We start from the raw sequence: 922,746 nt of genomic DNA, 5'->3' as shown, positions 1-922,746 counted from the left end.
ATTCAACAATCTGGGAAATGTCCTCGTGGAACAAGGTAAATTTGAAGAGGCAGTATCAAGTTTTGGAAAGGCCATCCTGTACAAGCCGCAGTTTCCGGAGGCATTCAACAATCTGGGAAACGCGCTGCGTGAGCTGGGGAGATTGGATGAAGCAGCAGTTGCTTATGGCCGGGCTATTGAGCTGAACCCTGGATATGCGCGGGCCTATAGCAATCGTGCATATGTGCTGTGGCAACAGCATAAGGCTGACAATGCCGTAATCGATTACTGGGATGCACTTGAACTTTGCGATGACTCCGATATAAAGAGGAATTTTACAGATTGCATCGCGAATTTTTACTGCGATCATGACATACCTCGCCTTCATTCTCTCCTTGTTCGAGCCATATCCGAAACATGGGGCCAGCCAGACGATTTTGGAAACCCCGCTGTTTCGCTGATCAAGAGAGACTGTGCCATACGTGGGCATCTCGACGGGATGAAGACAGCGCAGGCTGGCGGGATGTCGTGCCAGAAGCTTTTTGATAAATCTGAATCAAGCAAAGCCGGCTTTGCTGCAGTGTTCAATAATGAGCTGCTGCGGGCTTTGATGGAAAATACTCCTGTTTGCGATGTTGAACTTGAACAGTTTTTGACCTCGCTGCGCTATTGCCTTCTGCAAATAGCCATAGCCGAAGAAAATGGGGCCGGCAAGGTACGAGGAGATGGCCGGGAGTGGCAGGAGGAAGGGGATTTATTTTGGTGCGCACTGGCGCGGCAATGCTTCATCAACGAATATGTTTTCGCATATTCGGCAGAGGAATATGAGCAGGCGCTGAAGTTGAAGGAACAAGTCACCGCCGCACTGCAAGCCAACGGAACCATCCACCCGCTATCGCTTGCAGCGGCGGCTGCTTATTTTCCGCTCCGTTCGTTGCCATTTGCTGAACGACTTCTCGACCATTCCTGGCCTGACCCGATAGCAGCACTGCTCTTGCAACAGGTGCAAGAGCCGCTGAAGGAAGAGCGGAATCTGTCCCACCTTCCTTCCCTGACAGCCATCGTAGACGATACTTCATGCCGTGTGCGTAATCAGTATGAAGAGAATCCTTATCCGAGATGGATCAAGGTTCCGTTACGGCCCGGTAGCGAATTAGTGGACCGCTACCTGAGTAGCCGCTTCCCTTATGCGCGATTTGAATCGTCTGCCAGTCGTGGACATCGGAATGAAAGTGTCAAAGACGCGATCGAGGTTCTGGTCGCGGGATGCGGAACCGGCCGGCATGCCATTGCCGCCGCGCAGCGATTCAAGAATGCGAATGTTCTTGCTGTCGATCTTAGTTCAAGATCGCTCTGTTATGCCAAAAGGAAGACTGATGAGTTGTGCGTACGGAATATCGAATACGCGCAGGCAGACATCCTGAACCTCGATTCTGAGAGCATAGCGGCGAGAGGTAGCAAACTCTTCGACGTGATCGAAGCAGTTGGCGTTCTACACCATCTTTCCGACCCTCTCCTCGGGTGGCGTAAGCTGCTTTCCTTGCTCCGGCCTGGCGGCTTCATGCGTATCGGCCTGTATAGCGAGTACGCACGGTCGCACCTGGCTTTTGCCCAACGTTTTATTGCTCAAAGAGGATACAAGCCCATTGCCGAAGACATCAGGACGTGTCGCCAGGAGATGATGTCGCCAGAAAATGGAGACACATTTCGTCAGGTTTTATCCGCACGGGATTTCTATACTTTGAGCGAGTGTCGCGACATGCTATTCCATGTCCAGGAGCATCGTTATACTCTTCCCCACATCAAGGAAGATCTTCGGGAGCTTGGTTTGATATTCCTCGGATTTTCGATTGGGCAAAGCACGGTTAATCAGTATCGGCGGCGCTTTCCGGAGGATGTTCCTCAAACCGATCTCGACCGCTGGCACATATTCGAAACCGAGAACCCTGACACGTTCAATACCATGTATCTGTTCTGGGTCCAGAAGGAGGCGGCAGCCGCCTGACTGATAGGCAAGCGAGGTTCTCGGAAGAAGTGGCAAGGCAAAATGGCTGAAGGCCATCTTCTTATTATCGGCTCTGCCGTCTGTTCCGGTTATCTCGCTGGCGTCTGGCTTGCCTAAAAGACTAGGCGCGGAGAGATTGAGATCGGCGCCAGATTGGTGCCTTCTGCCAGGGTAGGTCCCCTGACTGGAAACCGAGGTTTCGACAAATCTGCGCTGAAAAGCGTTCGATTCTTCGACTGCCATCCTCTCACCATTCCTCTCCCCCAGTAGAGAGAGCATTTGATGAGCATGCTCCACGAACTGGATTTCTTCCAGCGCATCACCTAACCTTTATAGAGGGACTTCGAACAAGGCCGGCCCGGGAACAGCCCCATGGCGGATCCCCATGCTCCTATGTTCCCCATGTTCTTTAGCTACAGCGAAGCTGTCATGACATGTGCCTCTGCCGCCCATTTGCCATGCTCAGAACAACACTGCGCTTACCCGTCAAAACACTGCCGCAACCCGATGAAACGACATGTGGTCCAACGTGCCTGCATGCCATCTACAGCTATCTCGGCAAGGCGGAACTGCTGGACACCATCATTGACCGCACCCACAAGCTTGAAAACGGTGGAGGAACCTTTGCCGTTTTTTTAGGTTGCGATGCGTTGCGAAACGGTTTCCATGCCACCATCTATACGTACAACCTGATGGTTTTCGATCCAACCTGGTTCACATCAGGGATGGATATCGCGGAACGCCTGCAACGGCAACGCGAGATCAAGTCGGACTCGAGATTGCGACGGGCCACGGAGGGTTATTTGGAGTTTCTGCGTTTAGGCGGACGATTACGTCTCACAGACCTCTCGCAATCCCTCATCCACGGCCTTTTACGTCGCGGCCTGCCTGTCCTGACTGGCCTGAGCTCCACTTTCCTTTACCGCGCTCCCCGGGAATACGGGCCAAATGACATACCGGATGATGTGCGTGGTTTTCCAGCCGGGCATTTTGTCGTACTCACCGGTTATGACCGCGAGAAGCGTACAGTTCTTGTCGCCGATCCATACGGCCCGGCCCAGGAGTACTGGAGCAACATCGACCGGGTATTGTGCTCCGTGCTGCTGGGCATCGTGACGCATGATGCCAATCTGCTCGTCATCCGAACACGAGACGAGCCGGATAAGGCAACATGACTGCGGCATTGCCGGCCTTTACAGGTTATGGCATCGAACTGGAGTACATGATTGTCGACCGGAATACGCTCGCGATTGTTCCTATTGCCGACGAGTTGCTGCGAAAGCTTACCGGCGCGTTTGCATCCGAGGCCGGGAACGGCCAGTTGGGATGGTCGAACGAGCTGGTGCTGCATCTGCTCGAACTGAAAAACATCGACCCGCAACCGGACATTTCCTCCCTGTCTGTCGCGTTTCAAGGCGAAATCCGGCGGATCAGCAAGGTGCTCGAATCGATGAATGCACGGCTCATGCCGACCGGCATGCACCCCTGGATGAATCCCCGCACGGAGACCCGCCTTTGGCCGCACGAGCAGGCGGAAATCTATCTGGCCTATGACCATATCTTCGATTGCAGAAGACATGGCTGGGCCAACCTGCAAAGCATGCACCTGAACATGCCTTTCGCAAACGACGATGAATTTGCGCGGCTTCACGCCGCGGTGCGGCTGCTGCTGCCCATTCTTCCAGCAGTAGCGGCAAGCTCCCCGATCGCCGAAGGCAGCTATTCTGGTTGCCTGGATTTCCGGATGGCAAATTACTGCGAGCACCAGCTGAAGGTACCCTCGACCATCGGCCGGGTAATCCCGGAAACAGTCTCCAGTGCCGCCGCCTATGAAGAAAAGATTCTGGCGCCGATGTACCGCGAAATTGCAGCACTCGATCCGGAAGAAATGCTACAGCATGAGTGGCTCAATGCGCGCGGGGAAATTCCCCGCTTTGACCGTAACGCTATCGAGATCCGCGTAATCGATACCCAGGAATGCTCGAGTGCTGACTTTGCCATCGCCGCTGCTGCGATCAATATCGTGCATGCGCTCTATAGCGAAGCTTACGCGTCGCTGGTCGCGCAGCAATCCATCGCCACGGAAGCATTGGTCAGGATCATGCATGCCTGCATCCGTGACGCAGAGCAAGCCGTAATCGATAATGTGGCATACCTTCGCCTGATGGGTTTTCCGGGTACGGATTGCACGGCTGGCGTTCTGTGGCGACATCTTGTCGAGTCTGAGATGCCAGTCGAATCCAGGCAAGGAAAAAGCTGCCGAGAAGCGCTGCAAACCATTTTAAGAGAGGGCTCGCTTGCGCGCCGCATCCTGAATGCGATCGGTTCCGACTTCAGCAGGAGACGGTTGGAGACGGTCTACCGCGAGCTGTGCGATTGTCTGGACGAAAATCGCATGTTTCTGAAATGAATTGAACGAGTTGCATATGACTTCAACAGAATGCCGACGAATATTCATTTTTTAATCAGTTGTGAACATGGGGGTAACCGCATGCCACCGCGCTACCGTCCGCTGTTCGAAGGCTACGAGCATTTGTTGCACAGCCACCGGGGCTATGACAGCGGCGCTTTGGGCTTGGCTAAAAAACTTGCCATGGCACTGCACTCGCCATTGTTCGCCGCTACAACAAGCCGTCTGCTGATCGACCTCAACCGCTCGATCGGTCACCCCCGCCTTTATTCGGAAGCGACGCGCAACACATCTGCCGCCGTCCGCCAGGAGATTCTGAAGAACCACTACTTGCCTTATCGCACTTGGGTGGAAGCGAACATCGCGGATGCCATTCGCTCCGGCCTGAGGGTAATCCACATCTCCTCACACAGCTTCACTCCCGAATTGAAGGGGGAAGTTCGCAATACCGATATCGGACTGCTTTATGATCCCTCACGCCATCTTGAGCAAGAACTGTGCACCCGCTGGCGAGTGTGCCTTGCCGCCCACATGCCCGATTTAAGGGTACGCCGCAACTATCCCTACACCGGATCGGCAAACGGTTTCCCCACCTACCTGCGCCGCCGATTTCCTGTCAATGCTTACGTCGGCATCGAACTGGAGGTCAACCAGAAGCATATTCTCAAGGGCGGCTGGCGGTGGCGTGCGTTACGCAGCCTGCTGGCGGGCACCCTCAACGAGGCAGTTGCATGAGCCGTCCCTACTCCTCCGAAGGTATCCTCGAGCGCGGCAGGATACGAAGGTCAGGTCAACACCCGCTCAGACGCAAAGGTTCCGGGTAGAGGTAATGAGGCCGCACTCGTCATCCACCTGTTTTGCCAGAGCCTGCAGCGAGGGGGAGATTTCGACCGGGTAAGCGGATGCCGTTTCAAGCGATCGGAGGGGTTCCGGCAGGCGGGCATAGTTCGCCACTGTTCGCCGGCGGATGGCCTCCAGCTTCCCATTCCCGTCGATCCCTTCAATGCGCCGCCCATTCCGCATCACAGGGACAATTAAAGGCTCGCCCTCATGCGAATCATCCTTTTCCAGTGCAATAACATCGCGCATCGCTTGGCCATTCGGGTCATATTTGCGATACACCTGCTTCCGACCCGGCCATGTCGCTTTTCCCTCGGAGCGTTTGCGGCGGGCCTTGCCGGCGTACTCCTGCAGCTTATAGGCGCAATCCAGCGCCGGAGCGTCGCTCGACACGTCTAATGCAGTACCCACGCCAAAGCCGTCAATGGGAGCGCCGGATGAAATCAGTTCATGCACCCGATTTTCGTTCAGATTACCGCTGGCAAAGATGCGGGTTTTTTCGAGTCTCCCCTCGTCGAGTATCCGGCGCACGCGCCGGGCATGCATTCCCAAGTCGCCGCTGTCCAGCCGGACGCCACTTACCTCGATGCCCTCCGGTGCAAGTTTGCGGGCCAGGGCGACGACCTTGATGGCAGCCGCCTCGGTGTCGTAGGTATCGATCAGCAGCGTCGAGTTTTTCGGATGGCAACGCACAAGATGTTCGAAAGCGGCAGTCTCGTCTGTATGGGCCTGAATGTAGGAATGAGCAACGGTGCCGAACGAAGGCATGCCATATATTGCCGCCGCAAGTACTGTTGATGTGCCGGAAAAACCGGCAAGATAACTTGCCCGGGCGGCAAGCAACGCGGCTTCCGCTCCATGTGCCCGGCGCATGCCGAAATCCACCAGGAGTTTGCCGGGCGCAACCAGCACTGAGCGTGCTGCCTTTGAGGCGATCAGGGTTTCGAAATGCAGCAGGTTGATGATACGCGATTCAACGAACTGGGCTTGCGGCAGCGGCGCCGTGATCCGAAGGATGGGCTCATCCGGAAAAAAAAGCGTCCCTTCCGGCATTGCATCCACATCGCCGGTAAACCGGAATTGTTCAAGGTAATTTACAAGAGCAGGTCCAAACCGGGCCTTGAGCCATGTCAACTCCCCCGCTGAAAAATGCAGGTTCTCAAGGAATTCCAGCGCCTGTTCCAGACCCGCCGCCACCAGAAAATTCCGGGTCGGGGGAAGCTTGCGGAAAAACAGCTCGAAAACCGCAGTTTCCTGCATTCCCTGCTGAAGGTAGCTCTCCAGCATGGTCAACTGGTAATGGTCGGTCAGTAGCGGGCTGGAGAGTGGGTTCACGCAGGGACAATGGTTTCGAAATCGATGAGTTTTGCGCCCAGATGGGCCATTTCCTCTAGGGCGGCGCTGGTTGCGTCGGCATCCAGCCCCCGTACTGCATCCTTGAGAACAAAGATGTCATACCCCTGGTTCAAGGCATCCCGTACGGTACTGAGAACGCAATGATCCGTAGCCAGGCCACCGATGAAAACACGGGAAATTCCTGCGGATTTCAGCATGGCATCCAGTTCTGTTTCCGAAAAACCGGAATAAGCATCTTTCTCCCTGGAGGTGGCCTTGGAAATGATATGCGTGTCGCAGGGGATTTCAAGATTCGCCGGAAATGCCGCGCCCTGCGTGCCGGCAATACAGTGCGCGGGCCAAGGCCCTCCTTGCTGATGAAAGGAGCAGTGATCAGGCGGATGCCAGTCGCGAGTAGCGAAAATAGGTAATTCGCGAAAAAGAAAAGCTGCGATATACCGGTTAAGGTTTGGGATGACCTCATCTCCCGCCGGTACAGGAAGGCTTCCGCCGGGCAGAAAGTCGTTTTGCACATCCACTATGATAAGGGCATCACCGGTGCCTATGTCCATTTTCATGGCAATCTCCTATCCCCTTTGCCGCTTTGCTCCCTGCACTTTACATTCTTCGGTTGAGTGCGCCGGACTTAGTCTAATCCGCCGAACCTGTCAAGCGCGGCTCTGCTTCTTCGGGTTCTTCTACCTGACGCTTGCCTGTACTGACGCGCTTTGCCTGAAAACCTTCACTGCCGATATCTTCGAGGAACTGCACCTCGCTTCCTTCTTCCAATTGCTCAAAGTTATTGTTGGCAAGATTTTCGCGATGAAAGTACAACTCCTGTCCACTCGAAGTTTCGACGAAACCATAGCCTTCCTCCGGCATCAGCCGTACCACCTTTCCATGCAGGACGGGAGCATGCGCCTTGACTTCACCGCGCTGGCGCCGTCCGTAGTCTTCGAGCTGACGCTTTGCGGCGTCGAATGCATCGCGCAGCGCAACGTACACATCCTCGTTCGGTTCACGGGTCACCACAAGCTCCTTTCCCGGCACTGTGATGTCCAGCCGCACATTGAACAGGTTGCCCTGGTGTTTGTGTTTGTGAGGAACCTCGACGACTATCCTGCACCCCATGATCTGGGGATAAAAAGTCTCGAGCTTTTCCGCTTTTTGCCGAATATGGCTTTCCAGTGCGTCAGAATGGGGAATATCGCGTGTGGTGATCTGAAGTTGCAATTTCATGACTTATGTCCTCTCGATGATAGAATCATACTGCACCAGGCTTAGGATAAGCCTGAAAGACCGGAGCCTCCGCCAGAACTGCCAGGACTATGTCGCGCGCTCCTTTTCACGCAACTGGCTTTTGTCGCCGCGGATGAGCAGCACGGGAATATGTGCCATGCGCACCATCCCTTCCGCGACGCTCCCGAACAGGACGCGACTGAAACCGGAACGCCCATGTGTGCCAATTACGATCAACTCGGCCGACCAGCGCCTTGCTTCTTCGAGTATTACGCCGGCAATGCGCTCGCCACCCGCTTCCAGTAATTTCACTTCGACTGCAACCCCTGCCTGTTGCATCAATGTTTGCGCCTCCGCCAATATCTTCCTGGCGGTTCTCTCCAGGGATTCCTTCATTTCATCGTAATTGATGTAGCTGTTGGCATCCATCAAATGAATATCAGCCATGACATATACCAGTTCCACCTGGCTGCTGTGCTGCTTTGCAAGTTTCGAGACTTCCTGGAGTGCAAGAGTGGAGGTCGCGCTGCCGTCTATTGGAACCAGGATACGTTGATACATGTCACTCCCTTGAAAAAAGTTTTTATATTGCCGAGGAATCCCCGGTCAAGTCCATCGCGTCTGGCAGGAATTTGTTCACCCTTCCTTAATCCTCAACCCTTAACCCTTAACGCAGACTTTGGGTCGGAGAAACGCGACGCGCCGGGCGAGCCCGGCTTCTTCCGTGGCCTCCGCCACCAGATCGACATCCTTATAGGCGCCCGGGGCTTCTTCCGCCACACCTCGCATGGAGCGGGTATGGATCAGAATACCTTGTTGCGCCAACTCGTCCACCAGCGCACGTCCTTTCCATCGCGCGAGTGCCTGGTGCCGGCTCATGGCCCGGCCTGCACCGTGGCTTGAAGAAGCGAAGGCGGGATTTTCGCTGTCACCAACGAGAATGTAGGAGCCTGTTCCCATGCTTCCACCGATAACGACGGGTTGTCCTACCTGGCGGTAGCGTTCCGGCAGCATGGGGTGGCCCGGGCCGAATGCGCGTGTAGCGCCCTTGCGGTGCACATACAGCAACCTCGATTCACCGTCGATCTGATGGGTTTCGGCCTTGCAGGTATTGTGCGAAACATCAAACAAGGTTTCAAGCTCGGCCTGGGGATAAATTTCCGTAAATACGGAGCGCGTAAGATGCGTCAGGATTTGCCGGTTGGCAAGCGCGCAATTGATCGCAGCATTCATCGCGCCGATATATTGCTGGCCTTCGGGGGATTTGACAGGCGCGCAAGCGAGTTCACGATCGGGTAAATGAATGCCCGAGCGGCTGGCTGCTTTTGCCAATAGCACCAGATAATCGGTACCGATCTGGTGCCCCAGCCCACGCGAACCGCAATGTATCGAAATCAGGATTTGTCCTTCATGCAGGCCAAGCGCCAGCGCGACGCCAGGATCGAAGATGCGGTCCACCACCTGTACTTCCAGGTAATGATTGCCTGAGCCGAGCGTGCCCATCTCGCCGCGCTGGCGCTTTTTGGCAAGTTCGGATACGTTTTCCGGGATCGCTCCTGCTACCCGCCCCTGTTCTTCAACATAATCCAGATCTGCTGGAGTGCCGTAGCCTTGCTGTACCGCCCAGTGTGCACCGCCGTGCATCACCTGGTCGAGCTGCTCCGGGTTCAGCTTGATCTCGCCCTCCTCGCCCACTCCAGCAGGGATAGCGCGGAACAAGGCTTTTCCGAGCTGGGGAAAATGCTCTACCGCATCCTCCAGATTCAGATTGCTGCGCAGACAGCGTATGCCGCACGAAATATCGAAGCCGACCCCGCCTGCGGAAATCACCCCCCCCTGCTCAGCATCGAAAGCAGCAACACCCCCTATGGGAAAACCATATCCCCAATGCGCATCCGGCATGGTCATTGCCGCTCCAACCAGCCCCGGCAGGGAAGCAACGTTGGCGATCTGCTCGAGTACCTTGTCGTCCATGCTGACGAGCAAGGGCGCGCTGCCATACAGGAGGACCTGCGCGCGTTCTTCGCCCGGTGCGCGCGGCAATGTCCACAGGCAGGGTTGCAGTTGACGTAGGCGCTCCAGATTCATGTCACCTCCTGCCGTTCCTATCGTTCAATTTATATGATCTCACACATCCACTATGCACCGCACTTCCCACATTGCTCCGGTTTGTTTGACAGAAAGCATGGTCAGCGTCGCACCTTTGACTTCTACTCCACGCTCCATTACTTCGCGCCATTTTTCACCGAGAGCTTCGGTGGACCACACGTTTTCCCGGCGCTGCACATGGAAGCGGCTGAAAACCATGCCGAGTTCACGCGCCTTTCCCAGCAACAGATTCAACCATGTCACCAGCGCCAGTTCGTGATCTGATTCTTCGAACTCTATCTTGACCGAAGTCTGCGGCTGCACCTTATCCAGGGGCGTGACTATGCCGAACACTGCTTGAGCGGCTGTCTCGAATGCCTGCTCCAGCGTATCGCCACGTCCGATGATGCCGATGTCCGCATCATGCTCGAAGTAGGATGAAGTCTGGCTTGGCATGCACACATTATCCTTTGATCCATCACTCAGTCTAACCCGGGCGGCCTCTCCAGAATTTCCCCTTTGCTTTTCCATTGGCCCTCCTGTCTGCGCTCTCCCGCTTGCTTTTTATCGCCTTAAAACGGCGCTAAAACCGGAGTGCACACTACAAGCTATAGGAGAACCGCCTTGCCGTGTCAAGGGTAACCGGATGCGCCTGAATCCTTGCTGCCCGCCGAGCCTGCATGTCTCCATGAATATACTAAACTGACCTTGTGAATCCTCGACCAGCAACTTTCCCCGCAAAATCAGCAAAGTGCTTGTGGACGGAAGCAAACGGGAATGCGCATGCCCAGCCATAATGCCGATATCGCCGCTGTCTTCGAAGAGATTGCCAATCTGCTCGAGATCGAAGGCGCAAACCCTTTTCGGATACGCGCCTACCGTAACGCAGTCCAGGCAATAGGCGCCCTTTCCACCGAAGCGTACGTGCTGCTCGAAAACAAGGAAGACCTGACGGAGCTTCCCGGCATAGGGCGCGATCTTGCAGGCAAGATCGAAGAAATTATTGCCACCGGCCATTGCGCCTTGCTGGATCGGCTGCAAACCGAGCTTCCCCCCGCGGTTACAGAGCTTCTGAAAGTGCCCGGCCTCGGGCCGAAGCGGGTCCGGCATCTTTATCACGACCTGGATGTCCAGACTGTCGAGCAGCTCTACGGCGCGGCGCGTGAGGGACGCATTCGTGCACTATCTGGTTTTGGCGAGAAAACCGAGCTCAACATCCTCCAGGCGATCGAGGCGCATACCGATCAGAAAGGGCGTTTCAAGCTGGCGGTGGCGGCGCAATACGCCGAGCCGCTGCGCGCGTTTCTGGCAGACGTTCCCGGAGTCAAGGAAGCAATCGTCGCCGGCAGCTACCGGCGCATGCGCGAAACGGTTGGGGATCTCGATATCGTTGTCACAGCCGCATCGGGCAGTCCTGTCATGGAGCGCTTCACCGGGTACGAGGAGGTTGCAGAAATACTTGCTGCCGGAAGCACTCGCGCCAGCGTGGTCCTGAAATGCGGCTTGCAGGTGGACCTGCGCGTGGTTGCGGACGAAAGCTACGGCGCTGCCCTGCACTATTTTACCGGATCAAAAGCCCATAATGTTGCGGTACGGTATATCGCCCAGAAAAAAGGGTTGAAAGTCAACGAATACGGCGTGTTCCGGGGTAAAAACCGCATCGCGGGCGAGACCGAGGAATCGGTCTATCGTGCCGCCGGACTATCCTTTATTCCACCCGAGTTGCGCGAGAACAGGGGTGAAATAGACGTGGCACGAACCCGGAAATTGCCACGCCTAGTCGAGCTGTGCGACTTGCGGGGGGATCTGCATACTCACACAAAAGCTACGGACGGTCATAACACCTTGCGCGAAATGGCACTGGCCGGCAAATCGCATGGCCTGGAATACATTGCCGTCACGGATCATTCACGCGGACTGAGAGTCACCCGCGGCCTCGATCCTCTCCGGCTGAAGCGCCAGTGCGATGAGATCGACGCGCTGAATGAAGAACTGGAAGGAATTACCCTGCTCAAGGGAATCGAGGTGGACATTCTGGAGGATGGCACCCTGGATCTGCCGGATCACGTTCTGGCGCAACTCGATCTGGTCGTAGGGGCAGTCCACAGCAAGTTCGAGCTTCCGCGGGCGAGGCAGACCGAGCGGATACTGCGCGCAATGGAACATCCCCATTTCACCGTTCTTGCGCATCCCAACGGTCGCCTCATCCCGCAGCGCCCGCCTTATGATATCGATATGCCCCGCATTATCCGTGAAGCAGGACGCCGCGGATGCTTCCTCGAACTCAATGCCCAGCCCGAGCGGCTGGATTTGTTCGATATCTACTGCCAGATGGCCAAGGAGGAAGGGGTGCTGGTCAGCATCAATTCCGACGCCCACAGCACTTTTGATTTCGCGAACCTGCGCTTTGGTATCGGTCAGGCAAGGCGGGGCTGGCTGGAAAAACAGGATGTGCTCAACACCCGCTCTCTCGAGGAATTACGAATACTCATTGCCCGCACGATGCAGCGCCCCAACACCTGCGGCCCGTACAAACGGCAAACCAAGCCTCAAATCCGGTCAGGTAAAAATGTCCGGTAAAAAATTCACCTATACTGAAAATAAACACGTGATCGGGGGCAGCATGTATTTTGAAAATCGCGCGGCAGCAGCCAGGAAGCTTGCGGAAGCGCTTTCAGAATATCGCGGTAAAAATCCGCTGGTCCTGGCTATTCCCAGAGGCGCAGTGCCCATGGCCAAAATTATTGCCGATGAACTGGAAGGTGAACTGGACGTGGTGCTGGTGCGTAAAGTACGGGCGCCAGGCAATCCCGAATTCGCGATTGGGTCCGTCGACGAAACCGGATGGGTTTATCTTACGAGTCACGCCCGTGATGTGGGCGCGGATGAGAACTACATCAAAGACGAAGTTTCCGCACAACTGGAAACGATACGGCAGCGCCGCGCTCAATATACCCCGGTACGGCCGTCCATCGATCCCGCCGGACGGATAGTGATCGTAGTCGATGATGGGCTGGCTACCGGTTCAACCATGATAGCCGCATTGCATGCACTCCGGGCGAAGAAACCGGAGGAATTGATCTGCGCGGTACCCGTGGCACCGCCCGATACGGTGGAAAAAGTGCGCAACAATGCTGACCGCGTAGTATGTCTTTCCAGTCCCATCAACTTCTACGCTGTAGCGCAGTTTTACATGGATTTTCCGCAGATAACGGATGAAGAGGTTATCGCCATCCTTGCAGTTGCCTGACCCTTCTCCCGGTACTGGCAGTTTCCAGGAAAATACGCGGTTGAGATGAAAATGGCTGACAAGCCCATCGACTATCTCTATCTCTGGGAGGCCATCATGTGGGCAAATTCGAACCCCGCGCTCGCCGCCGTCAATACCAATATACCCTTGGCGGCTTCGAATGCTGCCACCCATCGAAGGTTGGTGCGTTTGTATCTCATATTTTCAAGAATTAATGCAGACTTTTCGTTTATTTCAATTCTCACTCCAACGGAACATTCAGGTGCCTGAAGGATATTAGCAAGGCCAAATCATAGACCATCTTCAAAGCTCCACAAGCAATCAGCGGCGCGCTCAGCAGTCCGCTGGCCAGCAAGGCACCGGTCAAGGTCGGACTCGCGATCGAAGCAAGGCTGCGGGACACGGCAGTGAAGCTTGCAGCGGCAACGCGCTCTGCCGGGGTGACCACAGCCATTACGTAAGCAGTACGTGTCGGCACATCCATCTGCGATAATGCGCTGCGTACAAACAGCAGGGCGAGCGCGGCCTCGAGATCTGGGGCAATTGCAGCAAAAATGAGACACATGCTAGCAGGAATGTGAGTGAAGACCATGGTGTTTAGCAGCCCGATCTTACGTGCGATGACCGGTGCAGCAAGCTGGGATCCGGCCGATAAGAGTCCGGCGCAGAAGAAGAATGTTCCGGCCTGTCCGAGCGACAGTCCAAACCGCTCAAAGAGCCAGAGCGTCAGCAGGGAATTCCCCAACAGCCCCCCGGCAAACGCGTCAATGCTGAATAACATGGCAAGCTTGAACACAATGCTGAGTGAGGGGCCCAACGGCTGCGGTAGTGGAGCCGCCTCGACCTCGACCGTCGGCAGAGTTCGATACAGCAGCCAGACTACCCCGCCGAGCAGGCCATACAGCAAGAACATTATGCGCAGGCAATCAATTAATGAAAGACCGGACCATGGCACAAGCCAGGAGGGGATGGCAGCAGCTAAAGCCCCAATAGCAGTGCTCAGGGAGCCAATAAGCGAATAACGGGCGAACAGCGCGGTCCGTGCATTGCCGCGAGCTGCTTGTGCCAGGTGGGCATGCTCCAGTGGCAAAAACATGCTTACATCGCCCGAACCAGGATTAAGCGTTCCTACGAATGCGACAACAAACAGTGGCCAAAACGACGAGATGCTCGCAAGGCCAAGGCCGGTAACTGCCATTAACAAGGCGGCGGATAGCAGCAGTCGACGAACTGTCCATCTGTAGCCAACCATACCAATCCCAAGAATCGCCAAAGCTGAACCGGCTAACGTTGCCGTAGTTAAAAAGCCTACGTCCAGTTGGTCAAATCCCAACGCCAGTAGATAAGCGGGCAAAAGCACAGCAACATAGCCATCGCCAAAAGCGCGCAATGCGCGGGCTGCCAGTAACGGGAAAGCGGTTTCAGCTGCCTCCGCAGGGATAAGTAAACGGGCAAGTATCCTGCGCCCCGGGCCCGCTTTCACTGACTTGTTCCTCCATCTGCGATCCATCTACAAGGTGATGCCGGTTTTGTTATATCCGGGCGCCAGCGTGTACATCTAATTTTCCACGAGTTTTTTGTCGGAGCCCCTAAAAATGCTGTAACAGGCCGGCAGAATGGTGTGCGACCCGAATCTCATCAGTATGGAGTGAACCATGTGTGAATACGCAGTGTATATCAGGGTCAAAGAGGGCTATATCGAGCGCATGAATAGCATCATTTCGAACTTGCCTTACGATCCGCGAAAAAAGGCTCTTTATCCCCTACGTGCACGAAGAAGAATTTGTCGGTTTCCCTGAACCGTAGTGCTCTGGAAAAACAGTATAAGGCCTACCCTAGGCATAGCACCCATTAACCCTCATTCTCGCTTTGAGAAGGAGCGGACTGCCTCCAGTAAGGTGGAGGGCCCTGAAGTAAGCTCCTCAGGTTTTTTCTTGAAACTCCTAAGTATAAGTAGCCCTGCCCGCGCAGCAAAAGTAAAAGCCAGTCTGCCGCTCGTCCTACGTCACGATCATGGTGAAAACATTCAGGCATTCCCACCGGTCATCATGGCTCAACCCTACCTTTTGTCATAAAACAGTTACAAAAGGGTAATAAGTCAGTCATTTCTCTCTCGTATTCTTGCCCCGGTTTTTCGTAAACATGAGCAATAAGGACTAAAACTGGGAGCACAGCTTTGAAATATTTGAAACTTATGTTGGCAGCGGTCGCTGTCATGGGAGCAGGCACATCATCCGGGGCTTTTGCGATTGATCTTTATGTTGATACCAAAACCAAGCATATATTTGCAGAGCCTGGACCTGACCGAGAACCCCTGGGTACCTATGAAAGAGTCCAAGGTACTCCATCAACAAACGCATTGCCTGCACCGGAGGTAGAGAGAGCTGGTCAGCCAGCGTCCGGCGACAGAAATGCGAGAATAAAAGAAAAAGCGGAACGTGCGCAGCTCGTTGGCAAGGTTGAGTCCCTTGAGGAACGTTTCAAGGAAAGCGAAAAGCAACTGAAGCTGGATAAAAACGGCTTGCAATTTGAAACAGCAGACAAGAACTTCAAGTTCAAGATCGGTGGCCGGATTCATACGGATTACACGCACAGTAGTAATGATCATTTTTTTAGAGGCGGGGTTCCGGTTCAAGCCAATGATGGCGCAGAGCTGCGCCGGGGGCGACTGGAGTTTGCAGGCACTTTCTTTAAAGATTGGGATTTCAAGAGTCAGGTCGACTTCGCTGATAACCAAGTCGGCGTCAAGGACATGTTTATCTCATATAGAGGGCTGGATTTCGCAAAGATCAACGTCGGCCATCAGAAACAGGCTTTCAGCCGCGAGCTGCAGGAAAGCTCCAACGATCTCATGTTTATGGAAAGATCGTTAATGAATGTGCTCAATGCACCCCTCGTAGACCGCGCTATCGGTGTAAACCTGTCAAGTAGAGGTAAGAACTGGACCGGACAGGTCGGTCTTTTTGGGGAGTCAATCGACGCTAATAACGACAGTCTGGATGAAAGTTGGGGAACCAATTCGCGCATCACTTTTGCACCCCTTGACGAAAAGACAAGGATTGTCCATTTGGGTGTGGCAGGAAATTATCGCAGACCGAGTGGCAGCGGCCAGCTATTTGGCCCCTCAAATGGCGTGAGATTCAGGCACGAAACCTCCCATATAACCAACCTCTTTCCGATTGATTCGGGTGCCTTGGGAAATGTCGAGGACGTCAAGATGCTGGGGCTGGAGGCCAGCGGCGTCTATGGACCGTTGAGCGCGGGAGGTGAGTATACCCATAGCTGGATTGGTCGTAGAAACGGCCTGGATTCACTGAGCTTCCATGGATGGTACGGAGAAGCTGCGTGGACGCTTACGGGAGAATCGCGCCAGTACAAAGAAGGAAAGTTTCACAGAGTGGAACCAACCCGGAACTTCAGCTTTTCCAAGGGTGGATGGGGCGCATGGGAACTGGCAGCACGTATCGCCGGGGTAGATCTGAACGACGGCGCTTTCAGGGCAGGCGAGATGAAAAACTTTACTGCTGCCCTGAACTGGTACGTGAACAGCAATCTTCGCTTCATGTTTAATTACGACAGGATATTGGAAATCAAGGATTCACCGCTCGTGACCGCAAGCGGGGGCAAGCCGGATGACCTGAATACTTTCATGTTCCGCAGTCAAATAGCCTTCTGATTCCGGTTCGCTTGAGGAAGTGGGTGAAATACAGACAGCGGCTTAACAAAGAATGCAAAGAATGGCCAAATGAACTCAGGAAAGCTTGGAGCTTCTTAAGCTTGCTCCGCCTCCCGTTTTGATCGAGCCATTCATGTCATAACAAGCCTGCAAAAGGAAATAATAAAACCTCTTTAGGAGAACAAGATGCTGAAATTGCTGCGTATTGAGATAGTAGTAGTGGTATTGGGCGCACTGCTTGGTGCTGTCAGTCCTGTGTATGCTGAGCCGGTTATAAAAATTGACGGTTCCAGCACTGTTTTCCCCATTACCGAAGCGGTGGCTGAAGATTTTCAAATAGCCAAGAAGGGTGCCGCTAAAGTCACAGTTGGTATTTCAGGCACGGGAGGAGGCTTCAAGAAATTTTGCCGCGGTGAGATAGACATCGCTAATGCTTCGCGTCCTATCCTGAAAAAAGAAATGGACGCATGTAAAGCTGCCGGGGTGCAATACGTTGAAATGCCAGTAGCGTACGATGCATTGACGGTCGTGGCAAACCCTAGAAATGATTGGGTTAAAGTCATTACCGTTGCAGATTTGAAGAAGATTTGGGAACCCGACGCCCAAGGGAAAATAACCAGTTGGAAGCAGATAAACCCGGCATGGCCGGATGAACCGATAAAACTTTACGGCCCGGGAGCAGATTCCGGCACCTTTGATTACTTTACGGAAGCCATTGTTGGAAAGGCCAAGTCGAGTCGGGGGGATTTCACCGCTTCCGAAGACGACAACGTGCTGGTACAGGGGGTAGCAAGCGATAAAAACGCACTCGGGTATTTTGGCTTTGCTTACTACAACGAAAATCAGAAAAAGCTTAGGGCGCTCGCTGTTGATGGAGGCAAAGGCGGTATTATCCCATCGGTTGAAACGGTGGAGGATGGAAGCTACCAACCATTGTCTCGCCCCATTTTCATTTACATCAGCATCAAGGCGACGGAAAAACCCGAGGTGAGGGAATTTATTGAATTCTATATGAAAAATGCATCGCCTCTGGTAAAGGAAGTCAAATACTTTCCGCTGCCGGCTCAAGCTTACACCACTAACCTGGAACACCTGAACAAGAAGAAGCTTGGCACAGTTTTTAACGGCCAGCCGGAGGTGGGAGTTCAGATCGAAGAATTGCTCAAGCGTGAGGCCAGTCTTTGACCTGCTGATTCTTTCTTGACAATATTTTCCATTCAAGAAGAAAAGGGCTGTCCTAACGCGAGCAAAAGGATAGCCCGTCAAACCAACAATAGCCCGAGCGAACTAGCCGGCGAGACGTCCTTCTCAATAAATCCGACAGGCAGGTGCTTCATCCGCCCAAGATCAGCAGCACCTCATTACGGCGACAGGCAATCCAGAATAAGGTCGAATTGACTTTTTCATACTGAAACCTAAACTGAAAAAACAATCATCAATAATCGAATCGCTGTCGTATACACCTGCCTGCAGCTTGCGGCAGCAGATGAAAGGCAAATGAAAGGAAAGACCGAGTTATAGCTATTCGTAACCCCAGCAAAACCTTCAGAGTACAAGACCATGATACGTTATCCAGTAGATGTTGACACCCGGGTCAGCCCCAACCTCTCGCTGCTTATCGACAGCCGGGTCAACGATCCGGATGCGGAGCAGCCTGTTACGCTTGTCACGGTTCGGACTTTCATCGCCGGTCTGCTGCCTTCTGCATTGGATGAGGTTGAGCGACTGCACCATTTCGACATGGACGCCTCACTCCTTGACGAACTCGATGTATTGATCGAGGAATATGGAGGAGATGCACTGGCCATTGATTTTGTGAGAAGCGATGCGAGCGAGGCGCTTACACGGGCAATAGAAGCCGTAGTCGATGACGAAAATCGTGAAAATCCCCCCACGCTCGGCACAGTGCGAGAGGCCATCACCGGTGGCCTGACTGCAAAACTGGTTGGCGACGGTGTTCTGGAGGATGACGAAGACGACACCTTGCTTGCGGAGATCGATGCGCTGATCAGGCGTCATGGCGTTGATGCGCTGGCGGAAGAATTTATCCGTTACGAATAGACGTTCCCTCCCCCTACCCGCTACAAACAGGTCGGACACCATTAAAGATCCGGGGCGGTCCATGTCCTCCATATTCTCGCTCCGAGGTTCTTTCGGGCAAACAAAAGGTTACAATAACAGTTCTTGAATAGCATGGACGCGCCGTCCGCCCACGGCGTGGAGGAGCAGCTCTTGGAAAAATCTTCGACACGACGACAGGACGCGCTTGACCTGAAGCCGGCGATACTGGAGTTACGTCATATCGGCAAAGCCTACTCCAGTGCGGGGGATGGACGACAGGTGTTGACGGATTTGTCCTATACCTTGAGGGCGGGGGAATATGTGGCGATCATGGGAGAGTCCGGTGTCGGGAAATCCACGCTGCTGAATCTGATCGCCGGCCTGGATGTGCCCGATACAGGCGAGATACTGATTGACGGCATTACCCTGTCATCACTGGACGATGACGCCGCTACCCGCTTGCGGCGCAGGGAATTCGGCTTCATTTTCCAGGCATTTCACATCCTGCCGCACCTGACCCTGAGCCAGAACATAGCCCTGCCCCTGCTTCTGAATGGCATTCCTGCCGCAGGTACGGAACACATGCTGGATGCGGTCGGCTTGACTGGGCGGGGCCATCATTTTCCCCGTCACCTGTCGGGGGGAGAATTACAGCGCGTCGCGATCGCCCGCGCCCTGATACATCGGCCGAAATTGATTCTCGCCGATGAACCCACAGGCAACCTGGACCCGGATACGGCGCACGATATCCTCATGCTCATGCGCCGGGAGATCAAGGCGAATGGCGCTTCCGGCATTATTGTCACCCACTCGCATGCCGCCGCGGCAACGGCAGACCGCGTTCTCGTGCTGACAAAGGATGGGCTGCATCCCTTTGTGGCGGAAAAGGCTACGGACTTGCCGAAGCAAATAAAATGAGGTGGCGCAACAGGAGCATACTCGCTCGTTGGCTGCTATCGGGGGAATGGCAGGCTCATAAGGTTCAGTCAGGCGTCGCCGTGATCGCAATCGCGCTCGGGGTGGCGCTCGGGTTTGCCATCCACCTCATCAATACTGCCGCCTTCAACGAATTTTCCGCCGCCGCGCGCAGCCTTTCCGGCGAGTCGGATCTTGAAGTGCGTGGCCCGCAGGCCACAATCGACGAATCGATTTATCCACTGCTGGCAGAGCAAGAGGATGTCGAGCTGGCAAATCCCGTACTGGAACTCGACGTTTCCCTCCCCAACCATTCTAGGGAGCGCAAAGACGCCACCCTGAAAATTCTCGGGCTGGATATTTTTCGTGCCTCGGTCATGGCGCCCGACCTGATTGGGATTCCGGCAGAAGACAAGCTGTTCGATGTCCTCGCGGATGACGCCATTTTCCTCTCTCCTGCCGCCATGGAATGGCTGGGGGTAAAGCAAGGCGACATCCTGAACCTGAGTGTAGGCACCCAGACAGTCGCACTGCGGGTTGCCGGGGGATTGCGCAGGGCGCGGGCGGGACAGCGCATTGGCGTAATGGATATTGCCACGGCGCAATGGCGGTTTCATCGTCTCGGCCAGTTATCGCGCGTCGAGTTGAAACTGCTTCCCGGCACTGATAAAGCTGCATTCAAGGCGCAACTCGAGCAGGAACTGGAGCCCCAGAACCAATACCTCGTTGCCGAACCCACCACCGGGGAAACCCGGGTGGCAAACATGTCGCGTGCCTATCGGGTAAACCTGAACGTGCTTGCGATGGTAGCGCTGTTTACCGGCACCTTTCTGGTATTCTCCACCCAGGCGCTATCCATTGTCCGGCGAAGACACCAGTTCGCCCTGTTGCGGGTGCTCGGCGTTACGCGCAAACAAATGCTGGGACAGGTTTTATGGGAGGGCGCCATTCTTGGCTTCATCGGGTCGCTGCTCGGCCTTGCTCTCGGATATGCTACAGCCACCAGCGCGCTGCATTATTTTGGCGGAGACCTCGGAGGGGGGTTTTTCCCTGGAATAAAACCCGTCATGCATTTTGACCCCGTGGCAGCAATGGTCTTTTTCATTCTGGGGGTGGGCATTACCTTGCTTGGCAGTGCCGCTCCTGCCTGGGAAGCAGCCACGGCTCTTCCAGCGCCCGCATTGAAATCCGGCAGCGAAGATACGGCCCTTGCCAGGCTGGGGAATCCGTGGCCGGGATTGCTTTTCCTTGCTTCGGGCATCCTCTTTACCCGATTGCCGCCGATTTTCGATTTACCGATTTTCGGTTATCTTGCCGTAGCGCAACTGCTGACGGGCGGCATTATTCTCATGCCACCCCTTTCTGCACTCATTTTCACTGTCGTATTCCGTATGGCGCAGCACGCGGGCCGTGCGAGGCCGGTGCTGACTACGGCACTGGCGCGGCTCGCCAATGCCCCCAATCAAGCCGCGATCGCGCTTGGCGGCATATTGGCAAGCTTTACCCTGATGGTCGCCATGGCGATCATGGTTGCAAGTTTTCGCGTATCGGTCGATGACTGGTTGAGGCATATCCTGCCTGCCGATCTGTATGTCGAAACCGCAGCGAGCGGAGATACGCGGGGCCTAACCCCGGATGAGATGAAAGCACTGGCGGAAACGCCGGGTCTCGTGCGAGTGGACTTTTTCCGCTCCTCCAAGCTGATGCTCGATCCTAGCCGGCCCAATATCACGCTGATCGCGCGTCCCATCGATATATCCGAGCCCGGCAATACGTTGCCGCTGACAGGCGAATCGATTCCGGTCGCCCAGCTTCCGAAAGGTGCAATTCCGATCTGGGTTTCCGAACCCATGGTGGATTTATACGGTTATACGCTTGGCAAGCACGTCACGCTACCCATCGCTATTCCCGCACGCACGTTTATCGTGACAGGAGTATGGCGTGACTATGGGCGGCAATTCGGCGCGATACAGATGCGCTTGGCGGATTATCAGGCCCTGACGGATGATCGGCTCGTGAATGATGCCGCCCTTTGGCTGGAGCAAGGGGTGGCGCCGGAACAGGTAATCGAGTCGATGAGGCAGCTCCCGTTTGGCAATGCGCTGAAGTTTTCCGATCCGGGTCAGATACGCGCGCTGAGCCTGAATATTTTTGACCGCAGCTTTGCCGTAACCTATCTGCTTGAAGGTGTGGCAATAATCATTGGCCTGCTCGGTGTTGCGGCCAGCTTCTCGGCGCAGGCCCTGGGGCGCATCAAAGAATTTGGAATGCTGCGCCACATCGGCATGACACGGCGCCAGATACTTGGCATGCTGGCAATAGAAGGAGGTCTGCTGACAGCGCTCGGCGTTGTGCTCGGCTTTGTGCTTGGAGGATGTATCAGCCTGATCCTGGTTTTTATCGTGAACCCCCAATCGTTCCACTGGACCATGCAATTGAGTCTCCCCTGGGAGAGTCTCTTGAGCGTGGCGCTGACACTGATGTTTCTGGCTGCATTCACGGCAGTGGCATCGGGGCGCCACGCCGTTTCGGGCAATGCAGTACGCGCCGTAAGGGAGGACTGGTAATGCGAGTCGTAAAGCGTAATCCCGGATATTTCACCCGTTCCCGCAAACAAAGGTGGCACGATGCCGGATTCAAACGGCTGACTGGAACCGCTTTCCTTGTTGCAGCTTTGTTCCTTGCTTTCTTTACCACCGGTCGTGTTCTGGCAGAACGGCCACAACTCTCACCGGTAGTTCGAAACGTGCCCCTTGTGTTCCCACGGGATTTCGGGGCGCATCCTGGTTTCAGAAATGAGTGGTGGTATGTAACCGGCTGGCTGGAAACACCCGAAAAAGAACCGCTTGGCTTCCAGATCACCTTTTTCCGTGTGGCGACCGAACACGATCGCGCCAACCCCAGCCGCTTTGCCCCCAGAGACCTCATCATTGCCCACGCCGCCTTGTCTGATCCGGCAGCGGGTAAACTCCTGCATGACCAGAAAAGTGCACGGGATGGTTTTGGTCTGGCATATACCACAGAGGACAACACGAACGTCAAACTGGGCGATTGGTTTATGGTGCGGGAGGAAAACGGGCGCTACCAGACACGCATAAAAGCAGACCATTTCCGGCTCGATTTTTCGCTGACGCCCACGCAATCCCCCATGCTGCAAGATCTCAACGGTTTTTCCAGGAAGGGGCCGCACCCGGAGCAGGCCAGCTATTACTACAGTGAGCCTCACCTGCAGGTAAGTGGGAAAGTAACGCGCGATGGCGAGGAAATCACCGTGAAGGGCATCGCGTGGCTCGACCACGAGTGGTCTACTGCCTACCTCGATCCGAAAGCGGTAGGATGGGATTGGGTTGGCGCCAATCTTGACGATGGGTCAGCCCTGATGGCGTTTCAGATCCGCGGCAAGGACGGCAGCAAGGTCTGGGCGTATGCCGGGATCCGGAAGCCGTCGGGGCAGTTCACGCGCTTTGAACCGGATCAGGTAAGCTTTGAACCGCAACGCACCTGGCATTCAACACGCACCAACACCACCTATCCAGTCAAAATACGAATCCGGACCGGCACTACCGGCTGGATCCTCACACCCCTGATGGACGACCAGGAACTTGACTCGCGGCAATCCACCGGCGCCGTCTATTGGGAAGGCGCGGTGACCGTTACCCGCGATGGCGAACCTGCGGGGCGCGGCTACCTCGAACTGACCGGTTACGTGGAGCCGCTGAATCTCTAAGCATTCAAAACAGGTTCGCCAGGGAGCAACGGGTTCAGGGCATTCCTACATATTCCGGCTCTTCCTGATCAAGTCATAGGCAGCCTGCACTTCCTGGGATTTTGCGGTGGCCATTGCAATCATATCTTCCGGCATGCCCTGCCCCATCAATTTATCGGGGTGGTACTGGCTCATCAGCTTGCGATAGGCGCGCTTGATTTCCTGATCGCTGCTTTCCCGGGTCACCCCCAACGCTTTATAGGCATCGTCAAGAGTGGTAGCCGAGGGTGGCTGCCCCCTTGCGAAATGCGACTGACTCAACACCATGTCCAGCAGCTGGCGGAATGCAGACGGGTCATAGCCAAGATAGCGCGCTACATCTCTTAACAAGCTTTCCTCGGCCGCGTCCATGTGCCCGTCCGCCACTGCCATGACGATAAGATAAACCAGAAGCATCTGCCCCAAGTTACGGGTATGCCCGCAAACAATCATGAACTCATTCAGCTTGGGGGCGTGATCAAACCCGGGCGCAGCGCCCTGTTTGAAAAGCCCGATCGCCACCTGTCGATGCTCCGGCGACATCCCCAGCTTCTGCATGAAGTTTTCAACATGGTTAATCTCCTCCTGGGAAATATGACCGTCTGCCTTGGCAAGTTTTCCCATGAGTATGAAAACGGTTTCGAGAAAAACCGTCTGCCGCTGTGCGCTCGTAAACGGATTGATTGCACCTGCGCCGTAAGCACGGTAACGATCGATGAAGCTGCCGGCAATGTATCCGAGAAATGCGCCAAAAATGCCGAAGAAGTAAAGGCCCAACAGGGCTAAAATTATTTTGAACAAGCGAGCTTCCTTTGAGGGACATGAAAACGGCAAAAAAGTGATTCGGTGCCGCTATCTGGGGAAAGAGCAATGATGAGTGAAATAATATCAGCAAATGCCTCTGCGCCATGCTGAACCTTTTTCCCCTGTCGAACAGTACAGTCCGTTACAGCCTGACACACAATGAGGCAACAAGACAAACCAGACAATGGAGGGACCATGCTCTGCCATCCACGAGTAATTGACGGAAAGAACCAATCATGCAAGTGACCCAGGAGGAATCATGATCGAACTGCATTCCAGTCCAACCCCGAACGGCCAGAAAGTGATGATCATGCTGGAAGAAATCGGAATCGAATGGAAACACATCGACGTCGATATCAATGTGGGGGAGCAATTCCAGCCGGAGCATCTGAAACTCAATCCCAATAACAAGATTCCGGCGATCGTGGATATGGAGGGTCCGGGGGGTAGCCCCTACACAATGATGGAATCGGGTGCGATTCTCCTTTATCTCGCGGAGAAAACAGGCAGATTCCTGCCTGTGGAGGCGCATAAGCGCTATGATACGCTGCAATGGCTGTTCTTCCAGGTGGCGCATATCGGCCCCATGTTCGGGCAGGCGAACCATTTCAATCGGCAGGCCAGAGACAACCAATACGCGCGGGACAGGTACAACAATGAGTCGCTGCGCCTCTATCGAGTGCTGGAAAACCGGCTGGGCGCATCCGCGTGGCTCGGGTGCGATGAATATTCAATCGCCGATATCGCCACCTACCCTTGGTGTAAAGGGCATGCGGAGCGCGGCGTCGGTGGAGAGGCCTTCCCGAGCTTCATGCGCTGGTTTACTGCAATGGAGGCGCGTCCCGCAGTGCAGCGCAATAATGAAATGGCAGCCGGAATTCGGGCCAGAATGGAAAAGGCGGCAAAGGATAAGCCTGTTATCAATATGTATGACACTAGGGATAATGCCGAGCGGCTTGCCCGGGCGACGTCGCACAAGCCATGAGAAAGGCAGGAGAAAGGCACGAGAAATTTATCGGGCGCTGCGCAATTTGCGGCCTGACGCTTGCCCCTTTCAGAGCAAGCAGCTCAAACAGGCCAAGCGATGGCTTACTGGCAATTTTTGTTGTTATAGATGGTCGTAAGCGCACTCCTTCTGTCACTGATCAACCGGGTTGCCTCCCCGGCATCATAATAGGTATAGGCCAGGCCCGGAAGCCAAAAAAGGGCTGCTGCAACATTGGTTCCAGTAACCCCTCTCTTTGAATCTATGTCAGCTTGTGCTTTGTCAAGCCTCGCAAATTCCCCCTTGATTGCATTGCAGGACAGGTTCGGGTCACCGGGCTGCACCACTTGTACTTTTTCCGAGGTCGCGCAACCGACCAATAAACCACTTGCGGCAACGATGACAAGCGCCGCGCTTCTCAGAGAAAACAGCATTTATTTCACTCCAATCCACCGCCAAACGTGCGTAATCGAAGCCGGGGCGGGTCCGGCCACGCGCAAAAAAATCAGGAGTCCGTGGGGGTTCAGATAAAGAAATCTTTCTACTGCCGGGAGCGGGAGGAATTATAAAGAAATAACGCTAGCTCAGCATTTGTTGCGTGATTTTCGATACATGAAACAGCAGAAGAATATTCTGTCCGGATAGTGCTTCATGCTGGGACTCTCATGCGTTAAACTCGAATTTTTTCAATTTTTCATTCAGTTATGGCCCAATACGTACTTACCATGAACCGGGTGGGCAAAGTGGTTCCACCCCGGCGCACGATACTCAAGGATATTTCCATCAGTTTTTTTCCCGGCGCAAAGATAGGTTTGCTGGGACTCAACGGTTCAGGCAAATCAACCGTTCTGAAAATCATGGCGGGCGTGGACAAGGATATCGAGGGCGAAGTCACTGCCATGCCCAACCTCAATATCGGTTACCTTCCACAGGAGCCGCAGCTCAACGCCGAGCACACGGTACGCGAAGCGGTACAGGAAGGGCTGGGGGAGGTATTCAGCGCGCAACAGAAACTGGAGGAGGTTTATGCTGCCTATGCCGAGCCGGATGCGGACTTCGATGCCCTGGCGTCCGAGCAAAGCCGGCTCGAAGCGATCATCGCCGCCAGCGGCGGAAACATCGGTCAGCAGATGGAAGTCGCAGCCGATGCGCTGCGTCTGCCGGAATGGGACGCCATCGTAAAGAATCTCTCGGGTGGCGAGAAACGGCGTGTCGCCTTATGCAAATTGCTGCTGTCCAAACCGGACATGCTATTGCTAGACGAACCTACCAACCACCTGGATGCGGAGTCAGTGGAATGGCTGGAGCAATTCCTTACACGGTTTCCGGGTACTGTAGTGGCAGTGACGCACGATCGCTATTTTCTCGATAACGCGGCGGAATGGATCCTGGAGCTCGACCGCGGGCACGGCATCCCATGGAAGGGCAATTACAGTTCCTGGCTGGAGCAGAAAGAAACCCGCCTGAAACAGGAAGAATCAGCCGAATCGGCACGCCAGAAAGCGCTTAAAAAAGAGCTGGAGTGGGTACGACAAAACCCCAGGGGACGCCAGGCAAAATCCAAGGCACGTATTGCGCGCTTTGATGAACTCAATTCGCAGGAGTACCAGAAACGTAACGAAACGCAGGAGATCTTCATTCCTGTGGCCGAAAGACTGGGTAACGAAGTCATCGAGTTCAGGAACGTATCGAAAGCATATGGCGATCGCCTGCTGATCGACAATCTGAGTTTCAAGGTGCCTCCCGGTGCCATTGTCGGTATCATCGGTCCGAATGGAGCCGGAAAATCCACGCTTTTCCGGATGATTACAGGAAAGGAGCAGCCGGATTCCGGCAATATAGAAATCGGCGCAACCGTGAAAATTTCCCATGTGGATCAATCGCGCGCCGCCTTGGAAGACGGTAAAACCGTATTCGATGCGATCTCGGACGGGCATGACCTCCTGACGGTCGGCAGATATGAAACGCCAGCACGCGCCTATCTTGGCCGTTTCAATTTCAAGGGCTCGGATCAACAGAAGATAGTGGGTAACTTGTCCGGGGGTGAACGTGGAAGACTTCACCTGGCTAAAACGCTTATTGCCGGAGGCAATGTCCTATTGCTGGATGAGCCTTCCAACGACCTCGATGTGGAAACTCTGCGTGCACTGGAAGATGCGTTGCTAGAGTTTGCGGGATGCGTGATGGTCATCTCGCATGACCGCTGGTTCCTTGACCGTATCGCTACCCATATCCTGTCGTTCGAGGGCAATTCGCAGGTGGCATTCTTCGATGGCAATTACCAGGAATATGAAGCGGACAAGCGGAAACGCCTCGGGGAGGAAGCCGCAAAGCCCAAGCGGATCAGGTATAAGCCGATCAATCGGTAAGTGGTGAAGGGGCTTTCCTGTCCGACCCTGTTCGATCCCCGAGAAACTCGGGAACCCCCTCTCCCCGCTGGGGAGAGGGAGTCTGGAGTGGAGAAGGAGCAGAATTCAAGGTTTCAAGCCACACCTGACCGTATAGCCTGCCCGCGGCTATGCCGAGAGAGCGGCGATCCGAGGAGAATGATCGCCGCCCTCACTTATCAATAGCGGTCTTCGCGCTTCGGCCCACTGCCGCTGTAATCCTTCTTCTCCTCATATCTTTCGGTACCGTCGGTCTGGTATCTGGAATTATCCTGACCTCTTTTCATCGAAGTGCCTTCCTTCATGTGCAATCTTTCCTTGATGCTCTTATCCCCGGCTTTATCGTCCGTATCCCGAGTGGCCGGAGAATCAGCCGGTGCGATCTCGTCCGGCATATCGTACTCACCAGCATAGGCTCCACCCGACGTACTCACACCGAGAACAAATGCCGCGACAATTGGAAGCAGTGTGTACGCGGATATCAAGGAAGAACGTTTCATGATTACTCTCCTTATCAGCTCAGCGATTGACTGAAATCGCACAGTACCCCTGATTCCAATGTCATTCCGTGCGCTAACATACATATTGCCTGCATTAATCTGATTCTTCGTGAAGTTTTGGATATCAACGGCTTTTCTATACAATTATCGAATTTGCTGGCCAGTCTTTTCACTTGCTCAGATGCAACTCATGAAATTGGTATATCTTCGCCCCCTGCACACCTCAGCTTTAGCGCTATTCATAAGCATTGTCGCGCTCTTTTGCAATCCGGTGACGGCGAGCGAAAACAATACCTTGAACTCCGCAAAAGCGTGCCCCGTCTGTCCTGAAATGGTATCCATTGCAGGCAAGAAATTTGCCATGGGTAAATACGCCGTAACGTTCGACGACTGGGAGGCGTGTGTTGAAGGAGGCGGCTGCGGTGGGTATGTTCCCCCCGATAATGGCTGGGGGCGCGGTAAAAGACCGGTTGTGAATGTAAGCTGGGATGACGCGCAAGCTTACTTGCGATGGCTGTCGGATAAGTCCGGCAAGACTTACCGGCTGCCCACGGAAGAGGAATGGGAAGTTGCCACCCTGGCCGGCGCGACTACTCAATACTATTGGGGCAACGACGTCGGGCGCAATAACGCCAATTGCGATGGATGCGGGAGCGAGTGGGATAACAGGAGAACCGCTCCTGTCGGCAGTTTCAAACCTAATGCCTTTGGCCTGTACGATATGATGGGGAATGTCTGGCAGTGGATGGATACCTGCCGGAAAGGGAATTGTGCAAAACGCCTCCTGTGCGGTGGCTCCTGGAATCACCGGCCCCAGGACATGCGGGCGGGTATGTGCAACTGGTTCGATACCAACAAACGTATGCGCTATCTGGGTTTTCGACCTGCAATGACGGTGCCCTGAAGCACACCTGCTCTTTTTTTCCCCTTTCCCCCAATTTTTTATTCTCCCCCGACCTCTCTTCCGCAAGTGAGAGAGGGGAGTGAGGACCTCGGCCGGATTGAGCTAAGCATGATGCATAGCTCAAATAATTCGTTTGGTTGCAATACCTCAACTGCGCCTGATTCGTGCACCCAGCGCCGACAGCTTCTCTTCGATCCGTTCATAACCACGGTCAAGATGATAAATACGATCAACGATCGTTTCACCCCGGGCGATCAGCCCGGCCAGAACCAGACAGGCCGAAGCACGCAGATCGGTTGCCATGACGTTGGCTCCATCGAGGCCGGCCACGCCGCATACCACTGCGGTATTGCCTTCGACTTTGATGTCAGCATTCATACGCTCCAATTCCTGCACGTGCATGAAGCGATTCTCGAATATGGTTTCGGTAATGATTGCGGTTCCGGTAGCGATGGTATTCAATACCATGAATTGCGCCTGCATATCGGTAGGAAAGGCAGGATAAGGGGCCGTCCGCAGGTTTACCGATTTCGGCGGATTATTCATTTTCAGGTGTATCCAGTCTTCACCTGACTCGATGGCAGCCCCCGCTTCCATCAGCTTGTCGAGCACCGCATCCATCGTATCGGTGCGCGTCTGCCTGAGATATATTTCGCCACCGCTGGCTGCGGCTGCTACCAGGAACGTGCCGCTTTCGATACGATCGGGCATGACGCAATAGTGGGTACCATGCAGGCTTTCCACGCCTTCAATGGTGATGATGTCCGTTCCGACTCCCTGAATTCTGGCTCCCATGGCGATAAGGCAGTTCGCGAGATCCATCACTTCCGGTTCCCGCGCCGCATTTTCCAGCACAGTCGTCCCTTCCGCCAGCGTGGCCGCCATCATCAGGTTTTCAGTGCCGGTGACCGTGACGATATCCATCACGATATGCGCGCCGTTAAGGCGTTTCGCCTTTGCATGAATATAACCGTGCTCGATCTCGATCTCCGCACCCATTGCCTGCAATCCTTTTATATGCTGATCAACGGGACGCAGGCCAATGGCGCACCCGCCGGGCAGCGACACTTTTGCGGCTCCCGCCCGCGCAAGCATGGGACCCAGCACCAGAATTGCAGCCCGCATGGTTTTCACCATTTCGTACGGCGCAACGAGATTGGAAAGATATGCCGCAGTGAGTTCAGTCGTACGATTGCTGTCGACATTGGTTCGAACCCCCATCTGCTGGAGCAGGTCCAGCATGGTGGTTATATCATTCAGATGCGGAACGTTTTCGACGACGAGGGTTTCCCCGGTAAGCAGGGAGGCGCACAGGATAGGCAGTGCCGCGTTCTTGGCTCCGGAAATGGTTACATCGCCGGAAAGCCGCACCCCTCCCTGAATGATCAGTTTTTGCATGGTTGAAATGTGCTGAGGTTCCCGTCATCATATCGCAAACACGATACCCGTAGTTTCAAATTTCGGCTTATTATGTCAACGTATTATCAACCAAAGGAGACAAGATGGAAAAAAAGACGATACATACAACGGATGCGCCGCAGGCTATCGGCACTTATTCCCAGGGAATACGCGTCAGCGGGGGCGATACGGTCTACATTTCCGGTCAGATCGGTCTCGAACCCTCTACCATGCAGATGGTGGAAGGCATCGAGAATCAAATCCATCGGGTATTCCAGAACCTGACGGCGGTTGCAGCGGCCGGCGGGGGCAGCCTCAGGGATATCGTCAAATTGAACGTCTATCTCACGGACCTTTCCAATTTCCAGAAGGTGAATGAAATCATGGTGCAATATTTCAGCACGCCCTACCCTGCGCGCGCTGCCATCGGGGTATCCGCGCTCCCGCGGAACGCACTGGTGGAGATCGATGCGGTGCTGGTGGTGCCCGCGTGAGGACTGAGGGGTGATACAGGAACCCGCGCGCTAGTCCAAAGGATGCATTTCCACGACGGATGCAGTCGCTCGCCACCTCTCCCATCAGCGGGACAATCAGGGACAAGCTCCTCAAACTCGGCATTACCGATGCTTCAAGCCTGATACTGCATTTGCCGTTTCGCTATGAGGACGAGACGCACCTCTACCCCATCAGTGATGTACCTGCGGATCGAACAGTGCAGGTCGAAGGCACGATCATCCGAAGCGAAGTCATGTACCGGCCACGGCGGCAATTGGTATGCCAGGTGGAGGATGGAACAGGTGTTTTGTTCATGCGCTTCCTGAATTTTTACGGGAGTCAGATAAAAGCATATTCAGTGGGTACGCGGGTGCGCTTGCTGGGAGAGGCCCGTCCCGGCTTTTTCGGTGTTGAAATGGTTCATCCCAAATGCCGGATTTTGCGCGGGAATGAACCCCTGCCGGACGCTCTCACTCCGATTTACCCCTCTACGGCGGGACTTCCTTCCGAAGCACTGCGCAAACTGATTTCCCGGGTCCTGCAAACAGGAGAGGGCGGAAACCAGGAGGGAACTCTCTGCGAAACGCTGCCAGAGTCCATACGCAAACGCTGCCAGCTTCAGGGTTTCAAGGACAGTGTGCTATTCCTGCACCAACCCCCACCAAATGCGTCGCCTGCTCTATTGCGGGAGCGCACTCATCCCGCTTGGCAGCGGATCAAATTCGATGAATTGCTGGCGCAGCAATTGTCGATGCGGGTCCATTATCAGCAGCGGCGCAACGGCAGCGCCCCTGTTTTGATAGCAAAAAACGATTTGACCAGAGCGCTGCTGAAGTTGCTGCCTTTCGATCTCACTCAAGCCCAGAAGAAGGCTTTCGCCGAAATCAGCCGCGATCTGACGGAGCCCCATCCCATGCAACGCCTGTTGCAGGGTGACGTGGGGAGCGGCAAAACGATCGTTGCCACACTGGCTGTGCTGCAATCGATTGAAAATAATTTTCAGGCAGCACTGATGGCGCCGACCGAGATTCTTGCGGAGCAGCATTATCGGAAACTCTCCACATGGCTTGCCCCCCTGCTGGAGCCGCGTGGGCTGCGGATTGCGTGGCTCGGCGGCAATCAGAAAAAGAAGGAACGGGAAACCACGCTTGCCGATATTGCTGCCGGCAACGCCCTGCTTGCCATCGGGACACATGCATTGTTCCAGAACCAAGTGGAGTTTGACAGGCTGGGACTTGTGGTTATTGACGAACAACATCGCTTTGGTGTTCACCAGCGGCTGGCATTGCGAGAAAAAGGAGCCGGAGCGTACGCCATGCCACATCAGTTGATGATGAGCGCAACACCCATTCCACGCACCCTTTCGATGAGCTATTACGCTGATCTGGATGTGTCCGTAATAGACGAAATGCCGCCCGGACGCGCACCGGTGGTAACCAAGCTTGTCGCCGACGCCCGTCGCGACGAGGTAACGGCGCGCGTACGGGAAGCCTGCCGTGAGGGAAAGCAGGCCTACTGGGTATGTCCGTTGATCCAGGAGTCTGAGGCATTGCAGCTCAAGACCGCGCTGGAAACCCACCAGGGGCTGACCGGGACTTTTCCGGAATTGAGAATCGGCCTGGTGCATGGCAGGCTTTCATTTCAGGAGAAATCCGATGTGATGGAAGCATTTGCGCGAGGTGAAATCCATCTCCTCGTAGCGACAACAGTGATCGAAGTGGGCGTGGATGTGCCCAATGCGTCACTGATGGTGATCGAGCATGCAGAACGCATGGGCCTTGCGCAACTGCACCAACTACGCGGACGGATCGGACGAGGGGCGGCCGGTAGCGTATGCATATTGATGTATCAGCCCCCTCTCTCCCCAAACGCGCGCGAGCGGCTCAAGATTATTTTTGAAAACACGGATGGCTTTGAAATAGCCCGCCAGGATCTGCAACTGCGGGGGCCCGGCGAATTCCTGGGTGCGCGTCAGAGCGGCCTGCCCATGCTGCGCTTCGCTGATCTGGAACGGGATAAAGACCTGCTCGATACGGCACGGACGATCGCCGTGGAATTGCTGCGTGATTATCCGGAAGCGGCGAAACGCCATCTCCATCGCTGGCTGGGAAGGAAAAGCGAATACCTGAGGGCATAAAAAGAATGATCTGGATGCGGTTCTTCATCGCGGATTTTTCGAGTTCGTGAATGATTCTACAAACAAGAAATCTGACCCTGCAGCATCCTGGCACGATCCTGTGCCGCGACTTGAACCTGACCGTCAACCCGGGGGAATGCTGGGCAATATTGGGCCGGAACGGCTGCGGCAAGACGACCTTGATACATGCCCTGGGGGGGCTGCACCCGCCGAAGGGGGGACAGGATGCGGGGCAGGATCCGTCCGTAACCATGGCGGGGAAGGCGCTTGGGCAGTGGTCCCGGCGGGAGCTTGCCCGCAATCTCGGCATTCTGTTGCAGGATGAGCCCGGCGAGTTCTGGGGTACCGTGCATGAATACGTGCTGCTCGGCCGGCATCCTCATGCAGCCAGCCTGGTCGGCTGGCAGGCGGTCGACCTCGAGATGACAGCTCGCGCTATCGAGCAAATGGAACTGGCCGGCCTTGCCGACCGTCTACTGGTCACGCTTTCCGGCGGCGAGCGCCAGCGCGCGCGTATCGCCCTGCTGCTTGCCCAGTCGCCCAAATGCTATCTGCTGGATGAGCCCTTGCAACACCTCGATCTGCGCCATCAACTCGGGACCATGATCCTGTTCAGCGAATTGGCGAAGCGAGGCAGTTCCATCGCAATGGTGCTGCACGATATAGGCTGGGCAGTGAAATTCTGCAACCACGCATTGCTGTTGTTCGACGACGGCCATGCCATGAGCGGCAGTATAGACGAGGTGCTCAAGCGCGATAATCTTGAAGCGCTTTATCACTGTAATCTGGAGGAGTTCATCGCAGGCAGGCAGCACCATTTCTTCCCGCAAGCGGTGCCGAGTGTATAATCTGGAATTTCAGGCATACTTTTTCTCAGCAGCAATTCTTCCGCGCTTTTTCCAGCAAGGGTCGTGGACGGCAGTGGCTGTTTGCCCTCACTTGATCTTCCCCTTTTGGATGAGTTCGCCGCACGGGATGACGGAATCCCGGAGCTTGTTCATCTGTATTCACAATGATTCGTAAACTTATCGATCGCGTCTTCAAGCGCAACACATCCGCTTCCCTCCCTTCTGCCCGCACTTCCTCCACGAAGCCGCATATCATTACGCGCGACCAGCATGGCATCAGGCGCGATCACATCAGCTCCGGTGCGCTCAAAGTTACCTCAGGCCTGCAGGAAGCGGGATATTCCGCTTTCATTGTGGGCGGTGCCGCGCGCGACCTGGTGCTGGGATTGGAGCCAAAGGATTTTGACGTCGCCACGAATGCCACACCGGAGGAAGTACGCGCTGTTTTCCGGCGCTCGCGCATCATTGGCCGCCGTTTCCGGCTGGTGCATGTCATGTGGGGAGCGGAAACCGTGGAGGTTTCCACCTTCCGCGGCGGCCCATCGGGAGAGACAGGCGGGCTGGGTGCCGACGAGCATGCGGACGAGCACGGGCGCCTCTTGCGCGATAACGTATTCGGCAGTCAGGAGGAGGATGCGAGACGGCGGGACTTCACAGTGAATGCGCTGTTCTTCGATCCCGTCCACGAGGAAATCTGGGACTATCTGAACGGCTATGAGGACTTGAAGGCACGCCGCCTGCGCATCATCGGAGATCCGGTACGGAGATACCGCGAAGATCCCGTACGTATGCTGCGGGTGGTACGGCTGGGCGCCAAGCTCGGCATGGAAATCGATCCCGACACGGCCGCTCCTATCAGCGAACTGGCCCCCCTGCTGCTGCATGTGCCGCCCTCGCGGCTGTTCGATGAAATGCTGAAATTGCTGCTATCCGGCCATGCGCTGGCCTGCGTGACCGATTTGCAGAAACGAGGATTGCACCACGGCCTGCTTCCCATGCTGGATGTGATACGGGAACAACCGCTGGGCAAGCGCTTTATCACGCTCGCGCTCAAAAATACGGATGAGCGCGTGCGGCAGGAAAAGCCTGTATCGCCGGGATTCCTGTTTGCCGCCCTGTTATGGCACGAGGTGCTCGCATCCTGGAATGCTTACCAGGCGACGGGGGAAAGACCGGTTCCCGCCCTGCACCTGGCAATGAACGACGTGCTGGCCGCACAGGACAAGAACCTGGCAATTCCACGCAGGTACGATGCCATCATGAAGGAAATCTGGATGATGCAGCCGCGCTTTGCCCACCGCTCCGGGAGCAGACCGTTCCGGCTCCTTGAAAATCCCCGCTTTCGCGCTGCCTACGACTTCATGCTATTACGTTGCGAAAGCGGCGAAGTGGATGAGGAACTGGGCAAATGGTGGGAAGCATTCCAGCATGCAAGTTCCCGCGAACGTGAAGCCATGCTGATCAGCGATGAGGGCCAGAAGAGACGCAGGAGAAACCGTGGCCGTAAAAAATCGGGCATTCTCCCTGCAGGCGAGAGCGACCGCGGAGTATCCGGGAAGCAGGATGGTTCTGCCCCATGAACGGGGCTGACGACGTTCGAATCGCCTCGCATGCGTATATCGGATTGGGTAGTAATCTGGATGAACCTGTAGCGCATGTGCAAAAAGCGTTTGAAGAACTGGGTGAGCTTCCTTTTACGCGCTTGCAGGCGCGTTCTTCGCTCTACCGCAGCGCCCCGATGGGACGCCTGGACCAGCCTGATTTCATCAACGCAGTCGCGCATATCGAAACCGCCCTGCCACCCCGGGATCTGCTGAAAGCCCTGCTCGGGATCGAGCAAAAGCACGGGCGGATGCGCGAGTATCTCAATGCGCCGCGCACACTCGATCTCGACTTGCTGCTGTACGATGACCTGCAACTGAATGAGGATAGCCTGATTCTGCCTCATCCGAGGATGCACGAACGGGCATTCGTATTGCAGCCCCTGCTCGAAATTGCGTCGATCAGCAGCATACCGGGACACGACAACATAAGGGAATTGCTTGCTGCCTGTAAGGGACAGCGGCTGGAACGCGAGCTGGACACGTGAAACTTGAGGAATATCGCCACATCGCGGTGGAAGGCCCCATCGGCGTGGGAAAAACCAGCCTGGCGCGACGAATGGCGGAGTATGCGGGTGGACAGCTCCTGCTGGAAAAACCCGAGGAAAATCCGTTTCTCGGCAAGTTCTACGAGGATATCCGCCGCTATGCGCTCCCTACTCAACTGTTTTTTCTGTTTCAGCGTGCCAACCAGTTGCAGGACCTGACGCAGATCGACCTGTTTACGAAAACGACCATAAGCGACTTCCTGCTGGATAAGGACCCGCTGTTTGCGGGACTGACGCTCAACAACGCAGAATACGAGCTGTACCGAAAAATCTATCGCCATCTGCAACCCGAAGCTTTCACCCCCGACCTCGTGATCTATCTGCAAGCTTCACCCGCCACGCTGGCGGAGCGGGTGAAGCGCCGCGGCAGTTCCTATGAAAAAAACATTTCCGAAACGTATTTGTGGCGATTGGCCGACAGCTATGCGCGCTTCTTCCATCACTATGAGGATGCCCCGCTTCTGATCATCAACAGTGAGCATCTCAATTTCGTTGAGAGCGAAGAAGATTTCGCATTACTGCTGAGGCAGGTCGAGCAAATGCGCGGCCCGAGGGAATATTTCAATTTCGAAAGATGAGCAAACCGGAAAACAGGAACCCGAAAATGGGTGGGATGATCTATCCGATACATGCAACCAGGAGCTGAACCATGCGTATCACACAAGATGTCTTTCAAAAAATGCGGGATGATGGAGAGAAAATCGCCATCGTCACCTGCTACGACGCAAGTTTTGCGGCATTGCTGGAAAGAGCAGGCGTCGATATCCTGCTGGTGGGGGATTCACTGGGAAATGTGATCCAGGGTGAAGAGACTACCCTCCCGGTTACTCTGGATGACATGATCTACCATACACTTTGCGTGAAACGCGGCGCAAGCACGGCTTTCATCATGACGGACATGCCTTTCGGCACCTCGCAGGTGAGTCCCGAAGAAACCTTCCGCAATGCAGCCGAACTCATGGCAGCAGGCGCCAACATGGTCAAGATCGAAGGCGGTTCCGTCATGGCCGAAACCGTGGAGTTCCTGACGCAGCGCGGCATTCCCGTCTGCGCGCACATTGGCCTCACGCCCCAGTCGGTAAACCAGTTGGGGGGCTACAAGGTGCAGGGAAAGACCGACTATGAAGCCGAGCAGTTGCTGGAGGATGCGGTAGCGCTCGAACAGGCCGGAGCGGGAATGCTTTTGATGGAAGTCGTGCCTGCCGCCCTTGCAGCGCAGGTTACCCGAACGCTCTCCATTCCTACCATCGGCATCGGCGCCGGGAAGGATTGTTCGGCGCAGGTACTGGTGCTGTACGACATGCTGGGCATTTATTCAGGCAAAAAGGCCAGGTTCATGAAGAATTTCCTCACGGGCGCGGGCAGCATCGAGGAGGCTGTGCAAAACTATACCAGGGCGGTCAAAACCGGGGAATTTCCTGGGCCCGAGCATACATTCTGACTACCGATCCAAGTTGGACGTCATCACGGATATCTCACCGCTGCGAACCCGCCTCGTGGGCGAATCCTCCATCGCCTTCGTGCCGACGATGGGCGGATTGCACGAGGGACACTTGTCCCTGATTCGGGCCGCCCGGCAACATCGGGAATGCGTAATCGCAAGTATTTTTGTAAATCGCCTGCAGTTTGCCCCCACCGAGGATTTTGACCGCTATCCCCGCACGCTGGAGCAGGACTGCGCGCTTCTCGAAGAGCAGGGCGTTCACATCGTGTTCGCGCCGGAAGAAAAAACCCTTTATCCCGTGCCGCAAGAATTCATGGTGGAACCCTCCCCCATCGCAAACATGCTGGAAGGGAAGTACCGGCCCGGCTTTTTTCGGGGCGTGGCAACTGTCGTGCTAAAGCTCTTCAATATCGTGCAGCCGCAGACCGCGGTATTCGGAAAAAAGGATTATCAGCAATTGCATATTGTACGCGAACTGGCGCGGCAGTTTAATTTACCCATAGAGATCGTTGCCGGGGAAACAGTTCGCGCCTCGGACAACCTGGCATTGAGCTCGCGTAACCGCTACCTTCGTGAGGAGGAGCGCGCCGAGGCAATCCGGCTGTATCAGGTGCTGTCGCAAGTCAAGCGGGAGATAGAAGGCGGCAATCGCAATTTTGCCGGACTAGAGGAAAACGCGATGAAAATTCTTGCCACCCACGGCTGGAACACCGACTACGTCTCGATACGCGAGAGAGATACCCTGGCGCCAGCCCAGCCCAGGGATGGGAATATGGTGGTGCTGGGAGCAGCCCGCCTGGGTGAAACCCGGCTCATCGATAACCTCGAAATCACCCCGAAAAAGGAATAGAGGGGATGAAAGCCGGGTCAGCGGTTGGGCTGCAGTCTCAAACTCTTCCCGCTGTACCCCTGCCGGTGAAGGCTCTGCCCCTCCCGAGGCAGTTTTTCACTTTGGACAGTTTGCTATACACCTCTCTTCTATGATTTTCCTGCCGCCGCAGCCCAGAAAGCACGCATCCTGCACGAACTGGCACCCGCATTCCACTTCACATTGCTGGTAGCGCAGCCTATCAAATTCCCGCATGCGATTCGGCCTGGCGGGTGGTGGTTCATAGAAAAAAGGAGACGAGTAGCCCAGCCCATAATAAGGCCCCCCTCCCCAGCCCCATGGCGAACCCCAACCCCAGGGATAGCCACCCCAACCCCAAGGATAGCCACCCCAACCCCAGCCCAGCGTGGCGCGGCCCCAGCCGGGGTATCCGGACTGCATCCGCCGGCGATAGGTATCAAGCTCATTGTCGTAACGCTCGACCGCTTTTCTATATCTCTCTTCCGCCAGGGGTTCGATGCGCTTCAGGCAGGCCTGATATGCCGATTGACAGCTTTGCTGGCACATCTCCAGCTTTTGCGGGCATTTTTCGAGACAAACGGTGCCTGCCGGATCGGTTGGCGGCTCGTATCGATGGGTGATCTGATAGCGGGGAGAGAAAACGGCGCAACCGGCCAAGCCACTGACCAGGCTGATCAGGATTATTGCACGCTTGGCCGGATTGGCAGGCATTTTTCTTCCATGAACTTCATTGCTGATCTTCGTCAATATCGGAGGTAAGCATCCATATCATACTCTTACTATACTCCTTCACACTCCCGCGCGCCGCTGATTTATCCGAGAGGGGTATGGGAAAAAGTATTTGATTCAAAACATCTTTTTCACGTCTCTGTTTGGAGACATCAAGTAATTCCGAAGAATCAGGGAGTTACTCTCATGCAATAGAGGCTTGTTGCCGACAAGCAACAATGCAATCAGGGTTTTATTCTTCAGCTTTCAACATAAGCCTTTGTTTCAAAGCGTCTTCTTATACTGGCACGATAACTGCTTGTATTCACGGTGATGCCGTATATCGGTTTGCCCCTGCTGAAAAAAGCCGAGGCTGTTACCGATCCAGCTCGAAAAGAGAAATCCGCAAAGAATACCGGTAACGGTTCGCCCGCCCCGGCCGCTCAACAGAGACATGAGTGAGGCCATATTCTGGCGATACAGTCTGACATGAGGAGGAATATTGTTATGCTTTCACCGCACAGCCCGAAGCAAAATCGACTTCTTGCCGCCCTGCCACCGGGGGACTACGCGAGACTGCTCCCTTATCTTGAATTCATGCCCATGCCAGTGGGACAAACAATTCATGAACCGGGAGCGATTATTACTCATTCATATTTTCCCACGACGAGCATCGTCGCGCCCCTCTACAGCGTGGAAAGCGGCGCATCGGTACGTCTTTCCCTCATTGGCAACGAGGGCCTGACAGGTATCTCGTCATTGCTAGGGGGCGCCAGTACGCCTGCCGGCGTCGTGGTACAAAGTGCGGGCAGCGGGTATCGCATGAAAACCAGCGTGCTGAAAAAAGAATTCGAGCGGCAGGGAAAATTACAACATCTGATACTGCGCTTCACCCAGGCATTGATGACCCAGACAGCGCAGAATGCGGTTTGCAACCGGCACCATAACATAGAGCAGCAGTTGTCCCGCTTCCTTTTGATGAACCTCGACCGGTTACCGGGCCATGAACTGCAAATGACGCACGAGCAGATTGCCGTCATGCTGGGAGTGCGGCGGGAGAGCGTGACGCAGGCTGCGCTCAAGCTGCAAACGATCGGTGCAATACAGTATAGCCGCGGGCATATAGCCGTAATGGATCGTGAAGAACTGGAAGATTCCGTATGTGAATGCTATTCCGTGGTAAATGACGAGTATGACCGGCTGCTATGGAACCACGCCATGGCCGAGGCTGCTCAAACTTCCAAAAGGAAGGATACAAGCGAGGAGTTGTGGTCAGTAAGCTGAGGAGAGCCCCGGGTTGCTCGGCAAGAACGGGTTTTCCTCCCCGGCCCGAGTTCGAACCGAGTTACCCGGCCTTGCCGCCGCATTTCTTGCATTCACGCCTTCATGAGCTCGCGAAGAACATAAGGCAATATACCTCCATGCCGATAGTAGTCGATCTCTATACCGGTATCTATCCTGCACAGCAGGTCGATTTCCCGGCGTGAGCCGGTATTGTCACGTACAACCAGCGTTACATCCTGCTGGGGGCGGATGCTGCTCAGTCCCTCGATGTCGAACGCTTCATTTCCCTGAATACCGAGCGATTCCACGCTGTCGTCGCCTTTGAACTGTAGCGGCAGCACGCCCATGCCGATCAGGTTGCTGCGATGGATGCGTTCGAAGCTTTTTGCAATCACTGCCTTGACCCCCAATAGCTGTGTTCCCTTTGCCGCCCAGTCGCGGCTCGATCCGCTGCCATATTCTTCTCCCCCGAATATCACGGTGGGGATACCTTCTGCGATGTAGCGCATGGCGGCATCGTAGATGCTCATCTGTTCCCCGTCCGGCTGATGCAGCGTTATACCTCCTTCGCTGCCGGGAATCATCAGGTTTTTGATGCGCACGTTGGCGAATGTCCCGCGCATCATGACCTCGTGATTGCCACGACGCGCGCCATAGCTGTTGAAATCAGACCTGGAGACACCACTTGCAAGCAGGTATTTTCCCGCGGGAGAGGTATCCTTGATACTGCCGGCAGGACTGATGTGATCGGTCGTCACCGAATCGCCGAAGATGGCAAGTGCCCGCGCGTTCCGGATCTCATTATACGGGCGGGGCTGCAGCGAGAAATCCTGGAAAAATGGAGGTTCTGCTATGTAGGTCGATTTCGGCCAGTCATAGACTTCCCCTGAAACAGACGATATATCGTTCCATAACGGATGATCCTGCGTAAGGTTGCTGTAGAGCCTTCGGAATGTTTCCCCGTTTGCTGCAAATTTCATCAGGCTCTGGATTTCATCATCGCGTGGCCAGATATCGGCCAGCCATACCGGCTGACCATTCTCGCCATATCCGAGCGGCTCGGCTGTCAGATCCTTGAGCATGGTCCCCGCGAGAGCATAGGCAACCACCAGAGGGGGCGAAGCAAGGAAGTTCGCACGAATGTTCGGGTGAATTCTAGCCTCGAAATTGCGATTGCCGGAGAGGACGGCGGCGCAAACCAGATCATTGGATACCACCGTTTCTTCAATCGGCACGGACAACGGACCTGAGTTGCCGATGCATGTGGTACAGCCATAACCGGCAAGATTGAAGCCAAGCTTATCGAGATAGGGCAAGAGGCCTGTTTCGCGGAGATACTCCGTCACGACACGTGACCCGGGTGCAAGCGATGTCTTGATGTGACACTTTACCGACAACCCTTTTTCCACCGCTTTCTTTGCCAGCAAGCCGGCGGCAAGCAGTACGCTGGGATTGGAGGTGTTGGTGCAGGATGTAATGGCCGCAATCAGGATATCCGCGTGGGCCAGGTCGAAGAGGTCGTTTGCGCCATACACAGGGGCTTCGGCCGGGGCCAGGATAGGTCTGTTATTGACCATTTCCGTGATGTTTCTTTCGGTCCCCGGTCTTACGGCCGCCGTGTTCCGGTCTGCACTGGCGCTGTCGGCCGCCGCTGCGGCGGGGCCAGGCTCTTCGCTGCCATGTACCTTATAGCGAAGTTTCAGGGCGGCAGCATCCCTGCCGTAACCCCCCTGCATGACAGGCCGTGAAAAGAGTTCTGTGAAACGGGTCTTGACATCGTCAAGCTCGATACGATCCTGGGGGCGCCTCGGTCCGGCGAGAGAAGGCTTGACGGTAGAGAGGTCAAGCTCCAATTCGCGCGTATAGTCGATCTCGCCCTTGCGGGGAACTCCGTACAACTCCTGCGCCTTGAAATAAGATTGGAAGGCCGCGACCTCTTCTTCGCTTCGCCCGGTTCCGCGGAAATATTCCACGGTAGCGTCATCGACCGGGAAAAAACCCATGGTGGCCCCATACTCAGGTGCCATATTTCCGATGGTGGCGCGGTCGGGAACCGTAAGCGACGCGGTTCCCTCGCCGAAAAATTCCACGAATTTGCCCACCACTCCGGATTTGCGCAGGAGTTCAGTAACCGTCAGCACCAGATCGGTTGCCGTGACGCCTGTGGAAAGCTTTCCTGTGAGGTTCACCCCGACAACATCAGGGGTCAGGAAATAGACCGGCTGTCCCAGCATGCCGGCCTCCGCCTCGATCCCGCCAACGCCCCAACCCACCACGCCTATTCCGTTGATCATGGTGGTATGTGAATCCGTGCCTACCAGCGTGTCGGGATAAAGAATGCCCTCTTTTTCATGCACTCCCCGCGCGAGATACTCGAGATTGACCTGATGGACGATGCCGATACCCGGCGGAACAACCTTGAAAGTATCGAAGGCCTGCATGCCCCATTTTATGAACTGGTACCGCTCCCGATTACGGTGAAACTCCATTTCCATGTTGAGCTTGAGCGCGTCATCGGTGCCGTAGTAATCGACTTGCACCGAATGATCGACCACCAGATCAACCGACACCAGGGGTTCCACCATCTCCGGATCCTTGCCCATTTTTTTTGCAGTGCTGCGCATTGCAGCCAGATCGACCAATAGCGGCACCCCCGTAAAGTCCTGCAGCACGATACGGGATACAACAAATGGAATCTCATCCAGTCTGGGTGCGGTCGGCTGCCAATCGGCCAACCTTTTTATGTGCGCCTCCGTCACCTTCCTGTTGTCACAATTGCGCAGGACGGACTCCAGCACGATGCGAATGGAGACAGGCAGCCGGGAGATTCGACCGAGACCCGCTGCCTCCAGGGCGGGCAGCGAATAATACTTTGCCTTTTTGCCCGTGGGCAGGGAAAGCTCTTTCAGGGTATTGAACAGATTATGGGCCATAAATGCACTCCTTGAAAAATTTCTGCATCCTCATGATGCCGCCCTTATGAATATCGATCTTGCCAGACGGATCCTGCCCGGGATCGCGTCCCCCGGCACTTATTGCTTTTCCGCCCTGTATTCTTCGATGTCCGCTTCAATGACATTTTCAGAAAAACTCCGGTATGCATTTCCGATACGTTGAGCCATAGGATCGGGAAAAAGGTGAAAATCCCCTGATCGCAGCGCAGCGATTATACCTTCTGCAACCACAGAGGGAGGCGCAGCAGTACCTGCCAATCCGGCAGTGCTGCTCATGTCGGTTGCGATCAGACCGGGATGTACGCTCAGTACCGCCGTACTCTGCCGGGCCAGCAGCTCGCGCAATGCCTGGGTAATGGAGTAGGCAGCAGCCTTGGATGCCGAATGCGTCGCAAAATTTGAAGCGCACTTCAAGGATGCAACTGAATTGAGCTGGATGAATGCGCCTCCTCCGTTTTTTGCGAGAACGGGAGCGAAGGTTTGAGCCATGCGAATGAGTCCATACACATTGATCTTCATTGCCATCTCAAGCGCATCTATCGCGCCGGCATCCAGCGGGGTGGAGGTCTTGAAAACCGCCGCGTTGTTGACCACCACCTGAACATCCGGGGCTCTGTCAGCCAATGCTGCAATGCTTTCCGGCACGGCCAAATCCAGGTGGACTGGAATCAGTCTATCGCCAAAGCGCTCTACCAGCGGATTAGCAGAATCAGGGTGGCGCACCGCAGCGTAGACTTTCATCGCGCCATGATGCAGTAGCGCATCGACAATCGCCTTGCCTATTCCACGATTTGCTCCTGTCACAAGAGCGGTCTTTCCGCTGATATCGTATGTCATTTTCATTTTGCGGCTCCTCGCTCTCCTCGCTTATACAGCCGCTCAAAGCGGGTAAACAGCACGGCGCTCGAAATACGTTCAGAACTCCAAGGTACAATTCGGGACTGGTCCTCGCTCCGATCCGGCTTCCGATTGGAGTTTAATTGCCTCATCAAATTATATTCCCCTTGAGAAGTGACTGAACATGTCATTTTGGATTTACTTGCACCGGCAAAATCGTGTCTCCGAATCAGACTGGGCAGCGATGTAAACAAAATGTCCAGAGTCGATGAGACCCGGCGATCCCGACATGTTGGTTGCATAAACACAGCCCGACGCAGAATGCGGAATATCCTATAATAGGAAATCAGGTAGCAGGATATCGTTGCCCCATATCCTGGGGCGACAAGTTGACAGGCGCAGCCAGCCGCGTGACTGCAAGCCTTTGGATAAGTTCATTTATTGCGAGTATCGTTACATGTCAACCCCAACGGTGGTGCTATTGCACGGCTTTCTCGGCTTCTCGCGGTGGGGGCCCATCGAACAATTTCGCGGCGTGGAAAAGGCATTAGCCCGCAAAGATATCAAGCCCCTTATACCAGAAGTCCCTGGCGCTGGAACCATAGCTGAACGTGCGGAAACACTTGCAAATAAACTTTTTCGCGGCCGCGCGCCAGCTTTTGCCCTGGTCGCCCATAGCATGGGGGGGCTCGATGCCCGGTACCTCATCAGCCACTTCGATGCGGATCGCCGCGTAAAAAGCCTGCTTACTGTTTCCACTCCGCATCGCGGTTCGCCCCTGGCACAATGGTTCCTCGAAGCCAAAGGACCTGTTCCTGCCTGGATTCGACATATTGGCACCCCGGCCCTCGCCGAACTGACTCCCGCGGCGTGCGAAGCAATGCAGATCCCGGATAGGCCGGATGTAGCCTACTCCTCCTATGCAAGCTGTCGCCCTTTGGAGGAACTTCCTTTCTGGCTTCGGCCCTATGCCAAGGTAATGCGGGAAGACAATGACGGCATGGTTCCCGTGGCCTCTGCCGGATGGGGAAAATTTCGGGGAACACTGCGCGCCGACCATATCGAGCTTCTGGGTTGGAGTCTGGCCTTGCCAGACAGGCAATCCGCACGGCCTTTCAATCATCGCCAATTCTGGATCGAGGCTGCGCATCAAGCAATCGCTGCGGCAGAAGGTAAGGAAAGTTGAAAAGACGTGTATGGATCCGAACGAAAGCAAAAAATGGGACATGCACTGGTACGATTGGCTGGTATTTGCGGTACCGACGATCTTCATCGCGAGCCTGGGACTGGAATCCGCGTTTGGGACAACGCCGGGGCCCGGTACAGCTGCGTACCGTGATTTCCGCGCAGTTGCGCACTGGTTTGATCCGGTCTTCTTCCAGTACAACCTTGTCATGACGCTGCTGGCGGTTCTGGTTGTGCCATCGCTCGCCTTAAGCTACATGATGAAGATGGCGAACCGCAAGGAACGGCGTTTATACCGCGACGTTCCACCTGAGCGGCGCGGCGAAATCCGTCAGCGGATGGGACGACGGGCTTCCTTTGGCACTTACAGGGGAAGCGTCTGCCTGACCACGGTCGTCGTGCTGCTCGGTAGTTCCATTCTGCTGCTGTTCAAGCCCGTTTCCTCGTCTGCGGAACTTGGGGTGGATTTCAGTCTCGGGGCGAACATGTTGATGATGGGCCCCTTCATGGAACTGTATGAAACGGGTAATGGTTCCTATTATTCCCACCTGGTCCGCAACCTGACGGCTTTCCAGTTCGGATTCCTTGGCGCTTACGTCTATTTCATCGGCTCTGTCGTCCGTGCCTACTTCACCATGGACCTGACTTCCAATACGTTCGTCGATGGCGCTATCCGCATGATCGTCGCAAGCCTGCTGGCGCTGGTGCTCTCCTTTGCGTTCGATCTGCTGCTGCCACACGAACTCGATGTGAATGTGTCCTCAACTGCCCCCTCAACCGCTGCGCCCTCCGACGTGAATGCCACGACACCCGCGCTCCCCCCACCCTCAACGCCTTCTACCGGTGAGGAATCCGGAGAAACCACATCTCCTGAAAGATCAGGCAATAGCGAAAAACTCCTTTCGAAACAGGAAGTCCCGTTGCCTGCCAGATTGAGCCTCCTGCCTCTTGTTGCTTTCTTTCTCGGTTTCTATCCGAAACGGACTGCACTCGGAATTGAGCGGATCGTCATTAAACTGACCAGAGGAATCATTCCCACCATGAGCTACCGCGCGCTGCCGCTTTCCATGCTGGCAGGAATGAGCTACTCGCACGAATTGAGACTGGAGCGGGAAGGGTTCGATAATATCGAAAACCTCAGCAATGCTGACCCTGTGGATCTCGCGATACGCACCTGCTTCAGCTATAGCCAGTTGAAGCAATGGATCGATCAGGCATGGCTGGCTTCTCATCTGCGCGAAGATTATCCCGGCTTCGCGCAGCGGACAGGCATCACGAACAGTGAGGAACTTCGCTGTTTCTTCTCCACCTGCGACACCTCCCATACCGACGGAGTGGAACAATTGCTAGCCGCCCTGTCAGCAGACCCGGCAACCGTCGCTTCGTGGAGATTGAGGCTCAATACTCTCCGGATACTGCTGGATACAAACTCTTCCCGGCAGGGGAGCGGTCACGACTTCACCGAAAGGGAACTCACCCCGCCTCAAGTTACACATCCGGAAGCAGCAACCAGCTCACCTAAATCACAAACAGATCGATAAACTCGTGAACCGGCATTGCTTCCAGCCTGCCTTGATCATGACAGGCATTCATGATTGCCTCGCACTGCTGGGCGGGGAAACGCCGCCCAAGATTGATTCTAAATTTTTCTTCCAGTAGCGGAATGCCTTCGCTTCGACGCAACCTGTGGCCGATGGGATACTCCACCACCACTTCCTCCAGTTTACTGCCGTCCCTGAATTCAAGGGTGAGACCGTTTGCGATGGAGCGTTTTTCGGGATCGTAATAATCCTTTGTGAAGCACGGATCCTCAATACAGATTATCTTGTCCCGCAACGCATCTATGCGAGGGTCGGCGGCCACGCCATCCTCATAATCGGCAGAGGTAAGCCTGCCGAAAATAAGGGCCACTGCCACGATATACTGCATGCAATGGTCGCGGTCGGCCGGGCTGCTGAGCGGCCCCTTCTTGTCGATGATACGAATCGCGGCCTCGTGGGTGCGGATCGTTATTTTCCGGATATCGGCAATCCGGTCCTTCACGTGCGGGTATAGCTGCATCGCACACTCCGCCGCTGTCTGGGAGTGGAATTCGGCGGGGAACGAAATCTTGAGCAGCACATTCTCCATTACATAGGAATGCCATCGTTCGATGGGCCTCTGGAATTTGAAAGGTTCTCCCTTGAACAGCACATCGTAGAACCCCCAGGTTTTCGCGGTAAGCGCTGAAGGATAGCCTGGCTCCCCCTTGAGTGTGATCAGCGCAAGCCATACCGCACGACTGGTGGCATCCCCCGCAGCCCAGGATTTGCGCGAGCCGGTGTTGGGGGCATGACGATACGTGCGAAGTGCCTGCCCGTCCACCCACGCCTGGGAAAGCGCATCGACGATCTGTTTACGGCTGCCGCCCAGCAGATGCGTTACGACGGCTGTGGAGGCAACTTTAACCAGCACCACATGATCCAGGCCCACCCTGTTGAAGCTGTTTTCCAAAGCGAAGCAACCCTGGATCTCGTATGCCTTTATCATCGCGGTCAACACATCGCGCATAAGCGGCCGCCGCCTCCCGCTCGTGGCACTGCGCGAAAGCCAGTCGGCTACAGCCAGTATGGCCCCCAGGTTATCCGATGGATGACCCCATTCCGCAGCCAGCCAGGTATCGTTGAAATCGAGCCAGCGAATCATCGTGCCGATATTGAATGCCGCTTCCACCGGATTGAACTGAAACTGGGTACCCGGAATCCTCGCGCCGCCCTCAGATTCGGCAGCCTCGGGCACGAGCGGCCCAAGCAGCTTGGTGCAGGCCGGATACGCAAGCGCTTCCATGGCGCACCCCAGGGAATCCATCAGGCAGTGACGGGCGGTAGCGTAAGCCAGATCGCTTTGAATATCCCGTCCCACCACATAATCTGCAATGTCGACCAGAACCTGGTCAGGCTGGGGACGAATGTGGGAGGACGCGGATGACATGGGCCCATATTATAGAGCCTGCACTCCAACAAGGAGAGCCTGAGCGGCGAAAGAAGAAGCCGTTTTTCCTTCTTGGCACCGTCTTTCCTGCAAAAACACCCTTCTGTCCGGAATAAATTAGCAGTCAGGACCAAAACCGAAGGGCTCCCGGGCATCGGTCTATCGAGATGCCGTCATGCCCGCGAAAGCGGGAAACCCTCTCTATTTCGATTTAACGACGAAGCACGCCCAGCTACTCCACTCGGAACTCGAAGCTCTACCGTTCTTGCTTCAAAAAAGCGGAAAATCCAGACTTGCCAGAGATTATTCAAGTATGACAACCAAAGTGCCGGTGATGCGTTATATCCGTATTAACATCGATCCAGCCAGAATTTTTTTTGCTCATGGAACGGTCCAAATCATACATGGAAAGGAAGGAGTAATTTCAATGGCTGGAATCGCAAAGTGGAGACTGGCATGAAAAAAAAGGGATTCATATATGCTTTCCTCATTTTGCTCGGATCGTTTTCGGCAACTGCGGCATGGGCAGACAGAGGAGGTCATTACGGAGGTCACGGGGGCCATTGGCACGGCCCCGGATTGGCTTTCGGACTGGGGGTATTGGGCGGCTATGGCCTGGGTTACTACGGCAGAGGACCCTACTATCCACCTTATTACCGCTACGGGCCGCCGTACGGGTACGCGCCCTACAGCTATCCGGCTTACGGGTTTACCCCCTGGTATGGCTACACGCCCGGCTATGCGTATCCCCCTCTGGCGCCAGTGGTTGTAACGCCGGCACAGCCCCCTGTTTACATTCAGCAGCCGCCGGTGATCCAATCCCAACCCCAGCCGCCGGCGGCCAGTTACTGGCATTATTGCCGCAATCCCGAAGGCTATTATCCCTATGTCAAAAATTGCCCGGAAGGCTGGCTGCAGGTAGCCCCTCAACCCGGTCAATGAGCCAAATCATCATGATCCAATCCATATTCAGGAAATCCCCGGGCTCGGATAAAGCGCGCTGGACGAAGTTATTCCTCCCGCTACTCGCGCTGACTTCGCTCACTGCATGCGTCAGTATGCCAACGGGTCCGAGCATGATGGCACTGCCGGGCACAGGAAGAAGCTTCGACGAGTTCCGCTACGACGACTACCTCTGCCGGCAGTTTGCCCATGATCAGGTGGGAGGGAATACGCCGAGCCGCGCTTCGGTATCCAGCGGGGTGGGAAGCGCCGCCGTAGGGGCTGGAGTAGGGGCTGCGGCTGGCGCTGCCTTGGGAGGTGGACACGGCGCAGCGATTGGAGCCGGTACCGGCGCGTTGGCAGGAAGCCTGGCTGGCATCGGTACCGCGGGAGCCTCGGGTTCGATTTCCCAGGAGCGTTATGACGCCGCCTACGTGCAGTGCATGTACGCCAAGGGACACCAGGTACCGGTATACGGCCAGGTCACGAACACCTATCCAGGAGGTCGTTACACCTCCCCTTCTTATCCGCCTTCTTCCTCTTCCTATCCACCTCCGCCGCCCGCGCCACGGGGAACAGTGAGCATTCCTCCCCCACCGCCCGGCGTTCCTCCCCCACCACCGCCAGGCAAGATACTGAGAGGCATTCAACCTTCCGGGGGTTAATTTCTCAGAAAGCCGGAAAATCCGAGGACTGATCGATATTCAGAGGCGCCTATTAATAGAAAGGACCCCAATGATTCCAGCATAGTTATCGCAAATCGCGGTGCACGTCATTGCAGCTGCCGGATCAACCCGGGTAATTCGGCGAAATCATCGAACCAAATCGGCCGCACCCCAAACTCGAGATATTTTGCGGACTCGGCGGCGATCTCGCTCCTGTCCGGCTCCTTTCCTTTCCTGTCTCGCGGCCATTTCAGCAATGCATAGTGATAGCGCCCCGGGTATTCCGCGAAGGCCTCACGCAGGAGGCCGTTCATCGCTTCATCGGCAAACGAACACCCTATATAAAGCGCAATGCGCACAGGATTCGCCAGAAATTCGTCGTAGACCGCTTCCAATATCCTTGATCGCGGCCCTTTGTACGTCGTGAGGTACTGAGAAGTGGAAAATACAAAGCGCACATTCGTGATCATGAACAGCCGCCGCGGCGAAAAACCGTGAAGATGAAAGATAGGTTCATGCCATGAACTCTTCTGAGCGAGTTCATCCGGATTGCCCCGCAGCTTGTCACCCTTCATCGCCCAGGCAGCGTGCGGTATTTTCTGCTCCGCGAGCGCTTCCGACATTAGTGCATCGATATTGTAGGTGATAATTGAATCCCATCCGGGAAACAAACCAGGGCCGCGCACGGGTACCTCTTGCGCCTGCGCCAGTTCGGCAATAACCCGATGGACTTCGCTTGGCTCTTTCGCACGTGTATAGATGATTTTCGTGAGCAGACGAAAAAGATGCTGGCCGCAAAGATCGTAGCAGACCTGCGCCCCGTGCATGAGCGTCTCGACATCGGTTGAAGAACCTTTGGCCTTGACCTCTGCAAGGACGTTCCTCGCCGTTTGTTCCTGCTCAGCCGTATAGCGCTTCACTTCGCTGACGCGTTGCTCGAAACGCCAGGTTCCGGTTCCGCCCGTGCGCACCGTGCCGTCGGGAAGAAACTCGATAGGCGGCTGAGCCGGATTGTCAGCGGCGGGAACGGACTCGTAGAACTCCAGACCCTTGTCGAGCGTTTCCTCCAGCATCAAACGCACCAGTTCGGGCCAGGAGGGCGCCCCTGCATCCATCGAGACCCCTGCCCCCAGCACGGGCGATAACGTGCTCGAGCCACGAATCAAGCGCAGCAACCCAAGATCGAAATCCCGCACCTGCCATCCCAGGCGATCCCGAATTTCATCCACATAGGGTAGCGCCCGTCGCACCTCCAAGCGGATATCCGGCAGCGGTTTGGATAAGGGAGACGGGCTGCCGCGGTAGATCCCATTGATGTAGCTTTCAAGTTCCAGAAGAGCAGCAGCGGGATCATCATCGGCTGCAAGTTGCGTCAGCAGCGCATCGTTGCCGCCATGCAGCGCTTTCTCCCAGTCAACGTGCTGCTCTGACGAATGAGGGATCAATGATGGGTTCAGTTGCATCTCTGCTTCCTGAGGGGACCAGTGAGCATACAGCGATACTTTTAGCCATGGCAGAACAAGACGTCCCACCGCTATCTTCCACACGGTAAAGCATTACCAATATCAATATAGTTCATTTCCTGATCGAGCTTTGATGCCTCCCATTTATCTTGTCATCACGACGGGAGTGAACCAGCTTATTGAAGCGGAAATCTATGTTGACTGGTTTGCCTGCTTACGATATTCAGGCAAAAGTACGAATCGATACCAGATTACGTCGTGCTGAGCTGGGAAATTTTAGTGACTGTAAACCCGTAGGCTGAGGAGTATTGGAGATGCGAATTCACTATGATCCCGATTATCCGGTGTACCTGACACAGCGTTGTTGCTGAAGGCGACTCTGGATAGTACCGCAACTTACGCGAAGAATATTTTGGATTTCGAAGTCGTGCGTATCTATAAAGTTAAATCTTCACTGATCTGCTTTACCTAGCAGCTATCTGCGCGCCTCAATCGGCTCAAACTCCCGTTCTTCCGGTCCGATGTAATTCGCCGAAGGGCGAATAATCTTTCCGTCCATCCGCTGCTCGATGATGTGGGCAGCCCAGCCGCTGGTGCGGGCAATCGCAAACAGCGGGGTGAACATGGCCGTGGGGATGCCCATCATGTGATAACCCACGGCAGAGTACCAGTCCAGGTTGGGGAACATCTTCTTGATGCTCCACATCACCGTTTCCAACCGCTCGGCCACGTTGAACATCTGCATGTCTCCTGCCTCGGCCGACAGCTTCCTTGCCACTTCGCGAATTACCCGGTTGCGCGGGTCGCCAGCGGTATAGACGGGATGGCCGAAACCGGTGATGATCTCCTTGTTCGTCACTCGACGGCGAATGTCCGCCTCGGCCTCATCCGGGCTGCGATAGCGTGTCTGGATGTCAAATGCAACCTCATTGGCACCCCCGTGTTTGCGGCCGCGCAACGCGCCGATAGCACCCGTTATGGCGGAGTAGAAATCCGATTCCGTCCCTGCAATCACTCGAGCGGTAAAGGTGGAGGCATTGAACTCATGCTCGGCATACAGGATCAGGGAGGCATGCATTGCCTTTATCCAGGATTGGGGGGGTGGCTTGCCGTGCAGGAGGTGCAAAAAATGTCCGCCAATGGAATCGTCATCTGAGTCCAGTCCGATGCGGCGGTCGTGATGAGAATAGTGGTACCAGTACAGCAGCATGGAGCCCATGGAGGCCAGCAGCCGGTCTGCGATGTCCCGCGCACCCTCCACCGTATGTATCTCGGCTTCCGGCAGCACCGTACCCAGCGCGGAAACTCCTGTGCGCAACACATCCATGGGATGAGCGCTTGCAGGTATCGTCTCCAGCAGGGTTTTTACCCTGGCCGGCAGATCGCGCAGCTTTTCCAGTTTCTCCTTGTAGGCGGCGAGCTCGGCCACCGTGGGCAACTTTTCGTACACCAGCAGGTAGGCAATTTCTTCAAATTCGCTGCTTTCCGCTATATCCAGAATGTCATAGCCGCGATAATGCAAATCGTTCCCTGTACGCCCCACGCTGCAAATGGCCGTATTGCCAGCCCGCACCCCGGACAACACCACAGATTTTTTCTTCGGCGCAGTGCTCACAGTGCTTCCATCAGGTTTATTCATTGTCAGATTCATTCATTTTCAGGTTCATTCATTTTCAGGTTCTTCCGGTTTTTCGGGCTTGAACAGAAGATTCAGCTTCTCGTCATAGGCACGGTAGTCGAGAAATTCATACAACTCGGCACGGGTCTGCATGCTCGGGAGCGCGCTTTTTTGCGAGCCTTCCGCGCGTATTGTTCGATATACATTCAACGCAGCGGCACTCATGGCGCGAAATGCGGAAAGTGGATAAAGCACCAGGGAAACATCTGCCTGGGCCAACTCCTTGACTGTATAGAGGGGAGTTGCGCCGAATTCCGTAATGTTGGCCAGGATGGGCACCTTGACCGCTGCCGCAAAGCGCCGGTAGGTTTGCAGGTCAGCCACGGCCTCGGGGAAGATCATGTCCGCGCCCGCCTCCACATAAGCACAGGCCCGATCAATGGCGGCTTGCAGTCCCTCCACCGCGAGTGCATCCGTACGCGCCATGATGACGAAAGCGGGATCGATTCTTGCATCCACCGCAGCGCCAATCCGTTCCATCATTTCCATTTCACTGACCACAGCCTTGCCTGGAAGGTGACCGCAACGCTTGACCTGCACCTGATCTTCGATATGGAGCGCGCCAGCCCCGGCTTTTATCAATGATTTCACAGTACGGCCGATATTGAGAACACCGCCAAAACCGGTATCCGCGTCCACCAGCAACGGCAGATCCGTGATATCGGTAATGCGCCGCACGTCGACCAGCACATCCTCAAGGGTGGAAATGGCAAGATCGGGTACTCCGAGAGATGCCGCAGCCACCCCTCCACCCGAGAGATACAATGCCCTGAAGCCGATACGCTCTGCCATGCGAGCGGCATACGCATTGATGCAGCCTGCGATCTGCAGGGGCATTTCCGCGTCAAGCGCTGCGCGAAAACGGGAACCGGCAGAGGCAGGCATGAAAGGAGAAACGAAGACGGGAGTGCGGCTTATCCAAGCAGATGCTTTATCGACTCGCGCTCTCCCATTAATTCCCGGTAGCTCGCCTGCATCTTCATCCTGCTGAACTCGCTTATTTCCAGGTCGGGCACGATCTTGTATTCACCGCCCTGACAGGTCACGGGGTAACCATAGATAACTCCTTCCGGGATGCCGTAGCTTCCATCCGAAGGAATACCCATGGACACCCAGTCACCTTCGGGAGTGCCCGAAACCCAGTCGCGCATGTGGCAGATTGCGGCGTTGGCCGCGCTGGCCGCACTCGAAGAACCACGCGCCTCGATCACCTCCATGCCGCGCTTCTGTATTACGGGAATGAAACCGGTTTCTATCCATGCCATGTCATTGACGAGGTCAGCGGCATTATGGCCGTCCACCTCGGCATGGCTCAAATCGGGATATTGGGCTGAGGAGTGATTCCCCCATACGATCATCTTTCTCACACTGGAAACCGGCTGGCCGACCTTGACGGCAAGCTGGAACACTGCGCGGTTATGGTCCAGTCGCATCATCGACGAGAAGCTGGTCGGCTTCAGACTCGGCGCATTTTTCATCGTGATATAGGCATTGGTATTGGCGGGATTCCCCACCACCAGGACTTTCACATCGCGCCCGGCAACCTCGTCGAGCGCCTTCCCCTGCGCACGGAATATCGTACCGTTTGCTTCCAGCAGATCCTTGCGTTCCATACCCTTGGTGCGCGGACGGGCACCAACCAGCATGGCGATATTTATGTCGCGAAAAGCCGTTTTGGGGTCGTCGGTAATGGTGATGTCCCTCAGTAATGGAAAGGCACAGTCGTCCAGTTCCATGACAACGCCTTTCAAGGAAGGCAACGATTGAGGAATATCCAGCAATTGCAGAATGACAGGCTGATCCTCGCCAAGCATGTCGCCCGCTGCGATACGAAACAAGAGACTGTAAGCTATCTGGCCGGCGGCGCCGGTTACGGCGACACGGATGGGAGTCTTCATTTTTTCTTATGCTCCTGTAGATATACTACCGAGTAGTAATTTTCCATTGCGTCCTTCAGGCTGTAACGAACCGGACCAGACAGAGAAGCGGAAAAGTGAATCGCACCTCTCAGATGGATAAGTTTGGCAGACAATACTTCGGGAACGGCCCCTACAATCTGCTCCAGGTGCATCGAGCACATTGAACAGGAGCAAAGAAACCGGGACTATAAAAACATTCCCCATCGGTTGTCAATTTCAGTTTATCAATTCCGGTTCAGCATTCGAAGTATCTTCCGCCGGGCCGGAAAGCGGAAAGCGCAGTATGCTCCTTGATGGCTCGCGTGGTTGTATCCCCTGCAATAACGGTCTAAACTTAATCGCAACCTCAACGTGATCACCCTTCGAGTAACAATAACAACAGCGGGATCGAAATTGCCAAAAAAGCGCCCCAAATATCTTGATCTCCTGAAAATCCGGCAGCCCCTGCCCGCAGTGATATCGATCCTGCACCGCATCAGTGGAGCGCTGCTGTTCTTTCCCGGTATTCCTCTCGTCCTTTGCGGTCTCGATATGGCGCTAGGTTCCTCGGAAGACTACGCCCGGCTTCAATCCTTCTTGAACAATCCTATGGCAAAGTTCGGACTGATACTGGCGCTCTGGTTCTTCCTGCATCACTTCTGCGCAGGAATCCGTTATCTTGCGCTGGATCTGCATTACGGCGTAAAACTTGAACAGGCACGGCTAAGCAGCAAAGTGGTTGTGGGAGCGGGAATCGTTCTCACCCTGCTGACCGGCGCTGTAATATGGTAAAGCGTCCAGTGCGGGCGATAACCGGGGCGCATTACGGGCTTCGCGACTGGCTGGCGCAACGCGTCACCGCCGCGGTAATGGCCATCTATATCCTGATGCTGGCAGGGGTGCTGCTGGTTTCCCCCCCGCAGGACTACGCGTCCTTCAAGACACTGTTCGATAACCAGTGGATGCGGGTAGCATCCTTCCTGTTTCTTCTGAGCCTGTTCTGGCATGCATGGATCGGAATGCGCAACATACTGATGGATTACGTTCATCCTGCTGGTATCCGCCTCATTCTGGAAATACTGGTCATACTGTCACTGCTGTCTTATGCCATCTGGTCTGTGGAAATTCTCTGGATAGGTGAAGGATAGCGTGACAGTAGCACGGCGAAAATTCGATGCGGTCATCGTTGGCGCAGGCGGCGGCGGAATGCGCGCAGCGCTGCAATTGTCGGAAGCGGGCCTCAAGGTGGCCGTACTGTCCAAGGTTTTCCCCACCCGCTCCCATACGGTTGCCGCCCAAGGCGGCATCGCCGCGGCGCTCGGAAACGTCACCGAAGACAACTGGCACTGGCACATGTACGACACGGTAAAAGGTTCCGATTATCTCGGCGACCAGGACGCGATCGAATTCATGTGCCGCCAGGCAAGCGAAGTGGTATATGAGCTCGAACATTACGGCATGCCTTTCGACCGGCTGGAAAACGGAAAGATTTACCAGCGCCCTTTCGGGGGGCAATCGCAGAATTTCGGGGGCGCACAGGCAACGCGTTCATGCGCCGTTGCTGACCGCACTGGCCATGCCATGCTGCACACGCTTTATCAGCGCAATGTGCGGGCAAATACCCAGTTTTTTGTCGAATGGATGGGGCTCGATCTCATTCGTGACGAGCATGGTGATGTGTTAGGCGTCTCAGCGCTCGACATCGAAACCGGCGAAGTCATGATCCTGCAGGCAAGAGCGACACTGTTTGCAACCGGCGGGGGAGCACGGATATTCAGTGCCAGCACCAATGCTTTCATCAACACGGGCGACGGTCTGGCGATGGCGGCGCGCGCGGGGGTGCCATTACAGGACATGGAATTCTGGCAGTTTCACCCGACGGGAGTATATGGTGTAGGAATCCTTATCAGCGAGGCGGTGCGTGGGGAAGGCGGTTACCTGCTCAATAAGGACGGCGAGCGTTTCATGGAGCGCTATGCGCCGCATGCGAAAGACCTTGCCAGCCGCGATGTCGTCTCGCGCGCGATGACGACGGAAATCAAGGAAGGGCGCGGATGCGGCAGGGACGCTGATCATCTGCTGCTAAAGCTGGATCATCTGGGAGGGAACGTTATCAAGGCGCGGCTGCCTGGCATACGTGAAATTGCCATAAAGTTTGCTCACGCAGACCCGGTCCAGGAGCCCATTCCGGTAGTCCCCACCGCGCATTACATGATGGGAGGAATTCCGACGAATTTTCATGGTCAGGTAGTAGCGCCCTACAAAACGGGCCCCGAGGAAGTGGTGCAGGGATTCTATGCCGTGGGTGAATGCGCGTGCGTATCCGTGCATGGCGCCAATCGGCTGGGAACCAATTCGCTGCTCGATATACTGGTATTCGGTCGCGCTGCGGGCAACCAGATCATCGAAGACTTGAAAAGGAATACCCATCATAAACATTTACCCGGAGACGCGGCAGACAAGGCGCTCGCCCGACTGGCGCGGCTGGATTCCCGGAAGGACGGCGAGAACGTGGCGCAGGTAGGGGATATGCTGCGCAAGACCATGCAGGCGCATTGCGGCGTATTCCGTTTTGCAGATTTGCTCAAGCAAGGGGTCGATAAAATCTCGGAAGTGGCGGAGCGCGTCAAAAATACCGAGATCAGGGATAAAAGCCGGGTGTTCAATACTGCGCGGGTAGAAGCGCTGGAACTCGATAATCTGGTGGAAGTCGCCCTGGCGACGATGGTTTCGGCCCAAGCCCGCAAGGAAAGCCGGGGGGCCCATGCGCGGGATGACTTTCCCCATCGTGATGACGACAAGTGGCTCAAACACACATTGTATTTCAGCGAAGACCGGCGACTCGATTACAAGCCGGTACGGCTGAAGCCCTTGACGGTCGAATCCTTTCCACCGAAGGCACGAACTTATTAGAAACACGAACCTGCTGGAAACACATATTGCTTAGGGCCAAACCGGAATGAAATCATGAAATTCTCGATCTACCGCTTCGATCCGGACAAGGACGAAAAGCCTTATATGCAGAACTACGAAATCACGCTGGAACCGGCGGACAGGATGCTGCTGGATGCGTTGATACGGATAAAAACCGTGGACGACAGTCTGAGTCTGCGACGTTCCTGCCGGGAAGGCGTATGCGGTTCGGATGCGATGAACATCAACGGCCGGAACGGCCTGGCGTGCATCACTCCCGTGAAAGGCCTGAGGGAACCGGTGGAATTGCGCCCCCTGCCGGGATTGCCGGTGATACGCGATTTGATCGTCGATATGACCCAGTTCTTCAAACAGTATCACTCGATCAAACCCTACCTCATCAATGACGACCCGCCGCCGGAAACCGAAAGGCTCCAGTCTCCCGAGGAAAGGGCGGAACTGGATGGGCTGTACGAATGCATTCTGTGTGCATGCTGTTCTACCGCATGCCCCTCTTTCTGGTGGAATCCCGATAAATACGTGGGACCGGCAGGCCTGCTGCAGGCGTACCGCTTTCTGGCAGACAGCCGGGACCAGGCAACCGCCGAGCGGCTGGATTATCTCGAAGACCCGTACCGCCTTTTCCGCTGCCACTCCATCATGAATTGCACGGATGTATGTCCGAAAGGCTTGAACCCGATGGAAGCGATCAGCCGGATCAAGACCATGATGACCAAGAGAACCATCTGAACGAAGGAATGAAGGAACGCGAGCGCGCACGCTGGCGGTGCCGGCGCGGATTGCTGGAACTGGATGTCGTGCTGCAACGCTTTATGGACAAGCATTATGCCGCGCTCGACGAAGCGGGCATCCGGCAGTTCGAAATGCTGCTGGATTTCCCGGATACCGACTTGTGGCATATGATAGTGCAGAAGGACGAAGACGAAGGAAAGGCAGATCTGCAGCCGGTATTGCGCCTGCTGCAATCAGTTTAGCAAGGAATCTCCTGGGTAAATCAAGATAACGGAAAACAGTGGGAAACGACATGGAACATAAACGTAACGCAATCCTTGATCTGGGTAACGGTGAGCCGCCACTTGAATTTCCGATCCTGGCAGGCACCATGGGGCCTGAAGTTGTTGACATCCGCACGCTTTATAAGAGGGGCCGCGTATTCACCTACGATCCAGGCTTCATGTCCACGGCCAGCAGCAGTTCCAGCATAACTTTTATCGATGGCGACAAGGGAATTCTGCTCTATCGCGGCTACCCCATCGAACAGTTGGCGAAGCAGTGCGATTTCATGGAAGTATGCTACCTGCTGATGAATGGAGAGCTGCCGAATATCGCCCAGAAGGCGTCGTTCGACAAAACCATCAAAGACCACACGATGGTGCATGAACAACTGGCGCGCTTTTATACCGGTTTCAGGCGGGACGCGCATCCCATGGCGGTCATGGTAGGGGTGGTGGGAGCCTTGTCCGCCTTTTATCACGACGCAATGGACATTTCCGACGCGGCTCATCGTGAACTCTCCGCCGTCCGCCTGGTCGCGAAGCTGCCGACCATTACTGCCATGGCCTACAAGTACAATATCGGCCAGCCGTTCATGTATCCCCGCAACAATCTCAATTATGCGGAAAACTTCCTGCACATGATGTTTGCCACTCCGGCGGAGGAGTATCGATCGAATCCGGTACTTGCACGCGCGCTCGACCGTATCCTGATCCTGCATGCCGACCATGAGCAGAATGCCTCCACCTCTACAGTACGCCTCGCCGGTTCTACCGGCGCCAACCCGTTTGCGTGTATTTCCGCCGGGATTGCCTGCCTGTGGGGGCCCGCGCATGGCGGAGCGAACGAAGCCTGCCTGAACATGCTGGAAGAGATCGGCGATGAATCGCGCATTGGCGAATACATTGCCCGCGCCAAAGACCCGGATGATCCTTTCCGGCTGATGGGATTCGGCCATCGGGTATACAGGAATTTCGATCCGCGCGCGACGCTGATGCGCGAAACCTGCCACGAAGTCCTGAATGAACTGGGTTTGCGCGACGATCGTTTATTCAAGCTTGCGCTCAAGCTGGAGAAAATCGCGCTCGAAGATGAATATTTCATTTCCAAAAAACTTTATCCCAACGTCGATTTTTACTCCGGCATCGTGCAGAGGGCGCTGGGTATTCCCGTTTCCATGTTCACCGCGATATTCACCATGGCCCGCACTGTCGGCTGGGTCGCCCAGTGGAGCGAAATGATCGCAGACCCGGAATACAAGATCGGCCGTCCACGCCAGCTTTATACTGGCGCAGCCACACGCGATGTCATTCCCATCGCATCCCGGTTGTAAGCGGACCGTCAAAAGACGAGGTTTCAGGCCATGCTGAAACAGTTACACGACGATTCTCCACTGTTCGGATCCAATGCCTCCTTCGTGGAGGGGCTTTATGCAGCGTATCTGCAGGAACCCTTATCGGTTTCAGCGGAATGGCGTGGATACTTTGACGCGCTTCAAAAGGGGGAAATCCCGGTGGAGTCGGGTAAGCGCCCTGCTCGACCTGCTGCCGCTGCCCAGGGCCTCGAAACGGTGCGGGAAGAACGCCTGCTGACCACCGAGCGCAAGCAGATAGCCGTGCTGCAAATGATAAATGCGTATCGCTTCCTCGGCGTGCGCCATGCCGATCTCGACCCTCTCCAGCACTACGACAAACCGCACGTTCCCGAACTCGATCCGGGTTATTACGGCCTGGCTGAAGCTGACATGAATACGGTATTCGGGACGGGTTCGTTGTTCGGTCCGCCTCGCGCTTCGCTCAGGGAAATTTTGCAGACGCTACATCAGACTTACTGCGGCAAAATCGGTGTCGAGTATATGTATATCACCGATACCGAGCAAAAGCGCTGGATACAGAACCGTATCGAAGGTCCGCGCGCGCAACCCGATTTCGAACCGGAATATAAACGCCATATTCTGGAACGTCTCACAGCGGCGGAAGGCCTGGAAAAGTACCTGCATACACGGTATGTGGGACAGAAGCGATTTTCCGGCGAAGGGGGCGAGAGCATGATTCCGCTGCTGGACAATCTGTTGCAGCGCTCAGGGCAGATGGGCGTGCAGCAACTGGTGATCGGCATGGCGCACCGCGGCCGCCTCAATGTATTGGTCAACACACTCGGCAAGCTGCCGGCCGACCTGTTCCAGGAATTTGAAGGCAAGCATGCGCAGGATCTGACCGAAGGCGACGTCAAATACCACCAGGGCTTTTCCTCCGCGGTTTCCACGCCCGGCGGCATCATGGGCCTCTCCCTGGCCTTCAACCCCTCTCATCTCGAAATCGTGGATCCGGTCGTCCAGGGTTCGGTGCGCGCGCGCCAACACCGCTTGCAGGATAGGGATGGCGATCTGGTGCTACCCGTGCTGCTGCACGGCGATGCCGCCTATTCCGCCCAAGGGGTGGTAATGGAAACATTGAACCTGTCGCAGACGCGCGGCTACGGTACTGGCGGCACGGTGCATATTATTATCAACAATCAGATCGGTTTCACGACCTCCGATCCCCGTGATGCCCGCTCCACGCTTTATTGCACCGACGTATCGAAGATGATTGAAGCTCCGATTTTCCACGTGAACGGGGATGATCCGGAAGCGGTCGTCATGGTGACCGAAATCGCGCTCGATTTCCGCATGCAGTTTCACAAGGATGTGGTCGTGGATATGGTCTGCTACCGCACGCTGGGCCACAACGAGCAGGATGAGCCGATGGTGACCCAGCCGCTGATGTACAAGATCATCGGCCAGCATCCCGGTACGCGCAAGCTTTATGCAGACAAGCTGGAGGCCGAAGGCGTGATCGATAGCGGCACGGCCGATCGGCTGGTAAAGGCGTATCGGGATGACATGGATGCGGGGCGCAATCCCAACAAGACCATCGTCTACGGCTATAAATCCCCCAACGCGGTGGACTGGACGCCGTTTCTGAAAGAAACCGCCTGGGATGCAAAAGTCTCCACCGGATTGCCCCTGGTCGAACTTCGCAAGCTGGCGGAGCGACTCACCGATATCCCCTCGAAATTCAAGTTGCATTCGCGCGTGGAAAAAATCGTCTCCGATCGCCGCCTGATGGGAGAAGGAAAACTGCCGCTGGACTGGGGAATGGCCGAAACTCTCGCCTATGCCGCGCTGTTGAATGACGGATATCCAATCCGCATTTCCGGCCAGGATTCGGGACGCGGTACGTTCTTTCATCGTCACGCAGTCCTGCACGACCAGAACTGTGAAAGGTGGAGTGAAGGGACGTATATTCCATTGCGCCACATCAAACCGGATCAGCCGGACTTCGTGATAATCGACTCTGTATTATCCGAAGAAGCGGTTCTGGCTTTCGAATACGGCTATGCCACCGCTACACCCGATGAGCTGGTGATGTGGGAAGCGCAGTTTGGCGATTTCGCGAATGGCGCCCAGGTTGTGATCGACCAGTTCATCGCATCGGGCCAAGCCAAATGGGGTCGCCTATGCGGTCTGGTGATGATGCTCCCGCACGGCTATGAAGGCCAGGGACCTGAACATTCCTCCGCCCGGCTGGAACGTTATCTGCAACTGTGTGCGCAATACAACATCCAGGTATGCGTTCCCACCACGCCCGCTCAGATGTTTCACCTGCTGCGCCGCCAGATGGTGCGGCCGCTACGAAAGCCTCTCGTCATCATGAGTCCGAAAAGCCTTTTACGCCACAAGGAGTCTGTATCCAGCCTGGAAGATCTGGTCGATGGCGGCTTCCGGAACATCATTTCCGATATGGAGGAACTCGATCCGAAGAAGGTACGGCGGCTGATCGCCTGCAGCGGAAAGGTTTACTTCGATCTTGCGGCGCATCGGCGCAAGAACAAGATCGAGGATGTTGCCATTATCCGCATCGAACAACTATATCCGTTTCCGCATGATGACTTCCAGGCCGAAGTCGAGCGCTATCCGCACGCCAGAGACATTCTCTGGTGCCAGGAAGAACCCCGCAATCAGGGGGCGTGGCACCGTATCCAGCACTACCTGCTGCGTCACAAGCGCGCGGATCAGGTCCTCGGGGAGTCGCTGCGCCCCTCGTCGGCCTCTCCGGCGGCGGGCTATCTGGTGAAACACAACGAACAGCAGAACGAGTTGATCGTATCTGCGTTTCGCGAAAGAATCTGAATACTTGGAGGCAGAGGAAGAATATGCGCGTCGATATCAAAGTTCCCGCGTTATCCGAATCAGTGGCCCAGGCAACGCTCCTTTCCTGGCACAAAAAGGAAGGGGAGCATGTTGAGCGTGACGAAAATCTGATCGACGTCGAAACTGATAAAGTCGTGATGGAGTTGCCAGCTCCCGCTACGGGAACACTGGCGAAAATCATCAAGGGAGACGGAGCAACGGTGACTGGCGGGGAAGTCATCGCCATGATAGATACCGAAGCAGGTGCGACAAAGGATAACACTCCGGCAGCTTCAACCGCAGCCCCAAGCAAGTCCAAAGTAACCGAATCCGGAGCAGCGCCTTCTGCCGCCGAAGCCAGGCCGGCCAAAAAAGAGGCAGAAGCTGCTCCGCCTTCCGCAACTGCCCCGGCTTCCACAACCGCCGCGGAAGTTCCGGGAATGATGCCTGCCGCGCAAAAACTGGCTGCGCAGGAAAATCTGGCGCCGGAAGAAATTCGCGCACTCAAAGGCAGCGGTCGCGATGGTCGCATCACCAAGGAAGACGTGGCGGCTTATGTAGAACAAAAACGCTCGACAGCCAATATCGCCCCCGCGCCTTCTCCTGCGGTTCCGCAAGTTCCGGCAGCTCCCCCTCCCTCCCCTGCCCCGCCCGTTTCACCCGCCCCTGAGTCCGCGCCCCGGATGGCTGAAGACAAGGCTGAGGGAAAACGCAGCGAAAAAAGAGTACCCATGTCGCGCCTGCGTGCGCGCATCGCGGAACGTCTGGTGCAGTCGCAATCCACCGCCGCCATCCTTACCACATTCAACGAAGTCAACATGCAGGCGATCATGGATTTGCGCGCCCGCTACAAGGACAAATTTGAAAAGGAGCATGGCGTCAAACTCGGTCTCACCTCATTCTTTGTCAAAGCGGCGGTGGCGGCGCTCAAAAAATTTCCCATCGTCAACGCTTCAGTGGACGGCAACGATATCGTCTATCACGAATACTATGATATCGGCATTGCGGTGAGCAGTGCACGCGGGCTGGTCGTCCCCATTATTCGCAATGCGGATTCCTTGTCCCAGGCGGAAATTGAAAGGCAGGTCACCGATTTTGGCCGCCGCGCGCAGGACGGCAAACTGACCATCGAGGAATTGACCGGCGGCACTTTCTCGATCACCAATGGCGGCGTCTTCGGTTCGATGCTTTCCACCCCCATCATCAATCCCCCGCAGAGCGCCATTCTTGGCATTCACGCAACCAAGGAGCGCCCGGTGGTCGAAAACGGCCAAATCGTGATTCGTCCGATATGCTATCTGGCGCTATCCTATGACCATCGCATCATAGACGGGCGGGAAGCCGTGCTTTCCCTGGTAGCGATGAAGGAAGCGCTCGAATATCCCATGAGCCCCCTGCTTGAGAGCTGAGATTGCGCGGGTACAGGTCTGCGCAGCCGGCGTCTTTCCGTTTTACATTCCTTTTGCATTCCTTGCTTAAACAATAAAGAGAAAATATGTCTCAATCTTTTGATGTGGCTGTAATCGGCGCCGGTCCGGGTGGTTATGTGGCGGCAATTCGTTGTGCGCAACTGGGCCTTAAAACCGTTTGTATCGATGAATGGAAAAATCCGCAGGACAAACCCAGCCTCGGCGGAACCTGTCTGAATGTCGGCTGCATCCCCTCAAAGGCATTGCTGGAATCCTCGGAGAATTACGAGCGCGCCGCCCGCAAATTCTCTGCCCATGGCATCAAAGTGGAGGGTCTGTCCATAGACATTCCGGCGATGATAGGCCGCAAGGACAAGATCGTAGCAAACTTCACCGGCGGCGTTGCCATGCTGCTGAAGAAGAACAAAGTCGCATCCATGCATGGGCGGGCGACGCTGCTCAAGCGCGACAGGGATAACGAAGCCGATCGTGAACTCTGGCAGATTGAAATCAGGAATGGAGACAAGGTGGAGACTGTAGGAGCCGAGCATGTCATCATCGCTACAGGTTCAGTGCCTCGTCAATTAGACGCCGCGCCCGTGGACAATGAACGGATACTGGACAATGCAGGGGCGCTGGCGTTGACCGAAACGCCGAAACGGCTGGGAGTGATCGGCGGAGGAGTCATCGGCCTGGAAATGGGGAGTGTATGGCGCAGGCTGGGTGCGGAGGTGACTATCCTGGAAGCCTTGCCCGGGTTTCTCATGAGCGCGGACGAACAGGTGGCTAAGGAAGCGCGAAAAATCTTCAGCCGGGAACTGGGTCTGGTTATAAATACCGGCGTCAAAATAAGCGGCATTACCTCGGGACAGGATAACGTCACGGTGGAGTATTCCGATGTCGACGGAAACCCGCAAAAACTCGAGGTGGATAAACTGATTGTTGCCGTCGGGCGAGTGCCTAATACTACCGGACTGGGTGCAGAAAACGTAGGATTAAAGTTGGACGAGCGCGAGCGTATCGAGGTGGATGTCCACTGCCGCACCAATCTGCCTAATATATATGCGGTGGGAGATGTGGTGCGCGGTCCCATGCTGGCACATAAAGCTTCCGAAGAAGGTGTGGCGGTTGCAGAAATGATTGCAGGACAGGCTGGTCATCTAAATCTTGACGCAATCCCCTGGGTTATCTATACCTCACCCGAAATCGCCTGGGTGGGCAAGACTGAACAGGAGTTGAAAGCAGCCGGGGTGGAATATAAAGCCGGACAATTCCCTTTCATGGCAAATGGGCGTGCACGCGCACTGGGAGAAACCGGTGGATTCGTCAAAGTGCTTGCGGATGCAGATACTGATCGTATTCTTGGTATTCACATGATTGGTCCCTACGTTTCCGAATTGATTGCCGAGGCTGTGGTGGCAATGGAATTCGCAGCGAGCAGCGAAGATATCGCGCGCATCGTCCACGCACACCCTTCTCTGTCAGAAGTCGTGCATGAGGCCGCACTGGCGGTGGATAAGCGGGCGATACATATTTAAGAGGACGGAGCACAGTCCCAAAGAAAGATCGGGAGGTACTTCAAGGCCACGGAAGATGTTCAACCGTGGCCTTCAGGTATTCCCTGATTAATTTGGCGAACGAACAAACGAGCGTCGGGCACGTGATCCAGGCTATGCGACGCTGAGACACGGTACGCGACTGAAGCACTAACGGTCCTTCCGATTTTTCGCAGCGTCCATTTTCGTGCCCGGCTGTCCGGGTGCGCGAGCGATCGGCAGATGCCAGCCGTGTCGGATGGCAGCCAGGCGCAGGCCAAAGCAGAGAGCCGCGCCGGTGCATGTCGTTGCAACGGACGGAAATCGTAGCGCATCGCCAATTACTACCACGGCCGCTCCAGCAAGGGCGGCGAGAGCATAAATATCGGATCGCAAGACAACAGGCACATCAGACAGAAGCACATCGCGCACCATGCCACCGCCGATTCCAGTCAACATGCCCAGCAGGGCCGCCATGACCGGATCGAGACCGAAGAAGATGGCCTTCTGCGCGCCGGAAACGCAGAACACTGCTAGACCAGCACCGTCGAATATAAGTACGGCGCTGCGTAGCCGATTGATCGCGGGATACCAGAAAAACGTGAAAACGCCGGCAGAAAGTGAGACCGCCAGATAGCGCCAGTCGCTGATTGCCGCAGGTGGAGTTGCACCGATCAGCAAATCGCGGAAGATTCCCCCGGAACTGGATGCAGCGAACGACAACACCAGAACTCCGAAAAGATCAAGTCGGCGCTCGACACCAGCCGCCGCTCCGCTCAAAGCGAAAACGAAGGTGCCGACAAGATCGAGCGCCAGCACGAGGGTCTTCATTGCAGCATCCACGTCAAAAGCAGCGGGAGGAAACACCTTATGGTCTCAGCTCCTGGTGCTGCGACTCATGCTGAAGCCAAGCCAGGGCGCCAATGACCATCGTTTCCACGCCAGTTTCCAGAGTGGGATGCATTACTGGTGCAAAGTATGGACTGTGGTTCGTTGGAATCTTGTTGATTTCACCTGCGGCCTTGGCTTTCGCGTAAAGGTCGGGATCGGTACCTCCGACGAACCAGAACACGGAAGGGACACCCCACTCGGTTCCGAACAACCCGAAATCCTCGCTCGCCGACGCCGCATCGACTTGCCGCACGCGGTCGGCTGAGAAATATTGACGGAAAGCATCGGCGACGCGGCCGCTTGCATCGGCATCGTTGACTCCTAGAGGGTAGTGTTCCAGCGTCGTAATCTCGGGCGGCCGGGGGGCTCCCGAAGCTGCAGCCTCTGCATTGGCGATACGCTCGATGGCGGCAAGTACACGCTTGCGCACATCCGCATCAAAGGTGCGTACATTCAGCTTGATGACCGCCTCGTCGGGTATCACATTTTCCTTGGTGCCCGCCTGCAACGCGCCAATGGTAACGACAGCGGCCTCGGCAGCAGCAAGTTCACGCGAGACAATGGTCTGCAGGCGCATTACAGTCGCGGCAGCCATGACAACCGGATCGATGCTTGCCTGCGGCATTGATCCGTGCGCCCCACGCCCAAACAGGCGGATCTGCAGGCTGTCGGCAGCGGAAGTGATGGATCCGGCACGGCCGCCAATATTGCCCGCCGGCCCCACCATGACGTGTTGGCCAAGCACGACATCCGGCATTGGAAAACGGTTGAACAGTCCATCGTCGATCATGGCTTGGGCGCCTTCCGCAGTCTCTTCAGCCGGCTGGAAGACTGCCATCAACGTGCCGCCCCATGTATTACGCGCCTGCGCGAGCAGCGTGGTCGCACCGACGAGCCAGGCAACGTGCATGTCATGGCCGCAAGCGTGCATGACCGGGACCGTTTTACCCTCGTGATTCGTGGCCTTGACCTTGCTGGCATAGGGAAGCCCGGTCATTTCCTCGATGGGTAGTGCATCCATGTCGGCACGCAGCATGACGGTCGGCCCGTCGCCGTTGCGCAGCAATCCCACGACACCCGTCTTCCCAACCCTCGTCGTCACGTCATACCCAGCCGCGCGAAGTCGTTCCGCGACTAGGCTTGCGGTACGCGATTCCTGCATCGACAGCTCCGGATGGGCATGCACGTCGGTATATAACGCCTCCAGATCCGGCAGCAGGTTCTGAAGCCCCGCTAGTACCTTTCCAAGAGAGCTCGCTGGTTGCGTGTTCATGCTGAATTCCTTCGTTAAATTGCTGCAAGACTCGCAGAAGTCTTAAAAAATCCCCTTCGACAAACTGGTGAAATTCTATACGCTCGATCAGATCAATCAAATGGCCGACACACCCATCTCCTAGCGCAGCTTTAATCCGTCTTCGTTCTAATCCATCCATTGTCGACCCTGATCACACTCCTTTATGCAAGAGGACCCGCCTGCAGAGCAAAACGTGAAACCAAGAGATGGGTAATTCACGCAAGCGATTCAGTGAATGAATTTGAAACCGGTATCGGTACCGTTCCCCAGAACGTATCCTAGCTGGATATTGAAGTAACCCAGTGCCTCGAGCTGACGGGCATTGCGCAGACCGCCTGCATCCATCGCGTCGAAACCAATCGCCCTTCCCAACTCCAGCACTGTATTACGCGCCTGCTTGTCATCGCTTGCCGCAAACATGATCAACTGCCGGCCCGCCCTATGCCGGATCCCGCACCCGTCACAATAACTGTCTTGTCTTTCATAGCACGTTATTTACCTATGGGGCAGCTCAGGAGACTATCCACACCAGGGGGGCCAAAGCTCCAGCCCAGCGCCGAGAAGAAGAATACGAATACCATGAACGTAATAGTCATGCCCTTAAAGTAGTTATTCGGTGCGATCACCCACATAGAACATTTAATAATCGGGGGCTGGGTGCGCCAACTATCGGTTGACGGGATAGGAGAACTGGGGTGAATTGGTTCGCTAGTAGCGATCCAAATCGTTGGATACATCATTTACGACGGTCCCACTGTCAATACGTCCAAGCAACACGCGGTCGGCTGCGCGAAAGTATTGTATTCGTCTCCATAGTGGGTCTCGCAAAGAGCCGTGTTGGTCTTCTCCGGAGTTGGAGGTGAATCGTGACTGAAGCCAAAAGGAAGGCTTACACACTCAAGGTTCGGTCTTTGTTCGTTCATGATCCGCTGCATCCATCACGTTTCCATCTTTGGGTGTGGACTTGTTTTCCTGCCTGCCCGTTTCCATTTGTCCTCTGATACGGTCAGCCTCCACCACCCATCCACCTCCGAGCGATTTATAGAGATCGACAAGAGAATTGAATACCCGTCCCCGGGTTTGAGCCTGGGTGGTTTCAGCTTCGAAGAGGGTGCGTTGGGCATCAAGGACTTCGATGAAGCTGATATAGCCTTCGTCATAACGCAGCTGCGCCATCTCGAGATACGTGCGCGACGCCTCCACCCGCCGGGTTTGAGCTGCCAGTTCCGCTCGATTCTTCTGCACGGCTATGAGGGAATCCTCAACTTCCCGAAACGCAATCTGGATTGCGCGCTGGTAACCTACGAGTGCCTGTTCGTGCCGTGCTTCCGCCTGTTTCACCTGGCCTGCGATGCCTCCTGCGGTAAAGATCGGTACCGAAGTCAGTACGCCAAATGCTGCCATGTAGGCTGGTCCGGTAAACAGGGTTGCAAGCTGGGTGCTCGCGACTCCCAGCACGCCTGTGAGTGAAATTCGCGGGAAGTAAAGGGCACGGGCAGCACCGATTTGGGCATTGGCCGAGATCAGGTTCTGCTCGGCCTCACGGAGATCAGGGCGTCGCATCAGGAGTTCCGATGGAAGACCGGCGGATACCATGGGAAGTTCGAGCTTTGCGAGTTCGCGGCCCCGTGCAATCGGACCGGGATTGCGACCGAGCAATACTGCGAGTGCGTTCTCCTGCTGGGCGATGCTGGATTCAAGCGGGGGTATGGCGGCTACTGCGGTTTCATATTGTGACTCAATTTGAGCAAGCTCCAGTTGTGAAATCACGCCACCTTCGTAGCGCATCCGGAACACTTCCAGCGTGTCCCTTCGAGTGGCTGCAGTAGCCCGCGCGATCTCCAGTTGCCGATCCAGGATCAGGAGATTGATGTAGGATGAGGCCACCGAGGTGACCAGGGTCAATATCGTAGCGCGTCGCGCCGCCTCGGAGGCAAACAGCTGATGGCGCGCCGCCTCCGAGAGACGCCTGATGCGGCCCCAGATATCAATTTCCCAGTTCGCATTTATGGATACCTGGTAATAGCTATAGTAAGGGTCAATGCCCCCCAGACCTCTTGGCCACACGAAGGCTGTCGAGCGCAACCTCTCCGCTGAGGCATCTCCCCCGATCTGCGGAAACAGTTCCGAGCGAGTGGCGCCATAGCGGCCCTGGAATTCTTCTATACGCGCAGTGGCGATGCGTATGTCCTTGTTCTCAACAAGCGCGATCCTGATCAGTTCATTGAGAATGGGGTCTCCGAATTGCTCCCACCAGGCGGTATCGGCAATATCTCTCGCGACTTTCTCTCCGAAACGGTATTTCTCCATTGTTTCTATTTCTGGCCGCCGGTAATTTGGACCAAACATGCAGCTTTGCAGTACAAGAACCAGGGGAAGCAGGAATGCAAGTAGTGTCAGCCGGGATCGCATGTCAGTCTCCCGGGGACTTATTGGACGGTTTCATTGGGCAAGTCGTCCTGCCTGCCTTCCCCTGGATCAGCGGGTAGCTGGCTTTCCGCGGCTTTGGTTGTCGGAGGAGGTGTTCTGTCTTTGCCTCTTATCCTTGCCGTCAAGGTTTCGATTGCCCAGTAGAACATTGGGATAAAAAATATTGCGATGACTGTTGCCCCCAACATGCCACCAACTACACCGGTACCGAGCGAAATCTTGCTGTTGGCGGAGACTCCAGTGGCGATCGCAAGAGGAACGCAGCCCAGCGTGAAAGCAAGCGAGGTCATGATGATGGGACGCAATCTGTCCCGCGCTGCATTGACAGCGGCGTCATAGAAGGACTGCCCCTGCCCATGGTTCATCACTGCATATTCGAAAATCAGGATGGCGTTCTTGGCGGAGAGCGCCACCAATATTGTGAGCCCAATCTGGAAGTAGATATCATTGCTCAGGCCACGGAGAAAAATAGCGACCAGCGCGCCAAACAGCGCAAACGGGACTGCTGTCAATACGCCAAGGGGCAATGTCCACTTTTCGTACTGGGCGGCAAGGATGAGGAAAACCATGATCAGGCCGAAGACGAATACCAGCACGGATGAGCCCCCCGCCCTTTTCTCTTCGAAGGTCTGGCCACTCCAGGCAATACCATAATCCGCGGGCAGCGTTTCCGATGCAGTTTCTTCCATTGCAGCGATGGCTTCCCCCGAGCTAAAACCCGGTGCGGCCTCGGCCGTAATTTTTACCGCGGTAAAGTTGTTGAAACGCGTTACGATGTCCGGCGCCCGGTCAAAACGCACGGTCGCTACCGCGTTAAGTGGAACCATGCTGCCATTTTGGCTGCGCAGATACAGATAATTGATGTCTTCCGGTTTCATCCGCGAGGCGGGCTCGCCCTGGATAATTACCTGGAACAGGCGAGCAAACTTTGTGAATTGCGATACATAGAGCGATCCGAACATCGTCTGCATGGAGTTGTATACCTCCTCCACCGGAACACCGAGTGTTTCCGCCTTTGCGCGGTCCACATCAAGGTATAGCACTTGTGCCGAGGCATTGTAGGTCGAGGTGACATTCGTCAACTCGGGCCGCGTCTGGGCTCGTTTCACATATTCCTGTATCACCTGCGCAATCTGCTGGCTGTCATTGTCGCCCTTGCTCTGGATGTACATTTCCATCCCTCCGGTTGTCCCCAATCCAGGAATGGAGGGGGGATTGATCGGAAGAATGATGCCACCGGGTATATTGGAGAAAGCTTTTACAGCGCCTGCCAGCAGGGCTGGCACGCCTTGGGTGTCGGCATTATCGCCAGCGTAGCGCTCTTCGAAATCCTTGAGCCCTACGAAGAATGTGGACGCATTGCTCTTCATCTGGCCGTCGAGCAGACTGAAGCCGTCGACGACCACGATGGATCTTGTGGCCGGATGCTTCATGAAGTATTCGGTGGCATGCCGGCTGACCTCACCAGTACGGTCAAGCCCCGAAGCATCGGGCATCAATACCGCGCCTAGCAACACACCCTGGTCTTCCGGGGGAAGGAATGAACCAGGAATGTGCTTGAACAGCCCGACGGCGAGAGCGATCATGCCGAAAAACAGCAGGAGCGCTACGATGTAGCGCTTGATTGCGAGCTGCACACTGCGGATATAGCCTTCTGTCATGCGCTCGAACCAGGTGTCGAACCATTTGAAAAAGCCCCGTTTCTCGCCGTGACGAGGTTTGAGCAGGAGGGCGGCAAGCGCGGGGGACAATGTCAGGGCCACGATACCGGAGAGCGCAACAGAGATCGCAATGGTGATTGCAAACTGCTTGTAGAGCTGTCCCGTGATACCCGGAATAAATCCCACCGGAACAAACACCGCACATAACACCAGAACAATGGCAATCAGCGCGCCGCCTACCTCGTCCATCGCCTTCTTAGCGGCATCACGGGCAGACAGGCCATATTTGCTCATGTTGTGCTCGACTGCCTCGACCACCACAATCGCATCGTCCACCACGATACCGATAGTGAGGATCATGCCGAACAGGGTGAGCATGTTAAGTGAGAAACCGAGGGCCGCCATGCCACTGGCTGCCCCGATGACGGAAATCGGCACGGCAATGATCGGAATCAGGGTGGCGCGCAGATTCTGGAGAAACACGAACACGACGACTACGACCAGCACCAGCGCCTCAAAGAAGGTCTGGATCACGGACACAATGGAAGCACGCGTGAATGCAGTGGTGTCCATGGTGATTTCATACTCGATGCCTGGGGGAAACGACTTTTTCATCTCCTCCAGCGTCGCCCGCACGCCTTTTGAAACCTCAAGCGCGTTGGCCCCTGGCTGTTGATACACTACGAGCACGGTCGCGGGCTTCCCCTGGCGGGTATTGCGAACCGCGTAAATCTTCTGACCCAATTCCGCATAGCCCACATCCTTGAGCCGTACCATCGCAACACCCTGGCTGGCGGCACGGATAATGATGTTGTCAAATTCGGCGGGGGTGGTCAGACGGCTCTTGGTGGTAATGGCGAAGGACTGCTCCACCGGACGGTCCGTCGGGGCTTGGCCGATGCTACCCACGGCATATTGCTCGTTTTGTGCCGCCACCGCTTGCTGCACATCCCCAGCAGTGATGCCAAGGGCCGCCATCTGATCCGGTTTCAGCCAGATCCGCATCGCATAATCCGGTGTCCCCATGACGGTTGCCTGGCCCGCGCCGGGGATGCGCTTGATCGCATCCAGTATGAAAATGCTGGCGTAGTTGGCAACATAGACGGGCTCGTAACGTTCATCCGGTGAAAAGACCGAGATGACCATCATCACGGAGGCGGATTGCTTCTTTACCGCGACCCCCTGCCTCTGCACCGCGGCAGGAAGCTGCGGGAGCGCCAGGCTTACACGATTCTGCACCTCCACCTGGGCGAGCGACGGGTTGGCGTCAATCTCGAAATAGACTGACAGCGTCATGGCACCAGTTGACGAACTTGCAGAGGTCATATACATGAGCTTATCGGCGCCATTCACCTGCTGCTCGATCGGGGCAGCGACGTTTTGCGCCGCCACTTCGGCGGTGGCTCCCGGGTAGGTGGCTGTCACCGAGACTTCAACGGGGGTGATCTCGGGATACTGTGCGACGGGCAGGTTGTACATCGCCACTCCCCCTGCCAGCGTGATGATGATGGAGAGCACCGAGGCGAAGACTGGCCTGTCGATACAGAAATGGGAAATCTTCATGAACTAGCCTGTCATTCGGGCGGCTTTTCCTCCGGGGTGGAGGACTGTGGTTTTATGAAAGAGGATGCCCGGCTTTTCTGGCCGATTGCTTGTGAATCGGGCGTAGAGGGCAAATCCCCTGACTTGACTGACGCTTCTTCGGGCGGCTGTGCAATGGATGCTGCGGGAGCTGTGCCAGGGCCTCCCGGCTTCCCCGCAGTTTGACCCTCCGGCAATCTTGGTGCATTGATTACTTTAATGGCAGCCCCAGGGGAGAGCCGGACAGCCCCGTCCACCACGACTCTTTCGCCCGCCACCAATCCATGATTTATAAACCACCCATCGCCCTGCCAGTCCCCCACTTCAACGTCGCGCCGGTCAACCTTGCCTTCCTTGTTTATCACCCACACATAATGGCTCTTCGCCCCTTGCAGCACCGCCCGTTGCGGCACCAGAATACTGTTGGGACGCACGGCTCCCTTCAACTGGAGGCGCACGAATTGTCCTGGACGCAACACTCCCTGGGGATTGATGAACTGGGTGCGAACCAGGAAGGTGCCAGTTTCTTCGGAAAATGAAGGTTCACTGAAATCGATGTGCCCCACATGTGGAAACAATGCGCCGTTGGCGAGGGTGATCTGGACTTCAAAACGATTGAGAGGCGGAAACTTGAGCAGGCCTCTTTCGATTTCACTCTGGTACTTGAGCATCTGGTTTTCTGAGACGCTGAATATGACCCAGATAGGATTAACCTGATCCACATAGGTAAGCAGCCCACCTTCCCCCGGACTCAGATAGCTCCCTTCATGCCTTAAACTGAAACTGGCTAGCCCGTGGAGCGGTGAACGAAGCGTTGTATAGCTGAGATTCAACTTTGCAGTTCGAACTTCTCCCTCTGCCGCAAGCACTGCCGCCCTGGCCTGCTGCACAGCTCCTGTGGCGTCATCAAGATTTTTTTTGCTCAGGGCATTTTTTTCCGCAAGCGGCCTTACCCGGCCTAGCGTTGCCTCAGCAACCTGAAGCCGTGCCTGCTGCTGTGCGAGTTGCCCTTCCGCCGACTGCAAGGCAGCCTCGAAAGGCTTGCGATCCATCTGGTACATCTTCTGCCCAGCCTGTACCACCTCGCCTTCCGTGTAGAGGCGCTTATCCAGGAACCCAGAGACCCGGGCGCGAATCTCTACGTGACGGGAACTTCGGGTCTCCGCCACGAATTCAAGTTCAATAGGCGTATCTCTGGGCTCGATACTGACTGCAGTGACCTCCGCAACGGGTGGGGGCTTTTCCTCGGGGGGCTCGCTGCAGCCTTCAGAAAAAGAGAAAATGACAATGATGCTAATTAGTACAAAGTGTCGTGGCACTCGCAAAGGGAAAAAGAAGGAGCTCATCCTCGACTTGTGTGGACTCCGTCTTGAACTGGAGAACGGGCATTGCCAGGCGGATGCATTACCAGCGGGGATTTCATCCCAATTAGGTTACGAGTCATGGGGCTGATCCACTTAAAGCTTCCTGCAGCCTTTTTTCCTGTTCGGGAGAGAGTGAAGTGCGAAGTACCTTGCCTTTCACGCCCGAAAGTTCCGCCAGAACTTTCTCCGGCTGAGCCTTATGGAAAAGAAGGAAAAGCCCGGACGAATTATTGGGGAAGGTTTCAGCAAGCGACTTGATGAAATCATCATCGATGCCGTAATCAGTCAGAGAGCCTGCCAGAGCACCGGTACTGGCACCCAGAGCGCTGCCTACTGCGAATCCTATAAGGGGATCGAGGAACAGCAGCCCGACGAACGTGCCCCATAAACTCCCGGTAAGAAAGCCGTCCTTCGCCCCGGTTTTGACAAGATCGCTGCCTTGCTTGATATGAACATAGCCTGTCTCGTCCCGCACTACGACCACCGCATCCTCACCGGCCAGATATTCCCTGGGCAGCATATAAAGCCTGGATAAAACGCGATCGGCCTCTTCGGGATCCCTGAATCCCAATACAACTATTTCCCCTTTTTCCGACATCTTTTTCTCCTCCTGGGATGGTAGAAGGTAGCAAAGCACACTTACTTTGCACTTTAAAGTCACGCTCAGCTCAAAATCGAAGCGCGGTTGAAACTTGAATGATGGAAGCAGTTATAGGGGCCGTGGCATCTTCCCGTCCGTTCGGTGACACACCTTGGAAAGGGGTCTGCTAATAGCGCAACAAAATAGCGAGCAAATCAAGCACTCGCAGAAAGAGACTTGTATGAATAAGAAGGTGGTGAGTTACCTCGTCGGCAGTTTTTCAAACGCTCGGTCAATCACGCCAAGACGAACCTATTCTGAGCCTGTGCTTTAAGTCCCATGCTGTTTTGCAAGCTTCTCTGATTCCGCTTGAATTTCTGCGACCCGTTGCTCGATTATGTTTCTGGTTTCCGGGCTTGCCGTTGTAGCCTGTTTCTGGAGGGCCTTGATCTTCGCGTCTGCTTGCTGTTTTAACGCTTCCACCTTGGCCTTTTCACGTTCCAAGGCGGCCTTCAGTTTGGCCTCGACAATCTTGATCCTGACTTCCAACCGCGCCTTATGCTCATCCTCGGCTTGCCCATACTCAGCCTTGAGTTGGGAAAGCTCGGCATTGCGAGCGCGGACATCATTCCGAATCAGGTCTTGTTCCACATCCAGGCGCCATTGGCGAACTATGATTCCGCCTAGCGCTTCCATCGTCAAATCTAGCGGTACGGTCCAATACTCGTCAACCTCGGCGACCAGCGCGCTCTTTCCGGTCGTTAAATTCCGTGATACCTCATCAACGAACTCCGTGCCCAAGCCGTAATTGGAAGCATCGACCGAGTATCCTAAAAAAGCACCTGCAGCTGCGCCTGCGGCAAGCCCCACTGGTCCTCCCAACAAACCAATAAGGCTACCCACGACTGTCCCTACCGCCGTCCCAAAGGGCGCTTTGTCAGCCTGGTCCTTCATCGAGACCTTGCCATCTGTTTGCTTGGTGATGATGGCCATCCCATGAATCGTAAGCTTGCCTTCCTCCTGAAGTTCCTTGAGCGCTTTCCTGCCCTCGTCTGCCTGTTTTTCCGTCGGGAAGACAACAACAATAAAATTACTCACGAATGTCTCCCGTCTGCATCATGGACCAACCGTCTGGTTGACCTCTCTGATAGTGATAGGCGAGTTGCCCCCACTCCTTGTCTCCGCTGCGCGATCTTCCATTGCCGACGGGTTAATACTCCGCTGAAGCCTTTTGGAGGCCTCTTCGGTGCGAGCTGATCGGAATTGTGGAAGTAGGCGCTGTTGACCCACATTCCGGTGACTCTTACATAAGCAGGTCCCAAGGCGGCTGCGAGCTTGTGCAAGCGCAGGTTGGCAAGGTCAATCGGCGGACGCTGTTGGTACAGATTCGGGTTCATACCCACGGGTTGTCGAATTCTTTTTCGATTGTGCGCCGGAGGACCCCCCTTGAGAAGAGGGTCGATATCCCTGTATGGCTTCCAGAATCTTCCACCGATGACTTCGATCATTTCGATGTTGTAAGATTGGAACCGCTCATCGACTGTGCCTATGCGCCGCATGCTCGCTGCATCGATACGTTCCGCTGAAACGGGTTCGGAAGCCTGCGAGCATGGCGTAATCCCGAGCGCGGCGAAGGATACACTTACAGCGGCCAAACAATAGCAAGTCACAGAGTGCTATTTCAGGCTTTACTTCACGCAAATGCCGCTACAGTCAGCCCCGCCCTGTTTGGGGTCGCAATCATCGGAAGGATCGTCCACACAGGTTTTGCCTTTGGGGCATGGAATCGCTGCGATTCCCCCACACGCTTGCTGCTCAGTCTTGCATTCACCCTGATGGACGATTGATACTCCTGCAGCTGCCGCTGTACATGCGTTCCCGTACGTTTTTCCGTCGCAGCCGCAAACGGGCCGGAATTCGCGCGTGCAATTTCTTGGTTTTGTCTTGCAGGTGCCTTGCGCGTCCGCGATCTTGCATTGACCGACACCAAAATCACAGTACTGTTTTTCATCGGGACAACGTTTCCCAGCAATGCCGCCGCAAACGTTCTCCTCCCCTGCCCCGGAACCAACAGGTTTACACTGGCCTGTGAGCTCGATATTCAGGAAGGTACCTGTTCGTGGACGAATCTCGCGCAACTTGTGTACAAACTCCCTGAACTGGTTAGGTTTCGCGCTGAACCCTTCTTCCGCGCAGGCGTTGAGACCGCCTTCAACTTGCACGGAACCACCGATTTTTGGACTGTAGACAATAAAAGTATCGACAGCCTCCGAGGAGATGGCCTTGCCGACCTGCCGGCGAATTGTCATCAGGGCGGAATTATCCAGCGCACCTCCGGTACTGCCGAGGTTAATGTTTACAGCACGGTTTGCCGGATCACCGGTGGTTCCACCAGCTTCACGTTGCTGGGCAATAACGGCGATGGAGCCCAGCAGTACTGCTCCCAATAGAAAAGCATGAGTTAATTTCTTCATTTTTTCCTCTCACCAATAGTTAAGTTAACAAGATCACGTAACCGACCCTTTCTTCCCTCCTGGTGGAGTTACTCATGGAGCAGGCGACCCACAGCTCTTTTTCAACACGCGGCAATTAGCGTCCTCCTTGAGTGGATAGCGCCTTTCTCATGCCGATGATTCTTTTCATGCTCGCCTGTATTTCCTTGCTGGTCGCAGAAATTCCGCCATTTACCATTTTTCTGTCAGGGGCAAGGAAACACTATTAAAAATAGATCACGCTTTCCAAAAAACAAGGGGGAATAACACACGAAGATGCTAAAGCTGACGAGCTAAAGCCAGTGGTTTAAATCTGGGATGGAAAATTTAATCATGTCTGGATGCCTGCTTTTGAACCGGCGAAAGCGAGGACCTGGAAAACGGGGGCGGTAGCGTACATATAAAGGATTGTATCGAGCATAGATTATCGCGAAACCACATCGATGCTTTCTCACGATTTGCCAGGAGAGAATTAGGGGCTGCCGACGGATTATGATAATTTGGATCGGGATTCTGCTGCTCGCCAGCAGCGCGGGAAGCGTGACAGTGGAACAGACGAGAAAGGTTGTTGAGATAGCCGCTGGATAGCCGAGCAGTCCACCTCCTGTGGACAGGATTCGTATGCAATGCAGCAGCGTGTCCACAAGATCCGGACTGCCCAAGAAACGGCCAGGCAAACCAGGTTCCCCCACGAGTTCGGCACCCGGCGCAGCTGTTCAGCATTTGTTAAATCATCCAGTTCCGCCTCGACATCCGGCAAGACGCCGACAAACAGGACTTTGGCTAAGGCAGCTTCCCCGAATGGGTCGATCTACGGCGTGACTATCGGTGAGGATTCTGACGATCCATGTTATATGGAAATCAAATATCGGGATGTGGCAACCTGGGAAGCACAACCATCATTAAAGTTTTCGGAATGCGCGGGGCATAAAATCGGAGATCAGCTCACCCCCTTGCTCCCGAGTGGCGCTTTCGTAACTGGCGTCCAGATTTGCATGAACTCGGCCAGGAACAAATGAAAGGTATAGCGTTGATTGGCAACTATGATATCTGCATTATTGGAGCGGAGATCGTTACTGTAGCCGTACCTCCTTGCACGCAAGGTTCTTCTGGTGGCAGTGAGTTCAATATTTGTGATCCGGACGCTCCTGCCTTGAAAACTGTCTCCTGTGACCGGTCTTTGACCCCTTCGTCAAACGCCCGCATTGCCCGGGTTCGAAACGTGAGCCCCCAGGTGAAGACTGGGAGAAGGAGATATCGCGTCCCACTGCGATGCTGGCAACCAGCATGGCCATCAGAACCATCGACGGCAGCGGTGATCGCAGGATGATCGATGGCATAGCCCCGGGTATGCGACTCCTGGTTCCGGCCCGTGAAGTTCCCAATCTGCTTTGACAGCTTGAATTCCATCACCTAAATTGAAGCAATTAACCTTCGTCGAAGGGTTATAACTTTGATTCAGGAGAACGCTTTTGCTCCCCACCGAACTCGTGAAACTCCCGGCGTTGATGCAACGCACCAGCGGCAGTCCGGAAGTCAGGATTGGACTCATCGACGGCCCTGTCTTCACCCAACACGCCGACCTCGTTCAGGGACAACTTATGGAGATTGGTGGACGCAACGCGGCGAGTTGCACTCAGACAGATAGCGGAGCGTGCCTGCATGGCACCTTTGTCGCCGGTATTCTGGCTGCCAGACGCACTTCCTCCGCACCTGCCATCTGTCCCAACTGCACCTTGCTCATTCGCCCCATTTTTTCTGAGGCCACTTTCGGCCGTGAGCACATGCCCAGCGCAACGCCTCAGGAGCTGGCAACGGCAATTTTTGACTGTATCAACGCGGGTGCGCGCGTCATCAACTTAAGCCTTGCCCTGGCGCGACCTTCCACCAGGGGAGAGAAGGTATTGGATGAAGCCTTCACTCAGGCGCTAAAGCAGGGCGTATTGATCGTTGCGGCAGCCGGCAATCAAGGCACTTTGGGCGGTTCCGTCATCACCCGCCACCCTTGGGTCATTCCTGTGGTGGCCTGCGATCTGCGTGGCCGTCCGATCAATGAATCGAACCTTGGCGGCAGTATCGGCATGCGGGGTTTGAGCGCCCCGGGCGAGAACATCACCAGTCTGGACTCTGGCGGCCAGGCCATTACCTTAAGCGGCACAAGTATGGCCGTGCCTTTTGTTACCGGCGCCATCGCGCTGTTGTGGTCGGAATTTCCCGATGCAACGGTTGCACAGATCAAACTCGCCATCATGCGCCAACCCCAAACCTTCCGCCAAGGCAGCTTCATGCAAGGCGGCTTCCTGTCTACCCGAAGCTACGGACCACGACGCGCTTCGATAGTGCCGCCCCTGCTCGATGCAGAAGCAGCCTATCAAATGCTTTCTGCAATGAGTACAAGGAGGCAAACAGCATGATCAAGGATGAGGGCAAGAGCGTCCCAGACAACAAGAGCAAACAGGCAACCTACCACGTCCGCCTGCCCGGCTTCATTACCGATGAGGAAATCCGGCTGGGGGATGCCATCAAACGCACCTCCTCCTATTTTAGGATAAAACCTTGTGGAGGGTGTGAACGCCGTGGGGTTGCACTCAATCGCTGGCTCGCTTTCACACCGCGCCGACAGAAGTAAGAGCGAAGAAAGAGAATCATTGGATCAGGAGTCTAGGAGTTTCCTTTTTTAGAACCGATAGCACTACTACTGCCATTATCAGGAGGAGCAATATGAGTGAACAAAGGGAAATTTTGGAACAATCGATGGAAAACACACCAGACCAGCAAAGGCGGGGTGAAAGAAATGATGTTCCTCCCACTTCCCATCACGCTTCCTATCCCCAAACTCGTGGCAACGCTCCGATCTCTCCCCAGATGGGCAGAGGAAGCTGCGGTTGTGGCGCAGGGCAGATGATGCAAAATACCGACAGCGTAAGCACGGGTTCGAATGACGGCACGAACGCGTTTGTCTACGCCATCGGGCGGGTGGAAGCGCGTTTCCCCAATCTTTCCGCAGAAAAGGAATTTGTCCAGGCAACCGGTCGGGCGGAAACCGCTGGCAAAACCGACCAGCAGGCCTTCCATGAAGTCCTGTCCCAGCGACAGAACCGGTATCTGGTACGGCAGCTGTGCTGGGTGCTGACGGTACAGGGACTGGAAACCTACCTTCTGGTTCCACGCGATCCTGCTGACGTCGATATGTTGATCGATGCCATCCGGCCTGCACCTGCTCCCCAGGATATCGACGTGGTCATCGGAATGCGTGGCCCCATTGCGCCACCCCAGATGTGCAACGGGCTGATGGTGCCGATTGTGGTATTCGACCAGATCTATTCTTTTGGCCGTAATGAATTGATCAAGGCAATCCCGAGGCCCAAGAAGATGGCCGAAGAGCGATTTGGCCCTGCTGCCGAAGAACTGTTCGATCGCATCATGCACATGACCGATAACGCAGGCGCCACGGATGAACATCGGGCGTTGAACTACCTTGCCATGCGCTATCCCGCCATTTATGCCAAGGCGGCGGAAGAGTTCGCGGAAGATCATTCCCTGACAGGGGTGGAGGTGCGTCCCTCGGCTTTAAGCAGCGGGCGCAACATCGTCGAGGTTATTTTCTCCTACACCAACCGCAATACAGATTTTACAGAAAAGTACTTCGTGCGCGTGGATGTGACCGAGGAGTTCCCTTTCCTCGTCACCAAGATCTCTCCGTACTATGAACATCAATTCAACCGATAAAGGAGGTGTGAAGTGAATACGATGAATATGCCTGGATTTACTGCAGACTCATCACTCTATCGTACAAACAACCATTACTTGACTGCCGGCGGCAATTTCTCAAGTGATGGACATGTAACCCTGGCTCCACAAGCGTGCGGATGGATTAAGGGAATCACATGTGGTGTTGCAATAGGAGGCGGCGTGACTTTATGTACCGCGGCCTGCCTCGGGGGAGGTCCGGCAGCATGTTATGCATGCTGGGCAGGGGCGCTGGCGATTGTCGGGTTTGGGTTCTGCCGCGATTGTATTCCTAAATGGATGAGGGATCTGGTTGACGCATTTGAAAGCGGTGGCGGTGGTGGCGGTGGCAGCGGCGGTGGTGGCGGTGGTGGCGGTGGTGGCGGTGGTGGCGGTGGCAGCGGCGGTGGTGGCGGAGTTCCCCGACGCTGTTGCGAACGGAACGAATTCGGGAGATGCATCCTGTGGGTGCCCCGCGACGCTGAGTGTCCGTGAAGACTCCATTTGTTGCGGCTGCCAAATGAGTGGCGGTTGAGCTGACGGGTGCTCAGGTGATCAATGGGGTTCAGTCCGGGAAATAACCAACCGCCGTCGAACCTCTGGCCTTGCAGCGAGTGGCGCGGAAAGGCCCGGGCATGTCTGGAGGTTTTCGCACCATCGTTCTGTATCACATAGCAGGACGTGTCTTCTTCTTGTACGGCTTTGTCAAGGCGAGCGCGACAACATCGATGATGACGAGGAAGCGCAGTTCAAGAAGGCAGCGGCCCATGTGCTTGGACTGACGGACGAACAGCTGACTGAGTTGATCGGCAAGAACCAGCTTTCGGAGATGCATGAAAATGGTGAAGAAGTATCGGAGTAATGCGCTCGCGTCAATCCACGAGACAATGGAAGTGCTGCATGAGATTGGGGCGGTCGACAAACAGACCATGCGCGAGTTCGACGAGTCGTGCCTTGCTCCCGTGCTAGTCATGTCACCCGAGGAAATCCGTGAGCTACGAGAGCGCGAACACCTGTCACAGCCTGTCTTCGTTACCTGAATGTCAGCAAGAACCTGGTCTCAAACTGGGAGCGAGGTGTCAAAAAGCCGGGTGGCCCGGCATTGCGACTACTGACCGTGATCAAGAAGAACGGGATTCAGGCAATTGCGTGCCTGGCCGGTAGATGGACTTACCAGGATGATCTCAAGTGCTTAGACTCTATTGATCCAGCATGCGTGCGACCCCAGTGCCATGAATGCGAACGCAGTCACCCAGAGGCATTTGAGAATACTCAACGGCGAAAGAAAACGGGTGACATGGGCTAGGGCGTGCCAAGGCTCATTAACTCCAAGGGGAGTTTCGCAACAGGATAACTGTAAATAGTAGGGAGTTCGGGGACTGAGAAGCGGGTGCGGGTCAACCGCGGGGACGTTACAATTTCTCAAACGAAAATCCCACAACAGGATTTTCGTTTGCTTTACTGACTTTTTACTGAGGTCTAATATTCGATGCCTGTAAACCCTTGGGACCGCTTACCACATCAAAAGTGACACGCTGGGCCTCTTGCAGCGTTTTAAAACCTTCACCCACAATCGAAGAGAAGTGGGCAAACAAATCTTTTCCACCTTCATCTGAGGTAATAAAGCCAAAGCCTTTATCATCGCTAAACCATTTCACAATACCTGTTTCTGTTGCCATGTCATTTCTCCTTAATAAAATTCCACTCACAGTCATCTGTAAGTGATCAGCCGCTGAATATCAAGGGAAAGAGTCAACCAGAGGTATCGTTTTACAGCTTGAATCCAAAAGACCTACTGCAGGATACACGCTATTTGAAGAACGTCAAACTTTATTTCGCATGGCCGCCCCGTTAGGCGGCATACCAGAGCACGGCGAAGTAATGGCATGTTGTGCCCGCTATCACAAAGAGGTGCCAAACCAGATGGCCATACCGCAGCCGAGAATCGAGTGCAAAAAAAACTACGCCGAGTGTGTAAGACACGCCTCCTGTAGTCAACCAGAGCAACCCTTGTATTGGCATTTTAGCCGCCAATGGATTAGCCGCAATCACAACAAGCCACCCCATGAACAGATAGAGGATGGTTGATAGAATGGGTAAAGAGGCTTTATAAAATACCTTGAGCATTATACCCGCCAGCGCAAGACCCCAAATTCCCACGAGAAGGGCACGTCCCCATACTCCATCCAGGACTCCAAGCGTGAATGGCGTATATGTGCCCGCGATAAGAACAAAGATGGCAGAATGCTCGACAACTTTAAACACGCGCTTGGCCTTGCCTGTCGGCAACGCATGGTAGATGGTCGAAGCAAGGTAAAGAAATATGACAGTCGCGGAGAAGAGACTCGTGCCTACAAGGAATCCGGTGTCGCCGGAGCGAGCGGCATGAGTGATGAGAAATGGAGCTCCTACGAGTGCGGCAACCAAGGCTATACCATGGCTAATGCTGTTTGCGATTTCTTCCGCTTGTGATTGTTTCCGCTCTGGCCTTGCCAGATCATAATTAAAGTTTTGCATGATATTCTGGCTGATTTTTTAATATACCAGCTGCTTATGAGCCCGGCTGCCTCAGGTGGTGCGAGTACCTCTGCTGCAATCCTGATCAGCCCGTAAAACCCAGGCTGAGACAGAAGCTTAGGCAGTTATCAACAGACCTATCCACGTCAATTGGGGAAAACTCGGCTTGGGGCTATGACAGCAGCAAGCGCGATCCTATTTTTTATATTTTATGTAGTAGTGAAAAAATATATACTTTCTTAATACCTAGGCTCAGGACTCATTAATTGAGATAGAAGATGACAGTTGCGGCGATACAGATGGCAGAGAAGAAGGTATGGGCACAGCGGTCGTAACGCATGGCGATCCTGCGCCAGTCCTTGAGCCGAGCGAACATGTTCTCGATCCTGTGCCTTTGCCTGTAGAGGGTCTTGTCGTATTTGATCTGGATTTTGCGATTCCTTTTTGTCGGTATGCAGGGCGTCATGCCTTTGGCACGCAACGCTGCCCGGAACCAGGCAGCGTCATAGCCGCGGTCTGCAATCAGGGTTTTGGCTTTGGGCAATGACGGCAGCAGCACACGTGCTCCCTTGTAATCGCTCATCTGCCCTTCGGACAGGAGCATGGCCACAGGCTTGCCCTGACCGTCGCAGACCACATGAAGCTTCGAGTTCAGGCCGCCCTTTGTGCGACCGATACGGCGGGGAACATCCCCTTTTTTAGCAGGCTGGCTGCCGTGCGGTGGGCCTTCAGATGCGTGGCGTCGATCATCAGCCTCTCGGGCGTTTCCTCTTTACCGGTCAGTTCCACAAAGATGCGGTTGAACACGCCCAGTCGGCTCCAGCGCACGAAACGGTTATACAGTGTCTTGTGCGGCCCGTATTCCCTGGGGGCATCCTTCCATTGCAGGCCATTCCGAATGACGTAGATGATCCCGCTGATCACCCGCAGATCATCAACACGGGGAACTCCGTGGGACAAGGGAAAATAAGGTTTTATACGGTTGAACTGTGTTTCCGACAGGTAAAACAAATCTCTCATGGCAGCACCTCCGCCATAAGTGAATCACATTTGATCCTATTCGTGAATCATGAAATTAATAGGTCCTGAACCTAGGGTCTGTTCACAGTAGTTGGTTTGTGTTTACACCGAGACGGGCGCTGAGGCCGTCATCCCGCCCCGGAACAACCGATGCGCATCGCGCGAGTTCGATCGGGAGCGGTATAAAGCGCGCAATCTGGTCGAGCGATTCTTCAATCGGCTCAAACAATTTCGTCGCCTCGCGACCCGCTACGACAAATTCGCCCACCCCTTCAGTGCTTTCTTGCATCTGGCTTACGCCTACATCTGGCTACTGTGAACACGCTCTAGTGATAGGGGAACCGGAATTATGACAAAAGAAGCCGTTTTCACGATGAAGCTGGAGCCCGAATTGCGCGCCGGGTTCATAGCGGAAGCCGAAGCTGCTCACCGCCCTGCCTCCCAAGTCGTGCGCGAAATGATGCGCGAGTTTTTTCAACGGCAGCGTCAAGCACGGGAATATGACGAATTCCTACACCAGAAGGTTGAGGCTGCCAGAAGATCAGCCCAGGCCGGGAAAGGTCGATCGAACGATGAGATTGAAGCCGAATTCGCGCTACAACGTAATGCAGCGAAGCAAACGTGAGGGTTATCTGGACGCCTGAGGCAAGCCAGGACCGAGACGATATATGGAACTACATCGCAGCGGACAATCCATATGCAGCTGCCGAAATGGATGAGCTTTCAGCGTTGCCGCGACGAGACTTGCCACCTATCCCATGCTTGGCCATCCCGGAAGAATTCCTGGTACCCGTAAACTCGTTCCTTAAGAAAATTACCTGCTGGTCTATGAGCTCATCCAGAATACTGGACAGTTCAGTCACCTTGGAATGGCTCTAAAGTGACGAGTTGACCCCTGCCACCCAGAAAGTTTTCGACCAAGTTGACGCTGCTGGTGCACGAGCGCCATCGCTCTGGCACCTTATAGTAGCCCATAGTCTGCAAGGGGGAATCCGGCGAGGACTCATCAGTAAAGAGTTTCGAGATGCGGCGCTAACAGATCTGAGACTGTTGGACATCACTATCGATTCAGATACAGACATTTTGCTGAGTCAACCACGCTGTGTCTGGCGCAGCGGTGTGAGCTCACCCTCTATAATGCCGCCTATCTCGAAATGGCCCAGAGACTCGAACTTCCTTTGACAACACTGAATCAGGAGCTGCGTACCGCGGGGAACACGCTCGGTCTTACCTTGCTTGCTCAGTAAGTGAAGGCTTGAAATGGTATCCCGAATTGCAGTGCATCAATCTGGCATCCCGGCGAGAGTGACGGGCTCAACTGCGCTGGCCCACTAAAACACTCTCACCCAGGATGCAATTCCCCCCAGGAGACGCCACCAGTTCTTTCATTATACGGATCAGGGTGTTTGCCTCCCGACTCACGCGCCACAACATGAATTCTTCGGGCGGCAGCGATTTGCTTTGGTCAATGTGAGCGGCCTCTTCCGCTGCAGAATGAACGTGCCGAAGATGCCTTCCATTGTAATTATATTGAAATGGAAGATGATCCGAAGTCCCTGGATAGCACAACCATTCGAATTTGGAACCCTATATGTACCCTGCTGAAGAGCGAAGGCTTGATGTGTTGACCCATTCTAGAGAACGAAAGCCCCGGCAACGCCGGAGCTGTGACCGGTTACGAAACATTATTGTTGTCCAGTACCTTCAATTTGTCGCTGCACAATTTGATCTAGAGCAGTGGAAGTCGTTTCTGCTGTGCAGCTTCCACCCCCGCTTCCACCTTGTGCATCTAAAACATTTGCTGCTACGTTACACACGGTGGAAGCCACTCCAATTGGAGCCTGAACTGTTACCGGGATTTGACTCACATCGACATTGATGTTCTTGGCAATATTATTCGCAACATTACGGATATCAACGTTAACCAGGCCAGACTGCTGAGCGAATGCCGTGGATACCATACTAAACACAGCGGTTGAGATGAGTGCTGCAAGCGTCATTTTTACATTTTCCATTTTGATACTCCTTTTAGCCGTGAGAGCCAAAGTACTTTCTCTTAGTGTTGGAAGCTAATGCCCTTCAATTTTGCCTGCGCAAAACAGGACGCGACAAACAGACTTGATTTATATCCATAACGTTTGCAGAGTCTGTGCGCAAGCCAACAATCTTCTGAAGAACCGCATTAACGAGATTGCACTCATCCGCTTTGAAGAAGGAATGGAAAGCGATCGCTGGAAAACGCTGCTCAATCTAAGCGTATCCATTCTTAACGCATTTGACCGGCATCAGCAATAAGATGGTAGATGCTTCTTCCTTAGCAATCTCACAATCTCCTAGACCGGACCGTAATGGGACGCTAAAATGCGCGCCGTCCCATCAGTCACACAACCCTATCCCTGATTCGGTGTGGGGCAAGACCCAATTTGTTTCTCCTTTATATCCAAGCCAGACACGGCGACCGTCGCCGTTTTTTTAGATCCCTACCGACAAGGGCGATCATTTATGACTTTGGCAACTGATCAGAATCTCGACCTTGACAAACTTTCTCCAACTGCCAGAAGAATGCTGGAGCTTCGGGATGAGATTCTCTGGGAATGGGCGGAAAGGGTCCGGCAATCCGTCAAAGAAGCCGAACAGTTGCCTCATCCGATCCTGATCAATACCTTTCCGTCCCTATACGACAACATTGCAGAAGCGATTACCCCGGGCTACCCCAGAGCCACAGGAAATGAAAGCAACACCGTAGCGAGCGAGCACGGGGGCGAGCGCGCCAGGCTGACGAACTACAACGTCCATTCGGTTATCTCGGAATATCAGATATTGCGATGGACGATCTTTGATGTTTTGAAGGCGAATGGCGTTCAGCTTAACGATGAGGAAATTTACCGGATCAACGCTTCCATTGATGGATCAGTGCGTGAGGCGGTAAATGCCTTCGCTCTTGCTCAGTTAGCACTGCGCGAAAGATTCATGGCCGCGCTGACGCACGACCTGAGGAACCCATTATCAAATGCAAAACTTGCTGCCCAGTTGATTGAGCATTCTTCAGATCTGGGCAGGATAAAGGAATTTGCGGGGAAAATTGTTGCAAGCCTCGACCGTATGGACGGAATGATTCAGGATTTGCTCGATTCGGCCCGATTCCAGAGTGGAGAACGGTTACGGCTTCACCTCGAAGAATTCGACATCCAGCAGCTCGCAGAGGAAATATGCGGGCAATTCACCTTCGCGCACGGCCCGCGTTTTCAACTCATTGCCCAATCAGCCAGGGTCTGGTGGGATCGGGAAGCCGTCAAAAGAGCAATGGAAAATCTTCTTGGCAATGCCGTCAAGTATGGCGCTTCTGACACTCCTGTAAGGATCAAAATTGATCCGGTACATGGGCGCGTGATACTGACCGTGCATAATGAAGGAGAGCCGATTCCTCCGGAACAAATGGAGAGCCTGTTCCAGGTATTCCAAAGGGCAGCCGCCGCAAGGGAAGGGAACAAGGAAGGCTGGGGCATAGGCTTGCCGTACGTGCGCAGCGTCGCGGAAAGCCATGGTGGGAGTATTGAAGTTGATAGCGCAGATCACCACGGAACAACTTTCCTGGTGAGCATGCCAGCAGACGCAAGGCCTTTTCAGCATGTCCCAACACTTGAGGGAAAATGATCCTGCATAGCAGCGGAAGACGTAAAGGTGAATAACTTTTCCGCAAGTCTCGCACGCACACATCCTTGCGTTCATCCTCCGCCATCCAGGGACGGCAGTTGCTACCAGAAAATATAGCATTGCAAACTCGACCCGCCATGGAAACGAGTCCTTCGTTTGCTTGCCATGCCAAAGCTTCTGCCAAGGCCTGTTTTTCCTGAGTCTCAAAAATCATCAGCGCTCACTGGTTGGGCGAGGCGTGACTGCTGTTGTATTGCAGAATGGGGGCTATGGCGATACCCATTCTGCGCCACAATTTTTACTCCAACGACTCGGGCGTAATACTGGCCTGTTCCCACTTCCCAGGAATATCGTCACTTTCCCAAAGCTCTCTTAATGCCGGTATCTCTTCCAGGTCCCAGTTCTCGAGTGGATCATCTGAGGAGGCATCCATACTTGTCACCCTTTTAAGTGTCTCGGTTAATTTAAGGTACAAACGGCACCAACACATACTTCCCGTTGTTGCCTTCGGCTTGCCATCAACAACTGATGGGCTAAGTACTATGACCTATGCCCATAGTAAGCATCTTAAGAAATGTGCTGATTCTCATCTGTACGGTGGTTCACAATAATCGTTCAGCTGAATGCAGGGGAGCGGGTTAATCGGGGTACAGCCACGAAGACCGTGTAGCATGATCTCCAGGGTTAGGTGGGTTGCCGTATGAAGAGGTATAAGCTTCTGTGTGCTGGCGCATTGCCCTAGCTACCTTTAAGTCCAAACCTATCTATTTTTAAGCTAGGCTCAGGACCTATTAATTTGAGGATTTACGAACGGAGCTGGTTGTGATCCACTTATGGTGGAGGTGCGCCATGAGGGATCTGCTTTACTTGTCCGAAACGCAGTTCAACCGTATAAAGCGTTATTTTCCCTTGTCTCACGGGGTCCCCGGTTGATGATCTGCGGGTGATCAGCGGGATCATCTACGTGATCCGAAAGTCAGGGGCAATTACCGCCGGAATTTCCAAGATAGAGGAGAACCTCGATTCGTTGTTGTTGGCAGGGTTCATGATACTTAGTCATAAATACCGATTCTCGCCTTCTCAACCTTGCCCGCACCACTGTCACTCCGATCAGATGAACACGCGCTCCCAAAATTTCGCCCATTGTTGAAGGGGCACGTACTCCTGATCGTCATTGCGCCTGACGGTTCCGTATTTCCCTCTACTACGCCGCTGCAGCCCTACCTCGCCAAGGCTGTGGTCTCAGTTCCATGGGGCTGATCATCCTTTTTCTCATTTTCCTTCTTCCCGGCAAGATATGAACAATATGCTTCATCCAAAACCTCACGGAGCAAACACCCTGTGATTACCACGCTGGCAGTCAGCCGCGCGAAGAAAACCATCAAGGCTTAAAGATTTTTTCCGAATTTGGAAATCTCTATTTGATTGCAAAGGAGGAATTCCTTCACACCTTACATCATCAGGCAAATCATAGAAAAACGTGTACCAAAGTACAGTTAATTCCTTCCCGCCCAATGCTTAGAATGCGCCTGAATAAAGTTATCTCTGGTGTTATCCCTGGCCTACCTTAAGAAGATCTAATGAATAACCAGAAGGTGGACGGGGAACAAGGAGAAGACCATGAGTGAAATAACACTTTAAGAGCACCTGCTATCTTTTTTGCTCCAGCCGCACGCCTGTTTTACCATACAAATGTCTACTTTCCACCCGTCCCATCCCACCCACAACCGCCTCCTGGCTGCCTTGCCGCCAATTGAACTTGACGATCTGGCGCCGCATCTCGAACTGGTTCATCTGCTGCCCGGTGATGTTCTCTGCAAACCGGGCGAGACGCTTCCCTATGCCTACTTTCCCACTTCTTCCGTCATTTCCATCCATTGCATGTTGGAAAATGGAGCATCGTCGGAGCTTACAAGCGTAGGGAGAGAAGGCATGCTCGGCGTCTCGCTGTTCATGGGAGGAGAAGCTACCCAGAACTGGGTCAGCGTGCAAAGCGCCGGCTACGGCTACCGGCTGAACGCCGCATTTTTGCTCCAGGAATTCAATGAGGGGGGAATGCTACAACGCCTGTTGTTACGCTACAGTCAGGCGCTTATCACGGAAGCCGTCCAGAATGTGGTATGCAGCAGGTATCATACAGCTCAGCAGCGGCTATGCCGCTGGTTGCTGTCAATGCTGGATCGCCTCGGTCCCCAGGACCTTATCCTGACTCAGGAATCCATCGCCAGCATTCTGGGCGTTCGACGCGAGAGCGTTACAGCAATTGCAAGAAAGCTGCTGGAAGCGGGAACGATTTGCTACCGCCGCGGCCACATCATGGTTATTGATCAGATCGGTCTTCAGAAGGAGACTTGCGAGTGCTATAAAAAAGTCAAAAAAGAATTTGACCAGGTATTTGATGAGGTGAAGACATGTGAGAAGGTAAGGCAAAACAGCATAAATGCGGCAAATGCGCTTTAAATCAGTTTTCAGGCATTTCCCTTCTCAAACCCCTTCAGGGTTTTTTGTTTATTGACTCAGTCTTTAAGGCTTGACCCTTCTTCTACTTTCAACCGCTTTAAGCTCTTTTATGTGAGCCGGCGAACAGAAAGGTTAGAGCGTGTTCACAGTAGCCAGATGTAGGCGCAAGCCAGATGCAAGAAAGCATTGAAGCGGTTGGCGAGTTTGTCGTAGCGGGTCGCGAGGCGACGAAATTGTTTGAGCCGATTGAAGAATCGCTCCACCAGGTTACGCGCTTTGTACCGCTCCCGATCGAACTCGCGCGAGGCGCATCGGTTGCTCCGAGACGGGATGACGGCCTCAGCCCCCGTCTCGGTGATCACTGCGACGAACACGTGGCTGTCGTATCCCTTGTCGGCGACAACTGCATCAGTCTTGATGGAATTGATCAGTGCGGGCCCTTGTGTAATGTCGGCTACTTGGCCACCGGTGAGGATCAGGCGCAATGGATTGCCCAAGGCATCCACGCATGCATGGATCTTGGTAGTCAGCCCACCACGCGAGCGGCCGATCGCCTGATCGCTACCGTTTTTTTTGACGCGCCAGCCGAGTGCTGGTGCGCACGCACGACGGTTGAGTCGATGAATAGCTCTTCCAGATCGGCCTCGCCCTGGAGCGCTTCGGCAACACGCGACCACACGCCGTTGGCTTCCCAGCGCGCGAAGCGCACATACACCGAATGCCAGTTCCCAAACTTCGGCGGCAGGTCGCGCCAGGGGTTTCCAACCCGCGCCGTGTATAGCACCGCCTCAACGAACAACCGGTTATCCGCCGCTCGCCCTCCCTTGTCGGTTGGCTTGCCCGGCAATAGTCCCGAAATACGAGCCCACTGCGCATCGCTCAACATGTCCCGATCCATGACCCACATCCAAATTCCGGATGTAAACACAAATCAACTACTGTGAACAGGCCCTAAGGGAGTGTTAATAAAATTTAAACCAATAGCAGCTCTGTCTCCATTGCGATGAATAACATAAATCCGCCCCTTTCCGGACAGAAGGTATTGGTCGTAGACGATGAGGAAGATATACTGGTTATCACCAGGTTGATGCTGGAGTTACACGGCGCTGAAGTAATTACCTCTCTTACTGCCGTTGAAGCGCTGGAGCAGGTGCGGATGCGAAGACCCGACATCGTCATAAGCGATATCAGCATGCCTCACATGGACGGCTACCAGTTCATTCAGGCGGTGCGGAACCTCCCCGTCCATAAAGGGAAAGACACTCCGGCCTTGGCCCTTACCGCTTTCAGCCGCTCCCAGGATCGGGAAAGAGCTCTGAATGCCGGTTTCCAGGCGCATCTTTCCAAACCCGTCTCACTTCAAGTATTAATTGAGACTGTGGCGCACATTACAAATCTGCCCACTCACTCAGCTCTCGGGGAGAGACCCATTTCCTCTCCTTCTCAAGCCCCCTTCGGCAGCTTGCCCTGATTTTTTCTACTTTAATGTGTTTTACATTAGACTCGGGAAATTGCAACTCCCCAAAGATGAACCCTGTCTGGTTTCTCTCCTGCCTACTGAAAAAATAGCTTTGACCTTTATCTGCCACGAATCCCATCAAAGATAAGCTCCCTGAGCTTACCTGATGAATAAAGCAATCGAAACCCAACCACGATTAATGACGCTGCCAATATACTTCAAGCCACCGCCTCCCGGTCCCTGGATATGCACCATTGCGAGCGAAGCGGATTTATCGCCCCCACCATTAGTATTAACCAGAACAGCAAAATCGCTAACCAGAACAGCTGACACACCATCTGCAGCACTGACTGTCCACGTACTGTATTCACCGTCGACAAACCGGAGCGAAGGACTCCTGTTGCTCGGAGGATATTTCAGTTCAAAGTAAAAATCGTAGCCTGCGTCTTTTCCCGCGGGTTTATTCCGAAATCGGTGCTGCTTACCAGTTGCGTTCCCCCGAAGTTTGCGAATGAGCTGCTGTTAAGCAAAGTGGGGCCCTCGTAGGAAAATAAAAGCTTGGAAATAAATGCCTCATCCCCAATAGCGCCGAGATCACCTACCGAATTCTGAAAATTGAAATCCCACACTATTCCCGTTCTGGGTCAGGGTCAGGGTGACGACTGTTACGTTGCTGCAGCAGGGTTGCCGATGAGGTGTGTATTTATGTCAATGACGAGGGCGGAAGCTGATAGCGGTGTTGTCGCCCATAAAGCGCCAGTGAATGCCGTTGCGATAAGTTTGTTCATGTTTCCCCCTTGTTTTTTTATATGTGTTTCCATCCATCGGGGATCCCACATCCGATTCGCGGTATCTGTTAGAAGACAGAGGCATGAATGGTGCCAGTGTACAGGTTTCTGATTTAAAGGGAGAAGTTTCCTTGCAGGATATTTTAATGTAAGAATTAATGACATTCCTAAAGCCAGCAAGAAGCAGACGGGCGGGCCAACATAATCCAGGAAGAGCCTAATTCCTGGTTTTTAGCCAGGCTTCAAAATCATTTGACTTCATTGGCCTTGCATAGAGATAGCCCTGGCTTTCCGTGCACTCGATGTCCTGCAGAAATCGGGCCTGCGCTTCCGTCTCCACGCCTTCTGCCATCACCCGTAAGCCCAGGCTGCGCCCCATCGCAACTATGGCGCGGATAATCGCCTGCGCATCCGCATCCCCCGGCAGGTCACGAACAAAGGATTGGTCTATTTTTAGCCGGTCAATGGCAAACTGCCGCAAATAGGACAAGCTGGAATAGCCAGTGCCAAAATCGTCGATGGCCAGTTTTATACCATGCGATTCAAGAATGCCCATCTTCTGCACCACCGATTCCAATCCCTGCATCACGACGCTCTCGGTGACTTCCAGTTCGAGGCATTCAGGCGGAAAACCCGTTTCGGAAAGGACGCGCAACACAACATCCGTGAAATCGTTCTGGCGAAACTGCACCGCTGAAACATTTACCGCAATCGTTCCTTGGAATCCCTGATGTTCGTGCCATTGGCGCGCCTGCAGGCAGGCTTTTCTCAGGATGTATTCACCGAGAGCGAGGATTAGACCACTGTCCTCGGCTACAGGAATAAAGCTTGCAGGAGAGATCAACCCCTGCCCCGCCCGGTTCCAGCGCATGAGGGCCTCCACGCCGATGACCCGTCCCGTGGCAAGCTCTATCTGAGGCTGATATAGCGGGAAAATTTCATCACGCGAAAGTGCCCCTCGCAAGTCGTGCTCAAGTCTGAGCCGTTCAGCCGCGGCATAAGTCAAGTCCTCAGAATAGAACTGATAGCGGTTCCTGCCCTGCCCTTTGGCCGAGTACATCGCGGCATCCGCATTGCGCGTCAGACTGCTCGCATCCTTGCCATTGTCTGGATAAATGCTGATCCCGATGCTCGCAGTCAGTAATAACTCATGCTCTTCTATTTGATAGGGCTGGGAGATTGAGGTAATAAGCTTTTCCGCGCTTCGCGCCGCATCCGTCGCTGTTTCGATCCGGCTTAGCAGGACAACAAATTCATCACCCCCTACCCGGCTCACCGTATCAGCCTGGCGCACTGTGGATTGCATTCGCTGTGCGACTGCCTTGAGCAGCTTGTCGCCAATCTCATGGCCAAGCGAATCGTTGACCAGCTTGAAACGGTCAATGTCCACGAACAGCAGCGCCAATCGTATGGAATACCGCCTCGCGTTCTCGATCGCAATCCTGAGGCGATCGGAGAGCAGCGTCCGGTTAGGCAACCCGGTCAGCGAGTCGTAATGGGCCAGATACTCGATGCGTTCCTGCGATTCCTTGCGTTGGGTGATGTCTCGCACTATTTTGGATGCGCCGATGATATTACCGGCCCTATCCTTCATTGCCGATATCGTGACCGAGACATCAATTGGTTTTCTGCCCTTTCCCCATCGCACGGTTTCAAAATGATCCGCGCGTCTTCCGCTTTTGATGAGGCACATGATATCTCCCTCTTCTTCCCGGAGGTCCGGAGGAATGAGTATCTCTACGGAAGAGCCTATTACCTCGCTGGCACGATACCCGAAAAGCCCCTCTGCCCCGGCATTCCAGCTGGTGATAATGCCGTTGAGGTCCTGGACAATGATCGCATCGTTGGAGGACTCGACAATTGCCGCCAGCTGCGCTTTGTAGGCATCCGCCTCCCTTCGTTCCGTAATGTTTCTCAAGCTCCAGACGCGCACCATGTTTTGCCCCTCCAGGACTTTGGCCTTGGTATAGCGTTCAAATATCCGGCAATCGTTAAACTGAAGGAGGTCAAGGCTTTCAGGCGGCCATGCGTGATAGATTTCCTCAGTCGCGTGCAGGAATCGTTGTGGCTCTTTTAATTGGCTCGAACCATACTGGACAATTGCCTGGTGTGACATATTATCCATGAACTCCTCGGGAATCGGCCACATCTCCAGATAAAACTGGTTATGGTAGAGCACGCGGCCCACCCTGTCGGTCACCAGGAGCCCTTCAGCCGTCAACTCCACGGTGGCTTTGCACAGCGAAAGCGAGCGGCTAAATTCCGCTGTTTTTTCCTCCAGTGCCTTTCTTGTTTCCTTGCTATTGAAAACAGCGAAGAATGCGGGCAGCCTCAAATTCTATTCCTCCAGCAGGAGGCCTTTCGACTCGACCTGATTCTGTTGCTGTCCAAGATCCAGCATGTGCATAGAATTTCCAATCTTGACAATTAATGCTCTCCAGAATCAACCTGCATATTCATTCGGTAGAATCCGACATTCCGGCAAGCAATCTATTGAACACCGAAACTTCCTGCTATACCACTGTGGATGGGTTACTGGTGCGCAGTGACAAGCCCGGGCTTGGCCCTTGGTTACCAAAATATCCATTGCAGGTTTTTTCGCAAGGATCGTGGGGAACCACGGGAACTGACTTCCCTACCTAGCCTACTTAGGCTGCCGCTGCCGTAACAGTGCTTCCTTTTCCCTACCTCGATCCCTGCTTTCACGAAACGCCAACTCCTAGGAGCGTTTCGCACCATGATAATGGCTCCTGCCTTGTCTCTTGGCAAGGTACATCGCGTCATCGGCACTGCGCAAAAGGTTGTCTGCGTCGTTGCCATTATCTGGATAGAGGCTGATCCGCACACTCGCGCTTAGCAGCAGTTCATGCCCTTCTATGTGATAGGGCTGGGATAGTTTTCTCGGCAACGCTAGCGGCATTGGAGGGTGCATTGAATCCGGCTCAACAGGATAATAAATTCGTCACCTCCCAGCCGGCTGACAGTATCGGTTTCGCGCACCCTGGATTGCATACGCTCGGCTACGATCTTGAGCAGCTTGTCGCCAATCTCATGGCCAAGCGAATCGTTGATCGGCTTGAAGCGGTCAAGGTCAATAAATTGCGAGCACCGGATTCATGTCGGGTAAAGAGGCAGTTCGAAAGTTGAACAATGCCATTCCAGGATATTTCGCTGATCATCCAGTACGCATCGATTGGACGCATGACTTCGACGAATTTCTGGTAGTCAACGGCCTTGGCCATTTATCCCGCCACACCGAAATTGAAGCTGTACAGCCTGTCGTGCTGCTCATCCGAGGTGGTCAGCATCACTACGGGAATACGTCTGAGCTGCTCATCATCTTTTACCGCTTGCAGGAATTCAATTCCATTCATGATGGACATGTTCAAGTCGAGCAAGATGAGGCAGGGTTTGTCGCTGTTCTCATCCCCGAGGTAGTGTTCAGCGCATCCTCGCCGTTTTCCAGATTCCAGATGAATGACCTTGTTTATCACGTGAATCTGCTTGAGCGGCCTCATAACCGTCATCTTGTCCACCGGCTCGTCTTGACGAGGAGAATCGGCTTGTTCGTAACCCTCATACTATTTTCTCCTTTGTCATACGTTATCTGCCAGCTATCCTTGCTCAGCAGTCCCTGCATGACATTGGAGATCAGATTAATATTCCTTAGTAACTCATACTGTTTGGTATGTCACACTCATAATTAAGGAAAATCGTGAACAGGGATTTCGTAGGTGCGTTACTGCACATATTCCTCGTCTGGAGATTGTCAGAATGCGGCAGCCCTGAACTCAGGGCTTTTTTGACTGATATGTTTCCCTATCCCGGAAGAAATGTCATGAAGAAACGAAAATACATTGACCTGTACGGATATACGCAGGATGAGTTTGACCACTGGCTGGAAAGTGGGATCAACAAAAAGCTTCGCTCTGCTGGAAAATCCAGGTCAGAACTCGATATGGACACTGTCTTCGCGGCTTACAAGGATGAAACTCGCAAACTCCTTCGCCGTCGGCTGCGCGAAATGCGCATTATCGCCTGATCATCTCTCGTCTCGAGAGACTGTAAAACTACCTGGTCAGCGCTATCGTAAAATTGCATCCCTTCTTTGGACCATTCGATGTTTTTGCGATCTACGTTCGCGCTCAGGCCGGTTTTTTTAGGAAGCAGGAATGGCAACTGGCACAGTCGAATGATTCAATGATGAAAAAGACTGGGGCTTCATTACCCCTGATGACGACAATGAAGATCTGTTTGCACACTTCTCCCAAATCACCCTGTCCGGCCTCAAAACCCTCAAGGAAAGTCAAAAAATAACGCTCGGGTTACGCAGGGCCCGAAGGACAAGCAGGCGTCCAATATTTGGTAAGGTTTTCACGCTGCGAGCAAACCGTAATGCAGTGGGAATTTCGCATGTGCAAATTGCTCGTTTGCTGAGCAGTCCGTGATCCTCAATGCCCTACGACGACAAAGGGGATCGAACAGGCGTCATGGGCAGGGATAACGAGGGCTGGCGTCCACTCTGGCCATTTGAATGGAGAGCCTGTTCCAGGTATTCCAAAGGGCAGCCGCCGCAAGGGAAGGGAACAAGGCTGGGGCACAGGCTTGCCGTAGGTGCCCAGCGTCGCGGAAAGCCATGGTGGCAGTATTGAAGTTGATAGCGCAGAACACCACGGAACAACTTTCCTGGGAAGCATGCCAGGAGATGCAAGGCCTTGTCAGGAGGCTTCAACCCTTGAGGAAAAACCACATTGTACTGCATTACGTTTGTGGTTTATCCTCTGTATGAATCTTGTGCAGATTGAATATTTGAGACCTGCTTGCCCTTTAGGTCCTGCTGCTTTCTTGCCAAACCTGCAATCATTTCAACCAGCGCCGAAAACTCTACAGGTTTGCAAAAATACCTCTGAAAACCCGCATTGATTGCTTTGGCCAGCACTTCTTTCCTGCTCCAGACTGACAGCGCGACGGCAGGAGTATCCCTGCCTTTGCCCACCGGCAGGTTCCGCACGGCCCAGAGGAACTGGTAGCCCTTTACCGGGAATGTACCCAGGTCACAGAGGATGACGTCAGGTTTGTCTGTTTGCAGCTGCTCCAATCCCTCCAAAACCTCGGTACAGATTATCACTTCCGCTCCATAAAAAGACAGTATCTCTTTAGTAACGTCCAGCGCTTCTGGTTCGTCATACATGATCAAGAGCTTGAGTCCGGAAAGGACCTTCAAATCCTCTTTCTGCATCTCTGTGCCTGCTGTCCCGTTTAGGTATTGGCCTTACAGCTGAAGGAGTGATTGCTGGGAAGAAAGTTTAAAAATATCATGAGGGGACTGGAATAGGACTGTTCGCTACCGCACATTCGACCATTGCCAAACCACCAAATAAACGGCTTGTACAATTTGAGCGAGCTAGCGCTGCTTATATTCTGTTGAAACAGAAATGAAGAGGGAGGTGGACTGAGGCGAACGCATCCCTAGCCGCATGCTGTAGTTTAGTGCCCTCCAGAATCGACGCTGCGGAGCTACCTGGATCTTCCTTCGGAGCACCAGGTGGGAAGATGGCATTCGGCAAGCGCCTATGCGTCGATCAGCCTTATGCCAGGGAGAAGGCACCAGTAATTTTCTTGATAAATTGCCCCTTAAGTGCCTCAACAAAAGAAAAAGGCTTACGGTTTCATCCATAAGCCTTTGAAAAATTGTTGGGCCTGATTCTAACCTTTTGGCGTTTGTACTCTTCCGCAAGCTCAAATCAGGAGTCAGGGGTCAGGATTGGGACAAGGGCTGCTTTCGAAGCCGTTCAACAAGCTCAAGCGAATGACAAGACTGCCTACCTGCTGGCCACCTTCCAGAACCCTCTCGGTTTAGCCACTGTACCGGCTGTACCGGTGTTGTGGGATGAGTCGGCCGAAGTGCGGCCAGCCTCCGCAGGATGAAGGTCCTGTGTCTTCATCTCCCGCTTGAGCTTGTGGGCCATGAATGGCGACAAACTGCTGGCGGGCTCCTGCGTCTGCTTCCGCTCCATCTGTTCCTGGGCCGCCCTCTTCTGCCACAGATATTCCAACTCGGCAATGCGTTCCCTTACCGGCGCCTGTTCCAACTGAATCCGCGCCTCCGCCTCGCCCTCTATTTTTTTGAGATGCTCGGCAGCAAGATAGACACGCTCGGTCAATTGCAGCACTTCCGTCTCCGCCGCAGATTTGCTTGACTCGCGCTCTGCAAGAAATCGGGAAGGCATCCATCCCAGATAATGCAGTCGTGTGCGAAACGGATGAGACAGGCGCCAGTTGCATAACTGCCGGTGAGCCGCCTTTGCTTCCGTTTTGGCGTGCCGCAGTTGTTCCGACAAGGAGTCGAGCATCTGCCGCGCAGCCAGTACCTGATGTTCACGCTCCACCAGATCGCATACCTCTAGCGGCCGCAGCTCCGCTATCAAGGCCCGCAATTCCGAGCTCGTGAGATGCTCCAGCTTCTGCTCCATTTTTTTTCCTGAAGTTACCATTGGACCGATAGCGCCTTCGACCTTAAAAATGCATCTTGATGCTGGCTTGATAGAACTCGTTGGATACTTCACCCTTGAGATCGGCGCCAGCGGCGAAGCGCAGGGCGAGATGCATGGGTAGTGCAAACTCCACGTAAGGGCCGATCCAGTTGTAGACCGTACCGGGATTGCCTTCAATCCGGTCTACGTGAAATCGCAAATGCTCCCAGTGAACCCCGACAGAATTGATCGGGACATTTTTGAAATTGAACAGCGCCGGCTTGACACCGATGTTGATCCAGTTATGGATGAAGTCCCTGGCGCGCTCGTCACGAATGGCGGCGTAGTAAGCAAGATACGCCTGCCCGGTAAAAAATCCGTTGTCATAGTTGAAGGTGATGCTGGGTACTATGCCTTCGCCAGCGCGAATGCCTCTGCCGACAATCCGGCTGGAAAGCAAGGCGCCGTTGAGAATACCGAACTGGGGATTGATACTCAATGTGTCATTGAAAAGTCGAAAATTCAAGCCCATTCCGACTTCGGTCCATAACCCGTTACCCCCTGCATCCACCTGCATGCCGTTAGGTCCGGCGACTACCCGGCTACGGCCGAAGTTGGGACTTGTCCAAAGCCAGCTGTAGAAGGTAAAGTCGATGTTGTCGGCAACTTCATAACCCGCATCGAGTATGGTCTGAAAGCCAAAGAATGCATCCTGCTTCAAGGTCACGCCACCGTGAAATTTTTCCTTGTCGAAGCCATGATCTTTGTCATGAGCAGCCTGCCATCCGCCTTCTGCATGCCCCTTCATATGCGCCCCGTTGGCTTCCTTGATCTCCTTGGCTTCGGATTTCCTGGGCTCGGCCTCGGTTTGCGCAAAGGCTGGATGCGCCACGCCAGAGGACGGAGACCTCTTCAGATTCACGCCGCCATGATGCCCTTTGCCACGCACATCCTGAGCCTCCTGATTCTCCAGTCGCCCTTCCAGCTCAGCGATTCTCGCCTCCAGCAGTTCCAGTTTCCTCCTGAGCTCGTCTTCTGTTTGCGCCAGTGCCAGTGCGCTGGATGACATAAAGGCGGCGCCGAGAAACAGACAAAGGCGCAGATACTTCTTCATTTCCCTTGATACGATCGTGTTGACTTTGCTGCTTTCTTTCGATAGTACTGACATTTACAGTTCACTTTCTTTTTGTATTGATGTTGAATTTTGTACCTGTTTGGAACGGACCCCGCGAAGCGTGAATATATTGTGAACAATATGTGATGCACTTGTGAGGTTGATGTGAAGTATACGTTATGAATATGTGAATCAAATGTTGTAATTTTGTGAAGAAATTGTGAACAAGGCCATCCTGGGCTGAATCCCGGCAAGTCCGCTGGCACTTCGCCCGAATCTCATCCTGTCCGGCAACTCCGGAAATCCTGGCTTGCTGACGTCATTTTCCTGCTTCCCGAAGTCGTTTTCAGGAGCCCGTTGCTGGAATTCCGGGATTGTCATTCGTCCTTGAATTGTCGGCAAACCGGCTCGACGACTTTTGCGGTAAAATACAGCCTTTGCGCATTCTTCATGACGAGCATCACCATCGCCCTTTCCAAGGGGCGGATTTTTGACGATACCGCACCCCTGCTTAAAGCCGCGGGAATTATTCCGCTGGATGACCCCGAAACATCACGCAAGCTGATCCTTGCCACCAATCGCGACGACGTGCGGCTCATCATCGTACGGGCTTCGGATGTACCGACCTATGTGCAATATGGCGCGGCAGACATGGGCATCGCGGGAAAGGATGTGCTGCTGGAGCATGGCGGCGCAGGGCTCTATCAGCCTCTCGATTTGAATATCGCCCGCTGTCGCATGATGGTGGCTGTACGCAGCGATTTTGACTATGAATCTGCGGTCCGGCGGGGCGCGCGAGTGCGAGTCGCTACCAAGTATCTACAGACGGCGCGTGAACACTTTGCGGAAAAAGGAATGCATGTCGATCTCATCAAGCTCTATGGATCCATGGAGCTTGCTCCCCTGGTAGGATTGGCGGACGCAATCGTGGATCTGGTTTCAAGCGGCAATACGCTGAAAGCGAACAATCTCAAGGCCGTCGAAGAAATAATGCCGATCTCATCCCGACTGATCATCAATCAGGCAGCGTTGAAATTGAAACGCCGCGCAATACAACCGATGCTGGAAGCCTTCTCGGCTGCGATTACTCCCCTTACACCTCTATCTCCTTACCCCCTTGGAGCAACCCCCTGAGCGGGCTCGGAACTGCAACTGCCCCGCTCGTTTATCCCTTATCCCTTTCCTTACCCCTCATGATTTCGATAAAGAGATTGTCTTCTGCCGATACCGAGTTCGATAAGGCGCTGTCGGAACTGCTGGCGTTTGAAAACACCCAGGATGCAAAGCTGGAGGCTGCTGTCGCAGATATTCTCGCGAAGATCAGGACGGAGGGAGATAAAGCCTTGCTGGAATACACGCTCCGTTTCGATCGCGTGGATGCAAAATCGGCGGCGGATCTGGAATTGCCCCGAAATCGCCTGCAACAAGCTCTTCATAACCTGCCTGGCGAGCAACGTAACGCCCTGGAGCAGGCTGCGGAACGGGTCCGCGTCTATCATGAGAAACAGTTGACGCAATCCTGGAGCTACGTGGAGCCTGACGGAACACACCTTGGGCAGAAAATCACCCCTCTCGATCGTGCCGGTCTGTATGTTCCCGGCGGCAAGGCAGCCTACCCTTCATCAGTCCTGATGAACGCAATTCCCGCCAAGGTGGCAGGAGTGGGCGAACTTGTCATGGTGACACCCACTCCACAGGGCGAAGTAAATGACCTGGTGCTCGCTGCTGCGGCCATTTGCGAGGTTGACCGGGTTTTCACCATAGGGGGCGCTCAAGCCGTGGGCGCACTGGCATATGGCACCCCTACCGTGCCGCGAGTGGACAAGATCGTCGGCCCGGGAAACGCTTATGTGGCAACAGCCAAGCGGCATGTTTTCGGTGTGGTAGGGATCGATATGCTCGCGGGACCTTCCGAAATTCTGATCATCTGCGATGGCAAAACCAATCCGGACTGGATTGCGATGGACATGTTTTCCCAGGCGGAGCACGACGAGTTGGCGCAGGCAATCCTGCTGTCACCCGATCTTCATTTTATCGAAACAGTCGCAGCGAGTATCGTCCGGCAGCTGGAAACGATGCCACGCAAGGAGATAATCCGGACTTCGCTCGAAAACAGGAGCGCCTTGATTCAGGTGCATGATCTGGAAGAAGCCTGTGAGATCGCCAACAGCATCGCGCCCGAACATCTGGAGTTATCAGTAGAACAGCCGGAAAAGTGGGTGGAAAAAATAAGACACGCGGGTGCGATTTTTCTGGGTCGCCATACATCGGAAGCGCTGGGAGATTATTGCGCGGGTCCCAACCACGTCCTCCCCACTTCCCGTACTGCACGCTTTTCGTCGCCACTCGGAGTATACGATTTTCAGAAACGCAGCAGCATTATTCAGGTATCGGGGCAGGGATCAGCGAAATTGGGCGCCATTGCCTCTATCCTGGCCCAAGGTGAAGGGCTGCAGGCACACGCAATGTCAGCGGAATATCGTTACACAAAAAAAATAGCCCTTGGAAAAAATTGAGGACCTCTCCCGGATTTCCTTCTCCCCCGCCGGGAAAGCCGGAAGCCGGGCGAGAGCGTACAATCCATTCTTATGATAAATCCTGGGAATTTTGCGCATGGATCGAGCCGCGCTGCATTCAGCGGATGCAGGAGATATCAGGTAGTGAACGCCCTATGATCCCACCGGCCCAGGCTCAAGGAACTATCGACATCCGGCTCGGCGGGGGGATGAATAAACCTGAGGTAATTAACTCGACCATGAGGTAGAATTGGCTGTTATGCCTTTTTCCCCCGATCAGATCATTCGCCCCGAAATTCTCGCGCTTTCCGCTTACCACGTGCCTCCCGCATGCGGAATGATAAAGCTGGATGCGATGGAAAACCCTTACCCGCTTCCCCCGGAATTGCGCGATGAAATTGCGAAGCTTGCAGGTGAGACGCCGGTCAATCGCTACCCCGACCCCGATGCAGCAGCGCTCAAAGCGGCGTTACGCGAGGCATTGAGCATCCCGGACGGGATGGATATCATGCTCGGCAATGGTTCGGATGAGATCATCCAGATTATTGCTTTAGCATGCGGGAAGCCCGGCGCGGTATTGATGAGCGTGGAGCCTGCATTCGTCATGTTTCGCATGATTGCCACTTTTGCTTCGATGAATTATGTGGGTGTCCCATTACATCCCGATTTTTCACTCGACGCGGAGGCAATGCTTGCCGCAATTGCGCGATACCAGCCTGCGGTCATTTTTATCGCCTATCCCAATAACCCTACAGGTAACCTGTTTGACGCCGTTGAAATCTCACGTATTATTGACGCTGCCCCGGGCGTGGTGGTCGTCGATGAGGCTTACCATGCCTTCGCCGATGCGAGTTTCATGGACAAGCTCGCGCATCATCCCAATCTGTTGCTGATGCGCACACTTTCGAAGCTGGGAATGGCCGGCTTGAGGCTGGGCTTGCTGGCGGGAAAACCCGAATGGCTAAGACAGCTGGAAAAATTGCGGCTGCCGTATAATGTAGGAATCGTTACTCAACGGATTGCAGAGAAATTACTGCAGCACCGTGATGTCCTGCTGCAACAGGCGGCAGCCATCAAGCTTGAACGTTCATCGATGAGCAGGCGGCTGGCGGAATTGGAAGGTATCGAGGTTTTTCCGACGGATGCGAATTTCATCCTGTTTCGCCTGAACCAGGATCATAAGGCAACCCAGGTATTTCAGGAACTCAAACAACGTGGCATATTGGTCAAAAATCTGGACGGCGCTCACCCATTGCTCAAAAACTGCTTGCGGGTGACCGTGGGAATGCCGGATGAAAATGCGCAGTTTCTGGAGGTCCTGCAAACTTTGCTCGTGAAGGTTGAAGCGAAAGCCTGACGCCCTATCCCCATTTTTATTGCAGTTTTATTCGATTTATTTCACCTGATTCCTCGCATGCGTCACGCTCAGGTCAACCGTAATACGCTGGAAACCCGCATCAACATCAAAGTCAATCTCGATGGAAGCGGAAAGGCGGTTCTGGCTACAGGGGTACCGTTTCTCGATCATATGCTGGACCAGGTTGCGCGTCACGGAATGATCGATCTCGAGGTTTCAGCCGAGGGAGATTTGCATATCGACGCTCACCACACGGTGGAAGATATCGGCATCACTTTTGGGCAGGCATTCACCCAGGCGGTTGGAACCAAGAGCGGCTTGCGCCGCTACGGCCATTCCTACGTGCCCCTGGACGAAGCCCTCTCCCGGGTGGTGATCGATCTATCCGGCCGCCCCGGAATGGAGTTCAATGTCGAGTTTGTGCGGGCGCGTATCGGGGAATTCGATGTCGATCTCATCAGCGAATTTTTCCGGGGTTTTGTCAACCACGCCATGGTTACCCTGCATATCGACAACTTATCGGGCACAAATGCGCATCACCAGGCGGAAACCATATTCAAGGCGTTCGGGCGCGCGCTGCGCATGGCGGTGGAAGCCGATCCGCGGGCAGCGGGTGCAATACCCTCCACCAAAGGCACTCTGTAATTTCCCACACTCATAGATGCGGTATGACTGATATTGCAATTGTTGACTACGGCATGGGAAACCTGCGTTCCGTAGCCAAAGCACTGGAACATGTCGCCCCCGAGGCTGTCATCGCTGTCACCAATAACCCTGAAGTAGTGCGGAAAGCGGAGCGCGTGGTCGTTCCCGGGCAGGGCGCCATGCCGGACTGCCTGCGTGAACTGGACCGGCTCGGATTGCGCGAAGCCGTGCGGGACGCAGCCGCCAACAAACCATTCCTGGGTATCTGCATCGGCCTGCAAATGCTGTTCGACAGCAGCGAGGAGGGCAATGTCTCCGGGCTCGGTATCGTGCCGGGAAGGGTAAAGCGTTTTCCCGCAAGTGCGATGAAAGATGAAAAAGGGCAGAAACTCAAGGTGCCGCACATGGGTTGGAATCAGGTCCATCAGTCGGTCGGGCATTCCCTCTGGAAAAACATTGCCAATGATTCGCGCTTTTATTTCGTGCACAGCTACTATGTCGAACCCGCTGACGCCGATTCGGCGGGTCACAGTGCTTACCCCTTTTCTTTTACTTGTGCGGTGGCGAAAGATAACATTTTTGCCGTACAGTTCCACCCCGAAAAGAGCCACGCGGCCGGCCTGACGCTCCTCGGTAACTTTGTCCGCTGGAAGCCCGTTTGAGAAACGTTAGAAGGTTTGCGCGCTACGAATTCTGAAACTCAATTCATTTTTATCCTGATTCAAAATGCTTATCATTCCCGCTATAGATTTGAAAGACGGTCACTGTGTACGGCTGAAACAGGGTGTGATGGAAAACGTTACTGTATTTTCTGAAGATCCTGCTGCCATGGCCAGGCATTGGCTGGATCAAGGCGCCAGAAGACTGCATCTGGTAGACCTGAATGGCGCGTTTGCGGGCAAACCGAAGAACGAGCTGGCAATCCGCGACATCGTAGATGCCATCGGGGATGAGATTCCGACTCAACTCGGCGGCGGCATACGTGATCTGGAAACCATCGAACGTTACCTCGATGACGGTATTACCTACATCATCATCGGCACAGCCGCAGTAAAAACCCCCGGATTCCTGCACGACGCGTGCAATGCTTTTCCAGGTCATATCATGGTCGGGCTGGATGCAAAGGACGGCAAGGTGGCGGTCAATGGCTGGTCCAAGGTGACGGGGCATGACGTGGTGGATCTTGCGAAAAAATTCGAAGACTATGGCGTGGAGGCAATCATCTATACCGATATCGGGCGCGATGGCATGTTGAGCGGTGTCAATCTGAAGGCGACCCTGGAGCTGGCCAGGGCGCTGACGATTCCCGTCATTGCCAGTGGCGGCGTGAGCAGCCTTGATGACGTCAAGGCACTGTGCGAGATGGAACCGGAAGGTATTGCAGGTGCAATAACGGGACGCGCCATTTATGAAGGGACGCTCGACTTCAAGGTAGCCCAGGAGCTGGCGGATGAGCTAAGCACCCAATCAAGCCCCAGGGATACGACAATTCTCTTTTGATGAAACATCCCATCTCGTCCAGCCATACAGGCTGGAGCGGTTCCCGACTCGGATTATTCTTTTTTCTATCACTACAACTCCCTTACGGAAAGCCCGAGTCTTGCGGTTACCTCTACAAATTCGAACTCTTCGACCTCCTTGCGACCCCAGAGCGCAAGGAGGGACAAAAACAGATAATCCGCATAGCGGAAACCTACAAACTTTGCGGTTTTTAGCGGTATCCAGAGGTGTCTATGGGTCTTGCCAAGCGTATCATTCCCTGTCTTGACGTTACGAACGGACGTGTTGTCAAGGGAGTCAAATTTGTCTCACTTCGAGATGCGGGAGATCCCATCGAAATAGCGCGCCGCTATGATGATCAGGGAGCGGATGAGCTGACTTTCCTCGATATTACCGCGAGTTCCGATGACCGTGATCTGATTCTTCATATCATCGAAGAAGTGGCAGCCCAGGTATTCATCCCGTTGACGGTAGGAGGCGGTGTTCGCAAGGTGGAAGATGTGCGCCGTCTCCTGAATGCAGGAGCTGATAAGGTAAGCATCAACACTTCGGCCATACAAAACCCCCAACTGGTGGCTGATGCGGCGGGGCGTTATGGCTCTCAATGCATTGTCGTGGCGATAGACGCCAAGCGTGCGGGACAAGGATGGGAAGTATTCACGCACGGGGGCCGCAAGCCTACCGGACTCGATGCAATCGAATGGGCTAAGAAAATGCAATCTCTCGGAGCTGGAGAAATATTGCTGACCAGTATGGACAGAGACGGTACCCGGGATGGGTTCGATCTGGCGCTGACCCGCGCGGTGTCAGATGCGGTGGATGTACCGGTGATTGCGAGCGGCGGTGTAGGCAATCTGCAGCATCTGGTTGATGGAGTCGTGGAAGGTCATGCCGATGCTGTGCTGGCTGCGAGCGTTTTCCACTATGGCGAATATACCGTTCGCCAGGCCAAGGAATATATGTCACAGCATGGTATTGAAGTACGACTATAGTAACAGGATCGAATCAAACTCCGGCATATTCATGTCTGATACATGGCTCAACAAAGTAAACTGGTCTGCGGACGGATTAGTGCCGGTCGTGACACAGGATGCCATCAGCAATAAGGTACTGATGGTAGCCTGGATGAATCCCGAGGCATTGAGACTTACTGCGCAAACGGGGGAGGCCCATTACTGGTCACGCTCGCGCAAAAAACTCTGGCATAAAGGTGAAGAATCCGGGCATGTGCAGAAAGTAAAAGAAATCCGGCTGGATTGTGATGAGGACGTCCTGCTGCTGGTAGTGGAACAAGTCGGGGGGGTCGCTTGTCATACCGGCAGGCATCATTGCTTTTTCAAAAAACTGGAACAGGACCAGTGGTTGGTGACCGAACCCGTCATCAAGAATCCCGAAGAGATCTACGGGCAGCGATGAGCGATCCCGATATTCTTTTTCGCCTTGCCGAGACCATAGAGGCACGTAAACAGTCTGATCCCCATGCTTCTTATGTGGCGAAGCTGCTGCATGACGGACGGGACAAGATTCTGAAAAAGATTGCGGAAGAATCAGCGGAGGTTCTGCTGGCATCGAAAGATGGGGATAGCACGCACGTAGTGCGCGAGACGGCGGATCTTTGGTTTCATTGCCTGGTGTTACTGGCTCATCATAATCTGAAGCTGGGGGATGTGCTGGATGAGTTACGCCGGCGGGAAGGGGTTTCAGGAATTGATGAAAAAGCTGCCCGCAAAGCAGGACTGGCAGATAACGGAATCGGCAGGATGAATCAGGATAAGTAAATGGACAGTTGTATTTTTTGCAAGATTGTGCGAGGAGAAATTCCGAGCGAGAAAGTGTATGAGGATGCCCGCGTTTATGCATTCCATGATATCCACCCGGCGGCCCCGGTACACTTCATGCTGATACCCAAACTGCACATCAACTCGCTTGCCGATGTGGAAAATGCCCATAGCGCCTTGCTCGGTGAGATGATGGTACTGGTGCCCAAGCTGGCAAGGGAACAAGGTTGTACGGATGGTTTTCGTACGGTAATCAATACTGGACGAGTAGGCGGCCAAGAAGTACATCACCTGCACATCCACATCATCGGTGGCATGGAACGCCTGCCGGGAATGATTGCTCGCGGGAAATAAAGGTAATGAGCAAAGGATAAGGGATAAAGGAGGAATAATGGGATCATTCAGCATCTGGCATTGGCTGATCGTTCTGCTGATCGTTGTTCTGGTATTCGGTACCAAAAAACTCCGTAATCTGGGAAGCGATCTGGGCGGGGCGGTGAAGGGCTTCCGCGAAGGTGTAAAAAGCGCGGATGAAGAGGAGATATCCGCGCATAATCACACCGAGGCCCGGATTATCGATGCCGATATCAAAGATAAGGCTCAGTCGAAATCCTGAATACCGATAGCGGCGACAACCGGCGACTCGGCAAGCGAGAAGTGACGCGGTCGCTATCGATCGCTTGATCCGGTCTTATTCTTGCCAAAATGTTCGATATCAGTTTCTCGGAAATTCTGGTCATCGCGGCAGTCGCACTGATCGTGATCGGGCCGGAACGGCTCCCTAAGGTGGCGCGTACGCTAGGGCATGTGTTCGGGTGGGCACAGCGCTATGTCAACGATGTCAAAAGCGACATCCAGCGTGAAATCGAGTTGGACGAACTGAAAAAATGGAAAGCCTCAGTGGAGGAAACGGGTCGTTCAATCGAAAATTCGGTACATACCGAGCTGGATAAGTTTCGGGAAACGGTAGAGGCAGGTGCTGAAGCTTCCGCTATGCCTCCCCCTACTACAGCCCCGGCGGGAGAATCTTCACCCCCACAAAATTCCTCCCCGGCCCCGGCCGAACCTGCTCCGCCGCCGGTGCAATCTACGAAGAATTCCGACCCAGCCGGACCCGGTGTAAATCGCGAGCGCGAAACTGCTGAATAATTCCGCCTCCCGGAAGAATGCTCAGGAGTCGACTGGACGCATGCTTATACCTCATCCCCGCTGTACTTCACTATCGACAGTCGGTATAAGGGGATCGGTCTAACCTTTTCCGCCCACCTTCCATCACATGAGTGCCGACGAAACATTTATCTCGCACCTGGTCGAACTGCGGGCCCGGCTGCTTCGGGCGTGTGCAGGTATTCTGCTCGGCTTCTTGCCCTGCGCCTACTATGCCCGTGAGCTTTATTCTTTATTAGCGCAGCCTTTGCTCGAGAAACTCCCTCAAGGGGGGCAGATGATCGCGACGGAAGTGGTTACGCCCTTCTTTGTACCCATGAAAGTGGCCATGATGGCTGCCTTTATCATTACCCTGCCCCATACTCTCTACCAGATATGGGCATTCGTCGCCCCCGGATTGTATTCCCACGAAAAGCGCCTGGTACTGCCCCTGGTGCTGGTGAGCAGCATTCTGTTCGGGTGCGGCATGGCTTTTGCCTATTTTGCCGTCCTTCCACTGGTGTTCGAATTCATTACCCATTTCGCGCCGGAAGGTGTGGCAGTGATGACAGACATCAGCAAATACCTGGATTTTGTGCTGACCATGTTCATCGCGTTCGGCATCACATTCGAAGTACCCATATTCGTTGTGATACTGGTTCGGATAGGCCTTGTTACCATTGAAAAGCTGAAAGCGATGCGCCGCTATGTTCTTGTCGGCGCTTTTGTCGTTGGCGCGATATTTACGCCTCCGGATGTTGTTTCCCAATTCATGCTGGCGGTGCCGCTCTACCTGCTATATGAACTCGGGATATTGGCTGCAGGAATCATCGGGCGTTCGGAAACTTTGGCCGTTTATCAGCCAGCGGGCGGTCCTGATACGAATTCCCCTTCCGACCAGACCGGAACAGAGGAAGGAAAGAGGAGCTGAGTTATTGCCTGGGGAAAAACAGCGCGTTTTCGCTCAGATAATTTCCAATCTCATGCCATAGTCACTGCGTCCTCTTCCACAACCGCTTTTATTCCAGCTCCTCGGGCTCCTGAAACTGCTCCTGAGGCTGAGGCTTGGGACGTTTTCCAACATTGATCTCGATTGCCTTCTTGTTCTGGTTACGCATGACTGTAATGGTCGCCATGTTTCCGGGAGGTAATGCCGCTACCAGATTGAGCATGCCGGATGAATCCGTTACCTCTTTTCCTCCCACTCCTACAATAATGTCACCCGGCTTCACTCCGGCACGATCCGCAGGTCCTCCCTTGAGCACACCTGCAATCAACGCCCCGCTGGTAGTCGAGCGCTTGAACGACTCCGCAAGTTCCGGCGTCATATCCTGTACTTCCACGCCGATCCAGCCACGGGTCACGCCCCCTGTCCGGATAATCTGCTCCATGATCTGCTTGGCTACCCCTGCTGTAATGGCAAAGCCTATCCCAAGTGATCCTCCCGTTCTGGAGACTATGGCGGTATTGATGCCGATGAGGTTACCCGACGCATCCACCAGTGCACCGCCAGAATTTCCCGGATTGATGGCAGCATCGGTCTGAATGAAATTTTCGAAGGTGTTGATACCCAGATGGGTTCGTCCGAGTGCGCTGATAATCCCCATCGTTACCGTCTGGCCCACACCGAAAGGATTACCGATCGCAAGGACAATATCGCCGACCAGGGCATTGTCGGAGTATCCGAAAGTGATGGCCGGAAGTCCTTCCATATCCACTCTTACCACTGCAAGATCGGTTTCGGGATCGGAGCCGATGACCCGCGCTTTCGTTTTTCTCCCGTCCGCCAGCGCAATCTCGATTTCATCCGCCGCTTCAATGACATGATGGTTCGTAAGGATATATCCCTGCGGACTCACGATCACCCCGGATCCCAGGCTGGCGGCGCGGCGGCTCTGAGGGGATTCGAAACGATCTCCGAAGAAACGCCGGAAGAAAGGATCCTCCATGAAGGGATGGGGGGCAGCCTTGATTTCCTTGGTGGTGAATACATTCACCACGGAGGGCATGGCCTTTTTCGCCGCGCTACTGAAGCTCCCAGGGGCAGGCTCGACCTCTGCCTTGTGTGACTTGTCAACCGGAGCTTCCTTTATGGTTACGACACCGCCATCTCCGGATTGCCAGGGTAATAGACCCGGGCGTAAAGTCGAAACGACAAACAGGGCTGCCAGAACTATCGTGGTAGCTTGCGCGAAAACTAGCCAGAGCTTGTGCATAGATTGAGAGATGTGGAATCAGGGATAAAATAGCAGCATTGATTTTAAATCATAGACGAATGCGACCGGGTGAGCAGCAATGCAAGTGAATGAGCTCGAAGCCTATTTGAACCGATTACTCGATATCGCAAAATTTCATGATTATTGCCCAAACGGGCTGCAAGTGGAAGGGCGACGCGAAGTGCGGCGACTGGTAAGCGGCGTAACAGCGTCGCTCGATTTTATCGACGCTGCCATCGCGGCTCGGGCCGATGCGATTCTGGTACATCACGGCTATTTCTGGCGCGGTGAGAATCCCTGTCTGACCGGAATGAAGCGGCAGCGCATTGCCCTGCTGCTGGCACACGACATCAGCTTGCTCTCCTATCATCTACCGTTGGATGCTCATCCCGAACTGGGCAACAATGCACAGTTGGCCCACAAACTGGGTTTATGCGAAACCAGTCGTTTCGGGGATCAAGGTATCGGCATGTTTGGAAGCTTGCCATCGAACGTATCGAATCTGAAAGAATTACGGGTAAGTGTAGAACAAGCGCTTTCCCGTACCCCGCTGGTGATCGGCGATGACGCGCGGCTGGTAAAACGGGTGGCGTGGTGTACCGGCGCCGCTCAGGATTATTTCGGTGACGCCATCGACCTTGGCGCAGACGTGTTCATCACCGGGGAAATTTCAGAACGAACCGTACATCTTGCACGCGAGTCTAGCGTTGCTTTTATTTCAGCGGGACATCACGCCACCGAGCGATATGGCGTGCAAGCCCTGGGAGAGCACATTTCTGAAAAATTCGGCATCAGCCACCAGTATATCGACATCGACAATCCTGTATGAAGTGTGTGAAAAAGCAAATCGGGAAGGTTGTTCGAGACTTGTGGGTGAATATTCTCCCTCAAAAGGGCTTTCAGTGGCACCAGAAAGAGTCTCCCTACTGGTGCTACCGGTTTATATGAACCAGCGATACAGTATGACCACAATAATTTTAAAGTCGCTAGGGGTATTCCGGCCGGAAATCCGCCAGTTTTAATGGATTTGACGTATTTCCAAGCAGCAGCAGGCAGGAATTGCAGGTTCAGACACAACAACATCATTACGGAGTAAAGGAGAGAAGCAGATGTTAATGAAGCCTTGGCTGAGGCTGGTTACGCTTGCGTGTGGGGTGCTGTTTGCGGGCGCCACGTGGGCTAACTTTCCCAGCGTTCCCAAAGAGACGTATAAGGCGCTGAAGCTGGAGCAGTCGGCCTCGCCGAAGGAACTGCATTCGGCGCTGGTGAAGCGATACAAGGATCCTGCGCAGGGAGCGGGGCGCGGCACGCTGGCGAAGTACTGGGAGCCGATCCCGATGAGCATGTACTTTGACCCTGCCTCGTACTACAAGCCGCCGACCTCGATGAAGGAAGTAGCGGCGCGTGAGGAATGCGTCAAATGCCACACGGACGAATCGCCGGTATGGGTGAGTGCGTGGAAGCGGAGCACGCACGCGAACCTGGACAAGATCCGGAACCTGAAGCCTGAAGACCCGACGTACTACAAGAAGGCGAAGCTTGAAGACGTGGAGAAGAATCTTCGCTCGATGGGCAAGCTTGGGGCCAACGACAAGCTCAAGGAAGTAGGATGCATCGACTGTCACGTTGACATCAACAAGAAGGACAAGGCAGACCACATGAAGGATCTGCGGATGCCGACGGCGGACGTATGCGGCACCTGCCACCTGCAGGAATTTGCCGAACGCGAATCCGAGCGCGACACGCTGGTATGGCCGAACAAGCAATGGCCGCAGGGACGCCCCTCGCACTCGCTGGACTGGAAGGCCAACGTAGAAGTAGCGGTATTTGCCTCCATGCCGCAGCGCGAGATTGCCGAAGGCTGCAGCATGTGCCACACCAACCAGAACAAATGCGACTCCTGCCACACGCGGCACGAATTCTCTGCTGCCGAGTCGCGTCATCCTGAAGCATGCGCCACCTGCCACAGCGGGGTAGACCACAACAACTGGGAAGCCTACTCCATGAGCAAGCACGGCAAGACCGTAGCGATCATGGGGGACAAGTGGAACTGGAACGCGCCGCTCAAGGACGCCTACACCAAGGGCGGGCAGACTGCGCCCACCTGTGCCGGCTGCCACTTCGAATATGAAGGCAAGTACAGCCACAACGTCGTGAGGAAGATACGCTGGGCCAACTACCCTGCGGTTCCCGGCATAGCCGAGAACATCAACAGCGAATGGTCGGAAGCGCGGCTTGACTCCTGGGTCAAGACCTGCACCTCCTGCCACTCCGAGCGTTTTGCCCGCTCCTATCTTGAATTCATGGACAAGGGCACGCTGCACGGCATCGCCAAGTACAAGGAAGCGCACGCGGTGGCTGAGAAGCTCTACAAGGAAGGGCTGCTGACCGGCCAGAAGACCAACCGTCCGACGCCGCTGCCGCCCGACAAGGAAATGTTCGCAGGCTTCACCCAGCTCTACTGGAGCAAGGACAACAACCCTGCTGCGATCGAGCTCAAGGTACTGGAAATGGGAGAGAACAACCTTCCCAAACTGCACGTAGGGCTGGCGCACGTCAACCCGGGCGGCTGGACCTATACCGAAGGCTGGGGCCCGATGAACCGCGACTACGTCGAAGTCATGGACGAGAACACCAAGATCCGTGAAATGGCGGCGTTGCAGGCGAAGGTAGCGAAGCTCGAGGCCAAGCGCAAGGCAAGCCTGTTCGACCTTGACAGCAGCGAGAAGCTCTCGCTTGGCGGTCTGGGTGGCGGCATGCTGCTAGCTGGCACGCTTGCCCTGGCAGGCTGGCGCCGGCGCGAGAAAAGCGAGCGTCAGTAAGCACTATCAGCACTGAAGGTTAGATAACAAGTTTGACAGCCTCAACTTCCAGCCGCGCCGCTGCCCCCACCCCGGGGGCGCGGCCTGGCTCTAAACTCCTCCCCTCACTGGGCATTCTCCTGGTGGCGGGAGGAATTCTTTTGCTCCTGTGGTTTGCCTGGGCATGGTTCAATCCCGGGCCTGCCCCCTACCGCTACCAGCTGGCGGAAGAAGGCAGCGCAGACAAATTCCCGCAGCTTGGACTGGGCAAGTGGCCGGACCTTTCCATTGCCCGGTATGAAGTCTTTGCCGAAGACATTCCCCAGCCGCTGGCGGTGCTGCATGCGGCACGTCAGGCCAATGGCCCGCAGGTGAGGCTCGACTGGGAAAACCGCACGAGTGAGCTGCTGCTCACGACCGATCTCAAACTCAACGAACTGGCCACTCTGGCTGCCGCCATCGACAAGTACGCGGGCAAGGATGCGCTGGTGCTTGGCTGGTGGGACACCTCGCGCCAGCTCAAGCTTCTCTCGAAGCGCGACACCCTGTTCAGCGGACAGTTCTCCGATTACCTCGTCATACCGACGCCGTGGCAGAAGCAGGCTGACGCCATCCGCAAATACGAAGACGACTTCTGGGGCGGCAAGGCAGGACGGGAAGAAGAGCAGAAATTCGAGCGCTTTGCCGATGCCCTGATGGCCGAACCTCAAGCGGGGGCTGCCATCCTGCGCGAACTGGCGGGCGATCGCGAAGCCTATCTTGCCATTCATGTCACCGACCTGTACAAGCTTGGCGTCATGCGTCCGGGGCGGTTCGACGTTGCCTATCGCAACTTCCCCATGGAAGGCAACATGCATGGCATGGTCGACTATCTCAAGCGATGGGTGCTGGACAACAACTACAAGACCTACACCCTGCAATCCCTCTCGGACAGGCTGGTGCGCGGCTACTTCCTCAAGGATGACAAAAGCGACCAGACCCTGATTGCGCAGATGCTGCCCTTCACCCAGTCGATGCCGCTTGACCTGACCGCGGTGCAGCTCATCTACCAGACCGGGGGCTACTGGGTGTACAGGATACCGGGCGGCAAGGAACCTGCCTCAGCCGGCGCCACCCCGGAGGATGCCGCCTCCTTTCCGGCGCCCGTCCTGCCTCCGGCCGCCGAGTAAATCCGCTATCGCGGTTGACGCAAACGGCACAGGTTAATGACCACCCACTTCTGCCGACAACCGCATCTGTAGGGCCACCTCATCAAACGTAGCAACACAGCCCGGCTTTGCCCGGGCTGTTTTTATTTACCTGAAGCAGGCCAGGTTCTGCCTGACAGCTTGTTGAGTCCTGATTCAGAATGCGGAACAGGTCATGTCTGTTGCCCGCGTTTCTTCCATTCATCTGTAGCCCTTGTCCCCGACCGACGCTGAGCCTGTCGCAGATCCTCTGCGCATCTGCACCCGGCACGGCCGCGGTACTTCTCAAGGCGATCGAACTGCAAAGCGGCCTGCACGGGAACAAGGATTTTTGCTGTAGCAAGCCGAAACACGATACCGGATATAAGCTGCGGGAAGGGATCGCGCGTGGGAAAAAAGAATTCGGCGACGATACAGCCATGCATCCGTACACTTTGTATCAGGCGCGATCCCGGCGCCCCCCCGCTGCCCGATCCCGCTTTGCGGGCCCCTCGCGCCGCGCTCCGGGTCCCCCTGCCCGACCCCGCTTTGCGGGTCCCCCGTGCTGCGCTGGGGGTGCCACCGGTACCAGTGGTACCAGAAAGAGTGATGGTACTGGTGCTACCCGTCTGTATGAACCAGAGATACAGTATGGACACAATAAAAAGTGTGTCCTGACATTGCGATCATTGCAAGCGCATTACAATAACAGGGAAATACAGTAAAAAAGAACAAGAACAAGAACAAGCAGCAGGAAGCAATGAAAAACAGGATGCGGATCAGGTTGCAGTCGCATGGAGCTGGAAGAAATACAAGAATCGAATCCAGGGATATAACGGAAACAACGGATATATTTGCCGAAAGAAAAAAGGAGGAAGGATGAACCATCGCATGACACTCGCCCTGGCCGCAGCAGCCCTGTTTGCGGTCATGGCCGGCAGCGCCTCTGCCGAATCGTTTGAAGGCCGCAAGAAATGCAGTTCCTGTCACAAGAGCCAGGCCGAATCCTGGGGCAGCACGGCGCACGCCAAGGCCATGGACTCGCTGAAGCCCAACAACAAGGCCGAAGCCAAGAAGAAGGCCAAGCTCGATCCTGCCAAGGACTACACCAAGGACAAGGACTGCGTCGGCTGTCATGTGGATGGCTGGGGCAAGGAAGGCGGCTACACGATTGACGACCCGAGCAAGTTCCTGACCGGGGTAGGCTGCGAATCCTGCCATGGACCCGGCTCCAAGTACCGCGGCATCCACCGCAAATCCGGCGCCGCTTTCGAGAAATCGAAGAAGACCACCTCCCGCCAGGTGCTGGCCGATGCCGGGCAGGACTTCAGCTTCGAGGAAAGCTGCAATGCCTGCCACATGAACTACAAGGGCAGCCCGTGGAAAGGTGCCAAGGAACCCTACACCCCCTTCACCCCGGACGTGGACAAGAAATACACCTTCGACTTTGACAAGTACGTCAAGGACACCAAGGCCATGCACGAGCACTACAAGCTCGATGGGGTCTTCACGGGGGATCCGAAGTTCAAGTACCACGATGAATTCCAGTCCAGCGCCAAGGTAGGCGAGAAAGGTTCGGACGACTGACATGGCGATGAAGACAGGTAGTGCCCTCCTGGTGGGCACACTCTTGGGCGTGGTGATGGTGGCGGTGGTATTGGGCGGCGAAGCGGCCGTCTCCACCACCGAATTCTGCACCAGTTGCCACTCCATGACTTATCCGGCCGAGGAGTTGAAGGAATCCTCGCACTATGGCGCCCTGGGCGCCAACCCCGGTTGCAAGGACTGCCACATCCCGCAGGGATTGCAGAACTTCCACCTGGCGGTGGCGACCCATGTGGTGGACGGAGCGCGCGAGCTTTATCTGGAGATGGTCAATGACTACTCCACGCTGGAGAAATTCAACGAGCGCCGCCTGATCATGGCGCACGATGCGCGCATGAATCTCAAGAAGTGGGACAGCCGCACCTGCCGCGCCTGCCACAAGAATCCGCAGCCTCCCGGAGCCGATGCCAAGGCCGCGCACAAGAAGATGGAGACGGAAGGCGCCACCTGCATCGACTGCCACCAGAACCTGGTGCACAAGGAAGTTGCAGAAACCGACCTGAACGAGAGCATCAAGCAGGGCAAGATGGTCCTCAAGCCCGAAAAAAAGGATGACGACGACGAGGATGAGGAAGACGAGGAGTAAGCACTCGCTTCGTATGTAAATAGCCCTCAATCAGCCGCTCTCACTTATGAGAGCGGCTGAGATCGTATGTAGGCTTACGTTAATTATAAAAATATGTCAGAATCGATAATTTACCTGGAACAGAAATCCAGCGCGCGTATCTGCCGCCATGAATACATATGGCAATTCCCATTGAACTCGACCATAACAGTCGTCAATCGCTGCAAGGCCAGATTTTTGACCAGTTACGCCACCTTATCCTCGGCGGTAAGCTAAAACCCGGTACACTCATCCCGGCGAGTCGCGTACTTGCCGAACAACTGGGTATTTCTCGTAATACTGTTTTGCTGGTTTATGATCGTTTGATTGCCGAAGGCTATCTTCAGGCCCGGAAGGCAATTGGAACGTATGTAAACCTTGAGCTTCCTGAAACCTGCCTTTCTGCCACCCGCAGGGTGACCCCCTCCTCTCCTGGTGATGAAGAATTTGTCAAACAGCCGGTAATCCCATTTATCGGCCATATACACGCCAACATCACTGTTCAGCATCTCGATTTTGATTTTTGTCCGGATCGCATCGGTCTCGACCTGTTTCCTCATAAGATATGGCGCCGCTTTGTAAATAAGACATTCATGTCTGCAAACATGCACTTCGAGGAGTGTTGCGATCCCGGTGGGCTATCGGAACTGCGGGAAGTCATCGCTGCCCACCTTGGAGTCGCGCGGGGTATCAGCGTTTCATCAGATCAGATAATTATTACGGCCGGCTCTCAGGAGGGATTGAATCTTGCTGCTCGCCTTCTTGTAAAAGAGGGGACAATGGTTGCAACGGAAAATCCCTGCTACCAAGGCGCCACTTCGCTTTTCGAGAGTTACTATGCAAAATTGATTCCTGTGCCTGTGGATGAGGCAGGGCTCGACGTTGAACAACTACCAAAGGAAGGAGTTGCTCTTTTATTTGTGACTCCTTCACATCAATTTCCCCTGGGCTTCACCTTGCCCATCGAGCGCCGGTTGAAGCTCCTGGATTGGGCGCGGCGTTGTGGGGCATTCATCATAGAGGACGATTACGATTCAGATTTTCGATATCGCGGATCGCCCCTGACCGCTCTCATGGGACTGGATGATTATGGTTGTGTCATGTATCTGGGTACTTTCTCCAAATCCATGGGTGCGGGCCTGCGCCTAGGCTACCTAGTGGTACCCAAAGCATTGATTCCTGCTGCCCGTTCTGCAAAAGCTCTGCTTAATAATGGGCATGCCTGGCTGGATCAAGCAACTATGGCCGAATTTATCCGCAGCGGCGCTTATGGCAATCATCTGAGACGCATGCGAAATATGTATGGTAAGCGCCGTGATTGTCTGGTGGAAGCACTGCGGGAACATTTTGGGGCCATCCGCCTTAGCGGCCTTGAGAGTGGCCTGCATCTGGCATGGCATCTTCCTGATCACTATCCACCTGCAGCTCAGCTCCAGACAATTGCATTACGTCATGGAGTAAGAATCTACTCGATCGGAGGGGGTACGGGCTATGATTACGGTGGCTGTCGCTACAGCGCCCGTACGCTCGTGTTAGGTTTTTCTTCCCTCAACGAATACCAGATCCGGGCTGGTGTTCGGCGAATTGCTGATGCTTTCGCGGATATGTCACTCAACCCCCTTTCCATGCGAGAGAAAGTGGATAACGTAGCGACACCCTCTCTTTAGGATAACCTGCCCTGCCGCTGTCCATATCAAAGTGTCTTATGGATGAGAAGGCACTCCTGTAGCATTTCTCTGGCCACTTTCCGCTGTCTACAATCGATATTATCGAAATTATCGAAATTGGAGCAGCTATATTACCGTTTTAGGAACTGCGTTTGGGGTCTTTTGGGAGGCTTCTTGAAGAGCTTACAGGGGGCAGTTAACAGGAGGGAAGTTAAAAAACACCGATCCACCTTGCCGTCTGTAACGGTGGCGGACCGGTGTTTGCATGCTGCCTGTTCCAGTCTTGGCCCGGTTTCTGCCCTGGTCAGGCAGGAGCCGGGCGGCTTTTTAGGATTGACCCGGGATTAGTCCTGTAGGGCTTGCCCCCGGGCTTTGTCCTTACAGCTTGGTGAAGACCGGGATGACCGCGCCTGCGATGCTGTTGATGTTGCGATCGCCATCCTCGCTCCAGGTCATGAGAAGTCCGCCAAAGCGGCTTTCCGGGTCACCCAGGAGCGCCATCAGCCGTTGCACTTCCCACAGCGCGTCTTTCGCTTCCATCTTGACTTCGCGCGTCTCGCCAGGCTGGATCGGCGTCTCGTTGTCAAACGACAGACCGGTGGCCACCAGTTCCTTCGGATAGCCGCGGTCCAGGTGCTTCAAGCCAACCTTGTTGATGAAGCGCACGCCCGCAGTGGTGAATTCCCCGATGCGGTAGGGCTTGTCGCCGCTGTTGGTAACAGACATCGTTACCCGCAAGGCGCGTCCCGGCACGTCGTAGTTGGCGTGCGTGACCTTGATTGCGATCGGGTTGGGTTTCACCGGCAGCGGTTCAACCTTGGATTCGCCAGCCTGGATCGGCACCGTGTACGGGTGCTTGGTCTCGGTGTAGCGATAGCCGCCCCAGACGATGCCAAAGGTGAGTATCAGCACCACCCAGGCAACTTTCCGGTCCATGGGGTCGAGCAGGAGTTCGTCCCCGTAGGCCAGCAGCACCCGGCTTCTTGGCAGGAACATGGGCCGCGCCACATAGTAGCCGATCCAGAAAATGCCAAGGGACAGCCACAGGATGTGCCAGAAGATGCCGTTGCTGAAGTTGAAGGTCTCGGTGTCGATGGTCTCGCCCGTCAAGAGCTTCACCGGGTTGGTGAAGTCGTCCCAGCTGCCGGAGATGTTCATCCAGGCGGCAGGACCTGCAATCGGGCCTGCGTCCTTGATGTTGACCATGGCGTGCATGTGGTGGCGTCCGGGGATGCGCGCCTTCAACCTCACTTCAAAGGCGTAGTCGCGCCCAATCTCCATCGGTCCGGAGATGTAGGTCGGCTCGCCGTTGAGCTTGGTGCTAAGACGCACGAACACGGGGCTTGGGCTGCCTACGTTGAAGAAGGCGCGTCCAGGCTTGCCCACCGCGCGCGGCCAGTCTTCGGCCAGGTGGAATTTGCCGGTCATGGTGGCTATGTCGTTGACCTTGGTGGTCTCGGGGCCCCATTTCATGTCATACCACTGGATGGTACGCATGCGCAGGAACGGTTCCTGCGAGCGTTCCCCGTGGGCCGCCGCCGGCTGGATGTCGAGCGTCAGCGCCAGTCCCAGGGCGGCAAGGCTGCATACCCCGGCTATACTCTTCTTGAACAGGTTCTTCATTTATTTGATCCCCTCGGCAAAGCCTTCTTCGCCAAATGCTGTCACGTCGTTCTTCATGCTGACACGGCCGCGCGCGCCCTTGACATAGTAGAAGGCGGTGCAGTAGACCTTGCCAAAGTACCACCAGACGGTGAACATGAGCATGGAGACGAACGCGGAGAAGAAGGAGGCGATAACGGTGGTGTGACCGCCAAAGGTGCGCAGTGACCCTTGTTCGATCAGTCGCACGTACTCAGGGGTGCCGGTACGGACATACAGAAAGCCCGTGTAGTCGGCTACCGAGAGCAGCACGCCTTCTGCCACCAGCGGCAGGTGGGTCGGCCCGAAGATGGTCCAGTTGCCAGGATAGAACAACAAACCAAAGGCGCCGCCGCCAACCAGTGCCGTGATCATCCAGTTGCGCGTCAGAAGCAGGACGGTGTCCATCACCAGCGCGCCGGGAATCATGGTGGAGGGGAATACAAAGTTCATGGGGTAGTGCGACCACCAGTAGAAACCCCAGAAACGGGTCAGCCATTCACCCACCAGAAGGCACACGATGCACAGTGTGGCTCCAAACGGCAGGCGGTAGTTCACCCACAGGTAGTACATGATCGCGGCACAGTAGGTGATCCCTACAATCGGGGTTACCACAGGCCACCATTGCCGGTCCTTCCAGTCAAGCCAGAAGTCCCAGTCACCCGCCAGCAGCATGAAGTGCATGTGGTAGGTTCCAACCAGCAGGATGCATAGAATCGGGAAGTAAATCACGTCTATCATCCTGGACATCTTTACCGCTTCGGGCGGCATCTTCGCCGCCTTCAGTATTTCATCTGTTCTGCTCATCGCACCCTCCCTCAAATGTTACGCGACTAAAACATATCAATCGTTGCCGTGCTGCTCTACTGCTTGCCATCCTTGCAGTCCCTGATGACGTTGCCGCGAATTCCCGGGAACCTCGTGATTCAACAAGGGTCTACATGACTGTATAAATCCCTTGTCGCTTCCTTGTTGCTCCCGGATCCGGCGACTCCCTTCCCCTTTTGCTCCAGGTGCCGCCGCTTCGCATTGCTTGAGTCTGCCCGGCTGTGTTACCGCTGGCCGCATCGCTCTCCTGTTCGGAGGCGATGCGGCTATTGCTGCTTATGCGTGTGTCAGCGAGTCAGTCCTTAAAACGCCTTGTCGTACGGTACGATGCGGTTGTTGAGGATGACTTTGCTCTGGCCGTTCCAGACGACGTCCGTCAGGTTGGAGTAGCGCGTGATGATCTGCGCTGCAATCCCGCCTGCAAACAGCCCCGACCAGCCCAGAATCACGAAGCCCCAGTGCAGCGGTGCGCTGAACAGTTCTTCCATGAACCAGAAGGCGTGACCCCATTCGTTCAACCCAACGTTCGGCAGAATCATGAGCGGACCTGCAATCGCCATGACCAGCGGGAACGAGGTGCCGCGCGAATACAGCGGCAGACGCGTCATCGCATACAGGTAGCTTGCTATCCCGCAGACGATGTACATCGGGAAGGAGCCGTAGAACACCACTACGTGACTTGGCGTGAAGCTCGTGTCACGGATGATGACCTGGTGCCAGGAGGCGTCCTGTTCGGTAAAGAAGCTGCCGCCCCAGTACACGCCGAACAGATATACACCCAGCCACATCATCCAGTAGAAGTAGCGCTTGACTTCAAGCTTCGGATCAAGATTGTCCAGCTGCTCTTTCGTGTCCCGCGTCTTCCAGATCCAGCCCCAGGTGATCAGCGCAAACAGCGGCATCACGATCATGTGCACTCGCCACAATCCCATCCACACTTTCTCGAACTCAGGCTCCATCGAGTCCATCCCGTGCGAGTAGGCAAACGTGCGCTGGTACCAGATCCAGAATATCGCTACCGCCAGCATCGTGATCAGGCCAAACTTGTACCACTTCGAGTCATACCACAGCGACATGTCGTAGTCCCGGCCGCTCGTCTTGGCCGGGCTCGACGTTCCCATCGTTGTTGCCATTTTGCTTCCTCCTGCTATCTTGTTAATCAAGTACTGCCTTGCTTCCGGCAGCCGCTTCCTCCCTCGTCAATTCCGGCAGAAGCGCTTGCCCTTCATGCTTCCAACTTCCAACATCCGCTTGCTGCCGCTTCTCTACTGCACAAAACCCGGCGCGCAAGAACAAATTGTCGCTTACTTCCCAATACCGGCAGCACCAAACAGCCGCACCAGAACACCCAAATCCTTCCCTGGTACCACCTTTATTGCCGCTACCAGTACTTTACATACCCATAAGCCCGTAAAGACTACTCCCCGCCATACCCTTAAGTCAAGCAGTTTGTCAGAAGGCAAACAGGGTAAACTTCATGCCAGGATTTATATCCTGCTCCTCGAAATCCGCAGCATGATCAGGTCGCATAAACTGAATCATTGCTTATCCATGAGTGTCGAGAAGTTTAGGCAGTATAAACCCATCTTGCCAAAAAGGTTATAGTAATTTTATTCTTTCCCATACTTATTTTCTCTCTCCATCCGCGAAGATCATGGTAACTCACCCCATATTGTTTCATTATTTGAGTATACTCATCATGTTACTCCCTCTGGATAGAGGGGTTGGAGAATAAGAATCTGAGGGGTTCAATGGATATTGTGAGACTCCATTAATCAAGATTAACGGGTGGAAAATGCCTTCCCTCTCTCGCCGGTCTATCGCGGCCGGTTTGCCCCCTCTCCTACCGGACCCTTGCATTTTGGTTCTCTTGTCACTGCTGTAGGCAGTTATCTGGAGGCAAGATCACGGGGCGGAGAATGGCTCGTCAGAATCGAAAATCTCGATACGACGCGTGAAATTCCAGGTGCTTCAGAAGAAATTTTGAATACCCTGCATCTCCTTGGAATGGAATGGGATGGCTCAGTGGTATTTCAGGAGCAACGCCAGGAGGTCTACCATGCAGCTTTGTCGATCCTTGAAAAACAGCAGCTTATTTATCGTTGCAGTTGCAGTCGTAAGGAAATTGCCGATTCCTCAGTTCTTGGAATAGAAGGGCCTGTCTATCCTGGAACTTGCCGCGGCCGCAAACATGAACCCCCATTTTCCGGTGCATGGCGACTATATACAAATAATGACTTGATTGAATTTGAGGATGAAGTACAAGGCCTGCGGCAACAGCGGATTCAGCACGATATAGGCGATTTCGTGATATGTCGGGCGGATGGGATTTTCGCTTACCAGCTAGCGGTCGTGGTGGATGACGCTGAACAGGGTATTACTCACGTGGTGCGGGGAGGTGATTTACTGAACTCGACTCCCCGTCAGATTTACCTGCAAAAATTGCTGGGCTACTCCATTCCCTCCTATATGCACCTTCCCGTAGTAGTCAACGCACGAGGCGAAAAACTCAGTAAACAGACGCAGGCAGCGCCGGTAGATATTTCGTATCCCGTTTTGCAGCTCGTGAAGGCCATCCGGTTTCTCGGGCAGACACCGCCGCCGGAGGTAAGCGAGAGCAGCTTGAGGTCATTCTGGATATGGGCAATTAAAAATTGGGATCGGCAGGCAATTCCAAAAAACATGTCACTCATGTTTTAACCTGATCAATCTGCCGGAGTGCTAATAGATGAAATGAAGACCGTGCTACTTGCCACCAAGCTGCCAGCACTCCGGTTTAGAAATGAGTTTATACTGAAAAAACACACGAAATACGAGATTTTGTCGGCTTTTCAAGGAAGAACGTGCCTTTTCTGCCATTTTACCTACCTAGGTTGAAACACCTCAAGATTGTCGTGGTCGGCGGAGGCTATGCCGGCATCGCGGCACTGGTTACCCTCTTGCGCCACATGCCCGAAGCTGATGTCGTCATCATTGATCCCAGATTCGAACACCTCAAGATTACTCATCTCCATGAGACTTTCCGGTATCCACTGAACGATTTCCTGATTCCGTTTTCCACGCTGGAAAGCCGTTTTGGCTGCCGTCATGTTTGTGCAGAACTGAATCCGAGTGAATCGGTTCTGCGGCAGTGGCAGAACGATAGATTTCTTGAAGTCAATAACGAAATACTGGAATTTGACTATCTGCTGCTCGCCTCGGGCTCTCCTGTAATGCAGGTGAATAAACCGGAGAATGTCTTTGATCTGCTCGACTTCATGGCTATATCGGGCGCCGATTTATTCCACGGGCGGTTGAGCCAAACCACCGCCATTGCCCGATCCATTTCAGTGATAGGGGGAGGAGCAACGGGAATTCAATTTCTTTTTGAAATCGCTCATTTCCTCAAGCGCTATCAGATCGAGTGCAATCTGCGTCTTGTCCATGGCGAGAACCGGGTACTCAACCAGTTCCCCGTCGGCTTTTCCACCTATACCCAGTCCAAAATGACCGAACTGGGGATCGAGTTTTTTCCTGATACCCGTTATCTCGGACAACAGGGGGAGCAGGTTCTATTGGGTGATAATCTGACGGGGCGTAAGTTTACCCTGCCCTCTTCAATCTCCTTCCTGTTCGTTGGTAAAAAGCTGGAAACACCATTTTCTGCCAATATTTTTGGACAGGTAGTCGTTGAAGACACGACGTTGCCAAACATTTTCGCAGCGGGAGACTGCTGCGTTTACCATGCTCCAGGCTCCAACACTATGACTGCGCAATCCGCGGTAAGAAAAGGAATGCTTACTGCTCGGAATATCCTGCGTCACTCAGGCGCCTTGCGATTGCTCGAGCCTTACCTTCACCGGGATTTAGGTTATGTAGTGAGTCTGGGACCGACAGATGCAATAGGCTGGCTGGCCCTGGAAGGCAATGTGGTTGGAGGCATGCCGGCGCTGGTGATCAAGGAGTTGGTCGAAGCGCAATATGATTTGCTGCTGACAGGGCTTGATACCTACCTGGTTTGAAGAAAAAAGAAAGCCTGCAGATTACTCGAATGCAACAGATGAAAAGGGAAAAATAGCCAAATCACTGTTTTCGGAGATGGAGGACATCACCAGTCCTTGCTGAAACCACTTTTCGATTACATATTCATAAAACCGTTGATTACTCTGGACATCGCAGTTTGCTACCGCCTGCGCTTTTCCCTTATCTGTCAGAAGCACATGGCCAAGATCAAGTTGATTGCCGGCTTCCTCGGGGAATCGTATTTTTGTCGGTCTTCCGAAATAAAACAACCGCGTGTGTTGACCAAACCCTTTCTTTACATATCCCGCCGGTGCCACAGATATCAAACCGGTTGCTTCCAGCGCTTTCAATGCGGGCAATGTGATGCCCTGATCTGAATAAACCTCATGGTTGAGGTCATATATAAGAGGTATCAGGTGCCCTTGCATCCAGAGGAACTGGCAAAGAGATGCAAAAACTTCCCTGTTTTTGCCCTGCTCCAAATCCGCCCCCTGTGATCACCCGTCAACTCAGAAAGGGAGAGCTGATCGCAAAGCTTCATCTATGAGATATGTTCCTGAACGTCTCCGATAGCAGGTGGATTCTTTTTGCTCTTATCACCTCGACGGGAAATTTCCTGGTCAAGTTTTTCGAGAAACTGGATATTCTTCTTTCGCTGTTTATCACCCTTGTACCATGAAAAACATGCAAGAGTCCCGAAAACAACCAGAAGAACATTTACGGGTGCCGGCCCACCAAAGAAAATATCCATAAGCCCGGTGAGAACAGAAAAAGCGCCCATGAATCCTGTCCAGTTCAGGAATTTGTTCGTCCACGTAGGCTCCTGCCGCTTAACACACCAGGTTCGTAGCTTCTCACGTACCGAATCAAGTTCCTCATCGGTCCAATCTGCAAGATCCATCAGGGCTGTCCTCTCTGTACAGGAAAAAAACCAATTGTGTCTTTATTGGGGTAAAACCGATACGAATTCCGGGATAGACGCAGCTTCGGCATATATCCGACCAGCCTGACTACCGGAATCTGGATCGTATGTTGCCCACTGGAAACTATAGGGTAATACAAAAAAGCCGGGATAATCCCGGCTTTTTCTCTTCCAAAAAACTCCCTAACCTGCCTTACTTTCCGTGTCTGTGGCTGGCTGTTCCGGCCTATCCATCAATTCAACCAGCGCCATAGGCGCGTTATCGCCCTTGCGGAACCCAAACTTGAGAATACGCAGATATCCGCCATTGCGGGTCTGGTAACGGGGCCCCAGCTCGCTAAACAGTTTTCCAACCATGTCACGATCCCGCAACCGGTCGAACGCAAGTCGACGATTAGCCAGTGAAGGTTTTTTTCCAAGCGTTATCATCGGCTCAATAACTCGACGCAGCTCTTTAGCCTTGGGCAAAGTCGTTTTTATAACCTCGTGCCGCAACAGGGAGTTGGTCATGTTCCGTAACATGGCCGAGCGGTGACTGCTCGTGCGATTAAGCTTCCTTAGTCCATTATGGTGCCGCATGACTTGTATCCTTTTTACCCTTATCAAGATTGGAAGGTGGCCAGCTCTCCAGTTTCATGCCCAGCGTCAACCCGCGAGAAGCAAGCACTTCCTTGATTTCATTCAAGGATTTCCGCCCCAGATTAGGGGTTTTCAGTAGCTCGGTTTCCGTCCGCTGGATCAGGTCGCCAATATAATATATATTTTCCGCTTTGAGACAATTCGCGGAACGTACGGTGAGTTCAAGATCATCCACCGGCCGAAGCAGCACTGGATCAATCTGGGGCAATTTCGGTTGTTCCACGGGCAGCGGCGTGCCTTTGAGGTCCGCAAATACGGAGAGTTGCTCGACCAGGACTTTTGCCGCATACCGGATTGCTTCCTCGGGGTCAACGACACCATTGGTCTCGATGTCCATGACCAGTTTATCCAGATCGGTGCGTTGTTCAACCCGGGCGCTTTCCACTGCATAACTTACCCGCCGCACAGGACTGAAAGATGCATCCAGCAGAATGCTGCCGATAGCACGGCTTTCGTGCGCCAACTGGCGGACAGTTCCCGGCACGTAGCCCCGTCCCATTTCCACCTTGATCTGCATATCCAGCTTGCCGCCGGACGTAAGGTGGGCAACGACATGGTCGGGATTAATGATCTCGACATCATGCCCCCCCTCGATATCGCCCGCAGTAACCGTTCCTTCTCCCTTTTTGCTCAGGGTCAGAAGTGCCTCTGTACGATTGTGCAATTTCAGGACAATACCTTTGAGATTGAGCAGGATATCAACCACGTCTTCCTGCACGCCGTCCAGGGCGGAGTATTCGTGAACGACACCACTGATCTGAACTTCCGTTGGCGCAAATCCCGGCATCGATGAAAGCAGAATACGCCGTAACGCGTTGCCCAGCGTATGGCCATAGCCGCGCTCGAACGGCTCCATCGTGATTCTTGCATGGAGCGGCGATATATTCTGCACATCGATAATACGCGGCGTAAGAAAGGTGTTACTTTGCATAGCCTGATCCTTTTGCGGAAACGTGGCGACTCATTACTTGGAATACAATTCAATTACGAGAGATTCATTGATGCTTGACGGTAAATCGGATCTCTCGGGTTTGTTCTTGAAAGTTCCCTTCATGGCTTTAGTGTCCACCTCCAGCCATTCCGGAAAGTGCCGCTGTTCGGCAGCTTCCACGGACGCCTTGATACGCAAATGATTCTTTGCCTTCTCTGCAACTTCTATAACATCTCCCGGTTTTACCTGATAGGAAGGAATATTGATTCTCCTGCCATTTACCAGAATCCCGTTATGACGGACAATCTGACGCGCTTCGGACCGCGATGCGCCAAACCCCATGCGATAGGAAACCGTGTCAAGCCGGCATTCCAGTAATTGTAGGAGATTTTCGCCCGTAACACCGCGCTGCCTCTCCGCAAGCTCGTAACCATTACGGAACTGACGCTCCAGCACTCCATATATTCGGCGCAGCTTCTGCTTTTCGCGTAATTGCACTCCGTAGTCCGATAAACGGCCACTTTTCTGACCGTGTTGCCCAGGCGCGTAATTCCGGCGCTCGATGGCACACTTATCGGTAAAACATTTCTCACCTTTAAGGAACAGCTTCTCACCCTCACGTCGGCATTGACGGCATTTGGGATCAAGATTTCTCGCCACGGTAACTCCTTAAATACGACGTTTCTTCGGCGGCCGACAACCGTTATGTGGAACGGGTGTCACGTCCGAAATACTGGTAATTTTAAAACCGGCTGCATTCAGTGCACGCACTGCGGATTCCCGCCCGGGCCCCGGACCTTTTATACGCACTTCGAGGTTCTTTACCCCATATTCCTGTGCAGCCCTGCCGGCTTGCTCCGCTGCAACCTGGGCGGCAAACGGTGTACTCTTGCGTGACCCTTTAAAACCTGCCCCTCCGGAAGTAGCCCACGATAGCGCGTTCCCCTGACGGTCCGTTATCGTCACAATAGTGTTATTAAACGAAGCATGTACATGCGCAATACCTTCCGCTACGTTCTTTTTGACTTTCTTGCGTACTCGCGTGGCTGCTTTTACCATATTGATCTATCCTTCTGCCCTGCCATTCGATTGATTGGCTAAAATTTATCTTCCTGCCTTGGCGCTGGAAGCACGAACGGCCTTCCTGGGTCCCTTACGCGTTCTGGCATTCGTGCGGGTACGCTGACCCCGTACCGGGAGGCCACGACGATGACGCAATCCCCGATAGCAGCCGAGGTCCATCAGGCGCTTGATATTCATTGAAACTTCCCGTCGGAGATCGCCTTCGACCACAAATTTCGCGACGTTATCCCGCAACTTGTCCATTTCCGCGTCGGTTACATCTTTCATCTTGGTCGAGACGTTGATTCCAGCCGCCTCACAAATCTCACGAGCTCTCGCACGACCAATGCCATAAATCGCTGTCAGCGCAATTTCAGCATGCTGATGGTTGGGGATGTTTACTCCAGCAATACGGGCCATACGTTTTCCTACAAAAATTTGGGATTATAACATCTTAGAATGCGTAGCCGACTCAACCCTGACGCTGTTTATGCCGCGGGTCTGTGCAGATCACGCGCACTATCCGGTTGCGTCTGATGATTTTGCAATTTCGGCAAATCTTTTTTACCGATGCCAGTACTTTCATTATTTACCCCTCTCCGGCTATTTGGCACGAAACGTAATGCGCGCCCTGCTTAAATCGTATGGTGTCAGATCTACCGTTACCTTATCTCCAGGCAGAATCCGAATGTAGTGCATCCGCATCTTGCCGGAAATATGTCCCAACACTATATGTCCGTTTTCCAGCTTGACCCGAAACGTCGCATTCGGCAACGTTTCCAGTATCTCGCCCTGCATTTGTATGGTTTCTTCCTTTGCCATCCTATCCTTGATGCGCTTTTATCTCGCCGGCAATCCGCCACCGCCCTTGAAGTTGGTTTTTTTCAAGAGGCTCTCATACTGATGAGACATGATGTAGGCTTGCACCTGCGCCATGAAATCCATCGTTACCACGACGATGATAAGCAGGGAAGTTCCACCAAAATAGAATGGAACATTCCATTTCAAAATCAAAAATTCCGGCAACAGACACACGAGCGTTACGTAAATTGCACCGGTGAGAGTAAGGCGCAACATGATGCGTTCAATATATCGTGCCGTTTGATCACCTGGGCGAATGCCGGGAATGAATGCTCCGCTTTTTTTCAGGTTCTCCGCGGTTTCCTTGGGATTGAACACCAGGGCCGTATAAAAAAAGCAGAAGAATATGATCATTGCCGCGTACATGATTACGTACACCGGCTGTCCAGGCGATAACGCCCCGCTTATATCCTTTAGCCAGTCCATTGATTCTCCCGTCGAAAACCAACCAGCCAGCGTGGCGGGAAACAATATGATGCTGGAAGCAAAGATCGGCGGAATCACGCCGGACATGTTCAGCTTAAGAGGCAGGTGAGAGCTTTGACCGCCATAAACCTTGCGTCCAACCTGACGCTTTGCATAATTCACCAGTATCTTGCGTTGCCCCCGCTCGACAAAGACAACGAATCCCGTAACCACCGTCGCCGCCACGAAAATTCCTAGCGCCACCAGGAAGTGCATGGCGCCCGTTCGCACCAGCTCCAGCGTGCCTCCAATTGCACTTGGAAGACCTGCAGCAATCCCGGCAAATATAATGAGCGAAATCCCGTTGCCAATGCCGCGTTCGGTAATCTGTTCTCCCAGCCACATGAGAAATATGGTGCCCGTCACCAATGTTATAACCGTGGTCAGCAGGAACATCGGACCGGGCTCTATCACCAGACCAGGCTGGGATTGTAGTGCGATCGAGATGCCATAACCCTGAACCAGCGCCAGGCCCAGAGTACCATACCGGGTGTACTGGGTAATCTTTCTGCGCCCTGACTCACCCTCTTTCTTCAGGGCCTCGAGATAAGGGAATGCCACGGTGCCCAACTGCATGATAATCGATGCCGAAATGTACGGCATGATACCCAGGGCAAATATCGAAAAACGGGAAAGGGCCCCGCCGGAAAACATGTTGAACATGCCCAGGATGCCGCCCTGCTGCGATTCGAACAGATCCTTCAATACCACCGGATCGATACCGGGTACTGGCACATGCGCGCCGATACGGTAGACAACCAATGCGAGCAGCAAAAACCATAACCGGCGCTTCAAGTCGCCGAGTTTTCCGGAGAGTCCCCGCAGGGAGTCGCTAGCGGCCAATATATATCCTCTCGTACTTATTCGACACTACCACCAGCAGCTTCAATAGCTGCTTTCGCGCCCTTGGTTACGGGAATGCCCTGAAGCTTCACTGCGCGCTCGATCTTTCCCGAAAGTATTACCTTGACGTTCAAAGCGGAACCGGAGACAAGCCCCGCTTGCTTCAGGATCAGAATATCGATGATATCGCCGGGTATTCTGTCAAGCGCAGACAGGCGCACCTCCGCATCATTCTTTTTTGTGGGCGAAACAAAGCCGCGCTTGGGCAAGCGCCGTTGCAAGGGCATTTGACCCCCTTCAAAACCGACTTTATGAAAACCGCCCGCACGGGATTTCTGTCCCTTATGTCCACGCCCGGCGGTCTTGCCAAGACCGGAGCCGATACCACGGCCTACCCTGCGCTTTGGATGCTTGGCCCCAGGGGCTGGTTTAATGGAATTCAGCTGCATCTAAACCTCACTCTTTACGAGGTAATAAATGTTATTGATCATGCCTCGCACCGCCGGGGTATCTTCCACTTCCACGCTGCTGTTGACATGACGTAGTCCCAATCCCCGGGCGGTTGCTCGATGTGCCTGTTTCGTTCCAATCAGACTCTTGACCAGGGTTACTTTTATCTTCTTCGGATTTTGCGTCATTTCTCCAACCCCAAAATCTCTTCGACGCTCTTGCCCCGCTTGGCGGCTATCTCGGCGGGATTACTCATCGCCTGCAGGCCGTTGAGAGTTGCACGGACAACATTGTACGGATTGGTCGAGCCAATACATTTGGCAAGGATATTGTGCACACCCATTACTTCAAATATTGCGCGCATCGGTCCGCCGGCAATGATGCCAGTTCCCTCCGATGCAGGTTGCATGTACACCTTGGCCGCGCCATGCCGCCCGATTACCGGATGTTGGAGCGTCCCATTCTTGAGACTCACCTTGATCATCTTGCGGCGCGCTTCGTCCATCGCCTTTTGTACCGCCACGGGTACCTCACGCGATTTCCCCTTACCCATGCCCACGCCACCATCGCCATTCCCGACAACGGTCAGAGCAGCAAAGCCCAGAATACGTCCTCCTTTGACCACCTTGGTAACGCGATTGATGGCCACCATCTTTTCCTTGAGTCCGTCTCCGCGGTCGTCGCCCGGAGCCACCTTACCTTGCATCCGCCCCTGCATTTTAGCCATTATCCTTCATCCTTCCTCACTCAGAATTTGAGGCCGTTTTCCCGGGCGGCGTCAGCCAATGCTTTCACACGCCCATGGTATTTGAAACCTGAACGGTCGAACGCCACTGTCTCAATGCCGAGACCCCGCGCCTTCTCTGCAACCCTTTTACCAACGACTGCCGCTGCGGTCACCGTTCCGCCATTGGGAAGCTCCTTGCGCAGTTCCGGCTCGAGGGTGGATGCGCTGGCGAGCACCTTGCTACCGGAGCCGTCTATCAATTGCGCATAAATATGCGAATTGCTACGATGAATTGCCAGTCTTACCACCTTCAATTCAGCAATTTTGGCACGCGTTTGTCGCGCGCGCCGTAAACGGGATTCTATGGAATTCGGCATATTTACCCTGACTATTTTTTCTTCGTTTCCTTCAGGACGATGACTTCGTCCGCATAACGCACGCCCTTGCCCTTGTATGGCTCCGGCTCCCTGTATGCACGTACATCCGCAGCCACTTGTCCTACCTGCTGCTTGTCCATGCCCTTGATGACAACCTCGGTCTGACTTGGAGTCTCGACTTTGATACCTTCGGGCATTTTGTGAGCGATTGGATGAGAGAATCCTAACGTCAAGTTAAGCACGTTATCTGCAGCCTGGGCGCGGTATCCTACGCCAACCAGAATCAGCCTTTTCTCAAAACCGGTGGTGACGCCCTTCACCATGTTGGCGAGCAGCGCACGAGTGGTCCCCCACATTGCGTTGGCGTGCTTGGAATCATCAGCCGCTTTCACTAGCAGGCTTTCGCCCTTGCGCTCAATCGAAATATCCGAAACAAGCTCGTGACGCAGCATACCCAGCGGACCCTTTACCTCCACTTCTGACCCGGATAGCCTGACTTCGACATTTGCCGGAACTGAAACAGGATTTTTACCCACTCGAGACATTTTCTATACCCTTACGCCACAATGCATAATACTTCGCCGCCTACACCATTTGCGCGCGCTTTTCTTTCCGTCATTACGCCTTTCGATGTTGACACGATAGCCACTCCCAGGCCATTCATTACGTTGGGAAGTTTATTGCTGCCTTTATATATCCGCAAACCAGGACGACTGACACGCTCTATTCTTTCAATTACCGGACGTCCTGCGTAATACTTCAGACTGATATCCAGTATCGATTTTCCGCCGGCCTCATGAACTATAAAATCCTCGACATACCCCTCATCCTTCAGCACTTGAGCAATAGCCGCTTTAAGCTTGGAGGCAGGCATTACTACAGATGTTTTTTCAGATAGCTGCGCGTTTCGAATTCGCGTCAGCATGTCTGCAATGGGATCACTCATGCTCATCTAGAATACCTCTGGAAATCCGACTTTCGTTACCGGCGAATACGAAACCCTTGAAACCACATTGACCATACTGGATCTAATCCATAAATTTACGCGGTCTGTTCGATTCCTTGAATCAAACGCCATCAATTATTACCCTCACTCCCCTACCAGCTCGCCTTGATCATGCCCGGAATCTCTCCGCTCATGGCGATATCACGAAGCTTGCCACGTCCCAATCCAAATTTGCTGTATACCCCACGCGGACGGCCTGTGAGCGAGCAGCGGTTGCGCAATCGCACGGGGCTGGCATTGCGCGGCAACATCTGCAACTTGATCCTGGCCGAATGACGATCCTCGTCACTTACGCTGGCATCATTGATGGTCGCCAACAACTCAGCACGTCGCGCCTCGAATTTTTTGACGATTTTCCGACGTTTCAGATCACGGTTAATAACAGCTACCTTAGCCATGCTCCCTCAGTTTTTAAATGGAAATTTGAATGCTGCCAGCAATGCCTTTGCTTCCGCATCTGTCTTTGCAGTCGTGGTAATCGTGATGTTCATCCCCCGCAAGGCATCGATTTTGTCATATTCGATCTCCGGGAAAATGATCTGCTCCTTTATACCCATATTATAATTGCCGCGTCCATCGAAGGATCTACCGGAAATACCGCGAAAGTCACGAATACGCGGTATAGCGATATTTACCAGACGGTCGAGGAATTCGTACATGCGAACGCGGCGCAGCGTAACCATGCAACCTACCGGATAGCCATCACGAACCTTGAAAGTGGCAATGGATTTTCTCGCTTTCGTCACCACAGGCTTCTGGCCTGCAATCTTCTGCATGTCACCCACAGCGTTATCCATGATTTTTTTGTCCGCGACCGCCTCGCCCACACCCATATTGAGGGTGATTTTGCGAATGCGCGGCACCTCCATCACAGACTTATAGCCGAATTGCTCCATTAACTGCTGGACTACGGTGCTACGGTAATACTCTTGTAAACGCGCCATGTGTTTTCCCCTAACCCTTAGGCATCGATCAGTTCTTCATTCGACCTGAAGCAGCGGGCCTTGCCTTTTCCTTCTACGGTTTTGAAACCTATCCGATCTGCCTTCCGGGTTGCGGGATTGTAGATTGCGATGTTTGAAACCTGTATAGGGCTATCCATTTCGACGATTCCACCCGTGTCGCCTTTATTCGGATTGGGTCTCTGATGTTTCTTGAGGCGATTGACACCTTCAACGACCACAAGATCCGGCTTCATGACACGCAACACCGTGCCACGTTTACCCTTGTCCTTGCCGGCGATGACAATTACGTCATCTCCCTTCTTTATTTTGCTCATGTTTGATTCCTTATCCCGCGTCCTACAGTACTTCAGGGGCGAGCGAAACAATTTTCATGAAACGTGCGGTACGCAACTCACGTGTGACGGGACCAAAAATACGCGTGCCGATTGGTTCCAGCTTGGCATTCAACAGTACCGCGGCGTTGCCGTCGAACTTGATTAATGATCCATCCGCACGACGCACTCCTTTCGAAGTTCGTACCACGACTGCATTGTACACTTCACCCTTTTTGACGCGACCGCGAGGCGCCACGTCCTTTACGCTGACTTTTATAATATCGCCAATACCCGCATAACGTCGCTTGGAACCGCCTAATACCTTTATGCACATGAGCGACCGTGCGCCGGTATTGTCGGCGACTTGCAGAATCGATTGCATTTGGATCATGATTTACTCACTCTCTCCAACTTTTCCAGCCGAATCAAAGGCTAGGATAGTATTGGAACCCGTCTGGGTTGTGATGCCGCCAGAATCTACCGGCTGCAAAAAAATTAAGGTATCTGAAAAATGAAGAGGCAGAATTATAAGGCAACCGGATTACAAAAACAAGGAAGAAAACTTCCAACAGCCGGTTTTCCTCTTAATCAACTCACCTGTTCGGCTTTTTGCATCAACTTGACGACACGCCAGGCTTTTGTTTTGGATAATGGACGACACTCTTCTATCACCACCACATCTCCAGTGTGGAACTCATTGGCTTCGTCATGAACATGATATTTTTTGGAGCGAACCATAATCTTTCCGTAAAGCGGATGTTTGACCTTACGTTCAACCAGAACAGTAATGGTCTTATTCATTTTATCGCTTACCACTTTTCCGCTAAGAGTACGATTTAAATTCGCTTCGCTCATGACTGCCTTGCCTTCTGGCTAAGAATGGTTCTGGTACGCGCTATGTCCCGCCGAATATTGCTCAGTTGGGAAGTATTGCTTAACTGCTGGGTTGCATGCTGCATCCGCAGGCCAAACTGCGCCCTTAGCAGTTCCAGCAACTCCTGCTGCAATTCCACTGGATTCTTGTTTCTCAATTCCTTGGCTCTGGATTTCATGATTAACCGCCCACTTGTCGTACAACAAAGGTTGTCAGGATCGGAAGTTTGGCAGCTGCGAGACGGAATGCCTGCCGGGCCAACACCTCATCGACGCCATCCATTTCATATAACACTTTGCCTGGCTGAATCTCTGCCACAAAATACTCCGGATTACCTTTTCCGTTCCCCATCCTGACTTCGGCGGGTTTATGCGAAATTGGCTTGTCCGGAAAAATACGAATCCATATACGGCCGCCCCGTTTTATATGACGAGTCATCGCACGTCGTGCGGCTTCGATCTGCCGGGCTGTCAAACGCCCCCGTCCCACGGCCTTGAGACCGTATTCGCCAAAACTGACCTTGGCACCCCTGGTTGCAATGCCTTTGTTCCGCCCTTTTTGCTGCTTGCGATATTTTGTTCTAGCTGGCTGCTGCATCGTTCACTCCTGGCTTTACTGGCTTCTTTGCCGGTTTTGTGGCGGACTCTTCAGAACTGTTGTCAGACTTTCTGGGACCTTTCTTTTCACCAGCTTTCCCGTCCGATCTGGCATCTGCCCTTCCCGCTGGCCTGCGCGGCGGACGCCTAGTTTCCGGTTCTCCGGCCGGGGGAAGCACCTGCGGAGCGGCTGTACCCGCGCCGGCCTGCTCACCTCGACCTATCACTTCACCCTTGAATACCCAGACCTTGATCCCGATCACGCCATAAGTTGTCTTGGCCTCCGAGACGCCGTAATCGAGATCGGCCCGCAGCGTATGAAGGGGCACACGTCCTTCCCGATACCATTCGGTACGGGCAATTTCAATGCCGTTCAAGCGGCCCGAACTCATGATCTTGATACCCTGAGCACCCAGGCGCATCGCATTCTGCATGGCACGCTTCATTGCACGACGGAACATAATGCGCTTTTCCAGTTGCTGGGCGATGTTGTCGGCAATCAGCTGTGCATCAATTTCCGGTTTGCGGATTTCTTCGATATTTACATGCACCGGAACACCCATGAGCTTTTGCAGCGCTCCCCGCAAAACTTCGATATCTTCACCTTTCTTGCCTATCACCACCCCTGGGCGTGAACTGTAGATCGTGATACGCGCATTCTTCGATGGCCGTTCGATAACCACGCGACCGACAGACGCATGCGCCAGTTTCTTTTTCAAATATTCCCGAACCTTGATGTCTTCGTTCAGCATGCCAGGAAAACTTTTTCCGTTGGCATACCATTTGGATGACCAGTTCTTCAGGACGGAAAGCCGAAAACCTGTCGGATGTATTTTTTGTCCCATAATGCCCGTTCAGCCTTATTTTTTGTTGCTGGCTTTATCGCCAACAGTAAGAAGAATGTGACAAGTTGGCTTGACAATGCGATTGCCCCGCCCCTTGGCGCGCGCACTGGTACGCATGAGCGATGGTCCCCTGTCGACATATATCCTGGACACCTTCAACTCGTCTATGTCAGCCCCCTCGTTATGCTCGGCATTTGCAATGGCTGATTCGAGAAGCTTACGAATAATGACCGCAGCCTTTTTCGGACTGAACGCAAGCAGGTTGAGCGCGCGCTCCACCGGCAATCCACGGATCTGATCCGCAACGAGCCGGCCTTTCTGCTCGGACAACCTGACTCCACGCAATACAGCAGTTGTTTCCATGGTGATTATTCCTATTTCCTTCCAGCCGCTTTTCTATCGCCGGAATGTCCCTTGAAAGTACGTGTATGAGAAAACTCGCCGAGCTTGTGCCCAACCATGTTCTCAGTAACATATACTGGAACGTGCTGCTTCCCGTTATGCACGGCGATCGTCAAGCCAATGAAATCCGGCAATACCGTGGAGCGACGCGACCAGGTCTTGATAGGTCGCTTGTCATTGGCTTCACGCGCGGCCTCCACTTTGGACAGGAGGTGCAAATCAACAAATGGGCCTTTCTTTATAGAACGAGCCATGATTCATTATCCCTTGTTTGAATAACGACGTCGCACGATCATGCCGTCGGTACGCTTGTTTACCCGCGTGCGGAAACCCTTGGAAGGCGTTCCCCATGGACTGACAGGATGACGTCCCGCCGCTGTTTTACCTTCACCCCCGCCATGCGGATGGTCTATCGGATTCATCGCCACCCCACGCACCGTTGGCCTGATGCCGCGCCACCGCTGGGCTCCTGCCTTGCCGATAGCTCGCAGGTTATGTTCCTCATTTCCGACTTCCCCGATCGTCGCCCGGCAGTTCACGTGTACCCTGCGGATTTCCCCCGAGCGCAGGCGCAACTGGGCATAATCTCCCTCGCGGGCGAGAAGTTGAACCGAGGCTCCGGCTGAACGAGCAAGTTGCGCGCCTTTACCCGGCATCATTTCCACGCAGTGAATGATGCTGCCGACCGGGATATTACGTAGCGGCAATGCATTGCCGTTCTTTATAGGCGCATCTGCGCCGCTCATCAGTTGCATGCCCGGAACGATACCTTTTGGCGCAATAACATAGCGGCGTTCACCATCGGAATAGCAGAGAAGTGCAAGATTCGCGCTGCGGTTCGGATCATATTCCAACCGTTCCACTCTGGCCGCGATTCCATCCTTGTTACGGCGGAAATCCACGATGCGGTAATGCTGCTTGTGACCACCGCCTATGTGGCGAGTAGTGATTTGTCCCTTATTGTTACGTCCGGCAGTACGATTCTGCTTCTCCACGAGATGCGGATAAGGTGCACCCTTGTGCAGGCCGGCATTGACGACTTTGACTACCGCCCGACGACCCGGAGAGGTCGGTTTGACTTTAACCAGCGCCATTACTTGACCTCTCCTTGAGAAATTTCAGAAAAATTGATTTCCTGGCCGGCTTTGATGCTGATGTAAGCCTTCTTCCAGCCACCGCGCCGCCCCATGAAGCGGCCAAAACGCTTTTCCTTGCCTTTGACATTGGATATGCGCACGCTTTCCACTTCAACCTTTTGATTCTTCCATATCAACTCCACTGCGGCTTTGACTTCAGGCTTAGTTGCATCTGGAGCCACGCGAAAGATAATCTGATTGTGTTTTTCGCCTATAAACGTCGCTTTTTCCGATATCTGAGGCGATAATATCACCTGCATCAGGCGCTCAGGGTTGAATGTTTGACCGCTCATGCAAGTGCCTCCTCCATTTTTGCCAGCGCATTACGCGTGATCAGTACATTTGCGAAGCGCATGAGACTGACTGGATCAGCATACCCCGCTTCGACAACCTTGACGAGCGGAAGATTTCTTGACGAGAGATAAAGATTCTCGTCAATGTTATCTGTAATGATCATGACTTGATCCAGCCCCATATCTTTCAACTTCTGTGCCAATATCTTCGTCTTCGGTGCATCAACAATAAAATTTTCCACTACCGACAGTCGATTTTCACGAACGAGTTGCGAGAGAATTGCGCCGATACCCGCGCGATACATCTTGCGATTGACTTTATGGCTGAAATTCTCCTCCGGGCTGTTGGGAAATATTTTTCCTCCACCCCGCCATAAAGGGCTTGACGCCATACCGGCGCGGGCGCGTCCCGTACCCTTCTGCCGCCAAGGCTTGCGAGTCGATTTGGCAACATCCGATCGAGCCTTTTGCGCTCTGTTGGCGCTGCGTGCATTGGCAAGATAGGCTGTTACCACCTGGTGAACGAGGGCTTCATTATACTCCCGGCCAAACAGGGTTTCGGAAGCTGAAACGCTTGCAGACGACTGCCCATTATAGTCGATCAGTTTAAGTTCCATTATCCACCCTTCTTGCCAGATTTCGCGCCGCCTTTTGCCGCGGCATTGACATTGCCGTTATTGGTCGGCCTTGCAGATCTAATACTGGGCGAAACTGTCACGTCTCCCCCCTTCGATCCGGGAATAGCGCCTTTGATGATCAACAGTCCACGCTCGGCATCAATTCGCAGTATTTCCAGATTTTGAATGGTGCGCCTCACATTTCCCAGATGACCGGTCATACGCTTTCCGGGGAAGACACGTCCGGGATCCTGGGCCATGCCGATGGAACCCGGAACATTATGAGACCGTGAGTTGCCGTGACTCGCCCGGTTGGAGGCGAAGCCGTGGCGTTTGATGGCACCGGCATAGCCCTTTCCGATCGAGGTACCGGTTACATCCACTCTCTGCCCCGGCTGAAAAATATCCAATCCGATAACTGTGCCGGGACTGAGGGTTCCAAGGATTTCTTCCGCGACGCGAAATTCTCTCAGGATCTCTCCCGCCTCTACAGCTGCCTTGGCAAAATGCCCGGCCGAAGGTTTGTTTACACGAATGGCTCGACGCTTGCCGAACGTAACTTGCACGGCAGAATACCCATCGGTGGCTGGCGTCTTGATCTGTGTGACACGATTATTAGACACGTCCAGCACTGTAACGGGCTGGCTATCACCTTCTTCGGTGAAAATACGAGTCATGCCGACCTTGCGGCCGACGAGCCCTAAACTCATTCTAATTACCCTTCTAAAAGGTGCCGATTACAATTGACCGGCAATATTTATGTTGATTGAACAGCAATCCGAGTTATTCGTTGCGAACATACTCGGAGTTGCGTTGGAAAACTACAACTTTATCTCGACGTCCACTCCGGCAGGCAAATCCAGCTTCATTAGCGCATCCACCGTTTTATCGGTTGGGTCCATGATATCCATCAGCCGCAAATGAGTCCGGATTTCGAATTGATCACGTGAAGTCTTGTTGACATGAGGCGAACGAAGCACATCAAAACGCTCGATGCGCGTTGGCAGAGGCACCGGACCCTTGACGACGGCGCCGGTGCGTTTTGCGGTTTCCACGATCTCCAGCGCCGATTTGTCTATCAACCGGTAATCGAACGCTTTCAAACGAATACGTATTTTCTGACTTTGCATAATCCAACCTCAGGTGAGGACTCGGATTCCGAATTGCCGACCACGCGTTGCGTAAATCTTAAATCCGGTCCTTGATCCTGTTGCTATTCGATAATTTTTGCCACGACGCCTGCGCCCACGGTCCTGCCGCCTTCACGAATCGCAAAACGCAGACCTTCTTCCATCGCAATCGGCGCAATCAGGTTTACCGTCACCGACACATTGTCCCCGGGCATCACCATCTCCGTGCCCGCAGGCAACTCGATTGCACCCGTCACATCCGTCGTGCGGAAGTAAAACTGCGGCCGGTACCCCTGGAAAAAGGGAGTATGACGCCCGCCCTCTTCCTTGCTCAGAACGTAAATCTCGGCTGTGAACTTGGTATGAGGAGTGATGGTCCCGGGCTTGGCCAGCACCTGGCCACGCTCCACTTCCTCGCGCTTGGTGCCCCGCAGCAATACGCCCACGTTGTCTCCCGCCTGCCCCTGGTCCAGAAGCTTGCGAAACATCTCCACACCCGTGCACACCGTCTTGGTGGTGGGCTTCAATCCCACGATCTCGATGTCTTCCCCCACCTTGATCACGCCACGCTCAACCCGACCCGTCACCACCGTGCCACGACCCGATATGGAAAAAACGTCTTCGACCGGCATCAGAAATGCCCCGTCCACCGCCCGCTGGGGCTCCGGAATGTAGCTGTCCAGCGCCGCCGCAAGCTTGTAGATGGAGGGCTCCCCTATGTCGCTCTGATCGCCTTCCAGCGCCTTCAGTGCAGAACCGATCACTATCGGGGTGTCATCTCCCGGAAAGTTGTATTTGGACAACAGCTCCCGCACTTCCATTTCCACCAGCTCCAGAAGTTCCGCATCGTCCACCATGTCCGCCTTGTTCATGTAGACAATAATGTAGGGAACCCCTACCTGCCGCGCCAGAAGAATGTGCTCCCGCGTCTGCGGCATCGGTCCATCCGCCGCCGAAACCACCAGAATCGCACCGTCCATCTGCGCCGCACCCGTGATCATGTTCTTCACATAGTCCGCGTGACCAGGACAGTCAACGTGCGCGTAATGCCGCTTCTCCGTCTCGTACTCCACGTGCGAGGTATTGATCGTGATGCCCCGCGCCTTCTCTTCAGGCGCCGAGTCTATCTGTGCGTAACTCTTCGCTTCCCCACCAAACTTCTTCGCCAATACCATCGTGATCGCCGCCGTCAACGTGGTCTTCCCATGGTCCACGTGACCTATCGTCCCTACGTTGATGTGCGGCTTCGTCCGCTCAAATTTGCTCTTTGCCATGATGTCCCTTTATTTGATGACGATTATTTCTTGCTTATGATCGCTTCGGCCACGTTCTTCGGCGCTTCGGCGTAATGCTTGAATTCCATCGTATATGTAGCCCGGCCCTGCGTTGCGGACCGTAACGAAGTTGCATAACCAAACATTTCCGCCAGCGGCACTTCTGCGCGCACGACCTTGAGGCCAGGCAGATCGTCCATACCCTGGATCATGCCTCGCCGGGAGGACAGATCCCCTACGACATTCCCCATGAAGTCCGCCGGCGTTTCCACCTCTACAGACATCATTGGTTCCAGCAGTACCGGATTGGCTTTGCGCATTCCATCCTTGAATGCAATCGAAGCAGCCATCTTGAACGCATTTTCATTCGAATCGACGTCATGGTAGGAGCCGTCGAACAAGGTGACCTTGACATCCACCACCGGAAAACCCGCCAGCACGCCGTTCGGAAGCGTTTCTTCAAGGCCTTTCTGCACTGCAGGAATATATTCCCTGGGCACCGTTCCACCCTTGATTGCATCAATAAACTCGAAGCCCTTGCCGGCCTCGTTCTGCTCCATCTTGATCCAGACATGGCCATACTGACCCCGGCCGCCAGACTGCTTGATGAATTTGCCTTCAACATCCACCGATTTCCGGATTGCTTCGCGATAGGCCACCTGCGGAGCCCCCACATTGGCTTCGACGCCAAATTCGCGTTTCATCCGATCCACAATGATTTCCAGATGCAGTTCGCCCATTCCGGAAATGATGGTTTGACCGGATTCCTCATCGGTACGGACACGGAAGGAAGGATCCTCCTGGGCGAGACGATTCAATGCGATGCCCATTTTTTCCTGATCCAGCTTGGTTTTCGGTTCTACCGCGACGTGAATCACGGGCTCCGGAAATACCATGCGCTCCAGGGTGATCACATCGGCAGGATCACATAGCGTGTCCCCGGTAACCGCCTCCTTCAAGCCCACTGCCGCGGCTATATCCCCCGCCCGGACTTCTTTGATTTCTTCACGCTGGTTGGCGTGCATCTGCAGCAGCCTTCCAATCCGCTCTTTGCGCCCTTTGATCGGGTTATAAACGGTATCACCGGAGGTTACGACTCCCGAGTAAACGCGAAAAAAGATCAACTGACCCACGTAGGGATCAGTGGCAATCTTGAAGGCAAGACCAGCAAACGGTTCTTCGTCACTCGCATGGCGCTCAGCATGCTCGCCGCTCTCTTTCTCGCCGTCAATTGCCTCGATGTCGGCTGGGGATGGCAAATAATCAAGCACGGCATCGAGCATTGCCTGCACGCCCTTATTCTTGAAGGCAGATCCGCAGAGCATGGGTACGATTTCATTGGCAAGGGTGCGAATGCGAAGGCCCTGCTTAATATCCGCAGGCGACAAATCGCCTTCTTCCAGATATTTGTTCATTAGTTCTTCATTCGCCTCAGCAGCCGACTCCACCATCTTCTCGCGCCAGGACTTGGCATCTTCAACCATATTCGCGGGAATATCGCGTTCCTCGAATCTCATCCCCTGACTGGCATCGTCCCAATGAATAGCCTTCATCTTGATCAGGTCGACAACACCCTCGAATTTGTCCTCTGCCCCTATCGGTAACTGAATGGGCACGGGATGCGCCTTGAGCCGACTTTGTATCTGCTCATAAACACGCATGAAATTGGCGCCGGCACGATCCATCTTGTTGACAAAAGCAAGACGGGGAACCTTATATTTGTTAGCCTGGCGCCATACCGTCTCGGTCTGGGGCTGCACGCCGCCTACTGCACAAAATACAGTGCAGGCGCCATCGAGAACACGCAACGACCTCTCCACTTCGATGGTGAAATCAACGTGGCCCGGCGTATCGATGATATTGATGCGATGGTCCGGGTAATTATGATCCATCCCTTTCCAGAAACATGTGGTGGCGGCAGAGGTAATTGTAATGCCGCGCTCCTGCTCCTGCTCCATCCAGTCCATGGTCGCCGCACCGTCATGCACTTCACCAAGCTTATGCGATACGCCTGTATAAAACAGAATGCGTTCAGTGGTCGTAGTTTTTCCGGCATCTATATGCGCCATGACGCCGATATTTCGGTAACGTTCGATAGGTGTCTTTCTTGCCACAGTTTTCTAGCCTTAAAATTGGAAAACTGCCGGTGGCACGATGCTCCCGGCAGCTAAAAATCAGCGATTTTTCAATCCGAATCAGGCAAACCAGGTCATGATGACAGGTCTTCCTGCCCCATTGTTGCCGTCAGAATCGATAATGCGCAAATGCCTTGTTTGCCTCGGCCATACGATGAACTTCCTCGCGTTTCTTGACCGCTCCACCCCTGCCTTCGGCAGCTTCTGCCAGCTCACCCGCCAACCGGGCGCCCATGGATTTTTCAGCTCTTTTACGCGCCGCATCACGTAACCACCTCATTGCGAGGGCGTTACGGCGAATGGACCGGACTTCCACCGGAACCTGATAGTTGGCGCCGCCAACGCGGCGGCTTTTTACTTCCACCATTGGACGGACATTGGACAGTGCCTGCGTAAATACTTCCACCGGATCCTTGCCCGTCTTCTTATGAATCTGATCCATGGCCCCGTAAATAATCCGTTCTGCCACGGATTTCTTGCCTCGCGTCATCAATACATTGACAAATTTCGCCACTTCGGCATTATGGTACTTTGGGTCCGGCAAAATTTCTCGTTTTGGAACTTCTCTCCGTCTTGGCATTTTCTAACCTTGGCGTAATTATTCGGCTTACGTTATCGGGGCAATCTCGATCAATCGTCTGGTTGTGTCAGGAATTCAAACTGCTTTTAAGCCGACTTCGGCTTTTTGGCGCCGTATTTCGATCGTCCCTGCTTGCGATCCTTGACTCCGGCAGTATCCAGACTGCCGCGGACAGTATGGTAGCGCACGCCCGGCAAATCCTTGACACGCCCGCCCCGAATCAAAACTACCGAGTGTTCCTGAAGATTGTGCCCTTCTCCCCCGATATAACTGGATACCTCGAAGCCGTTAGTCAAGCGGACGCGCGCCACCTTGCGCAAAGCCGAATTCGGTTTTTTGGGCGTAGTGGTATAAACCCGTGTGCAAACTCCCCGTTTTTGAGGGCTGTTTCCCAATGCGGGAACTTTGCTTTTCAAAGGTTTCGCTGCGCGCGGCTTACGTACTAACTGACTGATTGTCGGCATTTTATTTTCCAGAAAAACGGGAGGACAACTCACCTGTCCCGCTGCCAATATAAATTTACTTTCCTATCCGGCCGCTCACGCTGTCGATCCGCCGGCGGCTAAAAAACTGCGAATTCTATGGACTTTATCTTGCCCTGTCAAGCTAAAGCCTTTTTGTTTTCAACAAGCAAAGAGGATTCATCCCGGGAATCTGCCGTGATGAACATTGCCCGTGTGACTTTTACCGGGGGCGAATGGCGCAAGCGGGAAAATCCTGCTCGACAACCATCAGAGACTTTGAAACAAAAACAGATTACAAGGCGGAGTCGAAATCAACCTGTGCGGAGGTGGGGATTGCACTGCGGTGAACTCCTGGGCAACCTCAATCAAATGTGGGAATACAGCAAACCCGTTCAGGACTTCAACACAAGGAAACCCGATAAAAACAGTCCGATTCGTGCTCCTGCTCAGGCGTCTCATGCCGTTGCCCGCGCCTCGCGCTTTTTGGCAGTCAGCGCATGATTGCCGAGCTTCTTCAAAACTTCCCAGGCGGGGCCCGGGAACTTGTGCAATTTTATCATGACATCCTCCAGGGCTGCGAGGAACCAGTCGACATCGCTCTCGTCAATATTCAGCGGCGGCAGAATTTTGACAATAGGCATAGCATGGCCTGCTACCTGGGTAAGAATGTGATGATCGTCAAGAAGCGGAAGAACGATTGCCTGAGCAAAAAGGTTTTCATCCATCTTGTTGACCATCGCCCACGCGGCTCGTAGCGACATTGATTCCGGCTGACCAAACTCGATTGCAATCATGAGCCCGCGCTGCCGCACCCCTTTGAGAAATTCAAAGCGCGGCACCATCGCCTCGATTCCTTTCCTGAAGCGCTCCCCGAGTACAATGGCCCGATCCATGAGCTTCTCATCGTCCAGAACGCTGAGTGAAGCCAAAGCTGCGGCCATCGCCATATTGCCCATCCCGAAAGTGGACGCGTGAACGATCGCACGATGCAGACTGTCGTAAACACTATCGTAAACGGCACGTCGGGTAATCGTCGCGCCGACTGGAATATAGCCTCCGGAAAGCGCCTTGGAAAGACAGACGATGTCTGGCCGGAAGTCGGGAATCCACTGACTCGCCAGAAAACGCCCAGTGCGACCCATACCACATTGAATTTCATCGCAAACCATCAAGGTGCCGTATTTTCGGCACAACTCCTGTGCACTCAGCAGATACTCGTCGCTGGCGATATTGACACCCTTACCCTGTATCGGCTCAAAGACGAAGGCCGCGACATCGCCCTTTGCCAGACGCGCTTCCAGTCCGGCCAGATCACCCATTTTCACTTCTGAACTGCCGGGAAGCATTGGCTCAAAACCCCTGCGAAAACTTGCTTCCCCATTCAGTGACAAGGATCCCATGGTCAAGCCGTGAAATGCCTTGGCGAGATGCGCGGTAGAGGGCCGACCTGTATACCCACGTGCAAATTTGATTGCTGCTTCGATTGCTTCCGTCCCGGAATTACTGAAGTAAACGGTATCCAGCCCTGGTGGCATTCGCTTTACCAGTTCGCGCGCCAGTACCGCGGCAAGCGGTGGAGCATCAAAACCGACCCATCCGGGAAACTCGGAATCCATTACCTGCTGCAGTGCATTCCGGATAGCAGGATGCCGCCGCCCGAAATTGAATACACCCCAGTTGGTCAGAAAATCGAGATAGCGCGTGCCTGCCTCATCCCACAGATAAGCCCCCTCCCCTCTCACCCAGGTCCGGTTGAATCCAAGTGTCCGCAGTACTTTGACGAAGACCGGATTTATATGCTCTTCGTAAAGCTCGAAGTTTTTGCCGCGAGTTTCGGCAATGATGGCATTAATATCGATGGGCATGATTCGAGTCCGTCAGACACCCGAGGTTAAATGCCAACATTGCCGGGGAGCAGGATGAGGCTCGCAAGCTTCCCTTTCCCCGCCTGTTTTCAGACAGCGTATCCACTGTTTCTAATTTCTCCTGTCTCTTCCTCACTCAAAGGAGGTGCTTCCCCGGTATCCAGCATGAGGCGCTGCCTCTTGCGCGTATTGTGAAAGGTCAAACCCGTACCTGCGGGAATAAGGCGTCCCACAATAACGTTTTCTTTCAGCCCGCGCAGATCATCCTTCTTGCCCATGATAGCCGCTTCGGTCAGCACCCGTGTAGTCTCCTGGAACGATGCCGCCGAAATGAACGAGTCGGTTGACAGCGAAGCCTTGGTGATCCCCAGCAGCATATATTCATAGGTTGCCGGCCTCTTGCCCTCTAGTTCAACCTGTTCGTTTTCCGCAAGCATTTCGGCGCGTTCAACCTGTTCGCCCGGAATGAAGCGCGTATCGCCGGAATCCACGATCTGCACACGGCGCAGCATCTGACGCACTATCACCTCGATGTGCTTGTCGTTGATCTTGACGCCCTGCAGGCGATACACATCCTGCACCTCGTCAGTGATATAGCGCGCCAGCGCTTCCACCCCCAGCAGACGGAGAATATCATGTGGATCAGCAGGGCCGTCGACGATACTTTCTCCTTTGTTCACCACCTGCCCATCATGGGCAGTCACGTGCTTGTCCTTTGGAATCAGATATTCGTGCGACACTCCATCCAGATCGGTAATGACCAGCCGTTGCTTGCCCTTGGTATCCTTGCCGAAGGATACGATTCCGGTAACTTCTGCCAGTACGCCCGCATCCTTAGGGGAACGCGCTTCAAACAATTCCGCAACGCGCGGCAAGCCACCGGTAATGTCCCGCGTTTTCGAGCTTTCCTGTGGAATACGCGCGAGAACCTCACCCACGCTGACCTGCTGCCCGTCCCGAACAGTGATGATGGAGCCTACCTGGAAGGTGATGTGAACCGGCAAATTACTGCCAGCCAGCCGCACTTCCTTGCCCTCTTCATCCAGAAGTTTCACCACCGGACGCAATCCCTTCGTTTGCACCACTCCCCGGCGCTTCGGATCGATCACCACCAGCGTGGACAAACCGGTAACCTCATCTATCTGCTTGGCCACCGTCACACCTTCTTCCACGTTCTCGAAGCGGACCTTGCCAGAGTATTCAGTGATGATTGGACGCGTATGCGGATCCCATGCCGCCAGTACCTGTCCCGCTTTCACGACTTCTCCGTCACGAATCAGCAAGGTCGCACCGTACGGCGCCTTGTGCCGTTCCCGCTCACGCCCGTTATCATCCTGAATCACGACTTCGCCGCTGCGGGAAATCGCGATCAATTCGTTACGTGCATTGGTCACATAGCGCATAGTCGGTGAATACCGCACGATACCGTTGGATTTGCTCTCGACCTGGCTTGCGACCGCAGTTCGGGAAGCCGCCCCCCCGATATGGAAAGTACGCATGGTCAATTGGGTACCCGGCTCCCCGATCGACTGGGCAGCGATCACTCCCACCGCTTCGCCAACATTGACCGGCGTACCGCGCCCCAGATCGCGTCCATAACATTTGGCACATAGACCATAGCGGGTTTCACAGGTAAGCGGAGTGCGAACCTTCACTTCATCTATACCCAGCATCTCGATGGTATCCACTGCATTTTCATCCAACAGCATACCTGCCGGATAAATCACCGCCTGATGCTCGGGATTGATAATATCGTTGGCCACCACACGGCCGAGAATGCGCTCGCGCAACGCTTCGATGACTTCGCCACCTTCGACCAATGCCTTCATCACCACGCCGTTGCTGGTGCCACAGTCCTCCTGGGTTACAACCAGATCCTGCGTCACATCGACAAGCCGGCGGGTAAGATAGCCTGAATTGGCCGTCTTCAGCGCCGTATCGGCCAGACCCTTGCGCGCACCGTGAGTGGAAATAAAGTACTGCAGAACGTTCAATCCCTCGCGGAAATTAGCCGTGATGGGCGTCTCGATGATTGACCCATCCGGCTTGGCCATCAGCCCGCGCATACCTGCCAACTGACGGATCTGGGCAGCAGAACCGCGGGCCCCCGAATCCGCCATCATATAGATGGAATTGAACGATTCCTGAATCAAGGGTTTTCCTGACTCGCCCGTTTTAGCAGTTCCGGTTTCCGGATCGATGATCGGCTCGACCCCGAGCTGATCCATCATCGCCTTGGCAACCTGGTCGCCTGCGCGGCCCCATATGTCCACGACCTTGTTGTAACGTTCGCCCTGGGTGACAAGACCGGACGTATACTGAAGCTCGATCTCCTGCACTTCCTTCTCGGAGGCACTGATGATCGCATCCTTCTGCGCGGGGGTAAGCATATCATCCAGGCAAATCGAAATCCCAGCCCGAGTCGCATAGCTGAAACCGGCATACATCAGCTTATCGGCAAAAATCACGGTTTCGCGCAGGCCACAACGACGGAAGCTTGCATTGATGAGCTTGGAGATTTCTTTTTTCTTGAGTACCTTGTTGATCAGCGGGAAAGGCAGCCCGGCAGGGAGAATCTCCGACAATAATGCGCGTCCTACCGTGGTTTCATAACGCGTGATCTTCTCGCGCCGCTCTCCGTCCGCAAGCTCGTATTCGCGGATCCTTACGAAAATCCGGGCATTCAGCTCGATAACGCGATTCTCGTAGGCACGGGAAACTTCGCTGATATTGGCGAAATACATACCCTCGCCCCGCGCATTAACCTTCTCGCGCGTGGTGTAGTACAGTCCCAGCACGATGTCCTGTGACGGCACGATAATAGGTTCGCCGTTAGCGGGCGACAAGACGTTGTTGGTCGACATCATCAGCGTGCGGCACTCCATTTGCGCTTCCAGCGAAAGCGGTACATGGACTGCCATCTGGTCGCCGTCAAAGTCCGCATTGAATGCGGCGCATACCAACGGATGCAGTTGGATAGCTTTGCCTTCTATCAGGACCGGCTCAAACGCCTGAATACCCAGCCGGTGCAGAGTTGGCGCCCGGTTCAGCATTACAGGGTGCTCGCGAATGACATCTTCCAGAATGTCCCACACGATCGGACTTTCGTTTTCGACCTCACGTTTCGCAGCCTTTATGGTGCTGGCGATACCCATTATCTCCAGCTTGTTGAAGATAAAGGGTTTGAATAATTCCAGGGCCATTTTCTTGGGTAAACCGCACTGGTGCAGCTTGAGCTGCGGTCCCACCACGATGACCGACCGTCCGGAATAATCCACGCGTTTTCCAAGCAGGTTCTGGCGAAAACGCCCGCCCTTGCCCTTGATCATATCCGCAAGCGATTTCAACGGGCGTTTGTTGGCGCCCGTCATGGCTTTACCACGACGGCCGTTATCCAGTAGTGAATCCACTGCTTCCTGCAGCATGCGCTTCTCGTTGCGCACAATAATTTCCGGTGCCTTCAGTTCGAGCAAGCGTTTCAACCGGTTATTGCGGTTGATGACGCGGCGATACAAATCGTTGAGATCGGAAGTTGCAAAACGTCCTCCATCCAGCGGCACCAGTGGGCGCAGTTCGGGGGGCAGTACGGGCAGCACGGCCAGGATCATCCACTCCGGTTTGATACCGGATTTGCTGAATGCCTCCAACACTTTCAGACGCTTGGAAATCTTCTTCATCTTCGTTTCGGAGCCGGTCGTTCCCATTTCGCGGCGAAGATCATCGATTTCCACACGAATATTCAGGGTATTCAATAGATCACGAATACCTTCCGCACCCATGCTGGCGCGGAAATCATCCCCGTATTCTTCGGTTTTGGCCCTGTAATCGTCATCCGTCAGCAACTGGCATCGCTGGAGAGGCGTCAGTCCCGGATCCGTTACTACATACGCCTCGAAATAGAGCACCCGCTCTATGTCGCGCAAAGTCATATCCAGCACCATCCCCAATCGGGATGGCAATGATTTCAGGAACCAGATGTGCGCCACCGGGGATGCCAGTTCGATATGGCCCATGCGTTCGCGCCGCACTTTGGATAACGTGACCTCGACACCGCATTTCTCGCAGATCACGCCGCGATGCTTCAAACGCTTGTATTTCCCGCAAAGACACTCGTAATCCTTTACGGGACCGAAGATTTTTGCGCAGAACAAGCCGTCTCGCTCGGGCTTGAACGTACGATAATTGATGGTTTCCGGCTTCTTCACCTCACCATAGGACCAGGAACGTATTTTCTCGGGAGAAGCCAGCCCGATCTTGATAGAATCGAACTCTTCTTTCTGGGTAACCTGTTTGAATAAATCAAGCAGTGCTTTCATTTGTCACTCCTGTTGATCAGGGGTCTATGCAAAAAATTATCCGGTGAAAAAGCAAAGGCAAAAGCAGCAAAAAGGTATCTGATTCTCGTACCCCCAAACAAAAACTGCTAATGCCGCTCCAGGTCGATATCCATGGCCAGGGACCGGATTTCCTTCACCAGCACGTTGAAGGATTCCGGCATGCCTGCATCGATCTTGTGGTCGCCCTTCACAATGCTCTCGTATACTTTCGTGCGCCCGTTCACATCGTCCGATTTGACTGTCAGCATTTCCTGCAGCGTATAGGCGGATCCGTACGCTTCGAGCGCCCACACCTCCATTTCTCCGAAACGCTGGCCCCCGAACTGGGCTTTGCCTCCGAGCGGCTGCTGGGTAACCAGGCTGTAAGGACCGGTTGAACGGGCGTGCATCTTGTCGTCCACCAGGTGGTGCAGCTTCAGCACATGCATGTAACCGACGGTAACCGGACGATCGAAGGCCTCCCCGGTACGGCCATCATGAAGGGTCACCTGTCCTGAACGCGGTAAACCGGCAAGTTCAAGCATGTCCTTGATTTCCTGCTCCGTGGCGCCATCAAATACCGGTGTGGCGAAGGGCACTCCATCCTGGAGATTTTGTGCCAGATCCGCGATCTCCCCGTCGGTCAAGGAGGCGATATCTTCCGGTTTTCCACTGGTGTTATATATCTTGTCAAGAAAGGCTCGCAGCTCGACGATCTCTTTGCCCGCACGCAGCATATCACCAATCTTCTGGCCCAGACCTTTAGCCGCCCAGCCGAGATGTGTCTCCAGGATCTGCCCCACGTTCATGCGGGACGGCACGCCCAACGGATTCAGCACCACATCCACGGGAGTGCCATCGGCCATATAAGGCATATCCTCCACTGGCACGATCTTCGAAATGACCCCCTTATTGCCGTGACGGCCGGCCATTTTGTCTCCCGGCTGAAGGCGACGCTTCACGGCGACGTATACCTTGACCATTTTCTGCACGCCTGGAGGCAACTCATCGCCTTGGGTGAGCTTCTTTTTCTTTTCCTCGAAGGCTGCATCGAATGCCTTGCGTTTTTGCGCCAAGCCCTCTTCAATCTGTTCGAGCTGTACACTCGCCCCTTCATCTGCCAGCCGTATGTCGAACCAATGGTGCGGGTCAATGCTTTCCAGATATTCCTTGGTGAGGGTCGCACCTTTGGCGAGCTTTTTGGGACCGCCTGTGGCAATCTTGCCGATGAGCAGGCGCTCGATCCGGACAAATGCGTCAGCCTCCACGATCCGCATCTGATCGGCCAGATCTTTCTTATACCGCTTCAGCTCATCGTCAATGATTTGCTGCGCCCGCTTGTCCCGTTCAATGCCTTCCCGGGTGAAGACCTGTACATCGATCACCGTTCCGGAGATGCCGGATGGCACTCGCAGGGAAGTATCCTTCACATCGGAAGCTTTCTCGCCAAAAATTGCACGCAGCAGTTTTTCTTCCGGCGTAAGCTGGGTTTCCCCCTTGGGCGTCACCTTGCCCACCAGCACATCACCAGCTTCCACCTCGGCGCCGATATGCACGATGCCCGAAGCATCCAGACGGCCTAGCTGCGCCTCCGACAGGTTTGAAATATCCCCGGTAATTTCTTCGGTTCCAAGCTTGGTATCGCGGCTTACCACCGATAATTCTTCGATATGAATGGAGGTAAAGCGGTCATTCGCCACGATACGCTCGGAAATGAGAATGGAATCCTCGAAGTTGTAACCGGTCCACGGCATAAACGCGACCAGCATGTTCTGTCCCAGCGCGAGTTCCCCCTTGTCGGTGGAAGCGCCGTCCGCCACCACGTCCCCGCGCGCGATCACATCACCCACCTTCACCAGTGGCCGCTGATTGATATTGGTGTTCTGGTTTGAACGCGTATATTTTGTGAGGTTGTAGATGTCTACGCCCACTTCACCCGCACGCGTCTCGATGTCGTGCACCCGCACCACAATACGGCTTGCGTCAACATAATCCACCACGCCGCCCCGCACCGCCTTTACCGCGGTGCCGGAGTCGACGGCAACGACGCGCTCGATGCCCGTTCCGACCAGAGGTTTCTCGGCGCGCAGACAAGGCACCGCCTGCCGCTGCATGTTGGAACCCATCAATGCCCGGTTGGCGTCATCATGCTCCAGGAAGGGAATCAGCGAGGCTGCCACCGAGACAATCTGGGCAGGCGCCACGTCCATGTATTCAATCCGGTCGGGGGTCGCCAGAGTAAACTCGTTCTTATGGCGGCAGGAAACGATGTCATTGGTGAATCTGCCATCTCCATCCAGTTCGGCGTTTGCCTGGGCAATTACATACTGCCCCTCCTCAATGGCTGAAAGAAAATGAATCTCGTCAGTGACCAGACCGTCTGTTACCTTGCGATAAGGCGTTTCCATGAAACCGTATTCATTGGTCTGGGCATATAACGCCAGCGAGTTGATCAAACCAATGTTGGGGCCTTCTGGCGTTTCGATCGGACATACCCGCCCATAGTGGGTCGGGTGTACGTCACGTACCTCAAACCCCGCTCTCTCGCGCGTGAGGCCACCCGGCCCCAGCGCGGACACGCGACGTTTATGAGTGATTTCAGAGAGCGGATTGGTCTGGTCCATGAACTGCGATAACTGACTGGAACCGAAGAACTCACGCACCGCAGCGGATACCGGCTTGGCATTGATCAGGTCATGCGGCATCAGATTCTCTGATTCGGCTTGGCTCAGACGCTCTTTTACTGCTCTTTCGACCCTCACCAGGCCAGAGCGAAACTGGTTTTCTGCCAATTCACCCACGGAGCGTACCCGACGGTTACCCAAGTGATCGATATCATCAATCTCCCCACGCCCGTTACGGAGTTCCACCAGAATTCTGATCACTGCAATAATATCTTCGTTGGATAGCGTGGTCGGGCCATCCAACTCTGTCTTACCGACCCGGCGGTTGAATTTCATTCGCCCTACCACTGAGAGGTCATAGCGTTCGGGGGCATAGAACAATCCGATGAAGAGCGCTTTGACTGCCTCCTCGGTAGGAGGTTCACCCGGGCGCATCATACGGTAAATAGCAACCTGCGCGGCCATCTCATCTGCGGTTTCGTCTATCTTGAGCGTTTGCGATATATATGCGCCCTGATCGAGATCATTGGTATAAATCGTACGGATCTCTTCTACATTGGCATCCCGCAGCTTGCCAAGCAAGGTTTCCGTAATTTCATCATTGGCAAGGGCGAGAATTTCTCCCGTTTCCTTATCCACTACGTTGTGGCCCAACACCCGCCCCAACAGGAAATCTTCCGGCACCTCAAGCCTGTCTATGCCGGCCTGCTGCATTTCGCGCACATGCTTCACAGTAATGCGCTTGTCCTTCTGGACGATGACCTTGCCGCTTTTCGACAGGATATCGAAGCGCGCGGTATCCCCCCGCAAACGCTCCGGCAACAGTTCAAAAAGAATACTTTTCCGCGAGATATGGAAAGAGTCAAAAGAAAAGAAATTCTCCAGGATCTGCTCGGGTGTGTATCCAATGGCCTTCAGCAGCACGGTAATAGGCATTTTGCGACGCCTGTCGACCCGAAAATAGAGATAATCCTTGGGATCAAACTCAAAATCAAGCCAGGAACCGCGGTAGGGAATGATACGTGCGGAAAAAAGCAATTTACCGGATGAATGCGTTTTACCCCGGTCATGCTCGAAAAATACCCCGGGCGAACGATGCAACTGGGACACGATCACGCGCTCGGTGCCGTTAATCACAAACGAGCCGGTATTCGTCATGAGCGGAATCTCGCCCATGTAAACCTCCTGCTCCTTCACTTCCCTGACAGTCGGCTTGGACGCCTCCTTATCCATAATGGTCAAGCGCACCTTCGCCCGCAGGGGAGAAGCATAGGTAAGGCCGCGTTGTTGACACTCCTTCACATCGAAAGGAGGCGCACCGAGTACGTAATTGACAAAATCGAGGCGTGCATTCCTGGAATGACTCTCGATCGGAAAGATCGACAGGAAGGCGGCTTGCAACCCCTCCGGAGCGCGTTGGTCAGGTTCGAGGTTGGCTTGCAGGAAAGCAGCGTAAGATTCGATTTGCGTAGCGAGAAGAAAGGGAATCGGCAAGACGCTTGCACGCTTGGCGAAACTTTTACGAATACGTTTTTTCTCGGTAAACGAATAACTCATGGAATCTCCGGAAGATCAGAAGATGGATTGACAGAAAATAGAGAACAGGGTACTTGTTTTGGCCAGCGCGCTTGGTGTTCTGCCGCACAAAACACGCCATCAAAATTCAAAAAACGCCAGAACCGGCGGCATGGGTAATGCCGCCGGCTTTTCTTACTGTTTTTCTTTTATTTGATTTCAGCAGTAGCGCCGGCTTCAGCAAGCTGCTTCTGGATGGCTTCCGCATCCGCTTTGGCAATACCTTCCTTCACTGGCTTGGGGGCTCCGTCCACCAGATCTTTTGCTTCTTTCAAGCCAAGACCGGTAACGGCACGCACCACCTTGATCACATTTACCTTGCTTTCACCCACCGCAGTCAGCATCACGGTAAATTCAGTTTGTTCCTCTGCGGGGGCTGCAGCGGCGCCTGCTGCAGGCGCTGCTGCCACAACCGCGGCAGCGGCAGCGGAAACACCAAACTTCTCTTCCATTTCCTTGATGAGCTGGGAAAGCTCCAGCACAGTCATATTTGCAATCGCATCCAAAATTTCTGCTTTGGCTATAGCCATGATTTTCTCCTGATAATTAATCCAATAACTATGATGGTGTAACGATCCCAAAGTGACCCAAAGTGATTGGGTCCCGGATCAAGCGCTTTCTTTCTGGTCGCGAACAGCGGCGAGGCCACGAACAAAACGCGCGGGAACTTCATTCAAGGTCCGCACAAAATTGGCCACGGGCGCCTGCATCGTGCCCAGCAGCTTGGCAAGAAGCTCCTCGCGGCTTGGCAGAGAGGCCAGACTGGCAATCTCACTGCTGGAAATGACATGATTCGCCATGGCGCCAGCCTTGATCACGAGTTTGTCGTTACCCTTCGAAAACTCGTGCAGCACCTTCGCAGCCGCAACCGGATCGCTACCGATGCCATAAGCGAGAGGCCCGACCATATGCTCGGACAATCCGGAAAACGGGGTGTCCGAAACCGCTCTGCGGGCCAGCGAATTTTTAAGCACCCGGAAATATATCCCCGACTGCCGCGCCTTCGCCCGCAGCTGCGTCATGTGGCCGACCCCAAGTCCGCGGTACTCCGCGATGATGATGGCCTGCGCTTTGGCTACCTGCGCGCTGACTTCAGCGACCACCGCTTTTTTCTCATCTAAATTTAGACTCAAGGTACTTCTCCATCAGTTAAAATGCGGCAATAAGTGTGGTATGCTGGCTTGGGAGGCTTAACCTCGGGTTGACCCGGGATTCTGACCCCCTCCTTCATACCTGATCTCACACCGCGAAACCGGCGACCTTAAATCAGGAGTGGAATCTTTTCCTGTTTCTGGGCACGCCATCTGCGCTGGGTAGCCGGGGAAATATGGGAAATGCAACCCGGCACAGAAAACCGGGTATAGACCCTTCACCATGCAGATTAAGTCTCGGACAATGGCTCACTCAACAACAAACTGAGCAATAAATTGGCGAATCCACTTCGCCTGCCATGCCAATACCCCAGCGGTCTTTGATAACCCGCCGGAAAAGCGCCCTGCGCCCTCCCGACGGCCCAAAGTCTTACAATACTTAAAACGGGAATCCAGTACACGCACCTATCGCATGCTTGTCTGATCCACGCGCACACCTATTCCCATTGTGCTCGAGACTGATATCTTCCTTAGATAGATGCCCTTGGATGCGGCAGGCTTGGATTTATTGAGCGCATCGATCAGCGCCATCATGTTTTGGGTCAGGGCATCCACCGTGAACGAGGCGCGTCCGATGGTGCATTGGACGATGCCTCCTTTATCGGCACGATACTGCACTTGACCGGCTTTCGCGTTTTTTACCGCACCGGCCACATCCGGCGTTACCGTTCCCACCTTGGGATTGGGCATCAAGCCACGCGGACCGAGTATCTGTCCCAGTTGTCCTACAACACGCATTGCATCGGGACTGGCGATAGCCACATCGAATTCGATATTGCCCGCCTTGATCTGCTCGGCGAGATCTTCAAAGCCAACAATATCGGCCCCCGCTGCCGCCGCTTCCCGGGCCTTGTCACCCTGCGCAAATACGGCCACCCGCACGGTCTTTCCCGTACCCGCAGGCAACACCACGGACCCACGCACTGCCTGGTCAGATTTTTTTGCGTCTATCCCAAGATTGACCGCCACATCGATGGATTCGTCGAATTTCGCGATCGCTGTTTCCCTGACCAGATTGAGCGCATCCTGCAACGGGTAATATTTCGTGCGATCCACTTTTTCCGAGATCGCCTTGAGGCGTTTGGAAAGGCGCGCCATGTTATGCGCCCTCCACTTCTATACCCATGCTGCGAGCACTACCCGCAATGGTACGGACTGCCGCGTCCATGTCCGCGGCAGTCAGATCCGGCATTTTTATCTGTGCGATTTCTTCCATCTGCTTCCGTGTCAATCGTCCTATCTTATCCGTATGGGGTTTCGCGCTTCCCTTGCCCACTCCCGCTGCCTTCTTTATCAGCACGGTGGCGGGCGTGGTCTTCATGGTAAAGGTGAAGCTCTTGTCGGCATAAGCGGTTATGACGACCGGAACCGGCAGGCCGACTTCCATTTTCTGCGTTGCCGCATTGAATGCCTTGCAGAACTCCATGATATTGAGTCCTCGCTGCCCCAGGGCAGGGCCTATTGGCGGGCTGGGGTTTGCCTTCCCCGCCGGCACCTGCAATTTGATATAGCCGACTATTTTCTTTGCCATCTGCTCTCCTATCGGGTTCAAACGAGCCCTCGAGGCCCTCCCCGGTTAACAATATGCGATATGCGACCGGCCTTCCGGCACTTCCGGAAACCTTTACACTAAGCTTTCTCGACCTGACTGAAATCCAGCTCTACAGGTGTGGGACGTCCAAAAATGGACACTGAAACCCGCAGCTTGCTTTTGTCGTAATTGACGTCTTCCACGTTGCCGTGAAAATCCGTAAATGGTCCTTCCTTGACACGCACCGCCTCGCCCGTTTCGAAAAGAATCTTGGGCTTGGGTTTTTCCACCCCTTCCTGAATTTGATGGAGAATGTTCTGCACTTCCTTCTCGCTGATAGGCGTAGGATTCATGGCCGTACCGCCAATGAAGCCCGTCACCTTCGGCGTGTTTTTGACCAGGTGCCATGTTTCGTCGGTCATCTCCATCTCGACCAGCACGTAGCCCGGGAAAAACTTCCGTTCGCTGAGATTTTTCTGTCCTGCTTTCATCTCAATGACTTCTTCCACAGGAACGAGTATCTGTCCGAACTTATCCAGCATTCCAGCGCGACTGATTCGCTCCTTCAGCGCGCGCTGCACGCTCTTCTCGAAACCGGAGTAGGCATGAACCACATACCACTTCTTTTCCATTACCCTTCCTGCCCCATGAGATATTTCACCGCCAGCAGCAGGCCCGCGTCTATCATCCACAGGAACATGGCCATTACCAGAACGAAGGCAAAAACGATACCCGTCGTCTGCACCGTCTCCTTCCGGTTCGGCCATACCACCTTCTTGGTCTCTTCCCACGACTCCCTGCTGAACGCGTAAAACTGCTTGCCCTGAGCGGTGAACGACACCACCACGGTCGCAAGAACGAGGCCTCCGAGAACTGAAATGACGCGAATTACCATTGCGCTCTCGCGCAGGTAATAGAATCCGGCAATACCCGCAATCAGCAGCAGAAGCGCGAATCCCAACTTGATCTTATCCACTAACCTATCCCACTCTGCCTTTTAATGCCTGCCAGCAGACGAAGCGGGGCGCGAGCAAAATTCATGCGCAACCTCACTGCACGACCCGAAATAACAACGTATTACGAGGCCCTGCTTCCCCTGGAAACATGCAGTTATTGACGATTTTGAAATGACATTCCCTGATGGCAGGCCAGGAGGGCATCGAACCCCCAACCTTCGGTTTTGGAGACCGACGCTCTGCCAATTGAGCTACTGGCCTGTACTTTGAACAAAGGTAAAAAATGAAGAACTCACCTAAACACATACGAATGCAAGGCTCTTCAACGCTGGAGTCGACCCCGGGCAAGACGCTATTCGATAATTTTTGCCACGACGCCTGCGCCCACGGTCCTGCCGCCTTCACGAATCGCAAAACGCAGACCTTCTTCCATCGCAATCGGCGCAATCAGGTTTACCGTCACCGACACATTGTCCCCGGGCATCACCATCTCCGTGCCCGCAGGCAACTCGATTGCACCCGTCACATCCGTCGTGCGGAAGTAAAACTGCGGCCGGTACCCCTGGAAAAAGGGAGTATGACGCCCGCCCTCTTCCTTGCTCAGAACGTAAATCTCGGCTGTGAACTTGGTATGAGGAGTGATGGTCCCGGGCTTGGCCAGCACCTGGCCACGCTCCACTTCCTCGCGCTTGGTGCCCCGCAGCAATACGCCCACGTTGTCTCCCGCCTGCCCCTGGTCCAGAAGCTTGCGAAACATCTCCACACCCGTGCACACCGTCTTGGTGGTGGGCTTCAATCCCACGATCTCGATGTCTTCCCCCACCTTGATCACGCCACGCTCAACCCGACCCGTCACCACCGTGCCACGACCCGATATGGAAAAAACGTCTTCGACCGGCATCAGAAATGCCCCGTCCACCGCCCGCTGGGGCTCCGGAATGTAGCTGTCCAGCGCCGCCGCAAGCTTGTAGATGGAGGGCTCCCCTATGTCGCTCTGATCGCCTTCCAGCGCCTTCAGTGCAGAACCGATCACTATCGGGGTGTCATCTCCCGGAAAGTTGTATTTGGACAACAGCTCCCGCACTTCCATTTCCACCAGCTCCAGAAGTTCCGCATCGTCCACCATGTCCGCCTTGTTCATGTAGACAATAATGTAGGGAACCCCTACCTGCCGCGCCAGAAGAATGTGCTCCCGCGTCTGCGGCATCGGTCCATCCGCCGCCGAAACCACCAGAATCGCACCGTCCATCTGCGCCGCACCCGTGATCATGTTCTTCACATAGTCCGCGTGACCAGGACAGTCAACGTGCGCGTAATGCCGCTTCTCCGTCTCGTACTCCACGTGCGAGGTATTGATCGTGATGCCCCGCGCCTTCTCTTCAGGCGCCGAGTCTATCTGTGCGTAACTCTTCGCTTCCCCACCAAACTTCTTCGCCAATACCATCGTGATCGCCGCCGTCAACGTGGTCTTCCCATGGTCCACGTGACCTATCGTCCCTACGTTGATGTGCGGCTTCGTCCGCTCAAATTTGCTCTTTGCCATGATGTCCCTTTTAAAGCATTTTTTTGAGTTCTGTAATTGACGCCTATGGAGCCCATGGCCAGGATTGAACTGGCGACCTCTCCCTTACCAAGGGAGTGCTCTGCCACTGAGCTACATGGGCAAGCACGTCCTTGCCTAAACAATACCCCGCAACAATTTTGCCAATTTTTTAATGTTTTTAGTTAACGCTCATTTCTCCGCTTCGAATCTGGAGCGGGTGAAGGGAATCGAACCCTCGTCGTAAGCTTGGAAGGCTTCTGCTCTACCATTGAGCTACACCCGCATCGGGCACGATCAGGACCAGTAAATCCAGCGAAGCATTCAACAGCTCTTCGAAGAAAAAATCATCGAACCGCACAACCAACGCACTACCTGCGCTCCCATTCACCAGAACCAAACTCGCCACGCAAAGCGTTCAAGACGCAGAAATCTACAACGCCCGCATTATCAGCTGCTGATCTGGTGGAGGGGGAAGGATTCGAACCTTCGAAGGCAGAGCCGTCAGATTTACAGTCTGATCCCTTTGACCGCTCGGGAACCCCTCCAAACGAAACCGTTAATTGTGAATGTTTTACGCGGATAAGTCAACGTGGATTTCAGCGTTTTTAATCCGGTACAGGTATTATCCGCACAGGGGGAAACCAATGAGTTGATCTGGGTAAAATCCCGCTTTTCTCGGCGAGGTAGCGGCGGCGCGAAAATCGGGTGATATCAATCAGTGTGTCGAACCCTGGCGCACTCCCAAAAGCTCTACCTCGAAAATCAGGGTAGCGTTTGGCGGGATAGTTCCCCGCCCTTCCGACCCGTAGGCCAGTTGGGGCGGAATGATCAATGTGCGCTGGCCTCCCACCTTCATCCCGATCACGCCCCGGTCCCAACCTTTGATCACTCGTCCCGCGCCGACAAGGAACGAGAAGGGCATGCCACGGTCACGCGAGCTGTCGAACTTCCCGCCCTTTTTGTCGGGAGCGCTCGCATCGTAAAGCCAGCCGGTATAGTGCACTTCAACCATCTTGCCAACCGCCGCTTCTTCACCGCTTCCTATTTTGGTATCCTGCTTGATGGGCTGGGTCACGGCAGACAGGGTCTGTCCCGTTTCCGAAATGGCGGGTTGGGGCAACAGCAAAGCGCCCAGCATGAATATTCCCAAACTGATCAGTGTATTTATCCTGGACATGAGGACCTCGAAAATTGAAATGAAAACCTTTCATACTTATTGCCTCTTATTATACCGTCAACCCACGGGGCGGCTGTAGCATCATGAAGGCTTCGTTCAGGGATTCCTTGCTCATTGCGCATGTACTCATTTAGTCGAAGCGTGAAGCGTATGAAGGAGAGTTCATGCAGGATCGCTTAAATGAAAAGGTCGAAGAGATATTTACCAGCAAAGAGACATGTTCCCGGGAGCCGGAAGGATCATCCGCCCGCCTGCATGACTCGCGTTTTGTGCGGTCCCTCTATCTCGCCGCAGGATTTGTCGCCCTGATACTCGGCGTAGTGGGGATCGTGCTGCCAGTACTCCCGACAACCCCATTTGTGCTGCTGGCAGCCGCCTGTTTTGCCCGCAGTTCCAAGCACTTCCACGACAAGCTCCTGACCAATCGCATCACCGGTCCCATTATCCGCGAATGGATGGAGCATCGCAGCATCCCGCGCAAAGTCAAGCGATGGGTATATCTGTTGCTGGTGCTGTCGCTGGGGAGTTCCATCCTGGTGGTGCCCTCTGTCTGGCATCAAGGGATGCTCGTTCTACTGGGTGTAATCCTGATAGTCTTCATCTGGCGAATTCCGGTTAGAGAACCGGATACTGATGCATGACGAGCATGAGGTACTGCTGCCGGCTGGCAAGACGCAATTACATACTTGCTACAACTGTTCTACCCATGCGGGGGAAACACACTTGGTTTCAGGCATAAACTCCCCAGGCGGTACACATCCCCCTCGAGAGGACGCGTACCTGTAAAAGGTTTATCGCCTCCCCTAGTATTGCTGGGAAGCTTCTTTCGGTTCAGCGACATAGATTTCAACCCGGCGATTCCTTGCCCTGTTCTGAGGCGTGTCATTGGCGACAATAGGCTCGCGCGAACCGCGGCCTTCGATCCTTACGCGGTTTGGAGAAACCCCGCGGCTCGCCAGATAGTCCCGCGTGCTGGCTGCCCGGTTCAAGGACAAGGGGTTGTTGACGGCATCACTGCCCGAGCTGTCCGTATGACCGATAATAGTCACCTCTGTAATGGGATTATTGTTCAGGCTGGTGGCAAAGCTGTCCAGGACAGGCCTGAAATTCGGCCTGATGTCGGCGCGACCGGTATCAAACGAGATATCGCTGGGGATATCCAGCCGCAGGCGATTATCAGAGGTTTTCACAACTTCCACCCCTGTTCCTGCTGTGGCCTGCTCCATTTCGCGTTTCTGCTCTTCCATTCTCCGGGACCACACGTTTCCGGCGATGGCGCCGAGGCCAGCCCCAGCCGCTGCACCGATTGCCGCGCCTTTCCCCTTGCCTGCAATTGCTCCAATCAGTGCGCCCGTACCTGCGCCAATGCCGGCGCCTATGGCAGTGTCTCTTGTTCTGGTACTCTGGGTTTCGGGTGAACTGGCGCAGCCACCCAATGCCAAAACCGTCGTTATTGAAATAACCGATAATTGCTTCCGCATGACTTCTCCTGTTTTGGGGGATTAGGGAATTATTGCTTGAGAACTCCTGATAGCGCTCTTAAGTGGTTCCTTAGACCTTGGCTGATTCCTTAGACCTTGGCAGAGTTAGAGTTACAAGCAGATTCAACGGCAGAGGCAGTTGAATCTTGAGGCATTACCCATTTGCCGGCAATCTGGCCTGGCTGAGCCTATGCCGATAGGATTTGTTTCTTGTGGAGGGCGAAAGTAATTTTCTTCGTCGCGGTTCCAGGCCGTAAAATTTTGCCTCACCCTCTCGGATGATGCATTTCGTGGATTTTTTTCAATCTTTCACGCGCGACATGAGTGTATATCTGCGTGGTTGAAATATCCGCGTGGCCGAGCAGCAATTGCACTACGCGCAAATCGGCACCATGATTGAGCAGATGAGTCGCAAAGGCATGACGCAATCCATGGGGCGACAATGGCTTCGTGATACCCGCCTGCCGCGCATAGCGTTTGATCAGATACCAGAAAGCCTGACGGGTCATGCCTGCGCCGCGGTAAGTGACGAACAGCGCATTACTCGATTTTCCATCCAGCAGCCCGGGACGGATTTCCTTGATGTAGCGAACCATCCATTCCAGCGCCTCTTCCCCCAGCGGTGTCAGGCGTTCTTTCCCCCCCTTCCCCATGATGCGCACCACGCCCATGTCCAGGCTGATCTGTCCACTTTCCAGGCTCACAAGCTCTGAAACCCGAAGGCCGCTTGCATAAAGCACCTCGAGCATGGCGCGATCCCGTAATCCCAACGGAAAGGTCACGTCGGGTGCGCCAAGCAGGGCTTCCACGTCGGCCTCGGTTAAACTCACCGGCAGGTTGCGAGGAAGCCTGGGTGTATCGATATTGAGGGTGGGATCTGCATTGATCTTTCCCTGGCGCAACAGAAAGCGGTAAAACCGCTTTAGGCTCGAGAGCTCGCGGCTAGTGGTGCTGGCCTTCATTCCAGCGGAAAACCTGCCCGTCATGAATCCCAGCAGATCGGAATGCGTGACCGTCAGAAAACTGCTGTCATCCGGTTTCTGTCGGGCGAACCAGTCACCGAACTGCTCCAGATCGCTGCGATAGCTCTCCATTGTGTTGCGCGAGAGCCCATCTTCCAGCCACAGCGCATCGCAGAATTCATCGAGCAGTTCCGGGTTCCGCTCAGATACCCTCATGCTGCAATAGCCAGCGCTTAATGGTGAGCGGCAATCCATCGCTGGCGTTCATGAAACCTCCAAGACCGCCGCTTTTGGCGATAACACGATGACAGGGAATAACGATGGGCAGGCGGTTGGCTCCGCACGCCTGCCCCACTGCGCGCGGGGCGGAATGCAACTCCACCGCGATAGCGGCATAACTGCGCGTTGCACCGGCCGGAATATCCTGGATGGCTTGCCACACACGGCGCTGATGAACCGTCCCGCCGATGTGCAGTGACAGGTCGAACACGAAACCCGGATCGGCAAGGTAGGCCTGTAACTGATCACATACTTCCCTGGCGAGAGGAGTTTGCGGAACGAGAGTGGGCGTATCCGGCGGCAGGTATTCTATATCGGTCAGCCAGTCTTCATCCGTGCGAAGGCCCAGCACGGCAAACGGTGTGGCAAGCCTGGCCTGATAATCTTCCGGCGGCTTCACCCGCCGTATCGACTTCTGTCTGATCATCCATTCCTCCCCTCTCACTCCGACACAGCCGCTCACGGTGCAGCCGCATTACAGAGTGACAGGAATTCCATTATGAGATTTTTGGAAACGGTCCCGTATCTGCTTTGACTTTATGCGAATAGTCCGGCGATAATCGAAGCATTATCCGGTTTGAACAATCGGCCCGCAAGCCTTGAATCGAGGAGCAAGCTGTGAAATTTAATATAAAGAACGGAACACCCGAAAAACAGCGTAGTGCCTGTGTGGTTGCAGGTATTTTCGAACAACAAAAATTGACCCCTGCTGCCGAAGCGCTGGACAAATCTGCAAACGGCTATATTACCGGCATCCTGAGCCGGGGGGATATGAAAGGCAAAGCGGGCGCGACCCTGATGCTCCATAATGTGCCCAACAGCGCCTGCGAGCGCGTATTGCTGGTGGGGCTTGGCAAGGAGCAGGAACTCGGCGACAAGGGATACCGCGATGCAGTACGCGCAGTGTTCAAGGCACTCTCTGACACTGGCGCTGCCGATGCCACTCTGTTTCTGCTGGAAGCGCCCGTAAAAAACCGCGATCTCTCCTGGAAAGTCCTGCAAATCGCGGTCGGCGGGCTGGAGAGCATGTACCGCTTCGACCGGCTGAAAAGCAAGGTCGAGGAAGCCGAGCCGAAGCTGCAAAAAATTACCCTCGGTATTATCAAGTCACTCACCGAGGAGGAACAGACCGCCAGTGAGGAGGCTCTGCAACAAGGACTGGCTGTGGGCGATGGCATGAGTCTGGCCAAGGATCTGGGCAATCTTGCACCTAACATCTGCACTCCGACCTATCTTGCGGAGCAGGCCATGAATATGGCCAAGACTTACAAGCTCAAAGTGACGGTGCTGGAGCAAAAGGATATGGAGGATCTGGGCATGGGCGCATTGCTGGCCGTGGCGCGCGGAAGCCGCCAGCCTCCCAAGCTGATTGCCCTGGAATATTGGGGAGGGGCGAAGAAGGGAAAACCTGTTGTGCTGGTAGGCAAGGGCGTCACCTTCGATACGGGCGGCATTTCCCTCAAGCCAGCCGGGGAAATGGATGAAATGAAGTACGACATGTGCGGGGCCGCCAGCGTACTGGGCACCGTTCACGCTGTTGCAAAAATGGGTCTTCCAATCAATGTGGTCGGCATTATTCCAGCCACCGAAAACATGCCTGGCGGCAATGCCACCAAACCTGGCGACGTCGTCACGAGCATGTCGGGACAAACCATAGAAATTCTCAATACGGATGCCGAAGGCAGGCTGATCCTGTGCGACGCGCTGGCCTACACCGAACGCTACGAACCGGAAGCAGTAATCGATATTGCTACGCTCACCGGCGCCTGTGTCATAGCGCTCGGTCACGTTGCCTCGGGCCTGCTGAGCAATGACGACGAACTGGCCCGGGAACTGTTGGATGCTTCGGAGCGTGCAGTGGATCGCGCCTGGCGTCTGCCGCTGTTCGACGAATATCAGGAGCAACTGAAAAGTAATTTCGCCGATGTGGCCAATATCGGAGGTCGCGCTGCGGGAACCATTACCGCCGCCTGCTTCCTGGCGCGATTCACCAAAAAATATCGCTGGGCGCACCTCGACATAGCCGGGACGGCCTGGAAATCCGGCAAGGAAAAAGGCGCGACCGGACGTCCGGTACCGCTGCTCACCCAGTTTTTGATCAGCCGGACTACCAGACAACCCGGTAGCACTGGCGAGACCGGCAGCCGCAAGAACCGGCGCAAATCGAAGGAATGACGGAAATCGACTTCTACTCGGGCGGGGGAGACCGGCTCCATACCGCCTGTCGTCTGGTTGCAACAGCCGTGCGGAAAGGATTCAAGGTCATGATTTACGCGCCTGACATGGCTACGGTCGAGCAGATCGATAAGTTGTTGTGGACTTTCTCTGCGACCGATTTTATTCCGCACTGCCAGACAGACGACAAGCTGGCTGAGTTCACGCCGGTAACACTCAGCGATAGTGGAAGGAATCCGCCGCACGATGATGTATTGCTCAACCTGGGCCCTGAAAACCCTCCTTTCTTCAGCCGCTTCCGGCGACTCATTGAAATTGCGGGCAACACGGACGAAGATACCCAGGCCGCAAGGAAACGCTACCGGTTTTATCAGGATCGTGGTTACGAAATACGGCATCACCGCCTTGGTGCCGTATAGGCAGACAGACACCAAATCATGCCAAATCGCGCAGCAGGTATCAATTCCCGGAGTTCCGCCCCCTCTCTTTATCAACCGGCATTTCAATGACAAACAGCAAAAAAGCCTCGCAGGATGAATATGACAAAATTCTGCGCAAGCTCGAAATACTGCTGAGCAGACACCAGGACGTATCCTCCCCGCCGCTGGCTGGCAGCGATAGCCACTTGGCCGCCGGCTCACCCCGTTTATCCGCAACCTCGACGAAGCGAGCACAAGCAGAGGATATCCCCACCCTCACAGAAGTCGCCGCCGGCCCGTCCCCGTCTGACGCCAATATACCCACCCTCACGGAAGTCATGCATTCCGCGCCTTCGACACTTTCCCCCGCCGATATAACCGTGCTGCTGGAAAAAATTCTGGATGAGGCGCTGAATGAGAGCGGAAACGCCTTGAATCCGAAGGCACGCAAGGCGCTGATACAGGCACTGAAATCGCACCTGTTCGGCCTTTAAATTTCGATCTTTTTATCTTGGGTTCGATTATTCCCCTGCCTGCACGCTCGACCGACCCACAAGTCTCTCTGTTCCCCTTTCTGCCTCCCCAATTTCATCCTCATCCTTCGGGGGAAATACGCCTACCGTTTCATGAGTCTCAGCTGCACGGAGGAATTTTGTACGCATAAAAACAATAATGGAACAGGGGCCCGTTCCCGGCCCATCGCACTTCACCTGGAAAACCCGCAGGGATCAGGGGCGATGCCTCGATACTAGGCGCTGCTTCCCGACTTCTGCCACCATACCAGAAACCCGATCAGGCCCAGGCCAGCGAATATCAGCATATAAGCCTCGGGTTTGGGAAGATCGGCAATAACGACGACCTGTCCCCTGTCATTGATGCTGATGGCGCCCGTTATAACGTATCCGGGCGGTAACCAGGGCAGTGAATTAAGGTCCATCATGCCTACGCCATTGGGACCGGTGATAAAGGCATGGTTATCACCGGCAGCCATGGTGGACCATCCCACCACCTGTCCGGCATCGTTGATGTCAGTGGCGATACTGTAACCTCCACCCAGCGTCCCGAGATCCGTCATCCCCACGCCATTGGGACCAGTGATGAAAGCGTGCGTATAACCGGCAGCCGTGCTGGAACCCCCTACCACCTCTCCGGCCTCATTGATGCCATAGGCGACACTGTAATCTCCACCCAGGGTCCCGAGATCCTTCATCCCCACGCCATTGCGGCCAGTGATGAAAGCGTGCCTCACGCCCCTCCCGACCACCTGTCCGGCATCATTGATATCATGAGCAACAGTTGTGAGTCCGTCCGGCAGGCTTTCCAGATGGGTCATGCCCGCACCATTGGGACCAGTGATGAAAGCGTGCCCATATTCCTTGACGGTATATCCTGCCACCTGGCCAGCATTATTGATGCTGGTGGCGTAACTGGCACGTTCTCCCAGTGTCCCCAGGTCTGTCATGCCCACGCCGTTGGGGCCGGTAATAAAAGCATGCAAATTACCTGTAGCTGTCTGTGAGCATCCTACCACTTGCCCCGCATCATTAATGCCAAAGGTTGCGCTGGAATCACCGCCCAGTGTCTTGAGATCGGTTCTGCCAACGCCGTCGGGGCCGGTGATGAAAGCGTGCCCATATTCCTTGATGGCGTACCATGCTACCTGGCCAGCATTATTGATGCCGGTAGCGTTACCCGTCATTTCACTCGGCATAAGAGTGATCAGTTGGTTTCTTTTGAGATCCAGAATGTATAAACGTTGTAGCTGTGCAAAGGCGGGGGAAACAAAGCACAATCCGGTACTCAAGACCAACAGCGGGAGCAAACCCTGCATTCTGGAGTCATTGGTCATTTTCATCATTCTCTCTCAGTAAATGGTTTCAGAGATGCAAGGCTCTCCCATTTGCCAATCCCATACCGGCAGCGCTCCCCTTCGCGCCACATGGCTCTCCACCTGTCATTATGGCAATGCAGCTTAAAATCTGTCAGGCAAAAAGTATATGAGCCGATCGGTCTATCCAGCCATGGCAAGGCACTGTATTTTGAGCAATAAGAGAACTCAAGCCACGGCATGGCTTGACGAGTTATCAACAGGCTTATCCCCCGGTCGGGAAAAACCTCAATCAAAATCTTCCCGATCTCAATTATTTTTAAGCGAGATTAAGGCAGATTGCAAGACCTGAAAGTGAGCAAGCTGAAGAGTCGGCATGAGCGGCCTTCAGCAGAGTGCAGGAGCTGATTAGGGCCTGCCTCCGGCGCCCGCAAAACGGGCTTGTGGTGGAGTCGGCGAGCAGACGGTACAAACTTCATACGGCGGAAACGGGTATTCCGTAACATTCCAAGAAGCACGCCATTAGATTTGGCTGGATTCCGGGTCAGGGCCGGAATGACGAGATTCATTATATTTGCTGCCCGGCTCAATAAGGATAACGGGATAGATTCCCAATGCTTTCTCGGAATGCCCCTCACCGACAAGATGGGGCACAGTCAAGAGGGAGCGCCGCGCTGCCGGCCCTTGCACCTTCCGTTATAATTGCGGGTTTTCCACCAAACGATCGACAGTATGGAACTCGAAAAAAGCTTTGATCCCCGGGCTATCGAAAGCCGCTGGTATTCGCGCTGGGAAGGCGAAGGCTATTTCAGGCCTGGACCAGCAGGGACTGCGGGTGATCAAGCGCCTGCATACTGCATCATGCTGCCGCCACCCAACGTGACCGGCACCCTGCACATGGGTCATGCCTTTCAACATACCTTGATGGATGCGCTGACGCGTTATCACCGTATGCGGGGAGATAACACGTTATGGCAGCCGGGTACCGACCATGCGGGAATTGCCACCCAGATCGTGGTGGAACGCCAACTGGATCAGCAGAGCATTGACCGGCGAGATCTGGGACGTGAAGCGTTTCTCGCCCGCGTGTGGGAATGGAAAGAGGAATCGGGCTCCACCATCAGCCGCCAGATGCGCCGTATGGGCGCCTCCTGCGACTGGTCGCGCGAACGCTTCACCATGGATGGGGGACTCTCCCGCGCCGTGACTGAAGTTTTCGTGCGGCTTTATCGCGAAGGCCTCATTTATCGCGGGGAACGCCTGGTGAACTGGGATCCGGTGCTGCAAACTGCCGTTTCCGACCTCGAAGTGGTATCGGCAGAAGAAGAAGGATCACTCTGGCATATTCTTTATCCCTTCGAAAACGATTTGGGGGGAAATCAGGATGGCGCAAAACCGGAAGGGCTGATTGTTGCCACTACCCGCCCGGAAACCATGCTGGGCGATATGGCGGTAGCTGTGCATCCTGACGATGAGCGCTACCGTCACCTGATCGGCCGCCACGTGCGCCTGCCATTATGCGAGCGGAGCATACCCATCATCGCGGATGCCTATGTCGACCCGGCATTCGGTACGGGGTGCGTCAAGATCACTCCCGCGCATGATTTCAACGACTATCAGATAGGACAACGGCACAAACTCGTTCCGCTCGGCATTCTTACCCTGGATGGAAAGATCAATGACCTGGCGCCCGCCGAGTATCAGGGACTGGATCGTTTTGCAGCCCGCAGGAAAATTGTCGCCGACCTGGAAGAACAGAATCTGCTGGTTGAAACAAAACCGCACAAGCTGATGGTGCCGCGCGGAGATCGCACTCAGGCTATCGTTGAACCGATGCTGACTGATCAATGGTATGTCACCATGAACGGCCTGGCGAGGCGGGGCCTGGAGGCGGTGGCAAGTGGAGAAGTGAAATTCATTCCGGAAAACTGGGCGCACGTATATAACCAGTGGCTCGAAAATATCCAGGACTGGTGTATTTCCCGGCAGTTATGGTGGGGCCATCGGATTCCCGCCTGGTATGACGAGGACAATAACATCTTTGTCGCACATAATCTGGAGGAAGCGCAGCGGCTGGCGGGGGGGCGCAAGCTGGTGCAGGACGAGGATGTGCTGGATACTTGGTTTTCATCCGCGCTGTGGCCATTCTCCACCTTGGGCTGGCCGGAAAAAACGCCGGAGCTTGACACATTCCTGCCGACCTCGGTTCTGGTCACCGGCTTCGACATCATTTTTTTCTGGGTAGCGCGCATGGTGATGATGTCCCTGCATTTCACCGGCAAAGTACCTTTCCGGGAGGTATATATCACCGGCCTCATCCGCGATGCGGAAGGGCATAAAATGAGCAAATCCAGAGGCAATGTGCTGGACCCGCTGGATCTTATCGACGGCATTGCACTTCCTGATCTGATCACCAAGCGCACGAGCGGTCTGATGAACCCGCGGCAGGCCGAATCCATCGAAAAAATCACCCGTAAGCAGTTTCCGGAGGGAATCCCGGCGTTCGGTGCCGATGCGCTGCGCTTTACTTTTGCAAGCCTCGCCTCTCATGGCCGCGACATCAAGTTCGATATGCAGCGCTGCGAAGGTTACCGCAATTTCTGCAATAAGCTCTGGAATGCGGCACGCTACGTGCTGATGAATTGCGAGGGTAAGGATACCGGTTTAGTGGAATCGGTGCCGCTGGAATATTCGGATGCCGACTGCTGGATCATCGGCCGGCTGCAACAGGCGGAAACCGCGGTCGCGCAGGCTTATCAGGACTACCGCTTTGACATGGCGGCCCGCGAAATCTATGAATTCGTCTGGGATGAGTATTGCGACTGGTATCTGGAGTTCGCCAAGGTACAGCTGAATTCCGGCAACGAAGTGGTACAGCGCACGACGCGCCGCACCCTGGCCCGCGTCCTGGAAACGGCTTTAAGACTTGCCCATCCCCTCATCCCGTTCATTACCGAAGAGTTGTGGCAAAGCGTGGCTCCACTGGCAGCCAAGCAAGGGGTGAGCATCATGTTGCAGCCTTACCCTCAAGCCGATCCCTCCAAGCTCGACGACACCGCCATCGGGAATATCGCTGCACTCAAGGAAATGATCAATGCCTGCCGCACGCTGCGCGGAGAAATGAACCTCTCCCCGGCATCGAGGGTACCCCTTCTGGCCGTAGGCGACGTAAAAACACTCGCCGGTTTTTCTCCTTATCTGAAGGCGCTGGCCAAATTGTCGGATATCGAAATCGAACAGGATTTACCTCCCGCCGAAGCACCGGTCGCAATCGTAGGTGAATTCAGGCTGATGCTGAAAATCGAGATTGATATTGCTGCTGAGCGTGAGCGGCTGACCAAAGAGCTCGACCGTGTCCAGACGGAAATGGAAAAGGCGCAAACCAAGCTCGCCAACAGTAATTTCGTGGATCGCGCGCCGGCAAAGGTAGTGGAACAGGAAAAAGAACGCCTTGCCGGTTTCAGCACGACATTGGGAAAACTGAAAGAGCAACTTCAGAAACTGGGCTGCTGAATCGGGTCAAAAAGTTCAAGAGGCGGATGGCCTGCGCTATAATCTCTTGTTTGACAACAAAATGGATCTCGCCTCCCGCCTCGCCAGCGGGCTTTATAAAAAGGAGGAATAATCATAATTGTCTTATTGGGTGGTCCCGGCGCGGGAAAGGGAACTCAAGCCAACTTCATCAAGGAGCATTTCGGCATTCCGCAGATATCGACAGGAGACATGCTGCGCGCAGCTGTCAAGGAAGGCACCGAACTGGGCCTCATGGCCAAAAAGATCATGGACGAGGGCGGTCTTGTTCCGGATGACGTTATCATCGGTCTGGTGAAAGCCCGCATTGCACAGCCGGATTGCAGCAAGGGTTTTCTGTTTGATGGCTTTCCCCGTACCATCCCGCAGGCGGATGCAATGAAGGCTGCCAAGGTGCCTCTCCAGTTCGTCATTGAAATTGATGTATCCGACGAAGAGATTGTCAGGCGCCTCTCCGGGCGGCGGGTACATCCTGCCTCGGGGCGTATTTACCATTTGATATTCAGTCCGCCCCGGGTCGATGAGAAGGATGATGTAACCGGCGAGCCACTGATACAGCGTGATGATGATAAAGAGGAAACGATCCGGAAACGGCTCGAAATCTATCACGCCCAGACCGAACCATTGGTAGAATACTACGCCAGATGGTCAGCTAGTGGCGAAAAAGATGCTCCCAAGTATGTGAAAATCACGGGGGCCGGATCAGTGGAAACAATCCGCGACGCTATTTTTGCATCGTTGAGATAGCTTCAGTCAAAACTCCTGGTGGAACTCAAGCCTGGTATCACCGCCGTTTTAATTCGCTAAGAGAGCAATACGCAGCGGCGATAGTCCTCGTTGCCGTATGCATGATGGCGCCAGCACTGGTGCGCCACGGGAGAAAGCGTGCGTACGCTGACGGTAAATGTTGGAAGATTTAAATAATCAGGGGAGAAATATGGCAGCAAAAAATGCTTTTTATGCTCAATCCGGCGGCGTTACGGCCGTCATCAACGCTTCCGCAGCCGGGGTAATTGAAGCCGCCCGCAAGCAAAGCGGAAAGATAGGCAGGATCTATGCGGGACGCAACGGGATCATCGGCGCGCTTACCGAGGATCTGATCGATACTGGCCAGGAATCCGATGCCGCAATCAGCGCCTTGCGGTACACACCCTCCGGAGCATTCGGCTCCTGCCGCTACAAACTGAAAAGCCTTGAACAGAACCGGCGGGAATATGAACGCCTGATCGAAGTATTCAAGGCTCATGACATCGGCTATTTCTTCTACAACGGCGGCGGCGATTCAGCGGATACATGTCTCAAGGTATCACAACTGTCCGGCACACTTGGCTATCCCATTCAGGCCATTCATGTGCCAAAAACGGTGGATAACGACCTTCCCATCACGGACTGCTGTCCTGGCTTCGGCTCCGTGGCGAAGTACATCGCCGTATCCACGCTTGAAGCCAGCTTCGATGTGGCAAGCATGTCAGCAACGTCCACGAAGGTGTTCGTGCTGGAAGTAATGGGACGGCACGCCGGCTGGATAGCAGCCGCCGGAGGCCTGGCGTCCAGCCCTGAGCGTGAAATTCCCGTCGTCATTCTCTTCCCCGAAATCAGCTTCGACAAACAGAAATTCCTCGCCAAAGTGGATAGCTGCGTCAAGAAATTCGGCTACTGCTCGGTAGTGGTATCGGAAGGCGTAAAAGGAGATGACGGCAAATTCCTCTCCGACCAGGGGGTGCGCGATGCGTTCGGACATGCGCAATTGGGAGGGGTGGCACCGGTGGTGGCGAGCATGGTGAAGGAGGGACTCGGACTCAAATATCACTGGGGTGTGGCGGACTATCTGCAACGTGCCGCGCGTCACATCGCCTCCAAAACCGACGTTGAGCAAGCATACGCCATGGGCCAGGCTGCGGTGGAATTCGCGGTCCAGGGGCATAACTCCGTGATGCCTACCATAGAACGTATTTCCGCCAGGCCCTACCAGTGGAAAGTAGGTATGGCTCAGCTGTCGCAAGTCGCCAATGTCGAAAAAATGATGCCTGAGAACTTTATCACCGAGGACGGGTTTGGCATTACCGACCTGTGCCGGGAATATCTGGCGCCCCTTATCGAGGGTGAAGACTATCCACCCTACAAGGATGGGCTGCCGGACTACGTACGGTTGAAGAATGTGGCGGTCCCGAAAAAATTGAGCGGCTTCACGCTTTGAGTCGCTTTAACCTGGCGTAACCGGAAGCGCATGCATATTGTTCACAGAAGTGTGTACCGGCAGCAAAGCAATCACTGAACAACCGCTGAGCAGCACTCTCTGTGAACGATAACGCTGCATCTTGTATGCGTTTCCCCGTAGCCGATTTTAACTGGAGATTTAAATGAGTACTGGTTTAATCATCGCAATTGGTTGCGCGATGGCGGCACTCCTTTATGGAGTGGTTTCGATAAGATGGATTGTAGCGTTGCCAGCAGGCAACGAACGCATGCGGGATATTGCTACGGCGATTCAGCAAGGCGCCTCGGCTTACCTGAACCGCCAATACACCACCATCAGCATAGTGGGTGTTATTCTGCTGATGGCAATCTTTCTTGCTCTGGGCTGGCAGACAGCCGTCGGGTTTGCTCTGGGCGCTTTCCTGTCGGGGCTGACCGGGTATATCGGCATGAACGTATCGGTGCGTGCCAACGTACGCACGGCGGAAGCAGCGCGGCACGGCCTCAATGCCGCCCTGGATGTTGCCTTCAAGGGAGGGGCCATTACCGGTATGCTGGTGGTTGGTCTGGGTTTGCTGGGCGTAGCCGGCTACTTTGCCCTTCTGATCGGCATGGGCGCAAGTGAATCGCAAGCCACTCACGCCCTCGTGGGAGTTGCCTTCGGTAGCTCGCTGATCTCCATTTTTGCACGTCTCGGCGGCGGAATTTTCACCAAGGGCGCCGACGTCGGCGCGGACCTGGTCGGCAAGGTGGAAGCCGGCATCCCTGAGGATGATCCACGCAACCCTGCAGTAATTGCCGACAACGTAGGCGATAACGTGGGCGACTGTGCCGGGATGGCTGCAGACCTGTTTGAAACCTACGCCGTTACCATTATCGCGACCATGCTGCTGGGCGGCTTGCTCATCACCGACGCCGGCCCCAACGCGGTGCTCTATCCACTGGTATTGGGGGGCGTTTCGATTATTGCTTCCATCATTGGCTGTTACTTTGTCAAGGCACGTGAAGGCGGCAAAATCATGAATGCGCTTTACCGTGGTTTGGCAGTTGCCGGCGGGCTGGCGGCAATTGCCTATTATCCCATCACGACCATCATGCTCGGCGAGGGCGTAATGATCGAGGGAAAGCTGGTTACCTCGACCAGTCTTTACCTCTCCGTACTGGTTGGCCTGGCGCTCACCGCTGCAATGGTGTGGATCACGGAGTACTACACTTCAACTGAATTCAAACCGGTACGCTCCATTGCCGAAGCTTCCAGCACCGGTCACGGCACCAACGTCATTGCCGGTCTGGGTATTTCAATGAAGGCAACTGCCTGGCCGGTTGTTGTCGTATGTCTTTCCATCTGGATCACATACGAACTGGCAGGCCTGTATGGCATTGCCATCGCCGCCACATCGATGCTTTCCATGGCCGGAATCATCGTCGCGCTGGATGCTTACGGTCCCATCACGGATAATGCTGGGGGCATTGCCGAAATGTCCGGTCTGCCTTCGGAAGTACGAGACATCACCGATCCCCTCGATGCCGTGGGCAACACCACCAAGGCCGTGACCAAAGGCTATGCGATCGGCTCTGCCGGTCTGGCTGCGCTGGTGCTGTTCGCCGACTACACCCATGCACTCTCGAGTGGCGGCAAGAGCGTAAACTTTGATTTGTCCGATCACATGGTCATCATCGGCCTGTTCCTCGGGGGCATGGTTCCCTACCTGTTTGGCGCCATGGCCATGGAAGCCGTCGGCCGTGCCGCCGGTTCGGTAGTAGTGGAAGTCCGCCGCCAGTTCAAGGAAATCCCTGGAATCATGGAAGGAACAGCCAGGCCCGACTACTCGCGTGCAGTGGATATGGTGACAAGAGCGGCGATCAAGGAAATGATCCTTCCCTCCCTGCTTCCGGTTGCCGTTCCCCTGATCGTCGGCCTCATGCTGGGTCCGGTTGCTCTCGGCGGGGTACTGATCGGTGCGATCATTACAGGCATTTTCGTGGCAATTTCGATGACTGCCGGGGGCGGTGCCTGGGATAACGCCAAGAAATACATTGAAGATGGCCATTTCGGTGGAAAAGGTTCGGAAGCGCATAAGGCAGCCGTTACAGGTGATACAGTGGGCGATCCTTACAAGGATACTGCGGGTCCAGCCGTGAATCCGCTCATCAAGATCATGAATATCGTGGCGCTCCTGATTGTGCCGTTGTTGTAATTTTTCGCGTTCTCCAAAACACGCCGGACCTTCCGGCGTGTTTTGTTTTGGGACCTCAGATCTCACATATATCCGGAGGGCTTGCTTTATGAATAAAAAAAACGTGCTCACGCTCGACGACGCCAAGATTATTGCCACCGCCGCGGAAGCAGAAGCCACGCGCAACAACTGGCCGGTGGTGATTGCGATCGTCGATGACGGCGCTCATCTTATCCACTTGCTGCGCCTCGATGAAACACAATTTGGCAGTGTCGAAGTTGCAATACAAAAGGCGCGGGCAGCCATTGCATTCCGCCGTCCGACTAAAATCTGGGAAGAACAGGTGGGAGCCGGAAGCATCCGTTATCTGGGTCTGCCAGGCACTCTGCCCATCGAGGGGGGGCTACCGATCGCCGCGGAAGGGCAGTTCATCGGCGCCGTGGGAGTAAGCGGGGTGCGCTCCCATCAGGATGCACAGATTGCCCGGGCAGGACTGGATGCCCTCTTCAAAAATGCCTGAGAAGACTGCTTGACTTAGGGAACCACTGAACAAATTCCTCGCAGCCGCGACGGAGGATTTGTTCAGGGTTCCTTAGGATATATAGCGGATATCCTGCCCTCAAAACCTGCTGCTATCCCTCCTCCTGGCAAGCTGCGGGCAAGTCCGGGGATGGCAAGCCCCCGCAAAAGAATATTTCCTCTTGCGCGCCCCATATTCCCAGGCTTCGTGCGCTATCTGTTTGCCGCCTGAGTTTACTTTTAATTTTCTTCGTATCCCTCTATCAACTTGAGGCTGAGTTAAGGTAGGATGACTCCATAACGTCATCGTAGCCGGCTATTAAACATCTTCACATGAACTCCCCCGAGTTGCGGCAAAAGGCCTTTTTACTAATGTTGATTGCCGTCTCCGTGGCATTCATCTGGATACTGCTGCCTTTTTATGGCACGGTGTTCTGGGCGGCAGTTCTTGCCATCATATTTACACCGTTTCATCGCAAGTTGCAGGCTGCCTTGGGACAGCACCGCAATCTCGCCGCGTTCACCACATTGCTGCTCATTCTGGTCATCGTGATTCTTCCAGTCACCCTGATGACAATTTCACTGCTGCAGGAAGGAACCATCGTTTATCAAAAGATCCGCTCGGGGGAATTGAATTTTGGCATGTATTTCCAGCAGATTGCGAGTGCCTCGCCGCCGTGGCTGGTCAACCTGCTCGACCGTTCAGGGCTCACCAATATGGCCGAGTTGCAGGACATGCTCTCAAGCGGCGTCCTGCGCGGCAGCCAGTTCGTTGCTACGCACGCTCTCAGCCTCGGGCAGAACGCTTTCGAATTTCTGGTGAGCTTCGGCATCATGTTGTACCTGCTCTTTTTTCTGCTGCGCGACGGCGATAATCTGGCGGCCAAGATCAAGCAGGCCATGCCCCTTACCATGGAACACAAACGTCACTTGTCCAGCAAATTCACTACGGTCATTCGCGCAACCGTCAAGGGCAACGTCGCCGTTGCCGCCATTCAGGGTGCGCTGGGAGGTGTGGTATTTTATTTTCTCGGCATTCAAGGGGCCTTGCTGTGGGGCTTCATGATGGCGTTTCTTTCCCTGATACCGGCAGTCGGTGCCGGTCTCATCTGGATCCCGGTGGCGATCTACTTCCTCTTTACTGGCGCTGTCTGGCAGGGTACCGTTCTCATCGCGTTCGGCGTGTTCGTAATCGGATTGGTTGACAATCTCTTGCGCCCCGTCCTGGTGGGACGAGATACGAAGATGCCGGATTACGTGGTGCTCATCTCGACACTCGGGGGACTGGTCCTGTTCGGCCTCAATGGCTTTGTGATCGGGCCAGTTATCGCAGCCTTGTTCATGTCCGCTTGGGACCTCTTCGCCGCAGCGATGGATACTCCCAGGATCGAAAGAAAGGATTGACGCGCAAAATAGCCGTCGTATAAAGAGATCAGAAGATTTATTCTGAAGCTGTTTGCCGCGCTCGCACGACATCTCTCGTTTCGTGACTATCCTCGCGAGAATCCCGGCATTGCCATTGTCCATGAGCAGGAGAAAACCCGCTGCCGGAGCCTGCACCCTTACGACTCGCACGCCTATGACGAATGCAAAGAAGCATGGATCAAAGGTCGAAGCGGAAGCGCTTGCCAGATTGAACCGATGCTTATTAGGGAAACCTTCTCTTTGCCTTGGCAGAAGACAGCAGTAGGGATTTTCTGACCTCAAAAATATCCAAGAAAGTCGCTACCGTCAGGAAAATTTCATCCGGAGCCGAATCGCCCAAGCGAAAACGCGCCCCCCAAGCAGCCATCTCGCCATAACCGACATTTTGGAATCGAGAGGCAGCGCATGACGGACGGGAGACCTGGACACCTTCACCGCGCTCAATACTGCTTTTGCAATGATTTCCGGGCCGGGAGCTTCGGGTTCTCTCGCCACCAGATTGTGTACGCCCGCAAGAAGTTTTTCATAGGCTGCAGGGTGGGGAATTCTCTCCATCGCCCTCAACTGGTTAGGTACAAACTCAGTCTTTATCAACCCGGGGGCGATCAGCACGACCTTGATGCCAAACTCCATCACTTCCCCTCGCACCGCGTCAGTCAAAGCTTCGATGGCATACTTCGAGGCCGAATACCAACCGAAACCGGGAACCGAAATCCTGCTCAGCGCGGAAACAATATTGATGATACACCCCGATCGCTGCTCCCTCATATGCGGAAGCACCGCCTGCATGAATCTCGCATAACCAAAAAGATTGACTTCGAGCTGCCGATGAGCGGTTTCGAGCGGAACACATTCGACGGCCCCCGGCTGACAGATCCCGGCGTTATTCACCAGCACATCGATTCGCCCGCGGGTCGATATGATGCGGGCTACCGCGTGGCGGACAGCTTCGTCATCGGTCACATCCAGGCAGATGGGCTCGATATGGCTGGAGCGTATCTGTTCCAGCCTGTGCATGCGGCGGGCGAGGGCGAATACATAATATCCGTTCTGGGCAAGAAGTTCTGCTGTTGCCCTGCCGATACCACTGGAGGCACCAGTTACCAACGCGATGTTGTCCGCCATATGTTTCTTCCTTTTAGGGTTGCCATTCCTTGGGCTTTCTATACATAATGAGTCAGGCACATGGGTCGCCCGGCAATCCTGGTCTTGTCACACGACAGGTCTCGGGTTTCCCTGCCCGAACCACAATGTGGGTTGCCAATGCAGTGAAATTCATCCTCCGATACTTCTTTATAGTACCTGCCACACCGCGAGCTGGTTTCTCCCGAATACCTGATCCGTATATTCCATGAGGAGAAGATTATGAAAACTGTACTGATCACCGGCGCAAACCGTGGGATTGGACTTGAATTCGTCCGTCAATACGCAGCGGAAGGCTGGCGTGTTCTTGCCTGCGCGCGCCATCCCGAGAAAGCAGGAGAACTTCAAACGCTGGCAAACCAGCAGCCGGAGCAGACAAAGATACATACGCTTGATGTTGCCGACCACCGGCGAATCGACGAACTGGGACAGTCTCTTTCCGGCGAATCCATCGATCTGCTTCTCAATAATGCCGGCATCTATGCGGAGGCGCATCGTTCGGGAATATTCAGGAGCGAGGATTACGAAGCCTGGATGCGCACGTTTCTGGTCAATACCATGGCGACACTCAAGATGGCCCAGACATTTACCTCACAGATCGCCCGGAGCGATCAGAAAAAGATTGTGACCATCAGCAGTAAAATGGGCAGTATCGAGGACAATGATGGCGGGGGAAGCTATATGTACCGATCCAGCAAGGCGGCGGTGAACATGGTGGTCAAATCGCTTTCGATTGATCTGAAACAGGCGCGAGTAATTGCGGTGGTACTGCATCCGGGATGGGTGAAAACAGACATGGGAGGACCGAATGCCTTGATCTCCCCTGTTCAAAGCGTCTCCGGCATGCGGCAGGTAATCGATCGCCTCACTCTTAAGGATTCCGGCAGGTTCATTGAGTACGACGGCAAGCCGGTGCCGTGGTAGGGCATTCCTGCCGGATTGATTACTCGTCTGGCCGCCATAAGCTCCCGCGCTCCGGTTATTCGACGATTACAGCCGTGCCGCTTGCCGAAACCATGAGCATGCCATTTTCTTTTCCCAGTACCTCGTAGTCGATGTCGATGCCCACTACTGCATTCGCTCCAAGGTCGTGCGCACGCTGCTGCAGTTCCTCGAGCGCAATGTCCCGCGCGCGCTGCAACTCTTTCTCGTAGGTGCCGGAACGTCCACCCACCAGATCGCGGATTCCCGCGAAGAGGTCCTTGAATATATTGGCGCCCAGAACTGCTTCGCCTGCCACCACCCCGCAATATCGGGTAATACGCTTCCCATCGATGCCCGGTGTTGTAGTGAGTTGCATATTTCTCCTGTTCAGAATTAGGGAACCGTTAAAGAGTCACGACGCTTCCATCGCAGCAGTAGCGCATCTCCAGTCCCCACGGGAGATACCGCTCATGATCCGCCTGCTTTGGGAGGCCGCTTGCGAAGTTTCTTCAGGGGCCTTCGCCCTGGCGTACCATCCCGGGATCTGGGTTGTTCTGGAGGTGCGGCACCTTGTACGGCACCTTTACGGCGGATATTCCGATCCGGCGTGGTGGACCGGTTTACCGGCGTAAGCGCGATTTCGAGTTCGTTGATCTCATCCCATTGGGCTTCGGTACGCTGCCTCTCCGGTATCGCAAGGAGCTGCTGCAAACGCTGATACGGAAGAACTTGTTCTGGCTCATCCATGATATATTAACGTGCCGCTTTGCTGATAATTATTATCATTTATAATATTAGCCTTTCTGCCTTTATATCCGGAGTAAATCAAATGCCCAGTGCGCGCCTCAATCGTTATCTTACCGCAATGATATGCTGTGTCACGCTATTTACCGCAGATGCATCCGGGGCGGAGGACGTCGTCGTCTATTCGGCCCGCATAGAGCAGCTCATCAAACCCATGTTCGATGCTTTCACCAAGGATAGCGGCGTTGCTGTCAAATTCGTCACCGATAAGGAAGGCCCCTTGCTCGCGCGCCTTAAGGCAGAAGGCAAAAACACTCCGGCTGACGTACTGCTCACCACCGATGCCGGCAACTTGTGGGAGGCGGCGCGAGAGGGATTGCTCCGCCCGGTGGAGTCAGAAATACTCGAAACGAATGTTCCCGCTCATCTCCGAGATCCTTTGAAGCGGTGGTTCGGCTTATCGATACGCGCCCGTACCATCGTTTACAACACCAACAAGGTAAAACCCTCCGATCTTTCAACCTATGAAGCGCTGGCAGATCCCAAGTGGAAGAACCGCCTGTGCATACGCACTTCCAAGAAAGTATACAACCAGTCTCTGGTGGCAATGATGATTGCCGAGCATGGAGAACCGAAAACCGAGCAGATCGTAAAGGGCTGGATTACCAATCTTGCAACCGATCCTCTTTCGGATGATACCAAGGCTATGGAATACGTTGCTGCAGGGAAATGTGACGTCACTATTGTCAATACTTATTATTACGGGCGCCTGATGAAAAAGGACCCGAAACTACCGCTTGCGATTTTCTGGCCGAACCAGGACAACAGTGGCGTCCATGTAAATATTTCGGGTGCAGGCGTGACAAAATATGCGCATCACCCTCAAGCCGCGATCAAGCTGATCGAATTTCTATCCTCGGAAAAAGCGCAGAATCTGTTTGCCGACGTAAACATGGAGTATCCGGTGAACTCCAAGGTCAAAACCGATCCTGCCGTAGCCGCGTGGGGCAGTTTCAAACAGAATACGATAAATGTGAATAAAGCCGGAGAACTGCAAGCGGAAGCGGTAAAACTGATGGATCGCGCCGGCTACAAGTAAGATATAACCGGGTGATGGTCGAGTGGAGGTAGAAGCGCTTAGCGGGCCCGGGACGGGAACGGAGACGACGGATAGTCAAGGCACAAGAAAGTGGTTTTTCAGCTTTCCCACCTCGAACCGTCACGCTTCGCATGGCTGGCGCCTGATACCCCTTCTGGTCGCCGCGCTCGTGCTGATACCTGTCGGCACAGTCGTTTCTTCGCTTTTTACCCCGACTGGCGAAGTCTGGCAGCATTTGGCAGAAACCACCCTGCCTGACCTGTTGGTCAATACATTCTGGCTTGCCCTGGGCGTACTTGCCGGCGTTACGCTGTTGGGCGTGAGCCTGGCGTGGTTTACCGCCGTATGCGAATTTCCCGGGCGGCGATTCTTTTCGTGGGCGCTGCTGCTCCCATTTGCCATGCCCGCGTACGTGACCGCATTCGTCGCACTGGGCCTCTTCGACTATATCGGTCCTGTCCAGACAGCGTTGCGCGAGTGGTTCGGTCCTGACCTCTTCTGGTTCCCAAATGTGCGCAGCAGGACGGGTGTCATCCTCGTCATGATTCTGGCATTTTATCCCTATGTCTATCTGCTGGCGCGCAATGCCTTCCTCACCCAAGGCAAACGCTCGCTGGAAGCGGCGCAATCGCTGGGACTCGGGCGTACTCAAGGTTTTTTAAAAGTGGCGCTTCCCATGGCGCGGCCGTGGATCGCCGGCGGCGCCATGCTGGCTTTGATGGAAACCCTCGCAGACTTCGGCACGGTAGCGGTCTTCAATTACGATACCTTTACAACCGCCATTTATAAAGCCTGGTTTGCCATGTTTTCCCTCCCCGCCGCCTCTCAACTCGCGTCACTGCTTATTGTGATTATCTTTGCCATGATCATCCTTGAGCAACAGTTCCGCTCCCGGATGCGCTACGCGGAAATCCGGCAGAGTGCGAGGGTTCACCTCATCGCGCTTTCTGGTTGGCAAAAGTGGGGAGTCACAGGTTTTGCCTCGATCACACTGTTTCTTGCGTTCCTGCTGCCAGTCGCGCAGCTTGCTGTATGGACAACGCACGTTTTTGCGCGTGATTTTGACCAGAGATATCTGGAATTCCTCTGGCATTCGCTCCTGCTGTCCGGTTTTGCAGTCCTGCTCACCTGCTCGGTCGCCCTGCTCATGGTTTATGCTGCGCGCCGCCATCCCAGCCGCGCCACACGTGCGGCAGTGCGCATTTCCACCCTTGGCTATGCCTTGCCCGGAACTGTTCTGGCAGTGGGAATTTTCATCCCGATAGCCTGGCTCGACAACCAATTGAGCGAAATAGCCATGCAGCTATTTCACATGGAAACCGGGCTGCTTATTCAGGGCACGCTCGCCATCATGCTGATCGCCTATATGACCCGCTTTCTCGCGGTAAGCTACAGTCCTATAGACAGCGCCATGCAGCGTATCACCAGCAGCATCGATGAGGCTGCCATGGGTCTCGGCTTGAGTGGATGGTCGATGTTGCGCCGCATCCATTTGCCGATGCTGAGGAGTGGAATATTTACCGCCGCAACCCTTGTGTTTGTGGATGTGATGAAAGAAATGCCGATCACGCTGATGACCCGGCCTTTTGGATGGGATACCCTGGCAGTAAGAATTTTCGAGATGACTTCCGAAGGCGAATGGGAGCAGGCCGCCCTGCCTGCGGTGGCGCTGGTGCTGGCAGGTCTGCTACCACTGATATTTTTCATGCGGCAAAGCGAAAAATAGTTCGCAAAAATAGGTCGGAGCGCATCATGGAAACACTGCTTGAGCTACGCTATATCCGCCATGCCTACGGGCAGCAAAGGGTGGTGAACGACCTGTCATTCACCCTCGGGAAAGGAGCCATCGGATGCCTGCTGGGCCCGAGCGGTTGCGGCAAGACTACGGTGCTGAGATGCATTGCGGGTTTTGAGCCCGTTTCTGCCGGGGAAATCCTGCTCAATGGGGCTGTGATCAGCAGCAGTAGCGTCATGATTCCCCCCGAAAGGCGTCATATCGGAATGGTATTTCAGGACTATGCGCTATTTCCCCATCTGTCCGTCACGGACAATATCGGCTTTGGCCTGCATAGCATGCAAAAAGACGAACGTTCTGCACGCATCGCCGAGATGCTTCAAACCGTAGGCCTTGCTGATTCCGCAAAAAAATACCCCCACCAGCTCTCGGGAGGGCAGCAGCAGCGGGTAGCGCTGGCCCGCGCTTTGGCGCCCCGTCCGGAATTGCTACTGCTGGACGAACCCTTCTCGAATCTGGATGTCAGTTTGCGCGGTCGCCTGAGCCTGGAAGTGCGGGACATCCTCAAAAGCCAGAATGCCACGGCTATTCTGGTAACCCACGATCAGGATGAAGCGTTTGCCATAGCGGATGAGATTGGCGTGATGCACCACGGTGAAATCCAGCAGTGGGATACGGCCTACAATCTCTACCACAAACCCGCCAATCGATTCGTTGCCAATTTCATTGGAGAAGGCGTTTTCCTTCCTGGAAAAATGCTTGACCAGCAGCAGGTGGAAATCGAACTGGGCACGCTGGCGGGGGACATACCGCATCAATGCGCACCGGACTGTCAGCTATGCCAGAAGGGAAACACGGTGGATGTGCTGATCCGCCCGGATGACATCGTGCATGATGATGCCAGCCCCGTACAAGCCAAGGTTATGCAAAAAGCATTCCGGGGCGCCGACATCCTGTATACGCTGCAACTACCGGGCGGCAGTACCGCCCTGTCGCTCGTTCCAAGCCATCATAATCATGCGATAGGGGAAAAAATAGGAATCAGGCTGGAAGCGGAGCATGTGGTGGCCTTCAGCCAGGCTGTACCATGACCAAGCCCTGTTTCCGGCCGGCGCCAGCGCAGTAACGCTTTTCCTTGTCGAGGAATTTTGAGCTGATGTGGGTTCTCGATACCGATATTATTTCTGGCGGGCGGGCAAGGCAAATGTTGCACTGCTATAAACCATTACACTGGAACGCTCGCCCTATGCAGGCAATCCCCATTCAGGCACCCCCCCATCCCGGGATAGGTGTCATATCCTATCTGCTGCGGGTTGAAAAACGGGTCCATTCCACGCCACTTCAGGACATTGCTGCGACTTCAGATCTGGTCTTTGGAGTCTGATCCGATTCCAGCGTTATTCTCGTAGCTTCGCTCGGGAGGTGTTTCCGCTGAGGTGGAATGATCGCGGTGGGCAAGTTCCGATGCCATTCTCTGATGAAAGGCAGCCTGTTTTAAAGTTTCCTCCGCGGCCCGCTCGTATTTATGCAATAAAGCTGAAGTATGCGATTGCTTATCTTGCGCCTGCCTACCATAAAGATAGCTTTTTTCTTCGTAATGCCGAAGCAGTTTCTTTTGATCCTCTGCCTTTATCAGCATTTCTTTTGCGGTATTTCGATATTGCTTCGCCAGCTTGTCGTGGTCGATATAGGTTCTCGCATTCTTTTCAGCCTTGTGAATATCATCATTCTGCGCTTCGAGAGGACTCATTTGCGCGCAGGAAGCCAATAGAGCAATCGCAGACAAGATCGCAGCAGCTGTTCCTGATTTTGTTTTCATGATAGTAATGAACCCAAACAGAATGAAAGCAGCTTCATCCTAACTCAGTCCATACTATTGAGTATATTGGGGAAACCCTGGTTTTTTACTAAGGGAAACCCTTATGCAAGTTTATATGGCGAAAGTCCGGTAAGTCCCCCGCCCCCTAAAACGCCCTGTCAATGCCGCTATTGGGCTTCGCTCCAGTGGGTGGCATAACGTATCAAATCGGCGCCGTCTTTCAAGTTCAATTTGGTACGAATGTTGAAGCGGTGCGTTTCGATAGTTTTAATACTGCGGCTAAGCAATTTGGCGATTTCCTGACTGCTATGTCCGGATCCGATCAAATGCAGTACCTCAAACTCACTGGGGGTCAGGCTGTTAATCAAAGGCTCTGGCTCCGAATTTCCGCCTGCGACCCGATTCAACAGCTTGGCATGCATGGGCTTGCTCAAATAAATATTTCCCTTTAATACCTCGTGGATAGCGGTTACCAGCACTTCACCCGGCTCCTGCTTCATCACGTAGCCGCGCGCCCCGGCCCGCAAAGCGCGTTCCGCATACACGCCTTCATCGTGCATGGAGACGACGAGTACGGGTAGTGCGGGGAGCAGGGTGTGTATGCTTTTTATGACCTCAAAACCGGAGAGAGTCTTGAGGGATACATCCATTAAAACGATATCGGCATGATGTCCTGCCTTGAGCGTGGCGAGCGCTTCGTCGCCGTCACCGGCCTCTGCAAATACCTCCATATCTGGCTCAAGATTGATAAGCATTGCCATGCCGTGCCGCAACATGGCATGATCGTCCACCAGCATTACCTGTGCTTTCGAAGCTGCCATCCCGGAAAACTCCTACATCATTCGCATTTCGAGCCGCACTTCCACTCCGCCTTCGGGATGCGACACGAATTCCAGTATTGCGCCAAGCTGCCGGGCGCGATATTGCATGATTTTAATACCCATTCCTGGAGTCGCTCCCTCTTTTGTGTTAAAACCGGCAAAGCCGCCGCCATCATCGCGTATCGACAGAGAGAGCATTTCTTCCTCGGAATCCAGCGAAATTGTCACATGCTGTGCGCTCCCGTGGCGTATTGCGTTATTGGTGGCCTCTTGGGCAATCCGGTAAATATTAAGCGCAAGATCCTTATCCTTGATGAGAACTTCATTTTTGCATATAAAATCACAAGTAATCTTGTAAGTGATTGCGATTCTGGATGCAAATGCCCGCAGTGCGGCCACCAGGCCATGGGTCTCCAGTTCAAATGGGAGCAGCCCCTGCGCAAGCTGCTTGCATTGCATCACGGCGATCTGTGCTTGAGTCGCGATGGAAGCAGCGACGGTTGCGGCATCCGTACTCCCCAACGAGGATATTTTTTTCTGCAGCGCTTTGGCCTGATAGCCAATCGCTGCAATCTGCTGCCCGAGATTGTCGTGTAAATCCTGGCCGATCGAACGCTGATGTTCTTCCGCTATGGAAACCAGGGTTTGCTCGAGATGTTTGCGCTCAAACCATCTCCCCAGATCAGTCGCAACCGCGTCGATGAGCCGCTGTTCTTCCGGCACCAGGAAAGGTTTGTCTTCGGGATAGAAGACACGCAACTGGCCGCAGGAATGGTTGTTGGCGCTGATCGTCGATTTCAGTTCGTGCGTAAGACCCTGACCGTGGTTCTTGGAAGTGAAGCGCTTGCCATCGAGTTCGATCATGGCGGTAGCAATTTCCGGAAATTGCATCGCGGGTATCAGGTGCTCGAAAATCTGCTGGCAGACGTTGTCCACCGATAATTCCACTCCCATGCCATGGCGAATCTCGTAGAGGCAAGTGATTTCTTTCAGACGCTCGCGCAACGCCTCGTCGATCTGTTTGCGCTCAAACCACCTTCCCAGATCAGTTGCGATCGCGTCGATGAGCCGCTGTTCTTCCGGCACCAGGAAAGGTTTATCTTCCGGATAGAAGACCCGTAGCTGGCCACAAGGATGGGCGTTGACGTTAATCGTCGATTGCAGCTCATGCGTGGCACCTTCGTCGTGATTCTGGGAAATGAAGCGTCTGCCGTCGAGCTCGATCATGGCGGTAGCAATTTCCGGAAATTGCATCGCGTGTATCAAGTGCTCGAAAATCTGCCGGCAAACGTTCTCCACCGATAATTCCGGCCCCATGCCCCGGCGAATTTCATAGAGACAGGTGATTTCTTTCAGGCGCTCGCGAAGCGCCTGACTTGCGTCAGCATGTTCATCCACAGGGGAATGGACGGAGTTGAAGTGCCTTTTATCCCGGCTGATCATTGAAGGCTTTCATAGTTCGATCACTTCAGTCTCTCACCTCGGCCGTTCCATGCCATGAATTTGAATACTTTGCCTAGTTTATATCAGTCATACCCTTCGTTCATCATTGCCCGCAAAAAGTCCCCGTCTTCTTTCCCACCTCCCAAACGTACTTCAGTACAGGTGTACCTCGGTCCAATAGGCAATACACCCAGCATCGGTAAGATACGGAACTGCTCTACCTAGCCAGAAAGACGGCATTAACGGCTTCTGATCTAGGAGTAACGACTTCGACGCATTTTTGCGCACGCCTCGATCGCTTCGGGCGTTACTGCACCGGGAAACCATTCCGTTAGACTGGCGTGGACAGAGAAGCAATCAATAACCACTTCAAATTGAAAACAAATGAACAGATATCTGTCAGAGCTTGATCAGCACCGTTTTGGCGTTATCACTGTAAAGGCCGAGGGGCTCGAATCAATTGAAGACTTAGAAGAATGCATTTCATTCAGCAATAACAACAAGGCAGATCTACTCATTGCCAGGCTTGACGCGAGCAAAATTAATGTAGTTCACCAGCTTGAAACTTTGGGCAGCATTTTATGTGACACGCTCATTTATTATGAATTACGCTGTCTCCGCGTAAAAAATTCAATTCCGACCGCTCACACGGATGAAGAGCCATTTCGGTTACGAGAAGTAATGGCAAGAGACCAGGTAGCAGTTACTGATGTTGCTCGGGAGGCGTTTTCAGAGTATGTCGGACATTATCATTCCGATCCTATGCTTAATAGGCATGACTGTGATGAAGCATACGTTTCCTGGTGTGAGAAGACGATAAAAAATGCCGGAGAAAGCAATAAAGTTATTGTTGCTGAGGATGGGAACGGAATCTGTGGGTTCCTTACGATGAAGATACACAACGATAAACGCCTTGAACTGGTATTGAGCGGGGTTGTGAAGCGCGTGGAGGGGCGGGGGGTCTATCGTCGCATGATCCAATATGCAGTAGAGTACGCAATCAGGACAGGTTTTAAGCGGATTTTCACCTCAACACAGATTATCAATCTCGCTGTTCAAAGAGTATGGACTGCTCAAGGATTTTTACCCCAAAAATTTGAATACACATTCCATAAATGGTTCAAGGCGAATATCAAGCCCGTTCCGATCGCAAACAAACTTCATTTCGGGTAACCCCAGCATAAACTGTGACGTTTCACCCACCTGCTTTGGCTAATCTACTTCAACCCGACCTGGAACCTTCTTTATTACTTGTGCTATTCACCGGGAATGTTGCCTCCTTTATCACCGCTAACGGCCGACCCATGCTGTTGACGTGCATACGAGACAGGTATTCCCCAATGATTCCGAGCGCAAACATCTGGGCTCCGGCGAAAATTGCAATTATCGATGCGAGAAATGGAAATCCTGCCATTCCGCTCCCATAGAGGAGATAGCGTCCAAGAACATACATCAACAAACACATGCCAAGCAACGTAAACAAAAAGCCTGTCCAGCTTGCTAGCTGAAGAGGGAAAACACTGTATCCTGTGACCATATTTAATGTATGCCTGACCAGTCGGGCTAATGTATAGCCCGAGGCTCCTACTGTACGGGAATCATGGCGAACCGGGATTGCAGCAAAGTGAGTAGTTGCCCAAGTCAGCAAAACATCAATAGAGACAAACGGGTTGCGATAATCCTTGAAGGCATCGCGAAGATGAGTTTTAAACACGCGATAAGCACTGATATGTCGCGACACATCACCACCCATTGCATGTTCAAGCATGCGCTTTGTAATGAGCGAAGCAATATCTCGAAGAACCCCATGTTTTTCCTGACAGGGAGTGCCGTATACTACGTCATACCCTTCCGCAAGCTTGGTTAATAGAGCGGGAATCTCTTCGGGCGGATTTTGAAGATCATCGTCCATAGTGATGATGATCTCAAAACGAGCAGCCCTAATCCCGCTCAGGATGGCGTTATGCTGGCCGTAATTGCGGCTATGAAGCATTCCGCGGATCCGTGCATCAGCCGCAGCCAAGGCCTGGATGATCTCCCATGTTTGTCCTCCCCCCCCATCCTCAACAATAATAATTTCATACTCAGGACACACCGATGGAAGTACCTTACCTAATCGGATACACAATTCGGGCAGCGTCCTTTCAGAGCGAAAGGCCGGAATGACTACAGATATACGGGGTTCAGAATGTTTCACAGGGCTATACGGGGAAATCGAGGAACAATGATCTCTATCTTCTGTACAGGGTTTTCAGGCCGATGATATATTGAGAAAACATGGGATGCCTTACAAAAAAGAAATCGCACCAGAGTTTCTCACCGCTATAAATTCGAGGCTCTCGCGGCCCGAATCTCTTCCGCCAGCTGCAGCACTGACATTGCATAATTTACGCTGCGATTGTAGCGGGTAATGACATGGAAATTATTGAAAGCCAGCCAGTGCTCCTTTCCATTCTTCGCTTCCAGTTCAAGTAGTGATGCCAGTCGGCCAGCCGGAGCATGCCAGCGGGGAGTCACCCCCCATTGTCCAATCTCCGCCACGGTGTAGCGCGGGGGGTATCCAGAATATAAAACTTCCCTGTAATCTTCGCCATTCACCGTTGCGGGGACCACTATCAGCTGGCCTGCTTCCCATCCATAGCTCTTCAGGTAATTGGCGACGCTCCCGATTGCATCCGCCGCGCTGCCGGATAAATCGATCTTGCCGTCATTATTGAAATCCACCGCGTATCGCCGGTAACTGCTGGGCATGAATTGCGGGATGCCGATTGCTCCTGCGTAAGAACCCCTGATACTCAAGAGGTCAGCCTGCTGGTCCCGTCCCATCAGGAGATATTGCTCCAACTCTCCGCGAAAGAAGGCCCCGCGGCGGGGATAGTTGAATGCAAGCGTAGTCAGGGCGTCGAGTATTCGGTGCTTGCCGTTTTGCGTCCCGTAAAAAGTTTCGACACCGATTACAGCTGCAATGATCTCCTCGGGAATCCCGAAGTCCCTGCGGGCACGCTCCAGTTCCAGAGCATTTGCGTTCCAGAAGGCTACACCCGCGGCAATACGCTTCGGCGTGACGAAGACGGGCCGGTATGCATACCACGGCTTTGCGGTAGCAGGCTGTGAAATCGCTTTTATGATTCCCTCCTGATACTGGGCCTGCCCAAGAATGTCCTCCAGTTCAGCCTGGACAAAGCCGTGTCTTTCGACCATTTCGCCGATGAAATTTTCGACTCCCTCTTTTGCTTTCTCTTTTGTCTCCTCTTCGATCTTCCCTTCAACCTGTCTTTCGATTCCTCCTTCAACCTTCCTTTCGATTCCTCCTTCGATCTCCGGGCGCGGCTCAGCAACCGGAGGAGCTACCGTGGTTGCCACACATCCCGTCAGTGCAAAAAAACCGAATGCATATATCAGAAAGCGCATAAATTCACCTGCATATAAAAATCCAATGGTTTACCCGTACTGGGGTTTTGGGGATAGCCAATAGTTCGGGACGTATCAGGAGTACCTCGGCAAATAAATGTACGATTCTATTTTTCATCCTTCAAGTCTCGTCCCCCCACTCCCGCCATCCCTTGAGCAAGGGAAAATAAAGTCCTCGCCTTACCGGCTGTCCTTCCACTGCCTGCACGAGTGCAGCATACCGATCCAGCTGATCGCGATAGCGCTCCTGCTCGCGATCGAGAAATTCCCCCATATCAGCGCCTTCGTGGCTGCTTGTCTTGTAGTCAACGACCCATCGCTGACCCGCCACATCGCGAAAAGTACGGTCTATCACGAAATCCATGTATTGGCCCCCGATGTGGCCGGTCATGCGCAACTCGCTGCGCGCCTCCTGCTGCGGTCCCAGTAGCCAGCGTCCGCGCGGCTCGCTCACTGCGTGGGTGAGCGCTGCCATTACTCTTTTTACGGCAACATCAGAATCATCCTTACCCGTGCTGATCGCCCCGCATGCAATCAACTGGCGCCGGAAAACATCCCGCAGGTCGATGATGCGAGCCGCGTTCCAGTCAGCGAGCCCGTCCTCGGCAATGCGTTGCAGCCATTTGTGGACTATATTGCCGACAAGCCTGGCTGTCTCGCCCGCCCAGGAATATTCGACTTCCCTCCAGGGGGGCAAAGGAGACGGGCCTGCTTCCCATTGAAGGGCGCGCGGGGCGGGCGGGAGTTCCCAGCCGGATACCAGGCGGCGAAGCGACTGGTCGATCACGGGTTTGTCTCTCGCCTCCTGCTCTTTATTGTCGCCGCACGACGCCGGGTCTGAAAAAACTGCTTTTGCTGCAGCCTCCCTATAAAAGGATTCGACCGCAGGCCAGATTTTGCTCAACAAAGTCCTGGCCGGCGGGGGTCTGAGTTCAGCCCCGCCTTCATTGCCGCTGATAACGCCCGTACTGCCAAGAAGATGCAAACGCTTTCTGGCGCGTGTTGCAGCCACGTAGAGCAACCGTCCATCCTCAAGGCATTCCTTCTCGTCATCGAGCTTTTCAATCCACGAATAGATTGGATCGCTCCCGGAACCGGTTTCCTGGATGGGTGCGAGCAACAGATCGTTCCTCCCGCCGCTTTCCTCTTCTTCCGTTTCCGGCCATTCGTCGCGCAAGTGCTCCATCCACATGAAGAGCTTCTTTTCATCGCTGCGCGACAAGCGGCCGAGCCCGGGTACAATCACGCAATCGAACTCCAGTCCCTTGGCCTTGTGGATGGTCATGATTTGCAGGGTACCGTCCGCTTTCGCGTCAGGCAAGGCGGAAAGCCCTGTCAACCCTTCCTCCAATGCCGCAAGACTGCGAATGCTTCCCGCTTCTTCATGCGACTCGAGATAATCAAGGTAGGCGGAAGCGTCTTCCAGCCCTGCCTCATCTTCGAGGCACGCCGGGCCGCCCAGCGCCAGCCACGCAGCTTCAACCGTTGCCCGCAGGGATTGCCGATTCCGATTGGCCATGCATGCCTTCAATACATTGCGCACCCGCAGCAGCCGTTCATAGCCGTCGGCCGAAACAAAGGCAATACGATTTTCATCCTGAAGCCACTCCCACACGGTGCCGCGACCGGGCCCGGCGTTTTCCTCTCCCTCTTGCACGGTGCCGGGAGCGCTCGCCTCATCAGATTGATCGGGAGCAGCCGACACAAGAGCATGGAGATCTGCAAGCGTAAGCCCGCACCATGGAGCTCTCAACAGCGCAAACCATGCCAGCCGATCCGCCGGGTGCATCAGTGCGCGCGTGAGGACCAATAGATCCTGCACCACGGGCTGCCGGCCCAGTCCTTCGATTTCGATCGCGCGGAAACGTAATCCGGCTTTTTTGAGGCGAGGCAGGATTTCCGCCAGGTGGCTGCGATTTCGAACCAGAATGGCAGTGGTGGAGCAATTCTCGTCACGCTGCGCCCGGGCGACAATCTCCACCACTTTCGCTCCCTCGGCCCCATGGTCATCGTTGAAGAATGGGTGCACGCTGACGGCAGGATCTGGCAATGCGGTGCGCACGGCAACGGAGGGTGAGTAGCGTACCGAACCTGTGGAAATATTCTCGCGCTGCGGCATGACACTTGCGAACGTCGCGTTAACCCAGTCCACGATACCGCGCTGCGACCGGAAGTTGGCGGAGAGTGAAACTGGACCGAGTGTCACGTTCCCAAATCCGGCAGCGCGGGCACGCAGGAACAGCCCGACTTCAGCCTGGCGGAAGCGATAGATGGATTGCATCGGGTCCCCCACCACGAACATGCTGCGTCCGTCGCCCGGCTCCCATCCTGTCGTCAGTTTTGTAACCAGCTCATACTGGCTGATCGAAGTATCCTGAAACTCATCTATCAATAAATGCCGAATGCGATAATCGAGTGCGAGCGCAAGATCTGTCGGCGCCTCGGGATCACCCAGGGCGCGCAATGCTGCCTGCGCCACTTCGGTAAAATCCACCTTGCCATGCTGCTGAAATACGAGCTTGAGCTGCGCAACAGCATAGGGTAGCAGTCGGGTGATCGAACCGAGTATTTTCCACTGCCCCTCTGTGTAAGCAGGCGGCGGCAGCAGGCGAATATCGTGCAGCGACTGGCGAAGCGAACCCTCGTCATTTTCGGCCAATTGGGAAATCAATCGTAACGCCCGCTCTTTCCAGGACTTTGCAATTTCTTTTTCGGCTTTGGTACCAGAGCCGGGTGGAAAACCTTCCCTGACTGTATGCTGCTTGCGCCAATCCCCTCCTCTCGTAAGGAGCAATTCCGAAATGGCGCACCAGCAGAAAACATCCTGCTCCTCACAACCAGGCAGAATGTCGAGCGCACCGAGCCGCTCATATTCAATCGACAGACTAGCGCCATTGGCCAGATTGCTGCCCGCATATCTGACCAGTGCGAGCAGTTCATCCTGCGCGACAGGAGGATGGGAGGCCCATAATGCGCGCACGCGCCGTAATGTCTGCCGGCGTGCGTTTCTTAATGCCGCTTCCAGCTCGTACCGCTCTCTGACATGAACGTGCCGCAACCAGTGGTCCCGAAGGGCCAGTATTTCTACCAGCAGTTTTTCTATACGTCCGATATCATTATCGAGGTGCTCCAGCAAACACTCGACATCTTCGGCAACCGCATCGTCGCCGTCAAGCAGAGCAAGGGTGGCGCGCGCCGCCTCGAGATATAGATCGGAGGCGTCATCCACCGTTTCCGGCTGCCCTCCGAATCCGGAGAGCACTGGCATCTGCCGGGTAAGGGAAGCGCACAGCGAATCGAATGTTTGGATGCGTAGCCGAGCAGGATGGTCAGCAAGGCGCCAGCACGCCTCCGCATCCCGTCGCAGCACCGCATGAGCCAGTGTTCGCGTCGTTTTTTCATGTTTGCTTTCCTGTTCGGCTTCCTGGGCTCCTGATGAGTGAGCCGCTTTTTGGGCGGAGGCCAGCGCGGCCACCAGCCGCTGGCGCATCTCGGCAGCTGCCTTGCGCGTGAATGTAATCGCCACCACCTCCTCCGGTTCTTCGACGCAAGCCAGCAGTTTGAGGTAGCGTTGAATCAGAAGTCCGGTTTTACCGGAGCCGGCCGGGGCCTGCACAATGAATGAGCAGGCAGGATCGAGCGCCTGGCGCCGTTCCGCCTCATCCGGCGGAACACTCGATGCATTCTGCTGCAGCGGGAGCACAATACTCATTCTTCCTCCCCTTGCGCGGTGAAATCCGTGGCTGCGCGCTCGTAAATGCGACATAAGGGCTGAACATCGCATGTACGACAGGTCTGTGGATATTTCTTGGGGTCGACTTGCGAATGACCGTTGGAAAAATCGGTAACGACGCTTACAAGAGCCTCAAACCACGCTGCGACGAGCGCTTCCCACGAGTCATATCGATCAATATGGCGTGATTGCGCAAACCCTTTTACGTCCGGTAAAAGATCGTTGTCGCGGGCAAGCGCGGTGTACCGCATTTCCCCGGCCCTGACTTGCGCAAAGGCAATGGCTGCAGCGTTCACCTCAGCGGCCACAAGATAGAGCGGCAGTTGAGGCTCGTCCGGGCGCTCCCCCAGCATCGCGTTCACGGAAGGCGCCCGTGTTTTGTAGTCGATGACAATCCGGCGACCGTCGGCGAGTTCATCCACACGATCCAGCCGGGTGTCCAATGCAAGCCCGCCGATTTCGATGCTCTTTCTAGCCTCGGTGGAAACTACAGTGAAATCGCCTCGCTTCCTCTCTTCTTCGAGCCATTCTCGGGCCAATCTTACCAGCCGCCGCTGCTCGACCCGGGCAAGACGTTCTGACAAAGTATGTGAATGCCTCGCGCTCATGCGTGCAATGACTTCCCCCGCGGCACTGGTCAGCAGCGTTCTCAACTCGTCCTCAGCCAAAGCGTCGAGTGCGCTCTTATTCTTGATCCGCTCCCATACCTGGGCAAGCATCTCGTGAACCAGCGTGCCGCGCTCTCCCGCATCAAGTCCAGGATGAGGCGTCTTCAAACCTTCCGCATGCAAACGATGTAGCGCCAACGCGCGGAATGGACAGGCGGCCTGGTCTTTTATCACCGCCACCCCGCCGCGGGCTCTGCCCTCTCCTCCTTTGCCAGAGACTATCCCGGGCGCCGGCTCATCCTTTATTCGCTCAAGTCGGCGTCCCTGATGAATCAGATCGCGATGTTTCACATAATCCGGAAGCAGACCGAAAAGCCTGATATCGCTGGTAGCAATATGTGCGATCAACGGACTTGGCGCCAGCTCACGTGTATCACTGCTTCCGCTATGCCGCGCGTGACTCAGAATAACTTCCTTCGATGCGGCCAGCCATCCCTCCGTAAAACGGGACGCAAGTTCGAGAGTGGCTGCCGGAGAGCCCAGGGGCAGTCTTTCGGCGCGCTGCAGCTCGATCGGCAGGAACGGGTTCGGGCGTGGTTGCAGCGGCCAGGCCTCATCCGATAATCCCATCACCCAGAGATGATCGAACATCATTCCGCCAGCTTCAAAGACCCCGAGTATCTGGATGGGAACATCCGGCGTCTCCGGCTGAAACAAGGTATCGGCAGCCACCCCGCGCAGATGTGAGATAGCCTGGCGATAGCTCATGCCGATGGTAACGTTATCAAGCAGGGCTAAACCCGCGAGGACGTCCTGCCATTTTTTGAGCGTCTGATATTCTGAAGAGTCAGGAGCTCTTTCACCTGGAAATCCGACGAGCTGCAGGATATCGGAAATTGCTCTTGCCAGCGTGGAAGGGCGCTGCACATCTGTCGACATTTTTTTGCAGAACTTTTCGCAGTCCCACAACAGCTTCACGAGGAGGGGACAGTTCGCGTTGTTTTCACGCTTTACCAGTACAAGCAGGCGTTCGAGTGTAATCACAGGTTCGGCACGCTTGCGCAATTTTGCATCCAGCCGTGCGCGGGGAAGCATTTCAGTCTCCGCTCCCGCCAGGAAGGGAGATCGTAACAAGAGGCTTGCACGCTCGAACTCGATTTCTCCCTGGATAAGCTCAAGCACAAGGAATGCAGTATGTACCAGCGGATACGAACTCAGCGCAACGCCCAGGGATATGTTGAATGGCATATGCCGCGGTACGCCGGGAAGGGCTTGACGGACATCCGGATCCATCACCGAGCTAAAGATTCGTACGAGGCTACTCCGGTACTCCGAAAGCGGGGGGACCACTATGCCGACGCGAGCCGTGCTATCCTTCTCGATTCGGGCCCGCGCCCACACCGCGGCCTGATAAATCTCGTCATTGCTGACGTCACATTCCACCCGGTGCACAGTCCGGTTTGGGGAGTACGGCACTTCGAAGCGGTGCGCGGCCGGATCGGTTCGTGTCATCTCATCGACCTCGCAACCCGCTTCCTCAAGCTTTGCCAGCAGCGCAGCCCACTGCGGCGTAACGCTGTCGAAACCATAACAAATCAGGCGTTGCGGAATCGCGATACCAGGGGAACCGCACAACCCGGTTACAAGCGTGCAAAGACGTGCATGGTCGATCTGACGAGCCTTGCGGGTTACATTTTTATAGCGATGCGACCAGGCGCTGAATGCCCTGCAATCCTCGTTCAACACGAATTTCCCGAACCGGGGGAGCAACTGCCACTCATGGGCCAGCCTCCACGCCTCCCGGGCCAACCGTGCGCTTTCTGCCACCGAGAGCAAGAGGGGAGCGGCCGATTGGACGACAACCTCCTCCCACAAGAACTGCTCCTGTGCAGATGTAAGCAGCTGGGGCAGATGAGATGCATGAGTGGAATAAAGCGCATCTTCGTAGATGCGCTCGATAAATGCGGAAACGGGCAGAATGTCGGCTGCAGCCCAGGCAGAAATTCCTTGCGCTGCCTGGATTCGATCGAACTCGCGCCTGAGGGTGATGGCGAGCCGCGTGTTGGGAGTCACCACCGTATCGCCGGCTTTCAATCCGGCGATACGGTTTACAACAACTTCGGGGAAAGGAATTTGTAGAGAATGAGGAATGGCAGACATGCCGCGGCAAGCCACCGCTATTGAATCAGCGTTCCAGCTTTTCCAGTTTTTCCGTCACTTTTGCCCAATCGTCGGCATCAGGCAGCGCATCCTTTTTCTCGATGATAGGTTTCCAGGATTTGGATAATTCGGCATTGAGTGCAATGAAATGCTGCTGAGTTCCCGGCACATCGTCCTCAGAGTAAATAGCCTCTACCGGGCACTCAGCTACACACAAAGTGCAGTCGATGCACTCGTCAGGATCAATCACCAGAAAATTGGGCCCTTCCCGAAAGCAATCCACTGGACACACATCTACGCAATCCGTGTATTTGCATTTGATACAACTTTCAGTTACTACATAAGTCATGACAGATCCTTGCTGAGCTCTTGGAGAATCCGCAATTTTACCAGAAATTTTATGAACACCACTATAACCCCCAAGACCCCGAACCATACTGCAATCATGGGTTTAAGACCTGTGGCCTCACTCTGCCCTGTCACCGGATAGGGCTGGACTCGGGAGAGTCTGCCGGATATGGAAAAGGAGAAGGAAAGGTGTATTACTGACTGGCATCTGCTCCTGCAAGAGACGATTGCCGGGCAGGAGAAGGGAGTGGCGGAAATGCGGAGATTGCTTTGTGGATGACTGATGAAAGGTTATTTCATCTCGGCTATACAGTTCCTTTGTAGATTTTTAATCGTCAGGCTATTTTTCTGGCTCTCCCTGCCCCCTGTTGTCCTCAATCCAAAAAGGCCAACAACAAGTCTCGAATTCCCCATCGAGAAAAATTACCTGGAGGAACTTGATGGGCAAAAAGCTGTTTTCACTTTAAAATAACAAAAACATAACAAAAAAATCACAATTAACCGATTGATTACCAAGAAGGGAACAATGATGAAAAAAGCAAAGCTCGTTGCTGTTTCATATATTTTTGCTATTGTGACCGCATTGTTGACGACAGCGGTTTCATTTGCAGAAGCGACGGAGGATGCGGATGCCAAGAAGATTCATAATGCTATAACTCTGAATGATTATGAGGCCAGAGCAAAGAACCACGAAGATGCAGCAAAGGAAATGCAAACCAAAGCGCAGGAGCAAAAACGGCTGCTTGAGCAGTACAAGGCTAAAAGCTATCTCTATGGAAGGCAAGCTCAAGATCTGCAAGGGCATGCTCATGCCTTGGCACGCAAATACGACAATGCCGCAAAGGCCCATATCAAGGAAGCCGAATCCTATCGGGGAATGGCAATACAGCTCGCGGAAGATACATTCTGCATCCCTCCGACAAAAAACGAGCATTGCTGAAGTCCGCGGTGTTATTTAAGGCCGCTGCAGGGCAGTAAACCTGACGCGTAGAGCATGAATCTCAAAAGCGGGGAATGGATTGGCATCGCGCCGCTTCGAAAAACCTTCCCCGCTTTGCTTCCCAGCAGGAATAGAAGCAAGGAATAAAAGCAGGACTACTCAGGAAGCACGCCGCATCGCACCACTCGTTTCATGCACTCCTCCTCCGTGGCTGATTGGCTCAGTGATGGAAATGGGTACGGGCAATTTCAGCAGGACATAAAGATTGGCAAGATTGTCGCGGAATAACTGGTCGAAGCTCGATACCGCGTAAGGCGGATTATAGTCCCCCAACCACCAGAACCAGTCGGAGCTTTCGCAGGACGCAAGCTGCCGCTCCGCTTTCTTTCTTTCGTCAGGGGTCAGGCGCCCACTTTGCATGACAAGATCATAACTGTGCTTGGCGGCGCTCAGCAGATCCCACGCACGGTTCTTGTCCCGATCCCCGATCCAGGTGGAGAAAGTTCCATACACCCAGCTGCCGGCGGTCAGAAGCGGCAGGCGGGCCGCTTCCTTCTCGTTCTCGGACGCGATATAGTCGCGATAGGTCGTGGAATGGATGGAAGGATGGTTTTCCAGAATTTCGTACAGATCATTGAGGAAATAATATCCATTGTAAGGATAGTATTCCCAGGCATTCTCACCGTCGAGAATCACGCTCACCACCGGTTTCTCTCCCGGCAATGCGCTGTGCCCGATCTCCTCCAGAGATCGCACCAGGTGCTCGGCAGCGTCCCGACCAAACCACTTGGCATATTCGAAACCGATCATGTCCGACAACTTCTCGTCCCGGAAGAAGCAAATGACATCGCCTGATTTGCCGTCAACCCGATATGGCCGGTAAAGAAAGCGGCTCCTCTCCGGCAGAGGCTCGCCCGGATAGGAGTGACGCAAACTGTTCGCCAGCACCCCTTCGCCACTGGCGCACCACTGGCAACCTTTTTCACCCAGTATCTCAAGTAGCGGTGCCGATACCGCTCCTTCCGCCGGCCATACTCCCTCGGGTCTTGCGCCAAAACGCGCGGCATGGCTTTCAATGGCGGAAACCAGTTGGGATGCGACGCGGCTCCGCCCGCCGGGATAAACCGGTTCGATCGGCAGAGCCGAACCCGGCACACTTTCGCGAGCGGATGAAAAATCGATCAGCAAGGGTGCGAGCGGATGGTAATGCGGTGTGGTGGAAAGCTCGATCTGCCCCGACTCCACCAACTTGCGATAACGAGGAATCAAGCCCTGCACAACCTCTCCGATCACATCGAGCAACTGCATTCGGTCTGCATAGCTGAAACCCTTCGCCTGGGTCATCAACTGGATCACAACCTCACTGCTTCGCCGCACACTTTCACCCGTCCAAGCCAGGTGATACCAGACAAGCAGATCCGCAAGATACTGGCCGGAAAGATAGGTCAATTCCCCATCTCCGTATTCCCTCAACATTTCATGGATGTCGTACAGGCGTTTGTACGCGGGATATGGCTGCATCATGGTCAGATGATTGCTGCGAAAACAACTGTCGAAGGCGCGTAACCGATCTTCTTCGGAAACGTCATCCAGGCTGGGGATAGCCAGCAACCGCAACAGCGGATCCCGGATCTCTCCGGAAGCAAACTGGGTGGCATAGTCCTCGAGCTGATCGAGCAATACCGGCACGAAATTGACCACCGCCTTCATGTGGGGATGAGCCTCAAGGTGAGCAGCCATATCGCTGTAATCCTTGATCGCATGCAGGTATACCCATGGGAGCATGAATTCGCCGGTCTCGTAATTGCGATAATCCGGCTGATGCATGTGCCACAGCAAGACTAATTGTACTGGTTGCATATCTCGCACACCTGTTTGATCAACCTTATCCAGCTCCGTTTCTATTATCTTACGTAATGTATCTTTTGCCCCAGCATTTCCGGAGTGACAAGCGTAACACCCGTTTCCGTCACATAAAAATGCTTTCTGTCTTCCACCGGATCAAATCCCACCTCCAGACCGGGAGGAATGATGCAGTTCTTGTCGACCACTACCCGCCTCAACCGTGCGTTTCGACCTACATCCACGTTCGGCAATATCACCGAGTCTTCAAGCACGCTGTAACTTCGCACCTGCACATTGGAAAACAATAGCGAGCGGCGCACGGTTGCCCCGCTGATAATGCAACCTCCGGAAACCATGGAATCCAGCGCCTGCCCTCGCCGATCATCATTATCAAAGACAAATTTGGCCGGAGGTAGCTGCTCCTGGTGCGTCCAGATAGGCCAGTCCTGATCATACAGGTTCAGATCGGGCGTCACCTGAACCAGGTCGAGATTGGCTTCCCAATACGCCTCGACTGTCCCCACGTCGCGCCAATACGGTACGCCAGAAACCATGTTCACGCAACTGTCCGAGAAGCGGTGGGTGAACACACGGCTCCGTGGAACAAGATGCGGGATCAGATCCTTGCCGAAATCATGCGACGAGTTCGGATCGTCGTGATCACGTATCAACTGATCGAAAAGAAAATCAGCGTTGAAAACGTATATTCCCATGCTGACAAGTGCATAGCCCGGACGACCTGGAACCGCTGTGGGAACTGAAGGCTTTTCGGTGAAATCTGTCACCCTTCCGTCCTTGGTTACACTCATGACTCCGAAAGCACTCGCCTCTTCCAGAGGAAGATCGATACAGGCAATGGTCATCTCGGCGGATTTCGCAATGTGATCGGCCAGCAATTTGGCATAATCCATTTTGTAGACGTGATCGCCGCCCAGGATCAGTACGTAATCCGGATTATGACTCCGCAGGATGTCTATATTCTGGTATACGGCATCCGCTGTTCCCTGATACCAGCTTTCTTCGGTTCTCTGTTGTGCCGGCAACAGTTCGATGAATTCCTGAAACCGTCCGTCAAGAAACCCCCATCCCTGCTGGATATGGCTGATCAGGCTTTGCGCCTTGTATTGCGTTGCGACACCAATGCGGCGAATACCGGAATTCACGCAATTTGAAAGAGGGAAATCGATGATACGAAACTTGCCGCCGAAAGGAACCGCAGGTTTCGCCCGCCAATCGGTCAACTGCCGCAGCCGGGTGCCACGGCCGCCGGCCAGTATCATTGCTATTGAATTACGTGTGATCTGGCTATAAGAGCGCAAGTCAGCCGGCAATTTCATTCACAACCTCCCTTGAATTGTCGCATGGGCGACTCTTTTATCATTATATTACTGCAGTTGCAGCAGTTTTCTGCAGCTAAATTGAAGGAAGCGCAAGCGCCTTGTCTGGCCTGACTGTTTCTTCTCCGCCTGCTCCTCTCATGGAGTGCCCCCAGGCCAAGCCTGAGATTGCCAAAGTCATTGCGGAACGGGCTAAAATAGCATAGCGAAAAAATTATTGTGCAGGGATGCGCGATAAGCTGTTAGCGCGATTTTGGACATCTCTCCGCTCCTAAAATATCCCTCTTTCCCTCCTGGGACAACAATCATGTTCCTGTGCAGTGTGAATCCTGCAGCAACCGATTAACCAAGCCAAATCAAGAGGAGAAGCAAAGTGGCCAGAAGCTACAAAATCATCTTCGCCAACAATCAGAAGTCTTTTGCAGTAAATGCTCTAGCCCTTGCATGCGACGGCTCGTGGCGAGATGCGGTCCAGCGCTATAACGGTAAGCATGATCTGGCGTTTATCGACGTGAAAGAAGAGAACGCGGCCCACTTGGAAGAAATGCTAGAGCAGGACGACAACGTTCTCTCCTACTTATGTACTGATCATTAAAAAGAGACGATCCCAAATCCGAGAAGGCTCGCAATTGCCCGGACTGACGCAGCCCCGATTTGGAAAACTCCCGCAGCACGGAACACGCTGCGCGTATGCAGTGAAAATGGACAACGATATGCGCCACCGGCAATGCAAGGCCTGCTCCAGTGCATCATGACTGAGCGCGAACTTGAACATATTCTCTCTGCCCTTTGCCATATGACAGGCAATATTGCGTTCGACCTTCCTGACGATGCCCCGCGAAAACTGCAGCGTTGCTTCCAGCTCCACGCTCTGCTCTCGCAGTTTCTTGGCAAAAATCTCGCGCCCATTGTGTAAATCGGTCCTGCTCGTATGCAGTTGCCGCCCTCGCTACCCTGACTATCCACGTTATAATCGATACATGCGAGCGTATCCTACAATACAGCGCCCCTCCATCAAGCGAGACCCTAGGTTGCATGCCCTGCTGGCTGGACGCCTGCACGATCCTTTCAGTTTCCTTGGCCCCCATGTGGAACATGGACATTGGGTGGTGCGCGCCTTCCATCCCCATGCTGCAAGCATCTGGATCAACACGGATGACGGTTTCGAAAGCATGACAAGAGCCCATCCTGCCGGAGTTTTTGAATGGTGGGGACTTATACCCCTGCCTCTGCCTTATCAGCTACGCATCGAAGAGGCTTCCTTCGAAGCACCCGCACATGTGTATGATATTTATGACGCCTATGCGTTCCCTCCACAAGTTTCGGAACATGACCTGTATCTGTTCAACGAAGGCCGCTTGCATCAGGCTTACAGGATGCTCGGTTCTCATTTGGTGGAAATGGAAGGGGTTGCCGGAGTTCGTTTTTCCGTTTGGGCACCGAATGCGGAGCGCGTCAGTGTGGTCGGAAGCTTTAACCGCTGGGATGGACGTATCCATCCCATGGTCTCCCACGGCGCGAGCGGAGTATGGGAATTGTTTATCCCCGGCGTGCCGACGGATTCATTTTATAAATATGAAATCCGGAATCGGGATACCGGCGCGATCCTTCTCAAAACGGATCCTTATGCGCGCCATTATGAAGTACGTCCCGGCACTGCTGCCCGTGCCCCATCCGCCAGCAGGATGACATGGGGCGACGCGCGCTGGATGGCTCAGCGCGCAGTATGGGATTGGCTTGCCACCCCGCTCAATATTTATGAAGTTCATGCCGGGTCATGGAAACGGCACGCGAACGGAAGTTTTTATTCATACCGGGAACTTGCCGATCACCTGCTCCCGTATGTGCGGGAAATGGGATACACGCATATCGAGTTGCTCCCTATTTCGGAGCATCCCCTCGATGAATCCTGGGGTTATCAGACGACGGGTTATTTTGCCGCAACCAGTCGCTACGGCACATCGGACGACCTGAAATTTTTCATCAACGCCTGTCATCAGGAGGGAATCGGTGTAATCCTGGACTGGGTCCCCGCACATTTTCCGCAGGATGCTTTCGCCCTGGCCCGATTCGATGGGAGTGCCCTATATGAACATGAGGATCCACGCATGGGACTGCATCAGGACTGGGGCACGCACATTTTCAACTACGGACGCAATGAGGTGAAATCGTTTCTCCTTTCCAGCGCCCACTACTGGCTATCGGAATTTCATCTTGACGGGCTGCGTGTCGATGCTGTCGCTTCCATGCTCTATCTCGACTATTCGCGACTTCCGGGTGAATGGCTGCCCAACAGATATGGAGGCAGGGAGAATCTGGAAGCCATCGATTTTCTGCGTGAACTGAATATCATGGTGCATCAGGAATTTCCGGGGGCGCTGACACTTGCCGAGGAATCCACTGCATGGCCGGGTGTATCCCGTCCGACTTATGTCGGCGGGCTGGGTTTTTCCATGAAGTGGAACATGGGCTGGATGAACGACACTCTGGTGTATATGCGCAATGATCCCGTCTACCGGCGTTTCCATCATGAGCAGTTGACGTTCGGGCAGTTATACGCATACAGCGAAAACTTTGTGCTGCCGTTCTCCCATGATGAAGTGGTTCACGGCAAAGGTTCGCTTCTGGGCAAGATGCCTGGAGATGCATGGCAACAATTCGCCAACCTGCGCCTGCTGTTTACCTATCAGATGACATATCCCGGGAAAAAACTCAACTTCATGGGGAATGAATTTGCCCAGGGGCGTGAGTGGAATTCATCGCGCGAACTCGACTGGTATCAGTTAGGCGATGGCTGGCATGAGGGAGTAAAAATGGCAGCGCGAGACCTCAACCAACTGTACAGTGCCGTCGCCGCACTGCATCAACGTGATTTCGAGCCGGAAGGCTTTTCGTGGGTGGATTGTCACGACGCGGATAACTCTGTGATCAGTTATCTGCGCTTTGCACGAAACGGTTCGTTTGCTCTGGTGGTACTCAATTTTACGCCGGTGCCACGCTACCGTTACCGCATCGGGGTGCCCACATCGGGAAGCTATCAGGAAATCTTCAATAGCGATTCTCGTTACTATGGGGGCAGCGATCTCGGTAACATGGGAAGTATCCGCACCACCGGCCAGCCTTCCATGGAACGGATGGATTCAATTGTTATCACCCTGCCGCCGCTTGCCGGGCTCATTTTCGTTCATACTGATCTGCCTGCAATCAACACCGACGGATAAGGGAGCAGGTTGATCCTCGAGACAAGTCCATAGCCCTGGGAACCCCTGAACAAATCCCTCACAGGCGCGACGGAGGCTTTGTTTAGAGTTTCCCTGGTAATGCTGCGGCAATAATCAATAATGGTCCTCAGCATACGGGCGCCCCATAGCGATATGCCTATGCTCCCCGCCCGAGTTAAGTCCAGCTCCCCACAATGAACAGTAAACGGAAAAAGCCATGACTCCTGCACAATCCTATCCGCACCTCGACGTTCTATTCATCACACCCGAGATTCACCCTCTTAACAAAACCGGAGGGCTGGGGGAAGTGAGCGCCGCCTTGCCCACCGCCTTGAGTGAACTCGGAATGGATGTGCGCATACTCATTCCGGGCTATCCCCAGATACTCAATGGATTGAAAAACAAGCAGAAGATAGCGGAGTTTGCCGCTCAATCCTCATTTCCGGCAGCAACACTGCTATCGGCAAGGTTGCCATTTGGCGCCTCTGGCAATGTTCCACTGTTCATTATTGATTGCCCGGAACTCTACCGGCGTGACGGAGGTCCCTACACCGACCCCCAGGGGCACAACTGGCCCGATAATGCGATACGCTTTGGTCTTCTCTCAAAAATCGGCGCCATTCTGGCAAGCGACGCCAGCCCTTTGGACTGGCATCCGGACGTTGTTCATTGCAATGACTGGCAAAGCGGCCTGGTACCTGCCTATCTCCATTTCCATAAGGGAACAAAGGCAGCATCTCTGATGGTGATTCATAACCTCGCTTTTCAAGGGGTGTTTTCTCCCGAGACTGTATCTCAACTGGGATTGCCTCAGACCAGCTTCCATACCGAAGGGGTGGAATATTATGGAGGCATGTCCTTCCTCAAGGCCGGGCTCTACTATTGCGACCATATCGTCACTGTAAGTCCTACCTATGCGAGGGAGATTCAGGTTGCGCCTCTCGGTTTTGGAATGGAGGGACTGCTTTCCCTGCGGCACGAGCACATCACGGGCATCGTGAACGGCATTTCCGATGAATGGAATCCTGTCAATGATCCCCATCTTGAGCAAAACTATTCGATGGATGATCTGTCCGGCAAAGTCATCAACAAGGCAGCGCTGCAACAGCAACTAGGGCTTACCGTCGATCCTGATGTTCCGCTGTTTGGCGCAGTGAGCCGCCTCACTTATCAGAAAGGCTATGATCTGCTTTTGCGGATCATCACACAACTGATTGACATACCCGGGCAACTCGTTATTCTGGGGAGTGGCGAGACGATGCTGGAGCAGGAGCTGATGCGGATGGCAAGAAATCATCCCGGAAAAATGGCGGTACGTATCGGTTTTGACGAAAAACTCGCGCATCTGATAGAGGCAGGGGCTGACTGCTTCCTGATGCCATCAAGATTTGAACCCTGTGGCCTGAATCAGATGTACAGCCAGTGCTATGGCACTCCTCCCCTCGTTCATGGAACGGGCGGCTTGCTCGATACCGTGGTTGACTGCACGGCGGAGAGCCTGGCTGATGGAACCGCCACGGGTTTCGTATTTCATGAACTGACACCCGAGGCCTTTCTGGGGGCATTGGAGAGGGCTGTTGCGGCGTATCGGGACAAACCGGTTTGGGATCGTCTGATGCGAAATGGTATGGTACAGGATTTCAGCTGGCGTGCCAGCGCAACCGACTACCGGAAAATCTACCTGTCGCTGCTCAATCAGAAACGATAGGCCCCAACGCAAGGACCCTATCTGCACGACGGACAGAGGCAGGTAGAGAAGAAGACAGGGGCAGATGAGGAAACCTACAGCCACACCATCATGCCCATCTCGAATGGATGGGTCAATAAGGCATGATAGGGATAAACCCGGATATAGTAGTCCAGCTTGCCACACAAATCGGGCGTATGGTCCAGTTCGAACAGGTGCTCCGCCGATTCTTCCTCGATACCCCTGAACTGGAAGCGGACGTGCTTGAACGAGCATAGCGTAGTCTTTTTCAATCGACGACAGATCAGCAGTTCGACCACCACATCCTCCGGATGTAACCCGTTCAACCGGACGGCAACACGAAAATCCACTGCCTCCCCGAAGCTGATCTGGCTGAAAGGCTTATCCAGGCGTCGGATCGTAACCCCTGGCCATGCTTCTCTTACGAACGCTTTCCAAGCGGCTATCTTCCTTGCATTGCTGAAGTCATCCGCCGCATAAAGCGCGCCCTGCTTTTTTGCCGGCAGGTAAAACTTCATGGTGTATTCGGTTATCATGCGGGTGGCGTTGTAACGCGGCAACAGCGACTTCATCGAGTTCTTGGCCATCTTTACCCAGCCCGAAGAATAGCCCAGCTTATCGCGGTTATAGTAAAGGGGGACTACGTGATCCTGCAGCGTTTCATAAAAATCCTTGCTTTCCTCCTTGTCGCGACGCACTGCATCCATATTCTCGGGTCCCGGCTTGATGGCCCAGCCATTCTTTCCGTCATAGCCTTCCCCCCACCACCCATCGAGGACGCTCAGATTGATGGTTCCGTTTATGCCTGCCTTCATGCCTGAGGTTCCGCTTGCTTCCAATGGATACACGGGACTGTTGATCCATACGTCCACGCCGGCCACCAGACGACGGGCAAGGCGGAGATCATAATCTTCGACCAGGAGAATCTGGCCCTCGAATTCGGGCATTCGCGCAATCTCGCTCACTCTCCGGATCAAATCCTGTCCAGGCACGTCGGCAGGATGCGCTTTTCCGGCAAAGACGATCATCACCGGGTGTTCCTGGTCAAGCATGATTCTGCGCAACCAATCGAGATCCTCGAATAGCAGGGTCGCGCGCTTATAGGTGGCGAAGCGCCGGCCAAAGCCGAGTGTCAGGATGTTCGGATTAATAGGATCGGTAAAGCGCAGAAGCCGGTCAAGATGCGCTTCGGAACCATGATTCCGGGCATTCTGCGTGGTGAGGCGCGCGCGTATGCCATAGAACATTTGGGATTTCAGAGTTTGCCGGACACTCCAGAATAGATGATCAGGAATGGTATCGATGCGCGACCAGTATTCTGTATCGCACATGTTATTGCGCCACTCGTATCCCAGGTAGCGGTCGAACAGGTCGGCCCATTCCTGCGCGAGAAACGTGGGAACATGCACTCCGTTCGTGATGTATGACATCGGATTTTCTTCCGGCTCGATCTGCGGCCATACATCCTTGCAGATGCGCGCAGATACATTCCCGTGGATCTTGCTTACACCATTCTGATAGCGCGAAGCCCGGATGGCGAGATCGGTCATGTTGAAATCATCACTCCCCGGGACACGCCCAAGCGCGAGAAAGTCCTCGCGTGTAATTTTGAGATCACGATAGAACGGCTCAAAATAGGCATTCATCATGTCGTCGCTGAAGTGATCGTGGCCGGCCGGCACTGCCGTATGAGTCGTAAATACGGTGCTTGCGGCTACAGCTTCGAGCGCCGCGGGAAAATCCAGGCCTTGCTGCACGTGGCCGCGAATGCGCTCGAGCATCATGAAAGCCGCATGGCCTTCATTGATATGCCATATCGTCGGCTCGATGCCCATTTCTCGTAGAGCGCGGATCCCGCCCACGCCAAGCACGATCTCCTGCTCGATGCGCATCACTCTGTCCCCCCCATAGAGCTGATGTGTGATGTCGCGATCGCCGGGTGAGTTTTCAGGGAGATCCGTGTCCAGCAGATACAGACTTACATGTCCTATTTTTGCCCGCCAGACCTTTATCGCCACCGGGCGTTGCAGCAATTCCACTTTTATTCTTACTTCAGATCCATCCTCCCGCAGAACGGGCGCAACAGGCAAATCCGAAAAATCCGAATCAGCATAAATGACCTGCTGATTCCCCTGGTTATCGATCGTCTGGAAGAAATATCCCTGACGGTAGAGCAAGCCGATGCCGATCAATGGCAGGCGCAAGTCACTGGCGGCCTTACAGTGGTCCCCTGCCAGAATGCCAAGTCCTCCCGAATAAATCGGGAAACTCTCATGAAAACCAAATTCGAAGCAGAAATAGGCGATCTTGTCGCTCGGATTCAGGCTCGCATCGATGCCATTCCACAACGTCTCCGAATGATAATAGTCATAAGCGGATACTATGCTATTGTAATTGGCCAGGAAAACCTGATCTTCGGCTGCCTTGAGCAGCAGCGTTTCATCCACCCGCTTGAGGAAAGCCTTCGGATTATGCCCGACGGCTCCCCACAGACTTGGGTCGAGGCGTGAGAACAGCGAGCGCGTGGCTCGATCCCAGCTATACCACAGATCGTTGGCAAGGTCTTCGAGACGTGCCAGCCGAGGCGGTATCTTCGGGGTGACAGCAATGGTAAACAAGGTGCCTTTCGACATGCTCAATCTTTCCTGAGAAGTTGAAAAATGAGGTACGGAAATAGCCTGCCTAGTCCCGGGATTTTTTTATATCGGTCCGACTCATGGCTCTACCGCCTGCATGAAATGTTCACGGTAATATTTCAGCTCCGCAATGGAGTCGTATATATCCGACAGCGCTTCATGCTTGCACTGTTTCGTCACGCCCGCCAGAATTTCTGGCTTCCAGCGTTTTGCCAGTTCCTTCAAAGTGCTTACGTCGAGGTTCCGGTAATGGAAATAGGCTTCCAGCCGAGGCATCCAGCGTGCCAGAAAACGCCGATCCTGGCAGATCGAATTGCCGCACATTGGCGAAACTCCGGCGGAAATATGTTCTTGAAGAAAAGCAATCATATGGACTTCCACTTCGGCTTCCGTCAGCCCGGATGCCCGCACCTTTTCCACCAGGCCCGATTTTGCATGCGTGGATTTGTTCCAGCTATCCATTCCCTCGAGCACCGACTCGGATTGCGACAAGACCAGCACCGGAGCTTCTGCAAGAACCTCCAACTGCGAATCCGTTACGACCAGAGCGATTTCGAGTATGCGGTCCCTGTCCGGGCTGAGCCCGCTCATTTCCATATCGATCCAGATGAGACGGCCATTGTCTTGTGTCATAATTGAATCGCCCTGAATTTTCGACATGTAATTGTGTCATATCACTATTGATCAGTCATCCTTCAACCGTAATCCTGATTTGGGGCAGTACAACTCCAATTTGCACATGCCTACTTTCACTATCATTTTTCTTACCGTCCTGGCCGTCACTTCGCTTATGCGAATGTGGCTGGCGAAACGGCACATCGATTACGTCATTTCACATCGCGATCAGGTCCCGCGGGATTTTTCGTCACAGATATCATTGAAGGCGCACCAGAAGGCAGCTGACTATACTTGTGCGAAAACCCGTCTCGGATACGCCAGCATCCTGCTCGATGTTGTGCTGCTGTTGATACTCACCCTCGGAGGCGGGCTGAACACTCTCCATACCGTTATATCGAACTGGACAAGCGATCCGTTGACGCAGGGGGTGGCGCTTATCGCGAGTGTCATGTTCCTGGCGAGCGTAGTTGGCGTACCCCTGAGTTACTATCGTACCTTCGTGATAGAAGAGCAGTTCGGGTTCAACAAAATGAAGCCGCGCATGTTCTTCCTTGATCTGGCAAAGCGGTTTACCCTTGGAATCGTGCTGGGCATGCCGCTGCTGCTTGCCGTCCTGTGGTTGATGGAAAAGATGGGTGAATACTGGTGGTTTTATGCCTGGCTGGCATGGATGATCTTTAACTTGCTGGTACTGGCGATCTTCCCTACCTGGATCGCCCCTATCTTCAACAAATTCACTCTGCTGGACGATGTTTCCTTGAGAAGGCGGATTGAAGAGCTGATGCGGAAATGCGGCTTCAAGTCCAGCGGTCTTTTCGTGATGGATGGATCGCGCCGCAGCAATCATGGCAACGCCTATTTCACAGGATTCGGCAAAACAAAAAGGATTGTCTTCTTCGATACCCTGCTGTCCCGGCTGGATGCACAGGAAATTGAAGCGGTGTTAGCGCACGAGTTAGGGCATTTCAGGCGTCATCATGTCATAAAGCGCATTGCCTGGACATTCGCCATGAGTCTGTTGTTTCTCTGGGGCCTCGGCTACCTGATGCAACAGGGCTGGTTTTACCAGGGATTGGGTGTCTCGGTTGCGACAGTGCCCTCCACGGCGATGGCGTTGTTGCTGTTTTTCCTGATAATGCCTGTGTTCACTTTCCCGTTTCAGCCACTGGGGAGCCTGTACTCGCGCAAACACGAGTTTGAAGCGGATGAGTATGCAGCCCACCATGCTTCCGCAGCTGACCTCGTGCGCGCGCTCCTGAAACTTTATCAGGACAATGCATCGACCCTCACGCCGGATCCTCTGCACTCGGCATTTTATGATTCGCATCCGCCCGCCGCGCTGAGGATAGCGCGGTTGAGAAGTCTGGCGCATAATTAACTTTGTTCTATATTGATCAGCAGGAGCACGAATGGATACCACTATCGATGATCTCGCTACAAAACAATGCAAGCCCTGTGAAGGAGCGATGCCTCCTTTGTCACAGGAGGAAATAACTCAGCTGATGCGGCAACTCGATGGCTGGAATTATCTTGGAAAAACGATTCGCAAGGAATTCAGCTTCAAGAACTACTATCAAACAATGGCATTCGTTAACGCTGTAGCGTGGATATCCCATCGGGAGGACCATCATCCCGACATCACTGTCGGTTACAACAAATGTCAGGTGGAATACACCACCCATGCTATCGGTGGTTTGTCGGAGAATGACTTTATTTGCGCCGCGAAAATTGACACTCTTTTTCAAATTTGAGATCGCCTGGCCGCCCATCCGTTACCTCCCCTCCCCTTCGTGGAGAAATCGTAGCGGCCTTCGGCAGGCATTTCCTCGTTAAAACCGCGGATGAATCGACGCTCACATGCGTGTTGCGCGGAAAAAAGAGTGGGGCGGCATGCGGCGATTGGGTTGAAATCTATCAAACGGCGTCTGAGCAGGGGGTTATCGAAAGGATTTTGCCGCGTAGCGCCCTTTTATACCGTAGTGATCTCTCCCGCGAAAAACTCATTGCAGCCAATGCCACGCAGGTAATCATTGTAGTGGCGCCAGTCCCAAGCTTCAGTGAGGAGCTGATAAATCGCTGCCTGGTTGCCGCCGAAAGCCAGCAGCTCAGTGTTCTGATCGTCCTCAACAAGACAGACCTGCTAGGGCCTAGCAAAGTTGCCTTGAACGGACTCTCACTCTATCGGGAACTCGACTATACTTTGTTGCCTATCAGTGCCAGAAACGACGTAAAACCCCTGCTGCCCTATCTCGAAGACAATCTCAGTGTACTGGTGGGTCAGTCCGGTATGGGAAAATCCACCATCATCAATGCGCTTGTTCCTGACGCTGAGCGTGCCACTGGCGACATTTCCCCCACCCTCGACGCAGGTCGCCACACGACAACTCATGCGCGGCTCTATCATCTCGACAGGAATGCCCGTATCATAGATTCTCCGGGAATTCAGCAGTTCGGCTTGCAGCATCTGAGCATTGAAGCTATCGCTTGGGGATTCAGGGAATTTCGTCCCTACATCGGCAAATGCAAGTTCAATAACTGCCGCCATTCAGGCGAACCAGGGTGCGCATTGGCGAATGCAATGCGGGAGAGCGAGGTGAGCGTACGTCGCATTGACCTCTACCATAAACTCATCGCTTCGTTAAATACGAATCGTATTCCGTCTTCTTCCTCCCGGACAAAAATCCAGTAGCGGTTTCCAATCCACTTACTTCCCCCTTCGATACAGGCAGTACGAAACAGGGCACTGCGTATCATAAAAGTTGCGATACATTCTTTTCCCTGAGCAAAAAAAGCACGATGGACCGAAGATACGGTCCACCGTGCCTCTATTACTTTTATTACGAAGTTTGCTGGTCAGGCATCACTCCCTCGACGTGCTACCATCAAGCGAGGGCGCGGTAGCGCTGACTTTTTCCTTCTTCGCCTTTCTTCCCGCGAGCGGATGGGCTGAGAAAGGTTGGAAGCGATCGAAGCCAGTCACCGTCACGGTACCGCCGTTTTCGACATATTGCTCTTCGAAATGCTCCAGGAATTCCATGAAGGTATGATCGACCAGGGTTGCCTGGCTGAAGTCAAGAACGACTTCCTTTTTGGGTTCAAACCTGGCCAGTACTTTCTTGAAGCCGATCAGGTTGGAAAATATTGCGGCATCCTGAACGTTCATATAGTACTGATTTCCCGTCTGCTTCAATTGATAGCGCGCCGAGAAAAGGTTGCCGAGCGATGCGCCATTTACGATATGGAAGACGAATTTGACGAGAATACCTGCTCCGATACCCATCAACAGGTCGCTGGCGACTGTCACCGCAATCGTCACCAGGAAGATCGTCAACTGCTCGCTGCCGATCTTGTAGGTCTTGAAAAACTCGTGCGGCGAGGCCAGGCGATAGCCGACGAAAATCAGCATGGCTGCCAGGGCGGCATTCGGAATCATCTCGATCACAGGGATCAAGAGCAGCATCGATATAAAGAGGCAGAAGCCGTGGAAGAAATTGGCCCAGCGGGTGCGTGCACCGAAGCCTACATTTGCCGAGCTGCGTGCGACTTCCGATATCATGGGCGATCCACCGAGTACCGCAGCAAGCGTATTACCCGTGCCAACAGCGATCAAGTCCTTGTTGAAATTCGACTGACGCCTCCAGGGATCGAGACTGTCAATCGCCTTGACGGTAAGGCAGGACTCCAGGCTCCCTACCAGCAGGAACATGATCACATATTTCCAGAATGCACCCGTTCCAATCTGTGAGAAGTCAGCATTGAAAGTAATTTCCTTCCAGAAATCGCCAATATGAACGAGTATGTGTCCAGGTTGCGTCCCCTTGAAATCCAGTGCGATGGCAGCGGGGATAGCTATCAGCAATACCACCATTGGAGCTGGAATTTTCTTCACTAGTGGACTTTTTATCTTCGGCAACCCAAATAGGACAATCAGACTAAGTATCCCGACTATCGCTACAGGCACGTTCGGATTCATGATGGAATTAGGGAGTTGCGCATACAGCTTCACGGGTCCCATTCCCGCCAGTGTCGCCGGGTCTATTCCGAGAAGGATGTGCGCCTGCTTCGAAATAATGATAAGCCCGATCGCAGCCAGCATTCCATGTACCGCGGATAACGGAAAGAAATCGCTAAGTGAACCTGCTCTCATAAAGCCGATGACGACCTGCAGCGCACCCGCTACTACCATGACGCCCAAGGCCATCTTCCACCCTTCCGGGCCGCCGCCGACTTCGGCAACACACCCTGCGACGATTGTAATCAAACCCGCCGCAGGCCCTTTGATGGTAAGCGGCGAACCGGCCAAGAGGGCGACCAGCACCCCGCCGATCATGGCCGTAAGAACACCCATCGCAGGAGGGAAATCTCCCGCCTTCGCAATACCCAGGCTCAAAGGCAACGCCAGCAGGAATACGAAAAAACCCGCAGTGAAATCGTATTTCAAATTCTGCATCATCCCCGCCAGACCATCTTTCGGTACTGTCAGTTTAGCGGTAGAAGCAGTAGATGCATTAGCTGAACTCATCAGTGATAGCTCCCATTAGTTGGATTTTTAAATATCCTGAATAAAAAAATCTCAAATTTCCATTAATTTCCATTCGTCTGCCAGGTTTCTTAGGACAGGCTTATCCAGAGGGTTTGAAGAGCCTCATGCGTGGTATTTTTCTTCTATAAAACACCTGTGTATTCATCTCAACCACCAGGTTTTCGTGACCTGCGCCATACGTCTTCACATTTGTGATAAAATTCATACTTTATTCCATCCCCTTTCAGAGGAGTTGCTCAAAGTACGGAGTATCATCCTGCATTTCCCTTTTCCCCCTCTACACCCACGACACTCCCGCATCTTTTTTCTTTTGAAGTGTGAGGTTTCGCATACTTTGTCTTTTATTGCCTCTGATGAGGCGTAGGTGCGTGCGCTAAGTCGATCAGAGATGAATTTGTCTATGCTCTATACTTCCCTCGCGGACGAGCGACAACATCTTCCCAAACCTTCTGAGGCGTTCACTTATTATTCATTACTCAGATCCCTCCTTATTTCCTGATAACACTCCTTTTCCGAGCCTTTTTCACACCCCGTTGAGCGCCGACTTTATCCCGGGATTTCTCTCGCATGGCTTCTGATTTCCTGGGGTTCAAGCCGGCGCCTTTCATTTCGTCATCACATCTGTCTATCCATTCCCACTTTCATCATGGTTTCATGATCACGAGTTTTTGAAGGGGACGGCATGGTAAGTTTTAACATGAGGTCCAAGATAAACCCGCGAATATATTCTCACCAAGGAGAGACCGACGATGATGAAACTCAGTGCGAGAATGAATGCAAATACGATCTGGTCTGTGTGAATGTGGGTGAAGATCAGATCTATCCCCAGGAACGATGGCGTAATAGGAAAACCCATCAGGCCCAGACACGCAAGCAGGAAAATGAAAGCCTGTGTAGGATATTCATAGACATGACCCTGACCCTGAGGTTCCTTCAAATCCACCTTCGGCTCAAGTGACTTCAGTTGTGCCAGACAAGCGTATCCCACAAGGCCTGAAAGGAGGATGCCACTTATATAAATGACAATCTCCCGGGTCGTCACTTCGTCATAAAACGAGATGGCGAGTGCGACCCAGAGATGATTCATGATGACGAAGTACCAGCTCAACTGGGGACTCATTCTTTCCGAGAAAGACTTCAGCACGACGATCAGGGCGATGAAGGCAAATAGCGTCGGCAGGAATTGCTGGACACCGACCGGTAAAGACTGCTCGTAGTAGAGGCAGGCGAGGCCGACGAGGAAAAGTGTGGTGGCGATAATGAAACCACCCGTTCCGGATAACACCAGGTTCAGCTTCCGGCCGATCCATTTCACGGGATCCCAGAAGAAGAAATACATGAACGAATCGAGGTTGAACTCCTTCACGCTCAGCATATAGGCCGCATACTCGATTTGCTTGGATGTGGAATGCTTGTCGATGTATTCCCTTGGAACAAAGTTGTAGAACTGATCGCGAAGCAGGAAGGTCACGGCCGATGGCGAGACCAGAAGCTGATACGTCCGCAAGAATGCATTTCCTGCCAAATGGATCAAGGCAAGATCATAAAACCCTAACGCCACTTCCACGAAAATGATGCCGATCTGCGCCACCGAAGAGTAGGCGATCTGCGTCTTGATCGAGGACTGTACGCGTGAAATAAGGGTCGCGACTACGGCAGTCCCTACGCCAAGAAGAATCACAGGCGCTACCACAACGATCTGATTTTCCCAGAATGGGAACGTTCTCAGCAAAAGAAAGACGCCCAAGTGAACCGAGAGCGATCCGTAAAAGATTGCACTCGACGGGGTCGGGCCTTCCATTGCTCTGGGCACCCAGGAAGAAAACGGGAGTTGACCCGATTTCACGGCGGCCGCCAGCAGGAGCATCAATCCGATCAAAATCCCCAGTGTCGTGTTGCCCTCAAGAGTCTGTGCAACCAGTTCCGGATGCATGAGCTTGGAGAACGTGATGTTTTCGTGCCACAGATGATGGCTCATCCAGATGACCAGAATCAAACCCATATCCGCCACGCGAAACACCGTGAATACCTTGAGCGCATTTTTTACCGGCAGATACCGCTCCCTGTAGAACCCGATCAGGAGGAAGGACGTGATTCCCAGAACTTCCCAACCGATAAAGAGCGTCTCGAAATTACCGGAGAAAATGATGATGTTGTAGCCGATGAAAAAGAACAGGATGGTGTTGAAAAACCGCTTATAGCCCCTTTCGCGATGAAGGTACCATCTGGAGTAGACGGTAACCAGAAAGCAGAGGAAAGAACCGACGAACAGATAAACCGCGGTAATTTTGTCGAAATAGAATGAAATGAAAAACTTGTAACTTTCCGTGTTATACAGGATAAGCTCAATTGTCTCGAGCGTCGGGTAGCCGCTGAAGAGCCAGAGGACCAGGAATATCCAGGCCAAAACCATGTGCGAACCGACAGTGGAGTAGGCTATCCAGGAAATGGCATCCTCATTCTTTTTCGGCACGAGCATGGTGAGCCCAAACCCGATCAGCGGGATGATTATGAATAACCCAAGCAGCGAGGTTAGCAGCGGCATCGTCATTTTTTCACTCTCTCCTTCTTCTCGATAAAGTAGACAGGTAAATTCTCTTGAACCGCATCCAGGGTTTCGATGGATTCCGCTTTCTTAGCCCGTTCCATCAGTGCGCTCAGATCCGATACGGTTTCCAGATCGTTTAACAGCGGCTTGTAAATCTTCGAGAAACTACCGTCCTTGTACAGCCAAAGCTCACCGGTGTCCGGATGCAGCGCCAAACAATGCACCCAGTAGTTTTCATAAAACGAATAGTTTGCCGTCTGCGACTTGATCACCTTCAATGCCACATCGGGATAGTGTTCGATGATGACCAGGAGACGGACCGGATCGTGGATCTCGATCATCTGGCTGGGAAGCCCTGTCCTCAAATCGCCATCCGCGCCGTTAGCCACCCCGATCAGACCCATGACGTTGTGCGGCAGTTTCGTTCCGGCACCCATTTTGTGATTGTCGGTCCGGGAGAAAAAATACTCGAGGTCGATACCGCCCATAACCAACGCAATGGGACCCATGGACATGGTGAGGAACTTACCTTCAGGATCAGTGCGGTAGTCATAGGTGCTCGTGGACGCCCGCCTGTCCAGGAAGAGGTTTTCCGTAATGCTCCGTCTGCCGATAATACTTACCGCATTAGTCGCATGATTGAGCTCCGGCCGGGGTTCGAACAACGAAACCGATCTCCTCCGAATTTCCTCATGAATCTCCTTGGGACTCATTTTGGTATCAATGGATACCAACCTTCTGGACCGCTCCTTCGCGTGAAGATCGAGCGCTTCATTGATGACCAGCGTATTCCTCCTGTGTTTTCCAGCGTTTTCCTCGGAGAGAATCTCTTCATCGAAGAAGGCGACTTCGTCACGCGTGGTGTCGTGCAGACCCGGGAGGAACTGGGTAGTGGGCGGAATAATGATGCCCCGCTCCTTGAGCGCTTCCCTTACCTTGGGATGGTTGGCCATGTAACAGAATGTCCTGGCATTCACCGATCCCGGGCGGCCCCCGCATGCGCCACAGTCATAGGCGGTATAGTGAGGGTTGTTTACGCTGGATGCGCCGTGGCCAATCATGTAAACGATGGGAGCAAAGGTTTTATCTACCCCGTTTAAGCCCGTACTGGTCAGGACACCCTGAACGCGCTGGACCATCTCGTCAATCGTAAACCCGATCTGCAAACCGTTTTCCTTGTCGTTCGGGTCCTTGTTTTCGATGGTGAGCGTCGCGTTCTTGTCCACATGGGTATAAGAGGAGGCTCCGGCGGGCATCGAGCCCGGCTTGAACACATTCAAGGCTAGCCTCAGGGCCGACACGAATCCGATCGTTTGGGAGATAAACCAGCCCTGGAAAAGCGAATGCGTGAGCTTGGAAAAATGTACCTCCTTCTTTATCTTCTGCTTGTTACCGATTTCCTTGACGAGGAATTTGGGGAAAACCGGCGCGGGACAGCATTTCGTGTAAAACTTGCCGTTCTCGGGTTGATAATACAGTTCGACGTTAAAAAATCCGGCGGTGGTGAACGTTTCGCAATCCGGATCCAGCTGCTCGAGGTAACGGCGGAACGATGTCAACCGGTCATCGATACAGAAGTACGTCTGGAAACTTCTGTTTTCGATCTTTCTTTCCCAGGTCTTGTCCTGCAAAGCGATTCCAGTCAACACCTGGTCATAGTACGTCCACTCAAAAGCATCGTGCCAAAGGGAGAAAACCGTATCGACCTCAGTCTCGGGCACATCGGCGAACAAAGGTTCCGGCCGCTCTTCCAGAATGTGGGCAATGGGCTCCCAACTTTCTCCGAAATAGGAATCGAGCGCGTCAATCTCAAGCAAAAGCTCGAAGACAACCAGGTCATGAACGGTAATGTTCTTCGGGTTCAGGAGAGAGGCAGGCTGGGCCTCGACGGAAGCTACCATGCCCGACCAACCCGGGTGCGCGAACTGCTGGTCAAACAGATACTGCGCATAGAGGGTTTCATCCCCCACCAGGAGCTTCAGCAGATCCGCCATCTTGCAGTTTCCAGACACCAAAAGCTTTTTAGCTCTCTTCGTCTTGAAGAAACTGGCAAAGCTTTTTTCTTCCATTTCCTTCAAGGCCGCAAGAAAACCCTTGTGCCCTATGGGGAAACCCCATATTGAAATTCCCTGATCGAGGTAGCTGCACAGGATTCTGAACAGAAGCGGATGAACCATCAGGTCCAGGTCAATAGGATAATGGCGCTTCCAGTTCGCCCTCAGTTTGCCTATTCGTGGGGAAACGGAATCGTCATATTCCTTCTCAAGCAGCCGCTGCATCCAATCCTCCAGATGCTGCGCGCCCTTCTGCTCGGAGATAACTCGCTCAAGAATATCCTTGCGGATACGCCCGGCTTCGTACAGGTCTCTATATTCACGAAGTTGAAGAGAGGGAAAATATCCGAATATTTTTTTTGCGCGACGCGTTCCCTCATGGAAGGGATAGTTCTGGAATGCGTGTAATGTATTATGATGAATAAAGTCTTTCAGCGGAGCCTGCGAGGGCAGATAGTGCTGCAGGTCATGGATCACTTCCTCTTCATTGAAGGAAGAAACGGAGGCTTCCTGCGCTTGGGCTACAGTCCGCTCCGCGTGCAGAGGACTGACATCCGCCAGTTTATCCGAGTTAGGCTGTGCGCTTACCGCGGCGGCACCGGAAGCTGCAAACTGTTTTGGAGAATCCTTCACCAACTCGATCCTCTTTCCCTCTTTCTGAATATTTTCATCTTTGTCTATTGCTGCTGGCATAATTTTTACTCCTCTTCTTCGTGACGCCTTCTGACCTGTTGATAGGATTCCCTTTAACTAAAATAAACTCGATTCATTAACTTAAAATAACAGAGGAATTTACTCAGGTATTTACTCACCCATCAAATTAACACACGCCCTGTGAAGAATTCGTGAAGATAAATACCTCGATAAACAGAGTTTAAACAAGCACCCTTAAAGGATGAGACAGGCATCCCGGCGATCCGCTCACTAAGAAGTGGCGTCTTCAGGAAGGAGAAATTGATGGAAATAGTCCGCAAAGCGCGGATTTTGCAGAAGATCGAATAGCGGCAACTGTAGAGCTTCCGCTATGTCGGCGCAGTCAGGGAAACCTGCAGGGAAATGACTTTCTCCAGGAAAAACGAGGGTCAGGGAAACACAATATGGAAGGTCGCGCCTTGTCCGGGCATGCTTTCGACTTCTATGCTCCATCCATAGTAGTCGCAGATGCGCTTTACGATGGCAAGCCCTATGCCCAGACCTTCACCCTGGGTGGAACCGCGGAAGAAGCGTTCATACAGGAGGGGCAGATAGGAAGGCTCAATACCTATACCGGAATCGGAAATGGAAAGACGATTGCCTTTGAAATTTACCCGTATGAAACCGCTATTGGTATATTGCACCGCATTGCGCAGCAGATTCACAAGAGCCGTGTGAATCGCTTGCCGATTCAGCGTCAGCATGGCTTTCGGTTCCACCGTGACTTCGAATGTAAGATGCTTTCGATAGATCTCCCCGCATATCGATTCTGCCGCATCGTAGACACACTCGGCCAGATCCACGGGTTCCATTACCCCGAGCGACTGCTCGCGCGCAAGAAATAACAGGGCTTGCAACTGCTCGCCCATGCGGGTTGCGGCACTTTCGATCATGCCGATGCGCATGCGCGCTCTTTCCGACAGATTCGGTTCCGCGACCAGCAGTTCACAGCTTGTCAGGATAGTTGTAATCGGAGTGCGCAGCTCGTGGCTTATATTGGCGGTAAACTCCTGTTCCCTGCGCAGCATGCGGGTTATACGGCTTTGATAGTCATCCAGCGCGCGAGCGAGCTGCGCCACCTCCTCATCCTGCCCAGGCTGGGTAAGCGTTTCCCCCTGAATGTCACCCGGCGCGAGATGCCTCACCTGCTCGGCGAGATCAGTCACCTGCTTGACCAGCACTCCGGCCAGCAGATATCCCACCACGACAGCGACACCCACGACGGAAATGAGCGACAGGACGATGAGCAGTTTCAATTCCCGTTGCCGCGCTTCGTGCAGGCCTATTTCATAGGCGACAAGAAACTTGACCCCGTCCACGTGATGGACCGCGACCCGCACTTCCTCCGGTCCGCGAAAAACCTTGTGCCGCCTATAACTCAGTCCCTGCAGATAGGAAGGAAGGCGAGATTCTTCGGAGGGATCGTGGATGATGTATTTTTCGAGATTGGAACCTTCCTGCGGCACGAAGTCCACATGCTCGCGATAGCGCTGGAGCAGATAATCCATCTCGGTTTCGATGATCTGCTCGATATGAGCTTCTTCGATGTCATCGGAAGCGATATACAGACTGACACCCAGCGTTCCGACAACAACAATACAGAATATCGCAAACGCAAGTGCAACACGAAGGCGAAGCCCACGCCTAATTACGGGCACGCGTGGAAAGCCGATAGCCGAGACCGTGAACGGTTTCGATTGGATCATAGCCCCCAGCGCGCGTCAGTGCGCGGCGAAGCTCGTGCATGTGACTGCGGAGAGTATCGCTGGTTTCCTGCACATCCCCCCATACTTCCGATTCGAGCTCCCTGCGACTGAAAACGCGGCCAGGCTCGCTCATGATGACTGCAAGCAAGCCGATGCATTTCGGCGGCAATTTGACGTTCGCGCCCGCGAAGCGGATTGTGAGAGTTTTCGGATCGAAGGAAAGATCCTCGGTTTCCAGGGTTCGACTGGTTACCTTGCCCTTGCGACGTTTGTGCATGGCAACCAGCCGCGCTTCAACTTCTTTCAAGGCGAAGGGTTTGACCAGGTAGTCATCCGCCCCGCAATCGAAACCTTTCAGCTTGTCTTCCAGCGTGTCGCGCGCTGTCAGCATCAGGACCGGGGTATCGAGATGCGCTTCCTGACGAAGCTTCCGGCATAGTGTTATACCATCCGCACCCGGCAATCCCAGATCCAGCAAAATGCCATCAAACTGCTGGGTAACCGCAAGATGCAGCCCTGTAATCCCATCAGCGGCGGCATCGACACTGTGCCCGCGAGCTTCGAGAAAGTCGTACAGATTACTGGCTATTGCCCGATCATCTTCAATAATAAGTATGCGCACGTGAAGAGTTCCAAACAATCAGACCTGCAGAAATATCAAAATATCATGTAGATTCGAGGTGAAAAATTCTGTTTATCCGCTAGCTGCCGAAACTGTTGTTTCCCTCTGCATCCGCACGATGAAATCTGCGGCTGAGGCTGTGAACCGCCTCGACCAGCGTAAGCGCATTTTCGGGCGGCGTAAACTGCGATATGCCATGTCCCAGGTTGAAGATGTGCCCACTGCCTTCGCCAAAACTCGCAAGGATCTGCTCCACCTCGGCAGCAATTACCCCCGGCTCGGCGAATAGTACGGCAGGATCCAGGTTGCCCTGCAAGGCCACTTTGTGGCCCACACGTCGCCGGGCGTCTCCGATATTAACCGTCCAGTCCAGTCCCACTGCATCACACCCGCTGTCCGCGATACTCTCGAGCCATAGCCCCCCGCCCTTGGTGAAAACAATGCTCGGAATACGCTCAGCCCCCTGATACCGCCTCAACCCGGCCAGCACCTGGGTCATGTAGCGCAGCGAAAACTGCTGATAAGCGGCATGGGAAAGGGCGCCACCCCAGGTATCAAAAATCATTACTGCCTGCGCGCCGGACTCGATTTGAGCGTTCAGATAAGCGGTGACAGCCTGCGCATTGATATCGAGAATATGATGCAACAGATCAGGACGGCGGTACAGCATGGTTTTTATTTGCCGGAAATCAGTCCCGCCGGCTCCTTCCACCATATAGCAGGCAAGCGTAAACGGACTGCCGGAGAATCCGATCAGCGGAACCCGATTATCCAGAGTCTTGCGTATCTGTGAAACCGCGTCCATGACATAGCGCAAATGAACAGCAGGATCCGGGACGGTAAGGGCCCGGATCTCCCACTCTTCGCGCAAGGGGCGCTCGAACCTGGGACCCTCTCCTTCCGCAAAATATAATCCCAATCCCATCGCATCAGGAATCGTCAGAATATCCGAAAACAGTATGGCAGCATCCAAAGGAAATCGGGCTAGAGGCTGCATCGTAACTTCGGTGGCGAAGTCGGGATTCTTGCAGAGCGCGAGAAAATTGCCCGCACGAGCCCTCGTCTGATTATATTCGGAGAGATAACGTCCTGCCTGCCGCATGAGCCAAACCGGCGTGTATTCAGTAGGTTGCCTCAGCAGGGCCCTGAGCAGGGTATCGTTCTTCAATCTTGTCATTCAGACCCAATCAATCGCAAAAATCAGTAAAGCCGATCAGTAAAAGCCGGATGCTCAAACTACCCGTAGAGCTACCCGTGGAAATGTATGTCTTGGAACTGCCAAGTCCCCGGAACCGTTAGGCTCCCTTCAACCTTTCATCTTACCATGAATGGCCAACGAGGCACACGCCATTCGCGAAAAGATCAGCAATGGGAATGATCTGTCAGCTTTCCTCAACAACGAAGAGACGCCGGTATTCACGAATGGCATACCGGTCCGTCATGCCTGCGATATAGTCGGCGATAGCCTGATGTTTGTCCTGCTGATACCTGGACTGGAATTCCGGAGGCAACAAACGGATATCGGAATTGAACGCGTCAAAGAGCTGGCGGATGATGTACCGTGCCTTTGCACTCATGCGCGATACCTTGTAGTGGCGGTAAAGATGCTCCCGCAGAAACTTTTTGAGCTCCTGCTGCTCCTGGGCAATTTCCCTGCTGAATCCGATCAGCGGGGGAGCGGCCCGGATTTCGTCCAGTGTGACCGGGCTGGCCTGCGCGATATTCACTGCGCTTTGTCTGATCAAATCTCCCGCCAGCGTATTGATCATGCGCCGCACGGTTTCATGGACCAGCCGCCTTCCGGAGATTTTCGGGTATTGCTGTCTGGCCATTGCCAGATGACGCGCAAATATGCCGACTCCCTCAAGTTGCTGCTGCGTGACGAGACCGGATCTCAAGCCGTCGTCCACGTCGTGATTGTTGTAAGCGATCTCGTCAGCGAGATTGGCCACTTGCGCTTCCAGCGAAGGCCGACGATTCGTGAGGAAGCGCTCACCAACGTCCCCCAGCTCCAGCGCATTTTTCTTCGAACAATGCTTGAGAATACCTTCGCGGGTTTCAAAGCACAGATTCAACCCGTCGAATGCGCCATAGTGCTCTTCCAGCACATCCACCACCCGCAGGGATTGGAGATTATGCTCAAAGCCGCCATATTCCTTCATGCACTCGTTCAGCGCGTCCTGCCCGGCATGACCGAAGGCGGTATGGCCGAGATCATGCGCCAGCGCGATAGCCTCAACCAGGTCCTCATTCAGGCGCAAATTCCGGGCTACGGAGCGGCCGATCTGGGCCACTTCGAGACTGTGCGTCAGGCGTGTGCGGAACAAATCCCCTTCATGATTGACGAAAACCTGGGTCTTGTACTCAAGCCTGCGAAAAGCGGTGGAATGAATGATGCGATCGCGATCGCGCTGAAAAGGCGTGCGACCGGGAGAGGCTTCTTCCGCAATGCGGCGCCCCCGGGAGTTGGCAGTTGATACCGCGTAGGCCGCCAGCTCATGCATCAGCCGTGCATTCCGTCAGAACTTCGGTCAGTATCGCAGCCGGCACGTCCGCGTGCACCGTCGCCCGACCGATATTCTCGAGCAGTATGAAACGCATTTTCCCGCCTTGTACTTTCTTGTCCAGTCCCATCAGATGCAAATATTTTTCCGGACCGAGATTCGGGGCAATCACCGGCAGCCCGGTCTTCACATAGAGATTTCGGACCCGATCCACATCCTCCTCGCCTATCATGCCCATACGTCGTGACACCTCGGCTGCCAGCATCGTTCCTGCAGCCACTGCTTCCCCGTGAAGCCAGTTGCCGTACCCCATTGCATTCTCGATTGCATGGCCAAAAGTGTGTCCAAGGTTCAGCAAGGCACGCATGCCGCTCTCGCGCTCGTCTTCTTCCACAACTTCTGCCTTATGCTGGCAACTCCTTTTTATTGCGTCGGTCAGAATCGAATTATCACGCCGCAACAGGAGTTCAATATGAGATTCAATCCAGTCGAAGAATGCCGGATCGCGAATAAGGCCATATTTGATGACCTCCGCTATACCGGCACGCAGTTCTCTATCGGGCAACGTATCGAGTGTGGACGTATCCGCCACGACCGCCTGGGGTTGATAAAACGCTCCAATCATGTTTTTACCCAGCGGATGGTTGATTCCGGTCTTACCGCCAACTGAAGAATCGACTTGCGCCAGAAGTGTGGTGGGTACCTGAATGAACGGCACACCCCGTAAATAAGTGGCGGCGGCGAAACCGGTCAGGTCTCCCACAACTCCTCCGCCAAGGGCGATGAGCGGGGTATTGCGTTCGCAGCGATGGGTCAGGAGAGCATCGAAAATGAGATTGAGGGTTTCCCAGTTCTTGTATTCCTCACCGTCCGGAAGAACGATTGGAACCGAAACCATCCCATGAACTGAAAGATCCGCACGAAACTTTTCGAGATATAAAGGCCCGACTGTAGTATTTGTGACAATGGCCACTCGCTTCTGGTCCAGGTAATCCAGGATGAGCTCGGGCTGAGTCAGGATGTTTGCACCGATATGGATCGGATAACCGCGTTGAGCGGGCGTGGAGACAAGATTAACAGTGACTGTTTCCATTATTGCGATGGGAAAGGAGGTGCGATCTGCCTGAAAGCTTCGCTAAACAGCGTGCAGGCGGTTCTTTTGGATAACCCAGACAACTTATCACTAAGCTTTGCTCACCACGGTTTCACCACCACGAGTATCACGACAGCGATCAAGATGAGTACCGGGACTTCATTGAACCAGCGGTAATAAACATGGCCATGCCGGTTGCGGTCGCGTTTGAAATCGGCCACCAGTCTGCCGCAGTATCCGTGATACGCAATCAGCAATACCACCAGGGCGAGCTTCGCATGCAACCAGGCTCCAGTAATGCCATAGCCCAGCCAGAGCCACAGCCCCAGGATGACCGCCACCACCGCGCTCGGAGTCATGATTCCATAGTAGAGCTTTCTTTCCATGACCTTGAAGCGCTCTATGCCGGCAGAATCCGTGGTCAGGGCATGATAGACAAAGAGCCGTGGCAAATAAAAAAGCCCGGCGAACCAGGCCACCACGAAGACGATGTGAAAAGATTTTACCCAGAGCATACGCTTTTCGAACGGAAACAGCACATGCGTTCAGTTGTGCGGACTAAGCGCTGTGCAAAAAGCAGCTACTATATACTGAAATATATTGAAGCGGACAACAGCTCACTAACCGGACGCCAGGAACATGAACATCCGCCAAAAGACTCGAGAAGTGAAAAAGCCTCCCTTCCCGGAAGGTTGATTACAGTGGCATCCGTCCGTAGGGGTCGCGGGGCGCACCGGATTATGCCGCGGCAGATATATCAGACCGCAACAACTTCCAGGTCGGGCTCTATCGACCTCAGCATGTTCTGAATGCCGCGCAGAGTACCGGTAATCGAGCTCGGACAGGTGCCGCAAGCACCCTGGTAGTGAACACTCAGCCTGTTGCCTTCAAGGCCAAGTACATGGAGATCGCCTCCATCGCTCTGAAGGTAGGGGCGAATCTCCTCGTCGAGCATTTCGTTGATCAAATTAAGCCGCTGCTGGTCCTCAGGGCTTAAATTTGCAATTTCCGCACCCGCAGCTGCAATTGTAGCGGCTGTCTGGGCATCCGCCGCCGGCGCGGCGCGAATAGGATCTGCTACTTCGCGTGCCAGGTCTTGCCAGTCAGCCGCGCCATCCTGGGTCACTGTGATCCACCGATCTACATAAAACACATTGGTGACATGATCGATGTCAAACAGCGCTTCGGCAAGCGGGTCGCCTTTCGCCTGCTCGGCATTATCATACGAACGTGTTACCCCCCAGGTCAGCGGCTCCTTGAGGATGAATTTCAATGCATTTCGATTGGGGGTTCCCTCTATTTCAACAATCTTCGGCATTTTTGGTACCTTGACGAAAAGCTCAGGCATCCCCTATTGCGGCATGCATGGGATCATCCTCTGCTTCGGTTGAGGTGGTGCTGACGGAATTGAGCGCTGCGTGAAGCGTGTGCCATGGAAGAATCGCGCATTTGACGCGGGTGGGCAAGTCACGTACGCCGGCAAATACGGTAAGCCTTCCCAGATGGTGAGGGTGGGCAAGATCGAGGGCGCCCGTAGCCATGTCACGGAATTCCTTGATCAGCATCTCTGCGTCTCCAAGGCTTTTGCCTTTTACAACGGTGGTCATCATGGATGCAGACGCCTTGCAGATCGCACACGACTCGCCGTGGAACGCAATGCCTTCGATATGTTTCCCTTCAACGTTCAGATCGATATCGAGATGATCGCCACACAGCGGATTGTGCCCGACCGCATGATGGCTTGCCTTGTCCAGCTTGCCGTAATTGCGGGGTTTCCTGTTGTGGTCGAGAATGACTTCTTGATAAAGAGATTTGGTAGTCATTAAATAAATATCTTTTGCACAGTACGAATGCCAGCGATGAAAGTATCTACCTCAGCCATTGTATTATAAAACGCAAATGAAGCGCGTGTAGTGGCAGGCACCTTGAGGCGCAACATCACGGGTTGCACGCAGTGATGGCCGGTACGAACGGCAACGCCTTCCTGATTCAAAAGCGTACCGACATCGTGCGGATGCACACCCGCCACCTCGAAAGACAGCACCGCGGTTTTTTTCGCTGCTGTGCCTATGATGCGCACTCCGGGTATCTGGAGTATCTGTTCGGTTGCGTAATTGAGCAGCTCAATCTCGTACGCGGCGATGGCATTGATGCCGACATTCGATAAATAATCGACGGCAGCGCCAAGCCCGATAGCGGCTGCAATGGGCGGAGTTCCTGCTTCGAATTTGTGTGGAATGGAATTGTAGGTGGTTCTTTCGAATGTCACCGATAGAATCATGTCGCCGCCGCCTTTGAACGGCTGCATGCGCTCCAGGAGTTCCGCTTTTCCGTACAGAATACCAATGCCTGTCGGGCCACACATTTTGTGTCCCGAAAATGCATAGAAATCGCAGTCGAGCTCCTGGACATCCACTTTCATATGCGGCGCAGCCTGCGCGCCATCCACCAGCACCGGAACACCGCGGGCATGCGCGAAGGCGATCATTTCCCTGACCGGGTTGATCGTCCCCAAAGCATTCGATACGTGCATCACACCCACGAACTTCGTACGCTCGTTGAAAAGCTTCTCATAATCATCGATGAGAAGTTCACCGGCGTCGTTGATCGGCACGACACGTATCCTTGCCCCTTTTTCTTCCGCCAGCATCTGCCATGGAACGATATTCGAATGATGCTCCAAGGTAGTCAGGATGATTTCATCACCCGCGCCGATGAATTTGCGTCCATACCCGTGCATCACAAGGTTGATGGAATCTGTCGTCCCGCTGGTAAAGATGACCTCCCTGTCTTCACGCGCATTGATGAAGCGCTGCAATTTACAGCGCGCCGCCTCATATTCTGCCGTGGCAGTTTCGGATAAATAATGCACACCCCGATTGATATTTGCGTGCTGCCTTGTCTGGTAACGCACCAGGCGATCGATCACGGGCTGCGGCATCTGGCTGGAGGCTGCATTATCGAGGTAGACCAGCGGCTTTCCTTCGACCTGAAGCTCCAGAATCGGAAAATCGGCACGCACACGTGCGACGTCGAGCGTCGAATCAATCTGAGGTTGCAGCGTGGAATCTATGATTTTCATGGCTCAGTTTTTTTGGTTTGTTCCAGCACTGTCCGTTCAAGCCGGTATTTGAGCGATGCGATAGGAATACGATCAATGATCTCCGCACCAAACGCATAAGTCAGCAGATTTCGCGCCGCAACTTCGGACAGGCCGCGGCTCTTGAGATAAAACAACTCCTCGCTATCGAGTTGACCCACCGTCGCTCCATGTGCACACTTCACGTCATCCGCAAAAATTTCGAGCTGCGGCTTGGTATCGATACGCGCCTTCGCATTCAACAGGAGGTTACGGCTGGATTGCGCGGAATCCGTATTCTGGGCCCCCGGACGAACCATGATCTTGCCGTTGAACACGGCGTGGGCGCTGCCGTCAGCGATGCATTTATGCAATTGACGGCTGGTACAATTTGGTCGGGCATGATCTATGGAACTGTGTGTATCGGCCAGCTGCCGACCATTGATCAATGCCAGTCCGTCGATAACGCACTCAGCGCCCTCGGCAGCGAGCGCTGTATTCAGATCGTAACGTGAAATCCGGGCCCCGAGCGCTACGCTAACAGAACGGTAGCGGCTGGCATGCGCAAGCGAAACAGCACAATTCCCGATATGAAATGCTTCGGTACTGTCGCGCTGTACCCGGATGTGACTGATCTGGGCATTATCTCCCACGGCGATCTCGGTCACCGCATTGGTCACATAGATTGCCTCATTCAGGCTGACGTAATCCTCGAGAATGGTAACCTCGCTTCCCGCTTCAGCGATGAAAAGACAGCGCGGATGGCTTGCCACTTCCGGTTGCGTTGTCACGAGCAACACGTGCACAGGGGTGTCGATCACTGCGCCCCGCGGTACGATGACCAACGCCCCGTCGTGCAGGAATGCGGTATTGAGTGCCGCGAACAGGTTACCTTCGAATCGCGCATACTGACCCAGATGGGGCTCTATTGCCTCTGCATTCGCTGTTATCGCTGATGACAGATTGGTGACGATCAAGCCGCGGTTTCCGAGACGTTCTGCCGGTGTAGAAAGTTGCGGCATGTATTTGCCGTCGACAAATACGAGCCTGATAGCAGCTTCCGTGAGGGAAAAATGCTCGACATCAGCGGTCTGCAACGCCGGTGCAGCACGAGCAGGCTGGAACGAGTGGCGAACGAGTGGCGAAAGGTCAGTAAAACGCCACTCCTCATCACGTGTTGTGGGCAGTTTCAGCCTTCCCGCATGATCGACTGCATTTGCCCGCAGCTGGTTAAACCAGGCGAGAGGACTGGGCGGCAGCCGCGGTTGTCCCTGAAGCAGGCTTTCGAGATAACTGTTGCTATTCACGAGACTCATGCTCATGCGCTTGCCGAAACACGTCGCTCAACCCCTACCCAGTCGTAACCTCGCGTTTCGAGATCGAGCGCCAGCTCTTTGCCGCCTGTTTTAACGATGCGTCCGCTGCGCATTACATGCACGTAATCCGGTTCGATATAGTTGAGCATGCGCTGATAATGGGTTACCAGAATGATTGCATTGTCCTTGGTTGCAAGTTTGTTTACCCCATTGGTAACGATTCGCAGGGCATCGATGTCGAGACCGGAATCCGTCTCATCCAGGATAGCCAGTCGTGGTTCCAGCAGCGCCATCTGCAATATCTCGTTGCGCTTCTTCTCGCCACCCGAAAAACCTTCGTTGACGCCGCGATCCAGGAAATTGGGATTCATCTCCAGCAATTTCATTTTCTCGCGCACGAAATCCTCGAATTCCAGGGGATCGAGTTCGTCCTTTCCACGCTGCGATTGCAGGGTATTGTAGGCAAGGCGCAGGAAATGACTGTTGGAAACACCGGGTATCTCGATCGGATACTGAAAGGCAAGAAATACACCTGCACGCGCCCGTTCTTCCGGTTCTAAATCGAACAGATTCCGGCCTTCAAACAACACCGATCCTCCGGTAACCTGATAGGCGCTGTGACCGGCAAGCACCTTGGCGAAAGTGCTCTTGCCTGAGCCGTTCGTTCCCATGATGGCATGCACCTCACCTCTTTTAACGACGAGGTCAACGCCCTTGAGTATCTCTACGCCCTCGACTGCCGCTCGCAGTCCGCTTACTTCCAGAATCGTTTTGCTGTCCTGATGAATCATCCAACACTTCCCTCCAGTTTGAATCCAAGCAGTTTTGTCGCTTCGACCGCAAATTCCATCGGCAGTTGCTGAAATACATCTTTGCAGAAGCCGTTGATAATCATGGAAACCGCTTCCTCATTGCCGATGCCGCGCTGGGCAAAGTAGAACAATTGATCTTCGCCGATTTTTGACGTTGATGCCTCATGCTCGACCTTGGCATTCTGGTTACGCACCTGGATGTAGGGAAAGGTATGCGCTCCGCATTGGTCTCCAATCAGCATCGAATCGCATTGTGAATAATTGCGCGCGCCGCTGGCAGTGGGAGCAATCCTGACCAGTCCGCGGTAGCTGTTATTGGAATGCCCGGCCGAAATACCCTTGCTGACGATGGTGCTGCGGGTGTTTTTCCCGATATGGATCATCTTGGTGCCGGTATCCGCCTGCTGATAGTTGTTAGTTACCGCTACCGAATAAAATTCGCCCACGGAATTTTCCCCCTGCAGTATGCAGGACGGATATTTCCAGGTTATGGCGGACCCCGTTTCGACCTGCGTCCACGAGATGCGCGAATTGGCGCCTTTCGCCAGACCCCGCTTGGTTACGAAGTTATATATGCCGCCCACCCCCTTCTCATCGCCCGCATACCAGTTTTGCACCGTCGAATATTTGATATCGGCGTTGTCGAGCGCGATCAGTTCGACCACGGCGGCATGCAATTGATTGGTATCGAACCGGGGGGCCGTGCATCCTTCAAGATACGACACGGACGACCCTTCCTCGGCAACGATCAGAGTGCGCTCGAATTGTCCCGACTCTTCCGTATTGATGCGGAAGTAGGTCGACAGATCCATCGGGCACTTGACGCCCTTCGGGATGAAGCAGAAGGTGCCGTCCGTAAAAACGGCTGAGTTGAGTGCCGCATAGTAGTTGTCACCTACGGGCACCACTGTACCGAGATACTGCTTCACCAGTTCGGGATAAGCATGCACGGCTTCGGAAATGGAGCAGAAAATGATTCCGACCTCCGCGAGCTTCTGCTTGTAAGTGGTGGCCACGGATACGCTGTCAAAAATCACGTCCACCGCCACGCCGGCCAAAGCCGCGCGCTCATGCATGGGCACCCCCAGTTTCTCGAAGGTGCGAAGCAGCTCGGGATCGACCTCGTCCATGCTGCTGAGCTTCTTTTTCGGCTTGGGCGCGGCGTAGTAGCTGATCGCCTGAAAATCGATCCGCGGATACTTGACATTGGGCCATTTCGGCTCTTCCATCTTGAGCCATTGTTGATAGGCTTTGAGCCTAAAGTCGAGAAGCCAGGCAGGTTCGTTTTTCTTGGTCGAAATGAGCCGGATAATATCTTCGTTAAGGCCTTTTGGCGCGACATCCGACTCGATTTCGGTAACGAAACCGTGTTTGTATGGCTGATTGACCAGATTCTGTAGTACTGCACTCATTAGATTCGCTCCAATATCGGAATGTCTTTTCTTTTAATTAATAATAGAGGACAACTCCTTTGCTACGAATACTGCCGCTCCTGTTATCCCGGTTTCCGGCACCACTTCAGGGGTTAGACCTTGGCGGGCTCTTCTTTCACACTGAAGCTTTCACCACAACCGCAGGTATTATCCACATTGGGATTCTCAAACCTGAATGATTCGTTCAGTCCTTCTCTGACAAAGTCAATTCGTGAACCATCAAGAAACGGCAGAAAGTCGACATCAACCACTACATGAGCGTTACAGGACTCGAACATTCGATCACTCTCGCGCAGCTCATCTGCATAAGCGTAGGTATAGGCAAATCCGGAACACCCCACCTTCTTGACCCCGACTCGCAGAGCCAACCCCTTGCCCCGCTTCGCAAGCTGCTTCTGAATCTGTTTTGCCGCGTTTTCAGTCAGTGTTATTGACATCGCCATTCTCCGTCTACCATCATGCGATTATGACAACGAAAGTAAGCGTTCGGCATTCAGAATTGAAGTCAGGCAGAAACTGCAGTGCGGCTCCGATCGGGTATGACCTTTTCAGACCCAGCCTTCCGCATATCCAGCATCTGCACCACCCCTGCCTCTCTTGCCTTCCGCCTTTCCTCTCTTTCCCTCTGCTCATCGACCAGTTGTTTCAGCGTAACTGCGCCGAGGTGGTCGAAAATCAGTTCGTTGAGCTTTGTCCACAAGTCATGCGTCATGCATTTCCTGTCGTTGTGGCAATTCTCCTTTCCATTGCACTGAGTTGAATCGATAGGTTCGTCAACCGCGAGAATGATCTCGGCAACCGACACTTGCCCCATGTCTTTCGCAAGGCAATAGCCGCCACCCGGGCCTCTTACACTATCGACGAGTCCTCGGGAACGCAGTTTGGCGAACAATTGCTCAAGATAAGATAGCGAAATCTGCTGGCGCTGACTGATTTCCGCAAGTGTCACAGGACGCGTCTGGCGTTGCAGCGCAAGATCAAGCAACGCCGTTACTGCAAACCGTCCTTTGGTTGTTAGCCTCATGATGAACTCCTCTTTGCTCTCGATGGCTTCACGGATTAAGTAGATAGGTTCAGAAATATCTCAGTCAGCAGAAGTTCAATAGATGACTGATTTAGTCAACTATAAGATACCTGATTGATTTAGTCAACTATATGGGCATCATTTTTGAAGATATACAATCTGGAAATGAATCCTCCATCGATACCGAATCGGTATCGATGGAATCAACGGCGGGAGGAATCAAAAGAAAATCATCGGCAAGGGATACTGCCACTCGTGCGAATTTGATCATTTGCACGGATAGGGTTGAACTGACAGCAGCCCGCGCTGAAACAAACAGCAGGAGCAACTTGAATGGCAGGAGCGGAATTCCGCCATGAGTTCTCCTCGTATCGTATCGGACCTACCGAGACGACTTCAGTCCAACCGATTCAGGGATAGCGAACAGTCGCTCAGAGGGAAATGCGGCGCAGTCTCATATGCGCCTCTACCAGTTCAATTGCCTGGTGCCGGAACTGATTTCCCTCCGTATCCTTCACCCACATGTGCAGCAACCCGATAAAGAACAGATGGGTATCAATGGCCAGTTGCACGAGGTCATGGGATGAATGCAGTAATTGCTGCATCCTGGCGCGTTCGTAAACCAGCTTCAGCTTCTCGGAAATATGGGCACAATTGAATAAAATCTGCTGCAAGACCATAGCGAACTCATCCACGTATTCGCACTTGATCATCATGATTTCGTATGTCTGGCGGGTCTCCTTACTATCCATCAGAACCTGGATCGTGCCGCACAGGAAATTTTCGATGCAGGCGAGAGGATCGTCCACGCCTTCAACCAGCAAAGTATCGTCCATGCGATCGATGAGAGGCAGGAATACCTGCTCCCGCATTGCCTGAATCAACTCGATTTTATTGTTGAAATGCCAGTAAATCGCTCCTCTTGTAACGCCGGCCTCGCGCGCGATATGCTCCATGGTGCTGCGGGCCACGCCTCGCTCCAGAAAAACCTGGCGCGCCGCATCTACAATGCGCTGCCGTGTCAATTCCGCGTTTTCCTTGGTTTTTCGGGCCATGTACGAATCGCTCTTTACATCTGTGAAGGTTGGTTTATAATTTACATACATACACGTATGTATGCAAGTTCCAAATTTAGCTGCACGGAGCATGAATGACAGCCATCCAGGATTATAAAAACAAACCCGGCAACTCGTTAATGTGCAGCCAAATAAAAATGCCTGACTTACTGTATGCTACCGCGCGGCTCGCCCTAAGCGTTGCTGCAAGCGTCGCCTTGGGCGTTATGGTGTCGAGCTGTGGCAAGAAGCCAGAAACACCTCCTCCCCCCGCCCTTCCCGTAAGTGTAATCGAGGTTCACCCTACCAGCGTACCGATCAGTGCCGAAGCCGTGGCCCAGACCGAAGGCGCCAAGGAGGTCGAAATACGTCCCCGGGTGGGGGGCATTCTGCTCAAACGCCTGTATGAGGAAGGTGCAGAGGTAAAAGCAGGTCAACCTCTGTTTCTGATTGATCCCGTACCTTACCGATATGCGCTTGCGCAGGCGAAGGCCCAACTGGCAGAACAGAAAGCCCGTATCATTCAGACCGGACGCGAAGAAAAACGCCTGAAAGACCTGCTGGAGACGCAGGCAATCAGTCAGCGCGAGTATGATAACGCGGTCTCCGATAACGCGATTGCGCACGCCGCCTTGCAGCAGGCCGAAGTGCGCGTGCGCGACGCCGAACTCAGCCTCTCCTATACCTCTGTAACCGCGCCTGTCAACGGTATTTCGGGCCGCTTCCAGTTTTCGGAAGGCGCCCTGGTGGAAGCGAACAGCAGCCTTTTGACCACGCTGGTGCAATTGTCGCCGATCTGGGTGCGTTTCAGCCTGTCGAATAACGAACTGATGCAGCTCGGCGGCCCCCTGAACGAGAAAAAAGTAAAACAAGTGACCCTGATATTGCCGGACGGCTCAGAATACGAAAAGAAAGGGGAGTTGAATTTCGCCGCCAGCCAGATCGACCCGCTGCTGGGCACGCAGCAACTGCGCGCCACGTTCGAAAATGCGGAACAGCGATTGCTGCCGGGTCAGTTTGTCAGAGCGAAAGTGGTCGTTGGCCAGCGTGACGGGGTATTTCTCGTCCCTCAGAATGCAATACAAACCTCTGACCGCGGTCAGTCAGTGTATGTGATCAATGAGAAAAACGAAGCGACTCCGCAGGCAGTGGTTACCGGGAAGTGGATGGGTACGGACTGGGTAATTCTTGACGGACTCAAAGCCGGGGATAAAGTCATTGTCGATAATATCATCAAGCTTCGCCCCGGGGCGCCCGTTACCCCTCACGCGCCCGGAGAAACGCCGGGAACACCTCCTGCCCAGCCTGATTCCGGCTCCGGCAAAGCCGCTTGAGCAAAAAACCGGGCGGACAACCGCCGGATAAATCATGACCAGATTTTTTATTCTGCGACCGATATTTGCGTCGGTTATCTCCATTATCATCGTCCTTGCCGGACTCGCCGCCGCATTGCAGCTTCCCATTGCGCAATATCCGGAGATCGCGCCGCCTACGGTACTGATAACCGCAACCTATCCCGGCGCCAGCGCTGAAACCTTGACCAAAACAGTGGCCGCGCCCATCGAAGAGCAATTGAGCGGTGTCCAGGACCTTTTGTATTTCAGCTCGAGCGCCGACTCCAGCGGAACGCTGACCATTACTGCAACGTTTGAGGTCGGCACGGACGTTGACCAGGCGACTTTCAATATCAGTAACCGCGTAAACGTCGCACTACCGCGACTGCCGGATGAAGTGCGCCGCACCGGCCTGAAAATTGAGAAGCGCTCCAACGACATCCTGATAGTTTTCATGCTGATCTCGACCGAGAAAGGCAAATATGACCCGCTCTATCTCAGCAATTATGCCACGCTCAACATAATGGATGAGCTGAGACGTACGGATGGAGTCGGTGATGCCACTGTCTTTGGCGGCCAGGATTATTCCATGCGCATCTGGCTGCATCCCGATCGCATGGCCCAACTGGGCGTGGCCACTACGGACATCACTGCAGCTATCCAGGCGCAGAACGCGCAATATGCTGCCGGCAAGATCGGTCAGGAACCGGCTCCGCCTGATCAGCAACTGATTTATACCGTAAATGCAAGAGGTCGGCTGGTAACACCTGAACAGTTCGGCGACATCATTTTGCGGGCGGATGGTCCGCGCGGAGTCCTCTACCTCAAGGATGTCGCCCGGATAGAACTGGGGGCGCAAAGCTACGATGTTCGTACGGCCTTGAATGGTCAGCCCGGCGCCGGCATTCCCGTCTTCCTGCAACCCGGTGCGAATGCGCTCGACACGAAAAACGCGCTGGTCGCTAAAATGGAAGAGCTGAAGAAACACTTTCCGCAGGGAATGGACTACGTGGTGCCGTACGATACCAGTCTGTTCGTCAAAGCTTCGATGTGGGAGGTGCTCAAGACGCTTGGCGAAGCGATGGTGCTCGTTCTGCTGGTTGTTTATCTTTTCCTGCAAAGCTGGCGCGCCACGCTGATTCCCATTATTGCCGTGCCCATTTCCCTCGTGGGCACTTTCGCCGGATTGTGGGCATTCGGCTTCTCCATTAACACGCTTACGCTTTTCGCCATGGTGCTTTCCATCGGCATTGTAGTGGATGATGCAATTGTCGTACTGGAAAATATCGAGCGGTTGATGGACGAAGAGAAACTGTCACCGCTGAAAGCTGCCATCCGTTCCATGGAGCAGGTGGCAAGTGCGGTGGTGGCAATTGTCCTGGTACTGTGCGCCGTATTTGTGCCGGTTGCATTCATGGGGGGAATCGCAGGCGAACTGTATCGCCAGTTCGCGGTCACCGTCGCCGTAGCGGTAACCATTTCCGGTCTGGTGGCACTGACCTTGACCCCTGCCTTGTGCGCTATTCTGCTCAAGCATACCCACGGTGAATCCCGGTTCTTTCTTGCGTTCAACAGCGGTTTTCAGCGGGTGACGAATTTTTATATCCGCATGGTCAATATCACGCTCCGGCATAAGGTTATCGGTGCCTTCGTATTCCTAAGCATCATTGCCTTGTCGGCCTATCTGTTCAAAACAGTACCTGAGAGTTTCGTGCCGCCAGAAGATCAGGGCTATGTCGTCACGGCCACCATCCTGCCGGATGGCGCCACACTGGCCAGAACGACAAAAACCGCGGAATCGGTGCGGGCGGGCATCGCGGATGATCCCGCCGTGGCCCATCAATTCGTTGTAAACGGCTTCGATCTGATCGGTGGCGGAAATAAAACCAGTTCTGCTACCATGTTCGTCGCATTCAAGGACTGGTCGGAGCGGAAGGCAACAGCGGAGGATATCATCCAGAAGCTGATGGGTATCGGAATGCAACAACCGGATGGAATCGCAATCTCCTTCAACCCGCCCGCCATCCGCGGGCTGGGAACCGCAGGCGGCTTCGAAGTCTATGTGCAAAGCCGCGCAGGCGCTAATCCGGTTCAATTATCCATAGTGGTGAACAACCTTATCGCTGCACTGAACCAGGAACCGCGGCTAGCCGGCATCAATACTTTTTTCCGTCCCACCGTGCCGCAATTCTTCGTTGAAGTGGATGAGGAAAAAGCGATTTCTCAGCAAGTGCGAATCGCCGACATTTACGCCACGCTGCAAAGTACGATGGGTTCGCTGTATATCAACGATTTCAATTACTCCGGTCGTACTTACCGGGTGCAAATGCAGGCGGAACCGCAATACCGGATGCATCCCGAGGATCTCGGCAGAGTGTACGTACGCTCCCAATCCGGCGCGATGGTGCCCATGTCCGCCCTCAGCAAACTCAGCACCATTGTGGGCGCGGAGCAGCTCGAGCGCTATAACGGCCTCCTTGCTGCAAAGATTCTGGGAAGCGGTGCGCCTGGCGTGAGTTCAGGCGATGCTATCCGGCTGGTAGAGGAGATTGCGGCAAAAAATTTGCCCGATGGCTACCAGATTGCGTGGACAGGACAGGCTTATCAGGAAAAGCGGACTGGTTCAGCCGCAATTTTTGCCTTCAGCTTCGCAATCATAATGGTATTTCTCATTCTTGCTGCCCAGTTCGAGACCTGGGCCCTGCCGCTCGCCGTTATCATGGCGGTGCCTTTTGCTCTTGCCGGTGCCCTGCTTGCCGTTTTGGCCCGCGGCATGCCCAACGATATCTATTTTCAGATCGGCCTGATCACGCTCATCGGCCTGGCTGCAAAAAATGCCATTCTGATCGTCGAGTTTGCTACGCAGAAAATGGCTGAAGGTCTGCCTGTGGCAGAGGCAGCGATCGAGGCGGCGCGTTTGCGTTTCCGACCCATCGTCATGACATCCATGGCTTTTGTGCTGGGTATCGTGCCCCTATTGATCGCAACGGGAGCTGGCGCTGCCGCGCGTCGCTCCATGGGAACCGGCGTGTTTGGGGGAATGCTGCTTGCCACTTTTGTTGCCACAATATTTATTCCCTTGTTTTTTACCTGGCTTTCACGCAAGAATAAAGGTAAGCCAGTCGAAAACCTGTCGCAGGAAACATCATGAGAAACATCGTGACAAGCCGTCGTGACATGAGAGAGCGCCTGCGGAGCGGAATGGGGTTGTTGCTCTCCACTCTGCTCCTTGCATCCTGCGCAATGGGGCCGGACTATATCCGCCCTCATGTCGAAACATCCGAAAGGTTTCGCCTGGCGCAAACGGAGGGGCAATCCATTGCGAACCTGTCCTGGTGGGAATTGCTGCATGATAATCAACTGCAACAGCTCATCCGTCTCGCATTGGCCCAGAACAAGGATCTCAAGCAGGCGGTAGCAAGCGTTGAAGAGCTGGAGGCACGCCTTGCTACTGCACGCATGGATTTCCTTCCCAAAATGGACACAAATGCCAATGCGCCTGCTTTCGGAACCCTTGGAGGATTCAAGTTCCCTGGATTTCCCACACCTTACAGCTATTTCGGACAAGCGACCCTGAATTGGGAAATCGATATCTGGGGCCGCATTCGCCGTTCGAACGAAGCCGCCCTGGCTGACTTGATGGCCCGGGAAGAAAACCGGCGCGCTGTGGTCCTGACCCTGGTAAGTTCGGTAGCACAGGCGTATTTCGATCTCCTGCAATTCGATATGCAAATGGGTATTGCACGCAATGCCCTGCATTCATGGGAGGAGTCGGTGGCGCTTGCGCGAGCCCAACTGCGGGGAGGGGTCATCTCCAGGCTGGATCTAGACCAGTTCGAAGCTGAGCGTGCCAATGCGGCCACCCGGGTGGCAGAACTGCAACGGCTGACTGCCCAGAAGGAAAACGAACTGAGTGTATTGCTGGGAAGAAATCCGGTTTCGATAGAACGGGGACGCTCTCTCACGGAGCAGTTGCTGATACCAGAGGTGCCAGCCGGACTTCCTTCCGAACTGTTGCAGCGACGCCCCGATATCCTGCAGGCGGAACAAACCCTTGCAGCAGCAACCGCCCGGATTGGGGCTGCCCAGGCGGCGCGATTTCCCAAGCTCAATATCACCGGTTTCCTGGGCGTGGCAAGTCCGGCGCTGTCCAATCTCCTCCTTTCCGGGAGCGAGTTCGGGGTAGGCGGACTGGGTCTGGCTGTTCCATTGATCAACGCGCAGGCTTTGGGAATGGAACAACGTGCCGCGGAAGCACAAGCCAGGCAAATGCTTGCCCAGTACGAACAAACCATCCTGCTCGCATTCAGGGAAGTCGAGGATGCCCTGGTGGCGGTAAGCACCGCCAACGAACAGCGCAAGGCGCAGGAACAGCAGGTGGATGCACTGCGCTCGGCTCTGCATATCGCTGATCTGCGCTACAAAGGGGGTATTACCAGTTACGTGGATGTGCTACTGGCCAAACGGAATCTGTTCGATGCAGAGTTCGCGCTTGCGGCAACGCACCGCCTCCATCTGATATCCGTGGTCCAACTATACAAAGCGCTCGGGGGGGGATGGACGCCCGTCTGACGACATAGGATCAGTCCGGCAGATCTGAAAACTGATCTATCATAAAAATACTGCTTGTCATCACCCTCACTTAACCAGCGGACCGCTACCCCTGGGTTTTCAGGGCAGCCCGCAGGAGACGTACATGAATCTGTCCCATCCGTGGCACCCTTTCAGCCGTTCATCTGCCGCCGCTGTCATCGCTCTAGGCACAGCCCTCATCCTGATTTCTTTTTCCGGCTGCAAAAAAGCACCCCCTGCTCCAGCCCAGACTGTCCCCGAAGTGGAAGTGATTACCGTCACCACGCAGACTGTTCCCGACGAGCCTGAGTTTATCGGGCAAACACAGGCTTTTCGTCCCGTCGAGATTCGCCCGCAGGTAACGGGAATAATCAAGAAAGTTTTTTTTACCGAGGGAACGAACGTCAAGAAGGGCAACAAGCTTTACCTGATCGACCCGGTGCCCTTCGAGGCGGCCTATTTCAGCGGAAAGGCGAGAGTCGCGCAGGCCCAGGCCCGCCTCGTTCAGGCAGAGCAGGAAGAAGCGCGCGTAAAACCTCTGCTAGAGGAACAGGCTGTCAGCCGCAAGAGTGTCGATGACGCAATCGCCGAAACGCTTGCCGCCAAAGCAGGACTGGAGGCGGCGCAAAGCGACTTGATCAGGGCGAAATTCGATCTGGATAATACGATCATCACGGCCCCGGTCAACGGGCGGATAGGACGCAGCCATTTCTATGAGGGGCGCCTGGTATCCGCCCAGACAACTCTGTTGACCACCATCGACCAACTCGATCCCATGTACGTCAATGTCAATGTTCCCGAAAGCTATCTTCTCAGAAGGCGGCGTGAACTGGCGGAAAAGAAAGTGCAAAGGCCGGATATCTTCCAGTTGCGGGGAGTGATCACTTTTTCCGATGGGAGCGTGTATCCGCAGGAAGGCGTGCTCGATTTCTCCGACGTATCCATACGGCCGGAAACCGGTACGCTGGAGGGAAGATTCACGTTTCCGAATCCGGAAGGAAGCTTTTCTCCCGGACAATCCTATTTTTATCCGGGGCAATTCGTTCATGTCCGCGTCAAGGGTTATATCCGGACAGATGCCATCCTGATTCCGCAACGGGCTGTGCAACTGGGCCCCCAGGGCTCCTTCGTCTATGTCGTCGATGCCGAGAGCAAGGCGCAGTCCAGACCCGTCACGGCCAGTTCCTGGCATGGCAAAGACTGGTTGATCGAAAACGGTCTTCGCCCCGGAGAGCAAGTAGTCGTGGAAGGATTACACAGGATTCAGCCTGGAAGCCCGGTGAAGGCCATTCCGTACAAGGAGGAGCATCCAACGGGCCCCGGCGAGCCCCAGAGTGAAGCGGGCGGGAAATCGGCATGAGTTCCCGCTTTTTTATCGATCGTCCAATTTTCGCATCCGTCCTGTCCATCATTATTGTGGTGGTGGGACTCGTTGCGCTGAGAAACCTCCCAATTGCGCAGTTTCCGGAAATCACGCCGCCCATGGTGCAGATCGATGCCGATTACCCCGGGGCGAGCGCGGAAGTTGTTGCGGAATCTGTCGCGCGCCCCATCGAGGTCCAGCTTCCAGGTATCGATAATCTTCTTTATTACGAATCCACTAGCTCGAACGACGGGCACATGACCATGAAGCTCACGTTCGAGATCGGAACGGACGTGGATATCGCGCAGGTCCAGACGCAGAACAGGCAGCGCCTAGCCGAACCGCAACTTCCGGACGAAGTCGTGCGCCAGGGTATAACCGTGAAAAAAACGTCGCCTGATCTTCTGGCGGTCATTGCCCTGAGTTCTTCCGACCCGCGGCACGATACCATTTACCTCTCGAATTATGCCTTGCTGCGGGTTCTCGATAACGTCAAGCGTCTTCCGGGCGTAGGAGATGCCATTATCTTCGGCAGCCAGAATTACTCCATGCGGCTGATCCTGGATCCTGTCCGCATGGCGCAACTGGACCTCACTCCCACCGATATCGCGGCGGTGGTCCGCGAGCAGAACCGGGATTTTCCCGCCGGCAGGATAGGACGGGAGCCTTCGCCGAAAGGAACGGAGCTTACCATCCCGGTCATTACCCAGGGCCGCATGAGCGAAGTGAAGGAATTCGAGGATATGATCGTAAGGGCGTATCCCGACGGTTCCATGGTGCGATTGCGGGATGTAGCGAGAGTGGAGCTGGGTGCGCAATCGTATGATCTGGAAGGGAGATGGAACGGAAAGCCCAACACCTTTCTTCTGACCTTTCTGGCCCCCGGCGCCAACGCGCTCGATACGGTTCACCGGGTACGCCAGGAAATGGACAAGCTCGCGCGCAGTTTCCCCGCCGGCGTCTCCTACGACATACCCTATGACACTACCATATTCATCGAAGTTTCCATCAAGGAAGTCCTGAAGACGCTGGTCGAAGCAACGCTTCTTGTCATACTGGTCGTTTTTGTTTTTCTGCAAAGCTGGAGGGCAACGATCATTCCAGCGGTCGCGGTTCCTATTTCACTGATCGGAACCCTGGCCGGAATGGCAGCGCTTGGATTTTCAATCAATACCCTTACCCTGTTCGGCATGGTGCTTGCCATCGGGATCGTGGTGGATGATGCGATCGTGGTGGTGGAAAATGTCGAGCGGCATATGCGGGAGGGGTTGCCGCCCAGGGAGGCGGCCAGGGTGGCCATGGATGAAGTGGCGGGCCCCGTCATTGCCATCGTCCTGGTGCTGGGCGCGGTGTTTGTTCCAGTCGCTTTTCTGGGCGGAATCACCGGTGAATTGTACAAACAGTTTGCGATTACCATTGCCCTGTCCGTCGCGATATCGGGTTTTGTGGCGCTTACCCTGAGCCCCGCGCTCTGTGCGCTTATTCTCAAGCCGGGGCATGGGGAGCCCGCAAAGTACTGGAAGCTGTTCAACCGCTCGTTTGACTGGATGCAGACACGCTATACAAATGGCGTCGGAATGGTATTGAAACGATCCATGATCGCTCTCTGTATTTTTGCCGTGATGATATTCGTCCTCCTTGGCTTGTTCAGAACGATCCCGGGCAGCTTTCTCCCGGAAGAAGACCAGGGCTATTTCATTACCGTTGTCCAGTTGCCGGACGGAGCCTCCAAGGAACGCACGATTGATGTATTGAGCAAAGTAGAGCAATACTTCCTGTCGATTCCCGCGGTACACTCAACGGATGCGCTGGCCGGCCAGAACTTCGTGTTCGGCACGCGGGGAGCGAATCAGGCGACGATGTTCGTTCCGCTGCAGTCTTGGGACACGCGCAAGAGTGCCGGGGAGCATGTCACCGGCCTTATCGCATCCGCCTTCCAGGAGTTTGCAAAGATACCGGAAGCACTGATTCTTGCCTTCAATGCCCCATCCATCAGAGGCCTGGGTTCCACCGGGGGTTTTTCCCTGCAGGTACAGGATCCGAGCGGGGGCGATTTCAAAGAGTTTGCCGAGATTACGCAGAAATTCGTCGCCAAGGCTGTGGAACATCCTGCTATCGCTGCTGCCAGCACCAATTTTCGCGTCAGTGCCCCCCGGCTTTATGCCCGCGTTGACCGGGAACGCGCCAAAGCGCTGGGCGTGCCGATTTCCGAAGTCTTCGACAGCATGCAGGCTTATTTCGGCAACCTGTATATCAACGACTTCGTGAAATATGGTCGTATCTATCGCGTCCAGACGGAAGCGCAGCCTCAGTACCGATCAAGGCCGGAGGATATCGAGAAAATTTACGTGCGTGCGCGGAACGACAAGGGCCACGTCATGATTCCACTGAATTCGGTGATCACCACCGAATTCACCAGCGGACCTGATCCCGTCACCCACTTCAACGGATTCAATTCCGCACTCGTGCTGGGCGGCGCCGCTTCCGGCTACAGCTCGGGGCAGGCCCTCGATGCGCTGGAACAGATCGCAGATGAGATATTGGCGCCAAAAGGTTATACGATCGACTGGAGTGGAATATCCTTTCAGGAGCGCCAGGCAGGAGGGAAATCGGTTCTGGTATTCGCCTTCGCCCTGCTCATGGTCTTTCTGGTGCTGGCCGCCCTTTACGAAAGCTGGTCAGTTCCGCTCGCGGTGATTCTTGCAATTCCGTTCGGAATTTTAGGCGCATTACTGGCTATCTGGGTTCGCGAATTGACCAACGACATCTATTTCCAGATCGGGCTGGTGACATTGATCGGATTATCCGCGAAGAACGCCATCCTGATCGTGGAATTCGCCAATCAGCGTTATGCGAACGGGGAGCCTTTGCTCGACGCGGCGATGGAGGCCGCCCGGCTACGTTTCCGTCCCATTATCATGACCTCCATGGCTTTTATCCTGGGGGTGTTTCCGCTGGTGATCGCTTCCGGCGCAGGGGCCGCCAGCCGGAATTCCATCGGGACGGGTGTTTTCGGGGGGATGCTGGCTGCGACCTTTCTTGCCATCTTTTTCGTACCTCTCTTTTTCGTAGTAATAAGAAAAATGACGCATCGGCGCGGACAGCCAGAGGTTCGAGCATCCCATGCGGCGCCGGATAATTCTCCTTCCACCGTCGAAGACGAATAAACATCCTGGACAGATAACATTCCTGCCGGCAGCATTCCATGCTGGAATGGCTGCGGGGGAAAGCTATCGCCAGGCTTCAGCCGCTCTTTTGTGTGACATCGGCATCAATCCGCGAGCCTCTTTCAGCAGAAATTCCTTGAATGCCTGGGCAACACTGGAGAGCCGCTTGTGCTTTCGATGAACGATATGCCAGTAGCGCATGATGGGAAAATCCTCGACGTCGAGAATCTTCAGCCGTTTTGTTTCCAGTTCCAGCTCCACCGTGTGCAGCGAGGTGATGCCCAGACCCATGCCTGCCTGGACTGCCTGTTTGATCGCCTCGCTGGTGTCCGTTTCCATTCCCTTGCTGAGCGAAATATGGTGCGATGCGAAAAAACGCTCCATCGCGCCGCGTGTACCGGAACCCGGCTCCCGCACCAGGAATGTTTCCTGCTCCAGGCGTTTCACAGGGATCCTCTCCATCCTGCACAACGGATGGTCCGGCGCCGCAATGACGACCAGAGGATTCTCCATGAAAGATTCGGCCGCAATATCCAGGTCTTCCGGAGGCTGTCCCATGATGGCAAGATCGATCACGTTGTCGGACAGTTGCTTGAGGACGGTTTCGCGATTGGAAACATTGAGGCTGACGGTAATGTCCGGGTAGCGCTGACAGAACTTGGCCAGCAGATGCGGGGCAAAATAGTTGGCGGTACTGACCACCGAAATATTGAGCCTGCCTCGTTCCAGTCCTTTCAATTCATCGAGCGCCAGCTCCATGTCTGACAGTTGCTGAGAGATGGCACGACTGTAATGATAAAGTTCGCGCCCCGCATCGGTCAGGTAGATCTTTTTGCCCATCTGCTCGAACAACGGAAGTTCCACGGTGTCTTCCAGTTGCTTGATCTGCATGGAAACTGCCGGCTGGGTAAGATGGAGTTCCTCGGCTGCACGGGAAAAACTCAGATGGCGGGCAACCGATTCAAAAACTTTTAACTGCCGCAGTGTGATATGCAGCATATTCCCTCATGGTTTCATGGGAGAGTGAAAATATATAAGCATAATCTTATCATAACAATCAAAACATGTGACTGTTATTTATAGTAATATCGATTACAATTCTTTTTGTAGCACCTTTATCTACCCTTATGAGGAGAACTGCCATGAGTGAAGCAATTACCGGCGCCGAGCGATACAAATCTGGCGTAATTCCCTACAAGAAAATGGGTTACTGGGAACCTGACTATGTACCCAAGGATACCGACATTATCGCCATGTTCCGTATCACCCCCCAGGCAGGAGTGGAGCCTGAGGAAGCCGCAGCGGCGGTAGCCGGTGAATCTTCCACCGCGACCTGGACCGTTGTGTGGACCGATCGGCTGACCGCGTGCGAACTGTATCGCGCGAAAGCTTTCCGTACCGATCCCGTGCCCAATACTGGCGAAGGCACCAAGACTGAACAGCAGTATTTCGCCTACATCGCCTATGATCTTGATTTGTTCGAGCCGGGTTCCATCGCCAACCTGACCGCCTCCATCATCGGCAACGTGTTCGGCTTCAAGGCTGTGAAAGCTTTGCGTCTGGAAGACATGCGTATCCCGGTGGCTTATCTGAAGACTTTTCAGGGTCCCGCAACCGGTATCATCGTGGAGCGCGAGCGTCTCGATAAATTTGGCAGGCCGCTGCTGGGCGCGACGACCAAGCCGAAACTGGGGCTTTCCGGCCGCAACTATGGCCGCGTGGTATACGAAGGACTCAAGGGTGGTCTCGACTTCATGAAAGATGACGAGAACATCAACTCGCAACCCTTCATGCACTGGCGTGACCGCTTCCTGTACTGTATGGAAGCAGTCAACAAGGCTTCAGCCGCTACCGGCGAAGTCAAGGGCCACTACCTGAACGTTACCGCCGGCACCATGGAAGAGATGTACGAGCGCGCGGAATTCGCCAAGTCGCTCGGCTCCGTCATCATCATGATCGACCTGGTGATCGGCTATACCGCCATTCAATCGATGGCGAAGTGGGCGCGCAAGAACGACATGATTCTGCACCTGCACCGTGCCGGCAACTCCACCTACTCGCGCCAGAAGAACCATGGCATGAACTTCCGTGTCATCTGCAAGTGGATGCGGATGGCGGGTGTAGACCATATCCATGCAGGCACTGTCGTGGGCAAACTGGAAGGCGATCCCCTCATGATCAAGGGCTTCTACGACACCCTGCGCGACCGTCACACACCGGTAAGCCTGGAGCACGGACTGTTCTTCGAGCAGGATTGGGCTTCGCTGAACAAGGTCATGCCGGTTGCTTCGGGCGGTATCCATGCTGGCCAGATGCACCAGTTGCTGGATTACCTCGGCGAAGACGTGATACTGCAGTTTGGCGGTGGCACCATCGGACACCCGCAAGGCATTCAGGCGGGCGCGGTCGCCAACCGGGTCGCGCTGGAGGCAATGATCATGGCGCGCAACGAAGGGCGCGACTATGTGAAGGAAGGTCCTCAGATTCTGGAAGAAGCCGCCAAGTGGTGCACCCCGCTCAAGCTGGCGCTGGATACATGGAAGGACATCACCTTCAACTATGAATCCACCGACACCGCCGACTTTGTGCCGAGCGAAACAGCCAGCGTTTAATCGTATCAAGGAGAAACCATATTATGATGACCAATTTTCAAAACCGTCTCACGCAAGGGCAATTTTCTTTTCTGCCCCCGCTGACGGATAAGCAGATTTCGGCGCAAATCAAATATGCGCTGAAGAACAACTGGGCTATCGGAATTGAATATACCGATGATCCGCATCCCCGCAACACGTATTGGGAAATGTTCGGCAACCCGATGTTCGACCTGAAGGACCCCGCGGGTATCCTGCAGGAGATCAACGATTGCCGCAAGACCTATCCGAACCACTACATTCGTGTTACGGCTTTCGATTCATCGCGCGGTGTGGAAAGCCCGGCGATGTCCTACATCGTCAACCGTCCGAAGAACGAGCCTGGTTTTGGCTTGGTGCGTCAGGAAGTGGATGGACGGCAAATTCGCTATACCGTCCATTCCTACGCAACGGAAAAACCGGAAGCAGAGCGGTACTGATGGCTGCCTCCCCTTCCTTCCCGGGAGGGGAGAACCAATTTGGAAAGGCAGCAGGTGCTTTAACGGCCTGTTGTCTTACTTGATCCTGATTTCTCTCATAACCCGATGTAAGGCCGTTTTCCGGTAAACCAATAACCGAGGCACGAGTCTAAAATTTTATTTCCTTTTGGGTGGATCAAACGTGACAACACAACTGAAAGAAACTCCCCCTTCCGATACCAGTTCCATTAATCTGGAAGCCGAGTTTCAGGCTTCCAATATCAAGGAAGTGCTGGATAAGCTTGACCGTGAGCTGATTGGCTTGAAGCCGGTAAAAACCCGCATTCGCGAAACTGCAGCCTTGTTGCTCGTGGACCGCGTCCGCAAGAAACTGGATCTCACCGCCGGCGCGCCCAGCCTGCACATGTCTTTCACCGGCAATCCAGGCACCGGGAAAACCACGGTCGCCCAGCGTATGTCCGAGATATTGCACCGCCTGGGGTATGTGCGTGAAGGACACCTTGTTTCCGTGACCCGCGATGACCTGGTGGGCCAATATATCGGTCATACCGCCCCCAAGACCAAGGAAGTGATAAAGAAGGCCATGGGGGGGGTGCTGTTCATCGACGAAGCCTATTACCTCTACAAACCCGAGAATGAACGGGATTATGGCGCCGAGTCGATCGAAATCCTGCTGCAGGTGATGGAAAACAACCGGGATGATCTGGTTGTCATCCTTGCTGGTTACAAGGACCGCATGGACAAATTCTTCCGCAGCAACCCTGGCATGCGCTCGCGGATAGCTCACCACATCGATTTTCCCGATTATTCTCCGGATGAGCTGGTGGCTATCGCCAAGCTTATGCTGGCGGCACAGAATTACCGTCTCAGCGCAGAAGCGGAGAAGGCCTTTGGCGAATACATCCGGTTGAGGATGAAAATGGAGCATTTTGCCAATGCGCGTTCCGTACGCAATGCCCTCGATCGCGCAAGGCTGCGTCAAGCCAACCGTTTGTTCGAGGGAGCAAAGAAAAACCTGTCACGCACCGATCTGATCACTATCGAAGCGGAGGATATCCGGGCAAGCCGTGTATTCGTGGAAGGTGCTGTTGATCTGGATGGAGATGAGGGGGCAAGCCGGGAATTATCCGAGGAGTCGGTATAGAGCGCTTTCCACACCGCGTCCATGACTCAGCCGGTATTAAAAGCTTAGCAACTTATCATTGCAGTATTGATCAAACAGGGCGCCCGGTTGGGCGCCTTTTTTTATCCGCTTATCTGAACCCGCTCCTACCTGATCCGGTATCTCACCAAACCGGCCTTGAGAATTATAGAAGCGCCATGAACATGGGTATTTACTCAACCAGTGCTGAAATCCGGGTTATACCATCAACCATCAGGCGCGCCGAAAAGTGTTTTGCAGTATCTCCGCCATACAATATATGCGGGTTTGAGCAATCCAGCGACCAGATGGATTCACAGAAACCAAATAAGATGAATTAGCCTCCCCTCCTCTCCCATATCTTCGCTAATTCAAAAACTCCGGATGGTCCATCCTCCTTAATGAAACCTGTTGAACTTGGTCGAAACAACGTCTGAAGCATCAATTGTCGATCCGTCTCCGTGATCCCCTTATCTATAGCCAGCAGCGCCAAGTAGGTCTTACACATCGTCACACGTTCATGAGCATCTGTTCGCAGGTGTAGATTTGAAATGAATATCTTGCTGCAAATCCGGGTCAACCAAATTCCTGCCGTAGATATTGCAAACAAGATACTTAAATGTAAAAGAGGAATTCGTCCAATATCTGCGTGTGAAAATTGATAGGCCGCACATATAAAGCAGTAAATAGCTGCCCCAGCTACGAACAAGGTAACTACAGCCATACAGCACAAGACCCATCGATGATATCTTAGCTTAGCCTGCCAGTAATTAACCGGTTCCTTCAGCCCGAGTTCACTGCTGAAGGCCGTTTTGATACTTTTCAGATCAACTTCTAGCTGATTCTTATGGCTTTCATAATCGGTACTTTGTTGATTCAGTAGCACGCTCGCTTCCCGCTTTAACGATTTAACTTCACCGATTAAAGTAGCTAGGCTATTGTTCTGGTTATCTGCAGCTTCCTGATTTTTACTGCGCTGCTCCTGAAAACTGGCATTCCATTTCGCCGCCAATGCTTCCAACGCGTGCGCTTGTGATTCTACTGTTGCGGTACTTCCTTCCCGATAGCGCAGCACCCAAAACATGCCTTCCGTTGCATCATTAGTAGAAGGAACATCCAAATCCATCAAGAAACACAACGCATAAGCTGCCACGAGATCTGATCTTCTACGACGCAAGCCGAAGATGAACTCCATCTCCGATGAGGACGACAGGAGTATTTCTTCTGCCTTAAGTTCACCCAATAATGAGTTTTTGTGAGCTTGAATTGTTTTTTCCAGCTCTTTCTCATCATGAGCATGGCTTTTCCAATCAGCTATAAGCTTGCTTATTGCAGCATGCCATCCATTTATTTTCCCCCATAGCTTCTCCAAATAATTACGGTCATGAGTGACATCAGCAAATGTGACTTTTTGAATCCACTCAAATTTATTGCGCTCATCTGCAAACCATTTTTGGAGTTCTTCTATGTTGTGAAACTCCTTTTGATAAGGAGGGCGTCCCAGAGCTATGGAAATTGCAGATTTGGATTCGCTCAAAAATTCACCTCTTATGTTGTAGTTGCATCAACCTTTGTCTTGCTTAACGACAAAGCATGGTCAGTCCTGCAATAAGATTGCCAGATAATGTTATTTAATTAGCTTCTCATGAGAAAAAGCATCATTTTTTTTTGGATTGCTTTAGCCATCCGCCAAGGGGATGGAATTTAGCTTAGGCAGTGCCAAAGAAGCCTGTGGAGAGCCGGAATTATGCTTTATGCCTTAAAAATATAGGCTTGGCTTCTGGCTTGCAGGATGCGCAAATCCATTCTCAAAACGCCCCGCCATTATCCCGTGATTCGACGATATCTAGCCAAGGGCGCGTTATACTCCTTCTGAACCCTTATCATCTGGAATTCAACGATGCGCCCTACCCGTCTGGAAAAGCCGCCCATCAACCGGAACGACTGGAAGACCGTCCGTACGCTGCTGCCTTATTTATGGGAATTCAAAGGCAGGGTAATGGCGGCAGTGGTATTGATGTTCATGGCCAAGCTTGCCAGCGTGGCCATACCGCTGGTACTGAAGGAAATTATCGACGCGCTTGACCGTCCCCGCGCCCTGCTGGTCTTGCCGGTTCTGTTGCTGTTAGCGTATGGCCTCCTGCGTTTCTGCAGCACACTCTTCGGAGAGCTGCGTGATGCCGTGTTCGCCAAGGTGACGCAGCGCGCCATTCGCCGCGTCGCAATCAGGGTGTTCAGCCATTTGCATGCGCTGTCGCTGCGCTTTCATCTGCAAAGGCAGACGGGAGGCATGTCGCGGGATATTGAGCGGGGAACCCGCGGTATTTCATTTCTCCTCAATTTCATGCTGTTCAATATCCTCCCGACTCTGCTGGAAATCAGTCTCGTTGCCATCATCCTCATCTCCGGGTACAGCATCTGGTTTTCCGTGATCATCCTTGGCACGCTGGTAGCCTACATTGCGCTCACGCTCATCGTGACCGAATGGCGAATGATTTTTCGGAGAACCATGAATGACATGGATTCAAAAGCCAACACTCAGGCAATCGATAGCCTTCTGAACTACGAAACAGTCAAGTATTTCGGCAATGAGTCCTGGGAAGCGCGGCGCTACGATGAGCACATGCAAAAATGGGAAATTGCGGCGGTTCGTAACCAGACTTCTCTGGCCTTACTCAACTCGGGGCAGAGCGCCATCATAGCAATAGGAATAACTGCACTGTTGTGGCTTGCCGCCGACGGCGTGATTCAGGGGTCCATGTCATTGGGCGATCTGGTGCTCGTCAATGCTTACATGCTCCAACTTTATATGCCGCTGCATTTTCTTGGATTCGTTTACCGGGAGATCAAGCATTCTCTGGCGGATATGGAAAAAATGTTCAATCTACTGGCAGAGAATGAAGAGATCCAGGATAAACCGGGTGCAGCAACCCTTATTGCCGGAAACGCCCCCGTACGCTTCGAAGCGGTAAATTTCAGTTACGAACCGAACCGTCAGATTCTGTTTGATGTCAGCTTCGACATTCCCGCCGGCTCCAGCGTTGCAGTGGTGGGCCATAGCGGATCTGGCAAATCTACCCTCGCACGGTTACTCTTTCGCTTTTACGATGTCAGCAGCGGACGCATCCTGGTAAACGGACAGGATATCAGGGATGTTTCCCAGAGCAGCCTGCGAGCCGCGATCGGCATCGTTCCACAAGACAGCGTCCTGTTCAACGATACCATTTATTACAATATTTCCTACGGCAACCCTGAGGCGAGCCCGGAGGAGGTATTTGAAGCCGCAAGATCCGCTCATCTTCATGATTTCATTGAGAGCCTGCCGGACAAGTACCAGACGGTCGTGGGGGAAAGAGGGTTGAAACTTTCGGGAGGCGAAAAACAGCGGGTAGCGATAGCTCGCGCGATCTTGAAAAATCCCGGAATCCTTATCTTTGATGAGGCCACCTCTGCCCTGGATTCAAAGTCGGAAAAAAGCATTCAGGGGGAGATGCGTCGTATCGCTGCCAATCGCACCACACTGACGATTGCTCACCGTTTATCCACTATCGTCGATTCCGACCAAATTCTGGTGATGGATCATGGCCGCATCGTTGAGCGCGGTACTCACCGGGAACTCCTGGCGATGAATGGAGCCTATACTTATATGTGGGAACTGCAGCAACAGGAAGAACAAACCAGACTTCAACTTGTAAGCGGCGGCCTGGGACACAGGCTATAATAGGAGGTTCGCGCCCAGGGGGAATGGATATTATGACATCTGGTTGACGCGAGTTGGAGTAAACCCGGGTCACGAAGATTGATCGCTTAATACACTATAATAGCCTCTATTTCTATCTCAAAAATTGCCATGCAGACAGCTTCTCTTTCTGTATTTCCTCAGTACTTATTGCCTAAACATGCGCTGACACTGCTGGCCGGACGTATTGCCAATGCTGAGGCCGGCAATCTCACCACGCTTCTTATCCGTTGGTTTGTCTGGCGCTACGGGGTGAATATGAATGAAGCGATTAACCCGGATATTCGCAGCTATCGAACCTTCAACGAGTTTTTTACCCGTCCGCTGCTTCTGGAAAACCGTCCGATATCTGATGCCGATTATGTTTGTCCAGCCGACGGCGTCATAAGCCAGCTCGGCGTCATTTCCGGCGACCAGATATTTCAGGCCAAGGGACACAATTATTCCGCCGCCGCGCTGCTGGGAGGGGATACCCGGCTGGCGGAAAAATTCTATGGGGGCAACTTTGCCACCCTGTATCTGAGCCCGAGGGATTATCACCGGGTCCACATGCCCGTAGATGCACGCGTGAGCCGAATGATCTATGTTCCGGGAGATCTGTTCTCCGTGAACGCGAAAACGGTCCGCGGCGTCCCGGGGTTGTTTGCACGCAACGAGAGGGTGATTTGCATATTTGAATCGGAATTCGGGCCATTTGCTTTAGTGCTGGTAGGCGCCACTATTGTCGGGAGTGTAGCCACCGTATGGCATGGAGTGGTCAACCCGCGGGATTCAGAAGGGGCGCGCGATGTACAGGAGTGGCGATATGACTCTGCGGATCTGGTGCTCAAAAAAGGGGATGAGATGGGCAGATTCCAATTGGGATCAACAGTGGTAATGTTATTCCCGAAAAACGAAATAGCGTTTAATCCCGCCTGGGCCCCCGGCCGAACCATACGGTTCGGGGAAACGATGGCGACCAAAGCTGATCCGGCCAAATAAAAAGAAAAGAGCATTCCTCATTTCCCTTCATTTCCCTCTTGCTGGCAAAGACGAAGGGCTGCAGGCGGAACTGAAAGAAGTGCTTTAAGAAGATACGGGAGGTGATGAGCCTCCCTGATCTCCAAGATGGCGCGCACGACCCGAAATGGAGTCGAGCGAGCAAGGCAGGCAGGTTAGTCTTTGAAGAATTGGCACTTTCTCAGGCAATCGATCATGCCTGAGCCGCCTTCAATATGGGCTCGTTTGCAACAGCGGCGACAGGTTCCGGATCCTGTTGAAACTCCTGAATGAGCTCCTGGCGAATAAGTTCCTGTCCTATCTTTAATAAGGTTTCCCTGAACTCCATCGCCACTTCCGGGTGCTGCAAACCATAGGCGATGGTTGCCTCCAGGAAGCCCGCCTTGCTGCCGCAATCATAATGCTTCCCCTGGTAACGGTAGGCCAGGACAGATTCCAGCTTGAGAAGACGGGAGATTCCGTCGGTAAGCTGAATTTCCCCTCCTGTTCCCGGGTTGAGATTGCTGATGCAGTCAAAAATGGCGGGTGACAGAACGTAACGACCTACGATAGCCATCGTGGATGGCGCAGCGTCAGGAGAAGGTTTTTCCACTACCCCCCTGATTTTCAGCGTATCGCTCTCTGCCTCTGCATCAAAAGCATCCACAATTCCATACCGCCGCGTCTGTTCGCGCGTAACCTCGCGCACCGCTATGAGGCTGCTTTGGACTTGTTCATACTGGGACACCATCTGTGCCAGCACAGGAGGATCTCCATCGATCAAATCGTCCGGAAGCAGTACGGCGAACGGTTCGTTGCCCACGAGATGTCGCGCGCAGTAAATTGCATGCCCCAAACCCCGCGGCTCCTCCTGCCGGACAAAGCTGAAATGAAGGCCACCCGGCGTCAACTGGCGCAGCATTTTCAGGGAAGCGTGTTTTCCCTGCGAGGCTAATTCACTTTCCAGTTCCACAGCCCGGTGCAGATGGTCTTCAATGGCGCGCTTGCTCCGATGGGTAATGAAAATGATTTCTTCGATACCTGCCGCAGCCGCTTCTTCCACCGCATACTGGATCAACGGCTTGTCCACAATGGGCAGCATTTCTTTGGCCACTGCCTTGGTCGCGGGCAGGAAACGGGTGCCAAGTCCGGCTACGGGAAACACAGCCTTGCGGACCGCTCGCGGGGATTTGCGAACAGCGGGTCCAGCAGTCAACGAAAGTACATCTTTCCGGTTCATTACAGGCGTGGCGGTAATGCTCATGAGTGATCTCCCCTAAAACTGCATTTACATCATCTCTATATATACTGATGACGTTACAAAAGTGCGAAATTCGAAAGATATGCTCCCTTGCGGGCATCAATTACAGTTGACGCATATACGCGACCAGATCGGACTTCTCCTCGTCTGTGAGCTTGAGCTCCAGTACCAGATTGAAAAACTCGACTGTATCTTCAAGGGTCAGCAAACGGCCATCATGCAGGTATGGCGGACTGTCCTTGATCCCCCGCAGTGTGAAAGTCTTTATCGGCCCATCCCCCGGTTCATTCAGGAAGCGTTCGAGCTTCAGATCATGCATTTGGTGATCCAGGAATGCGGGAGGCTGGTGGCAGCTTGCGCACTGCCCCTTTCCGAAGAAGAGTTTCTCCCCGCGCCTTTCCTTTTCCGTGGCTTTGGCCGGATCAAGTCTCCCGTCACTCTTGAGTTTTGGCGCAGGCGGGAAATCGAACATGTTCTGAAGCTGTGCCATATGACTTACATGAATCCGGTCAAATACGGGAAAGCCTTTTTTCATTGCCCGGATCGGATCGCCATTGAAATAAGCAGTCCGGAACTCGAACTCCGTGAAGTCTTCCACTGAACGCAAGCTACGTTTCGAACCGTGTATCTGCTGGTTATACATACCGCGCAGGCTTACCGTGTCGAGACGGAATCGGCGTTCTTCCGGGCGGATATCGGGACTCAGATGAAATTGCCCTGTCGTGTGGCCGTTGACATGGCAATCGAGGCAAGCTACTCCAAGACTCGGTTCGTTACTTTTACGATCATCCGTCGGATTAAATTCTTCCTGAGGCAGTGGCGTGAGTAACATCTGCAACCCGTTGAGCTGTACGGGGGTCAGGATGTCCTTGAATAACCTGTGAAAATTATTGATGGAAACCACCTCTCCACGCGACACATCCCCTAACTCAGGTCGATTCTGGAGAAATATCGCTGGTGGAAACTCCGGCAAGAATGCCTCGGGCAAATCGAAATCGACATCAAACCTTTGCAGCCGAGGAAACATATCGATCTGCATTTGGGGAAACACCTGCCCTCCCGTGGATTGCTTGGGATGCGGAAGGGCTGGATACGGAAATGCGTTTTTGCTCTTTATCTCTTCAGGCGCGATTCCGGCGAGTCTTTGCCACGTCATGCCGGACGATAAGCGTGCCGTGGGCCCCACCGCCAACGGCTTGCCGCGCGACATTTTTGCCTCCTTATCCAGCCGAGGCTTCAAATCATACCGCCGCTGCAGCAATTCACGCTGCGTTTGCATTACCTTTGGTCGCTCAGCCATATCCGCTTTCATGATTTCCTCAAAGGTTTGCATCGGCTTCTTGGCGTTGAACGCATCCCGGGAAAAATCAAATCCCATAACCTTTCCGTTGTCAGGCTGATTCCCAAAAGCTTGCGAGGAAGGCATTGCATTCTTTGCATCAAATATATTGGAACGATCGTGTTCGTCTTTTTTCTGCTCCGGACGGGTGGCAGAGACGCGGCGAGGGGTCTGGGCATCTTCAACCGCATCATGCGGGGCACGATTTGCGGAATTCTTCGCGTGATCGTCCTGACCCAAGACAACATTCATTCCCGCACTCAAGCTGAGGAATCCTGTACTCAGGATAAGGATATGTATATTTTTCATCATTGATCCTCCTTTCTTGACTGCGGGGAGCACACGCTTATTCCCGCGTTTTCTTGGCCGGATTTCCCATATTCAGCTAAACAGTTGAAATACTGTCATGTCAAGGAAAACAACTCTGTTCGAAACCGCACACATGAGCGTGCGGGCAGACCAGGATCGAGGGCAATACCCCAGTACTTCTGGCAAGAGACCCTGGAGAATGTCTGGCTTACTCGGCTGACTGAAAAAACCGCTTGAATCTTGCAGGAGGCAACTCGGAAGAATGAACGGCATGCGAAGCATAAAACGCTGCCAGGCCCTCGTATTCTTTTTTAACGACTTCATACTGCTCGCCCGCGCTTGCCTCCAGTTGCTGGCGGTCTGCAACTGCAAGGTGTCCCCGGCGGCAGCGAATCGCCCCGGCTGCCTGAAGCTTGTGTGCCGCAACCGTTACACTTTCGCGACGTACGCCCAGCATGATTCCCGCTTGCTCATGGGTTATATGAAGCTCATTTCCCGGCAAACGGTCCATGCTCATCAATAAAAGATAGCTCAACTGCTGATCAACGGTATGGTAACGATTGGAAACAGCTACCTGTTCGGTTTGGACCATCAGAGCATGGGCAAAGCGCAGGACGCATTGCTTCAGTTCGTCGCCCAACTCAAACTCGTCTCTTATGAAGCTGGTTTTAATGCGATAACCCTTACCGGTGCTCATCACCAGAACGCGTGCAGAATAGTTTTCGCCACCCAGCAGCGCCGAAACACCGACCAACCCCTCGTTTCCGATGAGTCCGGTCTGGGTACACGCTCCGCTTGCCGTCTCATAAAGACGTGCAACTACAGAATTTGTCGGGAAATACACATATTTGAAAGGAAGACCAGGGTCATAGATGACTTGACCGGCTGGCATGGGCACATGCTCGAGAAGAGGCAGCAAGCGAGTGTAGCTCCCGAGAGGCAGGGCTGCGAGAATCTTGTTCTGCTTGGGACTCTGCGGTGGAAGCATGATGAACTTCAATATAGGTCTGGCATCGGAAAATCTAGCTGGTACAGATCGCCCATAACGCTTATACGCTTATCGTTTTACAGCAGTATTAACAGTATTTCCAGGTCTGCGCTTATTCCTTTGCAACTTTGCCCCTCTCCAGGCATAAGGCACTTTCGATTTTATTCTGCAATTTCAGGATATCTATCTCTGCTAGCTGGAGAGTCAGAATGCTGGATATTAGCGAGTGCAATTACCGCATTCTGTACGGTGGCACACATAAACCTCCGAAGTCCTATCGATAAGATCGGCAAAGAAAGATGAGAGAAATGAAACGAACTTGGGAAGGGGAAAGAATCGGACAGGCAAATCCAGAAGTCGAGCCGGTCGAGCTGGCTGAAGTATGCGCTTACATCGGCATGGCCCTGCCCTCGCTCAATGCCAGCCAGCCGCGAATGAGGCGGTATGTCACCCACAATCCGGTGCCCACGATGAGGAGGTACGCGAACCCGATGCCGATAATGGTGGCAAACAATAGGGCTGCAATTACCAGCCAAAGCAGGGTGTACCAGAAAGTGCGTATTTGCCAGCCGAAATGGGAATCAAGCCAGGTCCCCCGCACATCACTCCGCTTCACGTAGTTGAGAATCACTGCGATGATCGAGGGCCACCCGGTGAGAAAGGTCGTAATGATGAATGCCGGTCCCAGGATTCCCATCAGAACGCTGAAACCATGCAACAGATAGACGAGATGGGTGAGATGAAGCAGTCCGGCAGAAACAGGGTGTTCCATTCTTCGGTCGAACTTGCTCATGATTGACGCTCCTCGCGCTTTTACGGGTAAGGAAAACGGGAGGATAATTCATCCTGCTCAGCCTCACGTTTGCAGGATTTCAAGGGGATACGCTCACGCTGCCTAATCCTTCAGCCCCAATCGAATGCAACAGGCGACTAATAGGACAGGACGCTACTTAGTCACAGGCTCCTCCTCCGCGGGATCGTCATAAATCTCGGGAGGGGGATTTCCGTCGTAAATCAAATGCTTGCGCTGCTGCAAGTAGGCGTCGCGTACGAACAGATAAGGCTCAAGCGCTGCTTCATCCCGGATTTTCATGGGGCCGGACAATCTTGCCCGCTTGTCAATGACACCCAGAACGGAAAGCGGCACGGTGACGGGGGCTCCGATCACATAAGTTCCGATATAGAAAAGGACATTCGTAAATAGAGCGACTGGATATGAGGCAACATCGCGATTGCTGCTAGGCCCAAGCAAGGGAACAAAAAGGTAAGTGCTTGCATTCACCCCCCACACCCCCAGCGTTTGTCCGAAATCTTCATCATGCTGGGTGAAGCCCATGGAAGAAGCCGGATCAAAGAGCCCGGCGATACCAAGGGTGGAATTGACGACGAAGCGCAGCCCGTCACGAAATCCCTGGCGTACCTTGCCTTGCAGGAAATCATTCAGGACGACGTTCGGGTACTGGATATTGTCATAAAAATTCCCGACGGAGCGCTGCACCCGGGTGGGGACGTGGTCAATATAAACCTCCGCCACCGGCTCGATGAGTTTCCGGTCGATCACATCGGTAAAAGTGTAAAACTTGCGATTGATACCCTCGAATGGATCGATCGAATCCCTATAGTCTGCGCTCTGATCGTTCGGCACTGTCGATCCCTGCGTGCGGGTAGTAGCACATCCTGTGACCAGCATTGTGCAGGCAAGCAGCAAGAGGACAGTAATACGGTTATATGTCACGAGTTTATGAATGAAAATGACAAAAAGGATACGGACCGATGAAACATTGCGACAATCCAACGCAAAGTATAAACATAAATCGTTCTGATGGCAGATAAAAAAGACGGGCCCGAGAATGGGCAGGGGGTACTGCGAAAAATTTACGGAAGAGGCTCGCTACCGAAGAGAGTGATAGCAGGAAGAGAAACGGATGGGGAAATATTGCGAGGAGAGATTCGTAAAACCTTTGGGCGCTGCTTTATACCCGGTGCATTCCAGTCCCTCAAATGCAGACGATCTTTATAGCCTCTTTAACCCCTACTAACCCTGCAAGGGCTCTCTCCTCACGGGTATCAAGGGAAACAGTCAGATCGAAAGCGCGCTCATCTGCTCCAGCTCCCCCACGATAGCACCGAGAGCGCGAAGGAAATCAGCAACCTGCACCGAAGAATTGGAGGCCCCCAGGCTTACCCGCACAGCGCAACGAGCCAGGGCAGGATCCACCCCCATTGCTTCCAGCACATGGCTTCGCCCGGGGTTGACGCTGGAACACGCCGCGCCGCTTGCCACCGCGAAACCCGCTTTATCGAGACGTACTACCAAAGTATCTCCTTCGATACCCGGGAGCGCAAAATAGCAGGTATTGGGCAGACGGGAAGCGCCGAGACCAAAAACAGTCCCGCCCATCTCCAGCAGGCCCCGCTCCAGTTGCTGGCGCAATGCCGAGATATGCGTGGTATGTTCCGCTATTCGTCTCTTGACCAACTCGCAGGCCACGCCGAATCCCACAATTGCGGGAACGTTTTCGGTACCCGAACGCAATCCGCCTTCATGCCCCCCACCGTAGATGAGAGGTTTGAGCAGGAGCCGCTTATCCATGATAAGCGCCGCGGCCCCCTTGGGACCGCAAATCTTGTGGGACGACAGCGTCAGGGCATGTACATTGAGCGAGGCAAAATCGACAGGTATCTTGCCAAACGCCTGCACTGCGTCCGTGTGAATCCAGGCACCTCGCGCGCGGGCCTTCTCCCCCACCATCGAAACATCCTGAATCACGCCTGTTTCGTTGTTTGCCAGCATGACTGAAACCAGCCCCGACTGTTGAGACGACAGTGCCTCGTCAAGAGCGGCCGGGTCCAGGCGGCCCTGATTATCCACTGCTAGCCGACGCAGATTCCAGCTTCCCCGCGAAGCACGCGCCAATTCCTGCGCAGTTTTCATCACGCAGGGATGCTCGATCGCGCTTATCGCAATCTGTCCCGGCTTCATGTAGCCCGCGGCGCCCTGAATGAAGAGGTTATTGGCTTCCGATCCCCCGCTGGTGAAAACCACCTGCGACGGCTGCACTCCCACTGCATCCGCCACTTGCTCACGGGCGCGATCAACCGCCCGGCGAGCTGCAATGCCAGGAGCATGCCGGCTGGAGGGATTGCCGTACTCTTCCTGGAAATACGGCAACATGGCATCAAGCGCGGCTTTATCGACAGCAGTCGTGGCGTTATGGTCGAAATAGGCGTAGGTCATCGTCCGGATCCTTCAAACTGGTCGAAATGGAAAATCGGACTTGAAACCAGCAGGCGTTACCGTTCAAGCAGGAACTGTACGATGTTGCGATGAGGAGCAGGTTCTCACATCCTGCAAGACAGCAATATCCTTCACCTTGGGGTTTGATACGAGCTGCTCCAGTGTAACCAGCGCTAGGTAATCGCGTATCCGCGCATTCAGATTCGCCCATAGATCGTGGGTCATGCAGCGCTGATCATTGTGACAGTTTTCCTTGCCTCCGCATTGGGTGGCGTCGATGGGCTCATCCACAGCCAGAATAATGTCTACTACAGATACCTCGCTCATGGGTTTGGTGAGGCGGTAGCCACCACCAGGGCCACGTACGCTGCCTACCAGCTTGCTGCGGCGCAGCTTTCCGAACAACTGCTCAAGATAAGACAATGAAATTTTCTGACGTTCGCTGATACCCGCCAATGTAACCGGCCCGTCCGCGCTGTGCAATGCAAGATCGATCATTGCCGTTACTGCAAAACGGCCCTTGGTTGTTAACCGCATTTTCTGCTCCCGAATAGAAATTGACACTGTGAAACAACAAAATAATAGGCGACAAATCCCGCAGAGTTGCCGGAACAAAGCGTTCCGAACAAGTCTTCCTGATTCAATTCAACGAAAGCGCTCATCGCGCACCCATCCTGGAATGCAGCTGCTTCCTCCGAACACCTTTCTCACGTAAACAATTCCAATACCGACAACCAATACCCGACAACATTGATCAAGTATATAAATCCCCTTTGTCATGGTCAACTATTTTGTCCGGCTACTTTCGTTTAAACCTGACCGCCGTCAACTCTTCCCGCCATCATTCAATTTCGTTCGCATCCCGGAGCATCAGGAATAAGCGGGAAAGCAGCCTCCGTCTACATCCGCTTCTCACAGGCGCTCAGTATCCCTCGTAATATATTGACCTCCTCCTTTTCCAGCCGCGCGCGGGCAAACAGCCGTCGCATGCGCTGCATCAGGCGTTTCGGCTCCTGCGGATCGAGAAAACCGCTGCTGATCGCCACCTGCTCCAGGTGAGCGTAAAGCAACTCGATTTCATCGAACGTGGCCGCCATCCCCCCGCCATGCAGGGTCAGGGTCGGCGAAGCAGGCGGGGTTTCCAGCAAATCCCTGCAGGCCATGCGCAATTCGTATGCCATGACCTGCACAGCGCTGGCAAGATTGAGAGATGAATATTCCGGGTTGGCTGGAATATGGATGATGATCTGGCACTTACTGACTTCAAGCGTGGTAAGTCCGGACATTTCCGTGCCGAAGACCAGCGCAACGAAATCCTTTTGCGCGAGATCGAGCAGTTTGGTCGCACCCTGCCGGCCATCAAAAACTTCATGGGAGAGATCGCGTTGTCGGGCCGTCACTGCCGCTGCCAGAACAGTGCCACTGAGCGCTTCATCGAGCGTGTCGCAGACTTTTGCCTTATGGAGGATATCCAGTGCGCCGGTGGCTCGTCTTTCAGCTTCCTTGTCGGGGAAAAACCGGGGATTCACAAGATAGAGCGAGTCCAATCCCATGGTCTTCATTGCCCGCGCCGCCCCCCCGATGTTACCGGGATGGCTGGTATGGCTCAGGACAATTCGGACTTTATCGAGCAGATGGAGGGGATTCACATTTAATCCGGATAGCCCATTAAAGACTCCATTGGAGATGACTACCCTGTGCAAGCGCAGTCAGTTTGTAGCCATTTCAGGCTACGGGATTTTTCCCGATTGATAGCACTGTCTCGCAACCTGCCCGGGCATCATTCCGCATCCTGATGGATTATCTGGGTTAAAATCCACGATTCACTTTATTTTGAATCCCGACACATGCACCCCATGCTCACCATCGCGGTAAGGGCCGCGCGCCGCGCAGGCGGCATCATCAATCGTGCTGCGCAGAACCTGGATTTACTGAATGTCTCGCGCAAGGCGCACAACGATTTTGTCAGCGAAGTAGACGGCGCCGCGGAAAACGCGGTGATCGAGACGCTGCTCGATGCCTATCCCAGCCATTCCATTCTAGCAGAAGAAAGCGGCGCTCAAGGTGATCCTGCCAAGTCTGAATATCAGTGGATCATCGACCCGCTGGACGGGACCACCAATTTTCTTCATGGTTTCCCGCATTACTCGGTTTCGATCGCATTGATGCATAAAAACGTTTTGTCGCAGGCCGTGGTCTACAATCCGGCTGCCAACGAATTATTTACCGCAAGCCGGGGAGCAGGCGCCTATCTCAATGACCATCGCTTGCGGGTGAGCAAGCGCAGCAAACTTGGCGACTGCCTGATCGGCACGGGCTTCCCGTTTCGCGAATTCACGCATGCCGAGGCCTACCTTGCCATATTCAAGGATATCATGCCCCGGGTGGCGGGGATCCGGCGTCCGGGTTCCGCCGCGCTCGACCTGGCCTACGTCGCGGCAGGACGATACGATGGCTTCTGGGAGTTCGGCCTTTCACCGTGGGATATGGCGGCGGGCTGCCTGCTCATTACCGAGGCAGGCGGACTGGTGGGAGACATGGAAGGCAACGATACCCATCTGCAAAGCGGCAATGTGGTAGCGGGTAATCCGAAAGTCTTCGGCCAGTTGTTGCAGGTTATTGCCCCGCATCTGACATCCGAACTGAAGGCGGCTCAAGACGGGGGATGATGCGGGCGAAGCCTGAAAAGAGACGGAAGCGGTAATCTCCGCTTTCCTGGCACGACCCGTCGCCGTCAGTCCTTACAGGCAGCCCGAGGAAGATAGGCAACCCCAGGAAGGTGTGTGAAACAACCGGAGAAATAACATCATGTCCACCTCCCCGGATGCCGAACGGCAGCGGTTGGAAAACCAGCGGCAGGGCCGGGAAGCCTGGCGTCTATGGGGACCTTACCTCTCGGAACGCGCCTGGGGCACCGTGCGGGAAGACTACAGTCCGGATGGAACGCCCTGGGAATATTTCGACCATGATCAGGCACGTTCGCGCGCTTACCGCTGGAATGAGGACGGGCTGGGCGGTATCTCGGACGAAGCGCAGCATCTCTGTTTCTCACTGGCGCTCTGGAACGGCAAGGATGCCATCCTTAAGGAGCGCGCCTTCGGTCTCACCGGACACCAGGGTAATCGGGGAGAAGACGTAAAGGAATGCTATTTCTACCTCGACGCCACGCCTTCTCACGCGTGGCTGCACTACCTCTACAAATACCCGCAATCCCCATTCCCCTATACGCGGTTGATCGAGGAAAACGCCCACCGTTCGCGTGCGGAGCCGCCGTTCAACCTGATTGATAGCAACGCTTTCTCGGAAGACCGGTATTGGGATGTGGAAGTCTTCTACGCCAAGGCATCCCCTCATGAACTGCACATCCGCATCGTGGCAAGCAACCGTGGGAAAGAGGAAGCTTTACTGTGGCTGCTGCCGCAATTGTGGTTTCGCAATTACTGGTCCTGGTCCGGAAAAGATGAGGTAAAACCTCTCCTGCACGCCATCTCCGCGCCGCAAAATGCTGCCTGGGCAGTAATGGCAGAGCATCCCGCACTGCGAAACTACTATCTCTACGGCCGGCAGCAAGCCGATCTTCTCTATACGGAGAATGAAACCAACAATAGCAGGTTATGGGGCGTGCCCAATGCTGCACCTTATGTCAAGGATGCCTTTCACCGCTATCTCGTGCAGGGTGAGCAATCCGCTGTAAATCCCGCGGGAAAGGGAACAAAATTCGGCGCGGCGCACAAACTCGCAATACCATCCGGCAAGACAGGCATGATCGAGCTGGTGCTCACGGCGGAGCCTCATCTTCAGCCATTCGAAAATCAGGACAGTATTTTTGCACGGCGCCGCGTCGAAGCCGATGCTTTTTTCCGCACGTTCCTGACAGACGAGGCGCCCGCCGAGGATCAGCGCATCCTGCGGCAAGCACTCGCAGGCATGATATGGACCAAGCAGTTCTATCACTACGACGTCTCCGACTGGCTGAAAGGAGACCCGGCAACACCGCCTGCGTCGAGGCGGCAGGTGCGCAACCACGCGTGGCCCCATCTCAAGGCGAGCCATGTCATTTCCATGCCGGACACGTGGGAGTATCCCTGGTTTGCCGCCTGGGACCTCGCTTTCCATTGCGCTACGCTGGCGCTCATCGACGTGGATTTTACCAAGGAACAGATCGAACTGCTGCTGAATGAAAACTACCTGCATCCCAACGGGCAAATCCCCGCATATGAATGGACATTCAGCGATGCGAATCCGCCGGTGCACGCAATGGGCGCGCTCAAGGTATTCCGGGCCGAACGGGTGCAGCGCGGCAGGGGTGATATCGGTTTCCTCAAACGCGTGCTGCACAAGCTTTTGCTGAATCATACCTGGTGGATCAATCTCAAGGATTCAACAGGCACGAATGTATTCGAGGGAGGATTCCTCGGACTGGACAATATCTCGGTATACAATCGCTCCGAGCCGCTCCCGCCGGGTTACACCCTCAAACAGGCTGATGCAACCGGCTGGATGGCGATGTTTTCCCTGCAATTGACAGTCATGGCACTGGAAATTGCGGTGGAAGACCCCGCCTATGAGAATATCGCTGTCCAATCCTATAGCCAGTTCCTGGCAATTGCCAATACGATTGCCGGACATACCGGAGCGCGCGTTTCCCTGTGGGATGACATCGACGGCTTTTTCAAGGATCTCGTCGTAGATCCGGATGGAAGCACGCATCGCATCGACGTTTTCTCCTGGGTGGGCATCATTCCTCTGTTTGCGTGTGAGGTCGTGGATGGCCGGCTGCTCGCAAACCGCAAACGTTTCACCGCACTGCTGTGGGAACACAAGGGCGGCATGTTCGATGGGAGCGTGATATGCGCCTGCCCCATCGACACCAACGAACGGGGTGAGCATCTGCTCTCCCTGGTGACCCCTGCGATGTTCGTCAAGATATTGCCACGGATTTTTGATGAAGAAGAGTTCTTTTCGCCCCATGGGGTGCGGAGTGTCTCCAAGCGTCATGCCACGCAAGCAGACTTGGGCCATATCCCCGGCGTCGGCAATGCTGTCATCCGGTATGTTCCGGGCGAATCCGACTCCCCCCTTTTCGGCGGCAACTCAAACTGGCGCGGGCCGGTGTGGATGCAGACCAACTATCTGCTGATTCAAACCATCGAAAAGATGCATCGTTACCTCGGTGAGGCCTTTACTTTTCCTGCCCCCTGCCTGAATCATTGCGAAATCGACCTCAAATATGCTGCCAATACGCTTGCGGAACGGCTGGTGGATATTTTCCGCCGTGATGAATCCGGCCTGATCCCGGCCTTCCCTGAAAAGAGCCCGCATCAGACCGATCCTCACTGGCGCGACCTGCTGCTGTTCCATGAGTATTTTCACGGTGAAACCGGACGGGGGTTAGGCGCCGCTCATCAGACCGGCTGGACCGGTCTGGTGGCGAATCTGGTGATGCGGCGATATCGGAAGGAGATTCCGGAGTTTTGGAAGCAACAGGGGTCTCGCAAAGACTTAGCAGGTTAAATGATTACTTCACAAAGAAATAATGAATGTCTCAATCCAGTAAAGCCAGACTTTCAACCGATCCCACAGTATTTGAAGCGGTATTGAATAACCATACCCCCATGATGCAGCAATACCTGCGCATCAAGGCGCAGCATCCGGATATGCTGATGTTTTACCGGATGGGGGATTTCTATGAACTGTTCTTTGACGATGCGGAAAAGGCAGCGAAGCTGCTCGACATCACCCTGACCCGTCGCGGCACTTCGGCGGGAGAGCCGATCAAGATGGCTGGTGTGCCTTACCATGCGGCGGAACAGTATCTGGCAAAGCTCGTCAAGCTTGGAGAATCGGTCGTCATCTGCGAACAGGTGGGCGATCCCGCCACTTCGAAAGGACCGGTAGAACGCCAGGTGACACGCATCATCACCCCCGGCACCCTGACCGATGCTGCGCTCCTGGAGGACAAGCGCGACAGCGCCCTGCTTGCCTTGCTCGTGCATGAATCCACCCTGGGGCTGGCGTGGCTGAATCTTGCAGCAGGGCAATTTTCCGTGATGGAGACTTCGGTGAACAATCTCACAGCCGAACTCGAACGCCTGAAGCCTGCCGAGATTCTTTTGCCGGAATCGCTGAATCTTGCCGGGATCAACGACAGGGTAATACAGGAGAAGTTATGCGTGAAGCATTTGCCGGCATGGCAGTTCGATACCGCCGCGGCTGTGCGCAATCTCTCCCGGCAGTTCGGTACCCATGACCTTTCCGGTTTCGGCTGCGAGGATCTGGATGTTTCTCTCGGCGCCGCAAGTGCGTTGCTGGATTATACCCGGCTGACGCAGGGCGCCAGCATAGGTCATATCAAGGGGTTGCGGGTTGAGCGGGAGGATACCTATCTGCGCATGGACGCCACCACTCGCCGCAATCTGGAGATCTCCGAAACTATACGAGGTGACGCGGCGCCCACTTTATTGTCCCTGCTGGATACCTGTTCGACCAACATGGGCAGCCGACTGCTGTGCCACTGGCTGCACCACCCGCTTCGCGACCGCGGGCTGATCCAGAACCGGCTCAATGGTGTATCTTTTTTGATGGGGGAAGCAGGATCAGGCCCCTGCCTTTCGGTGCGCGACTGCTTGAAGCGCGTGACGGATATCGAGCGCATTACTGCCCGTATCGCCCTGAAATCGGCACGGCCACGGGACTTATCCGGGCTGCGCGACAGCCTGAAACGGCTGCCCGCAGTCAACAACGCCGTTGCCGGTACCGCTACTACAAGTAGCGGCGGCAGTGACGTAAGCGCGCATGTCGCGGCGCTCATCCACTCGATGGCGCCAGACAATGCTCTCGTTGCGCTGCTGGAGAAATCGCTGAAGGAAGAACCGGAGGTGATGCTGCGCACCGGGGGCGTGATTGCCGATGGCTACGATGCCGAATTGGATGAACTGCGCGCGATACACAACAATTGCGATGAATTCCTGCTGCAACTCGAAACCCGGGAAAAGGCCCGTACCGGTATTGCGAATCTCAAGGTGGAATACAACCGTTTGCACGGTTTTTACATTGAAGTGACGCATGCGCACACCGAGAAAATCCCCGACGACTATCGGCGCAGACAGACGCTGAAGAATGCGGAGCGCTACATTACGCCTGAGCTCAAAGCTTTCGAGGAAAAGGCGCTTTCTGCCCAGAGCCGGGCACTGGAGCGGGAGAAATTGCTGTATGGCGAGCTGCTGGATATGCTCTCCCAATATATCGACCATCTGCAGCAGGTTGCACGCAGCGTGGCAGAACTGGATGTCCTTGCGACCTTTGCCGAACGCGCGCTGGCACTTGACTACAGCCTGCCCCTTTTTACCAGTGACAGTGTTATCGAAATTCAGGCAGGGCGGCATCCGGTAGTTGAAAAACAAGTGGACAGCTTCATCGCCAATGATGTCCAGCTTGGCGCCCGCACGGGTGGCAGACGGCAGATGCTCGTCATTACCGGGCCCAACATGGGCGGGAAGTCTACCTACATGCGCCAGGTTGCCCTGATTGCGCTACTCGCCCATTGCGGGAGTTTTGTTCCCGCGAGAAGCGCGCTTATTGGACCGCTCGATCAGCTTTTCACGCGGATCGGCGCATCCGACGATCTGGCGGGAGGGCGCTCCACCTTCATGATGGAAATGACCGAGGCGGCAAATATCCTGCACAACGCCACGGCGCAAAGCCTGGTGCTGATGGATGAAGTGGGCCGGGGAACCTCTACGTTCGATGGACTGGCGCTCGCTTTCGCAATCGCCCGTTATCTGCTGGAAAAGAACCGTAGCTACACCCTATTCGCCACACATTATTTCGAATTGACGCGGCTTGCGGAGGAGTTTGCACAGGTCGCCAATGTGCACCTGCGCGCGGTGGAGCACAAACATCATATCGTGTTCCTGCACGCCGTCAACGAGGGGCCGGCCAGCCAGAGCTACGGTCTCCAGGTGGCGGCATTGGCCGGAGTGCCTGATCCGGTAATAAGAACAGCGAGAAGATATCTGCTGAAACTCGAGCAGGAAGCGTTGAGCAATCAGCCGCAAGGAGACTTGTTCTCCAGGGACGACCTCTTCTGGAAGCAGGACAGGATGCCGGAAGGTTCCGTTGACAAAAATGACAGCGCCCCGGAGCATCCCGTACTTGCACTGTTACGCACTATCGTTCCCGACGACTTGAGCCCGAAACAGGCCCTGGAGCAGCTCTACGGCTTGAAGAAGGCGGCAGAGAAAGAATAGCTTCGACTTATATCTCTAACGGTGATCTCCACCAGAGTTCACGTCTTAATGCTCATGCCCGTGGCCATGACCATGCGGACCGTGAGCGTGGCCATGAGCCAGCTCTTCGGCAGTAGCGGGACGCACATCGGTTACCTCGCATTCAAATCGAACCGACTGCCCCGCCAGAGGATGATTGCCGTCCACCACGACCTTGTCTTCGGCAATGTCTGTCACTGTATATATCCGGACATTGTCCGACTCTTCCTCGCCCCCTTCGAACTTCATGCCCACCACGACATCCTCGGGAAAGCGGCTGCGTGACTCGACCCGCACGAGATCGCTGTCATATTCGCCAAAAGCATCCTCCGGTTCCATCACGACCAGGCAACGGTACCCTGCTTCCTTGTGAGTCAGCTCCTCTTCCACCTTCGGAAACATTTCATCGTGGTAACCACCGTGGAGGTAGCTTACAGGAAAATTGGATTTCTCCAGAATTTCACCGGTTGAATCAGACAAAATATAATTGAGCGATACCACGGTGCCTTTTTCAATTTGCATATCGTTGAGCCTGCAAGTTAGGTTATCAGGAATTTCCTCAGGAAATGATAAAAATGCCAAGAGCCATGCGCTCGATGCCTTCATCGAGAATCATTCATTATTGCATTCGCAGTCCTTAAATGGAATATGGCTTTTTTGCGGGGCAGCCGGTCAGGCGGAATGGAAATTGCCGGAAGCAGGAGCCTCGCGGAAGCCCGGTTCAGGGCAGGATTTATTCATGATTCCGCGTCTTTTTCATTTGCCATGAGTTCCCTTACCGGCGCAAAGCTGCGGCGGTGCACAATGGAAACGCCGTGAATTTTCAGTGCGGCAAGATGCTGCTCCGTGGAATATCCTTTGTGCTGATCGAAGCCATAACGGGGAAAACGCCGGTGTAACGCCATCATCTCGGCATCGCGGGCGGTCTTGGCAAGAATCGAGGCAGCGGAAATTTCCGGCACCAGGCTGTCGCCCCTCACGATGGTAGTCACGGGGAATTTCAGGCGGGGACTGTGGTTTCCATCCACTAATACCCGCGCTGGCGTCACCGGCAATTTTCCGATCGCGCGTTTCATCGCCAGCAGGCTTGCTTGCAATATATTCAGCCGGTCTATTTCCCTGACGGATGCGAACCCGATGGCCCAGGCAATCGAATACGCCTTTATGGCAAGGGTCAGGCTGTTGCGCTTTCCCTCGGTAAGCGTTTTCGAATCTGCCAGGCCATCTATGGGAGAGGCCGGATCGAGTATCACGCAGGCAGCGAACACCGGTCCTGCCAGCGGCCCCCGGCCGGCCTCATCCACACCGCAGACCCAAGGATATTCATTGCTGCACATGGATCAACTCTGCCGTTTTTCCGCAGGTATTTCAGGTCTCTTTTGGCCTGACGGTACACATCAGTTCGGCCTCGGCGGCAACGCGGCCGTCCACTTCCGCCCGTGCCGCATATTTCCAGATTCCGATCCTCTCCTTCAGAACTGTAGCCTTGAGTATCAGTTGATCGCCCGGTTCCACCGGCCGCTTGAAACGCGCATTATCGATGCCAACGAAATAATAGATGGAATTCTCGTCGGCTTCCACATTGGATGTTTTGAGCGTCAGAAGAGCGGCAGCCTGCGCCAGCGCTTCGATCACCAATACCCCGGGCATGACGGGATGATGAGGAAAGTGTCCCGTAAAAAAAGGTTCGTTGATCGTTACGTTCTTGAGCGCGGTGAGGCTCTTTCCCGGTTCGAAAGCGAGAACGCGATCGACGAGGAGCAAGGGGTAACGGTGAGGAAGGTATTTCAGAATTTCATGGATATCCATTAGCGCGATGTTTTCCCGGGTTCTTGATAAGAAGTGGATAAAGGATGATCAGAGGATTGAGATGATCGGAGGAGAGACGGACTTGCCCGTTGTCCCTGACCGCCGGAGCTACTTGTCGGCCAGCGCTTTGAGTACCTTGTCAGTAATATCGATTCGCGGGCTTCGGTAGACGAGATCGCGCAGGGGCAATATGAGGTCGTACTTCTCGGTCTCGGCAATGATTTGAATGGCCTTGGTGGCGGTCAGCTGAAGCGCCGCAACCTCATCGTTCTGGCGCAGGCTCAAATCTTCACGCAACTGCCGTTGCCCGCGCTGGTATTCCCGGTTAAGCGCAGCCAGGTCGCGCTCCTTGCTGCGGCGTTCCGCTTCCGGCATGCGCTTTCCTTCTTTTTCCAGCAAATCCTGAAGCTCCTTCGCCTGTACCGCGAGTTTCTTGAGCTCCTGGTCCCGGGGGAGAAATTCCCTTTCGATTTTTCTAAGTGCTCTGACCGCGGGCGCAGATTCAGCCAGAATGCGCTCCGTGTCGACAACCCCGACCTTGATATCTTCTGCCAGCGCGCCTGCGGTTCCGTAGATAGATGCGACGAGAATGGAGGTTATCGCGATTAAAGTTCGTCCCAGTATCTTGTGTTTCAATTTTATCTCCGGATCTAGTCTAGAATTGTTGCCCAAACTGAAACTGAAAACGCTGTATGTTGTCGCCGGGCTGGCTATTCAAGGGCTGGGCCACGCTGATTTTGAGCGGCCCCATAGGAGATATCCAGGTAACGGCGATACCGGCAGAATAACGCAAGCCCTCCTGATCGGGTCTTACCCCACCAGGTCCCCAGACCGTGCCCCCATCCAGAAACGCGCTCAGGCGTACTGTGCGATCATTCCTCATGCCGGGCATCGGAAACAGAACCTCGATATTGCCTACCGCACGTTTGTTGCCTCCCAAGGTTCTGTTGGTTGCGTCCCTGGGACCCAGCGAACTGATGTTGTAACCCCGCACGGAGGTATTGCCCCCGGCGAAGAAATTCTTGAAAAAGGGAAGCTCTTTACCGGAATAGCCATCCCCATATCCGAGTTCCCCATTCAACATCAGCGTAAATATCTCGGTGATGGGGAAATACCAGCGAAGGTCATAACTCAATTTGTAATAAGTGAGGTCTCCTCCCGGCAGGCCCACCTCCGCGAACACGCGCTGCGTGGTTCCCGAAGTTGTCCAGATTGCGCTGTCACGGCCATCCCGCCTCCAGCTGAGCGTTGCAGGTATGTTGATCGTGGTCCGCCCGAATTTGTTCACGAAATCGATATTACGCTGCGGGCTGTCAGGCCCAAGATCGATCGTGGTTTGTTCCGCTCCCAGCCCCCCCATGATGCTGTCATTTTCATTGATGGGAATGCCGAAACGAAGACCTGCGCCCAGCGTGTCGGTGTTGAAATTCATCACGGAGGACAAGGTGCGTGTGTTGAGCACCCGCTTATAGAGATCGAGTCCTGCCGTGACACCATCCTTGGTGAAATAGGGGTCGGTATAGGACAATGAATAGGTCTTGTTGACGCTACCGGTATTCACCATGAGATTGACGAACTTGCCGGTACCGAATATATTGTCCTGCGCAACAGACCCGCTCAGTATCAGTCCTTCCATGTTGGAATAGCCCGCACCGAACATCACGGCGCCCGTCGGCTTTTCCTTGACTTCGACATTCACATCGATCTGGTCCGTGGTACCGGGAACCGCCGGAGTTTCAACATTGACGGCAGTAAAGTAATTCAATCTGTCGACCCGGGTCTTGGAGCGGTTTATCTTGCTGGTTGAATACCAGCCCCCTTCGAACTGGCGCATTTCCCGCCGTATCACTTCATCCCGGGTTCGGGAGTTGCCGGTAATATTGATGCGTCTGACATAGACGCGACGGCCGGGATCGATAAAAAAGGTGAACGCCACCTGCTGCTTTTCCTTGTCCAGCTGGGGAGAGGCGTTGACATTGGCGAATGCGTAACCATCGTCGCCGAGCCGGTCGGTGATGAGCTTGATGGACTCCGTCAGCTTTTCGCGGGAAAACGTGTCTCCGGGCGAGAGTTGTATGAGCTTGCGCAGTTCCTCTTCCGGAACCAGCAGTTCACCGGCAAGCTTGATTTCGGAAACATCATATTTAGGGCCCTCGACGATATTTACCGTAATGTAAATATCCTGCATGTCGGGTGTGATCGATACCTGCGTCGACTCTATGCTGAATTCGAGGTAGCCGCGATTCAGGTAATAGGAACGGAGCGATTCGAGATCGCCGCCGAGCTTCTGCTTCGAATACTGGTCTTCCTTGGTGAGCCAGGTCAAGAGGCCAGGAGTCCGCAGCGAGAACGCGCTCAACAGATCCTTTTCCTTGAAAGCTTTATTTCCGACGATATTGATCTTGCGAATCTTGGCGGTCCTGCCTTCGTCCACATGGAAGGTAATGCCCACGCGGTTTCGTTCAAGCGGAGTAGTGGTTGTGGTGATTTTCACGGCATATTTGCCGCGCGCCATATACTGCTGCTTGAGTTCCTGTTCGGCCTTTTCCAGTGTCGAGCGATCGAAAATGCGGGATTCCGCCAAACCTGCCTGTTTCAGCCCCTCCTTGAGCTTGTCTTTCTCAAACTCCTTGGCACCGACAATGGTGATCTGAGCAATCGCCGGCCGCTCCTCTATCACCACGATCAGGACACCGTTTTCGGACTCGAGCCGTACATCCTTGAAAAAACCGGTGGCATACAGCGCCTTGATCGCCGCCGCCGCCTTTTCGTCGTCGAGCACATCTCCGACCTTCACCGGCAGGTAACTGAACACGGTTCCGGCCTCGGTGCGCTGTATGCCTTCCACCCGGATGTCCTTGACTTCGAAGGGCTCGCGTGCCCATGAAGCCGAAGCGCACAAAGCAGAAACAAGCGCGACCAGATACCTGACTTTCATGCTTTAACCGGGGATGAGGCGGTTTATGTCGTTATAAATGGCAAAAGCCATCAGGGCAAACAAGAGTGCCATCCCCACCTGCTGACCGATTTCCATCGCTTTCGCGGAGAGCGGACTGCCCTTGACGATTTCGATGACATAATACATTAAATGCCCTCCATCCAATACGGGAATGGGCAGCAGGTTCAATACGCCCAAACTGACACTGATCAGGGCGAGAAAACCCAGATAAGGCGAAAGGCCCATCTGGGCAGATTTTCCTGCATAGTCGGCAATAGTGATGGGACCACTTACATTCTTCCAGGACACCTCACCTGCCAGCATTTTTCCGAACATTTGCAAGGTGAACTTCGAAGTTTCCCAGGTTTTGTTTATCGCCTTGGCAAAAGCCGTGCCCAAGGGATAGCGTACTTCGATCAACAGCTTTTCGATCTCATCGGAATCAATCCGCGGCGCAATCCCAATTTTCCCGATTTTTTCTCCATTCTCTGTGACGCTGTCGGGAACAACCTCCTTGTCGATCACGGCACCGTCACGCCGGATTTCCAGCATGACCGGTGATTCCGGCCGATCTCGCACCTGTTGCACCAGGTCTTGCCACAGGGAAATTTTCAGCCCGTTGACTGCCAGGATTTCATCGCCCGGCCGTAACCCGGCGCGGCTTCCGGCACTATCGGGTATCACCTGCGAAATGACGGGTTTAACCTCGGGCTGATAACTGCTGAGGCCGATTTTCTTTAAAAACTCCCCATCCAGATCATCCGCCTGGATGTTGCTCAAATCCAGCCTCCGCAGCCCGGTCTGACCATGGATGTCGGTCACTTCCACCGCAAGTGCAGGAGACCTTTCCACGGCGTGGGACAATAGCAGCCAGCGCGCATCCTGCCAGGTTTCCACCGGTTCCCCCTCGATTCGCCTCAGGGTGTCGCCCTTCTCCAGGCCGGCAAATGCCGCCGGAGTTGCGGGAGCAACAGGTCCGAGAACAGGCTTCATCGCATTGATGCCGAGCATGAACAACAGCCAGTAAAGGACGATCGCCAGCAGAAAATTCGCGACCGGCCCCGCTGCGACGATAGCAAACCGCTGCAAGACCGGCTGGCGGTTGAATGAACGTGGCAGTTCCTCCAGCGCAACCGTTCCTTCACGTTCATCGAGCATCTTCACATAACCGCCAAGAGGAAAGGCGGCAATAACCCATTCGGTCTGGTCTTTTCCCACCTGCTTCCGCATGAGCGGATGACCGAAACCGATGGAGAAACGGAGTACTTTTACTCCACACCAGCGGGCGACGAGGTAATGGCCGAATTCATGAAATACGATCAGCAGGCCGAGAGCAACAACGAAAGCGGCAATTGTGAAAAGGAATGTCATGCTTCTACAGGTCTGCGTTCCGGCAGACTCTCTGATACGGGGAAGTAAAAGAAGTCTTCCATCTTCGCATGGATGAAATGGAAGCCGCAATTGGAACTGATGGGACTTACGCAAACGATGAAACCGGTAGAGTTGCCCGCCCAAATGGACCCGACGCTCCGCAGGCTCATATCTGCCATAATGCGCGTATAAGCGCGACCGGAATCAGCCGACTGGCCAGCTCCCCGGGATGAATGAGAAGCTTTCTTCAGAAGGGGTGGATAAACCGTTGTCCGACCTGCCGGAAAGGCCAATGATTGCGACACTTTACGCCAGACACGTCAGCCATTCTTGGGCCGCTTCGCGCGCCATGCCGTCCGCTGCCAGCACATCATCCAGAGTCGCGATGTCCCGGCGGCCAATTGTCTGCATGACATCCTCGATCATGGCGGGAATGGACGTGAAGGGCATTAGACATTTGAGAAAGGAATCCACCGCCACTTCATTGGCGGCATTCAGCACAGCGGGGGCACTCCCGCCGCTTGCCAGCGCCTGATATGCCAGCCGTAGACAGGGAAAGCGTTCAAAATCGGGGGCCTCGAAATCGAGCCGGGCAACCTTGAACATATCCAGGGGGTTGACTCCGGTCTCGATCCGTTCAGGGAAGCCGAGTGCATGGGCAATGGGAGTACGCATATCAGGATTACCCAGTTGTGCCAATACCGAGCCATCCACATACTCGACCATGGAATGAATGATGCTCTGCGGGTGAACGACGACCTCTATTTGCTCGGGCGAGGCTTCGAACAACCAGTGCGCTTCGATGACTTCGAGTCCCTTGTTCATCATGGTAGCGGAATCCACCGAAATTTTCTGCCCCATTACCCAGTTGGGATGAGCACATGCCTGCCCGGGGGTTACATTTTCCAGTGCGGCCAAGGGCATCTGCCGAAAGGGCCCGCCTGATGCGGTCAGCAGAATGCGACGCACGCCCACCGCGCGCAGATCCCCACTGAAGTGCTGCGGCAGGGATTGGAAAATGGCATTGTGTTCACTATCGATCGGGAGCAGCGTGGCATGATTTTCCTTGACCACGTCCGTGAATATGCGTCCCGCCATCACCATTGTTTCCTTGTTGGCAAGCAATACCCGCTTGCCGGTCGCAGCCGCTGCAAATGTCGGACGTATCCCCGCCGCCCCCACGATCGCTGCCATCACTGTATCCACGTCCGGCAGCGAAGCGACCTTTTCCAGCGAATCCACCCCCCACAGCACTTCAGTGGCAAGGCCAGCCCGGCGAATTTCCACCTGCAGTAGTTCGGCGCTGGCCTCATCCAGCAGCACCGCATAGCGCGGCTCAAAACGCCGGCATTGTTCCAGAATTTTCTGCACGCTCTTGTTCGCGGTAAGGGCTACCACGCGAAAGCGGTCGGGGTGACGCGCCACTACATCGAGCGTGCTTACGCCGATGCTTCCTGTGGAACCCAGAATAGTGAGATGACGAACAGCGATCATGATCAGGTATGTAGCAGGAGAAGTGCCAGAGCCGCAATGGGCAGGGTTGAAGTCAGCGCATCGATCCTGTCAAGTATACCACCGTGGCCCGGCAAAATAGTGCCGCTGTCCTTGAGTCCGGCGTGACGCTTCATCAGCGATTCAAATAAATCGCCCAGGATTCCCAGCGCGGCAAGAAGCAGCAGCAGCGGGATCAATAACGTGGCAGGAATGTCCTCCTCGCTGTAGCTCCAGATAAGCGCATAAACCAGTACCACAACAAGGGCTCCAGCCACACCCTCCCAGGTTTTGCCGGGACTGATGCTCGGCGCAAGTTTGTTTTTTCCCCAGGTCCGTCCCGAAAAATACGCCGCTGTATCGGATAGCCAAATGGTGCCCATGAAACCGAGCAGGAGGAGCGGATCGATTGCGCGCAGCTGATATAACGCAAGACAGGTCGGCAACAGCACCAGCCAGCCGATAAACGCCAGCAGGACGACATTCCCGACAGGACGCTTCGATTTCAGGAAAATCGTCGCGCCGAAGATCCAGAATATCAGCGATGCAACGTAAACCCCCAGGAATGAGGGCGTATAGGGATCAACGGCAATTGCCTCGCTCAATCCATACAGAAGCTCGCTTGCCAGCAGTACCGTCAATAAAAGATAAGCGATGGTATGGTTGAGAGAGAACCTGGCAAGCCGGGTCCACTCCAGCGAACCGGCGGTTGTCAGCGCTAGCAGTAGCGCCATCCAGAAGATGGAAGACAGATGGAATAACGCCGCCAGAAAGACGGATAGCATAATGACGGCGGTAAGAATCCGTGCCCGGAGCATAGTTGAGACGATCAGTAAAAAGCACGGATCGGAACGGGTTGAAGCTATGCCGTCGCTTTCACGGCGACTTCTCTGCCCCCACGCAAGGATGACGCTGCCTGAAGCTGCTCGCTGGTTCGTCCAAATCGGCGTTCGCGTTGCTGATAGGACTGGATAGCGAGATCCAGAGCGCGCGCATCAAAATCCGGCCATAACGTGTCGGTAAAATAGAGTTCGGTGTATGCCAGTTGCCAGAGAAGGAAATTGCTGATGCGCTTCTCGCCTCCCGTACGAATGAATAGATCGGGTTCCGGTGCATGGTTGAGGGCAAAATACTGCATCAGGTCTTTTTCATCGAAAGTCGTCGCCAGGTGGGGGCATTCGGCAAGCATTTTTCGAACAGCTTGCATGATATCCCACCGTCCGCCGTAATTGGCCGCGATAGTAAGCGTAAACCGTTCATTGGCGGCCGTGAGCGCTTCGCCGTTGCGTATGAACTCGACTATCTTCGGTTCGAATTTCGATAGATCTCCGATTACCTTGAAGCGGATACCGTTCTCATGCAGCTTGGATACCTCCTGCTCCAGCACGCTTATGAACAACTGCATCAGGAATGCGACTTCTTCAGGTGGCCTGCGCCAGTTTTCGCTGCTGAAGGCAAATAACGTCAGATATTTGACACCTCGCTCCATGCAGGCCCGGATTGCGGAACGTACTGTCTCCACTCCACGCTTGTGGCCTGCCATGCGCGGCATGAACCGGTTTTTTGCCCAGCGTCCATTGCCGTCCATGATAATGGCGACGTGCTGGGGAATTTCTCCAGTTTCAGGTATTTCCCGGGTCGAACTGACGATGGTTGGCATGGAGAATACGGTTGAGATTCAAAATTGAAATCAAGGGTATTTTTATTTCAGGTCCGGCTTTCCAGAACAGCCAAGCGGAGACATGTACTGTCACTTCCCGCAATATTACTCCATTATACGGCCATCAGTTCGGCTTCTTTGGCCTGAAGGAGCTTGTCTATATCCGCAATATAGCGATCGGTAAGTTTCTGGATATCCTCCTGCCCCTTGCGTTCTTCATCTTCGGCAATCTTTTTTTCCTTGAGCAAGTCCTTCAGGTGCGCATTTGCGTCCCGGCGAATGTTTCGCATCGCCACGCGCGCCGCTTCCCCCTCATGCTTTACCACCTTGGTGAGATCGCGCCTCCGTTCCTCGGTAAGCGGCGGCATGGGTACGCGGATCAATTCGCCTACGGTCGTGGGATTCAAACCCAGGTCTGAATTGCGGATAGCTTTTTCTATCGCCCCCAGCATCTTCTTTTCCCATGGCGCTACGGTAATGGTGCGGGCATCCGCAAGGCTGATGTTTGCCACCTGGTTGATTGCGGTGGGGTTCCCGTAATAATCCACAGTAACGTGATCCAGCAGACCTGTATGGGCGCGTCCGGTTCGTATCTTGCCCAGGTCCAGTTTCAATGCTTCCAGGCTTTTCTGCATTTTCTGCTCGGCGGATTTTTTTATCTCGGCAATCATGATAGTTAGAAATGACGTAAATGATATATAACCCGGGACGTCACTGTTTGGCGTCCATGCCGCGGCACGATGACGGCAATTCCAAGCTATGGCCCCTACTATAATGCGGCCATATGGCCAAGGTAGCCAGAAAGCCCTCAGACCTCCACCAACGTGCCCTCTTCCTCGCCCATGACTACCCGTCTCAACGCCTCCGCCTTGAAGATACTGAAGACTTTGAGCGGAAGCTTCTGGTCGCGGCACAAAGTCAGCGCGGTGGCATCCATCACCTTGAGATTCTCGGCAATGGCAGTATCAAACGACAGTCTCTGGTAGCGTTCTGCATCCGGATTTATTTTGGGATCGGTGGTATATACCCCATCGACCTTGGTGGCCTTGAGCACGATATCCACGTTCATCTCCATTCCCCGCAGAGCCGCCGCTGTATCGGTCGTAAAAAATGGATTACCCGTGCCGGCGGCAAAAATGACTATTTTGCCCTCCTCCAGATAGCGTATGGCCTTGCCCCGAATATACGGTTCCACCACCTGATCGATGCGGAGGGCGGATTGCACCCTGCTCACCAGACCGGCACGCCGCATCGCATCCTGTAACGCCAGCGCATTCATGACGGTGGCCAGCATCCCCATATAGTCCGCGGTGGCCCGGTCCATGCCTTCCGCGGAGGAGGTCATTCCCCGGAAAATGTTGCCCCCTCCTATCACTACCGCAACCTCGACACCCAGCTGATTCACTTCGGCTATCTCGGCCACGATTCGTTCGATTACATCCCGGTTGATGCCATAACTATCGTCACCCATGAGAGCTTCGCCCGAGAGCTTCAGCAGGATGCGTTTATAAGCGGGTATGGTCATGAGCAATCCGGCGGCTAAGACGCTTTTTCCTGTTTGGCCTGACCCACCTGCGCCATGACTTCGGCAGCAAAGTCGCCAGATTTCTTTTCTATCCCTTCCCCAACGATATACAAGGTAAAACCGTTGACCTGAGCAGATTTTTCCGCGAGCAGCTGTTTCACCGTCTGATCCGGATTTTTGACAAACGGTTGCCCCAGAAGCGTTATCTCGGCGAGATATTTGGCAATACGCCCATCGACCATGCGCGCAACGATATCGGCTGGCTTTCCGCTCTCCGCTGCCTGGGCGGTATATATCTGGCGTTCACGCTCCAGCAGCTCCGGAGAAACCTGCTCGCTTGATACGCACACCGGCTTGCTGGCGGCGATATGCATTGCGAGGTCCTTGCCCAAGGCCGGATCGCCACCCGTATAATCGACCATGACGCCTATTTTTGCACCGTGCAGATAGGAGGCCAGACGATCCTGCGCACCGGCTACCTGATGGCGCGCAAAACGGCGTATGCTGATATTTTCACCCAGCTTCATTACCAACGCTTTCCGGAACTCCTCCACGCTTTCGCCGTTTGACAGCCTGGCATTTGCGAGCGCTTCGTTGTCCCCTATGCTTTCCGTTGTCAGCAATTCTGCAAGGCTATGCGCAAAGCCGATGAAGTCTTCGTTCCTTGCGACAAAATCGGTTTCGCAGTTGACTTCCACCAGCGCGCCGCTCTTGCCGTCACGCGCGATATGGGCCGCCACTATCCCTTCCGCTGCAGTCCGTCCGGCTGCCTTGCTCGCTTTGGCGCCACTCTTGATCCGCAGAAGGTCTTCCGCGGCTTTCATGTCTCCGCTGGCTTCAGTTAAGGCCTTCTTACACTCCATCATGCCGAGACCCGTTATCTCGCGCAATTCCTTCACCATTTGTGCGGTGATTTCCGCCATATTCGCTCCAGATAATTTTCAAAAAAGAAGCGCTGGATATGCGCCCCGGCACAGATTCACGTGCCCACTCCGACGAAATTTATCCCTGTTCGCCGGCCACTGCCTCATCCGCTTCCTCGAAATCGCCTTGTACAATTTCCTGGATAGCCTGATTCCGGCCTTCCAGAATGGCGTCCGCGACACCGCGGGCATAAAGGCGAATTGCCTGACTAGAATCATCGTTGCCAGGAATGACATAATCCACCCCGGCCGGACTATGGTTACTGTCCACAATACCGACAATAGGAATACCAAGCTTCCTGGCCTCGGTTATTGCCCCTTTCTGATAGCCGACATCAATGACGAACATGGCATCCGGCAGATTCTTCATGTCCTTGATGCCTCCCAGACTGCGATTGAGTTTTTCCAGTTCGCGCTGCAGATCCAATGCTTCTTTCTTGGAAAGCTTGTCGAGTGTTCCATCCTCCATCATCGTTTCCATATCATGGAGTCTTTTAACGGATTGCTTGATCGTCTTGAAGTTGGTGAGCATTCCGCCGAGCCAGCGCTGGTCGACGAAGGGCGACCCGCAGCGCATCGCTTCCTCGCGCACGATGTCCCGTGCCTGGCGCTTGGTCCCGACAAATAAAATCGTGCCCTTGTTGGCCGCCAACTGACGCACGTAATTCATCGCTTCCTGATACATCACCAGCGTTTTTTCCAGATTGATGATGTGTATCTTGTTGCGATGGCCAAAAATATAGGGCGCCATCTTGGGACTCCAGAAGCGGGTCTGATGCCCGAAATGGACGCCCGCCTCCAGCATTTGCCGCATTGTTACTGACATGAATTCCTCCTTTAAGGGTTGAACCTCCATCGCCATAGTCGCTCCGCTTCAATGCAGAGCACCCTTTTCGAAACAGGCAGATGTGTGAATTTGAACGACGTTTAGTTTAACTTGACCGTCCCATCCGGATGCAGTAGTGAACGCTACCGCAGCAACTGTAGCGCCGCGAAGCAGTACCAGCGGAAAAATGGCAGCAGGACGCAATCCTGCAAACAAACCTGACTCTGCAAAACTGGGCGGGGCCGAGTTAACTATAGATTATACCATTCCTGAATTGATTCACTCAATTGAACTTGCGCAACGCCAGGCACGGATCCAGCGGTCCACTATTCAGGGAAAAGGAGTGTCCCACTACTGGCAAAGGGGAACCGGAGGAATCTGCGGATTGGAAGCTACGGATGTGCTATGTGTGTCAACGAACAGACCGGCAGTCGCAACTGCCGGAAACTGGCACCTGACGCGTACTAAACAAGTACCGCCTATCTTTCAACGAAACCATTAAAAGTAAAAGGAGAAAAACATGGCACAGGATAACTCAAAGAATGCGGTGAGCGATACTCAGGAAGCTGCGGAAAATATGACTCAGCATGCGGGCGATGCGGCCCGGCGTGTAGGTCGGGCAGCGAAATCGGCAGGCCAGGAAGTGGGCTCGGTGGCAAGGGACGAATTTGCAAAGCTGAGAGCTGACCTGGATGATCTCATTTCCCGCATTCCCAATCTGTCAGACGTTGATCTGGAAGAAGCCAAGGAAAAACTCATGGCAAAAATTGCTGACACCCGCGCGGCTGCCCACGACCTGGCGGAGGACGCCCAAGAGCAATTCGACTATGCCCTCGAGAGCTCGAAGGAGTGTATACGTGAACACCCTCTTCAATCGGTTGGCTACGCGGCTGGGATCGGCCTGATAATCGGCCTGTTGCTGGCCCGTCGCTAAGCTGCGTGTCCGCCACTTAGCCCGAGATGAATCGCCATGTTTGAGACCATTAAAAAAGCGAAAGAAATTGGAGTTCTCATCCTGGAACGCCTCAGCGAATACATTGAGCTGATAAAAATATCCGTGGAGATTCAGGGAAGGAACTTCAAGCGCCGCCTGATCGGCTACGTCGTGATAACGTTTCTCTCCGTCCTGAGTCTTGTGTTCGCAGGAGTTGCCGTTATCGTTACTTTCTGGGACACCCCCTATCGCGTGGTCTCAGCCTGGGGGATTGTCGCTTTCTATGCCTTGACTGCCTTTGTAGTTTATTTCGCAACCCCCGGTCAGACAGATTCTGTTTCAGCTTTTGATACCGTGCGTGATGAACTACAGCAGGATATCAAGCTGATGAAGGATATCGTATGAGCACCTCGCTGGAATATGAAAAAAAGGCGTTGTTGGAGCGGATGCATGCCACCCGCAGGGAATATCGATCCAGGTATGGACATGAGGATGAGGAGACGCAGGTGACGGGCGATGATGTTTTTCCGCGCAGCCGGACATTCAGGTTCATAGCGCGCCACCCCTACTCTATCTCGCTCGGTTTGTTGGCCGTGTTATCGGCAGTACCCTCCAGATCGTTGAGCAAAGCGATAAAAAGCGGCATTGCCTTATCGTCCGGGGTCTTGGGCAGCAGCGCAAGAACGCTGGTGATGCGTGAGGTTCTGCCGGCGGTGATAAGGTCGCTGAATTCCCGGCAGCGGATGTAACTGGAATGCAGGAGTAATAAAAGCACCAGACTTAAAAAGCACAGGAAAAAATTGTTCATGGAGAAAGGTTTTCCAATTTTCTCGGGAGAATTATGATGGGAAAATATTTTATCGCCTGGCTTCTGGGTGTACCCGCGTTTGTTTTAATCATCGTTTACTTTCTGATGAATTAGGTGAGGAATCCGATCCATACGGCCGGGGGGAGTTTTTTCTTCCTCCGCCCCCTCCCTACATGCAACCGCAACTCCAACCGCAACCAGTGGAGCTGATTTGAAAAATCGCCACGTATCAGGAAGCCTTGGCATTTCGTTGATCATCGTCGCTTTCGCCCTTCCGGCGCTGGTTCTCGCGGAAGCCCCGCCGGGAAGGAAACCGGATGCGCGTGAGGTTATCATGCCCCCCTGGGAACTGTACGACGCCGACGAGGATGGGTACATAACCATGAAGGAAGCCGCGGTGCAGAAAATGTCTCCCCAGGTTTTCCACAGTCTTGATATCGACCGCGATGGCAGGCTGAACAGGAATGAGTTTACCAAAGCGCCCCCTATAGAGGAGAAATGAGTAGCGGCCTTTTGATATTCCTGTGAAGAATCGGCCGGAGTACTGAAAACTCGGGTAGTGGAATAGGTGCAATACTTATATTTCCGCTACAATTCTCCCAATGATTTCAACAGATGCAGTTGCTCCCGCAGTTGATGTGAAAGGGGAGGCTGGCGATCGCGCAGCCACCGGAAACATCTTTCTGGTCGGGATGATGGGGGCCGGAAAAACGACGGTGGGCAGGCTCCTCTCCCATTTTCTGGAAAAAACCTTTTACGATTCGGATCGGGAAATACAGAAACGAACGGGTGTCAGTATTCCCACGATCTTCGAGATCGAAGGAGAAGAAGGCTTTCGCAGGCGCGAAACCGAGATACTGTCCGAACTCATGAATGCAAGGAATATCATTCTGGCAACGGGAGGCGGAGCCGTATTGAGTGGAGTAAACCGGGCAATGCTGAAGCACGGCGGCACGGTGATATATCTGCGAGCGTCCATCGACGACCTGTGGCGCCGCACCCGGCATGACAAGAACCGTCCGCTGCTGCAAACTTCCGACCCGCGCGCACGACTGGCTGAACTGTTTGTGCAGCGTGACCCCTTATATCGGGAGACGGCCCATATCGTAGTTGAGAGCGGGAAGCGAAGCCCCCGGCATCTGGCTCAATCACTGGCACAGCAACTGACGATCTCATCCCGCACCGGATAAAATAAGAACCGTAGGAAGTTCTGTTCGTTTCCCTTTCCGTCGTTTGGAAAACTGCTACTCGGCCAAGGGTGGTCTGTCCGGGAACAGCACATCGGTAAAACCGAACGTGCGAAAATCGGTAATACGCATCGGATAGAGAATTCCCTGCAAGTGATCGCATTCGTGTTGCACCACCCGGGCGTGAAACCCCTCCACCGTCCGGTCTATGCGATTACCATATTGATCCGAACCCTCGTAACGTATTCTGGCATATCGGGGAACCATCCCGCGCATGCCGGGAACGCTCAGGCAACCTTCCCAATCCTGCTCCATATATTCCGTGAGAGGGGTCAGTACCGGATTTACCAATACCGTGTAGGGTACCTCCTCCGCATCCGGATAGCGCAAATTACGCTTCACCCCGAAAATGACAACCTGCAGATCGATCCCGATCTGCGGCGCAGCCAAGCCGGCGCCCTCCAATGCCTCCATCGTATCATGCATGTCTCGAAGCAATGCTCCGAATTCGGGCGTGCTGAAATTCTCCACCTTCCGAGCCACTTCCAGTAGGCGGGGATCTCCCATTTTGAGGACAGGTTTAATCGGCATCGAGCGTTACCACCCATTCGAGAATATTTCTGACCCTGACCATCGTTTTTTCCAGAACGCCATGCGCCTCATCCAGACGGATGAGATGGGCACTGCTTTTACGGCCGGCCGCATAATTTGCGACTACTGCCAGGGTTGCGTAGCATAGCCCCAGCTCCTTGGCGAGGGCGGCCTCAGGCATACCAGTCATTCCAACCATGTCAACCCCATCCCGCTCCAGCCGGTTGACTTCCGCCGCAGTTTCAAGCCGTGGCCCCTGGGTCGCGCCATACACCCCTCCGTCAAGCACCTTTTCGCCGGCACGTCCCGCTGCTTCCAGGAGACGCTTGCGAGTCAAAGGACAGTATGGCTCGGTGAAATCGATGTAGGTCACTGACCGGTCCTTGCCATCGTAATAGGTATACTTGCGACCGTAGGTATAGTCGATGATCTGGTCGGGAATCACTACCGTGCCCGGTGCGAGATCAGCACGGATTCCACCTACCGAAGCAACCGCTATCACCCTCGTCAGATTAACCGACTGCAATGCCCACAAGTTGGCGCGGTAATTCACCTCGTGGGGAGGAATCGTATGGCCGTATCCATGACGCGCCAGAAAAACGACGGTATTGTTACGTATCTTGCCAAAAGTCAGAGGGCCTGATGGTTCCCCATAAGGAGTCGTTACAACTTTCTGATGGGAAATTTCAAGGCACTCGAGCTGGGCCATTCCGGTCCCGCCAATAATTGCAAGCATATTTCTGGATTTTACCTCACTCTTTCAAGGCATAGATGGCGGGCAAATTTCGCCATGCCCCATAGATATCCATGCCGAAGCCAAAGACGTAGCGGTTGGGAACAACAAGACCCACAAAATCCGCACTGATCGGCTTGGGACCAGGAATATCCTTTTCGGCAAAAACGGCGCTATAAAATGCTGCTGCGCCTTGGCTCATCACCCACTCACGGATGGCAGCAAGCGTGATCCCCTGGTCAAGGATATCATCCACCACCAGTACGACCCGGTCTTGCACATTCTCGCCCGGTGAAGCTTTCCAGTCGATCCTGCCCCCGTGCATCTTCTCAGCGTAACGGCTGACATGAAGATAGTCGAAATTGAGCGGGAATTGCAGCAGGGGAAGCAGTTGCCCGGTAAACACGACGGCACCCCCCATGATGCTGAGCACCAGGGGATAACGATGTGCCAGGGTAGCCGTAATATCGGCTGCCATACGCCTGACGGTTTCCACTACGACCTCGGCCGGAAATATCTGCTCTGCTTCTCTCAGAATTTTCTGCGCATCCTGGTATGGGAGCATCGGCACGGGTAACCTGATGAAGAATAAGGAGCAGGAAAAATCGATCGGCAGCGGATAGATGGCTAGACGCTGGTATGCCCACTGCATCTGGCGTCGAGATACGCCGCAAACTCACGCCCGACCTCCGGATGCTGGAGCGCCAGCGCAATCGTTGCCTTGAGGTATCCTATCTTGCTCCCGCAATCGTAACGCGTTCCGTGGAATTCATAGGCCAGCGCCCGCTCTTCCCGCAAAAGCGAAGCGATTCCATCGGTCAGCTGAATTTCCCCTCCGGCCCCAGGTTGAACCCTTTCCAGGTGCTCGAAGATTTTCGGGGTCAAAATATAACGTCCGACGACGCCCAATCTAGAGGGAGCATTCTCCGGGGCAGGTTTTTCCACGATGCCGGTAATGGGATGCAAGCCGTTCATCCCGGGCCCGCATTTCACAATGCCATAATTGAGAGTATCTTCAGGCTCGACATTCTGTACGGCCAGTATGGAGCAGCCGTTCTCCTCGTACACCTTGCCCAACTGCCGCATGATCGGCTCATCGCCTACGAGCAGGTCATCTGCCAGCAGCACGGCAAAAGGATCATTTCCTACCGCGGGACGCGCGCAAAGGATAGCGTGCCCTAACCCGAGTGCTTCCGATTGGCGGATGTAAATGCAATGAATGTTTTTGGGCAGGATGCTGCGCAACATTTCCAGCGTTTCATTTTTGCCACGGGCCTCCAACTCGTTTTCTATTTCGTACGCTTTGTCGAAATGGTCTTCAATGGCGCGCTTGTGACGGCCCGTTATGAAAATCATCTCCGTGATACCCGCTGCGATCGCCTCCTCAACCGCGTACTGAATCAACGGTTTATCTACAACAGGCATCATTTCCTTGGGATTTGCCTTCGTAGCAGGGAGAAAACGGGTGCCCATTCCTGCCACCGGAAAAACTGCTTTACGTATTTTCGGCATTAAACCATCCGTTCAGGATCCACGTGCGTCGAACTGTTATCTGCTTGGGAAGCCTGCAATAATCTTATCAACTCGGCCTCATCGAGAAGCGCCACTCCCAATTCAAGCGCTTTGTCATACTTGCTGCCCGCATCCGCGCCGGCGACGACATAATCGGTTTTCTTGGACACGCTGCCCGCAACCTTCCCTCCCATCGCTTCAATTTTCTCCCTGGCCTCCTCCCGGCTCATGGTCGGCAGTGTTCCAGTCAGCACAAAGCTCCTGCCGGCAATTTTACTGCTTGCGGCGGCTGCTCCCGGATGTGCAGAACCTGCTGCATGGTCTGTTGTCTGTGTTCCCGCACCTTCTTTCCAGCGGATTCCCGCCGCGCGCAATTGCTCTACAACCTCACGATTGTGCCTTTCACCAAAAAAATCGGCAATGCTCTGGGCGACGACAGGGCCTACATCCGATACCTGTTGCAAAGTTTCCACATCTGCATCCATCAGGCGATCGAGTCCTCCGAAATAGCGGGCCAAGTCTCGCGCAGTAGCCTCGCCCACGTTGCGAATACCCAGGGAATAGATGAATCGAGCCAGGGTCGTGTCTTTGCTTTTTTCAATTTCATTGATAATATTTCCCGCCGATTTCTCCCCCATCCGATCCAGCGCGGCGAGCGCTGCCAATCCCAGTTTATACAAGTCTGCGGGAGTCCGAATGATGGCATTGTCCACCAGGTGATCCACCAGCTTGTCGCCCAGTCCGTGGATATTCATGGCGCGACGCGAGGCAAAATGCAGAATGGCCTGTTTCCGTTGAGCGGGACAAAACAATCCGCCCGTGCAGCGGGTCAGAGTTTCTCCAGGCAAGCGAATCGTCCTGGACCCGCAAACAGGGCAGTGCTCAGGCATCACGAAAGGTTTCGCGTTCGACGGCCGGCTTTCCTTCTGAACTGCGACCACTTCCGGAATGACATCTCCTGCTCGCCTTACCGTTACCCGGTCACCGATCATGACGTCCTTGCGCCGGATCTCATCTTCGTTATGCAGGGTCGCATTGGTGACAGTCGCGCCTCCCACGAATACAGGCTTGAGGCGCGCCACCGGAGTCAGCGCCCCCGTTCTGCCCACCTGCACATCGATTCCAAGCAACTCGGTCGTTGCTTCCTGCGCTGGAAACTTATGGGCGAGCGCAAATCGCGGGGCACGGGATACGAAACCGAGTTTTTCCTGATATTCCAATTCGTTGACCTTGTACACCGTACCATCGATGTCATAAGACAATTGTTCGCGCAATCCATTTATTTCATGATGATACTCCAACAAACCGGCAACGCCCGTCACCGTCCTGCGTTCACGCATTACCGGAAAACGCAGTGACGAGAGATAGTCGAGCAAGTGGCTGTGTGTGTCATGAGGAACATTTCCCCCTTCGCAGACACCGATACCATATGCGAAGAACCTCAGGTTGCGATTGGCAGTTATGCAGGGATCGAGTTGCCGCAAGGAACCTGCGGCAGCATTGCGCGGATTTATAAAGGTCTTTTCGTTCTTTTCACGCTGCTGCCGATTCAATCGCTCGAAATCCGCTTTCAACATTAATACCTCACCCCGGACCTCCAGAAATGCAGGAACTTCGGCGCTCCCATCTCCTGCCCTCAGGCCGAGAGGAATGCTGCGAATGGTTTTCAGGTTCAAGGTTACATCCTCTCCGATGTAGCCATCTCCGCGAGTGGCTCCCGAGACAAGCATGCCGTTCTCATAGCAGAGGCTTATGGCCAGACCATCGAATTTCGGCTCTACCGCATACTCGACCTGCGCGATGCCTAGGGACTGGCGCACACGCCGGTCGAATGCCTCTACCTCGCCCTCGGTGAATGCATTGCTGAGGGAAAGCATCGGCGTACGGTGAACGACCTGGGGAAACGCTTTGAGGGGAGGAATACCAACGCGCTGGGTAGGGGAATCTGGCGTTATGAGCTCCGGATGACGTTGCTCGAGCTCCTCCAGTTCGCGGAACAGCTTGTCGAAGTCCGCATCGGGAATCGTCGGAGTGTCCAGCTCGTAATAACGGATATTATGCAGCTCGATTGCATCGCGCAATTCCCGCATGTGGCGCGATATCTCGCTCAGGCGTTCACTCACGCAAACAGCCTCAACGCTATCTGCCCCCCCGGCGGGATATTGCGCGATATCATCACGGATTGAATGCTGCTCAATTGTTGCTTGATTTTCCGGATACCGGTGTCACTCAAGGGTACGCGGTTGTCATCCACCATGAAGCCTCCGAGGGCTTCGGAGAAAGTTTCAGCCAGATGCACCATCTGATTGAAAATGCGTTCACCATTGGCAACCCGCGGCACATCAAGAAAAAGCGTGATGCCACGAGTGGTGAGCGTCCGAATATTGTCGGGAAGAAAGGGGGAGGGCTCATAATTGCCCAGGGAAAACAAAACAACGTTATTTTCGTCCCGGTAATGAAACATCCCCTCGTTCCCCAGTTTGAAGCCGCATGCTTCCGCCATGACGCGGATCTTGGCGCCGGTAAAAACGCTGTTATCCCTGCTGATGATATTGATGCCGGCCATGACATCCACCTGGGTACAGAATTCATCGAGCATCAGGGCTCGCCTGTAGCTCTTATATATGTCGGGGCAACGGGCAGTCGCATTGACGCGGGCCGCAAAATTTTCCGCCATGTCGCGAAATTCACCCAGGCTCACTTCGCTCACAGGTCCTGCGCGATCGGCCAGTTGCAGGAAACCCTTCAGACTGACGTAGCTCGCCCTGCCCTCCCGGCCACGCGTATCCGTCACGATTTCTTCCCAGGATGCATCTGCGCTCTGCTTCCCCATCCACCGCACCGGCTTGCTGAAATCAAATTTACGATCCAGTACTTCCGCCAGGGTTAAATCCGCGAATGGCGTCTCGCGGGCGATCTCAACCACATAATCCACTGCATCGGAGACATTGTCCCCTTCGACCGGCCTTTCCTCATCACCCGACGCGGCGGCAGGCACACTGAATCTTTCGGGAACAACGCCTCCTTCATGGCGGGAATCCTCATCGCCCGATCTGCGGGCAGGCACAGTGAATGAAGCCGGTCCTTTAAACCAGGTGCGCTCAACCGCTTTCCCGGCCTTCGGCCTGGATGGAGGATGGAGGGCTGGATTGACATTCACTTTCTGGGCCGGCTCGGCTACTTCCGGAGAAGCATTTGAATGCCTACTGGGTGCGGCTTCGGGTTCGTGCGGCTCGGCCCCGGGGCTGAGGCGAGGTTCTATTCTCTCCTCTCCTTTTACAGATGCACTCGCTCCCAGGAGTATATCCTCATGCTCCCGGCTGAATGCCTGCTCTGCTTTCCGACGATAGCGGCGTTGCTGCGTCCAGTTAAAAACGATTACGCCGAGCACCACGACGATGCCAATGCCGATCAGGCTGATTTGCAATTCACTTAGATTGCCCATGGTCGCTTCACGTAGCCAAGGCTGTATCGCCCAGTCTTACAGCCTCTTCGATTTCTACCGCCACCACGCGCGACACCCCTTTCTCCTGCATGGTAACCCCTATTAATTGCTGCGCCATTTCCATGGCAATTTTGTTATGACTGATAAATACAAACTGGGTTTGACGCGACATCTTCCGCACAAGATTGCAGAAACGTTCGGTATTGCTGTCGTCCAGGGGAGCGTCCACCTCATCCAGCATGCAAAAGGGCGCCGGATTGAGTTGAAATAGAGAGAATACAAACGCCAGCGCAGTCAGCGCCTTTTCGCCGCCGGATAACAAATGAATCGAACTGTTTTTCTTGCCAGGCGGTTGAGCGACAATCTGTACGCCCGCATCCAGAATTTCTTCACCCCTCAGCATCAGCTTCGCATGTCCGCCCCCGAATATGGTGGGGAACATGTCGCCCAGATGAGCATTGACCTTCTCGACCGTTTCGAGCAGTCGCTCGCGGGTTTCACGATCTATGCGCCGTATTGCATTCCTGAGTGTTTCCGACGCCTCTTCGAGGTCCCGCGCCTGTGAATCGAGATAGGTCTTTCGAGTCTGGCAAGACTCCAATTCTTCGAGCGCGGCGGTATTGACCGGCCCCAACGCGGTAATGTCGCCACGCAACCGGTTCACCTCGCTCTGCAATGCGGCGGGACGTGTCTTTCCCAGAGAGTTTATCAGTTCTTCTTCAGGGATTTCACATCCCTGCAGTTGTTCGCCAAACTGATTCTCGGTAATTCGCGCCTCCTGCTCCTTGAGACGCATATGGTTGATAGCCTCCCGCAACGGATGCAGTTTTTGTTCGGAAGCCATTCGCTCCTGCTCTATCTGCCGCAATTCCGTAGCCAGGGCTTCGAGGGCGTTACGCGCCTCCGCCAGTTTCTGTTCACGCTGCTCACGCAACGTCAGCCGTTCCTCCAGCACTCCAACCAGTTCGCCTTCATCGAAACTGTCTTGCTCGACTTGCAATTTTTCCAGGTGAGCTTTGAGTTCACCCACGCTCCGTTCGATTCCCTCGATGGCATTTTCCGCTTCAGCAATTTTATGCTCGCAGGTTTTTTCGTGAAAGATAGCCTCCTGCATCTCCCTGGATGCATTCTGAGCCAGACGGCGTTGACCGGTGAGCGATTCTTCAGCGGTATCTCGCGCGAGCTGTTCCGTTCTTACCTGCTCCTGCAGGAATTTGATCCGCACGCCATGCTCGGCAAGTCTTGCTTCGGCACTGCACTGACGGGAAGCCTCTGCCTCTGCATGCTGCTCGATTTCCGCCAGATCGCTGTCGATCTGTTTGCGCCTCTGCTCGCTGCGTTCGACCGTCTGTGTCAGCTTCAATGCCTGCATCTGCACATTATGGTGCAATTGCTGAAGCTGTTCATTCTCATGGCGCAGACTGGACAGGGATGACTCCAGATCGTAACAGGTGTCTCCTGCGGTATCGAGCGCGGACTGCTCGATGTCGAGCTTCGCTCTCAACGCTTCCATTTCCACTTCAATCTGCCCGATCTCCCGCTGCCGTGCCAGCACGCCATGCAACTGCGAGTCAGGGGAGTAAAAGGTGAGGCTATGAGAGGTAACCACGCAACCTTCCCGTGTCACCAGCATTTCACCGGGCGAGAGCAGGTTGCGCCGCGAGAGCCCTGCTTCAAGGCTATCAATCGCAAATATACCGCTCAGCCATTCATCCACTACAGATTTTACGCTCGTATCGCTGCAGGTCAGATAGGACCGCAATGCGACTCCTGCTTCCCCATCTCTGGGAGGTTTGCCGCCCCCCCCTTCAGCCCCTGCTATCTTTCCAGCCTTCGTAGTCTTTTGCAGCTTCATCTCTGCCGGCTCGAACAGCGCACACTTCCCCGGCGGAGGATTGGCCCACTCAAGCGCCACCTCCAACTGCCCCACGCGTGTACCGTTCAAACGTTCGCGCAGGACAGCTTCAAGCGCGTCTTCCCACCCCTTTTCTATCTGTATGCCTTGCCACAGCCGCGGCAAAGAATCGAGCCGATGCCTTGCAAACCACGTGTTCAGTCCTTCACTGCTTTCAAGACGTCCCTGCAGACGCTGCAGCGCGCTCAGCCGCGCTTCAGCCTGCACAACCTGCTGCTCCAGTGCCTGTACGTTGCGCGCAAACTCGCGTTTGACTTCCTCGGCGTCAAGCAGCAGATTTTCTGTTTGCGCAAACTCCTCCTGCTTTTGTTTCAGATCGTGAGCAGTCGCTTCCGCCTCGCGGGTCAGCTCCGATAACTCCTCGACCTTTGATTCAGGCAAGGCGGCGTACTCTACCAGCAATCGCTTGCGGCGCATTTCGAGCTGCTGAAGCGCCTTTTCGGCATGGTCGCGATGACTCTTCTCGAGCTGCTCCGACTGCTCCGCCAGCAGCAGGTCACGCTGTACCTCGGCAAGCTTTTCCTGGCGCGTGCGAAAAGCAGCCTCTGCCAGCGGCAATTTCTCATTCTCCACCGTGGCTTTCTGTTTGCTCGCCTCGCTGTCCGATCGCGCCTGTTTGTACTCTTCGTGCCAGCGATTCAAGCTGTCCACCGAAGTATCGGCCTGCGTGGCATAGTGCTCAAGCTGGTGCCTCGTTGCGGCAATCTGCTGCGCGATGCGCTGGTAATTTTCCCGCACGTGCTGTATCTGCTGCTCAGTGTACGCCACTTCGGCATTGGCTGCATACAGTTCGCCCTGAGCATCATGCAAAAGATCGCTCGCCGCAAAATGATCCGCGCGCTTTTCCTCAAGCTGCTTTTCGGCCCTGCGCAAGGCCGCCGCCTCGGCTTCGAGGGTGGTTTGCAGCGATTGAATCTCCTTTTCCGCCAGTGCCCGTTGCGACGCCGCTTCCTGTTTGCGGGCGAACCACAGTAGATTTTGTGCCTTGTCCAACCGACTCTGCAAGTCCTCGAACCGTCGGGCCGTTTCCGCCTGCTGCCCAAGGCGCACTAATTGCTTTTCCAATTCCTGGCAAATATCGTTTACGCGCAGAAGGTTTTCGCGGGTATCCGCCAGGCGCGATTCCGTCTCACGCCGCCGCTCCCGGTATTTGGAAATACCGGCTGCTTCCTCCAGAAATACACGAAGCTCCTCCGGCTTGGCTTCGATGATGCGGGAAATCATTCCCTGCTCGATGATCGCGTAGCCCCGTCCCCCCAATCCGGTGCCAAGAAAAATATCGGCAATATCGCGGCGCCGCACGTGAATATTATTGATATAGTATGTGGATTCTCCGTCGCGCCTCAGTACCCGCTTGATGCAAATCTCCGCATAGCTCGACCATTGCCCCGCTGCCTTGCCAAGGCTGTTGTCAAACGCCAGCTCCACACTGGCCCTGCCCACAGGCTTGCGGGTGGTGGAGCCGTTAAAAATGACGTCCTGCATTGATTCACCGCGTAGCGCCGAGGCTCTTGATTCCCCCAGAACCCAGCGGACAGCATCGATGACATTGGATTTCCCACACCCATTGGGGCCCACGACTCCCACCAGATCCCCTGGAAAGGGAATTTCCGTAGGATCGACAAAGGATTTGAAACCGGCGAGTTTGATGTGGGAGAGACGCAATTTATCGTTTGCAAGCAGTTATAATGTGCGGCTGCAGAAGGTAGCCTCCTGGATGAAGCTTCCGGTTCGGGAACATTCCGAATCATCCTGGGAGAGGCCTCCCAAGGGAGCTCATTCTAACCGATTTTGACAGAGATAAGAGAATGCCCAGCCGCCCGGATAAAAACCTGGAAACCTTCCCCAATCCTACTCAGGAACGGGACTACCATATTCATATGGAGATCCCCGAGTTTACCTGCTTGTGCCCCAAAACCGGCCAGCCCGATTTCGCGACCCTGATTCTTGATTATATTCCTGACAAGAAGTGCGTCGAACTTAAAAGCCTCAAGCTCTATATCTGGTCTTTCCGTGACGAGAACGCTTTCCACGAAGCGGTGACAAACCGGATTGTCGATGACTTGGCTACAGCCCTGCAGCCTCGTTATCTACGTCTCACCGCAAAATTCTACGTGCGTGGCGGCATTTTCACCACGGTCGTTGCAGAGCACCGTCATTCCGGTTGGACTCCCCTGCCCTCCGTAGATCTCTTCCATTTCGATAGCCAGCCCTCCACGCGCGGATGAGTCTGCCATCCGCCACCGAATGCAGCCCCTGTTCAGCGAATGACGCCCATCCCATGCCGGCCGGCAATTTACCTGAAACATGCGGATGAAATAATCGCTGGCGCGTCGGGAGCTGCACAGAGGACAAGCCTCCAGCACTGATGAGGTTTGAATGATGAAAGAAACGCTCTCGCCGATTTTATCCCGGCTAATCGGAATTCGACTTGGACTCACAAAGCAGATTGACACCTTTTCGGCTTCCACGCCCGGTAAGAAGGGGTGAACCACGGCGACAGCGCGGAAAATCCTACACGAAATGATCGCGCCTGCGCAATGTATGCACCTCCTTTATAAATTCGGGCAGATTCAATCGGCAATCTTGCCCTGATTTCTCCGCACGGCGCACAGTGCAGCCAGACCCAGCGCGAGAAGCGCTAGCGTAGCGGGTTCAGGAAGGGGCGTTACTTCCGTTACTTCGCTTGGGGGCGGGCCTTCCCCTTCATCCGGGTTGTTCCAGTTCCCCGTACCACCATTCCCGCCACTTCCGTCCCCTCCTCCGGTTCCCCCATTGCCGCCTTCGCCCGTTCCGCCATTCTCATTACCGTGGTTGGACACGGCCCCTTCGGTTCCGCCTGCATTGCCTTCACTGCCATTATCCGGCTCAGAGTTATTACTGTCTGGTGGAGACATGCCGCCATTGCCCTTCTCGCCTGTACCTGGAGTGCCTCCCCCTGCTCCCCCTCCGCCACCACCCCCTCCACCGGTATAGGCGCCATCACCGGCATTGCTGTCGCGGGCATTTTTATTTCGAGCGATGATGGCATTGGAGCCTCCCCCGGCCTTGCTCCCGTTTCTATTCGCATTACCGTTTCCCTCCGAACCACCCCCCAAGCCAATGCAGTCGTCATCCCTTAGCTCCAGCCTGTTTCTCCGAACCTCGCGCAGTTGCGCGCATGCGTGCGGCGTATTTCTTGCGCGAGCCATGTTGCCGCTATTAGAATGTGGAGTAAAAGGTGTAGTTTGTGAGTTGCCTTCAGCGGGCTGCCACTGTGCCTGCATGAACAGATCCGGAAGGGCGAGCATGTTTACCAGCCCAGCCTCATCATTGGTGAAGCCTGCAATATTGACGCCGAAAGCTTCATCCCCTCTGAGCAGAGTGAGATATAAAGCGGTCGATGGAGAAGCAAAATTTTCGAACGGGGAAAGAATATCGAAATATCCTGAAGCCAACGGCAGAAGGAAGTTCGGCGACCCGTTCCAGGATGGATGCGTTGAATGTCCCCCTGTACCCTCAGGATCATCCGCTTCCCTCCTGACCCAGGAAACATGATATTCGGATTGCAGGGCAGCAGGCGCGACGGATTCGGACTGAAATAATGCAATCGCGTACGCATTTGTCGAAAGCGTAATCCCCGCACACATGCTCAACTGCCAGACAATTCTCCTGATACTCATCATTCGATCTCCGATCCATTCTCACAATGCCCCGTTCGGTCTCGTATTCCGTTATGGCCGCTTGGAGAGGCCGTAAAAAACCGGACGGGCAGGTGAACCGAATCGTAGCAACTCCCGCTGCCAAAACAATTGGACGTTGGTACACCGCCTGAAGAAAGCGTCGATAAAGTGGACGAACGGGCAAGTGGAGAATTAGGGCCTGTATTTCTTTCCGGGGTTTCCTTTCCGGAGTTTCCCGCAGGATTTCCTTCCCGAACCGGAACAGCTGTCAATGAGTGGTGGATCTGGAAAATATGTTCAGGATAACGACACCGGCAACAATGAGCGCGAGACCCAGAATGGCGGGACCATCGAGCGCTTGCCCGGGAAAGGGCCAGGCGACGAGCGATATGAGGATGATACCGGCGCCAGGCCAGATAGGGTATGCGATTCCACAGACAGGGTGCGCAAGGCAAGGGAGAGAAAGAAGAAAGCAACGGCATAGCCCGCCACGACAACTACTGATGGCCAGAACTGCGTGAAATCATTACTGGATTTCAGGGCTGAGGTTGCCACCACCTCACTGACAATTGCAACAGACAGGGAAAACCCATTGCATACCGGGCATCCTCAAGCTATTTCGAAAAAGCGCAATGAGGACAATCAATCTCAATGCCCGATGTGTGCGCAATCATACGGACTTGCCAGTGGCTCTCCACTAGCATTCCACGGTCCTCGCAGTTCGCAGACTCTTCATCGAGCGCGGAGTCTAGGGGCGGCAACGTGAGCACTGTTTTAAAATGGAACCCGAAGTCTTTTTACTTCCCGGGCTTTTAGCACATTACTTCTTCTTATACACCGCTCCAGCGGGCAAAGAGCCCGTTGCGAAGCACCCAAAGCAGCAGAAAGGCTAAACGTGACATTCTGTTCTTGATTGAATATCAAAAAAGGGGAAACCGTGCGTTATCTGAATATCATCGCAGCCATGTTGTTTTTTACCTCAACTGTCCATGCTGCGGTAACGGAGGATGCCTATATCGCCGGTTACGCGGCGGGTGTCCTGAAACATGGCTTTGGAATGGAGATTCCGACTCTGGTGGTGAAAGATGGCATCATTACCGTACCTGAAGATAAACTGAAATCCGAGAACCAAGCGCAGGTTGTTCAGGCACTGTCGAAAATCCCTGGTGTGACCGGAGTGACCATAGCGGAAAAAAGTGTCAGCAGAATCGCAGAACGCGAGGCATTCAAGCCTATTCAACACCCTTCCGCCATCTCTCGGGAGCCTGGAGCGGCAACGACCGAGACCGCAGGCGTACCTGCGGCGGGTCCCACCGTTCTGGCAACCGGAATGCTGCCGGAAGGACATTTGTTCAAGCCTTTACTGGCCGATCCGCGCTGGGCGCATTTCTCCGCCGCATATCGCAACTATGTCGGAAACAATATTGACGGAAATAACAATGCCGCTGTCAGTTTTGGTGAAACCATTCCCTTCTACCGCGCGAATTTCGGACAATCTACTGTGCAGTGGGAAGCAGGTCTTCAGGCTGCTGTCTTCAGCGACTTCAATCTCGGCGCGCCTTCGTCCGATCTCATCAATAGCGATTTCATAGCATCCGCTTATGGAAGCGTGCGGGCAGGCCATTTTTCTGCTTTCGGCCGTATCTATCATCAAAGCTCTCATCTTGGAGACGAATTATTGCTGCGCAGATTAACCAGCCTGCAGCGGATCAATCTCAGCTATGAGGGAGCCGATCTCAGATTGTCGTATGAGCTTCCGTATGGATTGAGGGTTTACGGGGGTGGAGGTGGAATCTTTCACAAGGAACCCTCGAACATCAAGCCCTGGTCGATACAATATGGCGTCGAGTTTCGCAGCCCGTGGCGGATCGCGTTTTTACCGCTGCGACCGATCGTGGCGGTTGACCTCAAGAACCATCAGCAGAACGACTGGAATGCCGATGTATCCGCGCGGGCAGGTGTTCAACTGGATCACTTCCGGGCATTCGGCCGCAATCTTCAGTTCCTGGTTGAGTATTTTCACGGAAACTCCCCGACGGGCCAGTTTTTCAGGCAGCGGGTGGATTATCTCGGTATTGGAGCGCACTATCATTTCTGAGCGCTCATCACTGTAAAGAAACCGGGAAGCGTAAAGCGTTATACTGGCAAGTCTGAGCCTTCTGTCCCTGACATGCCCAATATCATCGTCCGCGATTACCCTCACCAGACTTTTGATACACTGATCCGGCACGGTTTCCACCCCGTCCTGGCCCGTGTCTATTCTGCGCGCGGTATCGAAGAGCCAGGCCAGCTCGAGATCGATTGGTCCCGGCTGATTCCCTTTGCACGCCTGAAGAATGCAACGGCAATGGCGCAATTTCTTGCCACGGCGATTGCGCTCCGCAAGCGCCTGCTGATCGTAGCCGATTATGATTCTGATGGCGCCACGGCTTGCGCCGTAGGAATACGCGCATTGAGGAAATTCGGTGCCCAGGTCGACTACCTCGTTCCCAATCGCTTCGAGTACGGCTATGGACTTACCCCGGAGATCGTACGGGTGGCTGCCGCCGGCGTTCACCGCCCGGATATTCTGATTACGGTCGATAATGGCATTGCCAGCGTGGAAGGAGTTGCCGAGGCCAATCGCCTCGGAATGCAGGTTCTCGTCACTGATCATCATCTTCCCGGCGATACGCTGCCTGAGGCGGCCGTCATCGTCAATCCCAACCAGCCCGGCTGTGATTTTCCCAGCAAACACCTCTCTGGTGTAGGCGTCATGTTCTATGTCATGCTCGCCCTGCGGGCGGAGTTGCGGGCAAAAGGCATGTTTGCATCTCCGCAGCAGGAACCAAATCTGGGAAGCCTGCTGGATCTGGTTGCGCTGGGCACGGTGGCAGATGTCGTGAAGCTCGACGACAACAATCGGCTTCTGGTACAGCAAGGTTTGAAACGCATTCGCAAGGGCAGCGGATGTGCAGGCATCAATGCTCTGATCAACATCGCCTGCCGTAATTTCAGTCAAACTTCCACTTACGAATTGGGTTTCATGATTGGACCGAGACTGAACGCGGCAGGACGGCTGGACGATATGTCCCTGGGCATTGAGTGCCTCATTACCGATGATCCCCCGCGTGCTGCCCAGCTTGCGCTACAACTGGACACATTCAATCGCAAGCGGCAGGAAATCGAATCCCACATGCGGGATAGTGCGCTGAACATGCTGGAGAATATCTTTTCTGGTAGCAGTGGTTTGCAGGACTCGCCCACGCTGCGGCCATCGGATATGCCTCAGAGGTCAGGCGTATTCCGCTCCCATGATTCCCCGCAAGAAGGGACGAGCGCCTATGCCTTGACCCTCTTCGATCCTGGCTGGCATCAAGGGGTAATCGGCATACTGGCGTCACGCATAAAGGATAAATTTCATCGCCCGGTGATCACATTTGCACCGGGAGGCCAGGATGAGCTGAAAGGATCGGGGCGGTCCATACCGGGCTTTCACTTGAGAGATGCGCTGGATCTGGTTTCCAAACGCTATCCCGGGCTTTTGCTTAAATTCGGCGGTCATTCCGCGGCAGCGGGGCTGACTATTCGTACATGCGATTTCGAAAAATTCCGTGCCGCCTTCGAACAAACTGCCAGGGAATTGCTGGGACCGGCGGATCTCAAGCGGGTCATCGAAACCGACGGCGACCTGGATGAATCCGAAATAACTCTGGAACTGGCGGAACAGCTGGTGCGTCAGGTATGGGGACAGGGATTCCCGCAACCTGCATTTCGCAGCCGCTTTCATGTGGAAGACCAGCGTGTCGTCGGACAAAAACACCTTAAATTGAAATTAAGAAAGGCGCGGCCCGCAGCCGGAAACAACCCGCCGGAGAAACCGGTCCTTCTTTATGACGCCATACTGTTCCTCCAAGACGGTCCTCTTCCCGGGGTAATAGATGCCGTTTACCGGTTACAGGTAAATGATTTCAAGAGTGATGTTTCCCTGCAATTCATCCTGGAGCATTGGTCAGAAGCAACCATGATGTAATCACAATTCCCGCTCATTCCGCGTGCCCGCGTTTACCCAGGATGTCTGCTCCATGACTGGCATATAATATTCGACCGGCCAGCATGAGGCCGCGACCCGGTCGAATTCCGTGGGGACTGTCCAGTTCCTGTTTCATTACAATCCACTGACTTTTCGCGCCCGGCACTCACCCTATTGTTACCTGCTGTCACTTATCAAAACCACCTGACTCGAATTAAAACAGAATGGCATTCAAGCTGACCATTCCCTCATCCGGATCGACTATTCGCTACGGTCACTTTGACGGATCCTCCGACTCGCTTGCCCTCGCCCAACTGGCGCTGGAGGCGAAAAAAGCAAAGCCCGTTACCATTATTACGGCAAGCGCTTTGGCCGCTCAAAGACTGCTGGAGGAAATACCTTTTTTTGCACCCGAACTGAGAACCCGGCTGCTGCCGGATTGGGAAACGTTGCCCTACGATACTTTTTCGCCGCATCAGGACCTCGTTTCCGAAAGACTGGCAACGCTCTACCAACTCATGAATGGCGCTTGCGACATATTGATTGTTCCTGTCACCACGGCCCTGTACCGCATGCCACCGCCCGAGTACCTGGCGGCACACACTTTCTTTCTCGCTCGCGGCGAAACCCTTGACCTGAACGCCTTGCGCAGCCAGATGACCCTGGCTGGCTACAGCCATGTGACCCAGGTACTTTCACCGGGGGAATACAGCGTACGTGGGGGACTGATCGACCTGTTTCCGATGGGAAGCCCGTTGCCCTACAGGATCGACCTGCTCGATAATGAAATCGAAACCATCCGGACCTTTGACGTCGATACCCAGAGAAGCGTTTATCCGGTCACCGAGATACGATTACTGCCGGCGCGCGAGTTTCCTCTCGATGAGGAAGGCCGTACACGCTTTCGAGGCAGATTCCGTGAAAAATTCGAGGGAGATCCTTCCAGGAGTCTCATTTACAAGGATATCAGCAAGGGTGGCAGTCCCGCAGGTATCGAATACTATCTGCCTCTTTTTTTTGAGCATACGGCGACACTGTTCGATTATTTGCCGCAAACAGCGCTGTTGTGCCTGCATCATGAACTTTACCAAACGGTAGAGAGTTTCTGGCATGACACGCAGGCGCGCTATCAGCTTCTGCGGGGCGATAGCGACCGGCCGCTGCTGAAACCCGCAGACTTGTTCCTTACCACGGAAGCATTCTTCGGGGCGTTGAAACCCTACCCGCGCATCGAGATTCCACCGGAAGAACGGGCGACGAAAACCGGCGGAGCCGAGGTGCAAGGTTTGAGCATTCCTTTGCCTCCGCTTCAGATCGATCGTCGCGCCGTGAATCCGGCGGAAAAACTTTCTGCCTTTATTGCTGAATTCGAATCCTCCGGAGGGGGAAGAACGTTGCTCCTTGCCGAAAGTCTGGGCAGGCGTGAGTTGATTGCCGATCATTTGAAGCAGTATAGGCTCAATCCCGACATATGCGACAACTATGCGCAATTTCGCGCAAGCACTAGCCCCTTCGTGCTCGGTGTGGGGCCGCTGCACAACGGCTTCATATACCCGGAAAAGGGAATAGCCTTTGTAACCGAAAGCGAGCTCTATGCCAGACACCTGCACGGCCGGGGTGAACGGGATTCGCGCAAAACCAGCGCGGTCGCCGATGCCGTTCTGCGCGATCTGTCCGAGATCAAGGCGGGCGATCCCGTCGTCCATGAACAACACGGCATAGGCCGTTATCTCGGGCTCGTCAGCATGGATCTGGGAGAAGGCGAAACGGAGTTTCTGTCGCTGGAATACGCCAGTGGTGACAAATTGTATGTACCTGTCTCGCAACTGCATCTTATCGGACGATACAGCGGCGCTTCACCGGAATCCGCGCCCCTGCATAAACTGGGTAGCGGCCAGTGGGATAAGGCCAAGCGCAAGGCGATGCAGCAGGTACGCGATACCGCGGCCGAACTGCTCAACATCTATGCCCAGCGCGCCGCCCGTGTTGGCCACGCATTTCGCCTGAAAGAGCAGGATTACGAGGCGTTCGTCGAAGGTTTCGGATTCGAGGAGACGCCGGATCAGGCGACTGCCATCGCTGCGGTAATCGATGACCTGACTTCTGCCCGCCCCATGGACAGGCTCATCTGCGGAGATGTGGGTTTTGGCAAAACGGAGGTGGCGCTAAGGGCGGCTTTTGTCGCTGTCGCGGATGGCAGACAGGTCGCGGTACTGGTTCCTACCACGCTGCTGGCGGAACAGCATTTCCAGAATTTTTCGGACCGTTTCGGCCTGATTGCGGAAGAATGGCCGGTTAAAATTGCCGAGCTGTCGCGTTTCCGTTCAGGCAAGGAGCAGGCCCAGGCGCTGGCGGGCCTCGCCGATGGGCAGATAGACATCGTGATCGGTACGCATAAACTGATCCAGAAAGGCGTCAGATTCAAAAACCTGGGACTGGTCATCATCGACGAGGAGCACCGTTTTGGTGTGCGCCATAAGGAACAGCTGAAAAGCCTCCGCTCCGAAGTGGATGTCCTAACCCTTACCGCCACGCCTATTCCCCGCACCCTGGCCTTGTCATTGGAGGGACTGCGCGATTTCTCCGTCATTGCAACAGCGCCGCAACGGCGGCTGGCCATCAAGACCTTTGTAAACCGTTTTTCCGAGGGAATCATCCGCGAGGCGTGCCTGCGGGAATTGAAGCGGGGTGGGCAGATATATTTTTTACATAACGAGGTGAGTACCATCCAGACGATGCATGACAAGCTCGCCCGCCTGCTGCCCGAAGCGCGAATAGGCATCGCCCACGGACAAATGCGGGAACGCGAGCTGGAACATGTGATGAAAGATTTTTACCAGCAACGGTTTAATCTGCTGCTCTGCACAACCATCATCGAAACCGGCATCGATGTGCCCACTGCCAATACCATTATCATTCATCGCGCGGATAAGTTCGGATTGGCGCAACTGCATCAGCTGCGCGGGCGGGTAGGACGGTCCCATCATCAGGCGTACGCCTACCTGCTGGTACCGGAGGAGGAGGCATTGGGGACTCAGGCCAGGAAGCGCCTGGAGGCTGTTCAGTCCATGGAAGAGCTGGGGGCCGGCTTCTACCTCGCCATGCACGATCTCGAGATTCGGGGCGCTGGCGAAGTTCTTGGGGAATCCCAAAGCGGCGAGATGCAGGAAATCGGCTTCACCCTCTACGCCAATATGCTGGAAGCAGCCGTGCGATCACTGAAGGAAGGCAAGGAGCCCGACATGCAACACCCCCTCGGGGTTGCCACCGAAATCAACTTGCATGTTCCCGCGTTGCTGCCTGAGGATTACTGCAGTGATATACATGAACGGCTGATCCTGTACAAACGCATGGCCAATTGCACCAGCGATGAGCAACTGGATGAAATGCAGATTGAATTGACGGACCGCTTCGGCCTATTACCGGATCCGGTCAAGGCATTGCTCGATTGCCACCGTTTACGTATCGCTGCAGCGCCGCTGGGAATCATTCGTGTTGAGGCAAGCAGCGAATCCATTCAGGTTCAATTTACGCCCAATCCTCCCGTGGATGCGGCAAGGATTGTCGCCCTTCTTCAGCGTAGCCGCGACTATCAGCTTTCCGGACCTGATCGATTGAAAATAAAAACGTGCATCCCGGAGGCGGGAGAACGAGTCAGGCGGATAATGGACTTGTTTACCGAATTGGGCACATAAGACAGGGGTGGAAAGTGGCCCATTCTCAGCAGGTGGAGATGGGAACGGGATATATAGAATTGCGCGTCGTTCCCGGGCATTGATTTAGCGATCTGCAGCCCTTATTTCAAGCTGTTTCTCGGAATAATTCTGCTGAAATTCTGACAGTATTTATCCGTTGAGTAACCTTTATCCGGAACTCCGTCCCATGGCCCTTCTAAAGAGCATTAAGAGCAAACTCGTGGTGTTCGCCACCGTGGCTAGCCTGATTCCGTCGCTGGGGCTCGGATTAAAGAGTATTAAGAGCAAACTCGTGGTGTTCGCCACCCTGGCTACGCTGATCCCGTCGCTGGGGCTCGGATTATTGACATTCAGGCAGAGTGAAGCGCAGACCAATGCCAACGTCACGCGCGAGCTTCGCGCGCTCACGGATTATGCGGGCCGGGAAATGGAATTCTGGCTCGACAGGCGTGCACATGAAGCGCACGTTACCGCAGCATCCGGAGCGGTCATCGAAGCATTATCCGCATCTTATCAACGCCGCGCGGATATGCTGGCCAAATACCCAGGAGCCCTCGCGCGTTACCTGCAGTCTGTTCAGGGGAAGCTTGATGCGATACGGGAATTGACCGTGATGAACGCGTCCGGAAAAATTATCGCGAGCAGTGCCGAAAAACCCGCGGGAGCAACGCTCCCCGACGAGTGGCCGCAAAACTCGGTCACGGAAGGTCTTGTGATCACACCCCCTCACTGGAACGAGCAGTACAACACCGCGACCCTCAGCGTCGCGGTTCCGGTGTTGTCATACGACAACGTGTTGATGGGGGCGCTGGTAGCCGTGCTTGACCTGCGCAACCTGCAGCCCCATTTGAAGAGTTCTTCGACATCACCCCCGGGCGAGGTATTTCTGCTGGATCCGGATGGCCGTGTGCTCATCGGCACCTTGGCGGAAGGAGAAACCATGGCGCAACTCGATGGCCCCTCGTTGCGCGAGCTTCTCGCACGCCCCGGCGAATCCATGTTCTTCAAGGGATTGACACGCCGTGAAGTAATCGGTCTGGCAGATGTATTCCATGAATTCCCCCTTACCATTCTGGCGGAGCGTGATCGGGCCGCCGTCTATGGCGACTGGATCGAACTGCGCAATATGCTCCTGATACTGGTCGGTATGCTGGTTCTAATCGTAGCCGCCGCGGCATTCCAAATGGGACGCTCGATCGTCGTGCCGCTGCAACGTCTTATGCGTGCAGCCGACCGGATCGCGGATGGCGACCTGGAAGTGCGGCTTTCCGCAACGCGGAATGACGAGATCGGCCACCTCACGAAGGTATTTGATCAGATGGCAGACCGATTGCGACGGAACCACGCCGAAATCATGGCTGCGCATGAAGCCATGCAACAACAAAACCGGATGCTTGAAAAACTCTCGATTACCGATAGCCTCACCGGCCTCTATAATCGCAACAAGCTTGATGCCATCCTGGCCGATCAACTGGCGCGATTCAGACGCACGCAACGGCCTTTTGCACTGCTAATGCTGGATATCGACCACTTCAAGACACTCAATGACACATACGGCCATATTACCGGCGACAAAATTCTGGCCAAGGTTGCGCAAATCCTTCTCCAGTCGATCCGCAGTATTGATTATGCGGCGCGCTACGGGGGCGATGAATTTATCATCATCCTGGTCGAAACCTACATCGATCAGGCTGTCAAAACCGCTGAGCGCATCCGCACGCATGTGGAAAAACTGACCTATCCAGCCGGAAAATCGACGATATCGATCACGGTGAGTATCGGGGCGGTGGAGTGCCGCTCTGACGACAGCACAACGACAGCAGTATTCTCCCGCGCCGACAATGCACTTTATGAAGCCAAGCGTGCTGGCCGCAATCAGGCATACTTCTCCCGCTAAATCCTATTTGACACCCATATCGATTCCTTTGGCCACCTGCGCCTCCACCAGCGTACTGAATATCCATCCCGAGCGACCATCTGCGGTAAGAATTTGCAACCACTCCCCTCTATAGGCCTCTGCCGTCATTGCCGACTCTTTTTTCAGCACTCCCAGAATCGGCGCCTTCAAACCCGGCTTTTCACGCAGCTTACTGTCGGCACTCGCCCGCAGTGGAATGGGCATCTGGAACAGGACAGTGACCTGATGCGCGTCCGAAACCTTGCGCGCACGATTGTTCTTCATCATGTTGATGAATTCACGCGCCTGGGAGGCATAATCCATTGCAGCGGCATAATTGTCCCCCTCGTATGCGGAAACCGCCGCGTCCAGCAACCGCTGAGCCTGGTTCTGCAGAATCAGTTCTGAACCCGTAAAGGGGGAAGATTTCAGGTTTTCCATAACCATTTCAACCTCTGCAATGGTAGAGGCGGCGGCAGGGCGGGTGGCCAGCCGCCTGAGTCTGACTTGAGCATGCGCGGCGCGGTTGCTGGTTTCCTGCAACGCCTTCTGCTGATCCTGCTGCCGCACTTCCTGACTGCGAATATAGGCCTCTTTCTCTGCCAACAGCTTCTGCAAGCGTTGAATTTCCTGCTGCTGTGCCTCTCTTTCTGCGCGCAGATTGCTACAGCCGAATTCAAACTGTGCCACTTCACGGGCGAGAGGAAAATTTCCTGCGGGCTCGGGTGCGGGTGAATGCACTTTCTGGATATGGCTGCACGCGGCAATATTCACACCAATAAGCACGACTACGACTTGAGCGGAGATTTTCTCCGGCCACATTTTCAAATATCTGTAAAGTCTGAGGACCTGTCTGAGTAATTGCACGATTTTTCAACTCCGATTCTTATATGAAATACTTTGGATGATTATTATTACCCAACCTCAGGCGCACATCTGAAAGAACCGATTGTGCGATCCCGGCTAACATGTCCAATGAGCGCGCGAAACTGGAAGAAGCCGATATCAGAATTGGGATTATATAGCCGTGTAAAGCAGGCTTCTTCAAGAATCAGGCCGGGTTCACCTCATTGTTCGAGAGATTGCGAGCAGATCAAGATAGAGAGAATGCATATGGAAGTTATTGGAGATTGATGGCAAAATGCCAAGTTTATGAAAAATATCCCCTTCCGCTAAAAACACGGAAACACGGGCTTCTTTCAACATTACAGGCGGTAACTCCTGGACTTGATTGCCGCCACCCGCATACGGGGCAATGCTCTAACTGCTCCACGCCCATTCGCAGGAAACGCTACTGCCGAACGGAGTTCCTTCGGCTTTTCTTGCACGGCTGTCGCACATTCTTGACAATAATTGGAACAACAAACATGAACCTCATCATACAAGGACTCGAAATCCAGAACAGCGATTTAAGGGAACTGGCGAAACTGGTCGACGCAAACCATATCGAACGTATCACGGGGCAAGCCTTCCGGCTTGAAAATGCAGCCCGGCGGGAAGAGGTGGCCGCATATTGTGCTGAAGCGGACCTTGATTTTGCTTTTGTCGACCCATCGGCGCGGCTATCAGATTTTGGTCTGGTTGCGATGGATATGGATTCGACCCTCCTCGCGATCGAATCCATTGATGAGATCGCGGATATGCAGGGCGTAAAGGCGCAGGTGGCGGAAATCACGCAGAGGGCCATGCGTGGGGAAATCGTCTTTGCAGAAAGCCTGCGGCTCCGAACCGCCTTGCTGGAGGGACTGGATGAAGACGCCCTGCAGCGGGTATATGACGAACGGGTTCGGTTGAGTCCCGGAGCGGAAAAGATGCTGCAACGCATGAAATCCGCCGGTCTCAAAACCATGGTCATTTCCGGTGGCTTCACTTTTTTTACTGACAGAGTAAAAGCCAGACTGGATCTCGATTATGCTGCCGCCAATCGCTTTGAAGTCTCAAACGGCAAACTGACAGGGAAGGTGTTGGGAGATATCATCGGAGCGACCGGAAAAGGGGAAGTGCTGAAAAAAGTGCGCGAAGAACTGGGACTGAAGCGGGAACAGGTCATTGCTATCGGCGATGGAGCCAATGACCTCAAGATGATGGAAGAGGCAGGGGTCAGCATTGCTTATCATGCAAAACCGGTGGTACAGGCGAAAGCTACTTATGCACTCAACCATGTCGGACTCGATGGCGTAGTCAACCTGTTCCGGTGAATGATGTCTGGAGTAGCCGGAACCGGTCCACTTCCAGCCGACCTCCCTAATAGCTGAACGCCGCCTCAACCAAGTAGGTGCGTTGCGGATAGGGGTGAAACACCCAGGCTTTATCGTTGTTGAGATTGCTGATGCCAAATGAAAACCGGCTTTTCAGACCATTCTGGAACTTGTAGCGGTAGCTGGTCTTGAAATCCATGAAGAAGAAATCACTCTGGGAGCCGAATACGTTGTTTACATGATCCCCGTTGTCGGGATCGTTGAACGAGTCGCTCGTATATCGGCCTGAGAGGGAGATATCCCAAGCCTCGGTCATATGATAAGTGCCGAAAAAATTGGCTCGCCAGTGCGGCAGGCGAATGATCTGCTTACCGGTTAGATTATAGTCGGCGGGTACACCGGTAGATGTAGTAAAATCCACGATCGGTCCTTTTTCCACTTTCGCATTCATCCAGGTGCCGTTGAACATGAAATCGAGTTTTGAACCCAGAATCCGCCTTTGATCATAGATCAGTTCCACTCCAGTCGTACTGACTTGGCCGATATTCTGGAATCCACTGGTAATAACTACACCCGAGACAGTATTTACCTGCTGAATGGCATCCTTGATGTCGTCCCGAAAAGCATTTACCCTGATATAGCCCTTGGGCAGCCCATACTCGACCATGAAGTTATGATGGACCCCATTTTCGGGCTTGAGCATTGCATTCGCGGTCAGTATGCTCGTGGGCGTGCTCAAGGATTGATAAAGCTCCGCAATAACCGGAAAACGATGCGCTCGACCGAAGGAATAGCGATATTTCCACTGTCCTGGCTCATATCCCACTGAAACTTTAGGCGAGGTTGCCGCCAGGGAGCGATCCGGCACTTCGAGGTTACCCACGACCCCTTTCGTTGCCGCCCACCACTCCTGGCGTACTCCCGCGGTAACATCCCATTGCGGCAGGAATCGGAATGTGGATTGCGCAAACATTGCATGCATCGAGGTCTGCCCGTCGTTGTTCCGATTGGCCTGCAATGCGCCGCGGGTCAAGGTCGAATAATCGGTCAGGGAATATTGCCTGAAACTCAGGTTGTACTGATCGAAGTGATATCCGGCCAGAAACGATACTTTGTCATTGCCAAGCAGCACGGGCGCGCTCAACTTGAGATCGTAATTCAACCAGCTGAATCTCCGGAAATCCTGGAGCTGCCCAGTCCCGCTATTAGCCGGATCACCCTGATTGAAAAAGGCCGAAGCGCGAATATCCTTCAGGACATCGAAATAGCTCATGGTGGTATCGATATTCCAGTCAGGAGTCAAGGCGCCGCGAAGCGATAAACCCAGGTTCAGCGTCTCGCGCTTGTCCTGACTCCCGCCAAAACCACGCTGCATCACATCGAAGCGGGTCCCATCCAGGGAAGCATTGCCCAAGGCGTTCTCAGGATTAGCACAGGGAGCACCGGGCGCGCAGGTGGGAGCAGGGCCACCCCAGAACAGATTCCCGCTCCCATCGCGCAGGTAATTGCGTGGCCGATTCTGGTGGCGGGTACGATCTTCATACGCCACTGTAAAGAGCGCCTGAAGATTGGAAGTTATGTCATACCCGAATTTACCCTTGAACAAGTGGGTATTCACCTTTTCCGGTCCGGTATCGCCATAGATGACGCTGGGCGTTCCGCGCGTATCCGGGGTTCGAATGCCGCCGCTAACCGGCGTTCCCCCGGGCACATCAAATAGTCCTGTATTGTCGATGAAATAAGACTGGGGATGGCTCTGCGCTTCCAGCCGGTTGTAGGCAAGAAATACCGTAAACTTATCCTGAATCCGATTACCGTACGAAACATACTGTCGGTCACCTATGAACGTTCCTTTGTCCGGTCCATAAATCTTGAACGGCTGGATGAAAAGACTGCTCTCGACGTAGAATTCCTGCTTGTGCGGCATGCGAGTTTTTATGTTGACGACGCCACCAATCGAGTTGCCGCTGTATTCGGCCGAGAAGGGGCCATACACGACATCGACGGAATCGATCTCGTTCGGACCCACCAGCGACCAACGCGGCGCACCATTGAAGGTTGCCTGCAGAAAGTTGTGCAAAGGTAGGCCGTCCGCATAAACCATGTTGCGCGCGGTTGAGAACATGTCCGCACCCCGGATACCCAGGACACCATTGGGATCGCCCACGTAGCGCTGGCGGATCTGCAGGCTGGGCATGTACTTGAGCACTTCCTCCGTGGTCTGCGCATTCTGCCGCTCGATCTGAGCTCGCGTCACACGTGTCGAGGGCGAAGTAAAGTGCGTGTCCCGCTCCGTCTCTCCAGTGACCACCATTTCCTTGAAGACGGTTTCCTTTTGAACTGCCGGAATATCGTCTTTCTTTTCCTTGCCGCCCTTGTTCTCCTTATCCTCTCTATCCTTATCCGGTTTGCCGGTGCCAGTTTCACCGGTCTGCGGTTGACCGGATGTCGTTACGGCTGTCGCTTCCGCCACCAGCATTCCCGAGCGCGTCTCACTTCCCATCGATGAAACGGGGGTATCTGACTGCGCCGGGTTCATGGATAGACTGGTAGCCGGTAGACGAACCGGTATTCTTTTCTGGGAAAACTGTTTTGGCTGCTCTATCTCTTGCATCGCCCACGCCGACGGGACGCAAAGCAAACCGACCAGTGCAAAAGGAATCCGTTTCATGACCTGAATTATCTTTCTCGATTTATTTATTATTGATAAGCACAGCCATGGCGGATGCTTGCACTCGTTTTCCGCGCCCCACCTCCGCCACCCGTTGTCTATCCAGAGGGAATTGGGCTAACCGGAATACCGGGCGGTCACCCGCTCGATCGGTAAAATACGCAGGCCTTCCTTTGCAGTATTCCAGACGATCAGAACTTTCCTGTTATCGATCAGCGGGATAGGGTAGTCTGTCGCGCCATCGGATTCCATCAGGCGCATCGGTTCACTCCAAGATTCGCCACTATCATTCGAGTACATCATCTTTGCGGAATAAGCATTTCCATCGAATTCACGCCAGGTAAGAATGACGGTTTCTCCATCGGCAACCACGGAAGCATGATTTGCCTGCGCGTCCGCATTGCCTATCGGCTTGGGTTTCGATTCCCAATTGCCATCGATCCGCTTATAGAATAATCCCTGATCTGCCGGGCCATTTGTGAACCAGACGAGATGCAACTGGCCCCTTCGGTCCGTTGCAAGGCTTCCTCCATTGTGCGGACACGCATCGACCTGCCATTCGTCACGGTTTACCCTTCTTATGCCGCCCTTGTCGAGATTGATCAGCGCAAAATCACGGGTATTGGCACCAAAAATATTCCGCAGTAAAACGATTGGCCCCTCCCTGCTCCAGATAAGCGCCGTCCGACAGCATTCGCACGTGTGCTCCTGGATTCTTCGATTCCGGCCAAAACTCTCGCCATTGTTGAATGATTGCGTGGTATAGAGCGATACACCCCGGTACTCTTCGCCTTTTTCCCTTGCTGCATCGCGATCCCTTGCGTCCAGCCAAGCAACTATCACCCTCCCGTCCCCGTCGATTGCCAGAGAGTCGAAGCGGTGACTGGTAACGCGGCCATCGTCATTGAGGGTAATGGGTTTTGAAAACGTCCGGCCCGAGTCGATTGAACGTGAAAACCTCACATTGCCGGAATATTTTTGCGGAAGAACCTGCGTCCAGGTTACAAGTACGCTGCCATCACGCGCAACCTCGATCTTGGGGCGATTCTCGCCATCGATGGAGATGTTTTCCGGTTCAGGTGTTACGACCGCGGGTTCGGAAAAACTGCTTCCGCTATCTTCCGACCAGGAAACCAGCAAATGCTGGTCGACAACTCTCGCCAGCCATAATCGCCCATCCTGATCCAGCGTCACTCCCACCGCCAGCGCAGTCTTGACGGATTTTGCGGAATGCATTGCCGGATGATGATGGGTTTCACCGCTCGAATGCGGTTCTGCTGCGACGACAGCTACGGAAACAAGCGCTAGAAAGAGTCCGGCAAAACCAGGGAGGGCAAACATCGACTTCCTCATCGAATGAGCGCACAAGAATAATCGATTTCGGAAAGGGTGGGAATGTGACAAATTGTCGCACCTGAAGAGCTTCCGGCATTTTCGAAATGAAGGCCTTGCAACCTTCGCTACAGGTGTTGCAAGCAAAATCGGGAATGATCGGAGTTACGCTATGAAGGGGCGTAATCCACGCACCTATGTAAAGAACATCGGTGGAAAATGTCGCGAGGAAGATCGGTAAAACCATATTGAGCTGATATCGGCGCGTCTGGCTGTCACCGTAGTCCAATCTGTCCTCCGAGAAGTAGCCGGGAAACCAGCCCCCTCTTCGGACCTCTTAATACCTCTTACCCTTCGGAATCGCTTCTGGAACCTCGTATGGACTCCTTCCTCACCCATTTCTGCACGACGAGGCTGCCCACCATGTCCCCCTCGACATTCACAGCGGTGCGGAATGTATCCAGTAAGCGGTCGACCGGCAGCAGAATGGCGATAGCCTCCGCCGGCAAGCCGACCGATTGCAGCACGACTACCATGGTGACCATTCCCGCGCTGGGTATGCCCGGAGCACCCATGGCAGCCAGCATCGCAGTCAAAAACACGATCATCTGCTGTGCGAGATTAAGTTCTATCCCGATGAGGTTGGCCACGAACAATGCTGCCACGGCTTCGTACAAAGCAGTGCCATCCATGTTCAGTGTTGCACCCAACGGGATGACAAATCCGGCAATGTCGCGTTTGACGTGCAGGTGCTGTTCCACGCAGCGTAAAGTGACGGGTAAGGTGGCTGAGCTGGAGCTGGTCGCAAAAGCTGTTAGCAGTGCTTCGCGGGCGCCGCGCCAGAATTTGAACGGCGTCATTCCCGTGACCAAATAAAGAATCAGCGGGAGCACTACCATCCCGTGCAGCAGAGTGGCTCCAATCACCACCGCGATGAACTCGACCAATGTGGCAAGCAAAGTCACGTCCTGTGTGGCAGCGAGTTTTACCAGCAGTCCCATGATGCCGAGCGGAGCAAGGCGCATGATCCAGCCAACCAGCATCAGCATCAGCTCCAGCAGCTCCTGCAGCAGTATGAGGATGTTGGCGTAGCGCTCCCCGCCCACCACCATTGCAATGCCCAGCAGGAGCGCGAAAACGACCACTGCGAGCACATTCCCCTGAGCCAGGGCGGTCATGGGGTTCTGAAACAGCGAATGAAGCAGTTGCGCAACAAACTCCGTTAAAGGCATCTGCCCGGCCTGGAAGTTCTGCATGTCATCCTGGAACATGGCGAGCTGCAGCCCTTCTCCGGGACGGACAATGTTGGCTGCGGTCAAACCCAGCAGAATAGCCAGCGCCATCGAAAACAGGAAGAAACCAAGCGTTGCTTTCCATACCTTATGCATCTGCTGGTGCGCCCGCAAGTTGGCCACGCCTACTGCGATCGATGTGAACACGAGCGGAATGAGCACCATTTTCAACAGGTCGATAAACAGCGTGCCAAGCAGCTCGGCGCCATATAATCCGGCTCGGAAAATCACCGATTCTTCATCGAGCAGGGATAAACCCAGGCCCAGGAAGAGGCCGGCGAATACACCCCATAATATTTGCGTATTGAGCGAGATTTTTTTCATTAATGTTTTTTACGATTTGCGCTGATATGTGCGAACTCGTACAGACATTCTCAGAATCTTCTCCCGACAATGTCGAACCTGATCTGGGACTGGAAGCGGGCTGTGCAGGGCAGATAAGGTGCTGGCGGGGGGAGATCGAAAATCGGTATTATTTACCTCATTCTCCCGCGCAATGGACTGGCATGGGCTGAAGTATGCATGCATGCGCCTCATAAGTCATCAAGGCTATAATCCGATCATGAATTCCGGCTCCCCGATTTTATATCTGATCCCGCCATTCATAGCGTTTGCCGTGTCGCTAGGAACGATTTCGTGTCTGATCAAAGGGAATATTCTCAAAATCCTGGACCAGCCGAATTCCCGATCGCTGCATACTCGTCCCGTTCCCCGCACGGGAGGCCTGGGGCTGATGTCGGGGATTTTCGTCTCATGGACGTTTCTGCCGGTAAAACCGCCGGTGTCGATATGGGTTGCGATTGTGCTGCTGGTAACGATATCTTTCGCCGATGATGTACGCAGCCTGCCGGTATGGCCAAGGCTCGTCATTTACACAGGACTTGGAATCTGGTTTTCTGCCGTAACCCTTGCTGCCACCTACGGCTGGCTTGTCGCCGTAGCAGCCGCACTCTGCATTACCTGGATGCTCAACCTCTATAATTTCATGGACGGTTCGGATGGACTGGCAGGCGGCATGACACTGATCGGTTTCAGTTGCTACGGAGCGACAGCATGGATTTCCGGAAACGAGGCCTTTGCAATCGCCAACTTCTGTATTGCCGCAGCAGCAGGAGCTTTTCTGTTGTTTAATTTTCATCCCGCACGCATTTTCATGGGAGACGCGGGCTCGATTCCGCTCGGGTTCCTTGCTGCAGCATTAGGTATGATGGGATGGATAAATGGCTGCTGGCCTCCATGGTTTCCCTTGCTCGTATTTTCGCCGTTTATCGTCGATGCTTCCGTCACCTTGATAAAACGCGGACTGCGAGGCGAAAAAATCTGGCGAGCGCATCGCGAGCATTATTACCAGCGCCTAGTGCGAAGCGGTCTGGGTCATCGCAATACGGCTCTGATCGGCTACGTTCTGATGTCAGCCACAGCCATCAGCGCCCTCTGGGCGACTCAGCAGCACACGAACGTTCAGTTCGGAATGGTGACCGCGTGGATCGGAATTTATCTGGTCATGATATGCCTTTGCGATCGCCGTCTGCGGCATGCCCCGGATAGTCCATAGCATGCCCGCGCCCAAACTCAACATAAGGACGGTTATTGCATTCGGGCATGATGTTGTAGCTGCCGCCATCGCCTGGTCCCTGGCTTATCTGTTCCGCTTCAATTTCGAGATACCCTTCGTTTATCTGGCATCTTTGGAAGAGATTCTGCCGTGGGTGGTCCCGATACACGCAGCAGCCTTCTTATTCTTTGGCCTGTATCGTGGACTCTGGCATTACGCAAGCCTGCCCGATTTGCGGCGCATCCTGTTTGCTGTATCCGCTTCGGCTGCAGCCGTCCCATTGGTGCTATACATGTTGCAGATACTGGTCGGTGTCCCCAGAACTGTGCTGATACTGGCCCCCATCCTGCTGCTGTTCATCATGGGAAGCAGCCGTCTCGCTTACCGGTTCTGGAAAGAACACCGGCTTTACGGCCGCAGTAAAACGGGAGGCAATCTCGTTCTGGTGATAGGAGCAAGTGATGCTGCTGTCGGCTTGGTAAAAGAGCTGGCGCGCAATGTGGAATGGCGCGTCGCGGGTTTCCTTGACGACGATCCGGCCAAGCGGGGGCTGATGCTGCACGGATTCAAAGTACTGGGCCGCATCAACGATCTGCCGGAGGTAGCCCGGAAACTGGGTGTCGCGCATGCCATTATCGCTCTCACCTCCTCCGCTTCAGATCGCCGCAAATCCTATCGCACCCACTCTGATCGCCGCCGCCCCGACCGCCTCCTGCGCGACCGACGTCGAGCCTTGCAACTGTGTGCAGCGGCAGGGGTAAAGGCCTTGATCGTCCCTTCCTATAACGACCTGGTGAGCGGCAACATCAAGGTGTCACAAATCCGGACAGTCGAGCCTGAAGATTTGCTGGGGCGGGATCCTGTCGTGCTGGATAACGATGGACTGCACGATTTACTGACGGGAAAAACGGTATTGGTTACAGGCGCGGGGGGTTCGATTGGATCGGAGTTATGCCGACAGATCGTCAAATTCGCACCGGCTCAACTGGTACTGTTTGAATTGAATGAATTTGCGCTGTACAGCATAGAGCAGGAATTCCAGGCCGATTTTCCAGAGATTCCCATGATATTCGCCATTGGCGATGTCAAGGATGAAGCGCGGCTATCACAGGTATTCCTGCAATACCGGCCGGCTATTGTGTTTCATGCGGCTGCCTACAAGCATGTGCCCCTGATGGAACAGGAAAATGCATGGCAGGCGGTGCTGAACAACGTGCGGGGAACCTATGTCCTGGCGCAAACCGCCATCCGGTACGGGGTGGAGAAATTCGTCCTGATTTCGACCGACAAGGCCGTCAACCCGACCAATGTCATGGGCGCGAGTAAACGCCTGGCTGAAATGGTATGCCAGGCGTTACAGCAGTCGATTGCATCTCCTGACAGTCCCACCGAAAACGCCTCCGGCAAAATTGTTCTGGGCAGCAGGCTTGAAAGGAGGCAGGAGCCACGATTCGTCATGGTGCGTTTCGGTAATGTGCTGGGCAGTGCGGGCAGCGTGATTCCCAAATTCAGGGAGCAGATTGAAAAAGGGGGACCGATAACGGTAACGCACTCGGAAATCACCCGTTATTTCATGTCCATACCTGAGGCAGCACAGTTGGTTCTACAGGCCGGCTTGATGGGCGGCAAGCGGCGGGGGGGGGAAATTTTCGTGCTGGATATGGGCGAACCGATTAAAATCGCCGATCTTGCGCGAGATCTGATTCGTCTTTCCGGATTGAGCGAGGATGAAATAAAAATTGTTTACAATGGCTTGCGCCCCGGCGAAAAACTCTACGAAGAACTGTTGGCGGATGACGAAAATACGCTTCCCACGCCCCACCCCAAATTGCGTATCGCGCAAGCACGTCAGGTAGACAGAAAATGGCTGACAGCTCTGCTGGCGTGGCTTGAGGAGCATCCCGCCCTGAGCGACGAAGAGGTCAAGCGGGAGCTGCCCAGATGGGTTCCGGAATACGTGAGCGCGGAATCAGTTATCCCCGTTTCCCAGGTTCGCGAGTCTCGTATCGCATAGGCGCTGCTTCTTGTTGCATTGCCGTTGCAGCTTTTGACCCAAATGCTGAATGGTGGTTGGAATGCTTACGATTGCGCCATTTGATAGCGCGAGCCCCTAAAATCTGGCTTCCTACCCTTTAGCCAGGCTTCAAAATCATCTGGCCTCATTGGCCTTGCATACAGATAGCCTTGGCTTTCATCGCATTGAACGCTTCGCAAATACTCCGCTTGCCCTTCCGTCTCTACACCTTCCGCCATTACACGTAAGCCAAGGCTGCGCCCCATTGCCACAGTGGCGCGAATAATAGCTTTGGCATCAGTGTCCTGGGGGAGATCACGAACGAAGCTTCGATCTATTTTTAGCCGGTCAATGGCAAATTGCCGCAAATAGGACAAACTGGAATAGCCGGTACCGAAATCGTCAATAGCCAGTTTTATACCCCGGGACTCCAGGAAGCACATTTTCTGTGTAGCCGATTCCACTCCATGCATCACCACACTTTCGGTCAACTCGAGTTCCAGGCATTCTGGCGAAAGACCGCTGTCTGCAAGTGCGCGCAGTACAACATCCGTGAAATCATTCTGACGGAATTGTACTGCTGAAACGTTTACCGCGATTGTTCCCTCGAATCCCTGCTGCTCATGCCATTGGCGTGCCTGCAGGCAGGATTCCCTCAGGATGTGCTCCCCCAGAGACAGAATCAAACCGCTGTCCTCGGCTACGGGAATAAAGCTTGCAGGGGAGACTAGCCCTCGCTCGGGGTGCTTCCAGCGCATGAGCGCCTCCACGCCTACCACGCGTCCGGTAGCAAGCTCCAGCTGTGGCTGGTAGACCGGGAAAATTTCGTCACGCGCAAGAGCGCTGCGCAGGTCGTATTCCAGCCTGAGCCGCTCGTCTGCGCCGGAAGTCAAATCTTCAGAATAGAACTGGTAGCGGTTCCTGCCCTGCCCCTTGGCCGAATACATCGAAACGTCGGCATTGCGCATCAAGCTGTTGACGTCCTTACCGCTATCCGGATAAATGCTGATCCCGACGCTTGCGGTCAGCAAGAGTTCATGCTGTTCTATTTGATAGGGCTGAGACAAGACTGCAATAAGCTTCTCGGCAACTCGCGCCGCCTCCGTCGCTGTATGAATCCGGCCCAGCAGGACAACGAACTCATCCCCCCCCAGCCGACTGACTGTATCCGCCTGGCGAACCGTGGACTGCATGCGCTCTGCAACTGCCTTGAGCAGCTTGTCGCCGATTGCATGACCAAGCGAATCGTTGATCAGCTTGAAGCGATCGAGGTCCACGAATAGTAATGCCAGCCGGAAGGCATAGCGGCTGGCGTTCTCGATCGCGATCCTCATGCGGTCGGTGAACAGCGCGCGGTTGGGCAGGCCGGTCAGCAAATCGTAATGGGCGAGATACTCGATACGTTCTTGTGATTCCTTGCGCTGAGTGATATCCCGTGCAATCTTTGATGCACCAATGATATTGCCGGCGCTATCCTTCACCGGGGATATCGTGACGGAGACATCAATCGATTTCTTGCCCTTCCCCCATCGCACGGTTTCAAAATGGTCCGTGCGTTTCCCGCTCTTGACGAGGTTCATGATTCTGTCCTCTTCCTCCAGGCGGTCGGGCGGAATCAGCGTCAATATGGAAGAGCCTATTATTTCGCCGGAACGATATCCAAAAAGCTCTTCTGCCGCGGCATTCCAACCGGTAATAATGCCGTTGAGATCCTTGACAATGATGGCGTCATTCGAGGACTCGACGATTGCCGCTAACTGCGCTTTGTAGCTCTCCCCCTGTCTTCGTTCAGTAATGTCCCTGAAGCTCCAAACGAGCACGATGTCAGATCCTTCCAGAGTTTTGACTTTTGCACATCGCTCAAATACCCTGCCATTGCGAAATTCAAAGACATTAAAGCTTTCTGGTGCCAAGGTCGCATAAATTTCCTCGATTGAGCGCAGGAATTGCTCGGGATCTCTTAATTGCCCGGCACAATAGCCCAGGATTGCCTGGTGTCTCGCATGAGCCAGGAGTTCACCTGGAATGGGCCACATATTCACGTAAAGCTGGTTGTAGCAAAGCACCTTGCCCCGTCTATCTGTAACCAGAAGGCCGTCAACCGTTGCCTCTATCGCTGCTTTCAGCACGGAGAGTGAGTAATTCAATTCAAACTCTTTTTTCATGCTTTTTCGTTTTTCTTATCCATGCTCTATCTGTCCTTTCCTCTTCCTGATCGGGACGAATCAATCTGTGATTTTCGATATAAACATATTTAATGGGCACGCGGACTTCAGGTACGGGAATAAACGCGACTATCCCTGTCCCATGTATTCGTAGCAGCACAGTAGCGTTGCTCCTGATCGTGTCCTTAGTTGGAGCTTATGACCGGAGAAACCAGTTGCGAAACGAACAAGGAGCATCCACACCCAGCTGGAGTAAGCGTAGAAACAGGCTGTTTCGCTATTCGCTATCCTTGATAAACACGAAAGCCCTCCATAAGGATTTTGACATTGAAGGGTAATGGAGTAACGGAGGTGGATAACAAAGCAGAAATCTACTCCTGGCCCTTCCTCTGTAGAAAAACTCCAAGCCTTGAATAGAGTGGTTTAACTAGGGCCTGGCTGTAGGTGTACCGGTAAAAACTTGTAGCATTGAAACCTATGCTGTTCCATGTTCGAGAAAAATAATGATTGCTTGTTCTCCATGTACTGCAGATAAAACTCTGTTTACAGAATTCAACAGCAGCAGGACATTTTTTGCCTGCTGAACGCATAATAACTCCAGGATGTTTGAAGTTCTGTTCGTAACCTCACCTTCTCCAGTTCCCAGTATTCACTTGCATTCAAGATGGAGGGGCACGAGATGATGATAAGTTCCACCACGTCAGTGGACCGTGTTTTTCTTGTTTGATAGGGTATTTGCCCAATAATTCGCCCAATAACTACCGACTAAAGCCGGTGAGGTGGGGTGCAGCCTGAAAGTTCGAATATGCGTATACAAATTTAACCAGACTGGATGCTTTTTCGAATTTAAGGTTTCCCTCATGCCAATAGCCGGTTAAAGGTAGCAATCTTTCCACGCCCCTAAACCCTAAAGGGAGCCATAAGATGAGGTACCGGCAGCCTAATGCAGAACAGATATTAACGCTCTGAATCCAGCTTCTTGAAAGCGGGACAGGTATATTAGGTTGACTCTCGGCTGACGCAACATCGGCAAGCTATTCCTTGCTCCACATCGGGGATATTGAGGAATACGAGAGACTATCCTGTTGCCCTGAAAAGCCTAGCTGGGTGCCTCTAGTGCTTGGGCGAATTGATTTTGGTGCCGTAGCCCGATGCCGTAATGCTCTGTCCGACTTTTAACATTGGCTCGAATTGGTAATACTTCGCGCGGAAAGCGGACACTCGTGCCGTCCGACAGGATTACTCCATTAATTTCGCCATGCCTGCCGTAATGAAGATGGCAAATTTTCCCCTGTCCACTCACGAAGAGCCAGAGTGACTCGCAAATCGGTTCCTTGCAAAAGCGCCGCAGTTATCTGGATAAAGTCCTGGGCTCCACTGGGAACTCGACACTAAATAGTTACAGCTTTTCCTCCTTCAAGACAGCCAGAAAACGTTGTCCTTTCCTCAGTCAGAATAAAGCTCACTTCAACTGCCCCCCCCCCCGCAAGCTCAATGAAAGTTTCTCATGCAATCTTCCGCGCCACCGACAGAAACTCGTCTTGGATGTATCCGTACTCGCGCTTGATTGAACGGAAACGGCTCCGGCAATGTAGAAGATGATGCTCGCGCTTTCCCCTCAGGGCATCTATGAGCTGACAAATACCGACAGAAATATTTCTGGGCGTAGTGGGTTCCGAGCCTAAGCCTCATGGCAGATAGAACGTCCATGATCTGTTGCAGTTTACCGGGCGGCTACCGCAGTTTTTGAACCGAATACTCTGCGGATCAACCGGGTATAAGCCCCATCTCTTGCCATCAGCTCCCGATGTGAGCCCCTGTCCACAATGCGCTCCTTGTCCACCATGACAACCTGATCTGCTTTCTCCAGAGTGGATAAACGATCTGCAATAACGAACGTGGTACGACCTTGCATCACGGTATCGAATGCTGCCTGCACAAGAGGCACAGAATCCGGCTCGAGCATTCCCAGCTTCTCGTTCAGGATCAATAGAGGTGCATTTTTCAGAAGCGCCCGCGCAACGGCGATGCGCACCCGCTGACTCACGGGGAGTTCTACGCCGCCATCCCCGACCATAGTCTGCAACCCATCCGGCAGCTTCCGGATGAACTCGGATGCATGAGCAGCGCGAGCTGCCCACGTAATCCGTGCTTCAGTGGCCCGCCCCATTGCACCATATGCAATATTCGCCGCGACAGTGTCATTGAACAGCGTCGTGTGCGGAGATACTAATGCAATGTTGGCCCGCAAGCTCGCCAGCGTGATGCTCCTGAGATCATGTCCGTCCAGGAGAATTCTCCCGGATGTGGGAGTAAGGAAACGCGGCACCATATACGTAAGTACATCCATGGTTTCCGCGCAGCCAACCACCGCCACCGTCTCGCCCGGCTGAATGATCAAGGTAACATCATGCAATCCGGAATTTAGTCCACGTCTCAGTACTGCTGCAGGATCGGAATTCCCCAGGGAGCGAACCTTTAACGAGGTGCCTGGATTACGCTCTGTACGTTCGCCGTAGCCGACTTCCTCGAATTGCAGCTCTCCACGCACCCGCTGAATCACGACGGTTCCTGTCTCCGATTCCACTTCCCCGTCAAGTAACGAGAACAGGCTTCCAGCCGCGAGCAGCCCGCGCTGGAAGGTTCCTCCCACTTCAGCTATTCGCCTCCCCGGAACAATCAGCAGCAGAATGGCCGTAATAAGAGAAGCAAAGCTTCCTGTCGTGAGTTCACTGGCGACTGCTTCATTTGCGGCAAAATAAAGGGTGAGGACTATAGCGGCAGCACCAATGGTTTGTATCAAGGGAACATAAAGAGAGGCAACAGCAGCCCGCTTCATGAAAAATCGGCGTGCCTCCTCCGCCTGTTCCCTCATGCGCTGGTTCTCATACTGCTCACCGCCATAGAGCTTGACCACCATGAAGTTCAGTGCAGCGCCCTTCAGAATCCGGGTGAGACCCTCTATCGCTCGCTCGCTTTCCCGTCCCATTTCCCGCAGCCGCTCTCCAAGCAATTGCGTGACCAGCAGAATCACCGATGACATCAACAAAATCAGCAGGGCAAGCGGCCAATTGAGATAAAACATCCAGCCAAGCAAGCCAATGACGGTGGATGTGTCTCTGATCATGACCGTCATCACGTTGACAAAAGCGCGCGCTACCTCCGGAGCATCCGATGTTATCCTGGAGACATGATCGACCGAAATGTGATTGCTGCCGGGGCAGGATTCGTAATACGAATGCGGCAATACGAGCAGCTTGTCGAATATCTCGCAGAGTAAATCCACTGCCAGTTTGCTGCCCGCCCAATGGAGTACGTAAGTCGCGAGGTGTCCGGCTACTGCGCGCACTGCAAACAAGCTGATGATTCCCAAAAGCACGAGTTGCAGCAACTCGGGGTTCCTGTTCGCGATAACTTCGTCCATGGTCGGCTGCATCAACGCCGCCAGCATGGGAACGGTCGCCGCTGTCGCGATCATGCACCCTGTTGCAAGGATGATCGCGTCCCAGTACGGCGCAACGTATCTCGTCAGGCGCAGGCATAACTGTCGGGCGCCGGTATTTTGTGTATTTTGCATGAGACGTACAGGCCGCATTGTGGGAGCAGATGCGGCAGGTTTGGCAAAAGCCGTATTATGGCACTCGCCTTGGCGGGGGATAAAGTGTGGAAAGCAACGGGAGTTCAGGCAATCTTTGTAAACCCCTCGCACGGCTCATTGCTGGCGAAATCAGAATGATCAGAACGCGCGCGATGCGCGTACAGGCCGACAATTTACATGGGAACGATGCCAGAAGGCTCGGGAAAGGCAGCCAAATGGCGACCGGAGCGTGGGCGCGTGACCTGGCGGAGCCGGAAGGGGGCACACTCAAATGCTCAGGGGCTCAGTCGAATTGATACTTTACCGTCAGCCAGACGTTGCGTTCCCGGGCAGGTAGCGCACTGAAGCTCGTACCCGCTGAATTGCGAATGGCATAGGAAAAATACTTTTCATCAAACAGGTTGTTCACCGCCATGCTCAACAGCAGTTTCCTCATCTGATGAGTCACCTTGAGATCTACCGTGACATAATCCGGCATACGACCCGTGGCGGTGTTGGCTTGATCGTTATCGAAAACCTGTTCACCTACATAATTCATGACTACTGCCGCACGGGTACTGGATCCCAACCGGTATGTACCACCCGCTGAGACCTTGTGGCGCGGCACCAGCGGAACGAGATTTCCGGATACATCCACACCGCCAAAGTCTCCCTTCCGAAAGCGTGCATCGATAAACGTATAGCTGCCGAATATATCGAGTGCGCCCGTTACCGTCCATGAACCTTCCAGCTCGAAACCTTGCCGTCGCGTGGGCGGCAGATTGACGTTGGCAAAAAACAGGAATGGGTCTATGTTTATGAAGCTGATTTCATTGTTGAGGTTGGTGCGGTAAAGCGAAGCGCGCGCACGTAGGGACTTCTGCTTGTAATCCAGTCCGAGCTCCCCAGTATGGGCAGTTTGCGGTTCGAGAATCTTCACTATGGAATCGAACATTGGACCGCCAAACTGGTTGTAGTTTTCGTCCACTGTCGCTATCCGGAAACTGCGCCCAAATCTGCCATAGGCCGAAAAAGCTTCCCCCAGAGGCTGGCGAAGACCTGCATCATAGGCATAAACCATACGGCTCTGCCGGCCGCTGGCGTAGACAGCGGGATTGAAACGGTCATTCGCCCGGTTGTCTACCCATTGCAGTCGCCCTCCAAGGCTGACAACGGTACCTTTAGGTAAAGTGGAGGCGTGTTGAAAATAAATGGCACGGTTTAGCTGGGTCGCCACTACATCCGTTCTCGGGATATCGGCGGATGCCGAACCTGGTACTGTTTCCGGTCCGGTAAACCGTCTCGATCGATAATCCCACCATTCGAAATTCACGCCCAGTACCAGTTCGTGCTCCATGCCGAAAGCCGCAAAGGGCAGCTTCATCCTCGGGTTGAACAGCCACTGGTCTGAGCGGGAATTGACGAATGTTTTGGCGTTGAAGCCGTCCAGATTGTAATCGTCGAATAATGCGGTACGGTGGTTGTCCCGAAATGAAAGGTCCGCGGCAAGATCACCGAATTCCGTCTCTTTCTCTCCTCTCAGTGTGACGTAGGCACCTTGGCGGGTGCTGAAATCGCGAGGAGTCGAGGTGCCTTTCCGGTCGGTTTGCAACTGTGCTTCAGTGCGATTGGCAGGGAGTTCCAGCTTCTGATCATCCAGTCCGAACTTCAGCAACGCCCTGCCGCTGCTGAACAGGTAACGCAGATCGCCCTGCAGATTCGATTGACGCAACGCGTTATTCACGCGGTAGTTATCTGTTCGCAACGCATTGGCCGTGAGCGCCAGCCCAACGTTGTTTCCTGCCGCGTTGAACGTTCCGTTGAATTCCGTGCCGCTGTAGCTGCCGAAGGAAACTCCCCCCGTACCCGATATGCGACCCGGCTTGGCAGCGCGTGTAACGATATTGATGACACCCCCGGTGGCTCCTGCTCCATAAACGACGCTACCGCTGCCGTGCAATACTTCGATGCGTTCGATAGTATCGAGAGGAATCGTCGACCAGCGGATACCGGTCAATTCATTTTCGTTCATGCGTTGACCATCCAGCAAAACCAGGGTGTTCTGGTCGCCGGTGATACCAAATCCGCGTATATCGATCTGTGGGTCGGGGCTGCCATCGACATTTCTCGTGTGTATGCCAGACAGTTGTTGCAGCAACTCCGGCAAAGTCGTAGCGGCGCTGTTTCTGATCTGTTCCGCATTGACGATGGAAACTCCGCTGGGCAGTTTGTCGATGGACTCGCTGAAGCGGGTTGCTGTGACAACGACATCAGGGAGCAATCTCTCCGCCGGATCGCTGGATACGGCAAGAGCCCCTGAAGGAACGGAAATAAACATCCATGGCAAGAGATGCCTGCGAAACAAACCCATGATAATTGCCCGGGAATATGCATCCCCGCCGTGAGAACAAGGAAACAGGAAAATATCGTGGGAGCTTCGAACGAAAGAAATATCGATCGGATACCGCCCCACGCGATATGTCCGTACGCATCCGAGGCCGGTATCCGGGCTCGCAGGATTTGACGTATCGCCTTCCCATGAATTGAAGAATTCACAGTGGCATTAGGAAACCTTGAGAAGCTTCCCTGATACGTCCACGCCTGCTTACCGTTGCGGGGGCAGCCCAGGCATCCGGAGACCTTCATCGATCTCTGACCTGGTTCCCGTTTAACCCGACCGCGGAAGCGATCAGGCACCTCAAACGAGGCGGCATTCTACCAGAACCGTAGAATAAATCATGCGAAATGATTGAAAACCCTTGCCGGAAGCTGAGCTGTCTCATATATTCCACACCTTTCCTGGAGCCATATTCGAAAGACCAGGTTAGTAGTTGACTGACTGAGGATTTCCAAACTATAGTGCCTTGATGGAACCCGAACTGGATACTCTGGAAGAAAAAATCACCCAATTCGTACGCTTGTGTCAGCAACTGCGCACGGAGAATATTCAGTTGCGCCAGCAACTGGCAGTTACTACGAGCCACAACCGGCTATTGGTGGAAAAAATAGGTGCGGCTGCCTCACAGCTCGAAGTTCTTTTGTCGCGCATTCCCGAGAGCAAAGAATGAATACAGGCACAGGCAAGCCCCTGGATGTCACTATCATGGGGCGTGAATTCAGGGTGAGCTGCTCGGATGAAGATCGCGAGGGGTTGCTGCAAGCGGTAGCCTATCTCAACAAGAAGATGCGCGAAATCAGGGACAGCGGCAAAGTACTCGGCTCTGAGCGCATCACTGTCATGGCAGCCCTGAATATCACCCATGAGTTGCTCAAGGCAAGAAGCAAGGAAGGCTTTGACACGGAAGAATTTAGGCGTAGAATCGATCACATGCAGGCAATGCTCGATGCTGCCATGCCGGAGCAGGACAAACTGTTTTAAATAGGAAATCAAACTTTGAAGCAACTGAACAGATGTCGCATTTGCGGGTTAAGCTGAATATCCGCGGAAGTGATAAGAGTTGTTCCCTGCGGTGTTTGTCAAGGTCTATATTCTTTGAACCAACTTTTTGAGAACCGGTTGCGAACCAAAGTGATGCTGTTGTGCGCGTCCCATGCGGAAGTGCCTGATGCATCCGGCGAGTGACCACCTTGAACCTTAAGGTTCAAGATAAACGACCTGACGGCATTTGCGGGGACTTTATTCAGGAAAGGCAAAAAAGCGGCAGTGCCGCTTTTTTTGTCGGCTTCTCCCAGAGTTGACCCCACTGACTCCCGGATTACGCTTCACTCATCTGCTCAATCCACGCGGAAATAACTTCATCGCTGCCGCGAGCTTGAGCACCTCCACCTCGGTAGCCTGCTATCCGGGTCAATCGTATACCCCCGTGCAGAACCGTTCATCTGCCCCATAGGCAAGTTCTTGCTGAATCCAATTGAAAAATTGTCGGAAAAAGAGAATTGAGGGATCAACTGGCTGGGTTGATCCGATGAACTCGATAGCATCGCACCTGAAACAAAGGGAAAATCAAACCCTGAAGAAGCAACAATATATCCCCATCAAGATACCGCAGATCGCAACCACGGAAAGGGAGGCGACGAAAGGGAGGGCGGATCTCTTTGCCAAATCCGATCTGACGTACTACCCTGAAGTTGAGGCAGACTGACTCAACTTGTGAAATTCCATGTTTACTTTCCTTTTTGGGAAACTGTCCGCATGAATCCATCCCCCCATGAACCCAGTTCAGCTCGATCCCGACGGTAATCGCCTGCCGATCAAGCTCGACACGACCTCCAACGGAGAATTCGCGCCGGTCCCGTTATCGCCTGCAAATCTTGCCGCGAATCGTCTCGCCCACGAAGCGGCTGATACAAACGCAAAACGCACAGGAGTTTCACGGCGGCATTTTCTCATTTCCGCTTGCGATGCCGCTTCCACCCTTCTTGCATTCAATGCCGCGAATGCGGCCGCAGGCAGGACAGGCGGATTTTTCGATCTGACAAAGGAAGCCGCGCTCGAACCTGCATTGGCCCAGGCGGAGATTGGCGATAAAGGCGAATTTATTTTTGACGTGCAAGGCCACTTTGTGAACCCGAAAGGCGCGTGGCTGCAAAAGCTTGTTCCCGGTGCAAAACCTTTGAGCCAAATGCCCAAGACCGAATGCGCCCTTGGATTGGAATCAGGTTCACATAGCTATTTACAGTGCCTCGGACCGGATGAGTTCATCAAGGACGTGTTCCTTGACTCGGATACGGATATGATGGTGCTCTCTTTCGTACCATCGCGGCCCGATGCGGAGCCGCTTACCATCCAGGAGGCGGATGCAGTGCGCAGGATCGTCGACAGAATGGAAGGAACACACCGCGTGCTGCTGCACGGACGTGTCAACCCCAATCAGCAAGGTGACCTGGAGCGGATGGATGAGTTGAAGGACCGCTGGGGCGTATCCGCCTGGAAGACTTACACGCAATTCGGGCCCGAAGGAAAAGGCTACTTTCTGTCGGATGAAACTGGAACGCGCTTTATCGAGAAGGCGCGCAGTCTCGGGGTGAAAGTAATCTGCGTGCACAAGGGCCTGCCCTTCGGCAGGCAATCCTACGAGCACAGCAAATGTACCGACATCGGCGTGGCAGCCAAAAGATTTCCTGATGTTGCATTTCTGGTCTACCACTCAGGCTTCGTAACAAGTGTCCCCGAGGGCCCCTTCCAGGGACAGGGCGCAGATGAGGGCGTTGATACCTTGATCCGCTCACTCATCGACAATGATGTTCCTCCCAACAGGAATGTTTACGCCGAACTCGGCAGTACCTGGCGATATCTGATGCGCAACCCTGAAGCCGCAGCGCACGTGTTGGGGAAGCTACTGAAGTATTGCGGGGAGGATAATGTCCTGTGGGGGACGGATTCTATCTGGTATGGCTCGCCGCAAGACCAGATCCAGGCGTTTCGCGCCTTTCAGATCGCCTCTGAATTACGCGCAAGGTACGACTACCCGGAAATTACTCCACAGCTCCGGGCGAAGATTTTTGGTCTCAATGCTGCCAGGGTTTATTCGATCAGCCTGGAGGAAGTAAAAAAATATACCGGGCGCGACCGCATTGCACACGAACGGCTTGCTTACCTCGAACACCCGCAGCCGCATTTCCTCACCTACGGACCAAAGACGCGGCGCGAGTTCCTCAATCTGCCCGGAGCCGGCCAGCCTTGATCGCCAGAGATTCTTTGAATCACACTGGATCAGTCCTTAATGCATTACTCATGAAGGGGGCGGAGTGGATTCACCCGGCAAACTCAAGTCGGTCCCTTCGTCGCAAATTCGTAATCCATAGTAGAAATGCATCTGAATGAAGTGAGTTAAAAGTTAAATAAAGGAGCCGCCATGAACCATCTCTTTTCCTTTGGAAGTAAAAAGCTTCAAGCAATTGTTTTTAACACCCTGCTTCTGGGCTCCATAAGTATGGTAAATGCCCAGTCGCAAAATATTAACGGTGAAAATACGCCAAAACCGGTAGTAACCGAAGAAAAGCTTTCGAATAAGAGTGATGCAACAAACGAAGCAAAAAAAAAGGAAAAGAAGAAATCAAAGCAAGAGCTGATGAAGACCGAGAATTATAAAGGTGGCCAGCCGCCTGAGGGCGGTCGGGTAGGTCAAGGCGGTTTTGTTGATCCCGACTGAATCTAGGTTAAGGACTCATTAATTGAGATAGAAGATGACGGCAGCAGCACACGTGCTCCCTTGTAATCGCTCATCTGCGCCTCGACAGGAGCATGGCCACAGGCTTCCCCTAGCGTGGCAGACCACATAAAGCTTCGAGTTCAGGCCGCCCTTCGTGCGACCGGGCGGGGAACATCCCCTCTTTTAGCAGGCTGGCTACCGTGGGTGGGCCCTAAGAGGCGTGGAATCGATTACCAGCGGTCGGACGTTTCCTCTTTACCAGGCAGTTCCGCAAAGATGCGGTTGAACACGCCCAGTCGGCTCCAGCGCACGAACGGTTATACAGTGTCTTGTGCGGCCCGTATTCCCTGGGCGCATCTTTCCATTGCAGGCCATTGCGGATCACGTAGATGATCCCGCAGATCATCAACCCGGGGAACCCGTGAGACAAGGGAAAATATGGCTTTATACGGTTGAACTGTGTTTCCGACAGGTAAAACAAATCCTTCATAAAAAAGAAAGAATCTCATAAAGTACCCGAAAAAATTAAGCGCTTATTGAGGCTTACTTCCATCAGGCATGATTAACCTTCCTCCTCAAGCTAATATCCGTGTTTTCCCAGCAAGAACTCACTTAAGATAGAAATGAGGACGAGTTTACGTGGATTTTTACAGTTGATAACCTATTTTATCATGAGTAAAATGCTCCCATGAGGGGCGACGGGCGCCGAACTCAACACAGAAGATGGGGGGCAGTCATGAGCAATCGCTTCCTGAGGTGGGCCAAGACATGGATCGAGGAAAACATCCCTCCCGGCGCCAATTCCGACATAGAGAGTTATGAAGTAAAGGCAAAGCGGCTGTCGGAGAAACTGTTCGCCGAGGCAGCTGCGGCCAACTTCACAAACTTCGAGACCGAGGAGGAGCGGGAGCGCGTTACACCCCTAGTACTGGCCGCGGTCTCGGACAGCAGAGACTTTGACATCGATGCCTATCATCTCAAGTCGCAACTTGCGCAGGAGAATGAGGATGGCGACTGAGCCACGCATGGTTGATCTTCAGGGCATCACGTTGTTTGCTTGTCAGCTGCTCGTGACATATCCATAATCAAAAGAGGGCTGTCATTTGTTCTCCCGGATCTTCCTGGAGACAAGCCGGTAGTTTTTCGCATCCGTAAAGCATAGGGGCTAGAGCGTGTTCACAGTAGCCAGATGTAGGCGCAAGCCAGATGCAAGAAAGCATTGAAGCGGTTGGCGAGTTTGTCGTAGCGGGTCGCGAGGCGACGAAATTGTTTGAGCCGATTGAAGAATCGCTCCACCAGGTTACGCGCTTTGTACCGCTCCCGATCGAACTCGCGCGAGGCGCATCGGTTGCTCCGAGACGGGATGACGGCCTCAGCCCCCGTCTCGGTGATCACTGCGACGAACACGTGGCTGTCGTATCCCTTGTCGGCGACAACTGCATCAGTCTTGATGGAATTGATCAGTGCGGGCCCTTGTGTAATGTCGGCTACTTGGCCACCGGTGAGGATCAGGCGCAATGGATTGCCCAAGGCATCCACGCATGCATGGATCTTGGTAGTCAGCCCACCACGCGAGCGGCCGATCGCCTGATCGCTACCGTTTTTTTTGACGCGCCAGCCGAGTGCTGGTGCGCACGCACGACGGTTGAGTCGATGAATAGCTCTTCCAGATCGGCCTCGCCCTGGAGCGCTTCGGCAACACGCGACCACACGCCGTTGGCTTCCCAGCGCGCGAAGCGCACATACACCGAATGCCAGTTCCCAAACTTCGGCGGCAGGTCGCGCCAGGGGTTTCCAACCCGCGCCGTGTATAGCACCGCCTCAACGAACAACCGGTTATCCGCCGCTCGCCCTCCCTTGTCGGTTGGCTTGCCCGGCAATAGTCCCGAAATACGAGCCCACTGCGCATCGCTCAACATGTCCCGATCCATGACCCACATCCAAATTCCGGATGTAAACACAAATCAACTACTGTGAACAGGCCCTAGTCAGCTGTATTCATAAATATAGATGAGTTCGAGAAATGCCCTAAGAAAACCCCACTGAGCATTTCCTTCCTTCTCGCTCAGCTCGGGATTGTCAATCACATCTGATTCTATTCGTGAATCATGAAATTAATGAGTCCTGAGCCTAGTTTCTGAGTGTAATCAAATCAGGTATGCTAATTGAGCCGGAGATAACGGAAGGGGGTCAGGGGTTACTTTATGCGGATTTACTTTTGCGGCGAAAAACAAGAAGATTGGCTGTCAAGGTTTGTACGACGTCACCATTCTGGTTTTTGGTTTCAGTGCGGACCGTGACAATGCCGCGATCATCATGCGACCGTGAAGGTTTGACGGCGCTGACTTCCCCTTCGATGTGAATGGCATCATTGGCACGCACCGGATTGGGCCAAGCCGCTTCGCCACCAAGTCCGATCGTGCCATCCCCTATAGGGAAGGCTTCAAGCAGCAACCGCATCGTCATGGCTGCCGTGTGCCAGCCACTGGCGATCAGGCCGCCAAATAAAGTTTGACTAGCCAGGGCGGCGTCAATATGAAAGGGTTGGGGATCGAATTGCCTGGCAAAAGCAATGATTTCTTGTTCCTGCACGACACGTGGATCTCCAGCGAAGCGCAACCCTACTTTCATATCGTCCAGATAACGGGCAGGTGGTGCATCCCGGGGAAGGGGCATTGCTGTCGCCTCATTTTCTAGCTTATTCAATACTATTCTCCACTCAGCAACAATTTAGGGGCGACCTCGACGATGCTGGCAGCCGTGAATATTTCCTCACGGCTCATGCTTGCCACAGTATGACTCCAGCTTTCCATCCAACGGGATCGCGTAAAGTCGACGGACAAATGGTCATTATCGATCAGCCAGACCAGTCTTCGGATGACATCTTGAACTCGGGACGTCCCACCGGGAATATCAAAATAATGCAGCACGAGCTTCCCGCGAATCGCGCAGAAGTCGATTTCCTTGAATGTGCGAAGCGCAAGGATCGTATAGTCGATTAGCGATTGCCAATAGATGTCGTCGTATCTTTTCCAGGATGGAATACGAAAGCGGTTATAGGCCGAATTGCATTTTCCCCTCTGCGGCAGGTCGCGCTCGAGCAAGACCTGTACAGGCAGGAGTTGGTCTTCCGAGATTTGCGACAGAATGCCATATAAGCGTTCCCGCTGCTGGACCCTTACAATTTTTTCGATTTGCTCAAGCAAATGGCCTTGCCCTGGTTCGTGGCTCACCGTTTCCAGAATATCCTGGAAGGTCAAATAAGACCGGCGAGGGTCTGTCTGCGCCGCTGAATCAGAATGTGTGTTCATGTGCACCTCCCCAATGGTTCGCTGCGCTGTGGATAGATGGATATCTCTTATTGGAAATTTTAGTATCGTGGATTGCATTAAGCAGGGAATTTTGGCGCCCTGCCTGCCGCGATTACACCTAAATTGCAACCGAAGGCCAATTCCCGGTACTCTACATCAGCCAAGCCAGCCTAATTTCTTCTCCCTGTTTGCTGGTGGGCTCGGCTTGAATACAGCGTTCCGATTCCTGGCCCAATACCTGCACCCCTCTCCAAAGCTTTTCGCTCACTTTTTCCACGCAGCAGACCAACACACGCCAGCATTGCCAACCATTGGGCATCACCGACATCCTTCTTGCGCGTTTTTGACGTGCCACGCATCCCACTGGTGGATGCGGTTAAGCTTCACAATTTCAGTGCATTCAACTGGACATTTTCTCAACATTTACTATGCTTTAGTCCTATAGTCCACTCGAGTATTTAGCGCTGGAACCGCCAGATGCGGGAAATGCTCATCTCCAGAAGCGTTATCTCTCCCGTTCTTATCCTGGCGGGAATGCTCCTTACGCTATCAAGCGCCGAAGTCAAAGCGGTGCCCAGCTTTGCGCGCCAGACCGGCATGCCGTGCAGCACCTGCCATGTGCAGGCTTTTGGACCGCTCCTTACGTCTATCGGACGCAATTTCAAGCTATCCGGTTACACCGATGTGAACCCCGATAGAACCAAATTCATCCCGATCACTGGCATGATACGCGGCTCGTTTACCCATACCAATAACGGCCAGCTTGGCGGCGCGGCTGACCGCTTCGGCCCCAACAATAACGCAACTATCGACGAAGCCTCGATTTTTTATGCTGGCCGCATTACGTCCAAAATCGGCGCTTTCGCGCAGGGGACCTATGATGGCGTAAGCAATACGGGAGCGCTCGATAACACCGATATTCGTTTTGCCAATGGGGCCGACCTGGCCGGTAATCGCCTCGTTTATGGCATTTCTGTGAATAATAACCCTACCGTTCAGGATCTCTGGAACACCACTCCTGCCTGGGGTTTCCCTTGGGCGTCATCCCCACTTGCCCCCACCCCTGCTGCGGGACTATTCATTGAGTCTCTTGGCAGCCAAGTCGTCGGTGCAACGGTCTATACGATGTGGAATGATATGTTATACGTTGAGGGAGGGGGCTACACCAGCCTTCCGCGGAACATTCAGCAAGGGATTGGAACGTTTGACGCGGGACAAAACCGGATCGATGGCGGTGCGCCTTACGGGCGGGTGGCGCTACAAAACAACTGGCAAGGCCATTACGGTGCCATCGGCTCCTTCGGCATGAGAGCAAATGCCAATCCACAGCGGATTCAAGGTGCGAGTACCGACCAGTACACCGATTTCGGGTTTGACGCCACCTACCAATATCTGGCGAATCCCAGGCATATCCTTGAACTCAATGCCACTTACATCCGGGAGCACCGCGACCTGAATGCCAGCGTGGGATTGGGATTTGCAGAAAAAAGACATGGAAGCCTGGACGTGGTTCGCGTCAGAAGCGGATATACTTTCCTCCAGACTTATTCGCTCAATCTAGCGTATGCCCAGACCTCGGGCACACGGGATAATGTCATATACTCTCCCGATCCTATTGATGGCAGTTTATCAGGCAAGCCAAATAGTCAGGCATTTACGGTTGAGGTGAGCTATATCCCATTCGGCAAGAGTACTTCCGTCCTGTCTACGTTTGCGAATCTCAAACTTACGGCGCAGTACATTCATTACTTCCAGTTCAACGGAGGTTTTCGCAATTATGACGGCTTCTCCCGCAATGCGCCTGGTAACGATACGGTATATCTGAACGGCTGGATGGCGTTCTAAGGGGATTCCTGGATAAATCCCTTGCGGAGCGGCAAGGGACTCGCATTTAACATCATCCCTACCGCAATAGGATGACCGAACCAACTGCCTGATGGGGCATCAATCTGGTCAGATAGAAAATCAAACTGAGTGGCCTCACCGGTGAAAATTGCGCGACCTCCTCCCGCTGCCTTCCACCCCATAGTTTCTTTCATTATCAGGGGTGGTACGAGTCCCAATGACAGTCAGTTCCCCACAGCAGCGAGCTGCCTTCATAGATCATCTTTGACTTGTGCTATCCTTGGAGCATCCATCGGAGCATCAAGGTATTATCCGCCGTCAGTTCCACCGACGTCCCCAGCTTCTTCCCCTCCCTGTTCAGGATATTCTTCAGCCAGGAAGCATCGACATCAGATGCCCGATTCAATTTGAAATGCCTGACCTGCATGAGCACCATCGACAGGCTGACGAGTTTGCCGGTCTGCGGCTCCGCGCTCACGAAATACATCAACGTCAGGTCACCCCGATAAGTCTCGTGCCCTGAGATGCCTTCATAATCATTCAGGAAGTCGCCGCATCCATAAAGAATGAGCTTTCCCCTGTAAACCTCGATGCCCTTCACATGATGCGATGAATGGCCGTGGATGACGTCAACACCCGCTTCATCGATCAGGCCGTGTGCAAAATCCTGTTGCTCGACTGGAATTGCATAACCCCAGTTATTACCCCAATGGATTGAAGCAACCACAATGTCACCGGGCAGGCGGACCTGCTTTATTCTGTCGCGAATTTCCCGAACCGTTTTTGCTGAAAAATCCGGCAACAGATTCACGCCTGCCCGGTCTGTTCGAGCCGCCCAGTTCCAGGGTATGCCGCTTGTTTCCGATCCGAGCGAGAAAACCAGTACACGTCCCTTTCCGGGAACTGTCATCTCCGCGGGTTGCCGCGCCTCTTGAACGTTTAAGCCGGCGCCAGCTATTTTTATGTCGGCTCGTTTGAGCGTTTTCAACGTCTCGGCGAGACCTTCATACCCCCAGTCCAGAACATGGTTGTTCGCCAGCACGCAGCAATCGATCTTCGCGGCAGTGATACAGGGGATATTATCCGGATTCATGCGGTAGTTCACTGCCTTGTCCTGCACTTCGTCACTACGGGTAAGCGCGGTTTCGAGGTTAATGACGCGAACATCGGGCTTTCTACGCTCCAGTTCGGCAAGCGCATCTCCCCAGATATAGGAAAAAGGGACTGGGTGCGGAATCGGCCCGTTTGCCTCTTCGGCAAGCTCAACATAGCCTGTTGCGCTTTTCATGTACCCCTCAAAAAGAATGGGATTGCCGGGGTGAGGCAAGACCTGGTCTATGCCTCTGCCCGTCATGACATCGCCACAGAGAAATAACTTGATCGAAGTATGTCCGCCCGGCGATCGAGGACCAGGAGCGGTCTGATCCCCATTCTTTACAGAAATCTGGACACCGTCCCGCACGGCTTGGGCGTAGAGCGGACCTACCGTCATGGCGAATCCCGCCGAAAGTGTAGAGACGATAAATTGACGTCGTTCCAGTTGATGTCCAGCGTTTTCAGTATGCTTCACGACAGCACCCCGTTTGGACTGCAAGCTCTGCCACGGGTGGGGCCGGAATACGTTTGCTAATGCCATTTTCCGCCCACCTTGCCATCAGAAGTTCAACAAACCGGTAGCATGAGCTCGGTCACTTACTCCAGTTACTCGGTTCCCCTCGGTGTCCCTAGTGCGCGCTGAGTAGCGAGCGTGTTCACACGCACGCCTGATCTGCGGTAATAAATCCGAAAATACACTTGCCAAATCAGCATAGACATATACTACTAACACTACTAACCTTCATTATGAATGCGCCTTCCGTCCTGGCAGAGAATATGCGGATTTCCACCCGATACGAAACGCATTTCAGGAACATGCGGTCATTCCCTGGTACAGGTTGCAAGAACATCTCTTCGGATTAAATAGATACCATGAAATTCCACTCCGTCGAATTGCATGTCACTGTTCTCATTCTCCTGATGGTACTTGGCGGGTGTGCCCCGTTTGTACAGTATCGGACGGAGTATGATTTATGCGTTAACCCGACCTCGGAATTATCTCGGGAGTGCGAAAACCACGCCATCCTGGAATTTCCCGCAGCAGATGGAGCGCGCTATCTCTTGAATTTTATTGAATTCGATGACCAGGGCCAGCTTTGGGATCGCAGGCAAATGTGGTCCGTTATCGATAAGCTTTCGGCTGAAGCCGCCAGCAAAGATTTGTTAATAACGGTATTCGTTCATGGCTGGAAGCATAATGCGAAGCATACCGACAAAAATATCCAGACTTTTCGTAACGTTCTTGCCGGGTTGAGTGAGAACGAACTTCTTATCAGCAAAAAAACGGGGCGCCCGGCACGACAGGTAGCCGGTATTTATCTAGGCTGGCGTGGTGAGTCCATTACCATGCCCGTGGTTGAGGACCTGACCTTCTGGGACCGGAAAAATACCGCTCAGAAAGTCAGCCGGGGCGGCGTTACTGAGGTATTGAACCGCCTCGAACTACTCAAGCGCGTTAAGGAAAATGTTTCGGAGGGTAACAGCAATACTCGTCTGGTAATTGTCGGACACAGCTTCGGGGGAGCTATCGTACATGCCTCATTGGTTCAAATACTCGAAAATCGGTTCGTTCGCACAATGGGGCCGGTGGGCGTGCAGAGCGACGTGGAAGGGTTTGGGAATCTGGTTGTACTCATAAACCCCGCCTTCGAAGCCTTACAATTTTCATCGCTCAGTGATATGTCCACGGAGCGTGGCACTTACTTCAAGTCCCAATTGCCTGTCATGGCCATACTAACATCGGAGGCCGATAAGGCCCTTCGCAACTCGTTTCCCATTGGCCGCCATCTATCTACCTTTTTTGAGAAAGATCGCGACATCAGGCGAACGAATGCCGTAACCGGACAGGAAGAAATCATCGACGAGGGCGAGGCAAACGTAACCGCTGTTGGCCTCTTCCAGCCGTATGAGACTCACAGACTCTATCCGTCCCATGCTCTGCCAAAGGGAGTTGCGGGTCAATCGAGCAGTAGTGAGAGTGTCAGTTCCGGCCTGGCTGCAAAGTCCGCATGGGAAGACGACAAACCTGGCAGCAAGATCCCTATTGCGAACCTTACACTGGAAAGGAGCAATATATCCGCCCCACGCAATCCCTACCTCGTTACGAGAGTCGATAAAAACCTGATTACGGATCATACTCATATCGATGACGGCCGCATTATCGAATTTATCAAGCAACTCATTCTCATCTCGACCACGAGCCCCTGAATAAAGTATGGTACGTGAGCTCGCATGTCGTTTGAGGGGGAACCTGTTTTGGTGTTTATGTCTATTCCTGAACCTATCGCTGGACGTCGCCAAGAGACTTCCCGGAGATAATAAAGAACACCACTGCAACACCGGCAAGCGATATTCATGGATCTGCCCTTAACTTATAGCGGGTAATGAGCGACCGATAGGTAACCCCATCGGGCAACCTCATTTTCACGTTTTGAATCAGGAAGAAGGCATCCAATCAGGCAAGGTCAAGCCGATGTATAAATCCCCACGCTGATCGGAAGGTGCGTTCCTGTCCAGAACATCCCAAAGTGTTCCCGTGCTCTGGATTGCCGCCCAGCCCGGAACAGAAAAGGTTTCTTCGTTATAAACGTACTGTGACAGCAAGGGATTGGTCAAAGCCTGGGAAAAAGCATCCACTGCCACCATCCTGAGCATGAGTGACGGCAGGGGGGAATCTTCCACCAGATCCTCGGCAAACAGACCGACGTAAAAATCGATGTCCTCCACGCGCCGGTACGTCTTTCTCAGAAAATCGACCACTCGCGGGTCCGTGGAGATATCTGCAAAATCCTGGGGACGCTCCAGGGAAACATAATGACGGTAATCCGTATAGGGTGCCAGTTCTGCCAGACGGCCCTGCTCTATTGCCCGTGTTTCGATTTCCCATAGGAACTCCGCCGTGTTGAAGGGGCCGAGACGACCGGCACGCTGGCTGCTCATGTCGGCAAAGGCGCGTCGCAACCCTCCGTCCAGCAGCAGCTTGTTATTCATGGAGGTTTCTCCCAGGAGATACAAGTGTCCGTTCCAGGTGATGGCATCCGGAACGAGTGAATGCCAGCGATACAGCAAACTGAATTCGGTCGTGATCCAGTTCGGTTTGTTCCACGGGGCATTCCAGGCCACTGAAGGGTCAGCCCGATAGGGCACCAATGGAGAGATATGGCTGATGTACTCCTCCACGATAATCTTGATGAATATCACGATGACGTTATTCCTGGCGGTCTGGAAGACGCGCTCGTCATCCCACTGGGGATGCATCCGTTCTATTTCGCCTGCAAGCCGGTTATGCTCCCGCAGAAACAAGGTATTCAGCATCGCCACCTGAGGAACGGCATTTGTTCGGTCCCCTCCAAAGGCAAAAATATGAGCCTGCAACTCTTCCCGGCGCTCGGGCACTCTATCCAACGCCCTCTCCAATCCAAGGGGCTCGTCGAGAACGGCAAATTCCTGCTTCGGTTTCCCGTTATCGAAAAGGAAAGGCGAGAATTCCTCCCTGGCGATAAACTGCGACTTCAATCGCCCCCGTTCTCCCTTGGTTTCGCTTTTGAGACGAAGGGCGGCGGTCTGCTCCGGCAGCCTTCCGTAAAGCGGACACATGTCTATCTGATGATTGGATGTATTTTGCAGTCGAACTGTCTCGGGTTCTCCTGCCTGCGGCATGCGCGTGCGGATAAAACCGTCGGTCAGATATTGGGCAACCGCGGGAAAAAGCAGGGTCGATTTGTCGGATAATCGCTGCTTTCCGTCCTGCTGCCTGAAAAGCCCGAGTAGTTCGCTGGAAGACGGAAGCTGTGCCGGCTGCTTCTTCGGCGGCAAATGGCGTGCGCTCCAGTGCTGATCTGTAAGTGAGGTCCAAGAGGTATAGGGGTGAACGGTGCTCCACGGATGCGGCCGGTGGCGGCACACATTTACTACCCGATTGATTGCAAATTCGTTTAATTTCCTGCCCAACCACGGCCAGCTTTCGCCTATCCGCCACAGGAACTTCAGAAGACGAGTCATTAACTTATTGTTTATCATTGATCCTCCGTCTTGCTGTACTATTGATTGTTTATGTGAGAGCCTTCCATCCAGGGAAATTTTGCCTGGGGAATCTTGCTGATACAAAGCTCATAGAGCTCATAGTTCATTCAGTTTCACAAGTACTGAATTCTGACCTAAGTATAGTTAATGATGGAAATGCGTTACTGGCTGATGAAATCGGAACCTTCCGACGTAAGTATTGACGACCTCGCCTCGATGCCCGATCAAACAGTGGCGTGGTATGGGGTGCGCAATTATCAGGCGCGAAATTTCATGCGTGACCAGATGCGCGTCGGCGATAGGGTTTTTTTCTATCATTCTACCTGTGAGGAGCCGGGAATAGCCGGGATTGCGGAAGTGAGCAAGCTGGCCTACCCGGATGCCACCCAGTTTGAGCCGGAAAACAAATATTTCGATCCGAAAGCCACTCCGGAAAATCCGCGCTGGTTCAATGTAGATGTGCGCCTGATCAAGAAAACCCGCTTGGTCGGCATCAAGGAGTTACGCGGTTACCCCGAGCTTGCGAACATGCGTATTCTGCAAAAAGGCAACCGGCTGTCTATTACGCCGATCGATCCGGCAGAGTGGGATTTCATCATGGGAATTCTGTAATGGCAGACTCAGGGGAAGATTTCCAGGTTGGGTAATCGTTGTACAGCTTCGAATCCCGGTATCTGCGGCGGTATGGCCTAACGTGGAGTGGTGGCCGGCATACCTGATATTGGGCACCGTGGTTGGCTTCTTTGCCGGCCTGCTGGGCATAGGGGGCGGGCTGGTCATCGTCCCCGTGCTTACCTTTATTTTTACTGCCCAAGACTTCCCTCCCGACCGTATCCTTCACCTCGCCCTTGGCACCACCATGGCAGCCATCATTTTCTCCTCCGCCGCCAGTCTGCGCACTCATCATGTTCACGGTGCAGTGAACTGGCAAGTCGTGAAATTCATTACGCCGGGAATCATCCTGGGGACGCTTGGAGGCGCAACGGTAGTGAGCATGCTATCCAGCCGCTTTCTCAGCATCGTTTTTGTCGTCTTCATTTATTACGCGGCGACGCAGATGTTGCTCAATATCCGTCCCAAACCGAGTCGCACGCTTCCGGGAAGGCTCGGCATGCTTGCCGCGGGGAGCGTCATCGGCGCGATTTCCAGCTTTGTTGCAATCGGAGGAGGCCTGCTGACGATCCCGTTTCTCTCGCTGTGCAACGTGAAGCTGCAACATGCCATCGGTACCGCTGCCGCGGTAGGTTTCCCCATCGCTGTGGCTGGAGGTATCGGCTATATGATCAATGGCATGGCGCAGCCCCAACCACTGCCGGAATACAGCCTGGGATATGTTTACCTGCCGGCACTGGGTTGGATCGTCCTGGGCAGCACGCTGACCGCACCCCTTGGTGCAAAAACGACGCACGTCATGCAAACGGCCACGCTCAGGAAAATTTTTGTAGTGCTGCTTTATCTGCTGGGGACGAGGATGTTGCTACGACTTTTCTAGTCTACCAGGCGGTGCAGGGCTTCCCGGTATTTTTCCGCTGTCTTGGCGAGCACCTCGGGCGGCAAGGCGGGAGCGGGTGCTTTCTTGTTCCAGTTCTGCGTCTCGAGCCAGTCACGCACGAATTGTTTGTCATAGCTCGGCGGGTTTTTTCCCGGCGCGTACTGGTCAGCAGGCCAGAAGCGCGATGAATCCGGCGTAAGCGCTTCATCGATGAGGTAGAGCCTGCCGGCCTGATCTTGGCCGAATTCGAACTTGGTATCGGCGATAATAATGCCTTTTGTGATCGCATAATCCGCCGCCTGGGTATACAAAGCCAGTGCTATATCCCGCACCTGCGCAGCCAGCCCCTCGCCCCCTTCATTCAACAGCTTTTCCGCCTCCGCAAACGGGATATTTTCATCATGCGCGCCCTGGGCAGCTTTGGTCGAGGGGGTAAAGAGGGCTCCACCCGGGATCCTGCCGGCTTCCTCCAATCCGGCAGGGAGTGGGATACCGCAAATCATGCCGGTTTTTTTGTAATCCTTCCAGCCGGAGCCCACGACATAACCGCGCACGATCGCCTCGATCGGAAGGGGCCTGAGCCGCTTTACTACAAATGCCCGCTCGGTCACCTGCCCGCGTTCGTCTTCCGTTACCACGGATTCGGGGGCGATGTGGGTAAGATGGTTGGGAACGATATGCTCAAGTTTTTCAAACCAGAAACTGGACAAGGCAGTCAGCAGCCTACCCTTGCCGGGTACGGGAGTAGGCAGGATCACGTCGAATGCGGAAAGCCGGTCTGTCTGGACGATCAAAAGCTTGTCTTCATCCACACCGTAGATATCCCGTACCTTTCCGCGATGCAGAAGCGGCAGACTCTGTATGCTCGTTTCAAACAGCGCGGGCTGGTCAGTTTCGACTTTCGTTCCGGGGAGACTCATGTGTTTCAAGAGTACTATGAGAGGGTTGCAGCGATTGCTTGATTTCCAGCGCCAGCCGCAACGCGGCGTCGGTCGTTTCTGCCAATACCGTGTAGTGCCCCATTTTCCGTCCGGGTCTGGCATCGCGCTTGCCGTATAAATGCAATTTGACGTCGGAATGCCGCAGCACCTGTTCCCACTCCGGCTCTCCCTTCTGCCAGAGATCGCCCAGCAGATTCACCATTACCGCCGCTCCATGCATGGAAGTACTGCCGAGGGGCATTCTGCAAAGTATGCGCACCTGCTGCTCGAATTGAGAGGTAACGCAGGCATTGATCGAGTAATGCCCGCTATTATGAGGACGAGGAGCGATCTCGTTCACCAGCAGGCGTCCCTCCGCGAGCACAAAAAACTCGACGCATAATACGCCGCGATAATCCAGCTTCTCGGCAATGCGAATCGCAATATCGCAGGCGTTTCGGGCAATTTCAGGCGATACTCTGGCGGGAACGATGCTGATGTCGAGGATACCGTTACAGTGCTGATTCTCGGATACGGGAAAAGTAACCACTTCGCCATCAAATCCCCTGGATACGATGACGGATACCTCGCGCTCCAGGGGCAGCAGTTTTTCCAGGACGCAGGATTCCCGGTTCAAACCTGCAAATGCGCTGTCAAGCTCTGATGCATTACTTACACGCACCTGGCCTTTGCCGTCATATCCAAACCGGCTTACCTTGAGAATTCCGGGGAAGAGGTCAGGAAAAAATTGCGGTTGCCTCTGGGGTAATGCCCCATCCGGATTGGTCGCATCCTGCGAAGTGCGCGCGTTCTGTATCACTGTATAAGGCGCGACCCCAAAGCCGTTGGCAGCGAGAAAATTCTTCTCCAGAATGCGATCTTGCGCGATGGCGACACTCTCGGCAGCGGGACTGACGATGCAGCGTTCAGCCAGTACTCTGAGTGCCTCGGCAGGTACGTTTTCGAATTCGGTGGTGACGCCTGCGCAGGTGGATGCGAGCTCATTCAATGCCTCGCGATCGAGGTAATCGGCGCGCAGGTGCCGCTCAGCGATGCTACCCGCCGGGCTCCGCTCCTCGGGATCAAGAACGGTCACGCTGTAACCCAGGCTTTGGGCCGCCATGGTGAACATCCTGCCGAGCTGGCCGCCGCCCAGCAACCCCAGCATCGCCCCAGGCCGCGTACTCATGAGAGGGGTAAAGTCATGGAAGCCACCGTCGCCATCTGGGTTTCCCGAAACTCGGCAAGCTGCCTGGCCAGGCCCGCATCTTCCATCGCCAGCAGCGCAACGGCAAACAACCCCGCGTTAGCCGCGCCCGCCTCGCCTATGGCGAAGGTGGCAACCGGTATCCCCCTCGGCATTTGTACTATGGACAAAAGCGAATCCAGCCCTTGAAGCTGCCGGGAAGTAACCGGCACGCCCAGCACGGGCAGGAGCGTTTTCGCGGCGACCATTCCCGGAAGATGCGCTGCCCCGCCTGCACCGGCAATGATGCATTTCAGCCCCCGCCCGCCGGCAGTTTCCGCATATTCGAACATGCGATCAGGGGTTCGATGAGCGGAAACCACCTCCGCTTCGTAAGGCACATGGAATTTCTTCAATACTTCCACAGCATGCTTCATGACCTCCCAATCGCTGCTGCTGCCCATGATGACACCCACTTGGGGCTTGTTGATTTGGCCTTCCATATCAATCGCGAATTTTTTGTTCTCTTTCCTTGGAAGCCGCCTCTGTCAGTTCCTCCAGATCTTCCACGTAAGGATAGCGCACGTGCCCGTAACGGATGACGAGCACCCCGAGCGCAATCAGCACGATAGCGGCAGAAACGCCCAGCAGGCGGATGTTGTCCATCTCCTTGACGTCCACGGTTATATAACGCGCCAATGCCACCAGGGCGATATAGAGGGGAAACCTTACCGGCAGCTTGCCCGATTCAAAATAAAGCCCGACCATCGTCAGGATTTCGAGGTAGAGAAACATGAGCAGCAGGTCTGCAAGGTTCACTCTGCCGTTGTGAATCATCAGCATGGTTTCCTGATACCCCGCAAATATGGTGGCGAGTGCAATCACGACGAGACCCACACCTTCAAAAAATTGAAGCAGGCGCCGTGAATAGTTGATTGTGCGGGCTTGCAGCATTTGTTCTTCTTGTCAGGATGGCCTGGATGCCTGGGTAACCTGGGTAAGTCACTAGTTACTTACTATACTACCTGTTCCAGGTGACAATTCCAATTTGGGATGATGCAAACCGGGGATGAGCGTCCGCAGAATTGGCCGTAATTCTTTTAGACCGCTTCCTCACGGCCTTCACCCCTTAAGCTTCAGCATCAGGTCCATATCCACCCAGCCGCTGCCGTTTATGCCGTTTGCCACTCCTGCCTCTCCTTCCAGCACGCTGAAGGGCTTCGTCGGCTCCCCCAGGTCGGACAAGACAAGCTTCGCCCCCGTGAAATCCTGAAACCGGGTATATCCATTTACCGTAACCACTGTGTCCAGCCCCGCGGCAAGCGATGCTCTGAGCCCGTTTTCCGAGTCTTCAACGGCAATGCACTGTTTTGCCGGCAATTTCAGTTGATCCAGGACCCAGTGATAGATGTCGGGTGCCGGTTTTTTTCCGGGAACGATGTCTCCTGCCCCGATAACGTCGAACCAGCCGGGAGAATCTTCCCCCAGGGTGGATTTCAAAAGCGCGGTCACGTTCTCCGGGGTGGTGGTGGTTGCAATCGCGATTTTTATGTTTCTGTCACGCAGATGCCGGATCAGGCGAGCTACGCCCGGTCTTAGCGGAATACCGCCACTTTCCAGCATGCCGACATAATGCCTGGTTTTTATCTTATGCAGGCGCGCGATCCATTCGCCCAGTTCGCTTCTGTTCAATTCCTCGGGAACATGATGTTCCATGAAATGAAGGATGCGCTCTTTGCCCCCTGTGATTTCCAGCAACCTGCCGTAAAGATCGACATCCCACTCCCAATCGAGGCCGAGTTCCTGAAATGCGGCATTAAAAGCGGGGCGATGACCATCACGCTCCGTGTCAGCCAGCGTACCATCCACATCAAACAGTACTGCGCGAACTTTGCTATCCATAAAATCGTTATTTATCCAGTTTGCCCATAAATTGTTTCATTCTCATCCTCCCGCGTCAGGGACGAACTGCTTTGCTCGCCCCTTAGCACTGCATTCGCGCCGGGGTGTGTCCTGCTGCTCGCCCGCCGCAGGCGGTCCGCGATTGCCACCCAGGCGGCCGTCTCAGGCGGCTTCTCCACCAACAACCGATCGAAATGTCCCCGATCGAACCGGCGCAAGGTAGCATACAACTGACGCGCATATTCCTCGGGTTCTTCAGGCATCGCGGAAAATACGACCGGTTCATTTTCCGGATGATGCCTGGGTAGAGAATGCTCTCGCCGCCGCCAACCCATGACTGCTACCCGCATACCTTTTGCTTCCAGCTCCAAAGCGCGCGCCCATAAGGGATCCGCCGGCAGGAGCTCGAGCGGCGTTGAGGGGGCATAATGCGAAGGGAGGGCGCCCGGCACGCGTACAGAACGTTCTGCCTCTTGGGAAAGCATCACATTTCCATCCAACACTTCCGCCAGCGCTGCCAACTGGATGCCACCTGGCCGCAATATAACCGCAGTTTGGCCTTCAAAACCCACAATGGTGCTTTCCAGACCCACCTGGCACGGCCCGCCATCCAGAACCATGTCCAGCTCGTCGCCAAACTCCTCACGCACATGTGCTGCCGTTGTCGGGCTGACATGACCGAAACGATTGGCCGACGGGGCGGCAAGCGCTCTGTCCGGCCCCAGTTCCCTCAGCAAGGCAAGCGCTACGGGATGATCAGGAACGCGCAATCCCACTGTATCCTGACCGCCGGTCACCTTTTCCGGCACATGACGACTACGTGGCAGTATCAGGGTCAAAGGGCCCGGCCAGAAGCACTCAGCCAGCCGCCATGCCTGCTGCGGCACCTCCCGCGCCCAATGCGATAACCGGGAGGCATCGGCAAAATGGACAATGAGAGGATGATCCAGGGGACGCTTCTTGATTTCAAATATGCGCGCGACTGCAGAAGGGCTGGAAACCTCAGCCCCGAGGCCATAAACGGTTTCTGTCGGGAAAGCGACAACGCCTCCTTTTTTCAGGAGGGCAGCGGCCGCGTCGATCTCGCTGTGCAATGCAGGAGGCATTATCTGAGGATCATCTGCGCCGAGAGGACTGCGTGATCGGAGATCTTGGACCAGGGGTGCCCCTGGTGCACTTGCGCCTTCTCGATATGAAAACCCCGCACATAAATGCGGTCGAGCCGGAACAACGGCAACGTGGAGGGATAGGTGCGCGCCGGCCTTCCTTCGGTCAATTCGAAGACTTCCGCCAGGGCAAGCCGCTGGACCAGGATACGACTGGCCACTTCGCGCCAATCGTTGAAATCCCCGGCGATAACCAGCGGCGCGTCTTGGGGTACGAGTTCCTCGATATGCTTTTCCAGTAACTGTAACTGGCGGGAACGGCCTCTTTTGAACAGGCCCAGGTGCACGCAGATGCAGTGAAGATTTTCCCGCCATTGCGGGATGCCTATTTCACAGTGAAGCAAGCCGCGGCTTTCGAAGCGATGCGCCGAAACATCCACGTTGTCCCATCGCAGAATGGGATAGCGGCTCAGGATTGCGTTGCCGTGGTGACCCTCATCGTAAACCGCGTTTTTTCCGTAGGCAAAATCCGTCCAGATCGAATCAGCCAGGAATTCGTACTGGGGACTCTCCGGCCAATTCTCGAAACGCGCTCCGTGCCCCTTGTGCTCGCCGACCACTTCCTGCAGAAAAATGATATCGGCGTTGAGCGCGCGCAAGCTGTCGCGCAGCTGATGCACCATGACACGCCGATTGAAATGAGAAAACCCTTTGTGAATGTTATAGGTAGCGATATGCAGCTTATTGAGCATATGACGAACGGGACGGGGCGCAATTGTATTTTTTCATTATCGCGAAACCTCAAGCATGCGCTCCAGGGCACGTTTCGCCAGAACTGCATCGGCTGCCGGCACTTTGATCTGATTTACCACCTTCCCCGCAACCAGGTTTTCCAGCGCCCAGGCCAGGTGCTGCGGATCGATGCGCGCCATGGTGGAACACATGCAGATCGTCGATGCCATGAACTGGACGATTTTTCCCTGGGCCTTGAATTCCTCGGCAATACGATTGACCAGGTTCAGCTCCGTTCCCACCAGCCAGCGTGTTCCAGGCTCCGCTTCCCGGATGGTCCTGATGATATAGTCGGTGGAGCCAACGTAATCCGAGTTTTTACATACCTCGAAACTGCACTCGGGATGCGAAATCACTTTCCCCTCGGGGTGCTGGTTGCGAAAACGAAGTATGTGCTGGGGCTGGAACATCTGGTGTACGGAGCAATGCCCCTTCCACAAGAGGATTTTCGCATTCCTGATCTGCTCGGGCGAAAGCCCACCCATGGGTTCATCGAAATCCCACACCGCCATCTGTTCGAGTGGAATATCCAGCTTGTGCCCGCTCCAGCGCCCCAAGTGCTGATCCGGAAAAAACAGTACTTTTTCCCTGCGGGAAAAGGACCACTGCAAAATTTTCATGGCATTGCTGGATGTGCAGACAATGCCGCCGTGTTCACCGCAGAAAGCTTTGAGATCAGCGGCAGAGTTGATGTAAGTTACCGGCGTGACCACTTCATCGGGATCGAGCACTTCCGAGAGCTCATGCCACGCGCGCTGCACCTTGAGAAGACTCGCCATATCCGCCATGGAGCAACCCGCGGAAAGATCGGGCAGAATGGTGATCTGCTCGGGCTTGGAAAGAATATCGGCCACTTCGGCCATGAAATGCACGCCGCAGAACACCAGGTAATCCGCATCGGTCCCTGAAGCAAGGCGCGAGAGCTGCAGTGAATCCCCGGTAAGATCGGCGTGTTTGTAAACATCCGGGCGCTGATAATGATGGGCGAGTATTACCGCGCGCCTTCCCAGCGCTGCTTTCGCCTGGACGATGCGCTGCTCGCAGTCATCGTCATTCAGGTTATCGAAACGTTCAAAGGCAATGGCTTCCGCTTGCATGGCCTACTCCGTTTTTCCTTTAAAAACCGCAGGTAATATAAGACAGAGGTAATAAGAAACTGCAGAGGTTCCAAACGTACTATTGGACCCGCATACCCGCCATCGGTTCGATCGGGCTTTCCCCGTTCCTCATTTTCGCGGGAATGCTTCCACTGCCTACCCCTACTGCCTTTTTCTGCTCTTTACTGCCCTTTATTACCGTTATTACCTTTACCGCCAAGTGTTGCCAATCTCCTGATCGCTTCGGCATTGCTTGGGGAAAATACTTTTTCCGCCGCCTCCTGCCAGGGGAGCCAGGTATGACGCAAATGTTCTCTTGCCGCAACGGAAACCGGGACCGGGTGCGGCACAAGCAGGCCAAAGACATGCTCGGTGTTATGGGTTACTTCGGGGGCGTAACGCCAGCGCCATTCCTCATAGATCTCATATTCGTTCACAATGTTCCAGTCGGTCAATGCGTAGCGGCGGGCATCCAGCCCGGTCTCCTCCGCCACTTCCCGCACCGCCGTTTGCACGAGTGTCTCGCCTTCGTCCTGGCTGCCCGTAACAGACTGCCAGTAGCCGGGATGGTCAGCCCGTTCAAGCAGCAGGACCTGCATGTCGGGCGTATGGATAATTACCAGAATGGAAACCGGAATCTTGTAGATTCTCACCACTGTGCACCAGGAGTAGGAACGGAATCAGAAAATCTTCGCTTTCGGAAAAACGATTTTCCCAATCTCCACGCTTCTGCGCTTCCACCCCGCGCCCTTGCTTCATATCCTCCAGGATTACGCGTGGCGAAGCTTGATGTGAAGTTCCCGCAACTGTTTCTCACCGACAGTACTCGGCGCATGCGTCAGCAGACATTGCGCACGCTGTGTTTTCGGAAAAGCAATGACCTCACGGATGGATTCGGCGCCTGCCATCATCGCAACGATCCGGTCGAGGCCGAACGCAATCCCGCCATGCGGAGGGGCCCCATATTGCAATGCTTCGAGCAAAAAGCCGAATTTTTCGTTTGCCTCGTCCGCTCCAATATTCAAGGCGCGAAATACCTTCGACTGTACTTCCTGGCGATGAATACGTACGGAACCGCCGCCAATCTCCGAGCCATTCAGCACCATATCGTAAGCCTTGGATAAGGCCTTTTCGGGATCGGTTTCAAGCAGGTCCTCGTGACCCTCGGCAGGCGAAGTAAAGGGATGGTGCAAGGCCTTCCAGCGGTTTTCCTCTTCGTCGCGCTCGAACATGGGGAAATCCACCACCCATAACGGCTTCCATCCCGATTCCGCCAGGCCGCGATCATGCCCCACCTTCGCGCGCAATGCACCGAGCGCCTCATTCACAACCTGTGCCTTGTCCGCGCCGAAGAAGATGAGATCCCCATCCTTCGCCCCCGTGCGCTCGAGAACGATCTGAATCACATTCTCAGGGAGGAATTTCAGTATGGGCGACTGGAGGCCGTCCATGCCTTTTTCCAGCGCATTGACCTTGATGTATGCGAGCCCCTTCGCCCCGTATATCGCGACAAAACCGGTGTAATCATCGATCTCTTTGCGCGACAATGCCCCACCTCCAGGCACGCGCAATGCCGCTACACGTCCCCCCGTTCTGAGCGCGGCTTCCCGGAACACCTTGAACTCCACCTCCTGCATCACATCGGTGAGTTCCGTCAGAACCAGCGACACACGCATGTCAGGCTTGTCCGAGCCATATTTCGACATCGCTTCGCCATGCGTCAGGCGTGGAAAGGGAGTGGGGAGATCGATATTCCTCACGCTTTTGAACACCGTGCAGATCATCCTTTCCATCATCTGCATGATTTGTGATTCATTCAGAAAGGATGTCTCGATATCGATCTGGGTGAATTCGGGCTGGCGGTCAGCCCGCAGATCCTCATCGCGAAAGCATTTGGTAATCTGATAATAGCGGTCGAATCCGGAAACCATCAGCAGCTGCTTGAACAGTTGCGGCGACTGCGGCAGCGCAAAAAAATGCCCGGTGTTGACGCGTGACGGCACTAGGTAATCGCGCGCGCCTTCGGGAGTCGATTTGGTGAGCATCGGCGTTTCCACGTCGATGAATCCATGCTGGTCGAGAAACAGCCGGACAGCCATCGCTACCTTGTAGCGCAACCGCAGGTTTTCCTGCATCTGCGGACGCCGCAGATCCAGATAGCGGTGTTCCAGCCGTGTGGCTTCGCTGAGGCTTTCGTCGTCCATCAGGAACGGAGGCGTCAGGGAAGCATTAAGGATATCGATCGAGCTCACCAACACCTCTATTTCCCCGCTGATGAGATTGGGGTTGACGGTTCCGGGCGGGCGATGCCGCACACGTCCGGTAATCCGGACCACAAACTCGTTCCGGATTTTTTCGGCGACCTGGAAAGCAGTGGGGTTATCGGGGTCGCACACCACCTGCACCAAGCCCTCACGATCCCGCAGGTCCACGAAAATAACTCCCCCATGGTCACGGCGCCGGTGCACCCAGCCGTACAGAATCACAGTCTGATCCAGATATTGGACGTCGATAAGGCCGCAGTAATTGGTGCGCATGGAGATCGGTAATCAGAAAAAAGGAATCAGGACTTGTCGCTCGATGCAGAACTGACGGAGTCCTGCGGATGCAGCAGCGCTGCCTGCGGCTCCACCGGTTTCTTGCCGTTGGGAGGTGTAACGACACCCATCGAGATTATATATTTCAATGCCGCATCCACGCTCATGTCGAGCTCGATTACATCGCTGCGCGGCATCATCAGAAAGAAGCCCGAGGTCGGATTGGGCGTGGTCGGCACGTAGACGCTCACATACTCTCCCGTGAGGTGATTGACAACGTCGCCACCTGGATATCCCGTCATGAAGGCGATAGTCCAGGAGCCTTCACGGGGATACTGCACCAGCAGTGCCTTGCGAAAGGCTTCTCCCTGGCTTGAAAACAGGGTATCGCTGACCTGCTTCACGCCGTAATAAATCGATTTCACGACAGGGATGCGCCATAACACGCCTTCCCAGAAAATCACCAGCCGCTGTCCGATGATGTTGGTGGTGAAAATGCCGGTAAGGAAAACAACCAGCAGCGTCAGCACCGTGCCCACGCCGGGAATATAGATGCCTACGAGGTTTTCGGGACGCATGCTCGATGGCAGCAGCAACAGGGACTGGTCCATGGTGCTGATCAGAAATTTCAACGCCCAGGCAGTAATACCCAGAGGTACCCATATGAGCAGCCCGGTGATGAAATAACGTTTCATGTCAGTAGTGAGGCTGATTCGTCACCCGTCAATCGGTGTGCAAGCAGGGCATGCGCTATCCCCGGCGGGAGCGCTCTCGCTCTTCGCCACGCACGCATCCGCATCAGCCTTGGGCTTGGACTGCCCGCCATTCTTGTTCTTGAAATCGGTGACGTACCAGCCGCTGCCCTTCAATTGAAAACCCGCAGCCGAAATAAGTTTGTTAAACGCATCGCTGCCACAGGCGGGACAAGCCGCCACCGGCGCATCGCTCACCTTTTGCAGATATTCTTTTTCGAAACCACAAGACCCACACCGGTATTCATAGATCGGCATGACAATCCTCCAACAAAGAAAGCTGAACGAAAAAAACGGGATTATACCTTAAGGAGTCCCCGAACAAGTTATTGCCCTGCCCTCCACCACTCGCCTCGCAACCTCTTTGCCACCTTCCAAGCTCAAGCGAGTCAAACGTAGGAGGCATATCCGGCTATGCCGATGGTGTGTGACCAGGAGAAATTCCTGTCGCCCGGTTATCCGGAGCGGCACCTTTACACCGACGACACTTCTTACCCATCCCACCTGCGTGAGGCGACCAACAAGCAACCAACTCTCGTATGACTACGGCCAATACCTTGGCAACCTGAGGGATGTCCTTTCCGGGATTCCCTGCCTCCTGTCAGGAACATAACATATGGGTAGTTGCGATAATTACAAGAGGATAATTTCAAGAGCGCGTGATGCGCGTAGCAGGAGCCGGCAGAACAGCAGGAAGCGGTAGCCACGCGGCTACGACCGATAAATTACGTTCTGCATCATTGTCAGCCGGAACCTGCTCTGCGATCGCCGCCACCTTCTTCCTCTTGTCATCCCTTCTCTCCCCTCCATGCCGTATTCCGGGCTTGCCGAAATATCAAGGGATCAGAAGAATCAAATGCGGCTCGTCACTCATCTCGCAGGCCACCGGCGCGATACGTGTCGACACCTTACGCAGCGCAAGCCGGCGGCCTCAGTTCACGCTGATCGTATAATCTTCCCGATTGTGGGAGCGAAAGGGGCTCTCCTGGCAAAACCGGATAAAGGCCATTTCTTCAGCCTCGGTCTTCGAATTGGCTTCAATTTCATAATCGGCAAGAAGGCCGCTGAAATTAGGACGATCATCAATAGACGGCTCAACAGGCGTGATGAGAACTTTATATATCATTTCATCCCCCTTTTTGGCTTTGACATTGTCGGGCATTTTTAATTCTAGGGTATATAGCCTGTTATTGCTGCTCATGGACAAGAAAGTGTCAGACCAGAAATTCAGATACAATGAATACCCGTATTTCATCCAGGGATAATACCCATGCCCACTTCAGTTCGCCTTACCCCCGAGATCGAGGAGCGGTTGAACTTCCTCGCCGCGCAGACGGGACGTTCCAAGGCCTTCTATCTTCGGGAAATTATCGAACGCGGGCTTGATGAGATGGAGGATTGCTTCCTCGCGGCTGACGTGCTCGAACGCGTGCGCAAAGGCAAGGAAAAAATTTACCCCCCCGCAGAAATAAAGAAAGACCTTGATCTGGAGGATTGAATACATCATTACGGCCAGAAATAGACTGCGAAAGCCGGAGAGGCAAACGCAGTCATTAACTACCTTGAAGAATGTGTTGACCTATGGATAACCGGGAAGTGCGGGAAAGAAGTTAACAGATTCATTGCGCGGATTGGGGTCTACTGAGAGGGGATTTGGAGTAGGAGGGGCCTTTGGGGTGCCATTGTTGGTGGTATTGCCGGAGGAATTGTAGGCGGCGCGCTAGGCAGCTTCCTAGGTTCAGGACCTATTAATTTCATGATTCACGAATAGGATCAAATGTGATTCACTTATGGCGGAGGTGCTGCCATGAGAGATTTGTTTTACCTGTCGGAAACACAGTTCAACCGTATAAAACCTTATTTTCCCTTGTCCCACGGAGTTCCCCGTGTTGATGATCTGCGGGTGATCAGCGGGATCATCTACGTCATTCGGAATGGCCTGCAATGGAAGGATGCCCCCAGGGAATACGGGCCGCACAAGACACTGTATAACCGTTTCGTGCGCTGGAGCCGACTGGGCGTGTTCAACCGCATCTTTGTGGAACTGACCGGTAAAGAGGAAACGCCCGAGAGGCTGATGATCGACGCCACGCATCTGAAGGCCCACCGCACGGCAGCCAGCCTGCTAAAAAAGGGGATGTTCCCCGCCGTATCGGTCGCACAAAGGGCGGCCTGAACTCGAAGCTTCATGTGGTCTGCGACGGTCAGGGCAAGCCTGTGGCCATGCTCCTGTCCGAAGGGCAGATGAGCGATTACAAGGGAGCACGTGTGCTGCTGCCGTCATTGCCCAAAGCCAAAACCCTGATTGCAGACCGCGGCTATGACGCTGCCTGGTTCCGGGCAGCGTTGCGTGCCAAAGGCATGACGCCCTGCATACCGACAAAAAGGAATCGCAAAATCCAGATCAAATACGACAAGACCCTCTACAGGCAAAGGCACAGGATCGAGAACATGTTCGCTCGGCTCAAGGACTGGCGCAGGATCGCCATGCGTTACGACCGCTGTGCCCATACCTTCTTCTCTGCCATCTGTATCGCCGCAACTGTCATCTTCTATCTCAATTAATGAGTCCTGAGCCTAGGTTCTGATGCCTACGCTCGCATCGTTGACTAACACCCCAGCGAGTGGCCCGCCTGTTCTTCTCGGTATTTCCTCCACCGTGAGAAAGCACTGGGCGTGTTGCTGCTGGCCATCTGAGCGCCGCAACTGTCGGTGACCCAAGTTTGGGTCATAACCCTCGTCCTGAGCCACTCTTCCTGAAAGCCGTTTCCCCAGAAGAGGAGCTTCTTCAGCCCTCATAAGTCCCAAGCTTACTGCAGTTTGGGGTGACATATATCCGTCCCTGCCACTTCCGCAACCGACAGTTCCCAAGGCTTTCACAGCCTGCAACCAAGTCGATGTTCGTGTGGCTTGTTGGATCAATAAAAGCTCTCGCCATTTCTTCCCTAAAGTCATAACCGCCGTCCTCAGTCTTCCTGAAAGCCAGTCCGCCAGAAAGAGGGACTTCCTCAACTCTCATAAGTCCCAAGCTTACTGCCGTTTGGGAGGACATATATCCGTCCGCTGTATAGAAAAAGACGGTGTGACGCAGGAGCGCAGCAAACCCCAATATGACTATACCCGTACCGAGTAATGCAACAACAGTGGAAACAATCGCTCGTGTCATTAGTAGGTTTTCCTTTGTTAAAGCGAGCTTGTAGCCAGCTGCCCGAGAAGGTTTCAAGCAGCAGGCGCCTGGCTGTCCATTGATACCAAGGATTCACTGGCGAGTTCGTGGGGCAATCCAGCTCAATGTAACGCTATCGAAGCAATATAATCGCGTTTTGCCGGTTGCGATGCCATCCTATGGTGAAAGGCAGCTTGGGTGGCTTTCTCTGCCGCCCGTTTGTATTTTTGCACTAGAATGGCGTGAGACTGGAAATCCTGCCCGTGCCTCCCGTAGGAAGGGCTTTTGTCCTCGTGATACTGGAGCCGTTTCTCGTGTTCCGCTGCTATTTCCAACAGTTTCCTGGCCCGGCTTTCATACCGCCTGGCAAGCTCGTCGTGGTCGATGGAAGTTCTGATGATTTGCCCGGCCATGCTCGCATTATCATTCCTTGCTTCGAGCGTACTGGTCTCGGCGCAGGAGGCAAGCAGACCCAGCATGGATAGGGATGTTAAAAACTTCCTTATTTCTTTTTCCATGATAGGCAGGCTCCAATGAAATGGGTGAAGTGAAAGCCGCTCCATCCTGAGGCGGCCATCCATAGGAACATTGTACCCAGTATTACTATAAATAAAAGTCACAGGTTTTGATTGTTATCATAATATTTTACTTATGCATTAAGAAGCTTGAGTCCTAACTACAGCAGTTCCCCCGGAGATTCAGAGCAGTCATGAGTATCGCTACATCATCCGGTGCGCATTTTCCCGCTTGATACGGTATCGAGATATAGTTTGGGTAGAGGTGTTTCTCGCCTCGTGATCCCTACATCATGCCTTTCCGAGGATATAGATATGCATCCGGTTGTTGAAACCCTTCATGGCAAACCGGGGAGCCATCTCAGGGATGGTGCGGCTACTTTCAAGGGTGTGCCTTACGCTGCCTCGCCCTTCGGCCCGAACCACACCCTCCACAGCTTGTTGAACCTTGAGGTGGCGGGCGTGATGCTCTCGCATTTGGGCCGAAGTCACCTCAGGGTGTCGTATCCAACAGGGATAGCGGAGTGCCTTGCACAGCTGGTTGGCGCGAGCGGGGACTGCTTGACGCTCAATATCTGGACGCCTGCTCTCGCCCCGGCCGGCCTGTGGTGGTGCGGATTTGCGGCGGGCCTGCCGGAATAAACCGTTGTCCGCGTAAATCCAGAAAAATCCAAGACAGACGTTAAACCGTAATTCTTCTACTAAAGCCGCTTCCTATCTAGAAATACTACTTAGAAAAAACCTTTTATACCCGCTTTTTCGAACTGAAGTGATGTGCTCCCAATAAAACGTGCCATTTGGAATCTAGTAAAGTTCGTTTCTCGAGAGGAGAACGGCCGTGAAGAAGCGATTTACGGATGAGCAAATTATTGGCTTTCTGAAGCAGGCAGATGGAGGCAGTGGGCTTAGAAGAATGGCGTCCAGCTCAAATTGGTTGAGGCGGGCAAGCCTACGCAAAACGCGTACATTGAGAGCTTCAATGGCCGGTTTCGGGATGAGTGCTTGAACGATCACTGGTTTACCGCCCTAGCTAAGGCAAGGATTCGGATACTCTAGCCACATGCTTCCATATTTTCCTAGAACTTGCCTGAGACAAGCTATATGCGTGTCACCGTACGGAACGAGTTGAGCATAAGCCTATTATTTCAATCCAGCAATTTTGCTGATTTGAGATGAAGGAGCAATCATGAAAGATATCTTCCTTTTAAAAAACACTATCCGTTCCATCCTACTTGCCGGCCTGATATCTGGAGTAGCTAGCTTGGCTTATGCCCAAACTAGTGGCACAGGAGTGGGCGGGGCAATGTCTGGCCAAGACCCCGGGGCGAGCTCGGGCTCATCAATGGGATCAGGTGGCTCGGGAATGTCCGGGACACGAGGCTCGGGCGGAAAAGCTGAGACGGGCAGGTCCGGGGGAACAGCTGGCACGAGTGGCGCCGGAGGAACAACCGGGACAGGTGGGGCCGGAGGAACAACTGGGACAGGGGGCGCCGGGGGAACAGCTGGGACCGGCGCCTCTGGAGGGGGATCAGGCGGGTACTAAACTACAGTAAGGGATTTAGGATGTGGGCCTCGTCGGTCCACATCCCTATCTCTAATCAATCAAATTAAGTTGCAGAAGATCAGGAGGATCGGCCTTCTCGCCGGCTCCAATATCAAAATAGCCTCTGCTGCAACTAATGGACCTTGAGTTCGCGAGCATCTCATGAACTCCTGTTCTGGTGACGCCAGTCACAACCAAGGTCATCATGGAGTGTCCAGATTTGTCCGCCTCATGCTTGGAAAGCATGGTCGTCACTATAAGACAAGGACTCAGGCTTAGACGTTAAACCGAAAATGCATCACATCCCCATCTCTGACGACATACTCCTTTCCCTCCAGCCGCATCTTGCCTGCCTCCTTGGCACCCTGCTCACCTTTGCAGGTAACGAAGTCGTCATAGCTGATGACCTCGGCGCGGATAAAGCCCTTTTCGAAATCGGTATGAATGACAGCAGCGGCTTGGGGCGCGGTATCTCCTTTTGATATGGTCCAGGCGCGCACTTCCTTCACCCCAGCGGTAAAGTAGGTCTGCAGCCCCAGCAGTTGATAGGCGGCGCGCACCAGGCGGTTGAGCCCCGGTTCTTCCAGATTCATGTCGGCGAGAAAAACCTGCTTGTCCTCATCCGGCATCTCGGCAATTTCGGATTCGAGGGCGGCGCAGATGGCAACGACAGGCGCGCCCTCGCCTGCCGCATATTCTTCCACCCGTGCCAGCAGCGGATTACCGGTGAATCCTTTTTCGTCCACGTTAGCCACATAGATCGCAGGTTTGGCAGTGAGCAGGCATAGCGGCTTGAGCAGTTCCTGTTGTTCCTTATCAAGTCCTTCAGCCAACCCGAGACTTCTTACCGGCTTGCCCTGGTCGAGATGCTCCCTTACCTTTTCGAGCAGCGCGACGAACTTGACCGCTTCCTTGTCACCGGACTTGGCAAGCTTGGTTTCCCGTTGTACCACCTTTTCGACGGTGGCCAGATCGGCGAGTGCCAGTTCAGTCTGGATGGTTTCGATATCCGAGATGGGATCGACTTTGCCGGAGACGTGCACCACGTTGTCATTCTTGAAGCAGCGCACCATATTGATGATGCCGTCGGTCTCACGAATGGTGGCAAGAAATTTGTTGCCCAATCCCTCTCCTTTCGAAGCCCCTGCGACAAGACCGGCAATATCGACGAATTCAACCACTGCAGACTGCACCTTTTGCGGCTTGACGATCGCAGCAAGTTCAGTCAGCCGAGAGTCGGGAACTTCGACAATGCCCACATTCGGTTCGATGGTGCAGAAGGGGTAGTTCTCGGCAGCGATGCCAGCCTTGGTGAGGGCATTGAAGAGGGTGGATTTTCCGACGTTGGGCAAGCCAACAATACCGCATTTCAGGCTCATGGTTTGATTTGGTTACTCGTTTAAGACAGGCTGTAATGGTTAAAGGGGTATGAAAGTTGTTCCGTCATTTTCACGCAGCAGGCTAAATCTCCGTTTTCGGGCATCCTCCATGACAGGTTTTTCCGAACGCCATTCGACCCTTCGACAGGCTCAGGGGTGAATGAGAGAGAAGGTAGAATCAAGAGGAACAAAACAGTTCATGACCCCATGTCCTTTGGAAATATCAGCTTTGCTTCTGGGTATGCAGCCTCATCATTGCCGCCTGATAATTGCCTTCTGCGATGAGGGGCCAGACTTCCAGGCTGTCGTTTATGGCCGTGTCGATCAACGCTGCTTCTTCCTTGCGCGGAGGCTGCAGTACGTAATTCACGACGGCATGCTTTTCTCCCGGATGGCCGATGCCGATCCGCAAGCGCCAGAACTCCCGGGTGCCGAGATGCGCGACGATGTCTTTCAACCCATTGTGACCGCCCAACCCTCCGTCGAGCTTCAGCCTGGAGACGCCGGGGGGCAAATCCAGTTCGTCGTGCACTACGAGCATCTGTTCAGGCTGAATTCGGTAGAAACGGCACAATGCGGCCACTGCCCTTCCACTAGCATTCATATAGGTCTGGGGATTGAGCAGCCAGGATTCAGACTCACCCTGCCCGATACGCGCGCACAAGCCATGAAACTTGCCATCCGCCTTCAACGTGACACCCAATTGATCCGCCAGACGAACTACCCACCAGGCGCCGGCATTATGGCGAGTGGCCGCATATTCCCTACCCGGATTGCCAAGACCGACGATGAGCTTCACTGAATGTAACCCGAATCCTCAAAATGAAAAGCCCGCGAAGCCAGAATGACTCCGACGGGCTGAAAAAACATGCGATACGGCTTGGGATGCCTGCGAACCAAGCAAGATGCTCAAGGCCCACTCCGGGAGCGCATCTTCCTGCGGAAGGTACTGCTCCTCCCTCTCGCCAGCGCCCCAAGGGGTTGTGCCTCCGGAACAGCAACTGGACACATTGAAGATGCCAACTGCCGCTTGGGCGCTTAGCCCGCTCCGGGGTCGCACCTTCCTGTGGAAGGCACTGCTCCTCCCTCCTCGCCAGCGCCCCAGAGGGGTTGCGCCTCCGGAACAGCAACTGGACACATTGAAGATGCCCCTGCCGCTTGGGCGCTTAGCCCGCTCCGGGGGTCGCACCTTCCTGTGGAAGGCACTGCTCCTCCCTCCTCGCCAGCGCCCCCAGAGGGGTTGCGCCTCCGGAACAGCAACTGGACACATTGAAGATGCCCCTGCCGCTTGGGCGCTTAGCCCGCTCCGGGGTCGCACCTTCCTGTGGAAGGCACTGCTCCTCCCTCCGCGGTCTTACTTTTTCTTTCCGGCGTCTTTTTTCTCGCCTTCCTTGGCAACGCCTTCTTTCTTCTGTACGGAGGTGGGTATGTCTCCCGCTGCCACGCCTCCAGCCGCTTCCTCAGCCGCTACCCCGCGTGGAATGGCGATGGTCGCCACAGGCAGGTCTTCACCTTTCATCAGCGCAGGAATCTCAACTCCTTCAGGCAACTGCAGGTTGCTCAGGTGTATGGTGTTGCCGGCGGCAAGTTCCCCCACATCGACGGAAATGAATTCAGGTAGATCTTTTGGCAGGCAGGAAACATCCAGTTCGGTAAGCACGTGGCTCACCAATCCGCCCGCCAGCTTCACCCCTGGGGCAATATCTTCGTTGATGAAGTGCAAGGGCACTTTCATATGGATTTTCTTGTTCGAAGCGACGCGCTGAAAGTCGATATGCAGCACCTGGGGCTTGAAGGGGTGCATCTGTATATCCCGCAGCAGCACCTTTTCTTTCTGCCCTTCCACACTCATCGTCAGGATGGAGGCATGGAAGGCTTCCAGTTTGAGCTGGTGATAAAGATTGTTGTGATCGAGTTCGATCGGCTGCGCCGGGTTTTCTCCACCATAGATGATTCCCGGTACCTTGCCGGAACCCCGCAGGCGGCGGCTCGCACCTTTGCCCTGCAATTCGCGCTTTTCGGCGCTGATTTCAATTTGCATCTACTTTCTCCAGAATGTGGATCATCCGCGACCAGATGAATCCGATTAATAAACTTGTCTATTGCGCTATCTATTCAATCCGCAGGCTATTCTCAACCAGCCTTGCTCCCTGGTTTTGCTTTTCACCACCTGCACAGCGTGGATTCGCGTTACTCCATGAAAAGCGAACTCACGGAATCTTCGTTACTGATCCTGAGCATCGTTTCCGCGAGCAGGCTTGCCACGCTCAACTGCTCTATGCGCTCGCACGCCTGGGCATCCTCCCGCAGCGGAATGGTGTCGGTGACAACGAGCTTGTCCAGGGCAGAGTTCCCGATCCGCTCCACGGCACCGCCCGACAGCACCGGATGCGTGCAATAAGCCAGCACGCGTTCCGCTCCCTGCTCCTTGAGCGCGCGCGCTGCTTCGCACAGCGTATTAGCGGTATCCACCATGTCGTCCATGATCACACAAGTGCGTCCGTCCACCTCGCCGATGATGTTCATCACCTTTGCTATATTCGCTTTGGGACGCCGCTTGTCTATGATGGCAAGGTCGCATTCGAGCCGTTTGGCCATCTGGCGCGCGCGCACTACTCCCCCCACATCAGGGGAAACCACCACCAGGTTCTTGAAATCATTTTTCCAGAGATCGCCCAGCAGGATAGGCATGCTGTAGATGTTATCCACAGGTATGTCAAAAAACCCCTGGATCTGGTCCGAATGCAAGTCCATTGTCAGCAAGCGGTCTATGCCGACACTGGTCAGCATGTTTGCCACCACCTTGGCCGTGATGGGGACCCGTACCGAGCGCGGGCGCCGGTCCTGGCGGGCATAGCCGAAATAAGGCATCGCGGCGGTGATGCGCGACGCGGAGGCGCGCTTGAGCGCATCCACCAGCACCAGTAATTCCATCAGCGTATCGTTGGTGGGCATGCAGGTGGATTGCAGGACGAATACATCCTTGCCCCGGACATTCTCGAGGATTTCCACCATTACTTCGCCATCGCTGAAGCGGCCAACCGTGGCACGGCCGATGCGAAGATTGAGATGCCGTACGACATCCTGCGCCAGCTTGGGATTGGCGTTGCCCGTGAAAACCATCAAGCTATCGTAGGCCATGAGAAAACCTAAAAGTCCGAAAACGCGGAACCGGCAGATGGGGAATTCATGGAAGCGAACAGGAACCGGCGGCAGTCCAGCCTGGACGAATCATGGAGCTGAAAACTGGCTGGGGAGGTAGGGATCGAACCTACGAATGCCGGAATCAAAATCCGGTGCCTTACCACTTGGCGACTCCCCAATTATTGTTCTGCAAAATCATGCAAGGGATGGCGATCAAGTCCCTGCGCCACAAAACCCTTCATACCGTATGGAATCTTCCCCAGTGCGCTTCTGGCCCCGGATTCGGTCGCAAACTCGGCAAAAACGCACGCGCCGGAACCCGTCATGGCCGCCATCCTTGCACCTTCGAGCTGCCGCAGCCACTCGAGGTGGCGTGCTACCTCGGGGTATGAAGCACACACCACCGGCTCGAGATCATTATGCCCTTGCTCGGTGGAAAAGGGCGGTATTTTGATCGGAATCGTGTTTCGTGTCAATTCCTTACTTGAAAAAACCTTTGCCGTTGAGACATGCACGGGCGGTGTGAGTATCAGATACCATGCCGGGGGTAACGCAATCGGCAGGAGTTTTTCGCCGATGCCCTCAGCAAAGGCATTTTCACTGAAAACGAATACGGGAACATCCGCACCCAGTTCCGGGGCCAGTTTCAAAAGTTGATTCCGGCGCCAGCCCAGCTTCCACAAGCGGTTGAGCGCAAGCAATGTCGTGGCTGCATCCGAACTGCCGCCTCCCAGGCCACCACCCATCGGGATGCGCTTTTCCAGAAAGATATTGGCCCCCCAGGGAGTACCGCTTTCCCGTTGCAGCAGTTTTGCTGCGCGCACGCACAAATCCTGCTCTTCCGGCACCCCCGGAGTGGGCGTATGCAGCTTGATCACACCGTCCGCCCGCAGCCCGAAATGGAGCTGGTCGGCGAAATCCACCAGGCGGAAAACGGTTTGCAGAAGATGGTACCCATCCTCCCTCCGTCCCACCACATGCAGGAACAGATTGAGTTTGGCAGGCGCAGGGCAGCTCAGTTCCGCCTGCGAATCCACTTCAGTCGTTGACAGTATTCCATTCATCTATTACCAGCCTTATCCGCAGACCGTTACGGTTAAGTGTCAGCAGTCTGGCACGCGCGGCCTCTGACTGTGGAGCTTCAGCAGGTACCGCCTGCGAGTAGCCTGCATAGGTGATTTCCCATCCGTTCTGACGAATGGCTGCCACGCGGCCCATCATATCCAGGTCGATTTCGGACGGCGTATCCGGCGAATTCGTGCCTTGCACCCAGTACTGCAACCCGGAGAGCGGCAAACGCCAACCCAATACCCGTTCTGTGAGTTCTTCCACATTATCGGCGTAATAATGTTCCTGCTCGGCAGTTATGAGAGACACACCATCGGCTGAGCGCTCAATCTGTCCGACAGCCTGACCTACGGGGGAAAGAAGGAGAATTTGATCGTCGTCCTGCATATGGCGCCACTGGACTCCCCCGGAAAAACCGTTTCTGCCCTCTTTCACCGATACCCTGCCAATCAGCTGGAAGCCCGCACTTTTCGCTTCCATCGCGCCCGGTTCCATGATAACGGTGCTGGCTACATTCTTTTCTTCTGGAGCAAGGGTTGCGCAACCGTAAAAAAAAGCAGGGGTCAGAAAAACAAGATGCCATGAGCGCAAGGAGCCCAAGGAGCCCAAGGAGCCCAAGGAGCCAAGGGAGGATAGGGAAAATCTTCCGAAATTTCTCAACTTCCGACAAGCCGGGTTCACAAAGCGAACAGACTCCGAATCGACGCAGGGCATCTTCTATCCCACCCTCGCGCTACTTCATGAACTTCTTCATCACGCCAATCAACGCTTCGTTACCGGGATGATTCTTGAGGGCCGTCTGCCAGATCTCTTTCGCTTCGTCCTTCATTCCCTGCACCCACAACACTTCCCCCAGGTGAGCAGCAATTTCCGGATCGGGATTCATTGCAAACGCCTGTCGCAGGTAGCTCAATCCCTGGTTGATGTCCCCCATGCGGTAATGCACCCATCCCAGACTGTCGATGATGTACGGATCGATAGGCGAAAGCTTGATCGCCTTCTCGATCAATTCCAGCGCCTCCGGCAGGCGCTTGCTGGAGTGCTCGGCAATACCGTAACCCAGGGCGTTGTAGGCGTGAGCATGGTCGGGCCTCAGTTCGATCAGTTTGCGCAGATCCTGCTCCATGATATCCGCCTTGCCTATTTTCTCCGCAGCCAGGGCGCGGTCATAAAGCAGTTCGGGGGAATCGGGAAGTTTTTCGAGACTGCTGCTCAGGAGCTGAAAGGCTTTCTTGTAAGCGCCGGACTCGCGCAACAATTGCGCCTCGGCGATGATCACCTGCGCACGCTGCTGGTCATTGGCCACTGGCAGTTGCTGCAAATGATGGAGACCCTCCTTGGTTTTGCCGGTTCTGCTCAACAGAATGGCATATTTGATCTGTGCCGGGATAAACTGGGTTCCCTCCGTAACCGAGCGGTACCAATTCAAAGCCTGCGGGATCTGCTGTTTTTTTTCACTGATGCCGCCGAGATAAAAGCGCACCATTCCCGGGTCCCGGTAACCCAGCTCCAGCGCTCTTTTGAAATTCGATTCGGCTACATCGTAGTTCTGCAGCTCCAGGGATAACAGGCCGACGGCAATGGCAACATCCGGGTTATCCGGATTTTCTGTCAGCAACTTCTGGAACTGCTCGCGGGCTTTGCTATAATCTCTTTCAGCTAGCAGCAAGCGTGCATAGGTGATGCGTGTATCGTTGGCTTTGGGATAGCGCTTGAGATAATCATCGAAAAATTCGATTGCGCGGGCGTTGGATTCGCGCGACAGAATACGTCCTTCGTAAATTGCCGCCATCTCCCACTCAGGCCTCAGCGCCAGCGCTTTTTTCATCTCTTCCAGAGCGATGTCGAAACGCTCGGCAAACCATGCAGCCTGGGACTCGGCAAAATGCGCTTCCGGCAGATCGGGATAAGGTTGCGCGAGCTGCTTTACCAATTCGAAGATTGCATTCTTGTTGGGACTGCGCACCAGCAGGCTGTTCAGTTGCATGAAAGCATCATCGATCTTGTCTCCCGCAACCGCCAGCAATTTTTCCAGATGGGGACGGGCCTCATCTAATCTGTCAAAATGCACCAGCAATGCAGCCATCATCTGACGGGCTGGAATCGATTCCGGATCGAGTTCCGTCCAGATTTTTGCCGCTTCCAGGGCGAATGCCGGCTGGCGCGCCTGAAGCGCAGCTTCCGTGGCGCGCTGGGCCACGCGCGGATCCTGAGTGTTTTTTGCAAGCTTGAGATAGGTACGAAGACCGATTTCCGTGTCGCCCCGCTGCAGCGCTGTCTCCGCCAGCAAAAAATCGAACAGCATGGAGGGGGTCAAATCCTGACTGGGTACTCTTGACTGCTCTGACTCCTTCTTCTCTGCCGGTTTTTCCGCCGTGAGAGGAGTCTTGGCAGGAAGATGTGAACAGGCGGCAAGAAAGAGCAGCGGTAATGCGCCGGGAACTTTAAGACTCATGCGGAGATCCGGAAGATTCGAAAAAGGGGCTGCAAATGGATGGGCTTTCCTTCAGTACAGCCCACATATTAGGTATATTTTACGCTTATCACAAGTAGACACCTGAGCCGTAACATTTGCTCACGAGGATTTACCGGAGGACGCCGCTCCACGATTGCGCACTGCGTTCCACTGAAATGAAAAAAGAACTTCGATTCATCCACCAACCTGAATCATTGATCTTGTCATGTCTGCAAAAACAGAACAGAAAACCGTTTCAGCGCAGGGTCTGAGCCGTCATTTCGGCGCTCGCACTGCCGTTGACCAGGTCAGCCTCGAACTGTGGCAAGGGGAAGTGCTTGGCCTCCTCGGACCCAATGGCGCGGGCAAGACGACGGTCATGCGTCTCCTCACCGGGAATCTTGCTCCCAGCACCGGCAGGGTCGAAATCTGCGGCTTGGATTTGCAGAAGCAAACGCTCGGGGCGAAAGCATGTATCGGCTATCTGCCTGAAGTACCCCCCCTCTACCGGGAGCTAACGATAGATGAGTATTTACGACTTGCGGTGAGATTGCGCCGCCTCGCCCGCTCGAAAACGGACGATGCAATCAGGAAGGCCGCGGAACGTTGCGGACTGGAGAATGTGCGCCGGCGGCTGATCGGTTCTCTGTCAAAAGGCTACCAGCAGCGCGCGGGTATCGCCCAGGCTATCATTCACGATCCGGCAGTCATCATTCTCGACGAACCGACCTCGGGGCTGGATCCCAACCAGATGCGCGATGTCCGGTCACTCATCCGTGAACTTGGCGCAGTGAGAAGCGTGATTTTTTCAACGCACGCCTTATCGGAAGTTGAAAGCGTGTGCGATCGTGTGCAGATCATCAATCACGGACGACAGGTATTCGAGGGTTCGGTGGATATGATAAAGCTGGAAGGAACCCGGCTTGAAGAGATATTCACGCAATCCACTCTGGAGAAAATTGAAACTTGATTACGATCATTGCCCGGAAGGAACTGGGGGTATTGTTCGGGTCCCCTCTGGCATGGGTAATACTTGCGCTGGCGCAACTGGTATTCGCCTGGTTTTACCTGGCGAATCTTGAAGGCTTCCTGCAGGTTCAACCGCAGCTGGTAAGAATTGCCCATCCCCCCGGAGCAACCGAAGCAATTGCGGCTCCGTTATTCTCCATAGGCGCCGTCGTGCTGCTGATGATAACGCCGCTTTTGACCTCCCGTCTCATTGCTGAGGAGCGCCGCAATCACACTTTACCTTTCCTGATTTCCGCACCTGTTTCAATGACGGAAATTGTCCTGGGAAAGTTTCTCGGCCTGATGATTTTTCTGTCGGCCATCATCGCCCTGATTGTCGCATTGGCGATTTCGCTGCTTGCGGGAGGCAGACTGGATTCCGGCTTGCTGCTGAGCAACATTGCCGGCCTGTGGCTCCTCTCAGCGTGTTTCGTTGCGCTCGGATTATATATCTCCTGCCTCAGCACTCAACCTGCCATCGCAGGAGCAGCAGCGCTCTGCATACTTTTCGCGCTATGGATCATGGATAACGCTGAAAGCGGAGAAAACGGCATAACCCGCAGTTTGTCTCCGTTCGCTCACTTTGAAAATTTCAACCGGGGAATGATCGATACATTCGACCTCGCTTATTTTGCTCTTTTCATTTTCTTTTTTCTGGCCTTATCCGTTCGCTGGCTGAAACTGTACAGGTAGGTATGCATCTCAAGAGGAAAAAACTGCGCTTGCGCGGGACACAAAGCGCAACGTTTCTGATAATACTCATACTGCTGGTAGCGTTGCCCGGTTATCTAGCCTGGGAGAATCGCGTTCAGTGGGATGTCACCCAAAATAAAAGCAACAGCCTGAGCCCTGCCAGCCTGGAGGTGCTGAAGCAAATGGAAGGCCCCCTGCTGGGGAGTGTCTACATATCCTCTCAGGATGCCCAACTTGGCAATGTATCCAAAATCATCCGTGATTTTCTGACACCTTATCAGCATGCCAAGCCTGATTTCGCTGTCACCTTCATCGACCCCTCCGAGCATCCCGATGTGGCACGAGAGGCAGGTGTCGAGGGCAACGGCGAAATGCTCGTCGAATATAACGGCAGGGTGGAAAGGCTGACTACATTCAATGAGCATACGCTGGTCAACTTGCTGATGCGGCTGATGCGCACCGGCAGCAGGCCCGTGGTCACGCTCAGCGGCCATGGCGAACGCAGGCTGGACGGTATTGGCAATCGCGATCTCGGGGAATTTGGACAGCAATTGACAGCAAAAGGCTTCAGGATTCAACCGCTCAATCTGCTCACCACTCCTGAAGTGCCCGCGGAGACGAGCTTGCTCGTCATTGCTTCGCCTCAGGCGGATCTGTCCGAGGGCGAAGTCGATCGAATACTCGCGTATATCGAGCGCGGGGGCAATCTTTTATGGCTGCTGGACCAGCAACCTTTGCACGGATTGCAGCCACTGGCGGAAAAACTTGAACTGACTCTGACTCCCGGTGTGGTGATCGACCCTCAGGCGGGGCAGTTGAAAGCACCCGTTACTTTTTCTGTAGGAGCAACCTACGGCGAACATCCCATCACCCGCAACTTTGACTATCTCACGGTATTTCCGTTTGCACGCCAGATTACAATCAACGAAAACGATGCATGGCACAGCCTCTCGCTGGTGGAGGCCGGAGAAAACGGATGGGTGGAAACAGGCGATCTGAATGCCGGCATCGCATTCGATGCGATGTATGACGTAGCCGGGCCGGTCAGTATCGCGGCTGTGTTGAGCCGGACCGTCAATGACCAGGAGCAGCGGGTCGCCGTTATCGGAAGCGGTTATTTTCTCGCCAATGCTTACCTCGGCTATGGCAGAAATCTTGATTTTGGCGTCAACCTCGTCAACTGGCTTGCCGGCGATGAAGACCTCATCGCTATCCAGCCACGAACGACCATCGACAACAGCTTGACCTTGAAGGAGCCAGCACTAACGATAATAGCCTGGGGATTCCTCATTGTGATGCCGCTGATTTTCCTTGGGAGCGGGATGACGATATGGTGGCGACGTAAAAGAAGATAAAGAATGCTTCTCGCTGCTTTTCGCTCGGCATACGGGGCAACCGATCAGTTCGGTGAATCCGGAATCCTGGACAGTGTTCCCCCTCCCTTGACCATACCCGGCGACCTCTTTATCCCAACATTCCATCCCGACATTCGAATTGCCTGAACTGCCTGAAGTCGAAGTTGTCCGTCGCGGCATCGCCTCTGGACTCGAGGGACGCAAGATCGCCGGCTTGACGGTACGAAACCCGAATCTACGCTGGCCGGTGCCGGAACTTGAGCGAACGCTTTGCGGCCTGGAAATCAGAACGGTAACGCGTCGCGGAAAATACCTCTTGCTCGACTGCGGTGCTGGCACGCTGATCCTGCATCTCGGCATGTCCGGCAGCTTGAGATTGCTGGCCCTTGCAGCTAATATCGCTCCACAGAAGCACGATCATATCGATCTGCTCCTGGATAAAGGCATGGTTCTCCGTTTTCGGGATCCCCGTCGTTTTGGGGCTGTGCTGTGGACTACGGGAAATGCCACCGACCACCCCCTGCTGTCTCACTTGGGACCCGAACCCCTTACCGAAGCGTTCGACGGCAAGCTGCTTTATAGCAAAACCCGAAACCGTAGCGCCAGCATTAAAGAGGTATTGATGAACAGCCGCATTGTCGTCGGCGTCGGAAACATTTACGCAAACGAAGCGCTCTTTCTTGCCGGTATTGATCCCGCCAACGCTGCCGGCCGGATTGGAGCGAGAAGATGCGCGGGATTGGCGCAGGCAATCAAGGAAACCCTCGGGCGCGCGATAGAAGCAGGCGGCAGCAGCTTGCGCGATTTCGTTGGCAGCGACGGCAATCCCGGATATTTCCAGCAGCAGTATTGGGTTTATAGCCGGACCGGGCAGCCTTGCCGGAAATGTGGTACAAATATCGAACAGATCAGGCAGGGGCAGCGTTCGAGCTTTTATTGCCCGCGTTGCCAGAAATAAATTCACTGGATACATGAATATTACATTCATTGGTGGCGGCAACATGGCTTGCGCTTTGATCGGCGGGCTGCTGCAACAGGATTATTCACCGGCGCAGATACGGGTAGTGGAGATCAACGCTGAAACACGCGAGAGACTCCGGCATGAATTTGGCGTGGGGACGGTCGCGGAACTTGCGCGGGGCATGATCGAAGAGAGGGAGATAATCGTGCTCGCCGTAAAGCCGCAGCAGCTCTCCATCGTGGCACGCGCGCTCGCGCCGCTGCTCGAGCGGAACCTTGTCATCTCGATTGCCGCCGGTATCCGGGCAAATGCTCTTTCACAATGGCTCGGCGGCTATCTTCGCATCGTGCGCGCCATGCCCAATACGCCCGCGCTGATTGGCTCCGCGGTTACAGGGCTCTATGCCATGGCAGGCGTGAACGATGAGGAAAAACGTGAGGCGGAAACCATACTCCGCGCGGTCGGCACTGTGCTATGGGTTGAAAGCGAAGAACTGCTGGATGCAGTGACTGCCACCTCGGGCAGTGGTCCTGCTTATGTATTCTACTTCATCGAAGCCATGCAGAAGGCAGGACAGGAACTGGGGCTGGATGCGGACCAGGCGCGCAAACTGAGCATTGAAACCTTTCTTGGAGCCGCCAGGCTCGCGAACGAGAGCATGGATGAGGCGAGTGTCCTGCGCGCGCGGGTCACATCGCCCGGCGGCACGACGGAACGCGCGATAAGGTCGCTGGAAAATGACGATGTCAAAATCGGAATCATCCGGGCAATCCGTACCGCATATCAGCGGTCACGCGAGATGGGCGACGAACTCGGCCGTACATGACAGAATAGAGAATAACCATGCGCAAGTGGCGCAGTAAACGGATAATACTTTCATGATCAGTCAAATGCTCATATTCCTGCTCGATACCCTGCTGGGATTGTTTTCCCTGGCGCTGCTGCTGCGCTTTTATATGCAACTGGTGCGCGCGCCGTATGGAAATCCGCTCTCGTCATTTCTGATTGCAATAACCGATTTTCTGGTCAAGCCCGCAAGGCGCGTCATTCCCGGGTATCGCGGCATGGATCTTTCAACGCTTCTGCTGGCATGGATTGCTCAAGTCATGTTGCTGGGGAGCGTGTTAATGCTGAAGGGTTACAGCCTCAGTTTCAGCTCCGGCTCCACGATCGGCGGTGTCGCAGGCGGACTGGCGCTCCTGGGGTTGGTGGAAATCATCAAGACGACGCTTTACATCATCATGGTGGCGGTCATCATCCAGGCTGTGCTTTCGTGGGTCAATCCCTACAATTCGCTGGCTCCGCTGCTCGACAGCTTTACTCGGCCGTTTCTAGGCGTGATCCGCGAGCGCATTCCTCCCATCGGAAATATCGATCTCTCACCGTTGTTCGTACTGATCGTCATTCAGTTGCTTCTTTTTGTAACGGCGGGAATGGAGCGGGAAATCAGCCGCTTGTTCTGACTGTGACAATCACTTCAAGCAACGGGTGGTATCGCAGCGATGATACCGGGAAACGCCTGATTCTCACTCTGCACATACAGCCGGGTGCAAGGCGTACTGAAGTGGTCGGCTCGCACGGCGATGCCCTGAAAATCAAACTTGCCGCCCCACCGGTAGAAGGTGCAGCGAATGTTGCTTTGCTCGCATTTCTCGCTGGGGTTTTTGGAGTGCCTCAGCGTCAGGTAATACTCAGGCAAGGAGCCAGATCGCGACGCAAGATCGTTGAAATCGATGGCACGGCCTGTGGAGCCGATACGTTATTGAAGCAAACCGCCAGTTGATACTTCGGCTATCCGCAGTTGTTGCAAGCTTCCGGTTCGAGCATTTCATGGGCAGAACTTTCAAAAAGCTGTCGTTATTTTGCGATCGTGATGCTTGGCACTCCTGAGCGCGGCAAATCCGTCACCGTCATCTGGAACAGAAGATACAGCAGTTGGAAGGCGCTCCGGTTCCAGCGCGCCAGAGGTCCCCGGGTGTGTACCGAGTAATACTGATCATAGACGCGCACCCACAGATCGGCCTCCCCGGGAGCCGAGTCCGTCACCAAAAGTTCCATAGTATCAACAGGATTTTCGTCATCCTCGAGGGGCGGTGTACGGATGTCTTTCTCCACATGATATTCCGGCTCATCGCCCAGGCTGCGGCCGAGGAAATTGAGAATGGCATGGAAGCTGCGGAGACGGAAAATTCCCTTCATGGGCCACTCTCCGCCAAAATGGTTGGGACGAATATCGAAAGCGACGTCATTGGGACTCCATTCACGCGCCTCATTGCTCAAGCGCTTGCGCTCCTCCGGTGAAAGAATGTTAGGATCATAATTGGTGATAAGAATAGGTCCCGCTGCCTGCTTGACCAGGATGTAGGTATTTTCCCGTGCGTCATAGCGTACGGAAAACTCTTTCTGCAGAGCCTGAAAACCTTCTGCCGTCACCGAACCGGCGGGAATGGTCCAGGTCTGCTCCAGAATCAGTGGCTCCGCGTGGAGGTGGTTATGGTCCTGTATGGCGGACAAATGCAACACCACCCGCCTGAACATGCCGTAGCCGGGCGAATCAAAGGGCCGATTGCGATAGGAAGCCTGCCGCCCTTCGTTATCATTGACACGCACTTCCTGGGCCATCAGCCGCATCAGGAGATCGACATCGAAACGCTGACGGAGCAAAAGCGTGAGTTTGTTTTCCTGAAATGGGGTGAGCAGACGCCGGGTAAACTCCTCTCCCTCTACCGGAACAATAGTGATCGTGGGATTTTCCGCCACGCTTCCCCCAAACACAGGCATCAGTATGCCGCCTGCATTTCCCGTCAACGCTGGGGTGGCGCCGGCACTGACACGGAAATCGAACGTTGCCGCAACGTTCGATACGCCGGTGAAGTGTACCGGCTGATTATGATAAGCACGCGCTATATTCACCAGCAGTTGCCGGGAGGCGGCACCGGTAGTCGCGTCGTCATAGGCGTCGACGGCCCGATTGAGTGCAATGGGGGATGCGCAACCGCCCAGCAGAAACAGAAGCAGGAGCGGGAGCAGGCATGGGAGCTGTGGCAAGATGCCCGCGTATCCGGTAGGGAAAAAGGCCATTCGTCTTGTTCTCTTTTTTGCCGCATTATTTCCGGAATCTTTCAAAGCGCCAGATTTTTGCTCGCTTCAAGCAGGACTGTGATACCGATAAGGGCAAACACGGCTGCTGCAATTCCACGCACGAGGCGCGGCGGAATCCGGTTTGCCAGGCGTTCGCCCAGATAGACTGCCGGAACGTTCGCGATCATCATCCCGAGCGTAGTCCCTGCAACCACCGCGGAAAACATCCGATACTGCGCTGCCAGTGCCGCAGTCGCAACTTGCGTCTTGTCGCCCATTTCCGCAAGGAAAAAAGCCAGGAGTGTCGCGCTGAAAACACCGGCGCTATCGCCCCCGGTTCCGGACTGCGTTTCATCGAACTGATCGGGAATGAGCGTCCAGATCGCCATACCGATAAATAGCAGGCCCAGTATCCAGTTCAGGGTGCCGGGCCCAAGTTGCGTGAGGATCCACGAACCGATTGCGGCAGCGAAGGCATGGTTCAACAGGGTAGCGACGAGTATACCGAGCACGATGGGAACCGGCTGGCGAAATTTTGCCGCGAGAATAAAGGCGAGAAGCTGTGTTTTGTCGCCAATCTCTGCGAGTGCGACAACGCCAGCCGAAACAAGGAAAGCTTCCACGTTCTTACGCTCCAGGCCGGACAAGAAGCGAGACCAGGCTTCTCCCCGCCCTTCCGGAGACAATGTGGTCAAAGGTCTTGCCAGGCACGAACTCCTTGCACCACGACCACGGGTCAAGTATGTTGATGCAAGCCCTTCTATTCGACGGAAGGAAGCTACTCCCCGATGACCGGAATATTCTACTTGCCGAATAAAACCTTGTCCATGTCAAGCCGATGCTCATGTGCAGGTAACGACTCTACCGGAAACCCACCGGGATCACCGGGACTCTGCTAATCTGGATTTATATCGTGCATGAAGCGGGGTTGCGGAAACGTATTTTGCATTAAATATTTACCCATGAGATGGACGAGGAGTACTCCATGTTCAGAAAGAATCTTACCCAGCGTGACAGCAGGAGCCTCGAGAACGAGGTCATTCTGGCCGTGATCGCGCTGTACCTGTTGCTCGCACTCGTTATGACTGTCGTGCACTACATACAGCCGTCGGAGCAGACAGCAGCCACATCTTCCATGTCCCCCTCCCATCAGGAAAAAGCCGAAGTAAAAAAATAAACTGAAACCTCGAGCGTGAAGCTTCGAGCGTGAAGCCTCGAGTGGTACCACACCCCAACAAGGAGGGTTCATCATGATTCGCAGTGTTGTGAAGGATAATCACTCACTCTGCATCATTCACGGCCTGCCGCGGCGGGAGGGCGATGAGCATGTTGTCTGGCTGGAGATCAATGCGCCGACGCCCGAGGACATTGTGTGTCTGAAGCAGCGCTTCGGCATCGACACCACACGACAGGCAGGCAGCGTTTTCGATGATGGAACCTTCATGTACATGCGCGCCAAACTCCTCCGTCTGGGCAGCAACGGGACGCCGAGCTTTGGTGATGTAACTTTCATGCTGGGCGAGCAACTGGTTGCGATTCTCTGCCAGGACCCCGATTTTCACCCGTTCGATACAGCATTGCAGCGCATGAATCGCAGGCCGAGTCATGGCCGGAATCCGAAATCGGTACTTCGATTATTGTTGCAGGTAGCTAATGACAGCGCGGATACAGTAATAGATCGTCTCGCGGATGAACTGGAGCGAAGCGCAGAAGAGATTTCCGAAATATCGGATGGATACAACGCGCAGGGCAGGGAACTGGGGGTGCCCGATCTGATCGAAACCATGCAAGACCTGAATGAAAGGGAAGACATTATTTCGCGCTGCCTGGAAGCCCAGTTGTCGCTGGCGCGCACCGTGCGTTACTTGAGTGGCGAAATCGATAACGTGACCGAGGCAGAACTCCAGGTATTGACTACGGAGCTGGCCGAAGACGTGGCTGGCGTAAAGGAACATGCCTACTTCGAGCACGAGAAGGTGCGGTATCTGCAGAATGCAGTCACGAATATTCTCAACATCAAACAAAACCAGATCGTCAAGGTCTTCACCATCATCACCGCGGTCTTCCTGCCGCCTACGCTGGTGGGCACCTTTTACGGCATGAACTTTGCTGTAATGCCGGAACTCGCGTGGGAATACGGGTTCATCTATTCAATGGGCCTGACGGTATCGGCTGCACTGCTGCCACTTATATACATAAAACGCAAGGGATGGCTGCGGTGAAATTGCTATATACGAAAAGCGGAGACAACAGGATGCTTGCGGAACTCCAAAACCGCCTTTTCAGTCTATCGCGGCAAGTGGATATTTCTTTGCTATATTGGACTTGCAAGAAGAATAAAAAGACCACCGCTTGATGAGGGTTAAGCGGGACCTCGCATAGAAAGGAGAAAATCTCATGAAGAAGTTTCTGATCGCATCTGCTTTAAGCCTCGGCCTGGTTTCGATCGACACCCTTGCTCAGGAGGACACGGAAGCCCTGGGGAAGCCGGGCGACTCCAGCCAGGTTTCCCGGACGGTTGAAATAACTGCGGTGGATAACCGCTTCAAACCTGACGCGATCAAGGTGAAACAAGGTGAAACCATAAAATTTCTGATCACGAACCTAGGCAAGAAAAAGCACGAGATGATGATCGGCACTGCGGAAGAAATTGACAAGCATGGTAAAATGCTAAAAAAACACCCTGACCATGCGCACCCGGATCAGCCGGATATGGTCTCGGTCGAGCCGGGGCAGACCGGGGAGCTGGTGTGGCATTTTACGGAAGCAGGCACAGTAAATTTTGCCTGCCCGCTGCCCGGCCACTTCAAAGGTATGAATTTCCCAGGCATGAAAGGCACAATCACAGTAGGAGCGAAATGAAAATATCGAGACATGCAGTATTGGCTGGAATCATGTTTGCTGCCTTTGCGGGCGGCGCTCATGCCTCCGCAACGGTTGACGTTTATAAAAGTTCCACCTGCAAGTGCTGCGCAAAGTGGGTCGATCATATGCGTGCCAACGGATTTACCGTGAACACGCATGATGTAGGCAACAAGGAAGCCCGTGAGCAGGCGGGCATCGCCCCTGCCCTCGGTTCATGTCACACTGCGTTGGTCGATGGCTATGCAATTGAAGGACACGTACCTGCACAAGATGTCAAACGACTTCTGAGGGAGCGTCCGCGCGCCCTCGGCCTGACTGCTCCCGGCATGCCGCACGGTTCCCCTGGAATGGAAGGCGAGCGTAATGATCCGTACGATGTACTTCTGATTAACAAACAGGGGGAGACGTCGATTTACAGCCGTCATCTTCCCTCTGATCCCAAAACATCTGTGATGAGACTCAAATGAGGGGCCTCAGATCATCAAGCGATAGCGAGATATGCGATAAGAAGCTCGCGGGTCCCGGCATTCCGGGCAGTAGCCGTGGCGATAACCGCAAGAGTGACAGGCAGGAGAGCCGGACAATCATGAATATGCGGTTATTGCTCCTGGCAAGCATCACGATGGGACTGCTCGCGGGATGCGGGGAGCCGAAGCAGCTCGCCCCGTCATCCGCAACCACGCCTTCCGGCACGGAGACTGCGTCACCCGAGACGCCGCCTGAATCTTCCGCCCCACCTGCTGCGGAGGCCGGTACGGTTCCGGCTGAACCAACCCCACCTGCCGCTGCTAAGGTGGAGCCGCCTAAAAACCTCGCCGCACGCAAGCTGGCGCCGGAAAGAATCAAGCGCGGCGAAGAGATTTATCGAAAGAATTGTGCAAGTTGTCACGGACCTAACGGTGAAGCTACGCCAGGTTGGCGTACTCCGGGACCGGACGGGCGGTATCCTCCGCCACCATTGGATGGCAGCGCTCACGCCTGGCATCACTCAACCGAAACGTTGGAAAAAATGATTCAGGATGGCAGCGTGGATGGGGCCATGCCAGCCTGGAAGGGAAAACTGACAAACCAGCAGATCGGGGACGTGATCGTCTGGATCAAATCACTCTGGCCCGATGAGGTTTATGATATCTGGCACAAGGAAATCGAAAACAAGCCGCAGCCGAAGCAGAATTAAGTGCTGGCAGAAGAAAAGTGGAACTGGGGGTTAGGGCTGAAAACCTTAACCCCATTATACATAGTCTGAATTTGATGACCGAAATTCGCTGATCGCAGCACTCAGGCTTATCCTGCCTTGGCAGTCTCTTCTGTCTCTTACCTTCGCTGCCTTTGCCGGACTCAGGATCATCCTGAATGACGAGGCGCACGAGTGACGAACGTGCATAGCGTACTCAAGAGCATGAACGAGAGTAACCGCGCACAACTCCCTCCACGAATGCCTATGGAGAAAGGAACCGTTGGAGATCTGCTCAGCGGCTCCTTAAAGCTTGAAGCCGGCTTAATGCCGGCTTAATATTTAGGCCTGCTCGGTCTTTTGCGTTCCGTTTTCAGCCTTCCTGGCTGAAGCGCGAGCGGGCAGTTTTTCGCGAATGCGGGCAGATTTGCCGGACCGATCGCGCAGATAATAAAGCTTGGCGCGACGCACTGCCCCCCGGCGTTTGATCTCTATGCTCGCAATCAGGGGAGAATAGGTCTGAAAAGTCCTTTCCACTCCCTCACCGCTGGATACCTTGCGCACGGTAAAGGCAGAATTGAGACCACGGTTACGCTTGGCAATGACGGTACCCTCGTACGCCTGAATACGTTTTCGGTCTCCTTCCACCACCTTGACGTTGACGACAACCGTATCTCCAGGGGCAAAATCGGGAATTGTCTTGCCCAGGCGGCTGATTTCTTCGCTTTCAAGTTGCTCGATCAGATTCATTTCGTGACTCCTTGCCTTATATTCCTTGCGTTTCAGTAACTTTCAAGTTGGCGCTCAATTCGCTTCGTATGCATGCTGGAATTCTTCCAGCAATTTCCGCTCTTCCGCGGTGAGGCCTTTCTCCATTTTCAATGCCAGCAGGTCGGGCCGCCGCAACCATGTTCTCCCAAGGGACTGCTGTAACCGCCAGCGTTCAATCCTGGCGTGATTTCCGGACAACAGGACCTCGGGCACTACGCTTCCCCGATAGACCTCCGGCCGGGTGTAGTGGGGAAAATCCAGCAAACCTGCTGTAAAGGAATCCTGATTCGCGGATTCCGGATCCCCCAGTACGCCAGGCAGCTGCCGCACCACACAGTCCATGAGCACCATCGACGCCAGTTCACCGCCGGATACGACATAATCCCCGATGGAAATCTCATAGTCCACCTGGCGTTCTATCAGCCGCTCATCCACTCCTTCATAACGGCCTGCCAGCAGCACCAATGCAGACAATTCGCTTAACTCCATCACCACATTCTGGTTCAGGGGTCTTCCCTGAGGTGACAGATAAACCACTTTCGTGCTGCCGATACCACAGGCTCTTTGCCTTTCCCTGGCGGCAGTTATCGCTTTTTCCAGGGGCTCTGCCAGCATTACCATGCCGGGTCCGCCCCCGTAGGGCCGGTCGTCCACCCTGCGATAATTGTCCTCGGTAAATTCCCGCGGATTCCAGGTATACAGGCGATAGATGGCATTCTCATTCGCCCGCCCGGTTACCCCGTACCTGGTTACAGCGTTGAACATCTCGGGGAACAGGGTGATAACGTCGAAATCAAACGTCATAATCAGTAGTCCAGACCCCAATCCACCGTAATCCGACCCGCCGCCAGATCGACTTTGATGATCACCTGGTCTATGAAAGGTATCAGTCTTTCGGTTTCTTCCGGATTTTGCACCTGAAGCACATCGTTCGCTCCGGTTTCCAGCAGCCCCGCCACCTTACCCAGCACCTCACCCTGCAGATTGATGACTGCAAGCCCAATGAGATCCGACCAGTAATAACCTTCCTCGCCGCTTTCCGGCAATGCCGGCAGCAGCCTGCGTGGAATGGCGATCTTCAGTCCCTTTAGCCGCGCAGCCGCGTCACGGTCCGCACATTGTTCAAGTGAGGCCAGCAATACGCTCCCGTGAACCTCGCCCTCGATCACTTTGAATTTGTGCCATTTGCCGCCCTCGCTGCCCAGCCACCAGTCCGGGTAATCCAGCAAGCCATCCACATATTCGGTATAGGGAAAAACCTTGATCCAGCCGGCTACCGCATATGGACCGGCAACGCGGCCCATTATCACCATTGGTTCGGGGGATTGGCCCGATTCAGCTTCCTGCGACTTCTTGTCTGGAATCAAACTGCTTGATCAGCTTTTTCACGGTATCTGACGGCTGCGCACCTTTTGATTGCCAATAGGTGACGCGATCCAGCTTGACGCGAAGCGATTCCTCACCCTCGGCTGCCCGGGGGTTATAAAAACCGACGCGCTCGATAAACTTGCCATCACGCGCATTGCGTGAATCTGCTACGACCATATTGAAAAACGGGCGTTTTTTTGCGCCGCCTCGCGCCAGTCGAATAATGACCATGTAAATTGCCTGTGGAGGTCCAAAACCGAAAAGGGGGTGATTTTACGGCAATTTTCAGCAATTTAGCAAGCAATACTTCTCCCCTTCCCGCTCTTTTCACCCCTGTGTTCAGTGGGCCTGCTCCCAATTTGGCCCGACGCCTACTTCCACCAATAACGGCACCTGAAGTTGCGCCACATTGCCCATGAGCAACGGCAACTCGCGCTTTATGGTCTCGATTTCGTTTTCCGGCACCTCCAACACCAGTTCGTCATGGACCTGCATGACGAGTTTGCTGCGCAGTTCATGCCGCCGCAGCCAGTCATGCACTTCTATCATGGCAAGCTTGATGATATCGGCGGCAGTACCCTGCATGGGCGCGTTGATGGCAGCGCGTTCCGCCGCCTGACGACGCATGCCGTTGGAACTGTTGATCTCCGACAACCACAGCCGCCGCCCGAAAACGGTCTCCACATAGCGGTTTTCCCTGGCGGTTTTCCGTGTCCGCTGCATGTAGTCCGCCACTCCCGGATAGCGGGAAAAGTAGCGGTCCATATAGGTTCTGGCCGCGGCCCGCTCAATCCCCAGTTGCGTCGCGAGTCCGAATTCCGACATACCGTAGATCAGGCCGAAATTGATGATTTTTGCATACCTGCGCTGTTCGCTGTTCACTGTTTCCAGGGGAACGCCGAATATCTCGGAGCCCGTGGCGCGATGGATGTCTTCCCCTTGTGCAAAGGCCTTGAGCAGTCCGGCATCCTGCGAAATGTGCGCCATGATGCGTAATTCGATCTGTGAATAATCCGCGGAAATGATTCTGTATCCGCTCGGGGCAATGAACGCTTCCCGGATACGCCGCCCTTCGGCAGTGCGGATGGGTATGTTCTGCAAGTTCGGTTCGTTACTGGCGAGTCTGCCCGTCACCGCCACAGCCTGGGCATAATTGGTGTGCACTCTTCCAGTAACGGGATGCACCATGCGCGGCAGCTTGTCGGTGTAAGTCGACTTGAGTTTGGCAAGACCCCGATAATCCAGCAGAGCCCTGGCGAGGGGATAATCAAGTGCAAGTTTCTGCAGTACATCTTCGTCGGTGGAAGGAACGCCGCTCGGTGTTTTTTTCATGACAGGCAGCTTGAGTCTGTCAAACAGGATTTCCTGAATCTGTTTGGGTGAATTCAGGTTGAATGGCAGCCCGGCAATGGTGCAGGCGCGCTCCTCCAGCGCCAGCATTTTCTCGCCGAGCTCGCGGCTTTGCGTTTCCAGCAATTTGATATCCAGGAGCACCCCGTTGCGCTCCATCTCGAACAGGACATCCATCACGGGCATTTCCAGCGTGCGATAGATATGATCGAGCTTTGCATCCTTGCCAACTTCAGCATACAGGTGCTGGTGCAGCTGCAGCGTGACATCCGCGTCCTCGGCTGCATATTGCGCAGCGCGTTCGATATCCACCTGCTCGAAACCTATTCGGGCGGCTCCCTTGCCGGTGACTTCATCATAGGTGATGGTTTTGATCCCCAGATGCCGCAGCGCAAGGTTGTCCATATCGTGCGGGCGATGGGATTCGAAGACATAGGATTGCAGCAGCGTATCGTGAACGATTCCTTTCAACCCGATGCCGTGGTTGGCGAACACGTGCCTGTCAAACTTCAGGTTCTGCCCCAGTTTGGGGGCGGAAGGGTCTGTCAGCCAGGGTTTGAGCTTTTCGAGCACAAAGTCGAGCGGCAACTGGCGGGGGACACCGGTATAACGATGTCCCAGCGGTATATAGGCCCCGTGATGCGGTTCCACGGAAAACGAGATACCCACCAGCTCGGCGCGCATCGGATCAAGCCCCGTCGTTTCGGTGTCGAGTGAGGCGAGCGGCGCCGCGGCGATTCGCATCATCCACTCATCGAGTTGCTCGGGAGTAAGAATGGTCTGATAATCGGCCTGCACCAGATTCGAGCCTGCCGGGGCAAAACCCCGAGAAAGCGCATCAGCGGCTCCTTCCGCCTGGGATTCCTGTTGCAATTCGCGCAACCAGCTCTTGAAGTCCAGCCGCTCGTACAACTCCGCGAGCTTTACCATGTCAGGGGGCTGGGGTCCGAGATCATGCAGGCTGACCGGCAACGAAACGTCGCACTTGATGGAGAGCAGTTGCCGCGATCTGCTCAACCAGCCCAGCGCATTGCGCAGATTCTCCCCTACTACGCCGCCTATTTCGCCAGCATGGACAAGCAAGTTATCGAGTGTCCCATATTGATTGAGCCACTTCACCGCGGTTTTTGGTCCCACCTTCGCTACGCCGGGGATGTTGTCGACCGCGTCACCCACCAGCGCCAGATAGTCGAGCATGCGTTCCGGAGGTACGCCGAAACGTCCAAGCACACCGGCTTCATCAAGCATTTCATTCGTCATGGTATTGACGAGGGTCACTTGGGGGTTCACCAGTTGCGCAATGTCTTTATCGCCAGTCGAAATGATGCAGCGCATGTTCTCGCCTTCGGCCTGTTTCACCAGCGTGCCGATCACATCGTCCGCCTCTACTCCTTCCACAGAAAGCATCGGCCATCCCATTGCATTTATGCATTCCAGGAGCGGCGCAATCTGGGCGGCAAGCTCGTCGGGCATGGGCGGCCGGTTCGCCTTGTACTCGGCGTAGAGCTCATCGCGGAAAGTCTTGCCTTTTGCATCAAATACGCAAGCGCTATAATCGGCCTGATAATCCTTGTGCAAGCGGCGCAGCATATTCAGCACGCCATAGACTGCACCGGTCGGCTCGTTATTGCGGTTGCGGAAATCGGGCAGCGCGTGAAAAGCGCGATACAGATAAGATGAACCATCGACCAGCAGTAGTGTTTTCATTTAACTTCCAAAGGTTTTCCGATGAGCCTGAAAAACAAAGCAGCCCGTACCATGACAAACGATTTCCAGGAGAAGGCATGGTCAGGACGTGAATCCTGGCGGGTGTTCGGGATTATGGCAGAATTTGTCGAGGCAACGGAGCGTCTCCACTCCGTCATGCCTGCGGTCAGCATTTTCGGCAGTGCCCGCACTCTCCCTGATCATCCCTACTATGAGTTAACCGAGCAGATTGCGCGGCAACTCTCCGATGCAGGCTTTTCCGTCATTTCCGGCGGGGGGCCGGGGATCATGGAAGCCGCGAACAAGGGGGCTTATTATGGCGAATCCCCCAGTATCGGACTGAATATCCAGTTGCCGCACGAGCAGCACCGGAATGTTTATCAGGACGTCAGCCAGACGTTCCGCCATTTTTTTGCGCGCAAGTACATGTTCGTCAAACTCGCGACGGCCTATGTAGTGCTGCCAGGCGGATTCGGCACCCTGGATGAACTGATGGAAGCGCTGACACTGGTCCAGACCGGAAAGACGCGCAGAATGCCCATTATCCTGGTTCGTTCGGATTTCTGGCGCGGCATGCTCGAATGGCTGCAGAATGTACTCGTTGCAGAGGGCATGATCGCCCCTGAAGATATGGATCTGATCCAGGTAATCGACGAGCCGGCGGAGGTGGTGGATGCGATATTCAAGTATTACGAGACGCGCGGCTTCGAGCCTTCCGTCGCTGAACGGGAAATTCAACTCAATCTATAACAGCCAGGGCATTTCGGATAGAATGGCGTATTGACCTGACCCGCCGGGAGGCGCCATGCGTCGTATCGTTGTTGCACTGTTATTGAGTTCTGTACTGCCAGCGGCGGCGCAATCCAATCAGCCCAAGGATCTGCGACCCATACCGGAAGTGCCGGAACCCCCGGAATTATCGCTGCCTTCGACGGGTATCGAAGACGAGGAAGAATCGCTTGAGCCGCAGGTTACCATCACCAAGCGCGGAGAGGACCAGATCGAGGAATATCGCCTCAATGGACGCCTCTACATGATCAAGGTCATACCGCGCATAGGGCTTCCGTATTACCTGATCGACAATCGCGGCGACGGCACTTTTTCCACCCACGATACAGGCGGTCTGGATCAGCGTATTCGCCCTCCCATGTGGGTGATACGCGAGTTCTGATTTTCCAGGACAGCCATTGCGCCTGATTAAACTGCTTCTGCCTTACTTTCCCGCTCCATGTCTGTCTTCACCATAGTTACCCATGAGCAGCTTTCCGCATGGCTGAGAAATTATTCCATCGGCAAATTGGTCAATCTGCAGGGTATTTCTTCCGGCATTGAAAATACGAATTATTTTGTCACTACCAGCCACGGCAAATATGTTCTGACACTATTTGAAAAACTGACTTCGGCGGAACTACCCTACTATTTGAATCTGATGGCCTACCTGGCGCGCCACGGCCTTCCCTGCCCCAGCCCAGTGGCGGATCTCGCCAATAAATTCCTGGGAGAGCTCAATGGCAAGCCGGCGAGCATCGTCACCTGCCTTCCCGGAAAGTCGCAGGAATCTCCCACGGCCACCCATTGCGCCGAGGTTGGCGAACTCCTGGCCAACATGCATTTATCCGGCTTATCCTATCCGGAAAAAATGGAGAATTTGCGAGGGCCCAGATGGTGGAAAGCTGCGGCGCAGGAAGTCATGCCGTTTCTTTCGGAGGATGAGGCTGCGATTCTCGGGGAGGAATTACGCTTTCAATCATCGCATAGAACGGAAAGCCTTCCCCGGGGCGTGATCCATGCCGACCTGTTTCGTGACAATGTCCTTTTCAAGGATGGCGCAATGGGCGGAGTGATCGATTTCTACTTTGCCTGCAACGATGTGCTGCTGTACGACCTGGCGATTACCGCGAACGACTGGTGTCTCAACGAAAATGCGGAATTGGATCCGGAGCGGACTTTATCGCTGCTCGAAGCCTATCACCGCACCCGGCCGCTGCTGGAGATTGAGCGTGACGCCTGGCCAGTGATGCTGCGCGCCGGCGCGCTGCGCTTCTGGCTTTCACGCCTGCAGGACTATCACCTGCCGCGCGCCGGAGAACTTACGCACGTGAAGGATCCTGCTCACTTCATGCGTATACTGCAAAGCCATGCAGCAGCACGCTCGAAGCTTGCCGAGGTGTGGATCTGAGCGCCAGTTGAACAGCAGGCGGGATGGAAGACGTTTATCGGAGAAAAAACAAGATGAATATCAGGCAGGTAGACGGGAGAAGGGGATGGGAATGGATAGCGGAAGGTTTTCAGTTGTTCCGCAGAGTCCCCATGGTGTGGATTCTTCTTTGCACCACCCTTCTGCTGATCGCGGCTACCCTGGGACTTATCCCAACGGCAGGCCAATTCATTTTCACGCTGCTCTCGCCGGTATTCCTGGCGGGACTGATGATCGGCTGCAGAACGCTGGAACACGGAGGGCAGCTGGAAATAGGGCATCTCTTTGCGGGCTTTCGCAACCCCGGACCGCTGATTACGATAGGGGGAATTTATCTGGTGGGCCAGGTACTCATCGTCGGCATATTCATGCTGGTCGGCGGCGACGTGCTGATGAGCCTGCTGCTGGAAGGAAAACGGGTCGATGAAAATGAATTGAAAAACGTATCAGGGGATATGTTATCCGCTTCCCTGGTAGCGCTGACCCTGTCCATTCCTCTCCTGATGGCCACCTGGTTTGCGCCTCTGCTGGCGGTATTCGATGAAATGCCTCCAGTGGAAGCAATGCGAACCAGCTTCTTTGCGTGCGTGAAAAACATCGTGGCATTCCAGATTTACCTGATTGTACTGGTGGCGTTCACGATAATCGCCATGATTCCCTACGGCCTGGGACTTTTTGTGCTGGTCCCGACCGTTTTCGCTTCGATCTACACGAGCTACATGGATATTTTTCAGGTAGGAGCAAATTCCGGGGATGTCTCGGAAAGCGCATGATTCCCCCGGGGATCCATGACGGGGAATGCACGGCGGAAAGCAAACTGTTCCCAGCTCCCCCCTGGGCACCCGGGCTTCCAGGCTTTACAACGCTGTCAGTTTTGCATATTCCAGTAACAACCATTTGCTGCCATTGCGCCCGAATTTAACCTCAACCCGCGCATCGGCACCGCGGCCTTCGCAGTTGACGATCACTCCTGCCCCGAACTTTGCGTGAACCACGTTCTGGCCCACCCGCCAGGGCGATGCCGTCGCCTCCCTCACTCCCATTTCCCGGATTTGGGGGCGCTGCGCAACCTCCTGAGTGGGAGAAAGCGGCGCCGGTCGCCAAGGCGCTGTCTTCTGCACGGGCTGCAGCCACTTGAGCACGCCCTGCGGTATTTCCTCTATGAATCGAGTGGGAATGTTGTAGCGAGTCTGGCCATGCAACATGCGGCTTTGGGCAAAGCTCAAATACAGCCGGCGCTTCGCGCGCGTCACGGCTACGTACATCAGGCGCCGCTCTTCTTCCAGCCCCCCCGCCTCGTTACGGCTGTTATCGTGGGGAAACAAACCTTCTTCGAGACCGCTTAGAAATACGCTGTGAAACTCCAGTCCTTTGGCTGAGTGCACGGTCATCAGCTGCAAGGCATCCTCCCCTCCGCCCGCCTGGTGCTCGCCTGCTTCCAGTGAAGCATGATTGAGAAAAACGGCCAGACCGTCATCTTCGGCTTCGTGCACGAAGGCAGTCGCCGCAGTGACCAACTCGTTCAAATTCTCCAGCCGGTCGGCCCCCTCGCGCTCGGCTTGATAGTGCCTGATCAATCCGCTGTGCTCCAGCATATGTTCGACAATTTCCGGGAGCGGCAGGGTTTCACAAACCTGCCGCATCGATTCGATCAGCGCAACGAATCCCTCGATGCCTCTTCTGGGCCTGTCCGGCTCTTTATTCTCCCCCACTCCCGCCGAGGACTTATTCAGCAAGCCTGACGTGGCGGGTTCTCTGCCCCTGCATTTTTTCAGCATCGCTTCCCAGAGGCTTCCCCCCTGTTGCCTGACTTCATCCTGCAATTGCTCCAGACTCCGCAGGCCGATACCACGTGCCGGGAAGTTGACGATTCTCAGTAGCGCGTTGTCGTCCTCCGGATTGGCTATCATTCGCAGGTAAGCCAATGCGTGCTTGATTTCCTGTCGCTCGAAGAAGCGCATGCCTCCGTATACCCGGTAAGGCAGCGAGGCATTGAACAAGGCGTGCTCCAGCACACGTGATTGGGCATTGGAACGATAAAGCAACGCGATCTGGGACAGTTGGACTCCCTCTGCGCGCAGGGATTTGACTTCATCCACGATAAACGCCGCTTCATCGAAATCCGTCGGAGCGTTGTATACCCGTATCGGCTCACCGCGCCCTTCTGAAGTCCAGAGATTTTTGCCGAGCCGCCCATTATTGTTGCGTATCAGCGTGTTGGCAGCATCCAGAATATTGCCATGTGAACGGTAGTTCTGCTCCAGTTTGATGATCCTGGGGATGCGAAAATCCTGTTCGAACTCTCTCATGTTGCCGGTATTGGCGCCACGGAAGGCATAAATGCTCTGGTCGTCATCGCCCACGGCAAAGACAGCGGTTTTCGGACCGGCGAGCAGGCGCAGCCATTTGTATTGCAGCCGACTGGTATCCTGGAACTCGTCCACCAGGATGTGCAGGAACCGGCTGCGATAATGCTCGCGTACGATTTCGTTGCGCATCAGCAATTCATAGCTGCGCAGCAACAACTCGGCAAAATCGACCACCCCTTCCTTGTTGCATTGGTGCTCGTAAGATGCATAGAACTCGACCATCTTGCGCGTGTAGTCATCGTACGCTTCCACCTGCGATGCACGCAGCCCCTCCTCCTTGGCATTATTGATGAACCATTGGACCTGACGCGGAGGAAATTTCTCATCGTCCGCACCCAGATTTTTCAGGATGCGCTTGATGACCGCCAGCTGATCGGCGGAATCCAGAATCTGAAAGGTTTGCGGCAAACCGGCATCCTGGTGATGAGCGCGAAGCAGGCGGTTGCATAAGCCGTGGAAGGTACCTATCCACATGCCGCGCGTATTGATGGGCAGCATGGCGGCAATGCGAGTAAGCATTTCCTTGGCCGCCTTATTGGTAAAAGTGACGGCCAATATTCCGTGAGGACTGACTTCGCCGGACTGGATCAGATACGCGATGCGGGTCGTAAGGACCTTGGTCTTGCCGCTGCCCGCGCCGGCAAGGACCAACGCCGACTGATGGGGCAACGTAACTGCTTCGAGTTGTTCCGGGTTTAGTGCGGTGAGTAGAGAAGACATACAGCAAAGATTTTTCCGGTCCGGGCACGACCGGGATGATTCAGGCCGCGCAAAATCGGATTAAAAGCAATGTAGAACAATATGATACTCCTGCAAACCCGCCCCCCTGGTTCTCCTTCCGATAGAGAGTCGCGCGATGCCCAGGAAGGGCACCGGGTTTTCAGGATGTTTTACTATAACGTTCGGGCGCTATTTGGCTGCCGCTACTTTTTGCGGCTTGCCACCACGAGATCGAGAATAAGCGGCGTCAATATGAGCTCTATGGCCAAGCCCATTTTCCCGCCGGGAACGACGATGGTGTTCGGGCGGGAGATGAATGAATTGTGAATCATGGCAAGCAGATACGGGAAGTCGACGTTCCTGGGATCGCGAAACCGGATCACGACGAAACTTTCATCCAGCGTCGGGATGTCCCGGGCGATGAAAGGATTCGAGGTGTCCACCGTCGGCACACGCTGGAAATTGATATGCGTTTTGGAAAATTGCGGAGTAATGTAATGCACATAATCGTGCATGCGGCGGAGTATCGTGTGCGTCACCGCTTCGGCCGAATAACCACGCGCATTCATGTCGCGGTGGATTTTCTGAATCCACTCCAGATTCACGATGGGCACTACCCCCACCAGCAGGTCGACATATCTGGCCACATCCACCGTATCGCTCTGCACTCCTCCGTGCAGCCCTTCATAAAACAGCAGATCCGAGCCGGGCTTTATCGACGCCCAGGGCGTGAAGGTGCCCGCCTTCTGCTGGTAGGGCGCGGCCTCCTCGTCATTGTGCAGGTACAGGCGCGTCTCTCCGCCGCCGGTTTCGCCGTATTCCTTGAACAAGGTTTCCAGTTTCTCGAACTCGTTGGCCTCCGGACCGAAATGACTGATGGGACGTCCTCCGTCCTTTTCGGATTCGGCTACGGCTTTTTTCATGGCATCGCGATCATAACGATGGAAGCTATCCCCCTCCACCACCGCAGCAGTCAGTTTCTCGCGCCGGAAAATATGCTCGAAACTATTCTTGACCGTCGACGTACCGGCGCCGGATGATCCGGTAACGGCGATGACAGGGTGTTTTTGCGACATACAACTTCTCCTCGGACAAATAGTAATAAGATGATGTTATGGAATATTTGGACACGTTGCCAGGCGAGCAGGGGCGCCTGTTCAGAGGCTTCCTGCAATTTTTGCCTCAATATTCGCTGTGATCTTCCGCCGGCAATTTTAAGGTGCGTTATGATAACCGTTTTCTCAATGATTTTGGTGGGAACAAAAGGCGCCGGCATACACCGCCTTGCAAAACGAAAATCAGCGAGGAGAGCGATGTTTGTGGCAGACGAATATCACCGCTGTCCGCGGACTCCGGTTTGACATTCATGCATCTCTGGCATAGAATGCGCGGCTTTTAGTAAATAAGCAGGGGTAGGTTTGTGAAAACCTTTTCAGCCAAACCACATGAAGTGAATCGGGAATGGTTCGTGATTGATGCGGCCGGCAAGGTACTTGGACGCCTCGCTGCCGAGATTGCCCATCGTCTTCGCGGCAAGCATAAGCCCATCTACACGCCACATGTGGATACCGGTGATTTCATTGTCGTGATCAACGTGGACAAGATGCGCGTTACCGGCAACAAGGCTGAAAGCAAGATGTACTATCGCCACAGCGGTTACCCCGGTGGCATATACGAAACGAGTTTCGCGAAAATGCATGCGCGCTTCCCCGGCAGGCCGCTGGAAAAAGCAGTAAAAGGCATGCTGCCGAAAGGTCCCCTCGGCTATGCCATGTTAAAGAAACTCAAGATATATGCCGGTGCAGCACACCCACACGCCGCACAACAGCCGCGGCAACTTGAAGTCAGGGCTTGATCATGAATGGAACCTACAGTTACGGTACGGGACGGCGCAAAAGTGCGGTAGCGCGCGTGTTCATCAAGCCGGGTAGCGGCGTGATAACAGTCAACAACAAACCTGTGGATGAGTTTTTTTCCCGGGAAACGGGACGCATGGTGGTGCGTCAGCCGCTGGAATTGACCGGAAATCTCGACCGCTTCGACATCCTGGTGAATATTCACGGTGGAGGCGAATCCGGACAGGCAGGCGCAGTAAGGCATGGAATTACCCGTGCGCTGATTGACTTCGATGCCACCCTGAAACCCGTATTGAGCAATGCAGGACTGGTTACGCGTGACGCGCGTGAAGTGGAGCGCAAAAAGGTTGGCCTGCGCAAGGCACGACGCCGGAAGCAGTTCTCCAAACGATAAGCTTTTATCTGTCATAAAAAGCCGCCTGCCCGCTGTTTCTGGCGGACATGCGGCTTTTTCTTTTATCTTTTTCTGGCGCTTGTAATCGCAAAACCTTCCACAGACATCATGTGGATGTCAGGTAGATGCAGCGTGCCAACGAATTTCAACCACACGAAAATTTAGAAGAACCATGCTTAAGATTGGCATCGTAGGTGGAACCGGATATACCGGAGTAGAGTTGCTGCGCATCTTGTCTCAACATCCGGAGGTGAATATCGAGGCGATTACATCGCGCAAGGAAGCTGGCATGGATGTCGCCCAGTTGTTTCCAAGTCTGCGTGGACGGATAGAGTTAAAATTTTCCGATCCTGCAGAGGCAAACCTCGAAAAATGCGATGTGGTATTTTTTGCCACTCCGAATGGCATTGCCATGAAACAGGTTCCATCCCTGCTCGATGCAGGCGTGCGGATAATTGATCTTGCCGCCGATTTTCGCATCAAGGATATCGCCGTCTGGGAAAAATGGTATGGAATGCCCCATGCGTGCCCCGAACTGGTTGCGGAGGCGGTCTACGGTCTGCCGGAAATCAATCGCGACAGGATAAAGACAGCGCGGCTCATAGCCAATCCCGGCTGCTATCCCACGGCCGTGCAGCTGGGTTTCCTTCCCCTGGTGGAATCGGGTGCCGCGGATCTGGATCATCTCGTCGCAGACGCGAAATCGGGCGTATCAGGCGCGGGACGCAACGCGGAAATTCATACCCTTTTTGCTGAGGCAGCGGACAACTTCAAGGCCTATGGAGTATCCGGGCATCGCCATCTCCCCGAGATCAGGCAGGGCTTGTCGCAAGCGGCAAAACACCCCGTCGGTCTGACATTCGTACCACACCTCACCCCTATGATTCGCGGCATTCATGCCACGCTTTATGTAAAACTCCTTAAAGAAGTCGACTTGCAGGCGTTATATGAAAACCGCTACGTGAATGAACCGTTTGTCGACGTGCTTCCGGCAGGCTCCCATCCGGAAACCCGCTCCGTGCGGGGTTCGAATCTCTGCCGCATCGCCGTCCATCGACCCCAGGGGGGGGATACGGCCGTCATACTCTCGGTTACAGACAACCTTGTCAAGGGTGCGGCCGGACAGGCAGTGCAGAATATGAATCTCATGTTCGGCTTGCCGGAAACCCTTGCCATCACCCATCTTCCCTTGTTTCCGTAAGAATCTAAACAAGCGTACGGAGCTGCGTTGCTGCCGAAATCAGTCCAGGCGCCCTCAAGAAGATCCCGCCATGCAATGAGAGTTAATTTCCAGAAAATGCAGGGCGACTGTTCCTCGATAAGAGTTAGTCTTTGTCAAGATCGAGGTTCATCGTTAGAATATCCATAGCTGGCTGCGGGTTTCTCTCAATACTTCTCCTGATAGTGATCAAAAGCCCAGCTGCAAGAGAAACTTTCCATTATTTCAATCTGATGCTCTTTTGCGATGTTTCGGATACGCTTGGCTGCCTCTTCAAAGGGCATGACCTGCGCTTATGATAAAGTCGCGTAATAAAAGGCACAAAATGGCTGCGGCGCCAGCCGCGGTCCGGTTGCAGACTCCCGCTCATGTCCGCTGGGCGACCCTTGCCATCCTGCTCGTGGCTGCGCTGATTCTTTCGTGGAGCATGTACGATGCCGGCCGCAAAGCCGGTATTCCCGACAGAATCGAGCCTCCACGTGAAGAAAAAACCGAGACAGGACCTGAGATGGAGCGGTTGTCGCAGTTGAATGCGCGACTGCAGCAAGAGAATGACGAACTGCGCATAAAGATGGCGGGGCTCGATCAGCAGCTGCAAATGGATCAGGCCGCCCGTCTGGACATCGCAAGCCAAGTCAAGACCCTTCAGGGCGAGAATACCCGCCTCAAGGAAGAACTGGCCTTTTTCCAGAATCTTGGTTCTGCTTCCGGCAAAGCCGGGCAACGCATTTCCATCGGAGGCCTGAAGCTTGAAAAAGGTAAACTGCCCGGCGAATACCGGTATAGCCTGCTTCTGGTTCAGTCGGGAGTGCGGGGCAAGGATTTTCACGGTAACCTGGAACTTGCTGTCAATTTTCAGCAGAATGGGGAAAAAATGGTCCAGCCATTGACCTCCAGCGAGACGAGCGACGACTCCTCGAAAAAGCTTGATGTCAGCTTCCGGTTTTATCGGCGAGTGGAAAGTACTTTCTGGCTGGCTCCGGATGCCATTGTCGACAGCTTGCAGGTGAAAGTGTTCGAGAAGGGCGAAACGCAGGCAAGGCTCATGCAAACGGTGAATCTGTCTTTGTAAGGAGAGAAAATGTTTGAGAAAATAGGCAGACCGCACAACCAGATCGATTCGCTTATCGGCGTCGATACCCACATTGAAGGAAATATCATCTTCAGCGGGGGAGTACGAATAGACGGTCGTGTTACGGGAAACATTACCGGGTTTAGCGACCTGCCGAGCACTCTGGTTTTAAGCGATCAGGCGGTCGTAGAAGGTGTCATCCACGTTTCACATGCTGTGATCAATGGCACGGTAGTCGGCACGATAAAGGTTACCGAGTATGTGGAACTCCAGCCAAAGGCGAAGGTCTGTGGCGATGTACACTATAAGGGCATGGAAATACATCTCGGTGCATCTGTTCAGGGCATGCTGCTCCACACGGAAATCCTGGAACGTGAAAGCAATGTCGTTACATTGTTGCCTGCGGCCCAGATCAACGATTTGAAGCACGTATAACACTGCAAGTTCTTACCAGGCTATTCGGAAACGCTTATGAACACTCCTTTCAACGACGGTTCGGGTCAGACTGATCCAATGACGGACATCCCCACGCCATTGATCTTTACCGACAACGCGGCAAACAAGGTCAGGGAACTGATCGAGGAGGAAGGAAACAACGATCTCAAGCTGCGGGTATTCGTGGCAGGAGGCGGATGCTCCGGTTTCAAGTACGGATTCACCTTTGATGAGCTGATAAGTGAAGATGACACGGTAATGGAAAAAAATGGTGTCAAACTTCTGGTGGATGCCATGAGTTTCCAGTATCTGGCAGGAGCGGAAATCGATTACCAGGAAAACGCCGAGGGCGCCCAGTTCATTATCAAGAATCCGGGCGCTGCAAGCACCTGTGGTTGCGGCTCTTCATTCTCCGTTTAATAACCCCTGGGGGTTAATTCACGGATCCCCACATCCACTTCCGTCCCTTCTTTCGGGGTAAAAGAAAGTCCTGAAGGGATATAGGCCCTAGGCAGGGTAGATGGCCCCGAGAAGCCGGGGGCCCTTCGCGCCAGTGACCGAGGGAATATTACCCGGGATGCCCTGGATGAGTTGCCGCGCAAGCCAGGCAAAGGCGAAAGCTTCCAGCCAGTCAGCGTCCACGCCCAGGCTGTCTGTCAATCCGACTTTCCTGCCGGATAAGGCCTCCTGAAGGGAGGCGATGAGGTAGCTGTTCCGTGCCCCCCCGCCGCATACATAAATTTCGGTTGCATCCCCGCAGTAACCGAGTATACAGCGGGCAATTCCGGCGACGGTCAGCTCCAGCAGGGTGGCCTGGACATCGGCCGGGCTCTCATCCCCCTTCAGGTAGCCTTCCAGCCACGTTGTACTGAATAATTCCCTGCTGACGCTTTTGGGCGGGGGAAGGGAAAAAAATGGCAATGCCAGCAGCTTTTCCAGCAGCACGGAAAGCGTTTTTCCGGTTGCCGCCCACCTTCCCTCCTCATCATATGCTTGCCCGGTATGGCGCGCGCACCACTCGTCCATCATGGCATTGCCCGGACCGCAATCGAATCCTGTCACGCTTCCATTCCGCGGCAGATCGGTAAGATTGCTGATCCCCCCGATATTGACGATCACGCGATGAACATGAGGGTCCGCGAACAGAGCCTGATGAAATGCCGGCACCAGGGGGGCGCCCTGTCCTCCCGCAGCGATATCGCGACTCCTGAAATCGGAAACAACCCTGATTCCGGTGAGCTCTACCAGTAACGGAGAATTGCATAACTGGATGGTGTAACCCGCTTCTGCCTGGGGACAATGACGGATGGTTTGCCCATGGCATCCGATGGCAGCGACTTCGGGCGGCGCAACCCCGCTTTTGCGGAGCAAGCCCCCCACTGCTTCAGCATAATGACGAGCGAGCTGATTACCAAGCGTCGCGGCGCGGTGCAGCTCGCCATGAGCCGGAAAATGGAGTGCCTTGAGCTGTTCGCGGAGCTTCTCCGGGTATGGCAGATAGAAGTTGTCCAGCAACACCGGCCGGGGGGCTTCAAAGTCGGCAAGCACTGCGTCGATCCCATCCAGACTGGTGCCCGACATGATGCCGATATAGTACGCCGCCTTCAAATCTCTCCCGTTGACGGGACTTTTATCCAGTCGACCCGTTCGGCCACCGCCGTTAATCCAGCAATGCGAGATTGGTGCCGTGCAGCATATCGAGCCTCGCCATCGATGATTTCGTGGATTCGTAAAATGCCGCGAGGTGCGCGGGAGCGATCGGTTTTCCTTCCGGCATCGGCTCCTTCAGAGGATCGCGTTGAATGCCGTTGACACGGAACTCAAAGTGCAGATGAGGCCCGCTCGCCAAGCCGGTGGCTCCCACCCGGCCAATGACATATCCCTGACGGACACGCTGACCCTTGCGCAACCCTTTGGCGAAAGCCGACAGGTGGCCGTAGACCGTGGCATACGATCCTTCATGCTCGAGGATGATGAAATTTCCATATCCCGCTTCCCATCCCGCTACCGCCACGACGCCATCGGCAACCGCCTTTACCCCCGTGCCGGTGGGCGCCACGTAGTCGATGCCCTTATGGGCCCGCCATTTTTTCAGGATGGGATGGAAGCGGCCGCTGGAAAAGCCGGAACTGATGCGGGAAAATTCCAGCGGCGAGCGCAGAAATACCCTGCGCAGGTTCTTGCCGTCCGGCGTGTAATAGCCGCCTTCTCCACCGTCGCTTCCGGGGAAATATACTCCCCGGTAAGGCACTCCCTGGTTGACGAACTCCACCGCCAGCACCCGGCCGGCTCTCGTCGGTTCCCCGTTGCCGTAGAGGGAATCGTACACCACTGTAAAACGGTCACCCTTGCGCAGATCACGGTGGAAATCTATTTGGGAAGACAGGATATCGACGATCTGGGAAGCTATGCTGTCCGGAATCCCCGCGCGGTCGATCGCGGCAAAAAGCGAGCTTTCGATCACGCCTGATTTCATCTGGATATGGGTTTCCAGCAATGCCGGCCTGTCGCTCACCACATAGCTGCCGTCGCGTTTTTCCAGCACCACCTGATCGCTGCCGCCGGGGAAGTAGCGCAGCAGCAGCAATTCGCCCGCGGCGCTGGTTTCGGCATGCACCATTCTGCCCGCGGCCAGCGGATGCAAGGCCTTCAGCTCGGAGGTATCCCGAATGAGGCGTGCCACGTCCTGATTATTCACTTCAAGCCGGGAAAGCAGGCTCCCGATTGTATCGCCCTGCTGGATACGTTCATGACGCCAAAAAGTCATCCCCTCCGCCGGCCTCGAGCGAATCTCCGGAATCTCCAGACCGAGGACAACCTGCTCGACCGGTACGTCTTCCACCGCAGTATCGGGGGCAATACCGAAGGCTGCCACCATTCCAAACAACGGAATGCTCGATAACAGTATCAGGCCGCGCAGGGTTTTTCTTGTAAGTGTAAAAGCCTGGCTGTTACTCACTATCTCAAGTCCCTCATAAAGGAGCCAATGTAATCTGTTTTTTTTGCGCGCCCATGTCTGCTTGTTGCCAGGCATCTCCCTTGTGCGGGAAATCGGCCGGGCGAATCTCTTGGGTGCCGGCGTCCGGCTATCGGCCGCTCTCTCCACCCTCCGTGGCCCACGGCGAAACAGCCAGCGCAATACATCCTTCGTGAGCGTCAGCAGACTTTGCGCGGAACCCCTATTCCTATATCCTCGCATAGGTTCCCTCTTGACGTCATGGCTTGCAGAATATGAGTCTAGCACAAAATCAGCAACCCATATCAAAGCCAAATGCAAGCCGCCTTTAAAAGGCAGAGGTCCTGCCCCAGATCAACCCGGATATCACTCCCGACTTCATCTCCAATTTGACAGTAAAATAGCCGCTCCCAAACTATCGGTTTTTCAGAACTTATGTCTACAGCCGACCCCACTCTGGACCTGCTGGCATATCATGCGTTTCCTCACCTCGCCTCTGCCTTGCGCGCACGCAAGGACGCGATTCTGCGAGAGTGGGAGAAATCTGTTGCCTCCACCCTGCCCGCGGCTGACGCACTCACGCTCAGAAACCTGCGCGACTCTGTGCCTCTGATCCTGGAAGAGGTGATCGAAGCGTTTTCCTCCAGCCATCCCGTCACTACCCAGGCGCTGGTGGAAGGCAGTGGACTGCATGGCGAGTCGCGCTTTCAGGAAAATTACAACATCCGCGAACTGGTGGTCGAGTACCAGCTTCTACGGCGCGTAATGATCGAACAGATTTCCGAAGAATTGAATGGCGAACTGGACGAGACAAGCAATGTTGCCCTGAACATGGCAGTAGATGCGGCGCTGCAAAGCGGAACAGTCATATTCGTCGAGAATCTGCAGCGGCAGCTCAAGTCCGCGACGGAAATCCAGTCCAAGTATCTCTCTTTTCTTTCTCATGATCTCCGCAATCACCTCAGCCAAATCACGCTATATATACAAATACTTGCAATGAAGCTCGCAAAAATTCCGGAGCTTGCCGACAATGTCGCGGACCTGGAGTTGGTCAGGAGCATCATACTCAAGACCACTGCTGGAATGGATCGCTTGCTGCAATCCGAGCAACTGCGAAAAGGGTACTTTCACCTGGCGATGGAAGTGGTGGATTTGAATTCACTATTATCCCAAGCAGTCAGGCAGGTCACACCGGAAGCGGAAATGAAGGGAATAGAATTAAGCATCGATGTGCCGGAAGGCGCGAAAGTGCTCAGTGAAGAAGCACTGCTGGTCCCAATATTGCAGAATCTGCTGGGGAACGCGGTAAAATACAGTTCGGGTGGCCGGATAGAAGTCACAGCCCGTCATAACGCCAGGGAAGATAGCGCCTGGATCCTCAGCGTGAGCGATCAGGGCCCGGGCATTGCGCCGGAAAACCTGACCCACCTGTTCGATGCTTTCCAGCGCGCCGATACCTACGGCAAACCGGGCATCGGCCTGGGCCTGTCCATCGCTTCAGAAGCCACCCGGCTTTTGGGCGGCAAACTGGAAGTGGACTCCGTGGTAGGCGTCGGCTCGACTTTCCGGTTATTGCTACCCCGCCAGATACCGGAAGACGAGGTTTCTGATCCAGGCGGGTGATTTTGGCGTCTTTTTGCGGGATAAACACGCGCTCACCGCCATGGGAGCTCGGCACGCCCTGTTACTGATTATCGGCACTTCTCTTCGTATGAAGCTTGTATGGTATCTTCTCAAGCAAACGGTTACGAAGATCAGATCCGGGGGAGTTGATCTGAAAATGGTTTTCTGTCATTCGGCTCCGAAGAAGAGATAGCGCAGAGGGACGCACTAGCGCGCCAGGGCGAATCATTGACGCACATTGAATAAAATAATCCGTTCGGAATTACTGGTCTGTTTTCTGCTCGGCGCACTTACCGTTCCCGGTTTTGCGCCGTTTTATCTTTTTCCGATCCCGCTTGCGACCCTCGCGCTGTTGTGCCATTTCTGGCGCAACAGCGCGCGACCTCGCACAGCCGGATTGCTGGGCTTCTCGTTCGGCATGGGAATGTTCAGTGCGGGTGTCACCTGGCTGTATATTTCCCTGCATGATTTCGGCGCAATGCCGATGCCGGTTGCCGTGCTTGCGCTCATTTTTCTGTGCAGCTACCTCGCGCTGTTTCCGGCAATGACAGGCTGGACTTTGAGAAAACTGGATATTGCGTCCCCTATCGTATGGGCGCTGACTGCGGGAGCGCTGTGGGCCTTGTCCGACTGGCTGCGCAGCGTATTGTTTACCGGTTTTCCATGGTTGACCCTGGGTTACTCCCAGGCTCCCCTCAGTCCCCTGGCCGGTTTCGCACCCATTATCGGCGTATACGGCATTTCGCTGCTGGTGGTGCTGAGTGCTGCGCTGCTGTGTTTGCTCGTTCGAAAGGAATTTCGCAAACCTCTCCATTTCTTACCCCTGCTGACGCTCTGGCTTGCCGGTGAGGGCCTTCAGCAGATTCACTGGACTGAACCGGAAGGCGAACCGGTGACCGTAAGCCTGCTGCAGGGGAACATTCCGCAGGATATGAAGTGGCGTGAGGACCAGCTCATCAGTTCCATGGAAAACTACGCCCGGCTTGTACTGCAAAGCGACAGCCGCCTGATCATCACACCCGAAATTTCGATCCCGCTCTACCGCAACGAAGTATCGCCCGTTTATCTTGCCCACCTGGCCGCCCATGCAAAGCGGAATAATGGCGACGTTCTGGTTGGCTTGGTGGAAGCAGCGGGTGGCCGCAGCGAATACTATAATTCCATGTTCAGCTTCGGCACTTCCCCGGAACAGAGCTACCGCAAGTATCACCTTGTGCCGTTTGGCGAATTCATTCCATTGAAGCCCGTGTTCGGGTGGATCATCAACGTCCTGAAAATTCCGTTATCCGATTTTTCACGGGGCGCACTTGGCCAGCAGCCCATGAATATCGCGGGGCAGCGGGTCGCGGTGAATATCTGCTATGAGGACGTGTTCGGCGAAGAGATCATCCAGCAGCTGCCGCAAGCCACCCTGCTCGCCAATGTCAGCAACGATGCCTGGTTTGGCCGCTCCATCGGGCCCCGGCAGCACTTGCAGATATCCCAGATGCGGGCCCTTGAAACAGGACGCTACATGGTGCGGGCAACCAATACAGGGGTCACGGCAATCATCAATGAGCGCGGGAGAGTGTTGCAGGAGGCGGAAATATTCACCACCACCGCCTTGCATGGCACGGCGCAGGGGTTTGCCGGGGCCACACCCTATGTGCGGTTCGGCAACAGCCTGATTCTCGGGCTTTGCGGAATATTGCTGGGACTTGCCGTGTTATCCGCTTTTCGCGAAACCCGCAAAAAACGGTAAAATCGCATTCTCGCCCAATTTTATGGCGTCTCTTGCTGCCTCTTGCTTTTGCGCCTTTTTGTCAATTACGGTCCGGCTCAGAATCTTACATGCGCACATTTCAGGAAATCATTCTCGCCCTGCAACACTACTGGACCAGGCAGGGCTGCGCGCTGCTTCAACCGTATGATATGGAAGTTGGCGCGGGAACATCCCACACTGCCACATTCCTGCGCGCGCTCGGCCCCGAGCCGTGGAAAGCGGCGTACGTGCAGCCCACCCGTCGCCCGAAAGACGGGCGTTATGGCGAGAATCCCAACAGGTTGCAACACTATTACCAGTTTCAGGCGGTGCTGAAACCCGCCCCCTCGGACATTCTTGAACTGTACCTCGGCTCGCTCGAAGAACTCGGTTTCGATCTCCGGCAGAACGATATACGTTTCGTCGAGGATGACTGGGAAAATCCCACTCTCGGCGCCTGGGGACTGGGCTGGGAAGTGTGGCTGAACGGCATGGAGGTGACCCAGTTTACCTATTTCCAGCAGGTGGGCGGCATGAACTGCAAGCCCATTACAGGTGAAATCACTTATGGCCTGGAGCGGCTGGCAATGTACTTGCAAGGCGTGGACAACGTTTTTGACCTTACCTGGACAAAGGGGCTTTCCTATCGCGATGTCTATCATCAGAACGAGGTCGAGCAATCCTTCTATAATTTCGGGCACAGTGACCTGGATTTCCTGTTCCAAGCCTTTGCAAGCCATGAGGCACAAGCCCGCCATCTGGTGGAGCAGGGACTCCCTTTGCCGGCTTATGAGCAAGTGCTGAAAGCTGCACACACTTTCAATCTTCTCGATGCGCGCGGCGCGATCTCGGTCACGGAGCGCGCCGCCTATATCGGGCGCATCCGGGAACTCGCACGCAGCGTGGCGCACGCCTATTACGAAAGCCGCAAGCGCCTGGGCTTTCCCCTGGCGCCGGTGGAATGGACGCAGGAATTGCTGGAGAAAGCCGCTTGACTGAGGCAACGCAAGCAACCCAAGGTTTGGCAACCCGAAATCTTCTGGTTGAACTGCTGGTAGAGGAACTGCCCCCCAAGTCGCTGAAGAAACTGGGTGAAAGTTTCGCGCAGGGAATAGCCGCGGGTCTGAAAAGACAGGGCTTGGCGCGGGAAGATGCGGCCGCCACCCCTTTTGCCTCTCCGCGACGCCTTGCCGTACATCTCACATGTGTAGCAGCACAGGCGCCGGACACATCCTCCCTGAAAAAACTGATGCCGGTAGCAGTGGGTCTGGATGAAAATGGCCAGCCCACCCCTGCCCTGCTCAAGAAGCTGCGCAGTCTTTGCGGCGATGCTGATCCTGTCCCATTCCTCTCTCAGCTCAAACGCGCCCACGATGGAAAAACAGAAACGCTGTTTCTGGACAGCGTAGTGAAGGGAGCGACGCTGGCGGAAGGCCTCCAGACAGCGCTGGCCGGAACGCTGGAGAAATTGCCTATTGCCAGAATGATGACATATCAACTCGCGGACGGCTGGAATACCATCAATTTCGTCCGCCCGGCGCATGCGCTCGTTGCCCTGCATGGGAAAGAAGTCGTGGATGTATCCATATTGGGCCTGACAGCGGGGCGTGAAACGCAAGGACACCGTTTCGAAGCGATGACGAGTCCCCTGATCGTGAAAGATGCGGACAGTTACGAGCATCAGTTACAAGAAGAAGGGGCGGTGATTGCAAGCTTCTCCCATCGTCGCGCGGAAATCGAGCGCCAGTTGCTGGCCGCCGCCCGCAAAGAAGATCTCAAATTGACCCGGTATGATGCCCTGCTGGATGAAGTTGCCGCGCTGGTGGAACGTCCCAGGGTACTGACGGGTGAATTTGAAACGGGATTCCTGGATGTGCCCCAGGAGTGCCTGATTCTGACGATGCAGGCCAATCAGAAGTATTTCCCTCTGCTCGATGCGCGCGGCCAACTCTCGCACCGGTTCCTGATCGTATCCAATATCCGCCCGGTGGATGCGCGCTCAGTGATTGCGGGGAACGAACGCGTACTGCGCTCGCGCCTGGCGGACGCAAAATTCTTTTTCGACCAGGATCGCAGGAAGACACTGGCCTCGCGAGTGGAAGGCCTGCAGCGGGTGGTATACCACAACAAGCTGGGTACGCAGGCGGAACGGGTGGAAAGGATCTGGGCCATTGCACAAACCATCGGCTTACAGCTTGGCGGCAATGAACTCGCAGCCAGGGCGGGCGAAGCAGCCATGCTCGCCAAAGCGGATCTGCTCACCGACATGGTTGGCGAGTTCCCGGAGTTGCAGGGCATCATGGGACGCTATTATGCAAAGCATGACGGCGTGGCAGAAGAGGTCGCCGACGCGATCGAAGACCACTACAAGCCGCGCTTTGCAGGGGATGAATTACCGCGCAATGCGGTTGGCGTATGCGTTGCGCTCGCCGACAAGCTCGAAACACTGGTCGGCCTGTTCGGCATTGGCCAGATACCCACTGGAGACAAAGATCCCTTCGCGTTGCGCCGTCACGCGCTGGGTGTAATCCGCATATTGATCGAAAAGGAAGTGCCTCTGGCGCTGAACATCCTGCTCGAGCAGACGGCGGACATTTTTGGACAAAGAATCAAAGGCTCAGCTGAAACCATAGCTAAAACCGCCACTGAAACTTTAGAGGGTTTCATTTACGAACGGCTGAAGCACTATTTCAGTGCCGAAGCCATCGAGGGGCAGATAACGGGCTTTGGCAGATCCCCTAACGAGGACCGGTCAACTTTTTCCCCGCAGCAGATCGACGCGGTACTCGCCCTGCGCCCCCAGTTGCTGAATGATGTCAAAAAACGCCTGCTCGCCGTGCGTGCTTTCGCCGCCCTGCCGGAAGCCGAAAGTCTTGCAGCGACCAATAAGCGGGTGGGCAACATTCTCAGAAAAGCGGAAGTCGACGCAGGCGGGGAAATCGACACCGACTTGTTGCAGACCCCTGCGGAACAGGCGCTGCACCAGGCATTAGACCGTATAATACCGGAAGCCGATGCAGCCTTTGCTGCCGGCGACTATACCGCTTCGCTGCAGGCGCTGGCTGCACTGAAAGTTCCGGTGGACCAGTTTTTCGATACAGTAATGGTGAATACGGAGGATGCTGCGCTGCGCCATAACCGCCTGGCCCTGCTTGCGCAAATGCAGAAGATAATGAACCGGATTGCGGATATTTCCCGGCTGGCGCTCTGATACCGGCAACCGATCATGAAACTCGTCATTCTCGACCGGGACGGCGTCATCAATTACGACAGTGCCGCCTTTATCAAGACGCCGGACGAATGGAAGCCGATTCCCCGCAGTCTTGAAGCAATCGCGCACCTTACGCAGGCGGGCTATCGGGTGGTGGTCGCCACCAACCAGTCGGGCATTGGCAGAGGTTTGCTGGACATGGTGTCATTCAATGCCATCAATGACAAGATGTGCAAAGCCGCGGTCCAGGCAGGAGGACGCATCGATGCGATATTTTTCTGCCCCCATGCCCACACCGACAACTGCGATTGCCGCAAGCCCGCTACGGGGATGTTCAAGGAAATTTCAGAACGTTTCGGGCTGGACTTGAAAGGTGTGCCTGCGATCGGCGATTCCCTGCGTGATTTGCAGTGCGCAGCTGCCGTCGGCGCGCTTCCCGTCCTGGTGCTGACCGGCAAAGGAAAAAAGACCGAAGCCGAGGATGACCTGCCCGAAAACACAAAAATATTCGCCGATCTCTCGGCGGCGGTCAATGCCCTGACGCAATGAACTGGATTCCGGTCGTGCTGCGCTCGACGCTCTACGCGCTGCTGCAGCTCATCATCACCCCTTTCTACTTCCTGATCGTCTTTGCCGCCTTCCCACTTTCGCGCCTCAACCGCTATCGCATCACCTCCGGCTGGGCGCACCTGATGCTGTTTCTGCTGACAGCAGTCTGCGGCATCCGCTATCGCGTCCTGGGAAAGGAAAATATTCTCCCTACACCGAGCATCATTCTGTCGAAGCACCAATCGGCATGGGAAACGATCGCCTTCCAGCAGATCTTTCCTCCGCAAGTGTGGGTGCTGAAAAAAGAGTTGCTGCTGGTCCCGTTTTTCGGCTGGGGACTGGCGATGACCAACCCCATCGCGATTGATCGCAGTTCGAGAAAAGCGGCGCTGAAACAGATCGTCGAGCAGGGAAAAGACCGGCTCAGGCAGGGATTCTGCATCGTCATTTTTCCGGAAGGCACCCGCATCGCCCCCGGCAAAAGGGGCAAATACGGCATTGGCGGCGCCTGGCTCGGCACCCATACCGGCGCACCGGTCATACCGGTGGCGCACAATGCGGGCCGCTTCTGGGGCAAGAACGCCTTCATCAAGCGTCCCGGCACGATCACGGTCAGTATCGGCGCGCCCATCGACCCCAGCGACATGGAACCGGGCGAACTCAATGCAAAAGTGGAAGCCTGGATAGAAGCAGAGGTGGCACGGATCGATAACCTGCATCCGGACGAAAACCCCAATCCGGACCAAACGCAAGAGGAACCCCGGCGTGAAGAAGATTGCCTTCCAAAGGACGAAAACGAGCAAACTCGCGGCAAACGAACTGCGCCATATAAACCTGAACGGCAGTGAAGTCCCCTACACGCTCATGCGTTGCAGGCGCAAGACCATCGGCATGAGAGTGAGCAGCGAAGGCTTGACCGTGCGCATCCCGATGCGGGAATCGTTGAGCTGGGTCGAATCCGTACTGCAAAAAAGAGCCGACTGGATCGTCACCAAGCTCGACGAATGGAAGAACAGGAAGCCCACCCGCCCCGCATGGGAAGAAGGCGCCATCTTTCCCCTGCTCGGAGAACCCTGGCAGGTGACGGTTACCGCCGCCGGCGCGGTACAGATGATGCAGGCAAGCGAGAACGCCAGAAGCAAGGATGAGCAGCCGGGCTTATCCCTGTCCGCCGGAGTTGCTGCCGAGCAGATCGAAAGCGCCGTGATGAAGTGGTATCGCCAACACGCGTTGACCTGCTTTACCGAACGCATCGCCCTTTACGCAAATAAACTTGGCGTGGCCCTGCCGCAATTGCGCCTCTCCAGTGCGCGCACGCTCTGGGGCAGTTGCAACTCACGCGGCATCATCCGCCTCAACTGGCGCCTGGTCCAGAAGCCGCTCGATCTGGTGGACTACGTGGTCGCGCATGAGCTCTCCCACCTCATCGAAATGAACCATTCGAAGGCGTTCTGGGAGACAGTAGGCAGCGTGTACCCAGGTTATGCGACGGCGAGGAAAAGACTGAAAGAGATCGGGTGATATTGATCTCAGATGGTACTGGAATGGTAATTGCCGAGCAGTAAGTACATGGGTTTTCCCCCGATTTCACGGACACATCTAAAAAGGCTGATAATGAGTCAGGAGGTGTGTCATGGCAACGCGAAGGAAATATGCAGCGGAGTTCAAGCAGGAAGCGGTACAACTAGTTCGGTCTGGCAATGTGCCGGCAAGCCGGATCGCGCGTGATCTGGGGATTGATCCCAATATGCTGAGCCGGTGGTGCCGGGAAATGGGCTCGGTCGGTAATAAAGCCTTTCAGGGTCAGGGCAGGCCCCGTGATGAGGAGATGGCTGCGCTCAAACGTGAGCTGATCCAAGTTAGGAAGGAGCGTGATTTTTTAAAAGAAGCGGCGGCGTTATTCGCGAAAGCGTCGAAATGAGATATCGCATGATCGAACGCTGCCGCGATGCCTTCCCCATTCGCCTGATGTGTCGTTGTCTGCATGTATCAACCAGCGGCTACTATGATTGGCGAGATCGCCCCTTGAGTCAGAGAGCGCATGATGACCGGCGTTTGCTGGAGCGCATCAGGAAGATTCATGATGGCAGCGATGGGGTGATGGGCAGTCCTCGAGTCTGGAAGGAGTTGCGTTATGAAGGCGAGGCGTGTGGGTTGAACCGCATAGCACGGCTGATGCGCCAGCAGAGGTTGTATGGCATCCCGCAGCGTAAACGCTGGCACAAGAAGGTCTGTGGCCTTCGACCGGAGAATGTGCACAATCACTTGCAGCGGGACTTTACAGCAAGTGAGCCCAACAGCCGGTGGGTGACGGACATAACCTATGTGCGCACTCAGGAAAGCTGGCTTTATCTGTGCGTGGTCGTGGACCTGTACTCGGGCATCGTGGTCGGCTGGTCAATGAGCCACTGCCAGGATCCGCAACTGGTGCTGCAGGCCGTACTCATGGCGCTTTGGCAGCGTGAGGCAAAAACTCCCGTCATCCTGCACTCAGATCGCGGCTGTCAGTTTACCAGTGACGAGTATCAACGCTTCCTGCAAGGACACAATCTGATTTGCAGCATGAGCGCTGTCGGTAGTTGTGCCGACAACGCGCCAGCAGAGAGCTTCTTTGGCTTGCTCAAGCGGGAGCGAGTATATCGTCGCCAGTATCGAACCCGGGCTGAGGCGCGCACAGATATCTTCGACTATATCGAGCGATTCCATAATCCGCGAAAACGGCGACAGCTGGAAATGCGTCAGAAGCAGGATTTAGGCTTAACCAAACCGTCCGGAGAAATGGGGTAAAACCCCATGGAGGTGTCTCTGCATTAGATATTTTCTCGATAAGCTGGTTAAAGGTTTACACGTCTGAGGCTTCTTGAATGCCTTCTAAAGTATCCTAATGCCCCATCTGGAAGATTGAATCAAGAATTTAAACTACTTTTATCTCAGACATGGCTAGCTCAAAGCGGATTAGAAATCCAAAAAAGATAAGAAATAAGCAATCAGCTAGACAAGACAGAATTATTGGCGAGATCGCGAGTGCTATCCGTATGCGAGGGCATTTAGAAATCGCAAAGCTAAAAATACAAACATCTGTAGATGAGCTCTTCACCTTCTTTCCAAGAATTTTTCGCCAAAAAAACGCTCTAGATTTCGTTCACGGTCCCGCGTTTCCAGTTAAACCCTCAGAGCTATTTTCTAAGCCAGCGCTATATCAACCCGCTGGGCCGTTTAACGAGCTTATTTGGGGCGTTTGCCGCTGCCTTCAATTTAGTGAGGAATTGAAAGACTTCACACATCTCCGCGAAGAATATGAGCGCTCCCTTCTCCGAAACTCAAAGAGCAAATGCAATGAAATTCTTAATGTTATTGAGAGAAAATTTGGATGTTCAATCTGGCTCATACAAAACAAGATTGCTGCGGCACAATTCTGGGAGGGTATTGAAGAAGCCAGGAAACTAGGGCAGCTGTATGAGGACGAGTGCAAGGACCATCAGCTGATGCCTTGGATTATACGTTTTATTGGAAAACGAATTGAAGCAACGGGACTTAAAGGTTATCTAAAGACCGAGCTGTTAAGGATGTTTGGGGACTACAGCAATCCAATACTTCAAAGCTATTTGAGAGCGAAACTATTTGAGCTATCTCATATACATACTGATGATGTACCTGCCACTCTATACGTGGAAGCCCAGTCCTGTGTTATCGATCACTACGAAACCTTGGTATTTATCCTTCAATCAGCGGCTCGAACTCGAGCAATTTCAACCGGAATGATACCGGTAATTGAAAAGCCACTAGTCGCTATCTTTAGAAGGACGCAGGACATTCGTCTGGCAGGCGTACTTAGGGGGCTAGATATCGTGCCTAGTACTGTTACTGTCTATAACAAGCAAAGGGCAGAGTTAATAGAATTATATACAAAAGGCGAATACCCACTCATGGCGCAAAATTCGGAGACATATCTACGTGACTTCCCGGAGGATATGTCCATACAAGTTATGAGATTGAAGGCCTGCTTGCAAGCTGGGATTTCCTACCCCGACCAACAAGGAGTTCTTAAGGAAGCATTTAGAAGCTTACACGAGGTGCTCAGTCTATCTACGAATACCTACTCCGCGGCCTTTGCACTCATTACTTTATCCGAACGCTTCTATGGACACTCTTGGGTTCACTATCTTGAGGCTGTAACTCGATATGAACTACGTCCGGAACAAGCTGCATTCCCACCCGATCCACTTAGGGATATCTTTATAAGGGAACCTCACGTAACGCCTTTTAGTGCTGTGGCGGCAAATGGTCAAGCCAAAATTAAAATTCTTAACGATGAGCAGTTAAAAATATTATTTCCCTATACGCGCGCCGTGTATGACCTGGTAAGTAGCGGGCAGATCGACGAACCCCTGCCGATAAGCGAGATAAGAAAGCAGAAATACCTAGCGGTTTATCATCTGGCTTTTGGTAGCCCCATACGAGCTGCAGAACATTTCCAGTGGTTAATTGTGAACACAACCGGCGTCGAAAATATTCGAGCCCGAGGGGGAGCGGCACTTGCACTCTTGAAATTAGATCGCATCTCAGAAGCAGTCGATACAACGGTTGCAGCATATATTGAGAATCAGAATGTGCCGACCTTATTGCCTATCAAACAGGTTGCTGATGCACTCAAAGAACCCGCAGATTGGCCAAGATCAATATCGACATCATTATTGTTCCAACTCTACACGTTGTACTGCGGACCGGAAAAGATTGCGCAGTTACGATATTCGTTTGAACTATTCCAAGTAAATAATCGGATAAATGAACCATCAGACCTTGCGGAAAGAATCGAAGAGTTCGGGAAGCCTTTTGTTATAGCCTATCTCAGAAACATTTGGACACCAGAAATTATGAGACATACTATTCTTTATTCTGGAACAAGAGAGATTGAAGAGGCTCGAATTAAAGTTTGCCGCATACTTGCCGAATTAGATCCGGAAGGTGAGGTAGTTTACTTCGATGAAATCAAAGAGCGTGTAAAACAGCAGGAAATAGCGAAGGGGACTAGGCTCATTGAGCAGAGCAAAGTTTATGTAGAAATCGAAGCAATAAAAAAATCACTGAAGACGAAACTTGAAGATTCATACATTCGTTATAAAAGCTCATCTCAAACGTCAGTATTAAAACCAGAACAATCATTTGCTAAAAATTTCATCACTAATTTAGGTGCGGTTTTCGCCAAGGAGAACTCGATCTCCGTCCCTTTAGCCCTATCGAAGATACAAACACTTAATCTCAATCTCGATATGGGCTCCGAGTCCGACGTACAATTCGAAGCCCTATTTTCGGAAGTCACAAATGAATTTTTACGTGGGGACCATGGGCTTAACGCATACCTCAGCACTACAATTAGACACGGAACATTAAGTAATACTCTCCGTAAACCAGTTGCAGATGAGCGACTCATAACCTCACGGGAAGAAGGGAGCAAATCCTATATACGTAACCAATATTGGGGTCACGGAGAGAAGGGCTATAGTGAATATCAGGCTGAGTGGCAGCTAATTTTAGATGCACTAGATACTTTCTCAAGCGAGTTCGATAGTGTTATTGAGTATCTTAAAGATGAACTTATTCAGATCAGAATAGTTCACGAACTCAAGGATTCGGGCGAGAACAAGAACGCGCTATTTGTTTATCGCTCATCGCAATGGGAAAGAAAATTCGTCCAAGAGCAGGATAAAGCTTTTACAAATATGGATGAATTCGTAAATTATTACGTAGACATTCTCTGGGAAAAAACTGATCTAAATTTGCGTAATGTTCAATACGTGTTAGATACGGACATACGAGCCCGCCTGATGGAGCCTTTCGTTAAATTAACAAATCATCTAAATCGTGTCCCTGCCCCAGGTATTAACGACTTATTAAACGCTGTAGGAAGAGCAAAAACGAACGTTCAAAATCAGCTAGGTCTAGTTATTTCTTGGTTTAAAAGGAGCGAAGTATATGACCGACAGGACTGTGCTGCCGATTTTCCCTTTCACATTGCCCTCAATATGGTAAAAAACACCATGTTCAACGCAACTGGTTGGAATGGTGCCTCAGTCTCTCTCTCACGAGACACCCCTTTAATGCCAGGTCGCACTTTGGACGGAATGGTGTATGTATTTCATGTTCTTCTTGAAAACGCTGTGCTGAGGTCGGGATTGGAGATGGATGAATTGACTGTAAAAGCAGAGCTTTCTTTTTCTAATGGCGTTTTCAATGCGAGAATATCTAATAATCTCGCTCCTGCGAAAGTTACTCAGGCGGAACGCGACAAACTCAGCAAGCTCCGTGATTCGCTTAGAAGTGATGAGTCTCCACGCCGTGCCCAGCGTGAAGGCCGAAGTGGTTTACATAAGATATGGCGTACGATTAATTCACCGATATACAAAGAGCCGAAGCTTGATTTCTATCACTTGGAAGACTCATTTGTAGTCGAGGTGAATTTCAAACTTGAGAAGAAAGACCATGAATATCTTGGTCATTGAAGATGATGAAGATAAGTCAAAGAAAATCGAAGAATTTATTTCTTTGGAATTTCCGGCCGCGAATGTGCAACTCGCTAAATCTTTAAATAGTGGACTTAAAGCTCTAATTGCCGGAAGTGAAGTACTGGATATTGTGTTGGTTGATATGAGCATGCCTACATATGACATATCACAACAGGAACCAAGTGGAGGAGCTCCCGAAAGTTTTGCTGGTAGAGAATTGCTGGCGCAAATGCGCCTTCGCTCCATAAACGTACCTACGATTGTCGTAACGATGTTTGACTCATTTGGAGAAACCCCAAAGCGAGTATCACTTGAGCAACTAATAGCCGATCTCAAAAGCCGCTATTCGCCTCCATTCAAGGGTTTTGTTTATTACAACTCAGCTCAAGAGGGCTGGAGGAGCGCCCTAAAGCAATTAATTGCTGAAAGCAACGCGCTGGCTAGAAAATGAAAATATTGATTGTCGACGACGAATATAGAAAGGTAGAAGAAATATTTAATGTGCTAGCTGATGCAGGGATAAGTTGTGCTGGAGTCAAACATGAAACTACAGCGCAGGCCGCGCGGATTCTTCTGAGAAGGCAAGATTACGACCTACTGATAATAGATCTTCATTTACCGGCGGCAATAGGAGGGAAACCTGATAATGAAGGGGGTATAACGTTTTTGGACATGATCAGGCTTGACGAAAAGGTCAAACTGCCTGCAAGTGTCCTTTTCATTACTGGAAGAGAAGAACTCATAGAATCAGCATATACAAAAGTAATTGAGAGAGGTGCTATCCTTTGTCAGTACCATTCTGATTCCGATGAATGGAAGAAAATACTGATCGGACGTGCAAAGTACGATTCGCAACGATTAGCACGTGATGAACAGGTAGATGTAGTCATTGTAACCGCCCTAAGAAATCCAGAATTAGACGCAGTTCTCAATCTGCCTTATCAATGGATTCAGAAGCGTATTAAAGACGACCCTCTTACTTACCATTATGGAAAAATACCCAGAATAGATAGCAACATTTCGGTAGTAGCTGTCAGCCCCAACAGGAAGGGTATGCCTTCATCCGCTGCGGTTGCCTCTAAGTTGGCCTTGATGTTTAAGCCTAAGATTTTGTTAATGGTAGGAATTTGTGCCGGGATTCGAGATAAATGCAGTCTCGGGGATATTATCGTTGCCGACCCTACTTGGGATTGGGGTAGTGGGAAGCACGGACTGGATTCGAATGGATCACCTGTATTTCACGCAGCCCCTCGTCAGGTACCACTTAACAGTGCATTGAGTCAGGTGGCTTCTGATCTCGCAAACGACGAATCCGTTATGAATGGTATCCGAAAAGGATGGTCGGAAGAAGTGCCAGGAGGCAAGCTAAAGGTTCATATTGGCCCCATGGCGTCCGGTGCAAGTGTGATTGCTGATGATAGATCCGCAAGATTAATTGCAATTCAACAGCACCGAGAGTTGATAGCAATTGAGATGGAGGCATACGCTGTTATGGCAGCTGCTGAATATACTTCAATTCCAAATCTGACAGCTATGATCATTAAATCCGTTTGTGACTTCGCAGACGCTGAAAAAAATGATACTTGGCAGAAGTATGCTTCATACACGAGCGCTGCTTTTGCTGATCAATTATTCCGAAATTCTAATATTAGTGTATGAGTTGATTTCGGGATTTGTTTCAAGTTTTTTGTTGTCTCGTTATTGATTAGGTGTGGCTACTTATACTTAAGGTCTGAACTGATGAAGTTGCGCCGTTTTTACTTCTGAATAAAGCGTTCAGCGAAGGGTTGTTGAGAAAACAGAGAGACCTCTTATCCCCCATGTTAGTATTCCAGCTCCATTTTTCCCATATCGTCTCATGCGCGCGCTCTCGTCTGCCGTCCTAATAGCCCTGCTGCTCAACGCATGCGGCCTCAAGGGGCCCCTCTACCTTCCGCAGGAGCCGGCTCCGGCGCAGCCACAAAAAATTCCCGATACAGAGAAAAAGAAGTGAGCGGTTTTCCTTCCTTCAGTTACCGCAATGGGCATTTGTGGGCAGAGTCGGTGCAACTGGAGCGCATCGCGCTTGAATTCGGCACGCCCTGCTATGCCTATTCGCGCGCGGCGCTGACTACAGCCTACTGTGAATTCGACGATGCCTTCGCAGGACGCGATCATCTGGTCTGTTACGCCGTCAAGGCGAATTCCAACCTTGGCATTCTCAATCTGCTCGCCCGCCTGGGTAGCGGCTTCGACATCGTCTCCGGGGGAGAACTTCAGCGGGTATTGAAGGCGGGGGGCGATCCACAGAAAATCGTTTTTTCGGGTGTGGGCAAGCAGCCTGCGGAAATGAAAGCGGCGCTCGAAGCGGGCATACTGTGCTTCAACGTGGAATCGGAAGCGGAGTTGCATGGGCTGAACCGCGTGGCCGGAGAAATGGGCAAGGTTGCGCCGGTGAGCCTGCGGGTGAACCCGGATGTGGATGCGAAAACGCACCCATATATTTCCACCGGACTCAAGGAAAACAAGTTCGGCATTCCTTTCGATGAGGCGGAGGCGCTTTATGCTTCTGCGCAGGCGCTTGGCAATGTACGGGTGGCCGGTCTCGATTGCCATATCGGCTCGCAATTGACCGAACTGGCGCCTTTCATCGAAACCTGCAAGAAGATGCTGGGGCTGCTCGACCGGCTGGAGGCGCAAGGGTTGGAGATCGAGCACCTCGATCTGGGCGGCGGCCTGGGGATACGTTATGCCGGGGAAAATCCCCCCTCGGCACGGGAATATGTCGAGGCGTTACGCAGCGTGGTGGGCAACCGCAGGCAGAAAATCCTGATCGAACCGGGAAGATCGCTGGTGGGCAATGCGGGTGTACTGCTTACAACCGTCGAGTATCTCAAGCCTACGCCGCATCGCGATTTCGCCATTGTCGATGCAGCCATGAACGACCTGATGCGCCCGGCCTTATATAAGGCTTACCATGAAATCCTTCCGGTGGTTGCGCGCAACGAAATGGATGCAAAAACCTATCAGGTTGTCGGTCCGGTATGCGAAACCGGCGATTTTCTTGGGCATGACCGCCACCTGGCGCTGGCGCAGGGTGATCTGCTCGCTGTCATGTCGGCCGGCGCTTATGGCATGAGCATGAGCTCTAATTACAATGCGCGTCCACGCGCCGCCGAGGTGATGATCGATGGCGACCGCATTCATCTCATTCGCGAGCGGGAATCGGTCGAGCAATTGATGGCAGGCGAGAAAATCCTCCCATAGCCTCGTATGAGGTTATAGCAGGGGCTATAGCAGAAAAAGGGTTGCGAGTCCCAGGAAGATAAAAAAACCTCCGCTGTCGGTCACCGCGGTTATCATCACGCTGGAGCCCGCGGCAGGGTCGCGCCCCAGGCTGTGCAGGGTCAGCGGTATGAGCACGCCCATGAGCGCGGCCAGCAACAGGTTGAGCATCATGGCCAGCATCATCACCAGGCTGAGCGAAATATTGCGGTAAATGATATAGGCAAACCCGCCGACTACCGCGCCCCACACCACGCCGTTTACGGCGCTCACGCCGATTTCCTTGCTGATCAGCATGCGGGCGTTCCCGCCATTCAGTTGTCCCAAAGCGAGCGCCCGCACGATCATGGTGATGGTCTGATTGCCGGAGTTTCCCCCTATTCCGGCAATGATCGGCATGAGCGCGGCCAGGGCAACGAGTTTTTCGATCGAATCTTCAAACAGACCGATCACCCGCGAGGCGACGAACGCGGTGACGAGATTGATGGCCAGCCAGGTCCAGCGGTTCTTGAGGCTCTTCCAGATGGGCGCGAACAGGTCTTCTTCCTGACTCAAGCCGCCTACGCTCAGGGCTTCGCTGGCTGATTCCTCGCGGATGAAGTCCATCACGGCATCGATCGTGACGCGTCCCACCAGTTTTCCTTCCGCATTGACCACCGCGGCGGTAACGAGGTCGTAGCGCTCGAATGCCTGCGCTGCCTGTTGCGCCCTTTCGTCAGGATAGAACACGATGGTTTCCTTGCTCATGACCGAACTTACCAGCGCGGCCGGGTCGCTTACCAGCAGGCGGTTCAAGGGGAGCACGCCCTTGAAATACTCGTTCCGGTCCACCACGAACAAAAGGTCGGTCTGGTCCGGCAACTCGTTCAGGCGGCGCAGGTAGCGAAGGACCACTTCCAGCGTTACATCCTCACGAATGGTGACCACATCGAAATCCATGAGCGCTCCCACCGCGTCTTCCGGATAGGACATGGCCGCCCGCAGCTTCTCGCGCTCTTCCATGGGGAGCGACTGGAATACATCTTCGAGAACATCCCGGGGAAGATCAGGCGCGATGTCCGCGATTTCATCGGCATCGAGCTGCTCTGCCGCAGCGCGCATCTCACCGCGTTCCATCGAGGCGATCAGGGTTTCACGGACGGCGTCCGACACCTCCAGCAGGATTTCCCCGTCACGCTCCGCCTTGACCAGGTCCCAGATCAGCAGGCGGTCTTCGAGCGGCATTACCTCGAGAATGTGGGCGACGTCAGCGGGATGAAGCTCGTCAAGGAGCTTTTGCAATTCAGCCAGGCTTTGCCCGTGCAGCAGCCCATCCATGAGCCCCTGCTCGGGCAGGGGCTGCGGGGGCAGAAGCCCTTCCGCGAGCTTATGCTCGTACAGTAGCTGGATCACACGCTGCAAATGTTCTTGCAGGTTTTCTGTTTCCCTGAGGTTATTTGCCATTAGGGAGGTTCCTGGAACAGGTTTTGCCTGATCTGATTGTAGGGAAAAAAACGTCGAATATTATGACAAGGCGAGTGAAGACGCAAACCGGGCATAAAAGAAGCACGAGGAAACCGACCGGCAGCCGACAGCCGACGGGGAGGAGACTTCTCCCACAACGCGGCTCCGGGCTGACAGGACAGAGCGCAGCGGCCACCTCGACCTCTGCTATTTTATCTCAGGGAATGGAAGCCGACGCCATGCGGCCCAGAATCATGCGCGTTTTCTTCGACAGCCAGGGGGTATTCCGATTTTCGTCATAGAACCGGGGACTGGGAACCATGGCAGCGAGCCGGGCCGCCTGCTCCCTTGAAACAGAAGAAGCGGAAATACCATAATAATGACGAGCCGCGGCCTCGGCTCCAAACACCACATTGCCCCATTCGATCACATTCAGATAAATCTCCAGGATACGGCGTTTGGACATCACCTTCTCGAGCATCAGCGTGATGAATGCTTCCTGGAGTTTACGCCATGGGGTCTTGTCACCGGAAAGAAACAGGTTTTTTGCCAGTTGCTGGCTGATGGTGGAGCCGCCCATGATCAGCCTGCCTTTTTTCAGGTTTTTCTCGTACGCCTTCTGGATAGCGTCGAAATCGAATCCTTCATGCTCCAGAAATTTCGCATCCTCGGCTGCAATGATTGCCCGCTTGAGATGCGGAGAAATCTGTTCGTAAGGAATCCAGCGGGTACGCAGTGCAGCCTTCGTATTTTTTTCCCGCAGTGTTTCCAGCCGGGTTTGCATGAAAGCGCTGGAAGAAGGATTGAAATAGTTCCAGTAGACAATCTGACTGAAAATCCAGAATTGATAGACAAATATGACGGCAATGAAAAACAGGAATATCCGCCAGAACCAGCGCTTGAAAAACATTCTTATTATTCCCACTGTTGTTTCCAGGTCGCGCAGTTGCGCCACCCTCACCAGCGGATGACGCTATCGCTGCTCCGCCTATCAATCTACGGACTGCCGAGGCTTGACCTTAACATTCCGATGACCGGTTCCGTTTCCGGCCGTATCCCGCGCCAGAGAAAGAAGGATTCGGCCGCCTGTTCCACCAGCATGCCGATTCCATCGGCCAGCCGCGCTGCCCCCTGCTGCTGCGCGAATTGCAGAAAAGAAGTAAGTCCCTTGCCGTACATCATATCGTAGGCCAACGAAGCGCCGGCGAAAATACCTTTTGGCAGAGGCGGCAGGTCGCCCTGCAGGCTGGCGGAAGTGGCATTGATGACAAGGTCGAATTCCTGCCCGCGAAGATCCTCGTACGCTGCGGAAAGAACGTTCCCCGAGGATGCAAACAACCGCTGCAGATCATCCGCTTTTTGGGGGGTGCGATTGGCAATCACCAGCGCGGCAGGCTCATGCTCGAGCAAGGGCCTGATTACCCCCCGGGCTGCTCCACCCGCGCCCATGAGCAAAACGCGCCGGTCATCGAGCGCATAACCGAGATTGACGGCCACGTCCCGCACCAGCCCCGCGCCATCCGTGTTATCTCCCAGGATGTCATCTGCCCCGAATACAAGCGTGTTCACTGCGCCCGCGGCCTTTGCCCGCTCCGTGAGGCAGCTTGATAGCGTGTGGGCTTCCAGCTTGAATGGCACGGTTACGTTCGCCCCTTTGCCGCCACGCTGCCTGAAGGCAGCTACCGTTTCCACGAACCCATCCAATGGCGCAAGTATCGCTTCATAACGCACATCCTGTCCGCTTTGACGTGCAAACCCGGCATGAATCAGGGGCGACTTGCTATGAGCAACAGGATTACCGATGACGGCATAAAGATCACTCATGACCACTCATGATGTAAATCACGGAATCAGACTCCGATTGGAGCGACCGGGAGGAAGAAACGGGGAGACATGCCGTTGCGAGCAATACCTGCGCGCAAACCGGTACGCCCGCATGGTTACTCACTTGTCAGCTCATTGGCGCTGGTGAATACCCAGGAGCGGGTAATATGCAGAATATCGGTATCCCGGCTGAGCTCGGGAGGAAAAGGGGCGAAGCCGTTCTGCCCCGCCAGCTTCACGATACGGACGGCTGCCTGATCCAGAATTTTCTTTCCGGAAGAGCGGTTTATTTCAACCGATTCCAGGCTGCCATCGGAGCGGATGCCAACGGTAAGCTGTAAGCTGCCATACAGCTGTTCACGTTTTGCCGCTTCGGGATAATTCAGGTTCCCGATCCGCTCCACCTTGAGGCGCCAGTCTTCGGCGTAGCGGGCAAAACGATAGTCCCGGGTGCGGCTGCCGATAAACTTTCGTTTCAGCGGTTTTTGATAGGTTTCAAGACTCGCGTCCCCGCGGGCCGCCACGCGTGCGATTGCCAATCCGCGCTGAACCAGGTCCGCAGTATCAAAGATAGCGTTCTGGTCCTGCCCGGTTTTAATCTGAGGCTGAGCCGGAGCGAGCAGGGGATCAGGCTCATCAGCACTTTGATGGCTGTCATTCTCGGGGGCTGCCATCAATGGCGGTGTCCGAAGTTCGCGCGGTCCTGCTTCCTGGACAGCGGCAGCGGAATCGGCGATCGTCTCCCCGGGAATATTTGCTGTATCTTCCTGTTTCGGCAGGGGAAGACTGGGTTGGGCTGGATGCCGGCTGGCGTTGCCTTTTACAGCAGGACTCGCGCGCGCCACGCGCGGCAACGCTTCTTTCCTGTCCTCCGCGGCCGGAGGGAGAGCGGGCTCCCTATTCACCAGCATCACCTCCAGCGGCGCGCTCACTGCACGGATTTGCGGAAGAGGGAACTTGAAAGTGACGCCGGACAAAACCACGACATGGAGAATAACCGAGACCAGTATCGCAGTTTTCAGGCGCGATACTCTATTCAGCGGCGAGCTGTAGCTCGCGTCCGGCTTAAACTCGCGTAAGGTTGTGTTCAGGGTCGTTATTGTCGGACTGGCGCTCAAATCTGCCGAAGAATAATGAGACTGAAAAGCCGTAAACCATAACGGCCTGCTATGTTACAGGATAAATCTCAAGCTTGCAGTTTTCTCAGGAATTTTATACTGAAAGTAAGTTCCAGCAGATCGATATTCGAGATTTCAACCTCGACAGCCGTTTCCGACGGCAGCTCCGGCAACGACGCGACACGCGCTACAAGCGGCAGGCGATCGAGCTTCACCAGGTTTTCCTTCAGTACCTGCGCGCCTGTTACCTGAACATTTTCCTGCAATAACCAGCGCAAGCACCAGTAGCGTTCCATCGAGCGTTGAAAATCGCCGTACACCTCATAAGTGGACTCGAAATTCCGCATGAACATGTGCAGGCTCTCGCTCTCCCTCGTATAAGGAGGTTCTTCTCCTCGCAGCAACCCAACCAGTTGCCGCTGATTGATGAAATCCACGTAGCGGCGCATAGGCGAACTGATCCAGGCATACTGGGAAACCCCGAGACTCTGATGCGGCGCCGGTGACGTGCTCATTCTGACCTTGCCATTGCCCTGACTGCGATAGATGCCGGCCACTCCGCTATCCGCAAGCAGCCGGCCCCATTCCGCATTCACGTAAATCATCAACTCAGACACTACCTTATCGATGGGCGAGCCCCGGCGGCGCTCGGTAATCACGATATGGTCGCCATGAAGATTGAAGTTGTAATCGATGCGTTCGTTATTGCTGTCGTTGGTCTTGCCCCGGAGCGCTTCCATCTTCCGGGCAAAATTCCATAATGCGGTCAGTTCCCTGCCGAAGGGATGATTGATGTTTCCTCCAGCCAGGGTAGATTCATTGAATTGCTCCTCCAACGTGTCGTGGCGGAGGTTGGCTGCAACCTTTACTTGCTCGACGCGGGTGGTGGTGGCAGTCACCGTGAAATCATCGGCCACGTCCAGATACATCGAAACAGCGGGACGCAATTGTTTTTCGCTCAACGTGTACTGCTGTATCACAGGTTCGGGCAACATGGTGATCTTGTTGCCCGGAATATATACGGTTGAGACACGCTGCTCCGCCACCTTGTCCAGAGGCGAACCTGGCGCAATGCCCAAGGTGGGTACGGCAATGTGAATGCCGATGCGGAAACTTCCCAGGGTCAGCGGCGTAACGGAAAAGGCATCGTCAATTTCAGTGGTGGTGACATCATCGATGCTGAAAGCAGTCACATCCGCTACCGGCAGATCGGGCAGAACCGCCAATTGGTCAGCGCCCAGGTCATCGAAATCGGTACCCTCGGGAAAATGCTCCAGCAGGAAACGGTTGAGATGATAGTCATGCGTGGAAGGAATCGCCCCGCACTTTTGCAGTAACTGGGAAACGCTCAGTTTCATCGCGGCACAAACGGCATCCAGCGCTTTCCACTCGACGGAATTTTTTTCCGGACGATAGAGCAGATTGAACAGTGACGGCTTGAATTCTTCCGGGAGAACGAATTCGCTCAGCGATTGCATGTAACGGGCCTGCTGTTCCGCCTGACGGCGCTTTTTCTCCTGGCTGGCAAGCGCCGCTTCCAGCGCTTTCGGCGGGGCAGCCTTGTAGCGGCCGCGCCCTTTCTTGTAAAAATACATCGGCGCGCTGTGCAGCCGGATCAATACCGCGGCAGCTTCTTCCGGTGTCACCCGATCGCCGAAATAATCTGCTGCAAGCGCATCGCTGGCGAATTCGACCTCGCTCTCGCAACATTCCCAGAGAAAATTCGGGTCAAGATCTTCCGCCTTTTTTTGCGCGACATCCATGAATTCAGTCAATGAGGGCGCGTCAAACCGCAGCAGCACGGAGGCCGCCTTTATTTTTGCGCGCTTGCCGTGAGGCGCCTCCACTTGCAGCGAAGTCATGTTATCGGCAAGAACCGCACCTACCTTGAAGGTGCCTTCCTCTTCGTAAAAAACATTCATGAAATGATTCTTGAGGCAAGCAGGAAAGACATGAGACTTGGCGAGGCCAATCTCAATGCATATCGGTCATCAAATTATAGCCCGAAACGTATTTTCAGCAGGCTGGCAGGCGCGTTCCACCTGAGCAAAACGGCTGACGATAAAGAGAAGAGGCTATCAATGATGACGAGGGTTTTGTTGTCATCGAGACGACCCCGCAGGATGTCTCGAAAAACCCAACTCTTAGATGCGCGCCGGGAGCAAAAGTTTTCAATCCTGCCGGTTTTTTTTCGACAGAATCACGCAGAGCCTCCGTTCGCCCTGAATCCTTCGGCGGCTCTGCTGGCGATTAGCCCATTCCTGCGGTTGCGACGACCTTGCGGACCACGTAGCCAACTTCCTTCCCTTTTATGTCGTTGTGGTTCTTGATGAAATCGCTGGCTTCGAGATTGAAATAAGTATTGGCCTTGAAAGCATAGGGGCCGCCTACGGAAAGCAGCTTGCCTTCGACGGCTTCGCCCTGCTCCATTTTCTGCGCTCCATTACGGCCCATCGCTCCAAACAGATCATCCTTATCGCCGAACGCCATGGTTTTGTCGCCGCTGATGCGAGATGCGAGCGGATACGCCAGACCTACTGCTCTATCATTGGGCGTATGCGTGATAAGGACCGGGCCCTTGACTCGATGATTATCCACGATCGCACGGTAAAATCCCTGTTCAATTTTTGAAAAACCGTTCTGGGAGAAGGCCGCCTGGAGGAGTATCATGCTTTTTATCTTGTCGGTTTTCGAGCCGAGTGCCGCCGAGGTGACGACACGGCAGCCGAAGCTGTGCCCGATCAGATGGATGCGTTCGACCTGCGAGGCAAGTTTATCGATCAGCGGGGCAACCCCGTTCTTTCCAACGGTTCCCGATCGCGTCTTCATCTCGTAGTAGGTGGTATAGTTGAGCAGGTTTATGGCAGCTGCCTTGAATCCCGAAAGAATTTCTACCAATCCCGCCGCTCCGCCTTCTGCCCGCGCAGGAGTGCTCACCCCGAGCGGCAACGCTGCCCCGCCTCCCGCGACATCCTCGCCCAGATCCTCTTCCTCGGCCTTCAGGTTTTTCATCAGTTCGTTGCCGCCATCCTTGAAGAAGATATTGGACGCATCCTCTTTTCCTGCAGCGCTCGGATCGAGCAGGGAGCGCATTTTGTTCACAAATAGATCCCGGACCGAGGCTTTTTCCTCGAGATCCGGAAGCAATGCTTTCGCCTCATCAAGAAGTTTCTTCTGTTCCGCCTCCGTGAAGATTTCTTTCATGTCGTCCAGTTTCTCTTCCAGCCGCTTGATCGAACCGCCGTTTCCACCCCCGAGGGCGGCGCCGCCTCCCCCAGTGGCAGGAGTACCTGAAACGGCAACAGACGTATCGTATTCCCTGGATGGCCAGAATACCCCCAGAATGACAAGCTTTCGGGCGGATAAATCGTTTGGCTGGGCGGCAGCGGCAAAGCTTGCAAAAAAACCGTTATACAGATCTTCTGCCTTGGACTTGTTGTTGTTCCAGCCGTGCGACATGATGATAAGGTCGGTCACCCCGGCAGGCAGAGCGACCTCCTCTTCAGGACCCTGACCGTTCTTGTCGAAGCTTGCTTCCACATAAGGAATTCCCGCGATTTCATTCATGGCCGTGCTCCTTTTTTCTCTTTTTTATACTTTCAAAATCACACCGACTGAATAGCGCGCATCAGATCAACGAGACCACTGCCCTGAAAGTAGCGGTCGCGCCGCAGGTCAGTAGTCGTATCAACGAAAATCTCTTTAACACGTTCTGCCTTGCCGATGAACTCGGTGCGCACCGAGAGAAACGCTGCGATCGCGCCGCTGACATGGGGAGCTGCCATACTCGTGCCGCTGGTTTCGACGTAGTCGCATTCGATCCCCTGTGCGCCCTCGCTTTTTAACTGACCCGTGGCGCAGGAGATGATTTTTTCGCCGGGCGCGACGAGGTCCGGCTTGAGGCGGCCGTCGCCTGTCGGGCCTTTCGAGGAAAAATAGGAAACCCCGTAAACGTGCGGCATGTCGCGGTGGGTCGAACCCACTGTAATGGCGAGTTCCGCATTGCCGGGATCATTGATGGTCAGCGCCATTCCTGCCGAGAGCGCGCCTGTGGCGGCCTTCAACGTGCCGTAACCTGTATTGCCTGCGGCGACCACGACCACGACGCCGGTTTTTACCAGCCGGTCAACCTCCACGCAGAGCGGACTCTGGCCGCAGGCGAACCATTCGGGCTCGAAGGTATATCCCAGGCTCATGTTGACTCCGTGGATCAGAAGCTTTCGGCCGTAACCGTTGATCTCCTGCACATGGGCGATGGCCGCAATGAGATTGCTCACACTCCCTTTTCCGTTTTCGTCCAACACCCGCAGGCTTATCAGCTTGCAGCGCGGCGCCATCCCGCTGATGCCGTCCACGAGTTTTATCTGCTGGTATTCGACATCTTCGGAACCCGTTTTCAGATAACGGGAAACCGCTACAGGAATTCGGGATGGTGCGGCGGAATCGCCCGCCGGAGGTGAAACCTCCGCTGGCGCGGCCACTTGTGTCCCTCCTGGTGCACCTGCCGGACGCCATTCGCCGGCAATGATGCCTGCCACATGCGTTCCATGCCCGTTCTCATCGTTGAACGGATCGCTGCCGTCCGCCGTGAAGTCTTTATGCCATGTGGAGTCTTTATCGACATTGTTGTGTTTGCGAAAGTGCCCATGATCCTGCTTTATTCCTGAATCCATCACCGCCCAGGTGATTCCGGCGCCCCGCGCGGAAAAAGAATTCTGCGCTGCATCGGCTTTTATCGTGGCGATGGAGTGGGTGATGGAGGCAGAAATCTCGAAATCCGGCCATATGCGGAAGATGGCGCGAAACTTGGCCGGGTTGATTTTTGCTGCACGAGCCTTCGCTTCATGGCTCGTATCCCCCACTTTTGCCTGAGCTTCGCGCGCCTTCACCTTTGCCTGGGCAACATCGAGTTCGATAAGCGCCTTGATGGTACGAGCTTCCAGGCAGGCGAACATGTAGCCGCTTTCGCGCTGTTCCTTCTTGAGATGAATATCCTGACCCGCGTCGTACACTTTCGCTTTGTTCTTGGCCTCTTCGATATTCTGGTAAATCCAGCGCCGGGCCTCTTCCCGTCCACCCGGATATTCGAGATTGATATCGATGATGACCTCATAACGTGTAGGGTGGATCCGAAGGATAGGTGGTTTCTTTGAAGCTTCCTCACCCTGTGACAGCCGTTCGTTTGCGGCTAATATTCGCCGTATTATGGTTGCGTGCAAGCTGGCAAAGCTATAGGCGCCGTCCTCCGAGACCGGTCCGATTTTCTGATTCCCGACCGCTTCCTGGAGATCCTTGTCGCGCCGTTGCTCCATCAAAAAAGGATTTCCGTAAATATCAGCCCGACTCCTTGTCGAGCCACCGCGCACCGGCGTGCCCCGTGTTCCCGCTGGGGCTATCTCCTTGCTCTCTTCGACTCGTTTTTTCGATGCTTCCAATGCCTTCGCTGCCGCCTCTTCGGCCATCTTGACGACCAACTCCCGCATCTCCTCCGGCTTTCCATCGAATTCCCTGTTGTATTCGATCAGCGTATTGAATTCTCCATCTTCGGGGAACGGATGTGCAGCCCGAAAAGCTTCAATTCCTCTTAATTCCTCCTCCATCTGCCGCAGAAGAGGAATGGCAATCACGGAACGGTCAAGCTCCAGCGGGTCAAAAACTTTGACAGTGGGCTGACTTTCCGGGGGCTGGTGGGAAGGGGACATCGGAACCTCTTGTCATGAGCCGGGATAACGTTGCATTCGCATTCTGATATTAGGCTATTTTTCAGCTTTTACAACAGATCACCGGTTTTGACGTCCCCTTTTTTATGAACTATTGTGAATTGACGATATTTACGACAAAGCATGTTTTTGTGCGGGTCGCGGGACTTCCGATTCCAGCCTAGGCGGCGAAAAGCAGCCATTTGAGCATGCAGGTTGACAGAGTCGGAAAATGAGCAATTCATCGCTGGCTTGTCGATCTCTCTACCCGTGCATACCACGTTCTAAAAACAAGAATATGGATTCAGGGGTGATTTGCCAACTACGCGAAGAAGGGGTAGGAGATTATGTATGAATTCTTTTTTCCGATCCTGTTTCGGATTGCAAACAGATTTCCCTGGCTCGTCAGAATTGTTTCGCGGATAACATGGTTACGGCGGTTTATCAGTGACGCTTTTATCAATTGGCAAGCCTATTCCACCAATCCTCGGCCCCGGCCGTTCTCGCTGGCTTCATCTTATACGACATGGCAATCGTTGACTGACAAGTCATTTACCGGACGCCACCTGGCGGAGGCGGAAGGCGATCAGAATCTTCCGGACATGCAAAGAGTCGTGGATTTATGGCGAAGAAAAGAGAACAAGGAAATACCTTCGGTCGATACAAGCATACTGTTTGCTTTCTTTGCCCAGTGGTTTACCGATAGTTTCCTCAGGACGGATTTTCGCGATCGCCGGAAAAATACATCGAACCATGAAATCGATCTTTGCCAGATCTATGGTTTGCGGGAAGAAATCACGCATTATTTACGGCTGAAAAAAGATGGGAAGCTGAAGTCCCAGATTATCGGTGGAGAAATTTTTCCTCCCTACCTTTTTAACGTGGAGGAAACGACCACGGGCAATTGGGTATTCGCAGATAAAGAATTCGAGAAGCTGCATCCCCGCGAGGTTCTGGATTTTGTTTTTAGCAATGTCCCCGAGGAACGGTTGAAACGCGTGTTTGCCGCCGGACTGGAGCACGGCAACTCATCGGTTGGCTATACCATAATGAATACCGTGATGCTGCGTGAACACAACCGGATTTGTGACCTGCTAAAAGAAGCTTACCCAAAATGGGATGATGAACGCCTGTTTCAGACGGCAAGAAACATCATGGTCGTGCTGCTGATCAAAGTGGTTCTGGCAGATTACGTTTCGCGTTTTACACAGTTTGGTTTTACCCTCGACCCATCCCCTGATCTGGCGGAAAGGCAACGCTGGTACCGCACCAACTGGATCTCTCTGGAATTCAACCTCCTGTACCGGTGGCATTCCATGGTCCCGGAAAGCTACAGAGTCGGTAACCAGTCCTATCCGCTGGATGCGTTTCGCAACAATACCCCGCTGGTAATTCAACACGGCATTGGAAGGTTGATAACGGCTGCATCGATGCAAAGAGCGGGCCGTATTGGTCTTCACAATACGCACGATTATTTTTTCTATCCGCTGCCCATTGCTGACGATAATCGAAGTGTCATGGAGCGGTCCATCGCAATGGGACGGCAGGCCAGACTGCGCCCTTTCAATGACTATCGCGAAGCGTTCAGCATGCCCCGTTTACGGAGTTTCGAAGAATTGACGGAAGACAACGAACTACAGCGGGAACTGAAGGATCTTTATAACGACCGAATCGACGATCTGGAGTGGCAGGTGGGCATATTTGCTGAAGATCATGATGAAGGCTTCAGTCTTGGACGCCTTATGGTACGGATGGTGGGGTACGATGCGTTTACCCATGCGCTGACAAACCCGCTTGTATCGATTTATGTACACAATGAAAAAACATTTTCAAAAGTTGGGCAATCCGTTATTGAAGAAACAAGCTCACTTGCGGATATCGTCAAACGTAATGTAAGGGATAGCGATACGGTCCTTGCAAGCTTCAATACCTCTGTCCAGTGATCAGTGAAAGATAGGGCACATAGAAAGGCTATGGAAACCAGGCGAAAACCTTATTTTTAAAGGAGTGCCTCGTGTCGAACAAGCTACCGCAGAATGAAGAAAATACAGGTAAAGAAGAGCGGAAGAATTATCTTCTTCAAAGGCAAGCTGAGTATCAATACGCCTATGAGTATGCCGAGACTATTGCAGTCGCGCGCAAACTGCCATGGCGGGAGATACCGGGCATTGGATATTGGCTCCGTGGGGGAATGAATCTTTTACGGCTGATTCCAAGTTTACCCAGCCTATCGGTTACCTTTTTACGCTACTTGCTCGGCAAGCCGATGGAAAGTTATCGGGATTATGTTTTTTTTCCGGCGAGTCCTCCAAACCCCGATCTCGTGGATAGCTTCCAGCAAGACCTGATATTTGGCCTGCAACGCGTCATTGGAGTAAATCCTGTGATGTTGCGCGCTGTAACCCGTCAGAATCCTCTACCGGAAAAACTGCCGGAAGCAGAAATGCGAAAAATTTTTGAAGAGCAGATTGATGAAATCGATTATATGGCTGCCACCGCGCAAAAACGCATATACGTCCTGGACTATGCAGTCCTGGATGTATTGCAGTCAAATCCGGGTTATATCGACGGGCAAAAACAATATGTCACGACTCCGATCGTCGTGTTGTTTCTGCAACCGGACGGCATGCTGCGGCCGGTTGCCATCCAGCTATACCAGGATGACAGGTCCGATAATCCAATCTATACGTCAAAAGACGGTAATCTCTGGCTGACAGCAAAAATGTTTGCCCAGGTCGCGGATGGCAACCATCACATCCTGTATACCCATGCAACCCGTATTCATTACGTGATGGAAGCCATTATCATGGCTTCACGAAGACAGCTTTATAAATCTCACCCGCTTTACGTTCTATTGAATCCGCATCTTCAGCACACGCTCAATGTCAATCACCAGCACACTTTCCTGAAAGACCGGAAGGGACGACCCGGCCGGTACGGTGAGTTATTTGCCGGAGACTATGACTCGATGACGCAATGCATGGCCAATGGCATGACAAGCTTTAATTTTAAAGAATCCGCCTTCTCCGATGATATTGCGAGGCGGGAAGTCGATAATCCTGATCTTTTTTATCCCTATCGCGATGATGGCATTTTGTTATGGAATGCGATTCAAAGCTTCAGTAAAGAATATGTCGATTTATATTACAAATCTGAAGCGGATGTTACTGATGACTATGAAACTCAGGCATGGGCACATGATATCAGTGCGCAGGATCGGGGCAGGATTCCCGGGTTTCCTGCCCGATTCGAATCCAGGCAAGAGCTGAGCGAGACTCTCGGTCATATCATTTTTCTATGTACTGCTTTTCATTCCTGCATTCACTTCAACCAATACAAGTATCCGGGATTCGTTCCCAATATGCCGCATTCAGCTTATGCGCCGCCCCCGGCTGGAAAAAACGCTGAAATTGATGGAGCTGGCTTATTGAAGTTTCTGCCGACCTTTCGAGCCGCCTATTCGCAAACCTGGACCTATTTTCTGACAAATTTTTGTGTCAACTCGATCGGTCAGTACAACTTAAAGCAATTCGATTCTGAAGCACACGAGGTGATAGAGCGGTTTGGGGACAGGCTGGAGGAAATAGAAGAGGAAATCGACCAAAGAAATAGCAGACGTTCTTTCGCCTATGATCGCATGAATCCAAGATTCATTCCGAACGGTGTAACCATTTAGTCATTCCTGAAATACGTCTGAAGTTCTTTTCTTATAGGTAGGATTTAGGGGTATACAAGGGGGCTGCGCTTCAGCCACGCCCGATTTTGGCGTCGGCTGGAAGCCGAAGCCGTGGTTAGGCAACCGCAGCGTAGATGCGGTCCTCTCCGGCAAGATTCCTGCTGCCGAAGAGAAACTTGAAGTCCAGCCACGGTCCTCCATCGACACGGTAAACATTCCCGCGTGCTGCCACTGTCTGCACCATCTGGTGGCAGTACAGTATCCTCGCCGTTGTCGGCATCCACAATCGTGCGGTACTGACCCTGGTAGCCGGGCATCGCCAGGATCACCTCCCAGGCCAAGCACAGGGCGCCGCGCAGCCAGGCCTAAAGCGCACGGCTTGCGCCGCCTGGAAGATGGGGATTCCCTTATATTGCTGCTGCAGGTGAACGATTACGGCGCCACTGCTGGTCCCCTGGATATGGGGATCAACCGTAAACTCGGGCGGTTGGGTTACAGCCAAGCCCAAAACCCCACTAACACTCCGTACGTGGTCCAAGGCTCGCGGAATGTAGTTACCCTTCTCTGCCGACGCACCGTCCGAGGTGATCACCCTGGGGTTGCCGGTAGTTGCATCGAAGCTCGAAATTCGGACCGGATGTCCTCCAGGAAGACGAGTTGAGACGTCCGAGGCGCGTGAGTTCAGCTCAGCCTCTTGCACCGGCGTTACCTTGTTCGTACTGAAATCCCGACGATCAAGTTCTCTAGACATAATCGCTCTCCTTTTGTGAACCATTTATCCATGGCGATGACAAGTGCGTATTACCCCACGTAGCCGCTCCACAACTGGCGCAACACCTGAGGGGGGTTGATTCGCCCTACCGCAACTATCCGGAGAATTGGGCTTCGACAAAAAGATATTGGAGAGGCCTGAAGGTGTGCGGCCAGTCGATTTAGCGTGGAAACTGCCTGTTCTCTTTGCAGACGCAGACCTACCCGATTACCAGCGCTTCCTTGCTGAAGACATCCACCATCGTCCGCGTACTGAAATTCCATCCTGAATTTCATCCCGTTGGCCCAGTTGGCCCGGCATAAAGTGCATGCTCACCCTTCATGGGGTTGGTCCGCTTGAGCTTTGCCTGGCATGTGACCCTCGTCTTGCGTTGCCTGGGCAGTTTCGAGGGAAGCTGAGGCTGCTCTTCGCTATAAAGCCGATATATCTGGTTTTTACCCAGTTGCCAGATTCATTCCAAACGGTGTAACTAACGGTGTAAACTATTTAATGGGAGTTAGCCCGGATATTTCACCAAGCAGCCTGAGAATTGTAGAAACCGGTATGAACACTGGTATTTGATCAACCCGGTTGCTAATCGAATATCTCATCCCCGGTGGGTTCCAGATGTGTGGTTTCATTCATCTCCTGCCGGAATTTGGATAGCTCGTAGTACATTCTGAAGCGCGCCCGATTCAAGTTGCCTAATGGCCGGTGTTCAGGCAGGCAATGCCACGGGTTCATTTTCAGCCGCTTGGCAAACTCAAACTGCGCATCGGAATCAAATTTCTGTTTCGGGATATGAACCGTGGCAGCGGGAATAAACGGTGAAAGCTCCTCCGGCCAGCGTACCGAACTATCTTCAATGGGCATCAGATGAGGGTCCGTCTGGAGCTGAATCATAAGATCAAACTCGACATCCTTCTCATTCAAGGTCTTGATCATGTTCTCCCGCAGATAATTAAACGGCGGGGTGCCAAATGGCAGGCCGGGAATATGGGTTTCAACATCTGTCGTTTTCGGCACGAATGAATACATCATGGCTTGTCCCTCCCCCAGCAGATAGGGAGTGCAGCTCCAGTAACGCCGTCCCAGCGGGTTATACTGAGTTTCGTTCCACAAGCTCTGCATGAAGAAGTCAAGCAGGTGGGAATCCTTGGGATTGAGAAAATAATAAAGCGTCATGTCCACCAAGCTCCAGTATTGCAGCTTGGCATTTTCCCGCGTGTTGGGTGTGACGAACGTCGCGCCGCCACTGGTCGTTATGAAATCCTGGGTGAATTTCTCCTCGCTCATGAGTTTTTCGCCCGGAACACCCATGAGTTTCACCGCCATGCTCATGAAGCCGACATCATTGATATCCGCAGGCACATTCGGCCCCGGTCCGGAATAACGCACATAGGCAGGATAAGTACGCGGGTACGCAAAAATCCCCTTGCGGAAATGCTCCGGCAAATCATCCCGTATGGTTACCGTGGCACGCACAATGCCGTGTGTTTTTGTATTGCCGCCCCGCTCATACCCTCCCGGTTTGAAGCGACCGCGCATCTGATCCATCATGAGATCGATAATCTTGTTCAGGCTTTCTTCTTCATCCGGATAGAATTTTTCTTCGGCCAGCTGCAAACCTTCGTTCTTGCGTCGACGATTGATCAAATACTGGATAAACTTCGCGCTGGGTTCGCGAAAGAGGTAGTTCCACTGTGCGCGGAACCAGGGTTCCAGCCGGCGTTCGATCCGCAGCAGCAGAATCAGAAAATTGTGAATAGCCTTCAGTATCCGGTTCTTTATCTTCGTCATGATGGGCTACCAGTCCTGTTAGCAGGTAAGGCGGAAATGTATTTGAGTGCGCGCAGCCCGGGCATAAAAAAATATCCCCCCCCAAGGGTGGTAACAAATTGCGGCAAATGACAGGTTGTCCGCATCGGCCCGGCCGGATCAGGAGAATTGAAATGATCAGTGCTCTCCCCGCTCATCAAGGGTTCGCGATTCCCCAGCATGGGATCTTTTTCATCTTGCACGCCATCGAACTTACTGTTCATGGTCCATGCATTCTGAACAAATTCGAATTGCCGCGATATGTTGCCCACGAGGCAGATAAACTGTATTCCCCGTTCGGCGACAGGCGCATGGCGTTCGACAGCGTCTTTCGGTGCAAGGGCGGGTCCATAAGTGCGACCACGCCGCAGCAAACGATGAAAACGGGAAGAGGCGACCAGATCTTCATCCGGTCTTTGACCAAAACCCAGTATTTTGATCAACCGGTCTACGGGACCGCATGCACTCGTGGGCAAATCGCCTGTACGCGGATTGGACCGGCGCACATGGGCGCCGAGGGGGCAATAGTTCCCCTTTGGGTCCTGCTCATAAGTAAAATCGTTCTCATATTCTTTGCGCGAAATGCCGGGAATGTGGGCCGGAACCAAGGGCGTGCCGTCGAGTTCCCGGCCCACCATCGCTGCGGCAAGTTGCTCGCGTTTTTCCGGTATGTGATCCGCCACCTGGTCAAGAAACTGCCAAAAACCCGGAACATCCTGGCCCAGTTGCCGAAGCACCAGATAAGTGCCATTACGGCCGAAATCCTTTAGGGGGGGATCATCCTCGGCACCAGGCAACATGGTTGCAAGCTTGTCTTTCCGGGGATCGATGAGCGGGCGCGCAGTGTACTGCCCATATTCATTGCGATAGCCAAGTACGATTTCTCCAGGAGCCAGCAAGTTGGAATAACGATCGCGCTCGTGAGTATCCGTGCTTTGCCGCTGCATCCAGTCCACGGTTGGCTGGCTGATGCTGTCCGGAAATCCGAAAGGCTCGATGTCACCGATATAAAGCGTAGGTAATTCCTGCAGCAACTCAAATGCGTTGGAGAAATGTTCGCCTTCTATGGTTTTTTGCCAGGCGCCGATCCCTCCTTCCGTGGCGTAAAGCAGTAACAGGACATGGGGTACCTGCGCCGCATTGCCTCCCCATTTCCACTGCTGGGGCGCATTGCTGCCGATATCACCCAGGCGTCGGGAACGGCTTTCATCTCCTGCCATACCCACGATGAACTCATCGGAAAAGCCCTCGACAACGGATTCCTCCAGTCCGAGGACACGCAGACCCTCCACGGAAAAGGCAATCTGCAGCGCCGTTTCTGGCGGAGGATCCTGCGTGACGGCGCTGCTGATGGGTGCTGTCTCCAGCCATTTTTTGGCCAGATCGGCATTTACGATATTCAGCAGCAGGAAAGAGGTATCCGTCAGCTTCCCATATCCAAAGCGCAGCAGCCCCTGAAGATCATCGAATTCAAAGTCGCTTGATTCTTTCATTTCCATGCTCCTCAGATCAGGCTGAGCCATTCACGGATTTCCGCATCATTGGATTGCCGAATTTCCACACCTTGCCGGATACGACTGTTTCGCGCCAGATCAACGGCCGTTAATCCCGGGTACGCCTTATACCAAACCTCGGTGGGTATTTGATGCCGCCTTTGCGTATATTTGAATGCATGTTCCCGGTTTGCACCTTCCTTGATGATCCACCGGGTGGTAGGGTAGCCGACACCATTGGTGAAGGTAAGATTGAGGCCCCAGCCGACCTTATTGATAAAATCATCCATATAGCTTTCATGGCTGCCATCGTAATTGCTGGCGAAAAAAACCCTGTGGTTATTGTCCATGAACACCCACCGGGCAAAATGAATCGTTTTTATTCGGGCGAGAAATCCACGGTTGTATATGTGCCGGGCCAAATAGTCGGTCACCAGGAGTACGAATTTGAAAGTCAGTAAGCGGACCCCCCCAGGTTTCACGTCACCGAACACACTATACTGGTTACTGACATCCCGATCTTCCTGCACGGTAAGCTCCGCCAAATGTTCACGGCTGGGCCGGATAAAGAGCTCAGGGTCAGAGCGTTCGAGCATTCTCAAACGTAGTGCAAAGATAAGTGCGATAACCAGTAATAGCGGAGATAGAAGAAGCAGGATCAATGGAACCCCGATCATATGCAGAAGATTGCGCATTTTCCATTCGGGGGGCGTGGGTTCTGGCGGGGTTAACGTAAGCCTGCCTTTATATTTTTCCATTTCCACATAAGACAACAGCTTTTGCCGCAAGGCACGCACATTCTCCCGGCCCACATCGTCAACAGTTTTCGGCAGATAGGCAGACAAACTTCGATGGAGCGCTGCTTCTTCATGGATTTGCCTGACCGTTCGCCCGATCCAGTTAACATAGGTGGCGCTGGCATTTATATTGTTTGCCTTCATCCAGCCCAGGAGATCCTGATTTTCCTCGGAAAAACCTTCGCAATGAGAAAAGATTTTTTTCAGACCCGGCTCCGCGCGCTCGATCAGTTCCAGAAAAAAAGTCTGCATATCCCCGTCAATATCGCCAAGAAAGGCGAGCGTGGGTTGCCACGGTCTCGGCGTTACGCCGAATGCTCTGATTTCCTGCGCGGTTCTTGCTTCTATGAGCACGAAACGTGCAAAGTGCAGGCGATCAAACTTCCCAAATGGCATCAGTTCATTGTTGGGGTCAGCATGACCGGGCAGGTTATTCATCGAAGCCAGCAAGGCGCGCAGGTCTTTCAACTGCCCGTTACGTACAGCCGCAACAATCATGAAGCTGGATTGAGGTGTCATGGCTTTTTATCTCACTCGATATTTATACGACTTCTTGTTTTTCTGCTCAACCGGCTTTCCTGTCACCCGATTGCGATGTATAAGCTGAGCCGTCAGTGAAACAGACGCCTTCGTGAAACGGCGGAGTTCTGATAACCGCAAACCTGTTTTGAAGTCTCAAACATTCAGCTCGAATGCCTGAAAGCCGGGTGTGGCGGAATCACCCGGATAACTCAGAACTGCAGGAAGAAATCTATAAGGTGCTTGTTGCCCCAGTAAACCTTCCCCAGATATTGCTTGTCCGCCACCTTGCGGATTTCGTCACGGACCCGTTGGGCCACTGTGGAGGTTTCCGAATAATCGAGAACAATGCATGGCTTGTGATCGAACCAGCTATCGTCCTTGTACACCTTGGCGATGATCGCGCGAAAGCCAAAAGGTGAAATTTCGTTCTTCAACGTACTTGTCTTGGCGTCAAAAATCTTTCCCTGCCAGGCAAAAAAATTGATGACCTGCGCGATCGCATAGTTGTAAGGCGTACCGGGCGCGATAATAGCGGTGCCCTTTGCTTCACCGTCCGGTATCTCGCCCACTTCCCCGGAAGAAAACAATTTATCGAGCTCGTCTTGCGACATATTGATCACCTGCTGAATATCGTAAGCCATTATTACCTCCCTATCTCCTGTTACGCATTCTTCATTAACCCGGGTCCGGCACCGCACGATTCGCCTGCTCCTGCCGCATCCCGGACTCGGTGTAGCAGTTCTTCCAAACTCGAATAAGGTTTTCTCCGGTTGCTCGCCACATGCCCCGCTCTTCAAAAGACAAGACCAGCGACCAATCCTGCCATCAGAAATCGGGTCCGCCCACTCAGACTCAGGCGCCTCCGCTTAATCCACCTATTTCATCATATATCCGATCCCCAATTAGTCAATGTGAATTTTTATCAGGTGTATGTTCTTTTGCTGATTCCTCGCATTGGCCTTGGCGAAACCAGTTTTCGGGCATGGCCTTGATGGGCTCGTTCTTGCTCCGGGCCTCCTTTCGGGTCGAGTACCGGGTTCATTGTATTGGCTGCAAGACCAGGATAAACGCTTGCCGTATTTAATGATCAACAGCCGCTGCTACCAGGTCGGTCTTTTTGAAGCGAAATGCCTTTGGGCACAGAGCTCTCGATCGAGCTCAAGCTCAAGCGCAGACAGATATAGTCGGACTGTGTAAAATCGAGCGGATCAATCGCCATGTACTATAGTTATTGTGTGCAAGGCGTATTGGCATCGAGCGAGAGTCATATTGCGCCGGTTGTTTTCCTTGAACCCTTTGTCAGGAGCAAAAAAATGGACCATTCGCATAAGACCGGCGCGCACCTCCACCCTAAAACCTTCGATGAAGTTATCGCTCTCGGCTTTCCCCTGGACAAGCTGGAGTTGCTTAAGGATATCCATAAGAAACTGGTAAAACCCCTGCTGGGCGGAGCAGCCGCCTTTGCGCCCAAACCGCCGGGCGCACCGGTCACCCGCCAGAATCAGGCGGACCTTTCGCCCGAAAAACGGGAAGCATTCCGCAATGCGGTTGTTCGTCTGGTGGAGGAAGGCAAATACCTCGAACTGGTCCAGTTTCATAGGGATATGTCGCACGACATGCATGGCATGATGGGCGAGACAGGCCTTTATCGTTTTCTGGGCTGGCATCGCCGTTATCTCGTCGAGTTCGAGCGGGAATTGCAGCGTGTTGACGCTGTTCTCCGTCCCGGTGCAACTGAAAAACTCGCGGTCCCTTATTGGCGCTGGGAAGATCCCTTCCCCGCCTGGCTGAACGGTTTTCTGCCTGCAAACGATCCGGATACGGGAACACCCCCACCCTCACGCAAAAATGCTTCACCACCGCAAAAAGCCAACGCGACGGATGTGGATATCATCGTTAACCAGTTCTCCATCCAGAATACCGGTCTGAACAATGAAAATGACTATACGAAATTCACTTACGGGCTCGAGGGCTGGGGCCGGAGACCGGATGGAACGAGCCTTCCCGGCCATAATCACGGTCATGCCTGGGTGGGTGGCATCATGAACAATACGATGTCATCACCCACGGATCCGGTTTTCTGGCTCCATCATGCCGAAGTGGATCGTTTGTGGCATATCTGGCAACAGGCCAACTCATCGGCGGAACCTAACCTGAGCGGGTCTGACCGCATCATGGACCCATGGGGGGAATCATACGATGACCTGGTGGATACGGAAGACCTGGGTTACGTCTACGACTCGACTTCGTTATAAAAAGAGGTTGCATTTTCATTGCCGCGATGCTTTTTTCGGCACCCGCAAAAACCAATAATATTCGATTTCTCCCTGGAGGCCGCCACATGAAGTCCAAAAGAGTTGCCCTCACTTTCATTGCAATGGGATTGACTACATTGCTTATCGGCTGCGCCTACAAGCGCCCGCCCTGGATTGCAAACGAATGTGTCGAAGGCCCGTTTGCGAAGGCAGGAGCGGTGAAGGACGAGGCGCAATGCGCGAATCGATCGGCAGAGAGCTTCCCGGGTGCGGACGAAGATTACTTCAAGGACATGGACTATGGGATCAGCCAAGACCCGCAGAAGGTTGTCGCCACGCTGGAGCCGTTTGTTCCCGGAATCTCCCGCGTTCCGCAAGAGGCTGTAAAAGCCATCGTCAGAGGCCGGAATAACTGGATAGTCTGGACAGGCGGAGATGACAAGTTCTGGGATCATCTCAATATCAACAGCCAGGGCAGCTTCGATCTCCTGAAGGTGCTTTCAAATCATCCGCACCTCATGAAAAATCCCGGATATAGCCGGGATAACCGATGGTACTGGTTCGGTCTTGTCAATGAACCGTGCTTCAGGAAAAACGTGGATGCACAGGGCAATCCATTGGGACGCCCCGACCGCTTCGGCCTGTATCTCGACGTGCGCGATCCGAATTGCGCAAGCGACCCGTTCGAGAATGAAGAGAAATACCCTGGCGTAAAGATCGGGTCGCGGGGGAAGACAGTGCCGATCGGGTCCTACTACGGATATGCGAGCGGGATTGTAGGACTGCGGTTGTTCCCCAATCCCGATTTCGATGAGGCCGCAAAAAAGCGCTGGGACCCGGAAAGGTATTATACCGATCCGTCCTACTACAACGATGCAAATCTGGTGAAGCCCTACCGGGTGGGGATGTCGTGCGGATTCTGTCATGTGGGCCCGAACCCTTCCAATCCGCCGAAGGATCCGGAGAACCCGCAGTGGGCCAACCTTAATTCCAATCCCGGGGCGCAATATTTCTGGTTCGACCGGATATTCGCCTACGAAGCCGACAAGAACAGCTTCGCCTATCAGTTCCTCAGCACCAATCGCCCCGGTGCCCTGGATACTTCCCTCATTTCAACGGACTACATGAATAATCCGCGCAGCATGAATGGGGTATATAACCTGGGTGCGCGAATGAAAAATGCATTGCGCTCGGGCAAGGAGCAGCTGACGGGTGATGAGCTGAACAATAAGCAGTTTAATGATTATCGGGAAATATCTTCCGAAAGTCCGCTGAGAAGGTTCTTCGAAAAATCGGGTACGGTGTTCACCCCACGGGTGCTCAAGGATGGGGCTGATTCCGTGGGCGCGCTCGGCGCCTTTAACCGCGTTTTCGTAAATATCGGACTCTTCAGCGAAGAATGGCTTCAGCATATCAATCCACTCATCGGGGGCAAGCCATTCACGCCATTCCCGATCGCCACTGCCAACAAGAATTCCAGCTATTGGCGGGCAACGGAAAACCAGACCCTGGATACATCGCTGTTTTTCCTCGCAGCCAGCCGGCCGGATTATCTGGCGGAAGCGCCGGGAGGCCGGCATCATTTGACCGCTGATGCGGCCACCCTGAAACGCGGCAAGGAAGTATTTGCGGAGAACTGCGCCGGCTGCCACTCGAGCAAGCTGCCGGAGAAAGCGGTAAAATTCTTCCCCAATAACGGTTGCGTCGGGCCTGATTACCTGAGTTGCTGGAACCAGTACTGGAACTGGACAAAGACCGACGAGTTCAGGCAGGAGATGAAAGAGATCGTACTGAAGGAGGATTTTCTTGCTGACAATTATCTTTCTACCGAGTTGCGCGTTCCTGTCACCCTCCTTGAAACGAATATTTGCGCTTCCCTTGCAACCAACGCGCTCAAGGGGGATACCTGGGATAATTTCTCTTCCACCTCGTACAAAGAACTACCCTCGGTCGGAAGTGCGCTGGTTCACCATCCCGTGACACGGGAGCCCCGCTCCTATCCCATGCCAGATGGCGGTCGCGGGTATATCCGGCCGCCTTCGCTTGCGAGCCTCTGGTCCTCGGCGCCCTTTCTGTTGAATAACACCTTGGGCAAATTCTATCCCTCAGGCACCGTTGAGGACAGGATGAAATCCTTTTATAGCGGGATAGAGCAATTGCTCTGGCCGGAAAAACGCTACTGCGACCAGGAAGACCTGTACGGGGGGAGTTACTATGCGGAAAAGAATTATGGAGATCAGGAACGAACAAGCTGCGAAAACCGCACATATGTCACCCGCTCGGGCAAGGAAGTGCCAGGCATTATCGATCGAACCTGGGCGAGAAGCTGGCTGCTGATACCGGAGGGTTATCTGCCCTGGTATGTGAGGTTGCCGATTCATGACGGCGTGTTGAATCTGGGCCCCATACCGGAGGGCACACCCGTCAGCCTTCTGTCCAACCTGGACCTCGAAAAAAGAGGCGGCGAAGTCAAGACGCTGCTGAAGACACTCAAAGGTCATCTGGGAGATTTGATCGCCGCCAAGGTAACGCCCGATCGGATCACGGATGCGGAATTACGCAAGGTCTATTCCAATCTGGTCGATCCCCTGCTCGGCGTAAGCAAATGCCCGGACTTCGTGGTCAACCGGGGTCACTACTTTGGGACCGATTATCTGCCGGGAGACGAAGGACGGCCGGGACTCGGAGATAGCGACAAACGCGCATTGATCGAATTCCTGAAAACGATGTGACGCGCCGCGTGAGGGATCACCACCAGAAGCACCGCTCCACCGAGGGGAGCGGTGCGAGTTCTTATTGCAAAACGGAGGCCAAACCGAAGGGAAGTTGCAGCCAAACCGGCGGAAACTTTTCCTTTATAATCATTTTCGCGACTCTCCGCAGAAAAATACGATTGATTTCGCCTTGATCTCCCGACGCCGTTTTGTCAAGCTCACCGCCCTGCTGGTATCCGGCGCAAGCACCTTTCTTGCCAGTTGCTCTACCCTTCTCTGGAAGGGGTCCTCGCGCCCCTTTGTCCACCTGAATTGTCCCTCCGCTGCCGGGAACAAATTCGATTACATCATCATCGGTTCCGGAGCGGGCGGAGGTCCGCTCGCCTGCAACCTCGCTTTGAAGGGTTTCCGCGTGCTGCTGCTGGAGGCTGGGGGAGAAGACGATCCCTGCGAATATTACGTTCCCGCCTTTCACGCGCGCGCCTCCGAGCACGAGGCGCTGCGCTGGGACTTCTTTGTGCGTCACTATGCGGACGACGAGCAGCAGAAACGGGATGACAAGTTCATTCCGGAACGGAACGGCGTGCTGTACCCGCGCTCGGGGACCTTGGGGGGATGTACCGCGCACAATGCCATGCTGTTGATCTATCCCCACAATAGCGATTGGGACTATATCGCCGAAAAGACCGGCGACGAATCCTGGCGCAGCGAAAATATGCAGAAATACTTCAAGCGCATGGAGCGCTGCGAGTATGCCACCCGGGCTGAAGAACCGGATAGCCGCCATGGATTCGGAGGCTGGCTTCCAACAAATCTGGCAGAGCGGGAAATGCTGCTGAGGGACAAAGTCCTTAGGAGGCTCTCAAAAGCCGCGCTCGAGGAATCACTCAGCGGCATTATCAACCCGATCAAACGGACCTTGCTCAAGATAAAAACCCATGGTGATCCCAACGATTGGCGTTTTATCCGGAGAAGGCCAGAAGGCTTGTGCAAGATACCGATCACCACCCGGCAGGGGCGTCGGGCTGGAGCCCGGGAGTACATATTGCGCGTTCGCGAGCAGTGTCCGAATTTTCTCGAAGTCAGAACTCATGCGCTGGCGAAGCGTATCCTGCTCGATGAACAGAACAAGGCCTATGGAGTGGAGTACATTTCCGGCGCCCATCAGTACCGTGCGGATCCGCGACATGGGACAGCAGCCCCGGGGATCGGGGAAACCGTGCTTGCCGAACGGGAAGTGATCGTTTCCGCAGGCGCATTCAATACACCCCAGTTGCTCAAGCTCTCCGGCATCGGTCCTCGGGAAGAACTGGAGGGGCATGGCATCACGGTAAAAGTAGACTTGCCAGGGGTGGGAGAAAACCTCCAAGATCGTTATGAACTGGGCGTGGTTACCCGGCTCAGGGAAAACATCCCGCTGATCAAGGGAATGAAGCTCCGCTGTCCCGCCCCGGGCGAGGCGCCTGATTCCCAGTTCAGCCAGTGGCTTCAGGGCGTCGGGCCCTACACCACCAATGGTGCGACGATCGCGCTCATGAAGCGCTCGTTTCCAGAACGCCCGGATCCCGATTTATTCATTTTCGGGCTGATCGGGGATTTCCGCGGATATTATCCGGGTTATGCCAATAACATTGCCAGGACAGAAAACGCCTTTACCTGGGCCATCCTGAAGGGCCATACCGCCAATACAGCCGGGCGGGTCACGCTGCGGTCCGCCGATCCGCGCGATGTGCCGGATATAAACTTTCATTATTTTTCGGAAGGCACGAACGCTGGAGAAGACATGGAGTCACTTGTCGCCGGAGTGGAAGCAGTGCGCAATATCGTCAGGCTCTCCTCCGACGTGATCGAGGAGGAGGTTCTGCCTGGCCCGGAAGTCAAGAGCCGTGAAGAGATACAACGTTTTATAAAAAACCAGGCGTGGGGACATCATGCCTCCTGCACTTGTAAAATGGGCGCCGCCACTGATCCCATGGCTGTCGTCGACAGCCGGTTTCGCGTTTATGGCACCCGGAACCTGCGCATTGTGGATGCTTCCGTTTTCCCCAAAATACCCGGGTTCTTCATCGCTTCATCCATCTACATGATAAGCGAAAAAGCGTGCGACGTGATCCGCGAGGATGCGGAAAGGATGCAGGTCTGATAGGGTTTCCATATCTTCCGCCTCCTCCTGGTCGTGCCCTCTCCCGGAATTTGACACCGGCGGCAGCGGAAGGTGAGCCGCACTTATATTCCCGTTCATGACTCTGCGCATCCTTCCGGCAAGGAGAGCAATTCACCGATCGACTCCAGTTCCTCCCCGTTGCGGCGCCCCGAAATGTGCTGCAGGGGTAGCGGATGGGAGGCAAGGGCACAGGTTCTCATAACCTGTGGCAATCACTTCCATCGCGCCAGGAGTACGGCCCGTCTCCGCACGCAGTCACTCTGCTACCTTAGCCCGTAGTAAAGCAATGGATGGATGAGGCGTTGTCTGCATCCGGGGACCTCCCTTCCGCGATGCGAGGGACGCGGCATGGGCACTTTGTCACCCCAGTCGACCAGTACAAGTACATTGAGGCGCTGGGGAAACACATAGATATGAAAGCGGCTGTTGCGGGCGGTCGCCTTGTACCAGATTTCGCGGCCGGCCTGCACCGAAGTAGGAAGTCCGGATGCTGCAGCATAAATTCCCGGGCGATGCGGCGGGCAACACTTCGGATCCGAGTAAAGGAACATCTCAACCTCATCGCATTTTTACCCATCTCATAACGGAACGGAATTTCCTAAACATCGGTCTGCCACATAAACCTTCCGCTTTCCGCGAGTCAACTCCCTTGTGGGCGACTGGTATAATTGACAGTTGATATCTGAAGAACGGTCTGAAAGATTCGATGCGAAAAATCCTTCCATCACTACTGTTATTCGTGGTCTCGGTCGGCCATGCGACAGACGCCTCCGTACGGCCCGGCTTATGGGAAATAACGACGACGTCGATGCTATTGGCCCTGGTGCCGCGGATTCCGCCTGAACAAATGCAGCAACTGACGAAGCTGGCGAAGCAATATGGACTGGATTTACCCCGGATCGAGAATGGAGCGGCCACCTCCAGAATCTGCATCACCCGGAAAATGGCGGATCAGGAGATTCCTTCCTATTTGCACGTTCACGAAGCGGGATGCAGCATCCAAAATGCCATCCGCACCGGGAATGACTACAAGATGGACCTCGTCTGCACCAATCCCCAATTACAGGGCAAGGGGCGAGCCGAGGGCTCGTTTACGACGCCGGAAAGTTTCTCGGGATGGACCGTGTTCACTGGTACGATGCAAAACACTCCCGTCAATGAGCATGCGGATACCACGGGGCGCTGGATCAGCGCCAATTGCGGCAAGATAAAATCACCGCGGTGATTGTCAATCCGGTTCCTGTCCTGCCATATCTGTCTGTCTGATTGACGGCGGCTTGACCTTTACCCGCTGGCAACTTCGTCTGCTGCAACTGCAGCCATCCTTGTGAGCAGTTTTTCGTGAATACCGCCAAAACCGGCATTGCTCATGATGAGTACATGGTCGCCTGGTTGGGCATATGCCGTAATCGCGGCTATCAATTGATCCAGCTCTTCAAAGGCAACCGCCTTTTCGCCCAGTGGAAGCAGCGCTTGCGGCAAATCCCAGCCCAGGTTGGCGGCGTAGCAGAACACTACGTCCGCCCCTGTTAGGCTGTCTGCCAGACTTTCTTTCCATACGCCCATTTTCATGGTGTTCGAACGTGGCTCAAGCACGGCGATGATGCGCGCCCCCTTCACCCTGCTGCGCAGCCCGTCAATCGTTGTCCGAATCGCTGTCGGGTGATGGGCAAAATCGTCATAGACCGTGATGTCCCTTGTTATACCCTTTACTTCCATGCGGCGCTTGACATTCCTGAATTCCGCCAGTGCGGCAATGCCTGCCTTTACCGCTACACCGGCGTGACGAGCAGCAGCCAGTGCGGCGAGTGCATTCATCCGGTTGTGCTTTCCCAACAATTCCCATAGCAGCGTTCCCTGCGATTCCCCCAGAAAGGATACGGCAACTGCACCATCCGTGAGGACGTCTGCCTCCCACCCATTGGCGACGCCTATTCTTTCGACGGGTGTCCAGCATCCCTTCCGCAAGACCCGCTCCAGATTCTCTTCCTGGCCATTGCTGACGATAAGACCCTTGCCGGGAACGACACGCACGAGGTGGTGAAACTGCTGCTCGATCTCCTCAAGGTTCCTGAAAATATCTGCATGATCGTATTCCAGGTTATTGAGAATGGCTGTTCTTGGATGAAAATGGACAAACTTGGAACGCTTGTCAAAAAAAGCCGTATCGTATTCATCGGCTTCAATGACGAAAAAACCGGAATTCCCCAATCTGGCCGAGATTCCAAAGTTCTGCGGTATGCCGCCAATGAGAAATCCCGGTTCCATTCCGGCATATTCGAGAATCCACGCCAGCATGGAACTGGTTGTGGTCTTACCATGCGTTCCCGCGACCGCAAGCACCCATTTGTCCCGCAGGACATTCTCCGAAAGCCATTGAGGACCGGAAATATAGGGCAGGTTGCGGTCAAGAATCTCTTCCATGAGGGGATTGCCGCGGCTCACCACGTTTCCTATAACGAACAGGTCAGGATTCAGCCTGGTTTGTTCCGAGGAAAATCCTTCGATCAACTCGATACCCCGTGATTTCAATTGCGTGCTCATCGGGGGATAGACGCCTGCATCGCAACCGGTAACCTTGTGCCCCGCTTCCTGTGCGATTGCCGCAATGCCTCCCATGAATGTGCCGCAGATGCCAAGGATATGAATATGCAAAGCTTGCTCCTGATGTATATAAAATGAATTACGCGTCCGCCTGCTTGCGATTAAAATATGCCCGCCCGGAATTGAGCCGTTCCATCCTGTCAGCGTGCTTCGATTGTTCGTTCAACCTCATCCCTGCTGGCTTGCCACTCTTTTTTGTTACACTTACAGCTTTTGTTTGCTTGCAGCCCCCTGCTGTGCCGGTTGAGCGGCGGACTGCACGCAGGAGCAGCTCCATTTGCATGCGTGGCGCCCCTATTCCGCGCTCCATGCTTCCATACAGCAGCTTCCATACGGTGACGCGAGACTTATGAGCTTGAAAATAGGCATTCATCCATTTCCGGATGATATCGTTTTCAGGTTGAAGAACTTCACATGAAATTGCGTTTTATCCGTTCCGCTGGCTGGTTGTTTTTGTTGTTTTGCCTTGCCTGCAATGCGCGTGCCGATCTGCCGCCGCTTTCTTCAAAGCCGGAGCAGGGACGCGCAACCCCTTCTGGTGAGGGTGACGATAAACCGGTGGTTATCGATACGGAACGCATCCGGGGCCATCATGAATACGAGTCAGGCACCAGAAGCGAGAGTGAATTGCGCAGTCGCTCGACCATTTCAACCGACCAGATAAAAAAACCCAACCAAAAAGCGGACCCCGCCGCAAAAGACACGCCATCCGCGCCTCAGCAGAACTATACACTATCCCCCGCGATAAAAACCGACTCCCGGACAGGCACCTCAGCCCAGGAATCGGAGAAGGCGGAAAGTATGGTTTTACCGGGTGGCGTGGAACGCCTTCCCGGGCCTGCCGCAGAAGAAGGAGAGCCCAGGCTGCGCACCAGGACCCAGTCCGCACCGCGCACTTTATCCGCGCAAAAGCGCGGGGAGAAGCCCGCGAAGACACCTGCACCGGCCGAAGCAGACCAAGATAGACCGGGGTTTGCAGAAGGCGAGCGCATTGGAGGTCACAGGGAAGAAGCAGGCGACGAAAAGCTGCGTCTTGCCGGCGAGACTGAGCCCGAGGCAATCGAGCAAAAACTGGCAGAAGCTGAAGCGGAAACGGACAAACAGTCCCCCGTGTTCGTGGTTGCGGATCGCTTGCAAGGCCACGTGGAGGAGGAAATCGAAGCGATAGGCAAGGCGGAACTGTCTGCCGGCCCTCAGTTTATTTCCGCCGAGCGGATGAAATACAACCAGGGCACCAACGATGCCGAAGCCCAGGGCAACGTCCGTGTGGAAAAGGAAGGTGACATCCTGGAAGGATCCGATCTCAAATTCAATCTGCTGAGCAAAACGGGCCAGTTAAGCGAACCCAGCTATCGTCTGAAGGATGCGAGCAGTCGCGGTTATGCGGGCATGCTCCTGTTCGAAGGCGAGAACCAGTACCGCCTGCAGAAGGCCAGTTATACCACGTGCCCCGTGGGAGACGACAGCTGGGTTCTCCAGGTGGCCGACCTGAAGCTCGACAATGACAAGAAAGTGGGCACCGCCAAAAATGTGAAGCTCACCTTCAAGGATGTGCCGATACTGTATACCCCCTGGATGAATTTCTCATACAGCGGCGAGCGCAAATCAGGATTGCTGGCGCCGACCTACGGTACCGGCAGCAGGACCGGCCTTGAACTGGCTGTACCCTTCTACTGGAACATCGCCCCCAACTATGACGCCACGTTTTCCGCACGCCTGATGTCAAAGCGCGGCCTGGCGATCAACAACGAATTTCGCTTTCTGGGCCAAAACTCGAGCAGCAATCTGCTCGCCGACATCGTGCCTCGTGACCTGGATACGCAAACGACGCGGTGGCGCACGTCGTTCTGGCACAATCATTATCTGGGCGCTGGTTTTTCCGCTCGCCTGGATTACAACAGGGTGTCGGATGCAACCTATTTTCGCGACTTTGGCAACAACCTGAATCTCACATCCCGCACCAACCTGCTGCAGCAGGGATTGCTGTCTTACAATCGCGGGCTGGGGGATGACGGCACATTTAACGTAACCTCGCTTGTCCAGAGCTTCCAGACGATTCAGGATCCCCTGGCCGCAATTGTCGTGCCTTACAAACGCCTGCCCCAGGTGGGATTGAACGCGAATAAGCCGGACGTCTTCGGAACGGGGGTCGATGTCAATCTTTCCGGGAGCTGGACCAACTTCTCCCACCCCACCCTCGTCAACGGCAGCAGGACCGTGCTCTTCCCAAGCATGAGCTACCCTCTTCGCAATTCGTTCGGTTTCATCACGCCCAAGGTGGGGATGCACTACACCCGTTACAGCCTCGGGGAGGGTGCCGGCGTGTCCGAGGAAAACCCCACCCGCACCTTGCCGATATTCAGCCTCGACAGCGGGCTTGCCTTCGATCGCAAAATGTCGCTGGGCGGAGAAAGCTTTACGCAGACGCTCGAACCGCGGGTGTTCTATGTTTACGTCCCATTCCGCGCGCAAGATCAGTTGCCGAATTTCGATTCCGCCAAGACTGATTTCAGCTTTGCCCAGATGCTGGCGGAAAACCGTTTCAGCGGGAGCGACCGTATCAATGATGCCAACCAGGTGACTTTTGCCCTGACGACCCGCCTGCTGGAATCCAGTACCGGGAGGGAGCGTTTGCGTTTGGCGGTCGGGCATCAATTAAGCTTTATCGATCGCCGGATCACACTGGAGACCCCGCAAACCATCGATCGCCGACCTGATTTTATTGCCGCAGTGTCGGGTTTTCTTACACCGACCATCAGTACTGACACCAGCTTCCAGTTTGACCAGACGCGCCTGCTAGCGGATGTGGTCCGCTCGGGTGTGAGCTATCGTCCGGAGCCGGGTCGCGTGTTGAATTTCGGTTACCGTTTTACCCGGGATGTGCTGCATCAGGTGGATGCTTCCAGCCAATGGCGATGGTCGGAAAGATGGCAGACGGTGGCCCGCCTGAATTACTCGTTACAGGATAAGAGAATTCTGGAAGGGCTGGCAGGAGTTGAGTATAATGCCTGCTGCTGGTCGTTGCGGTTTGTGCTCCAGCATTTGACCCTTGCTACGCAGAAATCGACCACAGCGGCTTTTTTGCAACTTGAGTTGAACGGCCTGATGCAAATCGGATCGAACCCGTTGACCGTATTGCAACGCAGCATTCCCGGGTATATCAGGACGGGTAGCCAGGGAAGCGGCTTGATAGAAGGGCCATAGCACCTCGCATCTATCACTGTTCGCACGTCACGATCACGCTATCTCTCCCCTATTCCAGAAGCTTATTCACATGGGCACGAAATTGTCGTCGCGTTCCCCCTTTTCCCTTCCCTTTTTAACGCTGCTTGCCGGAATGGCCATTGCCCAGCAACCGGCGCATTCGGGGGTGGAAACCATCGACCATATCGTTGCGGTCGTGAATGAGAATGTGATCACCCGGCATGAACTGGATGAAATGCTCGGCGCCATGCTGAAACAATTGCAAAAGCAAGGCGTACAGCCTCCCCCGCCAGCCGTGCTGGAAAAACAGCTTCTGGAGCGAATAATCCTGAACCGCGTGCAACTGCAACTTGCGAATGAAACCGGACTGACCGTGAGCGACGCGGAACTCGACCAGACTTTGCGTCGTATCGCGCAGGAAAACAAGATGTCCCTGCAGGAGTTCGACAGGGCGCTGGCGGAAGACGGGGTCAGCTTCAGCAAGTTCCGTGACGAGATTCGCGATGAAATCATCCTGGTCAGACTGAAAGAGCGTGAGGTAAGCAACCGCGTCAGCGTGACCGAAGGGGAAGTCGATCATTTTCTGGAAACGCAGGAAGATTCGCCCAGCCAGAGCGACGAATATCGCATTGCTCATATTCTGATACAGGTCTCCGAAGGAGCCGACCCTTTGAAACGCGATGCGGCACGGCAACGGGCAGAAAGCGCCTTGGCAAAATTGAAGGCAGGAACCGAATTTGCCCAGGTAGCCGCGGAATTCTCGGATGCGCCTGATGCGATGGAAGGCGGCCTGCTCAATTGGCGTCCTGCTGCCCAGCTCACAAAAAAGTTTGCCGAAATACTGACCCCAATGAAACCGGGGGAAATCACCGGGATAATTCCGAGCCCGAATGGATTTCATATCCTCAAACTGGTCGAACGCCGCAACCAGGATACGGTGACCACTATGATAGACCAGACACATGCACGCCATATTCTGATAAAAATCAGCGAGCTCACCTCGGAGGCCGATGCTCACCGCCGTGTAACCGAATTGAAGGAACGCCTGGATAATGGCAGCAAGTTCGAGGAACTGGCGAAGCTTCATTCGGAAGACGCCAGCGCCCCCACCGGGGGTGATCTCGGCTGGATCTCGCCGGGCGATACGGTGCCGGAATTTGAACAGGCCATGAGCGCTCTCAAACCGGGAGAAATCAGCAGTCCTGTCCAATCTCCCTTTGGATGGCATCTCATTCAAGTCATCGAGCGCCGCACCCAGGACGTAAGTCAGGAGCGCAAACGCCAGTCTGCACGCCAGGCGATCCGTGCCCGCAAAGCTGAGACGGCATTCCAGGAATGGTTGCAGCGCCTGCGGGACCGGGCGTATGTCGAGTATCGGCTGGAAGAAGGCTAAGGGTCTGTTAACATTTGTAAGAGACGGGGGCCGAAGTTGAATAATCCCAAGCTCGCGCTCACCGCAGGGGAACCCGCCGGCATCGGTCCCGACCTGTGCGTGCAGATCACGCAACTCGGTTTGCCTTTCAAGCTCATTGTCATTGCCGATAGGGAATTGCTGCAGGAGCGCGCGCACTTGCTCCGGCTTCCCTTGACAATAACGGACTACTCCTCCCGCGCCGAACACAGGCCGGGCGAAGGGATTTTGCATGTGCTGCACATTCCTCTGGCCGAAACTGCCACTCCCGGTAAACCCGATGCCGCTAATGCGTCCTATGTGCTGAAGACGCTCGAGCGGGCTGTTGCTGGATGCGTCAATGGCGAGTTTGATGCAATGGTAACGGCGCCGGTGCACAAAGGCGTCATCAATGACGCCGGCATTTCTTTTACTGGCCACACCGAATATCTCGCGCAACTGACAAACGGCCGCCCCGTCATGATGCTCGCCGGGGGCGGGATGCGGGTAGCACTCGCGACTACCCACCTCCCCCTGAAAGACGTCGCGAGTGCCATTACGAGCGATGCTTTGGAGCAGAAACTGCGCATCATCGAGCATGATCTGGTCACTCGCTGCGGTATTCCGAAGCCCCGCATTGCCGTTGCGGGCCTGAATCCTCATGCAGGGGAATCGGGTCATCTGGGCAGGGAAGAAATCGATATCATCATCCCTTCGCTCGACAAGCTGCGCGCCGGGGGGATGAGTCTGATCGGCCCCCTGCCTGCCGATACACTTTTCAATCCATCGAAGCTGAAGGATTACGACTGCATATTCGCCATGTACCATGACCAGGGGCTGCCGGTGCTCAAGCACGCGAGCTTTGGCACTGCCGTCAACGTCACTCTGGGATTGCCCATCATCCGTACCTCCGTGGATCATGGCACCGCGCTTGAATTGGCAGGAACAGGCAAAGCTGATCCGGGCAGCCTGGTGGCGGCAATCGAAATGGCGGCATCGCTGGTTGCGCATCAGCGATAACTCTCAACCCTGCATCCCGTTCACCTGAGCTTGTCAAAGGATGAACGAACCTGCAAACCCTCATAAACCATGCAGCACACCCCCCGCAGGCGTTTCGGCCAGAATTTCCTGGTTGACTCCCAAACCGTAACCGACATTGTTCACGCCCTCCATCCCCGCCGGGAGGATGTAATGGTAGAGATCGGCCCAGGACTGGGAGCATTGACGCAGCCCCTGCTCCAGTCACTTGAACATCTGCATGTGGTGGAGATCGACCGGGATATCGTGAAGCGGCTACGTAATGAATTTTCTGCGAAAAGGCTGACAGTACATGAAGGGGATGCGCTCGAATTCGATTTCTCCAGCCTCGGTGAAAGTCTGCGGGTAGTGGGCAATCTGCCCTACAACATTTCCACTCCGCTCCTTTTCCACCTGAGCCGGTTCACGGACCACCTCCGCGACATGCACTTCATGCTACAGAAAGAAGTGGTCGCCCGCATGGTAGCCAAACCCTCTACTTCGGATTACGGACGGCTTTCAGTCATGCTGCAATGCCGCTTCGAGATGGAGCAACTCTTCATCGTTCCGCCTGAATGCTTCCACCCGCCGCCAAAGGTCCAATCGGCCGTGGTTCGCATGATTCCACTCAAGAAACCGCTAATCGAGGCGAGCCAGGAAAAATTGTTTGCGGAAATCGTTTCCGCCGCCTTCTCGCAGCGCCGCAAAATACTGCGCAACACGTTACGCGATTATCTTACGGGGGAGGATTATCTCAAGCTGGGAATCGACTCTAATCTTCGAGCGGAAAACTTATCGATTACGCAGTATGTAGCGATTACAAACTACTTTAATAGAGTCAGATCCGGTTGAAGTCGATTGAAAGTAGCAGAAGTGTTACGCTAAGTTCTGAACTGAGATCAGAGCAAAAAGCCAATCGAACCAAGCCCTGTCGCTCTCCGCTTCTCATTTATAAACAGGGAAAATACCTGTTTATAAAAAGTAAATATTTAACATGAGCATGAGTATAATCTAGCAGCCACTTCGGGGCATACAAAAAAGGCGAAAGCCTGGACTCCGGCTTTATGAGCTTGAAATCATCGACACCGCTGACCATAGCGATATTGCTGAGCTATGGATTGACACAGCCCGCATCTGCAGAGATCATCTACTCGTTTACCGATGAACATGGGGTGGTGCATTTCAGCAACGTCCCTGCGGATGAACGGTATGTTCCATTCATCGGGAGCAGCGCCAACTCCAGGAAATCACGGACCGCTTCAAATAACGGGCATCCGGTCGCATCACTCAAGGCGCAATATGGTTCGGTAATCAAGGAAGTCGCCCGCGCCCACGCCCTTGAAGACGCACTGCTCCACGCCGTGGTTACTGTCGAATCGGCCTACAACCCCAGGGCGGTTTCAAAAAAGGGTGCGGCGGGCCTGATGCAACTCATGCCGGAAACTGCCCAAAGATATGGCGTAATCGATCGCTTCGATCCCGTGCAGAATCTCCATGGCGGCGCAAGATATCTCACCGAGCTGCTGAGAATGTTCAACGGAAATCTGAGCCTCACCCTGGCCGCCTACAATGCTGGCGAAAACAACGTCATCAAGTACGGAAACCGGATTCCACCGTTTCAGGAGACCAGAAATTACGTGCCCAAGGTCCTTGAACTCTATCGCAGATATCAGTCAAGAAAGAGGCTGTAAGAAGGGGACTCCTGGGATTTTAACGGGCAGCGAAACCGAGTTCCGGGGGAAGAAGAGTGAGAGTTCGCAGGCCGGGAATGTTGCGTCCAAGGATGTGGTCCGGAAAGAACGGCCTTGCCGTCGCACTGCGCGAACGGGTGCATTGAGCGCACCCTCTTCATCTTAGACCGCAACCCCGTTGCCCTGCCGTGAAAATACCATTCTCCATCCTCCATCTGAAACGCGGGAGGCATTGCCCTCCGATACTCCCCAAACAGCACTTCACTTCTTGCCGCCATCCAAGATCAGGTGCATCGCCTTTGGCTCAAAGTCTCGTGAGTATGCTATCTAGCAAGATGCAATCTGCTGTTTCTCTCCACAGTATGGAAACCAGAAATTTTTCGTCTGGTCCTTCTTGAATTCCGCTACACAATCCTGCTCTTCTTTCCCTCCCATACGGCGAACATCCCAGGATCAATACCGCCTGCTCCTGCTGAGACTTCGAAGCCCGGCCGCGTATTTCTTTTTTAAATTGAAGTCCGTTTACTTTATTGAAATATCCCTATTGTACTTGAGGCTATCGAGGTTCACACTGTGCCTGGGCAAGTCAGATAACCGTAAACAATATGGAGGGAAAAATGAAAAAAAGTCTCTGCATGACGTTGTGTGGCACAGCCGGTTTTTTTCTGTTGTATTTAAGTGCCTGGGCGAGCGAGGGGGGCACTGCGCCCCAGCTTAACGAGGCACGACAGGTAGCTCAATACAATTATGTAATCCATATCCTCGCCATGTTGCTGGTGGGTTTCGGCTTTCTCATGGTATTTGTCAAAAGATATGGATTTGGAGCCACGACCGGAACATATCTGGTAGTCGCTGTCGGTCTTCCGCTTTACATTCTGCTTCGCGCAAACGGCGTATTCGCCCACGAAATTGCTCCGAACACGGTGCAGGCACTGCTCTTTGCTGAATTCGCGGTAGCGTCCGGGTTGATCGCCATGGGCGCGGTCCTCGGTCGTCTCCGCGTTTTCCAATACGCACTGCTGGCGCTGCTCCTGATTCCTGCTTATCTCTTGAACGAATGGCTGGTGCTGGATAATGGAATGGGTATGACCGAGGGATTTCAGGATACTGCGGGATCGATCATCATACATGCGTTCGGTGCATATTTTGGCTTGGGGTTATCCCTTGCGCTGACCACGGCGCGACAACGAAGCCAGCCGATTGAGTCGGATGCGACTTCTGATCGATTCGCAATGCTGGGTTCAATGGTCCTGTGGCTTTTCTGGCCCAGTTTCGCCACCGCCATCGTTCCCTTCGAGCAGATGCCGCAGACAGTGGTCAACACTGTACTCGCTCTGTGCGGCGCCACGATCACCACATATTTCTTGAGCACATATTTCCATAAAGGCAAAACCTCGATGGTCGATATGGCGAATGCCGCGCTGGCCGGCGGAGTAGCGATCGGTTCCACCTGCAATATCGTGTCGCCGACAGGTGCTTTTGCGATCGGCCTGCTTGCCGGCGCGGTCAGCGTCATCGGGTTCGTGTTCATTCAACCCGCACTTGAGAGACGCTTCAAGATCGTCGACACCTGTGGCGTCCATAATCTGCACGGAATGCCGGGATTGCTGGGTGCATTCGTTGCTGTCCTGGTCGTGCCCGGCATAGCAGTTGCCCAATTCATCGGCATCGCCTTCAGTGTCGTGTTCGCTCTGATAGCAGGACTCGCGGCTGGCGCGCTCATCAGGGCCACCGGCACAACCCGTCTGGCTTACGAGGATAGTGAGGAATTCACCCACACCGAAGGACCGGAAGCTACGGAAATCGAGGCCATAGTGCTGGAAGGCGAGACTTCAACTTAAAAGGGCGGTGGCCTGAGCCAAAATCAAGGAGTCGGAGTCGACTGATTTCTGAAAGTCAATCGGCTCCGACCCCATTGATCCTCTACTTCTTCGGCATATAAAGATCGGTAATCGTCCCCTCCGCGATCTCAGCGGCAAAGAACACTGTTTCGGATAGAGTCGGATGCGGATGGATGGTAAGGCCGATATCTTCCATATCCGCGCCCATTTCCAATCCCAGTACGGTTTCGGATATCAGTTCGCCGGCATTGATGCCTACGATGCCCGCGCCGAGAATGCGCCGCGTCTTCTTGTCCAGGATTAACTTTGTCATGCCCTCGTCGCGCGCCATTGCCAAAGCACGACCGCTGACGGCCCACGGAAATACCGCTTTTTCGATTTCGATACCTTGCTTTTTGGCTTCGGTTTCGGTGAGGCCCATCCAGGCGATCTCAGGATCGGTGTAAGCTACCGAGGGAATGGCGCGAGCGTCGAACGCTGCTGACTTCATCTTCTCCCCGCCGGCGATGATTTCCGCCGCCAGTTTGCCTTCATGCGATGCCTTGTGCGCCAGCATGGGCTCGCCCGCGATGTCGCCTATGGCGAAAATGTGAGAGACGTTGGTCCGCAACTGCTTATCCACCGGGATGAAGCCACGCTCGTTCACAGCTATACCTGCCTTTTCTGCCCCAATTTCGCGGCCATTTGGCCGGCGTCCTACCGCCATCAGGATCCGGTCATATACTTGCGGTTCGGGTGCTCCAGTGCCCTCTGGGCCGCCACCTTCCGAGGATCCTTCGAACGTGACTCTCAATCCTTCTTGCAGCGCTTCAATTCTGGTGACTTTGGTTTTGAGGTAGATGGCCTCGTAGCGTTTCTGTATGCGTTTGTGCAGCGGCCGGATAAGATCGGCATCCGCGCCGGGAATCAATTGATCCATCAATTCGACGACACTGATCCTGCTGCCGAGCGCATCGTAGACCGTCGCCATTTCGAGACCGATAATGCCGCCCCCGATGATCAGCATGCGCTTGGGGATGCTCTCCAGCTTGAGCGCGCCAGTGGAATCGATGATCCGCGGGTCATCGTAGGGGAAACCGGGAATGCGAGCGGCAGCAGAACCCGCGGCAATGATGCAGTGCTCGAACGACACTGTTTTTTTTCCGTCGGAGGTTTCCACTTCGATCATATTCGGCGAAGTGAACCTGCCCGTTCCCCGCACTACCTTCACCTTGCGTTGCTTCGCCAGCCCCGTCAATCCCTTGGTGAGTTTGCCGATGATGGATTCCTTCCATCCTCGCAGTTTGTCTATTTCTATGCCGGGCTTAGCGAAAGCGATACCCTGTTGCGCTGTTTCCTCGGCGTCGGTGATGACTTTCGCCACATGCAGCAGCGCCTTGGAGGGAATGCAGCCCACATTGAGACAGACGCCGCCAAGCGTGGAGTAGCGCTCGATCAAGACCACATTCTTGCCGAGATCGGCAGCACGAAAGGCGGCGGTATAGCCACCCGGCCCTGCACCCAATACCACTATATCGGCATGAATATCACCTTGTGGAATCGAAGGTGCAGCGGGTGGTGCTACGGATTCAGGAGCAGGAGCAGCGACTGAGGCCGGCGTTTTCTCTTCTTCCTCTTTTTCCGATGGAGGAGCAACGTTGGCAGCGGGCTTCTCAGCCGGCTCTTCCTGCTTGCTCGCACCACCAGGTTCAGAGGCTTTAGCAGGAGCAGCCGCTTCTGCTGTTGTGGCCTCCAGCATGAGTATGATCGAGCCTTCCGAAACCTTGTCGCCAACCTTGACTTTAAGTTCCTTCACAATGCCACTTTGGGGTGAAGGAACTTCAATGGATGCCTTATCGGTTTCCAGGGTGATAAGCGATGTTTCCTTTTCCACTGTATCGCCGGGTTTCACCAGCACTTCAATCACTGCGACATCCTTGAAGTCGCCAATATCCGGTACTTTGATTTCGGTAAGCTGAGCCATGAAAACCTTATTAGTTTAAGGAAATAAAATTGAACCTTATTCCTGGAAACCTACTGCCGGATATGCCCGTCACCCAGGACGATGAATTTCTGGCTGGTCAATCCTTCCAGTCCCACCGGGCCGCGAGCATGAAGCTTATCGGTGGAGATACCAATTTCCGCGCCGAGGCCGTACTCGAATCCATCCGCGAAGCGGGTGGAGGCATTCACCATGACAGAACTGGAATCCACTTCGCGCAAGAAACGGCGCGCGTTGCTGTAATTCTCGGTAATGATGGAATCCGTGTGTTGGGAGCCGTAAATCGTAATGTGCTCGATAGCCTGATCGAGACTGCTTACCACCCGCACGCTCAAGACAGGCGCAAGATATTCCGTATACCAGTCTTCCTCCCTGGCTTCCTTCATTTCCGGAATGATCGCCTGCGAGGCCGGATCGCCGCGCAGTTCCACGCCCTTGTCCAGGTAGATTCTGCACAGCGGCGGCAGCACTTCCCCGGCAATATTCTCATGCACCAGCAATGTTTCGAGTGTGTTGCAGGTGCCGTAGCGCTGGGTCTTGGCGTTGTCCGCAACACGAATGGCCTTTTCCTGGTCCGCTTCTTCGTCGATATAAATATGGCATACGCCATCCAGGTGCTTGATGACGGGGATGCGCGCTTCATTCGAGATGCGCTCGATCAACCCCTTGCCGCCGCGGGGCACGATGACATCGACGAATTCTTTCATGGTGACGAGTTCACCCACGGCAGCCCGGTCGGTTGTTTCGATAACCTGTATCGCCGTCTCGGGCAAACCGGCGGTCTTAAGCCCCTCCCTGACGCACGCCGCGATCGCCTGATTGCTGTAAATGGCTTCCGATCCCCCGCGCAATATCGCTGCGTTACCCGCCTTGAGGCACAACCCCGCGGCATCGGCCGTGACGTTGGGGCGCGCTTCATAAATGATGCCGATCACGCCCAGCGGTACGCGCATTTTTCCCACCTGTATGCCGGAGGGACGGTAGTTCAAATCGCTTATTTCACCGACCGGATCGGCTAGCGCTGCTATTTGCAGCAAACCTTCGGCCATGCTCGCCACGCTTTTGGGCGTGAGCGTCAACCGGTCTATCATTGCCGCTTCCAATCCCCGTTCTTTCGCATTTTCCACGTCCCGGGCATTCGCTGCCAACAGCTGCTGCTCATCCCGTTTTATAGCCACCGCCATCTGTGTAAGTGCCCGGTTCTTGGCCGCCGTTTCCGCTTTGGCAATCAAGCGCGAGGCGGCTCGGGCTTCACGCCCGATGGAGTGCATATAGGTCTTGATGTCGATGATGTCCATGTCAATGGTTCCATTCAGACAGTAAATTAAAATTGCAGGAGTAACTGGGATTCCGGAACTGGATTCCGGGTCAAGCCCGACTATTGTCAGGAATAAAATTCATGGAAATCCGGAGAGCTCCATCGGCAATGACGGCGGCTTGGTAATAAGGGAGAGTGCCTTGGGCAAAACCTTGATCGTCATTTACGCGAAGGCGGAAACCCGCTGATTCATAATATTATTATCTCAAGAAAATCCGGATACCGCTTTCGCGGGTATGACGGCGCCTTGATAGTCCGCTGCCAGAATTCCTCTACTCCGGCGTTCGCGGATAAGAGTTCAGTAACGGCAGATCGGGTGAAGCCCGGCCTATGCCGGCTATCCTCCGTTTGCGTCATCGTTTTGCCATGCTTTAACTACTGCCGCTGCCCGATCTTCGCAAAACGCAAACCCAGTTGGAGCAACTCATCCCAGGGATCGCCGCTTGCAACGCCCTTGCTGACTCTGTCTATTTTAGCGGCATGTGACAACGCCGATGCCAACTGTTCAAGGTTCAGGCGGCGAGCGGCGTTCTCCATTATTTTCTGCCGGTCCCGCCATACTCGAGACTGGCTGGTCAATTGTCCCGGCGGTTTCCCTGCGTCGAGTCCGGTACGAATCGCGACAAGAAGGCGGATCTGCCCCGCCAGCGTATTGACGATCAGCGGCAATGCCATGCCTTCACCCTGCAAAACCTCCAGGATGCGCGTATAGCGCGCGGTATCCCCGGCAACCATTGCATCGGATAGTTTGAATGCATCATAACGGGCGACATCGAGCACGGCATCCTTCACCTGCTCGAACGACAGCATTCCGGGTGGATAAAGCAACGCAAGTTTCTTGAGTTCCTGATAGGCTGCGAGCAGATTGCCCTCTACCTTGTCGGCAAGAAATTGCAGCGTGTCGATGTCGGCATTCTGCCCTTGCATGGTGAGCCGCTGGCCTATCCAGTCGGGCAGCCGCCCGCGTTCTACCGGATAAACCGTAATGACTGCTCCTGCTGCATCAAGCGCCTTGAACCATCTGGTTGCCGCACCTTGCTGGTCGATCCGGGGCAGGGTGACAAGTGTGACGGTATCTGGCGGCAGGGCGCGGCAGTATTTCTCCAAAACGGCGCTGCCCTGATTGCCCGGCTTGCCCGAGGGGATGCGCAGATCGATTATACGTCTTTCGCCGAACAACGACAGGCTGTTGCTGCACCGTTCCAGCTCTGTCCAGTTGAAATAGCTATCGACGTTGAAAATTTCCCGTTCGATATACCCGCCTTGGCGCGCTTTTACACGGATCAGGTCGGCAGCTTCGATTGCCAGAAGTAATTCGTCGCCGGATACCGTATAAAGCGGTGCAAGCTGTTTATCGAGATGCCGCGCAAGCTGTTCGGGCGCAATACGCATGCCTTCGCCTTCAGGTTACCGCAACACAGGCGTCAACGGTCAGGGGTTCACCTGTGGAGACTTATTCAGTTCCGCCACCTTGACTGCTCCAAGGCGCCGCACGATCTGATCTGCCGAATCACTCTGCATTTCCCGCACGAGCATTGCCTCTTCCCCCTCCTTCGCGACCACCTGCTGATTGGTAAAAGGCATGATTCGACGCAGGGCCAGTTCATTGGTGGGAATGAGTTCCTCCCCTTTGGCATCGAGCAGCCGGAAGGAAACCCGGTACCGGAGTTCAAACTCCAGAACGCGCCCGCCGCCTGACACGGACATGATCTGTCTGTCATTGGTGACGCTGAGAATCTCCAGTATGGCTTCGGCCTTTTTCCGGTTGTCAACGAGGCGAGTGCTGGTGCTCGCCCGAACGAGGCGCCTGAGATCGGTACCGATGGGATGTCCTTGCGGGAAGGAAATATAAAGCGTATCAAACGGAAGCGCGGCGGTGCCCCGCAACTGAAAGCCGCAAGCCGCGAGCAAGAGACAGCATGTAAGCAACAGGATTTTTTTCATCGGCAATCCTCGAGTTCCGGTTTTCGTATCTTCAAATGACGATATTGACCAGTTTCCCTGGCACCATCACCACTTTTTTAACTGCTTTTCCATCGATGAACCTTCGCACCTGTTCATTCTCCAGCGCAAGCTGCTCAACGATTACCGGTTTTGTATCTGCGGCAACCCGTATCTTCCCCCGCAGCTTGCCATTGACCTGAACGATCAGCTCAATTTCATCCTGCACGAGCGCAGCAACGTCTGCTTGCGGCCATGGCTGATCGAGCAACTCCGTGCCCGGGCGGAGCTCCCGCCAGAGGACATGGCAGATGTGAGGAACAATGGGCGACAACAGCAGTACAATATTTTCCAGTGCTTCCTGCATCAACCCGCGGGCAGACGGGCTCGAATCCTGCAATTTTCCGAGAGCGTTCATCAACTCCATTACAGCCGCAATCGCGGTATTGAAGGTATGCCGCCTGCCCAGGTCATCACCCACCTTGGCGATGGTCTGGTGCAGTTGAAAACGCAAGGCCTTGAGTTCAGGACCGAGACCTGCAACCGGGATTGGACCATTCGCAACACCGCTTTGTTGCAGATGATCGTAAACCTGTTTCCATAATCGCTTCAAAAAACGGAATGCGCCCTCTACTCCGGCATCCGCCCACTCGAGAGTCTGCTCGGGCGGGCTGGCAAACATCATGAAGAGCCGGGCTGTATCCGCCCCGTATTGCTCGACGAGTTTTTGCGGATCGACGCCATTGTTGCGGGATTTCGACATCGTGCCGATGCCGCCTGCTTCAACCGGCTGGCCGTCGGCGCGCAGCACCGCTCCGATTCGTCTTCCCTGCTCGTCGGTCTGGATATCCACATCCGCAGGGTTGAAATAGACGATGCGCCCGCTTCCCGTTTTCCGGAACATGATCTCATTGAGCACCATGCCCTGGGTCAGCAGATTGGCAAACGGCTCGTCGAACAACACCAGTCCGAGATCGCGCATGACCTTGCTCCAGAAGCGCGAGTAGAGCAGATGCAGGATGGCATGTTCGATGCCGCCGATATATTGATCAACGGGCAGCCAGTAATCCACGCGCGCATCCACCATTGCCCGGTGCTGGTCGGTGCAGGCATAACGGATGTAATACCAAGACGAATCGACGAAGGTATCCATCGTATCGGTTTCCCGGCGGGCGGACTGACCGCAGCGCGGGCAGGAACACTCGTAAAATGACGGCGTTTTAGCAAGCGGGTTGCCCGAGCCGTCGGGCACCAGATCTTCCGGAAGCACCACGGGAAGCTGCTCATCGGGCACCGGCACTACCCCGCACGCATCGCAATAGATGAGAGGAATGGGGCAGCCCCAATAACGCTGCCGGGAAATGCCCCAGTCACGCAGGCGGTAATGCACGCGTTTCTCGCCCAATCCCTTCTGTTGCAATGCGACAGCGATTGCATCCACTGCGGGCTGGAACGCGAGACCGGAGAACTCACCGGAATCGAACGTAATGCCGTGTTCCACATATGCCTGGGCAAGGGGGACCGTCAGGCCGGAGTCGACAGGCTTGATCACGGCCCTGATCGGCAGCGAATATTGGGTAGCAAACTCGAAATCGCGTTCATCATGAGCGGGAACCGCCATCACCGCCCCTTCCCCATAGCCCATCAGCACGTAATTGGCTATCCAGACAGGTAATCTGGCCCCGGTCAGGGGGTGGATAACGTACAAACCCGTATCCCTACCCTTCTTTTCCTGGGTAGCGAGTTCCGCTTCCATCATCGCCCCCTGCCTGCATTCTTCGATAAATGCAGCAAGGGCAGGATTACTTTTCGCTGCGTGCTGAGCGACAGGATGCTCAGCCGCGACGGCTACATACGTTACGCCAAACAAGGTATCTGCACGAGTCGTAAAAACCTTCAAGTCCTGCGGCATGCCGGATTCGGCATCCGCAGGAAACCGGACTTCAACACCAAAGCTCTTGCCGATCCAGTTGGCCTGCATCGTTCTCACCCGCTCCGGCCAGCCCGGAAGCGCATTCAGCGCTTCCAGCAGCTCATCAGCATACGCGGTGATCTTCATGTAATACATCGGGATTTCGTGCTTTTCCACCAGAGCTCCGGTGCGCCAGCCGCGCCCGTCGATTACCTGCTCATTGGCCAGTACTGTCTGGTCGACAGGGTCCCAGTTTACGATGCCCGTCGTTCTATAGGCCAGACCCTTTTCCAGCATGCGCAGGAACAGCCACTGATTCCACCGGTAATAATCCGGCTGGCAGGTGGCAAGCTCGCGATCCCAATCCATTGCCAGCCCCAGACTCTGCAATTGCTTGCGCATGTAGGCGATATTGTCGTAGGTCCACTTTGCCGGCGGTACATTGTTTTGCATTGCCGCATTCTCTGCCGGCAGGCCGAAGGCATCCCAGCCCATGGGCTGCAACACGTTGTAACCCTGCATGCGGTGATAGCGCGACAGCACATCGCCAATGGTATAGTTGCGCACATGTCCCATGTGCAACTTGCCAGAGGGATAAGGAAACATCGAAAGACAATAGTATTTCCGCTTTTCCGGCGCCTCCACAGCCTTGAATGCGGCGGTTTGCTGCCAGTACTGCTGCGCTTCCGACTCGATTTCCTGGGGGTGATATTTTTCCTGCATAAGCTCGGCTTTCTGCCATAAAGCTGGGGATTATACCGCGAACTCAGGCATTTCCGTGGGTGAGGGCCCGGCTCCAGCGAGGCCGGAAGGAAAGCGAGAGATCATGTATTTTGAAGTGCTGTGAGCGGCTAAAGAGACTATCGGAAGCGATTCGGCTTCAGGATATTCGGGAAACGGATTTACCTGATCCTGATAGTCACCCTGAAGTCGCCCCGTATCAGGCTTAGGGTGAGCCGTCCCTGGCTGCTGGCCTTGAGAGCAGCAAGCAACTCCTGCACCGAACGGACCTGGCGGCGATTGACGCCAATGATGAGGTCCCCCGGCCGGATGCCCCGCAGCCAGGCGGGACTATTGACTTCCACGTCTGTTACCATCACGCCCTCAATTCCCCGGCGGGCGCCGGGTTTCAAGTCCGCCACGGTTGCGCCTGAGACCTCCGGCACGGCCTCCGCACCTGCACTGGAAGCCTCCGCCAGCTTGGCTATCTTTACTTTCGCAGTCAGCCGCTTCCCATTCCTGATCAGCCCGAGATCCAGCGTCTCCCCGATGGGCATCAGTCCAACCTTGTTGCGCAAATCAATCGAGTTCCGCACAGGTTTTCCGTTGACAGTCGTTATCACATCACGCGGTTTCACCCCGGCTTTTTCCGCAGGCGATCCCGGCTCGACCGCACTGATGATGGCGCCTTCCGTGGAAGGCAACCCCAGTGAGGCCGCCAGGTCGTGCGTAATATCTTCGCTGCTCGCTCCCAGTCTGCCGCGGCGTACCTCGCCGAAGCGCAGGATTTGATCGAGGACTGCCTTCACCATCACACTGGGAACCGCAAAACCAATGCCGACGTTGCCGCCTGCGGGACCAATGATGGCGGTGTTGATGCCGATCAGTTCCCCCTTGAGGTTGATGAGGGCTCCGCCGGAGTTGCCCGGATTGATGGAGGCGTCGGTCTGGATGAAGTCTTCATAGCCTTCGATATCCAGTCCGCTTCTTCCCAATGCGCTGACGATGCCGGATGTTACCGTTTGCCCCAGACCGAACGGATTCCCGATCGCGATGACAAAATCCCCGACGTTGAGCAGATCGGAATCACCGAGGCGCAGCGCCTTAAGGTTCTTGGCATCGATTTTCAGCAGGGCAATATCGGTACCCGGGTCCGTCCCCACCAGCTTCGCCTGGAATTGGCGCCTGTCTTTGAGTGTCACAACCACCTGCTGCGCATCCTTGATCACGTGGTAGTTGGTCACCACATAACCCTTGGCCGCATCCATGATCACGCCGGAACCCACACTGCGCTCCGGCCGGGCCTCCTGCTCCGGAAGATTGAAAAAGCGGCGGAAGAAAGGGTCCCGAAACAAGGGATTCTCTTCTATGGCCGAGCGCGTCACTACGGAAATATTGACGACCGCCGGGGTCACGTCCTGAAGCACCGGCGCCAGGGTCGGCACACCATTTTTGGTGTCACTGAAAGGCAAAGCCGGATAGCCCGGCAGCGCAATGACCAGCAAGCCGATAAAAACCAGCCAGAGTGAAACTGACAGCGGTGAAACTGACAGTGGAGCTGGCTGCGAAACTGATCCGGACGGTTTTCTCATTTGAGGCGTGCTTTACTTGATTTATCCACCAGTTGGCCGAGGGTGATGTGATTCTTTCAGTCTTTGTTCAGGCTCAGAAGTTCTTCCACGCCCGGCTCGAAGGGCTCGGGGTCGAATGCCCTGTCGCCGTCGACGACAGGCCCGTTCCCGGTTTTGAGCCCATGAAAATCGTAAAGCGAGGAATCGAGCAGATGCGAGGGTTGGATGTTCTGCAAAGAGCTGAACATGTTTTCCAGCCTGCCGGGAAACTTTTTATCCCATTGCTGCAGCATTTCCTTTACCACCTGGCGCTGCATATTCTTCTGTGATCCACACAGGTTGCAGGGGATGATCGGGAAATTTTCCATTTCCGCATAGGCGGCCAGGTCTTTCTCTTTGCAGTAGGCAAGCGGCCGGATGACGATATGCTTGCCATCATCGCTTACCAGCTTGGGCGGCATGGTTTTCAGCTTACCGCCATGAAACAGATTGAGAAGCAGGGTTTCAAGAATATCATCGCGATGGTGGCCCAGCGCGATTTTCGTTGCTCCCAGTTCGTCTGCCACGCGATACAGGACCCCGCGGCGCAAGCGTGAACAAAGGCTGCAAGTGGTTTTCCCCTCCGGTATCAAGCGCTTCACCACGCTATAGGTATCCTGCTCGACGATGCGGAAAGGCATGCCGATGGATGTAAGATAGTTCGGCAACACGTGTTCCGGAAAGCCCGGCTGCTTCTGGTCCAGATTTACCGCAATCAGCTCGAATTGTGTGGCTGCGTGTGCCTGCAGGCTGCGGAGGATATCGAGCAGAGCATAGCTGTCCTTTCCGCCCGAGAGACACACCATTACCCGGTCTCCAGACTCGATCATGTTGAAATCAGCGATCGCCGTCCCGACAAGCCGCCTCAACCGCTTATGCAGTTTGTTGGCGTTATGTTGCTCCTTTCTGGACAACATTTCTATTCCTGTTCCCATTCCCGCTGCAACCTCTTTCTCAAGATACTCATCGGTTCCCGCCCCCATAGGCTCGGGTTCAATCCCGGCTTCTGAACTGCACCAGTAATTTTCCCAGATTGGATGCGGTTTGGACAGTGCCGTCCCAGTTGCTGAGCATGTATCAACGCTCACGCTGTATATACAAAAAACAGATAAGCAAATCAAATGATATTAGTTTGAATTATAAAACGTCACTGGTAACGTGTCGCTTCCACAGACTCTGCAACCGTTTTGACCATGTCGGCCACCCCTGAAATCATTGATCTGGAAGAAAAGCATTATGGATCCGGACAATCCGGCAGACGGATACCCGTGGACGTTAAACAACGGATTCTGTACGCCATTGCAAATATCGAATATGGCTCGGTGGAGGTGGTCATTCATGACGGCAAGATTACCCAGATAGAGTGCCGGGAAAAAATCCGGATGGGGCGTAGCGAGGCTGGCCAGAGAAAGTGAAGGGAATAATGCAAGAGCGGGAAGCCACAGGCATAAAAGCCGACCAAATGACTGGAGGCCAAATAAAACAGATTACATCGGTCCTTGACCGCGCAACCGGAAGGACGAGACAGGAGAGAGGAATGAAGTTTTATCTGGGAACAGTCATTGCGTTTGCTCTCGCGATACCGCCATGGAGCGGTGCTCAGGCAGATGCAAACACGATCGACACCGAAAAATTCAAAATGACGGAACAGGAAAACAGGTTTGCTCAGAACGGTGCTGTCCCTGTTGAAGAAAAAGGAAAGGCCGATCCCTCGGGAGCAAGCAGCAAATCAAATGGAAATACATCGGCTGGAAAAACAGCGGCAGCGGCAACAAAGGAGGAAAAAAAATCGACGGGCTACTTCAGGCCTTCCAGCAGCTACTCGACCCAGCCCGAATCCGATCCGCCGCGCTATGTGCGCACCCTGAGCAAAACCGGGATTGAAGCTTTCAAGGACATCTACTGGCTGGATGTGGGCATCGATCATCGTACCCGCTACGAATTCCGCAGCAACGATATACGGCGCACCGAACTCAGGCTGGACCAGCCCTTCCTGCTGCGCTCCCGCGCCTACTTCGGAATCCGCGAAATATTCGATCCGCTACGCGCCGCGGTGGAATTCCAGGATTCCCGCCGCTACAACGGCCATTTTCCACCCGATGACCGTGATTTCAATGAGCACGACCTCATCCAGGCCTATGCCGAATTGTATTTCAAGGGCGCGCTGGGTCAAGACGACCTGAAACAGCAGCGCCCGCTCAGGTTGCGCGTGGGCCGCATGGCCTATGAGGCGCTGGACCGGCGTCTGATCGGCCGCAATGAATGGCGCAACACGACCAATACCTTCGAAGGTTTTCGCATCAACCTGGGACAGGAAGTCAACGATTGGGAGGGGGATTTATGGGCCTACCAGCCTGTTCAACGGCTGCTGACGGAGTTTGACGAGCGCATCGAGAACCAATGGTTCTACGGCGCCATCGGCCATTGGCGCAAATGGTCGGATTTCATCACACTCCAGCCCTATTACATGGGACTGACGCAGGATGGCAGCAAGACAGGCGAAATCGACCGTCATATTCATTCACCCGCTCTCAGGGGATACGGCAAGATAGGCGATACGGGTCTGGACTTCGATTTCAACCTGATCTACCAGTTCGGTCGGAATGGCACGCAGGAACATCAGGCCCATGCATACATCACCGAGCTGGGCTATACGCTCAAACACGCGTGGAAACCCCGTATCAGCGCCTTTTACGGTTACGCCAGCGGCGATCGCAATCCCAATGACAACGTAAATAACCGCTTCGAACGGTTCTTCGGTTTCGCGCGACCGTGGTCAGCGGACGATTACATCGTTTTCGAGAATATCAAATCCCCCAAGATAAAGCTCGAGTTCCAGCCGTTCAAGGACCTGCGGATCGATGGCGGCTACAGCTGGTACTGGCTGGCCAGCGATACCGACCGCCTCAATAACCTCTTCAGAGGCAATGGAAGTAACGGAGGAAGTTTTTCCAACCGCGATGCGACCGGAAGCAGCGGTGATTTCATCGGACACAATTTCGACATCCGGGCACGCTACAAGCTGGCGAAACACATCGACACAACCATCGGTTATTCGCATTTCACGAGCGGGGAGTTTGTGCGCAACCGGCAAATAGCGGCCTTGGGCAGAAGCCCGGGGAGTTCGGACTTTTTTTACGTTGAAGTTGTATTGAGCGCATTTTGATTATTTGACACTTATTGATTTCACTTACTGGCTTCACCTGCCTAAAGGAAGAATACGAAAATGAAAGCATGGATAACGACGAGCCTTACCGCAATCCTCCTGTGGGGAGGCAATGCCTGGGGAGATAAAACAATATTGAATGTATCCTATGACCCGACTCGCGAGCTGTATCAGCAGTTCAATTCGGCATTCGCGAAGCATTGGGAGAGCAAGACCGGAGAAAAAATAGCCATAAAACAATCTCATGGCGGCTCCGGGAAACAGGCACGCTCTGTCATCGACGGGCTTGATGCTGATGTCGTGACGCTCGCGCTGGCGAAGGACATCGATGAAATCGCGGAAAAAGCCAGCCTGCTGCCGGCGGACTGGCAAAAGCGCTTGCCGCATAACAGCACGCCTTACACTTCAACCATCGTACTGCTGGTCCGGAAGGGCAACCCCAAGAACATCAAAGACTGGGACGACCTGGTCAAGCCCGGCGTCGCCGTAATCACCCCCAATCCGAAAACCTCGGGGGGCGCCCGCTGGAATTACCTCGCCGCGTGGGAATACGGCAAGCGAACGTACGGCGACGATGCCAAGGCGAAGGAGTTCGTAGCAAAGCTCTACCGGAATGTCCCTGTGCTGGACTCGGGCGCGCGCGGCTCAACCACGACATTTGTGGAGCGCGGCATCGGCGATGTCTTCATTTCGTGGGAAAACGAAGCATTCCTCGCTATCAGGGAACTCGGGCCCGACAAATTTGAAATTGTGGCACCCTCCCTCAGCATTCTTGCCGAACCATCGGTCGCGGTGGTAGACAAGGTGGCCGACAAGAAGGGTACCCGTACCATCGCGGAAGCCTATCTCCAATATCTCTATTCAGACACAGGCCAGGAGATTGCCGCTAAGAATTTCTACCGTCCAACCAATGCCGCAATCGCAGCGAAATATGCAAGTCAGTTTCCCGGCCTCAAGCTGTTCAAGATCGACGATGCGTTTGGGGGCTGGAAGAACGCGCACAAGCTTCACTTTGCCGATGGCGGCACTTTTGATCAGATTTATCAGAAATAACAGCACAAGTCGTACCGTCTGCACTGAAAACCGCAAAACAACCATGCTGACATTCAGAAAATCGACGTCCAGGAAATTTTTGAAAGGAGATGAAAAGTGAGCATTTCTTCATCACAGGAAAAGGATGAATTGGCGCGCATCCAGGAGTCAACCGATTATGCGGTGACTCGAGCGGAGAATGGTTTCATCATGGGACATTTTTTCAACTGCTCGCTATCAAGCGTATTTCAGCCAGTATTCGATGCAAAAACACGCAGCGTGGCAGGACATGCAGCTTATATCCGTTCTGTCGTGAGTGAGGAAAATCCCTTATCACCCTGGAAAGTCCTGTCTCTCGGGGAAGGAGACGCTCCATTGGTACGTTTTGACCGGTTGTGCCGCGCAGTGCACGTGCTTAACTACTTCAGCGGGCGCTCTCATGAGGGCAATCTTTCCGTCACCGTACAGCCACGCCTGCTGGAGAGCGTTAAAGATGACCATGGCCGAGCGTTCAAAAGCATCCTCGATATCATCGGCGTGGAGACTTCCCGGGTGGTAATTGAAATTCCGGCTGAGGTGAATCGCAACTGGAAGCTGCTCAAACACGTAATCAGCAATTACCGCTCGCACGGCTATCGCATAGCCATCAATCACAACGATGCCGGCGACGATTGGGTAGCGGAACTTGCCAGCCTGTATCCGCTGTATCCGGACGTAGTGCGGTTGGAGGCCTCCGTTCTTCAAAGGCTGGGAGACGCAGGGCCGCTGGTGGATGTCATTCATCGCTTTGGCGCGCAGGTTTTGTTCCGTGAGATCGAAACAGCGCGACAATTGACAGGGGCTGTTCGTGCCGGTGCCGATCTTCTCCAGGGGCGCTTTCTCGGCATACCAGCGCAGGCGATTGAGTTTGACTTGTTCATACCTGCTGCAACGACAGAGTACCGAAGCGCAGAGGCTTCCTCCCGGCGCATCCGGACGCTGCAGCACTATATCGACGCGGCGAGAATCTGAAATGGGCACGTTCAGGCAACACAGCGTTCTGCCCGGATTCAATCTGGCGCTTGGATTTACGTTGCTTTATCTGAGCCTGATTGTTCTGATTCCAATCTCGGCAGCATTTGTTCGCACTGCAGAACTCACCTTGCCCGAATTCTGGGATGTGGTGACGACACCAAGGGTATTGGCTTCCTATCGGTTGACATTTGGGGCCTCATTCGCAGCGGCGCTGCTCAATGCGATATTCGGGCTCCTGGTTGCGTGGGTGCTGGTGCGTTACCACTTTCCAGGAAAGAAGCTGATCGATGCGCTGGTAGACCTTCCATTTGCCCTGCCCACCGCGGTAGCCGGTATTGCCCTGACAGCGCTCTATGCGGGGAACGGGTGGTTCGGCCAGTATCTGGAGCCGGTTGGCCTCAAGGTTGCCTTTACGCCAGCAGGGGTCTTCGTGGCGCTGACGTTTATCGGATTGCCATTTGTAGTGCGAACGGTGCAACCTGTGCTGGAAGACCTCGAACCTGAACTGGAAGAAGCAGCAGCTACGCTCGGCGCGACCCGCTTGCACACATTCCTGCGAATCATTTTTCCCGCGATTTTTCCGGCATTGATAACCGGCTTTGCGCTTGCCTTTGCCCGTGCGATCGGGGAATACGGGTCCGTTATTTTTATTGCGGGCAACATGCCGATGATTTCCGAAATCACGCCGCTCCTGATCATTACCAAGCTCGAGCAGTACGACTATGCAGGCGCTACGGCGCTCGCCGTGGTCATGCTCGTGATTTCTTTCGTGTTGCTCCTGATCATTAACCTGCTGCAATGGTGGAGTCGCAGCCGGAGTTCATCGACAGTATGAGCATGAGGATATCCTGATGACTGCTATTGCTCTTCCGTTGCCCGTCCCTTCAGGCCGGGTGCGGCCCGTCGAGGAATCCGCGTGGGTGCGGCGGTCCCTGATCGGGCTTGCGCTGGCCTTTCTTACACTCTTTCTCTTCGTACCCCTGATATCGGTTTTCTACGAAGCGCTCAAGAAAGGCTGGGATGTTTACATTGCCGCAATTACCGAGCCGGATGCGGTGTCCGCCATTCAGCTTACCCTGACCGCAGCCGCCATTGCAGTTCCGCTTAATCTGGTATTCGGCATAGCGGCAGCATGGGCAGTTGCCAAGTTTGAGTTCCGCGGCAAAAACCTCCTGGTCACGCTCATCGATTTGCCCTTTTCGGTCTCACCTGTCGTGTCCGGGCTCATCTATGTGCTTATTTTCGGCTTGCAGGGTTGGCTGGGCCCGTGGCTGGCGGAACACGACATCAAGATTATCTTTGCGGTGCCCGGTATTGTGCTGGCGACCATATTCGTCACGGTTCCCTTTATCGCACGCGAACTGATTCCCCTGATGCAATCCCAAGGAGCCGAAGAGGAAGAAGCGGCCGTTGTACTCGGGGCGAACGGCTGGCAGATATTCTTCCGTGTAACGCTTCCCAATATTAAATGGGGCCTGCTTTACGGCGTCATCCTTTGCAATGCGCGGGCAATGGGAGAGTTTGGTGCAGTATCGGTGGTATCCGGGCATATCCGCGGGAGCACCAATACCTTGCCGCTGCATGTCGAGATTCTTTATAACGAATATAACTTCGCGGCCGCCTTTGCCGTGGCGTCGCTGCTCGCCCTGCTCGCACTGGTCACATTGGCATTGAAGACTATCATTGAATCAAAAACCCGGGAAAAACCGGAAACCGCAGGAATACAAGAATGAGCATAGAAATTCGTAACCTTTCCAAACAATTCGGCACGTTTTCCGCGCTACGCGACGTCAGCCTGGAAGTAAAGTCCGGTGAACTGCTCGCGCTGCTCGGCCCTTCAGGATCAGGGAAAACAACCCTGCTGCGTGTCATTGCGGGACTGGAAGCAGCGGATACCGGCCAAGTGCTGTTTCAGGGCGAAGACGCAACGGATCAGCACGTCCGTGAGCGCCAGGTGGGCTTTGTATTCCAGCACTACGCCCTGTTCCGGAACATGACCATTTTCGAAAACGTAGCCTTCGGTCTCCGTGTACGTCCGAAAAAATTCCGCCCTTCCACAGCAGAGATTCAGCAACGCGTACATGAGTTACTAAAACTGGTGCAACTGGACTGGCTGGCAGACCGCTACCCGCATCAACTCTCGGGAGGGCAACGCCAGAGAATCGCCCTGGCACGAGCATTGGCTGTGGAACCCAAGGTTCTGCTGCTCGACGAACCATTCGGGGCGCTGGATGCCAAAGTGCGCAAGGAACTGCGTTCATGGCTTAGAAGACTTCACGATGAGATGCACATTACCAGTGTTTTCGTCACCCATGACCAGGAAGAGGCCTTGGAGGTCGCGGATCGGGTCGTAGTCATGAACGAGGGTCGCATCGAGCAGATCGGTACGCCTGATGAGGTATACGAGCACCCCGCAAGCCCGTTCGTGTACAAATTCCTGGGCAAGGTGAATCTTTTCCATGGACGGCTCCATCGCGGTCGCGCCTGGATAGGGGGAATCGAAATCGATGCGCCGGAGCATACCGAGGCCGAAGAGCTCTCGGGAGTGGCCTACGTGCGTCCGCATGACATCCATGTGGATAAGGTGGACCATGCCTTGAATGGGGAGGGAGCAATTGCCGCGCATGTGTCCCATATCCTCTCAGTGGGCCCGGTAGTTCGCCTCCAGCTGGTGCGCGATGACGGCAAAGACAAGGAATTGATCGAAGTCGAAATCAGCAGGGAGCGCTTTCGGGAACTGCAACTGACGCGAGGCGATCAGGTTTTCATCAAACCTTCCCGTTTCGATCTCTTTCCGGCGCAGATACACTAGCAGCCTGACTTATCAGGCTACGGACTTGGCGGTATTGATACCGTTTCCTGGAACAAGAGGGGAACGGCAGTCCGTGCGGAAGCCGCATGAGGATAGCCGCAATCCACGCCGGCTACTCGACAATCTTCAGAACCCTCTCCATTCCGTACTCCCTATGGCTCTTGAAAAAGTTGTGAAGCTGATCACCAGCGCCAGTAACAGGGATAAAAATCGGGGGAATAAAAATCGCTGTAGTTTCATGATGATTTCATTGCCTGATGATTTTCTTGTCATCTGAGCTGAAATTCGATCGTGGAAACTGCACATGCAAGAATAAGCTGATTCCGACGTATCAATAAAAAAACCCCGACTCTCGTAAGAATCGGGGTTTTTTCTATAAGGTGCCTGGCAGTGACCTACTTTCGCATGTGAAAACACACTATCATCGGCGCGACTTCGTTTCACGACCCTGTTCGGGATGGGAAGGGGTGGGTCCAAAGTGCTATGACCACCAAGCGTAACTTTTAGTGGCATCCGAAAAAAGCAATGAGCAACCCTGGCTTTTATCGAAAACCGCAATCTTGAAGAAGTAAATGGGAATGATTGTATCTGATAAACACCTTGTCCTTGCTTAAGGTTATAGGATCAAGCCGCACGGTCAATTAGTATCGGTTAGCTTAACGCATTACTGCGCTTCCACACCCGACCTATCAACGTCGTAGTCTTCGACGAACCTTTAGGGGGGTTTAACCCCCGGGAAGTCTCATCTTGAGGCGAGTTTCCCGCTTAGATGCTTTCAGCGGTTATCTCTTCCACACTTAGCTACCCGGCGATACGACTGGCGTCATAACCGGTACACCAGAGGTGCGTCCACTCCGGTCCTCTCGTACTAGGAGCAGGTCCTCTCAAACTTCCAACGCCCACGGCAGATAGGGACCAAACTGTCTCACGACGTTTTAAACCCAGCTCACGTACCACTTTAAATGGCGAACAGCCATACCCTTGGGACCGGCTACAGCCCCAGGATGTGATGAGCCGACATCGAGGTGCCAAACTCCCCCGTCGATATGAACTCTTGGGAGGAATCAGCCTGTTATCCCCGGCGTACCTTTTATCCGTTGAGCGATGGCCCTTCCATACAGAACCACCGGATCACTATGACCTGCTTTCGCATCTGCTCGACTTGTCAGTCTCGCAGTCAAGCACGCTTTTGCCATTGCACTATCAGCACGATTTCCGACCGTACCTAGCGTACCTTCGTACTCCTCCGTTACACTTTGGGAGGAGACCGCCCCAGTCAAACTGCCTACCATACACGGTCCCCGATCCAGATAATGGACCTAGGTTAGAACCCCAACAACACCAGGGTGGTATTTCAAGGTTGGCTCCATGAACTCTAGCGAGTCCACTTCAATGCCTCCCACCTATCCTACACAGATGTTGTCAAGGTCCAATGTAAAGCTACAGTAAAGGTGCACGGGGTCTTTCCGTCTAGCCGCGGGGAGATTGCATCTTCACAAACATTTCAACTTCGCTGAGTCTCAGGAGGAGACAGTGTGGCCATCGTTACGCCATTCGTGCAGGTCGGAACTTACCCGACAAGGAATTTCGCTACCTTAGGACCGTTATAGTTACGGCCGCCGTTTACCGGGGCTTCGATCAAGAGCTTGCACCCCATCACTTAACCTTCCGGCACCGGGCAGGCGTCACACTCTATACGTCCACTTTCGTGTTTGCAGAGTGCTGTGTTTTTATTAAACAGTCGCAGCCACCATTTTTTTGCAACCCCCTTCCGCTTCACGCGCGAGGCGCTACACGTACAGAGGGCACACCTTATCCCGAAGTTACGGTGTCAATTTGCCGAGTTCCTTCTCCTGAGTTCTCTCAAGCGCCTTGGAATTTTCATCCCGCCCACCTGTGTCGGTTTGCGGTACGGTCTTCGTTCAACTGAAGCTTAGTGGCTTTTCCTGGAAGCAGGGTATCACTCACTTGGCACCCCGAAGGGTGTTTCGTTATCACGCCTCAACTAAGCCGCCCGGATTTGCCTAAGCAGCACGTCTACACGCTTCAACCGGGACATCCAACACCCGGCCGAGCTAACCTTCTCCGTCCCCACATCGCATTGAACAAAGGTACTGGAATATTAACCAGTTTCCCATCAGCTACGCATTTCTGCCTCACCTTAGGGGCCGACTCACCCTGCGCCGATGAACGTTGCGCAGGAAACCTTGGGCTTACGGCGAGGGAGCCTTTCACTCCCTTTATCGCTACTCATGTCAGCATTCGCACTTCCGATACCTCCAGCAGCCTTCTCAAGCCACCTTCGCAGGCCTACGGAACGCTCTCCTACCATCTACACTTGCGTGTAGATCCCTAGCTTCGGTGCACAGTTTGAGCCCCGTTACATCTTCCGCGCAGGACGACTCGATCAGTGAGCTATTACGCTTTCTTTAAAGGATGGCTGCTTCTAAGCCAACCTCCTGACTGTTTTAGCCTTCCCACTTCGTTTGCCACTTAACTGTGTCTTTGGGACCTTAGCTGAGGGTCTGGGTTGTTTCCCTCTCGACACCGGACGTTAGCACCCGATGTCTGTCTCCCACGCTCGCACTCTTCGGTATTCGGAGTTTGCCATGGTTTGGTAGGCCTAAACGGCCCCCTAGCCATAACAGTGCTCTACCCCCGAAGGTGATACGTGAGGCACTACCTAAATAGTTTTCGGAGAGAACCAGCTATTTCCAGATTTGTTTAGCCTTTCACCCCTACCCACAGCTCATCCCCTAATTTTTCAACATTAGTGGGTTCGGACCTCCACGAGGTGTTACCCCCGCTTCATCCTGGCCATGAGTAGATCATCTGGTTTCGGGTCTACACCCAGCAACTAATCGCCCTATTAAGACTCGCTTTCGCTATGCCTCCCCTATACGGTTAAGCTCGCTACTGAATGTAAGTCGCTGACCCATTATACAAAAGGTACGCAGTCACGGAACAAGTCCGCTCCCACTGTTTGTATGCATGCGGTTTCAGGATCTATTTCACTCCCCTCCCGGGGTTCTTTTCGCCTTTCCCTCACGGTACTGGTTCACTATCGGTCGATTACGAGTATTTAGCCTTGGAGGATGGTCCCCCCATATTCAGACAGGATTACACGTGTCCCGCCCTACTTGTCCCAATCCTAGTTCCACACTCAAACTTTCGCCTACGGGGCTATCACCCACTATGGCCCGACTTTCCAGACGGTTCGACTAGTTCGAGTGCTAAAAATTGGAGGCTGCTCCCATTTCGCTCGCCACTACTTTGGGAATCTCGGTTGATTTCTTTTCCTCTGGCTACTTAGATGTTTCAGTTCACCAGGTTCGCCACACTTGGCCTATATATTCAGCCAAGGTTGACCCTTGCGGGCCGGGTTTCCCCATTCGGACATCTCCGGATCAAAGCTTGTTTGCCAGCTCCCCGAAGCTTTTCGCAGGCTTCCACGTCCTTCATCGCCTGTAATCGCCAAGGCATCCACCACATGCACTTATTCGCTTGATCCTATAACCTTAAGGGCTTTAGAAGCCTAAGCGGATGTCAGCAAAAAACCGACTCCTCTTCATCTTCCAAACCGGTGGTTACAGGTGTTTGCTTCGCATCGCATCCGACTAAAAATGCGATACGTCGATACAATCTAACCCATTATTCCGTTTCTCGGGAAAACGTGGCCTCTAAGGCAACGTATCCGTTGATACGGAATATTTACTTCTTCCAGATTGTTAAAGAACGTCAGGAACCGAATACAAGGAATTCAGAGGTGAATAAAACAATCTGAAAACCTGAACGCTCCCGAAATACAGCCGCTGGTTAAAAACCAGAAGTAAACCTTTCCGTTTACTTCTGGTTTCTAATTAGGTAATTGCTTTTCTGATTGGTGGAGGTGAACGGGATCGAACCGATGACCCCCTGCTTGCAAAGCAGGTGCTCTCCCATCTGAGCTACACCCCCTTTTAGTTGGTGGGTCTGGGTGGACTTGAACCACCGACCCCACGCTTATCAAGCGTGTGCTCTAACCAACTGAGCTACAGACCCTGAACAGAGCCTGGAAACAAAGAGATGGGCCTTTTGTGGTTCTCAAGCCTATTTCCTTAGCCCCCTAGCCTTGCTTTTCTAAACAACCGATAGGTTGTGGGCACTCAAACAGGAATTTCTCTAGAAAGGAGGTGATCCAGCCGCAGGTTCCCCTACGGCTACCTTGTTACGACTTCACCCCAGTCATGAATCTCACCGTGGCAGGCGCCCTCCTTGCGGTTAGACTACCTGCTTCTGGTGGAACCCACTCCCATGGTGTGACGGGCGGTGTGTACAAGACCCGGGAACGTATTCACCGCGACATGCTGATCCGCGATTACTAGCGATTCCGACTTCACGGAGTCGAGTTGCAGACTCCGATCCGGACTACGACGCGCTTTCTGAGATTAGCTCCCCCTCGCGGGTTGGCAACCCTCTGTACGCGCCATTGTATTACGTGTGAAGCCCTACCCATAAGGGCCATGAGGACTTGACGTCATCCCCACCTTCCTCCGGTTTGTCACCGGCAGTTTCATTAAAGTGCCCAACTGAATGATGGCAATTAATGACAAGGGTTGCGCTCGTTGCGGGACTTAACCCAACATCTCACGACACGAGCTGACGACAGCCATGCAGCACCTGTGTTGCCGTTCCCTTTCGGGCACACCCACCTCTCGGCGGGCTCCGGCACATGTCAAGGGTAGGTAAGGTTTTTCGCGTTGCATCGAATTAATCCACATAATCCACCGCTTGTGCGGGTCCCCGTCAATTCCTTTGAGTTTTAATCTTGCGACCGTACTCCCCAGGCGGTCAACTTCACGCGTTAGCTGCGTTACCAAGTCCGTTAAGACCCGACAACTAGTTGACATCGTTTAGGGCGTGGACTACCAGGGTATCTAATCCTGTTTGCTCCCCACGCTTTCGTGCCTGAGCGTCAGTGTTAACCCAGGGGGCTGCCTTCGCCATCGGTGTTCCTCCACATCTCTACGCATTTCACTGCTACACGTGGAATTCCACCCCCCTCTGCCACACTCTAGCCTTGTAGTTTCAAACGCAGTTCCCAGGTTAAGCCCGGGGATTTCACATCTGACTTACAAAACCGCCTGCGCACGCTTTACGCCCAGTAATTCCGATTAACGCTCGCACCCTACGTATTACCGCGGCTGCTGGCACGTAGTTAGCCGGTGCTTCTTCTTCCGGTACCGTCAGTAGTCACGGGTATTAACCGTGACCGTTTCGTTCCGGCTGAAAGAGCTTTACAACCCGAAGGCCTTCTTCACTCACGCGGCATGGCTGGATCAGGGTTTCCCCCATTGTCCAAAATTCCCCACTGCTGCCTCCCGTAGGAGTCTGGGCCGTGTCTCAGTCCCAGTGTGGCTGGTCGTCCTCTCAGACCAGCTACTGATCGACGCCTTGGTAAGCCTTTACCTCACCAACTAGCTAATCAGACATCGGCCGCTCCAAAAGCGCAAGGTCTTGCGATCCCCTGCTTTTCTCCTCGGAGATTATGCGGTATTAGCACACCTTTCGGTGCGTTATCCCCCACTTAAGGATACGTTCCGATGTATTACTCACCCGTTCGCCACTCGCCACCAGGGTTGCCCCCGTGCTGCCGTTCGACTTGCATGTGTAAAGCATGCCGCCAGCGTTCAATCTGAGCCAGGATCAAACTCTTCAGTTCAATACTGGTAAAACTCTCGCTTGACGTTATTCGATTCTGTTTCTCCCGAGTGACCGGGATGATCAGAATCTTGGTACGTTGTGCGAGCACTTCGATTCCTGGAACTGACTGTTTCGCTAAAACACGAAACAGCCGTATGTCCCGTTCAAGTGCCCACACCTATCGGCTGTAAATTTTTAAAGAGCGATGCCGGCTGACAAACTTTGTAACCGATGTCAGCTAGCGAAGGCGGCATTATACAGACGCCTGATACCCGGTCAAGGGTTTTTGATACATTTTTATTTTTCTTCGGAGATTCTTACTCTGGCAAACTTCCGCTTGCCCACCTGCACTATCGCCATATGACCACAAGGCAGCCGGAAAGTTTTGTCGCTTACTTTCTCGCCATCCGATTTACATCACCTTGCTCGATCATGCGAAAGGCGGCATTATACAGACGCCTGATACCCGGTCAAGGGTTTTTTGATAATTTTTATTTTTCTTCGCAGATTGTTACTCTGGCAAACTTCCGCTTGCCCACCTGCACTATCACCATTTGACCACAGGACAGTCTGAAAGTTTTGTCGCTCACCTTTTCGCCATTCAATTTTACACCACCTTGCTCGATCATGCGCAAGGCTTCGGTGGTGCTGGCGGTGAGCCCGGTCTGTTTGAGCAACTGCGCGATCGGCAATCCTTCTTTTCCAGCCTGCAGTATGTTTTCCGGCAAATCATCCGGGATACCTCCCCGCCTGAAGCGTGACTCGAAATCGGCGAGAGCGGCTTCCGCATCCTGCCTGCTATGAAAACGCGTAACGATCTCCTGCGCAAACAGGACCTTGATATCGCGAGGATTGCGTCCATTCCCTACATCCTGCTGCCACTGACGAACAACGCGCAGCGGCTCGAACGACAACAATTCAATATACCGCCACATCAATTCGTCGGAAATAGACATCAATTTGCCGAACATGTTCCCCGGACTCTCGGTGATCCCGATGTAGTTGCCGGCAGACTTGGACATTTTATTGACGCCGTCCAGTCCTTCGAGAAGCGGCATCGTGATGACGCATTGCGACGCTTGCCCGAAGTGTTTCTGCAACTCCCGTCCCATCAGCAAATTGAATTTCTGGTCAGTGCCTCCCAGTTCGATATCTGCGCGGAGCGCGACCGAGTCATAGCCTTGGATCAACGGATATAAAAATTCATGAATGGCAATGGGCTTGTTGCTCTGGTAGCGCTTGCCAAAATCGTCCCGTTCCAGCATGCGCGCAACCGTATGAGTTGCCGCCAGTTTGATCAGATCGGCGGCATTCAGCCTGTCCATCCATGCGGAGTTGAACACCACCTCGGTCTGTTCAGGTTTGAGTATGCGGAATACCTGGTCCTGATAGGATTTCGCATTCTCGGCTACCTGCTCGCGGGAAAGTGGGGGACGCGTAGTATTCTTGCCGCTGGGATCGCCGATCATGCCTGTGAAGTCGCCAATCAGGAATAGGGCGTGATGCCCTAAATCCTGTAAGTGGCGCATTTTATTCAGCAGAACGGTATGACCCAGATGCAAGTCAGGTGCTGTAGGATCGAATCCAGCCTTGATTCTGAGTGGACGATTCTGGGCAAGCTTCTGCTCCAGCTCGTCTTCCAGCAAAAGCTCGCTGCAACCACGCTTGATGATTTCGATTTGTTCTGAAATTGGTATCGTCACATCAGCAGGTCGCGGTATTATTTATCGTTGTCAGCGGCAAAGCCCCAGTTGATCAGCTTGTCGAGCACGGCATTGACATAATCCGGGCGCCGGTTCTGGTAATCAAGGTAGTAGGCGTGTTCCCAGACATCGATCGTTAAGAGCGGCTTCATTCCTTTTGTGAGCGGGAGATCTGCGTTACCCGTCTTTATCACCTGCAGCCTGTCGCCATCGTTTACGAGCCATGCCCATCCGCTGCCGAACTGGGTTGTGGCTGCCGTCGCCAGTTCCTTTTTGCAAACCTCCACGCTGCCGAAAGCGGTCTCGATTTTTTGCTTCAGCGACGCGGGCGGCTCACCCCCGCCCTTGGGCGATAAACTGTTCCAGTAAAAGGTATGGTTCCACACCTGGGCAGCGTTATTGAAAATTCCTGCCTTGTCTGCCTTTCCCGCAGTGGAAGTGATGATCTCCTCCAGAGACATATCCGCCAGATCTGTACCTGCAACCAGCTTGTTGAGATTATCGACATAGGTCTTGTGATGTTTTCCGTAGTGGAAGCCAAGCGTATTTGCCGAAATGACGGGGTCCAGCGCGTTATCCGCATAAGGTAAAGGGGGCAGAACATACGGGGCGCTACCGGTATTTTGATTGCTCATTGTTTTCACTCCCATGTGGTGACATAAAAATTTGATCGGTGCCGCGCTTTCCTCTGAAACCTTGACAAGAGATCAGCGCATCCTGATACCTGCCATACTGGATATCTCCCGCAAAATAGAGCCGAGGATACGGATAAAAAACGGAGCCAGAGTTTCCAGTTCCATTTCATATGCACTTGCAGGGAGAATTATATTTATGAGGGCAAGTATATCCGAAAACAGGAATACCTACGCAGCGCTGCCCGCGCAGCAAATCACTTTTGCAAGTGAGGTGTGGAAACAAATTGCTCGAGCGCAGCAATGACTCCACGGATGGCCGTTACTCCCCAAAGCTGTCTCCGCTTACCCGGGACGGTGTCGAAGCTTTCGATACTTTCATTAAAATCATGAAACCTCTCATTAAATTCCCAAGCATCAGGCTGCAGGACGTGCTCCTTCGGCAGGGTCAGGGCAGGATTTTTAACAGGAACCGAAATATCGACTATGCTTGTAAGCATATGCATCGATAACCGGTGGAAACAGAACTTCTCAAATCAGCAATCCGAATCATGCAAGCTTCCAGATTACTATTGATGCCTTTGCTGTTGACAGGAATCCTGTTCGCTCCCAATGGCGCCCGCGCAGCAGGATTCGCTTTGCAAAACCAGAATGGAGCCGGAAACGGCTACGCCTATGCAGGCGCCGCGGCTGTCGCGCAAGACGCATCCACGATTTATTTCAATCCGGCTGGCATGACCTACCTTGCTCCCGGGCATCATGTTTCCGGAGCGGGCAACCTGCTCATCCGGTCCTTGAGATTCAAGAATACGGGCAGCAGTCCTTTCCTCAGCTATCCCCTGGGCGATAATGGCGGCCAGGCCGGAGGCCTCTCGCCCATTCCCGCTTTTTACTGGAGCATGTCGCTGGGTTCTGCCTTCCGCCTCGGCTTGGGGGTATCCCCCACCTTTGGCAACTCCACGGAATGGAACAAGACCTTTATTGGCCGCTACCAGGGAAGATTCTCTGAAATCTTGGCGATTAATTTCAACCCGAGCTTTGCCTGGCAGTTGAGCGAGGATGTCTCGATTGGCGCGGGTCTGAATATCGTGAAGTTTGACGCGGATTTGCGCAGCATGGTGCCCGTAACATCCCTGCTGCCCCTCCCGGTAGACGTGGAAACAAAGATGAAAGGGGATGATGTAGGCTTTGGCTATAACCTTGGCGTCATGTTCCGGTTTTCACCGTCCACGCGCATGGGGCTCACTTACAGATCGACAGTGGATTTGAAAGTTGACGGCCGACTGAGCGCGCCTGGGACTGTCATTCCCGCTTCGGTCGCTCTCGAGCTTCCAAACACCGCATCCCTGGCAATCTCTCACATGATGAGCGATCGATTGCGATTGCTTGCAGACCTGACCTGGACCGGCTGGGGTCACATACCGGCAATCGTCGCCACGAGTCGCGCTTCCGGTACCATTCTCGCAAATGAACGGCTGGGATTCGAAGACAGTTTCCGCGTGGGTCTTGGCGCGCAATATCAGTATACGGAGCGCCTTCGGCTCCACGCCGGGTTCGCCTACGACCAATCCCCCGTGCGTAACGCCAGGGATCGATCGGTACGTCTGCCGGATTCCGATCGTTTCTGGTTAGCGGTAGGCCTCAACCAGAAGCTTGGCGAACGAACGTCGATCGACGTAGGGTATTCACATGTGTTCTTCAAAGGAGCGGAGATCGAGCGCCCCACCTTCCCGAACCCATTGCTTCAGGTAGTACGCGGCTCATTCAGCACAAACGCCCACATCATTTCCCTTCAACTCAACCATCACTTCTGATTTCGTTGGGGCGACCGGCCACCCGCCAGTGGCTCCCGCAGTGGGGACTACGCGCCGCAGAGCTCCACCAGCTGCCTGTCGGGGTAGCGCTCCATTTGATACCTTAGCCAAAGCCTGCTGCCGATATGCCGCGCCAGCATATCCGCGTTGAACTGTAAATTGGCATTTTCCATCCCGCTCGTGGTCTGGTGGAAAAGTTGAAGCCACCGTTCGAATAATTCCGGCGTCAGTCCAGGCAGGGCTACGTGCTTGGGCATGGGCGCGCCACGGAACCTGCCTGTTCCCCGCAGCTTCATCGACCAGAAATTGATCATCTGCACGAAATGTGCGTCCCAGTCAGTAACATGAGCCTCGAAGATCGGACCGAGCAGCGGATCCTTTCTGGCCGTTGCATAAAACGTATGAACTAGATAGGAAATCTCTTCTTCTGTACACAGGCCCGGATCAGGAGCAAAGAATTGTGGTTCAGACATGGCAGTGATTGTGATATATCTTGGAAAGTGAGAATTTCATCGCAAAAGGCGATGCGGGACTTGGCTCTGATTCGTATTCGAAAGCGGGATTACCCTTAACCTTACTTACTTGTAAATAGTCGGCGACGAAGCTGAATTCGCCCAACCTCAAGTATATCCCTCACTTTAGACAAGTATGAATGTCATAAGTTCGTTAATCAAAGTTTAAACCAGTCCAAGCCGAACGGGATCGGTAAAATGATTTGTAAAAAGAAAGTTTGTCGCCAAAGCGATCAAACGCGTTGATTGCCTGGGGGTTGAAAACTCCAGGAAGTTGAAAACTTGAGGAGCCCCTGAATAAATCCCCGGAGGCGCAACGCGCGTTATGGAAGATTTGGTCAGCGGCTCCTCAAAATACTCCCTCCTTCGATACGCCCTCGCACCTCAGTATCATGCGCAAGGTTTGCAGCGCTTCCAGTTGAATCTGGCGCACGCGTTCGCGTGTAAGATCGAGACTTGCAGCCAGTTGCTCCAGAGTTTGCGTTTCATAGCCGTTGAGCCCGTAGCGCTGCTCGATTATATAGCGCTGTTTATCATTTAACCGGTTCAACCAATCCTGTACGCGACCTTTTATCTCGGACTGCTCCCACATAAGATCCGGGCCGGGACTCTGGTCATCTGCAATTGCATCACCGATTGACAGCAAGGGATCCACATCGAGCGGCGCGTCCAATGACATCATGCTCTGGTTCAAAGACAACATTCTTTGCACTTCCTTGACTGTCCGCCCCAGCAGATGAGCCACATCCTCCGCTTTGGGGTCTTTTCCCGTATGGGCTTCAAGGTGGCGGGCGGCCTGCAATATGATGTTCAAATCCTTGATGACATGGACCGGAAGACGGATAGTCCGCGACTGATTCATGATGCAACGCTCGATATTCTGTCGTATCCACCAAGTCGCATAGGTCGAAAAACGGAATCCTCGTTCCGGATCGAATTTATCAAGAGCGTGCATCATCCCCATGTTGCCTTCTTCTATCAGGTCGAGCAAGGCAACCCCATGGTTGGTATAATGTTTTGCTATATTGACCACCAGTCGCAAATTACACTCAATCATTTTCTGACGTGCGGCAAAATCGTTCTGTCTGACGCGGCGCGTCAGTTCCGCTTCTTCCTTCGGGGTCAGCAGGGCATTATGGCCAATCTCGTTGAAATAGATTTGAGTAACATCGGTCAATAGAAAGTCGTTGGATGTGTCCGTTATTGCGCTGGAGGGCGTGTCGGCAGCCTCATCATCCTGCTCCAGTGAATCCTCCTTCTCGAAGAGTTCTTCTTCGTCAGTGTATTCTTGCTGGTTCATCATGAGCTCATCCTCAATTCATCCGGAAATACCCGGTAAATATTTCAGAGGATCGACCGGTTTGCCATTCTTCCGAATTTCGAAATGGAGCTTGACAAGACCGGCGTCCGTGCTTCCCATCTCAGCAATTTTCTGTCCTTTGATCACCGTCTCCCCTTCCTTCACAAGGAGCTTGCTGTTATGCGCATAGGCGCTGAGATAGGTGTCGCTATGTTTGATAATGATCAGTTTGCCGTATCCGCGTAGGCCCTCGCCGCTATAAACCACTTTCCCTCCTGCGGATGCGGCTACCGTTTGTCCTCTCATCCCGACGATATCGATGCCTTTGGTGCTTTCCGAAAAAAGGTCTGCTACCCTGCCTTTGGCAGGCCATACCCACTCGCCCTGGGCATTATTTCTGATGGCTTCAGATGGAGGAATGGAAATCGTGCTGATTTCGGCAGGCGTTGTTTTTTCGACAGCCGGCGCGACCTTTACCACCGTTACCGGCAGAGCTGCATCCGCCCGGCTTTTCACCTGCGCAAGGGCCTGTTCCGAGTAAGGCAACTTGAACGCCTTTGGTTCTGTTTTCACCTTTCCCACCGGGACCGGTTGTCTTGCTTCCGGCATCGGCATACTGTCTTGTCTGGGTTGTGCCGGCGATGCTGGCGCTACTACGGACGAAGATGGGGCGGACTCCTGAATGGCGAACAGGGTTGGTTGTGCCGCTACCGGCCCCTCGGGTCGGGATAAAAAGATCTCCTGGCCAATCCGGATTGCTCCTGGATCAGGGAGATTGTTCCACGCCGCCAACTCCCTGGGATTAATATTGTTGCTCGTCGCAATACTGTAGAGCGTGTCGCCTCTGCGAACGATATGCACGCCAGGCCGCTGGGATTGAGGGGAGGTTGAAACGCCATTTTTTTGCCGGTCCGGCACGGCCTTGTTACTCATTGGCCCCTGACGAGGCGTGGATGAACAACCTGCAATCAGCAAGCATAATGCGAGGGACAGACAGTATGGGAGAATATGCCGCTGCGCGAAAAATGTGCGAGGAAGATCTTTGCCCAGACCGGAAAGATTACTGTTCAGACTCATATCCCTGATTCGTGTAGCGCTCATTGTTGTCTCGTTTCCCTTGCTCGATATCGTTGCGGTTTCCTAACGCTGCCAGATCCCCGGTATCATTGGGACAAACTTGACTTCGTCCAGTATTGTCTCAGTATAACCTTGCAAGTTGCGTTCGATAACGCACAAAACTTGCTCGCTGGTTCCCCTGGGAAATACCATTCTGCCACGAATGGCTAATTGTTCAAGTAGTGCCGGAGGCATGTGCGGCGTTGCAGCCGTGAGAATGATTCCGTCAAACGGCGCTGCCTCGGAAAGGCCAAGCAGACCGTCAGCATGCTTCAGGCGCACATTGTTGATGCGTAACTCTCTTAGCCGCCCGCGAGTGCGCGTCAGCAGAGGCCCGATACGCTCGACCGAATAGACTTCCCGGGAGAACTGCGCCAGTATCGCAGTCTGATAGCCGGAGCCCGTGCCAATCTCAAGCACCTTGCCCGGATTGGAACCTGCGCGCAGCAACTGACTCATCCTCGCCACGGTGAACGGGTTCGAAATCGTCTGCTCGAAATTGATCGGCAAGGCGACGTCGTCGTAGGCACGGCTTGCCAGCACTTCCTCCACAAAGATGTGACGAGGAACGGTAATCATGGCTGTGAGCACTGCTTCATCCGTGACCCCCTGCGTGCACAGTCGCTCAACCATGCGCGCACGCGTCCGCTGTGAAGTCATGCCGATTCCGGAATGGCGGACGTTCAATCCCGATCTGCCTTGAACACAGCCTTCAGCTCCGCGTGCTGCCAAGAGCGTGACTATTCAGCCATTCCTTTACCGCGTCCAGCTGCCCATACCGGGTGAGGTCGATTTGCAGGGGGGTCACCGATACACGCTTGCGCTGAATCGCGAGAAAGTCCGTTCCCTCCCCGGCATCCTGCGCGGGCCCTGCCGCACCCACCCAATATACTGTCTCACCTCGTGGGGTTTTATACTTTACTACCGGTTCCGCCTTATGCCGGCGCCCCAGCCGGGTGACCTCCAGGCCCTGCAACTCATCGTACGGGATATCAGGTACATTGATATTCAGTAGCACGGGGCCATGAAGTTTATCCGTTTCAAAGCGACGCACTATTTCAGCCGCGACACGGGCGGCAGTAGGGAAATTTCCGGCCGAAAAACCAGCGAGTGAAATGGCAAGGGAAGGTACGCCAAGTAAAAAGCCTTCAGTTGCCGCTGCTACCGTCCCGGAATAAATGGTGTCGTCCCCCATGTTGGCACCATCGTTGATTCCGGATACGACCATGTCAGGCAAGGTGTCAAGCATGCCTGTAACCGCCAGATGCACGCAATCTGTCGGCGTGCCATTGACGTAATAGAAACCGTTGTGGGATTTACGAAGACTGAGAGGCCGGTCCAGCGTAAGCGAATTGCTGGCGCCGCTTCGGTCGCGCTCCGGGGCGACGACTACGATGTCCGCAATGACGGAAAGCGCTTCTGCAAGACAAGCGAGACCCGGCGCAAAATACCCATCGTCATTACTGAGCAGTATGCGCATTTGAACATGCCCCAGGTGATGGTTTCAGCTTAAAGGGGAGATAGATGCGCTCAACCTCCACTGCGCATGACAGTACTTGTTGATAAGCTTGACTGGTCGGGGCGAGAGGATTTGAACCTCCGACCACTTGCACCCCATGCAAGTACGCTACCAGGCTGCGCTACGCCCCGACGTGGCGAATTATAACAATAAACCCGAAAGGTTAGAAACCTGCGGAGTCCCCAATGAATGTCAAGCGGATGTCCGCCAGTGCTTTACAACCTTTTGCAGCCAATGTAATTGAAAAAAGAGAGCTCTCACGAGCGAAGCAACGCCAGTACATCCTGGATCTCGCTACGTAGCGACGCGAGATCGATAGATGAGGAAAGTGTGACAACCGGCAGGGGATTGACGAAACCCTGTCCCAGACGTGCGCGTGCGCCATGGATGGTAAAGCCCTGCTCATAGAGCAACTCCCGAATGCGGCGAATCAGCAGCACTTCATGGTGTTGATAGTAGCGCCGATTGCCCCGGCGCTTGACTGGTTTCAGTTGCGTAAACTCCTGTTCCCAGTAACGCAATACATGCGGCTTCACACCGCATAGTTCGCTTACTTCTCCAATCGTGAAATAGCGTTTGGCGGGAATAGGGGTAAGCGGAGTATCAGGCGTTATCTTTGCCATGCTGATTCTTTTCAACCATCGCCTTCAGTTTCTGGCTTGCATGGAAAGTAACTACCCTGCGGGCAGTGATAGGAATTTCTTCACCTGTTTTGGGATTCCGGCCGGGACGCTGGGGCTTGTCGCGTAACTGGAAATTACCGAATCCCGATAGCTTGACGCCGTCGCCATTTTGCAGCGCAATGCGAACCTCTTCGTAAAAAGACTCCACCATGTCCTTGGCTTCGCGTTTGTTGAAACCGACTTTTTCAAAGAGCAAATCCGCCAGCTCGGCCTTTGTTAAGGTCATAGTCCCCCTCTCACTTTTATTACTCTCAAACATCGTGCTCTATCTTCCGGTCAACTGCGCAGTCTTGCTCCAAACCTGTTTTCAAGAACACTTATCAGTTTTGCGACTACCTGATCAGCTTGTGCGTCAGTTAAAGTTTTTTCAGTATCTTGTAATAACATACGGAATGCAAGACTTTTTTTGTCGCTTTCCACCCCTTTCCCCTGGTATACATCAAAGAGCGCAATTTCAGAAATGATGGATAACTTCTCGCTCCGCATGCTGTCCAGAATCGCCTGCACGCTGACATCCTTCGGCACGAGTACAGCGATATCGCGCCGGATCGGGGGATATTTGGAAATTTCTGAAGCCTGTGGCAACGTTCGCGCCAGCAGAACATCCACGTTCAATTCGAACAGGACAACGGATCGAGCCAGCCCCAGCTTCTGTTGCCAGCGGGGGTGAAGCTCCCCAAGAAAGCCGCCAATACGGCCATCTATGGAAATCTCCGCGGACTTGCCCGGATGCAGGGCTGGATGGCGCGCGGCAGCGACCCTAAGCTCCCCTGGCCATAACAGCGCCTCGATATCGGCTTTTGCATCATAGAAATCGACGGGACGGGCAGGCAAACCCCATTGTTCCTCCACGACGTCCCCATAGCAGAGTCCTGCCAGCTTTTCCTGTTGCGAGTAGGTCTGTCCATCTTTCTGGAAACAACCCCCGATTTCAAACAGGCGAATCCTGGATTGTTTGCGGTTGAGATTGAACTGAAGATTAGAGATGAGCCCTCCCAAAAGGCTGCTGCGCATCACCGCCAATTGATTGGACAAAGGGTTTTTCAACGCGATAGGGGTCCTGTTGCCCGCCAACTCCGTTTCCCATGAGGTTTCGACGAAAGCATAATTGATGACTTCCTGGTAATCCCGCGCCACTAGAATTTGTCGCAGTCTTGATCGCGTTCGCCGGGTCTCGGGCGCAGAAAGTATGTCGAGTTTCGCTCGCGGCATGGTCGCAGCAATACGGTTGTATCCGTACATACGCGCCAACTCCTCGATCAGGTCTTCTTCTATGGCAAGATCGAACCGATAGGTGGGAGGCGTCACGTAAAATACCGCGTCTGTATTCAAAAAACCGAACTGCAGCCGGTGCAACAGTTCCGCTACCCGACCTTCATCCAGCTCTACGCCCAACACTCGCCCGACTCGCTCCAGACCCAGGCGAATGGGATCCCGCGCTGGCAAGCTTCCACGGAGTTCAGTAACGGGTCCCACCCTGCCCCCGCAGATATTCAGAATCAGGTCAGTTGCGCGCTCCATTGCTGCGCGCGTGGCGCCAAAATCGACGCCGCGTTCGAAACGATAGGCCGAATCCGAGCTGAAGCCGAGCGAGAAGGATTTGCCGGCGATAACGCCGGGGCTGAAAAAAGCGCTCTCCAGAAACAAGTCGACCGCCCCTGAGGTGACCCCGCTTTCATTTCCACCCATGATGCCCGCCAGCGCCAGGGGCTTGGCATCATCTGCGATCACCAGCATATCGGGTTGCAGCACAAGATTCTCGCCGTTCAGCAATTCGATACTTTCCCCCGGGCGGGCGAACCTGATGTGAATGGAACCGGCAAGACCCCCCTGTATTCTTGCCAAATCAAAAGCATGCAGGGGCTGGCCAGTCTCCAGCATGACATAATTGGTCACATCCACCACAGGGTTGATAGCGCGCAACCCGCTGCGTTCCAGTCGCTGCACCATCCATTGCGGGGTAGCGACATCAAGAGAAATGCCCCGTACTACCCGACCACAGTAGAGTGGGCAGGCGGTCGCCGCGTCCACATGGATTGCCAGGGTTTCGGCAATCTGTGCTGACACAGGCTTGATTTCGACGGATTGGCGATTTTGGGAAGTAATTGCCGCCACTTCTCTCGCTATGCCGGATAATCCCAGGCAATCGCCGCGGTTCGGCGTGAGTTTGAGAGTGAGAAGGTTGTCCTCGAGGTCGTAATATGCCCGAAAATCTGTTCCTACCGGCGCATCGGGCGAAAGCAGCAACAGGCCGGACGAAGCATCCTCCAATCCCAGTTCCTTGGCTGAACACAACATTCCCGTGGATTCGACCCCGCGTATCCTGGTCTGCTTGATGGCCATGCCCGGCAATTGCGCTCCTGAAAGAGCGCATGGCACCTTTATACCGGCCCGAACATTGGCAGCGCCGCAGACAATTTGCAGCGGCTCGTCATTTCCCGCTGCACCGGTCTTCACCTTGCAAACCTGAAGATGATCCGCATCGGGATGTTTCTGCACCGATAACACTTCCGCTACCACCACCTTGTGAAACGCTGGCGCGACCGGCTCGACGCTCTCGACTTCCAGTCCTGCCATCGTCAGCGCATGGGCAAGATCACGCGTCGACAAGGGAGGATTTACAAAGGTACGCAGCCAGTTTTCTGAAAATTTCATAAATTTTACCGTTCAGCAGGGAAAGGAACGTGTCGCAGGTCTTGTATCCAGCCTTGGATACTCTTCCCATACACTGACCCTTCCACCGAAAGATCGCTCCGCAGTCACCCTTAAGGGCCCCGAATCCCGTTGCATGTCACCTGCATTATTTTTCGTGGGATTTTTTATATTTTTTCTTTTTATATTCCTGATCCGTGGTTTCAGTTGAACTGTTTCAGGAACCGCAAATCATTTTCGAAGAACAGTCGCAAGTCGTTTACCCCATATCTCAGCATCGCCAGACGCTCGACGCCTAAACCAAAAGCAAAGCCAACGTACTTTTGACTGTCTATGTTGACATGCTTGAAGACATTGGGATGTACCATTCCACAACCCAGCACTTCCAGCCACCCGGTGTAACTGCATACGCGACAGCCGGTTTTGCACATTACACAACCGATATCCATTTCGGCTGAAGGCTCGGTAAAAGGGAAAAAAGAAGGGCGAAAACGCACCGGCAGATCGTCGCGCTCGAAAAAATGCTGCATGAAATCAGAGAGAATGCCTTTCAAAGCCGAGAAGTTGGCACTTTCATCGATCCATAAACCTTCCACCTGATGAAACATCGGAGTATGCGTCAGATCGGAATCGCAACGGTAAACCCTCCCTGGCGCAATCACCTTCAGGGGAGGTGGATTACTTTCCATGTATCGTATTTGAACGGGTGACGTATGAGTTCGCAACAGGTGCTCGCTTGCGCCGCCGTTTTCGTCATCGACATAGAAAGTATCGTGCATGGCGCGAGCGGGATGGCTTTCCGGGATATTCAGCGCGGTGAAATTATAAAAATCGGTTTCGATCTCGGGCCCGGAAGCCACCGTGAATCCGACCGAATGAAACAGCGACTGAATTCGCTCGAGCGCGAGCGTGATAGGGTGGAGTCCCCCCATTCCCGTTCCGCGCCCCGACAAAGTGACATCCAGCTTTTCCTCTATTAACTGCTCTTCCAGCTTCTTTTCCTGTATCGCCTCCCGGCGACGGCTCAGCGCTGCCTCCAGCGATTCCTTCGCCTGATTGATACGGCTTCCCGCTGCGGGACGCTCTTCCGGGGGAATCTTGCCCAATCCCTTGAGCAACTCGGTCAGTTGCCCATGCCGGCCCAGATATCGCGCCTTGACCTGCTCCAGTTCGGCCAGGTCCTCTGTTCTATTGAACAGCTCAATTGCTTCAGTAAGAAGATGATCCAGATGAGTCATTCAAATAACAGTTTGATCAATTGGATTCCGCATATGAAAAGAGGAGGCCAGGCGTTTTTGCCTTTAGCCTCCTCCCAGTCTTTTAATCCCGGAAACGCGCGAACGAAGCCCCGAGTTCACGCCGGGCTTGCTAAAACGCTTCTAAATGGCCAAACTGGCTTTGGCCTGCTCCGCTATTTTTGCAAAGGCCGGCTTGTCGAATACAGCCAGATCCGCCAGGACCTTGCGATCCACCTCGATCTCGGCTTTCTTCAGGCCGTTCATGAACACGCTGTACGACAAACCGCATTCCCTGGCAGCGGCGTTGATACGGGCGATCCAAAGGGCTCGAAACTCGCGTTTCTTCTGGCGACGATCGCGATAGGCGTATTGCCCCGCTTTCATCACCGCTTCCTTCGCTACGCGATAGACATTCTTGCGGCGACCCCGGTAACCTTTCGCCAGGTCCAGTATTTTCTTGTGGCGAGCGTGAGCTGTTACACCACGTTTCACTCTTGGCATATCAGTCTCCTCCTATGCGTAGGGCATCATGGCGCGCACCGACGCCACATCGCTGAAGTGCACGTTTACGGACCCCCGCAACTGGCGCTTGCTTTTGGTCGTTTTCTTAGTCAGAATATGACGCTTGAATGCCTGCGAGCGCTTCACGGTACCGCCTGCCCTCACCGTAAAACGTTTTGCCGCACCACTCTTTGTTTTCATCTTTGGCATTACTTTGCTCCTGCTTTAACATGACACAAGGTGGTTCCCGAATGGAACGCTTTAAACCCTGGAGTCACTTGTTTTCAATGAAATGAACTGTGTCAGACCGACAGGAAATTACCATATCTGCCTCCCCATCCTGAACACTATCCCAGCCTCGCATCTTCCGATCTATCCAGCAGGTACAGGTACAAATCGCGGTACCGGATGAACCTGAAATCAGTGGAAATGAGTGCACTAGCGCCGCTCGGGCTGGCTTTCGGCATCAGCCGTCGGTTTTGTTTCCTTTGAGTTGGAGGTTTTTACTTCTTTGGAGTTCTTTATTTCTTTCTTTCGTGGAGATAACACCATCACCATCTGGCGTCCCTCCATTTTGGGAAATTGCTCCACTATCGCATGCGATTCCAGATCGCCTTTTATCCGCTCCAGCAACCGCACTCCAAATTCCTGATGCGCCATTTCCCGCCCGCGGAAGCGGAGGGTAATTTTGGCTTTATCGCCCTCGTCCAGAAAACTGATCAGGTTACGCAGCTTGATGTTGTAATCACCCTCGTCCGTATTGGGACGAAACTTGACTTCCTTGATCTGAATCTGTTTTTGCTTGAGCTTGGCTTCGTGCTTTTTCTTGCTTTCCTGATACCTGAACTTGCCATAATCCATCAGGCGGCATACAGGGGGTTTGGCAGTAGGGGCGATTTCAACCAAATCCACCTCTGCTTCTTCCGCCAGATTATTGGCAACCGCCAGAGGGACTATACCTATCTGCTCTCCATCCGCACCAATCAAGCGCACTTCCGGCGCAGTAATCTCGTAATTGATGCGTGCTGCTTTTTCTTGAACTATAGTAACTCCCGAACTCTATTAATAAATCAGGCCGCCCCCGCCCGGGTGCGAATCTCTTCCTTAAGCCGGTCCACCAATGCCGGCAATGTCATCTGACCAAGGTCAGAGCCACTGCGGGTACGTACAGCCACTCTCTGGGCTGCCACTTCCTTATCACCCACGATGATTTGATAGGGCAGTTTTTGCAGACTATGCTCCCGTATTTTATAAGTTATTTTTTCATTTCTCAAGTCCGCATACGCTCGAATTCCCGCTCTTCTGAGTTCTTCGGTCACTTCTCGGGCATAATCGGCCTGCCCTTCCGAGATATTCAGCACGACCGCATGGTCCGGGGACAACCATAGCGGCAGTGCTCCCGCATGATTTTCGATAAGAATGCCGATAAAACGTTCCAGGGAGCCGAGGATTGCGCGGTGAAGCATTACCGGTATCTGCCGGGAGTTATCCTCGGCCACAAACTCTGCGCCGAGGCGTTCCGGCATGGAAAAATCCAGTTGCAAGGTGCCGCACTGCCAGATGCGACCGATACTATCCTTGAGCGAAAACTCTATTTTTGGTCCGTAGAACGCACCTTCACCCGGTTGCAGTTCCCAGATGAGGTTTTTGTGATTCAGCGCGGATCGCAGCGCCTCTTCCGCCTTGTCCCACTGCTCTTCGGAGCCTACGCGCTTTGCGGGACGGGTGGAAAGTTTCACCAGGATGTCATTAAAGCCAAAATCGTTGTAAACCTTCTGCAACAGATCGATAAACTGGACGGCCTCATCTTGCACCTGGGACTCAGTGCAGAAAATGTGAGCGTCGTCCTGAGTGAACGCTCGCACCCGCATGATCCCGTGCAGCGCTCCGGAGGGCTCGTTACGGTGACAGGAACCGAATTCCGCGAGCCGGAGCGGCAGGTCGCGATAACTTTTCAGCCCCTGCTTGAACACCTGCACATGCCCCGGACAATTCATCGGCTTGACGGAAAATTCCCGATCTTCGGCCTGCGTCACGAACATGTTCTCGCGGAAGTTTTCCCAGTGTCCGGAACGCTCCCACAAACCCTTGTCCAGTACGGAGGGCGTGCGGATTTCGAGATAGCCGTTATTACGAAAGATGTCCCGCATGTACTGTTCGACCTGCTGCCAGACGACCCATCCCTTCGGGTGCCAGAACACCATTCCAGGCGCTTCTTCCTGAAGGTGAAACAGACCCAGTTGCTTGCCGAGCTTGCGGTGATCGCGTTTCTCCGCCTCTTCAAGACGGCGCAGATAGGCGTTCTGATCGTCTTTATTGGTCCATGCGGTGCCATAGATCCGCTGCAGCATTTCGTTATGCGAATCCCCACGCCAATAGGCGCCTGCAAGCTTCATCAGCTTGAAAACCTTCAGACGGGATGTGGCCGGGACGTGGGGACCGCGGCATAAATCGGTAAAATTTCCCTGAGAATACAGGGAAACGTCCTCATCGCCGGGAATGGCTTCGATGATCTGCGCCTTATAGTGTTCGCCCTGGTTCTTGAAAAAATTGATTGCCTCGGATCGATCCCAAACCTGGCGCTCGACCTTCAGGTTGCGCGTGCTGATTTCAGCCATGCGTTTCTCGATTGCCGCCAGATCTTCGGGGGTAAAGGGTCGCTTATAGGAAAAATCGTAATAAAATCCGTCCTCGATTACCGGTCCAATCGTGACCTGCGCTTCCGGAAACAATTCTTTCACCGCATGCGCCAGCAAATGGGCGCTGGAATGCCGGATGATCTCGAGCCCTTCCGCATCCTTTTCCGTGATGATGGCTACGTCGCTGTCATTTTCGATACGAGCGGAAAGGTCAACCAGTTTGCCGTTCACCTTGCCTGCAAGCGCAGCGCGAGCCAGCCCGGCGCCTATCGAAGCTGCAACTTCACCCACCGTTACAGAATGCTCATACACGCGCTCCGAACCATCCGGCAAACGAACTACAGCCACGGCTTCTCCCTTTGATAAGTAAGACTGACTAAAAACCCTGATTTTACAGGATTCAGCGGCACGGGGGTGGGACGGCGAGGTGCCGGAAAAGCGGTCGCGCCAGAGTTAAAGAGGATTTTGCGAAGAATTCAAGGCGAACGGAAAAAGGAATGCGCGGACAGGGCATCATCCGCGCAACTCCCGGGTGCTTGGGGCAAAACGGGAACCCCGAATCAAGAGTCCGTGGCTGGACCTGCTGCTATAAGCTCGCTTCGCGCTCGAGCAATTCTTCTACCCTTACACCCGTTTCTGTTCGTCCGCCAAATACGGTTCCCACCTTCTTTTTATTGAGATGTTCAAGGTTGGTGCTATAGGCTTGCGGGGGCAGCGGAAAAAATTTGACTTCTTTCACCAACGTCGGCGCATTTTTCATGTAAAACTCAACCAGTTCCCTGACCTCTGGTTTTTCCGCTGATTTGATATTCACGTAAATGAAAATCGGACGGGACAAAGGCTGATAACTGCCATCTTCCACTGTTTTTTCAGAGGGGAGCACAGGGCCCTTTCCCGAATCGATGGCCACCGCTTTGAGCTTTTTCTGGTTTTCAACATAGTAGGCAAAACCGAAAAAACCCAGCGCATTCTTGTCGCTGGCGACCCCTTGCACCAATACGTTGTCATCTTCGGAAGCAGTGAAATCTCCTCGGCTGGATTTGGTTTTGCCTACGATCGCTTCGGTAAAGTAGTCGAAAGTACCCGAATCGGCACCCGCTCCATAGAGCTTCAGTTTTTCATCGGGCCATGCCGGATTCGCCTGGTTCCATTTGGTGATTTTACCTTGTGCCTCGGGTTCCCAGATCTTCTTCAACTCAGCCACGGTGAGCGTATTTGCCCAGTCATTCTTGGGATTGATCACCACCGTCAATGCATCGAATGCTACCGGCATTTCAACGTACTGGATACCGGATTTTTTGCATTCCTCCATTTCCTTCTGCAGAATGGGGCGGGAAGCATTCACGATGTCCGTTTCGCCACGGCAGAATTTTTTGAAACCTCCCCCGGTACCAGAGATACCGACGGTTACTCTTACCGCCCCTTTCTTCGCATTCTGAAAATCTTCCGCTACCGCCTCGGTAATGGGAAAAACGGTGCTTGAGCCATCTATCTTAACCAAGCCCCCGGCATTCGCACCGGCAATCATACCTATATTGGTGGCACCGAACACTGCGCCCAGCACCGCCGCCCGCGTCAGTCCCATCCGATTCAATGATTTCAACATTTCATTCCCCGTTCAATTAAACAGACCACGCTTTTTTCAGCTGCCATGCTAGGGCATGATTATTGCGTTTTTGTGACATCCTGTGGCCAGCGCAACCAGAGCATATAAGGTGTATTCCTCCATGAATCAGTTTTCCCAAAAAGAACTGGCAGACAAAAACTTTGGCGGGGGGAAGAGGGAGCAAGATGTCCTTTGATTCAGTTCGGCAGCGCCTTTTCAACCGATCTCTCGCCTGCCGCCGCATTTCGCACAACTTCCGCTATTTTCTCCGCCCAGTGCTTGACTTTCTGCCCGGACTCGCCCTCTACCATTACTCTTATCAAGGGTTCCGTACCCGAAGCACGCAGAAGCACCCGGCCCGTAGTATCGAGATCGCGTTCGGCCTCTGCTTGAGCGGTTTTGATGGCAAGACTGTTGTGCGCATCAAATCCCTTGGGTACCCTGACATTGATGAGTTGTTGCGGATAGAGCGTCACGTCTGATGCGAGCTCGGTCAAGGTCTTGCCGGAATCACGCATCGCGTAGAGTACCTGTAGTGCCGAAATGATTCCGTCACCGGTAGTATGTTTGTCGAGGCAGATAATATGGCCGGAACCTTCGCCGCCCAGCTGCCAGTTTTTTATCTGCAGCAGTTCCAGCACATAGCGATCGCCGACATTCGCGCGCGCAAAAGGAATATCCAGTTTCTTTAACCCGTTTTCAATCGCCAGATTCGTCATGAGCGTCCCCGCCACCCCCCCCTTGAGCAGCCCGTTTTGTTTTCGATGTTTCGCGACGAGGTAGATCAACTGGTCGCCGTCGTAAAGCATGCCCTCGCCATCGGTCATGATTACGCGATCACCATCCCCATCCAATGCCACTCCGATATCTGCCCGATGGTGCCGGACAGCTTCCTGCAGGGCCGCTCCATGCGTTGCCCCACACTCGTGATTGATATTGAGACCATCGGGATGGATTCCAATCGCAACTACTTCGGCGCCCAATTCGTGCAATACGGGACCGGCAATCTGATAAGTGGCGCCATGGGCGCAATCGACCACGACCCGCAGTCCCCGCAGATCGAGGTGATTTGGAAAAGTGCTTTTGCAGAACTCGATATAGCGTCCTCTGGCGTCATTAACGCGCCGCGCTTTTCCGAGCTGCGCCGACGGCATTGCCTTGAGAGGCGCATTCAATCCCGCTTCAATCTCCTGTTCGGTCGCATCGGGTAATTTGGCGCCGAGGGCAGAAAAAAACTTGATGCCGTTATCCTCGAAAGGATTGTGGGAAGCCGAAATGACGATGCCCGCCTGCAAACGCAGGGCCCGGGTGAGATAGGCAACCGCAGGAGTGGGCATAGGCCCCGAAAGCAGAACATCCACTCCGGCTGCGGAAAGCCCCGCCTGCAAGGCTGATTCCAGCATATAGCCTGATATGCGTGTATCCTTGCCGATCAATACTGCCGGGCGCTCTCCTTTTGAAAGATGCCAATCCGAGGAGGTCAGAACCTTGCCCGCAGAATAACCCAGATGTATCACGAATTCGGGCGTGATAGGCGCTTCACCTACGCGTCCGCGTATGCCGTCAGTTCCAAAATATTTTCTTGTCATTGGAAGAAAACCATTGTTTATCGAAATGAATTGAATTCAACTGAGGGTTTCCACCGTGAAGTGAGCGATGATGCATTCTCCCGTGCAGAGCCCCGGTCGTAAACCGCATTGTAAACAGCGAGCGCATCCCGGGTTGCCCGGACGTCATGCACACGGAGGATGGCCGCACCCTTCATAGCCGCGATCAGCGCTGCCGCTATGCTGGCATGAATCCGGTTATTTATGTCACTGCCCGTGATTTTTCCCAGCATCGATTTGCGCGAGAGACCTACCAGTACCGGTACTCCAAGATCGATAAACTGATCGAGATGCCGTAATAGCTCGATATTATGAACCTGGTTTTTACCAAAACCAAAGCCCGGATCGACTACCAGCCGCTCCCGCGGAATACCTGCGGCTTGGGCAGCCTCCACCCGCCGCTTCAGAAAAACCTTGACATCCTGCACTACATCATCATATTGGGGATTGACCTGCATATTAGCGGGTTCACCCTGCATATGCATGAGGCAAGCCATCACACCTCCTTCTGCGACCGCCTCCAGCGCACCCGGCATCTGGAGTGCCCTCACATCGTTAATCATCACGGCCCCCGCGGCGATGGCAGCGCGCATGACTTCGGGTTTGGAAGTGTCGACCGAAACCCGCACATTCTGATTTGCCAGTTCTTCCACTACCGGGAGAATCCGACGTAATTCCTCTTCGACAAAAACCGGGGTGCTGCCAGGGCGCGTTGATTCACCGCCGACGTCCAGCAGATCCGCCCCTTCTTCCATCAAATGGAAAGCATGGTTCAAGGCATGGTCGGTTGAAGCGAACAAGCCGCCATCCGAAAAGGAGTCAGGAGTTATATTGACAACGCCCATCACAAGAGGGCGATGAGAGAGCCTGAAAATTTCTACAGGCGGAATAGAAGATGGTGACACCGGGATTCACCCATTACGGAGGAATTTTCTTTTCTATGAACCGGAAAAAGGCGGGATGAAAAAGATGGAATGAAAAAGACAGGACAAAAAAGACGGATGAAAAAGACGGGACGAACCCGCCTTTTTCATTGTTTACTGTTCAACAGTAACTTCCTTGCCTAAGCTTCCTGCGCGGGTGTCGCTGTAGGCGCCGGGGCCGCGGGGGGCGCATTATCCTTGGGCGGCGTTGGAGCAGTCCTGCTTGGCTTGGGAGGCCGGGGCGTACGGCCTTCCATGATATCGCCGATTTGCTCCGCGTCTATGGTTTCCCATTCCAGCAACGCTTTGGCCATAACCTCGATCTTGTCGCGGTTTTCTTCGATCAGCTTGCGCGCCAGGCTGTACTGCGTGTCGATGATGCGGCGAATTTCTATATCCACCTTCTGCATGGTCGCTTCACTGACATTCTTGTGGGTTGTGACGGAACGGCCCAGAAACACTTCTCCCTCGTTCTCGCCATAAACCATCGGGCCAAGCGAATCAGACATGCCCCATTGGGTGACCATGCGTCTCGCCATCTCTGTCGCACGCTCGAAATCATTGGATGCGCCAGTCGTCATCTGGCCCATGAAGACTTCCTCCGCGATACGCCCCCCGAACAGAACCGCAATATTCTGCAGGATTTCCTCACGGTCCATACTGAAACGGTCTTCGGTCGGCAGTTGCATGGTCACACCCAGTGCCCGCCCCCGCGGGATAATGGAAACCTTGTGCACCGGATCGGTCTTGGGTAGCAATTGGGCAACCACCGCGTGCCCGGATTCATGATAGGCAGTGTTGCGCCGCTCACGCTCCGGCATCAGAACGGATTTGCGTTCTGCACCCATGAAGATCTTGTCCTTGGCCCGCTCGAAATCCTCCATGTCGACGAGCCGCTTGTTGCTGCGCGCAGCAAACAGGGCCGCCTCATTCACCAGATTGGCGAGGTCGGCTCCGGACATCCCCGGGGTTCCGCGGGCGAGGGTTTCGGCATGCACATCGGGCGCGATCGGCACTTTGCGCATATGGACATGCAATATCTGCTCACGGCCACGGATATCGGGGAGCGGCACCGTCACCTGCCGGTCGAAACGGCCGGGACGCAACAGCGCAGGGTCGAGCACATCCGGACGGTTGGTAGCTGCGATGACAATCACACCCGCAGTGCCTTCGAAACCATCCATTTCCACCAGCAACTGATTGAGCGTCTGTTCGCGTTCATCGTTTCCACCACCGAGACCCGCGCCACGCTGACGCCCGACCGCGTCGATCTCGTCGATGAAAATAATGCAGGGAGCATGCTTCTTCGCTTGCTCGAACATATCGCGCACTCTGGCTGCACCTACCCCCACAAACATTTCCACAAAATCGGAGCCGGAGATACTGAAGAAGGGTACCTTGGCTTCACCGGCAATAGCACGCGCCAGGAGCGTCTTACCCGTACCCGGATTTCCCACCATCAACACGCCGCGCGGGATACGTCCTCCCAGTTTCTGGAACTTGCTGGGATCGCGCAGGAATTCCACCAGTTCGGAAACCTCCTCCTTGGCTTCTTCACAACCTGCAACATCGGCAAACGTCACCTGGTTAGTGGATTCGTCGAGCATGCGCGCCTTGCTTTTCCCGAACGAAAAGGCGCCGCCGCCCCGACCCCCCCCCTGCATCTGCCGCATGAAGAAAATCCATACCCCGATCAGCAGAAGCATGGGGAACCAGGAAACGAAGATATTCATCAGGAGGGAAGGTTCTTCCTCCGGCTTGGCATCTATGATGACGCCTGCCTTAAGCAGGTCGCTCACCATCCATGGGTCCGAGGGCGTGTACGTCGTAAAACGTCTGCCATCGGTTTTGGTACCCTTCAGCGTGCGGCCTTCTATAGTTACTTTGGCGATCCTGCCCTGCTTCACCTCGTCGATGAACTGGGAATATTCCATCGGTGCCTGCCCCGACTGCCGTGTACTGAACTGATTGAACACCGTCATCAGCACAAGAGCAATCACCAGCCAGATGGCCATGTTTTTAATGAGATTGTTCAAAGTAGCTCCTTGGCTTGCGCCGTCAAAATACTCGAATGTTTCATTCTAAACCCATTTCTAGATTTAGAATAGCCGTTATCCCTGCTACCAGCCTCCCGGTTCGCGTGGAGATCTGCAGCCTCCCAGCCCTATATTCACTGTATTGGCATGCGAACCCGCAATGTCTAATCCCGCTTTCCCAGCCCCAGCAAATAGATTTCACTGCTCCGACCCCGTGATGCCAAGGGTTTACGTGTTACCACCCGATGGAATGTAGCGCGCATCGCGCGAAAAAACTCGTCAAAACCAGAACCTTGAAATACTTTGACGAGGAAGTTGCCGCCAGAGTTCAACTGCTCGGTACAAAACTCGAGAGCCAGCTCCGCCAGGTGCATGCCCCGCGTTTGATCAATTACCCGTATGCCCGTTATATTAGGTGACATATCGCAAATTACAAGGTCAACGGGCAAATCCTTCAATTGTTCCTTCAATTCGGCCAGGACAGACGCTTCGCGGAAATCTCCCTGAATGAAGGTTACGCCGGATATGGGCGCCATTTCCAGGATATCCAAGGCAACCGCTCTACCCTTGCCCTTGAGCTTCTCCGCTGCTACCTGCGACCACCCGCCGGGAGCAGCGCCAAGATCTACTACCGTCATGCCCGGCTTGAACAAGTGATCGCGTTCGGCGATCTCCATCAGCTTATAGGCCGCGCGTGAGCGGTAGCCTTCCTTTTTTGCCTGCCTGACAAAAAAGTCATTCACATGCTCCTTCATCCAGGCCTTGCTGGTTTTGGTTCGCTTCATCGCGTAAAATGATCGTCGTGAAAGAAGATATGTTAGCACTTACTCCAGATTTCAGACGCGGGCTCAAGGCGCGCGCACATGCCCTCAAGCCGGTCGTCTGGATAGGGGCAGCGGGTTTATCGGACAATGTGGTGAACGAACTGGATCAGCGACTTAAAAGCCACGAACTGATCAAAATCAAAGTGGCGAGCGCCGACTGGGAAATACGAAACGCGTTACTGGAGAAAATCTGCGGGCGCCTCAACGCTGCGCCCGTGCAGCACATCGGCAAGATGCTGGTGATTTACCGTCCTGAACCCGAAAAAACGAACAGCTGAAGCAAACCGGGGATGGGGCCACTGGCAATGAAGCAGTCGAAGTGCTCATTGGCCTTGGCTGCTCCGATCGTGGGCTAATATGGATTCCCATATCCGAATCCGGGAGGAACGCATCCCGCCGAGAACACATTCGGACAGGACCTATATAATTCAAGCTATTCAACGTGAAAAAGAGCAGGAGTTCCCGGTTCCCGCGCCTGGGAACCTCCTCAAATGTATCTCACGTCGAGAATTTCATACTCCCGCACCCCGCCCGGCGCCATCACCTCAGCCACATCCCCCGGATATTTGCCTATCAGAGCGCGAGAGATAGGGGAACTGATGGAAATCTTTCCCTCCTTGATATCCGCCTCATCATCCCCGACAATCTGATAAGTAACGGTTGTGGCAGATTCGACATCCTCCAGATCGATGGTTGCACCGAATACGCAAGCTCCATCCGCATCCAGCGTCGCAGGATCGATGATCTGGGCATTGGAGAGCTTGCTCTCAAGTTCAGCAATACGTCCTTCGATAAAACCCTGACGTTCCTTGGCCGCCTCGTATTCGGCGTTTTCGGAAAGATCACCATGGGATCGAGCTTCCGCAATGGCCGCAATCACGGCGGGTCGCTGAACCGTTTTCATCTCATGCAATTCGGCGCGCAGTTTTCCCGCGCCTGTCACTGTCAAGGGAATTGTACTCATAGTCTCTTCTGCTACCTGTTTTGGATCGGTGTGCCTGTTGTTCGATATTGCTATACCGGAGCACGGCCTCCTTGGGCAATTCAAAATTTAAGTTCAAAGTTCTCGCTTCAGGAAGCGGGGTTCAGAGAGGCTGCCTCCCGCGATTCGTGGAGTTGCTGCAACCCGTAGGCATGCAATTCCTGCATGTTTGCCATGCCTACGCAGGCGGCCCGCGCCCCGGCTAACGTAGTATAGTATGTTACCCGCGCTTGCAGTACCGCATGCCGAATCGAGTAGGAGTCATGGACGCTCCGCTTGTCTTCCACTGTATTGATGATCAGGTCCATCTCCCCGTTCTTGATCATGTCTACGATATGGGGACGTCCTTCCGACATCTTGTTTACCGGCGTCACGGACAGCCCTGCCGCACTCAGAACCGCGGCGGTGCCACGGGTAGCATAAAGCGTAAACCCTAGCTGAGCAAGATTGCGGGCGATTTCAACCACGCGCGGTTTGTCCGCCTGGCGTACGCTTATGAAGACCTTCCCGCTCCGCGGAAGTTTCACTCCCGCTGCCAACTGGGACTTGACGAAGGCTTCTGCAAATGTCTGCCCTACTCCCATCACTTCACCGGTCGATTTCATTTCGGGCCCGAGTATGGTGTCCACGCCGGGAAACTTGATAAAAGGGAAGACAGCCTCCTTGACTGAATAGTAGTCCGGAATTACCTCACGAACCCTGTCCTGATGAACCAGGCTCACCCCTGTCATGCAACGGGCGGATATTTTTGCCAAGGGGATGCCGGTAGCCTTGGAGACGAACGGCACGGTCCGGGACGCTCTTGGATTGACTTCCAGTACGTAGACGATATCGTTCTGGATGGCGAATTGCACGTTCATCAGCCCCACCACGTTGAGCGCGCGCGCCATTGCCGCCGTCTGGCGGCGCAACTCGTCCTGCAGCCGGGCAGATAAGCTGTAGGGAGGCAGCGAACAGGCGGAGTCGCCCGAATGCACGCCTGCCTGTTCGATGTGCTCCATGATGCCCCCGATCAGGACGTTCTCTCCGTCCGAAACCGCATCCACGTCCACTTCCACCGCATCGTTCAGAAAATGATCCAGCAGCACCGGGGAATCGTGCGAGACCTTTACCGCCTCTTTCATGTAACGCTCCAGGTGCGTCTGCTCATGGACGATTTCCATGGCCCGCCCGCCCAATACATAGCTCGGGCGTACCACCAGCGGATAACCGATCTCTTCCGCCGCAGCGAATGCCTCCTCCGCCGTGCGCGCAGTACGGTTGGGCGGCTGTTTCAGCCCAAGCTGGTGCAGCATTTTCTGAAAACGTTCCCTATCCTCGGCGCAATCGATCATGTCCGGACTGGTGCCGATGATCGGCACGCCATTCGCCTCGAGATCGCGCGCAAGTTTCAGCGGAGTCTGGCCCCCGAATTGCACGATGACGCCTGCAGGCTTCTCGACGGCTACTATTTCGAGCACGTCCTCCAGTGTCAAGGGTTCGAAATAAAGGCGGTCGGACGTATCGTAATCGGTCGAAACCGTTTCAGGGTTGCAGTTGACCATGATGGTCTCGAAACCATCCTCGCGCAAAGCCAGGGCGGCGTGGACACAGCAGTAGTCGAACTCGATACCCTGGCCTATGCGGTTGGGTCCCCCGCCGAGCACCATGATTTTCTTATTATCGCTTGGCAGCGCCTCGCATTCTTCTTCGTAAGTGGAATACATGTAAGCCGTATATGTCGCGAATTCGGCCGCGCAGGTATCGACACGCTTGTAAACCGGACGAAGATCGAGCTGATGACGTCTTGAGCGGACTGCCTCGGGTGTCACGCTCATCAGCCGGGCAAGCCGCCGGTCGGAAAAGCCGCTGCGTTTCAGCTTGCGGAACGTGGAAAAATCAAGCGCCTCCAGCGGCGTTCCCGTAATCGACCGTTCCTGCCGTATCAAATCTTCTATCTGCGTCAGAAACCAGGGATCGATGTGGGTGTGCGCATGTATCTCATCAAATGCCATGCCGCAGCGAAAGGCGTCCGCGACATACCAGATTCGTTCGGGACCAGGATATGCGAGTTCGGCCGCGACAGTTTCAATATCGGTCGTTTTCTCATCCAGTCCATCAACCCCGATTTCCAGTCCGCGCAACGCTTTCTGCAGAGATTCCTGAAATGTCCGTCCGATGGCCATGACTTCCCCTACCGATTTCATCTGGGTGGTGAGGCGAGCGTTGGCCTGGGGAAATTTTTCGAAAGCAAAGCGCGGTATCTTGGTGACGACGTAATCTATGGACGGCTCGAAAGATGCCGGCATTGCGCCGCCCGAAATATCGTTCCTGAGTTCGTCCAGGGTGTAGCCTACGGCAAGCTTGGCTGCCACCTTGGCAATGGGAAAGCCGGTGGCTTTTGAAGCCAGTGCGGATGAGCGTGAAACCCGGGGATTCATTTCAATCACGAGCATGCGCCCATCCTCCGGATTGATGGCAAACTGCACATTGGAACCGCCAGTTTCAACCCCGATTTCGCGCAAGACCGCTATGGAGGCATCGCGCATGATCTGATATTCCTTGTCGGTCAGCGTTTGCGCGGGCGCAACCGTGATGGAGTCGCCTGTGTGAACCCCCATGGGATCGACGTTTTCGATGGCGCAGACAATAATGCAGTTGTCGTTCCTGTCGCGTATGACTTCCATCTCGAACTCTTTCCAGCCGATAACCGATTCCTCGATCAGCAGTTCCTTCGTCGGAGAGGCTTCCAGTCCGCGCTCGCAGATTTCGAGAAACTCCTCGCGGTTATAGGCGATACCGCCGCCACTCCCTCCCAGCGTGAATGATGGGCGAATAATGGCGGGATAACCCACCATTGCCTGGACCTGCAATGCTTCCTCCAGGCTATGGGCAATGGCGGAACGCGCGGAACCGAGGCCGATACGGGTCATGGCCTGCTTGAATTTTTCGCGATCCTCGGCCTTGTCGATTGCTTCGCGCGAGGCGCCGATCAATTCGACTCCGTATTTGTCCAGTACACCGTTCTTTGCCAGGTCCAGCGCGCAGTTCAATGCTGTCTGCCCTCCCATGGTGGGCAGGAGCGCATCCGGGCGTTCGATGGCAATGATTTTTTCGACCATCGGCCAGATGATAGGCTCGATGTAGGTCACATCGGCCGTTTCCGGATCCGTCATGATCGTTGCCGGATTGGAATTCACCAGAATGGTCCGGTAACCCTCTTCCCTCAGCGCTTTGCACGCCTGGGCACCTGAATAATCAAACTCGCACGCCTGGCCTATGATGATGGGACCGGCGCCAATGATAAGGATGGACTTGATGTCGTTACGTTTAGGCATAAGTGGGAGGGACGATAATGGGAAAGAGCGGATGGCTTTCCGGCTTCATATCGCTTTCGTCCGTTTTCTCTCCATCAATCCCGCAAATTTATCGAACAGATAGTCCAGGTCATGCGGACCCGGACTCGCTTCGGGATGCCCCTGAAAGCAGAATACAGGCTTTCCCGCCAACTCAAATCCTTGCAAGCTGCCATCGAATAAAGATAAATGCGTAACTCTTGCATTTGCCGGCAAAGTGGCCGTATCCACCGCAAACCCGTGATTCTGACTGGTTATGATCACTTTTCCCGTCCCCAGATCCTGAACCGGATGGTTGGCGCCGTGATGGCCAAATTTCATTTTTATGGTTCTGGCGCCTGTTGCCAGCCCTAGCAACTGGTGACCCATGCACACGCCGAAAACCGGTATTTCCTTTTCCAGCAGTCTTCTGGTTGTCTCGATAGCGTAGTCGCAAGGCTCGGGATCACCCGGTCCATTCGAAAGGAATATTCCGTCAGGTTGCGATGCCAGAATCTCGTCCGCGGTTGTCTGCGCGGGGAATACGGTGATTTGGCAGCCGCGCTGTGCAAGCTTGCGCAGAATGTTTCGTTTTATTCCGAAATCCATCGCTGCAACATGAAAACGGGGATGAGATTGAACCGGGTAACCCTGCCCCAGCCGCCATTCCCCTTCGTTCCACTCATAAGGCTGCAGGCAGCTTACCACTTTGGCCAGGTCCATTCCGGCAAGACCCGGAAATTCCCTGGCCAGCTTCAGCGCCTCCGTTTCATCCGGCTGACCCGCAATGATGCAGCCTGCCTGAGCGCCCTTTTCCCGCAGAATGCGTGTGAGCTTGCGGGTATCGATGTCGGCGATGGCGACCACCCCCTGCTGCCTGAGATACTCTGGCAACGTCTGCGTTTCGCGCCAGTTGCTGGAAGCCAACGGCAGATCTCTTATCACCAACCCGGCGGCATATACCCGGTCGATATTGCCGGACTCCACGTCATCCGGATTGGTGCCTGTATTGCCTATATGGGGATAAGTGAGGGTAACGATCTGGCGACAGTAGGAGGGATCCGTGAGAATTTCCTGATATCCCGTCATCGAGGTGTTGAAGACCACCTCCCCTGTGCTGATGCCTTCCGCGCCGATGGACATGCCGCGAAAAACTGTGCCGTCAGCAAGCGCGAGGACGGCATACGAATGTTGTGGCACGGAAGACTCCTGGGAATTGGGACAAGGCAGAAACGGCGCGAGGTTCCCTTTGCGCCGCTTCAAATACGGAAATTATACGTCCAAAAGGACAATGCTTCAATGAACCGGCAGCGCAGCACAGTGAATCTCTCGCGAAGCGGGAATGGAGCAGTAAGGGAACAAGGAATGAGGAACAAGCTACCTGCTCCTATGGAGACCTTCCCGAGCCGGGCTGTCGTATTCGCCTCTCACAAATCGAAAATCTCCGTCAGATCCTCGCCGCTGCATCCGTGCGATCAATCCCCTAATGTACTTCCCGAGGATCGGAGGATTCGGAAGAAAATGCACTGGAAGCGAGAACGAATGCGAGCACCGAGGCCGCCGCTTACTGCCTGAGTCCCAAGACGTCCTGCATGTCGAACATGCCGTTCCGTTTATCCGCGAGAAAGCGGGCAGCTCTCAACGCACCCTCGGCAAATGTCGCGCGGCTGCTTGCCTTATGGGAAATTTCGATACGTTCGCCGGTTCCTGCGAACATGACGGTATGATCCCCTACGATATCCCCGCCGCGAACGGTAGCAAAGCCGATGGAACCTGCCTCCCGCTCACCCGTATGGCCCTCGCGACTGTAAACGGCGACCTCGGAAAGCTCTTTACCCAGCGCTTTTGCCACTACCTCGCCCATCAGCAGCGCAGTGCCGGAAGGAGCATCCACCTTGTGGCGATGATGGGCCTCGATAATTTCTATGTCATAATCCTCATTCAGGACCCTGGCCGCCGTCTCCAGCAGTTTCAGAGTGACATTCACGCCCACGCTCATATTAGGCGCCAGCACGATGGCAATGTCCCGTGAGGCGATCCAGAGCGCTTCTTTCTGCCGGGGCGAAAAGCCGGTTGTGCCGATTACCATTTTTATGTTTTTCTCACGGCACCGGTCAACGTGAACCAGCGTCCCGTCCGGGCGGGTAAAGTCTACCAGCACTTGGCTTCCATCAAGCGCCGTATCGACGTTATCGGTTATCCCAATACCGCAGGGCGACCCGATCAACTCTCCCGCGTCCTTTCCAAGGTAAGGACTCCCGCTCCGCTCGAGAGCGGCGCTCAAGCGCATGTCCGGAGCCCGTTCAACGGCCTCCAGTAAGGCGCGTCCCATGCGCCCGGAACTTCCAGCCACAGCAATATTCAATGTCGACATTCCTTGTCTGATAGTCTGATAAACTGACTTGCAAAATTGTCCTATTCCTTTGGCTGATCCGCATCCATGATTCCGGTATCCGTCGCCTGGGAGGGCACTTGCCTAGGCGCTGGTTTCTCGGGCAAAGGTGACTCTGGAACAGCACTCGAAGAAACTTCGCCCGAACCGGCTGAGAGAGACGCCTCCGGGGAAGGAGGGGGTGAGGCGGGCAATGCGGGCAATATGGGCACAGTATCCATTGTTTCAGTGCCGGCCGACAGGGGCGCCGAAGGAGGTGCTGAAAGAGGCCCGGAAAACGGCACCCCGGCGGGAACTTGCACCGGGACCGGAGTGACGCCCTTTTCCATGACTGCCTCGGACGACACGGTTGATTCAGGCGCAGCACCTGCCTCCGACACCTGAGGCTGAGACTGAAGAAAGGCAACGGGAGCAGTGAACGAACCGTCGATACGCACCAGATGATCGTCTTCAAAAAAGATCGTGAGCTTTCTCTGCTCGATCAGCTTTCCCCTCTGCTCAAACCGATACAGATAGTCCCAGCGATTTTCATGAAACGCATCGCTGATCATGGGCGAGCCCAACGCAAAGCGTACTTGCGAACGAGTCATGCCCGGCTTCAGCTTGTTCACCATTTCCTGGGTAATGACATTACCCTGCTGAATCTCTATCTTGTAGAGCAAGGAAGGAACCGATGAACACCCCGCGAGCAGCAAAACAGCCAACGTGATAATTCTTGCGCGCATCGCGGCGACGTAGGTTTCCAAAGCAAACTTAACGTTATATGATACAGCAAATAACTTGACGATTGGATGCACTATGAGTAATCCGAGCAATCTTAAGACCATGGGCTTGAAGGCTACGCTGCCGCGCCTTAGAATACTGAGTCTGTTCGAAAGCAGTCCTGTCCGGCATCTCTCTGCGGAGGATGTTTACAGAACGCTCATCAGCGAAGGCGATGATATCGGTCTGGCCACGGTCTACCGGGTACTGACCCAGTTTGAACAGGCCGGGTTGCTCGAGCGCCACCATTTTGAAGGCGGCAAGGCAGTGTTTGAGCTTGCCAGCGACGCCCATCATGACCATCTGGTCTGCCTGCAATGCGGCAGGGTGGAAGAATTTTATGACGCCGAAATCGAGAAGCGTCAGATTAAAATTGCCCGTGAACGCGGATTTGCCATACACGAGCACTCGCTTTCACTTTACGCGGATTGCATCAAGCCCTCATGTCCATATCGAAAAGGGGATGAAAAGGATAGTAAAAGTTAAGCTTTTCATCCCTTCATGGAGCGCAGAGTCAAGTATCGTGACATTTATGGCCCGGTACGGCGATTGTATGCGCATGTTCTTCAGAAGCAGGGTCTTGAGACCCGCCCTGCTCTGATTCATGGCTTCCTGATCTGTCATTCCTGAGCTGCTTGCGAATTACGCGGCGGATAAGGTTTTAGCGCATTTGAAATTGCCCCGTATACCTGTCTACCTGTCGATTCCATACTCGAACTGTTGACCAAAAGTCACCTAACCGTTACTGTTTAATGTTTAATCCAACATATATTGCCGATATTCAACATCTTGAAACGCAGGAAAGCATGAGCGCGGATTTGACGGGCGCCGAAATTACGGTGCGTTGCTTACAAGAGGAAGGGGTAGAACATATTTTCGGCTATCCCGGGGGCGCTGTGCTGTTCCTGTATGACGAATTGTTCAAGCAGGATAAGGTCAGGCATATCCTGGTGCGGCACGAACAGGCCGCGGTACATGCCGCGGACGGCTATGCCCGCTCCAGCAACAAGGTAGGGGTGGCACTGGTCACTTCCGGGCCGGGTGTGACCAACGCCGTGACCGGCATCGCCACTGCCTATATGGATTCGATTCCCCTCGTCATCATCAGCGGGCAGGTCCCCACCCATGCCATCGGCTTGGACGCGTTCCAGGAAGTCGATACCGTAGGCATCACGCGTCCCTGCGTGAAGCATAATTTTCTGGTGAAGGATATCGCAGAGCTTGCCGTCACCATCAAGAAAGCGTTCTATATCGCTTCGACAGGGCGTCCCGGTCCGGTGCTGGTCGACATCCCGAAGGACGTGAGTCAGCAGAAAACAAAATTCGTTTATCCCGAGCGTGTCACAATGCGCTCCTATAATCCGAACATCCGGGGGCACGCCGGCCAGATCAAAAAAGCCGTTCAACTGATCCTGGAAGCCAGGCGTCCGATGATCTACACCGGCGGGGGAGTCATCCTCAGCGACGCCGCTACCCGGTTGACGGAACTCGTCCGCCTGCTGCGCTTTCCCTGCACCAACACGTTGATGGGCCTGGGGGGTTATCCGGCAACGGACCCCCAGTTTGTGGGCATGCTGGGCATGCATGGCACTTACGAGGCCAACATGGCGATGCAGCATTGCGACGTGCTGGTGGCTGTAGGTGCCCGTTTCGATGATCGTGTCATCGGCAATCCGAAGCATTTCTATAATCCGGACCGGAAGATCATTCACATCGATATCGATCCTTCCTCCATTTCGAAGCGTGTCAAGGTGGACGTTCCTATCGTCGGCAATGTCCCCGATGTGCTGGATGAACTCATAAAACTGCTTGAACTGCGCAAGGAAAAACCCGATCAGACCGCTCTTGACGCCTGGTGGAGCCAGATCGATTCATGGCGGGAGCGCGACTGTCTCAGGTATGACCGCACAAGCGCGATCATCAAGCCGCAGAGGGTGGTGGAAACGCTCTACAAGGTAACGAATGGCGATGCCTTCATTACCTCGGATGTCGGTCAGCACCAGATGTGGGCAGCGCAATTTTACAAATTCGACCTGCCGCGGCGATGGATCAATTCCGGAGGGCTTGGAACGATGGGTTTCGGCCTGCCTTCGGCGATGGGTGTCCAGATGGCTAATCCAGGTGCGAACGTGGCCTGCATTACCGGCGAAGCCAGCATCCAGATGTGCATCCAGGAGCTGTCGACCTGCAAGCAATATCACCTTCCGCTCAAGATCATCAACCTGAATAACCGCTATATGGGAATGGTGCGGCAGTGGCAGGAATTCTTCCATGGCAACCGCTATGCGGAGTCCTACATGGACGCGCTGCCCGATTTCGTGAAGCTGGCGGAGAGTTATGGCCATGTCGGCATGCGGATCGAACAGCCCGGCGATGTCGAAGCCGCCTTGCAGGAAGCATTCAAGCTCAAGGACAGGCTCGTGTTCATGGATTTCGTCACCGACCAGACCGAAAACGTATTCCCGATGGTGCCGGGCGGCAAGGGTCTGTCTGAAATGATTCTGGTATAAAAACAAATATGCGGCATATCATTTCACTTTTGATGGAAAACGAAGCAGGTGCCCTGTCTCGCGTCGCCGGCCTGTTTTCCTCACGTGGCTACAATATCGAATCGCTTACGGTCGCCGCTACTGAAGATTCCACCCTGTCTCGCATGACGCTGGTCACTACCGGGTCGGATGACGTGATCGAGCAGATCACGAAGCAACTGAACAAGCTCATTGAAGTGGTCAAGGTGGTTGACTTGAGTGAGGGCAATCACATCGAGCGCGAACTGATGCTGATCAAGGTACGGGCGGTTGACCAGGATCGCGAAGAGATAAAGCGCATGGCCGATATTTTTCGCGGGCGCATCATCGATGTCACCGACAAATCGTACACGATCGAATTGACGGGTACCGGTTCCAAGCTCGATGCATTCATCCAAGCCATGAATCACACGACCATTCTGGAAACGGTACGCACCGGTGCATCCGGCATCGGTCGCGGCGAACGGATATTGAAGGTTTAACGAAATCCAGCAACAGTTGCGCCGGGAAGAGCCGAGCCTTGCGGGCTTGGCGTTTAACGGCGCTTTTCTATTTTGAACATAAAGGAAATCATGAACGTTTATTACGATAAAGACGCCGACTTGTCGCTCATTCGGGACAAGAAAGTCACCATTGTCGGCTACGGGTCGCAAGGTCACGCCCACGCCAACAATCTGAGCGATTCCGGCGTGGCGGTAACAGTTGGCCTGCGCAAGGAAGGTGCTTCCTGGGGCAAGGCGGAAAAGGCCGGGCTTACCGTCAAAGAGGTGGCTGAATCGGTAAAGGATGCAGACGTCGTGATGGTCCTGCTGCCCGATGAGCAGATTGCTGATGTATATGCGACTGAAATCGAACCCAACCTCAAGAAAGGTGCTACTCTTGCCTTTGCCCATGGCTTCAATATTCATTATGGCCAAGTAGCGCCCAGGGAAGATCTGGACGTCATCATGATCGCTCCCAAGGGGCCGGGACACCTGGTACGCTCCACCTACCTCCAGGGCGGGGGTGTGCCTTCACTTATTGCAGTGCACCAGGACAAGTCCGGCAGGGCACGTGACCTGGCGCTCTCCTATGCGGCTGCCAACGGCGGCACCCGTGGCGGAGTGATCGAAACCAATTTCCGCGAGGAAACCGAAACCGATCTTTTCGGCGAACAGGTCGTGCTGTGCGGTGGTCTGACCGCCTTGATTCAGGCCGGCTTTGAAACCCTGGTGGAAGCCGGCTACGCCCCGGAGATGGCCTATTTCGAATGTCTGCACGAAGTCAAGCTGATCGTCGACCTGATCTATGAAGGCGGCATCGCCAACATGCGCTACTCCATTTCCAACAACGCCGAGTATGGGGATATTTCGCGCGGTCCCCGTGTGATCACCGACGCCACCCGTGCCGAAATGCGCAAGATTCTCCGCCAGATTCAGACAGGGGAATATGCCCGCGAATTCATCCTTGAAAATCGCGCCGGCGCACCCATGCTCAAAGCCAGCCGCCGTCTCGCATCCGAGCACCAGATCGAACAGGTGGGCGCCAAACTGCGCGATATGATGCCCTGGATCAAAAAGAACAAGCTGGTCGATCAGGCGAAAAATTAGGAAGCCATTGGGAGGGGTATTAATGCTGTTGTTCCGCTGCCCCTCATTCCATAAGAGATGATACCGTTCTCTCCCAGAAGTGGAAATAGATTGAATACCTATGGGAGTGTCGCGTATTGACGGGCAAAAACGTCTCCCTCTTCCTCATCGCGGGAATTTTGAAAAAGGGTTTCAAATGACTTGACATGCAAACCCCACGTCCAAGCGTGGGTTTGCATGCGGAACCGAATGCGCCTATGAACCCATCCCAGCTTTCCTGGGGCGCGCCATAAAAACCACCATGCCCAGACCGACTAGAAACATGGCGTAGGTTCCCGGTTCTGGAATGGGAGAAACGGTATAGCCAAAAAACGAAGTTGTTGCGCCGTCGGTCCCAGCCCTATTATCCCCGAAAGTATAGGTGAACGAGACATCAAAACGTTTTGCCTCGTTTGGTGCAAATGAACCTAATGAAAAAACAGGGATAAGATCCGTTGTATTACCGGTTTCGGGCGGCCGGCCTACTCCACTCTGACAACTGGGCGAGCCGGAGAAACATGGCTCCGTCAACGGGAGTTGCCGGCTTCCGCTCAAATCCGCAAGTTCCCCCATGGCTACGGTGTCCGCAACCGGACTTGTTAATTTAACAGTCAGGCTGGTTCCAGTATCGTTGAAATTGCTGGTGTACCACCCGTTCAGGTCATTGCGCCATTCCATGGGCAAGTAAGTCTCGCCGACCTTCTGCCATGCGAAAGGAATCGTGAAGTTCAATTCTGGCAGGGAATTCGCGGTGGTGTTTTGGACCAAAAGATTTTCGACCGTGTAGACGTTCCCATTGGTATGGGCTGCGGTTAATGAGTCGCCGCCCCAGGTAGAAGAGGGATCATCCCGAAAAGTATATGCAGCCGCGGGAACGGTAAAAGCAAGGGATGTGGCTATTATTGCCAGGCTGGATAACCGTCTCAAAAGCTTGGGATTCATATTCAGTTCCTAATCTTTGTTATTCCTATACCCACTTCAAGCAAAATAGACCTCCAGCCAGGGCTGGACAATAGTCCAGACGGACTACTGAATACGCATTGTTGAAGTAGCGCTTCATTCCGGCACGGGTGTTTTAACTTGCACTGGTTTGGAACGCTGGCAGAAATCAAAGCAATCGTCGAGGACTGGTGGGGGTACAACGAGAGCGCTTCACTCGACTCTCAATGATCTGATACCGGCTGAATTTGCAAACAGGGCGAGCGTTCCAAGACCTGTTTCGATTTAACAGCGCCGAAACTGACTCTCGGAATGGCCCTGAAAACCCGACGGATCATTCCCGTCAAGGACCGGCATTTTGCCGGTCATATTTCTGAGGCCAACCTGGTGGTGTTTACCCCGGCCTGATAACCGTTTAACATGCATCCATCTTCCTTCGGGATTGCATCAAGATGCAGGAATCTCAGTCGCGCCCTGTTTTCGAAGCCAAGCTGCGCCGGCGGGGCATTTATCTGCTGCCTAATCTCTTCACCACCGGTGCCCTGTTTGCGGGGTTCTATGCCATTGTCCAGGCAATGAATGGGCGCTTCGAGCACTCCGCCGTGGCGATTTTTATCGCAATGGTATTGGATGGGCTCGATGGGCGCGTCGCCCGCCTCACCCACACGCAAAGCGAATTTGGCGCGGAATACGACAGTCTTTCCGATATGGTTTCGTTTGGCGCCGCACCTGCGCTCGTAATATACGAATGGGCCCTGAAAGGGATGGGCAAATGGGGCTGGATCGCTGCTTTTATCTATTGCGTCTGCGCTGCCCTGCGCCTCGCCCGTTTCAATACGAATATTGGAGTTGTGGACAAGCGCTATTTTCAGGGCCTGCCCAGTCCCGCAGCGGCTGCCCTCATTGCCGGGCTTATATGGCTCATGCTGGATTTTGACATAGCGGGCACAGATGTACGGTGGCTGGCCTGGTGCATTACCCTGTTCGCAGGCCTGACTATGGTGAGCGATATTCCCTACTACAGCGGCAAGGAAATCAATCTGCACAAGTCGGTACCCTTCATCACTGCCCTGTTGTTGGCGCTGTTCTTTTTTGCATTGATTCCGAGTCATCCACCGGTCGTGCTGTTCAGCCTGTTTTTTCTGTACGCCTTGTCGGGTTATGCCATGTGGACCTGGCGGCGGCTGGCCAAAAGAAAACGAAAGATGGTCGAGGGGCAACAAGCATGACGAAACCCATGATCACGCCCCTGACGCAAAGGCCTGCCTGGAAGGCACTGGAAGCGCACTACCAGACGATCAAAGGCATGCATTTGCGTCAGCTCTTCGCTGACGATCCGAAGCGGGGTGAGCGATTTACGGCCGAGGCCGTCGGCCTGTACCTGGATTATTCGAAAAATCGCATCACTGATGAAACGCTTCATCTACTGGTGCAGCTTGCCGAAGAATGCGGCCTGCGCGAGCGCATTGAAGCCATGTTCAGGGGTGACGCCATCAATGTGACAGAACAGCGTGCTGTACTCCACATCGCCTTGCGCGCGCCTCGTAATGAAAAAATCCTCGTCGACGGAAATGACGTTGTGCCCGGGGTGCATGCCGTGCTCGACCGTATGGCGGATTTCTCCGACAAGATACGCAGCGGGGACTGGCAGGGGCATACTGGCAAGCGAATTCGCAATATCATCAATATCGGTATCGGCGGCTCCGATCTGGGCCCGGTGATGGCGTATGAAGCGCTGCGCCACTACAGTCTGCACAATCTCAGCTTTCGTTTCATCTCCAATGTTGATGGCACGGATTTCGTGGAGGCTACACGAGGTCTTGATCCCGAAGAAACCCTGTTCATTATCTGCTCCAAGACATTCACGACAACGGAAACGCTGGCCAATGCCCACACCGCCCGGCGGTGGATGCTGCGACAGATAAAGGACCTGGAGGGGGTGCGCAAGCACTTCGTCGCTGTTTCCACCAATGCGGAGGAAGTAGCCAGATTCGGCATCGATACCGCCAACATGTTCGAATTCTGGGACTGGGTAGGTGGACGCTATTCCATGGACTCCGCGATCGGACTCTCAACCATGATTGCCGTCGGCCCAGAGAATTTCCGTGAGATGCTTGCCGGCTTCCATGCAATGGACCAGCACTTCTATTCCGCTCCGTTCGACAGGAATCTTCCTGTCCTGATGGGATTGCTGTCGCTCTGGTATAACAATTTCTTTGGCGCGCAGACACTCGCCGTACTGCCCTACGAGCAATATTTGAAGCGCTTTCCGGCTTACCTCCAGCAACTGACAATGGAGAGCAATGGAAAGCACATTACACTGAATGGCTCCCAGGTTGACTACCAGACCTCACCTATCGTGTGGGGAGAACCCGGCACCAACGGACAACATTCGTTTTACCAGCTCATCCATCAGGGAACCCGATTGATTCCCTGTGATTTTATCGGCTTCTGCCAAACCCTGAACCCCTTGGGCGATCACCATGACCTCCTCATGGCGAATCTGTTTGCCCAGACCGAGGCGCTTGCTTTCGGAAAAACGGAAGATGAAGTCAAAGCTGAAGGTGTCCCGGACTGGCTTTGCCCGCATCGCAGTTTTGAGGGGAATCGCCCCACCAATACGATACTTGCCGAGCGCCTCACACCCCACACCCTCGGTGCCCTTGTCGCTCTTTATGAGCAGAGTGTTTTTACACAGGGGACAATCTGGCAGATCGATTCGTTCGATCAATGGGGCGTCGAACTCGGCAAAGTGCTGGCACACCGCATCGGGCAGGAACTGGAGGATGAAAACGGCAAGTCCCTGAAACATGATAGCTCCACCAACGCCCTGATACAGCGGTACAACAGGCTGAAACAAAAATAGCTGTGAACATTGGCTCCTGTCAGGAGTCGAAAAGTATGGTTTTCTACAACTTCCCCTGGGCGCCGGCTCCGCTGCGACGGGTGGGGAAATCCGTAATATTTGTACTTTATATATTGACGGAAGACGAAAAGCGCATTGCTCACAGCCCCATGGAATCCCATTAACGGGTTTCTGTAATTCGCGTAAGGTCGCTTTTACGGGAGCACTCTCATGAGCGAACAGACCGATCTGGACCAAACCTGTATCAACACGCTTCGCAGCCTCTCCATCGACCAGGTGGAAAAAGCCCACTCCGGTCACCCCGGTACCCCGATGGGTGCAGCTCCTACAGCCTTTTGTCTCTGGCAGCGCTTTCTGCGTTACGATCCGGATAATCCGGACTGGCCCAATCGCGACCGTTTCGTACTTTCTGCCGGTCACGCTTCAGCGCTGCTCTACAGTCTCCTCCATCTGACAGGAATAAAGGGAACCAGTCCCTCTTACGAGGGTGAAGACCGGTTGGCCGTAACGATGGAGGACCTCAAGACGTTTCGCCAGGCAGGCAGCCGTTGCACCGGCCATCCGGAATATGGATGGACTTCGGGAGTGGAAACGACGACGGGACCGCTGGGCCAGGGTGTGGGAGACAGCGTCGGCATGGCGATCGCCGGGCAATGGCTTGCGGCCACTTACAACCGGCCCGGTTTCGAATTGTTCAACCACAACGTTTATGCCTTGTGCAGTGACGGCGACATGATGGAAGGTGTCAGCAGCGAGGCGGCATCCCTGGCCGGGCATCTCAAGCTTGGAAACCTGTGCTGGATATATGACGATAACCGCATCACAATCGAAGGATCGACCGATCTCACCTTCACGGAAGATGTAGCCGCACGGTTTTCCGCATACGGGTGGAGTGTCGCCCACGTGGATGATGCAAACGGATTATCGCTCCTGACGGAAGCTTACGAGACGTTCCTGCACACCGATAATCGTCCCACGCTGATTATCGTGCATAGCCATATCGGTTATGGGGCGCCGCACAAGCATGACTCGCGGGAAGCGCACGGTGAACCGCTGGGCCCTGAAGAATCTCGCCTCGCCAAGGAATTCTACGGGTGCGACCCCGACAAGCAGTTTTATGTACCGGATGGAGTCCGGGAATACTTTCAGACAGGGTTCGGTGAGCGCGGCAGAGCTGCACACGCAGGCTGGCGCGTACAGTATGATGCCTACCGGAAGCAATATCCGGACCTGGCGGAGCAGATCGACCGCATGCAACAACGCGGCTTGCCGGCAGGCTGGGATAGCGAATTACCGATCTTCCCTGCGGATGAGAAGGGCATGGCCACCAGGGAGTCATCCGGCAAGGTACTGAATGCCATTGCAGGGAAAATTGCCTGGTTGCTGGGCGGAGCCGCCGATCTCGCGCCTTCCACAAAAACAGAACTGAAAGGGGATTTCTACGGACAGTTTCAGCCGCCTGACCAGTACGAAAACGCAAAGGGCAACTACCGCGGACGCAATTTTCACTTCGGCTTGCGTGAGCATGCCATGTGCGCCATTGCCAACGGAATGAGTCTATCGAAATTGCGTCCCTATGCGGCAAGCTTCCTCGTATTCAGCGACTACGGGCGAGCCGCGCTCCGGCTGAGCGCAATGATGGAGATTCCCATCATCTACATCTGGACCCACGATTCCATCAGCCTGGGAGAGGACGGTCCCACGCATCAGCCCATAGCGCATCTGGCTTCCCTGCGCGCCATCCCCGGTCTGATTGTTCTGCGGCCGGCGGATGCGAATGAAGTGGTGGAAGCATGGCGGCTCATCATGCAACTCACTGACCGGCCCGTTTGCCTGATATTGACGCGGCAAGCAGTGCCGACTCTCGACCGGACCCGTTATGCGGCCGCGAACGGCCTGGCGCGCGGCGCCTACGTATTGGCCGACGCCGAAGACGGGAGGCCGGCCGTGCTGCTGCTGGCGACTGGAAGCGAGGTCGCGCTTTGTGTGGCTGCCCACGAACAGCTCAAGAAAGAAGGAATATCATCACGCGTGGTGAGCATGCCATCATGGGAAGTTTTCGAACATCAAGGCCAGGAATATCGGGACGAAATTTTGCCCCCGGGAATATTGGCGCGTGTGGCGGTCGAGGAGGCATCGAGCTTCGGATGGGAGCGCTATACAGGTGCAGGCGGCTGCATCATTGCCATGCATTGCTTCGGTCTATCGGCGCCGGCAAAAGTTGTTGCGCGACGCTTCGGATTCGAACCCGGACACATAGCCGCAGCCGCCAAGGAGCAGATTGCCCGGCACAATACGAAGAGTACGAAAAGCGAGAGCGAAAAAGCCCGCTGAGCTTCGCATGCTCGCGCTCCCGCCGGAGCTCGCTGCCAGTGGCCAACTGGATGAGAAAAGTCTGCTGCTTAAAAAAACAACATGAAAATAAATCCTAACGCCGGAAACCCCGCCCAACCCGAGATGCTGGTGAATGTGCCCCGGCTTGTCACCGCCTATTATACCCGTATCCCCGACTCGAACCTGCCTGGGGAGCGGGTTGTGTTCGGGACTTCGGGGCATCGTGGTTCGTCATTGGAGGGCAGTTTCAATGAATGGCACATTCTCGCCATTACGCAAGCGATCTGCCAATACCGCAAACAACACGATATCGACGGTCCCCTGTTCCTCGGAATCGATACTCATGCATTGTCGGAACCCGCCTATGCAAGCGCTCTGGAAGTGCTGGCTGCCAATGACGTGGAAGTCATGCTTGCCGCGAACGACGAGTATACCCCCACTCCGGCAGTTTCCCATGCCATACTGACTTACAACGAGGGCCGCACGCACGGGCTGGCAGATGGGATTGTCATCACACCTTCCCACAACCCTCCTGAGAGCGGGGGCTTCAAATACAATCCGCCACATGGGGGACCGGCTGGAGTCGAGGTCACCTCCTGGATCGAATCCAGATCCAACACCTTCCTCGAAAGGAATTTGTCAGATGTAAAGAGAATGTCTTTCGAGAAGGCGTTGCATGCGGATACCACCCACCGGCACGACTTCCTCAACAGTTACGTTGCCGATCTGCAGAACGTTGTGGATACGAAAGTCATATCTGATTCGAAGATCCACATGGGTGTTGACCCGCTCGGCGGCGCGGGCGTTCACTACTGGAGCGCAATCGCGGAGCGCTACAAGCTGAACATGACCGTGGTCAACAATCAGGTAGATCCGACTTTCCGTTTTATGACACTGGATTGGGACGGCAAAATTCGCATGGATCCGTCTTCCCGGTATGCGATGCGCGGCATGCTGAATATGAAAGACCGCTTCGACATTGCTTTCGCATGTGATACCGATCATGACCGGCATGGAATCGTTACCCGGAGCAGCGGTTTACTTCCTGCGGATCATTATCTTTCTGTTGCTGTCCACTACCTCTTCCAGTCCCGCCATGAGTGGGCTTCGAATACCGCAGTCGGCAAAACAGTGGTAAGCAGCCAGATGATTGACCGCGTGACTGCCGCGCTCGATCGCAGGCTCTATGAAGTACCGGTCGGCTTCAAGTGGTTTGTGGAGGGTTTGGGCAACAGGTCACTTGGTTTTTGCGGAGAAGAAAGTGCCGGAGCCTCGTTCCTGCGCATCAATGGCAAGACCTGGACAACCGATAAGGATGGCATCGCGGCAGCACTGCTCTCCGGTGAAATACTGGCGCGTACGGAGCGCGATCCAGGCGAGATATACAGCGGTTTTGAACGCGAATACGGGCGATCCGAGTTCCAGCGTATCGACGCTCCGGCCACCCCCGAGCAGAAGAAAACTTTGAGCAAGCTGTCGCCGGATCAGATAAGGCATACTGAAATAGCAGGCGAGGCAATTCGTACTATTCTCACTCGCGCGTCCGGCAACAATGCTTCCATCGGTGGTATCAAGGTCATCGCCGATAACGGATGGTTTGCGGCGCGCCCTTCCGGCACGGAAGATATCTACAAAATTTATGCTGAAAGCTTTTTGGGAAAAGATCACCTGCGCTGCATTGTGGCGGAAGCTCAAACAATCGTCGAGGACGCATTCGCAGGGCCCCGCACGGGCGGCCCCTGAATAAGTCTTGTTTGATGCTCCGTCTTTTTCTTTTGGGAGGTAGAACGATCACCTCCTCGAATTTCTGGCGACCATGCAGGGTATCCCCTGCCGAAAGTCGTTCAGCAAGTTAGAGTTTTTATACCGGCATTCCCGCTGTAGCCGGTCAATCGACAGCTCCTGAACAGGTTTCGTCTTTTACTGCAGGAAGGGAGGAGTGACGAAATGCGAAAAACCAATGACTACACCAAGCCATCCGATGCACTGGTGCTGTTTGGGATAACGGGTGACCTCGCTTATAAAAAGATCTTTCCGGCGCTGTACGCGATGATCAAAAAGGGCATGCTCGATGTGCCGCTGGTCGGTGTCGCCTCGACACCCTGGAGTCTCGATCAACTCAAGGAACGGGCGACCCAGTCCATCAGCGACTCCGGAAAGATTGATGACAAACGGGCGCTGGATCACCTCCTTTCCCTGCTGCGATATGTGCGTGGAGACTACAACAACCTCGATACGTTCAAGGCACTCAAACAGGCTCTGGGAGATGCACGTCATCCCGTGCACTATCTCGCCATCCCCCCTCTTCTTTTCGAGAATGTCATAAGAGGTCTTGGTGCGCTCGATCTGGCCGCAGGCGCGCGCGTCATTGTGGAAAAACCTTTTGGACGGGATCTTGAGTCAGCACGTGAACTGAACCGTATTGCACGCTCCGTGTTCCCCGAGGAAGCGATATTCCGTATCGACCATTTTCTCGGAAAAGAGGCGATCATGAATATTCTTTATTTCAGATTCGCCAATTCATTTCTGGAACCGATATGGAATCGTAATTATGTAGCCAGCGTGCAGATCACATTGGCTGAGGAATTCGGGGTTGAAGAACGAGGCGCATTTTACGAATCCGCCGGCTGCCTGCGCGACGTGATCCAGAATCATCTTTTCCAGATTGTTGCGCTGCTGGCCATGGAACCTCCCGCTTATCGCGGTCTCGGAACGGTCCAAAGCGAAAAAATCAACATATTTCACGCCATGCGCCCCCTTGTACCCGAGGACCTGGTGCGGGGACAATATGTGGGCTACCGTCAGGAACCGGGTGTGGCGGAGGACTCCGATGTCGAGACATTCTGCGCCCTGCGGCTTTTCATCGACTCCTGGCGCTGGGAAGGGGTCCCCTGGTATCTGCGTTCCGGCAAGTGTCTGGCCAAGACTGCTGCGGAGGTCCTTGTCCAGCTGAAGCCGCCGCCGCAAAAGCTTTTTGCCGATTCGGCAAGCGCCGCATGTGATGCCAATTATCTCAGGTTCCGCCTTTCTCCCGTCTCAGCGGTTGCCATTGCAGCGAGAGTCAAGCATCCCGGAAAAGAGTTCAAAGGCGATCAGCAGGAGTTGTGCCTGGTCGAGGAGCACTTCGGGCGCGAATCGCCTTATGAACGTCTCCTGCATGATGCAATGATTGGTGACGACACCCTGTTTACCAAGAGGGAAGCGGTGGAGGCATCCTGGACAGCACTCGATCCTGTGCTCAAGACATATCCTCACGTTCTGCCCTACGAGCGCGGCAGTTGGGGCCCCGCCGCAGCCGACGCGCTGATCGAGGCGGATGGCTGCTGGCACAATCCGGGATAGGCGTCCCTAGCCTGTCAATACTTGTTTCGACGGTGTGAAACGAGTATTGACGGGCCCTGTTGATCCGACCATAAAATCCCATGAATTTCGTATTTCAGGCTTGATCCGGAATCCAGCCCGAACCCATGATGCTGTACTTTGAACGTCATGGGATACAGGTCTCCCACGGTATGACGTTTGTACTGTTTGCTCCCCGAATTAATAGTTTGGCTCCGATTTCTCCATCTCCCGTTCACCCAAACCCCTGATCTCCGTTCGCTCTGAGAGTGCCGAAGGGCGGCAAGGGATTCCTGGCGTTTCCCCACCCCCGATCCTCATGAAAAATGCATTTTACATATCCGGTCATCCTTTTCAGAACCTTCCTGCCCTTGTGATGTTAAAAGCTCCTGACAAAATCCTGACAATTCAGGGACATTAAGTTCACAACTGCTGTGCTAGTTTAAAGTGGCAACAACATCTTATTCATTATTCATAACCCGGCGCGCACCTAATGCGCGTCATAATTCTGGAGACTTGATGAATATGTCACTGTTACGCTTATCGCGTCAAACCGCACTCTTTTCAGCCCTTCTGGTGTTTGGAATGTCAACGTCACACGCGGAAGTCACTCCATCGGCACAGGCGGCGATGAAGTCGCAAAGCCCCATCGACTTTCGCTCGGATAGCACCTATTTCGGTCGTCTGCCGGCGCTCAACTTCAACCTGAGTTCCGACACGTCACTTGATGTCATCAACAACGGTTCCCCCGACCCAGAAAAAACCGCAGTACGAGGTAATGTCAATCCTGGTGCAGGTTCTCTCACGCTTTCCGGCCATGACTGGGAGCTTGCCCAGTTTCACTTTCATACCCCTTCCGAGCATTTGTTGAATGGCGTGGCATTTCCAATGGAAATGCATCTCGTCTTCAGCGACAGCAATAAGGATCTTCTCGTGGTTGGCCGCTGGGTTCAGGCAGGCGCATTCAACAGCGACCTCGATCCGATTTTCTCCCAGATTCCGCAGAACACTTCCGAGACACTCCATATCGACCACTTCAACCTCAATACACTCATTCCCTCCAACCTGGAATCCTTCCGCTATTCGGGTTCGCTCACCACACCGCCGTTTTCTGAAGGTGTCAACTGGGTGATGTTATCGCAGCCGCTATTCATGTCCTCGGAGCAAATCAATGCGTTCAGCTCGCTGTTTCCCGAAGGGGATGCACGCGGAATCCAGGATCTCAACGGACGCATCGTCCTCACGGATGTGCCTGGATTCGTCACCGCCGTTCCCGAACCTGAAACTTACGCGATGATGCTGGCAGGATTATGCCTCATGGCATTTGTTGCCAGGGGTAAAAGCAGGCCGTTAACCAGTGATGTACCCGCCGGTTCTGTTGCATGAGGCAGGCTGTATCGTGTTCGGATCCGTGTAACCTTCACTTTTGAAAATCGTGAAGCAACGTGGATGAGTACCTAAGGTAGGTACTCATCCACTTCAAACAGTCTTGTTTGCCCCCTTCCCCCCGGAGTTTTGAGGATTTCGACAAATCCGCAAAATCTGCCTTGACCGCGCACCCTCAAGCGCGCACCATGCGCTCTATCCCTCATTCGAACGAAGGCAGGCCATGAAACGTCCACGGATACTGACAATGCGGAAGATGCAGACTGCATTATTTGCCGGCATCATGATTTCGGGTGCTGCAGGAATGTCGCACGCGCAATCGGATCTGCCAGATCGCGCAAACAGATGGGTACAGGATATATTTGTCGATACGAACCAGCGGAATCAATCGCTGGAAAAGGATGCGCTGGGTTGGGAGCTTCCCCCGGGGACCCATGAAGAAAAGGGAAACAGGACTGAAAAGGGAGAGAGTGATAAAGCTGCTGTGCCCCAGCAAACAGATCAGGCAACAGACCGGGCAAATGCTCCCGGGGGATGGGAGGCGCCTGCGCAGGGTTCCGAGTCGGGCTCCGGTTCATGCAAGTATGCGTCGCCCGAGCAGGAGGATTTTCTCTGCAAAATGGTGCGTATCCTATATGGACCTGATACGCCCCGTGGACCCAATCGAGAGATGGACGAGAATATTTCCGTGGGCGGCGCGGGAGGCTGATTCCGTTTTAAGCAGCAGATGGCGCCTGCTCCAACCAAGGAGGGGTTGAGCTTGATGAGCATTTTCCGTTCCATCCTCTTCGGTGGGTTGCTGTTTTTTTCGGCCGCTGTCCTGTCCCCTCCTATCGCTGCCGATATGCCCGGGGATGAACGCCCCTCTCCATCCGCTTTCCAGACACTGATTGCATCTCATCAGAACGCTGTGCAGGTCGACTGTCAGGAAGCGACCTCTGGAAATGCCGTCTCTCCGAATGGGAAAGCGGCAGCCGGGCACGAGAATGCGCCAGAAGAGGGACAGGCCGCAGAAAAAAGTACCGCTCCCTGTCCGCAGGATATCGAGCCTCGGAAAGACCTCCTGCATAGAATTCTCCGCTTCTTTGTGGCGCCTGCCCCCAGTCCTCCAAACCCGGACGTAGATACCAATATTTCAGCGGGGGGTGCGGGCGGCGGTTGAGAGGCCGGAATCGGGCCCGAACGCCTGTTTTCTACTGTTGACGGGTGCGGAGCGAGGACTCATTCCCGCTTTTGGCTTTTGGGATGCTCCCCCTCATTCCCCAGCGTCTGGTTTCGCGTCGTTACGTCCCATCCCCCCTCAGAATCCGGCAGCTCGCCCTTCTGTTTTCCCCGCCAGAGCCTTCAGCTGTTCGCTCATTTCCAACGAAACGGATCAGTTTACCCCAGGATTCGTTGCAATTTTCCAATGTAATTCTTTACCCCAAGAGACCCGACTTTTCCAAAAATACCTTGTCATAGACGTTTTGCATACGGATTCCGCCGTGTATATACTGTATTTCATTTTGCTTATTCTCCTGCTTTTTCGTAGGAAATTCACTATTTCTTCACTTTTGAATGACATTTTCTTGACATATGCCATGTTATTTTTCCCCCCTAACCTCAGCCTTTACCACTTTTGAATGTGGGTAATTAAGCACTTGGCATAACCAGAAAGGGAGCGTCAAATGAAATATAAACCTTCGCTTGTGTTGTTATCGGGTTGCCTGCTTGCAGCTCCGCTGTATGCCGAAGAAAAACCAGCGTCTTCAGAGCCCGATACCGCAGCGTCTTACGTCATCGACCTCTATGTCGATACCAAAACAAAACAGATTTATGCCGAGCCTGGAGAAGGACGTGTCCGCATGGGGTCCTTTGAAAAAGTTCCGGAGAAGCCGGCAAAACCTGTGGCCACCTCGAGCCAGGATGGGGTCGTTGCTGACGGCAAGGCAAAGGGCGAGGGGGGCGTGCTGGTGCGCGACGTCCCGAAATCCGTGGAAAAATCCCAGGAAAAATCACAGGGAGGATATGGATACGCGAACTGGAAAGAGAAGGACCCGTTCAAGTTCAACCTGAATCCGGATGGAAGCCAATACATCAAATTCGGCTTCCTGAATCAGGTATGGGCGCGGTATGAACAAACCAACCCCGGCTCCACTGTGCTGGGTGAGTCAGTGGACGATGTCACTGACATCAGCCTGCGCCGTACGCGTTTTGTATTACAGGGGCAATTGACTGACCGGGTATATTTTTATACCCAGTACGGGATGAACAATTTTAATTTCCTGAGTCAGAACGCCGATAACAGAAAACTTCAATCCTTCTTTCACGATGCCTTTGGAGAATTACGGCTGACCCAGGGACATCAGATGATCGTGGGGGGCGGCCTTGTCATGGCCAATGGTCTTTCCCGCTTCAGCAGCCCCAGCGTGAGCACGATCATGACGATGGATGTGCCACTGGTGGCTCAGGCAACTGCTGATCGTACTGACCAATTCAACCGTAAGCTGAGCGTCTACCTCAGAGGGCAGATTGGTCCCCTCAATTATCGCTTTACGGCAAGTGACCCGTTCCCCATCAATACTGCCGGGCTTCCTCCTGAAATCATTTCCCCGGTAAATGCCCAATTTGCTCGAACCGGCCACAGGAAACAATACCAGGGGTTTTTCATGTGGAATTTCTGGGATAAGGAGCCGATGACCAATCCATACATGCAGGGTACCTACCTGGGCAAGAAAAGCATCCTGAACCTGGAAGGAGGTTTCATTACCCAAAAAAATGCGACCTGGACCGGCCTTACGGAGGCAGCAGCCCAGTTTCACGATATGAATTTGTGGTCGGTTGCAGCTTATCTGGATGCCCCGGTAGACAAGGTGAAGGAAACTGCTATTTCCGCTTATATCGGTTACTTCAATACCGATTATGGCCCCAACTATCTGCGCATGAACGGCAACGGGGTGAACCCGGCCAGTACCGGCGGCAATGCCTTTCCCATGTTTGGCACAGGCAATCAATGGTACGGGCAGATAGGATATCTGCTGCCCAAGGATCTGCTCGGCGGAAACAATGGCCAGTTGATGCCTTACTTCTCTTTCATCAGCGCGGATTTTGACCGTCTGCATGATCAGATGAATGTATTCAATGGCGGGATAAACTGGCTGATCAAGGGACATAACAGCAAGCTGACTTTCGATATCCAGAACCGGCCCATATTCAACTCAGCCGGATACAAAATTTCAAACAGGAATCAATTCGTCCTGCAGTATCAGATTGCCTTCTGACAGTCTCGTCCGTTATGAGTCCCTCCATGCAAGTGGAGGGACTCATAACGGACGAGTCGAACGTGAAGAAGTGTATCAACTTCCATTTGAACAAGAGTCTGCAATAGAAGGCTGACCGAAAGTCTGACAAAGCAGGCCATTCGGCCCTGTACGGTTCGTAACATCACCGGCTGCATGAAAAGGGCCCTTCCGTCACCATCCGGGTGTCGTTCTTCGCAAGGTTTCGAGTCCACAGCAGGTTTCGTGCGTGGAGCGGCTGCCGGCTTCGGTGGCTCATAACAACAGCGACTGGCCAAGCACCAGCTCATCTTCCCCGTCTGTTCCAACCGGCTGCTCTCCCGTCTGACGAGCGCTGGAACCGATCATTCGGAATTTCTCAAGCTTTTAGAATTTTCATCCTATAAACCCTATGAACATCTATTTTCGCGAGGTCATTTTATGAATGAAACATCTCGATCCCTGAGGGTGGCCGTCCTTGCCGCGGTCCTTTTCTTGCTGGGCTTCAATACCGCATATGCGAGTACGCTGGCGAGCAATCTGGAATTGATGGAAGCACAAAGTCCGATCGATATTCGCTCGAATAGCACCTATTACGGAAATTTGCCCAAGTTGAACTTCAACCTCAATTCCGATACCGCGCTTACCGTGATCAATAACGGCTCCCCTGATCACGAAAGTACTATCAGGGCTAATGTCAGTCCCGGCGGAGGAACCTTGATGTTGTCAGGACATCAATGGAACCTTGCTCAATTCCACTTTCACACCCCCTCGGAACATTTGATAAACGGTCGAGCCAGTCCCATGGAAATGCACCTCGTCTTCAGCGATGCTGCGAACAATCTACTCGTGGTCGGCCGGGATATCGAGCAAGGTCTCTTCAAGAACCAGGCACTCGCTCCCATTTTCTCCGATTTGCCGAAAACTACTGAGGAAACACTGAATATCGAGCACTTCAACCTGAACAATCTTCTGCCGGATTATCTCGGTTCTTTCCGCTACTCCGGTTCTCTGACGACGCCGCCTTTTACAGAAGGAGTAAGCTGGGTTGAACTGGCTTCTCCGCTATATCTATCCGGGAGCCAGATCAATGCCTTCAAGTCCCTGTTTCCGGAAGGCAATTCGCGCGAGATTCAGGATTTGAACGGTCGCATCGTGCTTACCGACGTGCCGGGCTTCGTCAGCATCCATGATGACTCCGATCCCAATCTCCTGGGCACACTGATCCCTGGCCTGGAAGCAAGCGTTTCTGTCACGGCCGACTTATCCAAACTCGCGACGAGCGTTCCCGAACCGTCATCCTATGGCATGCTCCTCGCCGGGCTCGCGGTAATCAGTTTTATTGGCCTCAAGCGTGGGTCAAGACTCGCTGGAGCAACCTGAATCGCATTTCAGGTCCCGTGTTTCCGGTCGGTTCCGGCAATGTAGCGCCTGTTTTCCGGCCTCCCTCCAAACCGCAAACTGGAAGAGCATTAGGGACCATCCCCCTGAACAGGAGTGCTGACCTGTTCAGGGGTCTTTTGAAACTCTACGTACGCTAGCGCACAGAAGCATGGAGGGAGCAGCGTAGAATCTTTGAAAACACTGCGATATCGTCGGTCCCTGAATGCTGGAAAGTGTATCCTGACCGCACGCCAGCACAGGTTAACGGACCTCGATATTCTCTTGCAGTCCGTTCGGCCTTTGGTCACTCCGTCGCAGTCGGAATCGCGCTTATCGCTGCATCTCTGCGTACACTGGAGTTGGTTAAGCCATGAAAGCTTCCAAGTCAGGTTTCGATTCCAGGCCGGCAATAAAAAACCTACGTTTCCGGATAACGCTTCTGGCGCCATCCATGGTCGCTGCAAGACCATCCGAAGCAGCAGACACGCTCAGCACCCCTTTAAACTATTTCCTGCACAGCTACGGCCCTGCCGCCACGCCCGTAATGCATCTGGGGTGGCTGATGACGGCTTTGCTCTCCGCCATTACCCTTATCGTCATACTGCTACTGGTAATCGCCATAGTTCGCAAGCGCAGCTCTGCCGACTCCGGCATGATCGGGGCCGAGAGCGGAGGACTCAAATGGGTTTATATCGGTACAGGGATTTCCACCTTCATATTGGCGGGGCTCACCGTTCATTTCCTGACCGTGCTCAATGCGGTTGCCAAGCCCACCGAAACTCCAGTCCTCACCCTGACCGTAACGGGTTACGACTGGTGGTGGAACATTGAATACGAGCATGGCGATCCGGCGAAACGTTTTGTGACCGCCAATGAAATTCATATACCTGTAGGCAGACCGGTGCTGCTCAAGTTGAAAAGCGCGGACGTCATTCATGCGTTCTGGGTACCTGTACTCGCCGGAAAAACTCAAATGATTCCGGGCCTGGTCAATCAGAAGTGGATTCAGGCAGACGTCCCCGGCATTTATGCCGGTCAATGCGCACAATTTTGTGGAGCGGCCCACGCCCATATGAATCTGGAAGTGATTGCAGAAAGCGATCGGGATTTCGAGAAATGGCAAGAGGCCCAGCGCCGCACGGCTTTCCCAGTGTCAGAACACAATGAGCATGGATACAAGCTGTTCATGGATCGCTGCGGGGGATGCCACGCGGTGCGTGGAACGGAAGCGGAAGGCCTGCACGGTCCTGATCTCACGCATCTGAACTCGCGCGGTCGCATTGCTGCCGGACTGTTGACCAATACACCGGATCACCTGATGGAGTGGATTACCCGCGCACAATACTTCAAGCCGGGAGCACGCATGCCAAGTATTGCATTATCGGACAGTGAAGCTTCAGCACTGGCCTCCTATCTTTCGACACTGGACTAGAACTAGAGTATGGCTGCTATCGACGCCACCCGGCATCGCATCGACCCCCCTCTCGAACGGATCCCGGAAGTGGGACGTATTCCCGCGGGGTCCCCAATCGAAGCGCGTCTGGAGAAGATCTGGGAGACGGCGCCAGGTTGGCGCGGATGGCTCTCCACAGTAGACCATAAAACGATCGGAGTACGATATCTCGTCACGGCCTTTCTTTTCCTCGTGATCGGCGGAATCGAAGCGCTGTTCCTGCGCATCCAGCTTGCCGGGCCGGATATGGCGTTTCTGACACCGGAGCAATACAACCAGCTTTTCACGATGCATGGCGTGACCATGATTTTCCTCTATGCATTGCCGGTTCTGTCCGGTTTCTCCAACTACCTCTGGCCGCTTTTGCTCGGTTCCAGGGATATGGCCTTTCCGCGCCTCAATGCACTCTCCTACTGGATTTTTCTGTTCGCCGGCCTCTTCATGTACATCAGCTTCCCTCTGGGGCAGGCGCCGAATGCGGGCTGGTTCAATTATGTGCCTTTCTCGGGCCCGGTATACAACACCGGACCCAATATCGACGTCTTTGCGCTCGGCATGGTGTTGCTCGGAATTTCCACAACGGTAGGGTCGGTTAATTTCGTGGTTACGCTGTTCAGGATGCGGGCGCCGGGCATGACCATAAACCGCGTTCCCATCCTGGTGTGGGGAACGCTCACCGCGTCCGTGGCCAACCTGTTCGCAATCCCCGCCGTCAGCCTCGCGTTCTTTCTGTTGTGGCTTGATCGCCAGATAGGCGCGCATTTTTTTGATGTCGCAAATAACGGTCAGCCATTGCTTTGGCAGCACTTGTTCTGGATTTTCGGCCATCCCTGGGTCTATGTCGTCGTGCTTCCGGCAATGGGCATCGTTTCCGATGCCCTGCCTACATTCTGTCGCCGGCCGCTCGTGGGTTACACGGCAGTGGCGCTAGCTACCATGGCAACCATGCTGCTCGGTTTCGGGGTGTGGGTCCATCATATGTTCGCCACCGGTCTGCCGACAGTGGCTCTGTCGATTTTCGGCGCCGCCAGCATGGTCATCTCCATTCCCAGCGCGGTCGCCGTCTTCGCCTGGATTGCGACCATCTGGCTGGGAAAACCCGTATTCAAGACCCCTTTTCTGTTTTTTGCCGGTTTCGTCGCGCTGTTCATCATCGGCGGCATGTCGGGAGTAATGACAGCCGCGGTGCCGCTCGACTGGCAGCTTAACGAAACCTACTTCATCGTGGCGCACCTGCATTATGTCCTGCTTGGGATCAACGTGTTTCCGGTGGTAGGAGCGATCTATTACTGGTTTCCCAAATTCACCGGGCGCATGATGAGTGAAAAACTGGGCAAGTGGAGTTTCTGGACCATGTTTATCGGATTCAACGCCGGATTCTTTCCAATGCATATCGCTGGACTGCTCGGGATGCCGCGCCGCATTTATACCTATCCTTCCCGCATGGGATGGGACGAAGTCAACCTGATTACGACTGTCGGATCCTTCATATTCGCCGTTGGCGTGCTGATCTTCCTCGTCAATGTCGTCCTCAGCCTGAAACGTGGAACCCGGGCGGGCGCCAATCCGTGGGATGCGCCGACCCTGGAATGGGCAGTATCTTCCCCGCCGCCCGCTTATAACTTTGCGACTATTCCTACGATCGCCAGCCGGCACCCGTTATGGGAGGGGCGGATCGAAGGAGAAAAAGAACATACCCGGACTAGATTGGAAGAAGGTTACCTGCTGATGCGGGGCCGGGAAACACTCGGCACCTCGCCCATCGATGCAAAGCCGGTTGTCATCCTCAAAATGCCGGAGGATTCCTATACCCCTTTCCTTGTCGGTTTGTTCGTCTCGTTGCTATTCGTCGGCCTGTTGCTGCATTCATGGACATTCACTGCATTGATGGCGGCCTTAAGCTGTGCCGCGTTGAGTGTCTGGATGTGGCCGCGCAGGAACCTGGGTCAGCGTACTGCCAGGCACGACCCAGCCTCTGCCCGAAGAGGAGGAAAAGGCCCGTGAGCGGGACTGCCCCCGTTGTCACCCCTTTGCCGGTGGGAAGCGCTGGTAAGCTCTCCGGCGGATGGTGGGGAGTGATCGCGCTCATCGTGACCGAGGCTTCCCTGTTCGGATACCTGCTGTTCACCTACTTCTACCTCGCGGCACAAACAGGACAGGACTGGCCCCCGACCGGATTGCCGGGCCTGCTCATTCCAGGCATCAATACCATCATCCTGCTTGCCAGCAGCGCTGCTTTCTGGGCGGGAGAACGGCGCATCCGGCAAGGTGGAGTACGATCCAGCATTTTCGGATTTATCGCCGCGATTGCTTTGGGTAGCGCCTTTGTCGCGATACAGCTTCTGGAGTGGAAAAACAAGACATTCAGCATCAACTCCGACCTGTACGGATCACTCTACTTTACGATCACCGGCTTTCACTTGTGCCATGTGATTATCGGGCTGGGAGTGCTTTTGCTCCTGCTCGCCTGGACCATGATGGGTTATTTTGACCACAAGCGCCATGTTGCAATCACCATCGGCGGGGTTTACTGGCATTTTGTCGATGTCGTCTGGCTGTTCGTTTTCTCCGCCTTGTATTTGTCCCCTTATCTCCAGCGCGGATGATCTTCAAATGGATGCAAGACAAACTGTTTCCACAGAACATCACTTCCTTCATTCTCCGCCACGGGTCAGGACATTGCTTGCGCTCTTCGGCGCACCTGGCGCTTGGGTAACGCAAATGGCGTTGACCCCGCCGATCGCCGCCTATGCCTGCTATCCGCATCAGTTTCCGCTTCCTGCCCCCCTTTGGCCCGGATTGACGGCAATACTGGCAACAATAGGCTTTGCCTGCCTGGCCGCCGCTCTAATCTCCGGCTATATCGCTCTTGCCTCCTGGCGAAGCCTCGCCCGCTACTCCGAAGACGCGTCGAATAAACAGCTTCCCATTCAGAAAGATGAAGGGCAGGCGCGATTTCTGGCGATGCTGGGGATGATGTCAAGCTTTGTGTTCATCGTTGCGATCCTGTTCAACACTTTCGCCGTGCTTTCGATCCGATCATGCAGCGCCTGGATCTGAAGCACATGAAGTCGCGCAGAACGGTTTCCGACTGGATCATCCGGATGGGCAAAGAAACTCGAATTCTTCTGAGTGCTGTCCTGCTTGCCATGGGTGCAATCGTGACGGACACTCAGGTGTCCATTGCGACTGCCGCTGCGGGTCATGCCGCAGAGGCTGCCGGGAAGGATGAGAGCGCATTCGATGCACTGGTTACACGCGGCGCCTATCTCGCCACTATCGCAGACTGCACCGGATGTCACACGGCAGGAGCCGCGCATCCGGCTTTTGGGGGCGGGCTGGCGATCAATTCACCCTTCGGTACCATTTATTCGACCAATATTACGCCTGACCCGGAAACCGGCATCGGCCGCTACAGCTATGAGGATTTCAGCCGGGCTGTGCGCGGCGGCATCAGGAAGGACGGTAAATGGTTGTACCCAGCCATGCCTTACCCGTCATTCACGGCAATGTCGGATGAAGATGCGCGCGCGTTATATGCCTACTTCATGCACGGGGTGAAACCGGTGCGGCACACGCCCTCGCAGACTCGCCTGCCATTCCCCTTCAATCAGCGCTGGACCCTCAAGTTCTGGGATCTTGCCTTTGTTGAACACAAGCGGTTCGAACCCCGGGCTGATCGGGGTGAAAAATGGAATCGCGGTGCGTACCTGGTGCAGGCGCTCGGTCACTGCGGTGCCTGTCATACCCCCCGCGGTTTGGCCTATCAGGAAAAGGCCTATTCGGAAACCTCATCCGACTATTTGACCGGTGCCCTGATAGATAACTGGTTTGCTCCGGAGTTGACCGGAAACACCGCAGCGGGTCTGGGCAGATGGACGGAAGAGGAGATTGCGGCGTTTCTCAAGACTGGCCATAGTGGCCATACCGCTGCATTTGGCAGCATGGTCGCTGTCATTGAAAACAGCACCCAGTACTTGCGCCAGGAGGATCTCGACGCGGTCGCCCATTACCTCAAGTCGCTTCCTGCCACCGGAGAAAAGTCATCGTATAACCCTCGCAGAACGCCAGCTGTCATTCCCGCCGGAATGAGCCGATCCGAGAAACCCGGCGCGGGAATATATAGTGGCTTCTGCGCCAAATGTCATCGGAACGAGGGAAGTGGCAAGCCGCCAAAGTTTCCTCCCCTATCCGGAAGTTCGATCGTGCTTTCGGAGAATGCCTCTTCCCTGATCCGGCTCATGCTGGAAGGAGGAAAAGGCCCGCGGACAAAGACGGGACCGAAACCGGAGAAAATGCCAGGCTATGCCGAAAGATTTACTGACCGGGAAATCGCTGAAGTGCTTACGTTCATCCGTAACAGCTGGGGCAACAAGGCTCCGCCTGTGACCACTCGCGATGTGTATTTGATGCGTGAAGCGCTGAACGAATAATTGCAAAAAATTTTGTTTCTACCCGTCCGGAACGGGAAAGAAAAGGAAAGCAAAGGTTCATGCCACTTTCTGTCCGGCTTCCGGATATTCTGCAAGCATCAATTCCCTCAGGATGACCACCAGAATCCCGACTGCGCTCATCATCGCACCGTGTATCCACAGAATGATGCCCCCGATCTGTTGATCGGCAAGGGCGTTGATTCCGCCAATAGCACGTCCGCAAATGGTGTAGATCGGATACAACTCATGAGCAGTAAAGAAAATGATGGCGCCGATGACGATTTGAGGCGGAATTATGGCAAGCATCATACCAATGCGAGAGCCAGGGGACAGCTTGACGGCAAACACCGGGCCCGGAGTCAAGACCAGTCCCCAGAAAACCAATCCGCTGAGAAACACGCTCCAGTTCATCAGACGATAGAGACGCCAATCGATCATCGCCATAAAATGAATCGAAGGCAGCAACCAGAATCCGATGAGCATGCTGAACAGTACGACTGCAACGACCGGATTGCACAAAGCCTGAGCGGGATATCGAATGGAATTCCATCCCGCCATCAGACGAAATGCCCGCCTCATCCTTGACGGCATGCCCGCAAGAAGAACCGGGCATGGCCTGCTCAATACAATCAGAAAAGGTCCGAGATGATGCAATGCAAGATGCTGAAGCCGGTGAATGAAAAACTGATGCTCGGAGTAATAATCGAGCTGAGTGTGAGAAACGAGATATGCCAGGCTTAATCCACCCCAGAAGCACAATTTGCGATGAAGCGACGGGCGAACCGAGGCGCAGCCTCTCGGAAAGAAAAGAGCGGCGCTCCCAGCGGCGGCAACCACCAGAATAGACTCTTCCCAAGGCACCAGCCAGTAAAACCATTCCATTACAATTGATGTCCGTCACTACCCGGAGAAGTTTTCAGGAAGGAAGCAAATCCCGCAGATCTTCCGCCAGAGTCTCTTCAGGATCGGCGGATGTTGCCAGTAGGCGGGCATGGCCCTGGGCGTCAAATATATAGACCGCATCGCCATGCATGAGGCCGCCATCTCCGCCAGGGGGAAAATGCGGCCGGAATGCGTTGCGGCATCGTTTTGCAAGCTCCCCGATTTCATCCGCAGTACCGGTCAATCCCGTCGCCTGCGCGAGATTGAATTGCGCCAGATAGCGACGCAATTCCCTGGGACCGTCCCGCGTCGGGTCCACGGTTACAAAGAGGATATGCGTCCGCTTTGCGTCTTCCCCGAGGAGATGCATTACCCGCGTAAGACGCGCCATGGAAATCGGACACTCTTCCCGGCAATGTGTAAATCCAAAATACATGAGCAATACTTTTCCCTCATATGTTTTGGCTGTAACCGGCTGCCCCTCATCGGAGCTGAGTGAAAAACTCAAATCCGGCAAGTGGCCCGTGACCTCCTTTATATGTCCTTGTTCTGTCGGATTGCATGCGCCCATGGCAAGCGCAATCACAAGACCCGCCGCGAGCCGGTCGTAACCAAAATTCCCGCTTCCGGCAAAGTTCTTACCCATTGAGAAGCATCGAAAATTCTTGAGGAGCCCTTCCTGGAGAGTCAACCGGTCAGTTTCAATATCGGTCAGTTTCAATATAGCATTCAATTTCGCTATTGCACGCGTTCCGGAAACCCTTTATATTTGGGACATGCACTTCGCAAACTTCGTTCAGTTCATTCCATTCTGCCTTCATCCCCGCCTGCAGCTTCTCGCAAGACCACTGCTGCGCCTCGCGCGCTAATTACCGATCTCCCTCAAGTCTTTACCAGTTTTTATCGATGGAATCCGTTTCTGGATTCCCTATCAGAGTTCGAGTATTCTTTCTGAAAAACGGAGAAACAATTGAAAGACCATCTCATCATTTTTGATACCACCTTGCGTGACGGCGAGCAAAGCCCGGGTGCCTCCATGACGAGGGAGGAGAAAGTGCGGATCGCCCGGCAACTCGAACGAATGCGGGTTGATGTCATTGAAGCGGGTTTTCCAGCTGCCTCGAATGGCGATTTCGAAGCGGTAAAAGCCGTAGCCGCTGCGATCAAGGGCAGTACCATATGCGGTCTTGCACGCGCAATCGAAGGCGATATCAGGCGTGCAGGCGAAGCATTGCGGGGAGCCAACTCGGCGCGCATCCACACCTTTATCGCCACCTCGCCCATTCACATGGAAAAGAAACTGCGCATGTCCCCGGATCAGGTGGTGGAACAGGCGGTGAAAGCGGTGAAATTTGCGCGTCAATACACCGATGACGTCGAATTCTCCCCTGAGGATGCGGGACGCTCTGACATCACCTTTCTTTGCCGCGTGCTCGAAGCGGTCATCGATGCCGGAGCGGGAACTGTGAATATTCCCGATACGGTGGGCTATACCATGCCCCAGCAATTCGGGGAACTCATTCGTACCCTCCGCGAGAGGATTCCCAATTCGGATAAAGTCATATTCTCGGTGCACTGCCATAATGATCTTGGACTGGCAGTGGCCAATTCGTTATCGGCAGTGATGAACGGAGCACGCCAGGTCGAATGCACGGTAAACGGACTGGGCGAGCGCGCGGGCAATGCCTCCCTGGAGGAGGTCGTCATGGCTGTGCGCACCCGCCAGGATTTCTTTCCTTGTGATACCCGCATCGATAGTGTCCATATTGTGCCCGCAAGCAAGCTGGTTTCAGGCATCACCGGGTTTCCGGTACAGCCGAACAAGGCAATTGTGGGCGCAAACGCATTCGCACACGAATCCGGAATACATCAGGACGGGGTATTGAAACACCGCGAAACATACGAAATCATGCGAGCGGAGGATGTGGGCTGGGGGGCAAACAAATTGCTGCTGGGCAAGCATTCCGGACGCAACGCCTTCCGCAGCCGCTTGGCAGAGCTCGGGATCGAGCTGGAATCGGAAGAAACTCTTAATGCCACCTTCATGCGCTTCAAGGAGCTGGCAGACAAGAAGCATGATATTTTCGATGAAGACCTGCATGCCCTGGTTTCCGATGACGCCGCCGCCTTGCAGGAGCACTACAAGCTCCTGTCACTGACAGCGCACAGCGAAACGGGGGAAACGCCTCATGCCAGTATAGTAATCGGTGAAGAAGGCAGGGAATCGCGCGCGGAGTCGGATGGAAGCGGACCGGTCGACGCCACTTTCCGCGCCATCGAAAAGATACTGAACAGCGGCGTGGAACTGCAGCTCTACTCCGTCAATGCGATCACCAGTGGCACTGATTCCCAGGGCGAGGTCACGGTCCGGCTGCAGAAGTCGGGCCGTATCGTCAATGGTAATGGCGCTGATACGGACATTGTCGTCGCCTCCGCCAAGGCGTATCTCAGCGCTCTGAACAAGCTGCACAGCAAGCTGGAGCGGGCACACCCGCAAGTGTAGAAATCTTGAAGAACGCGGCAGGACAAACCGGGGCTGTCTGTCCTGCCTCCAAAGCGGGGCTACGCGTGGAGCTTTTCTCTCAATCCTCACGACCTGTCGCGAAAGTAATGAAATCCATACGTCCCGTCGATTTCATGCACTATGTCCTTGTGCGCTTTTTCCAGCACAACTGCACCCAGATTGCAGGGAGTCTTACATTCACCACCTTGCTTTCGTTGGTACCAATGCTCGCGATCGGGTTATCGGTAATAGCGGCATTTCCCGCATTCGCTGAATTCTCGGACCGGATAAAGGAATTCATTCTCACCACCATGGTGCCGGAAGCAGCAAACAAGGTCATCTCCGTATACATGCAGCAATTCGCCGACAATGCGGCCAAGCTGACTGCCATAGGCATCGCCTTCCTGGGCGTAACCGCACTTGCGCTCATGCTTACAATAGACGAAGCACTCAACAGCATCTGGCGAGTATCCCGCCTGCGGCCGCTCCTGCATCGCCTCCTGATATATTGGTCCGTTCTGACGATTGGCCCTTTATTGATCGGCGCGAGCCTGTCGCTTACGTCCTGGCTCATGACCGCTTCCAGGGGATTTACTCGTGATATCCCGGGGGGGGACATCATGCTTTTGCGGTTGAGTCCGCTCGTGCTGACGAGTATTGCCTTTTCGGCTTCCTATCTCATCGTGCCGAATCGTCAGGTGGCATGGCGGCATGCGATAGCGGGTGGCGTGGCGGCGGCGATAGGGTTCGAGATAATGAAGGAAGGCTTTGCGTTCTACATCACCCGGTTTCCGACTTATCAGGCAGTATACGGCACCTTTGCGACCATTCCCATTTTCCTGCTATGGCTTTATCTTTCATGGTTGATGGTGCTGCTCGGAGCGGTTATTGCCGCATCGCTTTCAAGCTGGCGTTTCCGGGAGTGGCGTGACGACCCGAACGCCAGGGGTAAGCAGTTTTTTGATGCATTGCGTTTATTGGGGATACTTGGAGAGGCGTTGAAGGCAGGCAAAGTTGAAACCGCTCTCAGCTTGCAGCAGCAGTTGATGCTAAGTCCCGAAGAAGTGGAGCGGATACTGGAGCTCATGGTGAAAGCCAATTTCGTGCGACAGGTTCAGGAAGGAGGATGGGTTCAAATACTGGATCCCGCCGAGATCCGCATTGCGGATGTCTACCGCCTGTTTGCGTTTCGTCCCGAAGCACTAAGGGGTACGGCAGGGGGGGATACCCGGCTGGAGCAGCTGCTCGATGATATTGCTGTGGGGATCGATGAGAAAATGAGCCTTCCGCTGTCGCAACTTTTTACTTCCGCGGAACCGGAACCACCCGCAGAAATGTCAGCTTAGCAAAGATTGGGGGAGTTGTTGGAGAAATGAAACGACGTCAGATGAAACGATGCCATTTGAGTATTCTGCTTTATCGGTTCTGTTTATGGATCATGCTTTCAGCAGTGCCGGTTGCACAAACCTATGGTTTTACCTTTACCGATCATACCGGAAAGAAACTGTCCCTTTCCGATTTCAAGGGAAAATGGGTGCTGGTAAATTTCTGGGCCACGTGGTGTCCCCCATGCCTGAAGGAAATTCCTGATCTTGTCTCCCTCTATGAAAGTCGGAAAAAAGACATAATGGTGATCGGCGTGGCGATGGATTATCGCAACCCGGACGTTGTGCTCAAACATGCGAAACGGCTTTCAGTGACCTACCCGATCGTGTTGGGTGACCAGGAACTGGCACGCCAAGTCGGCCCGGTCTCCATGCTGCCGACTACCTATGTTTTCGATCCCGAAGGCAAACCAGCCGTTTATAAGATCGGGATTGTGTCCCGCGAAGCGTTGGAAGAATTCATGGATGAGAATTCGAACAAGATTCCGAATTCCCAGCCTGCTGGAAAAGCGCAGCAAAAAGGACGTTAGGGGATGTTATCGGTTGAGTCTCTGCGGAGCAAAATTCTCCAGCCCTCAGCCTTGCCCTCCTCGGATCGGCCTACGGTCGGGCTGAACATCCATCAGGCCGGCAAACCTGAGGAGGTTCTCTCGTCAACCCCCGGCTAATTTTGATTTTATAAAATCTGCGATCTCGGGAAGGGGGACGACCTCCGATTTTTCGTCACGCCGCCCGCGATACTCGGCATTTCCTTCCTTCAAGCCCCGCTCGCCGACGACAACCCGGTGAGGAATACCGATCAGTTCCATGTCGGCGAACATGACACCGGGGCGGTCATCCCGGTCGTCGAGCAGAACCTCGATGCCGACACTGGAAAGCGTCGCGTATAGTTTCTCCGCCTCAGCCCTCACTTCTGCATTCTTCTTCAACCCGATCGGAATGATGACTACCTGAAATGGCGCCATTGCCGCGGGAAATATAATGCCGCGCTCGTCATGGTTCTGCTCGATGGCAGCTGCCACAATACGTGAAACCCCGATCCCGTAGCAGCCCATTTCCATGGGACGCGCTTGCCCGGATTCATCGAGATAATTGGCTTTCATCGCTTCCGAATACTTTGTGAGCAATTGGAAAATATGGCCGACTTCTATGCCGCGACAGATTTCCAGCTTACCCTTTCCGTCCGGCGACAAGTCACCGGAAACCACGTTGCGGATATCGAAAACATGATCCGGCTCTTTCAGATCACGCCCGAAATTGACGTTGACGAGATGGTAATCCTCTTCGTTGGCGCCGCACACAAAGTTACTCATGGTGGCTACGGTAAGGTCTGCGATAACCGGAAGAGACAATCCGGCTGGGCCGATAAACCCGGGAAGACATCCTGTTTCGGTGCGAATTTCTTCTTCGCTGGCAAGCCGGAAATCGGAAAGAAAAGGAATCTTTCGAACTTTTGTCTCGTTGAGATGATGATCGCCACGCAGCAGCAAAAGATGCATTCCGCCATTGGCCATGACCGCCAGCGTTTTTACCGTCTGCTCGATGGATACATTGAGATAGGCAGCAACCTCTTCGCATGTCTTTTGGGCGATTGTTCGCACTTTCTGCATCTCGCCCGCCGCAGCCTCCCGCAGTCCTGCTGGCGGCAACGACTCGGCCATTTCAACGTTCGCTGCGTAATCGGAATCGGAACAAAAAGCGATGGCGTCTTCGCCGGAATCGGCCAGGACATGAAATTCATGCGAACTGCTGCCACCAATCGCACCCGTATCGGCCTTGACGGGACGAAACTTCAGCCCCAGGCGATCGAATATCCGGCAATAGGCCACATGCATGGCCTGATAGGTCTCTTCCAGGCTGGGTATATCGGTGTGGAACGAATAGGCATCTTTCATCACGAACTCGCGCGCGCGCATGACGCCGAAGCGGGGGCGAACCTCGTCGCGAAATTTGGTTTGTATCTGATAAAAATTGAGAGGTAACTGCCGGTAACTCTTGATTTCACGCCGTGCAATATCCGTTATGACCTCTTCATGGGTTGGACCAAAACAGAAATCGCGCTCGTGTCTGTCTCTAATTTTCAACATCTGGGGACCAAAGACGTCCCATCGCCCTGTTTCCCGCCATAGCTCCGCAGGCTGCACAGCCGGCATCAGCAGTTCCAGTGCGCCCGCGGCATCCATTTCCTCCCGCACGATGTTTTCAACTTTGCGCAGAACCTTCAAGCCGAGGGGCATCCACGTGTAGAGACCGCTCCCCAGCCGCCGGATGATACCGGCCCTCAGCATCAGCTTGTGGCTGATCAATTCCGCTTCGGCGGGGGCTTCCTTGAGTGTCGAAATGAAAAAACCTGATGCTCGCATATTCTGTCCATAACAAGTCCAATCTCCGATTTTACTCTGAAAAGCAGCGCAGGTTGGCTATGAGGAATCTGAAAAGCAAAGTGTTCAAACAATAATGCAGTCGCCACTCCTCCCGATGCCCCCCGACCAGCGACAGCTTTCAATCCGGCACGAAATGTGGAAAAATCTAATCCTATCGTGAAGGATCAAACGGGTGAATCATATGATCGACCGTAATGGATATCGCTCAAATGTAGGAATCATTCTACTCAATTCGAAGAACGAGGTTTTTTGGGGCAAGCGCATCAGACAGGACTCCTGGCAATTTCCTCAGGGAGGTATCAAGCCCGGCGAAAGTCCGGAACAAGCAATGTATCGTGAATTGACCGAAGAAGTAGGCTTACGGCCTTGGCACGTGCAAATCCTCGGCCGCACACGCGACTGGCTCCGATACGATGTACCTGCCCAATGGATTAAACGCGACTGGCGAGGAAATTACCGGGGGCAGAAACAGATCTGGTATCTGCTGCGCTTGCTGGGAAGCGATTGCGACGTTTCGCTCCACACCAGCGGACGTCCTGAATTTGACGCATGGCGGTGGAATCAGTACTGGGTAGAGTTGGAGTCGGTAGTCGAGTTTAAACGCCAGGTTTACCGCCAGGCACTGACGGAACTGGCACGTCTGCTGAATCGTCCACCTGTTCCCTTCGGGTATAGCGGATATGAAAAATACGACTATTCCGCCAGCGGGCCCCTTACAGGCAGCACCGCCAAGCAGTCTGAATAAGCAATCGCATTGCAAAAACGCGCTCGTTACAGTACCACCGCCACAGGTGCCGCTGCCGCCGCAGGGGAACTGATGCGTATCAGGCAGCTGACAGCAAAGCTGCCAGCTGCCGCACACTACCTTTAATATTGATATTGCGGCTATCGGATATACTCGCGAACAGTTGTGTTCATCCCCAGCTGGCGGATAGCCCTGCCCTCAGTTTTCCGATGTAGGCGTAACCGGCTGCGCCACTACAGCCGAGCTTTTTAGGAGATTACGATGATATTGCGGGCATTAATAACGTCGCTGCTAGCTGTTGGAACGATTGTCGCTCCGCCTGCCCAGGCGGCTGCCGCCGACGAACCCATAAAACCGATCGAGGCAGCCAAGCCCAAGAATGAAAACAAGGTGGAACTGGGCAAAATGCTTTTTTTTGATCCCCGTCTTTCCAAATCCGGCTTCATCTCGTGCAACTCCTGTCACAACCTGAGTATGGGGGGATCCGACAATCTCCCCTCATCCATTGGCCACAAATGGCACCAGGGTCCGATCAATTCGCCCACGGTATTGAATTCCAGCCTGAGTCTGGCCCAATTCTGGGACGGTCGCGCCAAGGACCTGAAAGATCAGGCGGGCGGTCCCATTGCCAATCCGGGGGAAATGGCATTCAGCCATGAATTGGCAGTGGGCGTGCTGCAATCCATTCCCCAGTACAGGGCGCGCTTCAAGCAGATATACAGTTCGGACAAGGTCGATATAGGCATGGCAACGGACGCGATCGCTGCCTTCGAAGAAACACTGGTAACGCCGGATTCCCGTTTCGACAAATGGCTCAAAGGCGACAAGAACGCCATCAACAAGACGGAACTCGAAGGGTACAAACTGTTCAAGGACGCGGGCTGCACAGGTTGTCACAACGGACCGGCCGTAGGCGGGGCATCGTTTCAGAAAATGGGCGTACTTGAACCCTATAAAACCCAGAGCAAGGCTGAAGGCCGTTTTGCCGTAACCGGCAAAGAGGAGGACCGCCTGTTCTTCAAAGTGCCTACATTGCGAAATGTGGAATTGACCTACCCCTATTTCCATGACGGGGCCGCGGCAACCCTGGAAGACGCGGTAAATACCATGGGCCGGATACAATTGGGGCGTAATTTCACCAAGGACGAAAATGCCAAAATCGTGGCATTTCTGAAGACATTGACCGGCAAACAACCCCATCTCACCTTGCCTATTCTCCCCCCCTCGAGCAAGGATACACCCAAACCTCATCCGTTCGATTGATCAACGGGAGATTCTGTTCAGCGGCAGAGAAACAAGCTTGCACTCTATCCGGGCTGTATGCAGCGCCGGATGGAGTGCAGCAATGGGATACCTGACAGTTGGCGGAATATTTATATTGGAAATAGGCGCAAACTGACCTATAACTCTTTATACCTGCCCGATTCGGCCTTCAACGGACCTCAGCAGGAATATGGATTTACGCTTCAAAATCAAGTAGAGTTTATTTTTTGAATAATTAAAACACGGAGTCACGTATGAGCGCTAAAGGGCAATTGTTACAAGACCCGTTTCTGAATACCTTGCGGAAGGAACATATTCCGGTTTCGATTTATCTGGTAAACGGAATCAAACTGCAGGGGCACATCGATTCATTCGATCAGTATGTAGTGCTGTTGAAGAATACCGTCACCCAGATGGTCTACAAGCACGCAATTTCTACGGTAGTCCCCGCAAGAGCCGTCAACATTCCATTTGAGGCGCCCCCTATATCTGATGCTTGATTCCTCTAGTGGGAACGCGCCCGACACTCACGCCGCTGTTGATTCTGCTGTTCTGGTAAGTCTCGATCTAAATGACAGCGACTCTGCAGAAAATCTCGAAGAATTACGGCAACTGGCCGCCAGTGATCGCCTTGCAATTTCCGCTGTAGTGCTGGGGAAACGGCTTCGCCCGGACCCTGCGACTTTCGCGGGTAGCGGGAAAGTTGACGAAATAATGGGCGCGGTGGAGCAGACCGGCGCTTCGCTGGTTATTTTCAATCATGATCTTTCGCCTGCCCAGCAGCGTAACCTGGAGCAGCGGCTCAGGCGGCGGGTCATCGATCGCACGAGCCTTATCCTGGACATTTTCGCGCAGCGCGCAAAGAGCCACGAAGGCAAGTTGCAGGTGGAACTTGCCCAGCTCGAACATCTGGCCACGCGGCTGGTGCGGGGCTGGACACACCTGGAGCGGCAGAAGGGCGGTATCGGCCTGCGTGGCCCTGGTGAAACACAGCTGGAAACCGATCGCCGCCTGCTCGGAAAACGTGTCAAGGTGCTGAAAGAAAAGCTCGCCAAGTTCGAGCGCCAAAGAGCCCTGCAACGGCGCGCCAGGCGGCGTGCGCAAGTGATGTCCGTTTCGTTGGTCGGTTATACCAATGCCGGCAAATCCACTCTTTTCAATAGACTCACTCGCGGCCACACCTATGTTGCTGACCAGTTGTTCGCAACCCTTGATGCCACCACCCGCAAGTTGTTTATTGCGGATCGCGGGCCGCTCGTACTTTCCGACACGGTAGGCTTTATCCGGGACTTGCCGCACACGCTGGTGGCAGCATTCCGGGCGACACTGGAAGAAACGGTGCAGGCGGATTTGTTGCTCCACGTCGTGGATACCAGCAGTTCCAATCGCAGTGAACAGATTGATGAAGTCAACAAGGTGCTGAAGGAAATCGGCGCTGACCGCATTCCACAAATACTGGTTCTGAACAAGACAGATCTGGTCGATTTGCCGGCAAGCTCTCCGGGTTACCAGCGGGACGAGTATGGTAGAATCGTACAAGTTCGATTGAGCGCCAAAACCGGCGAAGGGCTGGAATTTATCAATCTGGCATTGTCCGAAGCACTCGGGGAGCGCGCGGCTTTACGAGAGCCCGATAATCAGTCGGAAGCCCAGGATATAACGAGCGGGTATCACTGAATGTCGAATAACGCAGGAATTTTTGCTTTCCACAAATCTGGTTCGGGTTTTTTCACGGTAGAGTTTGATGGTCTGCTCCATTAAACAAAAAAATAGGAATCATCATGGGATTAAATGATCCTCAGTGGGGAAGAAAAAAAGGCAATTCCGGTCCACCCGATCTGGATCAATTGTGGCGAAATTTTAACAAGAAGCTCAACAACCTTTTGAAGCGCAAGGGTGGAGGAAGGCGCGACAGTTCAGGAGGGGGTGAAGGCGCCCCCCCGGCCGGTCCCAAAAAATACAGTGGGGGCGCCGGCCTGCTTGCCGGATTGCTTCTGCTGTTGTGGATAGGAAGCGGATTTTATATCGTCAACGAGGGCCAGCGCGGTATCGTGTTGCGGTTCGGAAAATATGTGGAGAGTACGCAGGCAGGCTTGCGCTGGCATCTGCCCTATCCTATCGAGGTCGTTGAACCCGTTAACGTAAGCCAGGTGCGGACTGTTGAAATCGGCTATCGTAACAATGTCCGGAGCAAGGTGCTGAAGGAGTCGCTCATGTTGACCGACGACGAGAACATCATTGATATTCAGTTCGCCGTGCAATACATCCTGAAAAATCCGGAGGACTTCCTGTTCACCAATCGTGACCCCGAAAACGCCGTGCTGCAAGCAGCGGAAACCGCGATACGGGAAATCATCGGAAAGAGCAAGATGGACTTCGTGCTCTATGAAGGGCGTGAACAAGTGGCGGCAAAAGCCACGGAGCTGATGCAGGACATCCTTGATCGCTACAAGATTGGCATCGCCATCAGCAAAGTGACGATGCAGAACGCCCAACCGCCCGAACAGGTCCAGGCGGCGTTCGATGATGCCGTCAAAGCCGGACAGGATAGGGAACGGCAGAAAAACGAAGGCCAGGCCTATGCGAATGACGTGATTCCCAAGGCCAAAGGTAATGCGGCCCGCCTCCTCGAAGAGGCTGAGGGGTACAAGCAACGGGTGATTGCGAGTTCGGAAGGTGAGGCGAGCCGCTTCAAGCAGGTTCTCGTTGAATACAGCAAGGCACCGGGTGTGACGCGTGACCGGCTTTATCTGGATATGATGGAGCAGGTGCTTTCCAACACAAGCAAAGTTATCGTGGACCAGAAAAATGGCAATAACCTTCTTTATCTGCCGTTGGACAAGCTCATACAGATGAGCGGGCCTTCTTCCTCCTCTGGCACAGTGCCGGAGACACAGCTTGCGTCGCCGCCGGAACCTACGGCCGATGCCGCTACCCGCACCCGGGAAGCATTTCGTGGCCGCGAACGGGAGACAAGATAAGTGAAAAACTATACTCCAATGTTATTGACTGTCCTTATCATCCTGTTTCTTGTGGCAAGCTCGTCACTGTATATAGTCGACCAGCGGCAGCAGGCGATTCTGTTCCAGTTGGGTGAAGTGGTGGATGTAAAGACATCTCCGGGTCTTTATTTCAAAATCCCGCTGGCGCAGAACGTGCGCTACTTTGACTCGCGCATTCTGACGCTGGATACGGCCGAGCCGGAACGCTTCATAACGTCCGAAAAAAAGAACGTTCTGGTGGATCTGTTCGTGAAGTGGCGTATCGTGGACGTCAAGCAATACTATGTCAGCGTGCGCGGGGACGAGATGCTCGCCCAGACGCGTCTGTCGCAAACGGTCAATTCCAGCTTGCGTGATGAATTCGGTAACCGGACGGTACATGACGTCGTATCCGGCGAACGCGACAAAATCATGGAAATCATGCGGCAAAAGGCCGATGCGGATGCGCGTAAAATCGGAGTGGAAGTCGTAGACGTTCGTTTGAAGAGAGTGGACCTGCCGCAGGAAGTAAGTGAATCCGTCTACCGCAGAATGGAGGCTGAGCGGAAACGTGTGGCGAATGAACTGCGCTCGACCGGCGCCGCCGAATCCGAGAAGATTCGGGCGGATGCGGATCGCCAGCGCGAGGTCGTTCTTGCCGAAGCCTACCGGAAAGCCCAGGAAATAAAGGGTGAAGGCGATGCGAAAGCGGCGAGTATTTATGCCAGCGCCTACGAGTCGAATCCGGAATTCTATTCCTTTTATCGCAGCCTCGACGCCTACACGGAAATCTTCAAAAACAAGAACGATATCATGGTACTGGAACCGACCTCCGAGTTTTTCAAGTATATGAGGAATTCGGGGCGCGGAGGGAAATAGATGTGCCGGTAGATAGCTCATTCGGATGAAGCAGCCTTCCGGGAATACGGCGGGCTGCTTCGGGGGTACCGACAGCAATTCCAGGGGCCGATATCGCTCCTCGCTTTTCCAGCTTTTTTCCTCGCGGTAAATGATGCCACATAGAGCGGCAACTCCTGGCAATTTCTCCAGCGAATTTCTGGGCATACACCGGCTTCGATGCCGGCTGATGCGGTAAGCGCCCAGTCTGTTCGGGTTATTCCAATATGTGGGACACTCTGTTAATGGCCTTTGCATTGATGCTGGTGCTTGAAGGACTGCTCCCCTTTCTGATGCCGGGTGCATGGCGTGAGGCTTTCAGGAAACTGACGGAAGCCGGCGACAACCAGATACGTTTTATCGGCTTGACCTCCATGCTGGTCGGGCTGCTCCTGCTCTATCTTGTGAAATAATTCTTTCCATACCCTCCATACCCGCCTTTATCCTGTCTTGATCACGACCCCGACATGAATATGAGTGCATGGGCTCTTCCCGAATACATTGAGGACATTCTGCCCGCTGAAGCGCTGAAGATAGAAATGATGCGCCGGCGGGTATTGGACTGGCTGTTTGTGAATGGCTACGAACTCGTGGGGCCGCCGTTGCTGGAATATGTGGAATCGCTTCTCACTGGCAGCGGAGGGCAAATGAATTTGCGCGTACTTAAGGTGGTGGATCAACTGAGCGGCCGCATGATGGGCTTGCGCGCGGACATGACGCCACAGGTGGCTCGCATCGATGCACACCTTCTGAACCGGAAGGGCATTACCCGACTTTGTTATGCGGGCAGCGTGCTGCACGCACGGCCGTCGGGCCTGACTCGGACCCGGGAACCGTTGCAGATCGGTGCGGAACTTTACGGTCATCAAGGACTTGAAAGCGATCTGGAAATCCAGCGTTTGATGCTGCAATCTCTCGCAATCGCCGGTGTGGGAAACATACACCTGGATCTCGGGCATGTCGCGGTATTTCGCGGCTTGATCAGAAGTACAGGTATCTCCCCGGACCTGGAAATGGAATTGTCCGGGGCCTTGCAGGGGAAGGATAAGGCAGCATTGAAGGAGCTCTGCGCCGGGCTGAAAAAACAGGTGGATGCTTCGGTGCGGGAGGCGCTCCAGCTGCTACCCGAGCTCTACGGGGACGAGAATGTGTTGACATTGGCGCGCAGCGCCCTCCCGTCCTACCCAGGAATCATGAAGGCGCTGGACGAACTCGAAATGGTAGCGAGCGAATTGAGCCCGCTGGTGGATACATTGGCATTCGATCTCGCCGACTTGCGCGGATATCATTACCACAGCGGCATGGTCTTCGCCGCATATACCGACAACTGTCCCAATGCAATCGCAGTGGGTGGACGCTACGACGAAGTTGGAAAGGCATTCGGGAGAGCGCGACCCGCAACCGGTTTCAGCATGGATCTGCGCGAGTTATCCGGTTTGATGTCCTCGGACTCTCATCCAAGAGGAATTCTGGCCCCTTTCATAAAGGAGGACAAAGCGCTGGAAAAGAAAATCGAACAGCTTCGTAACGAAGGCCAGATCGTGATAGTTGCCCTGCCCGGCCATGAGAATGACGCCGGCTCCTTCAATTGCGATAAAAAACTCGTATCGGAAAACGGTGTGTGGTCGATAGCGGATGCACTGATCTGAATGCCAGTCCTTAGCCAGCTTTAGGAAGGAAAGTTCTTCCTCCCTTTACCTTTCAAACATTACAGAGGTTTAAACGTTAAAGAAGCGATATGAGCAAAAATGTAGTTGTCATAGGAACCCAGTGGGGTGATGAGGGTAAGGGCAAGATCGTGGACTGGCTTACGGATCAGGCGCAGGGCGTGGTGCGCTTCCAGGGAGGACACAACGCGGGTCATACGCTTGTCATTGGTGGCAAGCAGACCGTGCTACACCTGATTCCTTCCGGAATTCTCCGTAAGGATGTCGCCTGCTATATCGGTAATGGCGTCGTTGTGTCGCCACAGGCGCTTCTGGATGAAGTCGGCATGCTGGAGCGCGCGGGCATCGATGTGCTCAGCCGGCTCCGTATCAGCGAGGCTTGTCCTCTCATTCTACCCTGTCATGTGGCCCTGGATAACGCGCGGGAGATCGCCAGAGGATTGGGTAAAATCGGCACGACCGGGCGGGGTATTGGGCCGGCATATGAGGACAAGGTGGCGCGGCGCGCCGTCCGTTTGCAGGACTTGTTTCATCGTGACCGCTTCGCGGCAAAGCTGGGCGAGATACTGGATTATCACAATTTCGTGTTGAAGAACTATTTCCAATCGCCAGTCGTCGATTTTCAGCAAACCATGGACGAGACGCTCTCACTGGTGGAACGCATCCGCCCCATGGTTGCCGATGTGCCGCGGCTTTTATTCGAAGCCAACCGGGCAGGCGCGAATCTTCTGTTTGAGGGGGCGCAAGGAGCACTGCTCGACATTGATCACGGCACTTACCCGTTTGTTACGTCCAGCAATTGCATTGCCGGCGCCGCAACAACAGGAAGTGGAATCGGCCCCCAGATGTTGCACTATGTGTTGGGGATCACCAAGGCCTATACCACGCGCGTGGGGGCGGGGCCCTTTCCAACCGAACTGGATGATGATGTCGGCAGGCATCTTGCCAAGCGCGGCAATGAATTCGGGGCAACCACGGGGCGTCCGCGACGCTGCGGCTGGTTCGATGCCGCCGCCCTGAAGCGCTCCATCCAGATCAATGGCGTCTCCGGATTGTGTGTCACGAAGCTCGATGTGATGGATGGGGTTGAAACCCTGCGGCTGGGCGTGGGCTATAAAATGATGGGAAAAGGAGAGGAAGAAAAATTTAGTGCCATCATGCCGGTAGGTGCAGAGGAACTTGCCTCCTGCGAACCCGTTTACGAGGAAATGCCCGGATGGAGCGGAAGCACCGTGGGTATTCGGAATTTCGAACAACTGCCCATGGCTGCGCGCAACTATCTCAAGCGTATGGAAGAAGTGTGTGAGGTATCGATAGACATGATATCGACCGGACCGGATCGGGAAGAAACGATCGTGTTGCGGCACCCTTTCGAGTAGCTGGAAAGCCTGCCGCCCGATTAGACAGAGGGACAGACGGTGCAGGAACAGAAGCCTCCGTCACACGGGCAGATTACCAGAACCGGTCGAACCAGTATGAGTCTCTACATAGTACGCGCAGCAAGCTGGCGGGAAGACGCTGTGGCACTACGAGCAGTACGAGAGGCGGTTTTTATCAGGGAACAAGGCGTACCTGCGGAACTCGAATGGGACGAGTTCGACGACGTTTGCGTGCATCTGCTGGCGATGAATCCTTCAGGAAATCCGATAGGTACGGCGAGGTTGCTACCGGATGCTTCGATCGGGCGCATGGCCGTGTTGAGGAATTGGCGTTGCAAAGGAGTGGGTAGCGCACTCCTGGATCGGTTGCTGAAGGAAGCGGAAAACCGGCAGTTTCCTTCAGTTACCTTGAACGCGCAGACACACGCAACCGGGTTTTATAGGAAGTTTGGTTTTCAGCAAGCAGGACCGGAATTCCTGGATGCTGGAATTCCTCACGTGAAAATGATGTTGCAATTTCGGCCGCTAACGGTAGACACGCCCTGAAACGCTAACCTGTTCCCCTCTCCTCCTTTTCGGCGTTACAGCTCAGACCCTGTAGCGGACGGAGAAAATAGAAATCAGGAAATCAAAACGGAACCATAAAATCAAGGGATAAAACCACCTGATCTTTATGCCCCCCGAAGGGCCGATAATCGATGCCATGTAATCCGTCGGCGGCATCGTAGCGAACGTTTGGACGAATATTGAGCTGCTGCAACGGCTTCCAGTCGAGCTTCAACCTCTTCGCCGCCCTCCAGTTCATGCCTACCGTGACTGCATAATAATCAGCCGGACTGCTGGTGCTGTTGCCAAGCTGATTGCGGCCTAGCGCGTAACTGAATCCCCGGTTGTCGGTGGCGGCAGCCACCCGTCCCGGTGAAAATACACGGAACCCGTCCCGGTCGCGGAACCACTCGGCCCGCACTCCGATCGTCAATTCCGGCATGAGATCGTAATACAGATGAGTGTTGATGCCGTACCATTCGGCATCCTTGATCACGTTACTATAAAAGACATTATTCAGTAAAACATTTCCCGCGAACCCGTGGTCGTGTTGCAGCACAAAATGGGTCTTTTCGGTGAATTTATGCTTCAGCACGATGCTGTACAACATCCACGGTTCATCGCTGCGTGTCGAGGTTGCGCTGTAGGTTCCGCTGATATTGGCCGACGTTCCCATATCCTCGCTGGTCCAGGTAATGCCTGCAATCCCCCCCCAATTACCCAACTGCTTGTCGAATCCCCCGTCCCAACCGCCAGTGGCACTACCTGTGGTAACGCCCCCCATGAACGTCCAGTTTTGCGTGATTTTATAGTTGCCCAGCACACCAGTATGCGTGAACGGCTCTCCATACTGCATCGTATAGGCATGAGTGTAAAAGAAATTGTCGGGCGCCGGTACCGACTCGTAACCGATTGGAGTGTAAAAATGGCCTACCTTGACGTTCAATCCGTTCCCAACGGGAACATAGGCTTCGGCAAAAACCTGCGGAAACGCAATGCCATAATATCGGGTTGAAGCGCAACACACATCAAGATCCCAATTGCTCCTGTTTAAAGGCTGGCCTGTGTTCACGTCGAACGCGGGAACGCCATAAGCCTGGGTAAAAATTGCATCCGTTCCAAACATGAAATCGATACGCCCCCCGAAATCCCAGGTGCTGCCCTCGGCTACTACCGGGCGTTGCACATAAATATTGAACTGGTTTAACTGGAATCTGTTGGAGCGATCGGCAAATGTGACTGGCCCATTGAAACCGGTGAGCTGGCTGGGATTGAATGTCGCCCCACCGTTGATCCAGCCCCCGAGTCTAATGCCATTGTCGTTGAACCATTCCAAGGCGGTATTGGCGTAAGCGCTGTCGGGATTCTCGAGAGTTGTAAACAGGCTGACCGCAGAGGCAAAGATCATCCCTCTTCTGCGTTTCGGTAGGCGTTTCATGATGGGCTCCCCTTGGCAAAACACTACCACGAAAATTGTTATTCTGTTTGAAACGTAACACGAGATAAATAAAGAAAGTGTTAGATTATTGTTAAGTATTTGTGAAGTTATTCTGCTCTCTCACAAAGAAATGGAGAATGAACGAAAGTGATGGAAGCGGCAGGCAGGAGCAGGTACTTATAACATTGGACGCTTGATAAAGTATCGACAATTCAGTTAATTTAAAGATTGGGTGTTTGTTCTCACTCCGATGAGTACGTAATGAGCACGTGAAAAGAGGTGTCCATGAATAAAAGAACTTTTTTTAGGGCTTCTCCCTGAGTTTATTAGCCGGTGGCGCGCAGTTAAGCCCTCATGAAGCGGTTCAGAACACGAACGGGCGCTGCGTCATCCAGAACACGCGAATGCGCGGCAATCACGATGCCTTGAGCGAGTATTTTGAGGATGCAGCGCGAAAAATGCAGGCAAAGGCCGAGTCCGATCTCCACTCGCGCCCCCTGGACGTAGTCCAAAGACATGGGAATGGCCAGGAGTCCGGGTTGGTGGAATAACGGGCTGTGAGACTATTTCCTATTGCCCCACTCTTATTTCTCGCCACGATAAGCCAGTTTCTTCCAGAGTGCCCGCCCCTTCCTATCAGAATGGAATCATCGCATCGAGAGAAAATATAATCTGATCCTTCTTGTTGTTGAAAGGCCGATGCGAATGGTCAATGCCGTCCGCACGGTCATAGCGGATATTTGGACGAACGTTCAGCTTTTGCATCGGCTTCCAGTCCAGCCGCAACCTTTTCGCTGGCTTCCAGTTCATTCCGAAGGTGATTTCATAGTAGTCCGCAGGGGCCGCCCTCACTGTGGAAGAATCGCCTGCAAAACTGATTCCGGTATGGTTGAGCGCCGCTACCACGCGAAAGGGCGAAGAGACGCGAAAACCATCCCGGTCCCGGAACCATTCGCCGCGAATACCCACCGAGAGATCCTCCAACAAGTCATAATAGAGGTGGGTATTGATGCCATACCATTCGACATTCTTTGGCACCCCTCCCAGCAAAACGCCGCCGGCATAGCCGTGAACGTGGTGTAGAACCAGATGGGTTTTCGGTGTGATCCTGTGTTGCAGCACAATGTTGTACATTCCCCATGGCCTGTTGCTGCGGGTGGACGTCGCACTGTAGCTCCCCGTGATGTTGGCCGAAGTCCTTTTGTCGTCGCTGACCCAGGTAATACCGCCCAGCCCTCCCCAGTTTCCCAGCTCTCTGTCGAATCCGCCATCCCAATCGCCGGTTGCGCTCCCGGTGATGAGGCCGCCCATCACCGACCAGTTCCCGTTGACGGTATAGTTCCCTACGGCACCCGTGTGGGTGAATGGCTCCCCATTGTTAAAGGTATAGGCGTGAGTGTAAAAAAAATTGTCGGGCGCAGGAACGGTTTCATACCCTGTCGGCGAATAAAAATGACCTGCCTTGATGTTCAAGCCATTACCCAACGGTATATAGGCCTCGAGATACGCTTGGGGTAGCGCGATACCATACGTCCGGGTCGATGAGCAGCATATATTCAGATCCCAGTGGCCCCTATTCAAGACTTGACCGGTATTCACATCGAATGGCGGAACGCCGAAGGCCTGGGTATAGATCGCATCGGTGCCGAACATGAAATCGACCCGCCCCCCGAGATCAAAAGCCTCGCCTTCCGTGACTACCGTGCGCTGGAGATATAGATTGAACTGATTCAACTGAAACCGGTTTGCGCGGTCGGCAAAGGTAACGGGGCCATTGTATCCGTTGACGGGATTACCGGGGTTATAGGTTGCCCCCGCATTGATCCACCCGCCCGCCCTTACACCGTTCTCCCGCAACCACCCTGCTATGTCAACCGCCTGAACAATGCTGTTGCTCATGAAGATCAATAAAAAACAACCTACTCCGTACGGAATCCGGCTGCTGCGCTTTCGCCTGCACTTCATTCTGATTTTTTCCTTAGCTCCCGGACACGGCTGTGAAACCTTCAAAACCGTTTTTTTTACATGAGTGTATTCATCTGATTTGGACTACTGAAGGTTTAACACTGCAACCCGCGCAACGCTCGATTTCGAGGATGCACCAAACTTGTCGGGGATAAACAGGCAGCGCTGTCCGTCCCTATCCCAGGAATAATTTGTAGGCCGGATTGTGGGTTTCGTCCCAATAACGATTGTCGAGCTGAGCGAGAAATGCCTTGAAATCCGCCTTCTCCTCCGGGGGCACCTCCATGCCCACCAGCACCCGCCCATAGTCTGCCCCGTGATTACGGTAATGAAACAGACTGATATTCCAATGATGGCTCATGCTGTTCAGAAATTGCATGAGCGCCCCCGGACGATCGGGGAACTCAAAACGATAGACGATTTCATTTTTAACATCACGTGCATGCCCACCCACGAGATGGCGGATATGCAATTTTGCCATTTCATTGTCGCTCAGATCCTCGGTGCGCAAGCCGTTGTTCTCCAGATCCTTGATCAGTTTCGCCGCTTCCTCCCGGTTTCTTACCGACACCCCTACAAACACATGCGCTTCTTTTGGACCGGCAAAACGATAGTTGAACTCTGTGATACTTCTCGGTCCCAGCATTGCGCAGAACTTCTTGAAACTGCCGGGTTCCTCGGGAATCGTCACCGCCATGACCGCTTCCCGCTGCTCTCCCAGTTCCGCCCGTTCGGACACATGGCGCAATCGGTCGAAATTCATATTCGCACCGGAGGCGATGGCAATCAGGTTCTTGCCGCGGATACCTTCCCGCTTTGCATACGCCTTGGCCCCTGCAATCGAGAGCGCTCCCGAAGGTTCCAGTATGGCGCGCGTATCCTCGAACACATCCTTGATTGCCGCACAGATGGCATCCGTGTCTACCAGCAGGATCTCGTCGACCAGTTCGCGGCATAAATGAAAAGTTTCCACTCCTACCTGCTTGACAGCGACCCCGTCTGCAAACAATCCGACTCGCGCCAACCGGACACGCCGGTTCTTTTTTAGCGACTGATACATCGAGTCGGCGTCGACGGGTTCCACACCGATAATCCTGATTTCCGGATAGAGCCTTTTTACATAAGCCGCAACCCCCGAAATCAACCCGCCTCCACCGATGGGCGCGAATATCGCATGAATTTCACCCGGATGCTGGCGCAGTATCTCCATTCCGATCGTTCCCTGCCCGGCAATGACATCGGGATCGTCATAGGGGTGTACGAAGGTTACCTGGTTCTTTTCGGCGAATTCGTGGGCGTGAGCATAGGCTTCGTCATAGGAGTCCCCATAGGAAACCACTGTCGCTCCGCGTGCCTCGACCGCCTGCAACTTGATCTGGGGCGTGGTGACAGGCATCACTATGGTTGCCCGACACCCCAATCGCTGTGCAGCGAGGGCCACACCTTGCGCATGGTTGCCGGCAGAGGCCGTCACCACTCCGCGTTCGAGCGCCGCGGGAGAAAGCTTGACCATTTTGTTGTAAGCTCCCCGCACTTTGAACGAGAAAACATCCTGCACATCTTCCCGTTTCAGGAACAGCTGATTATTTATACGTGTGGACAGATTCGGCGCAAGCTCCAGAGGACTCTCTATCGCAACGTCATAAACCCGCGCTGTAAGAATTCTTTCGAGGTAACTGTTCTTCATCGAAATGGGGTTGCGATTTTAAAGGTTGAGCATTTTAACATGTCGCGAAACGCTAAATGCCCAGCTTCATTGTTAAAATGGGCTGATAGTATTATGCTCATAAACAATCAATATTTTCAGACATAAAAAATAACATCATGAATCAGGACGAGCAGAAACGGGCGGCCGCGCACGCCGCTATTCAACATATTCCCGCAGGCTGTATTGTCGGAGTCGGCACCGGCTCTACCGCCAACTACTTCATAGACGCACTGGCCGGCATCAGAAGCAGGATCGATGGAGCGGTAGCGAGTTCAGAAGCAACCGCCCGGCGGCTCAGCGCACATGGAATCGAGGTCATGGACCTTAATAATGTCGACGAGCTTCCGTTATATGTGGATGGCGCTGATGAGATAACGCCGCATCTGCATATGATAAAAGGGGGTGGCGGAGCTCTGACCCGGGAAAAAATCGTGGCCGCCGTGGCGAAAAAATTTATCTGCATTGCGGACCAGAGCAAGCTCGTGGACGTGCTTGGCAAGTTTCCGCTGCCCGTGGAGGTTATCCCGATGGCGCGCGGTCACGTGGCGCGCGAGATAGTACGGCTGGGGGGACAACCCATGCTCAGGCAGGGATTTACCACTGATAACGGTAACGTCATTCTTGATGTGCACGCCTTGCAGATCCTGAACCCCATTGAACTGGAGACGGAACTCAATCAGATCACCGGCATCGTAACCAATGGCCTGTTTGCAAGACGCCCTGCGGATTTGCTGTTGCTGGGAGACGAAGGAGGCATTCGTACCATTGCTATCTGAAGGAAGGCCAAAGATCAGTAGAATTGTCACAACGGACTGATATTATCCTTTGTTATTTTTTGCTTTCAATCGATCCACAGGTGAGAAATGGGAAGCCACGAACATATATCCAAGCAATTTGACGCGGATCTCGAAGCGGTGCGCACACGCGTGTTGCATATGGGCGGATTCGTGGAAGAACAGATCGAAAAAGCGATTGAAGCGCTGATCACCGGCAATGAGAGTCTGATCGAGAATATCATAGCCGATGACCATCGGGTCAATGCGATGGAGGTATCGATAGACGAGATCTGCAATCAGATCATCGCGCGCCGGCAGCCAGCCGCGGGTGACTTACGCATGATCATGACGGTCATCAAAACCATTACCGACCTCGAGCGCATCGGAGATGAAGCGGAAAAGATCGCGCGCATGGCCAAACTCATCTATGCTGCGGACCGCATGCACATGCCCCGTTTCGTCGAAATACGGCATGTGGCCAACGTTGCGCTGGAGATGCTGCGCAAATCGCTGGACGCTTTTGCGCGTCTGGACCTCACGGCCGCCGCTCAGGTAGTGCGCCAAGATGAGCTGGTGGATGAGGAATTCCGCTCCATCATGCGCCAGCTCATCACTTTCATGATGGAAGATCCTCGCAAGATATCGACTGCCCTGGAAATCCTGTTTATTGCAAAAGCGATAGAGCGCATCGGCGATCATGCCAAAAACATGTCCGAATATGTGGTATACATGGTAAAGGGTAGGGATGTGCGTCACGTCACCGTTGAAGAAATCGAGCGCGAAATACGGGAGTAGGTCCTCCCGTCGCCTGGAAGCCTCCCAACAGACCTCATGCCCGAATACTCCACACTTGCGGCGGTAGATCTCGGTTCCAACAGCTTTCGTTTGCAAGTCGCGCGAGTGGAAGGCAGACAGCTTTATCCGCTGGACAATCTGCGTGAAATGGTTCGTCTTGCCGCTGGTCTTACTCGCGACAAGCGCCTGGATGAAGATTCCCAGGCACGCGCCCTGGCCTGTCTCACGCGTTTCAGTGAACGCCTGCGCGGTTTCCCTCCTCATGCTGTACGTGCGGTTGCGACCAACACTCTCAGGGTGGCGAAAAATGCGGCTGTATTTCTCAAAAAAGCCGAGGCAGCGATGGGTTTTCCCATTGAAGTCATCTCGGGCCACGAAGAGGCGCGCCTCATCTATCTGGGCGTTGCGCACGGCCTTCCTGCTTCTCCTGACGCTCGCCTGGTAATGGACATCGGGGGCGGCTCTACTGAATTTATCATTGGCCGCAGGCTGAAGCCGGTCAAGCTGGAAAGCCTCTATATGGGTTGCGTCAGCTATAGCCTGCGCTTTTTTCCAGGCGGCAGGATCAGCAGGGAGGCAATGAACCGTGCCGAACTATCGGCCCGCAGCGAGATTCAGGCGATCGCAAAGGAATTTTCCAGTGAACACTGGCAGCTCGCATATGGATCCTCCGGTACGGCACGCGCGTTAGGCGATATCATCCAGTTGAACCAGCTCGGCAGTGGAAGCGGCAACGGAGAGATTACGCGGGAAGGGCTGGAAAATTTTCGTAATCATCTGCTCAAGGTGGACGATATCAAAAAACTCGACCTCGCGGGTATCAAGACCGATCGGGCGCCTGTCATAGCCGGCGGTTTCGCCATCATGTCCGCCGCGTTCGCGGAGCTGGGAATTTCCCGGATGGCGCAAGGCATGGGTGCCTTACGTCAGGGCGTGCTGTACGATCTGCTGGGGCGCTTCCATAAGCATGATATGCGCGAAGTAACGGTCAGGCAGTTCATGCGCCGGTACCATGTGGATGGCGCGCAGGCGGGGCGGGTGGAATCGACTGCACTTTTGCTCGGAGAACAGTTGCTGGCGGCCTTTCCCTGTGAGGGAGAAGAACATCTGCAAGTTCTCTCATGGGCTGCCCGGCTGCATGAAGTAGGTATTTCGGTCGCCCACTCCGGTTACCACAAGCATTCTGCATATATCCTGGGTAATGCCGATATGCCGGGTTTTTCCCAAAGGGAGCAGGAGCGCTTAAGCATGCTTGTGCTCGCCCACCGGGGCGATATCGGCAAAGCGCGTGGAAACATGATAGAGCGGGCTGATTTCGCCCTGCTGTTTGCGCTTCGCCTCGCGGCATTGTTTCATCGCAGCCGCTGTGAGACGGCACTTCCGAGGCTCGAGGTCAGCCTTCGAGGCAAGGAATTCAGTTTATATCTTGAAAGAAAGTGGCTGGAAGGCAATCCCTTGACATATAACGCGTTGCTTGGCGAAATTGAACAGTGGGATGCCCTTGGTTTTCGTTTTGGCATGGCCGGAGCCGACGGAAGCAAGTTGTCCGCATCTGTATAAAACCCTCATCCGGATGCCGTGATATCCCCTTCCAAAAAGAGATCCAAGAAAGCAGGCCTGCCGCCGGGCATGCCGGTGCATATCGGGGCAAAGAAAAACGCGTCCCCACGCATAACCTTGCTGGATTACGATCCGGAAGGCGTGCGTGAAGCCGAGGTGGCTCCCGCAGACCTTGCCGAAAAGATCAAACACGCTTCCGGGGTCAAGTGGGTTAACCTGCAGGGCCTGGGCGACATCCACATGATCGAGCAGTTCGGCGCATGTTTTAACCTTCACCCTCTGGTACTGGAAGACATATTCAACACAGAGCAACGCTCCAAGGTGGAGGATTACGGAGATTACCTGTACGTGGTGCTCAAAACCTTCGGGTATGAAACCAGGGGTAAGGAAGAGAGAATATATTCCGAACAGATCAGTCTTGTACTCGGCAAGGATTTCGTGCTGTCGTTTCTGGAAGCGAATGGTGTTCAATTCGAGTCGGTCCGCGACCGCCTGCGGGCCGGCAAAGGCCAAAGCGCAAGACTTGGTGCCGATTTCCTGATGTACAACCTGATTGATTCAGTGGTCGACACCTACTTCAGCATTCTTGAACGCCTCGACGAAAAAACCGAAGCGCTGGAAACGGAACTGGTCGATCGTCCGCAGCCGAGCACCTTGCAATCCATTCAAAGACTCAAACGTGAAGGCGTTTTTTTACGCAGGGCGCTGTGGCCGCTCCGCGAGGTAATCAGTTCTTTGCAACGTGGAGATTCACCCCTGTTTAGCCGCAATACTCTGCTCTACCTGCGGGATGTGTACGACCATACTGTCCACATTATCGAATCGATCGAATCGCTGCGTGACGTCACGGCGGGCATGCTCGATATTTATTTATCGAGCGTAAGTTTCCGCATCAGTACTGTCATGAAAGTTCTTACCGTCATCACCACCATATTCATGCCTTTGACGCTGATAACGGGCATTTACGGAATGAACTTCACGTACATGCCGGGGCTTGAATGGCACATGGGATTTTTTATTGTACTGACCGCAATGGCAGTCATCAGTATTGCGATGCTGCTACTGTTCCGCTGGAAAAAATGGTTGTAGCGGCGTGAATACAAAAACCCAAAGGATAGCCGGAGAATTTTTTTAAACTTCAGAAGCCTTGCAGTTCTTGCAAGGAGATGCATCGCCTTTACTGGAAGGCCGTTCTCCGCAGAGCATTCATAGTAGCCTAGGAGTACAATTTTCTTCGGTCGGCACCCTTTCCCAGGTCAGTATCCGCAAGCCGCAAATACGCGCCCATAAGGTCAGTGCCTCATACCGCACGCGTGGAACATCGGGCAATATCCAGATTTCCGAAATGCGCTTGTCCTCACGCCAACTGCACAAGAATAACCGCACGGCAGCGTCCACGCCTGACAAGAGGCTCCTCATCTGCAAACAGAGAAGCATGCCTGCCGCTTCGGGCGAAAGCCAGTAAACGTATCCTCCTCCGCAAAATACCTCGTCGAGCGCCTCTAGCAGGCTCGATGGAAAATACGCTAGGGGGCAGTCTCCGGAAAGAAGGAGAATATTACGCTTTGCGCTGGGATGGCGCGAAAAAAAAAGCTTACGATTGCGCCTGACCAGTTTCTTGAAGGAGCGGCCCCGCCCGAACGAGCCGCCCCCCTCATGTTGTATGTGAGCATCCGGATGCACGCCCACCCGCCAACCACGTTTGTTGAGGCGGCGCCCGAGATCGACATCTTCATAGTAGCCGCGGCCGAAGGCCAGATCGAAACCGTTCGCATCCCGGAATACCTCCCGGCGGATGAGAAACGCGTGACCCCGAAGGCGGTGTGTCTGAACATAGCCGCCCGGCTGCCGCACATACCGGTTCAAATCATATCCGGCAAAATCATTCCCTGCGGGGATGATGACTGCCAGCCGGGAATCGGCGACGAGTGTCGCGTATAAGAGCGGTAAAAAATCTTCGCCCACTACTGTGTCGGAGTTCAGGACCAGCACGTAGCATGCATCGGATCGACTGATTGCTTCGTTTACCGAGGCACCGAAACCCTGGTTCTCCCGCGCGTGGTGCACGCGTATGCGCCCGCGCGGCAATTGATCCAGCATGGCATGGGTTTCCATTCCCGACGCGTCGTCCTGAATGAAAATGAAGCGTATGGATGGGCTCAGGCAGGCAACGACCGAATCGATGCAGCGCCGTGTCAACGCTGGTGCATTATAGACGGGAATCACCACATCGATGGGGGGCATCGCCGGCATACGGCTCAGTAACCTCCTTGAGAAAACTACCAGCGAAGCCGGCTGATCAGGCAAAAGCGAAATCTTTGGTGTTGCCTTGCGGCTCGGGCTGGCTCTGGTCTGCCTTTGACCGCACTTGTTCCTCCAGCAGCGCGACATAACGCGATAACACGTCCGGATCCCCTACATCGATCATTTCCTTGAGAAAGCGTTGACGATGCTCTTCTATATAAAAAGAATCACAACCCTGGGTAAGGAATTTTTCCATGTGTTTATACACATCATCGCGACAGCGCAATTCTGCTTCCGGCAGGTATTCAGCAAGAGCCGACCGACCGGCGTGCAAGTAATCCGCCGCCAGTACAGGCTTTCCGACCTTTACCGCCTCGAATACTACAGAAGTGGCAAGATCGATAATGACATCTGCCCAGTTCATCAGATGGATGGAATGAAGATTGCCGCCTGCTACCCGCACGTTGGGCAAGCGCCGGAGCGAAATATCTTTTGTCAGGGATTGCTGCCAGCCGCCGCGGGTATGCGGCTTTATTATAAGTTCCACTCCCGGAAAGCCTGCCACTATGCGCACTACCTCTCCCACTTCTTCCCAGAAAGTGGAAAAATTACTCTTTCTCAGAAACATCGCCACCTTGAGGTTGCTACCGGTTCGCGTCAGCGGTGACGGGGGCATCAACGTTGCCAGTTTGGCGAGCCATTCGTCGCAGTAGCGCGGGGAACCGAGTATCGCAAGTTTCTGGTTATCCATGAAAGGGCGAAAACGCACCGAGCATAACTCGTTCGGCACCACAACCTTCTCGAAAATGCCGGCATTGGCAAATGTGGTATCCGGCTCCAGGCGCAACTCGCGCCGCCGGATCAACTGACTGGCGTGGGGACTGTCTCCATGCGGCAGCGATACCGTGCCCAGGCCCATCCGGCGCGCCGTCGACAATACCACCTTGACCCATTCCACGCAGATGGAGGAGTTGCGTTCTATCCAGTCAAACACCACCACGCCTTCCTCATTCGCTGCGAAACTCCGGGTCAACAAGCACTCCGCGGTGCGCTGCCAGACAGGCTCGCGCCGCTTGGCATCATAAACCTCCTCCAGTTTTTTCATGATCGGCCCGAGGAAGGGGCGGCGCAGGCTACGGATCAGTATCAGCGTCTGGAAAAACCATCTGATAAAGTCGAGCGGCGGCAATACATCCGCAATGTAAGCCATCCGCACACCCTTGAGGCCTTTCAGGAATCCGATGCGATAATCCGTCCGGAATCGCGAGTTGCCGATCAGGATGATGTCGCAGGTATGACCCTTGCTGGTCCATTTGTAAATGACCGGGGTAATGTGATCGATGTCATTATAATGACGAAGGAAAAATAAAGCTTTCATACCAGCATACCTATTCCTTGGACGCAAGCAATACGCTGCATCTCCTCATTTTGAGGTCCTTTAGACATTCTCAGGGAAAAATCTTACAATTCTACACGCGCTGATACCCGTTTTACTAGCATTACAGATGTTTTTACTTCCCCGGCCTTCTGTTAAAATGGAGTCACCACTTAGCCATTAGCCCGATTTTTGCCGCTCTCCTGCTGCAATCGCCAAACCATAGCTGCAGAATTCAGCACATAATCCTCCAATGCCTGATGCGCACCTTTAAAGGGCAACCTATCCCGATAAATAAAGGCAGTCATCAGTCAAAGTGAAAAGCTCGGCCTCATCGCCTTCAATTAACATAAATCCCACATGAAAACAATTGCTGTTATACCGGCCCGTATGGGTTCGTCCCGTTTTCCCGGAAAACCCATTGCGAACCTGCTGGGCCGAACCATGCTCGAGCATGTGTATAAACGTGTCGCCTTGAGCAAAGCGCTTGATGCAACCTATATAGCCACCTGCGATGACGAAATACGACGCGCCGCAGAGAATTTCGGTGCACCGGTCATTATGACTGCGGATACTCACGAACGTGCGAGTGACCGCGTGGCCGAGGCGGTGGCAGAAATGGATGCTGAACTTATCGTCATGGTACAGGGCGATGAACCCATGACTCATCCGGAGATGATCGACGCAGCCGTGGATCCGTTCCGGCATGACCCGGACTTGGGGTGCGTGAATCTCATGCGGAGCATCGATAATAAAGGGGATTTCTACGACTTCAATACAATCAAGGTTGTGACAGACCGGCGTGGCGACGCTCTCTTCATGTCACGCCAACCGATTCCGACTGTGCCGGCGTCTGCTCTGTCCGCCGGATCTGATTTTCCGCATACCCTGGCCTTTAAACAGGTGTGCATCATTCCTTTCCGCCGAAAAACGTTGCTCGAATTCTCCACGCTGCCGTCCACGCCGCTCGAAAAGCTTGAATCGGTGGACATGCTGCGGCTATTGGAGCATGGTTATCGTGTAAAAATGGTGGAAACCCGGTTCAATACCCAAGCTGTCGACACCCAGGCCGACCTGGAGCGTGTAGCCAGACTGATGGAGAAAGACCCGTTACTCGCATCATACTGATGCGGACTTCATAATTCTCTCAGACGCACTTCATTTCTCAAGGTGCATACGTGCAATTAAAAGCAAAACTGGCGCGCAACGCCTTGACCATCGGCTCCTGGATCACTTTGGGACATCCTTCCATCGCCGATATCATGGGCGCGGCGGGATTTGACTGGCTGGTGCTGGATACGGAACACAGCGTTCTGGAACTGAGCGAAGTTCAGATGCTGATCCAGGTGCTCGACAGCCGTGCATGTCCCGCCATCGTGCGATTGACGTCGAATCATCCTGATCAGATCAAGCGGGTCATGGATGCAGGAGCGACAGGCGTAATGGTACCCATGATCAAAACGGCGGCGGATGCCGAAGCGGCCGTAAACGCAGTATATTACCCTCCACGCGGACAACGTGGAGTCGGGCTTGCACGCGCCCAGGGGTATGGCGCGCGATTTCAGCAATATCGCCACTGGCTGGAAGAAAATGCCGTCATCATTGCCATGATCGAGCATATCGATGCAGTCGATGCCATCGATTCGATTCTTTCCGTTCCGGGAATCGATGCTTATATCATAGGTCCCTACGATCTTTCAGGATCGCTCGGCCGTCCCGGAGAACTCGCTGATCCGGAAGTCCAGGCTGCGGTAGAACGGGTAAAAGATGCCGGGCGACGCGCGGGCAAGGCAGGCGGCATTCATGTAGTCGAACCCAATCCGGAACAATTGCGCCGCAATATCGAGGCGGGCTTCAGTTTTCTTGGCTATGGCCTGGATATCCGCATTCTCGATACCGTCTGCCGCAGTCATCTGCAAAACATCAGGGAAGCTCTATGAACAAACTTGCGATTTCCACCTCGTCATTCGATGTCAGCCATAATAGTGCTCTCCGGCCTTTACAGGAGAGGGGCATACCCATTGCCGAAAACAGTCATAAGAGGAAACTTACCGAGGATGAGGTTATCGCCCTGCTGGGCGAAGATACGGTGGGAATGATCGCAGGCGTGGAGCCTCTCACAGAGCGGGTTTTCTCCTGCGCGAGGAGCCTGAAAGTCGTATCGCGCTGCGGCAGCGGCCTCGACAGCGTCGATCTTGGCGCAGCGAAACGGCATGGAATCAAGGTGTTGAACACGCCGGAAGCTCCCGCACAGGCGGTTGCCGAGCTCTCGCTGGCCCTTATAATGGCAGCATTGAGGAAGATATGCCAGACAGATAAACAGGTTCGCGCGGGGCAGTGGCCCCGGGCCCAGGGAGGTCTGCTGGCTGCCCAAAAGGTGGGAATTGTGGGGCTTGGACGGGTAGGATCACGTGTAGCCCGATTGTGTCGTGCGTTCGAAGCGCAGGTGGTGGCGCACGATACTTATGTAAAGGAGATGCCTCCGGGAATGGAAGGCGTGAAACTGGTACCCTTCGAAACCTTGATAGCCGAAGCGGATATCATCAGCCTGCACCTGACCTACGACGCGGACACTCACCATCTGTTGAATGAAAAAACGTTTGCACGGATGAAGCCTGGCGCGATCGTCATCAATACCGCCCGGGGTGGGCTGATAGATGAAGCAGCGCTGGCCGATGCCCTGAACAGCGGGCAGCTTGGAGGAGCGGCAATGGACGTTTTCGAGCAGGAACCTTACCATGGCCCGTTACTGCAATGCGATAACGCAATACTGACCTCCCATATCGGCTCTCTTGCAAAGGAATCGCGTCAGCGTATGGAACTGGAAGCCGCGGAAAATCTGGTGCGCGGATTGATCGAAGCCGGTGTAATGGAAAAAGGTTAAAACAGCAGATGTCCAGCGAGATTGCCATTGTCTATGGCGCCAGCGGTTTTCTGGGCAGTCACGTTGCCGACGCGCTCTCCGACTCGGGCTATCGGGTGCGCCTGTTCGACCGCTCTCCATCGCGCTACCAGCGCGCGGATCAGGAGATGATCATTGGCGATATCATGGATCTTGAGCAGGTGAAGGAAGCGGCTCATGGTGCTGACGTGGTTTACAACTTTGCCGCCATTGCAGATATTGACGAAGCACAGGAAAAACCCATCGCTACGGCGACCATCAATGTGCTGGGTAACATGCATACACTGGAAGCAGCGCGTCTTGCCGGCGCCCGGCGCTTTGTCTTCGCGAGCACGATTTACGTCTATTCCGAATCGGGTTCCTTTTACCGGGCCAGCAAGCAGGCAGCGGAACGTTTCATCGAAACCTACCACGAGCGTTATGGCCTGGAGTATAGTATTTTGCGCTATGGCTCGCTCTATGGCCGACGCGCCGACGCGAGAAACGGCATCTACCGCATGCTGTACGAGGCGCTGGAACAGCACTCGATTACTTATCACGGCAGTGGAGAAGCAATTCGGGAATATATTCATGTGGAAGATGCGGCGCGCATGAGCGTACAAGTGCTGGCACCGGAGTTTGCGAATCGTCACCTGATCCTGACAGGGCAGGAGCGGTTGCACATCAAGGATGTAATGACAATGATTTCAGAAATTATGCCCTGGAAAGTCGATCTGCGTTTCGACGAGGCCCGTGCGGGGCATCATTACGAAGTAACGCCTTATGCTTATCAGCCGCGGATCGGCCGCAAGCTGGTTCTGAACGAGCATGTCGATCTGGGCCAGGGGCTGCTGGATTGCCTTCAGGATATTCATCAGAGCATGCACCATTCGGGTGAAAATGAGGAGATCATACCGCTGGCGTCGGATAATAAGGCATGAAGACTGCTGCATGGCAAGCGATCATTTTCGATTTCGACGGGGTCGTGGTCGAATCAGGAGAAATCAAGACACAGGCGTTTGCCAACCTCTACCAGGAATACGGCGAGGAGGTAATGGTCGAGGTTGCGAAATATCATGTCCTGAACGGCGGCATGTCGCGCTATCAGAAATTTCGTTACTTTCAGGAAATGCTGCTGGAAAAACCTCCACTCACCGCGGAGGAGGAGCGGCAACTCGATCAGCGCTTTTCCGAACTGGTGGTCGAAGCTGTGATTGCCAGCGCCCCGGTTCCAGGCGCAGCGGAGCTGATCCAGCGTGAAGCGGGGCGTATTCCCTTGTTTGTTGCATCCGGTACCCCGGAAACCGAATTGAATACGATCGTTGTTCGCCGTGGTCTGGAGTCCTATTTTACTGCTGTGCGCGGTTCACCCACTCCCAAGCAGAAACTGATCGCAGATATCCTGACTACCCATCGCCTCCTGCCAGAGCGCGTGCTGATGATCGGAGACGCCTTGATCGATTATCAGAGCGCCATGGTCAACAATGTCGCGTTTATAGGCCGTGTACGTCCTGGCGATCAAAATCCTTTTCCAGCGCATGTAGATGTGCTGCCCGACCTGAGCCCGTTACTCCTTTGAATACAGCCTCATTCTCAGCCGCATCTCCACTCACTCCACGTCAAGCGGCCAGATACAAACCCGGCAATGCTTTAAAAATATAACTTCAGAGCTTATTCGATTTCGAGGGAGCGGATTGCAATATGGCGGGTAGCGAAGAAAAACCTCCTGTCAAGGCGATTATTCTGAGCGCCGGCCAGGGGCACCGGCTGGGTCCACTGACAACCAGTATTCCCAAATGCCTGTTGCCAATTTCCGGCAAACCTATCATCGAATGGCAGATCGATGCCCTGCTGTCAACAGGGATCAACCTGGTGACAGTGATCACCGGTTTCCAATCCTGCCTGATTGAAACTTTATTGCAACAGCGTTATGGAAACGATGGAAGGATCGAGACCGTTTTCAACCCTTTTTTCAGTATTACGGATAACCTGGTGAGTTGCTGGATCGCCCGATCGGCCATGGACCGCGACTTTCTGCTTCTGAACGGGGATACGCTGTTTGAGGAAGTTTTACTGGCGAGAGTGCTGAACTCTGATCCAGCGCCTGTTACGCTCGGTGTAGATCAAAAACCTGCCTATGATGCGGATGACATGAAAGTCCAACTGGATGAAAACGGATGGGTCAGACATGTCAGCAAAACGCTGCCGGCAGATCGGATCGATGCCGAATCTGTCGGCCTTGTTCTTTTCAGAGAACGTGGACCGCTGCTTTTTCGCGATACCCTGGAGGAAGCGCTGCGACATCAGAGTGGACTCAAAGCCTGGTATCTCTCCATAATAGAGAACCTTGCCAGCAGACAACTGGTAAAAGCGTGTTTTGTACCGGAAAGCTCCTGGTGTGAAATTGATTTTCCCGCTGATCTGATAAAGGCAGAAGAGCTCTTCAGCGAGAAGAAGCTGAGTAGAAGCGTAACTTTGCAGCGCTAGGGGGCAGGCCTGTTGTATTTAGTCTCGACGGTTCGTCTGAGATTAAATGCCAGAAGTTTTCCCAGTCGCTGCTCGCCAACCGGACCGCCTCCCACTCTCTGAATAATGTCCAGATCAGGCGCCTTGTTGGCCTCCATTATGCACGGTCCGCTGTTGAGCAGGGCAACATCCCATCCGATTACCACCTGATCGGAAAAGGCGCTGGCGTGAGCGTATTGCACGAGATCGACCAGCTCAGGCCAGCATGGAAGCTTCCGGTGCAGGATCTGCACCCCCGTCTCGCAGTGGCGCTCGTACCATCCATCAGCAGTGGCGCCCCACGCGCCACCGGTTCCTCTCCCCAATTCACCGGTGCGAATATCGACGTTGGCTGCAATTCCTCCAGCGTGAAAATTGTCCACTATCACGGATTTTTTCCGGGCCATCCGAAAAACTGCATTGATTACTTCAAATTCGCCCCGCTCGTTACGGCAGCTCATTACCTGCACTGTCGCCAGCGTACCATTGGCAAGATCTGCGATATCCTCATGATTCAGAAGCCGAGGCTGAATCAGGAAAGCTTTTTGCCGTGATTCCAGTCGCAAGCGCTCCAGCAACTGAGTTCCGGTCAGAATCTCGCCATCGTTGCGCCGGTACTGCCCTGAACCGAGGTAAATCCAGCGAGTCGCATTTCTACCGCCCCGCCCATGCGATGGCTTTACAAAGAGATCGGTCTCCGGCAGGCCGGTGCCATTCCAATCCACTGCTGTGACCTTCTCTCCCATGATCTTGAAGAATACAGGGGCTGTCATGATTCCATGCTCGCGGCAACGAGCCATGAAGCACGATTTGTCGGAAATGCAGGGAGTGCTTCGCACAGCAGGAACAGGAAGACCGCCATTGTAATCGCGCAGGAAGCGATAAAGTCCGGCCTTGGTTTCGAGGCGATTCAGATACTCTCCGGCGTGCCGCTTCTTGTCATCGTCATGCAACTCGAAGATGTAGTACCAGGGAGACAGGATCGCACAGTGGAGCGCAAGTTCGATCTGCTCGCGAATCTGCCGGATGATTCCTTTTCCCGTGCGTCTCTTTATAGCCGATCCGTTGAGCGCGGTGAAGACAGCGGTCACCCCCATGATGACGAGCGGTACGGCTGGCAAAACTGCGCACATCGCGATCCTGTCGCGTAACCTGATCTCGCGCCAGATCTCGCGCTGGAAGCAGCGGTGGATAAAAGTCGCCGTGGAGCTATCGTCTTCACGCAAGCGACCAAAGATCCACATGGCACCGCTCAAGTCCCGGGTGATCCTGTCGATACCCAGATCATTCACAATCTTCATGGTCTTTCAGCTTCCTTCGACGAGATGTCAAAAAATGGGAAGAGCAATGTATTTCTAGTTTTTGTCATGCTCGCTGAAGAACCCCGGGCAAGCCCGCGCGTGAGCAGGCTCTTGAAGCGTGGCTGAATGGCAGTCAAGCAGCAAGCCGATCGTCGGCAGCGTTTTTTCGGATCAGCAAAATTCTTTCACTCGGCAGTAAAAGTGTATGTGTGCCAGCGCACATAACCGGGGTTGTTTTTCCATGATCATCCCGTAAAGTCATACTCGCGCCTGCAGGGATTTATTCATGGGTTCATGCTATTCTGGAAAACTTTTGATGCTGCCTCCATTGGGCCGATCCGCATGGTCCACATATTCAACCCATCAGCAAAACCCCCCGTTTAGAAGGTGCTAAATGACTCCCACCCCCTCCGGTACCGCAATCCTAAATCCCACGATGCGGAAATTCGGCGCGCCGGGGACAATCATTCATCAATTTCAGCACTGGATCGTCATGCTGCGTCCAATCCAGGTGACCCTGGGTTCTCTCGTTCTTGCTGCGCATGAGCCAGCCCGCTCCTTCTCCCAGCTTGGTCAGGAAAGCTTTACTGAGCTTCACAAAATAACGGGCCAGCTGGAATCGGCTTTGGCTAAAGCATTCAACTACGACAAGCTCAACTACCTCATGCTGATGATGGTCGATCCGGATGTACATTTTCATGTCATTCCGCGATATGGGGAAGGCCGCTATTTCAACGGCGTGAAATTCATCGATTCCGGCTGGCCGGGTCCGCCAGACTTCAACAAGGCTACAAAGACGGATGCCGACACCAATCGGCTGATAAAGGAGCAGCTCATCTCCTGTTGGCCTTGATACCCTGATAATGTGCGCCTCTTCAGAAAACCTGGGGAAACTGGGCTATTGCCACATTCCCCGTTCCCCGATCAGATATCTGTTCCGACCCGGGTTATTTGGCACCCGCCTTCATCGCGAACTGGGGTAGTTTTTTCCCGGTATTTTGTCTATGTTTTACATATCATCGAAATTTCAGATCAAATGACACCCTCATGCAAAAGAGATGCTGTCCCCCCCCGGAGCATGCCCATGTCGAATCCATTCCCTAATCGAGAAGCAAACCCTATATGACACAACTCGTTCTGCTGCGACATGGAGAAAGCGTCTCGAACCGCGACGGATGCTTTACCGGGTGGGGGGATGCTCCTTTGACGCCCCGAGGCGAGCGGGAGGCAGAGCAGGCGGGCAATCTCTTGAAAAAAGCAGGACACAAGTTCGATATCTGCTTCACCTCCGAGCTCAGCCGCGCGAATGACACGCTCCGCATCGTGCTATCGGTCATGGGGCAGGATGAACCGGTGGTGCAACGAAACTGGCGCTTGAATGAACGCCACTATGGGGCTCTGGAAGGAATCAATCGCTGGAAGGCAATCAGGAAATACGGCTTTTGCCCTATTCTCAGTTCGCAATGCCGTTTTGATGCTCCGCCACCCCCACTTGATCCTGCCGATATCCGTTTTCCCGGAAACCAGGCGTGCTATGCAACCATCGATCCTGGGGAACTGCCGCTTGGTGAGAGCATGCGACAAGCCTTCGCGCGAATGCTGCCTTACTGGCAGCAAACAATCACCCCGGAAATCCAGCGCGGCAAGCGAGTGCTCATTGTCGCCCACAAGCATATCCTGAGAGGGTTGATAATGCAGTTGGATGGCCTATCCATTATTCAGCTCATAAAATTGTCAGTGGCCACTGGTCGTCCACTGATCTATGAGCTTGACGATAACCTGCATCCAATCCGGCATTACTACGCAGACACCGGATTGACCGGCCATACAGGTTGAGCGGTGAACAGAAGACGCAGCCAGTATTCCGACGACGCCGGAATGATAGCTGAATCAGAGTCTGCAAGCCTCCGTATAGCGAACTTGTGCTACAAGATGAGGGGGACAAAAATGAATTCCAGAGTTATCTTCTATCTTATCCGAGAGCAGAATAGATAAAATCGGCACAAGCGAGAAAAACAGAACAAAGTCAACTTGATATGGTTTCCAAAGGAGCAGGAAAAAATGCTTGAGCTGGCTGGAGTTGGGCGACGTCCCCTATTTCCGGATCACAGTCGTTTTGCAGTCCCAGGGTTATTGGCCGCGTTCCTCGACGGACTGCTGTTCGAGTCGCTGATGAGCTATGGGGCAAACCTCGCCCTGTCGCATATCGTGGGCTTCCTCGCGGCTGCGACCTTGCACTACTGGTTTATTTCGAGACCGCGGCTTTTATACGACCTCGCGGGCTATTCCAGATGGACTGAGCTCGGCCGCTTCCTGGTTATCTGTGTGCTGGCGCTTTCCGTGCGCGGCGGCCTATTAGCGGTGCTAATCCAGGCCTGGGATATACCGCCGGCTGCGGCCATACTCCCTGCAATCGCGGCCACAGCCGTAATGTTGTATCTGGGATCTGTTTTCTACGTGATCCCCAGCGGGAACGCCCTACCCTCGCCTGAGGCAGACTGGCGCATCGCCTCTTTCGGGATCATCGCATTTGTCATCCTGTTGCGCCTCATCTACATTGGCGTGGCGCAACTGATTCCTGATGAAGCATATTACTGGAATTACGCCCAGCACATGGATCTGAGTTTCTACGATCACCCACCTATGGTTGCCTGGTTGATATGGCTTGGCACATCCATTTTTGGAAACAGCGAATTTGGCGTCCGGGTCGGAGCATTCCTGTGCGGCTTGATAACAATGGGGTATTTATTTGCGCTCACACGCAATCTATACGATAGCGCAACGGGGATTCGCGCTGTGCTGCTGCTTGCGATTCTTCCCTTTTTCTTTGCTACTGGCGCATTGATGACGACAGATGCGCCGCTCGTGGCCGCGTGGGCTGCAACTCTGTACTATCTCGAGCAGGCCCTGATCGCCCAGCGGGAGCGGGCTTGGCTCGGGGTGGGCATTGCCTTCGGTCTGGGCATTCTCTCCAAGTATACCCTGGGTTTGGTGGGTATTGCCGCACTGGTTTTTGTGATTATCGACCCGGTTGCACGCCGCTGGTTGCGCCATCCTTATCCGTACCTCGCTGTACTGCTTGCACTGCTCTTGTTCTCCCCCGTAATTATCTGGAACATGGAGCATGGCTGGATGTCGATATTGTTCCAGTCCGGCCGCGTCAGGGGCGTAGGAGATGACGAGTTCGGATTATTCGAATTGATTCTTCATTTTGCCGTACTGCTTACGCCGACCGGCTTGCTCGCTGCCGCGCTAGTATTGCTGCCCGGCACCCGGCAGAATAATAGCGTCTCCATTTGCAGGCGCCGCCTGTTCATTATGGTATTCACCGGCGTGCCGCTGGCGATCTTCCTGATTCTCAGCATTTTCGACACCCAGCGGTTCCACTGGACCGGGCCGCTATGGCTTATGGCACTGCCTGCCATGGCTTCGATGATGGGGAAAATGCGAAATTTCTCTGGTAACCCGACGATTGCGGATCGGGTAATGGCAGCTTGGAGGCCCACTATTCTGGCATGCCTGGTTTGTTATGCGATTGCACTGCACTACCTCGTTCTCGGCTTCCCAGGCATTCCCTACCAGGGCATATATAAAGGTTTCCCCGAGCATTATTTCTGGCGCCAGGCAACGATGGGCATCGAGCAGATTGTAGAGGATACGCGGCGGCAAACCGGCCAGGAGCCCATCGTCGTGGGCATGAGCAAGTGGTCCGTGGCCAGCATCGTCACTTTCTATAATCGGGGCAAACCCATGGAAATACGTTCGCGCAACATATTCGGCGACAGCGGCGCCATGTACGATCTCTGGTATCCGTCGGAATCCCCTACGACGCGACCCGTCATTCTCGTCGGCATGTGGCAGGATAATCTCGAATGCGTCCGAGACAGCATCGAGATCGGGAAGATGCTCGCCAATCCTGATCCGGTTCGGCAACTAGGTTCAGGACCTATTAATTTCATGATTCACGAATAGGATCAAATGTGATTCACTTATGGCGGAGGTGCTGCCATGAGAGATTTGTTTTACCTGTCGGAAACACAGTTCAACCGTATAAAACCTTATTTTCCCTTGTCCCACGGAGTTCCCCGTGTTGATGATCTGCGGGTGATCAGCGGGATCATCTACGTCATTCGGAATGGCCTGCAATGGAAGGATGCCCCCAGGGAATACGGGCCGCACAAGACACTGTATAACCGTTTCGTGCGCTGGAGCCGACTGGGCGTGTTCAACCGCATCTTTGTGGAACTGACCGGTAAAGAGGAAACGCCCGAGAGGCTGATGATCGACGCCACGCATCTGAAGGCCCACCGCACGGCAGCCAGCCTGCTAAAAAAGGGGATGTTCCCCGCCGTATCGGTCGCACAAAGGGCGGCCTGAACTCGAAGCTTCATGTGGTCTGCGACGGTCAGGGCAAGCCTGTGGCCATGCTCCTGTCCGAAGGGCAGATGAGCGATTACAAGGGAGCACGTGTGCTGCTGCCGTCATTGCCCAAAGCCAAAACCCTGATTGCAGACCGCGGCTATGACGCTGCCTGGTTCCGGGCAGCGTTGCGTGCCAAAGGCATGACGCCCTGCATACCGACAAAAAGGAATCGCAAAATCCAGATCAAATACGACAAGACCCTCTACAGGCAAAGGCACAGGATCGAGAACATGTTCGCTCGGCTCAAGGACTGGCGCAGGATCGCCATGCGTTACGACCGCTGTGCCCATACCTTCTTCTCTGCCATCTGTATCGCCGCAACTGTCATCTTCTATCTCAATTAATGAGTCCTGAGCCTAGCCATCACGGAGAACGGTAAATCGCTGCGGGGGGTATACTATCGCATCGCACATGGATACCTGGGCAAGGAATATCGGCAAATCTCGCCCAAGTGCGCAGAGGAAAAGCATACCTAGCCGGCGCCATGTCATATATTCTCTAGCCGTTCAGGCCCGGGAGACCGGGCGGGCAGGGAGTTGCTGAATGAAGCTTCCTGATTTTTCCGCCAATTTCCTTCCTTCTGCCAGGCTATGGCTATGGCGGTGATGACCACGAGAAAGGTAGGAATCTTGCTGTAAAGGGCAAAAGTATCCGTCAAACCGGAGAGGAAGATGAAGAACACCAAAGCCGCCCCTAGAACTGGAAGACGGTGCGCTCTCAGTGTCTGAAACCAGCTCCACAGGAAAAAGCCGTAAGCCAGAATTCCCAGTGCGCCCGTATGCATTCCAATCTCGATCCAGTCATTATGATAATGAGACGCTCCTACATACTGGGGTAAATCCCTGTAAATTCCGCCCTTATAGGTTGCCACGGTTTTTTCGAAATAGCTTTCCGGCATCCCGGTGCCATGGCCAAAGAACGGATGCTCCAGAATTCCGTGCAGGCCGACATCCCACATAGCCAGCCGGTAGCCCAGGCTGGTATCGTATTTTCCCTGCTGGGACAACTTGGCTTCGACCTCCACCTGCTCAAGTCTGGCCTGAAAGCTGTTACTGCCGTATACCAGAACCGCAACCACAATAGTCAGCGATGCAATGATACCCAGGAGTGCTTTTCTTTCCGTTTTATAAGTCAGGAAAACCATCAAAAAAACGGCAAGAAGCGTGGCCAGCAAGGGACCGCGTCCATATTGCCCAAACTGGATCAGCAATAAAAACAAGCTCCCGAGCCCCAAGACGCATTTCCATTTTATCTCGCCGATGGCCGTGGCAAGGTAGAGTAAAAGAATGACACCGATCCCCAGCAGGGAGGAAAACACGAGATAGCTGATGTTAAGTGGGGGGATGCCTTGCACTCCGGAAACAGCCCATTGGTAAACACCTGACAACAGGACAATGATGTAACCCGTGAGCAGGCCGGCAATCGCCCAAGGCAAGCGGTGTCTATTGAGAAGCGATAAAAACGGGATGAAAACCAGGAAGCCAAAATATCGCCTCCATTTCATTCGCCCTGCCTCCGGATAATCTGCCCAAAGGAGTCCCACCGCCACTACCGCACACAGAAGGAGTATTCCCAGCACGAGTGGCTCTCTAATGATCTGGCCGAGCCTGCGAGGGCCGCTATCGAGAATCCAGATGAAGGTCAGAAGGATACCGGTACCCAGGCTCAGCCATTTGCTCCATAAAGCGATGCCGAAAAACAGCAGCACAAACTTTGCGGCGACCTCTTGCCACGCGCGCGCTTCGTATATCGGACTGCAAGGAACTGTGACTTTCTCATTCATCGAATAGGGCTCATGCAGGCAATATAAACAAGCTGGAGAGCGGGAGTATAGGCAAATAACCGGCCGAGAAATCAGGGCTGGCCAGCCAGCACCACCTAGGAAATCTAAACAAGGTTACAAATGCGTCATCGAGGTAATACTTGGCTCGAATCCCTTCCCGTTCTGGCCAGCATAATCGAACACTGGTTTCGATTCTTCCGACCCGCTTAAGAAGATTGATGCACAGCCTCGACAGTGCGTTCCAGGTTGAATGCCAGAAGCTTTCCGAACCGCTCGTTACCCAGCGGACGCCGGCTTATCCGCTGGATCATGTCCAGATCGGGGGCCTTGTTGATTCCAACCATGCACGGCCCGCTGTCGAGCAGGGCAACATCCCAGCCGATTACCACCTGGTCGGAGAAGGCGCTCCCATGGGCGTATCGAACCATCGCGAGCAACTCGGGCCAGCACGGAAGCTCGCGGTGCAGAATCTGCACACCCGTCTTGTCATGTCGCTCGTACCATCCTCCTCCTGTGGATCCCCACGCTCCGCAGGCGCCCCTTCCCAATTTGCCGGTATGAAGATCGACATTGACTGCGATTCCGCCTCTGTGAAAGTTATCGACAACTACGGTCTCATTTTGCGCCATTCGAAAAACCGCATTGGTTGCCTCGAATTCGCCCCGCTCATTGCGGCAACTCATTACCCGTATCGTCGCCAAGGTGCCATTTGCAAGATCGGCAATTTCTCTATGGTTAATAAGCCGGGGCTGCACCAGGAAAGACCTGCGCCATGATGCCTTGCATAACCCCTCCAGCACCTCTTGAGCGGTGGCGTGTTTACCATCGTTGCGCCGATATTGCCCCGAACCCAGATAATCCCATCGTACCGCGTTCCTTCCGTTCTCCCCCTGGAGCGGTTTCACGAACAGATCGGTTTCCGGGAGCAGGGACCCGCCCCAATCAATTGCTTTGATCTCCCCCTTCGAGACAATCAAAAACACAGGAGCTGTGGCAATAGAGAACCTGCGACAGCGTGACAGGAAGCATAATTTGTCCTTGATGCAGAAGGTACTGCGCTCTGCAGGGATGGGAAGGCCGCCATTGTAGTCACGGAGGATGCGGTAGAGGCAGGTTTTTACTTCAAAGCGGTTGATGTATTCAGAAGCGCGCCGCCGCTTGTCGCCGTCATGCAGTTCAAAAATATAATACCAGGGGGGCAAAATCGCGTATCGCAGCGCAATCTCAAACTGTTCCCGGATTTGCCGGATTATCCCTTTTCCGGTCCGCTTCTTTATAGCCTGTCCGTTAAGCGCAGTGAAGGCGATAGCCAACACCAGGGTGACGAATGGCGCAAACGGTAAGGCTGCATACATGAGGGTGCGTTCGCGAAACCCGGCACCTCGCCAGCTTTCCCGCCGGAAACATCGATGGACGAAAGTGGCGGCCGAGTTGTCCTCAGGCAGAGAGGAAAACGTCCACATTGCACCACTCAATGCCTGCGTAATTCTGTCGAGACTCCAGGCACTCATTGTATTCTGGTATTGGCGCCAAATGTCTGGGGCATAGGTGATAAGGTTATGACCGATTCAGATGGATGGCCACCGACACGTTCCCGCGACTTTGTCCCAGTTTCATTCCAACTGATCGCCTGGATGCTTTTATCCGACGATTGTCCGCATGATTTTATCGGGGCTGCGTCACCTCTGACTGGCACCTCTCACGCTTAAACCAAAGCCTTGCCCGCCAACCTCTCCAGAATGCGCAATGATGAGCGCGAGGAATCCTTCATCGCCTCCACGGGCAAATAGAAGGTCTGATCGAGACTATGCTGCCCCGATATGGCCCCATGCAACACCAGATCGGTGATCGCAATCCAGCTCGCGCCTGCAGGAAATTCCATGATCTTGCGCGGGGCCGTCCGCTGGTACTCCTTGTCGCGCATGCCGAGCGAACGCAGCGTTGCGATATAACGGTCGTATCGGGTCTTGGGGCCGTCTATGATGCCGAGGCGACCCAGGATAGAGGTGATCCAACTCGGCTCACTCGGGTGCGCGGCAGGCAAAAAGCGCCGCACGAAGGGTTCAAACGGTTCGCCGAGCTGCCAGATACGCAGCCTGTCAGTGGGATTGATATTGGAAAACACACGCAGCATGCCTCGTCCCTGGGTGGGATAGCCGTAGCTTGAATCAATGTGCAGGGATTGGATGTTATTACGGGGGAAAGGACGATAAGTAACGCGTTTCCGCTCCAAGGCTCCCTGATAGCTGGGAAACAATTGAGTGATGACACTCTCTGTCCATTTGCTGTAGCGCGACATCATCGCCTCGATCTGGGGACGGGCTGTGTTCTTGACCTGAGCCCGCATCATCTTTCCCCGCACTTGGGCATAATGATACTTCTTGATACGCCCACGCTCTGGATCAAAAATGATGGTTGGACGTCCATCCTCGACATCTGGCGTTCGAGACAGGATATTCGCCGTATCCGAAATCAGCTCTCTCTCATGGCAGGACAACTCAAATCCACTTTTGGGCAGATAGATGACACCACCCCCTTCCAACATGTCGATTGCCGCACGCTGCAACTCGGGTGCCCTCAGGTCGGCCCCCGGCTCTATCGTCAGCATCTGCACAATATTACCTTCCTGGTATCCCGCATCCAGTTCCTTATTTATCATGGTGTTCCTTGATCTGTTGGACGTACGAATAGTCTATAAGTAAAGTAATACACTCATGGAAAAGCGGCAATGACTTCCGTCACTGAATTTGAAAATCGCTAAAGAATTTGCGCGATTACATTAACATATAAATTTAATGATCGGGAATAAAACCAGCCGTGCGATACCAAACATAAGAAACTGCGACAACAACTTCCATAGGGAAGTGCAGCAACAACTGACGATCTGAAACAGCTGTACTGTCTTTATGCATGGTTGCTATGAAGTAATGGCAAAAAACAACTTTCCGGCGCAAGCCTTTCCCTCAATTCCTATATGAAAGCGCTCTTTTTTCTCCGACATTACAATGATATAGACCATATTACACCGGTTATCTCAAAATGGCTCGAGTCCGGTCACCGGTGCGATGTTGTATTGATAGGCAATCCGAAATTCCGTAATGATTACCGTGTTGAATTTCTGGGTACACTGGAGGGGGCGCGTGTTGCCCATATTCGCGATCTCCTGCCCTCCTGGGAATTTTTAGGGTGGCGGCTACAGACACTGCTTCTGGCCAGCCGCTTGCGACGATCGATAATGGGTCCGCTTGTCGATGCACTTGCTCGCGCGTACAGGGTAGACCGGCGTCAATCGATCTGGCGCAGCACTGCCGGCAGATTGCTGGAACGCAGCTTCACCGCTGCTGACAGAGGCGTAGTGGTGTTTGACTGGATCACAAGGGATTCGCCTGTTTCGGTGGAATGGGTCGAAGTGGTTGTTTCCCTCGCGCGGAGCAAGGGTCTGGGCACGGTTTCGTTGCCACACGGAGACAGTCCGCATGCCAGCCAGCTGATACGGCATCACGAGCGGAGTCTCAAGCCGAATTCCCTCTACTCCGCAGCAAGCATATTCGACAAGCTGGTGGTCCCCAACGAGTTATGCGCGGAACGTTTTCGCCCATTCCTGGACGATCAATCCATCGCCGTCCTCGGCTCCCCTCGCTACTGTGACGAGTGGCTGGTGAAATTGGCAGAACTTTCTCCCGCCCCGCCTGCTATCCACCCCGGGAAGGAGCCAAAAAGAGTGAAGGAGTCCACGAAAACAAAAGGCCTTAAAGTCTTGATATTCCTGAGAAAGAGTAACTTTACGACCTTCTGGGAAGAGGTCGAGGAAATTGTGGGAATGATTGCAGCTTTTCCGAATGTGGAACTGGTGATCAAACCTCATACCCGTGGCGGCTGGAGACAACCCCTGACCAGAAATACCTCGTTGCGTGACCTCCCCAATGTGAGCGTGGCACCCGACCAAATCCATTCCGTTCATCTGATGAACTGGGCCCATGTCATTATCGATCTTGCCACTTCGGTAGTATTTGAAGCAGTCAAAGGAAAAAAACCGGTGCTCGCTGCCGACTACCTGCACGCCGGTCGCTCTACCCTGGCGCATTTCATGCCGGAGACGGAATTGAAGTGCCGGGATGATGTATACCGGAAAATCGACGGATTTCTTTCCAATGGCTGCGATTCATTCTATGTAGAGGAACACCGGCAACGCTTCATCAACGAAATGCTTCACGTGGGCGGGTCCGATGTATTGCCGCGTTATGTGACACTGCTTGAAACACAAGCTCAGGCATCGAGAATTGAAAACAGGTGAAAAAGGTATTCATGTGACTGAACCTTAAAAAATACTGGCTCTGCTTCTATAATTAAACTTGCTTATCCGCGAAGGGTTAACGCGGCCTCAGGTACACAACGATAAAAAGGAAACATGATGCCGCAGACATACTCTCCCTCAGTCAGCGTAGTAGTTCCCACTTATGAGCAAGCACGATTCATTGGCCGCGCGTTGGACAGCCTGCAGGCGCAGGTTTTGACGGATTGGGAAGCAGTCGTCATCGACGATGGTTCACGGGATGCTACAGCCGAAGTCGTATCGGCATACCTGGGCGACACCCGCATTCATTACTATCGCTTTCCCGAAAATCGGGGGTTGGGTCGCACCCTGAATGAAGGCATTGCCAAAGCAAAAGCGCCGCTCATCGCTTACTTGCCAACCGATGATGTTTATTACCGCGATCACCTGGGCAGCCTGAAAACATGCCTCGAGACGCAGAAAGGCGCTGTGTTGGCTTGTTCAGGCGTTCGCCACCATTACAACCGCGAGGCCATTGGGCAAATTCCGGAATTTCCTTTGCAACTGGTGCAGTGCATGCATCGGAAAATGCCGGTGCGGTGGGTGGAGCGCGCAGAATTGGAGTCGGATGATCTTGAGCGCCTCTACTGGAGCCTGCTGCGGCCCCTCGGCGCTTTTGCCGAAAGCGGAACTCTTACCTGCGAGTGGGTCTCCCACCCGATGCAACGCCACAAGATCATGCAGGAACCGGAAGGCGGCATCAACACGTTTCGCTCCCATTATCGGGTCAAAGAACCGCTGCGCTTTCATACAACCGTAGGCCATCGGATCGATGAAGCGGACCATTACCGAAAAATGCGCGAACGGCCGGATACTCCTCGTGCCGACAACGGGTTGAAAATACTTCTGGTAGGAGAACTGGCCTATAACGCCGAGCGCGTGCTTGCCCTGGAAGAGCGGGGACACAAGCTGTATGGCCTGTGGATGCAGAACCCGTACTGGTACAACACGGTAGGGCCGATGCCTTTTGGGCATGTGGAGGACCTGCCGCGCGACAACTGGCGCGAAGCAGTGAAGCAGGTGCAGCCTGATGTTATCTATGCATTGCTCAACTGGCAGGCAGTGCCGTTTGCACATGAGGTATTGATGGCCACGCACGGCATTCCTTTCGTCTGGCATTTCAAGGAAGGTCCTTTCATCTGTCTTGAAAAGGGAACCTGGCCGCAACTGATCGACCTGCACCGGTATTCGAACGGCCAAATCTTCTCCAGCCCCGAAATGCGGGATTGGTTTGATACCATCATTCCCGGTTTGTCGCTGGATAAACCCACCCACGTGCTGGATGGAGACCTGCCGAAGCGTGACTGGTTTGATCAGCCTCGTGCGCCGCTGCGTTCTGAAAGCGAAGGGGATATTCATACCGTATCACCCGGACGACCCATCGGGCTGCATCCGCATCATGTTGCGGAGTTGGCCCACCATGGCATTCATCTGCATTTTTATGGGGAGATAACCCATGGACAATGGCTGCAATGGATTGAAAAAACCCAAGCAATCGCGCCAGACTACCTGCATTTACACCCGAACGTGGATCAAAGTCACTGGACTGCCGAGTTCTCCCAATATGACGCGGGCTGGCTGCATCTCTTCGAAAGCAGCAACAGAGGGGAAATCAGGCGGGCAAACTGGGATGACCTGAACTACCCGGCAAGGCTGAGTACCCTTGCAGCGGCCGGCCTGCCGATGCTGCAGAAGGCGAATGAGGATGCTCTCGTCGCCACTCGTACATTAGCAAAGCAGCTTGATATTGGAATTTTTTTTGATACCGTGGATGAGCTCGCCGCACAGTTGCGCGACTGCAAGCAGTTGCGAGCGACGCGTGAGCGGGTCTGGCAGCAGCGGCACCTGTTCACATTCGATCATCATGTCCCAGAACTGGTTGATTTCTTCCGCCTCGTAATAGCGTCCACTTCCAGGAAACAGACACGCACCGGAACTACAGTAGAATCTGCTCATCCGCAAAGCCGCAGGCTGGCATGAAAACATCGAATACCAGAATCACACCCTCAGGATCATCCCTTAATTGAGCAAGTCGCTTGCACATTCCCCCAGACCGCCCTCTTCAGGCTTGCTAAGCGAAATGGAGACCGTTCCGGTCGAGATTTACTTTGGCGGTCCCCATCAGGCTCCGGGTCATCTGCGCGACGTTCTGGCCGCACACATCACAGCTGTTCCCTCCGGGGGATCCATTGACTGGGTAACCTATTATTTTCGTGACCTCCGTCTGGCGGAAGCGCTGATTCAGGCGCGCAAGCGGGGCGTCCAGGTCACCCTGAGCCTGGAAGGCAGGCCGCGCATTCCTCACGCCAATGATGCGGTGATCAAAATGCTCTCGGGACCCGGAGGACTGGGCGATGCATTTCGCATCATAGCCATCCCCGGCGTACCGTCACCCGCGACAAAATCGTGGAAGCCCCAGTTACACGAGAAACTCTACTGTTTTTCACATCCAGAACCCGTTGCCTTTATTGGATCCTTCAATCCCTCGGGCAATATGCCGGAAGACGATCCCGAGCTCATTCGGGAAATCGGTGATCAGGACCGTGGCTACAATGCGTTGGTTGGACTCAACGATCCGGTACTGGTCGAGGGACTGGTGAATCATGCAAGGCAGATTCACCGGTCGCCGCCGGGCCTCTTCTATCGGTTCTCGACCCATGCAAGCCGCATCATCCATGGCGCGGATACCACAATTCATTTCTGGCCTCGGGTCAGTCCACATCCCGTCGTGCAGTTCCTGAGCCGGGTCAACAGCGGTGCCCGTATACGTGTCGTCGCATCACATATCAGGACGGAAAGTGCGGTTGACGTTATGGCAGGGCTTGCCAGGCGGGGCACTACACTGGAAATATTCGCGGAGTCGACGCATAGACGCGTCACGCCTAAAGTGGAACGACGGCTGGCTTCCGCCGGAATCCGGTTCAGGCGTATCCGGAATCCCGAGCGGCTTCCCATGCACCTTAAATTCGTGCTGGTGGAGGATGGCGATCACGCTTGGTCGATTTTTGGGAGCTTCAACTGGACCAAACCCTCGTTCTGGCTGAACCATGAAATTGCCGCTATTTCCAGCAACCCCCTGATTTTTCAGGTTCTCGCACACTGCTGGGAGGTATTGGAAAATGAAAAATGCTGACGCGAGGAGGAAAAAATGCAAGGAATTCTCATGAACCGACATATTCCTGCCGCAGTATAAACTTCCATTCTGCTTGCAGGGTCCTGAGAATCCGTGATCCGGTAAATTCTGTGAATTGCTCCGGGAGCAGTTTCAGACACAGGGGTGATGAGGAATCATAATGCTGTCCATCCCCCATCGATGACCAGATTTGCGCCCGTCATATAACTGGATGCATCCGAGACCAGAAAAATGATCGCTCCCCGGTATTCATTTTTTTCCGACATGCGCCCCAGTATGGTTCGCGACGAATAATTATCGACAAATTCGGAGCCATGCTGATTCCAGACGCCGCTGGGCGTGAGCATATTTACACGGATGGATGTGTTCATATAGTAGGCAGCCAGAAATTTTGTCAATCCCAGCAGACCCGCCTTGCACACTGAATACACCGCAGGTTTATAGGTCTGTTCCTCCTGCCCTGCCTTTTTGTAGATGCGCTGATCCGGACCCACGAGCCCGTAATTTGAGCCCAGAAAAACAATGGATCCCTTGCCCGTTTTTTCCATCACCCTGCAGGTGGCCTGAGCGAGATGGAAAGCGCCGGTTAAATTGACATCAAGAGAGGATTGCCAGAGCTCTCCCGGAAACTCGGTGAATTTTGAAAAATGCGACGTATCGGAACCTTGCTCGAATTTCGGGTCGATCGCGGCACTGTGGACCACGGCATTGATGCGACCGAACCGGGTTTCGCATGACTGCGCTATAGACCGACAGGAATCCGCGCGGGTAACATCCAACACCTGAGCCCAGCTTTGCGTGTCGGGATACGCCGATGCTATCTCACTTTTCAGTAATTCCAGCCTGCCCCCGTCCAGATCCCCCAATACCAGATTCGCACCGGCCGACGCGGCTGCGAGGGCGAATTCCGTGCCGAGAAGTCCGGTAGCGCCGCTAATGAGCACCACCCGTCCAGAGAGGTCGAAGGGTGTTCCTTTATAGGCTTGATTCATAGCGCAACCTTCCGATGGGTTTGAAGAGATTTTTTAACCGCTAAGGCGGTTTTCAACACCTCGATGCCGTCTCGTAAAGTCACGCGCGGGATTGATCCCCGGGGAATACCCTCAATGAACTCTTTCATCATGGAGAGAAACAGCTCATTCCGGTCCCAGGACGGAACCAGTACCATCTCATCCAGGACTTGTCCGTTTTGCCTCAGAGTAGTGAGGCGAGTAGGATAATCCCAGTCGACGATGGCATTTTCCGCAACAATGTTCATGTGGCGAACAGGCGGTTTGCGCCAGTAATCCATCCGGAGCTGAACGCAGATGTCCTGCTCGGTTTCGAACGTAATGAGTGCAGTATCTTCCGCCGTAATGTCGAGAGACGTTCGATGACCTCCGATAGCAAACACACTCTTGGGTTTTCCAAAAAGCCAGTGCAGATAATCCAGCTCGTGGATAAGCGTCAGCACGACGCCTCCGCCCTGATCCGCCCGGGCCGCATAGCTCTGCCGGTAATCTTCCCAAGGATGCCAGCCAGGCAGGTATTCGCCTAGGTCGACCTGCACCGAATGAATCTTCCCGAGCTTACCCTGCCTGATCCACCCTTCGATTTTCCGTAACCCCGGATGCATGCGGAACTGGCACCCCACCAGAACCCGGGGCCCATCTAGGGAAACGTAACGCGTAAGCTCGGACAACCGCCGTTTTTCATGGGCGACTGGCTTTTCGACATAAACATGGGACCCGGCCCGGAGAGCTTTGATGAGTGTTTCCAGATGCAGAGAGGTAGGGTTGGCCACGACCACAAGGTCGAATTTCCGGCTGAGCGCGAGATCGATATCCTGAAAGACGGCAATGTCTTTGGGGACGATTTCTGTAGGAGGTGGGAAATTCCGGCTTCGCACCACGCCGAGTTCGCGAACCTCGAGTGCATGCAGGTTGTTGAGATGCCTCACGCCAATGGACCCAAGGCCAACTACCAGAGCCTTCAAATGACGCTTCCCTGTCTTTCCATCAGAAACTCGGCCAGTTGAAACGAGAATTCGTCATCGATATCGATCGAGTCCCTGCTGTCGATCTTGAGCGGCAAGATGTGTGTGCCCGTGAGCGAATTTTTTTCCAGAATGGTCCGGGTACGGATCAGATCCAAATAACCGATTTGCCAGTAGACCTTGGGCAAGCTTTGCCTCGGCTCGTTGAAGGGCTCGGGAATGCCCGGGACGTTCAATAGGGCTCGCATGAAACCATCCGCTCCGATAGTCCACATCTTGTAGGGATTCTGTCCCGGCTCCGTGACCCCGCGAACCGAATCGGCTTCGGGATTTTTTTCCAGGAGCTCAACCGCTTCTTCTATTTTTGAAACGCTGCGCAAGGGGGAAGTCGGACGGAATTGGAAAATGGCGTCGGGAAGCGGAACCCGGTTTTGTTCCAGCCATTCGAGAAAATGCCGAAATACCGGCAGATCCCGGGTATCGTCCTGCGCGAACTCAGCAGGCCTCAGAAAGGGTACCTCGGCGCCGGCGTTTCTCGCGAGCCCGGCAATGGCTTCCGAGTCGGTGCTGACAAAAGTCCTTCGAATGGAAGGACACTTGAGGGAGACTTCAATCGAATGGGCGATCAGGGGTTTTCCCCGCAAAGGCCGGATATTTTTATGGGGTACGGCTTTTGATCCTCCCCTCGCGGGAATGAGCGAATAAATCAACATCGGCCAGCAGTCTCTGTCGGACTTGAAGAATCGAAGCAAAAAATTGGCTGAGTGAGGACAGAATTGACGATTTTGCAGGTCAATAGTCGTTCTATTTCTATTGATCAAAAGAGCGGCAAAATATGGACCAACCAGATCCTTTTGCAGCCGATTTCCCTCAAGTCCACAAGCTGCCAGGAGTCTGCGCTGCTTCATTCGGCAGGCTTGATGACCCCGCTGATTTGTGGCCTAGTTTGCGTGCCCGAATGATGCGCTGGGGATAAGTCATTGTCAAGCAGCGTGAACTTACAAACCCGTGCTCTATGCCATACCCGAGTGGTTCTCCAGACAGTGAGTCCTAAACCAATGTAGAACTGGATATAATTACCCCCGTTTGTCTTCGGATCGCTTGAGAGTAAATTCGATTCCCCGACTGCCCCCCGGACGTCTCCCCGTGCCCTATGTCATAATCATGACCCATATTCTTGTATCCCTTATACCCCTATCCCTTGTGTTCCCGATCTCCGAAAGCCCTCAGTCGCGGGACCCGTTCAGGGTAGTCTTCGCGTCGGAATGCTCCAACTTGCTTCGTTAGCGGTTGTGAATGATTACTTCGACTGATAATGCGATAATGAGTTGCTGGATTTGCTAACCCGAAGCTTGGAAAACATGGCAACATCTGCGTCAACCCTCATCATTCCCGTTGAAAATCAAGTTCGCGAACTGGATGCGAAACTCCTCTTGTCTTGCGTGGCAGCGGAACGTGGTTTTCCGGTTGTCATTGGTTCTCGGGCCTTCATTCATTTCGAGGTTGCGTCACTTCCACGTGGAGTATACCTAGCGAAAAGCATGCGCAGCCTGAGCAATTCGATGTTCCGGATTCTCCGCATGCTCGGGCACGAGATTGTCGCATGGGAAGAAGAGGCGCTGGTTCACCCACCGGCCGACACATATTTCACACTGCGGCTGTCTCCCATCACGATCAGGAAAGTCTCTCATATTTTTGCCTGGGGGCAGGAAAATGTCGATCTGCTTCAGCAATATCCACAGCTTCCGGCAGGCATGCCTATCCACGTCACCGGTAATCCGCGAGGAGACATTCTGAGACCCGAAATGCGTGCCTACTTTGCAGCAGAGGTGGAAAGACTACGCGGCCTTTACGGTGATTTCATCCTCGTCAATACCAATTTCACCGACGTCAATCCCTTCATCCCGAGCATTGGACTGTTCATTCCCCCGAAGGATGGTGGAAAAAAATCTCGGCGCGGACAAGCCGGAATAGGCATGAGCAATGAATTCGCTGAGGGGCTGTGGCATCACAAGCAAGCCATACTGGAGGATTTCAAGCAGCTCATTCCGGCACTGGAACGGGCATTCCCGGATGTCACGATCGTCGTACGACCGCATCCGAGCGAAAATTTCCAAGTGTACGACGATATCGCCGCCCAATGCCGGCGTGTGAAGGTCACCAATGAAGGAAATGTTATTCCCTGGCTTCTGGCTTCAAAAACGATGGTGCACAACGGCTGCACGACCGGGCTGGAAGCCTATGCCTTGGGGGTGCCGGCCATCTCCTACCTAGCCACCTTCAATGAATACTACGACTATGATTTTCAGGGCCTGCCCACCAAACTCAGTTATCAGTCGTTTAATTTCGATGAATTGGAGGATACTCTATCCCGGATCCTGCATGGCGAACTGGGCGTTGCGGGGGGCGAGGAGCGCAGGACACTCATCGATTATTACCTGGCGGCGCAAAATGGTCGCCTGGCGTGCGAACGCATCGTCGATGTTCTGGAAGACAGCGGCTATGGCAGGACCCAGCCGCCGGCGAGTCCTGCCGGGACGTACATCGGCGGATGGGCACTTACCAACCTGAAAACCGCATTAACCAGCCTGAACATGCGTCGGCCCGGACCCAACCGGTTATCCTACCATGACCATCGGTTTCCCGAGATTTCGGTCGCGCAGATCGAGCAGAAAATTGCGCGATTTGGCCGCTTATTGAATCGGTTCGGTGCCATCCGGGTCAAACAGCACTCCAAGCATCTGTTCAGGATCAATGGGTAGCAGCCATAGAGTCCAAAATGATTCCAGATCTTCCTTTTCAGAAAGCTTTGCTATAGTGGAGGGTTCGCAAACGGTGGGCTGGAGTCATATTCATTTTCTTTTATTCAGGGGTTTGATCGCATTTTTATGAAGACACCACGAGTCATTGCTGAAATCGGCTGTAATCATAAAGGGGATATCGAAATTGCAAGAGAGATGATCGGAATCGCCGCGACATTCGCCAAATGCGATTTCGTGAAATTTCAAAAGCGTTCGAACAGGGAATTATTGACGCCCGAGGAATATAACGCGCACCATCCAAATCCTCAAAACAGTTATGGCGACAGCTACGGCGCTCATCGTGAATTCCTCGAGTTTGATGTGGATCAGCACCGCCAATTGCAGCAATGGTGCCAAGAGTTTGGGATCGGTTATTCGACGTCGGTCTGGGATCTGACTTCGGCAAAGGAGATTGCCCGCCTCAACCCAGAGTTCATCAAGATACCTTCGGCGTGCAACCTCAATTTCCCCATGCTGGCATATCTTGCCACCGATTACGCCGGGGATATTCACATATCCGTCGGCATGACCACTCCCGCCGAACAGGAGCAGGTCGTGCAATGGATGGAACGCCACGGTGCTGCTGGTCGAGTCGTCCTCTACGCATGTACATCCGGATATCCAGTTCCGTTCGACCAAGTCTGTCTGCTGGAAATCCAGTCACTGAGGGACAGGTTCGGCTCGCGCGTCAAGGAGGTTGGATTTTCCGGCCACCACCTGGGTATTGCCATCGACATTGCGACTGTGGTCCTGGGGGCATCCTGGATCGAACGTCATTTCACGCTGGACCGGACCTGGAAGGGAACCGATCATGCCGCTTCGCTGGAGCCCGACGGATTGCGCAGGCTGGTCCGTGATGTTCGCAATGTCTGCAAGACCCTGAAGTTCAAGGAGGGAGACATGACGGAAATCGAGCTTGCACAACGCGACAAACTCAAGCGCGTACAAGGGGTTCACTTTAACTGATGCGCTGGGTAGCTTTCGCGCCTTTGCATGGAAATTTCGGGCCGGTTTCCCGAAGCAGCGCACGCAGCATGGCGGGAAGGCCATTATTTTCCTGGAGCTTGGAGCAGGCCGTCATATCGGGATGTTTCGACACCATTTACGTAACTGCCGACCCGCCTGTCATTCGAAAACGGATAGTGGAAGAATTTTCGCGAGCCGACACGATAATCGAGATTCTCGATTGCAGTGGCGCAACCCGTACGGGCGTAGAGAATTGGACCAGTCTCCTACACACGTTTCAGCAGAAGATCCCCTTCGACGTCGTCTGTTCAATACAGGCAGCCTCGCCCCTCACGCGTGCTGAAGATTTTCGTGCCGCTAAGCGCAAATTTCTTTCGGAAAATCTTGACTCGCTTCTGACAGCTGCGCCGTCCAGACGGTTTCTGTGGACAAGGATGGGAGAACCCGTCGGTCATGACCCGCTAAAATCCCGTGCGTCATGCGATGCATCGAATCCGGAGGGATACCTGCTGGAAAATGGCGCCTTCTATCTGACACATGAAAAATTACTTCGAGACAACGATCATTATCTGGGTGGACGCATGGGTATTCACGAGATGGCGCCCGAAACTGCGATCGAGATCACCGGAGAGGCTGGCTGGAACATCGTGGAGCGTCTTTTACGGGAGCAGGAACGGGGGTCGGTCCAAGCCCGCGCGTCACGAATCAAGTTTCTGGTACTCGATGTGGACGGAACGTTGACGGATGCGGGAATGTATTACGGCCCCGCCGGCGAAGCCTTGAAAAAATTCAATACTCGCGACGCCCATGGTTTGCAACGGTTGCGTGAACATGGCCTCGGGGTTTGCGTAATCACCACCGAGACTAGTCCTTCCGTTGAAGCAAGGATGAGAAAATTGCGCATCGACGAATACTACCCGGGCATAAGCGATAAATTTCCTCTCCTCCTAAAGCTTTCCAAACGCTGGGGGGTTCCTCTGGAAAATATCGGGTATGTGGGTGATGACCTCAGCGATCTGGAATGCCTGAGCCGCGTAGGCGTTGCCTTCTGCCCGGCGGATGCTGTCCCCCTGGTCGTGCGGCAGGCCCATTATATGTGTGAATATTCGGGTGGCCACGGCGCGGTTCGCGAGGTATGCGACTTGATTCTCCGATCAAGAGAAACCATACGACATGACTCCGCTGAAGCGGAAGCGTACTCATGATCCGCCTGGAAGAATTGTTTACGCATACCGGACGCTATATCGTGTGCCGCGCTCAATCCCGGCTTTTGATGTCGAATTCCGCTCGTGATTGCTTCACTGTCAGCGTAATACGCCACGCCGCAGCAGGCGCCAGGAAACTTTGAAACCCCACAACAGGGGATGGCGCCGTAGCATAGGAGTCACCTCGACGCGAATACCGGTGTGGCGCTCGATTTTCCAGGCCGCATAGCTAATGCTGTCATGAAAGGTAAAAGCCGCCTTTGACAGCCGCAGCACGGACAGGACTTTTCCCTGCCAACGCCGCAGCTGCCAGTGCCAAAGTGACTTCCGACGTCCTGCATCGTCTATCAGAGATTCGTAACTTCCATCCGGGAGGGGCATCAATTTTCCTGCCAGTGCAGGTACTGCCAGGGTAGTCAGGCGTGAATAGACCTCCAGGTTCATCTGTGCGAGCTGGCGCGCGCGCCCTGCTCTCTCCGGCCGCAATTCCGCCGCGTAGGTCTGGGTCAATCCATTGGTCCAGATCATTTCGGTGGTAGTCGCTCCGGTCCCGGAACAATCGAGGGTAGGCAGGGTGGATCCGAGAAAAGTGACGACCGCATGGGCTAGAGACTCCGAAATTCGCTTGCGAGCAGCCTCGTCGCGGAAAAATAATAACCTCGAGGGCTGAGCAAAACGCGCCCAGAGATAAGGATGGAACCAGCGACGGGTCCCCTGCTCGAAGTCAGCCATTGAAACCACCGCATACTTGGCGCGAAACGTTTTCTCCTCTTGGGATACCTCCAGATAAAAGACATTCGGAGGTAGCAATGTGTTGAAATAGCGCAGATAGCGCTCCGGGTAAGCACTGCTGTAACTGCTCACAACCGCGTAAAAATCGACCACCCCATCCCCTATCTCACGCGCGCGCAGGCACGATCCATAAAGAAGCACAGCGTCGAGGGCTGAACCGAAGCGCAATTTCAACGCCTCGAGCAAAACGAGAAAATCCGCGGATACCGTATTTGAACTCAGTGTCGCCATCTCCGAAATCAAACCTTCGGGAAGCGGCGGATCTGCTGTTGCAGCCCCTTGAAGAATACTCATGATTTTGCGTTTGCGGCCGCCCTCTCCGCCGCCAGAAAGATGATCGGGCCAGCAGGCGTAATGCGCAAGGGTCCACCCTGACTGGTGGCACGATAAGACTCGCCGTCGACGATGTAATCGTCATCGATCAGCAACTCCAGTTCATCGGTGTTGCAACTATGATAACCATCCTTGTCCTTGAGATCGTTTCCACGTCCTATCAACAACCGGAGCACGGAACGCAAGGGAAGCTGCCGCTGCTGCCTGACGAATGTGACGTGCAGCGGCTCCGGTTGCCCGCCCCAGTATGGCCTCATGCCGAACAACAGACGGTCGAGGGTGCTGGCGAAAAGAAACGCGTAGGTTCCATGGGGCCGGGATAAGGTTTTCTCGGTAATGGTCATCCGGACCGGGGCCCATGCTCCCTGACGCCGCCCGAGCAGGAAGCCTGCAACATAACCGAAGGTGATAAGAGCAGAGTAGATTTCTCCGGTAATACCCAACCGCTTTATCCTGCTCTGGGAAAAGATCACGGCGCGGGCGATGAGTCCCACGCCGAAAAACATCCCATAAACCTTCTCCGCGCCGGCCTGTTCTATGCAAAGAACATGACGCTCCACGAGCGCGGAGGGGAAATCTTTTTGAAAGGAGGCGCTCAATTGCCGCAGGACGGATTCCGGGCTCCCTCTTATGCCGAGATCGAGCGCGGTCATGTTGGTTGTACCGCCAGGCACTATCGTCAGGACGGGCCACTTTGCCAAAGGCTGAGTGGCGAACAGATGGGACAGTACACCCTGTACCGTGCCATCCCCGCCGATAATGATCAGGAGATCCGTGCCATCGTTCACGAACGTATCCACCGACGCGCTGATTTCTCGAGCATTCGTCACTTCCCTGCAAGCACCGGGAATCTCCTCCGCCGCCCGCCGGATCGCCTCCTTCCGCTTACGGATGCGCCCACTGAGCGGATTGAAAAGCAATCCGACGGATCCTGTTCCAGACTTCAATCTATCGACCCGTGATCTTTCTGTCATTTACGTGATTTTAAAGGTGCAAAAATACGAACGGCCAGCTTTCCTTCATCCTGTCCCCCAACGATCTCCTCAAACCAGGAATGCAAGGGTCCACACGACCGGCGCGATACCCATCCCATCGCCACTCTCACCAAGAGAAAACCGGTCGAAAGCAAGTGCCAGATCACGACGGACAAAAGGCCGATATCCGGCCTTCCCGCCAGCCAGCCGAATGTCAGCAGAACAAGATTGGGGTTGCGGCGGGCAGTAATGAGCCGATTGAAGGAATCCAGTGGACGCCAGATAAAAATATCGAATGACGCGACCCAGAACTGGAATGCTCCCTCACACAGCCGTCCGCCGATGTAACCGATAAGAATCAGCGCGAATAATAGGGGCAGATGCGAGGATAAGGAATAGTCGGCGGACAACCCCACCCCCCAGGCAATGTACCAGAGCGGCGGATGAATGATATCCAGGCCGTGGTCGAGCACGTCACCGAAGCGGCTGGAAGTAACGGTTACCCGTGCCAGTTTGCCGTCGACGGTGTCCAGGAAGGTCATGAACCATCCCATCACCAGTCCCGACCCATAGAAACCATACCAGAACGCAACCCCGGCCAGCACAGCAAACAAAAGACTGAGCAGTGTAATATGGTTGGGGCGCAGACCCATACGGATGCAGAAGTGTACCGCATGAAATGCAGGCGCTGGCCAAAGCCACTTTGTCACAAAGTCGGTCACCCCTTTGTAAGACCGTTTGAAGAGCTCTGACTCCAGATTGCAGCGGCTGTTCCTGCTGATCGGTAAAACGTAAGGGGCATCTCTTTTCTTGAGGTTCTGGCGTAGATTTGGCAGACCGAGCTCTCCCAGTTCATAACGCCGCAAGGAAGAAAGATTTTGTCCTTCGCCTGCAAATTCGGCAAGCACCTGATGCACGTTCTCACCGGAAATCCGCACTGCGACTGGCTTATCCTCATCGCTGACGAGCATAAGATCTGTTTTTGCTTTGAGCAGCGCGTCCAGCACGATAGCGTCAAAAAGATAATCCCCGCGTAAAAGCAGTGCCGAGGCAGGAGCGGGAATCCGTGCTGGATTGTCAACCAGCCTCGTCCCGGCGAATGCTTTTAACATGCGCTGCAGGCGTTCCCGGCCACTCAAGCCCCAGATATCGGTTTCGCTGTCGCCAATGATGTGGATATAAACAGGCATCGACGAATCCGCCAGCTGCTTGCTTATCTCTGTGTCTGGAGTTGTCAATTGATAGGTTTTGCAAGTGCTCCGCGAGATTGCGGCAGGCATTCAGGTCAAGAAAATCGTGAACAAATCCGGGGTTTGTTAAAAAATTCGCCGTAACCAGAAATAAGCTACGGCGATCAGCACCCCTCCTGGAAGAAGTGCGCTCAGCGCCGGATTCAAATGCAGTAACAAGCCGGCATTGGCAGTGATCTGGTCGAAGAGATAGACGCTGATTCCAAGCATCGATGCAACCACGAGTCGGTTGCCGAGCCCTGCCCGCACCGATCCAAAAACAAAGGGAATCGAAAGCAACAGCATCGCGATGGTCGTCAGGGCACCACCCGCCTTGCGCCACAACGCCAGCTCATAAGCGCCCGATTCCTGACCCGTGGCGCGCAGAAAATGCACATGCAAAAATAACTCGGCGGGTGAGAGACTTTCCGGCGATTTGGTCAACGTCGAGATATCCTCCTCCTTCAGGAAGGGTTCCCAGGGTACCGATTCTCTGCTTACGATCTCCATGGCATTGCCGTTGAATGTCTTGATGACGACGTCCCTTAACTCCCACAACCCCTCGTTTATGATATCAGCATACTTGGCATACGTATAGCGTAACAGGAAGCCATTGTCGTCAAAATGCATTATTTCGATGTTCGCCGCCCTTCTCGCATGCAGCATTTCTCCGATTCGCAGTATATTCCGCTCATCCCGCGTCCATATCCCTAATTGTTGGCCAAGCGCGGCGCTCTTCTCGAGCGCGGCTGCGCGGGATGAAATGGCTTTCTGCTGAAATTGCGGCGCCACGAACTGATCCAGTACAGTAATAAACAGTAAAAGAATTATTCCAACGACAACCGGCGCGAGACTGATGCCCAGCGGAGATACCCCTGCTCCTCGTAATGCCGTCAGTTCCGATCCGACGGCAAGCCTTCCCAATGCAGTTACATTGCCCATCAATGCAATGAAAGGCGCGAGTTGAATAAACCGTCGCGGCAGCAGTAGAGCCGTATAAAGAAACGCATCCTTGACGCTGTACGTGCCCTTTCCCACGTCATCGAGCTGATCCAGCAAATCAAGGAAACCGAAGAGCGGCAGAAGCACCGCGGTAGCGATTCCCAGACCCATCAAAACCTGGAGCCCCAGGTAGCGGTAAATTATTGTCATCTGCGCAAAGGCAACTTCCGCCAGAAACCAGGCGATAATAACGAGATTGCAAACAGCAGCATGACAGCATAGAGCCACCACACACCCGGCACCCTCCCGATCGTGCCCTGCTCGACCCAAGTCTGGGCCAATCCGCTCAAAATGTAGTAAATGGCGAAAACCAGAGCTGCCAGATAATAAGTCTTATCTCCCTTTGTCTGGCGGGGTGAAGCGCGGCTGAAGGGCACCGCTATCAGCGCCAGCAGGATCGTTGCCAGCGGGCGCGACAGCCGCCACTGAAGCTCGGCAGTATCCCGCGGCTGATCAGATTGCATCAATGCCGCGGTAGAGGCAGCCTTGCGCCTGTAATCCGTTACGTTTCCGCTGTCCGTGAAATAAACCAGCTTTTCAAACTGGACGACGGTATCGCCTTTTCCGGTGTGCGATAGCCGGTAAATGGAGCCATCCAGCAGATGTATCTGGGGGCGCTGGCCGAACACAAGCTCAGGCTGGTGAGCTTTCTTGGCAAGAATGATCTCGCTGCTGTCATGCTTGTTCAGATAGTGGAATACCTCTCCCATCTGCTTGCCCGAGCTATCCTTGGCCTGCACATAAATCACCCGGCCTTTTTTTTCGCTGCCGTAGAAACGCCCGGCGCGGAACCGATCCGTATTCAACTCTGCCTCTGCCTGGGCATTGAGTAGGTAGCTTTCCTCATACGCCCATGGACGCGCAAAAATGGAAAATAAACCACTGATAAGCCCCATAGGAATCGCAACGATGAGCACCGCATAGATAATGCGGTGTTCGCTGACCCCAGCGGAACGCAAAACGACTATTTCCTGATCCCGGTGCAGGCGACCCAGTCCCATGATGACAGCCACGTACAGGGCAATGGGCATCAGCACTTCCAGTGCGATCAGCGTTTTCAGAAACACGAGCCTGAGCACGGGGATAAGGCCAAGCGAATCTGTCACTGCTCCGGCAAGAAAACGGGCCATACTGAAACTTGCAAACAATGTCGCAAGGATTACGGTGACTACCATAAACGGTATCAGCAGTTCCCGCGTGATATATCGTTCTATTATTTTCACGTTGCCTGTCGCGTTGATCGGAATTCAAGCCTCTCACATTTCAGGAGTGGGTCCGTGCAAATCGGACCCTCCTCCGGCAGCCGGCGCCTTGCGCGCTAGTACCGATTCCGCAAGTACCAGATCTGCAACCTTGTCCACATCGACCCCCGCCTGAGGATAGGGCAGGAATACCGGATGGGCCCTGATGCCGGTTTTCCTTCTGACTGCTCTCAATCCCCTTTCTATCGTCAATAACCCCAGCAGATAATAGAAGACAGTCGCAAACCCGAAAGTCTCCATGATCAAGCGTACCGGGCGCTTGCGCAGATCTTCCGCACGTTGCCAGAATGATACGAGGCCGCGGCCGCGATCATTGAGAAAGGCATATAGGTTGCAGCCGCAAATATTCGCATCCTTTAACCTTATTACCGTTCGCTTTGCCCCGGGAAATGCAGCTGCCACATCTTCATATTTGACGACCCCGACAGCAGCATCACAATCCGACGCCTGGGAGTTGCGAAGAAAATATTGCACGATGGCCGGTGTCAACAACGCGTGGTCGGCTGTGGTCAATAATACCGGGGCCTCCTGATTCACGTGGGAGAGGCCGCTGCGAGCGCTGCGGCTGGGAGAATCGAGATTTGGCAGCCAGACTACGCGCCCATTGCGAATACGTTCCTGCAGTTCCGGACAAGCGGGCAGCAAGGACTTGGGCGGCCCGCACAAAATGATGCTCTTCACCATGCCGCTGGCTTCCAGCGCATCCAGTACGCGGATGATCATCGGTATTCCTCCGACGCGCGCGAACGCCTTGCAGGGTGCTCCCGTTTCCAAGGAGATGGGATCGCGGGCCGTGCGGTCCGCTGCCAGCACCACGGCGGTAAACAGATCATTCTTTTTCATTGCATCGTTTTACCGATTCCGGTTCTTCAGTTGCTCCATCCGGCATTCACAGCATCTTCTGGTAAATCCGGTAACGTTTATACTCCCTGCAGCCCAAACTATCCAGAATGGCACGCATGGGTTTGTTGTCCTCGAGTATCCAGGATAATTCCATTGCCTTCACTCCCATGACTCGTCCGAGTTCCCTCGGCGCGTCGATGACCATGAAGGCAAGCGCCATACCGAGCGGAGTATTATGGAAGCGCCTGCGTACTCCCATTAATGGGATGCGACCGGTACGCACTCCTCCCCTGGATCTGATCCGGACCAGTCTGGTCCAGCCAAACGGAAACAAGTGTCCGTTCAGCTCGGCAAAAATTTCGTTGAGGTTTGGCAATGCCACCATGAACGCAGCGGGCACCCCGTCGACCTCCGCAATCTGGATACAATCATCGGGTACGAGCAAGCGAAGGCTGGCGCCAAGTTCCGCGAACTCCGCCTGGGTAAAAGGAACGAAACCCCAATTCTCGGACCAGGCATCGTTGAATATATCACGCAGGACTTCCAGTTCCTCGTTGAACTTGTCGCGGCGCAGAGTTCTCAGGTGCACCTGATCCGCAAATTTACCGATCAAGGCGTCCATCAGCCGCGGCACCTTGAAATCGAGTTCTATCCAATAGGCAAGCAAATCCTTTGCCTGTTGATACCCTTGTTCCTCCAGCAGGCGACCGTACCATCTGCGGGAGTGGGGCATCATCACTACTGGCGGCTTATCAAAACCGTCCACCAATATGCCGCATTCCTGGTTGATCGATAAATTGAAGGGGCCTGTCACATGTCTCGTCTGCTCCGCCCCCAGCCATGCCTCAGCCATCTGGAAGAGGGCGGCTGAAACCTCCTTGTCATCTATGCATTCGAACAGACCGAAATGTCCGGTATGACCGCCGTAGCGTTCCCGATGCAGTTGATCGATCTGGGCGCTGATCCTTCCCACCGGCTGATCATCCCTGTATGCAATCCAGGCCTGCCATTTTCCGTGCTTGAAAAAGGGATTGAATCTCGAAAAATGTAGTCGCCGCTCAAGCCGTAAAGGAGGCACCCACATGGGATCGTCAGCGTAAATACTCCAGGGAATATCGATAAAAATTCCCATTTCCCGATAGCTTCTGACCGGACGGACAATGACTTCCGGGAAGTGCGGGCCGCTAATCTTTTTTTTCATGTAAAACTGGCCAAGTGATGATCGGACGTGGATATTCCACGGTCGCATTGCCTCCGGAGACCGGAAACGTTTGTACCTTGAAAGACTGCGCCCCGAAAATGAGTTGAAGATCGAAACGGTTTCTGCTTTACCCAATCCCGGCAGAATCGTCCATACCGGGCGGATATGTTAACTTGTTAACTCGATGACACCTTGTTGACGTGTGATATTATAATTGCCGGTCTGCTAACTGAGGGCGGACTTCAGCATTTATCCCCGCGATCTTCGCGCACTCAGTCCGGAAACGAGCGGTGCAGTATAGCGAATGAAGTAAAAGAAAAAACAGCGACTGGTAATGGATTCTGTAACGATTATTTGCGGAAGGTTGATTATCGATGGAAAGTTCTGAGTATAACCTGCTAGTGTCTCTCGCCCTTATTCCTGTCGTTATCGGGCTGCAAGTATGGGTAAGGAACCGCCGCAAGCGCCGGCGCAACGAAGCCGGGCAACAGGAATTCGATAGCTTGGCTGCAACGCTCGTGTCAGCGCTTATCGAAGGGGCAGCGGTCATCTCGAGTTTATTACTCGTCATCTGGATTATGGGAGGCATATTGAGATACCTGTTCCCAATGATATTCAACGCAAAATAGCAATACGAGTGTCCTGCGCAACCGTGAGACCCGGAAGCCTTCAGTCAATGGCCGGTCAACGATTCCGGGCGGACTCCGCTGCTCATTTAGGCTGCCCATTACATAACGAGCGCTCACCTGTTCGCTGCATTGAATACCTCCCCATAATGAGGTCGAGCAGATTCCCATGATTATTTCCGGTTTTGTATGCGTGTAGTCGTTACAGGAATGGGAGTTGTTTCCCCCATTGGTATCGGGGTTGACCAGTTCTGGTCAGCCGCTGTCAAGGGTGTGAGCGGAATAAAAAGGATAACCAGCTTTGATGCATCGAGCAGGCGTTCCCAAATTGCAGGAGAAGTGACGGACTTTGATCCTTCAACCTTCCTCTCTCAAAAGTATATCGAGCAAACCGACAGGTTCACCCAGCTTGCCCTGCTTGCTGCGCGTCTTGCCCTCGAGGACGCCGGCGGCCTTGAGGCTTATGAATCTCGCCGCATCGGGGTGAGCATAGGTTCGGGAATGGGTGGTTTTTCCACCTTTGAATCGTCCGCGCTGCGCAAGTTTCGGAGTCAGCCGGTCCCGCCTTTCACCGTACCACGCACAATGGCCAACTCCGCTGCGGCCTGGATCGCGATCAGGCATGGGTTCAAAGGCATGAACCTGACCTCCAGTACAGCTTGCTCTTCGGGAGCCAATGCCATCGGTGCGGCACTCGATCTCCTGCGTGCAGGAAGAGCGGACGTTGTGGTCGCCGGCGGTGCTGAAGCATGCGTATTGCCGCTCACCATCAACGGTTTTGAGATATTGCACGCCCTGACCACCACTTCCAACGATAATCCAGCCAGAGCCTCGCGTCCTTTCGCAAAAGGCCGCGATGGTTTTGTCATGGGAGAGGGTGCGGGAATACTGATCCTCGAGAAGGAAGAGCAGGCCCGCCAGCGGGGAGCAAAAATATATGCCGAGCTTGCCGGCTATGGACAGGCATGTGATGCAACGCATATTGTCATGCCCGACATGGAAGGCCAGATCGCTGCCATGCAGGAAGCCATCCGTGATGCGGGAATGGAGCTGGATTCCATTGAGCATATCAATGCGCATGCGACTTCCACACCGCTGGGGGATACAGTCGAAACGCGGGCAATAAAAAATCTTTTTGGAGCGCGTGCTGCTGACATTGCCATCAGCGCCACCAAATCGATGGTAGGGCATTCCATCGGCGCATCGGCAGCAATCGGCAGTATCGCCACCATCATGGCGCTTCATACCGGCACCATTCATCCGACCATCAATCTTGATGAGGCCGATCCCGAGTGTGACCTCGACTACACCCCCAACGTTGCGCAGAAAAGAAGTGTCCGCACCGGCTTGTGTAACGCTTTCGGATTTGGTGGCAACAATGCGAGCATTCTTTTCACAACCCTTGCATGAAGGAAGAACTAGATATGGACACAGCGGAGATTGAAGCAAAGGTCATACAATTCATTGCCACAAAAGTCGAGAATCTCGATGCTTCCACTATCAACCGCTCTTCAAAATTTGAAGAACTTGGACTCGACTCCATGGATACGATACAGCTTCTGTTTGACGCTGAAGATGCGTTTGGCATCAATTTCGATAGCGAGGAAGCAAAGGGATTCACCACCGTAGGGGATATCGTCTCCTACATCGAAACCCATCAGCCATCGGCGCCCCCCCAATAAAGGAAGAGGCGTTACGCAATCACGCCCTTTCCCTCTTCTCCCATTCTCGCAGTCCCCCGATCTCCCGAACGGGTCTTCTTCAAGAAGCAGGCTGCGCTCCACTGCCCTTTTTACCTCGTTTTCGCGGAGAGGGTTTTTTTCATCGGCGCAGCCCTCGGCTTCGCCACCTTTGTTTCCTCCGTCTCTGCCGGGGTTTTAACCTTTGCCTCCTTCACTTCGAACTCGAACCCGATTTTTCCGTCCTTGCCCGCAACGAGATAGGCTGAAAACGGCCTGCCCTTCTTCGAAATAAACTTTGTCAGCAAATCCGTTTTGCCGGTCTGCAACAATTTCATGACCTGCTCGCGCTCGAGCGGCCGCGAGAGAATGATTTTCCCTATTTTAAAGCTGCATGTGTGTGCAGAACCGAGCGATTTTTCGCACAGGTAGCTCATGCCATGATCGAATACCCGCCCACTGCACCGGGGACACTTTCCCAACGGTTCCTGCCCGGAAAAATCAACCTCTTCAGTATCCTGCTCCCCGTCTGCACCGAAATCAAACTTCATCTCGAGCTCATCCGTCAGTTTGATGTTGGCGTTGAACAGCCGTCCCATCTTGCTCCGAAAGCCCTGGAGAGGCCCCACCTCCCGCCGGGTAATGAGCTGCTCCATTTCCGCTGTTTCAAATTGTCGTCCCGCCAGAATTTTCCATAGCGCGAAATCGCATTTCTGGCACTGAAATTTTTTATATGTCTCCTGGATCACACCGCCGCATTTCGGACAGGGCGACTTGAGCGTCGAAAAATCTCCACTTATGGTTTCGCCGCGATGACTTTTTGCCTGTTGCACGATGTGGCTCGTCATCTCCGCGATTTCAGCCATGAACTTGTTGCGTTCGAGCTTCCCCTGTTCGATCTGGCGCAGCTTGTATTCCCAGTCACCCGTCAGCTCAGGCGAAGTAAGTTCCGGTACTTTCAACCCGCGCAACAAGGTGATGAGGGAAAAGGCCTTGGCAGTGGGATGCAGTTCCCGTCCCACACGCTGGATGTAGTTTTCCGATACCAGGCCTTCGATAATCGCCGCGCGTGTCGCCGGCGTGCCAAGTCCCTTTGCGCTCATGGCTTCCCGCAGTTCTTCATCTTCCACCCATTTACCCGCGCCTTCCATCGCGGACAGCAGAGTGGCTTCATTGAATCGGGGAGGGGGGCGAGTCTGATGCGAGGCAACCTCAATTTCCTCGGCGGTCACCGGTTCATCCGGCTCCAGCTTGACCAGGGTCGAGTTGTCCTCCGTACCCGAAGGCTGCGCCTCCTTGCCGTAAACGGCCTGCCAGCCGGGATTGATCAGAACTTTTCCTTCCGTCTTGAAAGGCTCGTTCTCCACCCGCGTGATACGGGTGGTAACGAGAAATTCAGCCGCCGGGTAGAATATCGCGAGGAAACGCTTGACAACAAGATCGTACAGTTTTGACTCCACCTCGTTCAACCCCCTGGCTTCAATGGTCGTAGGGATGATCGCAAAGTGGTCGGAGATTTTTGCATTGTTGAATATACGTTTATTGGGCTTAACCCAGCCTGCTCCGAGAATCTGCGCAGCAAATGCTCCGTATCCAGAGTTTTGGAGAGAACCCAGGGTTTCCTTGACGGTGGCAATATAATCTTCCGGCAGAGCCCGCGAGTCCGTGCGCGGATAAGTCAATACCTTATGCTTTTCATATAATGCCTGCGCCAGGGAGAGGGTAGTCTTGGCGGAAAAGCCGAAACGGCCGTTCGCATCGCGCTGCAAACTGGTAAGGTCATAGAGCAAAGGGCAGGTTTCGGTAGCAGGCTTGCTTTCTTCGGTGACGACCCCAGATTTACCGAGGCACTTGACACGAATAGCTTCCGCAGTCGCATGGTCCCATAACCGCTCTGCTTTTTGCTCATTGTCTTTCCTGGCTTTCGTGAACGACTCGTCGAACCAGCGACCCTTATAGCTTCCTTCGCGGGCGGAAAACGTTGCATGCACTTCCCAGTAGCTGCGAGGGACAAATTTCTTGATGATGTCTTCGCGCTCGATCAGAATCGCCAATGTAGGAGTTTGTACACGTCCCACTGTGGTTTTATGGAAGCCGCCTTCCTGTGAATTGAATGCGGTCATGGCGCGTGTGCCGTTTATGCCCACCAGCCAGTCAGCTTCTGAACGGCTTACCGCTGCTTCCGCCAATGGCCACACGTCCTCATCATCCAGCAACTTATTGAAACCCTCCCGGATGGAAGCGGGCGTCATCGATTGCAGCCATAGCCGTTTAACCGGCTTTTTGGTTCCGACATGGCGAGTGATGTAGCGAAAAATCAGTTCCCCTTCCCGGCCTGCATCGCAAGCATTGATCAGCGCGTCCACATCCTTCCGTTTGATGAGTCTGGTCAAAAGCTTCAGCCGCGATTCGGTTTTCTCGATGGGATTGAGGTCAAAATGCGGTGGAATGACGGGCAGATTCGTAAAACTCCATTTCCCTCGCTTGACTTCGTGTTCCGGAGGGACCGCGAGCTCAAGCAAATGCCCTACGGCGGACGACACGACATATTCATCGTTCTCGAAGTAGTCGGTATGTTTCGTGAATCCCCCTAAGGCACGCGCAATGTCTGCGGCAACAGAAGGCTTCTCGGCAATGATTAAGGTTTTACCCATGAAATTCCTGTAAATGTCCCACCACCCCGTGTGATTTATCAGCATAACAGGGGGCAAGCAAAAATAGATAGCACTGCCAGCGACCTGCAACCAAAAACATCATCATGATAGGACCCCGAAGGCAGGCAAGCTCAGCAGAAAACCAGCATGCTTCTCCCCGCGGAATCCTGTCGTCCGTACCGGTCGCTGCAACTCCTGCAATCTCTTCCGGTCCCACGTTATCCCCTCTTACCCCCTCCGGATGGGGTGATCATACGAAAGCCGTACATACCTCGGACACCGCCACCTATCGGAGCCGCTGGTAACGCCCGCCGGGAAGACTGGCGATTATGCCATCCAGTTCAAGCGTCAACAGCATGGCCGATACCGTTTCTACCGTCAAGCCACTACGCAGGCAGAGGGTATCGACATCGATGATGTCATGGCTGAGGTGTTTCAACAGCAAAAATTCTTCTCTTGCAGCCTCACCCCCTTCCGGAACGAGGATGGGGATGCCAGATGGGCAACCGAATTCCTCCAGAATATCTCCTGCGCTTTCCACCAGCTTGGCACCCTGCTTGATGAGTGCATGGCATCCCCTGGACAAGGGCGAGTGGATGGAGCCCGGAATGGCGAATACTTCCCGTCCCTGCTCCAACGCCTGCCGCGCCGTGATAAGAGAACCGCTCTGCAATGCGGCCTCGACCACAAGGCATCCCCTGCTCAGGCCACTGATGATGCGATTGCGACGCGGAAAGTTGCTGCCGATGGGAGGCGTGCCCAACGGAAACTCGGAGACAAGCGCGCCCCTTTCCGCCAACTCATGCGCCAGCTTGCGATGGCTTGCGGGATAAACGAGATCCAGTCCGGTACCCACCACGGCAATACTGCTGGCCCTTCCTCGCAGTCCTCCACGATGCGCTGCGGCGTCAATGCCAAGAGCCATGCCGCTGGCGATGGAAAATCCTGCATTGCTCGCCGCCTCGGCAAAGGCTTCTGCATTGGAAAGACCTTGGGGCGTAGCATTCCGGCTGCCGACAATGGCAAGCATTGGCGCGTTCAGCAGAGCGCGCTTTCCTTTGACATAGAGAAGCGGCGGGGGATCGGGGATATGGAGTAACAGTGCGGGATAATCCGGATCTGCCAGGGTGATGACGGAATTCTGCGGGTCTTCCAGCCATTTGAGCGAAGCATTCAGCTTTTGCGGGTCAGCTCCCCCGATAATGTTGTCCGCCACCTTCCTTTTAACCACGCGCTCCAATGAAGTCATGCTGGCCGAAAGAATTGCAGCGGGGCTGCCAAAAGTCGCAAGCAAACACCTCATCGACTCGTCACCCAGGCCATCGATCAAGTCCAGGGCGAGCCAGGATGCGATATCGGGTTCGATATTCCGCTGCGAAATTACCTGGACAGGTATTGATGACATGGTCTTTTCATCCCGTAACCGCATCCGGCGGACTTCATCCCTTCACCGTTGCGGAACTCACGGTGATAAACCTGGAGCCCAAATCCCCGGTTACCGTCATGGCAAGACAATCTGATGAAATATAGGAACTTAGCAGTGATTGAAAGTCGGAGAAAAGAAGGTTGCAGGTAAATCAGGATATAATATATCCGCAGGAATCCTGCGAAGGTGCGACGGACTATCGCTATCAGGCGTCGCCTTGAATTTTGCATTCAGTTTCTTTTATGTTCAAGCCTTTTTATGGCGCTATTGAAAATATTGCAATATCCTGACGAACGGTTACACACCATTGCGGCTCCGGTTCCCGAAGTCACCGATGAAATACGCGTCCTGGTGCAGGATATGGCGGAAACCATGTATGCCGCGCCGGGAGTCGGGTTGGCCGCGACGCAGGTGGACGTGCACAAGCGTGTTATCGTAATCGATGTTTCCAATACCCATGATCAGCTGCTTGTGCTGATTAATCCGGAAATCACCACGCACGAGGGGGAATCGGACTATGAGGAAGGCTGCCTGTCCGTACCTGGCATATTTGGCAAGGTGCCGCGCGCTGCGCAGATTACCGTCGAAGCCCTGAACAAGGACGGCGAGCGCTTCACGCTGGATGCGGACGGGCTTCTGGCGGTGTGTATCCAGCATGAAATGGATCACCTGCTGGGAAGAGTATTTGTGGAGTATTGGTCGCGGATGAAGCAATCGAGGATTCAGGCAAAATTCCGGAAGCAGCGCCGAAAGGTAATGTAGCAGACCATGTAAAAATTTATATCTTTATTATCCGTCTCTTGCACGCTCTTGGTCCATTCCACGGCGCATTCCCTGTTTCCACAGCAAACCGATGCAACCGCAAGGGGAGATTATCCGGAGAATTTGGTGACCGGTGCTCCGGGAACGGGATGCGGATACTGACCATCCTTTCTTGCCGTCACGCGCCTACCCCTGCCCATCCCCATGAGAATCATTTTTGCCGGAACGCCTCCTTTCGCCGCCGCCGCGCTTGAAGCCCTGGCAGATGCTGGCCACGAAATTGCATTGGTGCTGACCCAGCCGGATCGACCTGCCGGAAGAGGCATGAAAAATGCTTCCAGCGCAGTAAAGTTACTTGCACAAAAGCGGGGATTTGGTCTACTGCAGCCCCCCTCCCTCAGGCAACCCGAGTTACACATGCAACTCGAGGCCGTCAGGGCAGATATCATGGTTGTCGCTGCGTATGGATTGATTCTGCCTTTCTCTGTTCTGAATATCCCAAAACTCGGCTGCGTGAACATTCATGCCTCATTACTGCCCCGGTGGCGCGGAGCGGCTCCAATCGAACGGGCGATTCTAGCGGGAGATCGGGAAACAGGAATTACGATCATGCAAATGGATCGCGGTCTCGATACCGGCCCCATTCTGCTGGTACGAAGTATTACAATCGCAAAGGATGACACTGCCGGAACATTGCATGAAAAGCTTGGACAATTGGGAGCAGCCTGTATCGTAGAAGCGCTGGCTTTGTTGCAGCAAGGAAAAATTATCGCCACTCCCCAGAATGATCTGGCGGCCACGTACGCCTCCAAACTGGAAAAGACGGAAGCCGAAATTGACTGGCGGATGGATGCAGAAAATATCGATCGCGCAGTGAGGGCCTTTAATCCTCGTCCCGGCATGCATTCCACCGTGAATGGAATTTCCATGAAAGTGTGGCAGACCAGCGTAGATATCGCAGAGACAGATGAAAAACCGGGGGAAATCGTTGCAATAAGACCGGACGGAATTGTCGTTGCATGCGGCAAGCATGCCTTGATATTGAAGATCGTGCAAAAATCCGGAGGTAAAAAATTAAGATCCGCTGAATTCCTCCTGGGGCATTCTCTGCACCCGCACGATCGTTTTGAAAGCGGGGAATGATCAGGACGCAGCGTCTCGCCGCCACCACTGTTGAAAGAGTGGTGAGTGGCGCAAGTCTGACAACGGTTTTGCAGGAAACCTGGCGCAGCCACAGCGGCCTCTCCGACCAGCAGCGCGGTGCGATTCAGGATTTAAGCTATGGCGTACTGCGCTTTTATGGTCAACTGGACATATTGCTTGGCTTATTGCTGAACAAACCCCTGAAGGACCAGAGTTTGCGCTACCTGCTACTGGTGGGACTGTATCAGCTTCAATACAGCAAAACGGCGCCGCACGTCGTGGTGGACAGTGCAGTATCCGCTTCTTGCAGCCCCTCGATCGATGGCAGGAATAGCAGGAACATGCTGGATCCCCGCCATGCGAAAAGTATAGGCGGACTGGTCAATGCGATATTGCGCAACTTCTTGCGCAAACGTCCCGCCCTGCTTGAAAAAACGGCGGCAACCGAAGTAGGAAGGTATTCCCATCCACAATGGTGGATCGACAAACTCCGTGCGCAATATCCCTCCCGCTATCAGGCTGTACTGGAGACAGCCAATATACGACCACCTATGGCGCTCAGAGTCAATCAGCGGAGGACAAACGTTGAAGCATATCAGAAGCTGCTGCACAATGCCGGACTGAATGCCCGGCGACCGGAAAACGAGTGGACAGAAGAGGCGCTTGAATTATTTCACCCGGTCCCGGTGGAAAAACTGCCGGGCTTCGGTCAAGGACTGGTATCAGTTCAGGATGTGGCCGCTCAAATGGCAGCGCCGCTACTCTGTCCCCAGAGCGGAATGCGGGTGCTGGACGCCTGCGCTGCCCCGGGCGGGAAAAGCGCGCATCTGCTTGAATTGACCGATCTGGAACTGACCGCGGTTGACAATGATGGCGAGCGGTTAGAACGGCTAAAGCAGAATTTCACTCGTCTCGGCCTCAAGCCTTATCGCATCATTCACGGCGACGCCACGCACCCGGGGGAGTGGTGGGATGGAAGGCCATTCGATCGTATCCTGGCTGATGCCCCCTGCTCTGCGTCCGGGGTGGTGCGCCGTCACCCCGACATCAAATGGCTGCGACGCGAAAGCGACCTGGCGCAGTTTGCCGAGATACAACGTAAAACCCTCGATGCCCTTTGGCAAACCCTGGTCAAAGGCGGTAAATTGCTCTATGTCACTTGTTCCATATTCGCAGAGGAAAACGGTCTTCAGGTGGAAAGCTTCCTGAATCATCATCCGGATGCTCGTCTACTGCCCTTTTCCGTGCCGGAAATCGTGGAGGGCCAGTTGTTGCCGGACCTCCATCACGACGGTTTTTTTTATGCATTGCTTGAAAAGCTCTGATTTCCTGCCCCGTCTCCTGCGCATGACTGTGGCAGCGCTGCTGCTTGCGCTCATAGGACAGGCATCCAGCGCACATGGGGAAGCAAGCATAGAGATCAAGTCGGTCAGAATCAAACCCGTGGAAGGCGCCTACGAGTTTGACGCCGATTTCCAGATCACTCTCAATCACAAACTGGAGCATGCCCTGGAGAAGGGTATTGTGCTTTATTTTGTCACCGAACTCAGCCTGGTCAATTCACGCTGGTACTGGTTCGATGAAAGAGTAGGCTATAGCCGGGTGCGCGAAGGATTGAGCTACTACGCCCTCACTCGTCAGTATCGCCTGACGCGGGGGGCATTGTCACAGAACTTCGGTTCGCTCAGCGATGCATTGCAGGCGTTAAGCCGCGTGCGGGACCGGCCGATCAACGCGAGTGAAGAATTGATCCCGAACGCGGAATATACCGTGGAATTGCGCACGCGTCTCGATATAGCGGCGCTGCCCAAGCCGTTCCAGGTGGAAACGCTCGGCTCCCGGGAATGGGATCTCGGTTCCGGTACTTTGCGGTGGAATACCCGCTTACCCTCCCAGAAGCTGCAGGACAACAGCAAATGATGAAATACCTCATCATCGCCGGCGTGGCGCTGGGGGCGATCATGCTGCTCCTGCTCGCGAGCGCTGGCGCCGATACCGGACTCTTCGACCGCAAATACAGACTGCTGATCAGGCTCAACGCCGGTTTGGTGCTGTTCCTCATGGCAATCGTCGGATACCTGCTATGGAGGCTCAGGCGCAGGCTTCAGGCGGGCGTATTCGGTTCCAGACTGGCGCTGCGCCTGTTGCTGATCTTCTCGCTGATGGCGGTGCTCCCGGGCGTCCTGGTCTATAGCATATCGGTCCAGTTTCTGGGAAAAAGCATCGAATCGTGGTTCGACGTAAAAGTGGACCGCGCTCTGGAAGGCGGGCTGGAACTGGGGCGCACCATTCTCGACAGCCGGCTGGAAGATCTGCACAGGGAAGCCGATCTCGCCGCACTTGCATTATCCGAGCAGGCGGGACCATTGCCACCGGTATTAAACCAACTCGTCCATCAAATGCAGGCGCAGGAAGCAGTCCTGTTCGATCACGAAGGTAACGTCGTTGCATTTGCACGTGCGGACACGAGTGAAACCGTCCCTGACGCACTTAGTACAACTTCACTGCATCAGATCAGGACGGAGAACGGATACAGCACGATCGAGTCGATTGCCGGCGAAGGTTTGTACCTGAAGGTATGGTCGCCTATCGATGTTCCCGGCGTAAGAAACAATACGCGGATTCTGCAGTTGACGCAGCCCGTGCCGACACAACTGGCGGAAGACGCGGAAATAGTACAGGCAGCCTATCGGGACTACCAGGAATTGCTGCTGTCACGCGAAGGTCTCAAACACCTCTACGGGGTGACCCTGACGCTCGCGCTGCTGCTTGCGCTTTTCTCTGCCCTGGCCGCTGCATTCCTGATCAGCGAACGGCTCAGCGCACCTCTGGGAATGCTGGCGGAGGGCACGCGAGCGGTTGCGCAGGGCGACTTCAGCAGGCGCCATCCGGTACGGAGCCGCGACGAACTGGGCGTACTGACCGAATCATTCAATCTCATGACCCAACAGTTGGAGGAAGCGCGGATAACTGCCCAGCACAATCAACAGGAAGTGGAAAGCGCGCGGGCTTATCTGGAAAACATCCTGGCCAATCTTTCCTCGGGCGTCCTGGTATTCGATGAAAGCCTGCACTTGCGCACAGCCAATCTAAGCGCGGAGCAAATCCTGAACGTCCCGCTGCCCGGTCTGGAAGGGCTGACGATCGAGGAATGCGCGATGCGTGAATCCGAGTTGCATGCCTTCGCATATGGAATTCTGGAAGGATTTCATTCGGAAACAAAGGGCGAGTGGCAGCGCCAGGTAGAGCGAACGAGGGAGGGCACGCGTCAGGTCCTGCTGCTACGGGGAACATGGCTGGCGCATGTGCCGGGCGGGGGAGGCGTCGTCGTGTTCGACGATATCACCCATCTGCTGGAGACTCAGCGCGCTGCAGCCTGGGGAGAAGTGGCGCGCCGTCTGGCGCATGAAATAAAGAATCCTCTGACGCCGATACAACTGTCCGCTGAACGCATACAACACAAGCTTGCCGCGAAGCTGAATGACAATGACGCGCAAATTCTGCATCGTTCCACCGAAACGATCGTCAATCAGGTGGAAGCGCTCAAAAGAATGGTCAATGAATTCAGCGAATACGCGCGTGCGCCTGAACCCGAATTTCACCTGCTGGATTTCAATGCACTGGTACGGGAAGTACTGGCCTTATATGAAAGTCCAGCCACAGCAGCGCCGGATAATCGGCAACCACACATCGATCTGGTTCTGGTGCCCGACCTGCCGATGATGAAAGGTGACTCCGCGCGACTGCGCCAGGTGATCCACAATCTCCTGCAGAATGCGCAGGATGCGCTGGCGGGTTTGCCTCAGCCCGCAATCATGATAAAAACGGAAACGCTGCCCTCAGGCATACGTTTCACCGTCAGCGATAACGGCGGGGGGTTTCCTGAACAGGTGAGAGCACGGGTATTTGAACCCTATGTGACAACAAAACCGAAAGGGACCGGACTGGGTCTTCCCATTGTAAAAAAGATAATCGAAGAACACAGGGGAACGATACAGATTGAAAATAGGCGACCGCACGGCGCGCGTATTTCAATCGTACTCCCCCTCTCCCCGGACAAACTCGTGGTTTCTCTCAAAGATGGATGGTTCCGACCGATCGCGGGAGAGCCAGCGCTTTCACTTTCCTGTGAACTGCAGTCAAAAGAATAAGAGGTAAGCTTGACGTTCAATTTCATTTCCGTGGCAAGCAAATCTATTCCTGGAATTATGAGCAACAATACGATACTGATCGTTGACGATGAAATCGGCATCCGTGAGCTTTTGTCCGAAATCCTCCGGGATGAGGGTTATCGCGTCGCCCTGGCAGAAAATGCCGCACAGGCGCGCGCATGGCGGAAACAGGCTCGCCCCGATCTGGTATTGCTGGATATCTGGATGCCGGATACCGACGGCATCACTCTGCTGAAAGAATGGGTCAGCAGCGGACTTCTCACCATGCCGGTGGTGATGATGTCGGGCCACGGCACAATCGACACAGCGGTAGAAGCCACGCGCATGGGGGCAGCGGCCTATCTCGAGAAACCGGTACCGCTGCAAAAACTGCTGAGCACAGTCGGCCGGGCGTTGCGCAGCGGGCAGGCCAAGCCGCGCATGACACTTCCCCTGGCAAGCCTGGGACGAGGGGCGCTGATTACAGACCTGAAAAGACGGCTGGAACAGGTTGCCAGCCTCACGGCACCGGTGCTCCTCATAAGTGAACCGGGAACGGGCGTGGATCTGTGCGCCCGCTTTCTGCACGAGCCAAATACACCTTGGGTAGAACCCGATACTCTCGCCACCCTGTCGAATGCTCCGTTTGAGTTACTTGAACAAGCAAAAGGAGGATTGCTTTTTCTCAAGGAAATCGACGAGCTCAACAAACTGGCGCAAAAAGGACTGTTGCTGCTGCTGGGCAAGCTGGAAAGATACAGTGTCCGGCTCGTATGCGTGACCTCCACGCCGCTTGCCAGCCTGGCAGCTCAAGGGGTCTACGACCCCAAGCTGTATGAGATGCTGAGCGGACTTTGCATCAACGTGCCCGCACTAAGGGAGCATCGGGAAGACATTCCCGAACTCGCGACCCAGATACTCTCGCGTTACATCGAATCAGGAGACGTTCCGTTGCGACAGTTCAGCACCGCTGCCCTCAACTGCCTGCGAAATCACGACTGGCCCGGAAATCTCGCACAATTGACGGGCGCAGTGCATACCCTTGCGCTGAGTTGCACCAGCGATGAAATATCGGCAGAAGACGTAAAACAGATACTGGTCCCTTCCTCGCCTTCACAGGCAGTGGCGGGTATCCCGCTCGACATACCGTTGCGTGAAGCGCGGGACATGTTCGAAAAAACGTATTTTGAACAGCTTATCGAACAGGAAAACGGCAATATGACCCGAGTGGCGGAACGTGCCGGCCTGGAGCGCACCCATCTGTACCGCAAGCTCAAACTGCTCGGCATCAGGCTGCGCGGGAATTGAGATTCATTCTCTACAATCGGAGTTGTCATATTGTCTGGCATCCTATCTTAAGAGATAATAATGGTTTTGCCGACCCGCACCGCTATTTGAGCGGTGTTTTTGTGTGCGTATAAATTGTTGAGCTAGGGAGTTCATGTTCATGGGAACATTTCGAGATTTTGAAGCGCCGGTATTCAAGAACCTGACCAGCGCCATCCGTGCACTGGCGATGGATGCCGTGCAAAAAGCCAACTCGGGCCATCCGGGAATGCCTATGGGCATGGCTGAGATCGCTGAGGTATTGTGGATACATCACCTACGCCATAATCCGGCAAATCCGAAGTGGGCCGACCGTGACCGCTTCGTTTTGTCCAATGGGCACGGATCCATGCTCATTTACGCCCTGCTGCACCTCACGGGCTACGATTTGCCGATGGAGGAAATCAAGCGTTTCCGTCAGCTTCATTCCAAGACTCCCGGCCATCCGGAATATGGTTATACACCCGGCGTCGAGACGACCACAGGTCCGCTGGGCCAGGGGATCACCAATGCTGTGGGAATGGCTCTGGCAGAGAAAATACTTGCCTCGGAATTCAACCGTCCCGGCTTCGATATCGTCAATCACCATACCTATGTATTCCTGGGCGATGGCTGCCTGATGGAGGGTATTTCCCATGAGGCCTGCTCGCTTGCAGGCACATTGGGGCTGGGCAAGCTGATCTGTTTTTATGACGACAACGGCATTTCCATCGATGGGCATGTGGAGGGATGGTTCACAGACGACACGCCCAAACGCTTCGAAGCCTATGGTTGGCATGTTGTGCCGAATGTCAACGGACATGATCCGGTAGCGATAGAGGCCGCCATCGAAGCTGCCAAGCAGGCCGTGGACAAACCTTCCATGATCTGCTGCAAGACCGTGATCGGAATGGGCTCGCCCAACAAGGCAAATACTCACGAGGTGCACGGCGCGGCGCTGGGGGACTTGGAAATAGCCGCTGCGCGCCCGCATATCGGGTGGAATCACCTGCCATTCGAGATCCCCGAGGATGTCTACCAGAACTGGGATGCGCGCGCAAAAGGACAAAAGCTGGAAGACGGCTGGAATCGCAAGTTCGCAGAGTACGCTGCGAAATATCCGACTGAAGCGGCCGAATTCAGTCGGCGGATGGCAGGTGAACTGCCGGAGGGGTGGCAGGAGCACGTGGATGGCCTGGTTGCACGTGTTCATGCAAAGGAAGAAACCATTGCAAGCCGCAAGGCATCGCAGAATGCGATTGAAGGACTGGCACCCAAGTTGCCGGAACTGGTCGGCGGCTCGGCAGATCTGGCCGGATCGAACCTTACCCTCTGGTCGGGTTCAAAAGGCATCGCCCGGCAGGATGGCGGCAACTACGTATATTACGGCGTGCGCGAATTCGGCATGAGCGCCATCATGAACGGGCTGGCGCTGCATGGCGGAATCATTCCTTACGGCGCCACTTTCCTCATGTTCTCAGAATATGCGCGGAATGCGCTTCGCATGGCCGCCCTGATGAAAATACGCTGCCTGTTCGTATTCACCCATGATTCCATCGGTTTGGGCGAAGATGGTCCTACCCACCAGCCGGTGGAACAGACCGCCACATTGCGCTACATCCCCAACATGGATGTGTGGCGTCCGTGCGATACGGTCGAGTCGACCGTCGCCTGGGCACGGGCAATCGAGCGCAAGGATGGCCCCTCCACACTGATTTTCAGCCGCCAGAACCTTCCCTTTCAGAAACGCGAAGGGAATACGATCAAGCTGATCGATAAGGGCGGCTATATCCTGTCGGAAGCCTCCGACAATCAACCGCGGGCAGTCATCATTGCCACAGGTTCGGAAGTCGGCCTGGCGATGATGGCGCAAAAAGCGCTGGCCGAAACGGGAATTCATGTGCGCGTCGTTTCGATGCCCTGCACGAACGTATTCGATCGCCAGGATGTCGATTATAAAAGCAGCGTGCTCCCCAAGGGTATAGGGCGCGTGGCGGTGGAAGCAGGCGTGACGGATTACTGGCGCAAGTATGTAGGCCTGGAGGGAGCAGTGGTCGGTATCGATACCTTCGGCGAGTCCGCGCCGGCTGGAGAGCTGTTCAAGCACTTCGGCATCACCGTAGAGAATGTGATAAAGGCGGTAAACAGCGTCATTTAATTCTGACCAATTGCCAGCCGAAACGCGGAGAAAATTTTCTCCGCGTCCGAGGTTCTTTTTTTATCCAAGGAGTGTAAAACATGACAATCAAGGTCGGTATCAATGGATTTGGCCGGATCGGGCGAATGGTTTTCCGCGCGGCGGTACAGAATTTTCCGGATATTGAAGTCGTTGCCATCAATGATCTGCTTGAACCCGACTACCTCGCCTATATGCTGCAGCATGATTCCGTGCATGGCCGCTTCAAGGGGGATGTTTCGATCGAAGACAGTACGCTCATTGTCAATGGCAAAAGAATACGGCTGACAGCGATTAAAGACCCGGCTGAACTGAAATGGGGAGAGGTCGGCGCTGAAGTCGTGGTTGAGTCGACCGGGCTTTTCCTCACCAAGGAAAGCTGCCAGAAACATATTGCCGCAGGCGCAAAGAAAGTCATCATGTCTGCGCCGTCGAAAGACGATACGCCCATGTTCGTATATGGAGTGAATAATGACTCGTATGACGGTCAGGCGATCATTTCCAATGCCTCATGCACCACGAACTGCCTGGCTCCCGTTGCAAAGGTATTGAACGACACCTTTGGCGTCAAACGCGGCCTGATGACGACAGTTCACGCTGCTACCGCAACCCAGAAGACCGTGGATGGTCCTTCCAACAAGGATTGGCGCGGTGGCCGGGGTATTCTGGAAAACATCATTCCCTCCTCCACCGGCGCGGCAAAAGCCGTTGGCAAGGTTATCCCCGAACTCAATACGAAGCTTACCGGTATGGCTTTCCGCGTACCGACCTCCGATGTCTCGGTGGTGGATCTTACGGTTGAGCTGGAAAAGGAAGCCAGCTACGAAGAAATCTGCAATGCCATGAAGAAGGCATCCGAGGGATCGATGAAAGGTGTGCTGGCCTATACGGACCAGAAGGTTGTTTCCACCGATTTTAGGGGCGAAAGCGCAACCTCGATTTTCGATGCGGAAGCAGGAATGGCCCTGGACGGGAATTTTGTAAAAGTGGTTTCCTGGTACGACAACGAGTGGGGTTATTCCAGCAAGATTCTGGAGATGGTCCGCGTTGTAGCAGGCAAGTAGCAGAGGACCAATTCGTCACACGGGGAAGAAACTCGGAATCGTTTTTCTTCCCCCTGATCCCTGTCCTTCTCTTCAATTCATCATAAGGAATCCCTAGACTTCCTTATGTCTTAAAACGTGGAGTTCCCCAGTGTCTGTCATTAGAGTCACCGACCTTGATCTGAAAGGCAAGCGCGTGTTCATCCGCGCCGACCTCAATGTGCCCGTGAAAGATGGCAAAGTTACCTCCGACGCACGCATCAGCGCCTCCATGGGTACCATCGACTACTGCCTGAAGCAAGGCGGCAAAGTAATGGTTACCTCCCATCTGGGACGACCGGAAGAGGGCGTATGGTCAGAAGAAAATTCGCTCAAACCGGTAGCCGACAATATTTCCGAACGTCTCGGCAAGCCGGCGCGCCTGATCAAGGATTGGGTGGACGGCAACTTCGACGTGGCCGAAGGCGAACTGGTCATCCTCGAAAATTGCCGCTTCAATAAGGGGGAAAAGAAAAATGCAGATGAAACGGCCCAGAAATATGCAAAGCTGTGCGATGTATTTGTGATGGATGCGTTTGGCACAGCGCATCGGGCCGAAGCATCGACCTATGGCATTGCCAAATACGCTCCTGTTGCCTGCGCGGGCATTCTGCTTACAGAAGAGCTGGACGCGCTGACCAAGGCGTTGTTGAATCCAGCCCGCCCCATGGTGGCGATCGTCGGAGGCTCGAAGGTCTCGACAAAATTGACCGTTCTGGAATCCCTGTCAGAAAAAGTGGATCAACTGGTGGTGGGGGGCGGCATCGCCAATACCTTCCTCAAAGCGGCGGGACAGAACGTTGGAAAATCCCTGTGCGAAGATGATCTGGTTCCCATCGCCAAAATGCTCATGGAAAAAATGGCAAAGCGGAATGCGACCATTCCAATTGCCGTTGACGTTGTCGTCGGGAAAAAATTCGACGCCAGTGAACCGGCGGTATTGAAGAATGCAGATGCGGTAACAGATGACGATATGATATTCGATATCGGCCCGAAGAGTGCCCGCGAGTTGTCGGACATCATCATGAAAGCCGGTACCGTAGTATGGAACGGCCCCGTCGGAGTGTTCGAGTTCGATCAATTCGGTGAAGGCACCAAAACCATTGCCATGGCTATCGCCGATACCGATGCCTTTACCCTGGCAGGGGGGGGAGATACCATTGCCGCTATCCAGAAATACGATATTTATGACAGGGTTTCTTACATTTCCACTGCGGGGGGAGCCTTTCTGGAATTTCTGGAAGGCAAGAAGTTACCTGCCGTGGAAATACTCGAACAGCGCGCAGCCGGCAGCAGATAGGTCCAGGTAGCGAATATGCGGCTTGATATGCCGGTTCAACGCGTGCCCTCATCAGAATGATTCGAAGAACAAAAATCGTAGCAACACTTGGTCCCGCATCCCGAGATGCAAAGGTGCTGGAGCGAATGATAAACGCCGGCGTTGATGTAGTACGCATCAACTTTTCCCATGGGACCAGGGAAGAGCATATCGAAGGCGCCGAGTTGGCGCGCTCCCTCGCACGTGCCGCTGGCCACGCAGTAGGTGTGCTGGCGGACTTGCAGGGACCCAAGATTCGAATCGGCAAATTTGAAAATAATAAAATTCTGCTGAAAACGGGCGATCAATTCATACTCGACGCCGAATGCGAGCTTGGAAACCAGGAACGGGTGGGCCTGGATTACAAGGAACTGCCCAATGATGTCGAGACCGGTGCAACACTGATCCTGGATGATGGACGCATCGTGCTCGGCGTTTCCGAAGTCAAGGGAAGCCAGGTTTATTGCGTGGTTGAGCAAGGTGGGATACTGTCCAACAACAAGGGAATCAACCGCAAAGGCGGCGGCCTGAGTGCTCCTGCCCTCACCGGCAAGGACGTGGAAGATATCCGAACGGCCGCAGCGCTTAAAGCCGACTATCTGGCGGTATCATTTCCCCGTTCTGGCGATGATATGCGCTGGGCACGCGATGTGATGCGCGAGGCGGGCGGAAAAAGCTTATTGATGGCGAAGATCGAACGATCGGAAGCCATCCTGGCGCTGGATGACATTCTGGAGGCTTCCGATGCGATCATGGTTGCGCGCGGAGACCTTGCGGTAGAGGTAGGCGATGCAGCGGTGCCGGCATTGCAAAAACGAATGATTCGCACTGCCCGAACCAAGAACAAGCTGGTGGTAACAGCTACCCAGATGATGGAGTCCATGGTCAGCAGTCCCATCCCTACCCGCGCGGAGGTATCGGATGTAGCAAATGCGGTATTGGATGGCACTGATGGGGTGATGCTGTCAGCGGAATCGGCCACCGGCCAATATCCCGTTGAAGCGGTTGCGGCGATGGCGAGGGTATGCCTGGAGGCGGAAAAGGAATACCTGGTAAGCAGCGAAAACCGACGGCTGCAGGGCGGCCTGCCCGACAATATCGAGGAAGCAATTGCCCGTGCGACCATGTTCACCGCAGGAGGATTGAAGATCAGGGCCATTGCGGCGCTTACACAAAGCGGCAGGACCGTGTTGCTGATGTCGCGCAGGAGTTCCACCGTACCCATATTCGCGCTGAGTCCCCAGGAAGATACACGGCGCAAGATGACGTTATTTCGGGGTGTGTACCCCGTCAAGTTCGGCGGAGGCTCGAACGACCCGGAGATCATCCTGAATCATGCCGAAAACGAGTTGCTCAGACGAGGCGCGGTACGCAACGGCGACCTAATGATCATGACCATCGGTGAACCGGTGGGCAAGGCAGGCGGCACCAATACGATGAAAATAGTGAAGGTCGGCGAGCACAGAAAACAGGAACGGAAGGTGGAATCCTGAGCAGTGCAGATATTCGTCTCGATCTTTTCACTGCCTGTGATGTTTTACCATATACACTGATTCTAACTTTGAGGAGGTTCTAATGGCACTCGTATCATTGCGTCAACTTTTGGATCACGCGGCAGAAAATGGCTATGGCCTGCCTGCTTTCAACGTCAACAATCTGGAGCAGATTCACGCAATCATGCAGGCTGCGGATGAATGCGACAGCCCGGTGATCATGCAGGGCTCAGCAGGGGCGCGTAAATATGCCGGGGAACCCTTTCTGCGCCACCTTATTGCCGCAGCCGTAGAGGCCTATCCGCACATTCCCATCGTCATGCACCAGGATCATGGCGCTTCGCCCGCGGTTTGCGTCAATGCCATTCGCAGCGGCTTCTCCAGCGTCATGATGGATGGATCCCTTGAAGCGGACGCGAAGACGCCCTCTTCCTATGAATACAATGTTGAAGTCACAGGCAAGGTGGTGGAAATGGCCCATGCGGTGGGTGTTTCCGTCGAGGGTGAACTCGGGTGTCTCGGTTCTCTGGAATCCGGCATGGGTGAAGCGGAAGATGGCCATGGCGCCGAAGGCAAGCTGTCCCATGATCAACTGCTGACCGATCCGGAACAGGCGGCCGACTTCGTCAAGCAAACGGGTGTGGATGCATTGGCAATCGCCATCGGCACTTCTCATGGCGCCTACAAGTTTACGCGCAAGCCAACGGGAGATATTCTCGCCATCGAGCGCATAAAAGAAATTCATGCCCGCATTCCCAATACTCATCTGGTGATGCATGGCTCCAGCTCCGTGCCGCAGGATTGGCTCGACATCATCCGTGAATACGGTGGAGAGATGAAAGAAACCTATGGTGTTCCAGTCGAGGAAATCCAGGAAGGGATCAAATACGGCGTACGCAAGGTCAATATCGATACCGATATCCGATTGGCGATGACCGGTGCGATACGGCGTCATCTTGCCAAGAACAAGAGCGAATTCGACCCGCGTAAATATCTGAAGGACGCGACTGCCGCAGCCAGGGACATTTGCAAGGCGCGCTTTGAAGCGTTTGGGTGTGCGGGACAGGCGGCTAAAATCAAACCCATTGCTCTGGACAACATGGCGGGCAAATACGCGAAGGGGGAATTGAAAGCCGTCATCAAGTAATCAGGCAAACTGACAGTTCCACCAGTTCAACCGCCAGCGCTGGTTTTATAAGCAACTGGAATTCGAACGGGATAAAAGGCGAGCCGATACGGTTCGCCTTTTTATTACCGGAGGCTAAAGTGCCCGGTCGAATTGCTCGAACTTCCAGAGCTGCCGGCTGGCCCCGATCTTGCACTTGCAATCACCACCCCGGCAGGCTGGGGCGGCTACCAGAACACTTCCTTTTTCGCGAAATCCCCCCATATCTCATCAAGCTCACTTCTTTTCATCAGTCCACGCTGGACGGTCCAACCGAGGACAATACCCCTTGCCTCGCACATGCCGTCATTCTCGTCCCTGCCTTCAGCAACTCCGACTTCATTCAGCAATCGTTCGGTCACGGTAGTATCAATTACCGCGCCCAGCGTTTCCTGCAACCCAGTCAGAGACTTGATGTAGCGCTTCACCCTTTTTCGGCGATACAGGTCTGAGAAAAATTCAGCGGTATATCGCTGTTCTTTCACCGCAATGCGCAGGGCATGTACCGCCTCTGAACTCTGCCCTTCCGCCCTTTTGTAATACTTTTTCAATTTTTCGTGCCCATGCGACAGCGCACTGTCTGCGAATTTCTTCACCGGCCATTCCAACCCAGTCTTTCGCAATTCACTCTGCTGCGAATCAGGTGCCAGAAGCCGGATTTCAGCGTTCAGCCAAGCCCCCAGCCTCAGCATTGCCTCCGTGTATCGGGTAGATCCTACCGCCTCACATGCCGCCTCATTGTGGTTTTGCCGTATCTGCTCGCACTCTTCCCATAAGGCAAAAATACCGGGGCGCTCATGAAAGTAATTCCTCACTTCGCTTAATGTTTCCGATACGAATACGTCCCAGTCCCGCGCCCCCCCGAGGGAACGCGATAGCCATTTCAAGTCCGAGGTGGCAGAAGCAAACCCGGTTGCAGCAAATGCCCGGGCAAAAACACGGCGGGCTGTACGTATCCTGCGTAATGCCACGCGCATCTGGTGCAGATACTCCGGATCCTGGTGTTGTAGCATGCCTGCCTCGTTGCCATGCAAGTGATCCAGGCAATTCCAAGCGATCACCTTGATGGCTTCGCCCAATTTCATTTCCGTTTCGAGTCGAACAGCTGCCGCCCTGATGGGCGTGGGTTTGAAGCCGGTAACGAGTCTATAGCCCCGCTCGGCTTTGCTTGTGTTTTCCAATCTGAAAGGAACGATGTGCAATATATCCAGCGCGAACTGGTATAGCGACTGCGCACTTCCCGACTTCAGTTCGAGCTCGATTTCACAAATCTCGCTGGTAAAATCAGCCGGCGTTCTGATCACTCCCCGATCCAGCGAAAATTCGATCTCGCTTCCGTCCACCAGGCGCAACACGCGCTTGCTGCGCTGGAAGTCGGTCGTAAACAGAACACATAATTGACCGTGCGATTCGGCACCGTCGAACAGGCGGATGAGAGACGGATCGGTTATTTGAGAGAAATCGGGTCGCCCTGTCGGCACCATGGATTCCCATTCGTGACGCTGATGCAATCCAAGAGCAGCTTCCCCCCCTCCTTTGATGGACTGTATCCATTTTCTTCCGATATGTCGCAACCGGAGCGCCATCTGATGCCTCTGAAGATACAGATCAGGTGTGTCGTAATAGGCAGTGAAAAGTTTCTGGCTAACGGGGCGGGAGACAGTAAGCGATGTCAGTAACGGATCACCTCGAAGCCGGCCGACGTCCTCGGGTGATAATCTTAATTTGAGTTCGATTTCGAGCGGCATGGTTTTTTCCGATTATCGGAGCGGCTATTTACTGCCAGGGCATAACGCCAAATTCCTGAGAACTACCGCCTCTATTGCGCGGCGGCCAGTTCCATCAGCAGCGTCTCCTGAGCACTTTGCTTCTTGCGCTGACCGGACTGCCTCAGATGATAACGACCCTCGCTGTCCATTTCCCAGGCTTGGCAATTGTCCTTCAGAAATACATACAGACCTTCCTCGAGCACGCGCTTTTTCAGCTTTGGCTCCAGAACCGGAAAGCAGATCTCGATCCTTCGAAAAAAGTTTCGATCCATCCAGTCGGCGCTGGAAAGGTAGATATCGTAAGCACCGCCATTGCGAAAATAGAAAATCCGGCTGTGCTCGAGAAAGCGGCCGATAATGGAGCGTACCCGAATGTTCTCCGAGAGCCCTTTGATGCCGGGCCGCAGGGCGCAAACCCCGCGAACAATGAGATCGATCTTTACGCCTGCCTCGGAAGCGGCATAGAGGGCCTTGATAACCCCCGGTTCCAGCAATGCGTTCATCTTTGCGATAATTCGGGCAGGCTTTCCTGCTTTCGCATTCTGGGCTTCGTTCTCAATGGAGGCGATCATCTGGCTATGGAAACTGAAGGGAGATTGCCAGAGATATTTGAGTTTTCCCGCCTTGCCCAGTCCCGTAAGCTGCGTGAAAACCTCGTTCACATCGGCGCAGAAATCCTCCTGGCAGCTGAACAAGCCGAAATCGGTATAAAGCCGGGCGGTGCTGGCATGATAATTGCCGGTGCCGACATGCACGTAACGCCGAAGGCTGCCCTCCTCACGCCGCACTATCATTGCCATCTTTGCATGTGTCTTATGGCCTACCACTCCATACACCACATGCGCCCCCACATTCTCCAGCCGGCTGGCCCAGTTGATATTGGCCTCTTCATCAAACCGGGCCAGCAGCTCCACCACCACGGTGACCTCTTTTCCGCTGCTCGCAGCGGCGATAAGGGCGGTCATGACCTGGGAATCGGCACCGGTACGATATACGGTCTGCTTGATGGCGACCACATCGGGATCGGTTGCAGCCTGCTGGAGAAAATGAATCACCGGCTGAAACGACTGATAGGGATGGTGTAACAGGATATCGTTCTTGCGAATCAACTGAAAAATGTCGGACGCTTTTTTCTTTTGCAGCGTCAGCGGCAAACCCGGGATGAAAGACAGATATCGCAGATCAGGCCGGTCTATACGTTCGAAGACGTGCATCATCCGCGCCAGGTTTACGGGCCCCTCTACCTGATAGAAATCCTCCTGGGCAAGGCCGAGCTGCTCCAGCAGAAAGGCCGACATATGCGGGGGACAGTTGTCCGCCACTTCCAGTCTCACCGCGTTGCCGAAATGGCGCTGCGGCAGTTCACCCTGTAGCGCAATGCGCAGATTCTTGACCTCTTCCTCATCCACGAACAGATCGCTATTGCGCGTGGCGCGGAATTGATAGCAGCCGAGCACATTCATCCCGGCGAATAATTCCCCTACGTGTGCATGCAGGATGGAAGAGAGAAACACGAAATTATAAGTGCTGCTGCTGATTTCAGGCGGCAACTGAATCAGCCTGGGCAGCACGCGCGGGGCCTGCACGATGGCAACTCCGGAATTACGCCCGAAGGCGTCCTTGCCCTCGAGTTCTACTGCAAAATTCAGACTCTTGTTAAGCACTCGAGGAAAGGGGTGTGAAATGTCAAGACCGATGGGAGTCAGCACCGGCATCATTTCGCGAAAGAAGTAAGACTTGATCCACGTGCGCTGTGCGTCATTCCAGGTCGCGCGCCGCAGAAAATGGATTCCCTCATTGGCAAGGCCGGGCAAAATCTGCTGGTTCAGCAACGCGTACTGCCGCGCCACCAGCGCATGCGCCTGCTCGCTCACCAATTTGAATATCTGATGCGGTAGCATGCCAGCTGGATCAAAACCGCGTGTATCGAGTTTGATCTGCTCCTTGATCCCCGCGACACGAACCTCGAAGAACTCGTCCAGGTTACTGCTGACAATGCAAAGAAACTTCAGGCGCTCAAGAAGGGGGGTTTCCTCATTTTCCGCTTGGGCAAGCACCCTTCGGTTGAATTCAATCTGGCCAACCTCTCGATTGAGGAATTGACCGGAAGCTCTGGAATCGGTCATGCCGTCTCTGAATATATCCAATGCAATCACTTCAAGCTGCCGTGCTCTCCGACATTATTTGGCAAGAGGCACATAGCCGCGAGGTTGTTCCGCACCGCTTCCAAAGAAATACGCATCCAGCTGTTCGGCCAGATATTTGCGCGCCTTGATGTCCGACAGATTCAAATGATACTCGTTGACCAGCATGGTTTGGTGCCTGATCCAGCCCGCCCATGCCTCTTTCGAGACATTCTCAAAAATACGCTTTCCCAGCTCGCCAGGATAAGGCGGAAAATCCAGACCTTCCAGCTCCCGCCCGAGCTTGATGCAATTTACGGTTCTTCCCATTGCTGTCTCCGAAATATAACAAAAGGCAGACCACCAGAGCGCCGTGCGCCGCACCGTTTGATTACGCGACAGGATAGTCGCTCCAGCAGCCAGAATCTGAGGGCTGGTTAAAGGGGTTTCATAAATACCTTCGAGCGCCGTTGATAATTGTATAGCCCCTGCTTCACCTTGGGTAATTGACTGACGTCTGCTGAAAGGAAGCCGCGCTCGACGAACCAGTGGGCTGTCCGGGTGGTAAGGACGAACAGTTTTTTACTGCCCTGGGATCTCGCCTTCGCCTCGATAGCCTTGAGCAGCGCATCTCCACAGCCCGCACTACGATAGTCAGGATGAACGGTAAGACAGGCGAGCTCGCCCGCCATGTCGTCCGGAAAAGGATAGAGCGCCGCACAGCCGACAATCATGCGATCATGCTCGATCACGACGAAACGATCAATCTCCATCTCCAGCAACTCGCGACTCCGCCGCACCAACGTCCCGTCCGCTTCGAGAGGCTCGATCAGTTGCAAAATCGCGCCCACGTCCTCTATTCGGGCATCCCGCAGGTTTTGCAACGGACCTTCGGATATCATTGTCCCGATGCCGCTGTGGGTGAATAGCTCCTGTAAAATAGCGCCATCCACGTGCCGGCTTATGAGGTGGACGCGCGATACTCCGCGTTCACAGGCGTGCAGGGCAAAAGGCAGATAAAGCTGCGCATCCTCGGCAAGTTGTACCATTTTCCTCCCAAACTCCTTAAGTAGGCTCCTGCCCTCCCCCACCGTCAGTTCCCGCAGCAGCAACGCCTGTTCGCTGTCTGCAGTGCTCTTTTCGATCCCCTGGGTATCCATCAGAAATATGAGTTTCTCGGCCTTGAGAGCGATTGCAGCCTCAGCTGCGACATTTTCCAGTGTCAAATTAAAGATCTCGCCGGTAGGGGAGTAGCCAAGCGGCGACAGTAATGCCAACTCACCCTGCTCGAGCCGCGAGCGGATGGCGGAAATATCCACCTTGCGTACTTCTCCGGTATGCATCAGGTCAATACCCTCTATCACGCCGATTGGCCGTGCAGTAACAAAGTTGCCGCTGGCGACGCGAATTGCAGCGTTGGCCATCGGTGAATTCGGCAAACCCATTGACAGCAGCGCTTCGATTTCGACACGTACCCGCCCTATCGATTCCTTGACACACTGCAACGCAGCCGCATCGGTGACGCGCATACCCCGTATATATGTCGTCTGCAGATCATGTTCGTTTAAGCGCGACTCGATCTGTGGGCGCGCACCGTGCACCAGCACCAGACGTACGCCTAAGCTGGCGAGCAGATTGAGATCGTGTACGAGTTCGATGAATTTCCCGTCCGCAACGACTTCCCCGCCGAAAGCGACTACGAAAACTTTATGACGGAAGCTGTTGATATAAGGCGCTACCGACCGGAACCAGGTCACAAAATCCATGATCAATAATCACCCCATAGCGCCTGCATTGCTCCCACTGCCGCCAGTGCGGCGCTCTCCGTTCGCAGTATGCGGTGACCCAGACGCAATGGAATGAAACCCGCAACCATTGCAGCCGCTTCCTCATCCTGGGTAAACCCTCCTTCGGGCCCCACGAGCAAAATGATCGAGCCGATATTCGAAGAGTGCTTGAAATCCCGCAAACCCTTTGTTGCAAAAGGCGAGAGCATGAAGCAAGCATCGGGGGAAAGACTGTCACTGGACATTCTGCGTGCTTCGGTTTGCCTACCCAGCCAGTTCCGGAGGGTCGCGAGCGGCAGCACTTCCGGCACATGGTTTCTGCCGCATTGCTCGCATGCGGAGATAACGACTTTTTGCAAATGGCTCACGCGTTTTTCCCCGCGTTCGCCGCCAAGTCTCACGACACTCTGCTTGGTAATGAGAGGCTGAATCCGGGTTACACCCAGTTCCACTGCTTTCTGCACGATCCAGTCCATCTTTTCACCCATGCACACCGCTTGAGCAAGCAGAATGGTAAGCGGGGATTCGCGCTCGACCTGTACATGCCTTTCGACGACAACATCCACACCCTGCTTGCTGGCTCGCAAAATGACACACGTGAATTCTCCACCGTCGCCATTGAACAACACGACTTCATCGCCTGCCTCGAGTCTCAGGACGCGAGCGGCATGATGCGCAACTGCTGAGGGCAATTCCAGGGTCTGTCCCGCAAGAATTTCGATAGGGCAGTAAAAGCGGGGAAGCGTCATTGCATATTCAGTATCGGACGGTGGAGCGATCAATGCGCCTTTCTCATGATAGTATTGGGTCTCAGCAGTCCTGCTTGAACAAACGCTGTCGAGATGGCCGCGCTGCTTTCAATTATATCCGCACGACAAGCTTCTGCGAAAAGACACTGCTCGGCTTCTGCCCGAATAGCGCAGGAAACGACATCTGGTATTCGTTATAAGGAAATGAAATCTGGGGGAAAAATATGGCGAGCCTGGAAACACCAGTCTGTGATTTCGGCTGGAAAGCAATTGATTTCAATTTACCGGGAGTAGATGGAAAACATTACAATCTGGCCTCAGTCAAGGGTGAAAAAGGATTGCTGGTGATGTTCATCTGCAATCATTGTCCTTATGTGAAGGCCGTGCGCGAACGCATCATCCGCGACGTCAAGGAATTGCGTGAGCAGGGTATCGGTGCTATCGCAATCATGTCCAACGATCCATCGGACTACCCCGAGGACTCATTTGAAAACATGGGGCGCGTAGCCCGGGAATATGCCTACCCCTTTCCCTATGTCTGGGATGAAACGCAGGAAGTAGCAAAGGCATATGGCGCAGTCTGCACGCCGGATTTTTTCGGCTTCAATCACAAGCTCGAATTGCAGTATCGCGGCCGCCTGGATGCTTCCCGGAAGGAAGCCGCGCCGGTGGATGCGCGGCGCGACCTTTTCGAAGGAATGCTTCAGGTGGCCCGCACCGGCGGTGGTCCGAAGGACCAGATTCCCAGCATCGGCTGCTCCATCAAATGGCGAGCGGATTAGCCGGTGATTGATGCAGTTATCGCTGCCGTCAAAGCAGTTGCCCAGCAGGAAATTCTGCCGCGCTATATGAAAGTTGCGCGCCAGCGCAAGGTCGATGGAAGCCTGTTCACGGAAGCTGATCTTGCCACACAGGAAGCGCTCGCGCGCGAGCTGAGGAAGATCTATCCCGGTCCAGTGGTTGGAGAAGAAATGACGGAAAACGAGCAGGTCGCACACTGGCGGGAAGGCGAGGCGGGACTTTGGTGCATGGATCCGATAGACGGAACTTCCAATTTCGTCAATGGTTTGTCCTACTTTGCCGTTTCTGTGGCACTGATGCGACAGGGGAGAAGCGTTCTGGGAGTGGTTTACAATCCAGTGGCGGATGAAATGTTCTATGCCGAAAAAGGCAGGGGCGCATTCCTGAATGGGGAAAAATTGCCGATAAAGGAAGATGTACCGCCGCTCTGTGCGGCTATTGCGAGCGTGGATCTGAAACGGCTCGGCCGCAGGCTAGCCCAGGAAGTCTCTACGGCAAAGCCGTTTTCTTCCCAGCGCAACTTCGGCTCCTGTGCTCTGGAATGGTGTTACACCGCTGCCGGACGCTTTGACCTGTATCTGCACGGCGGTCAGAAACTATGGGACTATGCCGCAGGCAGCCTGATTCTGGAAGAAGCAGGCGGTCACATGTGCGGTTTGAACGAAGATGATTTCTGGACCGAGCCCCTCTGGCAGCGCTCAGCCATTGCTGCCCTTGATCTGAATCTTTTCATGCAATGGCGCGACTGGGTACGCGCACATCGATAGCTTGCGGCCCTGGCCGACTCACAGCTTCGAAACGCGAAAAGATAGGCAGGAGTTTCCTCCTGTGAGCTTTGAGAGGAAAACTTCTAGTCCACAGCCTCCATGCGAATCTCGCAATACAATACTATAGGCTACGCTGCTCCGCGGCCTCAGGCGAATACCGATAACCAATGCAAACGAACCGGAAGCACGAGATCATCTTTTCTACACAATACCTTGATCTCTTGCTATATTTCTACGCCAAGTTACTCGAACTTCGCCATTTGAGCGCGGATATCAAGGAAGCCGGGGCGAATGAGCTTATCCTGTCGCACTTTATATTCAGGCTGGGGAACCCGTAATAGTAGTGGCAAAACCAATGGAAAGCCTCGGTATCGATTGTCCTCCTGAAAACCGGATGGTCCCCGTTTCACGGGGATTGCGCAGAGGTGTAAAGTTGAGTGCCGGCTGCAGGAATGCATAAGTTTGAAGGTGGACCTGGTCGCTGATTCGGAGAAGGGAATTTACATGCGCGCTTTTAGAAAGACTGTTTTAAAAAAGACTGGGCTGACGCTTGCAATCGCTGCCGCCCTCACCGTGAGCAGCATGCAAGGCTGTAACAAAGCGGTGGATCCGGTGAAACTGATGGCGGATGCGAAGCGCTACGAAGAAAGCGGGGATCACAAGTCAGCCATCATCCAGCTAAAAAATGCCTTGCAGCAGAACCCGGATAATTCGGAAGCGCGATATCTGCTTGGCGCAATATACAACAAGACTGGGGATTTTCAGTCCGCGGAGAAGGAGCTTCGCAAGGCGTTGAGCTTGGGAATGGATGCGGGCAAGGTGCTGCCTGAACTCGGACAAGCCCTGCTCAGGCTAGGCGCCTATCAACAAATCCTGGATGAAACGAAAGAACTGGCCGACAAAACAAAGTCGGCGCAGATACTTACGCTCCGGGGGAATGCACAGCTCGGATTGGGCAAGACCGCGGAAGCAAAGGCACTGTTCGAGCAAGCGCTCGGACACAATCCCGATTCTGCCGACGCACTGATCGGCTTGGCGAAATATTCCCTGGTTCAAAGGGATGTGGAAGGCGCAACCCATTTCTCGGAGCAGGCGGTTTCCCGGAGCCCACAAAATGTCGAGGCCTGGTTGTTCAGGGGCGACCTTCTGCGGATGCAAGGCAAATCCGGGGAAGCTCTGGCGGCGTATGACCAGGTGGTAAAGCTGAAACCGAACGCAGCCATTGCCTATATCAACAAAGCATTCATCGAAATTGGAACGGGCAAGTTCGAGGCGGCAAAGGCAGATATCGACGCGGCACGGAAGATCAGTCCCAGCTTGATGGTGTTTTATACCCAGGCTTTGCTCGATTTCAGCCAGCAAAAGCCCGCTGCCGCGCTGGAATCGCTCCAGCAGGTACTCAGCAAGTCGCCAGATCACATGCCCAGCGTGTTGCTCGCGGGCGCAGTCCAGTTTGCTCTCGGATCCATGCCCCAGGCGGAACAACACCTGAAACATTATCTGGAGAAAGATCCCGGAAACATCTACGCGCGCAAGCTGCTTGCTTCCGCGCTGTTAAAAAATGGCGAGACGAAACGCGCGATCGACATCCTGACCCCACCGCTCAAAAATGTGAAAGAGGATCCCCAGTTATTCGCCTTGGCTGGGGAAGCTTACATGCAAGCCAAGGATTTTGCGAAAGCCACGGAATACTTTGAAATGGCCAGCGATATCGCACCGAGAAGTGCGATGCTTCATACCGCTTTAAGCATGAGCAGGTTGGGGCAGGGGGAAAACGCCCGGGCCATCTCCGAACTGGAAACAGCGACAAAACTCGACCCCAAATCGCCGCGGGCAGGAGTGTTGCTGGTCATGACCCATTTACGCCTCAAAGAATTCGACAAGGCGCTCGCCGCGGTAAAGGCATTGGAGAAGGAGAATCCTGATAATCCCCTCATTCAAAACCTGAAAGGCGGCGTGTATCTTGGCAAGAACGATATAGCGAATGCAAGAGCGAGCTTTGAGAAAGCGCTTGCTATTCAACCAAACTATTTTCCGACTATAGCAAATCTCGCACGACTCGACATTCAGGATAAAAAACCGGATGCCGCAAGAAAACGCTTTGAAGCAATTCTGGAAAAGGACAAGAAGAATATCCAGGCCATGGTCGCGCTGGCGGGTCTTGCTGTCAACCAGGGACAGAACCAGAAGGCTACCGAGTGGCTGGAGCGTGCAATGCAAGCAAATCCGGATGTCCTTCAGCCGGCCATCCTGCTTGGAACACATTATCTGCGTTTGGGCGAAAAGCAGAAGGCCCTGGCTCTCGCCAAGAAACTGGAGGGGACACATTCCAAGGACTCCGCTGTGCTGGATTTACTGGCACAGGCTCAACTAGCTAACAATGACAAATCGAGTGCCTTGGAGAGCTACGCCCGGCTCGCTGTCGTACAACCGGAATCCCCGCTTGTTCAATTCCGCATCGCCTCCATTCATATGGCAATGCGGAACCTCTCCGCCGCATCAGATGCGCTGAAAAAATCGCTGGCTATAAAACCCGATTATCTGGCTGCGCAATTGGCGCAGATCGACATTGAAGCAGAACAGGGTAATTATGAGAAAGCAATCGCGATGGCGCGCCAAGTTCAGAAGCAGCATAAAGGGTCACCCGCAGGTTATATAGCAGAGGGCGATCTGTTGCTGAAACAGAAAAAACCCGCGCTTGCCGCAAGCGCCTATGAACAGGCATTCGCGGTTAATAAAACCTCGCCCTTGTTGATCAAGCTGCACGCATCGCTCAGGCAGGCTGGAAAAGATAAGGAGGCAGACCTTCGCTTGATCGAATGGCTGAAAAAACACCCGAATGATTTATCTGCTCGAATGTACCTCGCGGATACGTTTCTCACAGAGGGAAAACTGGCTGCTGCAGTGGAGCAATATCAAACTGTCCTGAAAGAACAACCGAAATTTGCTCCGGCGCTTAATAACCTGGCTACCGCTTATCAGCGTCAAAAGGACCCCAGGGCCTTGGAATACGCGGAAAAGGCATACCAGCTTGCTACGGAAAACCCGGCAGTACTGGATACGCTGGGTTGGGTACTGCTGGAGCAGGAAAATATCGCGCGAGCTCTACCGCTTTTACAGAAAGCCGCTTCTTTGGCGCCTCAAGCAGGGGAAATCCGCTACCATTTTGCATCCGCACTGGTTAAATCTGGCAATAAAAGCCAGGCGCGTAAAGAGCTTGAGCAAATTCTGGCTACTGGAAAAACCTTTTCAGGCATAGATGAAGCCAGAGCTCTTCTTGAGCGGATACAGTAGTGTGAAAACACGCAAAATCAGTCGCTTATCGACCAACCCCTGTCTCATCCCGGCGACATCAATAATCCTTTTAATTTCAGTGAGCTACTTGATATCGCATCTGGACTGTCTCCAACAGGAGACAGTTATCCAGTCTGTGCGGTAACACACATAGCTAGATAGCTGATAAAGCTCACGATATAAAGATGGCATGGATATTGCTTGCTTGTTTTTTACCTTCAGTGCTATACGAGGATAAACTACATGCATATCTTTCAACCATTTTATGCTCTCATTACCCACAGATATAACTTTCTGCCTCATGATAGTGAAGATAGCGAAGCGATAATTTCATTCGAGTCTCCTTATCGGTGGCAGGATATTTGTATTGGGAAACATGATTCCAAGTCTGTTCGCACTCATTCTATCGATCAACAGCGCTTTCATATTCGAATGGCTAATTCAGAAGATCAGCGTGAAGCCGCGAGCTTGCTCATAAAAAAAAGGTATTCCTGGAGAGGTTATTCTGTTGATATGCCGGTCATCAACGAGCCTAACAGGATTACATTGATCGCTGAAACCGCAAACCAGACAGTAGGCACCATGACCTTGTGTGTGGATGGCAATTCATCGTTGCCCGCGGATGAGAATTTTGGTGACGAACTGAATGAGTTGCGGGCGCAGGGACGAAGGCTGTGTGAACCTTCCAGACTTGCAATTGATGATAATGTACCTCCCCGGGTTTTTGCTTCACTGATTCATGTTTGCTATATCTATGCGGCAAATATCCATGGTTTTACTGACTGGGTGGTAGAAGTAAACCCTCGTCACGCTGGTTTCTATAAAAGAATGCTGGGATGCAGGCAGATTGCCGAAGAGCGAGTTTGCACCCGTGTTGACGCACCTGCGGTGCTGCTTAGGGTGAAACTTGAATATATGGCCGAACAAATTGGGAAATTCGGCGGATTGATGGAGCAACACGGTAACGAAAGATCTTTTTACCCCTATTTTTTTTCCGCAGAGGATGAAGGTAACATTACTGAGCGACTGAAAACCGGGGGTGTCTGGGTACCCTCTGCGTGAAATTCACGTACATGCTTTTTAACTTCTGCAATTTTTCTGCCCTTGAAGCTGATATTTTTCCATCAGTCTTCCCTGCCAAAGCATTTGGCATTGATGCTATCATTCACATCATATATAGCTCACCTCAAATTGCTCCCCTATTCCTACTGATCGGCCCGGGTAATGGTTCAGGATTTCTCATATCGTGAGGCCACCTCCCGCAATATTGGGTGGGTAACACCTGTCGAACAGGAAATTCTACGGTACAAACGCATTGCAATTGCCGGTCTGGGCGGCGTAGGGGGTATTCATCTGCTGACCTTGGCTCGGCTGGGGATTGGCGCATTTCATATTGCGGATTTTGATGTTTTTGATCTGGTCAATTTCAACCGCCAGGTAGGCGCCACGGTCTCGAGCCTCAATCGGCCAAAGAGCGAGGTTTTAGCCGCAATGGCACGAGATATCAATCCGGAACTGAATATCAAAATCTTTCCTCGGGGCGTCAATCCGGATAATTTGCCGGAATTTTTCGAGGACGTTGATCTGTATATCGATGGTCTCGACTTTTTCGCCTTTTCAGCTCGCGCAGTAACGTTTTCGGCCTGTGAGGAGCGAGGTATTCCCGCCATCACGGCCGCTCCTTTAGGCATGGGATCGGCATTATTGAATTTCCTGCCTGGCAAAATGACCTTCGAAGAGTATTTTCAGTGGGGTGATCTACCCGAGGTGGAAAAGGCCCTCCGTTTCTTGATAGGACTCGCGCCCACTGGTCTCCATGCCCGTTACCTGCTGGATCCCTCCAGCATCAATCTCAAGGAACGCCGCGGTCCCTCAACGATAATGGGTTGCCAACTCTGCGCGGGTATTGCAGCTACTGAAGCTCTGAAGATCCTGCTGAATCGCGGTACGGTTTTGGCCGCTCCACATGGAGTTCATTTCGACGCCTACCGCAATAAACTGATCCGTACCTGGCGTCCGGGCGGGAACAGCAATCCTCTCCAGCAGTTCAGTCTCGCAATTGCAAGGCGTCGCCTGAGCAAAAAAAATACTAACAAGCTCTTCGGAGATCCGGAGCCCTATTCTTCCACGGGTACTATCATTCCCTCTGAATCGACAGGCTGTGAGGACGAAAGTAAAAGGCCACCCGAGCTCAAGTCATATACATTAATCGAGCAAATCCTCGATCTTGCCAGGTGGGCGCCGAGCGGAGACAATACCCAGCCTTGGCGGTTCCAGATCGTCGGGGACAATTCCCTGACAATACACGGTTTCGACACCCGTGATCACTGCGTCTATGACCTGGATGGACGTCCTAGTCAAATTTCAATCGGCGCATTGCTGGAAACCATATCTATTGCCGCTACGGGCCATGGCCTAAAAACAAGTATCCAGCGGCGTCCCGATTGTTCCGATACGAAGCCAACCTTCGATATCCATTTCGGGAGTGACCCGCATCTTAAGCCCGATCCGCTTATTCCTTATATACGCTATCGCAGCGTTCAACGCCGCCCCATGAGTACGCGGCCTTTAACCGGGAGAGAAAAGAGTGCGCTAGAGGCTGCAGTGAAACCCCAGTACGACATCTTGTGGCTGGAGGGTTTTTCCAGGCGTCTGGAAATGGCCCGGTTCCTGTTCGACAATGCAAAATTGCGTCTGATTATGCCTGAAGCCTATCAGGTGCACCGCGCCATCATACAATGGAACTCCCGCTATAGCGCAGATAAAGTACCTGACCAGGCACTCGGAGTTGATCCATTTACAGCCCGGTTAATGCATTGGATCATGGGAAGCTGGGATCGTGTCGAATTTTTTAACACTTTTTTGGCGGGAACCTGGGCACCGCGTCTCCAGATGGATTTGATCCCCGCCATGGCCTGTGGCGGGCATTTCGTTATCCTGGCGCCTCACGCGCCTCGATCCATCGATGACTACGTGAGCGCAGGACGCGTTATGCAGCGCTTCTGGCTTACAGCAACTAAACTTGGCCTGCAGCTGCAGCCGGAAATAACTCCTCTGGTTTTTGCACGTTATAGTCGTGAAAGTATTCCCTTTTCGAAGACAAAACAATGCATTACACTCGCCACCTCACTGACCCGACGGCTTGGTCATATTCTGGGAGAAGAAGTCGCGACCAGAGCCGTTTTCATGGGGCGCATCGGGGCTGGCAAAAGACCCGCTTCGCGGTCTATCCGGCTCGAGCTGGAGCAGATGCTTTGGCGCCTGAGGGCAGGAGCTTAATATGCCCGTTCGCCCGCTTCATTCATTGGCAAGTCTGGGGGAATACTTGTCTCCTTCCGAAGTCTGGAACAATGAGGAATCTGGTGGCTATTTGCTGACTGTCGATTCAGGATGCAGTCCCCGGGGATTTTGAATCCCCGAGCCCGAGAGTGGTCCGTCTTATCTCGATTACAGCAAGGAATGCTGGCTGTTTCTGGCGCGAATGGCCTGCTCCGCAAGTGTTTCAGGCGGAGAAAGACCGGTCGGATGGCATTGCTTGAGTTTTCTTGGAATCTTGCCCTTCTAATCCGGGAAGCCGGGAAATGTTATGACCTCACGGGCAACAGCCATATGATACTCGTAATACTCGTCCCATGATTCCCTCCCTGTAATTGGCTATACTCTATATCGCCCCACAACGGGATTGGCACCAGGATATCCAGCAACCACGACTCCTGAAAAAGCCCTCACAAAGGTATCGAAAATGCTTTGGAAGAAGCACAAAAGCAGGAGCGCTGTCGATATTTCTTACACCTTGAGACTTCAATCTGGATGCAAGAGAGTCGAGGATTGATAAGTAACTGATATTAAAACTTAAATAAAATAATATAAAAGATGGCATAGGGATTGCTTGGGTATAACCTGAAACAAACAGCTTCTTTTATCGTTATTGCTATGGGGAGAGAATCGTGAATAAAAAGCTCATCAATTTATCAATGGCTGCAGTATTGCTGGGTGGTCCCGCCATTGGATATTCCGCAACCCTGGACACATTCAGCGCAGATGGAGTACTGCAAAATTTTACAGGCTTCGACTGGCATTCAAATGGTGGCGGCTGGGTTCAGGGGTTTGACCTGACCGGTGCCAACATGCAAGGTGATAGCGATACCTTCACCTTGACGTATCAAGCCTTTGCAGGTGTCATCAACACCACTTCCCCGACGAATAATCTATTTGTGGCGGCTCCTGGCTCCCAAAATGGAACGTACGAAGTAACCACCTTTCAGACGCTTACACAGACCGCGACTTGCGCGAACGATGGGTGCTCCAGCATCGATATCACCACGAACAGCGGATCATGGCGGATTTTCCTTGATTCCAGTCCTGATGCGAACCAGTCCACCGGGACGGGCTTTCTCGACGGGGTGAACATACTGAGTGGAACATGGGATAGCGGTTTCAGCACCTTCTCTGCAACCGGTGCGATTCCCGGGCCGGCCGTACTCGGCACGGGCGGCGGTTTTCTGTTCGGAACGGTCACCTTCACTAATAACACGTATGTGAATCCGGCGTTGGCAGGCACTCAGTTTCAAGCCTCGCTTCAGTTCCCCGGCCAGAGTGCGCCATCCTATACGCGGCCGGCAGCATTTGACGGAGTTGCCACCGGGGCTGACACTGCATCGAGTTTTGTAATCCAAACCGATGGATCACAAGGTTTTACTCACGGAGAAGTGCCGGAGCCCGGCATTTTAGCTCTGATGGGTATCGGTCTGCTTGGTTTTGCCTTCACGGGCCGTCGTCGCACCTGAGTAAACAGCGGTTATCGCATTCACTCTTCGGGCCACCCTGTCGGGGTGGCCTTTTCATTGTCGTGCTGGAGATATTGAACTCCTGTCTCATGCAGCACGTTATTCGCTTCGCGGGTTGCCAGATCCAACCTTGGAGCGAAGCTGCTATGAAGGGATGTTCACAGGTAAAGCCATATCCCGTTCCGCATGCTCTATATGTTCGCATACTGTGCGAAAAAACCGGGCAGCCGGTGCTCCCCCCATTAGCCGACGATCGAAACTCATGGTGAGAACCATGGTGGGTCTTACCTGCGCCGCACCCTCCACCGCGATCACCCGGTCTTTCACCAAGCCGAAAGAATAGCCGATCGGCCATGGCCAGTTCGCAACCATCATATCCACCCCATATTTGGCGGGCGATGAAATCATGACTGAGCCGCCTCGATGCTTGATCCACTGATCTGGAAGCCAACGCGGAATCGATATTAACCGGCGAGCCAAAGCGGGCGGAAGGGTCTCAACCATACGCTTGAGCAGTCGCCAGCGTTCGTTGGTTTCTTCTGTTGACTGCGCCAAGCTTTGCAACTCTTTGGTGATGGCAGCTACATCCAGCTTGTCAGTATCCCTGATCGTACCTGCGAACACGGCCTGTTCGATACCCGGCCGGTCACGTTCTACCGCAATTGTCATATGCACGTCATGCAATTGCAGGATGCGCTTCCAGAACAAACGTTCCACTGCCATTCGGTTAGCATATGGATGCTCTCGCAAGGCTATTGAAACTGCCTTGGCTACAATCGCAGTGTACGAGGGTTTGATGCCGGTCTGCCGGTCGACGGAAGTCCGCAATGCCTGCGCCGATGTCATATCAAGTTCCGAGAGCATCGCAACTTTATTGTCGCCGCGATTTTCCACGTTCAAACCGCCAAGCACCTCGAAATATCGATTTCTCTCAAGTGTTGTGTATTGATGATCCATCCAGTTGTCTCCTTATCGCCGCCAATTATCCAGCAAGTTTTTACACCTTCTTTTTTTAATGAAGTACCTGCACCACAAATTCCCGAAAACGCTGTTTAGCATCCGATTCTGCCAAGATCTGGCTTATCTTGATTGCTGCTCGTCCATACGATGGATTATCCAGCATTGCGGTTACAGCCATCACAAGGTCAGTGACGGATATCCGAGCGCAATGCAAGGTAATAGCGGCCCCCAACTGCTGCACTGCATTCATATTCAGCAGTTGATCCAGGTTCGAACACAGGCCGATCACCGGCACTCCGCTTGAAAGCGCCTGATACGTAGTCAGGCTGCCGCCGTTGCTGATCACTATTTTCAAGCGTGAAGCAACCCGGTCCAATGGCAGGTAATCAGTAACATATGCATTCGCTGGAACCTCATCTATGGTAATTTTTCTTGCAGTGGCTACGACAACTGTGATCGCAAGTTGTGATAAGGCGGCAAGAGCCATTGGCAGAAGTGCTGCCATGCCCGAGCTCCCCAGGCTTAGAAATACCACCGGTTTGTCTTCGGGTAAGCAGTCCCACCATGCAGGCAGAGAGATGGCGGCGGACCAGAGTATTGGACCAAGATAGCGATGGTGGGGAGGTAAATTAAGCGCAGGCACTACTTCCGGGATGTCCGCGTATAAAGTGTAATCCGCCCACGTGTATGTGTTTCTGATATCCTGCTTCAAAGGGGTCAATCCGAAACGTCGACGCAACCGGTTCAAGGGCCTGGCATGGAGGGCGAAGGCAACGGGTCTGATAATATCGAATAATTTTTGCGCAAGTGTGATACCGAGAATGCGGGTCACCGGAAGATCGGGAACAGGGTAGCGGGTCACTGCATAGGGGCTCCAGTAGGCGTTGACTACGGTGGCAAATGGAATTTTCCGTAGCGGCGCGCTCACGGCCAGAGATAGTCTGAAATCTCCCACGACGAGAGCAGGTCTGACGAGATCAAGCAGCGCCAGATCATCTTCGATATAACGGGAGAGGGTTTCAAGGCTATACACTGGTTTTCCCCGAGCAAGGGCTAGCGCAAATTCGGCTGAGGGAATAGACCGAATAGGATGGAACGTGCAGTTCAGTGGCGCGTCTAAATCAAGATAACGGGGATCCGAGGCGACAACCACTTCATACTTGTTAGAATCAAGGGCTCTCGCCAACGTCACGATTCGACCGAAATGCGCAAGGGTGACTGCTTCAGCCACTAGAAGAATAATCGGCTTATTTCCGGTTTCCATTTGCGGCTTCGTCACGGTAATAATACCTTTTACGTTGAGAATTATTTCGTATCATACTTCCATCCTGAAATCAGGGGCGTATCGATGTGCATCGTACCTTCCGCCTGGGGTAAGATTGGAAGTCGCCTCAATGGAATTTTTCTCAGCATAATCCTGCAGCGCAGGGATTATCTCGATCCGGCATTAACGGTCTATCCTGGATAAGGCTTGAGCGACAATGATCAATTCCGATCCTATCGTTACAGTTCGTGCGCTGCTGCCAGGCGCAAGCAGAGAACTCGTTTCCCTGTTAACTCGTTCCCCTGTTCTCCCGGGCGATAGCGCGATGTGGCAGCGCGCACTGAGCAGAAGGATATAGAGGGTGGATCGTATTCGGCTCGACTTTTTGCTTGCATTTCGAAATATGGTGCGGCACAAGCGTCGCAGCGCCATCGCTGTGGGCGCGGTTACGTTTGGCATTATCGCCCTGATCCTTGCAGCGGGCTTTATCGAGTGGATATTCTGGGGCATGCAGGAAGCCACCATCCAGTCGCAACTCGGCCATATCCAGATCAGCAGACCGGGCTATCAGGAAGCAGGAAAAGCTGATCCATACGCTTATCTTTTACCGGATGCAATTCCTGAACTGGAACCGGCAAACGGTCCAGCTCAAATCAAGACCATCATCCCCCGCCTCTCCTTTGGCGGTCTGATCAGTCACGGAGACGCAACTCTTTCATTTGTTGGAGAAGGAGTCATCCCAGAGGAAAAGGCCATTCTCAGCGGCTCGGTGGAAATTTCTGCGGGTGAAAATCTTTCAGTAGATGCCCCGAAGGGCATTATTCTAGGTGTGGGTCTTGGCCGCAACCTCAACGTAAACATTGGCGATAAGGTTGTGCTATTGGCGAGTACCGCATCAAGGGGCGTCAATGCGGTTGAGGTCACTGTCCGGGGATTGTTCTCCACTGTAAACAAGTCTTACGACGATATCGCCCTACGCATGCCGATCGAAACAGCCCGCCAACTCCTCCGGGTCAAAGGTTCTCACGTATGGGTAGTGTTGTTGAATGACACAGCGAAGACCGATACTGTACTCCAAAGATTACGCGATTCATTGCAAAAGAGCGATTTCGAGGTGGTTCCCTGGTATGTCCTGGCTGATTTCTACAATAAGACCGTGGCTTTGTTTACAAAACAAATCCATGGCCTCAAGCTGATAATCGCCTTCATCATCCTTCTTGCCATTTTGAATGCCATGACGATGTCGGTAATGGAGCGGATCGGGGAAATTGGTACTGATATGGCGCTTGGCGCCAGACGCATCGACGTTCTCCGACGCTTCCTAAGCGAAGGCATTCTGCTCGGCGGTTTCGGCGGCCTGCTCGGGGTTACGATAGGGGTAGCGCTGGCTGCCATGATATCGAGCATAGGGATCCCGATGCCGCCCCCCCCAGGGACGACCCGTGGCTATACGGGCGAAATACTTGTCACGTGGAATATTGCATTCGAATCCCTTTTGCTTGCGATCGGCGCAACGCTCACTGCCAGTATATACCCAGCCTGGAAGGCATCCCGCATGCAGATAGTGGATGCGCTACGTCACAATAGATAATTCGGAAAAGTGAATAATGCTCAGACTGGCCTTTCGAAATATTTTTCGACAGAAATCACACACCGCAATGACTCTGGCGGCGATCGTGAGCGGCGTGGTAGCTCTTGTTCTTGCTGGCGGCTGGGTGAACGATATTTTCGTTACTTTATCGGAGGCTCTTATCCACTCTCGATCCGGTCATCTGCAAGTCTACAAGGAAGGTTTTTTTGCTGCCGGAGCGCACGCCCCGGAGAGATATCTGATAACGGATGACGAGGCCATTAAACGGCGTATCATGAATAACGAGGGTATCGATAGCGTAATGGCGCGACTCAATTTCTCGGCCCTGCTCAATAACGGCCGGGCTGACCTTCCCATCATTGGAGAGGGTGTAGAACCAGCGAAAGAAGCGGCGCTTGGAAGCTCCGTCTCGATCATCTCGGGGCGTCAACTGCAAAACACGGATAAGTTCGGTATCGCTATCGGGGTGGGCGTCGCCCAGGAATTGAAGCTGAAACCCGGCGATCACGTAACCCTGCTGGCAAATACACTGGAAGGAGCATTAAACACCATTGATCTGGAGGTCGTCGGCGTATTCAAGAGTTTCTCCAGTGATTATGATGCTAGAGCAATAAGAATTCCGCTCGCCGCGTCCCAGGAGTTGCTGGGCACGCAAGGCGTTAATGCACTGGTCATCTCACTGAAAAAAACGGACGATACATTTCGTATTGCAGGGCTGCTAAAAGAACAGTTAGAGACTTTGGGGCTGGAGATCAAAACGTGGATCGAACTCAACGATTTCTACGAAAAAACGGTAGAACTTTATGGACGCCAGCTAGGTTTTCTGCAACTGATTATCCTTATCATGGTTCTGCTCGGGGTCCTGAACAGTGTCAACATGAGTGCTTTTGAAAGAACAGGAGAATTCGGCACAATGATGGCCCTGGGCAACCGCAGAAACGAAGTATTCCAATTGATCATCACGGAAAACTTCCTACTGGGAGTGATCGGCAGCGGCCTCGGGCTCGGACTCGGAATTGGCCTCGCGCTTATTATCTCTGCGATCGGTATCTCGATGCCGCCGCCTCCAAATTCCAACCTTGGCTATACAGCCCACATCCAGATTGTCCCCGGCGTTTTGCTGGCATCCTTTGCCATCGGTATAGCAGCAACAGTATCGGCGGCTATCGTTCCCGGGAGGCATATCTCGCGCACCCCCGTTGTTGATGCGCTACGACAGAATATATAAAGGTATATAAAGTACTTGCTTCTGAAATCAATCAGAATGAATACCGCAATTCGGTATAGACGCGGTCGGCATGATCGAAACGGCCAAACAGACCAATAGGTGGACCGCCAAATACGTCTGCTCCAACCGCCCAACGCCAGTTCGGTTGGAAATTCCAGGATAATCGAGGCCGGAACATCCAGTCGCTACGATTCAGACTGTGGATCAGTAAAGCTTGAGCCTCAATCTTGGGGGAGAGCTTGCCATTGAGCAGAATGCTGGCGCCATTCTCAAGCCGGTCCAGAGGGAGATCCGGGTCATGCGTAAAAAAGACACGCTGAAAGAACTGCAGATTCAAGCGGGTTTCGGCAGGCAAACTGAAATCCAGGCCTATAACATAGTCGAGCGTATTCTGCCTGACCAACCCATTCATTGCGGTGGGTCGCGTGACGTTGAATTTGCGTCCATCTGTATAAATCAGTTCGCCTTTTAAAACGATTGAGCCGAAGTCTTTCGAAAGGGTTCCACCCACCTGGTCAATCTCATCATGACGGGGCTGGAAGACAGGAGGGTCAAGCGGGCCACCGATGCGATAGAACGTAGGCGACGAATCCAGGCTGTGGTAGTAGAAACCCGAAATATCCCAGCCATTTACAAGGTGCGATAAACGCACCCCATAGTTGGAGTTCGCGATATTCCGCCCGGAGCGATCTTCTGGAAGATAGGTAGCTACTCCGCGCAAGGGACCGGGATAGAAATCCGCTCCCGGCTTTCCAATTTCGTCAAGAGTCGGCACAGGAATCCACACCACTTCAGCATGGGAATCCCCCTTCGAATATTCCGCGCGCGCCGCCCATTGGGGAATGCGCAATATGTCAAAGGCAGGCAGGACAAATTCCCGCAAGTCCTTCGCGGATACCACGTCCGCAAAGAACAGTCCCACCATCTCGCCCCATATCACATGCTGACGACCGAGACGGAAATCAAAATCGCCAGCCGAGACATCAAGATAATTTTCTCGGACGAAAAACTGGTAGCGTTGATCCTGACGGACCGCGTGTGGATAAAAACTGGACAGGTCATAAGCTGCGTCATAGTCGAAGCGACCGCTTATTTTCCATTTTATGTTTTCGTTGAACTGTCCCGTGCGCGATAGCTCCGTTCGAAGCTTTGCTTTCGATAAATGCTCGGGGTCAGTATAAGTGTCCGCGATTTCCAGCTGGGAAAAACCCCTCCACCCAGTCACCAACCTCTTCCAGGCAGGCATAGGTTTTGATGGCTTTTGCTCTTGACCCAAATCGTCGCCAAATAATGCTTCCCGCGACGTGAACTCGCTCTCCGCATCGTTCCCGGCAGCAATGACAGGGGCAGGTTCTCTGCTCAGATTTATCTCATGATCTTTTGCTGCAGGAGCCGAAATAAAAGAAAGAGAAGGTGATACGGACAATAGCAAAGGCTTCTCCTCACCCAGCCTTCTCTCCACATTCTCCCCCTGCGAAACCACAGCGCCCGCTCTATCATCCGGCTCCCGTACCGGACGAGCGGGGGACGTTCCCATCGCTAAAGACAAAGTGAGCATCAAAGGCTCGGCAGGTGTTGTACGGTCCTCATTCGCGTCGTAGATAACAGGTACCGGTTTTGCAGCATCCGGAAGCTGAACCTGCGCCTCCCCTGCAAAGCTGATCGACCTTACAACAAGCAGTGCCTTTAGGCTTATCAGATATACGCCCCTAATTCCGTAACTCATCGGCGCTACTTTCGTCATTACCTTTGGAAGTCACCTTTTTCACATCTATCTATCCCTATGTTCAATAACGTGCATGGATTTCTCCTTGCGAATTTCCCGTTGCACGATCTGACCATCTTGGATATGGATTACATTGTCCGCGATCGCCATGACACGCGAATCATGAGTGGAAAAAATAAAGGTTGTCTCAAATTTGTCGTTGATATTCTTCATCAGCTCCAGGATGCCTTCACCTGTCGCATGATCAAGATTGGCAGTAGGCTCGTCAGCCAATACTATTTTCGGATGCGTTGCCAGTGCCCGTGCAATCGCTACACGCTGACGTTGCCCTCCGCTGAGCTGGTTCGGCCGATGCCGGGCAAACCTGGACAAACCGACGATATCGAGATATTCAGCAACCCGGATGCGGCGCTCTGCTGTCTTCAATTCCCTGAATTGCAGCAACGGATACTCGACGTTCTCCTCAGCAGAGAGAACGGGAAACAGATTGAACGTCTGAAAAACAAACCCGATAGTTCTTGCCCTGAGCCCGGACAGGTCATCCGGAGTACGGCCGCTGATATCCTGACCGTTGATTAAAACTTTGCCGGCGGTGGGCGTATCAATACAACCAATCAGATTGAGCAGCGTTGACTTGCCACTGCCGGATGGACCTGCAATAGCGAGGAAAGCGCCGGAGGCGATATCTAACGTAATGTCTTTCAATGCCTGGACTTTCTGCTCACCAAGGATGTAATCTTTGGAAACATTCTCGAGGTGCACAATGCCCGTGTCACTCATAAAAATCCCCCGACCGGTAATCCCTGTAGTAGTTGGCATTCATGATAGGAACTGAACATGCAAAAAAATTCTGAGCAATACTTATTAACGGTGATTCTCCTATTTGCTATTGCGGTGCCAACCGCAATAGCAGACACAAATGATACTGAGCTGGCTCAAACAATTCTGGAAAAGGCTGATCAGATACGATTCCCGCGAGAGAGTTTTCAGGTCGACGTCACCATTAACACAACCGCTCCGGGTCAACCGGAAGATTGGCGCAAGTACAGGGTCTTATCCAAGGGTAACGAAAATAGCGTAGTGATGACCACGGAGCCAGCTTCGGAACGAGGTCAGATTTTATTGCTGAAAGGGCGAGATCTGTGGATATTCATGCCGGAAGTCTCCCAGCCCGTACGTCTATCCCTGTCCCAGCGGCTTACCGGCCAAGTAGCAAATGGGGACTTGGCTCGCGCAAATTTTGCCGGGGATTACAACGCTAAAATTTTGCGCACAGACGTTATCGAGGGCGAAAAGTATTACGTGCTGGAACTCACAGGGGTCGACCGTGGAGTGACTTATCATAAGGTTTTGTATTGGGTTGGGCAATCAAATTTCTGGCCTTATCGAGCGGAATTCTACTCACTGTCCGACCGTCTACTCAAAACCGCCCGGTACGAGAAATTCCAGATGCTCCATGGAGCGTTGCGTCCAACCCGTCTTGTCATGGAAGATGCCTTGCGCACAGGTGAACAATCGGTACTCGAATACTCGGGAATGAAACAGCGCGATCTTCCGGATAAGGTTTTCACCAAAGATTATTTAAAGAAACTCGACTAGGGCTATCACGAGACTCATAAAAAAACAACAAAGGCTCTGAAACCGGCCTTTAATTCGTTTTACGTAAATGGTACCTGTTCGCTTCCGTGTTAACAGGGGTAACTTCCTGCAAGAAAGTCTCAACCCGGAATATTTTCGCTTCGTCCTAAAGTATCAGAGAAAACTGCCGTTGGCTGAAACATGTCTCTAACCGAAATACTTGATCTGGGTCATGCATTCAAGAGGTACTTTGAAATCGTACCCGCGTTTTCGGACGAATTAAAAGATGAGGTTCACCGGATCCGGCATGAGGTTTATTGCGAGGATCTCAAATTTGAGCCCCTTCAGCGGGATAGGCGAGAAAGCGATGAGTATGATATTGACTCGCTACACTTTTTGTTACGCAATGTCCAGACACAAGAGTTCATTGGCTGCGCGCGCATAATCTCTCCCCGGCCGAAGGATCCTGATTATCCTTTACCCTTTGAGATAACCTGCGCTGATACATTGGACCGGTCGATTATCGATCCCGCGCTGTTACCCCGCCATCATATCGCAGAGGTATCACGTCTGGCTGTCGTTGCCAGTTACCGAAGACGTAAAGGCGAGGCGAGCAAAGCGATCGACATCGCGGATGAAGATTTCGGAGTAGCACAATCTCGGCGCTTTCCTTACATTCCAATCAGCCTTTATTTAGGTACCTTCGAACTGGCGCGCCTGCATAAAATCGAGACTTTGTTCATTCTGACTGAAGAGCGCCTTGCACTGCATTTCGCCAAACTCGGGTTCGACCTTAAGTTCATCGGTCCCCCCGTCGAGCATCATGGTATACGCGTTCCCTCAATGATGAGTGTCAGTGGAACGATAAAAGGTATGAGACCCAACCTGCGGCCGCTCTATGACGTTATCACAGAGGATATAAAAAGGAACCTTCCGGAAACAGGAAACGGCCTGCCCGGGATAGAAAATGAATATTCAGGGAGCGGACCCCAGGGGATTATTGCCGTGAAACCTGCTACATGAGAATCAGGTCATATTGTTCCTGGGTATACGTCCCCTCCACCTGAAGACTGATGGGTTTGGCGATAAAATCGGCAAGTTGCGCCAGGCTTTGGGATTCTTCGTCGAGAAACAGATCGATTACCTGCTGTGAAGCCACAATGCGGAATTCACGCGCATCGAACTGACGGGATTCCCGCAGCAGTTCCCTTAGGATTTCATAGCACATGGTCTGGGCCGTCCGGACTTTGCTGCGGCCTTGGCAAGTCGGGCAGGTTTCACACAAAATGTGCGCCAGACTCTCCCGCGTCCGCTTGCGCGTCATTTCCACGAGTCCGAGGGCGGTGAAACCGTTCACCGTCATGTGAGTCCGGTCTTTCATCAACGACTTCTTGAATTCGCTGAGAACGGCATTCTGGTGTTCCGCGCTCTCCATATCTATGAAGTCGATAATGATAATGCCTCCCAGATTTCGAAGACGGAGTTGGCGCGCAATGACCTGGGCCGCTTCGAGATTCGTTTTGAAAATGGTATCGTCAAAACTGCGTACGCCGATGAATCCCCCAGTATTTACATCGATGGTGGTAAGCGCCTCGGTCTGATCAATGATCAAATAACCCCCGGACTTCAGGTCGACACGCCTCGCCAGGGCTTTCTCGATTTCATCTTCCACCCCATACAACTCGAACAAAGGGCGCTCCCCCGCATAATGATCGAGGCGCTCCACTACGTTGGCCATATACACTCGTGCAAAGGTCGCCATCTTCTGGAAAGTTTCCCGCGAATCCACCAGAATGCGAGTCGTATCATCACTGATGAAGTCGCGCAAGACGCGGAAACTCAGATTCAGGTCCTGATACAGTAAGGCCGGCTGGGAAATCAGGGATTTTTCCTTGATATCGCGCCATAGCTTGTGCAAGTACTCGATATCCGTTTGCAGATCCTGTTCACTTGCCGCTTCCGCCACGGTACGGATAATGAATCCTCCCTCTTCCGCGGCTGGCAACAAATGTTTCAGTTTTTCACGCAACGACTTCCGTTCGGTTTCATCTTCGATGCGCTGGGAAATGCCGATATGCGATACTTGGGGCAGATAAACCAGCAAACGGCCCGCAATACTGACCTGAGTCGACAGGCGGGCACCCTTGGCACCGATTGAATCCTTGATAACCTGGACGAGGATATTTTTTCCTTCGTATAACAGCTGTTCAATCGGTTTATCAGCGTCTTCACTCTGCCGCAAGCGCCAGATATCAGCGAGGTGGAGAAAAGCAGCCCGTTCGAGACCGATATCCACGAAAGCGGATTGCATCCCCGGCAGCACCCGGATTACGCGCCCGTTATATATATTGCCCACTATGCCGCAATTGCTGGTGCGCTCTATGTGCAGTTCCTGGACGGCGCCATGCTCGACCACCGCGACACGCGTTTCCTGGGGGGTAACATTGATAAGAATTTCACAAGACATAAGAGATCCGGCTTTTATTGCGGCTCACTGAAATATTCTTATAGCGGATTCTTCAAGCAATTGCGCCGTCTCAAACAGTGGCAATCCGACGACACCGCTATAACTGCCGGAAATCCCCGAGATAAAAACCGCTGCCCTGCCCTGAATTGCATAAGCGCCTGCCTTGTCATATGCCTCGTCACAAGCGAGGTAATGATCGATTTCCTGCTCGCCGAGATTGCGGAATCGGACACTCGATCTGGACAGACAAACCCGGGTTCCATTTCCCGCTGCCACGGCAGCCGCCGTCAAAACCTCATGAATCTGGCCGGACAAGGCCCGCAGCATTTGCTTTGCATGGAGGGGATTTTCGGGCTTGCCAAAAATCCTGCCGTTCAATACCACCGCTGTATCCGCTCCCAAAACCGGGAAATCTGCCCAACCTCGCTCACTCATCCGCTTTCGCCCCGTTTCCGCTTTAACGCGCGCAATCCGTTCGACATACTCCGGCGGCGACTCCTGCGGCAGCGGAGTTTCATCCACATCCGGTATCCGGGGCAAAGCTTCGCGCAACGGTAAAACCATGAAGTCCACGCCGATCTGCTTTAATAATTCCTGCCGGCGGGGACTGCGGGAAGCAAGATAGATGCGATTTTCCACAAAAGTCATGCGGAGTGAATGCTTACGGGAGCGCAGTTACTTCTGTTACATTGTTATTTTTTATGCGCGATGATAAGGATGACCCTTGATCAGCGATATCGCGCGGTAGAGTTGTTCCGCCAGCAGAATTCGAACCAGCCCATGAGGAAGTGTCAGGGCAGATAACGCCAGGACTTCATCCGCCGCATTCCTGAGGGCCGGATCTAGCCCGTCGGCACCGCCAATGAGGAACGCGGTGTCACCTCCATCCTTCATCCAACTGCCAATGGCATGGGCCAAACCGGCGGTAGTCCATTGGCTCCCGCGCTCGTCCATTACCACAAGCCGACAATTGGAAGGCAGCAGCGCACGGATACGTGCGCCCTCGGCGGCCAGCAGCTGTTCCACTTTTTTTCCGCTATCCCGTCTCTCAGGCTTGATTTCCAGAAGCTCGATATTCGCCTCACGTGGCATCCGTTTGGCATATTCCTGAAAACCCGCGGCAATCCACTCCGGCATTTTATGTCCCACCGCATAAACGAGGAATTTCATGCGACAAGGAATTTCATTCTGAAAACACGCCTATCCAATGCTCCGGGAAGAGTTTGTTCGAGAGACGCCCACGCGGGGAACTTGGCGCTCGCTCCCATATTTCCTTTACCTCTCGTCATCCGGATTGGTCTTCGCTCGGCTGACTCTGGCTTTTCTGGTCTTCGCAGGAGTCACAGGTCCTGTCTCCCCTTCTTCAGCGACAGGCGGTCTTGCGACCGGCTTCTTCCTGCTCGTGTTTTCGGATATTTTGTTGATCCTGGCAGCGTGTGCCCACAACTCCTCAAGATTGTAATGGGCGCGCACCGCGGTCTGCATGACATGCACCAGCACGTCGCCGAGATCAACCAATATCCATTCCCCGTTATTTTCGCCTTCCACACCGTAAACCATGCCACCCGCCGCCTTGACTTTCTCGACCACATTGTTCGCGATTGCCCGTGTCTGCCGCGTGGAATCGCCGCTGGCGATGATCATCCGATCGAACAAGGCTGTCAGTTTTTTGACATCGAGTACTTCCACGTCACGCGCCTTGATTTCGTCCAGCGCCGCAACAACGGTTTTTATCAATTTGGCCGGCGTCATCGTTATTCCCGATACAGATCATTAGCAGCAATATAATCCCGAGTACTCTCGGGAACCAGATAACGGATACTTTTCCCTGAGGCGACACGTTTGCGAATGGCCGTTGCCGAAATATCCAGCAATGTCGTCTGCGCAGTAAAGATCAAGCCCCCGGGTGCATATTTAAGAATCTCTGCACTCGACGTCCAGCGCTCCCTGCATTCCTCTTCCAATTCCTGCGGCAGCGCTGCGGGCGACGGTCTGTTCTCCGCGGAAAGCAGATGACCGGGGCGAGCAGCAATAATGAAGTGACATAACCCGAACAATTCCCGCCACCTGTGCCACTCGGCCAGCCTTATGAATGCATCGGCTCCCGTAACGAAGCAGAGTACGATATCCTTCCCCAGTTCCTGCCTGAGTTCGCGCAACGTATCCACGCTGTAGCTCACCCCCCCGCGTACTACCTCTCGTTCATCGAGAATAAAACGGGAATTTCCATCGATGGCCCGGCGGACCATTTCCACCCTATGTTCCAATGACGCTTCCGGACCGCGGCGTAGCCGGGGAATTCCGGCAGGAACAAAACGCATTTCCCTCAACCCTACCAGCTCGGCAATTTCTTCGGCGATTCGCAAGTGCCCATAGTGAACGGGATCGAAGGTACCTCCAAAAACACCAACCGGAGAAACGGGGAAATCATTCATTATCGGGCGGGAACAACGCTGGTCATGCGAAGCTGCTCAAGCGGACAAAAAAGCCGGCAGCTGTCTTCACTTGCCTTCCCCGCTTTCCATGAATAATCTGTGTTTTACAACAGCACACGACGCAGATCAGCCAGCACTTCGACCAGGTGCGTCGTAAAGCGCGCTGCTGTCGCCCCGTCGATTACTCTATGATCATAGGAAAGGGATAATGGCAGCATCAGGCGCGGGACAAATTCGCCATCCCGATAAACAGGCTTCATCACTGCGCGCGAGACACCGAGAATCGCCACTTCCGGCGCATTGATAATGGGCGTGAACGCAGTGCCGCCGATGCCCCCGAGGCTGGAAATGGTAAAACTCGCCCCCTGCATATCGGTGGGCTTGAGTTTGCCTGCCCGCGCCGAAGCTGCGAGATCAGACATTTCCTTGGCAATGGCGATGACCCCTTTCTTTTCCACATCCCGAATCACGGGGACCACCAGTCCATGAGGTGTATCCGCTGCAAAGCCGAGATGGTAATAATTCTTGACCACGAGATTCATTTCATCACCTTCACTGGTCAGCGAGGCATTGAACTCGGGAAACTTCTTTAGGGCCGCTATCGAAGCCCGCAGGAGAAACGCGAGCAGAGTAACTTTCACCCCTTCTTCTTTTGAAGATTCGTTTGTTTCCTTGCGCAGGGTTTCCAGCTCGGTAATATCCGCTTCGTCGAACTGCGTCACGTGTGGAATCATGACCCAGTTGCGGTGCAGATTCGCTCCGGATATTTTTTTGATCCGCGATAGCGGCTTAAATTCCACGGGACCGAATTTCGCAAAATCGGGTTGAGGCCAGGGCAGCAGATTGAGCTCGGTCCCGCTACCCCTTGGCTTGGAGAGTTCAGTCTTGACAAAAGACTGCACATCTTCCTTGAGAATGCGCTGCTTGGCACCGCTACCCTTTACCAGCCCCAGATTCACGCCAAGTTCGCGCGCAAAGCGTCGAACCGAAGGACTGGCGTGTGCCTTCGCAAACGTAGCTTCATCTATCGGAGAAGGAACGAATGCAGAGCGTGGAGAAGAACCCGATGATTGGGGTTGCGCAGAAGATTGGGATTGCGCACGAGGTTGCGTCGCCGGCCGCGGCGCCTGTTCCGGAGAAGCGGTGGTTGGAGCGGGAGCCGGCGTTGAAGCGGGTGCCGCTTCTCGTGGCTCAGCGGGCGGCGCTTGCTCCGCTTCTGAAGCTTCCAGTGTCAGGATGGGCGAACCTTCCGATACCTTATCGCCCACCTTTACGGATAACTCTCTGATTATGCCAGCAAAAGGAGAAGGCACTTCTATGGTGGCCTTGTCCGATTCAAGCACAATCAGGGAGTCTTCCGCCTTGATCGAATCGCCGGCTTTCACCAGCACTTCTATTATGGGAACGTCTTTAAAGTCGCCAATATCGGGAATCAATACCTGTTTAGTCTCCGCCACGCCTCTTCCTTCTCGTATTAGATAATCCCGGCTTTCCACAACGAAATGATCACAGCAGGAGGATCCCGCCTTTCAAGCGCTCCGACTCCTGGTAGTGCAGTTCGCCGTTCCCCCAGTTCCAATTTGCAATTGGCGGCTCAATGAAGAACAAGGTCAAACGACGCAGCGCTCCGGTCCTGTTGTCTAGCCTTCTCCGCGCCCAAAAGTTCACTGCCGCCTTCTTATATGGTCATCGGATTGGGTTTATCAGGATCGAGGCCGAATTTGCCCATGGCCTGCGCCACCCTTTCCGCCTCGATTCTGCCATCTTCGGCCAGCGCTTTCAGAGCGGCTATCGTAATGTAATGGCGGTCGACCTCGAAGAAGCGGCGCAATTGCTCGCGCGTATCGGAACGTCCGAATCCATCTGTACCCAGCACCTTGTATCGCCCCGGAATAAATTCACGTATCTGGTCGGCAAAAATCTTCATGTAGTCCGTAGCCGCCACCACTGGACCTTCCCGGTCCTTGAGACACGTGCCGACGTGCGACAGCCTTGCCGGTTCTGTGGGGTGCAGCATGTTCCAGCGCGTTGTCGCCAGCGCTTCGCGTCTCAACTGGGTAAAGCTGGTTACACTCCAGATATCACCCGTCACACCGAATTCCTCCTCCAGTATTTCAGCCGCAGCAATCACCTCGCGCAGAATGGCGCCGGACCCGAGCAATTGAACACGCAACCCGGAATCCTTTTCTCCTGCCGGCTTGCCTTCACGGAACAGGTACATGCCTTTCAGAATTCCTTCTTCCGCCCCTGCAGGCATTTCCGGATGCGAATAGTTTTCGTTCATCACTGTGATGTAGTAATAGACATCCTCCTGCATTTCGCACATGCGGCGCAGGCCATCCCGGATAATGACCGTGAGTTCGTAGGCAAAGGTCGGGTCATAGGATATGCAATTGGGAACAGTCGATGCCGCCAGATGGCTGTGACCGTCCTCATGCTGCAATCCCTCGCCATTCAGTGTGGTGCGGCCGGCAGTGCCCCCCAGCAGGAAGCCGCGGCAGCGCATGTCTCCCGCCGCCCAGCAAAGATCCCCCACGCGCTGGAAGCCGAACATCGAATAGTAAATGTAGAACGGGATCATCTGCACGCCATGAGAACTGTAGGCAGTTGCCGCGGCCATCCATGATGACATGGCCCCCGCCTCATTGATACCTTCCTGCAGGATCTGGCCGTTCTTGTCTTCCTTATAGTACATCAGTTGCTCAGCATCCTCGGGCGTGTAAAGCTGCCCGGTGGAAGACCAGATGCCCAGTTGCCGGAACATGCCTTCCATGCCAAAGGTGCGCGACTCGTCCGCCACAATCGGCACGACCCGCTTGCCGATGTTCTTGTCCTTTATGAGGATATTGAGGATGCGCACAAAAGCCATGGTGGTGGAAGATTCCCTTCCCTCACCGCTTGCCTTGAGCAAAGTGTCGAAGGCGGACAGCGGGGGTATCTGCAAGGGCTCGGCCTTACGCTGGCGACGATGGATGAACCCCCCCAATGCCTCGCGTCGCTGGTGCATGTAGATGGATTCCGGCGAATCCTTGTCGAATTTCAGGTAGGGTACCGACTCGATATCATCATCGCTGATTGGCAGACCGAAACGGTCACGAAACGCTTTGAGTGAAGTGGTACCCATCTTTTTCTGCTGATGAGTGATATTCTGGGCTTCGCCCGCTTCACCCATCCCGTAACCCTTGATCGTCTTGGCGAGGATCACGGTGGGCTGGCCCTTGTGCTTCACCGCCGCTGAATACGCGGCATAGACCTTATGCGGATCGTGTCCGCCCCGGTTCAGGCGCCATATGTCATCGTCGGACATATTCGCCACCATCTCGAGCAGCTCCGGATATTTGCCGAAGAAATGTTCACGCACATAGGCGCCGTCTCTCGACTTGAAAGTCTGATATTCGCCATCCACGCATTCCATCATGCGTTGTTGCAGCAACCCCTTCGTGTCTTTGGCAAGCAATGGGTCCCAGTATGAGCCCCAGATTACCTTGATGACGTTCCAGCCCGAACCGCGAAAAGCGGCTTCCAGTTCCTGAATGATCTTGCCATTTCCACGCACCGGCCCGTCGAGACGCTGAAGGTTGCAGTTGATGACAAAAATCAGGTTGTCCAGGTTCTCGCGCGACGCAAGCGAAATGGACCCCAGTGATTCAGGTTCATCCATTTCTCCATCGCCCATGAAGGCCCACACTTTTCGGCCCTCCGTCTTGACCAGTCCGCGGCTATCCAGATACTTCATGAAGCGCGCATGATATATCGCCATCAGCGGCCCAAGTCCCATTGATACCGTCGGGAACTGCCAGAAGTCAGGCATCAGCCATGGATGCGGATAGGAAGACAGTCCCTTTCCCCCCACCTCCCGCCGGAAATTATTGAGCTGCTCCTCTGTCAGTTCCCCCAGCAGAAAAGCATAGGCATAAAGACCGGGCGATGAATGCCCCTGTGCAAATATCAGGTCGCCACCGTGATTCTCCGACCTGGCATGCCAGAAATGGTTGTAGCCGACATCATATAGCGTAGCGGCCGAGGCAAAGCTGGCAATATGCCCGCCGACATTGGAATTCCGGTTGGCGCGCAACACCATGGCCATGGAATTCCAGCGGACATAGGAACGGATGCGGTGCTCCAGCGCATGATTTCCCGGTGACCACTCTTCCTTTCCCGGAGGAATGGTATTGATATAAGCCGTGGTGGCGCTATAGGGAAGATAGGCACCTGACCGGCGCGCTTTTTCCACCAGTCTTTCCAGCAGATAGTGCGCCCGCTCCGTCCCCTCGTGCGTCAACACGGATTCCAGCGCCTCCAGCCATTCCTGGGTTTCAGTCGGGTCTATATCCGGTATAGGTTCCATGTCTTGTCTCGAAATTGTCGGGCGCTTGCCCGATGTGATAGAGGCGCTGTCAATTACCCTGTAATCGGGCGTGCGCCTGCTCGGCTGCCACAACGGTGTTGCACAGCAGCATCGCAATGGTCATCGGACCTACTCCCCCCGGCACAGGCGTGATGTAACCCGCCTTTTCCTTGACCGATTCAAAGTCCACATCTCCCGCCAGCTTCCCGTCAGACAGCCGGTTGATGCCGACGTCTATTACTGTCGCTCCCGGTTTCACCATCATGGCGGTGATCAGGCGCGGCTTGCCCGCAGCAACTATCAGAATATCGGCGCGGCTGGTGTGTTCCGCCAGATTCCGCGTTCTGGACGTGCAGATGGTAACGGTTGCGCCTTTTTGCAGCAGCATCAGCGCCATCGGTTTACCGACGATATTACTGCGGCCTACTATTACCGCATGCTGCCCCTCGATCGGAATATCATATTTTTCCAGCATTTTCATCACGCCGTTAGGCGTGCAAGGCGGAAAAATGCTGCTACCGGTTACAAGTGCGCCTACATTATAAAGATGGAAGCCATCCACATCTTTTTCCACGGCCACAGACTCGGTGACTCTGCTGCTGTCGAAATGCCGCGGCAGAGGCAATTGAACGAGGATGCCGTGAATTCCGGGATTCCCGTTCAATTCCTGAATGCGTCCAATCACCTCATCCTGGTTGGCATTTTCCGGGAATTCGTGGACTTCGGAATAGATGCCCGTTTCGCCACAGGCCTTAGCCTTGTTTCGCACATACACCCTGGAAGCCGGATTGTCTCCCACGATAACCACCGCCAGTCCTGGCTGGGTACCTTTTTCCGCCAAACGCGCTGCGCGTGCCCGGCACTCCGCCCTCACCTCCTGGCTCAACCTCTTGCCGTCAATGATCTTCGCGCTCATTATGGTCCGGGCGCGGCAGGGCAGAGAACGGGCGAATGACGTAAAATGCTCCGGCTGTTCGTATCTTTCACTCTGGCTGTATATCCTGCGAAACCCTGCACTCACTCATATGCGTGCAACGCAGACTGGCTCGCCGGCACCCTGATCTGGAAACCGTACCCCGCCGTATAAACGGGCCTCTTCGCCCAATCATGATTGCGAAGAGGGGGGAGGGGCGGATTTTTTCATCTTCGTCCGATAAATCAACAGTCCGATCAGGAATGTCGGGACGACAACAAGCGCAGCAGCCAGAAGGCCGGCTGCCAGTATGTCGATTCCCTCCGTTTTCGGCAGGAAGATGGTCACGGCCCAGATCGTTACAAAGGCTGCCACCGCGCCCCCGATAAACATGATCTTTTTACCGCGCTCAAAAAGCCGCCATAGCGAACCGGATACCCGCGCCTCGTTGCGGTATTCATCGAAAAGGCGCGTCATGCTCTCATCGTTCGGAACCGCTTCATAGCCGGTCGATACGGCAAGCGTGTCCGTTCCGTCTTCCACCCGCGACATGTTACGCAGGAACAAGATACGCTGTTGAGCTTCTTTCTTTTTCATGCCGTCGGCTATGAGCATGGATTCCATCGCTTCAAAGGCATGATCGCGCGTATCTCCCGCCACTCCGAGTCTTTCGCTGCACCGCCACATCACGCCCACCAGATATAACTGGATGGTCATCTGCCGGAAAAGAGGCGCAAAATCATACCCTTGGGCTTTAACTTGCGGGAGTTGGGACGCCAGTATCTCGCGCGCATGGTGTACACAAATATCAATCGTGTTTGCTTCTGAATCCGTTTTCACTTCAGTCATCGTTCAATTTCGGGACATGCCCAGCTTGGCTTTGAATTCATGGAGGAACCCATTATATACTGGCGCGAGGATTGTTGAATAATGAGGCACGGTCTCTCTACGATCCATAGGGCAATGGGCTTGCCCCCTGCTGCCGGCCTATCCTCGTATGCACCGGTAATTTTCCTCTTGAAAAGGGATAAAAGTTTACATAGGTTTTATGAAGTTTCCGATTTTATTGGATAGGTTCGCTATTACAGAGTTCCGCACTCTATCGCGCAACAGGTCACACAAAAGGTTTCGGAACATGACAACGGGTCAATTTTTAACCTGCGCTTCATATACCTGCAAAGGAAACCAGCATGAAACACCATAAATACCTTATTGTCGGGGGCGGAATGACCGCCGATTCTGCTGTACATGGTATCCGTAAGATCGACCCCGATGGCGCAATCGCCGTCATTGGAGAGGAGTTGCATCGTCCTTACAACCGTCCGCCCCTTTCCAAGGCGCTATGGAAGGACTCACCCTATGATTCGATCTGGCGAAGCGAGCACGGCCTGAACGTTGCCATGCACCTCGGAAAAAAAATAGTAGCCCTAGATCCCGCTAACAAGACGGCCACGGATAATGCAGGCAACATCTATACCTATGAAAAACTTTTGCTTGCCACGGGAGGCGAGGTACGCCGCTTTCCCCATTTCGACAGCGGGATAATCTATTACCGGACGGCGGACGACTACCTTAAGCTGCGGGAATTGAGTAGTCAGGGTTCGGATTTTGTCGTGATCGGCGGTGGCTTCATCGGTTCGGAAATCGCTGCCGCGCTGGCCATGAATGATAAACGGGTCACCATGATTTTTCCGGAAAACGGAATCAGCTCGCGTATTTATCCGCGGCCCCTCGTCGAATTCCTGAATTCCTACTATCGCGAAAAGGGTGTAATCGTGCTCGCCCCCGAAACTGTCACTTCGATCAGGACGGATGGGACAAAAAAAATTGTTACCACGGGGAGTGGAACCGAGATTTCCGCCGATGGAGTAGTGGCAGGACTGGGTATTCTTCCCAACACGGAACTGGCTGTCCAGGCCGGGCTCGCGATTGACAACGGCATCGTAGTGGATGAATTCCTGCGCACCAGCAATCCCGATATTTATGCCGCCGGCGATGTCGCCAATTTCTACAGTCCCTTGCTCGACAAGCGCATGCGGGTTGAGCATGAAGACAACGCAAACATGATGGGAGAAGCGGCGGGACGGAACATGGCAGGGAGCCTGGAGCCCTATCATCACCAGCCCTTCTTTTATTCCGACCTGTTTGATCTGGGCTATGAAGCAGTCGGTGAACTCGATTCCAGTCTCGATATTGTCGAAGATTGGGTAGAGCCCTTCCGCAAAGGCGTGATTTATTACCTGCGCGACGAGCTCGTACGCGGTGTACTGCTCTGGAATACCTGGGGACAGGTGGATGCCGCAACCGCGTTGATTGCCGAAAAGAAACCCTGCACGAACGAGACATTGCTAGGCCGCATCAAGGACTAAAACAGGAGACAGTAGTGCAGGATGGGGGTAAGCTAGATTTGCTGCGATGCCGGATGCTTCGCTTGCCTCTCCTGCAATTTCCGATGAATTAATCGGGGAATAGCAGGCTCGAGTCCTCCTGAGTCCTCAATGGGAGGCTCATGGTATTTTTCGTGCCAGTTAAATAAAAAACAGTGCCGCAGCCATCTTGAATACCTTCACACTTACACGCCCGGACGACTTCCACCTGCATCTCCGCGATGGCGAACACATGCGGGCAGTGCTGGCGGACACTGCCCGCCGTTTTGCCCGCGCAATCGTCATGCCCAACCTCAAGCCTCCCGTCATCACCACGGAAATGGCGGTGGCGTATCGCGGGCGGCTTCTTGCCGCCCTGCCGCAGGGCGTGCGCTTCGAGCCGCTGATGACCCTCTACCTGACCGATAACACCTCCCCTTCGGAAATCATCGAAGCAAAAAGAAGCGGAGTAATCTACGGCATCAAATACTATCCCGCAGGCGCTACCACAAACTCCGCGGCAGGAGTCACCGACATTGCCAGATGCCATGAAACTCTGGAAGCCATGGAGCAAGCGGAAATGCCCATGCTGGTGCATGGCGAGGTAACCGATCCGGAGGTGGATGTATTCGACAGGGAAAAGGTCTTTCTTGAACGGATGCTGATCCCGTTGACCCAGCGTTTTCCGCGATTGCGCGTGGTATTCGAGCATATCACCACACGGGAAGCGGTAGAGTTCGTCATCAACGCGCCGAAAACCGTCGCCGCCACCATCACGGCCCACCACCTCCTGATCAGCCGGAATGCCCTTTTTCAAGGGGGTATTCGGCCTCACCACTATTGCCTGCCCATCCTCAAGCGGGAAACCCACCGGCAGAAGCTGATCGAAGCGGCCACCAGCGGCAATCCGAAATTTTTCCTCGGCACCGATAGCGCTCCCCACGCACAATTCGCCAAGGAAAACGCCTGCGGCTGCGCCGGCATCTATACTGCTCACGCAGCGATCGAGCTGTATGCGGAAGCATTCGAACAGGCGGGCGCGCTGGAAAAACTGGAAGCCTTTGCCAGTTTTCATGGTGCGGATTTCTATCAGCTACCGCGCAATCAGGACAAGATTACGTTGAAGAAGGAAAATTGGAGGGTGCCGGCGCAGCTGGAATTTGGCGGCGAAAGCCTGATTCCATTCCGGGCGGGGGAAAACGTTACCTGGGCCTTGGATAAAACCGGGAATTAGCGGCGAAACGGAATTTTCACCAAACTTTCCTGATCAGAAAATAGCTGCGGGAATTGTTTCCCGGTCACTCGCGCCCGGGAGTGCCTACCAGTGTTTTTTGGCACGATTCCACCGGTACAGCCCGCCGGCAAAGGCGTTGTAAGCCAGACGTGAAAGCTGTTTCAGCGGCGGCAGCCGAAAAAGCCTTGCCAGCCAGTGCTGCCCCGGCGTTTGTGACCAGAGTTGCGTGAAAGCATCCACGCCCACGTCAATCCGGCCATCCTGTCTTTTTACGTGCAACCGCTCGCGCACCTCCTCCAGCGAGGCATTTACTTCTGCAACAGCCTCCGGCTGCGCATGCACGTCAATCCACTGAATGTCCTTGATACCGCCTGCTTCCATACGGCGGCGCTGCTCTTTTATACCCGCATTACAGACGGGACATGCGCTGTTATAGTAAACCTTGCTGGACATTTCCGTAGCGCTCCGCCTATGGCAGTAAATTCAGGTCGAGATATTCGGAACCCGGCGGCGGGACTCACTCGCAGCGATAAACCACACCCAGCACTGTCGTGTTTGTCGTGCCCTTGCTGCCCCATGCATTCGTATTGGCGGAGTTCTGCACCCAGACGTAGTTTCCACCCATTTTGGCGGCCCTGTTGCGCAGATCATTTCTAGCGCCGATGAGAAGATTTTCATTCGAAGTGTAATCGCCGGTAATCCAGTTACCTTGGGAGCCGACCGCATCACCCAGGGGCTTGCAATTACCGCCGGGCTTTTCTGTGCCAAGCTCAACGGATTTGCCCTCCGGTGTCGTTGAAATTGCCGAACAGCCGGCAAACAAGACAACTGACAGCAGGCCCGGCAATGCGATCATCCTTCTCGTGATCATCTATTTTCTCCTGTCGAAAACCTTCTTACTCAATGATTTCTGAAATTATGCCACTGGCAGAACCCTGTCAGCAGAGCGCTCAGCGGGAACCTGTTGACTTTCGTCTTTGTGGAAAGACAGCCCTCTATATTTATGAGAAATTTCTGCTCAGGAATTGTACGTTTAAGGTGACGGCGTCAATCCAGCAGCATCGCTTCATTGCATTGCAACTCACTCATGGGCTTATGTAAATTATGCATGTCTTGGACCAAACATGATAATTGCCATACCTGTCAGCGCCAGAAGGGAACCTGCCATGTCCCAGGCAGTCGGCCTGACCCCGTCAACAGCCCACAACCAAAGTACTGCCACGGAAACGTAAACCCCTCCGTAAGCCGCGTATGTACGACCGGCGTCCGTCGGATGAAGCGTGAGAAGCCATGCAAACAGTGCCAGGCTTGCGGCAGCAGGAACAAGAAGCCAGGCGCTCCCATCCCGTTTAAGCCAAAGGTAAGGTAGATAACAACCAACGATCTCGGCAAGCGCTGTAGCCAGGAAGAGAAACAAGGTCTTGAGCTCAAACATATGGGTAATCTGTTGCTCTGGAAAATCCCCCGGGAACGGACAGACAGTGTGCCATCGGCCTGATTACTTCCGTCCGGAAACCGCTTCGGTGGAACGCTTCCTTACCGCATCGAAGAGCTCAGGTATCGCGACGGTATTCGAAAGGTTGAACACAAAATCCGGAATGAGTCCTCCCGGATCGGTAAGCAATGTATAAGTGAGGCGCGTGTGCCTGCCGTCATCAAGGGGCTCCCCCACCCATGAGCCCTCGTTGAGCTTGATGCGCACCACGCCTTCAACCTCGGGCTTTGCTTCGGACAGCGCAGTCCACTCGACCTTGAAGGTGCCGTCCTTTCGCGTGTCACCTGCCGCCGCTTTGCGCGTCAGGCGCACCTTGAGGGGATAGTCGCGCTCGCTGATGAACGGCGGTGCGATGCGGGCATAGGTCACCACCTCGTTATCGCCGGTGCGGCTGAGCACTTCCGATTCCTTCACGTACGGCATGAATTCGCGGTAATGTTCGAAGTCGACGAGAACATTGAAAACGGCTTCGGGGGGAACTTCCACTTCGGAAACCGCGATTACCCGCCGTCCCTCCGCTATGTCCTTCGTAAAAATAACAAGGCCGTTTTTGTGATAGGCCTCTGTCCAATCCGGTCCCGGGCTGTTCACGCTGCCTGTCCCCTCTACTGGGTCCGCCGATACCAATCCGGCCGCTCCGCTTGCGGCCACGGCAATGATGGTAAGGATGGCGATGAAAGCGGCACTAGAGGACATGGCATTCCGGCTGAAGATGGGATGACGGTTTCGCCTCCCGTAGAAATTCTACCCTTATCGCATTCCGGTCGCGTCCTAACCGGCTTTAACGAGTCGGATGCTTCGGAACCAGCCTCCTGCCAGAAGCGGCTGGTCTGACTCCACTTTCAGTTGCGGAACACTTGCAAGCACCTCTTCGAAAACCACATCCAGACGCGTCACTATATGTTGAGACAGCAGGTTCACCATCCGCCGGAGCACTGCGTTTTCTCCTGGCTTCAGAAATTTATCGAGTATCAGCACGCTGCCGCCAGGCTTCAGTACCCGCGCCGTTTCTTTAAGGCACGCGCGAGCATCCGGTACGATCGCCAGAATGAGATGCAGCACCACGTGGTCGAAGCACGTGTCCACAAACGGCAGAGACATGCTGTCCCCCTGGACGAGGTCTACATGCAGATTTCCTATCCTGGGTCTTGCCCGCTTCAGCATGGCCGCGGTAAGGTCCAGCCCTACATAATGATGACACGCTGGAACATGCGGGAGATCGAGCCCGGTACCAATGCCGCTGATGAGAATGTCGAGGTTCTCCTGCCGGGGCAATTGCTCAAGGCTGGCCGCCCGCAATCCCGTGCCCGCCCCGGCAAGCAAGGCATCGTAAAGCGGAGCGATCAGACTGTAGGAGCGGCGCAAAGACATGTAAAGCTGCTTATCGCTCTTTGCTGCCGCGCTTTCCCGCGACGACAGCGTTGGCGGCTTTGCCAGCTTTGCCGGCTTTCCCCCGCGCGGACACAGGGGCTTGGGTACGATAAGCCCAGACGAGCATGATTACCCCGGCGAGGATCATGGGGAGCGACAGCCATTGACCCATGCTGATCCCAAGCGTCATCATACCCATGAAACCTTCGTCCGGTTCGCGGAAAAACTCTGCAAACGAGCGGAATACCCCGTAACCGATCAGAAACATTCCGGAAACTGCTCCAACCGGTCTCGGCCGCGCGGAATAAATCCACATCAACGTAAAAAACGCCAATCCTTCCAACGCGAACTCGTACAGTTGCGAGGGATGGCGAGGAATGTTGTCGACATAGGGAAAAATCATACCCCAGGGCACATCGGTCGGCCGCCCCCATAATTCGGCATTGATAAAATTGCCGATACGCCCCGCCCCCAGCCCCAGCGGCACCAATGGGGCGATGAAATCCGTCACGACGAGCCATCGCAGGTGATATTTGCGCGCCAACAGGGCCATGGCGGCTATCACTCCGAGAAAACCGCCGTGAAACGACATTCCTCCTTGCCAGACGGCAAAAATTTCCAGAGGATGCTCCAGATAATAGCCGAACTGATAAAAAAAAATGTGACCCAGGCGGCCGCCCACAATCACACCGAGCACACCGTAAAATAGCATATCGTCCAGCATGCTGATGGTGAACGCCCCCTCGGGATTTCGTTTGATGCGGTAGCGCCCCAGCAGAATGAAGCAAGCGAAACCAAGGAGATACATGAGCCCGTACCATCGGACCGCGAGCGGTCCGAGCTGGATGGCAATGGGATCAATCTGAGGATGAACGAGCATGGGCTTGCATTTTTTTGAGGTAAAATAGCTTGTTTACCGAGCGCAGCATTAAAACATCATACCGGCGAAAACCGGCAGGAAAAGCGAAAGCCCTTCCTGACGAAAGGTTGGGCAGGAATGGAAATAAGGAATCCCATTTTCCCCCTCATTATACATACGGCGACGATTATCCACTGCGGAGAACACGGAAAAGAGCGACCTTGAACTGCCTTTTCTTTCCTCACCGCTTCGCAGCCGCCACGGGCGCTTCTTCCCCTGACCGGAATTCGCCAGAATTTGCCTGCATTCCCGTTTTTTCAATCCAAGGAGTAACTCATGTCAGATAACCAGCGCAGCCGGGCAATCACCCAGGGGGCGGAACGTACCCCCAACCGCGCGATGCTGCGGGCCGTAGGTTTCAGCGACAACGATTTCGACAAACCAATCGTCGGCGTGGCCAATGGCTTTTCCACCATCACACCCTGCAACAAGGGATTGAACGAACTGGCGCTGGCTGCCGAGCAGGCATTGAAACAGGCGGCTGCGATGCCCCAGATGTTCGGTACCATCACCGTTTCCGATGGCATCTCCATGGGAACGGAGGGCATGAAGTATTCACTGGTATCCCGCGAAGTCATTGCCGACTCGATCGAAACGGCGGTGCAGGCCGAAAGCATGGATGGCGTGATCGCCATCGGGGGCTGTGACAAGAACATGCCAGGAGCAATGATCGCCATTGCGCGCATGAATGTTCCCGCAATTTTTGTTTATGGCGGAACGATTAAACCGGGCCACTATAAAGGAAAGGATCTCACTATTGTCAGCGCATTCGAAGCCGTCGGACAATATACCTCCCACAAGATAGACGCGAAAGAACTGCTCGAAGTGGAGCGCCACGCCTGTCCGGGAGCCGGCTCCTGCGGAGGCATGTTCACTGCCAATACGATGTCGTCCGCTTTCGAAGCGATGGGCATGAGTCTCCCCTATTCTTCCACGATGGCCGCGGAGGATGGCGAGAAGCTAACCAGCGCGGCGCGCTCCGCGGAAGTGCTCGTGGATGCCATCAGGAAACAGATTCGCCCGCGCGACATCATTACCCGCAAGTCCATTGAAAACGCGATCGCGGTGATCATGGCCGTGGGTGGTTCCACCAATGCTGTTTTGCACTTCCTCGCCATTGCCCATGCGGCCGAAGTGACACTCACCATCGATGATTTTGAACGCATGCGCGGCAAAGTGCCGGTACTGTGCGATCTCAAACCTTCGGGACGGTACGTTGCCACCGACCTGCACAAGGCAGGGGGCATTCCCCAGGTCATGAAAATGCTGCTCGACCACGGCCTGTTGCATGGCGACTGCATCACCATCAGCGGACAGACCATTGCCGAGATATTGAAGGATGTGCCGTCAGAGCCTCGCGAAGATCAGGATGTCATTCGCCAGTGGGACAACCCGTTGTACGTCCAGGGCCACCTCGCCATACTCAAGGGCAATCTCGCCCCAGAAGGGTGCGTGGCGAAAATCACCGGGGTGAAATCCCCAAAAATTACCGGACCGGCACGCGTATTCGATTCGGAAGAAGCCTGCATGGCAGCTATCCTTGCGCGGGAGATCCAGCCCGGCGACGTGGTGGTGATACGCTATGAGGGACCCAAGGGCGGCCCCGGCATGCGGGAAATGCTGTCTCCCACTTCCGCGCTTATTGGCGAGGGACTCGGAGATTCGGTGGGCCTGATCACCGATGGACGATTCTCCGGGGGCACCTATGGAATGGTGGTTGGACACGTGGCGCCGGAGGCGTTCGTAGGCGGGACCATTGCGCTGGTGCGAGAAGGCGATTCGATTACCATAGACGCCGAGCAACGGCTGCTGCAGCTCAACATTCCCGGAGATGAGCTGGCTCGGCGCCGGGCTGAATGGCAACCGCCCCATCCGCGCTACACCCGGGGAGTGCTCGCTAAATATTCGAAGCTCGTCTCGAGTGCCAGCCGCGGCGCAATCACCGACTAGTCCGTTTTTTCCACCACAAAGCCATGCCCAACCATCTTGCCGGTGAAACCAGCCCCTACCTGCTGCAGCATGCAGATAATCCTGTCGACTGGTATCCCTGGGGAGAAGAAGCACTGACGCTCGCCCGTGCGCAAGACAGGCCGATCCTGCTGTCCGTCGGCTACTCTGCCTGCCACTGGTGCCACGTGATGGCGCACGAATGCTTCGAAGATGCGGAAGTTGCCGAAGTCATGAACCGGTACTTCATCAATATCAAGGTGGATCGCGAGGAACGCCCGGACATCGATCAGATTTATCAGACCGCGCTCTACATGCTGACACAGCGCAGCGGCGGCTGGCCCCTGACGCTTTTTCTGACACCCGATCAAAAACCATTCTTCGGCGGCACCTACTTTCCCAAAACGCCGCGTCACAGTCTGCCGGGTTTCCTCGATTTATTGCCTCGGGTGGCGGAAACCTACCGCGTTCGCCGCCCTGAGATCGAACGCCAGAGTGCCTCGTTGCTCAAATCCTTCGCTAACATGCTGCCCTCAAAAGCACCGGAGGCTCCGGTATTTTCCGAGCGCCCCCTGGAACAGGCACTGGCTGAACTGAAAAACCGGTTCGACTCCGAAAATGGGGGTTTTGGCGAGCCGCCGAAGTTCCTGCACCTGACCGAACTGGACTTCTGTCTGCGGCGCTACTTCACAGCCGGCAATAGCGAGGCATTGCACATGGCCACGCTGACATTGGAGAAAATGGCGGAAGGCGGCATCTACGACCAGGTAGGTGGCGGGTTCTACCGTTACAGTACCGACAAGCAGTGGCAGATTCCGCATTTTGAAAAAATGCTTTATGACAATGGCCCCCTGCTGCACCTCTATGCGGATGCCTGGATCGCCTCCGGAAATCCTCTGTTTGCCCGGATTGTGGAAGAAACCGCTACCTGGGTCATGCGCGAAATGCAGCCAGAATATGAAGAGAATGAAAAGAGAACGGGAGCGGGCTACTGGTCGACTCTGGATGCCGACTCGGAAAACGTCGAAGGCAAATTCTACGTATGGGATCGCAGCGAAGCCTCGCATATTCTTTCACGTCGGGAATATGTCGTAGCCGCCAGTCACTATGGTCTGTCCCAGCCGGCAAACTTCGGAAACAGATACTGGCATCTGGCTGTGGCCCAATCGCTGCCCGAGATAGCTGAAAACTTCGGTGTCACCTACGCAGAAGCACGACAATGGCTTGAATCAGGGCGCAAGAAACTGCTTGCACAGCGCCAATGTCGCGTTCGTCCCGGACGGGATGAGAAAATCCTGACCAGCTGGAATGGACTGATGATCAAGGGCATGGCTCGAGCCGGACGCGTATTCGGTCGCGACGACTGGGTACGCTCGGCTATCTGTGCCGTGGATTTCATTCGTTCCACACTCTGGAAAAATGGCCGTCTGCTGGCAACCTGGAAAGACGGCAATGCACGTCTCAATGCCTATCTCGACGATTACGCTTTCCTGCTGGACGGATTGCTGGAGCTGATGCAGACAACGTTCCGCCCGGTGGATCTGGATTTTGCCATTGCGCTGGCTGAGGTTCTTCTGGACCAGTTCGAAGACAAGGAAGCGGGCGGTTTTTTCTTTACCAGTCATGATCATGAAAATCTGATCCATCGTCCCAAGCCTGGTTATGACAATGCAACACCATCCGGCAACGGCGTCGCCGCCCATACTCTTCAGCGCATGGGTTATCTGCTGGGGGAATTCCGTTATCTGCAGGCGGCGGAACGCGCACTGCGGCTCTTCTACCCTGCCTTGCTCCGGCACCCCGACTCCTGTTGCAGCTTGCTTCTGGCGCTCGAGCAGTGGCTCACGCCCCCCCCCGTTGTCATACTGCGGGGAAAAGCGGAGCCGATGGCGAAATGGGAAAATGCCTTGCGTCAACGCGTCCCCATCGCCCTTGTGCTTGCGCTGCCGGTTGAGCGTGTGACGCCTGCGGCGCTGCCGCCGAGCCTTGCCAAGCCCGTTCCGTCAGGGATGGGTGTCAACGCTTGGGTCTGTCATGGCGTTAAGTGCCTACCGGAGGTCACTGACTTGCAGGAATTGCTGCGTATCAGCGAAATTCGAGGTAAGATAAGGTCCCTTTTCTATAATTAACGGATAAAAGGAGTGTGTGTAATGAAAGCTGTCTGGATGGGAATGGTTGCGGCATCAGCTTTGTTGGTTGTCGGTACCGCGCAGGCGAGCCCCGAACTGGCGAAAAGCAGCGGTTGCCTGAATTGTCATATGGTGGACAAGAAACTGGTCGGCCCTGCGTTGAAGGACATAGCGGCCAAGTATAAGGCTGACCCGAAAGCCGCGGACTATCTGGCAGGAAAAATCCAGAAAGGAAGTCAGGGAGTTTGGGGTCCGGTTCCCATGCCGCCCAATGCAAAGGTTAACGAGGCAGATGCCAAGACTTTGGCAAAGTGGATTTTGACCCAATAAGCCCGGGTCCGCTAAAAAAGCCGGCAAGTGCCGGCTTTTTTATTTTGGCTGCCCCTGCCAAAAGTACATGAGTACATGAGCTGGTTTGCAACCAACTTCGCAAGCGCATTTCTTCTCCCCCCGTTTAACCTCATTTTACTGGGCGCCGCGGGCATCCTGCTCCTGAAACGCCGACAGGGAACAGGTATGACATTGGTGGCTGCTGCACTTGCTCTGCTTTACCTTCTTTCCACTCCGATCGTCGCGGACGCCCTGTTGCAGGTACTGGAAACCCCTTCCGAAAAGAATCCGTTTGACGACACGATACAAGCCATCATCGTGCTGGGCGGAGGAACTTACTATTACGCGCCGGAGTATGGCGATCATACGGTTGGCAGATACACACTGGAACGTGTCCGCTATGCGGCGAAAATATATCGCCTGACTGGCAAGCCTATACTGACCGCAGGGGGCGCTCCTCTTGGTAATCACTCCTCCGAAGCCATGCAAATGAAGGCGGTGCTGGAAGAGGAGTTTCTCGTTCCGGTCGAGTGGGTAGAGGAGACATCGAGCAATACTCGGGAAAACGCCTACAAAAGCTTCGCCATCCTGCAAAAACAAGGTATCCGCCAGATCGCGCTTGTCACCCACGCATGGCACATGCCGAGAGCGGCGCGCGAATTCGAACAGGCGGGATTCGAGGTTACGCCTGCTGCCACAGGATACACGCGGCGTTACAAGACCGATCTGCTCACATTCATTCCAAACGCCGGGGCGCTTCTCAAAAGCAGCCTGTTCTTCCACGAGGTCATTGGCATATTGTGGTACCGCCTGATGCCTGAGCCGGATTGAGGGGCATTACACTCGGCATGGCTGGAAGTCGCTAGAATAGCGTAATCGAATTCTCTGGAGAGGAGCGGCATGAAAGCAAGCGTCAAATGGCAGGAAGAAGCAAGTTTCCTGGGTGAATCAGGCAGCGGCCATACAGTACTGATGGATGGACCGCCGGAATCAGGAGGCAGGAACCGCGGACCCCGCCCGATGGAGATGCTGTTGATGGGAACCGGAGGCTGCGCAGCTTTTGATGTTGTGCTGATCCTGAAAAAAGGCCGTCAGGAGATCTGCGATTGTGAGGTGCGCATTGAAGCGGAACGGGCCGAACGAGAGCCGAAAGTGTTTACCCGCATTCACTTCCATTTCATCCTGACTGGAAAAAAGCTGAATCCGCACCAGGTAGAACGCGCAATCAGCTTGTCCGCTGAGAAATACTGTTCCGCATCGATCATGCTGGCAAAAACAGCAGAATTGACCCACGATTTTGAAATCGTGGAAGCGTGACAAGCATTCACCCCTCAGTATGGGTTTTAGGCCTGCTATATTCGTTAGACCCAGTAGGCCGTCCGGGTCATCACCGATGACGCCATTCTCATCACCAGTTTCACCGGCATCGGCAGTTCGGCGCCGCCGTATGCCACGGCGGTGGTGGCGTGTCCGGCCTCATCGATCTGCATCTGGGTCACAATGGCGCGGCTCTTCTCGTCTGCGTGCGGCAAACGGCTCAGGTGTCCCCCGAGATGAGCAGACACCTGCCGTTCGGTTTCCGCAAGAAACCCCAGGTTCCACTTGTCACCCAGCAATCCGGCGAAAGCGCCAATGGCAAATGAACCGCCATACCATAACGGATTCAATAGACTCTTGCGCCCGCTTAATTCGTTAATGCGGCGTTCCGTCCAGGCAAGATGCTCGGTTTCCTCGCGCGCCGCCTGAGCAAGTGTCTGCTGGACCTCGGCATTCCGCGCCGTCAGCGCTTGGCCCTGATAAAGAGCCTGCGCACAGATCTCACCTACGTGGTTGACACGCATCAGTGCCGCCGACTCGCTTTTCTCCAGATCATTCAGCTCCGCCTCCGGCAACTGGGTTCCGGGTACTGGCCGCAGTGTCTGCGCCGGAGTCAACAAGGTGCGCAGCGCGTGGTCGAAACCAATGATGAGCTTGTCTAGATTGGGCATAGGATTCTCTGAGAAAGAAAACAATGAAAACGGTAAGAATGATAACCCCGCCATTCCGCAATTGTATACCCATTCGCCCTGTTGCTAACGTGACAGGGTGACTGACTTCCGATATTCTCAACCTCCCGTTCCCCCTATCAATGCTTTTTCATGTTCATTACCGCCAATTCTCCAATCAACAAAGTCTTCAGCTTTGGTTTGAAAGACCGTTTATGATGTATTCTCATGGCTCAGCTCGATCGAGATCGTATAAATGCCTCTACATATCCAGACACCATTAATTGAATCGCGCCCTTTAAGCGACAGAACCGGACATTCAGTCTGGCTGAAAATGGAAATCGCCCAGCCCTCCGGCTCTTTTAAAGCCCGGGGAATCGGGTATGCGTGTGAAGAATATTTCCGGCGCGGGGCAAAACGCTTCATTTCATCATCTGGCGGAAACGCCGGCCTTGCGGTTGCCTTTGCCGGACGTAATCTGTCCGTGCCGGTGGTTATCGTTGTGCCGGAAACCGCGTCGAAGCGCGCCAGGGAACTGATGGCGCGAGAGGGCGCGGAAGTGATCATCCAGGGAAAATCTCTCAGTGAGGCGAATGCTTTTGCGCGATCGCTCGTGCAACCTGAGGACGCTTTTCTGCATCCCTTTGATGATCCGCTCATTTGGACGGGTCATGCCAGCATAATTGATGAAATAGTCGATACAGGGCCAAAACCTGATGTAATCGTCCTGTCCGTCGGCGGAGGCGGTCTTCTGTGCGGGGTTATAGAGGGACTGAATCGGAATGAGTGGCAGGATGTGCCCATAATCGCCGTCGAAACCCAAGGCGCGGACTCATTTGCTCAGGCACTCAATGCAGGAGCGCTGGTGGAGTTGCCCAGGATATCAAGCATTGCGACGACATTAGGGGCAAGTGCGGTTTGCAGGCAGGCCCTCGAATATTCGAGAAAACATCGCATTGGGAGCGTCGTATTACCGGACAAGCTCGCCGTTTCTGCGTGCATGCAATTCCTGCGCGATCATGATGCGGTGGTTGAGCCCGCTTGCGGCGTAGCGCTGGCGGCGGTCTATGAAAGGGTTCCAGCTTTGTCCGGATACAAAAAAGTATTGATTATCGTGTGTGGCGGTGTCAGCACTACGGTTGACCAGTTACAGGAATGGTCGGCCGTGATGCAATAAGGAATTCCGGATGATGAGTCTTGAAGAAGTGAGGCCTCAGGTGGTCAGCGGTGGCAGAGCCAGGCACTTCCAGGACTTTTACAGGGGATAGGGAAAATCAAACTCTGAACGTGTCTGCGCCCCTGCTTTGCTGAGTCGCACGATAAAGCTATTTCAGGGATTGGGATTGCATACCCATTTGCCTTGCTATTAATGTTACCGGGTGAATGACTTCGATCCCCAGCCCTGGCCGGCGCAAGCCGGCAGCGATATGCAGCGCGCAGCCCACGTTGGAGGTTGCAAGGTAACACGCCTGCCCTGCTTTCAAAGCTGTCACTTTATCCTCAAGCAGCGCCGCCGATATCTCCGGTTGATCCAGGAAATAGGTTCCGGCAGCGCCGCAGCATTGATCATTCCCGGCAAGAGGTACTACTTGCGCTTGCGGGATGCGCTCCAGCAGCTTATAGGCGTATGTCGACGCGCGTAATACATTGCGCAAGGTGCAAGGCTCATGTACCAGGATTTTGTGTGGCAGGGGCTGGAATCTGGCATCTTCCCATCCTTCCGCCTCCGCCAGGAATTCACTGATATCCAAGACCTTCGGCGGCGATCGCCTGGTTGTCTCACCTCCGGCTTGTGAGCTTACCGCGGGCGCCCTTGTCGTGCGCTGCGAGCCGGAAAAAGAGGAATATTCGGATAACTGCGCACCGCATCCGGATGCCGTGGTGATGATCGCGCCCAAGTCCAATCCAGCGAACGCCTCCACGTTCTGACGTTCCAGTTGCGCTGCCGCGTCCATATCGCCCCTGTGCTGGTGAAGCGCTCCGCAGCAAGTCTGCCCCGTGGGCACATGCACGACATAGCCCAGTTGGTTGAGTACGAACAAGGCCGCGTCCAGGGTGGTTGCATCCGCCACGCGCGCGACGCAACCCAGGAACAGCCCCACCTCTCCGCGCGGCTTGCCCACAGCAGGATAAACAACCGACCATGACGAAGAACGGGGCTGGTCAATAAATGGAATCTGGGCTTCCAGCAAGGCGAGTTTCGTCTTGCCCAGCAAACCGGATTTTCGTACCCATTTCTGCAAACCGCTTCGCTGGTAAAAACGCAGAAGCGGCCGCAATGCATCGATACGCGAGGGCCTGGCGATCAGCTCACGCTCCACCCATTTCCGAAAGCTGGATACCCGGGCTCCCGGATTGTTCCCCCCGAACTCGAGCGGCGGTGACGAAATCATCTCCCGGGCGTCGTCTATCAACTCGCCAAAACGTACGTGGTTGGGGCAGACGGCTTCGCAGGCACGGCAGGTAAGGCAGCGATCCATGTGCAATGCGAAACGTGCGTTCATTGGAATGCGTCCCGCGGCTACGCCACTCATCAACGCAATGCGACCACGCGGGGAATCAGCTTCCGACAGGGTAACCCGATAACTGGGACAATGCGGCACGCAAAGGCCGCACGCAACGCACTGGCTGGCCTCGTCGCTTATTTGGCGGCGCAATCGCAGTAATGGATCCGAAGAAACATCGGAAGGAAGGTCATCCGGCTTCATGGACAGTAGACCTGCTTTTGTCAGAGCCGTTCAAATTCAAAAAAATTTTACCGGGGAGAATGAAAAGAAGATGCGTGCCAATATTCACACGCCCACCCTTACGGCAGAGGCGCAGACCCGGCAAAATCGTCAGGAGAGCAGGACGCATACTCTCCAAATCGTACCTGCCGACCGGATAGGGAGCAGTGTTTCATCGAGGCAGAGCCTCCCGGACCTGATCGCGGAATACAGGGAGATAATATCAAGGGGTAGTACAATAGGCTTATTCCGGGCTGCGTGTCCCGTATATATAGCGCTCGAGCTGGTCGATTATAAATTCGCGGCCCGAGATCGCATCCTTGACCAGGTCGCCGATGGAGATGATGCCCATGACTTTACCATTCGCCAGCACGGGCAAGTGGCGCGCCCGCGTCTTAGTCACCAATGCCATGCAATCCTCGGTGGAATAATCCGGGCTCACATACGCCACCTGCGCGGTCATGAGTTCTTTCACCTGGATATCTTTCGCGAGCCGATCCAGGCTATATGCCTTGCGGGAATAATCTCTCTCGGTAAAAATACCCACCAGTTTTCCCCGGTGCAGCACCAGCAACGCACCGATATTTTTCGCCGCCATCAGGTGCATGGCCTCATAGACCGATTTATCCGGCTCGATGCTCGCGACTTCGTACCCTTTGCCTTCCAGCAATTCCTTTACGGTCGTCATGGATCAACCCTCCCCCTCGGTTTCAAAGCATGCAATACCTTTATCGGACTCATCCAATCATAGCATGTCATATGAAAAGAAAAGCCGGGAGCGATGTGAAGCGGGTCCACTATGTTCGAACCTTCTATAGCAGGCGACTCTTGTCGCCGCCCGTAAAGCCGACGGGAGGTGGATGATTATTGCCAATCCCTTTGCCCAGGATCATAACTTTGAACAACTCCCCCATCTCAGCCGGGCTCACCAGTTTCTGTACCTGGTTTGCCAGTGGCAAATAATCCTTTGCGTTCGCGGCAGGTGTCTCCGCCAGAATTTCGGTTATTCCGCAATTGATGAGAAAGTGTGCTTGCGTCGTATAGCCCAGCAACTGCAGGCCCGCTTCGAGCCCCGAACTGGCAGCGGAGCTGAAATCGACGTGGCTGGTTATATCCTGCAGACCCGGGAGATAAAACGGATTGTCATGGGTGTGGTGACGGTAATGACACATCAATGTCCCCTGCCTGCGCTGAGGGTGATAATACTCATCCCGGCCGAAACCGTAATCGATCAGCAGGATCGCTCCTCGTTGCAGCATCTTGCCGAGACTCGCAATGAAACCGCGTGCCTGCAGGCAGATTTCACTGACGTATTCACCTTCATTACGCCCCAAACGAATTCGATCCGCCAGTTCCTGCGCCGCTTCGAAAAGTACTCCTTCTGCAAGAAGGCGCTCACTCCAGATAAACTCATGGCCGGCTGAGGAGACACCGCGTTCGTACACCGTGGTGCCACGCCACGCGATCAGGTGAACCGGCATGGCGTCGAGCACCTCATTGGCCAATATCAGACCGTTGAACTGCTCCGGCAAATGCTTCAACCAAAAAACGCGTGAAGCGAGATGCGGCGCGAACTGTTCAAGCAACTGCCGTTGACGCTGCCGGAGTTCCGCGCTGACTTCGAGAATGAAATACTGCTGGGGCAGACAGTCGAGTTTTTCCAGTTCAACCAATAGATCGAGCGCCAGCTTACCTGTTCCGGCACCAAATTCGAGAATACAGCTGCCTTCATCCGCCAACTCGAGTATCTGCCTGGCCTGCCGCGCCACAGTCCTGCCAAACAGCGGAGAAATTTCGGGGGCAGTGACGAAATCGCCTTCCTGGCCGAATTTGGCGGGACCACCGCTGTAATAACCCATGCCCGGCGCGTACAACGCCAGCCTCATGTAATGCTCGAATGAAATCCAGCCGCCAGCTGCACTGATTTTCTCATGAATGAGTTTTGTCAGTACGCGGCTATGCTCGAGCGCTGCTTCGCCCGGTAAAGGAAATGGCGGCTGTGGCTGCATTGGCGCTATGCTACGCTTTACTGTTGATTCGGCCAGCAGATAGCAGCGGTATCTAAGTCCCTCTTTTGAGGCAGACACTCTCGTACCTGCTCCTGGCGGCCGGTTTCCCGTTATAAAAAATCGAATCAATCCGCAAGTGTAGAGGAGATAGCGATGCAAGGGAAAGTGATACTCGTCACAGGGGGAGCAAGGCGCGTAGGCGCCGCCACCTGCCGCCGCCTGCACTCACAGGGAGCAAATCTGGCCGTGCATTACAGAAGCTCTATCGAGGAGGCGCAGACATTGCAGGCCGAACTGAACCGGACGCGATCCGGTTCAGTTGCTCTGGTACAAGCCGATCTGCTGGATATTGCGCGCCTGCCGCAACTGGTAGCTGAAACCGTAGAGCGATTCGGGAAGCTGGATGCGCTGGTCAACAATGCCTCCAGCTTTTTTCCAACTCCATTCGGCGAAATCACTGCTGATATGTGGGACGATCTGATGGGAAGCAACCTGAAAGCCCCCCTGTTTCTATCCCAGGCAGCGGCCTCCCAATTAAGAAAACAGCACGGCTGCATCGTCAATATCGTTGACATTCATTCGGAATGGCCGCTCAAGAATTACGTGGTATACAACGCCGCCAAGGGCGGACTAGCCTCACTGACCCGATCGCTGGCGCAGGAGCTTGCGCCGGAAGTCCGGGTAAATGGCATCTCACCCGGTCCCATCCTGTGGCCGGAAGCGGGGGAATGGGCGGATGAGGCATCGCGCCAGCACATCATTGACAGGACGCTGCTGAAACGCACGGGTGAGCCGGATGACATTGCCCGGACCGTTGCTTTCCTGATTGCAGATGCGCCTTACATCACTGGCCAGATCATTGCCGTGGATGGGGGACGAAGTGTGAATCTATAGTCAGGTTGCAAAAATCATTGGACGTCATAATCCCCTAAAGGAAGAATCTTTCCAGTTTCCTCGGGCCTGGGGAATGAACTCGGCGGGAAGCAAAAGGTCGCGCCGAGGATGTTGCCAGCGCACAAGTGCTTCGGCTCCTATAATCCCGCGCCATCCATCTGCGACTGATAGTAGAGAACAAATTCGTTTCTCTCCAGCTTTTGCATAAATCTGGATGATGAGGAAGGCATCCTGGCTCTCATCAAGGTTATGCGGGGATTATTCCAGGTGAAAACAACTCCATCTCCTACTGCTGCTCAAGGGCTGGAGCAGGTGCAAATGCAAAGGTCCCAGCCATCATCCATTTAAAGAGATTTCTTCTGGTGTAGAAACTCTATTATCTTGGTCGCTGTGACGGCGGGACTAAAGAGATAGCCCTGCATCTCCTCACATTCGAGGCTTCGCAAAAGCTCCGCTTGCTCAGCCGTTTCCACTCCCTCGGCAACAACACGCAAATGCAGCGAATGTGCCAGGGATATGATTCCGGAAACAATGCTGAGATTGTCTGGATTGATATTCATATCACTGATGAAAGCGCGATCAATTTTCAGGACATTGACGGGCAGTTTGGCGATATAACTGAGCGAAGAATAACCAGTACCGAAATCATCTATCGCAAGCTCTATACCCATTTCCTGGATGAGATTGAGCTTCTCGATATTGGCTTTGATATCGTGCATGATTACACTTTCCGTAATCTCGAACTGGAATGCGGCCAGATCTCCCGCGTCGCTGACCACATTCGCCACCATATCGACAAAATCCTTCTGCCGTAACTGAACGGGAGAAACATTGATGGCAATTCTCGGTGGATTCAAACTCATGGCTTTCCATTTATTTGCATCCGATATCGCTTTGCTCAGCGCCCACCGGCCTGCATCAAGAATCATTCCCGTCTCTTCCAGCAAGGGAATGAAGTGAAGCGGTGAAAGTACCGTAGCGCTTTCCGGATCGTGCCAGCGCATCAACGCCTCGAGTCCGCTTATTTGTCCACTCTTCAAATCAACTTTGGGTTGGTAGTACAGCATCAATTGTTCCTGCTCCAACGCCTGACGCAGCTTGATCTCGAGTCTCAGTTTTTCTTTAACCCGTGCATGAAATTCGGGAGCATAAAACAGATGCTTGTCGGAAGAATGCTTGGCCTTCTTTAGCGCTGTCCCGGCATTTCTCAAGAGCGTATCAGTATCCAGGCCATCGCTAGGGAAGAACGAAGCGCCCGCCCTGGCGGAAACCCACAGTTCCTGTCCATTAATTAAAAAGGGCTCGTTCTGAACCTCGAACAGAAGCTTCTCCAGCATATGGACGATGTCGATGCTTTCCTCTTCATGTTTTCTGGCGATAGCAAAATAATCGGCGGAAAGATGAGCCAGAATGTCTGCTTCTGAAAGCAGCTGCTTCAGCCGCTTTGCAAGTTGGCGGAGTAGACTGTCCCCCGCTCCATGACCGAACGATTCATTAATGCTGCTGAACCGTTCGATGTCCAGAACAATTACGGAAAGCATCTCGTGACCGGAAGAAACCATCTTGATCCGCTGATTAACCCGGTCTAGAAATAACGCCCGGTTCGGGAGCTCGGTTACAGCGTCGAAGAAAGCCAGATAATTGATGCGCTCCTCTTTTTTCAGGTGATCCATTGCAAACGAAATATCGCCCGCCATTTCTACCAGCAAAGCAATTTCCTCCTCGTCGAAAAACCCTGTCTCGGGAGTATAGAGAGTCAGAGTGCCGACGAGTTGCCCATCGAGAACCAGGGGCAAGATCGCCATGGAAAGATAATCGTGAGCCAGCGGTGCATCATGCAAACCCTCCATGCGCTTATCGGCAACGAGATCATTGCAAATGAACGGCTTGAGATGCGTGATTAAATCCTCTATCAGCGGAGCGCCTTTCGGCGCACTCATCAGCGATAGGTTGAGTTGGAGCAGCTCATCATTTCCTTGCCCCATCTTGGCCACTGGTGTAGTTACTCTTGTACTTCCCCGCAGCATTCCGATCCAAGCGAAAGCGAATCCGCCGTGAACGACTGCAATACGGCATGCCTCATTGAAAAGCTCCTGTATTTCACGGACACGCACAATGGCTGTATTGATACCACTTAACACGCTATACAAACGATTGAGCCGCACTACTCTCGCTTCATATTCCTTGCGCTGAGCAATCTCCGCTGTTAACGCCGCAGTACGCTCCCCCACCAATTTTTCCATATGTTCATGCAATCGGGCACGCTCCAGCGCTACGCTTACCTGCTGCCCAATCCCATAGAATGTATCCAACTCATTCTCCCTGAACTGATCCTGTTCCAAGCCCAGGAGATTCATCACGCCCTGGTTCTTGCTGCCACTCCACATCGGAATGGTGACATGGTGGCAAGAACCATTGCCTCCGCTTGAGAAGAGGCGCTCGCAGTTTAAAATTTTAGGAGTATTGCCGAGCTCCCCGGCGAGCAAAAGGCGCAGGCAATTGCATGATGTGTCCCAGCCATCCGCACTTACTGATGCAGGTACATTTCGTGAGCCTGCCAAACTCAGGCCGTCGGTATTCCATAAATAAAGCCACCCCGCCTGGACTCCCGGGAACATCATGGCGTACTCCAGCGCTTTTTCGCTGACCTCGCGCTCGGTTGCTGCCTGGTTCAAGCCTTCCGCCATTCGATACAGCCCATTGAGCAAGCGATTCGAGTGCGTCAGCTCACGTTGTCGCCTATTCAGTTCAGCGTTGAGATGGACCGCATCCTCATAAACTGAAATCAATAGATCCACGATCTGCTGCCGCTCGCTGGTGATGAAATGTTTTTGCCCGCCCAGATAAATCTGCATTCCCATTTGCATCTTCTGACTCTTGCGCAGCTCATGGCTCATCAGTAGATACTCGATACGATCAAGAAGATATTTGTCGTCGTATGGCTTGCGGATAAAATTATCGGCCCCCGATTCCAATCCCTGGATGATATCCTTGACATCCGCCAGCGAGGTAAGCAGGATCACTGGAATCTTCTTGAGTTGTGCGTCCCGCTTGATTTCACTGCATAACGCAAACCCATTCATCTCCGGCATCATCACATCACTGATAATCAATGTCGGGTTGCGCTGCCGCGCCCTCGAGAGGGCCTGCTTGCCATCGCCTGCGGTGGTAACTTGGTAGCCGTTTTCCTCCAGCAGATACTTCAGTTTTTCCGCTTGTGTGGGACTGTCCTCTGCGATGAGAATCTCGACTTTCCGGGCATCGTGGATTGAAATATCATGCGCCAAGCTTAGTTTCTCCTCGTTCGGCCACCAGATTCGTTAGCGCTGCGGCAATCTTTTCCAGAGGCAAGACCATGGTCGCCGCACCTAACCTGATCGCCTCGCCCGCCATACCGTGGACGACCGAACTTTCCTTGTCTTGTGCGAAGGTAATCGCGCCTTTCTCCTTCAGAAGGCGTAACTCGTCGGCACCATCACGGCCCATCCCCGTCAATAGGCCAGCAACGGCATCGTGACCGTAGACTCTGGCAACCGCCCTGAAAAGATATGAAATTGAGGGTCTTGAACCATGCTCTGGCTCGTCCTTGGTCAAAACGATCTCCCCTCGATTCTCCACCTTCATCTGGTATTCATCGGGTGCCATATAAACATGCCCTGGCAGGGGCAACTCACCCTGCCTTGCAATATGAACGGGAAGATTGGACGAGTTCTTCAGCCATTGGACAAATCCTTCCATGAATCCCGTAGTCATATGCTGAACGATTAGAATGGGCACAGGAAAATGCTTTGGGAGTGATGAAAGAATCGCCTCGAGTGCAGGCGGGCCACCCGTTGAAGCACCCACAACGACAATTCTTGCTGGCGCCACACGGTTAAGCAGGGGCGCGCGTACAGAATGTGAGGCCGGAGAAGCCCCTCGCATGCGCGCCCAGCGACGGACTACCTTTACTTCCGACATCAGTTTTACGACCTCTATCATCTTCCGAGCGGTCGCCTCGTGATCCGGATGGCCGATGCCTGCCGGGCGCGGGAGCACTGCCAATGCCCCTGCATCGATCGCATCAAATGTAGTCCCAACCTCTGCCGGATCCGTGCTGCCGCTCACGATGACAATGGGAGTCGGCTGTGTCTCCATGATCAGCTGTGTGGCCTCCACTCCATTCAGCTTCGGCATGTGAATATCCATTGTGATTACATCAGGCCGATGGTTGCGCAAGGCATCGATTGCTTCTTCTCCGTCGCCGGCGGTCGCAATAACAGTGATATCAGGATCGGAATTGAGTATGTAAATAAGAAACTCTCGCACTACCGGTGAATCTTCCACTACCAGGACGTTTATCATGGGAGGAAACTCACGGATTAATGCTGCTGATGCTGATCAGGCGTCGGATCGCTTCCAGCAGGTTGCCTTGGTCAAAGCGACTCTTCACGATATATGCATTCGCTCCCACATCGATGCCTCGCTCCCGGTGATCACGTGAATCCAATGCCGTTACCAATACCACCGGCAGCGTCGCCAACTGCTTGTCAGCGCGTATCTTGGCTGTCAGGGCAAAGCCGTCCATTCGCGGCATTTCGACATCAGAGACTACCAGGCTGTGGGTGCCTGTTTTAAGGGCGGTATAGCCCTCCACTCCATCCACAGCTGTAGTCACACGATACCCTGCCGATTCCAGGATATGTTTGAGCAGTGTCCGCGCAGTAATGGAATCGTCCACTACTAAAATAGAGTGCTTGCTTGATGTTCCCTGCTTCTCAGCCGATGAGTCCTGGGTAGGGATGCATGGAGCCGAGGATGCTTTCACAGCGGATTTCAAAAGATCAGGTACGTTAAGCACCGGGACCACTCGCCCGGTCCCCAGCATGCATACACCTGCGACGTTTCTTACTCGCTTCAATGGCGGGAGGAGTGCTTTTATCACAACCTCTTGCTCCCCGAGAACCTCTTCCACGAGAAATGCAACACGACCAAGACCTGAACTGAGAACGATCCCTCGCAAATAGTGCGCGGGTTCCATTTCTGCCGAATTGCCAGCCAGTTCCAGTATATCGCCCAACTTCACCAGAGAAACAGGTTGTTCATCTACCAGAATGGTTTCTCGATTTTTCACTGTCTCAATTTCGTTTTTGGCGATTCGGACTACGCGCTCAACGCTGCTTGAAGGAATAACAAAAAGCTGTCCTGCGGCATGAACCAGAACTCCCCGGGTATTTGTTAGCGTTAACGGCAGTAAGATATGGAAAGCAGTTCCAGTATCAGTACTTGATTTGACCTTGATGCTGCCGCCTAAAGCTTCAACCTTTTCACGTACAATCGCGAGTCCCAGCCCGCGTCCGGAGATATCGGTAATGAGGGGGCTGGTGGTCACGCCAGATCTAAAAATAAGCGCAAGCAATTCCGACTCACCCAGTCGCTCCATCTCTTCCTCGGACATTACGCCAAGCTTGTGGGCCGCAGCTTTCAATTTACCGACATTGATTCCACCCCCATCATCGGCTACACGTATCTCAGCCTTGCCGCTATCGCTCTGCGAGCATGCGAAGGTGATTCTTCCCGACGAAGGCTTACCTTTAGCCAACCGTGCGGCGGGCTGCTCAATACCGTGGTCGATGCAATTACGCACCAGATGGATCAGAGGATCTTTCATCTCTTCCAAAATATGCCGATCAATTTCCACCTCGCCGCCACTCACCACCAGCTCCAGGCTCTTGCCCTGTTCGCGGGCCAGCTCGCGGGAGAATCGGGGCAGAATATCCAACAGTGTCGAGAAAGGCAGTAATTGCATTTCTTTGACATCCTGAATCAGGCAATCGGTCATGCCGGCAAGTACGCGTTGGTCTTGCTCGATGGTCCGCTGCAATCTCACTAGCCGCTCCTCAAGCGCTTTCATTTGAAGCGGCTCCCCATCCAGGTATTTGAGCAGCTTCGGAAGCCCGTGTTGTTCCCGGAAGGAGCGATCCTTGAGGCTGGATGTCATCTCGCGATCAATAATGCGCACCACCGACTGGATTTGCAGACGCTGTTTCTTCCATACGGCAAGTGTCGTAGTGATTTCGCCTAGCTCCTTGGCCCGTTGTCGCGCTGTCAGGCACGGCAGCAAAAATTCCTCAACCTGACGCAAAACCTTTTCGAGTTTTACGGTAGGCACTCTGATTGTGGCAGATGCATGGCTCGGAATAGAGGTTCGCAAATATGCCCCTACATCGGCACGGGTTGCGGATGATTCATCAGGGGGAAGCAAAGATAAAGGGGACGCGGCCTGCGATAAGGAGGAGCCCGTACGTCCTTCTTTGGTGGGACTTTTCAACATTTCATTGAGCTGTCGGGTTACTGTAGCCGACAACAGCTTTTGCCGCTCAGCCATGCTGCCCTCTCCTGAAACGAGTGTCCCCAGGGCATCGACCGCCTTAAGCAGCTGATCGATGAGCGATGACGATACAGCAAGGCTTTTATCTTTCAGTGCGGAGAATACATTTTCCAGAGAACGGCAGGTCTCCTCGACTTGGGCAAAATTGACTGCTCGTGCTGCGCCTTTGAGACTGTGTGCGCACCGCAACATGTTCTCAATGATATCGAACGCCGGGGTATCTACAGGTTTTCCCTCCAGGGCGAGCAGTCCCGACGATATATCCTTCAGGTGGGCCTCTGCCTCGATGCGAAACATTGCAAGGAGCCTTTCCAAAAGCACATCCCTTTTGTCAGGCATGGACTTTTCCCGCTTCCTCTACGAAACGGTCTTTCTTGCTGCCTACGAGGACACTCAATTTATTCCCCATCTCATACAAGCCTTGTGCCGCTGATTCTGCCTGCTTGGTACCTGCCACGTTCTGTTCGCTCGCCTGCTGGATATTAGTCATGGCCATCACCACCTGGTCCATGCCGACCATTTGTTGCTTGCTTGATGCCGCGATTTGGGTAGCTGCTTGCGCTGCCTCACTGATGCTGGTGGACAGCAGGCGGATTGCTTCATCCGTTTCGGTGGATTGCCTGACCCCCGCCTCTACCGCTTTATTGCCCTGCTCAGTGGCGAGTACCGCAGCATTAGTCGCTTTCTGAATATCCCCCAGAATGGTTCGCACTTGGGCAGTGGCTTGTTTGGATTGATCCGCCAGACTTCTTATCTCTCGAGCAACTACGCCAAAACTCTTACCTTGCTCCCCAGCCCGCGTCGCCTCAATAGCGGCATTCACGGCCAATAAATTGGATTGCTCAGCCAGATCGTTGACTGTGGCAATGATCTCGCCGATGGCATGCCCCTGCTTGGAGAGCTGCATAATGCTCTCAGCTATGGATTCCATCTGCTCCTGAATCCGATTCATTCCACTAATAGCCTCCCCCACCGATTTGCGTCCAGCCTCGGAGATATTGGAAGCTTTCTGGGCGCTGTCTGACACATATTTGGCTTTCTGGCTCGTAGTCAATGCGGTTTGCTTGACCTCTTCCACGGTGGCGGTTGTCTCGCTTACTGCGGCTGCAGTCTCGGCTGCGCCAGCGGCTACCTGGGACGTGGTGGAAAGAATCTCTGCTGAAGACGACGCAAGTTGGGCGATGCTCTCCCGGAGCCGCCCGGTAATCATGCGACTCAGGCGAATGCCGATTGTTAGTCCAACCAAAACAGTAAATAAAGAAACAGCCACCAATACAGCGGTATAGGAGCTTACTTTATCCGAGGCTTCAATTTTTCTACTTTCCAGAATTGCAGATTGTTGCTCATAGAAATGCTTGGCCTTATCTATAAATACAAGGCTGAGGGGGCGGAATGTGTTCGTCACGAAGGCGAGCGCTTCCTCGCGTTTTTGCTCGAACGAGAGCCGGACGGCTTGTTGCTGGGCCTCCTCCAGTTGTTGGTGCAGGGACTGGAGCTCGTCGAGTAGACTATCCCCCTTGTTTCCACTCCTTAGCTGTCGAATTTTTTCGAGGATTTGCTTGAACCGGCGATCATTGTCCTGGAGGAGTGCGTGGTTGGTCTTCAGCAGGTCTGGATAAAGCAAAATACCCCGAACATAGGTTTGTTGCGCAAATCCCGCAATCCGAAGTTCATTCGCACTTTCCATCAGTCGCTCGTCTACGCGCAGGAAATGATCGTAGGTCGCCTGTGTCTGGCCGAGTGCATAGAATGCGACAGCGGTGGAGAGTGCAAGAAGCGCCAGTATGATGGCGTACCCTCCAATTATCTTTTCACTGATGGTCATGCTGTCCTTTCAAAACTTCGTTTCGTCATTTCAGTGTCTTCACCCATTTCGATACTTCTCTACTCGACTACTTGCTCATCTACAACGATGCTTTCATCCATGAGAAGATTTTCCGCATCAAGAACCACTAGTCGCTCCGAGGTGATTCCCTTGAGGTATTTCTTACGAATGTCCATAAGAGTGGGTAAAGATGACTGAATGTCGGTTGCCAAGATAAACCGGGCGCCAAGGACTTCGTCCACCAGAATGCTGAACGTCATTTTCCCCGACTGCAGTACGATAACTTTGTTACGTCCACCCAACTCCTTCTCCGGCACCTCGAAAAACTTCTTCAGGTCAATGACCGGCAGGATCTCCCCGCGCAGGGTAACAATGCCGCGAATAAAGCCAGGGGTGCAGGGCAGCGGTGTAATATCCTCAACCTCGGCAACCTGAATGACATAGCACGATTCGAGGGCGTAGCGTTCACAACCGAGAATAAATTCCACGATTTCAACGTCTTCATTCCGTACCTCTTGAGCCGATAACTCCTGAGCCAGGGCCAGTGCCCTCGCTTGCAAGATCTGCTGAATTTTTTCCTTGGAAGACACCTCAAGGCTGTCCACTGTTGCACGAGGAGAATGCGGGTTCTGCTCGAGCTGGGGAGAATTTCCGGAAGCCATTTTCCTTTTTTAAGACCCTAAGGTGCTAGTTGTCATGTGATGCTCTACTCTTTATTTCCGATGGAATCGCATATTCTTATAGAGGTAATGAAATGAGCGAGATCTCCGGCGGTCAGGCCGCCCGAGTCCGGGAGAATGTCGTTGGACGAATATCCATTCAACAGCGAGAGTGCATTGTCAAAATGACGTTTTGCTTCCCGGCTTTTGCCCTGCGTCAGACAGAGGCTACCCAAAGCAAAATGGGCAAGCACAAGATCAGGATCAAGGTATAGCGTATTCATCAAGCACCGCATTGCTTCCTTGGCCTGCCCCAGCTCCTGATGAATCGTTGCCAGGAGATAGTAAGCCGCAGGATTCAGTTTGTTGGCGGCAATTGCTTCCTCGCACTGCTTTACAGCCCTGGGGAGGTCGCCCCCATCGGCATGGCGACGGGCTTCGCGATAAAGCGTATTGGACCGCTCTTGATTCGCTGATTGGCCTGCAACCTCTTGCACGCTTGTTAATTGAGTGAAGGAGCTTGATGCAACCGGCAATATTTGCGGTTCCATGCTTTCGAGCGAAAGGGGTGTTTCCCAGCCCTGCAAGCGAGGGGACGGCGCTGAAGCTGAAGTTATCTTGTATGAGGCATCCGATGGCGGACCAACGGAGAAATAATCGCCATTTCCATGCACATCATGACTATCAATCTTCTGATAGAGGCCCGTTCCTGAAACGGTATGAAGCCGGAACTGCGGAAACGAAGCCCTAGACATTTCCACTGGGCTCACGATGAGCCATCCGTAGTCGACTAGAGATCGATAAAAGCCCTGTCCAATCCTTTTAACTGCCGGGGAACTGAAATACATCAGGACATTTCGGCAGAAGATGACGTCCACGGCGCGGGTGCCATTGGTCTGCGATGCGTACACATCCTCGACCAGATTCAGACGGGAGAACGTTACTCTTTTACGGATATGCGGCACTATCTCGAACAGGCCGTTTTTTTTCCGTTTAAAGTAACGCTCTTTAATCCAACCCGGGGTTCCCCGAAAAGCCCACTCTCTATATAGGCCCTCGGCTGCTCGATCCAGGAATACCGGGTTGATGTCTGTCGCAAGGATTGCCGCATTCCATTCCTCCCCGTGCTTCTCAAACAATCGATCAAGGAGTATGGCAATCGAATAGGGCTCTTCGCCCGTGCAACAGCCCGCACTCCAAATCCGCAGTTGGCGATTGCTTTCTTTGCATTTTCGTATCAGTTCCGGAAGAATACTTTGTTCAAGTACGTTCAAGCATTTCTGCTCCCGGAAGAAGTAGGTCTCTCCGACAGTAAGGCGGCAAGCAAGTATTTCGATCTGTCTGCGGGTCAGGGAAGTGGAAAGGAGATGACGGGCAGCTGTTTCGGTATCCGGCATGTCAAGCTCGGGTGCGGCAGCCGCGATTGCGCGCTCAAGGTCACCCCAGCGCTTTTGCGGATAATACAAGCCCATCTTCATCGCTATTAAATCACTTAGCTGCGAGACCAGCACATGAGGAAGGGTGATTTGCATGCCCTATGAGGTACTAAGTGCCAAATCCAAGGACTTTTCTTCTTCTAATGAAAGGAGGTCGCCCAGATTCTGGATAAGGACCAATCCATCCTGAAATTTGATGACTCCCTTTAAGTACTTCAGGGGAGGGAAGAATTCATCTGTTGGAACCACACATTGTTCCAGACATTCCGCAACTCCCATCACTGAATTTACCGCCAGCCCCACAAGACGGGTCGTCGTGTGGGCGAAAATCAGCCAGTCAGTCAGCAAAATTTCGCGCTTTGGAAGCTCGAACCGTTGCCGGATGTCGACGATAGGGACAACTTTGCCGCGAAGATTAACTATACCGAGTACAATTTCCGGCGCTCCCGGTAGTGGCGTTATATAAACCATGCGTGCGACGCTTTCCACCACATGCAAATGCAAGGAGTACCGCTGTTCATCCAGGAGAAAAATCAAATAATGATTTCCGGCCCTTACTGGGGTATCAAACTTCATGATTGATATAAATTGTTATAGTGATGGAGCGCCTCAGCGAGCACCATCTTCCCACCGAGTGGGAGTAAGGGAATAAGATGTCAGGACAGACAAAACCAGGTAGCTCTTCAGGACAGCCATAATCCGCGCCTGAAAGTTGAATTTTCGGTATTGTCCGCCCTTCTGTCGGGGGTACCCGGGTGACAAGCCGAGAAAACCCGAAAACCAGATTACATTGAATTATTCCGCTTTCACTCCCGGCTCTGCATTGCTGGAAACAGCATGTCCGGTTATTACTGCCAGCCTTTTTGACGAGATACTTGCTGTATTTATGTGGGTTAATAGACATATGAGACTACAGAACGCGTACTTTTGCACCTGTAAAATCTTACAGGTACAAATAGCTTTACCTCTTTTAACGCCAAAGCCATGATGTAAATGTCAGCCAATCTGCTGGCATCGAAAGCCAGCGAACAACGATTGACAGCACAAATAGCTATTTTTGTGCCACCTAATCTTTTGCAGCTATTGACTTCTCTCTTTTAAAGTCTTTCCTATTTTTCGTAAATTTGAATGGAATCAACGGTAATACCAACAGATTTTGGCAAGCTGGTTCTTGACGAAATGCCCGGCGGCGCAATTGTTACCACTGGCGACGGCGTTGTCGTTTATTGGAACAAGGGCGCGCAATCGATATTTGGCTATACGGTGGCGGAAGCCTTGCAGAGGAGGCTTACTGAACTCGTCGGCGCCCCTGATCATCGGCCCAAGATCAACCAGAGCCTGAGAAATACGCACGAGACAAGGGCTTCAGTGGACGAGATCTTGTGTCGTAAAAAAGACGGCTCGCTGCTCTATGTAAGCATGTCATGCAAAGTCCTGTCGCAGGATCAGCGCCAGGACGGCTACGTCCTGATCACAAGTACAAATATCACGCATATCAAAGCATTGCGCGATGCCAAGCTGATCAATACCAAATTCGGCAATTTGCTCGATTCAATACCAGATGGAATAGTCATAGTGAACTCGACAGGACGGATAGTCCTGGTCAACACGCAAACGGAGAAACTGTTCGGATATAGCGCGCACGAACTTTGCGGCCAGCCCGTGGAAATGCTGCTGCCCCCTCGCAAGCGCGGCCTCCATTCGGGAGAACGCGCAGCTTACTTTACCCACCCGCATAGCCGAACGCTCGTCGCTGATTGGGAGCTATACGGGTTTCGCAAGGACGGCACCGAATTTCCAGTGGAAATCAGCTTGAGTCCCATTGAAACGGATGAAGGCAGGTTTAGCATAAGTGCAATCCGCGATATCAGCGATCGAAAAAAAGCGGAGCAGAAATTTCGCGGACTGCTGGAAGCGGCACCCGATGCGATCGTTATTGTGAATCGGAATGGCGAAATCGTGCTGGTGAATTCTCAAACCGAAAAATTGTTTGACTACCAGCGAGAACAGTTGCTCGGTAAAAAGATGGAGATGCTTATTCCACCCCGTTACCGCTCAAAACATCCCGGGTTTCGGGAAGATTTTTTCCGTGCACCCCGCACGCGTCCCATGGGCATCGGACTCGAGCTCTATGGTCTGCGCCGCGATGGCACTGAATTTCCTGTTGAAATCAGTCTTAGTCCCCTTGAAACCGAAGAAGGAATCCTGGTCTCCAGCGCCATCCGCGATATCACCGAGCGCAAGCGTACCAAGGAAATCCAAACCCAACTCAGACGGGATCTCACTGAGCGTGAAATAGCGGAAAAGGCGCTTTTTGAAGAAAAGGAACTCCTGCGCGTTACATTGAGCTGTATTGGTGACGCCGTTATCACAACGGATACCGAAGGAAGCGTCACCTATCTGAATCCCGTTGCGGAAGCCATGGCCGGGTGTAGTTCCGATGACGCAAAGGGTTTGCCTCTTCAAGACGTATTTCAAATCATCCATGCAGAAACCAACGAGCTGGCATCCAGTCCGGCCGAAAGGGTTTTAAGGAACAAAGAGACCGTAAGCCTTAATTCGCATGCGCTGCTCATACGGCGAGACGGCCAAACCTTTCCGATCGAAGACTCGGCCGCGCCCATTCGGGACCAAAATGGTTCAATCATCGGCGTCGTGCTGGTATTCCGCGATGTCAGTCATGCACAGAAGATGGCAATGGAAATGCGCTATCAGGCGACGCACGACGCCTTGACAGGCCTGATCAACAGGCATGAATTCGAGCGGCGCCTGAAACAGGTCCTGGAGCGCGATAAAGGAGCGGACGAGCATACTCTGCTTTATCTTGATCTCGATCAATTCAAGATCGTAAACGACACTTGCGGTCACCTTGCAGGAGACGAGTTGCTGAAACAACTCACCAGCCTCCTGCAAGCAAAGTTGCGGAAGGATGATACTTTGGCGCGCCTGGGAGGAGATGAATTCGGCTTATTGCTTGAAAGATGTCCAAGGGGATCGGCATTTCGCGTGGCTGAAGTGCTGCGGCAAACCGTGCAGGAGTTCCGTTTCGTCTGGGAAGAGCGGATATTCTCGCTCGGAATAAGCATCGGGCTGGCTACTTTCTCCGGTGGCGAGCAAACTTTCTCGGACGTTTTACGCATGGCGGACACGGCTTGCTTTCTTGCCAAGGATAAGGGGCGTAACCGTGTTCAACTCTATGCTTCCGATGACAAGAACCTCGAGAAACGCCGTGGCGAGATGGGATGGGTGGAGCGCCTGCACAAAGCTCTCGACAAGCAGCGGTTCGTACTGTATTCACAGAAAATATTGCCCCTTTCCGCCCCTTCAAGCACTAGCCACTACGAGATACTGCTGCGAATGAAAGGAGAAAATGGCGAGCTGGTGCCTCCCATGGCCTTCATCCCGGCGGCGGAGCGCTACGGCCTCATGCCTCAACTCGACAGATGGGTAATCACCAATGCCTTTGCCCAATACGCTTCACATCCCTCACGGGGCATAAAAGACACCTGCACTATCAATCTCTCAGGCGCATCTATTTGCGATGAGCATTTATACGATTTCGTGGTGGATCAATTCAAGCAATCTCAGATCGATCCTGCCGGGATCTGTTTCGAGATCACGGAAACTGTGGCAATCGCAAACCTTACTCAGGCTGCCACATTGATTCGCAAGCTAAAGGAGCTCGGCTGCCGCTTCTCCCTCGACGACTTCGGCAGCGGAATGTCCTCCTTTACTTACCTCAAGCACTTGCTTGTAGACTATTTAAAAATCGATGGAGCATTCATCAAGGGCATGCTCAGTGATCCTATTGACCATGCTATGGTTGAGGCGATTAATCATATAGGCCATGTAATGAAAATCCAAACGATAGCGGAATGGGTAGAGGAAGAGTCTTTTCTTGAGGCGCTGCGAAAGATAGGTGTTGACTATGCCCAAGGGTATGCGATTGAAGAGCCGCGCCCAGCCATAACGCTTTGCCATTGACCCTTCCCTTCAACCCTGCGCCCAGCCCCAGTCGGGTAGAGCTCCATCGCTACGGGTCCTGAACGGCCCCCTTCTTAAACTCTCTGTTATTGCTCCCGAGCTTCTGCCGCCTTGAGACACTCTGGCAGCTAACCCAGGCTCGGAAAGGAAAAGAATGCATGCGGCGTTCCCATCCTCTCCCCCGATGGTTGTACTCAGGGAATTTATTTTCATTTCAGATTTCAAATTGCACTGGAGTATTGAAAAACGAGATCGAGATCTCACGACCGGGATTTAGGGATTTATATAGGGGCATCTTGAAATGAAAAGGGTTGTAGCGATGGCAGCGGCCTTGGGCATTATTATGGGTGCATATGCAGTGGAGAAAATCACGATACCTGCGCAGGCAACGGATTACGTTGTTCTAGGGATGGGGTGCTTCTGGGGTGCGGAGAAGCGCATGGGAGAAATTCCCGGGGTCGTCGATGTGGAAAGCGGTTATGCAGGCGGTGACCTTCCCGGCGCTGGTTACCAGGACATTTTGAATCATGAAAGAGCGCTTCGCACCGGCAAAACCACAGGACGCAATCATGCGGAAGTGGTCAAGGTGGTTTTCGATCCGAACAAGGTAACGCTGGAAACAGTGCTGGCCAAATTCTGGGAGAGCCATGATCCCACTCAGGGCAATCGCCAGGGGAACGATATCGGCAGTAATTATCGCAGTGCCATCTATTACCATGACGCGAACCAGAAGGCTATGGGACTGGCAACCCGGACTGCTTATCAGAAAGCACTCGATGCCGCGGGCTATGACAGAATCACCACCGAGATCCTGCCGCTCAAGAATTACATCACCGCTGAGGAATATCACCAGAACTATCTGAAAAAGAATCCCGATGGGTATTGCGGTTTGGGTGGTACCGGAGTGAAATACCCCCGGGCAGTCGGGAAAGTTGCACCGATGCAGGTACCCCCCATCTCTTCCGGGACTTCTTCGGCTTCGACATCGCCCAAAATGGGCATCGAGCCCCTGAAGAGCGACGATCTGAATCCTGTCCGGCAGCTGGTGGCGTTCGAGGCCGAGCATTGCGAATTTTGCGAGCGCTTCGAAAAAGACATAATGAGCCACTGGCAAGCGGAAGTGCCGATTGCCAGGACGTTGAACTCGAATCCGCCCAGCGGTTGGGCTCTGGAAAAACCCTTGTTCGCGGCACCCACCATCGTGCTGTTCAAGAACGGCCGGGAAGTTGCGCGCTATACGGGATACAACGGCGAGAAATCCAATTTCTGGAAATGGCTCGGCTTTCAACTGCTGTCGCCCGAGCAGCAGAAAATCGCCTTCAAGCGAGGTACCGAACCTCCTTTTACCGCATCCAATCTGGATGAAAAGCGTCCCGGAAGATTTGTCGACCCTGTCACCGGTGCCACCCTCTTTTACAGCAATAGCAAATTTGAAAGCGGAACGGGGTGGCCCAGTTTCTTTGAACCCGTGGAAGGCGCCGTTACCCTGCACGAAGACAACTCTCACGGCATGAAACGGATTGAAGTACGGAGCGCAAGCTCCGGCATTCATCTCGGCCATCTATTTCATGACGGACCGCCTCCGAGCCACAAGCGCTATTGCATCAATGGAAACGTCCTCAAATTCGTCGCGGACCGATGAATCCGACCGGGAACTTAACCAACCCCACACACCCGCCGATTGCCCCCTTTCACGATGAGAACATGCAACTCCTCGTCCTGGATGTCGCAGGTGATTCGGTAATCTCCGGCACGGTAGCGCCAGTAGCCGAAAAATTGAGAAGCAAGCAAGGGTTCGCCGAGGCAGCGCGCATCTTCCAGGAGTACGATGCGTCCGTTCAGGTATTTCAGAAGGCGCTGGCGCGCTTGGGGATCCATCTTGTCCAGATCCCGTTGGGCCGCCGGATTGAAACTAATCCTGTATGTCATACTTCCTCATGATGTCCTCGAGCGGAATCATCTTTTCGCCTTTGAGACGGGAAAGCATGACTACCCGGTCAGCTTCAAGCGCATCTTCCAGTGCCTCGATGCCGTTCCGCGCGAGTTCGATCAGATAATATTGCTTGTTATGACCGTATTCCTCCACGAGCCGGGTTAGCCGCTCGTCGATATCCGGACCGAGACGAACGGTGATCTCGTTGATTGCTTCGGGTTCAGTCCGGATGCTCATGCGGTCTTCTTCATTTCGTGCCGGGTCCTGGCGGTTGAATTTGAAAACGGCCGGGAGCGTGTCCCGATATTTGCGCAACGCGTCGAGTTCTTCCTTCATTTTATCCACCCTTTTATATTGAGCTGTCATTTGTCCTTCCCTTGTCCGGCGATCTTGATTTCCCCTGGCCCCATTTCATGATTTTCAGGAGCTATATATATTAAAAAAATAAAGAATGTTCGCGCAGTGGATAACTTATAAATTGACTGATATTTTTTACTTGTTGAAAGAAACGCGATGCATATTCCCGGATAACGTATTTGATATCCCGGATGATAGTGTAGTGCATCACCGGAAAGCCTGGGAGACAAAGCTCAGGTATTATTGTGTTGCGGGCAATATTGGAACTGCCTTTGTGTAAACAGAGGAGTTGGGCGGGGCCAGTTACAAGGCAGTATCCGTAAAGGGTTTTGAAAGAAGATTTCCTGAATGACTAGGCCAGGGTCGAACGGAAGTCAGGAAAGCTTATGCTTCTGTTGTGCAGCCCGGGAACCCCCTGAACCAGGAATAACCCTGCGGGAACCTTCGCTGGACGGAGCCTTATCCATTCATCAGGCGTCCATCAGATTTGGAGTAGCTGTCTGTCGTCTCATAGGAGATAGGAGACCCATTCACTTTCGTAATTCGCAATCCCCCAGACGTTCGCATACGGCGAGCAAGTCAATATCGGTGTGGCCCGTTTGATCAATGAAGGCAATTGCCATTTCTTCGCGGTAATCATAACCACCTCCTCCGGTCTTTCTGAATGCCAATCCGCCGGAGAATGAAGCTTCTTCATCTTTCATGAGTCCCACCCGTACAGCGGTTCTGGGTGACATATACCCATCCGCTGTGTAGAAAAAGACGCTGTGACGCAGGGCTGCGGCCAGTACCCATGCGACAATCACGGTACTCGATATCGCAACAGCAGTAGTGATAGCGGCTAGTTTCATTAAATAATTTTCTTCTGGCGAAGTAAAGCGACGGGCTGTAAACCTTCAAACGAGGAGTCATCCGGCTACTCATTGGCTCCAGCTTTACAACAAAAACCCCATTCCTATGAAAGCGAATGGGGTACCGCCAACCGTTACAATCTGGACCGTTCGGGAGTTACAGAAGGAGTCATTCCCCTTAGCGGTCTCAAGATCAGAGGAACGCTGCCGCCACCAGTGCTACCGTCATACCCATCAAATAGGAAACGGTAAGAAGTTTTCCCATTTTCATCGCCCTTTCTCCTTATGGTGAAAGACACGCCTATCATAGCTGTATTGTTAAGAATTTGTTATTTTTTTGTGATACTACTGTTAGGACACTTATTGATCAGCCAGGTTCCCTTCAAACAATTTCTTCTGAGATTCGGAAAGAATTGCTGACGAAGCTTGAGGCGGCGAACGATGTTCGCTGGAGTGATGGTAGCTGCGTAATGGTATGGCAATAGCACGCCGCGGGAAAAACTGTCAATGCACATGTCTCGCCTTCCTCTCCTCTATGACACTTATAGAAAACAGGACAAGCGGAATAGTTCCACTTCGCAGCTTCAAGTTCAGGTGGGACAGATACTATATTGGCAAAACCGGCTTGCTACCTGCCTCCTTGTTTTATTGACGCCTTGCATGACCCAGATGCCGCAATCGCTTTTAACCGCCGCTCGCAGTCATCGAGGCAATGCAATGCCTCCAAGCCCGGTTCCGTGTTGTATATCTTTTTCCGGGGAGACTATGGAACTGGGGCAGGAGCTCCTATCAGAGCAAAGATAAAGATTCCGGTTCGTTCCCGGTTCATTCGGTCCGCTCATGACCTATTCCGTCAGCTTCTTCCTCAATATCTCATTCACCTGCGCTGGATTCGCTTTGCCTCTGGCGGCCTTCATCACTTGGCCCATCAGGGCGTTGAAGGCCTTTTCCTTGCCTGCCTTGAATTCCTCTACCGATTTCGGGTTGGCGGCCAGCACTTCATGTACCAAATTCTCCAATGCGCTTGAATCGGATATCTGCCTCAGTCCTTGTGAATCGATAATCCGGTCTGCAAGGCCCTCATCCACTCCCTCGCTATTCCTCCATGAGATGCTCTCCGTACCTGCCTGCGCCCACATCTGTCTGAACACATCCTTGGCGATCTTTCCAGAAATGGTTCCATCCTTGATGCGCAGAAGAAGTTGCGCAAGCTGTGCAGGAGATAACGGACAAACATCGAACGACTTTCCTTCATTATTGAGATAAGCCGATACCTCTCCCATTACCCAGTTTGCGCACAGTTTAGGGTCGGAAGGAAGTTTTCCTACGACTGCCTCATAATATTCCGAGATATCACGGTCTCCGGTGAGCAAGAGCGCATCGTACATCGAAAGCCCATAGTCATGCTCGAACCGTGTCCGTATTTGTTGGGGCAGTTCAGGCAACCCTTTCTTCACTTCCTCGATCCAGTTCCCGGATATCTCGAGCGGCAGCAGATCCGGATCTGGAAAATAGCGGTAATCCTGGGCGTCTTCCTTGCTTCGCATTGCGCGCGTTTCACCCTTTTCCGGATCGAAGAGGCGCGTCTGTTGCTGTATGGACCCTCCGTCTTCGAGGATTTCGACCTGCCGCCTGACCTCGTAATCGATCGCCTTCTCGAGAAAACGGAACGAGTTGAGGTTCTTTATTTCACAGCGGGTACCGAGCTTGTCCGACCCCCGGGGACGCACAGACACGTTAGCATCGCAGCGAAAGGAACCCTCCTGCATGTTGCCATCGCAGATGCCGATCCAGCGGACGAGCGTATGCAATGTCTTTGCATATGCCACGGCTTCGGCGCTGCTGCGCATATCCGGTTCGGAAACGATCTCAAGCAGGGGTGTGCCGGCGCGATTGAGATCGATACCGCTCATGCCGTGAAAATCCTCGTGCAACGACTTGCCTGCATCCTCCTCCAGATGCGCCCGCACGAGGCGCACGGTTTTTTCCTGCTCTTTCCCATCCTGGACGACCTGAAGCTGGATGTGCCCCCCTTCGACCACCGGCAACTCGTATTGACTGATCTGATACCCCTTGGGCAGATCCGGATAAAAATAATTCTTGCGGGCAAAAATGGAAGGCGAATTGATTTTTGCTCCCACTGCCAGGCCAAACCTGATTGCACGCTCCACCGCGCCCCGATTCAATACCGGCAACACACCGGGCAGCGCAAGATCGACAGCGCAGGCCTCCGCATTGGGCGCGGCGCCAAAAGCGGTGGAAGCCCCGGAGAATATTTTGGACTCGGTCGAGAGCTGGGCATGAACCTCAAGACCGATAACGGTTTCCCATTGCATTTTAGAATACCCTTTTCTGATACGGATGCCTTATGAGGGATGAGTAGCGACTTGAACTAAGCGGCTCGCCACAACTGACCATCTGCTCTCTACTCCTTTGGCATTCGTGTATGCCAATCTGATTCAAGCTGATATTGATGGGCCACGTTCAGCATTTGCGCCTCGGCAAAATAATTGCCGATGATGTGCAATCCAACCGGTCTGTTTTTATGCCCGAAGCCAACCGGAATGGACATCGCGGGTAGGCCGGCCAGGTTAACCGCAATAGTGTAGGCATCGGATAAGTACATCTGAACCGGGTCGCTGCTTCTCTCTCCGAGGTCGAATGCCACTGTAGGAGAAGTGGGGCCCATGATGATGTCGCACTCCTTGAATGCCTCGGCGAAATCCTGTGCCATCAGGCGGCGCAGCTTCTGCGCCTGGATGTAGTACGCGTCATAATATCCATGCGACAGCACATAAGTGCCGATCAGGATGCGGCGTTTCACCTCTGAACCAAAGCCCTGCGCACGGGTTTTCCGATACATGTCGTTGAGATCCAGGTAATCGGGAGCACGATAACCGTAGCGTACGCCATCAAAGCGCGACAGGTTGCTCGAAGCTTCGGCGGGGGCAAGCACGTAATAAACCGGAACCGAAAGCTTCGTATTAGGCAGCGACACCTCCACCGTTTCGGCTCCCAGCTTGCGATACTGGCCAATGGCGGCTTCTACCGCGCGCGCCACGTCCTCGGCTATTTCCTTGACGAAATATTCCTTTGGCAGGCCAATGCGCAGACCGTCGAGCGGCTTTTCCAGGTCGCGTGTGTAATCTTCCGGTTCGCGCTCGAGACTGGTTGAATCGCGGGCATCGAACCCTGCCATGACGTTGAGCATCAGCCCCAGGTCTTCCGCTGATTTAGCCATCGGCCCACCCTGATCGAGGCTGGATGCGAAGGCGATCATGCCATAGCGCGATACCAGCCCGTATGTCGGCTTGAGGCCTGAAATGCCGCATAACGCCGCCGGTTGCCGGATCGAGCCACCGGTGTCCGTCCCGGTCGCCGCAGGCGCCATACGTGCTGCCACCGCGCAGGCGGAACCGCCGGAGCTTCCCCCTGGCACGGCTGCGGTATCCCAGGGATTTTTTACCGGCCCGTAAAAGGAGGTTTCATTGCTGGAACCCATGGCGAATTCGTCCATATTGGTTTTACCAATATTGACTGCGCCCACGGCATTGAAGCGCCCGATCACGTGGGCGTCATAGGGCGAGATGAAATTCGACAGCATTTTCGATCCGCAGGTAGTGAGCCAGCCCTTGGTACAGAAGATATCCTTTTGTGCAATGGGAACGCCGGTCAGGGGCTGCCCGCGCCCGGATCCGATCAAGATGTCCGCAGCCTGCGCCTGCGCGAGGCTCGTCCTTTCATCGAGAGTGATGAAGGCGTTGTATTCGGGATTAAGCGCTCGGGAACGCTTGAGAAATTCACTAGTCAACTCAACGCTGGAAATTTTCCTTGCGGCAAGCATCGCGGAAAGTTGCTTGAGGCTGGCATTCAACATGGCTGATGGCTGGTTTTCGCTGGATGAAGCAAAATGAAGCAAAACGTGAAAAGGCTCCTGGAAGGAGAATAGAAATTACAGGGGAGCCGTCCGCAGAGATCCTGCGTGGCGCTACTCGATAACGCTACTCGATGACTTTAGGCACCAGATAAAGTCCCGCTTCTACCTGGGGAGCTACCGACTGGAACAGCTCGCGCTGATCGATTTCCGTGGCGCCATCTGCTCGCAGACGCTGCATTACATCCTGCGCATGCGACATGGGGGTTATCGCCGATACATCCACTGCCTGCATCTGCTCGATGAGGCCAAATATGCCTGATAACTGGATCAACGCCTTGCGCGCCTCATCTTCGCTGATCTCGATGCGCGCCAGATTTGCAACACGTTTCACATCATCCAGAGACAGAGACATTTCCGGCTAAATCCTTTATAACCCTTATATTCAAATAGCTAATAGAGTATCATAGCCCGATTCTTTTCACCTGCTTTTAATTACTATCCTCCGCGACGGACTCCGTAAATCATGCTTAATTTTTTAAATAACAGTGTATTGAAGGGTTACTTTTCGACCGACATGGCGATAGATCTGGGGACGGCGAACACTCTGATCTACGTGCGCGGTCAAGGCATTGTCCTCAATGAACCCTCAGTGGTAGCGATACGCCAGGATGGGGGTCCCAACGGCAAGAAAATCATCCAGCAGGTAGGGCTGGCTGCCAAGCAGATGCTCGGGCGCACGCCCGGCAACATCACGGCCATCCGGCCAATGAAAGATGGCGTCATTGCGGATTTCACCGTTACGGAACAGATGCTGAAGCATTTCATCAGAAAGGTAAATCCTCCGCGGCTGTTTTCCGCCAACCCGCGGATTGTCATCTGCGTACCCTGCGGTTCGACTCAGGTCGAGCGCCGCGCCATTCGCGAAGCGGCTTATGGGGCGGGCGCCCGCAAGGTGGAATTGATCGAGGAGCCGGTGGCGGCTGCCATCGGCGCCAATCTGCCGGTCGATGAAGCCACCGGCTCCATGGTGGTCGATATAGGGGGCGGCACGACCGAAGTCGGTGTGATCTCGCTGGGCGGCGTCGTTTACTCGAGTTCGGTACGCGTCGGAGGAGACAAGTTTGACGAGGCCATCATCAACTACATACGCCGCAATTACGGGATGCTGATCGGTGAAGTAACCGCCGAATTGATCAAGAAGGAAATCGGCTCCGCATTTCCGGGATCGGAAGTACGCGAACTGGAAGTCAAGGGCCGTAACCTGGCAGAAGGTATTCCACGCAGCTTTACCATTTCGAGCAATGAAGTGCTTGAAGCGCTGACCGAGCCGTTGAACAACATCGTAAGCGCTGTCAAATCCGCACTGGAGCATACCGCGCCTGAACTCGGAGCCGATATCGCCGAAAAAGGCCTGGTGCTCACGGGCGGAGGCGCCCTGCTTCGCGACATCGACCGGCTGCTTATGGAAGAAACCGGACTTTCCGTCATCATCGCAGAAGACCCGCTTACTGCCGTCGTGCGTGGATCAGGGATTGCACTGGAAAATATGGATCACCTGGTTGGCATATTCGCCAGTGACTGATAACCTTTATAAATTGCGCTACTGCCAGCTCTCACTACCGCCTTCAATGCACCGCACCTTCCAGTCCCTGCAAATCGGGAACATAAAATCTCGCACATGATAGAAATCTCTCCCCGGTTTTTCAGGCACAGTCCCAGTTTACTGGCCCGGACGGCTTTTTTTGTCATGCTGTCATTGCTTCTTATGGCACTGGATAGCCGATCCAAGTATCTCGGCGGCGTGCGGGAAATCTTTTCCGTGATAGTTTATCCGCTGCAGAAATTGGCTCATATGCCCATGGCAATGTACGATGCCACAAGCGAACTCTTCCAGCATGGCGAGATAGCGGAGGAAAATGCACGTCTCAAGCAGCAGCATCTCGTTGACAAAGGCCAGCTCCTCCGGCTGCGTGCGCTGGAAGCCGAGAATACTCAGCTGCGCAAGCTCCTGAATACGACGCAGCGTATTGAAAACAAGGCAACAGTGGCGGAAATCCTGCGCGTGCCGCATGATCCATTCAATCGCAAGGTATTGCTTGACAAGGGCAGCATGGCCGGAATCGAGTCGGGGCAGGTCGTCGTGGATGATATGGGCGTGGTGGGACAGGTTACCCGCAATTACCCCCTGGCCTCGGAAGTGACTCTTCTCACGGACAGGGACCATTCCGTTCCCGTGCAAGTAGTACGCAACGGCCTGCGCTCGATCATATCAGGCACCGGCAGGGAAGGAGTTCTGGAGTTGAGGTATATGGCAATCAACACCGACATTCAGGAAGGGGACGTCCTGGTTACATCCGGGATAGATGGCATCTATCCCGCGGGGCTTCCCGTTGCTGCAGTATCCCAGATCGAGCGTAATCCCAATTATATCTTTGCGCGCATCATCTGCACGCCTGCTTCCGGTGTGAATCAGAATCGGCAGCTGTTAATCCTTTCCACGCGGGCGCCTCGTACCGGAACACCGGCAGAAGCGACCAAAACGAAGCCCCGCCCCCAGGAAGCGAGAAGACAGTGACGCTCGCTAATTCATCCAGGCACGAAATTCTGATGCCAGCCAAAAGCTGGTTCATCATGCTCAGCCTGATCGTGGCGCTACTCCTGAATCTCATACCCGTCACAGGCACCGCTCGGACGCTGCAGCCCGATTTTGTCGCGCTGGTGATGCTTTACTGGTATCTCAACGAACCCCAGCGTGTGGGCATTGGCATGGCATTCTGGATGGGTCTGCTCATGGATCTGAGCAATGCCAGTACCTTCGGGCAACACGCGCTCGGGTACAGCGTAATGGCGTTCATGGCACTGGTCTTCAACCGGCGCATGGGTATCTTCGAAGGATATAAACAAGCTCCCCAGATAGGACTGGTTCTGCTTTCAGGGCAGATCGTCACACTTCTTGCCGGGCTGTTTGCCGGTTCTCCTTTCCCCGGCTGGAACTTCTTTCTTGGCAGCATTGTCGGCATGTTACTGTGGCCGCTTCTCTCAGCCATATTGAGGGTGCCGCAGAAACCCTGGTCTGCTTCCGATGCAAGATGAATCACAGAATCGAGCTTCGAAGCTACTCGCGTGAGTTACACAATTTCCGCCTGCGGCTGGCGATAAGCGCCGGCTTCATGCTGCTGCTCTTCCTGCTGCTGTTCGCACGCTTCTTTTACCTGCAGGTTTCTCAGCGTGAGCATTATCACACGCTGGCGGAAGCAAATCGCATTTCCATTGCGCCGATCGTTCCCAACCGCGGCCTGATTTTTGACCGCAATGGCGTCGTGCTCGCTCATAATTATTCTGCCTATACACTCGAAATCGTTCCGAGCAGGATCGGAAATCTCGAGCGCCTCATCAATGAGCTGACGACGGTAGTGGAGATCTCCGCGCGTGACCGCAAGCGCTTCAAGAAATTGATGGAGGAGAACAGAAGATTCGAAAGCTTGCCTATTCGCACGCGATTATCGGACGTGGAGGTTGCCCGCTTCGCCGCCAACCGCTATCGCTTTCCGGGAGTGGAAATCAAGGCGCGGCCGTTCCGCCAGTATCCCAAAGGCGAGTTCGCCTCTCACGTGGTGGGTTACATAGGGCGCATCAATGACAAGGATCTGGAACGGCTGGAGGCTGACAGCGAACTCGCCAATTACCGCGGTTCCCAGCACATGGGAAAAATCGGCATCGAACAGAGCTATGAGAGGGAATTGCACGGCATCACCGGAATCGAGGAGATGGAAACCGACGCAGGCGGCCGTGCAATTCGCGTCATATCCCGCACACCGCCGATTGCGGGCAGGAATCTCAAGCTATCGCTCGATTTCAAATTGCAGGAAGTCGCGGAAAAGGCGTTTGGCAACCGGCGTGGCGCACTTGTCGCCATAGAACCGGCAACGGGAGACGTGCTCGCATTCGTGAGCAGACCGGGGTTCGATCCGAATCTTTTTGTAGACGGGATCGACACCGAGAATTGGGAATTGCTGAACAATTCCATCGATCGGCCGCTGAACAATCGGGCTTTGCGTGGCGTATACCCGCCCGGCTCGACGTTCAAACCCTTCATGGCTCTGGCTGGTCTGGAACTCAAGAAGCGTTGGCCGGGAAGCGCGATCAGCGATCCCGGCTACTTCAGCCTGCCCGGAAGCACTCACCGTTTTCGCGACTGGAAAGCCGGCGGTCACGGCCTCGTGGATCTCCACAAATCGCTGGTTATCTCTTGCGACACTTATTACTATTCGCTGGCTCATGACCTCGGGATCGATAATATCTACAATTTTACCAGTCAGTTCGGGTTGGGGAAAAAGACCGGGATCGATATCGAAGGCGAAGCCGCCGGCCTGTTGCCCTCTCAGGAGTGGAAAATGCAACGGCATAAACAGAACTGGTTTGCGGGCGATACGATTTCTGTGGGGATTGGCCAGGGTTATAATCTGACCACGCCGCTGCAACTGGCATTTGCAACCGCTGTGCTTGCCGGCAACGGCGCTGCGTTCCGTCCCCATCTCGTCAAGCAGGTCCTGGACAGTAACAACCGGATCGTACGGGAATTCGGCACAAGTCCGCTGTACCGGCTCAAACTCGATCCCGCCAATTTGAAGGCGGTACATAATGCGCTGGTCGATGTAACCCGTCCGGGCGGCACAGCCGCGGTCGCCGGTGCAGGGGCCGCTTATACCTTTGCCGGAAAAACGGGGACTGCACAGGTAGTGGGGGTAAAACAGGGGGAAAAGTATGAGGAAAGCAAGCTCGATGAACGGCATCGTGATCATGCGCTATTTATAAGCTATGCTCCCGCTGAAAACCCCAAAATTGCGCTGTCCGTTCTGGTGGAAAATGGCGGCCATGGCGGTTCGGCAGCGGCACCGATTGCCCGCGTGGTGATGGATTACTATCTGCTGGGTAAACTGCCTAAGGAAGCAGCTGCACAGCCTGTCGATCAGGTGGACGAAGAGGAGGATGAGGAGCACCAGCAGAACCGGGAGGACGGGCATGGCTAGACTTCCACACGCAGGGCACTACTTTACGCGCTACATCGATGGTCTTCTGCTTTGTGGAATTCTCCTGCTCATGGCAACGGGACTTATCACACTTTTCAGCGCAACGGATGCCAATAGTGCGCGCGTCACGAGTCAGGCGATTAATATGCTGGTCGCGCTCAGCGTGATGTGGCTGGTCGCCAACATTCCGTTGGAGCATATCATGCGGATCGCCTTACCGTTATACGTGGCGGGCCTTTTCCTGCTGCTCTGCGTCGCGCTGTTCGGAGAGGTCAACAATGGCGCGAGGCGCTGGCTGAACCTGGGTGTAACCCGCATCCAGCCCTCCGAACTGATGAAGATTGCCGTACCGCTGATGATGGCCTGGTACTTCGACAAGCACGAGACAACCTTGCGGCTGCGGGATTACGGTGTGGCCACCCTGCTGCTGCTGGCTCCGGTACTGTTGATCCTGCGCCAGCCTGATCTTGGAACCGCGCTGCTCATTGCCTCGAGCGGTTTTTATGTCCTGTTCTTTTCCGGGTTATCCTGGCGCATCATGGCGGCGGTGGCGATTGCAGGGGGAGCAAGCCTTCCGCTGCTCTGGTCCATGATGCATGATTATCAGCGCAAGCGCGTCATGACGCTTCTTGACCCGACGCAGGACGCGCTTGGCGCCGGCTACCATACCATTCAATCCACTATTGCCATCGGCTCCGGGGGGGTGCTGGGCAAGGGCTGGCAGCAAGGCACCCAAACCCATCTTGCGTTCCTCCCCGAGAGAAGCACTGATTTCATCTTCGCGGTATTCTCCGAAGAATTCGGTCTGCTCGGCAATTTGCTGCTGCTGCTGTTGTATCTGGCTCTCATCGCCCGTGGGATGGTGATTGCCGCCAACGCTTCCACCCAGTTTACCCGCCTCATCGCCGCTTCCATCACACTGACTTTCTTCACCTACATCTTCGTCAACATCGGGATGGTCATCGGCATTCTGCCCGTGGTAGGGGTGCCTTTGCCCCTGATCAGCTATGGCGGCACATCAATGGTGACAATGTTGCTGGGATTTGGTATTTTGATGAGTATCCAGACTCATCCGAAGCTTGTTAAGACGTGATACTTATGGATAAACTCCCTGCCTGCCTGTCCCTCATACCGTCAACTGCGCAGTCAAGAGGCCAGCCGGTTGCCAGGCGATGCGCCGCCTGGATGGCTGCACTGACTATTCCGGTTTTCCTCACCGGCTGCGGCACCTTTTTCAAGCTGGAGAAAAGCGAGGAAAAGAGTGTGAAGCCTTCACCGGTCTCCACTCTGTTCGGAGGCAAGAAAAAGGGAGGCGGTTATTACCTGGATGATGGTCCCGGCGACAATCCGCCAGCCGATCTCCATCTGATCCCTGATGCCGTGCCGCGGGAAGAACCCTTGCGCGCCTCCACCATGCGGCCTTATTCAGCTCTCGGAAAACGGTATAAACCGATGACGCGTCACGAGCGCTATAAAACGCGGGGAATGGCATCCTGGTATGGGCGCCGCTATCACGGGCAGAAGACCGCGTCGGGGGAAGTCTACGATATGTATGCCATGACGGCTGCACACCCTACCCTCCCCATTCCGAGCTACGCACGCGTGACAAGCGTGACGAGCGGAAAATCCGTGGTGGTGCGTGTCAATGACAGGGGGCCTTTCCTCTCCAATCGCCTCATTGATCTTTCCTATACCGCCGCATATAAACTGGATGTACTGGGTGGGGGCAGCGGTCTGGTCGAAGTGGAATCCATTGTGCCCGGAACGGGTAGTTTCACGCAGCTTGCCGCAGCTGCCTCTGCCGAGCGTCCAGGTTCAACATCCAGCCCCTCCAGGTTTCTCCCCGGCTCTCCCACCAATCTAAATGGGCAGGGAATCATAGCTGACCAATCGGTGACGGTCACTCCCCCTACCGATCCCGACTCCAATGAAGCGCAGCCGGGTCTGTTCCAGGCTTCTTTTGCGCCCGCAGTAGCTGATACGCCCCCCGGCCCCAGCCTTGCCGGCGAAGGCGCTCCTGTCTCATCTCCCGAAACGCCTGCTGCCGTTCCTGCGGGGATCTACCTGCAATTGGGAGCCTTCAATGCGTATGACAATGCGGATAATTTTGTCGTCCGCATGAGAAACGAATTACCATCGCTGATGACCAGCCTGGATATCGTTGCAAAGGATGGCCTGTTCAAGGTCCATGCGGGTCCTTACCCTGACCGTGCCTTGGCCAGAAAGGCTGCGGACAAAATCGCCGAAGCGCTGTCAATCAAGCCGGTGCTGCTGATGCGGTAGGCCGCACATCCTTTTCATCGCGAAGCCACACAAATCTGCTCCCCATCCGGCGGTTGCTTGGCAATCCAGCAGCCGCAGAAGGGTTTCCGATTTGAACTTTCCGCTTTAATTTTCCGCTTCAGATGGGCAGAATGGTATGTAAGCGTGTATTTTGCTCGGGCAATTCCTATTCACGGTTATGAGGGCGGAAAAAATGCAGATCAGGGATCAGGTTACGCCGGCAACGATTCTTGCAGAACTGGTCAGTCATGCACGGGCCCAGCCTGCGGATACTCAAGGCTTCTGTCACGTAAATTGCCAGGATCTATATGGCCGGTTTCATGCCAAAGCCGAACGTATCTTCGCCTCCTTCGACAAGTATATTCCTCTGACCTGGTACCTCTGGCGCGCAGGGGAGAGCGCAACGGACATCGCGATGAGATATTCGAGCGAATTTCTGTCAGGAGGTACAGACCGGTTTATCGGGATGCGCCTGATCTCCAGTGATGAATTGGCGGCGGGTGATAATCAGGCAACAAAAATAGGGGCCCAGATTCGCGAATTGCAGAAAGATTACGACGCACTGCTGGAAAGGTATTTCCTGCTGCTTTGTACCGACGATGAAAAGCAGCAGGAAAAAATTGAATCGATTATCGAGGCGCTGAAGGCGGATACCACCATCGTTACTGTTGTTCCACGCTATGCGTGGTCTTTTTTTGCCATGGAAGATGCGGTGATCGACGCGGTGGTGGACCGTTTGATATACCCGGATGATTATGTGCGGCGGCAAGCCCGGGAGCAAGTATCGGGACTCGACAGGAGGAGACTTGTCCTGCTGCTGTCATGCCTGATCCATGGGATCGAGGAGAACGGTTGTTTCACCGTTTCTGACGACTTTGTAATGCACAACGAACTCGTGCAGGAATTTGAAAAAGATAATCCGGAAGAACGCGGCTCCGTGGCGGAAGATGTCATCGCGATGGATGGAAGATTTTTCTTTCGCGAGGCAGATGTGAATGGGTTCGAAATCTATCAGGACAGCGTGTCCGCTGTTATAGCCCTGTATTATGACGCGAAGGTTCGGTACAGCCACACCGGGGATGAGGCCGTACACTATCTCTATACCCTCCTGGAACAAACAGGTGAAACAACCTGAGTGTTCGCTGGGCACTGCCGCCGGGATGCAACTGCAACTATATGGCTGAAAACCGGCTTTAGCCAATAGTCAGTTCAATAGATACTTCTTACTCCACCGTCACTGATTTCGCCAGGTTTCTCGGCTTATCCACATCCGTACCTTTTTGCAGCGCGACGTGATAGGCGAGAAGCTGCAGGGGGATGGTGTGGAGGATGGGGCTGAGCATTCCCGCATGTTCCGCCAGACGAATGATGTGTACGCCTTCGCTTTCCTGGATGTGGGAATCGGCATCGGCGAAAACGTAGAGCTCTCCCCCACGGGCACGTACTTCCTGCAGGTTTGACTTGAGTTTTTCCAGCAGTGCATCATTGGGAGCTATGGCGACGACGGGCATATCCTTATCCACCAGCGCAAGCGGACCGTGCTTCAGTTCCCCGGCAGCATAAGCTTCGGCATGGATATAGGAAATTTCCTTGAGCTTGAGCGCGCCCTCCAGCGCAATGGGATAGTGCATGCCGCGGCCAAGAAACAGGGCATGGCGTTTCTCGGCAAATCTTTCCGCCCAGGCTTTCACCTGCGGCTCCACCTGCAGGCTGTGCTGAAGCGCGACGGGCAGGTGGCGCAGCGCAGCAATCATCTGGCGCTCACTCTCACCCGACAGTTTGCCGTTCAATTTCGCCAGCGTCATGGTGAGCAGCATCAGCGCGGCAAGCTGTGTGGTGAACGCCTTGGTCGAGGCCACACCGATTTCCGGGCCAGCCCGGGTGAGAAAGCGTAAGTCCGTCTGGCGCACGAGCGCGCTTTCAGCCACATTGCAGATCCCCAGACTGTAACGATGCCCGAGTGATTTTGCATAACTCAGGGCGGCCAGGGTATCCGCTGTTTCTCCCGATTGGGAGATGCCCACGATCAGGGTATCTGCTCCAACCGCCGGATTACGGTAGCGATATTCGCTCGCGATCTCGACATTGCAGGGAATTCCGGCCACGGTTTCGAGCCAGTAGCGGGCGACGACGCCAGCGTGATAGCTGGTGCCACACGCCAGGATGAGGATACTTCTGGTATTTTTGAAGATGTTCTCCGCCTCGGTGCCAAACAGGCGCGGAGAGATGGATTGCGCATTGAGCACCATTTCCAGCGTGTTCGCCACGACGCCGGGTTGCTCGAATATCTCCTTCTGCATGAAGTGGGCATAAGGGCCCATCTCCACCGCTTCGTTTGTCAGCTCACTTTCCTGTACCGCACGTGCGACTTCTGCGCGGGCGCCATCGTAGCGGCAATTGACGATGCGGTAGCCGTCCTGGCGCAATTCGGCGACATCGCCCTCTTCCAGATAGATCATGCGCCGGGTAACCTGCAGCAAGGCGGAAGCATCCGACGCAGCGTAGATCCCGTTTTCGCCCAAGCCAAGCAGCAGTGGCGCTCCATTGCGGCAAACGATGAGGCGCTCCGGCCTTGCTTCCTCCATTACTGCAATTGCATACGCGCCCCGCAATTCGCCCACCGAACGGCATACCGCTTCGAATAAATCCGGGTTTTCCCTGAGATGAGACGAAATGAGATGAGCGATGACTTCCGTGTCGGTCTCGGAACTGAATTCGAACCCTGTCTTCTGCAAACGCTGCCGCAGCACTTCATGATTTTCGATAATGCCGTTATGCACCACCGCCACTTTTGGGGTCTCTCCGGAAAAATGAGGATGGGCATTGCGCTCGGATGGAGCGCCGTGGGTAGCCCAGCGGGTATGGGCAATACCCACGTCCCCGGTGAAGTGTTGCTCATCCGCAAGTTTGCTGAGTTCGGCGACTCGACCGGTGGTGCGCAACCGATGCAGGCGACCATTGTTCAGGGCAATGCCGGCTGAATCATATCCGCGGTATTCCAGTCGGCGCAGGCCTTCAATCAGAGTGGGGACGATATTGGTTTTTGCGACTGCACCGACGATTCCACACATCAAAAGACTCCTTTCTTACAGATACCAGCAATTGGCGCGGTTCAAGGATGGAAAAAGATGAAGGCTATGCTTAATTTTTGGGCTTCGGTTTTTTTACGGGGCGTTTCCAACCATCGATACTCAACTGCTTCGCTCGCGAAAGCGTCAACATATCAGGTGGCGTATCCCTGGTAATGGTCGAACCTGCACCGATCGTGGAACCGCGGGCAACTCTGACCGGTGCTATCAACTGGGTATCGGAGCCCACAAAGACATCATCCTCGATGATGGTCTGGTATTTGTTGGCGCCGTCATAATTGCAGGTAATCGTGCCTGCGCCGATGTTGACACTCCTGCCCACCACGGCATCTCCGATGTAACTCAGGTGGTTTGCCTTGCTGCCAGCCGCAAGGGCACTGTTCTTGACTTCGACGAAATTGCCGATGTGCACTTCATCCTCCAGTCGCGTGCCCGGCCGAATACGGGCGTAAGGACCGATACGACAATTTCGACCAATTTCCGCAGCCTCTATCAGGCTGAATGGCGCGATGACCGAATCCGCGGCTACCCGCACGTCTTTCAGTATGGTGTGAGCACCCACTTTTACGCCATCATCCAGTTGAACGTCCCCTTCAAATATGCAGTTGATATCGATCATAACATCTCTGCCGCAAGAAAGTTTACCGCGGATATCGATGCGCGCCGGATCAGCCAGCGCTACGCCCTGCTCCAGCAATTTATTGGCCTGCGCTGTCTGATAGATGCGTTCCAGTCCGGCGAGCTGAACCTTGCTGTTGACTCCCGTAGTTTCCCATACATAAGCGGGATTGGCTGTTGCTACCTTTACCCCATCCTTTACCGCCATCGCGACAATATCCGTCAGATAATACTCACCTTGCGCGTTGTTGTTTTCAAGCTTGCACAACCAGCCGTGAAGATAGCGATTCGGAACCGCCATGATGCCCGTATTGATTTCACCGATGCTGCGCTGGGATTCACTGGCGTCTTTCTCCTCGACAATAGCGGCGACTTCACCCGTTTCGCTATGCCGAACGATTCTACCGTAGCCCGCTGGATCAGGAAGTTCTACCGTCAGCAAACCTAATGTTTGCTTTCCCGCCATCGCGATCAGTTTTTTTAATGTTTCGACACTGGTCAGAGGCACGTCGCCATACAGAATAAGTGTAATGCCCTCTTTCTCGATATGAGGCAGCGCCTGCATCACTGCGTGACCCGTTCCGAGTTGTGGGATCTGTGGCACCCAGATAAGGCTTTCATCCGCTATTGTTTGCGGGACTGTTTCCCCCCCATGCCCGTAAATGACACAAGTTGTATGGGGCGCTAATGCGCGGGCGGTATCGAGCACGTGCACCAGGAGAGGCTTGCCTGCGAGGGGATGCAACACTTTCGGCAGCGCAGAGTACATGCGTTTTCCGAGACCGGCAGCAAGAACGACGATGTTCAGTTTGGACACATTCATGAAAATATCAGGACATGCGGGAACGTGTAATATTCAACCCGCAAAGGTAGATCAACTGCAGGAAGTTGAGGTTGAAGCGGATTTACAAATGGAAACCGGATTAATTTATCATATAGCGGGCACAAATCCAAATGAAGTGTCAAATTGGAACCGTGCCGTCAAGCGGCTCTGATTGAAGTATTTCCGCTCGGACCTTCCAGCAACGCAGCAATGAACGGGGGATACGAGACCACATACTCAAGCCCAGCTATAATTCGAAGCAGTGATACCGATGTCTTTACAGGCAGGCGGTTCAATTGAGCGTAAGCTTTTGACTGCTCGTCAGCTTGACTTCAGGAATTGATTTGCAGAATTGAAAAAGGGCGGAAATACCGCCCTTTTTCAATTCCAGTTCGAGTATCAGTGGCCGCGTTTCCGCAGTTTCTGAATAGCGGCCAATTGCGCAATCGCTTCACTCAATTCTGCCTGCGCTCGTGCGTAATCCAGAGTAGACGCTCGATCCCTCACCGCTTCTTCCGCATGCTTCTTGGCCTCGATGGCCTTTGCTTCATCGAGGTCGGCGCCTCGGACCGCGGTGTCAGCAAGGATAGTGACGATATCTGGCTGGATTTCAAGCATACCGCCGGAAACATAGACCAATTCCTCTTCTTTCAGCGGTGCCTTGATGCGTACTGATCCAGGTTTGATGCGCGTCAGCATGGGAGTGTGCTGTGGGTATATGCCCACCTCACCTCCTTCTGCGGGCGCAACCAGAAATTCAGCCGGACCGGAGTAAATGGATTCCTCCGCGCTGACGATATCAACGTGAAACACGCCCATTTTAGTTCCCATTCATCATTGAATCGGGATGACTGCTTTATCCAGCCACCCGATTCATCAACTCGATTATTGCAAGGTTTTGGCTTTTTCAACCGCCTCGTCTATCCCACCCACCATGTAAAATGCCTGCTCGGGCAGATGGTCATATTCTCCCGACACAATGCCCTTGAAGCCTTTGATGGTCTCTTTCAGAGGTACGTATTTTCCCGGTGCACCGGTAAACACTTCGGCCACGTTAAAGGGTTGTGAAAGGAACCGCTGGATTTTGCGCGCCCTTGCCACCGCCAGCTTATCTTCAGGAGAGAGTTCATCCATTCCGAGAATTGCGATGATATCGCGCAATTCCTTATAGCGTTGCAGGGTTTGCTGCACTGCCCGGGCAGTCGAGTAGTGCTCTTCGCCCACCACGAGAGGATCAAGCTGACGCGAGGTCGAGTCGAGAGGATCAACCGCTGGATAGATCCCCAGCGAAGCAATATCACGCGAAAGCACGACGGTAGCATCCAGGTGGCCGAAGGTTGTAGCAGGCGATGGATCGGTCAAATCGTCCGCAGGCACATATACCGCTTGAATGGAGGTAATGGAGCCCGACTTGGTGGAGGTAATGCGCTCCTGCAAACGGCCCATTTCCTCAGCCAATGTCGGCTGATAACCCACGGCGGATGGCATCCGGCCCAGCAACGCGGATACTTCCGTACCCGCCAGGGTGAAACGATAGATATTATCCACGAACAGCAACACGTCCCTGCCTTCGTCGCGGAAATGTTCCGCCATGGTCAGACCTGTAAGCGCCACCCGCAACCGGTTACCGGGAGGCTCATTCATCTGGCCGTATACCAGGGCAACCTTGTCGAGTACGTTGGAATCCTTCATTTCATGGTAGAAGTCATTCCCTTCCCGAGTACGCTCCCCCACGCCTGCAAATACGGAATATCCACTATGCTCGATGGCAATGTTGCGGATCAGCTCCATCATGTTCACGGTTTTGCCTACGCCAGCACCGCCGAACAATCCCACCTTGCCACCCTTGGCAAAGGGACAAACGAGATCGATAACCTTGATCCCTGTTTCCAGCAGCTCGGTGGACGCGGACAATTCGTCAAAAGCGGGGGCTTTCTGATGAATCGATCTGTTCTGCTCGGCGCCGATAGGTCCCATTTCGTCTATTGGCGTACCCAGGACATCCATGATCCGCCCCAGGGTCTTGGTGCCGACAGGAACACGGATCTGATCACCGGTGTTTGTTACCATCATGCCGCGCCGCAACCCCTCGGAGGAACCGAGCGCAATTGTGCGAACGACGCCGTCACCCAGCTGCTGCTGCACTTCGAGCGTAAGTTCCGACCCCTCAAGAACGAGCGCGTCATATACCTTGGGCATCTCTTCACGTGCAAACTCGACGTCGACCACCGCGCCGATACACTGAACAATTTTTCCCTGGTTCATATTGTTCCTCAAAAAATCAATTCAAATTATTCAAACGGCCGCCGCGCCACCGACAATTTCGGACAGCTCCTTGGTAATGGCAGCCTGCCGCGATTTGTTGTAAATCAGCGTCAGTTCGTTGATGACGTTGCCGGCATTGTCCGACGCGGCCTTCATCGCCACCATGCGCGCGGATTGCTCGGACGCAATATTTTCCGTCAATGCCTGGTAAATCAGCGCCTCGACGTATCGCACCATGATGTCATCAATGACGGGTTTGGCTTCGGGTTCATAAATGTAATCCCACACGCCACGCTGTCCGGTCGGTCTATCACTGGCTCTGAGACGTTCATCGGAAAGCGGAAGCAATTGCTCCATCACCGGTTCCTGTTTCATCGTGTTGATGAAGCGGGTATAAAAAAGATATACGCGGTCGAAACGATCCTGATTATAACCATCCAGCAATATCTTTATTGCTCCGATCAACCGCTCCAGATCCGGCGCATCCCCGAGACTCACGGCATGCGAGATGACATTGGCGCCCATACGGTTCATGAACCCCAATCCCTTGTTGCCGATACAGCATACCTCGATCTGTTCGCCTTCCGCTTCCCAGGCTTTCATTTTGCTTACCGCCATGCGCAGCACGTTTGTGTTGAGTCCACCGCACAAACCCTTGTCGGAGGTAACCACAATGATGCCTATGCGCTTTACCGTATCGCGTTCTATCAGGAACGGATGGCGGTATTCGGTGTAAGCACGGCTCATGTGGGCTGCGACGTTGCGAATCTTCTCGCCGTATGGCCTGGCTTTTTTCATGCGTTCCTGCGCCCGGCGCATCTTGGATGCAGCCACCATTTCCATCGCGCGCGTGATCTTCTGCGTGTTCTTTACGCTTTTGATCTTGTTGCGTATTTCCCTGCTGCCTGCCATCGGTCAGTATGTTCCGTTTTTCTTGAAATCCTGGATTGCCGCATCGAGTTCCTTCTCGGTTTCCGCATCCAGATCCTTGGTGGTCTCTATCTTGTCCAGAATTGCCCCATACTTGCTACGAATGAAACCTCTGAGTGCAGATTCAAAGGCCAACGCGCGGCTTACTTCCACATCATCCAGGTATCCTTTGTTGACGGCAAACAGGGTAAGCGCCATTTCGGATACGCTCAGGGTTGAGTACTGAGGCTGCTTCATCAGTTCCGTCACCATCTTGCCGCGCTCAAGCTGCTTGCGTGTCGCTTCATCGAGGTCGGAGGCGAACTGGGCAAATGCGGCAAGTTCCCGGTATTGCGCCAATGCGAGACGCACGCCGCCACCCAGTTTCTTGATGACTTTGGTCTGCGCGGCGCCCCCTACACGAGAGACTGAAATACCGGCGTTGATAGCTGGCCGGATACCTGCATTGAACAGGTCGGATTCCAGAAAAATCTGGCCATCAGTAATGGAGATAACGTTGGTGGGAACGAATGCAGTCACGTCACCCGCCTGGGTTTCGATCACAGGCAAGGCTGTCAGCGAACCCGTCTTGCCTTTGACTGCGCCATTCGTCTCTTTTTCCACATAGGCCGCGCTGACACGCGCTGCGCGTTCCAGCAGCCGCGAGTGCAAATAAAACACATCTCCAGGATAGGCTTCCCGGCCAGGAGGGCGGCGCAACAACAGGGAAATCTGCCGATAAGCCCATGCTTGCTTGGTCAAATCGTCATAAACAATCAGCGCGTCCCTGCCGGTATCGCGGAAATACTCGCCCATCGTGCAACCGGAATAAGGGGCGATAAACTGCATCGCGGCCGACTCCGAAGCGGTGGCAGCCACGACGATGGTATATTCCATCGCCCCATGCTCTTCCAGCTTCCGCACTACGTTACTGATCGACGACGCTTTCTGACCGATCGCAACGTAGATGCAAATCATGTTCTCACCCTTCTGGTTGATGATTGCATCCACAGCTACTGCCGTTTTTCCCGTTTGACGATCTCCAATGATCAGTTCACGCTGGCCGCGCCCGATGGGAACCATTGCGTCGATCGCCTTCAGCCCGGTCTGCACCGGCTGATTCACCGATTGACGCCACACCACGCCCGGTGCAATCTTTTCTATCGGCTCGGAGTGCTTGGTTGTTATCGGCCCCTTGCCGTCGATGGGCTGCCCCAGCGCGTTGACTACACGGCCGATCAGTTCCTCTCCTACCGGAACTTCCAGAATGCGGCCCGTGCACTTGACGGTATCGCCCTCGGTAATGTGCTCATACTCACCCAGAACAACCGCGCCCACTGAATCGCGCTCCAGATTGAGCGCAAGACCGAAGGTATTACCCGGGAACTCAAGCATTTCGCCCTGCATCACATCAGACAGTCCATGGATGCGCACGATGCCGTCGGTCACGGAAACCACCGTGCCTTGTGTCCGGACTTCGGCGGTTGCTTCAAGCCCTTCAATTCTGCTTTTGATCAGTTCACTGATCTCGGATGGATTTAAATGCATTTTTTCAGTTAACTCCTAGCTTTTAAGTGCAACAGCCATGGCTTCCAGTTTTCCTCGCACGGAGGCGTCAAGCACCTCATCGCCTATTTCGACTATCACGCCGCCTATCAAATCCGCGTCGACGCTCACTTTTGCCTCTATCTTGCGCTTGAACTTGGCCTCGAGATCAGTCACCAGATCCTTCAATTGAGCATCGCTCATGGCAAAAGCAGAAATAACTTTGGCATCCAGCACGCCTTCATGACGGGTCTTGAGTTGCTCATACAACTCATTTACCTCGGGCAAAATTTCAAGCCTGCCGTTTTCCGCCAGCAGTAAGATGAAATTGCGACCTTCTTCATTGAGCCTGTTCCCGCAAACGCTCAAAAAAAGCTCGCCCAGTTTTCGGGAAGATATCTTGGGGTTGCCGATCAATGAACGGACATTTTCGTCGGCCGCGACAGCGGCCGCCAACTGCAATGTGTCTGCCCAGCGGGCGAGATCATTCTGGTTTTTTGCAAGTTTGAAGACTGCCTCCGCATAAGGCCGGGCAATCGTGCGAGTTTCGGCCATCGGCTAGAGCTCCGCCTTGAGGGATGCAAGCAGTTCGGCGTGGGCTTTTTCATCCACCTCGCGCCGGAGGATCTTGGCAGCCCCCGCCAACGCCAGGCCCGCCACCTGCTGGCGCAAAACTTCCTTTGCGCGAAACACTTCCTGCTCCACCTCTGCCTTGGCACCCACAAGAATGCGGTCGCCCTCTTCTCTTGCGGCTACTTTGGCTTCATCCACGATCTCTGCGGCACGCTTTTCTGCCTGCGCGATGATATCGGATGCACGCTGCTTGGCCTCCCGGACGACGTCGCCTGAGCGTTGACTTGCCAGTTCCAGTTCGCGCTTGCCACGTTCGCCCGCAGCCAAACCTTCGGCGATCGTTTTCTGACGATTCTCGATTGCGCGCATCAATGGAGGCCACACAAACCTGACCGTGAACCAGATGAAGATGGCAAATGCCATTGCCTGGGAAATAAGCGTGAAGTTTATGTTCATGGCTAGCCTCTGGGAATGATACCGGGAGCAATCACTATTACTTGATTACGGCCAGCAACGGATTGCCGAACGCGAAAAGCATCGCGAGCCCCACACCGATAATGAATGACGCGTCGATCAGGCCGAGCAGCAGGAACACTTTTCCTTGCAGCGTCGGGATCATTTCCGGCTGACGCGCCGCACCTTCCAGGAAGCTGCTGCACATAATGCCGATACCGATACAGGCACCGGCCGCGCCGAGACCGATCATCAGGCCGATGCCGATGCCCGTGTATGCCTGAATCATGGCCAGGAATTGCAAATTCTCCATCTGGTTTTCCTCTCTAGTAGTAATTGAAATTGGTTAAGAACAGCAGCGCAGAATCAGTGTGACTCGTGCGCCATGGAAAGATAAACCACCGTCAGCATCATGAAGATGAATGCCTGCAATGTGACGATCAAGATATGGAAGATGGCCCACCCTGCATTCAGCAGCGTGCCGAAAAATGTCCCGGCAAGGCCGGTTGCAGCCCACATGCCGAGCAGCAGAAAAATGATTTCTCCTGCATAAATGTTCCCGTACAGCCGCAATGAATGCGAAAGCGGCTTGGAGACGTATTCAACCAGATTGAACAGGATATTGACCGGCCACAATAGAGGGTTCTTGCCGAAAGGGCTGCAGACCAGTTCGTGTATCCAGCCGCCCACGCCCTTGACTTTCATGTTGAAAAAGATCATCAGGAGCCACACGGAGAGCGCCAGCGCGAACGTCGTATTCACATCGGCAGTCGGGACGCTGCGCCAGTTGTGCAGCCCCACCAGCTCGTATACCTTCGCCATGATATCGATCGGCAGGAAATCCATGGCGTTCATCATGAGCACCCACACAAACACGGTGAGCGCAGCAGGCGCCACAAATGCATGCCGATCTCCGTGAAAAGTGCTTTTGACCTGATTATCGATGAATTCGATGGCAAGCTCCACGAATGCCTGGCGCTTGCTGGGGACGCCCGAAGTCGCACCGCGCACCACCCACCAGAGAAAACCGAGGCTGATGATACCGGTCAGCACCGCCATGACGAGCGTATCCACATGCAGCGTCCAGAATTCACCCTCACCGATCGAGCTCGTCAGATTGGTCAGGTGATGCGACATATAGGAAGTTGGGGTAAGTTCTGTGCCTGATGCCATTTATTTGCCTATCTCAACTGTTTATTGCTTTATTTGCGCAACCTTTGCATCATCCGTTACGAACAATGCCAGCCCGAAGATCAGAACCGTCAGTATGAAGGTCCCGATAAATCCGATCGCAACAACATCCTTGTAGAACGTCATCACGAGCCAGAGCAATGCGACTGTGAGGACTATCTTTACCGCTTCTGCTTTCAGGGCCGTGATCAATATGCCGCCCGCTGTGGAGCCGCGATACCTGGAGACAATTGCAGAAAACGCCGCTGCAGAAACAATGCTGACCACACCGCCCAGAAAAGCTGAGGCTGCGCCGTGGAATCCCCATAACAAACCCAGCGTTAGCACCATCGCCAGTGTGACAATCAGTTGCCAACGCATGACAACGCGTACCGGCTTGTTTCGTATCCAGGGCATTTGCTGAGCTTCGTCGGAAAGCGCCAGTCACAAAAACAGATGTTGAGAGTGACCTTGGCTCGTTGAACGTGTGTTCGTGGAAGACCTGATTTTAATTCAATTCCTTGGCCAGCACCGCTTGTTTCCTTCTTCCAGGCCTCCTGAATAATTAAATCCGGCTTGACCTATTTAAAACACGCGGATTCTAATCTGCTTGCGCACAACAGTCAATGGAAAGACCTCTTTTCATTCACGGAAACTCTGCAAAAAACTTAATATAGTGAAGACTTCACCCGAATACGAGCATCGAGAGGTGGAATGCGGTTAAAAGTGGAAACGCATTGAACCTCGACCGGTATTTACATTTCCTCCCACACTCATTACGAGAATGCATGAAACGAGAGTTTCCAGGGTCAGACAGGGATGGGAGGCAGAATGAGAAACATTTATTTCCGGATTTTCACGCTTGCGCTTGCTGCCGGATTTGCTTTCACTCCCTCCTCCTATGCGGGAGCGCCCGCCCCTGAAGCCGAGCCATATCTGATGCTCTATCTTGAATACCTGAGCAAAGAATGCAACGAAGGTACCAAAGACGCTCTTTAAGCCTCCTTATCCGGAGCTCGGTAAAATTCGACGAAAAAGCGGACAGGGCCTTGAGGTTCTACATTGTGGAGAACCTCAGGCACAACCACTCCAACCGTTTCTGCGGACAATTCCGTATCCACGTTCAACGTATCGACCCGGTAGCGAAGCTTTCCCGCTTCCACGATGATCTTCCCCCATACCCCGGTTTTGGTCGAGTGGTCTTTTCTCAATCCTGCCGGTACCGTTTCCTCAGTGAAGACCGCCGTCCGCTTGTAGGGAACAAAGTAGTCGGGTAATTCGAACTGATCGCAGCGGACACAGTTAAGCGCCTTTCCTATCATGCCTTCGCGCCCCTGCTTGGAAGTGACCCAGGGGCGATTGATAAACGGCGGATCATGCCGCACGTGCTGGGCGTGTCCGCAAGTCAGAATTGCGATTGGATCTCCCTCACTATCGGTATCAAATCCTGTAATGGGTCTTTCCATAGATTGAGCAAATGGCCGTAAGAAACTTGACTTATATGAACTTCTCAAAGAAGAGGGAATTCCCGGTCTTCCCTTCCGTTGCGCGGAAGCCGGCATTAACTTCGAGGATAAAGAAAAAACCAGGAGTCCCTATCCCTATATGATCAGGCGTTAAACTGTTTCTCCAGTTTTCAGCATATTTCGCGCCATCAGAAGGGCGAATCGCAGCGGGCGCCTATCCCAGGGAGTAAACCGAGGGAGCTGATGGAGGTCGCTTCCTTTTCTTGCTGCTCCATGGGCAGTCGAGACTGCCGCGTCAAACCCCAGCTTCTTTACCATCCGGACGTGATCGGGCAAATAGTCTCTCCCCGGCTTCCCATTCGGGTAGGCAAAAAACCGCACCGGAGCGCGAATAATGGCCTCCAGCATCTCTTTGCCGGTGGCAATGTCAGCACAAGCTGCTCTGCTCTCCATTTTTGCCAGGATGGGATGACTGGCGGTATGCCCACCTATTTCCATTCCTGCATTGTGCATCATTCTGACCTGCTCGGAGGTCATCATGAGATTGTCAGGCAGCATGACTGGAATTGACGCCGACATTGCCTCCACGGTCGATTGCCGTAATGCGGAGGGCAGATACTTGAGCTTGCCCAATAACTGGTGAATAGTTTGACGACGCTCGGAAACAGTTCCGATCGGAAACCTTCCCAAGCCCAGGCTATCAAGATCCACGGTGCTTCCCGGCGCACCCCGTATCAATTCTATCACGGTATCGTTGAACATCCGGCCTCCGTCGAGAAAACCGGTTGCCACGAAAAAAGTAGCAGGAATACCGCGTTTTTTCAGAATCGGCAAAGCGATTTCCGCATTATCGGCATAACCGTCATCGAAAGTGACACAGGCAGCACGTGGGGGCAGCGTTCCATTACGAAGGCCGCGAATCGCCTCCCCGAGAGATATGACCCTGAAACAGGCCGCAAGCTGCTCCATCTGCTGATCGAAGGACCGGGCATGACTCTCCTCCGGAAAAAGTGGATCCTGGCAGGGCAGCACCCGATGATAAATCAGTATGGACAGGCGGGCGCGCCGCCCCCCGGGGGAAAGCAGATGCAACATCGCACGGCTCGTCAACAGCGGCCAAAGTGGCACCTGATTTACCAGATTGTCCACGTGATCATATTCAGAAGTTCTCATGGAAGAAAAGCGGACACGAGCAGCAAGCAAACAAGGCAATGAACTCTTCGACCCCTATATCCTAGCTTGAATCCCCGGCTATCGGCTGCGACTGTGATGGACTCAACTGTCCAAGCTGGCGCGAAGAACCGGAGGTTTTTGCAGCGATTGCCGACATGGTTTTTTGCTTGAGTTCTTTTTCCACCAAGACACGCGTTGCAACCATTGCCCCCATGAGATAGTAGGGAACGTCAAAATAAAGAAGACTAAGGAAAGCACCTCCCGTAGCAAAACCGATGAACGATACCTGAATCATCGTCGCCAGATTGAAAGCCCACCTGTACTCGTCGAGCTTACTGGTGTTGCGTATGATCCATGACCCGGTTCGCCAGGTGAGCCACCCGAGCAGCAAGTAAAGCCCCAGCCCCACGAAACCGTGCTCACCGAGCGCCTGAAAATAAATGCTGTGGGCAGCATGTATATCCTCGGGATTGGGTGCGTAAGCGAAAAACAGCTCAGGACTTATAATGTCGAAACCACCCCCGGTGAGCGGCCGGTCCTTGGCCAGATTGTAGGCCATCCACCAGGCATTGAAACGGCCCTGAACCGACGCGTCCTCTTCATAAGTATTGATGCTGTCCATTCTTTGCATCCACTGCTCCGGCATATACGCAATCGCCGGGAGAATGGCGAGAATAACCAGTAGAGCGATGCGGCCCTTATGTTGACTTTTGAGCCAGAGAAATCCTCCCATTGCCGCAATGGCCAGCAGAGCGCCCCGTGAATAAGAACCCAGCGCGGCAAAGGCAGATAGCAGCATGGCCGCCGTCATGGCATGCTTCACCCAGGTTTTCCGGGAAATCATCTGCACATAATGCATGAGAGGAATGGTCATGATGAGCGCCAGGGCGATCTCATTATTTCCCTCGATGAAGGTGCTCTCGGGTCCCATGACGAGATCAACACCTCCTCCGAGCAGCGTAAAAACGCCCCCTTTGATGCCGTAATATCCCAGCGAGATAACTATTGTCCAGATGAGGAGTTGAATCTGCTTTTGTGTCCTGATCAGCATGATGACCACAAAACTCATCAGCATGATCTTCATGACCTTGTTCCACTGGATGTACGTTTCGTCGGGATAAATGGCAAATACGGTGCTCAGATTCATCCAGAGCACGAAGATTATGAAAGTCCAGGTAACCGGGGTTAGAGGGAGATTCTTTGGTTCTTTGGTAATCAAGAGGCTGGTTATCGTGACTCCGGCAATAATCGCGGCAAAGGGAAATGTGGTGGCGAATCCCCATCCCTGGGTATGCGGATTCATGACGCTTATCCACACCCACATCAACGCCCCCATGTACGGCTTTTTAAAGACGAAGGGCAGCCATCCGAAGACGATCAGGGTAACAAGGATATCCCTCATGTTCTTACCGCATCCTCTGAATTTTGTTTTGTCATAAAGGCACGAAAAAACCCTTTATCCGCAGTGCGGCGACCGCTTTATCCAGGGCGATTGTCATTCCTTGACAACATCGATGGACAAATGGGAAAGGTCCTTCGCATTATGATGACTGGCGCTTCCTCGCAACTGAGGCTTTCTCTTGAAAATGTCCCGCCGCTCCATGAATTCGATTACCTGTGCAACACAATCCTCCAGCTCCAGCTCGCCTGTCCGCACGATCAGCTCGGGAGTGGCAGGCGCCTCGTAGGGCGACGATATCCCGGTGAATTCCTTGACCTCACCCGTCCGAGCCCGTTTATAAAGTCCCTTCACATCGCGCTGCTCGCATACTGCGAGACTGGCCTCGCAAAAAATCTCGATGAAATCCCCGTGAGGAAAAATACTGCGCGCCTTTTGCCGATCAGCCCGAAAAGGTGAAATAAAAGCTGTCATGGCAATCACGCCCGACTCGACCAGAAGCCTCGCTGCCTCGCTTATGCGGCGAATATTCTCGGAACGGTCTTCCACCGAAAACCCCAGATCGGAGCATAAGCCCTGGCGCACATTATCCCCGTCAAGTACGAACGTGCGGCAGCCCAGCTGGTAAAGCTTTTCCTCCACCGCATGAGCCAACGTCGATTTGCCGGAACCGGAAAGCCCTGTAAACCAAAGGACCGCTGATCGGTGCACGTTCAACCTCTCCCGGTGCGCCCGAGTAATGGTGGCGTTGTGCCATACAGTATTGGTATTCATGTTCCGATCTCAGATTCCGATTTTTGGATAAACCGAATTATATCGACAGCCATCCGGATTTATATCTGGACCGAAGTACAAGATACAGAAGAGCAGAGCGTAATCGGTAACTTCCCACTGATCAGTTTGTCAAGATCCAGGATAAGAGGAAACCTTTGTTGATGAGGTCTTTGGAGTATTCGGTCGCATTCTGAACTGATTACGACAGAACGGCAAAAAAATGAAGCGGACACGAGTGTGTTCAAGTAATTATGGCAGCAAGCCGTTAGGTCTACAACTTCGAATTATCGGTTGCTTTCAACCCTTTCATTACCTGCCCGTTTCCTTGTCCTGGCCACCTTTCGAAGAAGAACGACAACATGGCATGGAATCCCATAAAATCCAGGTTTAACGTTCATTGGTCGTTCATCAGGCAAGGGTTTGCTGTTTCAAATAGTTTCGATAACGAACGTTTCATGCCGCAAATATATCCGGACCCTCACAGGAACAGCGATGAAAACAAGGGGAGATCGAGTGAAAGATAATACTGCATTGATCATCCTGGGAATGCACCGTAGCGGCACATCATTGTTAACGGGACTCCTGGGTCAGGTCGGGGTCAGGATGGGGCGCAGCCTATACGCCCCTCAAAAAGGCGTAAACGAAAAAGGCTTCTGGGAGCACGAGGATATCGTCGACACGCATGACGAACTGCTTCTGCACCTGCGTTCGCAATGGGATGACTTGTTGCCTCTGAAGGACAAGTGGTGGGAAGACGAGGCGGTTCAGCCGTATGTGGCCCGCCTTCAAAGCCTTGTGAAGCGTGATTTTTCGGAAGCCCCTGTCTGGGCGTTGAAGGATCCGCGAATGTGCCGATTGCTGCCCCTGTGGATGCCCATATTTAAGGCGCGCGGGATCAGGCCTGTTTTTATTTCCATGAACCGGAACCCTTTCGAAGTAATCGCCTCCTTGCAAAAACGCGACCGGTTTTCACGGGAAAAGGCCTTGGTCTTGTGGCTGAATCATACGTTATCCGCTGAATCCCATTCAAGAGGACAATCCCGCATTTTCATCGACTTCGATCAGGTGGTGACTGATCCGGTCAGGGTACTGCAAACAATAGAACGGGAAACCGGTATTGTCTTCCCTGTTTCCGTCAACCAGGCAAACGAGAAAATCGGAAGGTTTGTTTCTCCTGATCTCCGTCATCATAAAGCCGATAAAACGGATGCCGGAGCAACACGATACCAGGGACTTGAAGGGATGGCTCATGAACTGTACAGCGCCCTCAGTGAAAAAGCTGCTGAAAGCGGTGGCTCTCATAACGGGAATCTGGATGAGCGGATTGACAGCGTCGCCGCGGATTTCGCCTCCTACCAGAAAAAATGGAATCCGGAGCTGATTGAGCAGATCCGTTACCTCAACCAGGAGCATGCCGACTATCGGATCAAATTTTTCCGGATTTACCGATCATTGAGCTGGTTGCTGGCCAGACCTTTCTGGTTGATCGAAAAAATATTACGCAAGTACTGACCCTCACCACTTCGGCCGCCATCCGAGGAGGCCGGCAGGGACATAGGCAAGGGTTTTGAGATTGGCGGGATGGCTCAGCCAAGCCTTCCATAAGGCGTGCATGGCGGGCTTCAAGTTGTTGGATGCAAGATGTTTCAGTCCAAATTCCATCTGGTAGCGGGCGATGTTTTGCATGAACTGCTGTCTAGAAATGCATCGACCATCGCGGCTGCATAACCCCCATTTCTCAGCGGCATCTCGCAGCAGCACGGTCCGATAGTCGATCTCTCTGGTGAGGCGATTTCCTTGCTTAGGATGCTGGCGATATAGTGTAAGGCCTTTATTCAGCTTGATAACCGGATATTCCCGGGAAATGCGCAGCCAGAGGTCCCAGTCTTCGCTATAGGGAAGAGACTCATCGTAAGCGCCGCATTTATCGAATACCTCCGCGCGTATCAATGCAGCGCTGGTCAAAATCCAGCAATCGAGCAGAAGCAGATGATATATCCATCCCGAAAATTCCTCGTCTATCCCCCCCGGCATTTTTTCTATATTGAAGCTCTCCGGCTTGGGAAACACACCCTCTCCATCGGGATGCCACCAGACAAACGTACTGTAGACGAGACCTACCTCCGGATGCGAAAACATCTGCTCCAGCTGTAACGCCAGCTTCTCGGGAAACCAGTAGTCATCATGATCCATGAGGCAGACATAGCTTCCCGCCGCCTCCCGGATTCCGTAGTTGCGAGCTGCGCATACTCCGGAATTGGACTGCGATAGGAGCCGGACAGGAGTCCCATATGAAGTGACGATTTCCCGTGTACGATCAGTGGAACCATCGTCAACCACAATTAATTCCAGATCCGTGAATGTCTGGCTGAGAACGCTGTCAAGGGTTTCCGCGATATAAGCTTCGCAATTATAGGTCGGAATAATGATGGAAACAGTTGGCTTGGAGGCTGCCATGGGGAAGATTTTAAAAATAGTATATCCGGGAGATTTAACCTCGATACCGCTCTTTAAACGCTAAAATCGGATCTTGGCAGTCAACTCAGACGCAATAATCATTATAAATTATTAGATGTCCGGGGAGCCCTCCTTCCTTCTTGTATATCGTATATCCAGTATCAGGAAAATTACGGGAACGAGGACTGGCTGCGGTATTGACTATTGCACGGAACTCCTCTGACTGATCTGGAAATGAGCGGGACGAATATATCGATTTTCCAGCAATGGATGCTCAGGCCCTCCGGCAAAAATGGATTTGCCGTTTCTGCCGATGAGATAATATCTGAGGCTACCTGTGTCATTTCTGCGGAAGGCAATGGAGGCTTGCATATATGCTTGTGAAGCAGTTGCCATTCGTGGCAGGAGTTGGTCACGTCCACTTAACGATGAAATATCCTGGCAAAGTTTATGAAAGATAGCGCACTCCGGGTCGGCATCTATCAGGGTCCGGAGATTCCCCAAAGCTTCAAGGTTTATGCGGAGAACGTATGGAGACATTTGCCGAAGCAAGATATAGCCACCATTCCTTTCAAGGACAGGAAAGATCTGCCGAAATCGGCGGACGTGCTGTGGGATATCCGTTCCGGGGGAGGCAATCCCCCCCCTGATTTTCTCCTGGAACATCCTCTCCCCCCCCTGGTGGTGACGGTGCATGGTTTTGCTCCCCTTTCACTTAACGGATGGGAGTATTTTCGGACTCTGAAAGGTCTGATCATGTCGGGACAGTATGCCAAACACAAGCGCGAGCGATGGCGGGAAGTCCGGACCGCAGTGGGGAGTATCATCGCTGTTTCCGCATTTGTGAAAGATGAGGCGATTCGCTTTACCGGCGTTCCTGCTGACAGAATCCATGTATGCCATCACGGGGTCGATGGCAACGCCTTTACACCTGGCCCCGATACAGAATCGGAACCCTACTTCTTCCATGTTTCCAACGACGAGCCGCGCAAAAACGTAGGTGCGATTGTACGGGCGTTTCGACAGCTCCGCCGCCATTGCCGCGTTCAGCTTGTACTCAAGCTTCCGGAAGAAAGCGCGCGAAATTATGAAAAAATCGAGGGCATCCGGGTACTGAGTGGCTTTCTTACAACCGAGGAACTGGTTCACCTTTACCGTCACGCTCTCGCTTTCATTTTTCCGTCCCTCTACGAAGGTTTCGGCCTCCCCATTCTCGAGGCCATGGCCTGCGGTTGTCCGGTCATCACCTCCAATGTTTCCGCTTGTCGCGAAATAGCCGGAGAAGCAGCTCGCACCATCAATCCACGCAACGAAAGCGAGTTGTTGGAGGCAATGGAGATTCTTTACCGAAACCCGGAAGAAAGGCGAGCGCGCACCGCAATGGGTCTTCGCAGGGCGCTCGGTTTCTCATGGGAAGAAAGTGCAAAATGTCATGCCCGGGTTCTGTATATGACGGCAGACAGGAATGCGCCAGTAGCATCGCCTGATTGAATTGCAATGAACGAACCAGTACCTGGTTTATCGATGATGAGGTCTAAAGATTGAGAATGTCGAGAATTCAAGCCCGCTTGTTGCAGGCTATCGTGCGCCCTGCCTTGAAGACGAATCTTTTAAAGCATGCCGCATGGCGGGTGGTACTGAAGCTTCGAAATGAATTTGCTCACGCAGTTCCCCCCGTGGAACTGGAAACGACTTTCGACGAGAATATCCGGATCCTCACCTCCCTTTCCGACCACATCGAGTCCCAGGTATTCTGGCAAGGCTTTCAAGAAGCCGATGAGGGAGTAATCCTGCTTCTTAAACGCTTTTTGCCCTCTGATGGCAGCTTCATAGATGTGGGAGCAAATATAGGTACCTTTACGCTTGTGGCAGCTCATCGCGCTGTTAGAGGGCAAGTGCACGCTTTCGAACCAAGCGCGCATCATTTCGCCCGGCTGGCACATAATGTTGAGTTAAACGATTTCAAAAACGTAGCGCTCAACCGGAAAGGGCTTTATGACCAGCCTGGCGAAGCCGTCCTTTTTCTGCCTTCGCAGACGGGAGAAATGAATAACAGCGGGGCAGCCAGCCTTTATACATCCGCGCTTGAGGAGACGAGACAGGTTTCCGAGGCAGTTTCTTTAATCCGCCTGGATGACTATGTACGGGAGAAAAGCATAGGGCGCGTCGATATCATCAAGATCGACATCGAGGGAGCGGAACTGAAGGCTCTGGAGGGTGCCAGGGAAACGATAGCACGCTTTCGTCCCCTCGTTTTCATGGAGCTTGACCTGGACAATCTGGAGCGTGCGGAACGCTCTCCTGAAGAGGTTCTCCAGTACTGGAAGTCCTTGAACTATGAGGTTTCCATCATTCTCCTGACAGGAGAAACCGTGCCGGTCACAAGCCCGAAAGAATTTGGATTACACCAGAACCTGCAATGCCGTCCCTTTTAGCGGTCTGAGAGGGGCCCTTGCCTCTCACCACGATTTCTTATGACAGAGAAAAAAACAATGCTGGAGAAACTGAAAAAACTGATGCATCACTTCACTCTCTCCCTGGATGACATCAGCGTCGAAACAAGCCGCGCCCGTCAGCTTTCCATTCGCACCGAGATCGATCGTCTGCGAAGCAATGAGCGTTACAAGGAGCCAAAAAGCCTGATTCCTTTCGGGGGGAAAATATATTCGCAAAATGATGAAGACGGCATCATTCGGGAAATATTCAACAGAATTGGTACAACCAATAAGGTTTTTGTGGAATTCGGGATCGGAAATGGCCTTGAAAACAATACGCTTGCCCTCCTTTTTGAAGACTGGCAAGGTTTGTGGATCGATGCCTCGTCCGATTCGATAACCAGCATACGCAATCATTTTTCAGAAATCATAGGAAGCGGCAAATTGGCTGTCGTCGAGTCTTTTATCACGAAAGCAAATATTGATAACCTCATTGCAACGAACGTAAAACACCGCGAAATTGATCTGCTATCGGTGGACATCGATGGGAATGATTATCATGTTCTTCAGGCCATCTCCTGTATCACCCCACGGGTGATCGTGATTGAATATAACGCCAAGTTCGCGCCGCCCGTCCTGTTTTGCATGGATTACACCGAAACCCATATGTGGACGGGGGACGACTGTTTCGGCGCCTCCTTGAAATTTCTCGAAACAAATCTGAATAAAATGGGATATTGCCTTGTAGGTTGCAACTTGACCGGAGCAAACGCTTTTTTTATCAGGAGAGAACTGGTTACCAATAAGTTTCTGGAACCTTTCACAGCCGAAAACCACTTTGAACCTGCACGGTATTATTTATCCGGCTACGCTTCGGGGCATACCCCCACTTATGAGACCCTTGCGCGCTCGCTGACCATGCGGGTTAGCTGACGGGCTCTATCCGGAGTGATCCCGGAATCCATGCGGCAATAAATGGATTGATGAGGCAGGCGCAGATATCAATCGGAGGACGCCGGTTGGTTACCACTTTGTGGAGATGATATTGAATTTCACTAAAAACAACCCCGAATCGTACCTCAGTTTCCTGGTCGTGAAATCCGTTCTGTTCTGGCTGGTCGCCATACTCGCCAGTATGACGATCCTGACCCATATTGCCCAGGTTTCCGGTATCACTTTCAAGATATATGCGAGGCTGGGTCTTTTCCTAACGCTCGGAATGTCCCTGCTGGCATGGAATTTTTTTCGGCGCCAGTACGGGCAGAGGGTTCTGCAGGATCTCGGAACTTTATCGTTTCTGATCCTCACGGGTCTCGGCGGCGCTTTTATCTCCAGCTTCTTTCACACGGGGGCCGGAAAAGTCAGCTTCGATCTTTTTTATTACGTTCCCAACGCTGTTTACTATCTCCAAAACCCGGATTTACCGATGGGTTTTGCAATTCACTTTATGGAGGCAGGGAGCGAGCCCATCACCTCCTATTTCGGCGCCACTTCCCTTCCGTATGAATACACTCTCGGGGTATTAGCATACTTCCTGAACATTCCTTACCTGTCGGCTTTTTTCCTGGTTTCCCCCGCTCTGCTCGGCTTTCTCATTCCATTAACCCTGTTTTATCTTGTCGCTCAATTTGTTGATCCAAAGCCGGCGGCGGTGGGCGCTCTGTTCGCGGTTGCCATCATTCTTCTTCTCGGGGAAACGCCTCGAACACCGGGTACCTGGTCATTTCCCAATGTTTTTATCGGAAAGGTTTTTTTCCTTTCGACAGGAATACCCCTGTTTGCGGCCGCCACTATCAATTTCTTTCGAACTTACTCCCTATCCGACTGGATGCTGACTTTTGCGGTTACCACCGCCATGGTCGGCGCGACGAGTTCCAGCATGGCGCTTCTTCCAGTCCTGACCATAGCGGTTGTTATCGCCTGTGCTGCGGCAAACGAAGGGAGCTATAAACAATTCCTGAAAAACGCGATAACGTATGCATTCAGCTTGAGTTATCTGGTCCTCTATACCTTGCTGATGTTTTTAAACTTCCACTCCGATTTAAGTGCAAACAGTCCCGTCAATGAAGATTTTCCTGTCACTTTTCTGGGGCATGCGGGGTTCTTTTTTGAAAAATCAGGCCCGGCGACACCGCTTGCCTTACTTGGCGCAACGGTATTGGGACTATTGATGACTTCGGGCAAGACCCGCCGCTTCCTGCTGGCGTGGATTGGGGCCGCCCTTGTCCTATTCCTGAATCCGATTGTTTCCCCCTTCATTATCAAATACCTGACGACCCCCAACATTTACTGGCGAGTGTTTTATGTCTATCCATTGCCACTCCTGTTGGGTCTGACCGGAGCCGGACTGTATGAATACGTGGAAAAATATTCCAGAACAGTCCGGCTTGCTTTCATCTCGGGCACAGTTTTCCTGCTTTTCATCGCTCATTTCGTCCCCTTTACCACCTCTGTCCTGTACTTGAGAACCGAATTCGGATGGCCACGTTATAAACTGCCTGCACGGTTCGAAAAGGCGGCGTCAGACGTGATTGCAGTTGTACCGCCGGGACCCATGCTCGCCCCACTGCCTGTCAACGGCATTATTACCATGCTAAGCGGAAACTATCCGCAAATGCGTGTTTTCACTGACGCAGAGAGGGTATGGTTTAGGGAACGGGGTCTTGGTACAGAAATCGACCAGCGAATCTGCGCATCCGAATTTGTGAATGGCGATGAACCGGATTGCTTACCCGCATTTCAGACTCTGCTCGAGTATGAAAATCTTCGTTCCGTCGTTATTGCTAAAAACACCGCCGCTGATCCCAGGGTGCAGAACGCCTTGACCCGGAATGGCTTTGCAAATTCCAAGGAAATCGGAGATCTGCTGGTCTATTGGAGATAACTCCCCGATATAACGCACCGATAACTGATGACAGGGGCGAAGCTCACGACTCATTTGGCAGATGAGCAAGTCCCCCATTACGGCCCAGAAACAACCGTATGGTGTCATCCAGCAGTTTTCCGTAGAAGATCCGCAACGTCAAGAAATAAACAAGTGCGCCAAAACTGATTTCGATAAGTAATGTGATAAGGTTGGCACTACTGCCAAATGCGTCGCCCAAGGCTATTTTTGCGCCCATCAGGCACGCCGCCATCACTGTAGAAGCGGCTATGGCGGGGCGAAGGCTCAGCGCAATCCCTGTAAAGGACGTGTGCAGAACTGCCTTGCTCATGCCGATAGTCAGAAAGACGACGATCAGTTCGGTCACCACCATGGCCATCACCAGCCCCATCACTCCGTAATGAGCACCCACCAATATCAGCGGCAATAAGATAATCAAGGCGAAAACAGCAGACTTCAACGAAAGATCGGCTCGTCCCATGCTTGCCAGTACCGGCCGGAGAAAAGATGTCGTCATCCTGAATGGCATCACGGTGGACAATAATGCGAGCGGCAAAGCCACTGCCGCCCATTTGTTACCCAGCACCGTAGCCACGAATTCCTGTGCGATGCAGGCCAGCCCTATCATGACAGGAAACAAGGCCAGCGAAACAATACCAAGAGATTTACTCAAATAGTACGTTGCCACCCCGGGCTGATCCTGGAATTTGGAAAATGCGGGAAAGATAATGGGATTAATTACCGGCATTATCTTGGCGAGCGGCAACAGCGCAAACTGAAAGGTAACGGCAAAAATACCGAGTAATTCCGCGCCCAGAACAGGACCGGCAATCAGGGTGGCAAGCTTGTCAGTGACGAGCACGACTGCCCCGCCCAAGGACAAAACGCCGCCGAAGACCATCATGGCGCGTACAGCCGGGAAGTTCAAAGAGGGCATGATGAACCAGGGCTGCAGGACCATCAATATAATTGCGAGAAGAATCCGGTTGATCAGCACCCCCGATACCAAGGCCCAGACTCCCCAGCCGAGAATTGCAAGCACCAGTGTCGCTACAGCGGCGCTTATGTTTGCAATAAACTCGGCCAAAGCGCGCAGCTTGAATTTCAGATTACGATCCAGCAGTGCGTTGGGAATGACCCGAAACGGTGCCAGGATAAAAACGAAGGCCAGCACCTGAGCCAGCGATTCAAGACGAGGTTCATCAAAATAAGCAGCCATCAGACTGCCGCCAAAGAAATAGACGAGAAAAAGGAGTCCGTTGATGATCAGCAGCGAGCCGAAGACACTGCGCAATTCCTCCTGCTCGATCGTTTTCCACCGGACCAGGGCCAAGTCGAGGCCAAACGTGCTGAGTAGCATGAGGAGTTCGAGTGGCGCTTCCAACATGGCATTGAGTCCGTAATCCTCCGGGCGGATGAAGCGCACGACGATGATGGTACTGAGCCAGCTGACCATTTGGCCGGTCACCCGGAGCATGGCCGACCAGCGGGCGCCGTATAACACCTTGGCGGTAATATCGGACTGATGTTGCTGCTTATCCATCGGTTTGCACTGCTGAAAGAGTGTTTCCTGCCATCATTCCAAGTAATCGAACTGAAGTCTCATCAGGCGGAGGAATTGACGGTAGCGATATGCGAAATATCTGTAGAGAAGTGAAACTTATTGCAATGTTTTTCAAGCCCCGGCGATTTTACTTATCACATAACGAAACTTGCCGGATTTTTCTGCTGGAATTTCAGTTGTCTCCTCGATCAGAACCTCAACGGATTGCCCAAGCCGCGCCTTGAATTCTTCCTCGATTTTTGCAGTGATCTCCCGATCGAGCTTTGCCCCGGAAACCACCCATATATGGATAAGGTTCAGACTCTCCTGGATGATTTTGAAATGACTGATCTGCGGCAATTCTCGCAGGATGTATATCAAGGCCAGACCATGCATGACCGTCCCATCCTGGGCGACGACAAAATCCGTGCTGCGACCCTGAATTTCGCGGAGAAGGGGAAGGCCTCGCCCGCAGCGACAGATTCGATCATCCAGTATTCCTATATCCCCCGTGCGATAGCGAATGAACGGAAATTCTGCGGTAGAGAGATGAGTGACTATGATTTCTCCTGCTTCGCCACAGGGTAGCGGGACCCCCTGTCGATCCACGATCTCCACGATAATATCCTCTGCCGTTATGTGCATGCCACCCTCCGGGCATTCATGGGCGATGAAACCCGCATCGCGTCCTCCATAGCCATTGGCAACAGGACATCCAAAGGTTTTACTGATCTGCTGTCGCTGTTCATCGTAAAGTCGTTCCGAAGTAACGAATGCCACGTTGATACCCAGGTCGTCCATTCGCTGTCCTCTTGCCTGCGCATGGCGGGCAATATGGGACAAGGCCGAAGGGTAGCCGAAAAACATTCTGGGGGGCGCGGCGCGCAGTTCGCCCAGGAAGCGATCGAGCTTTTGCTCCGACATTTCGAACGCCGGAAACAACCTTGTTCTGAGCAGCCGATCACGAAGCATGCGAAGACGATCCTGCGCCCCGAGTTCGATGGGAGAGCCCCAGACCACCATCTCAGGATCGCCGATATCCACGTCCCACCAGCGTGTGGCACGCCACTTTGCCGCCACATCATGGCTGACGCGCTCCCTGCCGATATAAAAGGTGAGCGGTTCTCCGCTCGACCCTCCAGTGTTGAAAGAGCGCAGGCTTCTGGCTTTTTGGGACTTCAATGCCTCCGTATCGGCGCGGATCGCAGGTTTATCGAGAAGCGGCAAGCGCGCCAGATCGGCAAGGCTGGACACCTCGGCTGCCTTGAAGCCAATCTCCGCAAATATTCGGCGGTAATAAGGTACGTGCGCTTCTGCTTCAGCCAGCAGATGGCGCAACTTCAACAGCTGCAAGTTCTCCAGGCGCTCCCGATTCCACCATTGAGACAGCTCCAGCGCCTTGCGTACCGATACCGTGGAGTGATCCTTGAGGCGCTCTTGCAGCGGAAAGAGAAGACCCGATACAAGCGATGTATACCAGTCCCTGTTTTTCATTTATCAAAGCTTTCAGCGTCACTCAACAGGATCTGTCTGGTGCGGCAAGAACCTGCTCATAGACACGGAACAGGGGGACGCGCACGTTCGGCCAGGTGTAGCGCTGCACGCATTCCATACCCGCCTCGATCAGACGCCGGGTCCTGGCTGCATCATTGAGCAGCCGCAGAACTGCATTGGCCATCGCCTGGGGGTCGCGCGCGGGTACGAGCAAGGCGTTCTTTTCATGCTCAACGAGATAGGGGACACCCCCCACGTTCGTACTCACCACCGGGACGCCGCTTGCCAAAGCTTCAAGTATCGATATAGGCATATTATCGGCGAGGCTCGGATTGAGCATCACACTCGCGCTGCGATAGATTGCAGCCATGCCTTCGTTGTCCACGCGCCCGGTGAATGTCACGGCCCCCCCTATGCCCAATGCGAAGGCAAGTTGCTCCAACGTGTGCCGCTCCGGGCCGGATCCGGCCAAGGTGAGCTTCGCAGCGGGGAAGGAGCGTCTTACGATGTGAAAGGCGCGCAGTGCAGTCTCATTGTCGTAAATCGGCTCCAGATTGCGGGTGACGATGATATGGGGAGAGTCAGGTCCGGCTTCCACCGTGGAGGTATCGGACCGCATTCCTGCTCCGAAGCGGCTCAGGTCGATGATATTGGGAACGATACTGGCCGAAAAGCCGCGTTTGCCGAAAACCCCTTCCAGAAACCCGGAAGGAACGATAATTGCATTTGCTCTTGACAAGCTCGGCTTTACCCACGAAAAGGCTTTATCAAAGAAGGAGTCCGCCTCGCCTCCCCGATAATTGATAATCACCGGCTTACCCCTGAGCCGTGCAATCCAGATGGCGGGAGCAGCAAACAAGTGCCACGACCAGCCGGAATTGGCCATCACGTGAAATAATTGAACTCTGCCGGCGGAAAGCCACAGTTGGCTGACATAGGACAGCAGGCGGAAGCCCGCCCTGATCCCCTTGAATCTTCCAATCCAGCCAGGCCGGTAGGGACGATTGACCTGAATCAGCTCCACCTCAACATGCTCTTCTCGCAGGAGTCCTGCCAACTGCAACGTCTGGTTGGCCATTCCCCCTGAAGGAGGAGGCAGAGGCCCGACCAATCCAATGCGCAAGCCAGCTTTCATGACGATGCTTTCCTTGAAAGGAGAGTGCGATAGATCTCCTTATAGCCGGCCACGCTGCCAGCCCAGTTGCGCTGGGTTTCGACAAAATCGCGCGCCCCGGCCCGAAGGGTATCCCAGGTATCGGTGCTGGATATGAGATTCAATATCCGGGCTGCCAAGGCGTCGGAATCGCCAGCCTTGAAAAGCACTCCGGTTTTTCCATCCTGGATGAGCTCGAGATGTCCGCCTACATCTGAAGCGGCAACGAGCCTTCCTTGCGCCATGGCCTCCAGCGGCTTGAGGGGCGTGACCAGGTCTGTAAGGCGCATGGGCAATCTCGGATAAACGAGAATATCGATCAGATTGTAATAGCGCCGAACCTGATCATGGGGAACGCGGCCCGTGAAAATAACCTTGCCTTGCAGACCCCTCCGGGCTGTAAGAGATTTTAATTCGTCTTCCTGAGGCCCTCCTCCCACCAGAAGAATGCGGATGTCGGGATTTGCCGCTAACATACGGGGCAGTGCGTTGAGCAGTACAGTCAATCCTTCATACGCGTAAAACGAGCCGATGAAGCCGAGCAACACCTTGCCCTCCATCCCGAGTGCGTTTGCAAGTTGCAAATCCCCGCGCTCGCTCATCCTGAAAGTTTCGAGATTGACCGCATTGGGAATGACAGTTACCTTTTCTGACGGAATACCCCGCTTGAGGATGTCGCCGCGCAGCCCCTCACAAATCGTGGTTACTGCATCAACATGCCTTAACGCGTAACTCTCCAGCTCACGGGTGAGACGATATCGTGCGCCCCATTCGCGATGAGTGCCGTGATCTACGGCCGCATCTTCCCAGAATGCCCGGACTTCGTAGACGACAGGAATACCCGATCTCCGCCCCACGCGCAAGGCAGGCAAAGCGTTCAGGACTGGAGAATGCGCGTGCAGGATATCCGGTTCGACAATCTTGACCACCTCAGTCAGGCGATGGGTAAGAGCCTCCATGACAGCCAGCTGATTCAAGACGGGCAGCCGTGCCCTCAGTCCTGACGGGGCTGGGGTACGATAAAAATGCCATCCTTCCACGCACTCTTCCAGCACACTGCAATTTTCCTGCTTCGATCCGGTCAGATGAAAGGTTTCCCACCCCAGGTTCCGTTGTTCATTCAGAATCGAAAGCGTTCGGAAAGTGTAGCCGCTGTGCAGGGGAATGGAGTGATCAAGGATATGCAGAATTCGCATCAATTTTTTGCAGTGCGGTCAGGTCCAGCATGGCTTAACGGAAGATTTACGCGAAACTCCAGTCAGGAACATATAGGAAGCCGCGCCAGATGACTTATGCAAAGAATATGGAAACTGGAACGTGACTTTTTCATAACTCGGCCGCGACATGCTGAATGACTTCGTTCTGGTATTCCTCCAGGCCCAGCCATAGCGGCAGCCTGACCAGCCGGTCGCTCAACTCTCGTGTCCGCGTTAATGCGCCTGACTTGCGGCCCCACTTTTCCCCCATGGGAGAGCTGTCAAGAGGAACGTAATGAAAAACTGTTCCTATTCCCTTCTGCCGGAGAGCGTTGATGAAAGCGGTGCGCCTGTCCAGGTCGGGCAACAGGAGATAGTACATATGGGCGTTGTGCATGCAATCAGAAGGAATGGTCGGACGATGGATCTTCCCCTGTTTTTCCAAAAGTTCGAAATTAGCGTGGTAGACGTCCCAGATATCGAGACGGCGTTGCGTGATTGCATCCGCCTCCTCTATCTGAGCCCAGAGAAAGGCAGCAATGAGTTCACTGGGAAGATAGGATGAGCCGAAATCCACCCAGGTATACTTATCCACCTGCCCACGAAAAAACTGACTGCGATTGGTACCTTTTTCCCTGATTATTTCCGCTTGCTCCGCAAAGCGTGCGTCGTTCACCAGCAGAGCTCCCCCTTCCCCGGAAATGATGTTCTTGGTCTCGTGGAAGCTCAGCGCTGCGAGATGGCCGATACTGCCCAGCGGTCTGCCCTTGTAGGTTGACATAAGACCCTGGGCTGCATCCTCGATCACGAACAAACCATACCGTTCGGCGATGGACATGATGGCATCCATCTCGCATCCCACTCCCGCGTAGTGAACAGCAACGATCGCTTTGGTTTTCGGGGTGATGGCAGCCTCGATCAGGGTTTCGTCGATATTGAATGTATCAGGCCGGATGTCCACGAATACAGGCACGCCCCCTCTCAATGCGAACGCATTGGCGGTGGAGACGAAAGTATAGGAAGGCATGATGACCTCATCGCCGGGTCCGATCTGCGCAAGAATGGCCGCCATCTCCAGCGCAGCCGTGCAGGAATGCGTCAGCAACGCTTTTTTACACCCGATCCGGCGTTCCAGCCACGCATTGCATTTCTTCGTGAAAACCCCGTCGCCGGCCAGATGTCCGTTCGCATGAGCCTGGCTGACATACCATAGCTCCTTCCCGGTCATATAGGGTTTGTTGAACGGTATTTGCATATGGTGATTACGCCCCTGCTGGTTTTCGGGCAATCAGCAATCGCGACCCGCCCATCGGAAATGAGACTCGCCCGCGAATCATCAGACGTTCCAGATCAAGGATTCCCTCGAGAATCGTGTTTACCCATTTTTTGATCCTGAACTCCTGTGTCGGGTCATAGTTCTCGACAGGTTTGCGTTTGGACAATCGCGATATGAACATCAGAGGTAACAGCAGCGATACAAACGATGTCGCCTTTTCCACCCGAAATCCCGCCTTTTCCACCTTATCCTGCAGTTCCTGAGCTTCATAGCGTCGAACATGACACGCATGCTCATCCTGCTGACTCCACAGGAAACGGTGTTGGGGCACGGTGACAATCATACCTCCCCCGGGTGAGATGGCGCGAAACATTTGCAACAATACCTGCGAGTCTTCCTCAATGTGTTCAAGCACATCAAAAGCACCGATGACATCGAATTCGCTATCAAAAGGAATATCGCGGGCATCCATTTGAAACAGTGTGGCGTTCCTTGCGCGATCTGCCGCGTGACTCAAGCCCGCCGAATGAATCTCGCTTCCACTGATTTCGAGACGGGGATTGTCCTGTGCTATGCCCGACAGCACAAATCCTGTTCCGCAACCGATTTCAAGAAATTTCCTGGCATCCGGGAAAAAACGATGTAACGCCCATATGATGAGTCGATTGCGCGAACGAAACCAGAAGTGCTCCGCTTCTGCTTGCGCCAGCTCATTGAAGTGATGCGGCTGAAATCCTTCATCAGATTTCGCCTGTGCTGGCGCAAAACTGAGAAACCCATCCACCTGCTCGGGGGTCGAGAAGCAAACGGGACATCGCCACCCGGAATCGGTAAATCTGGCGCTGCATGACAAGCAGATTTTCAACCCCGGCTCCCGACTGCGATGCCGAGGATAATCAAACCCAGACCGAGCATTTTCGGCATCGTGATCGCTTCATGGAACAGCAGATTGCTCAAAACAATTACAAATACGAAATTGAGGCTCATGAAAGGGTAACCATGGCTCAGCTCCAGCTTAGTCATTGCTGCCATCCAGGTCAGCGATGCAAGGAATGCAGCCAGGAAACCGCTGATGACCCAGGGATTGAGCACGAGCCGGGCCAAAAACAATATCTTGTCCGACGCGCTCGCTGGAAATTCACCGGCACCGATGACCTGCCACTTAAGCACGATTTGTCCGTAAACGGTAAAGACAATCGTAAGAAAAATATAAAAATAACTTATCATTTATCGTTGTTTGAGTCGACGTTGGCGCGCCATCCCCATATGTAATAGGGCGCCTCCGGTCCGGTATGAAACAGTAAATCCAATATGGTAACGGCATGTTCAAAGGGAGGGTGAGATTGCGGATATTCCGGGTAGCCGCCATAATCCTTCCACACCAGTTCGATGCCGATCCGGGAAAAATGCGCTTCATCGATATAGCTCCTGGCAGCTGGCCCCGAAACGTAAAGCGAGGCAGCCGCCTTGGTTAGCAGATCGACTATGCGCGCCTGTTTTTCCCCTGTGGCTCTATAACGGCGCGAATCTGCAAAAATCGTGGTAATGCCCAGGAATTGATGCGAAATTTGTTCGATGAGATATTGATTCAGCTGAGAGAGATGGTCCCATCGCCTGCCCAGATAGACATCCTCGAAAAACGGCCGGTAGCGTTCGAAATAAGGCGTCTTTCCATAGTTGTGCCGCAATGTTTCCCAATGTTTCGATTGCCACCTTGGGTCGGTAAACTCGACTTCGCAGATCAAATGCTGCCGGGTACCGTTGGTAGGCACCGTTAGCCAGTCCACCCCGCGGGGAGTTTTGATCCTGTTTCGGTTGCGCCAGTCTCTCAAGGTGTACTGCACGTCGTCGTAGAAAATGAACAGGTCGACGTCGTGAATGAGATCGAAGTAGCCTTTCCAGGGGATGTAATTGGATTGCAGGATGGCAACTTTATTGTGCCTGGCTTGCATGATATGGCTCTGCTAGAGCAAGGATTGCAGCCGATGGCTGGGTACGCCAGCTTCCTGGCTGGGTGCAGTGAGGTACGCGGTATTCTCGTCAGTACTGGCGGTGACCAGAGCACCCGCACCGAGCAGAGTGCGCTCCGCCAGAGTTATCTTGTCGCGTAGGGTTGCGTTTACACCGATGAAGCTGTGAGCACCTATCTTTACATGACCCGAGATGACTGCGTGAGCAGCGATGAAGCAATGGTCGTCAATTTCGACGTGATGACTGACAAGACTGCCGCACCAGATGATGACATTGTTGCCTATTCGCACGAAGGGCTGAATTACGTTTCCCTCCATGATGAAACAGTTCTCGCCGACGATCAGATCGGGCCAAGTCACGCTTCGACTGCTGACATATGTCGCCAGCCGGTAGCCACGGGATTTGGCTTCCACGCATTTTTCGGCTCTGGCCCGATTTAGTCGGGTATAGCCCAAGGCCACAAACATATCGTATTCCTCGGGCGCATAGCGCGTATCTACCTCATCAAAGGCAAGCACCGGTAGCCCCATGCATTGATTTTCCCGGAAATGGGTGCGGTCTACGGTAAAAGCAGCGACGCGGCGGGGGCTATCATGGGTAAAGTAATAGCAGGCCAGCTGGGCCAGTTCTCCCACGCCGAAGATGACTAAAGGCCTATCGGACTGACCATTCATGAATGCTTGGTCCGCAAAGCGTCCACTAAAAGGTGCAGGCTGTTTAGATCGGCTATTTCCTTGTCACTGAACTCGATGCCGAATTCCTCCTCCAAGGCCAGTATCAGATTCATGTGCTTGAGTGAGTCCCACGCGGGAAGATTCTTACGTGAAATGTCCGGAGAGATATCTTGCGGTGCGATTTGCAGGACTTTCGCCATAACGTCACGGGTGCGATTCTCTATATCAGACATATCAATGCCTACTCTCTTTCAATATGAATAAAGCTCGGTGGATCGATCTCTGGCATGGCGGCCTGCAAACGATAGCGCCGGTATCCTTCCGCTTGTTCCAGCAGAGCAAAACCAAGGGTACTCCAGAAATCCGCTACTTGACTGTTCTTTGCTGTGGACAGGTATTCTGCTTCCCAGGCGAGGATTCCCCAATCCGCTACAACACGCCGCATGCACTCCAGAACAAAGGCTATCTCAAGGCGGCGGCCTAGCGCTCTGCAACTCATCAAAAGGGAATCGACCACGGCGGTCTCTTGGCGGCGTTGGACTATAAATACGCCTACCAATCCAAGAGAGCCAAAACGGTCGCTGGCGGATAAGGTATAGACACAGGCGTCCTTGGATGAGCGAAACCGTGCAATATCGTGGTCGGAATAGCGCCGGGTCGTTAAATTGAACTGATTCGTTTTCTGGGTCAGCTGTACAACCCGCATTGCCTCCCGGTCGGTTGCAACTTGAATATTCACCACCAATTGCAACGATAAAAGATAGCTCTCCAAATCCGGATGCTGATTTCGTTCGGCTTTGCGCTGCGCTTCGGTCTGATAAAGGCTGGTTCGCAGTTTATCCTCTTGGCTGGTTATCAACGTATCGAACAGTCCATCTCGCTGTAGCAATGCCGGGTATTCATAGAGCCTGTCCGGCACTTGCAAGGTTGTCACTTGAGGAAGTACCTGTCGTATTAATTCCAGCTCTCGCCGATTGTCATCCACGAATACAAAAGCATCGAGACCGAGATTCAGCTCCTTTGCCAACTCGACCAAGTTGGCAGCCTTGTCGTCCCAGTTGATCCGGAAGCCGGACAGGTGGTTGCGCTTGAGCAGGCTCCAGGGATGCTTGTCGAGGACATCGAGCACGTCCTGTTCGTTGTTCTTCGAACAAAGCGTTATTAATACGCCACGTTCGGCCAATTGGAGGACAGTCTTCTGAAAATCGTAATACGCCCGCCCTGGATAATCATGACCATCCAGATGGATACCTTCAATGCCATCCTCTCCGACAACGCCGCCCCAAAGCGTATTATCACAATCCAGGACCAGGCATTTCTTGGTATGCCCCTTGAGGGCAAGCACAACTTTCGTTAATTCCCGCGCCAGGGCATCGAGAAAGGATCGTTTGAATGGGGCCTTGGAAATATACCAGTACCGGTAGTCCATGGCCTCGGCCTCGCCAATACGGTGGGCAAGCCGGTCCCAGTCCATTATACAGAAACGCGGGCTGTGCTCACGGACAAAGGTCCGGACAAAATCATTAAGTCTGATGACCTCGCTCGCAATGTCCTGAGCCGCGATGAGTGTGCCAGTCTCCGAGCGAAAGGGAACGATGAACGTATTGAGGCTGATGGTGGGGGCGTCGCTGGCCGCCAAGGCGTCAAAAATAGTACTCAACTCCTCCCGGCAATGGGATGCGTTCCACCCGGGGAGACCGTAATGCGGATCCAATTCCTCAAGCATAAACGCCGTTACTAGAAGATCTGGACAATATTTGACCAAGGGTGAGTCGGGTAATATCAGATCCTGACGGATGGATCCATAACCTCCAAAGATCAGCTCAGGCCGCAGTCCCATCCTCAACATGTGGTAGCGCAGATAAGGCTCAATTCCTTCCAGCGTTACGTTGCGTAAGAAACCGAAGCGATATGCGGGAGCCGTAGAGGACATTGCGGCATCCATGGTATCGGAGGTACTGATAAGATCCGACAGGGTCGGGGGAATATCCCCGGGGAATGAGGAAACTGCTGTAAACACTTTTCTCCGATATCGTCAACGGGATTCCAGCAATTCGATTATGCCAAAATCCTTAATCATATAGAAGCTGACCCGTCTGTCATCGAAGAGGATTGCAGGTTTTGGAGGTGATACGCAAATTACGCGGAATCCACCTGCCTTCAAGGCTTCAAGACTGGCTTTGAGATTTTCGGTTTCATAACAGAGATGGTAAATGCTTTCGCTCGCTTGGGTGAGGATTGCATCCAGGGGACCCTGCCCCTCCGCAGGCGCGACCAACTCCACAGTAGGCATGGAAGAATGGGGGCACAGCCAGAGATTCACGTTTTGCAGCGGGTCGTAGACCTGCCTAGCCACTTCATGGCCCAACCCCTTGAGGAACTTAAGCGTCTGCTCCGGCCGTCTGCTGGCCAGACCAAAATGGTGGAAGCGAAGAGCGAACGCCTGCATTGAAAATTGCATTTCCTGTTACGCAGCCAGTTCAGGTTTTTATGATGGCGCTGGACGCCTGTGCTAGCGGAGCTTGCTCGCCTGGATCAGTAAAGAGTTGCATAGCTCGGGATAATCAACGCCTACTTTGAGCATGGCCTGCAAGATTGCTTCGCTGAGATTCAAATCGAGTATCTGTTGCGTCGTGATCGGCTTGAGCAAGAGGCCTTCAACCTTGCGTATCTCCAATCCCTCACCCTCTACCATTTCAACCAGCGATTCCAGAGAGAAATAACGCTTATGGCCGAATTCGAGATCGGCTGAACTTAAAGCATACATGTCGGGAAGCAGGCCGGCAGCATGCCCCAGCCTCCGGTGAAGGGATTCAGCGTTCGGGACGGCAATATAAATGGATCCGCCTGGAGAAAGGAACTGCGCATAGCGTCGTATAATCGCAGCCGGATTGTCCACATGCTCCAGAACAAAACCCATGCCAATCGCATCAAAGCGTTCGTCAGTCTCGAAATCCTCGAAATACCCCTGCGCGATATCAACGCCCTCGATTGCGAAGTGTTCTCTGAAACGGTCAATCATCTCCTGGGAGCCTTCAATCACTTGGTAGCGCTGAAAAGTCTTTGCAAAATATTCGGTGGAGTAACCATGCCCCAAGCCCAGTTCCAACATGCTGCCTGTTTGCGCCATCGCAACGACTCTTTGGGGATACCACTGTAGGGTTAGCCGGTTATCCAGGACATAAGTGCGATCATATGCGGTTGGATCCTGCTCATTTTCCAGGCTCATGAATATCTTCCTTTATTTAAGCAGAAATGGAGCACGAGCTTTTTAATTATCCCTTGCTCTTCATTCTAAATCAGAAGGACGCCGCGTTACTGTCCTGTCAATCGGTTGCAGGTTGATCATCAGCGGTAAAAATATTTCTCACGATATAATTGGGACGGTTCTGCACCTGATTGAACACCTTCCCCAGGTAGATACCAACAAGGCCCATTGCCGTGGTGAGAATACCGAGGCTGAGCATCATCATGGTCATTACTGAAGTGAAACCCATGAGGGTGTCGTCAAACAGTAGCTTTCGCAATACAAGATAGAATGCAAATGAGAAACTCAGCAGGGTAATCACTACGCCTATGTTGAACAGCCAGATCAGAGGCTGGGCGGAGAATGAACTTACTGCATTGATCATCAATCCGATACGTCGCAGGAGAGTATATGTGCTTCTGCCTTCACGCTGTTTCTTGACGACAGGCAGGCCGATCTGCTGAAAACCTGTCCAGCTCATCATACCACCGAGAAAAAGATTCCGGTCGCCCATCTGCAGTAGCGCTTCCACGTAACGGCGCGTCATGATCCGTTCCGTAAGAATGTTTTCAGGAATCTTTACATCGCTGAGCAGGTTGAATCCCTTCCAGAACAGACCGCCGCTGATTTGTTCGAACCGCCCGCCTTTGCGTACGTCCTGATAGCCAAAAACGACGTCGGATTTGGTCTCGCGTAGTTTGGAATAAAACTCTGCCAGCACCAGCGGCGACACCTCCAGGTCGCAGTCGATGAGAAAAACGAGATTTCCCCGTGCATGCCGTAATCCAGCCTGTATAGCAGCGTGATGCCCAAAGTTCCGCGCAAGATCAACCACCACGAGTTGCGGGATGTCTCTCCGGCGTTCGAGCGCGTAAGCCAGGGACTCATCCGGCGAGCCATCATTGACGAGCAATATCTCAAAATGGTCACACTTGATCGCAGACAAGGCTTGCAGGGATTCGGCAAGGAACCGGTCAAGAAACGGCCGCGACCGGTACATGGTGGAGACAATGCTGATTTCCAATGGCATATGATCAGATCCGATTCCTTCATCTTCTGGTGCCCCGGGTCAAATTCTACTTAATTACAGCTTCAAGTGGAGATGATTTAATTTACTTTTCCAGGTGAAGACGTATTGCAATGGGAAGACCTGGAAAGATCGGAATTATCCGCCTCTTTACCGGACGGAGCGCATCCGTCAAGCACGTGCCTGTTCGTCTGGAAACGGTTGCAGCTCTAGAAATCCGATGTTCTGGAGACGTAGGCGTCATACCGTTCCCGGGTCTGATTCACCGTGATCATCACGGCTGCCCACGCTGCATACATGATGGCCCATGGCATGGCCGGAAAATGAAACCTGGGTTGCCCGGAAAAGACCACCGATATCAAGGTCAGGTAAATCATCAGGCAGTATCCCACGAGCACCCACGGCCAAGCGACTTTATCGGGATGCCTTATCAACAGGAAAGCTGCCGCGAACGAGCCCACAAGCAGCAGAGCATAAAAGATCTGATTTATCCACCTCATGGTTCGGAACGCGCCGCTATACTGCTCATAGTACCGGTACCCCGCCTGATAGGCCCACTCCGCTTCGCCATTTCTGGACCACAGATGCCATATCTTCAGAGGGATAAGCTCTACAAACCGCACGGGGTTTTCCCTTATCCAATCGGTTGCCAGCTTCTTTGCGCGCCGGTCAGATTCCACCTGATCCTGAACCGAGAAATTGCGCTGGGCCACCAGCGGATCGTTTTCCTCATAGCCTCCGCTGGCTGTGGGATGATTTCCGGTCAGGAGCGTTGCCCCTCCGTTAGTGGAAATCAGGACGAGCTCCCCGAAAATCATCGTGTTCCGCACCGCCCAGGGGACCAGCACCATAGCCATAGCAAGATAGATTGCAAATCCCTTGATGAGGTGCTGCCTCAGCCTATCCTTTCTCTCGGCGCTGAATACGTGAAAAAGCACCAGCAGACCAGGCAAGAACACTGCTTGCGGTTTGGTCAGCGCGGCCAGCCCGAAGACAATGCCGCAAACCCATATCCATAACCATCGGCTCCTTGTGATGTAGAGGTATACGCCAAGAAGCAGTAAAAAGGTAAAGTAAACCTCGGTTAAGATAAAAGACGTATAAGCTACATGATTCGGATATAGGGTAAGCAGGAGGACGCCCAAGCGGGCAGCGGCTTCGCTCCGGAAAATTCTTCGTGTCAGCTCCAGTTGCAGAAAAAAACTGAGGGCTGCCATAACCAAATTAGCTATCTGCCCTACCAATTGATCCCGACCGAAAAGATAGAAAAGGATACCAAGAAAGCCGGGATAGCCAACCGGCCAATAGGCTGTCGGATACCCCGCTTCCGAATAGCCGCCGCCGCTCGCTATGCCAACCGCTCTGTTGAAGTACCAGCTTGCATCGGAAGTCATCTCAACGGGCACAAAGAAAATCAGGGCTACGCGCAATGCCACGAAAAGTATGAAACACGCCGGCAGGAAAACATGCGAATCGAGGAGCTGAAACAAGGGAGCGGCAATTCTGTGGCGGCGTCGAAAGCGATGGATGCCCTCAATGTTACTTTCTGGATCTGGAAGTGTGTTCAAAACGGGAGATTCAGATAATTAGCCTACTTTTAACCAGGATAAACCCGATATGTCGACAAATCGGTGCAAAGCCGGTCGGGTTGCGTTCAGCTTAATGACGTCCTCCTGAGTAAAGAGCCGAAAACAATTGCAAGCGGCGGTGAAATGGTACCCCTTCCTGTTTACTCAATCCTTGGGTGCAGGAGTATTTTTGAACGTCCAATAAGAATTCAGAAAGTAATTTATGAACATGGCGGGTGCAATACCGACAAGCTGGTGAATCTCCGGAGAGACATCAGGAAACAGAACGGATAGCACTACAAAAGTGGAATAACTCACCCCCAGAGATACGAGAGAAACCATGTTGAACTTCAGACCCTTGACACGGATGTGATCTTGAGACGTGCGCCAGCGAAAGGTCCAGTAGTTATTCAACAGAAAGTTCGTGATAATCGATATTTCGATTGAGATAGGAGAAGCGAGATATTTATTTACATTTGCCTGGAGAAGCAGTGTAAACACGCCAAGATTCACAATAACGCCGGACAGTCCTACTATGGCGAACTTGATAAAAGTCTTTGAGCTGTGGAGACGTATCCACCAGGCGTTCAGGATAAACTCGATGATGTCGGAAATTCCGAGCTTCGACTCACCCTTGGCACGATCTACGAAGTCGACGGGAACTTCTTTTATGACTGCACCGAGAGATACGGCCTTGTGCAGCAGTGCAACCTGGAAAGCGTATCCCTGAACACGAAGATCATCAAAAATGATTTTTCTGAGGAGATTCGTTTTGATCGCCCTGAAACCGGCTGTGCAGTCTCGAATTCTGTACATTCCGGCAACGTAGCGTGCAACGATATTACCGCCCAGGGAATTCATGCGGCGTAGAAACCCCCATTCCTGGGGAATGGAGCCGCCCTTCACATAACGGCTGCCAATCACAAAATCCGCGCCTCCATCGAGTGCCGCCATAAGCCGAGGTACATCTTCGGGTTTATGCGAAAAATCAGCATCCATCTCGAATACGACATCGGCATGAAGCTCATCCATGGCATGAATCATACCGCGGATATAGGCGGCGCCCAACCCTGCCTTCTTTCCCCTCAGCAAATGCACATTCGGATATACCGTCTGCTTGGCCCGAACCACTTCCGCCGTGCCGTCGGGCGAATCGTCATCCACCACAAGGAGGTGCATATCATGAAGAAACTCCCGAGCCTGAACCTCTAGCGCATCAATCATGATGCCAATGTTATCCCGCTCGTTGTAGGTCGGCAAAATCACTACAACTTTTAAAGTTGCCATAGAGTATCCACGGAAAGAGACAATTCCTTAACTGGGTGGGCGGTTCTGGTGCAAAAAGGGCGGGGAGTTATGAGGCTTTGGCTGGTTGAAGGTTCTCAGGATTGTGTGGGAAACTCCATTGCAAGTGCTATCAACGCGGATCATCCACAATCATCCATAGGCAATCAGTAAAAACGAAGTTCCTGGGCCGGAGTTCCCCGGGCGCGCAATAACCGGGGAATGCCTTCGTTCGTTTCGGGGGCTAACGCCCGAAGATCAGTTAATTATTAGTATCCCTGCCAGTAAGCCTTCCCGGCTTCCTGCTCTTCCCTGGATAAGTGAAAATGGCATGCCCTTTAATCCTCGAAGTCGCCCATGAAAGACGGGCATCATTTCCAGGAACTGCTGGCGCGAGCGCTCCATCCAATGCTCTTTCCCTATGATCCATGAATAGTTGGGGAAGGATCCAGAATTCGAAATACTGCGGTTCCTGGTGCGGAGAGAAAACTCGTTATCCGTAGTTGTTTGTCGCCATGCCAGCAGTCAACCTGCGCGCCGACCACGGACAGCCCACCCAATAAGTCCGAGTCCTGCAAGTAAGAGTGCGTATGCCTGAGGTTCAGGAACGGGCCCCGCAACCGGTTTGTATAACCACACAGCGGCATCCCACTTGCCATCGGCCGTTTTTGCGGCCTCATCGAGCGCTATGAATGCCCCAAGCGTGGGATCATATTTCCATTTGCCAAGAACTCCCGTCTCATGATTGCCGAGAGGATGATCCCCGGTAGCGCTTTCTATCTCATGAACCACCCAGGTAGTATGGGAACCAATGTTGCCATCGGCATCTGTAAGGACATTGGCTGACCAGACTGTTCCTCCGCCGTCGCGGCCATCCCAAAGCACGATCGAGTTGTTGGCAGAATCATAATCGATACCGAAATACGGCGTCATCACAAAGTCGCTGCCATCCGCCTTTACCAGGTTTATTCCGATATCCCAGTTGTGATCGGGATTGGCATTGTCCAGATCCCATATTGTCAGATCGGACGCATAGCTGGGCCGCGGGCTGGCGGTTCGGATGTAGAGATTGTGGTCTGTATCAATTGTTCCAGCGCCCTGGTACCCCACCGTGTTCCATGAGCGGCCAACTCTTTCCCAGGTATCCTGGCCGCCACTCCTCACGTCCCCCGCCGTATAGCGGTAAAGCGAAGGAAAACCCGAGGCTGCCATATCCGCTGTGACATAAACGACGTCTTTACCGTTTTCCATGCGATAAGCCGTTGTACCGTCAATATGGGTCGCCGTCGATACGTGTCGGTCGAGCCACATATTGCCCCCTTGCGCTATATGGGTCGTATTCCAGCCCGAGCCGGTAGTACCCCCCACCTTGTTCGGATCAGCCTTTCTTGGATCCCACATAAAAGGTCCCGCCACGCTCACATTAGTTCCATCCGTTTGGAGGAACGCGCCGCCGCCTGGCGCTGCAGCCCCCCCGAATGTAAGGAACATATCATTTGCCGGAAGATAGACATTATTGTCATAGGTATGGGCGGATTGAGGCGCAGCATTGTCGACAATAAAACCCTTCGAATCTATTCTGCTGGCTAAGGAACCTCGGCCCCAACTCCCCGTAGCGCCGTCCCACACATACATTTCGTTGCCCACGTAATTCCCGTGGCCGCCGCCCCATAACAGCAGATCTCCGCGAGCGGAATCCCAGGCAAATGAACTCCATGCACGAACAACCGCGCTCGTCGGGCCAGGAGCTGCATCTGCTCCCGTTGCCCATGCATCGGAAAATAAGTTGGTGCTCGCCTTGACCCACCCGCCTTGCGGCGTTCCTGCCAGCAAGGACGATAACCGTTCGAACGAGGTTTCGGCGTTTACTTGTCCCATACAAACCGGGAAAGAAGCGGCGACGAATAAAACAGGAAGAATCGGACCAGCCGGGCGAACATTGCTCGAGCCCGCTGAATCCTCCCCCGACTTCAGCTTCCTGAATTCCTTCAGTTTTTTCATGTTATTGTTTCCCTGATAAAAGACAAGACGTTCGAAGGTTACAAGAAAATCCATTGAAAAGTAAAGTGATTTTTACCTTCGGGAAGTAACGTCCCGCGACTTGTAGTACCATTAGCGGATTTTTATCCAGGACGGCAAAATTACCGGCGGAAGCAGCAAAAACAGTGACAGGAAGGGAATTTGTATCGCTGTCCAGCCAGCCTATGCTGAAGGAGCAGCGCTTTATAAACGCTTGCACTACCACCGCGGGTTGTCATCTTCGGAAAGATGAAGTGCGCCGTCTCGCAGCCCTTATCCTATTTTCATTTGCCTTCGCACCTCCGGTTCATTTTGAAAACTTCATCTTGATACTCAGGGATTGCAGCAATGACGTCTCCTCAAAAATAAACAGCGCGGAGTAAATATGCAGCATATTGAAGAAGTGAGAAACATCCTATCTGACGTATTGAGCCTCGGGGAAAGAAGAAATTCGCTCAATGCGGATTCCCCCTTGCTTGGGGCCATTCCCGAACTGGATTCAATGGCTGTCGTCAATGTAATCACCGCTCTCGAGGACCACTTCGACATCACGGTTGACGATGATGAGATCAGTGCAAAAACTTTCGAAACTGTCGGCAGCCTGACCCAATTCGTCGAGCAGAAGCTGGCGGAATGAAAATGGATCCCGGCTCGATTCATGCAGAGCCTTTCTTTTTGCAAACCGAGTTGGGACAGCGTTTCTGCCTTTTTCATCAGCCGCATCCAGGCAGGAAATGCCAGGGGACCATTCTGTATGTACACCCCTTCGGCGACGAAATGAACAAAGCGCGGCGGATGGCCGCGGTCCAGGCAAGAGCTTTCGCCGCGATTGGATGGGGAGTGCTGCAAATGGATCTTTTTGGGTGTGGCGATAGCAGTGGCGAGTTTCGCGATGCCCGGTGGGACATCTGGAAGCAGGATCTGGCCCGCGCCCGACTCTGGCTTGAGAGCCGCCTTGCCGTTCCGGTAAGTTTGTGGGGATTACGCCTGGGCGCGCTGCTGGCCCTGGACTTCGCACAAGATGCAGCAAATGCCGTTGACCGCATCATTTTATGGCAACCCGTTATCAGCGGAGAAACCTTCCTGAGTCAGTTCTTGCGATTGCGAATGGCAGGTGAACTATTCTCCACCGTCTCCGAGGAAAAATCGACAGGAACGGCTATGTTGCGCAAGCAAATGGAAGAGGGTGAAACACTGGAAATAGCGGGATACGAGCTTGCACCCGGACTCGCAAATGCAATCGATGGCTTGAAGGCGGCTGAATTGGCCGTTGGAAAAAGCGCCGTCCACTGGTTCGAGATCATCCCTGAGCCGGGGCGTTCCATGACTTCTGCCGGGGCAAAGATAACCGAGAAGTGGAAGCAGAAGGGTGTCGACCTCCACGTCCATCTCATACCGTGCCAGCCGTTCTGGGCGACCCAGGAAATCTCGGAATGTGCCGAACTGATATCGGCAACGACGAGCGTTTTTGCACTGGCCGCATGATGAATTATGAGGAGCGTCCCATCGTTTTTTGCTGTGGGAGCGATTGCCTTTACGGTATTTTAACCTTGCCTGAACAGGCTGCTTCAAGGGGTATTCTTATTCTCGTTGGAGGACCTCAATATCGCGCAGGAAGCCATCGCCAGTTTACCCTCCTTGCCCGCCACTTGGCGGCGAATGGCATACCGGTCTTCCGTTTTGATTTCCGCGGCATGGGTGATAGTGAGGGAGACGCGAGGACTTTTGAAAACGTGAAAGATGATGTCCGCTCTGGAATAGATCGTCTCTTCGCAGAAATCCCTTCCCTGAACGAACTGGTTATTCTGGGACTATGCGATGCAGCATCGGCTGCATTGTTTTATGCTTATCAGGACCCGCGCGTGACCGGACTGGTCCTGCTGAATCCATGGGTAAGAACGGAGGAAGGCTCTGCCAGAGCGTATTTGAAGCACTATTACATTTCGCGCATTTTTGATCGTGAACTCTGGGGCAAAATATGGAGCGGAAATTTCAACTATGCCGCGTCTGCAAGATCACTTTTCGGCACTATTGGTACAGTCGTAGCCGAAAGAGGGGAAATTGCACCTCCCGCTGCAAAGAATAACTGCAAAAGCGGTTGCGAAGCGGCTCCCTTGCCGGAACGGATGTTTCAAGGGCTTGAGCGTTTCCAGGGAAGAGTGCTCCTGATACTCTGCGGCAATGACCTGACTGCTCAGGAGTTTTCCGAGCTGGTCAAAGGTTCACAAAAATGGAAAAAACTGCTGGCTTCTCCACACTTTTCGCGCTTCAGCCTGCCAGAAGCCAACCATACCTTTTCCCGGCGGGAGTGGCGCGATCAGATCGCGCGCTGGACAAAAGAATGGCTTTACTCCTGGTAAAAACCGCTTTGAATTGGCATTTCGGCCAACCGATTTCGGAGAAAACCACTTTCAAAAAATCCTCGTGTCTTGGTTGAACTTGACAACCACTTCCTTCTATCTCGAGAATATTTAAAATCGTTTTAAGAGGCCTCAAGTTCGAATCGAACCGGGGATTAAGGGAATCTCCCTTCCCTCAAGACAGGCTGGACAGAGGTAGAGAGTCGACAGAGCAAGGTAAGCTTGATTGCAAGGAACGCTAATGAAAGTCATACCCGGAATTGCGATATTGGTTATTTCATTGATCGCGCCAGATCTTCATGCAACCTCTTCTGCCTATTGTGGAGAATTGATAAATGTCCATGACTATATAGGCGGGGATAAGCAACTCTTGGGAACTGTTGAGCAACATCACTTTACTTCAAACATAGAAAGCTTGCGCCATGGAAATACCGGAACTCTCGGAGGGGACTTAAGTTATACCCTTATGTTGTTCCCCAACCATCATCGCGCTCTCGCCGCATTCAGTAAGCTCTCATTGAGAGACAAGACTCTAAAACCAGCTGGCGCAAAATATTCCGTTGGATGTTTTTTTGATCGCGCCATTCGATTCAAACCAAACGATGCGGTAGTAAGAATGGTATACGGCGATTATCTGCTGAAAGCTGGACAAACTGACAAGGCGACTGAGGAACTGGGAATAGCCATTGACCTTGAACCGGAAAATCCTACTATCAATTACAATCTTGGCCTGCTCTACTTGAAACAGAAAAATTACGAGCAGGCGAAAACATATGCGAAGAAAGCGTATGAACTCGGATTTCCGTTACCGGGCTTGAAGAATCAATTGAAACAAGCGGGAAAATGGGATGAATAGCGCGGAAAGCGGGGATTAGCGCGAATCGAAGTTCCGACGAACGTTTAGACGCCAGCCGCCTCCTGCATAGCCCCCAAATGCGCGATGTACCAGCCCATTGCCTGCCTCAGTCCTTCCCCGATGCGGTGGGAGGGTTCAAAACCAAGTAATTGGGTGGCTTTCGTAATATCCGCCTGTGAATGCCGCACATCGCCCTTGCGAAAATCGACGTACGTGGGCCGATGATTCTCCAGCTCCGGAAACTTCTCCAGTAACAGCTCGCGCATCATGCCATACAGTTGATTCAGACTGGTGCGTTCATTTACTGCCACATTGTAAATCTGGTTCACTGCTCCGGTGTTATCACTGAGAGCCGCGAGAAGATTGGCTTGCACTACGTTGTCGATATAACAGAAATCCCGGCTGGTTTCCCCATCCCCATTGATATACAGCGTCTGGTTTCTGATCAGTGCCGAAACCCATTGGGGAATAACTGCGGCATAAGCACCATTGGGATCCTGCCTTGGACCGAATACGTTGAAATAGCGCAGCCCAATGGAGTCCAGTCCATAGCAACGCGCGAACACTTCGGCGTAGAGTTCGTTCACATATTTGGTGACAGCATAGGGCGAAAGAGGACGTCCAATTACCGCTTCCACTTTTGGCAAATCCGGGTGGTCGCCGTAGGTGGAACTGGAGGCAGCGTAGATGAAGCGCCTCACTTGCGCATCCCTTGACGCCACCAGCATGTTGAGAAATCCGGAAATATTGGCTTCGTTGGTTCGGATGGGATCTTGAATGGAACGCGGCACGGAACCCAGCGCGGCCTGGTGCAAAACGAAATCCACACCTTGGCATGCGTTCGTGCAAGTTTCCAGTTGACAGATATCACCCTCTATAAAGCTGAAATTACCCCAAGCCTTCTCCCCGACCAAGTCCCGTATCTGCTCGAGGTTTCGCAAATAGCCGGTGGAAAAATTATCCAATCCGACTACTTTCTGATTATGCTTGAGCAAGGCCTCCAGCAGATTGGATCCGATGAAGCCCGCAACCCCCGTGACCAGCCAGCAGTAGGAATGGTCCTGCAAATGCCGCAGCCATTTTGGGTAAGCAGCCATACCAGGCGTACTATCCTTCACAGTCTCCACACGTTTAAGCCAGCCTCTCGCAGCGCGGCAGGATCGAACTGGGATTTCACATCGATGAAACACCCTTTGTCCGTGATTTTGGTCTGAAACTGGGTCAAGGGCATTTCAGTGAACTGGCGGTGGGCAACGGCAACAATCATTGCATCCGCGCGTGGAAGGTCCTCCCATGATTCAAGTTCCACACCGTATTCGTGGCGGGCTTCTTCAATACTGGCTACAGGATCGTGGACGTGAATCTCTATCCCATAGCTTTTAAGTTCACTGATCAGATCGGCAACCTTGGAATTCCTGAGATCAGGACAGTTTTCCTTGAAGGCCAGGCCGAGAACATTTACACGCGCACTCCGAACGTTGATATCGGCCTTGATGATATGTTTGATCGTTTGTTCCGCCACGAATTTGGCCATACTGTCATTGATACGGCGTCCCGCGAGGATAACCTGGGGAATATAACCGACCATTTCCGCCTTGTGAGTAAGATAGTAGGGATCGACGCCGATACAATGGCCTCCGACCAGGCCCGGGCGAAAGGGTAAAAAATTCCATTTGGTGCCAGCCGCCTGCAGCACTTCCAGCGTGTCAATGTCCAGTTTGTCGAAAATAATCGCCAGTTCATTCATCAACGCGATATTCAGGTCTCGCTGAGTATTTTCGATTACTTTGGCTGCTTCCGCTACCTTGATGCTGGACGCACGGTGCACGCCGGCGGTAATTATGCTCTCATAAAGTGCTGCAATTTTTTCCAGCGTATCCTCATCGTCTCCAGAGACAACCTTCAGAATCTTTGTGAGCGTATGCTGCTTGTCGCCGGGGTTAATCCGTTCGGGCGAGAAGCCGACATGAAAATCGTCTTTCCATTTCATGCCGGAATGTTTCTCAAGGACAGGAATACAGACTTCCTCGGTTGCTCCCGGGTAAACGGTGGATTCGTAAATAACGATTGCTCCCCGCTTCATATGTTTTCCCACGGTTTCGCTCGCACCTATGAGAGGACGAAAATCGGGCTGATGGGCTGCGTCCACGGGTGTTGGAACGGCCACGACAATATAATCCGCCTGTGACAACTCAGCCGGGTCAGTAGTGACATGAAGCTGCTTCGCGGCTTTCAGGTCATCGGAGGAAACCTCGCCGGTCGGATCGATAAATTGCTTGTAACTTGCTATCTTGCTGCTCGAAAGATCGTAGCCGATGGTTTTCCTTTTTTTTCCGAACTCCACCGCCAAAGGTAATCCCACATAGCCTAGCCCAACCACTGCCACCACACTCATCAGTCACCTCCCGCTTTATACTTATAGACGTTATAACGGCACAAAACCAGATCGTTTCCATCCAATATCATCCAGCCATACCACCTCGAATACCATTGTACTGAAGGTCAGTTCCCGGACTGTTCACGGCAGCATATCATAGCGAGAAATGACAAAGGAAAAAGGAAAAGGCTGGCTGCAAACAGGATTTGTGCTTGCCCCAACACGCTTTCAACCTGCCCTGCCCCTCTACCCGGCTTACAGCGCGAAACCTCTTGAACCTCTTGATGCTTACAGAATCACGCAAGCCAAAGAAACGATCACACCCTTGCTCACATATATGGAAGCCGGGCGAGGCGGATGCCCTCAGCCCGACCTGCCTCGGCTCAATCAGGAGCAAAGTTCACTGCACCGGACTGCTTTGGAACACGTTTCCGCACCCAACCTGGAGGCCGTGGAGATTCGCAACCAAAAAGAGTGCTTGATGAACCGGATAAGCGGCGCTTGCAACAAATGATGTTTTTAAGCGTTTCTATGCCGTCCTACACTATCGTCCAGCTCAACCACGGTTGCCGACGCCGCGTTCCGCCGCGTATTCGCGACGGCTTCCTCCCATATCCGCCGTAATGCATCCCACATGCCTGCCCGAACGGTGGTCAGATAAAGAGTATTATCGCTCAACCCGTTTACGAGACGCCGCTGAGCTTCAGCCAGATTATGATAGGGCATGCTCATGAAGAGATGGTGTGTTGCGTGATAGCGCAAACCCACCGGGGCCCACAGGCCAGTGAGGAAGTTCCCTGGCACATTGATGGAATCGAGATATTGTTCGGCAAATCCCATCGGACCGTCTCCGGGATTCCGGTACGCGTGTGCGCTCAATGTACGCAAGGAGTTTATAAAAAAGATGAACATCGCGATGACGTACCAGAAGACCAGGAACCAAGGGGTCAGAATACCCAGTGCAATACAGGTAACCACCGCGGTGATGAATAAAAAAGCGCCAAACTCCTGGATTCTCCAATGCCTGTCGTTGCGGATCGCATTCGGTGCGCGCTTATAGTTCATGTCTATGGTGAGCGAGGAGGCGCGCTCCCATAGAATCCGGCGCAGCGGCGGAATGAAATACGACAACGGTGTGAGAAGCAGGAAACGAACGATGAAGAAAAGCGGCAGGATGAAGGACAGCAGTACATACCCCACCATGACCATCGGTTTCAAGGTGGCAAAAGGGATATATTCGCCATCTCCGGCAGTGCCGTACACATCCCTCCTGTGGTGATCGTTGTGCACCCCGTCATAGGTAAAGGAAGGAACCAGCAAAGGTATCCCACACGTCACATTCCAGATAATGCGAAAAAACCCGAAGGTCCCCTTTCGGAGGTGGGCCAGCTCATGTACAAAGATAGCGGCGCGATAAAAGGCAAACGTGGCAACGAGCATGGCCAACAACTGCCAGAATGAAAAGAGCGGCATGGACAGGATGATCAGGAAGGCTGTCCAGCCAAGCGAGATATGGAAGAGAAAATCCAACCAGTAGATCCAGGGATTGGGCGTCATGAGATCGCGGACCAGGTTGTGCGCCTCCCGCAATGGAAATTCCTGTCCTGGCTGTATCTGCATCATTTCCGGATACTCACTGTTCTTTGTCTGGTATCGACTCGATCTGACGCGCCATCTGCTTCCTTTCCACATCCGGCCATTATTTCACGAACCTGGAACACCGCGCGACTTCATTCGAACACCTCGGCATGAACCAGTCTCGCCGCCTTTTCATCTTTGCTGGAAACGACAGGGCTTACACCTGCCTCGATGGGCCATCCGATGGCAATTCCCGGGTCGTTCCACAGAATACTGCGATCAAAATCAGAAAAATAGTACTCGGTGGTTTTATATAAGAAATCTGCAATGTCACTGAGGACATAGAATCCATGCGCGAATCCGGGCGGCAACCACAACTGGCGGTAATTGTCTTCAGTCAATTCGACCCCGACCCAATGGCCAAAAGTAGGGGATGATCTGCGAATATCCACTGCTACGTCGAATACTGCTCCCCGCACGACACGTACCAGCTTTCCCTGCGGCCGACGAACCTGATAGTGCAGGCCACGCAGTACACCCTTGACAGAGCGGCTATGATTATCCTGTACAAACCGCACGTCAAGTCCGGTCGCCTGCCGGAAATTTTCCTGATTGAAGCTTTCGAAGAAAAATCCGCGACTATCTCCGAATACTTTAGGCTCGATTATCATGACCTCCGGGATAGAGGTGGCGATAACCTTCATGTAACCACCTGTTCCTCTAGCAAGCGTTTCAAGTATTGGCCGTAACCATTCTTGGCCAGAGGTTGCGCGAGCTTCTCAAGTTGCTCACTACTGATGAAACCCTGGCGAAAGGCGATCTCTTCCGGACAGGCCACTTTGAGCCCCTGACGATGCTCAATGGTTTCAATGAAGTTGCTCGCTTCTATCAGGCTTTCGTGCGTGCCGGTATCCAGCCAGGCATAGCCGCGCCCCATGATTTCCACATTGAGTTGATTGTGTTTGAGATAAGTGCGATTGACATCGGTGATTTCCAGCTCGCCGCGTGCGGAAGGCTTGAGGTCACTGGCAATATCCACTACCTGATTATCGTAGAAATACAGGCCGGTCACCGCATAGTTGCTTTTGGGTTGGGCGGGTTTTTCTTCCAGCGAAGAAACGCGGTGATTTGCATCAAAGGCGACGACTCCGTAGCGCTGCGGATCCTGGACATGATAGGCAAAGACCGTCGCGCCTTCCTGTCTTTCCATGGCACGCTGTAATTGCAGATGCAGATCGTGACCATAGAAAATGTTATCACCCAACACAAGCGCGCTTGAATCCCTTCCAATGAAATCCCTGCCAATGATAAAAGCATGAGCGAGCCCATCCGGACTGTTTTGCACCGCATATTGCAGATTCAAGCCCCAACCGCCCCCATCGCCCAGAAGCTGCTCGAAACGCGAGGTATCCTGGGGAGTGGAAATAATGAGAATGTCGCGAATACCCGCGAGCATCAATGTGCTGAGCGGATAGTAGATCATGGGCTTGTCGTAAATAGGCAGCAGTTGTTTGGAGACTGCTTTTGTCACCGGATAGAGCCGTGTGCCGGAGCCGCCGGCAAGAATGATGCCTTTACGCTGAATCATAGTGGTTTCTCGAGAATTTCGGTGAGCATGCGCGCAACCCCTGTCTCCCATGACGGCAAGCTTAAATCGAATGTGCTTTGCAGTTTTGCGGTATCGAGGCGCGAGTTTTTTGGCCGCCGGGCGGCGGATGGAAATTCGTTGCTTGCTATCGGGAAAACATTTTCCGGCGCGGCCGTGAGCTTGACTCCCCTCTGCCGCGCAAAGTTCAATACAAAATTCGCATACCCGTACCACGATGTTTCACCCGCGGCAGCCAGATGATAAAGCCCCGAGATATTCTGGCGCTGCCTGCTTATCCGTATGACGTGAGCAGTGATGTCGGCTAGAAGCTCCGCGCCGGTAGGAGCACCGACCTGGTCATCGATAACATTGAGACTATCGCGTTGCTGCGCCAGGCGCAGCATGGTTTTTGCGAAATTACTGCCACGCGCTGCAAAAACCCAACTCGTGCGAAAGATGAGATGATTGCAATCCGCGGTCAGAATCGCTTGCTCGCCTTCCAGCTTGGTTATGCCGTACATATTTAAAGGGGCGGGGGGGTCGGTTTCTACCCGAGGCGCGCTTCCACCCCCGTCAAATACATAATCGGTGGAATAATGTACCAGCCAGGCACCCAGCTTGCCGGCCTCGCGGGCGAGTATAGCGGGAGCGAGGGCGTTGATGATACGGACACGCTCCGGCTCGCTTTCAGCCTTGTCCACCGCTGTATAGGCGGCGGCATTCACGATCACGTCCGGCACAACTGTCCGAACGGTATCCGCGATTCCATCGCAGCGCGTAAAGTCACCGCAGTATTCCTGGCTGCCAAAATCCAGAGCCACTATCTCCCCCAGGGGGGCAAGGCTGCGCTGCAGTTCCCACCCAACCTGGCCGTCTTTTCCGAACAGCAGAATTTTCATCAAGCGCGCTCTTTGTAGTTCTTCTCCACCCAGTGCCGGTAAGCGCCGGATTGAACATGGGTGACCCAAGCCGCGTTGTCGAGATACCATTGCACGGTTTTGCTGATTCCCGTTTCAAAAGTTTCAGCAGGTCTCCAACCCAGCTCACGCTCGATTTTGCTCGCATCGATCGCATAGCGCCGGTCATGGCCTGGACGATCCGCCACATATTTAATCAGATTGCGATAGGAGTGGCCCTCCCGGGGACGGAACGTGTCGAGCAGGCTACAGATTGTTTCCACAATTTCGATGTTGGGTTTTTCATTCCAGCCGCCGATATTATAAATCTGTCCCGGAATGCCATCCTCCAGCACACGGCGAATGGCGCTGCAATGATCTTTTACGTAGAGCCAGTCACGGATTTGCTGGCCATCGCCGTAGACCGGCAATGACTTTCCCGCCAGTGCATTGACGATCATAAGCGGGATGAGCTTTTCGGGAAATTGATATGGCCCGTAATTGTTGGAGCAGTTTGTGGTGAGAACAGGCAACCCGTAGGTGTGGTGATAGGCGCGCACCAAATGATCGCTTGCTGCCTTGCTTGCCGAGTAAGGGCTGTTGGGTTCGTAACGATGGGTCTCGGTAAAAGGCATTTCGTCTTTTGCCAGCGAGCCATAAACCTCATCGGTTGAGACGTGCAGAAAACGAAACTGCTGTTTTTCATTTTCCTTCAATCTGCTCCAGTAATCGCGAGATGCTTCCAGAAGACGGAAGGTACCCACGATGTTGGTCTGTATGAAGTCCTCCGGACCATGTATGGAACGATCGACATGACTCTCCGCGGCAAAATTAAGGATGGCCCGCGGCCGATAGTCCTTTAGCAGATGAATCAGGAGGTCGGAATTACCAATATCGCCTTGTACAAAAACATGCCGCTTGTCACCCTCCAGCGTTTTCAGGTTCTCCAGGTTGCCAGCATAGGTGAGCACATCGAGGTTGATGATCGCCTCGTCAGATCGCTCCAACCAATCCAATACGAAATTTGCCCCGATAAATCCGGCGCCTCCTGTTACCAGAATCATTTGCTCTTCCTTGAACTTATTAAGTTATCGTTATGTTGTTTAATCACCCTTACCGCCTGGTCCTCCCGATAAATCCTGATGATAGCAAAATGGAAAAAACGCAGAATACGGGGTTAAAACTCTTCGCCTGGCCGCAAATAACGCCACTTTCCCAAGGGAAGCTCGCCCAGCCTTACCTTGCCGATGCGAACGCGTTTCAGTCCTGTGACCTTCAAACCAACTAGTTCGCACATTCTACGAATCTGCCGCTTCCTACCTTCCTTTAAAATGAACCTCAACTGGTCCTTATTTTGCTGGACCACCACGGCACGTTTCAGTGCCTGCCCATCCAGACTCAAGCCGTGACTTAACAGATTCAGGGTACGCTGGGACACCTCTCCTTCCGCACGTACAAGATACTCCTTTTCAATCTCGGATTCGGCACCGATCAATTTCCTTGCGATGCGACCGTCCTGGGTAAACACGAGCAATCCGCTTGAATCGATATCCAACCGGCCCGCCGGCGCCATGCCTTTCAAATTCAGTGGGCTAAAACTGGATGATGCCTTGCTATCCTGAAACTCCGATTCTCTATTGATGAGGCTGATCGCGGGCTTGTATCCTCGCTCGGGTTGTCCTGAAACATACCCGACGGGCTTATGCAACAGTACGGTAATTTGATCACACTGCTGCGCTTGCGCCATGCGCGCAAGCTTTATTTCCTGCGTAGGAAAAACCTTGATACCTAATTGACTGATGCGCTCACCATCCACAAATACCCAGCCGCGTTCGATATAATCATCCGCTTCCCGGCGCGAACACAACCCCTTCTGGGACATAAGCTTGGATAACCGGATTTTTTCCATTGCTTCCTGCGGCTGAACGAAAAAGATTCACGAAACATAACGACACATCGTTCAAGAATTGCACATTATAGTTTGAACGTCCGCACCGTTTCAGCTAAAATTGCGCCTTGCAGGCGCGTAGCTCAGCTGGTTAGAGCACCACCTTGACATGGTGGGGGTCGTTGGTTCGAGTCCAATCGCGCCTACCAGTTTAAAGTTGCTTTTCGGTAACTTGTCTCAGTAGCAATACTGCGTTATTCCCTTCCTTGAAGTGACTGTGTCAAAACTGTGAGGGAACAGCCTTCCGTCCCGGTGCGAGGCACATTGTTCACTATCAGTTCCAGCGTCGGTTTCTCCACCCAGGCTCGCAGATGTTCGCTTGAGAGATGGGCATACCACCGCACCATCTTTATAAATGCCCACCCCCGAGCTCCTGGAGGATGTGCAAAGGAGTGCCGTTTTGCATATGCCACCTTGCCCGGGCATGGACAGGTCATGCCAACAAAAATCAATCAATCAGTCAGCCTGCCCTTCCCACCGCCGATCTGAATGCCCTACTGCTGGTTTGATGAACAGGTTTTCCGGCCTTTGGAAAAACCCAGCGCTCGTGAAGCATCGAAAGAAGTTTCGATTACACGCGGGTTACGAGCAAAACACCCCGGATCAGGAAAGCGTTCAAAGCATTCCTTTGAGGGGATGAAAGACCCCTTACTCAAAAAGGGGAGGCAGGTAAACCAAAAACTCAAAAATCCGCCGGAATGAAAAGAACATTCCAGCCAGGAAATGAGAACGGCCCCCGAAGGGGCCGCGTCAAAAGAGCAAAGGACTGCGAATCTTCGCTTATGAAGTTTTGCGCATTCCCCGGCGACGAACGACGGCGCCCATGAGCCCCAAACCAGCCAGAAGCATCGCATATGTTTCGGGTTCAGGTATCGCTGCAGCAATTGCGCCACTATATATACCACCCTCGCTGCCAACTGCCACACCGGTAATATTAAGATAGTGCAAACCTGACATGGGAGTGTCCCAATGCAGGGTCAGGCTATCTTGACTGTTGCCGGGTGAGGGAAGCACAACGGACTGTAGAACGCTATCGTCGCTATTACCAGCTATCCCATCGGCGCCCGCTGAAACAAGCGACATGGTGGCAAGGGCTGTATCAAAGCTAAATCCGCCAAAGCTGAGCGGAAGGTTTACTACCGTTGCTCCAGCACCAAAATTGGGCTCCTGCGGTGTAAACGTGAAGATATCGCTAAAACCCGCATGAGTGGGCCCTACGATCCCCGAGAAAGTCGTGGGAGTAGACGTGGATAGCGTGCCGAGATCCGTCATCGTATCCGCTTGGGCACCCATACTCGCCCCCGCGAGAACCGCAACTGCAATAGCGTGTTTCACTGGAAATTTAGTCATCTTATACCTCCTAATCGTCATGTACATGGAAGTAGCCAACCGGTCCTGCATAACTCTTCATATATGGAAGAGTGGTTGACAATTTTTTTGTTGGTGATACCTATTGTACCGAGGTGCGAAAGAAATTCGCGGGCCTCGATAATGGAAGATTACACTCCATGGAAAAATGATCAATAGACCGATAGGACTAGCTAGGAAAATTGATCGAGCCTTCAGCTTTCCTTTCTTCCGTAAACATCCTCGAATCGCACGATGTCGTCTTCTCCCAAATATGAACCCGACTGAACCTCTATCATCTCCAATGGAACGCAACCAGGATTCTGCAAACGATGCCGCGTGCCCAATGGTATGAAAGTAGATTCATTTTCCGACACAAGATAAGTCGTATCGCCACGCGTTACCTGTGCAGTTCCATGTACGACGATCCAATGCTCGGCACGATGATGGTGCATCTGAAGCGACAACGAAGCGCCTGGCTTGACAACGATCCGCTTTACCTGGAAACGCTCACCCGAATCGACTCCGTCATACCACCCCCAGGGACGGAATACCTTTCGGTGCAGTTCGCTCTCCGGCCGGCCTTTGCGTTTGAGGTCGTCCACGATTTTCTTTACATGCTGGGTTTTGTTCATGTGAGCCACGAGGATGGCATCTGGGGTTTCAATCACCACCATGTCTTCGATCCCCACGCAGGCCACGAGCCGATGCTCCGACAAGGCCAATACGTTGCGGCAATCATTCAACAGCACATCGCCTTGAGACACGTTGCCTTGATGATCCTTGGGCAGAACCTGCCATAAGGAGTCCCAGGACCCCACATCGGACCATCCCGCGGAGAGCGGAATGAATACGCCGGCCGGCAAAGAGTCATCGTGGGCGAGGCGCTCCATTACGGCATAATCAATCGAATCGCTCGGACAACGCAGAAACTCTTCCTTGTTGACACGTAAAAAATCGCCATCGACCACCCCCTTCTCCCAGGCTGCACGACAAGCGGTTGAAATATCGGGACGACAGGCGTCTATGACAGCAAGCCATACCGAAGCCGTCATCATGAATAGGCCGCTGTTCCAGAAATAGGAGCCAGTCTCGAGATATGTTTGTGCGGTGGCACGATCGGGTTTTTCAACAAAGCGCGCTATCCGGCTTGCTCCACCCTTTCCCAATGCCTCACCGGCTTCAATATAGCCATAGCCTGTTTCCGGCGAATCCGGCGTGATTCCAAATGTTACCACTGCACCCCCCGCCGCCAGCCCCATACCTGCGCGAATGGCCATTTGAAAACAGGGCACATCAACGATCACATGATCTGCCGGCATCACCAGCAGAACCGGATCGCCTCCATCCCGCATTGCCGCAAGTGCAGCCAGTGTAAGTGCGGGGGCAGTATTACGTCCCACTGGTTCGAGCAGAATATTCCCTTTTGTTCCCATGAGCCGCAGTTGCTCGGCGATGACAAAGCGGTACTCCTCGTTGCAAATGACGAGAGGCGCTCCAAGCTCGACATCGGTGAGTCCTTCCATGCGGCGGAGGGTTGCTTGCAACAGCGAGTCTTCACCGATAAAAGACAGGAGCTGTTTCGGATATTTCTGGCGTGAAAGAGGCCACAGGCGGGTTCCGGACCCGCCGGAGAGGACAATGGGAACCAATGATTGCATAAAGTTTTTACGAAGAACGAATCGTTGCTACTCGAGCGGATTTACCGGGAACCCTGGCAGGAAAGCGGTGATAGCGACAAAGAAATCAGAACCCACTCACTCTAGTCCAAATGTGAACTCTCGCTTCCATATCCCTCGGGATTCTGGTTCTGCCAGTGCCAGGTGTCAACGCACATTTCTTCCAGCCCTCGCTTTGCCCGCCAGCCGAGGAGATCGGATGCGAGTCCGGGCTCAGCATAGCATGAGGCAATATCCCCCGGGCGGCGGGAAGCAATTCTGTATGATACCTTTTGCCCACTCGCCTTTTCAAAAGCCCTTATCATTTCCAGCACACTATAGCCCGTCCCGGTCCCGAGGTTTACCGTCAGGCATCCTCCTTGCCTGTCAACGGCCTCTGCATTGCGCACTTCCGGATTCTCCAGAGCTTCGAGGGCTTTGAGATGACCTAACGCCAAGTCCACGACATGAATGTAATCGCGTACGCCCGTTCCATCCGGCGTCGGATAGTCATTGCCCCACACGTTCAGATACTCCCGACGGCCAATGGCAACCTGGGCCACAAAGGGCATGAGATTATCAGGAGTTCCTCTGGGATCTTCACCGATCAGACCGCTGGGATGTGCTCCAACAGGATTGAAATACCTGAGGATGGCGCAGCGCCAGGAAGAATCACTGCGATATACATCGCGCAGAATTTCTTCGATCATCAGTTTGCTCCGTCCGTAGGGATTCGTGGCAGAGAGGGGATGATCTTCGGTTAACGGTAGCCGCCTTGGCTCACCGTAAACAGTAGCAGAGGAACTGAATACCAGAGTTTTCACTCCACACTCATTCATCGCCTCCAGCAAGCGGAGCGTACCAACAACATTATTATCGTAGTAAGCCAGGGGCTGCTTCACCGACTCTCCCACCGCTTTAAGACCGGCGAAGTGGATAACCGCGGTCGCCTGACTCTCATGGAGGGCTTTGGTCACGGAGGAGCGGTCACGGCAGTCGCCTTGCACAACGCGCAGCTTCTTTCCGGTGATGCGCTCAACCCGTCTTAATGCTTCAGGATGGCTATTACAAAAATTGTCGAATACAGTGACATCAAGACCTGCGTTCAGTAATTCCAGGCAGGTGTGGGAACCTATATAGCCTGCGCCGCCGGTAACAAGGATCATAAGTGTCCTGCTTCATTTCAAAAAGAGAAATTATAATGGCTCGGCGCCTTCGCAATAATCACGCATCGACGAGAGAGCATAAACGATTTATCGTCATCAGCTTTTCCGCGATTTCTTCCTCTCTCGATTCCTTTCAATAATACTTGAGGGATACGATACCCCACGTCTCAAGCAATTCCATTCGAAACAATCAAAGGAAGAGATCAATTGCCACATCTTATCGCGAACGTTCCTCCAGATTTACTCTGGGCTGATGACACCGCCAGTAACCGTTATTAGCCGTGCTGAGCCACAGCGTGGTGTTTACGCCTGACTTACTTCCCTCACCAGCACATCCACTATCCGTTCAGCCGCTTTTCCATCCCATAGATGGGGCCGTTGGCTGCGCTTGCCTTCTCCATGCAATATCTTTCGTACTTCGCCAATGATGCGGACCGGATCGGTACCAGCCAAAACGTTGGACCCCTCTTCCACAGTGATGGGACGTTCGGTATTATCGCGAAGAGTAACGCAAGGCACCCCGAGAGCAGTGGTTTCTTCCTGTAATCCTCCACTGTCGGTCAGCACCACGGCGGCGTCTTTCCATAAATTAAGAAAAGGCATGTATGCCTGCGGTCCCAGCAGCGTGATGTTCGGCCCCAGCTCAATGCCAAACTTTTCCAGATTCCCCCGCGTCCGGGGATGAACCGGAAAAATCAGGGGCAATTCCACGGCAATCTCCCGCAGCGCACCACACAGCCGGGTTATCATCTCGACGTTATCCACATTGCTCGGCCGGTGGAGAGTCACGACTCCATAACGACTTCCGTTGATCGCAAGCTTCGCCTTGAAGGGGCTTGTTTCAAGACTTGAAATATCATGGTCCTCCAGCTTTTCGAGCTGGTACAGTAAATTATCGATCATCACGTGGCCAACGTAATGAATGGCGGAATCCGGCTTTCCTTCCCGCTTCAAATGATCTATTCCACTGGGCTCAGTCACGAAAAACCAGTCGGAAATGCTATCGGTAACGATACGGTTGACTTCCTCCGGCATCGTGATATCGCCGCTCCTTAAACCTGCCTCCACGTGAGCCACGGGTATATGCAACTTTTTGGCTACAATGGAACAGGCCAGTGTCGAGTTCACATCCCCTACCACCAGCACAGCATCCGGGGGATCAGCCTCACAAAACTCTTCGAATGCCATCATGATCCTTGCGGTCTGTTGCGCATGAGTTCCGCCACCCGCAGCCATGAAAACATCCGGCTGGGGGATGCCGAGTTCTTCAAAGAAAACGTCATTCATCTCCCTGTCGTAATGCTGGCCAGTATGAATAATCTTAAATTCCAGACACTTGCGAGTCTGCAAAGCGCGCACGACCGGCGCAATTTTCATGAAATTGGGACGAGCTCCGGCAACAAGATAAATTTTTTTCATGCTGGCACAGGATTCTCTGTTAGCAAGGTCGTTCGACGCTTATACGTGAAGAAACCGATGGCTGCCCCGCCGACCAGCATCATCAAATAAATGTCGGGCTCAGGCACGAGGGACACTGACATAGACTGGAACATTTCCTTTCCGTCTCCGGTGACGGCATCATGAAGCGTTTCATTATGCTTGTAGATCAGGTTCTCCGCTGGCCGGAGCATCCGGCGCGCAATGGCATCCCCTATCATGTCTCTTAAGTCCTGTTCCACGCTCCAGCGCAGAAGTGGATTCAGAGAAATGTTTGATTCAAGCATGCGGGACATTAACATGGACTGAAACATTTCTTTTTCGTCCCTGATGATCACTCCAGAGAAATAGGTGGAAACAGGGTCGGGACTCGGTGACCAATCGTATAGCCCGCTCTTGAACCATACGCCCCGTTCGTCATTGAAAGTGTTGATGTGATTTTTCTCCTGGAAAAGCAGTGTCCCGTCTTTCCAGAATTCGAGAAAACCCGTATCGTTCCCAGCCCACTTTACGTGCAAGTCTAAAAACGTCCAACGTCCAGGATGAAGATCCCAAGAGGCCAATTCCCGGCGTTCATAATCAACCCCGACGGTTGGGCGAGTACCTGCTGGCGCGGTAATCTTGTCGTAATCGAATACATTTATGAGCTTTATCCTCTCACCCTGAACCAGCACTGCAAGAGTAGGATTCCGACTATTAGTCTCCATAATATCAGGGGTATTATGGATCTGCGCTATAACGACATTATTTTTCGCTGTGGCAAACGTTTCCGGAAGATAGTAGCCCCAGGAGTACCACCGTTCGGAACCAATGGGATCATGGAAGGTGCTCAATTCTGAGCGATAACCTCCATATATAGGCAGATCGCCGTCAATATGAGTTGCCCGCATTACCAACTGACCGGAACCCGCTGGATCACGGACACGGTCCAGCCGGGATGGAATACCGTTAGAAGCCAAGGCACCACCGAAACGCGTTCCATTGGCTTCGAGCGCCCGATAACCGGAAAAATCCCCTTTACTTAATCTTCCATCGAAAACTATATCAGCATAGGCGAAACTAAAAGGAAACGTTAAAGCAAAACATAAAACAAGCGTTGTAACCCTGACCATCCCTGCTCCAAAAAAAAACTAATTGATACGCCAGAATTCCTCTACCAAGGATTTTGTATTCCGGATATTTGTCTTGCTCGAAGCCCCGAAAACGATCGCCTGTATGTTTGGCTGCTGACACACCCACTCGATTGCCTCCCTGGGTGGAACCGCGCCAGACGCGAATACCGACATTGCAATGGCCCGGAACTTCTTCTCATCCAGCGCCCGCTCATAAGCCTCGAAACCGCCGCACATGCGAAACCCGATCTTGTTGATGTTGGCACACACGATCGGATTCTCGATACCCACCTCCTCGAGCGCATCCAGCAACTTCGGCATGTTCATTGTAATGAAGCCGGGTTCGGCGTTATAGCGAGACTTGATATGATCGGCAAAAATACGAAAAGCTGCTTTGAAGTCGAGACCCAGCAGCAGATCGACTACAACGTTCTGGAGGAAGATCACGGGGGTATTCAAACCCGCAAACATTTTCATTTCTGCATCCACCAATAAAGTGGTAATCCCTTCGATATCCTTTCTTGCCAGAGACATTCCCCCGCGTAGCGCAGCATTGACGATGCCTTCTTCCGGAAGGAAGCGCTTCAGTGCGCCTATCATCCCATCCTCGGTGACTGCATTCGCATATTTGTGGGCGTAGGGCATGCACGGCAAAAACTGGAAGTCCTTGTAACGCTGCGGATTCGATCGCATGTGATCACAGACCATCGCGATGCGATCATGGGTAGTACACATGAAAGAAGTGACGCCTTCATCATATGCGTTATCCAGTACATCGATGACTGCCGTCAGATCCTGAAAGCGCATCATCTGCGCGCGCGCCTTCTCTTCCGACATATGGTTGACCCCAAAAAACTGATTGTCGCCAAACAACAAACGGTCCATATTATCTCTTCCCTGAAATGAGTGGCTGCGTTAGCTCACTGCCTTGCGACCGCCAAATAGCAGGCCGAACTTCTTTCCCGGCGCCTGCCGGGGCGCGATGCCAGATGTAACGGGAGGGCGCTTTTCTGCATCGGCAACCATCATTGACATCACCCGATCCGTTATCACGGCTTCTTCGAAGGAATTGATATTGCCACCCCCCTCCTTCTCTTCGATACAGCGCACAAAGTAATCCAGCTGCGCCGAGTATTCCTCGCCGCGCAGATAAAACCATACCGCTTCAGTCAAATCTGTCGTATAACGCACGTTCCATCCTCGCTGATACCCAGCAGGAATATTCACGCCATCGCGGATATACACCTGGCATTCCTGGCGATCAGCGTATATGCGCCCCTGAGTTCCCCAGATAGTCACTTTTGTAGTCATCTTGCGGTAGGATTCATCGCTCCAGTTCACCGAGATCTGGACACTCTTTCCCTCCTCGTAATACAACGTACTGAATACCTCATCTTCCGTGTCTTTGGAGAAAATTTTATTCAATACCGACCCCCCCACGCTTTGAGGCGCGCCGAGGTACCAATTTACGAGGTTGATCGGATGGGCCGCGTAATCGTACAGGCATCCGCCCCCCTCGGTGCGCTGGGTGCGCCAGGTGGAACCCTTGGGTTTGAGCACAACCGGGCCATACGCCTCGGCCAGCACATGCGTGACAGCACCGATTGCCCCTGCATCGAGCAAGCGCTTCACTTCCTGAAAGGCCCCTACAAAGCGGTTGTGGTAACCCACCTGATTGACCAGGCCCCTCTCGGCTGCGATGCGGGCAAGTCTCTCACCTTCTGTTATATCGAGGCAAAAGGGCTTCTCGCAAAAAACGTGGAGATTTTCATTGAGCGCCACCTCGACCATCTGCCCGTGCGAACGGGAAGGGGTAGCGATGATTACCGCATCCAACTCGATATCGCGCAACATGACATCGAAATCCGTATAAGTGCGAACGCCGGTGTATTTGTTGAGAACATCCAGAACGTAACCGGTCGAGTCGCATACCGCTTCGACTTTCACATCCGGATGGGCGTTGATCATGGCGTAATGCGATAAACCCATTTTGCCCAAACCTACCACTGCGAGACGCACCATAGTAATTACTCCCAAGCAAAAATTAACTGTTCAGAACTTCATTTTTGATCATATCGTAAGCCGTTTTCCCTTTTTCAAGCAGTTCGCGATTCGGCGGACGGCTTTCAGTCAGTTCCAGGTAGCGCAAGGCGTCCTCAACCATCAGTTCGGGTTTGTGTGCAAATGCTCCCACCTTCAGCAAATAGCGATCTACATCCAGTAACTCATCCTGGTAGACAGAAATGGTTGGAATGCCAAGTACTGCCATTTCACGGGTCATCGTCCCGCCTGCTCCTATGAAAAGGTCGCAATCAGGAGCAATATCCGCGATATCAAGCGCGGTGGCTACCACACGTATGCGCGAGAACTGAGGTTTCTGGTAGTGAATGCTCTGTTCCTTACCCCGTGGCAGCAACACAACGTCCACATGATCCTGCATACCCAGCAGAAGATCGTCGAGAAAATTTCGTTTTCCCTTGTAATATTGGGCAGTCCAGGGCTCGGGGCGGACATAGACGACTTTGCGCGATTTAGCCTTTCTTTGCCAACCTCCCTCCTTTGACAAGCGCGCATCCAGTTCCCATAGATAGATGCCCTCTTTTACGCCAGGATAATGGATCACTTTCCGAGGATTGGCTCCCTGCTTCTTCAATTTCCCTAAGCTCAGGAATTCGGGCACCATGATCTTGCTTGCGCAGATAAAGGCTGGAATATTTCCCAGCGCATGCTCATTATCATTCATATAAATAGAAGGCACACCCAGCAAACGGGAAACACCCGGGGAATGGAACGAACTCTGAGAGATAGCAACGTCTATCTGCCGTTTGGCCAGAAATTGCCGCAGTTGCATCACCCGCACTGGGAAGCCCAGCAGTTTGGCGGTCAATCTGCCACCGTAATGAAGTCCCACCACTTCATGCTTGAATCCATGAAGGTCCAGCAAATCAATCGTGTTTGCCAGCGGCCGCGAAGTGATGATTATTTCATGATCTTGTTCAAGGTCGCGGATCATTGCCGCGAACATGTTCACATGAGGTGAATTCGTGAGTTCGAACCAGATTCGCATATCCTAAACCATGTTTTATTCATTTGGAGTCATCGCCTTCAGGCTCGGACAAACTAGTTTCAACTTCAACAGCTGATTCACCCATCATAAGCTTCGGACTGTGGGGCAAATTGAGCTTGACAGGAAACTTCGCTCATCATTTCCTTACCATTTTTCACGCAGAACAAACCGAGTGAACTCTTGTCGCTTTTCTGAAGGCACGAAAATGAAATTGTTAATATAAACCCCTTTTCTTTCCCAATGACTCTTCCAGCCGCCGATGTTTCTACTGTCTTGATGCAGTTCCCTGTCAAATTCGTTTAACGGGCGCACCAGATCATTCAAAATGAAAAAACCAGAATAATCGAGATCCGCAAGAAAATCGGTTACGTCTCTAATCGCGTTTTTTCTGTGGCGATCCTCAATCTCAATAAGAAGTGAGGGACGATGCCTGCGCACTGTATCCTCACCCCCCTTCAATACCGCAAGCTCGTGCCCTTCCACATCAATTTTTGCGAAGCCGACATTGTCGAGCGCATAATCATCCAGTCTGCGAACTGGAACAGTCACTTCGGTCAAATTGCTACCGTCTTCATCTTCAAGGAGATTACTTATCTCGATCGTGCTACGGCCCGGGTCTTCCACAAGAGTCCTGAGTTTGGTCTCGCCCGTCGAATCAGAAAGCGCTACGGATTCAACAGATGCACGATGCGTTACGCGCGTAAGTATGGACTTTAAGCGAGCCGCCTGCCCAGGCCGCGCCTCAAAGGCAATACAGTATGCGGAAAGCTTGAGCAGGTGCGCCATGTATAAGCCTTCAGATGCTCCGATATCGAGCGATGTCTTCCGAGAATCACAAAGATACGGCAGCAATCGAAGTTCAGGTTCGTGAAAATCACGACCCAGGGATTTGAACTTGAATAGAGCGTAAGCATCTGGGGCAAGCCTCTTCCCCACGGATACTGAAATTCGCTTCAACGGTGCAAAGACTTTGTTCATGTTGGATCACCTCTATCTGCTAGCTTCCAAATTAACTTCGGTTCTTCATTGAGAAGGTTTTAGTAAGACTTTCTGTATATTCTCGGTTTGATCGATAAAACTATTTTGAAACAATATGCTTCAAGCATATCATGTAAATTCTAGCGGCTGCGCGTAAACTCCCATATTTTGAAATCCATGATGGATGTAAAAAGACTCTTGGATAGCCAGCCCTTGGATGCTCACAAAAGCTAGCCGATTAGCATTCAAACGGCGCTCCCCTGATCGGTTGCAGTTAACGAGCCCGCTATTGAAATCGATTCATTGCTAGACGCCGGGAATTGTTCTTACCGAATTTATTTACTAAGGACATCCTCTGCTACGCTCTGGCAAGCCAAGACTCGATGTCATTTTATGAATGCAACTACTTCCCCCCTGCTGCCTCCTCGTAACCGCTCATAAAGTAGAGAAAGTTGACCCAGGATAACAGGAGTGCTAAACCGGCTTTCAATCGTTCTAAGCGCATTTTCTGCCAGCATCTGGCGGAGAAGAGGGTTTTCCAGTACCTCCTTTAAAGCCTGTGCCAGAGCATCGGCATCTCGGGGCGGAACGAGTAAGCCATTTTCTCTATCCCTGATCACTTCTGGTATCCCCCCCACGGGAGTTACAATAATCGCCCGTTCAGCCGCCATTGCTTCAAGCATAGCCATTGGCAGACCTTCATCATGAGAGGGAAGCACGAAAACCGATGCACGAGCGAGTTCTTCCGCTTTTTGACTTGCATCCACCCAGCCACGAAACTCCACATTGGAGGCAATGCCCAGTTCATCTGCCATCTTTTGCACAGAATCAAGGCATCCATCTCCGCAAACAACTAACCTGATATACGGCAGTGAATCCTTCAGTAGGGATAAAGCCTTTAACAGTTCGAATATTCCTTTCCCCTTTCCCACGTGCCCCAAGAACAGTATCCGCCCGGCCTCCCCCCTCTGTTTTGAAGATATCTTAGCAAGCCTGACAGAATTGGGAACAATCTGGATAGCGGCCGCAGGGGCGCAGGTTGAGAGAAAAGCTGCCCAGCTTTCTGATAATGCAATAACTGTGGAACTCCTCTCAAGAGTCCGCCGAATCCACCATTTCAGCAGTACTCCCGATTCCTCTGAAGCAAAATGAGGAAACCGACCTCCGTGCAAATGAAAAACTGTCTGGCAGCGGAACAATCTGGCGACAGCAAGAAAAATCGATTTTCTGATAAAACTTGCACCTGAGGCCGAGTGGACGTGAACGATGGCTGGTTTGGCAAACATGCAATACCACAGCACTTTGCCAGTAGCGGAAAACATGATTGCTAACTTTTTAAAGTGTGTTCCCTCCCGGTGTGAAGTAATGTATTTGACATTTTGCTGATCGAGAAAGCCCTCTTCCTGCAGTAAGGTAACGACAGATGCTATACCTCCCCTGCCAGTTGAGTCCGTTCCGAGCATAAGAGATATCTTTCCTTTATTCATTTAAGAGATCTTCTTTATTTAAGACTTAAGTTTTGATTCACCAAGGGGTCAAACTATTCCAATTCACATTTTGAATAGTTTGGGTACAACAATTTCCGAAATCGGCGAATAAGTGGGGATGCCACCCCGATTACTTCTATTACTCCTTACGCAAATCGTTCCATTCCACCTATATAGTAAAATCCCGGGTTAAGATAGCGTCTGAACAACCGTAAACTGACAGTTTGCGAAGTTGGAGAACCAGAAAGGTGGGCAATCACGCTACGGGAAATCACATGATCTCCACGAAGAAGAGGACGGCGAGCCTTTTGAGGGACACCTGATGAGCGCATTTTCTGTTTCGTGCCTCAGCGGTTTTCAGCACGAAAGTGGCATAACCAGAAATCACGATACAACGTACATATCCTGTAGCGGAGGGCCAATCGAATCTGATTCAATCGCATTTGCTTCTTTTTAGAATTATTAATACCTTCCTCTACTTAGAAGAATTCTTACAAATAGAATTTAACTTTCCGCTAACATTGAGATGGCTTTTTAACAATGAAAAAATGATCAGCGCCGAGATCGAATATCTTTAGCAAATTGAAAAATAATCGTCTGAGAAGGAGATTCTCGGTGTCAAATCCTCTTACAAAGTTCACATAAGTACTTATCGTTTGGTAATCGAGTTGTATTAGGCCGTAGCGCATCAAGAGAATGTACAGGGATTCTTTTGTAAAAAGATTAATATGATGGGGAGGCGCTATCATATTCCAGTTTTTTAATCCCTTTACCTTTCGATGAATACAAGCGGGATTAGGTGTAGTAATAACCAGAAGCCCACCAGGCTTAACCCGGTTTACCAGATGGGATAAAAACAGTTGAGGATCTACTACGTGTTCCAATACATTCAGACAAGTAACTACGTCATAGTCGAGATTATGTTGAGTAAGATCTTCTCTAATAAGCCCGATGTTTAAGACGTCCGCAGCAAATTGGACTTCTTCTTGCGATATTTCTAATCCGCTCGCATCAAAAGAAAATTCTCTCGAAGCTAAAGCCACAAAATATCCATTGCCCGCACCCACATCGAGCAAGGATGAACGCCCATTAATTTTCAAAATCTGATCTAGAATATAGCGCCATCTGAATCCCCATACTTCCTCGATACTTTGTACTGTTTTATGCTGCATGGTATAGTAATCTCCAGACTCATATTGATCATGATCGAAGTCAACATCAGCCATGATGCAGCCACAATCAGGACAAATAAATATGTCTCTGGAATTTCTGGTAAATCTTTTTTGACTTAAGCGATGATTAGGATCAGCCACGCAAATTCTACGGGGATTCTGCATTTTGCCTCCATTTTGGATTGCTCAATGCTGCCTCTTGATTAGAGCACTATTTCTCAAGCATAAATCTTACCAGTTCTCTATTTAAGGAGGTTTTCCGTTACCCAAAGTCTCGTGTATTTGCAACAGTAAGGTAGCCCCGATAGGATATAGGGCATGTATACATGGAGAAAGGTCAGTACTGTTTGCCGCAATTTCATTTCTACAGGCTTGATATCTATCTCAGGGATAAAACAGTAGCTCACACTGCTTGCTTTATCGGGCAACATGAATGCTCTCGTCCCCCACCTTGATCTTCCGATTACTTTCAAAATTTCCCATCTCTATCGGAATATTCTTACAGTCTATATCCACTACGGCCAGAAACTCTACGGCAGCCATTCGCTCTTTCGTCTGGAAACGTCCATGCCACTGATCATTGGTCGTGCGTGCACCACCTTGGTCATTTTCATTTCGCGAGGGAGGTATTTGAGGAGGAGCGTCAAATCTGTTGTTCTGCGCGAATTCAATGGCGTGCGGCTGCAGCATGTTGATACAGGCGCGCGCGGCCTTCTGCTTGACCTCGATTGATCCCGGTTCCTTGATCTCGAATGGGTTGAGAGCATGTATATTCCACTCGAACTGACGTGGAGTGGCAGAGCGCAAGGAATCATGGATGATGAGCACATTTTTATTCCGCAAGTACCACAGACGCCTTCTAGCCTGTTGCAAGGCACCCTCATAGGCCGGGGTTGCATCTCCTTCCGTGAAATCCACTTTCCCGTTACTCTGGAATTCCGTCAATTGTCCCTTTGCAGTCATCTTTCCCGAACCTGTTTTCTCTGCTTGACCTTTTCCTCCATCAAAAGTGATGGCATTGTGAGCCTTGGTTTGCCAATACCATTGTTTCCAGTGAGGAGAACCTTCCCAGTCGTAGTATCCGCTAGCGATCAGCAATGGCTCATCTCTGGATACGAGGACAAAAGAATTGTTATCGGCGTGGCTGTGGCCAAACGCCGCGTATGGGCTTGACCGGAAATAAACGGATGTTCTCAATGGATCGACTATTGCGCTATGCATCGCCACCCATCCTATATCGTGAAAAGCGATTGAATTTGCTCGAGGTGGCTCAGGTTTGATTCCTTCCACCGGAAGAGGAATCGGGGCTTCCAAGACCTGTAGGGGATATTCTCTTTTATCAATATTGAGAAAGTACCACGCGGCCAGCGGACTATCCTGCCGCGAAGCGTAGCCCTTAATCTGGCTGAAGTCGGGAGGCATCTCTGCGCCATCCCCAAAAAGCTGGATGGGTGAAGAGGGAGGCTCGAAATATACAAAGTACTTGAGAAGTCCCTGAGACCAGGGTTTCTTATAGATATTGATTCCCGTCGCGGCCCGAATCGAGTCCCAGCGCGGAATGATACCCAAGTTAAGCGACCATATGGCGTAAGCCGAACTGTTCGCCCACCCTCCTTCCTCGCCCCCCCATGGGCTCACGGTATGAATATAAAAACGGAAGGAATCATTAAACCAGTTATCAGCCACCGGTAGGGTCCCAACCATTAGCGCGGAAAGATCGGCGAGATACCCCAGATTTGTCCATCCGTGCGAATCGTAGCGTGCCAACTCGAAGCGCCTTTGCCCGCCCAGAAGGTCGTCATAGATTGCTTGGCCTCGCGCTGCGATGGCTTTTAGCCATAGCTGCTGGGATTCCGCGGGTACTGCATCTCCCAGCCAATCGAAGGCTGAGGCAAGTCCAATTGCGATATCGCGGGATGCCTGATCCTGGGATTTATGTCCTGTAGGACCGTTCGGGTCCAGTGCAGCAAGTGCATCGCCGGTTCTCAATGCCTCTGCCAGCAGCGCCGGATCGTGATTAAGCTGCCAGAGGAAAGCCGTGGCCCTGAGTTGATACGCTTCTCCTGATACATAGTTTCGGATGGCAAATAAGGAATTCGCCCAGCCTGCCCCCTTGCCGACTTTGCGGTCAACTAGTTTCGGGGGTGCGGCAAGTGCGGGCTGAGCCATCTTTTTTTTCACCTGATTTTTCACGGTGGCCACTACATTGCTTCGCTCACTCTGCACGAGTGAACGCGACTTGCTTTCATCCTTACCACGCACGAAACTACGAGGCCGGGGTTTGTTTCGTAATTCCCGCAACAAATCTTCGTTATCCGGTACAACGAATGGTATCGCATCCTCGGATATTGTGAATCGGCGCCAAGCGCTCTCGCCGACTCCGCTTCCCGGTCCAATCGGACGAACTTGCCAGGAGTATTTACCTGGCGGCAGACTGGCGGAGGGCAAGTACCAATTCCGCGGAGTCCGCCACTCATAACGTTTTCCCCCTTCATGCTGTAGCACCAGTACGTACTCTGCGGAAAGGTTTATGCGCCGCCAGTCAAAATCCGGCGGGTTCTGTTTCACTATGGCTCCATTCGCCGGCGTGACGGGAATCTGTTCGGCGGCTGTCGGCTCTGCCCAATCGCTCATTCGATTGTCGATTTTCTCTGGAGGTAGCTGTTGACATCCAACCTGAGTGTGAGCGAGCAGACTGGCAACGGCAAGGGCCTGTAATGTAGGTTTTCTAAACATAATGGATAGCCATTAAATTATTTGATAGTGAGTGACGAAGGTATTCTTCGTTTCCGTGATGAATCCCGTCCGCAACACAGGCGTGGATACCGAAAGCACAAACATTGCGCGCGGTTTTATACTCCATCTGCTGATTGCAATCTCGACGCTCAAACCATTGTTTCCTACATATTTCACTGCCAGCAATTTATGCTCGGCCCGACATCACTGCATCACCATGTCTCACTACTTTAACCCTTAGCATAGCCTAATTCCAGTGTAGACTATGTTGAGGCCAGTCGCATTTTTCCAGCCAATTCATAAACACGAATTGTTTTGTCAGCAATGGATTCCCAAGAAAGTTCCTGATCTCTTAGCCTCTGAGCTCCTGCGGTCAATTGCTCCCAGAGCTGAGTATCATTAAGAAGGGTTTCGATTGCCTCGGACAGAGCGATTGAATCCGACGGGGGGACAAGCAATCCGTTTTCCCCATTTCTGACTAGTTCAGGTATGGATCCCACAGCGCTGGCTACTACAGGTCGAGCAAAGCCTAATGCCATGGCCGCGACGCCGCTTTGGGTGCCATCAACATAGGGAAGGACTACCGCAAAAGAGTCGAGAAACAGATCGGGGACTTCTTTCGCGGCAATATATCTATCCAAAATTTCAAAACAACCGGCTTCTTCCATGCGTTGTCTATGCCGCGCTAGATCCGTACCGAAGCCCGCAACTACCCCAATCACCGGGTAGCCTTTGTCTCGAAGCATTATGACTGAGTCGACAAAATAACTGAGCCCCTTATATTCGAAGATACGTCCGAAAAACAGCAAGCGGAACCCGCTGGGATGTGATGGTTGGGTACCGCTGAAAAGCCCTAGCGGACCGTGTGGAATGGGTTGGACTTTATCTTTGAAATGAGGAAACGCTTTGATCAAATTGTCAGCAAGCAAACCACCGTGGGTAATGGCGATATCCGCAGCTCGCCTCATCAGGGGCAGGTATAACCTAAAGCGCGAATAGCGCAAACGATTGGAATCTGTCCCTGAATGGGGGGTGGGATCGTGTACGGTAAGTACTATGGGTATCGAACGTAGGAAATACAGTCCTAGAATTACTTCATCGCGAGGATCTTCCTGATAATGAATTACATCAGGCTTGAATTGCTGGATTGCGCGTACAAGCCGTCTTGCGTTGCCAAGAATCATCAGAGGGGAGCGCGGCCTATCCAGTATCAGTAGCATCAAGGACGGATGACGGATACCCTTAAGCCAATCTGGGCCGAGTTCGCGATCAGCGTTACCACGATACAGAACAAGGAGCACCTCTCGACTTTCAGCTACTGCGAGCGCCAAATTCAAAGCATATTCGGCAAAGTGCAAGGCAACCAGGACAACGCGGGGTTTCTTCATCGGAAGTTTCCTGCTCTTAAAAAATGTGCCCGCACTTGGACGGGCTCATTGGCTTTGTCGCGCTGTTTGGCTCCTCTATCGATTACATAGAGGAAAAAAGCCAACATTGCCATGGATTCCGCTCCTAGAATGGCATTTGGTTGAAGTGGCACTTCAAACGTCGCTCGAACGAGAAAGATGACTGCCAACGCAATGCTGCCTCCATGCGTGTACCGGGTCGCGCGTACGGAGTAGCGAAAAACAAAATAGAGAAAAACCAATAGTGTGCTCAAGCCCACAAATCCAGAACGGGCAAACACGTCAAGAAACAAATTATGGGCATGTACGGCACCCCCCAGCCCCCACCGAAGCCGATTCTCCAAGCTCCAGAAGCCTAAACCCTGTCCGAACAGAGGATTCTCCATTCCTCCTCGCAAAGCAACTTCCCATATCCAGGTTCGTCCGCTTGCCGTTGCCAATTTGCTAACCGCTCGCGAATCCAGGCTGCGTTCAAGTGAAGTAAAGACGCTTGTATCAAAGAACATCACCCACGCACTGACTGCCGTGATAAACAAAATAAAAAACGCTATTAGAATAATTAAAATTAAATTTTCATTACGTCCGTTCAAGCTTTTTCCTTGAAGCCCGGTCACCAGTCGATATCCAAAAATGATCAAAAGCCCCAGGAACGCTGCCAGAATGGAGGTCTTGGATTGAGTTAAAACCAAGGCTAGGGCAGCAGTGAAAAAAATTCCATTGCCGAGCCATCTCCTGGCGGATGGCTCGGCGGCCTCCAGCACGAGAAGAGTGCCAGCGACTGATCCAAGAGAGTTTGCTCCTGCCGTTAACCCCCAAAGTCGCGAATTGAATCCGGGGATAAGTCCTACATAGCTGGGCTGAACGGCCAGCTGGGGAATTAGCACGGCCATGACCAAACTAGTCAATACAATAAATCCCAGGCACTGCTTCGCCACGATAACCGGGTCAACCTTCGACAACCGCATCCACAGAAATAAGGCGATAAACACGAAAAATGGATAAAACAGTGATACGTGAAATTGATGGCTCTTTCCAAAGATGAGCGGCAGAATGCTGAACGCGATATAGAACACCATAAACGCAATCACGATATCATTTGGCGAATTCAGTCTCCTTTGTTCAAAACGGTTACCCCCTGCCTTCCTTTTGCTCGACAACAATATCCATGTCACGCATAAAGCGAGGGAAACCCCGATTACAGCGGAGAGGAGCAATTTGGCAATTATCGTGCCCCCAGCTTCGCCCACTGCTCCCATAACCAAAGCTTCTTCGTCTATTCTGAGAATACGCCCTGAAACGAGGATACCGCCCACACCTGCCATCACTATCATCCACATCAGATAGCTGAACATTTGACCTGGCCAGCGGGAAGCTGCGCCTGCCACAGCGCTCATTGCAACGATTGAACCAAGCGCAAAAACAAAGACAGCTATCGAAAGAATAATGACTGTCAGCACGAGGAAGCCTCGCAAACGGTTAAATTTTGTAGGCGGGGGCGCATGCTTCAGATACCCAACATATGGACAACTTGCCGTCCTGCATGAAATCTGCTCAGCAGATCTATAGAGGCAAGACTAAAGAAAAAACTGGGAAACACCTTGAACAGCACCAAAAGTACGAGACCTTTGAGGGCAAGCGCCAATAATTCAGTTGGAATAACCTCAAGCGTAGAGTCACCGAATAAGGTAACCGGCATAGCCATAATGATAGCGACAAAAAAGGGCCCTCTTAGTGTCGCGAGGAATTCTTTCAGCGTGATCCCGCCCCTCACCGCGATTGCTTTCAACTGTAAAGAGAGTCTGACCGTATACGCCACGGTAATGGCAAGTCCAACATAGACAAGACTGACATTTATGGTGAGAGACAAACCGAAGATCATGACCATCAAGCAAGCCATCTGTGAATAAAGTACCGTTTTCTGATCCCCGGTTGCGGTAAGAATCGCCCCTGAAAGCAAACTCAACGAGAATGCAATCATTCCTATGGATAGAGCGGAAAAAATATCTGCGGCATCAAGCCATTTACTCCCGAACACTATCTTGATCACTAACTCTGCATGTGTGAAGGTGTATCCATATGTCGGAAAAACGATAAAACTGACTGCCGCCAGCACGGCTAGGTAAAGGCGCTTTATTCGTTGCTGATCAGCACCGATTGCAGAAGCGGTGGAAAAGAGGATCGATTGCAATGTTTGGACTGCATGAAGTGCAGGAGTGCGCGCCAGCATCATGGCGGCATTGAAATTCCCTAATGCGGAGGCGCCCAGGCCTCCGATGAACACGCCTCCGGTATTGTCTACAGCCCAGTTCAAAACATTGATTCCAGCCACCTGACGACCCATCGGGCCACTCTTGGTTGGCAGGAAAGGATTTGCAAGCTTTAGAGAATGAGGGCTGTAATAGTGACCAATAACAACCTGGAGAATATAATGTACATACCATGCAGCTACCAGAGACCAAACCCCGAACCCGCCTAGAGCCATCGTGACCCCTACAATGGGATACGCGATCAGGTACGCGCCGGTAGTTGCTATTTGAATCTCCCGAAACCTGAGCTCTGCTCTCAATGCAGCCTGTGAGATACTGAAGAATCCTATGAAGAGACACGATGGGGCCGAATATCTGAACATAGATCCGACAAGCTCATTCTCCAGATAATCCGCGGCAGGGTAAGAAATTGCGAAAACACAGAGCATGCCAATAAATGATAAAAGCATGATTCTGGAAAAAACAATGGCGATTTCGCGCTTGTCGTTAAAGTGTCCTTGTATTAGAGACCATCCATAACCTTGGTCGATAATCAAGGCCAAGATACCATGGAGCAACAGCACATATCCGAATGCGCCGACTAATTCTGGATCGAGTTGACGCATGATTAAAATCTGAGCACCAAACTGCGCGCCGATCCGAATGATCGTTCCGGCGTAGCTACTCTTGACCGCGCTTAAGCTCTTGACTGCTAAACTCATATCCGCTGTTTCAAACAGCCCCGGAAGATGACCAGAAAAAAGCTGCTAACCCCTGCGTCATCACGTTCCTGAAAATCGCTTTCGTTGTATTACCGGCATTGCGGCCAGGATATCGTTTATGAATGCCTGGTGCATTTCAAATGCGTGCCGGTTATCTTCATCAATGGATGAAACCCGAAAAAGCAGTCCATCGGGAATCAGCCCCCTCAAGCCATATTGCATCTCCGCCAGCTTCTTTTTCCAGCCCTGGACTATTGGCATGTCGCCTATCATTACCCAATACGTGACAGGTTCAATCCTGTGTTTTTCCAGCGAGGTTACGAGCTGCACAACTGGAATCGAACCCGTTGGCGAGACAACGCTTCCTTTCTCTCTCGATATCAGTTCAAAACCTTGTGCCGGATAACACACCTCCGGATAGTGTGTTTGCATGGAATCTCTTTGATCGTCACCATAGGCTATTGCCAGCATGATGCGATAGCCGTTGGAATTCGCGTACGTACGGCTCAATGTCTGGGTGTAGATACGTTCGATCAGCTCCTTTTGCTGGGGATCGACCATTTGTATGAAGTTGTGCTGCTCTTCCCTCCAGTCTCCGAATTCCTTCGGTATTATTTTTTCGAGGTCGACTGCCGGACCCTGGTCGGCGATTTTTTGGGTAGGCTTCAATGCAAGCGCGAGGCCTGAGGCAGCGAGCATGAGTACTAGAAGTAAGCAGTTTCTTAGCCAGGGATTCATCATCATGCGTCGCCAAGCGCGTTGCTTCTAACACGCAACCTGACTGCCATTTGTAATAGTGAATCGACCCCAATGATCAGCAGGAGGGCACTGAGGAACAGCACCATGCCGGCGAAGCCGTGCAGGAAGCCTTGCCCCGCCTCATCGCCGAAATGGTAGGTAATCAGTGTCAGTACCATTACCCGTATAACGTTGGCGGTGAAGGATATCGGGACAATGAAGATAGCCAATGCGACGTTTCTGAATAACGAGTCGTGACGAACCAGATTAAGATAGAGCAGGCCGAGCGCCTCGAGCGTAAAGAGAGTATGAAGGCCTGCACACGCATCTGCTACCAGCAGCTTGTATTGCCCGATTTGCAGGATCACTCCGGTACGCGCGATGGGGTAGTTGAACCAGAAAAGAATGGTTTCCGCCACATATGAAACTGCCATTTTCATCGGCATTGTCAGAGCATCGACGAAGGCGGAGGGGAGAGGAATCATGAACAACATGAAAAAGAGCGGAAACCATTGCACCTTGAGCGCGCGGGAGCCGCGCATAAGCAAAACAATGGCGGCAAGCAGCCAGATTACCGAGCCGATTTCGAACAGCAGGATTTCCTGGGAGCGCCCGATCACATAGAGGATCAGGCCAAAAATAAAGATGGGCCAGCCTGCAGCCGGAGCTGAAGGCTCCGACTCGCTCTGATGCCACATTTCCGGCCACTTCCGGTAGATAAGCCAACAGGCGATACTCAGCACAATCGGACCATGAGCTTGCTGATCTGTGGACCAGACGCCGCGAAAAAGATCGACCAGACTTGGTAAATAAAGTACGATTAACCCGGCAATGATAGGTAGCCAGATGAGCATGAGATTGCGGGGTTCCGCTGGCGGGTTTTTTCTATTGAAGATAATTGAGGAATTTATAATCATTTTGTTTTCACAATATCTGTCATCTCGCTACCTTCGCACTGCCTCCATGTTGCTCGTGCTGGGAATTCTGACGGGTCTATTTGCCGGTGGAGCGCACCCTGTTGCCGTAAACCTGGTACCCAGTCCTTGGGATAAGCTGGTCCACGCTGTTATTTTCGCCGTGCTTACTGGGGCTATAGGAGGGGCAGCAAGCGGCATCCCTGGCTGGCGACGGGTGGGCCTCGCATTTCTCGGGGCAACGCTGATCGGCTTGTTTGATGAATGTCACCAGATGTATCTGCCCGGCCGCAAGCCGGGGTGGGATGATTTTGCCGCTGATGTGACAGGTAGCCTTATCGGTATTGCCCTGCTCCGGGCAGAGTGGCGGCGCCGGAATTAATACGGCCTTCCCAACTGGGCCAATAGCCCTCCTCTCTGTTTTCCCAAGCGAATCAAGAAAATGAAGAAAATATAAGATATATGCCATCCCTTTCGTTTAGCGCCTGATGTTCGTGGAATTTCGATCACGCGAACCATCCATGGGGTATTACCCTAAATCCATACCGCCTTTATTGTTCAAAAATCATTCAGCACAGAACCTACTACCGCAGCGCCCGTCTGCTGGAAACGTCGCGCAAGATCCACGGTGCGTGATAGAGAGGTATGATTCTTTCGAAGGACAATCAAGGCAGCAGAGGCCTCGGTTGCGATGATTTGCGCTTCCCCGTATTCGCTTGCTGAGGGGGTATCCACGATAACGACATCAAACTCGCAGCCAACCGATTGCAGCAAATCCGCGAAAACGGGTCGACCGATAAGTTCTTGCGGATTTGGCGGTACTGCACCCGCGGGCAGGACAGAAAGTCCAAGCAATGAAGGAATTCTGACAATGCTCTCCAAACCAGCACGGCCTGCAAGGTAGCTGGATAAGCCCCCACCTGTATTCACTTTAAAGAATTCCTGCTGCCGGGGCGCCCGAAGATTTGCATCGATGAGCAATGTACTTTTGCCAAGCTGCGAAAAAACGATGGCAAGATTGGCAGCTATGAAGCTTCGACCTTCTCCCAGCCCTGGGCTGACAATGGCAAGCACGTTCCGGTCAGTATCCGGCTCGAACCAGCGCAGCATGAGCTGGCTGCGTAGGCTTCGCAGGTGTTCGACGACAGGACTGAACGGTTTGTAAGCCGCAATTAAATGATGACTGAGGCTGCTGTCCCCTGCTGGCAGATAGAGATTGTTAAACTGGCGCGAAAGAGCAAAGCGCACATCGTCTTCCGTGAGCAAGCCGAGGCATATGGCCGCTTCACCAAAGTGGTTTTGCTGCTGTACTTGCGCTTCCAGTATGCGGGTCACATTCTCCTCGGATAGCCTTCCCGCATTGACGAGAATAGCTCCGATCGAACTGCTATTTCCAATGATTTGAGTTCGGCCAGCAAAGAACGACTCGCGGGAATTGGAATTCTGACTCCGCTTGATGGCAGGCAAACTGGCGCTTACGGGATTCATGATGTAGCTCCGTTTGAGTATTAACTGGTTTCCGGGTTGGGTAATTTGGGAAGACGACTCGAAAGCTTGTTGCGAGACGGGCCGGACATTACCGCCAGCACCGGAATCTCTATGGCTTCCACGATGTCCTCTACAGAACGCACGCGTCGATTCATCAATTCCATAACCAGAGCGGCGCTCACACCCAACAGCGTACCTAGAAAGATGGAGATCAATGTATTGAGCAGCAATTTAGGGCTTGACGGCTCACTCGGGACTGAAGCAGGGTTCAACGGGGTTATGTTAGTCTGAACGGAAAGGCTTTCCAGACGGGTGAGGGCACTACGCTGGCTTATGCCTTCGAAATTGCGTTGCGCAGCTTCCACATCCCCTTGAAGAACACTCATCTGATCACGCTGTCTGTTAAGCTCCAACACGCGCCCCTTCTGCCTTTCCATCGCCTCGAGCAACTCTTGCTCCTTTCGCTTCCCCACTTCATATGAAGTGCCGATACTGCTATGAATCTTGCGTGTTTCAGCGGATAGCTTGCCTCTGAGAGACGCGAGTTCAGATTGAGTGCGTTTGGTTTGTGGATGATTTGGTCCCAGATAGGCGCTGCTTTCCTGAAGCTTTGCGTCGAGGCGCGCAATATCCGATTTGAGGCTATTTATTAGCGGGCTCTGTATGACCTCAGCTAAAGTGTCCGGATCTTCAGCGGCTTTCCGTTTACTGCTACTGTCCGATGTCTGGGCTTGGATAAGAGTAAGTTGACTTGAAAGTTCATTGAGCTTGGCTACTTCGTAATCCAGACGTTCCTCGGTAGCGACGAGACCGGTTTCCTGTTGATACGCGGAAAGTGCAGCTTTGGCTCGCTCTAGCTCATCCCTGGCAGCGGCAGTTTGTCCTTTGAACCAGTGGGCATACTGGCGGGCAGGGGCGACCTTCAAATCCAGATTCACGTCGATATAAGCTTGAGCGAAAGCGTTTGCAACAGCGGCGGCAAAATTGGGATCATTCCCGGTATACTCAATGTAGATTACGTTGCTTTCCCGGGAAGGTTTGACATCAAGCTTTCTTTTCAGCAAGTTGGCCAGCCAGGTGGTAAGCTCACCCTTGCTTCCGTCCTCCTCCCACTGCTCCTTTACGACAGGGCTTTCATCCAGGCGCAGCATTTTTACGACACGCTCTGCTACACGGTCGCTATTGATCACGTCGACCTGGGTAGCCATGTAAGTAGGTGACGTCAAACCGGGCAATACCATCCCCGCTACCGGATCGGGCGATTTAATGTCAACCACTACAGCTGTACCAGCGGTATATTGTTTAGGCAATAGCAAACTGACTACAAGGGTAGCGATTACCGTAAACAATAAAATATAGAGGACTACCTTATACCGGGCACGAAGGATGAGTAAAAATTGTTGAAGTGTCATAGTCCGGAAGACTCTTAAAAAATGCTTTCTCGCACATAAATTATGTCATTAGGCTGGACAGCATCGGTCATGTCGGGCGAAAGCTTCTCCACGACCCCATCCGCGTTTCTGCGATGAAGGCGCAACCACCATTCGCTACCACGCGGAGTCGGCCCCCCGCCCTGAGCCAGAGCCTGCATTACGGTCATGCCTCGCTCGATACGATAAGCACCAGGCCGCTGGGCCTCGCCGTAAATATAGAAAACGGGAGCCCGGTGAACATAAATCGTGTCTCCTCCAGCAAGGATGATATCTTCATCGGATCTCTCTTCCAGATAGAGTGCGGGAATATCGATCACCTTTCGGAAGGCCTGTCCGTTGCGTGTACCGGTAACGATTGCAAAATCGTCGCCGAGCGGAGTGGTACCTCCCGCGGCAGCCAGCATGTCACTCACCCTGCTCAGGGTTTCCAGTGGAAAGCGTCCCGGTCGATTGACCTGCCCCAGCACACTCACCTGACTACCCCTCATCTGCAGGAGGACAATGGTCACTTGGGGTTGCTTTATGAACCCTCCCTTTTTAAGGGCGGCTGCAAGTTTATTTTCGGCGGAAGCAACAGAAAGTCCTCCGACCTCGAGAGCGCCAACCAGCGGAAAGGTGATGGAACCACTTTCGGAAACCCGGGTTTCAGTAGTAAGGTCAGGATTTTGAAAAACCTGAATGCGCAGGATATCACCCGGACCCAGCGGGTAGTCAGGACTCTCGGCAAAAACCTTAACCGAAAACAACATGGATAAAAGAATCAAGGTACGAACCAAAATTTGGAACATATTGTCGAACTTCCTCTTGATAATTGTGTTATCTCAACAAACCCGCCGCACCCTTTTCAAGGCCGGGATTATCGGCTTGGGGCGAACTTGAATCCCTAGCACTGGCGACTGACGAAACGGAATTTTCTCCCCCGGATGCATTTTTATCCGGAACAGCGAATTCGCCCATGTAGGTGATATTGGCTTTTGCCTTGAGAGCCTTTATTTCCCCCCGGGCGGCTTCCGCCGCGCGCTGATTTCCAAGAAACTGCTGGATGCGCGGCAACGCTGCTGCTTCGGTAATCGGCGCCGTTTGTGCGGCAGCGATCCGCATGAGGGTAATCGATTGCGGACCCTGGATGAGCAAGCCCTGGCCGGGTTTCAGCGGATGTATCTTGGGCAGGATCTCAAGGGGAATCTGCTCGGCGGAACGTGTTGCGCTGCCAGCGGCAAACTTTATGTCCTTGCCTTTGAGCCACTTCGCAATGTCTTCCATGGGTTTGCCTGAGTCGAGCATTTCCCGCAGCTCGTCCGCGACGCCGGCTGATGAAGGAAGCACAATTTCCTGTATGTTATAAATGCGCCGTTCCGCGAAAAGCTGTGGATGTTCCGAATAGTAGGTTTTTGCTTCTTCGACGGTTGGCTTTGGAGTAGCCGCAGTGATCTGCTCGAGATAGGCACGTGCAAGAATCTCTCTACGTGCATTATCCAGGGCCATGAGAACTTCCGGCGAACGGTCAAGTTTTTTATTGATAGCCTGTTCTACCGCAAGTTCCTGATCGACCAGGCGATCAAGAACTTCCCGGCGAATCCTGGATGCATTTTCCGGAGAATTTGCGCTATTGCGCGTGGCTCTGGCCAGAACATAATTGAGTTGATGCACGGATATTTCGCCGGAATTTACTTTGGCCGCTACCTGGCTGGCCGGTTGTGAGGATTCTTTTTTGTCGCAGGCTGCGAGTCCTAAAACAAGCAACGGAAGTAATAGTGGCGTTATGAATTTCTGACGATTCATTTTCATATGATCAATTTGTTGAGCCATTGGCTTTTCGGTTAAAGAATAGGACAATAATTTAAAACAATCCTTTTTTTCAAGCAGTTCACTCTTCCTGCCAGTACAGATTCTCGTCAATACCGGCGTGTAATTCAGGTAGCTGACAACCACGGTAGCCGAGGTGGTATTTGGCTGCAATAGTCCGTTCGTACTACCAGACTCCCATTGTAAATCACCTTTTCCCAACTCCTCTCAATAGTAATAATAGCGAACATGGATTGCTTGATCATCAAAAATTAAGCGTGGCCGACACACTTCCTGCGGTGCTGTCAAAACCAAAGCCGCGATGGTTGGAACTGCGATGATCCCGATGAAAAGCGGCGCTTAAGTAGAGTGTGTTAAGTGGCCGCCAATCGAGAGCAACCAGACCGGAATGCATCTGATCGCTCCGGCTCTCTGTAGGAAGAGGAACAACAGCGCCATGAAAATCACTGAGAACATAATCATAGCGCACCCTCAATGCAGTCTTTTCCGTGATTTGCCAGGTCGGGGCAATCGAGAAGCGATTGGTGGCAATGTAACTACTCGAGAAACGCTCAAAGATAGAATGCTGAAAGGCAAATGGTGCAGTCTGATAATTGGATAATTGTCTGGACCATCCTCCCATCACTTGCACTTTGCTGGTCGGCATCCAACTTATATTGAGATCGCCCACGAAGCCGGCGAAGTCCCGCTGGGAAAAATGAGCATGTTTGCGGTCGAGGTAGCCGATTCGTCCTTCTATGGAGGTCTTGACCGTGACGGGCCAATGCATGCGGAGATCGTGCTCCATTTCATCGAAACGGGTATCAAAGAGAAACTCGGGAAGAGGCGCGGGTCGATTGATGAACTCCCCGCGCCCGCTTCTCACTCTGTAAGTGAGCGAGCCGCCGGAACTGGAGACATAGCGTATTCCCCCCTCCACCGAGGTAACCTTGTTGTTGAAATCCTGAATGGTTAAGCGGCTGTTCTTCATGATGCTATGGTCAAGCCCTCCAATGAGATGCCACGCCCGGTTAAGCTCAAGAACTCCATCGAAATGATAGTTGTCAAGGGTGCGTAGGTTGCGATTCGTGCCATTCAGAAAACCGGAGAGGTTTGCAAAATTGTTAAGCGCCTCACTGTGGCGGCTAGTCAATCTGCCATGAAGGTAAGGGGTTACATACCAGTGCCAGGCCGCGTTGTAATTTTTTCCGAGAAAATCAAGGAAATCAAAATTCATGTAACGATTATCAACCAGGGTGCCTGTTACCTCGAAGCGTTGCATGGAATATCTTTTATTAAACCCAAGAGTTGCAGACGTGATGATGATCTGATCGGCTCTCCGCGGTTGGCCGGTTAATGCAATCGGATTAACGAGGGGAGACAAACGAAAGACATTGCTGTCATACGTAAATGTGGTGCCCGCGGTCACGCTGAAAGTCTTGTCGGGCACCATCCTGGGGGGATGGGGCGTCGTCTGTTGAGCCATTGCCTGTTGCATGTCCAACAAAAAAAAACCCAAAGAGGCAATTACTGCAATCCAGCGACGGCAATCAAGGAAAAGATTTAACGGCAATCTTTTTTTCATTTTAGATATCTCTATCTTTCCGATACAAAGGAGACTGCAAGAGTATCACCTTGATTAACGAGAGGATAGCGGAAGTGTTATTCGTGTTAATGACTGCTGGGAGGCTTTACGGCGCATGAGAGAGCATTTAATATGCAGCCCGATCTTTCAGTACTACCAGGATAGTCTTGCAGATGATGTGCAAATCGAGCCGCAACGACCAGTTGCGTAAATAATCGAGATCATGATCGATACGCGCCTGCATCTTGTCCAGGGTCCGCGTCTCCCCACGGTAGCCGTTCACCTGCGCCCAACCTGTAATTCCCGGCTTTACCTTGTGCCGGATCATGTAGCCTTTTATAAGGTTGCGATATATCTCGTTGTGCGCTACTGCATGAGGCCTGGGGCCCACGATGCTCATGCGCCCCTGCAATACATTGATGAACTGCGGCAATTCATCCAGGGAATTGCTTCGCAGGAAAGCCCCGACGCGGGTTATGCGGTTATCATTCCTTTGTGCTTGCCGGATGGTATTCCCATCTTCGCAGACGCTCATCGATCTAAACTTGTAAACAAGGATTTCCTCTCCGTCCAGCCCATAGCGTCGCTGCTTGAAAATAATGGGCCCTGGCGAATCCAGCCGGATGGCAACCGCGATGAGCAGCAGAAGTGGTGATATGAGTAGCAGTATAAGCAGGGAGAGGATAATGTCGCTTGCGCGCTTGACCATCCCATTGGAGCCCGTAAAAGGCGATTCGCAGACAGCGATAACCGGCGTACCACACACTGTGCCACTTCGCGCCTGAATAAGATCCGTAATAAACATGTCGGGTACGAAATAGATGGAGGCCGTCGTATCTTTCAGTTCTTCGAGAACATGCAGGATGCGTGGCTGGGAAGCCATCGGCAACGACAGATAAATGAACTGGATGCGATGCTCCTTGACAAATTCGGGAAGCTCTCGAAGCCTTCCGAGCAAGGGATTATTCCGCGCATGCGAAAGTCGGCTCTCATTCCGATCATCAAAAAAACCGGACAGTTCCATATTCGAATAACGCGTCTCATGAATACGACGGGCGAGGGCGACCCCCTGCTCGTTCATGCCGACGATGATGGCGCGCTGTGGCGGACCCTGGAGCATGAGAAGATAGGGTGCGGCGATACGAAACAGCAGATGGACGCCGATTTGACTTAGGGGGGCAGCCCATAGCCATGTAATGAGCACCTGGCTGGAGAATTGGGCGATATAGCCGGTCGCAAAACCGAGAAAAAACAGTAGCAAAGCCATCCAGAACCAGGTGTAGAGCACGTCGAAGATGAGAACCTTGACGGATGACCGGAGATGTGACGCACCTGGAAAGGAGATAGAGAATACGATCACCGACAGGATCAAATAAGGCGGGAGCAATTCGCCTTCAAAACTGGTGCTTATCAGCCATAACGAAAGTGTCAGTACTGCCGGATCAAGTACCGACTCGACCGCGCTCAGCATATTATTAGCCAGCGGGCCTTTCACCTGGCGGGCGGTAACGGTTGAAGCGGAAAATGTAGGATTTGCCTCAGCCATGACCAACACGCTGTTCAATTTTGGAAATGGCTTGCACCCGATTGTAGACATCGAGTTTCCGGAATATCTGGTGCAGGTGGTTTTTGACAGTGTAAGAACTGATGCGCAGGATACTGCCGATTTCGGCATTTGTTTTGCCCTTTCTTACCCAGGTCATTATTTCGACCTCTCGCTCGCTCAGGCCATGGAGATCATACTCCGGTGCATCTGCGAGGAGGGAGGGCCGGCAGGAGTGCTGCGGCAGGGGTGTCACGCGGCGCAAAGCCGTATCAAGGTAGGGCAGCAGAATTTCCATTGCAATTAATGTTGAATCGTCAAGCTTATCCTTTGAACTGAAGACGACGTAAAGGCAATCATGGTGCCCGCGCTCGTCGCTGATACCATGAAACAGTGACGAACGCATGTTGCGTAACGCTCTTCCGAAAGGGCAGTGCGCCGCCCCATCCCCCTGGAGAATCCCCGACACGTCCAGCTGGGCCTCGCAAACCCTGGATACACAAGGAATGCGTCCCACCTCAATCCACCGGTTGTAGGATACGCGCAGCAATGGAGAAAGCCGGGCCAACTGCAATTGCGCCGTCCTGAGACCCGGCAGCGGAGAAATGATGTCGTATTGGACATTGTTCGAACCGAAATCGCCCCACGCCGCAAGCAGGATCTCGTGGGGCAAATAATGCTGCACTTCCCCTTGCAGCCACTTCAATAGGTCAAAATGGCGGCGAACTGCTGTCCCTTCCTGAAGGATGCGAAAGTAACGCTGAAGATGATCATCAGTGAACGGAGGGAAGAAACCCATTTTATTTTGTGAGTAATTGGTTTATTGAATGGGTTAATAACTCAGGCTTTAATACTGCGATAAAACGAATGTAAATTGTGGGCGGGCGCTGCCGTTACATTCAGCAGGGAGTTGTTCTTTCTCTGATACAGCACAAACGTCGCTAGTCTCCCCCTCGGTCTTTCCAATGTTGGACGCTGTGAGTTCTGCTCGACATTGTGCTTCATTTTTGGCTTCCGCTTTATCGGGAGTATTTGAAATAATGACTCACTACTGTTACCAAAGTATTTCCGGCCGCTACCATCAACATCAGGGAGAGCAGGGGAAAAGTCCTTCCTGCTCACGGCGCTACTGCAAAAGAGCAAGAGCGAGAACAGCACTAGGGCAGGGGTCAAATATTACCGGTAATAAAAAGACTGTCTGTTCGTTAATTCACATAACCTCAATATAAATATAAATTTGCCGCTTGGGAGGAAGTTTGCTAATCGGGGTCAAGATTCGAAGCAGGTATTACGAAGGACATATTGGATGCTTGGACAAGGGGCTGTTCAGGGGCGACTAGCAGAGCCACGTGCTTCGCAAGTGTAAAGCCTGACAACTGGATAAAAACCAGGGTACCGGCTAGAGAGAGCCTTCTTGCGCTGCCAGCGTACGTAAACGGGTTATGCAAATTGCTGACAATAGAAGCAGCCTCGGCCAGTCGTGAAGGAATCATGATCTGAATTTATGGAGAGTTACGTATAGGAGTTATTGCTTTCGCCTCCCAAGCAGGAAAAGAGTGAAATCCTGACTGATAAAGTTCGTTGTTTCGTCACACTTTACCCATAGTCTTCCCCGCTTTTAAGACTCTACTACAAAAGATTTCAAACTGAAAGGTTGTGTACGTCATGCTCTGCACGACTGATTAGAATGGGTATGCCATTTACTTCACGCTGGGCAGGGTAAGTTCAAATAGCGAGGATCTGCGGTGCGCAAAGGCTCGCATTGAATGTAATGGATGGGCAGATGTTTTGGGGTGGCTGATGGGGATCGAACCCACGACAACCGGAATCACAATCCGGGACTCTACCGCTGAGCTACAGCCACCATCCGAGAAAATCGCAATACAATTCCGAAACCGCCGCAGGGCTACGACGAGATAGCTTATGGCGTGCCCGACAGGAATCGAACCTGTAACCCCCAGCTTAGAAGGCTGGTGCTCTATCCGGTTGAGCTACGGGCACCACTCAAATCGGATTTCGCCTCGAATTAGCATGAATGGTCGGGGTGGAGAGATTTGAACTCCCGACATCCTGGTCCCAAACCAGGCGCGCTACCAGGCTACGCTACACCCCGGAAAGGGCGATAATATACCTTTCCGCCGCTAAAAGGTCAATTTTGGTTCCGTGGAGAAAATCAGTTTGAGCGCAGGATTGCGCTTATTACTCCATCTTATCCCGGAAAGGGGGAACGGGAAGCAGCCGGAGGCAGGGAAACAGATCGAGACGGGAGGGAGTCAATTCTTCAATTTGTCGCACTCGATCAGCGCATATGCGGAATGATTATGAATGGATTCGAAATTTTCCGCTTCCACTGTATAAGCGTCTATCCGCTCGTCCCGATCGAGCACTGATGCGATATCCCGCACTGCATCCTCGACGAACTTGGGATTACCGTAGGCCTTCTCGGTGACATACTTTTCGTCCGAGCGTTTGAGCAATCCATAGAGCTCACAGGAGGCCTGGTCTTCCGCGATGCGGATCAGATCTTCTATCCATACGAAATGATTCGCCCGGATTGATATGGATATATGGGATCGCTGGTTGTGCGCTCCATCGTCCGATACCTCTTTGGAGCATGGGCAAAGGCTGGTTACGGGCACGACCACTTTCAAAGTGAAGCGGGATTCTCCGTTCCTGGTTTGTCCGATGAAGGTAACGTCATAGTCCATCAGACTCTTTATGCCGGAAACCGGAGCGGTTTTGCCGATGAAATACGGAAAGCGCATTTCGATATCGCCGGATTCCGCCTCGAGCTTCTTCACCATCGAAATCAGCAGCTTTTCAAACGTTTCCACCGAGATTACCGAATCATGCTCATTCAACATCTCGACAAAACGAGACATGTGCACGCCTTTGAGGTGATGCGCCAGGTTTACATACATGTTGAATACGGCCACTGTATGCTGAACGCCCGCCTTATCCATTATCCTTACCGGATGGCGGATGGCCCTGATCCCCGCCTTGTCGATGGCAATGCGTCTCGTATCGGCCACACTTTGCACATCTGCAATGAGCATTTTGTTCATCGTGTACCATTGCAAGGAAGAACATCGCATATCAAAGGCATGCGATGCAAAAGCGGGCGGTTTACTTCGGGAATCTCGCTCTTATGGCGTGTACGATCCCTTCCCTATCCAGCCCGCACTCGCTCAACATCTGAGAAGGGTCGCCCTGGTCGAGGAAAGTGTCCGGCAGACCCAGCTGCAATACCGGAACTGTACGACCTCGGGCAGATAGTGATTCCAGAACCGCGCTGCCTGCGCCACCCATGACAGTGTTTTCCTCCACCGTAACGAGCAATTCGTGATTGGCCGCCAGCGATGCAACGAGATCATCGTCCAGGGGTTTGACAAAACGCATATTGGCGACTGTCGCATTCAATTCTTCCGCTGCCTCAAGGCAAGGCTGGAGCATGCTGCCGAACGCGAGCAATGCAATTTCCGCTCCCTCCCGCCGTATTTCACCTCGCCCGAGCGGCAGCATCTGCATCTCTTTCTGCTGAGCCACCCCGCTACCTGAACCTCGGGGATAGCGCACAGCAGCGGGGGTATTCATCTGAAAAGCGGTGTACAGCATCTGGCGACATTCGTTCTCATCCGAAGGAGCCATTACGGTAATGTTCGGAATACAGCGCAGGTAAGTCAGATCGAAACTCCCCGCATGGGTAGGTCCGTCTGCTCCCACCAGTCCGGCACGGTCTATGGCAAACACGACAGGAAGATTCTGAATGGCGACATCATGAATCAGCTGGTCATATGCGCGCTGGAGAAATGTCGAATAGATCGCCACCACCGGCTTCAACCCATCGCACGCGAGCCCGGCTGCAAAGGTGACGGCATGCTGCTCGGCGATACCCACGTCAAAATAACGATCGGCATATTCGTGGGAAAATCTCACCATACCCGATCCCTCTCGCATGGCCGGAGTAATCCCTACCAGACGCTGGTCCAATGCCGCCATGTCACACAGCCAATCCCCGAAAACCTGGGTATAGGACGGCTTGACTGAAGCCTTGGGAATGATGCCCGCGTCGGGATTGAACCTGGTCACGCCGTGATAAAGAATCGGGTCATCTTCCGCCGCCTTGTACCCCGCCCCTTTACGGGTTACCACGTGCAGAAACTGGGGACCGCGAAGATTCCGGATGTTGTTGAGCGTGCTGACAAGCACGTCAAGATCATGGCCATCAATAGGCCCGATATAATTGAAACCGAACTCTTCAAACAGCGTGCTTGGCGTCACCATGCCTTTTACATGCTCCTCGGCACGCTTGGCAAGTTCCAGCACGTGTGGAACCACCCCCAGCATTTTCTCGCCCGCGCGCCGCGCGGTTGCATAAAACTGGCCGGACATGAGCCGCGCCAGATAATTGTTGAGCGCTCCCACTGGCCGGGAAATCGACATATCGTTGTCGTTCAGAATGACCAGCAGGTTGGTATCCATGGCGCCGGCATTATTCAAAGCCTCGAACGCCATGCCGGCACTCATCGCGCCATCACCGATCACCGCGACTACGGACCGCTTCTTGCCTTCCCACTGCGACGCTACTGCCATCCCGAGCGCGGCGCTGATGGAGGTACTCGAGTGAGCGGTGCCGAAAGCGTCATATTCACTTTCATCCCGGCGGGGAAAGCCGGCGATACCGCCGCGCATGCGCAATTTGCTCATGCCTTCGCGCCGTCCCGTCAGAATTTTATGGACATAAGTCTGGTGGCCCACATCCCAGACCAGGCGGTCATAGGGTGTATTGAAAACGTAGTGCAGCGCGATGGTCAGTTCGACCGTACCCAGATTGGAGGATAGATGACCGCCAGTTTTGGCTACCGATTCAACCAGGAATTGGCGTAACTCGTCTGCAAGCTGTGGCAGCAACTTGCGGTCCAGTGCCCGCAGCTTGACAGGATCGGTAATGGTATTGAGCAATGGGTGCATTTAAACCTTGAAAATTACAAAATCCTTTTTCCGGGAAACACGCTGGTCGTCAAAATTCTTCAAAATTCCCGGTGAATGATAAAGTCGGTTACCTGCCTCAACCGCCCCGCAGCTGCCTCAAACATCTCCAGGGATGCATAGGCTTCCCGCCGCAACTCCTCCGCGAGTTCACGGGCCCGTTTGCTCCCCAGAATACTCACATAGGTAGGCTTATTGTTTTCGGCATCCTTGCCGGCAGTCTTGCCGAGGGCGGCAGTGGTTGCCTCGGCGTCGAGAACGTCGTCGACAACTTGAAATGCAAGACCGATGCATTTGGCAAAATGATCAAGGGCTGCCAACTGGGCTTCGTCCAACCTGCTCCCACAATAGGCACCCAGCATTACCGCGGCTCGAATAAGTGCGCCTGTCTTGTGAATATGCATGAATTCCAGTTCGGGGAGGCTTAGTGTCCTGCCCACGCTGGCAAGATCGACAGCCTGCCCTCCCGCCATGCCGCGCGAACCCGCCGCTTGCGCCAGGCGCCTGATCATTTCAAGTTGCATCTTCGGGGTGTCGGCCAGGGAATATTCGGCCAGCAACTGAAAAGCGAGGCTCTGCAAGCTGTCACCCGTCAATAGCGCTATTGCTTCCCCATATTCGATATGGCAGGTGGGCTTGCCCCGGCGCAATACATCGTCATCCATGCAGGGCAAATCGTCGTGCACGAGTGAATAGACATGAATGAGTTCCACTGCGATAGCAGCAATCGTTACCCTCTCCTCATTCGCCTTGTTCAGTTCGCCGGCTGCAAAAGCGAGTAAAGGCCGGACGCGCTTGCCCCCACCCAGAACGGTGTAGCGCATCGCTTCATGCAAGCGCTCAGGCGCGACGTCTGCGGCGGGAAGCAGGGTCTGCAGGGAATTTTCGATGCGTACCTGGTGGCTTCTCGCCCAATCCTGGAAATCAGCGGTCATCAATACCGGAAGGGGAGAAATTTTTCAGTGTGTTGGCTTCAAGGAGGCGTACCTGCTGCTGAGCATCCTGCAACTTGGAGTGGCAATATTGTAGCAATTCCGTCCCACGTTTGTGAGCTTCGAGGGATTCTTCAAGCGGCATCTGCCCTGCTTCCATTTCCAGAACGATGCTTTCCAGCTCAGCCAGCGCAGCTTCAAAACCTTCCGGAGGGGAAAATTTGACGGGGTCGACGGGCTTTGTCATGATAAACACGCTGTCAGAATGGGTGTATCGCGGGCAAACGGCAAAAATAACGCAATAAGTGGTGTCAGGTCAATTAAATACACGAAACTTTCCCACGAAAGAAGTTTCTTAGTCGGATTATAAGCGTTTCAGGGCAAGGGCATGAGAGCAGGTGAGCATGCTCATTCTCTTCCTGATCTTTCCTGCCGTTCCTGGTTTTGATAATCCAGCCATCTTTATTTGAAAGGTGAAAAGTAGCATATGGTCGATCTGATTGATGTTTGCCAATTGGCTCCAACGCAACTGCCGGTTGACTGGTATCTCGACTCTCAAATCCTTGAACTGGAAAAACGCATTCTTTTCGACCAGGGACCGGGCTATGTCGGTCATGAGATCATGGTGCCCAACATTGGTGACTATTATGTGCCCGAATGGATGGATAACGCGAAAATGCTGGTGCGTAATAAGGATGGTATCGAGCTGCTGTCCAACGTCTGCCGCCACAGGCAGTCACTGCTGCTCAAAGGGAGTGGCAACACCAGAAACATCGTTTGCCCGGTGCATCGCTGGACGTATGACTTGAAGGGCACGTTGCTCGGGGCGCCCCATTTCCCCGAAAACCCTTGCCTCAATCTTTCCAATTCACCTTTGCAGAACTGGAACGGACTCCTGTTTCAAGGCAGGCGGAATGTTGCCCGCGATCTGGGCAACTTGCAAGTCCTGAAGAATTTCGACTTCTCGGGCCATGTGCTGGAACGCCTCCAGATAGATGAATACGCCTGCAACTGGAAAACCTTCATAGAAGTTTATCTGGAGGACTACCACGTCGAGCCATACCATCCGGGCCTGGGCAACTTTGTTGACACGGCTGCGCTGGAATGGGAGTTCGGGGAGTGGTACAACGTGCAGACTGTGGGGATCAATAACGCCCTGACCCGTCCGGGAACGCCCGTCTATGCAAAATGGCACGAGCAACTGTTGCTGCAGACAGCGGGCGAAATACCGAGGCATGGCGCAATCTGGATGCTGTATTATCCCAATGTCATGATGGAATGGTATCCCCATGTATTGGTCGTCAGCACGGTGCTTCCTACCGGAACAGAGCGTTGCACCAATGTGGTGGAGTTCTATTATCCTGAAGATATCGCTTTGTTTGAGCGTGAATTCATTGAAGCAGAACAGGCCGCCTATCGCGAAACCGCTGCCGAGGATGATGAAATCTGCAGGCTGATGACGGAAGGGCGCCGTGCGCTGTACAAACAAGGCGTGAGCGAGGTCGGACCGTACCAATCGCCGATGGAAGATGGCATGGTGCACTTCCACAAGTTTCTGCGGCGAGAAATTGAACCGCACATCTGAGCAATAAGTGATATCCTCTTGCTGGGCGGATTTTTCTTCGATAGCCCGAATTTTTTGGACGGATTTTTCTCTGGCCGCGCAATTTTATATTGTGGGTAAGACATGATAACCATTGAGGAAACGGAAAATCTGATCAGTATCGCTGTTTTCGGCGAATTCACCTTGGCCGATTACCAAGAATTCGAGGACAAGGTCCTCCGCAAGGCTGGCCGCGAGGGCAAGGTGAATGTATTGTTCGATTGGCGGGATATGCTGAGCTACACCATCGATGTCGCTTGGGAGGACATCAAATTCGTGCGAGAACACGGCAGCGAATTCAACCGCATCGCGATAATTACTGAAAACCAGTGGCGCGCCTGGGCGGCCTGGGTATCCAATCTATTTGTCGATGCCGACATACGGGTATTCCGGGATTATGCCGCAGCAAAGACATGGCTCGAAGGATGAGTCGACCCGCTACTGAGCGAGCGTAAATCCAGCTTTGCACTTGAAATCAGCGGGAAGACCCATTCCAGGCGAGGAATTTTCCCAGGATTCCGTATAGATTCCTTGCGTATAGTGATTCCGCAAGACCGCGCCGGGGCTTGCAATAATCCGCCTCGAAAATAAAAGAAGAGTTGATCCATCGATAGCTGGATCCTGTAAAATGCCGTCCGGCTGCGAAAGAGATTGAGATCAGATCTAACGCGAAGCTGAAGGGTCCGATTCCGGCAAGTGTTGCAAAAAAGACACACATTTCCCTTCCATTCTCCAAAACCTCTTTATATCGTCTGCCAACTCGTACAGAATGGAGCTTATCGCCTATTCTGTAAATAATCGAAAGCGGACCGCGTGTTAGAGACAGCCCCTTGCGCGTGAAGGAGCATGCTCCGGTAATGCCGGAAGTGCATGATAAAGCTGTTCTATTACGATAATAAGAGCTGAGTATAAGAAGGTTCGTTGATTTCACAGATTAACGCATTTATTTTTTGTTTTTGGAGCTACTGCCTTTACCGGGAGCCAGGTAAGGCCGATATTTTCAAGCAGCATCTCGAACTCGGACGACGCGACAGCGGATGATGGCCAAAAACACGATTGCCCGACTGGAATCCTTTATATTATAAAAAGATGACTAGTACGATTAACTTGGAGGGGAAGACCTTGAGTTCAACAATAGCAAAGTTGAACGCTCCGCTGACGCAAGCGTTTAACCCTCAATTATCAAGCGAGCAGCCGGCAGCTGCGATCCCCACACCCACCTACAACACTCAAGCTCAGAGATTAGCCGACTTCGACACCTTGATCGCTGCGCTCGAGTATGCGGCGGCAGGTACAGCCGGATATAACTTTTACGATGCCAAGGGTAATCTCCGCTCTGTTCTTCCCTATCAGGCATTAAGGCAAAATGCCCAAACAGCGGCGCGGCAGTTGCTGCGGCTTGGGTTGGCGAGAGGAGACCGTGTTGCGATTATTGCCGACACGACGCCGGAGTTCGTGGAGATCTTTTATGCATGCCGCTATGCAGGGCTGGTACCTTATGCAATGCCTGTTCCTGTCAACCTCGGCAGCCATGCGGTTTATGTTCGGCAGTTGCGCGGAATGCTGGAAGCGGGCCAGGCAAGCGCCGCTCTGGCGAACGCCGACTATGTCGATTTCTTGAAAGAAGCGGCCGAGGGGTCCCAATATCTGCGTTGGGTGGGAACGCCGGAGCAACTCGGGGAACTGCCGGCGTCGATCACCGAGCTTGCGCCAAATAGTCCGGATGAAATCGCATATCTGCAATTTACTTCGGGAAGCACGCGCATGCCCCGTGGAGTAGTAATTACCGAAGGTGCACTAATGAGCAACCTTCAGGGCATTGTCCGTCACGGTCTGAATATCCGGGCAGGAGACCGCTGCGCATCCTGGTTGCCGTTTTATCATGACATGGGCTTGGTTGGCATGGTAATGGCCCCCATGGTGGCGCAAGTTTCCGTTGATTATCTGGCTACCCGTGATTTTGCAATCAGGCCGCTGCAATGGCTGCGGCTGATCAGCAGAAATCGCGCTACCGTCGCATTCAGCCAACCTTTTGGACTCAAGCTCTGCACGCTTCGCGTGCGCGATTCCGACTTGGAAGATCTTGACCTCAGCAGTTGGCGTGCAGCGGGAGTCGGCGCGGAAATGATCCGTCCGGACACTTTGAGGAATTTTGCGGAAAAATTTGCGCCTGCCGGTTTTGACGCGCGCGCATTCCTCCCCTGCTACGGGCTGGCTGAATCGACGCTCGCCGTTACCTTCTCCGAAGTTGGCCAAGGTTTTCAGAGTTTGCGCGTCGACGCGGCAACCCTCGTTGACAGGAAAATGGCGGTACGGTTACAGGTGGAAGGCCGGAAGTATAGTGAATTTGTCAATTGCGGCCGCGCCTTGCCGGGACATATCGTCAAAGTGATCGACGAGGCCGGCCAGCAACTCCCGGATTTGCGAGTAGGCAGCGTACTCGTGCAGGGCAGCAGTATCATGACAGGTTATTTCAACAATCCGGAAGATACCGGCAAAACACTCAAACCCGGAAACTGGCTGGATACCGGTGATCTGGGGTTCCTCTTCGAAGGGGATCTTTACATCACCGGGCGCCGCACCGATGTAATCATCGTCAATGGGCGTAACATCCGCGCGCAGGATATCGAGGAGCTTGCCGAACAGCAACCTGAAGTGAGAACGCGCGAAGCGTCCGCCTTCGGCATTACTGACGCCAATGACGTCACGACCATTGTCCTGGTCATCGAATGCCGACTTACCTCGATAACGGATCGCCAGTCCCTTACCAGCCGTCTGCAACGTCTGGTCTACATGGCGTTTGGCGTGAATTGTCTGGTGGAACTGGTTCCACCGCACACCCTGCCGCGTACTTCCTCTGGAAAACTGTCCCGTTTTGCGGCCCGCCAGGGCTTTATCCAGCGAACGCAGATGACAGACCAGTTGTCTGCCGAATCCGGGGACAAATAATCGGGGTATGTCGGAGTCCTGGGTTGCCGTTACCGGCGCCACTGGCTTTATCGGAAATGCTCTGCTGCAGTCCCTGATAAAGGAAGGATGGAAAGTCAGGGCTCTGACAAGACGTGCGCGCGTCGATGACGAGTCCACGCAATGGATAGAAGGCGATTTACATGACCGCGATGCATTGCGAAAACTCGTAACAGGTGTCTCGGCCGTTGTGCATTGCGCAGGTCAGGTTCGGGGAAGCTCTCTCGAGAGCTTTGTCCGTACCAATGTGGAAGGCACGGCCAACCTGATGCAGGCTTCTCTGGAACAAAACCCGCCTCCACGTTTCCTGCTGGTTTCTTCTCTGGCCGCCCGGCAACCCGAGCTTTCCTGGTACGCCACGAGCAAGCACATGGCTGAACGTCTGATAGACGAGCGCTCGGCGGGTATGGCCTGTGCCATTTTTCGTCCAACGGCTGTTTATGGTCCCGGAGATAAGGAAATGAGCCCGCTGTTCAGGATAACGCGCCGCGGTATCTTGCCAATGGTGGGGCAACCTGAGATGCGGTTTGGACTACTGCATGTCGCCGATCTGGTAGCGGCAATCACCTGCTGGCTTTCGACTGCGGTGCCTGTACAAGGTACCTACGAGCTTGATGACGGTATGCCGGGAGGTTACGACAGCCAGGCGGTAGCCACTATTGCACAGGAAGTGTGGAAACGCCCTGTACGCTGCGTCTTTTTCCCCGCACCACTGGTTTCATTGATCGCAAATATCAACTTGTGGTCTGCCAGAATGCTAAGCTATTCACCTATGCTGACCCCGGGAAAAGTGAGAGAATTGCGCCACCCCGACTGGGTTTGTGATATTGATCCCCTGACTCGGGCACTCCCAGGGTGGCGACCCTGCATCCACCTTCGCGACGCTTTACCACAAGCAGTCTAATTTCAATCACCGAATCATTTTGAATCCAGATGTTGAACGATTATAACGACGTTCTGCAAAAACTTTGCCATCACCTTGAGCAGCTTGCCGGTCCAGAGGTGGAAATCACACCGCAGAGCGATCTTATTAACGAGCTGGCAATCGATTCTGTAAAATTGCTGAACCTGATCATGGAAATCGAGGACGAGTTCGACATTTCCGTACCGATCAATGCTCTTGCGGATGTACAGACCGTTCATGAGCTCGCCAACTTGATCTACCGAATAAAGTCTCAAAAACAATGAGTTTGCTAGATAAACTGGATGCCGTGGCGGCAGCGAGAAAAGCCCTGCTGCCTGAGGGTGTTGAGGTTTTTGGAACACCCATAGAAGAAGTTTATTCCTCGACCGAGGCCAGGATCGGGGATCACCGGATATTGTTTCTGGGAACAAATAATTATCTGGGCCTTACCTTCGCTCAGGAATGCCGGGACGCAGCGCAGGAAGCGATTCACAATGAAGGCACGGGTACAACCGGCTCGCGCATGGCCAATGGCAGTTACAGCGGCCATCGTGCCCTCGAGCGCGAGTTTGCCGAGTTTTATCAATGCGGGTCCTGCATCGTATTTACCACGGGATATCAGGCCAACCTTGCAACCATCTCAGGGCTGGCCGGGGCCGGCGACATCGTTCTTATCGATGGCGATTCCCACGCAAGCATCTACGATGGTTGCCGTTTGAGCGGCGCCGAAATAATCCGCTTCAGACACAACGATGCGGCCGATCTGGAGAAGCGTCTCCGCCGCCTGGGAGAAAGATCGCGCTCCACCCTCATCATTGCCGAGGGCATCTACAGTATGCTGGGAGACCGCGCGCCGCTGGCGGATATCGTCAAGGTAAAGGATGCGTATAACAGCACGCTTCTTCTTGATGAAGCGCATTCCCTGGGGGTACTGGGTGAGACCGGACAGGGTCTGGTAGAAGAAACAGGCCTCCTCGATAGAGTAGACTTCATCACAGGCACCTTCAGTAAAAGCTTGGGGGGGATCGGCGGCTACTGTGTGAGCAATCATCCGCAACTGGATCAGTTGCGCTATGTGAGCCGGCCTTATATTTTCACTGCGTCGCCTACGCCTGCCACCATCGCCTCAACCCGTGCAGCTCTCAAGCTGCTGAGGGAGGGGGTCGAATTACGCCGACAGCTCTGGAAGAATGTGCACCAGCTCTACTCGCAACTCAAGGAACTGGGTTATCGCCTGGGACCGGAACCCAGCCCTGTTATCGCAACAATCCTTGAAACGCCGCAACAGGCGCTGGCACTGTGGAAAGGACTGCTTGAACAGGGTATCTATGTGAATCTGGTCTTGCCGCCCGCAACGCCGGAGGGCAATTCGCTGGTGCGTTGCAGTGTAAGTGCCGTTCATACCAGCGAGCAGATGGATCATGTCGGCAAAACTTTCGCCATGTTGCGCGAGACTATTTTCCAGTAAGGACCTTTCGTTTTTCAGGCGCATTCGCATTGAAAGCCGGCCTGAAAGGAAGATCTCGTCCTTACTATCCTACCTTACACCGCCCCCCACGTTAATCACCCGAGTAGGCTGTAAGATCCGGAATAGGCCCGATGATGAATAAAAAAACGGCGCCGAGGTCAAGAAGGGAAAATAGATAATCCCTTAAAAACCCGTCGCCGCTCTTTCAGGAGGATCCGCGGAAGTGTGCTTTTAATTTCGCGGATCGTGGATTGAATAGCGCTCGCTGATTCCGCCTGCTCAGGACATTTTGGCGCTCGTCCGCCGACGCAGCAGAAAGAAGGCTGCTACGCCAGCCACACCCACTATCAGTGCAATCTCTGTCATGCCGATACCCCCGCCGTGTCCATCATGGCCGCCACCTCCCCCTACATGTACGGGAATGCGTACCGCGGGAGTCATCTTACCGTCCTTCTCGGTTTCCAGCAGCAACGCGTACTGCCCCAGTTCTTCCAGGTTTACGGTAAACGTAATGCTTCCGGAAGGGTAGGGTTTGGCAGGTATCGACATGATTTCATGCCCCCCCTCTCCATGCCCTTCCATTACCAGGCGCATCGCGATGGGAATTTCGCGGGATTCGGGATCGGTCAGGTCCACGGTGAAATACAACTCCCCGGTTTCGGGAACATGGTCGCAATAGGCATGAGTGGGCGGAAGCTCGCCCTTGGGCTTCTCATAGGCGCTGAAGGATACAGGAAAGGCGCCCGATTTGATGGCACAATCGCCTGAATGGTGGCCTTCATGCGCAAGCATGAGTTGTGCATGGGCGGGAACAACGACGAGAGCTATCATCATAGCCCCTGCCAGCCCGGCAGCCCACTCAAAAATTTTCTTCATAATATCTCCGGTTTTGTGTCCGCAATTTAATCTGACGCCCCGCGCAAGCGGGAGCAATCGCCGATTGTATAACAAACCTGTCCGGAAAAGGAAACAGAGAATGTTCACATAACAAGCTGCGGAAGGATGGCGAGGGAGATATTTTTGCTGTTTTCTGCTACCTGGAACATGCAGGGAACCTCCAATCGGCGGGTCGTCGCTTTCGCCTTCATGGAGTGAGAACTATCAGAAATTGAGGAAAGAAGCTGGCCGATAAGCCGGGTTCTGTCAAGGACAGTCATTCCTCTAGGCGTGCAGTCACCCGCACGCTCAAGCAACCTACCCGCAGGCTCAGCGAGCAGCATCATCGCCTGCCTATTTGGTCTTGCTCCGGATGGAGGTTACCGCGTTTCACCGTAACTTAATACGCTCGTCTCTGTGGCCCTGTTCCTCACCTTACGGCGGCCGGCCGTTAACCGGCATCCTGCTCTGCGGAGCCCGGACTTTCCTCTCCCTGCACTCGTCACCGAGGACAGGCAGCGACTGTCTGGCCAGCTTCGGTGCAATGATAGCCTAAAGCCCGTATGCACCGCAAACCTCCCCCTTCCCCTGTCTCCAATCTCCGATGAGCACGCTCAACAGAATAAAAATGCGTGCAGGCAGTGAACTCGCAAAATGAAATATTCGGTATGATCTTCCCGTTGCCAAACGGGTGGAACCATGAGACGAAGCGTACTGGTCATATCAGCCCTGATTTTTTGCCTTTCCGCGTGTGCGGGTCTCAGGCCGCAGGAGCCGTTGCGAATCTCCGTGGCCGGGCTTGAGCCTCTTGAAGGAAAAGGCATGGAAGCGCGCTTTGCAGTCAGCCTGAGAATCCAGAACCATGGCGCGGTTCCGCTGGACTATGATGGCGTTGCGCTCGACCTGGATGTGCGTGGAATGAGGTTTGCCAGCGGAGTAAGCGATCAGCAGGGCACGATTCCCCGCTTTGGCGAAACGGTCATCATTGTTCCGGTAACGGTTCCTGCCACCGCTATCATTCGTCATGCATTCCGTCTGACTGCGGGGGATCACCGAAAGACCGATTACGAATTGCGGGGCCAGCTGGGTGCGCCGGGCTTTGCCATCGGCCGCCATTTTGATGTAAAGGGTGAAATCACACTCCCCGCCCTGCCGGCGGAGGGGGCCCGGTAAAAAACCCTCAGCCCGCGCGTGGAGTGCCGCCTCCGCATTCAATCGGTTCTACCATTCTGGAGGAATACCGGGCGCGATATTCCTCCACAGCCGGCAGGTGATGCGCCAGATTCCCCTGCTCACGCAGGTAATCGACAATGTTTTCCAGATTGACGATGCTCGTGACGGGAATTCCATACATGCAGCGCACTTCCTGCACGGCGGAAAGCTCGCCTTTGCCCCGCTCCATGCGGTCCAGGGCGATGGCCACCCCTGCGGGGGTGGCACCTGCGGCATGAATATACTCGACCGATTCCCGCACCGATGTGCCGGCGGAAATCACATCATCCACGATCAGCACCCGCCCGGCGAGAGGAGCGCCCACGAGATTTCCTCCTTCTCCGTGGTCTTTCGCCTCTTTGCGGTTGAAACAGAAGGGGTAGTTGTTGCCCCCGTCGGCCAGGGCGATGGCAATGGAACTTACGAGTGGAATGCCCTTATAGGCGGGACCGAAAAGCATGTCAAACGGAAGCTGGGCAGCAAGGATGGCTTTGGCGTAAAATTGCCCCAGCTTTCCGAGAGATTCCCCATCGTTGAACAGTCCCGCATTAAAAAAATACGGCGAAATACGTCCTGCTTTGGTTTGGAATTCGCCAAAGCACAGAACATTCCGGCCGATGGCGAACTCGATGAACTCCTTTCGAAAATCGGACATGATAATGGCTTCGGGAAATCGACGTGCGAATTATAACGCTTAACCTCAACGGAATACGCTCTGCTGCCAACAAGGGTTTTTTCCGATGGCTGCCTTTGCAGGATGCGGATATCGTCTGCGTACAGGAACTCAAGGCTCAGGTGGGCGATATTACCGGAGAAGTGGTCTCCCCCGATGGCTACCACGGCTACTTCCACTGCGCTGAAAAAAGAGGATATAGCGGAGTGGGCATTTACACACGCCAGAAACCGGGGGGCGTGACCGAGGGCCTCGGTGTACCGGAGATCGATGCGGAGGGGCGTTACCTGCGCGTCGATTTCGGGCAGTTGAGCATCATCTCGATCTATTTTCCGTCCGGTTCGGCGGGTGAACATCGGCAGGCCGTCAAATATTTCTTCATGGAGCAATTTTTTCCCATGCTGGAGAAACTGGCAGCATGCGGCAGCGAGATTATTTTGTGCGGAGACTGGAACATCGCCCACAAGGAAATCGATCTCAGGAATTGGCGTTCCAATCAGAAGAATTCCGGCTTCCTGCCACAGGAGCGCGCCTGGCTCACCGATGTGTTTCAGGAGCTTGGATTCGTTGATGTCTTCCGCCGGATAAATCCGGAGCCGGACCAGTATACCTGGTGGTCCAACCGCGGGCAGGCCTGGGCGAAGAACGTCGGCTGGCGCATCGATTATCAGATCGCCACCCCCGGGATCGCGGGCAAGGCCAACGCGGTTTCGATTTACAAGACCGAGCGTTTCTCCGATCATTCCCCGCTGATCATTGATTACGATTACAGCTTATCCGCCTGATCCGACGCCTTGCCGCGAACCACTGATAATGCCGGAAATCCCGTCAGAATGACTGCCCCAGAATGATGCCAGCTACCCTTTCGAGCTGGCTGCACGCTTTTCGCATCTATACCCACCCCCGCGTGCTGGGAATGCTGTCTCTCGGCTTCTCGGCGGGATTGCCCCTGCTCCTGGTGATGGGCACGCTTTCCTTCTGGCTGCGGGAAGCGGGAATCGACCGTTCCACCATCGGCCATCTGAGCTGGATCGGGCTGGCTTACGGCTTCAAATGGATGTGGTCCCCACTCGTGGATCGCCTGCCTTTGCCATTACTGACACAATGGCTGGGCCGGCGCCGCGCATGGCTTTTATTGTCACAAATCGTTATCGCGCTTGCCCTCATCGGCATCGCGCTTACCGATCCACTCCGAAACCTTTCGCATACAGTCTTTTTTGCCCTGGCGGCGGCCTTCGCCTCCGCAACCCAGGATATTGCCCTGGATGCATACCGGATCGAGGCGGTGGCACCCAGGCTCCAGGGGGCAATGGCCGCGACCTACCAAGCAGGGTATCGGCTGGCAATGATTCTGGCTTCCGCCGGCGCGCTGTGGATAGCCGCCGCCGCAGGCTCATCAGCGGATATCTACGACTACGCGACCTGGCGTATCGCTTACCTGAGCATGGCCGCCTGCATGTCGGTGGGGATCATCACTACCCTCATCATCCGCGAGCCGGAGGTTCCTTTCACCCGCCTGATTTCAGAAAATGAAGATCGCGCGCGAGCCGCCATTGCGCATTGGCGGATCAGCGCGGCACTCAAGCAGATGCTGGCCTGGCTGTATGGAGCCGTGATCGCCCCCTTCCGAGACTTTATTGTCCGCTATGGGGGGCAGGCCCTGCTGATTCTCGCCCTGATCGCGGTCTACCGCATTTCCGACGTGGTAATGGGCGTCATGAGCAACCCTTTCTACGTCGACATGGGGTATACGAAAGATGAGGTGGCGACGGTTTCCAAGGTCTATGGCGTCCTCATGACTATCGCGGGCGCAGCGCTGGGTGGCGTTCTGACAGCAAAAATCGGCATCATGCGCACACTGTTTCTGGGAGCGATTTTGTCCGCGACCACCAATCTGCTGTTTGTCTGGCTGGCGGCGCGCGGGCATGACTTGACCGGCCTGATCTTCACCGTATCGGCGGACAATCTCTCCGCCGGCATAGCATCCTCCGCTTTTATCGCTTATCTTTCCGGGCTGACCAATTCCGCCTATTCCGCTACCCAATACGCCCTGTTCAGCTCAGTGATGCTGCTATTGCCGAAATTTATCGCCGGATTCAGCGGAGACTTCGTGGATGCTTACGGTTATGCCAGCTTCTTTACCGGCACGGCGCTGCTCGGCCTGCCGGTGCTGGTTCTGGTCTGGCTGGCGGGACGTGCAAGATTCAAGCGTGCAGAATCTCCGGAGAATTGAAGCTTTTCCGGAAAACAGCTTTCACGAAGTACCTATTTCTGCTGTTCGAACCGGTAAAAGGCTAACATTCCCAGCAAGTTGGGCATGAAAGTGATCTGGCGGTTTCCGCTCATTACCCTGCGTTCGAGAATGCGTGCGCCGTGCTGGCCGCAGAATTCCTCGAAATCACCCAGCGTGCAGTTATGAATATTGGGAGTATCGAACCATTGATAGGGTAGTGCTTCGGAAACCGGCATATGACCGGAAAGCACCTGCAAACGGTTTTTCCAATAACCGAAATTGGGGAATGACACGATGCCTTCCTTGCTTACACGGAGCATTTCCTTGATGATGTTCTCGGTATTTTTTACAGCCTGCAGGGTTTGCGAGAGCACCACGTAGTCAAACGACCCCGATTCAAAACTCTGCAAGCCGGACTCCAGGTCGCTCTGGATCACATTCACCCCGTTGTTGAAGCAGGCCAGGACATTAGCATCATCAATTTCCACCCCGTAGCCGCGCGAGCCACGGGAGTCCCGCAGAAAACGGATGAGGGAGCCGTCGCCGCAACCCAGATCGAGTACCTTGGCCCCCGGTTTGACCCATGCTGCAATGAGGGCAAAATCGGGCCGGGCAGCATTAAGCGATGAATTCATGCCAAGGGATTTCTTCATACGACCACGTTATCCATGTAAGCCCGCACCAGCCTGTGATAATGCCGATCCTCCATGAGGAACGAGTCGTGGCCATGACTGGATGTAATTTCGGCATAACTGACGTTCAGTTCGTTGTCCAGCAGCGCCCTTACGATGGCGCGCGAGCGCTCCGGGGAAAAACGCCAGTCGGTAGTAAACGACAGCACCAGGAAATTAGCCCTGGCGAATCGGAATGCGGCGCTGAGGTCGTTGTTGTGCGGAAAGGCAGGATCAAAATAGTCCAATGCCTTTGTCATCAGCAGATACGTGTTCGCATCGAACTGGCTAGCGAATTTATCTCCCTGATAACGAAGATACGATTCTATTTCGAACTCCACGTCGTAACCGAAGGCAAGCGCTCCATTCCGCAGTTCCCGGCCGAATTTAGCCGCCATCGAGTCGTCCGAGAGGTAGGTGATATGTCCCAGCATGCGCGCCAGGCGTAATCCTCTCCGCGGAATGACACCGTGTGAATAATAGTCGCCGCCATGGAAATCAGGATCGGTAATGATAGCTTGGCGTGCCACATCGTTGAATGCGATGTTCTGCGCAGTCAACTTTGCAGCCGCGGCGATAACCAGCGCGTGGCGCACCCTCTCGGGAAAATCAAGTGTCCACTGCAAAGCCTGCATTCCGCCAAGACTACCGCCAGCCACGGCGGCAAACTGATCGATACCCAGATAATCGGCAAGGCGGACTTGTGTCTGAACCCAGTCTTCCACTGTCACAACCGGAAAATTCGGGCCGTAACACTTTCCAGTCCTGACATCAATACTCGCCGGTCCGGTGGATCCATGACAACCGCCCAGGTTGTTTACCCCGATTAAGAAAAATTTCTGGGTATCGATCGATTTGCCCGGCCCGATCATGTTGTTCCACCAGCCGGCACTCTTGGGGTTATCGTCGTAAAGGCCTGCGAGATGATGATTCCCTGAAAGGGCGTGGCATACCAGTACGGCGTTCGACCGCGCCGCGTTGAGCTCCCCGTATGTTTCGTACACCAGCTCGTAGCTGTCGAGCACCGCGCCGCTTTTCAAATGCAAAGGCGTGTCAAAACGCGCCACCTGTGGAGTAACAGTACTGAATGAATTCGAATCTTGCATGAGCATAAAAAAGGTCAGGAGGCTGACGTCACTATTTGTTCGTTCCCGAGCCCGGTCTCCAGAAAATTAAAACCGGTTTTACGCAGGCGCAGGAATTCCCCTTTCAAATAATCGCATCGCCTGATTGTAACCGGCAATTATAGTCGTACACGCTGCTCATATGCATCGGCATTCGGTGAAATGGAACAGGGAACGATCGTTCAAGCGTTGAGCTTCGCCAGCAGTGCGTGAATTTTCTCCGGATCAGCGGTTTTCAGTATTTTTTGAGTGATCGGAATGAGGTCGGGCAGATTTGCCCGCAAGACTTCACGTTTTACGGTCAGCAGTTGGACGGGGTGCATGGAAAACACGCGTAAGCCGAAACCGAGCAGCAGACGGGTAAACACCACATCCCCTGCGATCTCGCCGCACACGGACACCGGTATGCTTGCACGGTTCGCGCTGCGTATGACATGCGCGACCAACCGCAGCACCGCCGGGTGCAGCGAATCATAGAGGTGCGCGACAGTGTCATCGGCGCGGTCTATCGCCAGCGTATACTGGATGAGATCATTGGTGCCGATTGACAGGAAATCGAGCTTGCGCATGAAAATGTCAAGACTCAGCGCAGCGGCTGGAATTTCTATCATTCCTCCCACCTGCACTTTTTCGTCAAAAGGAATCTTTTCGTTACGCAGGCTTTGTTTGGCGCTTTGGATCAAATGCAGCGTCTGCGTTATCTCAGCAACATTGGAAAGCATCGGCACCAGAATCCGGATCTGCCCATAGCGCGAAGCACGTAAAATAGCGCGCAACTGGATATTGAACATCTGGGGTTCGGCCAGGCTCAGCCGGATGGCTCGCAGGCCCAGGGCGGGATTCGCAGCCACCCGTTTGGCATGATCCAGGTTCTTGTCCGCGCCAAGATCGAACGTGCGCACCGTTACCGGCATTCCCCGCATTTTTCGCGCCACGGTTCGATAAGCTTCGAATTGCTCTTCCTCATCAGGCAAGCTGTCCCGATTGAGGAACAGGAATTCGCTCCGAAAGAGGCCGACGCCGGTCGCTCCATTTTCTTTGACCTGATCGACGTCCTGCGGCAACTCGATATTTGCATACAGTTCCACTACCGTGCCATCCAGCGTCGCCGCGACCGTCGTCCTCAAGCGCTTGAGTTTCTGTTTTTCCAGCTCCAGCTCGCTCTGGCGCAGCCGATATTCCGCGAGCACATGCTCGTCCGGGTCCACGATGACCACACCCTGGTTGCCATCCACGATCAGAATGTCATTTTCCCGGATGAGGCGGCGGGCATGGTGAAGCGCGACGACGGAGGGGATGTTCAGGCTGCGGGCGACAATGGCGGTATGCGAAGTCAGGCCGCCAAGATCCGTCAGGAATGCAGTAAACGAATACTGCTTATATTGAAGCACATCGGCCGGACTCAAGTCGTGCGCTACCAGGACACTGTCGCCATCCCGCTTTTGCGAAGGGGGAATATATCCGGGATGCCCCAGCAATACCTTGAGAACGCGCTCCACCACCTGGATGACGTCCGTTTTACGTTCGCGCAGATAGGGATCTTCTATTTCCTCGAACTGCGCCATCAATACCCCCATCTGCTGGGTAATGGCCCATTCGGCATTGCACTGATTCTGGGCAATATACGCTTTTGCCGCAGTCGAGAGCGTGGGATCATCCAGAATCATCCGGTGCAGATCGAGAAATGCTTCGTATTCGGCAGCCGCCGGACCGCTGACGACCGTGTCGTGCAATGCCTGAAGCTCTTTGCGAACGGTTGTGAAAGCGGTGTCCAGCCGGGAGATTTCATTGGTGACCTGATCCTCGGGCACGACGTGGTGGGCGACTTCCAGCGCGGCATGAGACGCAAGATGAGCATGGCCTATGGCGATACCTTCCGAAACGCCCACCCCATGCAGTACAAAGCTCATTCGCTTTCTCCGAAGCGATCCTCGATCAGCTGTACCAAGGCCTGCATTGCCTCAATCTCGTCCTCACCCGCAGTTTCGATGATCAGGGTCGCGCCCTGGTTCGCAGCCAGCATCATGACGCCCATGATGCTTTTTGCATTGACTTTGCGATCGTTTCGTGACAACCACACATCGCTCCGGTATCGGCTGGCCAACTGGGTGAATTTGGCGGAGGCACGGGCGTGCATCCCCAGTTTGTTCAGGATCTTGATCTCTTTATATTGCATTTATCAACTTGGGTTTATACGAAAAACACCGTCCCGTCCGCCTGCCAGCGCCTTCTCCGCCACCCCTTCCAACGGCTCGGCCCGATAGGTAAGGGCCCGCACCAGCATGGGCAGATTCACTCCCGCAAGACATATCACCCGTTCTGTGGAAGCAACGAGCCGGGTGGCTATATTGCATGGGGTTGCGCCGCAGATGTCGCTCAATACCAGCACGCCCTCACCGCTATCTAGTTCTCTTATCGATCCCACTGCTTTTGAAAGGATAACGTCGGGATCATCCTCAGGATGAATGCCGATATGCGCCAGGTTTGGCAATTTCTTTCCCATCACGTGGTTGGCGCTCTCAACAAGGCTTTCTCCCAGATTACCGTGGGAAATAATCAGAATTCCGATCATGGTATTGTCAGCTCGGGCAACAAGAAGACAATGGAATGGATCAACGCGGCATCATTTCGAGGGCGTCCACCATCATTGCAGCCACATTGAAGCCGGTCTGGTCTGAAATTTCCCTCATACCCGTAGGACTGGTGACATTGATCTCGGTAAGATAATCCCCGATGACATCCAGTCCCACCAGCATCAAACCTTCATTGAACAACACGGGACCAAGTGCTTCGGCAATCTCACGATCCCGCGGGCTGAGTGGCTGAGCGATGCCGGTAGCCCCCACATTCAGATTACCCCGGAATTCTCCGGGCTTCGGGATACGGGCAAGTGTATAAGGGACGGGCTCGCCCGCGATCAACAGGATGCGCTTGTCTCCATCGGTGATTTCGTGGATATACCGTTGAGCCATGATGGTCTTTGTACCGTAGTGCGTCAATGTTTCTATTATCACCCCGATATTGTGATCCTCCCGGTGAACACGAAACACGCTTGCACCCCCCATGCCGTCAAGCGGCTTGAGAATGATGTCATCGTGCTCCGCAAGAAAATGGCGAAGCAGGCTTTCGCTTCGCGTTACCAGCGTTTCCACGGCATATTCGGAAAACTTGGCCACCGCAAGCTTCTCGTTATGGTCACGGATTGCGCGCGCGCTGTTGATGACATGCGCACCGCGCGTTTCAGCCAGTTCCAGCAAGTAAGTGCTGTAGATATACTCCATATCAAATGGCGGATCCTTGCGCATCAGTACGGCATCGAATTCCTGGAGCGGTATTTCTTCCGGCTCATCCACCCGGTACCACAGCCGTCCCTGAGAGTCCTCCCCGGTCAATTCGAGCGGGCGCGCGAAACCGACCGTATTCCCTCGCTGCCAGGCGAGATCTCCCTGTTGCATGGAGAATAAAGTGTGGCCCCTTGCTGCCGCCTCGCGCATGATGGCCACGCTCGAATCCTTGCGCGTTTTGATTGAATCGAGGTGATCAAGAACAAAGGCAAATCTCATGAGTCAGCAGGGGAATTATATGAGAATGGGATGAAGAAGAGCCATCAGGGGCGGGAGAGTGAGCAAAACGTGCGTTATCAAACCAAAATGTGCGAGAGGCTGTTATCAGCATAGCATCTGGGCAGATTGCTTGCCCCTTTCATCAAACCGGTGCGGTTTTAACGAACTCCCCCTGCAGATAAGCCGCTGTCCATTTTTGGGATTCTTTTTCAGAGGAACTTCCCAAAGGAAAATCCCGAGAAAATGAATGAATGAGACTGGGCTAAGCCATGATCGCTTCGATTCTCGCCTCACTTTTTTCCAGTTCTTGTGCAGCCGCCAGTAAAGCGAGCCTGGCTATGACGCCATAAGCATAAAACCGGTTGGCGCTGCAACCCGGCTGCGCTTCCCGATCCGGTAGCAGACAGGTATCTTCGAATGCCAGGGGTACAAAATGCATACCGGGGGCGTTGAGATTCTCGTCAACGCCCCGCTCGGTATGCACCCGGTAGAAACCACCGACGACATAGCGATCGATCATATAGATGACGGGCTCCGCCACCGCATCGTCGACATTCTCAAACGTATAAACCCCTTCCTGCACCATGATGTCGGTCACCTCCAATCCTTCTTTTACGACCGCCATCTTGTTGCGCTGTTTCCGGCTGAGTGTACGTACTTGCGCGCCATCTTTTACAGTCATTATCCCCATTCCGTACGTACCGGCGTCGGCCTTTACGATCACGAAGGGATCTTTCCTGACTCCATACTCGGCATATTTCTCCCGGATCTGGTGCAGGATTTCATCCACCGTATTGGCCACGCAGTCTTCACCCTTTTTCTCGCGAAAATTGATTTTTCCGCAGGAAGCGAAATAAGGATTGATAAGCCACGGGTCAATACCGATCAGGCTCGCAAACTGCTGCGAAACGTTATCATAGGCAGTGAAATGATGGGATTTCCGCCGGCTGGTCCATCCCGCATGCAGGGGAGGAATGACCGTCTGCTCGAGATTCTGCAGGACGGCCGGGGTGCCGGTGGAAAGGTCGTTATTGAGAAGCACGACGCAAGGATCGAAATCTTCCAGAACGACCCGATTGCCCTTCCGCTGAATGGGTTCGAGCGTGAGCTTGTTTCCACCGGGCAGGTCGAGCGCAGTGGGTGCGGTGATCTCAGGGAGCAGCGTTCCGATACGGACATGAATGCCGGCATGCCGCATGATTGCGTGCAAGGCCGCCAGATTTTGCAAATAAAAAATATTGCGCGTGTGGCTTTCCGGAATCAGCAGTACGCTGCGCGCGCCGGTACAGATTTTATCGATTGCCGCCATCATCGCCTGGACGCACAAGGGCATGAATTCGCGGTTTAGATTATTGAAGCCGCCTGGAAACAGGTTGGTATCGACGGGCGCCAGCTTGAACCCGCTATTGCGCAAATCCACGGAGCAGTAAAAAGGCGCAGCATGCGTCTGCCATTCATTGCGCAACCATTGCTCGATCGAAGGCATGGCATTGAGGATGCATCTTTCAAGATCAAGAATGGGGCCGCTCAAGGCAGTATCAAGGTGGGGCGTAGGCATGAAGGAAGCGGGTATCAACAGGAAACGGCGATTGTAACATCAGGAAAGCAGGGAATAAGCCGCCCCTTCCATAAAGCCATAAAGCTGGGGCACGCGGGCAATGTCTGGTCTGATGCAGATTATTTCAGTTCACCCAGGGTACGCAATTCCGGATCGAAAGCGGTCTGGTATTTCTCGGGAAGCCCAGCCACCGCCATGCTCGCTTCATACTCGTCCGGGTAAAGGCCATAGGTGACAATAAACCCGCTCCTGTTCCTGGAAAGGGGGTAAACATAAACATTCGACAATTCGACCAGCGCGCGGGCGCGCGCCAGAAAGCGCTCTATGCGATCAGGCTGGGCATTGCTGGTGGTGTACAGCACGATAGTGTACAGATTCCGGTCCGCCTTGGAGAAAGCTCCGAGGGTCGCCTCAACCCGTTGCTTCAGCAGCCTGTACCCCGCCAGATCGACTCCTGCAATAGTGTTTGCTGCATCTCCGGCGGGCTGACCTTCGGCAGCAAGCCCGCTTTGTGGAGCCGCGCCTGTCGCCGCGGCCTTTCCGCTTCCGGGAAGCGTTTTATCAGTTCCGATCCTGGCGGCAGTTTCCTTATTTGCCTTGTCCGTACCGGCCTTATCCGTAGCAATCTTGCCGGGGGTGGTGCTGGCAGATGTCATCTTTCCCCCGGACTCCTTGTTACTCCCGCTGGAAGGAAGCGAAGTGGCGGCGGAAATGGAAGAAGAAGATGGAGTGTTTGCGAGAACGTTTGAGCGAGTGGTCGCGATCGTTGTGGGAGAAATCGTGACAGTGGGGGCAGACAATGTTGACGGCGCCGCCGCTTCAAACGGCAAGGAAGCAGAGGTGTTGCCGATGCCTGCCGGTTGAGGATGCGAGGCTTGCCAACCCGCGACACCCAGCACTATTACGACTGCCGCACAGGATGTGGCACCCGCTCCGGCTATAAGATGTCCCACGAAATTGGGACGATTGCGCTTGTCCCTCCAATCGAGAGGGGGTTTGAGCCCGAGATCGGTTATCACTTTTCTGACATGAACCGCCTCCACGCTCGAAGCTTGCGCCAGAAACGCTGCCATCAGCGACTTGTCGGCGATCACATTCAGCTGGCGCAACAATCCGCCGGCGGCAACGTCGATCAACCGCAGCGCAGCGGGTGAAAAAATGTCGGGCCCTTCATAACCTGCGATCGTGCTCATCCGGTAGAGCAGATATTCGCGGGCGGCTTCGCGATCCAGTAGCTGCAAAACATACTGATGGCGAATTGCTTTTCTGATTTTGGTAAGCTGCTGTGAAGCCAGGGTGCGTTCCAGCCCCGGCTCACCCACCAGAACGATCTGCAACAATTTATGGTGGGACGATGCCCGCTCGTATAACAGCCCCAGCGCTTCCAGCGTTTCTGCCGGCAGAGTATGCGCCTCATCTATCAGCAACACGACTTGCCTGTCGCCCGCCTGCACGGCGGCAAGAATCTCCTGCAGTTCATCGCCATCAGTTGGCGAGGGTGGAAGAAGCAGACCTTCTTTCTCCGATTGAAACTTCAATTCGTCCATTATGGAATTCAGTAAAGCTTCCTGCGACGGGTTTTTCTTTGCAGAATAAATAACCCGCATGCTGTCGGACAGCCATTTAATCAACGCCTGGCATAGCACGGTTTTGCCGCTACCCGATTCGCCGGTGAGAGTAATCATGCCCTCTTCGCCTTCGCCGTGCGTCAATACATAAATAAGGGCATCCAGAGTTGCGCCCCGCCCTCCTCCTTCATAGAAACAGTTACGATCAATGGCTGGCGATTGAGAAAATGGCTGCCTGGATAAACCGAAATGATCAAGATACATTGCCGCCTCGTTGTCCGATCCGCCTGGAGGGTGTGTTCCGTAGTATTAGGGCCGCTTGGCAGCTGTCAAGAACTCTAATCAGGAATTCTGAATAAGATACACTATGGAACATAAAATTCCTCGATGAACCTTATATCCCATCTATACAAAACCATCTATACAAAACCATCTATACAAAACGGAACGGGGGGACATCCGGGAGCTTATCTTCTAAAGGAGTTCCAAAGGAGCTTTAAACCTTGTATTGATCCCGCATGCTAGGGTATAGTTCGAATTTCGCCATTTATATCCAAGCGGAAGAGCGCGAACTCATCATCGCCGCCGAAGGCGCAACCCCCCGGAATCGCTCAGGCGCAGATCATGTCGATCTTGATCCCTGATAACCGCTTGCGAAAAGGCAATCTGGAGAGTGCCGGCATTGGGCTGGCCACCGAAGGGGCAGACGGAGCAGGGAAAATCCTGCCCGTAATCTCTCAGGTAAAAAGGACAGAGGGGTGAGGTCATCAGGCATGACCTCACCTTTTTTTTGGGATATCGATCTGTGAAAACAACTCCTCTAAATCAAACCCACCGCGATATGAACGCCAAGATGGTGGATTTTGGCGGCTGGGACATGCCCCTGCATTACGGTTCGCAGCTTGATGAGCACCACAAGGTGCGCAGCGATGCGGGCATGTTCGATGTGTCCCATATGCTCGCCGTCGACATCGAGGGAGAGAGCGCGCGCGCGTTCCTGCGGCAACTGGTTGCCAACAATATAGACAAACTGACGCAGCTAGGCAAGGCGCTTTACTCCTGCATGCTCAACCCCGACGGCGGAGTAATAGATGATCTTATCATCTATTTTCTGACGGAATCGCATTTCCGGATGGTGGTCAATGCAGGGACCGCCGATAAGGATATGGCATGGATGCTTTCGCAACGCGACCGTATTGCCCCCGGTCTTGAAATCACGCCCCGCAGGGATCTAGCGATGATCGCAGTGCAAGGCCCCAACGCCCGCGCCAAGGTGTGGCAGGTACTTCCGGGCTCTCAGACGGACACGGAGAATCTGAAGCTGTTCCAGGCAGCCTTTTTTGACAAGTACTTTATCGCCCGCACAGGTTACACCGGAGAAGACGGTTTCGAGATTACGCTTCCCGCAGCCGATGCCACGAATTTCTGGAATAAACTTCACGCCGCGGGAGTGGCCCCCGCCGGCTTGGGGGCAAGAGATACGCTCCGGCTCGAAGCGGGCATGAACCTTTACGGGCAGGATATGGATGAAACCATCAACCCCCTGGAAGCGGGGCTGGGCTGGACGGTGGATTTGAAGAGCGATCGCGACTTCATCGGGAAGCAGGCGCTTCTGGACAGGCCCGTCACCCAGCAACTGACTGGGCTGGTGTTGTTGGATCGCGGAGTATTGCGCAGCCATCAGAAGGTGGTTACACAAAACGACGGGGGCGAGGGTGAAATTACCAGCGGAGGCTTCTCGCCCACACTCAATCAGTCTATTGCTCTGGCGCGCCTGCCTCTGGACGTCTCTCCCGGAGACGAAGTTCAGGTCGTTGTTCGGGATAAACGGCTGAAAGCGAAGGTCGTGAAATATCCTTTCGTCCGCAATGGCAAGATTCTCGTTTGATGAAACGGCAAAGCACTATCATTTAATTCTGGAGCAAAGACATGAGTATTCCGAATGATCTGAAATACACGAAATCCCATGAATGGGTGCGTCTCGAAGATGACGGCACGGCAACTATCGGTATTACCCAGCATGCTCAGGAGTTGCTCGGGGACATGGTATTCGTTGAAACCCCCGCAGTGGGCCGCCAGCTCAAGCAAGGGGATGAATGTGCCGTAGTTGAATCGGTAAAGGCGGCAGCCGATGTTTACGCGCCGATTACGGGAGAAGTCACCGCCGCTAATCCGGAACTCGCCTCCGCTCCGGAAAAAATCAACCAGGACGCGTATGCGGCCTGGCTTTTCAGACTGAAACCGGCAAACACCGCTGATCTGGAAAAATTGCTCGATTCTGCCGGATACCAGAAACTGCTCGAAAGCGAAGACCATTAATCAAATCACTTGAGGGAAATGGAACGGGGCCTTGCTCCCGCTGTCATTTCCCTGCCTTTTACGCCTCACCGATGATTCACGGAACAAATCATGCCGTTCATTCCACATACTGAAGAAGATATACAAGCCATGCTCGCGAGCATTGGCGCAAACAGCATTGATGAGCTGTTCGATGAAATTCCACCCGCGCTGAAGACCGGAAGCCTGAAGCGGGTGCCGCCCGGCTTGAGCGAAATGGAAATATCGCGTTTGATGCTGGAGCGCGCCGAGCAGGATGGACGCTACCTGAATTTCATCGGTGCGGGTGCTTATGAGCACCATATTCCGGCGGCTGTCTGGCAGATTGCCACGCGGGGGGAATTCTACTCCTCCTATACGCCTTATCAGGCGGAGGCCAGCCAGGGCACCCTGCAATTGCTCTATGAGTACCAGACCATGATGGCGTCGCTGACGGGAATGGATGTTTCCAACGCCAGCATGTACGACGGTGCCTCGGCCCTGGCGGAAGCCGCCCTGATGGCGGTGCGTTCGCATCGGACCTCGCGCCGGATTTTGATCCCGCAGACCGTGCATCCCGTCTATCGCAGTGTGGTACGCGCCATTGTCAAAAACCAGGGAATTGAGGTGGTGGAGGTTCCCTACGACAAACTTTCCGGGCAGACTTCGCTGGACGGGCTGAAAAACTTTGGCAGCGAAGAATTCGCAGCGCTCGTGATTCCCCAGCCGAACTTTTTCGGCGTGCTTGAGGATGTCGATACGCTGACCGACTGGGCTCAGAGCAGAGATGCTTTTGCCATCGCCGTCGTGAATCCCATGGCACTGGCAATGCTGACTCCACCCGGCGAGTGGGGCGAGAAAGGGGCAGACATTGCCGTCGGTGAAGGGCAGCCATTGGGCATTCCCTTGTCCAGTGGAGGACCGTATTTCGGTTTTATGGCCTGCAAACAGCCCCTGGTGCGCCAGATGCCCGGCCGCATTATCGGTCGCACGACGGATCAGGAAGGTAGCGATGGCTTCGTTCTTACGCTCCAGGCGCGGGAACAGCACATCCGGCGATCCAAGGCCACCTCCAATATTTGTACCAATCAGGGACTCATGGTTACGGCCGCAACCATCTACCTGGCCTTGCTGGGCCCGGAAGGCTTGCGCCGGACTGCTGCCCAGTCGCATGCAAATACGGCAGCATTACTGGAAAAACTGGAAAAGCTGAAGGGCGTGAAAAGAGTATTCAGCGGGCCCGTGTTCCATGAAGCGGTTATCTCCCTGCCTCGTCCCTCTGCCAGTGTATTGCAGGCACTCGAAGCCCGACGGATATTGGGTGGACTCAATCTCAAGGAGTACTATCCGGAACTTGGAGATGCCGTGCTGGTGTGCGCAACCGAAACGAAAACGTCCGGGGACATGGAAAATTATGTCACGCAACTGGGCGAAGTCATCAGGAATTCATAGCACCGATATCGCATTGGACGTTTAGCAGCCATCCCACATCTTAAAGGAGAAACAGTATGGTTACCCTAGCCGGCAATCCCATCAAAGTTGAAGGCACCTTCCCCAAGGTAGGCGACAAGGCACCCGATTTCTCTCTGGTAAACAGGGATTTGAAAGATGTCACCCTGGCCGATTTTGCGGGCAAGAAAAAAGTGCTCAACATTGTTCCCAGCCTTGATACCCCGGTCTGCGCCATGTCCACCCGCAAGTTCAACGAGCAGGCCAGCAATATGGAAAACACGGTGGTGTTGATCATTGCTGCCGATCTGCCCTTCGCAATGAGCCGCTTTTGCGACATGGAAGGACTCGACAAGGTGGTACCGCTTTCCACGATGCGCGGGGCGGAATTCATGAAAAACTACGGGGTGGCGATTACGGACAGTCCTCTTGCGGGGATCACGGCCCGGGCTGTCGTGGTCCTGGATGAAAACGACAAGGTCACCCATGCGCAACTTGTCCCGGAAATCAAGGAAGAGCCGGATTATGAGGCGGCGCTGAAGGCACTGGAATCCTGAACAGGACCGACATGTGGAATGCATCGCCTTTGGTCGATGAGGGGGTATCCGGCGCCTGCGGAATACGCGCCCTCCTACTCGCGGCTCTGAGGCAGAGGAAGTCGGACTCCTGCCTGTCAATATCTTTCAACACATTCACTTAGCAAACACCGGATTGAACCCATGCTGATATTTGAACATTCTCGCCCTGGCCGGCGCAATTATTCCCAATCTCCGAAAGCTGCGGAAGCAACGGATATTCCGGAGAAGCTGTTGCGCAAGACCCTGCCGCTGCTGCCTGAAGTGTCGGAGATGGACGCAGTGCGCCACTACACCCGGCTGTCGCAAAAGAATTTTTCGATAGACACGCATTTTTATCCGTTGGGTTCCTGCACGATGAAGTACAACCCAAGGGCGTGCAACTCCCTCGCGATGCTGCCCCAGTTTCTGGCGCGCCATCCCAGATCGCCGGAAAGCACCGGCCAGGGATTTCTTGCGTGCATGTACGAGCTGCAGGAAATTCTGAAAGATGTAACCGGTATGGCCGGGGTAAGCCTTACGCCCATGGCGGGAGCACAGGGCGAGCTGATCGGCATCGCAATGATACGCGCCTATCACGAGTCGCGGGGGGACACGGCCCGAACCGAAATCATCGTTCCCGATGCGGCGCATGGCACCAACCCTGCTACAGCGGTCATGTGCGGCTACAAAGTCGTCGAGATCGCCACCGACAAGGAAGGTAATGTGGACATGGCTGCCCTGAAAGCCGCGGTCGGCCCGAAAACGGCTGGGCTGATGCTGACCAATCCTTCCACGCTCGGTGTATTTGAAGAGAACGTCGCCGAGATGAGCAGGATTGTCCACCAGGCAGGCGGATTGCTCTATTACGATGGCGCAAACCTGAACGCCATACTTGGTAAGGTCAAGCCAGGCGACATGGGCTTTGACGTCATTCACATCAATCTTCACAAGACGTTTTCCACTCCGCACGGCGGTGGAGGCCCGGGCTCGGCCCCGGTGGGCGTCGCACCGAGGCTGTTGCCGTTTATGCCTGTACCTATAGTGGCATTTGAAAACGGAACCTATCGCTGGCAGACGGAGAAGGATATACCGCAATCGATCGGAAGGCTTTCGGCGCACATGGGTAACGCAGGCGTTCTGTTGCGCGCCTATGTGTACGTGCGTCTGCTGGGGGCGGAAGGCATGCATCGAGTGGCCGAGTTTGCGGCGCTTAACGCCAACTACCTGATGGCTGAACTGCGAAAGGCGGGTTTCGAGATCGCCTATCCCAACCGCAGGGCCAGTCATGAATTTATCGTTACCCTGAAGGACCTGAAGGAAAAAACTGGCGTCACCGCGATGAATCTCGCCAAGCGTCTGCTGGATAAGGGTTACCATGCTCCAACGACCTATTTTCCGCTCCTCGTGCCGGAATGCCTGCTGATTGAACCCGCTGAAACCGAATCAAAGGAGACGCTGGACGCCTTCGTAACAGCAATGAAGGAAATCCTGGAGGAAACCCGTACGCAGCCGGACCTGGTGAAAAGCGCGCCTCATACCACGCCCGTCCGCCGGCTGGATGACGTAAAGGCCGCACGCGAGCTGGATCTGGCCTGGAAAGCACCCACGCGCAACATAACCAGGACTGAAACCCTCACCCCGATCCCAACCGTAAGCGTAGCTTAACGATTCAGACTTTCCGGGCGCCTCCCATGCATACACTCATTTGCGGCTCCATCGCCTATGACACCATTATGGTTTTCGGCGATCATTTCAGGAACCATATCCTGCCGGAGAAAATTCACATACTGAACGTTGCTTTCCTGGTACCGGATATGCGCAGGGAATTTGGCGGCTGTGCCGGCAATATTGCCTACAATTTACAGATGATGGGAGGCTCCCCCCTCATTATGGCGACGGTGGGGGATGACTATGAGCCATATGCGAAACGCCTTTCAGATCTGAATCTGGTGCAAACACATATACGGCACATCCAAGGCTCGTTCACTGCCCAGGCGTTCATCACTACGGATCTGGCCGACAACCAGATAACCGCTTTTCATCCGGGAGCAATGAACAGTTCGCATGAAAATCACATCGCTGCTGCGGAAAACGTGAGCCTCGGCATTGTAGCGCCCGATGGGCGCGACGGCATGTTGCAGCATGCGCGCGAATTTCATGAAGCAGGTATTCCCTTCATGTTCGACCCGGGCCAGGGGCTGCCCATGTTCAATGGCGAAGAGTTGCTCGATTTCATCCGCAAGGCGGACTATGTCGCCGCCAACGATTATGAGGCGCAGTTGCTGCAGGAACGAACCGGTCTTACGCTGGAGGCGCTGGCGAAACTTGTAAAGGGATTGATTGTCACAAAGGGGGCACAAGGATCGACGGTTTATGCGGATGGTCAACAGATCGAGATTCCGTGCGTTAAGCCGGACAGGGTGGCTGATCCCACGGGGTGTGGCGATGCATATCGGGCAGGCTTGCTTTATGGAATTGCCAAGGGAATGGATTGGCAAAGCGCCGGACGCCTCGGTTCGCTCATGGGGGCACTGAAAATCGGCCAGCGTGGTGGACAGAACCACCGCTTCAGCCGGGATGAGATCGACCAGCGCTACTATGAGGTTTTCGGAAACCGCATTCTATAGAATGAGAGGGCAATGAAACAGCACATTCTAGCCATAACCTTCCTCTGCTCAGGTGCGCTGCTTTTGAACGGCTGCGTAGCAGGACAAGGGGGGGGCGACTATGCTCGCGGCGAGGCGCGGCAGGAGCAGAGCGTGCGAACGGGGGTGATCGAAAGCGTGCGTGAAGTAAGACTGGAAGGCACGCGCAGTGGTATCGGGACAGTAGCAGGGGGGGTCGCCGGTGGAATCGGTGGCGCTCAGATTGCCCATGGGTGGCTCGGCGCCCTGGGAGCCCTTGCCGGAGCAGTGGGCGGAGGTCTGCTCGGCCAGGTGGCAGAGGAAGGTGTAACCGGCCGGAAGGGCGTTGAAATTACGGTGAGACTCGACAACGGTTCCCTTGTTGCCATCACGCAGGCGGCCGATGAAGAATTCAGGCCCGGCGACCGGGTAAGGATTTTATCGGGTGGCGGAGTCTCGCGCGTTACCCATTAGGCCCCGTTATCAATCAGGCACCCCTTAGATGACCTTCAGCATCAGGCAGGATGTGAATTTCAGCTTCCGGTTGCATCGATTCCCGCGTCCGGAATGCGCTAATATTACGGCATGCCCAACGTTACAACCAGTCTCACCGCCAGCCCGCTGACAAGAGCAGTACGCTGGACTCGTCTTCTGCTTCACATCGCTTCCGGATTGATTCAATCCGCGATCTATCCGCATGTCGGTCAAAGGACCCAGAGACGCATGGCGCAAAAATGGTCAGTGCGGCTTCTTTCAATTCTGGGAGTCAGGGTGCGCCATCAAGGAATATTGCCTGCCGCGGGAACCCAGCGCGTAATGCTGGCGGCTAATCATGTATCCTGGCTGGACGTGTATTCGATTATCAGCGTATGCCCCGCCCGGTTTGTCGCAAAATCTGAAATCCGGGGCTGGCCCCTGTTTGGTTGGCTGAGCAATAATGTGGGCACCTTGTTCATCGAGCGCACGAAGCGCAGAGACACGGCCAGAATAAACGACCACATTTCAGAGGCGCTCAACAACGGCGACCGGGTAGCGGTATTTCCCGAGGGCGGTACCAGCGATGGCACCGTACTCCATCATTTCCATGCCTCGTTGCTGCAACCCGCCGTGACCGTGTCGGCGATGCTGCATCCGGTGGCAATCCGCTACACCGACACGGCGGGTAACATCAGCAAGGCTGCGGCATACTTTCGTATCTCATTACTTGAATCGGTAAGACAAGTATTGAGCCAGCCACATATCGATGTCGAACTCGTCTTTACGGAGGCGATCGATAGTCATGGGAAAAATCGCCGCGAGCTTGCAAGAAGCGCGGAGCACGCTATTGCCAATGCCTTGTCGCTCCCCCTGCCCCACACTCCGTCTGGAAAACCTTCCGATCCTCCAGACGAACAGCCGTAAGACTGCCTCCCCATAAGCACCCGGTATCGAGCGCCATCAGATTGGCCCTGATCTCTAGACCCAGAGCTGACCAATGACCGCAGATGACGGTTGCCTTCCGGCTGGCTCGCTCCGGCACGTCGAACCAGGGCAAATAGCCGGGAGGAATGTCCTTGACCGAACCCTTGTGGGCAAAATCCATTCTTCCATGGGGAGTGCACACGCGCATCCGCGTCATGGCATTGACGATTACACGCAGGCGTTCATATCCGTGGAGGGTTTCATTCCAGTGGTCCGGCCGGTTCCCGTACATCTGACGGCAGAATTCATGGAATTCGCTTCCCCGTAAGGCGCTCTCTACCAGCGCAGCAAGCACTTGCGCCTGTTCGATACTCCAGGAAGGCAACAGGCCGGCGTGCACCATGACGTAGTTTCCGTCCACATGCAACAGCTTCTGTCGCCGCAGCCAATCGAGCAATTCATCCCGATCGGGTGCATCGAGGATGTTCTGCAAGGTATCGCTCCGGCTTAGCTCCGCGCACCCTTCCGCAACCAGGAGCAGATGCAGATCATGATTGCCCAGTACCATTATTGCAGAGTCGTTCAACTCTTTTACGAAGCGCAATACCGAGAGCGAGTCCGGTCCCCGGTTGACCAGGTCTCCCACCAGCCACAGCTTGTCTTTCGTCTCGTCGAAACGAACCAGGTCGAGGAGTTCCCGGAACTCGCGATAGCAACCTTGCAAGTCACCGACTGCGTAAATGGCCATGAGATGGAAAAACGATTACCAACAGGCTGAAGGCAACGAAATGAACCGGTTATCTTGAAAAAACAAGGGCGATATGAAATTCTCCCCATCGCCCGCCGCATCCCGCTCCGGCTTCAACTTCCCAACAGGTCATTTGGACTGGCTGACCATGTAGTCGACCACCGCCTTGACGTCGTCATCAGACAGCCCCGCGTTTCCACCTTTGGGCGGCATGGCATTCTTGCCTTTCAATGCGCTGGTATAAAGCGTCTCCGTACCTGCCTTGATGCGGGGCGCCCACGCTGCATTGTCTCCCACTTTGGGTGCGCCGGCGGCGCCGGTGGCATGACAGGCGGAGCAACTGGCGGTGTAAATTTTCTTGGCTTTTTCCGCCGGGTCTTCCGCCGCAGGAGCGGCGCTGGCAGTTGCGGGAGGGGCCGCAGCCACGACTGTGCCTTCCCCTGTTTGCGCTGCGGACTGGGTGGAATCGCCTGCAATCACCAGCTTGCCTACCGGATGAAGACGCCTCGCTACGGCTTCTTCCGAAAAAGCGGGACTGCTTGGATCCATGGAGCTTTCACCGATGGCAAACCGCCCGATCAATGATAAGACAACGACTGGAACTATGAAAGCGGCCAGGACAACAACAATCAACTGACCCGGTGTCTGGATAGGCGTGGAATGCCCTTCGTCTTCAACGTCGCTCACAATAACTCCCCAGTAATAAACGTTAAGAATGTTTATTGTATAGGTTCATGTATTCAAGCAAAAGCGGTTTTATTCAGGTTGGACGGAGGGGTTAAAAAGCGTTATCCTATGCGCCCGATTCAAAAATGCCTTCCATCCGCGCCCATAGCTCAGCTGGATAGAGTACCGCCCTCCGAAGGCGGGGGTCACACGTTCGAATCGTGTTGGGCGCGCCATTCTTGTTCACCCTTGGAAAATACTCCAAGTAATTGGAAGATAAAGCAATGAACTTGATCTTCAACCGTACCTGCGGAAGGCTATAACCTGAAGCAAAGATTCATCAGGCCACGTACTCTCACCAACCGCTATGTGAAATACGCAAGCTTTACGGTTAAATGGAAATCTGGCCGGTTATGTTTCTTCTGCAGCCCGGTCCAGATATCTCGCTCCTTCCACCGGTTTGAGGAATTACCAGAATCTGTGTGCTGATGCGCTCCTTGAGCATTGGGACATGCGAGATCACGCCGATCAACTTACCCTCCTGCTGCAGGCTCGCAAGAGTTTCCAGAGCGGTATCCAATGCTTCTTCATCCAGCGTGCCGAAGCCTTCATCCAGAAAAAGCGAATCCACGCGAACGTTTTTGCTGGCCATGTGAGACAGTCCCAACGCCAGCGACAAGCTGACGATGAAACTCTCGCCACCTGAAAGGTTTTTCGTGGACCGAATCTCACCCGCCTGATAGTTGTCGACAACGTTGAGTTCCAGAGGCTCAGTATCATCGCGAACCAGCAGATAGCGATCGGTCATTTTCTGCAACTGCCGGTTGGCATGACCGATCATCATCTCGAAGGTCAGTCCCTGGGCAAAATTCCGGTATTTCTTTCCGTCCGCCGAGCCAATCAATTCGTGTAGATTTTCCCATCGGCGGCACTCTATCTTTTGAGCCCCGATAGCCGTTTGCTTTGCCTCCAGCCGTTCCTTGGCAGCAGCATTCTCGTTCAGTTTGTGTTTAAGTCGAATAGTAGTATCCCGCAGCTGTTTCAGGGACTCCTCGGAATCCTTGAATTGCGGTTCCAGTTCCTCAAGAGATTTGTCGGTAATCTTCCTGGCAGCTTCCGTAGCCAAGCGCGCTTCCCGATCCTTTTGTCTGGCCTTGAGATCTATTTGGTGACCGTCCAGATTTTTTGCCCTTGCAGATAGCGCATCCCTTTGCCCAATCGGGAGCCTGGCTTCAAGAAACTGTTTTTCACCCGAAAAACCAGCTAATCCCAATGCTTCTGTAAATCCGGCTTCCAGTTCCTTCAGCTCCGGGTCTCTTTGACCAATGCGCTTTTTCAGAGATTCAATTTGAGTCTTGGCAGCATTCAATTTCTGCTGAAGATCATGATGCAGGACTCTGGCCTTCCTTTCAGCCTCCTCTGAAACGGAAATACTCTTGTTCAAACGCCGTTCTTCATCATCAGGATCTTTATCACCGTACAATTCTTTCCGCTCTTTGCATCCAGCGGCGCAATCCTCTTTGAGGGACTGCAGACATTCCCGTTTTTCATTCAATGCATTGCTTTGAGTTTCAATGACTGCGTCCAACCTTTTCAACTCGCTATCGAAATCTCCGATCTGTTTCTCGATATCAGTCTTTCTCTTGATCTGTATCTGCCATGCTTTAACGCGTTCTCGCAAGGATTCCAGCAGTGCTGAAACATTGGAATCCAGAATTTCCTCAATGCCGAGCGGTTGGAGTTTGGCTGATACAGTCTGCTTCAGTCCGGTAATATCAGTTTGGAGTTTTTCCAGATATTCCTGCAGCCCGGCCAGGACTTGCCCGGCAGTTTTTTTGTCATTAACTGCTGTTATTTCCTGCTTTTCACCGTCCATCAAATTTTTACGGGCTGTGCCTTCGTCTTCCTCAAAATGTCTGATAGCGGTTTCATGATCCTCAGCCTTGCTTATCAGTTCAGTGAGCGCCCCAATCTTCCGTTCGATTTCATCGGGAATAGGGACGTTGCCTTCCGCAAAGGGATGCTCCGTTGCGCCACAAAGCGGACAGGGTTTGCCATCTTCCAATCTGGCTCGGTGATCTTCAAGTTCCGCTATTTTTTTCAGAAAAACCATTTCTCGAAGCAGGGTTTCCTTTTCTGCACGGTATTCACGCAACAGCCGGTCACCCAATAACTGGTTTAATTTATCTTTGCCTTGTTGGAGATTCTTTGAGACGTTCTCCAGCTCCTGTTTCCGAGCCTCGCATTGCTTCCGGCAGGCAGCTAGTTTTCTTGTTGCCTGTTCCAGAGCCGTCACTGCCTTCTCTTTATCGACCTCTTTTTTTGCTATTTCCTTTTGCCTGGAGAGCAAATTTTCCAGTTGTTCCTCAACACCGGCCAGACCGCTTATCAGCCACTCATCCCGAGCGTTCTCCTTGAGATAATCTTCAGCAACCTTCAGATTCTTTTCAGCATCGGCGCGTTTCACCTGTTCTTTCAGCTTGACCTCTCTGTCAGCATCGATCTGTTTCGTGTCTTTCCTGCAGCTGTCTTCATCTTTCGAAATAGCCTTTTTCTGATCGGCAAGCGTCTGATCGAGCGAACGGACCTTCCTGATGAGCGGTAAAGCAGCTTCCAGCTCCGCTTTGGCTCTGGTGGACTGCTGCTCAGCCAATTTCAGGGATTCAGCCTGTTCCTTTGCAGAGGATGCCAGTTGAGGAAGGACTGCTTCCTCAGTTTTCACTGCCTTCTGCTCATCCGCATGTTGTGTTCGGATTGCTGTCAACGTCGCGTAGGAACCTTCCAGTGACGCTGCCTGAATTGCCCGGCTGAGTTTGTCACGCTCTGGTTTAAAAATGTCGATGTCGGCTTGCAGTTTGCTCGCTTCTGCTGTCAGATCCTCGATTTCCCTCCTCAGTCCATCTACGGCCTTCAGCCACGTGATGGCTTTATCCGTATCCATTAATTTTCTGGTCAGAGCGGACTCTTCTTTCTGTTTTAACTCGAGTTCTTGTTGAATATCTTTTTCCTGTTCCTGCTCCAGAATCACGATACCGGCTGTTTCAGCCTGAAGCAGGTTCAGTTTCTCCCGCTCTTCACGCTGGCGCTCATGGACGCGGATCGATATTTTGCTATAAATCTCCGTGCCCGTTATCTGCTCCAGGATCGGCGCTCGCTCATCGGGTAAAGCCTGCAGGAATGCGGCAAAGCCTCCCTGAGCCAGCAACATGGAGCGGGTGAATTGGTCGAAATCCATACCGGTAGCCGCCTCGATCCGGTCAGCAACTCCCTTGATTTTGGATTCGAAAATCTTCCCCGAATCGGCATGAGCAATCTCATGTTTCGGAGCCTGTAGTTCTCCATCCGGTTTTTTACGTGCCCGGTGCTGGCTCCAGTGGCAACGGAAACGACCGGCCTGTGTCTCAAACGTCACTTCAGCAAAACATTCGCCGATCTGACGGGACATTATCTCGTTTCCGCTTTTGGTGACCTTGCTCAACCGAGGGGTCCGCCCGTAGAGAGCGAGGCAGATGGCATCGAGGATGGTTGTCTTCCCGGCACCGGTCGGACCGGTGATGGCAAAAATACCGTCGGAGGTAAAGGCGGGATGCGTCAGGTCGATTTCCCATTCACCCATCAGCGAGTTCAGATTCTTGAATCGTACCTGCAATATCTTCATCGACAGCCTCTCTATTCCGCTTGCATGTCGTCCTCATAGAGAGACGAAAGCGCTTCCTGATAAGCACGAAGTAATTCTGGCCGCTGGTCTTCAGGCACTTCATGTACGGTCAGGCATCGCTCGAATACGTCATTCACACTGAGATCGTCCAGTGTTTCTTCTTCATGGATTTTTCCAAGGACGCGATCGATAACAGGGTTGTTCTTCACCCGCAGAATTTCCATTTGGGTGTCGGTAATGGCGATTTCCAGGCGCTCGCGCAGGTCGCCGATTACTTCTTCACCTTCGTAGATGACTTCGAGCCATGCTTGAGAGCCGGTCTCTGACAGTTTACGAATCTGAGTGGAGATGCTGTCCCAGTCTCCCTTGATACGTTCGAGCTTCTGAAACACCGGCACATCGATCAATTGAACAGACGCGGCGGTACTGTGGAATTCAACCTGGCAAACGCTCTTCTGTTGTCTGGCCTCCCCGAACCCCATGGGGAGAGGAGAGCCACTGTATCGCATGATCTCGGAACCGTTTACCTTCTGCGGGACATGGAGGTGGCCCAGCGCAAGGTAGTTGAAGCATTCAGGAAAAATCCCCGCACTCACCTGAGCCAGCGAACCGACATACAGGTCCCGCACGCCGTCACCCTCGATAGTTTGCCCTCCGGCGGCGAAAAGGTGGCCCGTGGCAACGATGGGAATATCCACCCCGAGTTCCACACGCTTCTGTTCAGCCAGGGCGGCTATGGCAGCGTAGTGATCGCGAATACCGACGAGCAGCTTCCGTTCCTTATCCTCGACACTCTCGCCGGCTTCCGCCACGCGGATGTCTTTGTCACGAAGATACGGCACGGCGCAAACAATTAGCTCGGGCACCCCTTGCTCATTTCGGAGTACCAGTACTTCATCTTCAAGGGATGCTGAGGGGCTACCGATCACATGGACATCAAGGGCTTTGAGCAGCGCCCTGGGTGCATTCAGAAATGAAGGGGAATCGTGATTACCCGCGACGATGACCACATGGCGGCAGGGTGAAGCTGCTATCTTCCAGAGAAAGCGGTAGTAGAGCTCCTGGGCACGATTGCTTGGAGCACTGGTATCAAAGATATCACCGGCTACCAGGAGGACATCGATTTCGTTCCTCTGAATCGTTTCTGCCAGCCACGTCAGAAATGCCTCGAATTCCTCGTACCGCTTTCTGCCATATAGGGTCCGGCCGATGTGCCAGTCGGAGGTATGGAAGAGTTTCATCCTGTTATCCAGCGGCCGAAGGGACGAAGCATTCCATGTATTCCTCCCGCTAATTTTTGAGTCTCATCATATCGGCCAGAAGATCTCTCCTGACTCAGGTAGTTCTGCTGGTAATTCTGCTGGTTGTGCGTGTTCAAACCCCGGGTATCGGTTCACCGATCCCTGGATTCTAACTTAACCAGCTTTCTAACTTACACAGCCCCTCCCGCAGCCGGCTGCACAAACCGCTCAAACTGCTCTAAAGGCAGAGGCCGGCTGAACAGGTACCCCTGATAAGCAGTACAACCGTGGCTAGCAAGAAAATCTTTTTGTGCTCCGGTTTCCACTCCTTCGGCAATTACCGCCAACCCCATGCTTTTAGCAAGGAGCAGGATCGTTCGAACGATCGTTGCATCATTATTATCGGTCAGCACGTCTCTCACAAATGACCGATCAATTTTTACCCAATCCAGCGGCAGACGTTTCAGATAGTAGAGTGAGGAATAGCCGATGCCAAAGTCATCCAGCGCAAAGCCCACCCCTCGGGCTTTGAGTGTCATCATTTTTGCAATGGTATCGTCCATATCATGGACCAGAATGCTTTCGGTAAGCTCAAGCTTGAGTCTTTGTGGATTGGCGCCTGTGCGGTCGAGTATTGAAATTACTTGCTCGACAAAATCGGGCTGGCAAAACTGGAGGGAACTGACATTCACAGAGAGATTGAGCTGTACTGTCTCCGGTTGAAGTGCCCAGCTTGCCAGTTGGTTGCATGCGGTTTCCAGCACCCACTCGCCCAAAGGAAGAATCAGACCGGTTTCCTCTGCCTGTGGAATGAATTCGGAGGGGGGCAAAAGACCCCGGCGCGGGTGCTGCCATCGCACCAGCGCTTCAGCACCGATAATCCCCCGGCTGTCCACCTGCAGCTGATAATGGAGAATGAACTCGTTTCTCTCCCAGCTTTTGTATAACTCCGACTCGAGAATGGCTCGGGCATTCATTGCTGCTTGCATGTCCGGATCGAAAAAACGCATGGCATTGCGGCCCGATGCTTTTGCCTGATACATAGCGAGGTCTGCCCGCTTCAGGAGTTCGTTTGTTGTTTGGGACTGATCGTTAAACAGTGCAATACCGATGCTGGGTGTAATGTGATGGATGTATGGATCGAGATTAAACGGCTGAATGAAGGCGCTGCGTATCCTTTCGCAAATGGTGCTTATCTGGGTAAGAGCCTCATCATGATCTTCGCCAAAGTCACCCATCAATATCACCACAAACTCATCTCCGCCCAAGCGAGCTACCGTATCGCTTTCGCGTACGCAAGAGGACAGGCGCGGCGCGACCTGCCGAAGCAGCAGGTCACCCATGTCATGCCCCAGCGTATCATTCAGCAGCTTGAAGTTATCGAGGTCGATAAACAGTAACGCGCCCATGCGCTGATTGCGAGCACTCACCGCTAATGCATGCCCGAGGCGATCCAGCAAGAGCCGCCTATTGGGCAAACCCGTCAAAGAATCGTATAAGGCGAGATGCAGGATTTCGTTCTCGGCGCTCTTGCGCTGGGTAATATCTGTATTGATCGCGAAGATAGCCTGAGGCTCTCCGTCGTCATTTCTGACCAGCGTCCAATGGGCCTCCACGTTCAGCATACTCTGGTCCCTGCGTCGCTGCGCAAGTTCTCCTCTCCATTCGCCGGAACTGAGCAGCGCCCGGTTTGCTTCATCGAAAACGGCAACATTGTCATATAACATCTCAACCTCTCTTCCCATCACCTCTTCGGACGTCCATCCATAGAGCCGTTCCGCGCCTTGGTTCCAGAATTCAATACAATTATCCATTCCGAAAACAATGATCGCATCCGTTGCCTTGTCGAGAAGGGAAGCTTGCTGGCGGATACGAACGTGGGCTTCCTGCCGCGCCTGCTCAGACTCCTTGCGTTCGGTAATATCGCGGAAATAAACAGTCAAGCCTTCTTCAGATGGATAAGCATGTACCTCGAACCATTCATCCAGTGGAACGTAGAATTCCTCAAACGTCACTGTCCTGTTTTCCATGAGTGCCCGATGGTATTCGCGATCAAAGGTTGTTCCTGCTGTCTCTTTGAATTCTTCCCAGCACACCCTTCCCAGAAGATCCTCGCGATTACGCTGTAGCAGATTCTCGGCTTCCTTATTCACATAGGTGAAACGCCATTCCCGATCCAGGGTATAAAACGCGTCAGTAATACTTTCCAAAATCCTCTCTGTGCGAAGCTTCGCATTTGAAAGCTCGCGTGTTGTTGCCTGCTGCTCCTCCATGGCCAACAGCAGTTTTTTATTTACATGTCCCAGTGCCGCAGCCTTCTCTTTGTTCCCCGAAAGGACAAAGGAAACCATGGCAGTCAACATGCTGACCACGAATCCGCCCAGCAGAACGAGGAGTGCCTCGTAATTCTTTATTGCTTTTTCAAATGCAGGACGGGAGGATGCTTCGAGCGCCCATGTTTGACCATATAAGGATATAGGTATGACCCGTTTAAATTTAGGTACGGGCGACGGCCCAGATCGATGTTTTACGCTGTCGAAAAGAAGAGAATCCTCTGCCATTGCTTTTCCATCGAAAATTCTCAGATCGAGGATATCAAGTTCGCTCCCAAGGGTGGCGCGTACGAAGTCAACCATTCTGAACGGAGCATATACATAGCCACCCAATGATGCGCGCCTTTCTTCCACCGTTTTCGGCAGATTTGCAGCACCATAGTAGGGGAGATACATAAGGACGCCTGCCTGAATATCCTCACCGGTTTCCTGCACGAGCTTCACTTTGCGGGTAAGCGCGACTTCTCCCGTATCGCGCGCACGGGACATGGCGGCGCGTCGAACAGCATTTGAAAACATGTCATATCCGAACGCACGCAGATTTGATCCCGTAAAGGGTTCGAGATATATGATGGAGGTATACTCCTGGCGCGGGGTTCCAGGCCAGACTTTGTAGGACGGAAAACCTTCCGCGCGTACTTCTTCAGTATGGGCGGCAAGCCCTGACCGCGGGATATATTTGGCGAAACCGATACCGTGAATGCCCGGATACCGGTCGTTTATTCGCAGTGCATTCACATATGTGCGCCATTCGTTCCGGGAAACGGAGGGGGAGGCAAGCAGGTGTCCCAGCGCCCCTTTCAACACCTGTTCATACCCTGAAAAGTGATGCTCGATCTTGTGAATGACTTCTGCTACCCGCTTATCAAATCGAGTATTTTCATGCCGTTCCTGCAGATCCTGTACGACAGACCAGCTCGCTAGGGTAAGCGACATAAAAATCACGAAAGTGAGAGCGGCGATAGCCGGTCGGGAGGGCGGACGCCCGCCAGGGATATGGGGATTGTGGATCTCTGTATCCATCACTCAAGGCTGATGCTTCAATGGTCACGCTAAAATTCCTCAAGCTGGCAATCTAACTCACATGGGGTTTTACGGATAAATGGATAAGGGATACTAAAAATGCCAAGTTTTACCTTTTGCGTGGTCCGTCGATTTGTTAGAAATGTCGAGCGGGTTAAACAAAAACCCGCCGGAGCGGGTTTTGAGAGGAAGTGGCAGTTACCGTCGCTCGAGGAGGCGGAGGTACCCGAAGCGGAGGAACAGTCTCTCTAAATCTCTACTCTCGCCCCTAGTTCAAGTACACGGTTTGCCGGCAGTTTGAAGTATTCCGCGGCGTTGCTGGCGTTGCGCACCATGGCCGCGAACAGGCGCTCACGCCACAGGGACATGCCCGTACCCGGACTGGGTACCACGATCTCGCGACTCAGGAAGTAGGAGGTCCTCAAGGGTTCGAACACGAGGCCATGCGGTTCACACAATTCGAGTGCGTACGGCAGATTCGCTTCATCCTTGAAGCCGTACCGCACCGTGATCTGGTAACAGTTTTCCATAAGTGGCTTTATCGAGATGCGCTGTTCTACCGGCACCCAGGGAGTTTCCTGGTATGTCACCGTGAGGAAAACCACACGCTCGTGCAGGACCTGATTATGGGCAAGATTATGCAACAGGGCGTGGGGTACACCGTCAGGATTGGCCGTCAAGAAAACCGAGGTCCCCGCGACCCGCGTGGGGGGATGCGCAATAAGCGATTCGAGGAAGGACTGGAGCGGTATGGCAACGGAGCGCAGGTGATCGACCAGCATTTGTCGTCCACGACTCCAGGTGATCATGATGAAAAAAATGACGGACCCGATTACGAGCGGGAACCAGCCCCCCTGGGCAACTTTCAGTATGGTGGCGGAGAAGAATGCGCTGTCGATCGCCAGGAAAAATGCAGTTACCAGGATGCCCAGGAGGAATGGATAATTCCAGACATAGCGGAGCACGAAAAAAGTGAGTGTGGTTTCGATAACCATCGTGGTCGTGACCGCTACGCCATATGCCGAGGCAAGATTGGAGGATGAACCGAATCCCAGTACCGCCATGAGAACAACCGACAGCAAAGTCCAGTTGACAAACGGGATGTATATCTGCCCGATTTTACGTTCAGAGGTGTGCCGGATCTGCATGCGCGGCAGGAAGCCCAATTGAATAGCTTGCCGGGTCACCGAGAAAACGCCGGAGATGACAGATTGCGAGGCGATCACGGTGGCGGCAGTCGCCAGCCCTACCGCACCATAAAGCGCCCAGGAAGGAAACAGCAGAAAGAAAGGATTGGAAATCGCGGCTGGATTGGCGAGCAGCAGCGCGCCTTGTCCCAGATAATTCAAAGTCAGGGCGGGAAGGACTCCTCCATACCACGCCAACCGGATCGGCTTCGCCCCGAAGTGTCCCATATCCGCATAAAGCGCCTCCCCGCCTGTCACTGCCAGCACCACCGCACCCAGGGCAATAAATGCCAGCCAGCCATTACTGATACAAAAGGCAAAGGCATACATGGGATTGAATGCGGCGACGATCTGGGGTGCGCCCGCAATATTGATCAAACCCACAAGTCCGAGGCTGACGAACCATATCACCATGACAGGTCCGAACAAGGCGCCAATTCCCCCCGTTCCTCGCTGTTGCAACATGAAAAGCGCGATCAGCACAACCACGGTGATGGGTAGCACATAAGGCTGGAGCAACGGTGTTGCAACTTCAAGACCCTCGACTGCGCTCAATACCGAAATGGCAGGCGTGATAACACCGTCGCCAAAAAACAGTGCTGCCCCGAATGCGCCGATGAGAAACAGAATGTTGTGCAAGCGCGGACGGTCTGTGACGGATGAACTGGCCAGCGATAGCAGCGCCATGATCCCACCTTCACCGTGATTGTCGGCCCGCAGGATCAACGTTACGTATTTGAGCGACACCACGATCATGATCGTCCAGAAAATGAGCGAAATGATGCCGATCACGTTGCTCTCGGTGACAGCAAGTCCATGGATGGGGTCGAAAACCGTCTTCATGACATATAACGGACTTGTTCCGATATCCCCGTAAACCACTCCCAGCGCGGCCAGGCACAGCAGACTTAGAGGCTGGCGCTCGAGAGAATGTCCCGATGGCATCTGTTGATTCGTCATGTTGATTAACGTTGACTCAGCCCTCGCCTCGGGCAAGCAGCGGAAAGAAAGGATAAATACTTCGCGGCTGGCAAAACCACAAGTTTCTTGTTTCGGCCTTTGGCAAGGAGGCCAGGAGTCGATATTGCGCGTTTACTATCTTCCGACAGGCGTGGTACCGCATTTGTAATTGATAGGAAACAGGCCTATGGACATTTTACACGACCTGCACATGCTGATGGCAAAAGCAGTTTTGACGACATCCTGCTCCTCTCCCCCCCTTCCTCTTTTGGGCTGTCTCTTTTTGTTGGCTATCGCACCGACCGGAACTGCTCTCTTCCTTATTATTTGCGGAATCGTTCTCCGTATTACGATTCCTGCAAATCATGAAATTGGATTAATTATAGGAGAGAACCATGGCCTACACAGATCGTGACACCTACGGCATGTACAAAAACTACGGCAAGGAAGGCAAGGGACCTGGTCCCCGTCTGATGGGCGCCGACACTCTTATTGGCGAGGATGTATATAACACCAGGGACGAAGACCTTGGGGATATCAAGGAAATCATGCTCGATATGAACAACGGCAAAATCGCCTACGCGGTATTGTCCTTCGGGGGATTGATGGGAATGGGAGACAAGCTCTTTGCCGTGCCCTGGGGCGCTCTGACGCTCGATACAGAGAACAAGCGCTTCATCCTCGATGTGGATAAGGAACGCCTCGACTCCGCGCCGGGATTCGATAAGGACGACTGGCCCGACATGGCGGACACCTCCTGGCAGAATACAATCAATTCCTACTATGGAACGAAGACTTATACCGAGTCTTCCCGCACGAAGCAGCCGACGGACACTCCCGACACGCCGTATGAGCAAACGCCTTATACAACAATCCAGTCTTCGGGCATGGATTCGGGCAGGGTGAAATAAACAAGAGCCAGACAATTGCATCCTCCTTCAATGCCTCACCGCTCCCTGAATTCCAGGCGCATTGAGCGTTGCTATGTTCCGCCCCTGTCCTTCACAGTGGGCGCCGGTGGAGTAGCGCTCGCAACTGCCCGAAGCAACCACGCTCCTGATCGCCGAGCCGGCGACTGATAGTTACGAGAGCTGCAGAACCTGATTCATGGCCCTGAGCGAAGTGGGTCGTCCGCTGCGTTTGGCCAACATCATATTCGGCGCCTGGTTGATTCCCGCCCCCCTTCTGTTGACCGGTTACACCGGACTGGGAGCGGTAGCCAACGTCACGGCGGGCGTATTGCTGATTCTGCTCGCACTGCCGGTCGGCCCGATCAGGAGCCATTATGGCGCTTGGGATCGCTGGAATTCCATCGGAGCAGTACGGCGTAATTGATAAGGCCAAACCGGTACCGAGTAGGACACCGAAATCTTGCGAAGACGGCGCTTATCAATCTCCTGCTCGCAGCGTGTCGGGAGAAACGACGGCTTGAAGCAGTAACTCCCCGAGATTATGGTTTCCTTTTTTCTGCGCGAACCACCATATCGCACCTTTCCGGATGGTCCATTGCCCCGGATCACCTGACATGAGCAAAGCGGCGACTTCTCCGAGCGTAGGCTGATGACCTACCACGAGTACCGCGCCTTTCGCATCAGGCCATCCTGCTGCCTTCAGAACCGCCTTCGGGGAAACACCGGGACCGATTTCCCCGACCGTCTCGAAATCCTTGCTGAGTGCGGAAGCCGTCTGCTGGGTACGCTGGGTTGGGCTGACGATGATGCGTGTGTTCTTTGGCAACCTCGGCTTGAGCCAGGCGGCAACGAGGTCAGCCTGTTTTCGCCCTTTATCGGTAAGTTCCCGCGCACTATCGGGAACGCCCTCCTCAGCCTCGGCATGACGCCACAATATGAGCTCCATGAGCTTCTCCTGAGAGCTGTTGTAATATTTGGAAGTATAGAGGAGATTCAGTGCTTGTCGTGTTCATATCAGGAGCAGCATCCAAGTCAGAACAAGATGAGGCTCTGTTACCGCCACTCTCAGGGTACGTACGGAAGCGGAAGGCCACGCGAAACGGACCGGTTGTTTGATGAACTGATTGTAACGCGCTAGGATCCGAATCAGATCGGGACAGTCACGGGAGTGGCAGATATTACTCCCTGGGTTACCCGGCGGGTATGCGGGGGCGGTTTGTGGGCGGGCAGGGCGCCCGCCGTCTTCTCGATTAGGACTTCAACGCCGACATGGGAGCGCCAAAATTGATGTGGAAAGGTGCTCCGTTGATTACCAGCGCCGGAACAGACTTAACGCCAGCCGCTTCGGCAGCCGCGATCCTGTCCTTTTGCTCGCCAAGATGCACGAGTTCAACCTCGTAGCGATCGGGATCCAGGGCTTCAGCAATCTGATGCTCGGCCTCGACACATACGGGACAGCCAGCGTGATAGAAGGTAGCAGGTGTTTTCATAGTCGATCTCTCCAAAAAAATAAATATCGATGGGGAACTGCCCCCACTCGCGCCACCAATGACGGTAGCCATGCGAGCCCGCCATTATAAACGCGGGCTCATCCTTGTGCCAGCGCTCCCTCATCGAGGAGCCGGAAGTAACTGTACCCTATCGATATTTCAGGAATGAGGCTGGAGTGAGAGCGCCAATGAATAAAGTCTGTTTTTACTTTCGCCGCTGATTTCCGCAGTCAGCCTCACCGCCTGCTTGAGGGGCAATTCGTGCATCAGCAGCTGAAGCGTGCTGCGCGCCTGTTCGCTCAGCTCGGTTTCCTTCGGAGGCTCAGCCCCCGACAAAATGAGTACGAACTCGCCCTTGCGGCGGTCGGAATCAGCCTCCAGCCAGGCAAGCGCCTCACCCAGGGCGCAGCCATGAATGGTCTCGAACACCTTTGTCAGTTCCCTGGCAAATGTAATCCTGCGATTCCTTCCAAATACTTCCGTCATATCCCCTATACACTCGAGAATACGATGTGGCGCTTCGTAAAATATGAGGCTGTAGGGATGCGGCTTCAGGTTGGCAAGCGCCCGCCGTCGCGGACCGCTGCTGGTCGGGAGGAAACCGTAAAACAGAAAATGTGGATTGGATATGCCGGCAACGGATAGGGCGCACGCTGCCGCATTGCAACCCGGAATCGGCACGACTTTGAAACCCTGCTCCCTTACAAATCTGACGATCAGCCCACCCGGATCCGAGATTGCCGGAGTGCCCGCATCCGTTACGATCGCCACCGTTTTGCCCTGCGAAAGCAGGCCGGCAATTTTTGCAAACAATGCACTTTCGTTATGGCGGTGCAGGGCGAACAGCGTTTTTGAGATGGCGTAGCGTGCAAGCAGATGCTTTGTCGTACGGGTGTCCTCCGCCGCAACGACGTCAACCGCTGCAAGCACATCGAGGGCTCTCAATGTGATATCGCGCAGATTGCCTATGGGTGTGGCGACCACGTATAAGGTAGCGGGAATTACAATTGCTTTAGATTGATCCATGCGGTTCCACAGGCTCTGTTCTGAGGATGGTTATCAATGACTGGATTTAAAATATCCATTGCGTTTGATTCCCCATGCAAACTGGGGCTGGAATTGATGCTTTTTGCAAGGATAGCGGGAAATGACCCTTAGGTTGAAGGGGAACCAGGCCGAGCGGTACGCGGAAGCGTTTCTTGCCGGGCACAGGCTGGTGCTGGTACAAAGAAACTACCGATGCCGTTTTGGTGAAATCGATCTCATCATGCGCGATGGAGAAACTCTCGTGTTTGTCGAAGTGCGGATGCGTACGAACCGGAATTTTGGGGACGCAGGCTCCAGTATCACTTTATCGAAACAACGCAAGGTGGTGCGTGCAGCCCGGCATTATCTGCTTTCGCTGAGAACCGAGCCCTGTTGCCGCTTCGACGCCGTGTTGTTATCCGGCAATGAGGGGCGCGACATCGAATGGATCAGGAATGCTTTTGATGTTAACTATTCGTAATACGGGTTGCGGCTTTGAACTAATGCATGCCCTCGCTAGCATGGACACTCATTCCGTTTGAAATATTCTTTTTTTAAGGGCATCATTTTACTGGTTTCCCGAGATGCCTGTGGCGTGGCCTGAACTTTCAACGCACCGCTTGCCGTAGCCGGGATCCCGATATATCTTTAGCGCGGATGCATATTATTGTACGTTTATCGTTTATTGGGGAGATCGATGCAATATCTTGATTTGAAATCGCTCTTGCTGGTTTTTTTCCTGCTTCCACTTTTGTCTGGCTGCGGCCTGATAGCCGCCGGGGGGATGGCGGCCGGGGTTGGAACGGGGATTGCAATGTCTCAGGACCGCCGTACAAGTGGTATGTTTGTAGAGGATGAGAGTATCGAGTTTAGAAGCGGTCAGCGTATCAGTGAGAAATTCAGCTCGAACGTTCACGTGAACGTCACCAGTTTCAACCGGAACGTCCTGCTCACCGGCGAGGCGCCTTCTGAAACAATAAAAGAAGAAATTGGCGATCTCGTGAGCAACGTTGAAAACGTGCGTCATGTAACCAATGAAATTACTGTGGGCAGCCCAAGCTCATTTACCTCCCGCGGCAATGACACATTGATCACTTCTCTGGTGAAGGGGCACTTTATGGACTCGGGGCGGTTTCAGGCTAACCACGTCAAGGTTGTCACCGAGGAAGGCATTGTCTATTTGCTTGGACTTGTAAAGGGAGAGGAAGCGGAGAATGCAGAAGAGCTGGCCAAGCGGGTCGACGGTGTCAAGAAGGTGGTGAAGGTGTTCGAGTACATGGAGTAAGCTTCCAGTCTTGCTGAAGAAGACGAGTCGACTTTCCAGTTCCGCATCGTGGAATGATCTGTCCTTTCACCCGTCCTTGACGCTTTCTACCACACATATTGCGCGGCTTTACAAGCTGTTTCCACCGGATCGGATCTATACCGATCCGGTGGATTGTTATGCGTATGCATACGATAATACCCGGAAGGTTTTTCCGCCCGATGCCGTGGTATTTCCATTGTCTGCCCTGGAAGTTCAGGCGGCAGTGAAATTCGGTAACGAGACGGGGATTCCGCTTGTACCTCGGGGGCGAGGCACCGGCACCTCGGGGGGCAGTCTTCCGGAATCCGGGGGAATTGCGTTATCGCTGGAACGGATGGTGCGCGTTACCAAAATTGATCCTGCCAATCGCGTACTCGTTGCCGAACCGGGGGTCATAAACCAGACAGTGCAGGATATAGCAAGAAGGCATGGTTTCTTCTGGCCCCCCGATCCTTCCAGCGCGGCTTTTTCCAGCATAGGGGGAAACCTTGCGACCTCGGCCGGTGGACCCCGTGCGGTAAAGTACGGAACCACCCGAGACCATGTGCTGGGAGTGAAGGCAGTTACCGGCAAGGGCCAAGTGATCCGGACGGGCTGCTATACGACCAAGGGCGTCGTGGGATACGACCTCACCCGACTTCTGATTGGCTCCGAGGGTACACTGGCAGTTATTACCGAAGCCACCCTCAAGCTCACTCCGCTTCCCCAGGCGTTGGGAGGCGTGACCGCTTATTATAGCGACCTCGCCGGTTGCACAGATGCTATTGTCCGCATCATGACGCTTCCGCAGACCCCGAGTGCGCTCGAGTTTCTCGATGCGGGGTCCCTCAACCTGATAAGGAGCCGGTTTCCCGGTATGCTTCCTGCCGATGCCCACGCCATGCTGATGATTGAAGTGGATGGTACCGAGCATTCGGTCGCAGAGTCACGTAACGCTGTTCTCAGCGCTTGCGGGGGCAGCGGATTGATTCAGGCCACGCCCACGGCAGATGCTGCAACGCTGTGGCGAGCGAGAAAAACATTATCGCCGTTATTGAGGGATATTGCGCCAAAAAAAATCAATGAGGACGTCGTCGTGCCGGTTTCGGCTCTGCCAGAGTTTCTGCTGGGACTCACCAGGTTGAGCGCGAAGCATCGCCTTTCCAACGTCAATTTTGGTCATGCCGGAAACGGCAATATCCATGTCAATCTTTTGGTGAATCCGGACTCCACGGGCGAGATGCAGCGGGCGGAAATGTGCCTGAACGAGATATTCGACCTTGTAATCGAACTCAACGGCACCTTGTCAGGGGAACACGGCGTCGGGAGCGAGAAAAGAGCATATATCGGAAAAGAGATCGATCCGGTCACCATGGAACTCATGAAGGAGATCAAACGCGTGTTTGACCCCAACAACATTTTGAATCCCGGAAAGCTGTTTCCATAGACACGCGTATCCAGCTTGCGAATCGGCAACGGGAATTTTCCGCATCTGTTCAACTGTTCAATTCAAGATTAGCAAAATGCCTTTGCTAACCCGAAGTTTTCAAGAGCTGGGAGATGTCGTGGGCGAAGACGTCTGCGCCTTTATCATTACTGACGTATAGCCGCAACTTCCCCTTTGTATCGTAGATGTAGGTTCCGGTGGAGTGGTCCACGCTATCATGCTGGTGGGCACCGCCTTGTTGTTTCTGGTAGACGACGTTAAATTCTTTCGTGGTCTTCTTTATCGCGCGTTCGTCGCCATACAGTCCGAGGAAGCTAGGATTGAAGGCGGACAGATATGCTTTCAGGACTTCAGGCCGGTCGCGCTCGGGATCGACGGTAATAAACAGCACTTGCACACGGGACGCATCGGCGCCCAACATATCCATCGCCGCCGCAAGATTTCCCATGGTCGCAGGACAGGCATCAGGACAGTGAGTGTAGCCGAAAAATACCGTGACGACCTGCCCCTTGAAGTCGGCAAGGGTTCGCATCTTACCGTTATGATCGGTGAGGTTGAAATCTTTGCCGAAATCGGCGCCGGTAATGTCCGTCGAAAGAAACGCCGGCTTTTCTGTCTTGCTACAGGCCGAAAGGAGCGGGGCCGTCAGTAGCGCCGCTGCTATCCATACTACAAGTCTGTAATAGTGCGGTCGATGCCTCACGCATGTCCCTTAGAAACGTATGTAATGGTCTACCAGGAGCACCGCGAACAATCCTGCCAGATAAAGGATCGAGTAGCGAAACGCGCTGCGGGCCAGCTGGTCGCTGTAGTTGAGGTAGATTTTTACTGCATAGTATAAAAATATCACATCCAGCACTATCGCGCCGGCCAGATAGATAAGCCCACTCATCTGAGTGGCATAAGGCATCAATGTCACCGCGATGAGTATCAGTGTGTACAGCAGAACATGCAGGCGCGTAAATTTGTCGCCGTGGGTTACCGGCAGCATCGGCATCCCAACCTTTGCATATTCAAGTTTGCGATAGAGTGCAAGCGCCCAGAAGTGGGGCGGCGTCCAGGCGAAAATAATCAGAAATAAAAGCAGAGCGTCAGCCGACACTTCGCCCGTTACCGCTGCCCAACCCAGAACTGGTGGCATTGCTCCGGAAGCGCCGCCTATGACGATATTTTGCGGGGTCATCGGCTTCAAGATCACAGTGTAGATGATCGCATAGCCGACAAAGGTTCCAAGCGTGAGCCACATGGTCAGCGGATTGACCAGTTGATGCAGTATCAGCAGACCCGCGCCGCCAACAAGCGCCAGGAACACAAAGGTTTCAGGCGAGGTAACGGTACCGCGGGGGAGCGGACGCCCCCGCGTGCGGGCCATGACAGCATCGATTTTCTGCTCGACAAGGCAATTGACAGCTGCAGCAGCTCCCGCAACGAACGCTATCCCCACCGTAGCAAAAATGAGCGTATCCAGGGGTACAACGCCCGGAACGGACAGAAACATGCCTATAACGGCCGTAAAAACAATAAGCGATACAACTCGCGGCTTGGTTAACCGGTAAAACTGCTGCACACGCGAAGCAGTTTGCTGCCAAGCAATACTCGTTGTAGCCATAACGTTTCGTCTCCTATTATCGCGGGCTCGGTGCCCGGCGTTTCGACAAATCAATGTGAATCACGACTGGTCTATATGCAAGAGCAGCCCCCGCTGCTCACACCCATCCAGTCGCCGTATCTTTCAGTGTTTCATATCCGTACCCATTGCATGCTCCAACTGAGATACCTTGAGCAGCCGCTTGATGTCTTTCGCCATCTTTCCAGGATCAGGATCCTTTGGAAATCGCATCATCAGATTTCCGATGGGATCTATCAGATAAATATGATCATGCTGTGAGCCGACGGCTGGAACCTCCTTGAGCAACTCGCTGTTTTTCGCCAGGATGACGTGCATTCCCTCGTAGTCGCTCAGTACTTCGGGGGAAGGTTTCTGCTCATCATCGATCAGCCACAACCGCTCGATGCGATCCATTTCGGTATTCTGATAGGTACGAACCTGACGCATGTAATAGAGCTTCTTCTGGCATTGCTCGTCACACGCACCCGAGTCGATCGACATCAGCACCCACTTGCCGCGAAGGTCGCGCATTCGAAAAATTGTCCGGTCCGCGTCGTTCAGCCCCGTCCCTTTCAATTGCCTGACCTCGATCAGGTCTCCGTAATTTACGGTTTGAGGCCGCACATTCCAAAAATAAAGCATATAGGAAGCGACAAAAGGCGCGCTCAACACTAGCGCCAACAGTATCAGCGTCCGTCTATTCTTTTTAGTAACGCTCTCGTTTGACACTTAACACCAGATAAATAATCAATACGGCGAGAGCCATCGCAAACCATTGGAGGGCATACCCGATATTCTTGGCCGAGCCGGAATCAGGTCGAGGCCATTCCCGCACGAAACCATCATTCGCTTGATCCTTCTGCAGGATCATCACCGGCTGTAGCTTCAGGCCAGTGCTGCTTCGATAACGTTCGAGGTCCAGGTTTTCCCATACCCGGCCGGAGACCTGATCGGGAGACAATTCCAGAGTCTTTTGCATTGCTGTCGTCGCAATGCCTGAAACCAAAATCTTCCCACCGGGTGTAGTCACTTCCGGCAATTTACTCCGATCGCGGGTTGCCGCTATCCATCCCCGGTTTACCAGAACATGCATTTCACTGTTGCCGATCCTCAAGGGAGTCACAATCTGGTAGCCGGCGATACCCTTGTATATCTTGTTATCAAGATATATCGTGTATCCCGGTACGTATTCACCCTGGGCTTCAACCTGACGGTATTGAAAATCTTCAAGCTTTACCGGGTGATCAGGGAGTGTAATGGTCGGTTCCTGTGAAAGACGGTCAAGCCGCTCCTGCCGGGACTCTTTTTCCTGCGCCCGCGAGAGCTGCCAGTTACCAAGTTGCACCATAATCGTTATCACAGCTATTGCAGCTACTGTTGACCATAATCGTGGCGTAAAACGCCAGCCTGAAATAGTCATTGGATAGGATGCTAAACTCGGCTAAACTTCTTCCTGAAGACCTAATAATTCCGGGATCAAGCCTTGAAAATCGTTATCGTACTGCTTCTGTTTCTCATATTTGCCAGCTTGGGGTCCGCGCTCTACTACCTGGTCAAGGACAAGGGACACGACACCCGTGTTGTCAAGTCCCTGACCTTGCGTATTGGATTATCGCTTTTTCTGTTCACCCTTTTGATGCTGGGGACCTACTTCGGCGTTATTCCACTTGAGTGACGGTCCCACCTGGATGATTACCTGACTGTTCTTATATCAGCCAATAAACAAATATGAACAGGCCCAGCCAGACCACGTCCACGAAGTGCCAATACCAGGCGACGCCTTCAAAGCCGAAATGATTCTCGGGTGAAAAGTGGCCCTTCAGCACACGGCACCAGATGACGAACAACATAATGGAGCCGACCGTCACGTGGAAGCCGTGGAAGCCGGTCAGCATGAAGAACGAGGCGCCATAGGCTCCCGTGGTTAACTTGAGATTCATCTCCGAGTAGGCGTGCCCGTACTCGTACGCCTGCAGTCCCACGAAGAGGAATCCGAGGGCGAATGTAAGAAACAGGCCCAGTTTGAGCTGCCCGCGCTTGTTCAGCTTCAGTGCCCAGTGCGCCCAGGTGACGGTCACGCCCGAGGTCAGCAGCAACAGGGTATTGAAAGCTGGAAGACCCCAGGGGCCCATCGGCATGAACTTCTCGGTGATGCCGGGACCTGCCGTGGGCCATTCGGCGGTGAAGTCGGGCCACAGTATTTTGTTGTCCAGGTCGGCAAGGTCCGGAACGGAATGCATGCGCATGTAATACAGCGCGCCAAAAAAAGCCCCGAAAAACATGACTTCCGTAAAGATGAACCAGCTCATTCCCCAGCGGAAAGACTTATCGACCTGCTTGTTGAATTTGCCGCTCTCGCTTTCGCGGGCAACGGTGCTAAACCATCCGAAAAGCATGTAGACGAGTATGGCAAAGCCCGTCGCCAGCAATCCATAACCCAGCGGGATCCTGTTGACCGAAAGCGCGGCGCCGAAACCCATGAATAACAGCGCTATTGACCCAGTAATGGGCCAGGTCGACGGCGCTGGAACGTAGTAGTGACCTCCTCCTTGTTGGCTCATGCTCTTTCTCCTGCGTATTTGAAATTGATTCTAAGTTACTATTTTAACCACTAATACCAAGGTCATGACGAACAGCGCGGCACCGATGAGGCCGCCGATGATTACCTGCGCCGGCGTCAGTGAACTCGCATCGCTGTCGAGGTCAGTCTGCTTGCGCACCCCAAAAAAAGCCCAGAAGACCGCTTTCGTTATCTGGAGCAACGTTCCTTTGGGGGGCTGTTTGTTATCGTCTTTCAAAGCTGGTTCGCGTTGATATCCAAGCTGGCAGTATTATCGTTACCCAACTCGAAAAAGGTGTACGAGATGGTAACCGTATTGATATCGGTTGGCAGACCGGGTTCGATCAGGAACTGAACCGGCATTTGCCGTACCTCCCGTGGTTTCAATACCTGTTTGCTGAAACAGAAACACTCGAGTTTTTTCAAGTGTTTTCCCAGTAACTGAGGGCTATAGCTGGGTATCGCCTGGCCGCTGATCTCCCGGTCGGAATTATTTCTCACTTCATAGACCACCTGTGTCAACTCGCCCGGATGCACCCGCACACTGGACTGCAGAGGCTTGAACTGCCAAGGCAGCCCCCGTGTGTTGGCATCCAGTTCCACCGTTACCCATCGAGCCATATCAACCTGGGTATTCTCCGCCAGCGTATCCGCCTGTAACAGGTTATTGATACCCGTAACTTCGCAGATCTTCTCATAAAACGGGACGAGTGCGAAGCCGAAACCGAACATGATTACAGTAAAGATCAATAACTTCCTGAGTACGACGGAATTCGCTTCAGTTACGTTCATGGCCAGTTTTTCACAATAACCGCGACAAAGAGTGCAATTACGGTGGCGAGCAGAAAGAGGGCTGTCCTGATTGCGGCGCGCCTTCTTTCTGCATCGTCCTTCATATTATTCCCCAATTCTTAACGAATAACAGGAGGAGTTTCGAAGGTATGGTACGGCGCCGGCGAGGGCAGGGTCCACTCCAGTGTTTTTCCGCCCTCCCAAACTTCCGAGGAAGCTTTCGCGCCACCCCGAATGCATTTCAGCACGACGTAGAGGAAGAGCAATTGGCTCAAGCCGAATCCAAAGGCCCCTATACTCGAGATCATGTTGAAGTCCGCAAATTGCAGCGCATAATCAGGGATGCGGCGCGGCATGCCGGCCAATCCCAGGAAGTGCTGCACGAAGAAGGTGAGGTTGAAGAAGAACATCGACAACCAGAAATGCCATTTGCCCAGCGTCTCGTCATACATGTGACCCGTCCACTTCGGCAGCCAATAATAGGCACCCCCAAACAAGGCGAACAGTGCACCGGAAACCAGCACATAATGGAAGTGAGCAATAACGTAGTAGGTATCCTGCACCTGGATATCAATCGGGACAACGGCGCAGACTACCCCACTGAAGCCCCCAAGCGTAAACAGAAAGATGAAACCAACGGCGAACAGCATGGGTGTTTCAAAGGTCATGGAACCACGCCACATCGTGGCGGTCCAGTTGAACACTTTCACCCCAGTCGGAACCGCGATCAGCATGGTGGCATACATGAAGAACAGTTGTCCGGTTACCGGCATGCCTGCGGTGAACATATGGTGCGCCCAGACGATGCAGGAAAGAATGGCGATGGAAGCGGTTGCATACACCATCGAGGAATAACCGAACAGCGGTTTGCGCGCAAAGGTTGGGATGATCTCTGAGACGATACCAAATGCCGGCAGGATCATGATGTAGACTTCCGGGTGCCCGAAGAACCAGAAGATATGCTGGAACATCACGGGGTCGCCACCACCTGCGGCATTGAAGAAATTGGTGCCGAAGTTACGGTCGGTCAGCAGCATGGTCACCGCACCAGCGAGCACCGGCATGACCAGCACCAGCAGATAAGCGGTAATCAGCCAGGTCCACACGAACATGGGCATCTTCATCAGGGTCATGCCAGGGGCGCGCATATTGAGAATGGTGGTGATGATGTTGATCGAGCCCATGATGGAAGAGGCGCCAAGTATATGAATGGCGAAAATCATCATGTCCGTCCCGATACCCATTTGCACCGACAGCGGAGGATAGAAAGTCCAACCCCCGGCTGTCGCACCTCCAGGCACAAAAAACGAGCTAAGTAGCAGCAGCGCCGCGGGAGGCAGCAGCCAGAAGCTCCAGTTGTTCATTCGCGCGAAGGCCATGTCGGGAGCGCCGATCATCATCGGTATCTGCCAGTTGGCAAAACCGACGAAGGCCGGCATGATGGCGCCGAACACCATCACCAAGCCATGCAATGAGGTAAGCTGGTTAAAAAATTCGGGATTGACGATCTGTATACCCGGCTGAAATAACTCGGCCCGGATGGTCAGCGCCATCACGCCCCCCGTGAGGAACATGATGAAGCTGAACCAGAGATAAAGCGTACCGATATCCTTGTGATTCGTGGTAGTCAGCCAACGCATCAAGCCCGTGGGATGATGATCGTGGGCGTGTGCAACGTCGTGATCGTGTACTGCTGCCATGGTTTCCTCCTTGAGGCTATTATCTGTGTTGATTGATTTCGGATGGCTGGACGGCATCGCCCGTCGAATTGCCGAAGGAATTGCGCTGATAGGTGATCACCGAGGCAATATCCACGTCCGACAGATGCTTGAATGGGGCCATTGCCGTGCCGCTCTTGCCGTTCATGACGATATTGATGTGGCCGTCCTTGGGCCCGGTGGCAACCTTCGATCCGGCGATGGCGGGGAAGGTGCCGGGCACGCCCTGCCCGTTGGCCTGGTGACAGGCCGCGCAGTTGGCGTTATACACCGCTTCGCCCTTGGCCTTGAGCTCGTCCAGCCCGAACTCCTTGTTGACGTCCACCGCCACTGCCGCCAGCTTGGTTTTCTGCTCTGCCACCCAGGCAGCGTATTTCTCAGGCTCCACCGCCTCTACCACGATCGGCATGAAGCCATGCTCCTTGCCGCACAACTCGGCGCACTGGCCGCGATAGGTGCCGGGCTTCTCGATGTTGAACCACACGTCACGGATGAAGCCCGGGATGGCATCCTGCTTGACGCCTAGCGCCGGTACCCACCAGGCGTGCAGCACGTCATTGGCAGTGATCAGCACGCGCACTTTCTTGCCCGTCGGCACCACCAGGGGCTTGTCCACTTCCAGAAGATAATTCTCCCCCTTGGGCGCCGCATTCTCGATCTGCGCCTTGGGCGTGGCAAGGGCGCTCAGGAAACCAATGCCCTCCCCTTCACCCGTCAGGTAGTCATAACCCCATTTCCACTGATAACCCGTCGCCTTGACCGTGATGTCCGGGTTGGACGTATCCTTCATGGCAATCACGGTCTTGGTGGCAGGAAAGGCCATGCCGATCAGGATCAGGAACGGGATCGCCGTCCAGATGATCTCGACCGTGGTGCTGTGATGGAAATTGGCCGCCTTATAGCCCTTGGATTTGCGATGCTGGATTACCGAATAGAACATCACGCCGAACACGCCGACGAATATCGCCAGGCAAATCCACAGAACCAGCGTGTGCTGGTCGTAGATCTGCTGGGCAATCACAGTCTGCGGCTCGGGCAGATTTAACTGGTAGGGGTCGGCTGCCGCCAGCGCCAGTCCTGAATTCCATGCGACCGCCACAATCCCCGCTACACCTGCTGCTGCTTTACTGCTCATATTTCCCCCCACTTGATTACTGATTACAGTACGAGCCAATCTTCCAAAATCTCACAATGTTCGACCCATTACGCAATGCTTTCGGACAGAACATTTCCATGTGTGTCCGCTCAGATCGCCGTAACCGGCTACAAGCTGGCGGATATCTGATCTGTCCGGCATAATATCCATATTGCGAATGTCGGTAATTGTGTTATTCTATGGCTTATGCGAATTCAAACATTAAGAACAACGGCATGTCGATAAGTTCAAAGTTTCGGTTCGAAGTCTCAGCTAAATTTTACGCAGCCATTTCGAATCCGAAATCGCTTTCTGACTCACATTGATAACGCATCATGAAACCCAGAACGGCAAGAGCCACGCGGCACCCTTGCACGCTTTAAGTTCATGTCATGATTTCCCAGACATTCCATTCATTCCGCTTATTCCATCCGACTTGATTCAAGCAGGATGAATGAGCTCAAAAATGACTCAAACGCCCATTTCATGCGGATTTAGCCAGTCGCCCCTGTTCTGCTCATTTGAGTCGATCTGATTTCTTCCGAAATCTCGTGACACCCGCCCTGTTATTCGCATTGCATATCCGCGAAAGAGCGGCTCCTGAAACGCGCAAATTCTACCACAGCAAAATGAGGCGTACAAGGAAGAAACATGATGCTGGCAAATAAAATCAATAATGACCCTATACTAAAAATCGTTATTTTCCCCTCTTGTAATTGTGGTGATTTTACCCTATTGGAATTGTGGAAATGCTTCACGGCGGAGGTAGAATATATTACCATGTCATCTCCCCGGTTTTTTTCTCCTTATGCGGATCGGGTAGCATCTGGCACTCTGGGCGTAACCCTGACAAGTGACCGGAAAAGGTGAAAAACCCGCCGATTTGCGAGACAGGGATCTGCGGGAAAACATGAAGGGGAAATGTGATCTCCCTTTCAGAGGGCTCCTTGGCGAACGTCGATAGGATCGTCTGTGGGACTTATGCGCAGGCTCCCTTATAATGCGTTATTTTCAACCCGCTATTTCGAGGTACAGAATGGCCGAGACAAGTACCAACATCAGGGCAAGCATGGCGCCCGAACTACAAACTTCCGGCTGGCTTAATACGCCGCACCCCCTGACGCTCGCTTCACTCCGAGGTAAGGTGGTTGTACTCCACACCTTCCAGATTTTCTGTCCCGGCTGCGTGCAGATGGGCATACCGCAAGCGCAAAGAATCCATCAGGAGTTTGATCCGAACCGTGTTGCAGTGATAGGACTGCATACTGTTTTCGAGCATCACGAGGTGATGGGGCGCGAGGCGCTCGAAGTGTTTGCCTATGAATACCGGCTACGCTTTCCGATCGGGATAGACAAATATGAGGGAACCGCGAAGGGCGTTCCGATGACCATGCGCGCCTATCAGATGCAGGGTACACCTACTCTCATCCTGATCGATAAAACAGGACATATCCGCTTGCATAAATTCGGCCATGTGAGCGATCTGACCGTAGGATTTTCGATTGGGGCGCTGCTGGCCGAAGAATTTGATGAGTCTGCAGTGATGGAATCATCTGCGAACGGGGGGGAAAATCCCGCTTGCGATACGGAAGGATGCAAGATCTGAGCGCATCCTGAATTTGCGCCGATCACGACCCTGTGTCACCTCTGCTTGACGCGGACCGCAAATCCATGAGAGAGGCGCTCCGTCCCGGATAATACTGGAGCGCCTGCCTGAAACCTGCCCCTACCCGTGATGCCCCCTCGTTTTATCGCTGGGCTTGACCCGCTCCGCAACCTCGGTGAGAACATTCGCGGCGGCTTGCCGCAAGGTGTCCGTGATGGCCTGGGTGAGATGAATACCTGCTTCGAGCTGGCTATAAGTGGTCGATTTCAATTGATGGTTGAGCGCCTCCAGTGCGTCTTTCAACTGAGAACCTACCGCAGTGCCGTTTCGCTTTGCATGGAGAATAATATCCCGCAAGGTAACCTCCACCAGGTCCTGTGCAGCCGAAGCGGATTCCTGCAAGGTTTCGAAAAAAAGATTCTCAATACTTTCAAGGTTGGCGCGCAGACGCGTCAACTCCTCTTTTGAAAACGTTTGCGCCCGGCCCGCGGCCTCTTCGAGTGTCAGTTTTGAGGCCGCCGCCAGTTGAGCCAATGCAGAATCCAGGCCGGCCACAGCATCTCTCACGGGGGACAAAGTCGTTTGCGCCTGGATAGAGGAAGATTGCAACTTCTGCTGCGCTCCTTCACGTACACCTTTCAGTACCGCCCCCATGACATGACGCAGTGAATCCTGGTCATGTCCTTGCCTGCTCAAAGCTTTTACCGTCAGATCCCGCACTTCTTGTTCTATATTCTCTCCTTGCGTCATCCTGCTGCGTACTTCAGCTTCGAGAGTCGATGTATCCTCGATTGCCGCATGAACATTTTCACTGCCAGGTACATTTTGCATGGTTAGCGAGCCTCTCCAATGGTAACAATGGTAAAAAGATACGTCTGATTGCCTTATGCGTTATGGGGCACAAGCCGCTCGGTTCCGCCCATATAGCCTTGCAAAACCTTGGGAATCGATACGCTGCCGTCTGCATTCTGGAAATTTTCCAGTATCGCCACCAGCGTCCGTCCCACCGCCAGACCCGACCCGTTGAGTGTGTGCAACAGTTCCGGCTTGCCTTTCTCATTGCGAAAACGTGCCTGCATGCGCCGTGCCTGGAATGCTTCACAGTTACTGCATGAGGAAATTTCCCGATAGGTGCCTTGCTGCGGTAACCATACTTCGATGTCGTACGTCTTGGCGGCGGCAAACCCCATGTCGGCCGTGCATAACGCCATCACCCGGTAAGGCAGTTTCAGCTTCTGAAGAATTGCTTCGGCATGGCCTGTCAGCTCTTCCAGCGCTTTATAGGAGTGTGCAGGATGGACAATTTGCACCAGTTCCACCTTCTCGAACTGATGCTGCCGGATCATTCCGCGAGTATCCCTGCCGTAGCTCCCCGCTTCGGAGCGAAAGCAGGGGGTATGCGCAGTAAGCTTGATAGGCAGCAATTCAGGATCGACGATGCGGTCACGCACGATGTTGCTCAGCGGAACCTCGGAAGTGGGAATCAAGTATAAGTCATCATCGTCCTGTCCTCCTTGCGGACTATTGCTATTCGATGGCAGCGTTGCAGCAACCGGCTGGTTTTCCAGGAAAGGTTCGGCTGTTTTTCTTCGTGGAACCTCGAACAAATCTTCCTTGAACTTCGGCAGCTGGCCGGTACCCCGCAAACTTTCCGCATTGACCAGATAGGGCACGTAGGTCTCTGTATACCCATGTTCGCGGACATGAACATCGAGCATGAATTGAGCCAGTGCGCGATGCAGGTGCGCAAGCGAGCCTGTCAGCAGGCTGAAGCGGGCGCCGCTGATCTTGGCAGCAGTGGGAAAATCCAGTAATCCCAGTCGCTCGCCTATGCTCACATGATCGGCCGGGCTGAAATCAAATGTGGGTGGAGTTCCCCAACGTCGCACTTCCCTGTTATCCGATTCGCTTCTGCCCTCCGGCACGCTGCTGTGCGGCAGGTTGGGTATTTGCAGCAGGATGTGCTGCAGCGCAGCCTGTACCTGATCCAGCCGGGATTCCGCCTGCTTCAGCTCATCACCCAGATGAGCGACCTCTGCGAGAATCGCGCTGGCATCTTCGCCCCTGCTCTTGGCATTGCCGATCTGCTTCGACGCGCCATTGCGGCGCGCTTGCAATTCCTGGGTGGAGGTTTGAAGATTTTTTCGTTCCGCTTCCAGGGCACTGAATTCAGCAAGAGGAAAAACGTAGTTACGCTCGGCAAGAAGCCTGGCAACGTGATCCAGTTGCGTACGTAACAGATGAATATCTAACATCTCGACTCCAAATCGACGCAGGTTCTATCTTATGATTCTTTTTTTGCCTGTTTGTCCAGCTCGCGCAGATACGCCAGTCTTTCGGATATTTTACTTTCGAATCCGCGGCTGGTTGGCCGGTAAAATTCAATTTCCGGCATTCCTTCCGGAAAATAATGTTCTCCCGCGGCATATGCATCGGGATCATCGTGCGCATAGCGGTAGTCGCGCCCGAATCCCATCTCCTTCATCAGGCGCGTGGGCGCGTTGCGCAAGTGTTCCGGAACCCTTCGCGACTTGTCTTCACCGATAAAAGAGCGGGTTTTATTATACGCAAGGTAAGCAGCATTGCTCTTGGGAGCGCAGGCAAGATACAGGGCCGCCTGCGCCAGGGCCAGTTCCCCCTCGGGACTACCCAGGCGTTCGTAAGTCTCCGAAGCATCCAGCGCAATACGCAGGGCGCGCGGGTCGGCCAGGCCGATATCTTCCACGGAGGCACGGATGAGGCGCCGGGCAATATAGCGCGGATCTGCGCCGGCATCCAGCATCCGGCACATCCAGTAAAGCGTGGCGTGCGGATGAGAGCCTCGCAGGGATTTATGCAGCGCCGAAATCTGGTCGTAAAATTCATCGCCGCCCTTATCAAACCGGCGCGCGGCGCGAGATAGCCTCTCACGGGCGTAATCCGCATCTATTCTTGATATTCCTTCAGCCGCCGCCGCAGTTTTTAGCTGTTCCAGAAGATTGAGCAAACGCCGCGCATCACCGTCGGCATATTCGATCAACAATGATCGCGCATCAGGGGTGAAATCCAGCTCAGCCAATGCCAGCTTCCTTGCCCGGTCGAACAGGGTACCCAGTTCGGTCGTGGACAAGGCAGTGAGCACATACACCTGGGCACGCGATAACAGGGCGCCGTTCACCTCGAATGAAGGGTTCTCGGTCGTGGCACCGATAAATGTTACCAATCCTTGTTCGACGAAGGGCAGAAACGCATCCTGTTGCGACTTGTTGAAGCGATGAACCTCATCCACGAACAGGATGGTATGGCGGCTGGACTGGTGCAAAACTGCACGTGCCCGTTCGATTGCGTCACGAATATCCTTGACCCCCGCTAGCACGGCAGACAGCGCAATGAATTCAGCGTCAAACGCCGACGCCATGAGGCGAGCCAGCGTGGTCTTGCCTGAGCCGGGCGGACCCCACAGTATCATTGAATGCGGCTTGCCGGACTCGAATGCAAGACGCAACGGTTTGCCGGGACCCAACAAATGAGGCTGCCCCACCACATCCTTCAATTCATGCGGACGCAACTGTTCCGCCAGGGGTGCAGCAGGTTGGGCCTGCGCGAACAGATCACTCACTGATCACGTCCACACCCGCCGGGGGACTGAATTTGAACAATTCCGGAGGAAGCTTGCGGTTTTGTTCCACACCCGAAAATTCGAATACGGTAACCTGGCCGAAATTATCATGCAATTCCATGACTCTAAGTATCCCCTCCAGGGTAAATCCGAGAAGCACCCGCTCAAATGTACTTTCCCGGGTTTTGGGTGTGGCTTCCACCCATTCGATGTTACCCTGCAGGCCGATTTCCAAAAGATGGAAATTCTTTTCGATATCATTGTTTCCGGCAAGCAGCGCGGCAGGACTGCTGCCAATGGCGGCATCCAGCTTTCGCACGGTTACCTGAGCAAGATCATGATCGTAAAACCAGATGCGCTCGCCGTCTCCAACGATCAATTGTTCGTAAGGCTTCTCGTATATCCAGCGGAATTTTCCGGGACGCTCGAATTGCATGGCACCGCTTGCTGTCTGCACTATGTGGCGACTTTTGTCGAGAACGGTTTGCGCAAAATCTGCGCGGACAGTCCGCGCATTCTCCATGAAGCTCTTGAGACTGCCGATTCCGGTTGCATGGGTTGTGGAAGTAAATAAAAGGAAAAAAAGGAAAACACAGAACTTTTCGGATAGCTTCATGATTTTGACTAGGGATTGGAACCAGGCAAAGAACAGGATCACGGTAATTATAAATAAGCCGCTCCCTCGTCGGGCAATTTAAGGCGATCTCTCGAAGTTCCACAATCGATGTCAGGCAACAGAGCATGAATAATGTCCCGTCACCGGGAACCAATGGTAAAGTAAAAAAGTCTATACATCGCTGGCGGCGGGGTTTTTGTTTTTAGTTCCAGTTTCCACTCCACGCCAACGAAATGGTGTAATGTTATCTCCAATGTGTATTTGTGTAATAGGAGGAAACGACATGGCAACAACGATGGGAACGTCGAGCCCGGCCAAGACGAGCGGCCGGGACTACGACATGTCGCTGTGGTATGACTCGAAGTGGTACAAGTTTGGCCTGATCACGATGCTGGCGGTAGCGATTTTCTGGATCTGGTACCAGCGCACGTTTGCCTACTCGCACGGGATGGACTCGATGGAGCCTGAGTTCGAGAAAGTGTGGATGGGATTGTGGCGAGTGCACATGATCGTGATGCCGCTGTTTGCGCTGATCACCTGGGGCTGGATCTGGAAGACGCGGGACACGAAAGAGCAGCTGGACAATCTTGATCCGAAGCTTGAAGTCAAGCGCTACTTCTACTGGATGATGTGGCTGGGTGTATATCTGTTCGGCGTGTACTGGGGCGGCAGCTTCTTTACCGAACAGGACGCCTCCTGGCACCAGGTCATCATCCGTGACACGAGCTTCACGCCAAGTCACGTAGTGGTGTTCTACGGCTCCTTCCCGATGTACATCGTCTGCGGGATAGCAAGCTACCTGTATGCGATGACGCGTCTGCCGCTGTATTCGCGCGGCACCTCGTTCCCGCTGGTCATGGCGATTGCAGGTCCGCTCATGATTCTGCCGAACGTAGGGTTGAACGAATGGGGTCACGCCTTCTGGTTCATGGAAGAACTGTTCAGCGCACCGCTGCACTGGGGCTTCGTGATTCTGGGCTGGTCGGGGCTGTTTGCAGGCGGGATTGCAGCGCAGATCATCACGCGCTACTCCAACCTGACGGACGTCGTCTGGAACGGCCAGAGCAAAGTCATCCTCAACAACCGCATCGTACCGTACGACAAGGCGTTTTAGGACTGACTCGCTGACACACGCATAAGCAGCAATAGCCGCATCGCCTCCAAACAGGAGAGCGATGTGGCCAACGTACTTACTCCCTGATAGTGTAGTAACGGGCAGCAGAGCTTCCTGCTTCTTGCCAAACCCCATGATTTTGTCCTGCGCTCCTTCCACTCATCCCGCTGTGGGATGAATAGAGCGTAGCGCAACCCATCAGTAAAAACGGATTACGGCTGATCGCCTCCGCCCCATTCTGCGTTCGCCTTGATTCCTTTGCCAACATCGTCCTCGCCGGTATCCTTTTATTCATTCCCCGCCGGAACCAGAATCTCCCGGTTGCCGTTGCTTTGCATGGCCGAGACCAGACCGGCGCGCTCCATTTCTTCAATCAACCGCGCAGCCCGGTTGTAACCGATGCGCAGGTGCCGCTGCACCAGGGAGATGGAAGCGCGTCGAGATCTGAGCACGATGGCGACGGCTTCATCGTAAAGCGGATCGCTCTCGCCGCCTTCCTGTCCCCCTACCCCGCCATTTCCGCTCCCGCCGCCTTCCTCATCCGATGCATCAAGCACACCGTCCACATACCGCGGCTCACCGTGTTCCTTGAGATACTCCACCACCCGATGCACTTCCTGATCGGCGACGAAAGCGCCGTGAACCCGTTGCGGATATCCGCTTCCGGGGGGCAGATAAAGCATGTCGCCCTGCCCGAGCAAGGCCTCCGCTCCCATCTGGTCCAGGATTGTGCGCGAGTCCACCTTGCTTGATACCTGAAAAGCTACCCGTGTGGGAATATTGGCTTTGATAAGTCCTGTGATCACATCCACGGAAGGCCGCTGAGTGGCGAGAAGCAGATGGACTCCCGCCGCCCGGGCCTTCTGGGCAAGCCGGGCAATCAACTCCTCCACTTTCTTGCCCACGACCATCATCAGATCCGCCAGCTCGTCTATCACCACGACAATCACCGGCATCTCCTCCAGCGGTTCCCGTGCTTCCGGGGTGAGGCTCAGCGGATTGAGGATGGGTTTCTCACTCTTGATCGCCTCACGGATTTTCTGGTTATAGCCCCCCAGATTACGGACCCCAAGCGCTGACATCAGCTTGTAGCGCCGTTCCATTTCGGCCACACCCCAGCGCAGGGCGCTGGCTGCCTGACGCATGTCGGTAACTACGGGAGCCAACAGGTGTGGAATGCCCTCATATACCGACAATTCAAGCATCTTCGGGTCCACCAGAATGAGACGCACCTGCTCGGGCGTAGCTTTGTAGAGCAGGCTAAGTAACATCGCATTGATTGCCACGGATTTGCCCGAGCCGGTCGTTCCCGCAACGAGCAAATGCGGCATCTTGGCCAGATCGGCCACTACCGGATGCCCGCCTATATCCTTGCCGAGGGCAATGGTCAGGGGCGATCCCATATCGGCATAAGCCTGTGAACTGAGAATTTCAGACAAGCGTACGACTTGCCGCTTGGGATTGGGGATTTCCAGACCCATACAGGTCTTCCCCGGAATGGTCTCGACGACACGGATGCTTACCACTGATAAGGATCGCGCCAGGTCTTTGACCAGATTGAGGATCTGGTTACCCTTCACCCCGACGGCAGGCTCAATCTCGTAGCGTGTAATGACGGGACCGGGATATGCCGCCACCACCTTGACCTCTACACCGAAATCCATCAGTTTCCGCTCGATCAGGCGGGAAGTGAATTCGAGTGTTTCCGTCGACAGAGTTTCCACTTCTTTCTTTGGCGGCTCATCGAGCAGGCGCAACGGCGGCAAAGTGGGATCAGGCAGGTCAGAAGAAAGGGGAGCCTGCTTTTGCCGGGTCACCTTGCGCGGCTTGGGAAGCGCGACAACCGGTTGTTCAATGTGTAAAGGCGGGTGTTCCAGCAAGCGCTTTTTTTCCACTTCCACCAGCTCTTCACGCCTGATGGCGGAAACGGCACCTACATGACGGTCCTGCCTGCTCCGCCAGCCACGGCCGATAAACAGGAAGACGCTTTCTATACTGCGCCAGACAAGCAGGAAAAAACCTTCTATCGAGGCGCCTATCTGCTCGATCAGGCGCAACCAGGATAACCCTGTAAATAAACTGAAACCGATTGCAATCAATATCAGGAGTGCCAACGTTGCGCCAGTAAAGCCCAGTACCTGGGACAGGCTCTTACTAAGCAGGAAACCCAGCACTCCTCCCGGCATCTGCGGCAAAACCACCTTGAGGGAGTAGAAACGCAGTGCTTCCATCCCACTGCTCGCAACGAGTAACAGCAGAAAGCCGATCATCGAAACAAACCACGGACGACGGTCGAATATGCTTCCATCGATGCGGCGATACATCCACCATACCAGGAAAAGGAAAAACAGCACTGACCACCAGGCGGAAACACCCAGCAAGTACAGCATCAGGTCGGACAGCCAAGCCCCTACCATGCCCCCAGGATTCTGGGCGGGCCCGTCGCCACTGTGCGACCACCCGGGATCGGCGCGCTCATATCCATAAAATATCAGCACCAGATAGAGCGCCACCCCCAGCAAGGCAAGACTCGCCGACTCCCGCAGGAGCCGAACGACCCTGGGCGGCAAAGGGTCGGGACTGATTTTTTTTGCCATTGGCTTGTTGACGAAGCTCATGGATATAGCAGCAGGAACGGTAACAACATGGATTATATAAGAGTTGGATGGGGGGTTAAAAATAAAACCACTCCAGCGGAATAAGCAACAGGAGGGTTTCTACCTCGCTTCTTATTCCATTGGAATAAATCTTCCTTCCTTGAGGCGGGTCACTTCTGGCCGGTCCGCTTCCGAAGAATTTCCTCGCAAGTTCGCCGTGCCTCTGGTAGCCGGCTCTTAATCCCTGTTCCGCTCTTCGACAGGCGTAGTTCCGAGCGCGGCTCGGCCCCTTCGACAGGCTGGGGGCAAACGGGAACAAGGGACTCAGGGTGAAGGCGATAAAAATATGAATCGGGAATCCGGCTTGCTGCGCTGAGCGCGCGCGAAAGAAGCTCCTGGCAGAAGCATTGAAAAGCTAATCTTCAATCGTGCCAGGCCAAGCGGCCTCAAGGGTCTCGTCCAAAATCTCGATCCAATGCTCGACCGGCAGCGCGGCTCCGCTGCGGATATGCATGAGGCAACCTATATTGGCAGTGGCAATCCGATCAGGATGGCCCGATTCGAGTGCCGTTACCTTGTTTTTCAGCAACTGCTGCGATAACTCCGGCTGCAGAATCGAATAGGTTCCCGCGGAGCCGCAGCAAAGATGCGCATCCGGCACATAGGTCAAATCAAAGCCGGCAGCAGCCAGAATCTTCTCCGCGACACCCCGGATGCGCATTCCGTGCTGTAAAGTGCAGGGAGAATGAAACGCGAGCTTCTGCCTGGGGTTTTCCCTGCTGGCAGTCGATTTACTGAGAAGAGAAACGAGCGCCGGCATCTCCGCTTCCACGATCTCGCTGATGTCCCTGGTCAATTCCGAGATGCGCGCGGCTTTTTCCGCGTATGCGGGATCATGGCGCAAAAGATGACCGTATTCTTCCACGGTCGCGCCGCAGCCGCTCGCAGTCATGACGATTGCTTCGACGCCCCTTGTTTCCTCCTTTGCTCCTTCTGTTGCCCGTCCCTTTGTCCCAGGCTTCATTCCCGGCTCTTTTTCAGGCTTGGGCGCGATATAGGGCCACCACGCATCCACGTTGCGGCGCATGTAATCCAATCCTTCCCTCTGGGCATTGAGATGGTAAGACACCGCCCCACAACACCCCGCATCCGGAGCGCTGATAAGTGATATGCCGAGCTTGTCCAGCACGCGTGCGGCAGCAGCATTGATATTGGGCGCCAGTGCCGGTTGAACGCAGCCCTGGAGCACGAGCATCCTGCGCTCGTGCCGAGCAGCGTGAAAGGGTCGGCTTTCTTCCATGGGGGCAGCAGGGATCGAATCCTTCAGACCATTTGGCAGCAAGGGGCGGACAGTCCGGCCCACTTTCAACAGTGATGCAAACAGGGTCGGGTTCGGCAATGCCTGCCGCAACACATATCGCATGCTTCCGGCAGCAAGGCTGCGCCCCACCTTCTTTTCGACAAGGCCCCGGCCGATATCCACCAGATGACCGTAACGCACGCCGGACGGGCAGGCTGTCTCGCAAGCGCGGCAGGTGAGGCAGCGGTCGAGATGCAATTGCGTCTTTTCCGTCACCGGCTCGCCTTCCAGCATCTGCTTCATCAGATAGATGCGCCCGCGCGGGCTATCGAGCTCGTCTCCCAGTAATTGATAAGTCGGACAGGTAGCCAGGCAGAAACCGCAATGAACGCAGGTTCGCAATATTGCCTCAGCTTCCTTTCCCTCGGGAGTATCCTTGATGAAATCAGCGAGATTGGTTTGCATTTATAGTTCGGGATATAGACGGCCCCGATTGAAAATACGCATCGGGTCAAATTTCTCCTTGAGCTGGCGGTGAATATTCATCATGGCCGGCGGAAGCGGATGAAACACAGCAGCAGCGGGAGTCCGGCTACGGAACAGAGTGGCATGTCCCCCGGCCTCCTTTGCGGTCTTGCGGACAAGTGTCTCCACAGCGTCGTTATCCATCTCTGCATCGACAGAGAGCCATCGCACCGCACCCCCCCACTCGATCAACTGTTTTCCAGGCAAGGACAGAGGAGCGGTGGTCGATTTAATGGACAAGCGCCAAAGTTGCTTTCCTGATCGAAAAAAAGGATGTACCTGCTCCCGTATCGACTTCCAGAAAGACGAATTTTCGACAATTTCCTCTCCTCCCAATACCGCGCGCGCCGCACGCACTGCGGAAGTTGCGCCGGATAACCTTACAGTGAGCTCACCCTCGCAGAAACAGGTTGCTGAAACCGGCAGGGGCTTGCCTGCCCAGCGATTCATGGTCTCAATGGCTACGGCTTCATTCATCGATAAACGCAGCGTGCGTTCCTCTGCGGGCAGGGGAAGCACTTTCAGGGAAACTTCCAGCAATAATCCCAATGTGCCCAGGGAACCCGCCATTAAACGTGGGATGTCATAACCAGCCACGTTCTTCATTACCCGGCCGCCAAAACTCAAGTCATCCCCTCTGCCATCCAGCATGCGCACCCCCAGCACGAAGTCTCGTACGGCGCCTGCCGAGGCGCGGCGTGGCCCGGATAAGCCTGCCGCGATACAGCCGCCAAGGGTGGCGCCCGCCCCGAAATGCGGTGGCTCGAACGCAAGCATCTGACCCCGACCATTCAATTCGGTTTCCAGTTGCGCCAGGGGGGTGCCCGTCCGCGCGGTCACGACCAGTTCGGTGGGTTCGTAATCCACTATACCCGCAAAAGCCGTGGGATCGAGAATGCCTTCGGGCGCGACGTCTCGTCCTTTGTCCTGCTGGCCATAAAAATCCTTGGTGCCGCCGCTGCGGATACGTAGCGGCACGTTACTCGCCGCAGCGGCGCGAATGGTCGCCGCAAGCTGATCAACGATTTCCTGCATACTGCGTCAGCCTGTAAGACCGTGAAGAGTATATGAAATGGACATGACTTCAAAATCTCGGCAATTCGGGGAATTTCTCTTTGCCCCGATGCACGTGCATCGCCCCCTGCTCGGCACAGCGCCGCAGGGTAGGTATGGCTTTTCCGGGATTCAATAAGCTCGCGGGATCAAAAGCCGCCTTTACCGCATGAAACATTTCCAGCTCACCTGTCTTGAACTGGGAACACATCTGATTGATTTTTTCAATGCCGACGCCATGCTCGCCAGTAATGGTTCCCCCAGCCTCTATGCACATCCTGAGTATTTTTGCCCCGAATTCCTCTGTCAACTCCAGTTCTCCCGGATGATTGGCATCGTAAAGAATCAGCGGATGCAGATTGCCGTCACCCGCATGAAATACATTCATGCAACGCAGGCCGTATTCGGCAGAAAGCGCTTCGATTCCGGTCAGCACGCTCGCAAGATTCTTGCGCGGGATGGTGCCATCCATGCAATAGTAATCAGGGGAAACCCGGCCTGCGGCAGGAAAAGCCGCCTTCCGCCCCGCCCAGAACCGAGCGCGTTCGGCTTCGTCGCGGGATATCCTGACTTCCGTCGCACCGCTCTGCCGCATAATCTCGTTGATGCGTTCGATCTCCTCCGCCACCTCTTCCTCCGCGCCGTCGGATTCGCATAACAGGATCGCAGCCGCTTCGACGTTATAGCCGGCGTGGACATACTCTTCCACTGCCCCGGTCGTGATCTTGTCCATCATTTCCATTCCGGCCGGGATGATGCCGGCGCCGATCACATTCGCCACTGCATTCCCCGCGTCCCGGATGTCGTCAAACGACGCCAGGACAACCTGGGCTTTCTCCGGGCGGGGAGTCAGTTTCACCGTCACCTCGGTCACGATACCCAGCATGCCTTCGCTGCCCGTCATGAGCGCCAGCAGGTCGTACCCAGGAGCGTCCAGCCCATCGGCACCCATTTCGAGAAGCTCGCCTTCAATAGTCAAAACACGCAGTTTGAGGATGTTGTGCACTGTCAGTCCGTATTTCAGGCAGTGCACACCTCCGGAATTTTCCGCCACGTTACCCCCGATGGAGCAGGCAATCTGGGAGGAAGGATCAGGCGCGTAATACAGTCCGTAAGGGGCTGCAGCTTCGCTGATCGCAAGGTTGCGTACGCCTGGCTGCACCCTTGCCGTACGCGCTGCCGGATCGATCTCCAGTATGTTTTTCAGCTTCGCCAGCGACAACAGCACTCCCTGCGGATGCGGCAAGGCACCGCCGGAGAGACCAGTGCCCGCACCGCGGGCGACCACCGGAATCTTCAGTGCATCACAGATTTTTAAAATTCCCGCCACTTCATCTTCAGTCCGCGGCAGCGCCACGATCATGGGCGTTTGCCGATAAGCGGACAGGCCATCGCACTCGTACGGCCTCACGTCTTCGGTCTCATGCAGCACCGATTCCGCGGGCAGAAAGGTCCGAAGCTTTTTTACAAGTTCGAGAGCGTCATTCATACGGTTCATTGCCGCCAATTCAACTCATGATTCATCATGCGAGCCTTCGATGGTCTCGATCTCATGATTCGCCAGTTTTTCCAGCATCCGTACCAGGGCCGAACTATCCCATCCGGCCCCGCCATGCGCGATGCACGCATTCAGCAATTCCTGAACAGTCGCCGTACCGGGCAGGCTCACGCCCAGTGTACGGGCATGGGACAAAGCAAGGCCCAGATCCTTCCGGTGCAGCTCGACGCGAAATCCCGGCTCAAACGCGCGCTCGATCATGCGCTCGCCGTGTACTTCCAGCACGCGGGAATAAGCGAAACCGCCCATTAATGCCTGGCGCACTTTCCGCACATCGGCCCCCGCTTTCGAGGCGAATAGCAAACCTTCACCCACCGCTTCGATAGTAAGCGCGGCGATGATCTGATTGGCAAGCTTGCAGACCTGGCCCGTGCCAGTGGGACCGATCAGGGTTATCGTTTTACCCATAAACTCGAGAACCGGCTTCACCTGCACGAAGGCCGAAGAAGTGGCGCCGACCATGATGGTGAGAGTGCCGTTCCGGGCGCCGATATCTCCGCCTGAAACGGGGGCATCCACGTACTCGCACCCAAGCTCATTGATTTCAGCGGCGAATTTCCGCGTCTCAACTGGCGAGATGGTACTCATGTCCATCACGATCCCGCCTTTACTTCGCCCCGCGCTCAATCCCTCCGCCACCCCCTTGTCACCGAACAGCACCCGCTCCACATCCCCCGTGTCCGGAAGCATGGTAATGATAAGGTCAGCGTTCTGCGCGACTTCAGCCGGCGAAGAACACGCTTGTCCCCCCTGCGTGAGCAATTCTCCCGGCACGCCGCTGCGGGAATGCAGAAATAAGGTATGACCGCCCCTGAGCAGATGGCTCGCCATTGGCTTACCCATGATGCCAAGACCGATGAAACCAATTTTCGTTCTGCCCGTCATACCCGTGCCTATGCGGTGACCGCGTCAGTGATTATTCACCTTCGCTCCTCGTTTTCTGCCCCGATTTTCGCATGAGTCTGAGCCGGTCTGGTGTAAACTTTCGATGTCTGACGGAAATGGCAGGAAACACGAGCCTATTCATCTCAAATTTTTTCTCCATGGTCTGGAGCAAAAGCATTATTGGCAGGTTGGAATTTTCCAGCACATCAAGAATCAAATCGACATTTTGGAGAATCCACCCCTGGAGCAGAATGATTGCATTTCAAAAATATCGTAGCAACTCTTACCGTATCATCCCGGGCGATACGGTTCCTCACACGGAAGCATTGAACGCAGCGCGAATCGAAACCGGAGCAGCCTCAGCAACACATCGCAGTACGAGCAGCAACGTCAACAGGGCAAAAACTCAAGCATGAGCACACCACCAATCGTCATTATTGGCAGCGGCATTGGCGGCTACACGGTCGCCCGGGAATTCCGCAAGCTGGATACTACAACGCCCGTTCTGATCATTTCCGCAGATCACGGCGGCTTCTATTCCAAGCCGATGCTTTCGAATGCCCTGGCGACAGGCAAAACACCTGCCTCCATAGTCACCGCAAGCGCCGAGAAAATGGCCGAGCAGCTTAAGCTGACAATCCGCCCTTATAGCCGCGTAAGTGCTATTGATCCATCCAGCAAAACAATAACTCTACAGGATGGAGAGAAAGTTTCCTACAGCAAACTCGTTCTGGCCATGGGGGCCGATCCCATCCGCTTGCCGCTGGAAGGAGAGGGTGCGAAGGACATTCTTTCGGTCAACGATCTGGAGGATTACCAACGGCTACGCGACGCCCTGGGAGGAAAAAAGGATGTCACCATCCTTGGGGCCGGTCTGATCGGCTGTGAATTTGCAAATGATCTGGCGACAGCAGGTTATCGGGTAAGGGTAATCGATATCAGTGTCCATCCCCTGGGTCGGCTTCTGCCGCAGGCTGGAGGCGCTTTCATGCAACACAGGCTCGAAGCCGCGGGTGTCGTTTTTCACCTGGGCGCCACCGCCGAATACGTGGAACGGATCCATGAAAGTTTTCGCCTGACTCTTGCCAGCGGAGAAACGCTGCAGACCGAGATCGTGCTCTCCGCCGTCGGGCTGCGTCCCCGCATCCATCTCGCGCAGGCTGCAGGGTTGGGGGTGAACCGCGGAATAGTGGTAAATCGCTCCTTGCAGACGCACAATGAGCATATTTACGCGTTAGGCGATTGTGCAGAGGTGGAAGGCAGAGTTTTACCCTTCGTCATGCCGATCATGCATGCCGCCCGCGGGCTGGCACCGACTCTCGCTGAAACTCCCACTCCGATACGTTACCCGGCGATGCCTGTCCTGGTTAAAACACCAGCCTGCCCGGCCGTGGTATCGCCACCCGCAGCCGGCGCCCAGGGCGAATGGCTAGTGGAGGAAGATGAAAGCGGCGTGAAGGCCCTGTACAAAACCGCCGAGGGAAAACTGCTCGGCTATGCCCTGCTGGGAGCGTCAACCAAGGAAAAGAATGCTCTGGCTGCCGAGTTGCCGGCGGTAATGGAGTAGGCGGTGATCATACTTTAGGCTGAATCTCGGGGGCAGGCACCTCCCCTCTCTGCATCACTAGCTCTGGCTCTGGCCTTGGCTCTGGCTCTGATACACCCGAGTCTATCCACAACTGTTCCAATTGCGGTTGCAGAACCTTTATAGAGAACTTGGACTCGATCTTGTGCCTTCCTCTTTCTCCGAATTCCCGGCGAAGGGATGGTGCGGCAAGCAGACGCGCTAACGCATGTGCGAGTCCTACGATATCACCGGAATTTACCAGTAGGCCCTCTTGTCCTTCCGTTACCACCTCGGGTATGCCCCCCACAGGGGTGGTTACAATGGGAATTCCCCAGGACATTGCTTCCAGGATCGCCATAGGCACCCCTTCGTGGTACGAAGGAAGTACAAAGATAGCTGCTCGAGCGAGCAAATGATCTTTTTCTGCTTTGCCAAGCCACCCCGCAAACAGAATCTTGTCACTGACACCCAGCTCTTCCGACAACATCTGCGCCCGCTGGAGTTCGCCGTCGCCTCCGATAATTAACCTGAAATTTTCGCTCAGTAACGCTACCGCTCGGATCAGGTCAAATGTACCTTTACGCTTACCGACATGACCAAGAAATAATATAAGAGGAGGATCACATAGCGCGTTGCTACTTTCTTCCATCTCTTTCTCGCGCAACCTCGCAGCAGGTAGCGGTACGGAGTTAAAAAGAATTACTGTACGTGCAGCAGGAGAAATCTTCTTAATATCTTTAGCCCAACCTTGAGATAAGGCAATAACATATAGCGCCCGCGATAGCAGAAATCTGATTAACCTCTTTCTACGTTCTCCGCACTCATGCTCAAAAAAATCAACGAAATTCGGGCTGTGCAAGTGAATGAGATAGGGGACCCGAAACACCATCCCCATCAGCAGAAAAAGTGACTTTCTCCATGTGCTTGCCCTTGAGGACATATGCACATGAAGCAATCCGATCCGGCCAGTAACCAGCATGCAGAGTAACTGTTGCATCGCTACTCCTGCCGCACATGCTTTTGCAAATCCCGAGCCCTGCACATGCGTCACTACATATTTGACCTTCCATTTCTTCAGGACACCGCAATCTCCGTAGTTGCCGACCACAGTCGCGATTCCGCCATGTCCTTCAGGCGATGTTCCGAGCATTATGATTGTCTTGTGCTTTTCTTTTTTTATCATAATCGATTCAACTCAACGGGAAGGGAACAAACAGGCTCATAGGCATTTTCTAGTGGCAGGAATCCATGGGCGCATGGGCTGGCTGAATGCCTATTGATATTTCCCCGATGGCATCAATCCAGGGTAAGCAAGCATCGCATTCCGGGGGGCATACCCAGTGCCCACAGGCCCTCCAGCCGCCGGGGCTATGCCAATGATTGTTTTTTTATTTTTCCCTTTCCTGTAAGCTCATCAGAAAATCTTAGATTCCGCATTGACTTAAGCAAATACTATGTCATCACTTATTTACGCATAAGGACAAGGACTTAAAAGAAGATTTATGCGTATCTCTATCATTGAGTGTAAGAACTTTCGACAATGAATTGGGGATTAAATCCACCCATTCTTGAGTACGAGGGACCCCGAAGGGTGCAGCGGTACGAGGTTGAGTTTGTTCGTGACTTGTCAGGCTGTCGGGCCGTTATACGTCGATGAAGCAGCAACGCTCTTGGCGATATGGGGAACTATCCCATGGGGTGAAAGGAGAGATCGCGGGAAAGCAATTTATTGAGTGGATTCGTTTAGTGTAGTAGCCCCCAATTGAACCGGACACAGATGCACTGATGATAGGAGATAGGCATATGCCTGGTGCTATGCATAGTGCTTCAGGTTTGGATCGTATTGAAATCGTCACCGGGATCGAGCGCCGCAGGCGCTGGAGCCTGGGTGAGAAATTAAAAGCTGTTGAGGAATCCCGCTTGCCGGGCATGAGTGTCTCGTATGTGGCGCGAAAATATGGTATTGCTCCGAGCTTGTTATTTCGCTGGAGGAAGCTTATGGCTGAGGGCGGACAAGAAGCAGTGCGTAGTGGTGATGCGGTAGTGTCTGCGGCCGAGGTGAAAGAGTTGAAGAAGCGGATCCGGGAGTTGGAGCGGGTTCTGGGCAAGAAAACCCTGGAGAACGAGATTCTCACGGAAGCGGTGAAGCTTGCGCATGAAAAAAAACTGATCTCGCGCATGCCCTTGCTGCCACCGGACGATTTGCCATGAAGGCCATTGCAGACACCATGGGTGTGGCGCGCTCCCGTCTTGTGGAACGGATGAAGCCGCAGGAAAAGTCTTTTCGTTGCCGCTACAACAAGGCTGATGATGCCTGGCTGTTGCCCTTGATCCGCGAAATTGTGGATTGCCGCGCGACCTACGGATACAGAAGGATTTGCGCTCTCCTTAACCGCAAACTGGAGAGAATGGGCAAGCCTGCTGTCAATCACAAGCGGGTCTATCGCATCATGCGCCAGAATGGCCTGCTGCTGGCCCGATATACGGGCAAACAGCGCGTGCTGTCTCATGAAGGCAAGGTCATTACCTTGCGTTCCAATTTGCGCTGGTGTTCGGATGGTTTTGAGATTCCCTGCTGGAATGGGCAAGTAGTGCGTGTTGCCTTCGCCCTGGATTGCTGTGATCGTGAAGTCATCAGCCATGTTGCCACCACTGGCGGCATTACTGGGGAAATGGTGCGCGATCTGATGACTGAATCCGTTGAGCGGCGCTTCGGCACCGTTGACCTGCTCCCACACAGGGTGGAGTGGCTCAGCGACAATGGCAGCTGTTACACCGCCAGCGAGACAACTGCTTTTGCAAAGGATATGGGCTTCATCAGCTGTTTTACTCCCGTCAGAAGTCCCGAATCCAACGGTATGGCCGAGGCCTTCGTCAAAACCTTCAAGCGGGATTACGTCTATGTCCATGATCGTCCCGACGCAAAAACCGTAATGGCGCAGCTTGACCAATGGTTCGAGGATTACAATGAATTCCATCCTCACAAGGGGCTGAAGATGAAGTCGCCAAGACAATTCATCCGCAGCCAGTTACTAACCGCATCCTGTCCGGTTTAATAGGGGCAACTCCATTTAGTAAGGTCAAGATAAACTGCTCATACTCTGTTCCGATCTACTTCATTACATCTCCCATCTTTGGGGTTTACCGAGCATGAAATCTGCAAACCCTCTTGCCATAGGCACGATCGAATACCTGGCTTGATATAGTGGCGTAGTAGTTGCAGTGGGGTCATTACAGGCCTTCCAAATGAAAAACCTTGTAGATGGAACGCTATCCACAAGGTTTCCGGCAGAAGATTACCGATTCCCAGGATTCACTTATACAAGCTGGATCGCCGGGATTCAAAATAGGAAATCAGCCTGTTAGCCAATAAATCCTTTTCTCCGCCGGATCATCGTTCCCATCAATCCCAGGCCGGCAAGCAGCATGGCATAGGTTTCCGGTTCGGGAACCGGAGAGACCGTTACTCCTGAAAGTCTTATGCGGTAATCCTCGCTGATCGCAACCGTATCGTCCAATTGTGCCCATCCCGCCAGCGGCGCTGCTCCTCCAGGCCCCGTCGGGGTAAGGATCTGGGTATAAGGAGAGCTTACATTGGGAAACATATAGTGATCGGGCGTAAAACCATCGCCGCTGACGGGCGGCGTACCAAGGGCAAATATTGCCAGATTATACCAGCCCGGTCCCTGCGGCCCATTCACGTGGCCTGCCGGCAGGCTTGAGACACGCGTACCAAGCATGGCATCATCATTTCCATATAGCGCGTACCCTCCCTCGTTAAACAGAATGAGTCCCGAATCAAGGTTGCCACTGGTAGAGCTGATACCCGCAGAGAATGTAGTGGGATTGGAAATGTAGATCCTGAACAGGTCCACATCATTATTGGTCGAAATGGTTCCGTAAATGTTTCTCAATCGGCCTTCATCACCTGTCGGCATTTGTGCCGTACTCAGCAGTTGCCCTGCATCACCGATCTCAGTCCAGTCAACGGCGTGTGCTGGATTGGCAAGAAGAGCCAACGTAAGTATAAGTAATGGCGCGGAAGCAGCTATTTTTTTGAAATGGATCGTATTCAACTTCATTTGTTATCTCCAATCAGGTTATTAATTTTTGAAGTTCATCTATTTTTATTGCGGCATTCTTTGATCCAACTCGATTCGCAGATATCACCTCCCTCCCTCTTGAGCTATTAAATTCTTCTTTCAGTCCTGGAATTTCCAGGACTTTCTGGAGCAAATGGGCAGCCACTTACCCGAGGAGGAAATGCATTTCACTTCCTCATTAATGGTAACGATTATGATTCTTATTTTTTTAATGTATTGAGAATTATTTTTATTTGAAAGAATTTCTTGTTCGTCTTATTGAACAAGAATATTTACTTGAGTATGGGGTTGAGTAGACTGCCTAACCTTGCTTTCCTCTTCCCGAGCTTTCACTTGAAAACTTCTCACCCGGGTAGAAAACCAGATTTATGCAGATATTAAGTGCCGGAGAAATTGATCATGGCGTATCCATTCCAATGGATCGCCTACACTCTTATTTTCGAGTTATTCAAGAAGGATTAGGGGTGCGCCGCCATCTTGATTTATTGAGATGGCTTCAGGGCGAAATACAGCATCATCTGCCTCATGAAATCTTGATCGTCGCCTGGGGAAATTTTGCCTCGAATTTCATTCAGCACGATATTGTTTCCTCTCTGCCGAGTGCCAGAACCGCATATTTCGAAACGACGGAGCTCTCGTCTCGGGTCCAGAAGCTCTACCGCCACTGGACGAGACTACGTCGGATCGCGCCCTTTCCTCATCTTTCTGCTCGCCGGCTGATTCACTCGGTGGCAAGGGTCATGGGCTAAGTGAACGCGAAAGCGAAATAATGGACTGGGTAGGAAAGGGAAAAACCAATGCCGAAATAGGCAGCATTCTGTCCATCAGTGAATTCACAGTAAGGAATCACCTGTACCATATCTTCCAGAAATTAGGTGTTTATAACCGGACTCAGGCTGCTTCCAAAGTCGCCCAAACTTGGGGTATGCGTTCTGAACAGCACATCAATGGAGCTCCAGACACACTTTTCCCGCAAACCAATAATCCTCCGTTAGCGGGTGAGCTTTAGATTCAGGGCTCATTAATTGAGAAAAAATGACAGCTGCGCGATGAAGATCGATCTCAGGAATATCTTTTAATTAAACAATATGAAACCCGCCCGAATAAGGGGCGGGTTTCTGAATAAAAATATGGCTGGCTTGCCGCGGGCGGGGCTGGCTGGCTAAAAGACCGCTGGAAAAAGGAGTAACCAGCGGTAACGGATAACCTATCTTCTTTGAGGATAAATGATAATGATTCTTATTATATTTGCAAGCCTGGAGAAAAACAAGAGGAATTAGCAAAGAGTTTTTTCGTGAATATGCAATCAGGTATCTCAAGGATGGTCTTCTTAATCCCCCGCCTATTAAAGAATGCTATTGCATGTGCTTATTCTTTTAGAAGATTATGAGTCTCATTCTCAATAAAGGATATAAAAATGAAATCCAACCCGATCAACCCCACAGTCCCTTTCAGGCCTATGACCCTTTCCGTTATTTTTGGGGAGGGCCGAAGGAAGAAGGATTTTTCGCACATCAGCTTGAGAAATAGCAGATGTTGAATTTCATAGACAGGGAAAACATTGAGGTACGCTGCGGAACCATCGAGTCGTGCCGGCAGCACCTTCACCCTCCGCATGGAGATTGCGTATGAGCGGGATTCGCGCGCCCCGGGTCGGACTTGTGCTGGGCAGTGGCTCCGCCCGCGGCTGGGCGCATATCGGTGTAATCCGTGCCCTTGAGCAAGCGGGTGTTCGGCCAGATCTCGTTTGCGGAACATCTATCGGTTCGCTGGTAGGCGCCGTCTACGCAGCAGGGGAACTGGATCGCTTCGAGCAGTGGGTACTTGGATTGGGCGTTCGGGAGGTCATTGCATATATCGATATAAGCCTGGGCAGTGGGCTCCTCAAGGGCGAGCGGCTAATGAGCTTCTTTCGAGATAAATTCCCCGATCGACCTGTTCAGGACCTGGCCCTACCCTTCGCCGCGGTAGCCACATCGCTGCATACCGGCGCCGAGGTCTGGCTGCGCGAAGGATCGACCCTTGAGGCAGTGCGTGCGTCCATCGCCCTGCCTGGGCTGTTCTCCCCTGTGCTGTGCGAAGGTTCGGTTTTGGTGGATGGCGGACTTGTCAATCCAGTCCCGGTATCGCTGGCTCGGGCAATGGGCGCCGATGTGGTGATCGCAGTTGATCTGAGCTTTGATATGTTGGGGCGCCATCTGCGCGCCGAGCCTCCTCCCGACGCATCAGCTGGCGATGTTATGGATTGGATACGCAAGCTACAGGAGAGTCTTGGAGCGCTCCTCCCTGCGCATTCGGCCGAAATACCCAAGATGCCATCCATGCTGGACGTGCTGGCTTCCAGTATCAATATTATGCAGGTACGGATTAACCGCAGCCGCATGGCGGGCGAACCTCCCGACCTCATAATAGCGCCCCGACTGGCCCACCTTGGCCTGCTCGATTTTCATCGAGCGAGGGAAGCCATCGAGGAGGGAAAGCAGGCTGTGGAGCGGGTGGCTCACAGTCTTTCCGATCTCAACAGAATGTAGGCATACCGATTGGAGCGTCCGGAGGGCTTGCCTTGGGCAAAGTTGAGAGTGCAACTCAACGCCACACAATCCCAAAACGGGAGAGAATGCGATGATCAAGGCGGCAAAAATGCAGTGTTCAAGCCTGACTCGACCTTAAGGCAGTGGTAAACCACTCATGAGGGCATTTTCGTAAACGAGGGTCTATCAAGGGATACTGAAGATATCCAGCTGGCGACCAAGAACCGGAACGTTTACCTGTCCGCCGAGGATCGGGCGAGAGCATTCGATCCCGGTTTCCACGCATATCTTTCCAACCTGGTCTTATTACAGGTGCCAGTTGAGGCAATTGCAGGTATCATAAACATGCCTAGCAATTAGTCCAGTTAAAGGAGACGGAGTCGCAATTTCCGCTTTTCTCTTTCTCATCCTTCTTCATGCCCCTTTCCTGGCGTTTCCCTTATCGAAGCAATATAGGAAATCCCCTGTGAGGATCACTAACAAACCTATTCTTCTCGTTGAGGACGACCAGGTGGACATGATGAAGGTTACCCGCGCCCTCAAGGAAATTGGGGTTACAAATCAGGTTGTGCACCGGGAAAACGGGGAAGATGCGCTAAATTATCTACGGGATGAGGATAGTGAGAAGCCTTGTCTCATCTTGCTGGACTTGAGCATGCCTATCATAAATGGCCTCGAATTCCTGCAGGCAGTGAAGAAAGACGGGAGGCTCAGACGTATTCCCGTGGTGGTGCTGACCACTTCCGATGACCAACAGGACAAGCTAAACGGCTTCAATTTCGGCGCTGCAGGATATATGGGGAAGCCCGTCGACTACACGCAATTCGTGAAGGTCATACGATCAATCGATACGTATTGGACTATCAGCCAGATGCCGTAATCGGAGGCAGGATTCATTAAGATCAATACGAAGCAGAGTACCGCAATCCTGAGGAGCTACAAATGATCAGACCAATCTGGCTTTTGCCAGGGATATTTGTGTTGGCCTGCGAGCGGGAAGTACCCTACGTTGACGATCCAAGCAATATCGTAGTCGACGGCGAAAAGATGAGCCAAACTGATTTCATCAACAAATATTGCATCGGGAAAGAAAACGGCCCGACTTGTTCCAAGGTATTGGATGCAGCGGCTAAAAATCTTATAGATAGAGCCCGTAGCCAACGATTCGATTCTCCTGAGAAACACACGAATTAGAGTAATCTGTTGATCTGCTTCCGGCAGGGTTTTCAGAAAATTCTTTAGAAGTTCACGGGACTGTTCCAGTTCCTCGTTCCACAGATCGGTTTGCATGTAGTTGCAGGTTCTTGTACGGCTGCTGCTTCCACAATAAGGGCTGAGTGAAACCTTTGCCGCTCAAGTTTCCCGATGTCAGCAACGGCTCGATAGCACTCCTTCCCGTACCTCATGCCTTGCAGATGCACTCTTGGCTACTACAAGTTGGAAACATCATGTGCCTTAACGTAGGATTTTTTCCGTTTCGCGGGCTCACTCCAGTTGCATCTGACCTGATCGGTCTATCCAGTCGAGGCAAAGTGCCGAAATCTTGAACAGTAACGAAAACTCAAGCTGGGATATGAGCTTGGCCTGGAACCAGTGAAACTTATCGTGCACTCGAAGTGACGGTTATCGTCCGGGAAGAGGTAGTTCCCTGGCGATATCCGCCGAAGCGTGAGCTCCAGTTGGTGAATGGCTTCGCGAACGACTGGAGACCGGAATTATCCAGTCTGCCGTCCCAGACCACGACCTTGCGATTCTGCTAACCACGGTGAAACAACGCAGTGTCTGCCTGGTAGGAATGCCTGCATCAGAGCTGTTCGATCCAGTCCCGAAGGAAAGCTTTGTGAAGGCGCTTTCCGACACTGCTGCCCAGTGGAACGAAGAATCTGACTGGCAAGGTGACGAACGGAATGTTGTGCTTGCTCTTGCACGCATCTGGTTTAGCGTATCCACGGGTGAAATCGCACGCAAGGACGCAGCCGCCTCATGGCTGCTTGAGCGCCTACCACATGAGCATCGAGCGGTCCTGATGGTAGCGCTGGCAGCCTACCTGGGTACCGCACGAGACGACCTGGCCGAGCCTACGGAACAAGTGGCCTCATTTGTGCCCTACAGCAAAGCGATGATTGAAAGTATCTGTCATTATATTAGGCACCGTTGCAAGCGGAACCGGATGGCCACTCCTCAAGGTCGAACTACCTCCATATGATCCAAACTGGGTTGAAAATGCCTTTGTTGAAATCAGGGTGCTTGCGTCTGTCCTAAGGAGAATCCGTTGTTCGTTCATGGACAAAGCCAAAATTTCGCTTTTCTCTTTCTCGTCCTTCCCTTCCTTCATTTCCCTTTCCTGGCGTTTCCTTTATCGAAGCAATATAGAATCCCCCTGTGAGGATTAATAACAAATCTATTCTCACAGCAAATTTTTCACTTCCGCAATTGGCAACCACCCAGACGTTCGCATCCAGCAATCAGATCGATAGTGGTATAGCTTGTTTCATCAATGAAGGCAGTTCCTCCTCCTTTTCTATAAAAGTACCCACCGGTTTCGCTCTTCCTGAACGCCAGTTCGGCAGGGAATGAAGCGGGGTCATCCCTCAGAAGCCCCAAGCGTTTTGCGGTTTCGCGTGACATAACTCCATCTGCTTTATAGAAAAAAAGGCTGTGATAGAGGGCGGCGGCAAACCCCAATATGACAATACCAGTAATGAATACAGCAATAACAGCAGGAATAAATGCCCGTCTCATCATTAATTACATACTCCTCAGAATCTGCCCACCCTATTGTTCAATAAGCCCTTTGAATCGGGAGGCGTACAGTTACACAAATTTCTTTTGTTTTGCAGTCTATATTTTGCCTTTTACCATAAAAAACCATGAAAAGCGGATCGCACGAACGAATTTCAGGAAGATGCGTTCCCTATGAGTAAGGCGAGTCAGCAAACCCTCAGGATGTTTAGAAGAGCGAGGGATAAGTCCAAGCCAATCTGGGAGAGAATCTGTGAATAGAGCAGGTAGAGGGCGCGATAACAGATGATATGGCGAAAAGGCTGGAAATTCCTTGATCTATCGCAGGACTGTGCTTGTCACCTGGGAACCATTAGCGGGCATTATCGGGATTGAAGTCTACGGGGGGTCAAGAAACAAAAACCTGCTGAATCGGGTTTGAGCGAGAGGAAATATTGGAAAACATACTTAAAGCTGTCTGCGACGTCCTCAGAGCTTCGTCCGCACCCCCTATGCTTTTACGGTTCCCTAAACACTCGTAGCTTCGGAGCCAATTTTCCAGCGATTTGTTAAGTACTTCCCTAAGCAAAGAGCCTAAAAGACTGGTTCCTCTTCAACGGCACCATCACCTCGTAACCAGCCGCACGAGAAGGCATCGGCAATGAGGAAGCCTGCTCTGCAGCTCTCGCCGGGGGTAAAGTGCCCCATAGTTGAGTGCGGCCGGGTTGAAGCAGATTCCGGGGCTCCGGCAGTTGCAATCGATCTTGCGGATCGAACCGGCAATTGCTCCAAGAGTAAAACAGAACGTGCCAAAGCAGCCTCCCATTACAGCGCGTCAGGCCGTGGGACATCCGCTTGGGTGATCACGGCCTCCGGGGGAACTCTCGACATTCAGTGTCCCCGTCATCTGATGGTCTTGCGGATCTTCGATACTTCTCCAGACCGGCCCAGTTCTCCACTAAGGCCGGATCTTAATTTAAGGATTATTAGGTGTCCTAAAGATTCTGCCTTGGCCTGATCGGGTCAGGAAAATATATTCTCTCCGCGGTGAGTTACCGAACAGATGGGGATAACCGACGTTCTTAAAATAACTTCTGTAATCCGCGCTATCAGTTGATCGACAAGACTGGGGGCAGAAAAGCCGTAGTTCGATGTGGCGTTGGCGAATTGAATGATGTGTGAATGAAGTACTCGATGAAGACTGGAAATCATCAATCCATCATTTTCAGGAGAGATTTATGGAAGACATTATCACAGTAAGATTTGAAACAGGCGATGAGGCCAGGGCAGCGGCAGCGTCACTGGCTGATTCTGTAAACAAGAATGATATTTTCATTTTATCTAACAATCAGCCAGGTGCTCTCGATTCGGATCGTGATGCGGTTAGAACCAACGACCAGGGTGGCGCAAAAGGGGCGGCAAAAGGAATGGCAACCCGTGCAGCCTCCAGAGGCATTGCGGCAAGTATTACCAGCCCGGTGACTGGGGAACCCGCCGGGGCAGTAGCGGCTGCCGCAGGGAGTTATACAGGTTCACTTGCAGGTACAGCAGGTGGTTTAGGCGGCGAGGGCGAAAGTGCGAACAAAATACCACATGAGCAGGCTGGCCTGATGCTTGCAGTCCGCGTGGCGAATGCCAATAACAAACAACGGATAATTGATTGCTTGAGGCAACACGTAGGCCGAGGCCATTGAAATCAAGGCAAGGGATGATAATAGGAGTGGGGAAACAAACCCGATCAATTTCATGCTTAGCAGTCTGCCGCCAGTGCAGCAAAATAGTAAGTCCGCTCCTGAAGTGTGAGTCGAAGCGGTTAACCTATATGCTCTAACGGAGTGGAAGACTGATTCAAATTGAGCAGGTGCAAGAACGGCGGGCTCCAGATACACCTCCCGCAGCAGCCGCCTTTAGAGTCTCCCTCTGGACGTCTAAAACGTTTCGCGACAATCCAGCAAGAAATGGCAGGCAAACTACCGCCTCATAATCTGGTAAGGAAGATCAGCTCCGACCTGGAGCGCCACACATTTACCCTGCCGGCGGTGTCGTGGATTCCGCGGCATTTACCGCTGCAAAAATTGGACGGCTCTCCTGCAACTTTTGTACAAAATTCCTAAACCGATTAGGTTTCGCGTTGAATCCCGCTTCCGCACATGCGCTGAGGCCACCTTCAATTTGCACGGAACCCCGATCTCAGGCTGTAGAAGATGACAGTATCGACAGCCTCCGAAGAAATGGCCTTGCCCACCTCCCTGCTTGCGCTCGGGCGCATCGATACCTGCCAGCCTTCCTCAGTGTTGCCATTTGCCAAGGGGATGATCAGAGTGTCTCATCTTCATCCTGTCTGCAGGCAGACTTGGTCTGTAAAGCAGGAGCGGCGTCGATATTTTTTACGCCACGGGATTCCAATCTGGACGCAAGAGAGTCGATAACTTATAAATAATTGATATTACTGGTAAAATAAAATAATATAAAAGCTGGCATAGAGATTGCTTTATATAATTTGAAACAAACAGCTTCTTTTATTTTTATTGCTATCAAGAGGGAAAGAATCGTGAATAAAAAACTCATCAATTTATCAATGGCTGCAGTATTGCTGGGTGGTCCCGCCATTGGATATTCCGCAACCCTGGACACATTCAGCGCAGATGGAGTACTGCAAAATTTTACAGGCTTCGACTGGCATTCAAATGGGGGCGGCTGGGTTCAGGGGTTTGACCTGACCGGTGCCAGCAAAGCCGGTGATAGCGATACCTTCACCTTGACGTATCAAGCTTTTGCAGGTGTCATCAACACCACTTCCCCGACGAATAATCTATTTGTGTCGTCGCCTGGTCCTGAAACCGGAACGTACGAAATAACCACCTTTCAGACGCTTACACAGACCGCGATTTGCCAGAACGACGGGTGTTCCAGCATTCAGATCATTACGAACAGCGGATCATGGGAAATTTTCCTTGATTCCAGTCCTAATGCGGATCAGTCCACCGGGACGGGCTTTCTCGACGGGGTGAATATACTGAGTGGAACATGGGACAGCGGTTTCAGCACCTTCGCTGCAACCGGTGCGATTCCCGGGCCGGCCGTACTCGGCACGGGCGGCGGTTTTCTGTTCGGAACGGTCACCTTCACTAATAGCACGTATATAAATCCGGCATTGTCAGGCACCCAGTTTCAAGCCTCGCTTCAGTTCCCCGGCCAGAGTGCTCCGGAATATACGCGGCCGGCAGCATTTAACGGAGTTGCCACCGGGGCTGACACTGCATCGAGTTTTGTAATCCAAACCGATGGATCCCAAGGCTTTACCGCCGCAGAAGTGCCTGAACCCGGCATTTTAGCTCTGATGGGTATCGGTCTGCTTGGTTTTGCCTTCACGGGCCGTCGTCGCACCTGAGCAAACAGGGTTATCGCATTCACTCTTCGGGCCACCCCTGTCGGGGTGGTCTTTTCATTGTTGTACCGTGGCTGCACGACGTTGGCGGAGGAATGCCGTTTCCGCCGCGCAGCAGTTACCCCGATTGAGTCGCAACAAGGTCTGCCCTCGCAGTAGAACTGACGCGCGCATGGGATGCCATATTATCGCAGCCCTGGATCATCCCTCTCCCCATGAGACGGTTCATTGCGCGCCTTCATCCCCTCTTAATCTTTCACAAACTATATATACCGCCTATCATCCAGCGATTTTCGCACAACTCGAAAATGGAAAACTTGGGTCTCTTTCAGAATACTGCCATAGGTGGGTGAAACAATGCTGCAACAAATCTGATCAACCCCCACAGAGCCAGCTGAAACAGAGCCTTAAGGAATTTATCCACAAACCTATCCCCGCTCTATCCCCGGTAACAGGGGAAAACTCATTAATAATTCCTTGATTCGGCCTTGTTCGGGTTCAACAATCTGAAACAGCTTGATGACAGGGTTGTACTGAAACCTGTCCTGATCATCAGTGATCTGGGCAAACTCGTCGAACTCAGGGCAGGTTTGAGGCCTGACGATCGCATTATCGAAAATACACTGGATGGAATTTCAAACGGAGACAGGGTTCGTATCAGTAGTATTTCTTCACGAAACTGATGATGAAAGTATGAGGCAGTGGATGATACGTTTCCTGATCTTTCCTATATCCCCATTTTTTCATCGAGGGCCAGACCAACTCCGCTGGGAATACCATCCCCGCGAATGCCACTCCCAAGGGGGTATGGATGATTCATATGACCATAATCCTCGCTTTCCAGCCTGCGCTTCTTCCTGAAGCTGAACGAGTTCCCTCTCCCCCACCGATTGGTCTGCTACCCATGCCATTCCTCGCCGTACCTGCTCGGCGTTAACATTCACTCCATTACACTTGACCTTTGCCAACATGCGCCCATAGTAATCCTTGCTTATCGAACTGAGCTCTGCTTCTACCCAGAAGCATAAGTCGTGGAGGGATTGTCTGGAATCAATAGCAAATGGCTGAGTTCCTTCCGGGGCGTCTATCCCTGCCAGGCGTACCCTTACCAGCTCCTGATTTATAACAACGCTGATCGAGTCACCATCAACGATACTGATTGCTTTTGCCCGTATTATTTCATCGGCAGAGTCAGCGGCTGAAAGAGGCCAGGCAACAAGGGTTGAGAGCGCAATGATTGCCATGGCCATCCTTGCTTCGAAGGGAAGATGCCTGAGCCGCAGATCCATTCTTTCAGCAGGGAGAAGTAGTGCCGCAAGAATGTTTTTCTTCATCGCGCCGTGTCCTTTCAAGCGCAACTCACTTACGAAGGCTGCACTTCCTATAAGTTCATCCTGGAGCAGGCTTATCGAATTCTCCTGATACTCCATATAACCCCTTGTAGGAGGACACTACTTCTTACACACCAGCTCCAGCAGTGTCTCCCCTATAGTACCGGCTATCACTTTCGTTACTGGTCCTTCCTCTATTGAGGAGGACATAATATCTCCCCTGCCTCCATACTGAGAATAGTGCGTGCTTTGCCGGGTGTAATAGGATCTATTTTTGCAATCGTACCTATATTGAAACTTGGTCGACTTGGAAGGAGTCCTGGTATTAGGAAAGTCGGACATTTCCCAAACATCCACAGTATTGCCGTGCCTCCTGATGCTCGGCATATGGACAAAAAAGACCTCCTTGTCAGTTGTCGCCACAACTTTCCATCCTGGGCCTGGGTGAGGATTGTTCAGCGTATTATCCTGGCCTCGTGAAACCAGGGGGAAAGAAACAGAAATAACTAACAAAACCAGTCCAAATAAATACATCGTCATCAATTGAGTGTGGCGCATGCCACTTCGCACGTCTTGTTATTCTGGTTTAATTCAACTCATCCTGGCTATCTTGACAGTCAGGACACTTTTATGCAGGCACGACCAAGGGCGTTAGCAGATTCTATCAGCAGACCTCATCGATACCTACTTCAAGTGGCTCAAGCCAAACTCGGCCAAACTCGACCAAGCTCGGCCCAGCACCATGCCAGCAAGGGGCCCATTACAACTGCCGATCTGCTCGACGATCGGCGCTGCCTTTCTTTGCTGAGCAGAGCGGGAGTATTGAGTACTGCGGGAAACCCGAAACCCACGATTACCAGCTCTACCTCGCGCTCAACGCCATCCCGCACTCACAGACCAGGCAAATCATCCGACGACCAACGGCATTCTTGAAGCATTCGTTTAACGATTGCAATTCAGGCCTTAATACCCCTTGGCGCGCATGCAGGAAGAATAGGCAGCCTGATACTGTCCATCATGGGATTTGGTCTCGTTGAGACCATAAAGAGTTCCGCCAGCAACGCCTGTTATACTACCAATCGCTGCACCCTTGCCAGCACCTTTTCCACCGCCGGCGATCGCTCCACCTGCAGCACCTACAGCCGCCCCTAGCGCTGCGCCGAGCGCTGCGTTCTTGAGCACTTCTTCGGCTTTGCTGTTCACCTGCTCGCTTGCATAGCGGTTGCATTCATTCATGACGGACTGAGACGGGTAGGACGAACGGACCGGCTGGGGGGGATATGCCGCCGGGGGAGCATAGGACGGGGAAGGAGGAACCGCAGCTGCGGCATTCTGGTTCGATTGCGTTACTCTGGGGCGCTTTGGAGGCTCAGGGGCAGCTTGGGCGATTGGGGCCGGTTCGGGGACTGAAGCAAGAGGCTTTTTCCCTGCCTCGGAAACCGGAGTCTCGCCGCCAGCGGAAACTGCCTCAGTCTCAGCCGCGGAAGCCGCGAGCTCGGGCTTGGAATCGGAATCCCGCCCCGTGAGGAACAGAGTCGATGCAACGCTTGCGCCCACCAGCAATATTCCAATCGTTGCAAACTTCCAATAGTTAACCGCTTCGTTCGACATCACATCTCCTTCCAAAAAGTCTTTTTCTGCTGTTGCTCCCGGTCTTTCCCGCCGCCTGGGGACAATTCCTAGTAATCCGCATCCTTGCCATGGCCCTTGTGACCCTTGTGGCCTTCGTGACCATTGTGACCCTTCGATCCCTTACTGGATTTATCCTTCTTGCCCTTGTCGCTGCCTCCATGATCATGAGAACCTTTATGCTTGCCTTTCCCGGCCTGATCTTCATCGCCCGCTCCATGCCCATTCCCCCGCCCATCCTGGTTTCTCCAGTCGGCGCGATCCTGCCCGCGTGCCGCATCAGTTGACCACTGCGCGTTCGAGTTCTCCATGCCGTGCTGGCCCATATGCTCGGATGCCGTTCCTCCGGCGTTTGCATGTTCAACTCCCTGATGTCCGTCGTGCTTCCCGCCGCCGTTCCGTGCCACTACCGGGGTTGCATACGCGATTGCCGCCGCCAACAATATTGCCAGAATCCGCATCTTCATCTCCTTTTGTTGAAATTATTTGAACCGAATTCACATCTCACTCGTGGCGATTATCTTCTTGTGTTGCCACGATGGCTATTGGACTTAAGTACAGTGTTGCAAGACAGGCTGTCTGGTGAATGACTCCGGCTGCTCCTCCTGCACTACCCAATATCCAATAACGCGATACTACCTCCTCCGTTTACCGTCAGAGAGAATATTGTGAAATTTTTGTGAATTTTTAGTAACCACAGGACAACCGATTCTAAAGTGGCGCGTTATATTTTCTGCAGGTTGAAATAATGAGGCTTGGCTCTGCGTTAATTACTACTTTGGAATGGAGATCTTCATGACAAAAATAAAATTCGGGTGCTTTGCACTCACGCTGTTCATGGCAGCTCCCATGAGTCCCGCATGGGCCGGGGGAGGGCATGGTCACGGTCATCATGGGCACCACCACCATGGGCATCATCACCATCGACACGGCGGAGGTGGAGGTTGGGGCTATGGGGTTGGAATCGGTCTGGGGTTGGGTCTGCTGGGTTATGGCCTGAGTTCCTATGCTGCTCGTCCCTCGTATCCCCCTGCCTACAGCTATCCTCCGGCAGGCTATGGGTATGCCCCTGTCGTCTCGGTTCCCGCTGCTCCCCCTGTCTATATCCAGCAGGGCGTCGTGCAGGCCCCGCCCCAGCCCCAAGCCTCAAACTACTGGCATTACTGCCGGAATCCGGAAGGCTACTATCCTTACGTGAAAAGCTGCCCGGGTGGATGGCTGCAAGTTGCGCCTCAACCTGGGCAATAGCGCAAAATTGCCATGATTACTCCCCCCGCTCCCACCTCCGTAGGGTAAGATTTTCAGTTTTGGATAACCTTACCCTCGAACCGCCTGCGCGATCTTGAACATACCCTGAGTCCAAGCAATGCGCCGCAACGAGTAAGGCGGCGCATTTCAGCAAGTTGCCGCAAATTTGCTTTAATGAACTGATGAACTGGCAGTTTGCGACCGCTTTCGGCGCATTGATGTATTTCGGTTGTGTTATTCCGCTGTCAGCTGCGGAATATGAGGCCTTGCGCCAGAAAATGGTGAGGGAAGTGATTGCCGCATCCGGTAATTCCCCTCCCGGAGCAAGTGTTGTAGCGGCAATGGAAAAAGTGGAGCGCCATCGCTTCGTACCTGCCTGGCTCTCCATATTTGCGTATCGCAATCATCCACTCCCGATCGGCCATGGACAGACGATCTCGCAACCCCTCATCGTTGCGCGGATGACCGAGCTGCTGAAGCTCAAGAAAGACGACAAGGTTCTTGAAATCGGGACGGGCTCGGGTTATCAGGCTGCTGTCCTGGCGGAGATCGCGAAAACGGTTTATACAATTGAAATCATCGAACCCCTGGGAAACGAGGCTGCAGGAAGATTGCAATCGCTGGGCTACGACAATGTGAAGACCCGCATAGGGGACGGTTATTACGGCTGGCCGGAAGCGGCCCCATTCGACGCCATCCTGGTAACGGCCGCCGCCAGTCATGTGCCCCCTCCTCTGCTCAAGCAACTGAAGCCCGGCGGACGTATGGTGGTGCCGTTGGGCGCACCTTTCATGACCCAGTACCTGATGCTGGTGGAGAAACAGCCGGACGGTTCAGTTACCACCCATCAAATTGTCCCGGTTCGGTTCGTTCCTCTCAGAGGCGGACATTAATCATCATGTCCTTGCCACGTCCGCCCTTTATTGCCATCGGACTGCTCTCCGCCTGCGTACTGGCATATGAGGTATTGCTCACGCGCTTGTTCAGCATCGTGCTGTGGCACCATTTTGCCTACATGATCATCAGCGCGGCGATGCTGGGCTACGGAGCGAGTGGCACCGCTCTCACACTCTTACGAGAAAAAATTAACGGGTACATAGGCCCTATCTATCTCGCGGCAGCCATTGGCCTCGCTTTTCTCATGCCCGCGGCGTTTCTACTGGCGCAGGAAATCCCGTTCAACCCCCTTGAACTGCTATGGGATCCATTCCAGTTGACGCACCTGCTCTCCATTTATCTGCTCATGATGCTGCCCTTCTTCTGCGCGGGAACAGGTATCGGCCTCATCCTGTCGCACTTTGGGCAGCAGGCTGGGCGCATCTACGCCTTCGATATTATGGGAGCGGGAATAGGCAGTATGTGTGTTATCGGCGTGCTGTTTCTTACACCACCACACAACCTGCTTATCGTCCTCGCCGCACTGGCCCTGTTTGCCGCCGCTGTCGCCACAATCGAGATGAGGATACGACCCGAGTGGCTGTGGATTGCCCTTCTCGGGCTGGCTTTCCTGGTATTGCTGGCCATCCCCCCCGAGGGGTTCCGTGTGCATCCTTCCCCCTACAAGGATTTGAGTCAAGCCCTGAATATTACGGGCGCGCAGGTGATCGGAGAACGTTCCAGTCCATTGGGACAGATTACGGTCGTGGAAAGCCCGCGCGTTCCTTTCCGTTATGCGCCGGGAATGAGCCTTAATGCGCTGGAAGAACCGCCGGATCAGCTGGGCATATTCGTGGATGGAGACGGCCCCTCCGTGCTGACGCGCTTTAATGGCCGACGTGAACCCCTATCCTATCTCGACCAGCTTACCTCGGCGTTACCTTACCATGTGCTGCAGCGGCCTCACGCCGGCCCGCATGTGCTGGTGTTGGGAGCAGGGGCGGGCAGCGACGTTCTGCAGGCCCTCTACCATGGCGCGATCAGGATCGATGGGGTAGAACTCGACCGCAACGTCATCGATCTCGTCGAGAAGCGCTTCCATGACTTTGGGGGAGATATTTACACATTGCCCCAGGTGCATATACACGAGGCGGAAGCGCGCGGCTTTGTTAACGCAACCCGCAGCCGTTACGATCTGATTCAGGTCGCCCTGCTGGATTCGTTTGGTGTTGCCGCCGCGGGTGTGTACGGCCTGAGTGAAAGCTACCTTTATACCGTGGAAGCGTTTCAAACCTATCTGAGAAGGCTAATGCCGGGCGGGGTGCTGGCAATTACGCGCTGGCTGACTCTCCCACCACGGGATGCCCTGAAATTATTCGCGACAGCGATCACCGCCCTGGAGCGAAGCGGCGTAGACAATCCAGGAGCGCGCCTTGTAATGATAAGGGGCTGGAAAACGGTCACGCTGCTTGTGAAGCACAGCAATTTCACGGTGGCGGAGATCGAAGCGATCAGGAAATTCTGCCGTGAGCGCTCATTCGACACAACCTATTACCCGGGAATGCGACCCGAGGAAGCAAATCGCTACAATGTGCTGGCACAGCCCTATTTCTTCGAGGGAGCAACCGCGTTACTGGCCGGGGATCGCCAAACCTTTATCGATCGGTATAAATTCTTTATCGAGCCCGCCACCGACGATCAGCCTTTTTTTTTCCGTTTCTTCAAGTGGGATTCCCTGCGCGAACTGTTCGCCTTGCGGGAACAGGGAGGCATGCCGCTTCTGGACTGGAGCTATCCACTGCTGGTAGCAACGCTGATCCAGGCATTCATTGCGAGCGTTGTTCTCATTCTGGCGCCACTTCTGGCCTCAAAAGCACGTCGAGCACTGCCTCCCGCAAAAGTCGCTTTGTACTTCCTTGCCATCGGCCTGGCTTTCATGTTCATGGAAATCGCGTTCATCCAAAAATTTATCCTGTTTCTGGCTCATCCGTTATATGCGGTCGCCGGCGTATTGTCCGCATTTCTGGCATTTGCCGGTGTGGGAAGCTGGCTTGCCGGGCGCTTGCAAAAGCGGTTCCGGAAGAGTGGACATCTGACTGTTGCAGTAATGGCAATAGGTGTCCTTGCACTGCTCTATCTCGCTATCCTGCCCAGCCTGTTTGATACGCTGATCCATTTATCCGATCCGGCAAAAATCGCTATTTCGGTAGCGTTGATCGCGCCGCTTGCGTTTTGCATGGGCATGCCCTTTCCCACGGGAACGATGAGGTTAGCTTTCACTGCCCGAGAGGCAATCCCCTGGGTCTGGGCAATCAACGGTTTCGCCTCCGTCGTGGGAGCGGTACTCGCCACTTTACTGGCTATTCACCTGGGGTTTACTTTCGTGATCCTGTTGGCGGTAGCCATCTATAGCTTGGCTGCGCTTGCGTTGAGAGGGTTTCCGGAGGGAGTCGCGGAGTAGGCTGGAACTCCTTTCTCACCTAAGCAATCTGCGCTGGCTAAGCGTTGTTCGCCCTTCCCAAGCAATGCCAGATGCATTCGTCCTCTACGAGCCTATCCTGAATACCGTTTACCCCCTCTCCCCTAATTCGCGTTTGGCCAATGCGAGCCCAGGTGCGTCTTTCACCATTTCATCGGTAATACCGGGCAGACGGGAAAAGGAAAGGCGGAATACTGCCTCCTGGATTAAACCGCTGGCGGCTGCTTGAACCCTGAAGCCCGCGTCGCCAGTCAGATATTTTAACGCGATTCGGAAATTGAAGGCCCGGCTCGCCGGGCAGGTTGCGTTGCTGTAAATTGACAAGGTGAGAGAGCTACCCCTTTGGCTCGATACGATATTCCACTACCGCTTATGAAATTATCGGGTGCATTACGCACACTCGCAGTTTTTGAAGCTGCCAAAGGTGCCCTGGTATTGCTGGTGGGATTTGATTTACTCTCCCTGGTACATCACGACATTCAGCAGGCTGTCGAGCACCTGCTGGCGCACACTCACCTGAATCCCGCCTCCCGTTATCCCCACATCTTTATTGATTTGGCCAATCAGCTCACAAACACCCGCTTGTTGCTGATTGCGGCTGGAGCGGGCGCCTACTCGCTGGCACGATTCATCGAGGCATATGGGCTCTGGCGTGCAAGGCGCTGGGCACAATGGTTTGCAGCCGCAAGCGGCGCGATTTACGTGCCTTTTGAGCTTTTCGAATTGTATGAGCGTGTTACCTGGCTGAGCCTTGGCGCCTTGACACTGAATCTGGCAATTGTTGCCTTCATGCTCCACCACCTGTTCCATGCAGGGGGTAAGAAGATGGCGAATGCACCTTCATCGAACTGAAAGCTGCTTCAACCTTAGCGCAGGGCGAGATGTGCTCAGGGCATCAATCCCCCCGGCGTATCCGATGTGCCGCTTCAAGGGTCGGAACAGTCAATGTATCGCTCTGCCATGCCTATGACTTTTCCATTAAACCTTTCCATTCATTGGATGTGGCAACCTCTGCCGGTCATGAAAGACACGTGCAATTGCTCGACAGATAATTTCAAAAACTCGTACGAACGTTAAAAAGGTTCACTGAGTGAGGTGCCGCACAGATTATCGGGTTTCCCGAATTTAACCTGTTTTTTGGAATTGCACGCCACCTTCCCAGTGCTGCTGAGGGGATTCCTCATGGCAGGAATACATGGAACGACACGTGAAAAATGGATAAAGGAAAAGTAAAGGGAAATTGCCCTCATTCTCGATCTCTGCACCCTTAGAAATCCGGCAGAGAAAATACTTCCAGCGGCTACCTGGAACTGACTACAGGAAGCGGCGCCTATCACGCCCTCTCTATGCCCCTCTATTTTTCTCCATGGAGAATCTTATGCATCTGCCTCTTTTGACGTCCTCTGCAAATCGCCTGGTCCTTTCTGTCATATTTTTTCTTGCATTCACCTCTTCTGTGGTGCTGGCGCAAGCGCGGCAATCGGCGCAGGCGCCACAGCCCATTGAAGCAATCATGAAAAACATGGTGTCAGCTATTCTGGCTAACTCATTGGCCGATTTTGTATCGCCAGGAGATGAAGCATTTCAAGCCGGGATGACAAAGGAGATGCTCAGCAGCATCAACCAATCCCTCGCCTCGCGCCTCAAGCAAGGCTACACCACGATATTCCTGACCACACTGCGCCAACAGGGATTCGACGTATATGTCTGGAAGGTGGTATTCAAGGACGGGAATGATGACGTTCTCATTTTCATGGCCCTGAAGGACCAGAAAGTCGGTGGATTCTGGTTGCGTTAATCCCAAAAGAAATATGGATCAAGTCAAGCCCGCGATAGGACCGATAGGGACCGAGATCTGTATGAAGAAGATTAAATTGATGTGCGTTGTCCTTCTCATGCTTGGGTTGATTCCTGGCGTTTCAGTATGGGCGCGCGGAGGTGGCGGGGGAGGACATGGAGGGGGAGTATTTGGTGGCGGCGGACATATAGGAGGGGGCGGACATATGGGAGGGGGCGGACATATGGGAGGCGGAGGAATGCATTTTGGAGGCGGTGGGCACATCGGGGGTGGGGGATGGGCGCACGGGGGAGGAATGCATTATGGGGGTGGAGAGCATTTTGGCGGAGGAGTCGGTTATTACCGAGGCGGTGGAGTCGGCCGCTATCGCGGGGGCGGATTCGGTTACTACCGGGGCCCGCGCGGTTTCTATCGTGGCTACGGTTACGGCTTGGGATTTGGATTTGGGGGATATGGGCTAGGGTTGGGATTAGGATATGGCCTGGGTTATGGTGCCCTGGCTTATGGGCCGCCTTATTATCCCTATCCGCCCATGTATCCTTATCCAATCGCGGTGCCCGTGCCTGCAGCACCGCCGGTATACATCCAACAAAACCTTCCGGAACAAAATGACACGCAAAATACGGCTCAGCTCCCATCCGGCTATTGGTATTATTGCCGGGAATCGGAAGGTTATTATCCTTATGTCAAGGATTGTCCCGGTGACTGGGTACAAGTTGCTCCACAGCCACCGCCCCCGTAATGTCGTTTGCGTCCCATATACGCATTCGCATGAAAAGGTAAAATTGGGGTCGAAACAAAGGACTCGCACCCTGCAAGCCGTTGTTTGATGGTGGGTCGTGAGCGATTCGAACGCTCGACCTACGGATTAAGAGTCCGCTGCTCTACCAGCTGAGCTAACGACCCGGATTGAATAAACCGGAATAATTTCAGTTATAGATTCAACGTATGACAGAGGCAAAACCCGATGCCGCTCGCCCTTGCCGAACCTGAAGCCTAAATCTGAGGGTGCTAATCCTACCACATCCGGAAAGAAATTCGAATGGCACAATTACTTGATCTAGGCCATTACGTGATCAAAAGTTGTGACCGGATGAACAGGAGATCACGCTTCTCCTCCCGCTGAGGAATATTCAGCTGCTCAACGTAAGTAAGCAATTATCCCCCAAATCGGTTTGGCTTAATACACTCCTCCAGCATCGTCCGCATGCGCTGCCAGTGCGAACCCTCCCAGAAAACCCGGTGACAGATATCGCACGTGCTGAAATGGTCGAAGCGCTCGCGTACTGACGGCGGCAGGCGCTCAAGCACTACACTCTTCTCCACAGGCCGCAGAGGTGCGTTGCAGTTCAGGCATAAGGTAAAAGGCTTGATGCTGTGCGCGAGGTCCAGCCGATCGAAAATCTCACAAAGCTGCTCAGGTGGCTTCAAAGTCCGCACATAGCATCCATGCGTAATCGAACGCCGCTTGAGCAATTCCCGGTCGCGGGTGAGCACGATGCGCTTTTCCTGGGCAGCGAGCAATTCGATCTGGCGGTCGTGATAATTATTGTCGTACAGCGTGTCGAAACCCGTCATGCGCAACAGGTGGGCCAAACCGCCTAGGTGAGCATCTGCAATGAAGCGCGTTACCCGCAGGGGATGCTCGCGCACGCGCAACAAGGGCGCGACGTCGACCATTTCGAATTTGGGAAAGACCGCGACCCGGTCGCCATGCTCCAGTATCCGGTCGAACCCCACCGATTCTCCATTTACCAGCACCAGCTCCACTTCGGTGTGCGGGACGCCCAGTGCTTCGATCATATGCTTGGTGGTCGCTGCACGGGCGCAGGGACAGGAAAATTCCCGCTTGCGCCGCTCGGGAACGAGAAAGTCATTCAGTTCCTCATAAAAACGGAATGTAGCGGTAACCATGAATCAGTATTGCACTTTTCAGGCTTAAGCGCATGATTACCCTTTCCTGGAGTATCAACGGCAGTTTGCGCGAGAGTGTTCTCTTTTTCTGGAGTAACATCGTCATACTGCGCGCACGTCTGCTGTTCGTCGCCCACCAGGCGATTCCATTAGCGGGGAAACATGCAATTCAAAATACGGGAAGGCCGCCAGGCGGATGCCGGGGCGGCCGGGATGATCTGCTACGAAGCATTCAGGACCATTTCTCAGCAGCATGGTTTTGAACCCGACTTTCCCTCGTTCGAAGTGGCGCGTGATCTCCTCCTGGGGTTGCTCTCGAGACCCGATGTATATTCGGTCGTGGCTGAAAGCGAAGGAAGAATCATCGGCAGCAATTTCTTATGGCAGGATTCCGCCATTGCCGGCATTGGGCCGCTGACGGTAATACCGGAAACCCAAAGCGACAGGGTAGGCCGAGGCCTGATGGAGGATGTGCTGGAGCATGCGCGGAATAAACATTTCGCAGGCGTGCGGCTGGTGCAAGCTGCATATAATAACCGCTCCCTCTCCCTCTACACCAAGCTCGGATTTGAGGTGCGGGAACCATTGGCAACTCTGCAGGGAGCGCCCCTGCAAATCGATATCTCCGGCTACAATGTCCGTCCGGCAAGGGCGGAGGATGCAAATGCATGCGACGCCTTGTGCCGGAAGATACACGGTCACGATAGAGGGCAGGAATTGCGCCACGCGATTGGGCAGCAGACCGCAATGGTGGTGGAACACGGAGGGCACATTACCGGTTACGCGACGTTAATTGGCTTCACGGGACATGCAGTGGGAGAAAGCAATGAAGACCTCAAGGCCCTGATCGGCGCCGCGGCCGCGTTTGCGGGTCCAGGCTTTCTTCTGCCCACGCATAATAGCGAGTTGTTCCGCTGGTGCCTGCAGCAGGGGCTTCGGGTAGTTCAACCGATGAATCTGATGAGCCTTGGCCTCTACAACCAGCCCGCCGGAAGTTTTCTGCCCTCCATTCTTTTTTAAGGGGAAGGGATTCCAGGAGCTTGCCGTAATCATATCGGTGCGACAGCTTGGCACAAGCGCTACAGACAGGTAAGTCAAACAGGAAGCCAGATGTCTCAACATGAAACATTTCTGCGGGAAGCAGTGCGTCTCGCCAAAAACAACCGTGAACGGGGTAGCCGGCCCTTTGCCGCAGTCCTCGTTGTCGAGGGACAAGCCGTTTCCACCGGCGTCAACGACGTGGTGCAGAGCAATGATCCTACCACGCATGCAGAAATGGAGGCAGTGCGCGCTGCCAGCCGGAAGCTCGGTCGTCCTGATCTGAGAGGCAGCATAGTTTACGCCAGCGGCCACCCCTGCCCCATGTGCCTGGCAGCCATGGTGATAGCAGGAGTGGATGCGGTCTATTACGCTTTCGACAACGATGACGCGGAACCCTATGGTTTTTCGAGCAAGGCGACCTATCAGAAGCTGAGCCTGCCACTAAAGCCTCCACCCCTGCCGCTCATTCGACTCGATCTCGGCCTGTCTGCCGCAGAACTGTACGGCGCCTAGCTTTGCAACCTGAGAATGGGAGCAGGAAAAGAATAAGGAGGTAAGACGTGGCCGTGCGTTCCGCGGCTTTTTTGGGGGGTTGGCAAGAGTGTCGAAAAGTATTGCAAATTCTGGCTCAACAAACGCTCTTTAAGTACCCGCCCTGAGCAATCAGAGAGTTATAATGACGATACATATATTGCCTGTCAAAGAAAAAGACACAGACTTTATGAATAAGCAACCATTGCAAGACATGCTGCTCCTTCCCCGAATATCAGACATACCAGAGATACCAGAGCCTCAGGATCATGCGGAAGCCACAAGCAACAGCGAAAGTCCCGTTGAAAGTCCTGTTGACAGCCCGGTTGACGCCCCGGCCCCGGGAGAAGCAATAGACGACAGAATAATACACCCCATGCACCTTACCCGATTTCTGGTCACAAATTTTCGCTCGGTGGAGAACAGTGGCTGGATTGAGGTTGACAGCGTTACCGCGCTCATCGGCGTGAACGAATCCGGCAAGACAAACCTGCTGGTTCCGCTCTGGAAGCTGAATCCGGCAGTCGGGGGAGAGATCGTGCCGGCTTCCGACTACCCGAAAAAACAATTCGGCCCTGTGCGCCAGGCACCGGAAAGCTTCCACTTCATAACGGCGGAATTTGAGGCAGGAGAGCTTGGAGAAGAGCTGTGCGGCAAGCTGGAGATCTCCAGCGAAGAGGCCTCCCTCATCGCTGTGAAACGGTACTTCAATGGGGATTATTCGATCTCCTTCCCCCGGCGGGAAGAGCTTGGCGAGATCAGGAGATCATCGGGGGAAGAGGCAGAGGATGTTGTGGATACGGTCATCCACTCCCTTCCCAAATTTGTCTATTACTCTGAATTCGGAAATCTCGATTCTGAAATCTATCTTCCCCACGTAGTACAGAATCTTCAACGCACTGACCTTGGGCCCAGAGAAGCAGCCAAGTCGCGTACATTGCGCGTTCTTTTTAAATTCGTAGGCCTCGAGCCGGGAGAAATTCTTGAACTCGGGCGGGACTTTCCAAGGCGCAAGGGCCGTCGTCGTGAACCCACAGTGGAAGAAATCCGGGAAATCGCGATGAAGAAAAGGGAGCGTTCCATCCTGCTGCAATCGGCAGGCGGGCTTCTGACGGAAAAGTTCAGAAACTGGTGGAAGCAGGGAGATTACAAATTCCGCTTCGAAGCGGATGGAAGCCATTTCCGCATATGGGTTTCCGATGACCGCCGCCCGGAGGAAGTTGAGCTCGAAAGCAGAAGCACGGGGCTGCAGTGGTTTCTGAGTTTTTATCTGGTCTTCCTCGTGGAAAGCGGGGGTGAGCACCAGAACGCCGTCTTGTTGCTGGACGAGCCCGGATTGTCCCTGCACCCCCTGGCGCAGCGCAACCTTTTTGCCTTCTTTGACAGTCTTGCAAAAGTCAACAAAATCCTCTACACGACCCATTCACCATTCCTGCTGGATGCAGAGCACCTGGGACGCGCGCGCAAGGTATATGTTTCCGCGAACGGAACGACGCAAGTGACGTCGGACCTTCGTAGCGTGGAAAAGGATGTCCGGCAGGCGGGAGCCGCCTATGTGGTTCACTCGGCCTTGAACCTGAATATTGCCGAGAGCATGGTAACGGGCTGTCAACCGGTCGTCGTGCAGCGCGTCTCGGATCAATATTATCTCTCGACCATCAAGACACTCCTCATTGGGGCAAACAAGATAGCCCCGAAGCGCGAACTGCTCTTTCCGCCGGCTGGCGCCAGCAAAACGGTAGGCGTGATCGCAAGCATCATTAGTGGGCGCGACGAGCCGCTGCCCAAGGTAGTCCTGCGGGATGACGAAGCAGGAAAGCAGATCAATGCAGAGTTGAAGTCGGATTTGTACAGCGACGCGCAGGAGCGTATCTTTTCGACGGATAATTACGTTCTCTTCAGCAACTCCACGACAGAAGATCTGATACCTGCACCGTTTTTTGCACAAGTAATAGACCGCTGGGAGAGGAATACGGACACGGCCTTTGCGGACGTCCTGGTCAACGGCAAGCCCGTGGTGGCGCAGGTGCAGGCCTGGGCCGAAGCACAGGACCTGGTGTTACGGGATGAATGGAGAGTTGAAGTTGCAAAGCGCGTCAAGGAACAGGCGCTCAAAAAGGGCATCGGCGCGTTTGATGCTGGCACCATTGCGCGCTGGGCAAAACTCTTTCAGGAGCTGATCCGGAACTGATCGCCTCGAATGAATTGCTGCCAATGCTGTCGGCTCCATCGCAAGACGATTTGCAGCACAGAGCAGAAATCCCCTGATTACTCGCGAAGCAGCTGGTCGATGACATTACGTGTGATGGCATCGACCAGCGGATTTTCGAGTACCTGAGCCCAGTCGGTAGTTCCCGCGGTGAACACCGCGCCGTTCCGCGAAAAAATTCCCATTGTTGCCGCGTGAATACCTTCACGGGCGGGATAAGCCTCCCGAGGGGGGAGTTCCTGCCAATTGCCATCCAGCACGCTTGCCGCCAGAACACGAAACCCCTCTGGAGTACCGGTATTTCCGGCGTTCGAGGAAAGGACTGCAAGTCCCGAAGCCTTGTCGAAGTCATCCAGCGGAGCGCCATCGCACTCGTATCCGACCAGGGGTGGCGAGGTTTTGTCACCAAACGCATCGCCGCGACCCAACCCTGTGCCGGCAAACACCCAGTGCTCCGGATCCTGCACGATATACCCTCCCGTGTTCCGGGGCCCATCCCACCAGCCGCCCCCGTTCCGATAACTCACCCCTGTCAGCGAATCCTCGGGACGAGCCACACCTGTGGATGGCCACCAGTGATCAAGCGCTCCATGAGGACCGCCTTGATGGCATAGCATCGCCGCTCCGCCATGCAGGATATGAATTCGCCACCAGCAGAGGTTGGCGCCGAAGAAGGCAACGTTGCCTCCTTTTGACACAAAATCTTCCGTCCGGTCGCGTATCGTCTCGCTCCAGTATTCGTCGTGTCCCACGCTCAGCATAAGCCGGTAGCGACCGCACAGATCCGGATCGGAGTGGATATCGAGATCGGTGCAGAATTCAGGCTGGTATCCATTGCGCAGCAGCCAGCGAATGAAGCGCGCATCCCAATGGGCGAAAGTCTGGCGCGGCGAACTCAAATCGTAGTAGTCGAGCGCTCCCCAGGTCTCGCCGCCGATGCCGCCACCCGGACGAAGCAGCGAGAGCCTGGCCCCTGGCGGGTCCTCTGAACGCGGAGGATTGACGTAGAAGCAGCCACCGCCGGTGCAGTTATAGGCATGGTAAGTGGCGAGCGGAATCTTGTAGAGCAGCTTGCTGCGTCCACTGCCGCGGACGACGAACAGGACGGCGGCGCTTTCCATTGCCAGGGACACCGCATTGCCCCCCGGTTCCTCCAGGTGAGCAATATAGACTCCGGACAGCCAGTCGTGCGGAACAGGAAACGCGTATGACGGCCATTGCCAGTCTTCCGCCGCGCTTCGTGGAGGTGCATATTTTCCTGCCAGCCAATCCGTTTCGGACACCCGCAGCAGACCCTCTCCCCAACGATAGAAAACCACGCGAAAGCGCGGCGCGTCGGTCGCAATGTGCAGAACCAGCGAATCGCCGGGAACGACGCCTGCCGAAGCGGGATAGCCTCGAATCACGTTATTTCTCCTGCTGTTTTCTTCTGCTACCCGACAGGAGTGACCGCCTCGGGTTCGATACGCTTGCGCACGAGATAGGGCGGCATGGCGAGTGCGTGCATGGGCGTGCGGCGAAATGACTCAAGCGCCTGGGCAGGCGTTTCAACGATGGGCTCTTCCTTCCGGTTGAAGGATGTATTGAGCACTACGGGAACACCGGTACGGGCTTCAAATGCTTTCAGCAGGGTGCGCAGGAAGGGGTCATCCTGTTCGCCAACGGTTTGCAACCGGGCCGTGCAGTCGACATGCGTGACAGCGGGGATGATGTCGGCGGCCTTGGGCCAGACCGGCGCGGCGAACTGCATGAAGGGGGATGGACGGCGGATATCGAAGAATTCCTCCGCCTGCTCGAGCAGCACTACCGGCGCCAGCGGACGAAACCATTCCCGCTCCTTGACTCTGGCGTTGATCCAGTCACGCACATAGCCATGGCGCGGATCTCCAAGAATACTGCGGTGGCCGAGTGCGCGCGGGCCGAATTCGCTGCGCCCGTGATAGAGCGCGACCACCTTGCTGTCAGCCAGAAGGTCGGCTATACGTCCGCACAAGTCGGCAGATTGTTCTATATGCTCCACGACAAGGTCATCCGCCCCGTTTAACACGGACTCGATGTCTGACAGATGCGGCTCGGGCCCGAGATAGTCGTTCTCCCATCTATAGTCGCAACGCATTCCCCCCACTTCGGTAAGGCCGTACACGGCGCAACCAAGCGAAGTGCCTGCATCGCTCGGGGCCGGAGGAATGAAGACGCGCTGGAAAGGGGTTTCACGCAAGAGGCGATCATTGGTGGAGCAGTTAAGACCGGTGCCTCCGGCAAAGCATAAGTTCTCGGCGCCCGTTTGCGCGTGCAGCCAGCGGGCAACTTCGAGCACTGCCTCCTCGAATGCGCGCTGCCCGGCAGCAGACAGATTGGCACTATCGGCAAAACGGGAAGTATCATCGGCAGCATAGCGAAAACGGCTGCGATCGCGCAGGATTTCCATCCAGCGACCGGGAATCGTCACCTGGGGACCCTCCACCTGCAGGGGCGGCAGACCGAGCGCATTCGGGTCGCCGTGCGGGGCAAGTCCCATCACTTTGCCTTCGTTGCCCTCGCCTGGAAAAACCGCCTGTGTCAGCAGGAAGTAAAACATTCCGAGCCCAACCAGGCATCGCTCGTTACGGTCCCACAATTGCTTGCCGATGCATTCGATTCGCCCTCTGTCTGCCCGATAGAATGAGGAGACTTCACGCCAATCCTGAGGCACACTGTCCGACCCGCTCCATTTCTCAGTGAATTCGGAAACCGGACTGCCCTGGCCATCGATGATCATCACCGCAGCCTCTTCAAATGGCGACGGATGGAATACGCTGTACACATGGGCGAGATGGTGCGAGATGCGCTTGCGCCGGCAGCCGGGGGCGAACTTCAGCGTCTCGGCCATCTCCCGCTCATAGGCAGGAAAATTTTTTATCTCGCTGTCGGATGAATAGCATTCGACAAGGACATCGATCGGCTTGCCGAGATCGGGAAGATGCGGCACGTATGCATTACGGAAATCGTCGAGCCTGCCCCAGTGGTGCTTGCGCCTTGTGAGCCGTTCCTTTTGTATTGCGTATATGAGCTGTGATCCATGCATCAGACAGATGCTTGCATCCTGCGTGCGGTTAACCCCAAGCACTACCGGTCCATCTCCCATTGGTTTCTCCTTTGTTGTTAAACGGGATCGCTCACCTTGGAATGAATACATCTGGCTGGTTTTTCCAGATGCTCCAGCCCGTGGAGCGGGGTATGTTTGCGATACTCGGGGGATTCACCTGATGGGCCAACGGGTGAGGTCCGTTCAGGAATCGCTGCTGGCGTAGCTACCCTTGCAGCCACCTTCGTCTCTGATTGAGGCACTTTCCTGGGCAGCCTTATTATGACTATAGTAGGGATTGGGTATTTGTAAAGGTTACTTGCAGGAAGGGAGTAAACTGGGGGGAAGTTTCAAACAAGGAGAAGCGATAAAGAAGGAACACTAAAAGAGAAGAGAAGAGCGCCGACGGAGAAGAAAATTGGCCCCCTCCCTGCTCGCTGATTTCCGGGCGCATTTCTTTCCCGGCTCTATGGGAGATAGAGCCGGCATCGATGCCAAGTGCGGGCATAGCGCAAGAAGGCAAACATAAACTGCTTTCCGGGGGGATAGCACCAAGGTTGCCGGTGACAGAAGGAAACGGAAGAAATTCCGCTCAGTACAACACTGTTTCCTGCTCGTTGTGGTCGGTATCACTGGCGAGAGAGGCGATATTACCCCGTATGCCGCAACTAATGACTTCCACGCAGCTTTTCCAGAACCCTCCGGAGAGCAGTTGCAGGGCCCGGAAATATCTGTTGGAGATTTCGGTCGGGGCAGTGTAACGGCAGGTGACCCCCAGGCCTTCTTCATTGAGGTTGATCGTCTTGTGCCACATCCAGGCAGGGAAAAACAGAACGTCGCCGGGATGAAGCTCGAACTCGTAACGCGGCGCATACTCCACCAGGGGATACGCATCCCGGTCGCTCGGTTCCCCTTCCTTATCCGCGATGAACTCCGCAAACCGGCGCATGCCGTTGCCAAGCGCTGCCGGGTATAGCAACCAGGAATATTCGGATTCGATCAAGGTCCAGCGCTTGGAACCGGAAACGGCAAGATACCAGTTGGGCCCTTCCTCACAGTGGTAGTTGGCGTTCAATCCCGCTCCCAGGCCTAAGATCAGAAAACTCAGAACCGGCTTCGAGGGCCGTCCCATGACGGGGAAATACGCATGCGAGCGCGGAATGCGGAAATATTCGTAGAAAGTCGGATTTTGATCGAGCAACAATTGCTGCGGAATGTAATTGCAGCGGCGGTCCTCCGCAATCTCGCGCAGAGAGACATTCACCATCTTCTTGCTCCGCTTGTCCAGCGCCTGGACGATGGTATCCGGAAAACGTTCCGCAAGTTTGTCGAGCGTCCAGTCGATCGGCGCGTTACCCACGAACCCGCGCATAATGCACGGTACGCCGCGCTTCACATGCTCCCGGTAAAACCGATGGGGCTCTATCTGGACGGGTTGATATTCCGTGATGGGGAGAACTTGCCCGCGCGGCACGCCCCGATCCTGCAACCGTTGCAGGATGCGCGATTCGGTACGCTTGCGGGCATCTCGCAGCAGGTTCGGGTTATGAGACAAATGCTGGCACAACATGATGCTTTTGAGCGCCAGCACATTCCAATATCCCAGCGGCAGTTTCTTCACAGCACGCTTGCCCATGCGCTCCACAAGAAAGGTACGCAGAAAAAGCTGCTGCTCCGTCACCAATTGCCATAGAACATAGAAAAATGTGGCAATTCCAGCGAGAGGTATCGCTAACGTGTCTCGCACACGTGTCAATGCAGTAATTTTTTTTGGCTGGCCTGCAATCTCCATGGAAGCCTCCCTCTAAGGTTGATTCACCATGAGAATCAGTTCATTTAACTCCTATCTTATGGGCTCATTTTATGGATTAAGTCTAGCTCTTATTACGACATAATGGAAATAATGGACAAATGCAAATTGACGTGCGGCTTCCTCCTTCAATACCAAAAACAGAGAAAAAACATTCAGCGATATCTCTCCTTGCGCTGGCTTATACTCACAACGAGAATCCGCACCGTGCTGTCCTCGATATTTGCGATAACCGGTAATTACCCAGCCGACACTTCCAGAATTCATTCAATTAGGCATCCTTCAGGGCCTCACCGATACTGCGAGGTCGTCAAGCAAGGGCAGGCGTTAAGACTTTGTCGCATTGAGGTAAATTACCCTTCAGCATGCCTGATCCTGAATCCATGCCCAAACTAACGCTTTTTGCTCTGGCAAGCGGCCGCTCCGGCACAAGTTATCTAGCCGACTTCTTTTCGAAAAATGTGCAACAGTGCTATAGCACCCATGAACCCTACCTTGTTCCCGGAAATCCTGTTTTGTTCGGAAAACCGATAGACTGGAATACACGGCGCGACGATAACGCATTATTGCCAGTGCTGATGCGGAAATGTGGATTTATCGCTAAATGTAAAGAACCGGCGTATTTCGAATCTAACCATGCTTTCCTGAAAGCATTTGACCGTCATGCAGGCACACTTTTAAAAAATGTGGGTTTTGTTCACCTTGTTCGTCATCCCGCAAAGGTAGCCAAAAGCGAGCTAATGCGTGAACAACTGATACGCAAGGTAAAAATGCCGTTTGTCGATTATAAAAGCGATACAGGCGACCGTTATTTTCGCTGGGCATTAACCGGAAAGGAGGCTATCTATCAGCACTACACCGGGCACACCCTGAGTCGGTTCCAGTTTTATCTGTTGCAGTGGATTGAAATCGAATACCGGGCAATGCAGCTGCTTAAACGGAATCAATGGCAGGACCGCGTATTTTTTATAGATGTCGATGCACAGCTAAAAGACGAAAGAGTGTTAAGGCGCATGCTTCAATTTTTCGATTTACGTCATAAGTCGGCTTTCGATATGAATTTGCGCAGAAATAAAACGCCATTTGCCGGTCCCACGGTGATCACCCCACAGGACGAGCGAGAAATACAGGCGGTCATGCAAAATCTACCGGCCAACTATAAAACGATGCTAAAGCGTGAGCCTTATTCGAAATGTTCCGGTTGGGAAACTTTCGCCAGCTTATGAGTAGGAATTAATGTTTTCCCTTGACCTGTTACAACATCAAGTTCCGGGGGATATTTTTCGCCAAATCATGACCTCACTATGGGCCGGATTCAACAGAGCTTGATGGGATGTGACGGGAGGGAAAAACCAACGAAAAAGCCCGCACTTAGCGGCTGGGGGGAACGAGGACTCTCGAATTAAAACTTAATATATTGTAATAAAAGGTATTATTGAACGTGACAAGAAATATGCCCACAATTGTGCCCCCACAATATCATTCTCATCTTATGTAGATTATTTTTGATAGGGCAATACCTGAGTAACCATCTCTCAATTTAAATCGATTGTAGGGCTGATGTGCCCCCGGTAGTAGTGCCAGGGGCGTTCTAGCAAAGTTCAGTTATAAATTAGCTTCCATTTCTTTCACAGCCGTTTATTTCTTCTTGCCTGCGGCAGTTGGCTGCAAATTCTGCCGGGGTTAGGTAATTTAGTGCACTGTGCGGTCGATGCTCGTTGTAGTCGCGCCGCCAGGCTGATATCCGAATCCGTGCCTCAGCCAGGCTGGTAAACCAGTGATCGTTCAGGCACTCATCCCGAAACCGACCGTTGAAGCTCTCAATATATGCATTTTGCGTCGGCTTGCCCGCCTCAATCAATTTGAGCTGGACACCATGCTTATAAGCCCACTGATCCAGTGCCTTGCTGGTGAACTCCGGTCCCTGATCGGTGCGAATGGCCAAGGGCAACCCACGAAACTGTGAAGCTTGCTCCAATACGCGCACGACATGTTGTCCCGAAATGCCATGTTCAGCTACCAGATCAATGGATTCCTTGGTGAAGTCATCAACGATGGTCAATACCTTGATGCGTCTGCCATTCGCCAGTGCATCACAGATGAAATCCATTGACCATACCTCGTTGGGCTGGCTTGGCAATGCCAATTGCTCACGTTCAACTGCTACGCCCCCTCGCCTGCGTCGGCGCTTTACTGCCAACCCGGCAGCCTGGTAAAGGCGAAAGATGCGTTTGTGATTGGCTTCAACACCCTCACGCCGCAGCAGGGCATGAATGCGTCGATAACCAAAACGACGGCGTTCAGAGGCCAACTCAACCATTCGACCTTGCAGTTGCTCATTCTCCAGCCGCACCTTGGACATGTAGTGCAATACCGTACGTGATATATCCACAAGCAGGCAGGCACGGCGTTCGGAAACGTTCGTCTGCTCAAGCATCGCCATTACTGCCTCACGCCTGGCCTGTGGAGTTAATGCTTTCGGCCCAAAGCAACCTTCAAGGCTTGAGCATCAAGAAGCGACTCGGCTAAAAGCTTCTTGAGCTGAGCATTCTCTGCTTCAAGATCTCGCAACCGCCTGGCATCCGATACTGTCATCCCACCAAACCTGGCACGCCAGGTGTAAAACGACGCATCGGAAAAACCATGCTGGCGGCACAATTCCCTGACCGGAATGCCTCCATCTGCCTGCTTCAGAAATCCAATAATTTGTTCATCCGTAAATCGCTTCTTCACGTCCGTTCTCCTCTCGAAAAACGAACTTTACTAGATTCCAGATGGCACGTTTTATGGGGAGCACATCAGGGCTTCTGGTAGAGCCTTCATCTCTGCAAAAAAAGAAAAGCCCGGCATAAGCCGGGCGGGGGTACTGCAATCGCTTTTCTACTTGGGGAGAGAAGCGAGTAGGTAGATTAACAATATAAGGAAAGGCTTACTATGAAATACTTAACATATGTAAATCGATTATATAGTCTCTGGTGAAGAGAAACCCTAGGGCTGGCCACCAGGGTTTTGATCTCCTTCGCGCTATTACTTCAAAGCTATTTGCTTCCTGTCCCTGTTTTACTGTCTTCTGTGATTTGCAATTCGCCCCAGGGTCAATTCCTTGTGCCAGTAGCTTGCAGGCATCATCTCGCCAGCTGCGTACAAGGCTTAGTGGCACGTCCGGATAAACTCCGCACGCAAGACGTTTTTCCTTTCCACCGAACCGATATTTCAACCACCAATATTTTGAACCGTTCGGCATCACTTCAAGATACATGCCTCCACCATCAGCCATTTTGTAAGACTTGGACTCGGGTTTGGCCTTGCGCACTGCCACATCGTTTAATTTCATGAAAACCCCTTATTGTGGGCATCAAATCTGCATTGGGGGCACATATTGGCAAATTATGCCCCCCTTTAGCTGCTGGCTTCAATAGAACGCAGGGGATAGGATAGGACGATAAGCCAATGAAAAAGCCCGCATTTAGCGGGCTTTTAGGACTTCTTGGGACTTGGTGGAACAGTGAAATGGTGGAGACGAGGAGGATCGAACTCCCGACCTTCGCATTGCGAACGCGACGCTCTCCCAGCTGAGCTACGTCCCCACTGATTGCATATTTTATAACAAACCGTTGCGCCATAGTATGCCGTCGCGAAACGACCAGCTATCCATAACGGCTTACACCCAATCCTTCCCGATCAAAAAATTGGTATAAAGCCTGTCTTCCGCGCTGCCCGGCTCCGGCTTCCAGTCGTAACGCCATTTCACGACCGGGGGCAGGGACATGAGGATGGATTCAGTACGCCCCCCCGACTGCAGCCCAAACAGGGTTCCCCGGTCCCACACGAGGTTGAATTCCACATAGCGGCCGCGCCGGTAGGCCTGAAAGTCGCGTTCGCGCTCGCCGTAGGGTACACTCTTCCGCCGCTCCAGAATCGGCAGGTAGGCATCCAGGAAGTGAGTGCCCACACTCTTCGTCAGGCTGAAGCAGCTGTCAAAGTCGGGTTTACTTAGATCATCATAGAAAATGCCGCCAATACCTCGCGGCTCCCTGCGATGCTTGAGGTAAAAATATTCGTCGCACCATTTCTTGAAGCGCGGATGGAAATCGTTGCCGAATGGTTGCAGCGCGTCCTTGCAGGTCTGGTGAAAATGCACTGCATCTTCTTCAAAGCCGTAATAGGGCGTCAGATCCATGCCCCCGCCGAACCACCATACGGGTTCGGCGCCTTCCTTGCGCGCTTCCAGATAGCGCACATTGAGATGCACGGTAGGGGCATAGGGATTGCGAGGATGCAGCACGAGCGACACTCCCATGGCCTCGAAACCCCTTCCCGCCAGTTCAGGTCTCGCAGCGGTAGCGGAGGCGGGCAAGCCTCCCCCGAACACGTGCGAGTAGTTCACTCCGCCGCGCTCCAGCACGTTACCCTCTTCCAGTACGCAACTCAGGCCCCCGCCTCCTTCCGGTCGCTCCCATTCATCACGGCGGAAGTGCGTGCCATCGACTTTTTCCAGTCCCTCCACAATGCGTTGCTGCAGTCCCGTAAAGAACTCCCGGGCTTGTTGTGCAGTGCTCATCCGATCTCCCATACACCTGTTTGCTGCTGAGTTTTTTCTTCCACCCCGTCCACCGCTATTTACGGTGGTTAATAGCCCGATACCCGATATCACGTCGCATCTGGCAACCGTCGAAGTGAATCTGCTCGGCGATTTCATAAGCACGTCGCTGAGCCATCCTGAAGTTGTCGCCCAAGGCAGCCACACAGAGAATGCGCCCACCGGCCGTCACGATCTCTTCCCCGTTTTCGCCGCCCCGGGCGGTTCCCGCATGGAAAACATGATAGTCTCTCTCCACAGGCAACGTTGCAGGCAAGGCGGACAGCCCTTCGATGGCATCGCCCTTGCGGGGAGAATCCGGGTATCCACTCGCTGCCATAACCACCGCCAGAGCAGCGCGCCGGTCCCACTCGGCCTCTATCTTGTCCAGATTCCCGGACAGGGCATGCTCGATGAGGGTGATAAAATTGCTCTTGAGGCGCAGCAGGATAACCTCGGCTTCCGGATCGCCCATGCGGCAATTGAACTCGAGCACTTTTATGCCCCCGTCTGGGGTAATCATGAGCCCGGCATAAAGGAAACCGATGTAGCGCTCGCCTTCCTTTTCCATCCCGCTTATCGCGCGCTGGATGACTTCCCGCATTATTTTCCCGTGGAGAGTGGGGGTAATTGAGGAAGCGGGCGAGTAGGCCCCCATGCCTCCGGTGTTAGGTCCCTCGTCGCCATCCTTCAGGCGCTTGTGATCCTGACTGCTGGCCAGCGGCAAAACGTGACGACCGTCAGTCATGACGATAAAACTGATTTCTTCGCCTTCCACGAATTCTTCGATCACGATCTTCGGTCCTGCCTTGCCCGACTTTCCCCCCAGCATCTTGTCCACGGCGGCATGCGCTTCTTCCAGCGTCACCGCCACGACCACGCCTTTGCCTGCCGCCAGGCCGTCCGCTTTTATCACGATGGGAACGCCCTTCTTGTCGATATACCGGTGCGCCTTGGCAGCGGAACTGAAGGTGGCATAGTCTGCGGTAGGAATGCCATGGCGGCCCATGAAAGCCTTGGCGAAATCCTTGGAAGTTTCCAGTTGTGCTGCCTTTTGGGTAGGACCGAAGATCTTCAGGCCAGCGAAACGGAAGGCATCGACGATACCTTCCGCCAGGGGGGCTTCCGGCCCCACAACAGTGAACGCGATCGATTCCTTTCTGGCGAATTCGATCAACTCCGGGATGGTGGTGATGGGCACGTTCTTCAGGTCTTTTTCGAGCTCGGTACCCGCATTGCCCGGGGCGACAAATACGGTCGCAGGAAGTCTTCTGCGCGAGGAATCCAGCAGCTTCCACGCGAGGGCGTGTTCTCTGGCACCACCACCGATTACAAGTAGTTTCATATCTCTGGATTCAGAACTGCAAGGAGTCCCCTTGCGAATCGGGCTGTGCTATCCGCCTCTAGCGGATAATGGGTTGGGTTGATCGAGGGATTCATAGAAAAGCAAAAATCAATAACCAGGAAACAAAGAAATTTTTATTCATTGAGCATTGCATTGCGCACTATCGACCCAAAAGGAGGGCTATGCGGGGTTCGGGTATGGGAGAGGTGGCTCGGCCGGCATTGAACAACCGCTTTTTCCATGCATTCAATGCTTGAATTCAATGCCTGAAATGGCGCACGCCGGTAAATACCATTGCCACCCCTTGTTCATCCGCCGCAGCGATAACCTCTTCATCCCGCACACTGCCCCCCGGCTGGATGACCGCCACCGCCCCCGCCTGGACGACGACATCCAGTCCGTCGCGGAAAGGGAAGAAGGCATCGGATGCCACTACCGAGCCTGCCAGGGTGAGGTTCGCGTTCCCGGCTTTGATGGAGGCAATGCGCGCGCTATCCACCCTGCTCATCTGTCCGGCGCCCACGCCAAGCGTGCGGCCGTTGGCACAAAAGACGATGGCATTCGATTTGACGAATTTCGCCACCCGCCAGGCAAACAGCAGGTCCTGCAATTGCTGCGCTGTTGGCTGGACTTCGGTCACCACCTTCAATTGGTTAGGGGTAACGTTGAGATTGTCCGGAGTCTGCACCAGCAATCCTCCACCCACTCGCTTGAAGTCGTGGGCGTTGTTCCCCGCCTGGAGCGGCACGGTCAGCACGCGCACATTGGCTTTGCGCGCGAGCATCTGCCTTGCCTCGTCGGTCATTTGCGGCGCGATGATCACTTCGACAAACTGGCTCATCACCGCCTCGGCGGCCGAGGCGTCCAGCGTGCGATTGAAAGCGATAATGCCGCCGAATGCGGAAGTGGGATCGGTGGCAAATGCAAGCTTGTAAGCCGCGAGCGGCGAATCGCTGATTGCCACGCCGCAAGGATTGGCATGCTTGATGATGACACAGGCCGGGGAATCAAACGTCTTTACGCATTCCCAGGCGGCATCCGCGTCCGCGATGTTGTTGTAAGAGAGCTCCTTGCCCTGCAACTGCCTGTAGCTTGCAAGGCTGCCGGGAACGAGTTGCGGATCGCGGTAAAAGGCGGCCTGCTGATGCGGGTTTTCCCCGTAGCGCAGAGGCTGCACCAGGCTGAAATTGAGATTCAGGCGTTCCGGAAAGGTACGACGTTGTGCATTTTCCCCCTCGATGGAGGTGAGGTAGTTGCTGATCGCCCCATCATAGGCGGCTGTATGCGAAAACGCCTTGCACGCCAGCCGGAACCGGAACTCAGGCGTAACCTCGCCGCCGGCAGTCTTCATCTCGTCAAGTAACGCGGGGTAATCCGCCGGATCGGTGACTACGGCCACGCTCTGGTAGTTCTTGGCCGCAGCGCGCACCATGGTCGGGCCGCCGATATCGATATTTTCAATGGCCTCTTCCAGACTGCAATCCGGCTGCGCCACTGTCTGGCTGAAAGGATAGAGATTCACTACTACCAGATCGATGGCAGGAATTTCCGCCTTTTCCAGCGCGGACACATGCTCGGACAAATCCCGTCTGGCCAGAATTCCCGCGTGTATTTTTGGATGCAGGGTCTTGACCCGCCCATCCAGCATCTCGGGAAAGCCGGTGTAGCTCCCGACCTCGGTCACGGCAACGCCGGCATCCCTCAAAAGTCTGGCGGTGCCGCCCGTTGACAGAATGGTTACTCCAAGTTTGTGCAGCGCTTGAGCAAACTCGACAATACCGCTTTTATCTGAAACACTGATCAGGGCCTGTTTAATCGACATTCGTATTTTTATTGAATCAGGATGGGTCTGTAGCGTGATGCATTACAACCGTTAATTGGCCCGCTTGCGGCTGACCTTCAGGCGCGTAACGACAATTTTGCCCGAGCGTCTATTTGATCTGATACTGCTTCATTTTATTGCGCAGCGTATTGCGGTTGATGCCGAGCAATTCGGCGGCACGGGTTTGATTACCCCCGGCTCTTTCCATGACCAGTTCGATCAGGGGCTTTTCCACGCTGCGTATCACCATTTCATGGATGGCATGCGGCTTCTCCCCGTCGAGATCGTTAAAGTAATCTTCGACCGTTTTGCGTACGCACCGCGCGATATCGTTTTCGTTAATTATGCTCATGCCACCAGTTCCTCAGCCTCGACGTAGGTCAACCGCCGCCCGTAGCCGGCAAGCTCACTGAAAAAGTCGTTAACCGCAGACAGCTGCTGGTCCGTAGACTGCAGCTGGTTCATGGCATGACGGAAACCCGCTGACCCGACCAGTCCTTTGGTATACCAGGAAATATGCTTGCGGGCGATGCGGACCCCCGAATACTCGCCATAGAAGCTATATAGATCGTGCAAATGTGCGACGAGTACACGGTGAATCTCCGCTACTTCAGGCAGCGGAAGGTGTGAGCCGGTAGCCAGATAGTGATCGATCTCGCGAAAAATCCAGGGGCGGCCTTGTGCTGCGCGGCCGATCATGACCGCATCCGCTCCCGTGTAGTCAAGCACGTGTTTTGCTTTTTCCGGTGTTGTAATGTCCCCATTGGCGACAACGGGAATCCGCACCTCAGCCTTGACTGCCGCGATGGTATCGTATTCGGCATGGCCGGTGTAAGCACAGGCGCGCGTACGTCCATGGATAGCAAGCGCCTGGATGCCGGCATTCTCCGCAATGCGGGCAATGGAGAGCGCATTCTTGTGCTGGGTATCCCACCCCGTGCGAATCTTGAGGGTGACAGGCACCCTCACCGCGCCTATGACGGCATCCAGAATCCGCCCGACCAGCGGCGGGTCCTGCAGCAATGCAGAGCCTGCCATGACATTACAAATCTTCTTGGCAGGGCAACCCATGTTGATGTCGATGATCTGGGCTCCTTGCGCGACATTGTAGCGCGCAGCTTCCGCCATCATCGCCGGGTCGGCGCCGGCGATCTGCACCGAGATCGGATCCACCTCGCCTTCATGATTGGCGCGGCGGCGTGTCTTCTCGGAACCCCAGAGGAGCGAATTGCTCGACACCATTTCGGACACAGCCATTCCGGCGCCCATGCTTTTGCACAATTGCCTGAACGGGCGATCTGTCACTCCCGCCATAGGCGCCACGATAAGGTTGTTTTTGAGAGTATGAGAACCGATTTTCATGATTCTGAACTGGCCCGCCAAAGTGCGGCGACGGGCAAGGGATGAGAATGGACGTAATTCTAACAGCTATTGCAGATTAGGGTAGCAGCCCTGCCGCTTTCGATAAGGCCTCGGTAGCAGAGCTGCCGCGGCAAGGAGAGAGTACCAGCCGATTCATGGCGAAGCAAATCCCGTTGCTGGAAAGCAGATTTAAGCAGATTTCGCCATGCGCGTGCAGCCTTTTCCGGCGCGTTATCTTGCGCCAAACCGCTCTGACCCTTATCCGTTTTGCGCTTCACGAACGGACGGGGGCGTGCATGCTCGGGCGATCTCAACTTCATCCCCGGGATCAACCTCTTGCACCGAATATCATGCGCCGCGCAACGAACTTTTTGAGCTGTGGCAGGCAATCGAGCGCACTTAACCCCGCGCCGCGCACCGTGCTCAAAAAGGGATTGCCGTTGGAAAAGAGTTTAACCAGCGAGTGCGTGAAGGTACGTCCCATGTTGCTGTCCAACCGGCGCTTGCTGCTGTAGCGGGCAAGCATGGCAGGTGTACCGGTTTCCGCAGGAAATGCCATAATTTCCTCAGCCAGCTCCCACGCATCGCGCAGCCCCAGGTTGAAGCCCTGTCCGGCAACCGGGTGCAGCGTCTGGGCGGCATTGCCAATCAACACGGTGCGAGAGGCCGTGACAGGAGTCGCGTACTTGAGTGCAAGGGGAAAACCGGAGCGCTTGCCGGCTTCAACAAATCTGCCGAGACGATCGCCGAAATGGCCGTGTAACCGCTCAAGAAAGGCGGCATCATCCAGCCCGAGAATTTCCTGCACCCTGTCGGGAGAGATGGTCCATACCAGTGCAAAGCCGTCGCCCGCGGGCAGTAGTGCAACGGGACCCTCCGGAGTGAAGCGTTCATAAGCCACACCGGGTTGATGGCTTCTAGGAGCATCCTCCGCAGCCTTGGCCTGCAAGGACCGCATTCCCGGTCTCGTTCGAACTCGCGCAAGCGACTGTTTTGCATCTGATAATTCTGTTCTGGAAACCTGCTCCGCCAAATGCTCCTCAAAATGCTCGGTCTTTACACGCGCAACAATCGCCCATTGCTCGTAGTCATGCACCTGTTGCGTGATGCCTTCGATCTGTGCGGTGAGACGGCCCCCGTCGGCCACGGCCAGCAGCCTGGCTGTTGCCTTTTTTGTTATCCCCTCATGTTCAAATTCCACCCGTCCAAATCCGTCGCTTGCTTCCATATGGGTTACCTGCGCTCCTGTCAGGTAATCCATTTTGCACTTTTGAAGGGCCTTGTGCATTGCACGGAACACTTCATCGTAATTCACTACGTATCCCAGCGCGGGCACGCCTATTTCACGGGCCATCATCACGGTTCGGCCGAGCCCTCCCTGGTTGGAGACATGAATGGTGAAGATAGGAGTAACGTCGGATAGCGCCTTCCAGACACCCAGCCGCTGCAGGACAAGCCGGCTGCCTTGGGATAATGCCAGAGGACGCGGGTCTTCCGCTTTTTCCGGCAACCCGCGCGCCTCCAGCAACAGCACCGACAACCCGCTGTTCCGTAGGGCGAGAGCCAACGCCATGCCCACCGGACCGCCGCCGATGATGATCAGGTCGTAGTCATATTGATATTGAGCGTCGATCATGGAAAAGCTGGCTTGTGAAGCGGATTTCTGTTATTGCCCCTGGTTACTCCTGGCTGCCACTGCTGCTGAGCACTACTGCCCCTGGCGGCCTTTTGTCTTGTCAACGCGCTCTTCGACAATTTCCGCGTCTTCGATGACAACATAATCTCCTTCCGCGGCCTGCCCGGATTTCTGCAACTTGCGTCGCAACCACCATATACGGAATGCGAGACCACCGGCGGCGACCGCAAATAATGCAAGAAAAGCGGTAAAAAAGAAAATGCCCAGGACTGCCATGACGATAAACACAGGGACCAGAAACAGATAGGTGAGCAAACGACCACCCCCTCCACCCGCTCTGAAGAGGGACTCTTCCGGCGCTCCCGTGCGTCCATCGCGGGTTATGCGTCTGATAACTATTCGAGGGTTTTCATCCATTATTTCGATTTCCGCCGTCGCATCAGTTCTTCAATCTCATCCACCATCTTTGGAGCAGCTGACGTCAATACTTCACACCCCTCCTCCGTTACCGTAACATCGTCTTCGATACGGATGCCGATATTATGAAAATGGGCGGGTACATCATCCGCAGGGCGGATGTAACACCCCGGTTCCACTGTCAGGGTCATTCCCGGGAGTAAAGCGCGCCATCTTCCATTCTGCTTGTATTCCCCGGCGTCATGCACGTCCAACCCCAGCCAATGACCGGTGCGGTGCATATAGAAACGCTTGTAGCCTTCCGTTTCCACTACCTCCTCCAGGCTGCCGCGGCACAGACCGTATTCAATGAAGCCCTGCGAGAGTACGGCAATGGCTGCATTGTGCGGAGCGTCCCAGGAATTACCGGGCCTTACCTCGGCTATCGCCGCCGCCTGGGCATATAACACCAGTTCGTACAAATCCTTTTGTGCCGCACTGAATTTTCCGTTGACCGGAAAGGTACGCGTGATATCAGATGCATAGCCGTCCAGTTCGCAGCCTGCGTCGATCAGCAACAATTCGCCTTCATTCAGCCTGTCCTTGTTTTCGACATAATGAAGCACGCAAGCGTTCGCTCCCCCGGCAACAATCAGGGTGTAAGCCGGCGCTTGAGCTCCGTGGCGGCGGAATTCGCGCAGCAGTTCCGCCTCCACTTCATACTCCCTCATGCCAACGCGAGTTTTCCGCATGACGTGCTGATGCGCACCCGCCGAAATCCGTGCCGCCTGGCGCATAACCTGCAGCTCTTCCGGGCTTTTGAACAAACGCATCTCGTCCAGCAGCCGGCGAATATCGCGAATGTCCTCGGGGGGAGTAAGGCCGCTGCGCACCTGTTGCCGCACTTCATTGATCCACCCCACTACCCGCCTGTCCCAGGCCGCGTCGTGACCCAGCGAGTAATAGATTGCCGGTTGTCCCGCAATCAGCTTGGGCAACTGCTCATCCAGTGCAGAGATGGAATAGGCCTCGTCGAACCCGAACGCTTCCCGGGCCGCTTCGGGGCCATAACGGTACCCATCCCATATCTCTCGCTCGGCATTTTTCTCCCGGCAAAACAGGATGTGTTTCGATACCCCATCCACGGGCCCGGCTACGATCACCAGCACTGCCTCCGGCTCGGTAAAGCCCGTCAGATAATAGAAATAGCTGTCGAAACGGTAAGGATAATGCGCATCCCGGTTCCGCAGGTGCTCAGGGGCAGTGGGAATGATGGCAACGCCTTCCTGCATTTGCCATGCCAGGGAGTGGCGACGATCGGCGAAGGATTTAACGGGGGTCATTTAGCAAGCATTTTTACAGTATCTGAATGATAAAGCAAAGTAAATCGGCCCATTCTTTTCCCTGATCCCGCTCCCGCCTGATTCCGGAGCGCCGGGAGGTGGCAGGAGGCAGTTCAGGACACCGGCCGCATCAGATCGATGTCGAGCAGGCGAAGACGTTCCGGAGTACCCACATCTACCCATGACCCGGCATAGCGTTGTCCGCTCACTTTTTCTCCGGCCATGGCCTCCTTCAACAATGGAGCGAGTTTAGCCACGGTTCCGGGCACAATATCCTGAAAAAGCTGGGGCTGATATATGCCAATGCCACTGAACGTAAGCATTTCTTTTCCGGTTACTGCAACCCTGCCGGCTTCGAGAGAAAAATCCCCGTTCGGGTGATGCGCAGGATTATCGACCAGCACCAGATGCGCAAGCGCGCTGTCCGGATGGTCCCGCAGGCGGTGCAAGACCGGCAGCAGAATTGAGAAGTCCATGCTGCAATAGATATCGGCATTCACGGCAAGAAAAGGTCGACGCCCTTTGCCAAAGCCCGCTCTTATGATAGGCAGGGCTTGCGCAATTCCACCCGCGGTTTCCAGCGCAACCGGTTCGGGCGAGTAGTGAATGCGGAGCCCGAAGCGCTCGCCATTACCCAGCGCGGCTTCGATCATCTGTCCCAGATGAGCGTGATTGATGACAATATCGTGAAACCCGGCTCGTGCGAGATTTTGCAGGTGATATTCGATCAGCGCCTTGCCTCCCACGCGCAGTAAAGGCTTGGGCAAAGTATCGGTCAGGGGACGCATGCGTTCTCCACGTCCCGCCGCGAGGATCATGGCCGTGAACCCGTTTCCCGCCTTCTCAGAAAGTATAGCCAACTTTCAGTCCCGGCTTGTTGCTCTCCCACCTGTCAAGCAGCGCCAGCAAGGGATTGAGCTCGCGGTAGCGTTCGCACGCCTTGCGCAGGTAATTCGCTACCAGCGGGATGTCCTTGAGATAACCACTCTTGCCATCGCGATAATTCAGGCGTGCAAATATTCCCAGGACCTTGAGATGGCGCTGCACGCCCATCCACTCGAAATCGCGGTAAAAATCCGGGAAGCTTGCTGCAACCGGCAACTGGAGTTTGCGCGCCTCCTCCCAATAGCGGATCAGCCAGTCCAGTATGCGTTCTTCGTCCCAGCGGATGTATGCATCCTTGAACAGGGATACAAGATCGTAAGTAATGGGACCATACACTGCATCCTGAAAATCGAGAATCCCCGGATTGGGTGACGTTACCATCAGGTTGCGCGAGTGGTAGTCGCGGTGAACAAAAACCCTGGGTTGCGCCAGATTATTTTCCAGAATGAGGCGGAAAATGGCATCAAGTTGCGCCTTCTGGCCGGCGACAGGCGTCACCTGCAAATGGTATGCGAGATACCAGTCCGGAAAAAGATTCAGTTCCCTCAGCAGCAACGCTTCGTCGTAATCCGGCAACAAGCCCGGCCGGCTCACACGCTGGATCTTGAGGAGAGCATTCGTGGCATCGCTGTATAAACGGCTTGCATCAGCATCCCTGACCGCGCTGTCGATGTTGTTCGAATTGGCATTCAACGCTTGCAGAAAGGTCGTGCTCCCGAGATCGGACAGCAACAAAAAGCCGTGGGATAAATCCTGTGCGAGAATCTCCGGCACATGGACACCTGCCGCCGAAAACAGATTCGCCACCTGCAAAAAGGAACGGCAGTCTTCCTGCTGGGGGGGCGCATCCATCACAATTAGGGTTCTGCCGTCATCGAACTTGACGCGGAAATAGCGTCGAAAACTTGCATCCGCCGAAGCAGGCGACAAGGTAAACTGCCTGTCAGGAAACTGCTCGAGGAGCCAGTTTTCCAGAAGACGGTAGCGTTCCATATAATCTGCTGATTGCCTATTTGATCGAAGTATGAGATTTTAACATCAAGTATCGCTTCTCACCGGTCCGGTGGCGAAGCGGAAACAGGAGGAATTATGGTTAATCAGAAAGTACTGGATGAAATTGTAACCAAAGTCAATGAACTGGTGGCGCAAAGCCCGGTGAAGGATGTCGAGAAGAATCTTCGCGTCATGCTTGGAGCGGTGTTCACCCGCCTGGACCTGGTAACGCGCGAAGAATTCGAGGTACAGCAGGAGGTGCTCAAGCGCACGCGTGAAAAGCTGATCGCGCTCGAAACACGGGTGGCAGCATTGGAAAGCGCTGCGAAGAGCGGCCCCCTGCCCAACACCCTGGACGTTCCCCCGGAAACGCTGGATGATCTGTCGGAGACGGAGTAAGACGCTATCCAGATTTTACATCAGTTTTTAAACACGCAAGAAATGCTCAACTCTGCCGTTTATTATCTGTATCAGATGATTCATTCCGGTTGAGAATTTTTTTGCATGCCGCTCGCTGTTCTCTATAGCCGCGCTATCGCTGGCATGGAGGCGCCACTGGTAACAGTGGAAGTTCACATTGCCAACGGGCTCCCGGGCTTTACCATCGTCGGCCTGCCGGAAGCGGAAGTAAAGGAAAGCAAGGATCGCGTGCGGGCCGCGCTGCAGAACACACGCTTCGAATTTCCGCCTCGGCGCATCACAGTCAATCTTGCCCCGGCTGACCTGCCCAAGGAAAGCGGCCGCTTCGACCTGCCGATTGCGTTGGGTATATTGGCCGCAACCGGCCAGATTCCATCGGACAAGCTCGGCCATTATGAATGGGCGGGAGAACTGGCGCTGACCGGAGAACTGCGGGCCATCCGCGGGGCGCTCGCCATGACTTATGGTGCCGCCCGCTCGGGCCGCAGCTTCGTGCTCCCTGAACAAAATGCGGCAGAGGCAGCGCTGGTCAGAGAAGCCGCAGTTTACCCCGCAACTTCCCTGCTCCAGATTTGCGCCCACCTTGCCGGGCGTGAACCTCTGCAGCTTTATTCGCTTCATGCGGAGAGGGATGCGGGTACAGGCGAGGGTGAGGGAAGTGCGCTTCGCTATCCCGGCATGGAAGAGGTCAAAGGACAGGCACAGGCCAAGCGGGCGCTCGAAATTGCTGCGGCAGGCAGTCATAGTCTCCTGACACTATGTCCTATTATATGACAATAAATATCATATTATTTTTGGCTATATACATGTACATGGAACCTCCTTTTAGATAAGAAGTTGTGCTCGAGCAGTAACCTAATCTTTCTATAAAACACGGGTTATTATGCAACGTACTGTATTATAAACCATTGAAAGGAAATGGATTCAAGGCTATCTACTTAAAAGCGGGAATTGACAGTGCTACGAGTCACAGCGGCAGGTGCTCATTCATTACAAACTTGGCAAGCAAAGGAGTCGGAGTTCGGGTATCAATGTCCTTAGCTGGACATCAGAGTATTGCGGCTGCTCAGCTATACATTGATGTTAATGATGACATGACACCAAAGGCGGTCAACCTAGTTTAGGAAGCCCACGCAGACCTTATCACGGATAATGACCTCTCCACCGCCCTACCTTTTTCTTCGTTTTTAATAGGTAATAAAGGATTCCCATAATTAATAAAGAATTTACTTTTCAAATAGGACGCCTTGGGTCAAGGCCTGATGACAAAATTCCCATCGAACTAGAACGCCTTGCGTCCAAGCACTATGACACCTGCACTAAATGCGGCTACAAGTTCGAGGAGTCGGATACCTCGTATTGGGGGTTTGGTAGTGCCGGCGACCCAATGTACGTGTGCAAGAAATGCTCTCCTGATTTAGCGGAAACCGTGAGACGTGAATACTTCATGGCTCGCTGGTATAAAGTGCCAGAGGCAGAAAGCATCTTATGGAGATATATGGACTTCACAAAGTTTGTTAGTCTCCTCTCCACGAAAACCCTATATTTTCCAAGCGCAGTTTGTTTTGATGATATTTGGGAGGGGGCAAAAGGGCTACGAAAGAACAAATGGTTATGGGATGAATTCTTTCTGGATTCGTTCCGGAATTCACTTCGCACTATCCCTACTAATATCCGTCCACCCCTGTCTGATGAGGAGATCGAGTCGGAGGCAATAAGAATGCTGCGTGAGCTTGAAGAAGGTGGAGAACTTGATAGAAAGAGAACGTTTATAAGTTGTTGGCACGAGAACGAGTTTGAATCTGAAGCGATGTGGAAGCTCTATTCATCGTCCGTGAATAATGCAATTGCTATAAGAACCACATACGAAGGCCTGTACCAAGCTCTCGGGAGGGATCCAGAAATTGAAATTGGCAGAGTTGAGTATGTCGATTTGCACAGTGATTTTGTGGATCTGAACGCTGCCTTTTGGCGAAAGCAGAAATCATTCGAACATGAACGAGAGGTACGTGCGCTGCTGATGAAGCCGGAGCATATCGAGTTAGGTTTGGCAATCCCATGTAACATTGAGAAACTTATAGAGCGAGTAATTGTTTCACCCCTTGCTCCAAAATGGTTTTTTGAGTTGGTTGATGACGTAAGTACAACCTATGGGTTCAAACTGACAATAGAAAAATCATCATTGATTCAAGATGTATTCTTCTAGAAGATGATGGATTTACCTAATTTAGGAGCAATTTTCCAAGCCTTCTTTTCGCGTTCGCTTTTCGTGTCTAGACAACCATTAAAAATCTTCCGAAGGTTTCCTAACCTAATATCTCCCAAACTGATCCTTACTTGCTAATTGATCCACGGAAGAACTGCCTCCACGTAAGTTCGTACCACAAAAGCATACTCCTCACTAGCTTCGCATTCTTCCTTTAATTCATGGAGAAGCACCTCCCTGATGGCTGATGTTTTCGTTCGAGCAATCTGATCAATGAGAGTAGCTACGCTCTCCAAACGTTCGCCACGCCGTTCCACTAGGTTGCTTCGGTTTAATGCAAGCCGTTTCTGAGTAACTAAACCTCTATCACTCCCTGGGATAAAGAAAATCATTGATCCTACCGCCATCAGATGATCTTCAGGCTTATCCTTGTAAGGATTTAGTAGAGGTGTTTGTGCGTCAAAAAAATCCCCCTTTTTTGTGTTGCAAACACTGCATGTATAAGTTAAGTTCTCATAGCTGTATCTCAGCTGAGGAAACTTAGACTTTGGAAGTAGGTGCTCTACATCTCCGTAATCGACGTGAGATATTTTGCTCTCGCAATAAGCACATTTTTCCGCAGTTTCGCATCGAAGTAACTCTTTAACTTCAGGTGCTTTATATGCGGAAGCCAGGGAATCTGGTATTTGTTCACCTTTCGCATCAAGTTCATTGTAATGCTGCTGGCGCTGTCTAATTTTCTCCGCAATCTCAGGTGGCACAGTCAATTTATTTAGCTTGATCATTGCCCATCCTTCTTCTGTGCCAGCATTGAAATCGTTTGAGGTACGTGCTTGCCCAAACCAAGCGAAGTCATTTCTTGACGAAGCATCATTAGGTTGTCTTCCGTGAAATCCTTTTTCGAATATTTTTCAATCAAATTCTCCAACCTGTTTTCGACCCAGACTGGAATCGTAAACTCAAGTCCAAGCACGTCTCTCAGTATTTCGTTGGCCGTCCCAGTTTTGTTTACTGTATCTAGCAGAGTGCTATTTACGCGGCGACTGTCGTCATATCCGAGTACATAAACATGAGAATGGGGTACAGATCCAACAATGAATGGACTGTGGGTAGCGACTACGAATTGTACGGACGGGAAAGCTGTCAGGAGATCTGCCAAAACTCTCTGCTGCAGTTCGGGATGCAGATGATTCTCAGGCTCATCCAGTGTTACCACAAACTCACTTTCTGATGGCTCATACATAAATACTTGCCACGCTAAATCTATTACTGCTGCAGCCCCTCCGGAGAGAGCATCGATAGAGAAGTTTCCCGTTTCTGTTTCTAGAATAACCTCCGGAACACGAATTTGTAAGCGTTTAAACCTGAGTTTTGGAGGAAGCATTTTTCGAAGAATTTCCTGAAACCCCTCAAAGAGCCTAGCAGACTCTGGGTCTGCATCTACAACTGCATTGCCATATCCAAAAGTAGCTAGACTGATTAGCGTTTCCTTCATGTAATACTGTGGAGACCATTGAGTGTAGCTTCCAAGGTATCTACTCTGGACAAGACTAAGATATTGGTTAAATACCTCCTGTCTTCTGCGAGGAATCGTCGGAATATTTTGAACCTGCTGATAAGTGGACGGTGCGCGGTGTGAAGGAATATGCAGGCCATCGATGCGTTGTCGTGCCGGAATACTTACATCGTATCTTGATCCGACTTCGCTATTTGGTACTGTTATTAGTGTCTCAGTTCCATCTCCGTAAATAATTTTCCCAATTGTTGTTTGCGATCCTTGCGCAGCAGCTTGCTTTTTCCGATTCTGCTCTCTTTCAAAGGAATGGATAATGTCAACTTGGATATCGTCTATATCCCAAAAATCTGTCGAATACATGAGACTCGGGTTCGACCGACGTGGTACTGGTGTGCTTATAAATGACCCGTCCCAACCGAAGTGCCTACTAACCAAATTTAATAACGTGGTCTTACCTGCTCCATTAGCTCCAGTCAGCACTGTCAGACGTGGGTGGAAATCGATGTCAACGTTCCGGAACTGACGCCAACCATGTAGTACGATTTTTTTAAACATTGCGTTGTCAATATGATGGGGCGTATTTAGATCATCACCGGGTTTTATAGAACACGCTCCATCTCACACGCTTACCCAATAAAAAACGGAGCAAATTGTGTGCTGGAATTACAAGGAAAAAAATCTCGTTATCACTTCTTACGGTATGTGGAGAAATATTCTTCAGTGCTGTCCCGGATTTAATACTGTAGTGTAGGGAATGCTGACGGCAAGACAAATAGCTAAGAAAGTATCTCATTTGAGATGTGCCGAAGAACCTCGTTTAGTTCCTCAACGGCACAAGTCTCCGCTTCCAAATAAGATAGTGGAATCATCGGGACTCTCAATTCGGCAGAGTTACGTTTCCATTCTACCAAGCGTCCATCTTGTTTTCTGATCAACTTTCGTCCACTGCTCAAACTCGTCGAGAATAAATCAACGAATCTTCTTGGCCCGATTCCAACAAATGCCTCAAACTGTACCTTTTTCGATTCGCCCCTACCATTCGCTTCAATTGAGTCTTCGTGTAGCTTTATTGCATAGCTCTTCGGATAGGGTTCAATGTATCTGACTTTAGAGATCCCTGCTGCGACAATATGCTTTGCACAGTTATGGCAAGGGTAAGTGGTAGAATATAAGGTACTACCCCGTATAGATATTCCATTCCTCGCAGCCGAGATTATTGCTTCCATTTCAGCGTGAACTGCTCGCCCATATTCGGAAATATTGAGTACTCCCGTGTCGCTGAGAATTTTTTTACCTTCTGCTATTAGATATTCATCATTTTTCTGACTGTTAGGCTCAAGCTTCTTCATGATGCGTAGGGTAATTTCTCTTTTTTCCATTTCATTTGAGTCCTTGCCCAACACGTAGTCTCTTTGATCCTCATCGGTAGGCCAGTAAAGCCCTCCCCCAAAACGCGGCACATCGTTGGCTCCAGTCGCAATTATGTCGTTGTATACGTTAGAGATTACCGCACCAACTTGTCTCGATAGATCGGCGGATCTAAGGGATGCTGCGTATGCCATAAACATCGCATACTCATCAGCTGTTGGGGAAACGACAGGAGCTGCAAATAAAAGGTCTAGTATTCTAGAAAGTTGTTCAGAAAGGCGTGCCGTATCATCTGTCGTAACAAATGCATCTGCTAATTGGAAAACGTCTCGCGTTCTCTGTCCAAAGTCACCTGCTTCTTTATCATCTCGGGAGATCAATCTATCGATTTCTTCTTCCGGCACACCCTTTATATTTTTGAGATAGTATTTTCGGCTTTCAATGCTCGAAGATACGCCTAATAGAAAAAAACCATCCCCGTAAACACGGCGAAGTGTTTCCACTTCAGTAGGGTGTTTTAATGATCTAATTACATGTGCATATCTTTTCAGTAACCTAGTTTTACCATTGATACTGGCTCTTTTCTGATTGATCGCCTTTATTGCCAAAAGCGCATAAAAATCTCCTCTCTTGAATTTATTTCGAAGGAATCTTCCATTGTTCATTCCGTTATCAAGTCGTTGAAGCTCTGTGAGGTTAGGGAGAGGAGCTTCTATGTAGGGTTGACCGAGTTTGCTGATATGGATGAAATGAAATTCGTAAAGAAATTGATTAAAAAAAGATTCCAATCGGTTCTGTACGTCATCGAGATTTACCCCAACCGGGGCGACAATACCCAATACCAGTTCGCAATTCTTCAATTGGTTATCTATTTTCATATTTTTGTTTTGGTTGAATAAACTACTTAGAGAAACCTTAGAGAACAGGGGGTTACCATTTTTATCGATAGGAATAATACTGACAATTGGACTTAGGTACACCTATTGTTGAGTATGGATATCTGAAGTGGAAAGTCTTGAGCGGCTGCCATGATCCATGCTGGGGCAAAGCGCTGATCTTAAGCAGTAACGAAAACTCAAGCGGGGACACAACTTTGGCAATGTTATCAACAGACCTGTCCCCGCCAATTGGGGAAAACTATGAGCAAAAAAGGTGATGCTGCATCCTTTCTCTGCAACAGGCAATGCGCTTGTTGTGCCTGAAATCCCATGGTGCAACAGGTGCTGAATCACTCCACAGCAACTGTTTTGCCAAACACCACGTTGGCCAGGTTTTACCGGGATACGGTGCCAAACGGCTGCGCACTCACTTTCAGGCGCATCATCCCCAGAAGTCTGATTTTGTGCTGCCGATTTGACTCATCGAGGACTGTCAGCGTATTGCCATTCGCAATCTTGACGACTTTTCTGCTAAGGGGTTTTTGATTGAGCTAGGCAGGCAAGACATAGATAACCAAGCCAATTAATAATTGGCCCAATCTGGAGAAATCTGTCTTGTGGCATTACGCGATTATCGTAATGGCAGCTTCATGTTCGCAGCGCAGACCGGACAACGATTTCAAAACAGAGGTCAACCAATACATTGGCGGTGTCTTGAGGATGCTCTTTGTCTTCCACTATGATTTTCCACCTGTCGCATGTCAGGCAAGCACTGCCTTCAACCGTTTCTCGATCAATTCCATGTTATGCAGTCTCTTCAACTACACGAATTTCAAGATGCAGACCGGCCGCAGCAGCCATATTCACCAAGGCATCTAGGGAAAACAAGTTGATTTTTCCACGCATCAGATCAGAAATACGAGGTTGCGTGACTCCAAACAACCTAGCAGCTTCAGTCTGACTGATGTTATTGCGAAGCAGATGATTTTTCAGCGCCAGCATCAGGGAGGAACGAAGCTTCATGTTTTCTGCTTCTTCGGGAGTATCTTCAATCGCATCCCATACACTGGCAAATCGTTCGTTGCTCATTTGGCTAACCTCAATTCCTGTAAAAGATCGCGATACCGTTTCTCGGCTAATTTAATATCTTCCTTGCTGGTTTTTGCGGTTTTCTTCTGGAAGCAGTGAAGCACGTAGACGGTATTAGCAAACTTTGCAACATAAATGACCCGGAAAGCACCGGATTCATCCCAGATGCGGATCTCGCGTACGCCTTGGCCAATCGTATTCATCGGCTTCCAATGATCTGGCTCGATACCATGTTGCACTAGGTGGAGCTGAAATCCCGTCTCACGCCGAGCCAAAACAGGGAAGGTGCGTAGATCACTAAGGGAATTTCCCCTGAACTCGATTGGCTTTGGTTCGTCTATCGGCTTATTCACCCATCTATTATATAAAATATTGTATGTTAAGACTATCGGAACAATGCGCTCCGCTCAAGCTTATAAATAATTGAATTGCGAGATTAAAAAGTAATTACGGGTGGATCATCTCTCTCATCTATTCCACATTCACAGTTTGAAATAACACTCATCGAACGATATTCCGCAGTGAGCTGCTCTATATGCTCTCGCATTACCCCACGGGGTTGAGGTAATGCAAAAGATTAGTCTGAATAGGCCACAAGAAATATTGGCCCTTGCCAAGGAGCACCATCAGAAAAACAAGGAGAACGCTGCTTCAAGACAACGGGAAGAGGAGGAAAAAATGCTGCTGAGAAAGAGGTTATTCTGAACCATGCCGATAAATGAGTTGCAAGCCGCGGGCGCAATTTTTGCGAAGGTAATCCTGCGCTGCCTGAGCTGGTGCAGTCGCAAGCTTGATACACTATATTGAGTATTGGGTTGTGAGAAACTGATAGGCGGCTGGGGGAAGGGTAAAAAGCCTAAACGGATGGCCAAAAGACAATTGGTTCACCTTGGCAGGTAACAGTTGTCATAACCAAACTACTCGGGAGGTAATCAGTGTATTTAAAAAGCCTGTTTGCCATAATTTTGCTGTTAATGATGTCGGGCTGTGCTTCGATCTACCAGACCAAACAGATACTTGGGTCAGAAGACGAGAAAGTTGGAATAACGCGGCAGTATTATTTACCTAGGGGACTTGTATCAATTAGTGGTACGGTCGATGAGAAAAAAGAAGTTAGCGTTACTGTCGAATCGAAATTGGTTCCGGATGAAAAGGCAAAAAAATTATATTTAGTCCCTCATCACAGTTGGTGGTATGACGACAATTTCGTCGTTGAGACTACTAAAGACGGTTTGCTTACGAGCGTCACCACAAAAAGTACCTATAAAGGAATCGAAATTGCCGAGCAAATAGGGGCGTTTGCTGGTGCTGTAGCAAAAATCGTGCCGTTGGCTGAATTGAAAGAGAAAGAGAAAGAGAAAGAGGAAGAGGAAGAGAAAACTTGTGTCCCCGCCCTTGCTATACCTTTCACCGTACATGTCGACATTGATCCATATAATAAGAACGACCTCCAGTTGAAGGAGCTGAACGCGAATTGTTTCTTCCTAGAGATCGGCGAGGACGACCGGCTGAAGGACTGGGAGGATGCCCTGAAGCAAAAATTCGACCAAGCGAAAAAACAGATGGAAAAGGAAAAGAAATTTAAACAAGTGGAAGAACAGACGGATAAAACGGAGACGCCCGGCATCCCTGGTATCGTTTACCGAGATCCATTTAACTTATTGATTAAAATAGAATATAAAGGTAAAGGTGATGATGTAGAAAGGAAATTGTATTCGTTCTGGGTAACCATACCTGATCGAAAAACGGTTAGGTCCGCGCCGGTCAATCGTGGTGTGTTTGTAACGAGGCAGCATGACTATACATTTTCTAATGGAATGCTAACTAAATCGACGTTAGATTATCCGAGTGAAATATACGGACTTATAACGACACCCCTCAGTCTTCTCAACGGTGTTGCCCAAGCAATTACCGGAAGATTTGACACTGCAAAGGAATCGGCTGCCAATGAAGCAGCATACCTTGACGCACGGCGGCAACTTCTAGAGGCAAGGAAAAACTTGGAGGACATGAAAAAATAACTGCGTTGGAGGTATTTAAGTGAACTGCGGCTGCCAGTACTTGCGGATCACAGGCCATGATAGGCAAAGCGCTCCGCCTTACCAGGGTCGCCTAGTTTTACGTCTTCTTTAAAATCGACAGCAGCTCAGACCATATGGCAGAAACCTGTTTTAAATAGGATCAACTTAAAAATCCCAGAATCACCATTTGTCTAGCGGATCACGAAGACGAGTACGCCTTTTCTGCTTAGGAGCGAACGATGTTAAACATTTTTAACTTTGCTGACTGTAGATCCGCAATTATTCGCTGTAATCTTGTACTTATTGTATTTGGGCTTACGAACGTCGCAGTGGCGCACGACTTGCCGGGGTTAAAATCGGAAAACTTATCGAATATATCGGACTCCACCGGACTAAGAAATTCGACACCTGCACCCGATCAAATTAGCAGCGATAAAGACGAAAATTCGCAACTGCGCAACTCCGAACGCGCGACGTTAATCGCCATGAAAGATCAGAGTCATGCTATTGTCATTGCTTCTGCTCTAGCTAGAGAGGCCGGATCTCAAAATATATATGGTCTAACTGAAGCCGACAAAAAGAAAGTCGAAGCTGTAATTCTGCGTGCTAAAACTTGGGACCCAGGCACAATAGTAAAGATTTGCTTTTATGAGGAAGGGAAAACTGCGAGGCCAGCTATTGTAGAATTTGCTAAAACTTGGACGAATCACGGTAACGTTAAATTTGATTTCGGAGTTGCCCCCGCTTACAGAACCTGTTCTCCAAATGAAAGTAGTAATATTCGAATTACATTCCGTACGAAAGGTTATTGGTCTTTGATCGGGACGGACTCTATGTATAGAGTATCTGCTCCTAGTATGGGTCTTCAGGATTTTGATTCTCGTGATCCCAAGGATCCAGAATTTGCTACTACTGTATTACACGAATTTGGGCATGCGCTAGGCTTTCATCATGAACATCAAACACCAGCTGCAGACTGTGAAGCTCAAATGGATACGGGAAAGATAAAACAAATATACAGATGGGACGATAGTGAGATAAAAGAAAACTTCCATAGAATTGAAGTTTCATCGCTAACTGGTATGAAGAATGGGTTTAAAGTGGGAGATTCCCCTGATGGCAAAGTGGCCTATACCGTATATGATCCAAACTCAATCATGCATTACGCATTGCCATACATAATTTTCAAGCAACCCTTGCCTAAAACTGGTTCTTGCTATATCCCACCAAACCGGACGTTATCGAAGATTGATATTGCTGGGATGAAGGAAGCGTATCCTAATACCGATCAAGCGAGCCTTACTGAACAAAATAGAAAGATAATTAAGGAATTAATGGTTGATCAGAGGCTCACTACGATCCAGAGGGCAGCCTTTTCCGTTTTACAAAAATAACCTAACGCTTCGCGGTAATGGGGTTTGAAGTCTTGGGCTGTTGCCGGTTTTGAAGACGCACAGCTAAGCTAATTGAGTTCTTTCAAAGTCTACAGGGCTGAGATATCCTGACCTCATCCCCAGAAACTGGGGTAGTTTTAATTTACAATCGGACTCTACTACGTCATGAAACTAATGGGAGGGGCAGGTCAGGAGGTACAAGGCCTCCAACTTACCTAATTTGTATCCGCCAGACTCGCTAATTAACATGAAGACTTATTCCGAGCCCAGACATCTACGGCTCCAAGCAGCTCCAGGGCTTCTGAGGCAGGTACCTTTTCAGCAATTGACTAGAGAACTGGGCTTAATGTTGCCCCATAGAGCTTCATAGATAACTCGATTTTGCTATCCTTCAAAACCAGCTTCCTTCCGGTTAATAAGTAATAGTTTGCATGCTCTTTTGTCAAATAGCTCCCAGTGTTTTTGTGAGTATTAGTTACTTCCACAAACCTATCGTAGCAGGGAAATGCCATCACTTTCTTTAGCCCTTCTGGTAAATTTGAATCCGACAGATCGAATCTGAATTTTTTATTACATAGTCGGATAGCAAGTTTCGTCAGTTTATCCTTGAATTTCACTTTATCTATCGTCTCTGGCTTCTTGAAGACAATATGAAAGTGAGGACGAAATATGGGGCTCTCACAAACGACTAATCCCTCCAACGCTTCGAATCTCTTGTGCTTTCCATATACAACTTTACTAGCTAATTCGATAATGCGACTAACTATGGGCTCCATGTGTGCTTGCTCAAGATTCAAATATTTCAACTTTGCATGTGGTTCACTGATCGTTAGCATTACTCCATTTGTACCTACCTCTCGAATCCAATCTGCCACCTCTTCTTTATTGATTATTGTTCTTTTCATTCCTGATTTCCTTATTGATCAATTTTTATTAATGAACTTGAATAGAATTCTTTCTTAATGATCTAAGGAATTCCATTATTTCCTGATAATGTCTTCTGATCTTCATCTTTTCTTTTAGAATCTCTAATCTTTCTGTCTTAAATCTTGTACTACTGATTACTGGAATTACAGACAGGACTCAACTAACCATCTTACTTACTGGTTTTGATTCTGCCCAAATTGCTCACGTCCACTGCGATCCATCCAGATAGATGCCAAAATCGTTGTGCTGTTATTGAATAATAAAAACAAGTATGCCAAGCCTTGTAGTTAAGCAGCTTAGCTCTGCTCAATCCTATTTAGTAAAAATACAAAGGTTTCTTGAGCAGTTGGAGAGCTTTTTGAATAAATCTCACGCTGTCGTTGCTAACTCTATTTGGCAGTAGGCGTATTTCACCACGTTGTAACATCAACTGAATCAAACAAAAAAAGCTCCTGACCACCTACTTAACGATAATTTTAACGTGCACGGCAATTTTCGTATAATTTAATTATCACTTTATGGTATTGATATTTAAAGGTATTTTTTATATTTCTGAAGTACGATCTGCGTGATTTGCCTAGTGATACTACGAGCTGTGCTGGTGTGGTTTTGGTTCGTTGAAACTTCTAATTTAGAGTTTCCTCCAGTAGTCAAATAGGCTTTGTGGTATGAAGCAGAGAAAAGTTATGAGAAGGAAATACTTGAATACCGAGATTACCTTGTTTTATCTGATGCCATTAAGTCTTCTATCCTTGAAACCTGTGTTAATGAGATTCGCACAGGCATTGTTCTATCTCAATGAGCAACCCACCAGAAATGACACTTTAGGAATAAGAAAGAGCACAAGGATTGAAGAATGTTTCCAGTTCAAGCAGGCGAAGTGGATAGTCAAGGCCTTTTTTCGTGTAACGAAGAGGGATTAAGATCGAAAATTTTACCAATCTTTCAGTTTGATCCGCTTGTGCCAGATAAGCGTCCCATCGGATTGGGAACTGCATTTCGTATTGACTCTTGGTCACGTTGTATTACGGCCTTTCATATTGGTGAAGATCTTTTTCAATTAGATGATCATGAAGCTGAACCAATTCTCAAAAAAAACATTAATCTGGCAGCATTAGATATCAGCAAGTTAGGCTACGGCTGTCTTTCAGTTCCAAAAAACGCATGGCGACCCTTGAGCGGGTTATACAGTTTGTGCGGAAAGGAATGTTCACCTATAGCGCCGCCTCGGATCCTTAATCGTACTGAATTGATGGTACTTCGCATTCAGCCAGCACAGCAAAGTTCCACGGGAAGTCCATTTCTACCAGTTGATTTCCATCGATGGACCCCCTCCAAAGGTGAGGAAGTAATGGCTCTTGGGTATGCTGGGATCGATCAAGACCAATATGACCTTGGTGAAAATCGTCCAATTCGCGCTCATCTATATGGATCAGTTGGTCGTATTATCGATATAGAAAGAGTTGATTTTGATAGAGTACGTCTCTGGCCATTTATTCGAGTTGAGGCTAAGTGGCCAGGTGGGATGAGTGGAGGCCCTGTATTTAATAAATTAGGCCACGTTATAGGGGTTGTTAGTACAGGAAACGAAGACTCTAGCACCGCAGTCCTTTTCTCGGGCTGGGATGTACCTCAGCAAATATTTGGTTCGATTGATCCCGTTAATCCTGGCTTCTTTTATTGCTACGGTGTATTCGAAGAAACCGGTGAACTTGTTCTATGCGGCCAGGATGAGAATGAAATAAAAGAATTTGCTAGAAGTAGAGGTTTGGTTGATCAATGTATTATTTCCATCAATCCGATTACGCACGATTACGTCAGACGTTAATTAGCCTTTCGGTAACCGGTAAAATCCTATCTACTGACCCTCAAACTTGAGTTCTGTTTTCGCAGCCAGTGTGCAAAAAATTGAGCTTTCTCATTCAACATGCTTGATAACCAATTTATATCTCGATTCGTGCTGCCGGAGTTTGTAAAGTTTTACGGAGGACAAACCTTGTTCTTTCCGTTGCTCTATCATTGTTCGTATCTTATCTTCATCTTTTCTATCAATTCGACAGCCTAATATTACTCCCGTCAGTATTTTCGAATTAAAGTCTTGATACGTTCCTGCACCATTAGGTTTTACAATGCGCCACTCTTTTTCATACTCCCACCCGTGATGCTTTGTCAGTAAGGCGATTGAGTATTTATTATCGCGCCGCTCAAAGTATTCAATACCTGGAAAATCATTTGAGTAAGAGACAGGCTGCAGCCACTTAAAAGAAAAAATATCAATTGCAAAATTGAATTGAAAAGCAATCCCTCGATGGTGATTCGCGTAATGGCTCCACATAAGAATATTGCAAGGTGCTGTGCTTAGGCAGGAGACGCCAAATGAATCTACAGCTTCGTCTAGGGTAAGCTTGTGGATCGTTCGCAATTTTTCTGGGTTATCTAAGAGCTTTTTAACTTCTAGTACCCGATCTTTCTCGGTTAACTGGGGTGTTCTTATTTTTAGGAGTTGGTCTAAAAAATATCGTTTCTTTTCTTTAGGGACACTGTCTGTAAAATAAGCTCTCATGTCAAACGGATCGTTGAAATTCGCGGGTCTGCTAAGGTAAAACCGGGAATTTATTAAATAGTCGCTAGCATGCTCCCATTTCTCCTGAGGCTTATTCGGATTATGGGAGTGCAGAGAATGATATTTATAGAAAAAAAGAGGGAGCTTCTGCTCCTTGAGTTGAGCAACTCTCTGTTGATATGGAAGTTGAGAAAATTCCAGCTCTTTCTGCTGTCGGCCTTGTTCCCTACGCAAGAGTTCTAATATGAAGTTCATGACTGAAGTTACGGATTCAGATTATTAACGGGCCGTAACGGTTGGTTAATCGTAACGTCTTGAGGGGGCGAAAGCAGGAGCACAATGTTTACCAGCTGAGATTGAAGTGCAGAGGACCTTAACAAAGGTCAGAATTCCTCTTCTACGAACTGCTTGCTGTCCTCATTTAGTTCAGCTTGTTTGAATTGCCCCGGAACCTATTCACAACCAGTGAAAAATTTTCTCCCATAAAAATGTGCCTTACTACACCGGTTCGATACTCAACTCTAATTTGTTTGGAATAGAGTGTTGACCTGCTATTGATTTTTGTAGCCAGTTTCGAAGTGGGTCTTCCGGTTCAAACATTCTGGATTTGCAACCTTTGCAAGCCTGCCTGGGCTGGAGTTCGGTTGGCGAGCGCAGAATGCGGGCGCTCGTTGTTATAAAACTGCCGCCATTTCTCGATCAATACTTTCGCTTCCTGCCGTGTGATGAACCATTCGCGGTTGAGGCATTCATCACGCAATTTACCGTTGAAGCTTTCCACGAATCCATTCTGCCAAGGGCTGCCAGGCTTGATAAAGGCTGGCCCCACGTTATTGTCTCGCAGCCATGTCATTACTGCGGTTGCAGTAAATTCAGCGCCATTGTCCGAGCGAATAAAGGCAGGCTTTCCATAGATACGCATCAGCCGTGACAGGGTCAGGATGACATCCTGGTTACGCAGCGATTTGCCGACTTCGATTGCAAGGCACTCACGCGTATGCTCATCCAGCACGCAAAGCAGCTTTAGCGTCTGCCCATTGGCCAGCCGGTCATGGACGAAATCATAAGTCCAGACACTGTTTGGTTTTGTTGCTCCAGGAAGGCGTATATCCGTCCCGCAGCGGCGTTTCCTGGGCCTGCGCCTGGGCAAGCTTAGTCCCAGCTTACCCCACAAGCGCCACACACGCCCCATACTCTGATCAGTCATGACAGCAATGCGCCGATACCCAAAACGGGGATAGCGGCTTGATGCTTCAATTATCCGTGTGGCAACAGCACGATCCTTAACGGGCTGCTTGACCTCATAACTGCCAATACGACGGCTTACCCCGACAATTCGACACGCTGATCGCTGCGATAACCCCTTGCCCGTCAAAATTCCAAGCGCTTCGCGTCTGGCTGCCGGGGTTACCATTTTTTTGTGGCAATCTCCTTCAAACCCTCGATAGCCAGCATCTGCTCAGCAACAATCTTCTTCAGCTTCGCATTCTCCGACTCCAGATCCTTTAACCGGCGCGCATCCGATACCGTCATACCTCCAAACTTCGTGCGCCACCGGAAAAATGTCTGCTCCGTAATGTTGTGCTTGCGGCATACATCTCGGATAACCACCCCATCCGCTTCACCTTCCCTCAGTATCCCAATAATCTGCTCTTCACTGAATCGCTTCTTCATTTTCGCCTCCATGTCAAAATTAACATGAAGACTCACTTAGAGGGTGGTCACAAAATTCTTAGCAGATCAGTGTTATGTAGTCTAGGAAAACCCTCTGAAGAACTAATTCATCGATAGATAAACTGCTGAGTTTTGGATACAACGCACGGAAATTTCCTACGATCTTGTCATCAGGTTCAATTTCCCAAGGTAAGGGACCTCCATGATCTGTAATCAAATCAATTCGAGCTATAGTTCTGGTCAGCAACTGATTAACAGAGGAGCGAAAGTAGTAATCATCTTTATTTTTTTCTAACAGCAAGA

810 protein-coding genes, 15 tRNA genes, 3 rRNA genes, 2 other RNA genes, 10 pseudogenes and 4 riboswitches (2 of these 844 only partly in view) are annotated in these 922,746 nt (G+C 53.7%); of the genes and pseudogenes, 354 read left to right on the top strand and 486 right to left on the bottom strand.

Going from position 1 to position 922,746, the window contains the following annotated elements; translation table 11 throughout:
- The 4 genes from NMUL_RS04810 to NMUL_RS04795 all read left to right on the top strand — a co-directional run.
- Positions 1 to 1,984, top strand: partial view of a class I SAM-dependent methyltransferase gene (locus NMUL_RS04810; RefSeq protein WP_011380259.1) — the 3' portion only. Its footprint begins 644 nt before the window's first position; 1,984 of the gene's 2,628 nt are visible here — the last part of the coding sequence; its start codon lies off the left edge, out of view; the stop codon is at positions 1,982 to 1,984.
- Positions 1,985 to 2,442: 458 nt separating this feature from the next.
- The gene (locus NMUL_RS04805) at positions 2,443 to 3,159 is read left to right on the top strand and encodes a C39 family peptidase (RefSeq protein ID WP_041352388.1); all 717 of its coding nucleotides are present in this window, start codon (positions 2,443 to 2,445) and stop codon (positions 3,157 to 3,159) included.
- On the top strand, positions 3,156 to 4,394 hold the full coding sequence (locus NMUL_RS04800) for a carboxylate-amine ligase (protein ID WP_011380257.1): 1,239 nt from the start codon (positions 3,156 to 3,158) through the stop codon (positions 4,392 to 4,394). Before NMUL_RS04805 ends, NMUL_RS04800 begins: the two co-directional genes overlap by 4 nt.
- A gap of 30 nt (positions 4,395 to 4,424) precedes the next feature.
- Positions 4,425 to 5,129: an N-formylglutamate amidohydrolase gene (locus NMUL_RS04795; protein ID WP_011380256.1), complete on the top strand. Its 705-nt coding sequence runs from the start codon at positions 4,425 to 4,427 to the stop codon at positions 5,127 to 5,129.
- Positions 5,130 to 5,195: 66 nt separating this feature from the next.
- Here the strand turns inward: NMUL_RS04795 and NMUL_RS04790 are convergent, their stop codons facing one another.
- The 6 genes from NMUL_RS04790 to NMUL_RS04765 all read right to left on the bottom strand — a co-directional run bounded on the left by NMUL_RS04790 (position 5,196) and on the right by NMUL_RS04765 (position 10,427).
- Positions 5,196 to 6,569: a nicotinate phosphoribosyltransferase gene (locus NMUL_RS04790; protein WP_011380255.1), complete on the bottom strand. Its 1,374-nt coding sequence runs from the start codon at positions 6,567 to 6,569 to the stop codon at positions 5,196 to 5,198.
- Positions 6,566 to 7,147, bottom strand: a complete 582-nt coding sequence (locus NMUL_RS04785; RefSeq protein WP_011380254.1) for a nicotinamidase — start codon at positions 7,145 to 7,147, stop codon at positions 6,566 to 6,568. Before NMUL_RS04785 ends, NMUL_RS04790 begins: the two co-directional genes overlap by 4 nt.
- Before the next feature lie 73 nt (positions 7,148 to 7,220).
- Entirely contained in the window at positions 7,221 to 7,808 is a 588-nt protein-coding gene (locus NMUL_RS04780) for an HPF/RaiA family ribosome-associated protein (RefSeq protein ID WP_011380253.1), read from the bottom strand.
- Between the two features lie 87 nt (positions 7,809 to 7,895).
- Complete coding sequence (locus NMUL_RS04775; protein ID WP_011380252.1) at positions 7,896 to 8,369, bottom strand: universal stress protein; 474 nt, start codon at positions 8,367 to 8,369, stop codon at positions 7,896 to 7,898.
- Between the two features lie 99 nt (positions 8,370 to 8,468).
- A complete protein-coding gene (locus NMUL_RS04770) occupies positions 8,469 to 9,896 on the bottom strand; it encodes an RtcB family protein (RefSeq protein ID WP_011380251.1) in 1,428 nt (475 codons plus the stop codon).
- Positions 9,897 to 9,935: 39 nt separating this feature from the next.
- Entirely contained in the window at positions 9,936 to 10,427 is a 492-nt protein-coding gene (locus NMUL_RS04765) for an archease (protein ID WP_011380250.1), read from the bottom strand.
- Positions 10,428 to 10,673: 246 nt separating this feature from the next.
- On the opposite strand from NMUL_RS04765, the gene polX reads away from it, so the two are divergent.
- Both polX and NMUL_RS04755 read left to right on the top strand, forming a co-directional pair.
- Positions 10,674 to 12,476, top strand: coding sequence for a DNA polymerase/3'-5' exonuclease PolX (polX, locus tag NMUL_RS04760; protein WP_238529865.1), 1,803 nt, complete (start codon positions 10,674 to 10,676; stop codon positions 12,474 to 12,476).
- Positions 12,477 to 12,519: 43 nt separating this feature from the next.
- Positions 12,520 to 13,146 carry a phosphoribosyltransferase gene (locus NMUL_RS04755; RefSeq protein WP_041352842.1) on the top strand — a complete coding sequence of 209 codons (627 nt, stop codon included), beginning with the start codon at positions 12,520 to 12,522 and terminating at the stop codon, positions 13,144 to 13,146.
- Between the two features lie 77 nt (positions 13,147 to 13,223).
- Here the strand turns inward: NMUL_RS04755 and NMUL_RS16485 are convergent, their stop codons facing one another.
- Both NMUL_RS16485 and NMUL_RS04750 read right to left on the bottom strand, forming a co-directional pair.
- On the bottom strand, positions 13,224 to 13,346 hold the full coding sequence (locus NMUL_RS16485) for a hypothetical protein (protein WP_256326864.1): 123 nt from the start codon (positions 13,344 to 13,346) through the stop codon (positions 13,224 to 13,226).
- A gap of 41 nt (positions 13,347 to 13,387) precedes the next feature.
- Positions 13,388 to 14,629 carry an MFS transporter gene (locus tag NMUL_RS04750; RefSeq protein WP_011380247.1) on the bottom strand — a complete coding sequence of 414 codons (1,242 nt, stop codon included), beginning with the start codon at positions 14,627 to 14,629 and terminating at the stop codon, positions 13,388 to 13,390.
- A 693-nt stretch (positions 14,630 to 15,322) separates the two neighbouring features.
- Between NMUL_RS04750 and NMUL_RS04745 the strand changes: the two genes are divergently transcribed.
- The 6 genes from NMUL_RS04745 to NMUL_RS04720 all read left to right on the top strand — a co-directional run bounded on the left by NMUL_RS04745 (position 15,323) and on the right by NMUL_RS04720 (position 23,525).
- Positions 15,323 to 16,822 carry an OprO/OprP family phosphate-selective porin gene (locus tag NMUL_RS04745; protein WP_011380246.1) on the top strand — a complete coding sequence of 500 codons (1,500 nt, stop codon included), beginning with the start codon at positions 15,323 to 15,325 and terminating at the stop codon, positions 16,820 to 16,822.
- Between the two features lie 186 nt (positions 16,823 to 17,008).
- The gene (locus tag NMUL_RS04740; protein ID WP_011380245.1) at positions 17,009 to 18,007 is read left to right on the top strand and encodes a PstS family phosphate ABC transporter substrate-binding protein; all 999 of its coding nucleotides are present in this window, start codon (positions 17,009 to 17,011) and stop codon (positions 18,005 to 18,007) included.
- Between the two features lie 375 nt (positions 18,008 to 18,382).
- The gene (locus tag NMUL_RS04735) at positions 18,383 to 18,883 is read left to right on the top strand and encodes a hypothetical protein (RefSeq protein WP_011380244.1); all 501 of its coding nucleotides are present in this window, start codon (positions 18,383 to 18,385) and stop codon (positions 18,881 to 18,883) included.
- A gap of 171 nt (positions 18,884 to 19,054) precedes the next feature.
- Positions 19,055 to 19,801: an ABC transporter ATP-binding protein gene (locus tag NMUL_RS04730; RefSeq protein ID WP_011380243.1), complete on the top strand. Its 747-nt coding sequence runs from the start codon at positions 19,055 to 19,057 to the stop codon at positions 19,799 to 19,801.
- Complete coding sequence (locus NMUL_RS04725) at positions 19,798 to 22,365, top strand: FtsX-like permease family protein (protein WP_011380242.1); 2,568 nt, start codon at positions 19,798 to 19,800, stop codon at positions 22,363 to 22,365. The genes NMUL_RS04730 and NMUL_RS04725 overlap by 4 nt, the downstream gene beginning before the upstream one ends.
- Complete coding sequence (locus tag NMUL_RS04720) at positions 22,365 to 23,525, top strand: lipocalin-like domain-containing protein (protein ID WP_011380241.1); 1,161 nt, start codon at positions 22,365 to 22,367, stop codon at positions 23,523 to 23,525. The genes NMUL_RS04725 and NMUL_RS04720 overlap by 1 nt, the downstream gene beginning before the upstream one ends.
- Positions 23,526 to 23,570: 45 nt before the next feature.
- On the opposite strand, the gene djlA is transcribed toward NMUL_RS04720, so the two are convergent.
- Positions 23,571 to 24,344 carry a co-chaperone DjlA gene (djlA, locus tag NMUL_RS04715; RefSeq protein WP_011380240.1) on the bottom strand — a complete coding sequence of 258 codons (774 nt, stop codon included), beginning with the start codon at positions 24,342 to 24,344 and terminating at the stop codon, positions 23,571 to 23,573.
- Between the two features lie 262 nt (positions 24,345 to 24,606).
- Between djlA and NMUL_RS04710 the strand changes: the two genes are divergently transcribed.
- Positions 24,607 to 25,332 carry a glutathione S-transferase N-terminal domain-containing protein gene (locus tag NMUL_RS04710; RefSeq protein WP_011380239.1) on the top strand — a complete coding sequence of 242 codons (726 nt, stop codon included), beginning with the start codon at positions 24,607 to 24,609 and terminating at the stop codon, positions 25,330 to 25,332.
- Positions 25,333 to 25,436: 104 nt separating this feature from the next.
- On the opposite strand, the gene NMUL_RS04705 is transcribed toward NMUL_RS04710, so the two are convergent.
- Positions 25,437 to 25,766: a hypothetical protein gene (locus NMUL_RS04705; protein WP_011380238.1), complete on the bottom strand. Its 330-nt coding sequence runs from the start codon at positions 25,764 to 25,766 to the stop codon at positions 25,437 to 25,439.
- 270 nt (positions 25,767 to 26,036) lie between these two features.
- Here NMUL_RS04705 and ettA point away from each other — a divergent pair, with 270 nt between their 5' ends.
- Positions 26,037 to 27,701, top strand: a complete 1,665-nt coding sequence (ettA, locus tag NMUL_RS04700) for an energy-dependent translational throttle protein EttA (protein WP_011380237.1) — start codon at positions 26,037 to 26,039, stop codon at positions 27,699 to 27,701.
- A 197-nt stretch (positions 27,702 to 27,898) separates the two neighbouring features.
- Here ettA and NMUL_RS04695 read toward each other — a convergent pair whose 3' ends face one another.
- Positions 27,899 to 28,219: a hypothetical protein gene (locus NMUL_RS04695; protein ID WP_041352387.1), complete on the bottom strand. Its 321-nt coding sequence runs from the start codon at positions 28,217 to 28,219 to the stop codon at positions 27,899 to 27,901.
- A gap of 190 nt (positions 28,220 to 28,409) precedes the next feature.
- On the opposite strand from NMUL_RS04695, the gene NMUL_RS04690 reads away from it, so the two are divergent.
- Positions 28,410 to 29,123 carry a formylglycine-generating enzyme family protein gene (locus NMUL_RS04690; RefSeq protein WP_049783060.1) on the top strand — a complete coding sequence of 238 codons (714 nt, stop codon included), beginning with the start codon at positions 28,410 to 28,412 and terminating at the stop codon, positions 29,121 to 29,123.
- Between the two features lie 147 nt (positions 29,124 to 29,270).
- Here NMUL_RS04690 and murA read toward each other — a convergent pair whose 3' ends face one another.
- The gene (gene murA, locus NMUL_RS04685) at positions 29,271 to 30,521 is read right to left on the bottom strand and encodes a UDP-N-acetylglucosamine 1-carboxyvinyltransferase (RefSeq protein ID WP_011380234.1); all 1,251 of its coding nucleotides are present in this window, start codon (positions 30,519 to 30,521) and stop codon (positions 29,271 to 29,273) included.
- A 104-nt stretch (positions 30,522 to 30,625) separates the two neighbouring features.
- Here murA and NMUL_RS04680 point away from each other — a divergent pair, with 104 nt between their 5' ends.
- From NMUL_RS04680 to panC, 8 genes are all read left to right on the top strand, one after another.
- Positions 30,626 to 31,015 (top strand): RidA family protein, encoded by a 390-nt coding sequence (locus NMUL_RS04680; RefSeq protein WP_011380233.1) that lies wholly within the window; start codon positions 30,626 to 30,628, stop codon positions 31,013 to 31,015.
- Between the two features lie 59 nt (positions 31,016 to 31,074).
- Positions 31,075 to 33,153, top strand: coding sequence for an ATP-dependent DNA helicase RecG (gene recG, locus NMUL_RS04675; protein WP_011380232.1), 2,079 nt, complete (start codon positions 31,075 to 31,077; stop codon positions 33,151 to 33,153).
- Positions 33,154 to 33,203: 50 nt separating this feature from the next.
- The gene (locus tag NMUL_RS04670) at positions 33,204 to 34,001 is read left to right on the top strand and encodes an ABC transporter ATP-binding protein (protein ID WP_011380231.1); all 798 of its coding nucleotides are present in this window, start codon (positions 33,204 to 33,206) and stop codon (positions 33,999 to 34,001) included.
- A gap of 164 nt (positions 34,002 to 34,165) precedes the next feature.
- Positions 34,166 to 35,581 (top strand): polynucleotide adenylyltransferase PcnB, encoded by a 1,416-nt coding sequence (gene pcnB / locus NMUL_RS04665; protein WP_011380230.1) that lies wholly within the window; start codon positions 34,166 to 34,168, stop codon positions 35,579 to 35,581.
- Positions 35,578 to 36,090, top strand: a complete 513-nt coding sequence (gene folK, locus NMUL_RS04660; RefSeq protein ID WP_011380229.1) for a 2-amino-4-hydroxy-6-hydroxymethyldihydropteridine diphosphokinase — start codon at positions 35,578 to 35,580, stop codon at positions 36,088 to 36,090. Before pcnB ends, folK begins: the two co-directional genes overlap by 4 nt.
- Positions 36,087 to 36,728, top strand: a complete 642-nt coding sequence (locus NMUL_RS04655) for a deoxynucleoside kinase (protein ID WP_011380228.1) — start codon at positions 36,087 to 36,089, stop codon at positions 36,726 to 36,728. The genes folK and NMUL_RS04655 overlap by 4 nt, the downstream gene beginning before the upstream one ends.
- A gap of 71 nt (positions 36,729 to 36,799) precedes the next feature.
- Positions 36,800 to 37,591 carry a 3-methyl-2-oxobutanoate hydroxymethyltransferase gene (panB, locus tag NMUL_RS04650; protein WP_011380227.1) on the top strand — a complete coding sequence of 264 codons (792 nt, stop codon included), beginning with the start codon at positions 36,800 to 36,802 and terminating at the stop codon, positions 37,589 to 37,591.
- A 13-nt stretch (positions 37,592 to 37,604) separates the two neighbouring features.
- Positions 37,605 to 38,444: a pantoate--beta-alanine ligase gene (panC, locus tag NMUL_RS04645; protein WP_011380226.1), complete on the top strand. Its 840-nt coding sequence runs from the start codon at positions 37,605 to 37,607 to the stop codon at positions 38,442 to 38,444.
- Between the two features lie 96 nt (positions 38,445 to 38,540).
- Here the strand turns inward: panC and NMUL_RS04640 are convergent, their stop codons facing one another.
- Positions 38,541 to 39,155 (bottom strand): hypothetical protein, encoded by a 615-nt coding sequence (locus tag NMUL_RS04640; protein ID WP_011380225.1) that lies wholly within the window; start codon positions 39,153 to 39,155, stop codon positions 38,541 to 38,543.
- Between the two features lie 504 nt (positions 39,156 to 39,659).
- Here NMUL_RS04640 and NMUL_RS04635 point away from each other — a divergent pair.
- Complete coding sequence (locus tag NMUL_RS04635; protein WP_011380224.1) at positions 39,660 to 40,436, top strand: Crp/Fnr family transcriptional regulator; 777 nt, start codon at positions 39,660 to 39,662, stop codon at positions 40,434 to 40,436.
- A 92-nt stretch (positions 40,437 to 40,528) separates the two neighbouring features.
- Here NMUL_RS04635 and NMUL_RS04630 read toward each other — a convergent pair whose 3' ends face one another.
- Positions 40,529 to 43,369, bottom strand: a complete 2,841-nt coding sequence (locus NMUL_RS04630; RefSeq protein ID WP_011380223.1) for an aconitate hydratase — start codon at positions 43,367 to 43,369, stop codon at positions 40,529 to 40,531.
- A gap of 99 nt (positions 43,370 to 43,468) precedes the next feature.
- Positions 43,469 to 44,233: an SDR family oxidoreductase gene (locus NMUL_RS04625; RefSeq protein WP_011380222.1), complete on the bottom strand. Its 765-nt coding sequence runs from the start codon at positions 44,231 to 44,233 to the stop codon at positions 43,469 to 43,471.
- 451 nt (positions 44,234 to 44,684) lie between these two features.
- On the opposite strand from NMUL_RS04625, the gene NMUL_RS04620 reads away from it, so the two are divergent.
- Both NMUL_RS04620 and NMUL_RS04615 read left to right on the top strand, forming a co-directional pair.
- The gene (locus tag NMUL_RS04620) at positions 44,685 to 45,413 is read left to right on the top strand and encodes an esterase/lipase family protein (protein ID WP_104009590.1); all 729 of its coding nucleotides are present in this window, start codon (positions 44,685 to 44,687) and stop codon (positions 45,411 to 45,413) included.
- Between the two features lie 10 nt (positions 45,414 to 45,423).
- Positions 45,424 to 46,953, top strand: a complete 1,530-nt coding sequence (locus tag NMUL_RS04615; RefSeq protein ID WP_011380220.1) for a hypothetical protein — start codon at positions 45,424 to 45,426, stop codon at positions 46,951 to 46,953.
- On the opposite strand, the gene NMUL_RS04610 is transcribed toward NMUL_RS04615, so the two are convergent.
- Entirely contained in the window at positions 46,931 to 48,382 is a 1,452-nt protein-coding gene (locus tag NMUL_RS04610; protein WP_011380219.1) for a bifunctional 2-methylcitrate dehydratase/aconitate hydratase, read from the bottom strand. The genes NMUL_RS04615 and NMUL_RS04610 overlap by 23 nt on opposite strands.
- A gap of 456 nt (positions 48,383 to 48,838) precedes the next feature.
- Here NMUL_RS04610 and NMUL_RS04605 point away from each other — a divergent pair, with 456 nt between their 5' ends.
- Together NMUL_RS04605 and NMUL_RS04600 are read left to right on the top strand one after the other, a co-directional pair.
- Positions 48,839 to 49,324: a hypothetical protein gene (locus tag NMUL_RS04605; protein ID WP_011380217.1), complete on the top strand. Its 486-nt coding sequence runs from the start codon at positions 48,839 to 48,841 to the stop codon at positions 49,322 to 49,324.
- Positions 49,325 to 49,440: 116 nt separating this feature from the next.
- Complete coding sequence (locus tag NMUL_RS04600) at positions 49,441 to 49,989, top strand: glycine zipper family protein (protein ID WP_080557708.1); 549 nt, start codon at positions 49,441 to 49,443, stop codon at positions 49,987 to 49,989.
- Between the two features lie 107 nt (positions 49,990 to 50,096).
- Here the strand turns inward: NMUL_RS04600 and NMUL_RS04595 are convergent, their stop codons facing one another.
- The 4 genes from NMUL_RS04595 to NMUL_RS04580 form a co-directional block, all read right to left on the bottom strand.
- Complete coding sequence (locus NMUL_RS04595; protein WP_146063182.1) at positions 50,097 to 51,521, bottom strand: SIR2 family NAD-dependent protein deacylase; 1,425 nt, start codon at positions 51,519 to 51,521, stop codon at positions 50,097 to 50,099.
- 406 nt (positions 51,522 to 51,927) lie between these two features.
- A complete protein-coding gene (gene prpC / locus NMUL_RS04590; protein ID WP_167535555.1) occupies positions 51,928 to 53,091 on the bottom strand; it encodes a bifunctional 2-methylcitrate synthase/citrate synthase in 1,164 nt (387 codons plus the stop codon).
- 24 nt (positions 53,092 to 53,115) lie between these two features.
- Positions 53,116 to 54,015 (bottom strand): methylisocitrate lyase, encoded by a 900-nt coding sequence (gene prpB / locus NMUL_RS04585; protein ID WP_011380213.1) that lies wholly within the window; start codon positions 54,013 to 54,015, stop codon positions 53,116 to 53,118.
- Positions 54,016 to 54,044: 29 nt separating this feature from the next.
- A complete protein-coding gene (locus NMUL_RS04580) occupies positions 54,045 to 55,028 on the bottom strand; it encodes a malate dehydrogenase (RefSeq protein ID WP_011380212.1) in 984 nt (327 codons plus the stop codon).
- A gap of 414 nt (positions 55,029 to 55,442) precedes the next feature.
- Here NMUL_RS04580 and sdhC point away from each other — a divergent pair, with 414 nt between their 5' ends.
- The 9 genes from sdhC to lpdA (NMUL_RS04535) all read left to right on the top strand — a co-directional run bounded on the left by sdhC (position 55,443) and on the right by lpdA (NMUL_RS04535) (position 66,073).
- Positions 55,443 to 55,820, top strand: coding sequence for a succinate dehydrogenase, cytochrome b556 subunit (sdhC, locus tag NMUL_RS04575; RefSeq protein ID WP_011380211.1), 378 nt, complete (start codon positions 55,443 to 55,445; stop codon positions 55,818 to 55,820).
- Positions 55,814 to 56,176: a succinate dehydrogenase, hydrophobic membrane anchor protein gene (sdhD, locus tag NMUL_RS04570; protein ID WP_011380210.1), complete on the top strand. Its 363-nt coding sequence runs from the start codon at positions 55,814 to 55,816 to the stop codon at positions 56,174 to 56,176. The genes sdhC and sdhD overlap by 7 nt, the downstream gene beginning before the upstream one ends.
- Position 56,177: 1 nt before the next feature.
- Positions 56,178 to 57,941 (top strand): succinate dehydrogenase flavoprotein subunit, encoded by a 1,764-nt coding sequence (sdhA, locus tag NMUL_RS04565; RefSeq protein WP_011380209.1) that lies wholly within the window; start codon positions 56,178 to 56,180, stop codon positions 57,939 to 57,941.
- Between the two features lie 54 nt (positions 57,942 to 57,995).
- Positions 57,996 to 58,691, top strand: coding sequence for a succinate dehydrogenase iron-sulfur subunit (locus NMUL_RS04560; RefSeq protein ID WP_011380208.1), 696 nt, complete (start codon positions 57,996 to 57,998; stop codon positions 58,689 to 58,691).
- Between the two features lie 8 nt (positions 58,692 to 58,699).
- Positions 58,700 to 58,936: a succinate dehydrogenase assembly factor 2 gene (locus NMUL_RS04555; RefSeq protein WP_011380207.1), complete on the top strand. Its 237-nt coding sequence runs from the start codon at positions 58,700 to 58,702 to the stop codon at positions 58,934 to 58,936.
- A 50-nt stretch (positions 58,937 to 58,986) separates the two neighbouring features.
- Entirely contained in the window at positions 58,987 to 60,288 is a 1,302-nt protein-coding gene (gene gltA, locus NMUL_RS04550) for a citrate synthase (protein WP_011380206.1), read from the top strand.
- 30 nt (positions 60,289 to 60,318) lie between these two features.
- Entirely contained in the window at positions 60,319 to 63,126 is a 2,808-nt protein-coding gene (locus NMUL_RS04545) for a 2-oxoglutarate dehydrogenase E1 component (protein WP_011380205.1), read from the top strand.
- Positions 63,127 to 63,149: 23 nt separating this feature from the next.
- Positions 63,150 to 64,535 carry a 2-oxoglutarate dehydrogenase complex dihydrolipoyllysine-residue succinyltransferase gene (gene odhB / locus NMUL_RS04540; RefSeq protein ID WP_011380204.1) on the top strand — a complete coding sequence of 462 codons (1,386 nt, stop codon included), beginning with the start codon at positions 63,150 to 63,152 and terminating at the stop codon, positions 64,533 to 64,535.
- Between the two features lie 86 nt (positions 64,536 to 64,621).
- Entirely contained in the window at positions 64,622 to 66,073 is a 1,452-nt protein-coding gene (gene lpdA, locus NMUL_RS04535; protein ID WP_011380203.1) for a dihydrolipoyl dehydrogenase, read from the top strand.
- 168 nt (positions 66,074 to 66,241) lie between these two features.
- On the opposite strand, the gene NMUL_RS04530 is transcribed toward lpdA (NMUL_RS04535), so the two are convergent.
- The 10 genes from NMUL_RS04530 to NMUL_RS04485 all read right to left on the bottom strand — a co-directional run bounded on the left by NMUL_RS04530 (position 66,242) and on the right by NMUL_RS04485 (position 78,345).
- Positions 66,242 to 66,937 carry a trimeric intracellular cation channel family protein gene (locus NMUL_RS04530; RefSeq protein ID WP_011380202.1) on the bottom strand — a complete coding sequence of 232 codons (696 nt, stop codon included), beginning with the start codon at positions 66,935 to 66,937 and terminating at the stop codon, positions 66,242 to 66,244.
- A gap of 1 nt (position 66,938) precedes the next feature.
- A complete protein-coding gene (locus tag NMUL_RS04525; protein ID WP_011380201.1) occupies positions 66,939 to 68,234 on the bottom strand; it encodes a M20 family metallopeptidase in 1,296 nt (431 codons plus the stop codon).
- A gap of 249 nt (positions 68,235 to 68,483) precedes the next feature.
- Positions 68,484 to 68,675 (bottom strand): NAD(P)-binding domain-containing protein, encoded by a 192-nt coding sequence (locus tag NMUL_RS04520; protein WP_041352386.1) that lies wholly within the window; start codon positions 68,673 to 68,675, stop codon positions 68,484 to 68,486.
- A 477-nt stretch (positions 68,676 to 69,152) separates the two neighbouring features.
- The gene (locus tag NMUL_RS04515) at positions 69,153 to 70,667 is read right to left on the bottom strand and encodes an efflux transporter outer membrane subunit (RefSeq protein ID WP_011380200.1); all 1,515 of its coding nucleotides are present in this window, start codon (positions 70,665 to 70,667) and stop codon (positions 69,153 to 69,155) included.
- A 17-nt stretch (positions 70,668 to 70,684) separates the two neighbouring features.
- Positions 70,685 to 73,909, bottom strand: coding sequence for an efflux RND transporter permease subunit (locus tag NMUL_RS04510; protein ID WP_011380199.1), 3,225 nt, complete (start codon positions 73,907 to 73,909; stop codon positions 70,685 to 70,687).
- 11 nt (positions 73,910 to 73,920) lie between these two features.
- Positions 73,921 to 75,273, bottom strand: a complete 1,353-nt coding sequence (locus NMUL_RS04505) for an efflux RND transporter periplasmic adaptor subunit (protein ID WP_080557670.1) — start codon at positions 75,271 to 75,273, stop codon at positions 73,921 to 73,923.
- Between the two features lie 94 nt (positions 75,274 to 75,367).
- Positions 75,368 to 75,889, bottom strand: a complete 522-nt coding sequence (locus NMUL_RS04500; protein ID WP_011380197.1) for a DUF1269 domain-containing protein — start codon at positions 75,887 to 75,889, stop codon at positions 75,368 to 75,370.
- A gap of 312 nt (positions 75,890 to 76,201) precedes the next feature.
- Positions 76,202 to 76,969, bottom strand: a complete 768-nt coding sequence (locus NMUL_RS04495) for a DUF1269 domain-containing protein (RefSeq protein WP_011380196.1) — start codon at positions 76,967 to 76,969, stop codon at positions 76,202 to 76,204.
- The gene (locus NMUL_RS15610; protein ID WP_104009588.1) at positions 76,966 to 77,526 is read right to left on the bottom strand and encodes a hypothetical protein; all 561 of its coding nucleotides are present in this window, start codon (positions 77,524 to 77,526) and stop codon (positions 76,966 to 76,968) included. Before NMUL_RS15610 ends, NMUL_RS04495 begins: the two co-directional genes overlap by 4 nt.
- A 33-nt stretch (positions 77,527 to 77,559) precedes the next feature.
- Complete coding sequence (locus NMUL_RS04485; protein WP_011380194.1) at positions 77,560 to 78,345, bottom strand: Kazal-type serine protease inhibitor family protein; 786 nt, start codon at positions 78,343 to 78,345, stop codon at positions 77,560 to 77,562.
- 1,490 nt (positions 78,346 to 79,835) lie between these two features.
- Here NMUL_RS04485 and NMUL_RS04475 point away from each other — a divergent pair.
- The 3 genes from NMUL_RS04475 (at position 79,836) to NMUL_RS04465 (ending at position 82,092) form a co-directional block, all read left to right on the top strand.
- Complete coding sequence (locus NMUL_RS04475; RefSeq protein WP_011380193.1) at positions 79,836 to 80,777, top strand: S8 family peptidase; 942 nt, start codon at positions 79,836 to 79,838, stop codon at positions 80,775 to 80,777.
- Positions 80,774 to 80,992, top strand: coding sequence for a hypothetical protein (locus NMUL_RS04470; RefSeq protein WP_041352383.1), 219 nt, complete (start codon positions 80,774 to 80,776; stop codon positions 80,990 to 80,992). The genes NMUL_RS04475 and NMUL_RS04470 overlap by 4 nt, the downstream gene beginning before the upstream one ends.
- A 92-nt stretch (positions 80,993 to 81,084) precedes the next feature.
- A complete protein-coding gene (locus tag NMUL_RS04465) occupies positions 81,085 to 82,092 on the top strand; it encodes a cyanobactin maturation protease PatG family protein (protein ID WP_011380192.1) in 1,008 nt (335 codons plus the stop codon).
- Between the two features lie 189 nt (positions 82,093 to 82,281).
- On the opposite strand, the gene NMUL_RS16065 is transcribed toward NMUL_RS04465, so the two are convergent.
- Entirely contained in the window at positions 82,282 to 82,596 is a 315-nt protein-coding gene (locus NMUL_RS16065; RefSeq protein WP_181020088.1) for a hypothetical protein, read from the bottom strand.
- A gap of 131 nt (positions 82,597 to 82,727) precedes the next feature.
- On the opposite strand from NMUL_RS16065, the pseudogene NMUL_RS16580 reads away from it, so the two are divergent.
- Both NMUL_RS16580 and NMUL_RS16265 read left to right on the top strand, forming a co-directional pair.
- Positions 82,728 to 82,954: pseudogene (locus NMUL_RS16580) on the top strand (type II toxin-antitoxin system RelE/ParE family toxin).
- Complete coding sequence (locus NMUL_RS16265) at positions 82,926 to 83,132, top strand: hypothetical protein (protein WP_011380191.1); 207 nt, start codon at positions 82,926 to 82,928, stop codon at positions 83,130 to 83,132. The pseudogene NMUL_RS16580 and the gene NMUL_RS16265 overlap by 29 nt, the downstream one beginning before the upstream one ends.
- A 429-nt stretch (positions 83,133 to 83,561) precedes the next feature.
- On the opposite strand, the gene NMUL_RS04450 is transcribed toward NMUL_RS16265, so the two are convergent.
- The 3 genes from NMUL_RS04450 to NMUL_RS15255 form a co-directional block, all read right to left on the bottom strand.
- Positions 83,562 to 83,771: a cold-shock protein gene (locus tag NMUL_RS04450; protein ID WP_011380190.1), complete on the bottom strand. Its 210-nt coding sequence runs from the start codon at positions 83,769 to 83,771 to the stop codon at positions 83,562 to 83,564.
- 172 nt (positions 83,772 to 83,943) lie between these two features.
- Complete coding sequence (gene trhA / locus NMUL_RS04445; protein WP_011380189.1) at positions 83,944 to 84,609, bottom strand: PAQR family membrane homeostasis protein TrhA; 666 nt, start codon at positions 84,607 to 84,609, stop codon at positions 83,944 to 83,946.
- A 262-nt stretch (positions 84,610 to 84,871) separates the two neighbouring features.
- Positions 84,872 to 85,629 (bottom strand): IS5 family transposase gene (locus NMUL_RS15255; RefSeq protein ID WP_148235532.1). Its coding sequence is split into 2 segments (ribosomal slippage): positions 84,872 to 85,296 and positions 85,296 to 85,629, totalling 759 coding nucleotides; the frame shifts between segments, so codons are not numbered across the junction.
- A 91-nt stretch (positions 85,630 to 85,720) separates the two neighbouring features.
- Between NMUL_RS15255 and NMUL_RS15250 the strand changes: the two genes are divergently transcribed.
- Positions 85,721 to 85,948, top strand: a complete 228-nt coding sequence (locus NMUL_RS15250) for an IS5/IS1182 family transposase (protein WP_011380188.1) — start codon at positions 85,721 to 85,723, stop codon at positions 85,946 to 85,948.
- Positions 85,949 to 85,978: 30 nt separating this feature from the next.
- Entirely contained in the window at positions 85,979 to 86,254 is a 276-nt protein-coding gene (locus NMUL_RS04425) for a hypothetical protein (RefSeq protein WP_011380187.1), read from the top strand.
- Between the two features lie 1,060 nt (positions 86,255 to 87,314).
- Here NMUL_RS04425 and NMUL_RS04420 read toward each other — a convergent pair.
- Positions 87,315 to 87,644 (bottom strand): hypothetical protein, encoded by a 330-nt coding sequence (locus NMUL_RS04420; RefSeq protein WP_104009793.1) that lies wholly within the window; start codon positions 87,642 to 87,644, stop codon positions 87,315 to 87,317.
- A gap of 487 nt (positions 87,645 to 88,131) precedes the next feature.
- Here NMUL_RS04420 and NMUL_RS04415 point away from each other — a divergent pair, with 487 nt between their 5' ends.
- Positions 88,132 to 89,283: a sensor histidine kinase gene (locus NMUL_RS04415; RefSeq protein ID WP_011380184.1), complete on the top strand. Its 1,152-nt coding sequence runs from the start codon at positions 88,132 to 88,134 to the stop codon at positions 89,281 to 89,283.
- Positions 89,284 to 89,581: 298 nt separating this feature from the next.
- Here NMUL_RS04415 and NMUL_RS16480 read toward each other — a convergent pair whose 3' ends face one another.
- Positions 89,582 to 89,716 (bottom strand): hypothetical protein, encoded by a 135-nt coding sequence (locus NMUL_RS16480; protein WP_256326856.1) that lies wholly within the window; start codon positions 89,714 to 89,716, stop codon positions 89,582 to 89,584.
- 1,259 nt (positions 89,717 to 90,975) lie between these two features.
- On the opposite strand from NMUL_RS16480, the gene NMUL_RS04405 reads away from it, so the two are divergent.
- On the top strand, positions 90,976 to 91,743 hold the full coding sequence (locus NMUL_RS04405; protein WP_011380183.1) for a Crp/Fnr family transcriptional regulator: 768 nt from the start codon (positions 90,976 to 90,978) through the stop codon (positions 91,741 to 91,743).
- A gap of 143 nt (positions 91,744 to 91,886) precedes the next feature.
- On the opposite strand, the pseudogene NMUL_RS15240 reads toward NMUL_RS04405, so the two are convergent.
- A pseudogene (locus NMUL_RS15240) lies at positions 91,887 to 92,629 on the bottom strand (IS5 family transposase).
- Between the two features lie 117 nt (positions 92,630 to 92,746).
- Between NMUL_RS15240 and NMUL_RS04390 the strand changes: the two are divergent.
- Positions 92,747 to 93,214 carry a response regulator gene (locus NMUL_RS04390; RefSeq protein WP_011380182.1) on the top strand — a complete coding sequence of 156 codons (468 nt, stop codon included), beginning with the start codon at positions 92,747 to 92,749 and terminating at the stop codon, positions 93,212 to 93,214.
- A gap of 653 nt (positions 93,215 to 93,867) precedes the next feature.
- Here NMUL_RS04390 and NMUL_RS16475 read toward each other — a convergent pair.
- The 5 genes from NMUL_RS16475 to NMUL_RS16260 all read right to left on the bottom strand — a co-directional run bounded on the left by NMUL_RS16475 (position 93,868) and on the right by NMUL_RS16260 (position 97,517).
- The gene (locus NMUL_RS16475) at positions 93,868 to 93,990 is read right to left on the bottom strand and encodes a hypothetical protein (protein WP_258039208.1); all 123 of its coding nucleotides are present in this window, start codon (positions 93,988 to 93,990) and stop codon (positions 93,868 to 93,870) included.
- Between the two features lie 217 nt (positions 93,991 to 94,207).
- Complete coding sequence (locus tag NMUL_RS04380; RefSeq protein ID WP_011380181.1) at positions 94,208 to 96,325, bottom strand: putative bifunctional diguanylate cyclase/phosphodiesterase; 2,118 nt, start codon at positions 96,323 to 96,325, stop codon at positions 94,208 to 94,210.
- Positions 96,326 to 96,709: 384 nt separating this feature from the next.
- On the bottom strand, positions 96,710 to 96,910 hold the full coding sequence (locus NMUL_RS16470; RefSeq protein WP_074773162.1) for a diguanylate cyclase domain-containing protein: 201 nt from the start codon (positions 96,908 to 96,910) through the stop codon (positions 96,710 to 96,712).
- Complete coding sequence (locus tag NMUL_RS16465; RefSeq protein ID WP_256326878.1) at positions 96,901 to 97,038, bottom strand: diguanylate cyclase domain-containing protein; 138 nt, start codon at positions 97,036 to 97,038, stop codon at positions 96,901 to 96,903. The genes NMUL_RS16470 and NMUL_RS16465 overlap by 10 nt, the downstream gene beginning before the upstream one ends.
- A gap of 194 nt (positions 97,039 to 97,232) precedes the next feature.
- Positions 97,233 to 97,517: a response regulator gene (locus NMUL_RS16260; RefSeq protein WP_011380180.1), complete on the bottom strand. Its 285-nt coding sequence runs from the start codon at positions 97,515 to 97,517 to the stop codon at positions 97,233 to 97,235.
- A gap of 311 nt (positions 97,518 to 97,828) precedes the next feature.
- On the opposite strand from NMUL_RS16260, the gene NMUL_RS15600 reads away from it, so the two are divergent.
- The gene (locus NMUL_RS15600; protein WP_143034420.1) at positions 97,829 to 98,032 is read left to right on the top strand and encodes a hypothetical protein; all 204 of its coding nucleotides are present in this window, start codon (positions 97,829 to 97,831) and stop codon (positions 98,030 to 98,032) included.
- 130 nt (positions 98,033 to 98,162) lie between these two features.
- Positions 98,163 to 98,359 (top strand): annotated as a pseudogene (locus NMUL_RS15220) (cold-shock protein).
- A gap of 405 nt (positions 98,360 to 98,764) precedes the next feature.
- Here the strand turns inward: NMUL_RS15220 and NMUL_RS04360 are convergent.
- From NMUL_RS04360 to NMUL_RS04350, 3 genes are all read right to left on the bottom strand, one after another.
- Complete coding sequence (locus NMUL_RS04360; RefSeq protein WP_238529896.1) at positions 98,765 to 99,181, bottom strand: response regulator; 417 nt, start codon at positions 99,179 to 99,181, stop codon at positions 98,765 to 98,767.
- Between the two features lie 631 nt (positions 99,182 to 99,812).
- Positions 99,813 to 100,463, bottom strand: coding sequence for a hypothetical protein (locus tag NMUL_RS04355; protein WP_011380177.1), 651 nt, complete (start codon positions 100,461 to 100,463; stop codon positions 99,813 to 99,815).
- Positions 100,464 to 100,506: 43 nt separating this feature from the next.
- A complete protein-coding gene (locus NMUL_RS04350; protein ID WP_011380176.1) occupies positions 100,507 to 101,631 on the bottom strand; it encodes a DUF6733 family protein in 1,125 nt (374 codons plus the stop codon).
- Between the two features lie 396 nt (positions 101,632 to 102,027).
- Here NMUL_RS04350 and hisG point away from each other — a divergent pair, with 396 nt between their 5' ends.
- The 13 genes from hisG (at position 102,028) to tatC (ending at position 111,450) form a co-directional block, all read left to right on the top strand.
- Positions 102,028 to 102,711, top strand: a complete 684-nt coding sequence (gene hisG, locus NMUL_RS04340; protein WP_011380175.1) for an ATP phosphoribosyltransferase — start codon at positions 102,028 to 102,030, stop codon at positions 102,709 to 102,711.
- A gap of 59 nt (positions 102,712 to 102,770) precedes the next feature.
- Positions 102,771 to 104,093, top strand: a complete 1,323-nt coding sequence (gene hisD / locus NMUL_RS04335) for a histidinol dehydrogenase (RefSeq protein WP_011380174.1) — start codon at positions 102,771 to 102,773, stop codon at positions 104,091 to 104,093.
- A gap of 250 nt (positions 104,094 to 104,343) precedes the next feature.
- Positions 104,344 to 105,450, top strand: coding sequence for a histidinol-phosphate transaminase (hisC, locus tag NMUL_RS04330; RefSeq protein ID WP_011380173.1), 1,107 nt, complete (start codon positions 104,344 to 104,346; stop codon positions 105,448 to 105,450).
- A gap of 57 nt (positions 105,451 to 105,507) precedes the next feature.
- Positions 105,508 to 106,095, top strand: a complete 588-nt coding sequence (hisB, locus tag NMUL_RS04325) for an imidazoleglycerol-phosphate dehydratase HisB (RefSeq protein ID WP_011380172.1) — start codon at positions 105,508 to 105,510, stop codon at positions 106,093 to 106,095.
- A gap of 23 nt (positions 106,096 to 106,118) precedes the next feature.
- Positions 106,119 to 106,757 (top strand): imidazole glycerol phosphate synthase subunit HisH, encoded by a 639-nt coding sequence (hisH, locus tag NMUL_RS04320; protein WP_011380171.1) that lies wholly within the window; start codon positions 106,119 to 106,121, stop codon positions 106,755 to 106,757.
- A 64-nt stretch (positions 106,758 to 106,821) separates the two neighbouring features.
- Positions 106,822 to 107,595 (top strand): 1-(5-phosphoribosyl)-5-[(5-phosphoribosylamino)methylideneamino]imidazole-4-carboxamide isomerase, encoded by a 774-nt coding sequence (hisA, locus tag NMUL_RS04315; RefSeq protein WP_011380170.1) that lies wholly within the window; start codon positions 106,822 to 106,824, stop codon positions 107,593 to 107,595.
- Positions 107,596 to 107,828: 233 nt separating this feature from the next.
- Positions 107,829 to 108,587 carry an imidazole glycerol phosphate synthase subunit HisF gene (gene hisF, locus NMUL_RS04305; RefSeq protein WP_011380169.1) on the top strand — a complete coding sequence of 253 codons (759 nt, stop codon included), beginning with the start codon at positions 107,829 to 107,831 and terminating at the stop codon, positions 108,585 to 108,587.
- A gap of 31 nt (positions 108,588 to 108,618) precedes the next feature.
- Positions 108,619 to 109,011 (top strand): phosphoribosyl-AMP cyclohydrolase, encoded by a 393-nt coding sequence (gene hisI, locus NMUL_RS04300; protein WP_011380168.1) that lies wholly within the window; start codon positions 108,619 to 108,621, stop codon positions 109,009 to 109,011.
- Positions 109,008 to 109,373: a phosphoribosyl-ATP diphosphatase gene (locus tag NMUL_RS04295; RefSeq protein WP_011380167.1), complete on the top strand. Its 366-nt coding sequence runs from the start codon at positions 109,008 to 109,010 to the stop codon at positions 109,371 to 109,373. The genes hisI and NMUL_RS04295 overlap by 4 nt, the downstream gene beginning before the upstream one ends.
- Positions 109,374 to 109,727, top strand: coding sequence for a histidine triad nucleotide-binding protein (locus NMUL_RS04290; RefSeq protein WP_011380166.1), 354 nt, complete (start codon positions 109,374 to 109,376; stop codon positions 109,725 to 109,727). It abuts the gene before it with no gap.
- A gap of 37 nt (positions 109,728 to 109,764) precedes the next feature.
- The gene (gene tatA / locus NMUL_RS04285; protein WP_011380165.1) at positions 109,765 to 109,989 is read left to right on the top strand and encodes a Sec-independent protein translocase subunit TatA; all 225 of its coding nucleotides are present in this window, start codon (positions 109,765 to 109,767) and stop codon (positions 109,987 to 109,989) included.
- A gap of 89 nt (positions 109,990 to 110,078) precedes the next feature.
- Positions 110,079 to 110,522, top strand: a complete 444-nt coding sequence (tatB, locus tag NMUL_RS04280; protein WP_011380164.1) for a Sec-independent protein translocase protein TatB — start codon at positions 110,079 to 110,081, stop codon at positions 110,520 to 110,522.
- Between the two features lie 127 nt (positions 110,523 to 110,649).
- Positions 110,650 to 111,450 (top strand): twin-arginine translocase subunit TatC, encoded by an 801-nt coding sequence (gene tatC / locus NMUL_RS04275; protein ID WP_011380163.1) that lies wholly within the window; start codon positions 110,650 to 110,652, stop codon positions 111,448 to 111,450.
- 88 nt (positions 111,451 to 111,538) lie between these two features.
- Here the strand turns inward: tatC and NMUL_RS04270 are convergent, their stop codons facing one another.
- The gene (locus tag NMUL_RS04270; protein WP_011380162.1) at positions 111,539 to 112,735 is read right to left on the bottom strand and encodes a S1C family serine protease; all 1,197 of its coding nucleotides are present in this window, start codon (positions 112,733 to 112,735) and stop codon (positions 111,539 to 111,541) included.
- Between the two features lie 79 nt (positions 112,736 to 112,814).
- On the opposite strand from NMUL_RS04270, the gene NMUL_RS04265 reads away from it, so the two are divergent.
- The 6 genes from NMUL_RS04265 (at position 112,815) to pdxR (ending at position 120,578) form a co-directional block, all read left to right on the top strand.
- Entirely contained in the window at positions 112,815 to 113,564 is a 750-nt protein-coding gene (locus NMUL_RS04265) for a Nif3-like dinuclear metal center hexameric protein (RefSeq protein ID WP_011380161.1), read from the top strand.
- A 286-nt stretch (positions 113,565 to 113,850) separates the two neighbouring features.
- Positions 113,851 to 115,557, top strand: a complete 1,707-nt coding sequence (locus NMUL_RS04260; protein WP_238529862.1) for a multiheme c-type cytochrome — start codon at positions 113,851 to 113,853, stop codon at positions 115,555 to 115,557.
- A gap of 32 nt (positions 115,558 to 115,589) precedes the next feature.
- Entirely contained in the window at positions 115,590 to 116,705 is a 1,116-nt protein-coding gene (gene haoB / locus NMUL_RS04255; RefSeq protein ID WP_011380159.1) for a hydroxylamine oxidation protein HaoB, read from the top strand.
- Positions 116,706 to 117,581: 876 nt separating this feature from the next.
- Positions 117,582 to 118,289 carry a cytochrome c-550 CycA gene (gene cycA / locus NMUL_RS04245; RefSeq protein ID WP_011380158.1) on the top strand — a complete coding sequence of 236 codons (708 nt, stop codon included), beginning with the start codon at positions 117,582 to 117,584 and terminating at the stop codon, positions 118,287 to 118,289.
- A gap of 1 nt (position 118,290) precedes the next feature.
- Complete coding sequence (locus NMUL_RS04240; RefSeq protein WP_011380157.1) at positions 118,291 to 118,893, top strand: NapC/NirT family cytochrome c; 603 nt, start codon at positions 118,291 to 118,293, stop codon at positions 118,891 to 118,893.
- 158 nt (positions 118,894 to 119,051) lie between these two features.
- Positions 119,052 to 120,578 (top strand): MocR-like pyridoxine biosynthesis transcription factor PdxR, encoded by a 1,527-nt coding sequence (gene pdxR, locus NMUL_RS04235; protein WP_011380156.1) that lies wholly within the window; start codon positions 119,052 to 119,054, stop codon positions 120,576 to 120,578.
- Positions 120,579 to 120,956: 378 nt separating this feature from the next.
- Here the strand turns inward: pdxR and NMUL_RS04230 are convergent, their stop codons facing one another.
- The 3 genes from NMUL_RS04230 to NMUL_RS04220 form a co-directional block, all read right to left on the bottom strand.
- Positions 120,957 to 122,201 carry a methane monooxygenase/ammonia monooxygenase subunit B gene (locus NMUL_RS04230; protein ID WP_011380155.1) on the bottom strand — a complete coding sequence of 415 codons (1,245 nt, stop codon included), beginning with the start codon at positions 122,199 to 122,201 and terminating at the stop codon, positions 120,957 to 120,959.
- Entirely contained in the window at positions 122,202 to 123,026 is an 825-nt protein-coding gene (locus NMUL_RS04225) for a methane monooxygenase/ammonia monooxygenase subunit A (RefSeq protein ID WP_011380154.1), read from the bottom strand. It lies immediately after the preceding gene.
- 323 nt (positions 123,027 to 123,349) lie between these two features.
- Positions 123,350 to 124,180, bottom strand: a complete 831-nt coding sequence (locus NMUL_RS04220; RefSeq protein WP_011379539.1) for a methane monooxygenase/ammonia monooxygenase subunit C — start codon at positions 124,178 to 124,180, stop codon at positions 123,350 to 123,352.
- A 655-nt stretch (positions 124,181 to 124,835) separates the two neighbouring features.
- Here NMUL_RS04220 and gluQRS point away from each other — a divergent pair.
- Both gluQRS and NMUL_RS04210 read left to right on the top strand, forming a co-directional pair.
- Positions 124,836 to 125,747 (top strand): tRNA glutamyl-Q(34) synthetase GluQRS, encoded by a 912-nt coding sequence (gluQRS, locus tag NMUL_RS04215; RefSeq protein ID WP_011380153.1) that lies wholly within the window; start codon positions 124,836 to 124,838, stop codon positions 125,745 to 125,747.
- Between the two features lie 143 nt (positions 125,748 to 125,890).
- Entirely contained in the window at positions 125,891 to 127,048 is a 1,158-nt protein-coding gene (locus tag NMUL_RS04210) for an NAD(P)/FAD-dependent oxidoreductase (protein WP_011380152.1), read from the top strand.
- Positions 127,049 to 127,069: 21 nt separating this feature from the next.
- Here the strand turns inward: NMUL_RS04210 and NMUL_RS04205 are convergent, their stop codons facing one another.
- The 35 genes from NMUL_RS04205 to rpsL all read right to left on the bottom strand — a co-directional run bounded on the left by NMUL_RS04205 (position 127,070) and on the right by rpsL (position 146,957).
- On the bottom strand, positions 127,070 to 127,408 hold the full coding sequence (locus NMUL_RS04205) for a hypothetical protein (RefSeq protein ID WP_148235535.1): 339 nt from the start codon (positions 127,406 to 127,408) through the stop codon (positions 127,070 to 127,072).
- A 182-nt stretch (positions 127,409 to 127,590) separates the two neighbouring features.
- Positions 127,591 to 127,950, bottom strand: a complete 360-nt coding sequence (locus tag NMUL_RS04200; RefSeq protein ID WP_011380150.1) for a hypothetical protein — start codon at positions 127,948 to 127,950, stop codon at positions 127,591 to 127,593.
- Positions 127,951 to 128,154: 204 nt separating this feature from the next.
- The gene (gene rplQ / locus NMUL_RS04195; RefSeq protein WP_011380149.1) at positions 128,155 to 128,550 is read right to left on the bottom strand and encodes a 50S ribosomal protein L17; all 396 of its coding nucleotides are present in this window, start codon (positions 128,548 to 128,550) and stop codon (positions 128,155 to 128,157) included.
- Positions 128,537 to 129,541 carry a DNA-directed RNA polymerase subunit alpha gene (locus NMUL_RS04190; protein WP_011380148.1) on the bottom strand — a complete coding sequence of 335 codons (1,005 nt, stop codon included), beginning with the start codon at positions 129,539 to 129,541 and terminating at the stop codon, positions 128,537 to 128,539. Before NMUL_RS04190 ends, rplQ begins: the two co-directional genes overlap by 14 nt.
- Before the next feature lie 33 nt (positions 129,542 to 129,574).
- Positions 129,575 to 130,201 carry a 30S ribosomal protein S4 gene (gene rpsD / locus NMUL_RS04185; RefSeq protein ID WP_011380147.1) on the bottom strand — a complete coding sequence of 209 codons (627 nt, stop codon included), beginning with the start codon at positions 130,199 to 130,201 and terminating at the stop codon, positions 129,575 to 129,577.
- Between the two features lie 9 nt (positions 130,202 to 130,210).
- On the bottom strand, positions 130,211 to 130,600 hold the full coding sequence (gene rpsK / locus NMUL_RS04180; protein ID WP_011380146.1) for a 30S ribosomal protein S11: 390 nt from the start codon (positions 130,598 to 130,600) through the stop codon (positions 130,211 to 130,213).
- Between the two features lie 45 nt (positions 130,601 to 130,645).
- Positions 130,646 to 131,023, bottom strand: a complete 378-nt coding sequence (rpsM, locus tag NMUL_RS04175) for a 30S ribosomal protein S13 (RefSeq protein ID WP_011380145.1) — start codon at positions 131,021 to 131,023, stop codon at positions 130,646 to 130,648.
- A 52-nt stretch (positions 131,024 to 131,075) separates the two neighbouring features.
- Positions 131,076 to 131,189, bottom strand: a complete 114-nt coding sequence (gene rpmJ / locus NMUL_RS15215) for a 50S ribosomal protein L36 (RefSeq protein WP_074746766.1) — start codon at positions 131,187 to 131,189, stop codon at positions 131,076 to 131,078.
- A 17-nt stretch (positions 131,190 to 131,206) separates the two neighbouring features.
- Entirely contained in the window at positions 131,207 to 131,425 is a 219-nt protein-coding gene (gene infA / locus NMUL_RS04170) for a translation initiation factor IF-1 (protein WP_011380144.1), read from the bottom strand.
- An 18-nt stretch (positions 131,426 to 131,443) separates the two neighbouring features.
- On the bottom strand, positions 131,444 to 132,772 hold the full coding sequence (secY, locus tag NMUL_RS04165; protein ID WP_011380143.1) for a preprotein translocase subunit SecY: 1,329 nt from the start codon (positions 132,770 to 132,772) through the stop codon (positions 131,444 to 131,446).
- Positions 132,773 to 132,789: 17 nt separating this feature from the next.
- Complete coding sequence (gene rplO, locus NMUL_RS04160; protein ID WP_011380142.1) at positions 132,790 to 133,221, bottom strand: 50S ribosomal protein L15; 432 nt, start codon at positions 133,219 to 133,221, stop codon at positions 132,790 to 132,792.
- The gene (rpmD, locus tag NMUL_RS04155; RefSeq protein WP_011380141.1) at positions 133,222 to 133,410 is read right to left on the bottom strand and encodes a 50S ribosomal protein L30; all 189 of its coding nucleotides are present in this window, start codon (positions 133,408 to 133,410) and stop codon (positions 133,222 to 133,224) included. It abuts the gene before it with no gap.
- Complete coding sequence (gene rpsE, locus NMUL_RS04150) at positions 133,407 to 133,949, bottom strand: 30S ribosomal protein S5 (RefSeq protein WP_011380140.1); 543 nt, start codon at positions 133,947 to 133,949, stop codon at positions 133,407 to 133,409. Before rpsE ends, rpmD begins: the two co-directional genes overlap by 4 nt.
- A gap of 20 nt (positions 133,950 to 133,969) precedes the next feature.
- Positions 133,970 to 134,326, bottom strand: a complete 357-nt coding sequence (gene rplR / locus NMUL_RS04145; RefSeq protein ID WP_011380139.1) for a 50S ribosomal protein L18 — start codon at positions 134,324 to 134,326, stop codon at positions 133,970 to 133,972.
- 11 nt (positions 134,327 to 134,337) lie between these two features.
- Positions 134,338 to 134,871, bottom strand: a complete 534-nt coding sequence (gene rplF, locus NMUL_RS04140) for a 50S ribosomal protein L6 (RefSeq protein ID WP_011380138.1) — start codon at positions 134,869 to 134,871, stop codon at positions 134,338 to 134,340.
- Between the two features lie 11 nt (positions 134,872 to 134,882).
- Positions 134,883 to 135,278 (bottom strand): 30S ribosomal protein S8, encoded by a 396-nt coding sequence (gene rpsH, locus NMUL_RS04135; protein ID WP_011380137.1) that lies wholly within the window; start codon positions 135,276 to 135,278, stop codon positions 134,883 to 134,885.
- A 146-nt stretch (positions 135,279 to 135,424) separates the two neighbouring features.
- Positions 135,425 to 135,730: a 30S ribosomal protein S14 gene (rpsN, locus tag NMUL_RS04130; protein ID WP_011380136.1), complete on the bottom strand. Its 306-nt coding sequence runs from the start codon at positions 135,728 to 135,730 to the stop codon at positions 135,425 to 135,427.
- 6 nt (positions 135,731 to 135,736) lie between these two features.
- On the bottom strand, positions 135,737 to 136,276 hold the full coding sequence (rplE, locus tag NMUL_RS04125) for a 50S ribosomal protein L5 (protein WP_011380135.1): 540 nt from the start codon (positions 136,274 to 136,276) through the stop codon (positions 135,737 to 135,739).
- A gap of 17 nt (positions 136,277 to 136,293) precedes the next feature.
- Positions 136,294 to 136,611, bottom strand: a complete 318-nt coding sequence (rplX, locus tag NMUL_RS04120; protein WP_011380134.1) for a 50S ribosomal protein L24 — start codon at positions 136,609 to 136,611, stop codon at positions 136,294 to 136,296.
- A gap of 22 nt (positions 136,612 to 136,633) precedes the next feature.
- Positions 136,634 to 137,002, bottom strand: coding sequence for a 50S ribosomal protein L14 (gene rplN, locus NMUL_RS04115; RefSeq protein WP_011380133.1), 369 nt, complete (start codon positions 137,000 to 137,002; stop codon positions 136,634 to 136,636).
- Positions 137,003 to 137,199: 197 nt separating this feature from the next.
- Entirely contained in the window at positions 137,200 to 137,466 is a 267-nt protein-coding gene (gene rpsQ, locus NMUL_RS04110) for a 30S ribosomal protein S17 (protein WP_011380132.1), read from the bottom strand.
- Positions 137,463 to 137,663 carry a 50S ribosomal protein L29 gene (gene rpmC, locus NMUL_RS04105; protein ID WP_011380131.1) on the bottom strand — a complete coding sequence of 67 codons (201 nt, stop codon included), beginning with the start codon at positions 137,661 to 137,663 and terminating at the stop codon, positions 137,463 to 137,465. Before rpmC ends, rpsQ begins: the two co-directional genes overlap by 4 nt.
- Positions 137,664 to 137,665: 2 nt before the next feature.
- Positions 137,666 to 138,082, bottom strand: coding sequence for a 50S ribosomal protein L16 (gene rplP / locus NMUL_RS04100; RefSeq protein ID WP_011380130.1), 417 nt, complete (start codon positions 138,080 to 138,082; stop codon positions 137,666 to 137,668).
- Positions 138,066 to 138,926, bottom strand: coding sequence for a 30S ribosomal protein S3 (gene rpsC / locus NMUL_RS04095; protein ID WP_011380129.1), 861 nt, complete (start codon positions 138,924 to 138,926; stop codon positions 138,066 to 138,068). The genes rplP and rpsC overlap by 17 nt, the downstream gene beginning before the upstream one ends.
- 15 nt (positions 138,927 to 138,941) lie before the next feature.
- On the bottom strand, positions 138,942 to 139,289 hold the full coding sequence (rplV, locus tag NMUL_RS04090) for a 50S ribosomal protein L22 (RefSeq protein WP_011380128.1): 348 nt from the start codon (positions 139,287 to 139,289) through the stop codon (positions 138,942 to 138,944).
- 11 nt (positions 139,290 to 139,300) lie between these two features.
- Positions 139,301 to 139,582 (bottom strand): 30S ribosomal protein S19, encoded by a 282-nt coding sequence (gene rpsS / locus NMUL_RS04085; RefSeq protein ID WP_011380127.1) that lies wholly within the window; start codon positions 139,580 to 139,582, stop codon positions 139,301 to 139,303.
- 6 nt (positions 139,583 to 139,588) lie between these two features.
- Positions 139,589 to 140,422, bottom strand: coding sequence for a 50S ribosomal protein L2 (gene rplB, locus NMUL_RS04080; RefSeq protein ID WP_011380126.1), 834 nt, complete (start codon positions 140,420 to 140,422; stop codon positions 139,589 to 139,591).
- Entirely contained in the window at positions 140,422 to 140,757 is a 336-nt protein-coding gene (gene rplW, locus NMUL_RS04075; RefSeq protein WP_011380125.1) for a 50S ribosomal protein L23, read from the bottom strand. Before rplW ends, rplB begins: the two co-directional genes overlap by 1 nt.
- A complete protein-coding gene (gene rplD / locus NMUL_RS04070) occupies positions 140,754 to 141,374 on the bottom strand; it encodes a 50S ribosomal protein L4 (protein WP_011380124.1) in 621 nt (206 codons plus the stop codon). Before rplD ends, rplW begins: the two co-directional genes overlap by 4 nt.
- Positions 141,374 to 142,084, bottom strand: a complete 711-nt coding sequence (gene rplC, locus NMUL_RS04065) for a 50S ribosomal protein L3 (protein WP_011380123.1) — start codon at positions 142,082 to 142,084, stop codon at positions 141,374 to 141,376. The genes rplD and rplC overlap by 1 nt, the downstream gene beginning before the upstream one ends.
- Positions 142,085 to 142,195: 111 nt before the next feature.
- Entirely contained in the window at positions 142,196 to 142,504 is a 309-nt protein-coding gene (rpsJ, locus tag NMUL_RS04060) for a 30S ribosomal protein S10 (protein WP_011380122.1), read from the bottom strand.
- An 83-nt stretch (positions 142,505 to 142,587) separates the two neighbouring features.
- The gene (gene tuf / locus NMUL_RS04055; RefSeq protein ID WP_011380109.1) at positions 142,588 to 143,778 is read right to left on the bottom strand and encodes an elongation factor Tu; all 1,191 of its coding nucleotides are present in this window, start codon (positions 143,776 to 143,778) and stop codon (positions 142,588 to 142,590) included.
- A gap of 23 nt (positions 143,779 to 143,801) precedes the next feature.
- Positions 143,802 to 145,892: an elongation factor G gene (gene fusA, locus NMUL_RS04050; protein WP_011380121.1), complete on the bottom strand. Its 2,091-nt coding sequence runs from the start codon at positions 145,890 to 145,892 to the stop codon at positions 143,802 to 143,804.
- 130 nt (positions 145,893 to 146,022) lie between these two features.
- Positions 146,023 to 146,493: a 30S ribosomal protein S7 gene (rpsG, locus tag NMUL_RS04045; protein ID WP_011380120.1), complete on the bottom strand. Its 471-nt coding sequence runs from the start codon at positions 146,491 to 146,493 to the stop codon at positions 146,023 to 146,025.
- Between the two features lie 86 nt (positions 146,494 to 146,579).
- Entirely contained in the window at positions 146,580 to 146,957 is a 378-nt protein-coding gene (gene rpsL / locus NMUL_RS04040; RefSeq protein WP_011380119.1) for a 30S ribosomal protein S12, read from the bottom strand.
- A 117-nt stretch (positions 146,958 to 147,074) separates the two neighbouring features.
- Here rpsL and NMUL_RS15595 point away from each other — a divergent pair, with 117 nt between their 5' ends.
- Positions 147,075 to 147,458 carry a hypothetical protein gene (locus NMUL_RS15595; protein WP_143034442.1) on the top strand — a complete coding sequence of 128 codons (384 nt, stop codon included), beginning with the start codon at positions 147,075 to 147,077 and terminating at the stop codon, positions 147,456 to 147,458.
- Here the strand turns inward: NMUL_RS15595 and NMUL_RS04035 are convergent.
- The 16 genes from NMUL_RS04035 to NMUL_RS03965 all read right to left on the bottom strand — a co-directional run bounded on the left by NMUL_RS04035 (position 147,413) and on the right by NMUL_RS03965 (position 163,695).
- The gene (locus NMUL_RS04035) at positions 147,413 to 148,822 is read right to left on the bottom strand and encodes an aspartate aminotransferase family protein (RefSeq protein ID WP_011380118.1); all 1,410 of its coding nucleotides are present in this window, start codon (positions 148,820 to 148,822) and stop codon (positions 147,413 to 147,415) included. The two genes, NMUL_RS15595 and NMUL_RS04035, sit on opposite strands and share 46 nt — an antisense overlap.
- Positions 148,823 to 148,911: 89 nt before the next feature.
- Positions 148,912 to 153,138 carry a DNA-directed RNA polymerase subunit beta' gene (rpoC, locus tag NMUL_RS04030; RefSeq protein WP_011380117.1) on the bottom strand — a complete coding sequence of 1,409 codons (4,227 nt, stop codon included), beginning with the start codon at positions 153,136 to 153,138 and terminating at the stop codon, positions 148,912 to 148,914.
- A 107-nt stretch (positions 153,139 to 153,245) separates the two neighbouring features.
- Entirely contained in the window at positions 153,246 to 157,319 is a 4,074-nt protein-coding gene (gene rpoB, locus NMUL_RS04025) for a DNA-directed RNA polymerase subunit beta (RefSeq protein ID WP_011380116.1), read from the bottom strand.
- A 167-nt stretch (positions 157,320 to 157,486) separates the two neighbouring features.
- Positions 157,487 to 157,867, bottom strand: a complete 381-nt coding sequence (gene rplL / locus NMUL_RS04020; RefSeq protein WP_011380115.1) for a 50S ribosomal protein L7/L12 — start codon at positions 157,865 to 157,867, stop codon at positions 157,487 to 157,489.
- 78 nt (positions 157,868 to 157,945) lie between these two features.
- A complete protein-coding gene (rplJ, locus tag NMUL_RS04015; protein ID WP_011380114.1) occupies positions 157,946 to 158,470 on the bottom strand; it encodes a 50S ribosomal protein L10 in 525 nt (174 codons plus the stop codon).
- Between the two features lie 423 nt (positions 158,471 to 158,893).
- Positions 158,894 to 159,586, bottom strand: a complete 693-nt coding sequence (rplA, locus tag NMUL_RS04010) for a 50S ribosomal protein L1 (protein WP_011380113.1) — start codon at positions 159,584 to 159,586, stop codon at positions 158,894 to 158,896.
- Position 159,587: 1 nt separating this feature from the next.
- Positions 159,588 to 160,019 carry a 50S ribosomal protein L11 gene (rplK, locus tag NMUL_RS04005; RefSeq protein ID WP_011380112.1) on the bottom strand — a complete coding sequence of 144 codons (432 nt, stop codon included), beginning with the start codon at positions 160,017 to 160,019 and terminating at the stop codon, positions 159,588 to 159,590.
- 98 nt (positions 160,020 to 160,117) lie between these two features.
- Complete coding sequence (nusG, locus tag NMUL_RS04000) at positions 160,118 to 160,651, bottom strand: transcription termination/antitermination protein NusG (protein ID WP_011380111.1); 534 nt, start codon at positions 160,649 to 160,651, stop codon at positions 160,118 to 160,120.
- Positions 160,651 to 160,995 (bottom strand): preprotein translocase subunit SecE, encoded by a 345-nt coding sequence (gene secE, locus NMUL_RS03995; RefSeq protein ID WP_011380110.1) that lies wholly within the window; start codon positions 160,993 to 160,995, stop codon positions 160,651 to 160,653. The genes nusG and secE overlap by 1 nt, the downstream gene beginning before the upstream one ends.
- A gap of 165 nt (positions 160,996 to 161,160) precedes the next feature.
- Positions 161,161 to 161,236 (bottom strand) — tRNA-Trp (locus tag NMUL_RS03990).
- Between the two features lie 91 nt (positions 161,237 to 161,327).
- Positions 161,328 to 162,518 (bottom strand): elongation factor Tu, encoded by a 1,191-nt coding sequence (gene tuf / locus NMUL_RS03985; protein ID WP_011380109.1) that lies wholly within the window; start codon positions 162,516 to 162,518, stop codon positions 161,328 to 161,330.
- 46 nt (positions 162,519 to 162,564) lie between these two features.
- Positions 162,565 to 162,639: transfer RNA gene (locus tag NMUL_RS03980), tRNA-Thr, on the bottom strand.
- A gap of 88 nt (positions 162,640 to 162,727) precedes the next feature.
- Positions 162,728 to 162,801: transfer RNA gene (locus tag NMUL_RS03975), tRNA-Gly, on the bottom strand.
- Complete coding sequence (locus NMUL_RS15910; protein ID WP_167535553.1) at positions 162,781 to 162,924, bottom strand: hypothetical protein; 144 nt, start codon at positions 162,922 to 162,924, stop codon at positions 162,781 to 162,783. The genes NMUL_RS03975 and NMUL_RS15910 overlap by 21 nt, the downstream gene beginning before the upstream one ends.
- A 54-nt stretch (positions 162,925 to 162,978) precedes the next feature.
- Positions 162,979 to 163,063: transfer RNA gene (locus NMUL_RS03970), tRNA-Tyr, on the bottom strand.
- A 170-nt stretch (positions 163,064 to 163,233) separates the two neighbouring features.
- Entirely contained in the window at positions 163,234 to 163,695 is a 462-nt protein-coding gene (locus NMUL_RS03965) for an FKBP-type peptidyl-prolyl cis-trans isomerase (protein WP_011380108.1), read from the bottom strand.
- A gap of 164 nt (positions 163,696 to 163,859) precedes the next feature.
- On the opposite strand from NMUL_RS03965, the gene NMUL_RS03960 reads away from it, so the two are divergent.
- Complete coding sequence (locus NMUL_RS03960) at positions 163,860 to 164,336, top strand: YbaN family protein (RefSeq protein WP_011380107.1); 477 nt, start codon at positions 163,860 to 163,862, stop codon at positions 164,334 to 164,336.
- A 162-nt stretch (positions 164,337 to 164,498) separates the two neighbouring features.
- Here NMUL_RS03960 and NMUL_RS03955 read toward each other — a convergent pair whose 3' ends face one another.
- The 3 genes from NMUL_RS03955 to NMUL_RS03945 form a co-directional block, all read right to left on the bottom strand.
- Positions 164,499 to 165,176, bottom strand: a complete 678-nt coding sequence (locus NMUL_RS03955) for a YiaD family glycine zipper/OmpA-like lipoprotein (RefSeq protein ID WP_011380106.1) — start codon at positions 165,174 to 165,176, stop codon at positions 164,499 to 164,501.
- A 266-nt stretch (positions 165,177 to 165,442) separates the two neighbouring features.
- Positions 165,443 to 166,354: a site-specific tyrosine recombinase XerD gene (xerD, locus tag NMUL_RS03950; protein WP_011380105.1), complete on the bottom strand. Its 912-nt coding sequence runs from the start codon at positions 166,352 to 166,354 to the stop codon at positions 165,443 to 165,445.
- Complete coding sequence (locus tag NMUL_RS03945) at positions 166,341 to 166,844, bottom strand: methylated-DNA--[protein]-cysteine S-methyltransferase (RefSeq protein WP_011380104.1); 504 nt, start codon at positions 166,842 to 166,844, stop codon at positions 166,341 to 166,343. Before NMUL_RS03945 ends, xerD begins: the two co-directional genes overlap by 14 nt.
- Positions 166,845 to 167,035: 191 nt before the next feature.
- Between NMUL_RS03945 and NMUL_RS03940 the strand changes: the two genes are divergently transcribed.
- From NMUL_RS03940 to NMUL_RS03930, 3 genes are all read left to right on the top strand, one after another.
- Positions 167,036 to 168,592: a leucyl aminopeptidase gene (locus NMUL_RS03940; RefSeq protein ID WP_011380103.1), complete on the top strand. Its 1,557-nt coding sequence runs from the start codon at positions 167,036 to 167,038 to the stop codon at positions 168,590 to 168,592.
- Positions 168,589 to 169,011: a DNA polymerase III subunit chi gene (locus NMUL_RS03935; RefSeq protein WP_011380102.1), complete on the top strand. Its 423-nt coding sequence runs from the start codon at positions 168,589 to 168,591 to the stop codon at positions 169,009 to 169,011. Before NMUL_RS03940 ends, NMUL_RS03935 begins: the two co-directional genes overlap by 4 nt.
- 86 nt (positions 169,012 to 169,097) lie before the next feature.
- A complete protein-coding gene (locus tag NMUL_RS03930) occupies positions 169,098 to 169,505 on the top strand; it encodes a hypothetical protein (RefSeq protein WP_011380101.1) in 408 nt (135 codons plus the stop codon).
- Between the two features lie 254 nt (positions 169,506 to 169,759).
- Here the strand turns inward: NMUL_RS03930 and NMUL_RS14845 are convergent, their stop codons facing one another.
- Positions 169,760 to 170,869, bottom strand: coding sequence for an HAF repeat-containing protein (locus NMUL_RS14845; protein WP_049783059.1), 1,110 nt, complete (start codon positions 170,867 to 170,869; stop codon positions 169,760 to 169,762).
- A gap of 702 nt (positions 170,870 to 171,571) precedes the next feature.
- Between NMUL_RS14845 and NMUL_RS03920 the strand changes: the two genes are divergently transcribed.
- The 6 genes from NMUL_RS03920 to NMUL_RS03895 all read left to right on the top strand — a co-directional run bounded on the left by NMUL_RS03920 (position 171,572) and on the right by NMUL_RS03895 (position 180,666).
- A complete protein-coding gene (locus NMUL_RS03920) occupies positions 171,572 to 174,352 on the top strand; it encodes a valine--tRNA ligase (RefSeq protein WP_011380099.1) in 2,781 nt (926 codons plus the stop codon).
- A gap of 111 nt (positions 174,353 to 174,463) precedes the next feature.
- Positions 174,464 to 175,117, top strand: coding sequence for an adenylate kinase (gene adk / locus NMUL_RS03915; protein WP_041352374.1), 654 nt, complete (start codon positions 174,464 to 174,466; stop codon positions 175,115 to 175,117).
- A 190-nt stretch (positions 175,118 to 175,307) separates the two neighbouring features.
- A complete protein-coding gene (locus tag NMUL_RS03910) occupies positions 175,308 to 176,567 on the top strand; it encodes a 6-phosphofructokinase (protein WP_011380097.1) in 1,260 nt (419 codons plus the stop codon).
- A 163-nt stretch (positions 176,568 to 176,730) separates the two neighbouring features.
- Complete coding sequence (locus NMUL_RS03905; protein WP_011380096.1) at positions 176,731 to 178,764, top strand: sodium-translocating pyrophosphatase; 2,034 nt, start codon at positions 176,731 to 176,733, stop codon at positions 178,762 to 178,764.
- A gap of 88 nt (positions 178,765 to 178,852) precedes the next feature.
- Positions 178,853 to 179,263 carry a GlcG/HbpS family heme-binding protein gene (locus NMUL_RS03900; protein WP_011380095.1) on the top strand — a complete coding sequence of 137 codons (411 nt, stop codon included), beginning with the start codon at positions 178,853 to 178,855 and terminating at the stop codon, positions 179,261 to 179,263.
- Positions 179,264 to 179,595: 332 nt separating this feature from the next.
- A complete protein-coding gene (locus tag NMUL_RS03895) occupies positions 179,596 to 180,666 on the top strand; it encodes an AI-2E family transporter (RefSeq protein WP_011380094.1) in 1,071 nt (356 codons plus the stop codon).
- Positions 180,667 to 180,993: 327 nt separating this feature from the next.
- On the opposite strand, the gene NMUL_RS03890 is transcribed toward NMUL_RS03895, so the two are convergent.
- A complete protein-coding gene (locus tag NMUL_RS03890) occupies positions 180,994 to 181,812 on the bottom strand; it encodes an SDR family NAD(P)-dependent oxidoreductase (protein ID WP_011380093.1) in 819 nt (272 codons plus the stop codon).
- 240 nt (positions 181,813 to 182,052) lie between these two features.
- Here NMUL_RS03890 and NMUL_RS03885 point away from each other — a divergent pair, with 240 nt between their 5' ends.
- Positions 182,053 to 182,754, top strand: a complete 702-nt coding sequence (locus NMUL_RS03885; RefSeq protein WP_011380092.1) for an SDR family oxidoreductase — start codon at positions 182,053 to 182,055, stop codon at positions 182,752 to 182,754.
- A 55-nt stretch (positions 182,755 to 182,809) separates the two neighbouring features.
- On the opposite strand, the gene NMUL_RS03880 is transcribed toward NMUL_RS03885, so the two are convergent.
- Both NMUL_RS03880 and NMUL_RS03875 read right to left on the bottom strand, forming a co-directional pair.
- Positions 182,810 to 183,130, bottom strand: coding sequence for a heavy metal-binding domain-containing protein (locus tag NMUL_RS03880; RefSeq protein ID WP_011380091.1), 321 nt, complete (start codon positions 183,128 to 183,130; stop codon positions 182,810 to 182,812).
- Between the two features lie 92 nt (positions 183,131 to 183,222).
- The gene (locus NMUL_RS03875) at positions 183,223 to 183,501 is read right to left on the bottom strand and encodes a hypothetical protein (RefSeq protein ID WP_011380090.1); all 279 of its coding nucleotides are present in this window, start codon (positions 183,499 to 183,501) and stop codon (positions 183,223 to 183,225) included.
- An 82-nt stretch (positions 183,502 to 183,583) separates the two neighbouring features.
- Between NMUL_RS03875 and NMUL_RS03870 the strand changes: the two genes are divergently transcribed.
- From NMUL_RS03870 to NMUL_RS03860, 3 genes are read left to right on the top strand one after another with little or no spacing between them, the layout of a single operon-like run.
- The gene (locus tag NMUL_RS03870) at positions 183,584 to 184,597 is read left to right on the top strand and encodes a Fe(3+) ABC transporter substrate-binding protein (protein ID WP_011380089.1); all 1,014 of its coding nucleotides are present in this window, start codon (positions 183,584 to 183,586) and stop codon (positions 184,595 to 184,597) included.
- 22 nt (positions 184,598 to 184,619) lie between these two features.
- Positions 184,620 to 186,323: an ABC transporter permease gene (locus NMUL_RS03865; RefSeq protein ID WP_011380088.1), complete on the top strand. Its 1,704-nt coding sequence runs from the start codon at positions 184,620 to 184,622 to the stop codon at positions 186,321 to 186,323.
- A gap of 26 nt (positions 186,324 to 186,349) precedes the next feature.
- Positions 186,350 to 187,423 (top strand): ABC transporter ATP-binding protein, encoded by a 1,074-nt coding sequence (locus NMUL_RS03860; protein WP_011380087.1) that lies wholly within the window; start codon positions 186,350 to 186,352, stop codon positions 187,421 to 187,423.
- Between the two features lie 269 nt (positions 187,424 to 187,692).
- Here NMUL_RS03860 and NMUL_RS03855 read toward each other — a convergent pair whose 3' ends face one another.
- From NMUL_RS03855 to NMUL_RS14840, 3 genes are all read right to left on the bottom strand, one after another.
- On the bottom strand, positions 187,693 to 188,151 hold the full coding sequence (locus tag NMUL_RS03855; protein WP_011380086.1) for a hypothetical protein: 459 nt from the start codon (positions 188,149 to 188,151) through the stop codon (positions 187,693 to 187,695).
- A gap of 167 nt (positions 188,152 to 188,318) precedes the next feature.
- The gene (locus NMUL_RS03850) at positions 188,319 to 188,972 is read right to left on the bottom strand and encodes a response regulator (RefSeq protein ID WP_011380085.1); all 654 of its coding nucleotides are present in this window, start codon (positions 188,970 to 188,972) and stop codon (positions 188,319 to 188,321) included.
- Positions 188,973 to 188,984: 12 nt separating this feature from the next.
- Entirely contained in the window at positions 188,985 to 190,415 is a 1,431-nt protein-coding gene (locus NMUL_RS14840) for an ATP-binding protein (RefSeq protein WP_011380084.1), read from the bottom strand.
- 384 nt (positions 190,416 to 190,799) lie between these two features.
- Here NMUL_RS14840 and NMUL_RS03840 point away from each other — a divergent pair, with 384 nt between their 5' ends.
- Complete coding sequence (locus NMUL_RS03840; RefSeq protein WP_011380083.1) at positions 190,800 to 191,588, top strand: GNAT family N-acetyltransferase; 789 nt, start codon at positions 190,800 to 190,802, stop codon at positions 191,586 to 191,588.
- A 49-nt stretch (positions 191,589 to 191,637) separates the two neighbouring features.
- Here the strand turns inward: NMUL_RS03840 and NMUL_RS03835 are convergent, their stop codons facing one another.
- The 5 genes from NMUL_RS03835 to fdxA all read right to left on the bottom strand — a co-directional run bounded on the left by NMUL_RS03835 (position 191,638) and on the right by fdxA (position 200,676).
- Positions 191,638 to 192,612, bottom strand: coding sequence for a glycosyltransferase family 2 protein (locus tag NMUL_RS03835; protein ID WP_011380082.1), 975 nt, complete (start codon positions 192,610 to 192,612; stop codon positions 191,638 to 191,640).
- 125 nt (positions 192,613 to 192,737) lie between these two features.
- Positions 192,738 to 193,826, bottom strand: coding sequence for a lytic murein transglycosylase B (gene mltB, locus NMUL_RS03830; RefSeq protein WP_011380081.1), 1,089 nt, complete (start codon positions 193,824 to 193,826; stop codon positions 192,738 to 192,740).
- Between the two features lie 121 nt (positions 193,827 to 193,947).
- A complete protein-coding gene (locus NMUL_RS03825) occupies positions 193,948 to 197,538 on the bottom strand; it encodes a UvrD-helicase domain-containing protein (protein WP_011380080.1) in 3,591 nt (1,196 codons plus the stop codon).
- The gene (locus tag NMUL_RS03820; RefSeq protein ID WP_011380079.1) at positions 197,535 to 200,327 is read right to left on the bottom strand and encodes a PD-(D/E)XK nuclease family protein; all 2,793 of its coding nucleotides are present in this window, start codon (positions 200,325 to 200,327) and stop codon (positions 197,535 to 197,537) included. The genes NMUL_RS03825 and NMUL_RS03820 overlap by 4 nt, the downstream gene beginning before the upstream one ends.
- A 25-nt stretch (positions 200,328 to 200,352) precedes the next feature.
- Positions 200,353 to 200,676 carry a ferredoxin FdxA gene (gene fdxA, locus NMUL_RS03815; protein ID WP_011380078.1) on the bottom strand — a complete coding sequence of 108 codons (324 nt, stop codon included), beginning with the start codon at positions 200,674 to 200,676 and terminating at the stop codon, positions 200,353 to 200,355.
- A 525-nt stretch (positions 200,677 to 201,201) separates the two neighbouring features.
- Here fdxA and NMUL_RS03805 point away from each other — a divergent pair.
- Positions 201,202 to 201,615, top strand: coding sequence for a hypothetical protein (locus NMUL_RS03805; RefSeq protein WP_011380077.1), 414 nt, complete (start codon positions 201,202 to 201,204; stop codon positions 201,613 to 201,615).
- 159 nt (positions 201,616 to 201,774) lie between these two features.
- On the opposite strand, the gene NMUL_RS03800 is transcribed toward NMUL_RS03805, so the two are convergent.
- Both NMUL_RS03800 and glgC read right to left on the bottom strand, forming a co-directional pair.
- A complete protein-coding gene (locus NMUL_RS03800; protein WP_011380076.1) occupies positions 201,775 to 203,475 on the bottom strand; it encodes a glycoside hydrolase family 57 protein in 1,701 nt (566 codons plus the stop codon).
- A 44-nt stretch (positions 203,476 to 203,519) separates the two neighbouring features.
- A complete protein-coding gene (gene glgC / locus NMUL_RS03795) occupies positions 203,520 to 204,797 on the bottom strand; it encodes a glucose-1-phosphate adenylyltransferase (protein ID WP_011380075.1) in 1,278 nt (425 codons plus the stop codon).
- A 373-nt stretch (positions 204,798 to 205,170) separates the two neighbouring features.
- Between glgC and NMUL_RS03790 the strand changes: the two genes are divergently transcribed.
- The 4 genes from NMUL_RS03790 to glgA all read left to right on the top strand — a co-directional run bounded on the left by NMUL_RS03790 (position 205,171) and on the right by glgA (position 209,726).
- Entirely contained in the window at positions 205,171 to 205,392 is a 222-nt protein-coding gene (locus NMUL_RS03790) for a hypothetical protein (RefSeq protein ID WP_041352371.1), read from the top strand.
- Positions 205,393 to 205,548: 156 nt separating this feature from the next.
- Positions 205,549 to 205,713, top strand: a complete 165-nt coding sequence (locus tag NMUL_RS15905) for a hypothetical protein (protein WP_167535552.1) — start codon at positions 205,549 to 205,551, stop codon at positions 205,711 to 205,713.
- A gap of 64 nt (positions 205,714 to 205,777) precedes the next feature.
- Positions 205,778 to 208,018, top strand: coding sequence for a 1,4-alpha-glucan branching protein GlgB (gene glgB / locus NMUL_RS03780; RefSeq protein ID WP_011380074.1), 2,241 nt, complete (start codon positions 205,778 to 205,780; stop codon positions 208,016 to 208,018).
- 217 nt (positions 208,019 to 208,235) lie between these two features.
- The gene (glgA, locus tag NMUL_RS03775) at positions 208,236 to 209,726 is read left to right on the top strand and encodes a glycogen synthase GlgA (protein WP_011380073.1); all 1,491 of its coding nucleotides are present in this window, start codon (positions 208,236 to 208,238) and stop codon (positions 209,724 to 209,726) included.
- A 74-nt stretch (positions 209,727 to 209,800) separates the two neighbouring features.
- Here the strand turns inward: glgA and glgP are convergent, their stop codons facing one another.
- On the bottom strand, positions 209,801 to 212,359 hold the full coding sequence (gene glgP, locus NMUL_RS03770; protein ID WP_011380072.1) for an alpha-glucan family phosphorylase: 2,559 nt from the start codon (positions 212,357 to 212,359) through the stop codon (positions 209,801 to 209,803).
- A gap of 81 nt (positions 212,360 to 212,440) precedes the next feature.
- Entirely contained in the window at positions 212,441 to 212,995 is a 555-nt protein-coding gene (gene orn / locus NMUL_RS03765; protein ID WP_011380071.1) for an oligoribonuclease, read from the bottom strand.
- Positions 212,996 to 213,101: 106 nt separating this feature from the next.
- Between orn and NMUL_RS03760 the strand changes: the two genes are divergently transcribed.
- The 3 genes from NMUL_RS03760 to rsgA are packed head-to-tail and all read left to right on the top strand — an operon-like array spanning position 213,102 to position 215,669.
- On the top strand, positions 213,102 to 214,358 hold the full coding sequence (locus NMUL_RS03760; RefSeq protein WP_011380070.1) for a M48 family metallopeptidase: 1,257 nt from the start codon (positions 213,102 to 213,104) through the stop codon (positions 214,356 to 214,358).
- Positions 214,359 to 214,389: 31 nt separating this feature from the next.
- Entirely contained in the window at positions 214,390 to 214,731 is a 342-nt protein-coding gene (locus NMUL_RS03755) for a 4a-hydroxytetrahydrobiopterin dehydratase (RefSeq protein WP_011380069.1), read from the top strand.
- Positions 214,728 to 215,669 carry a ribosome small subunit-dependent GTPase A gene (gene rsgA / locus NMUL_RS03750; protein WP_011380068.1) on the top strand — a complete coding sequence of 314 codons (942 nt, stop codon included), beginning with the start codon at positions 214,728 to 214,730 and terminating at the stop codon, positions 215,667 to 215,669. Before NMUL_RS03755 ends, rsgA begins: the two co-directional genes overlap by 4 nt.
- 171 nt (positions 215,670 to 215,840) lie before the next feature.
- On the opposite strand, the gene NMUL_RS03745 is transcribed toward rsgA, so the two are convergent.
- The 18 genes from NMUL_RS03745 to NMUL_RS03655 form a co-directional block, all read right to left on the bottom strand.
- Positions 215,841 to 217,502, bottom strand: coding sequence for a SulP family inorganic anion transporter (locus NMUL_RS03745; protein WP_011380067.1), 1,662 nt, complete (start codon positions 217,500 to 217,502; stop codon positions 215,841 to 215,843).
- Between the two features lie 679 nt (positions 217,503 to 218,181).
- Positions 218,182 to 220,074, bottom strand: a complete 1,893-nt coding sequence (locus NMUL_RS03740) for a proton-conducting transporter transmembrane domain-containing protein (RefSeq protein ID WP_011380066.1) — start codon at positions 220,072 to 220,074, stop codon at positions 218,182 to 218,184.
- Positions 220,071 to 222,818, bottom strand: coding sequence for a YbcC family protein (locus tag NMUL_RS03735; protein WP_011380065.1), 2,748 nt, complete (start codon positions 222,816 to 222,818; stop codon positions 220,071 to 220,073). Before NMUL_RS03735 ends, NMUL_RS03740 begins: the two co-directional genes overlap by 4 nt.
- Positions 222,819 to 223,207: 389 nt before the next feature.
- Entirely contained in the window at positions 223,208 to 224,476 is a 1,269-nt protein-coding gene (locus NMUL_RS03730; RefSeq protein WP_011380064.1) for a sensor histidine kinase, read from the bottom strand.
- Positions 224,463 to 225,146, bottom strand: a complete 684-nt coding sequence (locus NMUL_RS03725) for a response regulator transcription factor (RefSeq protein ID WP_041352815.1) — start codon at positions 225,144 to 225,146, stop codon at positions 224,463 to 224,465. Before NMUL_RS03725 ends, NMUL_RS03730 begins: the two co-directional genes overlap by 14 nt.
- A 79-nt stretch (positions 225,147 to 225,225) precedes the next feature.
- Entirely contained in the window at positions 225,226 to 226,323 is a 1,098-nt protein-coding gene (gene hemE, locus NMUL_RS03720) for a uroporphyrinogen decarboxylase (RefSeq protein WP_011380062.1), read from the bottom strand.
- Between the two features lie 205 nt (positions 226,324 to 226,528).
- Positions 226,529 to 227,650 carry a deoxyguanosinetriphosphate triphosphohydrolase gene (locus NMUL_RS03715; RefSeq protein ID WP_011380061.1) on the bottom strand — a complete coding sequence of 374 codons (1,122 nt, stop codon included), beginning with the start codon at positions 227,648 to 227,650 and terminating at the stop codon, positions 226,529 to 226,531.
- Positions 227,643 to 228,743, bottom strand: coding sequence for a 3-dehydroquinate synthase (gene aroB, locus NMUL_RS03710; RefSeq protein ID WP_011380060.1), 1,101 nt, complete (start codon positions 228,741 to 228,743; stop codon positions 227,643 to 227,645). Before aroB ends, NMUL_RS03715 begins: the two co-directional genes overlap by 8 nt.
- 101 nt (positions 228,744 to 228,844) lie before the next feature.
- Positions 228,845 to 229,258, bottom strand: a complete 414-nt coding sequence (hemJ, locus tag NMUL_RS03705) for a protoporphyrinogen oxidase HemJ (protein ID WP_011380059.1) — start codon at positions 229,256 to 229,258, stop codon at positions 228,845 to 228,847.
- A 242-nt stretch (positions 229,259 to 229,500) separates the two neighbouring features.
- Positions 229,501 to 230,061 (bottom strand): NifU family protein, encoded by a 561-nt coding sequence (locus tag NMUL_RS03700; RefSeq protein WP_011380058.1) that lies wholly within the window; start codon positions 230,059 to 230,061, stop codon positions 229,501 to 229,503.
- Positions 230,062 to 230,083: 22 nt separating this feature from the next.
- Positions 230,084 to 230,566, bottom strand: a complete 483-nt coding sequence (gene sufU, locus NMUL_RS03695; RefSeq protein WP_011380057.1) for a Fe-S cluster assembly sulfur transfer protein SufU — start codon at positions 230,564 to 230,566, stop codon at positions 230,084 to 230,086.
- Positions 230,566 to 231,825, bottom strand: a complete 1,260-nt coding sequence (locus NMUL_RS03690) for a cysteine desulfurase (RefSeq protein ID WP_011380056.1) — start codon at positions 231,823 to 231,825, stop codon at positions 230,566 to 230,568. Before NMUL_RS03690 ends, sufU begins: the two co-directional genes overlap by 1 nt.
- A complete protein-coding gene (gene sufD, locus NMUL_RS03685; protein ID WP_011380055.1) occupies positions 231,822 to 233,144 on the bottom strand; it encodes a Fe-S cluster assembly protein SufD in 1,323 nt (440 codons plus the stop codon). The genes NMUL_RS03690 and sufD overlap by 4 nt, the downstream gene beginning before the upstream one ends.
- The gene (sufC, locus tag NMUL_RS03680; RefSeq protein ID WP_011380054.1) at positions 233,141 to 233,929 is read right to left on the bottom strand and encodes a Fe-S cluster assembly ATPase SufC; all 789 of its coding nucleotides are present in this window, start codon (positions 233,927 to 233,929) and stop codon (positions 233,141 to 233,143) included. Before sufC ends, sufD begins: the two co-directional genes overlap by 4 nt.
- Positions 233,926 to 235,362 carry a Fe-S cluster assembly protein SufB gene (sufB, locus tag NMUL_RS03675; protein ID WP_011380053.1) on the bottom strand — a complete coding sequence of 479 codons (1,437 nt, stop codon included), beginning with the start codon at positions 235,360 to 235,362 and terminating at the stop codon, positions 233,926 to 233,928. The genes sufC and sufB overlap by 4 nt, the downstream gene beginning before the upstream one ends.
- 113 nt (positions 235,363 to 235,475) lie before the next feature.
- Complete coding sequence (locus tag NMUL_RS03670; RefSeq protein ID WP_011380052.1) at positions 235,476 to 235,820, bottom strand: HesB/IscA family protein; 345 nt, start codon at positions 235,818 to 235,820, stop codon at positions 235,476 to 235,478.
- A 68-nt stretch (positions 235,821 to 235,888) separates the two neighbouring features.
- The gene (locus NMUL_RS03665; protein ID WP_011380051.1) at positions 235,889 to 236,407 is read right to left on the bottom strand and encodes an Rrf2 family transcriptional regulator; all 519 of its coding nucleotides are present in this window, start codon (positions 236,405 to 236,407) and stop codon (positions 235,889 to 235,891) included.
- Between the two features lie 431 nt (positions 236,408 to 236,838).
- A complete protein-coding gene (locus NMUL_RS03655) occupies positions 236,839 to 237,462 on the bottom strand; it encodes a TetR family transcriptional regulator (RefSeq protein WP_011380050.1) in 624 nt (207 codons plus the stop codon).
- Positions 237,463 to 237,620: 158 nt separating this feature from the next.
- On the opposite strand from NMUL_RS03655, the gene NMUL_RS03650 reads away from it, so the two are divergent.
- From NMUL_RS03650 to NMUL_RS03630, 5 genes are all read left to right on the top strand, one after another.
- Positions 237,621 to 238,796 (top strand): efflux RND transporter periplasmic adaptor subunit, encoded by a 1,176-nt coding sequence (locus NMUL_RS03650; protein ID WP_176980962.1) that lies wholly within the window; start codon positions 237,621 to 237,623, stop codon positions 238,794 to 238,796.
- Between the two features lie 34 nt (positions 238,797 to 238,830).
- Positions 238,831 to 241,947 (top strand): efflux RND transporter permease subunit, encoded by a 3,117-nt coding sequence (locus NMUL_RS03645; RefSeq protein WP_011380048.1) that lies wholly within the window; start codon positions 238,831 to 238,833, stop codon positions 241,945 to 241,947.
- Positions 241,944 to 243,368, top strand: a complete 1,425-nt coding sequence (locus NMUL_RS03640) for an efflux transporter outer membrane subunit (protein WP_011380047.1) — start codon at positions 241,944 to 241,946, stop codon at positions 243,366 to 243,368. Before NMUL_RS03645 ends, NMUL_RS03640 begins: the two co-directional genes overlap by 4 nt.
- A gap of 124 nt (positions 243,369 to 243,492) precedes the next feature.
- Complete coding sequence (locus NMUL_RS03635; protein WP_011380046.1) at positions 243,493 to 244,728, top strand: efflux RND transporter periplasmic adaptor subunit; 1,236 nt, start codon at positions 243,493 to 243,495, stop codon at positions 244,726 to 244,728.
- Positions 244,725 to 247,898: a multidrug efflux RND transporter permease subunit gene (locus NMUL_RS03630; RefSeq protein WP_011380045.1), complete on the top strand. Its 3,174-nt coding sequence runs from the start codon at positions 244,725 to 244,727 to the stop codon at positions 247,896 to 247,898. Before NMUL_RS03635 ends, NMUL_RS03630 begins: the two co-directional genes overlap by 4 nt.
- A gap of 63 nt (positions 247,899 to 247,961) precedes the next feature.
- Here NMUL_RS03630 and NMUL_RS03625 read toward each other — a convergent pair whose 3' ends face one another.
- Positions 247,962 to 248,897 (bottom strand): LysR family transcriptional regulator, encoded by a 936-nt coding sequence (locus tag NMUL_RS03625; protein WP_011380044.1) that lies wholly within the window; start codon positions 248,895 to 248,897, stop codon positions 247,962 to 247,964.
- A 143-nt stretch (positions 248,898 to 249,040) separates the two neighbouring features.
- Between NMUL_RS03625 and NMUL_RS03620 the strand changes: the two genes are divergently transcribed.
- From NMUL_RS03620 to cbbX, 3 genes are all read left to right on the top strand, one after another.
- Positions 249,041 to 250,510, top strand: coding sequence for a ribulose-bisphosphate carboxylase large subunit (locus tag NMUL_RS03620; protein ID WP_011380043.1), 1,470 nt, complete (start codon positions 249,041 to 249,043; stop codon positions 250,508 to 250,510).
- A gap of 23 nt (positions 250,511 to 250,533) precedes the next feature.
- Positions 250,534 to 250,968 carry a ribulose bisphosphate carboxylase small subunit gene (locus tag NMUL_RS03615; protein WP_011380042.1) on the top strand — a complete coding sequence of 145 codons (435 nt, stop codon included), beginning with the start codon at positions 250,534 to 250,536 and terminating at the stop codon, positions 250,966 to 250,968.
- Positions 250,969 to 251,149: 181 nt separating this feature from the next.
- The gene (cbbX, locus tag NMUL_RS03610) at positions 251,150 to 252,112 is read left to right on the top strand and encodes a CbbX protein (RefSeq protein ID WP_011380041.1); all 963 of its coding nucleotides are present in this window, start codon (positions 251,150 to 251,152) and stop codon (positions 252,110 to 252,112) included.
- A 334-nt stretch (positions 252,113 to 252,446) separates the two neighbouring features.
- Here cbbX and NMUL_RS03605 read toward each other — a convergent pair whose 3' ends face one another.
- On the bottom strand, positions 252,447 to 253,646 hold the full coding sequence (locus NMUL_RS03605) for a DUF6161 domain-containing protein (protein WP_011380040.1): 1,200 nt from the start codon (positions 253,644 to 253,646) through the stop codon (positions 252,447 to 252,449).
- Positions 253,647 to 254,009: 363 nt separating this feature from the next.
- On the opposite strand from NMUL_RS03605, the gene NMUL_RS03600 reads away from it, so the two are divergent.
- Positions 254,010 to 255,830 (top strand): ABCB family ABC transporter ATP-binding protein/permease, encoded by a 1,821-nt coding sequence (locus NMUL_RS03600; protein ID WP_011380039.1) that lies wholly within the window; start codon positions 254,010 to 254,012, stop codon positions 255,828 to 255,830.
- A 129-nt stretch (positions 255,831 to 255,959) separates the two neighbouring features.
- The gene (gene asd, locus NMUL_RS03595) at positions 255,960 to 256,829 is read left to right on the top strand and encodes an archaetidylserine decarboxylase (protein ID WP_011380038.1); all 870 of its coding nucleotides are present in this window, start codon (positions 255,960 to 255,962) and stop codon (positions 256,827 to 256,829) included.
- Between the two features lie 211 nt (positions 256,830 to 257,040).
- Here the strand turns inward: asd and galU (NMUL_RS03590) are convergent, their stop codons facing one another.
- The 8 genes from galU (NMUL_RS03590) to NMUL_RS03555 all read right to left on the bottom strand — a co-directional run bounded on the left by galU (NMUL_RS03590) (position 257,041) and on the right by NMUL_RS03555 (position 265,610).
- Entirely contained in the window at positions 257,041 to 258,090 is a 1,050-nt protein-coding gene (gene galU / locus NMUL_RS03590; protein WP_011380037.1) for a UTP--glucose-1-phosphate uridylyltransferase GalU, read from the bottom strand.
- A 100-nt stretch (positions 258,091 to 258,190) separates the two neighbouring features.
- Complete coding sequence (locus NMUL_RS03585; RefSeq protein ID WP_011380036.1) at positions 258,191 to 259,738, bottom strand: cytochrome b6; 1,548 nt, start codon at positions 259,736 to 259,738, stop codon at positions 258,191 to 258,193.
- 205 nt (positions 259,739 to 259,943) lie between these two features.
- On the bottom strand, positions 259,944 to 260,723 hold the full coding sequence (locus tag NMUL_RS03580; protein WP_011380035.1) for a Crp/Fnr family transcriptional regulator: 780 nt from the start codon (positions 260,721 to 260,723) through the stop codon (positions 259,944 to 259,946).
- 388 nt (positions 260,724 to 261,111) lie between these two features.
- A complete protein-coding gene (locus NMUL_RS03575) occupies positions 261,112 to 261,516 on the bottom strand; it encodes a DUF4870 family protein (protein ID WP_011380034.1) in 405 nt (134 codons plus the stop codon).
- Positions 261,517 to 261,669: 153 nt separating this feature from the next.
- Positions 261,670 to 262,458, bottom strand: a complete 789-nt coding sequence (locus NMUL_RS03570) for an MlaA family lipoprotein (protein ID WP_041352809.1) — start codon at positions 262,456 to 262,458, stop codon at positions 261,670 to 261,672.
- Between the two features lie 345 nt (positions 262,459 to 262,803).
- Positions 262,804 to 263,961 (bottom strand): cysteine desulfurase family protein, encoded by a 1,158-nt coding sequence (locus tag NMUL_RS03565; RefSeq protein WP_011380032.1) that lies wholly within the window; start codon positions 263,959 to 263,961, stop codon positions 262,804 to 262,806.
- A gap of 63 nt (positions 263,962 to 264,024) precedes the next feature.
- Complete coding sequence (gene iscR / locus NMUL_RS03560) at positions 264,025 to 264,498, bottom strand: Fe-S cluster assembly transcriptional regulator IscR (RefSeq protein ID WP_011380031.1); 474 nt, start codon at positions 264,496 to 264,498, stop codon at positions 264,025 to 264,027.
- A gap of 362 nt (positions 264,499 to 264,860) precedes the next feature.
- Complete coding sequence (locus NMUL_RS03555) at positions 264,861 to 265,610, bottom strand: RNA methyltransferase (protein WP_041352367.1); 750 nt, start codon at positions 265,608 to 265,610, stop codon at positions 264,861 to 264,863.
- A gap of 198 nt (positions 265,611 to 265,808) precedes the next feature.
- On the opposite strand from NMUL_RS03555, the gene NMUL_RS03550 reads away from it, so the two are divergent.
- The 3 genes from NMUL_RS03550 (at position 265,809) to mutS (ending at position 272,210) form a co-directional block, all read left to right on the top strand.
- Positions 265,809 to 266,630, top strand: coding sequence for an inositol monophosphatase family protein (locus NMUL_RS03550; RefSeq protein ID WP_011380029.1), 822 nt, complete (start codon positions 265,809 to 265,811; stop codon positions 266,628 to 266,630).
- 139 nt (positions 266,631 to 266,769) lie between these two features.
- Positions 266,770 to 269,475, top strand: a complete 2,706-nt coding sequence (locus NMUL_RS03545) for an MGH1-like glycoside hydrolase domain-containing protein (RefSeq protein WP_011380028.1) — start codon at positions 266,770 to 266,772, stop codon at positions 269,473 to 269,475.
- Between the two features lie 26 nt (positions 269,476 to 269,501).
- The gene (gene mutS / locus NMUL_RS03540) at positions 269,502 to 272,210 is read left to right on the top strand and encodes a DNA mismatch repair protein MutS (RefSeq protein WP_011380027.1); all 2,709 of its coding nucleotides are present in this window, start codon (positions 269,502 to 269,504) and stop codon (positions 272,208 to 272,210) included.
- Between the two features lie 45 nt (positions 272,211 to 272,255).
- Here mutS and NMUL_RS03535 read toward each other — a convergent pair whose 3' ends face one another.
- The 13 genes from NMUL_RS03535 to rpsB all read right to left on the bottom strand — a co-directional run bounded on the left by NMUL_RS03535 (position 272,256) and on the right by rpsB (position 284,771).
- The gene (locus NMUL_RS03535; RefSeq protein WP_041352808.1) at positions 272,256 to 272,750 is read right to left on the bottom strand and encodes an FKBP-type peptidyl-prolyl cis-trans isomerase; all 495 of its coding nucleotides are present in this window, start codon (positions 272,748 to 272,750) and stop codon (positions 272,256 to 272,258) included.
- A gap of 215 nt (positions 272,751 to 272,965) precedes the next feature.
- Positions 272,966 to 273,565, bottom strand: coding sequence for a ribonuclease HII (gene rnhB, locus NMUL_RS03530; RefSeq protein WP_011380025.1), 600 nt, complete (start codon positions 273,563 to 273,565; stop codon positions 272,966 to 272,968).
- Positions 273,566 to 273,596: 31 nt separating this feature from the next.
- Positions 273,597 to 274,037 carry a 3-hydroxyacyl-ACP dehydratase FabZ gene (gene fabZ, locus NMUL_RS03525; protein ID WP_011380024.1) on the bottom strand — a complete coding sequence of 147 codons (441 nt, stop codon included), beginning with the start codon at positions 274,035 to 274,037 and terminating at the stop codon, positions 273,597 to 273,599.
- 108 nt (positions 274,038 to 274,145) lie between these two features.
- Positions 274,146 to 274,673, bottom strand: a complete 528-nt coding sequence (locus NMUL_RS03520; protein WP_011380023.1) for an OmpH/Skp family outer membrane protein — start codon at positions 274,671 to 274,673, stop codon at positions 274,146 to 274,148.
- A 19-nt stretch (positions 274,674 to 274,692) separates the two neighbouring features.
- Positions 274,693 to 276,975 (bottom strand): outer membrane protein assembly factor BamA, encoded by a 2,283-nt coding sequence (gene bamA / locus NMUL_RS03515; RefSeq protein WP_011380022.1) that lies wholly within the window; start codon positions 276,973 to 276,975, stop codon positions 274,693 to 274,695.
- A gap of 3 nt (positions 276,976 to 276,978) precedes the next feature.
- Positions 276,979 to 278,346: an RIP metalloprotease RseP gene (gene rseP, locus NMUL_RS03510; RefSeq protein WP_011380021.1), complete on the bottom strand. Its 1,368-nt coding sequence runs from the start codon at positions 278,344 to 278,346 to the stop codon at positions 276,979 to 276,981.
- Positions 278,347 to 278,652: 306 nt separating this feature from the next.
- Entirely contained in the window at positions 278,653 to 279,840 is a 1,188-nt protein-coding gene (gene ispC / locus NMUL_RS03500) for a 1-deoxy-D-xylulose-5-phosphate reductoisomerase (protein ID WP_011380020.1), read from the bottom strand.
- Positions 279,841 to 279,842: 2 nt separating this feature from the next.
- Positions 279,843 to 280,655, bottom strand: a complete 813-nt coding sequence (locus tag NMUL_RS03495; RefSeq protein ID WP_011380019.1) for a phosphatidate cytidylyltransferase — start codon at positions 280,653 to 280,655, stop codon at positions 279,843 to 279,845.
- A 44-nt stretch (positions 280,656 to 280,699) separates the two neighbouring features.
- On the bottom strand, positions 280,700 to 281,497 hold the full coding sequence (gene uppS / locus NMUL_RS03490) for a polyprenyl diphosphate synthase (protein ID WP_011380018.1): 798 nt from the start codon (positions 281,495 to 281,497) through the stop codon (positions 280,700 to 280,702).
- A gap of 113 nt (positions 281,498 to 281,610) precedes the next feature.
- Positions 281,611 to 282,168 (bottom strand): ribosome recycling factor, encoded by a 558-nt coding sequence (frr, locus tag NMUL_RS03485; protein WP_011380017.1) that lies wholly within the window; start codon positions 282,166 to 282,168, stop codon positions 281,611 to 281,613.
- Between the two features lie 137 nt (positions 282,169 to 282,305).
- On the bottom strand, positions 282,306 to 283,022 hold the full coding sequence (pyrH, locus tag NMUL_RS03480) for a UMP kinase (protein ID WP_011380016.1): 717 nt from the start codon (positions 283,020 to 283,022) through the stop codon (positions 282,306 to 282,308).
- A 14-nt stretch (positions 283,023 to 283,036) separates the two neighbouring features.
- Positions 283,037 to 283,945, bottom strand: coding sequence for a translation elongation factor Ts (gene tsf, locus NMUL_RS03475; RefSeq protein WP_011380015.1), 909 nt, complete (start codon positions 283,943 to 283,945; stop codon positions 283,037 to 283,039).
- Positions 283,946 to 284,024: 79 nt separating this feature from the next.
- Positions 284,025 to 284,771 carry a 30S ribosomal protein S2 gene (gene rpsB, locus NMUL_RS03470; protein WP_011380014.1) on the bottom strand — a complete coding sequence of 249 codons (747 nt, stop codon included), beginning with the start codon at positions 284,769 to 284,771 and terminating at the stop codon, positions 284,025 to 284,027.
- A 520-nt stretch (positions 284,772 to 285,291) separates the two neighbouring features.
- Here rpsB and NMUL_RS03460 point away from each other — a divergent pair.
- The 5 genes from NMUL_RS03460 to NMUL_RS03440 all read left to right on the top strand — a co-directional run bounded on the left by NMUL_RS03460 (position 285,292) and on the right by NMUL_RS03440 (position 287,703).
- The gene (locus NMUL_RS03460; protein WP_011380013.1) at positions 285,292 to 285,705 is read left to right on the top strand and encodes a DUF883 domain-containing protein; all 414 of its coding nucleotides are present in this window, start codon (positions 285,292 to 285,294) and stop codon (positions 285,703 to 285,705) included.
- 36 nt (positions 285,706 to 285,741) lie between these two features.
- A complete protein-coding gene (locus NMUL_RS03455) occupies positions 285,742 to 286,110 on the top strand; it encodes a hypothetical protein (RefSeq protein ID WP_011380012.1) in 369 nt (122 codons plus the stop codon).
- Positions 286,107 to 286,454: a hypothetical protein gene (locus tag NMUL_RS03450; RefSeq protein WP_011380011.1), complete on the top strand. Its 348-nt coding sequence runs from the start codon at positions 286,107 to 286,109 to the stop codon at positions 286,452 to 286,454. The genes NMUL_RS03455 and NMUL_RS03450 overlap by 4 nt, the downstream gene beginning before the upstream one ends.
- A 270-nt stretch (positions 286,455 to 286,724) precedes the next feature.
- On the top strand, positions 286,725 to 287,015 hold the full coding sequence (locus NMUL_RS03445) for an EF-hand domain-containing protein (protein ID WP_104009614.1): 291 nt from the start codon (positions 286,725 to 286,727) through the stop codon (positions 287,013 to 287,015).
- Positions 287,016 to 287,115: 100 nt separating this feature from the next.
- Positions 287,116 to 287,703: a shikimate kinase gene (locus NMUL_RS03440; protein ID WP_011380009.1), complete on the top strand. Its 588-nt coding sequence runs from the start codon at positions 287,116 to 287,118 to the stop codon at positions 287,701 to 287,703.
- A 54-nt stretch (positions 287,704 to 287,757) separates the two neighbouring features.
- Here NMUL_RS03440 and def (NMUL_RS03435) read toward each other — a convergent pair whose 3' ends face one another.
- From def (NMUL_RS03435) to smc, 7 genes are all read right to left on the bottom strand, one after another.
- Positions 287,758 to 288,291: a peptide deformylase gene (gene def / locus NMUL_RS03435; RefSeq protein ID WP_011380008.1), complete on the bottom strand. Its 534-nt coding sequence runs from the start codon at positions 288,289 to 288,291 to the stop codon at positions 287,758 to 287,760.
- Positions 288,281 to 289,027 carry an S-methyl-5'-thioinosine phosphorylase gene (locus tag NMUL_RS03430; protein WP_011380007.1) on the bottom strand — a complete coding sequence of 249 codons (747 nt, stop codon included), beginning with the start codon at positions 289,025 to 289,027 and terminating at the stop codon, positions 288,281 to 288,283. Before NMUL_RS03430 ends, def (NMUL_RS03435) begins: the two co-directional genes overlap by 11 nt.
- Positions 289,028 to 289,043: 16 nt before the next feature.
- Positions 289,044 to 289,589, bottom strand: coding sequence for a hypoxanthine-guanine phosphoribosyltransferase (locus NMUL_RS03425; RefSeq protein WP_011380006.1), 546 nt, complete (start codon positions 289,587 to 289,589; stop codon positions 289,044 to 289,046).
- Between the two features lie 62 nt (positions 289,590 to 289,651).
- Positions 289,652 to 290,536 (bottom strand): UTP--glucose-1-phosphate uridylyltransferase GalU, encoded by an 885-nt coding sequence (galU, locus tag NMUL_RS03420; protein WP_011380005.1) that lies wholly within the window; start codon positions 290,534 to 290,536, stop codon positions 289,652 to 289,654.
- Positions 290,536 to 292,659 carry an NAD-dependent DNA ligase LigA gene (ligA, locus tag NMUL_RS03415; RefSeq protein ID WP_011380004.1) on the bottom strand — a complete coding sequence of 708 codons (2,124 nt, stop codon included), beginning with the start codon at positions 292,657 to 292,659 and terminating at the stop codon, positions 290,536 to 290,538. Before ligA ends, galU (NMUL_RS03420) begins: the two co-directional genes overlap by 1 nt.
- A complete protein-coding gene (locus tag NMUL_RS03410) occupies positions 292,656 to 293,981 on the bottom strand; it encodes a cell division protein ZipA C-terminal FtsZ-binding domain-containing protein (protein WP_011380003.1) in 1,326 nt (441 codons plus the stop codon). The genes ligA and NMUL_RS03410 overlap by 4 nt, the downstream gene beginning before the upstream one ends.
- Positions 293,982 to 293,988: 7 nt before the next feature.
- A complete protein-coding gene (gene smc, locus NMUL_RS03405) occupies positions 293,989 to 297,561 on the bottom strand; it encodes a chromosome segregation protein SMC (RefSeq protein WP_011380002.1) in 3,573 nt (1,190 codons plus the stop codon).
- 143 nt (positions 297,562 to 297,704) lie between these two features.
- On the opposite strand from smc, the gene queF reads away from it, so the two are divergent.
- Positions 297,705 to 298,124: a preQ(1) synthase gene (gene queF, locus NMUL_RS03400; RefSeq protein ID WP_011380001.1), complete on the top strand. Its 420-nt coding sequence runs from the start codon at positions 297,705 to 297,707 to the stop codon at positions 298,122 to 298,124.
- A 345-nt stretch (positions 298,125 to 298,469) separates the two neighbouring features.
- Here the strand turns inward: queF and NMUL_RS14835 are convergent, their stop codons facing one another.
- Together NMUL_RS14835 and NMUL_RS16575 are read right to left on the bottom strand one after the other, a co-directional pair.
- Positions 298,470 to 299,561 (bottom strand): PEP-CTERM sorting domain-containing protein, encoded by a 1,092-nt coding sequence (locus NMUL_RS14835; RefSeq protein WP_011380000.1) that lies wholly within the window; start codon positions 299,559 to 299,561, stop codon positions 298,470 to 298,472.
- A 376-nt stretch (positions 299,562 to 299,937) separates the two neighbouring features.
- Positions 299,938 to 300,113, bottom strand: a pseudogene (locus tag NMUL_RS16575) (SMR family transporter); the annotation flags it as partial.
- 382 nt (positions 300,114 to 300,495) lie between these two features.
- Here NMUL_RS16575 and NMUL_RS03385 point away from each other — a divergent pair.
- Positions 300,496 to 301,656, top strand: a complete 1,161-nt coding sequence (locus NMUL_RS03385) for a DUF1207 domain-containing protein (RefSeq protein WP_011379998.1) — start codon at positions 300,496 to 300,498, stop codon at positions 301,654 to 301,656.
- Between the two features lie 72 nt (positions 301,657 to 301,728).
- Positions 301,729 to 303,570 (top strand): single-stranded-DNA-specific exonuclease RecJ, encoded by a 1,842-nt coding sequence (gene recJ, locus NMUL_RS03380; RefSeq protein WP_011379997.1) that lies wholly within the window; start codon positions 301,729 to 301,731, stop codon positions 303,568 to 303,570.
- 13 nt (positions 303,571 to 303,583) lie between these two features.
- Here recJ and NMUL_RS16460 read toward each other — a convergent pair whose 3' ends face one another.
- On the bottom strand, positions 303,584 to 303,706 hold the full coding sequence (locus NMUL_RS16460; protein ID WP_258039180.1) for a hypothetical protein: 123 nt from the start codon (positions 303,704 to 303,706) through the stop codon (positions 303,584 to 303,586).
- A gap of 88 nt (positions 303,707 to 303,794) precedes the next feature.
- Between NMUL_RS16460 and mfd the strand changes: the two genes are divergently transcribed.
- On the top strand, positions 303,795 to 307,265 hold the full coding sequence (gene mfd / locus NMUL_RS03375) for a transcription-repair coupling factor (protein WP_011379996.1): 3,471 nt from the start codon (positions 303,795 to 303,797) through the stop codon (positions 307,263 to 307,265).
- A gap of 187 nt (positions 307,266 to 307,452) precedes the next feature.
- A complete protein-coding gene (locus tag NMUL_RS03370; RefSeq protein ID WP_011379995.1) occupies positions 307,453 to 309,162 on the top strand; it encodes a sensor domain-containing diguanylate cyclase in 1,710 nt (569 codons plus the stop codon).
- Between the two features lie 3 nt (positions 309,163 to 309,165).
- Here the strand turns inward: NMUL_RS03370 and NMUL_RS03365 are convergent, their stop codons facing one another.
- A complete protein-coding gene (locus NMUL_RS03365; protein ID WP_104009612.1) occupies positions 309,166 to 309,984 on the bottom strand; it encodes an SH3 domain-containing protein in 819 nt (272 codons plus the stop codon).
- A gap of 545 nt (positions 309,985 to 310,529) precedes the next feature.
- On the opposite strand from NMUL_RS03365, the gene serB reads away from it, so the two are divergent.
- Complete coding sequence (gene serB, locus NMUL_RS03360) at positions 310,530 to 311,360, top strand: phosphoserine phosphatase SerB (RefSeq protein WP_011379993.1); 831 nt, start codon at positions 310,530 to 310,532, stop codon at positions 311,358 to 311,360.
- Between the two features lie 46 nt (positions 311,361 to 311,406).
- On the opposite strand, the gene NMUL_RS03355 is transcribed toward serB, so the two are convergent.
- The 3 genes from NMUL_RS03355 to NMUL_RS03345 all read right to left on the bottom strand — a co-directional run bounded on the left by NMUL_RS03355 (position 311,407) and on the right by NMUL_RS03345 (position 316,979).
- Positions 311,407 to 314,031 carry a TonB-dependent receptor gene (locus NMUL_RS03355; protein WP_011379992.1) on the bottom strand — a complete coding sequence of 875 codons (2,625 nt, stop codon included), beginning with the start codon at positions 314,029 to 314,031 and terminating at the stop codon, positions 311,407 to 311,409.
- Positions 314,032 to 314,148: 117 nt separating this feature from the next.
- Complete coding sequence (locus NMUL_RS03350; protein ID WP_011379991.1) at positions 314,149 to 315,372, bottom strand: sialidase/neuraminidase family protein; 1,224 nt, start codon at positions 315,370 to 315,372, stop codon at positions 314,149 to 314,151.
- A gap of 338 nt (positions 315,373 to 315,710) precedes the next feature.
- Positions 315,711 to 316,979 (bottom strand): dicarboxylate/amino acid:cation symporter, encoded by a 1,269-nt coding sequence (locus tag NMUL_RS03345; RefSeq protein ID WP_011379990.1) that lies wholly within the window; start codon positions 316,977 to 316,979, stop codon positions 315,711 to 315,713.
- Between the two features lie 238 nt (positions 316,980 to 317,217).
- Here NMUL_RS03345 and NMUL_RS03340 point away from each other — a divergent pair, with 238 nt between their 5' ends.
- Both NMUL_RS03340 and NMUL_RS03335 read left to right on the top strand, forming a co-directional pair.
- A complete protein-coding gene (locus NMUL_RS03340; protein WP_049783140.1) occupies positions 317,218 to 318,210 on the top strand; it encodes an MraY family glycosyltransferase in 993 nt (330 codons plus the stop codon).
- A gap of 1 nt (position 318,211) precedes the next feature.
- Complete coding sequence (locus NMUL_RS03335) at positions 318,212 to 320,224, top strand: polysaccharide biosynthesis protein (protein ID WP_011379988.1); 2,013 nt, start codon at positions 318,212 to 318,214, stop codon at positions 320,222 to 320,224.
- A gap of 65 nt (positions 320,225 to 320,289) precedes the next feature.
- Here the strand turns inward: NMUL_RS03335 and NMUL_RS03330 are convergent, their stop codons facing one another.
- Positions 320,290 to 322,389 carry a putative bifunctional diguanylate cyclase/phosphodiesterase gene (locus tag NMUL_RS03330; RefSeq protein WP_011379987.1) on the bottom strand — a complete coding sequence of 700 codons (2,100 nt, stop codon included), beginning with the start codon at positions 322,387 to 322,389 and terminating at the stop codon, positions 320,290 to 320,292.
- A 1,723-nt stretch (positions 322,390 to 324,112) separates the two neighbouring features.
- Complete coding sequence (locus NMUL_RS03325; protein ID WP_041352361.1) at positions 324,113 to 325,966, bottom strand: ABC transporter transmembrane domain-containing protein; 1,854 nt, start codon at positions 325,964 to 325,966, stop codon at positions 324,113 to 324,115.
- Between the two features lie 155 nt (positions 325,967 to 326,121).
- On the opposite strand from NMUL_RS03325, the gene NMUL_RS15900 reads away from it, so the two are divergent.
- On the top strand, positions 326,122 to 326,283 hold the full coding sequence (locus NMUL_RS15900) for a hypothetical protein (RefSeq protein WP_167535551.1): 162 nt from the start codon (positions 326,122 to 326,124) through the stop codon (positions 326,281 to 326,283).
- Here NMUL_RS15900 and NMUL_RS03320 read toward each other — a convergent pair.
- Positions 326,271 to 328,304, bottom strand: coding sequence for a TonB-dependent receptor (locus tag NMUL_RS03320; RefSeq protein ID WP_041352800.1), 2,034 nt, complete (start codon positions 328,302 to 328,304; stop codon positions 326,271 to 326,273). The genes NMUL_RS15900 and NMUL_RS03320 overlap by 13 nt on opposite strands.
- Positions 328,305 to 328,445: 141 nt before the next feature.
- Positions 328,446 to 328,682: riboswitch (cobalamin riboswitch) on the bottom strand.
- Between the two features lie 151 nt (positions 328,683 to 328,833).
- Between NMUL_RS03320 and NMUL_RS03315 the strand changes: the two genes are divergently transcribed.
- The 5 genes from NMUL_RS03315 to NMUL_RS03300 all read left to right on the top strand — a co-directional run bounded on the left by NMUL_RS03315 (position 328,834) and on the right by NMUL_RS03300 (position 332,079).
- A complete protein-coding gene (locus NMUL_RS03315; protein WP_074705591.1) occupies positions 328,834 to 329,034 on the top strand; it encodes a hypothetical protein in 201 nt (66 codons plus the stop codon).
- A complete protein-coding gene (locus NMUL_RS03310) occupies positions 329,031 to 329,345 on the top strand; it encodes a cell division protein ZapA (protein ID WP_011379983.1) in 315 nt (104 codons plus the stop codon). The genes NMUL_RS03315 and NMUL_RS03310 overlap by 4 nt, the downstream gene beginning before the upstream one ends.
- An 80-nt stretch (positions 329,346 to 329,425) precedes the next feature.
- Positions 329,426 to 329,605: non-coding RNA, 6S RNA (gene ssrS / locus NMUL_RS15205), on the top strand.
- A gap of 530 nt (positions 329,606 to 330,135) precedes the next feature.
- Positions 330,136 to 331,611 (top strand): amidohydrolase family protein, encoded by a 1,476-nt coding sequence (locus NMUL_RS03305; protein ID WP_011379982.1) that lies wholly within the window; start codon positions 330,136 to 330,138, stop codon positions 331,609 to 331,611.
- A 171-nt stretch (positions 331,612 to 331,782) separates the two neighbouring features.
- A complete protein-coding gene (locus tag NMUL_RS03300) occupies positions 331,783 to 332,079 on the top strand; it encodes a hypothetical protein (RefSeq protein WP_011379981.1) in 297 nt (98 codons plus the stop codon).
- A 211-nt stretch (positions 332,080 to 332,290) separates the two neighbouring features.
- Here the strand turns inward: NMUL_RS03300 and NMUL_RS15200 are convergent, their stop codons facing one another.
- Positions 332,291 to 332,569, bottom strand: a complete 279-nt coding sequence (locus NMUL_RS15200) for a transposase (protein WP_011379980.1) — start codon at positions 332,567 to 332,569, stop codon at positions 332,291 to 332,293.
- Between the two features lie 246 nt (positions 332,570 to 332,815).
- Here NMUL_RS15200 and NMUL_RS03295 point away from each other — a divergent pair, with 246 nt between their 5' ends.
- Complete coding sequence (locus tag NMUL_RS03295) at positions 332,816 to 333,097, top strand: DUF768 domain-containing protein (RefSeq protein ID WP_011379979.1); 282 nt, start codon at positions 332,816 to 332,818, stop codon at positions 333,095 to 333,097.
- Positions 333,098 to 333,255: 158 nt separating this feature from the next.
- Here NMUL_RS03295 and NMUL_RS15195 read toward each other — a convergent pair.
- The 4 genes and pseudogenes from NMUL_RS15195 to NMUL_RS15585 all read right to left on the bottom strand — a co-directional run bounded on the left by NMUL_RS15195 (position 333,256) and on the right by NMUL_RS15585 (position 335,745).
- Positions 333,256 to 333,998: pseudogene (locus NMUL_RS15195) on the bottom strand (IS5 family transposase).
- Between the two features lie 283 nt (positions 333,999 to 334,281).
- A complete protein-coding gene (locus NMUL_RS03280) occupies positions 334,282 to 334,785 on the bottom strand; it encodes a MaoC family dehydratase (RefSeq protein WP_202944837.1) in 504 nt (167 codons plus the stop codon).
- A 2-nt stretch (positions 334,786 to 334,787) separates the two neighbouring features.
- Positions 334,788 to 335,390, bottom strand: a complete 603-nt coding sequence (locus tag NMUL_RS03275; RefSeq protein WP_041352360.1) for a hypothetical protein — start codon at positions 335,388 to 335,390, stop codon at positions 334,788 to 334,790.
- A gap of 151 nt (positions 335,391 to 335,541) precedes the next feature.
- Complete coding sequence (locus NMUL_RS15585; protein ID WP_148235534.1) at positions 335,542 to 335,745, bottom strand: hypothetical protein; 204 nt, start codon at positions 335,743 to 335,745, stop codon at positions 335,542 to 335,544.
- A gap of 122 nt (positions 335,746 to 335,867) precedes the next feature.
- Here NMUL_RS15585 and NMUL_RS03270 point away from each other — a divergent pair, with 122 nt between their 5' ends.
- On the top strand, positions 335,868 to 337,235 hold the full coding sequence (locus NMUL_RS03270) for a hypothetical protein (protein ID WP_011379976.1): 1,368 nt from the start codon (positions 335,868 to 335,870) through the stop codon (positions 337,233 to 337,235).
- 274 nt (positions 337,236 to 337,509) lie between these two features.
- On the opposite strand, the gene NMUL_RS03260 is transcribed toward NMUL_RS03270, so the two are convergent.
- Entirely contained in the window at positions 337,510 to 338,871 is a 1,362-nt protein-coding gene (locus NMUL_RS03260; RefSeq protein WP_238529861.1) for a CapA family protein, read from the bottom strand.
- Between the two features lie 332 nt (positions 338,872 to 339,203).
- On the opposite strand from NMUL_RS03260, the gene NMUL_RS03255 reads away from it, so the two are divergent.
- Positions 339,204 to 340,538 carry an alpha/beta hydrolase gene (locus NMUL_RS03255; protein ID WP_011379974.1) on the top strand — a complete coding sequence of 445 codons (1,335 nt, stop codon included), beginning with the start codon at positions 339,204 to 339,206 and terminating at the stop codon, positions 340,536 to 340,538.
- 228 nt (positions 340,539 to 340,766) lie between these two features.
- On the opposite strand, the gene NMUL_RS03250 is transcribed toward NMUL_RS03255, so the two are convergent.
- Complete coding sequence (locus NMUL_RS03250; RefSeq protein WP_202944836.1) at positions 340,767 to 342,332, bottom strand: peroxidase family protein; 1,566 nt, start codon at positions 342,330 to 342,332, stop codon at positions 340,767 to 340,769.
- 177 nt (positions 342,333 to 342,509) lie between these two features.
- Here NMUL_RS03250 and NMUL_RS03245 point away from each other — a divergent pair, with 177 nt between their 5' ends.
- Both NMUL_RS03245 and NMUL_RS03240 read left to right on the top strand, forming a co-directional pair.
- On the top strand, positions 342,510 to 342,965 hold the full coding sequence (locus tag NMUL_RS03245) for an EVE domain-containing protein (protein ID WP_041352797.1): 456 nt from the start codon (positions 342,510 to 342,512) through the stop codon (positions 342,963 to 342,965).
- An 82-nt stretch (positions 342,966 to 343,047) separates the two neighbouring features.
- On the top strand, positions 343,048 to 343,845 hold the full coding sequence (locus NMUL_RS03240) for a sulfite exporter TauE/SafE family protein (RefSeq protein WP_011379971.1): 798 nt from the start codon (positions 343,048 to 343,050) through the stop codon (positions 343,843 to 343,845).
- Here NMUL_RS03240 and NMUL_RS03235 read toward each other — a convergent pair.
- The 14 genes from NMUL_RS03235 to NMUL_RS03175 form a co-directional block, all read right to left on the bottom strand.
- The gene (locus NMUL_RS03235) at positions 343,842 to 344,765 is read right to left on the bottom strand and encodes a phosphoribosylaminoimidazolesuccinocarboxamide synthase (RefSeq protein WP_049783054.1); all 924 of its coding nucleotides are present in this window, start codon (positions 344,763 to 344,765) and stop codon (positions 343,842 to 343,844) included. The genes NMUL_RS03240 and NMUL_RS03235 overlap by 4 nt on opposite strands.
- Positions 344,734 to 345,954: a 5-(carboxyamino)imidazole ribonucleotide synthase gene (locus tag NMUL_RS03230; RefSeq protein ID WP_011379969.1), complete on the bottom strand. Its 1,221-nt coding sequence runs from the start codon at positions 345,952 to 345,954 to the stop codon at positions 344,734 to 344,736. The genes NMUL_RS03235 and NMUL_RS03230 overlap by 32 nt, the downstream gene beginning before the upstream one ends.
- On the bottom strand, positions 345,951 to 346,454 hold the full coding sequence (gene purE / locus NMUL_RS03225) for a 5-(carboxyamino)imidazole ribonucleotide mutase (protein WP_011379968.1): 504 nt from the start codon (positions 346,452 to 346,454) through the stop codon (positions 345,951 to 345,953). Before purE ends, NMUL_RS03230 begins: the two co-directional genes overlap by 4 nt.
- Position 346,455: 1 nt before the next feature.
- Positions 346,456 to 346,905 (bottom strand): phosphate-starvation-inducible protein PsiE, encoded by a 450-nt coding sequence (locus tag NMUL_RS03220; RefSeq protein WP_011379967.1) that lies wholly within the window; start codon positions 346,903 to 346,905, stop codon positions 346,456 to 346,458.
- Positions 346,906 to 347,073: 168 nt separating this feature from the next.
- Positions 347,074 to 347,853: an HAD family hydrolase gene (locus NMUL_RS03215; protein ID WP_011379966.1), complete on the bottom strand. Its 780-nt coding sequence runs from the start codon at positions 347,851 to 347,853 to the stop codon at positions 347,074 to 347,076.
- 11 nt (positions 347,854 to 347,864) lie between these two features.
- Positions 347,865 to 348,959, bottom strand: coding sequence for an L-threonylcarbamoyladenylate synthase (locus NMUL_RS03210; RefSeq protein ID WP_011379965.1), 1,095 nt, complete (start codon positions 348,957 to 348,959; stop codon positions 347,865 to 347,867).
- A complete protein-coding gene (locus NMUL_RS03205) occupies positions 348,959 to 349,711 on the bottom strand; it encodes an endonuclease/exonuclease/phosphatase family protein (protein ID WP_011379964.1) in 753 nt (250 codons plus the stop codon). The genes NMUL_RS03210 and NMUL_RS03205 overlap by 1 nt, the downstream gene beginning before the upstream one ends.
- A 36-nt stretch (positions 349,712 to 349,747) precedes the next feature.
- Complete coding sequence (gene nadA / locus NMUL_RS03200) at positions 349,748 to 350,848, bottom strand: quinolinate synthase NadA (protein ID WP_011379963.1); 1,101 nt, start codon at positions 350,846 to 350,848, stop codon at positions 349,748 to 349,750.
- 182 nt (positions 350,849 to 351,030) lie between these two features.
- On the bottom strand, positions 351,031 to 351,501 hold the full coding sequence (gene nudB, locus NMUL_RS03195; protein ID WP_202944835.1) for a dihydroneopterin triphosphate diphosphatase: 471 nt from the start codon (positions 351,499 to 351,501) through the stop codon (positions 351,031 to 351,033).
- A gap of 117 nt (positions 351,502 to 351,618) precedes the next feature.
- Positions 351,619 to 353,385: an aspartate--tRNA ligase gene (gene aspS, locus NMUL_RS03190; protein WP_011379961.1), complete on the bottom strand. Its 1,767-nt coding sequence runs from the start codon at positions 353,383 to 353,385 to the stop codon at positions 351,619 to 351,621.
- A gap of 26 nt (positions 353,386 to 353,411) precedes the next feature.
- The gene (locus NMUL_RS03185) at positions 353,412 to 354,080 is read right to left on the bottom strand and encodes a DUF502 domain-containing protein (protein ID WP_011379960.1); all 669 of its coding nucleotides are present in this window, start codon (positions 354,078 to 354,080) and stop codon (positions 353,412 to 353,414) included.
- Between the two features lie 21 nt (positions 354,081 to 354,101).
- The gene (locus NMUL_RS03180) at positions 354,102 to 354,395 is read right to left on the bottom strand and encodes an FmdB family zinc ribbon protein (protein WP_011379959.1); all 294 of its coding nucleotides are present in this window, start codon (positions 354,393 to 354,395) and stop codon (positions 354,102 to 354,104) included.
- Positions 354,396 to 354,786: 391 nt separating this feature from the next.
- On the bottom strand, positions 354,787 to 354,912 hold the full coding sequence (locus tag NMUL_RS16455; RefSeq protein WP_258039207.1) for a hypothetical protein: 126 nt from the start codon (positions 354,910 to 354,912) through the stop codon (positions 354,787 to 354,789).
- 156 nt (positions 354,913 to 355,068) lie between these two features.
- A complete protein-coding gene (locus NMUL_RS03175) occupies positions 355,069 to 355,338 on the bottom strand; it encodes a hypothetical protein (protein WP_143034482.1) in 270 nt (89 codons plus the stop codon).
- Between the two features lie 69 nt (positions 355,339 to 355,407).
- Between NMUL_RS03175 and relB the strand changes: the two genes are divergently transcribed.
- Positions 355,408 to 355,635 (top strand): type II toxin-antitoxin system RelB family antitoxin, encoded by a 228-nt coding sequence (gene relB, locus NMUL_RS03170; protein WP_011379957.1) that lies wholly within the window; start codon positions 355,408 to 355,410, stop codon positions 355,633 to 355,635.
- Positions 355,636 to 355,944: 309 nt separating this feature from the next.
- A protein-coding gene (locus NMUL_RS15190) for an IS5 family transposase (protein ID WP_148235532.1) occupies positions 355,945 to 356,702 on the top strand; the annotation gives its coding sequence in 2 pieces (ribosomal slippage) (positions 355,945 to 356,278 and positions 356,278 to 356,702; 759 coding nt in all).
- 723 nt (positions 356,703 to 357,425) lie between these two features.
- On the opposite strand, the gene NMUL_RS03150 is transcribed toward NMUL_RS15190, so the two are convergent.
- Positions 357,426 to 357,821, bottom strand: a complete 396-nt coding sequence (locus NMUL_RS03150) for a hypothetical protein (protein ID WP_041352692.1) — start codon at positions 357,819 to 357,821, stop codon at positions 357,426 to 357,428.
- Positions 357,822 to 358,133: 312 nt separating this feature from the next.
- Between NMUL_RS03150 and NMUL_RS03145 the strand changes: the two genes are divergently transcribed.
- The 3 genes and pseudogenes from NMUL_RS03145 (at position 358,134) to NMUL_RS03140 (ending at position 359,371) form a co-directional block, all read left to right on the top strand.
- Complete coding sequence (locus NMUL_RS03145) at positions 358,134 to 358,460, top strand: carboxylesterase family protein (RefSeq protein ID WP_041352356.1); 327 nt, start codon at positions 358,134 to 358,136, stop codon at positions 358,458 to 358,460.
- Positions 358,461 to 358,730: 270 nt separating this feature from the next.
- Positions 358,731 to 358,859 (top strand): annotated as a pseudogene (locus tag NMUL_RS15185) (integrase core domain-containing protein); the annotation flags it as partial.
- A gap of 227 nt (positions 358,860 to 359,086) precedes the next feature.
- Positions 359,087 to 359,371: a hypothetical protein gene (locus tag NMUL_RS03140; RefSeq protein WP_049783053.1), complete on the top strand. Its 285-nt coding sequence runs from the start codon at positions 359,087 to 359,089 to the stop codon at positions 359,369 to 359,371.
- Between the two features lie 265 nt (positions 359,372 to 359,636).
- On the opposite strand, the gene ychF is transcribed toward NMUL_RS03140, so the two are convergent.
- The 8 genes from ychF to NMUL_RS03095 form a co-directional block, all read right to left on the bottom strand.
- A complete protein-coding gene (gene ychF / locus NMUL_RS03130) occupies positions 359,637 to 360,740 on the bottom strand; it encodes a redox-regulated ATPase YchF (protein WP_011379954.1) in 1,104 nt (367 codons plus the stop codon).
- A gap of 223 nt (positions 360,741 to 360,963) precedes the next feature.
- Complete coding sequence (gene pth / locus NMUL_RS03125) at positions 360,964 to 361,539, bottom strand: aminoacyl-tRNA hydrolase (protein WP_011379953.1); 576 nt, start codon at positions 361,537 to 361,539, stop codon at positions 360,964 to 360,966.
- Between the two features lie 555 nt (positions 361,540 to 362,094).
- Positions 362,095 to 362,781: a 50S ribosomal protein L25/general stress protein Ctc gene (locus tag NMUL_RS03120; RefSeq protein ID WP_011379952.1), complete on the bottom strand. Its 687-nt coding sequence runs from the start codon at positions 362,779 to 362,781 to the stop codon at positions 362,095 to 362,097.
- Between the two features lie 149 nt (positions 362,782 to 362,930).
- A complete protein-coding gene (locus NMUL_RS03115; protein WP_011379951.1) occupies positions 362,931 to 363,881 on the bottom strand; it encodes a ribose-phosphate pyrophosphokinase in 951 nt (316 codons plus the stop codon).
- Positions 363,882 to 363,987: 106 nt separating this feature from the next.
- Positions 363,988 to 364,062, bottom strand: a tRNA-Gln gene (locus tag NMUL_RS03110).
- A 1-nt stretch (position 364,063) separates the two neighbouring features.
- Complete coding sequence (gene ispE, locus NMUL_RS03105; protein ID WP_011379950.1) at positions 364,064 to 364,948, bottom strand: 4-(cytidine 5'-diphospho)-2-C-methyl-D-erythritol kinase; 885 nt, start codon at positions 364,946 to 364,948, stop codon at positions 364,064 to 364,066.
- On the bottom strand, positions 364,923 to 365,432 hold the full coding sequence (gene lolB / locus NMUL_RS03100) for a lipoprotein insertase outer membrane protein LolB (protein WP_167535550.1): 510 nt from the start codon (positions 365,430 to 365,432) through the stop codon (positions 364,923 to 364,925). Before lolB ends, ispE begins: the two co-directional genes overlap by 26 nt.
- Positions 365,433 to 365,685: 253 nt before the next feature.
- The gene (locus NMUL_RS03095) at positions 365,686 to 367,407 is read right to left on the bottom strand and encodes a tetratricopeptide repeat protein (protein WP_011379948.1); all 1,722 of its coding nucleotides are present in this window, start codon (positions 367,405 to 367,407) and stop codon (positions 365,686 to 365,688) included.
- A gap of 226 nt (positions 367,408 to 367,633) precedes the next feature.
- On the opposite strand from NMUL_RS03095, the gene NMUL_RS03090 reads away from it, so the two are divergent.
- The 7 genes from NMUL_RS03090 (at position 367,634) to NMUL_RS03060 (ending at position 373,207) form a co-directional block, all read left to right on the top strand.
- The gene (locus NMUL_RS03090; protein ID WP_011379947.1) at positions 367,634 to 368,377 is read left to right on the top strand and encodes an ABC transporter ATP-binding protein; all 744 of its coding nucleotides are present in this window, start codon (positions 367,634 to 367,636) and stop codon (positions 368,375 to 368,377) included.
- Positions 368,374 to 369,108, top strand: coding sequence for an ABC transporter permease (locus NMUL_RS03085; RefSeq protein WP_011379946.1), 735 nt, complete (start codon positions 368,374 to 368,376; stop codon positions 369,106 to 369,108). Before NMUL_RS03090 ends, NMUL_RS03085 begins: the two co-directional genes overlap by 4 nt.
- Positions 369,109 to 369,110: 2 nt before the next feature.
- Positions 369,111 to 370,463 carry a GldG family protein gene (locus NMUL_RS03080; RefSeq protein ID WP_011379945.1) on the top strand — a complete coding sequence of 451 codons (1,353 nt, stop codon included), beginning with the start codon at positions 369,111 to 369,113 and terminating at the stop codon, positions 370,461 to 370,463.
- 139 nt (positions 370,464 to 370,602) lie between these two features.
- Entirely contained in the window at positions 370,603 to 371,421 is an 819-nt protein-coding gene (mutM, locus tag NMUL_RS15180) for a bifunctional DNA-formamidopyrimidine glycosylase/DNA-(apurinic or apyrimidinic site) lyase (RefSeq protein WP_011379944.1), read from the top strand.
- 13 nt (positions 371,422 to 371,434) lie between these two features.
- Positions 371,435 to 372,250: a pyrroline-5-carboxylate reductase gene (gene proC, locus NMUL_RS03070; RefSeq protein ID WP_011379943.1), complete on the top strand. Its 816-nt coding sequence runs from the start codon at positions 371,435 to 371,437 to the stop codon at positions 372,248 to 372,250.
- A gap of 52 nt (positions 372,251 to 372,302) precedes the next feature.
- Entirely contained in the window at positions 372,303 to 372,887 is a 585-nt protein-coding gene (locus tag NMUL_RS03065; protein ID WP_011379942.1) for a YggT family protein, read from the top strand.
- Between the two features lie 2 nt (positions 372,888 to 372,889).
- A complete protein-coding gene (locus NMUL_RS03060; protein ID WP_011379941.1) occupies positions 372,890 to 373,207 on the top strand; it encodes a DUF167 domain-containing protein in 318 nt (105 codons plus the stop codon).
- Between the two features lie 74 nt (positions 373,208 to 373,281).
- On the opposite strand, the gene NMUL_RS03055 is transcribed toward NMUL_RS03060, so the two are convergent.
- Together NMUL_RS03055 and NMUL_RS03050 are read right to left on the bottom strand one after the other, a co-directional pair.
- Positions 373,282 to 374,505: a hypothetical protein gene (locus NMUL_RS03055; RefSeq protein WP_011379940.1), complete on the bottom strand. Its 1,224-nt coding sequence runs from the start codon at positions 374,503 to 374,505 to the stop codon at positions 373,282 to 373,284.
- A 41-nt stretch (positions 374,506 to 374,546) separates the two neighbouring features.
- Positions 374,547 to 375,128, bottom strand: coding sequence for a TMEM165/GDT1 family protein (locus NMUL_RS03050; protein WP_011379939.1), 582 nt, complete (start codon positions 375,126 to 375,128; stop codon positions 374,547 to 374,549).
- A gap of 6 nt (positions 375,129 to 375,134) precedes the next feature.
- Positions 375,135 to 375,304: riboswitch (yybP-ykoY riboswitch) on the bottom strand.
- A gap of 186 nt (positions 375,305 to 375,490) precedes the next feature.
- Between NMUL_RS03050 and NMUL_RS03045 the strand changes: the two genes are divergently transcribed.
- From NMUL_RS03045 to NMUL_RS14825, 5 genes are all read left to right on the top strand, one after another.
- A complete protein-coding gene (locus NMUL_RS03045; protein ID WP_143034382.1) occupies positions 375,491 to 375,682 on the top strand; it encodes a hypothetical protein in 192 nt (63 codons plus the stop codon).
- A 73-nt stretch (positions 375,683 to 375,755) separates the two neighbouring features.
- Positions 375,756 to 376,727, top strand: coding sequence for a CorA family divalent cation transporter (locus NMUL_RS03040; protein ID WP_011379938.1), 972 nt, complete (start codon positions 375,756 to 375,758; stop codon positions 376,725 to 376,727).
- 175 nt (positions 376,728 to 376,902) lie between these two features.
- Positions 376,903 to 377,367 carry a cupredoxin domain-containing protein gene (locus NMUL_RS03035; protein ID WP_011379937.1) on the top strand — a complete coding sequence of 155 codons (465 nt, stop codon included), beginning with the start codon at positions 376,903 to 376,905 and terminating at the stop codon, positions 377,365 to 377,367.
- The gene (locus tag NMUL_RS03030; protein WP_011379936.1) at positions 377,364 to 377,837 is read left to right on the top strand and encodes a DUF411 domain-containing protein; all 474 of its coding nucleotides are present in this window, start codon (positions 377,364 to 377,366) and stop codon (positions 377,835 to 377,837) included. The genes NMUL_RS03035 and NMUL_RS03030 overlap by 4 nt, the downstream gene beginning before the upstream one ends.
- On the top strand, positions 377,834 to 378,547 hold the full coding sequence (locus NMUL_RS14825) for a c-type cytochrome (RefSeq protein WP_238529860.1): 714 nt from the start codon (positions 377,834 to 377,836) through the stop codon (positions 378,545 to 378,547). Before NMUL_RS03030 ends, NMUL_RS14825 begins: the two co-directional genes overlap by 4 nt.
- A gap of 339 nt (positions 378,548 to 378,886) precedes the next feature.
- Here the strand turns inward: NMUL_RS14825 and rplS are convergent, their stop codons facing one another.
- From rplS to polA, 5 genes are all read right to left on the bottom strand, one after another.
- On the bottom strand, positions 378,887 to 379,294 hold the full coding sequence (rplS, locus tag NMUL_RS03020) for a 50S ribosomal protein L19 (RefSeq protein ID WP_011379934.1): 408 nt from the start codon (positions 379,292 to 379,294) through the stop codon (positions 378,887 to 378,889).
- A 54-nt stretch (positions 379,295 to 379,348) separates the two neighbouring features.
- Positions 379,349 to 380,119: a tRNA (guanosine(37)-N1)-methyltransferase TrmD gene (gene trmD / locus NMUL_RS03015; protein WP_011379933.1), complete on the bottom strand. Its 771-nt coding sequence runs from the start codon at positions 380,117 to 380,119 to the stop codon at positions 379,349 to 379,351.
- 2 nt (positions 380,120 to 380,121) lie between these two features.
- Positions 380,122 to 380,628, bottom strand: a complete 507-nt coding sequence (gene rimM, locus NMUL_RS03010) for a ribosome maturation factor RimM (RefSeq protein WP_011379932.1) — start codon at positions 380,626 to 380,628, stop codon at positions 380,122 to 380,124.
- Between the two features lie 22 nt (positions 380,629 to 380,650).
- Entirely contained in the window at positions 380,651 to 380,914 is a 264-nt protein-coding gene (gene rpsP / locus NMUL_RS03005; RefSeq protein WP_011379931.1) for a 30S ribosomal protein S16, read from the bottom strand.
- Positions 380,915 to 381,022: 108 nt separating this feature from the next.
- Positions 381,023 to 383,740, bottom strand: a complete 2,718-nt coding sequence (gene polA, locus NMUL_RS03000; protein WP_011379930.1) for a DNA polymerase I — start codon at positions 383,738 to 383,740, stop codon at positions 381,023 to 381,025.
- A 21-nt stretch (positions 383,741 to 383,761) separates the two neighbouring features.
- On the opposite strand from polA, the gene NMUL_RS02995 reads away from it, so the two are divergent.
- Genes NMUL_RS02995 through NMUL_RS02980 form a run of 4 tightly spaced genes read left to right on the top strand, consistent with a single transcriptional unit; the run spans position 383,762 to position 386,710 of the window.
- Complete coding sequence (locus tag NMUL_RS02995; protein ID WP_011379929.1) at positions 383,762 to 384,490, top strand: LOG family protein; 729 nt, start codon at positions 383,762 to 383,764, stop codon at positions 384,488 to 384,490.
- A 55-nt stretch (positions 384,491 to 384,545) separates the two neighbouring features.
- On the top strand, positions 384,546 to 384,911 hold the full coding sequence (locus NMUL_RS02990; RefSeq protein WP_011379928.1) for a DUF2782 domain-containing protein: 366 nt from the start codon (positions 384,546 to 384,548) through the stop codon (positions 384,909 to 384,911).
- A 57-nt stretch (positions 384,912 to 384,968) separates the two neighbouring features.
- On the top strand, positions 384,969 to 385,919 hold the full coding sequence (locus tag NMUL_RS02985) for a homoserine kinase (protein ID WP_011379927.1): 951 nt from the start codon (positions 384,969 to 384,971) through the stop codon (positions 385,917 to 385,919).
- Between the two features lie 23 nt (positions 385,920 to 385,942).
- Positions 385,943 to 386,710: a BPSS1780 family membrane protein gene (locus NMUL_RS02980; RefSeq protein WP_238529858.1), complete on the top strand. Its 768-nt coding sequence runs from the start codon at positions 385,943 to 385,945 to the stop codon at positions 386,708 to 386,710.
- 84 nt (positions 386,711 to 386,794) lie between these two features.
- Here NMUL_RS02980 and NMUL_RS02975 read toward each other — a convergent pair whose 3' ends face one another.
- Complete coding sequence (locus tag NMUL_RS02975; protein WP_011379925.1) at positions 386,795 to 389,026, bottom strand: UvrD-helicase domain-containing protein; 2,232 nt, start codon at positions 389,024 to 389,026, stop codon at positions 386,795 to 386,797.
- A 203-nt stretch (positions 389,027 to 389,229) separates the two neighbouring features.
- Positions 389,230 to 390,102: a phosphoribulokinase gene (locus NMUL_RS02970; RefSeq protein WP_011379924.1), complete on the bottom strand. Its 873-nt coding sequence runs from the start codon at positions 390,100 to 390,102 to the stop codon at positions 389,230 to 389,232.
- Positions 390,103 to 390,446: 344 nt separating this feature from the next.
- Here NMUL_RS02970 and rplM point away from each other — a divergent pair, with 344 nt between their 5' ends.
- The 6 genes from rplM (at position 390,447) to erpA (ending at position 394,422) form a co-directional block, all read left to right on the top strand.
- Positions 390,447 to 390,881, top strand: coding sequence for a 50S ribosomal protein L13 (gene rplM / locus NMUL_RS02965; protein ID WP_011379923.1), 435 nt, complete (start codon positions 390,447 to 390,449; stop codon positions 390,879 to 390,881).
- Positions 390,882 to 390,883: 2 nt separating this feature from the next.
- On the top strand, positions 390,884 to 391,276 hold the full coding sequence (rpsI, locus tag NMUL_RS02960; protein ID WP_011379922.1) for a 30S ribosomal protein S9: 393 nt from the start codon (positions 390,884 to 390,886) through the stop codon (positions 391,274 to 391,276).
- 172 nt (positions 391,277 to 391,448) lie between these two features.
- A complete protein-coding gene (gene argC, locus NMUL_RS02955; protein ID WP_011379921.1) occupies positions 391,449 to 392,477 on the top strand; it encodes an N-acetyl-gamma-glutamyl-phosphate reductase in 1,029 nt (342 codons plus the stop codon).
- A 343-nt stretch (positions 392,478 to 392,820) separates the two neighbouring features.
- Entirely contained in the window at positions 392,821 to 393,567 is a 747-nt protein-coding gene (locus NMUL_RS02950) for a DUF6776 family protein (RefSeq protein ID WP_238529857.1), read from the top strand.
- Between the two features lie 9 nt (positions 393,568 to 393,576).
- Complete coding sequence (locus NMUL_RS02945) at positions 393,577 to 394,002, top strand: bactofilin family protein (protein WP_011379919.1); 426 nt, start codon at positions 393,577 to 393,579, stop codon at positions 394,000 to 394,002.
- A 78-nt stretch (positions 394,003 to 394,080) separates the two neighbouring features.
- Entirely contained in the window at positions 394,081 to 394,422 is a 342-nt protein-coding gene (gene erpA / locus NMUL_RS02940; protein WP_011379918.1) for an iron-sulfur cluster insertion protein ErpA, read from the top strand.
- An 87-nt stretch (positions 394,423 to 394,509) separates the two neighbouring features.
- Here the strand turns inward: erpA and NMUL_RS02935 are convergent, their stop codons facing one another.
- Positions 394,510 to 395,610, bottom strand: a complete 1,101-nt coding sequence (locus tag NMUL_RS02935; RefSeq protein ID WP_011379917.1) for an anhydro-N-acetylmuramic acid kinase — start codon at positions 395,608 to 395,610, stop codon at positions 394,510 to 394,512.
- 52 nt (positions 395,611 to 395,662) lie between these two features.
- Positions 395,663 to 396,961 carry an OapA family protein gene (locus tag NMUL_RS02930; RefSeq protein WP_238529856.1) on the bottom strand — a complete coding sequence of 433 codons (1,299 nt, stop codon included), beginning with the start codon at positions 396,959 to 396,961 and terminating at the stop codon, positions 395,663 to 395,665.
- A gap of 432 nt (positions 396,962 to 397,393) precedes the next feature.
- On the opposite strand from NMUL_RS02930, the gene NMUL_RS02925 reads away from it, so the two are divergent.
- The 13 genes from NMUL_RS02925 to lysA all read left to right on the top strand — a co-directional run bounded on the left by NMUL_RS02925 (position 397,394) and on the right by lysA (position 413,831).
- Positions 397,394 to 398,581 (top strand): sensor histidine kinase, encoded by a 1,188-nt coding sequence (locus tag NMUL_RS02925; RefSeq protein ID WP_011379915.1) that lies wholly within the window; start codon positions 397,394 to 397,396, stop codon positions 398,579 to 398,581.
- Positions 398,582 to 398,828: 247 nt separating this feature from the next.
- Entirely contained in the window at positions 398,829 to 400,322 is a 1,494-nt protein-coding gene (lnt, locus tag NMUL_RS02920) for an apolipoprotein N-acyltransferase (protein WP_041352782.1), read from the top strand.
- Positions 400,323 to 400,411: 89 nt separating this feature from the next.
- Positions 400,412 to 401,317 (top strand): glycine--tRNA ligase subunit alpha, encoded by a 906-nt coding sequence (glyQ, locus tag NMUL_RS02915; protein WP_011379913.1) that lies wholly within the window; start codon positions 400,412 to 400,414, stop codon positions 401,315 to 401,317.
- Entirely contained in the window at positions 401,314 to 403,533 is a 2,220-nt protein-coding gene (gene glyS / locus NMUL_RS02910) for a glycine--tRNA ligase subunit beta (RefSeq protein WP_011379912.1), read from the top strand. The genes glyQ and glyS overlap by 4 nt, the downstream gene beginning before the upstream one ends.
- Positions 403,534 to 403,548: 15 nt before the next feature.
- Positions 403,549 to 404,082, top strand: a complete 534-nt coding sequence (gmhB, locus tag NMUL_RS02905) for a D-glycero-beta-D-manno-heptose 1,7-bisphosphate 7-phosphatase (protein ID WP_011379911.1) — start codon at positions 403,549 to 403,551, stop codon at positions 404,080 to 404,082.
- Positions 404,079 to 404,930 (top strand): lysophospholipid acyltransferase family protein, encoded by an 852-nt coding sequence (locus tag NMUL_RS02900; RefSeq protein WP_011379910.1) that lies wholly within the window; start codon positions 404,079 to 404,081, stop codon positions 404,928 to 404,930. Before gmhB ends, NMUL_RS02900 begins: the two co-directional genes overlap by 4 nt.
- Entirely contained in the window at positions 404,848 to 405,603 is a 756-nt protein-coding gene (locus NMUL_RS02895; protein ID WP_238529855.1) for a M48 family metallopeptidase, read from the top strand. Before NMUL_RS02900 ends, NMUL_RS02895 begins: the two co-directional genes overlap by 83 nt.
- A 112-nt stretch (positions 405,604 to 405,715) precedes the next feature.
- A protein-coding gene (locus NMUL_RS02885; protein ID WP_148235533.1) for an IS3-like element ISNmu1 family transposase occupies positions 405,716 to 406,869 on the top strand; the annotation gives its coding sequence in 2 pieces (ribosomal slippage) (positions 405,716 to 405,956 and positions 405,956 to 406,869; 1,155 coding nt in all).
- Positions 406,870 to 407,018: 149 nt separating this feature from the next.
- A complete protein-coding gene (locus NMUL_RS02880; RefSeq protein ID WP_011379906.1) occupies positions 407,019 to 410,582 on the top strand; it encodes a hypothetical protein in 3,564 nt (1,187 codons plus the stop codon).
- The gene (locus NMUL_RS02875) at positions 410,563 to 411,036 is read left to right on the top strand and encodes a response regulator (RefSeq protein WP_041352351.1); all 474 of its coding nucleotides are present in this window, start codon (positions 410,563 to 410,565) and stop codon (positions 411,034 to 411,036) included. Before NMUL_RS02880 ends, NMUL_RS02875 begins: the two co-directional genes overlap by 20 nt.
- Positions 411,033 to 412,244 (top strand): phosphorylase family protein, encoded by a 1,212-nt coding sequence (locus NMUL_RS14820; protein WP_011379904.1) that lies wholly within the window; start codon positions 411,033 to 411,035, stop codon positions 412,242 to 412,244. The genes NMUL_RS02875 and NMUL_RS14820 overlap by 4 nt, the downstream gene beginning before the upstream one ends.
- Before the next feature lie 199 nt (positions 412,245 to 412,443).
- On the top strand, positions 412,444 to 412,578 hold the full coding sequence (gene lptM / locus NMUL_RS16570) for an LPS translocon maturation chaperone LptM (protein WP_080557664.1): 135 nt from the start codon (positions 412,444 to 412,446) through the stop codon (positions 412,576 to 412,578).
- Entirely contained in the window at positions 412,575 to 413,831 is a 1,257-nt protein-coding gene (gene lysA / locus NMUL_RS02865) for a diaminopimelate decarboxylase (protein ID WP_011379903.1), read from the top strand. The genes lptM and lysA overlap by 4 nt, the downstream gene beginning before the upstream one ends.
- 24 nt (positions 413,832 to 413,855) lie before the next feature.
- Here the strand turns inward: lysA and mgtE are convergent, their stop codons facing one another.
- The 7 genes from mgtE to NMUL_RS14805 form a co-directional block, all read right to left on the bottom strand.
- The gene (gene mgtE / locus NMUL_RS02860) at positions 413,856 to 415,292 is read right to left on the bottom strand and encodes a magnesium transporter (protein WP_011379902.1); all 1,437 of its coding nucleotides are present in this window, start codon (positions 415,290 to 415,292) and stop codon (positions 413,856 to 413,858) included.
- A 217-nt stretch (positions 415,293 to 415,509) separates the two neighbouring features.
- The gene (gene mtgA / locus NMUL_RS02855; protein WP_011379901.1) at positions 415,510 to 416,202 is read right to left on the bottom strand and encodes a monofunctional biosynthetic peptidoglycan transglycosylase; all 693 of its coding nucleotides are present in this window, start codon (positions 416,200 to 416,202) and stop codon (positions 415,510 to 415,512) included.
- An 86-nt stretch (positions 416,203 to 416,288) separates the two neighbouring features.
- Positions 416,289 to 417,116, bottom strand: coding sequence for a shikimate dehydrogenase (gene aroE / locus NMUL_RS02850; protein WP_041352350.1), 828 nt, complete (start codon positions 417,114 to 417,116; stop codon positions 416,289 to 416,291).
- Positions 417,117 to 417,232: 116 nt separating this feature from the next.
- Complete coding sequence (locus NMUL_RS15170) at positions 417,233 to 418,234, bottom strand: energy transducer TonB (RefSeq protein WP_011379899.1); 1,002 nt, start codon at positions 418,232 to 418,234, stop codon at positions 417,233 to 417,235.
- Between the two features lie 68 nt (positions 418,235 to 418,302).
- Positions 418,303 to 420,156, bottom strand: coding sequence for a ribonuclease catalytic domain-containing protein (locus tag NMUL_RS02840; protein ID WP_011379898.1), 1,854 nt, complete (start codon positions 420,154 to 420,156; stop codon positions 418,303 to 418,305).
- Positions 420,157 to 420,484: 328 nt separating this feature from the next.
- Positions 420,485 to 421,801, bottom strand: coding sequence for an alpha/beta fold hydrolase (locus NMUL_RS14810; RefSeq protein ID WP_011379897.1), 1,317 nt, complete (start codon positions 421,799 to 421,801; stop codon positions 420,485 to 420,487).
- 38 nt (positions 421,802 to 421,839) lie between these two features.
- Positions 421,840 to 423,936 carry a S8 family peptidase gene (locus tag NMUL_RS14805; protein WP_011379896.1) on the bottom strand — a complete coding sequence of 699 codons (2,097 nt, stop codon included), beginning with the start codon at positions 423,934 to 423,936 and terminating at the stop codon, positions 421,840 to 421,842.
- Between the two features lie 344 nt (positions 423,937 to 424,280).
- Between NMUL_RS14805 and NMUL_RS02825 the strand changes: the two genes are divergently transcribed.
- Together NMUL_RS02825 and NMUL_RS02820 are read left to right on the top strand one after the other, a co-directional pair.
- A complete protein-coding gene (locus tag NMUL_RS02825; RefSeq protein ID WP_011379895.1) occupies positions 424,281 to 425,876 on the top strand; it encodes a peroxidase family protein in 1,596 nt (531 codons plus the stop codon).
- A 71-nt stretch (positions 425,877 to 425,947) separates the two neighbouring features.
- Positions 425,948 to 427,609: a lipoxygenase family protein gene (locus tag NMUL_RS02820; RefSeq protein WP_011379894.1), complete on the top strand. Its 1,662-nt coding sequence runs from the start codon at positions 425,948 to 425,950 to the stop codon at positions 427,607 to 427,609.
- Between the two features lie 115 nt (positions 427,610 to 427,724).
- On the opposite strand, the gene NMUL_RS15895 is transcribed toward NMUL_RS02820, so the two are convergent.
- The 6 genes from NMUL_RS15895 to NMUL_RS02795 form a co-directional block, all read right to left on the bottom strand.
- The gene (locus NMUL_RS15895) at positions 427,725 to 427,889 is read right to left on the bottom strand and encodes a hypothetical protein (RefSeq protein WP_167535549.1); all 165 of its coding nucleotides are present in this window, start codon (positions 427,887 to 427,889) and stop codon (positions 427,725 to 427,727) included.
- A gap of 45 nt (positions 427,890 to 427,934) precedes the next feature.
- Positions 427,935 to 428,360, bottom strand: coding sequence for a hypothetical protein (locus tag NMUL_RS02815; protein ID WP_041352349.1), 426 nt, complete (start codon positions 428,358 to 428,360; stop codon positions 427,935 to 427,937).
- 594 nt (positions 428,361 to 428,954) lie between these two features.
- Positions 428,955 to 430,160: a catalase family protein gene (locus tag NMUL_RS02810; protein ID WP_011379893.1), complete on the bottom strand. Its 1,206-nt coding sequence runs from the start codon at positions 430,158 to 430,160 to the stop codon at positions 428,955 to 428,957.
- A complete protein-coding gene (locus tag NMUL_RS02805; protein ID WP_011379892.1) occupies positions 430,157 to 431,671 on the bottom strand; it encodes a Dyp-type peroxidase in 1,515 nt (504 codons plus the stop codon). Before NMUL_RS02805 ends, NMUL_RS02810 begins: the two co-directional genes overlap by 4 nt.
- 11 nt (positions 431,672 to 431,682) lie before the next feature.
- Positions 431,683 to 432,987 carry a hypothetical protein gene (locus NMUL_RS02800; protein WP_011379891.1) on the bottom strand — a complete coding sequence of 435 codons (1,305 nt, stop codon included), beginning with the start codon at positions 432,985 to 432,987 and terminating at the stop codon, positions 431,683 to 431,685.
- 212 nt (positions 432,988 to 433,199) lie between these two features.
- Positions 433,200 to 433,631, bottom strand: a complete 432-nt coding sequence (locus tag NMUL_RS02795) for a hypothetical protein (RefSeq protein WP_011379890.1) — start codon at positions 433,629 to 433,631, stop codon at positions 433,200 to 433,202.
- Positions 433,632 to 434,303: 672 nt separating this feature from the next.
- Here NMUL_RS02795 and NMUL_RS02790 point away from each other — a divergent pair.
- From NMUL_RS02790 to NMUL_RS02780, 3 genes are all read left to right on the top strand, one after another.
- Complete coding sequence (locus NMUL_RS02790; protein ID WP_167535548.1) at positions 434,304 to 435,245, top strand: tyrosinase family protein; 942 nt, start codon at positions 434,304 to 434,306, stop codon at positions 435,243 to 435,245.
- Positions 435,246 to 435,331: 86 nt separating this feature from the next.
- Positions 435,332 to 437,977: a c-type cytochrome gene (locus tag NMUL_RS02785; protein ID WP_011379888.1), complete on the top strand. Its 2,646-nt coding sequence runs from the start codon at positions 435,332 to 435,334 to the stop codon at positions 437,975 to 437,977.
- Between the two features lie 172 nt (positions 437,978 to 438,149).
- Positions 438,150 to 440,102 carry a GMC family oxidoreductase gene (locus NMUL_RS02780; protein WP_238529854.1) on the top strand — a complete coding sequence of 651 codons (1,953 nt, stop codon included), beginning with the start codon at positions 438,150 to 438,152 and terminating at the stop codon, positions 440,100 to 440,102.
- Between the two features lie 284 nt (positions 440,103 to 440,386).
- Here NMUL_RS02780 and NMUL_RS02775 read toward each other — a convergent pair whose 3' ends face one another.
- The gene (locus NMUL_RS02775; protein WP_041352348.1) at positions 440,387 to 440,674 is read right to left on the bottom strand and encodes a hypothetical protein; all 288 of its coding nucleotides are present in this window, start codon (positions 440,672 to 440,674) and stop codon (positions 440,387 to 440,389) included.
- 155 nt (positions 440,675 to 440,829) lie between these two features.
- Between NMUL_RS02775 and NMUL_RS02770 the strand changes: the two genes are divergently transcribed.
- Positions 440,830 to 441,348 (top strand): DUF3617 domain-containing protein, encoded by a 519-nt coding sequence (locus tag NMUL_RS02770; RefSeq protein WP_011379886.1) that lies wholly within the window; start codon positions 440,830 to 440,832, stop codon positions 441,346 to 441,348.
- A gap of 59 nt (positions 441,349 to 441,407) precedes the next feature.
- Here the strand turns inward: NMUL_RS02770 and mpl are convergent, their stop codons facing one another.
- Together mpl and NMUL_RS02760 are read right to left on the bottom strand one after the other, a co-directional pair.
- Entirely contained in the window at positions 441,408 to 442,778 is a 1,371-nt protein-coding gene (gene mpl, locus NMUL_RS02765; RefSeq protein WP_011379885.1) for a UDP-N-acetylmuramate:L-alanyl-gamma-D-glutamyl-meso-diaminopimelate ligase, read from the bottom strand.
- Positions 442,779 to 442,806: 28 nt separating this feature from the next.
- Entirely contained in the window at positions 442,807 to 443,100 is a 294-nt protein-coding gene (locus tag NMUL_RS02760) for a hypothetical protein (protein ID WP_011379884.1), read from the bottom strand.
- 41 nt (positions 443,101 to 443,141) lie between these two features.
- On the opposite strand from NMUL_RS02760, the gene NMUL_RS02755 reads away from it, so the two are divergent.
- The 6 genes from NMUL_RS02755 to NMUL_RS02730 all read left to right on the top strand — a co-directional run bounded on the left by NMUL_RS02755 (position 443,142) and on the right by NMUL_RS02730 (position 451,870).
- Positions 443,142 to 445,931 (top strand): LPS-assembly protein LptD, encoded by a 2,790-nt coding sequence (locus tag NMUL_RS02755; protein ID WP_011379883.1) that lies wholly within the window; start codon positions 443,142 to 443,144, stop codon positions 445,929 to 445,931.
- 70 nt (positions 445,932 to 446,001) lie between these two features.
- A complete protein-coding gene (locus NMUL_RS02750) occupies positions 446,002 to 447,324 on the top strand; it encodes a peptidylprolyl isomerase (protein ID WP_011379882.1) in 1,323 nt (440 codons plus the stop codon).
- 36 nt (positions 447,325 to 447,360) lie between these two features.
- Complete coding sequence (pdxA, locus tag NMUL_RS02745) at positions 447,361 to 448,341, top strand: 4-hydroxythreonine-4-phosphate dehydrogenase PdxA (RefSeq protein WP_011379881.1); 981 nt, start codon at positions 447,361 to 447,363, stop codon at positions 448,339 to 448,341.
- 69 nt (positions 448,342 to 448,410) lie between these two features.
- The gene (gene rsmA, locus NMUL_RS02740) at positions 448,411 to 449,190 is read left to right on the top strand and encodes a 16S rRNA (adenine(1518)-N(6)/adenine(1519)-N(6))-dimethyltransferase RsmA (protein ID WP_011379880.1); all 780 of its coding nucleotides are present in this window, start codon (positions 448,411 to 448,413) and stop codon (positions 449,188 to 449,190) included.
- A 212-nt stretch (positions 449,191 to 449,402) separates the two neighbouring features.
- Positions 449,403 to 450,029 (top strand): transglycosylase SLT domain-containing protein, encoded by a 627-nt coding sequence (locus tag NMUL_RS02735; RefSeq protein WP_011379879.1) that lies wholly within the window; start codon positions 449,403 to 449,405, stop codon positions 450,027 to 450,029.
- 617 nt (positions 450,030 to 450,646) lie between these two features.
- On the top strand, positions 450,647 to 451,870 hold the full coding sequence (locus tag NMUL_RS02730) for an ammonium transporter (protein ID WP_011379878.1): 1,224 nt from the start codon (positions 450,647 to 450,649) through the stop codon (positions 451,868 to 451,870).
- 82 nt (positions 451,871 to 451,952) lie between these two features.
- On the opposite strand, the gene lpdA (NMUL_RS02725) is transcribed toward NMUL_RS02730, so the two are convergent.
- The 7 genes from lpdA (NMUL_RS02725) to ttcA all read right to left on the bottom strand — a co-directional run bounded on the left by lpdA (NMUL_RS02725) (position 451,953) and on the right by ttcA (position 462,287).
- The gene (gene lpdA / locus NMUL_RS02725) at positions 451,953 to 453,833 is read right to left on the bottom strand and encodes a dihydrolipoyl dehydrogenase (protein WP_011379877.1); all 1,881 of its coding nucleotides are present in this window, start codon (positions 453,831 to 453,833) and stop codon (positions 451,953 to 451,955) included.
- A 50-nt stretch (positions 453,834 to 453,883) separates the two neighbouring features.
- Positions 453,884 to 455,149 carry a glutamate-5-semialdehyde dehydrogenase gene (locus NMUL_RS02720; protein WP_011379876.1) on the bottom strand — a complete coding sequence of 422 codons (1,266 nt, stop codon included), beginning with the start codon at positions 455,147 to 455,149 and terminating at the stop codon, positions 453,884 to 453,886.
- A gap of 395 nt (positions 455,150 to 455,544) precedes the next feature.
- Complete coding sequence (gene holA / locus NMUL_RS02715) at positions 455,545 to 456,561, bottom strand: DNA polymerase III subunit delta (RefSeq protein WP_011379875.1); 1,017 nt, start codon at positions 456,559 to 456,561, stop codon at positions 455,545 to 455,547.
- A gap of 39 nt (positions 456,562 to 456,600) precedes the next feature.
- Positions 456,601 to 457,113, bottom strand: coding sequence for an LPS-assembly lipoprotein LptE (locus NMUL_RS02710; RefSeq protein ID WP_011379874.1), 513 nt, complete (start codon positions 457,111 to 457,113; stop codon positions 456,601 to 456,603).
- A 31-nt stretch (positions 457,114 to 457,144) separates the two neighbouring features.
- Positions 457,145 to 459,745, bottom strand: a complete 2,601-nt coding sequence (gene leuS / locus NMUL_RS02705) for a leucine--tRNA ligase (protein WP_011379873.1) — start codon at positions 459,743 to 459,745, stop codon at positions 457,145 to 457,147.
- A gap of 179 nt (positions 459,746 to 459,924) precedes the next feature.
- Positions 459,925 to 461,334 (bottom strand): DegQ family serine endoprotease, encoded by a 1,410-nt coding sequence (locus tag NMUL_RS02700; RefSeq protein ID WP_011379872.1) that lies wholly within the window; start codon positions 461,332 to 461,334, stop codon positions 459,925 to 459,927.
- Positions 461,335 to 461,390: 56 nt separating this feature from the next.
- The gene (gene ttcA, locus NMUL_RS02695) at positions 461,391 to 462,287 is read right to left on the bottom strand and encodes a tRNA 2-thiocytidine(32) synthetase TtcA (RefSeq protein WP_011379871.1); all 897 of its coding nucleotides are present in this window, start codon (positions 462,285 to 462,287) and stop codon (positions 461,391 to 461,393) included.
- A 258-nt stretch (positions 462,288 to 462,545) separates the two neighbouring features.
- On the opposite strand from ttcA, the gene NMUL_RS02690 reads away from it, so the two are divergent.
- The 7 genes from NMUL_RS02690 to NMUL_RS02660 all read left to right on the top strand — a co-directional run bounded on the left by NMUL_RS02690 (position 462,546) and on the right by NMUL_RS02660 (position 469,376).
- The gene (locus tag NMUL_RS02690; RefSeq protein WP_080557662.1) at positions 462,546 to 462,767 is read left to right on the top strand and encodes a YezD family protein; all 222 of its coding nucleotides are present in this window, start codon (positions 462,546 to 462,548) and stop codon (positions 462,765 to 462,767) included.
- Between the two features lie 122 nt (positions 462,768 to 462,889).
- Positions 462,890 to 464,518 carry an alginate export family protein gene (locus tag NMUL_RS02685; RefSeq protein WP_041352347.1) on the top strand — a complete coding sequence of 543 codons (1,629 nt, stop codon included), beginning with the start codon at positions 462,890 to 462,892 and terminating at the stop codon, positions 464,516 to 464,518.
- 60 nt (positions 464,519 to 464,578) lie between these two features.
- Positions 464,579 to 465,571, top strand: coding sequence for a sulfate ABC transporter substrate-binding protein (locus NMUL_RS02680; protein WP_011379869.1), 993 nt, complete (start codon positions 464,579 to 464,581; stop codon positions 465,569 to 465,571).
- Positions 465,572 to 465,667: 96 nt separating this feature from the next.
- Complete coding sequence (locus NMUL_RS02675) at positions 465,668 to 466,561, top strand: EAL domain-containing protein (RefSeq protein WP_011379868.1); 894 nt, start codon at positions 465,668 to 465,670, stop codon at positions 466,559 to 466,561.
- Position 466,562: 1 nt separating this feature from the next.
- The gene (cysT, locus tag NMUL_RS02670) at positions 466,563 to 467,399 is read left to right on the top strand and encodes a sulfate ABC transporter permease subunit CysT (protein WP_011379867.1); all 837 of its coding nucleotides are present in this window, start codon (positions 466,563 to 466,565) and stop codon (positions 467,397 to 467,399) included.
- Positions 467,400 to 467,415: 16 nt separating this feature from the next.
- Positions 467,416 to 468,297 (top strand): sulfate ABC transporter permease subunit CysW, encoded by an 882-nt coding sequence (gene cysW / locus NMUL_RS02665; RefSeq protein ID WP_011379866.1) that lies wholly within the window; start codon positions 467,416 to 467,418, stop codon positions 468,295 to 468,297.
- Positions 468,294 to 469,376, top strand: coding sequence for a sulfate/molybdate ABC transporter ATP-binding protein (locus NMUL_RS02660; RefSeq protein WP_011379865.1), 1,083 nt, complete (start codon positions 468,294 to 468,296; stop codon positions 469,374 to 469,376). The genes cysW and NMUL_RS02660 overlap by 4 nt, the downstream gene beginning before the upstream one ends.
- A 382-nt stretch (positions 469,377 to 469,758) precedes the next feature.
- On the opposite strand, the gene rrf is transcribed toward NMUL_RS02660, so the two are convergent.
- The 7 genes from rrf to NMUL_RS02620 form a co-directional block, all read right to left on the bottom strand.
- Positions 469,759 to 469,871: ribosomal RNA gene (gene rrf, locus NMUL_RS02650) — 5S ribosomal RNA — on the bottom strand.
- A 125-nt stretch (positions 469,872 to 469,996) separates the two neighbouring features.
- Positions 469,997 to 472,886 (bottom strand): 23S ribosomal RNA (locus NMUL_RS02645).
- 371 nt (positions 472,887 to 473,257) lie between these two features.
- Positions 473,258 to 473,333, bottom strand: a tRNA-Ala gene (locus NMUL_RS02640).
- 7 nt (positions 473,334 to 473,340) lie between these two features.
- Positions 473,341 to 473,417, bottom strand: a tRNA-Ile gene (locus NMUL_RS02635).
- Between the two features lie 124 nt (positions 473,418 to 473,541).
- Positions 473,542 to 475,077 (bottom strand): 16S ribosomal RNA (locus tag NMUL_RS02630).
- The 16S, 23S and 5S rRNA genes sit together here with 2 tRNA genes alongside, the layout of an rRNA operon.
- A 472-nt stretch (positions 475,078 to 475,549) precedes the next feature.
- Complete coding sequence (tyrS, locus tag NMUL_RS02625; RefSeq protein ID WP_011379864.1) at positions 475,550 to 476,761, bottom strand: tyrosine--tRNA ligase; 1,212 nt, start codon at positions 476,759 to 476,761, stop codon at positions 475,550 to 475,552.
- 17 nt (positions 476,762 to 476,778) lie between these two features.
- Positions 476,779 to 477,396 (bottom strand): superoxide dismutase, encoded by a 618-nt coding sequence (locus tag NMUL_RS02620; RefSeq protein WP_011379863.1) that lies wholly within the window; start codon positions 477,394 to 477,396, stop codon positions 476,779 to 476,781.
- A 548-nt stretch (positions 477,397 to 477,944) separates the two neighbouring features.
- On the opposite strand from NMUL_RS02620, the gene NMUL_RS02610 reads away from it, so the two are divergent.
- Positions 477,945 to 479,207, top strand: coding sequence for an OmpP1/FadL family transporter (locus tag NMUL_RS02610; RefSeq protein WP_011379862.1), 1,263 nt, complete (start codon positions 477,945 to 477,947; stop codon positions 479,205 to 479,207).
- A 47-nt stretch (positions 479,208 to 479,254) separates the two neighbouring features.
- On the opposite strand, the gene NMUL_RS02605 is transcribed toward NMUL_RS02610, so the two are convergent.
- The 19 genes from NMUL_RS02605 to rlmE all read right to left on the bottom strand — a co-directional run bounded on the left by NMUL_RS02605 (position 479,255) and on the right by rlmE (position 498,324).
- Positions 479,255 to 479,680, bottom strand: coding sequence for a group III truncated hemoglobin (locus NMUL_RS02605; protein WP_011379861.1), 426 nt, complete (start codon positions 479,678 to 479,680; stop codon positions 479,255 to 479,257).
- A 388-nt stretch (positions 479,681 to 480,068) separates the two neighbouring features.
- Positions 480,069 to 481,022, bottom strand: a complete 954-nt coding sequence (gene rpoS, locus NMUL_RS02600; RefSeq protein WP_011379860.1) for an RNA polymerase sigma factor RpoS — start codon at positions 481,020 to 481,022, stop codon at positions 480,069 to 480,071.
- A 15-nt stretch (positions 481,023 to 481,037) separates the two neighbouring features.
- Positions 481,038 to 482,120 carry a peptidoglycan DD-metalloendopeptidase family protein gene (locus NMUL_RS02595; protein ID WP_011379859.1) on the bottom strand — a complete coding sequence of 361 codons (1,083 nt, stop codon included), beginning with the start codon at positions 482,118 to 482,120 and terminating at the stop codon, positions 481,038 to 481,040.
- Between the two features lie 39 nt (positions 482,121 to 482,159).
- Positions 482,160 to 482,822 carry a protein-L-isoaspartate(D-aspartate) O-methyltransferase gene (locus tag NMUL_RS02590; protein ID WP_041352772.1) on the bottom strand — a complete coding sequence of 221 codons (663 nt, stop codon included), beginning with the start codon at positions 482,820 to 482,822 and terminating at the stop codon, positions 482,160 to 482,162.
- A gap of 25 nt (positions 482,823 to 482,847) precedes the next feature.
- Complete coding sequence (gene surE / locus NMUL_RS02585; RefSeq protein ID WP_011379857.1) at positions 482,848 to 483,615, bottom strand: 5'/3'-nucleotidase SurE; 768 nt, start codon at positions 483,613 to 483,615, stop codon at positions 482,848 to 482,850.
- Positions 483,616 to 483,708: 93 nt separating this feature from the next.
- A tRNA-Pro gene (locus NMUL_RS02580) sits at positions 483,709 to 483,785 on the bottom strand.
- A 126-nt stretch (positions 483,786 to 483,911) separates the two neighbouring features.
- The gene (locus NMUL_RS02575; RefSeq protein WP_011379856.1) at positions 483,912 to 484,277 is read right to left on the bottom strand and encodes a MerR family transcriptional regulator; all 366 of its coding nucleotides are present in this window, start codon (positions 484,275 to 484,277) and stop codon (positions 483,912 to 483,914) included.
- Positions 484,258 to 484,563 (bottom strand): integration host factor subunit alpha, encoded by a 306-nt coding sequence (locus NMUL_RS02570; RefSeq protein WP_011379855.1) that lies wholly within the window; start codon positions 484,561 to 484,563, stop codon positions 484,258 to 484,260. The genes NMUL_RS02575 and NMUL_RS02570 overlap by 20 nt, the downstream gene beginning before the upstream one ends.
- A 50-nt stretch (positions 484,564 to 484,613) precedes the next feature.
- Positions 484,614 to 486,992, bottom strand: coding sequence for a phenylalanine--tRNA ligase subunit beta (gene pheT / locus NMUL_RS02565; RefSeq protein ID WP_011379854.1), 2,379 nt, complete (start codon positions 486,990 to 486,992; stop codon positions 484,614 to 484,616).
- Positions 486,993 to 487,192: 200 nt separating this feature from the next.
- Positions 487,193 to 488,227 (bottom strand): phenylalanine--tRNA ligase subunit alpha, encoded by a 1,035-nt coding sequence (gene pheS, locus NMUL_RS02560; protein WP_011379853.1) that lies wholly within the window; start codon positions 488,225 to 488,227, stop codon positions 487,193 to 487,195.
- Positions 488,228 to 488,368: 141 nt separating this feature from the next.
- Positions 488,369 to 488,728, bottom strand: a complete 360-nt coding sequence (gene rplT, locus NMUL_RS02555) for a 50S ribosomal protein L20 (protein WP_011379852.1) — start codon at positions 488,726 to 488,728, stop codon at positions 488,369 to 488,371.
- Between the two features lie 12 nt (positions 488,729 to 488,740).
- Positions 488,741 to 488,938, bottom strand: a complete 198-nt coding sequence (rpmI, locus tag NMUL_RS02550) for a 50S ribosomal protein L35 (protein WP_011379851.1) — start codon at positions 488,936 to 488,938, stop codon at positions 488,741 to 488,743.
- 228 nt (positions 488,939 to 489,166) lie between these two features.
- Entirely contained in the window at positions 489,167 to 489,772 is a 606-nt protein-coding gene (gene infC, locus NMUL_RS02545; RefSeq protein ID WP_074771849.1) for a translation initiation factor IF-3, read from the bottom strand.
- Positions 489,773 to 489,798: 26 nt separating this feature from the next.
- Positions 489,799 to 491,715, bottom strand: a complete 1,917-nt coding sequence (gene thrS, locus NMUL_RS02540) for a threonine--tRNA ligase (RefSeq protein WP_011379849.1) — start codon at positions 491,713 to 491,715, stop codon at positions 489,799 to 489,801.
- 238 nt (positions 491,716 to 491,953) lie between these two features.
- Positions 491,954 to 492,973 carry a PstS family phosphate ABC transporter substrate-binding protein gene (locus tag NMUL_RS02535; protein ID WP_011379848.1) on the bottom strand — a complete coding sequence of 340 codons (1,020 nt, stop codon included), beginning with the start codon at positions 492,971 to 492,973 and terminating at the stop codon, positions 491,954 to 491,956.
- 197 nt (positions 492,974 to 493,170) lie between these two features.
- Complete coding sequence (gene glmM / locus NMUL_RS02530) at positions 493,171 to 494,562, bottom strand: phosphoglucosamine mutase (protein ID WP_011379847.1); 1,392 nt, start codon at positions 494,560 to 494,562, stop codon at positions 493,171 to 493,173.
- Between the two features lie 17 nt (positions 494,563 to 494,579).
- Entirely contained in the window at positions 494,580 to 495,425 is an 846-nt protein-coding gene (gene folP / locus NMUL_RS02525; RefSeq protein ID WP_080557661.1) for a dihydropteroate synthase, read from the bottom strand.
- A 218-nt stretch (positions 495,426 to 495,643) separates the two neighbouring features.
- Complete coding sequence (gene ftsH, locus NMUL_RS02520; RefSeq protein WP_011379845.1) at positions 495,644 to 497,539, bottom strand: ATP-dependent zinc metalloprotease FtsH; 1,896 nt, start codon at positions 497,537 to 497,539, stop codon at positions 495,644 to 495,646.
- A gap of 164 nt (positions 497,540 to 497,703) precedes the next feature.
- Positions 497,704 to 498,324 (bottom strand): 23S rRNA (uridine(2552)-2'-O)-methyltransferase RlmE, encoded by a 621-nt coding sequence (gene rlmE, locus NMUL_RS02515; protein WP_011379844.1) that lies wholly within the window; start codon positions 498,322 to 498,324, stop codon positions 497,704 to 497,706.
- 29 nt (positions 498,325 to 498,353) lie between these two features.
- Here rlmE and yhbY point away from each other — a divergent pair, with 29 nt between their 5' ends.
- Positions 498,354 to 498,641 carry a ribosome assembly RNA-binding protein YhbY gene (gene yhbY / locus NMUL_RS02510; RefSeq protein WP_011379843.1) on the top strand — a complete coding sequence of 96 codons (288 nt, stop codon included), beginning with the start codon at positions 498,354 to 498,356 and terminating at the stop codon, positions 498,639 to 498,641.
- A gap of 209 nt (positions 498,642 to 498,850) precedes the next feature.
- Here yhbY and greA read toward each other — a convergent pair whose 3' ends face one another.
- From greA to NMUL_RS15165, 5 genes are all read right to left on the bottom strand, one after another.
- Positions 498,851 to 499,327 carry a transcription elongation factor GreA gene (greA, locus tag NMUL_RS02505; RefSeq protein WP_011379842.1) on the bottom strand — a complete coding sequence of 159 codons (477 nt, stop codon included), beginning with the start codon at positions 499,325 to 499,327 and terminating at the stop codon, positions 498,851 to 498,853.
- Positions 499,328 to 499,434: 107 nt separating this feature from the next.
- The gene (gene carB, locus NMUL_RS02500; protein ID WP_011379841.1) at positions 499,435 to 502,662 is read right to left on the bottom strand and encodes a carbamoyl-phosphate synthase large subunit; all 3,228 of its coding nucleotides are present in this window, start codon (positions 502,660 to 502,662) and stop codon (positions 499,435 to 499,437) included.
- 45 nt (positions 502,663 to 502,707) lie between these two features.
- The gene (gene carA, locus NMUL_RS02495; protein WP_011379840.1) at positions 502,708 to 503,859 is read right to left on the bottom strand and encodes a glutamine-hydrolyzing carbamoyl-phosphate synthase small subunit; all 1,152 of its coding nucleotides are present in this window, start codon (positions 503,857 to 503,859) and stop codon (positions 502,708 to 502,710) included.
- A 364-nt stretch (positions 503,860 to 504,223) separates the two neighbouring features.
- A complete protein-coding gene (gene dapB / locus NMUL_RS02490; protein ID WP_011379839.1) occupies positions 504,224 to 505,033 on the bottom strand; it encodes a 4-hydroxy-tetrahydrodipicolinate reductase in 810 nt (269 codons plus the stop codon).
- A 41-nt stretch (positions 505,034 to 505,074) separates the two neighbouring features.
- The gene (locus NMUL_RS15165; protein WP_238529852.1) at positions 505,075 to 505,797 is read right to left on the bottom strand and encodes an outer membrane protein assembly factor BamE; all 723 of its coding nucleotides are present in this window, start codon (positions 505,795 to 505,797) and stop codon (positions 505,075 to 505,077) included.
- Positions 505,798 to 505,849: 52 nt separating this feature from the next.
- Here NMUL_RS15165 and fur point away from each other — a divergent pair, with 52 nt between their 5' ends.
- The 4 genes from fur (at position 505,850) to ilvC (ending at position 509,930) form a co-directional block, all read left to right on the top strand.
- Positions 505,850 to 506,299, top strand: a complete 450-nt coding sequence (gene fur, locus NMUL_RS02480) for a ferric iron uptake transcriptional regulator (protein ID WP_011379837.1) — start codon at positions 505,850 to 505,852, stop codon at positions 506,297 to 506,299.
- A 266-nt stretch (positions 506,300 to 506,565) separates the two neighbouring features.
- A complete protein-coding gene (locus NMUL_RS02475; RefSeq protein ID WP_011379836.1) occupies positions 506,566 to 508,323 on the top strand; it encodes an acetolactate synthase 3 catalytic subunit in 1,758 nt (585 codons plus the stop codon).
- An 8-nt stretch (positions 508,324 to 508,331) separates the two neighbouring features.
- Positions 508,332 to 508,823, top strand: a complete 492-nt coding sequence (gene ilvN, locus NMUL_RS02470) for an acetolactate synthase small subunit (RefSeq protein ID WP_011379835.1) — start codon at positions 508,332 to 508,334, stop codon at positions 508,821 to 508,823.
- Between the two features lie 90 nt (positions 508,824 to 508,913).
- Positions 508,914 to 509,930, top strand: a complete 1,017-nt coding sequence (ilvC, locus tag NMUL_RS02465) for a ketol-acid reductoisomerase (protein ID WP_011379834.1) — start codon at positions 508,914 to 508,916, stop codon at positions 509,928 to 509,930.
- 234 nt (positions 509,931 to 510,164) lie between these two features.
- On the opposite strand, the gene NMUL_RS16255 is transcribed toward ilvC, so the two are convergent.
- The gene (locus NMUL_RS16255) at positions 510,165 to 510,890 is read right to left on the bottom strand and encodes a PEP-CTERM sorting domain-containing protein (RefSeq protein WP_011379833.1); all 726 of its coding nucleotides are present in this window, start codon (positions 510,888 to 510,890) and stop codon (positions 510,165 to 510,167) included.
- A gap of 449 nt (positions 510,891 to 511,339) precedes the next feature.
- Between NMUL_RS16255 and pssA the strand changes: the two genes are divergently transcribed.
- From pssA to NMUL_RS02385, 15 genes are all read left to right on the top strand, one after another.
- On the top strand, positions 511,340 to 512,116 hold the full coding sequence (gene pssA / locus NMUL_RS02455; protein WP_011379832.1) for a CDP-diacylglycerol--serine O-phosphatidyltransferase: 777 nt from the start codon (positions 511,340 to 511,342) through the stop codon (positions 512,114 to 512,116).
- Positions 512,113 to 513,753: a glucose-6-phosphate isomerase gene (gene pgi, locus NMUL_RS02450; protein WP_011379831.1), complete on the top strand. Its 1,641-nt coding sequence runs from the start codon at positions 512,113 to 512,115 to the stop codon at positions 513,751 to 513,753. The genes pssA and pgi overlap by 4 nt, the downstream gene beginning before the upstream one ends.
- Positions 513,754 to 513,963: 210 nt before the next feature.
- Complete coding sequence (gene tkt / locus NMUL_RS02445; protein ID WP_011379830.1) at positions 513,964 to 516,087, top strand: transketolase; 2,124 nt, start codon at positions 513,964 to 513,966, stop codon at positions 516,085 to 516,087.
- A gap of 81 nt (positions 516,088 to 516,168) precedes the next feature.
- Positions 516,169 to 517,830 (top strand): phosphoglucomutase (alpha-D-glucose-1,6-bisphosphate-dependent), encoded by a 1,662-nt coding sequence (gene pgm / locus NMUL_RS02440; RefSeq protein ID WP_011379829.1) that lies wholly within the window; start codon positions 516,169 to 516,171, stop codon positions 517,828 to 517,830.
- A gap of 204 nt (positions 517,831 to 518,034) precedes the next feature.
- Positions 518,035 to 519,429: a glucose-6-phosphate dehydrogenase gene (gene zwf / locus NMUL_RS02435; protein WP_011379828.1), complete on the top strand. Its 1,395-nt coding sequence runs from the start codon at positions 518,035 to 518,037 to the stop codon at positions 519,427 to 519,429.
- A gap of 582 nt (positions 519,430 to 520,011) precedes the next feature.
- The gene (locus tag NMUL_RS02430) at positions 520,012 to 520,812 is read left to right on the top strand and encodes a carbonic anhydrase (RefSeq protein ID WP_202944834.1); all 801 of its coding nucleotides are present in this window, start codon (positions 520,012 to 520,014) and stop codon (positions 520,810 to 520,812) included.
- 223 nt (positions 520,813 to 521,035) lie between these two features.
- Positions 521,036 to 521,521 (top strand): hypothetical protein, encoded by a 486-nt coding sequence (locus tag NMUL_RS02425; RefSeq protein WP_011379826.1) that lies wholly within the window; start codon positions 521,036 to 521,038, stop codon positions 521,519 to 521,521.
- A gap of 54 nt (positions 521,522 to 521,575) precedes the next feature.
- The gene (locus NMUL_RS02420; protein ID WP_041352342.1) at positions 521,576 to 521,974 is read left to right on the top strand and encodes a hypothetical protein; all 399 of its coding nucleotides are present in this window, start codon (positions 521,576 to 521,578) and stop codon (positions 521,972 to 521,974) included.
- 505 nt (positions 521,975 to 522,479) lie between these two features.
- A complete protein-coding gene (locus tag NMUL_RS02415; RefSeq protein ID WP_011379824.1) occupies positions 522,480 to 524,072 on the top strand; it encodes a hypothetical protein in 1,593 nt (530 codons plus the stop codon).
- Positions 524,073 to 524,510: 438 nt separating this feature from the next.
- Positions 524,511 to 525,452, top strand: a complete 942-nt coding sequence (locus tag NMUL_RS02410; RefSeq protein ID WP_011379823.1) for a carbonic anhydrase family protein — start codon at positions 524,511 to 524,513, stop codon at positions 525,450 to 525,452.
- 370 nt (positions 525,453 to 525,822) lie between these two features.
- Complete coding sequence (gene coxB / locus NMUL_RS02405; RefSeq protein WP_011379822.1) at positions 525,823 to 526,884, top strand: cytochrome c oxidase subunit II; 1,062 nt, start codon at positions 525,823 to 525,825, stop codon at positions 526,882 to 526,884.
- A gap of 9 nt (positions 526,885 to 526,893) precedes the next feature.
- Positions 526,894 to 528,909, top strand: coding sequence for a cytochrome c oxidase subunit I (gene ctaD, locus NMUL_RS02400; RefSeq protein WP_011379821.1), 2,016 nt, complete (start codon positions 526,894 to 526,896; stop codon positions 528,907 to 528,909).
- Positions 528,906 to 529,511 (top strand): cytochrome c oxidase subunit 3, encoded by a 606-nt coding sequence (locus NMUL_RS02395; RefSeq protein ID WP_011379820.1) that lies wholly within the window; start codon positions 528,906 to 528,908, stop codon positions 529,509 to 529,511. Before ctaD (NMUL_RS02400) ends, NMUL_RS02395 begins: the two co-directional genes overlap by 4 nt.
- Positions 529,512 to 529,518: 7 nt before the next feature.
- Complete coding sequence (locus NMUL_RS02390) at positions 529,519 to 529,965, top strand: hypothetical protein (RefSeq protein ID WP_011379819.1); 447 nt, start codon at positions 529,519 to 529,521, stop codon at positions 529,963 to 529,965.
- Positions 529,947 to 531,338 carry a c-type cytochrome gene (locus NMUL_RS02385; protein WP_011379818.1) on the top strand — a complete coding sequence of 464 codons (1,392 nt, stop codon included), beginning with the start codon at positions 529,947 to 529,949 and terminating at the stop codon, positions 531,336 to 531,338. The genes NMUL_RS02390 and NMUL_RS02385 overlap by 19 nt, the downstream gene beginning before the upstream one ends.
- Before the next feature lie 57 nt (positions 531,339 to 531,395).
- Here the strand turns inward: NMUL_RS02385 and NMUL_RS02380 are convergent, their stop codons facing one another.
- Together NMUL_RS02380 and NMUL_RS02375 are read right to left on the bottom strand one after the other, a co-directional pair.
- The gene (locus tag NMUL_RS02380; protein ID WP_011379817.1) at positions 531,396 to 532,220 is read right to left on the bottom strand and encodes a cytochrome c oxidase assembly protein; all 825 of its coding nucleotides are present in this window, start codon (positions 532,218 to 532,220) and stop codon (positions 531,396 to 531,398) included.
- Between the two features lie 34 nt (positions 532,221 to 532,254).
- Positions 532,255 to 532,866, bottom strand: coding sequence for an SCO family protein (locus NMUL_RS02375; RefSeq protein WP_011379816.1), 612 nt, complete (start codon positions 532,864 to 532,866; stop codon positions 532,255 to 532,257).
- A gap of 324 nt (positions 532,867 to 533,190) precedes the next feature.
- On the opposite strand from NMUL_RS02375, the gene NMUL_RS02370 reads away from it, so the two are divergent.
- From NMUL_RS02370 to NMUL_RS02360, 3 genes are all read left to right on the top strand, one after another.
- A complete protein-coding gene (locus NMUL_RS02370; protein WP_011379815.1) occupies positions 533,191 to 534,723 on the top strand; it encodes a 2-isopropylmalate synthase in 1,533 nt (510 codons plus the stop codon).
- 107 nt (positions 534,724 to 534,830) lie between these two features.
- Positions 534,831 to 536,069, top strand: coding sequence for a YihY family inner membrane protein (locus NMUL_RS02365; RefSeq protein WP_074771890.1), 1,239 nt, complete (start codon positions 534,831 to 534,833; stop codon positions 536,067 to 536,069).
- Positions 536,070 to 536,095: 26 nt separating this feature from the next.
- Positions 536,096 to 536,638 carry a TlpA family protein disulfide reductase gene (locus tag NMUL_RS02360; protein ID WP_011379813.1) on the top strand — a complete coding sequence of 181 codons (543 nt, stop codon included), beginning with the start codon at positions 536,096 to 536,098 and terminating at the stop codon, positions 536,636 to 536,638.
- Positions 536,639 to 536,761: 123 nt separating this feature from the next.
- On the opposite strand, the gene NMUL_RS02355 is transcribed toward NMUL_RS02360, so the two are convergent.
- The gene (locus NMUL_RS02355; protein WP_011379812.1) at positions 536,762 to 538,471 is read right to left on the bottom strand and encodes a proline--tRNA ligase; all 1,710 of its coding nucleotides are present in this window, start codon (positions 538,469 to 538,471) and stop codon (positions 536,762 to 536,764) included.
- Between the two features lie 202 nt (positions 538,472 to 538,673).
- Here NMUL_RS02355 and NMUL_RS02350 point away from each other — a divergent pair, with 202 nt between their 5' ends.
- The 10 genes from NMUL_RS02350 to NMUL_RS02305 all read left to right on the top strand — a co-directional run bounded on the left by NMUL_RS02350 (position 538,674) and on the right by NMUL_RS02305 (position 547,970).
- Positions 538,674 to 539,237: an RNA pyrophosphohydrolase gene (locus NMUL_RS02350; RefSeq protein ID WP_011379811.1), complete on the top strand. Its 564-nt coding sequence runs from the start codon at positions 538,674 to 538,676 to the stop codon at positions 539,235 to 539,237.
- Between the two features lie 261 nt (positions 539,238 to 539,498).
- Complete coding sequence (locus NMUL_RS02345; RefSeq protein WP_011379810.1) at positions 539,499 to 540,500, top strand: cytochrome-c peroxidase; 1,002 nt, start codon at positions 539,499 to 539,501, stop codon at positions 540,498 to 540,500.
- Between the two features lie 254 nt (positions 540,501 to 540,754).
- Entirely contained in the window at positions 540,755 to 541,000 is a 246-nt protein-coding gene (gene hfq, locus NMUL_RS02340) for an RNA chaperone Hfq (protein WP_011379809.1), read from the top strand.
- Positions 540,993 to 542,177, top strand: coding sequence for a GTPase HflX (gene hflX, locus NMUL_RS02335; protein WP_011379808.1), 1,185 nt, complete (start codon positions 540,993 to 540,995; stop codon positions 542,175 to 542,177). The genes hfq and hflX overlap by 8 nt, the downstream gene beginning before the upstream one ends.
- 104 nt (positions 542,178 to 542,281) lie before the next feature.
- Positions 542,282 to 543,481, top strand: coding sequence for an FtsH protease activity modulator HflK (hflK, locus tag NMUL_RS02330; RefSeq protein WP_011379807.1), 1,200 nt, complete (start codon positions 542,282 to 542,284; stop codon positions 543,479 to 543,481).
- Positions 543,482 to 544,360, top strand: coding sequence for a protease modulator HflC (gene hflC / locus NMUL_RS02325; RefSeq protein WP_011379806.1), 879 nt, complete (start codon positions 543,482 to 543,484; stop codon positions 544,358 to 544,360).
- 245 nt (positions 544,361 to 544,605) lie between these two features.
- Positions 544,606 to 544,791 (top strand): DUF2065 domain-containing protein, encoded by a 186-nt coding sequence (locus NMUL_RS02320; RefSeq protein WP_011379805.1) that lies wholly within the window; start codon positions 544,606 to 544,608, stop codon positions 544,789 to 544,791.
- Positions 544,792 to 544,851: 60 nt separating this feature from the next.
- Positions 544,852 to 546,027, top strand: a complete 1,176-nt coding sequence (locus tag NMUL_RS02315; RefSeq protein ID WP_041352341.1) for an ATP phosphoribosyltransferase regulatory subunit — start codon at positions 544,852 to 544,854, stop codon at positions 546,025 to 546,027.
- A gap of 89 nt (positions 546,028 to 546,116) precedes the next feature.
- Positions 546,117 to 547,424, top strand: coding sequence for an adenylosuccinate synthase (locus NMUL_RS02310; protein WP_011379803.1), 1,308 nt, complete (start codon positions 546,117 to 546,119; stop codon positions 547,422 to 547,424).
- A gap of 96 nt (positions 547,425 to 547,520) precedes the next feature.
- The gene (locus NMUL_RS02305; protein ID WP_041352340.1) at positions 547,521 to 547,970 is read left to right on the top strand and encodes a GNAT family N-acetyltransferase; all 450 of its coding nucleotides are present in this window, start codon (positions 547,521 to 547,523) and stop codon (positions 547,968 to 547,970) included.
- An 82-nt stretch (positions 547,971 to 548,052) separates the two neighbouring features.
- Here the strand turns inward: NMUL_RS02305 and NMUL_RS02300 are convergent, their stop codons facing one another.
- From NMUL_RS02300 to ilvA, 4 genes are all read right to left on the bottom strand, one after another.
- On the bottom strand, positions 548,053 to 549,408 hold the full coding sequence (locus NMUL_RS02300) for a porin (protein ID WP_011379801.1): 1,356 nt from the start codon (positions 549,406 to 549,408) through the stop codon (positions 548,053 to 548,055).
- Positions 549,409 to 549,752: 344 nt separating this feature from the next.
- Positions 549,753 to 549,926 (bottom strand): hypothetical protein, encoded by a 174-nt coding sequence (locus tag NMUL_RS15890; protein ID WP_167535547.1) that lies wholly within the window; start codon positions 549,924 to 549,926, stop codon positions 549,753 to 549,755.
- 118 nt (positions 549,927 to 550,044) lie between these two features.
- Positions 550,045 to 551,373, bottom strand: a complete 1,329-nt coding sequence (locus NMUL_RS02295) for a porin (protein WP_011379800.1) — start codon at positions 551,371 to 551,373, stop codon at positions 550,045 to 550,047.
- 175 nt (positions 551,374 to 551,548) lie between these two features.
- Positions 551,549 to 553,060: a threonine ammonia-lyase, biosynthetic gene (ilvA, locus tag NMUL_RS02290; RefSeq protein WP_011379799.1), complete on the bottom strand. Its 1,512-nt coding sequence runs from the start codon at positions 553,058 to 553,060 to the stop codon at positions 551,549 to 551,551.
- 137 nt (positions 553,061 to 553,197) lie between these two features.
- On the opposite strand from ilvA, the gene rpiA reads away from it, so the two are divergent.
- The 4 genes from rpiA to corA all read left to right on the top strand — a co-directional run bounded on the left by rpiA (position 553,198) and on the right by corA (position 557,301).
- Positions 553,198 to 553,857 (top strand): ribose-5-phosphate isomerase RpiA, encoded by a 660-nt coding sequence (gene rpiA, locus NMUL_RS02285; RefSeq protein WP_011379798.1) that lies wholly within the window; start codon positions 553,198 to 553,200, stop codon positions 553,855 to 553,857.
- An 87-nt stretch (positions 553,858 to 553,944) separates the two neighbouring features.
- Entirely contained in the window at positions 553,945 to 554,652 is a 708-nt protein-coding gene (gene phoU / locus NMUL_RS02280; RefSeq protein ID WP_011379797.1) for a phosphate signaling complex protein PhoU, read from the top strand.
- Positions 554,653 to 554,688: 36 nt separating this feature from the next.
- Positions 554,689 to 556,212 carry an exopolyphosphatase gene (gene ppx, locus NMUL_RS02275; RefSeq protein WP_011379796.1) on the top strand — a complete coding sequence of 508 codons (1,524 nt, stop codon included), beginning with the start codon at positions 554,689 to 554,691 and terminating at the stop codon, positions 556,210 to 556,212.
- A gap of 69 nt (positions 556,213 to 556,281) precedes the next feature.
- Positions 556,282 to 557,301: a magnesium/cobalt transporter CorA gene (corA, locus tag NMUL_RS02270; protein ID WP_167535546.1), complete on the top strand. Its 1,020-nt coding sequence runs from the start codon at positions 556,282 to 556,284 to the stop codon at positions 557,299 to 557,301.
- 117 nt (positions 557,302 to 557,418) lie between these two features.
- On the opposite strand, the gene NMUL_RS02265 is transcribed toward corA, so the two are convergent.
- Both NMUL_RS02265 and NMUL_RS02260 read right to left on the bottom strand, forming a co-directional pair.
- Positions 557,419 to 558,465, bottom strand: coding sequence for a glycosyltransferase family 2 protein (locus NMUL_RS02265; protein ID WP_011379794.1), 1,047 nt, complete (start codon positions 558,463 to 558,465; stop codon positions 557,419 to 557,421).
- Positions 558,466 to 558,511: 46 nt separating this feature from the next.
- Positions 558,512 to 559,834 (bottom strand): hypothetical protein, encoded by a 1,323-nt coding sequence (locus tag NMUL_RS02260; protein WP_011379793.1) that lies wholly within the window; start codon positions 559,832 to 559,834, stop codon positions 558,512 to 558,514.
- A gap of 357 nt (positions 559,835 to 560,191) precedes the next feature.
- Between NMUL_RS02260 and NMUL_RS02255 the strand changes: the two genes are divergently transcribed.
- The 6 genes from NMUL_RS02255 to NMUL_RS02230 all read left to right on the top strand — a co-directional run bounded on the left by NMUL_RS02255 (position 560,192) and on the right by NMUL_RS02230 (position 565,199).
- Positions 560,192 to 560,959: a 3-deoxy-manno-octulosonate cytidylyltransferase gene (locus NMUL_RS02255; RefSeq protein ID WP_011379792.1), complete on the top strand. Its 768-nt coding sequence runs from the start codon at positions 560,192 to 560,194 to the stop codon at positions 560,957 to 560,959.
- Between the two features lie 50 nt (positions 560,960 to 561,009).
- On the top strand, positions 561,010 to 561,771 hold the full coding sequence (locus NMUL_RS02250) for an HpcH/HpaI aldolase family protein (RefSeq protein ID WP_011379791.1): 762 nt from the start codon (positions 561,010 to 561,012) through the stop codon (positions 561,769 to 561,771).
- Positions 561,768 to 562,715 carry a phosphoglycerate dehydrogenase gene (locus NMUL_RS02245; RefSeq protein ID WP_011379790.1) on the top strand — a complete coding sequence of 316 codons (948 nt, stop codon included), beginning with the start codon at positions 561,768 to 561,770 and terminating at the stop codon, positions 562,713 to 562,715. The genes NMUL_RS02250 and NMUL_RS02245 overlap by 4 nt, the downstream gene beginning before the upstream one ends.
- A gap of 8 nt (positions 562,716 to 562,723) precedes the next feature.
- On the top strand, positions 562,724 to 563,653 hold the full coding sequence (locus NMUL_RS02240) for an NAD-dependent epimerase/dehydratase family protein (protein WP_011379789.1): 930 nt from the start codon (positions 562,724 to 562,726) through the stop codon (positions 563,651 to 563,653).
- Complete coding sequence (locus tag NMUL_RS02235) at positions 563,650 to 564,291, top strand: HAD family hydrolase (protein WP_011379788.1); 642 nt, start codon at positions 563,650 to 563,652, stop codon at positions 564,289 to 564,291. Before NMUL_RS02240 ends, NMUL_RS02235 begins: the two co-directional genes overlap by 4 nt.
- Before the next feature lie 122 nt (positions 564,292 to 564,413).
- Positions 564,414 to 565,199: a phosphocholine cytidylyltransferase family protein gene (locus NMUL_RS02230; protein WP_011379787.1), complete on the top strand. Its 786-nt coding sequence runs from the start codon at positions 564,414 to 564,416 to the stop codon at positions 565,197 to 565,199.
- On the opposite strand, the gene NMUL_RS02225 is transcribed toward NMUL_RS02230, so the two are convergent.
- The gene (locus NMUL_RS02225; RefSeq protein WP_011379786.1) at positions 565,196 to 566,518 is read right to left on the bottom strand and encodes a sugar-transfer associated ATP-grasp domain-containing protein; all 1,323 of its coding nucleotides are present in this window, start codon (positions 566,516 to 566,518) and stop codon (positions 565,196 to 565,198) included. The genes NMUL_RS02230 and NMUL_RS02225 overlap by 4 nt on opposite strands.
- A gap of 394 nt (positions 566,519 to 566,912) precedes the next feature.
- Between NMUL_RS02225 and NMUL_RS02220 the strand changes: the two genes are divergently transcribed.
- The 4 genes from NMUL_RS02220 to NMUL_RS15160 all read left to right on the top strand — a co-directional run bounded on the left by NMUL_RS02220 (position 566,913) and on the right by NMUL_RS15160 (position 571,284).
- A complete protein-coding gene (locus NMUL_RS02220) occupies positions 566,913 to 567,371 on the top strand; it encodes an HIT family protein (RefSeq protein ID WP_011379785.1) in 459 nt (152 codons plus the stop codon).
- Between the two features lie 269 nt (positions 567,372 to 567,640).
- Complete coding sequence (locus tag NMUL_RS02215; RefSeq protein ID WP_011379784.1) at positions 567,641 to 568,354, top strand: 2,3-bisphosphoglycerate-dependent phosphoglycerate mutase; 714 nt, start codon at positions 567,641 to 567,643, stop codon at positions 568,352 to 568,354.
- A gap of 225 nt (positions 568,355 to 568,579) precedes the next feature.
- Positions 568,580 to 570,490, top strand: coding sequence for a glycosyltransferase family 39 protein (locus NMUL_RS02210; RefSeq protein ID WP_011379783.1), 1,911 nt, complete (start codon positions 568,580 to 568,582; stop codon positions 570,488 to 570,490).
- A gap of 36 nt (positions 570,491 to 570,526) precedes the next feature.
- Positions 570,527 to 571,284 (top strand): IS5 family transposase gene (locus NMUL_RS15160; protein ID WP_148235532.1). Its coding sequence is split into 2 segments (ribosomal slippage): positions 570,527 to 570,860 and positions 570,860 to 571,284, totalling 759 coding nucleotides; the frame shifts between segments, so codons are not numbered across the junction.
- Positions 571,285 to 571,427: 143 nt separating this feature from the next.
- On the opposite strand, the gene NMUL_RS02195 is transcribed toward NMUL_RS15160, so the two are convergent.
- The 3 genes from NMUL_RS02195 to NMUL_RS02185 form a co-directional block, all read right to left on the bottom strand.
- Positions 571,428 to 572,723 carry an O-antigen ligase family protein gene (locus NMUL_RS02195; RefSeq protein WP_011379780.1) on the bottom strand — a complete coding sequence of 432 codons (1,296 nt, stop codon included), beginning with the start codon at positions 572,721 to 572,723 and terminating at the stop codon, positions 571,428 to 571,430.
- A gap of 206 nt (positions 572,724 to 572,929) precedes the next feature.
- Positions 572,930 to 574,234 (bottom strand): sugar-transfer associated ATP-grasp domain-containing protein, encoded by a 1,305-nt coding sequence (locus tag NMUL_RS02190; protein ID WP_011379779.1) that lies wholly within the window; start codon positions 574,232 to 574,234, stop codon positions 572,930 to 572,932.
- A 194-nt stretch (positions 574,235 to 574,428) separates the two neighbouring features.
- Positions 574,429 to 575,382 (bottom strand): Kdo hydroxylase family protein, encoded by a 954-nt coding sequence (locus tag NMUL_RS02185; protein WP_011379778.1) that lies wholly within the window; start codon positions 575,380 to 575,382, stop codon positions 574,429 to 574,431.
- Between the two features lie 315 nt (positions 575,383 to 575,697).
- Here NMUL_RS02185 and NMUL_RS02180 point away from each other — a divergent pair, with 315 nt between their 5' ends.
- From NMUL_RS02180 to NMUL_RS02170, 3 genes are all read left to right on the top strand, one after another.
- Positions 575,698 to 577,017, top strand: coding sequence for a hypothetical protein (locus NMUL_RS02180; protein WP_011379777.1), 1,320 nt, complete (start codon positions 575,698 to 575,700; stop codon positions 577,015 to 577,017).
- Between the two features lie 114 nt (positions 577,018 to 577,131).
- Positions 577,132 to 579,036, top strand: a complete 1,905-nt coding sequence (locus tag NMUL_RS02175; protein WP_202944833.1) for a glycosyltransferase family 2 protein — start codon at positions 577,132 to 577,134, stop codon at positions 579,034 to 579,036.
- Between the two features lie 100 nt (positions 579,037 to 579,136).
- Positions 579,137 to 580,189, top strand: coding sequence for a phospholipase D-like domain-containing protein (locus NMUL_RS02170; protein ID WP_049783050.1), 1,053 nt, complete (start codon positions 579,137 to 579,139; stop codon positions 580,187 to 580,189).
- A gap of 155 nt (positions 580,190 to 580,344) precedes the next feature.
- Here NMUL_RS02170 and NMUL_RS02165 read toward each other — a convergent pair whose 3' ends face one another.
- From NMUL_RS02165 to NMUL_RS02155, 3 genes are read right to left on the bottom strand one after another with little or no spacing between them, the layout of a single operon-like run.
- A complete protein-coding gene (locus tag NMUL_RS02165; protein ID WP_011379774.1) occupies positions 580,345 to 581,181 on the bottom strand; it encodes an SDR family oxidoreductase in 837 nt (278 codons plus the stop codon).
- Positions 581,178 to 582,164 (bottom strand): Gfo/Idh/MocA family protein, encoded by a 987-nt coding sequence (locus tag NMUL_RS02160; protein WP_011379773.1) that lies wholly within the window; start codon positions 582,162 to 582,164, stop codon positions 581,178 to 581,180. Before NMUL_RS02160 ends, NMUL_RS02165 begins: the two co-directional genes overlap by 4 nt.
- The gene (locus NMUL_RS02155) at positions 582,161 to 582,877 is read right to left on the bottom strand and encodes an acylneuraminate cytidylyltransferase family protein (protein WP_011379772.1); all 717 of its coding nucleotides are present in this window, start codon (positions 582,875 to 582,877) and stop codon (positions 582,161 to 582,163) included. Before NMUL_RS02155 ends, NMUL_RS02160 begins: the two co-directional genes overlap by 4 nt.
- Positions 582,878 to 583,525: 648 nt before the next feature.
- Here NMUL_RS02155 and NMUL_RS02150 point away from each other — a divergent pair.
- The 3 genes from NMUL_RS02150 (at position 583,526) to NMUL_RS02140 (ending at position 587,136) form a co-directional block, all read left to right on the top strand.
- Positions 583,526 to 584,926: a surface carbohydrate biosynthesis protein gene (locus tag NMUL_RS02150; protein ID WP_011379771.1), complete on the top strand. Its 1,401-nt coding sequence runs from the start codon at positions 583,526 to 583,528 to the stop codon at positions 584,924 to 584,926.
- A gap of 126 nt (positions 584,927 to 585,052) precedes the next feature.
- Positions 585,053 to 585,931 (top strand): N-acetylneuraminate synthase family protein, encoded by an 879-nt coding sequence (locus NMUL_RS02145; RefSeq protein WP_011379770.1) that lies wholly within the window; start codon positions 585,053 to 585,055, stop codon positions 585,929 to 585,931.
- On the top strand, positions 585,931 to 587,136 hold the full coding sequence (locus tag NMUL_RS02140; RefSeq protein ID WP_011379769.1) for an acylneuraminate cytidylyltransferase: 1,206 nt from the start codon (positions 585,931 to 585,933) through the stop codon (positions 587,134 to 587,136). The genes NMUL_RS02145 and NMUL_RS02140 overlap by 1 nt, the downstream gene beginning before the upstream one ends.
- A 99-nt stretch (positions 587,137 to 587,235) precedes the next feature.
- Here the strand turns inward: NMUL_RS02140 and NMUL_RS15575 are convergent, their stop codons facing one another.
- The 7 genes from NMUL_RS15575 to NMUL_RS02105 form a co-directional block, all read right to left on the bottom strand.
- Positions 587,236 to 588,222 (bottom strand): hypothetical protein, encoded by a 987-nt coding sequence (locus tag NMUL_RS15575; RefSeq protein ID WP_011379768.1) that lies wholly within the window; start codon positions 588,220 to 588,222, stop codon positions 587,236 to 587,238.
- Positions 588,219 to 589,181 (bottom strand): diacylglycerol/lipid kinase family protein, encoded by a 963-nt coding sequence (locus tag NMUL_RS15570; RefSeq protein ID WP_238529850.1) that lies wholly within the window; start codon positions 589,179 to 589,181, stop codon positions 588,219 to 588,221. The genes NMUL_RS15575 and NMUL_RS15570 overlap by 4 nt, the downstream gene beginning before the upstream one ends.
- Before the next feature lie 50 nt (positions 589,182 to 589,231).
- Positions 589,232 to 590,425, bottom strand: coding sequence for a CDP-alcohol phosphatidyltransferase family protein (locus NMUL_RS02125; RefSeq protein ID WP_011379766.1), 1,194 nt, complete (start codon positions 590,423 to 590,425; stop codon positions 589,232 to 589,234).
- A gap of 126 nt (positions 590,426 to 590,551) precedes the next feature.
- On the bottom strand, positions 590,552 to 591,616 hold the full coding sequence (lptG, locus tag NMUL_RS02120; RefSeq protein WP_011379765.1) for an LPS export ABC transporter permease LptG: 1,065 nt from the start codon (positions 591,614 to 591,616) through the stop codon (positions 590,552 to 590,554).
- Positions 591,613 to 592,689 carry an LPS export ABC transporter permease LptF gene (gene lptF / locus NMUL_RS02115; RefSeq protein ID WP_011379764.1) on the bottom strand — a complete coding sequence of 359 codons (1,077 nt, stop codon included), beginning with the start codon at positions 592,687 to 592,689 and terminating at the stop codon, positions 591,613 to 591,615. The genes lptG and lptF overlap by 4 nt, the downstream gene beginning before the upstream one ends.
- Before the next feature lie 33 nt (positions 592,690 to 592,722).
- Positions 592,723 to 593,571: a nucleotidyltransferase family protein gene (locus NMUL_RS02110; RefSeq protein WP_011379763.1), complete on the bottom strand. Its 849-nt coding sequence runs from the start codon at positions 593,569 to 593,571 to the stop codon at positions 592,723 to 592,725.
- A 46-nt stretch (positions 593,572 to 593,617) separates the two neighbouring features.
- Positions 593,618 to 594,772 carry a hypothetical protein gene (locus NMUL_RS02105; RefSeq protein ID WP_041352337.1) on the bottom strand — a complete coding sequence of 385 codons (1,155 nt, stop codon included), beginning with the start codon at positions 594,770 to 594,772 and terminating at the stop codon, positions 593,618 to 593,620.
- A gap of 374 nt (positions 594,773 to 595,146) precedes the next feature.
- On the opposite strand from NMUL_RS02105, the gene NMUL_RS02100 reads away from it, so the two are divergent.
- The 3 genes from NMUL_RS02100 to NMUL_RS02090 all read left to right on the top strand — a co-directional run bounded on the left by NMUL_RS02100 (position 595,147) and on the right by NMUL_RS02090 (position 597,080).
- Positions 595,147 to 595,401, top strand: a complete 255-nt coding sequence (locus NMUL_RS02100) for a hypothetical protein (protein WP_011379761.1) — start codon at positions 595,147 to 595,149, stop codon at positions 595,399 to 595,401.
- A 186-nt stretch (positions 595,402 to 595,587) separates the two neighbouring features.
- Positions 595,588 to 596,808, top strand: coding sequence for a beta-ketoacyl-ACP synthase II (gene fabF / locus NMUL_RS02095; protein ID WP_011379760.1), 1,221 nt, complete (start codon positions 595,588 to 595,590; stop codon positions 596,806 to 596,808).
- Between the two features lie 14 nt (positions 596,809 to 596,822).
- Positions 596,823 to 597,080: an acyl carrier protein gene (locus tag NMUL_RS02090; protein WP_041352336.1), complete on the top strand. Its 258-nt coding sequence runs from the start codon at positions 596,823 to 596,825 to the stop codon at positions 597,078 to 597,080.
- A gap of 110 nt (positions 597,081 to 597,190) precedes the next feature.
- On the opposite strand, the gene NMUL_RS02085 is transcribed toward NMUL_RS02090, so the two are convergent.
- Both NMUL_RS02085 and dprA read right to left on the bottom strand, forming a co-directional pair.
- Positions 597,191 to 599,731 (bottom strand): DNA topoisomerase III, encoded by a 2,541-nt coding sequence (locus NMUL_RS02085; protein ID WP_011379758.1) that lies wholly within the window; start codon positions 599,729 to 599,731, stop codon positions 597,191 to 597,193.
- Between the two features lie 286 nt (positions 599,732 to 600,017).
- A complete protein-coding gene (dprA, locus tag NMUL_RS02075; protein WP_011379757.1) occupies positions 600,018 to 601,136 on the bottom strand; it encodes a DNA-processing protein DprA in 1,119 nt (372 codons plus the stop codon).
- Between dprA and NMUL_RS16450 the strand changes: the two genes are divergently transcribed.
- The 12 genes from NMUL_RS16450 (at position 601,130) to fba (ending at position 615,734) form a co-directional block, all read left to right on the top strand.
- The gene (locus NMUL_RS16450) at positions 601,130 to 601,261 is read left to right on the top strand and encodes a hypothetical protein (RefSeq protein ID WP_258039174.1); all 132 of its coding nucleotides are present in this window, start codon (positions 601,130 to 601,132) and stop codon (positions 601,259 to 601,261) included. The two genes, dprA and NMUL_RS16450, sit on opposite strands and share 7 nt — an antisense overlap.
- 154 nt (positions 601,262 to 601,415) lie before the next feature.
- Positions 601,416 to 601,919: a peptide deformylase gene (gene def / locus NMUL_RS02070; RefSeq protein WP_041352334.1), complete on the top strand. Its 504-nt coding sequence runs from the start codon at positions 601,416 to 601,418 to the stop codon at positions 601,917 to 601,919.
- A gap of 204 nt (positions 601,920 to 602,123) precedes the next feature.
- Positions 602,124 to 603,062: a methionyl-tRNA formyltransferase gene (gene fmt, locus NMUL_RS02065; RefSeq protein ID WP_011379755.1), complete on the top strand. Its 939-nt coding sequence runs from the start codon at positions 602,124 to 602,126 to the stop codon at positions 603,060 to 603,062.
- Entirely contained in the window at positions 603,059 to 604,387 is a 1,329-nt protein-coding gene (gene rsmB / locus NMUL_RS02060; protein WP_011379754.1) for a 16S rRNA (cytosine(967)-C(5))-methyltransferase RsmB, read from the top strand. Before fmt ends, rsmB begins: the two co-directional genes overlap by 4 nt.
- A complete protein-coding gene (locus tag NMUL_RS02055) occupies positions 604,365 to 604,982 on the top strand; it encodes a DUF4390 domain-containing protein (protein ID WP_011379753.1) in 618 nt (205 codons plus the stop codon). Before rsmB ends, NMUL_RS02055 begins: the two co-directional genes overlap by 23 nt.
- Entirely contained in the window at positions 604,982 to 607,213 is a 2,232-nt protein-coding gene (locus tag NMUL_RS02050; RefSeq protein WP_104009572.1) for a sensor histidine kinase, read from the top strand. The genes NMUL_RS02055 and NMUL_RS02050 overlap by 1 nt, the downstream gene beginning before the upstream one ends.
- Positions 607,214 to 607,270: 57 nt before the next feature.
- A complete protein-coding gene (locus NMUL_RS02045) occupies positions 607,271 to 608,521 on the top strand; it encodes a sigma-54-dependent transcriptional regulator (RefSeq protein WP_041352333.1) in 1,251 nt (416 codons plus the stop codon).
- A 139-nt stretch (positions 608,522 to 608,660) separates the two neighbouring features.
- A complete protein-coding gene (gene tkt, locus NMUL_RS02040) occupies positions 608,661 to 610,676 on the top strand; it encodes a transketolase (RefSeq protein ID WP_011379750.1) in 2,016 nt (671 codons plus the stop codon).
- An 80-nt stretch (positions 610,677 to 610,756) separates the two neighbouring features.
- On the top strand, positions 610,757 to 611,758 hold the full coding sequence (gene gap, locus NMUL_RS02035; protein ID WP_011379749.1) for a type I glyceraldehyde-3-phosphate dehydrogenase: 1,002 nt from the start codon (positions 610,757 to 610,759) through the stop codon (positions 611,756 to 611,758).
- Between the two features lie 130 nt (positions 611,759 to 611,888).
- Positions 611,889 to 613,076, top strand: coding sequence for a phosphoglycerate kinase (locus NMUL_RS02030; RefSeq protein WP_011379748.1), 1,188 nt, complete (start codon positions 611,889 to 611,891; stop codon positions 613,074 to 613,076).
- A 56-nt stretch (positions 613,077 to 613,132) separates the two neighbouring features.
- Positions 613,133 to 614,587: a pyruvate kinase gene (gene pyk / locus NMUL_RS02025; protein ID WP_011379747.1), complete on the top strand. Its 1,455-nt coding sequence runs from the start codon at positions 613,133 to 613,135 to the stop codon at positions 614,585 to 614,587.
- 82 nt (positions 614,588 to 614,669) lie between these two features.
- Entirely contained in the window at positions 614,670 to 615,734 is a 1,065-nt protein-coding gene (fba, locus tag NMUL_RS02020) for a class II fructose-bisphosphate aldolase (protein ID WP_011379746.1), read from the top strand.
- Here fba and NMUL_RS15565 read toward each other — a convergent pair.
- The 6 genes from NMUL_RS15565 to NMUL_RS01995 all read right to left on the bottom strand — a co-directional run bounded on the left by NMUL_RS15565 (position 615,727) and on the right by NMUL_RS01995 (position 622,180).
- Positions 615,727 to 615,915, bottom strand: coding sequence for a hypothetical protein (locus tag NMUL_RS15565; protein ID WP_146063180.1), 189 nt, complete (start codon positions 615,913 to 615,915; stop codon positions 615,727 to 615,729). The genes fba and NMUL_RS15565 overlap by 8 nt on opposite strands.
- 25 nt (positions 615,916 to 615,940) lie before the next feature.
- A complete protein-coding gene (locus tag NMUL_RS02015) occupies positions 615,941 to 617,500 on the bottom strand; it encodes a CYTH and CHAD domain-containing protein (RefSeq protein ID WP_011379745.1) in 1,560 nt (519 codons plus the stop codon).
- 71 nt (positions 617,501 to 617,571) lie between these two features.
- Positions 617,572 to 619,647 (bottom strand): polyphosphate kinase 1, encoded by a 2,076-nt coding sequence (gene ppk1 / locus NMUL_RS02010; RefSeq protein ID WP_011379744.1) that lies wholly within the window; start codon positions 619,645 to 619,647, stop codon positions 617,572 to 617,574.
- A gap of 54 nt (positions 619,648 to 619,701) precedes the next feature.
- Positions 619,702 to 619,974: an oxidative damage protection protein gene (locus NMUL_RS02005; RefSeq protein ID WP_011379743.1), complete on the bottom strand. Its 273-nt coding sequence runs from the start codon at positions 619,972 to 619,974 to the stop codon at positions 619,702 to 619,704.
- Positions 619,975 to 620,081: 107 nt separating this feature from the next.
- On the bottom strand, positions 620,082 to 621,410 hold the full coding sequence (gene argA, locus NMUL_RS02000) for an amino-acid N-acetyltransferase (protein WP_011379742.1): 1,329 nt from the start codon (positions 621,408 to 621,410) through the stop codon (positions 620,082 to 620,084).
- Positions 621,411 to 621,412: 2 nt separating this feature from the next.
- Entirely contained in the window at positions 621,413 to 622,180 is a 768-nt protein-coding gene (locus NMUL_RS01995; protein ID WP_011379741.1) for a 16S rRNA (uracil(1498)-N(3))-methyltransferase, read from the bottom strand.
- A gap of 224 nt (positions 622,181 to 622,404) precedes the next feature.
- Between NMUL_RS01995 and NMUL_RS01990 the strand changes: the two genes are divergently transcribed.
- From NMUL_RS01990 to pepA (NMUL_RS01965), 6 genes are all read left to right on the top strand, one after another.
- Complete coding sequence (locus NMUL_RS01990; RefSeq protein ID WP_011379740.1) at positions 622,405 to 622,962, top strand: thioredoxin family protein; 558 nt, start codon at positions 622,405 to 622,407, stop codon at positions 622,960 to 622,962.
- Positions 622,963 to 622,965: 3 nt separating this feature from the next.
- Positions 622,966 to 623,748: an inositol monophosphatase family protein gene (locus NMUL_RS01985; protein ID WP_011379739.1), complete on the top strand. Its 783-nt coding sequence runs from the start codon at positions 622,966 to 622,968 to the stop codon at positions 623,746 to 623,748.
- A gap of 504 nt (positions 623,749 to 624,252) precedes the next feature.
- Entirely contained in the window at positions 624,253 to 627,042 is a 2,790-nt protein-coding gene (gene prsT, locus NMUL_RS01980; RefSeq protein ID WP_011379738.1) for an XrtA/PEP-CTERM system TPR-repeat protein PrsT, read from the top strand.
- Between the two features lie 243 nt (positions 627,043 to 627,285).
- Positions 627,286 to 628,104 (top strand): N-acyl amino acid synthase FeeM domain-containing protein, encoded by an 819-nt coding sequence (locus NMUL_RS01975; protein ID WP_011379737.1) that lies wholly within the window; start codon positions 627,286 to 627,288, stop codon positions 628,102 to 628,104.
- 162 nt (positions 628,105 to 628,266) lie between these two features.
- Complete coding sequence (locus tag NMUL_RS16550; protein ID WP_011379736.1) at positions 628,267 to 630,321, top strand: ThiF family adenylyltransferase; 2,055 nt, start codon at positions 628,267 to 628,269, stop codon at positions 630,319 to 630,321.
- A gap of 668 nt (positions 630,322 to 630,989) precedes the next feature.
- Positions 630,990 to 631,829 carry a flocculation-associated PEP-CTERM protein PepA gene (gene pepA, locus NMUL_RS01965; RefSeq protein ID WP_011379735.1) on the top strand — a complete coding sequence of 280 codons (840 nt, stop codon included), beginning with the start codon at positions 630,990 to 630,992 and terminating at the stop codon, positions 631,827 to 631,829.
- A 144-nt stretch (positions 631,830 to 631,973) separates the two neighbouring features.
- Here pepA (NMUL_RS01965) and NMUL_RS01960 read toward each other — a convergent pair whose 3' ends face one another.
- Both NMUL_RS01960 and NMUL_RS01955 read right to left on the bottom strand, forming a co-directional pair.
- Positions 631,974 to 632,786 carry a 2-oxo acid dehydrogenase subunit E2 gene (locus tag NMUL_RS01960; RefSeq protein WP_011379734.1) on the bottom strand — a complete coding sequence of 271 codons (813 nt, stop codon included), beginning with the start codon at positions 632,784 to 632,786 and terminating at the stop codon, positions 631,974 to 631,976.
- Between the two features lie 55 nt (positions 632,787 to 632,841).
- Positions 632,842 to 634,068, bottom strand: coding sequence for a glycosyltransferase (locus NMUL_RS01955; protein ID WP_238529848.1), 1,227 nt, complete (start codon positions 634,066 to 634,068; stop codon positions 632,842 to 632,844).
- 346 nt (positions 634,069 to 634,414) lie between these two features.
- Here NMUL_RS01955 and NMUL_RS01950 point away from each other — a divergent pair, with 346 nt between their 5' ends.
- Both NMUL_RS01950 and NMUL_RS01945 read left to right on the top strand, forming a co-directional pair.
- The gene (locus NMUL_RS01950; RefSeq protein ID WP_011379732.1) at positions 634,415 to 635,644 is read left to right on the top strand and encodes an ABC transporter permease; all 1,230 of its coding nucleotides are present in this window, start codon (positions 634,415 to 634,417) and stop codon (positions 635,642 to 635,644) included.
- Between the two features lie 16 nt (positions 635,645 to 635,660).
- The gene (locus tag NMUL_RS01945) at positions 635,661 to 636,872 is read left to right on the top strand and encodes an ABC transporter permease (RefSeq protein WP_011379731.1); all 1,212 of its coding nucleotides are present in this window, start codon (positions 635,661 to 635,663) and stop codon (positions 636,870 to 636,872) included.
- Between the two features lie 31 nt (positions 636,873 to 636,903).
- On the opposite strand, the gene NMUL_RS01940 is transcribed toward NMUL_RS01945, so the two are convergent.
- Entirely contained in the window at positions 636,904 to 638,598 is a 1,695-nt protein-coding gene (locus NMUL_RS01940; protein WP_238529847.1) for a DUF1302 family protein, read from the bottom strand.
- Between the two features lie 45 nt (positions 638,599 to 638,643).
- Positions 638,644 to 639,378: an ABC transporter ATP-binding protein gene (locus NMUL_RS01935; RefSeq protein WP_011379729.1), complete on the bottom strand. Its 735-nt coding sequence runs from the start codon at positions 639,376 to 639,378 to the stop codon at positions 638,644 to 638,646.
- 57 nt (positions 639,379 to 639,435) lie between these two features.
- Between NMUL_RS01935 and NMUL_RS01930 the strand changes: the two genes are divergently transcribed.
- Entirely contained in the window at positions 639,436 to 640,197 is a 762-nt protein-coding gene (locus NMUL_RS01930; protein WP_011379728.1) for an outer membrane lipoprotein-sorting protein, read from the top strand.
- Positions 640,198 to 640,377: 180 nt separating this feature from the next.
- Positions 640,378 to 641,199, top strand: coding sequence for a PEP-CTERM/exosortase system-associated acyltransferase (locus NMUL_RS01925; protein ID WP_011379727.1), 822 nt, complete (start codon positions 640,378 to 640,380; stop codon positions 641,197 to 641,199).
- Here the strand turns inward: NMUL_RS01925 and rng are convergent.
- The 9 genes from rng to NMUL_RS01880 form a co-directional block, all read right to left on the bottom strand.
- Entirely contained in the window at positions 641,192 to 642,643 is a 1,452-nt protein-coding gene (gene rng, locus NMUL_RS01920) for a ribonuclease G (protein ID WP_011379726.1), read from the bottom strand. The two genes, NMUL_RS01925 and rng, sit on opposite strands and share 8 nt — an antisense overlap.
- A 24-nt stretch (positions 642,644 to 642,667) precedes the next feature.
- Complete coding sequence (locus tag NMUL_RS01915; RefSeq protein WP_011379725.1) at positions 642,668 to 643,291, bottom strand: Maf family protein; 624 nt, start codon at positions 643,289 to 643,291, stop codon at positions 642,668 to 642,670.
- A 51-nt stretch (positions 643,292 to 643,342) separates the two neighbouring features.
- Positions 643,343 to 643,813 (bottom strand): 23S rRNA (pseudouridine(1915)-N(3))-methyltransferase RlmH, encoded by a 471-nt coding sequence (gene rlmH, locus NMUL_RS01910; protein WP_011379724.1) that lies wholly within the window; start codon positions 643,811 to 643,813, stop codon positions 643,343 to 643,345.
- Positions 643,814 to 643,918: 105 nt separating this feature from the next.
- Entirely contained in the window at positions 643,919 to 644,395 is a 477-nt protein-coding gene (rsfS, locus tag NMUL_RS01905) for a ribosome silencing factor (RefSeq protein ID WP_011379723.1), read from the bottom strand.
- A 2-nt stretch (positions 644,396 to 644,397) separates the two neighbouring features.
- Positions 644,398 to 645,078, bottom strand: a complete 681-nt coding sequence (gene nadD, locus NMUL_RS01900; RefSeq protein ID WP_011379722.1) for a nicotinate-nucleotide adenylyltransferase — start codon at positions 645,076 to 645,078, stop codon at positions 644,398 to 644,400.
- 104 nt (positions 645,079 to 645,182) lie between these two features.
- Positions 645,183 to 646,535, bottom strand: coding sequence for a dihydrolipoyllysine-residue acetyltransferase (gene aceF, locus NMUL_RS01895; protein ID WP_011379721.1), 1,353 nt, complete (start codon positions 646,533 to 646,535; stop codon positions 645,183 to 645,185).
- A gap of 221 nt (positions 646,536 to 646,756) precedes the next feature.
- On the bottom strand, positions 646,757 to 649,426 hold the full coding sequence (aceE, locus tag NMUL_RS01890) for a pyruvate dehydrogenase (acetyl-transferring), homodimeric type (protein ID WP_011379720.1): 2,670 nt from the start codon (positions 649,424 to 649,426) through the stop codon (positions 646,757 to 646,759).
- 49 nt (positions 649,427 to 649,475) lie between these two features.
- Positions 649,476 to 650,342, bottom strand: coding sequence for a bifunctional methylenetetrahydrofolate dehydrogenase/methenyltetrahydrofolate cyclohydrolase FolD (gene folD / locus NMUL_RS01885; RefSeq protein WP_011379719.1), 867 nt, complete (start codon positions 650,340 to 650,342; stop codon positions 649,476 to 649,478).
- A 189-nt stretch (positions 650,343 to 650,531) separates the two neighbouring features.
- Positions 650,532 to 651,188 carry a hypothetical protein gene (locus NMUL_RS01880; protein ID WP_011379718.1) on the bottom strand — a complete coding sequence of 219 codons (657 nt, stop codon included), beginning with the start codon at positions 651,186 to 651,188 and terminating at the stop codon, positions 650,532 to 650,534.
- A gap of 341 nt (positions 651,189 to 651,529) precedes the next feature.
- Here NMUL_RS01880 and NMUL_RS01875 point away from each other — a divergent pair, with 341 nt between their 5' ends.
- Both NMUL_RS01875 and pyrC read left to right on the top strand, forming a co-directional pair.
- A complete protein-coding gene (locus tag NMUL_RS01875) occupies positions 651,530 to 652,708 on the top strand; it encodes an NAD(P)/FAD-dependent oxidoreductase (RefSeq protein WP_011379717.1) in 1,179 nt (392 codons plus the stop codon).
- Positions 652,709 to 652,895: 187 nt separating this feature from the next.
- Positions 652,896 to 653,939, top strand: coding sequence for a dihydroorotase (gene pyrC, locus NMUL_RS01870; RefSeq protein WP_011379716.1), 1,044 nt, complete (start codon positions 652,896 to 652,898; stop codon positions 653,937 to 653,939).
- An 84-nt stretch (positions 653,940 to 654,023) separates the two neighbouring features.
- On the opposite strand, the gene NMUL_RS01865 is transcribed toward pyrC, so the two are convergent.
- From NMUL_RS01865 to lgt, 6 genes are all read right to left on the bottom strand, one after another.
- Positions 654,024 to 654,392, bottom strand: coding sequence for a thiol-disulfide oxidoreductase DCC family protein (locus NMUL_RS01865; protein ID WP_011379715.1), 369 nt, complete (start codon positions 654,390 to 654,392; stop codon positions 654,024 to 654,026).
- Between the two features lie 64 nt (positions 654,393 to 654,456).
- Positions 654,457 to 654,810, bottom strand: coding sequence for a DUF4156 domain-containing protein (locus NMUL_RS01860; RefSeq protein ID WP_011379714.1), 354 nt, complete (start codon positions 654,808 to 654,810; stop codon positions 654,457 to 654,459).
- Positions 654,811 to 655,041: 231 nt separating this feature from the next.
- Positions 655,042 to 655,374 carry a YnfA family protein gene (locus NMUL_RS01850; protein ID WP_011379713.1) on the bottom strand — a complete coding sequence of 111 codons (333 nt, stop codon included), beginning with the start codon at positions 655,372 to 655,374 and terminating at the stop codon, positions 655,042 to 655,044.
- 63 nt (positions 655,375 to 655,437) lie between these two features.
- Complete coding sequence (locus NMUL_RS01845) at positions 655,438 to 656,130, bottom strand: START domain-containing protein (RefSeq protein WP_011379712.1); 693 nt, start codon at positions 656,128 to 656,130, stop codon at positions 655,438 to 655,440.
- A gap of 75 nt (positions 656,131 to 656,205) precedes the next feature.
- Positions 656,206 to 656,805, bottom strand: coding sequence for a class I SAM-dependent methyltransferase (locus tag NMUL_RS01840; protein WP_011379711.1), 600 nt, complete (start codon positions 656,803 to 656,805; stop codon positions 656,206 to 656,208).
- Positions 656,806 to 656,815: 10 nt separating this feature from the next.
- The gene (gene lgt / locus NMUL_RS01835) at positions 656,816 to 657,685 is read right to left on the bottom strand and encodes a prolipoprotein diacylglyceryl transferase (RefSeq protein WP_011379710.1); all 870 of its coding nucleotides are present in this window, start codon (positions 657,683 to 657,685) and stop codon (positions 656,816 to 656,818) included.
- 315 nt (positions 657,686 to 658,000) lie between these two features.
- Between lgt and ilvD the strand changes: the two genes are divergently transcribed.
- The 5 genes from ilvD to NMUL_RS01805 all read left to right on the top strand — a co-directional run bounded on the left by ilvD (position 658,001) and on the right by NMUL_RS01805 (position 663,447).
- Entirely contained in the window at positions 658,001 to 659,674 is a 1,674-nt protein-coding gene (gene ilvD / locus NMUL_RS01825) for a dihydroxy-acid dehydratase (protein ID WP_011379708.1), read from the top strand.
- 23 nt (positions 659,675 to 659,697) lie between these two features.
- Positions 659,698 to 661,800, top strand: coding sequence for a thioredoxin domain-containing protein (locus NMUL_RS01820; protein WP_011379707.1), 2,103 nt, complete (start codon positions 659,698 to 659,700; stop codon positions 661,798 to 661,800).
- Between the two features lie 21 nt (positions 661,801 to 661,821).
- On the top strand, positions 661,822 to 662,130 hold the full coding sequence (locus NMUL_RS01815; RefSeq protein WP_011379706.1) for a c-type cytochrome: 309 nt from the start codon (positions 661,822 to 661,824) through the stop codon (positions 662,128 to 662,130).
- A 75-nt stretch (positions 662,131 to 662,205) separates the two neighbouring features.
- Positions 662,206 to 662,961 (top strand): YdcF family protein, encoded by a 756-nt coding sequence (locus tag NMUL_RS01810; protein WP_011379705.1) that lies wholly within the window; start codon positions 662,206 to 662,208, stop codon positions 662,959 to 662,961.
- A gap of 69 nt (positions 662,962 to 663,030) precedes the next feature.
- A complete protein-coding gene (locus tag NMUL_RS01805) occupies positions 663,031 to 663,447 on the top strand; it encodes an OsmC family protein (protein WP_011379704.1) in 417 nt (138 codons plus the stop codon).
- 44 nt (positions 663,448 to 663,491) lie between these two features.
- Here the strand turns inward: NMUL_RS01805 and coq7 are convergent, their stop codons facing one another.
- Complete coding sequence (gene coq7 / locus NMUL_RS01800) at positions 663,492 to 664,118, bottom strand: 2-polyprenyl-3-methyl-6-methoxy-1,4-benzoquinone monooxygenase (protein ID WP_041352330.1); 627 nt, start codon at positions 664,116 to 664,118, stop codon at positions 663,492 to 663,494.
- A gap of 253 nt (positions 664,119 to 664,371) precedes the next feature.
- On the opposite strand from coq7, the gene NMUL_RS01795 reads away from it, so the two are divergent.
- Positions 664,372 to 665,292 carry a pyridoxal-phosphate dependent enzyme gene (locus NMUL_RS01795; RefSeq protein ID WP_011379702.1) on the top strand — a complete coding sequence of 307 codons (921 nt, stop codon included), beginning with the start codon at positions 664,372 to 664,374 and terminating at the stop codon, positions 665,290 to 665,292.
- A 148-nt stretch (positions 665,293 to 665,440) separates the two neighbouring features.
- Here the strand turns inward: NMUL_RS01795 and NMUL_RS01790 are convergent, their stop codons facing one another.
- From NMUL_RS01790 to NMUL_RS01780, 3 genes are all read right to left on the bottom strand, one after another.
- Positions 665,441 to 666,823 carry a (Fe-S)-binding protein gene (locus NMUL_RS01790; protein WP_011379701.1) on the bottom strand — a complete coding sequence of 461 codons (1,383 nt, stop codon included), beginning with the start codon at positions 666,821 to 666,823 and terminating at the stop codon, positions 665,441 to 665,443.
- A 262-nt stretch (positions 666,824 to 667,085) separates the two neighbouring features.
- Positions 667,086 to 667,529: a CBS domain-containing protein gene (locus tag NMUL_RS01785; RefSeq protein ID WP_011379700.1), complete on the bottom strand. Its 444-nt coding sequence runs from the start codon at positions 667,527 to 667,529 to the stop codon at positions 667,086 to 667,088.
- A 124-nt stretch (positions 667,530 to 667,653) separates the two neighbouring features.
- Positions 667,654 to 668,850: a class I SAM-dependent methyltransferase gene (locus NMUL_RS01780; RefSeq protein WP_041352329.1), complete on the bottom strand. Its 1,197-nt coding sequence runs from the start codon at positions 668,848 to 668,850 to the stop codon at positions 667,654 to 667,656.
- A gap of 153 nt (positions 668,851 to 669,003) precedes the next feature.
- Between NMUL_RS01780 and NMUL_RS01775 the strand changes: the two genes are divergently transcribed.
- On the top strand, positions 669,004 to 669,744 hold the full coding sequence (locus NMUL_RS01775; protein WP_011379698.1) for a pteridine reductase: 741 nt from the start codon (positions 669,004 to 669,006) through the stop codon (positions 669,742 to 669,744).
- A gap of 344 nt (positions 669,745 to 670,088) precedes the next feature.
- On the opposite strand, the gene NMUL_RS01770 is transcribed toward NMUL_RS01775, so the two are convergent.
- The 7 genes from NMUL_RS01770 to NMUL_RS01740 are packed head-to-tail and all read right to left on the bottom strand — an operon-like array spanning position 670,089 to position 680,610.
- Entirely contained in the window at positions 670,089 to 673,031 is a 2,943-nt protein-coding gene (locus NMUL_RS01770) for an EAL domain-containing protein (protein ID WP_011379697.1), read from the bottom strand.
- On the bottom strand, positions 673,021 to 674,088 hold the full coding sequence (cheB, locus tag NMUL_RS01765) for a chemotaxis-specific protein-glutamate methyltransferase CheB (protein ID WP_011379696.1): 1,068 nt from the start codon (positions 674,086 to 674,088) through the stop codon (positions 673,021 to 673,023). The genes NMUL_RS01770 and cheB overlap by 11 nt, the downstream gene beginning before the upstream one ends.
- 10 nt (positions 674,089 to 674,098) lie before the next feature.
- On the bottom strand, positions 674,099 to 676,453 hold the full coding sequence (locus NMUL_RS01760; protein WP_011379695.1) for a hybrid sensor histidine kinase/response regulator: 2,355 nt from the start codon (positions 676,451 to 676,453) through the stop codon (positions 674,099 to 674,101).
- The gene (locus NMUL_RS01755) at positions 676,446 to 677,939 is read right to left on the bottom strand and encodes a methyl-accepting chemotaxis protein (RefSeq protein ID WP_011379694.1); all 1,494 of its coding nucleotides are present in this window, start codon (positions 677,937 to 677,939) and stop codon (positions 676,446 to 676,448) included. The genes NMUL_RS01760 and NMUL_RS01755 overlap by 8 nt, the downstream gene beginning before the upstream one ends.
- A gap of 59 nt (positions 677,940 to 677,998) precedes the next feature.
- On the bottom strand, positions 677,999 to 678,601 hold the full coding sequence (locus tag NMUL_RS01750) for a chemotaxis protein CheW (protein ID WP_011379693.1): 603 nt from the start codon (positions 678,599 to 678,601) through the stop codon (positions 677,999 to 678,001).
- Between the two features lie 44 nt (positions 678,602 to 678,645).
- On the bottom strand, positions 678,646 to 680,130 hold the full coding sequence (locus NMUL_RS01745; RefSeq protein ID WP_011379692.1) for a CheR family methyltransferase: 1,485 nt from the start codon (positions 680,128 to 680,130) through the stop codon (positions 678,646 to 678,648).
- Between the two features lie 3 nt (positions 680,131 to 680,133).
- Positions 680,134 to 680,610 carry a chemotaxis protein CheW gene (locus NMUL_RS01740; protein ID WP_011379691.1) on the bottom strand — a complete coding sequence of 159 codons (477 nt, stop codon included), beginning with the start codon at positions 680,608 to 680,610 and terminating at the stop codon, positions 680,134 to 680,136.
- 552 nt (positions 680,611 to 681,162) lie between these two features.
- Between NMUL_RS01740 and NMUL_RS14800 the strand changes: the two genes are divergently transcribed.
- Both NMUL_RS14800 and msrA read left to right on the top strand, forming a co-directional pair.
- Positions 681,163 to 684,018 (top strand): bifunctional diguanylate cyclase/phosphodiesterase, encoded by a 2,856-nt coding sequence (locus NMUL_RS14800; RefSeq protein ID WP_011379690.1) that lies wholly within the window; start codon positions 681,163 to 681,165, stop codon positions 684,016 to 684,018.
- Positions 684,019 to 684,319: 301 nt separating this feature from the next.
- Positions 684,320 to 685,660, top strand: coding sequence for a peptide-methionine (S)-S-oxide reductase MsrA (gene msrA / locus NMUL_RS01730; RefSeq protein ID WP_011379689.1), 1,341 nt, complete (start codon positions 684,320 to 684,322; stop codon positions 685,658 to 685,660).
- 14 nt (positions 685,661 to 685,674) lie between these two features.
- On the opposite strand, the gene NMUL_RS01725 is transcribed toward msrA, so the two are convergent.
- From NMUL_RS01725 to gatC, 6 genes are all read right to left on the bottom strand, one after another.
- Positions 685,675 to 685,947: a type II toxin-antitoxin system RelE family toxin gene (locus NMUL_RS01725; protein WP_011379688.1), complete on the bottom strand. Its 273-nt coding sequence runs from the start codon at positions 685,945 to 685,947 to the stop codon at positions 685,675 to 685,677.
- Entirely contained in the window at positions 685,931 to 686,317 is a 387-nt protein-coding gene (locus NMUL_RS14795; protein WP_011379687.1) for a helix-turn-helix protein, CopG, read from the bottom strand. The genes NMUL_RS01725 and NMUL_RS14795 overlap by 17 nt, the downstream gene beginning before the upstream one ends.
- Before the next feature lie 521 nt (positions 686,318 to 686,838).
- Entirely contained in the window at positions 686,839 to 687,159 is a 321-nt protein-coding gene (locus tag NMUL_RS01710; RefSeq protein ID WP_011379686.1) for a hypothetical protein, read from the bottom strand.
- Positions 687,160 to 688,004: 845 nt separating this feature from the next.
- Positions 688,005 to 689,495, bottom strand: coding sequence for an Asp-tRNA(Asn)/Glu-tRNA(Gln) amidotransferase subunit GatB (gene gatB / locus NMUL_RS01705; RefSeq protein ID WP_011379685.1), 1,491 nt, complete (start codon positions 689,493 to 689,495; stop codon positions 688,005 to 688,007).
- Positions 689,496 to 689,584: 89 nt separating this feature from the next.
- On the bottom strand, positions 689,585 to 691,036 hold the full coding sequence (gatA, locus tag NMUL_RS01700; RefSeq protein WP_041352745.1) for an Asp-tRNA(Asn)/Glu-tRNA(Gln) amidotransferase subunit GatA: 1,452 nt from the start codon (positions 691,034 to 691,036) through the stop codon (positions 689,585 to 689,587).
- Positions 691,037 to 691,160: 124 nt separating this feature from the next.
- The gene (gene gatC, locus NMUL_RS01695; protein ID WP_011379683.1) at positions 691,161 to 691,448 is read right to left on the bottom strand and encodes an Asp-tRNA(Asn)/Glu-tRNA(Gln) amidotransferase subunit GatC; all 288 of its coding nucleotides are present in this window, start codon (positions 691,446 to 691,448) and stop codon (positions 691,161 to 691,163) included.
- A gap of 111 nt (positions 691,449 to 691,559) precedes the next feature.
- Between gatC and NMUL_RS01690 the strand changes: the two genes are divergently transcribed.
- The 7 genes from NMUL_RS01690 to NMUL_RS01660 all read left to right on the top strand — a co-directional run bounded on the left by NMUL_RS01690 (position 691,560) and on the right by NMUL_RS01660 (position 699,484).
- The gene (locus NMUL_RS01690) at positions 691,560 to 692,618 is read left to right on the top strand and encodes a rod shape-determining protein (protein ID WP_011379682.1); all 1,059 of its coding nucleotides are present in this window, start codon (positions 691,560 to 691,562) and stop codon (positions 692,616 to 692,618) included.
- A 96-nt stretch (positions 692,619 to 692,714) separates the two neighbouring features.
- Positions 692,715 to 693,611: a rod shape-determining protein MreC gene (gene mreC, locus NMUL_RS01685; RefSeq protein WP_011379681.1), complete on the top strand. Its 897-nt coding sequence runs from the start codon at positions 692,715 to 692,717 to the stop codon at positions 693,609 to 693,611.
- A gap of 32 nt (positions 693,612 to 693,643) precedes the next feature.
- Positions 693,644 to 694,129, top strand: coding sequence for a rod shape-determining protein MreD (gene mreD / locus NMUL_RS01680; RefSeq protein ID WP_041352744.1), 486 nt, complete (start codon positions 693,644 to 693,646; stop codon positions 694,127 to 694,129).
- Complete coding sequence (gene mrdA / locus NMUL_RS01675; RefSeq protein ID WP_011379679.1) at positions 694,126 to 696,066, top strand: penicillin-binding protein 2; 1,941 nt, start codon at positions 694,126 to 694,128, stop codon at positions 696,064 to 696,066. Before mreD ends, mrdA begins: the two co-directional genes overlap by 4 nt.
- Positions 696,059 to 697,159, top strand: coding sequence for a rod shape-determining protein RodA (gene rodA / locus NMUL_RS01670; RefSeq protein ID WP_011379678.1), 1,101 nt, complete (start codon positions 696,059 to 696,061; stop codon positions 697,157 to 697,159). The genes mrdA and rodA overlap by 8 nt, the downstream gene beginning before the upstream one ends.
- Positions 697,160 to 697,164: 5 nt before the next feature.
- Complete coding sequence (locus NMUL_RS15150; protein WP_011379677.1) at positions 697,165 to 698,349, top strand: septal ring lytic transglycosylase RlpA family protein; 1,185 nt, start codon at positions 697,165 to 697,167, stop codon at positions 698,347 to 698,349.
- A 193-nt stretch (positions 698,350 to 698,542) separates the two neighbouring features.
- Positions 698,543 to 699,484 carry a hypothetical protein gene (locus NMUL_RS01660; protein ID WP_011379676.1) on the top strand — a complete coding sequence of 314 codons (942 nt, stop codon included), beginning with the start codon at positions 698,543 to 698,545 and terminating at the stop codon, positions 699,482 to 699,484.
- 88 nt (positions 699,485 to 699,572) lie between these two features.
- Here the strand turns inward: NMUL_RS01660 and glmS are convergent, their stop codons facing one another.
- Both glmS and glmU read right to left on the bottom strand, forming a co-directional pair.
- Positions 699,573 to 701,420 (bottom strand): glutamine--fructose-6-phosphate transaminase (isomerizing), encoded by a 1,848-nt coding sequence (gene glmS / locus NMUL_RS01655; protein WP_011379675.1) that lies wholly within the window; start codon positions 701,418 to 701,420, stop codon positions 699,573 to 699,575.
- A 70-nt stretch (positions 701,421 to 701,490) separates the two neighbouring features.
- The gene (gene glmU / locus NMUL_RS01650; protein ID WP_011379674.1) at positions 701,491 to 702,879 is read right to left on the bottom strand and encodes a bifunctional UDP-N-acetylglucosamine diphosphorylase/glucosamine-1-phosphate N-acetyltransferase GlmU; all 1,389 of its coding nucleotides are present in this window, start codon (positions 702,877 to 702,879) and stop codon (positions 701,491 to 701,493) included.
- Here glmU and NMUL_RS15885 point away from each other — a divergent pair.
- Complete coding sequence (locus tag NMUL_RS15885) at positions 702,878 to 703,051, top strand: hypothetical protein (protein ID WP_167535545.1); 174 nt, start codon at positions 702,878 to 702,880, stop codon at positions 703,049 to 703,051. The two genes, glmU and NMUL_RS15885, sit on opposite strands and share 2 nt — an antisense overlap.
- A gap of 227 nt (positions 703,052 to 703,278) precedes the next feature.
- On the opposite strand, the gene NMUL_RS01645 is transcribed toward NMUL_RS15885, so the two are convergent.
- From NMUL_RS01645 to NMUL_RS01605, 9 genes are all read right to left on the bottom strand, one after another.
- Positions 703,279 to 703,698, bottom strand: a complete 420-nt coding sequence (locus NMUL_RS01645; protein WP_011379673.1) for a F0F1 ATP synthase subunit epsilon — start codon at positions 703,696 to 703,698, stop codon at positions 703,279 to 703,281.
- Positions 703,699 to 703,764: 66 nt separating this feature from the next.
- Positions 703,765 to 705,144 (bottom strand): F0F1 ATP synthase subunit beta, encoded by a 1,380-nt coding sequence (gene atpD / locus NMUL_RS01640; protein ID WP_011379672.1) that lies wholly within the window; start codon positions 705,142 to 705,144, stop codon positions 703,765 to 703,767.
- A 30-nt stretch (positions 705,145 to 705,174) separates the two neighbouring features.
- Positions 705,175 to 706,056 carry a F0F1 ATP synthase subunit gamma gene (atpG, locus tag NMUL_RS01635; RefSeq protein ID WP_011379671.1) on the bottom strand — a complete coding sequence of 294 codons (882 nt, stop codon included), beginning with the start codon at positions 706,054 to 706,056 and terminating at the stop codon, positions 705,175 to 705,177.
- A gap of 3 nt (positions 706,057 to 706,059) precedes the next feature.
- Positions 706,060 to 707,601 (bottom strand): F0F1 ATP synthase subunit alpha, encoded by a 1,542-nt coding sequence (atpA, locus tag NMUL_RS01630; RefSeq protein ID WP_011379670.1) that lies wholly within the window; start codon positions 707,599 to 707,601, stop codon positions 706,060 to 706,062.
- A gap of 15 nt (positions 707,602 to 707,616) precedes the next feature.
- Positions 707,617 to 708,153 (bottom strand): F0F1 ATP synthase subunit delta, encoded by a 537-nt coding sequence (locus NMUL_RS01625; protein WP_011379669.1) that lies wholly within the window; start codon positions 708,151 to 708,153, stop codon positions 707,617 to 707,619.
- A 3-nt stretch (positions 708,154 to 708,156) separates the two neighbouring features.
- Positions 708,157 to 708,627, bottom strand: coding sequence for a F0F1 ATP synthase subunit B (locus tag NMUL_RS01620; RefSeq protein WP_011379668.1), 471 nt, complete (start codon positions 708,625 to 708,627; stop codon positions 708,157 to 708,159).
- A 37-nt stretch (positions 708,628 to 708,664) separates the two neighbouring features.
- Positions 708,665 to 708,937: a F0F1 ATP synthase subunit C gene (gene atpE, locus NMUL_RS01615; protein WP_011379667.1), complete on the bottom strand. Its 273-nt coding sequence runs from the start codon at positions 708,935 to 708,937 to the stop codon at positions 708,665 to 708,667.
- Positions 708,938 to 708,990: 53 nt separating this feature from the next.
- Positions 708,991 to 709,797, bottom strand: coding sequence for a F0F1 ATP synthase subunit A (atpB, locus tag NMUL_RS01610; RefSeq protein WP_011379666.1), 807 nt, complete (start codon positions 709,795 to 709,797; stop codon positions 708,991 to 708,993).
- A gap of 21 nt (positions 709,798 to 709,818) precedes the next feature.
- Positions 709,819 to 710,211 (bottom strand): ATP synthase subunit I, encoded by a 393-nt coding sequence (locus NMUL_RS01605; RefSeq protein WP_011379665.1) that lies wholly within the window; start codon positions 710,209 to 710,211, stop codon positions 709,819 to 709,821.
- A 414-nt stretch (positions 710,212 to 710,625) separates the two neighbouring features.
- On the opposite strand from NMUL_RS01605, the gene NMUL_RS15880 reads away from it, so the two are divergent.
- Positions 710,626 to 710,793 (top strand): hypothetical protein, encoded by a 168-nt coding sequence (locus NMUL_RS15880; RefSeq protein WP_167535544.1) that lies wholly within the window; start codon positions 710,626 to 710,628, stop codon positions 710,791 to 710,793.
- On the opposite strand, the gene NMUL_RS01595 is transcribed toward NMUL_RS15880, so the two are convergent.
- The 4 genes from NMUL_RS01595 to cysC all read right to left on the bottom strand — a co-directional run bounded on the left by NMUL_RS01595 (position 710,790) and on the right by cysC (position 714,606).
- Entirely contained in the window at positions 710,790 to 711,260 is a 471-nt protein-coding gene (locus tag NMUL_RS01595; RefSeq protein WP_041352324.1) for a DUF3565 domain-containing protein, read from the bottom strand. The two genes, NMUL_RS15880 and NMUL_RS01595, sit on opposite strands and share 4 nt — an antisense overlap.
- Positions 711,261 to 711,410: 150 nt before the next feature.
- Positions 711,411 to 712,433 (bottom strand): polysaccharide deacetylase family protein, encoded by a 1,023-nt coding sequence (locus NMUL_RS01590; protein ID WP_080557707.1) that lies wholly within the window; start codon positions 712,431 to 712,433, stop codon positions 711,411 to 711,413.
- A 61-nt stretch (positions 712,434 to 712,494) separates the two neighbouring features.
- Entirely contained in the window at positions 712,495 to 713,835 is a 1,341-nt protein-coding gene (locus tag NMUL_RS01585; protein ID WP_011379662.1) for a putative O-glycosylation ligase, exosortase A system-associated, read from the bottom strand.
- 93 nt (positions 713,836 to 713,928) lie between these two features.
- On the bottom strand, positions 713,929 to 714,606 hold the full coding sequence (gene cysC / locus NMUL_RS01580; RefSeq protein ID WP_011379661.1) for an adenylyl-sulfate kinase: 678 nt from the start codon (positions 714,604 to 714,606) through the stop codon (positions 713,929 to 713,931).
- A gap of 513 nt (positions 714,607 to 715,119) precedes the next feature.
- Here cysC and NMUL_RS01575 point away from each other — a divergent pair.
- Positions 715,120 to 716,118 carry a sulfotransferase family protein gene (locus NMUL_RS01575; RefSeq protein WP_167535543.1) on the top strand — a complete coding sequence of 333 codons (999 nt, stop codon included), beginning with the start codon at positions 715,120 to 715,122 and terminating at the stop codon, positions 716,116 to 716,118.
- Between the two features lie 3 nt (positions 716,119 to 716,121).
- On the opposite strand, the gene NMUL_RS01570 is transcribed toward NMUL_RS01575, so the two are convergent.
- Positions 716,122 to 717,063, bottom strand: a complete 942-nt coding sequence (locus NMUL_RS01570) for a glycosyltransferase family 2 protein (RefSeq protein WP_011379659.1) — start codon at positions 717,061 to 717,063, stop codon at positions 716,122 to 716,124.
- A gap of 450 nt (positions 717,064 to 717,513) precedes the next feature.
- On the opposite strand from NMUL_RS01570, the gene NMUL_RS14785 reads away from it, so the two are divergent.
- The 4 genes from NMUL_RS14785 (at position 717,514) to NMUL_RS01550 (ending at position 722,382) form a co-directional block, all read left to right on the top strand.
- Positions 717,514 to 718,554 (top strand): glycosyltransferase family 4 protein, encoded by a 1,041-nt coding sequence (locus NMUL_RS14785; RefSeq protein WP_011379658.1) that lies wholly within the window; start codon positions 717,514 to 717,516, stop codon positions 718,552 to 718,554.
- Positions 718,555 to 718,610: 56 nt separating this feature from the next.
- A complete protein-coding gene (locus NMUL_RS14780) occupies positions 718,611 to 719,498 on the top strand; it encodes an FkbM family methyltransferase (protein ID WP_049783048.1) in 888 nt (295 codons plus the stop codon).
- 39 nt (positions 719,499 to 719,537) lie between these two features.
- Positions 719,538 to 720,431, top strand: coding sequence for an FkbM family methyltransferase (locus NMUL_RS01555; RefSeq protein ID WP_011379656.1), 894 nt, complete (start codon positions 719,538 to 719,540; stop codon positions 720,429 to 720,431).
- A gap of 112 nt (positions 720,432 to 720,543) precedes the next feature.
- Entirely contained in the window at positions 720,544 to 722,382 is a 1,839-nt protein-coding gene (locus tag NMUL_RS01550) for a hypothetical protein (protein WP_011379655.1), read from the top strand.
- A 43-nt stretch (positions 722,383 to 722,425) separates the two neighbouring features.
- Here NMUL_RS01550 and NMUL_RS01545 read toward each other — a convergent pair whose 3' ends face one another.
- The 17 genes from NMUL_RS01545 to NMUL_RS01465 all read right to left on the bottom strand — a co-directional run bounded on the left by NMUL_RS01545 (position 722,426) and on the right by NMUL_RS01465 (position 740,816).
- Positions 722,426 to 723,925, bottom strand: a complete 1,500-nt coding sequence (locus tag NMUL_RS01545) for a lipopolysaccharide biosynthesis protein (protein WP_011379654.1) — start codon at positions 723,923 to 723,925, stop codon at positions 722,426 to 722,428.
- A gap of 132 nt (positions 723,926 to 724,057) precedes the next feature.
- Positions 724,058 to 725,419: a phenylacetate--CoA ligase family protein gene (locus tag NMUL_RS01540; protein ID WP_011379653.1), complete on the bottom strand. Its 1,362-nt coding sequence runs from the start codon at positions 725,417 to 725,419 to the stop codon at positions 724,058 to 724,060.
- A gap of 22 nt (positions 725,420 to 725,441) precedes the next feature.
- Entirely contained in the window at positions 725,442 to 726,554 is a 1,113-nt protein-coding gene (locus NMUL_RS01535; RefSeq protein WP_011379652.1) for a glycosyltransferase family 4 protein, read from the bottom strand.
- A complete protein-coding gene (locus NMUL_RS01530; protein WP_011379651.1) occupies positions 726,551 to 727,768 on the bottom strand; it encodes a TIGR04063 family PEP-CTERM/XrtA system glycosyltransferase in 1,218 nt (405 codons plus the stop codon). The genes NMUL_RS01535 and NMUL_RS01530 overlap by 4 nt, the downstream gene beginning before the upstream one ends.
- Positions 727,769 to 727,898: 130 nt before the next feature.
- Positions 727,899 to 729,023: a dTDP-4-amino-4,6-dideoxygalactose transaminase gene (gene rffA / locus NMUL_RS01525; RefSeq protein ID WP_011379650.1), complete on the bottom strand. Its 1,125-nt coding sequence runs from the start codon at positions 729,021 to 729,023 to the stop codon at positions 727,899 to 727,901.
- A gap of 7 nt (positions 729,024 to 729,030) precedes the next feature.
- Entirely contained in the window at positions 729,031 to 729,909 is an 879-nt protein-coding gene (locus NMUL_RS01520; RefSeq protein WP_011379649.1) for a class I SAM-dependent methyltransferase, read from the bottom strand.
- Complete coding sequence (locus NMUL_RS01515) at positions 729,906 to 730,271, bottom strand: EamA family transporter (RefSeq protein WP_011379648.1); 366 nt, start codon at positions 730,269 to 730,271, stop codon at positions 729,906 to 729,908. Before NMUL_RS01515 ends, NMUL_RS01520 begins: the two co-directional genes overlap by 4 nt.
- Entirely contained in the window at positions 730,268 to 730,996 is a 729-nt protein-coding gene (locus tag NMUL_RS01510) for a WbqC family protein (protein ID WP_011379647.1), read from the bottom strand. Before NMUL_RS01510 ends, NMUL_RS01515 begins: the two co-directional genes overlap by 4 nt.
- Before the next feature lie 12 nt (positions 730,997 to 731,008).
- Positions 731,009 to 731,689, bottom strand: coding sequence for an acetyltransferase (locus tag NMUL_RS01505; protein WP_011379646.1), 681 nt, complete (start codon positions 731,687 to 731,689; stop codon positions 731,009 to 731,011).
- Complete coding sequence (locus NMUL_RS01500; protein ID WP_011379645.1) at positions 731,686 to 731,922, bottom strand: acyl carrier protein; 237 nt, start codon at positions 731,920 to 731,922, stop codon at positions 731,686 to 731,688. Before NMUL_RS01500 ends, NMUL_RS01505 begins: the two co-directional genes overlap by 4 nt.
- An 8-nt stretch (positions 731,923 to 731,930) precedes the next feature.
- Positions 731,931 to 733,709, bottom strand: coding sequence for an HAD-IIIC family phosphatase (locus tag NMUL_RS01495; RefSeq protein ID WP_011379644.1), 1,779 nt, complete (start codon positions 733,707 to 733,709; stop codon positions 731,931 to 731,933).
- A gap of 15 nt (positions 733,710 to 733,724) precedes the next feature.
- Positions 733,725 to 734,138, bottom strand: coding sequence for a VOC family protein (locus NMUL_RS01490; protein ID WP_074772052.1), 414 nt, complete (start codon positions 734,136 to 734,138; stop codon positions 733,725 to 733,727).
- A gap of 63 nt (positions 734,139 to 734,201) precedes the next feature.
- The gene (locus tag NMUL_RS01485; RefSeq protein WP_011379642.1) at positions 734,202 to 734,918 is read right to left on the bottom strand and encodes a class I SAM-dependent methyltransferase; all 717 of its coding nucleotides are present in this window, start codon (positions 734,916 to 734,918) and stop codon (positions 734,202 to 734,204) included.
- A 97-nt stretch (positions 734,919 to 735,015) separates the two neighbouring features.
- Positions 735,016 to 735,966 carry a glycosyltransferase family 2 protein gene (locus NMUL_RS01480; protein WP_011379641.1) on the bottom strand — a complete coding sequence of 317 codons (951 nt, stop codon included), beginning with the start codon at positions 735,964 to 735,966 and terminating at the stop codon, positions 735,016 to 735,018.
- A gap of 206 nt (positions 735,967 to 736,172) precedes the next feature.
- A complete protein-coding gene (locus NMUL_RS01475; protein WP_238529845.1) occupies positions 736,173 to 737,399 on the bottom strand; it encodes an ArnT family glycosyltransferase in 1,227 nt (408 codons plus the stop codon).
- Positions 737,400 to 737,696: 297 nt separating this feature from the next.
- Entirely contained in the window at positions 737,697 to 738,818 is a 1,122-nt protein-coding gene (locus NMUL_RS01470; protein ID WP_011379639.1) for a glycosyltransferase family 2 protein, read from the bottom strand.
- A 522-nt stretch (positions 738,819 to 739,340) separates the two neighbouring features.
- On the bottom strand, positions 739,341 to 740,816 hold the full coding sequence (locus tag NMUL_RS01465) for a PEP-CTERM sorting domain-containing protein (RefSeq protein WP_011379638.1): 1,476 nt from the start codon (positions 740,814 to 740,816) through the stop codon (positions 739,341 to 739,343).
- A gap of 403 nt (positions 740,817 to 741,219) precedes the next feature.
- Here NMUL_RS01465 and NMUL_RS01455 point away from each other — a divergent pair, with 403 nt between their 5' ends.
- The 4 genes from NMUL_RS01455 to NMUL_RS01440 all read left to right on the top strand — a co-directional run bounded on the left by NMUL_RS01455 (position 741,220) and on the right by NMUL_RS01440 (position 744,050).
- Positions 741,220 to 741,471, top strand: coding sequence for an acyl carrier protein (locus tag NMUL_RS01455; protein WP_011379637.1), 252 nt, complete (start codon positions 741,220 to 741,222; stop codon positions 741,469 to 741,471).
- Positions 741,468 to 742,319: a hydrolase 2, exosortase A system-associated gene (locus NMUL_RS01450; protein ID WP_011379636.1), complete on the top strand. Its 852-nt coding sequence runs from the start codon at positions 741,468 to 741,470 to the stop codon at positions 742,317 to 742,319. Before NMUL_RS01455 ends, NMUL_RS01450 begins: the two co-directional genes overlap by 4 nt.
- Positions 742,268 to 743,194 (top strand): hydrolase 1, exosortase A system-associated, encoded by a 927-nt coding sequence (locus NMUL_RS01445; RefSeq protein ID WP_238529844.1) that lies wholly within the window; start codon positions 742,268 to 742,270, stop codon positions 743,192 to 743,194. Before NMUL_RS01450 ends, NMUL_RS01445 begins: the two co-directional genes overlap by 52 nt.
- A gap of 241 nt (positions 743,195 to 743,435) precedes the next feature.
- The gene (locus NMUL_RS01440) at positions 743,436 to 744,050 is read left to right on the top strand and encodes a tetratricopeptide repeat protein (protein WP_011379634.1); all 615 of its coding nucleotides are present in this window, start codon (positions 743,436 to 743,438) and stop codon (positions 744,048 to 744,050) included.
- A gap of 44 nt (positions 744,051 to 744,094) precedes the next feature.
- On the opposite strand, the gene NMUL_RS01435 is transcribed toward NMUL_RS01440, so the two are convergent.
- Positions 744,095 to 745,147 (bottom strand): SDR family oxidoreductase, encoded by a 1,053-nt coding sequence (locus tag NMUL_RS01435; protein ID WP_011379633.1) that lies wholly within the window; start codon positions 745,145 to 745,147, stop codon positions 744,095 to 744,097.
- 17 nt (positions 745,148 to 745,164) lie between these two features.
- A complete protein-coding gene (locus NMUL_RS01430) occupies positions 745,165 to 746,445 on the bottom strand; it encodes a nucleotide sugar dehydrogenase (RefSeq protein WP_041352321.1) in 1,281 nt (426 codons plus the stop codon).
- 148 nt (positions 746,446 to 746,593) lie between these two features.
- Between NMUL_RS01430 and NMUL_RS15875 the strand changes: the two genes are divergently transcribed.
- The gene (locus tag NMUL_RS15875; protein WP_011379631.1) at positions 746,594 to 746,941 is read left to right on the top strand and encodes a hypothetical protein; all 348 of its coding nucleotides are present in this window, start codon (positions 746,594 to 746,596) and stop codon (positions 746,939 to 746,941) included.
- A 5-nt stretch (positions 746,942 to 746,946) separates the two neighbouring features.
- Here the strand turns inward: NMUL_RS15875 and NMUL_RS01420 are convergent, their stop codons facing one another.
- From NMUL_RS01420 to NMUL_RS01395, 6 genes are all read right to left on the bottom strand, one after another.
- Positions 746,947 to 748,050 carry a fatty acid desaturase family protein gene (locus NMUL_RS01420; protein ID WP_041352320.1) on the bottom strand — a complete coding sequence of 368 codons (1,104 nt, stop codon included), beginning with the start codon at positions 748,048 to 748,050 and terminating at the stop codon, positions 746,947 to 746,949.
- 107 nt (positions 748,051 to 748,157) lie between these two features.
- A complete protein-coding gene (rfbC, locus tag NMUL_RS01415) occupies positions 748,158 to 748,709 on the bottom strand; it encodes a dTDP-4-dehydrorhamnose 3,5-epimerase (RefSeq protein WP_011379629.1) in 552 nt (183 codons plus the stop codon).
- Positions 748,706 to 749,593, bottom strand: coding sequence for a glucose-1-phosphate thymidylyltransferase RfbA (gene rfbA / locus NMUL_RS01410; RefSeq protein WP_011379628.1), 888 nt, complete (start codon positions 749,591 to 749,593; stop codon positions 748,706 to 748,708). The genes rfbC and rfbA overlap by 4 nt, the downstream gene beginning before the upstream one ends.
- A complete protein-coding gene (rfbD, locus tag NMUL_RS01405) occupies positions 749,590 to 750,492 on the bottom strand; it encodes a dTDP-4-dehydrorhamnose reductase (RefSeq protein ID WP_011379627.1) in 903 nt (300 codons plus the stop codon). The genes rfbA and rfbD overlap by 4 nt, the downstream gene beginning before the upstream one ends.
- Positions 750,492 to 751,553: a dTDP-glucose 4,6-dehydratase gene (gene rfbB, locus NMUL_RS01400; RefSeq protein ID WP_011379626.1), complete on the bottom strand. Its 1,062-nt coding sequence runs from the start codon at positions 751,551 to 751,553 to the stop codon at positions 750,492 to 750,494. The genes rfbD and rfbB overlap by 1 nt, the downstream gene beginning before the upstream one ends.
- Before the next feature lie 113 nt (positions 751,554 to 751,666).
- Positions 751,667 to 752,398, bottom strand: a complete 732-nt coding sequence (locus tag NMUL_RS01395; protein WP_011379625.1) for a pseudouridine synthase — start codon at positions 752,396 to 752,398, stop codon at positions 751,667 to 751,669.
- 111 nt (positions 752,399 to 752,509) lie between these two features.
- Between NMUL_RS01395 and NMUL_RS01390 the strand changes: the two genes are divergently transcribed.
- Positions 752,510 to 752,586: transfer RNA gene (locus NMUL_RS01390), tRNA-Val, on the top strand.
- Between the two features lie 631 nt (positions 752,587 to 753,217).
- Here NMUL_RS01390 and NMUL_RS16060 read toward each other — a convergent pair.
- From NMUL_RS16060 to xrtB, 17 genes are all read right to left on the bottom strand, one after another.
- Positions 753,218 to 753,787, bottom strand: a complete 570-nt coding sequence (locus NMUL_RS16060) for an FxDxF family PEP-CTERM protein (protein WP_181020103.1) — start codon at positions 753,785 to 753,787, stop codon at positions 753,218 to 753,220.
- 212 nt (positions 753,788 to 753,999) lie between these two features.
- On the bottom strand, positions 754,000 to 755,445 hold the full coding sequence (locus tag NMUL_RS01375) for a mannose-1-phosphate guanylyltransferase/mannose-6-phosphate isomerase (protein WP_011379623.1): 1,446 nt from the start codon (positions 755,443 to 755,445) through the stop codon (positions 754,000 to 754,002).
- Positions 755,446 to 755,546: 101 nt separating this feature from the next.
- Complete coding sequence (gene galE, locus NMUL_RS01370; protein WP_011379622.1) at positions 755,547 to 756,608, bottom strand: UDP-glucose 4-epimerase GalE; 1,062 nt, start codon at positions 756,606 to 756,608, stop codon at positions 755,547 to 755,549.
- A gap of 303 nt (positions 756,609 to 756,911) precedes the next feature.
- On the bottom strand, positions 756,912 to 758,027 hold the full coding sequence (wecB, locus tag NMUL_RS01365) for a non-hydrolyzing UDP-N-acetylglucosamine 2-epimerase (RefSeq protein WP_011379621.1): 1,116 nt from the start codon (positions 758,025 to 758,027) through the stop codon (positions 756,912 to 756,914).
- Positions 758,024 to 759,157, bottom strand: a complete 1,134-nt coding sequence (locus NMUL_RS01360) for a polysaccharide lyase family 20 protein (RefSeq protein WP_011379620.1) — start codon at positions 759,155 to 759,157, stop codon at positions 758,024 to 758,026. The genes wecB and NMUL_RS01360 overlap by 4 nt, the downstream gene beginning before the upstream one ends.
- A gap of 18 nt (positions 759,158 to 759,175) precedes the next feature.
- The gene (locus NMUL_RS01355) at positions 759,176 to 760,042 is read right to left on the bottom strand and encodes a type 1 periplasmic-binding domain-containing protein (RefSeq protein ID WP_011379619.1); all 867 of its coding nucleotides are present in this window, start codon (positions 760,040 to 760,042) and stop codon (positions 759,176 to 759,178) included.
- A gap of 30 nt (positions 760,043 to 760,072) precedes the next feature.
- Positions 760,073 to 761,179, bottom strand: coding sequence for a Gfo/Idh/MocA family protein (locus tag NMUL_RS01350; RefSeq protein WP_011379618.1), 1,107 nt, complete (start codon positions 761,177 to 761,179; stop codon positions 760,073 to 760,075).
- Positions 761,180 to 761,201: 22 nt separating this feature from the next.
- Positions 761,202 to 762,224, bottom strand: a complete 1,023-nt coding sequence (locus NMUL_RS01345; RefSeq protein WP_011379617.1) for a DUF354 domain-containing protein — start codon at positions 762,222 to 762,224, stop codon at positions 761,202 to 761,204.
- 144 nt (positions 762,225 to 762,368) lie between these two features.
- Positions 762,369 to 763,202 carry an FkbM family methyltransferase gene (locus NMUL_RS01340; protein ID WP_011379616.1) on the bottom strand — a complete coding sequence of 278 codons (834 nt, stop codon included), beginning with the start codon at positions 763,200 to 763,202 and terminating at the stop codon, positions 762,369 to 762,371.
- Between the two features lie 386 nt (positions 763,203 to 763,588).
- A complete protein-coding gene (locus NMUL_RS01335; protein ID WP_202944832.1) occupies positions 763,589 to 764,689 on the bottom strand; it encodes a glycosyltransferase family 4 protein in 1,101 nt (366 codons plus the stop codon).
- A 515-nt stretch (positions 764,690 to 765,204) separates the two neighbouring features.
- A complete protein-coding gene (locus NMUL_RS01330; protein WP_011379614.1) occupies positions 765,205 to 766,026 on the bottom strand; it encodes a class I SAM-dependent methyltransferase in 822 nt (273 codons plus the stop codon).
- 252 nt (positions 766,027 to 766,278) lie between these two features.
- Positions 766,279 to 768,495: a heparinase II/III domain-containing protein gene (locus NMUL_RS01325; protein ID WP_041352317.1), complete on the bottom strand. Its 2,217-nt coding sequence runs from the start codon at positions 768,493 to 768,495 to the stop codon at positions 766,279 to 766,281.
- Positions 768,496 to 768,860: 365 nt separating this feature from the next.
- Positions 768,861 to 769,985, bottom strand: a complete 1,125-nt coding sequence (locus NMUL_RS01320; RefSeq protein ID WP_011379612.1) for a glycosyltransferase family 4 protein — start codon at positions 769,983 to 769,985, stop codon at positions 768,861 to 768,863.
- Positions 769,982 to 771,460, bottom strand: a complete 1,479-nt coding sequence (locus tag NMUL_RS01315; protein WP_011379611.1) for an O-antigen ligase family protein — start codon at positions 771,458 to 771,460, stop codon at positions 769,982 to 769,984. The genes NMUL_RS01320 and NMUL_RS01315 overlap by 4 nt, the downstream gene beginning before the upstream one ends.
- A 47-nt stretch (positions 771,461 to 771,507) precedes the next feature.
- On the bottom strand, positions 771,508 to 772,971 hold the full coding sequence (locus NMUL_RS01310; RefSeq protein WP_011379610.1) for an oligosaccharide flippase family protein: 1,464 nt from the start codon (positions 772,969 to 772,971) through the stop codon (positions 771,508 to 771,510).
- Between the two features lie 60 nt (positions 772,972 to 773,031).
- Entirely contained in the window at positions 773,032 to 773,709 is a 678-nt protein-coding gene (epsI, locus tag NMUL_RS01305; protein WP_041352730.1) for an exosortase-associated protein EpsI, B-type, read from the bottom strand.
- Between the two features lie 2 nt (positions 773,710 to 773,711).
- The gene (gene xrtB / locus NMUL_RS01300) at positions 773,712 to 774,626 is read right to left on the bottom strand and encodes an exosortase B (RefSeq protein ID WP_011379608.1); all 915 of its coding nucleotides are present in this window, start codon (positions 774,624 to 774,626) and stop codon (positions 773,712 to 773,714) included.
- A 1-nt stretch (position 774,627) separates the two neighbouring features.
- Between xrtB and NMUL_RS01295 the strand changes: the two genes are divergently transcribed.
- The gene (locus tag NMUL_RS01295) at positions 774,628 to 775,005 is read left to right on the top strand and encodes a VanZ family protein (RefSeq protein ID WP_202944831.1); all 378 of its coding nucleotides are present in this window, start codon (positions 774,628 to 774,630) and stop codon (positions 775,003 to 775,005) included.
- Positions 775,006 to 775,181: 176 nt separating this feature from the next.
- On the opposite strand, the gene epsG is transcribed toward NMUL_RS01295, so the two are convergent.
- The 14 genes from epsG to NMUL_RS01225 all read right to left on the bottom strand — a co-directional run bounded on the left by epsG (position 775,182) and on the right by NMUL_RS01225 (position 788,625).
- Positions 775,182 to 776,111, bottom strand: a complete 930-nt coding sequence (gene epsG, locus NMUL_RS01290; RefSeq protein ID WP_011379606.1) for a chain length determinant protein tyrosine kinase EpsG — start codon at positions 776,109 to 776,111, stop codon at positions 775,182 to 775,184.
- A gap of 20 nt (positions 776,112 to 776,131) precedes the next feature.
- Positions 776,132 to 777,523 carry a chain length determinant protein EpsF gene (gene epsF / locus NMUL_RS01285; protein WP_011379605.1) on the bottom strand — a complete coding sequence of 464 codons (1,392 nt, stop codon included), beginning with the start codon at positions 777,521 to 777,523 and terminating at the stop codon, positions 776,132 to 776,134.
- Between the two features lie 14 nt (positions 777,524 to 777,537).
- Positions 777,538 to 778,332: a polysaccharide export protein EpsE gene (epsE, locus tag NMUL_RS01280; protein WP_011379604.1), complete on the bottom strand. Its 795-nt coding sequence runs from the start codon at positions 778,330 to 778,332 to the stop codon at positions 777,538 to 777,540.
- A 28-nt stretch (positions 778,333 to 778,360) separates the two neighbouring features.
- Complete coding sequence (locus NMUL_RS01275; protein WP_011379603.1) at positions 778,361 to 779,353, bottom strand: EpsD family peptidyl-prolyl cis-trans isomerase; 993 nt, start codon at positions 779,351 to 779,353, stop codon at positions 778,361 to 778,363.
- A gap of 241 nt (positions 779,354 to 779,594) precedes the next feature.
- Complete coding sequence (gene epsL / locus NMUL_RS01270; RefSeq protein ID WP_238529842.1) at positions 779,595 to 780,815, bottom strand: XrtB/PEP-CTERM-associated polysaccharide biosynthesis outer membrane protein EpsL; 1,221 nt, start codon at positions 780,813 to 780,815, stop codon at positions 779,595 to 779,597.
- Positions 780,816 to 781,041: 226 nt separating this feature from the next.
- A complete protein-coding gene (locus NMUL_RS01265) occupies positions 781,042 to 782,511 on the bottom strand; it encodes an undecaprenyl-phosphate glucose phosphotransferase (RefSeq protein WP_373365294.1) in 1,470 nt (489 codons plus the stop codon).
- Positions 782,453 to 783,256: an XrtB/PEP-CTERM-associated transcriptional regulator EpsA gene (gene epsA, locus NMUL_RS01260; RefSeq protein ID WP_011379600.1), complete on the bottom strand. Its 804-nt coding sequence runs from the start codon at positions 783,254 to 783,256 to the stop codon at positions 782,453 to 782,455. Before epsA ends, NMUL_RS01265 begins: the two co-directional genes overlap by 59 nt.
- A 990-nt stretch (positions 783,257 to 784,246) precedes the next feature.
- Positions 784,247 to 784,321 (bottom strand) — tRNA-His (locus tag NMUL_RS01255).
- A 60-nt stretch (positions 784,322 to 784,381) separates the two neighbouring features.
- Positions 784,382 to 784,458 (bottom strand) — tRNA-Arg (locus NMUL_RS01250).
- Positions 784,459 to 784,493: 35 nt separating this feature from the next.
- Positions 784,494 to 784,570, bottom strand: a tRNA-Pro gene (locus tag NMUL_RS01245).
- A gap of 160 nt (positions 784,571 to 784,730) precedes the next feature.
- Complete coding sequence (folE2, locus tag NMUL_RS01240) at positions 784,731 to 785,522, bottom strand: GTP cyclohydrolase FolE2 (protein WP_011379599.1); 792 nt, start codon at positions 785,520 to 785,522, stop codon at positions 784,731 to 784,733.
- 61 nt (positions 785,523 to 785,583) lie between these two features.
- The gene (dxs, locus tag NMUL_RS01235; RefSeq protein WP_011379598.1) at positions 785,584 to 787,428 is read right to left on the bottom strand and encodes a 1-deoxy-D-xylulose-5-phosphate synthase; all 1,845 of its coding nucleotides are present in this window, start codon (positions 787,426 to 787,428) and stop codon (positions 785,584 to 785,586) included.
- Positions 787,429 to 787,487: 59 nt separating this feature from the next.
- The gene (locus NMUL_RS01230; RefSeq protein ID WP_011379597.1) at positions 787,488 to 788,381 is read right to left on the bottom strand and encodes a polyprenyl synthetase family protein; all 894 of its coding nucleotides are present in this window, start codon (positions 788,379 to 788,381) and stop codon (positions 787,488 to 787,490) included.
- A complete protein-coding gene (locus NMUL_RS01225) occupies positions 788,371 to 788,625 on the bottom strand; it encodes an exodeoxyribonuclease VII small subunit (protein WP_011379596.1) in 255 nt (84 codons plus the stop codon). Before NMUL_RS01225 ends, NMUL_RS01230 begins: the two co-directional genes overlap by 11 nt.
- Before the next feature lie 240 nt (positions 788,626 to 788,865).
- On the opposite strand from NMUL_RS01225, the gene NMUL_RS01220 reads away from it, so the two are divergent.
- The 6 genes from NMUL_RS01220 to spt all read left to right on the top strand — a co-directional run bounded on the left by NMUL_RS01220 (position 788,866) and on the right by spt (position 795,320).
- Positions 788,866 to 789,963 carry an aromatic ring-hydroxylating oxygenase subunit alpha gene (locus NMUL_RS01220; protein WP_011379595.1) on the top strand — a complete coding sequence of 366 codons (1,098 nt, stop codon included), beginning with the start codon at positions 788,866 to 788,868 and terminating at the stop codon, positions 789,961 to 789,963.
- Between the two features lie 102 nt (positions 789,964 to 790,065).
- Entirely contained in the window at positions 790,066 to 790,410 is a 345-nt protein-coding gene (locus tag NMUL_RS01215; protein ID WP_011379594.1) for a SpoIIAA family protein, read from the top strand.
- Positions 790,411 to 791,103: 693 nt separating this feature from the next.
- Positions 791,104 to 792,930 carry a fatty acyl-AMP ligase gene (locus NMUL_RS01205; RefSeq protein WP_011379593.1) on the top strand — a complete coding sequence of 609 codons (1,827 nt, stop codon included), beginning with the start codon at positions 791,104 to 791,106 and terminating at the stop codon, positions 792,928 to 792,930.
- Positions 792,931 to 792,937: 7 nt separating this feature from the next.
- On the top strand, positions 792,938 to 793,852 hold the full coding sequence (locus tag NMUL_RS01200) for an NAD-dependent epimerase/dehydratase family protein (protein WP_011379592.1): 915 nt from the start codon (positions 792,938 to 792,940) through the stop codon (positions 793,850 to 793,852).
- Positions 793,853 to 793,881: 29 nt separating this feature from the next.
- On the top strand, positions 793,882 to 794,136 hold the full coding sequence (locus NMUL_RS01195; RefSeq protein ID WP_011379591.1) for an acyl carrier protein: 255 nt from the start codon (positions 793,882 to 793,884) through the stop codon (positions 794,134 to 794,136).
- Complete coding sequence (spt, locus tag NMUL_RS01190; RefSeq protein ID WP_011379590.1) at positions 794,133 to 795,320, top strand: serine palmitoyltransferase; 1,188 nt, start codon at positions 794,133 to 794,135, stop codon at positions 795,318 to 795,320. Before NMUL_RS01195 ends, spt begins: the two co-directional genes overlap by 4 nt.
- A 279-nt stretch (positions 795,321 to 795,599) precedes the next feature.
- Here spt and NMUL_RS01185 read toward each other — a convergent pair whose 3' ends face one another.
- Together NMUL_RS01185 and rnpB are read right to left on the bottom strand one after the other, a co-directional pair.
- On the bottom strand, positions 795,600 to 796,196 hold the full coding sequence (locus tag NMUL_RS01185) for a hypothetical protein (RefSeq protein ID WP_011379589.1): 597 nt from the start codon (positions 796,194 to 796,196) through the stop codon (positions 795,600 to 795,602).
- Positions 796,197 to 796,433: 237 nt separating this feature from the next.
- An RNA gene (gene rnpB / locus NMUL_RS15085) (RNase P RNA component class A) lies at positions 796,434 to 796,734 on the bottom strand.
- Between the two features lie 161 nt (positions 796,735 to 796,895).
- On the opposite strand from rnpB, the gene NMUL_RS01175 reads away from it, so the two are divergent.
- Positions 796,896 to 797,369 carry an LEA/WHy family protein gene (locus NMUL_RS01175; protein ID WP_011379588.1) on the top strand — a complete coding sequence of 158 codons (474 nt, stop codon included), beginning with the start codon at positions 796,896 to 796,898 and terminating at the stop codon, positions 797,367 to 797,369.
- 7 nt (positions 797,370 to 797,376) lie between these two features.
- Here NMUL_RS01175 and pyrE read toward each other — a convergent pair whose 3' ends face one another.
- A complete protein-coding gene (pyrE, locus tag NMUL_RS01170; RefSeq protein ID WP_011379587.1) occupies positions 797,377 to 798,063 on the bottom strand; it encodes an orotate phosphoribosyltransferase in 687 nt (228 codons plus the stop codon).
- Positions 798,064 to 798,086: 23 nt separating this feature from the next.
- Between pyrE and NMUL_RS01165 the strand changes: the two genes are divergently transcribed.
- Both NMUL_RS01165 and NMUL_RS01160 read left to right on the top strand, forming a co-directional pair.
- Positions 798,087 to 798,866, top strand: a complete 780-nt coding sequence (locus NMUL_RS01165) for an exodeoxyribonuclease III (protein WP_011379586.1) — start codon at positions 798,087 to 798,089, stop codon at positions 798,864 to 798,866.
- Between the two features lie 62 nt (positions 798,867 to 798,928).
- On the top strand, positions 798,929 to 800,314 hold the full coding sequence (locus NMUL_RS01160; protein ID WP_011379585.1) for an AmpG family muropeptide MFS transporter: 1,386 nt from the start codon (positions 798,929 to 798,931) through the stop codon (positions 800,312 to 800,314).
- Between the two features lie 32 nt (positions 800,315 to 800,346).
- Here NMUL_RS01160 and metW read toward each other — a convergent pair whose 3' ends face one another.
- The 8 genes from metW to NMUL_RS14775 all read right to left on the bottom strand — a co-directional run bounded on the left by metW (position 800,347) and on the right by NMUL_RS14775 (position 809,062).
- A complete protein-coding gene (metW, locus tag NMUL_RS01155; RefSeq protein WP_011379584.1) occupies positions 800,347 to 800,967 on the bottom strand; it encodes a methionine biosynthesis protein MetW in 621 nt (206 codons plus the stop codon).
- Complete coding sequence (gene metX / locus NMUL_RS01150) at positions 800,964 to 802,097, bottom strand: homoserine O-succinyltransferase MetX (protein ID WP_011379583.1); 1,134 nt, start codon at positions 802,095 to 802,097, stop codon at positions 800,964 to 800,966. The genes metW and metX overlap by 4 nt, the downstream gene beginning before the upstream one ends.
- A gap of 194 nt (positions 802,098 to 802,291) precedes the next feature.
- The gene (ptsP, locus tag NMUL_RS01145) at positions 802,292 to 804,019 is read right to left on the bottom strand and encodes a phosphoenolpyruvate--protein phosphotransferase (RefSeq protein WP_011379582.1); all 1,728 of its coding nucleotides are present in this window, start codon (positions 804,017 to 804,019) and stop codon (positions 802,292 to 802,294) included.
- Positions 804,016 to 804,285, bottom strand: a complete 270-nt coding sequence (locus NMUL_RS01140; protein ID WP_011379581.1) for an HPr family phosphocarrier protein — start codon at positions 804,283 to 804,285, stop codon at positions 804,016 to 804,018. Before NMUL_RS01140 ends, ptsP begins: the two co-directional genes overlap by 4 nt.
- Positions 804,286 to 804,288: 3 nt before the next feature.
- A complete protein-coding gene (locus NMUL_RS01135) occupies positions 804,289 to 804,681 on the bottom strand; it encodes a PTS sugar transporter subunit IIA (RefSeq protein ID WP_011379580.1) in 393 nt (130 codons plus the stop codon).
- A 40-nt stretch (positions 804,682 to 804,721) separates the two neighbouring features.
- On the bottom strand, positions 804,722 to 805,672 hold the full coding sequence (gene gshB / locus NMUL_RS01130; protein WP_011379579.1) for a glutathione synthase: 951 nt from the start codon (positions 805,670 to 805,672) through the stop codon (positions 804,722 to 804,724).
- 262 nt (positions 805,673 to 805,934) lie between these two features.
- Complete coding sequence (gene gshA / locus NMUL_RS01125; RefSeq protein WP_011379578.1) at positions 805,935 to 807,230, bottom strand: glutamate--cysteine ligase; 1,296 nt, start codon at positions 807,228 to 807,230, stop codon at positions 805,935 to 805,937.
- Between the two features lie 119 nt (positions 807,231 to 807,349).
- On the bottom strand, positions 807,350 to 809,062 hold the full coding sequence (locus NMUL_RS14775) for an AAA family ATPase (protein WP_011379577.1): 1,713 nt from the start codon (positions 809,060 to 809,062) through the stop codon (positions 807,350 to 807,352).
- A 284-nt stretch (positions 809,063 to 809,346) separates the two neighbouring features.
- Positions 809,347 to 809,433: riboswitch (glycine riboswitch) on the top strand.
- 21 nt (positions 809,434 to 809,454) lie between these two features.
- Positions 809,455 to 809,562, top strand: a riboswitch (glycine riboswitch).
- 41 nt (positions 809,563 to 809,603) lie between these two features.
- Here NMUL_RS14775 and gcvT point away from each other — a divergent pair.
- The 8 genes from gcvT (at position 809,604) to NMUL_RS01080 (ending at position 817,145) form a co-directional block, all read left to right on the top strand.
- Positions 809,604 to 810,686, top strand: coding sequence for a glycine cleavage system aminomethyltransferase GcvT (gene gcvT / locus NMUL_RS01115; protein WP_011379576.1), 1,083 nt, complete (start codon positions 809,604 to 809,606; stop codon positions 810,684 to 810,686).
- 41 nt (positions 810,687 to 810,727) lie between these two features.
- Positions 810,728 to 811,117, top strand: a complete 390-nt coding sequence (gene gcvH / locus NMUL_RS01110; protein WP_011379575.1) for a glycine cleavage system protein GcvH — start codon at positions 810,728 to 810,730, stop codon at positions 811,115 to 811,117.
- 90 nt (positions 811,118 to 811,207) lie between these two features.
- Positions 811,208 to 812,566: an aminomethyl-transferring glycine dehydrogenase subunit GcvPA gene (gene gcvPA, locus NMUL_RS01105; protein WP_011379574.1), complete on the top strand. Its 1,359-nt coding sequence runs from the start codon at positions 811,208 to 811,210 to the stop codon at positions 812,564 to 812,566.
- A gap of 56 nt (positions 812,567 to 812,622) precedes the next feature.
- Complete coding sequence (gene tpx, locus NMUL_RS01100) at positions 812,623 to 813,120, top strand: thiol peroxidase (RefSeq protein WP_011379573.1); 498 nt, start codon at positions 812,623 to 812,625, stop codon at positions 813,118 to 813,120.
- A gap of 153 nt (positions 813,121 to 813,273) precedes the next feature.
- On the top strand, positions 813,274 to 814,785 hold the full coding sequence (gene gcvPB, locus NMUL_RS01095; protein ID WP_258039193.1) for an aminomethyl-transferring glycine dehydrogenase subunit GcvPB: 1,512 nt from the start codon (positions 813,274 to 813,276) through the stop codon (positions 814,783 to 814,785).
- Between the two features lie 26 nt (positions 814,786 to 814,811).
- Entirely contained in the window at positions 814,812 to 815,747 is a 936-nt protein-coding gene (locus tag NMUL_RS01090; protein WP_011379571.1) for a carbohydrate kinase family protein, read from the top strand.
- Positions 815,748 to 815,759: 12 nt separating this feature from the next.
- On the top strand, positions 815,760 to 816,218 hold the full coding sequence (locus tag NMUL_RS01085) for an outer membrane lipoprotein (protein ID WP_011379570.1): 459 nt from the start codon (positions 815,760 to 815,762) through the stop codon (positions 816,216 to 816,218).
- 111 nt (positions 816,219 to 816,329) lie between these two features.
- Entirely contained in the window at positions 816,330 to 817,145 is an 816-nt protein-coding gene (locus NMUL_RS01080) for a lysophospholipid acyltransferase family protein (protein WP_049783047.1), read from the top strand.
- Here the strand turns inward: NMUL_RS01080 and NMUL_RS01075 are convergent.
- A complete protein-coding gene (locus NMUL_RS01075; RefSeq protein ID WP_011379568.1) occupies positions 817,066 to 817,893 on the bottom strand; it encodes a symmetrical bis(5'-nucleosyl)-tetraphosphatase in 828 nt (275 codons plus the stop codon). The genes NMUL_RS01080 and NMUL_RS01075 overlap by 80 nt on opposite strands.
- 129 nt (positions 817,894 to 818,022) lie before the next feature.
- Entirely contained in the window at positions 818,023 to 818,580 is a 558-nt protein-coding gene (locus NMUL_RS01070; RefSeq protein ID WP_011379567.1) for a c-type cytochrome, read from the bottom strand.
- 138 nt (positions 818,581 to 818,718) lie between these two features.
- On the opposite strand from NMUL_RS01070, the gene NMUL_RS01065 reads away from it, so the two are divergent.
- Positions 818,719 to 818,795, top strand: a tRNA-Arg gene (locus tag NMUL_RS01065).
- A gap of 155 nt (positions 818,796 to 818,950) precedes the next feature.
- Here the strand turns inward: NMUL_RS01065 and NMUL_RS01060 are convergent.
- From NMUL_RS01060 to NMUL_RS01045, 4 genes are all read right to left on the bottom strand, one after another.
- Complete coding sequence (locus NMUL_RS01060; RefSeq protein ID WP_011379566.1) at positions 818,951 to 822,217, bottom strand: AAA family ATPase; 3,267 nt, start codon at positions 822,215 to 822,217, stop codon at positions 818,951 to 818,953.
- A gap of 11 nt (positions 822,218 to 822,228) precedes the next feature.
- Positions 822,229 to 823,458 (bottom strand): exonuclease SbcCD subunit D C-terminal domain-containing protein, encoded by a 1,230-nt coding sequence (locus NMUL_RS01055; protein WP_011379565.1) that lies wholly within the window; start codon positions 823,456 to 823,458, stop codon positions 822,229 to 822,231.
- Between the two features lie 191 nt (positions 823,459 to 823,649).
- On the bottom strand, positions 823,650 to 826,814 hold the full coding sequence (locus tag NMUL_RS14770; protein WP_011379564.1) for a bifunctional diguanylate cyclase/phosphodiesterase: 3,165 nt from the start codon (positions 826,812 to 826,814) through the stop codon (positions 823,650 to 823,652).
- Between the two features lie 248 nt (positions 826,815 to 827,062).
- Positions 827,063 to 828,961 carry a potassium transporter Kup gene (locus NMUL_RS01045; RefSeq protein WP_011379563.1) on the bottom strand — a complete coding sequence of 633 codons (1,899 nt, stop codon included), beginning with the start codon at positions 828,959 to 828,961 and terminating at the stop codon, positions 827,063 to 827,065.
- A 395-nt stretch (positions 828,962 to 829,356) separates the two neighbouring features.
- Here NMUL_RS01045 and NMUL_RS01040 point away from each other — a divergent pair, with 395 nt between their 5' ends.
- Both NMUL_RS01040 and NMUL_RS01035 read left to right on the top strand, forming a co-directional pair.
- Positions 829,357 to 829,872, top strand: a complete 516-nt coding sequence (locus NMUL_RS01040) for a PRC-barrel domain-containing protein (RefSeq protein ID WP_011379562.1) — start codon at positions 829,357 to 829,359, stop codon at positions 829,870 to 829,872.
- A gap of 196 nt (positions 829,873 to 830,068) precedes the next feature.
- Positions 830,069 to 830,296, top strand: coding sequence for a hypothetical protein (locus NMUL_RS01035; protein WP_011379561.1), 228 nt, complete (start codon positions 830,069 to 830,071; stop codon positions 830,294 to 830,296).
- Positions 830,297 to 830,350: 54 nt separating this feature from the next.
- Here the strand turns inward: NMUL_RS01035 and sixA are convergent, their stop codons facing one another.
- The 3 genes from sixA to rsmI form a co-directional block, all read right to left on the bottom strand.
- Positions 830,351 to 830,818: a phosphohistidine phosphatase SixA gene (gene sixA, locus NMUL_RS01030; protein ID WP_011379560.1), complete on the bottom strand. Its 468-nt coding sequence runs from the start codon at positions 830,816 to 830,818 to the stop codon at positions 830,351 to 830,353.
- A gap of 304 nt (positions 830,819 to 831,122) precedes the next feature.
- A complete protein-coding gene (locus NMUL_RS01025) occupies positions 831,123 to 831,362 on the bottom strand; it encodes a thioredoxin family protein (protein WP_041352719.1) in 240 nt (79 codons plus the stop codon).
- Between the two features lie 159 nt (positions 831,363 to 831,521).
- On the bottom strand, positions 831,522 to 832,388 hold the full coding sequence (gene rsmI / locus NMUL_RS01020) for a 16S rRNA (cytidine(1402)-2'-O)-methyltransferase (protein ID WP_011379558.1): 867 nt from the start codon (positions 832,386 to 832,388) through the stop codon (positions 831,522 to 831,524).
- 121 nt (positions 832,389 to 832,509) lie between these two features.
- Here rsmI and NMUL_RS01015 point away from each other — a divergent pair, with 121 nt between their 5' ends.
- The 3 genes from NMUL_RS01015 to NMUL_RS01005 all read left to right on the top strand — a co-directional run bounded on the left by NMUL_RS01015 (position 832,510) and on the right by NMUL_RS01005 (position 835,120).
- Complete coding sequence (locus NMUL_RS01015) at positions 832,510 to 832,869, top strand: YraN family protein (protein ID WP_011379557.1); 360 nt, start codon at positions 832,510 to 832,512, stop codon at positions 832,867 to 832,869.
- 216 nt (positions 832,870 to 833,085) lie between these two features.
- A complete protein-coding gene (locus NMUL_RS01010; RefSeq protein WP_011379556.1) occupies positions 833,086 to 833,673 on the top strand; it encodes a BON domain-containing protein in 588 nt (195 codons plus the stop codon).
- Positions 833,674 to 833,731: 58 nt separating this feature from the next.
- Positions 833,732 to 835,120 carry an FAD-binding oxidoreductase gene (locus NMUL_RS01005; protein WP_049783132.1) on the top strand — a complete coding sequence of 463 codons (1,389 nt, stop codon included), beginning with the start codon at positions 833,732 to 833,734 and terminating at the stop codon, positions 835,118 to 835,120.
- A gap of 85 nt (positions 835,121 to 835,205) precedes the next feature.
- Here NMUL_RS01005 and NMUL_RS01000 read toward each other — a convergent pair whose 3' ends face one another.
- From NMUL_RS01000 to NMUL_RS00985, 4 genes are all read right to left on the bottom strand, one after another.
- Positions 835,206 to 835,823 carry an SCO family protein gene (locus tag NMUL_RS01000; protein WP_011379554.1) on the bottom strand — a complete coding sequence of 206 codons (618 nt, stop codon included), beginning with the start codon at positions 835,821 to 835,823 and terminating at the stop codon, positions 835,206 to 835,208.
- A 9-nt stretch (positions 835,824 to 835,832) separates the two neighbouring features.
- Positions 835,833 to 836,729 (bottom strand): heme o synthase, encoded by an 897-nt coding sequence (cyoE, locus tag NMUL_RS00995; protein WP_011379553.1) that lies wholly within the window; start codon positions 836,727 to 836,729, stop codon positions 835,833 to 835,835.
- 123 nt (positions 836,730 to 836,852) lie between these two features.
- A complete protein-coding gene (locus NMUL_RS00990; RefSeq protein WP_238529921.1) occupies positions 836,853 to 837,401 on the bottom strand; it encodes an SCO family protein in 549 nt (182 codons plus the stop codon).
- Positions 837,402 to 837,435: 34 nt separating this feature from the next.
- Complete coding sequence (locus NMUL_RS00985) at positions 837,436 to 838,149, bottom strand: SURF1 family protein (RefSeq protein WP_041352314.1); 714 nt, start codon at positions 838,147 to 838,149, stop codon at positions 837,436 to 837,438.
- Positions 838,150 to 838,212: 63 nt separating this feature from the next.
- On the opposite strand from NMUL_RS00985, the gene NMUL_RS00980 reads away from it, so the two are divergent.
- The gene (locus NMUL_RS00980) at positions 838,213 to 838,404 is read left to right on the top strand and encodes a twin transmembrane helix small protein (protein WP_011379550.1); all 192 of its coding nucleotides are present in this window, start codon (positions 838,213 to 838,215) and stop codon (positions 838,402 to 838,404) included.
- Between the two features lie 31 nt (positions 838,405 to 838,435).
- Here NMUL_RS00980 and NMUL_RS00975 read toward each other — a convergent pair whose 3' ends face one another.
- The 5 genes from NMUL_RS00975 to coxB (NMUL_RS00955) form a co-directional block, all read right to left on the bottom strand.
- Complete coding sequence (locus NMUL_RS00975) at positions 838,436 to 839,290, bottom strand: cytochrome c oxidase subunit 3 (RefSeq protein WP_011379549.1); 855 nt, start codon at positions 839,288 to 839,290, stop codon at positions 838,436 to 838,438.
- 30 nt (positions 839,291 to 839,320) lie between these two features.
- Positions 839,321 to 839,527 carry a DUF2970 domain-containing protein gene (locus NMUL_RS00970; RefSeq protein ID WP_011379548.1) on the bottom strand — a complete coding sequence of 69 codons (207 nt, stop codon included), beginning with the start codon at positions 839,525 to 839,527 and terminating at the stop codon, positions 839,321 to 839,323.
- A complete protein-coding gene (locus NMUL_RS00965; protein ID WP_011379547.1) occupies positions 839,524 to 840,081 on the bottom strand; it encodes a cytochrome c oxidase assembly protein in 558 nt (185 codons plus the stop codon). The genes NMUL_RS00970 and NMUL_RS00965 overlap by 4 nt, the downstream gene beginning before the upstream one ends.
- 119 nt (positions 840,082 to 840,200) lie before the next feature.
- Complete coding sequence (gene ctaD, locus NMUL_RS00960; protein ID WP_011379546.1) at positions 840,201 to 841,781, bottom strand: cytochrome c oxidase subunit I; 1,581 nt, start codon at positions 841,779 to 841,781, stop codon at positions 840,201 to 840,203.
- 19 nt (positions 841,782 to 841,800) lie between these two features.
- Positions 841,801 to 842,934 (bottom strand): cytochrome c oxidase subunit II, encoded by a 1,134-nt coding sequence (gene coxB, locus NMUL_RS00955; protein WP_011379545.1) that lies wholly within the window; start codon positions 842,932 to 842,934, stop codon positions 841,801 to 841,803.
- Positions 842,935 to 843,970: 1,036 nt separating this feature from the next.
- Here coxB (NMUL_RS00955) and NMUL_RS00950 point away from each other — a divergent pair.
- Positions 843,971 to 844,540, top strand: coding sequence for a peroxiredoxin family protein (locus NMUL_RS00950; RefSeq protein WP_011379544.1), 570 nt, complete (start codon positions 843,971 to 843,973; stop codon positions 844,538 to 844,540).
- A gap of 120 nt (positions 844,541 to 844,660) precedes the next feature.
- Here the strand turns inward: NMUL_RS00950 and NMUL_RS00945 are convergent, their stop codons facing one another.
- From NMUL_RS00945 to lolA, 4 genes are read right to left on the bottom strand one after another with little or no spacing between them, the layout of a single operon-like run.
- Positions 844,661 to 845,371, bottom strand: a complete 711-nt coding sequence (locus tag NMUL_RS00945; RefSeq protein WP_011379543.1) for a DUF6781 family protein — start codon at positions 845,369 to 845,371, stop codon at positions 844,661 to 844,663.
- A 53-nt stretch (positions 845,372 to 845,424) separates the two neighbouring features.
- Positions 845,425 to 846,795, bottom strand: a complete 1,371-nt coding sequence (gene serS / locus NMUL_RS00940) for a serine--tRNA ligase (protein WP_011379542.1) — start codon at positions 846,793 to 846,795, stop codon at positions 845,425 to 845,427.
- Positions 846,796 to 846,824: 29 nt separating this feature from the next.
- Positions 846,825 to 848,138, bottom strand: coding sequence for a replication-associated recombination protein A (locus NMUL_RS00935; RefSeq protein WP_011379541.1), 1,314 nt, complete (start codon positions 848,136 to 848,138; stop codon positions 846,825 to 846,827).
- Entirely contained in the window at positions 848,131 to 848,754 is a 624-nt protein-coding gene (gene lolA / locus NMUL_RS00930; RefSeq protein ID WP_011379540.1) for an outer membrane lipoprotein periplasmic chaperone LolA, read from the bottom strand. The genes NMUL_RS00935 and lolA overlap by 8 nt, the downstream gene beginning before the upstream one ends.
- A 283-nt stretch (positions 848,755 to 849,037) precedes the next feature.
- Here lolA and NMUL_RS00925 point away from each other — a divergent pair, with 283 nt between their 5' ends.
- On the top strand, positions 849,038 to 849,868 hold the full coding sequence (locus NMUL_RS00925; RefSeq protein WP_011379539.1) for a methane monooxygenase/ammonia monooxygenase subunit C: 831 nt from the start codon (positions 849,038 to 849,040) through the stop codon (positions 849,866 to 849,868).
- Between the two features lie 287 nt (positions 849,869 to 850,155).
- Here NMUL_RS00925 and NMUL_RS00920 read toward each other — a convergent pair whose 3' ends face one another.
- The 5 genes from NMUL_RS00920 to NMUL_RS00900 all read right to left on the bottom strand — a co-directional run bounded on the left by NMUL_RS00920 (position 850,156) and on the right by NMUL_RS00900 (position 857,786).
- Positions 850,156 to 852,486: a DNA translocase FtsK gene (locus NMUL_RS00920; RefSeq protein WP_011379538.1), complete on the bottom strand. Its 2,331-nt coding sequence runs from the start codon at positions 852,484 to 852,486 to the stop codon at positions 850,156 to 850,158.
- Positions 852,487 to 852,880: 394 nt separating this feature from the next.
- On the bottom strand, positions 852,881 to 854,230 hold the full coding sequence (gene glcF / locus NMUL_RS00915; protein ID WP_011379537.1) for a glycolate oxidase subunit GlcF: 1,350 nt from the start codon (positions 854,228 to 854,230) through the stop codon (positions 852,881 to 852,883).
- Positions 854,231 to 855,325 (bottom strand): glycolate oxidase subunit GlcE, encoded by a 1,095-nt coding sequence (gene glcE, locus NMUL_RS00910; RefSeq protein WP_011379536.1) that lies wholly within the window; start codon positions 855,323 to 855,325, stop codon positions 854,231 to 854,233.
- A 49-nt stretch (positions 855,326 to 855,374) separates the two neighbouring features.
- Positions 855,375 to 856,832: an FAD-linked oxidase C-terminal domain-containing protein gene (locus tag NMUL_RS00905; RefSeq protein ID WP_011379535.1), complete on the bottom strand. Its 1,458-nt coding sequence runs from the start codon at positions 856,830 to 856,832 to the stop codon at positions 855,375 to 855,377.
- Between the two features lie 24 nt (positions 856,833 to 856,856).
- Complete coding sequence (locus NMUL_RS00900) at positions 856,857 to 857,786, bottom strand: 2-hydroxy-3-oxopropionate reductase (RefSeq protein WP_011379534.1); 930 nt, start codon at positions 857,784 to 857,786, stop codon at positions 856,857 to 856,859.
- Between the two features lie 412 nt (positions 857,787 to 858,198).
- Between NMUL_RS00900 and NMUL_RS00895 the strand changes: the two genes are divergently transcribed.
- Entirely contained in the window at positions 858,199 to 859,353 is a 1,155-nt protein-coding gene (locus NMUL_RS00895) for an NAD(P)/FAD-dependent oxidoreductase (protein ID WP_011379533.1), read from the top strand.
- Positions 859,354 to 859,360: 7 nt separating this feature from the next.
- On the opposite strand, the gene NMUL_RS00890 is transcribed toward NMUL_RS00895, so the two are convergent.
- A complete protein-coding gene (locus NMUL_RS00890; protein ID WP_011379532.1) occupies positions 859,361 to 860,536 on the bottom strand; it encodes a glycosyltransferase family 4 protein in 1,176 nt (391 codons plus the stop codon).
- A gap of 620 nt (positions 860,537 to 861,156) precedes the next feature.
- On the opposite strand from NMUL_RS00890, the gene NMUL_RS00880 reads away from it, so the two are divergent.
- Positions 861,157 to 862,409, top strand: a protein-coding gene (locus NMUL_RS00880) for an IS3-like element ISNmu3 family transposase (protein ID WP_148235531.1) whose coding sequence is annotated in 2 segments (ribosomal slippage) — positions 861,157 to 861,511 and positions 861,511 to 862,409 — 1,254 coding nt in all. Because the reading frame shifts where the segments join, the coding sequence is not laid out codon by codon here.
- 306 nt (positions 862,410 to 862,715) lie between these two features.
- Here NMUL_RS00880 and NMUL_RS16250 read toward each other — a convergent pair.
- Positions 862,716 to 863,435 (bottom strand): PEP-CTERM sorting domain-containing protein, encoded by a 720-nt coding sequence (locus tag NMUL_RS16250; protein WP_011379530.1) that lies wholly within the window; start codon positions 863,433 to 863,435, stop codon positions 862,716 to 862,718.
- Positions 863,436 to 863,824: 389 nt separating this feature from the next.
- Between NMUL_RS16250 and NMUL_RS16245 the strand changes: the two genes are divergently transcribed.
- The 4 genes from NMUL_RS16245 to NMUL_RS00855 all read left to right on the top strand — a co-directional run bounded on the left by NMUL_RS16245 (position 863,825) and on the right by NMUL_RS00855 (position 866,867).
- Positions 863,825 to 864,205, top strand: coding sequence for a hypothetical protein (locus NMUL_RS16245; RefSeq protein WP_011379529.1), 381 nt, complete (start codon positions 863,825 to 863,827; stop codon positions 864,203 to 864,205).
- 20 nt (positions 864,206 to 864,225) lie between these two features.
- A complete protein-coding gene (locus tag NMUL_RS16240; protein ID WP_011379528.1) occupies positions 864,226 to 864,465 on the top strand; it encodes a response regulator transcription factor in 240 nt (79 codons plus the stop codon).
- Between the two features lie 619 nt (positions 864,466 to 865,084).
- Entirely contained in the window at positions 865,085 to 865,987 is a 903-nt protein-coding gene (rssA, locus tag NMUL_RS00860; protein WP_011379527.1) for a patatin-like phospholipase RssA, read from the top strand.
- Positions 865,988 to 866,453: 466 nt separating this feature from the next.
- The gene (locus NMUL_RS00855; RefSeq protein WP_011379526.1) at positions 866,454 to 866,867 is read left to right on the top strand and encodes a response regulator; all 414 of its coding nucleotides are present in this window, start codon (positions 866,454 to 866,456) and stop codon (positions 866,865 to 866,867) included.
- Between the two features lie 56 nt (positions 866,868 to 866,923).
- Here the strand turns inward: NMUL_RS00855 and NMUL_RS00850 are convergent, their stop codons facing one another.
- Positions 866,924 to 867,277, bottom strand: a complete 354-nt coding sequence (locus tag NMUL_RS00850; protein ID WP_011379525.1) for a hypothetical protein — start codon at positions 867,275 to 867,277, stop codon at positions 866,924 to 866,926.
- Between the two features lie 293 nt (positions 867,278 to 867,570).
- Here NMUL_RS00850 and NMUL_RS14765 point away from each other — a divergent pair.
- A pseudogene (locus tag NMUL_RS14765) lies at positions 867,571 to 868,121 on the top strand (aminoglycoside adenylyltransferase family protein); the annotation flags it as partial.
- A 287-nt stretch (positions 868,122 to 868,408) separates the two neighbouring features.
- Here the strand turns inward: NMUL_RS14765 and NMUL_RS00840 are convergent.
- Positions 868,409 to 868,732, bottom strand: coding sequence for a hypothetical protein (locus NMUL_RS00840; protein WP_011379523.1), 324 nt, complete (start codon positions 868,730 to 868,732; stop codon positions 868,409 to 868,411).
- Positions 868,733 to 869,946: 1,214 nt separating this feature from the next.
- Between NMUL_RS00840 and NMUL_RS00835 the strand changes: the two genes are divergently transcribed.
- Positions 869,947 to 870,402 (top strand): hypothetical protein, encoded by a 456-nt coding sequence (locus tag NMUL_RS00835; protein ID WP_011379522.1) that lies wholly within the window; start codon positions 869,947 to 869,949, stop codon positions 870,400 to 870,402.
- Positions 870,403 to 871,259: 857 nt separating this feature from the next.
- The gene (gene pepA, locus NMUL_RS00830) at positions 871,260 to 872,099 is read left to right on the top strand and encodes a flocculation-associated PEP-CTERM protein PepA (protein WP_011379521.1); all 840 of its coding nucleotides are present in this window, start codon (positions 871,260 to 871,262) and stop codon (positions 872,097 to 872,099) included.
- Between the two features lie 740 nt (positions 872,100 to 872,839).
- Here pepA (NMUL_RS00830) and NMUL_RS00820 read toward each other — a convergent pair.
- Complete coding sequence (locus NMUL_RS00820; RefSeq protein ID WP_238529841.1) at positions 872,840 to 873,430, bottom strand: thermonuclease family protein; 591 nt, start codon at positions 873,428 to 873,430, stop codon at positions 872,840 to 872,842.
- 117 nt (positions 873,431 to 873,547) lie between these two features.
- Complete coding sequence (locus tag NMUL_RS16565; RefSeq protein ID WP_419185222.1) at positions 873,548 to 873,961, bottom strand: surface-adhesin E family protein; 414 nt, start codon at positions 873,959 to 873,961, stop codon at positions 873,548 to 873,550.
- 63 nt (positions 873,962 to 874,024) lie between these two features.
- Between NMUL_RS16565 and NMUL_RS16235 the strand changes: the two are divergent.
- Positions 874,025 to 874,367 (top strand): annotated as a pseudogene (locus tag NMUL_RS16235) (IS481 family transposase); the annotation flags it as partial.
- 23 nt (positions 874,368 to 874,390) lie between these two features.
- On the opposite strand, the gene NMUL_RS00810 reads toward NMUL_RS16235, so the two are convergent.
- Positions 874,391 to 875,038 (bottom strand): glycine zipper family protein, encoded by a 648-nt coding sequence (locus NMUL_RS00810; RefSeq protein WP_011379518.1) that lies wholly within the window; start codon positions 875,036 to 875,038, stop codon positions 874,391 to 874,393.
- Between the two features lie 68 nt (positions 875,039 to 875,106).
- Positions 875,107 to 875,523, bottom strand: a complete 417-nt coding sequence (locus tag NMUL_RS00805; RefSeq protein ID WP_011379517.1) for a hypothetical protein — start codon at positions 875,521 to 875,523, stop codon at positions 875,107 to 875,109.
- Between the two features lie 328 nt (positions 875,524 to 875,851).
- On the opposite strand from NMUL_RS00805, the gene NMUL_RS00800 reads away from it, so the two are divergent.
- The 6 genes from NMUL_RS00800 to NMUL_RS15870 all read left to right on the top strand — a co-directional run bounded on the left by NMUL_RS00800 (position 875,852) and on the right by NMUL_RS15870 (position 882,199).
- Positions 875,852 to 876,304: a hypothetical protein gene (locus tag NMUL_RS00800; RefSeq protein ID WP_074775508.1), complete on the top strand. Its 453-nt coding sequence runs from the start codon at positions 875,852 to 875,854 to the stop codon at positions 876,302 to 876,304.
- Positions 876,305 to 876,486: 182 nt separating this feature from the next.
- Entirely contained in the window at positions 876,487 to 877,197 is a 711-nt protein-coding gene (locus tag NMUL_RS00795) for a protein-L-isoaspartate(D-aspartate) O-methyltransferase (protein WP_011379515.1), read from the top strand.
- 5 nt (positions 877,198 to 877,202) lie between these two features.
- Positions 877,203 to 879,641 (top strand): spermine/spermidine synthase domain-containing protein, encoded by a 2,439-nt coding sequence (locus NMUL_RS00790; RefSeq protein WP_011379514.1) that lies wholly within the window; start codon positions 877,203 to 877,205, stop codon positions 879,639 to 879,641.
- Positions 879,642 to 880,031: 390 nt separating this feature from the next.
- Positions 880,032 to 880,511, top strand: coding sequence for a DUF2127 domain-containing protein (locus tag NMUL_RS00780; RefSeq protein WP_011379513.1), 480 nt, complete (start codon positions 880,032 to 880,034; stop codon positions 880,509 to 880,511).
- A 526-nt stretch (positions 880,512 to 881,037) separates the two neighbouring features.
- On the top strand, positions 881,038 to 881,457 hold the full coding sequence (locus NMUL_RS00775; protein ID WP_011379512.1) for a hypothetical protein: 420 nt from the start codon (positions 881,038 to 881,040) through the stop codon (positions 881,455 to 881,457).
- A gap of 61 nt (positions 881,458 to 881,518) precedes the next feature.
- Positions 881,519 to 882,199: a hypothetical protein gene (locus NMUL_RS15870; RefSeq protein WP_011379511.1), complete on the top strand. Its 681-nt coding sequence runs from the start codon at positions 881,519 to 881,521 to the stop codon at positions 882,197 to 882,199.
- 88 nt (positions 882,200 to 882,287) lie between these two features.
- Here the strand turns inward: NMUL_RS15870 and NMUL_RS00760 are convergent.
- A tRNA-Lys gene (locus NMUL_RS00760) sits at positions 882,288 to 882,363 on the bottom strand.
- Between the two features lie 252 nt (positions 882,364 to 882,615).
- On the bottom strand, positions 882,616 to 883,371 hold the full coding sequence (locus tag NMUL_RS00755; RefSeq protein WP_011379510.1) for a Mut7-C RNAse domain-containing protein: 756 nt from the start codon (positions 883,369 to 883,371) through the stop codon (positions 882,616 to 882,618).
- Positions 883,372 to 883,533: 162 nt separating this feature from the next.
- On the opposite strand from NMUL_RS00755, the gene NMUL_RS00750 reads away from it, so the two are divergent.
- The 3 genes from NMUL_RS00750 to NMUL_RS00740 all read left to right on the top strand — a co-directional run bounded on the left by NMUL_RS00750 (position 883,534) and on the right by NMUL_RS00740 (position 887,134).
- Positions 883,534 to 884,391, top strand: coding sequence for a GNAT family N-acetyltransferase (locus NMUL_RS00750; protein ID WP_011379509.1), 858 nt, complete (start codon positions 883,534 to 883,536; stop codon positions 884,389 to 884,391).
- 90 nt (positions 884,392 to 884,481) lie between these two features.
- Positions 884,482 to 884,925 (top strand): nucleoside deaminase, encoded by a 444-nt coding sequence (locus NMUL_RS00745; protein ID WP_011379508.1) that lies wholly within the window; start codon positions 884,482 to 884,484, stop codon positions 884,923 to 884,925.
- A 208-nt stretch (positions 884,926 to 885,133) separates the two neighbouring features.
- Positions 885,134 to 887,134 (top strand): ATP-dependent nuclease, encoded by a 2,001-nt coding sequence (locus NMUL_RS00740; RefSeq protein WP_202944830.1) that lies wholly within the window; start codon positions 885,134 to 885,136, stop codon positions 887,132 to 887,134.
- Between the two features lie 77 nt (positions 887,135 to 887,211).
- Here NMUL_RS00740 and NMUL_RS00735 read toward each other — a convergent pair whose 3' ends face one another.
- From NMUL_RS00735 to NMUL_RS00725, 3 genes are all read right to left on the bottom strand, one after another.
- Complete coding sequence (locus NMUL_RS00735; RefSeq protein ID WP_011379506.1) at positions 887,212 to 888,558, bottom strand: N,N-dimethylformamidase beta subunit family domain-containing protein; 1,347 nt, start codon at positions 888,556 to 888,558, stop codon at positions 887,212 to 887,214.
- A 26-nt stretch (positions 888,559 to 888,584) separates the two neighbouring features.
- Entirely contained in the window at positions 888,585 to 890,276 is a 1,692-nt protein-coding gene (locus NMUL_RS00730) for a carbamoyltransferase family protein (RefSeq protein WP_011379505.1), read from the bottom strand.
- A gap of 532 nt (positions 890,277 to 890,808) precedes the next feature.
- Entirely contained in the window at positions 890,809 to 892,008 is a 1,200-nt protein-coding gene (locus NMUL_RS00725; protein WP_011379504.1) for a cupin-like domain-containing protein, read from the bottom strand.
- A gap of 383 nt (positions 892,009 to 892,391) precedes the next feature.
- Between NMUL_RS00725 and NMUL_RS00720 the strand changes: the two genes are divergently transcribed.
- Positions 892,392 to 893,252, top strand: a complete 861-nt coding sequence (locus NMUL_RS00720) for a hypothetical protein (RefSeq protein WP_011379503.1) — start codon at positions 892,392 to 892,394, stop codon at positions 893,250 to 893,252.
- A 386-nt stretch (positions 893,253 to 893,638) separates the two neighbouring features.
- Here the strand turns inward: NMUL_RS00720 and NMUL_RS00715 are convergent.
- The 13 genes from NMUL_RS00715 to NMUL_RS00640 all read right to left on the bottom strand — a co-directional run bounded on the left by NMUL_RS00715 (position 893,639) and on the right by NMUL_RS00640 (position 906,387).
- Positions 893,639 to 894,759, bottom strand: a protein-coding gene (locus tag NMUL_RS00715; RefSeq protein ID WP_104009797.1) for an IS3-like element ISNmu2 family transposase whose coding sequence is annotated in 2 segments (ribosomal slippage) — positions 893,639 to 894,501 and positions 894,501 to 894,759 — 1,122 coding nt in all. Because the reading frame shifts where the segments join, the coding sequence is not laid out codon by codon here.
- 199 nt (positions 894,760 to 894,958) lie between these two features.
- Entirely contained in the window at positions 894,959 to 895,360 is a 402-nt protein-coding gene (locus NMUL_RS00705) for an Arm DNA-binding domain-containing protein (protein ID WP_011379500.1), read from the bottom strand.
- A 177-nt stretch (positions 895,361 to 895,537) separates the two neighbouring features.
- A tRNA-Ala gene (locus NMUL_RS00700) sits at positions 895,538 to 895,613 on the bottom strand.
- Positions 895,614 to 895,687: 74 nt separating this feature from the next.
- Positions 895,688 to 896,587 carry an oxygen-dependent coproporphyrinogen oxidase gene (gene hemF, locus NMUL_RS00695; protein ID WP_011379499.1) on the bottom strand — a complete coding sequence of 300 codons (900 nt, stop codon included), beginning with the start codon at positions 896,585 to 896,587 and terminating at the stop codon, positions 895,688 to 895,690.
- 55 nt (positions 896,588 to 896,642) lie between these two features.
- Positions 896,643 to 897,950, bottom strand: coding sequence for a phosphoribosylamine--glycine ligase (gene purD, locus NMUL_RS00690; RefSeq protein WP_011379498.1), 1,308 nt, complete (start codon positions 897,948 to 897,950; stop codon positions 896,643 to 896,645).
- Between the two features lie 259 nt (positions 897,951 to 898,209).
- Entirely contained in the window at positions 898,210 to 899,772 is a 1,563-nt protein-coding gene (purH, locus tag NMUL_RS00680; RefSeq protein WP_011379497.1) for a bifunctional phosphoribosylaminoimidazolecarboxamide formyltransferase/IMP cyclohydrolase, read from the bottom strand.
- Positions 899,773 to 899,881: 109 nt separating this feature from the next.
- On the bottom strand, positions 899,882 to 900,124 hold the full coding sequence (locus NMUL_RS00675; RefSeq protein WP_011379496.1) for a helix-turn-helix domain-containing protein: 243 nt from the start codon (positions 900,122 to 900,124) through the stop codon (positions 899,882 to 899,884).
- A complete protein-coding gene (gene dusB, locus NMUL_RS00670) occupies positions 900,121 to 901,134 on the bottom strand; it encodes a tRNA dihydrouridine synthase DusB (protein WP_011379495.1) in 1,014 nt (337 codons plus the stop codon). The genes NMUL_RS00675 and dusB overlap by 4 nt, the downstream gene beginning before the upstream one ends.
- Before the next feature lie 328 nt (positions 901,135 to 901,462).
- On the bottom strand, positions 901,463 to 902,770 hold the full coding sequence (locus NMUL_RS00660) for an FAD-dependent monooxygenase (RefSeq protein ID WP_011379494.1): 1,308 nt from the start codon (positions 902,768 to 902,770) through the stop codon (positions 901,463 to 901,465).
- Positions 902,771 to 902,842: 72 nt separating this feature from the next.
- Positions 902,843 to 903,187 carry a hypothetical protein gene (locus NMUL_RS16055; protein WP_011379493.1) on the bottom strand — a complete coding sequence of 115 codons (345 nt, stop codon included), beginning with the start codon at positions 903,185 to 903,187 and terminating at the stop codon, positions 902,843 to 902,845.
- Complete coding sequence (gene pepP / locus NMUL_RS00650) at positions 903,187 to 904,509, bottom strand: Xaa-Pro aminopeptidase (protein ID WP_011379492.1); 1,323 nt, start codon at positions 904,507 to 904,509, stop codon at positions 903,187 to 903,189. The genes NMUL_RS16055 and pepP overlap by 1 nt, the downstream gene beginning before the upstream one ends.
- Positions 904,510 to 904,622: 113 nt before the next feature.
- Entirely contained in the window at positions 904,623 to 905,327 is a 705-nt protein-coding gene (gene murU, locus NMUL_RS00645; RefSeq protein ID WP_011379491.1) for an N-acetylmuramate alpha-1-phosphate uridylyltransferase MurU, read from the bottom strand.
- Positions 905,328 to 905,352: 25 nt separating this feature from the next.
- Complete coding sequence (locus tag NMUL_RS00640) at positions 905,353 to 906,387, bottom strand: aminoglycoside phosphotransferase family protein (protein ID WP_011379490.1); 1,035 nt, start codon at positions 906,385 to 906,387, stop codon at positions 905,353 to 905,355.
- Between the two features lie 96 nt (positions 906,388 to 906,483).
- On the opposite strand from NMUL_RS00640, the gene NMUL_RS00635 reads away from it, so the two are divergent.
- The 4 genes and pseudogenes from NMUL_RS00635 to NMUL_RS00625 all read left to right on the top strand — a co-directional run bounded on the left by NMUL_RS00635 (position 906,484) and on the right by NMUL_RS00625 (position 909,013).
- Entirely contained in the window at positions 906,484 to 906,786 is a 303-nt protein-coding gene (locus tag NMUL_RS00635) for an accessory factor UbiK family protein (RefSeq protein WP_011379489.1), read from the top strand.
- A gap of 105 nt (positions 906,787 to 906,891) precedes the next feature.
- Positions 906,892 to 907,572 (top strand): annotated as a pseudogene (locus NMUL_RS00630) (magnesium chelatase domain-containing protein); the annotation flags it as partial.
- Between the two features lie 143 nt (positions 907,573 to 907,715).
- Positions 907,716 to 907,931, top strand: coding sequence for a tyrosine-type recombinase/integrase (locus NMUL_RS16560; RefSeq protein ID WP_011379487.1), 216 nt, complete (start codon positions 907,716 to 907,718; stop codon positions 907,929 to 907,931).
- Positions 907,932 to 908,254: 323 nt separating this feature from the next.
- Positions 908,255 to 909,013: a hypothetical protein gene (locus NMUL_RS00625; protein ID WP_202944829.1), complete on the top strand. Its 759-nt coding sequence runs from the start codon at positions 908,255 to 908,257 to the stop codon at positions 909,011 to 909,013.
- Between the two features lie 134 nt (positions 909,014 to 909,147).
- Here NMUL_RS00625 and NMUL_RS00620 read toward each other — a convergent pair whose 3' ends face one another.
- From NMUL_RS00620 to NMUL_RS00600, 6 genes and pseudogenes are all read right to left on the bottom strand, one after another.
- Complete coding sequence (locus NMUL_RS00620) at positions 909,148 to 909,798, bottom strand: HNH endonuclease (RefSeq protein WP_011379485.1); 651 nt, start codon at positions 909,796 to 909,798, stop codon at positions 909,148 to 909,150.
- Positions 909,795 to 910,889, bottom strand: coding sequence for an AAA family ATPase (locus NMUL_RS00615; RefSeq protein ID WP_238529840.1), 1,095 nt, complete (start codon positions 910,887 to 910,889; stop codon positions 909,795 to 909,797). Before NMUL_RS00615 ends, NMUL_RS00620 begins: the two co-directional genes overlap by 4 nt.
- An 81-nt stretch (positions 910,890 to 910,970) precedes the next feature.
- Positions 910,971 to 911,084: pseudogene (locus NMUL_RS16555) on the bottom strand (ATP-binding protein); the annotation flags it as partial.
- 221 nt (positions 911,085 to 911,305) lie between these two features.
- The gene (locus tag NMUL_RS00610) at positions 911,306 to 912,775 is read right to left on the bottom strand and encodes an anti-phage dCTP deaminase (protein WP_011379483.1); all 1,470 of its coding nucleotides are present in this window, start codon (positions 912,773 to 912,775) and stop codon (positions 911,306 to 911,308) included.
- Positions 912,776 to 913,579: 804 nt separating this feature from the next.
- Entirely contained in the window at positions 913,580 to 913,864 is a 285-nt protein-coding gene (locus NMUL_RS00605; RefSeq protein WP_011379482.1) for a helix-turn-helix domain-containing protein, read from the bottom strand.
- On the bottom strand, positions 913,861 to 914,217 hold the full coding sequence (locus NMUL_RS00600) for a type II toxin-antitoxin system RelE/ParE family toxin (protein WP_011379481.1): 357 nt from the start codon (positions 914,215 to 914,217) through the stop codon (positions 913,861 to 913,863). The genes NMUL_RS00605 and NMUL_RS00600 overlap by 4 nt, the downstream gene beginning before the upstream one ends.
- A 582-nt stretch (positions 914,218 to 914,799) precedes the next feature.
- On the opposite strand from NMUL_RS00600, the gene NMUL_RS00595 reads away from it, so the two are divergent.
- Both NMUL_RS00595 and NMUL_RS14755 read left to right on the top strand, forming a co-directional pair.
- A complete protein-coding gene (locus NMUL_RS00595) occupies positions 914,800 to 915,885 on the top strand; it encodes a hypothetical protein (RefSeq protein WP_011379479.1) in 1,086 nt (361 codons plus the stop codon).
- A 239-nt stretch (positions 915,886 to 916,124) separates the two neighbouring features.
- A complete protein-coding gene (locus tag NMUL_RS14755; RefSeq protein ID WP_011379478.1) occupies positions 916,125 to 917,279 on the top strand; it encodes a zinc metalloprotease in 1,155 nt (384 codons plus the stop codon).
- Positions 917,280 to 917,608: 329 nt separating this feature from the next.
- Here the strand turns inward: NMUL_RS14755 and NMUL_RS00585 are convergent, their stop codons facing one another.
- Positions 917,609 to 918,184, bottom strand: a complete 576-nt coding sequence (locus tag NMUL_RS00585) for a hypothetical protein (RefSeq protein ID WP_011379477.1) — start codon at positions 918,182 to 918,184, stop codon at positions 917,609 to 917,611.
- Positions 918,185 to 919,062: 878 nt separating this feature from the next.
- On the opposite strand from NMUL_RS00585, the gene NMUL_RS15125 reads away from it, so the two are divergent.
- Positions 919,063 to 920,034 (top strand): trypsin-like peptidase domain-containing protein, encoded by a 972-nt coding sequence (locus tag NMUL_RS15125; RefSeq protein ID WP_080557658.1) that lies wholly within the window; start codon positions 919,063 to 919,065, stop codon positions 920,032 to 920,034.
- Between the two features lie 90 nt (positions 920,035 to 920,124).
- Here the strand turns inward: NMUL_RS15125 and NMUL_RS00575 are convergent, their stop codons facing one another.
- The 3 genes from NMUL_RS00575 to NMUL_RS00560 all read right to left on the bottom strand — a co-directional run.
- Positions 920,125 to 920,769 (bottom strand): DUF2971 domain-containing protein, encoded by a 645-nt coding sequence (locus NMUL_RS00575; protein ID WP_167535542.1) that lies wholly within the window; start codon positions 920,767 to 920,769, stop codon positions 920,125 to 920,127.
- A gap of 592 nt (positions 920,770 to 921,361) precedes the next feature.
- A protein-coding gene (locus tag NMUL_RS00570) for an IS3 family transposase (protein WP_104009798.1) occupies positions 921,362 to 922,443 on the bottom strand; the annotation gives its coding sequence in 2 pieces (ribosomal slippage) (positions 921,362 to 922,191 and positions 922,191 to 922,443; 1,083 coding nt in all).
- A gap of 58 nt (positions 922,444 to 922,501) precedes the next feature.
- Positions 922,502 to 922,746, bottom strand: the 3' portion of a protein-coding gene (locus tag NMUL_RS00560; RefSeq protein WP_011379471.1) for a recombinase family protein. Its footprint extends 1,390 nt past the window's final position; only the last 245 of its 1,635 coding nucleotides appear in the window; its start codon lies beyond the right edge, outside the window; its stop codon occupies positions 922,502 to 922,504.

The organism is Nitrosospira multiformis ATCC 25196, assembly GCF_000196355.1.
In the GTDB taxonomy this organism is placed as follows: domain Bacteria; phylum Pseudomonadota; class Gammaproteobacteria; order Burkholderiales; family Nitrosomonadaceae; genus Nitrosospira; species Nitrosospira multiformis.
The sequence above is the reverse complement of the archived record's forward strand: the minus strand, read 5'-3'. Positions and strand labels throughout refer to the sequence as shown.

Bases quoted from the DNA above. Each gene is read 5' to 3' on its own strand.
- NMUL_RS02170 (WP_049783050.1), top strand. From the start codon at position 579,137: ATGGAGACCGTTCCGGTCGAGATTTACTTTGGCGGTCCCCATCAGGCT.
- rpsE (WP_011380140.1), bottom strand. From the start codon at position 133,949: ATGGCTAAAATGCAGGGGCGGATGCAAGGTAAGGTGGCTCCGGGCGAC.
- NMUL_RS01810 (WP_011379705.1), top strand. From the start codon at position 662,206: ATGAGCTGGTTTGCAACCAACTTCGCAAGCGCATTTCTTCTCCCCCCG.
- NMUL_RS02875 (WP_041352351.1), top strand. From the start codon at position 410,563: ATGAATATCTTGGTCATTGAAGATGATGAAGATAAGTCAAAGAAAATC.
- glyQ (WP_011379913.1), top strand. From the start codon at position 400,412: ATGCGCACATTTCAGGAAATCATTCTCGCCCTGCAACACTACTGGACC.
- pgm (WP_011379829.1), top strand. From the start codon at position 516,169: ATGAAAATAAATCCTAACGCCGGAAACCCCGCCCAACCCGAGATGCTG.
- NMUL_RS01320 (WP_011379612.1), bottom strand. From the start codon at position 769,985: ATGAAGAAACCCCGCGTTGTCCTGGTTGCCTTGCACTTTGCCGAATAT.
- recG (WP_011380232.1), top strand. From the start codon at position 31,075: ATGCAGTCGCTCGCCACCTCTCCCATCAGCGGGACAATCAGGGACAAG.
- rplF (WP_011380138.1), bottom strand. From the start codon at position 134,871: ATGTCTCGAGTGGGTAAAAATCCTGTTTCAGTTCCGGCAAATGTCGAA.
- NMUL_RS01480 (WP_011379641.1), bottom strand. From the start codon at position 735,966: ATGCCATTGGAAATCAGCATTGTCTCCACCATGTACCGGTCGCGGCCG.
- NMUL_RS14755 (WP_011379478.1), top strand. From the start codon at position 916,125: ATGTTAAACATTTTTAACTTTGCTGACTGTAGATCCGCAATTATTCGC.
- rpsG (WP_011380120.1), bottom strand. From the start codon at position 146,493: ATGCCAAGACGGAGAGAAGTTCCAAAACGAGAAATTTTGCCGGACCCA.
- pheS (WP_011379853.1), bottom strand. From the start codon at position 488,227: ATGACTCATCTGGATCATCTTCTTACTGAAGCAATTGAGCTGTTCAAT.
- NMUL_RS01505 (WP_011379646.1), bottom strand. From the start codon at position 731,689: ATGAATGGTCAGTCCGATAGGCCTTTAGTCATCTTCGGCGTGGGAGAA.
- NMUL_RS04785 (WP_011380254.1), bottom strand. From the start codon at position 7,147: ATGAAAATGGACATAGGCACCGGTGATGCCCTTATCATAGTGGATGTG.
- nusG (WP_011380111.1), bottom strand. From the start codon at position 160,651: ATGGAAAAGAAGTGGTATGTGGTTCATGCCTACTCCGGTTTCGAGAAG.
- pcnB (WP_011380230.1), top strand. From the start codon at position 34,166: ATGATTCGTAAACTTATCGATCGCGTCTTCAAGCGCAACACATCCGCT.
- rplW (WP_011380125.1), bottom strand. From the start codon at position 140,757: ATGAGCGGTCAAACATTCAACCCTGAGCGCCTGATGCAGGTGATATTA.
- hfq (WP_011379809.1), top strand. From the start codon at position 540,755: ATGAGCGCTAAAGGGCAATTGTTACAAGACCCGTTTCTGAATACCTTG.
- NMUL_RS01570 (WP_011379659.1), bottom strand. From the start codon at position 717,063: ATGGCAGCCTCCAAGCCAACTGTTTCCATCATTATTCCGACCTATAAT.
- NMUL_RS00900 (WP_011379534.1), bottom strand. From the start codon at position 857,786: ATGACGGGCAGAACGAAAATTGGTTTCATCGGTCTTGGCATCATGGGT.
- folP (WP_080557661.1), bottom strand. From the start codon at position 495,425: ATGGGCGTTGTCAATATAACTCCTGACTCCTTTTCGGATGGCGGCTTG.
- NMUL_RS03545 (WP_011380028.1), top strand. From the start codon at position 266,770: ATGTCCACCTCCCCGGATGCCGAACGGCAGCGGTTGGAAAACCAGCGG.
- NMUL_RS04265 (WP_011380161.1), top strand. From the start codon at position 112,815: ATGCAAGTGAATGAGCTCGAAGCCTATTTGAACCGATTACTCGATATC.
- NMUL_RS02535 (WP_011379848.1), bottom strand. From the start codon at position 492,973: ATGTTGAAATCATTGAATCGGATGGGACTGACGCGGGCGGCGGTGCTG.
- mreD (WP_041352744.1), top strand. From the start codon at position 693,644: ATGCCAGCCAAAAGCTGGTTCATCATGCTCAGCCTGATCGTGGCGCTA.
- NMUL_RS02985 (WP_011379927.1), top strand. From the start codon at position 384,969: ATGTCTGTCTTCACCATAGTTACCCATGAGCAGCTTTCCGCATGGCTG.
- NMUL_RS03340 (WP_049783140.1), top strand. From the start codon at position 317,218: ATGAATTCCGGCTCCCCGATTTTATATCTGATCCCGCCATTCATAGCG.
- NMUL_RS01055 (WP_011379565.1), bottom strand. From the start codon at position 823,458: ATGAAACTCTTCCATACCTCCGACTGGCACATCGGCCGGACCCTATAT.
- fmt (WP_011379755.1), top strand. From the start codon at position 602,124: ATGAGAATCATTTTTGCCGGAACGCCTCCTTTCGCCGCCGCCGCGCTT.
- NMUL_RS02355 (WP_011379812.1), bottom strand. From the start codon at position 538,471: ATGCGAGCATCAGGTTTTTTCATTTCGACACTCAAGGAAGCCCCCGCC.
- NMUL_RS00615 (WP_238529840.1), bottom strand. From the start codon at position 910,889: ATGTATTCGACAGATTTTTGGGATATAGACGATATCCAAGTTGACATT.
- NMUL_RS16065 (WP_181020088.1), bottom strand. From the start codon at position 82,596: ATGGAGTCTTCACGGACACTCAGCGTCGCGGGGCACCCACAGGATGCA.
- NMUL_RS01200 (WP_011379592.1), top strand. From the start codon at position 792,938: ATGTCGGAGTCCTGGGTTGCCGTTACCGGCGCCACTGGCTTTATCGGA.
- cheB (WP_011379696.1), bottom strand. From the start codon at position 674,088: ATGATAAACGTCCTGGTAGTGGAAGATTCACCGGTAGTGCGAGAGTTT.
- NMUL_RS15150 (WP_011379677.1), top strand. From the start codon at position 697,165: ATGGATAAACTCCCTGCCTGCCTGTCCCTCATACCGTCAACTGCGCAG.
- NMUL_RS03080 (WP_011379945.1), top strand. From the start codon at position 369,111: ATGCATCTCAAGAGGAAAAAACTGCGCTTGCGCGGGACACAAAGCGCA.
- NMUL_RS03145 (WP_041352356.1), top strand. From the start codon at position 358,134: ATGCATCCGGTTGTTGAAACCCTTCATGGCAAACCGGGGAGCCATCTC.
- NMUL_RS02390 (WP_011379819.1), top strand. From the start codon at position 529,519: ATGGATGCAAGACAAACTGTTTCCACAGAACATCACTTCCTTCATTCT.
- lolA (WP_011379540.1), bottom strand. From the start codon at position 848,754: ATGAAGCTATCCGAAAAGTTCTGTGTTTTCCTTTTTTTCCTTTTATTT.
- rplQ (WP_011380149.1), bottom strand. From the start codon at position 128,550: ATGCGGCACCATAATGGACTAAGGAAGCTTAATCGCACGAGCAGTCAC.
- NMUL_RS15125 (WP_080557658.1), top strand. From the start codon at position 919,063: ATGTTTCCAGTTCAAGCAGGCGAAGTGGATAGTCAAGGCCTTTTTTCG.
- gap (WP_011379749.1), top strand. From the start codon at position 610,757: ATGACAATCAAGGTCGGTATCAATGGATTTGGCCGGATCGGGCGAATG.
- NMUL_RS01775 (WP_011379698.1), top strand. From the start codon at position 669,004: ATGCAAGGGAAAGTGATACTCGTCACAGGGGGAGCAAGGCGCGTAGGC.
- NMUL_RS01025 (WP_041352719.1), bottom strand. From the start codon at position 831,362: ATGAAAACACCTGCTACCTTCTATCACGCTGGCTGTCCCGTATGTGTC.
- rsmB (WP_011379754.1), top strand. From the start codon at position 603,059: ATGATCAGGACGCAGCGTCTCGCCGCCACCACTGTTGAAAGAGTGGTG.
- rplB (WP_011380126.1), bottom strand. From the start codon at position 140,422: ATGGCGCTGGTTAAAGTCAAACCGACCTCTCCGGGTCGTCGGGCGGTA.
- NMUL_RS01710 (WP_011379686.1), bottom strand. From the start codon at position 687,159: ATGAAACTAGCCGCTATCACTACTGCTGTTGCGATATCGAGTACCGTG.
- gshB (WP_011379579.1), bottom strand. From the start codon at position 805,672: ATGAGATTTGCCTTTGTTCTTGATCACCTCGATTCAATCAAAACGCGC.
- rpmD (WP_011380141.1), bottom strand. From the start codon at position 133,410: ATGACGCAAAATCCGAAGAAGATAAAAGTAACCCTGGTCAAGAGTCTG.
- gatB (WP_011379685.1), bottom strand. From the start codon at position 689,495: ATGCAATGGGAAACCGTTATCGGTCTTGAGGTTCATGCCCAGCTCTCG.
- NMUL_RS15895 (WP_167535549.1), bottom strand. From the start codon at position 427,889: ATGCCGACAACGGCGAGGATACTGTACTGCCACCAGATGGTGCAGACA.
- NMUL_RS00585 (WP_011379477.1), bottom strand. From the start codon at position 918,184: ATGAAAAGAACAATAATCAATAAAGAAGAGGTGGCAGATTGGATTCGA.
- NMUL_RS14825 (WP_238529860.1), top strand. From the start codon at position 377,834: ATGAGGGGCCTCAGATCATCAAGCGATAGCGAGATATGCGATAAGAAG.
- NMUL_RS04630 (WP_011380223.1), bottom strand. From the start codon at position 43,369: ATGGCCCATAATCTGTTCAATACCCTGAAAGAGCTTTCCCTGCCCACG.
- glgC (WP_011380075.1), bottom strand. From the start codon at position 204,797: ATGAAATTGCCGGCTGACTTGCGCTCTTATAGCCAGATCACACGTAAT.
- NMUL_RS03315 (WP_074705591.1), top strand. From the start codon at position 328,834: ATGGAACCCGAACTGGATACTCTGGAAGAAAAAATCACCCAATTCGTA.
- NMUL_RS14835 (WP_011380000.1), bottom strand. From the start codon at position 299,561: ATGATGAGTATCAGGAGAATTGTCTGGCAGTTGAGCATGTGTGCGGGG.
- rpmJ (WP_074746766.1), bottom strand. From the start codon at position 131,189: ATGAAAGTACTGGCATCGGTAAAAAAGATTTGCCGAAATTGCAAAATC.
- NMUL_RS15870 (WP_011379511.1), top strand. From the start codon at position 881,519: ATGAAGAAGATTAAATTGATGTGCGTTGTCCTTCTCATGCTTGGGTTG.
- NMUL_RS02345 (WP_011379810.1), top strand. From the start codon at position 539,499: ATGATATTGCGGGCATTAATAACGTCGCTGCTAGCTGTTGGAACGATT.
- NMUL_RS02430 (WP_202944834.1), top strand. From the start codon at position 520,012: ATGTCAACGTCACACGCGGAAGTCACTCCATCGGCACAGGCGGCGATG.
- NMUL_RS00705 (WP_011379500.1), bottom strand. From the start codon at position 895,360: ATGAAATTAAACGATGTGGCAGTGCGCAAGGCCAAACCCGAGTCCAAG.
- NMUL_RS00835 (WP_011379522.1), top strand. From the start codon at position 869,947: ATGGAAGACATTATCACAGTAAGATTTGAAACAGGCGATGAGGCCAGG.
- NMUL_RS01345 (WP_011379617.1), bottom strand. From the start codon at position 762,224: ATGCGAATCTGGTTCGAACTCACGAATTCACCTCATGTGAACATGTTC.
- NMUL_RS01845 (WP_011379712.1), bottom strand. From the start codon at position 656,130: ATGTCCTCTAGTGCCGCTTTCATCGCCATCCTTACCATCATTGCCGTG.
- NMUL_RS03920 (WP_011380099.1), top strand. From the start codon at position 171,572: ATGGAACTCGAAAAAAGCTTTGATCCCCGGGCTATCGAAAGCCGCTGG.
- NMUL_RS03745 (WP_011380067.1), bottom strand. From the start codon at position 217,502: ATGAGTTCAGCTAATGCATCTACTGCTTCTACCGCTAAACTGACAGTA.
- NMUL_RS01455 (WP_011379637.1), top strand. From the start codon at position 741,220: ATGCAGCATATTGAAGAAGTGAGAAACATCCTATCTGACGTATTGAGC.
- NMUL_RS16460 (WP_258039180.1), bottom strand. From the start codon at position 303,706: ATGAAACAGGAACTGGACAGTCCCCACGGAATTCGACCGGGTCGCGGC.
- ettA (WP_011380237.1), top strand. From the start codon at position 26,037: ATGGCCCAATACGTACTTACCATGAACCGGGTGGGCAAAGTGGTTCCA.
- NMUL_RS02685 (WP_041352347.1), top strand. From the start codon at position 462,890: ATGAAGTTTTATCTGGGAACAGTCATTGCGTTTGCTCTCGCGATACCG.
- dapB (WP_011379839.1), bottom strand. From the start codon at position 505,033: ATGTCGACATTGAATATTGCTGTGGCTGGAAGTTCCGGGCGCATGGGA.
- fdxA (WP_011380078.1), bottom strand. From the start codon at position 200,676: ATGACTTATGTAGTAACTGAAAGTTGTATCAAATGCAAATACACGGAT.
- NMUL_RS04230 (WP_011380155.1), bottom strand. From the start codon at position 122,201: ATGAAGAACCTGTTCAAGAAGAGTATAGCCGGGGTATGCAGCCTTGCC.
- NMUL_RS04350 (WP_011380176.1), bottom strand. From the start codon at position 101,631: ATGTCAGTACTATCGAAAGAAAGCAGCAAAGTCAACACGATCGTATCA.
- nadD (WP_011379722.1), bottom strand. From the start codon at position 645,078: ATGAATGATTTCCCCGTTTCTCCGGTTGGTGTTTTTGGAGGTACCTTC.
- NMUL_RS03345 (WP_011379990.1), bottom strand. From the start codon at position 316,979: ATGAAAAAAATCTCGCTCAATACGCAAATATTATGGGGTGTATTCGCC.
- folD (WP_011379719.1), bottom strand. From the start codon at position 650,342: ATGAGCGCGAAGATCATTGACGGCAAGAGGTTGAGCCAGGAGGTGAGG.
- NMUL_RS01805 (WP_011379704.1), top strand. From the start codon at position 663,031: ATGAAAGCAAGCGTCAAATGGCAGGAAGAAGCAAGTTTCCTGGGTGAA.
- NMUL_RS01430 (WP_041352321.1), bottom strand. From the start codon at position 746,445: ATGAGTGTGGTGGCAGTGGTTGGGCTAGGCTATGTGGGATTACCTTTG.
- NMUL_RS03580 (WP_011380035.1), bottom strand. From the start codon at position 260,723: ATGCTTCCACCGCAGAGTCCCAAGCAGAACAAGATTCTCGCAGCCCTG.
- NMUL_RS01760 (WP_011379695.1), bottom strand. From the start codon at position 676,453: ATGCCTGACAAAAGGGATGTGCTTTTGGAAAGGCTCCTTGCAATGTTT.
- NMUL_RS14795 (WP_011379687.1), bottom strand. From the start codon at position 686,317: ATGACAGCTCAATATAAAAGGGTGGATAAAATGAAGGAAGAACTCGAC.
- NMUL_RS03635 (WP_011380046.1), top strand. From the start codon at position 243,493: ATGAATCTGTCCCATCCGTGGCACCCTTTCAGCCGTTCATCTGCCGCC.
- carB (WP_011379841.1), bottom strand. From the start codon at position 502,662: ATGCCTAAACGTAACGACATCAAGTCCATCCTTATCATTGGCGCCGGT.
- pheT (WP_011379854.1), bottom strand. From the start codon at position 486,992: ATGAAATTTTCAGAAAACTGGCTGCGTACCTTTGTAAATCCTCCCTTG.
- NMUL_RS14820 (WP_011379904.1), top strand. From the start codon at position 411,033: ATGAAAATATTGATTGTCGACGACGAATATAGAAAGGTAGAAGAAATA.
- NMUL_RS03370 (WP_011379995.1), top strand. From the start codon at position 307,453: ATGGCCCTTCTAAAGAGCATTAAGAGCAAACTCGTGGTGTTCGCCACC.
- murA (WP_011380234.1), bottom strand. From the start codon at position 30,521: ATGCAAAAACTGATCATTCAGGGAGGGGTGCGGCTTTCCGGCGATGTA.
- mutS (WP_011380027.1), top strand. From the start codon at position 269,502: ATGTCTCAATCCAGTAAAGCCAGACTTTCAACCGATCCCACAGTATTT.
- gshA (WP_011379578.1), bottom strand. From the start codon at position 807,230: ATGCCTACGCCCCACCTTGATACTGCCTTGAGCGGCCCCATTCTTGAT.
- NMUL_RS01135 (WP_011379580.1), bottom strand. From the start codon at position 804,681: ATGATCGGAATTCTGATTATTTCCCACGGTAATCTGGGAGAAAGCCTT.
- NMUL_RS03895 (WP_011380094.1), top strand. From the start codon at position 179,596: ATGAACTCCCCCGAGTTGCGGCAAAAGGCCTTTTTACTAATGTTGATT.
- rsmI (WP_011379558.1), bottom strand. From the start codon at position 832,388: ATGGATCAATCTAAAGCAATTGTAATTCCCGCTACCTTATACGTGGTC.
- NMUL_RS03065 (WP_011379942.1), top strand. From the start codon at position 372,303: ATGATCAGTCAAATGCTCATATTCCTGCTCGATACCCTGCTGGGATTG.
- greA (WP_011379842.1), bottom strand. From the start codon at position 499,327: ATGAGTACAATTCCCTTGACAGTGACAGGCGCGGGAAAACTGCGCGCC.
- NMUL_RS00750 (WP_011379509.1), top strand. From the start codon at position 883,534: ATGCAATTCAAAATACGGGAAGGCCGCCAGGCGGATGCCGGGGCGGCC.
- rpsP (WP_011379931.1), bottom strand. From the start codon at position 380,914: ATGGTCATTATTCGACTGGCGCGAGGCGGCGCAAAAAAACGCCCGTTT.
- NMUL_RS01085 (WP_011379570.1), top strand. From the start codon at position 815,760: ATGAAACAGCACATTCTAGCCATAACCTTCCTCTGCTCAGGTGCGCTG.
- NMUL_RS04190 (WP_011380148.1), bottom strand. From the start codon at position 129,541: ATGCAAAGTAACACCTTTCTTACGCCGCGTATTATCGATGTGCAGAAT.
- NMUL_RS01420 (WP_041352320.1), bottom strand. From the start codon at position 748,050: ATGATGCAGATACAGCCAGGACAGGAATTTCCATTGCGGGAGGCGCAC.
- NMUL_RS02815 (WP_041352349.1), bottom strand. From the start codon at position 428,360: ATGTCTAGAGAACTTGATCGTCGGGATTTCAGTACGAACAAGGTAACG.
- purD (WP_011379498.1), bottom strand. From the start codon at position 897,950: ATGAAACTACTTGTAATCGGTGGTGGTGCCAGAGAACACGCCCTCGCG.
- NMUL_RS04735 (WP_011380244.1), top strand. From the start codon at position 18,383: ATGATACGTTATCCAGTAGATGTTGACACCCGGGTCAGCCCCAACCTC.
- NMUL_RS01535 (WP_011379652.1), bottom strand. From the start codon at position 726,554: ATGAAAGCTGGCTTGCGCATTGGATTGGTCGGGCCTCTGCCTCCTCCT.
- NMUL_RS14840 (WP_011380084.1), bottom strand. From the start codon at position 190,415: ATGATCAGCCGGGATAAAAGGCACTTCAACTCCGTCCATTCCCCTGTG.
- NMUL_RS03220 (WP_011379967.1), bottom strand. From the start codon at position 346,905: ATGCTGCAAGCCCGCACAATCAACTATTCACGGCGCCTGCTTCAATTT.
- rpiA (WP_011379798.1), top strand. From the start codon at position 553,198: ATGAATCAGGACGAGCAGAAACGGGCGGCCGCGCACGCCGCTATTCAA.
- glcF (WP_011379537.1), bottom strand. From the start codon at position 854,230: ATGCAAACCAATCTCGCTGATTTCATCAAGGATACTCCCGAGGGAAAG.
- pssA (WP_011379832.1), top strand. From the start codon at position 511,340: ATGCAGGAATCTCAGTCGCGCCCTGTTTTCGAAGCCAAGCTGCGCCGG.
- rplX (WP_011380134.1), bottom strand. From the start codon at position 136,611: ATGAGCAAAATAAAGAAGGGAGATGACGTAATTGTCATCGCCGGCAAG.
- rfbA (WP_011379628.1), bottom strand. From the start codon at position 749,593: ATGATTCAGCGTAAAGGCATCATTCTTGCCGGCGGCTCCGGCACACGG.
- purH (WP_011379497.1), bottom strand. From the start codon at position 899,772: ATGTCGATTAAACAGGCCCTGATCAGTGTTTCAGATAAAAGCGGTATT.
- NMUL_RS04525 (WP_011380201.1), bottom strand. From the start codon at position 68,234: ATGAACACGCAACCAGCGAGCTCTCTTGGAAAGGTACTAGCGGGGCTT.
- NMUL_RS03350 (WP_011379991.1), bottom strand. From the start codon at position 315,372: ATGTTTGCCCTCCCTGGTTTTGCCGGACTCTTTCTAGCGCTTGTTTCC.
- sufU (WP_011380057.1), bottom strand. From the start codon at position 230,566: ATGACTACCAAATCTCTTTATCAAGAAGTCATTCTCGACCACAACAGG.
- NMUL_RS01790 (WP_011379701.1), bottom strand. From the start codon at position 666,823: ATGAAGCCGGATGACCTTCCTTCCGATGTTTCTTCGGATCCATTACTG.
- NMUL_RS00920 (WP_011379538.1), bottom strand. From the start codon at position 852,486: ATGAGCTTCGTCAACAAGCCAATGGCAAAAAAAATCAGTCCCGACCCT.
- NMUL_RS01645 (WP_011379673.1), bottom strand. From the start codon at position 703,698: ATGGGCGTGTTTCACGTTGATATCGTCAGCGCGGAGGAATCCATTTAC.
- NMUL_RS04260 (WP_238529862.1), top strand. From the start codon at position 113,851: ATGAAGCCTTGGCTGAGGCTGGTTACGCTTGCGTGTGGGGTGCTGTTT.
- NMUL_RS02195 (WP_011379780.1), bottom strand. From the start codon at position 572,723: ATGAATGAGAAAGTCACAGTTCCTTGCAGTCCGATATACGAAGCGCGC.
- glgP (WP_011380072.1), bottom strand. From the start codon at position 212,359: ATGTCGAAAGGCACCTTGTTTACCATTGCTGTCACCCCGAAGATACCG.
- NMUL_RS03495 (WP_011380019.1), bottom strand. From the start codon at position 280,655: ATGCTCCGGGCACGGATTCTTACCGCCGTCATTATGCTATCCGTCTTT.
- NMUL_RS04545 (WP_011380205.1), top strand. From the start codon at position 60,319: ATGCTGAAACAGTTACACGACGATTCTCCACTGTTCGGATCCAATGCC.
- NMUL_RS02975 (WP_011379925.1), bottom strand. From the start codon at position 389,026: ATGTCTTCTCTACTCACCGCACTAAACCCGGAACAACTCGAAGCAGTT.
- NMUL_RS01435 (WP_011379633.1), bottom strand. From the start codon at position 745,147: ATGGCTGCTTACCCAAAATGGCTGCGGCATTTGCAGGACCATTCCTAC.
- NMUL_RS04415 (WP_011380184.1), top strand. From the start codon at position 88,132: ATGACTTTGGCAACTGATCAGAATCTCGACCTTGACAAACTTTCTCCA.
- NMUL_RS03625 (WP_011380044.1), bottom strand. From the start codon at position 248,897: ATGCTGCATATCACACTGCGGCAGTTAAAAGTTTTTGAATCGGTTGCC.
- NMUL_RS15600 (WP_143034420.1), top strand. From the start codon at position 97,829: ATGAAGAAACGAAAATACATTGACCTGTACGGATATACGCAGGATGAG.
- argA (WP_011379742.1), bottom strand. From the start codon at position 621,410: ATGGATTTTGTGACCTGGTTCCGGTCGGTAGCGCCTTATATCAACAGC.
- erpA (WP_011379918.1), top strand. From the start codon at position 394,081: ATGACGGACATCCCCACGCCATTGATCTTTACCGACAACGCGGCAAAC.
- NMUL_RS02680 (WP_011379869.1), top strand. From the start codon at position 464,579: ATGAAAGCATGGATAACGACGAGCCTTACCGCAATCCTCCTGTGGGGA.
- NMUL_RS00810 (WP_011379518.1), bottom strand. From the start codon at position 875,038: ATGTCGAACGAAGCGGTTAACTATTGGAAGTTTGCAACGATTGGAATA.
- polA (WP_011379930.1), bottom strand. From the start codon at position 383,740: ATGAAAACACTACTGCTGGTCGATGGTTCATCTTATCTGTATCGCGCT.
- rfbC (WP_011379629.1), bottom strand. From the start codon at position 748,709: ATGAAGGTTATCGCCACCTCTATCCCGGAGGTCATGATAATCGAGCCT.
- fabF (WP_011379760.1), top strand. From the start codon at position 595,588: ATGCGTGTAGTCGTTACAGGAATGGGAGTTGTTTCCCCCATTGGTATC.
- coxB (WP_011379822.1), top strand. From the start codon at position 525,823: ATGAAAGCTTCCAAGTCAGGTTTCGATTCCAGGCCGGCAATAAAAAAC.
- xrtB (WP_011379608.1), bottom strand. From the start codon at position 774,626: ATGATTATAAATTCCTCAATTATCTTCAATAGAAAAAACCCGCCAGCG.
- atpE (WP_011379667.1), bottom strand. From the start codon at position 708,937: ATGGAGAATTTGCAATTCCTGGCCATGATTCAGGCATACACGGGCATC.
- NMUL_RS16450 (WP_258039174.1), top strand. From the start codon at position 601,130: ATGACATGGTCTTTTCATCCCGTAACCGCATCCGGCGGACTTCATCCC.
- purE (WP_011379968.1), bottom strand. From the start codon at position 346,454: ATGGAAGGCCAAATCAACAAGCCCCAAGTGGGTGTCATCATGGGCAGC.
- NMUL_RS16265 (WP_011380191.1), top strand. From the start codon at position 82,926: ATGAAAATGGTGAAGAAGTATCGGAGTAATGCGCTCGCGTCAATCCAC.
- NMUL_RS02950 (WP_238529857.1), top strand. From the start codon at position 392,821: ATGGCTGCGGCGCCAGCCGCGGTCCGGTTGCAGACTCCCGCTCATGTC.
- NMUL_RS01045 (WP_011379563.1), bottom strand. From the start codon at position 828,961: ATGACGAATCAACAGATGCCATCGGGACATTCTCTCGAGCGCCAGCCT.
- NMUL_RS02410 (WP_011379823.1), top strand. From the start codon at position 524,511: ATGAATGAAACATCTCGATCCCTGAGGGTGGCCGTCCTTGCCGCGGTC.
- NMUL_RS02350 (WP_011379811.1), top strand. From the start codon at position 538,674: ATGATCGACCGTAATGGATATCGCTCAAATGTAGGAATCATTCTACTC.
- NMUL_RS01355 (WP_011379619.1), bottom strand. From the start codon at position 760,042: ATGGACCGTTTGTTGTTTGGCGACAATCAGTTTTTTGGGGTCAACCAT.
- NMUL_RS03575 (WP_011380034.1), bottom strand. From the start codon at position 261,516: ATGAGCAAGTTCGACCGAAGAATGGAACACCCTGTTTCTGCCGGACTG.
- sufB (WP_011380053.1), bottom strand. From the start codon at position 235,362: ATGAGTGCAGTACTACAGAATCTGGTCAATCAGCCATACAAACACGGT.
- cycA (WP_011380158.1), top strand. From the start codon at position 117,582: ATGAACCATCGCATGACACTCGCCCTGGCCGCAGCAGCCCTGTTTGCG.
- lgt (WP_011379710.1), bottom strand. From the start codon at position 657,685: ATGCTCGTTCATCCTCAGATTGATCCCATTGCCATCCAGCTCGGACCG.
- NMUL_RS03735 (WP_011380065.1), bottom strand. From the start codon at position 222,818: ATGCCAGCAGCAATAGACAAAGATGAAAATATTCAGAAAGAGGGAAAG.
- NMUL_RS15200 (WP_011379980.1), bottom strand. From the start codon at position 332,569: ATGAAGGATTTGTTTTACCTGTCGGAAACACAGTTCAACCGTATAAAG.
- NMUL_RS04725 (WP_011380242.1), top strand. From the start codon at position 19,798: ATGAGGTGGCGCAACAGGAGCATACTCGCTCGTTGGCTGCTATCGGGG.
- hisF (WP_011380169.1), top strand. From the start codon at position 107,829: ATGGGTCTTGCCAAGCGTATCATTCCCTGTCTTGACGTTACGAACGGA.
- NMUL_RS02265 (WP_011379794.1), bottom strand. From the start codon at position 558,465: ATGCCGGCGATGCCCCCCATCGATGTGGTGATTCCCGTCTATAATGCA.
- NMUL_RS02880 (WP_011379906.1), top strand. From the start codon at position 407,019: ATGGCTAGCTCAAAGCGGATTAGAAATCCAAAAAAGATAAGAAATAAG.
- NMUL_RS03755 (WP_011380069.1), top strand. From the start codon at position 214,390: ATGGATACCACTATCGATGATCTCGCTACAAAACAATGCAAGCCCTGT.
- NMUL_RS02100 (WP_011379761.1), top strand. From the start codon at position 595,147: ATGGAAAGTTCTGAGTATAACCTGCTAGTGTCTCTCGCCCTTATTCCT.
- rodA (WP_011379678.1), top strand. From the start codon at position 696,059: ATGGCTAGACTTCCACACGCAGGGCACTACTTTACGCGCTACATCGAT.
- NMUL_RS03455 (WP_011380012.1), top strand. From the start codon at position 285,742: ATGTTTGAGACCATTAAAAAAGCGAAAGAAATTGGAGTTCTCATCCTG.
- ychF (WP_011379954.1), bottom strand. From the start codon at position 360,740: ATGAGCCTGAAATGCGGTATTGTTGGCTTGCCCAACGTCGGAAAATCC.
- NMUL_RS03440 (WP_011380009.1), top strand. From the start codon at position 287,116: ATGATTTCAACAGATGCAGTTGCTCCCGCAGTTGATGTGAAAGGGGAG.
- NMUL_RS02320 (WP_011379805.1), top strand. From the start codon at position 544,606: ATGTGGGACACTCTGTTAATGGCCTTTGCATTGATGCTGGTGCTTGAA.
- NMUL_RS01515 (WP_011379648.1), bottom strand. From the start codon at position 730,271: ATGATAAGTTATTTTTATATTTTTCTTACGATTGTCTTTACCGTTTAC.
- NMUL_RS03410 (WP_011380003.1), bottom strand. From the start codon at position 293,981: ATGGGCAATCTAAGTGAATTGCAAATCAGCCTGATCGGCATTGGCATC.
- NMUL_RS03450 (WP_011380011.1), top strand. From the start codon at position 286,107: ATGAGCACCTCGCTGGAATATGAAAAAAAGGCGTTGTTGGAGCGGATG.
- NMUL_RS03805 (WP_011380077.1), top strand. From the start codon at position 201,202: ATGATGAAAAAAGCAAAGCTCGTTGCTGTTTCATATATTTTTGCTATT.
- NMUL_RS03115 (WP_011379951.1), bottom strand. From the start codon at position 363,881: ATGGCCTACGATAGCTTGATGGTTTTCACGGGCAACGCCAATCCCAAG.
- NMUL_RS03090 (WP_011379947.1), top strand. From the start codon at position 367,634: ATGTCTGCAAAAACAGAACAGAAAACCGTTTCAGCGCAGGGTCTGAGC.
- NMUL_RS00795 (WP_011379515.1), top strand. From the start codon at position 876,487: ATGAACTGGCAGTTTGCGACCGCTTTCGGCGCATTGATGTATTTCGGT.
- rplC (WP_011380123.1), bottom strand. From the start codon at position 142,084: ATGAGTTTAGGGCTCGTCGGCCGCAAGGTCGGCATGACTCGTATTTTC.
- def (WP_041352334.1), top strand. From the start codon at position 601,416: ATGGCGCTATTGAAAATATTGCAATATCCTGACGAACGGTTACACACC.
- NMUL_RS04690 (WP_049783060.1), top strand. From the start codon at position 28,410: ATGAAATTGGTATATCTTCGCCCCCTGCACACCTCAGCTTTAGCGCTA.
- NMUL_RS02735 (WP_011379879.1), top strand. From the start codon at position 449,403: ATGAGCTTGAAATCATCGACACCGCTGACCATAGCGATATTGCTGAGC.
- NMUL_RS03760 (WP_011380070.1), top strand. From the start codon at position 213,102: ATGCCTACTTTCACTATCATTTTTCTTACCGTCCTGGCCGTCACTTCG.
- serS (WP_011379542.1), bottom strand. From the start codon at position 846,795: ATGTTAGATATTCATCTGTTACGTACGCAACTGGATCACGTTGCCAGG.
- zwf (WP_011379828.1), top strand. From the start codon at position 518,035: ATGCGAAAAACCAATGACTACACCAAGCCATCCGATGCACTGGTGCTG.
- coq7 (WP_041352330.1), bottom strand. From the start codon at position 664,118: ATGCCCAATCTAGACAAGCTCATCATTGGTTTCGACCACGCGCTGCGC.
- NMUL_RS14780 (WP_049783048.1), top strand. From the start codon at position 718,611: ATGTCGAGAATTCAAGCCCGCTTGTTGCAGGCTATCGTGCGCCCTGCC.
- NMUL_RS03860 (WP_011380087.1), top strand. From the start codon at position 186,350: ATGGAAACACTGCTTGAGCTACGCTATATCCGCCATGCCTACGGGCAG.
- rplL (WP_011380115.1), bottom strand. From the start codon at position 157,867: ATGGCTATAGCCAAAGCAGAAATTTTGGATGCGATTGCAAATATGACT.
- NMUL_RS02810 (WP_011379893.1), bottom strand. From the start codon at position 430,160: ATGACGAAGATAAAGAACCGGATACTGAAGGCTATTCACAATTTTCTG.
- dusB (WP_011379495.1), bottom strand. From the start codon at position 901,134: ATGAAAATCGGTTCTCATACTCTCAAAAACAACCTTATCGTGGCGCCT.
- NMUL_RS01225 (WP_011379596.1), bottom strand. From the start codon at position 788,625: ATGACAAAGCCCGTCGACCCCGTCAAATTTTCCCCTCCGGAAGGTTTT.
- NMUL_RS02225 (WP_011379786.1), bottom strand. From the start codon at position 566,518: ATGAAGATTGTGAATGATCTGGGTATCGACAGGATCACCCGGGACTTG.
- NMUL_RS02220 (WP_011379785.1), top strand. From the start codon at position 566,913: ATGACTCCCACCCCCTCCGGTACCGCAATCCTAAATCCCACGATGCGG.
- gltA (WP_011380206.1), top strand. From the start codon at position 58,987: ATGGAACATAAACGTAACGCAATCCTTGATCTGGGTAACGGTGAGCCG.
- NMUL_RS15875 (WP_011379631.1), top strand. From the start codon at position 746,594: ATGACAAAGGAAAAAGGAAAAGGCTGGCTGCAAACAGGATTTGTGCTT.
- NMUL_RS02375 (WP_011379816.1), bottom strand. From the start codon at position 532,866: ATGGGTAAGAACTTTGCCGGAAGCGGGAATTTTGGTTACGACCGGCTC.
- gmhB (WP_011379911.1), top strand. From the start codon at position 403,549: ATGAAACTCGTCATTCTCGACCGGGACGGCGTCATCAATTACGACAGT.
- phoU (WP_011379797.1), top strand. From the start codon at position 553,945: ATGGGAAGCCACGAACATATATCCAAGCAATTTGACGCGGATCTCGAA.
- hisG (WP_011380175.1), top strand. From the start codon at position 102,028: ATGACGAGCATCACCATCGCCCTTTCCAAGGGGCGGATTTTTGACGAT.
- NMUL_RS03855 (WP_011380086.1), bottom strand. From the start codon at position 188,151: ATGAAAACAAAATCAGGAACAGCTGCTGCGATCTTGTCTGCGATTGCT.
- hemF (WP_011379499.1), bottom strand. From the start codon at position 896,587: ATGAGCACTGCACAACAAGCCCGGGAGTTCTTTACGGGACTGCAGCAA.
- NMUL_RS03740 (WP_011380066.1), bottom strand. From the start codon at position 220,074: ATGACGATGCCGCTGCTAACCTCGCTGCTTGGGTTATTCATAATCATC.
- NMUL_RS01960 (WP_011379734.1), bottom strand. From the start codon at position 632,786: ATGGATCATCAATACACAACACTTGAGAGAAATCGATATTTCGAGGTG.
- mgtE (WP_011379902.1), bottom strand. From the start codon at position 415,292: ATGGCAAATAACCTCAGGGAAACAGAAAACCTGCAAGAACATTTGCAG.
- cysC (WP_011379661.1), bottom strand. From the start codon at position 714,606: ATGAATACCAATACTGTATGGCACAACGCCACCATTACTCGGGCGCAC.
- NMUL_RS01740 (WP_011379691.1), bottom strand. From the start codon at position 680,610: ATGAAGTTTGATACCCCAGTAAGGGCCGGAAATCATTATTTGATTTTT.
- NMUL_RS01625 (WP_011379669.1), bottom strand. From the start codon at position 708,153: ATGGCCGAAACTCGCACGATTGCCCGGCCTTATGCGGAGGCAGTCTTC.
- NMUL_RS03180 (WP_011379959.1), bottom strand. From the start codon at position 354,395: ATGCCGATCTATGAATACCGGTGTGGGTCTTGTGGTTTCGAAAAAGAA.
- NMUL_RS00905 (WP_011379535.1), bottom strand. From the start codon at position 856,832: ATGAATGACGCTCTCGAACTTGTAAAAAAGCTTCGGACCTTTCTGCCC.
- gcvH (WP_011379575.1), top strand. From the start codon at position 810,728: ATGAGTATTCCGAATGATCTGAAATACACGAAATCCCATGAATGGGTG.
- NMUL_RS03655 (WP_011380050.1), bottom strand. From the start codon at position 237,462: ATGGCCCGAAAAACCAAGGAAAACGCGGAATTGACACGGCAGCGCATT.
- NMUL_RS02180 (WP_011379777.1), top strand. From the start codon at position 575,698: ATGAAAGCGCTCTTTTTTCTCCGACATTACAATGATATAGACCATATT.
- NMUL_RS02215 (WP_011379784.1), top strand. From the start codon at position 567,641: ATGACACAACTCGTTCTGCTGCGACATGGAGAAAGCGTCTCGAACCGC.
- NMUL_RS02015 (WP_011379745.1), bottom strand. From the start codon at position 617,500: ATGCCGCTCGAAATCGAACTCAAATTAAGATTATCACCCGAGGACGTC.
- NMUL_RS03140 (WP_049783053.1), top strand. From the start codon at position 359,087: ATGCCCAAACTAGTGGCACAGGAGTGGGCGGGGCAATGTCTGGCCAAG.
- NMUL_RS03905 (WP_011380096.1), top strand. From the start codon at position 176,731: ATGAGTACTGGTTTAATCATCGCAATTGGTTGCGCGATGGCGGCACTC.
- NMUL_RS02970 (WP_011379924.1), bottom strand. From the start codon at position 390,102: ATGTCGCAAAAACACCCTGTCATCGCCGTTACCGGATCATCCGGCGCC.
- NMUL_RS03030 (WP_011379936.1), top strand. From the start codon at position 377,364: ATGAAAATATCGAGACATGCAGTATTGGCTGGAATCATGTTTGCTGCC.
- hisB (WP_011380172.1), top strand. From the start codon at position 105,508: ATGCGTCACGCTCAGGTCAACCGTAATACGCTGGAAACCCGCATCAAC.
- NMUL_RS03800 (WP_011380076.1), bottom strand. From the start codon at position 203,475: ATGCAACCAGTACAATTAGTCTTGCTGTGGCACATGCATCAGCCGGAT.
- NMUL_RS02570 (WP_011379855.1), bottom strand. From the start codon at position 484,563: ATGACCTTAACAAAGGCCGAGCTGGCGGATTTGCTCTTTGAAAAAGTC.
- rlmH (WP_011379724.1), bottom strand. From the start codon at position 643,813: ATGAAATTCCTCGTTTATGCGGTGGGACATAAAATGCCGGAGTGGATT.
- NMUL_RS00730 (WP_011379505.1), bottom strand. From the start codon at position 890,276: ATGGGAGATGGACCGGTAGTGCTTGGGGTTAACCGCACGCAGGATGCA.
- NMUL_RS01815 (WP_011379706.1), top strand. From the start codon at position 661,822: ATGAAAGCTGTCTGGATGGGAATGGTTGCGGCATCAGCTTTGTTGGTT.
- NMUL_RS01795 (WP_011379702.1), top strand. From the start codon at position 664,372: ATGCCTCTACATATCCAGACACCATTAATTGAATCGCGCCCTTTAAGC.
- NMUL_RS01230 (WP_011379597.1), bottom strand. From the start codon at position 788,381: ATGACCGCTGATTTCCAGGATTGGGCGAGAAGCCACCAGGTACGCATC.
- NMUL_RS00725 (WP_011379504.1), bottom strand. From the start codon at position 892,008: ATGGAGATTGCAGGCCAGCCAAAAAAAATTACTGCATTGACACGTGTG.
- lpdA (WP_011380203.1), top strand. From the start codon at position 64,622: ATGTCTCAATCTTTTGATGTGGCTGTAATCGGCGCCGGTCCGGGTGGT.
- folE2 (WP_011379599.1), bottom strand. From the start codon at position 785,522: ATGAACAAAATGCTCATTGCAGATGTGCAAAGTGTGGCCGATACGAGA.
- rseP (WP_011380021.1), bottom strand. From the start codon at position 278,346: ATGACATTCCTTTTCACAATTGCCGCTTTCGTTGTTGCTCTCGGCCTG.
- ilvD (WP_011379708.1), top strand. From the start codon at position 658,001: ATGTCAGATAACCAGCGCAGCCGGGCAATCACCCAGGGGGCGGAACGT.
- NMUL_RS02415 (WP_011379824.1), top strand. From the start codon at position 522,480: ATGAAATATAAACCTTCGCTTGTGTTGTTATCGGGTTGCCTGCTTGCA.
- NMUL_RS03120 (WP_011379952.1), bottom strand. From the start codon at position 362,781: ATGCAAATTGAAATCAGCGCCGAAAAGCGCGAATTGCAGGGCAAAGGT.
- NMUL_RS01490 (WP_074772052.1), bottom strand. From the start codon at position 734,138: ATGCAGGCGTTCGCTCTTCGCTTCCACCATTTTGGTCTGGCCAGCAGA.
- NMUL_RS03035 (WP_011379937.1), top strand. From the start codon at position 376,903: ATGAAGAAGTTTCTGATCGCATCTGCTTTAAGCCTCGGCCTGGTTTCG.
- NMUL_RS01340 (WP_011379616.1), bottom strand. From the start codon at position 763,202: ATGAACAAAGTCTTTGCACCGTTGAAGCGAATTTCAGTATCCGTGGGG.
- NMUL_RS01850 (WP_011379713.1), bottom strand. From the start codon at position 655,374: ATGTTTGAGCTCAAGACCTTGTTTCTCTTCCTGGCTACAGCGCTTGCC.
- NMUL_RS03185 (WP_011379960.1), bottom strand. From the start codon at position 354,080: ATGAAACGTTATTTCATCACCGGGCTGCTCATATGGGTACCTCTGGGT.
- hemE (WP_011380062.1), bottom strand. From the start codon at position 226,323: ATGACAAGATTGAAGAACGATACCCTGCTCAGGGCCCTGCTGAGGCAA.
- NMUL_RS03880 (WP_011380091.1), bottom strand. From the start codon at position 183,130: ATGCAACTCACTACAACACCGGGCATCGATGGGAAGCGTATTACCCGA.
- aroB (WP_011380060.1), bottom strand. From the start codon at position 228,743: ATGGAAACAGTCACTGTTAATCTTGTCTCCACGCCCGCTCAACGCGGT.
- NMUL_RS01215 (WP_011379594.1), top strand. From the start codon at position 790,066: ATGATAACCATTGAGGAAACGGAAAATCTGATCAGTATCGCTGTTTTC.
- NMUL_RS01755 (WP_011379694.1), bottom strand. From the start codon at position 677,939: ATGACCATCAGTGAAAAGATAATTGGAGGGTACGCCATCATACTGGCG.
- NMUL_RS01310 (WP_011379610.1), bottom strand. From the start codon at position 772,971: ATGAGTTTAGCAGTCAAGAGCTTAAGCGCGGTCAAGAGTAGCTACGCC.
- NMUL_RS02720 (WP_011379876.1), bottom strand. From the start codon at position 455,149: ATGGACATCATCGACATCAAGACCTATATGCACTCCATCGGGCGTGAA.
- NMUL_RS01470 (WP_011379639.1), bottom strand. From the start codon at position 738,818: ATGGCAACTTTAAAAGTTGTAGTGATTTTGCCGACCTACAACGAGCGG.
- NMUL_RS01375 (WP_011379623.1), bottom strand. From the start codon at position 755,445: ATGCAATCATTGGTTCCCATTGTCCTCTCCGGCGGGTCCGGAACCCGC.
- rplA (WP_011380113.1), bottom strand. From the start codon at position 159,586: ATGGCGCGCCTTTCCAAACGCCTCAAGGCGATCTCGGAAAAAGTGGAT.
- NMUL_RS02305 (WP_041352340.1), top strand. From the start codon at position 547,521: ATGAGTCTCTACATAGTACGCGCAGCAAGCTGGCGGGAAGACGCTGTG.
- NMUL_RS02230 (WP_011379787.1), top strand. From the start codon at position 564,414: ATGGCGGGTAGCGAAGAAAAACCTCCTGTCAAGGCGATTATTCTGAGC.
- msrA (WP_011379689.1), top strand. From the start codon at position 684,320: ATGAAAAGGGTTGTAGCGATGGCAGCGGCCTTGGGCATTATTATGGGT.
- NMUL_RS00775 (WP_011379512.1), top strand. From the start codon at position 881,038: ATGCATCTGCCTCTTTTGACGTCCTCTGCAAATCGCCTGGTCCTTTCT.
- atpD (WP_011379672.1), bottom strand. From the start codon at position 705,144: ATGAACCAGGGAAAAATTGTTCAGTGTATCGGCGCGGTGGTCGACGTC.
- aspS (WP_011379961.1), bottom strand. From the start codon at position 353,385: ATGCGCACCAATTACTGCGGCCTTATCGACGTCCAATATCTGGATCAG.
- NMUL_RS04620 (WP_104009590.1), top strand. From the start codon at position 44,685: ATGTCAACCCCAACGGTGGTGCTATTGCACGGCTTTCTCGGCTTCTCG.
- cysW (WP_011379866.1), top strand. From the start codon at position 467,416: ATGACTGCTATTGCTCTTCCGTTGCCCGTCCCTTCAGGCCGGGTGCGG.
- rplK (WP_011380112.1), bottom strand. From the start codon at position 160,019: ATGGCAAAGAAAATAGTCGGCTATATCAAATTGCAGGTGCCGGCGGGG.
- NMUL_RS03270 (WP_011379976.1), top strand. From the start codon at position 335,868: ATGCGGGAAATGCTCATCTCCAGAAGCGTTATCTCTCCCGTTCTTATC.
- rssA (WP_011379527.1), top strand. From the start codon at position 865,085: ATGAGCGGGATTCGCGCGCCCCGGGTCGGACTTGTGCTGGGCAGTGGC.
- NMUL_RS03325 (WP_041352361.1), bottom strand. From the start codon at position 325,966: ATGCAAAATACACAAAATACCGGCGCCCGACAGTTATGCCTGCGCCTG.
- rnhB (WP_011380025.1), bottom strand. From the start codon at position 273,565: ATGTGCAGCAATGAATATCCTTGGGTCTGCGGTGTGGATGAGGCCGGC.
- leuS (WP_011379873.1), bottom strand. From the start codon at position 459,745: ATGCAGGAAAAATATCACCCCCAGGAAATCGAGTCGGAAGCGCAGCAG.
- NMUL_RS01865 (WP_011379715.1), bottom strand. From the start codon at position 654,392: ATGTCCAGCAAGGTTTACTATAACAGCGCATGTCCCGTCTGTAATGCG.
- tuf (WP_011380109.1), bottom strand. From the start codon at position 162,518: ATGGCAAAGAGCAAATTTGAGCGGACGAAGCCGCACATCAACGTAGGG.
- NMUL_RS01330 (WP_011379614.1), bottom strand. From the start codon at position 766,026: ATGCAGAATCCCCGTAGAATTTGCGTGGCTGATCCTAATCATCGCTTA.
- NMUL_RS04635 (WP_011380224.1), top strand. From the start codon at position 39,660: ATGCTTTCACCGCACAGCCCGAAGCAAAATCGACTTCTTGCCGCCCTG.
- NMUL_RS01080 (WP_049783047.1), top strand. From the start codon at position 816,330: ATGCCCAACGTTACAACCAGTCTCACCGCCAGCCCGCTGACAAGAGCA.
- NMUL_RS03150 (WP_041352692.1), bottom strand. From the start codon at position 357,821: ATGGAAAAAGAAATAAGGAAGTTTTTAACATCCCTATCCATGCTGGGT.
- NMUL_RS02300 (WP_011379801.1), bottom strand. From the start codon at position 549,408: ATGAAACGCCTACCGAAACGCAGAAGAGGGATGATCTTTGCCTCTGCG.
- NMUL_RS03620 (WP_011380043.1), top strand. From the start codon at position 249,041: ATGAGTGAAGCAATTACCGGCGCCGAGCGATACAAATCTGGCGTAATT.
- NMUL_RS02145 (WP_011379770.1), top strand. From the start codon at position 585,053: ATGAAGACACCACGAGTCATTGCTGAAATCGGCTGTAATCATAAAGGG.
- NMUL_RS01930 (WP_011379728.1), top strand. From the start codon at position 639,436: ATGCAAAAAAATTCTGAGCAATACTTATTAACGGTGATTCTCCTATTT.
- tuf (WP_011380109.1), bottom strand. From the start codon at position 143,778: ATGGCAAAGAGCAAATTTGAGCGGACGAAGCCGCACATCAACGTAGGG.
- rpsC (WP_011380129.1), bottom strand. From the start codon at position 138,926: ATGGGACAAAAAATACATCCGACAGGTTTTCGGCTTTCCGTCCTGAAG.
- NMUL_RS04390 (WP_011380182.1), top strand. From the start codon at position 92,747: ATGAATAACATAAATCCGCCCCTTTCCGGACAGAAGGTATTGGTCGTA.
- glgA (WP_011380073.1), top strand. From the start codon at position 208,236: ATGACTCCTGCACAATCCTATCCGCACCTCGACGTTCTATTCATCACA.
- NMUL_RS01350 (WP_011379618.1), bottom strand. From the start codon at position 761,179: ATGGTGCGTCTCGCAGTGGTAGGTTTGGGCAAAATGGGTTTATCGCAT.
- prsT (WP_011379738.1), top strand. From the start codon at position 624,253: ATGCGCGCTTTTAGAAAGACTGTTTTAAAAAAGACTGGGCTGACGCTT.
- NMUL_RS02385 (WP_011379818.1), top strand. From the start codon at position 529,947: ATGCAGCGCCTGGATCTGAAGCACATGAAGTCGCGCAGAACGGTTTCC.
- NMUL_RS01605 (WP_011379665.1), bottom strand. From the start codon at position 710,211: ATGCCCTGGATACGAAACAAGCCGGTACGCGTTGTCATGCGTTGGCAA.
- NMUL_RS04775 (WP_011380252.1), bottom strand. From the start codon at position 8,369: ATGTATCAACGTATCCTGGTTCCAATAGACGGCAGCGCGACCTCCACT.
- mltB (WP_011380081.1), bottom strand. From the start codon at position 193,826: ATGCGCTTTCTGATATATGCATTCGGTTTTTTTGCACTGACGGGATGT.
- NMUL_RS02980 (WP_238529858.1), top strand. From the start codon at position 385,943: ATGGAAGACGTTTATCGGAGAAAAAACAAGATGAATATCAGGCAGGTA.
- NMUL_RS01010 (WP_011379556.1), top strand. From the start codon at position 833,086: ATGCAATATCTTGATTTGAAATCGCTCTTGCTGGTTTTTTTCCTGCTT.
- NMUL_RS01555 (WP_011379656.1), top strand. From the start codon at position 719,538: ATGACAGAGAAAAAAACAATGCTGGAGAAACTGAAAAAACTGATGCAT.
- NMUL_RS02310 (WP_011379803.1), top strand. From the start codon at position 546,117: ATGAGCAAAAATGTAGTTGTCATAGGAACCCAGTGGGGTGATGAGGGT.
- fba (WP_011379746.1), top strand. From the start codon at position 614,670: ATGGCACTCGTATCATTGCGTCAACTTTTGGATCACGCGGCAGAAAAT.
- ilvC (WP_011379834.1), top strand. From the start codon at position 508,914: ATGAACGTTTATTACGATAAAGACGCCGACTTGTCGCTCATTCGGGAC.
- NMUL_RS01990 (WP_011379740.1), top strand. From the start codon at position 622,405: ATGGCGAGCCTGGAAACACCAGTCTGTGATTTCGGCTGGAAAGCAATT.
- NMUL_RS01935 (WP_011379729.1), bottom strand. From the start codon at position 639,378: ATGAGTGACACGGGCATTGTGCACCTCGAGAATGTTTCCAAAGATTAC.
- NMUL_RS00635 (WP_011379489.1), top strand. From the start codon at position 906,484: ATGGTTAATCAGAAAGTACTGGATGAAATTGTAACCAAAGTCAATGAA.
- NMUL_RS01620 (WP_011379668.1), bottom strand. From the start codon at position 708,627: ATGAACATAAACTTCACGCTTATTTCCCAGGCAATGGCATTTGCCATC.
- NMUL_RS02595 (WP_011379859.1), bottom strand. From the start codon at position 482,120: ATGAGCGCTACACGAATCAGGGATATGAGTCTGAACAGTAATCTTTCC.
- sdhD (WP_011380210.1), top strand. From the start codon at position 55,814: ATGGTAAAGCGTCCAGTGCGGGCGATAACCGGGGCGCATTACGGGCTT.
- NMUL_RS16055 (WP_011379493.1), bottom strand. From the start codon at position 903,187: ATGGATGAAAACCCTCGAATAGTTATCAGACGCATAACCCGCGATGGA.
- dxs (WP_011379598.1), bottom strand. From the start codon at position 787,428: ATGCACCCATTGCTCAATACCATTACCGATCCTGTCAAGCTGCGGGCA.
- trmD (WP_011379933.1), bottom strand. From the start codon at position 380,119: ATGACGTTTGATTTCGACGTTATCACCCTGTTCCCCGAGATGTTCAAC.
- rpsQ (WP_011380132.1), bottom strand. From the start codon at position 137,466: ATGAGCGAAGCGAATTTAAATCGTACTCTTAGCGGAAAAGTGGTAAGC.
- NMUL_RS03690 (WP_011380056.1), bottom strand. From the start codon at position 231,825: ATGAAAATCATAGATTCCACGCTGCAACCTCAGATTGATTCGACGCTC.
- NMUL_RS01060 (WP_011379566.1), bottom strand. From the start codon at position 822,217: ATGAAGATATTGCAGGTACGATTCAAGAATCTGAACTCGCTGATGGGT.
- hisI (WP_011380168.1), top strand. From the start codon at position 108,619: ATGTCTGATACATGGCTCAACAAAGTAAACTGGTCTGCGGACGGATTA.
- NMUL_RS04355 (WP_011380177.1), bottom strand. From the start codon at position 100,463: ATGGAGCAGAAGCTGGAGCATCTCACGAGCTCGGAATTGCGGGCCTTG.
- NMUL_RS03935 (WP_011380102.1), top strand. From the start codon at position 168,589: ATGACGGAAATCGACTTCTACTCGGGCGGGGGAGACCGGCTCCATACC.
- NMUL_RS16250 (WP_011379530.1), bottom strand. From the start codon at position 863,435: ATGAAGTTGAATACGATCCATTTCAAAAAAATAGCTGCTTCCGCGCCA.
- ispE (WP_011379950.1), bottom strand. From the start codon at position 364,948: ATGAATGGAATACTGTCAACGACTGAAGTGGATTCGCAGGCGGAACTG.
- galE (WP_011379622.1), bottom strand. From the start codon at position 756,608: ATGATCCTTGTTACCGGCGGCGCAGGCTATATAGGTTCCCACACCTGC.
- ttcA (WP_011379871.1), bottom strand. From the start codon at position 462,287: ATGGGAACAGGAATAGAAATGTTGTCCAGAAAGGAGCAACATAACGCC.
- holA (WP_011379875.1), bottom strand. From the start codon at position 456,561: ATGCGTATTGCGCCCGAACAGCTTGCGCGGCATCTCGATAAACAGCTT.
- NMUL_RS15595 (WP_143034442.1), top strand. From the start codon at position 147,075: ATGGACTTTATCTTGCCCTGTCAAGCTAAAGCCTTTTTGTTTTCAACA.
- NMUL_RS02125 (WP_011379766.1), bottom strand. From the start codon at position 590,425: ATGCCTGTTTATATCCACATCATTGGCGACAGCGAAACCGATATCTGG.
- NMUL_RS03250 (WP_202944836.1), bottom strand. From the start codon at position 342,332: ATGACTCGTCTTCTGAAGTTCCTGTGGCGGATAGGCGAAAGCTGGCCG.
- glcE (WP_011379536.1), bottom strand. From the start codon at position 855,325: ATGCAGGAAATCGTTGATCAGCTTGCGGCGACCATTCGCGCCGCTGCG.
- NMUL_RS03245 (WP_041352797.1), top strand. From the start codon at position 342,510: ATGCGTTACTGGCTGATGAAATCGGAACCTTCCGACGTAAGTATTGAC.
- NMUL_RS04240 (WP_011380157.1), top strand. From the start codon at position 118,291: ATGGCGATGAAGACAGGTAGTGCCCTCCTGGTGGGCACACTCTTGGGC.
- NMUL_RS04555 (WP_011380207.1), top strand. From the start codon at position 58,700: ATGAAGGAACGCGAGCGCGCACGCTGGCGGTGCCGGCGCGGATTGCTG.
- sixA (WP_011379560.1), bottom strand. From the start codon at position 830,818: ATGGAGCTCATATTGTGGCGTCATGCCGAGGCTGAGGAGGGCGTTCCC.
- NMUL_RS00640 (WP_011379490.1), bottom strand. From the start codon at position 906,387: ATGGAACGCTACCGTCTTCTGGAAAACTGGCTCCTCGAGCAGTTTCCT.
- NMUL_RS03535 (WP_041352808.1), bottom strand. From the start codon at position 272,750: ATGCAAATTGAAAAAGGCACCGTGGTATCGCTCAATTATATTTTGTCT.
- ilvA (WP_011379799.1), bottom strand. From the start codon at position 553,060: ATGAAGAACAGTTACCTCGAAAGAATTCTTACAGCGCGGGTTTATGAC.
- NMUL_RS04220 (WP_011379539.1), bottom strand. From the start codon at position 124,180: ATGGCAACAACGATGGGAACGTCGAGCCCGGCCAAGACGAGCGGCCGG.
- NMUL_RS04450 (WP_011380190.1), bottom strand. From the start codon at position 83,771: ATGGCAACAGAAACAGGTATTGTGAAATGGTTTAGCGATGATAAAGGC.
- NMUL_RS04600 (WP_080557708.1), top strand. From the start codon at position 49,441: ATGCCAACGGGTCCGAGCATGATGGCACTGCCGGGCACAGGAAGAAGC.
- NMUL_RS02800 (WP_011379891.1), bottom strand. From the start codon at position 432,987: ATGACACCTCAATCCAGCTTCATGATTGTTGCGGCTGTACGTAACGGG.
- NMUL_RS03365 (WP_104009612.1), bottom strand. From the start codon at position 309,984: ATGTGGCCGGAGAAAATCTCCGCTCAAGTCGTAGTCGTGCTTATTGGT.
- NMUL_RS02750 (WP_011379882.1), top strand. From the start codon at position 446,002: ATGGGCACGAAATTGTCGTCGCGTTCCCCCTTTTCCCTTCCCTTTTTA.
- NMUL_RS01880 (WP_011379718.1), bottom strand. From the start codon at position 651,188: ATGACTGAAGTGAAAACGGATTCAGAAGCAAACACGATTGATATTTGT.
- NMUL_RS02055 (WP_011379753.1), top strand. From the start codon at position 604,365: ATGCATTGCTTGAAAAGCTCTGATTTCCTGCCCCGTCTCCTGCGCATG.
- rplT (WP_011379852.1), bottom strand. From the start codon at position 488,728: ATGCCAAGAGTGAAACGTGGTGTAACAGCTCACGCTCGCCACAAGAAA.
- NMUL_RS00605 (WP_011379482.1), bottom strand. From the start codon at position 913,864: ATGAGCAACGAACGATTTGCCAGTGTATGGGATGCGATTGAAGATACT.
- NMUL_RS03045 (WP_143034382.1), top strand. From the start codon at position 375,491: ATGTTCAGAAAGAATCTTACCCAGCGTGACAGCAGGAGCCTCGAGAAC.
- galU (WP_011380005.1), bottom strand. From the start codon at position 290,536: ATGCCGAAAATACGTAAAGCAGTTTTTCCGGTGGCAGGAATGGGCACC.
- NMUL_RS03640 (WP_011380047.1), top strand. From the start codon at position 241,944: ATGAGAAACATCGTGACAAGCCGTCGTGACATGAGAGAGCGCCTGCGG.
- cysT (WP_011379867.1), top strand. From the start codon at position 466,563: ATGGGCACGTTCAGGCAACACAGCGTTCTGCCCGGATTCAATCTGGCG.
- NMUL_RS04520 (WP_041352386.1), bottom strand. From the start codon at position 68,675: ATGTTTGCGGCAAGCGATGACAAGCAGGCGCGTAATACAGTGCTGGAG.
- rplP (WP_011380130.1), bottom strand. From the start codon at position 138,082: ATGCAGCAGCCAGCTAGAACAAAATATCGCAAGCAGCAAAAAGGGCGG.
- NMUL_RS04615 (WP_011380220.1), top strand. From the start codon at position 45,424: ATGGATCCGAACGAAAGCAAAAAATGGGACATGCACTGGTACGATTGG.
- NMUL_RS02210 (WP_011379783.1), top strand. From the start codon at position 568,580: ATGCTTGAGCTGGCTGGAGTTGGGCGACGTCCCCTATTTCCGGATCAC.
- NMUL_RS02610 (WP_011379862.1), top strand. From the start codon at position 477,945: ATGCAAGCTTCCAGATTACTATTGATGCCTTTGCTGTTGACAGGAATC.
- NMUL_RS04035 (WP_011380118.1), bottom strand. From the start codon at position 148,822: ATGCCCATCGATATTAATGCCATCATTGCCGAAACTCGCGGCAAAAAC.
- NMUL_RS03550 (WP_011380029.1), top strand. From the start codon at position 265,809: ATGCACCCCATGCTCACCATCGCGGTAAGGGCCGCGCGCCGCGCAGGC.
- NMUL_RS16470 (WP_074773162.1), bottom strand. From the start codon at position 96,910: ATGCCGCTAGCGTTGCCGAGAAAACTATCCCAGCCCTATCACATAGAA.
- NMUL_RS02085 (WP_011379758.1), bottom strand. From the start codon at position 599,731: ATGGGTAAAACCTTAATCATTGCCGAGAAGCCTTCTGTTGCCGCAGAC.
- NMUL_RS03565 (WP_011380032.1), bottom strand. From the start codon at position 263,961: ATGACCTACGCCTATTTCGACCATAACGCCACGACTGCTGTCGATAAA.
- NMUL_RS02155 (WP_011379772.1), bottom strand. From the start codon at position 582,877: ATGTTGATTTATTCGCTCATTCCCGCGAGGGGAGGATCAAAAGCCGTA.
- NMUL_RS15885 (WP_167535545.1), top strand. From the start codon at position 702,878: ATGAAAATATCAGGACATGCGGGAACGTGTAATATTCAACCCGCAAAG.
- NMUL_RS02575 (WP_011379856.1), bottom strand. From the start codon at position 484,277: ATGGCAAAGATAACGCCTGATACTCCGCTTACCCCTATTCCCGCCAAA.
- coxB (WP_011379545.1), bottom strand. From the start codon at position 842,934: ATGAGCAGTAAAGCAGCAGCAGGTGTAGCGGGGATTGTGGCGGTCGCA.
- hisH (WP_011380171.1), top strand. From the start codon at position 106,119: ATGACTGATATTGCAATTGTTGACTACGGCATGGGAAACCTGCGTTCC.
- glgB (WP_011380074.1), top strand. From the start codon at position 205,778: ATGCGAGCGTATCCTACAATACAGCGCCCCTCCATCAAGCGAGACCCT.
- NMUL_RS00660 (WP_011379494.1), bottom strand. From the start codon at position 902,770: ATGATCGACGCTCAATATCAATATGACTACGACCTGATCATCATCGGC.
- NMUL_RS03425 (WP_011380006.1), bottom strand. From the start codon at position 289,589: ATGCTCCCATACCAGGATGCGCAGAAAATTCTGAGAGAAGCAGAGCAG.
- epsL (WP_238529842.1), bottom strand. From the start codon at position 780,815: ATGGCTCAACAGACGACGCCCCATCCCCCCAGGATGGTGCCCGACAAG.
- NMUL_RS04420 (WP_104009793.1), bottom strand. From the start codon at position 87,644: ATGGAAAATGTAAAAATGACGCTTGCAGCACTCATCTCAACCGCTGTG.
- NMUL_RS01185 (WP_011379589.1), bottom strand. From the start codon at position 796,196: ATGAAGAAAATTTTTGAGTGGGCTGCCGGGCTGGCAGGGGCTATGATG.
- NMUL_RS04485 (WP_011380194.1), bottom strand. From the start codon at position 78,345: ATGAAGAAATTAACTCATGCTTTTCTATTGGGAGCAGTACTGCTGGGC.
- asd (WP_011380038.1), top strand. From the start codon at position 255,960: ATGCAGACAGCTTCTCTTTCTGTATTTCCTCAGTACTTATTGCCTAAA.
- NMUL_RS04290 (WP_011380166.1), top strand. From the start codon at position 109,374: ATGGACAGTTGTATTTTTTGCAAGATTGTGCGAGGAGAAATTCCGAGC.
- NMUL_RS02110 (WP_011379763.1), bottom strand. From the start codon at position 593,571: ATGAAAAAGAATGATCTGTTTACCGCCGTGGTGCTGGCAGCGGACCGC.
- NMUL_RS04805 (WP_041352388.1), top strand. From the start codon at position 2,443: ATGCTCAGAACAACACTGCGCTTACCCGTCAAAACACTGCCGCAACCC.
- lolB (WP_167535550.1), bottom strand. From the start codon at position 365,432: ATGGAAGCGAAAAGTGCGGGCTTCCAGCTGATTGGCAGGGTATCGGTG.
- epsF (WP_011379605.1), bottom strand. From the start codon at position 777,523: ATGACACTTCAACAATTTTTACTCATCCTTCGTGCCCGGTATAAGGTA.
- NMUL_RS16260 (WP_011380180.1), bottom strand. From the start codon at position 97,517: ATGACGGTTATGAGGCCGCTCAAGCAGATTCACGTGATAAACAAGGTC.
- NMUL_RS02175 (WP_202944833.1), top strand. From the start codon at position 577,132: ATGATGCCGCAGACATACTCTCCCTCAGTCAGCGTAGTAGTTCCCACT.
- rimM (WP_011379932.1), bottom strand. From the start codon at position 380,628: ATGGTGATAATGGGCCGCGTTGCCGGTCCATATGCGGTAGCCGGCTGG.
- NMUL_RS01945 (WP_011379731.1), top strand. From the start codon at position 635,661: ATGCTCAGACTGGCCTTTCGAAATATTTTTCGACAGAAATCACACACC.
- NMUL_RS14800 (WP_011379690.1), top strand. From the start codon at position 681,163: ATGGAATCAACGGTAATACCAACAGATTTTGGCAAGCTGGTTCTTGAC.
- NMUL_RS15890 (WP_167535547.1), bottom strand. From the start codon at position 549,926: ATGTCTTTGGACTACGTCCAGGGGGCGCGAGTGGAGATCGGACTCGGC.
- serB (WP_011379993.1), top strand. From the start codon at position 310,530: ATGAACCTCATCATACAAGGACTCGAAATCCAGAACAGCGATTTAAGG.
- NMUL_RS04425 (WP_011380187.1), top strand. From the start codon at position 85,979: ATGACAAAAGAAGCCGTTTTCACGATGAAGCTGGAGCCCGAATTGCGC.
- NMUL_RS02140 (WP_011379769.1), top strand. From the start codon at position 585,931: ATGCGCTGGGTAGCTTTCGCGCCTTTGCATGGAAATTTCGGGCCGGTT.
- NMUL_RS01840 (WP_011379711.1), bottom strand. From the start codon at position 656,805: ATGTCTTTGCGCCGCTCCTACAGTCTGATCGCTCCGCTTTACGATGCC.
- NMUL_RS01450 (WP_011379636.1), top strand. From the start codon at position 741,468: ATGAAAATGGATCCCGGCTCGATTCATGCAGAGCCTTTCTTTTTGCAA.
- NMUL_RS00780 (WP_011379513.1), top strand. From the start codon at position 880,032: ATGAAATTATCGGGTGCATTACGCACACTCGCAGTTTTTGAAGCTGCC.
- NMUL_RS03600 (WP_011380039.1), top strand. From the start codon at position 254,010: ATGCGCCCTACCCGTCTGGAAAAGCCGCCCATCAACCGGAACGACTGG.
- rpsH (WP_011380137.1), bottom strand. From the start codon at position 135,278: ATGAGCATGAGTGATCCCATTGCAGACATGCTGACGCGAATTCGAAAC.
- argC (WP_011379921.1), top strand. From the start codon at position 391,449: ATGCTTAAGATTGGCATCGTAGGTGGAACCGGATATACCGGAGTAGAG.
- NMUL_RS00675 (WP_011379496.1), bottom strand. From the start codon at position 900,124: ATGAGCATAATTAACGAAAACGATATCGCGCGGTGCGTACGCAAAACG.
- panB (WP_011380227.1), top strand. From the start codon at position 36,800: ATGCGTATCACACAAGATGTCTTTCAAAAAATGCGGGATGATGGAGAG.
- NMUL_RS04740 (WP_011380245.1), top strand. From the start codon at position 17,009: ATGCTGAAATTGCTGCGTATTGAGATAGTAGTAGTGGTATTGGGCGCA.
- NMUL_RS01530 (WP_011379651.1), bottom strand. From the start codon at position 727,768: ATGCGAATTCTGCATATCCTTGATCACTCCATTCCCCTGCACAGCGGC.
- NMUL_RS02005 (WP_011379743.1), bottom strand. From the start codon at position 619,974: ATGGGAAGAACCGTAAATTGCATCAAGCTCGGGCGGGAGCTGGAAGGT.
- NMUL_RS03355 (WP_011379992.1), bottom strand. From the start codon at position 314,031: ATGAAACGGATTCCTTTTGCACTGGTCGGTTTGCTTTGCGTCCCGTCG.
- glmS (WP_011379675.1), bottom strand. From the start codon at position 701,420: ATGTGTGGAATCGTCGGTGCAGTCGCAAAAACCAATATCGTCCCCACT.
- NMUL_RS02255 (WP_011379792.1), top strand. From the start codon at position 560,192: ATGAAAACAATTGCTGTTATACCGGCCCGTATGGGTTCGTCCCGTTTT.
- NMUL_RS01485 (WP_011379642.1), bottom strand. From the start codon at position 734,918: ATGAGCCTGGAAAATGAGCAGGATCCAACCGCATATGATCGCACTTAT.
- dprA (WP_011379757.1), bottom strand. From the start codon at position 601,136: ATGTCATCAATACCTGTCCAGGTAATTTCGCAGCGGAATATCGAACCC.
- rfbD (WP_011379627.1), bottom strand. From the start codon at position 750,492: ATGAAAATTCTGCTGTTCGGAAAAGACGGCCAGGTTGGGTGGGAACTG.
- prpC (WP_167535555.1), bottom strand. From the start codon at position 53,091: ATGAATAAACCTGATGGAAGCACTGTGAGCACTGCGCCGAAGAAAAAA.
- NMUL_RS03275 (WP_041352360.1), bottom strand. From the start codon at position 335,390: ATGAACACACATTCTGATTCAGCGGCGCAGACAGACCCTCGCCGGTCT.
- NMUL_RS01035 (WP_011379561.1), top strand. From the start codon at position 830,069: ATGGCCCTGAGCGAAGTGGGTCGTCCGCTGCGTTTGGCCAACATCATA.
- rpoC (WP_011380117.1), bottom strand. From the start codon at position 153,138: ATGAAAGCACTGCTTGATTTATTCAAACAGGTTACCCAGAAAGAAGAG.
- NMUL_RS00720 (WP_011379503.1), top strand. From the start codon at position 892,392: ATGCCTGATCCTGAATCCATGCCCAAACTAACGCTTTTTGCTCTGGCA.
- NMUL_RS00800 (WP_074775508.1), top strand. From the start codon at position 875,852: ATGACAAAAATAAAATTCGGGTGCTTTGCACTCACGCTGTTCATGGCA.
- NMUL_RS02620 (WP_011379863.1), bottom strand. From the start codon at position 477,396: ATGAGCAATCAAAATACCGGTAGCGCCCCGTATGTTCTGCCCCCTTTA.
- NMUL_RS04705 (WP_011380238.1), bottom strand. From the start codon at position 25,766: ATGCTGTTTTCTCTGAGAAGCGCGGCGCTTGTCATCGTTGCCGCAAGT.
- rpsI (WP_011379922.1), top strand. From the start codon at position 390,884: ATGAATGGAACCTACAGTTACGGTACGGGACGGCGCAAAAGTGCGGTA.
- rplD (WP_011380124.1), bottom strand. From the start codon at position 141,374: ATGGAACTTAAACTGATCGACTATAATGGGCAGTCGTCTGCAAGCGTT.
- prpB (WP_011380213.1), bottom strand. From the start codon at position 54,015: ATGCCTGCCTCTGCCGGTTCCCGTTTTCGCGCAGCGCTTGACGCGGAA.
- tatB (WP_011380164.1), top strand. From the start codon at position 110,079: ATGTTCGATATCAGTTTCTCGGAAATTCTGGTCATCGCGGCAGTCGCA.
- NMUL_RS01040 (WP_011379562.1), top strand. From the start codon at position 829,357: ATGGCCTACACAGATCGTGACACCTACGGCATGTACAAAAACTACGGC.
- NMUL_RS00890 (WP_011379532.1), bottom strand. From the start codon at position 860,536: ATGATAAAAAAAGAAAAGCACAAGACAATCATAATGCTCGGAACATCG.
- NMUL_RS02990 (WP_011379928.1), top strand. From the start codon at position 384,546: ATGCGTCGTATCGTTGTTGCACTGTTATTGAGTTCTGTACTGCCAGCG.
- NMUL_RS02185 (WP_011379778.1), bottom strand. From the start codon at position 575,382: ATGATAAATAAGGAACTGGATGCGGGATACCAGGAAGGTAATATTGTG.
- hemJ (WP_011380059.1), bottom strand. From the start codon at position 229,258: ATGCTCTGGGTAAAATCTTTTCACATCGTCTTCGTGGTGGCCTGGTTC.
- xerD (WP_011380105.1), bottom strand. From the start codon at position 166,354: ATGAGGGTATCTGAGCGGAACCCGGAACTGCTCGATGAATTCTGCGAT.
- rplR (WP_011380139.1), bottom strand. From the start codon at position 134,326: ATGCCGAATTCCATAGAATCCCGTTTACGGCGCGCGCGACAAACGCGT.
- sufD (WP_011380055.1), bottom strand. From the start codon at position 233,144: ATGAGCATGAGTCTCGTGAATAGCAACAGTTATCTCGAAAGCCTGCTT.
- NMUL_RS00610 (WP_011379483.1), bottom strand. From the start codon at position 912,775: ATGAAAATAGATAACCAATTGAAGAATTGCGAACTGGTATTGGGTATT.
- NMUL_RS01265 (WP_373365294.1), bottom strand. From the start codon at position 782,511: ATGTCTACAATCGGGTGCAAGCCATTTCCAAAATTGAACAGCGTGTTG.
- def (WP_011380008.1), bottom strand. From the start codon at position 288,291: ATGCCGATTAAACCTGTCCTCAAAATGGGAGATCCCCGCCTACTGGAA.
- NMUL_RS01075 (WP_011379568.1), bottom strand. From the start codon at position 817,893: ATGGCCATTTACGCAGTCGGTGACTTGCAAGGTTGCTATCGCGAGTTC.
- pyrE (WP_011379587.1), bottom strand. From the start codon at position 798,063: ATGTCCGATTTTCGAAAGGAGTTCATCGAGTTCGCCATCGGCCGGAAT.
- tatC (WP_011380163.1), top strand. From the start codon at position 110,650: ATGAGTGCCGACGAAACATTTATCTCGCACCTGGTCGAACTGCGGGCC.
- NMUL_RS01500 (WP_011379645.1), bottom strand. From the start codon at position 731,922: ATGTCTGATATAGAGAATCGCACCCGTGACGTTATGGCGAAAGTCCTG.
- NMUL_RS00950 (WP_011379544.1), top strand. From the start codon at position 843,971: ATGGCCGAGACAAGTACCAACATCAGGGCAAGCATGGCGCCCGAACTA.
- bamA (WP_011380022.1), bottom strand. From the start codon at position 276,975: ATGAAAGTCAGGTATCTGGTCGCGCTTGTTTCTGCTTTGTGCGCTTCG.
- NMUL_RS16550 (WP_011379736.1), top strand. From the start codon at position 628,267: ATGGTTCAGGATTTCTCATATCGTGAGGCCACCTCCCGCAATATTGGG.
- NMUL_RS16060 (WP_181020103.1), bottom strand. From the start codon at position 753,787: ATGACTAAATTTCCAGTGAAACACGCTATTGCAGTTGCGGTTCTCGCG.
- NMUL_RS04465 (WP_011380192.1), top strand. From the start codon at position 81,085: ATGAGTGAACAAAGGGAAATTTTGGAACAATCGATGGAAAACACACCA.
- NMUL_RS04270 (WP_011380162.1), bottom strand. From the start codon at position 112,735: ATGCACAAGCTCTGGCTAGTTTTCGCGCAAGCTACCACGATAGTTCTG.
- trhA (WP_011380189.1), bottom strand. From the start codon at position 84,609: ATGCAAAACTTTAATTATGATCTGGCAAGGCCAGAGCGGAAACAATCA.
- NMUL_RS03330 (WP_011379987.1), bottom strand. From the start codon at position 322,389: ATGAAAAAAGAGTTTGAATTGAATTACTCACTCTCCGTGCTGAAAGCA.
- NMUL_RS03850 (WP_011380085.1), bottom strand. From the start codon at position 188,972: ATGGCAGCTTCGAAAGCACAGGTAATGCTGGTGGACGATCATGCCATG.
- ctaD (WP_011379546.1), bottom strand. From the start codon at position 841,781: ATGGCAGCAGTACACGATCACGACGTTGCACACGCCCACGATCATCAT.
- NMUL_RS04710 (WP_011380239.1), top strand. From the start codon at position 24,607: ATGATCGAACTGCATTCCAGTCCAACCCCGAACGGCCAGAAAGTGATG.
- spt (WP_011379590.1), top strand. From the start codon at position 794,133: ATGAGTTTGCTAGATAAACTGGATGCCGTGGCGGCAGCGAGAAAAGCC.
- NMUL_RS04770 (WP_011380251.1), bottom strand. From the start codon at position 9,896: ATGAATCTGGAGCGCCTACGTCAACTGCAACCCTGCCTGTGGACATTG.
- rpmI (WP_011379851.1), bottom strand. From the start codon at position 488,938: ATGCCAAAGATGAAAACAAAGAGTGGTGCGGCAAAACGTTTTACGGTG.
- NMUL_RS01745 (WP_011379692.1), bottom strand. From the start codon at position 680,130: ATGCAAATCACCCTTCCTCATGTGCTGGTCTCGCAGCTAAGTGATTTA.
- NMUL_RS00985 (WP_041352314.1), bottom strand. From the start codon at position 838,149: ATGACTATTTCAGGCTGGCGTTTTACGCCACGATTATGGTCAACAGTA.
- rpsL (WP_011380119.1), bottom strand. From the start codon at position 146,957: ATGCCGACAATCAGTCAGTTAGTACGTAAGCCGCGCGCAGCGAAACCT.
- NMUL_RS14845 (WP_049783059.1), bottom strand. From the start codon at position 170,869: ATGATGAAAATGACCAATGACTCCAGAATGCAGGGTTTGCTCCCGCTG.
- sufC (WP_011380054.1), bottom strand. From the start codon at position 233,929: ATGATTCATCAGGACAGCAAAACGATTCTGGAAGTAAGCGGACTGCGA.
- ispC (WP_011380020.1), bottom strand. From the start codon at position 279,840: ATGATCGCTGTTCGTCATCTCACTATTCTGGGTTCCACAGGAAGCATC.
- NMUL_RS02420 (WP_041352342.1), top strand. From the start codon at position 521,576: ATGAGCATTTTCCGTTCCATCCTCTTCGGTGGGTTGCTGTTTTTTTCG.
- NMUL_RS01590 (WP_080557707.1), bottom strand. From the start codon at position 712,433: ATGAGAACTTCTGAATATGATCACGTGGACAATCTGGTAAATCAGGTG.
- NMUL_RS03960 (WP_011380107.1), top strand. From the start codon at position 163,860: ATGCAGGATCGCTTAAATGAAAAGGTCGAAGAGATATTTACCAGCAAA.
- cyoE (WP_011379553.1), bottom strand. From the start codon at position 836,729: ATGGCTACAACGAGTATTGCTTGGCAGCAAACTGCTTCGCGTGTGCAG.
- NMUL_RS15880 (WP_167535544.1), top strand. From the start codon at position 710,626: ATGAGAAACATTTATTTCCGGATTTTCACGCTTGCGCTTGCTGCCGGA.
- hisA (WP_011380170.1), top strand. From the start codon at position 106,822: ATGCTTATCATTCCCGCTATAGATTTGAAAGACGGTCACTGTGTACGG.
- NMUL_RS04470 (WP_041352383.1), top strand. From the start codon at position 80,774: ATGATCAAGGATGAGGGCAAGAGCGTCCCAGACAACAAGAGCAAACAG.
- NMUL_RS03670 (WP_011380052.1), bottom strand. From the start codon at position 235,820: ATGTCAATAACACTGACTGAAAACGCGGCAAAACAGATTCAGAAGCAG.
- NMUL_RS03205 (WP_011379964.1), bottom strand. From the start codon at position 349,711: ATGCTCAATAAGCTGCATATCGCTACCTATAACATTCACAAAGGGTTT.
- NMUL_RS03955 (WP_011380106.1), bottom strand. From the start codon at position 165,176: ATGCGGAAGCAATTATCGGTTATTTCAATAACGACGGTTTTGGCATTG.
- NMUL_RS01780 (WP_041352329.1), bottom strand. From the start codon at position 668,850: ATGCAGCCACAGCCGCCATTTCCTTTACCGGGCGAAGCAGCGCTCGAG.
- NMUL_RS02240 (WP_011379789.1), top strand. From the start codon at position 562,724: ATGTCCAGCGAGATTGCCATTGTCTATGGCGCCAGCGGTTTTCTGGGC.
- glmM (WP_011379847.1), bottom strand. From the start codon at position 494,562: ATGACAAGAAAATATTTTGGAACTGACGGCATACGCGGACGCGTAGGT.
- NMUL_RS02785 (WP_011379888.1), top strand. From the start codon at position 435,332: ATGAAGTCCAAAAGAGTTGCCCTCACTTTCATTGCAATGGGATTGACT.
- NMUL_RS02825 (WP_011379895.1), top strand. From the start codon at position 424,281: ATGTATGAATTCTTTTTTCCGATCCTGTTTCGGATTGCAAACAGATTT.
- rplV (WP_011380128.1), bottom strand. From the start codon at position 139,289: ATGGAAACAACTGCTGTATTGCGTGGAGTCAGGTTGTCCGAGCAGAAA.
- lptM (WP_080557664.1), top strand. From the start codon at position 412,444: ATGCGCGCGCTCTCGTCTGCCGTCCTAATAGCCCTGCTGCTCAACGCA.
- tpx (WP_011379573.1), top strand. From the start codon at position 812,623: ATGGTTACCCTAGCCGGCAATCCCATCAAAGTTGAAGGCACCTTCCCC.
- rplO (WP_011380142.1), bottom strand. From the start codon at position 133,221: ATGCAGCTGAATTCCATTAAACCAGCCCCTGGGGCCAAGCATCCAAAG.
- NMUL_RS01785 (WP_011379700.1), bottom strand. From the start codon at position 667,529: ATGACGACCGTAAAGGAATTGCTGGAAGGCAAAGGGTACGAAGTCGCG.
- rplE (WP_011380135.1), bottom strand. From the start codon at position 136,276: ATGGCGCGTTTACAAGAGTATTACCGTAGCACCGTAGTCCAGCAGTTA.
- NMUL_RS00820 (WP_238529841.1), bottom strand. From the start codon at position 873,430: ATGAAGAAAAACATTCTTGCGGCACTACTTCTCCCTGCTGAAAGAATG.
- NMUL_RS02925 (WP_011379915.1), top strand. From the start codon at position 397,394: ATGTCTACAGCCGACCCCACTCTGGACCTGCTGGCATATCATGCGTTT.
- NMUL_RS04405 (WP_011380183.1), top strand. From the start codon at position 90,976: ATGTCTACTTTCCACCCGTCCCATCCCACCCACAACCGCCTCCTGGCT.
- NMUL_RS01595 (WP_041352324.1), bottom strand. From the start codon at position 711,260: ATGGAAAGACCCATTACAGGATTTGATACCGATAGTGAGGGAGATCCA.
- NMUL_RS04640 (WP_011380225.1), bottom strand. From the start codon at position 39,155: ATGCCTGCCAATCCGGCCAAGCGTGCAATAATCCTGATCAGCCTGGTC.
- NMUL_RS14805 (WP_011379896.1), bottom strand. From the start codon at position 423,936: ATGTCCCCTTCCCACCAGCCCCCGGAAAGTCAGCCCACTGTCAAAGTT.
- NMUL_RS03825 (WP_011380080.1), bottom strand. From the start codon at position 197,538: ATGAGTATTGTGCTCCCGCTGCAGCAGAATGCATCGAGTGTTCCGCCG.
- uppS (WP_011380018.1), bottom strand. From the start codon at position 281,497: ATGCCAACCATCGTCAGTTCGACCCGGGAAATACCTGAAACTGGAGAA.
- NMUL_RS02805 (WP_011379892.1), bottom strand. From the start codon at position 431,671: ATGAAAGAATCAAGCGACTTTGAATTCGATGATCTTCAGGGGCTGCTG.
- NMUL_RS02770 (WP_011379886.1), top strand. From the start codon at position 440,830: ATGCGAAAAATCCTTCCATCACTACTGTTATTCGTGGTCTCGGTCGGC.
- NMUL_RS14775 (WP_011379577.1), bottom strand. From the start codon at position 809,062: ATGTATCTTGATCATTTCGGTTTATCCAGGCAGCCATTTTCTCAATCG.
- NMUL_RS01545 (WP_011379654.1), bottom strand. From the start codon at position 723,925: ATGGATAAGCAGCAACATCAGTCCGATATTACCGCCAAGGTGTTATAC.
- NMUL_RS15575 (WP_011379768.1), bottom strand. From the start codon at position 588,222: ATGAGTATTCTTCAAGGGGCTGCAACAGCAGATCCGCCGCTTCCCGAA.
- NMUL_RS00840 (WP_011379523.1), bottom strand. From the start codon at position 868,732: ATGATGAGACGGGCATTTATTCCTGCTGTTATTGCTGTATTCATTACT.
- recJ (WP_011379997.1), top strand. From the start codon at position 301,729: ATGCCCAATATCATCGTCCGCGATTACCCTCACCAGACTTTTGATACA.
- atpB (WP_011379666.1), bottom strand. From the start codon at position 709,797: ATGGCATCAGGCACAGAACTTACCCCAACTTCCTATATGTCGCATCAC.
- NMUL_RS03300 (WP_011379981.1), top strand. From the start codon at position 331,783: ATGAACCATCTCTTTTCCTTTGGAAGTAAAAAGCTTCAAGCAATTGTT.
- NMUL_RS04560 (WP_011380208.1), top strand. From the start codon at position 57,996: ATGAAATTCTCGATCTACCGCTTCGATCCGGACAAGGACGAAAAGCCT.
- NMUL_RS03055 (WP_011379940.1), bottom strand. From the start codon at position 374,505: ATGGCCTTTTTCCCTACCGGATACGCGGGCATCTTGCCACAGCTCCCA.
- NMUL_RS14785 (WP_011379658.1), top strand. From the start codon at position 717,514: ATGAAAGATAGCGCACTCCGGGTCGGCATCTATCAGGGTCCGGAGATT.
- NMUL_RS01275 (WP_011379603.1), bottom strand. From the start codon at position 779,353: ATGGCTCAACAAATTGATCATATGAAAATGAATCGTCAGAAATTCATA.
- NMUL_RS01220 (WP_011379595.1), top strand. From the start codon at position 788,866: ATGGTCGATCTGATTGATGTTTGCCAATTGGCTCCAACGCAACTGCCG.
- mfd (WP_011379996.1), top strand. From the start codon at position 303,795: ATGGCATTCAAGCTGACCATTCCCTCATCCGGATCGACTATTCGCTAC.
- NMUL_RS01995 (WP_011379741.1), bottom strand. From the start codon at position 622,180: ATGACGCTTCCCCGCTTTTACTGCCCTATCGAAATTCTTGCGGGACAG.
- NMUL_RS04515 (WP_011380200.1), bottom strand. From the start codon at position 70,667: ATGCGATCCCGGCTGACACTACTTGCATTCCTGCTTCCCCTGGTTCTT.
- lptG (WP_011379765.1), bottom strand. From the start codon at position 591,616: ATGACAATAATTTACCGCTACCTGGGGCTCCAGGTTTTGATGGGTCTG.
- NMUL_RS03460 (WP_011380013.1), top strand. From the start codon at position 285,292: ATGGCACAGGATAACTCAAAGAATGCGGTGAGCGATACTCAGGAAGCT.
- rpsS (WP_011380127.1), bottom strand. From the start codon at position 139,582: ATGGCTCGTTCTATAAAGAAAGGCCCATTTGTTGATTTGCACCTCCTG.
- NMUL_RS04720 (WP_011380241.1), top strand. From the start codon at position 22,365: ATGCGAGTCGTAAAGCGTAATCCCGGATATTTCACCCGTTCCCGCAAA.
- rpsK (WP_011380146.1), bottom strand. From the start codon at position 130,600: ATGGTAAAAGCAGCCACGCGAGTACGCAAGAAAGTCAAAAAGAACGTA.
- NMUL_RS03305 (WP_011379982.1), top strand. From the start codon at position 330,136: ATGAACCCAGTTCAGCTCGATCCCGACGGTAATCGCCTGCCGATCAAG.
- NMUL_RS01585 (WP_011379662.1), bottom strand. From the start codon at position 713,835: ATGAGGGATATCCTTGTTACCCTGATCGTCTTCGGATGGCTGCCCTTC.
- NMUL_RS00945 (WP_011379543.1), bottom strand. From the start codon at position 845,371: ATGCAAAATGTACCTGGCAGTGAAAATGTTCATGCGGCAATCGAGGAT.
- NMUL_RS01725 (WP_011379688.1), bottom strand. From the start codon at position 685,947: ATGACATACAGGATTAGTTTCAATCCGGCGGCCCAACGGGATCTGGAC.
- NMUL_RS04610 (WP_011380219.1), bottom strand. From the start codon at position 48,382: ATGTCATCCGCGTCCTCCCACATTCGTCCCCAGCCTGACCAGGTTCTG.
- NMUL_RS02315 (WP_041352341.1), top strand. From the start codon at position 544,852: ATGAGTGCATGGGCTCTTCCCGAATACATTGAGGACATTCTGCCCGCT.
- NMUL_RS01915 (WP_011379725.1), bottom strand. From the start codon at position 643,291: ATGACTTTTGTGGAAAATCGCATCTATCTTGCTTCCCGCAGTCCCCGC.
- NMUL_RS03320 (WP_041352800.1), bottom strand. From the start codon at position 328,304: ATGTTTATTTCCGTTCCTTCAGGGGCTCTTGCCGTATCCAGCGATCCG.
- epsG (WP_011379606.1), bottom strand. From the start codon at position 776,111: ATGAATCCCGTAAGCGCCAGTTTGCCTGCCATCAAGCGGAGTCAGAAT.
- atpG (WP_011379671.1), bottom strand. From the start codon at position 706,056: ATGGCAGGCAGCAGGGAAATACGCAACAAGATCAAAAGCGTAAAGAAC.
- NMUL_RS02050 (WP_104009572.1), top strand. From the start codon at position 604,982: ATGAAATACCTCATCATCGCCGGCGTGGCGCTGGGGGCGATCATGCTG.
- hflX (WP_011379808.1), top strand. From the start codon at position 540,993: ATGCTTGATTCCTCTAGTGGGAACGCGCCCGACACTCACGCCGCTGTT.
- metW (WP_011379584.1), bottom strand. From the start codon at position 800,967: ATGAAGAAATCCCTTGGCATGAATTCATCGCTTAATGCTGCCCGGCCC.
- rffA (WP_011379650.1), bottom strand. From the start codon at position 729,023: ATGCAAATACCGTTCAACAAACCCTATATGACCGGGAAGGAGCTATGG.
- NMUL_RS03295 (WP_011379979.1), top strand. From the start codon at position 332,816: ATGAGCAATCGCTTCCTGAGGTGGGCCAAGACATGGATCGAGGAAAAC.
- NMUL_RS04670 (WP_011380231.1), top strand. From the start codon at position 33,204: ATGATTCTACAAACAAGAAATCTGACCCTGCAGCATCCTGGCACGATC.
- atpA (WP_011379670.1), bottom strand. From the start codon at position 707,601: ATGCATTTAAATCCATCCGAGATCAGTGAACTGATCAAAAGCAGAATT.
- NMUL_RS15900 (WP_167535551.1), top strand. From the start codon at position 326,122: ATGATCAGAACGCGCGCGATGCGCGTACAGGCCGACAATTTACATGGG.
- NMUL_RS03885 (WP_011380092.1), top strand. From the start codon at position 182,053: ATGAAAACTGTACTGATCACCGGCGCAAACCGTGGGATTGGACTTGAA.
- NMUL_RS03215 (WP_011379966.1), bottom strand. From the start codon at position 347,853: ATGGATAGCAAAGTTCGCGCAGTACTGTTTGATGTGGATGGTACGCTG.
- NMUL_RS01015 (WP_011379557.1), top strand. From the start codon at position 832,510: ATGACCCTTAGGTTGAAGGGGAACCAGGCCGAGCGGTACGCGGAAGCG.
- NMUL_RS16565 (WP_419185222.1), bottom strand. From the start codon at position 873,961: ATGTATTTATTTGGACTGGTTTTGTTAGTTATTTCTGTTTCTTTCCCC.
- NMUL_RS01750 (WP_011379693.1), bottom strand. From the start codon at position 678,601: ATGGCTTCCGGAAATTCTCCCCAGCTCGAGCAGAACCCGCATTCTCCT.
- odhB (WP_011380204.1), top strand. From the start codon at position 63,150: ATGCGCGTCGATATCAAAGTTCCCGCGTTATCCGAATCAGTGGCCCAG.
- NMUL_RS03430 (WP_011380007.1), bottom strand. From the start codon at position 289,027: ATGCTTGCAATTATTGGCGGGACCGGAATGGCCCAGCTCGAGTGCCTT.
- NMUL_RS04605 (WP_011380217.1), top strand. From the start codon at position 48,839: ATGAAAAAAAAGGGATTCATATATGCTTTCCTCATTTTGCTCGGATCG.
- NMUL_RS03700 (WP_011380058.1), bottom strand. From the start codon at position 230,061: ATGCCGAAGATTGTTGAAATAGAGGGAACCCCCAATCGAAATGCATTG.
- NMUL_RS14770 (WP_011379564.1), bottom strand. From the start codon at position 826,814: ATGGATACAGAGATCCACAATCCCCATATCCCTGGCGGGCGTCCGCCC.
- NMUL_RS02690 (WP_080557662.1), top strand. From the start codon at position 462,546: ATGTCGGCCACCCCTGAAATCATTGATCTGGAAGAAAAGCATTATGGA.
- NMUL_RS03870 (WP_011380089.1), top strand. From the start codon at position 183,584: ATGCCCAGTGCGCGCCTCAATCGTTATCTTACCGCAATGATATGCTGT.
- NMUL_RS01925 (WP_011379727.1), top strand. From the start codon at position 640,378: ATGTCTCTAACCGAAATACTTGATCTGGGTCATGCATTCAAGAGGTAC.
- NMUL_RS01195 (WP_011379591.1), top strand. From the start codon at position 793,882: ATGTTGAACGATTATAACGACGTTCTGCAAAAACTTTGCCATCACCTT.
- NMUL_RS01860 (WP_011379714.1), bottom strand. From the start codon at position 654,810: ATGATCACGAGAAGGATGATCGCATTGCCGGGCCTGCTGTCAGTTGTC.
- ctaD (WP_011379821.1), top strand. From the start codon at position 526,894: ATGGCTGCTATCGACGCCACCCGGCATCGCATCGACCCCCCTCTCGAA.
- NMUL_RS02995 (WP_011379929.1), top strand. From the start codon at position 383,762: ATGAGCCTGAAAAACAAAGCAGCCCGTACCATGACAAACGATTTCCAG.
- NMUL_RS02755 (WP_011379883.1), top strand. From the start codon at position 443,142: ATGAAATTGCGTTTTATCCGTTCCGCTGGCTGGTTGTTTTTGTTGTTT.
- NMUL_RS03875 (WP_011380090.1), bottom strand. From the start codon at position 183,501: ATGGATGAGCCAGAACAAGTTCTTCCGTATCAGCGTTTGCAGCAGCTC.
- ptsP (WP_011379582.1), bottom strand. From the start codon at position 804,019: ATGAGCTTTGTACTGCATGGGGTGGGCGTTTCGGAAGGTATCGCCATA.
- aceE (WP_011379720.1), bottom strand. From the start codon at position 649,426: ATGGAACCTATACCGGATATAGACCCGACTGAAACCCAGGAATGGCTG.
- NMUL_RS03210 (WP_011379965.1), bottom strand. From the start codon at position 348,959: ATGCCTCCTGCATTGCACAGCGAGATCGACGCGGCCGCTGCCCTCCTG.
- frr (WP_011380017.1), bottom strand. From the start codon at position 282,168: ATGATTGCCGAGATAAAAAAATCCGCCGAGCAGAAAATGCAGAAAAGC.
- rpsB (WP_011380014.1), bottom strand. From the start codon at position 284,771: ATGTCAGTAACAATGCGGCAAATGCTGGAGGCGGGCGTCCATTTCGGG.
- rlmE (WP_011379844.1), bottom strand. From the start codon at position 498,324: ATGAAGCGAACCAAAACCAGCAAGGCCTGGATGAAGGAGCATGTGAAT.
- NMUL_RS04800 (WP_011380257.1), top strand. From the start codon at position 3,156: ATGACTGCGGCATTGCCGGCCTTTACAGGTTATGGCATCGAACTGGAG.
- rng (WP_011379726.1), bottom strand. From the start codon at position 642,643: ATGTCTTGTGAAATTCTTATCAATGTTACCCCCCAGGAAACGCGTGTC.
- gatA (WP_041352745.1), bottom strand. From the start codon at position 691,036: ATGTTGAATGCCAGCCTCAAGCAACTTTCCGCGATGCTTGCCGCAAGG.
- NMUL_RS03645 (WP_011380048.1), top strand. From the start codon at position 238,831: ATGACCAGATTTTTTATTCTGCGACCGATATTTGCGTCGGTTATCTCC.
- gcvPA (WP_011379574.1), top strand. From the start codon at position 811,208: ATGCCGTTCATTCCACATACTGAAGAAGATATACAAGCCATGCTCGCG.
- NMUL_RS02775 (WP_041352348.1), bottom strand. From the start codon at position 440,674: ATGTTCCTTTACTCGGATCCGAAGTGTTGCCCGCCGCATCGCCCGGGA.
- pyrH (WP_011380016.1), bottom strand. From the start codon at position 283,022: ATGACCATACCCGCTTATAAACGCATCCTGCTGAAGCTCTCGGGCGAA.
- surE (WP_011379857.1), bottom strand. From the start codon at position 483,615: ATGCGCATACTGCTCAGTAATGACGATGGGTATTTTGCGCCGGGTCTC.
- NMUL_RS04765 (WP_011380250.1), bottom strand. From the start codon at position 10,427: ATGGAAAAGCAAAGGGGAAATTCTGGAGAGGCCGCCCGGGTTAGACTG.
- NMUL_RS00620 (WP_011379485.1), bottom strand. From the start codon at position 909,798: ATGATCAAGCTAAATAAATTGACTGTGCCACCTGAGATTGCGGAGAAA.
- galU (WP_011380037.1), bottom strand. From the start codon at position 258,090: ATGAGCATTACCGCCACGCCTGTAATGAACCGGAAAGATGTACTTTCG.
- NMUL_RS01875 (WP_011379717.1), top strand. From the start codon at position 651,530: ATGAAACACCATAAATACCTTATTGTCGGGGGCGGAATGACCGCCGAT.
- epsA (WP_011379600.1), bottom strand. From the start codon at position 783,256: ATGGGTTTCTTCCCTCCGTTCACTGATGATCATCTTCAGCGTTACTTT.
- NMUL_RS02730 (WP_011379878.1), top strand. From the start codon at position 450,647: ATGAAAAAAAGTCTCTGCATGACGTTGTGTGGCACAGCCGGTTTTTTT.
- NMUL_RS02790 (WP_167535548.1), top strand. From the start codon at position 434,304: ATGGACCATTCGCATAAGACCGGCGCGCACCTCCACCCTAAAACCTTC.
- NMUL_RS01360 (WP_011379620.1), bottom strand. From the start codon at position 759,157: ATGGTCAGGGTTACAACGCTTGTTTTATGTTTTGCTTTAACGTTTCCT.
- NMUL_RS00895 (WP_011379533.1), top strand. From the start codon at position 858,199: ATGAGCACACCACCAATCGTCATTATTGGCAGCGGCATTGGCGGCTAC.
- nadA (WP_011379963.1), bottom strand. From the start codon at position 350,848: ATGCAAGCGGAAGCCATTGCCTTTGAACGTTTCGATAACCTGAATGAC.
- pgi (WP_011379831.1), top strand. From the start codon at position 512,113: ATGACGAAACCCATGATCACGCCCCTGACGCAAAGGCCTGCCTGGAAG.
- NMUL_RS02105 (WP_041352337.1), bottom strand. From the start codon at position 594,772: ATGAAAAAAAAGATTAGCGGCCCGCACTTCCCGGAAGTCATTGTCCGT.
- NMUL_RS03945 (WP_011380104.1), bottom strand. From the start codon at position 166,844: ATGATCAGACAGAAGTCGATACGGCGGGTGAAGCCGCCGGAAGATTAT.
- NMUL_RS03840 (WP_011380083.1), top strand. From the start codon at position 190,800: ATGAACAGATATCTGTCAGAGCTTGATCAGCACCGTTTTGGCGTTATC.
- gatC (WP_011379683.1), bottom strand. From the start codon at position 691,448: ATGTCTCTGTCTCTGGATGATGTGAAACGTGTTGCAAATCTGGCGCGC.
- NMUL_RS00805 (WP_011379517.1), bottom strand. From the start codon at position 875,523: ATGAAGATGCGGATTCTGGCAATATTGTTGGCGGCGGCAATCGCGTAT.
- NMUL_RS03230 (WP_011379969.1), bottom strand. From the start codon at position 345,954: ATGAGTACGCGGCCTGGGGCGATGCTGGGGTTGCTGGGCGGCGGCCAG.
- rpsM (WP_011380145.1), bottom strand. From the start codon at position 131,023: ATGGCCCGTATTGCTGGAGTAAACATCCCCAACCATCAGCATGCTGAA.
- NMUL_RS00575 (WP_167535542.1), bottom strand. From the start codon at position 920,769: ATGAGAGCTTATTTTACAGACAGTGTCCCTAAAGAAAAGAAACGATAT.
- NMUL_RS03910 (WP_011380097.1), top strand. From the start codon at position 175,308: ATGGCAGCAAAAAATGCTTTTTATGCTCAATCCGGCGGCGTTACGGCC.
- NMUL_RS02900 (WP_011379910.1), top strand. From the start codon at position 404,079: ATGAACTGGATTCCGGTCGTGCTGCGCTCGACGCTCTACGCGCTGCTG.
- NMUL_RS16245 (WP_011379529.1), top strand. From the start codon at position 863,825: ATGCAGATATTAAGTGCCGGAGAAATTGATCATGGCGTATCCATTCCA.
- NMUL_RS00790 (WP_011379514.1), top strand. From the start codon at position 877,203: ATGTCCTTGCCACGTCCGCCCTTTATTGCCATCGGACTGCTCTCCGCC.
- NMUL_RS04795 (WP_011380256.1), top strand. From the start codon at position 4,425: ATGCCGACGAATATTCATTTTTTAATCAGTTGTGAACATGGGGGTAAC.
- folK (WP_011380229.1), top strand. From the start codon at position 35,578: ATGAACGGGGCTGACGACGTTCGAATCGCCTCGCATGCGTATATCGGA.
- NMUL_RS02150 (WP_011379771.1), top strand. From the start codon at position 583,526: ATGGCAACATCTGCGTCAACCCTCATCATTCCCGTTGAAAATCAAGTT.
- NMUL_RS04695 (WP_041352387.1), bottom strand. From the start codon at position 28,219: ATGAAACGTTCTTCCTTGATATCCGCGTACACACTGCTTCCAATTGTC.
- NMUL_RS02425 (WP_011379826.1), top strand. From the start codon at position 521,036: ATGAAACGTCCACGGATACTGACAATGCGGAAGATGCAGACTGCATTA.
- NMUL_RS04500 (WP_011380197.1), bottom strand. From the start codon at position 75,889: ATGTCGGAAAAAGGGGAAATAGTTGTATTGGGATTCAGGGATCCCGAA.
- NMUL_RS02245 (WP_011379790.1), top strand. From the start codon at position 561,768: ATGAACAAACTTGCGATTTCCACCTCGTCATTCGATGTCAGCCATAAT.
- NMUL_RS02165 (WP_011379774.1), bottom strand. From the start codon at position 581,181: ATGAATCAAGCCTATAAAGGAACACCCTTCGACCTCTCTGGACGGGTG.
- NMUL_RS01175 (WP_011379588.1), top strand. From the start codon at position 796,896: ATGAGACGAAGCGTACTGGTCATATCAGCCCTGATTTTTTGCCTTTCC.
- NMUL_RS02795 (WP_011379890.1), bottom strand. From the start codon at position 433,631: ATGGCTTACGATATTCAGCAGGTGATCAATATGTCGCAAGACGAGCTC.
- NMUL_RS03650 (WP_176980962.1), top strand. From the start codon at position 237,621: ATGCCTGACTTACTGTATGCTACCGCGCGGCTCGCCCTAAGCGTTGCT.
- metX (WP_011379583.1), bottom strand. From the start codon at position 802,097: ATGCTCATGCAAGATTCGAATTCATTCAGTACTGTTACTCCACAGGTG.
- NMUL_RS15905 (WP_167535552.1), top strand. From the start codon at position 205,549: ATGACTGAGCGCGAACTTGAACATATTCTCTCTGCCCTTTGCCATATG.
- murU (WP_011379491.1), bottom strand. From the start codon at position 905,327: ATGATCCTCGCGGCGGGACGTGGAGAACGCATGCGTCCCCTGACCGAT.
- NMUL_RS04295 (WP_011380167.1), top strand. From the start codon at position 109,008: ATGAGCGATCCCGATATTCTTTTTCGCCTTGCCGAGACCATAGAGGCA.
- ppk1 (WP_011379744.1), bottom strand. From the start codon at position 619,647: ATGACCGATTCCAGAGCTTCCGGTCAATTCCTCAATCGAGAGGTTGGC.
- NMUL_RS03930 (WP_011380101.1), top strand. From the start codon at position 169,098: ATGACAAACAGCAAAAAAGCCTCGCAGGATGAATATGACAAAATTCTG.
- NMUL_RS02295 (WP_011379800.1), bottom strand. From the start codon at position 551,373: ATGAAGTGCAGGCGAAAGCGCAGCAGCCGGATTCCGTACGGAGTAGGT.
- NMUL_RS00755 (WP_011379510.1), bottom strand. From the start codon at position 883,371: ATGGTTACCGCTACATTCCGTTTTTATGAGGAACTGAATGACTTTCTC.
- NMUL_RS03900 (WP_011380095.1), top strand. From the start codon at position 178,853: ATGAATAAAAAAAACGTGCTCACGCTCGACGACGCCAAGATTATTGCC.
- NMUL_RS04580 (WP_011380212.1), bottom strand. From the start codon at position 55,028: ATGAAGACTCCCATCCGTGTCGCCGTAACCGGCGCCGCCGGCCAGATA.
- NMUL_RS03965 (WP_011380108.1), bottom strand. From the start codon at position 163,695: ATGTCCAGGATAAATACACTGATCAGTTTGGGAATATTCATGCTGGGC.
- NMUL_RS14810 (WP_011379897.1), bottom strand. From the start codon at position 421,801: ATGAATGAAATCGCGGGAATTCCTTATGTGGAAGCAAGCTTCGACAAG.
- NMUL_RS16255 (WP_011379833.1), bottom strand. From the start codon at position 510,890: ATGAATCCCAAGCTTTTGAGACGGTTATCCAGCCTGGCAATAATAGCC.
- iscR (WP_011380031.1), bottom strand. From the start codon at position 264,498: ATGCGGTTAACAACCAAGGGCCGTTTTGCAGTAACGGCAATGATCGAT.
- rplN (WP_011380133.1), bottom strand. From the start codon at position 137,002: ATGATCCAAATGCAATCGATTCTGCAAGTCGCCGACAATACCGGCGCA.
- NMUL_RS01440 (WP_011379634.1), top strand. From the start codon at position 743,436: ATGAAAGTCATACCCGGAATTGCGATATTGGTTATTTCATTGATCGCG.
- epsI (WP_041352730.1), bottom strand. From the start codon at position 773,709: ATGAATCCCTGGCTAAGAAACTGCTTACTTCTAGTACTCATGCTCGCT.
- NMUL_RS03715 (WP_011380061.1), bottom strand. From the start codon at position 227,650: ATGCATGAGCTGGCGGCCTACGCGGTATCAACTGCCAACTCCCGGGGG.
- NMUL_RS01140 (WP_011379581.1), bottom strand. From the start codon at position 804,285: ATGCAATATAAAGAGATCAAGATCCTGAACAAACTGGGGATGCACGCC.
- rpsN (WP_011380136.1), bottom strand. From the start codon at position 135,730: ATGGCTAAGGTAGCTGTTATTAACCGTGATCTGAAACGTCGGAAAATC.
- NMUL_RS16475 (WP_258039208.1), bottom strand. From the start codon at position 93,990: ATGAACAAACTTATCGCAACGGCATTCACTGGCGCTTTATGGGCGACA.
- fur (WP_011379837.1), top strand. From the start codon at position 505,850: ATGAGTAATCCGAGCAATCTTAAGACCATGGGCTTGAAGGCTACGCTG.
- NMUL_RS00975 (WP_011379549.1), bottom strand. From the start codon at position 839,290: ATGAGCCAACAAGGAGGAGGTCACTACTACGTTCCAGCGCCGTCGACC.
- NMUL_RS02945 (WP_011379919.1), top strand. From the start codon at position 393,577: ATGTTTGAGAAAATAGGCAGACCGCACAACCAGATCGATTCGCTTATC.
- NMUL_RS03040 (WP_011379938.1), top strand. From the start codon at position 375,756: ATGATTCGCAGTGTTGTGAAGGATAATCACTCACTCTGCATCATTCAC.
- NMUL_RS02190 (WP_011379779.1), bottom strand. From the start codon at position 574,234: ATGAGTGCCTGGAGTCTCGACAGAATTACGCAGGCATTGAGTGGTGCA.
- polX (WP_238529865.1), top strand. From the start codon at position 10,674: ATGCGCATGCCCAGCCATAATGCCGATATCGCCGCTGTCTTCGAAGAG.
- yhbY (WP_011379843.1), top strand. From the start codon at position 498,354: ATGTTAGCACTTACTCCAGATTTCAGACGCGGGCTCAAGGCGCGCGCA.
- hflK (WP_011379807.1), top strand. From the start codon at position 542,282: ATGGGATTAAATGATCCTCAGTGGGGAAGAAAAAAAGGCAATTCCGGT.
- NMUL_RS00925 (WP_011379539.1), top strand. From the start codon at position 849,038: ATGGCAACAACGATGGGAACGTCGAGCCCGGCCAAGACGAGCGGCCGG.
- rpsJ (WP_011380122.1), bottom strand. From the start codon at position 142,504: ATGCAAAGTCAGAAAATACGTATTCGTTTGAAAGCGTTCGATTACCGG.
- NMUL_RS01690 (WP_011379682.1), top strand. From the start codon at position 691,560: ATGCTTAATTTTTTAAATAACAGTGTATTGAAGGGTTACTTTTCGACC.
- NMUL_RS03665 (WP_011380051.1), bottom strand. From the start codon at position 236,407: ATGAGGCTAACAACCAAAGGACGGTTTGCAGTAACGGCGTTGCTTGAT.
- NMUL_RS00740 (WP_202944830.1), top strand. From the start codon at position 885,134: ATGAATAAGCAACCATTGCAAGACATGCTGCTCCTTCCCCGAATATCA.
- ilvN (WP_011379835.1), top strand. From the start codon at position 508,332: ATGCGGCATATCATTTCACTTTTGATGGAAAACGAAGCAGGTGCCCTG.
- queF (WP_011380001.1), top strand. From the start codon at position 297,705: ATGCCCAGCCGCCCGGATAAAAACCTGGAAACCTTCCCCAATCCTACT.
- NMUL_RS03890 (WP_011380093.1), bottom strand. From the start codon at position 181,812: ATGGCGGACAACATCGCGTTGGTAACTGGTGCCTCCAGTGGTATCGGC.
- NMUL_RS04200 (WP_011380150.1), bottom strand. From the start codon at position 127,950: ATGGATCTTGCAGATTGGACCGATGAGGAACTTGATTCGGTACGTGAG.
- NMUL_RS04755 (WP_041352842.1), top strand. From the start codon at position 12,520: ATGTATTTTGAAAATCGCGCGGCAGCAGCCAGGAAGCTTGCGGAAGCG.
- mrdA (WP_011379679.1), top strand. From the start codon at position 694,126: ATGAATCACAGAATCGAGCTTCGAAGCTACTCGCGTGAGTTACACAAT.
- infA (WP_011380144.1), bottom strand. From the start codon at position 131,425: ATGGCAAAGGAAGAAACCATACAAATGCAGGGCGAGATACTGGAAACG.
- pyk (WP_011379747.1), top strand. From the start codon at position 613,133: ATGATTCGAAGAACAAAAATCGTAGCAACACTTGGTCCCGCATCCCGA.
- rpoB (WP_011380116.1), bottom strand. From the start codon at position 157,319: ATGAGTTATTCGTTTACCGAGAAAAAACGTATTCGTAAAAGTTTCGCC.
- rfbB (WP_011379626.1), bottom strand. From the start codon at position 751,553: ATGATTCTGGTAACAGGAGGCGCCGGATTTATCGGGGCAAATTTCGTA.
- proC (WP_011379943.1), top strand. From the start codon at position 371,435: ATGAATATTACATTCATTGGTGGCGGCAACATGGCTTGCGCTTTGATC.
- NMUL_RS01940 (WP_238529847.1), bottom strand. From the start codon at position 638,598: ATGAGTTACGGAATTAGGGGCGTATATCTGATAAGCCTAAAGGCACTG.
- ppx (WP_011379796.1), top strand. From the start codon at position 554,689: ATGCCCGAATACTCCACACTTGCGGCGGTAGATCTCGGTTCCAACAGC.
- NMUL_RS01395 (WP_011379625.1), bottom strand. From the start codon at position 752,398: ATGGAAAAAATCCGGTTATCCAAGCTTATGTCCCAGAAGGGGTTGTGT.
- rpmC (WP_011380131.1), bottom strand. From the start codon at position 137,663: ATGAAATCCAGAGCCAAGGAATTGAGAAACAAGAATCCAGTGGAATTG.
- NMUL_RS00625 (WP_202944829.1), top strand. From the start codon at position 908,255: ATGGCTCGCTGGTATAAAGTGCCAGAGGCAGAAAGCATCTTATGGAGA.
- NMUL_RS01325 (WP_041352317.1), bottom strand. From the start codon at position 768,495: ATGAGCGATTGGGCAGAGCCGACAGCCGCCGAACAGATTCCCGTCACG.
- wecB (WP_011379621.1), bottom strand. From the start codon at position 758,027: ATGAAAAAAATTTATCTTGTTGCCGGAGCTCGTCCCAATTTCATGAAA.
- aroE (WP_041352350.1), bottom strand. From the start codon at position 417,116: ATGAGTGATCTTTATGCCGTCATCGGTAATCCTGTTGCTCATAGCAAG.
- NMUL_RS16480 (WP_256326856.1), bottom strand. From the start codon at position 89,716: ATGGATGCCTCCTCAGATGATCCACTCGAGAACTGGGACCTGGAAGAG.
- corA (WP_167535546.1), top strand. From the start codon at position 556,282: ATGCCGGTGCATATCGGGGCAAAGAAAAACGCGTCCCCACGCATAACC.
- NMUL_RS00850 (WP_011379525.1), bottom strand. From the start codon at position 867,277: ATGCAAACCGATCTGTGGAACGAGGAACTGGAACAGTCCCGTGAACTT.
- NMUL_RS01820 (WP_011379707.1), top strand. From the start codon at position 659,698: ATGCCCAACCATCTTGCCGGTGAAACCAGCCCCTACCTGCTGCAGCAT.
- glmU (WP_011379674.1), bottom strand. From the start codon at position 702,879: ATGAATGTGTCCAAACTGAACATCGTCGTTCTTGCTGCCGGTCTCGGA.
- NMUL_RS02380 (WP_011379817.1), bottom strand. From the start codon at position 532,220: ATGGAATGGTTTTACTGGCTGGTGCCTTGGGAAGAGTCTATTCTGGTG.
- rsmA (WP_011379880.1), top strand. From the start codon at position 448,411: ATGCAGCACACCCCCCGCAGGCGTTTCGGCCAGAATTTCCTGGTTGAC.
- NMUL_RS04505 (WP_080557670.1), bottom strand. From the start codon at position 75,273: ATGAGCTCCTTCTTTTTCCCTTTGCGAGTGCCACGACACTTTGTACTA.
- NMUL_RS01335 (WP_202944832.1), bottom strand. From the start codon at position 764,689: ATGAATAAAGGAAAGATATCTCTTATGCTCGGAACGGACTCAACTGGC.
- NMUL_RS03585 (WP_011380036.1), bottom strand. From the start codon at position 259,738: ATGATGAAAAATATACATATCCTTATCCTGAGTACAGGATTCCTCAGC.
- rplS (WP_011379934.1), bottom strand. From the start codon at position 379,294: ATGAATCTGATCGAGCAACTTGAAAGCGAAGAAATCAGCCGCCTGGGC.
- tatA (WP_011380165.1), top strand. From the start codon at position 109,765: ATGGGATCATTCAGCATCTGGCATTGGCTGATCGTTCTGCTGATCGTT.
- relB (WP_011379957.1), top strand. From the start codon at position 355,408: ATGCCCACTTCAGTTCGCCTTACCCCCGAGATCGAGGAGCGGTTGAAC.
- NMUL_RS02710 (WP_011379874.1), bottom strand. From the start codon at position 457,113: ATGAAAAAAATCCTGTTGCTTACATGCTGTCTCTTGCTCGCGGCTTGC.
- NMUL_RS01510 (WP_011379647.1), bottom strand. From the start codon at position 730,996: ATGCAAGCCAGGCACAATAAAGTTGCCATCCTGCAATCCAATTACATC.
- tkt (WP_011379830.1), top strand. From the start codon at position 513,964: ATGAGCGAACAGACCGATCTGGACCAAACCTGTATCAACACGCTTCGC.
- pdxR (WP_011380156.1), top strand. From the start codon at position 119,052: ATGGCAATTCCCATTGAACTCGACCATAACAGTCGTCAATCGCTGCAA.
- NMUL_RS03820 (WP_011380079.1), bottom strand. From the start codon at position 200,327: ATGTCTGCCATTCCTCATTCTCTACAAATTCCTTTCCCCGAAGTTGTT.
- NMUL_RS02045 (WP_041352333.1), top strand. From the start codon at position 607,271: ATGAGCAACAATACGATACTGATCGTTGACGATGAAATCGGCATCCGT.
- NMUL_RS02660 (WP_011379865.1), top strand. From the start codon at position 468,294: ATGAGCATAGAAATTCGTAACCTTTCCAAACAATTCGGCACGTTTTCC.
- NMUL_RS03175 (WP_143034482.1), bottom strand. From the start codon at position 355,338: ATGAGCAGCAATAACAGGCTATATACCCTAGAATTAAAAATGCCCGAC.
- tsf (WP_011380015.1), bottom strand. From the start codon at position 283,945: ATGGCGGAAATCACCGCACAAATGGTGAAGGAATTGCGCGAGATAACG.
- NMUL_RS16485 (WP_256326864.1), bottom strand. From the start codon at position 13,346: ATGAGATACAAACGCACCAACCTTCGATGGGTGGCAGCATTCGAAGCC.
- NMUL_RS02090 (WP_041352336.1), top strand. From the start codon at position 596,823: ATGGACACAGCGGAGATTGAAGCAAAGGTCATACAATTCATTGCCACA.
- NMUL_RS01540 (WP_011379653.1), bottom strand. From the start codon at position 725,419: ATGAAAAACAGGGACTGGTATACATCGCTTGTATCGGGTCTTCTCTTT.
- rsfS (WP_011379723.1), bottom strand. From the start codon at position 644,395: ATGACGCCGGCCAAATTGATAAAAACCGTTGTTGCGGCGCTGGACGAA.
- mtgA (WP_011379901.1), bottom strand. From the start codon at position 416,202: ATGTTTTTCAAGCGCTGGTTCTGGCGGATATTCCTGTTTTTCATTGCC.
- fabZ (WP_011380024.1), bottom strand. From the start codon at position 274,037: ATGGATATCCATGAAATTCTGAAATACCTTCCTCACCGTTACCCCTTG.
- NMUL_RS01975 (WP_011379737.1), top strand. From the start codon at position 627,286: ATGCATATCTTTCAACCATTTTATGCTCTCATTACCCACAGATATAAC.
- NMUL_RS02700 (WP_011379872.1), bottom strand. From the start codon at position 461,334: ATGAGAAAACCGTCCGGATCAGTTTCGCAGCCAGCTCCACTGTCAGTT.
- NMUL_RS01090 (WP_011379571.1), top strand. From the start codon at position 814,812: ATGCATACACTCATTTGCGGCTCCATCGCCTATGACACCATTATGGTT.
- NMUL_RS03235 (WP_049783054.1), bottom strand. From the start codon at position 344,765: ATGAGTCTCCCCGGAACGAAAGTCGAAACTGACCAGCCCGCGCTGTTT.
- NMUL_RS01160 (WP_011379585.1), top strand. From the start codon at position 798,929: ATGATGCCAGCTACCCTTTCGAGCTGGCTGCACGCTTTTCGCATCTAT.
- lpdA (WP_011379877.1), bottom strand. From the start codon at position 453,833: ATGGCTCAGCTTACCGAAATCAAAGTACCGGATATTGGCGACTTCAAG.
- NMUL_RS03615 (WP_011380042.1), top strand. From the start codon at position 250,534: ATGATGACCAATTTTCAAAACCGTCTCACGCAAGGGCAATTTTCTTTT.
- NMUL_RS01445 (WP_238529844.1), top strand. From the start codon at position 742,268: ATGTGCCGAACTGATATCGGCAACGACGAGCGTTTTTGCACTGGCCGC.
- NMUL_RS02760 (WP_011379884.1), bottom strand. From the start codon at position 443,100: ATGAATGCCTATTTTCAAGCTCATAAGTCTCGCGTCACCGTATGGAAG.
- pepP (WP_011379492.1), bottom strand. From the start codon at position 904,509: ATGACCCCCGTTAAATCCTTCGCCGATCGTCGCCACTCCCTGGCATGG.
- NMUL_RS00745 (WP_011379508.1), top strand. From the start codon at position 884,482: ATGTCTCAACATGAAACATTTCTGCGGGAAGCAGTGCGTCTCGCCAAA.
- NMUL_RS00965 (WP_011379547.1), bottom strand. From the start codon at position 840,081: ATGAACGTAACTGAAGCGAATTCCGTCGTACTCAGGAAGTTATTGATC.
- NMUL_RS03260 (WP_238529861.1), bottom strand. From the start codon at position 338,871: ATGGCATTAGCAAACGTATTCCGGCCCCACCCGTGGCAGAGCTTGCAG.
- NMUL_RS02260 (WP_011379793.1), bottom strand. From the start codon at position 559,834: ATGAAAGCTTTATTTTTCCTTCGTCATTATAATGACATCGATCACATT.
- NMUL_RS02605 (WP_011379861.1), bottom strand. From the start codon at position 479,680: ATGTCTGAACCACAATTCTTTGCTCCTGATCCGGGCCTGTGTACAGAA.
- NMUL_RS04780 (WP_011380253.1), bottom strand. From the start codon at position 7,808: ATGAAATTGCAACTTCAGATCACCACACGCGATATTCCCCATTCTGAC.
- NMUL_RS02840 (WP_011379898.1), bottom strand. From the start codon at position 420,156: ATGAATGTTTTTTACGAAGAGGAAGGCACCTTCAAGGTAGGTGCGGTT.
- NMUL_RS02365 (WP_074771890.1), top strand. From the start codon at position 534,831: ATGAAATCCATACGTCCCGTCGATTTCATGCACTATGTCCTTGTGCGC.
- NMUL_RS04625 (WP_011380222.1), bottom strand. From the start codon at position 44,233: ATGAAAATGACATACGATATCAGCGGAAAGACCGCTCTTGTGACAGGA.
- NMUL_RS02475 (WP_011379836.1), top strand. From the start codon at position 506,566: ATGTTTAATCCAACATATATTGCCGATATTCAACATCTTGAAACGCAG.
- NMUL_RS03335 (WP_011379988.1), top strand. From the start codon at position 318,212: ATGCCCGCGCCCAAACTCAACATAAGGACGGTTATTGCATTCGGGCAT.
- NMUL_RS04680 (WP_011380233.1), top strand. From the start codon at position 30,626: ATGGAAAAAAAGACGATACATACAACGGATGCGCCGCAGGCTATCGGC.
- tkt (WP_011379750.1), top strand. From the start codon at position 608,661: ATGGGAACATTTCGAGATTTTGAAGCGCCGGTATTCAAGAACCTGACC.
- NMUL_RS16240 (WP_011379528.1), top strand. From the start codon at position 864,226: ATGGACTGGGTAGGAAAGGGAAAAACCAATGCCGAAATAGGCAGCATT.
- NMUL_RS02235 (WP_011379788.1), top strand. From the start codon at position 563,650: ATGAAGACTGCTGCATGGCAAGCGATCATTTTCGATTTCGACGGGGTC.
- orn (WP_011380071.1), bottom strand. From the start codon at position 212,995: ATGACACAAGACAATGGCCGTCTCATCTGGATCGATATGGAAATGAGC.
- epsE (WP_011379604.1), bottom strand. From the start codon at position 778,332: ATGTTCCAAATTTTGGTTCGTACCTTGATTCTTTTATCCATGTTGTTT.
- NMUL_RS04360 (WP_238529896.1), bottom strand. From the start codon at position 99,181: ATGTATGACGAACCAGAAGCGCTGGACGTTACTAAAGAGATACTGTCT.
- NMUL_RS04510 (WP_011380199.1), bottom strand. From the start codon at position 73,909: ATGAAGATTTCCCATTTCTGTATCGACAGGCCAGTCTTCGCCTCGGTG.
- NMUL_RS03310 (WP_011379983.1), top strand. From the start codon at position 329,031: ATGAATACAGGCACAGGCAAGCCCCTGGATGTCACTATCATGGGGCGT.
- NMUL_RS03255 (WP_011379974.1), top strand. From the start codon at position 339,204: ATGAAATTCCACTCCGTCGAATTGCATGTCACTGTTCTCATTCTCCTG.
- rpoS (WP_011379860.1), bottom strand. From the start codon at position 481,022: ATGATGAACCAGCAAGAATACACTGACGAAGAAGAACTCTTCGAGAAG.
- NMUL_RS03095 (WP_011379948.1), bottom strand. From the start codon at position 367,407: ATGAGTCTTAAAGTTCCCGGCGCATTACCGCTGCTCTTTCTTGCCGCC.
- NMUL_RS01465 (WP_011379638.1), bottom strand. From the start codon at position 740,816: ATGAAAAAACTGAAGGAATTCAGGAAGCTGAAGTCGGGGGAGGATTCA.
- mreC (WP_011379681.1), top strand. From the start codon at position 692,715: ATGATAGAAATCTCTCCCCGGTTTTTCAGGCACAGTCCCAGTTTACTG.
- NMUL_RS03630 (WP_011380045.1), top strand. From the start codon at position 244,725: ATGAGTTCCCGCTTTTTTATCGATCGTCCAATTTTCGCATCCGTCCTG.
- NMUL_RS01660 (WP_011379676.1), top strand. From the start codon at position 698,543: ATGCAGATCAGGGATCAGGTTACGCCGGCAACGATTCTTGCAGAACTG.
- NMUL_RS04225 (WP_011380154.1), bottom strand. From the start codon at position 123,026: ATGAGCAGAACAGATGAAATACTGAAGGCGGCGAAGATGCCGCCCGAA.
- NMUL_RS02360 (WP_011379813.1), top strand. From the start codon at position 536,096: ATGAAACGACGTCAGATGAAACGATGCCATTTGAGTATTCTGCTTTAT.
- hisD (WP_011380174.1), top strand. From the start codon at position 102,771: ATGATTTCGATAAAGAGATTGTCTTCTGCCGATACCGAGTTCGATAAG.